This window comes from Arcicella sp. GW822-FHT02H01, assembly GCF_058802005.1.
Genome location: NZ_JBXANT010000001.1, coordinates 57672 through 980417 on the forward strand (window position 1 = coordinate 57672; position 922746 = coordinate 980417).

General features: G+C 35.5%; 779 protein-coding genes, 13 tRNA genes, 1 other RNA gene, 2 pseudogenes, 3 CRISPR repeat arrays and 1 riboswitch (2 of these 799 running past the window's edge). Of the genes and pseudogenes, 400 read left to right on the plus strand and 395 right to left on the minus strand.

Annotated features, from left to right (window positions below; genetic code table 11):
* The 8 genes from AC1RNE_RS00240 to AC1RNE_RS00275 all read right to left on the minus strand — a co-directional run.
* Positions 1 to 677, minus strand: partial view of a dihydroorotase gene (locus AC1RNE_RS00240; RefSeq protein ID WP_492799056.1) — the 5' portion only. Its footprint begins 592 nt before the window's first position; 677 of the gene's 1269 nt are visible here — the first part of the coding sequence; it begins with the start codon at positions 675 to 677; its stop codon lies beyond the left edge, outside the window.
* 114 nt (positions 678 to 791) lie between these two features.
* Positions 792 to 1172: a glycine cleavage system protein GcvH gene (gcvH, locus tag AC1RNE_RS00245; RefSeq protein ID WP_492799057.1), complete on the minus strand. Its 381-nt coding sequence runs from the start codon at positions 1170 to 1172 to the stop codon at positions 792 to 794.
* Positions 1173 to 1263: 91 nt separating this feature from the next.
* A complete protein-coding gene (gene sov, locus AC1RNE_RS00250) occupies positions 1264 to 8547 on the minus strand; it encodes a T9SS outer membrane translocon Sov/SprA (RefSeq protein ID WP_492799058.1) in 7284 nt (2427 codons plus the stop codon).
* A 247-nt stretch (positions 8548 to 8794) separates the two neighbouring features.
* Positions 8795 to 9388: a Holliday junction branch migration protein RuvA gene (gene ruvA / locus AC1RNE_RS00255; RefSeq protein WP_323249965.1), complete on the minus strand. Its 594-nt coding sequence runs from the start codon at positions 9386 to 9388 to the stop codon at positions 8795 to 8797.
* A gap of 156 nt (positions 9389 to 9544) precedes the next feature.
* On the minus strand, positions 9545 to 11092 hold the full coding sequence (locus tag AC1RNE_RS00260) for a lytic transglycosylase domain-containing protein (RefSeq protein WP_492799059.1): 1548 nt from the start codon (positions 11090 to 11092) through the stop codon (positions 9545 to 9547).
* Between the two features lie 287 nt (positions 11093 to 11379).
* Positions 11380 to 12798 carry an Asp-tRNA(Asn)/Glu-tRNA(Gln) amidotransferase subunit GatA gene (gene gatA / locus AC1RNE_RS00265; protein ID WP_492799060.1) on the minus strand — a complete coding sequence of 473 codons (1419 nt, stop codon included), beginning with the start codon at positions 12796 to 12798 and terminating at the stop codon, positions 11380 to 11382.
* Positions 12799 to 13082: 284 nt separating this feature from the next.
* On the minus strand, positions 13083 to 13286 hold the full coding sequence (locus AC1RNE_RS00270) for a Sec-independent protein translocase subunit TatA/TatB (protein ID WP_492799061.1): 204 nt from the start codon (positions 13284 to 13286) through the stop codon (positions 13083 to 13085).
* A gap of 106 nt (positions 13287 to 13392) precedes the next feature.
* Entirely contained in the window at positions 13393 to 13830 is a 438-nt protein-coding gene (locus tag AC1RNE_RS00275) for a YkvA family protein (protein ID WP_492799062.1), read from the minus strand.
* 192 nt (positions 13831 to 14022) lie between these two features.
* On the opposite strand from AC1RNE_RS00275, the gene mdh reads away from it, so the two are divergent.
* The gene (gene mdh / locus AC1RNE_RS00280; protein ID WP_492799063.1) at positions 14023 to 14961 is read left to right on the plus strand and encodes a malate dehydrogenase; all 939 of its coding nucleotides are present in this window, start codon (positions 14023 to 14025) and stop codon (positions 14959 to 14961) included.
* A 40-nt stretch (positions 14962 to 15001) separates the two neighbouring features.
* Here the strand turns inward: mdh and AC1RNE_RS00285 are convergent, their stop codons facing one another.
* Positions 15002 to 15427, minus strand: a complete 426-nt coding sequence (locus AC1RNE_RS00285) for a DUF8785 domain-containing protein (protein WP_492799064.1) — start codon at positions 15425 to 15427, stop codon at positions 15002 to 15004.
* 84 nt (positions 15428 to 15511) lie between these two features.
* Positions 15512 to 16753 carry an ABC transporter permease gene (locus tag AC1RNE_RS00290; protein ID WP_492799065.1) on the minus strand — a complete coding sequence of 414 codons (1242 nt, stop codon included), beginning with the start codon at positions 16751 to 16753 and terminating at the stop codon, positions 15512 to 15514.
* Positions 16754 to 16942: 189 nt separating this feature from the next.
* On the opposite strand from AC1RNE_RS00290, the gene AC1RNE_RS00295 reads away from it, so the two are divergent.
* Complete coding sequence (locus AC1RNE_RS00295; protein ID WP_492799066.1) at positions 16943 to 19894, plus strand: FAD-binding and (Fe-S)-binding domain-containing protein; 2952 nt, start codon at positions 16943 to 16945, stop codon at positions 19892 to 19894.
* Positions 19895 to 19993: 99 nt separating this feature from the next.
* Here AC1RNE_RS00295 and AC1RNE_RS00300 read toward each other — a convergent pair whose 3' ends face one another.
* Positions 19994 to 21514 (minus strand): DUF1593 domain-containing protein, encoded by a 1521-nt coding sequence (locus AC1RNE_RS00300; protein ID WP_492799067.1) that lies wholly within the window; start codon positions 21512 to 21514, stop codon positions 19994 to 19996.
* A gap of 161 nt (positions 21515 to 21675) precedes the next feature.
* On the opposite strand from AC1RNE_RS00300, the gene AC1RNE_RS00305 reads away from it, so the two are divergent.
* The 10 genes from AC1RNE_RS00305 to AC1RNE_RS00350 all read left to right on the plus strand — a co-directional run bounded on the left by AC1RNE_RS00305 (position 21676) and on the right by AC1RNE_RS00350 (position 33187).
* On the plus strand, positions 21676 to 22443 hold the full coding sequence (locus AC1RNE_RS00305; protein WP_492799068.1) for a DeoR/GlpR family DNA-binding transcription regulator: 768 nt from the start codon (positions 21676 to 21678) through the stop codon (positions 22441 to 22443).
* A 97-nt stretch (positions 22444 to 22540) separates the two neighbouring features.
* Positions 22541 to 23950, plus strand: coding sequence for an L-fucose/L-arabinose isomerase family protein (locus tag AC1RNE_RS00310; protein ID WP_492799069.1), 1410 nt, complete (start codon positions 22541 to 22543; stop codon positions 23948 to 23950).
* Positions 23951 to 24077: 127 nt separating this feature from the next.
* Positions 24078 to 24914, plus strand: a complete 837-nt coding sequence (locus AC1RNE_RS00315; RefSeq protein ID WP_492799070.1) for a transketolase — start codon at positions 24078 to 24080, stop codon at positions 24912 to 24914.
* Positions 24915 to 24935: 21 nt separating this feature from the next.
* Complete coding sequence (locus AC1RNE_RS00320) at positions 24936 to 25901, plus strand: transketolase family protein (RefSeq protein WP_492799071.1); 966 nt, start codon at positions 24936 to 24938, stop codon at positions 25899 to 25901.
* Between the two features lie 28 nt (positions 25902 to 25929).
* Positions 25930 to 27552 carry a DUF5060 domain-containing protein gene (locus AC1RNE_RS00325; RefSeq protein WP_492799072.1) on the plus strand — a complete coding sequence of 541 codons (1623 nt, stop codon included), beginning with the start codon at positions 25930 to 25932 and terminating at the stop codon, positions 27550 to 27552.
* Complete coding sequence (locus tag AC1RNE_RS00330; RefSeq protein ID WP_492799073.1) at positions 27549 to 28478, plus strand: D-ribose ABC transporter substrate-binding protein; 930 nt, start codon at positions 27549 to 27551, stop codon at positions 28476 to 28478. The genes AC1RNE_RS00325 and AC1RNE_RS00330 overlap by 4 nt, the downstream gene beginning before the upstream one ends.
* Before the next feature lie 65 nt (positions 28479 to 28543).
* Entirely contained in the window at positions 28544 to 29167 is a 624-nt protein-coding gene (locus AC1RNE_RS00335; RefSeq protein ID WP_492799074.1) for a DUF2291 domain-containing protein, read from the plus strand.
* Between the two features lie 6 nt (positions 29168 to 29173).
* On the plus strand, positions 29174 to 30673 hold the full coding sequence (locus AC1RNE_RS00340) for a sugar ABC transporter ATP-binding protein (RefSeq protein WP_492799075.1): 1500 nt from the start codon (positions 29174 to 29176) through the stop codon (positions 30671 to 30673).
* A 55-nt stretch (positions 30674 to 30728) separates the two neighbouring features.
* On the plus strand, positions 30729 to 31703 hold the full coding sequence (locus tag AC1RNE_RS00345; protein ID WP_492799076.1) for an ABC transporter permease: 975 nt from the start codon (positions 30729 to 30731) through the stop codon (positions 31701 to 31703).
* 5 nt (positions 31704 to 31708) lie between these two features.
* Entirely contained in the window at positions 31709 to 33187 is a 1479-nt protein-coding gene (locus AC1RNE_RS00350; RefSeq protein ID WP_492799077.1) for an FGGY family carbohydrate kinase, read from the plus strand.
* 190 nt (positions 33188 to 33377) lie between these two features.
* Here the strand turns inward: AC1RNE_RS00350 and AC1RNE_RS00355 are convergent, their stop codons facing one another.
* Together AC1RNE_RS00355 and AC1RNE_RS00360 are read right to left on the minus strand one after the other, a co-directional pair.
* Positions 33378 to 33785 carry an HNH endonuclease gene (locus tag AC1RNE_RS00355; protein WP_492799078.1) on the minus strand — a complete coding sequence of 136 codons (408 nt, stop codon included), beginning with the start codon at positions 33783 to 33785 and terminating at the stop codon, positions 33378 to 33380.
* Complete coding sequence (locus AC1RNE_RS00360; protein ID WP_492799079.1) at positions 33782 to 34021, minus strand: hypothetical protein; 240 nt, start codon at positions 34019 to 34021, stop codon at positions 33782 to 33784. The genes AC1RNE_RS00355 and AC1RNE_RS00360 overlap by 4 nt, the downstream gene beginning before the upstream one ends.
* A 73-nt stretch (positions 34022 to 34094) precedes the next feature.
* Between AC1RNE_RS00360 and AC1RNE_RS00365 the strand changes: the two genes are divergently transcribed.
* From AC1RNE_RS00365 to AC1RNE_RS00395, 7 genes are all read left to right on the plus strand, one after another.
* Positions 34095 to 35996 (plus strand): glycoside hydrolase family 127 protein, encoded by a 1902-nt coding sequence (locus AC1RNE_RS00365; protein ID WP_492799080.1) that lies wholly within the window; start codon positions 34095 to 34097, stop codon positions 35994 to 35996.
* A 292-nt stretch (positions 35997 to 36288) separates the two neighbouring features.
* Positions 36289 to 36519 carry a hypothetical protein gene (locus AC1RNE_RS00370; protein ID WP_492799081.1) on the plus strand — a complete coding sequence of 77 codons (231 nt, stop codon included), beginning with the start codon at positions 36289 to 36291 and terminating at the stop codon, positions 36517 to 36519.
* A 27-nt stretch (positions 36520 to 36546) separates the two neighbouring features.
* The gene (locus tag AC1RNE_RS00375) at positions 36547 to 36756 is read left to right on the plus strand and encodes a hypothetical protein (RefSeq protein ID WP_492799082.1); all 210 of its coding nucleotides are present in this window, start codon (positions 36547 to 36549) and stop codon (positions 36754 to 36756) included.
* Positions 36757 to 36864: 108 nt separating this feature from the next.
* The gene (locus AC1RNE_RS00380; RefSeq protein ID WP_492799083.1) at positions 36865 to 37368 is read left to right on the plus strand and encodes a ferritin-like domain-containing protein; all 504 of its coding nucleotides are present in this window, start codon (positions 36865 to 36867) and stop codon (positions 37366 to 37368) included.
* A gap of 103 nt (positions 37369 to 37471) precedes the next feature.
* Positions 37472 to 38188, plus strand: a complete 717-nt coding sequence (locus AC1RNE_RS00385; protein ID WP_492799084.1) for a YiaD family glycine zipper/OmpA-like lipoprotein — start codon at positions 37472 to 37474, stop codon at positions 38186 to 38188.
* Between the two features lie 447 nt (positions 38189 to 38635).
* Positions 38636 to 39502 (plus strand): sensor histidine kinase, encoded by an 867-nt coding sequence (locus tag AC1RNE_RS00390; protein ID WP_492799085.1) that lies wholly within the window; start codon positions 38636 to 38638, stop codon positions 39500 to 39502.
* A 297-nt stretch (positions 39503 to 39799) separates the two neighbouring features.
* A complete protein-coding gene (locus AC1RNE_RS00395) occupies positions 39800 to 41767 on the plus strand; it encodes a tetratricopeptide repeat-containing sensor histidine kinase (RefSeq protein WP_492799086.1) in 1968 nt (655 codons plus the stop codon).
* A gap of 63 nt (positions 41768 to 41830) precedes the next feature.
* On the opposite strand, the gene AC1RNE_RS00400 is transcribed toward AC1RNE_RS00395, so the two are convergent.
* Both AC1RNE_RS00400 and AC1RNE_RS00405 read right to left on the minus strand, forming a co-directional pair.
* Positions 41831 to 43006 carry a class I SAM-dependent rRNA methyltransferase gene (locus tag AC1RNE_RS00400; RefSeq protein ID WP_492799087.1) on the minus strand — a complete coding sequence of 392 codons (1176 nt, stop codon included), beginning with the start codon at positions 43004 to 43006 and terminating at the stop codon, positions 41831 to 41833.
* Positions 43007 to 43066: 60 nt separating this feature from the next.
* Positions 43067 to 44092 carry a zinc dependent phospholipase C family protein gene (locus AC1RNE_RS00405; protein WP_492799088.1) on the minus strand — a complete coding sequence of 342 codons (1026 nt, stop codon included), beginning with the start codon at positions 44090 to 44092 and terminating at the stop codon, positions 43067 to 43069.
* Between the two features lie 143 nt (positions 44093 to 44235).
* On the opposite strand from AC1RNE_RS00405, the gene rpsT reads away from it, so the two are divergent.
* Positions 44236 to 44490, plus strand: coding sequence for a 30S ribosomal protein S20 (gene rpsT / locus AC1RNE_RS00410; protein ID WP_309919933.1), 255 nt, complete (start codon positions 44236 to 44238; stop codon positions 44488 to 44490).
* 201 nt (positions 44491 to 44691) lie between these two features.
* A complete protein-coding gene (radC, locus tag AC1RNE_RS00415) occupies positions 44692 to 45393 on the plus strand; it encodes a RadC family protein (protein WP_492799089.1) in 702 nt (233 codons plus the stop codon).
* A gap of 5 nt (positions 45394 to 45398) precedes the next feature.
* On the opposite strand, the gene AC1RNE_RS00420 is transcribed toward radC, so the two are convergent.
* Positions 45399 to 46955 carry a DUF5723 family protein gene (locus tag AC1RNE_RS00420; protein ID WP_492799090.1) on the minus strand — a complete coding sequence of 519 codons (1557 nt, stop codon included), beginning with the start codon at positions 46953 to 46955 and terminating at the stop codon, positions 45399 to 45401.
* 356 nt (positions 46956 to 47311) lie between these two features.
* Here AC1RNE_RS00420 and pfkA point away from each other — a divergent pair, with 356 nt between their 5' ends.
* Positions 47312 to 48286: a 6-phosphofructokinase gene (gene pfkA / locus AC1RNE_RS00425; protein WP_492799091.1), complete on the plus strand. Its 975-nt coding sequence runs from the start codon at positions 47312 to 47314 to the stop codon at positions 48284 to 48286.
* Between the two features lie 182 nt (positions 48287 to 48468).
* The gene (gene bla, locus AC1RNE_RS00430) at positions 48469 to 49224 is read left to right on the plus strand and encodes a subclass B1 metallo-beta-lactamase (protein ID WP_492799092.1); all 756 of its coding nucleotides are present in this window, start codon (positions 48469 to 48471) and stop codon (positions 49222 to 49224) included.
* On the opposite strand, the gene AC1RNE_RS00435 is transcribed toward bla, so the two are convergent.
* Positions 49221 to 50003 carry a YdcF family protein gene (locus AC1RNE_RS00435; protein ID WP_492799093.1) on the minus strand — a complete coding sequence of 261 codons (783 nt, stop codon included), beginning with the start codon at positions 50001 to 50003 and terminating at the stop codon, positions 49221 to 49223. The genes bla and AC1RNE_RS00435 overlap by 4 nt on opposite strands.
* Before the next feature lie 209 nt (positions 50004 to 50212).
* Between AC1RNE_RS00435 and AC1RNE_RS00440 the strand changes: the two genes are divergently transcribed.
* A complete protein-coding gene (locus AC1RNE_RS00440; RefSeq protein ID WP_492799094.1) occupies positions 50213 to 51664 on the plus strand; it encodes a DUF4369 domain-containing protein in 1452 nt (483 codons plus the stop codon).
* Between the two features lie 317 nt (positions 51665 to 51981).
* Here the strand turns inward: AC1RNE_RS00440 and AC1RNE_RS00445 are convergent, their stop codons facing one another.
* The 3 genes from AC1RNE_RS00445 to AC1RNE_RS00455 form a co-directional block, all read right to left on the minus strand.
* A complete protein-coding gene (locus AC1RNE_RS00445; RefSeq protein ID WP_492799095.1) occupies positions 51982 to 53175 on the minus strand; it encodes a hypothetical protein in 1194 nt (397 codons plus the stop codon).
* Positions 53176 to 53290: 115 nt separating this feature from the next.
* Positions 53291 to 54142 (minus strand): pirin family protein, encoded by an 852-nt coding sequence (locus AC1RNE_RS00450; protein WP_492799096.1) that lies wholly within the window; start codon positions 54140 to 54142, stop codon positions 53291 to 53293.
* A 207-nt stretch (positions 54143 to 54349) separates the two neighbouring features.
* A complete protein-coding gene (locus AC1RNE_RS00455; protein ID WP_492799097.1) occupies positions 54350 to 55222 on the minus strand; it encodes an AraC family transcriptional regulator in 873 nt (290 codons plus the stop codon).
* Between the two features lie 295 nt (positions 55223 to 55517).
* Positions 55518 to 55615, plus strand: a riboswitch (TPP riboswitch).
* 247 nt (positions 55616 to 55862) lie between these two features.
* Here AC1RNE_RS00455 and thiS point away from each other — a divergent pair.
* From thiS to moeB, 8 genes are all read left to right on the plus strand, one after another.
* Positions 55863 to 56066 (plus strand): sulfur carrier protein ThiS, encoded by a 204-nt coding sequence (gene thiS / locus AC1RNE_RS00460; protein ID WP_492799098.1) that lies wholly within the window; start codon positions 55863 to 55865, stop codon positions 56064 to 56066.
* A 36-nt stretch (positions 56067 to 56102) separates the two neighbouring features.
* Positions 56103 to 57959 carry a phosphomethylpyrimidine synthase ThiC gene (thiC, locus tag AC1RNE_RS00465; RefSeq protein ID WP_492799099.1) on the plus strand — a complete coding sequence of 619 codons (1857 nt, stop codon included), beginning with the start codon at positions 56103 to 56105 and terminating at the stop codon, positions 57957 to 57959.
* A gap of 124 nt (positions 57960 to 58083) precedes the next feature.
* Positions 58084 to 58674 carry a thiamine phosphate synthase gene (locus AC1RNE_RS00470; RefSeq protein WP_492799100.1) on the plus strand — a complete coding sequence of 197 codons (591 nt, stop codon included), beginning with the start codon at positions 58084 to 58086 and terminating at the stop codon, positions 58672 to 58674.
* Positions 58675 to 59430, plus strand: coding sequence for a hydroxymethylpyrimidine/phosphomethylpyrimidine kinase (locus AC1RNE_RS00475; protein WP_492799101.1), 756 nt, complete (start codon positions 58675 to 58677; stop codon positions 59428 to 59430).
* The gene (locus AC1RNE_RS00480; protein ID WP_492799102.1) at positions 59427 to 60080 is read left to right on the plus strand and encodes a thiamine phosphate synthase; all 654 of its coding nucleotides are present in this window, start codon (positions 59427 to 59429) and stop codon (positions 60078 to 60080) included. The genes AC1RNE_RS00475 and AC1RNE_RS00480 overlap by 4 nt, the downstream gene beginning before the upstream one ends.
* Complete coding sequence (locus AC1RNE_RS00485) at positions 60061 to 60828, plus strand: thiazole synthase (RefSeq protein ID WP_492799103.1); 768 nt, start codon at positions 60061 to 60063, stop codon at positions 60826 to 60828. Before AC1RNE_RS00480 ends, AC1RNE_RS00485 begins: the two co-directional genes overlap by 20 nt.
* A 221-nt stretch (positions 60829 to 61049) precedes the next feature.
* Complete coding sequence (thiH, locus tag AC1RNE_RS00490; protein ID WP_492799104.1) at positions 61050 to 62174, plus strand: 2-iminoacetate synthase ThiH; 1125 nt, start codon at positions 61050 to 61052, stop codon at positions 62172 to 62174.
* Between the two features lie 157 nt (positions 62175 to 62331).
* The gene (moeB, locus tag AC1RNE_RS00495) at positions 62332 to 63384 is read left to right on the plus strand and encodes a molybdopterin-synthase adenylyltransferase MoeB (RefSeq protein WP_492799105.1); all 1053 of its coding nucleotides are present in this window, start codon (positions 62332 to 62334) and stop codon (positions 63382 to 63384) included.
* 291 nt (positions 63385 to 63675) lie between these two features.
* On the opposite strand, the gene AC1RNE_RS00500 is transcribed toward moeB, so the two are convergent.
* From AC1RNE_RS00500 to AC1RNE_RS00515, 4 genes are all read right to left on the minus strand, one after another.
* Positions 63676 to 64866, minus strand: a complete 1191-nt coding sequence (locus AC1RNE_RS00500) for an AGE family epimerase/isomerase (protein WP_492799106.1) — start codon at positions 64864 to 64866, stop codon at positions 63676 to 63678.
* Positions 64867 to 65124: 258 nt separating this feature from the next.
* Entirely contained in the window at positions 65125 to 66324 is a 1200-nt protein-coding gene (locus tag AC1RNE_RS00505; protein WP_492799107.1) for a glycoside hydrolase family 130 protein, read from the minus strand.
* 32 nt (positions 66325 to 66356) lie between these two features.
* Positions 66357 to 68183: a sodium:solute symporter family protein gene (locus AC1RNE_RS00510; RefSeq protein ID WP_492799108.1), complete on the minus strand. Its 1827-nt coding sequence runs from the start codon at positions 68181 to 68183 to the stop codon at positions 66357 to 66359.
* Between the two features lie 359 nt (positions 68184 to 68542).
* Positions 68543 to 70495 carry a sialate O-acetylesterase gene (locus AC1RNE_RS00515; RefSeq protein WP_492799109.1) on the minus strand — a complete coding sequence of 651 codons (1953 nt, stop codon included), beginning with the start codon at positions 70493 to 70495 and terminating at the stop codon, positions 68543 to 68545.
* Positions 70496 to 70742: 247 nt separating this feature from the next.
* On the opposite strand from AC1RNE_RS00515, the gene AC1RNE_RS00520 reads away from it, so the two are divergent.
* From AC1RNE_RS00520 to AC1RNE_RS00530, 3 genes are all read left to right on the plus strand, one after another.
* Positions 70743 to 71993 (plus strand): glucuronyl esterase domain-containing protein, encoded by a 1251-nt coding sequence (locus AC1RNE_RS00520; RefSeq protein ID WP_492799110.1) that lies wholly within the window; start codon positions 70743 to 70745, stop codon positions 71991 to 71993.
* Between the two features lie 404 nt (positions 71994 to 72397).
* Positions 72398 to 73189, plus strand: coding sequence for an alpha/beta fold hydrolase (locus AC1RNE_RS00525; protein WP_492799111.1), 792 nt, complete (start codon positions 72398 to 72400; stop codon positions 73187 to 73189).
* Between the two features lie 5 nt (positions 73190 to 73194).
* A complete protein-coding gene (locus AC1RNE_RS00530) occupies positions 73195 to 75651 on the plus strand; it encodes a hybrid sensor histidine kinase/response regulator (RefSeq protein WP_492799112.1) in 2457 nt (818 codons plus the stop codon).
* A gap of 184 nt (positions 75652 to 75835) precedes the next feature.
* Here the strand turns inward: AC1RNE_RS00530 and AC1RNE_RS00535 are convergent, their stop codons facing one another.
* The 6 genes from AC1RNE_RS00535 to AC1RNE_RS00560 form a co-directional block, all read right to left on the minus strand.
* Positions 75836 to 76801, minus strand: a complete 966-nt coding sequence (locus AC1RNE_RS00535; RefSeq protein ID WP_492799113.1) for an SRPBCC domain-containing protein — start codon at positions 76799 to 76801, stop codon at positions 75836 to 75838.
* Positions 76798 to 77118 (minus strand): ArsR/SmtB family transcription factor, encoded by a 321-nt coding sequence (locus AC1RNE_RS00540; RefSeq protein ID WP_492799114.1) that lies wholly within the window; start codon positions 77116 to 77118, stop codon positions 76798 to 76800. Before AC1RNE_RS00540 ends, AC1RNE_RS00535 begins: the two co-directional genes overlap by 4 nt.
* A gap of 376 nt (positions 77119 to 77494) precedes the next feature.
* Positions 77495 to 79006 carry a PQQ-dependent sugar dehydrogenase gene (locus tag AC1RNE_RS00545; RefSeq protein ID WP_492799115.1) on the minus strand — a complete coding sequence of 504 codons (1512 nt, stop codon included), beginning with the start codon at positions 79004 to 79006 and terminating at the stop codon, positions 77495 to 77497.
* Positions 79007 to 79115: 109 nt separating this feature from the next.
* Complete coding sequence (locus AC1RNE_RS00550) at positions 79116 to 80177, minus strand: helix-turn-helix domain-containing protein (RefSeq protein ID WP_492799116.1); 1062 nt, start codon at positions 80175 to 80177, stop codon at positions 79116 to 79118.
* A 353-nt stretch (positions 80178 to 80530) separates the two neighbouring features.
* Positions 80531 to 81250, minus strand: a complete 720-nt coding sequence (locus tag AC1RNE_RS00555; protein WP_492799117.1) for a LytR/AlgR family response regulator transcription factor — start codon at positions 81248 to 81250, stop codon at positions 80531 to 80533.
* Complete coding sequence (locus tag AC1RNE_RS00560) at positions 81240 to 82268, minus strand: sensor histidine kinase (RefSeq protein WP_492799118.1); 1029 nt, start codon at positions 82266 to 82268, stop codon at positions 81240 to 81242. The genes AC1RNE_RS00555 and AC1RNE_RS00560 overlap by 11 nt, the downstream gene beginning before the upstream one ends.
* 204 nt (positions 82269 to 82472) lie before the next feature.
* On the opposite strand from AC1RNE_RS00560, the gene AC1RNE_RS00565 reads away from it, so the two are divergent.
* Positions 82473 to 84857: an outer membrane beta-barrel protein gene (locus AC1RNE_RS00565; RefSeq protein ID WP_492799119.1), complete on the plus strand. Its 2385-nt coding sequence runs from the start codon at positions 82473 to 82475 to the stop codon at positions 84855 to 84857.
* A gap of 132 nt (positions 84858 to 84989) precedes the next feature.
* Here the strand turns inward: AC1RNE_RS00565 and AC1RNE_RS00570 are convergent, their stop codons facing one another.
* From AC1RNE_RS00570 to AC1RNE_RS00590, 5 genes are all read right to left on the minus strand, one after another.
* Entirely contained in the window at positions 84990 to 85403 is a 414-nt protein-coding gene (locus tag AC1RNE_RS00570; protein ID WP_492799120.1) for a hypothetical protein, read from the minus strand.
* Between the two features lie 236 nt (positions 85404 to 85639).
* A complete protein-coding gene (locus tag AC1RNE_RS00575) occupies positions 85640 to 89272 on the minus strand; it encodes an ABC transporter permease/M1 family aminopeptidase (RefSeq protein ID WP_492799121.1) in 3633 nt (1210 codons plus the stop codon).
* Between the two features lie 12 nt (positions 89273 to 89284).
* Positions 89285 to 90157, minus strand: coding sequence for an ABC transporter ATP-binding protein (locus tag AC1RNE_RS00580; protein WP_492799122.1), 873 nt, complete (start codon positions 90155 to 90157; stop codon positions 89285 to 89287).
* 578 nt (positions 90158 to 90735) lie between these two features.
* Entirely contained in the window at positions 90736 to 91098 is a 363-nt protein-coding gene (locus tag AC1RNE_RS00585; RefSeq protein ID WP_492799123.1) for a transmembrane 220 family protein, read from the minus strand.
* Between the two features lie 142 nt (positions 91099 to 91240).
* Positions 91241 to 91972 (minus strand): tetratricopeptide repeat protein, encoded by a 732-nt coding sequence (locus AC1RNE_RS00590; protein ID WP_492799124.1) that lies wholly within the window; start codon positions 91970 to 91972, stop codon positions 91241 to 91243.
* Positions 91973 to 92438: 466 nt separating this feature from the next.
* On the opposite strand from AC1RNE_RS00590, the gene fsa (AC1RNE_RS00595) reads away from it, so the two are divergent.
* Positions 92439 to 93095, plus strand: a complete 657-nt coding sequence (gene fsa / locus AC1RNE_RS00595; protein ID WP_492799125.1) for a fructose-6-phosphate aldolase — start codon at positions 92439 to 92441, stop codon at positions 93093 to 93095.
* A gap of 334 nt (positions 93096 to 93429) precedes the next feature.
* Here the strand turns inward: fsa (AC1RNE_RS00595) and AC1RNE_RS00600 are convergent, their stop codons facing one another.
* On the minus strand, positions 93430 to 95847 hold the full coding sequence (locus AC1RNE_RS00600; protein ID WP_492799126.1) for a TonB-dependent receptor: 2418 nt from the start codon (positions 95845 to 95847) through the stop codon (positions 93430 to 93432).
* 363 nt (positions 95848 to 96210) lie between these two features.
* Here AC1RNE_RS00600 and AC1RNE_RS00605 point away from each other — a divergent pair, with 363 nt between their 5' ends.
* From AC1RNE_RS00605 to porX, 3 genes are all read left to right on the plus strand, one after another.
* Positions 96211 to 96885 carry a cell division ATP-binding protein FtsE gene (locus AC1RNE_RS00605; RefSeq protein ID WP_492799127.1) on the plus strand — a complete coding sequence of 225 codons (675 nt, stop codon included), beginning with the start codon at positions 96211 to 96213 and terminating at the stop codon, positions 96883 to 96885.
* 76 nt (positions 96886 to 96961) lie between these two features.
* Complete coding sequence (locus AC1RNE_RS00610) at positions 96962 to 97948, plus strand: DUF1028 domain-containing protein (protein WP_492799128.1); 987 nt, start codon at positions 96962 to 96964, stop codon at positions 97946 to 97948.
* 105 nt (positions 97949 to 98053) lie between these two features.
* Positions 98054 to 99625 (plus strand): T9SS response regulator signal transducer PorX, encoded by a 1572-nt coding sequence (gene porX, locus AC1RNE_RS00615; protein ID WP_492799129.1) that lies wholly within the window; start codon positions 98054 to 98056, stop codon positions 99623 to 99625.
* A gap of 50 nt (positions 99626 to 99675) precedes the next feature.
* On the opposite strand, the gene kdsB is transcribed toward porX, so the two are convergent.
* Positions 99676 to 100452, minus strand: a complete 777-nt coding sequence (kdsB, locus tag AC1RNE_RS00620) for a 3-deoxy-manno-octulosonate cytidylyltransferase (RefSeq protein ID WP_309919836.1) — start codon at positions 100450 to 100452, stop codon at positions 99676 to 99678.
* Between the two features lie 91 nt (positions 100453 to 100543).
* Between kdsB and AC1RNE_RS00625 the strand changes: the two genes are divergently transcribed.
* The 5 genes from AC1RNE_RS00625 to AC1RNE_RS00645 all read left to right on the plus strand — a co-directional run bounded on the left by AC1RNE_RS00625 (position 100544) and on the right by AC1RNE_RS00645 (position 104252).
* Positions 100544 to 101293 (plus strand): DUF4905 domain-containing protein, encoded by a 750-nt coding sequence (locus AC1RNE_RS00625; protein ID WP_492799130.1) that lies wholly within the window; start codon positions 100544 to 100546, stop codon positions 101291 to 101293.
* Positions 101283 to 102224: a septal ring lytic transglycosylase RlpA family protein gene (locus tag AC1RNE_RS00630; protein WP_492799131.1), complete on the plus strand. Its 942-nt coding sequence runs from the start codon at positions 101283 to 101285 to the stop codon at positions 102222 to 102224. The genes AC1RNE_RS00625 and AC1RNE_RS00630 overlap by 11 nt, the downstream gene beginning before the upstream one ends.
* A gap of 3 nt (positions 102225 to 102227) precedes the next feature.
* On the plus strand, positions 102228 to 102395 hold the full coding sequence (locus AC1RNE_RS00635) for a hypothetical protein (RefSeq protein WP_309919826.1): 168 nt from the start codon (positions 102228 to 102230) through the stop codon (positions 102393 to 102395).
* A gap of 58 nt (positions 102396 to 102453) precedes the next feature.
* A complete protein-coding gene (locus AC1RNE_RS00640; protein ID WP_492799132.1) occupies positions 102454 to 103227 on the plus strand; it encodes a TIGR02757 family protein in 774 nt (257 codons plus the stop codon).
* Positions 103228 to 103307: 80 nt separating this feature from the next.
* Positions 103308 to 104252, plus strand: a complete 945-nt coding sequence (locus tag AC1RNE_RS00645; RefSeq protein ID WP_492799133.1) for an aldose 1-epimerase — start codon at positions 103308 to 103310, stop codon at positions 104250 to 104252.
* A 275-nt stretch (positions 104253 to 104527) separates the two neighbouring features.
* Here the strand turns inward: AC1RNE_RS00645 and AC1RNE_RS00650 are convergent, their stop codons facing one another.
* Positions 104528 to 105415: a Ppx/GppA phosphatase family protein gene (locus AC1RNE_RS00650; protein WP_492799134.1), complete on the minus strand. Its 888-nt coding sequence runs from the start codon at positions 105413 to 105415 to the stop codon at positions 104528 to 104530.
* Positions 105416 to 105439: 24 nt separating this feature from the next.
* On the minus strand, positions 105440 to 105733 hold the full coding sequence (locus AC1RNE_RS00655) for a HesB/IscA family protein (RefSeq protein WP_309919815.1): 294 nt from the start codon (positions 105731 to 105733) through the stop codon (positions 105440 to 105442).
* A 179-nt stretch (positions 105734 to 105912) separates the two neighbouring features.
* On the opposite strand from AC1RNE_RS00655, the gene AC1RNE_RS00660 reads away from it, so the two are divergent.
* Positions 105913 to 106437: a DUF7935 family protein gene (locus AC1RNE_RS00660; RefSeq protein ID WP_492799135.1), complete on the plus strand. Its 525-nt coding sequence runs from the start codon at positions 105913 to 105915 to the stop codon at positions 106435 to 106437.
* 8 nt (positions 106438 to 106445) lie between these two features.
* Here AC1RNE_RS00660 and AC1RNE_RS00665 read toward each other — a convergent pair whose 3' ends face one another.
* From AC1RNE_RS00665 to AC1RNE_RS00675, 3 genes are all read right to left on the minus strand, one after another.
* A complete protein-coding gene (locus AC1RNE_RS00665; protein WP_492799136.1) occupies positions 106446 to 107579 on the minus strand; it encodes an acyltransferase family protein in 1134 nt (377 codons plus the stop codon).
* 173 nt (positions 107580 to 107752) lie between these two features.
* Entirely contained in the window at positions 107753 to 107890 is a 138-nt protein-coding gene (locus tag AC1RNE_RS00670) for a hypothetical protein (RefSeq protein ID WP_492799137.1), read from the minus strand.
* A 138-nt stretch (positions 107891 to 108028) separates the two neighbouring features.
* On the minus strand, positions 108029 to 108487 hold the full coding sequence (locus tag AC1RNE_RS00675; RefSeq protein WP_492799138.1) for an Lrp/AsnC family transcriptional regulator: 459 nt from the start codon (positions 108485 to 108487) through the stop codon (positions 108029 to 108031).
* A gap of 348 nt (positions 108488 to 108835) precedes the next feature.
* On the opposite strand from AC1RNE_RS00675, the gene metH reads away from it, so the two are divergent.
* Positions 108836 to 112657 carry a methionine synthase gene (gene metH, locus AC1RNE_RS00680; protein WP_492799139.1) on the plus strand — a complete coding sequence of 1274 codons (3822 nt, stop codon included), beginning with the start codon at positions 108836 to 108838 and terminating at the stop codon, positions 112655 to 112657.
* An 84-nt stretch (positions 112658 to 112741) separates the two neighbouring features.
* Here the strand turns inward: metH and AC1RNE_RS00685 are convergent, their stop codons facing one another.
* Both AC1RNE_RS00685 and AC1RNE_RS00690 read right to left on the minus strand, forming a co-directional pair.
* Positions 112742 to 112897: a hypothetical protein gene (locus AC1RNE_RS00685; protein WP_492799140.1), complete on the minus strand. Its 156-nt coding sequence runs from the start codon at positions 112895 to 112897 to the stop codon at positions 112742 to 112744.
* Positions 112898 to 113210: 313 nt separating this feature from the next.
* A complete protein-coding gene (locus AC1RNE_RS00690) occupies positions 113211 to 114527 on the minus strand; it encodes a hypothetical protein (protein WP_492799141.1) in 1317 nt (438 codons plus the stop codon).
* A 380-nt stretch (positions 114528 to 114907) separates the two neighbouring features.
* Here AC1RNE_RS00690 and AC1RNE_RS00695 point away from each other — a divergent pair, with 380 nt between their 5' ends.
* A complete protein-coding gene (locus tag AC1RNE_RS00695) occupies positions 114908 to 115294 on the plus strand; it encodes a hypothetical protein (protein WP_492799142.1) in 387 nt (128 codons plus the stop codon).
* Here the strand turns inward: AC1RNE_RS00695 and AC1RNE_RS00700 are convergent.
* A tRNA-Leu gene (locus AC1RNE_RS00700) sits at positions 115260 to 115343 on the minus strand. The genes AC1RNE_RS00695 and AC1RNE_RS00700 overlap by 35 nt on opposite strands.
* A gap of 148 nt (positions 115344 to 115491) precedes the next feature.
* On the minus strand, positions 115492 to 116733 hold the full coding sequence (locus AC1RNE_RS00705; protein WP_492799143.1) for an ABC transporter permease: 1242 nt from the start codon (positions 116731 to 116733) through the stop codon (positions 115492 to 115494).
* A gap of 161 nt (positions 116734 to 116894) precedes the next feature.
* On the opposite strand from AC1RNE_RS00705, the gene AC1RNE_RS00710 reads away from it, so the two are divergent.
* Positions 116895 to 118160 (plus strand): asparagine synthetase B, encoded by a 1266-nt coding sequence (locus AC1RNE_RS00710; protein ID WP_492799144.1) that lies wholly within the window; start codon positions 116895 to 116897, stop codon positions 118158 to 118160.
* Positions 118161 to 118200: 40 nt separating this feature from the next.
* On the opposite strand, the gene AC1RNE_RS00715 is transcribed toward AC1RNE_RS00710, so the two are convergent.
* Genes AC1RNE_RS00715 through AC1RNE_RS00760 form a run of 10 tightly spaced genes read right to left on the minus strand, consistent with a single transcriptional unit; the run spans position 118201 to position 130607 of the window.
* Entirely contained in the window at positions 118201 to 119220 is a 1020-nt protein-coding gene (locus tag AC1RNE_RS00715) for a glycosyltransferase family 2 protein (protein ID WP_492799145.1), read from the minus strand.
* Between the two features lie 59 nt (positions 119221 to 119279).
* Positions 119280 to 120218, minus strand: a complete 939-nt coding sequence (locus AC1RNE_RS00720; RefSeq protein WP_492799146.1) for a glycoside hydrolase family protein — start codon at positions 120216 to 120218, stop codon at positions 119280 to 119282.
* Entirely contained in the window at positions 120215 to 120874 is a 660-nt protein-coding gene (locus AC1RNE_RS00725) for an acetyltransferase (protein ID WP_323246810.1), read from the minus strand. Before AC1RNE_RS00725 ends, AC1RNE_RS00720 begins: the two co-directional genes overlap by 4 nt.
* 47 nt (positions 120875 to 120921) lie before the next feature.
* Positions 120922 to 121620, minus strand: coding sequence for a WbqC family protein (locus AC1RNE_RS00730; protein ID WP_492799147.1), 699 nt, complete (start codon positions 121618 to 121620; stop codon positions 120922 to 120924).
* A 19-nt stretch (positions 121621 to 121639) separates the two neighbouring features.
* Entirely contained in the window at positions 121640 to 123691 is a 2052-nt protein-coding gene (locus tag AC1RNE_RS00735) for a glycosyltransferase family 39 protein (RefSeq protein ID WP_492799148.1), read from the minus strand.
* A 5-nt stretch (positions 123692 to 123696) separates the two neighbouring features.
* On the minus strand, positions 123697 to 124773 hold the full coding sequence (locus AC1RNE_RS00740; protein WP_492799149.1) for a DegT/DnrJ/EryC1/StrS family aminotransferase: 1077 nt from the start codon (positions 124771 to 124773) through the stop codon (positions 123697 to 123699).
* A gap of 50 nt (positions 124774 to 124823) precedes the next feature.
* Positions 124824 to 126080, minus strand: a complete 1257-nt coding sequence (locus tag AC1RNE_RS00745) for an ABC transporter ATP-binding protein (protein WP_492799150.1) — start codon at positions 126078 to 126080, stop codon at positions 124824 to 124826.
* Positions 126081 to 126124: 44 nt separating this feature from the next.
* The gene (locus tag AC1RNE_RS00750; RefSeq protein WP_492799151.1) at positions 126125 to 126952 is read right to left on the minus strand and encodes an ABC transporter permease; all 828 of its coding nucleotides are present in this window, start codon (positions 126950 to 126952) and stop codon (positions 126125 to 126127) included.
* Positions 126953 to 126965: 13 nt separating this feature from the next.
* Entirely contained in the window at positions 126966 to 128054 is a 1089-nt protein-coding gene (locus AC1RNE_RS00755; RefSeq protein ID WP_492799152.1) for a hypothetical protein, read from the minus strand.
* A 21-nt stretch (positions 128055 to 128075) separates the two neighbouring features.
* The gene (locus AC1RNE_RS00760; protein WP_492799153.1) at positions 128076 to 130607 is read right to left on the minus strand and encodes a polysaccharide biosynthesis/export family protein; all 2532 of its coding nucleotides are present in this window, start codon (positions 130605 to 130607) and stop codon (positions 128076 to 128078) included.
* Positions 130608 to 130953: 346 nt separating this feature from the next.
* Here AC1RNE_RS00760 and AC1RNE_RS00765 point away from each other — a divergent pair, with 346 nt between their 5' ends.
* From AC1RNE_RS00765 to AC1RNE_RS00790, 6 genes are all read left to right on the plus strand, one after another.
* Positions 130954 to 132828: a DNA topoisomerase IV subunit B gene (locus AC1RNE_RS00765; protein ID WP_492799154.1), complete on the plus strand. Its 1875-nt coding sequence runs from the start codon at positions 130954 to 130956 to the stop codon at positions 132826 to 132828.
* Positions 132829 to 132860: 32 nt separating this feature from the next.
* Entirely contained in the window at positions 132861 to 133937 is a 1077-nt protein-coding gene (pheA, locus tag AC1RNE_RS00770; protein ID WP_309919743.1) for a prephenate dehydratase, read from the plus strand.
* 400 nt (positions 133938 to 134337) lie between these two features.
* Complete coding sequence (gene fabG, locus AC1RNE_RS00775) at positions 134338 to 135084, plus strand: 3-oxoacyl-[acyl-carrier-protein] reductase (protein ID WP_492799155.1); 747 nt, start codon at positions 134338 to 134340, stop codon at positions 135082 to 135084.
* Between the two features lie 140 nt (positions 135085 to 135224).
* Positions 135225 to 137306 (plus strand): vWA domain-containing protein, encoded by a 2082-nt coding sequence (locus AC1RNE_RS00780; protein ID WP_492799156.1) that lies wholly within the window; start codon positions 135225 to 135227, stop codon positions 137304 to 137306.
* An 82-nt stretch (positions 137307 to 137388) separates the two neighbouring features.
* Positions 137389 to 138702, plus strand: coding sequence for an alpha/beta hydrolase family protein (locus AC1RNE_RS00785; protein ID WP_492799157.1), 1314 nt, complete (start codon positions 137389 to 137391; stop codon positions 138700 to 138702).
* A gap of 9 nt (positions 138703 to 138711) precedes the next feature.
* The gene (locus AC1RNE_RS00790; protein WP_492799158.1) at positions 138712 to 139392 is read left to right on the plus strand and encodes a trimeric intracellular cation channel family protein; all 681 of its coding nucleotides are present in this window, start codon (positions 138712 to 138714) and stop codon (positions 139390 to 139392) included.
* A 33-nt stretch (positions 139393 to 139425) separates the two neighbouring features.
* On the opposite strand, the gene AC1RNE_RS00795 is transcribed toward AC1RNE_RS00790, so the two are convergent.
* The 5 genes from AC1RNE_RS00795 to AC1RNE_RS00815 all read right to left on the minus strand — a co-directional run bounded on the left by AC1RNE_RS00795 (position 139426) and on the right by AC1RNE_RS00815 (position 142113).
* A complete protein-coding gene (locus AC1RNE_RS00795; protein ID WP_492799159.1) occupies positions 139426 to 139677 on the minus strand; it encodes a hypothetical protein in 252 nt (83 codons plus the stop codon).
* A gap of 16 nt (positions 139678 to 139693) precedes the next feature.
* Positions 139694 to 140401 (minus strand): SIMPL domain-containing protein, encoded by a 708-nt coding sequence (locus tag AC1RNE_RS00800; protein WP_492799160.1) that lies wholly within the window; start codon positions 140399 to 140401, stop codon positions 139694 to 139696.
* Positions 140402 to 140649: 248 nt separating this feature from the next.
* The gene (locus AC1RNE_RS00805) at positions 140650 to 141054 is read right to left on the minus strand and encodes an SUKH-3 domain-containing protein (RefSeq protein ID WP_492799161.1); all 405 of its coding nucleotides are present in this window, start codon (positions 141052 to 141054) and stop codon (positions 140650 to 140652) included.
* A gap of 180 nt (positions 141055 to 141234) precedes the next feature.
* Positions 141235 to 141672, minus strand: coding sequence for an aminoglycoside 6'-N-acetyltransferase (gene aac(6') / locus AC1RNE_RS00810; protein WP_492799162.1), 438 nt, complete (start codon positions 141670 to 141672; stop codon positions 141235 to 141237).
* Between the two features lie 81 nt (positions 141673 to 141753).
* Positions 141754 to 142113, minus strand: coding sequence for a hypothetical protein (locus AC1RNE_RS00815; RefSeq protein WP_492799163.1), 360 nt, complete (start codon positions 142111 to 142113; stop codon positions 141754 to 141756).
* Positions 142114 to 142473: 360 nt separating this feature from the next.
* Between AC1RNE_RS00815 and AC1RNE_RS00820 the strand changes: the two genes are divergently transcribed.
* The 15 genes from AC1RNE_RS00820 (at position 142474) to AC1RNE_RS00890 (ending at position 162113) form a co-directional block, all read left to right on the plus strand.
* Positions 142474 to 142845: a DUF2200 domain-containing protein gene (locus AC1RNE_RS00820; RefSeq protein ID WP_492799164.1), complete on the plus strand. Its 372-nt coding sequence runs from the start codon at positions 142474 to 142476 to the stop codon at positions 142843 to 142845.
* Between the two features lie 137 nt (positions 142846 to 142982).
* Entirely contained in the window at positions 142983 to 143474 is a 492-nt protein-coding gene (locus AC1RNE_RS00825) for a YchJ family protein (protein ID WP_492799165.1), read from the plus strand.
* Between the two features lie 125 nt (positions 143475 to 143599).
* Entirely contained in the window at positions 143600 to 144592 is a 993-nt protein-coding gene (locus AC1RNE_RS00830) for a Smr/MutS family protein (protein ID WP_492799166.1), read from the plus strand.
* Between the two features lie 267 nt (positions 144593 to 144859).
* Positions 144860 to 146269, plus strand: a complete 1410-nt coding sequence (locus tag AC1RNE_RS00835) for a DUF4403 family protein (RefSeq protein ID WP_492799167.1) — start codon at positions 144860 to 144862, stop codon at positions 146267 to 146269.
* Positions 146270 to 146293: 24 nt separating this feature from the next.
* Positions 146294 to 146695, plus strand: an RNA gene (gene rnpB / locus AC1RNE_RS00840) — RNase P RNA component class A.
* 214 nt (positions 146696 to 146909) lie between these two features.
* Positions 146910 to 147698: a CRISPR-associated endoribonuclease Cas6 gene (cas6, locus tag AC1RNE_RS00845; RefSeq protein WP_492799168.1), complete on the plus strand. Its 789-nt coding sequence runs from the start codon at positions 146910 to 146912 to the stop codon at positions 147696 to 147698.
* Between the two features lie 128 nt (positions 147699 to 147826).
* On the plus strand, positions 147827 to 149227 hold the full coding sequence (gene cas8a1, locus AC1RNE_RS00850; protein ID WP_492799169.1) for a type I-B CRISPR-associated protein Cas8b1/Cst1: 1401 nt from the start codon (positions 147827 to 147829) through the stop codon (positions 149225 to 149227).
* 34 nt (positions 149228 to 149261) lie between these two features.
* A complete protein-coding gene (gene cas7i / locus AC1RNE_RS00855; protein ID WP_492799170.1) occupies positions 149262 to 150347 on the plus strand; it encodes a type I-B CRISPR-associated protein Cas7/Cst2/DevR in 1086 nt (361 codons plus the stop codon).
* Positions 150348 to 150349: 2 nt separating this feature from the next.
* Positions 150350 to 151030 carry a type I-B CRISPR-associated protein Cas5b gene (gene cas5b, locus AC1RNE_RS00860; protein WP_492799171.1) on the plus strand — a complete coding sequence of 227 codons (681 nt, stop codon included), beginning with the start codon at positions 150350 to 150352 and terminating at the stop codon, positions 151028 to 151030.
* A complete protein-coding gene (cas3, locus tag AC1RNE_RS00865; RefSeq protein WP_492799172.1) occupies positions 151011 to 153338 on the plus strand; it encodes a CRISPR-associated helicase Cas3' in 2328 nt (775 codons plus the stop codon). Before cas5b ends, cas3 begins: the two co-directional genes overlap by 20 nt.
* Before the next feature lie 165 nt (positions 153339 to 153503).
* The gene (gene cas4 / locus AC1RNE_RS00870; RefSeq protein WP_492799173.1) at positions 153504 to 154034 is read left to right on the plus strand and encodes a CRISPR-associated protein Cas4; all 531 of its coding nucleotides are present in this window, start codon (positions 153504 to 153506) and stop codon (positions 154032 to 154034) included.
* Between the two features lie 46 nt (positions 154035 to 154080).
* Complete coding sequence (cas1b, locus tag AC1RNE_RS00875) at positions 154081 to 155085, plus strand: type I-B CRISPR-associated endonuclease Cas1b (RefSeq protein ID WP_492799174.1); 1005 nt, start codon at positions 154081 to 154083, stop codon at positions 155083 to 155085.
* Positions 155086 to 155198: 113 nt separating this feature from the next.
* Positions 155199 to 155462 carry a CRISPR-associated endonuclease Cas2 gene (cas2, locus tag AC1RNE_RS00880; protein ID WP_323246861.1) on the plus strand — a complete coding sequence of 88 codons (264 nt, stop codon included), beginning with the start codon at positions 155199 to 155201 and terminating at the stop codon, positions 155460 to 155462.
* Positions 155463 to 155666: 204 nt separating this feature from the next.
* A CRISPR array of direct repeats spans positions 155667 to 159999; the repeat unit is 29 nt; unit sequence CTTTTAATCGTACCAAGTGGAATTGAAAT.
* A 229-nt stretch (positions 160000 to 160228) separates the two neighbouring features.
* A complete protein-coding gene (locus AC1RNE_RS00885) occupies positions 160229 to 161185 on the plus strand; it encodes a hypothetical protein (RefSeq protein ID WP_492799175.1) in 957 nt (318 codons plus the stop codon).
* A gap of 73 nt (positions 161186 to 161258) precedes the next feature.
* Entirely contained in the window at positions 161259 to 162113 is an 855-nt protein-coding gene (locus AC1RNE_RS00890) for an SDR family NAD(P)-dependent oxidoreductase (RefSeq protein ID WP_492799176.1), read from the plus strand.
* 57 nt (positions 162114 to 162170) lie between these two features.
* Here the strand turns inward: AC1RNE_RS00890 and AC1RNE_RS00895 are convergent, their stop codons facing one another.
* The 5 genes from AC1RNE_RS00895 to AC1RNE_RS00915 all read right to left on the minus strand — a co-directional run bounded on the left by AC1RNE_RS00895 (position 162171) and on the right by AC1RNE_RS00915 (position 169912).
* Positions 162171 to 162881 carry an SDR family oxidoreductase gene (locus AC1RNE_RS00895; protein ID WP_492799177.1) on the minus strand — a complete coding sequence of 237 codons (711 nt, stop codon included), beginning with the start codon at positions 162879 to 162881 and terminating at the stop codon, positions 162171 to 162173.
* 121 nt (positions 162882 to 163002) lie between these two features.
* On the minus strand, positions 163003 to 164463 hold the full coding sequence (locus tag AC1RNE_RS00900; protein WP_492799178.1) for an APC family permease: 1461 nt from the start codon (positions 164461 to 164463) through the stop codon (positions 163003 to 163005).
* Between the two features lie 174 nt (positions 164464 to 164637).
* Positions 164638 to 165264: a Uma2 family endonuclease gene (locus tag AC1RNE_RS00905; RefSeq protein WP_492799179.1), complete on the minus strand. Its 627-nt coding sequence runs from the start codon at positions 165262 to 165264 to the stop codon at positions 164638 to 164640.
* Between the two features lie 116 nt (positions 165265 to 165380).
* Positions 165381 to 167807: a zinc-dependent metalloprotease gene (locus AC1RNE_RS00910; protein WP_492799180.1), complete on the minus strand. Its 2427-nt coding sequence runs from the start codon at positions 167805 to 167807 to the stop codon at positions 165381 to 165383.
* Between the two features lie 56 nt (positions 167808 to 167863).
* Positions 167864 to 169912: a S9 family peptidase gene (locus AC1RNE_RS00915; protein WP_492799181.1), complete on the minus strand. Its 2049-nt coding sequence runs from the start codon at positions 169910 to 169912 to the stop codon at positions 167864 to 167866.
* A 67-nt stretch (positions 169913 to 169979) separates the two neighbouring features.
* Between AC1RNE_RS00915 and AC1RNE_RS00920 the strand changes: the two genes are divergently transcribed.
* Positions 169980 to 170885 (plus strand): EamA family transporter, encoded by a 906-nt coding sequence (locus AC1RNE_RS00920; protein WP_492799182.1) that lies wholly within the window; start codon positions 169980 to 169982, stop codon positions 170883 to 170885.
* Between the two features lie 59 nt (positions 170886 to 170944).
* Positions 170945 to 171859: an alpha/beta hydrolase gene (locus AC1RNE_RS00925; protein ID WP_492799183.1), complete on the plus strand. Its 915-nt coding sequence runs from the start codon at positions 170945 to 170947 to the stop codon at positions 171857 to 171859.
* Positions 171860 to 171932: 73 nt separating this feature from the next.
* On the opposite strand, the gene AC1RNE_RS00930 is transcribed toward AC1RNE_RS00925, so the two are convergent.
* From AC1RNE_RS00930 to AC1RNE_RS00945, 4 genes are all read right to left on the minus strand, one after another.
* A complete protein-coding gene (locus AC1RNE_RS00930; protein WP_492799184.1) occupies positions 171933 to 172928 on the minus strand; it encodes a glycosyltransferase family 2 protein in 996 nt (331 codons plus the stop codon).
* Between the two features lie 449 nt (positions 172929 to 173377).
* Positions 173378 to 174064, minus strand: coding sequence for a tRNA (guanosine(37)-N1)-methyltransferase TrmD (gene trmD / locus AC1RNE_RS00935; protein WP_492799185.1), 687 nt, complete (start codon positions 174062 to 174064; stop codon positions 173378 to 173380).
* Between the two features lie 16 nt (positions 174065 to 174080).
* Positions 174081 to 174644: a ribosome maturation factor RimM gene (gene rimM / locus AC1RNE_RS00940; protein WP_492799186.1), complete on the minus strand. Its 564-nt coding sequence runs from the start codon at positions 174642 to 174644 to the stop codon at positions 174081 to 174083.
* A gap of 107 nt (positions 174645 to 174751) precedes the next feature.
* Positions 174752 to 175285, minus strand: coding sequence for a 30S ribosomal protein S16 (locus tag AC1RNE_RS00945; RefSeq protein ID WP_323246884.1), 534 nt, complete (start codon positions 175283 to 175285; stop codon positions 174752 to 174754).
* Positions 175286 to 175641: 356 nt separating this feature from the next.
* Between AC1RNE_RS00945 and AC1RNE_RS00950 the strand changes: the two genes are divergently transcribed.
* From AC1RNE_RS00950 to AC1RNE_RS00960, 3 genes are all read left to right on the plus strand, one after another.
* Complete coding sequence (locus tag AC1RNE_RS00950; RefSeq protein WP_492799187.1) at positions 175642 to 176190, plus strand: gluconate 2-dehydrogenase subunit 3 family protein; 549 nt, start codon at positions 175642 to 175644, stop codon at positions 176188 to 176190.
* A 55-nt stretch (positions 176191 to 176245) separates the two neighbouring features.
* Positions 176246 to 177970, plus strand: coding sequence for a GMC oxidoreductase (locus AC1RNE_RS00955; protein WP_492799188.1), 1725 nt, complete (start codon positions 176246 to 176248; stop codon positions 177968 to 177970).
* A gap of 274 nt (positions 177971 to 178244) precedes the next feature.
* Entirely contained in the window at positions 178245 to 179567 is a 1323-nt protein-coding gene (locus tag AC1RNE_RS00960) for a DEAD/DEAH box helicase (protein ID WP_492799189.1), read from the plus strand.
* Between the two features lie 268 nt (positions 179568 to 179835).
* Positions 179836 to 181366: a CRISPR direct-repeat array (repeat unit 29 nt; unit sequence CTTTTAATCGTACCAAGTGGAATTGAAAC).
* Positions 181367 to 181473: 107 nt separating this feature from the next.
* Here AC1RNE_RS00960 and AC1RNE_RS00965 read toward each other — a convergent pair.
* Positions 181474 to 182244 carry a DUF475 domain-containing protein gene (locus AC1RNE_RS00965; RefSeq protein WP_492799190.1) on the minus strand — a complete coding sequence of 257 codons (771 nt, stop codon included), beginning with the start codon at positions 182242 to 182244 and terminating at the stop codon, positions 181474 to 181476.
* A gap of 367 nt (positions 182245 to 182611) precedes the next feature.
* On the opposite strand from AC1RNE_RS00965, the gene AC1RNE_RS00970 reads away from it, so the two are divergent.
* From AC1RNE_RS00970 to AC1RNE_RS00995, 6 genes are all read left to right on the plus strand, one after another.
* Positions 182612 to 184282 carry an amidohydrolase gene (locus AC1RNE_RS00970; RefSeq protein ID WP_492799191.1) on the plus strand — a complete coding sequence of 557 codons (1671 nt, stop codon included), beginning with the start codon at positions 182612 to 182614 and terminating at the stop codon, positions 184280 to 184282.
* A gap of 215 nt (positions 184283 to 184497) precedes the next feature.
* Positions 184498 to 185262, plus strand: a complete 765-nt coding sequence (locus tag AC1RNE_RS00975; protein WP_492799192.1) for an SDR family NAD(P)-dependent oxidoreductase — start codon at positions 184498 to 184500, stop codon at positions 185260 to 185262.
* A gap of 16 nt (positions 185263 to 185278) precedes the next feature.
* Positions 185279 to 185947, plus strand: coding sequence for an SGNH/GDSL hydrolase family protein (locus AC1RNE_RS00980; protein WP_492799193.1), 669 nt, complete (start codon positions 185279 to 185281; stop codon positions 185945 to 185947).
* Positions 185948 to 185953: 6 nt separating this feature from the next.
* Entirely contained in the window at positions 185954 to 186808 is an 855-nt protein-coding gene (locus AC1RNE_RS00985; protein WP_492799194.1) for a fumarylacetoacetate hydrolase family protein, read from the plus strand.
* A 156-nt stretch (positions 186809 to 186964) separates the two neighbouring features.
* Positions 186965 to 187792 (plus strand): amidohydrolase family protein, encoded by an 828-nt coding sequence (locus tag AC1RNE_RS00990; RefSeq protein WP_492799195.1) that lies wholly within the window; start codon positions 186965 to 186967, stop codon positions 187790 to 187792.
* Between the two features lie 47 nt (positions 187793 to 187839).
* Positions 187840 to 188622, plus strand: a complete 783-nt coding sequence (locus tag AC1RNE_RS00995) for an L-fucose dehydrogenase (RefSeq protein ID WP_309916077.1) — start codon at positions 187840 to 187842, stop codon at positions 188620 to 188622.
* A gap of 92 nt (positions 188623 to 188714) precedes the next feature.
* On the opposite strand, the gene AC1RNE_RS01000 is transcribed toward AC1RNE_RS00995, so the two are convergent.
* The 6 genes from AC1RNE_RS01000 to AC1RNE_RS01025 form a co-directional block, all read right to left on the minus strand.
* Positions 188715 to 189365, minus strand: a complete 651-nt coding sequence (locus AC1RNE_RS01000; protein WP_492799196.1) for a SanA/YdcF family protein — start codon at positions 189363 to 189365, stop codon at positions 188715 to 188717.
* A gap of 214 nt (positions 189366 to 189579) precedes the next feature.
* Positions 189580 to 192246, minus strand: a complete 2667-nt coding sequence (locus AC1RNE_RS01005; protein WP_492799197.1) for a DNA gyrase/topoisomerase IV subunit A — start codon at positions 192244 to 192246, stop codon at positions 189580 to 189582.
* 192 nt (positions 192247 to 192438) lie between these two features.
* Positions 192439 to 194166: a hypothetical protein gene (locus AC1RNE_RS01010; RefSeq protein WP_492799198.1), complete on the minus strand. Its 1728-nt coding sequence runs from the start codon at positions 194164 to 194166 to the stop codon at positions 192439 to 192441.
* Positions 194167 to 194238: 72 nt separating this feature from the next.
* Positions 194239 to 194868 carry an NUDIX hydrolase gene (locus AC1RNE_RS01015; protein WP_492799199.1) on the minus strand — a complete coding sequence of 210 codons (630 nt, stop codon included), beginning with the start codon at positions 194866 to 194868 and terminating at the stop codon, positions 194239 to 194241.
* Between the two features lie 109 nt (positions 194869 to 194977).
* A complete protein-coding gene (locus AC1RNE_RS01020; protein WP_492799200.1) occupies positions 194978 to 196552 on the minus strand; it encodes an NAD(P)/FAD-dependent oxidoreductase in 1575 nt (524 codons plus the stop codon).
* A 135-nt stretch (positions 196553 to 196687) separates the two neighbouring features.
* Positions 196688 to 197128 carry a hypothetical protein gene (locus AC1RNE_RS01025; protein ID WP_492799201.1) on the minus strand — a complete coding sequence of 147 codons (441 nt, stop codon included), beginning with the start codon at positions 197126 to 197128 and terminating at the stop codon, positions 196688 to 196690.
* A gap of 115 nt (positions 197129 to 197243) precedes the next feature.
* Between AC1RNE_RS01025 and AC1RNE_RS01030 the strand changes: the two genes are divergently transcribed.
* Positions 197244 to 198866 (plus strand): T9SS type A sorting domain-containing protein, encoded by a 1623-nt coding sequence (locus AC1RNE_RS01030; protein ID WP_492799202.1) that lies wholly within the window; start codon positions 197244 to 197246, stop codon positions 198864 to 198866.
* The gene (locus AC1RNE_RS01035; protein ID WP_492799203.1) at positions 198863 to 200833 is read left to right on the plus strand and encodes a thioredoxin domain-containing protein; all 1971 of its coding nucleotides are present in this window, start codon (positions 198863 to 198865) and stop codon (positions 200831 to 200833) included. The genes AC1RNE_RS01030 and AC1RNE_RS01035 overlap by 4 nt, the downstream gene beginning before the upstream one ends.
* Before the next feature lie 116 nt (positions 200834 to 200949).
* Here the strand turns inward: AC1RNE_RS01035 and AC1RNE_RS01040 are convergent, their stop codons facing one another.
* The gene (locus AC1RNE_RS01040) at positions 200950 to 201240 is read right to left on the minus strand and encodes a putative quinol monooxygenase (protein WP_492799204.1); all 291 of its coding nucleotides are present in this window, start codon (positions 201238 to 201240) and stop codon (positions 200950 to 200952) included.
* Positions 201241 to 201252: 12 nt separating this feature from the next.
* On the minus strand, positions 201253 to 201849 hold the full coding sequence (locus AC1RNE_RS01045) for an NAD(P)H-dependent oxidoreductase (RefSeq protein ID WP_492799205.1): 597 nt from the start codon (positions 201847 to 201849) through the stop codon (positions 201253 to 201255).
* Between the two features lie 96 nt (positions 201850 to 201945).
* On the opposite strand from AC1RNE_RS01045, the gene AC1RNE_RS01050 reads away from it, so the two are divergent.
* Together AC1RNE_RS01050 and AC1RNE_RS01055 are read left to right on the plus strand one after the other, a co-directional pair.
* Positions 201946 to 202839, plus strand: a complete 894-nt coding sequence (locus AC1RNE_RS01050) for a LysR family transcriptional regulator (protein ID WP_492799206.1) — start codon at positions 201946 to 201948, stop codon at positions 202837 to 202839.
* Between the two features lie 65 nt (positions 202840 to 202904).
* Positions 202905 to 203816, plus strand: a complete 912-nt coding sequence (locus AC1RNE_RS01055; protein ID WP_492799207.1) for a histone deacetylase family protein — start codon at positions 202905 to 202907, stop codon at positions 203814 to 203816.
* A gap of 146 nt (positions 203817 to 203962) precedes the next feature.
* On the opposite strand, the gene AC1RNE_RS01060 is transcribed toward AC1RNE_RS01055, so the two are convergent.
* The 5 genes from AC1RNE_RS01060 to AC1RNE_RS01080 form a co-directional block, all read right to left on the minus strand.
* The gene (locus AC1RNE_RS01060) at positions 203963 to 204736 is read right to left on the minus strand and encodes a glycosyltransferase (protein WP_492799208.1); all 774 of its coding nucleotides are present in this window, start codon (positions 204734 to 204736) and stop codon (positions 203963 to 203965) included.
* 38 nt (positions 204737 to 204774) lie between these two features.
* Positions 204775 to 205668: a glycosyltransferase family 8 protein gene (locus AC1RNE_RS01065; RefSeq protein ID WP_492799209.1), complete on the minus strand. Its 894-nt coding sequence runs from the start codon at positions 205666 to 205668 to the stop codon at positions 204775 to 204777.
* 379 nt (positions 205669 to 206047) lie between these two features.
* A complete protein-coding gene (locus AC1RNE_RS01070; RefSeq protein WP_492799210.1) occupies positions 206048 to 206935 on the minus strand; it encodes a glycosyltransferase family 8 protein in 888 nt (295 codons plus the stop codon).
* A gap of 117 nt (positions 206936 to 207052) precedes the next feature.
* Positions 207053 to 207463 carry a hypothetical protein gene (locus AC1RNE_RS01075; protein WP_492799211.1) on the minus strand — a complete coding sequence of 137 codons (411 nt, stop codon included), beginning with the start codon at positions 207461 to 207463 and terminating at the stop codon, positions 207053 to 207055.
* Between the two features lie 107 nt (positions 207464 to 207570).
* A complete protein-coding gene (locus tag AC1RNE_RS01080; RefSeq protein ID WP_492799212.1) occupies positions 207571 to 208797 on the minus strand; it encodes an alpha/beta hydrolase family protein in 1227 nt (408 codons plus the stop codon).
* 301 nt (positions 208798 to 209098) lie between these two features.
* Between AC1RNE_RS01080 and AC1RNE_RS01085 the strand changes: the two genes are divergently transcribed.
* Positions 209099 to 211909, plus strand: coding sequence for a TonB-dependent receptor (locus tag AC1RNE_RS01085; protein WP_492799213.1), 2811 nt, complete (start codon positions 209099 to 209101; stop codon positions 211907 to 211909).
* A 194-nt stretch (positions 211910 to 212103) separates the two neighbouring features.
* On the opposite strand, the gene AC1RNE_RS01090 is transcribed toward AC1RNE_RS01085, so the two are convergent.
* Positions 212104 to 212718 carry a LysE family translocator gene (locus tag AC1RNE_RS01090; protein ID WP_492799214.1) on the minus strand — a complete coding sequence of 205 codons (615 nt, stop codon included), beginning with the start codon at positions 212716 to 212718 and terminating at the stop codon, positions 212104 to 212106.
* Positions 212719 to 212722: 4 nt separating this feature from the next.
* Entirely contained in the window at positions 212723 to 213271 is a 549-nt protein-coding gene (locus tag AC1RNE_RS01095) for an NUDIX domain-containing protein (RefSeq protein WP_492799215.1), read from the minus strand.
* A gap of 73 nt (positions 213272 to 213344) precedes the next feature.
* On the opposite strand from AC1RNE_RS01095, the gene AC1RNE_RS01100 reads away from it, so the two are divergent.
* From AC1RNE_RS01100 to AC1RNE_RS01125, 6 genes are all read left to right on the plus strand, one after another.
* Positions 213345 to 214331 (plus strand): cation diffusion facilitator family transporter, encoded by a 987-nt coding sequence (locus AC1RNE_RS01100; RefSeq protein WP_492799216.1) that lies wholly within the window; start codon positions 213345 to 213347, stop codon positions 214329 to 214331.
* A 55-nt stretch (positions 214332 to 214386) separates the two neighbouring features.
* Positions 214387 to 215139 carry an alpha/beta fold hydrolase gene (locus AC1RNE_RS01105; protein ID WP_492799217.1) on the plus strand — a complete coding sequence of 251 codons (753 nt, stop codon included), beginning with the start codon at positions 214387 to 214389 and terminating at the stop codon, positions 215137 to 215139.
* Positions 215140 to 215273: 134 nt separating this feature from the next.
* Positions 215274 to 215954: a response regulator gene (locus tag AC1RNE_RS01110; protein WP_492799218.1), complete on the plus strand. Its 681-nt coding sequence runs from the start codon at positions 215274 to 215276 to the stop codon at positions 215952 to 215954.
* The gene (locus AC1RNE_RS01115; protein WP_492799219.1) at positions 215954 to 217339 is read left to right on the plus strand and encodes a sensor histidine kinase; all 1386 of its coding nucleotides are present in this window, start codon (positions 215954 to 215956) and stop codon (positions 217337 to 217339) included. The genes AC1RNE_RS01110 and AC1RNE_RS01115 overlap by 1 nt, the downstream gene beginning before the upstream one ends.
* A 92-nt stretch (positions 217340 to 217431) precedes the next feature.
* Positions 217432 to 218373, plus strand: a complete 942-nt coding sequence (locus tag AC1RNE_RS01120; protein ID WP_492799220.1) for a DUF8428 domain-containing protein — start codon at positions 217432 to 217434, stop codon at positions 218371 to 218373.
* Between the two features lie 123 nt (positions 218374 to 218496).
* Positions 218497 to 219669, plus strand: a complete 1173-nt coding sequence (locus AC1RNE_RS01125) for an endonuclease/exonuclease/phosphatase family protein (protein WP_492799221.1) — start codon at positions 218497 to 218499, stop codon at positions 219667 to 219669.
* A gap of 3 nt (positions 219670 to 219672) precedes the next feature.
* Here the strand turns inward: AC1RNE_RS01125 and AC1RNE_RS01130 are convergent, their stop codons facing one another.
* Positions 219673 to 220356, minus strand: a complete 684-nt coding sequence (locus tag AC1RNE_RS01130) for a DUF2461 domain-containing protein (protein WP_492799222.1) — start codon at positions 220354 to 220356, stop codon at positions 219673 to 219675.
* Positions 220357 to 220531: 175 nt separating this feature from the next.
* On the opposite strand from AC1RNE_RS01130, the gene trpS reads away from it, so the two are divergent.
* From trpS to AC1RNE_RS01145, 3 genes are read left to right on the plus strand one after another with little or no spacing between them, the layout of a single operon-like run.
* Positions 220532 to 221503, plus strand: coding sequence for a tryptophan--tRNA ligase (gene trpS / locus AC1RNE_RS01135; RefSeq protein ID WP_492799223.1), 972 nt, complete (start codon positions 220532 to 220534; stop codon positions 221501 to 221503).
* Positions 221504 to 221523: 20 nt separating this feature from the next.
* On the plus strand, positions 221524 to 222084 hold the full coding sequence (locus AC1RNE_RS01140) for a phosphatase PAP2 family protein (RefSeq protein ID WP_492799224.1): 561 nt from the start codon (positions 221524 to 221526) through the stop codon (positions 222082 to 222084).
* Complete coding sequence (locus AC1RNE_RS01145; protein WP_492799225.1) at positions 222065 to 222511, plus strand: DUF2147 domain-containing protein; 447 nt, start codon at positions 222065 to 222067, stop codon at positions 222509 to 222511. The genes AC1RNE_RS01140 and AC1RNE_RS01145 overlap by 20 nt, the downstream gene beginning before the upstream one ends.
* Before the next feature lie 261 nt (positions 222512 to 222772).
* Here AC1RNE_RS01145 and AC1RNE_RS01150 read toward each other — a convergent pair whose 3' ends face one another.
* Positions 222773 to 223795, minus strand: coding sequence for an aldehyde dehydrogenase family protein (locus tag AC1RNE_RS01150; RefSeq protein ID WP_492799226.1), 1023 nt, complete (start codon positions 223793 to 223795; stop codon positions 222773 to 222775).
* 189 nt (positions 223796 to 223984) lie between these two features.
* On the opposite strand from AC1RNE_RS01150, the gene AC1RNE_RS01155 reads away from it, so the two are divergent.
* From AC1RNE_RS01155 to AC1RNE_RS01165, 3 genes are all read left to right on the plus strand, one after another.
* On the plus strand, positions 223985 to 224332 hold the full coding sequence (locus AC1RNE_RS01155; RefSeq protein ID WP_309916782.1) for a 4Fe-4S dicluster domain-containing protein: 348 nt from the start codon (positions 223985 to 223987) through the stop codon (positions 224330 to 224332).
* Between the two features lie 329 nt (positions 224333 to 224661).
* Positions 224662 to 225807 carry an outer membrane beta-barrel protein gene (locus AC1RNE_RS01160; protein ID WP_492799227.1) on the plus strand — a complete coding sequence of 382 codons (1146 nt, stop codon included), beginning with the start codon at positions 224662 to 224664 and terminating at the stop codon, positions 225805 to 225807.
* 97 nt (positions 225808 to 225904) lie between these two features.
* Positions 225905 to 227236, plus strand: a complete 1332-nt coding sequence (locus tag AC1RNE_RS01165) for an ammonium transporter (RefSeq protein WP_492799229.1) — start codon at positions 225905 to 225907, stop codon at positions 227234 to 227236.
* 497 nt (positions 227237 to 227733) lie between these two features.
* Here AC1RNE_RS01165 and AC1RNE_RS01170 read toward each other — a convergent pair whose 3' ends face one another.
* Positions 227734 to 227922 carry a hypothetical protein gene (locus AC1RNE_RS01170; RefSeq protein WP_492799230.1) on the minus strand — a complete coding sequence of 63 codons (189 nt, stop codon included), beginning with the start codon at positions 227920 to 227922 and terminating at the stop codon, positions 227734 to 227736.
* Between the two features lie 276 nt (positions 227923 to 228198).
* Between AC1RNE_RS01170 and AC1RNE_RS01175 the strand changes: the two genes are divergently transcribed.
* On the plus strand, positions 228199 to 228831 hold the full coding sequence (locus AC1RNE_RS01175) for a hypothetical protein (protein ID WP_492799231.1): 633 nt from the start codon (positions 228199 to 228201) through the stop codon (positions 228829 to 228831).
* Between the two features lie 53 nt (positions 228832 to 228884).
* On the opposite strand, the gene AC1RNE_RS01180 is transcribed toward AC1RNE_RS01175, so the two are convergent.
* Positions 228885 to 229103, minus strand: a complete 219-nt coding sequence (locus AC1RNE_RS01180; protein ID WP_492799232.1) for a hypothetical protein — start codon at positions 229101 to 229103, stop codon at positions 228885 to 228887.
* 332 nt (positions 229104 to 229435) lie between these two features.
* On the opposite strand from AC1RNE_RS01180, the gene AC1RNE_RS01185 reads away from it, so the two are divergent.
* On the plus strand, positions 229436 to 230692 hold the full coding sequence (locus AC1RNE_RS01185; RefSeq protein WP_492799233.1) for a tyrosine-type recombinase/integrase: 1257 nt from the start codon (positions 229436 to 229438) through the stop codon (positions 230690 to 230692).
* 44 nt (positions 230693 to 230736) lie between these two features.
* Here AC1RNE_RS01185 and AC1RNE_RS01190 read toward each other — a convergent pair whose 3' ends face one another.
* The 50 genes from AC1RNE_RS01190 to AC1RNE_RS01435 all read right to left on the minus strand — a co-directional run bounded on the left by AC1RNE_RS01190 (position 230737) and on the right by AC1RNE_RS01435 (position 271830).
* Positions 230737 to 234819, minus strand: a complete 4083-nt coding sequence (locus tag AC1RNE_RS01190) for a phage tail tape measure protein (RefSeq protein WP_492799234.1) — start codon at positions 234817 to 234819, stop codon at positions 230737 to 230739.
* A gap of 165 nt (positions 234820 to 234984) precedes the next feature.
* Complete coding sequence (locus AC1RNE_RS01195) at positions 234985 to 237024, minus strand: AAA family ATPase (protein WP_492799235.1); 2040 nt, start codon at positions 237022 to 237024, stop codon at positions 234985 to 234987.
* Between the two features lie 56 nt (positions 237025 to 237080).
* Positions 237081 to 237647 carry a hypothetical protein gene (locus tag AC1RNE_RS01200; RefSeq protein WP_492799236.1) on the minus strand — a complete coding sequence of 189 codons (567 nt, stop codon included), beginning with the start codon at positions 237645 to 237647 and terminating at the stop codon, positions 237081 to 237083.
* A complete protein-coding gene (locus tag AC1RNE_RS01205) occupies positions 237647 to 239029 on the minus strand; it encodes a hypothetical protein (RefSeq protein WP_492799237.1) in 1383 nt (460 codons plus the stop codon). Before AC1RNE_RS01205 ends, AC1RNE_RS01200 begins: the two co-directional genes overlap by 1 nt.
* Positions 239026 to 241101, minus strand: a complete 2076-nt coding sequence (locus AC1RNE_RS01210; RefSeq protein WP_492799238.1) for a DUF5977 domain-containing protein — start codon at positions 241099 to 241101, stop codon at positions 239026 to 239028. The genes AC1RNE_RS01205 and AC1RNE_RS01210 overlap by 4 nt, the downstream gene beginning before the upstream one ends.
* 91 nt (positions 241102 to 241192) lie before the next feature.
* Positions 241193 to 241672, minus strand: a complete 480-nt coding sequence (locus tag AC1RNE_RS01215) for a hypothetical protein (RefSeq protein WP_492799239.1) — start codon at positions 241670 to 241672, stop codon at positions 241193 to 241195.
* Entirely contained in the window at positions 241669 to 242502 is an 834-nt protein-coding gene (locus AC1RNE_RS01220) for a hypothetical protein (RefSeq protein ID WP_492799240.1), read from the minus strand. The genes AC1RNE_RS01215 and AC1RNE_RS01220 overlap by 4 nt, the downstream gene beginning before the upstream one ends.
* Positions 242496 to 242819 (minus strand): hypothetical protein, encoded by a 324-nt coding sequence (locus tag AC1RNE_RS01225; protein WP_492799241.1) that lies wholly within the window; start codon positions 242817 to 242819, stop codon positions 242496 to 242498. The genes AC1RNE_RS01220 and AC1RNE_RS01225 overlap by 7 nt, the downstream gene beginning before the upstream one ends.
* On the minus strand, positions 242785 to 243159 hold the full coding sequence (locus AC1RNE_RS01230; protein ID WP_492799242.1) for a hypothetical protein: 375 nt from the start codon (positions 243157 to 243159) through the stop codon (positions 242785 to 242787). Before AC1RNE_RS01230 ends, AC1RNE_RS01225 begins: the two co-directional genes overlap by 35 nt.
* On the minus strand, positions 243156 to 243491 hold the full coding sequence (locus AC1RNE_RS01235; RefSeq protein WP_492799243.1) for a hypothetical protein: 336 nt from the start codon (positions 243489 to 243491) through the stop codon (positions 243156 to 243158). Before AC1RNE_RS01235 ends, AC1RNE_RS01230 begins: the two co-directional genes overlap by 4 nt.
* Positions 243469 to 244113 carry a glycosyl hydrolase 108 family protein gene (locus AC1RNE_RS01240; RefSeq protein WP_492799244.1) on the minus strand — a complete coding sequence of 215 codons (645 nt, stop codon included), beginning with the start codon at positions 244111 to 244113 and terminating at the stop codon, positions 243469 to 243471. Before AC1RNE_RS01240 ends, AC1RNE_RS01235 begins: the two co-directional genes overlap by 23 nt.
* A 58-nt stretch (positions 244114 to 244171) precedes the next feature.
* Positions 244172 to 245170: a DUF6712 family protein gene (locus AC1RNE_RS01245; protein WP_492799245.1), complete on the minus strand. Its 999-nt coding sequence runs from the start codon at positions 245168 to 245170 to the stop codon at positions 244172 to 244174.
* A gap of 196 nt (positions 245171 to 245366) precedes the next feature.
* Complete coding sequence (locus tag AC1RNE_RS01250; protein WP_492799246.1) at positions 245367 to 246662, minus strand: hypothetical protein; 1296 nt, start codon at positions 246660 to 246662, stop codon at positions 245367 to 245369.
* Between the two features lie 17 nt (positions 246663 to 246679).
* Positions 246680 to 246970: a hypothetical protein gene (locus AC1RNE_RS01255; protein ID WP_492799247.1), complete on the minus strand. Its 291-nt coding sequence runs from the start codon at positions 246968 to 246970 to the stop codon at positions 246680 to 246682.
* 267 nt (positions 246971 to 247237) lie between these two features.
* Positions 247238 to 248764, minus strand: coding sequence for a terminase large subunit domain-containing protein (locus AC1RNE_RS01260; protein WP_492799248.1), 1527 nt, complete (start codon positions 248762 to 248764; stop codon positions 247238 to 247240).
* Entirely contained in the window at positions 248751 to 249281 is a 531-nt protein-coding gene (locus AC1RNE_RS01265; protein ID WP_323247382.1) for a hypothetical protein, read from the minus strand. The genes AC1RNE_RS01260 and AC1RNE_RS01265 overlap by 14 nt, the downstream gene beginning before the upstream one ends.
* A gap of 85 nt (positions 249282 to 249366) precedes the next feature.
* Positions 249367 to 250512, minus strand: a complete 1146-nt coding sequence (locus AC1RNE_RS01270) for a DUF4238 domain-containing protein (RefSeq protein WP_492799249.1) — start codon at positions 250510 to 250512, stop codon at positions 249367 to 249369.
* Between the two features lie 139 nt (positions 250513 to 250651).
* Positions 250652 to 251095: a hypothetical protein gene (locus AC1RNE_RS01275; protein ID WP_492799250.1), complete on the minus strand. Its 444-nt coding sequence runs from the start codon at positions 251093 to 251095 to the stop codon at positions 250652 to 250654.
* Positions 251096 to 251345: 250 nt separating this feature from the next.
* Entirely contained in the window at positions 251346 to 251543 is a 198-nt protein-coding gene (locus AC1RNE_RS01280) for a type II toxin-antitoxin system HicA family toxin (protein WP_492799251.1), read from the minus strand.
* Between the two features lie 279 nt (positions 251544 to 251822).
* Complete coding sequence (locus tag AC1RNE_RS01285; RefSeq protein WP_492799252.1) at positions 251823 to 252398, minus strand: AAA family ATPase; 576 nt, start codon at positions 252396 to 252398, stop codon at positions 251823 to 251825.
* On the minus strand, positions 252395 to 252589 hold the full coding sequence (locus tag AC1RNE_RS01290; protein WP_492799253.1) for a SymE family type I addiction module toxin: 195 nt from the start codon (positions 252587 to 252589) through the stop codon (positions 252395 to 252397). Before AC1RNE_RS01290 ends, AC1RNE_RS01285 begins: the two co-directional genes overlap by 4 nt.
* A 57-nt stretch (positions 252590 to 252646) precedes the next feature.
* Complete coding sequence (locus AC1RNE_RS01295; protein WP_492799254.1) at positions 252647 to 252814, minus strand: hypothetical protein; 168 nt, start codon at positions 252812 to 252814, stop codon at positions 252647 to 252649.
* Positions 252811 to 252993 carry a hypothetical protein gene (locus AC1RNE_RS01300; protein ID WP_492799255.1) on the minus strand — a complete coding sequence of 61 codons (183 nt, stop codon included), beginning with the start codon at positions 252991 to 252993 and terminating at the stop codon, positions 252811 to 252813. The genes AC1RNE_RS01295 and AC1RNE_RS01300 overlap by 4 nt, the downstream gene beginning before the upstream one ends.
* Positions 252994 to 253102: 109 nt before the next feature.
* Positions 253103 to 253894 carry an N-6 DNA methylase gene (locus tag AC1RNE_RS01305; protein ID WP_492799256.1) on the minus strand — a complete coding sequence of 264 codons (792 nt, stop codon included), beginning with the start codon at positions 253892 to 253894 and terminating at the stop codon, positions 253103 to 253105.
* A gap of 44 nt (positions 253895 to 253938) precedes the next feature.
* Positions 253939 to 254634, minus strand: a complete 696-nt coding sequence (locus AC1RNE_RS01310; protein WP_492799257.1) for a hypothetical protein — start codon at positions 254632 to 254634, stop codon at positions 253939 to 253941.
* A 135-nt stretch (positions 254635 to 254769) separates the two neighbouring features.
* Entirely contained in the window at positions 254770 to 255432 is a 663-nt protein-coding gene (locus AC1RNE_RS01315) for a hypothetical protein (protein WP_492799258.1), read from the minus strand.
* A 6-nt stretch (positions 255433 to 255438) separates the two neighbouring features.
* Entirely contained in the window at positions 255439 to 256101 is a 663-nt protein-coding gene (locus AC1RNE_RS01320) for a hypothetical protein (protein WP_492799259.1), read from the minus strand.
* Between the two features lie 11 nt (positions 256102 to 256112).
* Positions 256113 to 256844: a GREB1-related protein gene (locus AC1RNE_RS01325; RefSeq protein WP_492799260.1), complete on the minus strand. Its 732-nt coding sequence runs from the start codon at positions 256842 to 256844 to the stop codon at positions 256113 to 256115.
* Positions 256835 to 257455 carry a ParB N-terminal domain-containing protein gene (locus tag AC1RNE_RS01330; RefSeq protein WP_492799261.1) on the minus strand — a complete coding sequence of 207 codons (621 nt, stop codon included), beginning with the start codon at positions 257453 to 257455 and terminating at the stop codon, positions 256835 to 256837. Before AC1RNE_RS01330 ends, AC1RNE_RS01325 begins: the two co-directional genes overlap by 10 nt.
* A gap of 13 nt (positions 257456 to 257468) precedes the next feature.
* A complete protein-coding gene (locus AC1RNE_RS01335) occupies positions 257469 to 258263 on the minus strand; it encodes a hypothetical protein (RefSeq protein WP_492799262.1) in 795 nt (264 codons plus the stop codon).
* A 13-nt stretch (positions 258264 to 258276) separates the two neighbouring features.
* The gene (locus AC1RNE_RS01340; RefSeq protein WP_492799263.1) at positions 258277 to 258924 is read right to left on the minus strand and encodes a hypothetical protein; all 648 of its coding nucleotides are present in this window, start codon (positions 258922 to 258924) and stop codon (positions 258277 to 258279) included.
* A complete protein-coding gene (locus AC1RNE_RS01345) occupies positions 258921 to 259235 on the minus strand; it encodes a hypothetical protein (RefSeq protein ID WP_492799264.1) in 315 nt (104 codons plus the stop codon). The genes AC1RNE_RS01340 and AC1RNE_RS01345 overlap by 4 nt, the downstream gene beginning before the upstream one ends.
* Positions 259236 to 259328: 93 nt before the next feature.
* Positions 259329 to 259670: a hypothetical protein gene (locus tag AC1RNE_RS01350; RefSeq protein WP_492799265.1), complete on the minus strand. Its 342-nt coding sequence runs from the start codon at positions 259668 to 259670 to the stop codon at positions 259329 to 259331.
* Between the two features lie 37 nt (positions 259671 to 259707).
* Positions 259708 to 259872, minus strand: a complete 165-nt coding sequence (locus tag AC1RNE_RS01355) for a hypothetical protein (protein WP_492799266.1) — start codon at positions 259870 to 259872, stop codon at positions 259708 to 259710.
* A gap of 15 nt (positions 259873 to 259887) precedes the next feature.
* Positions 259888 to 260586 carry a hypothetical protein gene (locus AC1RNE_RS01360; protein WP_492799267.1) on the minus strand — a complete coding sequence of 233 codons (699 nt, stop codon included), beginning with the start codon at positions 260584 to 260586 and terminating at the stop codon, positions 259888 to 259890.
* Positions 260587 to 260700: 114 nt separating this feature from the next.
* Complete coding sequence (locus AC1RNE_RS01365; protein WP_492799268.1) at positions 260701 to 261711, minus strand: hypothetical protein; 1011 nt, start codon at positions 261709 to 261711, stop codon at positions 260701 to 260703.
* Between the two features lie 88 nt (positions 261712 to 261799).
* On the minus strand, positions 261800 to 262324 hold the full coding sequence (locus AC1RNE_RS01370) for a hypothetical protein (protein ID WP_492799269.1): 525 nt from the start codon (positions 262322 to 262324) through the stop codon (positions 261800 to 261802).
* A 27-nt stretch (positions 262325 to 262351) separates the two neighbouring features.
* Entirely contained in the window at positions 262352 to 263224 is an 873-nt protein-coding gene (locus AC1RNE_RS01375; protein ID WP_492799270.1) for a S49 family peptidase, read from the minus strand.
* A gap of 26 nt (positions 263225 to 263250) precedes the next feature.
* The gene (locus AC1RNE_RS01380; protein WP_492803590.1) at positions 263251 to 263643 is read right to left on the minus strand and encodes a DUF1353 domain-containing protein; all 393 of its coding nucleotides are present in this window, start codon (positions 263641 to 263643) and stop codon (positions 263251 to 263253) included.
* On the minus strand, positions 263633 to 264049 hold the full coding sequence (locus AC1RNE_RS01385; protein WP_492799271.1) for a hypothetical protein: 417 nt from the start codon (positions 264047 to 264049) through the stop codon (positions 263633 to 263635). The genes AC1RNE_RS01380 and AC1RNE_RS01385 overlap by 11 nt, the downstream gene beginning before the upstream one ends.
* Before the next feature lie 20 nt (positions 264050 to 264069).
* Positions 264070 to 265938: a phage head spike fiber domain-containing protein gene (locus tag AC1RNE_RS01390; RefSeq protein ID WP_492799272.1), complete on the minus strand. Its 1869-nt coding sequence runs from the start codon at positions 265936 to 265938 to the stop codon at positions 264070 to 264072.
* Positions 265939 to 265950: 12 nt separating this feature from the next.
* Positions 265951 to 266463, minus strand: a complete 513-nt coding sequence (locus tag AC1RNE_RS01395) for a hypothetical protein (protein ID WP_492799273.1) — start codon at positions 266461 to 266463, stop codon at positions 265951 to 265953.
* A gap of 153 nt (positions 266464 to 266616) precedes the next feature.
* Positions 266617 to 266928 carry a hypothetical protein gene (locus AC1RNE_RS01400; RefSeq protein WP_492799274.1) on the minus strand — a complete coding sequence of 104 codons (312 nt, stop codon included), beginning with the start codon at positions 266926 to 266928 and terminating at the stop codon, positions 266617 to 266619.
* 244 nt (positions 266929 to 267172) lie between these two features.
* Positions 267173 to 267469, minus strand: a complete 297-nt coding sequence (locus AC1RNE_RS01405) for a hypothetical protein (protein WP_492799275.1) — start codon at positions 267467 to 267469, stop codon at positions 267173 to 267175.
* 291 nt (positions 267470 to 267760) lie between these two features.
* A complete protein-coding gene (locus AC1RNE_RS01410) occupies positions 267761 to 270547 on the minus strand; it encodes a DUF6371 domain-containing protein (RefSeq protein ID WP_492799276.1) in 2787 nt (928 codons plus the stop codon).
* Between the two features lie 34 nt (positions 270548 to 270581).
* Entirely contained in the window at positions 270582 to 270740 is a 159-nt protein-coding gene (locus tag AC1RNE_RS01415; protein WP_492799277.1) for a hypothetical protein, read from the minus strand.
* Positions 270733 to 271047, minus strand: coding sequence for a hypothetical protein (locus AC1RNE_RS01420; protein WP_492799278.1), 315 nt, complete (start codon positions 271045 to 271047; stop codon positions 270733 to 270735). Before AC1RNE_RS01420 ends, AC1RNE_RS01415 begins: the two co-directional genes overlap by 8 nt.
* A 35-nt stretch (positions 271048 to 271082) precedes the next feature.
* The gene (locus tag AC1RNE_RS01425) at positions 271083 to 271217 is read right to left on the minus strand and encodes a hypothetical protein (RefSeq protein ID WP_492799279.1); all 135 of its coding nucleotides are present in this window, start codon (positions 271215 to 271217) and stop codon (positions 271083 to 271085) included.
* 68 nt (positions 271218 to 271285) lie between these two features.
* On the minus strand, positions 271286 to 271519 hold the full coding sequence (locus AC1RNE_RS01430; protein ID WP_492799280.1) for a hypothetical protein: 234 nt from the start codon (positions 271517 to 271519) through the stop codon (positions 271286 to 271288).
* Positions 271520 to 271533: 14 nt separating this feature from the next.
* On the minus strand, positions 271534 to 271830 hold the full coding sequence (locus tag AC1RNE_RS01435) for a hypothetical protein (protein WP_492799281.1): 297 nt from the start codon (positions 271828 to 271830) through the stop codon (positions 271534 to 271536).
* A gap of 113 nt (positions 271831 to 271943) precedes the next feature.
* Between AC1RNE_RS01435 and AC1RNE_RS01440 the strand changes: the two genes are divergently transcribed.
* Complete coding sequence (locus AC1RNE_RS01440; RefSeq protein ID WP_492799282.1) at positions 271944 to 272327, plus strand: helix-turn-helix domain-containing protein; 384 nt, start codon at positions 271944 to 271946, stop codon at positions 272325 to 272327.
* A gap of 580 nt (positions 272328 to 272907) precedes the next feature.
* On the opposite strand, the gene AC1RNE_RS01445 is transcribed toward AC1RNE_RS01440, so the two are convergent.
* Positions 272908 to 273204, minus strand: coding sequence for a hypothetical protein (locus tag AC1RNE_RS01445; RefSeq protein ID WP_492799283.1), 297 nt, complete (start codon positions 273202 to 273204; stop codon positions 272908 to 272910).
* A 291-nt stretch (positions 273205 to 273495) separates the two neighbouring features.
* Between AC1RNE_RS01445 and AC1RNE_RS01450 the strand changes: the two genes are divergently transcribed.
* Positions 273496 to 274386: an exonuclease domain-containing protein gene (locus AC1RNE_RS01450; protein WP_492799284.1), complete on the plus strand. Its 891-nt coding sequence runs from the start codon at positions 273496 to 273498 to the stop codon at positions 274384 to 274386.
* A 95-nt stretch (positions 274387 to 274481) separates the two neighbouring features.
* On the opposite strand, the gene AC1RNE_RS01455 is transcribed toward AC1RNE_RS01450, so the two are convergent.
* Complete coding sequence (locus tag AC1RNE_RS01455; RefSeq protein WP_492799285.1) at positions 274482 to 276749, minus strand: aconitate hydratase; 2268 nt, start codon at positions 276747 to 276749, stop codon at positions 274482 to 274484.
* 444 nt (positions 276750 to 277193) lie between these two features.
* On the opposite strand from AC1RNE_RS01455, the gene AC1RNE_RS01460 reads away from it, so the two are divergent.
* From AC1RNE_RS01460 to AC1RNE_RS01485, 6 genes are all read left to right on the plus strand, one after another.
* Positions 277194 to 279965, plus strand: coding sequence for a bifunctional aconitate hydratase 2/2-methylisocitrate dehydratase (locus AC1RNE_RS01460; RefSeq protein WP_492799286.1), 2772 nt, complete (start codon positions 277194 to 277196; stop codon positions 279963 to 279965).
* Between the two features lie 359 nt (positions 279966 to 280324).
* Positions 280325 to 282820, plus strand: coding sequence for a type I DNA topoisomerase (gene topA / locus AC1RNE_RS01465; RefSeq protein ID WP_492799287.1), 2496 nt, complete (start codon positions 280325 to 280327; stop codon positions 282818 to 282820).
* 274 nt (positions 282821 to 283094) lie between these two features.
* A complete protein-coding gene (locus tag AC1RNE_RS01470; RefSeq protein WP_492799288.1) occupies positions 283095 to 283793 on the plus strand; it encodes an SIR2 family NAD-dependent protein deacylase in 699 nt (232 codons plus the stop codon).
* Positions 283794 to 283878: 85 nt separating this feature from the next.
* Positions 283879 to 284760 carry a bifunctional 5,10-methylenetetrahydrofolate dehydrogenase/5,10-methenyltetrahydrofolate cyclohydrolase gene (locus AC1RNE_RS01475; RefSeq protein ID WP_492799289.1) on the plus strand — a complete coding sequence of 294 codons (882 nt, stop codon included), beginning with the start codon at positions 283879 to 283881 and terminating at the stop codon, positions 284758 to 284760.
* 168 nt (positions 284761 to 284928) lie between these two features.
* Positions 284929 to 285870: a ribose-phosphate pyrophosphokinase gene (locus AC1RNE_RS01480; RefSeq protein WP_492799290.1), complete on the plus strand. Its 942-nt coding sequence runs from the start codon at positions 284929 to 284931 to the stop codon at positions 285868 to 285870.
* A gap of 79 nt (positions 285871 to 285949) precedes the next feature.
* Positions 285950 to 286516, plus strand: coding sequence for a 50S ribosomal protein L25/general stress protein Ctc (locus AC1RNE_RS01485; protein ID WP_492799291.1), 567 nt, complete (start codon positions 285950 to 285952; stop codon positions 286514 to 286516).
* Positions 286517 to 286599: 83 nt separating this feature from the next.
* Here the strand turns inward: AC1RNE_RS01485 and AC1RNE_RS01490 are convergent, their stop codons facing one another.
* The 4 genes from AC1RNE_RS01490 to AC1RNE_RS01505 all read right to left on the minus strand — a co-directional run bounded on the left by AC1RNE_RS01490 (position 286600) and on the right by AC1RNE_RS01505 (position 291495).
* Positions 286600 to 287460: a nucleoside phosphorylase gene (locus AC1RNE_RS01490; RefSeq protein WP_492799292.1), complete on the minus strand. Its 861-nt coding sequence runs from the start codon at positions 287458 to 287460 to the stop codon at positions 286600 to 286602.
* An 86-nt stretch (positions 287461 to 287546) separates the two neighbouring features.
* On the minus strand, positions 287547 to 288527 hold the full coding sequence (gene trhO, locus AC1RNE_RS01495; protein ID WP_492803592.1) for an oxygen-dependent tRNA uridine(34) hydroxylase TrhO: 981 nt from the start codon (positions 288525 to 288527) through the stop codon (positions 287547 to 287549).
* A gap of 466 nt (positions 288528 to 288993) precedes the next feature.
* Entirely contained in the window at positions 288994 to 290319 is a 1326-nt protein-coding gene (gene mtaB, locus AC1RNE_RS01500) for a tRNA (N(6)-L-threonylcarbamoyladenosine(37)-C(2))-methylthiotransferase MtaB (RefSeq protein WP_492799293.1), read from the minus strand.
* Positions 290320 to 290469: 150 nt separating this feature from the next.
* Entirely contained in the window at positions 290470 to 291495 is a 1026-nt protein-coding gene (locus tag AC1RNE_RS01505) for a glutamine synthetase beta-grasp domain-containing protein (protein ID WP_492799294.1), read from the minus strand.
* Positions 291496 to 292040: 545 nt separating this feature from the next.
* On the opposite strand from AC1RNE_RS01505, the gene AC1RNE_RS01510 reads away from it, so the two are divergent.
* From AC1RNE_RS01510 to AC1RNE_RS01540, 7 genes are all read left to right on the plus strand, one after another.
* Positions 292041 to 294245, plus strand: coding sequence for a glutamine synthetase III family protein (locus AC1RNE_RS01510; RefSeq protein ID WP_323247474.1), 2205 nt, complete (start codon positions 292041 to 292043; stop codon positions 294243 to 294245).
* Positions 294246 to 294333: 88 nt separating this feature from the next.
* Positions 294334 to 294897, plus strand: coding sequence for a hypothetical protein (locus AC1RNE_RS01515; RefSeq protein WP_309916729.1), 564 nt, complete (start codon positions 294334 to 294336; stop codon positions 294895 to 294897).
* Between the two features lie 112 nt (positions 294898 to 295009).
* Positions 295010 to 295921, plus strand: a complete 912-nt coding sequence (locus AC1RNE_RS01520) for a CPBP family intramembrane glutamic endopeptidase (protein ID WP_492799295.1) — start codon at positions 295010 to 295012, stop codon at positions 295919 to 295921.
* Between the two features lie 4 nt (positions 295922 to 295925).
* Complete coding sequence (locus tag AC1RNE_RS01525) at positions 295926 to 296627, plus strand: 16S rRNA (uracil(1498)-N(3))-methyltransferase (protein WP_492799296.1); 702 nt, start codon at positions 295926 to 295928, stop codon at positions 296625 to 296627.
* Positions 296628 to 296645: 18 nt separating this feature from the next.
* Positions 296646 to 297323 (plus strand): DUF4159 domain-containing protein, encoded by a 678-nt coding sequence (locus AC1RNE_RS01530; protein ID WP_492799297.1) that lies wholly within the window; start codon positions 296646 to 296648, stop codon positions 297321 to 297323.
* Between the two features lie 157 nt (positions 297324 to 297480).
* Entirely contained in the window at positions 297481 to 298245 is a 765-nt protein-coding gene (locus AC1RNE_RS01535) for an acyl-CoA desaturase (RefSeq protein WP_492799298.1), read from the plus strand.
* Positions 298246 to 298677: 432 nt separating this feature from the next.
* Entirely contained in the window at positions 298678 to 299280 is a 603-nt protein-coding gene (locus AC1RNE_RS01540) for a hypothetical protein (protein WP_492799299.1), read from the plus strand.
* A gap of 78 nt (positions 299281 to 299358) precedes the next feature.
* Here AC1RNE_RS01540 and AC1RNE_RS01545 read toward each other — a convergent pair whose 3' ends face one another.
* Positions 299359 to 300660 carry a dihydrolipoamide acetyltransferase family protein gene (locus AC1RNE_RS01545; RefSeq protein WP_492799300.1) on the minus strand — a complete coding sequence of 434 codons (1302 nt, stop codon included), beginning with the start codon at positions 300658 to 300660 and terminating at the stop codon, positions 299359 to 299361.
* A complete protein-coding gene (locus AC1RNE_RS01550) occupies positions 300651 to 301889 on the minus strand; it encodes a competence/damage-inducible protein A (RefSeq protein ID WP_492799301.1) in 1239 nt (412 codons plus the stop codon). The genes AC1RNE_RS01545 and AC1RNE_RS01550 overlap by 10 nt, the downstream gene beginning before the upstream one ends.
* Before the next feature lie 152 nt (positions 301890 to 302041).
* Between AC1RNE_RS01550 and AC1RNE_RS01555 the strand changes: the two genes are divergently transcribed.
* The 3 genes from AC1RNE_RS01555 to AC1RNE_RS01565 all read left to right on the plus strand — a co-directional run bounded on the left by AC1RNE_RS01555 (position 302042) and on the right by AC1RNE_RS01565 (position 304475).
* Positions 302042 to 302764, plus strand: coding sequence for a DUF4197 domain-containing protein (locus AC1RNE_RS01555; RefSeq protein WP_492799302.1), 723 nt, complete (start codon positions 302042 to 302044; stop codon positions 302762 to 302764).
* A gap of 91 nt (positions 302765 to 302855) precedes the next feature.
* Complete coding sequence (gene gldC / locus AC1RNE_RS01560; RefSeq protein WP_309916701.1) at positions 302856 to 303206, plus strand: gliding motility protein GldC; 351 nt, start codon at positions 302856 to 302858, stop codon at positions 303204 to 303206.
* A 240-nt stretch (positions 303207 to 303446) separates the two neighbouring features.
* The gene (locus AC1RNE_RS01565; RefSeq protein WP_492799303.1) at positions 303447 to 304475 is read left to right on the plus strand and encodes a DUF255 domain-containing protein; all 1029 of its coding nucleotides are present in this window, start codon (positions 303447 to 303449) and stop codon (positions 304473 to 304475) included.
* 78 nt (positions 304476 to 304553) lie between these two features.
* On the opposite strand, the gene AC1RNE_RS01570 is transcribed toward AC1RNE_RS01565, so the two are convergent.
* Complete coding sequence (locus AC1RNE_RS01570; RefSeq protein ID WP_492799304.1) at positions 304554 to 305264, minus strand: hypothetical protein; 711 nt, start codon at positions 305262 to 305264, stop codon at positions 304554 to 304556.
* Between the two features lie 366 nt (positions 305265 to 305630).
* Here AC1RNE_RS01570 and AC1RNE_RS01575 point away from each other — a divergent pair, with 366 nt between their 5' ends.
* The gene (locus AC1RNE_RS01575; protein WP_492799305.1) at positions 305631 to 306284 is read left to right on the plus strand and encodes a PAS domain-containing protein; all 654 of its coding nucleotides are present in this window, start codon (positions 305631 to 305633) and stop codon (positions 306282 to 306284) included.
* Positions 306285 to 306371: 87 nt separating this feature from the next.
* On the opposite strand, the gene AC1RNE_RS01580 is transcribed toward AC1RNE_RS01575, so the two are convergent.
* From AC1RNE_RS01580 to AC1RNE_RS01590, 3 genes are all read right to left on the minus strand, one after another.
* The gene (locus AC1RNE_RS01580) at positions 306372 to 308999 is read right to left on the minus strand and encodes a glycoside hydrolase family 2 protein (RefSeq protein WP_492799306.1); all 2628 of its coding nucleotides are present in this window, start codon (positions 308997 to 308999) and stop codon (positions 306372 to 306374) included.
* Between the two features lie 381 nt (positions 309000 to 309380).
* Positions 309381 to 310502, minus strand: coding sequence for an FAD-dependent oxidoreductase (locus tag AC1RNE_RS01585; RefSeq protein ID WP_492799307.1), 1122 nt, complete (start codon positions 310500 to 310502; stop codon positions 309381 to 309383).
* 51 nt (positions 310503 to 310553) lie between these two features.
* Complete coding sequence (locus AC1RNE_RS01590) at positions 310554 to 311381, minus strand: helix-turn-helix domain-containing protein (protein WP_492799308.1); 828 nt, start codon at positions 311379 to 311381, stop codon at positions 310554 to 310556.
* Positions 311382 to 311656: 275 nt separating this feature from the next.
* Here AC1RNE_RS01590 and AC1RNE_RS01595 point away from each other — a divergent pair, with 275 nt between their 5' ends.
* Both AC1RNE_RS01595 and AC1RNE_RS01600 read left to right on the plus strand, forming a co-directional pair.
* A complete protein-coding gene (locus AC1RNE_RS01595; protein ID WP_492799309.1) occupies positions 311657 to 314149 on the plus strand; it encodes a PIG-L family deacetylase in 2493 nt (830 codons plus the stop codon).
* Between the two features lie 83 nt (positions 314150 to 314232).
* Complete coding sequence (locus tag AC1RNE_RS01600) at positions 314233 to 314664, plus strand: CHRD domain-containing protein (RefSeq protein WP_492799310.1); 432 nt, start codon at positions 314233 to 314235, stop codon at positions 314662 to 314664.
* A gap of 509 nt (positions 314665 to 315173) precedes the next feature.
* Here the strand turns inward: AC1RNE_RS01600 and AC1RNE_RS01605 are convergent.
* On the minus strand, positions 315174 to 317804 hold the full coding sequence (locus AC1RNE_RS01605; RefSeq protein ID WP_492799311.1) for a DUF5686 and carboxypeptidase regulatory-like domain-containing protein: 2631 nt from the start codon (positions 317802 to 317804) through the stop codon (positions 315174 to 315176).
* A 175-nt stretch (positions 317805 to 317979) separates the two neighbouring features.
* Complete coding sequence (locus AC1RNE_RS01610; RefSeq protein WP_492799312.1) at positions 317980 to 318786, minus strand: alpha/beta hydrolase; 807 nt, start codon at positions 318784 to 318786, stop codon at positions 317980 to 317982.
* Between the two features lie 261 nt (positions 318787 to 319047).
* Here AC1RNE_RS01610 and AC1RNE_RS01615 point away from each other — a divergent pair, with 261 nt between their 5' ends.
* From AC1RNE_RS01615 to AC1RNE_RS01640, 6 genes are all read left to right on the plus strand, one after another.
* Positions 319048 to 319752 (plus strand): esterase family protein, encoded by a 705-nt coding sequence (locus tag AC1RNE_RS01615; RefSeq protein ID WP_309916669.1) that lies wholly within the window; start codon positions 319048 to 319050, stop codon positions 319750 to 319752.
* Positions 319753 to 319815: 63 nt separating this feature from the next.
* On the plus strand, positions 319816 to 320799 hold the full coding sequence (locus AC1RNE_RS01620; protein ID WP_492799313.1) for an ATP-grasp domain-containing protein: 984 nt from the start codon (positions 319816 to 319818) through the stop codon (positions 320797 to 320799).
* Positions 320800 to 321072: 273 nt separating this feature from the next.
* Positions 321073 to 322170 carry a carboxylate-amine ligase gene (locus AC1RNE_RS01625; RefSeq protein ID WP_492799314.1) on the plus strand — a complete coding sequence of 366 codons (1098 nt, stop codon included), beginning with the start codon at positions 321073 to 321075 and terminating at the stop codon, positions 322168 to 322170.
* 140 nt (positions 322171 to 322310) lie between these two features.
* Complete coding sequence (locus AC1RNE_RS01630; protein WP_492799315.1) at positions 322311 to 323183, plus strand: type 1 glutamine amidotransferase; 873 nt, start codon at positions 322311 to 322313, stop codon at positions 323181 to 323183.
* Between the two features lie 23 nt (positions 323184 to 323206).
* Positions 323207 to 324403 carry a hypothetical protein gene (locus AC1RNE_RS01635; protein ID WP_492799316.1) on the plus strand — a complete coding sequence of 399 codons (1197 nt, stop codon included), beginning with the start codon at positions 323207 to 323209 and terminating at the stop codon, positions 324401 to 324403.
* A gap of 52 nt (positions 324404 to 324455) precedes the next feature.
* Positions 324456 to 325688, plus strand: a complete 1233-nt coding sequence (locus AC1RNE_RS01640) for an exo-beta-N-acetylmuramidase NamZ family protein (protein ID WP_492799317.1) — start codon at positions 324456 to 324458, stop codon at positions 325686 to 325688.
* Between the two features lie 68 nt (positions 325689 to 325756).
* On the opposite strand, the gene AC1RNE_RS01645 is transcribed toward AC1RNE_RS01640, so the two are convergent.
* The 7 genes from AC1RNE_RS01645 to AC1RNE_RS01675 form a co-directional block, all read right to left on the minus strand.
* Positions 325757 to 326308, minus strand: coding sequence for a tetratricopeptide repeat protein (locus AC1RNE_RS01645; RefSeq protein WP_492799318.1), 552 nt, complete (start codon positions 326306 to 326308; stop codon positions 325757 to 325759).
* A gap of 4 nt (positions 326309 to 326312) precedes the next feature.
* Positions 326313 to 326666 (minus strand): MmcQ/YjbR family DNA-binding protein, encoded by a 354-nt coding sequence (locus AC1RNE_RS01650; RefSeq protein WP_492799319.1) that lies wholly within the window; start codon positions 326664 to 326666, stop codon positions 326313 to 326315.
* A gap of 7 nt (positions 326667 to 326673) precedes the next feature.
* Complete coding sequence (locus tag AC1RNE_RS01655) at positions 326674 to 326862, minus strand: DUF6728 family protein (RefSeq protein WP_492799320.1); 189 nt, start codon at positions 326860 to 326862, stop codon at positions 326674 to 326676.
* 176 nt (positions 326863 to 327038) lie between these two features.
* Positions 327039 to 329084: a (E)-4-hydroxy-3-methylbut-2-enyl-diphosphate synthase gene (ispG, locus tag AC1RNE_RS01660; RefSeq protein ID WP_492799321.1), complete on the minus strand. Its 2046-nt coding sequence runs from the start codon at positions 329082 to 329084 to the stop codon at positions 327039 to 327041.
* 160 nt (positions 329085 to 329244) lie between these two features.
* The gene (locus AC1RNE_RS01665) at positions 329245 to 330105 is read right to left on the minus strand and encodes a sugar phosphate nucleotidyltransferase (protein ID WP_492799322.1); all 861 of its coding nucleotides are present in this window, start codon (positions 330103 to 330105) and stop codon (positions 329245 to 329247) included.
* A gap of 28 nt (positions 330106 to 330133) precedes the next feature.
* On the minus strand, positions 330134 to 331210 hold the full coding sequence (locus AC1RNE_RS01670; protein ID WP_492799323.1) for a GHMP family kinase ATP-binding protein: 1077 nt from the start codon (positions 331208 to 331210) through the stop codon (positions 330134 to 330136).
* Between the two features lie 192 nt (positions 331211 to 331402).
* A complete protein-coding gene (locus tag AC1RNE_RS01675) occupies positions 331403 to 332755 on the minus strand; it encodes a Gfo/Idh/MocA family protein (protein ID WP_492799324.1) in 1353 nt (450 codons plus the stop codon).
* A 464-nt stretch (positions 332756 to 333219) separates the two neighbouring features.
* On the opposite strand from AC1RNE_RS01675, the gene AC1RNE_RS01680 reads away from it, so the two are divergent.
* From AC1RNE_RS01680 to AC1RNE_RS01700, 5 genes and pseudogenes are all read left to right on the plus strand, one after another.
* Positions 333220 to 333639, plus strand: coding sequence for a 6-pyruvoyl trahydropterin synthase family protein (locus tag AC1RNE_RS01680; protein ID WP_492799325.1), 420 nt, complete (start codon positions 333220 to 333222; stop codon positions 333637 to 333639).
* Positions 333599 to 334300, plus strand: a complete 702-nt coding sequence (folE, locus tag AC1RNE_RS01685) for a GTP cyclohydrolase I FolE (protein ID WP_492799326.1) — start codon at positions 333599 to 333601, stop codon at positions 334298 to 334300. The genes AC1RNE_RS01680 and folE overlap by 41 nt, the downstream gene beginning before the upstream one ends.
* Positions 334301 to 334473: 173 nt before the next feature.
* Positions 334474 to 335235, plus strand: a complete 762-nt coding sequence (locus AC1RNE_RS01690; RefSeq protein WP_492799327.1) for an RDD family protein — start codon at positions 334474 to 334476, stop codon at positions 335233 to 335235.
* A gap of 151 nt (positions 335236 to 335386) precedes the next feature.
* Positions 335387 to 335965 (plus strand): Crp/Fnr family transcriptional regulator, encoded by a 579-nt coding sequence (locus AC1RNE_RS01695; RefSeq protein WP_492799328.1) that lies wholly within the window; start codon positions 335387 to 335389, stop codon positions 335963 to 335965.
* Between the two features lie 104 nt (positions 335966 to 336069).
* Positions 336070 to 336927, plus strand: a pseudogene (locus AC1RNE_RS01700) (SDR family oxidoreductase).
* A gap of 68 nt (positions 336928 to 336995) precedes the next feature.
* Here the strand turns inward: AC1RNE_RS01700 and AC1RNE_RS01705 are convergent.
* Complete coding sequence (locus AC1RNE_RS01705) at positions 336996 to 338519, minus strand: S10 family peptidase (RefSeq protein WP_492799329.1); 1524 nt, start codon at positions 338517 to 338519, stop codon at positions 336996 to 336998.
* 118 nt (positions 338520 to 338637) lie between these two features.
* Between AC1RNE_RS01705 and AC1RNE_RS01710 the strand changes: the two genes are divergently transcribed.
* Positions 338638 to 339828, plus strand: coding sequence for an aspartate aminotransferase family protein (locus AC1RNE_RS01710; RefSeq protein ID WP_492803593.1), 1191 nt, complete (start codon positions 338638 to 338640; stop codon positions 339826 to 339828).
* 250 nt (positions 339829 to 340078) lie between these two features.
* On the opposite strand, the gene trxA (AC1RNE_RS01715) is transcribed toward AC1RNE_RS01710, so the two are convergent.
* From trxA (AC1RNE_RS01715) to scpC, 5 genes are all read right to left on the minus strand, one after another.
* On the minus strand, positions 340079 to 340402 hold the full coding sequence (gene trxA, locus AC1RNE_RS01715) for a thioredoxin (RefSeq protein WP_309916624.1): 324 nt from the start codon (positions 340400 to 340402) through the stop codon (positions 340079 to 340081).
* 135 nt (positions 340403 to 340537) lie between these two features.
* Positions 340538 to 341686, minus strand: coding sequence for a hypothetical protein (locus tag AC1RNE_RS01720; RefSeq protein ID WP_492799330.1), 1149 nt, complete (start codon positions 341684 to 341686; stop codon positions 340538 to 340540).
* A gap of 106 nt (positions 341687 to 341792) precedes the next feature.
* Entirely contained in the window at positions 341793 to 345365 is a 3573-nt protein-coding gene (dnaE, locus tag AC1RNE_RS01725; RefSeq protein WP_492799331.1) for a DNA polymerase III subunit alpha, read from the minus strand.
* Positions 345366 to 345449: 84 nt separating this feature from the next.
* Complete coding sequence (locus AC1RNE_RS01730) at positions 345450 to 346406, minus strand: SPFH domain-containing protein (protein WP_492799332.1); 957 nt, start codon at positions 346404 to 346406, stop codon at positions 345450 to 345452.
* 399 nt (positions 346407 to 346805) lie between these two features.
* The gene (gene scpC, locus AC1RNE_RS01735; protein WP_492799333.1) at positions 346806 to 348314 is read right to left on the minus strand and encodes a succinyl-CoA:acetate CoA-transferase ScpC; all 1509 of its coding nucleotides are present in this window, start codon (positions 348312 to 348314) and stop codon (positions 346806 to 346808) included.
* A gap of 201 nt (positions 348315 to 348515) precedes the next feature.
* Between scpC and AC1RNE_RS01740 the strand changes: the two genes are divergently transcribed.
* Positions 348516 to 349301 carry a LuxR C-terminal-related transcriptional regulator gene (locus AC1RNE_RS01740; RefSeq protein WP_492799334.1) on the plus strand — a complete coding sequence of 262 codons (786 nt, stop codon included), beginning with the start codon at positions 348516 to 348518 and terminating at the stop codon, positions 349299 to 349301.
* A gap of 90 nt (positions 349302 to 349391) precedes the next feature.
* Positions 349392 to 351734 (plus strand): TonB-dependent receptor, encoded by a 2343-nt coding sequence (locus AC1RNE_RS01745; RefSeq protein ID WP_492799335.1) that lies wholly within the window; start codon positions 349392 to 349394, stop codon positions 351732 to 351734.
* A 132-nt stretch (positions 351735 to 351866) separates the two neighbouring features.
* On the opposite strand, the gene AC1RNE_RS01750 is transcribed toward AC1RNE_RS01745, so the two are convergent.
* Positions 351867 to 352838, minus strand: a complete 972-nt coding sequence (locus AC1RNE_RS01750; protein ID WP_492799336.1) for a glycoside hydrolase family 43 protein — start codon at positions 352836 to 352838, stop codon at positions 351867 to 351869.
* A gap of 581 nt (positions 352839 to 353419) precedes the next feature.
* Between AC1RNE_RS01750 and AC1RNE_RS01755 the strand changes: the two genes are divergently transcribed.
* The 5 genes from AC1RNE_RS01755 to AC1RNE_RS01775 all read left to right on the plus strand — a co-directional run bounded on the left by AC1RNE_RS01755 (position 353420) and on the right by AC1RNE_RS01775 (position 358471).
* The gene (locus AC1RNE_RS01755; protein ID WP_492799337.1) at positions 353420 to 354355 is read left to right on the plus strand and encodes a glycosyltransferase; all 936 of its coding nucleotides are present in this window, start codon (positions 353420 to 353422) and stop codon (positions 354353 to 354355) included.
* A gap of 103 nt (positions 354356 to 354458) precedes the next feature.
* The gene (locus AC1RNE_RS01760; protein WP_492799338.1) at positions 354459 to 355229 is read left to right on the plus strand and encodes an SGNH/GDSL hydrolase family protein; all 771 of its coding nucleotides are present in this window, start codon (positions 354459 to 354461) and stop codon (positions 355227 to 355229) included.
* A 214-nt stretch (positions 355230 to 355443) separates the two neighbouring features.
* Positions 355444 to 356109, plus strand: a complete 666-nt coding sequence (locus AC1RNE_RS01765) for a deoxynucleoside kinase (protein ID WP_492799339.1) — start codon at positions 355444 to 355446, stop codon at positions 356107 to 356109.
* Between the two features lie 153 nt (positions 356110 to 356262).
* A complete protein-coding gene (locus AC1RNE_RS01770; protein WP_309916896.1) occupies positions 356263 to 356631 on the plus strand; it encodes a BlaI/MecI/CopY family transcriptional regulator in 369 nt (122 codons plus the stop codon).
* 40 nt (positions 356632 to 356671) lie between these two features.
* Positions 356672 to 358471 carry a M56 family metallopeptidase gene (locus tag AC1RNE_RS01775; RefSeq protein ID WP_492799340.1) on the plus strand — a complete coding sequence of 600 codons (1800 nt, stop codon included), beginning with the start codon at positions 356672 to 356674 and terminating at the stop codon, positions 358469 to 358471.
* Positions 358472 to 358523: 52 nt separating this feature from the next.
* On the opposite strand, the gene AC1RNE_RS01780 is transcribed toward AC1RNE_RS01775, so the two are convergent.
* Positions 358524 to 358607, minus strand: a tRNA-Leu gene (locus AC1RNE_RS01780).
* 140 nt (positions 358608 to 358747) lie between these two features.
* On the opposite strand from AC1RNE_RS01780, the gene AC1RNE_RS01785 reads away from it, so the two are divergent.
* A complete protein-coding gene (locus AC1RNE_RS01785; RefSeq protein ID WP_492799341.1) occupies positions 358748 to 359152 on the plus strand; it encodes a DUF3127 domain-containing protein in 405 nt (134 codons plus the stop codon).
* Between the two features lie 59 nt (positions 359153 to 359211).
* On the opposite strand, the gene AC1RNE_RS01790 is transcribed toward AC1RNE_RS01785, so the two are convergent.
* From AC1RNE_RS01790 to AC1RNE_RS01805, 4 genes are all read right to left on the minus strand, one after another.
* Positions 359212 to 360540: an ABC1 kinase family protein gene (locus AC1RNE_RS01790; RefSeq protein WP_492799342.1), complete on the minus strand. Its 1329-nt coding sequence runs from the start codon at positions 360538 to 360540 to the stop codon at positions 359212 to 359214.
* Positions 360541 to 360669: 129 nt separating this feature from the next.
* Positions 360670 to 361302 carry a TetR family transcriptional regulator C-terminal domain-containing protein gene (locus AC1RNE_RS01795; protein ID WP_492799343.1) on the minus strand — a complete coding sequence of 211 codons (633 nt, stop codon included), beginning with the start codon at positions 361300 to 361302 and terminating at the stop codon, positions 360670 to 360672.
* Between the two features lie 100 nt (positions 361303 to 361402).
* Positions 361403 to 362701: a M43 family zinc metalloprotease gene (locus AC1RNE_RS01800; protein ID WP_492799344.1), complete on the minus strand. Its 1299-nt coding sequence runs from the start codon at positions 362699 to 362701 to the stop codon at positions 361403 to 361405.
* 114 nt (positions 362702 to 362815) lie between these two features.
* Positions 362816 to 363778, minus strand: coding sequence for a PhoH family protein (locus AC1RNE_RS01805; RefSeq protein WP_492799345.1), 963 nt, complete (start codon positions 363776 to 363778; stop codon positions 362816 to 362818).
* A gap of 255 nt (positions 363779 to 364033) precedes the next feature.
* Between AC1RNE_RS01805 and dnaB the strand changes: the two genes are divergently transcribed.
* Positions 364034 to 365644: a replicative DNA helicase gene (gene dnaB / locus AC1RNE_RS01810; RefSeq protein WP_492799346.1), complete on the plus strand. Its 1611-nt coding sequence runs from the start codon at positions 364034 to 364036 to the stop codon at positions 365642 to 365644.
* A 260-nt stretch (positions 365645 to 365904) separates the two neighbouring features.
* On the opposite strand, the gene rlmD is transcribed toward dnaB, so the two are convergent.
* Entirely contained in the window at positions 365905 to 367317 is a 1413-nt protein-coding gene (gene rlmD / locus AC1RNE_RS01815) for a 23S rRNA (uracil(1939)-C(5))-methyltransferase RlmD (protein WP_492799347.1), read from the minus strand.
* 154 nt (positions 367318 to 367471) lie between these two features.
* On the opposite strand from rlmD, the gene AC1RNE_RS01820 reads away from it, so the two are divergent.
* Positions 367472 to 368281, plus strand: a complete 810-nt coding sequence (locus AC1RNE_RS01820) for an SDR family oxidoreductase (protein ID WP_492799348.1) — start codon at positions 367472 to 367474, stop codon at positions 368279 to 368281.
* 56 nt (positions 368282 to 368337) lie between these two features.
* On the opposite strand, the gene AC1RNE_RS01825 is transcribed toward AC1RNE_RS01820, so the two are convergent.
* On the minus strand, positions 368338 to 369075 hold the full coding sequence (locus tag AC1RNE_RS01825; protein ID WP_492799349.1) for a tetratricopeptide repeat protein: 738 nt from the start codon (positions 369073 to 369075) through the stop codon (positions 368338 to 368340).
* Positions 369076 to 369168: 93 nt separating this feature from the next.
* Here AC1RNE_RS01825 and AC1RNE_RS01830 point away from each other — a divergent pair.
* The 4 genes from AC1RNE_RS01830 to AC1RNE_RS01845 all read left to right on the plus strand — a co-directional run bounded on the left by AC1RNE_RS01830 (position 369169) and on the right by AC1RNE_RS01845 (position 369677).
* Positions 369169 to 369241 (plus strand) — tRNA-Lys (locus AC1RNE_RS01830).
* Between the two features lie 69 nt (positions 369242 to 369310).
* A tRNA-Lys gene (locus AC1RNE_RS01835) sits at positions 369311 to 369383 on the plus strand.
* Between the two features lie 69 nt (positions 369384 to 369452).
* Positions 369453 to 369525: transfer RNA gene (locus AC1RNE_RS01840), tRNA-Lys, on the plus strand.
* A 79-nt stretch (positions 369526 to 369604) separates the two neighbouring features.
* A tRNA-Lys gene (locus tag AC1RNE_RS01845) sits at positions 369605 to 369677 on the plus strand.
* Positions 369678 to 369793: 116 nt separating this feature from the next.
* On the opposite strand, the gene AC1RNE_RS01850 is transcribed toward AC1RNE_RS01845, so the two are convergent.
* On the minus strand, positions 369794 to 370846 hold the full coding sequence (locus tag AC1RNE_RS01850; protein ID WP_492799350.1) for a DUF5694 domain-containing protein: 1053 nt from the start codon (positions 370844 to 370846) through the stop codon (positions 369794 to 369796).
* Between the two features lie 336 nt (positions 370847 to 371182).
* Between AC1RNE_RS01850 and AC1RNE_RS01855 the strand changes: the two genes are divergently transcribed.
* The 11 genes from AC1RNE_RS01855 to AC1RNE_RS01905 all read left to right on the plus strand — a co-directional run bounded on the left by AC1RNE_RS01855 (position 371183) and on the right by AC1RNE_RS01905 (position 381862).
* Positions 371183 to 371365: a DUF2188 domain-containing protein gene (locus AC1RNE_RS01855; RefSeq protein ID WP_492799351.1), complete on the plus strand. Its 183-nt coding sequence runs from the start codon at positions 371183 to 371185 to the stop codon at positions 371363 to 371365.
* Between the two features lie 303 nt (positions 371366 to 371668).
* Positions 371669 to 374917, plus strand: coding sequence for a PAS domain S-box protein (locus AC1RNE_RS01860; protein WP_492799352.1), 3249 nt, complete (start codon positions 371669 to 371671; stop codon positions 374915 to 374917).
* A 52-nt stretch (positions 374918 to 374969) separates the two neighbouring features.
* The gene (locus tag AC1RNE_RS01865) at positions 374970 to 375365 is read left to right on the plus strand and encodes a response regulator (protein WP_492799353.1); all 396 of its coding nucleotides are present in this window, start codon (positions 374970 to 374972) and stop codon (positions 375363 to 375365) included.
* A 148-nt stretch (positions 375366 to 375513) separates the two neighbouring features.
* Complete coding sequence (locus AC1RNE_RS01870) at positions 375514 to 376083, plus strand: Crp/Fnr family transcriptional regulator (RefSeq protein ID WP_492799354.1); 570 nt, start codon at positions 375514 to 375516, stop codon at positions 376081 to 376083.
* A gap of 138 nt (positions 376084 to 376221) precedes the next feature.
* A complete protein-coding gene (locus AC1RNE_RS01875; protein ID WP_492799355.1) occupies positions 376222 to 376902 on the plus strand; it encodes a type 1 glutamine amidotransferase domain-containing protein in 681 nt (226 codons plus the stop codon).
* Between the two features lie 101 nt (positions 376903 to 377003).
* Positions 377004 to 377309, plus strand: a complete 306-nt coding sequence (locus AC1RNE_RS01880; RefSeq protein ID WP_492799356.1) for a putative quinol monooxygenase — start codon at positions 377004 to 377006, stop codon at positions 377307 to 377309.
* A gap of 212 nt (positions 377310 to 377521) precedes the next feature.
* A complete protein-coding gene (locus AC1RNE_RS01885) occupies positions 377522 to 378430 on the plus strand; it encodes a LytR/AlgR family response regulator transcription factor (RefSeq protein ID WP_492799357.1) in 909 nt (302 codons plus the stop codon).
* A gap of 121 nt (positions 378431 to 378551) precedes the next feature.
* Positions 378552 to 379694: an acyltransferase family protein gene (locus AC1RNE_RS01890; protein ID WP_492799358.1), complete on the plus strand. Its 1143-nt coding sequence runs from the start codon at positions 378552 to 378554 to the stop codon at positions 379692 to 379694.
* A 146-nt stretch (positions 379695 to 379840) separates the two neighbouring features.
* The gene (locus AC1RNE_RS01895; protein WP_492799359.1) at positions 379841 to 380431 is read left to right on the plus strand and encodes a TetR/AcrR family transcriptional regulator; all 591 of its coding nucleotides are present in this window, start codon (positions 379841 to 379843) and stop codon (positions 380429 to 380431) included.
* 167 nt (positions 380432 to 380598) lie between these two features.
* Entirely contained in the window at positions 380599 to 380862 is a 264-nt protein-coding gene (locus AC1RNE_RS01900; protein ID WP_492799360.1) for a hypothetical protein, read from the plus strand.
* 40 nt (positions 380863 to 380902) lie between these two features.
* A complete protein-coding gene (locus AC1RNE_RS01905) occupies positions 380903 to 381862 on the plus strand; it encodes an NADP-dependent oxidoreductase (RefSeq protein WP_492799361.1) in 960 nt (319 codons plus the stop codon).
* A gap of 107 nt (positions 381863 to 381969) precedes the next feature.
* On the opposite strand, the gene AC1RNE_RS01910 is transcribed toward AC1RNE_RS01905, so the two are convergent.
* Entirely contained in the window at positions 381970 to 383826 is a 1857-nt protein-coding gene (locus tag AC1RNE_RS01910; RefSeq protein ID WP_492799362.1) for a tetratricopeptide repeat-containing sensor histidine kinase, read from the minus strand.
* 339 nt (positions 383827 to 384165) lie between these two features.
* Here AC1RNE_RS01910 and AC1RNE_RS01915 point away from each other — a divergent pair, with 339 nt between their 5' ends.
* The 5 genes from AC1RNE_RS01915 to AC1RNE_RS01935 all read left to right on the plus strand — a co-directional run bounded on the left by AC1RNE_RS01915 (position 384166) and on the right by AC1RNE_RS01935 (position 389381).
* Positions 384166 to 385026: an AraC family transcriptional regulator gene (locus AC1RNE_RS01915; protein ID WP_492799363.1), complete on the plus strand. Its 861-nt coding sequence runs from the start codon at positions 384166 to 384168 to the stop codon at positions 385024 to 385026.
* An 86-nt stretch (positions 385027 to 385112) separates the two neighbouring features.
* Complete coding sequence (locus AC1RNE_RS01920; RefSeq protein WP_492799364.1) at positions 385113 to 386021, plus strand: NAD(P)/FAD-dependent oxidoreductase; 909 nt, start codon at positions 385113 to 385115, stop codon at positions 386019 to 386021.
* Positions 386022 to 386035: 14 nt separating this feature from the next.
* Positions 386036 to 386632 (plus strand): short chain dehydrogenase, encoded by a 597-nt coding sequence (locus tag AC1RNE_RS01925; protein WP_492799365.1) that lies wholly within the window; start codon positions 386036 to 386038, stop codon positions 386630 to 386632.
* A 154-nt stretch (positions 386633 to 386786) separates the two neighbouring features.
* Entirely contained in the window at positions 386787 to 388292 is a 1506-nt protein-coding gene (locus tag AC1RNE_RS01930; RefSeq protein WP_492799366.1) for a flavin monoamine oxidase family protein, read from the plus strand.
* A gap of 21 nt (positions 388293 to 388313) precedes the next feature.
* A complete protein-coding gene (locus AC1RNE_RS01935; RefSeq protein WP_492799367.1) occupies positions 388314 to 389381 on the plus strand; it encodes a serine hydrolase domain-containing protein in 1068 nt (355 codons plus the stop codon).
* Here the strand turns inward: AC1RNE_RS01935 and AC1RNE_RS01940 are convergent.
* From AC1RNE_RS01940 to AC1RNE_RS01960, 5 genes are all read right to left on the minus strand, one after another.
* A complete protein-coding gene (locus tag AC1RNE_RS01940; protein ID WP_492799368.1) occupies positions 389374 to 390630 on the minus strand; it encodes a Na+/H+ antiporter in 1257 nt (418 codons plus the stop codon). The genes AC1RNE_RS01935 and AC1RNE_RS01940 overlap by 8 nt on opposite strands.
* A gap of 73 nt (positions 390631 to 390703) precedes the next feature.
* Positions 390704 to 391030, minus strand: coding sequence for a DMT family transporter (locus AC1RNE_RS01945; protein WP_492799369.1), 327 nt, complete (start codon positions 391028 to 391030; stop codon positions 390704 to 390706).
* Between the two features lie 78 nt (positions 391031 to 391108).
* Entirely contained in the window at positions 391109 to 392092 is a 984-nt protein-coding gene (locus tag AC1RNE_RS01950) for an alpha/beta fold hydrolase (protein ID WP_492799370.1), read from the minus strand.
* Positions 392093 to 392206: 114 nt separating this feature from the next.
* On the minus strand, positions 392207 to 392632 hold the full coding sequence (locus tag AC1RNE_RS01955; protein ID WP_492799371.1) for an organic hydroperoxide resistance protein: 426 nt from the start codon (positions 392630 to 392632) through the stop codon (positions 392207 to 392209).
* Between the two features lie 23 nt (positions 392633 to 392655).
* Complete coding sequence (locus AC1RNE_RS01960; RefSeq protein ID WP_492799372.1) at positions 392656 to 393090, minus strand: MarR family winged helix-turn-helix transcriptional regulator; 435 nt, start codon at positions 393088 to 393090, stop codon at positions 392656 to 392658.
* A gap of 171 nt (positions 393091 to 393261) precedes the next feature.
* Between AC1RNE_RS01960 and AC1RNE_RS01965 the strand changes: the two genes are divergently transcribed.
* Positions 393262 to 394260, plus strand: a complete 999-nt coding sequence (locus tag AC1RNE_RS01965) for a phosphotransferase enzyme family protein (protein WP_492799373.1) — start codon at positions 393262 to 393264, stop codon at positions 394258 to 394260.
* A 189-nt stretch (positions 394261 to 394449) separates the two neighbouring features.
* Here the strand turns inward: AC1RNE_RS01965 and trxA (AC1RNE_RS01970) are convergent, their stop codons facing one another.
* Positions 394450 to 394749: a thioredoxin gene (gene trxA / locus AC1RNE_RS01970; RefSeq protein ID WP_492799374.1), complete on the minus strand. Its 300-nt coding sequence runs from the start codon at positions 394747 to 394749 to the stop codon at positions 394450 to 394452.
* A 260-nt stretch (positions 394750 to 395009) separates the two neighbouring features.
* On the opposite strand from trxA (AC1RNE_RS01970), the gene AC1RNE_RS01975 reads away from it, so the two are divergent.
* Positions 395010 to 395612: a TetR/AcrR family transcriptional regulator gene (locus AC1RNE_RS01975; RefSeq protein ID WP_492799375.1), complete on the plus strand. Its 603-nt coding sequence runs from the start codon at positions 395010 to 395012 to the stop codon at positions 395610 to 395612.
* Between the two features lie 77 nt (positions 395613 to 395689).
* Positions 395690 to 396439 carry an SDR family oxidoreductase gene (locus tag AC1RNE_RS01980; protein ID WP_492799376.1) on the plus strand — a complete coding sequence of 250 codons (750 nt, stop codon included), beginning with the start codon at positions 395690 to 395692 and terminating at the stop codon, positions 396437 to 396439.
* Between the two features lie 94 nt (positions 396440 to 396533).
* On the opposite strand, the gene AC1RNE_RS01985 is transcribed toward AC1RNE_RS01980, so the two are convergent.
* The gene (locus AC1RNE_RS01985; RefSeq protein WP_492799377.1) at positions 396534 to 396914 is read right to left on the minus strand and encodes a winged helix-turn-helix transcriptional regulator; all 381 of its coding nucleotides are present in this window, start codon (positions 396912 to 396914) and stop codon (positions 396534 to 396536) included.
* A gap of 130 nt (positions 396915 to 397044) precedes the next feature.
* Here AC1RNE_RS01985 and AC1RNE_RS01990 point away from each other — a divergent pair, with 130 nt between their 5' ends.
* Complete coding sequence (locus AC1RNE_RS01990; RefSeq protein ID WP_492799378.1) at positions 397045 to 397401, plus strand: DoxX family protein; 357 nt, start codon at positions 397045 to 397047, stop codon at positions 397399 to 397401.
* A 98-nt stretch (positions 397402 to 397499) separates the two neighbouring features.
* On the opposite strand, the gene AC1RNE_RS01995 is transcribed toward AC1RNE_RS01990, so the two are convergent.
* The 3 genes from AC1RNE_RS01995 to AC1RNE_RS02005 all read right to left on the minus strand — a co-directional run bounded on the left by AC1RNE_RS01995 (position 397500) and on the right by AC1RNE_RS02005 (position 401621).
* Positions 397500 to 399851 (minus strand): M1 family metallopeptidase, encoded by a 2352-nt coding sequence (locus tag AC1RNE_RS01995; protein WP_492799379.1) that lies wholly within the window; start codon positions 399849 to 399851, stop codon positions 397500 to 397502.
* 152 nt (positions 399852 to 400003) lie between these two features.
* Positions 400004 to 401023 carry a DNA polymerase III subunit delta gene (gene holA, locus AC1RNE_RS02000; protein WP_492799380.1) on the minus strand — a complete coding sequence of 340 codons (1020 nt, stop codon included), beginning with the start codon at positions 401021 to 401023 and terminating at the stop codon, positions 400004 to 400006.
* The gene (locus AC1RNE_RS02005) at positions 401010 to 401621 is read right to left on the minus strand and encodes an acyl carrier protein phosphodiesterase (RefSeq protein WP_492799381.1); all 612 of its coding nucleotides are present in this window, start codon (positions 401619 to 401621) and stop codon (positions 401010 to 401012) included. The genes holA and AC1RNE_RS02005 overlap by 14 nt, the downstream gene beginning before the upstream one ends.
* A gap of 108 nt (positions 401622 to 401729) precedes the next feature.
* On the opposite strand from AC1RNE_RS02005, the gene AC1RNE_RS02010 reads away from it, so the two are divergent.
* Together AC1RNE_RS02010 and AC1RNE_RS02015 are read left to right on the plus strand one after the other, a co-directional pair.
* Entirely contained in the window at positions 401730 to 402242 is a 513-nt protein-coding gene (locus AC1RNE_RS02010) for an FKBP-type peptidyl-prolyl cis-trans isomerase (protein ID WP_492799382.1), read from the plus strand.
* A gap of 143 nt (positions 402243 to 402385) precedes the next feature.
* A complete protein-coding gene (locus tag AC1RNE_RS02015; RefSeq protein WP_309916470.1) occupies positions 402386 to 402844 on the plus strand; it encodes a deoxycytidylate deaminase in 459 nt (152 codons plus the stop codon).
* 133 nt (positions 402845 to 402977) lie between these two features.
* Here the strand turns inward: AC1RNE_RS02015 and AC1RNE_RS02020 are convergent, their stop codons facing one another.
* From AC1RNE_RS02020 to AC1RNE_RS02040, 5 genes are all read right to left on the minus strand, one after another.
* Positions 402978 to 403841 (minus strand): sigma-70 family RNA polymerase sigma factor, encoded by an 864-nt coding sequence (locus AC1RNE_RS02020; RefSeq protein WP_109744482.1) that lies wholly within the window; start codon positions 403839 to 403841, stop codon positions 402978 to 402980.
* A gap of 150 nt (positions 403842 to 403991) precedes the next feature.
* Entirely contained in the window at positions 403992 to 406121 is a 2130-nt protein-coding gene (pnp, locus tag AC1RNE_RS02025) for a polyribonucleotide nucleotidyltransferase (protein ID WP_492799383.1), read from the minus strand.
* Between the two features lie 223 nt (positions 406122 to 406344).
* Positions 406345 to 406620 carry a 30S ribosomal protein S15 gene (rpsO, locus tag AC1RNE_RS02030; protein ID WP_184135770.1) on the minus strand — a complete coding sequence of 92 codons (276 nt, stop codon included), beginning with the start codon at positions 406618 to 406620 and terminating at the stop codon, positions 406345 to 406347.
* A gap of 73 nt (positions 406621 to 406693) precedes the next feature.
* Complete coding sequence (locus AC1RNE_RS02035) at positions 406694 to 408181, minus strand: LptF/LptG family permease (protein WP_492799384.1); 1488 nt, start codon at positions 408179 to 408181, stop codon at positions 406694 to 406696.
* Between the two features lie 112 nt (positions 408182 to 408293).
* Positions 408294 to 408686, minus strand: a complete 393-nt coding sequence (locus AC1RNE_RS02040; protein WP_492799385.1) for an START-like domain-containing protein — start codon at positions 408684 to 408686, stop codon at positions 408294 to 408296.
* 329 nt (positions 408687 to 409015) lie between these two features.
* Here AC1RNE_RS02040 and AC1RNE_RS02045 point away from each other — a divergent pair.
* Together AC1RNE_RS02045 and menD are read left to right on the plus strand one after the other, a co-directional pair.
* Positions 409016 to 409089, plus strand: a tRNA-Met gene (locus AC1RNE_RS02045).
* 88 nt (positions 409090 to 409177) lie between these two features.
* The gene (gene menD, locus AC1RNE_RS02050; protein WP_492799386.1) at positions 409178 to 410896 is read left to right on the plus strand and encodes a 2-succinyl-5-enolpyruvyl-6-hydroxy-3-cyclohexene-1-carboxylic-acid synthase; all 1719 of its coding nucleotides are present in this window, start codon (positions 409178 to 409180) and stop codon (positions 410894 to 410896) included.
* 45 nt (positions 410897 to 410941) lie between these two features.
* On the opposite strand, the gene AC1RNE_RS02055 is transcribed toward menD, so the two are convergent.
* Complete coding sequence (locus AC1RNE_RS02055; RefSeq protein WP_492799387.1) at positions 410942 to 411844, minus strand: tetratricopeptide repeat protein; 903 nt, start codon at positions 411842 to 411844, stop codon at positions 410942 to 410944.
* A 202-nt stretch (positions 411845 to 412046) separates the two neighbouring features.
* Here AC1RNE_RS02055 and AC1RNE_RS02060 point away from each other — a divergent pair, with 202 nt between their 5' ends.
* From AC1RNE_RS02060 to AC1RNE_RS02075, 4 genes are all read left to right on the plus strand, one after another.
* Entirely contained in the window at positions 412047 to 412484 is a 438-nt protein-coding gene (locus AC1RNE_RS02060; protein WP_492799388.1) for a peptidylprolyl isomerase, read from the plus strand.
* 70 nt (positions 412485 to 412554) lie between these two features.
* Positions 412555 to 412758, plus strand: a complete 204-nt coding sequence (locus AC1RNE_RS02065; RefSeq protein ID WP_492799389.1) for a hypothetical protein — start codon at positions 412555 to 412557, stop codon at positions 412756 to 412758.
* 166 nt (positions 412759 to 412924) lie between these two features.
* Entirely contained in the window at positions 412925 to 413170 is a 246-nt protein-coding gene (locus AC1RNE_RS02070; protein ID WP_492799390.1) for a hypothetical protein, read from the plus strand.
* A gap of 63 nt (positions 413171 to 413233) precedes the next feature.
* Complete coding sequence (locus tag AC1RNE_RS02075; RefSeq protein WP_492799391.1) at positions 413234 to 413584, plus strand: PIN domain-containing protein; 351 nt, start codon at positions 413234 to 413236, stop codon at positions 413582 to 413584.
* Between the two features lie 74 nt (positions 413585 to 413658).
* Here the strand turns inward: AC1RNE_RS02075 and AC1RNE_RS02080 are convergent, their stop codons facing one another.
* A complete protein-coding gene (locus tag AC1RNE_RS02080; protein WP_492799392.1) occupies positions 413659 to 415470 on the minus strand; it encodes a M61 family metallopeptidase in 1812 nt (603 codons plus the stop codon).
* A gap of 224 nt (positions 415471 to 415694) precedes the next feature.
* On the opposite strand from AC1RNE_RS02080, the gene AC1RNE_RS02085 reads away from it, so the two are divergent.
* The 6 genes from AC1RNE_RS02085 (at position 415695) to trmB (ending at position 424730) form a co-directional block, all read left to right on the plus strand.
* A complete protein-coding gene (locus AC1RNE_RS02085; protein WP_492799393.1) occupies positions 415695 to 418718 on the plus strand; it encodes a tetratricopeptide repeat protein in 3024 nt (1007 codons plus the stop codon).
* Between the two features lie 63 nt (positions 418719 to 418781).
* Positions 418782 to 420473 carry a TonB-dependent receptor gene (locus AC1RNE_RS02090; protein WP_492799394.1) on the plus strand — a complete coding sequence of 564 codons (1692 nt, stop codon included), beginning with the start codon at positions 418782 to 418784 and terminating at the stop codon, positions 420471 to 420473.
* Positions 420474 to 420521: 48 nt separating this feature from the next.
* Positions 420522 to 421601 (plus strand): HU domain-containing protein, encoded by a 1080-nt coding sequence (locus AC1RNE_RS02095; protein WP_492799395.1) that lies wholly within the window; start codon positions 420522 to 420524, stop codon positions 421599 to 421601.
* Between the two features lie 36 nt (positions 421602 to 421637).
* On the plus strand, positions 421638 to 422609 hold the full coding sequence (locus tag AC1RNE_RS02100; protein WP_492799396.1) for a hypothetical protein: 972 nt from the start codon (positions 421638 to 421640) through the stop codon (positions 422607 to 422609).
* Between the two features lie 127 nt (positions 422610 to 422736).
* Positions 422737 to 424029, plus strand: a complete 1293-nt coding sequence (locus tag AC1RNE_RS02105) for a bifunctional folylpolyglutamate synthase/dihydrofolate synthase (RefSeq protein WP_492799397.1) — start codon at positions 422737 to 422739, stop codon at positions 424027 to 424029.
* 47 nt (positions 424030 to 424076) lie between these two features.
* Positions 424077 to 424730, plus strand: a complete 654-nt coding sequence (gene trmB, locus AC1RNE_RS02110) for a tRNA (guanosine(46)-N7)-methyltransferase TrmB (protein WP_492799398.1) — start codon at positions 424077 to 424079, stop codon at positions 424728 to 424730.
* 62 nt (positions 424731 to 424792) lie between these two features.
* Here trmB and gap read toward each other — a convergent pair whose 3' ends face one another.
* Positions 424793 to 425803 carry a type I glyceraldehyde-3-phosphate dehydrogenase gene (gene gap, locus AC1RNE_RS02115; RefSeq protein ID WP_492799399.1) on the minus strand — a complete coding sequence of 337 codons (1011 nt, stop codon included), beginning with the start codon at positions 425801 to 425803 and terminating at the stop codon, positions 424793 to 424795.
* 818 nt (positions 425804 to 426621) lie between these two features.
* Between gap and AC1RNE_RS02120 the strand changes: the two genes are divergently transcribed.
* The 4 genes from AC1RNE_RS02120 to AC1RNE_RS02135 all read left to right on the plus strand — a co-directional run bounded on the left by AC1RNE_RS02120 (position 426622) and on the right by AC1RNE_RS02135 (position 430155).
* Positions 426622 to 427440, plus strand: coding sequence for a 2,3,4,5-tetrahydropyridine-2,6-dicarboxylate N-succinyltransferase (locus AC1RNE_RS02120; protein ID WP_492799400.1), 819 nt, complete (start codon positions 426622 to 426624; stop codon positions 427438 to 427440).
* A 160-nt stretch (positions 427441 to 427600) separates the two neighbouring features.
* A complete protein-coding gene (locus AC1RNE_RS02125; RefSeq protein WP_492799401.1) occupies positions 427601 to 428458 on the plus strand; it encodes a CvfB family protein in 858 nt (285 codons plus the stop codon).
* Positions 428459 to 428557: 99 nt separating this feature from the next.
* Entirely contained in the window at positions 428558 to 429028 is a 471-nt protein-coding gene (locus AC1RNE_RS02130; RefSeq protein WP_492799402.1) for a helix-turn-helix domain-containing protein, read from the plus strand.
* 656 nt (positions 429029 to 429684) lie between these two features.
* Positions 429685 to 430155 (plus strand): pyrophosphohydrolase domain-containing protein, encoded by a 471-nt coding sequence (locus AC1RNE_RS02135; RefSeq protein WP_492799403.1) that lies wholly within the window; start codon positions 429685 to 429687, stop codon positions 430153 to 430155.
* A 392-nt stretch (positions 430156 to 430547) separates the two neighbouring features.
* Here the strand turns inward: AC1RNE_RS02135 and AC1RNE_RS02140 are convergent, their stop codons facing one another.
* Both AC1RNE_RS02140 and gyrA read right to left on the minus strand, forming a co-directional pair.
* On the minus strand, positions 430548 to 432023 hold the full coding sequence (locus AC1RNE_RS02140; RefSeq protein ID WP_492799404.1) for a tetratricopeptide repeat protein: 1476 nt from the start codon (positions 432021 to 432023) through the stop codon (positions 430548 to 430550).
* Positions 432024 to 432116: 93 nt separating this feature from the next.
* Positions 432117 to 434657: a DNA gyrase subunit A gene (gyrA, locus tag AC1RNE_RS02145; protein WP_492799405.1), complete on the minus strand. Its 2541-nt coding sequence runs from the start codon at positions 434655 to 434657 to the stop codon at positions 432117 to 432119.
* Between the two features lie 321 nt (positions 434658 to 434978).
* Here gyrA and AC1RNE_RS02150 point away from each other — a divergent pair, with 321 nt between their 5' ends.
* Genes AC1RNE_RS02150 through AC1RNE_RS02160 form a run of 3 tightly spaced genes read left to right on the plus strand, consistent with a single transcriptional unit; the run spans position 434979 to position 436324 of the window.
* Positions 434979 to 435437 (plus strand): guanyl-specific ribonuclease, encoded by a 459-nt coding sequence (locus AC1RNE_RS02150; RefSeq protein ID WP_492799406.1) that lies wholly within the window; start codon positions 434979 to 434981, stop codon positions 435435 to 435437.
* Between the two features lie 4 nt (positions 435438 to 435441).
* Positions 435442 to 435852, plus strand: a complete 411-nt coding sequence (locus tag AC1RNE_RS02155) for a barstar family protein (protein WP_492799407.1) — start codon at positions 435442 to 435444, stop codon at positions 435850 to 435852.
* 55 nt (positions 435853 to 435907) lie between these two features.
* Positions 435908 to 436324, plus strand: coding sequence for an OsmC family protein (locus AC1RNE_RS02160; RefSeq protein ID WP_492799408.1), 417 nt, complete (start codon positions 435908 to 435910; stop codon positions 436322 to 436324).
* Positions 436325 to 436381: 57 nt separating this feature from the next.
* Here the strand turns inward: AC1RNE_RS02160 and AC1RNE_RS02165 are convergent, their stop codons facing one another.
* The 4 genes from AC1RNE_RS02165 to AC1RNE_RS02180 all read right to left on the minus strand — a co-directional run bounded on the left by AC1RNE_RS02165 (position 436382) and on the right by AC1RNE_RS02180 (position 439717).
* Positions 436382 to 437410, minus strand: a complete 1029-nt coding sequence (locus AC1RNE_RS02165; RefSeq protein ID WP_492799409.1) for a LacI family DNA-binding transcriptional regulator — start codon at positions 437408 to 437410, stop codon at positions 436382 to 436384.
* An 8-nt stretch (positions 437411 to 437418) separates the two neighbouring features.
* Positions 437419 to 437769: a dihydroneopterin aldolase gene (gene folB / locus AC1RNE_RS02170; RefSeq protein WP_309916389.1), complete on the minus strand. Its 351-nt coding sequence runs from the start codon at positions 437767 to 437769 to the stop codon at positions 437419 to 437421.
* A 53-nt stretch (positions 437770 to 437822) separates the two neighbouring features.
* Complete coding sequence (locus tag AC1RNE_RS02175; RefSeq protein WP_492799410.1) at positions 437823 to 438743, minus strand: DivIVA domain-containing protein; 921 nt, start codon at positions 438741 to 438743, stop codon at positions 437823 to 437825.
* Positions 438744 to 438814: 71 nt separating this feature from the next.
* On the minus strand, positions 438815 to 439717 hold the full coding sequence (locus tag AC1RNE_RS02180; RefSeq protein ID WP_492799411.1) for a WD40 repeat domain-containing protein: 903 nt from the start codon (positions 439715 to 439717) through the stop codon (positions 438815 to 438817).
* A 125-nt stretch (positions 439718 to 439842) separates the two neighbouring features.
* On the opposite strand from AC1RNE_RS02180, the gene AC1RNE_RS02185 reads away from it, so the two are divergent.
* The gene (locus AC1RNE_RS02185; protein WP_492799412.1) at positions 439843 to 440478 is read left to right on the plus strand and encodes a 4'-phosphopantetheinyl transferase family protein; all 636 of its coding nucleotides are present in this window, start codon (positions 439843 to 439845) and stop codon (positions 440476 to 440478) included.
* Positions 440479 to 440527: 49 nt separating this feature from the next.
* Here the strand turns inward: AC1RNE_RS02185 and AC1RNE_RS02190 are convergent, their stop codons facing one another.
* A complete protein-coding gene (locus tag AC1RNE_RS02190; protein WP_492799413.1) occupies positions 440528 to 441364 on the minus strand; it encodes a transglutaminase-like domain-containing protein in 837 nt (278 codons plus the stop codon).
* 242 nt (positions 441365 to 441606) lie between these two features.
* Here AC1RNE_RS02190 and galE point away from each other — a divergent pair, with 242 nt between their 5' ends.
* The 3 genes from galE to rfbA all read left to right on the plus strand — a co-directional run bounded on the left by galE (position 441607) and on the right by rfbA (position 444670).
* Complete coding sequence (gene galE / locus AC1RNE_RS02195; protein WP_492799414.1) at positions 441607 to 442623, plus strand: UDP-glucose 4-epimerase GalE; 1017 nt, start codon at positions 441607 to 441609, stop codon at positions 442621 to 442623.
* Between the two features lie 36 nt (positions 442624 to 442659).
* Positions 442660 to 443715, plus strand: coding sequence for a dTDP-glucose 4,6-dehydratase (rfbB, locus tag AC1RNE_RS02200; RefSeq protein WP_492799415.1), 1056 nt, complete (start codon positions 442660 to 442662; stop codon positions 443713 to 443715).
* Between the two features lie 94 nt (positions 443716 to 443809).
* A complete protein-coding gene (gene rfbA, locus AC1RNE_RS02205; RefSeq protein ID WP_492799416.1) occupies positions 443810 to 444670 on the plus strand; it encodes a glucose-1-phosphate thymidylyltransferase RfbA in 861 nt (286 codons plus the stop codon).
* Positions 444671 to 444714: 44 nt separating this feature from the next.
* Here the strand turns inward: rfbA and AC1RNE_RS02210 are convergent, their stop codons facing one another.
* Together AC1RNE_RS02210 and AC1RNE_RS02215 are read right to left on the minus strand one after the other, a co-directional pair.
* Positions 444715 to 445536, minus strand: coding sequence for an aldo/keto reductase (locus AC1RNE_RS02210; RefSeq protein ID WP_492799417.1), 822 nt, complete (start codon positions 445534 to 445536; stop codon positions 444715 to 444717).
* Positions 445537 to 446523, minus strand: coding sequence for a phytanoyl-CoA dioxygenase family protein (locus AC1RNE_RS02215; RefSeq protein WP_492799418.1), 987 nt, complete (start codon positions 446521 to 446523; stop codon positions 445537 to 445539).
* Positions 446524 to 446658: 135 nt separating this feature from the next.
* Here AC1RNE_RS02215 and AC1RNE_RS02220 point away from each other — a divergent pair, with 135 nt between their 5' ends.
* Positions 446659 to 447516: a helix-turn-helix domain-containing protein gene (locus AC1RNE_RS02220; protein WP_492799419.1), complete on the plus strand. Its 858-nt coding sequence runs from the start codon at positions 446659 to 446661 to the stop codon at positions 447514 to 447516.
* Here the strand turns inward: AC1RNE_RS02220 and chrA are convergent.
* From chrA to AC1RNE_RS02250, 6 genes are all read right to left on the minus strand, one after another.
* Positions 447513 to 448679, minus strand: coding sequence for a chromate efflux transporter (gene chrA / locus AC1RNE_RS02225; RefSeq protein ID WP_492799420.1), 1167 nt, complete (start codon positions 448677 to 448679; stop codon positions 447513 to 447515). The two genes, AC1RNE_RS02220 and chrA, sit on opposite strands and share 4 nt — an antisense overlap.
* A 93-nt stretch (positions 448680 to 448772) precedes the next feature.
* Positions 448773 to 449750, minus strand: coding sequence for an isopenicillin N synthase family dioxygenase (locus tag AC1RNE_RS02230; RefSeq protein WP_492799421.1), 978 nt, complete (start codon positions 449748 to 449750; stop codon positions 448773 to 448775).
* A gap of 120 nt (positions 449751 to 449870) precedes the next feature.
* Positions 449871 to 450620, minus strand: coding sequence for a superoxide dismutase (locus tag AC1RNE_RS02235; RefSeq protein WP_492799422.1), 750 nt, complete (start codon positions 450618 to 450620; stop codon positions 449871 to 449873).
* Positions 450621 to 450650: 30 nt separating this feature from the next.
* Positions 450651 to 451019, minus strand: a complete 369-nt coding sequence (locus AC1RNE_RS02240; RefSeq protein WP_492799423.1) for a hypothetical protein — start codon at positions 451017 to 451019, stop codon at positions 450651 to 450653.
* A gap of 53 nt (positions 451020 to 451072) precedes the next feature.
* A complete protein-coding gene (recR, locus tag AC1RNE_RS02245) occupies positions 451073 to 451690 on the minus strand; it encodes a recombination mediator RecR (protein WP_492799424.1) in 618 nt (205 codons plus the stop codon).
* A gap of 57 nt (positions 451691 to 451747) precedes the next feature.
* Complete coding sequence (locus AC1RNE_RS02250) at positions 451748 to 452029, minus strand: ATP-dependent Clp protease adaptor ClpS (RefSeq protein WP_492799425.1); 282 nt, start codon at positions 452027 to 452029, stop codon at positions 451748 to 451750.
* 87 nt (positions 452030 to 452116) lie between these two features.
* On the opposite strand from AC1RNE_RS02250, the gene AC1RNE_RS02255 reads away from it, so the two are divergent.
* Positions 452117 to 453571, plus strand: coding sequence for a sodium:solute symporter (locus AC1RNE_RS02255; RefSeq protein ID WP_492803595.1), 1455 nt, complete (start codon positions 452117 to 452119; stop codon positions 453569 to 453571).
* Positions 453572 to 453640: 69 nt separating this feature from the next.
* Here the strand turns inward: AC1RNE_RS02255 and AC1RNE_RS02260 are convergent, their stop codons facing one another.
* Entirely contained in the window at positions 453641 to 454465 is an 825-nt protein-coding gene (locus tag AC1RNE_RS02260) for a septal ring lytic transglycosylase RlpA family protein (protein ID WP_492799426.1), read from the minus strand.
* 259 nt (positions 454466 to 454724) lie between these two features.
* On the opposite strand from AC1RNE_RS02260, the gene AC1RNE_RS02265 reads away from it, so the two are divergent.
* The 5 genes from AC1RNE_RS02265 (at position 454725) to glgB (ending at position 461163) form a co-directional block, all read left to right on the plus strand.
* Complete coding sequence (locus AC1RNE_RS02265) at positions 454725 to 456689, plus strand: alpha-1,4-glucan--maltose-1-phosphate maltosyltransferase (RefSeq protein WP_492799427.1); 1965 nt, start codon at positions 454725 to 454727, stop codon at positions 456687 to 456689.
* A 57-nt stretch (positions 456690 to 456746) separates the two neighbouring features.
* Entirely contained in the window at positions 456747 to 457187 is a 441-nt protein-coding gene (locus tag AC1RNE_RS02270; RefSeq protein ID WP_492799428.1) for a DinB family protein, read from the plus strand.
* Positions 457188 to 457333: 146 nt separating this feature from the next.
* The gene (gene pyrR, locus AC1RNE_RS02275) at positions 457334 to 457870 is read left to right on the plus strand and encodes a bifunctional pyr operon transcriptional regulator/uracil phosphoribosyltransferase PyrR (protein WP_492799429.1); all 537 of its coding nucleotides are present in this window, start codon (positions 457334 to 457336) and stop codon (positions 457868 to 457870) included.
* 1 nt (position 457871) lies between these two features.
* Positions 457872 to 458798: an aspartate carbamoyltransferase catalytic subunit gene (locus AC1RNE_RS02280; protein WP_492799430.1), complete on the plus strand. Its 927-nt coding sequence runs from the start codon at positions 457872 to 457874 to the stop codon at positions 458796 to 458798.
* Between the two features lie 343 nt (positions 458799 to 459141).
* On the plus strand, positions 459142 to 461163 hold the full coding sequence (glgB, locus tag AC1RNE_RS02285) for a 1,4-alpha-glucan branching protein GlgB (RefSeq protein WP_492799431.1): 2022 nt from the start codon (positions 459142 to 459144) through the stop codon (positions 461161 to 461163).
* 909 nt (positions 461164 to 462072) lie between these two features.
* Here glgB and AC1RNE_RS02290 read toward each other — a convergent pair.
* The 3 genes from AC1RNE_RS02290 to AC1RNE_RS02300 all read right to left on the minus strand — a co-directional run bounded on the left by AC1RNE_RS02290 (position 462073) and on the right by AC1RNE_RS02300 (position 465441).
* A complete protein-coding gene (locus AC1RNE_RS02290; protein ID WP_492799432.1) occupies positions 462073 to 462744 on the minus strand; it encodes an acetoacetate decarboxylase family protein in 672 nt (223 codons plus the stop codon).
* A gap of 12 nt (positions 462745 to 462756) precedes the next feature.
* A complete protein-coding gene (gene pyrF / locus AC1RNE_RS02295; protein ID WP_492799433.1) occupies positions 462757 to 463587 on the minus strand; it encodes an orotidine-5'-phosphate decarboxylase in 831 nt (276 codons plus the stop codon).
* A gap of 270 nt (positions 463588 to 463857) precedes the next feature.
* On the minus strand, positions 463858 to 465441 hold the full coding sequence (locus AC1RNE_RS02300) for a putative maltokinase (RefSeq protein ID WP_492799434.1): 1584 nt from the start codon (positions 465439 to 465441) through the stop codon (positions 463858 to 463860).
* Positions 465442 to 465710: 269 nt separating this feature from the next.
* Here AC1RNE_RS02300 and AC1RNE_RS02305 point away from each other — a divergent pair.
* From AC1RNE_RS02305 to AC1RNE_RS02325, 5 genes are all read left to right on the plus strand, one after another.
* A tRNA-Glu gene (locus tag AC1RNE_RS02305) sits at positions 465711 to 465782 on the plus strand.
* Between the two features lie 100 nt (positions 465783 to 465882).
* Positions 465883 to 465954 (plus strand) — tRNA-Glu (locus AC1RNE_RS02310).
* 79 nt (positions 465955 to 466033) lie between these two features.
* Positions 466034 to 466105: transfer RNA gene (locus AC1RNE_RS02315), tRNA-Glu, on the plus strand.
* A gap of 256 nt (positions 466106 to 466361) precedes the next feature.
* Positions 466362 to 467612, plus strand: coding sequence for a dipeptidase (locus AC1RNE_RS02320; protein ID WP_492799435.1), 1251 nt, complete (start codon positions 466362 to 466364; stop codon positions 467610 to 467612).
* Between the two features lie 264 nt (positions 467613 to 467876).
* Positions 467877 to 469628: a hypothetical protein gene (locus AC1RNE_RS02325; RefSeq protein ID WP_492799436.1), complete on the plus strand. Its 1752-nt coding sequence runs from the start codon at positions 467877 to 467879 to the stop codon at positions 469626 to 469628.
* Positions 469629 to 469695: 67 nt separating this feature from the next.
* Here the strand turns inward: AC1RNE_RS02325 and AC1RNE_RS02330 are convergent, their stop codons facing one another.
* The gene (locus tag AC1RNE_RS02330) at positions 469696 to 471390 is read right to left on the minus strand and encodes a dihydrolipoamide acetyltransferase family protein (RefSeq protein WP_492799437.1); all 1695 of its coding nucleotides are present in this window, start codon (positions 471388 to 471390) and stop codon (positions 469696 to 469698) included.
* A gap of 522 nt (positions 471391 to 471912) precedes the next feature.
* On the opposite strand from AC1RNE_RS02330, the gene AC1RNE_RS02335 reads away from it, so the two are divergent.
* The 8 genes from AC1RNE_RS02335 to AC1RNE_RS02370 all read left to right on the plus strand — a co-directional run bounded on the left by AC1RNE_RS02335 (position 471913) and on the right by AC1RNE_RS02370 (position 480115).
* Positions 471913 to 473163: a hypothetical protein gene (locus AC1RNE_RS02335; protein ID WP_492799438.1), complete on the plus strand. Its 1251-nt coding sequence runs from the start codon at positions 471913 to 471915 to the stop codon at positions 473161 to 473163.
* 83 nt (positions 473164 to 473246) lie between these two features.
* Entirely contained in the window at positions 473247 to 474290 is a 1044-nt protein-coding gene (locus tag AC1RNE_RS02340; RefSeq protein WP_492799439.1) for a DUF6807 domain-containing protein, read from the plus strand.
* 41 nt (positions 474291 to 474331) lie between these two features.
* On the plus strand, positions 474332 to 474997 hold the full coding sequence (locus AC1RNE_RS02345) for a CAP domain-containing protein (RefSeq protein WP_492799440.1): 666 nt from the start codon (positions 474332 to 474334) through the stop codon (positions 474995 to 474997).
* A gap of 133 nt (positions 474998 to 475130) precedes the next feature.
* Complete coding sequence (locus AC1RNE_RS02350; protein ID WP_492799441.1) at positions 475131 to 476558, plus strand: MBL fold metallo-hydrolase RNA specificity domain-containing protein; 1428 nt, start codon at positions 475131 to 475133, stop codon at positions 476556 to 476558.
* Positions 476559 to 476722: 164 nt separating this feature from the next.
* The gene (locus tag AC1RNE_RS02355) at positions 476723 to 477676 is read left to right on the plus strand and encodes an acetyl-CoA carboxylase carboxyltransferase subunit alpha (protein WP_492799442.1); all 954 of its coding nucleotides are present in this window, start codon (positions 476723 to 476725) and stop codon (positions 477674 to 477676) included.
* Positions 477673 to 478293, plus strand: coding sequence for an HAD family hydrolase (locus AC1RNE_RS02360; protein ID WP_492799443.1), 621 nt, complete (start codon positions 477673 to 477675; stop codon positions 478291 to 478293). Before AC1RNE_RS02355 ends, AC1RNE_RS02360 begins: the two co-directional genes overlap by 4 nt.
* Positions 478283 to 479473: a site-2 protease family protein gene (locus AC1RNE_RS02365; protein WP_492799444.1), complete on the plus strand. Its 1191-nt coding sequence runs from the start codon at positions 478283 to 478285 to the stop codon at positions 479471 to 479473. The genes AC1RNE_RS02360 and AC1RNE_RS02365 overlap by 11 nt, the downstream gene beginning before the upstream one ends.
* An 84-nt stretch (positions 479474 to 479557) precedes the next feature.
* Positions 479558 to 480115, plus strand: a complete 558-nt coding sequence (locus AC1RNE_RS02370) for a 1-acyl-sn-glycerol-3-phosphate acyltransferase (RefSeq protein WP_492799445.1) — start codon at positions 479558 to 479560, stop codon at positions 480113 to 480115.
* Positions 480116 to 480542: 427 nt separating this feature from the next.
* Here AC1RNE_RS02370 and lpxB read toward each other — a convergent pair whose 3' ends face one another.
* Positions 480543 to 481664 (minus strand): lipid-A-disaccharide synthase, encoded by a 1122-nt coding sequence (gene lpxB / locus AC1RNE_RS02375; protein WP_492799446.1) that lies wholly within the window; start codon positions 481662 to 481664, stop codon positions 480543 to 480545.
* 89 nt (positions 481665 to 481753) lie between these two features.
* On the minus strand, positions 481754 to 482176 hold the full coding sequence (locus AC1RNE_RS02380) for a 6-pyruvoyl trahydropterin synthase family protein (RefSeq protein ID WP_492799447.1): 423 nt from the start codon (positions 482174 to 482176) through the stop codon (positions 481754 to 481756).
* A 352-nt stretch (positions 482177 to 482528) separates the two neighbouring features.
* Between AC1RNE_RS02380 and rfaD the strand changes: the two genes are divergently transcribed.
* On the plus strand, positions 482529 to 483494 hold the full coding sequence (gene rfaD / locus AC1RNE_RS02385) for an ADP-glyceromanno-heptose 6-epimerase (RefSeq protein ID WP_492799448.1): 966 nt from the start codon (positions 482529 to 482531) through the stop codon (positions 483492 to 483494).
* Between the two features lie 132 nt (positions 483495 to 483626).
* On the opposite strand, the gene AC1RNE_RS02390 is transcribed toward rfaD, so the two are convergent.
* Both AC1RNE_RS02390 and AC1RNE_RS02395 read right to left on the minus strand, forming a co-directional pair.
* Positions 483627 to 484637: a glycosyltransferase family 2 protein gene (locus tag AC1RNE_RS02390; protein WP_492799449.1), complete on the minus strand. Its 1011-nt coding sequence runs from the start codon at positions 484635 to 484637 to the stop codon at positions 483627 to 483629.
* An 89-nt stretch (positions 484638 to 484726) separates the two neighbouring features.
* Positions 484727 to 485119: a hypothetical protein gene (locus tag AC1RNE_RS02395; protein WP_492799450.1), complete on the minus strand. Its 393-nt coding sequence runs from the start codon at positions 485117 to 485119 to the stop codon at positions 484727 to 484729.
* Positions 485120 to 485336: 217 nt separating this feature from the next.
* Between AC1RNE_RS02395 and AC1RNE_RS02400 the strand changes: the two genes are divergently transcribed.
* From AC1RNE_RS02400 to AC1RNE_RS02415, 4 genes are all read left to right on the plus strand, one after another.
* Positions 485337 to 486140: a Cof-type HAD-IIB family hydrolase gene (locus tag AC1RNE_RS02400; protein ID WP_492799451.1), complete on the plus strand. Its 804-nt coding sequence runs from the start codon at positions 485337 to 485339 to the stop codon at positions 486138 to 486140.
* Positions 486141 to 486539: 399 nt separating this feature from the next.
* Positions 486540 to 487358 (plus strand): N-acetylmuramoyl-L-alanine amidase, encoded by an 819-nt coding sequence (locus tag AC1RNE_RS02405; RefSeq protein WP_492799452.1) that lies wholly within the window; start codon positions 486540 to 486542, stop codon positions 487356 to 487358.
* A 232-nt stretch (positions 487359 to 487590) separates the two neighbouring features.
* Positions 487591 to 488445: an SPFH domain-containing protein gene (locus tag AC1RNE_RS02410; protein WP_492799453.1), complete on the plus strand. Its 855-nt coding sequence runs from the start codon at positions 487591 to 487593 to the stop codon at positions 488443 to 488445.
* Between the two features lie 3 nt (positions 488446 to 488448).
* Positions 488449 to 488619, plus strand: coding sequence for a type II toxin-antitoxin system antitoxin (locus AC1RNE_RS02415; protein ID WP_323252891.1), 171 nt, complete (start codon positions 488449 to 488451; stop codon positions 488617 to 488619).
* A 50-nt stretch (positions 488620 to 488669) separates the two neighbouring features.
* On the opposite strand, the gene AC1RNE_RS02420 is transcribed toward AC1RNE_RS02415, so the two are convergent.
* Positions 488670 to 489839, minus strand: coding sequence for an acetyltransferase domain-containing protein (locus AC1RNE_RS02420; RefSeq protein WP_492799454.1), 1170 nt, complete (start codon positions 489837 to 489839; stop codon positions 488670 to 488672).
* A 355-nt stretch (positions 489840 to 490194) separates the two neighbouring features.
* Between AC1RNE_RS02420 and AC1RNE_RS02425 the strand changes: the two genes are divergently transcribed.
* The 11 genes from AC1RNE_RS02425 (at position 490195) to AC1RNE_RS02475 (ending at position 503927) form a co-directional block, all read left to right on the plus strand.
* Positions 490195 to 490692: a YMGG-like glycine zipper-containing protein gene (locus tag AC1RNE_RS02425; RefSeq protein WP_492799455.1), complete on the plus strand. Its 498-nt coding sequence runs from the start codon at positions 490195 to 490197 to the stop codon at positions 490690 to 490692.
* 105 nt (positions 490693 to 490797) lie between these two features.
* Positions 490798 to 491175 carry a TY-Chap domain-containing protein gene (locus AC1RNE_RS02430; RefSeq protein WP_492799456.1) on the plus strand — a complete coding sequence of 126 codons (378 nt, stop codon included), beginning with the start codon at positions 490798 to 490800 and terminating at the stop codon, positions 491173 to 491175.
* A gap of 1118 nt (positions 491176 to 492293) precedes the next feature.
* The gene (locus tag AC1RNE_RS02435; RefSeq protein ID WP_492799457.1) at positions 492294 to 492995 is read left to right on the plus strand and encodes an NUDIX hydrolase; all 702 of its coding nucleotides are present in this window, start codon (positions 492294 to 492296) and stop codon (positions 492993 to 492995) included.
* A 114-nt stretch (positions 492996 to 493109) separates the two neighbouring features.
* A complete protein-coding gene (locus tag AC1RNE_RS02440; RefSeq protein WP_492799458.1) occupies positions 493110 to 494756 on the plus strand; it encodes a ribulokinase in 1647 nt (548 codons plus the stop codon).
* 203 nt (positions 494757 to 494959) lie between these two features.
* Positions 494960 to 495658 carry an L-ribulose-5-phosphate 4-epimerase gene (locus AC1RNE_RS02445; RefSeq protein ID WP_309916241.1) on the plus strand — a complete coding sequence of 233 codons (699 nt, stop codon included), beginning with the start codon at positions 494960 to 494962 and terminating at the stop codon, positions 495656 to 495658.
* A gap of 188 nt (positions 495659 to 495846) precedes the next feature.
* Positions 495847 to 497391, plus strand: a complete 1545-nt coding sequence (locus tag AC1RNE_RS02450) for an alpha-N-arabinofuranosidase (protein WP_492799459.1) — start codon at positions 495847 to 495849, stop codon at positions 497389 to 497391.
* 48 nt (positions 497392 to 497439) lie between these two features.
* Positions 497440 to 498933: an L-arabinose isomerase gene (araA, locus tag AC1RNE_RS02455; RefSeq protein WP_492799460.1), complete on the plus strand. Its 1494-nt coding sequence runs from the start codon at positions 497440 to 497442 to the stop codon at positions 498931 to 498933.
* Positions 498934 to 499091: 158 nt separating this feature from the next.
* A complete protein-coding gene (gene fsa, locus AC1RNE_RS02460; protein ID WP_492799461.1) occupies positions 499092 to 499751 on the plus strand; it encodes a fructose-6-phosphate aldolase in 660 nt (219 codons plus the stop codon).
* A 211-nt stretch (positions 499752 to 499962) separates the two neighbouring features.
* Entirely contained in the window at positions 499963 to 501114 is a 1152-nt protein-coding gene (locus tag AC1RNE_RS02465) for an aldose epimerase family protein (RefSeq protein ID WP_492799462.1), read from the plus strand.
* Positions 501115 to 501302: 188 nt separating this feature from the next.
* Complete coding sequence (locus AC1RNE_RS02470) at positions 501303 to 501758, plus strand: hypothetical protein (RefSeq protein WP_492799463.1); 456 nt, start codon at positions 501303 to 501305, stop codon at positions 501756 to 501758.
* Positions 501759 to 502031: 273 nt separating this feature from the next.
* The gene (locus AC1RNE_RS02475) at positions 502032 to 503927 is read left to right on the plus strand and encodes a peptidase U32 family protein (RefSeq protein ID WP_492799464.1); all 1896 of its coding nucleotides are present in this window, start codon (positions 502032 to 502034) and stop codon (positions 503925 to 503927) included.
* An 86-nt stretch (positions 503928 to 504013) separates the two neighbouring features.
* Here the strand turns inward: AC1RNE_RS02475 and AC1RNE_RS02480 are convergent, their stop codons facing one another.
* Positions 504014 to 504604 (minus strand): RNA polymerase sigma factor, encoded by a 591-nt coding sequence (locus AC1RNE_RS02480; protein WP_323246996.1) that lies wholly within the window; start codon positions 504602 to 504604, stop codon positions 504014 to 504016.
* A 295-nt stretch (positions 504605 to 504899) separates the two neighbouring features.
* On the opposite strand from AC1RNE_RS02480, the gene AC1RNE_RS02485 reads away from it, so the two are divergent.
* From AC1RNE_RS02485 to AC1RNE_RS02530, 10 genes and pseudogenes are all read left to right on the plus strand, one after another.
* Positions 504900 to 505943, plus strand: coding sequence for a FecR family protein (locus AC1RNE_RS02485; protein WP_492799465.1), 1044 nt, complete (start codon positions 504900 to 504902; stop codon positions 505941 to 505943).
* A gap of 400 nt (positions 505944 to 506343) precedes the next feature.
* Positions 506344 to 509556, plus strand: coding sequence for a SusC/RagA family TonB-linked outer membrane protein (locus tag AC1RNE_RS02490; RefSeq protein WP_492799466.1), 3213 nt, complete (start codon positions 506344 to 506346; stop codon positions 509554 to 509556).
* A 24-nt stretch (positions 509557 to 509580) separates the two neighbouring features.
* On the plus strand, positions 509581 to 511125 hold the full coding sequence (locus tag AC1RNE_RS02495) for a RagB/SusD family nutrient uptake outer membrane protein (RefSeq protein ID WP_492799467.1): 1545 nt from the start codon (positions 509581 to 509583) through the stop codon (positions 511123 to 511125).
* A gap of 81 nt (positions 511126 to 511206) precedes the next feature.
* The gene (locus AC1RNE_RS02500; RefSeq protein WP_492799468.1) at positions 511207 to 512676 is read left to right on the plus strand and encodes an arabinan endo-1,5-alpha-L-arabinosidase; all 1470 of its coding nucleotides are present in this window, start codon (positions 511207 to 511209) and stop codon (positions 512674 to 512676) included.
* Between the two features lie 29 nt (positions 512677 to 512705).
* Entirely contained in the window at positions 512706 to 513674 is a 969-nt protein-coding gene (locus AC1RNE_RS02505) for a glycoside hydrolase family 43 protein (RefSeq protein WP_492799469.1), read from the plus strand.
* 29 nt (positions 513675 to 513703) lie between these two features.
* Positions 513704 to 514564: a hypothetical protein gene (locus tag AC1RNE_RS02510; protein ID WP_492799470.1), complete on the plus strand. Its 861-nt coding sequence runs from the start codon at positions 513704 to 513706 to the stop codon at positions 514562 to 514564.
* A 15-nt stretch (positions 514565 to 514579) separates the two neighbouring features.
* A pseudogene (locus tag AC1RNE_RS02515) lies at positions 514580 to 515833 on the plus strand (alpha-L-arabinofuranosidase family protein); the annotation flags it as partial.
* A 60-nt stretch (positions 515834 to 515893) separates the two neighbouring features.
* Positions 515894 to 517867 (plus strand): alpha-L-arabinofuranosidase family protein, encoded by a 1974-nt coding sequence (locus tag AC1RNE_RS02520; RefSeq protein WP_492799471.1) that lies wholly within the window; start codon positions 515894 to 515896, stop codon positions 517865 to 517867.
* Positions 517868 to 517995: 128 nt separating this feature from the next.
* Positions 517996 to 519915 carry a glycoside hydrolase family 97 protein gene (locus tag AC1RNE_RS02525; RefSeq protein WP_492799472.1) on the plus strand — a complete coding sequence of 640 codons (1920 nt, stop codon included), beginning with the start codon at positions 517996 to 517998 and terminating at the stop codon, positions 519913 to 519915.
* A 65-nt stretch (positions 519916 to 519980) separates the two neighbouring features.
* Positions 519981 to 520952: an arabinan endo-1,5-alpha-L-arabinosidase gene (locus AC1RNE_RS02530; RefSeq protein WP_492799473.1), complete on the plus strand. Its 972-nt coding sequence runs from the start codon at positions 519981 to 519983 to the stop codon at positions 520950 to 520952.
* Positions 520953 to 521029: 77 nt separating this feature from the next.
* Here AC1RNE_RS02530 and AC1RNE_RS02535 read toward each other — a convergent pair whose 3' ends face one another.
* The 9 genes from AC1RNE_RS02535 to AC1RNE_RS02575 all read right to left on the minus strand — a co-directional run bounded on the left by AC1RNE_RS02535 (position 521030) and on the right by AC1RNE_RS02575 (position 533190).
* On the minus strand, positions 521030 to 521425 hold the full coding sequence (locus AC1RNE_RS02535; RefSeq protein WP_492799474.1) for a c-type cytochrome: 396 nt from the start codon (positions 521423 to 521425) through the stop codon (positions 521030 to 521032).
* Between the two features lie 193 nt (positions 521426 to 521618).
* A complete protein-coding gene (locus tag AC1RNE_RS02540; protein WP_492799475.1) occupies positions 521619 to 522791 on the minus strand; it encodes a PQQ-dependent sugar dehydrogenase in 1173 nt (390 codons plus the stop codon).
* Between the two features lie 75 nt (positions 522792 to 522866).
* Positions 522867 to 523652, minus strand: a complete 786-nt coding sequence (locus AC1RNE_RS02545) for a hypothetical protein (protein WP_492799476.1) — start codon at positions 523650 to 523652, stop codon at positions 522867 to 522869.
* A 244-nt stretch (positions 523653 to 523896) separates the two neighbouring features.
* Entirely contained in the window at positions 523897 to 524904 is a 1008-nt protein-coding gene (locus AC1RNE_RS02550) for a fatty acid desaturase (RefSeq protein WP_492799477.1), read from the minus strand.
* 112 nt (positions 524905 to 525016) lie between these two features.
* On the minus strand, positions 525017 to 527197 hold the full coding sequence (locus AC1RNE_RS02555; protein WP_492799478.1) for a penicillin acylase family protein: 2181 nt from the start codon (positions 527195 to 527197) through the stop codon (positions 525017 to 525019).
* 188 nt (positions 527198 to 527385) lie between these two features.
* A complete protein-coding gene (locus AC1RNE_RS02560) occupies positions 527386 to 527766 on the minus strand; it encodes a VOC family protein (protein ID WP_492799479.1) in 381 nt (126 codons plus the stop codon).
* Positions 527767 to 527916: 150 nt separating this feature from the next.
* A complete protein-coding gene (locus tag AC1RNE_RS02565) occupies positions 527917 to 530247 on the minus strand; it encodes a glycoside hydrolase family 65 protein (RefSeq protein ID WP_492799480.1) in 2331 nt (776 codons plus the stop codon).
* 287 nt (positions 530248 to 530534) lie between these two features.
* A complete protein-coding gene (gene pgmB, locus AC1RNE_RS02570) occupies positions 530535 to 531182 on the minus strand; it encodes a beta-phosphoglucomutase (RefSeq protein WP_492799481.1) in 648 nt (215 codons plus the stop codon).
* A 103-nt stretch (positions 531183 to 531285) separates the two neighbouring features.
* The gene (locus AC1RNE_RS02575; RefSeq protein WP_492799482.1) at positions 531286 to 533190 is read right to left on the minus strand and encodes an alpha-amylase family glycosyl hydrolase; all 1905 of its coding nucleotides are present in this window, start codon (positions 533188 to 533190) and stop codon (positions 531286 to 531288) included.
* A 234-nt stretch (positions 533191 to 533424) separates the two neighbouring features.
* On the opposite strand from AC1RNE_RS02575, the gene AC1RNE_RS02580 reads away from it, so the two are divergent.
* From AC1RNE_RS02580 to AC1RNE_RS02590, 3 genes are read left to right on the plus strand one after another with little or no spacing between them, the layout of a single operon-like run.
* Positions 533425 to 535332, plus strand: a complete 1908-nt coding sequence (locus AC1RNE_RS02580; protein WP_492799483.1) for an alpha-amylase family glycosyl hydrolase — start codon at positions 533425 to 533427, stop codon at positions 535330 to 535332.
* Between the two features lie 57 nt (positions 535333 to 535389).
* Positions 535390 to 536691 carry an MFS transporter gene (locus AC1RNE_RS02585; protein WP_492799484.1) on the plus strand — a complete coding sequence of 434 codons (1302 nt, stop codon included), beginning with the start codon at positions 535390 to 535392 and terminating at the stop codon, positions 536689 to 536691.
* Between the two features lie 7 nt (positions 536692 to 536698).
* Positions 536699 to 537580 carry an N-acetylmuramoyl-L-alanine amidase-like domain-containing protein gene (locus tag AC1RNE_RS02590; RefSeq protein ID WP_492799485.1) on the plus strand — a complete coding sequence of 294 codons (882 nt, stop codon included), beginning with the start codon at positions 536699 to 536701 and terminating at the stop codon, positions 537578 to 537580.
* A 27-nt stretch (positions 537581 to 537607) separates the two neighbouring features.
* Here the strand turns inward: AC1RNE_RS02590 and AC1RNE_RS02595 are convergent, their stop codons facing one another.
* Complete coding sequence (locus AC1RNE_RS02595) at positions 537608 to 538984, minus strand: aldehyde dehydrogenase family protein (protein WP_492799486.1); 1377 nt, start codon at positions 538982 to 538984, stop codon at positions 537608 to 537610.
* 284 nt (positions 538985 to 539268) lie between these two features.
* On the opposite strand from AC1RNE_RS02595, the gene AC1RNE_RS02600 reads away from it, so the two are divergent.
* Positions 539269 to 539847 carry a TetR/AcrR family transcriptional regulator gene (locus AC1RNE_RS02600; protein WP_309916156.1) on the plus strand — a complete coding sequence of 193 codons (579 nt, stop codon included), beginning with the start codon at positions 539269 to 539271 and terminating at the stop codon, positions 539845 to 539847.
* A 264-nt stretch (positions 539848 to 540111) separates the two neighbouring features.
* On the plus strand, positions 540112 to 540645 hold the full coding sequence (gene mog, locus AC1RNE_RS02605; RefSeq protein WP_492799487.1) for a molybdopterin adenylyltransferase: 534 nt from the start codon (positions 540112 to 540114) through the stop codon (positions 540643 to 540645).
* 40 nt (positions 540646 to 540685) lie between these two features.
* Here mog and AC1RNE_RS02610 read toward each other — a convergent pair whose 3' ends face one another.
* Positions 540686 to 541669 (minus strand): helix-turn-helix domain-containing protein, encoded by a 984-nt coding sequence (locus tag AC1RNE_RS02610; RefSeq protein WP_492799488.1) that lies wholly within the window; start codon positions 541667 to 541669, stop codon positions 540686 to 540688.
* A 253-nt stretch (positions 541670 to 541922) separates the two neighbouring features.
* Positions 541923 to 543545: a S8 family peptidase gene (locus AC1RNE_RS02615; protein ID WP_492799489.1), complete on the minus strand. Its 1623-nt coding sequence runs from the start codon at positions 543543 to 543545 to the stop codon at positions 541923 to 541925.
* Positions 543546 to 544021: 476 nt separating this feature from the next.
* On the opposite strand from AC1RNE_RS02615, the gene AC1RNE_RS02620 reads away from it, so the two are divergent.
* From AC1RNE_RS02620 to AC1RNE_RS02645, 6 genes are all read left to right on the plus strand, one after another.
* Positions 544022 to 545263 (plus strand): MFS transporter, encoded by a 1242-nt coding sequence (locus AC1RNE_RS02620; RefSeq protein ID WP_492799490.1) that lies wholly within the window; start codon positions 544022 to 544024, stop codon positions 545261 to 545263.
* On the plus strand, positions 545263 to 546402 hold the full coding sequence (locus tag AC1RNE_RS02625) for a MalY/PatB family protein (RefSeq protein WP_492799491.1): 1140 nt from the start codon (positions 545263 to 545265) through the stop codon (positions 546400 to 546402). Before AC1RNE_RS02620 ends, AC1RNE_RS02625 begins: the two co-directional genes overlap by 1 nt.
* A gap of 146 nt (positions 546403 to 546548) precedes the next feature.
* Positions 546549 to 548267 (plus strand): IlvD/Edd family dehydratase, encoded by a 1719-nt coding sequence (locus tag AC1RNE_RS02630; RefSeq protein ID WP_492799492.1) that lies wholly within the window; start codon positions 546549 to 546551, stop codon positions 548265 to 548267.
* Between the two features lie 113 nt (positions 548268 to 548380).
* Positions 548381 to 550363 (plus strand): S9 family peptidase, encoded by a 1983-nt coding sequence (locus tag AC1RNE_RS02635; protein ID WP_492799493.1) that lies wholly within the window; start codon positions 548381 to 548383, stop codon positions 550361 to 550363.
* Positions 550364 to 550513: 150 nt separating this feature from the next.
* Complete coding sequence (locus AC1RNE_RS02640; RefSeq protein ID WP_492799494.1) at positions 550514 to 551614, plus strand: carboxypeptidase-like regulatory domain-containing protein; 1101 nt, start codon at positions 550514 to 550516, stop codon at positions 551612 to 551614.
* Positions 551615 to 551638: 24 nt separating this feature from the next.
* Positions 551639 to 552406, plus strand: coding sequence for an SDR family NAD(P)-dependent oxidoreductase (locus AC1RNE_RS02645; RefSeq protein ID WP_492799495.1), 768 nt, complete (start codon positions 551639 to 551641; stop codon positions 552404 to 552406).
* Between the two features lie 240 nt (positions 552407 to 552646).
* Here the strand turns inward: AC1RNE_RS02645 and AC1RNE_RS02650 are convergent, their stop codons facing one another.
* Together AC1RNE_RS02650 and surE are read right to left on the minus strand one after the other, a co-directional pair.
* The gene (locus tag AC1RNE_RS02650; protein WP_492799496.1) at positions 552647 to 554185 is read right to left on the minus strand and encodes a GH3 family acyl-acid amido synthetase; all 1539 of its coding nucleotides are present in this window, start codon (positions 554183 to 554185) and stop codon (positions 552647 to 552649) included.
* Positions 554186 to 554225: 40 nt separating this feature from the next.
* Positions 554226 to 554993, minus strand: coding sequence for a 5'/3'-nucleotidase SurE (surE, locus tag AC1RNE_RS02655; RefSeq protein ID WP_492799497.1), 768 nt, complete (start codon positions 554991 to 554993; stop codon positions 554226 to 554228).
* A 179-nt stretch (positions 554994 to 555172) separates the two neighbouring features.
* On the opposite strand from surE, the gene AC1RNE_RS02660 reads away from it, so the two are divergent.
* The 4 genes from AC1RNE_RS02660 to AC1RNE_RS02675 are packed head-to-tail and all read left to right on the plus strand — an operon-like array spanning position 555173 to position 557973.
* The gene (locus AC1RNE_RS02660; protein WP_492799498.1) at positions 555173 to 555742 is read left to right on the plus strand and encodes a 1-acyl-sn-glycerol-3-phosphate acyltransferase; all 570 of its coding nucleotides are present in this window, start codon (positions 555173 to 555175) and stop codon (positions 555740 to 555742) included.
* 6 nt (positions 555743 to 555748) lie between these two features.
* On the plus strand, positions 555749 to 556237 hold the full coding sequence (locus tag AC1RNE_RS02665; RefSeq protein WP_492799499.1) for a GNAT family N-acetyltransferase: 489 nt from the start codon (positions 555749 to 555751) through the stop codon (positions 556235 to 556237).
* Between the two features lie 20 nt (positions 556238 to 556257).
* Entirely contained in the window at positions 556258 to 556707 is a 450-nt protein-coding gene (locus AC1RNE_RS02670; RefSeq protein ID WP_492799500.1) for a LexA family protein, read from the plus strand.
* A 3-nt stretch (positions 556708 to 556710) separates the two neighbouring features.
* Entirely contained in the window at positions 556711 to 557973 is a 1263-nt protein-coding gene (locus tag AC1RNE_RS02675; protein WP_492799501.1) for a Y-family DNA polymerase, read from the plus strand.
* On the opposite strand, the gene AC1RNE_RS02680 is transcribed toward AC1RNE_RS02675, so the two are convergent.
* Complete coding sequence (locus tag AC1RNE_RS02680; RefSeq protein ID WP_492799502.1) at positions 557957 to 558766, minus strand: RpnC/YadD family protein; 810 nt, start codon at positions 558764 to 558766, stop codon at positions 557957 to 557959. The two genes, AC1RNE_RS02675 and AC1RNE_RS02680, sit on opposite strands and share 17 nt — an antisense overlap.
* A 139-nt stretch (positions 558767 to 558905) precedes the next feature.
* Positions 558906 to 560096, minus strand: a complete 1191-nt coding sequence (locus tag AC1RNE_RS02685; protein WP_492799503.1) for a LysM peptidoglycan-binding domain-containing protein — start codon at positions 560094 to 560096, stop codon at positions 558906 to 558908.
* A 299-nt stretch (positions 560097 to 560395) separates the two neighbouring features.
* Between AC1RNE_RS02685 and AC1RNE_RS02690 the strand changes: the two genes are divergently transcribed.
* The 4 genes from AC1RNE_RS02690 to AC1RNE_RS02705 all read left to right on the plus strand — a co-directional run bounded on the left by AC1RNE_RS02690 (position 560396) and on the right by AC1RNE_RS02705 (position 565579).
* Positions 560396 to 561823 (plus strand): alpha-L-fucosidase, encoded by a 1428-nt coding sequence (locus AC1RNE_RS02690; protein WP_492799504.1) that lies wholly within the window; start codon positions 560396 to 560398, stop codon positions 561821 to 561823.
* Between the two features lie 7 nt (positions 561824 to 561830).
* The gene (locus AC1RNE_RS02695; protein ID WP_492799505.1) at positions 561831 to 563327 is read left to right on the plus strand and encodes an alpha-L-fucosidase; all 1497 of its coding nucleotides are present in this window, start codon (positions 561831 to 561833) and stop codon (positions 563325 to 563327) included.
* Between the two features lie 298 nt (positions 563328 to 563625).
* Complete coding sequence (locus AC1RNE_RS02700) at positions 563626 to 564657, plus strand: sialidase family protein (RefSeq protein ID WP_492799506.1); 1032 nt, start codon at positions 563626 to 563628, stop codon at positions 564655 to 564657.
* A gap of 43 nt (positions 564658 to 564700) precedes the next feature.
* A complete protein-coding gene (locus AC1RNE_RS02705) occupies positions 564701 to 565579 on the plus strand; it encodes an Rpn family recombination-promoting nuclease/putative transposase (protein WP_492799507.1) in 879 nt (292 codons plus the stop codon).
* 132 nt (positions 565580 to 565711) lie between these two features.
* On the opposite strand, the gene AC1RNE_RS02710 is transcribed toward AC1RNE_RS02705, so the two are convergent.
* Both AC1RNE_RS02710 and AC1RNE_RS02715 read right to left on the minus strand, forming a co-directional pair.
* A complete protein-coding gene (locus AC1RNE_RS02710) occupies positions 565712 to 566998 on the minus strand; it encodes a hypothetical protein (RefSeq protein ID WP_492799508.1) in 1287 nt (428 codons plus the stop codon).
* Positions 566999 to 567136: 138 nt separating this feature from the next.
* Positions 567137 to 567487, minus strand: a complete 351-nt coding sequence (locus AC1RNE_RS02715) for a hypothetical protein (protein WP_492799509.1) — start codon at positions 567485 to 567487, stop codon at positions 567137 to 567139.
* Positions 567488 to 567971: 484 nt separating this feature from the next.
* On the opposite strand from AC1RNE_RS02715, the gene AC1RNE_RS02720 reads away from it, so the two are divergent.
* The 3 genes from AC1RNE_RS02720 to AC1RNE_RS02730 all read left to right on the plus strand — a co-directional run bounded on the left by AC1RNE_RS02720 (position 567972) and on the right by AC1RNE_RS02730 (position 570482).
* On the plus strand, positions 567972 to 568913 hold the full coding sequence (locus tag AC1RNE_RS02720; RefSeq protein ID WP_492799510.1) for a universal stress protein: 942 nt from the start codon (positions 567972 to 567974) through the stop codon (positions 568911 to 568913).
* A gap of 77 nt (positions 568914 to 568990) precedes the next feature.
* Complete coding sequence (locus tag AC1RNE_RS02725) at positions 568991 to 569896, plus strand: universal stress protein (RefSeq protein WP_492799511.1); 906 nt, start codon at positions 568991 to 568993, stop codon at positions 569894 to 569896.
* A 31-nt stretch (positions 569897 to 569927) separates the two neighbouring features.
* Positions 569928 to 570482, plus strand: a complete 555-nt coding sequence (locus AC1RNE_RS02730) for a hypothetical protein (protein ID WP_492799512.1) — start codon at positions 569928 to 569930, stop codon at positions 570480 to 570482.
* Positions 570483 to 570492: 10 nt separating this feature from the next.
* Here the strand turns inward: AC1RNE_RS02730 and AC1RNE_RS02735 are convergent, their stop codons facing one another.
* Complete coding sequence (locus AC1RNE_RS02735; protein ID WP_492799513.1) at positions 570493 to 571410, minus strand: D-2-hydroxyacid dehydrogenase; 918 nt, start codon at positions 571408 to 571410, stop codon at positions 570493 to 570495.
* Between the two features lie 431 nt (positions 571411 to 571841).
* Here AC1RNE_RS02735 and dnaK point away from each other — a divergent pair, with 431 nt between their 5' ends.
* The 6 genes from dnaK to arr all read left to right on the plus strand — a co-directional run bounded on the left by dnaK (position 571842) and on the right by arr (position 576675).
* Entirely contained in the window at positions 571842 to 573752 is a 1911-nt protein-coding gene (dnaK, locus tag AC1RNE_RS02740; protein ID WP_492799514.1) for a molecular chaperone DnaK, read from the plus strand.
* Between the two features lie 232 nt (positions 573753 to 573984).
* Entirely contained in the window at positions 573985 to 574284 is a 300-nt protein-coding gene (locus AC1RNE_RS02745) for a hypothetical protein (RefSeq protein ID WP_492799515.1), read from the plus strand.
* A 77-nt stretch (positions 574285 to 574361) separates the two neighbouring features.
* On the plus strand, positions 574362 to 574625 hold the full coding sequence (locus tag AC1RNE_RS02750) for a hypothetical protein (protein WP_492799516.1): 264 nt from the start codon (positions 574362 to 574364) through the stop codon (positions 574623 to 574625).
* 541 nt (positions 574626 to 575166) lie between these two features.
* Complete coding sequence (locus tag AC1RNE_RS02755; RefSeq protein ID WP_492799517.1) at positions 575167 to 575886, plus strand: DUF3667 domain-containing protein; 720 nt, start codon at positions 575167 to 575169, stop codon at positions 575884 to 575886.
* 17 nt (positions 575887 to 575903) lie between these two features.
* Positions 575904 to 576155, plus strand: a complete 252-nt coding sequence (locus AC1RNE_RS02760; RefSeq protein ID WP_492799518.1) for an FUSC family protein — start codon at positions 575904 to 575906, stop codon at positions 576153 to 576155.
* A 79-nt stretch (positions 576156 to 576234) separates the two neighbouring features.
* Positions 576235 to 576675 (plus strand): NAD(+)--rifampin ADP-ribosyltransferase, encoded by a 441-nt coding sequence (gene arr, locus AC1RNE_RS02765; RefSeq protein WP_492799519.1) that lies wholly within the window; start codon positions 576235 to 576237, stop codon positions 576673 to 576675.
* A 215-nt stretch (positions 576676 to 576890) separates the two neighbouring features.
* Here the strand turns inward: arr and AC1RNE_RS02770 are convergent, their stop codons facing one another.
* The 3 genes from AC1RNE_RS02770 to AC1RNE_RS02780 form a co-directional block, all read right to left on the minus strand.
* Positions 576891 to 577670 carry a phytanoyl-CoA dioxygenase gene (locus AC1RNE_RS02770; protein ID WP_492799520.1) on the minus strand — a complete coding sequence of 260 codons (780 nt, stop codon included), beginning with the start codon at positions 577668 to 577670 and terminating at the stop codon, positions 576891 to 576893.
* 530 nt (positions 577671 to 578200) lie between these two features.
* The gene (locus AC1RNE_RS02775; protein ID WP_492799521.1) at positions 578201 to 579439 is read right to left on the minus strand and encodes a hypothetical protein; all 1239 of its coding nucleotides are present in this window, start codon (positions 579437 to 579439) and stop codon (positions 578201 to 578203) included.
* Positions 579440 to 579770: 331 nt separating this feature from the next.
* Complete coding sequence (locus AC1RNE_RS02780) at positions 579771 to 580382, minus strand: porin family protein (protein ID WP_492799522.1); 612 nt, start codon at positions 580380 to 580382, stop codon at positions 579771 to 579773.
* 234 nt (positions 580383 to 580616) lie between these two features.
* Here AC1RNE_RS02780 and AC1RNE_RS02785 point away from each other — a divergent pair, with 234 nt between their 5' ends.
* A complete protein-coding gene (locus AC1RNE_RS02785; protein WP_492799523.1) occupies positions 580617 to 581129 on the plus strand; it encodes a hypothetical protein in 513 nt (170 codons plus the stop codon).
* Positions 581130 to 581274: 145 nt separating this feature from the next.
* A complete protein-coding gene (locus AC1RNE_RS02790) occupies positions 581275 to 581709 on the plus strand; it encodes a KTSC domain-containing protein (protein WP_492799524.1) in 435 nt (144 codons plus the stop codon).
* A 75-nt stretch (positions 581710 to 581784) separates the two neighbouring features.
* Here the strand turns inward: AC1RNE_RS02790 and AC1RNE_RS02795 are convergent, their stop codons facing one another.
* The 11 genes from AC1RNE_RS02795 to leuC all read right to left on the minus strand — a co-directional run bounded on the left by AC1RNE_RS02795 (position 581785) and on the right by leuC (position 597118).
* Entirely contained in the window at positions 581785 to 582249 is a 465-nt protein-coding gene (locus tag AC1RNE_RS02795) for a hypothetical protein (RefSeq protein WP_492799525.1), read from the minus strand.
* 542 nt (positions 582250 to 582791) lie between these two features.
* Entirely contained in the window at positions 582792 to 583850 is a 1059-nt protein-coding gene (locus AC1RNE_RS02800) for a class I fructose-bisphosphate aldolase (RefSeq protein WP_492799526.1), read from the minus strand.
* A gap of 6 nt (positions 583851 to 583856) precedes the next feature.
* Entirely contained in the window at positions 583857 to 585020 is a 1164-nt protein-coding gene (locus AC1RNE_RS02805) for a PQQ-dependent sugar dehydrogenase (RefSeq protein ID WP_492803597.1), read from the minus strand.
* A 360-nt stretch (positions 585021 to 585380) separates the two neighbouring features.
* Complete coding sequence (locus AC1RNE_RS02810) at positions 585381 to 588086, minus strand: cation-translocating P-type ATPase (RefSeq protein WP_492799527.1); 2706 nt, start codon at positions 588084 to 588086, stop codon at positions 585381 to 585383.
* A gap of 93 nt (positions 588087 to 588179) precedes the next feature.
* On the minus strand, positions 588180 to 589385 hold the full coding sequence (locus tag AC1RNE_RS02815; RefSeq protein ID WP_492799528.1) for a DUF1501 domain-containing protein: 1206 nt from the start codon (positions 589383 to 589385) through the stop codon (positions 588180 to 588182).
* A 107-nt stretch (positions 589386 to 589492) separates the two neighbouring features.
* Positions 589493 to 590914, minus strand: a complete 1422-nt coding sequence (locus AC1RNE_RS02820) for a DUF1800 domain-containing protein (RefSeq protein ID WP_492799529.1) — start codon at positions 590912 to 590914, stop codon at positions 589493 to 589495.
* A 556-nt stretch (positions 590915 to 591470) separates the two neighbouring features.
* Positions 591471 to 592532, minus strand: a complete 1062-nt coding sequence (leuB, locus tag AC1RNE_RS02825) for a 3-isopropylmalate dehydrogenase (protein WP_309922639.1) — start codon at positions 592530 to 592532, stop codon at positions 591471 to 591473.
* Between the two features lie 301 nt (positions 592533 to 592833).
* On the minus strand, positions 592834 to 594327 hold the full coding sequence (locus AC1RNE_RS02830; protein WP_492799530.1) for a hydroxymethylglutaryl-CoA lyase-like TIM-barrel protein: 1494 nt from the start codon (positions 594325 to 594327) through the stop codon (positions 592834 to 592836).
* Between the two features lie 144 nt (positions 594328 to 594471).
* A complete protein-coding gene (gene leuD / locus AC1RNE_RS02835) occupies positions 594472 to 595068 on the minus strand; it encodes a 3-isopropylmalate dehydratase small subunit (protein ID WP_492799531.1) in 597 nt (198 codons plus the stop codon).
* 144 nt (positions 595069 to 595212) lie between these two features.
* A complete protein-coding gene (locus AC1RNE_RS02840) occupies positions 595213 to 595569 on the minus strand; it encodes a four helix bundle protein (protein ID WP_492799532.1) in 357 nt (118 codons plus the stop codon).
* A gap of 151 nt (positions 595570 to 595720) precedes the next feature.
* Complete coding sequence (gene leuC / locus AC1RNE_RS02845; RefSeq protein ID WP_492799533.1) at positions 595721 to 597118, minus strand: 3-isopropylmalate dehydratase large subunit; 1398 nt, start codon at positions 597116 to 597118, stop codon at positions 595721 to 595723.
* Between the two features lie 320 nt (positions 597119 to 597438).
* On the opposite strand from leuC, the gene AC1RNE_RS02850 reads away from it, so the two are divergent.
* The 3 genes from AC1RNE_RS02850 to AC1RNE_RS02860 all read left to right on the plus strand — a co-directional run bounded on the left by AC1RNE_RS02850 (position 597439) and on the right by AC1RNE_RS02860 (position 604343).
* Positions 597439 to 599628: a sodium-translocating pyrophosphatase gene (locus AC1RNE_RS02850; protein WP_492799534.1), complete on the plus strand. Its 2190-nt coding sequence runs from the start codon at positions 597439 to 597441 to the stop codon at positions 599626 to 599628.
* Positions 599629 to 599722: 94 nt separating this feature from the next.
* Positions 599723 to 603082, plus strand: a complete 3360-nt coding sequence (locus AC1RNE_RS02855) for a reverse transcriptase domain-containing protein (RefSeq protein WP_492799535.1) — start codon at positions 599723 to 599725, stop codon at positions 603080 to 603082.
* 862 nt (positions 603083 to 603944) lie between these two features.
* The gene (locus AC1RNE_RS02860) at positions 603945 to 604343 is read left to right on the plus strand and encodes a hypothetical protein (protein WP_492799536.1); all 399 of its coding nucleotides are present in this window, start codon (positions 603945 to 603947) and stop codon (positions 604341 to 604343) included.
* A 184-nt stretch (positions 604344 to 604527) separates the two neighbouring features.
* On the opposite strand, the gene AC1RNE_RS02865 is transcribed toward AC1RNE_RS02860, so the two are convergent.
* A complete protein-coding gene (locus AC1RNE_RS02865) occupies positions 604528 to 604722 on the minus strand; it encodes a hypothetical protein (RefSeq protein ID WP_492799537.1) in 195 nt (64 codons plus the stop codon).
* Between the two features lie 463 nt (positions 604723 to 605185).
* On the minus strand, positions 605186 to 606496 hold the full coding sequence (locus tag AC1RNE_RS02870; protein WP_492799538.1) for an SGBP N-terminal domain-containing protein: 1311 nt from the start codon (positions 606494 to 606496) through the stop codon (positions 605186 to 605188).
* 855 nt (positions 606497 to 607351) lie between these two features.
* Between AC1RNE_RS02870 and AC1RNE_RS02875 the strand changes: the two genes are divergently transcribed.
* Positions 607352 to 607654, plus strand: coding sequence for a hypothetical protein (locus AC1RNE_RS02875; protein WP_492799539.1), 303 nt, complete (start codon positions 607352 to 607354; stop codon positions 607652 to 607654).
* 12 nt (positions 607655 to 607666) lie between these two features.
* Positions 607667 to 608266 (plus strand): hypothetical protein, encoded by a 600-nt coding sequence (locus AC1RNE_RS02880; protein ID WP_492799540.1) that lies wholly within the window; start codon positions 607667 to 607669, stop codon positions 608264 to 608266.
* Positions 608267 to 608546: 280 nt separating this feature from the next.
* Here the strand turns inward: AC1RNE_RS02880 and AC1RNE_RS02885 are convergent, their stop codons facing one another.
* Entirely contained in the window at positions 608547 to 609179 is a 633-nt protein-coding gene (locus AC1RNE_RS02885) for a nitroreductase family protein (protein WP_492799541.1), read from the minus strand.
* Positions 609180 to 609285: 106 nt separating this feature from the next.
* Between AC1RNE_RS02885 and AC1RNE_RS02890 the strand changes: the two genes are divergently transcribed.
* The gene (locus AC1RNE_RS02890) at positions 609286 to 609642 is read left to right on the plus strand and encodes a winged helix-turn-helix transcriptional regulator (RefSeq protein WP_492799542.1); all 357 of its coding nucleotides are present in this window, start codon (positions 609286 to 609288) and stop codon (positions 609640 to 609642) included.
* Positions 609643 to 609696: 54 nt separating this feature from the next.
* Positions 609697 to 609921 carry a DUF2798 domain-containing protein gene (locus tag AC1RNE_RS02895; RefSeq protein WP_492799543.1) on the plus strand — a complete coding sequence of 75 codons (225 nt, stop codon included), beginning with the start codon at positions 609697 to 609699 and terminating at the stop codon, positions 609919 to 609921.
* Positions 609922 to 610077: 156 nt separating this feature from the next.
* Here the strand turns inward: AC1RNE_RS02895 and AC1RNE_RS02900 are convergent, their stop codons facing one another.
* From AC1RNE_RS02900 to AC1RNE_RS02910, 3 genes are all read right to left on the minus strand, one after another.
* The gene (locus AC1RNE_RS02900) at positions 610078 to 611787 is read right to left on the minus strand and encodes an alpha/beta hydrolase-fold protein (RefSeq protein ID WP_492799544.1); all 1710 of its coding nucleotides are present in this window, start codon (positions 611785 to 611787) and stop codon (positions 610078 to 610080) included.
* A gap of 114 nt (positions 611788 to 611901) precedes the next feature.
* A complete protein-coding gene (gene nhaA / locus AC1RNE_RS02905; RefSeq protein WP_492799545.1) occupies positions 611902 to 613050 on the minus strand; it encodes a Na+/H+ antiporter NhaA in 1149 nt (382 codons plus the stop codon).
* A 487-nt stretch (positions 613051 to 613537) separates the two neighbouring features.
* Entirely contained in the window at positions 613538 to 614071 is a 534-nt protein-coding gene (locus AC1RNE_RS02910) for a DUF937 domain-containing protein (protein WP_492799546.1), read from the minus strand.
* 110 nt (positions 614072 to 614181) lie between these two features.
* Between AC1RNE_RS02910 and AC1RNE_RS02915 the strand changes: the two genes are divergently transcribed.
* Positions 614182 to 614610, plus strand: a complete 429-nt coding sequence (locus AC1RNE_RS02915; RefSeq protein WP_492799547.1) for a nuclease A inhibitor family protein — start codon at positions 614182 to 614184, stop codon at positions 614608 to 614610.
* 163 nt (positions 614611 to 614773) lie between these two features.
* Here AC1RNE_RS02915 and rplT read toward each other — a convergent pair whose 3' ends face one another.
* Complete coding sequence (gene rplT / locus AC1RNE_RS02920; RefSeq protein ID WP_184136617.1) at positions 614774 to 615118, minus strand: 50S ribosomal protein L20; 345 nt, start codon at positions 615116 to 615118, stop codon at positions 614774 to 614776.
* Between the two features lie 119 nt (positions 615119 to 615237).
* Positions 615238 to 615432 carry a 50S ribosomal protein L35 gene (rpmI, locus tag AC1RNE_RS02925; protein ID WP_323253921.1) on the minus strand — a complete coding sequence of 65 codons (195 nt, stop codon included), beginning with the start codon at positions 615430 to 615432 and terminating at the stop codon, positions 615238 to 615240.
* A 175-nt stretch (positions 615433 to 615607) separates the two neighbouring features.
* Here rpmI and AC1RNE_RS02930 point away from each other — a divergent pair, with 175 nt between their 5' ends.
* Both AC1RNE_RS02930 and thrS read left to right on the plus strand, forming a co-directional pair.
* Positions 615608 to 616780, plus strand: coding sequence for a tetratricopeptide repeat protein (locus AC1RNE_RS02930; RefSeq protein ID WP_492799548.1), 1173 nt, complete (start codon positions 615608 to 615610; stop codon positions 616778 to 616780).
* A 168-nt stretch (positions 616781 to 616948) separates the two neighbouring features.
* Positions 616949 to 618895 (plus strand): threonine--tRNA ligase, encoded by a 1947-nt coding sequence (gene thrS / locus AC1RNE_RS02935; protein WP_492799549.1) that lies wholly within the window; start codon positions 616949 to 616951, stop codon positions 618893 to 618895.
* Between the two features lie 10 nt (positions 618896 to 618905).
* Here the strand turns inward: thrS and AC1RNE_RS02940 are convergent, their stop codons facing one another.
* Positions 618906 to 619049: a hypothetical protein gene (locus tag AC1RNE_RS02940; protein WP_309922702.1), complete on the minus strand. Its 144-nt coding sequence runs from the start codon at positions 619047 to 619049 to the stop codon at positions 618906 to 618908.
* 24 nt (positions 619050 to 619073) lie between these two features.
* On the opposite strand from AC1RNE_RS02940, the gene infC reads away from it, so the two are divergent.
* From infC to AC1RNE_RS02965, 5 genes are all read left to right on the plus strand, one after another.
* Positions 619074 to 619634, plus strand: a complete 561-nt coding sequence (gene infC, locus AC1RNE_RS02945; protein ID WP_309922705.1) for a translation initiation factor IF-3 — start codon at positions 619074 to 619076, stop codon at positions 619632 to 619634.
* A 126-nt stretch (positions 619635 to 619760) separates the two neighbouring features.
* Positions 619761 to 620132 (plus strand): hypothetical protein, encoded by a 372-nt coding sequence (locus AC1RNE_RS02950; protein WP_492799550.1) that lies wholly within the window; start codon positions 619761 to 619763, stop codon positions 620130 to 620132.
* 175 nt (positions 620133 to 620307) lie between these two features.
* On the plus strand, positions 620308 to 621561 hold the full coding sequence (locus tag AC1RNE_RS02955) for a TolC family protein (protein ID WP_492799551.1): 1254 nt from the start codon (positions 620308 to 620310) through the stop codon (positions 621559 to 621561).
* Positions 621562 to 621597: 36 nt separating this feature from the next.
* A complete protein-coding gene (locus AC1RNE_RS02960) occupies positions 621598 to 622692 on the plus strand; it encodes an efflux RND transporter periplasmic adaptor subunit (RefSeq protein WP_492799552.1) in 1095 nt (364 codons plus the stop codon).
* Between the two features lie 12 nt (positions 622693 to 622704).
* Positions 622705 to 625782, plus strand: a complete 3078-nt coding sequence (locus AC1RNE_RS02965) for an efflux RND transporter permease subunit (protein WP_492799553.1) — start codon at positions 622705 to 622707, stop codon at positions 625780 to 625782.
* A 216-nt stretch (positions 625783 to 625998) separates the two neighbouring features.
* Here AC1RNE_RS02965 and AC1RNE_RS02970 read toward each other — a convergent pair whose 3' ends face one another.
* From AC1RNE_RS02970 to AC1RNE_RS02990, 5 genes are all read right to left on the minus strand, one after another.
* The gene (locus tag AC1RNE_RS02970) at positions 625999 to 626895 is read right to left on the minus strand and encodes an RsmD family RNA methyltransferase (protein WP_492799554.1); all 897 of its coding nucleotides are present in this window, start codon (positions 626893 to 626895) and stop codon (positions 625999 to 626001) included.
* A gap of 253 nt (positions 626896 to 627148) precedes the next feature.
* Complete coding sequence (locus AC1RNE_RS02975; RefSeq protein WP_492799555.1) at positions 627149 to 628750, minus strand: hypothetical protein; 1602 nt, start codon at positions 628748 to 628750, stop codon at positions 627149 to 627151.
* A gap of 27 nt (positions 628751 to 628777) precedes the next feature.
* Positions 628778 to 629185, minus strand: a complete 408-nt coding sequence (locus tag AC1RNE_RS02980) for an EVE domain-containing protein (RefSeq protein ID WP_492799556.1) — start codon at positions 629183 to 629185, stop codon at positions 628778 to 628780.
* Between the two features lie 465 nt (positions 629186 to 629650).
* Positions 629651 to 630463, minus strand: coding sequence for a 1,4-dihydroxy-2-naphthoyl-CoA synthase (menB, locus tag AC1RNE_RS02985; RefSeq protein WP_323250144.1), 813 nt, complete (start codon positions 630461 to 630463; stop codon positions 629651 to 629653).
* 78 nt (positions 630464 to 630541) lie between these two features.
* Positions 630542 to 631003, minus strand: coding sequence for a DUF2452 domain-containing protein (locus AC1RNE_RS02990; protein WP_309922736.1), 462 nt, complete (start codon positions 631001 to 631003; stop codon positions 630542 to 630544).
* Between the two features lie 401 nt (positions 631004 to 631404).
* Between AC1RNE_RS02990 and AC1RNE_RS02995 the strand changes: the two genes are divergently transcribed.
* The 5 genes from AC1RNE_RS02995 (at position 631405) to AC1RNE_RS03015 (ending at position 638238) form a co-directional block, all read left to right on the plus strand.
* Entirely contained in the window at positions 631405 to 631887 is a 483-nt protein-coding gene (locus AC1RNE_RS02995; RefSeq protein WP_492799557.1) for a QcrA and Rieske domain-containing protein, read from the plus strand.
* Between the two features lie 82 nt (positions 631888 to 631969).
* Positions 631970 to 633022 (plus strand): AMP-binding protein, encoded by a 1053-nt coding sequence (locus AC1RNE_RS03000; protein ID WP_492799558.1) that lies wholly within the window; start codon positions 631970 to 631972, stop codon positions 633020 to 633022.
* Between the two features lie 127 nt (positions 633023 to 633149).
* The gene (locus AC1RNE_RS03005) at positions 633150 to 633917 is read left to right on the plus strand and encodes a hypothetical protein (protein ID WP_492799559.1); all 768 of its coding nucleotides are present in this window, start codon (positions 633150 to 633152) and stop codon (positions 633915 to 633917) included.
* 253 nt (positions 633918 to 634170) lie between these two features.
* A complete protein-coding gene (locus AC1RNE_RS03010) occupies positions 634171 to 637095 on the plus strand; it encodes a hypothetical protein (protein WP_492799560.1) in 2925 nt (974 codons plus the stop codon).
* Positions 637096 to 637152: 57 nt separating this feature from the next.
* The gene (locus AC1RNE_RS03015) at positions 637153 to 638238 is read left to right on the plus strand and encodes a sensor histidine kinase (protein ID WP_492799561.1); all 1086 of its coding nucleotides are present in this window, start codon (positions 637153 to 637155) and stop codon (positions 638236 to 638238) included.
* Positions 638239 to 638532: 294 nt separating this feature from the next.
* Here AC1RNE_RS03015 and AC1RNE_RS03020 read toward each other — a convergent pair whose 3' ends face one another.
* The 4 genes from AC1RNE_RS03020 to AC1RNE_RS03035 all read right to left on the minus strand — a co-directional run bounded on the left by AC1RNE_RS03020 (position 638533) and on the right by AC1RNE_RS03035 (position 643883).
* Positions 638533 to 639900: a HAMP domain-containing sensor histidine kinase gene (locus tag AC1RNE_RS03020; protein ID WP_492799562.1), complete on the minus strand. Its 1368-nt coding sequence runs from the start codon at positions 639898 to 639900 to the stop codon at positions 638533 to 638535.
* A gap of 3 nt (positions 639901 to 639903) precedes the next feature.
* On the minus strand, positions 639904 to 640596 hold the full coding sequence (locus AC1RNE_RS03025) for a response regulator transcription factor (protein ID WP_492799563.1): 693 nt from the start codon (positions 640594 to 640596) through the stop codon (positions 639904 to 639906).
* 96 nt (positions 640597 to 640692) lie between these two features.
* Positions 640693 to 641976, minus strand: a complete 1284-nt coding sequence (gene hemL, locus AC1RNE_RS03030) for a glutamate-1-semialdehyde 2,1-aminomutase (protein WP_492799564.1) — start codon at positions 641974 to 641976, stop codon at positions 640693 to 640695.
* A gap of 299 nt (positions 641977 to 642275) precedes the next feature.
* Entirely contained in the window at positions 642276 to 643883 is a 1608-nt protein-coding gene (locus AC1RNE_RS03035; RefSeq protein WP_492799565.1) for an ABC transporter substrate-binding protein, read from the minus strand.
* Positions 643884 to 643965: 82 nt separating this feature from the next.
* On the opposite strand from AC1RNE_RS03035, the gene AC1RNE_RS03040 reads away from it, so the two are divergent.
* From AC1RNE_RS03040 to AC1RNE_RS03055, 4 genes are all read left to right on the plus strand, one after another.
* Positions 643966 to 644421 carry a GNAT family N-acetyltransferase gene (locus tag AC1RNE_RS03040; protein WP_309922758.1) on the plus strand — a complete coding sequence of 152 codons (456 nt, stop codon included), beginning with the start codon at positions 643966 to 643968 and terminating at the stop codon, positions 644419 to 644421.
* A 140-nt stretch (positions 644422 to 644561) separates the two neighbouring features.
* Positions 644562 to 646679, plus strand: a complete 2118-nt coding sequence (locus tag AC1RNE_RS03045; RefSeq protein ID WP_492799566.1) for a Tex family protein — start codon at positions 644562 to 644564, stop codon at positions 646677 to 646679.
* Positions 646680 to 646985: 306 nt separating this feature from the next.
* Entirely contained in the window at positions 646986 to 647519 is a 534-nt protein-coding gene (locus AC1RNE_RS03050; RefSeq protein ID WP_492799567.1) for a DinB family protein, read from the plus strand.
* Between the two features lie 25 nt (positions 647520 to 647544).
* Positions 647545 to 648105: a C40 family peptidase gene (locus AC1RNE_RS03055; protein WP_492799568.1), complete on the plus strand. Its 561-nt coding sequence runs from the start codon at positions 647545 to 647547 to the stop codon at positions 648103 to 648105.
* Here AC1RNE_RS03055 and AC1RNE_RS03060 read toward each other — a convergent pair.
* Both AC1RNE_RS03060 and AC1RNE_RS03065 read right to left on the minus strand, forming a co-directional pair.
* Positions 648102 to 649031, minus strand: coding sequence for an AEC family transporter (locus tag AC1RNE_RS03060; RefSeq protein ID WP_492799569.1), 930 nt, complete (start codon positions 649029 to 649031; stop codon positions 648102 to 648104). The genes AC1RNE_RS03055 and AC1RNE_RS03060 overlap by 4 nt on opposite strands.
* A 37-nt stretch (positions 649032 to 649068) precedes the next feature.
* Positions 649069 to 650250 (minus strand): hypothetical protein, encoded by a 1182-nt coding sequence (locus tag AC1RNE_RS03065; protein ID WP_492799570.1) that lies wholly within the window; start codon positions 650248 to 650250, stop codon positions 649069 to 649071.
* 288 nt (positions 650251 to 650538) lie between these two features.
* On the opposite strand from AC1RNE_RS03065, the gene AC1RNE_RS03070 reads away from it, so the two are divergent.
* From AC1RNE_RS03070 to nspC, 3 genes are all read left to right on the plus strand, one after another.
* Positions 650539 to 651753 (plus strand): saccharopine dehydrogenase family protein, encoded by a 1215-nt coding sequence (locus AC1RNE_RS03070; protein WP_492799571.1) that lies wholly within the window; start codon positions 650539 to 650541, stop codon positions 651751 to 651753.
* Positions 651743 to 652558: an RpnC/YadD family protein gene (locus tag AC1RNE_RS03075; protein ID WP_492799572.1), complete on the plus strand. Its 816-nt coding sequence runs from the start codon at positions 651743 to 651745 to the stop codon at positions 652556 to 652558. Before AC1RNE_RS03070 ends, AC1RNE_RS03075 begins: the two co-directional genes overlap by 11 nt.
* Positions 652559 to 652648: 90 nt before the next feature.
* The gene (gene nspC / locus AC1RNE_RS03080; RefSeq protein ID WP_492799573.1) at positions 652649 to 653785 is read left to right on the plus strand and encodes a carboxynorspermidine decarboxylase; all 1137 of its coding nucleotides are present in this window, start codon (positions 652649 to 652651) and stop codon (positions 653783 to 653785) included.
* A gap of 72 nt (positions 653786 to 653857) precedes the next feature.
* Here nspC and AC1RNE_RS03085 read toward each other — a convergent pair whose 3' ends face one another.
* The 4 genes from AC1RNE_RS03085 to AC1RNE_RS03100 all read right to left on the minus strand — a co-directional run bounded on the left by AC1RNE_RS03085 (position 653858) and on the right by AC1RNE_RS03100 (position 659775).
* Positions 653858 to 655537 carry a RagB/SusD family nutrient uptake outer membrane protein gene (locus tag AC1RNE_RS03085; RefSeq protein ID WP_492799574.1) on the minus strand — a complete coding sequence of 560 codons (1680 nt, stop codon included), beginning with the start codon at positions 655535 to 655537 and terminating at the stop codon, positions 653858 to 653860.
* Positions 655538 to 655619: 82 nt separating this feature from the next.
* Complete coding sequence (locus AC1RNE_RS03090; RefSeq protein ID WP_492799575.1) at positions 655620 to 658700, minus strand: SusC/RagA family TonB-linked outer membrane protein; 3081 nt, start codon at positions 658698 to 658700, stop codon at positions 655620 to 655622.
* 58 nt (positions 658701 to 658758) lie between these two features.
* Positions 658759 to 658989, minus strand: coding sequence for a hypothetical protein (locus AC1RNE_RS03095; protein ID WP_492799576.1), 231 nt, complete (start codon positions 658987 to 658989; stop codon positions 658759 to 658761).
* Between the two features lie 204 nt (positions 658990 to 659193).
* Positions 659194 to 659775: an RNA polymerase sigma factor gene (locus tag AC1RNE_RS03100; protein WP_492799577.1), complete on the minus strand. Its 582-nt coding sequence runs from the start codon at positions 659773 to 659775 to the stop codon at positions 659194 to 659196.
* A gap of 306 nt (positions 659776 to 660081) precedes the next feature.
* Here AC1RNE_RS03100 and AC1RNE_RS03105 point away from each other — a divergent pair, with 306 nt between their 5' ends.
* The 4 genes from AC1RNE_RS03105 (at position 660082) to AC1RNE_RS03120 (ending at position 670066) form a co-directional block, all read left to right on the plus strand.
* Positions 660082 to 663150 carry an amidohydrolase family protein gene (locus AC1RNE_RS03105; protein ID WP_492799578.1) on the plus strand — a complete coding sequence of 1023 codons (3069 nt, stop codon included), beginning with the start codon at positions 660082 to 660084 and terminating at the stop codon, positions 663148 to 663150.
* A 119-nt stretch (positions 663151 to 663269) separates the two neighbouring features.
* Positions 663270 to 664574, plus strand: a complete 1305-nt coding sequence (locus AC1RNE_RS03110) for an amidohydrolase family protein (protein ID WP_492799580.1) — start codon at positions 663270 to 663272, stop codon at positions 664572 to 664574.
* Between the two features lie 425 nt (positions 664575 to 664999).
* Entirely contained in the window at positions 665000 to 667393 is a 2394-nt protein-coding gene (locus tag AC1RNE_RS03115; protein ID WP_492799581.1) for an alpha-L-rhamnosidase-related protein, read from the plus strand.
* A gap of 138 nt (positions 667394 to 667531) precedes the next feature.
* Positions 667532 to 670066, plus strand: coding sequence for a KAP family P-loop NTPase fold protein (locus AC1RNE_RS03120; protein WP_492799582.1), 2535 nt, complete (start codon positions 667532 to 667534; stop codon positions 670064 to 670066).
* A 74-nt stretch (positions 670067 to 670140) separates the two neighbouring features.
* Here AC1RNE_RS03120 and AC1RNE_RS03125 read toward each other — a convergent pair whose 3' ends face one another.
* A complete protein-coding gene (locus AC1RNE_RS03125) occupies positions 670141 to 671487 on the minus strand; it encodes an FAD-binding protein (protein WP_492799583.1) in 1347 nt (448 codons plus the stop codon).
* A 385-nt stretch (positions 671488 to 671872) separates the two neighbouring features.
* Between AC1RNE_RS03125 and yidD the strand changes: the two genes are divergently transcribed.
* The 4 genes from yidD to AC1RNE_RS03145 all read left to right on the plus strand — a co-directional run bounded on the left by yidD (position 671873) and on the right by AC1RNE_RS03145 (position 676008).
* Positions 671873 to 672124 carry a membrane protein insertion efficiency factor YidD gene (gene yidD / locus AC1RNE_RS03130; RefSeq protein WP_492799584.1) on the plus strand — a complete coding sequence of 84 codons (252 nt, stop codon included), beginning with the start codon at positions 671873 to 671875 and terminating at the stop codon, positions 672122 to 672124.
* Between the two features lie 61 nt (positions 672125 to 672185).
* The gene (locus tag AC1RNE_RS03135) at positions 672186 to 674708 is read left to right on the plus strand and encodes a M14 family metallopeptidase (RefSeq protein WP_492799585.1); all 2523 of its coding nucleotides are present in this window, start codon (positions 672186 to 672188) and stop codon (positions 674706 to 674708) included.
* 115 nt (positions 674709 to 674823) lie between these two features.
* Positions 674824 to 675213 carry an iron chaperone gene (locus AC1RNE_RS03140; protein ID WP_492799586.1) on the plus strand — a complete coding sequence of 130 codons (390 nt, stop codon included), beginning with the start codon at positions 674824 to 674826 and terminating at the stop codon, positions 675211 to 675213.
* A 195-nt stretch (positions 675214 to 675408) separates the two neighbouring features.
* Positions 675409 to 676008 (plus strand): HPP family protein, encoded by a 600-nt coding sequence (locus tag AC1RNE_RS03145; RefSeq protein ID WP_492799587.1) that lies wholly within the window; start codon positions 675409 to 675411, stop codon positions 676006 to 676008.
* A 216-nt stretch (positions 676009 to 676224) separates the two neighbouring features.
* On the opposite strand, the gene AC1RNE_RS03150 is transcribed toward AC1RNE_RS03145, so the two are convergent.
* Together AC1RNE_RS03150 and AC1RNE_RS03155 are read right to left on the minus strand one after the other, a co-directional pair.
* Positions 676225 to 677856 (minus strand): M1 family metallopeptidase, encoded by a 1632-nt coding sequence (locus AC1RNE_RS03150; RefSeq protein WP_492799588.1) that lies wholly within the window; start codon positions 677854 to 677856, stop codon positions 676225 to 676227.
* A 163-nt stretch (positions 677857 to 678019) separates the two neighbouring features.
* Positions 678020 to 678958 (minus strand): hydrogen peroxide-inducible genes activator, encoded by a 939-nt coding sequence (locus AC1RNE_RS03155; RefSeq protein WP_492799589.1) that lies wholly within the window; start codon positions 678956 to 678958, stop codon positions 678020 to 678022.
* A 194-nt stretch (positions 678959 to 679152) separates the two neighbouring features.
* Between AC1RNE_RS03155 and AC1RNE_RS03160 the strand changes: the two genes are divergently transcribed.
* Together AC1RNE_RS03160 and AC1RNE_RS03165 are read left to right on the plus strand one after the other, a co-directional pair.
* Positions 679153 to 679695, plus strand: coding sequence for a peroxiredoxin (locus AC1RNE_RS03160; protein WP_309922808.1), 543 nt, complete (start codon positions 679153 to 679155; stop codon positions 679693 to 679695).
* Between the two features lie 64 nt (positions 679696 to 679759).
* Positions 679760 to 680344 (plus strand): carboxymuconolactone decarboxylase family protein, encoded by a 585-nt coding sequence (locus AC1RNE_RS03165; protein ID WP_492799590.1) that lies wholly within the window; start codon positions 679760 to 679762, stop codon positions 680342 to 680344.
* A gap of 57 nt (positions 680345 to 680401) precedes the next feature.
* On the opposite strand, the gene AC1RNE_RS03170 is transcribed toward AC1RNE_RS03165, so the two are convergent.
* From AC1RNE_RS03170 to AC1RNE_RS03230, 13 genes are all read right to left on the minus strand, one after another.
* Positions 680402 to 681355, minus strand: a complete 954-nt coding sequence (locus AC1RNE_RS03170) for a hypothetical protein (RefSeq protein WP_492799591.1) — start codon at positions 681353 to 681355, stop codon at positions 680402 to 680404.
* Between the two features lie 357 nt (positions 681356 to 681712).
* A complete protein-coding gene (locus tag AC1RNE_RS03175; protein ID WP_492799592.1) occupies positions 681713 to 683116 on the minus strand; it encodes an MBOAT family O-acyltransferase in 1404 nt (467 codons plus the stop codon).
* A 1-nt stretch (position 683117) separates the two neighbouring features.
* Positions 683118 to 685769, minus strand: coding sequence for a hypothetical protein (locus AC1RNE_RS03180; protein WP_492799593.1), 2652 nt, complete (start codon positions 685767 to 685769; stop codon positions 683118 to 683120).
* Positions 685770 to 685798: 29 nt separating this feature from the next.
* Positions 685799 to 686902, minus strand: coding sequence for a UDP-galactopyranose mutase (glf, locus tag AC1RNE_RS03185; protein WP_492799594.1), 1104 nt, complete (start codon positions 686900 to 686902; stop codon positions 685799 to 685801).
* A gap of 16 nt (positions 686903 to 686918) precedes the next feature.
* A complete protein-coding gene (locus tag AC1RNE_RS03190) occupies positions 686919 to 687659 on the minus strand; it encodes a glycosyltransferase family 2 protein (protein ID WP_492799595.1) in 741 nt (246 codons plus the stop codon).
* A gap of 163 nt (positions 687660 to 687822) precedes the next feature.
* Entirely contained in the window at positions 687823 to 688944 is a 1122-nt protein-coding gene (locus AC1RNE_RS03195; RefSeq protein ID WP_492799596.1) for an acyltransferase family protein, read from the minus strand.
* Positions 688945 to 688998: 54 nt separating this feature from the next.
* The gene (locus AC1RNE_RS03200) at positions 688999 to 689910 is read right to left on the minus strand and encodes a transketolase family protein (protein WP_492799597.1); all 912 of its coding nucleotides are present in this window, start codon (positions 689908 to 689910) and stop codon (positions 688999 to 689001) included.
* A gap of 31 nt (positions 689911 to 689941) precedes the next feature.
* On the minus strand, positions 689942 to 691927 hold the full coding sequence (locus AC1RNE_RS03205; protein ID WP_492799598.1) for an NAD-dependent epimerase/dehydratase family protein: 1986 nt from the start codon (positions 691925 to 691927) through the stop codon (positions 689942 to 689944).
* Positions 691928 to 692003: 76 nt separating this feature from the next.
* On the minus strand, positions 692004 to 692831 hold the full coding sequence (locus AC1RNE_RS03210; protein WP_492799599.1) for a transketolase: 828 nt from the start codon (positions 692829 to 692831) through the stop codon (positions 692004 to 692006).
* Between the two features lie 104 nt (positions 692832 to 692935).
* Positions 692936 to 694957, minus strand: a complete 2022-nt coding sequence (locus tag AC1RNE_RS03215) for an OmpA family protein (protein WP_492799600.1) — start codon at positions 694955 to 694957, stop codon at positions 692936 to 692938.
* Between the two features lie 177 nt (positions 694958 to 695134).
* The gene (locus AC1RNE_RS03220; protein WP_492799601.1) at positions 695135 to 697147 is read right to left on the minus strand and encodes an OmpA family protein; all 2013 of its coding nucleotides are present in this window, start codon (positions 697145 to 697147) and stop codon (positions 695135 to 695137) included.
* Between the two features lie 103 nt (positions 697148 to 697250).
* Positions 697251 to 697907, minus strand: a complete 657-nt coding sequence (gene rpe, locus AC1RNE_RS03225) for a ribulose-phosphate 3-epimerase (RefSeq protein WP_492799602.1) — start codon at positions 697905 to 697907, stop codon at positions 697251 to 697253.
* Between the two features lie 3 nt (positions 697908 to 697910).
* Complete coding sequence (locus AC1RNE_RS03230) at positions 697911 to 699683, minus strand: glycosyltransferase family 39 protein (protein ID WP_492799603.1); 1773 nt, start codon at positions 699681 to 699683, stop codon at positions 697911 to 697913.
* Positions 699684 to 699871: 188 nt separating this feature from the next.
* On the opposite strand from AC1RNE_RS03230, the gene ligA reads away from it, so the two are divergent.
* The 4 genes from ligA to AC1RNE_RS03250 all read left to right on the plus strand — a co-directional run bounded on the left by ligA (position 699872) and on the right by AC1RNE_RS03250 (position 703784).
* On the plus strand, positions 699872 to 701881 hold the full coding sequence (ligA, locus tag AC1RNE_RS03235; RefSeq protein ID WP_492799604.1) for an NAD-dependent DNA ligase LigA: 2010 nt from the start codon (positions 699872 to 699874) through the stop codon (positions 701879 to 701881).
* Between the two features lie 194 nt (positions 701882 to 702075).
* Positions 702076 to 702957 carry a 4-hydroxy-tetrahydrodipicolinate synthase gene (dapA, locus tag AC1RNE_RS03240; protein ID WP_492799605.1) on the plus strand — a complete coding sequence of 294 codons (882 nt, stop codon included), beginning with the start codon at positions 702076 to 702078 and terminating at the stop codon, positions 702955 to 702957.
* A 55-nt stretch (positions 702958 to 703012) separates the two neighbouring features.
* Entirely contained in the window at positions 703013 to 703315 is a 303-nt protein-coding gene (locus tag AC1RNE_RS03245; protein ID WP_492799606.1) for a Dabb family protein, read from the plus strand.
* The gene (locus AC1RNE_RS03250; RefSeq protein ID WP_492799607.1) at positions 703296 to 703784 is read left to right on the plus strand and encodes a hypothetical protein; all 489 of its coding nucleotides are present in this window, start codon (positions 703296 to 703298) and stop codon (positions 703782 to 703784) included. Before AC1RNE_RS03245 ends, AC1RNE_RS03250 begins: the two co-directional genes overlap by 20 nt.
* An 83-nt stretch (positions 703785 to 703867) precedes the next feature.
* Here AC1RNE_RS03250 and AC1RNE_RS03255 read toward each other — a convergent pair whose 3' ends face one another.
* From AC1RNE_RS03255 to AC1RNE_RS03270, 4 genes are all read right to left on the minus strand, one after another.
* Positions 703868 to 704521, minus strand: a complete 654-nt coding sequence (locus AC1RNE_RS03255) for a GDSL-type esterase/lipase family protein (protein ID WP_492799608.1) — start codon at positions 704519 to 704521, stop codon at positions 703868 to 703870.
* Positions 704522 to 704571: 50 nt separating this feature from the next.
* A complete protein-coding gene (locus AC1RNE_RS03260; RefSeq protein ID WP_492799609.1) occupies positions 704572 to 706014 on the minus strand; it encodes a glycoside hydrolase family 30 protein in 1443 nt (480 codons plus the stop codon).
* 121 nt (positions 706015 to 706135) lie between these two features.
* A complete protein-coding gene (locus AC1RNE_RS03265) occupies positions 706136 to 707644 on the minus strand; it encodes a RagB/SusD family nutrient uptake outer membrane protein (RefSeq protein WP_492799610.1) in 1509 nt (502 codons plus the stop codon).
* A 17-nt stretch (positions 707645 to 707661) separates the two neighbouring features.
* A complete protein-coding gene (locus AC1RNE_RS03270) occupies positions 707662 to 710781 on the minus strand; it encodes a SusC/RagA family TonB-linked outer membrane protein (RefSeq protein ID WP_492799611.1) in 3120 nt (1039 codons plus the stop codon).
* A gap of 314 nt (positions 710782 to 711095) precedes the next feature.
* On the opposite strand from AC1RNE_RS03270, the gene AC1RNE_RS03275 reads away from it, so the two are divergent.
* Positions 711096 to 714017 (plus strand): triple tyrosine motif-containing protein, encoded by a 2922-nt coding sequence (locus tag AC1RNE_RS03275; RefSeq protein WP_492799612.1) that lies wholly within the window; start codon positions 711096 to 711098, stop codon positions 714015 to 714017.
* Positions 714018 to 714120: 103 nt separating this feature from the next.
* Here the strand turns inward: AC1RNE_RS03275 and msrB are convergent, their stop codons facing one another.
* Both msrB and AC1RNE_RS03285 read right to left on the minus strand, forming a co-directional pair.
* Complete coding sequence (gene msrB / locus AC1RNE_RS03280; protein WP_492799613.1) at positions 714121 to 714588, minus strand: peptide-methionine (R)-S-oxide reductase MsrB; 468 nt, start codon at positions 714586 to 714588, stop codon at positions 714121 to 714123.
* Positions 714589 to 714839: 251 nt separating this feature from the next.
* Complete coding sequence (locus AC1RNE_RS03285; protein WP_492799614.1) at positions 714840 to 716129, minus strand: MFS transporter; 1290 nt, start codon at positions 716127 to 716129, stop codon at positions 714840 to 714842.
* A gap of 432 nt (positions 716130 to 716561) precedes the next feature.
* On the opposite strand from AC1RNE_RS03285, the gene AC1RNE_RS03290 reads away from it, so the two are divergent.
* From AC1RNE_RS03290 to AC1RNE_RS03305, 4 genes are all read left to right on the plus strand, one after another.
* The gene (locus tag AC1RNE_RS03290) at positions 716562 to 717278 is read left to right on the plus strand and encodes an SDR family oxidoreductase (protein WP_492799615.1); all 717 of its coding nucleotides are present in this window, start codon (positions 716562 to 716564) and stop codon (positions 717276 to 717278) included.
* Between the two features lie 119 nt (positions 717279 to 717397).
* Positions 717398 to 717967, plus strand: coding sequence for a transposase (locus tag AC1RNE_RS03295; RefSeq protein ID WP_492799616.1), 570 nt, complete (start codon positions 717398 to 717400; stop codon positions 717965 to 717967).
* Between the two features lie 178 nt (positions 717968 to 718145).
* Positions 718146 to 721229, plus strand: coding sequence for a lantibiotic dehydratase (locus AC1RNE_RS03300; protein ID WP_492799617.1), 3084 nt, complete (start codon positions 718146 to 718148; stop codon positions 721227 to 721229).
* Between the two features lie 158 nt (positions 721230 to 721387).
* A complete protein-coding gene (locus AC1RNE_RS03305) occupies positions 721388 to 721834 on the plus strand; it encodes a MarR family winged helix-turn-helix transcriptional regulator (RefSeq protein ID WP_492799618.1) in 447 nt (148 codons plus the stop codon).
* A gap of 154 nt (positions 721835 to 721988) precedes the next feature.
* Here the strand turns inward: AC1RNE_RS03305 and AC1RNE_RS03310 are convergent, their stop codons facing one another.
* From AC1RNE_RS03310 to AC1RNE_RS03350, 9 genes are all read right to left on the minus strand, one after another.
* A complete protein-coding gene (locus AC1RNE_RS03310; protein ID WP_492799619.1) occupies positions 721989 to 723053 on the minus strand; it encodes an asparaginase in 1065 nt (354 codons plus the stop codon).
* A 101-nt stretch (positions 723054 to 723154) separates the two neighbouring features.
* Entirely contained in the window at positions 723155 to 723940 is a 786-nt protein-coding gene (locus AC1RNE_RS03315; protein ID WP_492799620.1) for a TatD family hydrolase, read from the minus strand.
* A 219-nt stretch (positions 723941 to 724159) separates the two neighbouring features.
* The gene (locus AC1RNE_RS03320) at positions 724160 to 725170 is read right to left on the minus strand and encodes a glycosyltransferase (RefSeq protein WP_492799621.1); all 1011 of its coding nucleotides are present in this window, start codon (positions 725168 to 725170) and stop codon (positions 724160 to 724162) included.
* Between the two features lie 27 nt (positions 725171 to 725197).
* Positions 725198 to 725848 carry a polysaccharide deacetylase family protein gene (locus tag AC1RNE_RS03325; RefSeq protein ID WP_492799622.1) on the minus strand — a complete coding sequence of 217 codons (651 nt, stop codon included), beginning with the start codon at positions 725846 to 725848 and terminating at the stop codon, positions 725198 to 725200.
* Between the two features lie 64 nt (positions 725849 to 725912).
* The gene (locus AC1RNE_RS03330) at positions 725913 to 726302 is read right to left on the minus strand and encodes a type II toxin-antitoxin system VapC family toxin (RefSeq protein WP_492799623.1); all 390 of its coding nucleotides are present in this window, start codon (positions 726300 to 726302) and stop codon (positions 725913 to 725915) included.
* A complete protein-coding gene (locus AC1RNE_RS03335; protein ID WP_492799624.1) occupies positions 726281 to 726496 on the minus strand; it encodes a hypothetical protein in 216 nt (71 codons plus the stop codon). The genes AC1RNE_RS03330 and AC1RNE_RS03335 overlap by 22 nt, the downstream gene beginning before the upstream one ends.
* Positions 726497 to 726630: 134 nt before the next feature.
* Positions 726631 to 727422, minus strand: a complete 792-nt coding sequence (locus AC1RNE_RS03340) for a sialate O-acetylesterase (protein WP_492799625.1) — start codon at positions 727420 to 727422, stop codon at positions 726631 to 726633.
* Positions 727423 to 727479: 57 nt separating this feature from the next.
* Positions 727480 to 728595: a glycosyltransferase gene (locus tag AC1RNE_RS03345; RefSeq protein WP_492799626.1), complete on the minus strand. Its 1116-nt coding sequence runs from the start codon at positions 728593 to 728595 to the stop codon at positions 727480 to 727482.
* A gap of 35 nt (positions 728596 to 728630) precedes the next feature.
* Positions 728631 to 729623, minus strand: a complete 993-nt coding sequence (locus AC1RNE_RS03350; RefSeq protein WP_492799627.1) for a lysylphosphatidylglycerol synthase domain-containing protein — start codon at positions 729621 to 729623, stop codon at positions 728631 to 728633.
* Between the two features lie 39 nt (positions 729624 to 729662).
* Between AC1RNE_RS03350 and ruvC the strand changes: the two genes are divergently transcribed.
* The 3 genes from ruvC (at position 729663) to AC1RNE_RS03365 (ending at position 731976) form a co-directional block, all read left to right on the plus strand.
* Positions 729663 to 730226, plus strand: coding sequence for a crossover junction endodeoxyribonuclease RuvC (gene ruvC / locus AC1RNE_RS03355; protein ID WP_492799628.1), 564 nt, complete (start codon positions 729663 to 729665; stop codon positions 730224 to 730226).
* A 129-nt stretch (positions 730227 to 730355) separates the two neighbouring features.
* On the plus strand, positions 730356 to 731594 hold the full coding sequence (locus AC1RNE_RS03360; protein WP_492799629.1) for a hypothetical protein: 1239 nt from the start codon (positions 730356 to 730358) through the stop codon (positions 731592 to 731594).
* Between the two features lie 166 nt (positions 731595 to 731760).
* Entirely contained in the window at positions 731761 to 731976 is a 216-nt protein-coding gene (locus AC1RNE_RS03365) for a hypothetical protein (protein ID WP_309919075.1), read from the plus strand.
* A gap of 47 nt (positions 731977 to 732023) precedes the next feature.
* On the opposite strand, the gene AC1RNE_RS03370 is transcribed toward AC1RNE_RS03365, so the two are convergent.
* The 4 genes from AC1RNE_RS03370 to AC1RNE_RS03385 all read right to left on the minus strand — a co-directional run bounded on the left by AC1RNE_RS03370 (position 732024) and on the right by AC1RNE_RS03385 (position 736165).
* Positions 732024 to 732776: an ABC transporter ATP-binding protein gene (locus AC1RNE_RS03370; protein ID WP_492799630.1), complete on the minus strand. Its 753-nt coding sequence runs from the start codon at positions 732774 to 732776 to the stop codon at positions 732024 to 732026.
* A gap of 31 nt (positions 732777 to 732807) precedes the next feature.
* Positions 732808 to 733407, minus strand: coding sequence for a hypothetical protein (locus AC1RNE_RS03375; RefSeq protein WP_492799631.1), 600 nt, complete (start codon positions 733405 to 733407; stop codon positions 732808 to 732810).
* Positions 733408 to 733727: 320 nt separating this feature from the next.
* Positions 733728 to 735374, minus strand: a complete 1647-nt coding sequence (locus tag AC1RNE_RS03380; RefSeq protein WP_492799632.1) for a hypothetical protein — start codon at positions 735372 to 735374, stop codon at positions 733728 to 733730.
* A gap of 2 nt (positions 735375 to 735376) precedes the next feature.
* Positions 735377 to 736165 (minus strand): ABC transporter ATP-binding protein, encoded by a 789-nt coding sequence (locus AC1RNE_RS03385; protein ID WP_492799633.1) that lies wholly within the window; start codon positions 736163 to 736165, stop codon positions 735377 to 735379.
* A gap of 139 nt (positions 736166 to 736304) precedes the next feature.
* On the opposite strand from AC1RNE_RS03385, the gene AC1RNE_RS03390 reads away from it, so the two are divergent.
* The 5 genes from AC1RNE_RS03390 to AC1RNE_RS03410 all read left to right on the plus strand — a co-directional run bounded on the left by AC1RNE_RS03390 (position 736305) and on the right by AC1RNE_RS03410 (position 740654).
* Positions 736305 to 737804, plus strand: coding sequence for a xylulokinase (locus AC1RNE_RS03390; protein ID WP_492799634.1), 1500 nt, complete (start codon positions 736305 to 736307; stop codon positions 737802 to 737804).
* Positions 737805 to 737946: 142 nt separating this feature from the next.
* Positions 737947 to 738066: a T9SS type A sorting domain-containing protein gene (locus tag AC1RNE_RS03395; RefSeq protein WP_492803599.1), complete on the plus strand. Its 120-nt coding sequence runs from the start codon at positions 737947 to 737949 to the stop codon at positions 738064 to 738066.
* Between the two features lie 49 nt (positions 738067 to 738115).
* On the plus strand, positions 738116 to 738907 hold the full coding sequence (locus tag AC1RNE_RS03400) for an undecaprenyl-diphosphate phosphatase (protein ID WP_492799635.1): 792 nt from the start codon (positions 738116 to 738118) through the stop codon (positions 738905 to 738907).
* 2 nt (positions 738908 to 738909) lie between these two features.
* A complete protein-coding gene (truB, locus tag AC1RNE_RS03405; protein WP_492799636.1) occupies positions 738910 to 739620 on the plus strand; it encodes a tRNA pseudouridine(55) synthase TruB in 711 nt (236 codons plus the stop codon).
* Positions 739621 to 739715: 95 nt separating this feature from the next.
* Positions 739716 to 740654, plus strand: coding sequence for a bifunctional riboflavin kinase/FAD synthetase (locus AC1RNE_RS03410; RefSeq protein ID WP_492799637.1), 939 nt, complete (start codon positions 739716 to 739718; stop codon positions 740652 to 740654).
* Between the two features lie 42 nt (positions 740655 to 740696).
* On the opposite strand, the gene AC1RNE_RS03415 is transcribed toward AC1RNE_RS03410, so the two are convergent.
* The 6 genes from AC1RNE_RS03415 to AC1RNE_RS03440 all read right to left on the minus strand — a co-directional run bounded on the left by AC1RNE_RS03415 (position 740697) and on the right by AC1RNE_RS03440 (position 746696).
* Entirely contained in the window at positions 740697 to 741512 is an 816-nt protein-coding gene (locus AC1RNE_RS03415; protein WP_492799638.1) for an oxidoreductase, read from the minus strand.
* Between the two features lie 97 nt (positions 741513 to 741609).
* Positions 741610 to 742434 (minus strand): helix-turn-helix domain-containing protein, encoded by an 825-nt coding sequence (locus tag AC1RNE_RS03420; RefSeq protein ID WP_492799639.1) that lies wholly within the window; start codon positions 742432 to 742434, stop codon positions 741610 to 741612.
* 85 nt (positions 742435 to 742519) lie between these two features.
* The gene (locus tag AC1RNE_RS03425; RefSeq protein WP_492799640.1) at positions 742520 to 742921 is read right to left on the minus strand and encodes a PIN domain-containing protein; all 402 of its coding nucleotides are present in this window, start codon (positions 742919 to 742921) and stop codon (positions 742520 to 742522) included.
* Positions 742921 to 743235, minus strand: coding sequence for a helix-turn-helix domain-containing protein (locus AC1RNE_RS03430; RefSeq protein ID WP_492799641.1), 315 nt, complete (start codon positions 743233 to 743235; stop codon positions 742921 to 742923). The genes AC1RNE_RS03425 and AC1RNE_RS03430 overlap by 1 nt, the downstream gene beginning before the upstream one ends.
* 130 nt (positions 743236 to 743365) lie before the next feature.
* Positions 743366 to 745909 (minus strand): ATP-dependent Clp protease ATP-binding subunit, encoded by a 2544-nt coding sequence (locus AC1RNE_RS03435; RefSeq protein ID WP_492799642.1) that lies wholly within the window; start codon positions 745907 to 745909, stop codon positions 743366 to 743368.
* A 160-nt stretch (positions 745910 to 746069) separates the two neighbouring features.
* Complete coding sequence (locus AC1RNE_RS03440) at positions 746070 to 746696, minus strand: WbqC family protein (RefSeq protein ID WP_492799643.1); 627 nt, start codon at positions 746694 to 746696, stop codon at positions 746070 to 746072.
* A gap of 93 nt (positions 746697 to 746789) precedes the next feature.
* Between AC1RNE_RS03440 and AC1RNE_RS03445 the strand changes: the two genes are divergently transcribed.
* The gene (locus AC1RNE_RS03445) at positions 746790 to 747650 is read left to right on the plus strand and encodes a lysophospholipid acyltransferase family protein (protein WP_492799644.1); all 861 of its coding nucleotides are present in this window, start codon (positions 746790 to 746792) and stop codon (positions 747648 to 747650) included.
* 48 nt (positions 747651 to 747698) lie between these two features.
* On the opposite strand, the gene AC1RNE_RS03450 is transcribed toward AC1RNE_RS03445, so the two are convergent.
* The 7 genes from AC1RNE_RS03450 to AC1RNE_RS03480 form a co-directional block, all read right to left on the minus strand.
* The gene (locus AC1RNE_RS03450; RefSeq protein WP_492799645.1) at positions 747699 to 748283 is read right to left on the minus strand and encodes an L-threonylcarbamoyladenylate synthase; all 585 of its coding nucleotides are present in this window, start codon (positions 748281 to 748283) and stop codon (positions 747699 to 747701) included.
* Positions 748284 to 748555: 272 nt separating this feature from the next.
* On the minus strand, positions 748556 to 749497 hold the full coding sequence (locus AC1RNE_RS03455) for a YihY/virulence factor BrkB family protein (protein WP_492799646.1): 942 nt from the start codon (positions 749495 to 749497) through the stop codon (positions 748556 to 748558).
* A 20-nt stretch (positions 749498 to 749517) separates the two neighbouring features.
* Positions 749518 to 749925, minus strand: coding sequence for an acyl-CoA thioesterase (locus AC1RNE_RS03460; protein WP_492799647.1), 408 nt, complete (start codon positions 749923 to 749925; stop codon positions 749518 to 749520).
* Between the two features lie 28 nt (positions 749926 to 749953).
* Positions 749954 to 750994 carry an endolytic transglycosylase MltG gene (gene mltG, locus AC1RNE_RS03465; RefSeq protein ID WP_492799648.1) on the minus strand — a complete coding sequence of 347 codons (1041 nt, stop codon included), beginning with the start codon at positions 750992 to 750994 and terminating at the stop codon, positions 749954 to 749956.
* Positions 750995 to 751048: 54 nt separating this feature from the next.
* Positions 751049 to 751465 (minus strand): PIN domain-containing protein, encoded by a 417-nt coding sequence (locus AC1RNE_RS03470; protein WP_492799649.1) that lies wholly within the window; start codon positions 751463 to 751465, stop codon positions 751049 to 751051.
* On the minus strand, positions 751453 to 751701 hold the full coding sequence (locus tag AC1RNE_RS03475; protein ID WP_492799650.1) for a hypothetical protein: 249 nt from the start codon (positions 751699 to 751701) through the stop codon (positions 751453 to 751455). The genes AC1RNE_RS03470 and AC1RNE_RS03475 overlap by 13 nt, the downstream gene beginning before the upstream one ends.
* Before the next feature lie 69 nt (positions 751702 to 751770).
* Positions 751771 to 752841, minus strand: coding sequence for an Ldh family oxidoreductase (locus AC1RNE_RS03480; protein WP_492799651.1), 1071 nt, complete (start codon positions 752839 to 752841; stop codon positions 751771 to 751773).
* Positions 752842 to 753197: 356 nt separating this feature from the next.
* On the opposite strand from AC1RNE_RS03480, the gene AC1RNE_RS03485 reads away from it, so the two are divergent.
* The 5 genes from AC1RNE_RS03485 (at position 753198) to AC1RNE_RS03505 (ending at position 760519) form a co-directional block, all read left to right on the plus strand.
* Positions 753198 to 753773: a DUF502 domain-containing protein gene (locus tag AC1RNE_RS03485; protein ID WP_309919017.1), complete on the plus strand. Its 576-nt coding sequence runs from the start codon at positions 753198 to 753200 to the stop codon at positions 753771 to 753773.
* Between the two features lie 129 nt (positions 753774 to 753902).
* The gene (locus AC1RNE_RS03490; RefSeq protein WP_492799652.1) at positions 753903 to 755465 is read left to right on the plus strand and encodes an FMN-binding glutamate synthase family protein; all 1563 of its coding nucleotides are present in this window, start codon (positions 753903 to 753905) and stop codon (positions 755463 to 755465) included.
* 277 nt (positions 755466 to 755742) lie between these two features.
* Positions 755743 to 757632, plus strand: coding sequence for a ribosomal protection-like ABC-F family protein (gene abc-f / locus AC1RNE_RS03495; protein WP_492803601.1), 1890 nt, complete (start codon positions 755743 to 755745; stop codon positions 757630 to 757632).
* 175 nt (positions 757633 to 757807) lie between these two features.
* Positions 757808 to 759103 (plus strand): type IX secretion system plug protein, encoded by a 1296-nt coding sequence (locus AC1RNE_RS03500; RefSeq protein ID WP_492799653.1) that lies wholly within the window; start codon positions 757808 to 757810, stop codon positions 759101 to 759103.
* Between the two features lie 75 nt (positions 759104 to 759178).
* Positions 759179 to 760519: an OmpA family protein gene (locus AC1RNE_RS03505; RefSeq protein WP_492799654.1), complete on the plus strand. Its 1341-nt coding sequence runs from the start codon at positions 759179 to 759181 to the stop codon at positions 760517 to 760519.
* Between the two features lie 60 nt (positions 760520 to 760579).
* On the opposite strand, the gene ychF is transcribed toward AC1RNE_RS03505, so the two are convergent.
* Positions 760580 to 761686: a redox-regulated ATPase YchF gene (gene ychF / locus AC1RNE_RS03510; RefSeq protein WP_492799655.1), complete on the minus strand. Its 1107-nt coding sequence runs from the start codon at positions 761684 to 761686 to the stop codon at positions 760580 to 760582.
* A gap of 361 nt (positions 761687 to 762047) precedes the next feature.
* Positions 762048 to 762374, minus strand: coding sequence for a DUF3276 family protein (locus tag AC1RNE_RS03515; protein WP_309918987.1), 327 nt, complete (start codon positions 762372 to 762374; stop codon positions 762048 to 762050).
* Positions 762375 to 762702: 328 nt separating this feature from the next.
* Between AC1RNE_RS03515 and AC1RNE_RS03520 the strand changes: the two genes are divergently transcribed.
* Both AC1RNE_RS03520 and AC1RNE_RS03525 read left to right on the plus strand, forming a co-directional pair.
* Complete coding sequence (locus AC1RNE_RS03520) at positions 762703 to 763323, plus strand: septal ring lytic transglycosylase RlpA family protein (protein ID WP_492799656.1); 621 nt, start codon at positions 762703 to 762705, stop codon at positions 763321 to 763323.
* A gap of 34 nt (positions 763324 to 763357) precedes the next feature.
* Positions 763358 to 764257 (plus strand): DUF58 domain-containing protein, encoded by a 900-nt coding sequence (locus AC1RNE_RS03525; RefSeq protein ID WP_492799657.1) that lies wholly within the window; start codon positions 763358 to 763360, stop codon positions 764255 to 764257.
* A 29-nt stretch (positions 764258 to 764286) separates the two neighbouring features.
* Here AC1RNE_RS03525 and AC1RNE_RS03530 read toward each other — a convergent pair whose 3' ends face one another.
* From AC1RNE_RS03530 to AC1RNE_RS03540, 3 genes are all read right to left on the minus strand, one after another.
* The gene (locus tag AC1RNE_RS03530; protein ID WP_492799658.1) at positions 764287 to 768030 is read right to left on the minus strand and encodes an ATP-binding protein; all 3744 of its coding nucleotides are present in this window, start codon (positions 768028 to 768030) and stop codon (positions 764287 to 764289) included.
* Positions 768031 to 768266: 236 nt separating this feature from the next.
* Positions 768267 to 769220, minus strand: a complete 954-nt coding sequence (gene metF / locus AC1RNE_RS03535; protein ID WP_492799659.1) for a methylenetetrahydrofolate reductase [NAD(P)H] — start codon at positions 769218 to 769220, stop codon at positions 768267 to 768269.
* A 96-nt stretch (positions 769221 to 769316) separates the two neighbouring features.
* Positions 769317 to 769610, minus strand: coding sequence for a hypothetical protein (locus AC1RNE_RS03540; protein ID WP_309918972.1), 294 nt, complete (start codon positions 769608 to 769610; stop codon positions 769317 to 769319).
* Between the two features lie 242 nt (positions 769611 to 769852).
* Between AC1RNE_RS03540 and AC1RNE_RS03545 the strand changes: the two genes are divergently transcribed.
* Positions 769853 to 770251 (plus strand): Hsp20 family protein, encoded by a 399-nt coding sequence (locus AC1RNE_RS03545; RefSeq protein ID WP_492799660.1) that lies wholly within the window; start codon positions 769853 to 769855, stop codon positions 770249 to 770251.
* Positions 770252 to 770331: 80 nt separating this feature from the next.
* Here the strand turns inward: AC1RNE_RS03545 and AC1RNE_RS03550 are convergent, their stop codons facing one another.
* Entirely contained in the window at positions 770332 to 770808 is a 477-nt protein-coding gene (locus AC1RNE_RS03550; RefSeq protein ID WP_492799661.1) for a hypothetical protein, read from the minus strand.
* 226 nt (positions 770809 to 771034) lie between these two features.
* Between AC1RNE_RS03550 and AC1RNE_RS03555 the strand changes: the two genes are divergently transcribed.
* Positions 771035 to 772180 carry a lactonase family protein gene (locus AC1RNE_RS03555; RefSeq protein WP_492799662.1) on the plus strand — a complete coding sequence of 382 codons (1146 nt, stop codon included), beginning with the start codon at positions 771035 to 771037 and terminating at the stop codon, positions 772178 to 772180.
* Positions 772181 to 772259: 79 nt separating this feature from the next.
* On the opposite strand, the gene AC1RNE_RS03560 is transcribed toward AC1RNE_RS03555, so the two are convergent.
* The 5 genes from AC1RNE_RS03560 to AC1RNE_RS03580 all read right to left on the minus strand — a co-directional run bounded on the left by AC1RNE_RS03560 (position 772260) and on the right by AC1RNE_RS03580 (position 776025).
* A complete protein-coding gene (locus AC1RNE_RS03560) occupies positions 772260 to 772463 on the minus strand; it encodes a DUF3098 domain-containing protein (RefSeq protein ID WP_492799663.1) in 204 nt (67 codons plus the stop codon).
* Between the two features lie 55 nt (positions 772464 to 772518).
* On the minus strand, positions 772519 to 773400 hold the full coding sequence (locus AC1RNE_RS03565; RefSeq protein ID WP_492799664.1) for a cell division protein FtsX: 882 nt from the start codon (positions 773398 to 773400) through the stop codon (positions 772519 to 772521).
* 122 nt (positions 773401 to 773522) lie between these two features.
* The gene (locus tag AC1RNE_RS03570; RefSeq protein WP_309918956.1) at positions 773523 to 774113 is read right to left on the minus strand and encodes a bifunctional nuclease domain-containing protein; all 591 of its coding nucleotides are present in this window, start codon (positions 774111 to 774113) and stop codon (positions 773523 to 773525) included.
* A gap of 159 nt (positions 774114 to 774272) precedes the next feature.
* Entirely contained in the window at positions 774273 to 775238 is a 966-nt protein-coding gene (locus tag AC1RNE_RS03575) for an electron transfer flavoprotein subunit alpha/FixB family protein (protein ID WP_492799665.1), read from the minus strand.
* Between the two features lie 52 nt (positions 775239 to 775290).
* The gene (locus tag AC1RNE_RS03580) at positions 775291 to 776025 is read right to left on the minus strand and encodes an electron transfer flavoprotein subunit beta/FixA family protein (RefSeq protein WP_309918950.1); all 735 of its coding nucleotides are present in this window, start codon (positions 776023 to 776025) and stop codon (positions 775291 to 775293) included.
* Positions 776026 to 776191: 166 nt separating this feature from the next.
* Between AC1RNE_RS03580 and AC1RNE_RS03585 the strand changes: the two genes are divergently transcribed.
* Positions 776192 to 776518 (plus strand): tetratricopeptide repeat protein, encoded by a 327-nt coding sequence (locus tag AC1RNE_RS03585; protein WP_492799666.1) that lies wholly within the window; start codon positions 776192 to 776194, stop codon positions 776516 to 776518.
* A 351-nt stretch (positions 776519 to 776869) separates the two neighbouring features.
* Here AC1RNE_RS03585 and AC1RNE_RS03590 read toward each other — a convergent pair whose 3' ends face one another.
* Together AC1RNE_RS03590 and AC1RNE_RS03595 are read right to left on the minus strand one after the other, a co-directional pair.
* Positions 776870 to 777691, minus strand: a complete 822-nt coding sequence (locus AC1RNE_RS03590) for a purine-nucleoside phosphorylase (protein WP_492799667.1) — start codon at positions 777689 to 777691, stop codon at positions 776870 to 776872.
* Positions 777692 to 777907: 216 nt separating this feature from the next.
* A complete protein-coding gene (locus AC1RNE_RS03595) occupies positions 777908 to 779128 on the minus strand; it encodes a BaiN/RdsA family NAD(P)/FAD-dependent oxidoreductase (protein ID WP_492799668.1) in 1221 nt (406 codons plus the stop codon).
* A gap of 296 nt (positions 779129 to 779424) precedes the next feature.
* Here AC1RNE_RS03595 and AC1RNE_RS03600 point away from each other — a divergent pair, with 296 nt between their 5' ends.
* From AC1RNE_RS03600 to AC1RNE_RS03615, 4 genes are all read left to right on the plus strand, one after another.
* On the plus strand, positions 779425 to 780405 hold the full coding sequence (locus tag AC1RNE_RS03600; protein WP_492799669.1) for a DNA/RNA non-specific endonuclease: 981 nt from the start codon (positions 779425 to 779427) through the stop codon (positions 780403 to 780405).
* Positions 780406 to 780624: 219 nt separating this feature from the next.
* Positions 780625 to 781611: a glycosyl transferase gene (locus AC1RNE_RS03605; RefSeq protein WP_492799670.1), complete on the plus strand. Its 987-nt coding sequence runs from the start codon at positions 780625 to 780627 to the stop codon at positions 781609 to 781611.
* A gap of 41 nt (positions 781612 to 781652) precedes the next feature.
* Positions 781653 to 782825 (plus strand): glycosyltransferase family 9 protein, encoded by a 1173-nt coding sequence (locus tag AC1RNE_RS03610; protein WP_492799671.1) that lies wholly within the window; start codon positions 781653 to 781655, stop codon positions 782823 to 782825.
* Positions 782826 to 783017: 192 nt separating this feature from the next.
* A complete protein-coding gene (locus AC1RNE_RS03615; RefSeq protein ID WP_492799672.1) occupies positions 783018 to 784100 on the plus strand; it encodes a hypothetical protein in 1083 nt (360 codons plus the stop codon).
* Here AC1RNE_RS03615 and AC1RNE_RS03620 read toward each other — a convergent pair.
* From AC1RNE_RS03620 to AC1RNE_RS03670, 11 genes are all read right to left on the minus strand, one after another.
* A complete protein-coding gene (locus tag AC1RNE_RS03620) occupies positions 784097 to 785260 on the minus strand; it encodes a glycosyltransferase family 4 protein (protein WP_492799673.1) in 1164 nt (387 codons plus the stop codon). The genes AC1RNE_RS03615 and AC1RNE_RS03620 overlap by 4 nt on opposite strands.
* Positions 785261 to 785374: 114 nt before the next feature.
* Positions 785375 to 785926 carry a WcaF family extracellular polysaccharide biosynthesis acetyltransferase gene (locus AC1RNE_RS03625; RefSeq protein WP_492799674.1) on the minus strand — a complete coding sequence of 184 codons (552 nt, stop codon included), beginning with the start codon at positions 785924 to 785926 and terminating at the stop codon, positions 785375 to 785377.
* Positions 785923 to 786828, minus strand: coding sequence for a glycosyltransferase family 2 protein (locus AC1RNE_RS03630; protein ID WP_492799675.1), 906 nt, complete (start codon positions 786826 to 786828; stop codon positions 785923 to 785925). The genes AC1RNE_RS03625 and AC1RNE_RS03630 overlap by 4 nt, the downstream gene beginning before the upstream one ends.
* On the minus strand, positions 786828 to 787976 hold the full coding sequence (locus tag AC1RNE_RS03635) for a glycosyltransferase (RefSeq protein ID WP_492799676.1): 1149 nt from the start codon (positions 787974 to 787976) through the stop codon (positions 786828 to 786830). Before AC1RNE_RS03635 ends, AC1RNE_RS03630 begins: the two co-directional genes overlap by 1 nt.
* Positions 787977 to 787984: 8 nt before the next feature.
* The gene (locus AC1RNE_RS03640) at positions 787985 to 789031 is read right to left on the minus strand and encodes an acyltransferase family protein (protein ID WP_492799677.1); all 1047 of its coding nucleotides are present in this window, start codon (positions 789029 to 789031) and stop codon (positions 787985 to 787987) included.
* Complete coding sequence (locus tag AC1RNE_RS03645; protein WP_492799678.1) at positions 789013 to 790173, minus strand: glycosyltransferase family 4 protein; 1161 nt, start codon at positions 790171 to 790173, stop codon at positions 789013 to 789015. Before AC1RNE_RS03645 ends, AC1RNE_RS03640 begins: the two co-directional genes overlap by 19 nt.
* Before the next feature lie 97 nt (positions 790174 to 790270).
* Positions 790271 to 791617, minus strand: coding sequence for a hypothetical protein (locus AC1RNE_RS03650; protein WP_492799679.1), 1347 nt, complete (start codon positions 791615 to 791617; stop codon positions 790271 to 790273).
* 27 nt (positions 791618 to 791644) lie between these two features.
* Positions 791645 to 793387, minus strand: coding sequence for a hypothetical protein (locus AC1RNE_RS03655; RefSeq protein WP_492799680.1), 1743 nt, complete (start codon positions 793385 to 793387; stop codon positions 791645 to 791647).
* Between the two features lie 83 nt (positions 793388 to 793470).
* A tRNA-Arg gene (locus AC1RNE_RS03660) sits at positions 793471 to 793544 on the minus strand.
* A gap of 95 nt (positions 793545 to 793639) precedes the next feature.
* Positions 793640 to 793713 (minus strand) — tRNA-Pro (locus AC1RNE_RS03665).
* Positions 793714 to 793748: 35 nt separating this feature from the next.
* A tRNA-Ser gene (locus tag AC1RNE_RS03670) sits at positions 793749 to 793836 on the minus strand.
* A gap of 314 nt (positions 793837 to 794150) precedes the next feature.
* Between AC1RNE_RS03670 and AC1RNE_RS03675 the strand changes: the two genes are divergently transcribed.
* From AC1RNE_RS03675 to AC1RNE_RS03685, 3 genes are all read left to right on the plus strand, one after another.
* The gene (locus AC1RNE_RS03675; RefSeq protein ID WP_492799681.1) at positions 794151 to 794906 is read left to right on the plus strand and encodes a putative periplasmic lipoprotein; all 756 of its coding nucleotides are present in this window, start codon (positions 794151 to 794153) and stop codon (positions 794904 to 794906) included.
* Between the two features lie 193 nt (positions 794907 to 795099).
* Positions 795100 to 796314, plus strand: a complete 1215-nt coding sequence (locus AC1RNE_RS03680; protein WP_492799682.1) for a pyridoxal phosphate-dependent aminotransferase — start codon at positions 795100 to 795102, stop codon at positions 796312 to 796314.
* A 134-nt stretch (positions 796315 to 796448) separates the two neighbouring features.
* Positions 796449 to 797228 carry a queuosine precursor transporter gene (locus AC1RNE_RS03685; RefSeq protein WP_492799683.1) on the plus strand — a complete coding sequence of 260 codons (780 nt, stop codon included), beginning with the start codon at positions 796449 to 796451 and terminating at the stop codon, positions 797226 to 797228.
* Positions 797229 to 797448: 220 nt separating this feature from the next.
* Here the strand turns inward: AC1RNE_RS03685 and AC1RNE_RS03690 are convergent, their stop codons facing one another.
* The 3 genes from AC1RNE_RS03690 to AC1RNE_RS03700 form a co-directional block, all read right to left on the minus strand.
* Positions 797449 to 798177 (minus strand): esterase family protein, encoded by a 729-nt coding sequence (locus AC1RNE_RS03690; protein ID WP_492799684.1) that lies wholly within the window; start codon positions 798175 to 798177, stop codon positions 797449 to 797451.
* Positions 798178 to 798289: 112 nt separating this feature from the next.
* Positions 798290 to 798895 carry a GDSL-type esterase/lipase family protein gene (locus tag AC1RNE_RS03695; protein ID WP_492799685.1) on the minus strand — a complete coding sequence of 202 codons (606 nt, stop codon included), beginning with the start codon at positions 798893 to 798895 and terminating at the stop codon, positions 798290 to 798292.
* Between the two features lie 170 nt (positions 798896 to 799065).
* The gene (locus AC1RNE_RS03700; RefSeq protein WP_492799686.1) at positions 799066 to 799803 is read right to left on the minus strand and encodes a TrmH family RNA methyltransferase; all 738 of its coding nucleotides are present in this window, start codon (positions 799801 to 799803) and stop codon (positions 799066 to 799068) included.
* Between the two features lie 50 nt (positions 799804 to 799853).
* On the opposite strand from AC1RNE_RS03700, the gene tamL reads away from it, so the two are divergent.
* The 6 genes from tamL to secG all read left to right on the plus strand — a co-directional run bounded on the left by tamL (position 799854) and on the right by secG (position 807179).
* Complete coding sequence (tamL, locus tag AC1RNE_RS03705; RefSeq protein ID WP_492799687.1) at positions 799854 to 802319, plus strand: translocation and assembly module lipoprotein TamL; 2466 nt, start codon at positions 799854 to 799856, stop codon at positions 802317 to 802319.
* Between the two features lie 144 nt (positions 802320 to 802463).
* Positions 802464 to 803879 carry a tRNA (N6-isopentenyl adenosine(37)-C2)-methylthiotransferase MiaB gene (miaB, locus tag AC1RNE_RS03710; protein ID WP_492799688.1) on the plus strand — a complete coding sequence of 472 codons (1416 nt, stop codon included), beginning with the start codon at positions 802464 to 802466 and terminating at the stop codon, positions 803877 to 803879.
* Positions 803880 to 803933: 54 nt separating this feature from the next.
* Positions 803934 to 805265, plus strand: a complete 1332-nt coding sequence (locus AC1RNE_RS03715) for a sigma-54 interaction domain-containing protein (protein ID WP_492799689.1) — start codon at positions 803934 to 803936, stop codon at positions 805263 to 805265.
* Positions 805246 to 805785, plus strand: coding sequence for an LPS assembly lipoprotein LptE (gene lptE, locus AC1RNE_RS03720; protein WP_492799690.1), 540 nt, complete (start codon positions 805246 to 805248; stop codon positions 805783 to 805785). Before AC1RNE_RS03715 ends, lptE begins: the two co-directional genes overlap by 20 nt.
* A gap of 256 nt (positions 805786 to 806041) precedes the next feature.
* Positions 806042 to 806749 (plus strand): DUF8458 domain-containing protein, encoded by a 708-nt coding sequence (locus AC1RNE_RS03725; RefSeq protein WP_492799691.1) that lies wholly within the window; start codon positions 806042 to 806044, stop codon positions 806747 to 806749.
* An 88-nt stretch (positions 806750 to 806837) separates the two neighbouring features.
* Positions 806838 to 807179 carry a preprotein translocase subunit SecG gene (secG, locus tag AC1RNE_RS03730; RefSeq protein ID WP_323250464.1) on the plus strand — a complete coding sequence of 114 codons (342 nt, stop codon included), beginning with the start codon at positions 806838 to 806840 and terminating at the stop codon, positions 807177 to 807179.
* A 49-nt stretch (positions 807180 to 807228) separates the two neighbouring features.
* On the opposite strand, the gene AC1RNE_RS03735 is transcribed toward secG, so the two are convergent.
* On the minus strand, positions 807229 to 807942 hold the full coding sequence (locus AC1RNE_RS03735; protein WP_492799692.1) for a hypothetical protein: 714 nt from the start codon (positions 807940 to 807942) through the stop codon (positions 807229 to 807231).
* A gap of 354 nt (positions 807943 to 808296) precedes the next feature.
* Between AC1RNE_RS03735 and AC1RNE_RS03740 the strand changes: the two genes are divergently transcribed.
* From AC1RNE_RS03740 to AC1RNE_RS03755, 4 genes are all read left to right on the plus strand, one after another.
* A complete protein-coding gene (locus AC1RNE_RS03740) occupies positions 808297 to 808575 on the plus strand; it encodes a co-chaperone GroES (RefSeq protein ID WP_184135555.1) in 279 nt (92 codons plus the stop codon).
* Between the two features lie 141 nt (positions 808576 to 808716).
* A complete protein-coding gene (gene groL / locus AC1RNE_RS03745; RefSeq protein ID WP_323250467.1) occupies positions 808717 to 810345 on the plus strand; it encodes a chaperonin GroEL in 1629 nt (542 codons plus the stop codon).
* Between the two features lie 239 nt (positions 810346 to 810584).
* Positions 810585 to 811838, plus strand: a complete 1254-nt coding sequence (locus AC1RNE_RS03750; protein ID WP_492799693.1) for an ATP-binding cassette domain-containing protein — start codon at positions 810585 to 810587, stop codon at positions 811836 to 811838.
* Positions 811839 to 811931: 93 nt separating this feature from the next.
* Entirely contained in the window at positions 811932 to 813650 is a 1719-nt protein-coding gene (locus AC1RNE_RS03755; protein WP_492799694.1) for a hypothetical protein, read from the plus strand.
* Positions 813651 to 813737: 87 nt separating this feature from the next.
* Here the strand turns inward: AC1RNE_RS03755 and purL are convergent, their stop codons facing one another.
* Both purL and AC1RNE_RS03765 read right to left on the minus strand, forming a co-directional pair.
* Positions 813738 to 817427: a phosphoribosylformylglycinamidine synthase gene (gene purL, locus AC1RNE_RS03760; protein ID WP_492799695.1), complete on the minus strand. Its 3690-nt coding sequence runs from the start codon at positions 817425 to 817427 to the stop codon at positions 813738 to 813740.
* Between the two features lie 827 nt (positions 817428 to 818254).
* Entirely contained in the window at positions 818255 to 821242 is a 2988-nt protein-coding gene (locus tag AC1RNE_RS03765; protein ID WP_492799696.1) for a glycoside hydrolase family 2 protein, read from the minus strand.
* 217 nt (positions 821243 to 821459) lie between these two features.
* Between AC1RNE_RS03765 and AC1RNE_RS03770 the strand changes: the two genes are divergently transcribed.
* Entirely contained in the window at positions 821460 to 822770 is a 1311-nt protein-coding gene (locus tag AC1RNE_RS03770) for an IS4 family transposase (RefSeq protein ID WP_492799697.1), read from the plus strand.
* A 60-nt stretch (positions 822771 to 822830) separates the two neighbouring features.
* On the opposite strand, the gene AC1RNE_RS03775 is transcribed toward AC1RNE_RS03770, so the two are convergent.
* The 3 genes from AC1RNE_RS03775 to AC1RNE_RS03785 form a co-directional block, all read right to left on the minus strand.
* Positions 822831 to 823643, minus strand: a complete 813-nt coding sequence (locus AC1RNE_RS03775) for a hypothetical protein (RefSeq protein ID WP_492799698.1) — start codon at positions 823641 to 823643, stop codon at positions 822831 to 822833.
* Between the two features lie 82 nt (positions 823644 to 823725).
* Positions 823726 to 824139, minus strand: a complete 414-nt coding sequence (locus AC1RNE_RS03780; protein ID WP_492799699.1) for a hypothetical protein — start codon at positions 824137 to 824139, stop codon at positions 823726 to 823728.
* A gap of 247 nt (positions 824140 to 824386) precedes the next feature.
* A complete protein-coding gene (locus AC1RNE_RS03785; protein ID WP_492799700.1) occupies positions 824387 to 825304 on the minus strand; it encodes an RluA family pseudouridine synthase in 918 nt (305 codons plus the stop codon).
* Positions 825305 to 825497: 193 nt separating this feature from the next.
* Between AC1RNE_RS03785 and AC1RNE_RS03790 the strand changes: the two genes are divergently transcribed.
* The 8 genes from AC1RNE_RS03790 to AC1RNE_RS03825 all read left to right on the plus strand — a co-directional run bounded on the left by AC1RNE_RS03790 (position 825498) and on the right by AC1RNE_RS03825 (position 832575).
* Complete coding sequence (locus AC1RNE_RS03790) at positions 825498 to 826151, plus strand: hypothetical protein (protein WP_492799701.1); 654 nt, start codon at positions 825498 to 825500, stop codon at positions 826149 to 826151.
* A gap of 153 nt (positions 826152 to 826304) precedes the next feature.
* Positions 826305 to 827072, plus strand: coding sequence for a CDP-alcohol phosphatidyltransferase family protein (locus AC1RNE_RS03795; protein ID WP_492799702.1), 768 nt, complete (start codon positions 826305 to 826307; stop codon positions 827070 to 827072).
* 30 nt (positions 827073 to 827102) lie between these two features.
* Complete coding sequence (locus AC1RNE_RS03800; RefSeq protein WP_492799703.1) at positions 827103 to 828062, plus strand: vWA domain-containing protein; 960 nt, start codon at positions 827103 to 827105, stop codon at positions 828060 to 828062.
* Between the two features lie 202 nt (positions 828063 to 828264).
* The gene (locus AC1RNE_RS03805) at positions 828265 to 828861 is read left to right on the plus strand and encodes a hypothetical protein (protein WP_492799704.1); all 597 of its coding nucleotides are present in this window, start codon (positions 828265 to 828267) and stop codon (positions 828859 to 828861) included.
* Positions 828862 to 828872: 11 nt separating this feature from the next.
* On the plus strand, positions 828873 to 830054 hold the full coding sequence (locus tag AC1RNE_RS03810) for an acetyl-CoA C-acyltransferase (protein ID WP_492799705.1): 1182 nt from the start codon (positions 828873 to 828875) through the stop codon (positions 830052 to 830054).
* Between the two features lie 85 nt (positions 830055 to 830139).
* Positions 830140 to 831081 carry a phosphoribosylaminoimidazolesuccinocarboxamide synthase gene (locus tag AC1RNE_RS03815; protein ID WP_492799706.1) on the plus strand — a complete coding sequence of 314 codons (942 nt, stop codon included), beginning with the start codon at positions 830140 to 830142 and terminating at the stop codon, positions 831079 to 831081.
* 28 nt (positions 831082 to 831109) lie between these two features.
* Positions 831110 to 831535, plus strand: coding sequence for an STAS domain-containing protein (locus AC1RNE_RS03820; protein WP_492799707.1), 426 nt, complete (start codon positions 831110 to 831112; stop codon positions 831533 to 831535).
* A gap of 107 nt (positions 831536 to 831642) precedes the next feature.
* On the plus strand, positions 831643 to 832575 hold the full coding sequence (locus AC1RNE_RS03825; protein ID WP_492799708.1) for a ribonuclease Z: 933 nt from the start codon (positions 831643 to 831645) through the stop codon (positions 832573 to 832575).
* On the opposite strand, the gene AC1RNE_RS03830 is transcribed toward AC1RNE_RS03825, so the two are convergent.
* Positions 832576 to 834798, minus strand: a complete 2223-nt coding sequence (locus AC1RNE_RS03830) for a T9SS type B sorting domain-containing protein (RefSeq protein WP_492799709.1) — start codon at positions 834796 to 834798, stop codon at positions 832576 to 832578.
* A gap of 885 nt (positions 834799 to 835683) precedes the next feature.
* Here AC1RNE_RS03830 and gltB point away from each other — a divergent pair.
* Complete coding sequence (gene gltB / locus AC1RNE_RS03835; protein WP_492799710.1) at positions 835684 to 840255, plus strand: glutamate synthase large subunit; 4572 nt, start codon at positions 835684 to 835686, stop codon at positions 840253 to 840255.
* Between the two features lie 133 nt (positions 840256 to 840388).
* Positions 840389 to 841879 (plus strand): glutamate synthase subunit beta, encoded by a 1491-nt coding sequence (locus AC1RNE_RS03840; protein WP_492799711.1) that lies wholly within the window; start codon positions 840389 to 840391, stop codon positions 841877 to 841879.
* Between the two features lie 61 nt (positions 841880 to 841940).
* Here AC1RNE_RS03840 and AC1RNE_RS03845 read toward each other — a convergent pair whose 3' ends face one another.
* Positions 841941 to 842798 carry an AraC family transcriptional regulator gene (locus AC1RNE_RS03845; protein ID WP_492799712.1) on the minus strand — a complete coding sequence of 286 codons (858 nt, stop codon included), beginning with the start codon at positions 842796 to 842798 and terminating at the stop codon, positions 841941 to 841943.
* Positions 842799 to 842945: 147 nt separating this feature from the next.
* Here AC1RNE_RS03845 and AC1RNE_RS03850 point away from each other — a divergent pair, with 147 nt between their 5' ends.
* A complete protein-coding gene (locus AC1RNE_RS03850; RefSeq protein WP_492799713.1) occupies positions 842946 to 843782 on the plus strand; it encodes a phytanoyl-CoA dioxygenase family protein in 837 nt (278 codons plus the stop codon).
* 55 nt (positions 843783 to 843837) lie between these two features.
* Here AC1RNE_RS03850 and AC1RNE_RS03855 read toward each other — a convergent pair whose 3' ends face one another.
* Complete coding sequence (locus AC1RNE_RS03855; RefSeq protein ID WP_492799714.1) at positions 843838 to 844488, minus strand: ABC transporter ATP-binding protein; 651 nt, start codon at positions 844486 to 844488, stop codon at positions 843838 to 843840.
* Positions 844489 to 844689: 201 nt separating this feature from the next.
* Here AC1RNE_RS03855 and sucC point away from each other — a divergent pair, with 201 nt between their 5' ends.
* A complete protein-coding gene (gene sucC, locus AC1RNE_RS03860; protein ID WP_323250507.1) occupies positions 844690 to 845886 on the plus strand; it encodes an ADP-forming succinate--CoA ligase subunit beta in 1197 nt (398 codons plus the stop codon).
* Between the two features lie 77 nt (positions 845887 to 845963).
* Here the strand turns inward: sucC and AC1RNE_RS03865 are convergent, their stop codons facing one another.
* A complete protein-coding gene (locus tag AC1RNE_RS03865; RefSeq protein WP_492799715.1) occupies positions 845964 to 846812 on the minus strand; it encodes a M48 family metallopeptidase in 849 nt (282 codons plus the stop codon).
* 176 nt (positions 846813 to 846988) lie between these two features.
* Here AC1RNE_RS03865 and AC1RNE_RS03870 point away from each other — a divergent pair, with 176 nt between their 5' ends.
* From AC1RNE_RS03870 to AC1RNE_RS03905, 8 genes are all read left to right on the plus strand, one after another.
* Positions 846989 to 847600 carry a fumarylacetoacetate hydrolase family protein gene (locus AC1RNE_RS03870; protein ID WP_492799716.1) on the plus strand — a complete coding sequence of 204 codons (612 nt, stop codon included), beginning with the start codon at positions 846989 to 846991 and terminating at the stop codon, positions 847598 to 847600.
* 63 nt (positions 847601 to 847663) lie between these two features.
* Positions 847664 to 849661, plus strand: coding sequence for a M23 family metallopeptidase (locus AC1RNE_RS03875; RefSeq protein WP_492799717.1), 1998 nt, complete (start codon positions 847664 to 847666; stop codon positions 849659 to 849661).
* Positions 849662 to 849708: 47 nt separating this feature from the next.
* A complete protein-coding gene (gene bcp, locus AC1RNE_RS03880; RefSeq protein WP_492799718.1) occupies positions 849709 to 850161 on the plus strand; it encodes a thioredoxin-dependent thiol peroxidase in 453 nt (150 codons plus the stop codon).
* A 50-nt stretch (positions 850162 to 850211) separates the two neighbouring features.
* On the plus strand, positions 850212 to 851069 hold the full coding sequence (locus AC1RNE_RS03885; protein WP_492799719.1) for a transketolase: 858 nt from the start codon (positions 850212 to 850214) through the stop codon (positions 851067 to 851069).
* Between the two features lie 86 nt (positions 851070 to 851155).
* The gene (locus tag AC1RNE_RS03890; RefSeq protein ID WP_492799720.1) at positions 851156 to 852115 is read left to right on the plus strand and encodes a transketolase family protein; all 960 of its coding nucleotides are present in this window, start codon (positions 851156 to 851158) and stop codon (positions 852113 to 852115) included.
* A gap of 156 nt (positions 852116 to 852271) precedes the next feature.
* Entirely contained in the window at positions 852272 to 852817 is a 546-nt protein-coding gene (locus AC1RNE_RS03895; RefSeq protein ID WP_492799721.1) for an RNA polymerase sigma factor, read from the plus strand.
* Positions 852818 to 852905: 88 nt separating this feature from the next.
* Entirely contained in the window at positions 852906 to 853364 is a 459-nt protein-coding gene (locus AC1RNE_RS03900; protein WP_492799722.1) for a hypothetical protein, read from the plus strand.
* 13 nt (positions 853365 to 853377) lie between these two features.
* The gene (locus AC1RNE_RS03905) at positions 853378 to 853848 is read left to right on the plus strand and encodes a hypothetical protein (protein ID WP_492799723.1); all 471 of its coding nucleotides are present in this window, start codon (positions 853378 to 853380) and stop codon (positions 853846 to 853848) included.
* Between the two features lie 63 nt (positions 853849 to 853911).
* On the opposite strand, the gene AC1RNE_RS03910 is transcribed toward AC1RNE_RS03905, so the two are convergent.
* Positions 853912 to 854661 (minus strand): DeoR/GlpR family DNA-binding transcription regulator, encoded by a 750-nt coding sequence (locus AC1RNE_RS03910; protein ID WP_492799724.1) that lies wholly within the window; start codon positions 854659 to 854661, stop codon positions 853912 to 853914.
* A gap of 109 nt (positions 854662 to 854770) precedes the next feature.
* On the opposite strand from AC1RNE_RS03910, the gene AC1RNE_RS03915 reads away from it, so the two are divergent.
* From AC1RNE_RS03915 to AC1RNE_RS03935, 5 genes are read left to right on the plus strand one after another with little or no spacing between them, the layout of a single operon-like run.
* On the plus strand, positions 854771 to 855163 hold the full coding sequence (locus tag AC1RNE_RS03915; RefSeq protein ID WP_492799725.1) for a VOC family protein: 393 nt from the start codon (positions 854771 to 854773) through the stop codon (positions 855161 to 855163).
* Positions 855164 to 855186: 23 nt separating this feature from the next.
* Positions 855187 to 855708, plus strand: coding sequence for a 5' nucleotidase, NT5C type (locus AC1RNE_RS03920; RefSeq protein ID WP_323250531.1), 522 nt, complete (start codon positions 855187 to 855189; stop codon positions 855706 to 855708).
* 49 nt (positions 855709 to 855757) lie between these two features.
* Positions 855758 to 856909 (plus strand): MFS transporter, encoded by a 1152-nt coding sequence (locus tag AC1RNE_RS03925; RefSeq protein WP_492799726.1) that lies wholly within the window; start codon positions 855758 to 855760, stop codon positions 856907 to 856909.
* A 3-nt stretch (positions 856910 to 856912) separates the two neighbouring features.
* A complete protein-coding gene (locus AC1RNE_RS03930; protein ID WP_492799727.1) occupies positions 856913 to 857392 on the plus strand; it encodes an NUDIX domain-containing protein in 480 nt (159 codons plus the stop codon).
* The gene (locus AC1RNE_RS03935) at positions 857392 to 858045 is read left to right on the plus strand and encodes a phosphoribosylanthranilate isomerase (protein ID WP_492799728.1); all 654 of its coding nucleotides are present in this window, start codon (positions 857392 to 857394) and stop codon (positions 858043 to 858045) included. The genes AC1RNE_RS03930 and AC1RNE_RS03935 overlap by 1 nt, the downstream gene beginning before the upstream one ends.
* Before the next feature lie 34 nt (positions 858046 to 858079).
* Here AC1RNE_RS03935 and AC1RNE_RS03940 read toward each other — a convergent pair whose 3' ends face one another.
* The 9 genes from AC1RNE_RS03940 to AC1RNE_RS03980 all read right to left on the minus strand — a co-directional run bounded on the left by AC1RNE_RS03940 (position 858080) and on the right by AC1RNE_RS03980 (position 870973).
* Positions 858080 to 859831, minus strand: a complete 1752-nt coding sequence (locus tag AC1RNE_RS03940; RefSeq protein ID WP_492799729.1) for an SMP-30/gluconolactonase/LRE family protein — start codon at positions 859829 to 859831, stop codon at positions 858080 to 858082.
* Positions 859832 to 859950: 119 nt separating this feature from the next.
* The gene (locus AC1RNE_RS03945) at positions 859951 to 860616 is read right to left on the minus strand and encodes a carbonic anhydrase (protein WP_492799730.1); all 666 of its coding nucleotides are present in this window, start codon (positions 860614 to 860616) and stop codon (positions 859951 to 859953) included.
* Positions 860617 to 860629: 13 nt separating this feature from the next.
* Positions 860630 to 862219, minus strand: coding sequence for a SulP family inorganic anion transporter (locus tag AC1RNE_RS03950; RefSeq protein ID WP_492799731.1), 1590 nt, complete (start codon positions 862217 to 862219; stop codon positions 860630 to 860632).
* Positions 862220 to 862340: 121 nt separating this feature from the next.
* Positions 862341 to 862712 carry a hypothetical protein gene (locus tag AC1RNE_RS03955; protein ID WP_492799732.1) on the minus strand — a complete coding sequence of 124 codons (372 nt, stop codon included), beginning with the start codon at positions 862710 to 862712 and terminating at the stop codon, positions 862341 to 862343.
* A 155-nt stretch (positions 862713 to 862867) separates the two neighbouring features.
* Positions 862868 to 864187, minus strand: coding sequence for a hypothetical protein (locus AC1RNE_RS03960; protein WP_492799733.1), 1320 nt, complete (start codon positions 864185 to 864187; stop codon positions 862868 to 862870).
* Between the two features lie 83 nt (positions 864188 to 864270).
* On the minus strand, positions 864271 to 865857 hold the full coding sequence (locus AC1RNE_RS03965; RefSeq protein WP_492799734.1) for a SulP family inorganic anion transporter: 1587 nt from the start codon (positions 865855 to 865857) through the stop codon (positions 864271 to 864273).
* Between the two features lie 79 nt (positions 865858 to 865936).
* On the minus strand, positions 865937 to 867805 hold the full coding sequence (locus tag AC1RNE_RS03970) for a proton-conducting transporter transmembrane domain-containing protein (RefSeq protein ID WP_492799735.1): 1869 nt from the start codon (positions 867803 to 867805) through the stop codon (positions 865937 to 865939).
* Positions 867806 to 867814: 9 nt separating this feature from the next.
* On the minus strand, positions 867815 to 870316 hold the full coding sequence (locus AC1RNE_RS03975; protein ID WP_492799736.1) for a YbcC family protein: 2502 nt from the start codon (positions 870314 to 870316) through the stop codon (positions 867815 to 867817).
* A 306-nt stretch (positions 870317 to 870622) separates the two neighbouring features.
* Positions 870623 to 870973, minus strand: a complete 351-nt coding sequence (locus tag AC1RNE_RS03980) for a hypothetical protein (protein WP_492799737.1) — start codon at positions 870971 to 870973, stop codon at positions 870623 to 870625.
* Between the two features lie 574 nt (positions 870974 to 871547).
* Between AC1RNE_RS03980 and AC1RNE_RS03985 the strand changes: the two genes are divergently transcribed.
* Complete coding sequence (locus AC1RNE_RS03985) at positions 871548 to 872564, plus strand: GntR family transcriptional regulator (RefSeq protein WP_492799738.1); 1017 nt, start codon at positions 871548 to 871550, stop codon at positions 872562 to 872564.
* 101 nt (positions 872565 to 872665) lie between these two features.
* Here the strand turns inward: AC1RNE_RS03985 and AC1RNE_RS03990 are convergent, their stop codons facing one another.
* The 3 genes from AC1RNE_RS03990 to AC1RNE_RS04000 all read right to left on the minus strand — a co-directional run bounded on the left by AC1RNE_RS03990 (position 872666) and on the right by AC1RNE_RS04000 (position 878107).
* The gene (locus AC1RNE_RS03990) at positions 872666 to 876439 is read right to left on the minus strand and encodes a hydantoinase B/oxoprolinase family protein (RefSeq protein WP_492799739.1); all 3774 of its coding nucleotides are present in this window, start codon (positions 876437 to 876439) and stop codon (positions 872666 to 872668) included.
* A gap of 175 nt (positions 876440 to 876614) precedes the next feature.
* Complete coding sequence (locus AC1RNE_RS03995; RefSeq protein ID WP_492799740.1) at positions 876615 to 877064, minus strand: GNAT family N-acetyltransferase; 450 nt, start codon at positions 877062 to 877064, stop codon at positions 876615 to 876617.
* A 23-nt stretch (positions 877065 to 877087) separates the two neighbouring features.
* Positions 877088 to 878107, minus strand: coding sequence for an RluA family pseudouridine synthase (locus AC1RNE_RS04000; protein WP_492799741.1), 1020 nt, complete (start codon positions 878105 to 878107; stop codon positions 877088 to 877090).
* A 39-nt stretch (positions 878108 to 878146) separates the two neighbouring features.
* Here AC1RNE_RS04000 and AC1RNE_RS04005 point away from each other — a divergent pair, with 39 nt between their 5' ends.
* Positions 878147 to 879052: a 1-aminocyclopropane-1-carboxylate deaminase/D-cysteine desulfhydrase gene (locus AC1RNE_RS04005; protein WP_492799742.1), complete on the plus strand. Its 906-nt coding sequence runs from the start codon at positions 878147 to 878149 to the stop codon at positions 879050 to 879052.
* Positions 879053 to 879143: 91 nt separating this feature from the next.
* Here the strand turns inward: AC1RNE_RS04005 and AC1RNE_RS04010 are convergent, their stop codons facing one another.
* From AC1RNE_RS04010 to AC1RNE_RS04035, 6 genes are all read right to left on the minus strand, one after another.
* Positions 879144 to 880013, minus strand: a complete 870-nt coding sequence (locus tag AC1RNE_RS04010) for a bestrophin family protein (protein WP_492799743.1) — start codon at positions 880011 to 880013, stop codon at positions 879144 to 879146.
* A gap of 117 nt (positions 880014 to 880130) precedes the next feature.
* Positions 880131 to 881006, minus strand: a complete 876-nt coding sequence (locus AC1RNE_RS04015; RefSeq protein WP_492799744.1) for an Rpn family recombination-promoting nuclease/putative transposase — start codon at positions 881004 to 881006, stop codon at positions 880131 to 880133.
* A 63-nt stretch (positions 881007 to 881069) separates the two neighbouring features.
* Entirely contained in the window at positions 881070 to 881849 is a 780-nt protein-coding gene (locus AC1RNE_RS04020; RefSeq protein WP_492799745.1) for an alpha/beta hydrolase, read from the minus strand.
* Between the two features lie 219 nt (positions 881850 to 882068).
* Positions 882069 to 883955 carry a CocE/NonD family hydrolase gene (locus tag AC1RNE_RS04025; protein WP_492799746.1) on the minus strand — a complete coding sequence of 629 codons (1887 nt, stop codon included), beginning with the start codon at positions 883953 to 883955 and terminating at the stop codon, positions 882069 to 882071.
* An 84-nt stretch (positions 883956 to 884039) separates the two neighbouring features.
* Complete coding sequence (locus AC1RNE_RS04030) at positions 884040 to 885059, minus strand: sensor histidine kinase (protein ID WP_492799747.1); 1020 nt, start codon at positions 885057 to 885059, stop codon at positions 884040 to 884042.
* Between the two features lie 399 nt (positions 885060 to 885458).
* On the minus strand, positions 885459 to 886280 hold the full coding sequence (locus AC1RNE_RS04035; protein ID WP_492799748.1) for a hypothetical protein: 822 nt from the start codon (positions 886278 to 886280) through the stop codon (positions 885459 to 885461).
* A gap of 287 nt (positions 886281 to 886567) precedes the next feature.
* Between AC1RNE_RS04035 and AC1RNE_RS04040 the strand changes: the two genes are divergently transcribed.
* Together AC1RNE_RS04040 and AC1RNE_RS04045 are read left to right on the plus strand one after the other, a co-directional pair.
* Positions 886568 to 888532 (plus strand): sensor histidine kinase, encoded by a 1965-nt coding sequence (locus tag AC1RNE_RS04040; protein WP_492799749.1) that lies wholly within the window; start codon positions 886568 to 886570, stop codon positions 888530 to 888532.
* A gap of 2 nt (positions 888533 to 888534) precedes the next feature.
* Positions 888535 to 889278: a LytR/AlgR family response regulator transcription factor gene (locus tag AC1RNE_RS04045; RefSeq protein ID WP_492799750.1), complete on the plus strand. Its 744-nt coding sequence runs from the start codon at positions 888535 to 888537 to the stop codon at positions 889276 to 889278.
* Between the two features lie 71 nt (positions 889279 to 889349).
* Here AC1RNE_RS04045 and AC1RNE_RS04050 read toward each other — a convergent pair whose 3' ends face one another.
* From AC1RNE_RS04050 to AC1RNE_RS04075, 6 genes are all read right to left on the minus strand, one after another.
* Complete coding sequence (locus AC1RNE_RS04050) at positions 889350 to 890948, minus strand: sensor histidine kinase (protein WP_492799751.1); 1599 nt, start codon at positions 890946 to 890948, stop codon at positions 889350 to 889352.
* A gap of 3 nt (positions 890949 to 890951) precedes the next feature.
* A complete protein-coding gene (locus AC1RNE_RS04055; RefSeq protein WP_492799752.1) occupies positions 890952 to 891965 on the minus strand; it encodes a SpoIIE family protein phosphatase in 1014 nt (337 codons plus the stop codon).
* Positions 891958 to 892377, minus strand: coding sequence for an anti-sigma regulatory factor (locus AC1RNE_RS04060; protein ID WP_492803603.1), 420 nt, complete (start codon positions 892375 to 892377; stop codon positions 891958 to 891960). The genes AC1RNE_RS04055 and AC1RNE_RS04060 overlap by 8 nt, the downstream gene beginning before the upstream one ends.
* Positions 892352 to 892756 (minus strand): STAS domain-containing protein, encoded by a 405-nt coding sequence (locus AC1RNE_RS04065; protein ID WP_492799753.1) that lies wholly within the window; start codon positions 892754 to 892756, stop codon positions 892352 to 892354. Before AC1RNE_RS04065 ends, AC1RNE_RS04060 begins: the two co-directional genes overlap by 26 nt.
* A 19-nt stretch (positions 892757 to 892775) precedes the next feature.
* A complete protein-coding gene (locus tag AC1RNE_RS04070; protein WP_492799754.1) occupies positions 892776 to 893609 on the minus strand; it encodes an STAS domain-containing protein in 834 nt (277 codons plus the stop codon).
* Between the two features lie 430 nt (positions 893610 to 894039).
* On the minus strand, positions 894040 to 894504 hold the full coding sequence (locus tag AC1RNE_RS04075; protein ID WP_492799755.1) for a hypothetical protein: 465 nt from the start codon (positions 894502 to 894504) through the stop codon (positions 894040 to 894042).
* Between the two features lie 162 nt (positions 894505 to 894666).
* Between AC1RNE_RS04075 and AC1RNE_RS04080 the strand changes: the two genes are divergently transcribed.
* The 20 genes from AC1RNE_RS04080 to AC1RNE_RS04175 all read left to right on the plus strand — a co-directional run bounded on the left by AC1RNE_RS04080 (position 894667) and on the right by AC1RNE_RS04175 (position 908058).
* Positions 894667 to 894978, plus strand: a complete 312-nt coding sequence (locus AC1RNE_RS04080; RefSeq protein WP_492799756.1) for a hypothetical protein — start codon at positions 894667 to 894669, stop codon at positions 894976 to 894978.
* 6 nt (positions 894979 to 894984) lie between these two features.
* A complete protein-coding gene (locus tag AC1RNE_RS04085) occupies positions 894985 to 895149 on the plus strand; it encodes a hypothetical protein (protein ID WP_492799757.1) in 165 nt (54 codons plus the stop codon).
* Between the two features lie 189 nt (positions 895150 to 895338).
* Positions 895339 to 897948 (plus strand): primase-helicase family protein, encoded by a 2610-nt coding sequence (locus AC1RNE_RS04090; protein WP_492799758.1) that lies wholly within the window; start codon positions 895339 to 895341, stop codon positions 897946 to 897948.
* A gap of 8 nt (positions 897949 to 897956) precedes the next feature.
* Positions 897957 to 898160 carry a hypothetical protein gene (locus tag AC1RNE_RS04095; RefSeq protein ID WP_492799759.1) on the plus strand — a complete coding sequence of 68 codons (204 nt, stop codon included), beginning with the start codon at positions 897957 to 897959 and terminating at the stop codon, positions 898158 to 898160.
* Position 898161: 1 nt separating this feature from the next.
* Positions 898162 to 898467 (plus strand): hypothetical protein, encoded by a 306-nt coding sequence (locus AC1RNE_RS04100; protein WP_492799760.1) that lies wholly within the window; start codon positions 898162 to 898164, stop codon positions 898465 to 898467.
* On the plus strand, positions 898427 to 898873 hold the full coding sequence (locus tag AC1RNE_RS04105; protein WP_492799761.1) for a hypothetical protein: 447 nt from the start codon (positions 898427 to 898429) through the stop codon (positions 898871 to 898873). Before AC1RNE_RS04100 ends, AC1RNE_RS04105 begins: the two co-directional genes overlap by 41 nt.
* Positions 898873 to 899472 carry a helix-turn-helix domain-containing protein gene (locus tag AC1RNE_RS04110; RefSeq protein WP_492799762.1) on the plus strand — a complete coding sequence of 200 codons (600 nt, stop codon included), beginning with the start codon at positions 898873 to 898875 and terminating at the stop codon, positions 899470 to 899472. The genes AC1RNE_RS04105 and AC1RNE_RS04110 overlap by 1 nt, the downstream gene beginning before the upstream one ends.
* The gene (locus AC1RNE_RS04115; protein WP_492799763.1) at positions 899469 to 899792 is read left to right on the plus strand and encodes a hypothetical protein; all 324 of its coding nucleotides are present in this window, start codon (positions 899469 to 899471) and stop codon (positions 899790 to 899792) included. The genes AC1RNE_RS04110 and AC1RNE_RS04115 overlap by 4 nt, the downstream gene beginning before the upstream one ends.
* 4 nt (positions 899793 to 899796) lie before the next feature.
* Positions 899797 to 899976 carry a hypothetical protein gene (locus AC1RNE_RS04120; protein WP_492799764.1) on the plus strand — a complete coding sequence of 60 codons (180 nt, stop codon included), beginning with the start codon at positions 899797 to 899799 and terminating at the stop codon, positions 899974 to 899976.
* Between the two features lie 43 nt (positions 899977 to 900019).
* Complete coding sequence (locus AC1RNE_RS04125) at positions 900020 to 900292, plus strand: hypothetical protein (RefSeq protein ID WP_492799765.1); 273 nt, start codon at positions 900020 to 900022, stop codon at positions 900290 to 900292.
* A gap of 59 nt (positions 900293 to 900351) precedes the next feature.
* Positions 900352 to 900828 carry a hypothetical protein gene (locus AC1RNE_RS04130; RefSeq protein ID WP_492799766.1) on the plus strand — a complete coding sequence of 159 codons (477 nt, stop codon included), beginning with the start codon at positions 900352 to 900354 and terminating at the stop codon, positions 900826 to 900828.
* 426 nt (positions 900829 to 901254) lie between these two features.
* Complete coding sequence (locus AC1RNE_RS04135; protein ID WP_492799767.1) at positions 901255 to 902346, plus strand: hypothetical protein; 1092 nt, start codon at positions 901255 to 901257, stop codon at positions 902344 to 902346.
* Complete coding sequence (locus AC1RNE_RS04140) at positions 902336 to 903073, plus strand: hypothetical protein (protein WP_492799768.1); 738 nt, start codon at positions 902336 to 902338, stop codon at positions 903071 to 903073. The genes AC1RNE_RS04135 and AC1RNE_RS04140 overlap by 11 nt, the downstream gene beginning before the upstream one ends.
* The gene (locus AC1RNE_RS04145; protein WP_492799769.1) at positions 903066 to 903758 is read left to right on the plus strand and encodes a hypothetical protein; all 693 of its coding nucleotides are present in this window, start codon (positions 903066 to 903068) and stop codon (positions 903756 to 903758) included. The genes AC1RNE_RS04140 and AC1RNE_RS04145 overlap by 8 nt, the downstream gene beginning before the upstream one ends.
* A 107-nt stretch (positions 903759 to 903865) precedes the next feature.
* Entirely contained in the window at positions 903866 to 904489 is a 624-nt protein-coding gene (locus tag AC1RNE_RS04150; RefSeq protein ID WP_492799770.1) for a hypothetical protein, read from the plus strand.
* Between the two features lie 2 nt (positions 904490 to 904491).
* A complete protein-coding gene (locus tag AC1RNE_RS04155; protein WP_492799771.1) occupies positions 904492 to 904878 on the plus strand; it encodes a hypothetical protein in 387 nt (128 codons plus the stop codon).
* Positions 904878 to 905117, plus strand: a complete 240-nt coding sequence (locus tag AC1RNE_RS04160) for a helix-turn-helix domain-containing protein (RefSeq protein WP_492799772.1) — start codon at positions 904878 to 904880, stop codon at positions 905115 to 905117. The genes AC1RNE_RS04155 and AC1RNE_RS04160 overlap by 1 nt, the downstream gene beginning before the upstream one ends.
* The gene (locus tag AC1RNE_RS04165; protein WP_492799773.1) at positions 905083 to 905325 is read left to right on the plus strand and encodes a hypothetical protein; all 243 of its coding nucleotides are present in this window, start codon (positions 905083 to 905085) and stop codon (positions 905323 to 905325) included. Before AC1RNE_RS04160 ends, AC1RNE_RS04165 begins: the two co-directional genes overlap by 35 nt.
* 98 nt (positions 905326 to 905423) lie before the next feature.
* Positions 905424 to 907250 (plus strand): hypothetical protein, encoded by a 1827-nt coding sequence (locus tag AC1RNE_RS04170; protein WP_492799774.1) that lies wholly within the window; start codon positions 905424 to 905426, stop codon positions 907248 to 907250.
* Between the two features lie 97 nt (positions 907251 to 907347).
* On the plus strand, positions 907348 to 908058 hold the full coding sequence (locus AC1RNE_RS04175; RefSeq protein ID WP_492799775.1) for a hypothetical protein: 711 nt from the start codon (positions 907348 to 907350) through the stop codon (positions 908056 to 908058).
* 116 nt (positions 908059 to 908174) lie between these two features.
* Positions 908175 to 915866: direct repeats of the CRISPR family, unit length 30 nt; unit sequence GTTTCAATGCCTACATGGTTCGATTCAGAC.
* Positions 915867 to 916082: 216 nt separating this feature from the next.
* Here AC1RNE_RS04175 and AC1RNE_RS04180 read toward each other — a convergent pair.
* The 7 genes in view from AC1RNE_RS04180 to cas10 are tightly spaced (at most 45 nt apart) and all read right to left on the minus strand, a layout consistent with a single transcriptional unit that may run on beyond the window.
* Positions 916083 to 916988 carry a CRISPR-associated endoribonuclease Cas6 gene (locus tag AC1RNE_RS04180; protein ID WP_492799776.1) on the minus strand — a complete coding sequence of 302 codons (906 nt, stop codon included), beginning with the start codon at positions 916986 to 916988 and terminating at the stop codon, positions 916083 to 916085.
* On the minus strand, positions 916912 to 918099 hold the full coding sequence (gene cmr6, locus AC1RNE_RS04185; RefSeq protein ID WP_492799777.1) for a type III-B CRISPR module RAMP protein Cmr6: 1188 nt from the start codon (positions 918097 to 918099) through the stop codon (positions 916912 to 916914). Before cmr6 ends, AC1RNE_RS04180 begins: the two co-directional genes overlap by 77 nt.
* A complete protein-coding gene (gene cmr5, locus AC1RNE_RS04190; RefSeq protein ID WP_492799778.1) occupies positions 918096 to 918698 on the minus strand; it encodes a type III-B CRISPR module-associated protein Cmr5 in 603 nt (200 codons plus the stop codon). The genes cmr6 and cmr5 overlap by 4 nt, the downstream gene beginning before the upstream one ends.
* Positions 918691 to 919656, minus strand: coding sequence for a type III-B CRISPR module RAMP protein Cmr4 (cmr4, locus tag AC1RNE_RS04195; protein WP_492799779.1), 966 nt, complete (start codon positions 919654 to 919656; stop codon positions 918691 to 918693). The genes cmr5 and cmr4 overlap by 8 nt, the downstream gene beginning before the upstream one ends.
* 45 nt (positions 919657 to 919701) lie before the next feature.
* Positions 919702 to 920949, minus strand: a complete 1248-nt coding sequence (locus tag AC1RNE_RS04200) for a hypothetical protein (RefSeq protein ID WP_492799780.1) — start codon at positions 920947 to 920949, stop codon at positions 919702 to 919704.
* A 3-nt stretch (positions 920950 to 920952) separates the two neighbouring features.
* Entirely contained in the window at positions 920953 to 921999 is a 1047-nt protein-coding gene (gene cmr3 / locus AC1RNE_RS04205) for a type III-B CRISPR module-associated protein Cmr3 (protein WP_492799781.1), read from the minus strand.
* Between the two features lie 8 nt (positions 922000 to 922007).
* On the minus strand, positions 922008 to 922746 hold the 3' portion of the coding sequence (gene cas10 / locus AC1RNE_RS04210) for a type III-B CRISPR-associated protein Cas10/Cmr2 (RefSeq protein ID WP_492799782.1). Its footprint extends 1076 nt past the window's final position; 739 of the gene's 1815 nt are visible here — the last part of the coding sequence; the start codon falls outside the window, past its right edge; it ends in the stop codon at positions 922008 to 922010.

Genomic DNA, 922746 nt, shown 5'->3' on the forward strand with positions numbered 1-922746 from the left:
GGAGTATTCAATACATATTCCAACAACTTCAAATCACGCATTAGCATAATTTCTTCAGCCATTTGAGGCATTCCTTTCATTCCTAAAAAAGTACTCATCATGCCATCATGCATTTGACCGAAATGAGTAAGGTTAGTGTCTTCTGGACGATTAATCAATACGCCACCGAATTGAGAAAGATACTGTAATGTTTTTAAGAAAATATCTGGATTTTGAATAGGGTTTTCACCATCAGTAAAGGCGATAGCTCCTGCATGATGAAGGTCTATCATTTCAGTAAAATCGTTTCCTTCACATTTTAAAGTAACAGCCGCCATTGGATGGAACTTTACTTTTTCTCCAGCTCGTTTTAAATAATTCACACTTTCGCGTGTTTGAATTACGGGCTTGGTATTAGGCAACAAAGCAATTTCAGAGAAACCTCCCGCTAGGGCAGCAGCTTCCATCGATTGAAAACTCTCTTTATATTCGTGTCCTGGTTCTTTAGGGTGTACGCGTAAATCGAACCAGCCGATTGATACGCAAATATCTTTACCTTCAATAATTTCATCGGCATCCAAATCGATTTCGTCCTCAATTTTTTGGATGCTACCATTTTCGACAAAAATATCTTTTACCTGACCGTTCAGGTCGTTGTTTTTACAAATTATTTTAACGGAACGAATAAGAATTTTCATATTTATGTTTTACCACAGGTTGAAAAAAGAGATTGTTAGATATGATTAACACTGGGCTTTGTACATCAAAAAAAAGCCCTGATTGTCAGGGCTTTATAAAGTATCTGTTTTGGATTAATATCCAACGTGTTCTTTGTAAGAATCAGTATCCATCAAGGCTTCAACATCAGCAATGTTAGCTACTTTCATTTTAATCATCCAACCTTCACCGAAAGGGTCAGAATTTACTAATTCAGGAGCATTTACTAATGCTTCATTGACTTCTAAGATTTCGCCAGCAATTGGCAAAAATAAATCAGAAACAGTTTTAACGGCTTCTACCGAACCAAAAATTTCGTCTTGTGCTAAGGTTTGTCCTGCTGTTTCAATTTCTACATATACAATATCTCCTAATTCACTTTGTGCAAAATCTGTGATACCTACTGTAGCAATATCACCTTCTAATTTCACCCATTCGTGTTCTTTTGTATAACGAAGCTCTGCTGGAAAATTCATCTGTGTTGGTTTTGTTGATTTTTGAATTGGGTCGCAAGTTAAATTAAAATTAGTAAAGTTCAAAAAGCTTCTCAAGCAAACTATTGATGATTTATTCTGATAAACTAAATCTTACTTGGAAACCTGCCGCTATCGTTGAACGATAATACGAGTTTGAAACAAAAGGATTATTAAACATTTTATCAAAATAAACATTCACACTAAGCCTTTTATTGACATTATAACTTGCTTGTGGACGGAATTGAAAATTCATAAATCCTTGAGTTACTACCGTTTCAGCATCCAATTTTCTTTGTATCGTTCTAGTATCACGGATGGTCAGGTTAGCACTAAACTTTAAATCATTAGGCAAGCGAACTCTTCTGCCTTGCACCCTGAAAGGAATAAGCATATTTGCTTTTGTAAAGCCCATTCCAACCGTTAAATCTTTGTTCGTTAATTCATTTACTTGTGAATTAGCAAGGTTCAAGCCTACATTTCTATCTTGATTATACTCTATTTTTAAGGAGATTTTGCTTTTCGTAATGGCATTAAAGCCCACAAATGGCGCAAATCTTTCTTCAAATTTTATCGTACTCATTACAAATACAGGAATCAGCGTACCATCTTGATTTACTTTTGATGAAAGTGGATACATTAAATTATTCAAGTTCAACTGGAATGGGTCTGTATATTCTAATGATGACACAAAATTACCTACGCTATAAGTGGAGGTATAGGCATGTGTAATAGAAATATTAGAAAACATTCTTTTGAACCAACCAATGTTGGCTAAACCATTGTAGTCAACTCGCCAATTGGGAAGGGGCAAATTCACAAAAGGAGAGAAGCTCACTTTGTTTGGTGAAACACCGCTATATGCCGCAAAAAATGCTGGAATCAATACATCCTGCGAATTGATATTGTATTCTCCTGTGCCTAGTTTTTGTCCATTGAGGCGGTCCAAGATAGTCTGACGATAATTTCTGAATCGATTAAAAATTACAGAATTATTATCAGGTGAATTACTATCAAAGGTGGTCAGGAATGATAAAAACGACATACTGTAATTTCCTGAACGCACTGGACTTTGACTTTGGAATTCTCCACCAGCAGTGGCAGGTCTAAAGAACTCTTGATAGTTATCTGACCTACTCCATTTTCCTTCAACCTGTATTTTGAAATCTCTGAAAGGTTCTAGCGCACTTCTGTAAGTAAAATTCTGTGTCCTCGTTTGTAAAAAAGGCACATTTTGAACAGTACTTTTTGTAAGCCAACCATTTTCGGCTGCCCTAAAACGAATATCGCCATCTTGGCTACCTGTAATAAAGCCTATTCCCGGAGCTGAACTCTGATTGTTCATTCCTAATAAACCCGGATTTGGCATAAAACCAGCAAGCGTAGTAGATTCATCAATATTGTAATTGATGTTAATACCACGGATAGTCATCAATAAGCGTGTAATGCTTTTCAATACATTTGCCTGTGGCTTGATGATATCTTCATCGTCACCAGGGCTTCGGGCAATATTTTTACGTTCTACCCTTGGCTGATTCGCTATTCTTAATGCCCTGATTCTGTTATACAGTGCCACCAAGTCTATCTTACCAGTAATACCTCGGTTTCTGGTGTTTTTAATAATATTGCCAAAAGGCACATCAAGAGAATCTTTAATATTATACGAATTGGCAGCATAAGTATAACCAAATCGATGGTTATAGTCGGCAGTCATCCAATCAGTTAATGGCGATTTATTCAAAGGTAATCTCCAAACAGTATTGAGTTGTTGGTCGTAGTTTTTGGTTCTACCAAATCGTCTTAAGTTCGCCGCAACTGAATCTCTATCTTTCTGCGTTTCTAAGCCACCATATGGCTCATCAATGATAGCATTGGCTGTAGCATTGTAATTGACAGTAACGTTTTTAGTTAAATTCCAACCCAAGTTATAATAGCGGTTGAATAACCAATATTTCTCAAAAAGTGGTGCAACTCCATCTGTCGTCAGTGTCGGTATGCCGCTACTTCCTGTCTGTGTTATTTCGGCATTCCGCAATTGTGTTTTGATAAAACTTCTATCCATATCTGCTCTGATTGTAACAGAGTTTGGTAAAGGAGAGAGGTTAAAATCTTTCACCCAACGCAATAGAGGATGATTACTTTTCATTCCCTTAAATGGCTCAATCGACTTCGGATTACCCGTAAAGGTGTAAGTAACACCACCACGATGTGATGTTTGTCTATATTCATCAATCGTCGTATTACTTCTTTTTAATTCTGCAAAAGCATAGGTAAATGTAAGGTTCTCTACATCCCAAGCATGCGACTTGGCAGTCGGGTTGGTTTTTATTTTTCTAATGTTGGTAAGGTTTAATCCTTTTCGCTCAGAATTATCCTGTACCATCCTACGATACCGCTCTCGTTCTGCTGGGTCAGTAATACTAGCAAGCGTACTGTCTAGTAAAATATCTGGGTCTAATGGGTTAAAGGTGGGGCTGATATTCCTTTTGTCGTAACTTACATACAATGGAATTTTCAAGCCCCATTTTTCAGGTAAAAGCTTATCAATATTAATGTTTGCAGCAATACCATATTCAATGGTAGTTTCTCTGGCACGTTCAGAAATTTTAGATTGTACGCCACCAAAACCATAATTTTTGAACGAACCGCTCATCGTTACGTTGGCAAAATCTGCTAATTTCAATCCTAACTTCCCAATAGCTGCTTGACCTGAAGTTTGGTCAAAACCAGAAGCCCTTAATTCATCCACCCAGATACAAAAAGTTTTAGCCTGTTCATCTGCTGATTTTGGATTTCGCACACCAATCATCGTAGTCAGGATGGCACTTTGGTCAGGTCTACCCACAACTGTTACAAAATAAGTATGTCCATTATTCCCCAAAACTTCTTTACGGTACGGAGTATTCAAACTAATCCCAAGTCTATCTCTTTCTATTTTTACACTTTTGATAATAGCAAAAGGAATATCAATTTCATTTTCTTCTCTCCATACTTCTTCAGACGTAACTGAAGTAGCATAATGTGTTTGTTTTAATCCTTTCGTTTCAACTTCATAATAATTGTCTGTCAAGTCTGTACCAATTCTGATGAAAGCAGACACATTATTTTCAACATCATTATTGGGGCTGTCCATGTGGACAAACATCTTCAAGTTTTTGTAATTGATAAAATCAAATAAAGTATTTTTGAAACCTGCTCTTGAATCACCGTCTCTCAAACCATCAACACACATGCTCAATGACTGTTCGTTTAATTGAGCATTACTAATCGTAGTAATGTCTCTGTCACGAACAAACCCTGGAGGAACTACATACGGAACCGTATTCGTTCCTTTGTTGGCAGGACCGTTTTCTTCAATGTTAACAGTGGTAATTCTAAAGTTAGCATCATAAGGCTCTGGAACATCCTGTAAACCTCTAGGCGTAAGTTCACCTGTATATTTACGGTATTGAAAACCAGAAAGCTGGAAGGCCGCAAAACGAAAAACCACTGGCTGTTCCCAGCCTGTCAGGAAAGTACGGATAAATCTCATTGATTTAAAACCATTCACATTTCCTACTTTACTCGTATAGTCTTTGATAGGGATTCTGAAAAGAAACCAATCAACGCCATTTTCAGTAATTTTATCAACGATATAATTCTGTCCTACTACCATTTTCTCTTGTTTAATATCAAGTTCGTATTGGTAATAAGCTTGGTTATCGTTTACGGTATTATCATTGTTCAAATCCTCACGGTCGGGCTGTTGATTACTTGACTCTGTATAGCCAGAATTTGTATTAGCTGTTGCCGCTGTAGTAGGAGAGTTGTTCTCTAACCCCATATAATTCTTATAGCGAACAATTAGACTTGACGTATTATTGTATTTTTCATTTAAATAATGCACAAAGTCATCACCTGCAGGGTCATTCTCAAATTCTAATAAGGCAGTTTGGTCAGTTACTTTTCCACGAACGTCATTCAAATAAGTACTGAAAAAACGTTGTTCATCAAATTCATCTGTTGAAGCAGAAGCTTTGTTCGGAAGACCGTCTAACCCAATATCTTGTAAACTTCTATCGCTATTATTGGAGAAAGCATTGGTTACAAACTGTTGTTTAGGTGCTAAACCCCAAATGGTTCTTTCAACGTTTGATGAAGTACCCGTCACAATCTTTTCACCTGCTGGAATCCCATTTTCAAAGTTTGAGAATCCATCTGGAATAAAATCTTCTGAAATATCCCCTAAGTTGAAAATTAATTTTCCTCCTGTTTGATTACGTCTTTGGCTATTCTGACGGTCAGTATCTGCATCACCCGTAGCCCTTACTACGCCCGTTTCGCCTTCTACTAATGGATTCATCATCCAAAATTCAAGGGTTTCAATATTGGCATTATCAAAGTCTGTGTCTGATGTAATTGCACGAGTAATTGCGCCAAAATTTTGTGTTGGATTGTTTAATAAACCTCTGTCGTTCAGATTAGTCGAGAAGTTATAAACCCCTCTTTCAGCAGGGAAATAAGAAACATCTAATACGCTTAATGGAATACCTGTGATGTTGTTCGCTAACTGACGATTAGGGAATAAACTTGTAATTGATACAGCTCTTTCATAGGCATATTTATTAGATTCCTCTGAATTTACGCCTGGTACATTGATATTTGAACCATTGTTTCCATATAAACTAAAGTCGGCAATATAAGTTGAAATTTTGGCTCTTCGGAAACCACTCTCTAAGCTGTTTGGCGAGCCTTGAGGAAACATCAGAGGAGTAGCGCCTGGTTTCCAAGCTGTTGCTTGGTTACTTAGGCTGAATACATTTCTAGCTACCTCAAAATCATCAATAAAAGCATTGCCTTGAACATCTTTGTTAACAGACGGAATAAGTTGTGCAAATTCACCTTGGAAGTCAATACCAGATGTTTCTTTGGTAGAAATTAAAGGCAAGGCATCAATCAGTTTCGTTAAGAATTTTGAAGGACGTTGAATCGCTGCATCAAAACCAAAAATGGTATTATTAACTGGTTCGTTCCCGATTTGTACCCTTGTTAAGAAGTTAGGAGGACTCTCTTTCATGTGCTGAACAGTAGCTCCCAAGTGGAAGTTTTGTCCAACGGTATAATCCAAGTGTGCACCTAGCAATGTTCTGATTTGATTATTAAACAAATCAGGTTTTTCGTAGCAGATTTTGATTTCTCGCCCTGAATTCGAAACGCCTACATTTAATATCCTTACTCTGCCAGATTGCGGTTCAACAATATAGTCTGTTCCAGCTGCTAGTGGCACGCCACCCGCTGATACTTGTACCGACTTGGCATCTACACCAATGGGTAAAGAGACATCCCCTCCACCAGCAGATTGATAACTTCCTTTTAAGAAAAACTTATCCTTACTGGTCAATTGTGCTGCATCGGTTTGGGTGCTTCTATATAAACGATCAAAAACGTATTTATCGACCAACTGAACCTCGTCTACATCAAACTGTTTTTGTAAAGTTGAGCCAAAAGGTTCTAATACTGGAAATATTACTTTTGCATTTTTACTGTCAATGGTTACACCTTCTACAAAGTCAAAATTTCCATCCACTTGAGCATCACCGTTTTGGTTTAGTTTGTCTAGTCCCAAAACCCTGATTAATGGAATATCTTTTAGTTTTCTACCTTCTTGTAAATTCGGATTATCAACGCCTGTTTGGTCATCTTTATAAACTACTCTTAGTTGAAACGCCTGTTTTGCCAATTGCTGAGTATTCAATGAATAAATATTTTTCATCATCAAATCCCACATCGGATGTTCCAGATTGTTACGCACAGTAGATGATTTTAACATTTTTAAAATCAATACTTTATCGTCTGCTTGGTCTTGGTAATCCTCAGTAAGTTCTCCCACTTGGTGTCTTTGTCCGTTCAACGTATATTCGTATGAAACTGCCAATACTTCGTCATTACGAAGAGGCGTAATTAACGAAATATAACCTAGCTCTGGACTGAACTTGAATTCTCTGTCCGATAAGCGTTTCGCTCCACGAAGTAAGTCAAAGTCTGGGCCTTTTGTCAATCCAAATTCGCTTTGTAACCTAAAAGTAGCTTGGTCAGCCTTTCTTACTTCCGCATCTGCTCTGGCTGCTGCATAAAGTCCATTGTTGGCATTATCAACGGGCGTTTGTGTGCTTCCATTAAAAGGCTGAATATGTTTACTTGTTTTATTATAAGGAGTAGCTTCTCCCAAATCTGAAAACGCTACTAAATTTCGGAGTGTTTCAGGACTTTGAGTTCTGTTGGTTACGTATACTTCTACTCGTGTAATAGTAACCCCCGACGTAATAATTGGGAGGTTTTTAAGTGAACGTTCATAATTATTCCTAAAGAAAGTAGATAAGAAAAAGTGCCTGTTTTCATCATAAGCACTCGCTTTGATTTCAAAGTTTTTTCCTTGACTTCCTCCTCTTAGGGTGATACAGTCTTGTTTTGAACGTTGTTGCGCCAAAACAGTAGTAACATCCAAATTACCAAAACGCATTAACGTTTTTAATCCGAATAGGTTTTGAACGCCTGGAATGAGTTGACTATTTAATTGCCACGATGTATTACCTACTTCAATGTTTTGTAAAATGTCTTCTTCATTCGTTCGCCAATTTAACTTTAGTTGATTTTGAAAATTGAAACTTGCCTTTGTATCAAAATTGGTATTAATATTTAATTTATCACCTATTTTTCCCTGAAAGTTTACTTGTGCTTGTTCTGTGAAATTTAAGTTGCCAATGTATCGTTGCTGGACAGGAATGGCTGGATTATCGATAAATTGACCAATGTAACCTATGTCTAATAAAACATTTCCGTTTGGCTTGAAATCCACTTGGGCTCCCCCAAAAATACGGTCGATAGCAGGAGGGAGTTCTATTTTTGGTAATAAGCCTCGTCCTTTGGTATCATCCTTCCCATCTTGCGAAGCCGCATACTTTCGCCAGTAGTCTCGCATAAACCTATCCTCTTGTAATCTAGAATAATCCTTTATGCTAATCTGCTCGGCAGGGCGATATTGGGTATTATCAGGAAGACTTTTTAGCTTTTCATAAACAGAAATTTTACCTGATGAATCTAGCCTAAATTCAGTATTTAAATCTTTGGAGTCTTTCGGAATAAAGGGTGAGCTTGCTGTTTTTCCTGTAAAGCGATTTGCGTAACGGTCTTTTAATTTGAAACGAGGGCGCCTCCCAGATTTTTTTAGGGTATCAGCTAGGTAAGAAGAAAGAATGCCTTTTGGATTTTTTTTGGTCAGATAATAGGCGGTACCATGCATTGGTGAAACCCATGCAAGAGAAGCAAAAACTGACAAAATTAACCCTCCAGAAAGTAAGTAAAACTTTTTTCGTTGCACAGTTAGTAGCTTGATGTTCAAAAAATAAGGTATTTTAATTGACGTGGCATTTTTAAGAACAATTCGTGAAAAACAGGTCAGTAAAACCAGATTTTTTACGAAATGTACTTAAAATAGTATTAATTTTTTAATAGGTAAGTTTAGCAAGTATTTTTATGGTAAAGAAATAAAAGCATCTTGCTGAACTTCAAACGAGAAATAGCCCCTCAATATTTCTTAATGTGATTAATTTTTGAAGTATTGAGTGTTTGTAGCGAATCTTCAATGACTATCGTAAGGCCATTTTGATTAATTGCTCTACCGTAATATCTGTTCCTTCTTTTTTCAAGATAACATCGATACTCTTTTCAGCAACATTTTTAGGAATCCCTAAGGTAACCAAAGCAGCCAAAGCTTCGTTCCTTACTTTGTTGTTTTGTGTTGGGAAAATAGAAGGCGAAGCAGTTCCTAACATTTGCTCTTTTCTGAGTTTATCCTTTAATTCGATAATGGCTCTTTGAGCTGTTTTTGCACCAATTCCTTTAATACTTTGAATGGTCTTAACGTCTTCGTTAATTAACGCATGGCGAATTTCGGCTGACGACATCGAAGAAAGCATGACCAAAGCAGTATTTGGACCAATACCTGATACACTTAATAAATCAAGGAAAAGTATTTTTTCTTCAGGGTCTTTAAAGCCATATAGAATGTGGGCATCTTCTCGGATATTTAAATAGGTGAATAGTTTACAACGCTCTGTGCCATCTTGTAAGGCACCATAGGTTTGAAGCGAAATTTTAATTTCATAGCCAACTCCGTTTACATCAATTATAACGTAAGCAGGGTCTTTGTATGTTAATTTACCGTCAATGTAGGCGATCATCTAATATATTGAATTATTGTAAAAAGCCAAAGCAAGCAATTTTGCTATACTTCAATCAATTCATAAATGAAGGAATTGATAACTTCAAAAATACGCAAAAGTCCGCATAACTCAAATGTCATGCGGACTTTTAAATATCTTGGTATTTTTAAATTACTAAGAAACTCTTAGTTTCATACCTGCTTTTACAACATTACTTTTGATTCCATTCAATTTTTTCAATTTATCAATTGAAATTCCTCCGTAACGTTGTGATATATTCCAAAGGGTGTCGCCGTCTTGTACATTATGAAAACGCACTTTGCCTTTGTTTACACTCTCTTTCTCTTTTGTACTTGTACGAGCATACTTTACCGTACTCGAAACCGCAGACTCTTTGAAGATAGTCAATTTCTGCCCTGGCTGAATCGTTGAGTTGTCAAGATGGTTCCAGTGCTTAAGGTCATACACATCTACGTTAAAATGATCTGCTATTTGGGTTAGATTATCTTTTTTCTTAACAGTATAAGTAACTTTCTTCGGCTTTTTATTAATTACCACATCTTCCATGTCATCCTCTACGATTTCCTGTCTGGTAAATACCGTTCTGTTTTCAGTAGGAATAGATGCCAACGTTTGTTGGAAAGTATTAGTGGTATCTTCGGTTTTAGTGGTACTAGCCAACACTACCCCAGGATTTTGCATTGCTTTCTCAATAAGTGATGAAGGCATTTTAGTAGCAGAATCAAGGATTGATTTACGGTTTTCTCTGAAAAATGCCATTTCTTCTTTAGGCAATCGTAGCTGGAAATTACGTGTACGAGCAGGCAAAATATGCGTCAAAATCTGAGGATTCATTTTTTGAATTTGCTCTAAAGAAATGTTACTAAGTGTTGCTAATTTATCTAAATCGATATACGAATTAACGAGAATAGTATCATGAGGAGTAGCCGTTTCAATATTTTCAGCATAAATGTCATGCGAATCTGCATGGTGCATCATATAAAGAATACCAATATATTGGGGAACATACGCCCTAGTTTCGCGCGGTAAGCAATTGTAGATAGCCCAAAATGTTTGTCCACCACCACATTTACGAATAGCTCTACGCACATTGCCTGGACCCGTATTGTAGGCAGCTAATACCAAATGCCAATCACCAAAAATATTATAAAGCTGACGCATATACTTACAAGCAGCCTCAGTAGCTTTTTCTGGGTCAAAACGCTCGTCAACATACTCATCCATTTTTAAACCAAAGTCCAATCGAGCTGTTTTAGGCATAAATTGCCAAAGACCACCAGCACCTGCTCTGGAAATAACCTTAGGGTTCAAGCCTGATTCAATCAATGAAAGATATTTTAACTCATCTGGGAGACCATACTTTTTCAAGTATTTCTCATAAAGAGGAAAAAATACCCCATTTCTTTCAAGCATAGTTTTTGTGAATGAAGGTTTGCGGTAGGCAAAGTATTCGACAAATTGGTGGGTTACAGAATTATATGTAAGAGGAATTTCTTTTTCTAAAGCTTTTAGCCTAGGTTCAACCATTTTAGGGTCGATAAGCCACGTAGGCTCTGGGGCTGTAATTTGTTGGATTGTTACCGTAGCGGTATCAGTTGTAACAGTTTGCTGGTCTGGACCTGCTGTTATTTGGGCATTTGTAAATGTGCTTACTGAAAGTAAACAACCGATACATAATGTTCTAAAAGTGGCGAGTGTCATACAGTAAGGATTGGTCTATCTTTAATTAAGGGTTAACACAAAAAAATACAATTACAAAGCTAAATGTTTTAAACTAAAAAAACGAATGATTTATTGTGTTTATAAAAGAAGGTGTTGACATATTATAAGAATTAGGCAATGTTCTTTGTTGTGAGAAAAACATTCTTATCACTACAAAGCTACTTAGAGGACTCAATTTTAGCAAAAAAAAATGTATCGCCTATCCTTATTTGTAAAGGTTTGTAAGCGATACTTTTTTTGTGATAATATTAAAAAGAATAAATATCTTATGCTATTTCCTTGGCAAAAGCTAATAATTCTGCTTCTTCAAAAGCCCCAGCCATAATCTGAAACCCTATTGGCATACCCTCGTTATCTACTCCGTTAGGAATAGAAATAGCAGGTAAACCAACCACATTTGCTTGTACAGTAAACAAATCACCCAGATACATTTGGATAGGGTCGGCTGTTTTTTCTCCTAATTTATAGGCCGTTGTTGGCGTAGTAGGGCAAATTAAAAAGTCATATTCAGTCAATAAATTATCTGTATATTCTTTAATTAATCTTCTTATTTTTTGTGCTTTTGTATAGTACGCATCATAATAACTTGCACTCAATACAAAAGTACCCAGCATAATTCTTTTACGAACCTCTTTACCAAAACCTTCAAATCTTGATTTTTTGTAAAGCGACATTAAGTCTACTGCTTCAGGACTTCTATGTCCGTAACGAACACCATCAAATCTTGATAGGTTTGAGCTAGCTTCGGCAGTTGTTAATGTATAATAAGTGGGCAAAAAATATTTAATCAAGGGAAATTCTACCGCCTCCACTTGATAGCCTTTTGCTTTTAAATAATCTAATTTGGCTAACGTCGCTGCTTTTACTTCTGGCTGTAAGCCCTCGCTTTCTACTGCTTCTTTCAAATAGCCAACTTTATACGTTTTTTTCTCAGTTTGAAAGGTAGAATAAGGTACAACCTCTTCGTTTGAAACTGTACTATCTTGTTCATCTTTCCCCGCTATTACTTCTAATAAGATGGCAGCATCTTCCACTGATTTTGTAATCGGACCAATACAATCGAATGAAGAAGCATAGGCAATTAATCCCCAACGAGAAACCCTTGTATAAGTAGGTTTTAAACCCACCAATCCACAAAACCCTGCTGGCATTCTAACCGAGCCACCCGTATCTGTTCCTAACGAAGCCAAACACATATCTGCTTGCACGGCTACTGCCGAACCTCCTGATGAACCACCCGCCACTCGGTTTTCGCCGACTGCATTTAAACATGGACCAAAAGCAGAGTTTTCGTTGGTAGAACCCATCCCAAACTCATCACAATTCTGTCTTCCTATGATAATGGCATCTTCATCTATCACTCTTTGAACAGCAGTAGCTGTAAACTGGGATTCAAATCCATCTAAAATCTTACTACCTGCTTGTGACGTATGATCTTTATAGCAAAGTAAATCTTTGATACCCAAAACCATTCCTGCTAATTTCTTGGCTGTCCCTGCTTTAATTTTGGCATCAATTTGGTCTGCTTTTTCCAAGGCTTCTTGGTCAAAAACAGATAAAAAAGCATTTAATGTGTTGTTCTTCTCCTCAATATTTTTCAAATAGAACTCTACTAACTGTCTACAGGTAATACTACCTGCGTAAAGGTCTGCTTGGATATCTTTTAAGGTTGAATATACTTTCATGAATGATTTAATTTAGTGTAATTACAATAGCGTGGTTAAGAGTTGTGAATGTTGAGTAATGAATTATTTACTACCATGTTTGTGGTTAAAAAGCTGTTTTTCAGTGATTTAATCGGAATGCTAACGTCAGTTGTTTATAATTTACTACTTGTTTGAAACCCTTGTTACTTGCTATTGAACTTAATTAGATGGTTTTATGATTGAAACCTATCTATTAACAAAACAAAAGCATAGCTGAGATAATAAAATCACCTCAACTATGCTCTTGCTAAAATCCTTTAATACTATTTTGTATCGTCTTCTAAGCCTTTTGTAATTTGGTCAGTTACGTCCTTTTGTGCTTCTTTGAATTCTTTGATGCCTTTTCCCAAGCCTTTCATTAATTCTGGTAATTTTTTACCGCCGAAAAATAACAACACTGCTAAACCCACCAAAATTAATTCTGGACCGCCCATGTTGAAAATTAGATAAATTGAAGTAAGTTCCATGTCCTTAGTTATTAAATATTTGCGTAAAGATAAGCAATGATTTTAGATTTTAGTTTTTACCATTTAGTTTTTCTTTCTCTACAAAAGCATACAGAGCCTTGCAAACCTATTTCTGTGGTAATAATTCTCCTTTTTCCCATGCAATAAAATTATCTACATCTTCTTTCAAAGAGTTAAATAACCACATCACTAAAGCCAAATCATCAGATAACCCTATAAAAGGTAGAAAGTCTGGGATTAAGTCGAACGGAGAGATAAAATAAATTAAGCTAGCAATAATTTTTAGGATACTTGCCCACGGGATGATTCTGTATTGGCCCGTAGCATAAGCTTTTACCATTCTACTTAACGTTGTAATGCGCTCTGCAAGTACTTGTCCTACGCCTTTATTTTCTTTACTAGCAATATCTCTGGCTTTGATGAGTGCTTCTCTTAATAATTCTAGGACAGCCAAACCAGTCCCAGCGTATTTCCCAGCCTTTTTCGTAGCAGCTCTAAAGAATGTCGATTTCAAAACTCTGCCTACTAAGTCTTCATTATTCATATTTTATGATATTAAATTTTGATGATTCGATGAATGAACATATCTATATAACGTAGCAAATATACAATTTACCAAACTTTTACTAAGAATTCTACAAAAAATACTTAATAAACCGTTAGTGAATAAGCAAATGGGTTACATTTGCGTTAGATTATAAACGTATTTACTAAAACAATTAATTTACAATCGATTATGTCAAAAATAACTGTCGTAGGTGCAGGAGCGGTGGGAGCAACCACTGCTGATAACATTGCCCGTAAAGAATTAGCATCGGAAGTAGTATTGCTTGACATTAAGGAAGGCTTTGCTGAAGGTAAAGCCCTAGATATGTTTCAAACTGCTGCAATCTTAGGGTGGGATACTAAACTAACGGGTGTTACTAACGATTATTCTAAAACGGCTAATTCTGATGTCGTTGTGATTACTTCGGGACTTCCACGCAAGCCAGGGATGACTCGTGAAGAACTAATAGGAGTAAATGCAGGTATTGTAAAATCAGTAGTTGATAATATCCTTAAGTATTCTCCTGAGGCTATTTTTGTGATTGTATCTAATCCGATGGATACGATGACTTACTTGGCATTAAAAGCTTCGGGCTTACCTAAAAACCGTATTATCGGTATGGGTGGAGCGCTAGATTCTGCACGTTTTAAATGCTATTTATCTTTGGCGATGAATGTATCACCAAACGATTTACATGGTTCAGTAATTGGTGGACATGGTGATACTACAATGATTCCACTTACGCGTTTAGCTACGTGGAACGGAACACCTGTTGCTGATTATTTAGACGAAGCTACGTTGAACAAAGTCGCTGCTGATACGATGGTTGGTGGTGCTACACTAACAGGCTTATTAGGCACTTCGGCTTGGTATGCACCAGGTGCTGCAAGTTTATCAGTGGTTGAATCAATCATTCGTGATGAAAAACGTGTAATTCCTTGTTCTGTTTTCTTAGAAGGAGAATACGGACAATCAGATATTTGTCTGGGCGTTCCAGTAGTATTAGGAAAAACAGGATGGGAGAAAATCCTTGATTATAAATTAAATGATGCAGAACAAGCTTTGTTTGCTAAATCAGCAGATGCTGTTCGTAATATGAATAACGTATTATCTACGTTAGATTTGTAGTTTACTATAAATAGTGAATAGCTTTAAAGCTATTCACTATTTATTTCAAGGGTGCTTCATCTACTTTGTCAACAAAATATTCTGTATCACCCATCCACGAAAACTTCATATACCGTTGTTCATAATGTACACGGATTCTTCTGCCAGTCAGCATCGCATCTTCTAATTTTTTAATAATTGTTGGGTCGTCAGCATCTACTGTAAATGCCCATAGTCTATTGACCATATTGCCCATTTGCCCTTGAGCTCCTTCATTGAGTTCTCCTTCGTAAGTCTTGAAAACGACTCCTTTCTTAGAAAACTTTGAAATAACTCCTGCTCTTTCACCTTCAGAATAAGCAACTCTCGTCAATAAAAAACTAAACATTAGTACAACCACAGCAAGCGTTAATACGCCAATGAATAGTCTTCTAAAGAAAACCATCGTTGCCTGTTTTGCTGAATTCATTCGTTCGTTGAATGCCATAATAAAACGTGTTTAGATGTATAAAAAAAAGAATTGAATACACACAAAGATATTCAATTCTTTCATTTTTAATATATGTTATTATTATTTTGAACGAATAGCAATCACAGGGTCTAGTCGGGCAGCTACCCAAGCAGGCACAATACCTGATAATATACCAATAAAGGTAGATGTTAATAAACCAAACATGATATTGCCAAAAGTAAGCACTAGTTTTAGCGAACCAAAATTGATGTTAGACATCAGCCAAACAAAAAATATACCCACTGCACCACCAATCAAACTTAAAAATACAGCTTCAAATAGAAACTGAAATAGGATAAAGTAATTTTTAGCACCCAATGATTTTTGAATACCAATAATATTAGTACGTTCTTTGACAGATACAAACATGATATTAGCAATACCAAAGCCCCCCACTAATAAAGAGAAAAGAGCGATAATTCCCCCACCAACATTCATACTGGCAAATATTGATTCAAAGAATTTTACGGCACCGTCTAGTCGATTGATAGAAAAATTATTGTCTTGCGTGGGTTTTAGTCCTCTTCTGCTTCGCATAAGTCCTGTTACTTCGCCTTCCAAGGTTTCTTGACCTTTATCCCAATCATAAGCCTTTACTGCAATATCAGGTTCGGGTTGGTCTTGTTGGAAAAGACTAGCATAAGTAGTATAAGGAATAAACGCTCGTTCATCTGGCGACCCCCCCAAACTAATTAAATCTTCTCCTTTTTTCTTCATAATGGCGATAACTTTGAATTTAATGCCATTAATTTTAATCGTTTCACCAATCACATCACCGCGGTCGGGGAAAAGAGCTTCTTTAACTTTCGCTCCTAAAATCACTACAAAGGCAGAATTGTCGGTTTCATTATTTAAGAAATACCTTCCCGTTTCAACAGGTACATCCGAGATTTTATTATAATCTTGACTAACCCCTGCTAAATTAGTTTCCATGCTATTGTTAGCATTTTTCAAGGTAGTTCTTCTGCCATCCATAATAGAGACAGCCTGAGAATTTTCGAGGTTATCAGATAAATATTTAAACTCGTTGTATTTCATACTCGGGCGATTGATGTATTTCCACCAAGGATAGTTGTTACTCATTACCCAAGGCCATTTGCCCACGTAAACCACACCTTTACCGAATGAATCGATTTGTTCGCGAATACCCATGTTCATAGAATCAACAAAGGTAAAAACGGCAACAATCGAAAAAATACCAATCGTTACACCCAAGAGTGATAAAACGGTTCGTAATAAATTAGATCGTAGGGCTTGCCATGCGAAACGTAAGCTTTCAAGTAGTTGTCTGAGGAATTTCATACAATGAGATTAATATTTAACAAGATAAATTTAAAACTACAAATTTTGACAAACAACTATGAAATGACAAATGGAGTTTATTAATAGGTTGAATGGTAAAATGTGGGTAAGACTGGAAAAAAGTTTTTATCAATACCTTTAATAGTTTTTGAATGCCTTAATTTTACATCCAAATTACCAATAAAAGATATGTCTTCTAAAATTACCATTTCAGATTTTAAGTATTTTCAAGAAAGCTTTTCTGGCGAACTTTATTTTGATAACTCATCGCTACACAATGCTCAAAAAATACTATATTCTACAGACGCTTCAGTGTATCAGGAAAAACCCTTAGCAGTGGCCATTCCTAAAAATGTAGCAGATATTAAAGCGTTAATTAAGCTTGCCAACGAATTTAATGTTACATTGATACCTCGTTCGGCGGGTACTTCTTTAGCTGGGCAAGTAGTAGGAAAAGGTATTGTTGTGGATATTTCAAAATATTTCACCAATGTATTGGAAATCAATCAAGAAGAACGTTGGGTGAGAGTTCAGCCTGGGGTAATCAGAGATGACTTAAACGTAATTTTAAAGTCTTATGGATTACTTTTTGGTCCAGAAACATCTACCTCTAACAGAGCAATGATTGGAGGAATGATTGGTAACAACTCATGCGGTTTACACTCTATCGTCTGGGGAACAACCCGTGACCACCTAATTTCAGCCAAAGTATTATTGAGCAATGGTTCAGAAGTAGAATTTGGAGAGTTGACCAAAGCTGATTTTTTTCAGAAAGTACAGACCAATACTTTAGAAGGTAAATTGTATGGAGAAATATTCCGTACCCTGAATAACCCATTTAATCAGGAAGCGATAGAAAAAGCGTATCCAAAGAAAACCTTAAAACGCAGAAATACAGGCTATGCCTTGGATATGTTGATGGAAAGCGAAATGTTTTTAGAAGGTAATAAGCAATCTTTTAATTTCTGCAAATTATTGGCGGGTTCAGAAGGAACCCTCGCTTTTGTCACAGAAGCCAAACTGAATTTACTGCCTTTGCCTCCACAAGAAACGGCTTTGGTTTGTATCCATTGTAGTTCTATTCAAGATTCTTTACAGGCAAATTTAGTTGCGCTCGAACATCGACCAATGGCTTCTGAATTGGTTGATAAGTATATTTTAGATTTCACCAAAGGGCATCATTTGTATGAAAAGAACCGCTTTTTTATTGAAGGCGACCCTGCGGCTATTTTGATGGTGGAGTTTATGGAAGAAAGCGATGACGCTTTGAACCTAAAAACTTCTGCCCTTATTGAAGACTTAATAAAAGCAAATGTAGGTTATGCCTATCCTATCGTAAAAGGGGTTAATACTATTCCTGCTTGGGATGTACGAAAAGCAGGGTTAGGATTAATCAGGAACCTAAAAGGTGATATTCAACCTGTTAATTTAATTGAAGATTGTGCCGTTGCGCCAGAAGACTTACCAGCATACATTGGCGATTTGCAAGACCTTTTGAAAAAACATCAAATCAATGCATCTTATTATGCACATGCAGGTGCTGGGGAATTGCACGTTGAGCCAATGATTAATTTAAAAACGCAGGAAGGCAAAGTCTTATTCAGAACAGTACTGAAAGAAACGGCTGAATTAGTGAAAAAATACAATGGCTCATTAAGTGGCGAGCATGGCGACGGACGATTGAGAGGGGAGTTCATTGAAAGTGTGTTGGGCAAAGAGGTATTTACTTTATTAAAGGAAGTAAAAACACTTTTTGATCCTAAAAGTATTTTCAATGCTAACAAAATTGTGAATACCCCTCCGATGAACGAATTCTTGCGGTATGAAGCAGGAAAGCAGAACCCAACGATTGAAACCTATTTTGATTTCTCTAACCAAGAAGGAATCCTTCGTTTAGCAGAAAAATGTTCGGGTTCGGGAGACTGTAGGAAGACTGAAGTAACAGGTGGAACGATGTGTCCTAGTTATATGGCTACTCGCATGGAAAAAGATACCACGCGTGCCAGAGCCAATATTTTGCGTCAGTTTTTAACGAATTCAGAAAAAGAAAATCGTTTCGACCACCAAGAGGTGAAAGAAGTAATGGATTTGTGTTTGTCGTGTAAAGGTTGTAAATCTGAATGTCCATCCAAAGTAGATGTCGGTAAGATGAAGGCTGAATTTCTACAACATTATTATGATGAACATGGTGTGCCTTTCCGTACAAAAATGATTGGGAATTTCACCAAGTCGCAAGCGATGGCTTCAATTTTTCCATCATTGTATAATTTTATTATTCAAACCCCATTCACCGCTAATATTACCAAAAGAGTATTAGGTTTTGCTCAAGAGAGGTCTATTCCTACCTTAGGGAAAACAACTTTGAGGGCTTGGGATAAAAAAAGAAAACCACAGAATATTTCAGGCACCACTAAAAAAGTCTATCTGTTTTGTGACGAATTTACAAATTACAATGATGTTGAAATTGGCAAAAAAGCCATATCATTACTGACAAAATTGGGTTATGAAGTAATTCTTCCCGAACATCTGGAAAGTGGCAGGACATATCTGTCAAAAGGATTAGTGAAAGAAGCTAAACAAATAGCCATTCAAAATGTAAAAACACTTTCGGGTATTATTGATGAAAACACACCCATTTTAGGCATTGAGCCATCTGCTATTCTTACATTACGGGATGAATACCTTGAATTAGTGCCTGCTGAATTGTTGGCAGATGCAGAAAGAATAGCCAAAAATGCCTTTTTAATTGATGAATTCCTCGCACATGAAATTGATAAAAAAGTATTGAGTAAATCGCTGTTTACGAATGAAAAAAGACTTATTAAATTACATGGGCATTGTCACCAAAAGGCGTTGTCATCGTTAGTTGCTACTAAAAAGATGTTATCACTGCCTGAAAACTATGAAGTACAATTAATTCCCTCGGGATGTTGTGGGATGGCAGGTTCTTTTGGATATGAGGAGGAACACTATAAAGTTTCCATGAAAGTAGGAGAGTTAGTGCTTTTCCCAACCATCAGAAAACAAGCGGATGATGTTATCATTGCTGCACCTGGCACAAGCTGTCGTCATCAGATAAAAGATGGAACAGGTAGAATAGCCCAACATCCAGTTGAGATTCTGTGGGAGGCGTTGGTTTAAGCATTGATTATTTTGATATAATAAACATCAGTAAGAAAATAAGGGGTTCTCTATTTTCTTACTGATTTTTGTTTGTGAATATCACTAATATCTTTTCTTTTACGCTATTATTAATATAACTCTTTGATAGCGAATCAAGGCTGGCGTTCCTTTGTCTTTACCTTCTACAATTATATGAATGGTATCTCCACTTTTAGCCTCTGTTGGAATGGTAATACTCGCAGCATTAGGCATTGTTTGTTCAATACTTGCTTTTTCAGGAGACGTTCCTGCTTCTTGATATTGCCAAAATTTAAAATCTACGGCATTGCCGTCTGGGTCAATAGCTGATGCTTCTAAAATGATTTTTGTGCCAGCTTTTACCTTTCGGATATTACTCCCTTTTACAATAATTTTGGGGGCATGGTTAGCTTCCTTGAATGACTTAATGCACCAGTCGGCTCTGGCAGCAAAGTCTAATTGCAAAGCTTCAATCCAACGTGTTTGCGGAAAAGAGGCATCTTGTTTTTGGGTAAAAGGGTTAAAGTCAGTTACTTGTTTGCCATCTTCCCAACGATGAGGATTTATTTTTGATTGAACCATTCTACCACCCCAACCTCCATATTCTGGATGGTTTTTGCTCATTAATCCTACGTCAAGCAATTGGAAATAAGCAGGAGAGTCTCCTTCCGAAATAAAATCATATTGAGTCATTTTATATTTCTGGGCATCTGTCATGTTTCCATGGGTATGTTCTTCGTCTCCCACTTGCTTCTGTCCATCACCCCACGCATAATATTTTGCTAGTAAAGGACCATGATGTTGAATGATGTTTTTTCCCATAAATTCACCTCTTAAAAATGGCTGTAGTTCATTCGGCACTACTCTTGGCCAAGGGTAGGCAAAACACCAGAACTGGTCTGAATTATAGAAAACCTTGATATCAGGCCAATTTGGAGCTACATATTTTTGATAAGTAGCGTCTTGGTCGAGCACGGCATAAATAATGGCTTTATCTGATACTTTTTTATAAATGCTAGCCCACTGACTAGTATTTATGTAGGTGTCTTCAATAGATTTTAAGGCACGTGCTACGGTATTGGTTCCTCCCCAGATTTGTAAATAAACGGGCTGAGGATTATTATCTAATAATATTTTTTTAATCCATTCCGACCCCTCGGTATCTTTATCCATTTCACCTTCAAAATCAATATTGCCTACCTTTATTAATTTCCTTAAAGCATTGGCACTAGGATAATTTTTATCATGTTTCAATAAATTAGGATGCACCTTTTCATATTCGTCTAGTAATTCTTGTATCCAAGTAGTGCCTGGCCAACGTAGGGCTATACGTTTACCATATCTTTTTGCAGTATTTTCCATCTCAGATGTAAACATTGTGCCTTTGCCATCACCTTTATAATGCCATTGCGAGCTACTGTAAACCATTCCTTCGATGTTGAATTCATTGGCATATAATAACATTCTGATGAAGGAATCAACATCATCTATTTCTCCGTCGGTTGTAATGATGGTACGGCTTTTTGTGTTTATATTGCTTTTTTGTGACCAAGTATCTGAAGAATGCTCTAAAATAAAAGAGAGAGTCATTAAAAAGAAAAGAATTACTTTTGTTTTCATTTATTTTATAGTTTTCTTGTAATTGTATGAATAATAGAAGATTTTATTGTTATTAATTTATTGTACGAAGGTAAAAGTAAAATAAATATTTACGAATATTTTTTATATTTTTCTTTTGTTTTTGTTTTATTTCATTTAGTTTTGTTTCAACAATCAAGAATATGTTGCCAAATCAGCGTAGAGAAAAGATTTTAGACCTCTTGAAAGAAGATGGTTTAGCTAAAGTAACTGATCTTGCCAGATTGTTTAAAGTCACAGAAGTGACCATTCGTCAGGATTTAGAGAAATTAGAAAAAGATGATTTAGTCATCAGAGAGCACGGTGGAGCTTATTTGAAAAATATTGAAGACCATGTTCGTGAATTCACTGTTGCACATAACGACCTAAATGTTCAGCAGAAAGAAAAAATAGCCTTGAAATGCCTAGAGTTTATTTCAAGCGGTGATACCATAATTTTAGATTCAGGTTCTACAGTAACCGAAATAGCCAAAAAGCTGAAAGGCTTTCGGAACCTTACGGTCATTACAAACGCCCTGAACATTGCAATGATGCTAGGTACTGAGCCAGGAATAGAAGTAATTATGACTGGTGGAGAGTTTAAGCCACCCACTTTGTCGTTAACGGGACAAAAAGCGGCCGACTTTTTTAAAGGTATCAATGTGCAAAAATTGTTTTTAGCTACAGCAGGAATATCCCTAAAAGCTGGTTTGACTTACCCAAGCATTAGTGATATTGTGGTGAAAAAAGCGATGATAGATGCCGCAGAGACTACCTACTTGGTGGCAGATTCTACCAAATTTGGAAAAAGTGCTTTTGCCAGTTTGGGAGCGCTATCACTGATTGATTATATCATTACCGATAATGAGATTAATCAGGATGATAAATTACATTTTGAAAAGAACGAAATAGAAATAATAATTGCCGATTAGCTGAACGAAATGATATGTTGCACTGAATTCTCGTGAATTCTTGATGGGATACGTATGTATTATCGAGTAAGCTAGTTGTAAAATGTAAGTCATCGCTATGGAAAAAAAAATCACATTGGGAATTATCATCGGAAACAGAGACTTCTTTCCTGATAGTTTAGTGGAAAAAGCTAGGGTAGAGGTAATAGAACTTTGTAACACACTCGGGATAAATCCTATTGTTTTAGACAGCAATACGACCAAATTAGGAGGAGTAGAAACTTTTCAAGAAGCCCAAAAATGTGCTAATCTTTTTAAACAACACACCGAAGATATTATCGGGGTGTGGGTAGTACTACCAAACTTTGGGGATGAAAAAGGAGTAGCAGACAGTTTGAAATTGGCAAATCTTAATGTACCCGTATTAATACAAGCCTATCCAGATGATTTAGACAAGTTGGACGTTGCTCGCAGAAGGGATGCTTGGTGTGGTAAGATTTCAGTATGTAATAACTTATACCAATACGGCATTAAATATACCCTGACCACCAAACACGTAGTTCACCCTAATGATGAAGAGTTTATAACAGATCTCAAAGCTTTTTTATCAGTATGTAAAGTGGTGAGAGGTTTAAAGAATGTACGTATAGGGGCTATCGGTGCCAGACCAGGAGCCTTCAATACGGTAAGGTATAGTGAGAAAATTTTACAAAGAAATGGTATTTCAGTCGTTACTTGTGACCTCTCAGAAATACTAGGTAACGCCAATAAATTAACTAAAGACGATGCCATTGTTAAAGACCGTTTGGATAAAATATTAGCTTATACACCTATCGGCAAAACCCCTAATGAAGCCATGATTCAGATTGCTAAATTGGATGCAGTTTTGAATAATTTTATGCTAGAACATTCATTAGATGCCACTGCCATTCAATGTTGGACGTCGCTACAGAAAAACTATGGCTGTAACGTATGTACTAGTATGAGTATCATGAGCGAAAATATGTTGCCAAGTGCTTGTGAGGTAGATGTAACAGGAACGTTAAGTATGTATGCTATGCAATTGGCATCAGGTTCGCCGAGTGCTTTGGTAGACTGGAACAACAACTATGCCGATGATGACGAAAAGTGTGTTTTATTTCACTGTGGCAACTGGGCAAAGTCTTTCTTGCCTGATATTCAGATTAGTAATGCACCTATTTTGGGTACGTCGGTAGGAGTAGAGAATACTTATGGAGCATTAGACGGACGTACACCTGCGATGCCTTTGACCTACGGAAGAATCAGCACGGATGACCCTAAAGGTATCATCAAAGCATATATCGGCGAAGGCGAATTAACAGACGATGCCCTCAAAACATTTGGTAATAGAGCCGTCGCACAAATCAATGATTTACAAGGGTTGATGCAATATGTTTGTAGAAATGGATTTGAACATCACGTAGTAATGAATGCCTCAAAAACTGCTGGAATTCTAAAAGAATCTCTCAGTAATTATATGGGCTGGGAGGTTTACGAACACCGTTGAGGAGGGAATAATTGTGAATGAGTGAATTGTGAGTTAGTGAATTGTGAGTGAGCGATTAATAAAAAATTGTTTTACTCACAACTCACTCATTAACAACTCACTCACTCACTCAATCACACTATATCTTATGACAACCAAGGAATTACAACTAAAATCGGTTGAATATCGTAAAAAAATTCTTCAGTATATTTATCAAGCCAAGGCAGGTCATACTGGGGGTTCACTTTCTTGTATAGATATTCTGAATGTATTATACAATGATGTACTAAACGTAAGCCCTGAAAATTTTAACTCAGGATTACGTGACAGGTATATCCAAAGCAAAGGTCATTGTGTGGAAGCCTTATACGTAGTGTTAGCTGATAAAGGTTTTTTCCCAGAATCAGCCCTTGAAACACTTTGTCAATACAAATCGTACTACATTGGTCACCCTACTAAAAAAGTAAATGGTGTTGAGCAAAATACTGGTGCTTTGGGGCATGGACTTTCAATGAGTTGTGGGAATGCCTTAGCGGCTAAGTTGGATGATGCTGATTATAAGGTATTTACCTTGTTAGGAGACGGCGAATTGCCAGAAGGAAGTAATTGGGAGGCAGCACTGTCTGCTTCACACTATAAGCTAGATAATTTATGTGCAATTGTAGATTTGAACGGTTTGCAGATTACAGCACCAACCAAAGAAGTGTGTAATACTGAACCGTTGGATAAAAAATTTGAAAGCTTCGGTTGGGCGGTACGCATTATTGATGGAAACGATATAGAAGCTTTGCAAGAAGCTTTTAATGCCTTGCCTTTTGAAACAGGAAAGCCTAGTGTAATTATCGCTCAGACGGTGAAAGGCAAGGGGGTAAGTTTCATGGAAAATAATTTGAAATGGCATCATGGTGTACCATCGCCAGAACAATATCAGCAAGCTATCGAAGAATTGACGACTGTTCAAGAAAGTCTTTTAGAAGTAGCTTAAAACCTTAAATCGCTTAAGAACTTGGGAGCAACGATTGATAATATCACCACGACAGATAAAGCCAACTTGGATATTTTTTCAGAAGTACTCCAGACGTTGGCTGAAACCGACAAGAATTTATTAGTTGTTACTAGTGATTCGAGAGGCTCAGGGAAATTAGTTCCTTTCGGACAAAAATATCCTCAGCAAATTGTAGAGGTAGGCATTGCTGAACAACATTTGGTGGGTATGGCAGCAGGATTGGCCTCGTCGGGCAAAAAAGTTTTTGCCGTTTCACCCGCTTGTTTCCTAACAGCCAGAGCCTTAGAACAAATCAAAAATGATGTTGCTTATTCTGATAACCCTGTTAAATTAATCGGAATTAGTGCAGGCGTAAGTTATGGCGCTTTGGGAAGTACACACCACAGTTTACACGACTACGCTGTGATGCGGGCTATCAATAATCTTACGATTGTAGCACCAGCCGATAATTTTGAAACAGCTGAAGCTATCAGACAGGCTGCATCAATAGATACGCCTTTTTATATTCGTTTTGGTAAAAAAGTAATGCCGCTTTTAAGTGAAACCAATACTGAATTTGAGTTTGGAAAAGGAAGAGTTATCAAAGAGGGAAAGGATATCGTACTGATTGCCACAGGCGAAACCGTATATCCTGCCTTGCAAGCAGCACAGGCATTAGCCAAAGAAAATATAGATGTTGCCGTAATCAGTATGCATACGATTAAACCACTTGACACAGCACTGATTGCCAAATATGCCACACAATGTAAGGCAATAGTGACGGTAGAGGAACACAGTATTTATGGTGGTTTAGGCGAAGCATGTGCTTCATTTCTACTCCAAAATCAGTTTAATAAACCTTTCAAAATCATTGGCTTACCAGATGAATATACTGTAAGTGGTTCTCAGAATGAGATTTTCAAGCACTATGGCATTTCGGAAGCTGGCATCATAAACGAGGCTTTGAAATTGTTAGGAAATAAATAAAAAAATACCCTCTTATACTATTCAAACAATGAAAATGCTTATTAAACATCTTTTTGTTTACGCTTTGTTGTTCATTTTTCAGCATGCTGTTAATGCGCAGTCAACGGTTGAACAGTGGGGAAGGTTTGAATTAACTTTAAAGCATAAACCGAATGGAAATGCTTTCACTGATGTAAATCTCAAAGCAACATTTACTTCTAAAGATACTGCATATACCGTTGCAGGTTTTTATGATGGCAATGATACTTTCATTGTGCGTTTTATGCCATCTAAAACTGGAGTTTGGAAGTACGTTACCCAAAGTAATGTAGCGACACTAAACAACAAAAAAGGACAGTTTGAATGTATCAAGGCTTCGGGCAATAATCATGGGATAGTACAAGTGAGTGATGTTTATCATTTTAAATATGCCGATGGCAAGCGATATTATCCATTAGGAACAACATCTTACGCTTGGACGCACATGCCGAATGAAGTGCAAGAAATGACGCTTAATACCTTGAAAAATACAGGGTTTAATAAAATTAGGATGGGTGTTTTTCCTAAAAACTATGATTTAGTCAAAGAAGAACCAACGCTTTACCCTTATGCTATTAAAGAAGTAAAAAAGGACGCAAAAGGAAAGGAAGTGAATGTCTGGGATTATTCAACCTTTAATCCCGCATTCTTTCAGCATTTAGAAAAAAGGATTGATAATCTGGGTGATTTAGGCATACAGGCAGATTTAATTATTTTTCACCCTTATGATAAAGGCCGTTGGGGATTTGACGAAATGCCTATGGAGGCTAATCTACATTATATTCAATATTTAACTTCCCGTTTGTCATCTTTTCAGAATATATGGTGGTCATTAGCCAATGAGTATGACTATGTAAAAAGCAAAACTGATGCAGATTGGCTTACGCTTACTAAAGCCGTTGTAAAAAATGACCCTTATCGCCATTTATGTTCAATTCACGGGAGTACAGCCAAATATTTTGACTATTGGCGACCAGAATTTACCCATGTTTCTGTACAAGACGAAGCCCCTGTCATGAATTGGGGAGCTGCTTCTATCGCTAGAAATATTTATAACAAACCCGTTATTTATGACGAAGTGGGCTACGAAGGAAATCTGAAACATCGTTGGGGGCGTTATAGCGGAGAAGAAATGACTCACCTGATTTGGATGGGAATCATCGGAGGAACCTACGTTACGCATGGCGAATCATATATGTTTAAAGACCTGAGAGATACTATTTTTTGGGCAAAAGGAGGTGAATTAAAAGGGACGAGTTGGAAGCGAATCGGTTTTCTGAGAAAAATTTTAGAAGAAACAGAAGGAGTCCTTGAGCCAGCAGATATGAGCAGAGATGCAAAAACTACTACTACTGGCAAAGGTGTTTATATTGTTTATTTGGGGAATGAAATAAGCAATAAATGGCTGTTTAATATACCCCACAAGAATGCCAATTTTGAAAGACCCGTCAAGGGAACTCGTTATAAAGTAGAAATTATTGATACTTGGGACATGAGTATCAAAGTAGTTCCAACAACTTTTGAGCTTTCAGAAGTGAATGATTATCGTTTCTATGACAAAGACTTGAAACAAGTAAGAATTCCCTTAAAGCCATATTTAGCCTTACGGATTACAGAAATTCCTAAACTATGAAAAATTATATATTCTTATTATTGTTGTTTCTAGTGGGCTGTCAGCAAAAGAATTCCTCGCAAGGACCTAAGAAAATGGCGATTGTGGTTTCAACACTGAATAATCCTTGGTTTGTATTTTTGGCTGAAAATGCCGCTGCAAAAGCCAAAGAATTGGGCTACGAAACAAAAATATTTGATTCTCAGAACAATACAGCCTTAGAATCAGACCATTTTGAAAATGCCATTGTATCAGGTTATCAAGCAATTTTATTTAATCCGACTGATGCCGATGGAAGTGTAGTGAATGTTCAAAAAGCTAAAGATGCAGGTATTCCAGTATTTTGCATGGATAGAGAAGTGAATTCTCCAGATGCGGCCACCTCACAAATTTTATCAGATAGTTTTTCGGGAAGTGTAGCCATTGGTAAATTTTTCGTTCAACAATTGCATAAAAAAGGAAATTATGTAGAACTCCTTGGTTTAGTAGGTGATAACAATACATGGGCTCGTTCAAAAGGCTTTCATAGTTTGGTTGATAATTATCCAGGCCTTAAAATGGTCGCTCAGCAAAGTGCCGATTTTGACCGTAACAAAGCGATGGAAGTAATGGAGTCTATCTTGCAAGCTCAACCCAATATTGATGCGGTATTTTGTGGAAACGATGCGATGGCCATGGGAGCATATCAGGCATTGGCAGGTGCAGGTAAGGCCAATAAAGTAAAAGTGTTTGGTTTTGATGGGGCAGACGATGTCGTTGCAGCGATTAAAGACGGGAAAGTGGCAGCCACAGGCATGCAATTTCCGAAAGTGATGGCACAAATGGCCGCCGTTTACGCAGATGAATATTTAAAGGGGAAAAGAGATTTTCCAGCTAAAATTCCAGTGGCAGTAGAATTAGTGACCAAAGATAATATTAGTCATTATACTGCTTTTGGTAAAAAGTAATTGAATTTTCAGAATAGTGAATATTATCAGCTATTCAGCCTCAGTAATCATTTAACCTTATCACTATGCGAATCGTCAAAATTGTTGTCGCTATCATTGCATTACTTTTTATTGGTTACCATTCTATCGAAATCAAAAAACTAGATGAGGTAAAAAGAGCCTCCGCTGAAAAATTTGATGCCTTAGGTTTTGCCCGTAATTTTTTACAAAAAACACTTCCACCAAGTTTTATTAAAGCACCCGATGTAGTTACGCTGTTAGATGCATTGAAAACAGCGCCTAAAGAAGCATTTCAAAAGATGTCGAATGCCGTAGCCATTGGAAATATCAGGTATTTTTTGGTGAAGGGACAAGGACACATCACTAAGATTCAAGATGATGAAGTACAGGTATTATTAACCAACAATAATCAACCTGTCAGCATAACGCTTGCTACAGAATTTATTTATGGAAATGCCATTCGTGATGCAGCGGGTGTATTTGATATTAAGCCGTTTACTAATACTACAGACATCAATAATATTTCATCTGAGATTAATAAAATCATTAGAACAGAGCGAGTACCTGCTTTTAGAAAGCAAATCAAGGTAGGAGATACTATTCAGTTTGTAGGAGCTTTAGAAATGAATCAAGAGTATGTTAATCTTCAGCATATTGAGATTTTGCCCATAGAATTTAACAAAATATAAAGTTCAATGACATTATCGGCCAAAAATATCACAAAAAGGTTCTCGGGTGTTACTGCACTTGATACTGTTTGTATTGATTTACAAGCAGGAAAAGTAAATGCCATTATCGGTGAAAACGGAGCGGGGAAATCAACATTAATGAAGATTTTAAGCGGTGTTTATACCGATTATGAAGGGACTATTTACCTACACAATAAACCTGTAAAGTTTACCAATACCAAAGAAGCCGAAAATGCTGGTATTGCTATCATTCATCAGGAATTAAATATGATTCCTTATTTGAGTGTGGTTGAGAATATTTTTTTGGGCAGAGAAGTAATCAATGCTTTCGGACTGTTGGACAAAGCTTTTATGCTTAAAAAAACACAAGCCTTATTACAAAAGCTTTGCCTGAATATCGACCCCAATACACCCGTAAGAAACCTTAAAGTTGGCCAACAACAGCTTATTGAAATTGCTAAAGCACTGCTGGTAGATGCCAAAGTAATTATCATGGACGAACCTACGTCGGCCATTACTGGGGCGGAGGTAGATGTTTTGTTTAAAATAATAGATTCTTTAAAAGCAGAAGGTAAAGCCATTGCTTATATCTCACACAAACTGGACGAACTCTTTAAAATAGCTGATACCTACACCGTTTTGCGGGATGGAAAAAGCATTGAATCGGGAGAGATGAGTACTGTAACTCGCGATAATATCGTTTCAAAAATGGTAGGACGCGAATTGGTGATGATTCCTAAGAAAAAGCAAGATAACAATAGAACAGAATTATTAAGGGTAAATCATCTAGGAATAAAACATGAGTCGTTTAAGAAAAATGATTTATTGAATGATATTTCCTTTGTATTGCATAAAGGCGAAATCTTAGGCATTTTCGGGTTGATGGGAGCGGGCAGAACAGAACTATTTGAAGCCATTTTTGGCTTAGCTCCTCGCAAAGTATCTGGCGAAGTATTAATGGAAGGTCAGCGACTTCACATTCATTCCCCTGCCGATGCCGTAAAAGCAGGTTTGGCACTGGTAAGCGAAGACCGAAAGAAAGATGGTATTGTGCCAGAGTTGAGCGTTAAACAAAATATTTGTATTACCACGTTGCCAGATTTATTAAGTAATGGAGTATTGGATAATAAAAAAGAGAATAATCTGGCGGATAAATATATCCAAGAATTAAGGATAAAAACCTCCTCATCTGATCAGCTCATTAAAAACCTAAGCGGAGGAAATCAGCAAAAGGCTATCCTCGCCAAATGGTTAGCTACCAAACCGAAAGTATTGTTGCTAGATGAACCAACGCGCGGTATAGACGTAAATGCCAAAGCAGAAATTTATAAGCTTATCAATCAACTAGCAGAATCGGGTTTGGGTATTATCATGATTTCATCTGAATTGCCAGAGATTTTTGCTGTAAGCGACCGAGTAATTGTATTAAGCGATGGAAAGGTAACGGGCGACTATGCAATCAATGATGCATCAGAAGAGATTTTATTAAAAGCAGCCATTGCCTAAGTGATGAATTGTGAACCTAAAACTGTCATTGCTTAATATACAAAAAGCCATAAACATGAATTTAATTATTCAAAAAGAAAAATTGTACAAATTGCAATCGCTCATTGCCCTATTTGTGCTATGCATCATTATTAGTATACTATCAGATAAATTCCTGACGGTAGCCAATGGATGGAATGTGTTAAGACAAATTTCTGTAAATATCTGTATTTCTGTCGGGATGACTTTGGTAGTACTTACGGCAGGGATCGACCTATCGGTTGGGTCTATTTTAGCATTATGTGGTGCCATTACGGCAGGCTTATTAAAAAATGGGATAGAGATTACTTCTCAGAATATATTGATAAGTTTTACTCTTTTAGGGGCTATCATTGTAGGATTGTTTTTTGGGGGAATGTTAGGTTTTTTTAATGGCTGGGTTATTACCAAATTCAAAGTTCCTCCATTCGTAGCTACCTTAGCCATGCTTACGATGGCTCGTGGACTTACCATGCTGTGGACGAAAGGTTTTCCTATCAGTAATTTAGGAGCAAAGTTCGATTATATTGGTACAGGATGGTTTTTAGGCGTACCAGTACCTGTTTGGATAAGTATTTTTGTAATCATCATAGCGTTGATTCTTACGACAAAAACCCCGTTAGGACGCTACATTTACGCTATTGGGGGAAACGAAAATGCAGCTAGATTATCAGGCATTAAAATATATAAAATTAAACTGATTGTCTATACCCTAGCAGGAGGCTTGGCTGCATTAGGAGGATTGATGGTAACAGCCCGACTGGATTCTGCCCAACCTAATGCAGGAACAGGTTATGAATTAGATGCCATTGCGGCAGTAGTAATCGGTGGTACTTCTTTATCAGGGGGGCGAGGCTCTATTTTAGGGACTGTCCTTGGTGCAATCATCATTGGGGTGCTTAATAACGGACTAGTACTACTCAATGTATCGCCTTTCTGGCAACAAGTAGTAAAAGGGATGGTGATACTATTAGCAGTAATCATCGACCGTGCTAATGCTAAAAACGACTAACTCCTATGCAATATATACTTGCTATCGACCAAGGTACTAGTAGTACCAAAGCATTGATTTTTGATGAAAAGACTAACGTAGTAGCTAGGGCTTCTGAAGTCCTACAAACCCAATATTTAGTAGATGGTTTTGTAGAGCAAGACCCAGAAGGAATTTTTGAGAATGCCATGACTGCCGTAAAAAACTGTTTAGCTCAGTTTGTGGCAAATGGCGGAGACTTAAAAGATATAAAAACTTGTGGGATTAGTAATCAGCGAGAAACCTTTGTGTTGTGGGATGAAAATGGCAAACCATTGCACAATGCAGTAGTTTGGCAATGCAAACGTTCTGTACAAGTATGTGATAGATTGAACCAAGCAGGTTTGGCTAACACCATTAAAGAAAAAACAGGTTTATTAATCGACCCCTATTTTTCGGGAACTAAGCTTATTTGGTTATACGAAAATAATCCTACAATAAAGCAAGCGATAGACGAAGGCAAAGCTTTTTTCGGAACGATAGATACGTGGTTATTGTATAAACTTACTGACGGGAAAGTTTATGCCACCGACTATACAAATGCTTCGAGAACATTATTTTTTAATCTCCATAGCCTTATATGGGATAAGGAGTTATTGTCAAGTTTCAATCTTTCAACAATCAATCTGCCCGTAGTTAAAGCATCTTCTTCAAATTTCGGTACAAGTACTTTTGGTGGAATTTTTGAGACACCCATCAACATTTCTGGTATGATTGGCGATAGTCATGCAGCCGCTTTTGGAGAAGGATGTTTTGAAGCAGGTACTGCTAAAGCTACTTTAGGGACTGGCTGTTCTATCTTGATGAACATTGGCGATAAACCACAGCCTTCACAACATGGCATGATTACGACCATCTGTTGGAGTACAGAAGGAAGAATAGACTATGCCCTTGAAGGTGCTATTGTAAGTTGTGGTGCAACCGTAGAATGGGTTAAAAATGAGTTAGGCCTATTTGCCGAAAGTAAACAGACCCAAGCAATGGCTACGGCTGTTGAGGATAATGGAGGTGTTTACATCATCCCTGCCTTTAGTGGTTTAGGAGCGCCCTATTGGGACATGAAACGTAAGGCATCCATTCATGGGTTGACATTTGGTACTAATAAAAATCATATCGTTCGGGCGACATTGGAATCTATTCCTTTTCAGATAAAAGATGTAGTAGTAGCCATGGAGGAGGATTCCCACATACATTTACAAGAATTGATGGTAAATGGTGGAATGACTTCTAATGGTTTTGTATTAAGTACAATATCCGATTTACTAGGTATTCCCGTAGTAAATAAAGGAATGCCCGATGTATCTGCTTTAGGAGCAGCTTTGATGGCTGGTTTAGGAATCCAAATTTTTGATTCAGTAGCATCTTTAAAAGCCTTGTTTCAAAAACCACAGTCGGTATTGCCTCAGGAACAAAATCAAATTAAAATTCATAAAGCCTTTAAGGCTTGGAAAGAAATTATTGAGTAAGACTCCTAATTCCTTCACTCCCTCTTTATACATACCTTGATTTTCTTAAATAAAAGTAAGAAAATAGGGTATGTATTTTATTTTTCCTCTCTTTCTTCAAAATGATATGTTATTTAATCTTTTATGATTAATCGATTAATTTATGATAGTTGCTGTATGATTTTTTATAATAACGCTTGATAAAGAAGTCTTAAATATACAGTTGTAATGCTATCAATTGTTTTCTAAAGATTAATCTTTCTAATTCATTGAACTTGAAAATACGCTCCGTTACTTTACCAATTTCAGTTTTACCAATGATTGCACCATCAATAATTTCAAAATTGTCATTCCATGAATCTTTTCTTGGATTGAAAAACCTAACTAAAATATCTTGTTTAATGATGCTAGCAATATCGCTTCCTTTCGCATGATTGCAATCTGGACAACAATAAGCTAAGTTATTGAGGTAAGAATTGCCTCCATGTTTTATACTAATGATATGGTCGATATGAAAAGAGAAAAAAGAAACCTGTTCGGGTTGGAGACAATATTCACAATGAAAATTTGCACGCAGAGCAACTTGGTTTTTAATATGTGTAGAAATGGTTTTTCTCATACTGATAAAAGTTTTAAAGCACGAGCCTTGGCTAGTCCGATAATTCGATTTATCACAAGATAGTGGTCAAGTTCCTCTTTTTCAACATGGCTTAATCCTGATTCTATTTGTTTATCTAATAAAAAATCAAGACGCTTTTGATTGTTTGGAGTAGGTTGAAAGGCTATCACCTTGCTTGGATCCATGCTGGCGATAAAATCGGCAACATCATCATAAATCGTTTGAGATGATTTCATAACAGTAAAGACATTTTTTGTCAAATATAATTTATTGATTTATAAAATGAAGAAACACACACAATTTTTTATCATGCTGCTTTCAATCTTTCAAGGGAGCATTTTTGCGCAATCACATTATCCCGGTCAGCATACTGATAAATTTGCTTTGCAGGACAAACTAAAACCTGCATTATACAGCTTTAACCTATCGGATGTCAGACTATTAGATGGACGATTCAAAGAAAATATGCTACGAGAACAACGTTGGCTTTTGTCGATAGACGTCAAGAGACTATTACATAGTTTTCGCAATAATGCAGGTATTTATGATGCTAATGAAGGTGGATATTTTGAAGTGAAAAAATATGGAGGTTGGGAATCACTGGATTGTGATTTACGAGGACATTCTACGGGACATTTGCTTTCTGGACTTTCATTGATGTATGCACAGACAGGCGATGAACGCTTTAAAGCTAAAGCAGACAGTATTGTCGCTGGATTGGCAGTTGTGCAAAAAGTATTAAATCAAGACGGTTATTTAAGTGCTTTTCCACAAGAATTAATTAATAGAAATATTGCAGGTCAAAAAGTGTGGGCTCCTTGGTACACTTTGCATAAGATACTTTCTGGACTAATCGACCAATATCTATATTGCAATAATCCGCAAGCATTAGAAGTCGCCCAGAAAATGGGGGGGTGGGCTTATCAAAAACTCCAAACTGTAACTCAAGCACAACGTGCGCTGATGCTTCGCAATGAGTTTGGAGGAATTAATGAATCTTTTTATAATTTATACGCCATTACTGGAAAAACTGAATACAAATGGCTAGCTACATTTTTCTATCATAATGAAATGCTAGATCCATTGAAAGAAGGGAAAGATATTTTAGAAAAGAAACACGCCAATACTTATATTCCTAAGTTGTTAGGAATGACGCGTGAGTATGAGTTAGAAGGACAAGGGCAGGGAGATTCGATTGCTACTTTCTTTTGGAATACGGTTATCAATCATCATTCATTTGCAACGGGAAGTAATAGCGATAAAGAAAAATTCTTTAAAGCAGACGCCCTTTCAGAACACTTGACGGGCTATACAGGCGAAACGTGCAATGTTTATAACATGCTTAAACTGACTCGCCATTTGTTTTCCCATACTGCCGATATAAAATATGCCGACTATTACGAAAAAGCACTTTTTAATCATATCCTTGGTCAACAAGACCCACAGACAGGCATGGTCGCCTATTTTTTACCCATGTTGGCAGGGGCACACAAAGTGTATAGTACCCCAGAAAACTCTTTTTGGTGTTGTGTAGGCAGTGGATTCGAAAACCATGCGAAGTATGGAGAAGCCATTTATTACCATAGAGCCGATGCTCTTTATGTAAATTTATTCATTGCTTCAACCCTTAACTGGAAAGAAAAAGGCTTTAGCATTAAACAGGAAACCGTTTTCCCTGAATCTGGTAAAACTGTGTTTACGATTGAGTCTGCTCCAAATCAGTTACTTACTTTAAATGTTCGTTATCCGTCATGGGCAACTGGTGTTAGTGTTTTGGTGAATGGTAAGCCTTTGAAAATTAAGCAATCTGCGGGGAGCTACCTTTCAATTGGTAGAATATGGAAAGCCAATGATCGTGTAGAAATTACATTTCCAATAACTTTGACTACACAAGCTACCAGTGATAACCCTAATAAAGTGGCTATATTATACGGACCAATAGTATTGGCTGGCGAAATGGGAACGGCTGAAATGGAAGCACCTGCTCCTTATTCTAATCCATCACTGTATAACGACTATTATACATTCAATTATAAAGTCCCTGCTGGCTTAGTACAGGCATTGAACTTAGACAAAAGCAATCTAAACAATACAATAAAACCTCTCACTGGCAAACCGTTGACCTTCAAAACCTTAAATGAAAGCATTACGCTTCGCCCTTTATACGATATTCACCGCGAGCGATATGTAGTCTATTGGGATGTAAAGTAGGGAGTATCATTTCACTAGCTACACAATAGTAAAACAATTAAGGAACCTGTGAAAAAAATATAAGCATATTAGAATAAGCATAATTAACTAATGCTAAAGCACTAAAAGTAGGTACTATTTTGTACTTGTTTTTAATGTTTTAGCATTTTTTTGTGATACTTGCTACCTCTTTTACTATTTTTTACCCACATTTTGTAGAGTTATTTGCTCAAATGTCCTCCTGAATGTTAGTTTTCTACTACTGGTATAAATGTTTTAACCTCTTTAATGTAACCTATAAAACAATAAGAACATGGAAAAAGCTGATAAAGTAGATAAAGAAATGCGTTCTGATATTAAAGCACAAAAAAGAACGAAAGCAGGCAATATGTTTATCTATACTGTTTTAATTGGGATTGTGTTAATCTTAATTTCTATAGCAGGGGGATATTGGTCCACCTCTGATAACGACGGCCAGCACAATATGGGTAAAGTTACCCCTAAAGACACATTGATTTTAAATAAATCAGACACTGTTAAATAATAAAAATCTATAAATAAAAGTAAGATCATGGCAACTACAAAAATTGAAACTACGAAAAAGAAAGTTAAAAAAGAGGCTGCAGAACATAAGGCTGAAACTTTAGAAAAAAAAGGAGCTGTAGCAAAAGCAGAAGCTAAAGAAACAATTGACGATATAAAATTAGGAGCTTTGAATCTAGCTGAAAAAGCAGCTGATAAGTTTGAAGAAGTAAAAGCTAAAGTAAAAAAAGCACTTTAATTGACTGAGATTTTTCAAATTATTCATTAAACCTACTAAAAAAGAATCAGGAGCGTTAACTATCACTGATTCTTACCATTAATGATGCAAAATCAATATGAGATTCTCTTGAAAGATCTGAATGAACTAATAGAGATTAACTATAATCGTATCGAAAATTATAGGAAAGCAGAGCAGAACATGGATGGAGGGGATTTGAAAAATCTCTTTCACGGAATGTTAAATGAAAGTGAACACTTTGCGGAAGCATTGGCTGAACATGTGGTGAAATTTGGAGGAGAACCTGCTACGTCAAGTACATTAATAGGTAAAGCTCATCAAATTTGGGTAGATTTTAAAGCTTCGATTGTATCGAATAATCGAGAAACTATTTTAAATTCTTGTGAATCGGGCGATAAAGCTACGCTAGAGACTTATGAAACCGTATTGGCTTCAGATAAAGTACAAGCCTCGCCTGATTTGTCACAATTATTGAAATCACAAATTTCTTCAATTACAGAGTCATTAAAAATTATTCAGTCATTGAAGAAATCACAGCATCATGCAAAAGCAGAGCAGGAGGTATTAGACAATCAACAAGAAGTATTAGATAAACCAATGCCAGTATCATAATTTTTGATTTGTTGACGGAAAATGCCATGACATTGTTATGGCATTTTTGTTAAAATGCCAAACAAAAATATTATACTGTTCATTATACCAAATCAATAAAATTATGAGAACGATAAATATGTATACCAGAAGTATTAGCAAAATAGTTTTGTTATTACTTGTTTTAGCGCCAAGCTTTTATTCATGTAATTCTTTCAAAAAGCTTAATAATGCTCAGCGAGGTGCCATTATTGGTGCTGGTACTGGTGCAGCTATGGGTGCTGCTATCGGACGAAAATCTAATCCTGCTGTTTATGCCATTGTTGGTTCAGCCGTCGGAGGAATTGCAGGTACATTTGTCGGGAAATACATGGATAAGCAAGCTGAAAAGCTAAAGAAAGATTTAGATGTAGTAGCGGATGTGGAAAGAGTAGGAGAGGGCATCAAGATTACGATGAAGTCGGGAGTATTGTTTGATTTTAATTCATCCAAAATTAATCCTAGTGTAAATGATAATCTAATGAAGTTTGCTGAAACTTTGAAGCAGTATCCTGATACAGAAATTTTAGTAGCTGGTCATACTGACAACGTAGGTACAGAGGCTTATAACATGAAATTATCTCAGCAAAGAGCAGATGCCGTAGCAGCCATCTTGAAAGCTAATAACGTATCAAGAAGTCGTTTGACGGTGTTAGGTTATGGCGAGAAAGATCCTGTGGCAGATAACACGGTAGAGTCGGGCAGAGAGCAAAATAGAAGAGTAGAATTTGCTATCGTAGCTGACGACAAATTGAAAAAAGATGCTACTAAGGCTACTGGTAATGAAGTTAGTAAAAAATAGAATTTCCTCTTTGGGTATATAGCCCAAATCAAGATATGTTAAGTGTTTAAAATAGAATTGCCTTTCACCCTCATTTTTGTAGATTGATGGGCAATTCTGTTTTATACTTCAGCAAGTTGCTAGTTTATTACAAAACACTTGTAATATAGTTCCCCGCCAAAACAATTCAACGAAATATTTTACCTTCAAGTTGTTAATCAATAAAGAGTAAATAGTTGAATACAAACTACTTCGAAATTCTGCAATTCAACATAATAAAAGTCTTACCTATTGCTCAAGGAGCAATATCACTACACAAATACCTACTTGTAAAATTCTTAATGTAACATTGGCATTGGCCATAAAAATTAAAGACGATTACAGTATTGTCTTCCCAACACACGAGTACGAGGCATCAGCCTAGAGGGGGAATATCAGCAAATAAACTTATTGAAAAACCCAAATCTTATGAAAAATAAAGAATTAAAGAATCACGAAGTAACACTAGCAGCTGGAGGAGCTTTGTTTTTAGTATTGATGCCAATTCTTTTATATAAAAACTATCATCAAAAAAAGAAGTTGATTAAACAGCTTGAAGAACAAAACAGAGATATTCTTCAAGAGAATGAGTATTTAGAAGAATTAATATTAGTGCGTAATCGTATTTTTTCAATCATTAGCCATGACCTACGAGGCCCAGTAAACTCAATAAAGGGAATTGTAGATTTTATGATTGAAGAAGAAATGAGTGAGGAAGAAAAGAGCTTTTACATTGAGAAAATCTCTCAAAGTCTACACGCTACCTCACATTTAGCCGATAGCTTATTGTATTGGGCAAAAAGCCAAATGAACGGTGCGCAAGTAAACCCTTTGTTATTTGATATACAGGGTATTATTCAGCAAAATGTTTCATTGATTTTAACAAGGGCTACCGAAAAGCAAATAAAAATAGTTACTAAACGAGGCAAAGAACCTCAGTTAGTTTTCGCAGATTCAACAATGATTGATACTGTTATCAGAAATATCGTTGAGAATGCCGTGAAGTTTTTAAATGCAGGAAATAGTATTATTATTACTACAAAACAAGAGGAGGATAAAGTAATAATATCGATTAAAGATGACGGACAAGGAATTCCCTTGGAGGCTCAATCTAAGATATTTAATAAAGATACTACTTATACAAGTTATGGCACGGCTAACGAGAAAGGAAGTGGGTTAGGGCTGCTGTTATGCAAAGAACTTGTTGAGAAAAATAATGGGACAATATGGTTTGAAAGTGTGCCCGAGCAAGGAACTACTTTCAGCTTTACTATTCCATTGAATGATGAACGATAAAGCCAGCTTATTTTTACATATAAATATTATAAATCGGTATCAAAAAAAATAAAATTGCCCTTCAACCTGACTTTTCTGGATTGATGGGCAATTTTCTTTTTTCGACTCTATTACCTGTTTTGGCTCATATTTTGTTTGAATAAAATAGCTTAATTTGGCAACAAAACAAGCTAGCATCGAAGAGTATCTCTAAGAATTTTAACCAATAATATGCTTGATTTACCAACCACTAATTATTGTTAAAGAAACATTTTAAGTCTTTTTATCACTTGAAATAATATTGGCATTATAATATATATGAAGAAAGGGACATTTTGTGTGCTAGAGATTTATAGCAAATACACAAGTATAAAGGATTTAGTTACTATTATTGGATTTATAATTTATGCATCTTCACTTTCCTTTGCTCAATCAGACAGGCTGAAACTTTTAAATGATAGATTGAGTGCCGCTAAACACGATAGTGACAGAGTAAACACTTATTACGCCCTCTCAAGATATTACTGGAATAAAAATTCAGATAGCTCACTTTTTATGGCACAAAAGTCACTGGATTTAGCCAAGAAAATCCATTTTGACAAAGGTATTGCTTTAGCCTATCTTACTAAAGGGGTATCATTGGTTTCAAAGGGAAGACTACCAGAAGCACTAGAATGCCATTTTCGATGTCTACGCATTAGTGAAAAGTTAGGATTGACAGGGCTTTCGGGAAATGAATATAATAATATAGGTATTGTTTATTCGGATATGGAAGACTACGACAATGCCTTGTTTTATTACAAAAAAGCTTATGCGATAGCCCTTAAACAAAATGACCCGACAAAGTACGCTACATTTAGCCTTTTAGTAAATATGGGCGAAATCTTTAAATATAAAGGAAAACCTGATTCAACTATAGCCTATAACAAAAAAGCTTTGCCCATTGCTCAAGGAGTAAATGACACCCTTGGTACTACTATTACGCTCTATAATATAGGCGAGAATTATATAGCCCTCAAAAACTACATATTAGCTGAACAATATCTCAATAAAGCATTGGCATTAGCAATAAAAATCAAGGATGATGAAGATATTGCCTATTGTCATAATGCGTTTGCGCTTATTTATTATTACACGGGTAATTATAAATTAAGTTTACATTTTGCCAATATGGCTTTAAAAGAGAATAAGAAACTAGGTATTGATGAAATATCAACTCAGATATATAATACTTTGTATCTGAATCATCAAAAATTGGGGAATTATAAAGAAGCGCTAGTTTTTAGAAATATTGGAATAGCTTTAAAAGATAGTCTAAGTGGTGTCGAAAAAACTAGAGCCATTACCAGAGTGCAGTCGAGCTATGAGCTTGAAAAGAAACAACAGCAAATAGATTTACTGAATAAAACTGCTCGTATCAAGCAAGGAGAATTAAAAAACCTTGAGTTAAAGCGAAATCTGATAGCTGGAGGAGCCTTGCTTTTATTAATGATAGCCGTCCTTTTATTTAAAAATCATCATGAAAAGAAGAAATTTATCAAACAATTGGAGGAACAAAACAAAGATATTATTGATAAAAATGAACATTTAGAAGAGTTGATACTTGTGAGAAATCGAATTTTTTCAATTATCAGTCATGACCTCCGTGGACCTGTTAACTCAGTTAAAGGAATGATAGACTATTTGATTGATGAGAAAATGGTTGAAGAACAGGAGTGGTTTTATATTGGACAAATCTCTCAAAGTCTTCATGCTACATCCAAGCTATTAGATAATCTTTTATATTGGGCAAAAAGCCAAATGGATGGTATGCAAGTAAATCCGATATTGTTTGACATACAGCAAATAATCCAGCAGAATGTTTTATTAATAGAAACAAGGGCTACAGATAAGAAAATAAAAATAGTTGCTGAAAAGCGACAAGACCCTCAATTGGTTTTTGCAGATTCAACAATGATAGATATTGTTATTAGGAATATTGTCGAGAATGCTGTGAAGTTTTTGAAAGCATGCAATAGTGTTGTTATTACAACAGAAGAAAAGGAAAATATGATTATTGTATCGATTAAAGATGATGGACAAGGAATTCCATTGGAGGCTCAATCAAAAATATTCAATAAATATACTTCATATTCAAGTTTTGGTACAGCCAAAGAGAAAGGAAGCGGTCTTGGGCTCTTGTTATGCAAAGAACTGATTGAGAAAAATAATGGAACAATATGGTTTGAAAGTGTGCCCGAACAAGGCACTACTTTCTACTTTACACTACCATTAAGTGAAATGTAAAATTAGCTTTCTTAAGAGCATCATTTATCGCTCTTAAGAAAGCTAATGTATAAACACCACTCTTTATTCTACATAAAGAACCAACCCTTTTAAATAACTCCCTTCTGGGTGAAAGAAATTAACAGGATGGTCAGCAGGCTGTGTAAGGTGATGTAATACTTTGGCTTGTCGCCCAGCTTCTAAAGCAGCAGAAACGACAGTATTATAAAATAGCTCTCTGTCAACTACCTGCGAACAAGAAAATGTAAATAAAATACCACCCTTTGCTAATCTTTTGAAACCTTCAGTATTCAATCTCTTATACCCTTGAATAGCGTTATGACGCGTAGCTACGTTTTTAGCATAAGCAGGAGGGTCAAGTACGATTAAATCATAAAACTGGTCGTTAGCTTTCAAATACTTCATTACATCTTCAGCATAAGCCTGATGATTTAATCCTTGAAAATTGTTTGCTTCGATATTTTGAGTAACCAAGTCGATTGCTTTCTGAGAAACATCTACTGAATGTACTAATTCAGCTTCTGCTCCCAAAGCATACATCGAAAACCCACCGGAATAACAGAATGAATTCAATACTTTTTTGCCTTTTGAATATTTCGCTAACAAGGCTCTGTTATCTCTTTGGTCAAGGAAAAAACCTGTTTTTTGTCCAGTCTCCCAGTTAATCATAAACTTAAAGCCATTTTCAAGCACAGGATGTGGTACTGTACAAGCACCAAATAAATACCCATTCTGAACAGTTGAGGCAAACTGATTTGGAAGTGTTTCGTGCGATTTATTATAAATGGCGATTAATTTATCACCATATACTTTTTGTAAGGCTACCGCAATTTTCTCTTTTTCAAGGTACATCCCGATGCTATGGGCTTGAAAAACGGCAACGCCATTGTAGAAATCAATGATTAACCCTGGGCAACCATCCCCTTCGCCATGGATTAAGCGGTAACAATTAGTAGTTTCAAAATCAATTAATTGACGTACCTGATAAGCCTTTTGGATTTTATCAAACCAGAAGTTTTCATCAGAGTTAGTTTCTTGAAAAGAAAATATTTTTACAGCGATACTTCCCTCATGATAATGCCCAGTTGCCAAATAGTTTTTGTGCGAATCAAACACATCAACGGCTTCCCCATCTGTAGGACTGCCAATAATTTTTGCAATTGCACCCGAAAAAATCCAAGGGTGAAAACGTTTCACAGGGTTTTCTTTGCCTGCTTTTAAAATAATTTGTGATTTCATACCACAAAATTACAGATGAAAATCGTTTTAATACTTATTAACCCTTCATTTTCAAAGGAATCAATTCTCATCTCTTACTTTAAAAAGTTTTTGAAGCCATGTTTGTTGTTCTTTTTCATCGGCTTGTTTTTCTTTAGCAGATGGTACAAACTGTATGTTGCTTAAATCTGGCTGACCAGCATCTATCCAAGCAGTGTACCAAAAATCACCAGTCATTTTGATAGACCTTCTCATTTGCCTTTCTACTTGTCCACTCAACGCTTCATGGTATTTTCTTGAATAGTCTTTCGCATACTTCTTGACATTTTGCCCGTTGTGCTCTTCGATATTATATTTTTTACTCGTATTAGTGGAGGCGTTTAAGTGTTTTTCAAAGGCAAAAACGGAATCTAAACAAGCATTTGCATTGCTGACGGCTTCCCATGTTCGTTTACTGATAGATTTTTCATAAGTAGCCGAGCCTACTAAAAAATCGTAGTTATTAGCAAATAATTCTGGTAATCGAGATTCCCAAAAACCATGAATACCGACTTGATTAGTTTTTTGTCCGTTATAATTAGACGAAGTATGAAGTGGCACATTGGCATCAGCGATATAATGACCAATTTCAGCAGAGACTTTAAGAATCTTTTGAGCATTTTTTTCTTCAAATGCCTTCGTCAGTTGAAACTTCATGAACTGAATATGCCAAGGAACGATACCATGTTTGAATAAACTATCTTCTGAAAACTTTTCAACAGCGTCATTCCAGTAATGTGGGAGTTTGTAAATGGCACTATCACCATAGCTATCTAAATCAATGTAGTGTTTTGGCGCTTCATCCTGTACAGCATACCTCCGACGGTCGGGAGCGACCGAATGTTCTACAATATAATATAAGTTTGTTTTGTAGAAAGAAATCATCTCGGGTGGTAAAGTAAAGATAGCTAACTGATTAATGCGTTGATGTGCAAAAAATCCCCACTTTATAGCTTTATGAGCATTCAGGTAAGGTTTTGGGTTAGCATAGCCTCCACTTTTAAAAGCAAATGAAGCTGAAATGTTGAAAAATAAACATAAAAATAGGAGTAAAAACATTTTTCTCATGGCGATATACTTTAGGTATAAAAAGCTAATTCTAGCTAATTTGAAAGTTTTTGTAAATATGCACTTGTATTATCTTAAAAAAGATGTACCTTTGCACCTCAATAATAGAAAATCAGAAAACCAATATTATTCGGGAAATAAACATGGCAAATCACAAATCATCTTTAAAAAGAATCAGAGCAAACGAAGCAAAAAGATTACGTAATCGTTATCAGCACAAAACTACACGTACAATGGTGAAGAAATTGCGCTTGACACACGATAAAGTAGTTGCTACTGATCTTTATCAAAAAGTTTCTTCTGCTCTTGACAAATTAGCTAAGAAGAACATTATTCACAAGAACAAAGCTTCTAACTTGAAATCTAAGTTAGCAAAGTTAGTGAATAAAATAGCTTAATATAGCTTTGAAATATTCATAAAAAAATGACCTTTCTGAAAAGATGGGTCTTTTTTTATGTCTAAAATTTTGCAATAAAATATTTTAGTTTTAAATTAATCTTTATAAAAGATTGTTTCTACTGAAATACGATAATAGTTGGTTTTGCCAAAAAAATAATAAAATACATACACTATATTAACGCTATAAAACTTAACACCTATGAAGTCCTACGAGAATACCCATCTCAATATCAAATCTTGGGCAGAAGAAGATAGACCTCGTGAAAAACTACTTATCAAAGGCAAAGCTGCCTTATCAGACGCTGAATTGTTGGGTATTTTAATTGCTACAGGCATTCAGAACATGACAGCCATTGATATTGCCAAAGTAATACTCCAGAGTGTAAACAATGATTTAAATCAACTAGCGAGGCTCTCTGTAAAAGATTTAGCGAAGTTTAAAGGAATTGGCGAAGCAAAAGCCATTACGATAGTAAGTGCCTTAGAACTAGGGAGGAGAAAGAAAAATACAGAGAAAACAGAACGCCCAAGGATTAAGTGTTCGGCTGATGCTTATGAAGTATTAAAACCCTACCTGACAGATTTACAACATGAAGAGTTTTGGGTTATCTTACTCAACCGTGCCAATGATGTAATAAAATGTGAAAGAGTAAGCATTGGTGGCGTATCTGGCACTATTGCAGACCCTAAAATGATTTTTAAAGTAGCCTTAGAACATTTAGCGAGTGGCATTATTCTATCGCACAATCATCCTTCGGGTAATTTAAGTCCTAGTCAGGTAGATAAAGACCTTACACAGAAATTAAGAGCAGGAGGACAGCATCTAGACATACCAGTATTAGACCACCTGATTTTTACCGATAAAAAATACTTTAGTTTTGCCGACGAAGGGATGTTGTAACGAATCTACTTTTTCCAGAACATTATTGTTTCTATTAAACTTTTACGATTACCTTTTTCATAAAAACAAGCATTAGGAACAGTAGGAGGTTTTCTGAAAATAGGAATGTTAGCACCAAAGTATAAATCTAGCCCACGAGGTGTGCCGATATTTAGCATACTTCCAAGATTGTCAGTACCCACAAAAACGGGACCTATACGAGCAGACAAGCCAAATGAAAAGGTGCTGTAATTATCTAACAATGCAAAAGGCATAGCCACTTCCGCCCATTTAGTTTCCCACCTAGGGGTTACAGCTAATAACGACGGAGATTTTGTACCAATAGAATTATCGCTTCTTAAAGCGTGCGTCCAAACGCTATTGATATAAATATTGTTTTTGTAGTGATAATCAAAATTTACACTGAAAGCTGTGGGCAAACTAGTGTGAAATAATGACTGTGCTTGCTCTTCATTGAGGTTTAAAGAAGCATTAATACGGTCAATGCCATCGTCAAGTCCTTGTACTTTTTTATAATCTTTTGAGTTAAAAACTTTATTAGTAGTGTTTATATCCCAGTTTCTTACATAATTAGGATTGGAATATTTAAGTCCGCCAATATCCAATAATGAAACGCCTACTCGAAACTGGTATTTGTTTTTACTAGGATCTAATTTCAACACACCTTTTTCACGATAGGTGAATTTACGTAAATCAGGACGAAACTCATACACAATACCAATATCTAAGCCCCAACCACTACCAGCAGATTGATTTCCCAAAATCCATCCGGGACTGATTTTTGCATTTTCAAAAGCTTCATTTTTGGTATAACCATATTGAGCCACAAGACTATTAATCCTTAATAAACGTTCGGTACGGTTGGTTGGGTCGGATATAATGTCATAATTAGCTTTGTCTATCATCATGTGGGCAGAATACAAGCCCACTAATCGCTTAACCGTAAGACCAACTTTGACAAAGTCTTCGTCTTCGCTCAGTAATACTTGTCCAAAGCTAAGCCCAAATTCAACAAAGCTATTGGCGTTGAAAGTAGTACCGTTTAGATTAACCAATTGGTTTTGGATATCTTCGTTTTTAATATTTGTACGGATTAATTCAGAAAATTGGCTTTCCATGCCTGTAAAATTAATGCCTGTTCGGACGCGTGTCAAAACAGCAACAGATTGTCTGTTATTCAAGTTGATTAAAGCAGAAGGTCCTCTGAAATCATCAATGGTATGTAGGTGTTTAAGTCCACTATTTTGATTAGGCGCTAAATATTCGTCCTTAAAAAGAATGTTGTTGTTAGCAGGATTTCTATATTCAGTTGGAACAGTATTACTGAATAGTTGTAAGACAGAATAGGGAGCCCCCCAATTGGTGAAGTTATTTGTTAAAAATAAATCATTACTTGCTAAGTTAATATATACTTTATACCTAGAGTCAACTACATTGGCAGGATTAGTATAAACGGAATTAGTACCAGCATAATTACTTCCAGAAATACCTAACCATTGTTGTGCCACCACTCCGAAAGAAGAAAATAAACATATTAAAAAAGAAAGTTTTGATCTAAGCATTTTAGTGGTTTTGTCTACTTGGCTATTACTACAAAAACGGTAGCGGTAATAAATTAATGGTTAAATAATTTTGCAAATATACCGCTAATACAAATTACTTATTAGCTACACAGATTTTAGTGCAAAAATATTTTGATTTGGCGTTAAAAGACAAACAGTTCAATTTAATATTAGAATATTTACATAATTTACTATTTATGTTTTATTAAACTGTAATTTTTTGAAAAAATCTTAGAAACATCACTTTTAAACGATAAATTTGTGAGGTTTTGCTTACGGAAATAATGATATTTGTTATTTCTGTAAACTAAATAACTACTATTAACCAACTTTACTAAAATACAATCTTTACCAACATGAAAAGAATTGCAGTATTTACTTCAGGAGGTGATGCACCAGGTATGAACGCTTCGATTAGAGCAGTCGTTAGGGGAGGGCTACATCATGGAGTCGAAATTTTCGGAATAATTCGTGGATATAACGGAATGATTAAGGGAGATATTATTCCACTTAATTCTCAATCTGTAAGTAATATTATTCAGCGTGGTGGAACGATTTTGAAATCTGCGAGAAGTAAAGATTTTATGACTCCCGAAGGAAGAAAAAAAGCGTACGAACAGTTGAAATCACACGGTATTGAAGGGCTAGTCGCTATTGGCGGAAACGGGACTTTCACAGGCGCTGAAATTTTTTATAATGAATTCCAAATTCCAACAGTTGGCGTACCAGGAACAATTGATAATGACCTTTTCGGAACAGATTTTACAGTAGGATATGATACAGCAGTAAATACTGCTTTAGATGCAATTGATAAAATCAGAGATACTGCTGATTCGCACGATAGAGTATTTTTTATTGAAGTGATGGGACGTGACTCTGGTTATATCGCTATTCAGTCTGGTATTTCGGGTGGAGCGGAATCAATCTTGATTCCAGAAGAAAGGCAAACTGTAGAGGATGTAGTTGAAACATTGAAAGCAGGCTTTAATAAGAAAAAAACATCTTCAATCGTCATTGTAGCAGAAGGCGATGAAGAAGGTAATGCTGCTGTTATTGCAGACCGCATCAAGAAAACGATTGATATTCCTGTTGATATTCGTGTAACCAACTTAGGACACATTCAAAGAGGAGGAAGCCCAAGTGCTGCTGATAGAATATTAGCTAGCCGTTTAGGGTTGGGTGCCTTGGAAGGACTTTTAGCAGGTCATAAAAATGAAATGGCAGGTATCGTAAACGATCAATTGGTTTACACACCTTTCCATGATACTATTACAATGAAGAAAGTTATCAATACAGATTTATTAAGACTTGCTGGGATTTTGAGTAAGTAGTGTTGACTTAGCATTAAAAAGGGTTTTGGCATTTTTGTCAAAACCCTTTTTGTTTTTCAATTAACAACCTAATCCTATAAACCAAATAAAATTTGTTAATGTATTTAACCTCTTATAAATTTGGCTAATGAATAATCATAGTTTTTTTATTTGTCGCAATCTTGAAAATACAAAACAGAAAAATGAGATCTTTTATCAAAACCCTATTAATCATCATAATCTCTATCACAAACTTTAAAGGGACTGCTCAAAAAAAAGACGTATTCAAAGCTAAAGTGGTTTACAAATCCAAGGATTTAATTATCACTCAAATTGCTAAGAATTCTTTTGAACATACCTCATTTAAACAAACGAATGATTTTGGCTATGTTCCTTGTAATGGGCTTATCGTTAGAAATAATAATGAAACAGTTGTTTTCGACACGCCAACTAACGATAAAAGTGCAGAGGAGTTAATTAAATGGATAAAAGGAACGCTTCATTGTAAAATGAACGCAATTATTCCAACTCATTTCCACGACGATTGTCTGGGTGGTTTAAAAGCATTTGATGATAATGATATTCCTTCGTATGCCTATTTCAAAACAATTGAATTGGCCAAAGAAAATAATTATGTTCTTCCCAAAAATAGCTTTAAGGATTCTCTTATTTTAAAAGTTGGCAAGGAGCATATTGTTACAAAGTTTTTTGGAGAAGGACATACAAAAGATAACGTAGTTGGTTATTTTGCAAGCGATAATATTATGTTTGGTGGCTGTTTAATTAAAGAATTAGAGGCAGGTAAAGGCTATTTAGGCGATGCCAATGTTGCTCAATGGTCTAGTACAGTTGAAAAAGTTAAAAAACAATATCCTAATGTAAAAACTGTTGTTCCTGGACATGGAGAATATGGCAACAAAAAATTACTTGATTATACCATTAAATTATTCAACCCTTAGCAATACCCTAAAACCCTATAAACACAATATCCTAATATCTCATGGATTAAATGATAGCCTTCATAATAAGCACCTTCGCTGGGTACAATCAGACTACTAAAAGTAAACACCCTTGCTTTTGACTTGAAGGCTGTACTAAAAGGTGTAACTGTCAATCCTGCTTTTTCAAAACAGTCTAACGAGCGTCTCATGTGAAAAGCTGAGGTAAATAATAGATATTTTTTGCCAAGTTCAGGCTTTTTACGAAGTATTTCAGCAGTATAAGTAGCATTTTCACGGGTATTTCTAGCTTTGGTTTCTAAGATAAGGTCTGTTTTCTTTACACCTAACTCTTCTAATAATTGTGCGGTTTTCAGGTTTTCATCCGAAAAATCAGTTCTGATAATTGTCAAATCAGTATTGCCACCTGTGATAAGTATTTTCTTTATTTTGCCTTGTTTATATAGCCGTAGAGGTTGGATAAATCTATCAGCCGTTTTATCGACAAAAATTTGCTGAGTAGTTCCTTCTTTATTGCTAATCATTCCGCCAGTTAGAATAATACCGACATCATAAGGCTCAACAATAGTTTCAGGAGAAGTAGCAGGAGTCTCCCAAAGCATAAAACCTTCGTTGACGATAAAATCATTGCCAAATACAAAAATCATGACTAACGTACAGATTAATAATTGCTTTTTGCGTTGAGGGTTCTTGGTGAATATTGCCCAAACTAATACAAAGATGGTCAGAGAAAGAGGCATTAGTACGTAAAAAAGTACTTTAGAAAGAAAGTAAAACATATTGAAAGAAAGGTATGTCTGTTTAAGAATAAAAATCGTTAATAAACTTTAGTAAACTAAGGAGAAATAGGGCTAATAATGAAATTAACTAAGAATCGTTTACAAAACTACTAAATACTTTTTCTTAATGCTTTACTAGCGTAACTTTGGGAAAAAATAACATTCTTCAGGCTCTTACAATTTAAAACATAGCAACAACAGTTAAACTAATGAAAAGAATATTTCAAATTTTACTCCTACTAAGTATTACTGGTTTTTCTAATCAGCTTTTAGCCCAGACAAGTGAAAGTTTTTCTATCAAAGGAAAAATTAAAGGCATTAAAGATACCACTGTTTTTTTAGCACATTATTTTGGTTATAATCAACAAGTAATAAAAGATACTGCCAAAGTTGATTCAGAAGGCAATTTCCTTTTTAAGGGAGACAAAAAATTGCCTGAAGGACTATATTTGGTTTCCTTACCCAAGGGTAAGTATTTCGATATCATCATTGGTAACCAAGAGTTTGCATTTGAAACAGATACGGTTAACCTAATCCGTAAAATGAAAATAACGGGGTCTAAAGAAAATGAAGCCTTCTTTAAGTTTCAACAAGAAATGTCAGACCGATTTGATGAGATGAAAGCCTTGGAAGCTGAAAGTAAAAAAGGAAAAACGCCAGCAGTAGAGGCTAAAATTAAGAAAGTGCAAACTGCTACGACCCAGTTTCAAAAAGACTGGTTAAAAGCCAACGAAAATTTATTTGCTGGGAAATTAATTAAATCATCACAAGAGCCAGAAATCCCAACATATCCGAAACCTCTTCAAACTAAAGCAGATACGGCTGCGATGTATCAGTATCAATTTCAACATTATAAAGCTCATTTTTGGGATAATGTTGATTTAGCGGATGATAGAATGATGCGTACACCATTTTTACAAAAGAAATTGGAACGCTATTTTGACGATTTAACTGTTCAAGTATCTGACTCTATCGCTAAAGAAGCTGATTTTGTATTGGCAAGAGCTACTTCTAGAGATGTAAGAAGATATACTATTTATAAAATCTCTAGTCAGTATGAAAACCCAAAAATCTTAGGAACAGATGGCGCATTTGTACACATGGCAGAGAAATATTATATCGGAGAACCATCATTATGGGATACCTCTACGGTAAGAAGAATGAAAGAAAGAGTGGCTATTTTGAAACCACTTTTAATTGGTAAAAAATTGCCAGATATGTACCTTACAGATACGTTGGGCAGAGAAATTGAGATTCCACGAATAGCGGCTGATTATACTGTTTTGTTTATTTATGACCCTGAATGTAGCCATTGTCGCGAGTCTGCTCCGAAATTGAAAAAAGCCTATCAAACTTTAAAAACTAAAAATGTAAAAGTAATAGCGGCTTCAATCGACAGAACACCTTCGAAATGGAAAGGATTTATCAAAGAATTTAAGCTAGAAGAAATTATTAATGGCATCGATATTCATAAAAATGCTCAAACAGGAAAAGAAGAATATTATACTGATTTTAAAAATAATTTTGATGTATACGCTACGCCAGTAATTTATGTATTGGATAAAGACAAAAAGATTATTGCCAAACGCTTACCTGTAGAACAAGTAGAAGATTTTATTGATTTTACCAGAAAACAAAAGGCATCTAAAAATATCAGATAAACAAACATGAGTTATCCCGAATTTTAAAATCACAAGAAAGCGGTCAAAATTAGTTTTTTGACCGCTTTCTTGATTTATGGATATAGATTATAGTTCCGTTAGGAACACTATATCGGCGGCCGTCGTTGCGGTAGAAGAAGCATCGTATTAACTCCTCCAAGCCCCATCGGGGCAAAATATTTCGCCCCAATGGGGCTTGGAGGAGAATTTTGTTTTACATTTTACCGCAAATGCGGCTATCGATATATCGCCTCTATGAGGCTATTTTGTTAAACTCCCTATTTTAAGAAAAATTCGGGATGACTCATGTTTATTACTTACACCAAAATTTCATGATGTCGTTCTTTTTCCCAATCTTTTAAATAATCAATTAATTCACTGAATTCCAAACTTACTCCATTACTAATATAGGCTTCATAATTGCCTACTGCTAATGCAATGGTTTGTTCTGGTAATAAATCAAGCATTAACCCTAGACAAGCTCCTGCATTAAAATTATCTCTACCACCAGTGGAGATACGCTTTTGAAAAAAACTTTTACCTCTCACTTCGTAAACATGATTTTTATAAACCATCAATGCCTCTTCGGGAGTATGAACAAAAATCTGTTGAATATGATAAGTACTAATAATATTCTTTAAAATATCAGGTAATTCTGCGTCAGGATTATCTTTTTTCAAACCATAAATATATTTGGCTTCGCTTTCGTTAATGCCTAAACTTACTTTGCCATATTGCGCATAACTTCCAATTACATCAAGAATTTCAAGGATTTCTTCTTTTGTTCGTTTGCTAATATCTGAAAGATCAAAGAAGAAATTTTTATGACGCATACCGAATGCATCTTCTTCTTCTTGAATTTTGTTTCTAGAAAAGTACTTTGGTGATTGTCTAGTGGCCTCTGGTGACAAATTCACAACGATGTCCTCTAGAAACCCTTTCCAAATATCAGTACAATATTTGATATTCGCCCAGTTGACAAAAGCTAATAATGAGCTTTCGTAAATCCACCTGCTTAGGTTCTCTACACCTGCCACTGCTGCAACATACGACCACGTGAGTTGTTCATAAGTACTTTCTTCTGAAAAAATTAATTTACCATCATTAAATTCCAAGATAGTAGTTTTGGCAGGAGAAGCGATAGAAACTAATTCACAATTGGGATGCATTTCTTCAAATACATTGTTAATATCTGGATAGCCCATTGTAGCAATACAAATATTCTTGGCGCCCAATGCCCCTAATGAATTGGCAAGAATAGGAGCATTACCATTCATTCTCATTTCTAATTGCCTAAGATTTACTTTGGTATCTTTCCCCGAAAGAGAAGCCAATTGCGCTGCTACATCACTAATTGTTTCAAAATAATGGGTTTGATTGTCTTCTTTGTTATTCACAATTTTTTGAATAGAATCAATGTAAGCATCGAAGCCTACGATGGCTTTCAATGGTTTTCCAATAGATCGATGTTTTTCTAGGGCTTTAATCAAGCTTGGTAATGTTCTTTTCAAGGTAAAATATTGGGGCGTTTATGAAGTTTAACAAAGATTTTAATAAAAGGTATTAAAGTAAAATTATATAATTTTAAGAAATAATTGTTTAATAAAGGAGTATTTATTCTATTTTCTATTGCCAAGTACCAAACTTCCCTTGTTGGTAATCTGTATAGGCTTGATAGATTTCCTCTTCGGTATTCATGACAAATGGACCTTGGGCAACCATCGGTTCATTAAAAGGAACGGCATGACCAAGTAATAATACTGAATCGGTGTCAGCTACGATTTGAACACCTGTCTCATCATTCATGAATTCTACCAATTGTCTCGCTTTAATTGGTTGTCCATTTACTGTAAGCGCACCTTTTATTAAGTAAAAGAATATGTTTCTTTCTTTGGCAATATTGATAGTTAATTCAGCAGATACTTTGAAAGTAATAGTGCTTAAAAAAACATCTGTTTTTGATTCAAAAGCACCTTTATTTTCTCCCCATTTACCCGAAATTAATTTTACGATTACTTTGTCATCATCCAACCGTATTGTCGGAATTTCGTCTTCTTGCAAGCCTAAATAGAAAGGGCTAGTCATTTTTAATTTAGCGGGTAAGTTTAACCATAACTGCAAAATTTCTAAATCGCCACCTTGTTTCTTGAATGCCTCTGAGGATACTTCTGCGTGAATTAAGCCACTACCAGCCGTCATCCATTGTACGCCTCCGCTATTGATGATACTTTCATGACCACTTGAATCTTTGTGCATTATATCCCCAGCGAGGATAAATGTTACTGTCTCCATCCCTCTGTGTGGATGTGGACCAAACGGTAAACCTCTGTTATTAGCAGGATACTGTTGAAACCCATGATGATTCAAGAAAATAAATGGGTCTACTTGTGCTAAAGTGCTAGTAGGCAAAGGCGAGTAAGTAATTAAATCGGCAATAGGACGATATGCTGCTTGATGAATTTTTTTAATGCTTCTCATGGAAAATCTTTTTTGGTATTGGGGAAATTAATGCTTAGAAAATAGCTTCACTTTTCAATTAACGTGATATTAATTAAAAGAGTTATGCTTTTTTTAATAAAATTAAGACAGGAAGGAAATGATAAGAAGAGAAGTGTTAAAACTTGTTAATAGATTTTAGCTGCTCAGTTCCCTTGTTGGCATTTTAATACAAAGGAACTGAGGGTGTTAGACGAATGTCCTAGTCCCAGAATAGTTTTCTCTGAACTCTTTGGGTGTACATCCATGTTTTTTCTTGAAAATTCTATTAAAATAAGAAAGATTATTGTAGCCACATTTAAAGGAAACTTCTGCAATAGACTGTCGGGTATCGATAAGCAAGCGTGAAGCGTGTCCTAACCGAATATCATTTAAGCTATCAATAAAGGTTTTACCAGTTCGCTTTTTAATGAATCTGCTAAAGCTCACAACCGTCATGTTGACAATCTTAGCAATATCTTCCAATGAAATTTCTTTGTCATAATTATTCCTCATATAAACAAAAGCTTTTTCAATTCTACGACTATCATAAGTGGCATTTTCATTGGCAAAAGTCAGGGTCGTTAGCGTTTTCATGTTTCTGGAAACTGACAAGTCGTGTAGGATAGACATCAATTCCATGACTGAACAAAAACCATTGGTTTGAGCAAGACCTATCAGACGAGGTTTAATTGCTTGTATCGTTTCCTGAGAAAAAGAAATGCCTCTTGCTGAACGTTCTAGCATAGAACGTATAAAGCTCATTTGATTCCTTTTTAAGAATTTTTCATCAAATAAATCTCGGTGAAATTGAATGGTAATTTCATTAATATTTTCAGAAATAGATTCATGTGAAAACCAGCCATGGGGTACGTTGGAACCCACCAAAACTAATTCATAACTTGAAATTATTTCGATATTATCGCCAACTACTCTTTTTGCACCATCTGCATTTTCGATAAAGTTTAGCTCAAATTCTTCATGGTAATGTAAAGGGAAGTCAAACTTACTTTTTGTTCTGGCAAAAACCATAAAACAGTCATTAGAAGTAAGCGGGGTGATTTCACGATAAATTTTAGACATTTGGATAATATGGGTTGAAAAATCAATAGCTTTTGCAATTAAAGTATTATAAGCATAGATGATGGTTATCCTGTAAATTTGCAATTTTTTGCGGAAAATGCAACAAATTTTGCGGAAATGTAGAATAATTAAGGGTTTTCCCTTTGTTTTTAGGAAAATATGAGGGTTATGCAAAACCTAGAAAGTGGAATTTGTATTATAAAAATTGTCCTCCTTAAATAAGTCATGCTTTAGATAGATTTGAAAAAAAACAAAATAAAATTTTACAAATTCAATTTTTATACTTTACATTTGTCTCAAACTTTAGGGGTGCCTTAAATATAACGGGCTGAGATTATACCCTCAAAACCTGAACGGCGTAATTGCTGCGTAGGAAAAAGTAAGGCAGAATTTTCTTTTCAGATTCGGTGTACAGATTCAAGCATCGTTTTCAAAATTTCACTGCTTTTCTTGGTTAGCTTAAAAAACGATAGATTGATTTTTTCATTCTGATTTTTTGATGGGTTATAATTTTTTGTGGATGATTAGGTGTACAACTAACGCTATAAAGATTTACTCCCGAAGCTCACTCATACACGCTTTAATTTCTCCTTGGTTTTCGCTAAAGTCCATTTGTTTTTATTTTAAATAAATACATGGAATGACTGTCTTTATTAACGACCAAATCTTTGAATTTCCTGAAAACCCTCCTTTAATCGAGGTGCTCAATCAGCAAGGCATTATCGAAATGCGGGGCTTGGCTATTGCTATTAACGAAGAAGTAATTCCTCGTGATAAATGGGGAAGCATCAAACTTAAAAGTAATGACCAATTGATGCTGATTCGGGCTACTCAAGGCGGTTGAAAATTTGGCGTTGTATTTCAAAAGCTTATGAAAAACATGAAGAAAATAGAAAAAACTCCTCATGCTGAAACAATCAGCAGAGCGCCCTTTCCAGCTTCCAAAAAAGTATATGTACAAGGGGAAATTCATGATATTAAAGTAGCAATGCGTGAAATTAGCTTGTCGGATACCCTCGTAAATGGCAAAGTAATTTCTGCCAATGCACCCGTAACGGTATATGATACTAGTGGGCCATTTACAGACCCTAACGTTGACATTGATGTAAGAAAAGGCTTGCCAAGACTGAGACAATCATGGATTTTAGAGCGGGGAGATGTAGAGGAACTCCCTTCCATTACCTCAAACTATGGATTAGAACGTTTAGCCAATTCTGCCCTTGATGCATTGCGGTTTGAATACCTTAAAAAGCCATTGAGAGCAAAAACTGGACAAAACGTATCTCAATTGCATTATGCCAAAAAAGGCATTATCACGCCAGAAATGGAATATATTGCCATTCGTGAGAATCAGAAAATACAGGAACTTAACACGATTGGGCATCAGCACGAAGGACATAGTTTTGGAGCAAATACTCAAAAAGGATTGATTACTCCTGAGTTTGTGCGTTCAGAAGTAGCCATGGGTAGGGCTGTGATTCCTAATAACATCAACCACCCAGAAAGCGAGCCAATGATTCTTGGGCGTAATTTCTTAGTGAAAATAAATGCGAATATTGGTAATTCTGCTGTATCATCGAATATCGAAGAAGAGGTAGAAAAAACCGTTTGGGCTTGTCGCTGGGGTGCTGATACCATCATGGATTTATCTACAGGTAAAAACATTCATGAAACCCGTGAGTGGATTATTAGAAACTCACCTGTTCCAATTGGAACTGTACCCATTTACCAAGCCCTTGAAAAGGTAGGGGGAAAGGCAGAAGATTTGACTTGGGAAATTTTTAAGGATACCCTCATAGAACAAGCTGAACAAGGCGTTGACTATTTTACGATTCATGCTGGCGTATTGTTGAGGTATGTTCCGATGACGGCGAAAAGAGTAACAGGCATTGTATCGCGTGGAGGGAGTATCATGGCAAAATGGTGTTTAGCACATCATAAAGAAAACTTTCTTTATACGCATTTTGAAGAGATTTGTGAAATCATGAAGGCTTATGATGTAGCGTTTTCTTTAGGTGATGGTCTTCGTCCGGGAAGTATTGCTGATGCTAACGATGTCGCACAATTTGCAGAATTGGAGACACTGGGAGAATTAACCAAAATTGCTTGGAAACACGATGTCCAAACGATTATTGAAGGCCCCGGTCACGTGCCGATGCACTTGATTAAAGAAAATATGGACAAGCAATTGAAAGAATGTCATGAAGCACCTTTCTATACGCTTGGGCCATTAACCACAGATATTGCACCTGCTTACGACCATATTACTTCTGGCATCGGAGCGGCTATGATTGGCTGGTTTGGTTGTGCTATGTTGTGTTATGTAACACCCAAAGAGCATTTAGGCTTACCCAATAAAGAAGATGTGAAAGTAGGGGTGATTACGTATAAGATTGCTGCCCATGCTGCCGACCTTGCCAAAGGGCATTATGGGGCACAAATAAGGGATAATGCTTTGAGCAAAGCACGCTTTGAATTCCGTTGGGAAGACCAATTCAACTTATCCCTTGACCCAGATACGGCTCGTGAGTATCATGATGAAACGCTACCAGCAGAAGGAGCTAAAATTGCCCATTTCTGTTCGATGTGTGGTCCTAACTTCTGTTCGATGAAAATTACCCAAGAAGTACGTGATTATGCTGATAATATGGGCGTTGAAGAACAAGAGGCTTTGGCAAAAGGTATGCAAGAAAGAGCGAAAATCTTTGTAGAACAAGGAGCAGAGGTGTACATATAATTAAGTGATTAGTAATTGGTGATTAGTAATTAGTTTTTGAAAATGTAAAAAAATAGTGTTTATTGTAGGAATTTATAGCTCTATTTACTAGTCACTAATTACTAATTACCAATCACTCCAAAAAATGCAAAAAGTAATTCTTTCCAACCCCACTGATTTTGACGGTGAAATATCCATTATCGAACAATTGTTGATGGATGAGTCATTGATTTTTCACCTTAGAAAACCAGAAAAGTCTTTGAAGGAATATGAAGATTTTTTGAGACGCATTCAACCGAAATTTTATCGTAAGATTGTATTGCATTCGCATTATGAGTTAATTAATAAATATAATGTGAAGGGAGTGCATTTTACAGAAACATTCAGACAAAGCATAGATGATGCAACTTTGTTCAACTCAGTAAAAATGTTACGCAAGCATAGACTATCTGTAAGCTGTTCATTGCATACATTGAATGCCATCGAAAATTTGAGTTTCAAGGCTGATTACGTTTTTTTAAGTCCGATTCTCAAAAGTATTTCTAAGACTGATTATGTAGGTGTTTTTACCATGGACGAATTACAGTTTTACTTTCATGTTCGGAAAAGTAACACGCCTGTATATGCATTGGGAGGTATTAGAGAAGAAAATAGGGAGTTTTTAGAAAGGATTGGATTTCAGGGATATGTATTGATGGGGTCGGTGTGGGAGAAATATTTTCAAGCAGAAAATTAAATGAATAATAGACCTTTTGTGCTGAGTATCGCAGGACTTGATCCAAGTGCTGGGGCAGGTATTTTGGCTGATATTAAAACATTTGAACAACATCAAGTGTACGGATTAGGCATTTGCGCTGCTATTACTTTTCAACATGATAATCATTTTGAAGGCGTTAGTTGGCTTGATAATCAGCAAATTGTTCATCAAGGAAAATTACTTTTTGATAAATATCCTATCGATTTTGTTAAGATTGGCTTAGTACAAAGTTTGAAAGATTTAGATGAAATTATTGATACTTTGTTATTGTGGAATCCAGCCATAAAAATTGTTTGGGATCCTATCTTGAAAGCCAGTGCAGGGTTTAATTTTCATGAAGATATCAATCAAATACTATTAGAAAAAATTCTTAAAAAGATTTATCTCATCACTCCCAACTTGCCAGAGCTTCAAAAATTGGTAGCAGGGGAGTCTTCAGTTGAGCAAAAAGCCTTTAGACTGAGCAAGTTTTGTAATGTTTATTTAAAAGGAGGGCACTCTGACAATGAAATCTGTAAGGATATCCTGTTTACAGGAACCAAAACATTTTCTTTTATTGCTGAAAGGATTCCTAATGGTGAAAAACACGGTTCTGGCTGTGTGCTTTCTTCGGCAATTACTGCTAATCTTTCAAAAGCATTAAGCCTTGAAGAAGCATGTGAAAATGCCAAACATTATATGAATCAATTTTTAAAAAGTAACCCAAGTTTATTGGGTTATCATTTTCAATCATGACGATTTCTAAATTACATTATATAACCCAAGATTTACCTCATGTTTCGCATTGGGAACAAGCTCGTTTAGCTTGTGAGGGCAGTGCCGATTGGGTGCAACTTAGGGTAAAAAATCAAGATTTTGAGGCTTGGAAGCAGACGGCTTTACAAACTCAGGAGGTGTGTAAAGCTTTTGGTGCTACTTTGATTATCAACGACAACGTTCAAATAGCGAAAGAAATACAAGCTGATGGTGTGCATTTAGGCAAAACAGATGCTTCACCGATAGTAGCCAGAGAAATTTTAGGAGAGGACTTTATCATTGGAGGAACAGCCAATACTTTTGAAGACCTCGCTTTTTTGCATCAGGCGAAGGTGAATTATATTGGCTTAGGTCCCTTTAGATTTACTAAAACTAAAAAGAACCTAAGTCCGATTTTGGGTTTAGAAAAATATCAAAGTCTTTTGGCATCATGCAAAGCCTCGGGACTTCATTTACCCATTGTGGGAATTGGTGGTGTACTACTGGCAGATGTGGAAGAGATTCTTTTAGCAGGCTTGCATGGCATTGCGGTTTCTTCTGTGATTAATTTGGCTGATAATCCATCAGCAGTAACAAACAATTTTATGAAGGTTTTAACAGCACAGCTATATGTTAACAATTGCGAATAAAGAATTTTCGTCCCGACTTTTTACAGGTACTGGGAAATTCTCATCACTGACTTTGATGGAAGAAAGTCTATTAGAATCTGGTTCAGAATTAGTAACGGTTGCTTTGAAAAGAGTGCATTTAGCGAAGCAATCAGATGATATTTTGGGCTATTTACATAATCCACAGTTTAATTTATTACCCAATACTTCTGGCGTTAGAAATGCTAAAGAGGCTGTTTTTGTAGCACAATTAGCTAGAGAAGCCCTAGAAACCAATTGGTTAAAACTAGAGATACATCCCGACCCTAAATACCTTTTACCCGATGCTATTGAAACCTTGAAAGCGGCGGAAGAATTGGTGAAGCTCGGATTTGTAGTGTTGCCCTACATTCACGCAGACCCTGTGTTATGCAAGCGTTTGGAGGAAGTAGGTGTAGCGGCAGTGATGCCTTTAGGCTCTCCGATTGGCACTAACAAGGGTTTGAAAACGATTGATTTTTTGGAAATTATTATTGAGCAAAGTAACGTGCCAGTAGTCGTAGATGCTGGTATTGGTTCGCCGTCGGATGCGGCAAAAGCAATGGAGATTGGGGCTGATGCAGTATTGGTGAACACGGCAATTGCGGTTTCGGAAAACCCTGTAATGATGGCAAGGGCTTTTAAAATGGCAGTGGAAGCGGGAAGAATGGCATACGAAGCCAGACTCGCCCCTAAAACAAATAATGCAGTAGCCAGTAGTCCTTTAACTGGGTTTCTTCAAATTAGTTAGTGAATGAGTAAGTTAGTGATTTGTTTTAATTGTGAATGAGTGAGTTGTGAATGAGTGATTAATTTTAAATAAAAAATAAATTAATTTTTGGGAACTCATTCAGTGTGAATCGCCTTTCCACTCACTCACTCACTCACTCACTCACTCACTCACTCACTCACTCACTCACTTACTCACTCACTCAATCAATCAATCACAATTCACTAACTCACTAACTAGATATGCATTCCTTTCAACATCTTTTTCAGCAATATCAGTGGGCTGAGGTTCAGCAGAGTATTCTTGCTAAAACGGCTGATGATGTGCGTCGAGCTTTAAATACTTCTCGCAGAACTTTAGAAGATTTCAAGGCTTTGATTTCTCCTGCTGCCATGCCTTTTTTAGAATCAATGGCTCGAGTTAGTCAGCAATTGACCCAAAAACGCTTTGGTAAAACTATCCAAATGTATGTTCCATTGTATCTTTCTAACGAATGTCAAAATATTTGTACCTACTGTGGATTTAGTTTTGATAATAAAATCAAACGTAAAACCTTGACAGACAAAGAGATTCTAGCAGAAGTGGCGGTGCTAAAAGCGATGAATTATGAACATGTGTTGTTGGTAACAGGCGAAGCAAATCAAACGGTAGGAGTGAGCTATTTGAAAAATGTCATCAAATTAATTCGACCGAATTTCTCGCATATTTCAATGGAAGTACAGCCTCTGGATGAAACAGATTATACGGAGCTAATCGCCGAAGGGCTCAATACAGTATTGGTTTATCAAGAAACTTATCATCAAGAAGACTATAAAATACATCATCCTAAAGGGAAAAAATCTAATTTTGAATACCGAATACAAACACCCGACCGTTTGGGCAAAGCGGGTATTCATAAAATGGGATTGGGGGTATTAATAGGATTAGAAGATTGGCGTACAGATTCTTTCTTTACGGCATTACACCTTGATTACCTTGAAAAACAATATTGGCAAACGAAATATTCTATTTCTTTCCCACGGTTACGACCTTTTTCGGGTGGACTTGAACCAAAAGTCGTGATGTCTGATGCTGAGTTGGTGCAATTAATTTGTGCCTATAGAATTTTTAAAGAAGAAGTAGAACTTTCAATTTCGACACGAGAGAACGAAATTTTTAGAAATAACATTATTAAATTGGGTATCACTGCGATGAGTGCTGGGTCAAAGACTAATCCAGGGGGATACGTTGTTGAACCAGAGTCGTTAGAGCAATTTGAAATTAGTGATGAAAGGAGCCCAGCTGTAATTGCTAAAATGATTGAGCAACAAGGATATGAGCCTGTTTGGAAAGATTGGGATACTGCTTTACATTTAGTGAATGAGTGATTTGTGATTGAGTGATTAATTTTAAATAAAAAATAAATGATTTTTGGGGAACTCATTTAATGTAAATCGTACTTCCAATCACTCAATCACTCAATCACTCAATCACTCAATCACTCAATCACTCAATCACTCAATCACTCAATATTTAAATAAAAACATGGATTTTCAGCGTTATAATCGTCAGATAATTTTACCAGAAATTGGGTTAGCAGGACAGCAACAACTCAATGATGCCAAAGTATTGGTCATTGGGGCTGGAGGCTTGGGGTGCCCAATTTTACAATATTTAGTGGCAGCAGGGGTAGGAAATATTGGAATTGTTGATGCTGACGTGGTTTCAATGTCTAATCTTCAAAGGCAAATATTGTATACTACTGCCGATATCGACAAAAAGAAAGTAGAAGTAGCCAAAGAACGTTTAATGGCGATTAATCCCAACGTTAATATTCAAATTTTTCCAGTTAACCTCAGTGCAAACAATGCCCTTGAACTCTTTGAGAAGTATGATATTATGGTAGATGGGTCAGATAATTTTGCCACACGCTATTTAGTCAATGATGCTGCTGTGATATTGAATAAACCATTTGTATCTGGCTCAATCTTTAAGTTTGAAGGTCAAGTATCTGTGTTCAATTTTCAAGATGGGCCTACCTATCGTTGTTTATATGCTGAACCACCCACCGCTGGAAGTGTACCTAATTGTGCTGAAATAGGCGTAATAGGCACATTAGCAGGCATTATCGGAACGATACAAGCAACTGAAGTGATTAAAATGATTACAGGGGCAGGGGAGGTATTGTCGGGTAAATTATTAATGTTTGATATGCTTACGATGCGTTCTCAAATCATTAAATTCAAGGCCATTCCTGAGAATAAACATATCAAAGAGTTGGTCGATTATCAAATTTTATGTGGTGATTTTCCCGTTGAAAATAGTAATGTAATTGATATTCCAACATTAGAAAAATGGATTGAGGAACAACGAGATTTTCAATTGATTGATGTAAGAAATCCACATGAATTTGAAAGAGATAATATTGGTGGAATAAATATTCCCTTAGATGCTTTATTAGAAAGCATTGATGAAATAAATTTAGAAAAAACGATTATTTTCTGTTGTCAGACAGGACTAAGAAGTGCTAAAGCCATAGAATTATTAAAATCAGTCAGCATTGAGGGAACATTTTTGAACCTAAGAGGAGGAATCTGATACAATAGAAAAAATTATAATATATTATCATTATTTTTTTCAGAATAATTTGAATACAAGAAATAAATATGCTAAATTTCAACAACGAAATGAGTTATTCTGCGAACAAACAAACATTGACTTATAAATCGATGTTTTTAGGTTATAAGAAAAACAAAAAAGCCGAAACTAAAATAGTATCGACTTTAAACATTAACCATTTTTATTTTTTAAATATTCTTAAAATTTCCGAAGAAATTATCTAGTTCTTTATCTTACAAGTTTCAAAAATCTTGTAAAGATACTTATTTTTTAATTACTTATTTTTTGAAGTCTATCATAAACTTCTAAGCAAGCTCGAACATTATGATAGGGACATTTCCAAAAACCAGCTTTGTCTTGATAAGGCATTGGTTTATTTTGTTCACCTGCTACACCCCAATACCATTCCCCTTTCGGCGTAATTAAATACGCTTTTATAAACTCCCAGCTTTTGATAGATTGTTGAAGATATTTCGGATTTTTAGATAATTGAAAGGCATTCAAATAACCAACCATCGCTTCTGCCTGTACCCACCAGTGTTTATCAGTATCATGATGCTCTCCTTCAGACTCATAAGCTAAGCCTCCATCTGCTTGCAATCCTTTTCCTACTGCATCAGTAATTTTGAGGGAAATTTTGTGTACTTCATTCAATAAATTTTCGTCACCAAGCACTTCGGTTGCCTCATACAAAAGCCAAGAAGCTTCAATATCATGTCCATAAGAAATGATGTGAGATTTCACCGTCCAGTCATCATCATGAAATAAATATTGATGACCCGTCTTCGTATCAACGATATACTGGATAAATACTTCAATCAGTGCTTTTAACTGGTTTTTAAGCAAATTATTGTCCCAAACCTTTAATAAATTTGCATAAGCCTCCATAATATGTAAATGAGTATTCATTGATTTTTTCTCATTAGCATCTTTTTGGCTCAATTTTAAATCTTCAATAGGTTGCCAGTCCTGAGCCAATGCTTCTAAATAACCACCATATATTTTGTCAAAACTATGGGTTTCTATGATATTAAATAGTGCTATCGCCCAATCAAGTACTTCTTGATGTTGAGTGACTTTGTAGTATTCACTCAGTCCATAAATTACAAAAGCCTGTCCGTAAATTTGTTTACGTGTATTCAGCGGATTTCCTTTATAATCCACCGACCAATATACACCGCCAAAGGTTTTATCGCTAAAATAATGTCTCAAATATTCATAAGCCCTTGTGGCAGTTGATAAATACGTTGGCCGAGGATTATGACGATACGCTGCTGAGAAAGTCCATAAAATACGAGCATTCAATACAGAACCTTTTTCGGTATTGGCTACTACTTCATCATTTTCGTCAATTTGTCCATAAAAACCACCAAATTCATCATCAATAGTATTATTAAGCCAATAATCTAAAATATTTTCTATTTCCTGATTTACTTCCTTTTGGTATGTTTCGTTGTTCATTTGCATGGAATTTCATGTGAATAAAAAATGTCATGAAGAACGAATCCTTCATGACGACTTAATATTGAAGCTGTTTAAACTTTCCCTTTCGGGTTAAACTAAGTCTTTCAGAATAGCTTGTCCCAAAATTTACTCAACGTAGCGATGCTATGCTTCGCAAATTTTGAAAAAATCAATTCAAAAATACAATACTTTCACCTCAGAAACGGAAAGTTTAAACAGCTTCAGAATTATAAATTTTGAGAGTGAATAAAATTATTAGAGTGTTTCAGCAAACTGCTGTGATTGTGCATACGATTTATTTTTTTTAATAATCTCATAAATGCTCTCTACAGACGTAGCCGAACGGAAACCATCTGCTGGCGTATTAACTACATAATCCAATAATTTATCAAGCGTTGAAGTAGCCACATGCATACGTGTATCTGAAGAAGCATAATAAATAAATACCTGTCCATCATCATCTAAAATCCAACCGTTAGCAAAGATAACATTTGATACATCTCCAAGCCTTTCGATGCCTTCGGGAGCAATAAAATAACCAGCAGGTTTATAAATTACTTTAGTAAGATTCTTCAAATCTGTCATAAAAACGTATAATACATAGCGTAACCCAGCCGCAGTATTACGAACACCATGAGCCAAATGTAACCAACCCAGAGAGGTTTTAATAGGTGCAGGTCCTTGTCCATTTTTCACTTCGTAAACCGTATGGTAATGTTTCTCATCAACGATATATTCTTTTTCGACGATGGCATCTTCCATTGTATCAGCATAGCCAAAGCCAATTCCTCCACCAGTTCCTGCTTCAATAAACCCATCTTGTGGGCGAGTATAAAAAGCATATTTGCCGTTAACAAATTCAGGGTGCAAGACTACATTTCTTTGTTGAGGTGAAGGCGTTTTTAAATCAGGAAGACGTTCCCAATTGATTAAATCTTTCGTACGAGCCATGCCTGCTTGAGCTACTGCCGAAGACTCATCGCCAATTTTAGCATCAGGGTCTTTGCGTTCTGTACAAAAAAGACCATAAATCCATCCATCTTCATGCGCCACCAAACGCATATCATATACATTGCCATCAGGTACATCGGTTTCAGGCATATTGATAGGAAACTCCCAAAAACGGAAATTATCAATACCATTTGGACTTTCGGCGATGGCAAAGAAAGATTTTCTATCGATTCCTTCTACCCTGACAGCCAATATATATTTATCATTCCACTTAATAGCACCCGCATTAAAGGTAGCATTAATACCGAAACGCTCCATTAAATAAGGATTGGTAGCAGGATTGAGGTCATAACGCCAAGTAATAGGTGCGTGCTGTGCCGTAAGCACAGGGTTTTGGTAGCGCTCATAAATTCCGTTTCCTAAGTCTACTTGCTGATTAGGCTTGGTCACTAACGATTCATAATGATTATTTAAAGCTTGTAATCTTTTTTCAAATGTATTCATGCTGTTTATAAATGTAAGATTGAAATACTTTTTTAATCATTAGGGAGTTTCTTATACCAAGTTTTCCAAAGTATAAAAGCGCATATTCCTAAAATAAGGGCAGCGATTCCTACATGCATGGGCATTAATAAAACCACATACACAGGTAAGGCTGTAATCGCTGTTTGTGCAATTGTACCAACCAGTACATTAAACATATCTGATTTGAATTCACGATTAGCTTCAAACGTTGGGTCTTCTGCTTTTACTAGCGCATCAATGGGTTTCCAGAAACCCCACGGACGGATGTTTTTATAGAAACTTTTGAGTACTTCTGCATCAGTAGCTGGTGTTAATAATGAACCAGCTACGGACCCAATAATTGATAATAATAAGATAATTGGAAAATAGTAAAGCGGTAAGGCATCTGTAAAAATGGTTGGAAGAATCATTGACGAAGCAATGCCTGCAAACATTCCCCAGAAAAAACCATAACTATTAAAACGCCACCAGTGCCATTTCAACACATTGGCAGCGATATAGCCCCCATAAAGGGCTGAAACAATCCATTGAAGAATACTATTGACATCTTTGGCAAAAAAGCCTAGCATAATACTGATGAAAACCACCGTTAAACCAGATAAGTAATTCATCTTTGATACCTGCTTATTAGTGGCATTCGGGTTAATCGATTTTAAATAAATATCATTCACCATATAGGCTTGGGCAGCATTGAATGTCCCAGCGAAGGTGCCCATAAATGCCCCCATCAAACCAACTAAGATTAACCCCAACAATCCCGAAGGAATAAAAGTGTTTAGGGCAGCAGGTAAAATTCTTTCAAAATCGCTACCTGTTGCAGTTGAAATATTGATGTCTTTGAAGAACAATAAACCTAACACAGTAATGCCAATGATTAATAAATAACGCGTGGGTAACAGCACTACGTTTACAATCATACTCATTAAAGCAGCTTCGCGAGGCGATTTTGTTGAAAGCACTTTCTGCATATCATAGTTTGGTGCTGGGCCTGCCAAACTTGACAAGATTCCTTTCGCTGTCATTAACGCAAAGAAATACCCGAATGGAGAAAACCCATCGCTAGCAATCTTAGTATTTACTTTATTGATAATGCCCGACCAATCTAGATTCAATTCTTTGCCGAAAAATATATCATTCCAACCTTTTGGTACAATCAACAAATGATTTGACAAGGCTTGCATGGCAATAATGGCTACGGCAAAAGACACAAATACCATGATGACATAGTGAATCAAGTCTGCCCAAACAATACTTTTCATACCACCCAATAAAGAGTAAAATACTGTGAATAGGGTAAAAATGATGCCATAAAGATGCGCTACATATTCGGGAGCTATATCAAAAGGAAAGTAGCCTTTTACAACATTCCAAGGAATAAAAATTTCAATGAATTTACCTAACCCAATAAACCCATAAGCCATAAACCCCAAACAACACAAAAGAGCAAAAGCAATGATAATTTTATGGGAAAGCTGAGCATCTTTATTCGTTCCAAAGCGAGTAAGCATCCATTCTGCACCTGTTGACACATTAGAACGACGCAACCAAATAGACATATAAACCATCATGAAAATCTGGTTGAAAACGGGCCAAAGCCAAGGCAACCAAATACTTTTAACACCATAAATAAACATGATAGCTACCATCCAAGCCGTACCCGAAATATCAAACATTCCAGAAGCATTAGAAACGCCTAACATCCAGTAAGGCATTGATTTACCCCCTAATAAATAATCATTTTTACTACGCTGTGCCTGTTTTTTTAATACAATTCCAATCACTGAAACTAATATTAAATAAGCGATGATGACGATAATGTCTAATAATTGAATTTTCATTTAAGGTTTTTTTACAAATATTTCAGTAGTAATGGTTATTTATAAAGGTTAGCTTTTTTCTTGAAAATATGTTTTGCTTCGTGTGCGATAGCATAAAATATGCTTTCATAATTTATAATACAAAATTGACAGTTTTTGTGGTGAAACTGTTAATACTTTTTTATCAATTGCTTATATTAAATCTACTTTTATGTGATTTTTGAAGATATTTTGCAGAAAAATATAAATTAAGTATTACTAAATATTGTATTATTGTTAAATGGGGGCTTTGTGTTTTTCGTAGAAAAAGGCGTATTATTTTATCATTAAAAAAGAAATCCCTTTTAAGTGGGGAGCTTACTTAAAAGGGATTATTTGATTTATTCAAATTTAGTATTGATTGTCATTCCTGGCCAAGCATCTGTCCTAAATGAATTAGCTGGCAAGCCTTCTGAGTTAAACAGATTGGCATCCATTGGCGAATCTGCCCAAGCATATCGTACTGAAATGGGTTTTAATCCTTTTGGGTGATAAACAATCACTTTGTTATCTACAATTTCTGCTTTAGCGTAATAAAACACTTTGTCTTCCCCTGCAATTTCAAAGCCTTTTAGGTATCCAAATTTATCTTGAATGACTAATCCTTTTGCAATGTTTTTGAAAGAAACTATTGCTTTACCATCTTGATAGCTAACAGATTCAAACATAGGAGAGTTGTATTCAATATTTTGCCCAAAATCTTTTTGCAAGGCATTTATTGCCAAACGATGTCCCACATCCTGTTTGTTTGTTGGGTGAATATCATTCGGGTTGCCAATATCGGTAATGACAGCCATTCCTGTTTTAGGAAGTGATAATGTCATCGTTTGGGCTTCTCTTAATTCTGCCCAATTGCTACCTTGATTACTATTTTGATAAGGACCATAGTTGGCTAACTGAACGAAATAGAATGAGAAATCATCGTTCCATTTTTTACGCCAATCTTCTATCATCAACGGAAAGCTCTGGCGGTATTGGTAAGCTCTGCCAGTATTAGCTTCGCCCTGATACCACAATGAACCACGAATAGCAAAAGGGACAAGAGGGGCTATCATGCCATTATAGATAGTAGTGCCCACATTGTTACTAGAATGCACGTACTCATGTTTTCCCGCAAAAGATGGCATCAACCTCCAGCCTGTCGCCATGCTAACTTTTTGTTTGCCAGCCTCTACATACAAATCAGTAGTAGAACCTATTAGTCCTAGACCCATCCAAGGAAGGCTTTGCATATTCCCGAATTTTATCATTAACTGGTTGGTTCCAGTTTGCCAAGTATTAGCAGGTATAGTAATCTTACGAACACCCTTAATGACACCCTGTGAAACCAATTTACCATTAATATAAATCTCATTATAACTATCGTTTTCTGCTAATGCTAAAGTTGTTTCGGTTGAAACAGCTTCTTCTGGCACTTCAATAGTACGAGCCATGTAACCATCTCCACGATAAGCCCAAATGCCTTTCCAGTCCCATTGTCCCATTGGACTATCCGCATAAAGCCATTTAGAAATATCATAATTCGCTGTTAAATATTTCTTTTCGTCGTCAACGCTTGGGTTGATATTACTGCCTAATAATTGCTTTTGTACTTTCTGGTCATGCGCATAGTCGGCATCTTTCCAGTTGCTAGGCAAGTGTTGAGCATAGCTTTTTAGTTCGTCATTATTTAACATTCCTTCTTTACTAATCCAGCCTTCCACCTGTGAACCTCCCCACGAAGAATGTAATAAACCAATCGGAATGTTTAATTTTTGATATAACTCACGAGCAAAGAAAAATCCGATTGCCGTAAAGTTTCCAACGGTTTCTGGTGAGGCTACTTTCCATTCACCCGTCTTTAAATCTGCTTGTGGGTCAATCGTCACTTCATGTTCTACATAAAAATGCCTGATTTTTGGATAATCAGCATTCTTCTTTTCTTCATTAAAATTATTAGCTTGAGAAACTCTCCACTCCATGTTCGATTGCCCCGAACATAGCCATACTTCACCAATTAAAATATCATTTACACTAACACTGCCAGATTTGGCGGTAGCAGTCATTTTAAAAGGCCCGCCAGCTTCAAGCGGAGTAAATTTTACCATCCATTTTCCAGTAGCATCAGCCTTAGTATTTTGAGATTGCCCAGCCAAAGTAACATTTACTTTTTCGTTGGCATTAGCCCACCCCCATACAGGAATAGGTTTTTGTCGTTGTAATACTACATGGTCAGAAAAAAGTCGTGCTAGTTTTACTTGACCAAAACAAGTAACAGAAATAAGTGACAAACAGATAAAAAGTGTTTTTTTCATAAAGAGAGTGAATAGTTTTTTGATTTACCGAAATTAAGAGAAAGTAATCGTAAAGTTGTCCTATTTAATCAGGAAAAAAAACAAAGTAATAGGCTTTCAGTTCATTGCTACTTCTTCTATGCCATGGCTAATTGCATTATTAAAGAAAGGCTCGGAAGATAAATGAGTAGATGTTATTATTTCAATTCTTTTTTACCAAGGATAGAGAAAATCAAATTCAACCTCATTTTTACTAATAAATAAGTCTATGAAAATAATACTATTGTGTAGTTTGATGTTTGTTAGTTCCTTCGTTATTGCTCAAGATACTTTTGTAGCCAACATGGATGAAAGTAAAGTGAATACTTTCACTCTTCCGAATCCATTGTTAAAATCGGATGGAACATTGATTCGTACTAAAAAGGATTGGGAGCATTATCGAGGATATTGGCTATCACAATTTCAGAACGTGATGTATGGAAAAATGCCATCCCGTAAAATCAAACAGAGTAGCCAGCTTATTTCTAAACATGAAATCATGGATGGCAAAGCTATTCAGTACGTCTGGAAACTTACTTTCGAAGGTAAGTATAGCGTTACAGTTTTGGGAGTCTTGCCTAATACAAAAACAAAAGTACCTGTATTTTTAGGACTTAATTTCTGTGGCAATCAAACCACAAGTTTTAATGAGGATATTCCTGTTTTTGAAAAGTATGTTGTGTGTAACGATGAACCCAAATATAAAAACCATGTTGCTCAGCCTGTTTCACGAGGGACGTGGGTTTCGCTTTGGCAGTTTGAAAAAGTTATCCAAGCGGGTTATGGTAGCATCACGGTAGCTTGTGGAGATTTTGAAGAAGATAATACAGAAGGTTATAAAAATGGTGTAAGAACCTTGCTGGCTAGTGAATTAGGCTTACAGCCAGAAGAATGGTCAGCGAATGGCGCATGGGGTTGGGGACTAAGTAGGGTAGTAGACCTTCTTGAAAATGTACCCGAGGTTGATGCTAAGAAAATTATTTTGCATGGGCATTCTCGTTTGGCAAAGGCCGCGCTTTGGGCAGGAGCAAATGACAGACGATTTGCGGCGATTGTCTCCAATCAATCTGGTGAAGGTGGAGCGGCTTTGACCAGAAGAAACTATGGCGAAAACTTGTGGCGAATCACTAATAAATTTCCTCATTGGTTTTTAGGTTCTTATAAAAACTTTGCTGACAAAGAAAATGATTTGCCGTTTGACCAACACATTCTTTTGGGTTTAATGGCTCCGCGACCATTGTATGTAGCAAGTGCTATGGGCGACCAATGGTCTGACCCGAAAGGTGAATTTTTGAGTGCTGAAGCGACTGAGCCAATCTATCATTTATACAATAAAATTGGATTAGGCAATGCTCCGTTTCCTCCTTTAAATACTCCTATTGGCAAGCAAGTACGTTATCATATCAGAGAGGGTAAGCATGATATGACGGCCTATGATTGGGAACAATACATTGTTTTTGCTAATGAACTAGTAAAGTAAATGAGCTATGAAATCTTAAAGTTAATTTTGGATTTTATCAAGATAATTTTAGAGATTATCTTGTATTGACTTTGTTGAAGATAATGACTAGAGTATTTTAGAACAAGAAAATTAAACAATGAAAGATGTTGTCTACATTTGATAATGTTGTATTAAACACCATGAATCAGCTTTTTTTAGTTTTTATCAGAAAATTAATGTTATGGTTACAATTCAATATAAAAAATAAAATATATTTAGAATATCATAACTTATTTTGTATAATTGTATTTAACTAATAATTGATAACATAGAAATATGTTTTTTTGTTTGATAAATAAAGCATAAATCAAACTTATTCCCCAATATTAATAGGTGTTATCATTACTTTCATCTAACCTAATCTATTAAATATTTTATCATTTATGAATCCAACAAAAAAAAACAATGTAAAGGTAATTGGCAACTTAGACGGGCCAACGATGTTATTCGCACACGGATTTGGTACAGACCAAAATGCTTGGTCTAAAGTTTCAGAAGCCTTTATTTCAAAATACAGAATTATTCTTTTCGACAATGTGGGTGCTGGTAAAGCTGACCCTGAAGCTTTCAGCCCAAATAAATACGATACCCTACAGGCTTATGCCAATGACCTTATTGAAATTTGTGAGGAATACGATGTAAAAGATGCCATCATGATAGGGCACTCAGTTAGTGGAATGGTTAGCTTGCTTACTGCCATTAAAAGACCAGAATTTTTCTCAAAATTAGCCTTAGTAGGCGCTTCACCAAGGTATTTGAATGATACTGGCTATTTAGGAGGTTTTGAACAACAAGACCTAGATTCTCTGTTTGATACAATGGCCAATAATTATTTTGCTTGGGTAAGTGGTTTTTCAGCGGCAGCCATGGGCAATCCAGACAACCCTCAACTAGCAGAAGGTTTTGCAGAAACTTTAAAAGCAATCAGACCAGATATTGCACAATCTGTAGCCCGTGTAATCTTTCAGTCTGATTATCGTAAAGAATTATCCAAGTTGAATAAACCTACTTTATTGATACAAGCTAAAGAAGATATTGCTGTACCCATAGATGTGGCATATTATCTGAACAATAATATCGTTGATAGTAAGCTTACTATCGTAAATGCTTACGGTCATTTCCCACACATAAGCGCCCCAAATGAAGTTATTAACGCTGTTGAGCAATTTATTTAATTATTTTGGACAAGCAAATTGACTGGACTTATGAAGCTGTTAATTTTTTAACAGGTCTTTATCCAATAAAAAAAGAAAAGAACTTTCAAGTTATTTATGCACAAGCTACCAATCTTATCAAAAAGCATGCTCATGCCGAAGCGGCTGCTTTTGTTAGGATGGAAGATAACCTTACTGTGCGTGCACAGTTTAATACATCCAAGCATTTTTTAAGTAACTTTATCAATGCTGAATTAGTATTAAGGCTTGTAGAAGATAATGAAATTGTTTTTGATACAGACAATTCTTTCTCAAAAGAAGAAGGAGAGGATGTCATATTTATTCCTTTGAATGAATCGGGATTCAGAGGAGGCGTTATCTTATTGGTTAAAGATGACCGTAAGTATGATGATTTATTCTTAGCATTTTTAAACCATGCTTTGGTGGGTCTTAAAGATACCACTTTTATTATCCAGAATTATTTTCTAATTGAAGAGCTTACAACTCGTTTTAATGCTATTCTAGAAACTATTCCGCAAGGAGTAGTATTTGTAGATGACCTTGGAAAAGGTGGTTGGGTTAATAGTCAAGCCGCGGAAATTCTCAATATTCCAAAGGATGACAACAAGCCAATTGTTATTGCGGAGGCAATGCAAAAATTAAGAGATAGTGCTGCAAACAAAGATGAAATCATCAAAGAGGGAATCAGGTTGTTTAGCTTGCCCGGACAGAAAATCAATTATTGGAAATGGATATTTGGCGACCCTGTAACTTTTGTGCTGAGTGTTTCGTGTGTACCAACGATTTCTCAAAATATCAAAGGTCGTTTATGGGTATTTGCTGATGTTACCTTTCAACATTTGGCTAATGAACAACTGTTAGAGTTAAATACTGAATTAGCAGAAAAAAGAATCATTGCTGAAGAACAAAATAAAGCAAAGTCTGACTTTCTCGCTAATATGAGCCATGAAATACGTACGCCAATGAATGGCGTAATCGGTATGGCAAGCTTATTAGTAAATACTGAATTAAGCGAAGAACAAATTGACTACGTAGAGACTATACGTATAAGTGGCGAGGCACTCATTGCTATCATTAATGATATTCTTGATTTCTCTAAGATTGAATCGGGTAAAATAGAGTTAGAAAGTAAACCATTCTATATTAACAATGTCATTGAAGAAACATACGATTTACTTTCTGTAAATGCCAATGATAAAGGCCTTGATTTGCTTTATTATATTGAGCCTGATGTACCATTAGAAATCAAGGGAGATATTACACGACTCCGACAAATAATGATTAACCTAGTAAACAATGGTATAAAGTTTACTGCTAAAGGTGAAATTCAAGTGAGTGTTAAAAATATAGGCGTTGATGAGGAAGGTTTTTATAACTTAGAATTTTCAGTAAGAGATACAGGCATCGGTATTCCTCAGGATAAATATTATAAATTGTTTGAGAGTTTTTCACAAGTAGATTCTTCAACTACTCGTAAATATGGTGGTACTGGTCTTGGTTTAGCAATCAGTCAGCGATTGGTATCGCTGATGGGAGGAAGCATACGCGTAGAAAGCGAAGTAGGCAAAGGCTCGTCGTTTATCTTTAATATCAAAGTAGAAGCCAACAGAGACGTTAAAAAATATAAAGCCAATCCAAACGTAGAAATGGTTTCATTGAAAGGTAAACGTATCTTGATATTGGATGATAATAAAACTAATCTAAAGATTCTTAAGACGCAATGTAATATTTGGGGGATGGATGCTACAACCTTCGAGCATTACGAAGATGCATTAGCATCCATAGAAAAAGTTACCTATGATTTAGTAATTATCGATATGCTGATGCCTGGGAAGGATGGTATTGAAGTGACCAAGATTATCAAAGAATTACGGAAAGATTTGCCTGTTATTTTATTTAGTTCTTCAGGAAACCACAATATGCTATCGTTGGATGATAACACAAAACTGTTTGAGTCTATCTTAAATAAACCTACGCGCCATAGCCATATCTTAAAAGCGATTAATGGGGTTTTGAATAACACTGTAAAGTCAACTGTGAAAACTACGGTTAATGCTGACACTACAAATTTGTCGTTGCCTATTAATATACTTATTGCCGAGGATGATTCTATTAATCAAAAATTGTTAACAAGGGTATTAGAAAAGCTCGGATATGCGGCTGATGTGGTAGAAAATGGCATCGAGGTACTCAAAGCCATGGAGAAAAAGAAGTATCATCTAATATTTATGGACGTAATGATGCCTGAAATGGATGGTTTTGAAACGACTAGGAATATCGTAAAGCTATATCCTAAAAGTGCTAGACCTCTTATTATTACAGCCACAGCCAATGCTTTATCAGATGATCGTGAAAAAGCGATACTTGCGGGGATGGATGATTATATTAGTAAGCCATTTAAAATGCAAGACGTGCAAGATAAAATAGAAAAATGGAAAGAAATTTTGCTTGCAAAAATATAATTAATAGAGGCTGTCTCAAATAAAACCAAATATTATTTACCCTCATCCCCAACCACTTCTCTGAAGGAGAAGTGGCTTTTTAAGCTAAAAAGTTCCCCTCTCTGGAGGAGAGGGGTTAGGGGTGAGGTTGCGATTCAAAGAATATTTGGATTTTTTCATATTTGAGACAGCCTCTTTGGAATGACTACTTGGTAATATAATTTATCATCCAATTAACACCAAATTTGTCAGTAAAACTACCAAAATAAGCACCCCAAAACATATCCTGTAATGGCATCGTAATATTTCCTTCTGCTGAAAGTTCCTCAAAAATTCTAGTAGCTTCTTCTTTTGTGTCTGGCTCAATGCTGATATGCATATTATTCCCTTGTGTGACAGTAAACCCCATTTCTTTAGGCGCATCTGTTCCCATTAAAATATGATTTCCCGTAATCGGTAATTCGATATGCAATACCATTTTCTTTAAAGCTTCGTCAACTGGTGGATGGTCAGCGTCTTGTGGCAAATCACCGAATCTTTGAATACCGTTGCCTGAAAATTCAGTTTTGAAAACAGATTGATAGAATTTAAAAGCCTCCTCGGTATTCCCTGGGAAGTTTAAATATGTACAAACTCTTGCAGCGTTATTGATTTTGAGTTCATTTCTGAGTTTAAACTGCGCTTCAATGTATTGGTCAAGGTTACCAAGAGCCATTGTGAAGCCTTCTTTAAAGCCCATTTCAATTATTTTCTCAAGGTCGGCAAGGTCTTCATGCTGAATGGTAATTTCTACTGTTGTAGTATCACCTTTTTCAGTAAAAACATTTGTCCAAAGCGAACGAGGAAATTCATTATTGATGTTGCCTTCTTCGTCACAGAAAGCATCAAGTGCTGTATAGCTTTTTAAAGTATCTATTTTCTGATAGTCTGCTCTACACCAATGTGCTAAGTTTTCAGGTGAAAGCATCGCATAAAGCCATGTGCCACCTACCTTAAAATCCATTGATTTTGTTTCAACCCTGTAAGGTTTAGGAGCCCACCAAAGATTAAGCAATGCTGGATTGGTCCAAGCATCCCAAACAAGGTTAAGATTTGCTGCAAACTCTCTTTTTACATGTACGGTCTTGTTTTCCTTGTTGACTGAAAAGTCAAAAAATAAATTCTTTGTCATTGTTCAATATTTTTTAGCGTTGTTAATACGTCGTCAAGTTGATTAAATCGGTTTTCCCAAATCATTCTGAATTGATTAAGCCATTTGTCAATTTCTTGCATTTTGTCTACTTGGAGTTGATAGTAAATTTCTCGCCCTTGTTGATTTTGTTTAACAATTTCACATTCTGTCAGAATACGTAAATGCTTTGATATTGCCTGTCGTGAAGTATCAAAGTGTTCAGCTATAGCATTAGGTGTCATTGCTTGCAAAGCAATGAGGGCAATAATTGCACGTCTAGTAGGGTCAGCAATGGCTTGAAAAATATCTCTTCTCATGTATTTATTTAGTAATGAAACCAATCGGTTGCAAATATATGTGCAACTATTCGGTTTCGCAATGGTTTTTAAGAATATTTTTTAAGAGATTGAGTTTGAAGTGTTGAAAGGTGAAAAAAATGCTTTCTGAAGAAAGATACTAGTCGTAGGTTCACCTACTACTCAAAAGTAAAAAGAGCGTCTCGCTCGCAGATAGCTAAATAGCTTTACAGATTACTTTGCAAGTATATTAGTAGGGTAAATAGTAAGATTTTTAAAGTATTCAAATATATCAAGAGCGAGACACTCTTTTTACTTTGGGGTCGTAGGAAAGTCTACGACCAGTAGGGGTCTACGACCAGTGTTAGACTGCAATATTGACCAACTATTTATTATGTTATAAAGCCCCGTTTTTTACTCTTATCAGTTTACCATTCAATTCATCAGAAAGGATATACAATTTACCCATAGGACTTTGTACCACTTTCCTTATTCTTAATCGGTCGTTTACAAATAGTTCTTCTGCACTTTTTATCGTTTCATTTTCAATCGTTAACCGCCATAAACTACCCTTTGATAATCCGCCAACTAGTAAATTATGGTTCCAACTAGCAAATTCCAGACCTGCGTAAAAGTGCAAGCCTGTGGGTGCTACTGTTTGTAACCAAGACCAAGCTGGTTCTGTGTAAATATTCCCGAGAATGGGTTTTGGTACAAATTCAGCAAAACGATATTTACCTGTTGTTTTCATAGGCCAACCATAATTGCCTCCTGCCTTTAGCACATTTATTTCATCTCCTTGATGTGTACCATGTTCGCTAAACCATATTTTGCCAGTGTTGCTTTCAATTGTTAAGCCTTGTGCCGCTCTTATCCCTATAGCGTATAAGCCAGGCGTTGCTTTATCTCCAAAATAAGGATTATCTTTTGGTATTGTTCCATCAGAATTTATTCGGTAGATTTTCCCTCTTTTATCTTCAATATTTTGAGCGATTGGTATAGTAGGTTCATCTTTTTCAGTAAATAGTCGTTCGCCAATAGTAAAATATAGTTTACCATCATTCCCAAAAAGCATCCCACCCCCATAATGTACTCGCTCATAGGTATATGGTTCTGCTACAAAAAGTACCTTAATCTGTTGTAATGACTCATTTTCGAGTACTGCCCTTATAATTTTGGTAGTTCTTCCTTTTGTTGCAGCTTTGGCAGCATAAGACAGGTAAATAAATTTATTTGTCTTAAAATCAGGGTCAAGCAACACTTCAAATTTGCCAGTGTTATCTCCAAAACTACCAAGACTGTCTTCTAAGTCTGTGGGAAAGCCCTGAATTTTGGTTTTTTCTTTATTTAATAAATTTACTTTTACCAAATCACCTTCTTTCTCTGAAATCAAAACTTCATCTTCTGATATAAAAGCAATGCTCCAAGGTCGTTTAAGTCCTTCTAAAATAGTTTCTTTTTCTAACTGAATGGCGTTTATATCAAAGGTTTTATGGGGTGTTCGGGTAGATACTTTATCGGCAATAAACCATCCTTCATTAGTTTTCATGAGGTTGAAATAGTCGGTGAACAAATCTCTTGCGGTGCTGATTTCAATTTTTGCACTGCCCATATTATTAGTAATATCTATACTAACTATACGGGTGCTTAAGTTTGCGGGTCGTGCATGAGGTTTGAATAAAGCGAGGTATTGATTTTTTGTAAATTCAATAAACTTTCCATTGCTATAATTTTTCAGATGACACGAAGCATGCATTGCTTTACTCACTTTCGTGGTATCACCCGTTGCCCACCCATCAAAATATAGTTGTATCGTATTTTCTATCAATTGCCTTTCGGTGGGGCTGTTTTGGGAAAATGCTGAAAAAAAACTGGCAGTTAAACATATTAATAAGACTATTTTTTCCATTTTTAAAAGGATTTTTGATTAACAAAATGAAACCATTTCATTTCGGTTCTCAAAAATGGCATAGACTTTTAAGATGATGGTATAATAATCTGAATTCAGTAGTACGGTTTTATAAATCTGGAGTATTTAACTGTTGATAAGCACTGGGAGTCATCCCTTTAATTTTTTTGAAAGTAGCAAAAAAAGTTGATTTAGCGTTAAATCCTACTTCATCGCCAATAGCATCTATCGTCAAATTTGTATTTTCCGATAATATCTTACAGGCTTCATTGATTCGGTATTCATTCACAAAAAGGGTGAAATTCTTCTCTATATTATCATTTAGAAGTTGAGATAATTGATGACCCGAAATATTGATTTCCTTGGCAAGGTCATTAACTTTCAGATTTGGATTTTTAAAGAGTTCTTTCTCGGTCATCACTTTTCTTAAGTTGCGTATTATTAGCTGAGCATCTTCATGATTTAGCTTTTTATCAGCATATTTTTGTGTTGAGAAAGATGATAGGTCGTTTGTTTTTTTGCGGTAAAGCAATATAAATACTACAAAATAAATAATCATTGAAAAATACACAGCCCCATTGATATAACTGCCTTTGGTAATGTTTAAAATTGCCCAAACGTAAGATATAAAAAGTATTATTACCGCTGCACAAATGGTCAGTATCCATTTTTCAAAAGGTTTTAAACTTTCTTTTCGAGAGATTTTTTTCAGAAGAGGGATTAATAAAAAGACAGTAAGAGCGATGTAAATGCCCCATTGCAGATATATAATAGGAATAATGTAGTGTCCCCATAGTTTAGGGAAACCTTGATATGGGTAAATAGAACCCACTAATATTATTATGCAAAACCAAGCTATTATTTGCCAAAGCCAAGATTTTGGTAAATTTTTAATTTGGCTAATTTCTGATTTTATAAAGAAGTATAAAAATGGTCCTATAAAAAAACAGGCAGTTAATCCAATCTGTAGATATATTTTAGGTAAACTGTAATCAAAGAAATATGCAACCGATTTTCCTATCCTGATGCTCAATACCATTAACAAAGCACCAAAAAAATAATTAGACAGATTTTTTTGGGATGAAAAAAAGATAAAATAAATACCAATAATGAGTCCGTTAAATGCTCCCAAGGTACTAAAAAAGAATAAAACTTTATCACCAAAGCTCATTATACGATTGTTGTTTTAATAAGGCAAATATTATCTTTCAGCGAGATTCGTCTGCTTTAGCAAAAGCTAAAAGCAAATAAAAGAGTCCGACAACACAAGCCCAATATTAGAGGTAATTGATATATTATGGTTCGATTTGTTCTGGTAAATCTAACGAAAGATAAAAATGTACGCTGAATGTTCAAACAATTATCTACTTTCTATTTAAAAAAAGCTTTTACTTGTCTTTTAGAACAAGTAGAAAAGCAATTCTCGTAAAATTTTCAAGCATATATCAAGAGCGGGACGTTCTTTTTGCTTTGGGGTCGTAAGAGAGCCTACGACCAGTGTCAAAGTGCTAGACGTTTACCTACTTAATTGCTAATTCCCAAGCTTTTCAAGAACTCTGCTCTGTAATTTCCACCGATGGGTATTTCTGTTTTACCAATAAATACTCTGTTTCCTTCAACATGGCTTATTTTGATCTTATTTATCACAAATGACCGATGAAGTCTTAGGAAATTTTGATTGGGCAATAATTCTAAAAAATCACTAAACGTCATGACTGGGAAAATAGTCTGGTTTTCAGAAACAATTAGTACATTATTTCCTTTGGCTTCAGCATAGAGCAAATTGCCAAAATCTACTTTGTGTATTTTTCCATCAGCTTTTATAAAAGTAAAATCTTCTGCGGTTTCTTCTATCGATTTCAGAGAAGGTTGTTTTAATAGCGCTAGTTTTTCTTTGACTTTATCAACTGCAATAATAAATCTGTCTAAAGAAAAAGGTTTGAGCAAATAATCTATTGCCGAAAGGTCAAAGGCATCAAGGGCGAATTCCTTATATGCCGTGGTAAATATGACAGACGGTGGGTTTTTGAGTGTTTTTAAAAATGCTATTCCATCCAAAACGGGCATATTAATGTCTAAAAAAAGTAAATCAACCGTTTGACTTTCTAATACTTTCTTAGCCACAAAAACGTTTTCGCAACTCGCCAATAGCTCAATTTCAGGCAAATGGGAACAATATTTTTCTATAATTTGTCGGGCTATAGGTTCATCATCGACAATGAGACATGTTATTTTATTTTCCATTAATCCTAAGTTTTACTTCGTAATTAGTTGCAGTCTGATTGATTTCCAAATCATACTCGCCTTTATATATCAAATCCAACCTTTTTCTTACATTGTCTAGGCCAAATCCACTGTGTTTTTGCTTGTCATTGTACATATTATTATGAGAGTTTACAACCGAAAATAGTATTGAATTTCCCCAAGTTTTTAGGTTTATTTCTATATTTATTTCATTATCCAGACTATTTTTGGAGTGTTTAAAAGCATTTTCTACAAAAACAATCAAAAGCATAGGAGCTATTTTGAAAGGTTTTTGAGGGTTTATCTCTTCAAAGTCTGTTTTCAAGTTGAGGCGTTCGCCTAAACGTATTTTTTCAAAATCAATGTAGTTTTTTATATAGTTGATTTCCTCTAGCAGTGGCACCATAATATCTTTGGCATCATACACTGAATATCTCAACAAATCTGATAGTTTCAGTAATAAGTTAGGTATTTTTTGATGGTCAGTTAATGACAAACCGTACAGATTATTTAAGGTATTGAACAAAAAATGTGGACTTAGTTGAGACTGAAGAAGCTGTAATTCCGATTGACTATGCAACGCTGTTGTGTTGGCTACGTCTAATTTGTGTTCAGTACGCATGCGTGCGAGCTTTATGAGTAGACCAATTAAGACACTGATAACAAAAAAGATAATCAATGCTATAGCGACAACTAAGAATTCCTGATGAGTGATAAGTGTGTCTATAATGGGCATTAAAGATACTATTAGGGCGAAAGTCAATCCAATCAGCATAATAAATACCAAATTACTGATATGCTTTCTTTGCCATAAACTGGCTAAAAAACGACCTGTAAATACACCTATCAACAATAAAATAGTTGACATTAACGCTATCTCGTCGTCATTGTTCTTGAAAAAAATATCTGCAAATGCCATGAAAATGGTAAACAGGAGAATTGAAGCTATAAAAGATAGCCCTAGATAATTGCCGATTTTAACGGCTTCTTTTCCAAATATTTTTTCTAAAAAGCTCATTTTGTTTTTTCTACAAAATTGGATACCCTTATGTATAATTAAAATTATTGACTTCAAACGCCATTATTTGACTGACGAAATTGCATTTAAAGCTGTTAAAACCTTTGTCAGTCCTTTTGCTATGTTTGTCACTTCAAAATTGATTTCTGTCAGACTTGTTTTCTGGGCAATCTCAAGAAAACAAACTTTGTCAAAAAAACAATTATGAAAAAACTATTTCTGTTACTAATCCTATCAGGTCAAATATTGGCTCAAAATAAAAGTATAGTCGGGAGTGTCAAAGATACTCAAAATGAATCGGTGATTGGTGCTACTGTCAAACTTATGAACAGTATCGACTCAAGTTTTGTGAAGGGAGGGGTTACTGATATAAATGGGAATTTCCTTTTACAAAATTTATCCAGTGGCAGTTATTTTTTAGAAATCACTTCAATGGGATTTTTGAAATATAGAAGTGTAAAAAAAACATTGGACGAACAACAAACCAAGGTAGAATTGCCCGTTATTATCCTTTTGCCTGCCAAGAGTACCACCTTAAACGAAGTAGTAGTTAGTGCTAAAAAACCGCTGATTGAGCAGGAAATCGACAAAACTATTGTAAATGTAGGAACGATGATATCGGCAGCTTCTAGTAATACCCTTGAAGTTTTGGAAAAAACACCAGGCATATCAGTGGATGCTCAGGGAAATATTAACCTATATGGAAAAAGTGGAGCAATGGTTTTGATTGATGGTCGCAGTACTTACATGAGCGGAACAGATTTGGTAGCTTATCTCAAGTCATTACCAGGCGGTTTATTAGATAAACTCGAACTGATGGATAATCCACCTGCAAAATATGATGCTGCAGGGTCTTCTATCATCAATATTATTTTGAAGAAGAACAAAGCAAGAGGTTTAACTGGTAATCTATCTTCTGGTATGTCAATGGGGCAAAAACTGAGAGTCAATAACAGTGTAAATTTTAACCTTAACCGACAGAAAATCAATTGGTTTTGGGGAATAGATCAGAGTTTAGACCAAGACTATACAGAAGAAACTTCACAAAGGACAATTTTTAATGATGAAAAAATAAGCATTGCCAATATTCAATCAAAAAACTACAGCGATTATAAATCACATAGTTTGAGTGGAAGATTTGGGGCAGATTTTACATTGAGTGAAAAAACTATTTTGGGCGTGCAGTTTTTTTTACAAAATAGACCCCGTTCAGATGATGCAAACTACGTAAATACGACAGCGACTCAAGCATTCAAAGGCAATAATAGTGGCACTAATAATTGGAACTCAAAATCTGCCAATGTAAACTTCAATCATAAATTCAATAACAAGGGGCATGAGTTATCTGGGGATTTAAACATATTAAACTATCAGTCAGGAGGCTTACGAAATTTTGATAGAGTAACTGAAAATGAGCTTTTTGACAATAAATTATCCAACAATATTAATATATATAACTTCAAAACAGACTATTCATTACCATTGGGCAAAGGAGCTAATTTAGAAAGTGGACTAAAGTCGAGTTTTGTGAAAAACGATAATGATGCACTTTTTCGGGATGAATTCGCTACAATCATTTACAGCCGAAGTAACCACTTTATATATCATGAAAACATAAATGCAGGATATATAAATATCAGAAAGTCAATCAATAAAAAGTTGAGTTTACAACTTGGCTTGAGAGCAGAAAATACCAATATCTTGGGAGAATTATTAGCAAACGAAAGTATTAAATATCAGAAATTTAATCAAAATTTCACCAATCTCTTCCCCAGTGTATTTTTAAGCTATAACCTAGACAGTTTAAAAAATCACAACCTTAGTTTTAATTTCACAAGAAGAGTAAATCGACCTAATTATCAGCAGTTTAATCCATTTCTTAATTATGTTGATGCCTATAATTACACCCAAGGCAATCCAGCTTTACAGCCGTTTTACTTGAATTTAGTACGATTTAGGTATCAATATAAATCTATTTACACACTTGGCTTTGGTTATGACGGAGCTGATGGAATTCTGGGCGAAGTTACTATCAGAGAAGGCGAAACATTTATCCGAAAGCCATTTAATACGGGCATTGGCAACAGAACATTTATTAATCACAATTTAACACTGCAACCGACCAAATGGCTAAGCTCAACATTCTATTTTCAAGTGGCTCGATTCGACATTAAAAGTAACATAAACGGAGAAACAAACCATACAGTATTTTTTACTGGAAGAGTATCTACCACTCAACAAATTAGTTTTGGGAAGGGGTGGTCAAGTGAACTTACGGCTCAGTACAAAACCGAAGAAAGAATCTATCCTACCACAGTGTTAGCTCGGGTATCTGTTTACTATTCGATGCAAAAAAAGATTTTGAAAGACAAAGGAGCGATAAAATTGAATATCAACGATATTTTTCACTCAGACACCTATCGAGAACGGATAGAAAACTTTCAGAATATTTACCAAAATAGGGTTAATATAAACGATACTCAGCGGATTGGCTTGGCATTTAGTTATAGATTTGGTAACGAAAAATATGCCCGTAAACGCCGAAATGGAGACAATTCTGCAACAGAAGAGACAGAGAGAGTGCAATAAATTCACGAGCGAGACGCTCTTTTTAGCTTTTGGGTCGTAGGAAAGCCTACGACCAGTGTTAGTGGGATAAAACTTTTTATTTTTTATTCCAAGTCTTAGATATTACGGAAGATAAAAGTGCTGTCTCATTTTTCAAGTGTTAATTCTTAACCAAGTTACATTTCCGTCAATTCTTTTAAGATTGAGTTCATCCCTCAATTCATTTCGTAAGTCATTAATTAATGGGTCTAATTGAAATTCCTTATTATAGGAGACTTCAATTGCTAATTTTCGAGATAATTCAATTTGTTTTTCAGAGCCAAATAATTGTATGTCAGAAATTACTTGTTCTAATTTTTCTTCTCTATCTTTTGAGTGAGGTCTATGGGATATTTCATTTGTAAGAATCCTGTATGTTGAAATTAAATGTTCTAATGATATATCTCTTTTTTTGTTTTTTATATCTTGTCGTGTTTTAAAGTAGTTACCAATTAACCAACCAACAACAGCAATTATTACAGTAACAATTAATTTAATCAATTCTTCTATTTCTAAATAGTCAGTCATGGAAGGGCATAATTTTAGGGTTTGTAAATATATTATGTACCATTCTTGGGTTTGATGATGAAGTACCTACGCTATTCCATTTGTTCCGCAAGGGCAAATCGAATGACAGATAAAAACGTTCTTAGAACGTTCAAATAATTATTTTTTGAATTAAAATCCTTTTTAGCAAAGCTTCCACTTGCCTTTCAGAACAAGTGGAAGAGCATTAATCTTTATTCTTATGTCTTACATCTCTACTACAAATTTTCCTCTAAAACAGCCGACTTTACATTGTCATCCGAATGCCTATCTATCAGCTTATTAATAGGGTCAATCCCCGCTTTTTTAGGTTTTTCTTTTACGATGATTTTGAAAGTATTGTCTTTCTTAGATACTTTATATTTTTGGATAGAAAGCAATTTGTCTTTACCATCTTTGTCTTCACCATACACACCTACGTCAATCCAATCGTTTAGGGCAATAGGTTTCTCGTTACCCGAACTATCTGCTCTAAATTTCTCTGAAATGGCTTTGATACTTACTTCATACGTTTTGTTTGGCAATACTTTGTAGGTCACTTTATCGGTTTTGTTTTCATATAAGGTAATGGTTTCAAACATATCATGAATGATGTATTTTAAAGAGTCTGGTGTTTCGGCTTTAAAATACTTTAACAAATCCTGACTAGTAGGATAGCGCTTGTATTTGCCATCCGAACTTGGATATTTCCAATCTGCCAAGAAATCATGCAATGCTTTGTTTACTTTATCTTCACCGATATAATCTTGTAATGCAAACATCACTACTGAGCCCTTATTATAATGAATATACCCCTGACTTTCTACCAATGCCAAAGTTTGCTCTTTTTTACTTTCTCTTGCACGTCCACTAAGGTATTTATCCAATTCATATTTCAAGAATTTTTGCATTAATTCAGGTTTAACAGCATGTTTCATAACCATTAAAGCCGAGTATTGTGCTTGTGTTTCTGAAAGCATCGCATTTCCCTTTACCTTTGCCTCCGCTACCTGATGTCCCCACCATTGGTGTCCCAATTCGTGTGCAGTTACATAAAAAGGCATATCCAAGTCTTTTTCAGGGTCATTGATTTTCTGGATAAAACCAATTCCTTCTGAAAAGGGAACGGTATTGGCAAACGACTGGGCAAAAGTAGCATAGCGTGGGAACTCCATGATTCTCATTTGACGATATTGATAAGGAGCAAAGTTTTTATCAAAATAATCGAATGAGGCTTTCATTGAAGCCATCATTTTGTCAAGGTTATATTCATGCCCTTTGTTATAGTAAATCTCCAAGTCTACATTCTTCCATTTATCATGTTTAATTTGATAGTCAGCAGAAACTATCGAATAGAAATTAACCATCGGCACATCCATTTTATAATGGAAATACTTGCGGTCTTGTTTCTCCCAAGTTTTTTGTAAGTAACCAGGGGCAATAGCCGTTTGGTCTTTACTGGTGCCTATTACCATTTCAAAACGAATATAGTCTGAATCATCACCAAACAAACTTTGTGATAGTCCGATTGGATTATTCTGTTCCATCATCCGCTCTTTTTCAGGCAATTTGTATTTTTTACGGGTATCGTCATCACCTATTTCAAAGCCATCACTGTAGCCTAAAGAAGGCAAATATCCATTATTGAAAAAAGTACCGTTATACACGATATCAGTATTTGAACCTTTGGCAACAAAACCTTTCGTTTCATAGATAGTTTTAAAGCTCATCTTGATAGAATCGCCAGAAGCCAACGGTTTATTCAACTGATAAATAGTAAATCCAAAATCATCGTAGGTCTTTTTAGTTTTTGCTCCTCCTTCAAATTTTAAATATTCAATTTTCATGTTATGTTGAATATCATTTTGGATATAAATATCATTGAGCGTTTTAGTTGTTTTGTTTTTTAACCAAAAATAACCTTCGGCAGTAAAATCACGGTTTTCGGGATAAATCTCAACGTTTAAATTAACATCTACAATGCGAGGTTGAGGAGCATTGTCAAATGGCTTTTTCAACGTTTTTTCATAATCTGCCTGTATTTTATCTTGATCTTCCTTGGTAAAATACTTATTCAATTTGTTGGTATTATAATATATATACGCCCCCGTCGCAACGAAGGTTATCAGTACCGTGATACCAAAAGTAAGTACAGGTTTACTTAAACGAAGCTTACCAATTTTCAAACGTGTTTGCATCAAAACCTCTGTTCCTCTTACACTTAACAAAACTGATAGGATAAAAAGAATGCCCACAAAAGCCAGCCAGTAGAGTTTCATCCACGAGAAAGATGATACAAAGTGCCCATATTTATTCATATCTGAATAGCTACCTAAACTACCACTATTGAATGAAAACAGAGGGTGTTCGATACCAGCGCCACTCATGAATAAGTTGATGATAAAGAAAACAAACATCAAGGCAAAGCCAACTAATTTGTTATTGGCAATGGTTTGGATAAAGAAAGATAGTAAGGTAAACGCTGTGAGAAAAATTAGCTCGTCGGTAAATAACGTTTTGAAATAGAGCGATAATTCAAAATTGAAGTAACCATGTGCTACTTGAACACATACTCCGAAGAAAACTAAACAGAATAGTAAACCTATATAGATGACGATTAGGCCTAAGAATTTAGAAAATAGCCCCACCCAATCTGGTACGGGTAACGCATCAATAATTAAATTAATATTCACTGTTCTTTCTCTCCAAATTAATTCACCTGAGTAAAAAACAACGATGATTAAAAAGAACAAATCGAACTCGCCTAAAAAGCCCAGTACATTGGCTGTAATAGGGTAGGAGCTAGTTCCATACATTTCACCGAAATAAAATGAGTTGATTGTTAAATCTGTAAACCCAACAAATACGATAGCAATGAATGGGATTTCTTTTACAACCATTTTAGCATAGAAAATAGATTGCTCCCATAGCTGGATAAGATTAGCAGAAAAATTAGTGAATTGATGTACCGCTGGAATCAATACGTTTTCTGGTTTGATAGCCAAGGGTGTTTCTTTAACTACTTTCTTTTTCTTGAGCCATGAAGACGTAACCACATTGAAACTAAAAGCATAATAAGTAATAATCAAGATAAGCACACCTATACTACACCACAGTACACGATTCCAGAGCATCATGCCTTCAAGAGGAATCAGTAGGTTGTTTTTCTGAGCAGGCGTCCAATATTGTGTATAAATCTGGAAAGTCCTTACCGCAAATGGGTCAATTAATGAGGCGAGGTCTTTATTCTCCAAATCTTGGGTAATCGTACCCGTTATTTCATACAATACAAATAGAATAATACCTTGTGTATAAATTACCAAAGGCTTTCTGCTCAATGTTCCTGCGGCAAAATAGATGGTAGCCTGAATGAAAAGATTGGTGATACCATAAAAGATAAATGGCTGAAAATAGTGCCAAATATCAAACGGATGCATTACTTTTTCTTTCCAAGATGGGTCCCAAGGTAAGAATTTACCAATTGAAAAACCTAACATAAAGGCCATCCAAATGGATGAATATATCAGCACCATCACAAAGAATGAACCCCAAAATCTACCCATCAAATAATCAAATTTAGACATGGTAGTGGTAAACATCAATGATTCAGTTTTGTGTTCAAAATCACGCAAAACGGCTACACCCATCACTGCCGAACTAATAAAAGTTACGGCGAAAGTCATGATAATTGTCATGAATGATAGAGAGTATGGCGAATTGGCTTGTAATTGTCCGCCAGCAGAACTGCCAATTGTCACATACTTTGACGTAGCAGCTGCGAAACACAACATAAATAATATAAAAAAATACAAATAAGTAGCCGCTCTATTCTTTCGATAGCTAAATTCAAAACGTAAAATCTCTAAAAACATAGTATTATCGGTTTAGGCATTAGCAAAAATTTTCGTGAAATAAACATCTTCCAAATCTCCTTCAACAGCATCAAAAGTGCCATCTGGATTGCTATCAGCTAAAATGTGTATCACAGGTGACCCTCCAATCAGTTTATCAGAAATCAATGTATAGTTTCTCTTATATTCCTCTAATTCAGTCTTTTGAATACGCTTACGCCATATTTTTCCTTCTATTTCTTTGATAGCATCAAATGGATTTCCTTTATAAAGTACCTGCCCTTTGTTAAACACAGCCATATCCTGACACAACTCTTTCACATCGTCAACAATATGGGTTGAAAGTATCACAATCGTATTTTCGCCTAATTCTGATAGAAGATTTAAAAAACGGTTACGTTCGGCGGGGTCTAGTCCTGCGGTGGGTTCATCCACAATAATCAATTTAGGATTCGCTAACAAGGCCTGAGCAATGCCAAAGCGTTGCTTCATACCGCCTGAGTAACCACCCAAATTCTTTTTGCGAGCATCCCAAAGATTAGTTTTTTGAAGTAATGATTCTACCAATTCTTTGCGTTCTTTGGCATTAGTAATGCCTTTTAAAACGGCTAGATGGTTTAATAGCGTAATGGCATCTACTTTAGGATATACGCCAAATTCTTGTGGTAAATATCCCAAGGTTTTACGTACTTCCTCTTTTTGTTTTAATACGTCTATATCGCCTAATGTTATCGTGCCTGTATCTGCTTCTTGGAGGGTTGCTATGGTTCGCATCAAAGAGGATTTACCCGCCCCATTTGGGCCTAATAAACCAAACATGCCTTGATTGATTGTTAAATTTACGTTTTGGAGCGCTTGAACACCATTGGAATACGTCTTATTTAGGTTTGTAATCGTTAGTTGCATAAAGTTTGGAGTTTAATTTTATACAAATTAACATTTTACCTCCATTTATTTTTCAGAATGTGATGAAAACATTGATGATTAGATAAATGGCAAAAAAAGCAAATATGAATCATCTCGTTTTTTTGCTTTGGAATAATAAGTTTTAGAGCTTTTAGATTTATTACCGTCTAGTCCTTACTTTTCTTTCCTTGATGAAAGAAAAGTAACAAAAGAAAATCAAGAATTCCTAAACTCGCTTCGCTCAAACAGTAGGAATTCGATTTTCCTCAATCATAAAACATGAGTCATTACGAATTTTTAAATCATAAAAAAAGCGGTCTAAAAACTAATTTAGATCGCTTTTTTGTGATTGATGTTCCCTGAATTCCTACTGTTTGAGCGGAGCGAGTTTAGGAATTCTTGATTTTTTTGTTACTTTTTGCATCAAGGCAAAAAGTAAGGACGAGTATAACTCCAAAAGTTTTTGAAATCTTCTAAAATTCACTATTTTATTAGAAAATTCGATATCATTCATGTTTATAATTTTAAAATTAGGTAGGACTTATATTTGCTTGATGAGCTTGTATGACTGAAAAACGCTATTTCGCTTTAGGTTGAAAAAAGTACATCCCTAAATACAACAGAAAAGAAAAAGTACAAATCCAAAGTCCACAAGCTTCTCTGGCTAATTCTTGATTAATGGTTTTCATTGATAAGCCACCACCTTCTGAGAAAAAGCCTTCCCATGAAGTCATTTGAAACCAACTATTCAATCCCGCTACAAAAGACATGATAGCTACCACTACCAGCAATTCAGGATTGCTTTTACCTTGATAGGCTTTTAATGAACAATAAGCAGCCACTAAGTAAATCGGAATCCAAAGTACAGGGTCAGGGTCATTATATTGCCACCCTGCAAACAATAAGAAAATCATGGTAAAAACTATGCCGAGGTATTTCATTTTTTTTGAGTGATGAGTTAAAAGTTGTGAGTTTTTGAGTTTCGAGAGGTGAGTTAAGAGTCATGAATTGTCATTCCTAATATACGTTACCCTCAAATATTTTAAGCTTACTGCTCAAAGCTTATAGCTTACAGCTAAAAACTTACTTACAAAAAGTCTCAATAGCCTGTTTAGCATCTGTATAGCCCAAACGGCTCGCCATTTTAAAACTCAAACAACTATCATCAGAGTTCCCTCGTTTTTGTTGAACTACGCCCAAACCATAATAGGCTTTAGCGAATTTATTATCAGCTTTGACCGCATTTGTAAAATCTTCTAAAGATTTATCCAATTCACCCAATTGGAAGTAGATATTCCCACGGTTATACAAAGCATTGGTTTCTTTAGGGTCTATCTGAATAGCTTTGTCGAAATCTACAATGGCTTCTTCTGTTTTATGTAAGGCTGCTAAAATAATACCTCTTTTAACGTATAGCTCTGCGGTGTCTGGCTGTATTGCAATGGCTTTAGTACAATCTTCATAAGCTCCATCCCAATCCGATTTTTCCATTTTTACTGAAGCCCTGTTAAAGTATGGTTGGTAATTGTTAGGGTCTAGTTTAATGGCTTGTTCGTAATCTAGCAAGGCGGTAGTAAAATCTTTCAATTCAAAATTAGCAGCACCACGCATATTAAAAGCTTTGGCATTGGCAGGGTCTTTGTCGATAGCCTGATTCAGATATTCAATGGCTTCTCTAGGCTTACCTTGTTTCAATTGTTCTTTCGCTTTTTCTAAAAAAGCATCGGCTGAACCCGTACAATTCACTAAAAAAAAGCAAAAAGAGGCTAAAAAGAGAGAAAATGTAATTTTTTTTAAAATATTTTTTAGTGTCATAATGTTAAGTTAATTAACTGTAAATCAAAAGGTCATCCTATTAATCAGTCAAAGTTGACTAGATTTTATCAGAAAACTTTCCTCAAAGTTGCGGTGAAGGTTTTGAAAAAACAACAAAACCTGCCATCTTTGTGACGGCAAATTACCAGCTCCCTCCGAATCCCCCAGGTCTTGACCGAAGCAAGGGTAGGCAGGTTGTAGCGGTGAATTTGCCTTTTTTTGTTTTATGTCCATCCAGTGCTCTTCAACAATCTTCATATTAAATATCTTTGTAACATAGTAAAGCAAAAACAACTGTTCTATACTGTTATAATTTTTATTAAATAATTCTCTGCATTCTCAAATGCTTTTCCTAATTTTGTATCAAGTATTAATGACAGATTAAAGACAGTGTAATTCCATCTGAAATTTCCTTTCGATTTTCATATAGCGTTAAATTAACATAATTCTCAAAAAACATATCAACATGAAATTTTTTATTGACACAGCCAATCTCAAAGAAATCCAAGATGCTCAGGATTTAGGTGTATTAGACGGAGTAACTACTAATCCATCTTTAATGGCAAAAGAAGGAATCAGCGGTAAAAACAACGTTCTTAAACATTATAAAGCAATTTGTGATATTGTTGAAGGTGATGTTTCTGCGGAAGTAATCGCAACTGATTTTGAAGGAATGGTTCGTGAGGGAGAAGAATTAGCAGAATTAGACGAGAAAATAGTCGTGAAAATTCCGATTACTAAAGACGGAGTAAGAGCACTTAAGTATTTCTCAGAAAAAGGAATTAAAACAAACTGTACGTTGATTTTCTCTGCTGGTCAAGCTTTATTGGCAGCTAAAGCAGGTGCTTCTTATGTTTCTCCATTTATTGGTCGTTTAGATGATATTTCATTTGACGGTATCCAATTAATCGAGCAAATTCGTACAATTTATGATAACTATGGTTTTGATACTGAAATCTTAGCTGCATCTGTGCGCAACCCAATCCATATTATCAGATGTGCTGAAATCGGTGCTGATGTAATGACTGGACCGCTTTCTGCGATGTTAGCATTATTAAACCACCCATTAACTGATAGCGGTTTAGCAAAATTCTTAGCTGACCATGCTAAGACTAATGCTTAGTAGCTTTGAGCAATGAGTTTTTTAGCTTTCGGATGTCAGCCTTCGGCTATCGGAATTATAAATAACAATAAAAAAGCTCTTCAGACTTTAGTGTTTGAAGAGCTTTTTTTGTTTAGGCTTTCGGAAGTGGAGTGGGCTTTCCTTTCGGTCATCAGCAACCAGTTTTTAAAATGAAAATTAATAAAGGCTGACAGCCGATATCCGATATCCGAAAGCTCATTGCTCAAAGCTTACATCTCAAAGCTAGAAAACAAGCTATCCGATAGCCGATGTCCGAAATCTGAAAGCAAAAAAAGCTCATTGCTCAAAGCTCACATCTCAATGCTCAAAAAAGCTAATTTATCGGTACTAACACTTTTACACTCATATTTCTACCCATATTATAAACCCCACGATTACCAGTAGTCTGGTTAACATCTAAATATTTCAATCTACTTTGATGGCTTTGATAAGCATTATCCAATAGATTATTAATATTTAGATAGATAGCAAATAAGGCTTTCTTTTTTTGATTGGTAACAGTAGCACCCGTGCCAATATTAATAAGAGAATAAGCAGGTGTTTTTGTTTCAGTATTATAAGCCAACAACGCATTGTTTTGTTGTTGGTTATGCTCTAATTCTACAGAGAAGTAAGCGCCTCTTAAATGTTTTCCCCAATTGTTTTTAGTTAGTTTAATGTTACTCAACCATCTTGGCGGAGGCATAAAAGGTAGGTATTTAGCAGAATCAGTTTTTGCTGAAAGGTTTACTCCATTCACTGAAGAGTAGCTTTGTGTAATACTAAACCATCGTGCTGAGGCAGGGTTATAAGTAACCACAGCTTCCATACCCAATAAACGTGCGTTACCTTGCTGATAACGAAAGACAGGCACACCATTGATAATAGAATCTTTTCCTGTGATATTCTGAACACGCTCTGAAAAGGTATAGTGATTGATGCGATTACTGAACAGATTGACATCAATGTATAGCGAACTATTTTCAAAAGTAAGTCCTAAATCATTTTGCAAGGATACTTCTGATTGTTGGTTGATATTACCGATTTCATAGCGAAAAGTACCTGCGTGTTCGCCATTTGAGGATATTTCAGGTACAGAGGGTGCTCTGAAACCACGAGCAACATTTGTTTTTACCGATAATAAATTATTGATTTTGTAAACAGCACCAAAGCTTCCTGTGGCGTTTTGAAATGTCTTGTTAAACCCTGCAAAACGTTCAGTAGTGTTAGCAGAAGGTTTGGTTTGAAATCTTCCTTCTGTATCAATATACAGTTTATGAATATCCAACTGGCGGAGGTCAAACCTAAGTCCACCACTCATGAATAATCGATTGATTTTCTTTTTTGCAAACACAAATATGCCATTATCTAGCAAATTGAAATCTGGATACAATGTTTCATTCCCACGATTGTTCATCGTTTGAGCCATTCCATTGGTACCAATCGTGATTTCAAGATTGTTTTTCTCTGCCAAATTAAACCTTGCATCATAATAAAGTGTCTGCAAGAAAAAATATAAATCAGCTTCAAAAGGTTTTAGTACATTTCCGTATTCTTGGCGGTGATTCTGAGAATAAGCCAAATTCAAGCTGAAAGTATTTCTACCCAACATTAGATAATTATTCCAAGATACTTTGTAGTTAGTTAACGACTGCGAATTAGATGGATTGATAGCAGGATTTTTTAATTCCTCCTCCGATACTCTTTCAACGTTTGCTTTTCCGTTAATTAATACCTGTTTGGTAAAGTATCCTTGCTTATCCCTCATGCCGTCAATGATATTAATATCTTGCCCAAACTTTGAAAAATATATCCTTGAAAAGCCCCATTTCTTATTCAATCCAATCATACCAGAATAATCAAGCTCTCTGAATTTAGAACCATAGACCAATCCATCATAAGGGTTCTGATAATTCCCTGCATTTTTATTGCTCAATCTTCCTGTCCAGACCAACCCATTTTTATTTCCCCCCAGATTAACGGAAAATCCGTGTAAGCCATTATTTGTTTGATAGTTGTATAAAACACTTCCATTAATTTTTTCTGATTCTGTTGGGGTGGGTGATATTACGGAAATAACCCCTCCTAAACCATCAGAACCATACATCAGTGACCCCGCCCCACGGATGATTTCATATCGTTCTATCGAAAACTCATCAATATGTAAGCTGTGTTCTTCGCCCCATTGGTTGTCTTCCTGACGGACACCATCATGCACTGTGATTACTCTATTGAAACCCAACCCACGAATAATGGGCTTTGATAGGGTAGGCCCCGTCATGATTTGTGAAACTCCAGGCAATTTTACAATGGCATCTACTAAATTGGTTGAAGTACTTTGTAACCATTGAGCCCTAGAAAGTGCAGCAATGGGTACTGGACTTTCTTTGACCAATGTTTTTATGCCTGCGCCTGTCACTACTACTTCTTCTAAGGATGTAGCAGCATTTTCCATGGCAAAGTTTTGATGAATGGTATCTTGAATTTTTATTTTTTGTGTAATGGTTTTCAATGAAACATAGCTTACCTGAATCGTAAAATCACCCTTCGGTAAGTTTTTGATGTGATAAAAGCCATTTACGTCAGAATTAGTCCCTGTTCTTAATTCTGGAATATAAATGTTGGCACCAATGACGGCTTCATTGGTTTCGGTAATCGTTACTTTCCCTGAAATGGCGTGCTGACTATATGCTTTGTTGAAAATAAAACTAGCCATGATTAAATAAAGTATCGGTTTGGAGAAATTTTTCATTTTGTATTTCTAATTAATAATTTAGATTAGTCTAAAAATTATTCAAATATAGAACATAAAAATTAATTAGCTAGTATAAAATAATAAAAATATTGCTAATTTTTAAAAATTTATAAAGCAACTACCTTGTAAATCAGGTGATTAATGGTTAGGTAAGTTTGTTGTTGATAAATAAGATACTTTTGGGGGCATTTAAAAACGTTATACAGCAAGTTGAAAAATAGCTAATGAATGTTGATTTTACGATGTCAGAAGATGTTTGGGAGAGGGAGATTATCGTAAATAAGGAGACTAACACACAAAAAATAGTTAAGTGTTATCATTTTGTCAGTATATTTGAAAAAATAACATAGCAAGCAAAAAATGTTTACATCAGAACCCGTAGTTGTCATTGAGAGTGCATTTGTATATCAAAACGAACGCGTAGTTTTAAGCGACGTTAACTTTAGTATCAACAAAGGAGAGTTTGTTTTTTTGATAGGAAGAACAGGAAGTGGAAAAAGTTCTTTACTAAAAACATTATACGCTGATCTTTGGCTACAACAAGGTAAAGCCAAAGTGGCAGGGTTTATTATTGAAAAATTAAAGTTAGCCGACCGTCCTTTTCTTAGGCGAAAAATTGGGGTTGTATTTCAGGATTTCCAATTGTTTATGGATAGAAATGTTCAGGAGAACTTAATGTGGGTTTTGGAAGCAACAGGGTGGAGTGATAGTGCAAAAATGAAAGCAAGAGTTGCTGAAGTATTAATGCAAGTGGGTATGTCAACGTCTCGTGATAAAATGCCACACCAACTTTCAGGAGGGGAACAACAGCGAGTAGTAATAGCCAGAGCTTTATTGAACGAACCGCAAATACTGTTTGCAGATGAGCCAACGGGAAATCTAGACCCAGAAGTTTCGGGACAAATCCTAGAGCTTTTTCACGAAATTAACAAAGCTGGTACAGCCATTTTAATGGCAACGCATGACTTTGATATGATACGCAAGTTCCCTGCTAGAATCTTGAAATGTGAAAACGGACAAGTAAAGGAACAATAGTAAAATGCCTGATTGTAAATAGTAATGTTTTACCTTGAAGTACCAATTTTAAACACACTTAATAATATCTCGACCTATGAAAACAACATTTTTATGTATCACATTTCTGTATTTCTTCAGTAATACTTTTGCTCAATTTAACAAAAAACATGAGCCTTTTGCTCATACATTTTCTATTGTTGCTCGCGATAGTAAGACGGGCGAAATGGCCGTTGGCGTACAAAGCCACTGGTTTAGCGTCGGTACTGCCGTTTCGTGGGGACAGGCAGGCATTGGAGTGATTGCTACACAAAGTTTTGTGAATAAATCATTTGGAATAAGAGGTTTAGCATTGTTGAAAAGTGGGAAAACGGCACAGGAAGCTTTGGATATTCTTTTATCAAATGATGGTGGAAAAGAGGTTCGTCAGGTAGGTATTGTCGATGCAAAGGGTAATGTAGCGGTGCATACTGGTAAAAATTGTGTAGATTTTGCTGGACATATTAAAGGAACTAATTATTCTGTTCAGAGTAATATGATGCTTAATAATAAAGTACCATCTGCCATGTCAAAAGCTTTTCAAGATAATTGGAGATTGCCTTTGGCAGAAAGAGTACTGAAAGCATTAGAAGCGGGACAGGCAGTAGGAGGGGACATCAGAGGAAAACAATCTGCTGCTTTATTGGTTGTAAAAGGTACATCAACTAACAAACCGTGGGATGAAGACCATCTGGTGGATTTAAGAGTAGATGACCACCAGTCTCCGTTAGTAGAGCTTGCCAGACTTTTGAAAGTTCGCAGAGCATACGACCACATGGATGCTGGAGATTTGGCGACAGAAACCAGTAATATGAAAAAAGCCATGGAGGAGTATAACGCTGCCATGAAACTTCTGCCTAATAACATTGAAATGCAATATTGGACAGCCATTACAATGGCGAATAATAAGGGTATCATAAAGGCATCTGAAATGCTTCAGAAAATATATGCCAAAGAACCTAATTGGCGAGAAATGACAAAACGATTACCCAAAGTAGGTTTATTAAAGGTATCAGACTTGGATTTGAAGGAATTAACTAAATAGTTTATTTAACTAAAATTAACACAAAATACAGCAATAAAAACGCTGTATTTTACATTTTAAAAAGTACAGTACGGGTTGTAGTACTTGAAAATAATCAATTTTATTATGCAATATTCAATTCTATGGGCAGACGACGAAATCGATTTGCTTAAACCATATATTATGTTTTTGACCCAAAAAGGGTATGATGTTACACCTGTTAATTCTGGCGCGGATGCTTTAGAGGAGGTAGAAAAAAAGAAATTTGATGTAGTATTTCTCGACGAAAATATGCCTGGCATGACAGGCCTAGAGGTACTTCCAAAAATAAAGCAATTGAAGCCTAATTTGCCAGTTGTGATGATTACGAAGTCGGAAGAGGAGGATATTATGGAAGAGGCAATTGGTTCTAAAATTGCTGATTATCTGATTAAACCATTGAACCCTAATCAGATACTGCTTTCTGTAAAGAAAATTTTAGATAAAAAACGCCTCGAAGAAGAGAAAACCAATTTGTCTTATCAGCAAGAGTTCCGTCAGTTAGCGATGCGCTATCAAGACAAAATGGACTATGCTGAATGGGCGGATGTTTATAAGAAGTTGCTTTTCTGGGAATTGGAAATTGATAGAACAGAAAACAAGTCGATGGCAGAGGTAATGAACATGCAGAAGTCGGAAGCCAATGCTAATTTTTCAAGATTTATTACCGATAACTATGAAAATTGGTTGAATGAACCCAAAGGGAATAATCCTATTCTTTCACATCAATTGATGAGAAAAAAGGTTTTCCCATTGCTCCGAGAAGATTCTCCTCTTTTCTTTGTATTGATAGATAACTTGCGTTTTGACCAATGGAAAGTATTAGAAGGATTAATTCAGGATTATTTCTCGGTGGAAGAAGAATCGACTTATTATTCTATTTTACCTACTACTACGGCTTATGCTAGAAACGCTATTTTCTCGGGTTTGATGCCTTCTGAAATAGAAAAACAATATCCTAAACATTGGGTACAAGATATTGGGGATAACGAAGATGAAGAAGGGTTCAATCAGCACGAAGAATTTTTCTTTCAAGAACAAATTCGTAAGAGTAGAATGCCTTTTGCAGTAAAGTCATCTTATCACAAAATCATTCATAACAACCAAGGGAAAAGTTTGGTTGAAAATTTCTCAAAGCTACTTCAAAATCATTTGAATGTAGTGGTTTACAACTTTGTGGATATGTTGTCGCATGCGAGAACAGACATGGCAATGATTAAAGAACTTGCCCCAGATGAGTCAGGATATAGAAGTTTGACAGCCAGTTGGTTTACCCACTCGCCTTTGTTTGATTTATTAAAGAAAATCTCTGATAAAAAAGGAAGATTAATCATCACAACTGACCACGGGATGATTAGGGTACAAAATCCAGTGAAGATTGTTGGCGACCGTTCTGTCAATACAAACCTACGTTATAAACAAGGTAGAAACTTAAACTGGGACGATGAAAACCATCTGTTGGTTTGTAGAAAACCAGAGCGTTTTTTCTTGCCAAAAGTAAATGTATCTACCACTTATGTATTTACTAAAGAAGATTATTTCTTTGCGTATCCAAACAATTACAATCATTATGTAAGTCATTACAGGAATACGTTTCAACACGGAGGAATATCGTTAGAAGAATGTATTATTCCATTTGTGTATCTGACGGCAAAGTAAGTTATTAACTAAAAAGAGCTGTGGAATAATCATCCACAGCTCTTTTTTAGTTACGAAAATATTTTTCTCTGCGCTTCTTCCAAATCTTCAGGAATATCTATTCCAAAACTATCATAAGGCGTTATCGCAATCGTAATTCTAAAGCCGTTAGCCAGCCATCTTAATTGTTCTAATGACTCAACTTTCTCTAACAGTGCAACGGGCAATTTTGTGATTTTCTTCAATACATCTACTCGATACGCATAAATGCCGATATGCTTGAAATAATCGTGAGCATTTAGCCATTTATCTTTTTCGATGCCCCTCAGATAGGGAATAGTTTGTCGGGTAAAGTAAATCGCTTCGTTGAAATTATTGAAAATAACTTTAGGCGTATTAGGGTTAAATAAAGTAGCCTCGTCTTCAATACGCTTTACTAATGTTGCCAACTCGGTTTTACTAGTCAGGCATTTAACTAAAATGTCAATCTGCTTGGGTTGGATAAAAGGCTCGTCGCCTTGAATATTGATTACATAATTATATCTTTGGAATTCTTTGCCCTCTTTTCTTCGGTCGGTTTTTGAAACGATTTGTAATGCTTCGAAACAACGATCAGTTCCGCTTGGATGTTTAGAGGAAGTCATCACTACTTCGCCCCCAAAGCTTTTTACGTGTTCAACAATTCTTTGATCGTCTGTAGCAACTACTACCTTTGAGAGCAGATTAGATTTTGAGGCTTGTTCATAAACACGTTGAATCATGGATTTTCCGTTAATATCCACCAAGGGCTTTCCAGGGAAACGTGTGGAAGCATAGCGAGCAGGAATAATACCTAATATTTTTAACACTGATAAATTGGATTAGGATGAAATTGCAAAAATATATGTTTAAACTTGTAATCGAAGATTCAAATTGAAATGTAAAATAACAATAAAATTTATGCTAAAAAAAATAGAGGAAGCTTTCGGTGGGAAAATTTGGAATACAGCCTTTTTTAATGATAGAATGGTGTTGGAAATAAGGGATGAAACTAGCCGACAAGTAAGCTTTTCTGCATTGGATTTAAAAACGGGCAAAATTTTATGGAAAGACTTTTCTCCTGAAAAATCGTGGTGGTTGGGTTTAGTAGGCATTTTTGGAAATCATTTAATCTTACACAAATATTCAGACCAACAAAAACCTGAACCTTTGGGAGTAATCGTTATCAACATTGATAGTTGTGAAATTAAAGAAAAAATAGAGGATTGGATTTTCTTTAGTTGTGATGGCAATATTTTAGTGCTTTATCAGTTAGATGAAAGTAATATGCCAGTTTATCATAAAATTGCGATAGAAACAGTGCCATTTTATGATTTTGTTCCAGACCAAAATGAGCATTTGGTTAGGCATTATCTCGATTCAAGTCCGTATTTTCCAACGATTTTTAGATTCCTCTACCAATTAATAAATATTGAAGCCCAAAATGGGGTAGATTATCTTGAAGTCAATGACAAAATTATAATTTCTTACTATATTTACAGAGGAAACCAATTCCAAAACTATTTATTAGTAACCAATAAAGAGAAACAAATTCTACTGCATGATTTTATTGCTGAAAGTGAGGGAATAGGAATAGATACCTTTTCAATGAAATCTAGCATTTTATTATATATTAAAAATCAAAATCAACTCATCGGATATGAAATATAACACTAAGTCCGTTGCTAAGATTGTCTCTATCTTTCTTTTGTCAGCAACATATACTTCTGCTTTGGCAAAAGAAATTAGCCTAGATTCAGTTACAGTACGTAAAGAAGATGGAAAAACTTATGTAATTCATAAAGTAGAACCCAGACAAACTCTGTATTCTATTCTGAGGAAATACGGAAGTTCAATGTCTGAATTCAAAGCGGCAAACCCTGGAATATCAGAGAATATGAATATTGGGCAACAGATAAAAGTGCCTTATAACAAAGCTACTACGTATACTGTTCCTGCAAGGACATCCGCTAATCATAGTACTGCAATATTGACACCAGATCCACCAAAATCTGCCACACATACTGTAGAATATGGACAAGGGTTATATGGAATTGCGAACAAATACAAAATTTCAATTGCAGACATCAGAAGATGGAATAACTTAACGAGCGACCAATTAACGGCTGGACAAGTGCTGATTGTAGATGCAAAAGAATACGAAAAAAGTAAAAGATACGCTGATAATCAAGTTAGAACTGAGGTACCTAGAACAGAAATCTACAAACCCGTTGATGCTCCTGAACATGCTAAAATAACGGCCAAGACAGAAGAACCTTTGCCTAATGACGTAAAAACATCATCAGAAGTAGTAAGAACTGCATCAGGATATAGAAGAACTATCGAGTCGGGATTGGCAGAGTTAATTGATGTAGAAGATAACTCAGGGAAATATTTAGCATTACATCGTTCTGCGGGAGTTGGAACTTTAATTAATGTAAAAAATGTTGCTAATGGGCAAAGTATCTGGGTAAAAGTAGTAGGAAAATTGCCAGATTTAGGAAGCGATAAAGTGATTATTAAACTTTCACCAAGAGCTTTTGAAAAATTGAATCCTACTGAAAAAAGAATCAGAGCAGAGCTTAATTATATGACCCCTTAAAAAATGCGACGCAATAAAAGACAAATTACTTTTGGGCATATCGTGTTTAATGTTCTTTACGCATTAGCATTTCCAGCCATATCAACTTTTGCTTTTTTATATACTGTTTTGGTATGGATTTTTTCTATTCCATCTAAGATTATCGCATTTGTTGCTTCAAGAATTAAATAAACTAGTGGGAATGAATCAGTTGACTCATTCCCACTAGTTTTATATTTCCCCTTCAAAAATGACTAACTACGTCGCAGATTTATTAGAAGAAAAGTATTTAAAGTATAATCAGCCTAATTTTATTCCAAACGATCCAATTTCTATTCCACATCTTTTTACTAAAAAAGAAGACATCGAAATCATGGGTTTCTGGTCAGCCGTATTGGCGTGGGGTCAAAGAAAAACCATTATCAATAAGTGTAAAGAATTGATAACGTTGATGGATGGTAGCCCTCATGATTTTATTATCAATCATCAAGATTCAGACCTCAAACCGTTTCTATCGTTCAAACATCGTACCTTCAACGATATTGACACCCTTTATTTTATCGCTTGGTTTCGTCATTATTACCAAAAATATGAATCTTTAGAAGAAGGTTTTCTGGTTGAATATACGTCATCAGAGCATACGAATGTCAAGCAGAACCTTATGTCTTTTCATGAGCTTTTCTTTAGTCTGGAAAACTATCCAGAAAGAACAAGAAAGCACATTGCCACACCCCTGAAAAACTCTTCTTGTAAACGCCTGAATATGTTTTTGCGTTGGATGGTTCGTAAAGATAGTCATGGGGTTGATTTTGGTATTTGGCATCGTTTAGATACTTCAAAACTCATTTGTCCTTGTGATGTTCATGTAGAGAGAGTCGCGCGTAAATTAGGCTTAGTAGAAAGACCAAAACCAGATTGGCAAATGGCAGTAGAATTAACTGAAAACTTGAAATTGCTCGATGCCAAAGACCCTGTAAAATATGATTTTGCGTTGTTCGGTTTAGGAGTAGAAGGCGAAATGTAAAATACGTAGAAATGAGCATTTAGCTTTGAGCATTGAGTTTTTTAAAATAGTAAACAATAGCGTTAACAATATCTTTCAAGATGAAAATTATCAAAGAGCCATTTGGACGTTTTACAGAGTACATTTTGTCCAATTCTGCAACGGGTGAAGCCGTGAATATTTTGCCAGCATTCGGTGGAATAATCCGTAAAATGACTTTTCAGAAAGAAGGCAAACTTTTCAATGTAATAGCTGGAGCGGATACAGACGAGCAATTGGTAAATGAAATGGCAGCTTATCCATCAGCACATTTGTTTCCTTGGGGAAACAGAATACGAGATGGAAAATATATCTTTGAAAATACTACTTATCAATTACCGATTAATGAAGTAGGACTACATAACGCTATTCATGGATTTGTGGCTTTTGCAAATTTTGAAGTTGTTCAAGAAGAGGTAGATGACACAAAAGCAAAGCTTATCATACAATTTGAATATAAAGGGAATCATGTTGGTTATCCTTTTCCTTTTGTATTAGCGATAACTAATACACTATCAAAAACTGAAGGTTTTACGATAACGTATACTATCAAGAATACAGGCTCTACAAAAATGCCAATGGTAGTAGGATGGCATCCATATTTTAAAATAGAAGGTGAAAATGCCAACGATTGGCATATCGATTTTCCTGCAGCAGAACAGTCTATTCCAGATGAACAGATGATTTCTATCAGTAAAAAACCTGTTGATTTTAGCAGAGGAATTACTTTGAACAATCAAATCCTAGATGCTGTTTTTACTGTTAAAAAAGCAGAGAAAATTAGGGCTGTGCTTCATTCTCCTAAACAGAATGTTTCTATCAATGTTTGGCAAGAAGGACTGGATAATCAATTTACTTTTATGGTTGTTTATATTCCACCAACACGAGATTGTGTGGCTATAGAGCCAATGACGGGCAATACTAACGCTTATAATTCTGGAGATGGCTTGTTGGCTTTGTCAGCTGAGGAAACCTATCAAGTAAGCTGTGGCGTATTTTTATCATAAAAATCATGAGTCATTCCAATTTTTAGAATCAAAAAAAACGGTCGAAAACTTATTCCGATCGCTTTTTTTGATTGATGGATAACGAATTCCTACTGTTTGAGCGAAGCGAGTCGGTTCGCCGATGCGATTAGGAATTCTTGATTTTCTTTTGCGGTCCGCCGCGCGGTTACTTTTCTTGTATCAAGACAAGAAAAGTAAGGACTAGACGATAATAAATACCAAACCTCTAAAACTTATTTTTCTAAATAAAAAAAGAAAGATTCATGTTTATATTCTTATTTTTTACGATGCTGTATTCTTTCATATACCATCTGAATGATACCATCTTTCAAACCTAAATCGGGTACAAATATTTTTTTAGCCCCTGCACATTCCATTGCTGATAAATAGATTTGTGCGGCGGGAACAATTACATCTGCACGGTCGGCGTTTAATCGTAATTTATTGATTCTCTCTTCGTAAGTAAACGACGCTACATAGTTTTTCAAGCGTACCAATTCTTCATAACTAATAGAAGTAGCATCTTGATGATTAGGAGAAATATTGAATAATTTACTAATGTTTCCACCAGTACCTACAGCGGTAATATTAGCTGTTTTTACATCAATATTGCTTTCAATCCATCTACGCATTTTATCCCAGTCGCCCTCTTTTTCCTTATGTTCTAACAAACGGACAGAGCCAATTTTGAAAGATTTTGAAGCGATTTTCTTTCTTTCCGAGTAAATGTTCAGCTCAGTCGAACCTCCACCTACGTCGATGTGCAAATAATTAGCATCATCCAAGGCTTGTACTACTACGTCGTTGATAAGTTCAGCTTCTTTAGCGCCTTCGATGATATTGATTTTCATATCCAAAATTTTATGGATACGTGTAATCACAGCTTCGGCATTTCCTGCTTCACGCATGGCAGAAGTAGCACAAATCATATAATCTTTTACTTCGTGTAAGTCTAATAAAAGTTTATAGGCATTTAATAATTTGAATATTCTTACCTCAGACTCAGGGCTGATTTCTCCGTCATTAAATACATCATGTCCCAAACGTAAAGCAAAACGAACGTATTCTACTTTTTTAAAACTTATTTTACCATCGTTTTCCAGCACTCTTGAGATTTGCATTCTGGCGGCATTCGAGCCGATGTCAATTGCGGCAATTTTCATGAATAATAATTTTGAATGATAATATTATAATTTGTTAAAGGTAAAGCCATTTCCTTCCTCCTCAAAATCAAGCTCTATATTTATTAAATACATCAAATGGCGCTTGTCTATTAACACTTTCAAATCGTTGATTTCGTAAAGCTCATCGTGTTCAGTCATTTTGTCAAAGCCAATCAGATAAGTAGCACTACACGCTCCACCACGTAAACCAACTCTTAAAAAATAATTCTCAGGAATGCCTTTTATACCCAAAGCCCTGATTACCTCTGTTTTGGCAGTTTCAGTAATATTGATGGGAATAATTTTAGTATCTGTCATTGATTTTTAGCATTAATGAATAAGTAAACAGCGATTGACTTAGAATAATACAGCTAAAAAGCACTTTCCAATTCAATCAATTTACAGTCTTTAATATCGATTCCTTTATTAAAGGGTAATTTCATTGGGCAAAATTACTTATTTTTGAAGGATTATCGTGAATAATAAACCCCAACATCATGGAATTAGTTGCTGATTTAATAAAGGTTTTACTTCCCGCTGCTTTAGTTTTATGGGCTATGTATCTAACAGTCAGTTCTTTCTTGAAAAAAGAATTAGTACAAAAAGAATTAAATATTAAAGCCGAAACAGCGAAAACAATCCTCCCAATTCGTTTACAGGCCTACGAACGCATGGCTTTGTTCTTAGAAAGAATTTCGCCAAATAATTTGTTAATCCGTTTGTCGGGTAGAGTTGACACCGTTGCAGGGTTTCAACAATTGATGTTAGGTGAAATCAGGGAAGAGTTTTCGCATAACCTTGCTCAACAAGTATATATGAGTGATGAAGCTTGGTTGAACATCAAAAATGCCATGAACGAAATTGTAGCATTGATTAATTTATCAGCCAAAGATATAGACCCAAATGCTCCTTCACTTGAGTTATCAAAACGTATTCTGGAAGTAGTACTTTCTAAAAATATTGCTCCATCGGACGATGCCCTAAAATTCTTAAAACAAGAAATGCGTAATAATTTTATGTAGGATTGGCGCTACATTAATTTCTTTTTCAACCAACGATTCAATTGTTTGTCAATCTTGAAAGTGTATAGATTGCTAAGGATAATCAACGCTAGAATAGTGAGTAACGTGAAAGCCCAACCAAATGGTGAAAAATAAGCACCAAATGAATAGATCATTAAAACGCCAGTATTTTCATGTATTAAATACAAAAAGTAGGAAGACTCACCAATATCGCTCAATACTTTATTTTCAAAAAAGGCAAGCTTATCTGGGACATAGATAAATAAGAAAAATAACAAAAACATACCTATATAGATAGCTTTTGTAGTGAAATTAACGCCTGAATAAATAATAAATAGCGAGAAAAATAGGAGGTAGATTTTGATATAAAGAGGTGTTACAATGTTGTTATGCTTGTTTTTAAATAAGGAATAAAACAAAACGCCAATAGCGAAGAAAGGCAAATAAGTGATTAAGTTAAAGCCCTCTTGCATCCATTTTGAATAATCCCTCAAAAAAGATGGAATTAAAGCAATACGTATTAAGCCTGAAGAGAATAAATTAATATTTAGTTTGAAATCATTCACAATGATGAAATTAACAACAACCAAAATAGTTGAAGTCAGCATGAAATTTTTAAGAAATCTCTCTTTATTATAATAATAGATGGTACTAGAAAGGAAATAGAATTGTAACTCAGGCCAAAGACTCCAATAAGAATCATTTAAATAATGGAGTTCTACGTTAAATTTGCTGAATAAGCTATTCAATAAATTTGGATGAATAAAAGTAATGCTCGGTATAAAATTAACTATCTGATGACTGTTGTAAAATATATTATTAGTATCAAAAAGGTTGAAAATAACGTAGGTAATTATTGAGGCAATAATCATGGAAGGCAATAACCTCATTAATCTTTTCTTCCAAAAGGAACGAAAATATTGAGTGTTATCGAGCGTGAAAAATATTACAAATCCACTAATGATAAAAAAGAACTCTACTCCTAAATAGCCCCATCTAAAGTAGTCATAATCATTATTATAAGGATATAATGAAATAGGATATAAAGGCGGTATCCTTCGTGAAAAATAGTGAAAAAGCATTACTGATAATATTGCCAATGCCCTAAAACTATCCAATAATGTAATGCGAGTTTTTATCATATTTTTTGATAGGATTATTTTTTATAGTTTATACAACTTGAAGTGTTTGCAAATTACACTATTCAATCTCAATTCTCCAAGTTTTCATAAATTGTATTTATTTAAGACAGTAGCTAGTTTGGAGTAATTAATCGGACTTTGATGATATGTCTTTAAAGAAGAAAAAAGCAATTTTAATTCCATTTGGTACGATTGAAAGTTTGTCGATATGGGTGCTGGAAATGGCTACCATAAATTTCAATTCCGCTTGGTACGATTAATAGTTCGATATCTGTTTTGTCGACGAGTACTCCTTCTAGTCGTTGGTTCACTTACGACTCAACAGTAAAAAGAGCGTCTGCTCATGCTGTATAAAATGTTCTCAGAAGGAGTGAATTTAGATTAGTCAACTTTTAAAAAGTTGACTAATCTGTAAAAAGTTAATTAATCGGTAAAACATAATAACAAATCTAAACCTTCAACTTAGTCTCCGCCTTAATTTCAGACATGACAAAAATGCTATGAGTGCTACCAATGTTTTCTAAAGAAGCTAATTTGTTCATCAGAAAACCTTGGTATTCACGCATATCGTGCACGATGATTTTTAGCATAAAATCATAATCTCCTGAGATATTATAACATTCCTGTACTTCATCAAGCTGAACAATTTCTTTGACAAATTTTGCCCCTGCTTCCTGCGCATGTTCCTTTAGGCGAATGCTACAAAAAACCATTAAATCTTTCTCGATTTTCTCGCGATTTACCAAGGCAACATAGCCTTTTATTACCCCTTCTTTTTCAAGTCTTCTTACACGTTCATAAACGGGAGTAGGCGATAGATTCAGCCTGCTTGATAATTCTTTGGTTGTCAGATGAGCATCTTCTTGCAAATGCTTTAAAATTTCTCTATCAGTTGAGTCTAGTTTCATGTTGATGTGTTTGGGTGGTTTAAGTATTCACTAAGATAATTTATCTGCTATTTATTAAATAAAGGTTTGAATTTAATAAATATTGTCCATTTTTTTGTTTTAAAGTAGAAATTGTATCCAATTTTATTTAATAAAGCAAATGAATTATCTTTTTGGGATAACTTTGTGCCTAATTTATGTTATTTGGATGAACACAAGTATTTTTGTATTTTATTATAAACGAAATCATGGATTTATTCAGTGTTTTTACCCGAATATTCATCTAAATGTAAGTCTATAATATTGTGCCACGGAAAGATAAATAAGTAAATAAAGCTCAAAGCTTCTGGCTTATAGCTCATAAAAGATATGAACAATCCTAATATAAGAGAAATCTTGAAAAACAGAATCCTAGTGCTTGATGGTGCTATGGGGTCGTTGATTCAAGAATATAAATTAACTGATGCTGATTACCGTGGTGAAAAGTTTCGCAATTTCCCGCATGAAGTGAAGGGAAACAACGATATGCTTTCTATTACAAAACCAGAAGTAATCAAAGAAATTCACGCTAAGTATTTTGAAGCAGGTGCTGACATTGCCGAAACAAATACCTTTTCAGGTACTTCTATCGCGATGGCTGATTACCACATGGAAGAGTATGTCTATGAATTAAACTATGAATCAGCTAAAATTGCGCGTGAAGTAGCAGATTTATACACTGCTAAAAATCCTAATAAACCTCGTTTTGTAGCAGGTTCTATTGGTCCAACAAACCGTACACTTTCGCTTTCGCCTGATGTAAATGACCCGGGTTACAGAGCAGTGACTTTTGATGAATTGGTTGAGGCATATTACGAACAAATACAAGGTTTAGTAGATGGTGGTGCGGATGTATTATTAGTAGAAACTATCTTCGATACATTGAACGCTAAGGCGGCTTTGTATGCGATAGATTTATATCAGAATGATAAAAAGAACGGAACTATTCGTCCTTTAAAAAGTACATCTATTCCCAAACAAAATAATCCTAAAGCAGTACTAGCTAATCCAGAAACTAAAATTCCTGTAATGGTTTCTGGAACAATTACAGATGCTTCGGGACGAACGTTATCTGGACAAACCACCGAGGCTTTCTTGGCTTCTGTTTCACATATTGATTTACTTTCAGTGGGGTTAAACTGTGCTTTAGGTGCCGACTTAATGCGTCCTTATGTACAGATTTTGGCTGATAAAGCACCGTTTATGGTGTCTGCCCACCCTAACGCTGGTTTACCCAACGAAATGGGAGAATACGACCAGTCGCCAGAGGAAATGGCAGTCATCGTTGAAGATTTTCTTCAACATGGCTTTATGAATATCATCGGTGGATGTTGTGGAACAACGCCTGCGCATATAAAAGCCATTGCAGCGGTAGCAGCGAAATATCCTCCACGCCAATTACCCGAAGTACACAATCATCAGATTATTTCTGGTTTAGAGCCTTTGATTATCAAGGAAGATACCATGTTCGTGAATATTGGCGAACGTTGTAACGTAACAGGTTCAAAGAAATTTGCTCGTTTGGTTCGGGAAGGAAAATATGATGATGCCATTGCCGTAGCACGTGAACAAGTAGATGGTGGGGCACAGGTAATCGACGTAAACTTGGATGAAGGAATGATTGATGGGGTAGAAGCCATGAAAACATTCTTGAATTTATTAATGGCCGAACCAGACATTGCTAAATTACCGATTATGATTGACTCCTCTAAATGGGAAGTAATCGAAGCAGGGTTGAAATGCGTACAAGGGAAATCTATCGTAAACTCTATTTCACTGAAAGAAGGTGAAACGAAGTTCAAAGAATCGGCTGAGAAAGTAAAACGTTATGGTGCTTCGGCAGTAGTAATGGCTTTTGATGAAGAGGGTCAGGCAGATTCTTATGAAAGACGTATTGAAATTTGTAAAAGAGCTTATGATATTTTGGTGAACGAAGTTGGTTTTCCTCCAGAAGACATCATTTTTGACCCAAATATCCTGACAGTCGCAACTGGTCTGGAAGAACATAATAATTATGCTGTCGACTTTATTAATGCTACCCGTTGGATAAAAGAAAACCTTCCCTTCGCTAAAGTGTCGGGCGGTGTATCTAATATCTCTTTCTCATTCCGTGGGAATGAGCCTGTTCGTGAGGCCATGCACACTGTCTTTTTGTATTATGCTATCAAAGCTGGTATGGATATGGGTATCGTAAATGCAGGTCAGTTGGGTGTTTATGACGACATTCCAAAAGATATGCTGGAGCTTTGTGAAGACGTATTGTTGAACCGCAGAGATGATGCTACTGAACGCTTGGTAACCTTTGCAGAAACGGTAAAATCAAAAGGGAAAGAACAAGTAATAGATAATGCTTGGAGAGATTTGCCAGTATCAAAACGCTTAGAACATGCCTTAATTAAAGGACTTACAGAATTTATTGACATAGATGTAGAAGAAGCTCGCCAGTCAGTAGAGAAGCCATTGCATGTAATTGAAGGACCATTGATGGACGGTATGAATGTAGTAGGTGATTTGTTTGGAGAAGGAAAAATGTTCTTACCACAGGTAGTAAAGTCTGCTCGTGTAATGAAAAAAGCTGTAGCCTACTTATTGCCATTTATTGAAGCAGAAAAGCAAGATGGTGAAAGTTCTTCAGCAGGAAAAATACTCTTAGCTACTGTAAAAGGAGATGTACACGACATCGGTAAAAATATTGTAGGGGTAGTATTGGGTTGTAATAATTACGAAATCATCGATTTGGGGGTAATGGTACCAACTGCCAAAATTTTGGATGAAGCAAGAAAACACAATGTTGACATCATCGGACTTTCGGGTTTGATTACGCCTTCATTGGACGAAATGGTAGGGGTTGCCAAAGAGATGGAGCGTCAAGGTTTTAAAATGCCTTTGTTGATTGGTGGTGCTACTACTTCAAGAATCCACACAGCAGTGAAGATTGACCCCCATTATGCTGGACCAGTGATTCACGTGTTAGATGCTTCTAAAAGTGTACCTGTAGCAGGTAGGTTAATGCAGAGTGAGCAGACGAATCAAGAGATTTTTGATGAAATCAAAGGACAGTATGCGCAGATGAGAATTGACCATGCTAGTCGCCAAAAAGATAAAAACTATGTGCCGATTGAAAAAGCTAGGTTAAATAAAGACAAAATCGATTGGACGAATTTCAAAGCTAAGAAACCAACATTTTTGGGTAATCGTTATTTTGATAATTATGATTTAGCTGAAATCGCTAAATACATAGACTGGACTCCTTTCTTCTCAACATGGCAGTTATCAGGGAAATACCCTAAGATTTTTGATAATGAAATAGTAGGAGCGGAGGCACGTAAATTATTCAATGATGCGCAGGAATTATTGAAAGAGATTATCGATAATAAATTATTAACAGCCCGTGCCGTTGTTGGTTTTTATCCAGCCAATTCAAATGAAGATGATATTATTTTGTCAGATTTTGAAGAAGTAATCCGTGAAGTTCCTTGTGAAAAACATGGAATGCATACGCACAAAGAATATCGAGTGGTAAAAAATGACGAAACGCCAACGATTTTGCATAATCTTCGTCAACAAGGACAGAAAGCTTCACACTTGCCCAACCTTTGTTTAAGTGACTTTATTGCACCCGTAGAAACAGGTGAGCAAGATTATATCGGTGCTTTTGCCGTAACTGCGGGTATTGGTATCGAGCCATTGATTGAAAAGTATGACCGCGACCATGACGATTATAACTCTATCATGGTAAAAGCCCTTGCTGACCGTTTGGCGGAGGCATTTGCTGAATTGATGCACGAACGCACTCGTAAAGAATTCTGGGGATATTCAAACGAAGGAAACTTAAGTACCGAAGATTTGATTTCGGAGAAATATGATGGTATTCGTCCAGCACCAGGATATCCAGCTTGTCCAGACCATACCGAAAAAGCAGCCTTGTTTGATTTATTACAAGCAGAGGAAAAATTAGGAATTATTCTGACAGAAAGTTTTGCGATGTATCCTGCTAGTTCAGTAAGTGGATGGTATTTCTCGCATCCAAGCAGTAAATATTTTGGTTTAGGAAAAATAGCGAAAGACCAAGTAATAGATTATGCAAACCGTAAAAACATGAGTTTGGAAGATACCGAAAGATGGCTAGCCCCAGTGCTGAATTATGATTAACAGTAAATCGAGATTTCATCTCGATATTCGATAATAAAACACTGAATCCTCTCTTAACATTTTGTTGAGAGAGGATTTATTTTGTTATAAACCTTTTCTTAATCTATTCAATAAACCTTTCATAGCATTACTACCATGACCAGACTTAATAGTTTTATAATTAGACTTTTTTCCATCGTAATACTCATTTACAACTTTATAAGCTAAATCTACTTTTTCAGCAGGGTTCATTAATGACATATTCCTTTGCTTTTTTATGTAAGAACTGTTAAAATATATGAATTTGAGATTATTGGTTTAATGGATTTTTTAGCTCCGTGGCTGTTCTTCTAACAAGTTCATAAATAGGTTAACTAATTCTTTCACTTAAATCACATATAAAATTACTTAATCATACAGTCAGATGTTAAATTTTAGATATTATGGAAGGTTAAACGGATTTTGGTGATAAAGAGGAGATAATCAGTGCTAGTTGAGAGACCAGCCACAAAAGAAAACCCGTCAAGTTAAAAAACTGACGGGTTAAATTTATACAGTTACTATTTTTTATAAACTAGCCTTTTTCATAGGCATCACATTGGGGAGCAGTACCGTACCATGGCTTACCACTAAAGAATACAGCCGTTCCAGCATCAAAAGTACGATGTGGTTCAGGTTCGAAAGTCATGTGCTCTCTACAATAGAAGAAAAAAGTAATATTTGAATGCTCTTCTGCGTATTTTTTGGCTGCCTCTACAGTTGTTGAATAAGTAGATATAATATGGTTGTTCCATGGTGCCCCTTCAAATTCTGCAACATTTGGTTTTTTCACCCAGCTAACGGGAGTTATGGCAGCCTTATATTGTTTTGAAGCTTCTTTTATTCCATTAAAATAATCTAAATAACTTTGTTTGATTGGCCCTCGTAGTTCATCACACATTTTATTACATTGACTAACCACATCTACAATATCAAGAATGTTAAATACTATATCTACCACTGACATCACAACTGCCACAACAGTTACAAACTTTCCAAAAGCATTCATAGCCTCGAAAGCACTAGTATTAACTTCTTCAACAGGGACACCTCTCTCTTTAGCTATATTTTCAATAGTTTTACCTGCTATTTTAAGCTTATGGAACATGATTAGTATAGATGCCCCCATTAAAATGCTTTTAGCAAGTGCAACACCTTGAGGTGGCTGAAAGCCAATAAGAACATTCATGAATTTTTCAACGTCAGCATCAGTTCTGGCACTCATATTTAGTTCATCAAGGGCATCATATACTGCATTGATTTCATCACAATTGAAAAGAAGTCTTGCCGATTCTGCATACCTTCTAAAAGTTGTGGCATCTAATCTTCCAGATTTTCGTTGAACCTCAGCCGTAAATTGCAATAGATACGCTCGACAAGTTCTTGTATCTAACCCCACTGGAGCTTTGGAAGCAATTAAATTGTTATTTAACTTATATTTCTCTACATAGCGTTTTATATTATCATTGATATTTTCTGAAATATCTTTATCAACAGTTGTTAACTTATCATTTAACTCTTTTGATTTGCTAGAAATAACGGCTCGCTCTATAGTGGCTGCTGCTTCTAGCGCCGCAAACGCAGCCATCCCTAAACCAAAAGACCAAATGGAGGCTACTGCAGCGATATCGGCAGCCATTTGAGTAGCATCGGCAGCTATTGTCCGATCTCTAACATCACAAGCCAAATCATAAAGAGTATCAAACTCATTATTAACAACATGGTCTGAATCATAATCACCTACTTGCAAGAAAAGATTTTGCTCTGTGATAATATTATCAATATTTCCATCGCTCTCTGAATCCCAAGTAGCCATGTAGTTTAAATACGTCATTAAGTCTGTACTAGCCATAAAATTAGTTTTTAAATACTCCTACTCTTAAGGTTTTTCAGATTTCACCCTTACCGTAAATGCCTCCGTAAGTAAGCTCGTTTTTTAAAGTGGTAGCTGAACTCCACTTTTCAAAAGCTATTGATAACACAAATTTGAGACAAGAAAGAGGACTGTGTAAGAGGAAAAATAACCCTTTTTAAAATCGGATATAAAGCACTGTTTATAGGATTTTTATAGGTATTTTTATGGGGTATTTAAGCGAATAGCAAAATTGACTTTTGCATCAGTATAACCATACTATGTTACAAAAGTTGAGAGTAAAGACAGGGCAAAAACGGAATTGCATTAAGTACAACTACAACTTAAGCTAAAGCAGACATCTGAAAAATTATATAAACTTGAAGAAAAATTTAGAAGCATATATGAGGTTTAAACCTAAATTTAAAGCTGAATATGATGAATTATCAATGATAATCGAAGAAAGTAAGCTAGTTGAAACAGATTATCGAAAATATTTAAATTACGGAATAAGCTTATTGAAAAATATTGACTTTTATTATGAAAGAGCAGGAATTGAAAATAATAAGAAATTATTAGCTACAATTTTCCCTGAATCGTTTACTATCGAAAATAATACTTGTCGAACCAATAGAGAAAACCAACTAATAGTGCTTCTTAGAGGTGTAAAGGCTGATTTTAGGCAAAAAAATAGCGGAATAATAGACTTGAAATCTATATATTCCGCTAATGTACCCAGAGCCGGAGTCGAACCGGCATGCCAATGAAGACACAGGTGTTTGAGACCAGCGCGTCTACCAATTCCGCCATCTGGGCATTTGATTTCTCAAACTTGATGCAAAGATAAGTGATACTTTTTTACTACACAACCTTAACATTTAATTAATCTAAAACTTTTTTGTAAGTGTTCTTGTAAGTTTCTGATTACTAGCTTGATTATTGAATGAATAAATTTGAAAAAAAATTATTCATATCTCAATGATTCTATCGGATCAAGCTTTGAGGCCTTATAAGCTGGGTAAATTCCAGAAAATAAACCTACCACCACACAAACTCCAATCCCGATTGACATCCATAGCCAAGGAATGATAAAGCTTGAAGTTCCACCCATCAATAATTGAGCAAATACGTTACCAATGATAATGGCTAAGAAAATACCGCCCAGACCTCCTAAAATACAAATTACAATGGCTTCAATCAGGAATTGTAAACGAATTAGATAGGGGGTAGCTCCTAATGATTTTCGAATACCTATTTCTTGTGTCCGTTCAGTGACGGAAACTAACATAATATTCATTAAAGCAATGGCAGCACCTAATAAGGTAATAAAACCTACGCCAAAGCCTGCTATTCTAAGAATACCTGTAATACTTTCAGACTGCTTAGCCAAAGAATCCGAACGTTCTATTGAAAATGAATCTGGTTGACCGATTTGGTCTTGTCTGATAACCCTCATCACCCCTCTAGCTTCTTCTATTACGTTGTCAATATCTGTAATGTTAGGTACAGACGTAACAATATCATAAGTAAGTGTTTTGCCCTGAGCCATCTTTCTTCCAGTTTCCAAAGGCATAAAGATTACTCTGTCATCACCACCACCCATCAAACTGCCTTTTTTCTCTAATAAGCCTATTACTTTAAATTTTTGTCCAAGAATATTGATTTCTTTATCAAGAGGGTTAATGTTTTTCCCAAAAAGTTGATCTACAATGTCGACACCAATAATACAAACATTGACGGCATACTGTAAATCATTGGCTGAGAATGTTCTGCCTTTCAAAATTTTATAGCCTTTTATGTCCATAAAATTATCGTCAGTACCCATTATCCTTGAATTGGGATTGGTTTTTTTCGATTCATATTTTACTTCTACCGAAAAACTAACATTAATTTTTAGACCAATAATGGCTGAATGTCCAAATTTCTCTTTATATAATTTTGCTTCACGATAATCGATTTGGGGATAATTTTTTTCTTTTTCGCCATCTTTTCTGATTTTGAAAATATCTCTGTTTCTAAGGTCGAAGGCATTAGCACCCAAGCCTGCAAAACTGTTATTTACAGAACTTTGAATACCATCAATTACAGTAAGGCTACCAACCAAGGCAGTCACACCAATGGCAATGATTAGGGCTGTGAGGGTGGTTCTAAGCATATTTGCCCTGATAGAGCGTAAGCCCTCACGAATATTTTCTAATAAATTCATAGTTGTGGATATTGAAATGGATTCGATTTGAAACCAACATAAATTATGACGAATATATGTTTAATCCTAATCAGCATTGTGATTAGCACTAATAATATACTAAATTCGTTTATCGTTTATGAATAACAAATTTAGTTCAGAGAACTTAAATAACTTCACCAATGAAAAGGCTATTATTTCCGTTTATCATATTCTTGACGCTTACAAGCCGTTTATGGGCTTCTCAGATCTTGATTCCGATGGATGACACTCAAAAAAATCATTTAAAATCTTACGGAATTGCCTATTGGATTCTCAAAACGCATGATACAGAAGTAGAGTGGCTTTTGAACTATAGAGGAGGGGCTTTTATGTTTCCACAAGCCCAGCAATTCGAGAATGAGTTGATTATCCGAGGGGTAAGTTACGAAGTGATTTCTGAAGGACAGGCTTCGCAAATTAGGGCAGAAGTAACTAGTCCTGATGTAAATATGGATGTTGTCAAATTGCAAAAACCACCCAGAGTGGCTGTATATTCCCCTAAAACAGCCCAACCTTGGGATGATGCCGTTACCTTGGCCATGACTTACGCCGAAATACCTTATGATTTGATTTTTGATGATGAAGTAATGAATGGGAAATTACCTGAATACGACTGGCTACACTTGCATCACGAAGATTTTACAGGACAAATGGGTAAGTTTTTGAACCAAAGCGGTCAGCCGTGGTATCAGGCACAATTGAGGGAAGATAAAAAGAATGCTCAAAAATTTGGTTTTGATAAAGTGTCTCAATTGAAACTGGGCGTAGCCAAAAAGATTCAAGAATTTGTGGCAGGCGGAGGATATATGTTTGCCATGTGTACAGCTACAGATACGTATGATATTGCATTGGCGGCGGAAGGAATTGATATTGTCGATGCGTTTTATGATGGCGATGGTTATGATAAAAATGCAAATGGAAAACTTGACTTTGCTAAAACTTTTGCTTTTCAGAACTTTAATTTAATTTTTCTGCCACAGGTAATAGAATTTTCAAATATTGAAGCCTATTCAAATGAATCGAGACCAGTAGGAGAGGAGAATGATTTTTTCAACCTTTTTCAGTTTTCTGCTAAATGGGATCCTATCCCAACGATGTTGACACAAAATCATGAAACAACGATTCATGGTTTCATGGGGCAAACTACTTCTTATAAAAAAGAATTGATAAAACCTGAAGTAGTAGTATTAGGCGAGAATCGTTCTTTGAATGAAGCCAGGTATATTCACGGTACTTTTCTGAAAGGCTTCTGGACGTTTTATGGCGGACACGACCCTGAGGATTATAGACACTACGTTAATGAAGAACCTACTGATTTGAACTTACATCCCAACTCACCAGGCTATCGATTAATTCTCAATAATGTACTTTTTCCTGCTGCTAAGAAGAAAAAGCAAAAGACTTAATAAGGTATGGCATATTTGTCCATAAAAAAAGGCTCTCAAATTATTGAGAGCCTTTTTTACCAAATAACGTTTCTATTTTCCATTTTACATTCGCATAAACTTTCATCAAGCCATTAGGAATAATAAAATTCTGTAAAACATCTTTTAAGTGTTTGCTTGAATTGGGTCTTGATAAATACAAGGAAATAAAAGCAAAATAAATACTTTGAAAATATTGATTTCTTATTTTAAAAACATTCGTCAGCAATAAATAATATTCACCAAGAATAGGTTTAATCAGATGCGTATATTTAAAACCTAATTCTTTATCAACATTTGAATACATAAACATCCTATTCTTAATAAAAACCTCATCAAGGTTACTGTCTGTATAACTCATACCTCCTAAATGTCTTCTATAAACGCACATTACTTCTGGTAAATAACCAATATAGCCTTTGCTTGATAAGAGGAGGTAAAGAGGAATATCACCGCTTTTAGATAACAAGAACCAATCTGGAAATTTATCGCCGATTAGATGTCTCCTAAACATTACACTTGCTGTAGCCATAAACCATACTTCCTTTTTAGTCAGTAAGTCTTCAGGATATATTTTGTCTTTTTGGTCAGGCGGATTAATATTCTCATTGGGTCTTCCTGTACCATCCTCATAGGCCATAATGGCATTATGAAAACAAGCTGATGCTTCTGGATTTTGCTCAAGAAAATCATATTCCATTTGAAGTTTATGATTGTTGATTAAATAATCATCACCTTCAATATGGACGATATACCTGCCTTTGCATTGGTAAAAAGTATTGACAAAATTACCTTTGCCAGGGCATTTCTTTGAGCCCTGATTTACTTCATACAAAAGTGGTACGATAATATCTGGGTATTGATTGGCATATTCGATCAGAATGGCTCTAGAAGTATCAGGGGAACAATCTTCGCCAACAACAATTTCAAATTTGAAATTAGTAACTTGATTTACTAGACTATCTAAGCACTCTCTAAGAAAATGTTCGTGATTATAAACAGTAACAAGAATGCTTACCTCAGGTTTGATTACTTCAGACATTATCAGACGCGTTATATGATTAATTAAATTAAAGTAAGTAGTGTAGAAAACAATAACAATTAAAGCGCAGCTTCAGCATAACCAAAACCACTGGCTCCAAATCCGTTTCCGTTATAAAACATTATTTTTTTATCAAGGTGATTCATCACCAAAGGATATTCTATCATTTCAGCATCCCAACCAGTTTCGGATACATCAATCCCCACTTGGTCGTCTAATCTTGTCCAATCCATACCATTATCTGATTCTGCATAGCCAATTCTGTAGCTTCTTGCTACATTGTTTCTATAATCATCAATGGCTCTGTAAGAATACCACATTTTATAGATACCATCTTCTATTAAAACAGATGGTCTAGAAATTCCTCCCTCTACTGCATCTTTATAATCTATGGCAATTTTCCCTTGGCGAACCCAATTGATACCATCTTCAGATTCCGCATATTTAATATTATAACAAGGTTCTAGCTTTCCATCAGGCGCATTATACCAATGTGTACAATTAAGATACCATACTTTAAAAATACCTTTGTCAAATAAGACACAGCAACTGCCATTAAAAAGAGGCTCTGTAGCAATGGTATGAATGACAGGTCCTTCAAATAGCTTGGTGAAGTTTAACCCATCAGTACTTTTGGCAATCCCGATTGAATTATGGTATGGAATCGTATTTCTAACTGTCCAACCGATGTAATAGAGCCACTTTTCGCCATTAGGATGATGCAATAACCACGTAGGCATAATACCACAGTCATCAAATGTACCTGCTGTCCCTAATTCAAGAATGGGCTTATCATGCACATAAATTACTTCTGCTAAGTTTGTAGGATTTAAATCCAGAAAAGATGCAATACACCTTCCTTTTTGGTCGCGTGCAGAATAATAAATTCTTACTTTGTCTTCAAAACTAGTGTCTGCACAAACCACATGAGCATGTGTTTGATTCCAGCCAAATTTGCCATCAGGCTTATATATCAACCCCTTTTTCTCCCAAATCATAGATTAATGTCTTTACTTGAAACTTTTGCTTTTTCTGCTGGATTACCTTTATAAATACTCCATTCATCTGTCTTCTTGCCAGTAAAATTCGTTCCCATCGCTATCAATGTACCTTCTGCTAAATGCACGCCATCTCTAATAGTCGCGTTTACCCCTAAAAAACAATAAGGCTCAACAACACAGCGACCAGAAAGTACGATGTGGGAGGTAAAATAAACATGGTCTTTAATCACACTATGATGACCAATGTGGTTGCCTGACCAAAGTACTACGTCGTTGCCAATCGTTACAAAAGGTTGAATGGTGTTATCTTCTAAAATAAAACAGTTTTCACCGATTTTATCAGTCAATACTGTAGCTTTCGAGCTGATGTATGAAATAAATTCATAGCCTTTATCTTTTGCCTCCTGATATACTTTTGCCCTTACCTGATTCATTTTGCGTTCAGAAAGAGGAGCAAAAAACTTATATTCAGTCGTGGGATAAAGCGTAGTTACCTCCTCAAATGGAACTACTGGAAGTCCACAAAAAGTAGGTTCTTTGATATATGCTTGATTGACTGTAAAAGCAACAATTTCGTGCTCAGAGTCGTGTGTTAAATAATAGTGCGCTAATTCTGCCACTAATTCCGTTCCGAAAACTACTACTTTTGCCATCCTATAAGGTATTTATTAAGTATGAAAACCATTTCTTTTAATATCATCTACACTAACTCAAAGTTATCTAAGAACTCTTTAATCGTTGCTTTTGAATTAAACATCAACACATCAATGATTGAAAGCCAAGGTACAAACTCATTTTTGAACTGTGGGTACACGCATGGCTTACTTTTGATAAAAAACAACTCCATATTACGACTACTGAAAGCAGCTTTATCATATAATTCAAGACCGCCAATCGGATTAATATATGTATTAGCTTTTTCTTGCAAGCAGATATCTATAATCCTTTCCTGTGCCTTTAAATGAGTGTTGACGTATATACTTGAGCTTGATACAATTTCAGTAGTAATATTTAGGTATTCAGCAATAATTGTTAGGTTATTCGTAATTACTGCTGATATATTGCTCTGTTCTGTATTAATCGTTTTTTCAATTAATGGAAGAACATCTGCATAGAAAGGCGCTTTTTTATAGCTTAATTCTATCGTTTTTTGAAACTTATTTTTCCAAGCAACATCCCAATTTACATCAATTGTATTAATCAATTTATTCTGGCTTGCCTCTTTCAATGGAATGGTAAATAAACTATCTTTTCCATTGACTAATATCCTGTTACGATTAATCCAACCCTTGTTGATATAATTAACATCATCATAAAATATAAATTTATCAACAGCATTAATTAATTGAAAATACCCAATGTATGGGAATATATAGGGTTGCATAATGGCAATTTTCATAGTCAGTCATTAAGGATAACTAGCGTAATTTTCGGAGGTAATAATCTTCACCTTTTACGATTACATTAACCATCGTTGTATCTGTCCCCAAGCGAATATCGCCAATTTGGGGTTTAATAACACTTTTAGCAAAAAATAAATAATCAGCTTCTTTCGGAATAGGTCTAAGCCCTTGTTCAAATGGGTTAATAACGATTAACTTTCTAGTTAATTTATCACCCCAAAGCGGATATTCATAATCATCATTTATCGTTGCCAATGCCACAGTGGCATTTTGTGGAACAAGCTTATTGAAATTCTCATAAGCCTTAGTAATGTCGGGACGGGCTTCTGTTAATATTTCCATTCTCGTCATATCAAAAGCCGACTTTCTACCATACGCACTTATTGGTAAACATCTATAGTTTAAAAATGTTGCTAAAAGCCCTGAAACAATACCAATGGCTACCACAAAACCCACATAGGTTTTTAAGAATACATGGTTAGGCTTTTCGATAGAATATTTTCCTGTGAAAAGTAATGTCAAAAAAGGAACGGCAAAAATCGCCGTACTTATCATGTATCTACCTTTCCAAGGGTCATAGGCAGCCGTATATGACAGTGCTATGAAATGTAAAACAAATGCGAGACCCAAATAATAATAAACGGCCTTGTTTCTGATGACACCAATTAATACAAGGATAATCAGTGGAATGATTAACGCAAATCCGAAAATGCCCCAGTAGGGACTCATATTATAAAACTCGAATCGTTTATTATACGTAAAGGGAACAATCGTAAAGTCAGTTTCAGCTTCTAAACGAGTTTTAAGGATATTTCTTTCAAACCACATAATTGGTTTTTTCATCGCTCTGTTCAGCTTTTCTCCTTCATCCCAATTTCGAAAGCCATCTAAATTGATTAAGTCGATACTATATCTGAGGACATTACGAGACCCTTGTTTAATGAGATTTGCCTTTGTTCCTGCTCTGTCAATAGATTGGTGTTTTAAAGCAGTAGGAGGGCCAATCGGGTGATGATATTCCTGAATATTAGGAATGTAACCAGCTGGAAGTGTAAACAATACAAACCCAAGCACAAAAGCTACAAACAGGTGTTTAAAATGAGCAAATGTTATATGAAGGAAATTCCTTTTTTCGTCGTCTTTAAAAATGGTATAAAGCAATATCAAAAACACAGGAGGGAGCGAAAACACAAATGTTATTTTATGTCCTAAAGCTATGCCAAAAGTCAGTCCTGCCAAGTAAATGTATCTTCTTTTCTTCTTTTCATTAAAGCTAAATAGAAAATATACCAGACACCCCAAATAGGAAGCAAGCACTATATCAGACTCAGTTGTAATGGCTTGTTTTAATACATCAGGCAACATCAAAACAACTAAGCCACAAAAAAAACTTGCTGTAAGATTTTTACTAATACTTCTTGCAATACCAAAAACGCTGAATCCTATCATCCAATAAGCAGTATGATGAATGGCTTTGAACCAGTTTTCAACCTTGCCAGACATTAGGTAATTATAGAGTTGGATAGTACAAGCACTTCTAGGGTAAGTGTCTATGTTCCAGTTAGTTCCGCCAAAATGTGCCATCGTTCCATGTTGAAGGTAGTACAACAAACGGTTTAAATGACCAGTCATACTGTCCCATTCATTAGGTGGAGTATAGCAGATTAGGATAAAGTTGGTGATTTCAATAATCGCTAAGGTAATGAAAAGACCGCCGAAAATAAATTTTAAGAATAGTGATAAATTGCCAAACCAATTCCAAACGGCTTGGATTCTGCTACCAATTATTTGAAAAATAGTAAAGTTTTCGTTCCTATCTTTCCCGAAGAAATTGTTGAATTGAATATAGAAAATATAAGCAGGAATAAATACACCAACTGCCCAGAACCTTCTATCATTCATTTTATTGATTTCAGAAAGCGTAAAACCTGTTAGGATAACACTTCCACAGAAAACAACATAAGCAATAATAATAATGTCAATTAATGATTTTTGACAAACTCGTGCCGATACTCTAAATACAAAGCCAATGAAAATGGCAAATATGATAGGATACAAGAAAGTCATATTGTTTATGAAATAGTGTTATTGATTATCGTACTAATTCTTTCAACATCGGTATGTGCTAAATCATAGTAAAGAGGTAATGCCAGAGCTCTAGGAGCAAAGTCATCTGAAATTGGACAATTACTTTGTTCGGTAACAAACTTTAAGGTACTTAAAGAAGGATAGAAGTATCTTCTAGGAATAATGTTTTCAGCTTCAAGCGCTGCTTTCACTTGTAATAATGCTTCTTCCGATTCCAGAAAAATAGGATAGTAAGCATGGTTACTTACTATAGGTACTTTCACGACAGGTTTGACTAATTTATCCCAATTCAATAGTTCGTCGTATAATTCAAAAATCTTTTTCCGGGCTTCTACAATTTCAGTAACCTTTGGCAAAACACATAGCCCCATTGCTGCATGGAATTCAGAGTTTTTACCATTAATGCCAATCGTGTAATAAGTATCACTCTTATGCCCGAAACTTCTATAACTATCAATCAAGTATGCTAAATCATCATTATTTGTAAAAATGGCTCCGCCTTCTGTCGTATGAAAAACTTTAGTAGAGTGAAAGCTACAAGTGCTTATATCTCCAAAATTAAATAAAGACGTTCCATCTACTTTTACCCCAAAAGCATGTGCCGCATCATAAATTAATTTGATGTTGTGCTTTTTGGCAATATCTGCCAATTTTTCTACTTCGCAAGGATTACCATATACGTGAGTAGCCAAAATAGCTTGTGTATTTTCACTAATTAGTGCTTCAACTTTTGAAGGGTCTATACAAAAATCATCAGGAGAAATATCTGCAAAAATAGGCGTACAGTTTTCCCACACGATTGAATGAGAAGTAGCACAATATGAAAAGGGGGTAGTAATTACTTCTTTGGTAACATTCAATACTTTCAGGGCTATTTGTAAGGCAATCGTTCCGTTACTCACATAAAAGCAATGCTTTACACCTAGGTATTCTTTGAGTTTTCTTTCTAATTCCTGAACTAAAGGTCCATTATTAGTTAATTGGTTTCTCTGCCAGATACCTTCTACATATCGCTGGAATTCTTCAATTGGAGGTAAGTATGTTTTTGTAACGTTTATCATTTGTTGATGCTATGCTAGAATAAGTAATAAAAAATAGAATATACTTGGTCCTAAATAACATTTTCTAGTTCAAGTTGAGTAATAGGGAAGTTGATTTTTGGTCGGATATAGCCCGGCCATTTTCCATACCATTCACTACCCTCACGATAATCTTCAATCTCAAAAATCAATACCTCTCCGAAATTATAAATTACACTAGACTTATCTTTGACAGCCATTAATGAAATTGAGTAAGACCCATCATTCATAAAATCAGCAGGAATCTCACATTCTGCATAGATTACTCCTTTTCTTAAGTTCAAAGATGGCGTACCAATGTTGAAAATACATTCACCCGTCAAAGAATTAAGATGGAGGCTAATATTAGTATCAATATCATCGACCATACTCCAAAATTCAATTTGAATTTTGAAAGAAGTCCGTACATCAATATGTTTTAAATTATCGTGATAATCAGGCGTAAGCTTTACTTTCTTTAATCTAATGCTGTCATTGCCAGGGGCTTCGTTAGGATTCGTCCAACTTGATTCTAAGGCTGTTTTTTGTACATGGCTTAGATAAGTGGCTAATACCTGATTGGTTTCGCCCATTTCAAGCAATTTGCCTTTTTGCATGTACATTGACTTATTGCAAAGACCTTGAACAGCCGTAAGGTTATGGCTTACAAAAAGAATAGTTCTACCCGAAGTAGAAGCATCTTTCATTTTGCCTAAACATTTTCGCTGAAATTCAGCATCTCCTACCGCTAATACTTCATCAACGATTAAGATTTCTGGTTCTAAATGGGCAGAGATAGCAAAACCCAACCGTACGTACATCCCAGATGAATATCGTTTTACGGGAGTATCTAAAAACTTTTCAACACCAGCAAAATCAACAATAGCATCAAAATGCTTTTTGATTTCCTGTCGCTTCATTCCTAAAATAGAACCATTTAAGAAAATATTTTCTCGTCCTGATAATTCTGGATGAAACCCTGTTCCAACTTCTAATAAACTGGCTACTCTTCCTTTTATCTTGATTTTCCCTTGTGAAGGCTCAGTAATCCTACTCAAGATTTTAAGCATTGTTGATTTCCCAGCTCCATTAGAGCCAATGATACCAACCCTATCACCTTGATTAATCTGAAAACTAACATCCTTCAAAGCCCAAAATTCTTCATGGCTTATTTGTTCTTCAGTTTTCTTTGAGAATATGTTTTTTAGTTTATCCGTGACTACCTCTCTCAGCGTATCAGCTTTCGCATTACTTTTGATGTGGTCGATAATGTATTTTTTACTTATATTTTCAGCTTCAATTACCGTCATTTTCAAGGGGTTTTTTTACATTATTTTTTCAAGTTAGAATAATGTTAAATGTAATCCACAAAAGAGTTTTCTTTTTTCCGGAAAAAAATAATTGCTAGTGTAGTTGTGATTGTTACAAAAATAATTGTTGGGATAAATGAATTCCATTCAAAATCTTGATAATTTGGAATTAAACACCACCTAAACCCTTCTATGATGCCTGCTAATGGGTTAATCCACTGATAAATGGGATACCAAGGAAAGCTTTTAAGCGAAGCCAGCGGATATGCCACAGGGCAAACAAAAAAGCCGTATTGAACTACTAAAGGAACTATTTGTTGAAAGTCTCTGAATTGTACATTTAACGAAGCGAAAATTACCCCCAAACTAAACGAAGCAAAAAAGGCTAAAAATAAAAAAACTGGTACAAATAAAATATTTATTGTAGGTGGGTATCCTTTATAAATCAGAAAAGGAATCATTACAACAAAGCCAACGATGAAGTCAAGCAAAGGAACAGCTACAGCACTTAACGGCATTAATAACCTAGGGAAATATACTTTAGAAACTAAGTTGGCATTACCAGTAATACTGTTGCTTACTTGTTGGAATGACATCGCAAAGAAGTTCCAAAAAATAACTCCTGTAAAAATAATAATTTGCAAAGGTATTGCAGAATGACTTTCAATTTTAGCTACTTTATCAAAGGCAAAAACGAAAACTAGCACTGTAAGTACGGGTCTGAAAATAGCCCAAGCTACCCCCACAAATGTTTGCTTATACTTTACGGTAATATCTCTAATTGCTAAAATATAAAGTAATTCTCTGAATCTCCATAAGTCTTGCCAATAGTACTTTTCTGACCGTCCTGACTCTATTACTGTTTCGTGCATAATATTTTTAAAATTATTCTTCTGTCTTGTGCGCTATTTTTCCAAATGTTTTTGAAAATACAATATATAAGATTGAGAGAAATAGGCCCAGAACAGTTCCAATAATTGTTCCTTTCGTAATTCTATCTATTTCTTTAGGAAAAGGTAATTCTGCGTCATCTATAATTGTAAATAGCGGAGATTCCTTTACCATCGAAAACTTCATATTGTCTAAGCTTCTTACAGCTTCAAAATACAAACTTTGTAATTGAGAGCTATTGGTAGATAAACGTTGTTGTTGGATTAAGCCTTGCTGAACGATTACTTGTTGGTTTTGGTCAGCAAATCTTGCCGCTGCGCCTTGTGTATAATATAGTTCCTTTCTTAATGAGTCTACACGTCTTTCTACTAAATTAAGTAGATCTTTAGTCTTTTTGGTCTTAGTCTCAATATAAAAATTAGTAATTGTTTTCAAGTAAAGATGAGCCCATTCGTTTGAAAGCGTATCATTCCTAGTGATAACATGCAAGGTCACAAAAGAAGCTTTTTTACTCTCATTTACCATGCTAGTCAAGGGCATCAAGAAGTTCTGAATAGTTCTAAGATAAGCCTTTTCTTTAATCGTACACTTATCAAAAGCATCATGCGTAAACTTGAAAGTTTGAATCGCCTCATCATCATACATTTCAATTTCACGAATTCCACTTTTTTTCAAGACATAATTAGCAAAAATTTCATCTTTACCTTTTATTTTTACTCTTGTAAGTAGTGCTCTATTGTAAAGGTTTTTAGTCCTAATCAACTCGTTAAAGTTCTCGCCAGTAAATAAATTAGAAGAAGGAGCTGCGCCAGTATTTACCCCGAAAGCACTTGCTAAATCAGATAACCCGCCTCCACCTGAACTACTACTATTTTCCATATTAAACAATATAGTCGCAGTATAAACGGGTGGTTTCCTAGTGATTAACTCCCATGCTAGTCCACAAGAAGCACCGACGATGGTAGAGATAAGTATTACCTTCCAGTTTTGTACTATCAGTTTTTTTAGCTTTACTACTTTTAAAGCAATGTCTTCCAGAGAAAACTGATCTTCAGGTAATGTGGTATGTTGTTTTGCTGACATTTTAAATCCTAAATTATAATATTACTTGAAAGCTCTGATAAGTGCAAAAACAGTCCCTAGACTTGTTAAACCTATTGATATTGTTTGAATCGTTTGTAATACCTGTTGCGTAGCACCTTGTCTGATATTCAAACTTGGAACGATGATTTCTGAACCCGGATAAACTTTAGGATATATGTTAATTATTCCCAAGAATTTTCTTGTTCTATCAACTGAGCCATTAGCATAGATGATATAAGAACGCTTGCGTGATGATAATTCTGTAAAACCACCTGCTTCAGAGATATAGTGTTTAAATGGCAAGCCATCAATATATCTCGTTGAAGTAGGATACAATACTTCGCCTTGCATTCTTACAGTTTGTGGCTCTTTAGGAATTTTAATGATATCGCCATCTTGCAATAACATATTCGCTGGAGAATCTGGTTTGTCTAAGGCCTCTACTAAATCAATGCCTACTGATTCAGAAGTTTCTTCTTTAACAGCTTTTACTTTTACAGAGGCCTCTTGCGTATTGTCTGAAAGTTCGCTAAACTGTTCGCTTTTTCTGTCAGCTTCTTGCTTACTTATTTTAAATTTACGCACTAACGTAGCTCCTTTTGGATACGCTTGAGCATTTAATCCTCCCGCTCTAGCGATTACATCCGAAATACGTTCATTTTTTCTTTCTAGTCCATATACACCTGGAAATGTAATCTGTCCTTCAATAGAAATAAACTGTTGTTTTTCGTAGTTTGGAGACGAACGAACAAACACTTCATCAAATGGCTCTAAGATAAATTTAGAAGCATTTGGGTCAAGTGACAAATTGTTATTGATAGAAAAATTAAAGCGTTCTCCAATCGTTGAATTGATTTGCGCTGGGTCGTCCTTACCAATATTTTTCTTTCTTCTGATTACTTCAATTCTACCTGTAGCAGCCGATTCTTTTAAACCACCCGCCTTTTCAATTAAATCCTCTACAGTCATATTGTAGATAAATGGAAAAGTGCCAATAGGAGAGTCGTTATTAGGGCTTTCGCTTGGTGTTTCTGAAACCCCGGTAGAGCCTTTATCTGTAGCACTCGTTAAAGGTGCTGTGTCTTTCAAATTAATTTCTCCCTGAATTCTGACAGTATATTTTTCCATTAATTCAACTACTGAATAAATAGTCACAATATCTTCACGACGAAGGGCTATATCAGGAATTTTACCCGAGGTAAGGTCGTTGTAATTAATAGAAATATTTTCTTTGGTTAAATCATCACGAAGTCTGGTAATAGTTATTCTTCCAAGAAAAGCATCTTCTCTGAAACCTTCTCCTCGCTTGATTAACTTTGTTAAAGTTGGGCTATCATTAACCGAAAACTTTCCAGGTCTGAACACTGCACCTTCTAACGTTACAGCATTTTCAATTCTGTTCGTTAAAACTTTTTCGACAGTAATAATATCGCCTGGTTTTGGATAAAACGATGAAATTAAATCATTGCTTAAATCGATTAATTTACTTTCCTTTTCAGTAATACGCTGAACTTTCAAGAGACCTTTATAAGCCATCGCTGTAAAGCCACTGCCATATTCATTGATGATTCTTTCTAAGTTTTCGTTTGGTAAAACCTCAAAGACAGCAGGCTTTTTTACTTCTCCTATAATCTCAACTCTTGATTTATAAGCACCTACTTGGATAAGGTCTTGGTCTTGTAGACCAACGTTTTGGCGTAAATTTCCTGTTGTCAACAAGTCATATAAATCTACTTGTGCAATCAGTTTTTTATCTCTTATTACTTTAATCTCACGGAATGTACCATTTTCGTTAGGTCCACCAGCTAAGTAAAGCGCATTCATTACCCTTGATAGAGAAGAAATAGAGTAGGTTCCTGGGGCTACTACGTTTCCTAATACCGAAACCCTGATAGTTTTGATGCTACCAAGTGATACTGTGGCAGTAGTATTGGCAGGAGTACCACCATAAGGCTTAAGGCCAATATAAATTTTTGATAATCTATCAACAATTCTTCTCTTAGCTTCTTCGATGGTAATACCACTTACAAAAACATTCCCCACTTTCGCGATTTTGATATATCCATCTGGCGTAACTGGAAGTGTATAATGCTCTTCAGAATATCCATTAATGTCAATCACTAATTCATCACCAGCCCCTAATATGTAATTTTTAGGCGTTGGAATATTAAGTGAACTTTCAAAAGTAATGTTTGGATTATTGAAAATATCGATACCAAATATTTTTTTGCGATAGGCAGCACTCGCAGAATCTGCACTTGATAAAGCTTTCTCTGCTGATTTTGCCTTTAAACTATCACTTGATACTTTATTGCTACCTGCTGAGTTTACCTTTCTCGGGTCTGCGTTTGGCAATTTTGTTGCCGATGTTTGAATTTTAGCACCCTGCATAGGTAACGCTAAATTTTGAAGATCTCCGAGGTTAAAGGTTTGACCATTACTACGATTTGATAGAAAGGAGAGACATAGAAAAAGAATAGAAACGATAAATTTACTAATGTGTGAAGAAATAAATCGTACGCCTACCTGATTTGGGCAATCGTTTGCTTGCATGATTTTAAACATATAAATTGTTGCCTGTGGGTTTAAAAGGATTCTTTATGCTATCAATTTAATCTTATTGACAATGTTTGATAATTCTAAACAAAATGCAAAGTAAAACAACTTTTAGTAATTTCTAACGCCCTCCGTCAATATTAATTATGTGTCATAAGATTAAATTACGCTAATTTTATAAATTCTTAATGTTTTTGTAGCTTTGTTTCTCTGATATACGGAATAGTGAAAACATACAATTTTGTATTGAATCATTTTTGTAGTAATTATTAGTTTTTAATTGTTGTTGGATAGTGTTTATGTTGAAATAAATGCTATAGTAGTACTAAATCCTTGCTTGAATATGTCAACAAACCCTACTTCAGTACAATATACAGAAGATAATATTCGCTCTCTTGACTGGAAAGAGCATATTCGCCTTCGTCCAGGTATGTATATCGGGAAATTAGGAGACGGTTCTTCTATTGATGATGGTATTTATGTCTTAGTGAAAGAAATCATGGATAACTCTATCGATGAGCACATGATGGGAAACGGAAAAACCATTGAGATTAAAATCAGCGACCATCGGGTAGAAGTTCGAGATTACGGTCGTGGTATTCCGCTTGGCAAAGTGATAGATTGTGTCTCTAAGATTAATACAGGAGGTAAATACGATTCTGGTGCATTCCAAAAATCAGTAGGGTTAAATGGTGTTGGTACGAAAGCGACCAATGCACTTTCGTCGTATTTCAAAGTACAATCTTTCCGTGAGGGTAAAACCAAATGGGCTGAATTTAAACAAGGTGAATTAATCGCTGAATCGCCAGACGGAGCAGAATCTAATGCCAGAAATGGTACATTAGTGATGTTTGAGCCTGATAATACTATTTTCAAAAATTATCATTACATCCCTCAATATTTAGAAAATCTTATTTGGAATTATGCATATTTGAACGCTGGATTGACAATCAATTTCAACGGTCAGAAGTATTATTCACAAAATGGATTATTTGATTTGTTGAGTAAATATTCTGCCGAAGAAGAGCGCAGATACCCAATCATTCATTTGAAAGGTAATGATATTGAAGTAGCACTTACGCATGGAAATCAGTATGGCGAAGAATATTATTCTTTTGTAAACGGACAAAATACTACCCAAGGAGGTACGCACTTACAAGCTTTTCGTGAAGCCATCGTTCGAGCAGTTCGTGAGTTTTACAAAAAGGATTATGCTCCAGAGGATATTCGGGCTAGTATCGTGGGTGCAATTGCCATTCGTGTACAAGAACCTGTTTTTGAGTCGCAAACTAAAACGAAGTTAGGTTCAAACAATATGTCGCCTGATGCTAGTTCACAGTCTGTAAGAAGTTTTATTGGAGATTTTATCAAAACTAACCTTGATAATTACCTGCATAAAAATCCTACAACTGCTGATGCTATCAAGAAAAGAATTGAGCAGTCGGAACGTGAGCGTAAAGACATGGCAGGCATTAAAAAGCTAGCCAATGAACGTGCTAAAAAGGCTAACTTACACAATAAAAAGTTAAGAGATTGTAGAGTACACCTGACAGATGAAAAAGCAGATAACAGATATGAATCGATGCTTTTTATTACCGAAGGAGATTCTGCCAGTGGTTCAATCACTAAATCCAGGAATGTGCAAAGCCAAGCAGTGTTTAGTTTAAGAGGTAAACCGTTGAATTGCTTTGGCTTAACCAAGAAAATAGTGTATGAAAATGAAGAGTTTAACTTGCTTCAACATGCGCTAAATATTGAAGAAGGATTGGAAGGACTTCGTTATCATAAAATTATTATCGCAACCGATGCCGATGTGGATGGTATGCACATTCGTCTGTTAATGATGACTTTCTTCTTACAATTCTTCCCAGATTTAGTAAGAAACGGGCATTTGTATATTTTGGAAACGCCTTTGTTTAGAGTAAGAAATAAAAAAGAAACGATTTACTGTTATTCAGATGAAGAACGTTTGAATGCTATCGAAAAGCTAAGCCCAAAACCAGAAATTACTCGTTTTAAAGGGTTAGGTGAGATTTCACCAGAGGAATTTGGGAAATTTATCAACGATGATATTCGATTAGAACCAGTGATTTTGACAAAAGATACAACGATACCTAAGATTCTGACTTATTTCATGGGCAAAAACACCCCAGACCGTCAGAAGTTTATCATTGAAAATCTAATCATAGAAAAAGACCCTGCCGAATTAGCGGCATAAATTCAGCGAAGTTCGCTCTAATAAAAGTTAAAATGTCTCTCGAAGAATTAAGAAATCAAATTGACTCGCTTGACAACCAAATGCTTGAAATTCTCAACAAGCGGATGGATGTTGTGAAACAAGTCGGTGAGTTAAAAAAACAAACTCAAACAGTTATTTATCGTCCAGAACGGGAAAAACAAATCGTTGATCGACTTGTGGCTGCTAATAATGGATTATTGAATAGAGCGGCGATTGAAGCCATTTATTTAGAGATTTTTGCTGTTTCTCGTAATTTAGAATTGCCCGAAAGAATTGCGTATCTAGGTCCTGAAGGAAGTTTTACACATCAAGCAGCCGAAAGTAGATTCGGCGCCATGAGCGATTATTTAGCTTTGCCCAATATTCGTTCTGTGTTTGAAAGCATTGATACAGGTCGCGCACGCTTTGGGGTAGTACCTATCGAAAATAATTTAGAAGGAATTGTTAAAGAGACGATAGATTTACTCAATGAAACAGACTTGAAAATTGTTTCAGAAGTAATCATTTCAGTACATTTTACCTTTGCGACAAAAGCTGAAAAACTATCAGATATTAAGAGAATCTATTCAAAAGACATCGCTTTTGGTCAATGCGAAAAATTCTTGAATGATTATTTTGGTGGAAAAGAAGATGATTTTTTTGTACAAGTAGATTCGACCTCAAAAGCAGCAAAATTGGCTGCTTCGGAAACAGATTCTGCGGCAATATGCTCGCACATCGCGGCTAAGTTGTTTGATGTCCCAATTCTATTTGATAATATTCAAGATTCAGCCCAGAACCGTACGCGTTTCTTTATCATTGGTAAAGATTTTATCAATCAAAAAAGCGGGAATGACAAAACAACGATTATTGCAAAATTACCAGAAGATGGTAAGCCCGGTACGTTGGTTAGATTTTTGCAAGAATTTGAAAGTCAGGGAATTAACCTATTGAAAATAGAAAGTCGTCCTGTAAAAGAAGGTGAGCAATTCAATTTCTGGTTTTTGATGGAATTTGATGGTTATTTCTTAGATGAAAGCGTGCAAACGATTATGTCTAAGCATGCTTCCGAAATAAAATGGTTAGGTAGCTATGTTAAAACCCAGTAAAGTAATATAGAACATGAGTCATCCCGAATTTTAAAATCACAGAAAAGCGGTCGAAAACTAATTTCGACCGCTTTTTTGATTTACGGATACAGATTATAGTTCCGTTAGGAACACTATATCGGCGGCCGTCGTTGCGGTAGAAGAAGCATCGTATTAACTCCTCCAAGCCCCATCGGGGCGAAATATTTCGCCCCGATGGGGCTTGGAGGGAATGTTATTTACAATAAGGCTACCGATATTTCGCCTCTATGAGGCTATTTTAATTAGAAATACATAAAAAATAAACACCTGAATAACATAAAATAGAAAGGACTAATGCTAAAGATACTGGATATAATTTTGTGGTCTTGGGGCGTTATGTTATTTTTGAACTTTGGAAATAACAATTAATTCAAAATAAATGGCTTTATTACAAGACAAGGTGGTGTTAGTAACGGGTGCTTCAAGAGGCATCGGCCGTGCAATTGCCTTTAAAATGGCTCAAGAAGGAGCAAGTGTTGCTTTTACTTATCTTTCATCTGTAGAAAAAGGACAGGCTTTAGAAGCAGAGTTGTCTGCTTTAGGAATAAAAGCAATTGGCTATCGTTCAGATGCTTCTGACTATAAGCAAGCAGAAGAATTGATGAATTCAGTTGTTGCTGATTTTGGTAAAATAGATGTATTGATCAACAATGCAGGTATTACCAAAGACGGCTTATTAATGAGAATGACTGAAGAACAATGGGATTCGGTTATCCAAGTAAACTTGAAATCTGTTTTTAATTTGACAAAAGCAGCTACCAAGCCAATGATGAAAGCCAAAGCTGGTTCTATCATCAACCTTACCTCTGTAGTAGGTATTCGTGGGAATGCTGGTCAAGCAAATTATGCGGCCTCTAAAGCAGGTATTATTGGCTTTACTAAGTCAGTTGCTTTAGAATTAGGCTCTAGAAATATCCGTTCAAACGCAGTTGCTCCGGGTTTTATTGAAACTGAAATGACAGGAGAATTGAATGCTGCGGCTACCGAAGAATGGAAAAAATCAATTCCATTGAAACGTGGCGGACAGCCAGAAGAAGTAGCAGATGCTTGTGTTTTCCTTGCGTCAGATATGTCTCGTTACATCACTGGTCAAGTATTACAAGTAGATGGCGGAATGCTTACATAGAGCATTTAGTGATTGAGTGAGTTGTGATTGAGTGATTTTATTTAGTTGTGAGTTATTGATTTTAAAGTTCTATTTCAATCACTAATTCACAATTCACTCAATCACTAAATAATTTTGATAAGAGATAACAAACAAAGCCCATGATGAAATTCGATTTTCTCTTTCAATCTTCTCCTTGGTTTATTCCACTCTGTTTTTTATTGGCTGGTGTATACGCCTTTGTGTTGTATCAAAAAAATACAAATTGGACAAAACGCCAAAATTACATAATGGCCGCTTTCAGATTTTTGGCTGTCAGTATTTTAAGTATGCTTTTATTAAGTTTTTTGATAAGACAAATAAGCCAGAATATTCAAAAGAAAACAGTGGTTTTTGCCATAGATAATTCACAGTCGATGAATGTAGTAGGGCAAAAAGTATTAGAAGAGCTAAAGAAGAATCTGAATGAAATTAAAGAAAGCCTTCTTGAAAAAGACTATGAAGTAGCCTTCGTAAGCTTTAATGAAGAGAATACTCAAGACCTAGAAAAACTTCAATTCAACCAAAAAACATCCAACCTTTCAAATTTACTTTCAGGCATCAAAAACACGTTTGAAGACCAAAATTTAACTGATGTCGTCCTAGTGTCAGATGGAATTGTTAACGAAGGTATTTCTCCCGCTTCCGAATCTTTCAAATTTCCCGTACATACCATTGGCTTAGGAGATACCATTCCTAAAAAGGACATTGCCGTTAAAACGGTTTATGCCAATAAAATAGCGTATTTGGGCAACAAGTTTCCTGTGCAAACAGATATTACCGCTTTTGGATTTGAAGGAAAAACTGCCAATGTATATTTAAAACAAGGAGGGAAGGTATTAGAAAAACAGACAGTAGTTTTTAATCAAAAAGACGATTTGAAAACATTGACCTTCAATACTACCGCCACTCAGGTAGGGGTACAGCACTTAACAGTTGAGGTAGATTTACTGTCAGGAGAGTTTTCAAATAGAAATAATCGTCAGGAAGTTTATATAGAAGTAATTAATGGAAAAGAAAAAATATTACTCTTGGCATTGGCTCCGCACCCTGATGTAAAGGCATTAAAAAGCATCATTGAGAAAAATGAAAATTATGAATTAGATATAAAGATTCTGACAGAAAATGCCAGTCCAGAGATTAACAAAACTTACGACTTACTGATTTTACATCAATTGCCTGATGGTTACAATACATACTCTAATGTCTTCAAACCATTATTAGACAAAGGAATCCCTGCTTTTTTTGTGTTGGGGAATCAATCAGGGATGAATTTTTTAAACCAACTGAATCAGGTAATGCAAATAAATGCTGGTTTAGGAGAAAGCGATAAAGTAACAGGTATTTTTAATAAGAATTTCAAGGTATTGAATTTTGATACCGAACAAATGGATATTATTTCAAAGTTCCCTCAACTTTCGGTTCCTTTTGGCGATTTTACGTTGCTTCCTAATACAGAAGTATTATTGTATCAGAAAGTTGGTACTGTTCAAACTCAGAAACCACTTTTGGCTATGAATATGGGGGCTAAAAAATCTGCTATTTTTACAGGGGAAGGACTTTGGACATGGCGATTAGAAGAATTTCAATTGACAGAAAAACATGTAGTAGTGGATGATTTTATCACCAAGGTTTTACAATATCTTTCTGCCAAAGATGATAAAAGAAAATTAAGAGTTTATCCATTAAAAACGCCTTTATCTTTAGGAGAAAAAGTAGTGTTTGAGACCGAAATATATAACGGTATCTACGAAAAACTATACAATCAGCCAATCAAGCTTACGATAAAAGACGAAAAAGGGTTTACTCGAAACTATACATATTCGACTACAGCCGACAATACAAAATTTGAAATTAGTGGATTACCTGTTGGTGTGTATCGCTTTAATGCTACTTCTACAGTACTTGGTAAAGTAGAACAAGCCACAGGTGAATTTGTCATTCAAGATTTACAAATTGAAAATGTTAACCTTACCGCTGATTTTGATGTGCTAAGGCAATTATCTAATAAAACAGGAGGGAAGTTTTTTAATAAAAATGAATTTGAAAAACTGAAACAGACAATACTAAGTCACCAAGTGCCTGATAAAATAGAAGCTACTGAAGATTTAAAAGAAATGATAAACCTTCGCTGGATTTTCTTCTTGATTCTTACACTGCTCACAGCCGAATGGGTGATGAGGAAATACTTGGGAGGATATTAAATTTATCATAAATTCAGTCTATAGCAGGCTGAATTTATTTTTTTTATGCCATCTTTTAAAAATAAATCATCTCAAAGCAACTATGAAAAACAACCCTCATCCATTGCTGAAAGTAGCAATATTAATGTTATTGGTTTTATTTACTTTCAAGACCAGTTTACAAGCACAACATAATGAATCATATATTTTTGGGGATGCTTTGCCCGACGCACCCGAATTGTCAGTAAGGGGAGAATACAAAGTGGGAGTACGGACACTAGAATTTGTTCATAAAGGACAAGTGGATGTATTAAAATCTAAAGATGGCATAGATGCTATTTATGACCGTCCTTTGAAAGTAGAAGTTTGGTATCCCGCTAATCTATCGGATAATGAAAAAGAAATTGTAGCTTATGACCAAGTATTTGGTGTTTCAAACGACCCTAAACGCCCTTTGATTCCATTTCAGTTTTTAGGTAGAGCAGCCCGAGATGCTAAACCTAACACTAGTGTTGGTGCTTTCCCTCTAATTGTAGTTTCGCATGGGTATTTAGGGTCAAGACTGTTAATGACTTATTTAACCGAAAATTTGGCGTCAAAAGGGTATGTAGTAGTAGCCATTGACCATACCGAGTCCACTTATCGTGATGCTTCTCCATTTCAAAGCACCTTGTTAAATCGAGCTAAAGATATTTTATTTACTCTCAACCAAATAGCTGAATTGGCTAAACCCAAGAGTAAAAGTTTTCTGGAAGGATTGGCAGATGCTAATAATACCGCATTAATTGGTTATTCAATGGGCGGATATGGTGTATTAAATGCTGCTGGAGCAGGGTATAGTCAGCAAGCAGGTACATTATTTACTACCATGACAGGCGGAAGTAAAGCTATTGAAGTACGAATTTCAGGTAATGCTGAATTTATTGCTTCGCAAGATAGTCGTATTAAAGCAGTAGTGGCTTTTGCACCTTGGGGAATGCAACGGGGTGTGTGGGATGCCGAAGGATTAAAAGGACTAAAAGTGCCTACTTTTTTTGTAGCAGGTAGTCAGGATGACGTATCAGGTTATGAAGATGGTATCAAAGCCATTTATAAAGGAACAATTAATAGCGACCGTTATTTACTTACTTATATGAATGCCCGCCATAATGTAGCACCGAATCCGCCACCAGCGGAATCTTATAAACCCGAAAGAGCAAGAGATTATGCTCATTATTCAGAACCTGCTTGGAATGAAAGACATATTAATAATATCAATCAGCATTTTGTAACAGCCTTTTTGGGAATACAACTAAAACATCAGGATTTAGGAAAATACCTATTGCTTCAACCTAATTCAAATGAAAAGAACTGGACAGGCTTTCCGCCACGTTCGTCGGTAGGTTTAGAGTTATTGCATGAAGTGCCAGTAAAATAGCTTAATTTTGTGGAAAATATTAAAAATGACTTGATGATTGCTTTCAAAGTAATTATCAAGTCATTTTTACAAATAGTTATTCAGATGGAATTTTTCACAATTATTAATATCGGCGGAACCATAGCTTTTGCCATTTCTGGTACTTTAGCAGGCATACGTAAGCAATTAGATATTTTTGGTTTATTGGTAATTGCTTTTGTTACTTCCATTGGCGGAGGAACCATTCGTGATATATTAATTGGTCATTTGCCTGTAAGATGGCTTTTAGATTCTTCCGTGATTTTATTAATAACCTGTACTTTTATTCTGACAATCCTCTTAAAAAATCATATCGACAAACTAGATAAAACACTCACTTTTTTTGATTCGCTTGGTTTGGGTTTCTTTACGCTAAGAGGCATTCAAGAAGGATTAGCCATCAATTTAGACATTTCTGCTTGTGTTATTTTAGGAACAATCACCGCTTGTTTTGGAGGATTAATTCGAGATATTTTGTTAAACGAAATTCCGTATCTTCTTAGGAAAGAAGTTATTTATGCCACGCCCTGTATTATCGGTGGTTTGTGTTATTTCTTGATGAAACAACTAGCTTTGCCAAATGAGTTGGTAGATTTATTAACCATTCTTATCATTTTTGGAATTCGATTATTAGCTGTAAAAAAGAGTATTACCTTGCCTAAGGTTAGTTAAAGAGACTTCTGTTTGTGATTGGATTTATACAGGTTAATTGGCTTTTCGTGATTTTATTTCAGTTTCTATTTGCTTTAGAACGATAATACTTGGTAAAAGAGTGAGACCACTACCACCAGCAACAGCAAGTAACGCATAATTTTTACTTTTTGTAGCAAGATAAATAAGGGTAATTAAAGCAATTGCCATCACAATGCCGAGTCCTATAACAGCACTCTTTGCCTTTTTTTGTTTTATTTGTAGTTCTTCTAATGTTAATTCTGTTAGGTTTTTATTCTCTTTCATGTGATTTATAGAAATTTTATTTGAGTATAAATTTTACACTTACTGTTGCACTTATTTTAATCTTTTCAAATTCTATTTTTGGAGCTTCATATTTTGCTTTGTCAACCGTATTATATCCACGAATTTGGACACCTGGAATTCGCCCCTGAAGTTGATTATCAAGATTTGTTTCATTGTCTGTAATATAAATTGCGTTTCCAATGGTTTGTGAAATAGGTTTGGTCAATGCAATGGCTTTTTTTTGTGCATTCGCAATTGCTCTGGTCCGACAAATATTTTTCAAATTTTCAATATCAGAATGGTCAACTTTTTGAATGGAAGAATTTGATATACCTAAGTCTTCAAGTTGTATAAATACTTTACTTGCAGTTTCGGCATTGGTAACTTTTAAAATATACTCTTTGGTCTTTAAGATGTCTTTTTGTTTTAAGAAATAAAACTTGTAATTACTCACCATATCACTACTGGTTAGGTCTATTTCTGTATTAATCCCCATTGCTTTAAATGCTGTAATCATTTTCATCTCTTGTTCTTCAACCGAAACTTTATCTCTACTGTCTTTTTCTGTAATGATGATTTTAAGATAGATAAGATTTGGCGTTACTAAGGTATCTTGGTAACCACTAACTTCAATATAAGGCTGGTCAATAAAGTTTTTTGTCTGCCCATATCCCAATGTCAATATTGTGCAATAGAAACAAAATGTTAAAAGAGTTTTTTTCATTTGTGAGTTTTGTATTTAGAGTGTTTTAGCATGATAGTTAAATAGGTATTCTACTTGTTTTGAAAGCCAAGTATAACTTTTGATAAATCGGGTTTTAATCCTTAGATTAAGTATATAAACAGTTGGAGAATGTTTTATCTATCGTTCCAATACCATTATGGAACAATTATAACAACGTGATTTATTGGTTTGTTGAAATTTTAATTTTTATGCAAGACGCTTATAGCGTATAAGTATTAACAAATAATTTACAATTCAATCACGCTCCTATTAAAATAAATATTTTCTATCGCTGATTCATATGAATCTCCAATAAAGCAGAGAAAATCATCATAGCCTCCATAAACTTTTCCAAGAGAATCCATAAAAAGAGTTAGGTGACTATTATAAGCTTGACCAATTATGCATAGGTCTGTTTTATTTAAACGTTCAGCATATTCATTTTGAATCCATAATGGATCAATATCTTTCTCTGCTTTAACTGCATCGAAATGTAGTTCTTTTGTCTTCAACAAAGCAAACTCTTCTAAAAATGAATTTACTTTCTCAGACCAAAAATATCCGTTTTGAGTAAGATATTCTTTTAAAAAAACAACATCAACTTTCCTGTTGGGAAGCCAATTTAGTTCATTTAAAATTATTTGATTAATCATTTTAATAATAATCTGTGATAAATTAAAACTTTGTTCATTGTTAAAGTTAACACTGTTTCTTTTAGTGGATAAACTTATAACAACGTGGCTTCGGCCTAGCATAATCAATTACTTCGTGCAGAATGTCAGTAATGATACAAGATTTAGGTTGTCGTTACTTAAAATTGTCTGTATTTTATTCTACAAATCTTTAATCAAACAAACTATACGTTCAACTTCAGTAAACCCCATCTTTTTATGAAAATCTATACTTTCAATATTCGTGATGGTAGTATCAGAAGCAAGTTGTTTATAACCTTTATGCTTAGCCCACTTTTCTGCAACATTCATTAACTTTTTCGCAATACCTTGTTTTTGATAAGTTGGTTTTACATAAATACCCTCAACATAAGCTACTGGCAAATCTACTGCTCCTTCCACATAGTCATTTCTAGTGCTTACATGTATAAACGCAATATAATTTTCTTGATTTTTGCATAGATAACAAATTTCATTTTCAGAATCAATTATGTCTTTGTAATTCTCAAATTCTTCCTCAAACTCACAATCTTCCCAAAGTGCTAAAACAAGTTCTATTAGCTGTGTGAGGTTGTCTATTGAAAGCTTTTCTATTTGCATTTTACTATAAGTCAATGTATTGTATAAATCATTTGAGTGATTTATACTTAAAGTTTTATTTGAAAAATTTGGATTCTGCAGTTATTTTATTTTTTCAGAAGAGAGCATTTTCTTTCTTAGATATCCTGCAATAATCGTGACTAAAACAATTAAAATTGTGAGTGAAAAAGGTTTTCCTTTATTGATATGCACAAAAACTACAAATGTCATATAAGAAGCTAAAATTGAAGTACCTATAATTACTGTTTTTTGAAATAAAAATAAAGCAGTGGCAATTAATAGAAAAATGCCTACTAAAATAACTGATGTGTTACTTAATCCAAGTTTTGATATTTGATTTGACTGAAATATTTTTTCAATAGCATTTTGGATAAAGAATAAAGCTATTATTATTGAAGGAAGCCATATTAAAGCCGTCTTAACATTTTTTTTAGTTATCATTTTATTTTAGCTGAATATATGTGTTGAATGGCAAAAATACTGATAATTACAAACTGAAATTTATCAATTGAAATAGCGTCAAGAAGTATCAATAATGTTTTCATATTCTGCTTTTATAATCGCTAATATGCAAAAGGGGTTGTAGTACTTCTTATTTTTTTCCTAAAGTAATAATTTATTCTTAATGCCTAATACAACCTTATTTTAAATAGTCAACAGATTTACCTTTTTCAAGCTTAAAACCAAACTCAACTAATTTTTAATAGTTATTTTTGACGGATAAAATAAAGTCGATTTAATTCTTTATATAGATTTGAATTATTGGGGAATATCAAGAGACTTGACATAAAAACATACCTTATGAAAATAACAGCAGAACACAATGAGCGAATGGCAAAATTGACTTTTGCATCGGTATATCCACACTATGTTACAAAAGTTGAGAGTAAAGGCAGGACAAAAGCGGAATTGCACCAAGTAATAAGGTGGTTAACTGGCTTTGATGATGAGAAACTACAACAACTAATTGATGAAAAAGTGACTTTTGAAACATTTTTTCAAAGAGCCATACTAAATCCAAATGCTTCACTTATTACTGGAGTAATTTGTGGCTATCGCATAGAAGAAATAGAAAATACTTTAACTAAAGAAGTAAGATATTTAGACAAATTAGTAGACGAATTGGCGAAAGGCAAAAAGATGGAGAAAATTTTGCGTGTTGCCAACATATAAATAAGTAATGAATATAGTTTAAGTGATGTTTTTTGTAAATAATTGATAATTAGAAGTTTATAATTCTACTGCGACGGCGGACCGTTCACCAATCACTATTTACTACTTAACTCGCAATTCACAACTCCAAACTTTTTATGATTTCTATTCAATGTTATTGTGGTTCAAACGTAGCTTTTAGTGAATGTTGTGAACCAATTATTTTAGGAAAAAAAGAAGCACCTACTGCAGAGGTATTGATGCGTTCAAGGTATTCAGCTTATGCCTGTGTTGCACCTGATTATTTATTAGCAAGTACGCATTCTTCCGAACGTGCTAAGTTTACCAAACAAGATTTAGCAGATTGGGCAAGCGAAAATCAATGGCAAAAATTAGCAATACTTCATACTAAAAACGGTCAGCCAAATGATATAAATGGTGAAGTAACTTTTAAAGCTTATTTCAAAAACGCTGATGGACAAACGTTGATTCATCATGAGCATTCTACTTTTGTTAAAGAAAATGGTAAATGGGTTTATGTAAAAGGAATTATCGATCCTAAAAATATTACCTCCGAAGGCCTAATTAACAGAAATGACCCTTGCATTTGTGGAAGTGGAAAGAAATATAAAAAATGTTGTGGCGTTTAGATAGCTGTAAGCTTTGAGATATGAGTGGGGAGCTTTTTAAGGTTAAATTTTATACATAACAGTTTACAAATAACCGATAACCGCTTGCAAAGTCCTAAATTGCGGACAAATTAACAATTAAGAAAATGAATATAGGAGATAGAGTAAGACTATTACGTGGAAAAGAAGAAGGAATCGTCACCAAGATATTGTCGAATAATATTATTGAAATAGAAATTGAAGACGGTTTTACGATACCCGTAAAGCGTTCGGATGCCGTAATTATTGATGAATTAGAACAAAAAACATTTAAGCCTGTTGCCCCTTCTCGTTCTTTTGAACCACAAGGAAGTATTGAGCGTCGCCAACCAACAACACCTGAAATTTTGGCAAACAAAGGTGTTTATATGGCTTTTGTACCAGTGAACGACCGTGAACTTTCGCAACACCTTATCAACAATACCGATTGGGAATTGCCATTTATGCTTTCTGTAGGTGCAGACCCACACCATAAAGGTTTGGCATCTGGAACGTTGAAGCCAAAATCATCTATCAAAGTTCAAAATGTATTGGTGAAAGACTTTGAAGAATGGGGAACATTTGTTTTCCAAGCATTTTTCTACCGTTTGGCATTTATGAAATTGCCAGAACCATTGATAAGACGACTAAAATTCAGGGTAAATACTTTTTTCAAGAGCAAGCAAAAAGCACCAATTTTGAATCAGGATGCACATTTGTTTCAGTTAGATGCTGAGGATTCTGTTAATCCTGTTCCTACAAAAATTGATACGGAGAAATTGAAGGAGCAAATGTTTGAAAAACAAGCTCCTGCACCTGTGGCAACTTTGCCAACTAAACCAGCTCTTGAAGTTGATTTACATATCGAAAAGCTATCTGCTGATGCTTGGGCGATGTCAAACAGAGAAATGTTGGCGTTACAATTAGCAACTTTCGACAAACAATTTGAAGCGGCAATTGCCAATGGAATGGACGAAATTACGTTTATTCATGGTGTTGGCAATGGGGTATTGAGAGATGCTATACATAAAAAACTTTCGGGGCATAAAAATGTAAAATACTTTGAAGATGCTCAGAAAGAGAAATTTGGTTATGGGGCAACGAAGGTGAAGATTAAGTAGTTGTCGGCTATGAGCTATGAGCTATAAGCCTTGAATAGGAGAAAAGTCGAAATTGTTACAATATTACTAGCGAGGGACTTAAGTCCCTCACTAGTGATAAGTGTAAGATTATCAAATACTTATATGATTGTTGGTAATCAGTAGAGACTAAGTCGCCTGCTAGAAATAAAGATTAGAGAAATTATATTCTTGATATTAACCCAATTAATTTTTAATAAAATATTCCCTTATAAAAAGTCATCATTTTAACAATTGTTTTAACCAAAAATGAAAAAAATACTTATTGCCTTAATAGCTGCAAGCTTATTTCAAGGCTGTTCAAGTTCAAAGAATACTAATACTACTGCTAATCCAGAAGCTCCAAAAGAATCTTACATGTATAATGGAAAACAAGTAGAAAAAAGTCTTTCCACTATTGGCATTCCTTTTGAAATTACCATGGGGGATGTTGAAAGACAAATAAATGCTAATATCAAAGATTTGATTTATGAGGACGCCAGCATGGAAGACAACAATTTTGATAACTTCATGTGTAAAGTTAACAAAAGAGACAACATCACCGTAACGACCAAAGATGAAGCCTTTTTGTTTAGTGTGCCTCTGAAAGTCTGGGTAAAAGCTGGTTATAAAGTAATGGGTATTTCGATTCCTCCGCAGGAACTATCTTTTGATTTTAACCTGAAATTTGGTACAAAGTTCTCAATTGCTCCCAACTGGACGGCTACTGTACAGAGTTTCCCATTGGGTTATGAATGGATTAAAAAACCCACTTTACGTTTAGGTGGCTACGAAATTCCTGTGACATCGCTAGTAGAAAGAGCTTTAAATTCGCAACAAGCTACTTTGTTGAAGTCGGTCGATGATGCTGTAAAGAAAAATGTAGACATTAAAAAATATATCGTTCAGGCTTGGAATACAGCTATGCAACCATATTTACTTTCTGAAAAATATCGTACATGGTTAAAAGTAACACCGATAGCGTTACAGATGAGTCCGCTGACTACAGTTAATAATAAAGTAAAAGCGATGATTGGTATTCAGGCTTATACAGAAACGATTACAGGAGCTAAACCAAGTTTTCAAGCTGTCAATACTGTACCTGACTTGAAATTGGTTAACGATATTGCTGATAACTTTAAAGTAGGCATTATTGCTGAAATACCTTTGAGTGAAGCCGCTAAATTGACTGCTGATACCTTGATTGGTCAAAATTTTTCTTTTAAAGACGGGAAGTATAACGTAGGGGTGACAGAAGTTGATATTTATGGAGACCAAGAAAAAATGGTTATCAAAGCAGGTTTAAAAGGCAGTATTAATGGTAACATTTATTACAAGGGAGTGCCAGCCTATAACCCAGCTACAAAATCTGTTTATTTAGAAAACTTTGATTACGACTTAAAAACCAAGAATTTGTTGATTAGTACTGCCAACTGGTTTTTCCAAGGAAAGTTTGCTAAAAACATGAAAGACGCTTTAACTTTTAAAATTGGTGGGCAAATTGATGAGATGAAAAAGCAAATGCAAGCTAATCTAACCAATAATAAAGTAGCAAAAGGAGTTACTTTGAATGGAAGTATTAGCGAACTAACGCCTGATAAAGTATATCTAACGCCTAATTCAATTATCGCTGTAATAAACGCCAGTGGAAAGTTAGATATAAAAGTAGATGGTTTGTAAAAACTAAAAGTTAACTTTGTAGCAGAAAGCATTCGTCTTATCGCCTTTGTGAAAGCAGGGGAGGAAAGTCTGGACAACACAGAGCATCATGCTTCCTAACGGGAAGGTACGTTTTTGGAGACGAAACCGTAACAGCAAGTGCCACAGAAAATAACCGCCCGCAAGGGTAAGGGTGAAAAGGTAGCGTAAGAGACTACCGCTCGGTTGGTGACAAACGAGGCATCGGTAAACCTCATGAGTTGAAAGACCAAATAGGCTGGCAAGCGGCGTTGGCAACAGCAAAGTAAAGGACGGCTCGTTCGTGTCAGTGGGTAGGTTGATAGAGGTAGTAGGCGACTACTATTCGAGATAAATGATAAGACTTTTGGAGATTTCTGCAAAGAAAAATTCAATCGACAGAATCCGGCTTATAGAATGTTTCCTAAAAAAAATCCCTAGAGTGTTTTAACACTCTAGGGATTTTTTTTGACTTTAGGAGTTGTAGACTTTAAGGCTTGATGACTTTTGGTATGATACTATTTAAAATCCTTTAGTCCTGCAATCCTCCTAAACTACCGTTTAATAAAAATTGAATTATTTTTTGAAACAATATGGAGAAAATATGTAAGTTTAATCATCGTTTTAAAATTAACATATATTCATGCGTTTTACACTACATCTAACTCCTAAAACTAGCCATCCAAAACTGATGTGGAACTATCATTATCCTTTGGCATCATGGCTTTATGGTATTATTGCCAAGGCTGATGCCGAGTATGCAACTTTTTTGCATCAAAAAGGATATGTAGCTACTAACGGAAAATCATTTAAGCATTTTACTTTTTCAGACTTGCGCTTTAAGATGGGAAAGAAGTTAACGAATGGTTTTGAAATTGTTTCACCCAAAGTACAATGGACGGTTTCTTTTGTAATAGACAAAACAGCAGAACATTTTATTATAGGACTTTTCCAAAACCAAGAAATTCAACTTTTTAACCGAGAATTTGACACAACGTTTATTGTAGAACGTGTAGAGACCTTCCATGAACCAATAATTAACAGTACCACCCAACTTTGGGCATCTTCGGCAATGGTGGTTGCTGAAAAAATAAATGGTAAAGACCAATACTTAGAACCCACAGATGAGCTATTTGGAAAATATTTGATTGATGGATTAATTGATAAATATATCAGTATGAGGTTAGAAAGAGGTGAAGCAATAGATCCAACCTTGAATAATCAGCACATTACATTCAAATTGTTGGATACCTCAAAAATGAAATCCAGAAAAGTAACCATTAAAGAAGGAGGAGGAGCTGCTACAGAAATAAAGGGCTATCGCAATTTTTCTTTTGAACTAACAGCCCCACCAGAGATTATAAAAGTTGGCCTTTATGGCGGGTTGGGGAAGTATGGGGCTACTGGGTTTGGGTTTTGTGAGGTGGGGTAATAAATAGTAGCTTTATGCCAATAAAAAAAAGCAAACTGTATAGCTTATTAAAAGCTAAAGAATTATTAATTACTGAACTTAGACAAGCCTTGCCTAAAATTATAAACCAATAATTACACTATTTACTAATGAAAGAAATACAAGAAAGTTTTACAAAACCTACTGGAGACCCTTTTATAGATGTTGGAGGGTACGTCATACAATGTTTAGGTGAAAGGTTTCCTCAAAAAACAATTTTTGAGTTAGTAGAGTATGCGACAACCATTTATGTAAAACAATGGAACAGTAAGTTACATACCTACTTTTTAAATTCATCTATCACTCAACCTGCATTTAATGCAGAGAAGAAAGTTGCTGAAACCTTGAAGTATTATAAAGGGCTTCTCGAAGAAACCAACCCAGATATTAAATATGGTTTTTGTAGAGTTTTAGGAGAAGAAACAAAATTATATGTAGCAGGGAGAAGTAACCACATGATGTCTGCATCGGGTGCTTTTATAAATTTTCATAGTGCTTACGAAAGTGGATTATATTTATCTAAGGAAGCTTTGATACGTATATTCTTTGTTCCTCTAGGTGTTTGTTTTGTGGGAGATAAAGTTGCTTTGTTGCAAAGTAATCATGTTCAAGTATCAAGCTTTCTAATACAGAAGAACGTTGAAGAAAACCTAAAAAATGTTTCATCAGGTTTATCTGAAGGAACATTGAAATCTGAATATGGTATTGTAGCTAATGCCTTATTTAGCTATGCTGATTTCTGTATTGGTAATCTAAGAATTGCTATTCTAGACGAAGAAGACCCTCTTGCTTTAAAAGATGTTCAATTGAATATGTATCATTTTACCAATTTTGGAGCAAGTCCAGACATTGTACTGTACACATTTTCTAATATACTATTTTCATTTTATGCTTACTGTAAAAAAAACTATTCAAAAGAATGGAATGGATTTATAAATCAGCATTTCAAATATTCAAAATTCAAAGATGCTCATTTTGATGTATCAAAACAGGAATGGTATAATACCAAAGAGCGATTAGGTTTTGATAGTTACAAAATTTGGAATAACCCTATTCTCAACAAGTTATTGAAAAATGAATCTATTATTGGGCATTTATGTAAATGGAGTCGTAAAAATCAGTTTAGTTTTAACATTGTAGAAATTTATTGTATTAATTTATTGAAAATGGACAAATATACAATTCAGAAAATCAAGGAGTTATCGGATTTTATTTTAACTAATAAGTCTGATGATCAAATTACAAAAGCGATAGTGAAACTTAATGGTTTAAAAGGTAGTGCAGACTTTAGGCTTTTTCTAATAAAGCTTATCAAGGAAAACTATGAAGCAAAAAATCCTGCGCCACTAATTACTTTAGAGGACTATGTTTTATATCTTTTCCCAGATGGTTCATTTTGGAAAAATACAAGGGATTTATTGCTCATTTCTATTTATCAAAAATTGCATGAGTTAAACTTAAGATTAAATGACTTGCCTGATATAGAAGATATTGAAGAAAACGAAGAATAATTTAAAATTTAAGCCAATTAAATAAACTAAGAAAATGGAATTATTAAAAACACAAGGTTTTGTACTTATTGACGTAGATGTTGTTGCATTAAACAATGCAGGTGCAAGTACTACTACAAATTTTGACAATGGTGTAGCTACTAAGACAATTACAAAAAATGGAAAAAAATATGCTTATGTATCTGGACAAGCATGGCGTTATTGGTGGAGAGATACATTAAAAAAGGATTTTGGGTGGGATTTGTCTCCTATAACCCGAGAAAGTAAAATAGCTTTTACAGATGCCAATCCTTTGAAATATTCAGACGATGATGTATTTGGTTACATGAAGGCAGCTAAGGGTGTAATTCTTAAAGAAGATGGTTCGCCAGAATTAGATTCAAAAGGTAAAGAGAAAAAAGACGATGTTACAGTAACTCGTGTTTCACCATTAAAAAATTCTGTACTTGTATCAGTAACAAGTATAAAATCAGAAGAACACTGGTCTAGTATGGCACGTCATGAGGGAGAGTCTGTTCCGTACAGCAAAGAAGAGTATAGTGCTATCATGAAAGGAATGTTTTCATTAGATTTGGCTCAAGTAGGTACTTTCGCAACTTATAATAAAACGGGGTTCAAAAACCTTACTTCCAAGCTACAAGAGGAGGGTTTAACCAATGGCTGTACTTTAGTAAGTGATTCATTTGTTAAAGATGCGAAAGGTAATCCAAAACAATTAGTACAACTACCATTATCAACAAGATTAAAAAGAGTAGTCGATACATTGAAAGCGTTAAAAACTATTTCAGGCGGAGCTATGCAAACTAATAATTTAGCTGATGTTACTCCCAAATTCATTGTCTTAGCTACAACTAAAAGTGGAAATCATCCTTTTTCTCATATTGCTAAAGGAGAAGGCTTATACAATAATATTGCTGTTTTAAATATCTCAGCTCTCAAAGAAGTATTAGAAGATTATAAGGAACAAATAATAGGTACAGTATTTATTGGAAAGAGGTCTGGATTTATGGATGAATGTAATGATGATTTAGCACTGCTTAACTCTGAATTTGTTCAAGTGACTACTGTCAATCAAGCAATTGATGGGTATTGTGAACAACTAAAAAAACAATTGAATTAATTATGAAATTTCATAAAATTGATATTTCAGGTTGGACAGCCAGTTTTAGATACCCTAATCTATTAAGTGGTTTTCAGCCCACATTGGAAGTACCACCATTGAGTACAGTGTTAGGACTAATTAATGCAGCTGCAGGAAAATTTATTACTTATGAAAATGAAAAATTAGGGTATTATTTTGAATATGATTCAAAAGCTGTTGATTTGGAAACTATTTATCAAATGGATGGAAATGGTAAAAGTACATCGAATAATAATGCAAAATTAAATGTTATTCGAAGAGAGTTTTTATTTAACCCACACCTTATAATTTACACTAGTAATAATGAAATTGCTCAATATTTTAAAGAGCCTGTATATCCTTTGCTACTTGGTAGGATGAATGACCTAGCTAGTGTTGATAATATTGCAGAGGTTGATTTATCTATAAACGATAATGTTAGTGAACTTAAAGGGCAGATTGTTCCTGTGTTCCCCTATAAATTGTCAGGGATGATACAAGCTTTGCCACAATACTTTACGAACACTTTCCCTAGGAAGAATTTAGGAACAAAACCCTATTCTATTGTTTCATGTAAGAGTGCTGTAGGTACATCTAATATTGAAACCTTCAGAGACGAAACTATTGGCTTGAATGTATTTTTACATCAACTAAATTATAGTTATGAACAACTTGTTAGCTAAATCTGAGCCTCAGATAACATTATTAGGTCATATAAATGATTGTTTATCTATCCATTCACTTTTAGAACGCCAATTTGCTAATATTATCCAAATGCCAAACATCCCAAAAGATTTTTGGCATTTGGTAAAAATAGCGATGATTTTTCATGATTTAGGGAAAGGTCATATTGAGTTTCAGAAAATGTTGAGAAAAGAAAAAGATAATTGGAAAAGACAAAGACATGAACTCTTTTCATTACCTTTTTTTCTAGCTTTTGATGAAATTCAAGAGAGTAACATTAATCACTTAATATTTTTAGCAATAGCGGGTCATCATAAGGATTTTGGTCAACTCTTTTCAAAGTATATTTCTAATTTCTATGAATCAGATAAGAATGACCCTTACAACCTTGATTTAGGCTCAATAGATAAAATTACATTTGAGTTAGAATTTAGTAAAGTTAAAGTAAAAGAGATTAGAGAACTTCTTAAGGATGAGTTCAATATTACGTTAAAGGATAACCCCAAAAAATATTTAAATGCCATTCAAAATGAAATCCCCAAATATTTAAAAAATGGAATAAATATTAAAAATAAAGATTATTGGTTTTTAGTGTTGTTATTTGGTGCTATTAAAAATTGTGACCATTTAGGTTCAGCAGGGGTAAAGCACATTCCAGCGACAACTTTGAAGGATTTTGGTTTTTTAAACAAGTACCAACTTGACCTAAAGACAAAAGGTTATGATTTTTATCAGCATCAAAAAGATTGTGCTGAAACACTAGGGAATGTTATACTTACTGCTCCAACAGGCTCAGGAAAAACTGAGAGTGCTTTTCTATGGTTAAGAAGACACTTTGAAGAAAGTCAAACTGGTAGAATTTTTTATATTCTTCCTTTCACGGCATCTATTAATGCCATGTTTGAAAGACTCAGAAAGGTTATTGATGATGAAAAAGTAGGAATGCTACATGGAAAACTGAGTGCTTATCTAAATAATTATTTTGAAGAACATCAATATAGCCAAAGTAATAAAGTAGAAGCAATTAAAGAATTAAAGCAGAAGTTTAAATATGTAACCACTCCAATAAAAGTATGTACCCCCTTTCAATTACTAAAACATCTTTTCGGTTTAAAAGGATTCGAGCAAGGTTTATTTGAATGGGTTAATGGATATTTTATTTTTGATGAAATTCATGCGTATGACCCTAAAACATTTGCTCAAATAAAAGTATTATTGGAGTTTGCTACACAACATCTTAATGTTAAAGTTATGATTATGACAGCAACACTACCTAAATTTTTAAGGAATGAACTTGTAATGTCAATCGGTGAATATAAGCCTATTTTTGCTGATAATGCACTTTTTGATGCTTTTAAAAGACATAAAGTTATCTTAGAGAATGGTTTATTAGAGGAAAGCCTATCTATTATACAACAAGATTTAAGGAAAGGTAGTAAAGTTTTAGTTGTTTGTAATACAGTGGCAAAATCACAGGAAATATACAATATATTAAAGAATGAAAATGTTAAGTCTGTGCTTCTTCATGGAGGTTTTAATGGAGTGGATAGAAACAGTCATGAACAAACACTTTTACAGTCAGAATTAAACAAAGATATAGATGATGTAATGTTGCTAGTAGGTACCCAAGCTATTGAGGTTAGTCTTGATATTGACTTTGATATAATTTATACAGAACCTGCACCAATTGATGCCTTGCTTCAACGATTTGGAAGAGTAAATAGAAAAAGAGAGAAAGGGATTTCGCCATGTGTAGTATTTCGTGAAAATAATGAATCAGATTTTCATATTTATGATAAAACAGTGATAGAAAGAACTATTGAAATTTTTTCTAAAGATGAAAATGGAGGTATAATAGATGAAGCAATTTTACGGGAGTATATAGATTTTGTTTACTCTGAATGGACTAATGAGCAGTTAAATGATTTTCAAATGACTTATGAAACAATGAAAGCTACTATTGATTTGTTAATTCCTTTAGTTCATTCCAAAAAGACAGAAGATGATTTTTATTCTAAATTTGACGGAGCAAAAATTTTACCACAGATATACAAAGAACAATTTGAGAATTATTTGCTTGCATTTGATTTTATTAGTGCAGAGAACCTTAAAGTTTCAGTAAGTAAAAGACGTTTTGCAAGTTGGATTAATAAAGGTACTATTAGAAAAGAATTATTTGCATTTGAAAAAAATAAGAAAGGCGACTTGATGAAGATAGATTATTTTATAACAAATAAAGTTTATAACACTGAATTGGGGCTTTTTACCGATAAAGAAAATCCTTGGGTTGATGACAATTTATGGTAGACAAACCATACAAAACTTAAAATAAATATAATTCAATTATTAATTAAAAAAAGGATTTGTTACATATCAAGATAATTTGTATTTCAACGCCTATAAATCGAGGTCTTTTGTACAATCATATATTAATAATCACATAAATGCAAACAAGATAAAATTTTACACACTATGAATATTACTGCTACACATTTAAATTATTTACAGGTATGTCATCGAAAGGTATGGCTGTTTTCCAATAATATTACCATGGAGCATACTTCAGATTTAGTAACTGAGGGAAAGCAAATTGGGGAGGAGAGCTATCCGCAAAGAGCTGAACGAAATCAAGAAGTAGCTATTTCTACTGAGGTTAACGGGATAACCTGTAATGCAAAAATAGATTTTTATGATGCCAAGACTGGAGTGGTTCATGAAATCAAGAAATCTAGTGCTAAAGAGATGGCTCATGTTGCACAGGTACAGTTTTATTTATATCTATTGCGAAAGAATGGAATAACTGCTAATTATGGATTGATTGAATACCCCAAGTTAAGGCAAACTGAAAAAGTTGAATTGTTGGAAGGTGACGTTTTAAATGTAGAACGTTGGGTGGAAAAAGTTGATAATATTATCAATCAAGAAATGTGTCCGCCTTCCTTGCCAAAAAGTAAATGTAAAAATTGTTCTTATTTTGAATTCTGTTGGAGTGGAGAAGAATAAAATATACTATTAAAATATATAGCTCACCGTTAGTAAATCTACCATTATGAAAAAGCCCTATTATTTGTTTAATCCTGGACGATTGTCTAGACAAGACAATACATTGAAATTTCAACCTATAGATGAACATGGAAATGAAGGTCAGCCCCGATTTATTCCTATTGAAACAGTAGATAATCTTTATTGTTTTGGCTCTTTAGATGCCAATTCAGCCATGTATAATTTTCTGGGAAAGAATCAAGTAGCTGTTCATTTCTTTGATTATTATGAGCACTACACAGGTTCATTCATGCCCAAAGAGTATTTACTTGCGGGTAAAATGCAGGTAGAACAAACAAAATATTACCTTGCCAATAAAAAGCGAATTATACTTGCCCAAAAGTTCGTATTAGGAGGAGCTACGAATATGTTGAAAAATTTAAGCTATTATAATAATCGACAAAAGGACGTAGCAAGACAAGTAAAAGCAATAGAAGGATATATAGAAAAGATTGCTCTGACTACTCAAATAGATGAATTAATGGGTTTAGAAGGAAACGTTAGACAGACTTATTATGAAGCCTTTGATGTAATAATTAATGATTTTCAGATGGGAAATCGAACTAAACAGCCTCCTAATAATGAAATAAATACCTTAATTTCTTTCGGAAATATGATGTGTTATACCCTTTGTTTAGGACAAATTTATCATAGTCAGTTAAATCCTACGATAAGTTTTTTGCATGAACCAGGCTATAGGAGGTATTCTTTAGCGTTAGATTTAGCTGAAATATTTAAACCCATATTAGTGGATAGAACTATTTTTAGCTTGCTCAATAAGAAACAAATTCAATCAAACGATTTCAGACAGGAATTGAACCGTTGTGTGATGAAAGAATCTGCCAGAAAGATATTTATGGCAGCCTTTGACGAAAAACTAAAAGAGACTTTTAAACACAGAAACCTTGGGCGGTCAGTAAGTTATAAACACCTTGTAAAACTAGAATGCTATAAATTGAGTAAACATATTTTGGGAATAGAAGAGTATAAACCTTTTAAGATGAATTGGTAAAGGGTAGCAAAGTGTCTAATAGTTTTTATGTAACATTTGTACATATAAATTATTAGACATTAGTCTTTTAATATACCAGCAACATTTTTAATTAACAGATAGATTATAAAATTATGTATGTAATATTAGTATACGATATTGGTGAAAGACGAGTAGGCAAAATGTTGAAACACTGCCGAAAATATTTAAATTGGATTCAGAATTCTGTTTTTGAAGGAGAGATTACCGAAGTAAAGCTTAAAGAGCTAGTGATAGGAGCAAAAAAAATAATGAATGAAGAATTTGATAGTTTAATTTTGTTTAAAAGTAGAGATCAAAAATGGCTGGATAAACAGATAGTAGGAAAGGAATTAAGTAATATTGATAACTTTTTGTAGATGAAAATGTCGTCGAAGAAGAAAAAATCCAATATTTTTTAAGCATAATCAGTTTAAAAAATATCTCAAAATAAGTTAAATGATTGATTATCAATTGTCGTCGATAGTCCAGTAAAATCATATCATTATAGGTTGACGATTTTTAGTTGTTTTTTAGAACAAAAAAAGTGTTAAATTGAGCCAAATAAGCCGTTTTTGCAACAGCTTTTAATCGTACCAAGTGGAATTGAAATACTTAGTAGAGTACGAGGGGCATTACTACCTTAAGCTTTTAATCGTACCAAGTGGAATTGAAATGACACTACTGCGCGGAAACTATCCGTTTTATATTCCCTTTTAATCGTACCAAGTGGAATTGAAATTAATATATCAAATGTGGCTAGAGTCGCAACCAATTTCTTTTAATCGTACCAAGTGGAATTGAAATAACTAGAAGGCAACTTCGATACTATGCTAGAAAACTTTTAATCGTACCAAGTGGAATTGAAATAGAATTGTGGTTAGTCGGTATTCGTCATTCTTAATCTTTTAATCGTACCAAGTGGAATTGAAATCACCAAAAACCCGTTTGTATATTGTATCTGTTTGGGCTTTTAATCGTACCAAGTGGAATTGAAATATACTTGATTTCCCTGCTGAATCCTTACCAATAAAACTTTTAATCGTACCAAGTGGAATTGAAATCCTAAAACAGCAGTTGGAAAATCATTATTAATAAATTCTTTTAATCGTACCAAGTGGAATTGAAATCATAAGCCGAAAGCCCTTCACTACCTTTCGCACCACTTTTAATCGTACCAAGTGGAATTGAAATTGATTTTTAGGGGTTTTTATGGTTTTTGCTATACTTACTTTTAATCGTACCAAGTGGAATTGAAATTTTATTGAAGCTAGATTATACTTAATACAATCATTTCTTTTAATCGTACCAAGTGGAATTGAAATAGGTATCCGAAGAAAAACAAGAATGTGTATTTGAATCTTTTAATCGTACCAAGTGGAATTGAAATGCAATGAAGTCGGATGATGATATTATCGCACAATCCTTTTAATCGTACCAAGTGGAATTGAAATTAGTCTTTTAGGCAAGTAGTGCTCATCGGTTATATTCTTTTAATCGTACCAAGTGGAATTGAAATTTTTTAATGTGTTATAGTTTTAAGTTATCAGCTGTTCTTTTAATCGTACCAAGTGGAATTGAAATTTGATTTATGGCAAAAATATGCTAGTCCAGTTTGGCTTTTAATCGTACCAAGTGGAATTGAAATAAAGATTTTAAGGATGTCCTTTTGACTTTGCCTACCTTTTAATCGTACCAAGTGGAATTGAAATAACATTCTACGTAAAAATAAAGAATCTTCCATTTCACTTTTAATCGTACCAAGTGGAATTGAAATTGAGAAATAGACTAAAGCAGCAATCACTACATACCACTTTTAATCGTACCAAGTGGAATTGAAATTAGACGCGGAGTACAAAGCGTTAAAAGAATCGACGGGCTTTTAATCGTACCAAGTGGAATTGAAATTGATTAACCACTAAGACGACGGATGTTATTCGTCGTCCTTTTAATCGTACCAAGTGGAATTGAAATATTGTGGACACAGACGACGCACAATTACGGCTATATTCTTTTAATCGTACCAAGTGGAATTGAAATTTAAACAGAAAGCAGCTGAAGCTGATAAAGTGGCTAGCTTTTAATCGTACCAAGTGGAATTGAAATTTAAAAATATTGTGGGATATTCTGTTTTAATAACTTCCTTTTAATCGTACCAAGTGGAATTGAAATAACTCCGCTCGTTTGTTGTACTAGATTAACGTCTATCTTTTAATCGTACCAAGTGGAATTGAAATACAAATCGTAACTAGATTCCTTACCGCTTACGATACTTTTAATCGTACCAAGTGGAATTGAAATGATTCTGATGATAGGGAAGAAGACAATGAAGATGCCTTTTAATCGTACCAAGTGGAATTGAAATGACGATAGAGGGCAAAAGAAGGATTTTTATCTAAACTTTTAATCGTACCAAGTGGAATTGAAATAAATTGACGGTCAAGAAGGAAAGTCATTAAAGACTCTTTTAATCGTATCAAGTGGAATTGAAATTCCGAACACTGAAAAGAGAAAAAAAGAGAAAGTGTTCCTTTTAATCGTACCAAGTGGAATTGAAATGTAATACCAATCCACAATATAACCCTGTACCCTTGCCTTTTAATCGTACCAAGTGGAATTGAAATTTTGTAGTACCAGTAAACTTTAAATAATCACTGTTACTTTTAATCGTACCAAGTGGAATTGAAATAGGGCTTTAGCTTCATCTGATCGAGCAATGACACATCTTTTAATCGTACCAAGTGGAATTGAAATGTGAATTTTTGAAGATATTGAAGGGAGCCACTAAATACTTTTAATCGTACCAAGTGGAATTGAAATTAGGTTTCCTCTGTGGTGACGGATTTATCAGCGTGCTCTTTTAATCGTACCAAGTGGAATTGAAATATACCTATTAATACCTCAACTGTTTCAACATTATATTCTTTTAATCGTACCAAGTGGAATTGAAATAGTCAAATCACCGACCTCTATATTTTGCTCAAAATCCTTTTAATCGTACCAAGTGGAATTGAAATTATTAAAGGTTTAAGGGCTATTATTTCGGGGCGTGGTGCTTTTAATCGTACCAAGTGGAATTGAAATTGGTATTTTTGTCGATGGCGGGCTAACGCATCCCGTCTTTTAATCGTACCAAGTGGAATTGAAATGCAGGTAAAGGCAACAATACATCTTTAAACGGTTTTGCTTTTAATCGTACCAAGTGGAATTGAAATTTCCGAATGAAACTACAGAAAATGTAGAATTAGTCGCTTTTAATCGTACCAAGTGGAATTGAAATAAACAAGATTTATCTCAGCGGCCATACCTTTTTTATGCTTTTAATCGTACCAAGTGGAATTGAAATTAAATTGGCGCGTCGCTAGTGCGTCGGGGTGTACGCTTTTAATCGTACCAAGTGGAATTGAAATGTAGATGGTACAGGACAAGATAAGTACTTATAACCTGCTTTTAATCGTACCAAGTGGAATTGAAATTGTTAGGCGCAAAATCAGCATCTAACATAACTATTTGCTTTTAATCGTACCAAGTGGAATTGAAATTAAAGACTTATCAAACTTTACCGTACCTTCAGCATCCTTTTAATCGTACCAAGTGGAATTGAAATCCGCAACACAAACGGCTTTAGATGCAAAATTATCCGCCTTATAATCGTACCAAGTGGAATTGAAATGAAGAGGGTAAATTCGTCACAACAATTGACGAAGCCTTTTAATCGTACCAAGTGGAATTGAAATATAGGAACGCCATTTATTGGGGGTTTGGGCTATCCTGCTTTTAATCGTACCAAGTGGAATTGAAATGACGCTTGAATCTAAAGGCCTTGCAGGCTCTTACCTTTTAATCGTACCAAGTGGAATTGAAATTCTGATAATATCCTACGTCTTGAAACGTTTCGATAACTTTTAATCGTACCAAGTGGAATTGAAATGCATTATTTGGGCGCCAAAGGGTGATATATTGCTCGCTTTTAATCGTACCAAGTGGAATTGAAATAGCTTATCAGTTAAAGAGACATTTGAAGCTCAACGTGCTTTTAATCGTACCAAGTGGAATTGAAATGTTGAGGATGTTATGCTGAATGTTTTAAGTATCCGACCCTTTTAATCGTACCAAGTGGAATTGAAATTTGATAGTAGATGAAACTTTGAATAAATCGCCGTTTCTTTTAATCGTACCAAGTGGAATTGAAATAAATCACCGTAATAATATCCCCCGCCTCCTTGGTTGACTTTTAATCGTACCAAGTGGAATTGAAATGCCGTATAGGCAATAGTAGTGAAACTCCTTACTCCGCTTTTAATCGTACCAAGTGGAATTGAAATGATTTTTAGCATGACGGGCGAAGATAGAGCGCCTTCTTTTAATCGTACCAAGTGGAATTGAAATTATGGTAAGCGATATATTTGAAATAAAGCTAGATACTCTTTTAATCGTACCAAGTGGAATTGAAATAGTAAAAGTGAGTAGTACAATTAACGGCACGGCTATACTTTTAATCGTACCAAGTGGAATTGAAATTTATGAAAGCATCCAACTAAGTACTGATTCTTTGGATTCTTTTAATCGTACCAAGTGGAATTGAAATAAACGTGGGGTTAGCGTTGGTGCTGTTCGTCCTGCTTTTAATCGTACCAAGTGGAATTGAAATCATTCATAATAAGTATGAAGATACGGCAAAAGGTTTAGACTTTTAATCGTACCAAGTGGAATTGAAATTTACCCAAAAGTCAACATATTTTCTTTTACCTCCGTCTTTTAATCGTACCAAGTGGAATTGAAATAGTAAGGTTCACGGGTCTGCGCGCGATGACCTATACGTCTTTTAATCGTACCAAGTGGAATTGAAATAACTTATTGATTACTACATAATTGGTATTATTGGTATCTTTTAATCGTACCAAGTGGAATTGAAATGACTTTGATATTGATTTCAGTTGGGATGAAAGAGATGCTTTTAATCGTACCCTAGGAATTAAAATAAGTAATTAAACCTAATCGTTATATAGCTAAAATTTAATTCTAATTGTATTAAGGATAGTTAAAAGCATTTTATATGATATAATTTTGCCTCAAAATTTCACCAAAACTTGCATGTTTTACTTTTCTGTGCCTTCTTGCGTGAAATCACAAAATTCCCCATAAAATGAAAACTAAGTTGTTATTTTTTTTTATCTCTCTAACTTTTTGTTTTACTACTTTAGCCCAAAAGAAAAAACCTGCTAAAAAAACTCCTCCTGTTAAAGTTTCAAAAATTGATTCTACTGAGCTACTTAATAAAAATCCTCTAAAGGTGGGTGCTCAACAAGCAAATGATGTTGTCGAAGCTAGCCTCACTGGTAAGGATTTAACGGCTAATCAAAATGGAGAAAAACGTTTTTATGATTCTTATAAATTATTGCTTCATGCGGGTGAAGAGCTTTTTTTAGAACATTCTTCTTCAAATTTTAGAGTAATGCTTGGCTTGAAAACACCTGCTAAAGATAAACAGGAGCTTAGCTACGATTCTCAACCTTTTAAAGGAAATAGTACAAATAAATTCCATTATGTTGTACCAGTTACGGGTACTTATACTTTGTTGGCTACGTCAATGGATGCTGGACAAACTGGAAAGTATAAAATTACTAAAACGATAACAACGTCTTCGGTAATAGAAGCTGGACTTGACCAAAATTTTGCTAATCAATTTAAAGCTCTTGAGAAATCAAAGAAGGTAAATTTTAAAAATATTACTGGCGACAAAATTAAAAAGGATAAAAAAGAGGAGAAGAAAGATAAAAGTGCTGGATTAGAGAGCTTTAAAACATCTTTTGAGTTAGTGGCTGGAAAGTCTGCTTTTATTTTTCAAGATAATGGGGGACAAACGGCTAATTATAAAAGTATTTTGCTAGAGAGTGAGAATGAAGCTGATGCAAAGGCTTATTTTGAAACATTAAAAAAACAATTGCAAGTGCTTACTAGAAATTGGATAGAGCAAAGTAATACCGAAGCTAACTATAGTTCTTCAACGGATGCTGATTTTATTACCTTGAAAATTAATATGATTCCTCCTCTAAAGAAAAAACAAAAGCAACTTTATCAAGTAGAGTTCGTTTATAATTAAGGAGGGTTAATATTATCTTCAAAGAAATTAAAATAGATAGCATGGCTCACTAAGTCATGCCATTATAACAAAAATGATTATGCAAATAGCTTTGATTACAGGTGCAAATTCTGGCATTGGATTGGCTACAGCAAAGGCTTTGGCTATTGAAAAAATTGAATTGATTTTGCTAGTTAGAAGTCATGAGAAAGCAATGGCTACTGAATCTGAGATTTTAAAAGTTGCGCCTACCACTAAAATGAATTTCATTATTGCTGATTTAATGGATTTGGCTTCTGTTAAAAAAGCTACGGATGAGATTAAAACAAAATATACTACAATCGACCGCTTAATTAATAATGCTGGATATTCACCTGTAGGAATTTCTTTTACAAAAGATGGTTACGAAAAATCTTTTGTGGCAAATCATTTAGGGCATTTTGTATTGACGATGAATTTAATTGATTTGTTGAAGAAATCAAAAGAAAGTAGAGTAATTAATCTTTCTTCTGCGGCGCATGCTTTGGGAAAAGTAACACGCCTTTTCGAGAAAAATAATACAAAATTATCGGATATGGGTGCCTATGGCGATGGTAAACTAGCCAATATTTTGTTTACCAAAGGTCTAGCTAAGTATTATAAAGATTCTTCAATTACTGCTTATAGTGTGCATCCGGGAGTAGTAAAGTCAAATTTTGGAAGTGATATGAATGGGTTACTAAAAATAGGTTTTGCAATAGCCCGTCCATTTATGATTTCTGTGGAAAAAGGGGCTGCTACTTCCATCTATTTAGCCACTACAGATATTCAGGATTTAAGATTCAGAAATGGGTATTATTTTACAAAATCAAAACCAACTTCGACCTTCAACAGTGGTATTACCCCAGAAAGTATTGAATGGTGTTGGGAAAAAAGTTTAGAAGCTACAGAAGAGTTTGTTAAGCTATAATGAGCTATAAGCATTGAGCATTGAGATTTTTTTTAACTCAATGCTCATAGCTCATAGCTAAGCAGGCATTGTAGGACGAACCTCTATTTTACTAGGTAACGTTCTGGCAGGCATCTTAATTAAATCTGCTACAATCTGCCCAATATCTTCTGGTTGAATCTTCCAAGCATCTTTTTCTGAAGGAGAATGTCCGTTAAAATGAGTCGCAACCGAGCCTGGCATTACGGTTGTAACCTTAATACCATCTTTTCTTAAATCCATCATAATGGCTTGTGAAAAACCTACTACGCCAAATTTACTAGCATTATATGCGCCACCATTTGCGAAAAAGTTGGTACCTGCCAAACTAGAAATAGTAATAAAGTATCCTTGAGTCTCTTTCAATGCAGTGTAAGAAGCCTTGATACTATTAAAAGTTCCCGTTAAATTAATGTCAATTGTTTCTTGCCATTGTTCAGCCGTAAGGTCTTGAATAGGAGCGAAGTGACCCACCCCTGCATTGGCAATAACATAATCAAGCCTACCCCAAGTAGCGATAATGGTATCAACAGCACTTTGTTGTGAAGCAAGGTTTCTTACGTCTGACTCAATACCAATTGCAAAACCTTCTTTGATTTTATTTAATTCATTCGCTGCTTCGTCGGCACTGCTTTGTGTACGACTTGTGATTGCTACTTTGATGCCATCTTTAATAAGGGCTTCGGCAACGCCATAGCCTATTCCTTTTGAACCTCCTGTGACAAGAGCTGTTTTGATAATGTTTGTCATTGATTTATAAATAAGTTTGTTCCAGTAATTATGAAAAAGAATTGCCTTGTTCTTCATCTTGACATGAAACGAACAAGGCAATTCGCATTAGAGTAACATTAAGAGGTAACTTGAAGTTCGACTAAACTTTTTTCTTTTTCCACAAATAAAAAACTGGAATACCCAACGCTACAATCCCCACACCTGCCCAAGATGGTACAGGTTTGTAAATCAGAAGATTGACACAAAGTGCTGTAGCAAATAGAAGATAAATTGCTGGAATTACTGGATACCCAAAAGCCTTGTATGGTCTTGGTACATTTGGTTGTTTTTTACGAAGAATAAATACACCTACAATGGTAAGAATATAGAATACTAGAATAGCAAAAACGGTATAGTCTAATAAGTCACCATAAGTCCCTGTTAAACAAAGTAAGCAAGCCCATCCACATTGAATTAATAATGAAAAGGCAGGAACACCTTTACTATTTAATTCACCTGCTTTTTTGAAGAAAAGTCCATCTTTTGCCATGGCATAATATACTCTGGCTCCTGATAAAATGATGCCATTATTACAACCAAAAGTAGAAATCATGATAAAAACTGCCATAATGATAGTCGCAGGATTGCCAAAAATCATTTCAGCTGCTGCTGTTCCTACGCGGTCGTTTGTGGCAAACATAATTCCTCTTGAAAGGGTATCTACACCATTTGGATGTCCCTGTACGGGCAAAAGCATCAAATAAGCAACATTGGCTAAAATATACAAAGCACTTACCGTCAAGGTTCCATAGAGTAAACTTAGTGGGATATCACGTTTGGGGTTTTTCATTTCTCCTGCGGTATAAGTAACATTGTTCCAAGCCGATGATGAAAACAAAGGACCAATCAAGGCTAAACCCATTGCTGACCATAATCCTATACCCGACAAATATTCATAGTCCATGATTTTTCCATTTTCCCAAATGATTTTCACGGGACTCCAGAAGTCAATTGAATTAATTGCCCACATCCCTTTTTTAGGGTCAGCACCTACAATGATTCCTACAACTGCTAAACCCAACAATGCCCCAATTTTGGTAACGGTAAAGATTAATTGTACCAATTTGGCATTTTTTACACCTTGAATATTAATGAAAGTGAGTAGAAGAATGAGGGCAATGGCAAGGAGCTGTTGAGTATCAAAAAATAAAAATTTATGTTCTGTGCCGATATATTGGGGCAATAGTACACCTGTGTATTTGGCAAAAGCCACAGCTACGGCTGCAATGGTTCCAGTCTCTATGACTAAAAAGGTTGTCCAGCCAAACAAGAAACCCGTTAAGGAATTATAGGCTTCTCTTAAATAAACATATTGACCGCCAGCATTGGGCATCATACCTGCCAATTCGCCATAGGAGAGGGCTGAGATTAATGTAATAATACCTGTGATAATCCAAGCCAATAATAAATAGCCAGGAGAGCCAAGGTTTCGGGTAACGTCTGCTGAAACGATAAAAATACCAGAACCAATCATTGAGCCAATCACAATCATGGTGGCATCAATTAGGCTGAGTTCTTTTTTAAGTTCTTGTGATGAAGTAGGGGAAGTGTTTTTTTCCATTGAAGGACTTTGGGTTAGTTTGGTTGATAAACAAACTTAACGAAATGAAGCCTGATTTCAAAATTAATCAATACTGATGGCATGACTTCAAGTCATGCCATCAGTATAAAGTCATATTTTAAACAGAGATTACACTGATTAGACAACTTTCTAAAAGTTGTCTAATCTAAGGTATTATACCTCAAACTTAATTTTATGATAAATATCTGATACCAAAATACTATTTCCTTCTACAGTTATTGAATCTTCTAGAGAATAAAAGTCTTGATTTATCCAAGTATTTGGATTATCAGAACGAATAAAAGTAGAAACACTTACTTTCTCAGGATTGATGTAAATCACTTGTTGAAGACTACTCAATAATTTATATTCAGATAGTTTTTCAGATAAATCAAAGGCTTTGGTGGCTGGAGAAAGTACTTCAACAATGATATAAGGATTAGTGATGATTGCTCGAGAGTTGGCTTTAAATGTAGGATTTCCTTTCACAACCATTACATCAGGCATATAATATCCACCTTCAAATTTTGGAATTTGTACACCAGAATTACTTCCTAAAACAAGAATATCTTCGTTTTTGAAAAAGAGTATATTGAATATTCTACCCAAATTCATAATAATGGCTTCATGCCATAAAGATGCTAATCCCATTGTAATAATCTCATTTTCATGATATTCTATTTTAAAAGGCAAATCGGCTACAACAGAGAAGAATTCTTCCTCTGAGGCAGGAATTCGAACCAACTGCTGAGCGTTAAGCTCAGATAATATGGCTTCCTTGATATTTTTAGCAACTACCATAACCTTTATTTTTAATCAAATATAATGAAAATTATTATTCGTATTACTGCTGACATCAATCGGACAATAGATTAGTCAACTTTCCAAAAGTTGACTAATCTGCTTATAAACCTTACTTAAAATTCATCTTCACAACCAATCGGTGCACCTGGAGGTAACTCTTTGTGAACAGCTATTTTGGCAGCCGATGGACTTTTCATACGTTCTAACGCATAATCTAAATGTGCTAAATATCCTGAATCTTTTGCCGTCTTTTTACTTTCTTCTATATAAGCCTTTAAGTCTTTTAGATTTTTAGCAATCAATGCCTTCACCTGATAGCTAGCTTTTTCATTTACACTCAAAGCTAATAAATGTGTCAATAAAATTTGCTCTGTTTGATACTGTACTTCAAGAGCTAAACCTTTCTGACGTGGGGCTTTAAATGTTCCTTCTATTAATTGGCTAGTTAAATCATCTAAAGTTAAACCTTCACTACGAGAAGCATATTCTATCATTCTTGATGCACGTTCTGGATGTAACAAGAACTGTAAAGGAAAATCTGCCGCAGCTTCTGCCGCTGCTAAAGCATCAAATGCTAATCCTGTTCTCTTTTTAAACAATTCTCTCGAAGCATTATATCCAGCTGGACGAGGAGGAATCAATTTGATAATGTTTTCTGAAAGTGTCAATACTTCTGGGCTTAAACATTTAATCGCCGCAGTCAAGGCTTTTTGTTGTGTTTCTTTTGAAACTAAAATAGTCGGCGTTTGTCCGTCGCCACGCAAAGCATAACGATAATCTACCCCACCTACGATTTTAGCAACGGCTTCTATTTGATAACGATGTAAATTGTAAACTGGTACTAATGCATCTTCTAAAAAGGCCATCGGCACTCCTTCACGGATAGTCTTTTCACCAAAATTGCTTAACGCTTTTTCTCTTACTTTCAATAGTGTTGTCAACCCTTCAATAGGGTCTTTGCCTTCGTCCCATAAATGAGCATTCGGACTTACTGCACCTGCTGGACGAGCATCTTGGTCAGTTAAAAACAATAAACCTTTATTTCTAGCTTCTTGCAAAATCTTGTTTAAACCTGCTTTTTCATCAGTTCCTTTAGGGAAATCTTGATAACCGAAAGCAATAGATGCTTTATCCCATGCCCCAATACCCACAGCATAAGCATCAGACATATCAATATCTCCTTTGGCATTCAAGGTTACTCTTGGATGCGGATAGTCCATTACCGAAGCACGTTCATTTGTACTTGCAGAATAGTTGTGCATGATACCCAACGTATGACCCACTTCATGAGCCGCTAATTGTCTGAGACGAGCCAAAGCCATTTTTAACATCGGGTCTTTTTCAGGGTCTAATTTTTTGCCATTTTCAAAAGGAGAAAGTAAGCCTTGCGCAATGAGGTAATCTTGACGAACACGCAAAGAACCCAAAGTAACATGCCCTTTCAGAATTTCGCCGGTACGTGGGTCAATCACAGAAGCACCATACGACCAGCCACGGGTAGAGCGATGTACCCAGTTGATAACATTATAACGAACATCCATTGGGTCGGCGTCATCTGGCAATAGTTTTACTTGAAAAGCATTTTTATAACCAGCAGCTTCAAAAGCCTGATTCCACCAAGACGTCCCTTCCATCAAAGCCGAACGAATAGGTTCAGGGGTACCATTGTCTAAATAATAAATAATGGGTTTTACCGCTTCAGATACCTTAGCATTAGGGTCTTTTTTCTTTAGGCGATGTCTCACAGTATAGTATTTCTCAACAGGTTCGCTAACTGGAGTCGAATAGTCGAAATACGAAATAGCATTGAAGCTTGAACGTGGGTCGAATTCTCTTTTTTCAAACTGATTATCTGGTAATTGTACAAAACCGTGATGCATTCTTAACGTAATAGCATCAGACGAAGGTGTAACTGATCTGACAAATCTGCCTGCATCACTTCCGCCAGTAAATGTCAGACTTACTTCAAATTCAGAGTTTTGAGGAAAGTTTTTAGTACGTTCAAAATACATGGCTGAACGAGACTTATCTAATGAATAAGAACCTTCGCCCATGCCTTTAATACGGTCTGTTACACCCATGGCATCCTGCATTAGCAAGTCGGTGATGTCAACTAAGTATTTGTCATTTTCCTCCGCTTCAACGGTAAAACCTGCAATAGTAGACTGTGCGAAAGATTGCATAACAGCACGTTTCTCATTGGCATCGTTTGTGATAGCACGATACTTTAAATTAGGCTGAATTAATAAAATCTTTCTACCTACTTTGTTGAAAAATACCACTTTTTCATCGCCTAGAAGTCCACGGTCTAGTCCAATGTCATTTGAACCCAAACCCGCAGGAAGTGAAGTAATGTATAGAAACTCTTGATTGAGATTAGCGACTTCAAGCCAAATTTTGCCATTGTCTTCATCCCACCAATAGTTCATAAAGCCTTCATATTTTTTGAAGGAAGCCGTTTTTTCAGCAATCGTGGGCAATTTCTGCGCATAACTTTGAAAGAAAATTAACAATAAAGTGAGGGAAAATAGTTTTTTCATTGAATTGTAATAAGTTGATGAAAATTAAATTAAGTGAGTAAATAATATAAAAGCTTTTATTTATCTAAAGGCATTTCTACTGCCTCTTTCCAGATGTATTTGTTAAACCAAATCCAGTTATGCCACATCGCCGCCAGGCGTTCTTTGGGTTTAGTAATTCCGTGTCCGAAACCTTTGTAAACAATCAGTTTTGAAGGAATACCTCTATCTTGAAGACCCTGTAATAACTCATAAGCATTTGAAATAGGTACTCTTCTATCTAATTCTCCATGCTGAATAAGTGTTGGAGTACTAGCATGATTGATGTTTGTCATCGGAGACGTCTTTAAGTAAACGTCTTTATCGCTCCAAGGGGTTGATTGTAGATATTGTCTGGTAAAAGGATGGATGTCTGTACTGACATAATACGTTACCCAGTTCGATATACCAGCACCTACCGAAATGGCTTTGAATACATTGGTATTAGTTGTTAAAAATGCGGAGATATATCCACCTTGGCTCCAACCCATTGAGCCCATCCGAGTGGTATCAACAATGCCTTTGCTTTTTAAATAATCTACACCCGACATTACATCCCACATATCGCCAACACCCAAATTTCTAACATTTAAAGAACGAAAAGCTTCGCCATACCCAGCCGAACCTCGATAATTAGGACGAAGTACTAAAGCGCCTTTTTCCAGAAATTGTAAAATAGGATACACGCTTCCACCCGGTGTTGGTGTAGGCACATCCACGCCCGTTGGACCACCATGAATCAATACTAATAAAGGATATTTCTTGTTAGGGTCATAATTTTTGGGTTTATGCAAAACACCTTCAATCTCTGCCCCGTCTTTACTTTTCCATTTTATTACTTCACTACTAGCCGTTTGCCAACTAGCAATCTGAGTATTCATATTGGTTATCGCTGTAAACTTTAAATCAGTTATTTCTCCAAGTTGTATATCAAAAAGGCTATCATAATTTCTGCCTAAAAAGGCAACTTGTTTAGCATCTTTTGAAAAACTTGGACTAGCTATCAAATCAAATTTAGCCTGAATTTCTTTTACTTTTCCTGTGATATTATCCGCCAAAAACAATTTCATTTTAGTTCTTTGCGAAGCTGTAAAATACACGCCCTCATTCGTCCACTCTAATATATTAATATCTTCATCAAAATCACTCACCCACTGTTTCGTCTTTTTTGAAACTAAATCGATGCTGAAAGTTTTAGGATTTTTATAATAATTTGAAGTTGTATCATTCAATGAAGTAGTATATAAAATACTTTTTGAGTCTTGCGACCAAGCTTCAAAAAAATCACCTCCTGTATTGTTGACTAATAGTGTACTCTTCTTAGATAAAATGTCTAAATATGAAACATCAGAATAAGCACTTGATTGAATGAGCGGATTAGGTTGATGAACAAAAACAATCTTAGTGCCATCTGGTGACCATTTGAAATAAGTAACCGTAAAATCACCTTGGGTCAGCCTACGAGGTTTAGGTAAAGTAATACAAGCTTTAGTCGAATCTTTTGAATCATAGCAAGGTTTTTCGTTGGGCGACGGAAACAAATCTGTTGAAAAATCTACCAACCATAAGTGCGAAAGCTTAAATTCTTCATCATCTACCTCAAAGCCTCCATAACGTTCTTTCTTGGATTTCAGGCTTTTAGAATCTTTTTCGGTGATAGAAATCGCCAAAGTTTTACCATCTGGCGACCAACTAAAGCTATTAATTCCTTCGTCTTCTTTGGTTATTTGTTGGGCTTCTCCACCGTCAGCTCTGATGACATAAATTTGATTTTTATCGCCTCTGTCTGCTAAAAAAGCAATCCATTTACTATCTGGTGACCAACTAGCAGCTACACTATTCCCTTTTACTGTTCTGGTTAATTGAAAGGGCGTTTGCTTGTTTTTAGATAACCATAACTCTGTGTCATAATTATTCTCTTTCCAGTCTACTGTCGTAACCGAAAAAACAACATTTTTTCCATCAGGTGAAATAACAGGATTTGTTACATTTCGTAAAGACAGGTAATCTTCAAACTTTAAACTACTATTTTTTTGAGCAAATGTACTCAGAGAGAGTAAAAGTAAAATAATGACATTCTTTTTCATGGAGGTTGATTGATGAATAGTTTGTTTTTACAGTTTAAATATCGTAAAAAAACGCCAATTTTGTGTCATGAATAATCAAAATCAACGACTTAAAATTTGGGCAGGACTAATTACGCTTTACTTAGTTTGGGGTTCTACTTATCTAGCATTGCGGTTTGTTGTAGAAACCGTTCCATCGATGATGGCCTCTGGTTTTAGAAATCTAATTGCTGGTACTATACTTTTTCTTTTTTCTATCGTTAGTAAAAAGTATCAGAAACCCTCTCGTAAAATGTTGGTCACTTGCTTATTTACTGGCTTTTTGATGCTATGCTTTGGTAATGGATTATTCACTATTGCCGCCAAATGGATGCCTTCAAGCTATTCAGCCTTATTTTCAGCCTTAGGGCCTGTTATGTTAGTTTCTTTGCTTTGGATATTCAATCATGAAAAACCTAAACCTAAAGTAATTGCTGGGGCATTGTTGGGTATTGTTGGTGTAGGAATCCTGATGAGCTTGAAAACATTAGCCCTAAAAGGCTTTGAACAATATTATATGTTAGGCGTTTTATTCCTATTTCTAGCTACTTTAGCATGGAACCTTGGCGTAGTAATTGTTAAAAAAGCAAAGATATTTGATTATCACGCTTCTCAGATTTCAGGCATGCAGATGATGACTGGCGGTATTATTTCCTTGATTATTAGCTTAGCACTAGGAGAATTTAGTCATTTTGATATTGCCAATATCCAACCAAAAGCATATTTATCTTTTATTTATTTAGTAGTTTTTGGGTCTAGTTTGGCTTTTCTAATTTTTAATTGGTTATCCAAAGTTACCTCTCCAACTTTAGTCGCTACCTATACGTATGTCAATCCGTTAGTAGCTATGATTTTGGGGGCATTGTTTGCAGGCGAAAGCCTACATCCATTAATGCTTTTGGCTGGAGGGGTAATTATTACCGCTGTAATTTTAATCACAACGGCCAAAAAATAAAGATTTTACAAAAAATACATAACATCATTATCAAATTTTTACCTTTCAAAACCAATCGTATGAAAAAAATCATTTTAACATTTTCTTTTTTATGTTGCATGAAGTACGCACAAGCACAACAAGAAATGCCATTGTATCCAGATGGTGTTCCCAATGCGAAACAAGTCCCAAATACCCAAAAATCAGTTACTGATAAAAACGGTGTGCTTAGAATATCAGAAGTAACCGTTCCTACCTTAACCGTCTATCCTGCTGATGTAGACAAAGCGAATGGTACTGCCGTAATTATATGTCCAGGAGGAGGCTATGGTATTTTGGCTGCTAGCCACGAAGGGTCAGATGTGGCGAGTGTATTTAATAAAATGGGGGTAACAGCTTTTGTATTAAAATATAGATTGCCTAATAGTGATGCTCAGGTTGATAAATCAATTGCTCCCTTACAAGATGCACAGCAAGCACTAAGAACCGTTCGTAAAGATGCCGCAAAGTATGGCATTAACCCTAGCAAAATAGGCATAATGGGCTTTTCGGCTGGTGGACACTTGGCTTCTACGGCAGGAACACATTTTAATAAACAAGTAGGGGATGTGACAAGTGAAGTTTCTGTTCGTCCTGATTTTATGATTTTAGGATACCCAGTAATTACTTTTAAAGACTTTGGACATGCAGGTTCAAGAATCAATTTAATTGGTAAAACGGCAGACCAAGCTTTGATTGATGAATATTCAAATGAATTACATGTTACCGCTGAAACACCTCCTACTTTTTTAGTACATGCTGGCGATGATACAGCAGTACCTGTTAGAAACTCGTTAGAGTTTTATCAAGGCTTACAAAAAAATGGGGTACTGGCTGAATTAGTAATTTATCCTAAAGGTGGCCACGGATTTGGTTTGAACAATAAAACCACCAAAGAAAAATGGATGGATAATGTAAAAAACTGGATGGATTCGTTGGGTTTACTTAGCAAATAGCTTTTAGTAATCAGCCGTAAACTTTAATATTATTCTTTTTAGTTCACGGCTGAAAATATCATTTAAATTAAGCCTAGCGAAATATTAAATCAATATTATCGCTGGGCTTAATTTTATAAAAGCCTTTGATTTTGAAGATGGTCTTCCAGAAAAACTTTAGAAAGACCAATGTTTTTAAAGCAAATATTTTCTGACTTCTCAATTCGAAAAATGGGTTCCTAAGCTTAGAAATATTCACAGATATTTTCCAAACATAAAAGAAAATAGCCAGACTTACATAATGGAAAATAAGGAATAAATAAAAACCTACGCCATACTCTTTCCGAATCCATAATAAATTAGAAACTTGCATTTGCGTACCAAATCGGTTGATGGGCGAAATATTAGTTCTTCTAAAAGGCGAGTCTTTTTCGAGGTGAATGAATTTGATATCTTCCGAACAACAGATTTTTCCTACTTTCCTTAGCCTACCAGCCCACTCAAAATCTTCGGCATACATAAAGAAATCTTCATCCATTTTGCCTACTTTTTCTATCGTTTTGCGAGCAATCAGCATAAAAGCCCCACAACATAATTCTGATTGATTAGGGTCTTGAAATTGAGGTTCGGGAAATAATTTTTCTAAGTATTTATGAAAGGAATTTGGAGCAATAATCAAGAATTTTAAAAACTCATTCCTATTCCTGAAATAAGGCATTTTGACTAAATCAGCCGTAACCTGAATACCACCAATGACAGAAACTTCTGGTTGAGATTTAAGCAACTGCCACGCTTTAAAGATAGCGTTATCGAATAAGAGCGTATCTGCATTTAATAATAAATAATAATCACCTTGAGCAACGGACATTCCTTGGTTATTCCCTCTTGAAAAGCCCGAATTATATTTACTAGCAACCCAAACAATTTCTGGATGAACAGATTTAATAATACTTTCTGAAGCGTCCTGAGAATCATTATCCACCACCACTACTTCATAACTAATATCCTGAGTAAATTTTTTAATAGAGCTTATGCAATTGACTGTTAATTCTGCTGACTTGTAATTAATAATGATAATCGAAACATCCATGTGATACTGGGTTGTTGAAAATTTTCATAAAATTATTTTTGATTAATGGGATTAGATAATTGTTAATCTTATCAATCAAAAGTGCTTGCTTATGGGCTAGATTCAAAAAAATGAATACAAATATAATGTTTCCATTCCACTTGATAAGATTAAAGGAATGAAATAAGTATTAATAGAGACATTGAAACCCAATGGACACAAAAAAGCCCGATGCCACAGACATCAGGCTTTCTAAATATAATCCTTACTTTATTTAATGTTATTGTCTTTGTTTTTCTATTTTAATTGCTTCACCCTCTCGTTTTTCTCTTCGTTACAAAAATAATAAAAAATCCAAATAAATAAACATATAATACAATTATTTGTAAGAAATATTTATTTTTTTTGATTTTAGCCTCTCTTTTCATCATTTAGACAAAAACTAGCCCTAAAACCGCTCATATTTTGTGCTATAAACCACTTTTTGCGTACAAATCTGGTCTTCTAGTCTTAGTTCGTTCAATAGATTGGTCGAATCTCCATTCATTTATTTTCGCTTCATGCCCAGATAAAAGGACAGGAGGAACGCCGACGCCTTCAAATTCAGCAGGGCGAGTATATACTGGTGGTGCCAAAAGATTATCTTGAAAAGAATCAGTCAAGGCAGAAGTTTCATCATTCAATACTCCAGGAATCAATCGGATAATAGCGTCAGCACAAACCGCCGCTGCTAATTCGCCTCCAGAAAGTACATAATCACCAATAGAAATTTCTTTGGTGATAAACATATCTCTAACCCTTTGGTCAACACCTTTATAATGCCCGCAAAGAAATAACAGGTTACCTTGAAGCGAAAGTTGGTTAGCCGTTTGTTGGTTGAAAGTTTCACCATCAGGCGTCATGTAAATCACCTCATCATAATGTCTTTCGCTTTGCAAATGTCTGATACAACGCGCAATCGGCTCGACGCTCATTACCATGCCAGCACCGCCACCAAAAGCATAATCATCTACTTGACGTTGTTTTGAAAGAGAATAATCTCTTAAATCATGTAAAACAACTTCTACATGACCAGCCTCTTGTCCACGTTTTAAAATTGAATGAGCAAAAAAGCTTTCCATCAATTTTGGTACTACAGAAATAATATCTATTCGCATGGTAGGTTTTTTGAAATTAATCTTCCAGATACACTTCTAACAAACCTTCTGGTAAATTTACATGAAGGATTTTTTGCTCTTTTTCCGCTTGCAATATAATTTCATCAATGACTGGAATCAACACTTCTTTGCCTTTGTAATCCATCACCAACAAGTCTTGTGCTTGCATTGAATGTACGGTTTGTACTGTGCCTAAATTTCCTAAATTTTTATCAACTATCTGAAATCCAATGATTTCATGATAGTAAAATTGGTCGCTGTCTAGTTCTGGTAGTTCTTCTAACGGCAAAAATGCCTGTAGGTTAATCATTAATTCTGCTTTTTCGAAAGAGTCTACATCTTCAAAATGCACGATAGCACGATTACCCGATAGTCGGTATGATTCTATAAAATAAGGAACTAATTCTCCTTTTACTTCCAAGAAAAGGCTTTCTAAATCTTCATAATCTTCAGGAAAATCTACATCCAGCCAAAGGATTACTTCACCTTTTAGTCCGTGCGTTTTTGTGATTTTCCCTAGTTCAAAACAATCTTCTTTAGTCATTAGTATATATTCAGCATCAACTTTATGGCTTGACACTTGATTTTGCTTTGATAAAATGGACAAATGTGTTAAAATAAAAAATGATACAAAACAGCTTATCAAAAGAGTTTTGTATCATTTTTAATGAAATTTCGTTGGGAAAATTACTCAGCAGATTCTGTAGTAGCTTCTCCTTCAGCTGCTGGAGCTTCAGTTTCTTCTGCAACAACTTCTTCTTCAACAGTATTTTTCTTTGCAATTGCAGCAGCACGAGCAGCATTAATTTCAGTTTCTCTTGCCATACGAGCAGCTTTATCAGCAGCTTTAGTAGCTTCAAGACCGTCAGTTTTACCAGTGATTTTTAAATCTTTGCTAGTTTTCCAGTCGTTGAATTTAGAGTCAGCAATTTCTTGAGAAATAGCACCTTTGTTAACACCCACTTGCAAGTGTTTTTTCAACAATATACCTTTATATGACAAAATTGCACGAGTAGTATCTGTTGGTTGAGCACCGTTTAAAACCCATTTCAAAGCGCTATCTTCGTTCAAATTGATTGAAGCAGGGTTTGTGTTTGGATTGTACGTTCCGATTTTCTCAATGAATTTACCGTCACGTGGAGCTCTTGCGTCAGCAATAACGATGTCATACATCGCTAATTTTTTACGTCCACGACGTGCTAATCTAATTTTAACAGCCATTTTTTATTTACGTTTTAGTGAAGGAACCCGTCCTTCGGTTATGGTATTTGTAAATTGGAGTGCAAAGATAGTTAAAATTAAAGATTTAACAATGATTTGATTGACAAAATATTTTAGAATACCTAAAAAGAATGCAATTGGCTTAAGAATCGATTTTATTAAAAATAAATAATTGTATTTTTAATATATTTATTTTTAATTTACTTTGATTTGAATGTTTTAACATAATATTTATCACTGCACTGATTTACATGGTGGCTGATAAGTAGTTTAGCAAATAATAATGCAATTTTTTGCAATATAAATGTAATTTTACGTTCAATACTGAATTATAAACAAAACTTAAATTAATATACATGAAAAGAAGAGACGCAATTGCCAAAATGGCTCTGGCGATGGGAGGAATCCTTTCGGCAAGTACTTTGGCAACAGTTTTGGAAGGCTGTAAATCAAGCAGCTCGGCAGAAGCAACAGCCCTAAGTTTTTCGCCTGAGGAAAGTGCAATGATATCTGAAATTGCTGAGATTATTTTACCCCGTACACAAACACCAGGAGCAATTGATGCTAAAGTACCAGAGTTTATCCAGATGATGGTGAAAGACTGTTATAAAGAAGAGCAACAAAAAGCTTTTTTTGCAGGCTTAACTAAATTAGATGAAGATTCTAAAAAAGCAAATGGTACTGAATTTTCAAAAGCAACACCAGCCCAAAAATTAGCGTTGATTAAAGCAGAAGATTCAGCAAAAGAGCGCTCTGAGTTTTGGAAAACAATGAAGGATTTGACGATTTTGGGATACTTTACTTCTGAGCCAGGTGCGACAAAAGCACTAGCCTATTTGGAAGTTCCGGGTAAATATGAGCCCATTAAATTAGAAAAAGGACAAAAAGCTTGGGCAATGAGCTAGTTGTTTTTTAGAAAAGATGTCACAAATAATTCATTAATTTCAAATCAATATCACAGTGGAAATTACAGGAACAGGAAATAAAGCAAATACTTACGATGCCATCGTAGTTGGCTCAGGAATATCTGGCGGTTGGGCTGCCAAAGAATTGTGTGAAAAAGGCTTAAAAGTAATCATGCTTGAAAGAGGGCGTGATATTAAACATATTCAAGACTATCCGAATGCGACTAAAGCGCCATGGGAATTTGAACACCGTGGTAGAGTAGATAATAAATCTGCAGAAGAGCATTTCATCGGCGTTCGTACGGGTTATACTGTAAATGAGCCTTGGAGAGATATGTTTGAAAATGATAAAGAAAACCCAATTGTTGAGAAAAAACCAATCGACTGGATTCGTGGATACCATGTTGGTGGTCGCTCTCTGATGTGGGGTCGTCAATCATATCGTTTGAATGAAAAGGATTTTGAAGCAAATGCTAAAGAAGGTATTGGTACCGATTGGCCAATTCGTTACAAAGATTTAGCTCCTTGGTACGACCACGTAGAGAAATTTGCAGGGATTAGTGGTAATAAGGATGGTATTGATGTGTTACCGCATGGCGATCATTATTTGCCAGCCATGAACATGAATGCTTTAGAGAAAGAGCTAAAGAAAAGAATTGAAAAAGAATTCTCTTCTCGTCACTTTATCATGGGGCGTACTGCACACTTAACGGGAGAATCTAAAATTGCTTATGATTTAGGACGTTCTCAATGTCAGTTCCGTAACCGTTGCATGATGGGCTGTCCTTACGGAGGATATTTCTCTACGCAGTCTTCAACGCTTCCAGCAGCCGTAAAAACGGGCAATCTAACACTTCGTCCAGATGCTATCGTTCAAGAGGTTATCTATGATGATAAATTAGGCAAAGCAATAGGGGTAAGAATTGTAGACCAAAATACATTACAATCAATTGAATATTTTGCAAAAATTATTTTCTTGAATGCTTCTGCGTTTGGTAGTACAGGCATTATGTTGAATTCAAAATCGCAACGTCATGCTAATGGATTAGGAAATGAGTCAGACCAGCTAGGTCGTAACATCATGGACCATCATTTGGCAGTTGGTGCAAGAGGCGAATTTGAAGGCTTAGAAGATGACTATTACTATGGTCGTCGTGCTAATGGTATATATATACCAAGATACCGCAACTGGGGAACTGACAAACGTGATTACTTACGTGGTTTTGGTTACCAAGGCGGAGCTTCTCGTGAAGATTGGGGTCGTGGTGCTGGTCAAGAAGGATTAGGTGCAGACTTTAAAGATGCATTGAGTTACCCAGGAAAATGGACATTCAATATCGGTGGTTTTGGTGAAGTAATACCAAATCCTGAAAACAGAATGACATTAGACCCTAGCCAAAAAGATAAGTGGGGAATGCCATTATTAGTATTCGATGCAGCTTATGGTGACAACGAACTAAAAATGCGTGTCGATATGAAAAACGATGCAGCAGAAATGTTAGAAAAAGCAGGGTTGAAAAACGTTACTCCTTATGATGACCAAACTAAGCACTTGGGAATCGGTATCCATGAAATGGGAACTGCTAGAATGGGAACAGATGCTAAGAACTCTGTATTAAATAAAAATAACCAAGTTTGGGGTGCAGAAAACGTATTTGTGACCGACGGTGCTGCTATGACTTCGGCTTCATGTGTAAACCCATCGCTTACTTACATGGCTTTAACAGCAAGAGCAGCCGCTTATGCGGTTGATGCGTTGAAAAAAGGTGAGTTGAAATAATGATGAGCTAACGGGCTTCGTAAATCGAAGTTTTAGTTTTCAGAAAATGATTAAAAGTCCTCAGTTTTAAGTAACTGGGGACTTTTTGTTTTGAGTATTCTTAATTTATCAACTACTTTAAATCTATCCCTTAATTACTAATATCCCCTCCGAAAGCTGAAACCTGACAGCCGATAGCTAAACTAATCTGCTTAATAAACAGACGATTATGGGTTATTAATTTATCTTTCAGAAAGATAAAAGCTACCTTTGTAGTAATAATCAATTTATAGTCATGACTTTCGAAGAATTAAATCTTAATAAACAATTACTTAACGCCCTTGAGGATTTGGGCTTTACTTCACCAACAGCTATCCAAGAAAAAGTTTTTTCTGTAGTAATGTCAGGGAAAGATGTTTGTGGAATAGCACAAACAGGAACAGGAAAAACGTATGCCTATTTATTGCCATGCCTTCGTCAGTTAAAGTTTTCAAAAGAAAAGGACCCCCAATTAGTAATCATTGTGCCTACTCGCGAGTTGGTAGTACAAATTGTAGAAGAAGCTCAGAAGTTATTGACTTACATGAGCTTTAAGGTATTGGGCGTTTATGGGGGTGTAAATACAAAATTGCAAGTAGCAGAATTGTTAGAAGGAGCAGATATATTAGTGGCAACGCCGGGAAGATTAGTAGATTTAATATCAGTGGGTGCCTTTTCAGGTAAAGCAGTCAAGAAATTAGTGATTGATGAATTTGACGAAATGTTGAATTTAGGTTTCAGAGCACAGTTAAAGATTGTTTTTGGCAAATTGCCCCAAAGAAGACAAAATTTACTTTTTTCAGCTACCCTCAACGAAGAAGTAGAGCAGTTGATAGAAGACTATTTCAATAGTCCAGTAAGGGTAGAAGCTACTCCTGTAGGTACGCCTCTTGAAAATATTAGCCAATCTTATTACGAAGTACCCAACTTTTACTCAAAAGTGAATTTCTTGAATTTGTTATTAGCTAAAGACGAAACAATGACAAAAGTATTAGTCTTTGTTTCAACCAAACACTTAGCCGATGTACTATTTGAGGAGGTTAGTCCAGTATATGGAGAAGCAGTAGGAGTAATTCACTCTAATAAAGCCCAAAAGCACCGTTTTGATAGTGTAGATAAATTTCAATCTGGAGCGTGTAGAGTTTTGATTGCTACAGATATTATTGCCAGAGGGTTAGACGTAGCAGAAGTAACCCATGTAATAAATTTTGATTTACCAGAAACTCCCCAAAACTATATCCACCGTATCGGTAGAACAGGGCGAAAAGAGCGTAAAGGAATAGCTATATCGTTTGTTGTTGAGAAAGAGAAAGAATATCTTTCAGAGATAGAAAACCTGATGAATTATTTGATTCCTCAGCAAGAATTACCAGAGGAATTAATATTATCAACGAAAATTTTACCTGCGGAGACTGAAAGAGTAACGATGAAAACCATTCAAGTGAAAGCTCCCAAAAAAGAAGAAAGCGGTGCGGCATTTCATGAAAAATCAGAGAAAAATAGCAAAGTAAACGTAAGAAGAAACCATGCCGCGGAAATGAAAAAGAAATATGGCAGGGCTTATAAGAAGAGGGAATAAATTGGTGAATTAATCATCAAAAGGTTTATATAGAAAATATGTAAGATAAAGAGCGTTTTAAATAAATGGCGATAATCGTCGATTATAGAAATGATAGATTTATTTTACATATTTTTTTTGATAAAATAGAATGTCAAGAGCAAATAATTGATAATCAATGGTCGTCGATGTACTAGTTAAAAACTATTATTATAGGTAGACGATTTTAAGTATAAATTTTATTGATAAAAAGTGCTAAATTAAGCTAAAATAGCCATTTTTAAAACGGCTTTTAATCGTACCAAGTGGAATTGAAACAAATATGCAGATACTTAGCGCAAAACCTGCGGTATCTTTTAATCGTACCAAGTGGAATTGAAACATGCTACAGATAGAAAAGAATCTATTTATTTATTCCTTTTAATCGTACCAAGTGGAATTGAAACTCACAACCGTCACAAAGCGTCAAAGAACCGTTACACTTTTAATCGTACCAAGTGGAATTGAAACTTTTTAGAACCTCAATTGGAGGTTCTGCTTTTAACTCTTTTAATCGTACCAAGTGGAATTGAAACTTGGTAAGGTAGTCAATGACAACAAAGCGAGTTTTCTTTTAATCGTACCAAGTGGAATTGAAACGTGCTTAATCTGTCAGATACATTTCTTTATGTCAGCTTTTAATCGTACCAAGTGGAATTGAAACCTGTAGTAGAGGCGGTTAAGATACGCTCTAAGCCGTCGACTTTTAATCGTACCAAGTGGAATTGAAACCAGGAATCCTCACACGGAACCGAAATGAGTGATCAACCTTTTAATCGTACCAAGTGGAATTGAAACATTTCTGAATGAAGAATTAATCTTAGAGATTGCTAGACTTTTAATCGTACCAAGTGGAATTGAAACTTATGTCTAATATTCGCAAAGCAGACTCTTTTCGAACTTTTAATCGTACCAAGTGGAATTGAAACAAGTACTAACAGTACTATATTGGCGGGTAAGACGGTCTTTTAATCGTACCAAGTGGAATTGAAACACGATTACAGAATTGGCCGCTTATGCAGCAGTCTTCTTTTAATCGTACCAAGTGGAATTGAAACTAACTTAGCGAAATCACATTATTATTATAGTCCACTTTTAATCGTACCAAGTGGAATTGAAACTTAACTAAATAATCATAAAGACATTCGGCGGTCATTCTTTTAATCGTACCAAGTGGAATTGAAACTACTTTCTATTCGATAAGCCAACGACCAACGACACAAATCAAAGCTTTTAATCGTACCAAGTGGAATTGAAACTATTTGAATTTAAAGGCAGGGACGAAGGTGTATTTTGCTTTTAATCGTACCAAGTGGAATTGAAACGAATGGACTTTTATTCATTCTTAGCCATTTATCTACTTTTAATCGTACCAAGTGGAATTGAAACGTTTTCAACCTGTCTAACCCATCCAATACAGCTTCGTCTTTTAATCGTACCAAGTGGAATTGAAACTACAGTTTTGCTTTGTTAAAAAATGGTCAATGTCTGGCTTTTAATCGTACCAAGTGGAATTGAAACAAGATTAAGGATTTTAAAGCAGTGCAGGAGGCTTATCTTTTAATCGTACCAAGTGGAATTGAAACGAGTCAAAATCAAAATGAAAAACTTTTTAAGTTCAGGCTTTTAATCGTACCAAGTGGAATTGAAACGTTACCGAACAAGTAGAGTTTATCAAGTCATTAGACTTTTAATCGTACCAAGTGGAATTGAAACTCTAAATGAGTTATAAGCTAATTGCTGAAACTCTTGCTTTTAATCGTACCAAGTGGAATTGAAATTTGACTAAGAAAGGAAAGAAAAAAGTAGAAGATAATCTGAATGGAGAAAATTGATTAAATAAACCAATGGAACAGTTAAACTATTCCATTGGTTATAGAAAAGAATATTACTTCTTCCCAGCGTGATGCGGATAATTAAAGAAATAAGACGTTAGTAAAGGCACGCCAAAAATTCCTACTGTAATCAACGATATATAAGCATCTGCTTCTTCGCTTTCCAAGAATTTAGCAATCGGATTTTCTGGTAAGAAATGGGTTAATAACGATAAGGTTAATTTTAAACCAAGTACGCCAATCACTAAAAACGCTGCTGTTTCTAGGAAAGGATATTTTTCCATCAACTTCACAAAAGCTTGTGCTACAAAACGCATCGCCAAAATACCAATAAATACTCCTATACAGATTAGATATAGGTTATCGGTAAAGGCTACGGCTGCAAAAACATTGTCGATAGAGAATGCTAAGTCCATTACTTCTACCAAAAAAACAGTAGCCCAGAAAGGACCTAATGCTCCTAAGGTCATACGATAAAACCAATTACTTTTTTTGTCTAGCAAGTCATCGCTTTCTGCGGGAGTAGTTTCTTTTTTGAAATAATCATACGTAAGATACAATAGATATAAACCGCCTATAGGCTTTAGCCACCAAACTTTTACCAAAAAAGAGGCGAATAAAAGACAAATACCTCTGAAAAAATACGCACCAATAATACCATATTTAAGGGCTTTTTTCCGTTTCTCTGGCGATAAATCCATTACCATTGTTGCCAGTACCGCTGCATTATCCACCGAAAGAAGACTTTCTATCAATATTAAATTACCAACTATTAAGGCTGCTGCCCCTAAATCATTCCCAAAAATTTGATGCAAAAAATCCATAAAAACTGTTTAGTGTCCAAAAGATTGCCAAAGTTACAAACTTTGACGCCTAAAAGATAAGGCTGATAAGAATATTAATTTGGTTGGTTATATAGGATTAAGAATGGTAAATGAATAAGGGCAGATATTTAGTAAATAAAGAACAATTGCTTAGAAAGATTAATAGGCAGTTGTTAGGAGATGGTTTTGATAAATTATCTCTCTTTTCTAGCTATAATTACTTAATATGCTGATAAAAGAGTACTTATTTTTACAAGTGTTATCTTTTTTATCAATAAATAACTAAGTTCATATTTTGTTTCAAATGAAAATTTGAACAAATTAGATAATACAATTCATTCAACTAAACTATCTTAATATCAATAACATGAAAAAAAACACTTACTTTTTATCTTACCTTCTTTTGTTGTGTTTGGTCAGCCAATTTCCTCTATTTGCTCAGTCCAAAAAAGTAGCAACTAAGTTGGAAACAACATTGATTGATGCCAAGAAAATAGAAAAGTTACAAAAAGAGATTATAGAGGAAATCGACAAAAAACAAGTATTTTCTCAACAGATGGTCGATATGATTTTCAGTTTTGGCGAGCTTGGCTTCCAAGAATATGAAACTTCAAATTATATAACAAGCATTCTTGAAAAAGAAGGATTTACCATCGAAAAAGGTGTTTCTGGGATTCCAACGGCATGGATTGCTAAATGGGGGAGTGGCAAGCCTGTTATTGCGTTAGGCTCTGATATTGACTGTATTCCGAAGGCATCTCAAAAACCTGGCGTAGCCTATCACGACCCAATTATTGAAGGTGCCCCTGGTCATGGCGAAGGACATAATTCTGGTCAGGCGCTTAATATCACTGCTGCATTAGTTATTAAAAAAATTATGGAGCGTGAGAAAATAGCAGGTACATTAGTGCTATGGCCGGGGGTGGCAGAAGAATTAGTAGGAACGAAAGCTATTTTTGTACGTGATGGTCATTTCAAAGATATTGATGCTTGTATATTTACGCATGTGGCTAATAATTTAGGCGTACAATGGGGTGATGCGGGTAATAATGGATTGGTTTCTGTAAAATTCAGTTTTGAAGGGGAGGCTGCTCATGCAGCGGGTGCGCCGTGGAGAGGTAAAAGTGCTTTGGATGCTGTTGAACTAATGAATATTGGTTGGAATTTCAAAAGAGAACATTTATATCCTTCTCAACGCTCACATTATGTCATTGTGGATGGGGGAGACCAACCAAACGTAGTGCCTTCCAAAGCGGCTGTATGGTATTATTTCCGTGAAAGAACGTATCCGAAAATTAAGGAGTTGTATGAAGCAGGGGTAGCAATTGCCAAAGGGGCAACGATGATGACAGGGACTACTATGAGTTACGAAGTATTAGGTAGTGCTTGGCCCGGACACTTTAATAAACCTATCGCCGAGAATGTTTATGAACATATTAAAAAAATAGGTTTACCTAAATGGAGCGAAGAAGACCAACTATTGGCTAAATCATTACAAATTGAATTGAAATCTCCTGAGAAAAAAGGTTTAGCGATGAAAGTGGATACTACCATCGAGCCTGTCTTGGTAAGTATGGGTGGTGGTTCAGATGATATTGCTGATATTTCATGGAATTTGCCGACGGTTGTACTGCGTTATCCTTCTAATATTCCTGGATTACCAGGGCATCATTGGGCAAATGCTATTAGCATGGCTACGCCGATTGCACACAAGGGTGTAACGGCAGGAGCGAAAGTAGAAGCGCTAACTTTATTAGATATGTTAGTAAAACCTGATTTGTTAACCAAAGCATGGGATTATTATAAAAACGAGCAAACGAAGGATGTAAAATATGAACCGTTGATTTCACCAAACGATAAACCTGCTATTAATCTCAACCAGCAGATAATGGCTAAGTTTAGACCAGAAATGAAGAAATTATATTACGACCCATCGAAATATAAAACCTACATGGAACAACTAGGCATTACCTATCCAACTATCAGAAAAACGCCAACTGAAGAGAACAAGAGTAGTATAAAGAGTGGAGGAAATTAAAATGAAGAAAATATTAAATAATTTTAACCTATTTGATACAATTTGATTTATCAATTTGGGTTTTAACATAGATAGACGGCTATTTCTGCCGTCTATTTTTATTTTATAAATAATATTTTTAAAAATTTAGGGTATGATTCCGTAATAAACTACTTATATATCCTGATTACTTTTTTCATACAAAGGACTAAACAATCAAGAAAAAAATCAGAACAATGTTTTCATTAATTAACAAGTCAGTCGTAATAACAGGTGGAGGGTCAGGTATTGGTCGGGCAATCTCATTATTATTTGCTAAACAAGGAGCAGAAGTAAATATTTTAGAACTCAATGAAACAGCTGCGCAAGAGACGGTTGACGAAATTCGTGCAGAAGGAGGCAAAGCCAATGCTTATGCTTGTAATGTAACTAATCAAGAGGCTGTTAAAACTGTTTTTGCTAGCATCGGTCGCGTTGATATTTTGATAAACAACGCTGGAATAGCCCATGTAGGTAACCTTGAAAAAACTTCGGAAGAAGATTTCGATAGAATTTATAATGTAAATGTAAAAGGAGCTTACAATTGTTTGTACGTTGCCGTTCCGATGATGAAGGAAAACAAAGGAGGGGTAATATTAAACATGGCTTCTGTAGCCTCATCCGTAGGGATTAACGATCGTTTTGCTTATTCAATGTCGAAAGGTGCTATCCTCACGATGACATTGTCTATAGCCAAAGATTACATCAAAGAGAATATACGTTGTAACTGCATTTCTCCTGCCCGTGTGCATACTCCTTTTGTAGATGGCTTTTTAGCAAAGAACTATCCGAATAATATTGAAGAGATGTTTGAAAAACTTTCGGCTACCCAGCCCATAGGAAGAATGGCCAAACCATCAGAAATTGCTTTTCTTGCACTATATTTATGTTCGGATGAAGCTGGCTTTGTTACGGGCACTGATTACCCAATTGATGGTGGATTTATTAGATTAAACAACTAAATTTTAAACAATACTTATGAAAAAAATAGTCCTGTTTTCTGTATTATTCTGGACGATGACCTCATTTATTCAAGAGGGAAAACCTAAAAAAATTATTTTCTTCGGCGATTCTATCACCCAAGCTGGCGTACAACCAAAAGGATATATCTCGCAGTTGCAAGAGATGATTGATAAGAAAGGCGATAAAGCTAAATATGAATTGATTGGTGCTGGCATTGGAGGAAATAAAGTATATGATTTGTATTTACGCTTAGAAGATGATGTACTGAGCAAAAAACCTGACTTGGTAGTGATTTATGTTGGTGTAAACGACGTTTGGCACAAAGCGACATCAGGTACTGGTACTGACCCTGATAAATTCATTAGATTCTATCAAGCTTTAATCAACAAGATTCAAGCCACTGGTGCAAAATTGATTTTGTGTACACCTGCTACTATCGGAGAAAAAACCGATTTCAGTAATCAACAGGATGGTGATATGAATCAATACAGTACTTTTATCAGAAATTTGGCGACAAAGAATAATATTCCTTTGTGTGATTTAAGAAAAGAATTCTTAGCGCATAATCTGAATAATAATCCTGAAAATAAAGATAAAGGCATTCTTACTACCGATAGAGTTCATTTGAATGAGCTTGGAAATCAGTTTGTTGCCGATAAATTATTCCCTTTAATTACAAAATAAATTGTTATGAAATTATTTAGATTTGGCGAAGTAGGTAATGAAAAACCTGGTGTAATCTTAGAAGAAAAATGGCTAGATGTTTCGGCCTATATTCAAGATTATAACGAATCTTTTTTTGAGAATGATGGCTTAGATAAACTAAGTTTATTATTGGTTGAAAAACAAAATGAATTGCAAGAGATTCCTACAGATGTGCGTATTGCTTCATGTGTGGCTCGTCCTTCTAAAATTGTTTGTATTGGGTTGAACTTTGCCGATCACGCTCGTGAAACAGGTGCAGCTATTCCACCAGAACCTATTATTTTCTTTAAGTCAACTACGGCACTTTCTGGGCCAAATGATGATATTATTATTCCTAGAAATTCAGTAAAAACTGATTGGGAAGTAGAATTAGCATTTGTCATTGGTAAAAAAGCACAGTATGTCGACGAAGCTGATGCCCTAAATTATGTAGCAGGCTACTGCTTACACAATGATGTTTCAGAAAGAGAATTCCAAATTGAAAGAGGAGGAAACTGGAGTAAGGGAAAAGGTTGTGATTCATTTGCACCACTTGGACCATTTTTAGCGACTACGGAAGAGATTGAAGATGAGAATGATTTAAAAATGTGGCTTTCTGTCAATGGAAAGACTGTACAAAATAGTAATACCGACCAATTGATTTTTAAAATACCTACGTTGGTTTCTTATTTAAGTCAATTCATGACATTATTACCGGGCGACGTTATTTCTACAGGCACACCTCCAGGTGTTGGTCTAGGCTTTAATCCTCCAGTTTTCTTGAAAGAAGGAGACATAGTTGAATTGGGTATCGAAGGTCTGGGTACGCAAAAACAAACTGCTAAAAACTGGAAAGCATAATTTTTTATTTAAAATTGAGTTATGTAGTTTGGAAATTTGAAAATGAAGAAGATACTGCCAGTTTTTTAAAAGCTGTGTCTTATCTTTAGGTAATTTAATACTTACCTCTTTTCAAATTTTCAAACTATTTTCAATTTTTAAAGAAAAACAAACCTTATGACCATAGATGCACATCAACATTTTTGGCAGTACGACGCACAACGACATGATTGGATTTCAGATGAAATGAAGGTGATTCAGCGAGATTTCTTGCCTGAACATCTTGCTCCAATTTTAGCAAAAAATAATATTTCGGGTTGTGTAGCCGTTCAAGCTGATCAAACTTTAGCAGAAACAGATTTTTTAATTGAATTAGCCAACAAAAATGCTTTTATAAAAGCTGTAGTTGGTTGGGTAGATTTACGCGCAGACGATGTTGATGATATTTTAGAACATTATGCAGAATTGCCTATCGTAAAAGGTTTTAGGCACGTAGTGCAGGGAGAAGCCGATACTGAATTCATGCTTAGACCAAAATTCAAAGCTGGAATTACAGCCTTAGGAGCATTTGATTTCACCTATGATATTTTGATTTATCATTATCAGCTAGACCAAGCCATTCAATTGGCAAAGTTGTTCCCCGACCAAAAGTTTGTCTTAGACCATATTGCTAAGCCCGATATAAAATCTGGGGAATATACCCAATGGCAAACCAATATCAAGAAATTAGCCTTACACCAAAATGTGTATTGCAAATTATCAGGAATGGTTACCGAAGGCGAATGGAACGATTGGAAAGTAGCTGATTTTAAAATATACTTGGATACTGTAGTAAAAGCATTTGGTACCGAACGCCTTATGTACGGTTCTGATTGGCCAGTTTGTTTAGTGGCTGCTGAATATGAAGAACAATTAGGGATTGTCAATGAGTATTTTTCTACTTTTTCGACCTTAGAAAAGAAAAAGATAATGGGAGGGAACGCTCTCAAATTTTATAATATTTAAACCTTACCTCAGCTATATGTAATTATTGCTTTGGGTAAAAATTTAATATGAACTTAGGACTCAAAGAAAAAGTAATCATCGTTTCGGGCGGTGCAAAAGGAATTGGTGAAGGTATTTCGGGTGTATTGGCTACTGAAGGAGCGTATGTTGCTATCGTAGGTAGAAATGATGCTGATAATCAGAAAGCAATTGAGAAAATTCAAGCAGCAGGCGGACAAGCATGGTCGTTTGTAGCTGAATTATCAAAGCCAGAAGAATGTAAAAAAGCTGTTGACGAAGTGGTAGCTAAATTTGGACGAATCGATGGACTAGTAAACAATGCAGGTGTAAACGATGGCGTGGGACTAGAAAGTGGTAACTACGAACGCTTTGTGGCTTCATTACATAGCAATTTAATTCACTATTATTTGTTAGCACAACATGCTTTGCCATACTTGAAAGAATCAAAAGGAGCAATCGTAAATATCGGTTCAAAAACGGCTGAGACAGGGCAAGGTGGTACTTCGGCTTATGCAGCATCAAACGGAGGTAGAAATGCCCTTACCCGTGAATGGGCGGTTGAATTATTGCCTTATGGTATTCGGGTGAATGCTGTGATTGTTGCAGAGTGTTATACCCCTTTGTATGACCGTTGGATTAAGACATTGCCTAATCCAGAAGAAACATTGGCAAAAATTACGGATAAAATACCTTTAGGTAAGCGTATGACTACTGCCGAGGAAATTGCAAACATGGTAGCATTTTTAATGTCAAAACGTTCAAGCCATACAACTGGTCAATTAATTTATGTAGATGGTGGCTATACGCATTTAGATAGAGCTTTGTTGTAGAAAACATTGAGTAGATTCGTGAAAACTCTCTTTAAATCAAAATCCTTTCTTCCTAATAGGAAGAAAGGATTTTGAAAATTATATTATCAATACTATTCCCCCGCTGATTCTTGGTATTTAGCTCTTTCAAGGATATATACGTCAAGTATGGCTTTTGGACGTGCCAAGTATTCTCTTAGATAAGTTTTATAACCCGACTGTACATCTTGTGCCGCAAAAGCTACGGCATCAACTCCTAGGTGATTGGCTAAAAATAATGCTCTCGCATTATGGGTAGGCTGAGATATAATTGTGAATTTACGTTGACTGAATACTTCTTTGCAACGAATGATAGAATCGTAAGTGCGATAACCTGCATAATCAAGTATCAACACATTTTCGGGAACACCTAAACGCATTAAAGACTTTTTCATGTCGTTTGGCTCATTGTAGAAAATTGAATCGTGATTCCCACTCAAAATCAAAAACTTTACTTTTCCTTCTTTATACAAACGGGCTGCTGCTTCCATTCTATATTTATAAAATAAATTTGCTTTACCACCTTGTACAGCTTTGCTGGTACCTAAAACCAATCCTATATCATTGGAAGGAAGTTTGTCGAGACTGTAAAAATTTCTATCTTCAGTGGAATAGACAATCCAAATATTACACACTAAAATACCAATCAACGCAAAGAAAATCAATGCGATGATTCCTTTAAAGAACCATTTTACTGATGTAGTGAAATCGAATGGCTCTGTCAATGATATTTCATAGGTATTTTTCAGCAGTAATAATCATTTATAGTGGAAGTTACTGATTATAAATATATTAACTAATTCGTAGATTTGAAAATAAGTGGTTCGTTAAAATCACTTTTAACATAATAAATTATTCAAAAACTAATTTTAATGTATTTATAATCAGTAATTATTGTATTTTTTATGGAAAAATGAAATTTTAGGATTTTTTCAAATGTTAAAATAATCCTAATTGCTCACCTGTTGAGCCATCACCAGATTCTGGAAAATCAATTTCTTCTGGCGCTATAAGCTTCGGTGGTTGTGTACTAGCATCTTTATTAGCCGAAGGTTCATCCAATTGCTTCACAGGCGTTTCTACAATTTTGGGTGCCAAAGGTGTAATATGCTGAACTTTGAAAGTAGATAATTTACTTCCCATCGCTTTCCAACCTCTTACTTCTGCTATTTCATCGAGATTAACTTCTTCTTTAATGACTCCAGATTGATTATCTTTTTTATACGACATTGCGATGCGTGGATATACGTCAACACTAGCAAAAGTCAGCTTAGAACCTTTTTCGTCCGAAATAAACAAGAATTTTTTATCAATCGTGGTTGTCTCTATCCTGAAACGTTTTACATAATACAATTTAGACCCACCATCATAGTATAAAGCCGTTATAATGCCATCTGGAATAAATTTGGTTAACGAAACAATGTCTTTTGACTCATAACGGTTTGTTAGCTCAAAATTTGTCAATTCATATTGCCCATCTTTATAAATAACCAAGATATTATCTTTGGCATCAAAATTACCCAAATATTTACCGTGTTCATCTCGATTGAGTCGCCCTACGTTCTCATCATAATAGATATCTACGCCTCCTAAAGTAGAAAGTCCAGCAGATTTCAAGGTAATTTTTCTGATAGGGTATTTCGTCAATAAATTACCCATAGAATCACGCCCTTTGATAAGCAACTCTTTGAAATCATATTCAAATTGCTTGACTCTGGCAGTGCTCGAAGCCGTTAAATTTATTTGAATGGTTTCTGCCTCTCCATTTTCATTGGCTGTGAAGTACAGAATTTTTGATTTAGGATTGCCTGCCGTTAAGTCATATTCACGGTCACGTGTAACAGCGGTAACCTTGAAGCGTTTTACATACGAAATCCCTGTTTTACCATCAAAATAGACTAAATTATATACTTTTCTATCATCATTCTTTTTGAAAACAGATACATAAATAATGTCTTTTCCTACAAAAACCTTTTCTTGTACCTTCGTCACCATGCAACGTCCATCTTGTCTGAAAACGATGATATCATCAATATCCGAGCAATCCATCACATACTCCTCTTTCTTTAAACCATAACCGATAAAGCCACCCACACGGTCGACATATAGTTTTTGGTTAGCCGCTGCCACAACAGCCGCCGAAATAGTGTTAAAGTTTCTGATTTCAGTTTTACGCTCACGACCTTTACCGTGTTTTTTCAGGATATTTTTGAAATAATCAATCGAATAACGAATGATGTTCGCAAGGTTATCTAATACCTCCGCCAATTCTTCTTCTAAGCGTTTCATGGCTTCATCCGCCTTGAAACCATCATATTTAGAAATACGTTTGATACGGATTTCTAATAATCTTAAAATATCCTCTTCAACGATTTCTCTATAAAATTCGGGCTTATAAGGGTCCAATGCTTTATCAACTGTAGCAATTACATCTTCAAATGTCTCGCATTCTTCAATTTGGCGATAAATACGATTTTCAATAAAGATTTTCTCAAGAGAACTAAATAATAATTTCTCCATCAATTCATCTCTGCGTATTTCTAACTCACGTTCTAACAGTTTTACAGTTTGTTGGGTACAAACTTTTAACACTTCAGAAACACCCACAAAGTGAGGTTTATCGGCAATGATTACACAGGCATTCGGAGAAATTGAAATTTCACAATCTGTAAAGGCATACAATGCATCAATCGTTACATCTGGTGAAACTCCTGGTGCAAGCTGTACTTGTATTTCTACTTCTTTGGCAGTGTTATCAATTACTTTTTTGATTTTTATTTTTCCCGCATCATTCGCTTTGATGATAGACTCAATCAAATTAGTAGTAGTAGTAGAGAATGGAATATCCTTAATCACTAAAGTTTTCTTATCGAATTCTTCAATTTTGGCTCTTACTCTAATTTTCCCACCACGATGACCATCCTGATAATTGGAAACATCTATTGACCCACCAGTCAAAAAGTCTGGATATATTTCAAAAGGTTTGTTTTTTAGAATTGCTATGGAAGCTTCAATCAATTCAACAAAATTATGAGGCATAATTTTGGTTGAAAGCCCTACGGCAATACCTTCAACGCCATGTGCTAAAAGTAAAGGGAACTTTACGGGAAGAGCAACAGGCTCACGCTTACGGCCATCATATGAAAGTTGCCAGTCGGTAGTCTGAGGGTTAAAAATTACATCAAGGGCAAATTTTGAGAGCCTTACTTCGATATAACGAGCTGCGGCAGCACCATCGCCAGTGCGGTAGTCTCCCCAGTTTCCTTGGCAATCAAATACTAAATCTTTCTGACCTAAATTAACCATTGCTTCATTAATAGAAGCATCCCCATGTGGGTGATATTGCATAGTTTGGCCAATTACGTTCGCCACTTTATTGAAACGACCATCGTCCATTTCTTTTAATGCGTGTAATATACGGCGCTGAACGGGTTTTAGTCCGTCCTCAATTGCAGGTACAGCTCTTTCTAAAATTACATAAGAAGCATATTCCAAAAACCAGTTTTCATACAATCCTGCTACAGCGACTTGCTGATGAAGGGCATCGTCTTGGGGATTATCGTTTGTGTTCTCTTCTAAATTTTCAGGCAGACTTTCGTTTTCCATTGACACTTATTTTACTTCTCTACGTTTTTGGTGGTATTTCAAAACCCTAATTTACATAAAAAAAGCTAAGAAAAAGCATCTAATACTGATAACATCTATGAATTAATATAAGTGAAACACTATAACAGATAATAAATATTACAGCCTAATTGTGCTGAAATAAGCTGAGAAACCTCCATTTAATCAGTAAAATTACTGAACACTAATAGATTGCGGAGTGAAATGACAAATCAGTTGATTATTTATTTTTTGAATAATACCTATTTGATAAGTATTTTTTTCAAAGGAATCGAGCAAGACAGAAGTGCTGAATCCTTTTGTAAAGTAAGGCTCCAATTGCATGAATCTTCGTCTGCCAGACTTTTGATGCAAGACAGGATAAATATAAGTGTTTTTGGAAGATTTGAATACTACAAAAGCCTGACCGTCATAGGGTAAGGTAGTATTTTTTAACATTACCCTAGGTAAGTAATGCGATTCTTTAGCATCTAACATCAATAACGAATCTTTTGATATCACAATGTTATATTGACTTGAAGAATCTGGTATTTGGTTAGTAGCATTGAAAATGCTTGGTTGTAAAAAGTTGTCGGGAAAAACACTTACACCATTTTGGAAAGATTGTGCCAAAACATCTTTGATATTTCTATTAAATGATGCCGCGTTTTCTACCGTGATTTTATCCTGTTGATAATTGAATGCTTCAGCTTGATTTAAATACTTGATATAGATGATTCGGTCAAAATTTTGATACCAAGAAAAAGCATTAAAGACTATCCCTATGATTAAAAAACTACCAACAATTGATCTTTTAAAGGTAGGTAGGTAATACAATAATGTGCAGTAAAATAATACAAAAAGAATAAATGAGTTGTGTAAATACCTGTTAGCGAAACTTGATTCCAATCCCGACCATGACCTGCTCAACGTTACTAACAGTGCTGTAATGGTAAAGAATATAAAATAGGCTAACAAAAAATGACCATTAACTGATGATTCCTTTGCTTGAATAGTTGAGTATTTTTTGTTGAATAAAGTTAATGCTTCCTGATAGGTTAATCTTAGGTTAAAAAATAATAAGGTGATAAATACGATAAAGCCAAGTGCTATTGCTTGGTAATACGTTTCTAAGCTATGTGAAATAATAGAAACAAAACTTCCCCAAAAACCACCAAAGCATAAAGCTAATCTTGCAGGGTTGCTTAAACTACCTGCTAGGTTTGAGTTTTGTCCGTTCTGATAACCCCAAAAGTAAATTACAGCAACAAAAATCATCAGGCATATCCAAATGATTAATTGCTTAAATCTTTTTTGAAAAAGAAGTACTAAAGCAACTACGGGAAAACTAAATAAGCCATTACCATGCGTAAAGGTCAAGACTAAGACTAATATTATTGAAACCCAAAAGTATTTTGGCGAGAAAAAGCAAATACTATAAAACAAAAGCATCGCCCAGAAAATATTCCCGACTTGTTGTAATGTAGAAATCGTCCAAAGGTAATTATCCGTAGAAGCAGGCTGAAATATAATAAAAGCAACAGGAACGGCATAAATAATGCTGAGTTTTAACCTTTTTATAAATAAGCTAAATATAATAAAAATGCCCAAATAGTATAAAGTAGCTACAGTATTTAATACTTTCCAGTCGATATGACCTTGTAAATAGCAATCTATCAGTACAAAAAGCCTTGGAAAAACAATGCGGTGTTCATTATGTAAACTCCAAAGTGCTTGTAGTTTTTCATGGAAGCTCAATAAAGGATTATAAGCAGTATTTACGAAACTGAGGAGGTGATAATCGTCCTGAAAAAAGAAATTGTAGGAATAGGAATAACAAACAGTGTAATAAATACCAACAATTAACATAATTGAAAGGTATGCTATCGTATTAACAAAAACATTGGGCTTTTTTAGCATCATAGGTACTTAGGAATAGTTTACATAAAATTAATGATAGTAAGGCAATCAAGTGTGATAGAGGTATTATTTTACTTAAATAGATTCAACCACATCTATTAATTCAGCAATCATCATGGCTGTGGCTCCCCATACAGTATGTTCTTGGATATTATAAAAGGGAGCATCTACTTCAATACCTCTTACATTAATGATTGTCCTGCCAATAATACTAGGGTTTAGCATCTCTTCTAAGGATACTTCCACTACCTTATCCACTTCACGGGCATCAGGATAAAACTCAGGCTTATGAGGGATAAATCCTATGACTGGTTGCACATAGAAATTGGAAGCAGGAATAAAAAGCTTGGTGAGTGTACCTAATACTTTTACATCAGTCAGGCGCACCCCAATTTCTTCTTGGGCTTCCCTCATGGCTGTTCGTACAAGACTTTCGTCTTCTTTTTCTGCTCTACCTCCCGGAAAAGCCATTTGTCCTCCATGTACACCATCATATTGTGGACGAAGTATCAAGGGAATGTATATATTGTTATTGTGAGGATAAAATAAAATTAAAACTGCGCTTTCTCTTGTTCGTTCGCTCGGTGAAGGCATCTTCAATTTTAACCTTGAATCAGAAAGCATTTTTTCATGAGCAATTCTTCCGGGTAAAGGTTCTTGAAGCCGTTTTTTTATTTTTTCAGTAAAGGGTACAAAACCTATCATAGGCATTTGTATTTTAAAGGTTAGACTACCGTTGACAAATTGTATAATCTTTCCGTTAAATTAAGGATGATATTTAATTAGTAAATTAACATTAAATTTATCATACAAATTAATTTTTAGCATAATTTTCAATCAATTTTTCGGCACAACGCTCTCCATCCATTGCTGCCGACATGATTCCTCCTGCATAACCAGCACCTTCGCCACAAGGATACAACCTCTTTATTTCAAGGTGTTCTAAATTTTCTTTGTCTCTGGGAATACGAACGGGCGAGGATGTTCTACTTTCAATACCAATAATTTGCCCTTGATTAGAAGCATAATTCCTCATTTTTTTACCAAATTGTTGTAGCCCATCCTGTAAGGGTTTTCCGATAAAATCTGGAAGTACTTCAAGCATATCCATTGATTGTAGACCCGGCTGATAAGATGTTTGTAGCAGGTTTTTGGATGTATGTTGCTTGATAAAATCATGTACGAGTTGTGCAGGTGCCGTTTGACCGCCACCTGTCATTTTACAAGCTTTTTGTTCAAGTTCTCGTTGTAATTGCAAGCCCGCCAAGGCTCCGTATTCTTTATAAGGCAAAACGTCTATTTCATTAATAGCTACTACCATCCCTGAATTAGCAAAATGAGAATCACGACGAGAAGGGGACATCCCGTTTACGACCAGTTCGCCAGGGGCTGTAGCTGCTGGCACAATAAATCCACCCGGACACATACAAAACGAAAATACGCCTCTTTGAATACCTTTATGAAAGGTTTGAGCTACCAAACTATAGGAAGCCGCAGGCAAATATTCTCCGCGGTCTTTACGATTATATTGCAATGAATCTATCAAAGACTGTTGATGCTCAATTCTTACGCCCATTGCATAAGGTTTGGATTCAATCAATACATCTCTTTTCTGGCATAATTCAAAAATATCTCTGGCTGAATGACCTGTTGCTAGCACCACACCAATGCCTGAAATCTCTCTGCCATCCTCTAAAACAACGCCTCGAATTTCCTTTTGTTGAATGATAAAATCAACTACTTTCGTATTGAAATGTACTTCTCCACCAGCCTTTAGTATACTTTCTCTGAGGTCAGCTACTAATTGCGGTAATTTGTTCGTACCAATATGTGGATGGGCATCTACTAGTATTTCTTCTGTAGCACCATGTGCCACGAAAATTTCTAATACCCTACGAATATCCCCTCTTTTTTTGCTTCTGGTATAAAGTTTTCCATCAGAATAGGTTCCCGCACCACCTTCGCCAAAGCAATAGTTTGATTCTGGATTTACAATGTGTTCCTTATTGATAGCCGCTAAGTCTCTTCTTCTAGTCCTAACGTCTTTGCCACGTTCTAATAGAATTGGTTTTACTCCCAGCTCAATCATTCTTAATGCTGCAAATAAGCCCGCAGGGCCAGCGCCAACGATGATAGCTTGTTGAGCCTTAGAAACATCTTGATAATTTTTCTGAAATGCTATTCTTGAAGGAGGTGTTTCATCCAAGAATACTTCTGCTTCGATATTTACCTTTACTTGTCGACCACGGGCATCAATAGACCTCTTTAATGGGCGAATGATGGCATTAGCATCAGCAGGAAAATGCAGTAATTGGCTTAAATGATTTTTAAAGTTTTCTTGGTCTAAAGCTATTTGGGGCTCTAAAACTAATGATATATGTTTTCTCATGATTGTAAGGTATTTATCCTTAAATGAATAATAAATTCTGTATAATAATGTTAATTGAGGGATGTCTTGAGAAAAGACAATAAAAAATCCCGTAAGAATTTTGCATAGAAAAATACTTACGGGATAGAAAAAATCTTATTTAAAAGGAATGAATTCCATATTAATTGCTACTGTTACTCCTGCATAAACAATATTATTTCTTAAAATCATTTTTTGCTTAGTAAGCGAAACAACATCAAAAGTACCATCTAATCCTTGAATATTGATTTTTAGCTTTGTATCACTCTGGATTAATTCCCAAGTTCCATAAGCCTGTGCTTGTTTAGAAATTTTGTCATATGAACGCACAGTATAGGTTTTATCAAAAACATACGTAAGTTCTCCAATTAGTTTTGAATTCCCTCCAAACAATGTAGGGTCAACCACAGCACCATCAGTAGTAGTAAAACGGTCAATTTGCCATTCAGATGACTGGATAACAGTAACTTTGGATTCAGTAGGGTTTACATTATTATCAGAGCAAGCAAAAGTAACAAATGCAAAAAGGCTTAATAAGAGGAAATGCTTTAGTTTCATGTTGTTGGGAGTTTAAAAATTCAAGAATCGAATTTTTCTTTAGCAAAGTTAAAGGTTTTCTTCCGAAATTGCCAGAAGTTATACTTTGAACACTATTAAAATACATTAAACAAACGTGCAAAAAAGGGATTTTATTACATTATTCTGTTTACTGTTTGGTCGATTAGCTTTTGCTCAATCCGACTGCCAACCTAGTTTTCAGTATACGCCATCTACTCAGAATGGTGTAATTAATTGGGGACAGTTTCCCGAGTTTTCATTGCCATTTAAAATTGTGTATAATGGACCTAGATTTAAAGATGCCAATCGCCTTCCTTTGAAACACGGCTTTACACATTTGGCTAATTTTACGGCAGCAGATGTTAATTTACCACAACAAAATAGGGCAATTCTGTGGGGTGGCGTAGCCAGTTTGGCAGGTCAGCCTTGGTATGAAATAGAAAGTCCTTGGGCAAACGATTTAACCAAATACAAGCAAAAATGGACTGACGATATGAAGGGAATGGCAGGGCTTTTTACTGATACCCAAGGAAAAGCAATGCCCAATTTAGATATTCTGATATTGGATATAGAAAGGGAGATTCCTACTGATGCAGGCATCCGTAGCTTAAAAACTAACCAAAGTGTTCCTGCTCAATACCGTGCTTTATCTGATATCGATTTTACTGAACGCTATAAACGCGATTTGTCAAAACTTTATGCTGAGCCAATAACTTACCTTCAGCAAAATAGCATTCCTTCCACAACGAATTTTGCTTCTTACTCAGATGCTCCGATAAAAAACACAGAATTTCCCCTAAATTATACTTGGCAAGAATGGCTGACGAGTGACAAGGTGTTGAATTATTATATGAAAGATACAATTATCAACCAGACGGGAGGGAAGTTCTATCAGCAAAATACCTTTTTAGCACCGTCGGCTTATTTTTGTTATGAATATAGCTCATTGCCTTATCCAAACATCGCTTATCAATTATTCCAAATTGAAGCCAACGTCGCTCGAAGTAGTAAAGACGTAATGTTGTTTCAATGGCTTACTTATAACAAATGTCAGCCAAGCTCTACGTATGGTTTTAATGTCAGTATCAAGAAATATTTAGCAGAGGCGCAAGGCATTTTTCCATTTTTCTCAGGAGCTAAAGGGCTTTGGCTTTGGGAAGGACCATATACGCCCGACAATGTCAACTATTCAATTTACGAATCTTATATTTATGGGTTATACAGACTGTCTCAATTCAAAGACTTTTTTACGGGTAACTACCGTTTAGTAATTCCTAAAACGGCTTATGACCATTTTAAAGACCAAGATGCTGTTTGGAGAGGAGTAGTAAAAGGGAATGAAATTTTGATTGCTGCCATTAACGAATTTGCAAGTGATGGAGCTACAACAGAGTTAAATGTCCATTATGGAGATTGGTCGCAAAAAATTACTTTAAAAGGCAAAGAAACTTTTCTGTGCAAGTTTACCTTGCCAGATTTACAAAATAACTATGTGCTTTATCCAAACCCAAGCAATGGTAAATACACCTTTGAATATTATGGAGAAGGTTATCTGAAAGGCGATTTTAAAATTTTCGATGCCTTAGGAAGGGAAGTGTATTCAGAGAACTATACTCCAGCCTCAAGTTATATTTCAAGGAAAAAAGAGTTTGACTTAAAGCAACCTTCGGGGACTTATATATTGAAATATGTAGAAGGAGAGAAGAGTATTATCAAAAAAATTATTATTAATCAATGAACAGATTAGCCCACGAAACGTCGCCATATCTATTACAACACGCTCAGAACCCTGTGGATTGGTTTCCTTGGGGTAAAGAAGCCCTTGATAAGGCGAAAGCAGAAAATAAACCTATTTTGGTAAGTATTGGCTATTCTGCTTGCCATTGGTGCCATGTGATGGAGCATGAATGTTTTGAAAAAGAAGAAGTAGCGGAGGTAATGAACCGCTATTTCGTCAATATAAAAGTAGATAGAGAAGAGCGTCCTGATGTTGATGCGGTGTATATGGATGCCGTACAGGCAATGGGCGTACATGGAGGTTGGCCATTGAATGTCTTTTTAATGCCAGATGGCAAACCTTTTTATGGAGGAACCTACTTTCCTAAGCCCAATTGGTTGAAATTATTGCAAGCAGTAGATACGGGTTTTAAAAATAGCCAAGAAGAACTACAGAAGTCGGCAGAAGGGTTTACTCAGAATATGTTGTTTAAAGATTCTGAAAAATATGGATTGGTGCCTGAAAGCGAGATATTCACCAAGGATGATTTAAAAGTAATGGCAGAAAAACTGTCGAGTACTTTTGATGATGAGTGGGGTGGGTTTGAAAGAAGTCCCAAATTTCCGATGCCCTCTATTTGGGCTTTTTTATTGAGGTATGTGCATGAAACTAAAGACCAAGCTATCCTAAATCATGTTCAACTTACCCTTAATAGAATGGCAATGGGGGGAATTTACGACCAATTAGGAGGAGGCTTTGCTCGGTATTCTGTAGATGGCGAATGGTTTTGTCCTCATTTTGAAAAGATGTTGTATGATAATGGGCAATTAGTGAGTTTATATTCAGAGGCGTACTCTTTGACAGGAACAGCTTTGTATAGAGAAGTTGTCTATGAAACCATCGAATGGTTAACTCGCGAAATGACCAATGAAGAAGGCGGGTTTTATTCAGCGTTAGATGCCGATTCAGAAGGAGTAGAGGGGAAATATTATGTATGGACTAAACCAGCAATTGAGGAAGTTTTAGGAGAAGAAGCTGAGGCTTTTTGCCAACAATACCAAGTGACGCAGGCAGGGAACTGGGAGCATGGCGTGAATATTTTGTGGAAAGACCAGCCTAGTTTGAATGCAGATTTTAAAGAACAGATAGCAAAGCTTAATGCAGTAAGAAATACTCGTATTCGCCCCGGATTGGATGATAAAATACTTTGTTCATGGAATAGCTTGATGTTAAAAGGACTAATCGATGCCTATAGGGCGTTTGGTGATGAGAACTTTTTAACGTTGGCGATTCAAAATGCTAATTTCATCAAAAATAAGTTTATCGTAGGGGAACAATTGATGCATAGCTATAAAAACGGAGAAACCAAGATTATGGGTTTCTTAGAAGATTATGCCACGTTGATTGATGCTTATTTGAATTTATATCAGGCTACTTTTGAAGAAAACTGGTTGCATTATGCGGAGAAATTAACGTTATATGCCTTTGAAAACTTCTGGGATGAGGAGGATGAATTGTTTTTCTTTACAGATAAAAATGCTGAAGAGTTAATAGCACGCAAAAAAGAAATTTTTGACAATGTGATACCAAGTTCCAATTCAATAATGGCAAGAAATCTATATACTTTAGGACTGATTTTGGAAAGAGAAGACTTCGGGTTATTATCAAAATTGATGCTCTCTAAAATGAAGAATCTGTTATTGAAAAATGTAGATTATCTCACTAATTGGGCTTGTTTTTCTACGCAAATGGTGTCTAAAACACCAGAAATAGCCATTGTAGGAGATGATTTTCTGACTTTTAGAAAACAAATAGACCAACAATTTTTCCCTAATAAGGTATTATCAGGAACTGCTACAGAAAGTCAGTTACCTTTATTACAACATAGAACAACAAAGGAGGGAGAAACGCTAATCTTTGTTTGTTATGACAAAACTTGTCAATTACCAGTAAAGACAGTTGAAGAGGCTTGGGAACAGATTGTTTAATAATGAAAAATAAAAAACACTTAAAGAGTTTAATGTGCTGTAAATGAGGTTATTAAATTTTATTTTTTCCTATTAGGGGGTGACTTAAGTCACCCCCTAATAGGAAAAAATATGTTCTATGCTATTTTCAGTGCCTGATAAACCGTTACTGGTTGTTCTAATAATTCATCAAATTGAGCCACAAAACTAGCAATATATGGTTGCTGATTATGATTATCCAATCCGCTAATGCTTTCCCATATTTCATGAAAAGTAAAAATGTTTGAAGCCGCAATAGACTGGTGCAAATCGTATTGAATGCACGCTGGTTCTTTGCGAGATTCAACTACTAATGCTTCTAAAATGGCTTTTACTTTTTCAACATGTTCTGGTTTACTGTTGACAATGGCCGTGAGATAAATATTCATCAGAGAAAAATGTTAGTTTAAGAAAATTTTATGGAGATGGTCTTGATAAAGACTCATATCTCTTACAATATTACTATTTTTCTCCACATCGTGAAAATGAATACTATCAAGGGGAGTCATTCCTGTAAAAGCATTCATTCTATGAAAGCCAAACAGTGGTCCATCATCTACACTTCTTTCCATGAAAAATTCATTAGGAAGTGTAAATGCTTCTTTTGGTGCATTCCATGACGTCGTTAACATATATTTTCTTCCATGTAGCGTACCGCCTGTTCCATAATTGATGGTTGGATTGACAGACGAACGCCCATCACTACGATAAATTCCTTTGTTGTAACCCTCCGTAAAAACTATATCAATGTATTTTTTCAAATCATGTGGTAACTGGAACCACCAGATAGGCGTATGATAAATAACTACATCTGCCCAAACATACTTTTCTACCTCCTCAGAAGGGTTGTATTCTTCGTTAATATTAGTAGTTTTGATTTCAAAATCAGGATGTTGTTTGAAAAAACTGATACTCTCTTGGAAAATAGTTTCATTGAATCTTCCCCCAGAATGACCGAACTTTTGTCCGCCATTTATTATAAAAACTTTTGTTGTCATCTTTTCTTTTGTTGTTAATGGAACAAAAGTATAGCGAGTAATTGTATTATAAAAATAACATGATTTATAGTAATCTATCATAATTATAATAGTAAAATGGTTAATTTAGAATGGTATCGAACTTTTAAAGTAGTGTATCAAACAGGGACGCTTACAAAAGCAGCCGAGCAATTATTTATTTCTCAGCCAGGAGTAAGTTTACATTTGAGTTCACTGGAGAACTATGTTGGCTACAAGCTTTTTGACAGAACAGGCAGAAAGATGATTCCGACTGAAAGGGGGAAAGTGCTTTATAACTTTACAGTTCAAGCCCTGAGTAAACTAGAAGAGGCAGAGAAAAACTTTCAAAGAAGTACTGAAAAACACACTCCGACTATAAGTTTAGGAATGTGTTTTGAAACTTTTCAGGCTTCTTTAGAAGAATTTATACCAAGTTTTCCCTTTAATATTATCTTACAATTTGGCGAATATCCTTTGATGATAGAAAACCTAGAAAAGGGAATTATTGATTTGATTGTTACCCCACAAGTATTAGAAAAAGAAGGCATTGAATATTATCCATTTTCTTCTGAAAATATTGTGATGGTGGGAGGTAATGGAATTGATGTAGAGGCGTTTCAAGAAATACTCTCTACGAATGATTGCGAAGTATTGGAAGCATGGCTTAAAACACAGAAATGGTATGGCACTACAGGCGATATGGAACATTTAAGGCATTTCTGGCAATTGAATTTTAATAAGTATCCCGATTTCCGCCCTAATTATATTGTTCCGAATCTGAACTCTATCGTTCGCTGTCTAGCGCAGGGGCAAGGCTTGGCTATTATTCCTAGTTTTCTTTGTCAAAAGGAACTTGATAAAGGCAATATCAAGCTAATTTGGGAAGGCAAATCAAAGCTAATCAATACACTATATTTTGCTCATCGTAAAAAAACGGTTTATGAAAAAGAAATAGCATTGATTAAGAAAAGTATAGCAAGCAAAATGTGATATTGACTAATTTGCCCTGTAACTGAAAGAGGTATCGCAACCAATGATTGTATTATTTAAAGTGTATGTTAAAAATAGCTTATTCACCCATCTATCAACACCCGCTTCCCGAAGGACATCGTTTTCCGATGTTGAAATATGAACTTATTCCTGAGCAATTATTATATGAAGGTACTTGTGATAAAGATAATTTTTTTGAGCCCACACCTGTAGATGAAAAATGGATTGTTCGCACACATAAGCCACAATATTGGGAAGATTTAAAGTATCTCAGACTTGACCCTAAAATGATACGTAAAATAGGTTTTCCTTTATCAGAAGAACTTGTACGCAGAGAAACCATCATTACACAAGGAACAATAGACTGCTGCCATTTTGCTTTAGCAAATGGTATTGCCATGAACGTAGCAGGCGGAACGCATCATGCCTATTCCAATAAAGGCGAGGGCTTTTGTTTATTAAATGATGTGGCTGTAGCTTCCAATTATTTAATAGATAAGGGGCTGGCTACAAAAATATTAATCATTGATTTAGACGTTCATCAAGGCAATGGAACAGCCGAAATTTTTCATGAGCAAACAAATGTTTTTACATTTTCGATGCATGGACAGGAAAATTATCCCTTGCATAAAGAAAAATCTGATTTAGATATTGGTCTTGAAACTTATACAAAAGATGAGGAATATTTAAGTGTTTTATATCAAACATTACCAGCGTTAATTAAGCATCAAAAGCCAGATTTCCTGTTTTATATTTCAGGCGTTGATATATTAGCAACTGATAAGTTGGGTAAACTAAGTATTACCAAAGAGGGCTGTTATCGTAGAGATGAATTTGTGTTTGAGCAAGCTATCAACAATAAATTACCCATTGTTGTATCGATGGGTGGAGGATATTCTCCTAAAATTATTGATATCGTCGATGCACATTGTAATACCTTTAGACTTGCTCAAAAGATGTTTTTTGATGGTGTATAATAGGTCATATAATGAAAAATCCGCCCCAATAGAGCGGATTTATATTATATAATAATAGCTAAGTAACAGGTCAAAATTAAACCAAATTATCTCAAAGGATAGTTTTTGGATGTCTTAATTACTAAGTCACACATTCACTAAATCACTCAATACTTATACTTAGTAAACAACAAATCATAGTTATACCTAGTTTGTCTATAAAAATATCGTACTAATTGTATTACAGGATTTTCGCTAGTGGTCCAGCTTCCCCTTGACATCGTTGTTGGTTCATCAGCAGAATTTACTTGGTCAAAAAGTGACTTATATTCATTAAAGAAGAGGGCTTTCCCTTTGTTTTGGATAAAGGCCAAACACATTCTATATTCTGTACGGTCTCCTTTTATACCTTCTGCATATCGTCCAAATTTTTCGAAATAATTACTTCTTCTCAAATGTGGATGGTCGCTATAATAATAAATCTTATGATAATCTGTATACCAAGGCTTATAAAGCATTTCTGAATAACCTTTGTCGAAGTATTTAAGATAAGGATATTGTATATAAGCATAAAAACGAACCATGTCTAAACTCTTGTCCTCATTCATAAATCTGAGTGCATCCTCAAAATGAGTAGGGAAAATAGCTGTCGGCACAAAATCCTCTTGAACATACAAAGTATAGGGTGTTACTACCGCATCCTGTCCTTTGTTAAGGTTATTTCCCAGCCCTTTGTTTTTGGGTGTTGTAATAAGCCTAAAAGAATATTCAGGTTGTATTTTTCTTAAATATGCTTGATGTTCTTCTTTACTGCCATCATCAGAAACCACAATGTCTTCAAAAACACAATCTAAATCCTGAAAGCTTTTCAAAAGGCGTTCTAATGAACTGCTTCTATTATAATGGGTAACTAATAATGTTACTCCGTCAAATTTTCTCATTAGGTAAATGATTTAAAATATTCAAAGTAAGTATCCAATTATAATCTTAGCAAAGCTTTTTTTACTTTGTTAACCAGCTTTCTAAACATTCTCCATTTACCACTAAGCGGCTTGAAGTTTTTCCAAGGAGTCATGGCTAGATACCTAAAAAACTCTTGTTTATAAACTTCTTTAAAGTGATAATTAGAGAAAATTGGTTTAATCTCAACAAAGTGAACTAAGTGAGGTTTTTCATCTTCATATAAAGCAAACCAATTCCATTTTGGGTCAAGTTCCATCCATTTGTTTGCCAATACCACGTTTAATCCATACTGGTCACCCATCTGAACATGCTCTTTATAATCTACCAAAGCACTAATTACTTTGTTCGTTAATTTTTCTTCACGCCATTTTTTGGGGTTCATCAACAAAACACCTGCATTGAAATATTTTGTGTCGGGTGACAGTCCTAATTCTTTATAGTTCGGAATGCCTGCCCATTGGCAATCGACAGTTTTAGAATAATCTTGAACGGCACCAACTGTATAGTCGCCTAAAGAAATATTCCAGAATTTTGAAATATCGTCTTGTAAAATAATATCTACATCTAAATAAATCAATTTATCTAGCTCAGGGTCAATAATATAAGGGGCGAAAATACGTAAGAAGGTGGTAAGGGGCATAGACGTAGTATCTACAGGTATTACTATGTCTGCTGGAATGATTTCTTTGCTCTTAAACCATTTCAGTGTAATTCTTGAAGGGTCAGCTATGGTTTCAAGTCTGCTTTTTGCTTTAGCAGAAATACCGTCATCAATGATATAGAAATCAATATGCTCGTCAGTTTTGTGATTTAGATCTATCGACTTTAGCAAAGCTGCAATCAAAATGGCAAAATGATTATCACTTGCCACCACAATGGTTATTGGTTTCTTTTCAATAGAATTTGACATAATATTATAAATATTTTGGTTTTTGTAAGCTGTGTTATATATACAATGATGCTAATTTTAAAATTAAATATTTAAGCTATTAGAATTAAAAAGGTATTGAACCAATAGACTAATCCCTCTAAAGATAATTAAAAATTCAGGTCTTTTATTGTATAGCATATTTTATACCATACTTTCATACAATCTAAAAAAAAAATACACATAATACAATTTACTTTGATACAATTATAAAAACTTTCTTTATCCGTTCTTTAATGAATAATTTAAAAAATAAAAACGGTAACTTTTGAGAATTGCCGTTTTTCTAATGTTAATGGAGAAAAAAATACTTATACAATAAACTATTGAAGTTAATTATAGTTTTAACATTTTTTCATTCTTATATAAATTTAAGCACAATCTTTTTGAGTTTATTCTGTACTTTTCTTAGTAATCTCCAATTGCCACTGATGGGCTTGAAATTCTTCCAAGGAGTCAGCGATAAATACCTGTAAAATTCATCTTTAAAGGTTGGATTGAATTTGTAATTCAAAAAAATAGGTTTTATTTCAACAAAATGAATGAGCGAAGGAGCTTCATCTTTGTAAAGAGCAAACCAGTTCCATTTGGCATCTAATTCTAGCCATTTATTGGCAAACACAACATTCAAACCATATTGGTCAGCCATTCTTACGTATTTCTTGTATTTGATTAATATGGCAATTACTTTATTGGTAATGTCTTCCTCTCTCCACTTTTTGGGATTAATCAATAATACGCCTGAATTAAAATACTTGGTATCAGGGGTTAAACCTAGTTCTGCGTAGTTAGGTATGCCCGCCCATTCGCAGTCAACGGTTTTAGAATAATCCTGTACGGCACCAATAGTGTGTTCATTCAAAGGAATATTCCATAATGTAGAAATATCATCTTGAACGATAATATCTACATCTAAATAAATTAATTTTTCAAGCGTTTCATCAATGATATATGGAGCAAACAAACGAAAGAAGATACTGATGGGAAAGCTGGAACTATCGACAGGAAAAAACACATTATGAGGAACAATTTCTCTACTTTTAACCCATTTAATGGATAATCTTTCAGGATTGACTATTTTTTCAAGTTGACTTTTGGATTCAGCAGAAATGTTGTCTTCAATAATATAAAAATTTATATGTTCGTCCGTTTTATGGTTTATGTCAATAGATTTCAATAAAGCAGCAATCAACACAGCAAAATGATTATCGCTTGCCACTACTATTGTTATAGGCTTGTTTTGTTTCATACTGTCAAAAATTATATTTAGTTGTAGGGTTTAGGTTTTTAATAAACGTTTGTTTTTGGTTATATTAATTACTTTTAAAACAAAAGGTTGATTAAAACCTTTAATCAACCTTTTGTTTTAAAAAATAGAAATATCGTCTTTGAAAGGGCCGTTTTTTTTCTCTTTTTTTACCTTTTCAAAGGTCACCTTTTTCGTCTTGCATTCAGCTTTCAGTCCCTTTTGAATTTGCAAATTATGTTCAAAAAACTCGATTGCACGCTGTACTTTCTTCTTATTAATGGTTAAAAAATAAGGCTGACGCCCATTTTTTTGTATCAGTCGAGCATCCAATTTATAGATTGTACCCTCAGGAAAATCTGAAATAATTTTTGTAGGGCAACCAATTTTTAGGTCGCAAGGAATGGCTTGTCCATCAATGGTTTTTAACCTCGGTCGGTTACGGCGAGTATCAAAATACACCTTAGCATAAATGTCCAAGAAGATTTTCTTCTCCAATTCGGGCATTTCAGAAATTAGCGAAAGTTGCATTGATTGTTAATGGATTTTAATGGTTTTGATAAAATTATAAACAATTATTGAAATTTTCAATAGTATGGCGATTTTTACTTAGAAGTAAAAAACCATTTTGAAATAATTTACTTTTTACCATTAAAAAAGTTAAATGTTCCTAGCGCATAATCCTGCAAAGTAGACCCATGAGTACCACCTGCTTTGGTTATCAATGTCACATTGCCACCTTTTGCTTTCATGGCAGCATAAGCTGTAGTAGCATTCAGATAGAATACTTGCTGGTCGGCATCGCCATGATAAAGTTGAGTTTCTGTTTTAGGAGCCCAATCAAAAACATCATTATCTTTTACCGCATTCAAGAACTGAGTATCCGTTCCATCATTCACATTTTTCTTGAAGGCATCTGCAAAAGTCAAATTGAAGCTAACAGATACATTCGCATTGTTGCCATTAGTCTGAATATCTGTAGCATAAGGCTCTTTGAAATAGGTATTCATGGCTCTGTTTAATCCGTAGATGCGGTTATACGTTTGAACAACCCAAATATAAAGCTGATTGTATGTCGAAATACCATGAGTGGTTTCATTTATTAAATACTTCATGAAGGCTGTTTTGTTGTAAGCCCCAGCTCCACAAGAAGATGCCACTAAATTGAATTCTGTTGAGTATTGCTCTTCTATTTTCTTTTGTAAAGACATCGTCGCAAAACCACCTTGAGAATATCCTGTAATCATTAATTTCTTACTCCAATTTAATTTTTCATTCGTAATAAATTCTTTTGAAGCACGAATCATGTCTAAACTAGCTTGTGCTAAACTTTCACGATGCTCGTATGGATGGGTAATGCTTTTAGAGGTTCCATAGCCAATATAATCAGGACAAGCTATGATATAGCCGTTTGAAGCAAACAAAGAGGCGATAGAATATGATTCACTACTTGTACCATAATTAGAAGGAGCGTCGTTATCTGAACGAATAGTGCCGTGTTGTTGGCTAATTAAAGGAATGGCTTCGGTAGTCTGGGGAACAATCAGTGCACCCGACGCCTGAATTTCGGTTCCATCTGTATTCTTTGTTTTATAAACAATTTTATAAGCCTTAATATCATATTTCAATAAACCATTGATAAAAATCGCAACGATTGGGTCGTTTACACCACCAGTTAATACTTCTGTTCTGGTTTTTAATACATCTTTTGAATAAGAACCAATAAGCGTACTACCAACTAGATACTGATTGCTCGGAGTAGGGTCTGGCGTAGGAGTATCATCACTTTTACAGCTTGAAATCCAAATATTAAAGCAAAAAAACAGGAAGTATAATACTATCTTATTGTGTTGAGGTTTTTTCATTGTTCTTTTTTATGGTTTATAACGAAGAAAATAAAATATTATTTAAGCAACAAAGATTAGTTTAGGCAATTTATTTGGTGAAACTAAAAAAAATAAAATTTATGATTAAACCATTACCATTTACGCTAATCTAAGCGTTTTATATGAATTATCTAAGGTTAACATGAACTATGGAAATCAAAGTTACCACAAAAGAAATTAATTCCAGATAAGTCGCACAATTATTCGTGCTTGTCTCAAAACTGATTGCTTAGATAACGGTTTTTCTAATTTGTGTTAAAATAAAAATCAAATTTTTGCTATGAAAAAAATAATTATTCTCTTAGCCCTAGTCCTATTTTGTTCAAAACTCTCTGCTCAGACGACCATCAACGGTGAAATCAGAGAGATGGCGACACAGAAAATACTTAAAAGTGCTTATGTCTCGCTTGTTAACCTTGCAGATTCTACCAAAAAAAGAACAGTGCCTACGGATGAAGCTGGTAAGTTTCAATTCACTCAGGTAGGAGCAGGGAATTACTCTGTTCGAGTAAGTTTTCTAGGATATAAAGAATACAGACAAGCAGTTACGGTTGCCGATGAAGCGAATATTCCGTTAGCAACCATGTTTTTGATTGAAGATAGCCAAACCTTGAATGAAGTACAGGTAGTAGGACAGGTAGCTGCTGTCATTCAGAAAAAAGATACGTTACAATTTAATGCTAGAGCCTATAAGGTAAACCCAGATGCCAATGCCGACGAATTGATTGAAAAACTTCCAGGAGCTGTTGTTGAAAATGGCAAGATGCAGATTCAAGGGGAAGAAGTAAAGCAGGTAATGATTGATGGAAAGCTTTTCTTTGGAAAAGATGCTACAGCAGCCATGAAAAATATTCCTGCTGAAGTAATTGATAAAATTCAGGTATTTGATCAGTTGAGTGAGCAGTCGCAATTGACAGGGTTAGATGATGGTAATACCACAAAAACAGTTAATATCACAACTCGTCCTGATATGAGAAATGGTGTTTTCGGACGTAATGCAGCGGGTGTCGGAACAAATGATACTTACAGAGTAACATCAAGTATCAATAGATTCAAAGGAAATAGTCGTCTGACGCTTTTATTTCAATCAAATAATATCAATCAGCAAAACTTTTCTTCTGAAGACCTTATTGGTGTAGCGAGTGGAAGCGCACAATCGCGTAGAGGCGGTGGTGGCGGAGGAGGAAACCGTGGTGGCGGTGGAGGTGCTGGTGGCGGCGGTGATAATTCTGGTAATTTCTTAGTTAATAACCAGCCTGGTTATAATTCAACAAATGCCTTTGGTCTGAATTATTCTAACGAATGGGGAACAAAACTAAAGTTGCAAGGAAGTTATTTCTTAAATCAAGCGAGTAATTCAATTGTTGAGAAAACCTACCAACAGTATATTCAAAGCTCAAATACAGGACAAACCTATAGTGAAAACAGTAGTTCAAGTTCAAACAGTTTGAACCATCGTGCCTATTTTAGATTAGAATATAAAATAGATGATAACAATTCATTGGTGATGACTCCCAACCTAAGTTTTCAGACTACTGATGCTAACTCTGGGTATGATGGGGTAACCAATTTTAATACTACTAAATTGAATGATGTTACTAATAAAAATGCTAGTAATAATCATGCTATCAATTTTTCAAATAACATTTTATTCAGACACCGATTTGCCAAAATGGGTCGTTCTTTGACTTTCAATGTTACTACTACGTATAATGATAGAAACGCTGACGGTTCATTAAGATCAGTTAATAATTTTTATGGTACTAATCCATCAGCCAGAATTCTAAATCAGCGTTCTCATACTGATGCTAATGGTTTTGGATTATCATCAAGTTTGTATTATTCAGAACCTATCAGTAAACAAAGTGCTGTTTTCTTGAGTACAAGTTTTGGCTATAATGAAAACCAATCTGAAAAATATGCTTACAATTTCTCGGATGCAGAGCAAACGTATAGTCGTTTAGATACACTTTTGAGTAACGTTTTCAATAGTGACTATTACAATTATAAAATTGGAACAGGGTTTCGTCAGTTTTCAAGAACGATGAATATTTCAGCAGAAGTACGTTATCAAAATGCCCATTTAATGAATGAGCAAATATTCCCTAAAGTGTATAACCTAGATAAAAGCTTTAATAATATTTTGCCTTCATTCTCGATGCGTTATAATATTAGTGGCAATGCTAAATCTATCCGTTTTAATTACCAGACACAAACACAACAGCCAAGCATTAGTCAGTTGCAAGAGGTAGTAAATAATAACAACCCATTGAAATTGTCGACAGGTAATTCAGCCCTTACGCAGGAATATCAACACCAACTTTCGTTGCGTTATACAGCAACTAGCCCAACTACTTTCTCAAACTTTGTTACTTTGATGAGTGCCAACTTTGTGATGGGAAATATTACTAACAGTAGCTTTATTGCAGCCAGAGATACCGTAATCAGTAGAGACATTATATTGAAAGCAGGTTCTCAATTATCACGACCAGTTAATTTAGATGGTCAGTATTCTTTAAGAGGGTTTATGTCTTATGGCTTCCCAGTGAAGGCTATTAAATTAAACATTAATACCAACCTTACCGCTAGTTTATCGCGTACACCGGGTTTAATCAATAATGTTTTAAATTATAGCGATTCTCAGCGATATGCCTTCGGCTTGGTAGTGAGTAGCAATATTAGTCCAAATGTTGACTTTACGATTTCGTCAAATTCAAATATTAGCTATGTTCAGAATACAGTTTCTTCAAGTTTGAATAATAATTATTTTAATCAAAACTTGAAAGTACGTTTGAATGTTATTTTCTGGAAAGGTCTTGTCTTTAATACAGATGCTACTTATTATTCAAACTCTGGACTTTCTTCATCGTTTAATCAATCATATACACTTTGGAATATGGCAGTAGCCAAGAAGTTATTCGAAAAACAACAAGGCGAAATTCGCTTGTCTGTATTTGATTTATTGAAATTGAACACAAGTATCCAAAGAAATATTACAACGACGTATATTGAAGATGCACAATCGAATGTTCTGCAACAATTCTTTATGCTTACGTTTAGCTATAATTTGAAGAAATACTGGAAGAGTTAGGTATTTAATTGTGAGTTAGTGATTTATTGATTAGAATATTTTTAGGTTTCTCAAAAAACATAGATTTTTACTAACTTAGAGAAGAATAAAGAATTTTTAATTACTTGTGCTTACCTAAAATAGATTGATATAAATTTCAATCTATTTTAGGTAAGCACATTATAGTTGAGATATCAATACTTAAAGCTATACTCCTACAAAAACTGCTTCCAAAGAATCAACAGCCCCGAAATAATAAAAATAATCCCTGCTACTTGATTGATTCTCCTTAAAATTGTAGGTGTTAATACCTTCTTCATTTTCTGCGCATAAAACGCAATCAGTGATTCAGCCAACATCGTGGCACACAAACTAGCTACAAAAAAAATGATGGTTTCGTTGATACTAAACCCTTCTACACCAGTTAAGTAAGTAGAAGTCGTGAAAACGGCAATGTAATTTGAAGGATTCAATAAATTCAATAAAATCCCTGAAATAAAGTAGTAAAGAAAAGAACCAAACTTCGATTTAGGATATACCAATTGGGTTTGCTGTTTAAACAAACTATTGAACCCAAGAATAAACAGAATAGATGCCCCAACGATGGCAATAATAATATTGAAATATTGAAACTTTGGTAGAAAACTAGTGCCAAATACTGCAAAAAACATCAAAATAGCGTCCGCAGCTGTTACTCCTCCAGCAATCAACACTCCTCTTCTAAACCCAATATCAATACTGGTTTGTATCAATCTGAAAAACGCTGGCCCAAAAGTAAAGCACAATAAGAACCCATAAAGGAATCCAAAAACAATCGCATTAATTATCATAAACTTAAATTCCTTTCAAACGTGCCACTTTCAGAATTGTTGCAATGCTTAATGAATCCGTAATTTCCGAATCCATGACCATTCTGATTGCTTCAACTAAACTCACTTTCTTCAACACCAAAATCTCTGTATCATCTGGTTCCGACTCTCCATAGGTTAAGCCTTCTGCCAAAAACATAAAACCAACCTCGTCGGTTACCGAATTTGAGGTATGAAGTTTTCCTAGTTCCGTCCAGTTTTGGGCTTCTATGCCTGTTTCTTCTTTTAATTCTCGTCGTGCAGATTCCAGAATGTCTACCTCAAAAGAACCTCCACCCATCGGAATTTCCCAAGTATATTCATTTAAAGTATATCGATACTGGCCAACTAACCACGTATTGTTTTCTTCATCGAGTGGTAAAATTGCGGCTGCCCTTGTTTTAAAATGAGCCACACCATAGATACCTGCTTCGCCATTGGGCTTAATTACTTCTTCGTGGCGAATATTTACCCACGGATTATCATAAACTTCACGAGACGATACCGTCTTCCAAGGATTATCAAAAGTTGTCATATTACAAAGGTATAATAGTCTGTTCTAAAATTAAAATATGAATTTCGTACCTTTGTAATTAAATACTCGAAGAATGTCCCCTAAATATAAATTAATACTTACATCATTTGTAGTGAGTACACTATTGATGATTGTAAAATTCATTGCTTATTATTTAACTTATTCTAGTGCTATTCTAACGGATGCGCTCGAATCAATTATTAATGTAGTAGCCAGTGGTTTTGCTTTTTATGCGGTTTATTTAGCATCGCTCCCCAAAGATTTGAACCACCCTTATGGACATGGCAAAATCGAGTTTTTTTCAGCTGGATTAGAAGGTGTACTTATCACGCTGGCTAGTATATTCATCATTTTTCACTCGGTACAGGGATTTGTTAACCCCTTGCCTTTGAACGATCTAAACGTTGGTCTCTTGATTATTTCTGGTGGAGCCATTATTAATTATTATTTAGGCTATGTAATAGAGAAAGAAGGTGTTAAGCAAAACTCGCCAACGCTCATAGCAGATGGAAAACACTTGAAATTAGATGCCATGAGTGGTATTATTTTGATTGTTGCCATTGGTTTAATCATTCTCTCAGGAGCCTTATGGATAGATGGTGTTGCTTCTATCATTTTTGCTGTTTTTATGGGGATTAGTGGTATCAAAATTATCAGGAAATCGATTGGGGGATTAATGGACGAAACCAATGATAATATCCTACATAGTATCGTGGAAATCCTGAAAAATAATCAAAAGAAAGAATGGATAGATGTTCATAACCTAAGGATACAAGAGTACGGTTCCGACCTCCACATAGATTGTCACTTGACTTTGCCCAACTATTGGGTATTAGATAAAGTACATGATACTGTGCATGAATTTGAAGAAATTTTAGGCAAAGAATTTGACTCAAACGTAGAGTTTTTTATTCATGCTGACCCATGTTTGCCAGATTGTTGTCATCATTGCAAAATTGAAAATTGCCCTATCAGGCAGCATGAGCAGACTAAAAATATAGAGTGGAATAAAATAAATTTATCATTAAATCAGAAACATTTTCTTGAAGACATTTCATAAAGTTGGCATCGTTATAATCATAATAAGTTGTTTTTCATGTTTGAAGAGCTTAAGGATGAACGACGCAGCCGTTAATAAATATTACAGCCAACATCCACCTAAGCCTCAGTTTTCATACTTTACCTATGCAGGTAAAAAGTTTTTTTATGCTTCGTCGGGCGATAGTACTAAACCAATGCTTTTTTTGATTCATGGAGCCCCCGGAGCATGGCCTGGGTATAAAGAGTTCCTATCAGATAGTTTGTTATTAGTAAAATATCAAATAGTAGTGCCCGACCGTGCAGGCTATGATAAATCAGACAAAGCTGTAGTTTCTATTGAAGAACAAGCCAAAATACTGTACGAAATCATTAAAATAAAAAAACCATTAGAAGTCGTTTTATTTGGACGTTCGTATGGGGCAGCTATCGCAGCTAGAATGGCCGCTGATTTCCCGAAGATAATTAAGCAATTAATTTTGGTTTCACCAGCCTGCGACCCATCCACTGAAAAATTCTGGTGGTTTTCTAAACCCGTAAATACAAAGTTTGTACGGTTCTTTCTGCCAACATATATCAATACTGCCACCGACGAAAAATTTAGCCATGTGGCTGAATTAAAAAAGCTATTGCCTTACTGGCAAAAAATTACTTGTCCCGTTACGATTATGCAAGGAGGGAAAGATTGGGTTATTGAAACAACCAATGGGCAATTTGTGGCTGATGCCTTAAAAAATGCCCCTCATCGCTTGATTTATTTACCCGAAAACGGACATGGAATAACCACAGACCGCTATGAACTTGTAAAAGATATTTTGCTGGAAAAGTAGCGACTAAATGCTTTTGAGTCCTTAAAAATCTTCATTAAACATTAAAATTCCCTTAAAATACGCCTTTTACAATTTTCATTATAGTTCTTTCTGCCTAATATTCCTTAATTTTGATTAAAGCAAACGAACATCGTATGAGAATATTAGTAATAGAAGACGAAATAAAGACGGTGCAACTCATCAAACAAGGGCTTGAAGAACAGCAATGTGAAGTGGATGTAGCCTATGATGGTAATATGGGATTTCAGCTAGCTTCTCGCAATCATTATAATTTAATTATCTCTGATATCATCTTACCCGGCATTAATGGTCTAGAGCTTTGTAAGAAGCTACGGGCAAATGGCATTTCTTTTCCAATACTTCTTCTCACAGCCCTTGGTACTACTGATGATAAAATCATTGGGCTTGATAGCGGTGCCGACGATTATCTGGTAAAACCCTTTGAATTCAAAGAATTAATGGCCAGAATCCGTGCTTTAACCCGCAGAAGCATAGGCGCTATTCAAACAGCTAATACCTTGAAAATAGCTGATTTAGAAATGGATTTAGAAAGTAAAAGCGTGTCAAGAGGAGGCAAAGAAATCGTATTGACGGCCAAAGAGTTTTTGTTGCTCGAATATTTTATTAGGCATCAAGGACGCGTAATTTCTAAAGCTGAACTGGCCGAAAAAATCTGGGATGTAACCTTTGATACGGGTACTAACGTCATAGAAGTATATGTAAACTTTGTCCGCAAAAAAATTGACAAAGATTTTGACACTAAACTATTGCATACGCAGATTGGAATGGGTTATGTACTGAAAATGCCAAATTGATGATTAATATTCGCTCCAGACTTACTTACCAATTCATCGCATTGGTAACTGCTATCTTACTGCTTTTTTCAGTAGGGGTATATTTCTTTAGTAAGCTATATCTTGAAAAACGTTTTTATAAACGCCTGCAAGACCGTGCTATTACTACCACTACTTTACTCTTCGATTTACAGGCAACTGATTCTACAGTACTGAGATTGGTCAATATTTCGGATAAAGAATTATTGATTGATGAAAATATTTTTGTGTATGATGAAATCAGTAAGATGATTGTATTTTCATCCAACAATGGCAATCTGCTTTCACGCCAACAGTTGTTGCCCTTGATGAAATCTGACCAGATTACTACCTACGCCCGTGTTGGCGACTATCAAGTATTGGGTATACACCTGAGAAAAGGAGAGTCTGACAACTGGGTAGTAGTAAGTGCGATTGATAAAAACGGCATAGAAGCCTTAGATGACCTAAGGCGAATCTTGATGATTATGATACTGGCAGGTATTTTACTACTAGGGCTATCAGGCTGGTTTTTTGCTGATAGGGCACTGGCGCCGATGTCTAGCATTATAAAACAGGTAAACGGTATTTTTCCTGAGTATGTCGCCAAAAGGGTAGAACATCCCAACCGTTCAGATGAAATAGGGCTGTTAGTCGCTACTTTTAATCAACTGTTAGATAGGATTGAGGACGCGCTAATTATGCAAAAAATGTTTATTGCCAATGTCTCGCATGAATTAAAGAATCCTCTTACCAAAATATATTCGCAGATAGACGTAGCCTTAATGCAAAAAAGGAGTCCAGAGGTTTATGAAAAAAGCTTAAATTCTTTAAAAGAAGATACTACTACCTTAATTCAGTTAACCAATACCCTTTTAAATTTGGCAAATACCATTGTCAGTTCAGAAAGCGTACAAAAAACACCTATCCGAATGGATGAGCTACTTTGGGAAACCAAAGGACAACTTCAAAAATGGCATGAAGATTATCAGGTACAAATTAATTTCTTAGACTTTCCCGAAGACGAAGAATTTTTAATCCTCCAAGGCAATGAAGCATCCCTAAAGGTAGTATTAATGAATTTAATGGATAATGCCTGTAAGTTTTCAAACGATAATACAGTAATTGTCAGCTTCTTAGCTAATGAAGAGGGTATAAAGATATCCTTCATGAACAAAGGCTCAATTATTCCAGCGTCGGACTTACCCTTCATCTTCCATCCATTTTATCGGAGCAATGCCACCGCCCAAGCCACCAAAGGACATGGTGTTGGCTTGGCGATAGTCTCACAAGTTACTCGCCTACACAAAGGCGACGTTACAGTGGTTTCCGATAAAAACGGAACCATCTTCACGTTATCATTCCCCAAAACCACTGAGCAATTTTAAGGTAAATTTAATGTGAGTTTAATTCTTGTTTAAGTTAAGGGTTGTTAGTTTGTATCATCAAAACAACAACAATTACTTAAACAGGAACAATCATGGAATCAAACAACAATCAAGGAGTATTCAAAATTACTATAGGTGTATTGATTGGTATTGTAGCTTTATTAAGTTACTTATTCATGGGAGCAAGAAACGAAACTTTTGAGCTTCAACATTCACTTACAACCAAAGTTGAACAGTTATCAAGTACTCAAATTAAACTAGACTCTATTGCTTTTGTATTAAACGATAAAATAGCTGAAATTAAAAAATTGGGCGGGAATGTTACTGAATTAGAAAACGTAAAAGCTCAGTTAGAAAATGATAAAAAGAGATTAAAATCTGATTTTAATTTCTCTGTTCAAAAATACGATACCAAAATCAAAGAATACGAAAATTTCTTGACTGTTAAAGATGACGACATTCGCAAATTGCAAGAAGAAAATGGCAACTTGATAGCTCGTACCAAAACACTTGAAGAAGAAAAACAACAAGTGGTTACTGAAAACACTGGCTTGAAAACTGAAAAAGCTTCGTTGGTTCAAACGGTTTCTGATTATTCTTCACAAAATGATGATTTGAAACGCAAAGTAACGATGGCAAGTGCTATGAAGGCTATCAATGTTCAAGTAGCAGCGTTGGCATCTAATGGTAAAGTACGTGAGGGAGGCTTATACAAAGCATCAAAAATTAATAAATTAAAGATTTCATTTATTATGCCTTCGAATCCTGTGGCTGAGAAAAATAGCAAAGAAATTTTTGTTAGAATTCTAGATCAAAACGGAGCTGTAATAAGCGAAGATGGTTCGGCAGGAGCAGTAAATTATGATGGAAAAGAACTAGGGTACAGCTTCAAACAAAGTGTTCCATTTGAAAATAATGACCAAAAAGTGGACATCATTTACGGTAAAAGTTCTTCTTATCAATCAGGGAAATATAACATCGAGTTGTATTCCGAAGGGTTCAAAATCGGAAATGGTTCATTTCAAGTTAAGTAATGATGGAATGAATAAAATGCAAAGACGATGTTGAACAAACATCGTCTTTAGTTTTTAAAAGGAGCAATGTCATTTTTTGTTCGGCACAATTATTTAATAACATACCCTAAACACACTAATGATATGATACTATACATCAAATTTTTTCAAATCTTATTCGTTTTCCCAAGCTTATTACTTTCAAGCACCATCGATGGACTACGAATTGCTTATCAGAAATTCAAAGAATTTCCTCTAGCTTATACCGCACTTTCTTATCTGTTCATTACAATGTCTTTTTGTCATTATCCAATTTTTGACCATTGGATAGCAGGTTTCATCATGATGAGCTCGCCCATTGCCTTTGTAGTAGGACTAATAGCAAGCGGTTATTTATTATACAAAAAACAGAAAGTAATGGCCACTATTGGCTTTATCTGGGTATTGATGGCCTTCCCAATCATGAAGCGTTTTGTAAGCATCAATAATACTAATACAGAAGAAATTACCTCTTTAAATACCTTAAAAGTATTGAGTTTTAACGGAGAATGTTTTGCTGAAAATGCAGAAGGAAATTCAAAATGGGGAGCGTTAAAATCGGATATTGCTTGTTTTCAGGAATACTCGCCCAATCAGCACCTTGAAGGGCAATACTCAAACAAGATTGAAAAACTAACAGATTTTGGTAAAGAACGTTCTGTAGGACTGGCTTTGTTTTCTCAGTACCCAATCGTTAATCAGTATAGTAAAATTTGGGATAAGGCCTATGGACCTAAAATCAATGGTTTTATCTGTGCAGATATTGCTTATGGTAATGATACGGTTAGGGTTGTAAATGCACATTTATGGTCGATGGGTGTAAGAATCAACCAGAGCATAGATGCCTTGAAGAATGGGGAGTTTAAACAATTTGCCTTGGAACTCATGGATACTTTTGATAAGATGAAACAAGGTTTTGAGTTTAGAAACGAACAATTGAAAGAGGTAGAGTCGTATGTAGCAGGTAGTAAATATCCTGTAATCATTTGTGGTGATTTCAACGAAACTCCCTTTGGTTATGCTTATGGAAAATTAAGTTTAAGCTTTAAAAATGCCTTTGAGGAGGTAGGTAAAGGTCTGGGATTTACCTTGAACAGACAACCGTACTGTGTGAGAATAGACCAGCAATTCTTTAGTGCAGAATGGCAAGTGCAGTCGTGTCACACTATTTCAGATTTTAATATCTCAGACCATTTCCCTGTGATGGCAGAATATGTATTAAAAAGCCCGAATAAGATTTCAAACAATTCGAACAATGTTTTTGTTTCAATTTTTTAAAAGCTACAATTTTATGGCAGGCTCTTGGTCATCAAAGAAAATATAGTTCAAAAAGTCTAGGTATGGTTTCAGTATAAAGCATGCTTCAGTAACTTTTTGAACAAAATTATCCGCCGAAACTTCTTCGTTTGAAAATTGATGCCAGAAAAATAATTGCTTTTTACGGAGCAACTCAATCTCTGGATGCTCTTTTGAATATCCTTTTGGGGCCGACTTTACCGATTCTCCTTCGGCCTCACCAAATGCCTTTATAAAATCAGGATTGTAAATGATTGATTTTAATTCAGCAGCATTATAATCAATTTCTTGTCGTAGTTTTGCCAATTGTTCAGACGTAGGCGAATACATACCGCCTCCTATAAACGATTTGCCGTCTTCAATATGAAGGTAATAGTCCATTCTGCCAGCTTTTCTACCACCAGCCGAAAAACTAGCCGACAACCACGTTTTGTAAGGTGCTTTGTCTTTACTGAACCGAACATCGCGCGCTATTCTGTAATTACAGTCTTTTACTTCAACGCCAGTCATATCTTCAAAAGCACCGATAGCACCAATGAGTTCTTTGATAGTAACTTCAAAATCGGCCTTTACGCCATCATACGTTTTTTTGTTGGCATGAAACCATTCTCTGGTATTGTTTTCTTTGAGTAAATTTAGGTAATCGAAAGTTGAAGTAGGAACAGCCATTCTTGACAATTTTAAGGGGATAAAAAAAACGATAATTTATTAGGTTGAAAATACTTAATTCGTGAAGTTACGTAAAATCAGGTAACTCGATTTGATGGATTCATGGATTTTACTCAATTTTGCAAAATATTAACATCCGTTATATTTTATTTTACGATTATACCCTTTTTTTAAAATGCGCATTCTAACAGGCATACAAGCATCAGGCAGACCCCATTTAGGCAATGTTTTGGGTGCAATTCGTCCAGCCATCGAATTATCAAAAAATCCAGCTAACGAATCTTTTTTGTTCATAGCCGATTTGCATACACTTATTTCATTAAAAGACGGCAAGCAACTTCGTGAAAATACGCATGCCATTGCTGCCGCTTGGTTAGCTTGTGGTTTTGATGCAGACAAAAATTTTTTCTATCGCCAATCTAAATTAGCGGGCTATCATACTGAATTATTGTGGTATTTAAGTTGCTTTGCACCTTTCCCAATGTTGGCGAATGGACATAGTTTTAAAGAAAAATCTGAAAGATTAGCTACTGTCAATGCTGGATTATTCACTTATCCAGTACTACAAGCTGCTGATATAATGCTATATGATGCCAATTTAGTTCCAGTAGGTAAAGACCAACGCCAACATCTTGAAATGACAAGAGACTTGGGTGGGGCATTTAATAAGCAATATGGTGACGATACTTTGGTGATACCTGAAGCCATCATAGATGAAACCGTCATGGTAATTCCAGGGACTGATGGACAAAAAATGTCAAAATCTTATGGAAACTATATTGATGTTTTTTTGGGTGAAAAAGATTTATTGAAGGCCGTAAAGAAGATTGTTACAGATGCTACACCACTGGAAGAGCCAAAGAACCCTGAAACAGACAATGTTTTCAAACTATATTCTTTGGTAGCAACAAACGACGAAGTAGAGGAAATGAGGGCTAATTACTTAGCTGGTGGTTATGGCTACGGTCATGCCAAACAAGCGTTACACCAAGTATTAGTACGTGAATTTGCCAAAGAAAGAGAATTATTTAATTATTATATGAATAATATCCCTGAACTAGAGCAAAAATTAGAAGAAGGCGAAGCGAAGGCAGAAGTAATTGCTAAAGCGACTATCGAGAGGGTTCGTGAAAAATTGAATTTCTAAATCTTATAACAACAATTCTGATGAATCAACTTGATACGGAGGTATTCTTATGGCTTAATTCACTGCATAATAATACTTTAGACCCAATTATGGCGTGGATTTCTGCCAGAAATTCTTGGATTCCCTTTTATGCACTTATCATTGGTTTATTAGTATGGCGTTATAAAAAGCAATCAGTTGTTATGATACTTACCATTATAGTAAGCGTAGCATTAGCGGATCAAATTTGTTCATCATTTTTTAAGCCATTAGTAGAAAGACTCAGGCCTTGCCATGAACCAACTATTCAACATTTAGTACATGTAGTAGGCAATTGCGGAGGTCAATTTGGGTTTTGTTCCTCTCATGCAGCTAACTCGTTTACCTTGGTAGTATGCTTAATATTATTAGTGGGCAAGCAATATGGTTGGGTTAAATACCTATTTTTATGGGCAATAATTGTTTCGTATAGTCGTATTTATATAGGAGTTCATTATCCACTTGATGTACTGGCAGGTGCTGGAATAGGCGTATTTACTGCCTTTATATCATTCAAACTATATCAATTCTATGTATCGAAAAATGTTCATAAAATATCCTAAGTTGTTATCATTGCTTTTTGCATTGGGTTTGTTGACTGCTTTTATCAGTAACGAAGAATCAGATGGAGTTGTAGGAGTGTGGTTTACAGAAGATAGAGCATCTAAAATTCAGATTTTCAAACAAGACAATCACTATTTTGGAAAAATAGTTTGGTTAAAGTCTCCAACGGTGAATGGCAAGCCCATTTTAGACGCCAAAAATCCAGAAGAGAAATTGCGAACCAGACATGTCCTTGGACTTGTTTTTCTTAACAGGTTTGTGTTTGAAGGCAATAATAGCTGGGCACAAGGAGAAATTTATGATGCTCGCTCAGGGAGAACTGTATCAGGTAAAATGTCTCTTAAAAATAAAAATACGTTAGATTTGAGAGGGTTTATTGGCAAACCTATTTTTGGCAAAACAGTAACTTTAGTCAGAGCAGAGTAAAAACCTATTACTATCCAAATCCTTAGCAAGGGACTTAAGTCCCTCGCTAAGGATAAAATTGGAATAAGACAAAAAAGCGGTCAGAAAACTAAAACCATGTTCTGTGGCACACAGAACATTAAAGTTAAATATTCATATTGATGGTTTTATTAACCAAAATAGTCAAGCATTATGTTCTGTGTGCCACAGACCACGGTTTTAGCGGTCAGAAATTAGTTTTCTAACCGCTTTTTGTGATTCAACAATTCAGAAATTTTATGTTTAATCATTTAATGACAATAAAAACAACATCGTATCTACACCATCAGCATAATCCCACAACTTAGGCATTTGTGTTTCTCCGAAAAGAATACTTCCCTCAAACCAAGCATCTTTTGAAACAATACATTGAATTTTATCAGTTTTATCTGCTATTTTTTGTTTTAAATCTTCTTCATTTTGATAGGTTTCATAGAAGATAACAGAAATAGGAGAGACCAACGACTCATTTTTAGTAAGTATCAAAAAGCCATTATCATAATGATGTACTTGATTTACTAAATAAATAGACTTATTATAGTCGTAGTTGTTCTTATATTTATTATGGTAAAAAACATCACCCAATGGTTCGATAGTATCATAAAAATTTACAAAGTCATAATCCTCAGGAACATAAAACTTTGAGATATTTCTGCATCCTAAACCGTAATAATCTGTAATATCTTTTCCTAGTGCAAAGAAATCATCTTCTGTTTCACTACCATTTAGAATAGCAACGGAACTTCTATTCTGGCGAATGATATGCGCTTTATTTCTGAAATAATATTCAAAATAACGAGCCGAATTATCAGAACCAGTAGCGATTAAAGCATCTACTTCGTTCATTCTTTCGCTAATTCTAATGCCCAGAGTCGGGCTGATTTCTAACAACTTTTCAATCAAAGCTAACATTAATACCGAATCCTGCGAACTAACCTTTGCTACACATTCATGCCCCGCAATGACAACCGTCAATAAATCATGGAAACCTACAGCAGGAATATTCCCAGCCATTATCACACCAATACTTTTTATAATTAGAGGTCTATCTGGTATTTCATATAACCCTACCCATCTTTCCAAGGTATCTCTATCTAAATAAAAATCAGCGATTGATTTGATAGCATTCTTAGTATTTTGGGGTGTAAACCAGTTGTTTTGATGCGAAGCCCTATCTGCCCATTCCTCAATGATTGATTGATTTTCTTCGTCTCTTAAGAAATTTCCTAAGGTAACGAATGTTTCAATTCTTGCTTGTAAATCCATTTTCTGTACTTTTTTTACAAATTTACACAAATACAACGAAATATTTTTTTCAATAGTCTTCAAACTTTATAGGCTATTCAATGTTTAACTGTTAATTTTGTGAATGATTTAAATAAATAGAATGTTTTAAATTCTGACAGAGGTATTAAATCAATTTAAGAAAGCATATACAATTAAAACGAAGTTTTTATGGCAATTATCATAACCGAAGAATGCATCAACTGCGGTGCTTGCGAGCCAGAATGCCCTAATACAGCAATTTATGAAGGTGGAGTAGAATGGACTTGGTCGGGTGGAACCAAATTAGTAGACGTTGAACTAGAAGACGGTAGTGTTATTGGAGGTAAAGACCCAATGACTCCTATTTCAGATGAATTTTATTACATCGTTTCCGATAAATGTACTGAATGTATGGGTTTCCACGAAGAGCCACAGTGTGCAGCTGTTTGCCCAGTAGACTGTTGTGTTCCTGATCCAGACCACGAAGAAGACGAAGAAACCCTTTATGCTAAAAAGGCATGGCTACACGCTGAATAGTCTTTTTTAATTTTAGTTGAAAGCCCTGATTTAGAGATAAATCAGGGCTTTTTTGTTTGAATAGTTATATTTTTTCTTGATATTTTACTTTAAGAATATTTGGTTTTTTGTCAATATTACAGAATATGTTAAAAATGAACTTGTAGGGTAAAAATATTGACTTTTTTCCCCAATATGTGGTTAAAATTATACCTGTTTTGGATTATTTTTTGAAAAAAAGCCTAAAATAGGTTAAAAATTTGCACATAAAATTTGGAATAGTAAATTTTACCTATAATATTTGCACTGTAATCAAGCATTAATATTTAAACATTCAACCAAATATTATTATGAAAAAAACCTTAATCACGTTATTTTCTTTGTTTTTAGCAGTTCCTGCATTTTCTCAAGAAAAAGAGGAAGATAAAGGTAAGTTTACCTTCTCTGGCTACATTGATTCTTACTATTTAGCTAACTTCAATAACCCAAGAGATATGTCGAATACAGGTGCATCTAAAACAGCTAGAGCATTTGATCAAAAAACTGGGTTTTCATTAGGTCTTGTTCAAACTAAAATTGGATATTCTACAAGTAAATCAGATGTAGTTGTTGACTTGACATTCGGTCCGAATGCTGACTTAGGAAACTATGGTAACGCATTTAGTGTATTAGGAAATGGTTCTGCTGGTTCTTCTTTAGCAATCAAACAAGCTTATTTCAACTGGAAGGCTACAGATAAATTGACTTTGACAGCTGGTCAGTTTGGTACGCACATCGGATATGAAGTAATTGATGCTCCAGTAAACTATCATTACTCGCTTTCTAACTTGTTCAACAATGGCCCATTCTATCACGTTGGTGTGAAGGCAGCTTATGCATTCTCTGACAAATTTGCTTTGATGGGTGGTATTGTAAATGGTGTTGATCAACTTTACAGCAATAATAACAAACCAGGTTTAATTGCTCAAGTGTTTGTTCAACCTGTTGCAGGCTGGAACGTTTATGTAAATGGAATCACTATCAACCGTAACAGTAAAGATGCAACTACGGGACTTACTGCTTCAGGAGCATATAACTTGTTAGATGTAGCAACTACTTACCAAGTAACAGAGAAATTCTTATTAGGTTTCAATGCTGCTACAGGTGTTCAAGATGTTAATGGTGACGGTAAATATGAAAATGAGTCATGGGGTGGATTTGCAGTATATCCAAAATATGATTTCTCAAGTACTTTCAGCTTAGGCGCAAGATATGAGTCTTTCTCTAATACAAATGCTATTACTGCTCTTTCAATCCCAAATGCAGATGGCTCAAGAACAGGTGTGACAGTAAACTCATTCACTATCACGCCAACTTTCACAGTAGCTGACGGTCACTTATTGTTGAAGCCTGAATTCAGAGTTGATTCTTATGACAAAAATTTCTTCGTAGATGGTGACGGTGTAAGTACAAAATCTCAATCTACTTTTACTTGGGCAATGATTTATAAGTTTTAATGATAAATAATCACATAATCAGCTAGAATATAGCTGGTTATGTGTAATTTAGTTTCTGTAAACAATTCCATAATAAACCCCTAAAACACTAATCACAATGACACAAAAACCAACATTTATTCCAATTCTCATTTTGCTTATTATTGCAATTGCAGCGGCGTTTGTTCCGGCTCCAGGTGCTGCAGTAACAGAAGGCATTGATACAGGTGATACCGCTTGGATGCTAGTCTCTTCTGGTTTAGTATTATTAATGACTCCTGGTTTAGCTTACTTTTATGGTGGTATGGTAAACCACAAAAACGTAATTTCTACAATGTTGCAATCTTTCATTGCAATGGGGGTAATTACAGTTATTTGGGTAGTATTTGGTTTCAGTTTAGCTTTCGGTGATACTATCGGTGGTTTTATTGGTAACCCTTCTACTTACTTTATGTTCCAACATGTATTTGATGGTAAGCCTTGGTCTTTAGCAACAACTATTCCATTTGCTTTGTTTGCATTTTTCCAAATGAAATTCGCGGTAATTACTCCAGCACTTATTTCAGGTGCTTTAGCTGAGCGTATTAATTTCCGTGCATTTGTGTTGTTTATGGTTCTTTTCTGTGTAATTGTTTATGCACCATTAGCACACTGGACATGGCACCCAGAAGGTTGGTTGTTTAAATATGGTGTTCTTGACTTCGCTGGTGGTACTGTTGTACACATGAGTGCAGGTTGGGCTGCTTTAGCAGGTGCATTATATTTAAAACGTCGTAAGTCACATGTTGAAGCTAACATTCTTCCTCCAGCAAACATTCCTTACGTATTATTAGGTACTGGTTTACTTTGGTTTGGTTGGTTCGGTTTCAATGCTGGTTCAGCAGTAGGTGCTAGTCCATTAGCAGTATCTGCATTTGCAACTACTCACGTAGCGGCTGCTTCTGCTGGTCTTTCTTGGATTTTATTTGATGTAACACGTGGTCGTAAAGTATCAGCTTTAGGTTTCTGTATCGGTGCCGTTGTAGGTTTAGTTGCTATTACGCCTGCTTCAGGTTTTGTTTCGGTAACAGCCGCTATCACAATTGGTACAATCGCTGCTATCATTTCAAACATTGCTGCACACTGGAGAGCTAATTCTAAATTAGATGATACTTTAGACGTATTCCCTTGTCATGGTGTAGGTGGTATGGTAGGTATGGTAATGACTGGTTTATTTGCTTCTAAAGCAGTTAACCCTGCAATCGCTGAAGAAGGTTTATTCGTATCTGGCGATGCTGCTTTATTTATCAAACACATGGTAGCTCTTGTAGTTGTTTCAGCTTTCGCATTTGGTCTTTCGTATTTCTTATTATTCGTTACTGATAAAATCATTCCTTTACGTGTAACTGAAGAAGAAGAAAGAGTAGGTTTGGATATTTCTCAACACGATGAATTCCTTGCAGAAGCATAAAATATTAAAACTTTACCACAAGTAATGGTTCTTGTGGTTTTGTTTCAGAAGGAAAGCCCTCAGACTATGTCAGAGGGCTTTTTATGCTTTTAATATGCCAAATACTAAAAGTGATGGCACTAAAATGGCAGTTATTTTGGCAAAGCCATCCGTTTTGACTTAGAAACTAAAAAAATAACAAACATGAGTTATGCCGAATTTTTCTTAAAATAGGAAGTTTAACAAAATAGTCTCATAGAGGCGAAATATCGGTAGTTACTAAATAACGTTTTCCTCCAAGCCCCATCGGGGCGAAATATTTCTCCCCGATGGGGCTTGGAAGAGTTAATAAAATGCTTCTTCTACCGATATAGTGTTCTTAACGGAACCATAATCTGTACTCGTCGTAAATCAAAAAAGCTGTCGAAAAACTAATTTCGACAGCTTTTTTATAATTTTGAAATTCGGGATGACTTATGTTTGCTAAGACTATTATATACGACTATTTTTCAATCATATTAATCTGCATTAAGAATAGGAATAAGAAGTGAAGCATCAATCTCAATGCTTTGATATCCATGTTGCTCAGTATATAACAAGCAAATTACATTGTCGTCAGTGTTTGAATATGCAATAACAGTAACGATAAGGTCTTCTGGTTGATTTATAATGTGAGCAGTAGTCCCGAGTTCTAATTTATGTGCCATATAATATTGGGATTTATGGTGATTTTGTTGTACTATTTATTTAAAGATAGTGCAAAATCTTTAAATAATAAAATCAAGGACTGTTTTTTTAGTTATTGCGATACAAAATAAAGTGCATTTGAAAGAGTAAGTGCAAATCTTAAAGAAAGGCTAGAAACGCAAATTCTACTAATAATACAGGTGCTGGCAGTTATTTTGCCAAAGTTCTTAATCAATAAATATTAATCTGTAATTTTATAATGAAGGGTATTATTAACGCTGTTGCTATATTTGCGTATGAATGAAATAAATCCTTGGAATAATATCCCATTGTCCGACTATGAGCTTCATATGCAACATGAAGATGTCAGTCAAGCTCAATTACTCAATTTTTTAACTAGTAAATACTTAAAAAACTACAACCCTAAAAACGTCTTGTTTTTAGGCATAAGTGGTGGCAATGGATTAGAGCATATAGATATTGACTATGTAGAAAGAGTATGTGCCATAGATATAAATAGTTCCTATCTTGAACAAACTCAGCAAAGATTTGGTGATAAAATCAAGCAATTAGACCTTGTGAAGGTAGATATTGGTTCATCAAATGATGCTTACATTAAAGCAAATTTTGTTTGGGCAGCTTTAATTTTCGAATATATTGATATGCATAGAGGCTTTGAATTTATCAAGAACAATACAAATCAGTATTCCAAGGTAATTGTTACTATACAATCAAATAATGGCGTTCAGACTGTCAGTAAAACAGGAGTTGAATCAATAAAATCTGTTGCAAGTATTTTTAAAACTGTTGACAAAGAAGAATTACAACACAAAGCAATGTCGTTTGGATTTGAATGTGTTGGTTCAGAGGAAAATTTTCTACCTAACGGGAAGTCTTTATTAACCTATATATTTTCTAAAATAAGCTAACAGGATTTTACTTATTCACTACATTGAGCTGTGAAACTATCCTCATATCCTGTTTAGATTTCAAATTTGGGCTTGTTTTTTGAAATATAAGTATTTAATCCTCTTGAAGCCTTTGCAAGATTTTTCATCTCTTCTACCGCCTCTATACCAGCACTTTTATAGGAATATTGGTATATTGTCCCTTTCTTGAACTTGACCTTGATAAAAGTATCCTCTATTTCATAACCAATCACACCGGATGGTTTAGGACCTGTGGTAATATACTGTTGCATAACCTATAGATTGTTTAATTTTGAATAAATCATATTATCTTATTAACAACGTATATTGCGGTTTAAATTAGATATGAATTATCTATTTTTATTGAAATAAAGATTATTAGAACTTACTTCGAGAAACTGTATTTAATAGACTATTTACCTTCTCTTAAATTTTTTAGAGTAATCATTAACCTCATTATATTTTATAAGGTACTATACTGCTTCTTTTCTCCATAATAATGGAACTAGGTTCTTTATCTCCCTTTTATAAGAAATATTCAATATCTTTGCGGACCACAAGTTTGGTTTCTTGTGGTTTTGTTTTGTTATAAGAAAGCCCTCAGATGTTATTTGGGGGCTTTTTACAGTTTTTTGAGCCATCAAAGGCTCAGTCAATGGCAGTAAAATGGCAGTTAGAAAAAAATAGTATGGTTGCAGAGGATTCAAAAAAGAGAAATCACCTAATAATTTCACCCTCGTTAGTTAAGTCAAATGGCAAGTCTGGATGGTACGTAAAATTCTATGCTTACAACACCGATAAAGGTGAAAGCAAACGTATAAGGGTAAAAGTAGCTGGTAGAACAGAAAGAGATAAGGTAAAAGATGCGGATTTTATCATTAAATCCATCAATGAAGCTTTTGAAAATGGGGCATATATAAGCGACGTTAAGCGAACGCAAGAGGTTAAAGTAGTGGATATTTTAACGGTTGAAAAAGCTTTGCTAGATTTCCTTAATTTCAAAAATGCCACGTTGAAACGACGTTCACGGGAAACCTACAGGACTTGGTACAATACCATAATGGAGTACCTCAAGTTAAAAAAACTCAATCAACTGTTCTTTACTGAACTCAGGAAAAAGAATATAAGAGAGTTTTTCGATTGGTTACTAACAGATAGAAAATTAAGCAATAAGTCATACAACGATTATATAGGCTTTGTTTCAGGTTTGTACAATCATCATGTAGAAAGAGAAAACGTTGAGAAAAACTTAGTCGTAGGATTTATCAAACGACAAAAAGTTATCTCAGGAAAACACGTACCCTATACTTTTGAGCAAGCACGAAAAATTAGAAATTATTTTATGGAACTAGGCGACCTAAAAACCGCTACTTTCCTAGAATTTTGCTTTTATACCTTGGCTCGTCCACGGGAAGAACTGAGAAATTTAAGGTGTGGGGATATCAAAGAAGATACCATATATTTTGAGCCTGAAAATGCAAAATCTACCCACATGAGTTATATCGTAATTCCGGAGCCGTTAGAAATAATTATCAAAGAATTAAAACTAAGAGAATACCCACCAGAATATTACATTTTTACGGTAAGTAAAGATTTTGTCCCTGGACCAAAACCAGCGAATACCCAATTCTTTTATCTGAAGCTTAAAAAAGCATTGAAAGTTTTAGGCTATACCGATAAAGATTACGACTTATACAGCTGGAAACATACTGCTGTTTGCCATCTTTTTTTATCTGGAGTAGATATCGAAAGTATTCGACAACAATGCAGGCATTCAGATGTTGTACAAACAATTCAATACCTGAAAGACTTAGGTATGATTAGAAACTCAGAAATAAAACTCAATTTCCCTACATTGTAAAAATAAAATGCTCCTCTCGGTAAAAGAGAGGAGCAAGGGGTAACCTACTTAAACCGAGCAGTAACCGCCACCAGCGCACCCATATCCTTAGTACTTTTAGCAGTGTTGGCGGTGTTCGTGTTAATACTCCCCAACAAACGATTCATATCACCTCGCATAGCTTTTACCTCGTCTAATATCGCCCGCTCCGCCACATTCACATCCTTTAGCTCCTGCACTGCATCAGCTCCGTTTTTGCGGATATCTTCCTGAAGCTTCGTGTTTTCTGCAATGGCTGCTTCCTGAGCAGATGTATCACCCAAACCACTGTTATAAGCTGGACTGTTCCCATCACCAGCAGTTACGGCCGCATTGTCTTGAATCTCCTCTCTTTGTTGCTGCTCCTCACTATCCTGACGCTCTTCTTCTCGTTTTTCACGAATACGTTCCTGCATTCGCTCATCAAAACTCCCACCATCCGAAAACATCAAACCACCTTCCCGATAGATAGGAGCGCCATTTTTGTGCAATGAGCTGTCCAACAACTTATCCACCACAGGTTTATTATTTTGATAAGTATTTCTCGAAAGAATCATGATAGGTTCGCCACCTTCCATTTCTCCAATCTCATGTCCGCTACTTCTATCAACCAAACTTATACCTGAATCGCCATACTTGGCGCCATGTCTTGGTCCCTGAGCTACACCAGCATTTTTAATTACAGCTCCTTTCTGGGCAAATGTTCTGGAACTGATGGATGCCACTTGTACGCCCGTCATGACCCCTGCGGCCGCTGCTGCGATTAACCCAAAAGGCCAGCCAAACATGGCCAAAGATTTAATAATAGCCTGAGCACCATTAATCAATGCCTGGGCGATATCCATTTTCTTTTGTTTCTCAAAAGCTTCCTTTCTCAACTGTTGCTCTTTGGCTGCATACTGCTTGTTTAGTTCGTCGGTTTTTGCTTCAAACTGGTCCTTTGTAATCAGCCCTTTATTATACTTCTCCTCCCAAGCCTTCAGCTGTTCATTCTTTTCTTTAGTGAGGTTGTTTACATCCTTCTGGAGCTTCAAATCATTCAACTTTCGCAAGAAGTCAAAGCCTTCATTGGCATAATCAGCCACCTTATCGGTATGCTCCATGAACTTGGTAGTACGTTCACTCAAGTTTTTCTTATCAGCTCCCAGCTTTGCCGAAAGTCCATCAATAAAGCCCTTATAATCACCATCCATCAGACCTTTTAAGCCCGCAAAGAATTTCTTATTATTCTCGTCTCTTAGCTTATTATGTTCTTCCAGCTCCTTGGTTTTCGCCTGTTGGTACTGAGCCGTCGCCAATGAACTTTGAGCCAAATACTTTTCATCCAAACTCATTTGGTTGGTTCGGTACTGGCGGTGTAGCTCAGTAGTATCTTTTCCAGAAGCAGCAGCTTTCGCCACCTCAGCGTCATAAGCTTCTTTTAAAGCTTTCTTTTCAGCATCTAGCTCAGTTTGAAGTTTTTGAAGGGTTTCTCTTTTTTCAATATCCAATCGTTGGAGCTTCAACCGCTGGATTTCATCCTGGTTATTACGAGCTGTCAGCAACTCATATTCATTGATCGCTTTTTCAGCATCAAAACTATTCTTTATCCGAGTCTGGCGCTTCTGGTCCTGGTCTTTTTCTATCTCCAGTGCTGCTTTCTTTTCATCCGCAATTTTCTCGTCCCGGGCTTTTTTCTCCAGCTCTGCGATATCGCGAGAAAGTTTATCATTTAACGCTTGTTCCCAAGCTGCTTTGGTGGCTTGATTTGCCTTAGAAGTGGCTATTTTCTCAATTTCCTGCTGAGTCTGTAATTTCAGTTTGGCAATATTTCTAGCATTTTCGTCTTTTATGCTATCAATATCCATTTTCTTGATTTCAGCCAACATTTGTTTATCCTGGGCAATACCATCATCTTTTTCTTTTTGAGCTTTTTCTTTGGCTTTGGCCAGCTCGTCAGCCCTATGTTTTACAGCTGCTTTTTCTTTGGCTGTTAATGTAGCTTTATGTTCAGATTGCTCATTTTCGGCTATTTTCTTAGCATTCGCCTTGGCATCTGTAGCAGTTTTATCATTGGCTTTTTTGTTGTTGGCGTCGTTTGCTTTTCGCCCTTCCTCCATTTTGTCAGCATATCCCTGCGAAAAAGCACTACCAATTTTCTTTCCTGCTTGAAGAAAGATATCTGGAGTAATGGCCGAAAGCAATCCAGTAAATACACCTACCGCTTTTTGGGCTAAAGATATGATGGTATTAATAGGGCCTGAAAGTGTTGAAATACCTGACTTTATATAAGTAAAAATGGTATTCATGGCATTCCATCCAACATTTAGCAAAGTCATAAATGTTTGAATCTGCCCAGAAACGATGGCAATAACCCCTTGAATCAATGCTGATTCTTTAACAAAATTGGTAATGTGTGTGATTAGTTTTTGAACAAATTCAATCCCTACTTTCATACTTTCCCAAAGTCCATTTACTACACTCCGTAAGGTTTCCGAGTTATTGTACCAAGTTACCAAACCACCTACCAGTAAAGCGATACCAGCTATTACTGCACCAATTGGATTGGCAGATAAGGCAGTATTTAACAACCATTGAGCCGTCGTACTTGCACCTTTCGCAATGGTAGCCGCTTTTTCTCCAGCCGCATGAGCAATACTTGAAGCTGTTGCAATAATCAAATGTCCGTTAAATGCCAAAATAGCTGCACCTAGGGCAACGAACATCGTTTTGTTTTCTGAAATGAAAGAAGGGACCGCACGAATTACATTGACAAAAGTGATAAAACCAGCAGTCAATTTGACCAACATTGGCTCTAATCCAGCACCAATTTCAGTTTTCAAAGTGGCCATCGTAGCAGTGGCCTGCTTGCTTTGAAACTCTAATGTACTGGTGTTTTTGGCTGCTTGGGTATAGGCTTCTGTAGTACCCGTAAGTTTTTTGGTAAGTTCAGTGATTTCTTTTCCGTGGGTTACGATATGCTGGGCTGCTACTACGTTTTCTTTACCAAACATCTTGGCAATTTCAGCAGTAGTCATCTGCTTTTTACCCAAATTTTCAATGGCTTTATCAAGTCCAACAATCTGCGGATTTGTTTCCTTTGAGCCAGCTGAGAGGGTTAATAATACGTTTTTAAGTTGGTTACCAGCTTCACCGCCTTTTAATGATATCGTTGAAAGTGATTGAAGAACCGCATTGGTTTGCTCATAACTAACTTTAGAGGCGGCCGCTACTGTACCTGAGTTTTTCAATGCTCCAGCCATTTCCTCAATTTCTGCCGAGCCTTCCTTAGCACCAGCCGCAAGCACGTTAATGAACCTACTGGCCGAGCTGGCAGGTTCACCAAACTGGTTTAAGCTACTGGCCAAAGCATCAGTAGCAGGTCCTAATTCCATTTTAGACGCCTGAGCCAATTTAATGGCTTCACCAGTAGTGGCCGCTAACAATTCTTTTTGGTCCAGTAATTCAGGCTTTGCCGAAGCCATCATTTTATAGGCTTCGAGCATATCGCTACCCAGTATACCAAACTGAGGACCCGTTTCTTTGGCGGTATCAGTCAAATACTTTAGGTCGTCTCCAGTCGCCCCAGTAACAGCTGCTAAATCAGCCGCAGCACTTTGAAACGTTTTAAATTCCTGAACAGAATCCTGAACAAAACCATAAATAGCCTGCCCCGCTTCAAAAACTGACATCACTGAAAAGGCACGGGTAAAATCCTCTTTAAATTGTGCCCAAACGCCTTTTTGCCTTTCAGGTTCTTCGCCCAGGCTACGCATATCATTTCTGACCTCAGCCAGAATCGGGTTAATTTCGGCTAGTCTATGAGCTGCCGCATTGTATTCATCAGAACCCACCACACTATCTTTCATGACACGGACCAAGTCGCCTTGTAGTGCAGTAAGTTGCTTAACAGTCAGCTGGGTGACATCCATTTGCTGACGAGCTGTTTCAATGGCGGCTTCTAATTCTTTGACTTCCTTTTTGGCGTCAGTCCATTCTTTGGTACCCTTCTCTAGCATCGCTAATTTGTCCTTAGCTTCAACTAACGAAGATTCAATTTTGGATAATTCAGAAACAAAGGGCTGGCCATTAAGGCGAAAAACGATGGTACTTTCTTCTACTAAATTCATTGGTACAGAACATTAGGTTATTCAATACCAAGGTAGAGAAGGGAAATGGGGGAGGGTAGGACAAAAAGATAGTAGGAAATTTAAAGCAAAAAAATACCCTCTCTGTAAAGAAAGGGTAGTAGTAGAGTGAGGTTAAAACAAGAATTTAAATTTCCAATTCAATAATTACTCGTTATTAGCTAATTTCTCAAGTAAATCTATGGTTGATTGTGGAATAAAGGGATAGTAGTTATTACAGATTATATCTGTAAGCTTTTTTTCAATTTGATTTATATTGTATTTATCAAAAAAAGCAACAAACACACTTTGTAATTTTGGAATTAATACGTGGTGTCCCTGCATATCTAAATACCATTTCGGTATAGCTAAAGTTTGACCCGATAAATATTTTACTTTTTTCATTTTACCATTATCCAACTGTTTGAATATTGGCATATTATAAATTTTAGAAAAAAAATGATTTGAAAATCTTTGTAAATTATCTTCTGACTCTAATGAAAATTTTGTTGTATCATATAATTCATTAAGATTTAATTCTGTTCTAAAATTCATTATATTATCTTTTATCAAAAGTGCAACTAATAAAAGTGGGTCAAATAAGTAACTTTCAAGCGAATAACGTTCATTTTTGCCGTGAACTAATATATTGCTAGTCGATTTGTTTTTTAAATCCCAATCAATTATTCCCCAAGTACTTGAAACCTCAGATTTTCTCAGATTTTGAACTATTCGTCGAACAAAAGCACATCCTCCCTCTTTTTTATCAGGAGCCACAAAATAAAGCTTATGAATTGTTTTTTTACCTAAGAAGTGAGTATTGTAAATCTTTTCAAAATAATACTTATCATTTGGAGCCTCAACGAATACTTGTCGATGACTTTTATAATTAATACTTAATGTAGGAATGAATTCGGTCAATAAATTTAAAGCATAATCTTTTGTGACTTTTCTAAAGGAAGTATCTACACCATTTTTTAATTCATAAATTGAATCTTCAGGAGCCAAAGCAATCGTTGTAGGAGAATGAGTGGTCATTATGACTTTAATACCTAGCTTTTCAACAAAAGTATCATTCAACACATCAATCAAAAGCTTAGCCATTTCAGGATGAAGATGTGCATCTGGCTCATCAAGTAAAATTAGCTCAGGGAATTGCAAATTTTGATTATGATAATCATTCATAAAAAGCTTGACTACTAGCCCAATAATCATTTTTTCTCCTGAAGATAAGCTTGAAAAGGGAATTTCTGTTTTATCATCATTTTTTTTATACAACTTTAGATTATAGTTTGTTAGACCAGGAAAGTCCTCTTTTTGAATTCCTTTTACATAAAAATCAATATTATTTTTATTGAAAATTTTATTGATAATTTCCCATGGTGGGGGATTCAATTTTTCATATTCATCATTATCTACTGAATTATTCAGGCGCTTATATCTTTCTTTCCAAAAGAATAACATATTATTTTTATTTCGATTATCAGCATATTCATAGAATGTAGATTCTATTTTGGAGTTAAAAAAATCATCTGAAGTCAGTTCTAGATTGCTGATAGGTGTTGTAAATAAATCACTTTCAGTAAGTTCATTAAACTTTTTGTTATGATTTTTCATAATCTGTCGAATAGCATTAATTTGATTCTTTTTGTCAATTAATACATTTCGTAAAACTTGAGCTTCATCAACTGGACGTAAACCATTATAATGGTTTACTGTATTTAATGATTCGGGAAAAGGTGGATTAATTGGAGAAAATCCAACTATCATATCATTTCTTGCTTCAGCAGTAATAATATCTAAATACTCGTAACCATGCCATGCAAATTGATTGTCATTATTATTTATTAATAGCTCGTCAATATTAATATCGTTGTCTAATATATAATTTATCAAACGATGTGAGCCCATTCGAATAGAGCCTAAAAAAGGAACAAGTTGGTTTTTAATTATATCTTTCCTAGAATCGATGTCTATAGTGGATGAATCTATATCCTTAATTATACCTCCATTTTGTATTTTTGTTATTTTAGGGGTAATCGAAAAGTGACTATTATAGGGCAATGTATTATTAATCCCATTTTCAATTAATTCTAATAATTGAGTTTTTCCACTACCATTTTTACCAGTAATAATTGTGAAATCATTTAATTCTTCACTTTCAAATGAATGCAGTGATTTATGTTGGGTGTTTAATTTTATCTTCATTGTGGTGGCTTTAAAATTTAAAGTCTAATATAATATTTTAAATTTTAAAGCCAATATTATCCCTCCAAAGTCATCTCCAACCCATTAGCCACCTCCCTCAAAACCAGCTCCGCAATACTAGCCTGCAATTTCCGCCTAACATCCCTCACAAACAGCGAACGTCCTTTATTATACCAACCCTCACCACGTCGTTTAATTTTCAAAGAATTCTTTCTGGAGTAAGCCAAGGTATAAGCCAAACGATTGATGGCGATTGAAGTAACAGGCATTCTTGAAGCACCATAATAACCAGGTATTCCCTTAAAAAAATCTAAACCCTTTTTCTCCACATATTCCTTCATGCCTTCCACCAGTGGCCCATCGGGGTCTGGCTTCCCTGGTTTATATCCAATGGCTTTCATATCCAAATATCGCCCGTAGCTATTAAAGGTGACATTTACCTCAGCATACAGCTCCGAAGCTACAACCATTGTAGATTTTTGAAAATGCTCCAGTAAGTTATTGGTCAAAACCAACCCTCTATCCTTAATGAATTTCTGAAAATACAAAACCGCCTGTTCCTGAATCTCATTCAGTTCGGTTTCAAACAGTGCCTCAAGGGCTTTAGTATCAATATTCTCCATCAGTTTATACGATATCCATGCCCCACACAACCCAACGAAAGATTATGAAGTGGGCAAACTATTTCTTCAAAAATATAATTCACGCCATTGATATGTATTTTACGGTCGGGTGTCCACCCTGCCAAATCGCTTTCTGTCAGGTACAAATCCACTGGCGGTGTGCGGAATGTGTTCATCAAAAACGATTCCTCTTCCTTGTAATAAGTATTGTATAAGCCATTAGCACCATTCCAATACAAACCTAACCCCGATACCTCTGGCAAAGCCACCGGAACACCATCCACAACGCCCGCCCATTGTAACATCCTAGGCGTAAAATGCTTATCATTTTGCCCCGTCGTAATACCTTGCTGAAGGGTAAAAGGCAAACCACCATCCGTAATTAAGGAGCTCCACACCGTCTGAACTTTAAAGATATTTTCCTCGGCGCCAGCTGTCAGATATCCATCAAAATACGGGTGCTGCACTTTAGTCGTAGCATCGTCTGAATCCACAGAGAACGCCAGCTCTAGCCCAGAAATATTAGTGGGTATTTTACCCAAAATCGGTTTTGCTTTCTTGCTCCAGTCCAAAGTACAATCAGCCTGATACACACTTTTGCGGGTCCTGAATTGTAGCTTACGGTTGGGAGCATCAAAGAAAAGGGCTGAATTGGTTAGCTTCGCCACCTCCAACAGAAAAACGCCCAAAGGCAAATCGGGCAAATGATTCTGCGGAAAAATCGTATTGAGCTCATCTAAACTAAGGGTATTATAAATCAAAAATCGGTTAATTTCAGGCGTATCAAAGCTAAATTCATAATCAACTTTGGTCGCAATTTGGTCTAAAATATACCTTAAAAAAAACATCGGTACTTTAGTTCCATTAGAATAATGCCCAGCTGTACACTCATTAATAATGCCCGAAAAACCAGCTGGCATATTCTGATAAAAGTCCGGGTTTTTAATGCTTGGAAAAACATAACCGCCCACTGCATACGTATTCGACAAGGTTACATCAAAATCTGACGGGATGGGCAATGTCCCAAAATCTATTTCACGTAAACTTTTGGTTCGCAAATTCCCAAATACCGCTTCAAGGTTAGAAGTATAACCCAACTTATAATCGCTGATGGCTTCCAAGGGCAATACATACCCACGAGCCAAACGATTGGAATTAACATACTGTTCACAGTACATTTTAATAGGCGAAGCCAATACCTGTGGGTGTCGGTAATACCCTAAAATGCGGTCGTTCCGCACCTTAAAAGGCAAAATGATTTCTTCTGCATAATCGCCCATGACCTCATCACGGAGGAACATAGGCGATTGCTTTTTAAGGTTACACACTAGCTCGCTGGTGACATCCACCACCTCGCCACCAATTTTTATGGTTAGGTTCATAGCTGTTCTATCAAGCAATATACCTTTGCTTGTGAAGGATGATAGATGGTAGGTTGCCACAAATAAGCGCCACTACCAGCCGAAAACTCAGCGGGCGTAATGGTTTTGGTAGCCACTTGCACACCATTAGAATAAAGCTTTACTCGTATAGATTTAGTGCTGCCATATACTGTAATAAAATACAGTTCTGAACATGGCAAGAAAATATCATTCTTTCCAATCGGATAAACCATTGAGCCAGCATTCGTATTCCCCTGAACTGCCCAGTGATTGCCATATACCAAATCAGTGCTGCTTCCTGAATACGCTCCTGGTCCACCATGAAAATACGTAGTGATGCCCGAAGGCTTGGTCAAATACCGATAATTAAATTGATTCACAGGCGGCCCAGGAACAATGTTGTAATATTGAGGATCGGTTAGGCAAGTACCATTGTTATTGGCATATACCTGCGTATTCAAAAACGCAAAACGGCTTTCGGCTCTAGCCGTTGCCTCAGCTTGTGTTTGTCCGCCAAAGGTATTGGCTGGAATGGTAATGGTCGCATAGTCGCCATAACCACTTGGACAATTGTTTCGGGTATAATTGCCCAACCGTGAGATTAAGAAATTCTTATACGGCGCCGAACCTGCCGTACACATATTAGAGGGAGCAGGCGTAAAATACCCTTCTGTACCAGGAGAATTGAGTTTGGTTGGCACACCCTTTACAGGCTCACCAGTATCTTTATAAGTCAGCGTCAACCTAGTAGCTCCCTGATATCCTGTTGCTAAACCAGTCTCAGGGTCATAAATACAATAAGGCTCTATGGGTAACCAAACCAATTCACGCACGGAAACAGGAGGAGCAGAGGGCAAATCCGAATAACCCAGTTCATTTTTGGCATACTCAAACGTAAAGGTTCGCCCTGTTAAATCAACATTATCTTCAACGGTTGTCAAAGATTCCGTGACAAGCGTCACCGGAACAAAGCCGTCTTTAGTAGCAATATAAATTTCCTCGGCAAACATCAGCTCTGAATAATAGGCCGAGTTTACACCGTCAAAATATCCCGTATTGATGGCAATCTCTTTTTTGCCTGTTATACCCGTCACAAATACTTCAGCAGAAGATGGCAAATAGTTGCTATCCAACGCCTTTTCGCCTTTGTTCCGATTGACCTTCAAACTTGCCTGAGCAGTACCAACGGTGCGAATGGTGTCATAACCACCCAATGAATTAACCATTAATAAATACCTGGTATTTGGCTCATAAATATGGTCCAGCTCATACCTTCTAATTTCGGTAATTCTATCACCCAAATCATTGTTTAACCAAACTTCATACCCAGTAATAGGATTTTCAGTCGTGCTAAAACTAGCTAACCCCAAGGCTACAAATCCCACAGGGATACAATAAACGGTATATTGCGTGACCACATTCAGGGTTTGTACAGTAATGGTTTGGGTAAAACCATCTTCATAATATGCCTTCACCTTAACTGTAATACTATTCGGCTTAGGCAAAGCATTACACAACCAAAATAAAAATTCTGGTTGAACAGCATCAATGACTTTATTGTTTGGCTGGAATGTCAGAAACGGACAATTGGCATCAAAATGCGAACTAAAGAAAGTTTCTCTCCAGCTGGCAAAATCATCTACGGCTAGTTTCGATTTAATGGCAAAAGCTTCAGCCGAAATACTTTCTGTGCCAAGTAGTACCCCATCTTTTTCGATAAAGCTTTTTACCTTATAAGGTATCGTCATGCCTGCACAGCTCATTATCTGCATTTCGTCGATTTTTGGCGGACAAAATGAAAGTAGGCCATCCAAGATACTATCAATTTCAAAGTCAGTTCCGTAGTAATAATTGGCTCCAGACAATATTTGCACAGGTCGTTCAGAACCGATACGTTCGGCCACACTGACAAACTCTGACGATTGATAAGCCTTCGGAACCAGTACTTCAATGTGCGTATTCATTCCCCAACGATTGACAACAGTCGGGTCATACGCATCGATATGAACCGTCAGTTTGTTTCGGGCAAAACTTACTGGGAGGTGAGAAAGATAAGTAGCTAAAGAATCCATGTTTGTGAGTGATTAGTTATTAGTGATTGGTGATAAGATTTTTAAGCAAATAGTAATTAAGCAAGTACAGCTAATCACTATTCACCAATCACTAATCACATGAGCAGTAAAGCGAATTAACATTGAACGTGAACATTATCTCGTTTCTCCAGCCCATCACATCAGCGTTTACGACCTTGGAGACTTGATTCAGACGATTTTCAACAACTGCCATTTCAAAGTCCCCAGTCTCTCTTTCTTCATGGCGAAGCTTGCCAATAAAGCCAATCATACTTGTTAGCGTATCATTCCAAATAGCATCCTGTACCTCTGGAGTTGCCTTGGCTTTGCTTAAAATTGTAACGCCAAGCAGAAAAGTAAGCCTAACGTTTGAGGTGTCTGAATCGTCTAAAAAGCCTTCTGAAGTATCAATAAACACCGCCTGACCTACTTTGTATTTGGCTTCGTAGTACTTGCCAATTCTACCAACTAGAATCTCTCCAGACCCTACATGCACAAAATCCACAACGCCAGCCGTGGATTCTGCTTGTCCCTTCAAGAAGGCGACCATTTCTAAAAAATTTGTTATCATGAGTTTTTAAAACGCTGGGCCTCCAGCTGCTTTTCTTGTTCCTTAACATCCAATGTATCATCCAAACACTTTGCCCAAATCAGGTGTACGTTCTGATAACACACACTTTCAAAGTTTCCAAACGTGCCTTTTTCCGCCACACTCATCAGCATCGTTACCCAACCCATCCCGTTTCCGTAGCGTGGCTCTCTGCCATCATCACCAAGCATTTGGGAATAGTTTTCCAGAAACAGGCTGTTTTGTGCTTCAAAATATTGCAGTATCGCCACCTTTAACCCAAAGGGCAATGTCTTTAATTCCTTCGCCCTGGCTTTTACTCTTTGGCCGTTATATACCTCTCTTTCATCGCCGTCCCATTCCTTTGATTCTCTGAAGGTTAGCAAATCTTTTCTGCGAGGCCTACAAAGCGTAGCAATCAATTCGTCTAAAGCGTCAGTATTCGGATGCTCAGGATTAGCAAAAGCCAAGTACTGCATATTTGCCCAGGCTAAATCTACCGCATCCGTATCGGCAAAGCCTTCCTGAAACACTAGATATTGAGTACCAAGGTGATGGAAAGAAGGAAACGGCTGCTCTACTATTTTTTCAGCAAAAGCGAAATTGGCTATTTCCTTGAGACGATGCCATTGCGGTAACTCTAACTCCAAGTGCTGCCAAAATTTATCAGTACAGCCAAGTAATACACACACCGCATATTCGTGTTCGCTTTGGGTAATTTCTATCATCATCCACTGTGTTAGCGGTGATAACTTGGTAATTTGCTCCAAAGTGCATTCGTGCCAATGCTCAGGCATCTTAAATTTTTTCTTGTTGATTTGTACCTCTACCATACACTTAAAATTTTCAGTACTAAAGCAGCTCTCAATGTCCAGACTTCAATGGTTTTAAAGACCAGCTGTCTATTGGCTTTTTTAAGTGCTTTTTCTCTTTCAATCGATATAAATTCACGCTGGCGTATTTCCTCATTTTTGGCCGAAATGATAATATCCTTTTCCACCAGTACTGAGTCTTTAATGCCCAGCTGTAGCTTATAAATTGTAGCATCGACTTTTGCCTTCAATGCTTCTCTGGCGCCATCTTCGGTTAGTAATACATAACCCTTGGGAATGAGCCTACGGAGGCTGTCTGTAGTTGAACGCTGTATCAATTGCCCATTGCAAACCGTCGTTATCAAGCTTATCAATAACGAGGTGTAGAGAATCTTTTTTAGCTTCATGGCTTTGTGACTTTTTTAATAATGCTTGAACTTTCTTTTCGGCTGTGGTGGTTTTTGCTACGGTTTCGGGCATATAGAATTGCTTCTCTGACGGCGCTATTGACATACATTTCCCCTTCTTCAAATATGATGTCATCACTATTACAGCCAGTAACAGGACTATCCCCAAAACGTACAGTTTCCACCCCGTAACCCAGCTTTTTACAAAGCTCCCAAAGCCATACGGCATCGCCATCCGTAGGGGTGTTAATAATAAGTTGAGCCATTTCATCGATAGGTAGCTAAAAAGGTGGGAGGCGCATTAATGATAGAATCATTGTGCAGAATCATCTTTTGCATTTCAAAGTTTTGCTCTGAAATACGTTTAGCCAATAAACGATTTTCGATAATTACCGCCTTGTAACTTGCCACACAGGTATCACAAAGCCCCTCTTGGAATCTCTCCACCGTATCAATTTGCTGTTTGATATAGGTGATTTTGGCAACTTTTTGTAGGCTAGATTCTGCATTGGGAGTTTTGATTGATGGTTTTACACCCTGTTCGTTCAAACAGCTCCAGAAGACCGATAGCGTCAATACGCTAAGAAATAAGATACTTTTCATTTTGATGCAATTGTTTGAGTTTTGAAATTCGATTAAGCCAACCCTTCAGGAATTTGCTTTGTTTCCCTACGCCAATTTTTCGGTAGTATCCCTCTCGATAGGTGTAGATGTAATGATATAATTTTGACTGATTAGCCTTATTCAATTTTTTCAGCATCTTGCTCCCAATCACCCCGTCTTGCTGAATGCCTAAATATTGTTGAATGACTTTGATGTGCTTATCATTCTTGCCAGTACCACAATTGATAATCATATCAGAAATAATTTCGGCGACTGCTTGATTTTTCACTTCTGACAACCTGAAAAAATCCCAGTACTGTCGCTGGTAGATGGGCTTCATGTCGTTTAAAGTGGTTAGGCGTAAATCATTGGCGTCTATTTTGCCGTTTTTATCCTTATCACACACCACATAAATAAGCTTGGTTTTGTTACACCATTTGTCATATACGACCAAGGTTACTCCAAACTTTGTGGCGCCACCTCTATCGTACTGTATCATCACAAAATAAATCCCTTCAGATTGGATAATTCTAGGATAAAACGGGTCAAAAACGGCTGAATAACTGTGAAAAAACGTACACCATAAAAGTGTAAATACTAATAAAGTCTTTAAAAATTTCATAAGATAGATGTAGTAAAAAATAGAAAATCTCATTGCTCAAAGCTGAAAGCTATAAAAGCTACTTCATTCGGAATACCGAACGATATTTTTTATTATCAGGCAATCGGCTTTGGCTTTCAGCCTTATACAAAATACTGGTTTTGAAGGTTGGAAAATTATCAGCATTCTTGTTTAGAAAACCGATTAAATCAGCTCTTGCAGAAGATGTTCTGGTGTCAATATTTCGTTTATATTCCATCCAAGTGTTCTGGTCTGGAGCTTTCGTATTGTTGATACCGTCAAATTCTGATAGTACTCGTAAGCCCCCATTGCCCAGCTGTACCACATTCAAAAACAACAGTGCTTCTTCGTATGCTGCCCAAGCTAAATATTGCCTTGAAAGTCGGTAAAGGTCAGCCATGCCAGTCACTAAATTCGGGGTCAAATGGTAACTTTTTAGCATTGTCATAATTTCAATACCGACAATTTGTTGCAGTCTTGCCGTTTCAGCCCACACAAAATATTTGTTAAGTGTTAGTAGTAAACGATAAGAACAATCTACCAGCGGTAAAGCATTTGACAATTGCTCTGCTGTACCAAACCAAGACTTTTTGAATGCAATCCCAAAAGCAGAACCCCAGAAGGTTAGGTATTTATTAGGTTCAGCAAAAAGCAATTCCAAAACCGTTTCCATTGCCTTTGAAGCATTTTCGATAGTAGCACGCTGCCTTTTTTCTAATACCCCAATTCTGGCAGGCTTAGTGGTGTCAGTCTCTGTTTCTTGCAAACCATTATCGCCATCATTTCCAATGGCATAAGGCAAATACAAATGATAGGTATAGAACGCCAAAGCACGTTGGATGTATGGCAAAATAAAAGCGTTGTTACTGGATAGCTGAACGTTACCAGTGCCATTTACTTGGTTATTTAATTCATTGAAATACACCAAGCCTAAGCCTTTTTTTAGGTACTCATCCTCAGCCAATTCGATAAATGGTTGAAGTGATTCAATTTCAAAGCTTGCATTTACAGCCCTTCCAAGGTATTTCCTTAGTTCTTCTACGTTACGAATCAGCATCAGAAAAAGCAGTTAAAAAATCCCCCAAAAACCAAGATTAAATCATTGAGAAGGCAATACACCAACGTACCAATTACAGTACTGGCCGCACTCAATACCGAAATGTCGCCACGGTTTAATTGTACACGAGCACCCATTGATACCACCCCTAAAATAACCAGCTGAAGAACCAGCCAAACAATTTGCCAAAACATAATTATGAAGCGTTAGAAGTTGTTTTCTGCGAACCAGTCGGGTTTTTATCCAAGGTTTGCAGAATGATATTTTTATAAGCAAAAACTACATTATCAGGTAATTCCAGTAGCGGTTTGATAGTACGATTCAGCACCCTCAAAATCATTTGGCGTTCTCTAGGCGTGCGGTACTGCTGTTGAAATTCAGCGGATACCCTCAGCTCCGAACCTGACCCACCCATGATTTTACCATTTGATACACCAGCCAAGTTTGACAAAACGCCTGACGCATTGGCAATTGATAGAATCGTCGTTTCATAAAGCTTTAGGTATTCGTCGCCTTTAATCCCTTTTGGAATCGGAGCAATCTCAATCCAAGGAATTAAACCATTCGGACCCATTTCGCATTCATCCGCTAAAATTCGGTTTGTGCCTTCACCACCAGACAATAAACTGTCAATATTCTCCCAGAACTCATTTCTAAAAGCATCTTCACCACCTTCAAATTCTTCACCGAACTTTCTAAAATATTCTCCAGCTACCCGAACAATATTAGTAGCGTTATACTCCGTATCCAGTCCGTTAGCATGAAAATCCCACAGGCGATTAGCGATTTTAATAATCTTTTCAATCGCCCACCAAGTAGCATAAGAATAATAAAATTGTCCTGACTGTGTACGCTTTACATGGGCGATATACTCGCCAACTTTTTTTAAATCTGCTCCTGGTAATAGGGCAGGAGTACTAACAACATTCTTGATAGTATTATTCGCCCAGTCAGGACTAGTCAAATAACTTTGCACCCTTCCAAGTTTTAGCTCCCTGTTCGCTCGCATCAGCAAAGGGTCTAAAGTTGCAATGCTCGGAATCTTGTCGGTATCAATACTGATATTCACAAAAAGGTTAGCCGTATCTACCACATGACTCCCAGCAGATTCGTTGTATTCCGATAAGTCATTCTTATCCAAAAAAGCTTTTAGTTTTGGATACTTAACAGGCTCAATCGGTGATAGTACGTAGGTGTCAGCCTCATAACGTTCCTCAAAAACGCCAATGCCAGCACCAAAAAGAAAGTCTTTACGAGTGTCTAGCAAATTGATTAAGTCCGCATTAGATGCCAGCAAATCCATCATCTCAGCAGGTTTCTTGTTATTCTTACCCCACGGGTATATATCAACAGATTGATTGCCAATCTTAACGGTTTTCTTAGTCGCCGTATAGTTTGCCCCACCAGTGTTGGAATCTGAACGATTCGCAACACTGATAGCAGCTGTCTTTTCATCGCCAATGAAGACGGTTTTACCAACTTTATTTATCATAGGTGTACAACTAATTACTAAAATCTGTGGTCAATAGTCTGACCATTAAATGAGATAAGCCCGCAGGCATGAATATCAAAATTCCCAGCATCAGGATGCCACAAGTACCATTTCCCAGCTTGGCGGTTTTCATACTTGATAGATGATAAATCCTTTTTAGGTTTACTTACGCCACTAGGTCTACGCTTACAACCCTTCTTTTCGCCAAAGCTCCCATCCGCTCTTGTATACACAATATCAAAGGATTCAGGAAAACCATTCCCTTTCCCCGAAAGCTGATATTGGTGATACGCATCTTTGTAATACATTCAATTTTCTCGGTTTTGTGTCACAAAAATGGCATTTCCATCAAAATCATCATAGGACAAAACTATTTACCCTCAGTATTCAACCCAATTCTACTCCATAAAACGCCTTACTAGCTGACTACCAAAACCTTAAATCAAAAATACCCCCAAAATTTCTATTCCTTCAGTCGATTGAAACGCACGCACTTGAACATTTTGGCGTACGCCACTTTTGAAAAAAAGAATATATGAAACTGTAACTGGGTATACCAGTTTTCAGATGGGCGTTTACTTGAATACGAAGGGTTTGGATTTTGAACTTGAAATCGAAACGTAACGAGCATACTTTCTATAAATAATATAATCGAATGTATCGCTTAAGTGTGTTGCATATTCCTGTGGAATTGGTTTGTTCTCTGAGCTCTTGTCCTTCTCGAAGTTGTCTCCAATGATTGGCGCATCTTGAAGAGACATAACCATTGCTTTAGCAGACCAGCCATTGATTGCAATGGTTGGTACTTTAGTAACAGCCCCTTTTAATATCTCATTAACCACCTTATATCTAATATTGTATGGTGGATAGCTCAATTGTACCTCATCAAATACTAGCCATTTATCCTTACGCAAGGCCTTTTTAATGTCCTCAAAATAAGGCTTTCTATTAGCATCCTTTTTAGAGCCACCATTATCACCATAGATATACACCTTCTTATTACGGTGCTCATTATACTTGATAATAAAGTCATTGATAAGCTTATTTACTAGAAGACTGTCTTCAGCTTCCTTGACATACATCGTATCAATGCACTTAAATTCAGCCCCGAAATCTTGCCATATAGACACACTGGTAAACTTGGCATTAAAATCAAAGCTAATTTCAAGCCCTCTATTGGGGTCATAATCACGCTTATCATAGTCTAAATAAACGTGTTTATCACCAAAGGCAGAATAAAAAGAGTTCGGATTTCGCGTTCTACGCTTATTCATAATCTCGACCTCAAAACTCAGCGGGTCCAATATCTCACGCTGGTCCTCAATATAATTCCCGGGCAAAAACATCGCATTATCAAAAGCCGAACCCTGCATATAGTAATACTTATGCGGTTTCTGTTTGGCTAAATCCTCAGTCTTATAAATCCAACGTCCTTCAGGGAGCCAAGGAGCAGACGTAAAATCAATAATCGCCCAGTGGAGCGGATGATTAAAACCTTTACGCCCTGGTCTAGTATCTGAATAAACGTATTTATTAGCTCTTACTGTCGGCCGCAAGATTTTGTTAAAATGCTCTTCTTTAATGGTCGCCGATTCATCAATAAAAAGTTGATCCAAATTTGTCCCTCTTTTGGCTTGAATCTGACCAACCGATAAAAACTCTACCGTATAACCATTGGCAAAACAGATACAGTTATCATATTTTCTAAGTGGATGATGTGATTTTTTCCAATGTGTAGGAGGGCGTTGATTCACAACATAACAGCCTATTCCTGTTTTAGCGTCATATTCTTCATAACCCCACTGTTTAAACACTTCAGCAGATTGCGAAAGAATTACATCAGAAACTTGACGTAAAGTCAAACCCACTAACCCAGCTCTAGCCCTTGGCAATTCACTAGCCGAAAGGGCAATAACATGACAAAGCAAATGAGATTTCCCAAACCCACGACCGCACTGACCAGTCGCACGCCAACCACCCGAAAAGCCCCAACCATGGGTATCTTTTGGGTCTGGCACGTCCGCCAAATTATTCATAAAGGCCTCCAAAAAATCCGCTTGGAGTGGATTAAGGGAAATTTCAGCAACGTTAGACGATTTCATATTCGTCCTCCTTTCCCTCATCTGTGCTTGAGTAATTGTTATTGACCGTCACCCGATTAAACACAATGGTTCGTTTCGGCATCAAATCAGCTGGAGATAATTGCGGTTGGTCGTTGTAAACGTTAGACAGCTTACCAATTTCTTTTACTGTCGAAATCACCGCATTAGCATCTTTCTCACGGATGGCAATACTCATCGCCAAATACAAATTCTCGATTAGAATCCGTTTAGTACCTTCCGCATCAATTTCCTCAACACGACCATACAGCTCCGTAGCTTCCTGAAGTATTCTAGCCGCCTGTGCATACTGACTACCCTCATCCTGCATCATCATCTGTTTGACATGCTGCGGTGAAAATCCTTTACAACGCCAAGAAAATGCCTTTCTATACTTCTCCAGCATTTTCAATTCACTAGGTGTCAATTTTCCTCTACCCAATAAGTAATCCTTATACTTATCCAGTTTATCGGGAGAACGTGGCTCAAGGTCGTTCTCTAAATTCGTTAATTCATTCATAGGTGCATAAAAAAAGTCTGTCACAAAACTGTGACAGACTTTTTAAAGTTGGTAGGATGAAAGTTATTCTAGTAAGAAGCAAGGGTTAGTTGTATCCAATTTTTTTCCTAATTTCAGATATTTGCCTTTTAATATTACAATCACGCATTGCTGTAGAATTTTTTTCTAATTTATTTATTAAATCTATCAATAGATTTTTGTCAGGACTTGGCATTTGAAGTACTTCTGTTATTTTTTTGTATAAAAGCGTTATTTCTACAAATTTTTCATATTCTTCAATGTTTTCTTGAGAAGGTTCATCATACTTTTTAAAAAGAGCTAAGTGGTTTTCTATACCATTTTTAGAACCCATTACCCATTTTTCTGAAAAATCTACAATATTACTGTTAATTATAGTAACATTTTGTTCAAAGAATGAAATCCTTTGAATTCTAGATGGATATTTCAATTGAAAAGTATTAGGTATCAAGTTTACAAGAGTTTTCTTATCAATAGGTATCATTATCACATTATCTTTACTAAGAGGAGTAATTGGTCTATTTAAGTATGTTATAGGCTCATTGGCTTCTATATCTTTTTCAGGATTAGGTCTAATAATCAGAGGATTGTCACTTGTTATAAACTCCGACTCATCATTAATCTTACAAATTTGAATATTATCATTTAATCTAATCTGTACTAGTTGCATGAAAGCATCAAGATGACTTTGCAAAAAGGCAATTCTTGAATATTCTTTTAACTCCTTAGCTATTTTATTTGCTTCTTCTCTATTAATAGAAACTTTCTTACCTAAGAAATTCATATCTATGGTTGAAATTGAATCATCTCTCTCAAAACCATTTATTACATCATCAATATATTGATAATACTGATTTAAAAATTTAGGAGTTCTAAAATATAAGCTTAATAAAGTATTCACTACTTTTATTTTAGTTTCAATATCAATTTCTAAAATTGAATCATTCGTTAAAAGACTTAGTATCTCAGGAAATTTACTGTCTATATTATCAGCATAGAAAATTTCAAGAGCATATTTATTCCCTTGATGTATTTCTGGGAGAGTATATAAATTCTTTGATACACAAATATCTTGAATACTCATTTTTTTTATCAAATTTTCATTTCTGTTGTTCGTATCTAAAGCATAAATGAAATATTTATTATTTTCTTCTTCCGAAAAGCTTTTTAAATAACTTTTTGGAATAAAATGTTGGCGTTTTGGTTGACTCATGTATTTAAAGTTTTGATTGTCTTACATTTAATTTTAATAAAATAGAATCTCAATAAAGCCAATAAAAAAGTCTATTACAGTTTAGTAATAGACTTTTTTATGAATGATTTGATTAATTAGGCTACACTTTCTAAGTGTATTAATTTTCAGTAACATTTAATTGTACTGCTGCAAGCATTTGTGAAAGCTTAGTAATTGCATTTTGAATTTTAATGACTTGTTTTTCAGAAGGAAAGGTAACACCGGAGGTATACTGTCTCATTAAAGAGGGGTTAATACCAGCAAGTTTCGCTATGCTACCTATTTTTAACATTTTAAATTCTTCAAAAAACTCTGTTAAGTCATATTGAAACTCAAATGAAATATCATCAATATTTATATTTCGCCAGTTTTGTTTTTCAGAACCTTCATGTCTTAAAAAATCATATACCTGTTCTTGTAATTTTTTTACAATTTCTTCGTGACTATTTCCTACTGTAGTCAATAAAAAATCTTCGTGTTCAATGCGGCCCCAAATCTCATTATCGCCTTTTTCAAAGACTATATTTAAAGATGTTGCGTGTCTTAAATTTTTGAAAGCCATTTGTTAAATTTTCATTTTTTGTTATCATTTTTTTGTTATCATGTATTTTTATCTTATCAAAATCTCATTGAAAGGGAAAAAGTAAAATGTCAATATTAAAAATAAGAAAGTTTTAATGAACTATCTTATATGTATTAAGAATAGAAATATACCATTAGATAAATAATGATATACTTCTATTATTAATCAACACAAGCATCCTTTTAAATAATTAAATAGTTTACTAACTATCTGTACTAAAGAGTACAATCTAATTAATCTTCTTTACTCGTCCTGCCTTTAATAAAGCAAGAAATGTCCCTTTCTTTATTTGTTTCCCATGATTAGGCACTGAAATAATATTAGGATAGTCTTTATGTTTTAAAACAACATGACTACCATTTTGTCTCTCAATTACCCAATAATTGGATTCAAGTAAATTAATCAGAGTTTTTGAATCGTACTGCATTTTTCAGATTTGGTTTTAATTTTTTTTCCATTGCCATTTTTTTTGAGTTTTAAGATTAGTTATTAAGTACATTGTTAATACAAATATAGCAAATTTGCTATATTTTTGCTCTGTATGTAAAAGAAACTTTATATTTTTCAATAAAGTTCCAAGAATTCTAAAAAAAATAAATTTCTGATTGTAGCTTTTACTGTATTCACTATGCTTGTCATTTTTTACTATATAAAAAGGCCTGCTACAAAAGTGTAACAGACCTTAAACATGATAAGATAAAACCTTCTACTCAAACAAATTAAACCCACCATCCTTATTCTCAATAGCCCCCTTAGCCAGCTCCCGATACTCATCCTCATCAAGCTGCTTTTCATGCGGATTCAACACCGTACCTTCCTCAAAGAAATGCCCAAACCCTCTACCCAACCTTCTACCTCTTTCAGTATGTTTATCCAAGGCAACATCAGGCACTGGCGGACGCCTAAAGGGATGAGATAGCCAAGCCCAAATCAACGCCCAATCCACGAGCCTACTTTTCTTAGCACGACAAAGCTTGATAACAGCATGAGTTAGGAAAAGCCGCTGTGGCTCATTCTTATCATCCTTCTTTTTAGCCTGTTCTCGGTACATTTCATACAAAGCCCAAATCTCTGAAGAGATATTTTCCTCTGCCAATCCCACATCTTCGCTACTCATTATACGCAAGCGCTTAAAGCACCATTCACCATAGCCACTATCAAACAGCTCTACGGCCCAAAACAACGCTTCTTTCTCCATACCCCTACGGATACACTTCTGTAAAGCCGATATCACCTCGCTACCTTCATAGCCTTTATTCGTAATTATTTTATGCTGACTCATATCATTTTGATGGTTATTACTCCCTGTTCTATATTTACACTTACATCATGCCCTACATTAAACCCTGCTTCCCGTAGGTATTGCCCCGCAATCACGATTTTAGGCACTCTAGTTTCTTTCCAAATGCTTCTAACATATCTGCGAGAAACTTTTATTTTTCTAATTTTTTCAGTTATTTTTGTCCCGTTCATTATTGTAATTCATTTTACAGTAATTAAAGCCCAAGGTCGTTACTTGGGCTTTTTCTTTTAGTCAAATAATTCTTTCGGAGCTGGCGGTGCAAACAATGGCATATCGCTCACTCGCTTTTGCTCAGATTTACGCTTGGTTACTTTTACTTGGTAGTTCCCTACAAGCTCCAAAAACACTTTTTGTTCAGCCTGCGTCATTTTTTCAAAGTCTCGTCTTTTTATCATCGTCTTACAGATTTTAATTGTTTGGAAACCACTGATTGTGTAATCTTGCCTAGGCTAACTTGCCAACTAATTTTCAAACTGAGCGAAAAACTCACGATACCTGATTTGAATAGCTTCCATGCCATCATCATTACTCCGCGCATACGGAGCTTCTTTTTTAGGCCTAATTTTGTGTCCATTATTGTATTGTTGTTATTGATTTGATACTGTAAATTTCTCCCAGATTATCAAGTTTCAGAAACGCAAAACCTGCTGATATGACAGGCAGCCGCAGTAAATTTGGCAAGGCTAAAACAGGCTCATTTGCCCATTTTGCAGGATGGTAGGTTCCATTTTGGCAGGCTCGAATTTCCCTCTTTCTTTGGGCTTCGGTGGCTCAACTACCTTGCATTCATTGTCTTTTACATAGAAGTAACTATCCTCAAATTTTTCGATATGTTCTATCGTTGGTACACCCACTCTGTTTAAATGTGTATTAATTCGATAGCCAAACTTCCAAGTATAAGCCAGCGAGTCCATACAGCTCACTTCCCCCACACATCCGTGGAGCATCATATTAATAGCCGTCATCTTGGTACAAATCGGGTCGATATCCGAGCCAAATTGATAATTGCCCGGTGCATGGGCATGAGCCGATATCAACATTCTTCCTGAGCCACAACAGTTGTCTAATACCCTTTTGCCAAAACCCTGGTCGTCCTCGCCAAGAGTCATAAAAGTCATGGCATCTACCAAGGCACTAGGTGTAAAGAATTGCCCCAAGGCCGACGACTTCCAATGGCTAGAAATCGTTTCGTAGATTGTCCCCAGACCATCATACCAACTTTTATTCCCTCCCAAAACATCATTCATACACAGGATGTATTCTTTCAGCAGTTCGTCAAACAAGGCATACTCGCCCTTATACTTTTTCTGCAATTGTTCTGCTCGTTCCTTATCTCCAGTCGTCAGGAAACAGGCTAGCATATAATCTAGGTTATCGCTAAAAACATCGCTATAGCTACCATTCCGATAGGCGAGTTTATCCATTACCGCCGCAAACTTTTTTAGTTCCTTCGGTACTTCTTGTGTTAAATTCATAATCAGTAAATAAAAAAGCCACTCGGTCGAGTGGCTCTAGTGGGTTAAAATGGTACGTCGTTGGTTTCGATTGTCGGTTGATAACTGTTGGCTTTTATCATGTGATCGATATAATATTCTTTCACCGTAAAGCTGGTCAATGCTCGCCAGCGTTCTTCCAAAGCCTTCACTTTCTGAGCTGGAGGCGAAACATAAGTATTTCGGCGATAGGTTTTAACAAACTCGATTACATCTTCAATTTCAATACCCAACCCAGTAACAGTATTCATTTCCTGTACTTGTGTGTCAAGGTTCAAGCCCGATTTTGAAAACCAACTTTTTGACACATCGCCCAATACATTTTTATCTCCCCAACGTTCAAAGTCAGCCTTGGGAAATGGTATCAAAAATTCGTCAATAACGCTGTTTTTATCCATCCATGCCATAGCATCCAATTTGGCATCTTTCCACATTTTGCCAATTTCCAGCGGATTGATAGAATTTTCAAACAAATACACATCCACCAAATCAGGCGTCATATATTCATTAATTTCAGTGCTGAGGTAACTAAGATGAGAAATACTGTAGATATTCATTTTCGCACAAATCAATTTATCAAGAGTATTGATGTGCATTTGTCGGCCTACCTGAGTAGCCCACGCATTGTAGTCCGCTTCGCTCTTACCCGTTAGTTGGATATAGCGTTCCATGTTCTTACGAACCTTCGATTGTTCCTTTACTTCCGTCGTCTGGATGTTCATTATTGCGTTGATTTACAGTTGATTATTTGTTTTTTGATACTGTAAATTTCTCCCAACAGAACGGATAACAGAAAAAAAAATCCTGCTGATATGGCAGGATTAGGCAGTTATTTTGGCAATGAAAAATAACGATTATTAGATATTTTTAATTGTTCGATTTTTATTCAAATGATTTATATACCATACATTTAAATCAGGAATAATTTTACTATAACTCAAATCAGTACAGCACAGAAATAAAAGTTCAAATGATTTGGCAGAATAAGCAAAATCACTTTTGTAATACACACCTTTTTGTTTTATATATTCTGAGTTCCCCTCTTCAAATACAATTACACAATTTTCAAAAATGTTTAGCGCTATATACAACTCCCCAACATCTTTAATAATCATATTTTTATCATATAATAAATCAAATAATCTTCTCCTTAGGTTTAAGAAATTTTCAACCAAGTCAACATCTGTCCCAGCAATTTCTAAATGCTTTACGACTCTTTCAAGTACATAGCACCATTCTTTATATCTATCTTCTTTCATTTTATCTTTTGTAGCCTCAATAGAAGCATGCCATTGCATTAAGGTGAATTTTGCAATTATTACTGTAATGGTGGTTATGAATAAAGTTGAAAGATTTTTATATACCTCTAGATAATTATTTAATCCTTTAGGATTAAGGCAAAAGGAATAATCTTTAAAAAGAGTGATATGAATTGTAATGATTCCTAAAACTGAGAAAAACAATAAACTGTAAAATAAAATATTAAATGACCAAAGAGCTACTTTATTAGAAAGGTTCATATTTATTTAATTAGGCATTTCGGCTTCGTATTTATCTGCAAGTAATTCAGCTTCTAAATAACTAACTGTGATATCTATTAGGGTTTTTAAGTCATGAATAGTCTTGCTTTCCCATTTCTTGATATAATGTGTTTCATCGTTTCCTAGCCAGACAGCTCTTTCTGCAACTTTTTTTAACCTTTGATTATCAATCCAATTTTTAATACAATTACCTAAAAGAGCCTTTTTAATTTGTTCTTCCTGTTCTGGATTTTTAGAAATTAAATAATCTTTAATTAAAAACTCAAGAGCTTTTCTATAACCAATACCACAAATATCAATTAACCCCATTTGCTCAGCTTGATATGCCTGATTGTAAATAGATTCAAATGAAGGAGAACATACAATTATGATATCATTAAAACTCTTTCTATTTAAATTTTGAAGAAATGACAACCCCTCAAAATAATAATAACCATCATTTGAATTTTTAATGTAATTCGCAATAAATGTTTTTTTACATTTTGTATTTGGACACCACAAAAAGACGTCAATTTCATTTTCGTTAATAGTTTTAATGGCAGTCAAAATATTGGGAGTTATTTTTTGAAAACAGAAAGGGCAAGTATCTGATAATCCTCGAAATAGTCTATTCTCACCACCTATTAATTTAAATTCAAATCGAATCATAATGTTTTCTTTTAAAACGGCAATCTCAAGCTTTTCTGAAACTCATGAGCTTTACCTTGATTTTTTCTCAAGGTAATAATTTCTTTCCCAAAAACTTGCTGTAAATACTCAAAATCTTTTTGTTCAGCTTCAATATTTCTAAACTCAGCCAAACCCCCACGGTTCACAAACGTATCTTTCTGGGCAAAGTAAAAGCGTGTATCTTTCCAACCCCCTCGGTGGTGATGGGCGTTCAAACACGAAATCCAATAATCTTCGTTACAAATAATCTCAGGATTATACCAAAGCTTTGAACCTTTCAGTACCCCATGCGCACAACCAGTGAAGTACCCCGAGAGTTGGATAGGATTAAGGGAGTTAAAGGCAATAGGGTTAGGAGCCGAAGAGAAACCGAACAAAAACAACCCTGAATCCTTACAAGCCTGAGCTGTCACCCTGATAATTTCCGAAGCCGTTTCCGCATCCACAGTAGTTTCTTCGCCCTTTTCGGTATACACTCGTTTCATAGCGCTGATATCATCATCCAACATAAACACATCCCCAAAATGCTTTATAATCCAGTCACGTTTCAAAGCCAACCCTTTGATACTATCAGGATGGGTCACTATTTCGATATCAGGATTACAAGCACGATACAATTTTGCTTGAGATTCCTCTACACACAAAATAGCACCCGCCACAGCACTGGTGGTAAGTACCCTATCAAACCGCTTATGCGAAGGAATTACAATTTTTAAGTCCATCTTTCTATCACGTTTTTAGCGTTCAATACATGCGTTGAGCCAACCTTGCTACTTTTATAGCATTTCATCGTATCAATCCCTAGCTTTTCAGCCAAATGGTTTTCGTCAATCTCATTCGTACACACTATTACAATGGTGGTGTACTTCTCAGACATTTTCTGTACAATCGGCAATTCTGGTTCATCCTTTACCAAAGCTTCTTTACTATGAGCTTTGTCCAATTCATCCAGATTCAAACCATATTCGTCCAGCTCCACTACACTAGCAAAGTGTTCAGCCAACAATTCTCCAACAAAATCACCTTTCAAGGCATTGGAAATGATATTGTACTCTTTGTACTCCTGCTCAGTAAGTTTACGATTGGGTTTTCGGACGTCGGCCAGCTCATCGCCACAGCCACTTGCCATTTTAACAGATTGACGTTGATGGCCAGCGATAATCATATTGTCGAAATCCAGTACTGGTATTTCCACATCGCCAAATTTTTGATAGGACTCACGAAGTTTTTTCTTCGTCTGTGCATTCATCTTTCTAGGATTATGCTCAAAAGGAATCATGTCACGCCAAGCGATACGCTCAACGTGCCATTCTAATTTTATTGGTGTAGTCATTTGATTATATAAATTATACTTGTGTAAAAGTTATAGTAACATCACCCTCAATAGCATTAAAATTAACATTGAATGATTTAGTATATTGTTCACCAAAAGTACCAAAATATGTTAATCTTAACTGAAGGCTTGGTTTTATTCTTTCTTCAACATTCATAGCAACATCAAGCATAGTCCTATTCAACTTTTTACCATACAGCATAAGAAATAAATAAGGAATTCTATTTTGAATCGAATTTTCTTGAGAAATAAACAAAATATTCACTGGTTCTTCAATTACTTGATTACTAGCATCATAAGTCTGCTGTATAAAATTTATCACTTCATTTCTATCAAAAATCCAATCAATAGTCAAATTAATAGCTGGCCCTAATCCAGCATTACCAATAGTGATATTAGAATTAGGTGTAAAAAAAGGAACAGTTAAATTATTTCCTCTTAAGAAGCCTAGATGAACATCTTCATCGTCTGTATTTAAAATTAAATTTTGAGGAAATAATTCTGGTCTTCGTTGAGAAATTCTTGCAATAATTGTTTCTTCTCTACTAGCTATCAATTCTTTACTTTGCAGATATATAAAATACAGTGTTAAGCAGTTAATGATTGTACCAAAAATAGATACAATTATTCCAAATTTATTAGAGTCAAAAGTTTTTTGAAATTCAAATTTTTCGTTGAGTAAAAAAATGGCAACAATCACAATAAAAAAAGTAAGTGCTAATAAATAGGTGGTTATTCTTTTGAAATAGAATGCACTAACAGAAGTAATTCCAATTATTATAATTGATATTGCGTTATATAAAGTCATATATTAAGTTATTTTAAGTTTGCAATTTCAAATTAATCTCACTAAGCTGTTCCTGGTATATCATCAACTGTTTCCGCCACTCATTCACTTTTTCCTCAGCCTTATGAAACCGCACGTGCTTAGTTGGGTCAGCTATCTTTTTATCCAACTTACCAATTTGGTCTTTTATCAGCTTACGTTCCTGCTGTAAACTCATCCGCTTCAATCTGCTTTCTTCGCTCTCAACCTGCTCGCTTTCCTCTGCCGAGCTGGTCTCAACAGGCAAAGAGCCGTTCCGTTCCAAGTACTTCTTTTTATCCCAAATCCTTTCCACCTGATTCCGCAGGGCAATCGCCTGTTGCATCAATCCACCAGCGTTAGTGGCTTTAGCCAAATACGCTGCTACAATTTGATTACTAACATTTGCCTGCTCATCAGATAACTTCTTAGCCTGTCGGCTCAATTCCGCTTGATATTCATCATAATTGTTGGCATTGATAATGGTAGTTTCGCTTGTAGGCTGTACCACCTTTTCTTCAAAACCTTGGCTTTCTTGCTCCAATGCAGTCAACGCATCTTCAGCCAGCTCCAGCTCTTCTAATGTACAACGTTTGGCCTTGAAAAGCTGTTTTTTCAAGTTCAATACCATTTGGGCTTGCATGATGCGGCCTTCTAAATTCATTCTTCTGTGATTGCTTTAAGGAACTCTTGTAGAACGTTTCGGTAATAATATACTTGATGGTCAATAGTAGGGTCGTATCCAATCAGTCCAGAAATGTTAAAATCATTTTCCTCAAGGTACGAAATAATGGCTTCTCTAAGGGTAGATACCTCAACACCAGCATTTTCTAGGTGGTCTATCAAACTATCAAAATGTTCTGGAGCAGGTATCATAAAAGCCGATTGGTCTCTGCAAACAGATAGTGTTACCACAACAGTCACCGTACTTACAACGGCAAGCCAATCGGCAAGACCTTGCTTGCCGACTGTCATGGTAATGTATTTACTACTGTTTGCATGGCAAATATAGACAAAGCCCTTTAAACAAAAAAACCTAACAGGGCTTCCCATTAGGTTTTTTATAGGTTAAATCTTTGGCTCTGGCCGAACATCATCCGCCGTATCCTCAACAGGTTCTTCCTTCTCTGGAGGCTCAGGAACCTTATAAGCCAGCTCCAATCGCTCTTTCATTTCCAGCTGTAGCGCTTCAATTTCTTCCGCTCTTTCAGCTTCTTTTAATAGAGCAATATCCTCTTCGCTCATACCCTCATACTGCTTATTAGCTTCTACATGAGCAATAGAATGATTAAGCTGATTAAAGACATGAGCAAACAAATTATTAGCATACACCTCCCCATATATCGCAGCCACTGCCTTTTTAGCATTCTCAGTGATATTAATAGCCTTTTTCAAATCAGGTAATTTCATCTTCAAAAACGTTTAATAGGTGAATAAAAGAGGTTCCTTAAACCTCTTCTATATATTGTTTAAAAATCTCGTTCCCAGACTCCAGCAAAGCTTTTGCCTCTTCATCTGTCAGATTTTTATCCAGGATAACAGTACCCTGTTGGCTTTCCAGTCTAATACCATTCTCAGGCATATTGACCAACTTATATTTGCTTAACGCCATGATTTTAGATAGGGATTAAATTAAAACTGGAACATTAACAGCAGCTGCCAAAATCGGCGGAGCCATCGCCAAACCATCTTGGTCCATCTTTAATGTAAATTCACGCTTATCAGACCCTTTTAAGCCCGTCGAATGCGATTCCTTCAAAGAAAAACCATCTTCGCTATGTGAATAAACCACCATGTTTTTATCACCATGCTTCACAATCAACACAAAGCGCATGTTTAAGAATTTCCTAAAAGCCAGCCATTGCGCACTACTATAACCACTGATTTTTGCTTCTGCCATGTGCTTATATGACTCATGACCCGATTCCCCTTCCTTGGCATAATCAGCCTTGGCAGTATTATCGGTAAACTCAATTTTGGCAAAAGCTTTACCAGCCTTCAAGGGTACAGGTGTAATAATGGTTCCCGTAGTGGCGTCAATATCGGTTTCCTCTGGCCATGCTCTTGAAAAATCTTCCGTAGCACATACCAGCCACTTTTTATTACCACCAGGGTTTACCTTATTACATGGCGATTTAGGTACCGTAGTTAACGAAACGCAAAAAAACATTTCCGCAGGTAGTACCGAACCAGTAACCTGACCAAGGCCCGAGCATACCGCTCCAACTGCCAATAAGCCTTGGAAAACATTCCCAGTTTCCAAAACACTCGCCCCCAGCACCAAGCCAGCAAGCAAGAAAATAAATGAGACAACTAAATTTTTCATTGATTTTTTAAATTATTAAGGTGTTATTTGGGCTTTCGGTCATCGGCAATCAGCTATCAAAAAGCCGAAATCCGATGACCTAAAGCTGACAGCTCATAGCTCAAAGCTCACAGCTTACTTAGAATTCATTACAATCAAACGACCATCCGCATAGTCCGCACCCGCTTCACCATCCAAGAAAATCTTGATAGCACGGTCTTGCTTTTCAATACTGATACTAGCAATATCCTCAGCCGTACCCTCTGGCGCCAGATAGAACAAATTACCCGAAGGTGTCCAGAATTGCTTTTCAGTACCTCCCAAAAATGAACGCCATTTAATCGTCGTATTAGGCAACAAAGCCAATTTCCACACATTACCTTCTTTGAAAACCACTTGGTTACCAGCCGTAATAGGCAATGCCGCTACAGCATTCACCATAAAGGCATAGTGCTTAAAGGGTAAATACAATGTCGCTTCATCTTCAACATACTCCACCAATGTATCCGAAGCCACGATGATATCAACTAGTTTCTGGATTTCCGATAAGATATTAGCCTGCGTAATAGTCGCTACAGAAGTCGCCATGTTAGTAGTAGGAATATCACCCACACCACCATTACCCACTGTCAATACACCTTTCGTTAATTTGATGCCCAAACCATCAAAAAGGTTTACACCACCAACACCACCAGCCGCATTATAAACCCCTTTGAACACCGCCTGAGTCATATCCTTACCTGCTTGAGCAAAGATTCTACCCATATAGTAAGCCATCGCTTCAAATGAATAAATATCGCTTGGGTCGGTTGGTTTTTTGTTGGCTAAATACGATTTACTCCACGCATACAGCTCTACTTCAGATAATTTTAAATCCGCTTTAAACGGCTTAATTTCTCCAACACGTGCCTGTAAACTCACAGCATCGTTTGTAAAGTTGGTAGAGCCTGTACGCCCAGGTTGCAAGATGGCACTCGTAGTATCTCTAATCAATGGTACTTTGTCCTTGGTTGGAATTACCGAGAAATCCCCGTTTCGTTTTTCATCGAAACCATTACTCATTTTCAGCCCAAAAATTTTGGTGTAGTCACCCATGTTACGCTGAAGCTCGACCGCTAGGTCTGAAATTTTAATTGATGATGCCATCGTAGTATTATTTAATAAAAAGGTGAGAAAATAGCTGTAAGCGATAAGCTATAGGCAGTAAGCAAAAAAAGCCTACAGCCTATAGCATTTAAACCAAATCCCCCATCAAAGAAGGATACAGTGCTGCCAAGCGGTTCAATTCTTCCAAGGCCTTGGCATCCTTTTCAGCGGTCTTACTAACACGAGCAGGCGCACCAGCCGCACCATTGTTTTCAGTATTCACCGCCATATTGGTAGCGCTTTGCGAAGCCTTGAACTCTTTCAATTCCTGATTCTCCTGAGTGAGCCTTGTATTTTCCGCCTGAAAACCATTCATTTTTTGGTCCATAGCCGTCACAATACCCATTAATTTTTCAAGGGTTACAGGTTCTTCAGTAGTCGCCACAGCTCCTGTCGCTGGTGGCGTTCCTGCTGGTGGAGTAGTACCAGCTACTGGAGCGGTTCCAGCTGGAGCCGTTGTCGTTCCAGTACCTGCACTAGCAAGCAATTGTGAAGCAGTTGCTTCATCTGCCTTAATCGCCGAATCAATATCAGACGCCATTTTTTCTGTCAGGGTTGGCGAACCTACTAGGCCAGCGATGAGCTCACGAACCTTCTGAAACTTAATTTCCATAGTAGAAAAAATTAAAAAGATGTAAAATTAATTATTGCGTTTGTACTGTAATCCAAGTACATCCGCACGTTTAAGTGCATTCTGAAAACCCATAATGCCATCTGCCAAACCAATCTTAACTGCGTCTTTGCCATAGAAAATACTACCACCTGGGTCAGTTGTGAGGGCAACTCGTTTCTGCTGAACTTCCTGAAGGAATATTTTGCGTGAAGCGTCTAAAACTTTTTGCTCTTGAATGATCGCTTTTTGTTGATACTCTCCACTAAACGATTCAAAACCATTCAAGGCATTTTTATCCTCGGCACCAGCACTTCTGAGAATCAAATATTTCTCTCCCGCTTTCGCCAAAGCTTCCGACTTATCTACATATACGCTCATCGTTCCAATCGAACCCGCTGCCGTTATTTCGTTCTCCAGATAACATTCTAAACATTGAGAGAACGCCCAGAAAGCTGCTGAGCCTACCATATTAGTACCAAACCCTACAATAGGCTTAACAGAATCTCTTACAGATGCTGCCATATTTTGCGAACCGTTGAGCTGTCCTCCGGGCGAATCTACACGCCACAGCATCGCATTCACTAACGGATTACCGTTACATAAGGCAATTTGTTGGGTAAGCCATTCTGTTCCATCATTGTAGTAATCCCCATAGCGCTGAGTAGCTCCACGAGTGGTTAGCACCGCCACAAGTCCGTCTTTGCCTTCAACAGTTTCAATTCCCAACCATCTCAATTCTCTTTGAGTATAATTGTTTATCGTCGCCGAGGCAATCATTTCAACAGGCGTTTTGGTTATTTGACGGGAATCCAATTGATTCCCAGCCAAATAACGATTATAAAAATCATAAAAATGGCGCTCTTCGATGGCGAGCGGCCCTTGACCCAATAGATGTAGCATATATTAATAGGTGTAAAACGCTTAATTTATTTGCTGGCTCTCCAAGCACTACGACCAAACCACCTCACGATTTGGTACATGATATAGTGTCTTATAAAGCCCTTGGGGTCTACCTTATTGGCGAAATACAAAAACTGTTGGTCCGCAAAATACCTAGCCTGTTTTTCGCCTAATTCCTTTTCCCTAAACCGCAAATCATACAAATAATCATGGACCAACGCCGCACGATTATACTTGCCTATCGGCGGGAAAAAGTTCCATAATATCCAAGGAACACTTGCGAAATCGGTCACATAGCCAGCGCTTATCTTGATTGTCGTACCGTCGCAAAGCGTTTCCTCAAATGGTTCGTAAAGCTCCCACCAGTCACTCTTGTCAGTGGGAGCCTCACGGTATTTCACAATAATGTTACTGTACATTCGTAACACTAAGCTTGAAATCTATCAAACTACCTTCAAAGGCAAAGCCCTGTAAGGCATCATTAATGGCCGTTAATCCTTCAGGAGTTTTGTTGGCTCTGTAGCTTTCAATCAACAAGTACAACTCAAACGGAATGATTTTTGAACCAGTATCAAACAGCACTGGCGTTACAAAATCAGTAATTTCCTCAACTAGCACAGGTTTATTATACTTCAAAATAGGATTACCCTCAGCATCCAAGCTAGGCACCATTTTGATATACTTCTCCGCCAAAATCTCATAAGAGATTTCGCAAACATTCGTCCCATCAACGACAAACAAATCACGCAAAAGCGTGTAACGCATCGTGGTTGGTATTACCGTTACCTTATAAGGAACAGCGATATTAATTGAGGCACTTTTCATAATGTTTCTATTTTGTAAGCTTAAAATACAGGTGTAATGGCATACGATATCGTCTTACCAACGGGTGCCGTAAACGTTAATGGGTTGTCGGTATTAGCCGTACAGGTGCTCGCAGGCGTAGTGGTAATGGCTGTTACCCCCGAGCTGTCCAATACTTCAAACGTAAAATCAAACGGGAAACGAACATTTCTGGTGATACTAGCCCCCGTGCCATCCACCGCAAAAGTAGATTTACCCAAACTTCTAAGTATCGCTTCTGGCGAAACATAAGCCCCACGACCCAAATCACCGTTTGAAGGTGCCTGATTAGCATCTTTGCCCAATTTGGTAGCTGGCGTCGATAAATACTGAAGCTCGGTATTGCTTAGGCGTTCACCCCAAATACAAATCTGTTTCACTGGCGCATTGGGCGAAGTATCCGACCCAATTCTTAGTTCGTTCAGTGCAGGTATTACCACCGCATTATCATCCGCAGAAGCCACACCATTCACATATAATTTTGCATCATTAGTAGCAAATCCATAAGCCATTAAAACAGCATTTGTAGCAGGCACAATATTAACAGAGTTCTGCGTAACACCATCTGAAGTAATAAAGCCCTCGGTACTGCCATTAGTATTGATAATTAAACCAACCCTGTTGGTTCCTCCAGCTGTAGCAGTTCCTTGCAACATCGCATATTTCCCATTACCCGTAGCTATTTTTCCTTTGGCGGCACTCACAAAAATTGTCCCTTTGTTAATCGCTCCAAAAATTTGAGTGAACTGTGTCCCAGCTATCACAATCATATCTTGTTCCCTGGTTACACTTATAGCAGCTGTAGGAATATACGAAGTCGCATCAGCTCCCTTGGCCAATTGTGGACCATAGATATAGATATTCTGCGAAGCACTAGCTGTATGCGCACCAGTAACAGGTATAATCAGTGCATTTAAAGCAAAAGAGGCACTAGAAGTAAACGAAAGCTCACATCTATACCAGCCATTAGCATGCAGTGTCATGGCAGAGCTTACAAACGTAAAGCCTGCACCAAATGTAGTCCCTGCTAACCTTGTCCCTAAGTTTAAGTTGTAAGTTACCGTTACACCACCTCCAGTAGAAGTAACTTGCAATTTAAAAGTTGTGCCTATCGTACCAGCTTTCGCCCAAACCGAAAAGGTGTGTGTAGTAGCATCAGTAATAGTAACGGCTTGCGTCATCGTAGATTCACTAGCAACAGCATTATCCGTTAAAAGACTAGCTTCAGCTAACGTTCCATTGGGAGCAATGGTATCATTTGCACTAATTGCCAACGATGATTTTGCCCAAGCAGCATTTGAAAAGTCTGTGGAATATCTTAGCAAATTTGTTCTGCTTTCCTCCAACAACAACCCCAAGCTTTCGCCCGTTAGTGGGTCAAACGTAAAGCGTGGCTTATTAGCCTGCACCGTTTTTACAAAGCCATTTCGGTCAATGTAAGTCCCAACACTGTTTCTTGTGAAAGAAAAGGCAGGGTCTAAAAATCTACCATTGGCAAAGTCTAAATTCAAAATAGGTCTAAGAGCAGGTCGTCCAAACCCACCTGCCAAAGCATCAAAGCTCGCTTTGTTGTCATTGACTACCTTACCGAGTGTATTGGCAGGATAGTCCGTTCGTGCAGCATTATGCGTTATCTCTGCTGACTCATACGCATGAAGCAACGCTGGGTCTATCGTAGCTGGATAATACGAACCACCAGCAGTGCTATATTCAGTGGTTAAAAAACCTCTAAGCTCAGGTTGGTTAGTATAAATTGAAAGCAAAGTTTCTTGAGACAAAGCATTGCTCAAAACTGTGCCATTCAGTGCATTATTGCTCTGTACGGCTATTTTTCCATTGTATGCGGGGTCTACCCGAATTACCACTGCCATTTGTATATAAAATTATAAGGTGACTAAAACTGAATTAAGCAAAAACACATTCACCGATTCGGCATAGAACGACGGCTCTTTGGATAACCTCCCAAACTTAAAATTCACCGTACTGGTCCCGATATTCAAGCTACACGCCAAAAGTCTCAAAGGTTGTCTGACCGTACCCAGTACCTTGGTTACACCGTTACGGTCGGTTGATAGCCCAATAAAAGTTTTACCTCTCATACTGTTCACCGAAAGTGTACGATTAGCAAAATCTTTCGGTACATTAAATTCTACCACCGTTTGCCAGGCATCGCCCTGCTCAGATGGTACCAGCTCCTCATTATAAAATCCAACTCCTTCAAACTTCATATCCACCACCTTCGGATTCAGCAGAACGATTCCTCCAGTCGGCACACTCCAGCTCGAAAGCTTTGGGTTAATTTCCTTCACATCCGAAACACAAATAAGCCTGAACTTCCTAAGCCCAGACGCATTGCTTTTACCTTCTATCGATTCGGTGCCAACTACAGTATTCATTCGCCAAATCTAAGATGGTTTTCTGCTTTTTGGTAGGATAGAAAAATAATGGTATTATTACGTAAAAAGCCCTCATACTCATTGTATAAGGGCTTTTTAAGGTAATTAGAATGCCAAAAATTCAATGAATAACTACGATATTCATTGAATACCTCAAAAAGTTGGTGAATAGTACCCCAACTTTTTTTCTATTTTTTTACGCTGATACGTCTGATGATTCCGCCACATTTGTCGTAACCGTTCTGCTATCTTTCCATCATCGTCAATATCATACTTTACCATAAAATTATCAACGGCATTATAGTCGCTAACGCCGAGCTCTACAAAGGCTTCACAGTGTGCCAAGAATACCTCTCTGAAATGATACTCTAAGGCCTGTACAAATAGCTGGACTTTTATAGGATGTAAGAAATGATTTTTCAGCGAATCGGGCAGAAGAATCGTAACACAGCTCTTTTCTTCCATCTCAGCAATTTTCGGTAGGCTATGTACATAACCTACCTTCTGACAAGCCAGCTCGGTCAATTTTCCGAGAAACGAGCGCCTTGTAAGGTCTATAATAGCAGTGTCGTCCCCATATCTACTAATTACGAATTTCCGCACATGCGGTTCTTTGATAGATATTTTGGCTTTTAGCATATCCTGAATGTGGTTAATTTCAACAAAAGTTAATCAATAAAATGTGGTCTCTCTAGGACGTTATTCTGAATTATTTTTTATTCCGATGTTTGCTTGAGTTCTGATGCCCTGCCCACTTCTGGGGCGTATTAAATTCCCGTCCGCAACAAACTTTTGTCTTAAACACATACTTCTCAGCTCGTTCCTGCTCGATAGGAGTGTACACAGGCTCGGCATTCAAATGCCCCAGCTCTATCTTAATGGCCCTCACGATGGCTTCTGCCTGCGTCAGCATCAATAACAACAACGATTTACGGGGCAACTTTGGGTCTACTAGCTGACTGAAATATTTTTGAAATACCTCCAATCTATTACTAATGTCTGTCATACAATTTATAATTATTTTAAGATGCTTATTTTTTACCGATTACTTTTTTTGTTTACACCCCTCCGAAAAAATGACCGTATGCTGAATACACGGATACGTTTTTGTAAACAATTGATTATTAATTACTTAATTGATTTTTCGTGTATTCAAAATGTATTCACTCAGAATACATTTTTAGGGTTTGAATACATTGAATACACATTGAATACATTTTGAATACACTACTTTATACTTAACTACTTGATTATCAGACGACAGTAAAAATGTATCCGTGTATTCAAATTTTGTTCTCTAAAAAGAGGGTTGTGAAATATTCGAATTGTTATCCAAGTCTAATCCAAAAACTACTTTCAATTTGTTGTAATTGACTGATATACAATTTTTTACTGCCAATGTCTTGTTGAATTCTCCTTCTGCAATATTGGCAAATCTCATCGACGATTTTACTTCATGATTTTCATCAAAGCTTTTCAAGGCTTCAAATATCTCCGACTTACTCTGTGGCATCTCTTTGTTCACGGTAAAAAACTCTTTCTGATAAATAGGATAAAACGAATTTAGGTTAACAATAAACTTTCCATTGTCAATCCTAAAATGTGAACCTTCGTAGATACGTCGCTGGTCATATAAGCTCTGGAAAAATTCAAAGAATTGATGCAAGGCCGTCTTAGCTTCCGACATCCTATGCTGAAATCTTAATTGATTAGCTCCCAGCATCGCAAACCAAACCAAAATGTCTTTTTCATCCTTGGATTCATACCCCATATCTATTTTCCCGTATTTGGTCAACATATAGCCTATTACAAGAGTCTGGGTAGTCTTTGAAAAATTCCTTGTTTCCACATTCTGCAAATCCGTTACTAAGCCCTTGATGTATTTTAGCAGTTCATCAAAGCACGCCTGATAATTATCCATAATCAATTTCCGATAGGCTAGGAGCTCCACAGAAATACAAGCCAAACCCTTTTTTAAATAAGTGTCCAGCTCCACAAAAGCTTTTGTTTCTGATTCCGTTTTGTTGATATCATCTTTCACCAAATAAATAAGTCTGGAGATAAAAGGCTCGTAGCTAGGCTCATCATTAGACGTGATTACAATACCCCGTGTTACAGGAAAAGATTCCGTTTCATTACCGCTCGCCGCATCGTCAGTACTACGCTCAAATCCCTCAAAATCAAAGGCTGAGATAAACGTATCCGTGTAGGGCATACCGTTCTTAAACTCATCACAATGCAGAAAACCGTTTTGTGTTTGGTTCAATAGTTTAGCCACAGCCCTGGGCGTTGGGTTACTCTTCAGGGAGGTTTTGTTTTGCTTATAGCCATAGTTATGGCTCAATACTTCTATCATGGTTGTTTTCCCCGAATTGGGCTTCCCCTTGATATACAGAATAGGATTCTTTTTACCAAAGCTCTGTGCTACATCCAAGAACAACGACATCATATAATGGTTAGCCACAACAAAGGCTTCTTTCGGATAAGCCGTACAGAATAGCTTGTACCAATCCGAAAAAGAAAACTTCGTTTCCGTCCAATAAAAATTTAGGTTATTGCTCGTCTTCAGCTGTGGTAACGAGATATGCAATGCTCCAATTTCCAGCATCCCGTTTTCATCAGGGAAAATCAAATCTTTGCCATCAAAACCACAGTTGGCAAACAAAAACGTTTGACTAGGAGCGTGCCAGCCGTAACGGAGCACCCGAGTAGCACGATTGAATTTGCGGAATAAAAACAAAAACTCGATTAGCTCCGTCAATATCGTATCATCAGCCTTAAAGCTCAAAGCGTGTTTAGATATTTCAGCTTTCCAATACCGAGCCGAATTAAACTGCTCATTATTAAATTCCAATGTGATCGGTTTAAAGCGGTCACTTTCATCAATGTGTGTATCAACAATCTCCAGCAACCAATACACCTTATCGTTTTCGTCTTTGTTCTGATACCGAATAAATACCTGATAGCCATTAGCCACCCGTTTTAGGCCAGCCCTACTACCGCCAAAATACGTAATACCATCATCATCATACGTGATAGAATGGGCCATCTCCGCCACCTGCTTAGAGTTTTTCGGTACCTTAATCTCTATTTGTTCCGCTTCATCCTGAGTACTTACAGGTAAAATGCGCTCAGCTTTCAAATCATTAAAGATAGATACCTTGTTGGTGGTGGCTCCCTCTTTTTTGGCCGAATTACTGATAAACAAAGCTTGTTCAATTGCCTGCTTTAATTCAGGGCGAAGTCCATCCCGAATGGCATCCGCAATATCATACCCATCATTTCGCTCAGGGAACAAATCCACTAGCTTATGTTTTATCTTTTGGCGTTTCAACGTCATTAAAGACGAATTTTCACGTCCTTTTTTATCCGCATCAGCCAACCAAACCACCCTGAAACCCTTCAAAGCAGTTGCTTTCATATCAGTCAACCCATCACCACTCGCACAGCTCAGCCAATAGTAATCTGGATAAAAATGCGAAGCGATGACCGCCGTTTTCTCCGATTCTACCAATATTACATAACGGTTTTTGTCTATACGTTCCAAATGTTCGCCAAACAAACATATTTTATAACGATACTCCTGCTGGCCTTCGGTTCTCCCTTTGAGAGAATAAGCATTAAAATCCTTATCACGTCCACCATTCACCTGATACTTAAAGTATTTTACGTTCACAGGCTTATGGCTTTGGTCTATGAAAATAAAGGCAGTTTTATCACCCTCTGAGCCAACACCCCATTTTTTCAAATGAGCAAACGGAATCCCTATCGATTTGGCATATTGGTGAAAATTAGAGCTAGTATCATTCAATACTAGCTTCAATTCTGCTTGTTTTTTATCAGGAATTTCCAAGTAACTAACATCAGGAAGGGGCTCAGGTTTCCGAGCGTTCGGATTGCTCGTACCATCAGGTTTTACGTGATGGCCACAACTGTTGGCTCTGTCACATAACCCACATAATTGCCCATCCGCAGTGTACAATTCCGCTTCTTCAACAGACTTGTACTTGCGAAAAGAATTCTTTTTGCCACAGCTCGGGCAAGTGGTTTTGCCTTGCTTAGATTTATCTAATTCAAAAAACATAATTCGGTATTTTATTAAAAAATAAAATTGACTTTTATCCCTTTAGTACTTTGATTTTGTTGGTCAAAACAGCAATTTCATTATCGGCAAATAGCCTATTGCAAGGGTCTGAAGATTTTGAGAGGAACTTCTTCCACTCAACAATTTGCGTATTAAGGTATAGAACAGTATCATCAATATCTTTTTCAGACATCAGCGATTTTGGTCGGGTCAGCAACACCATTTTGATGGGGGATTTTTGATAAGGCTAATACTAAATCATGCTCGTTTTGCATTTCCACAATAATACGCTGAATCATGCCAGTGGTAAAGCCCAAATGATGCGCTTTATTAGACTCTTTTTCAGTACTACTATCAATCATAAAATTCATCGTTTCCTCCAGTTCTTTCATTTCCTGAATATAGAATGCTAGCAAACGCATTCTTTTTTCAGGTGGATTGTCTTGTGAAGTATAGCTACCATTAGAAAGATATTTTATTAACATAATGTCTAAATCCATTATTTCTAAGCGTTTAAGTTTGTGGTTGATAACATTTAAAGCTGTAACAACAGGAGTGCAATAACACCAATCACAGCCGTAGCACAAAGGTCAATAATCCCTTCTTGCGTAGAAGTTGAAAGAGAATCAAACCAAGTATCAATTCTCCGAAATGATTTACTAATGTTCATGTTGGTTAAATATTAAAGGTTCTAGAAATAACCTGTACCGTACAACAGCACAGGCATTTAATTACAATCTACATTACTCTTTTAGGCATTAGGCCCACCGAGACCAAGCCATCAAAATAACCCATCGTCTTACAGTCATAGTTTTCAGGAATAGCATTTAGGCATTTTTCAACATTCAGGCTACCCCAAAACACAATTTCCCAAACATCATTTTGGAAATAATTAAAACTCACCTTCGAGCTCGTTACTGCTCTTACAAATTGTTTGATAGTACTCGGTACTGTTTTCGTCGTTTTGTTCATTATTGTAATTGTTTTTATGTTGGAATATTAATTTTTACACGTTTCAAAAAGCCCGACTTTCGTCTGCTAGCTTCAACTTTTTCAGCTTCATATTTATCTACTATCTGTTGCCATAAATTCAAAATATGTTCATCCATAGAGCGTCCCTGATGTACATTTTGCATCAAAGTAGCACCTTCCAATGAATCATATTCTGGAGCAATTGCAATCAATCTTTTTCGCCAATCAGCAGGTAATTGAGGCTTTAATAAAGTCCATCTACCGTTAGATAAGTTTTGGCGTTTTCGCGGAGTTGTAAATTGGTTTGCCATCCTATTTTTATTAGATTTACATAGTAATATGTATATGTAATTATTACTATGTAAAGCAACTAAAATAGTTGAATTAATGCAACTATTTTAGTTGAATAAAATATTAATTTATAATGATTCTAAATTATCATTTTGGCAAAAACCTAGAAAAGTATCTTGTTTTAAAGAAAATCACAGCTGTATCGCTTTCAGAAAAAATGGGAGTTAGTCATCAGGCTGTTGCAAATTATCTCAAAGCTAAGAGCCCACGTGAGGCAACATTAAACAAGATACTTCAAGCTCTTGATGTAAGTTTTGAAGACTTTAATAAAGTCGTATTGGAAGAAAACGTTAATAGTGACGAAGGCTATAAAGCTAAATATGAAGCAGAATTAAAGAAAAATATAGAATTACAAGATTTATTAATAAAGTACCAGCAACAGGAAATAGAGACCTTAAAACAGCAAAATGCCAATAGGGGGGAAACCCCCGTTTCCGAAGCTAATACATCTAATTAAGAATTTCATGTTTTACGATAACCGCAATTAAGAATAAACTACCACCCACAAACAATCTTCTATATTGAAAAAAATAATTATAAAAATAGTTACTAGCTAACTGCATATTATTTAGGGTAAATAGAAAGGGTAACCGTTAGCAAAAAGTAAGGGTGGACGACTACTAAAAGACATCATTTTAGTAGATAAAAAGAAGCAAAATAAGCTTCTAAAAATAGGTTTTTGTCCCGAAAAAACCGTCCTTTTTAAGGACATTTCACCCATCTCAGAAGAAGGCAAAAAACTCTGTAAATAGGTGCTATTTTGATGGCACTTTAATGGCAGTAACAATATAATGGCAGTAAAAAACAGAAAAATGTCAGTTTAAAATATCTAAAAACAGGCTCAAATAGCGTATTTCAAGGCAAAATTTAATAAGCCATCGAGTTTGGTTTCTTGTGGTTTTGTTTTGTTATAAGAAAGCCCTCAGATGTTATTTGGAGGCTTTTTACAGTTTTTTGAGCCATCAAAGGCTCAGTCAATGGCAGTAAACAGTGAGTAATATGATTTGCTGATACGCTTGTACTTACAAAAAGGCTTTCTAGCGTAAAAGATTTTCCTTTATCTGGACTATTTGACTCAATTCATTTACGATATTATACTCATTATTCAATTCTACAATTATTCGCTCAGCCAAGCCCGTTAACAGACCCAAATGATGAGCTTTATTTTCATCACTTTCATTTTGATTTGTAATCAACAATTGCAATTCGTCCAAATAGTCTTCCATATCTTTAATATATAAAGCCAGTACATACAATCTATGGCTAGTCGGAAGGTTCTGACTAGTATAACTATCGTTTGAAATATATTTTCTTAAAAGAACTTCCAACTCCATAATTTTAAAACGTTTAATGGATGATATATGCCTCTAACTGCATTCTCAAAAGTCATCCACTTCTATTCCAAGCCACACTTGGTCATCTTTGGTACTTTTAATAGGTAAATATGTTGCTCAACCTGTGCTAATTGCTTCTCAAAGTGTGGTCTTTCATGAGCATTTGTCAACATATAATATTGTGGGTCTTTTTACGTAATGTTAATTCTAATAAATTTGATAAAATATTAAGTGCGTTTGGATATTGTTAATAAGCCAATATATTACCACTCAATCATAAAAATTATCAAGATGAATTTTGTTGCAATTGATTTTGAAACCGCTAATAATTTTAAAGGAAGTGCTTGTGCTTTGGGACTTGTAAGGGTTGAAAATGGAGATATTGTCGAGAGAAAAGAATGGTTGATAAAACCTACTCCATTTGAAATGGGGTTTTATCAAAACCAAGTCCACAAAATTGAGTTGAAGGATTTAGTGGATAAACCAACTTTTAAGGAGATTTGGTATGAATTGAAACCTCTTTTAGATAATCAGATAGTGATAGCCCATAATGCCAGCTTTGACTTTGGTGTATTAAATAGCGTTTGTACACATTATAATCTCCAAACTGCTCAGTTTACGCCTATGTGTTCTATTGCCCTATCACGCATGGCATGGCAAGGAGAAATGGGCTATGGATTAAGCTATTTGGTAGCCTCAAAACTTGAAAATTATACATTCAATCATCATAATGCTTTAGAGGATGCTGAAGCGTGTGCTCATTTAGTCCTTAAAGTATTGGATAAACTGTCGTTAGCAAGTATCGAAGAAATACACCAGTATAGGGCTAGTAATCAGCATAGAAAACGGTCTACTGGATTAGTCAAGAAAAAGAAAACCCTTGAAATAACCATCAATGAGAGTCACAGCAATGCTTTTAATGGCAAAGAAGTAGTATTTACTGGAACATTAGCGTATTTTGTAAGAAAAGATGCCCAAGCGTTGATACGAAAATTAGGAGGGAGCGTCGTAAGTGGTGTAGGTATTAGAACAAACTATGTTGTAATAGGGCAATCTGATGTTTTTAGAGTGAGCCAAGGGTATAAGTCTTCAAAAATTAGCATGGCAGAACAATTAGCTTCTATGGGATATAAAATTAAAATAATCACCGAGAATGAATTTATAGAAATGCTGTCAGTTTAATGAGGAAAGACAAAAGAAAACTTTGGGACAAAAAAAGCCCCTTCTCTGAAGGAGAAGGGGTTGGAGATGAGGTTGATATATCGATAACTAATAAATTACTTAGCTACGTTAGCACGGATGATATTTAATGCACCACCTGCTTTAAACCATTCAATTTGTTGCTCATTATAAGAGTGGTTTACTACAATCGTATCAGTTGAACCGTCACTATGGTTTAAAACTACTTGTAATGGTTTACCCGGAGCAAATGAAGTTAGACCAAGCACATTCACTGTATCATCTTCTTGAATCAAATCGTAGTCAGCTTCATTAGCAAATGTAATTGCCAACATACCTTGTTTCTTCAAGTTAGTTTCGTGAATACGTGCAAAAGATTTTACTAATACCACACGAACACCTAAATGACGAGGTTCCATTGCAGCGTGTTCACGTGAAGAACCTTCACCATAGTTGGAGTCACCAACGACGATTGTTCCGATACCCGCCGCTTTATAAGCACGTTGTGTAGCAGGAACTGGTCCGTATACGCCTGTTAATTGGTTTTTAACATTATCTGTCTTCTCGTTAGCGAAGTTCAATGCACCAATCAACATATTGTTTGAGATATTATCTAGGTGTCCACGGTATTTCAACCAAGGACCAGCCATAGAAATATGGTCGGTAGTACATTTTCCTTTTGCTTTAATCAATAATTTCAAGCCAAATAAGTCAGTACCTTCCCAAGCTGCAAATGGGTCTAATAATTGAAGACGATCAGATGTTGGAGAAACTTTCACTTGTACAGCAGAACCATCTTCAGCAGGAGCTTGGTAACCTGCATCTTCAACGGCAAATCCTTTTGTTGGTAATTCATCACCTGAAGGTGCATCTAATTTTACTAGCTCTCCAGCTTCGTTTGTTAAAAAATCTGTGAGAGGGTTGAAAGTCAAATCACCAGCAATTGCCAAAGCTGTTACTAATTCAGGAGAACCAACGAAAGCATACGTGTTAGGGTTACCATCAGCACGTTTAGCGAAGTTACGGTTGAACGAGTGAACAATGGTGTTTTTCTCCGCCTTTTCAGCACCTGCACGAGCCCACTGACCAATACATGGTCCACAAGCATTAGAGAACACTTTACCACCGATTTCATTGAAAGTATCGATGAATCCATCACGTTCGATAGTATAACGTACTAATTCAGAACCTGGTGTAATAGTATATTCAGCTTTCGTTTTTAAGCCTTTAGCTGCTACTTGTTTCGCTAAAGAAGCCGCACGTGAGATATCTTCGTAAGATGAGTTGGTACATGAACCAATCAAACCTACTTCGATTTTAGTTGGCCAGCCGTTTTTCTCTGCTAATTCTTTCATTTTAGAGATAGGCGTTGCTAAATCTGGCGTGAAAGGACCGTTCAAGTGGGGTTCTAAAGTATCTAAATCGATTTCAATTAATTGGTCAAAATAAGTAGCAGGGTCAGCATATACTTCTGGGTCAGCTGTCAAATGTTCTTTGATAGTATCAGCCAAAGCAGCTACCTCAGCACGACCCGTAGAAGCTAAATAACGAGCCATCGATTCGTCATAACCGAAAGTAGAAGTAGTAGCACCAATTTCAGCACCCATATTAGCGATAGTACCTTTTCCTGTACATGACATTGAAGTAACACCTTCGCCAAAATATTCAACGATACAGCCAGTACCACCTTTTACAGTAAGGATACCTGCTACTTTTAAGATAACGTCTTTTGGAGCGGTCCAACCGTTTAACTTACCAGTCAATTTAACACCGATAAGTTTAGGGAATTTCAATTCCCAAGCTAAACCAGCCATTACGTCGCAAGCATCAGCACCACCCACACCGATTGCAATCATACCTAACCCACCAGCATTTACTGTGTGAGAGTCAGTACCAATCATCATACCTCCTGGGAAAGCGTAGTTTTCTAATACTACTTGGTGAATAATACCTGCCCCTGGTTTCCAGAAACCTAAACCATATTTATCTGAAACTGATGAAAGGAAATCATAAACCTCTTTGTTTTTATCAACTGCAACCGAAAGGTCAATTTTCGATTCTACTTTAGCTTCAATTAAGTGATCGCAGTGAACAGTAGAAGGAACTGCTACTTTCGGACGACCAGCCTGCATAAATTGTAAAAGAGCCATTTGAGCTGTAGCATCCTGCATCGCTACACGGTCTGGTGCAAAATCAACGTAAGAAGCACCTCTCTCAAACGTACTCGTTGGAGTACCCTCCCACAAATGAGAATAGAGAATTTTTTCTGTTAAGGTAAGCGGTCTGCCGACAAGTTTACGAGCTGCCTCCACGCGGGCTGGCATACGATCGTAAACTGCTTTAATCATTTCAATGTCAAAAGCCATAATACGTTTTTTAGTTAAGAGTTCACGAAATTTTAAGATTTAAAGAATAAGGATTTATTTATAAATCTAAAATACTATTTTCAAATATGTATATAAAACTAACAAATTTCCAATATTTTAAGTTCTTAGCAGTCTGTGGGCATATTGACAACGGCAAAAATTGTACCTTGATAATATTAACAGGGTTTTATTATTGATTACGATTTAGACAAAATCTCATGCCAACCTTCTCAATGATAGAATAACACAATTAAAAATAACACAAAACAAAGAAAATATATGCTAAAAACGCCTATTCGATAAAAAATTTTTAAATCGAAGTTGCTTTTCATAAATTTGTAAGACAACTAATTCACAGAAAAATTTAATTTTAATTCTAAGAAGAAGTTTGCTGATATAAAAATATACACATAAAAATACCATAATAACTGTAAATAATACAATATGAATTTTTATAACGATTACCTTAAAGAAATCGAAGAAAGAAAAACGCAAGGACTTCATCCAAAGCCAATTGATAGTGCTGAATTGGTAAGCGAAATCATTGAACAAATTAAAGATTTGGGCAACGAACACCGTCCTTATTCACTTCAGTTTTTTATTTATAACACTTTGCCAGGAACTACTCCTGCGGCTGGTGTAAAGGCTAAGTTTTTAAAAGAGATTATACTTGGTGAGTCTGTTGTAAAAGAAATAGCGCCTGAATTTGCTTTCGAATTGTTGTCACACATGAAAGGTGGTACTTCAATTGAAGTATTATTGGATTTGGCTTTAGGAGATGATGTTGCTATTGCAAAACAAGCGGGTGATGTATTGAAAACGCAAGTTTATTTATATGACTTAGACTTGAAACGTTTGAAAAGTGCCTTTCTAAGTGGTAATACAACGGCAAAAGACATCCTTGAGAGTTATGCCAAAGCAGAGTTCTTTACCAAACTTCCAGAAATACCTGAAGAAATTAAAGTAGTTACGTTTATCGCAGGTGAAGGTGATATTTCAACAGATTTACTTTCTCCAGGAAACCAAGCTCACTCACGTTCTGACCGTGAATTGCACGGGAAATGTATGATTTCTCCTGCTGCTCAAGCTGAAATCGAAGCATTGAAAGCGCAACACCCAGATAAATCTGTTATGTTAATTGCAGAGAAGGGTACAATGGGCGTAGGTTCATCAAGAATGTCGGGAGTAAACAATGTGGCACTTTGGACAGGCAAGCAAGCAAGCCCTTACGTTCCTTTCGTAAACTTTGCTCCAATTGTAGGAGGTACGAATGGTATTTCTCCAATTTTCCTTACTACAGTTGATGTAACTGGAGGTATTGGAATCGACCTTAAAAACTGGGTTAAAAAAGTAGATGAAGCTGGTAAAATTATTCGTGATGAAAATAACGAACCGATACTTGAGCAGGTATATTCTGTAGAAACAGGTACTGTACTTACGATTAATACAAAAACGAAAAAATTATACAATGGCGATATAGAGCTGATTGATATTTCTAAGGCTTTCACTCCTCAAAAAATAGAATTTATCAAAGCTGGAGGTTCTTATGCCATCGTATTTGGTAAAAAAATCCAAACATTCGCTTCTGAACTTTTAGGCATTGCTATTGCTCCAGTATTTGCTCCTTCAAAAGAAGTTTCTAATGAAGGACAAGGTCTTACAGCAGTAGAAAAAATCTTTAACAGAAATGCAGTAGGTGCTACGCCAGGCAAAGTTTTACATGCAGGCTCAGATGTTCGTGTGCTAGTAAATATCGTAGGCTCGCAAGATACTACTGGTTTGATGACAGCCCAAGAATTAGAATCAATGGCTGCAACTACTATTTCTACGACAGTTGATGGTGCTTATCAATCAGGTTGTCATACGGCTTCTGTATGGGATAAAAAAGCTCAGGCAAACATTCCAAAATTGATGAGGTTTATGAACGACTTTGGTTTGATTACCGCTCGTGACCCTAAAGGTGTTTATCACTCAATGACCGATGTAATTCACAAAGTATTGAATGACATCACAATAGACGACTGGGCAATCATCATCGGTGGCGACTCGCATACTCGTATGTCTAAAGGGGTAGCTTTTGGTGCTGACTCTGGTACAGTGGCGTTGGCTCTTGCTACGGGTGAGGCTTCTATGCCAATTCCTGATTCTGTAAAAGTTACTTTTAAAGGTGACATGAAGGAATATATGGATTTCCGTGATGTAGTACATGCTACTCAAGCACAAATGCTTCAACAATTTGGGGGAGAAAACGTATTCCAAGGTAGAATTATTGAGGTTCATATTGGTACACTGACTGCTGACCAAGCCTTTACATTTACAGACTGGTCTGCGGAAATGAAAGCAAAAGCTTCTATCTGTATTTCTGAAGATGCTACTTTAATCGAGTCATTGGAGATTGCAAAAAGCAGAATCCAAATCATGATTGATAAGGGCATGGACAACAAAAGCCAAGTGCTTCAGGGATTGATTGATAAGGCTAATAAGAGAATTGCTGAAATCCAATCGGGCGAAAAACCAGCGCTTAGACCTGATGCTAATGCTAAATATTACGCTGAGGTGGTAGTTGACTTAGACTTAATTGCTGAACCAATGATTGCTGACCCAGACGTAAACAATGCCGATGTTTCAAAAAGATATACCCACGATACTATCAGACCATTGTCTTACTACGGTGGCCACAAAAAAGTAGATCTTGGATTTATTGGTTCTTGTATGGTTCACAAAGGTGACATGAAAATTTTAGCACAAATGCTTAAAAATATTGAAGCACAAAATGGTAAAGTTGAATTTAAAGCACCACTTGTAGTAGCACCGCCAACTTATAACATCGTTGATGAATTGAAAGCAGAAGGCGACTGGGAAGTATTACAGAAATACTCAGGTTTTGAGTTTGATGATAATGCACCTAAAGGAGCCGCACGTACAACATACGAAAAAATGTTATACCTAGAGCGTCCAGGTTGTAACCTTTGTATGGGTAACCAAGAAAAGGCTGCAAAAGGCGATACAGTAATGGCAACTTCTACTCGTTTGTTCCAAGGGCGTGTAGTGGAAGATACAGATGCTAAAAAAGGTGAATCTTTGCTTTCATCAACGCCAGTGGTAGTTCTTTCTACCGTTCTTGGTAGAACGCCTACTATCGAAGAATATGTAAAAGCTGTAAAGGGTATCAATTTGACTAAATTTGCTCCATCACACATCAAATTGGTGAAATAAGAGCATAACATATATACAAAAAGCCTGAGTATACGCTCAGGCTTTTTTGTTGTTTATATAAAAGATATAGCATTTTGAAGCTCTCTGAAACTTATTTCATACAATCTTTCAAATTAATGTAGTCTGTTGGCTAATTTCATTTCGAATAAATAATAGAATTACGCAAATTTATTATTGTTATCAAGAAAAATGGACTACATTTTGGAATGAAGTTTATATATTTGGCAAAATATAAAATTTAGTGGTGTTTTATCAGGCATTTTATACCTCAAAAGGCATTAAATTAGAGGATTTAGCCCCTAAAGAATAAATATTTTGTAAATAATTTCGATTGTTTACTCCACCAATCAAAATAATTAATGTCGAAAAACTTAGTAATAGTAGAGTCTCCAGCAAAGGCAAAGACCATTGAGGGATATTTAGGAAAAGATTTTACGGTAAAATCCTCGTTCGGTCATGTTAGAGATTTACCGAAAGAAAACGACGCCATCGATATTAAAAATGGTTTCAAGCCTACCTACATAATCTCTCCTGAGAAAATAAAAGTTGTTAACGAACTTAAATCTGCCGCTAAAGCTGCGGATATAGTATGGCTAGCAACTGATGATGACCGCGAGGGAGAATCCATTTCATGGCATTTAAAAGAAGCATTAGGGCTAGCAGATAATACTAATAGAATTGTTTTCAGAGAAATTACGAAAAAGGCTATTCAGAATGCCATTCAGAACCCGAGAACAATTGATGTAGATTTAGTAAATGCTCAGCAAGCACGCCGTGTACTCGACCGTCTGATAGGTTTCGAACTTTCGCCCGTACTGTGGTCTAAAGTAAAAAAAGGACTTTCCGCAGGCAGAGTACAATCTGTAGCGGTTAGAATTATTGTAGAGCGTGAAAGAGATATTGAAACTTTTGATTCAAAATCTTCTTATAAAATTATCGCACAGTTTCCATTAACAGGCGGGAGAGTTTTACAAGCAGAACTACCCAAAAATTTTGAAACTGAAGAACAAGCAAGGGCATTTTTAACAAAATGCATAGGAGCAGAGTTCAAGATTAAGAATTTAGAAACAAAACCTGCTAAAAAATCTCCAACGGCACCCTTTACCACTTCTACTTTACAACAGGAGGCTTCACGTAAATTAGGATATTCTGTAGCATCAACGATGATGTATGCACAGAAGCTGTATGAAGCAGGTAAAATTTCCTATATGAGAACAGATTCAACCAGTCTGTCTGAAGAAGCAATCGGCAAAGCTAAAGAAGCCATTACAAATGCCTATGGTGTAGATTATGTACAAACCAGACAGTATAAAACTAAGGATGAATCAGCTCAGGAAGCTCATGAAGCCATTCGTCCGACAGATTTTGCTGAAGCTACGATTACTGGTGATGCCAAAGAAAGACGCTTATACGAACTTATTTGGAAGCGTGCGATTGCCTCGCAAATGGCAGATGCTCAATTAGAAAGAACAACTGCTACCGTTGGAATTTCTACCACATCTGAAGAATTAATAGCGCAAGGAGAAGTTATTAAATTTGATGGATTCTTGAAGGTATATTTAGAAGGAAAAGATGATGAGGACGATGAAGAAAACTCAAAAATGTTACCTCCTTTAAATATCGGGCAAATCCTGAATTTAGATACACTGAAAGCTACAGAGCGTTTTTCACGCCCACCAGCACGTTATACGGAAGCGAGTTTGGTAAAAGCCTTAGAAGATAAAGGTGTGGGTCGTCCTTCTACCTATGCTCCGACGATTTCAACGATTATTAAACGTGAATACGTTGTAAAAGAAGATAGAGAAGGCAAGGAGCGAAACTTTAAAGAGATTATTCTGAAAAATGATAAAATTTCTGAAAAAGTAAGCAAAGAAACTTTTGGAACAGAAAAAGCTAAGCTATTCCCTACCTCGGTAGGTATGGTAGTAAATGACTTTCTAGTCGAAAATTTCAAAGAAGTAGTAGATTTCAAATTTACTGCCGATATGGAAGATGAGTTTGATGAGATTGCCAAAGGGAAAGTAGAGTGGTCGAAAATGATTGATAACTTTTACCAAGGTTTCCACCAAACCATTGAAGATAGTAAAGGCGTTGATAGAAATACAGTAGGTTCAACACGTGATTTAGGTATTGACCCAAAAACTGGAAAACCCGTTTCAGTAAGATTAGGTAAGTTTGGGCCTTATGTACAATTAGGCGAAGCCAAAACCAAAGATGACGAAAAACCTGTTTATTTCAACCTTAAGAAAGACCAATTAGTAACTACTATTACTTTAGAGGAGGCTTTAGCTTTGATGGAATTGCCAAAACTACCAAGAGAGGTAGGTTTCTTTGAAGATAAACCTATGGTAATTGGAGCAGGCAAAATGGGACCTTATATTCGTCATGATGATAAATATACTAGCCTTCCGCCTACTGAAGACCCTTTTACAGTAACAGAACAGAGAGCCATTGAATTGATTCTTGAAAAGCGTCAGGCAGATGTTGGAAGTGCCATCGGAAGTTTTGAAGGAGAGCCTATTACAACAGGAAAAGGTAGATTTGGTCCTTATGTAAAACATAATGGCAAATTCTATTCATTAGGAAGAGGGGAGAGCATCGACACAATTACTGGCGAAAGAGCGATTGAAATTATCATCAAAAAACGTGATAGCGAAGCCAATAAATACTTGAAAGAATTCCCTGAAAATGATTCAATCAAAGTAGTAAATGGTATGTATGGTCCCTATATTCAGATTGGGAAACGAAATATCAAAATTCCGAAAGATACAAAGCCCGAAGATTTAACTTTGGAAGACTGTATCAAACTAGGCGAAGAAGCACCTGCGCCTACGACTAGAGGGAAGAAGAAGTGATGAATTGTGAGTGATGAGTTTTGAGCAATGAGTTGCCATTACGTAAATAGAAGAGTTTAAAACCATGGTCTGTGGCACACAGAACACAATACTTGACTATTTTGGTTTTAAATATAATTCCTTATCCCTAGGGAGGGACTTAAGTCCCTCCCTAGGGATAAGTTGAAAAAACTTTATTATTAGTTTGAATTTTAAAGAAAAGGTTGTCGATTTTTGATTGGCGACCTTTTTTGATTTAAAAAATTTAGAATCAAAATAAAGCATTTATATAGAAATGAATCCTACAAAAAAGAAATTAGTAGTCCTTACTGGTGCTGGTGTTTCAGCAGAAAGTGGTATTCCTACTTTTAGAGCATCGGATGGACTGTGGGAAAACCACGCCATTGAAGATGTAGCCACGCCACAAGGCTTTAAAAAAGACCCTGAACTAGTATTACGTTTTTATAATGAACGAAGGGCTAAGTTAGACCATGTTGAGCCCAACGAAGGACATAAAATTTTAGCACGACTAGAAAAATATTACGACGTCCAAATCATTACGCAGAATGTTGATAATCTGCATGAACGAGCAGGTTCTACCAATGTACTCCACCTTCATGGCGAGTTAACCAAGGCTCGCTCGACAGTTGATGAACATTTGGTATATGAAATAGGTACAAAGCCCATCAATTTGGGTGATAAATGCGAAAAAGGCTCGCAACTTCGCCCACATATCGTGTGGTTTCACGAAGATGTTCCTCTCATACACGAAGCCATGGAAATAGCAGAAAGTGCTGATGTTTTTGTTGTAGTAGGAACGTCTTTACAGGTGTATCCAGCAGCAGGAATAGTTAATTATGTGCTAAGTTTTGTGCCTATTTACGTCATTGACCCTAAAAAGCCAGAATCTGCCACTAGAAAGAATATGTCTTTTATAGAGCATATCGGCAGTGTGGGCTTGGCTAAGTTGTGGGATATTTTAGTAAATGACTAGGATATAGCCAGAGATAACCCAATTTGTTTTGCTTAACAAAAAACTAGCCGTAATTTTGCAACTTCAAATTACAAAAAAACAAACCATGCAAATTATAGACGGGAAAGCAGTTGCTGACGAAATCAAGAAGGAAATCGCATTGGAAGTAGCTGAAATCAAAGCATCTGGTGGTAAAACGCCTCATTTAGTAGCCATTTTGGTGGGAAATAATGGAGCTTCTGAAACGTATGTTGCCAACAAAGTAAAATCTTGTGAAGAGTTAGGATTTAATTCAACTTTACTTCGTTTTGACCCAAGTATTACTGAAGCTGAACTGTTAGCGGAGGTTCAAAAAGTAAATGATAATGAAGATATGGATGGATTGATTGTTCAACTACCCCTTCCAAACCATATCAATCCCGATAAAGTAATGGAGACAATTGCACCAAGTAAAGATGTGGATGGTTTTCATCCAATCAATATTGGTAGAATGGCGAAAGGTCTTCCTGCGTATATTTCTGCTACTCCGCAAGGGGTATTAGATTTACTAGAATATTATAACATAGAGACTTCTGGCAAACATTGTGTAGTAGTAGGTCGTAGCCAGATTGTAGGCTTGCCGATGTCAATTTTGATGCAACGTAATCATAAAATTGGTAACTGCACGGTTACGCTTACGCACTCTAAAACGAAAGATTTACCAGCAGTTTGTGCAAGTGCAGATATTTTGATTGCCGCGTTGGGACGTCCAGAGTTTATCACGGCTGAATACGTAAAAGATGGTGCTGTTGTTATTGATGTAGGCTTGACAAGGGTAGAAGATGCTACTAAGAAATCGGGCTTTGCTTTGAAGGGCGATGTTAAGTTTGACGAGGTAGCACCGAAATGTTCTTTCATTACGCCTGTGCCTAAAGGAGTAGGCCCGATGACGATAGTTTCGTTGATGAAAAACACTTTACTTTCAGCTAAAAAGGTGATATACCAATAAATAGTTGTACTATGTAATGCCGTTTTTTGTAAAAAAAACAATTACATGAAAAAACGTTGTTTTGATGCTATTTTACTAAATGATTTTTGTACTTTTGCGGTAAATTTCAGAAAAGGTATTTCCAAGATAATTTTGAATTAAGAGAGATTTACAAAACTCTCCAAAAAAATGGCTGCTATCAATCAAGTTAAGATTTTTACTGGATCATCTTCCGAATATTTAGCAAAAGAAATTGCTCGCTTTTACGGAAAAGATTTAGGATTGTCTTCTGTTCAACGTTTCTCAGATGGTGAGATGTCACCAAGTTTTAATGAGTCTATTAGAGGATGTGATGTTTTCATCATTCAGTCGACTTTCCCACCAGCCGATAATATGCTGGAGCTTTTGTTAATGATTGATGGCGCTCGTCGTGCTTCTGCTCACTATGTTACGGTTGTTATGCCTTATTTTGGCTATTCTCGTCAGGATAGAAAAGACAAACCAAGGGTAGGTATTGGAGCAAAACTGATAGCTAATTTATTAACTGCTGCTGGAGCTGACAGATTAATGACTTTAGATTTACACGCTGGACAAATTCAAGGTTTTTTTGATTTCCCTGTAGATCACTTAGAAGGAACAGCGATTTTCGTTCCTTATTTAAAATCACTAGGATTAGATAATATACTTTTTGCTTCTCCTGACGTTGGTGGTGTGGTTCGTACGCGTAATGTTGCTAAGTTCTTTAATGCTGAAATGGTGATTTGCGATAAGCAACGTAAGCGTGCTAACGAAGTAGCAACTATGCAATTAATTGGTGATGTGACAGGTGCAGACGTAGTATTAGTCGATGACTTAATTGATACAGGGGGAACGATGTGTAAAGCCGCTCAATTAATCATGGATAAAGGGGCTAAGTCGGTAAGAGCTATCGTAACACACCCAGTGCTTTCTGGAAAAGCTTATGATAATATCAATAACTCCGTGCTTACTGAATTGGTTGTTACTGATACTATCCCATTAAAAGAAGCTAGTGATAAAATTAAAGTATTATCAGTAGCAGAATTATTCGCCAAAGCTATTGGCAGAATTCGTGACCATGAGTCTATCAGTTCATTATTTATAAAAAATTAATTTAAACGGTTGATTGAAGATAGTGCTTGAGGAATTATTTCCTTGAAATCGACAGGCTTTCAACACAAATCACTCAAAAATGAGAAAGATTGAAATCGTAGGGTATAACAGAGAAACCCTTGGAACAAAGTCATCTAAAGATCTTCGTAACGAATCTTTAGCTCCATGTGTATTGTATGGTGGTGAAAAACAAATTCACTTTGCTGTACCAATGATTCTTTTCCGTGAATTATTATATACTCCTGAAGTATCAGAAGTAATTTTAAATATCGAAGGTGAAATTCACCACGCTATCGTTCAAGATTCACAATTTCACCCAGTGTCAGAAGTTCTTCTTCATGTCGATTTCTTAGAAATCGTAGAAGGTAAAGAAATTAAAATTGACGTACCTGTGAAAGTTATTGGTGATGCACCAGGCGTTCGTAAGGGGGGTAAAATGGTTCAAAAATTACGTAAAGTATCTTTGAAAGGTTTATCTGATAACATTCCTGACTTTATCGAAGCTGATATTACAGGTTTAGACTTAGGACAAACATTGAAAGTTGCTAAATTGAAAGCTGAAAACGTTGCGATTTTAAATAATCCTTCTGCTCCAGTGGCTACAATTGACATCCCACGTGCTTTAAGAGGAAAAATTAACTCATAATAGTTAATTTCCAATTACACTGATAGATTTTATAAAGGCTGTTTCTTCAATATTTTGATAGAAACAGCCTTTTCTATTATTAATTAATTGGCTAGCTTTTCTAAGGCTTGCTGAATTAAATTATCAACTGTTTTTTCTGCATTTGGGGCAAATTCGTTCGTCATTCTACTGGCTACAATAGCACTCATTGACAATACCTCATGACCTAATACCTTACCCATCAAATAATAACCTGCCGTTTCCATTTCAAGGTTTGTCAATACAAGATTATCTTGCTTGAAGGAATTGAACTTTGCTAAAAGATTTTCAATCTTAGGATGATACCTCAATACCCTGCCCTGAGGAGCATAAAAGCCCGGGCAGGTAACAGTGTTACCCTCAACCCAATTATTGGGGCTATTATCCATCAACAAAGTGTATAAAGACTGGCTTCCTGTATTCGCATAAGGCAGAAAATCTAAATCAAAATATTGTTTTATTGATTCCGCAATGGCACTGTCTGGTGAATGATAGAAGAATCCTAGTGAATCAAAACCAATGCCTAATTTGGATACTACGATGCTTTCAAGAGGAATCTCTTTTTGTAAACTTCCAGAAGTGCCTAAGCGTATAATATTCAAAGACTTATGCTTGGCGTTTGGCGTTCTGGTAACTAAGTCTATATTGACCAGAGCATCAAGTTCGTTCATTAAAATTTCTATGTTATCAGTACCGATACCACTTGAAATTACGCTGAGGCGTTTTTTACCTACATAGCCAGTATGCGTAACGAATTCTCTTTTATTGATTTTAAATTCAATGCTATCAAAATATTTAGATACCTTTTCCACTCTTTCAGGGTCTCCCACAGTAATGATGGTATCAGCGATATCGTCTGGACGAAGATTTAAATGATAAATGCTTCCATCAGCATTTGTAATCAAATCGGTTGGTGAAATAGCCATTGTCAAATGAAGTTAAATGAAAAAAACTAGAGGTATTGTAAATAGCTACAATACCTCTAGTTGAATATAGTCGTCAAATATATTAATTACGCGTTTTGTTCCAAAGGACTTTTGGTTAATTTTCTACTTTTGAAGCCAAACTCTGGAGTATAGTTATCTGATTGCTTCGAATAATACCCTTTAACATTATAAGGACGTTTGCGTGGATGATTTTTACATTCATCAGAACAAGCTCCATCCATTTCTAATAAGCAAGTAGCACAAATTGGCAAATGCTCATTACATTCTGGATTGGCACAGTTCACCATATCTTCTGTATCAGTTTTACAGATATGGCATTTTGAGATAATAACAGGGTTTATTGTATTTACTTCAGTTTTTACTCTGTTATCAAACACATAACATTTCCCTTCAAAATCTTCACCTCCTTCTTCTAAACCATATTTGATGATACCGCCATGCAGCTGATATACATTTTCAAAACCTTGATCAAGCAAATAAGCAGAAGCCTTTTCACATTTGATACCACCAGTACAATAGGTAATGATTTTTTTATCTTTAAGATGTTCTATTTCTTGAACGTGCTCAGGGAGTTCTCTAAGCGTCTCCATGTCGAAAGTAATTGCTCCTTTGAATTTTCCGATACTATGTTCGTAGTTCGAACGCATATCTACCAGCACAACGTCAGGGTCATTCTTCAACATTTCTTTAAAATCGGCTGGCTCCAAATGTTTACCTGTTCTTACTCTAGGGTCAACAGGCAAATCTGAATTGACGATTTCTTCTTTGACACGTACATGAAGTTTAGCAAAAGCGTGTACTTCGTGTTCTTCAACTTTAAAATCGAAATCAGAGCCTGCAAAAATTGGGTCGTTTTCTAACCAATTCATGTATCGTTCACAGTCTTCAGCTAGGCCCGAAACGGTTCCATTTAAGCCCTCTGGGGCTACAATGATGCGTCCTAACAAACGATTTTCAAGGCAAAATAAGTGATGTTTTTCTCGGTAAGTATCCACATCGGGGATAGGCGTGTAATTATAATAAAGAATTACTCTGTATGGCTTCATCTTCAACATGAGATTACAGGGTGAATGTATTTCTTATCAAAAAGAGCTTATTCGTAACCTTAAAATATTTGATAAGAGATACTAAAACGAATAAGCACTGCAAAGATACGAAAAAGGGGAGTTTAGCCGTATAAATTTGTCATTTACAAAAATGCTTTTTGTCATATTTTATAAAATTACTCATGGCATGACTTTGTTAGTTTTATGATAATTGCCAATTGATTGGAAGTCATGCCATGAGTGAGAAAACAAATACAATCGCTCGCATCATGCGAGTGATGAAAATTATAATGCTTCCAACCCAACTTTAGTTTATAAACTATATCCGTAGCGGCAATCCCTTGCGGTTGCCGTTCTGTATTCCCCGAGCCCATAAACGGTAACCGCAAGGGTTACTGCTGCTTTATAAGTAATTAAAAAAGCGGTCGAAAAACTAATTTCGACCGCTTTTATGATTTATTTCTTTTTAATGCATTTCATAGACCTCTGCTTCTTCTACTTCCACCACCATGTTATCATTGATAGTAGTAAGCTTTATCTTTTTTGTTTCATTAATCAACAGCGGGTCATATTTAGCCGTTACTCTGATGTAGTTTTCAGTGAAACCCTGCATTTGCCCATTTTCAACATCTTCTTCAAAAAGCACCGTGAAGTCATTTTGCAAATGTTGTTCATAGAAATACCTTCTTTTTTTATCAGATAAAATATGAAGCATTTTTGACCTTTCAGACCTTTTGCTCATAGGTATTACTGGCTTGATGGCCAAAGCAGTAGTATTTTCACGTTCAGAATAGGTAAAAACGTGCAAATAGCTGATAGGTAACTCATTCAAGAAATTATAAGTTTCTAAAAACGCCTCATCAGTTTCACCTGGATGTCCTACAATCACATCAACACCAATACAGCAATGAGGCATCAATTCCTTTATCTTGTTCACTCTATCTACATAAAGCTCTCTTTTATAGCGTCTTTTCATCAAGGCCAATACCTTATTCGAGCCTGATTGTAAAGGAATATGGAAATGTGGAACAAAGCGTTTTGAACTCGCCACAAATGTGATGATTTCATCTGTAAGCAAATTTGGCTCTATCGACGAAATTCTAAAACGGTCGATTCCTTCTACTTCGTCCAATGCTTTGACTAAATCCAGAAAAGTATTTACTCTTTTGCCATTTTGTAAACCGAAGTCACCGATATTTACTCCTGTTAATACAATTTCTTTTACACCACTTTCAGCAATTTCACAAGCAGCCTTTACTACATTTTGAATGGTATCAGAACGGCTAGCTCCTCGGGCAAGGGGAATAGTACAGTAAGCACATGGATAATCACAACCATCTTGTACCTTCAAGAAAGTACGTGTTCTGTCGTTTAATGAATAAGAAGTATGATATTCTACGGCCTCTTCAATATTTTGATTATAGATTTTGGCTTTATTGCCACTCGGTTCTTTTACAAAACCATCTAATAAATCAATCAATTGGAATTTTTCGGCTGCTCCTAATACCGCATCTACTCCATCGATGTCAGCAATTTCCTTTGGCTTTAATTGGGCGTAACATCCAATGATGGTTACATAGCCATTAGGATTAATCTTATTTGCTTCTTTTACAATTTTCTTACACTTCTTGTCCGCATTTTCAGTAACTGAACAAGTATTGATGATAAATATATCTGGCTTTTGATTGAATTCTACCTTTTGATAGCCCTTTTGCTCAAACATTCTTGAGATGGTTGAAGTCTCGGAATAGTTGAGTTTACAGCCTAATGTATAAAATGCTACTTTTTTCATACTGCAAAGATAGTTATCAAGATTGAAATTTATAACTAAAAAATCAAAACTAGCTTTACATTGTATTCATTATTAGTTGATTATCTGGGTTATAAACAAAAAAGCTCGACTATTAGCCGAGCTTTTTTGTTTATATATGTTGTATCAAAACTATAGAACAGCAGTTTTTACTGTTTTAATGATACGAGCAGCTACTTTGTATGGATCAGCAGCAGAGTTTGGACGACGGTCTTCTAACCATCCTTTCCATCCTTTTTGAACTGCAGCGATTGGAATACGGATTGATGCGCCACGGTCAGAAACTCCATAAGAGAACTGATCGATAGATTGAGTTTCGTGTTTACCAGTTAAACGTAAGTGGTTATCAGCACCATATACTTCAATGTGTTCTTTCACGTAAGGAGCAAATGCTTGACAGATAACGTCATAAGTTTCTTTCTTACCAGCTGTTCTAAGAGCAGTGTTAGAGAAGTTAGCGTGCATACCTGAACCATTCCAGTCAGTATCACCAAGTGGCTTACAGTGGTAGTTAACCCAAACACCGTATTTCTCACAAGTTCTTTCTAACAAATAACGAGCAACCCAGATTTCATCACCAGCTTGTTTTGCACCTTTAGAGAAACATTGGAATTCCCATTGACCAGCAGCAACTTCAGCATTGATACCTTCAACGTTCAAACCAGCTTGAAGACAATATTCTAAGTGTTCTTCAACGATGTTACGTCCGTAAGCATTTTTAGCACCTACTGAACAGTAATATGGTCCTTGTGGACGAGGATAACCGTTTGCAGGGAAACCTAAAGGAAGGTTTGTAGCTAAGTCATACAAGAAATACTCTTGTTCAAAACCAAACCAGAAATCATTGTCATCATCTTCAATTGTAGCACGACCGTTAGACTCATGTGGATTACCTTCTGAATCTAAAACTTCGCACATAACTAAATACGAAGGAGTACCTAATAGAGAACGTTCAGGGTCAGCACAGATAAAAACAGGCTTTAATTGACAGTCAGAAGAACCACCTGGTGCTTGTTCTGTAGATGAACCATCAAATGACCACATGCCACAATCCTCTAATTTACCACTAAAATCACTTTCAATTTTAGTTTTACTACGAAGGCTCTGAGTTGGTTTGTAACCGTCCAACCAAATGTACTCAAGTTTAGCTTTTGCCATGATTTTGTTATTGGATTTTTTAATATTTGGTTAATTTCCTTATTTCTTGGTACAAATTTATACTTCTAAAATTGAATTTCACAAGAAAAAAATGATTTTTATGAAATTTTTAAACCTGCACCTGTTTTTTTGCTTGATTTGAACTATTCTAATGTCTTAAACAATAGTAAACTTTTGTTTAAAGAAATTATATTTTGTTATTATCAAATTTACAATACTTTATTTCGTAAATCAAAATTTTCACAGAATTAAATATAAAGTTCTTAAAATAGTCAAATTTTTTCTTTGGTTATTTTAATATTGATAAAATTGTGATATTTGAAGGTTTTCAAATTTTGTATTAAAAGCCCAATTTTGGCTATTTTTTTAAATTTTATCTCCGAATAATTAATAAAAAATAAATTTCAATTACATTTATAAGTGAGTTTAAAATTTGGTGGTATTAATGAGGATATGATTGAAGTAAAAGAGAGTTTTTCTGATTTTTAATTAATATCCAAATAGATTATCCAATAACATTCAAAAAATAATCTGAATTAATTTATATGGCAATTGCAAGATTTAAAGCACTTGAGTTAGCTCAATCTCGCCCGACGGTAGCAGTGAAAATACCGACAGAGAAAGTAACAGACTATTATGGAAGCAATACTTTTAATGATGAAGTGATGCGTTCTTTGTTGAGTCCAGAAGCTTATCTGAAAATTACAAACGCGATTGAAGATGGTAAGAAAATTGATAGAGAAGCTGCCGACGAGGTAGCCGCTGCAATGAAATCTTGGGCTTTATCGAAAGGGGTAACACACTATACTCACTGGTTTCAACCTCTGACAGGTACTACTGCTGAAAAGCACGATGCTTTTTTTGATATTACAGGTAAGGGTAAAGCTGTAGAAAAATTCAAGGGGTCGGCATTGGTTCAACAAGAGCCTGATGCATCTTCTTTCCCTAATGGTGGAATTCGCTCTACTTTTGAGGCCCGTGGTTATACCGCTTGGGATCCTTCTTCTCCTGCATTCATCATGGAAAACGTAGCAGGTACTGCTACTTTATGTATTCCATCAGTATTTGTTTCTTATACTGGCGAGGCACTAGACTATAAAACACCTTTGTTGAAATCAGGTGAATTGATTGATAAGGCAGCTACTAAAGTAATGAATGAATACTTCAATCGTGAGGTTTCAAAAGTAACAGCTTCGGTAGGTGTTGAACAAGAATACTTTTTGGTGGATGAAGCATTGTATAATGCTCGTCCAGATTTAATGATGTCTGGTAGAACTGTTTTCGGACACTCGCCAGCGAAAGGGCAACAGTTGGAAGACCATTACTTTGGCTCTATTCCTTCAAGAGTAAATGCCTTCATGGTAGATTTTGAACTTGAAGCTTTGAAACTAGGTATGCCAGTGCGTACACGTCACAACGAAGTAGCACCTGCACAGTTTGAAGTTGCTCCGACTTTTGAAGAAGCAAACTTGGCTTGTGACCATAATGCTCTTTTGATGGACTTAATGAATAAAGTAGCCGCAAAACATAAAATGCGTGTACTTTTCCATGAAAAACCATTTGCAGGCATCAACGGTTCTGGTAAACACAATAACTGGTCGTTGGCTACTGATACAGGTGTAAACCTTTTAGGACCATCTACTAAGCCAAAAGAAAATCTTCGTTTCCTTACTTTCTTTGTAAATACGATTAAGGCAGTTCACGATTATGCCGATTTGTTGCGTGCCTCTATCGCAACAGCGGGTAACGAACACCGTTTAGGTGCAAATGAAGCACCGCCAGCCATCGTTTCTATTTTTATTGGTACAGAAATGACGCGTGTATTGAATGATTTAGAAAATCTTTCTGAAATGCACGATATTAAATTAGAAAAAGGCGATAACGTTTATTTAAGACTAGGTATCAATAAAATTCCAGCCCTTCTGTTGGATAATACTGATAGAAACAGAACTTCTCCTTTTGCTTTTACAGGGAATAAATTTGAATTCAGAGCCGTTGGTTCATCTGCCAATTCGGCAGCCCCAATGACGATTTTGAACACGATTGTGGCTAACCAATTATTCCAATTCAGAGAAGAAGTAGACGTATACCTCGAAAAAGGTATCAAGAAAGAATTAGCGATTGTTGAAGTATTGAAAAAGTATGTAAAACAATCAAGAAAGATTCTTTTTGAAGGAAACGGATATTCAGAAGAGTGGACACAAGAGGCTGAAAAAAGAGGATTGTCTAATCTAAAGACAACGCCCGAAGCGTTATTGAAATACTTAGATAAGTCTGCAGCAGACTTGTTTTCTAAGCATGGTATCTTCAATGAGATTGAAATGCATGCTCGCTACGAAATAGAAGTTGAAAATTATATCAAGAAAATCCAGATTGAATCGAGAGTAGTAGGCGATTTAGCCATTAACCACATCGTTTCAACTTCTTTGAAATACCAAACACAATTGGTTGATAATGTTCGTGGACAAAAAGAAATCGGTATCGACCCACAATATTATGCTCCGACGATTGAAATCATCAAGAAAATATCTATCTATACTTCTAAAATCAATAACTTGGTTGATGAGATGACTGAGGCTAGAAAAGAAGCCAATAATGTAGAAGATACTGCTGAGAGAGCTAGACTTTATAGTACTAAAGTGAAGAATTATTTTGAAGAAATTCGTTACTGCGTAGATAAATTAGAGCTTATCGTTGACGACGACGAATGGCCTTTACCAAAATACAGAGAGTTGTTACTTATCAGATAAGTGAATATAAAGCCTGAAAATGCCCACAACACTTTTGTGTTAGTGGGCATTTTTGCTATCTTTGACACATAAATTAATCTATTGTAATATGTCATTAAAATCAAATCCGGGACTTGACCCAAAAGAAATTGAACAGTTAAAAAAGGAATGCAAGGAAGCAGGAAAAAAGTTTGTTTACTTTGAAGACGAACTGAATGACGAACCTGATAACGTTGAAGAATTTGTTCACGTTCAGTTTGTTGGTGAATACAATGGACAAGAAGCAATTTTTGATGCCGTTATTTATTCTTTGCGTTTGCACTATAATAGTATCGTTTACGAAACAGCCGAACGCCAAGCAATGAAATCATTTCCTTTGTATGTGCCTGTTGAAAATCGTGATGAGACGTATACTGCCAATGAAGCAATGGATGAGGAAGTAGAATTGTTCATCACCGAATTGATTGAAGAAATAGAAGAAAATGAAGAAATTAAGCTTTCTGAACACTTAGAGATTGATGAAGATTTTGAATTTGGAATCGGTCTTGAGGTATGTTTGAACGTAGAAGAAGTAAATGATAGAGTGGTAACTAAATTTGTTGATGATTATTTATCAGGCAACTTCAAATTAGACCCAACTTTATATTCTTTTAAAACAGAAGCAGAAGACTAAGTAAGTGTTGTGAGCGGTCCGACGCCGCGGTGATGGGTAATTTGTTGAATTTTAAAGTATTAATCACTCATTCACTCATTCATTAAATCGCTCAATTACTTAACAAATATAAATGTTTAACGCTGTACCCATTTGGTTGAAGGCAATGATTAATGTTGCTGGGTTTCTTTTGTTTTTTATTTTCTTTGCTGGGCTTGGTAGAATTTTATTTGCCTACTTATTAGCAAATATTTATGGGATTAGCTTAAACCAACTGTATGAACTGAGTAGTCAGCCAAAGCATCATGATAAACTATTGTTGCAAGAATTAGGCGGAGTAATCGTTGAAATATTGGCAGTTTGGCTTTTTCCAGTACTCTTAGGAAATAAACTTACCTTTAAACAGTTCGGTCTCGACTGGAGAGGAAAAACAAAAGATTTTGCCAGTGGATGCTTGTTAGGCATTATTTTAATTACTGCGGGATTTATAATCATGAAAATTATGGGATTTGTTCAAGTAGTTAAGCTTGAGTTTCATCCCATAATCTTCATGTCATACATCATCTTTTTTGTATGTGTTGCCATTTCAGAGGAACTCATGGCTCGTGGGTATGTACTAAGTACCTTAATGAAAGGCATGAATAAATACGTGGCCCTCAGCACGTCTGCATTAATCTTTTCAGGGTTACATCTGATGAACAATCATATTGCCCTCGTTCCGCTATTCAATCTGGTTTTGGCGGGTTATTTACTCGGCATATATTTCATCTTTCACAAAAACTTGATGTTTCCTATTGGACTACATTTTACTTGGAATTTCTTTCAAGGAGCCGTTTTTGGCTTTGAAGTATCAGGACATAATATACAAGGCGTTATCACCCAAAATGTAATGGGTAATATCCTATGGACTGGTGGAGAATTTGGCTTTGAAGGCTCAATAATCGCTGTTCCAGTAGTAATGGCTGGTATCTTATTTATTTACTTTTGTTATAGCAAAAAATCTTCTTTGGAAAAAGAATCACTTTCTAAGCTTCAGGAAGACTAATTACATGAATATATTTTACGAACCCAATATCAAGCAAACCCATTTATTGAACGAAGAGGAGTCTCGTCATGCTATCAGAGTTTTACGCCTTACGGTGGGAAGTAAAATCTATGTAGTGGATGGCAACGGAGGATTCTATACTTGTGATATAAAGGTGGCACATGAAAAAAAATGTGAAGTACGGATTTTGGAAGAGCAACAAAATTACGAGCATCAGGATTTTTACATTCATTTGATAATTGCCCCTACCAAAAATATGGATAGGATAGAGTGGATGGTAGAAAAATGTGTAGAAATGGGGATTCATGAAATTTCTTTTATCCAAAGTCGTTATTCTGAACGGAAGGAAATTAAGATAGCAAGGGTTGAAAAAATAGCTATTGGAGCAATGAAACAATCGCTAAAAGCATTTCTGCCCAAGATTAATGAGATGATTAGCTGGAAAGCGTTTTTACAAAAAGAGATTGCTGAAGACCAAAAAATGATTGCTCACTTAGAAGAAGGTGATAGGAAATTGATTCAGGAGTTGGCAACCAAAAAAGGGAATTATGCTGTCATGATAGGGCCAGAAGGCGACTTTACTCCCGAAGAAATACAGCAAGCCTTGGCAAAAGGATTTAAGCCAGTTACGCTAGGCAAAAGCAGGTTAAGAACTGAAACGGCTGGATTGGCAGCCTGTTTTGCTTTAAATTTAATTAATCAATAGTAAACCAAGCAAACAAAAATGAAGAATACCGCTAAAAGCATTTCCTATATTTTGCTGTTGACTTTTTTGTTGGTTGTTAATCATCAAAGCTTTGCTCAGTATTCGTTTAAAATTGCTAAAATGAAATATGGGGGCGGGGGCGATTGGTATTGTAACAAAACGTCTTTGTCAAACCTTATTAAATTTTGCAATAGTAATCTTAGAACCAACATTGCTCCAGAAGAGGATATCGTAGAGCCATCAAGTCCTGAATTGTTTACTTATCCATTTGTGCATTTAACAGGACACGGCAATGTAGTTTTTAGCGAAGCTGATGTTATAAACCTTAGAAAATATTTAGTAGGTGGAGGATTTTTACACATTGATGACAACTATGGGCTGGATAAATTCATTAGAAGAGAAATGAAAAAGGTTTTTCCAGAACTAAGTTTTGTTGAATTGCCATTTAACCATCCTATTTATAGTCAGAAATTCAAATTCCCGAATGGCTTACCTAAAATACACGAACATGATAACAAGCCTCCGCAAGGTTTCGGCTTGATTTATGAGGGACGATTGGTCTGTTATTATACGTACGAGTGCGATTTGGGCAATGGCTGGGAAGACCAAAGTGTGTATAATGACCCCGAAGGTATCAGGATGAAAGCCTTGCAAATGGGGGCAAATCTCCTTTCATACTCGCTAACATCGTTTTAAACCTTGCAAATGTCAGAATATGAAAATATTTAAACCTTTTCACCAAACATTCGGTAACTTTGTTGAAGGTTTAGTGTTATTCTTTTAATGAGAAATAACTAAGGACTTTCTTTTTAATGCTCAATCACAGAACAAATTAAAATAACAAAATATAATCATGCAATTGGTATTGCCCGCTTTCATCTTTCATTGGTATTTATCTTTATTTAGTCAAACGTTTTTCTTACATCGTTATTCAGCACACAAGATGTTTACGATGAATAAATTTTGGGAGAAGTTTTTCTATTTCCTTACTTATGTTTCTCAGGGTTCATCTTATTTAAGTCCACGTGCCTACGCAATTTTACACCGTATGCACCATGCTTTTAGCGATACCGAAAAAGACCCACACTCACCACATTTTTCAGATAATGTGTTTGCTATGATGTGGAAGACAAAAGATATTTACAACGCTTTGTTGAATAATCAATCTAAAATTGAGGAGCGTTTTGACCACAATTATCCATTTTCAAGAACGATTGAAAAAGTGGGAGATCACTGGATGTCAAGGATAGGCTGGGGCGTTGCTTACGTATTGATGTACGTAATAGCCTTTGTTTATTTTGATATGCACTGGGCATTTTTCTTTTTGTTACCAATCCACTTTTTAATGGGACCTGTCCATGGTGCTATTGTAAACTGGTCTGGTCATAAATATGGCTATCAAAACCATGATAATAAGGACAAATCAAGAAATTCATTAGTATTTGATTTCCTAATGATGGGCGAGTTATTCCAAAATAACCACCATAAATTGCCAAATAGTATGAATTTTGCTTCAAAATGGTATGAATTTGACCCTACTTATCCAATGATTAAACTATTAATCTGGCTAAGAATTATCAAACCAAACTTGAGCAAACCAGCTAATGCTGAGTTTTAGGTGATTCGTATTTGTTATTATCCTGTCCTTACTTTTCTTGTCTTGATACAAGAAAAGTAACAAAAGAAAATCAAGAATTCCTAAACTCGCTTCGCTCAAACAGTAGGAATTCAAGGGTCATTAATCAAAAAAAGCGGTCAAAATTAGTTTTTGACCGCTTTTTTTGATTCTAAAATTTGGAATAACTCATGTTTGAATGATTTGGATTAGTAATTATAGTTCGGCTAGAAACGTAATATTAGTAGAAGTATCCTGTTAAATCCTGTCAGCGCCATCGAGGAAAAATATCTCGACTTAATTATGCTATTATTTAAGGGTATGTTTAACTCACATGGTTTTAGATAAATTGGATATTTAGAAATATATGCATAGTTTTAGAAACGGGACTAAAACCACCATACAACAAACAACTAAATAACTAAACTTACAAAAATGAAATTTTCTGAGGGCGTACAAAAAGCAATTCCGTTTGGCTATCTGTTCCTGATAGTATTGGGCATATTTAAAGAAGGGGTAATGTTTTATCAAGTTGGGATAAATATTTTAAAATATTCAACCATTACCGACATACTAATAAGTCCGATAGTCGATTTAGCTTCCTTTCCAATTATATTAATTTTATTATTAATGCTTATAGCCTTTTCATATTATTTCCCAGCTTACCTATCAAAAAAAAGGGATAAAGAGTGGGTGAAAAGATTATCGGGATTAAAAGGTAAGGGGGAATTAGATAATGAAAGACTTGAGAACCATTTTACCAACCTTTTTGTAAAATTTATGGCATTAACGCTATTTTCATTCTTCGTTGGAATAGGTTTGGGAAAAGGATTAGGCTTATCAAGAAGAATAAAGGAAGATGTACTTGAATATAAAACTACCCTTAATTTTAGCAGTGGTGAAGCAGAGCAAGTTTACCTAATAAATTCAAATAGTTTGTATTACTTTTATTTGAAAAAAGGTAATAAAAATATAAAAATAGCTCCTATTGGTGCGATAAAGAGTGTTGAACTACCAACTAGTAAGGAGTTTAAATAAGAAAGGAACGTTATGAAAATATTTATCACTAGGGAGGGACTTAAGTCCCTCCCTAGTGATAAATACACAGCAATCTACCTACAATTTTCTATCAATTTCAAAGGCTTCCAAGTAATCAGATACTCTTTTTACAAATTGTCCACCTAATGAACCATCCACAATTCTATGGTCATAAGAATGAGAAATAAACATCTTTTGACGAATACCTAACAAATCACCTTGTGGCGTTTCAATCACAGCAGGTTTTTTCTGAATAGCTCCAAACGCCATAATGGCTACTTGTGGCTGAACAATAATAGGCGTACCCATGATGTTTCCGAAAGTACCAATGTTCGAGAAAGTATAAGTGCCACCCTCTAAATCCTCAGGTTTAAGCTTATTTTCTCTTGCTCTTTTTGTTAAATCATTAATTTTCTTGGTCAGACCAATTAAATTATAAGAATCGGCATTATGGATAACTGGCACAATTAAATTACCATTAGGCAACGCAACTGCCATTCCTACATTGATATTCTTTTTATAAATAATTCTGTCCCCATCTACCGACGCATTAATTTGAGGAAAGTCCTTGATAGCCTTAACGATAGCTTCTAACAAAATAGGCGTATAAGTAATGTTTTCGCCATATTGCTTTTTGAAAGAATCTTTGATATTGTTTCTCCAGATGGCTACATTCGTCATATCTGTTTCTACGAAAGATGTAACGTGAGGAGCAACCCTTTTAGAATCCACCATTCTTTCAGCAATCATTTTACGCATCCTGTCCATCTGAATAATTTCATCATTGCCAGATATGAAAACAGGAGAAGCGTTTGAAACTACTTTTTCAGGAGCTTTGGCTTGTGGTGTTGCCTTAGTCGTTTTACGTTGTTCTAAATAACTAAGAATATCGTGTTTTGTTACTCTTTGGTCTGCACCCGTCCCTACAATGGCATCGAGCTCGCTCTTAGAAATGTTTTCTTCTTTTGAAATACTCAATACCAAAGGAGAGTAGAATCTTGACCCATTATTAGAGGAAACGACAGCCTCTTGTGTAATTGGGTCAAGATTAATGCCTGTCAATATTTTTATTTCTTCAATTTCTTGTGCTAGTTGCTCCGAAATTACTTCTGCTTTTGTATTGTCTTTAACCTCTTCCTCTTCGGTGTTGATAATACAAATTGGCTTGCCAATTTCAGCGATTTCACCCTCTTGAACCAAAATCTCCGTTAAAATGCCTGATTGAGAGCAAGGTACTTCAGTATCAATTTTATCAGTAGCTACTTCCAATAAATACTCATCGGCATCAATTTTCTCGCCTACACTTTTAAGCCACTTCAAAATAGTAGCCTCCATGATACTTTCGCCCATTTTGGGCATAATTACTTCGATTAAAGCCATGTTGTTCTTAATAAATTCAGAATGTTGATTGCTGTAAGATGAATGTTTTGTTCGCGAAACCCACCCAATTGCAATTTTTTTGTGATTGTTTTACTTTCGGTAGCGATGGCAATCCAGATAGTACCTACAGGCTTGTCAGGTGTTCCGCCATCTGGTCCAGCAATTCCGCTCGTTGCTAATCCAAAAGTTGTATTACATAATTTGCGAATATTTTCTGACATTTCGATAACTGTTTCCTCTGAAACTGCCCCGAATTGTGCTAAAGTCTCAGGTTTTACGCCCAACTGATTAATTTTAACACTATTGTCGTAAGAGAGTATTCCTCCCATAAAATACGCTGAAGAGCCAGCCACTTTGGTGAATTGATGCCCCAAATATCCGCCAGTACAACTTTCTGCTACTGAAACAGTCAGACCTTTTTCTTTCAATAAACGCCCAATTGCCTCTTCTAGTTCTTCGTTGCCATAACCATATACATAACTTTGAATAGTAGGTAGTACTTTCTCAAATTCCTCTTCTACTTGTTTTTCTAGCAAAGAAATGTCTTCTCCAAAGCCCGTCAGACGGAGCTTTACACTGCCCATTGAAGGCAAATAGGCCAGTCTGATGTGCGGAGGCAAGGCATCTTCCCAAGCGTCAATCATTTCGGCTAACAAAGATTCTCCAATACCTACTGTACGAATTACTTTATGGAAAATAACAGGCGTTTTAAAGTACGCTTGAATTTTTGGTAATAATGTCAGCGTCATTAACCCTTTCATTTCATAAGGCACCCCTGGCATAGAGATATATACTACACCGTTTTGTTCAAACCACATACCAGGTGCTGTTCCCATGGTATTTTTGATATAGTTAGCATTGGCAGGTAATTCTGCTTGACCAAGGTTTAAGCCTGTTACTTCTCGTCCTCTTTTTCTGAAAAACTCTTGTAAATCTGTTAATGCTTCTGGATGTACTTCAAGGGTAGTGTTAAAATATTTACAAAATGTCTTTTTGGTAATATCATCTTTGGTAGGTCCTAAGCCTCCTGTTACAATTACTAAATCTGCTCGTTGGGTGGCTTCATTAAAGATTTGTAAAATAGCCTCCTCTGTGTCACCTACCGAAGATTTCCTGACAGTGCGAATGCCTATTTTATCAAGTTCAGCACTAATCCATTGTGTATTAGTATCAGTAATTTGTCCATACAATATCTCGTCACCAATAGTAATTATCTCTGCTCGAATCATTTTTATTTTTACCTTTTAGCTAAAGGCTTAGTCCTAATTGATTATTTTTGTTCAAAATTACACAAATTCAAGTGTTTTGGCGTTTAAATGACGATGACTTTACATAAAAATTTGTCAGTTTTTAATATTGTTAAATCTTGAAATTAAAAAAAATGAAAAGAATATTCTTAGGCCTATCCTTAATGTTTTCAGTGAGTAGCTGTAATTCACAGAATCTTGGAAATATCCTCAAGCAAGCGAATGATGTTTTGAGCAGTACTTCTGGCCCTTTAACCACGGCTGAAATTGGTAAAGGTTTAAAAGAAGCCTTAACCGTAGGTATCAAAAATAGTTCAGCTCAGGCTTCGGCTACAGATGGTTTTCTTGGAAACCAAGCTATTAAACTTTTGTTCCCACCTGAAGCACAAAATGTAGAACAAAAACTTCGTCAGATTGGCTTGGGGGCTCAATGTGATAAGTTTATTACTGCATTGAACAGAGGAGCAGAAAAAGCAGCAGAAAAAGCAGTGCCTATCTTCGTTGATGCCATCACACAAATGACGATACAAGATGCTGTGAGTATTCTAAAAGGAGACAAAGATGCGGCTACCAATTATTTAAAAAGAACTTCTTCGGTAGCATTAACCAATGCGTTTGCTCCTGTGATGGAAGAATCTATTAACTCGACGGGTGCGACAAAATTATACGGAGAAATTGCTACAACGTACAATAAAATTCCATTTGCGAAAAAAGTTAACCCAGATTTGAAACAATATGCAACTCAAAAAGCAATTGATGGGTTATTCCTTTTAGTTGCTCAAGAAGAACTCAAAATCAGAGAAAATCCTGCTGCTCGTGTAACGGATTTATTGAAAAAAGTCTTTGCAAATCAGTAGTATTAGCTATCAGCGCTGAGTTATGAGCTATTAGTTTTTTGGGCTACTTATTTCAAAAAACCATAATATAAAAAAGTACTAATTATTTATAATGAAACATTCTGAAATTAATTTTAAAGTACAATTAGACGACCAGAGTATTCCTGAACAAATACAATGGTCGGCCACAGACAACCCTAATGAAGGTATTGAAGAAACAAAATCTATTTTTGTAGGTGTTTGGGACCACTACCATAAAGGAACTTTAGCGTTACCACTTTGGACAAAAGACATGGACGTTTTAGAAATGAAACGTTTTTATATTGAAATCATCGGAAGTGTAGGAAATACTTTAGTAGATGCTACAGGTGATGAAAAAATGGCTAGTTTAATTGATAACCTTTGTAGAACACTTACTAAAAATCTGCAAGAAGAAATCAAGGCTGCTGAAAAAGGACAATAATTGATTGTTAATGAGTATTAAGTTCTAATCCTTTCTATTAGCAGGTGACTTAAGTCACCTGCTAATAGAAAGGATTTTGAGAATTATCTTATCAAAAGAATCTTTTTAAAAAGATATTATTTCGTTTTTACATCTTGATTTATTAAAAATCCAATAACATAAGAACTGAACAATCTTATTCTCTGAAGAGAGTGAGACGTATAATCGGGTCAAAGATTTAGCAATCATCCAATTTTAACCATGAAAAAAATATTAATGCTCGCTGTTTCCATACTGCTAAGCAATTTATCTTTCGCTCAGAAAGGAACAGCTTTTTTACAGGGAGGTAATCTTAAAACAGTTTTTGATTTAGCCAAAGCCCAAAACAAACCTGTACACTTAGAAGTATATGCACCTACCTGTCATGTTTGTAACGCTTTCAAACCTACTTTTGAAAATGCACAAGTAGGGAATATCTTCAACCAAAACTTTGTAAATTATAAGTTGGATATTACTTCGCCAGAAGGAGCGGCATTTTTGAATAAACAAGGCATTTGGATTCCCTCTACGCCCACACTTTTGTTTTTTGATAAAGACGTAAAGCTACAGCACATTACAGTATTAGGCGAGAATTATAATACTCCTCAAGCATTGATTGAAGCTGCTACGAAGGCAATTGACCCTAAGCAACGTACTAGTAATTATAAAACAAGTTACCGTTCAGGCAATCGTGATGCCAATTTCTTGATTGAATATGGATTTATGACCAGAATTATGCGGGATACGGTGGATAACATCAATGCGATGAATAATTATGCGAAAATCATCCCAGCGTCGCAATACAGCAATAATACCAGCTTTTTATTGTTGCAAAAAGTAATCATGGATGACGACAATGATATTTTTGAATACATGATTAACCATTTAGGCGAATTCAATGCCAAATATGATAAAACCCTAGTAAAACAAACTGCTGAAAACATCATTATGTATTCCTTATACAGTAGTCGCGGAATGCGTTATTCTGTTGCCAAAATCAATCAGGTAAGAGCCAACCTTGCTAAATTAGGCGTGGATAAAAAATCAATTAATGGAAGAGTTTGGAGAGAAGAATCAACGGCCTACTTTCGAGAAGGACAAGTGCCTAAAGCCCTTGCCGTATTAGATAGCTTGGTAGATGCAAAGACAGATAAAAAATCATATAAATTCTTAAGCGACTGGATTAAAGCCAGAAGTGCTGACAAAACAGCTTTAGCCAAAGCAGCCATTTGGGATGCTAAAAGCAAATAATTTTAGAGAAAAATCAATAAAAAAAGCGTCTTGAAACTTAATTTCAAGACGCTTTTTTTGTGTAACAATACATTAGTCCTAAAATAACTGATAGGTTAGCCCAAAACGTACAAACCTTGCAACACATTCGGTAGAGCCACCAACGTAACCAGCCTTATAACTTAAAAAACCATAAGAATAACCTGCATAAATACCCATTTTATTATAATTGGCTGAAACTTGAATTCTTGGTCTAACATCTGTACTAATGGTTTTTCTATCAACATCTGTTGTAAATACTGTTCCGTCAACGGCTGTTGCTTTTCCGCTTTCTTGCATCTTTAAATTTGCTCCAATATCAAAACCACCCGTTAAATCAATAGCTACTTTATTGGTATTAAAGCGATGTCCGAGAGAGGGAAAGATATTGATAAAGTCTGAACTTAAAATCGTTTTACCCGTAGCTTCTAGTTGATAAGTTGAATTTCCTGTATAACCATTGACGGTATTGATGATCACTTTACTTCTTAGGCTTTCATAGCCAAGGTCGAGCCCAAGAATAAAATTCCTTTTAGTGATTCTCTTTAAATTCCCTGAAAAACCATAAGAAATAGCTGACTTAGCACCAAATGGATTGTTGGTATGCCCACTTTGATTGTCATCATTGTAACTTATATATGAAACAGCATTGGCAGCTTTGCCAGAGAAAGAAAAAAGACCAGAATTTAATGCAAAATGTAGTTCTGTTTTCTGTGCAAAAGCACTTGTGAAAGCAATACATGTAAAAAAGGAGAGTAGATACTTTTTCATAAGATGGTTTAGTATTTTGAAAGATTAGCAACTGAGCTTTTAACGGCACAAAAGAAATAAAATTGGCAGATTAATCAAAGTTAAATGATTTGTGAAAAGTCAATATTTCGGTTTGAGTAGCTGTAACCCTTGCGGTTACCGTTTTAACTTACTTGACACGAGAATATTCGTTGGGCTTATGATTTATTTTATAGTTATTTCGACTGGAAGCCTTTTAATAGTCATCACTCGCATGGATGCGAGCGATTGCATTTGCGACATCTTGCCATTTTTTCTTGAAAAAGTCTTATGTTAGGTATTTTTTTCACTAAGTTTATGCCATAAAACAATCAAGCATTAAGAATATACGATTTGTTGTAAAATAGAATGGCACAAAATTATACTTTTAAAGATAAGTCGAAGCTTGAATTATTAAGGTTTCTGGAGGCTTATCAGATGGCGATAAATGAAAGTGTTATTTGCTCCGTAACTGATATAAACGGAATAATTATTTATGTAAATAATAAGTTTTGCGAGGCAAGTAAATACGCAGAAGAAGAATTAATAGGACAAAATCACCGCCTTTTAAAGGCTGATTATCATTCTTCTGTTTTTTTTAGAAAGATGTGGGAAACGATTTCGAGTGGTGAAATGTGGCGTAGCGAAGTAAAAAGTAGGGCTAAAGATGGCTCTTATTTTTGGCAAGATAGCATTATCCTTCCCGTATTTGATGAAAACCATGCCATTATTCAATACTTTTCCATTAGGATTCCTATCGATGAACGTAAGAAAGCAGAGGAGGAAAAGGAGCAACGTATTAAAGATTTAGAAGAGGTGCTTTTTAAGATTTCGCACGAGGTACGCCATCCTGTTACGTTGATGTTGGGGATTTGTAATATGTTTGACGAAGCGATGCTGTCACAGGAAGATATAGGCTCTTTTATCAATGCCATTAAACATGCTGCCGAAAAATTAGATGTTTATACCAGAGAAATAACGGAAGTTGTTAGCAAACTGAGAGATAAGGAAGATGGGCTTTAGGGATAGTTTAATGTTTATGAGTTTAAAGTTTAGGGTTTATGAGTTTTAAATCTACTTTAAACTCATAAACCCTAAACTCCTAAACTATTATTGGATATTGAAATACTTTAAAGCATAATTCCAGCCTTCAATAGATACTTGTGGTTTTGTTTGAGTGGGAACATTGTCGATAATAATGGTTTTTTCAGCTCCTGGAGCAATAGAAACGTAGTTGTCGTTATAGAATACGGGTAAGATACGTTCTTTCGTTTTTTCATCTACGACTGAAACCCTATTAAAGAAAGCAACAGGATTATTCACAGGATTACTCAATGTTACTTGTATTTTACCTGTTCCGATACTCTTTACAGCTACTTTTAGGTTTTCTACCGATTTCATTTTTTGCAAACCCGAATACATACCCTTGCTGTTAGGGTACCAGTACATATTATCGCTTACAATTTGTTTGTTTTCATCTAATAATTGTAATGATAAAAATGAACCTTCTTCCGCACCAATTTCTTCTAAAACCTTTTTGACAGAAAGAATTTTCTTGACAGAACTTGCTTCAATATAAGTAAACACCTGCGTGATTTCTTTTACTTTACCATTGATATCGTATGCTTTAGCCACCAACATCAAGTTTCTACGAGGCTTAAAGTCATTATTTACCATCATCAACATGCCATCTACTGGGTTTGCCATAATATGTACCAACTCGCTACCGCTTTTTAAACCATACAAACAAGCATTAGGGTCTAGGTAATAATCATACATTTGTCCACGCATGGCTGTCCACGGATTTTGGGTTTTCCAGATAATAACCCCTGTATACCATTCCCAAATGTGTGAAGAAAACCCTTCAATCAAACCACGGTATTGGTCATAATTGACTAATTGGGTTTTCAAACCAAAATCTTTGATATCTTTCGGCTTTCCATAAGGGTCTATAAACTGATTATAACCCACGCCCGTATAAGTATGGTATGTCCATACAGAATCAGGCTTTTGATTACTATCGTGATAAGGAACATTCAGGTTTTCTTTCGGAATAAAACGTTTTAATGATTCATAATCGCCCGTACCTACCGAACCAACTTCTGAATTAAAAGGAAAAGTACGTTGATTCCAGAATACATCTAGTGGTTGAATACCATAAGGACCATCACCATTTCCACCTAATGAATTAAACGACATTTCATCAGAGTTTGAATAATCAATAAACCAGCGAGTACCATCTAATTTTGGCAAGATTTCATCTCTAAGAGGTACTAAAATATCTTCGGGAGGGGTAATTTCATTACCTCCACACCAGATGGCTAAAGAAGGGTGGTTTCTTACCATTTTAATCATATCAGCCGCCGATGATAAAAATAGCTGATGATTATCAGGATAATTTCTTCGTGTCCACTGGTCTTCTTTTTTCATAGGGTCAACCCAACGACCGTTACAATCGCCTGACATCCAGAAATCTTGGAATACTAATAAACCGTAGCGGTCGCAAGCTTCGTAAAATTCTGGACGTTCTACCAATGCACCTCCCCAAATACGAATAAGGTTTAGGTTCATATCACGGTGAAAACGAATTTCAGCATCATATCGCTCATCTGTAAAGCGCAACATGGCATCCGAAATAATCCAATTACCCCCTTTGATAAATACTTTTTGTCCATTGACATAAATCTGGCGACTTGCTGTTAAGGCATTCCAATCTGTTTGTATTTCGCGTACCCCAACTTTTACAGCCTCTTGGTCAGAAACTTGTCCGTTTACGATAAATTCAAATTTTGTATCATACAATTCTTGCTTACCATAACCCGCTGGCCACCATAAACGAGGATTTTTTAAACTATAATTATCAAGGTTAACAATGGTAATGCTGTTAGGGGCAAGGCTAACTTTTTTTGAAACTTTATTGCCATCGATGGTATATACCAATGTTCCTTCAACTTTTACAGCAGAAGTGTTCTCTAAGTCAGCAGAAGCTTTGATAATGGCTGGTTTTTGTAGAGCATCGGGCAATCTTTTTTCTGGAACGAGCGTAATTACATGAGGGTCTTTCAAGTTTACTTTACCCGTTTTTTCAATATATACTTTATCCCAAATACCCGTGTTTCTATCACGAATCGGACGAATCCAGTCCCACCCAGCCGTATATTGTAGCGAAACATTCTTGGCAATAGTACCGTCCCCACCTTGTCCGCCATTGGCATTCCCAACGGTATAGGGTGGATATACTATGACTGCTAAACGATTGTTGCCATCTTTAGCCAACAGCTTAGTGATATTAAAAGATTGACGAAGAAACATTCCCTCAAATACTTTCTCGTTTACTTTTTTACCATTCAAAAAAACATCACAGGCATAATTGATTCCTCTGAATTTCAACCAAACTTCAGACCCATTAGTTGGCAAAACTTCTTTAAAGTCTTTCGCAAACCAATAAGTATAGTAGTCTCTGCCAGTATTATAAATATCTGGTATTTTCTCATTGTTCAATCCATAAAAAGGATCAGGAATTTCTTTGTTTGCCAACATACTTGTTAGCACTGTTCCCGGAACAACGGCAGGTTTCCAAGCCGAAAGCAAAAAATGAGGAGATGAAATCACCTCCCCATTTTCTTTCACGCTTTTGATGGGTGCACATTTCCAAGCACCGTTCAGCTCATATTGATTTTGAGCTTGTGAGTGAGTGGCCAATAGCAACAGCAAAAACACATGAATTTGTTTCAACATTAATTTTAAAAAATTGGACATAGTAGGGATTAAAATTATTAATATTTTTAGAAGTACACAGTAGGCTAGCATAAACCAACTTGCTAATCCTCATTTTGAATGATTGGCTAAATTTAATACATAATTTCTGTCATAATTATACTTATTTGTAAGTTTTAAGTTAAAAATGAGCAATTACACTTAAATAAAAAAGTAAAATCGGAAATATATGTTATTTTTTAATTTATCATATACTGAATTTACAAGTGATATTTCCCTAAAATGGTATTAAATAACCTTTCTGAAAATTGTATATTTTAATGAAAATATTATTTCTTTCTACTAGAATCCCTTTAAGTTGTATTCTTGATAAATGTTCAATCAAGAATACTATTGACTAGCTTAATGGCTAAATCTTTTTTGGAAAGAAAAGTCGGATTGATGCATTGCTATTTCATTATTACTAGTTTCAAGTTGTGCTTCTTGGGCATAAACCAACATTTTTTGCTCATAATCGCTGATAGCCGTTTCGATGGTTTCAAATTTTCCGTTGGTCAGGTTATCAGCTAATATTAATGCATCCATTAGTCCCGTATTCACGCCCTTTCCTGCAAAAGGAGGCATTAAATGGGCGGCATCTCCAATAAGGGTTATAGGCAAAGGACGATTATTAGTCCAAGGTTTATCTAAAGATATTTTTTTGGTTGGTAATCCAACAAAAAATGAAGTTGAGCGGAATAATTTTTTGTAACATTCGTGCCAATCCGAAAACATTATTGAAAGAAACGTAACAATGCTGTCTGTATGTTGAAAGTCTAATCCATTTTCATGAAGCCATTCTTCAGGCTTTCTAAAAGTTACGTTATAGGTCAATGCACCGTTGTTATTAGGGTTTGCCACTAAATTAATGCCTTTGTCTGCAGTCATAAGGATATTATTCTCGCATAATTGGTAAAACTCTGCACATTTTATGGCTGGTTGAATTACTTCGCCTTGTATGATAACAGTACCTGTATATTCAACTTCGGTATCTGTAAGATATTTTCTCACTTTGGACATTCCGCCATTGGCTCCGATAACAACATCTGCGGTGACATTAATATTATTTTCAAAATGTAAAATCCATTTACCATCGTATTCTTCCAGTCTCGTAAATTTCCTATCCCAAACAACGGTATCGCTTGTTAAGCTATTCAATAATATATTTCTTAAATCGTTTCTGTTGATTTCAGGAGTATCATATTGAGGTTTTGCAGTAAACAAGACGTTACCTTGTTCATCCGCTACGGTTCTGCCCATAGGTCTTGCTAAGGCATAATAACTTTCCAACAATCCTGCTTTTTGCAAGGCTATTTGCCCCGATTCTTTGTGCAAATCAAGCGTACCGCCCCAAATTCTTGTTTGTGCGTCTTTATCCCTTTCGTAAACAGTTATATCTATTCCTTCTTGTTGGAGTAATTTTGCGATTGTCAGACCAACGGGTCCTGCACCTATAATGGCTACTTTTTTATTTTGTAGTAACATGATTTTGTATTGTTTAAATTAAGCAATACAAAATTCTACAATACTTTTTCCTTAGGCTTGTACAAAAGCGACAAAATCGTTGCCTAGTAACTGCTGCTCTTTCTTTGCTTTTCTGGCAAATGCTGATGGCGTAGTGCCAGTGTAGCGTTTAAATTCTCTGCTAAGGTGAGATTGGTCGGTATAGCCCAGCTCATAAGCTAAGCCTGCAAGGTTGCAATCTGGATAAAGCCATAGATGATTTCGTACCTGCTCAAAGCGCATCAATCCAGACACATCCTTAACAGTATAGCCAGCAGATTGCTTAAAATTTCTTTCCAAAGTACGAACCGTTGCATGAGCCGCCTCCGCTACTTGGCTTACTGGCATCGTGCCGTTTGTTTCACTCATAGCCAATCCTGCTTTAAACAGCATACTATCAATCGCAATCTGCGACCGAGCATTCAATAAATATTGTTTTATATGAGCAATTGCTTCTTCTATCTTATCTGCATTAATAAATTCACCTAAAGTACCTTGAAGTTGAGCAATTGGATGTTCAAATATGCGTATTCCGTCTTTACTGGGTGGTAATCCAAGCAAATCGAAAACCGTCCAAGGAAAGCACCTGATGGCAATGATTTCTAAACAATCTTCCGTGTGAAAAACAATAGGTTGATTGAGTAAGCCTATCATAAATGGTGATGGTAAGGGCAGTAAACCTCCATTATGAGCAATGCTACAGGTAGTTCCGAAGTAAAAAATGATTTCAGCGTAGCCATCAGGTACCACCTCAAAACTTGATGGTAGCTCTCCAAATGCTATTTTGTCATACCAAAAGCATTTTATCGTGTCCCGAAGCTCTTCGGGTGGGTCAAATTCTTGATGGTGTGTATTTAGCATATTGGGAAAGTAAGATATATGAAAATGAAGGAAAATAACGATAGATTATTTCAAAAACGTCTTATTTTATGTCTGTAAAAGTAATTTAAATCAGAATTTATACCTAATCCTCAATGAGGGTTGTTATGATATTTTATCTCAATTTTAAAGTTCAATAACGTGTTTGATGTCATTCAGCGAATTAATTTTATTACTTCTCTGAAATCAATTATTTTCCTGTTTTAGTATTGTTAATGTTTTCAGTTAATTTCACGTAGAACTATAAAATTTCTCAAATGAATATCAAATCGGACAAAACCATTATTCTATTATTAATACTCCTCAGTACCCAGTTCAGCACCCAAGCCCAGCCTATAAAACCTATGCCTGCTGGAGAACTTTTGTTGAATTTGAAAAAACTCAATGTGCTTGGTACTGCCATGTATATTGCCGCTCACCCAGATGATGAAAATACCGTAATGCTTTCGTGGCTAGCCAAAGAACGTAAAGTAAGAACTGCTTATTTATCAATTACACGTGGTGATGGCGGACAAAACTTGATAGGTTCAGAACTAGGCGATTTATTAGGATTGATTCGTACACAAGAACTACTAGCGGCTCGTGCCATTGATGGTCCAGAGCAATATTTTACCCGTGCAAACGATTTTGGGTTTTCTAAAAATACCGAAGAAACCCTACAAATTTGGGGAAAAGATGCCGTATTGGCAGACGTAGTTTGGCGTATTAGAAGCCTTCGTCCAGATGTAATTATTTGCCGTTTTCCGCCTGATGCTCGTGCAGGACATGGCAATCACTCTGCTTCGGCTGCTTTAGCAGAAGAGGCTTTCAAACTGTCGGGCGACCCAACCAAATTTCCTGAACAATTAAAATATGTAAAACCTTGGCAAGCCAAAAGAGTCGTTTGGAATACGTTTAATTTTGGTGCTGTTTCTCAGAAACCCTCAGAAGGAACTTTTATACCAGTTGAAATAGGGGGGTATAACCCACTATTAGGAAAAGCATATTCTGAAATTGCAGCAGAAAGTCGTTCTCAACATAAATCACAAGGTTTTGGTGTACCTCGCACACGTGGTTTAAGACCAGAATATTTTGTACATAAGTTTGGAGATTTAGCTCAGAAAGATATTTTTGATGGCGTTGATTTAACGTGGAGCAAAGTAAAAGGAGGAAAAGAAGTAGAAGCTTGGATTAACCTTGCCATCAATAGTTTTAATCCCGAAAATCCTTCTACGATTGTTCCTTCTTTGTTAGAGGCCTACAAAACATTGTTAAAAGTTGACGATGAATATTGGAGGGCTCAGAAGAAAAAGGAATTAGAAAACATTATTATTGCTTGTACAGGATTATACTTTGAAGCTAATCCTACTGAATATTCAGCATCGGCAGGTGAAAAAATTAGCGTATGGGCTACTGCTGTAAAGCGTTCAGACTTTGCAGTAATCTTACAGAAAATACGCTTAATTGGTTTAGGTAAAGACAGCACTTTTAATGTTAATTTGGGTAATAATGAATTACAACGAATTGCATTCTCGGTAGAAATTCCTAAAAATCAGCCTTTGACACAACCATTTTGGTTAGCAGAAAAGAAAATGGGTAAAGGAATGTATCGTGTAGATGACCAAACACTGATTGGCTTACCCGAAAAGCCAGCAGATTTACAAGCAGAATTTACATTTTTGATTGATAATCAGCCTTTCACTTTTAGCTCGCCTGTTATCTATAAATATACCGACGAGACCCGTGGAGAGTTGTATCGTACTTTCGAGATTCGCCCTGAAGTAACGGCTAACATTTCAGATAAAGTATATGTTTTTGCCAATGATCAAGCCAAAGAGGTAGAAGTAACCTTAAAATCTGGTAAAAGCAAAACCTCAGGAAGCGTTAGTTTAGCATTGCCAACTGGCTGGAAGTCAAGCCCAACAAGTATTGATTTTAGCTTAGATAATAAATACCAAGAAGCTAAGCTAGTATTTAAAGTAACGCCTTCTAGTACTACTCCCGAAGGCACTGTGAAAGCTATTATCAAAACAGCGAATGGTACTTATGACAGAGGAATTTTAACCGTAGCTTACGACCATATTCCACCACAAACACTTTTCCCATTGGCAGAAGCAAAAGTGGTGAAGTTGGACATTAAGACGAAAGGTAAAAATATTGGTTATATCGTAGGTGCTGGCGATGATGTTCCGATGGCTTTGCGTCAGATTGGATACAATGTAACGATTTTGACGGAGAAAGAATTAAATGAAGATTTATCCAAATTTGATGCCATTGTAGTAGGAGTAAGGGCTTACAATACGGAAGAACGTATTACTTATTATCAGAAAAAACTGATGGAGTACGTAGAAAATGGTGGTAACATGGTAGTGCAGTATCAGGTGAATAGCAACTTACAGAAAATTGAAACAGGTATTGGACCTTATCCGTTTAAATTATCAAGAGATAGGGTAACGGTTGAAGAAGCAGAAGTACATTTCTTGAAACCTGAAAGTATTTTGTTGAATACGCCGAATAAGATTACCGCAAAAGATTTTGATGGTTGGATTCAAGAAAGAGGATTGTATTTCTCAAATGATTGGGATGCAAAATATGATGCCATTCTATCATCTAATGACCCGAATGAGCCACCTGCCAACGGAGGATTATTGTATACAAAATATGGTAAAGGGAATTATATCTTTACAGGGTATGCCTTCTTCCGCCAATTGCCAGCGGGAGTTTCAGGGGCTTATAGATTATTCGCTAATTTGATTTCGGCAGGAAAATAATTTTTCCGACGCAACTAATGTAGAGAAAGAGCCGTAAGTGTAAATAAGATGCAAGTCTTCGATTCACTTAAACGAAAATTAACATGAAAAAAACACTCTTTGCTTTCTTAATCTCTACGTTGTTGTTTGCCATTTCTTGTAAAAAAGATGATGAAGTTTCACCAGAAGTGAAATTTAATGTTGCACTAAATGGCTCTGTTGAAGTACCCGCCAATACTTCAACTGCTACTGGTTCTTTTGTTGGAACTTATAACAAAACAACAAAAGTAATTTCATATACTATTAGTTATAATGGTGTTACACCTACGGCTTGGCATATTCACAAAGGAGCTGTGGGAGTAAGTGGTGGTATTATTTTTGGTTTAGGAACCACTTTTAATACTGCTTACTCAAGCACGACAGCTGCTTTGACAACTGAGCAAGAAACGGATTTGATGGCAGGTAATTATTATGTAAATATTCACAGTGCCTCAAAACCTGGAGGAGAAATCCGTGGACAATTGATTTTACAGTAATTTTAGCTGTAAGCTATAAGCTTTGAGCAATGAGATTTTTGCTTCTTTTAGCATTTAAAAAAGCGGTCAGAAAATTAATTTTCTGACCGCTTTTTTGTGACGTTTACTGAGATGGCATGACTTCAAGTCATGTCATCAGTGTTATTTATATAATACAATCCTAAAAATCATTTCCTATTAGCTGGTGACTTAAGTCCTACTGATTACCCATAAGTATATAAATGATTGATAATCAATGTTTTTATTCCTAGCGAGGGACTTAAGTCCCTCGCTAGGAATAAGAGCTTCAAGTAGTCAAGCTCTGACATGAGGCGTACGTCACTCGGTTTGAAAGGCGATTTAAGCCTATTTGAACCAATTTTATCAATAATTACATCTTCATTTCAACTTTTTAAACGATGTGGGTAATCAGTAAGACTTAAGTCACCAACTAATAGGAAGGGCTAGACTTAAAATTTACTAAAAATAAAAAATCTCATGGCTCAAAGCTTATAGCTCACAGCTAAAAACTACCTATTAAACTTAATCCTCAATACAGTAGCATCATATTTGCCATTCACAAAATTGCCTACTACTTCTAAACCGAACAATTTACCGATGCCAGATAAGCCATAACCAACTTCTACATATTCAAATTGTTGATTAGGCACTTTCAAATAATTGGCAAAAATAGATTCTTTCAATCCATAAATTCTAAGAGGAGTAATTTGAGTTAATAGAAAGTGATTAAAATCGTGTTGCGCAAATACTTCTAAATAATTACCCGTAGTACTATGTAAATAATAATCTAAGTTTCTAAAAGCATCAAATCTGAAAGAGCGGAGAATAGTCTGATTACCATTGAAATGGCGGTAATCAATAAAGTAATTCGGTTTTTGTATAAATCCACCGTAATTAGTCAAAACGTGCAAATTTCCCAACTTTTCTAAATCAAAGAATTGCTCATAAGAACCTTGTAGGCGCGAAAACTGACTTTCAGCTAATAATCCATTGGTAGATTTAAGTCTAAAAATAGGGTTACCAGTATTGATGGTATATTCACGGTCGTTGAATTTGCGTTTTTTGGCAAAAGGTCTCCAAATGATTTCGCCTTCGGTCAAAAACGTTTTATGATTATCAAAATCAGTATTGGCTAATTCGGTATTTTCTGGCGTATTCGAACTAAAACTTCTGTCTTTTACATCAATCCAAGGCTTAAAAGTCTCCAAATTTTTTAGGGCCATTCTTTCAGCATATTCTAGATTCACCCTAATCGTTACTTTCTCTGATAATCGATTTCTATATTCAACATTAGCATAATCTTTCTGGTAAATTTTCAGATAATTGCGTTCAGCCAACATCGTGTAGATGGTGTTAGCTGGTGTAGAAATAGGTCTGTCGTCATTAAATTGCTGAATGTATCGTCCTGTTCTTACTTCAACCGATTGCTGATTCTTTAAATAATAATACCCAAGATTCCAGTTAAGGGCTTTTCTTCCTAATGCATACCTTAAATCACCATAAATAGATTCCCTTTTAGTGAGTTTCTCACGAATATCATATCTTAAAGAAGCCTTTAAAAAATATCCATCTACAGTATTCACAAAATCTAACGAAGGAATTTGATCTAAAGGAGACGTATAGCTAAGAGATTTATTAAAGAAACCGAACAAATCATCTCTTTTTCCATAGTTATACGTTTTGCCGAAAATCAAATGTGAAAACTTAAAGGCGGGCAAATTCCTGATGGAATCTTTCTGGTATTGCTGTTCATTCGTTTTAGCGATGCTATCAGCTTGGGCATAACCTTTTATCTCCAAGTCTGTCAATGGCACTTGTCTTTCATCATTCCAGAAATCAGCACTACGTTTACTGTGGAGGCTATCAATTTCAATATTATACGACCGTACCAAATCTACATCTTCCCCTTTTTTCTTTCTCTCTTTCTTGTCTTCTTTTTCAGCTTCTTTCAAAAACTTGTTGAGTTGCTTACGCGTAACCTGTTTCTGATTAAGGGCTATTTTGCTATTTACTTTCTCGCTTTTCAATTCTTTTGCCTCCGCTTTATCAATTTTCTCATCAATTACCACAGGTCGTTGATGATACTTTTCGTTGACAGCAACGGTGTAGTTTCTAACGTTGGTAACATAATTAAAGAACCCTTTGAAACCAAAAGCATCAAAATCAGAACGGAAAGTATAATTGATTGGCAACCAGATTTCTTTATTAGGAGCAAAAATCATTTTAATCCTGTTTGAAATATTATCACTACTAAAGTGCAAATCCAGACTATGGATATACCAAGTATCTTCTATGATGTTGATAATACCATCAAATACATTATCATTTTTTGATTTAGGTATCACGCGTATTTTGTTTACCGTCTGCCCATTTTCTGTAAAAAAACCTTCATACTTAAATTTATAATAAGCCAAAGCTGTGGGTGACAATGGAGATACCATATCGCCAAACGGCTTAGGATTATAAAAGTTAGTGCGTGATACAGGAATAAAGTTTGTTCCTTGGCTTTGTAATTGTTTCGGTAAGTTGTTGCGTGTTGAAACTACTTTTTCTTTTACGGCAGATGGCTGTTTAAAAACAACATCATTGATAGATTCTAAGACATATACTTGTCCGATTTTTAATCCAGATTCCTTTTCAATTTTTTTACCTGCCAACATCTTTATCAAACCAGAAACCTCGCTTACTTGTCCAGTACCTTTCACATAGGTTCTGGCAGAATATTCATTGAGTTCTAAGATTTTGAAGCGAGCCATCGAAATAGCCTTGCGCATGATAGTATAGGCGGGATCTTCACTTTTGGCAGAAAACTCTACTTCTTTCAAGCTGATTGCTTGCTCTTCCAATACTATTTCAAGGGGTAAATAATCATTGTTAACGAGAACCTGTTTTTCTAAGGTTTTATGTCCTAAATATTGAAAGATGATGGTATAGCTCCCAGGTTCTAAGGAAAGTTCGTATTTACCATCTTCGTTAGCCATCGTTCCTTTTGGGCTACCTTTTACGATGATAGAGGCAAAAGAAAGGTATTCGCCGTGCGTATTTTTAATAGTTCCTTTTATTCCACCAGCAAATGTTAAAAAGCCAAAACAAATAGTGATAATAGTAGTAATAAGGATTTTGTTGATAAATGAATTCATAATAACTCAGTTTAAAGATTAATAGCTTTAATGTGATTAATAAAATACAGATGCAAGTTAAACGAAAAGGTTGCCTATATTAGACAACCTTTTGTTAAAAAACCCTAAATGTGATAACTAGTAAAGTTTTGGGATAATCGGTAAACAAGAAAAAGAGTCAGTAAAATAAAAAAACTTATTGCCCAAAAGCCCATGTAAGGAACTCGGGCATTACTTTGCTCCACGTTTGTTGATTATGTTCTCCGCCTTCTACTTGTCTGTAAACGATGTCTTTATTCTTTTTATAGCCATGTTTTTCTAATTCCTTCATTAAGTCGAGGGTATCATCAATGGCATCAATAATGCCATTATGGTTTCTATCAGAGGTTTCATCGTTGGTGCCTGCCTCAAACCAGAATTGTTGGTTTTTGTGATATTCCCCTTTTCTGACAATGTTGTGCATTATCCTATCATTTTCATCCGTATAGCCGTCTTCTTCAGCTTTTTGTCGCCACCATAATGCCCCAGAGAAAACACCCACTTTAGCAAATATCTTCGGATGATTCCAAGCAATGTCCATCGCGGATAATCCTCCTAAAGAAAAACCAGCCATTACTCTATTTTTTGATGATAATGAATAAGAATTTTCTAAAAATGGTAACAATTCTTTCAAAACAAAGTTAGCATGATGATGAGCCTTGTTTCCTCTGTTTTTATAGTCAGCTTGCGATGCCGTTCCGTATTCTTGTAAGCGTTCATTATTGGCGTGAATGCCTACGCATAAAATAGGAGATATTTTGTTGTCATCCATCAAGGACGAAATCCATTGTTTGATTTTCAAAGACTCAAAGTCTTGACCATCATTAAAAATAATCAAGTTGAGTGAATTATTTTTTTTTGGATATATTAAAGTGATATGAACAGTTCTATTTAGGTAGGCTGAATAAATATTATCCTCAATTTGAAGGATTTCTGAGGAAGAATTTTGTGAATATATAGTCATACGTCAATTAGCAATTTTTGGATTATTCCCGAAAATAAACAAATTGTTAAATATTTCACAGATAAATTATTCCAATGTTTTGTTTTGAAAGTTAAAAACAGTTTCTATTTTAGAGTAAAGATTCTATGTAAAACAGAAATCTGAGTAAAACACCTACTTTTATCCGAAAGTATTGTCAAGTGGTAATTTTATCGTAATTTAAATAGTCTAAATCTAGCTGTGAATAAATTTTTGAAATAATGTAAAACCCTCACCAACAAAATGCAAGAACGTTATATCAAGTATTATTCTCATCATCTCGGAGCAGATAATGAATTGTTGATTTTTGGAAATTGGGGCTATCCGGTCATTGTTTTTCCTACTACAATGGGGAGATATTACGAGGCAAAGGATTTTAAGCTAATTGAATCAGCAAAAAAGCAAATTGAAAGCAGCAAAATAAAAATTTATTGCCCCGATAGTATCGATAAATATTCTTGGTATGGCAAACACTTGCATCCCTCAGAGCGTATACAGAACCATATTTATTATGACCAATATTTAAATGAAGAATTGATTCCTGCCATCATGCGCGAATGCAATACCTCTAAAGTAGCTGTAGCAGGTTGTAGCTTTGGCGGTTTTCATGCCGCAAACTTTGCTTTTCGTCATCCTGATAAAGTATCACATTTGTTTACAATGGGTGCTGCTTTTGATATCCGCTCATTTTTGAATGGGTACTATAGCGAGAGCGTTTATTTCAACAATCCTCCTGATTATCTCCCTAATGCCATGCATCCAGATTTATGGCAGATGAACATCGTATTGGGTACGTGTAATGCTGATTTTTGCAAACCTGAAACCGAAAGGTTATCTAAAATTTTGGCGAATAAGAAAATCAATCATTGGCTAGATGTCCGTTGGCATGGAACACACGACTGGGATATTTGGCGAGAAATGTTCCCTGAATATTTGAATAGAATTTAATCGAAAAATACTTCAAGAATGAATTAATCATTCATCAAACCTGTAAAATTGAATTTTAGCATTATGAAAAAAATAGGTATTCTTCATGGAATGGAATCCTCTTTCCCAGAGGCATTTATAGAAAGAGTAAATCAAATAGCACCATCGGGCATCGTGGCCGAGCGAATGATTGTTGAGAAAGTAATACAAGGGGAATCTAGCGGATATGATGTCATTATCGATCGCATTTCTCAGGATGTCCCATTCTATAGAGCGATGCTTAAAAATACAGCCATGGCTGGTACTGCTGTTATCAACAATCCTTTTTGGTGGTCGGCTGATGAGAAATTTTTTAATAATGCATTAGCGTTAAATGTGGGCGTACCCGTACCCAAAACTGTATTGTTGCCCTCAAAAGAACGCCCCACAGATACGTCTGAGACTTCATTCAGAAACCTGAAATTCCCATTACCTTGGGGAGATATTTTTGATTACATCGGTTTTCCTGCCTATATGAAACCTCACGCTGGTGGTGGCTGGAAAAGTGTTTATAAGGTAAGAAACCCCGACGAATTGTTCTCTGCTTATGATGAAACCGACCAGTTGGTGATGCTTTTGCAGGAGGAAATTACTTTTACAGATTACTTCCGTTGCTATTGTATCGGAGGCAAAGAAGTAAGAATAATGCCTTATGAACCAAGAAATCCACATCATTTACGCTATGTAGCCGATATGCCTACAGGACCAGCAGCCAAGAAACTATTAGCAACGGTGAAAGACTATGTGCTTAGGCTGAATAAAGCGTTGGGCTATGATTTCAACACTGTTGAATTCGCTATAAAAGACGGAATTCCTTATGCGATAGATTTTTGTAACCCTGCACCAGATGCAGATATTAATTCTGTTGGTCAGGAAAACTTTGAATGGGTAGTAGAAACTGCGGCTAAAGTAGCGATTGACCGTGCTAAAAAACATAAACCTGGTAAAGACAACCTTACTTGGGGTACTTTCCTTACGTCGTCAGTAGCAGGGAATGCAAGAGATACCATTTTAGACAGTAAAAAATAATGATGTTGTAAAACATGAGTCATGCCTAATTTTTTATAAAATAGCGAGTTTGGCAGGATTTATATTTATTATTGTCTTGTCCTTACTTTTCTTGTCTTGATACAAGAAAAGTAACAAAAGAAAATCAAGAATTCCTAAACTCGCTCCGCTCAAACAGTAGGAATTCGGTATGCCTCAATCATAAAGAAACGGTCTGAATTAGTTTTTAGATTGTTTTTGTGATTTTAAAATTTGGGATGACTCATGTTTTCAGCCCTTAAACCTTCCAAACTTATGCCTTTATTTACCATTGGAATTGAAGAAGAGTTTCAGACTATCGACCCCGTAACGCGGGAGTTACGCTCGCACATGAGTAAAATTGTTGAAGGCGGGCAGATTATTTTACAAGAAAGAGTAAAAGCCGAAATGCACCAAGCTGTTGTGGAGGTTGGGACGAATATTTGTTATAATATTCAAGAAGCAAGAGAGGAGGTAACCGACCTTAGGCGAAATATTATCCAACTTGCCGAACAAAACAACCTTCTATTAGCAGCGGCAGGTACACATCCGTTCTCAGATTGGCAAGACCAACTGATAACGCCGAGTCCGCATTATGATTCTTTAATCGATGAAATGCGTGATGTTGCCAGAGGTAACTTGATTTTTGGGTTACACGTGCATGTGGGCATCCAAAGTAGAAATGAAGGCATACAAATATTGAATGCTGTTCGTTATTTCTTACCCCATATTTATGCGCTTTCTACCAATTCGCCTTTTTGGTGTGGAAGAAACACTGGTTTTAAATCATATCGTTCAAAAGTATTCGATAAATTTCCTCGTACAGGTATTCCCGAGTTTTTTGCCTCTGCTAGTGAATACGATGAATACATCAATTTGCTTGTAAAAACAAAATGTATCGACAGCGGAAAGAAAATCTGGTGGGATATTCGCTTGCATCCTTATTATGACACCATTGAATTTAGAATTTGTGATATTCCGATGCGAGTTGACGAAACCATTTGTTTAGCAGCATTAATGCAGGCTTTGGTGGCGAAAATCCATAAGTTGTTAAAACAAAATCTGAATTTTAGGTCGTACAGAAAAGTATTAATCAATGAAAATAAGTGGCGAGCAGCCAGATATGGTATTCAAGCAAAATTGATTGATTTTGGGAAACAAGAAGAAGTGCCTTATAGTGATTTATGTGATGAACTACTAGATTTTGTGGATGATGTATTGGATGAATTAGGAAGTCGCAATGAAGTAGCTTATATCAAAGAAATCCTTAAAAATGGTACTGGCGCAGACCGTCAGTTAGCAGTATTTGAAGAAACTAACGATTTGAAAAGTGTAGTAGATTATATCGTTCAAGAAACAAGATTTGGTATTTAAAAGGGTGATAAAGCTATGTTAAATTTTATTTTGTATTCCGTAACAAATTGATTTTAAGGCTATTTTTAGTAAATTGCGTCGATTTAATAAGTTAAGTAGAGATTAAATATTTGATAAAAATTCATATCAACAAATTTACGATGCAAAATATTTCGACAGAAAAACCACTAAAAATAGCAGTTTTAGATATGTATGACAACGTAGCTGGTGAAGGCATGCGTTGCATTATTAATTTGGTTAACGAATTCAGAATACAAAAAAATATTGAAGTAAATACACAGGTTTTCAACGTTCGAGCGAATACTGAGCTTCCTGATTTGGCATACGATATTTACATTTCTTCAGGTGGACCTGGAAGTCCATTACCTTCTGATGAAGCTTGGGAAAAGCCATATTTTGCTTTAATTGATTCAATATTAGCACATAATAAATCAGAGGAAGTATTGAGTGGAGAAATCGCTCCCAAATTCTTATTTTTGATTTGTCATTCTTTTCAGTTAGTAGCACGTCACTTAGAAATTGGAAAAGTGACCAAAAGAAAAAGTACATCCTTTGGTGTATTTCCTGTGAATCCCATTGATAAAACAATTAAAGAAGCATTATTTGAAGGCTTGCCTGAGCCATTTTATGTGGTAGACTCTCGTGATTATCAATTAGTAAGTCCCAACTTGAAGATTATCAAAGAGTTAGGTGTTCAGATTTTACGCATGGAAAAAGAACGTCCACACGTAAACTTAGAGCGTGCTATTATGGCTATCAGGTTTTCTAACGAAGTATTTGGTACACAGTTTCATCCCGAGGCTGATGCACAAGGTATGCTAAAATTGCTGATGTCGGATGAAAAAAAGAAAGCTGTGATAAAAACGCATGGAGTTGAAAAGTACAACGATATGATTGCGAAGCTGGACGACCCTGATAAAATCATGCTGACAGAATCCATCATTATTCCAAAATTTCTTGAAAAAGCCTATTCAACCATCAGTCAAAAAGAACTTTTTGGAGAAATGGCATAATTTGTTTTGAAAATATCCTTGTTATGCAAAAAGAAATCAGAGCTTCATTTAATCAATCCTTTTCTGAAGTAAAGTATCAAGAATTTTTGGCAGATTTAAACAATGCTACGCAAGACTCTCTTGAGTTTAGAGTAGCAGAAACACCTGTTTTTGTCCCCAAATCTTTGAAAGATAAACTCATAAGTACTTGTGAAAGTATTATTGATGTAATAGTAGGGGATGATTTTAAGATGAAGACTGATAAGGCTATACCAGCGGAACAAAATGTGCCTAATGAAAATGAACATACATCTTTCTTAGCCATTGATTTTGCAGTTTGTCAGGATAATCAAGGTGAGTTTGTGCCACAGTTGATAGAACTACAAGGTTTTCCTTCATTGTTTGGGTTTCAGTATTTATTGTCTGAAACTTTTCAAAAGCATTACAACATTCCTGACGATTATGATTTTTTGTTTAATGATTTTGATAGAAAATCATACGTTGAGGCTTTTAAAAAACTAGTAGTTGGCGATGAGCAACTTGAAAATGTTATCCTTTTAGAGATTTATCCTGAGAAACAAAAAACAAGGGTTGATTTTGAAGTAACCGAAAAATTGATTGGTGTTAAAGCTGTGTGTCTTACCAAAATCATTAAAGAAGGACGTAAACTATTTTATATTAACGATGGTGTAAAAACACCTATTCATAAAATATACAATCGTTTGATTTTTGATGATTTAACAAATTTCCCAGATTTACAAACAGCCTTCAATTTAACAGATGATGTTGATGTTGAATGGGTTGGGCATCCCAATTGGTTTTTTAGGATTAGTAAATACACCATGCCATTTTTGAATAATCCTTATATTCCTGAATGTAGATTTTTGAGTGATTATGCAGGCAAGTTTCCTGAAAATTTATCAAACTACGTATTAAAGCCACTTTTCTCTTTTGCAGGAACAGGGGTGAAAATCAATATTACTGAAAGTGATTTAACTGCCATTACCGACCCTGAAAATTATATTTTACAAAGGAAAGTAAAATATGAACCTGTCATACAAACTACTGATGGCAGTGCAGTAAAGTGCGAAATCAGGATGCTTTATATTTGGCAAAAAGAGGAAGCAAGACCAATACTATTAAGCAATTTAGCCCGACTTTCAAGAGGAGAAATGATTGGAGTACGCTTCAATAAAGATTTTGATTGGGTAGGGGGTAGTGTTTGTTTTATGGAGAGATGATATCTACCTAAGTCTATTTCCTTTACCTTGCTTCAAAACTTCATCAAAAAACATGAAAATTTTTTATTCGATATTCGTTATTTCAACATTATGTCTTTTTTCAAACTTAAAGATTAACTCAATTGAAAAAGATAACTTCTCATTTGTAGCTAAACTCAAACCAATCCTAACAGCCGCTGAGCAAACAGATAAGTACTTGCCCTATTTAAAAGGCAAACGTATCGGCATTCTGGCTAATCCAACCAGTATTATTGGTAAAAAGCATTTGGTTGATAGCTTAGTAGCGTTAGGCATTAATGTAGTAAAGGTTTTTGGACCTGAACATGGCTTTAGAGGGAATGCTAGTGCTGGGGTAATCATCAGTGATGAAAAAGACCCAAGTACAGGGATTAAAATAATTTCATTGTATGGTTCAAAAAGAAAGCCATCTGTTGAAGACCTCAAAGATGTTGATTTAATGATTTTTGACATTCAAGATGTGGGCTGTCGTTTTTATACTTACATCAACGTATTGCGTGATGTAATGGAAGCTTGTGCTGAAAACAACAAAGAATTGTTGATTCTGGATAGACCGAACCCGAATGGATATTTAGTAGATGGCCCTATCTTAGATATGACTTTAAGGTCTGGTGTGGGTAGATTTCCAATTCCCATTGCCCACGGAATGACGATTGGAGAATTTGCACAGATGATAAATGGTCAGGGTTGGTTAGCGAATAAAATGATTTGTAAATTAAAAATCATTCCAGTAAAAAACTATACGCATGATGATGCTTATACCTTGCCTGTAAAACCATCACCGAATCTCAACACACAGCAAAGTGTAATGCTTTACCCAATTATGTGTTTGTTTGAAGGCACTATTATTAGTCAGGGGAGGGGTACGTATTTCCCTTTTACAGTGTTAGGAAGTCCAGCTTTGAAAGGTACTTATAGTTTTTCTTTTAAGCCCGTGAGTATTAAAGGCATGAGCGAAAAACCTTTGCACATGGATAATGAATGCTACGGGATAGACTTTAGAAACTATGATATTGAGCTACTCAGAAAAAGTAAAAGAATCAATATTCAATGGATGATAGATTTTTATCAGGCGTATCCATTCAAAGATAAGTTTTTTGATAGGTCTCAGAGTGACCAAATGCTCAATGTTGATGTATTGGTAGGTAATTATGAATTCAGAAAACAGATAATTGAAGGAAAAAGCGTTAAAGAAATTCAAGATTCTTGGGAACCTCAATTATCGGAATATAAAACGATGAGAAAAAAGTATTTGATTTACAAATAATGAGTGAGTTAGCGAATGAGTGATTTAGTGAGTATCTTTTTTTAACTACTTGACTCATTTTAATACTTTTATCCTCTTTTTTTGATATACTCAAACTTGGTTCTTAGAATATAGGCGGCATCTTCGTCGCCTAATAATACTGCTTTGTTGAAATCATTAATGGCATTTTCTACTTGACCAATACAATATCTAGCCATACCTCGCCAACGTAAGGTTTCGGGATTTTCGCTTCTAAAGAACCAATCGGCTTTATCAAATTCCAGAAACGCTCTATCATATTCTTTTAACTTATAAAGCACTTTGCCTTTAATAATGTAAGCTTCACCTACGGTGTTATCAAAAGAAATAGATTGTTCAATATCATACAAAGCCGAAAAGTAATTTTTAAGCATTAGGTTTGCTTTGCTTCTGTAAAAATAGGCTCTAGAAGATTTTGGGAAATGATTTAATTTTTCAGTAAAAAATACTTGAGCTTCAACAAATTTATTTTCATGAAGTAGTATTTCGCCTTCTTCTAATTTTTCACGGTCACGAAACTTAAATAGCTTTTCCTCCAACCAGTTGAAAAACATCATGGTCAGTACAAAGGGCAGGAAGAAAAACAATAATAACCACTCCATACAATTATAAATTTTGAAATTCTACTTGTACTTTTTTAGGTAAGCTTGCAACAACCAACTGATACGAATGTTCAGTAAGTTCTTTTAATTGTGCAGTAGATGCACTATCTCCGTTTACAGTATTCCAATGTTTTTTGTTCATGTGATACCCCGGTGTGATATAATGAAACTCTTCTCGTAATTGAATAGCTCTATCAGGGTCACATTTTAAGTTTACGGTAAAAATTTCAGTATCCAGACCCGTCAAGGCAAACATTTTGCCCATTACTTTATACACCAAAGTGTCTGGTCCAAAAGGTAATTCTTCTGTTACCCCTTTCATAGATAAACAAAAATCTCGGAACTCTTCAATATTCATTGCTTAATTATCTAAAGAATGCTCTGTAAATCATTACGATTACACACATCAAAAACATCACAATTGATATTTTGTTGATGACGTGCATGGTTTTGATGTTAAAATTAGTGGGCTTTTTAGGATCAGGTTTGCTGAAAATTCTAAAGAAGTATCCTAACGCTTCCCCTAAATTAAACTGGTCTTTTAATTTTGACATTGTCTTGTGTTTATAATGCTGAAATAGCGTACTGATACTATCATTGAAAATAATCAATACAATTTAAGTAATGTTTTTATTTGTTGTAAACAGTTTATAATTAGGAATTTGAAATGCTACCGCGAAGGCGGACCGTTTACCAATCACTATTTACTAATAACTACTTACATAATTTATTAGAAAACAGCCTCTAAAGATTCTGCTGGTTCAAACCATACACCATCTTCTTTGATAATATCAATCAATTCATCTACCGCATTATCAGCATGAACCGATTTTTTTACCACGTTTTGTCCGCGATATAGTGCGATTTTATCTTTCCCCACCCCTACATATCCATAATCGGCATCTGCCATTTCACCTGGGCCATTAACGATACAACCCATAATGCCAATTTTTATCCCTTTTAAATGCTCTGTACGCTTACGAATCAAGGCAGTAGTTTCTTGTAAATCAAAAAGGGTTCTGCCACAAGAAGGACAAGAAATGTATTCTGTCTTGCTCATTCTAGTGCGGGCAGCTTGTAAAATACCAAAGGCTGTTGAATTGTAACTTTTTGATTTTATTAATAGTTCAGCTTTTTCTGATAAATCAGGTAATTTCAATAATATTCCATCACCGAAACCATCAATCAACAATCCTCCGCAATCAGTAGCTGAAAATAGTTGAAAATCACTTTCTGAAAGGTTGTCATATTTTCTTACCAACACAGCAGGAGTACTTATATTTTGTGCTATCAATTCAAAAAATAAACGACGTAATGCTGGCATAGCGTGTTCGTTATCCGTTTCTACTGCCAAAACAAGGGTTTTATCAGCTTTGATTTGCCCAATCACTGATGCGTCTAAATTGGATAAATTGATACTCAAAAAATTCAAAAAATCATGCCTATAAGCTTGCGTTTGATATTGTTCTAAAGTAAACAAAGGGAATTTATTGACCTTATCAGTTTGTTTATCCCACGTAGGAGCGTCCAAAATTTCTTTTAGTCCCATTGGCAACATATATTTTGCAGGGTTATTAGCCGTATAAATATAGTCAGCTCCCAAATCGTTCATTGTCCATTTGTCTGGTAATGGCAAATAATAATGTCCGATTGGTTTTAAATCATCATGCTCTGAAACTTCTATCTGAGAAAAATCTGCAATTACTCTAGGTACATTATGCCCACCAAAATTGGCTACTTCATGGGTATGTCTTCTAAAGTATTGAAATGGATTAATAGGAGAATCGAATGAATGTTGAGTATTGAGTGTTGAGTTGGGAGTGTAAGCTGAAATTATTGTTGACTTTTCTTTTCTTTGCGTATATCTATCAATCAGAGCTTTGGCTACTGGGGCTTCAAATTCAGGATCTTCGGTTAATGAAACTCTTACAGTATCACCTAAGCCATCTTCTAATAAAGTACCAATACCTACAGCTGATTTAATTCTTCCGTCTTCACCTTCGCCTGCTTCAGTTACGCCTAAATGCAGTGGATAAGATTTTAGACCTTCTTCTGCTAGCTTTTTGCACAACAATCTGTAAGCTTCCACCATTACTTGGGTATTTGAGGCCTTCATTGAAAGTACGATGTTGAAATAATTTTCATCTTCGCAAATTCTTAAGAACTCCAAGGCCGATTCTACCATCCCAAGCGGTGTGTCGCCATAGCGACTTAAAATTCTATCACTTAATGAACCATGGTTGGTACCAATACGCATTGCTGTACCATATTCTTTACAAATATTTACTAATGGCAAAAACTTATCTCTGATTCTATCTAATTCTACTTGATAGCCAATCTCGGTATAGTCTATCGTTTCAAAACGTTTTTTATCAGCATAGTTTCCCGGATTGATTCTTACTTTTTCTACCAATCTTGCTGCCAATTCAGCGGCATTTGGTGTAAAATGAATATCAGCAACTAATGGTACGCTATAACCTCTTACTCTCAACTCTTTGCGAATATTATCCAAATTCTGTGCTTCCTTCACTGATGGCGCCGTAATACGCACATATTCACAACCAGATTCAACCATTCTGATGGTTTGCTCTACTGACCCAAGCGTGTCTAACGTATCAATGGTGGTCATAGATTGTACTCTGATAGGATAATCAGAACCCATAGGCACATCGCCAACGTTTACAGTAATCGTTTTTCTACGAGAATATTCAGTTAATGAATTGGCATAGCGGTTGCCATTTTCAATCAGGCTATTAATAGTTTGAGTAGTTGACATGGATTATTGAATTGTTCTATGCAAAGATACAAGATTCTGTAATTTACTTTTGAGTTTATACAAAAAACCCCGATAAACTTAAAACGTTTATCGGGGCTGAATGGTTGTGTTAAATTTGAAATAAAACATTTTCAAATTAATCAAATGCTAGATTTATGAGTTAAAACTCACCAAATTCATCTATCAAATATTTTTGTACAATACTAATATCTCCTTTTGAAGTAAGGTCGGGTACGTTTTCTTCTACAGGTACCGTAATTACTTTCTTCACGTTTTCTTTAGCCATTTTCATTACGGCACTTGGCAATTCACGCTCGTTACGAACAGGATTGAATGGTTCTTTGCTTACATATTCCAAAATATCATCATAATAAAAATGAAATACGTTCATATTTACACCAATCTTACCATTTTTATCTCTAGCAGATTCTATTTGTTCATAATTTGGTTTTTCGATGATTTCAATCAGGTAGTCTTCTTCATCGGCTTTGATTACTGCAAAAGCCTTTACTCTTTCCGGAGCAACGCCCAAGGCAATACTTTCATAAGAAACCACAGCATTTGGTACAGGACAATCTTTCAACAAAGTAAGTACCTTAACAGAATACAAATTGTCAGAATTACAAACCGTAAATCGTTCGCCTTTCCATTCAGGTGTTTGCTCTAAAGCCTGTTGGATGGCATCGGCTGTACCAGCAGGTTTTTCGCGGTCTGGGGCAATTTGTTGTGTGGCGTATTTAAAAGTAATTCCCCAAGCTTTATAGTCGGCTACCAATTGGTCATAATAAGGTTTGGTAACGTTATCTTTTGGGTTTTTTAAAATCAAAACTTCTGTATAACCAGCACGATGTGCATTATAAATTAAATAATCCATAAATGGGCGACCATCTTTTCCTACACCAATCATTCCCTTCGGAAGTGTGTTTGCTTGTTCAATTAATGTAGAATCTAACGTTTCTGTGCCTTCTGCTTTTTTCATTCTTGACGACATTCCGCCCGCCATGATTAGTAATTTTGCCATTTAAAGATTTTTTATTTTGCTAGTTGGGTTAATTTTCTAAGCTTGTACCTTCGTCAATCTGAATGATATAAGCTTTACCTCCTTCATTTTCAATACTTTTAGCAACAGCTTCAGGGTTTTCTGGGGCGTACACAAACATGCATCCACCACCACCAGAACCGTTTATTTTGCCTCCTAATGCTCCAGAGGCTTTGGCTGCGGCTAACATTCTATCAATTTTAGGAGTTGATATTTTTAATAATGCTTGTAAATTTAATTGATGTTGATTTAATAATTCGCCAAATTTTTCATGGTTTAATGTTTCTGCCTTCAATAACGCAAGGGCTTCAATCAAAATTTCACGATTATCAATATTGGCTTTTATCAAATCTAGTTCTTCGTTATTCAACAATTTCACGAATGCCTTGACGTCTTCTTGTGTAACGCTAAACAATGAAAAATCTGGATACTCCTTTTTGATTTTTTCTACTGCCTCCAATACGCCATATTTTACTCTTTTCAGAATACCGACTGTATCTTTTGGCTCCAATGAATCTCCGAGTACAAAGCTACCAAATTTTGGCTTGAGTGTTTCCACATGAATCTTTGGCGTCGATTCCAAATAGATTACATTGCCAACGGCCGTTGAATAATGATCCATCATTCCTCCAGCTTCCTTAAATTCTACTACTTCTGCTTGATAAGCTATTTCTGCTATTTCACTGGCGGATAATGGCTTTGGCTCGTCGGCTATTCTGGATAAAAAATGAATCCAGTTGGCTAGCAATGCTGATGAACTTGATGTCCCTGAATTAATCGGAATATTGCCTTCTACAGTACACTCTAATCCTTTTTTAAAAGAATATCCTTGTCGCTGTAATATATTCAAAGCTGACCTAAAATAATCTCTTTTATGTAAATAAGGTAATTCTGGATAGATATCGAAACTAATTTCTGAATCTATATCGGGTAAATGTAAAATTGCCTTTCCATCGTTCCTATTTTCACCAGTAATATTTACTCTCTTAGAAATTGCGGCTGCTATTACTGGCAGTCCTAGGTAATCTTGATGCTCACCAAAAAGACAAATTCTGCCTGGCGTTGATACTTTAATCTTATTACTCATCGATGGTCGGTAATTAATTACTGCAAAAATAGTGTTTTAATTTGAAAGTTTGAAAATTTGGAGATTTGAAAATGTATTTTGATGTATTCAAATTGTCAAAAAGTTGATAATCAATGTTTTATTGTATACTAATGTTCTTGAATTAAAACATCATTTTCAAATCTTCAAATCACCAAATTTTCAAATCCTCATTTAATATTCATCGGTTAATCCAAAGATACGTTTGTTGGTTTTCCACTTTCCTCTGGTAAAGTCTGGAATTTCAACCGAAGCGGAATTTTTAGCAATTGAAAGCTCTGATAATGGACTAATAGCCGACCAAACTGCTGCATCATACACATCAATTGGGGGAGCTACTTTTCTTTTAATAGACTCCACAAAGGCTCTTAATACAAAGTAATCAATCCCGCCATGCCCAGCGTTTTCAGCATCCTTGGCATGGGTTTTCCAAAGTGGATGATCATATTTATCTTGATATTCTTTGAAAGAATCCCAGCGATCGTGATTTTTAGCTAGGCTTTCTAAGTAAATAGATTTATTGTCTTCTGTCCAAATGCCTTCTGTGCCTTGCACTCTGAAACCTAACGAATATGGACGAGGTAAATTAGTATCATGCGTAATCAAAATAGTTTCTCCATTGGCACATTTAATGACAGTAGTTACTACATCCCCCAATTTGAATTTTACTTTAGCATTTGGATGGTCTGCTCCGCCTTTTTTTACAATATAATCATGCAAACCTCTTGATTTGGTAGCAGTGGAGGTCAAGGAAAGGAATCTATTACCACGATTAATGTCTATCATTTCGGCTACTGGTCCTAAACCATGCGTAGGATATACATCACCATTTCTATCAATTGAATGTTGTGTACGCCATTTAGCTTCAGAAAAACCCTTTTCGCCAAATTCTACGCCACCACCATAAGCTTGTTTACCATCGTTGAACTTTACACCACGTAAATCATGCTGATAACCGCATTGCAAATGAACTAATTCTCCAAAAAGATTCTGACGAACCATGTTTAACACAGCCATCACATCTCGGCGATAGCACACATTTTCAAGAATCATACAGTGCGAGCCTGTTTTCTCGAATGTATTTACCAAATCCCAAGATTCTTGTAAAGTAACCGTTGCAGATACTTCAACGCCTGCATATTTGCCAGCTTTCATCGTAGCAACAGACATCGGAACGTGCCATTCCCAAGGAGTAGCGATGATGATTCCATCTAAATCATCACGTTTTACCATGTTTTCGAAATCACGGTCGTTTTTTTGATATACCGCAGGCTCTTTTCGACCTTTATCTTTCAACATTTTCAAAGAAATAGCAATCGCATTAGGATCGATATCGCAGATAGCATTGATTTCTACATCATCACGATACATTGCCATCTCTAAATGATTCCTTCCTCTGAGGCCCACACCGATAAAACCAAGGCGAACCTTTTTTTCTTCTTGTTTAGCACCAAATACAAAATTGGGGATAGTCAGTGCAGCGGTACTTGCCAGAGCTGTTGATTGGATAAACTTGCGTCTTTGCATTTTTTTAGTTTGAAGATAATGTTTTAGTAAGCATTGTAGAGTTCGTTTAAATTTTTTGAACTCAAAACCTAAAAAGGATGTTCTAACCTAAGAAATAATTTCGAGAAAAATAATCATAATTTGTGGCTTCAAAAGAAAGATTGACAAATAATTTATCGAAAGCCTTGAAATCAGTAATTGATTGCTGATAATTTTAAGATATTTGTAGTAAGAAAGAATTTTCTAAATAAACATGACAAATAATTGTTTAATCTTTTTTGTGATTAATTAAACAAAGTTAAAGTTTCTCGTGTTATTAATTACGAATACCATTACGCTGATTTAGTTTAAGAGTGTTGCTGACAACCTTTCAGACGGCTTTTAAACTTTGAGACTAAATTCCGCATGATTGTCTCCAACTTTTAGTGATTAGTTGAAAAAGTATGACTAATTGAAAGTTGAATTTTTAAAAAATCAAAGATAATATGATGCCAAAAAGAGTGTCGGTGTTTAGGAAGGAGCATTTCAATGCCGCACATCGACTCAATAATCCGAATTGGTCGGATGAGAAAAATGAACGTGTTTATGGAAAATGTAATAATTTCAATTATCACGGGCATAATTATGATTTAATCGTACAGGTAACTGGTGAAATAGACATTGAAACTGGTTACGTGATGGATATGAAAATATTAAGTGAACTTATCAAAGTTGAAATTTTAGATAGATTTGACCATAAAAATTTGAATTTAGATACCGAAGAATTCAAAGACATCAATCCTTCTGCGGAAAATATTGCTATCGTCATTTATGACAAACTAAAGCCAAAAATCAACTCAAACTTTGATCTTAAAATTAGATTATATGAAACCGAACGAAACTTTGTTGAATACCCTGTTAGTTGATAATAATAAAATTAGGTTTACGGATGAAGAAATCGGGGATGAGCATATCATGACGTCGGTAGATACCCCTATGCGCGGAGATGCTTTTGATATAAGCGACGAAGAAAAAATGGCTCAGATTGAGTACCACTTCAAGCAAATTATGGAGACTTTGGGGCTAGATTTGACAGATGATTCATTGAAAGGTACTCCTAAAAGAGTAGCTAAAATGTATGTAAAGGAAATTTTTAGCGGTCTCGACCCTAAAAATATGCCAGCTGTGGCTCTTTTTGAAAATAAATATCAATACAATGAAATGTTGGTTGAAAAAAACATTTCATTCTATTCAAATTGCGAACATCACTTTGTACCTATTTTTGGTAAAGCCCATGTAGCTTATATAGCCAATGGACAAGTGATAGGTTTGTCTAAATTAAACCGTATCGTTCAGCATTTTGCCAAGCGTCCACAAGTACAAGAGCGTTTAACAATGCAAATTGCCAAAGAATTACAGAAACTTTTAGGCACGGAAGACGTAGCCATCATGATTGATGCCAAACACCTTTGTGTAGCATCAAGAGGAGTGAAAGATGATACATCAACTACTATTACAAGCTTTTATGGTGGTAAATTTGCAGAAGAAGCTACTAAAGCTGAATTCTTGAAATATATCGCTGTGTAAAGTTTTAGATAGGTTTCAATTACCACAAAAATCCGCTCAGATTCTGAGCGGATTTTTTGATTTTGTAGAGTGAGTGTTTCATGATATGAAAATTAAATATTTAAATTAAAGATGGAATTACTATATTGTAAGCCATTAAATCGAAATAAAAAATAACACTAAAAACATTTATTATGCCACTAAATTTTAAGGAGTATGTAACTCTATCATCTAGAAAAAGAAGAATAGCCGCCTTTATGATTGATCATTTTGTAATGTCCACAATAGGAGTTTTAATTTTTTTTCTAACATTGGGACCAGACTTTATGAATGAAAATAGTCTAAATGATATAACAATAGCAATGTCATTTGTAATGCTTTTAATCTTTGTACTTTATTTTGCAAAAGATAGTGTAAATGGTATAAGTATAGGAAGATGGATAATGGGAATAATGGTTCGAGATGAAGACGATTCTAGCATTGTACCTTCATTTGGTAGATTATTTTTACGGAATCTATTTCTAGTTATTTGGCCAGTAGAATTTATTGTTTTGGCTACTAGTAATGTTAAAAAAAGATTGGGAGATAAAGTATTAAAAACAATTGTAATTAGAAATCCCGATAAACCTAAGACAATTATACGTATTCTTGCCGTGTTGGGTACTTTCATTTTATTTTTTGTAATTGTTTTGTTACTTTCTGTAAGTACTATTAAAAAAACTGATGCTTATAAAATGTCAATTATAGGTATCGAGCAAAATAAGGAAATTCAAACAGAAATTGGAGGGATAAAAGAATATGGGATGTTCCCTACAGGTAATGTAAATATTACTAATGGACATGGACAAGCTGCTCTTCAAATAAAAGTTATTGGAAACCAAAAGGAAATAGAAGTGAATGTTTATTTAGAGAAAGAACCTAATAGTCAATGGAAAATAATTGAAATGAAAAAGTAATAAAGGACTTTTGGATTTTATCAACGAACATTGCAGAATAGTTGACTTTTAAAGTTAACTATTCTTAGCAAATTTCACTCGTTAATCCGCATCTTTAATAAAATTAGCGAACCGCTCGAAACTCATCACTCACAATTCACAACTATTACCCATGTTTGCCTATTTTAAGAAATACTTAGCAGAAAGAATTACATTAAACGAACAAGATTATAGCTTAATAGAGTCGGTGAGTGTAATTAAAAAATTAAGAAAACGACAGTATTTACTTCAAGAAGGGGATGTCTGGCGATTTAATGCGTTTGTTTGTGAAGGCTTTTTGCGTACTTATTTTGTAGATGACAAAGGAGTAGAACATATCATGAATTTTGCGATAGAAAATCATTGGTCGGGAGATAGAGAAAGCCTGACTTCTGAACAGCCATCAAAATATAATATTGATGCGATAGAAGATTCTGTAATAGTCTTAATCAAGAAAAATGATTTTGATATGCTTTGCAAAGCTATTCCTGTCTTTAATGATTTTGTAAATAATATTTTGCAAAAGCGTTTTGTAGTAATGCAAGAACGAATACACGCTAATATTACCTTTTCTGCCGAAGAAAAATACCATAATTTTATCTCCAAATTTCCTTCTATTGCCAACCGTGTTCCACAACACATGATTGCTTCTTATCTTGGTATTTCTGCTGAAACAATCAGTAGAATCAGAAAACAGGCACTTCAAAAATAAATTCTCTTGACATTTATCAAGATTTTTTTCCTTTAATTATCAATGGAAATAGGCACTGCCTTGGTGCAATTTTGTATCATAAATTAACATAAAAAATTAAGACAATGAGCAAAATAATTTTCATTACAGGAACAAGTACAGGCTTTGGAAAGCTTATGACCATTACTTTATCGAAAGCAGGTTATACCGTAATAGCAGGAATGCGAGGAACAAAAACTAAGAATGCCATAATTGCTGAAGAGCTTTCTGCCTTGCCAAATGTAGAGGTAGTAGAAATAGATATTACAGATGATGCTTCTGTAAAAGAGGCCTTTGAACAAGTATTGACTAAATATGGTAAAATAAATGTAGTGGTAAACAATGCGGGAGTATCAGGATTTGGGTTATTAGAAGGTTATTCGATAGACCAAATCAGAGCGATGTTTGAAGTTAACTTTTAGGGTGTTTTGCGGACTTATCAAGCTGTATTGCCAAGTATGCGTAAAGCCAAAAGTGGATTGATTATCAATATTACCTCGGGTGCTAGTGGGCATACATTGCCATTTATGATTCCTTATTTAGCGTCAAAATTTGGCGTAGAAAGCATCACCGAAGGTTTACAAGATGAACTAAAACAATTTAATATTGAAAATGTAAGTATTCAGCCAGGCGTATATCCTACAGAAATGATCAATGGAAGTAAAGCTGGCTTACCAGCTGATAAAACTGACATTGTAGCAGAATATGGTGAAAAAGCGAATGAAGATTTTAATGCTTTAGGAGCAGCGTTTTATGGAAAATTAGCTCAATTCAAGATGAATCCTCAAACAATTGCTGATGGTGTATTGGCTTTAGTTGAAATGGAAGAAGGTACTCGTCCACTACGTTTTCCATTAGATGCCATCGCACAAGGAACAGATAAGGAATTTGTCGAAGCCAGAGCAGCATTAAAAGCAAAATGGCTAGGGAAGTATAATAATTAAGTTTGTCTCTTTTTGAGTAGCTCTTTTAGATTGGTCAACTTTGTAAAAGTTGACCAATCTTCTGCTTTTCATTTCAAAGTCTCATCATAAAACTCATCAGCTTCTTTTTTTAGTTTAATCAATGATGCTTTATGGATGTACATCATGTGTCCAGCTTCGAAGTAGGTGAATTTTACATTCTTACGTTGTTCTGGTCGTAAACCCATGTGTGAAACCACATATTCTGCTGCAAAGTATGGTGTGGCTAAATCATAATAAGCCGAAGGTATCCAAACTTTTAAATAAGGGTTTTTTGCCATAGCCTGACGTAAGGTTTCTGCTACATTCAAATATTTGTTTTGCACATTATTATAATTCCACGGCTGTACTCTGCCCGTCAGCATCAAATACGGCAAATCGTTTTCATATTTTAAATCCTGACGTAAATAGTTGTTTACTGTCGTAGAATAGGGTCCTGAAATGGTGGCATCCAAACTTGGGTCAAATTCATATCTTTCGCCGGCATCGTCATAATCAATCCCAGTAAAACGCCCATCCAAACGTCCAGCAGTTTTACCTTCATCACGCAATAACTCTTTGGTAAAGCGACTGATTTCTATGCGTAAATTAACATTTTGAATAAATGTTTCTGAAACCCCAGTTAATTTACTAAGCTTTTGAACAATTTGCTTTTTTTCATCTTCTGGTAATAAATCCCCTTTCATCAATGCCGTAGCATATTCGTTTAAAGCAAAACGTTCGGCTTCACGTAGGGCTTTCTGTAAATCTCCTTGATATTCTTTGGCGATTTTCTTATGATACCATGCCATAGCTGTATACGTAGGTATGTATAGAATATTAGGCAATTCATTTCCCTTGTCGAATAGAATGGTTTGGAAGTTTAATACCGAAGAAATCAAAGAAATACCATTGATATACATATTAAATTTATCTTGCAAATAACCTGAAAGTCCAGCAGAACGGGTAGTGCCATAACTTTCTCCAGCCAAGAACTTAGGAGAAGACCATCTGCCATATTTTACAGTGTACAATCTGATAAATTCGCCTACCGACTCAATATCCTCTACATACCCCAAAAACTGTTTAGGGTCTTCACCATTTACGGCACGACTGTAACCTGTATTAATAGGATCAATAAATACCAAATCAGTTTTATCTAACCAAGAATATTCGTTGTTAACATATTTATAAGGAGGAGCCAAGGCGTCACCTTTATCCGACATCAAAATTCTTTTAGGACCAATAGCACCCATGTGAAGCCAAACAGACGCAGACCCTGGACCACCATTAAAAGTATAAGTCATCGGGCGTTTAGTAATGTCTGTTACGCCGTCTTTCGTATAGGCGATAAAAAATATGTTGCCTTTGGGTTTGCCCGATTCGTCTTTCAACGTCATATAACCCGTAGTAGCAGTATATGAAATAGGCTGACCGTTAATGATAGTTTGGTGTTTGGTAACGACTGGAGCAGGAGCAGAGGATGAGGAGGGAACTATGGCATTGGCTTGTTGAATACTTTTCAAATCTGTCTTTTCTTGGGCAAGAGAACAGAATGATAGGAGTACTAATAATAGTAAAAAGTGTTTTTTCATTTGGTAATTAGTTAAATGATGAATGAATTGTAATTTTGTGTTTACTGAAATCTCACAGCTCAAGGCTTATTGCTTAAAGCTATTAGAAATACTTATCAACTAAAAATACAAAATCTTGATTACACATAGAGAACTATTCTTAAAAAATGTTGCCCAAACGTCTGATTTCCCCTTAGCCTTAGAAATAGAGCAAGCAGAAGGAGTGTATATGTATGGAAAAAAAGGACAACAATACATGGATTTAATTTCAGGTATTGGGGTGTCAAATGTGGGACATCGTCATCCTAAAGTAGTAGAAGCCATTAAAAACCAAGTAGATAAATACTTGCACTTAATGGTATATGGAGAATATGTGCAAACCCCACAAGTAGAATTGGCGGAGGCTTTGGTAAAAACATTGACTCCCACTGAAAGTAAAGTAAAACCTTTAGATAATGTTTATTTTACCAACTCAGGGACGGAAGCAGTAGAAGGAGCCATGAAATTGGCAAAGCGTTTTACGGGGCGACAAGAAATTATTTCTTGTTTTAATGCCTATCATGGTGCTACCCAAGGGGCATTGTCGCTATCAGGTAGTGAGAATTTCAAGAGAAATTTTCGTCCACTTTTACCAAGCATTAGAAATATCAGACATGGGGTAATAGAGGATATTGCTTTAATTACGGAAAAGACAGCTGCCGTAATTATTGAGATTATTGGCGGAGAAGCAGGAGTACGTATTCCAACAAAAGAATATTTTTTAGCCTTAAAAAAACGCTGTGAAGAAACTAAAACGCTGTTGATTTTAGATGAAATACAAACCGGCTTTGGTAGAACAGGTACTTTCTGGGCATTTCAGCAATTTGGCATTTATCCAGATATTTTACTTTGTGCCAAAGGAATGGGAGGAGGAATGCCAATAGGGGCATTTATTGCGAATCATGAGGTAATGGGTGTATTTAAAAACAATCCTATTCTGGGGCATATTACTACTTTTGGTGGACATCCAGTAAGCTGTGCGTCTTCATTGGCTACTTTGAAAGTGATTTTGGAAGAAAATCTTTTGGCATCTGTTCAGACAAAAGCTACTTTATTCAAATCCTTATTGGTGCATGAAAAAATCAAAGAAGTAAGAAATCAAGGTTTGATGATGGCGGTTGAGTTTGAAGATTTTGATACGCTGAAGCCTATTATCGACCGAGCCATCGAAAAAGGAATAGTAACAGATTGGTTTTTGTTCTGTGATAACTCAATGAGAATCGCACCGCCTTTAATTATTACCGAAGAAGAAATTAGAAAAGCTTGTGCAGTGATTTTGGAAAGCATTTAGGAGTCTATGAGTTTAAAGTTTAAAGTCTATGAGTTTAGGGTTTATGAGTATATGTATGATAGATTTATGAGTTTACGAATAAAAACGAAAAAGAGGTCAAATTGATTTAGCAATTTGACCTCTTTTTTATAAGTAATTTAATGCACTTTAGACACTCATAAACTTTAAACTTATAAACGCTAACCTCACTTTAGCTACTCATAAATATTAGACTTATGAACTTTAAACTCATAAACCCTAAACTCAATAACTAAGCGTGTTTCAACAAAGTTTGTGATAACACAGCTTTTGGAATATTTCCACCTACTAATCTTTCTTTCAATTCACCATTTTTGAAAATCAATAATGTTGGAATAGAACGAATTCCTAAAGTTGAAGGAACTGTTGAGTTTGCATCAACGTCCATTTTAGCTACAATTGCTTGTCCTTCTACATCACCAGCCAATTCTTCAACGATTGGTCCAATCATTTTACAAGGTCCACACCATTCTGCCCAAAAATCTACTAATACTGGTTTATCTGAATTGATTAATTCTTGAAAATTATCATCGGTTGCTACTACGTATTTTCCCATTTTATTTTTTAATTAAGTTAATTTCTTTTCTCAAAGTTAAAACAAAATGTTTTAACATCTTAGTTCCTATGTTTTGGTAAAACAAAAAGGTTTTAGGCTTTTATCTTGATATTCAAATGATTAATGCTATTATTTTTAATAATTTTCATAATATTTTTTTATTTTTCGGGTAATTTGGTCATAAATGGGCTTAGTGAATTCAGTAAATAATTGCTGAGGAAGGGGCGGTAAGAGTTCTTTATTTCTAGTAAGGCTAAGTTGCTGTTTGGTTAAAGCTCTTTCGTCGCCATTAAAATTTGCCCATTCATTTACCCAAACAAATTCTCCTGCTATTTTATCTTGATAAACTTTTTGTTTAGTTTTAAAATCAATCACCTGAAAATCTAGTATTCCTTTTGAAGTAATCGCTTTTCTAGATTGCGTCAATTTAGCCGTTACTTTGTTATAAACAGCTATTTTTTTCCCATTTACGGTCGTTTCTCCTACTTTCACGCTGTCTTTACTTGTTACAGTATTGGTGTTAGTCTCTACGTATGTTTGTCCGACAATAAAGTCATCAAATTGTAAATGAATAATTTGGTCTGGCTTTAATTTATTTTGTTCTGCCTCCTCGGGAGCATGAAAGCGTACAAATTGATTTAATTTAGGATTAGTACGCAAAAATTCGTTAATTTTTCCTTGAAAATACTCATTGCTTAAAGCATAAGTAGGAGAATTAACGCTTACTTGTTCTACTACAACATCAATACTGGCTAGTTCATAAGATTCATCTAATTTGGCTTTGATATTAGGATAAGTAGGGACTAATTCTTGAACTACCGAAAAATTATTGAAAGCATCTTTAGCAGCATTACGATTATTATTAGCTTGGCTTAGTGCAGATTGCGCCTCAGTGAATCGTTCGTCTGCCGCCAAAATTTTAGCAGTTTGTAATGCATCATAAAACCTTTTGGGTGTACCTGCTACCTTTAAACAAGCTTGGCAAGCTACTAAATCATCAGCTAAATGGTGAATCTGTTGATATTCAGCCACCACACGTTCCCAACGAAAATTTTCTTGTGAGTGTTTCCAATTCTCAATTTTGGATAAATGAAAATTTAATGCAGCAGGAAAAGCCTCTTTTAATACTTGTTGAGCTTTTGTATTAGTAGGACTTTTTTGTAATCTATTAATAGCAGTTTCTACAGCTTCGTCATAATTGCCTTGTTCAAGGGCTTTTTTTCCAGAACTACAATTCCAAGTGCAATAGGCTAGTAAAGCAAAAATGAATATTTTTTTAAGCATGAGATTTTTAATTGTGAGTTAGTGAATTGTGAATGAGTGATTTTAATTAGAAAATATTGAGAAAATTGTTGTCAGTACCACTAACTCACAATTCACTCACTCACCACTAATTCAGTTTATACGTTACTCCCTGAATTAATTGTAATTCATTGAGGAATTCATTGCTTGGTGAAATCTTATTTTTTCTTGAAAGCATCGTTACTTCCACTTTATCTTCTGGGTCATAAACCGTTAGCGTTAAGTTACAAGTACCTTGATTCTGTGAAACCAGTTTATTTAATTGCTCAATAAAAATAGCATTGACCAATTGCACACCAACACTTATTTTTAACTCTTTAGAAAATTGATTTCTAATTTCAGATAATAATCGAATAGAAACAGGTTTAAATTCCCATTCGTCTGGCCGACCCCAGCGATTTTTAATTTGTCCCTTTATATACAAGAACCTATCAGGAGCAATGTATTTGGAAAGATTGACAAAATCTTCACCAAACAAAGCAAACTCATAACTTCCGTTATAATCTTCCAATGTAAATAGCATGAATGGATTTCCATTCTTTGAGTACCTTTCGATAACTTTAGTGACAATTCCCCCTACAGAAACTTCTTTTCCTTTGAAAATAGGCTCCATTACTCTATCAAGCGTACAACTACAGAAACTTTCTAATTCTAAACGATATTCATCCAGAGGGTGACCCGAAATATAAATTCCGACAACTTCTTTCTCAAATTTAAGTTTTTCCATTTGTCCCCATTTCTCAATATAGGGAATTTTTGGCGTTGCAATGTCTCCACCGCCACCGTCGCCGAGCATTCCAAATAGCGAGCCTTGGGCAGAAGCAGCTACTTCAACAGCTTTGTTGGCATAACGAATAATTTTTTCAATGAAATTACTTCCTTCAACATCAGCGAAATAAACAGCTCTGTGAATATTGTCGAAGCAGTCAAAACCTCCTCCATAAGCCAGACTTTCTAAGGTCTTTTTGTTAACCGTTCTAAGGTTTACTCTTTTTACAAAATCAAAAATATCTTTATATGCACCATTTTTGTCTCTTTCTTCAATGATACTTTCCACGGCGGCATCACCAGTTCCTTTGATGGCTCCTAAACCAAAACGGATTTCTCCTTTTTTGTTAACAGCAAAAGAACGATACGATTCATTGATGTCTGGTCCTAATACTGGTAAGCCCATTCGTCTACATTCTTCCATAAAGAATGTAATTTTATCAATGTTCCCCAGTGAGTTAGACATTACCGCAGCCATGTATTCTGAGGGGTAATGTGCTTTTAAGTACCCAGTTTGATATGCCACAAAAGCATAGCAAGTAGAGTGAGATTTGTTAAAAGCATATTGTGCAAATGCTTCCCAGTCGGTCCAGATTTTATTAAGTTTATCTTCACGGTGTCCTTTTTCTTTGGCGCCATCCACAAACTTACTTTTCATTTTATCAAGCGTGTAGCGGTCTTTCTTACCCATCGCCTTTCTTAGCACGTCGGCATCTCCTTTTGAAAAGCCCGCTAATTTCTGCGACAGCAACATCACTTGTTCTTGATAGACAGTAATACCATAAGTATCTGCCAAGTATTCCTCCATATCGGGTAAATCATAAGCGATTTCCTCTCGACCATGTTTACGGGCAATAAAGTTGGGAATATAAGCAATTGGACCTGGGCGATACAAGGCATTCATGGCAATTAAATCCGAAAACTGATCGGGCTTTAAATCCAACAGGTGTTTTTGCATCCCAGCAGATTCAAACTGGAAAGTAGCATTGGTTTCACCCCTTTGATATAATTCATACGTCTTGACGTCATCAAGAGGAATATTATCCAAATCAATATCTATTCCGTGATTTTGTTTAATCAATCGCAAAGCTTCTTTTAAAATAGACAGGGTTTTTAAACCCAAAAAGTCCATTTTAATTACACCCGCATCTTCAATGATTTTTCCTTCAAACTGCGTAATTAATAAGTTTACCTCTTTAGAAGAATAAACAGGTAGAATTTCGGTTAAATCCTTTGGTGCGATAATAATACCAGCCGCGTGAATACCTGTGCCACGTACTGAACCTTCTAAAACCAGCGCTTCTTCTAATACTTTAGAACGCAATGAGCCTTCACGCCTGATTTCACGAAGTTTTTTAACGTTTTCAATATCTTCTGGTTGGAATTGTTCTTTTTCGGCCAGCGACTTGTCACCAATTAACGGAGCATTCATCACTCTGTTAAGGTTTGTTCCAGGCTTATCTGGCACTAATTTGGCTAATTCATTAGATTCATTCAAGGGTAAATCCATCACACGGGCAACGTCTTTGATGGACATTTTTGCCGCCATCGTACCATAGGTAACGATATGGGCTACTTGTTGTTTACCGTATTTTTCAACCACATAATCAATTACCTTTTGGCGACCTTCATCATCAAAGTCCGTATCAATATCGGGCATTGATTTACGGTCAGGATTCAAGAAACGCTCGAAAAGTAGGTTATACTTAATAGGGTCGATATTGGTAATGCCGATACAGTAAGCAACTACTGAACCAGCAGCAGAACCACGACCAGGCCCTACAAAAACACCTAGTTCTCTACCAGCCCTGATAAAGTCTGATACAATCAAGAAGTATCCTGCAAAGCCCATCGTACGAATGGTATGTAATTCAAAGCTCAGTCTGTCTTTTACTTCAATACTTTCCCAAGCTTCACCATATCGTTTTCTAGCACCTTCCCAAGTGAGGTGTTCTAAGTAATCATCCTGATTGACAAAACCCTGTGGGATTTCGTAATTAGGTAACATGATATCTTGTTTCAGACGAAGCGTATCTATTTTACCAACGATTTCATTGGTATTATCAATCGCCTCAGGAATATGAGACCATAGCTTGGTCATTTCCTGTGTATTCTTGAAATAAAATTCGTCATTATAAAATGCAAAACGCTTTCCTTTTACCGATTCGCCATCATCAACATCTTTGTAAGTAGGCGTAGCCTGCTTTTCGCCTGTGTTGATACATAACAAAATATCGTGAGCGTTGGCATCTTTTTGGTCTAAGTAATGAGAATCGTTTGACGCTATTACCTTAACATTATATTTCTTTGCAAATTTCAGTAATACCTCATTACATTTTAATTGGTCAGGTATTTGGTGATTTTGTACCTCTACGTAATAGTCTTCTCCAAAAATATCCAACCACCATTTAAATTCTTTTTCAGCGTCCTCCTCGCTACCTCTTAAAATTGCCTGAGGCACCGATGCTCCGATACAACAAGTGGTAGCAATTAAGCCTTTGTGATATTGCAGGATAAGTGATTTATCAATACGCGGGTATTTACCATAAAGCCCTTCAATAAAACCTAAAGAACACAACTTTACCAAGTTGGCATAGCCCTCAGCATTTTTGGCTAACATCAATTGATGATAGCGTTTGTCTTTTTGTTCTTTAGAAAATTGTTTTTTGAAACGGTCTTCAACTACATAAAACTCACAGCCCACAATGGGTTTTACCCCTTCGTGTCTACCTGCCTCTGCCACAAACTGAAAGGCACCAAACATATTACCATGGTCAGTTATGGCAACAGCAGGCATATTATCAGCTTTTGCTTTGGCAAAAAGCCCAGAAATTTTAGAAGCTCCATCTAAGAGAGAGTATTGCGTATGACAGTGTAAATGAGAGAATTGCATCAAATTGGGTTTTTACTTATACAAAATAAACAAAAAAGCGACAATTTTAGTGTCGCTTTTCATTAAAAATATAATGTTGCTTGGTTATTTCTTCGCATTAGGCAATTTAGGAGCAACATAATCGCCACCTTCTTTTAATTGCTGAATACCCATGATTTGTTTCATTGTTTTGTCCATTCCTTCTGTAGAACCATCCAAGAAGATAACGTTACCTTGACCTTGTTCCGCAAAATGCTTAACAGCCTCTGTCCACATCGAGAAAAGTATTAGCGAAGCATCCAGATTAGCCTCATTCATTACTTTAGCTGATTCAGCCATACCTCTCGCTACTTCTTCACGGAAGAGCGCCACACCTTGTCCACGTAACTGCGCAGCAATTTTCTCTGCCTCTGCCGATATTCTAATGGCATTACCTTCTGCCTCAGCAGCTTTTGTTTTAGTAATTAATAAAGCCTGACCTTCGTTTTCAGCAGCAGCCTTTAAGTTATTCGATGCTACTACCTGTGCCATCGAACGCATAATGGCTTCGTCAAAAGCAATATCATTCAATTGTAGATCTATCAAATGATATCCCCATTGTTCTAGGGTTTCGTCTAATTCATTCTTAACGTTCAATACAATCTCACCACGTAATAACAATACCTCTGCTTGTTTTTTAGTAGCTACAAAAGCACGGATAGTACCTTCTACAGTACGAATAAGAGCTTGCATAAACGAACGCTCGTCCATGTATTTAAACGCTACATTTTTGATAGTTTGTTCTTCCTGATTCAATACGGCATACACTAGCATGGCTTTGAAATTCACATTCGCCTGATCTGAAGTGATGGCCTGAAATTCTAATTCCATCGAGCGATTTTGAATCGAGATTCTCTTAAAAATAAATTCGATAAACGGAATTTTAAAGTTTAAGCCGGGCGTCATCACTCTATGGTATTTACCAAAAACTGTTATTACTGCAACCGTACCTTGGTTGACAATAACAATAGAAAGGAAAACCACAATGAAAGCAAAAGCAACTAAAAAAAGTAAAGCACTCATAGTTTTGGGTTTTAAGTATGTATTTTATTAATTAAATAGAAACAGCACCAAAGTACGGAAAACTTTGATGCTGTCACATATAATAGTAAGAGAATATGTATTTATCTTTTGAGTGGTAAATATCTGATGATTTTATTGATGAAATGCTATTTTCACGAGTTCGTTTAATTATCATCATTCTTCCTTATCAATGCAAATAAATTTATCTCTATTCTGTGTTAGTTAGTGACAAAATAAGTAATTATAAGGTTAGTATTAACAAAATGAATAATCATTCATTTTGTTAATACATTGAAAGTCAATATATTGTAAGATGGTTATTCGATTTCCAAAAAAACAGAGTCAATGATTTTTCGATACAAATTTAGGGAGTGTTGAAATCATTGACTCTTAATTAATCTAACTCAATGCAAATTCATCCACTTTCATGCTCCCTGTTTCTATTAACCTAACCTGCCATTCAAGTGCTTCGTTGAGTAGGTGAGGAGTATGTCCGCCTTCCTGACAAGCTCTTTGATAATAGTCTAATAGCAAAGGTCTGTAGTCTGGATGAGAACAGTTATTAATAATTTTAATCGCTCTTTCGCGTGGGGCTAATCCCCTTAAATCTGCTAAACCATAATCGGTTACAATAATATCTACGTCATGCTCAGTATGATCTACATGTGACACCATCGGAACGATGTGTGATATATTATTTTCTTTAGAGGCAGCTTGTGTGACAAAAATGCACAGATAAGCATTTCTGGCAAAGTCACCTGAGCCACCTATTCCATTCATCATTTTTGTACCATACACGTGGGTTGAATTCACGTTTCCATAAATATCACATTCTATGGCAGTATTGATGGCAATAATGCCTAGTCTACGGATTACCTCGGCAGCATTACTGATATTCTGTGGACGCATTAGTATCTTATCCTTGTACTTATCAAAATTCATGAATATCTTTTCATAACATGCTGAAGAAACAGTAATGGATGATGCCGAAGCAAACGTTAGCTTACCAGCATCTATCAAATCGAAAGTACTATCCTGCAATACCTCTGAATACATCGTAAGGTCGTGAAATTCACTATCAACAAAACCTTCAAAGATGGCATTTGCTACTTTGCCTATGCCTGCTTGTAAAGGTAAAAGAGAATTAGTGAGCCTACCAACCTTTATTTCGTCTCTTAAAAAGTTTAATAAATAACCAGCAATGGCGATTGTCTTTTCATCAGGTTCTGCAATAGAAGCAGGGCTATCAGCAATATTAGTAAAAACAATACCAATTACTTTTGAAACATCTAAAGGAATGCTATTTTGCCCGATTAATGTATTAGCTTGAGTAATTGGGATAATTTTACGATTAGGATATTCCCCAGGATAAAACACATCGTGGATTCCTTCTATGCTTGTTGGAATCGTTAGATTTATTTCAAGAATAATCGCCTTTGCTTTTTCAACAAAAGTAGCTGAGTTACCGATAGATGTTGTAGGAATAATACTACCATCGGCTTTTATCATAGCTACTTCTATAACGGCTATGTCGATTTCAGGCAAGTGTTTATTATTAATCAATTCGGCAGTTTCTCCTAGGTGTTGGTCTACAAATAAAACCTCGCCACTATTAATATATTTTCTAAGGATGGTATCAGTCTGAAACGGGATTCTTTTAGCAAGGATATTGTTTTCTGCCAATTGTCCATCAATATCATGTCCTAATGAAGCACCAGTAATCAAAGTTATTTTTAACTCATCTGCATGTTTTCTTGCTGCCAATGCTTTTAAGACTGCCTTGCTATCACCCGCACGTGTAAAACCGCTTGAGCCAACAGTCATGCCATTTTTAAAAAACTGGGCAGCCTCTTGGGCTGTTATTACTTTATCAAGTAAACTAGTATGTTGAATTCTTTCTTGATTCATATTATGAAGTAGCTTTTATAAAGCACGAAATTCGGAGGAAACTATTTTTTAGACTATGACGATTAATTTTTTAAATCATGACTATTATTAGTTTATGCTAAAAATATGTGCCATCTACTTTGATATAATACCAATAAATTAATAGTTTGATGCATGAAATAAGCCAATTGAAAGATACATTTGCATAATAAATGACCCTCTATGACTGAAGAACAACAACACATTACCACTACCTACATAGCATTATTAAACCAACAGCAATTTGTTGAAGAGGAATTAGATTATGCTATTCTCGAAAAACATAAGCCTCTTTTGCATACTTTGGCTCGTTTGGGGAATAGTGGTGTAAGTGTGTTTGATTCTTTTAGAAAAGAACACGTATTTTATTCTCCTAATTTTAGTAGTCTGCTGGGCTATGATTTAGCACAGATTGAAGTAAAAGACGATATCTTCCTAGATACCAAAATTCATCCTAAAGATTTAATGGAGCTTACCAGAAACGGAATCTCACTCCTGAAGCTATTTTTTGCCTTTTCAAGAGAACAGAAAACCGATTATAAGTTGATTAATGAGTACAGGATATTAAATGCGGAGGATAAATACATTAGGGTAGTAGAACAGCATCAGATATTGGAATTAGATGCTTATGGCAATATGTGGTTGTCGCTGAGTATCATAGATGTATCCCCCAATCAGGAAATAAATGAGGGCTTAAAAAGCCAATTGTTGAATTTTAGAACAGGAAAAATAATTCCTTTTGTGGATGATGAGCTTAAAAGAGTTGAAGAACCAAGTGTGGCTTTATCGCAACGAGAAATTCAGATTCTTCATTTGGTCAAAGATGGATTTTTAAGTAAAGAAATTTCAGATAAATTAGCCATCAGCGTGCATACTGTGAATACTCACAGACAACGGGTTTTAGAAAAACTAGGTGCTAATAATTCACTTGAAGCCATTGTTTTTGCTTCTAAACTTGGCTTGATATAATGAGTTGAGTACTGAAAAATCAGTATTGTATGAAAATAGGTTATGAAAGACCTTTGTGCTTTCACATTAAACCGATTTATTCATACAATTATGCTAAAAATTAACCTACTAAAAATTAACCTACTATTACTGCTTCTTGGAATATTGTTATTCCCATCAAAAGCACAACAGCCAACTCAGACTTTGAGGGGTGTAGTAATCGACAATGCTTCTAATGCCGCCCTTCCTTCTGCCAATGTTTTAATCCTCAATACCAAATTTGGCACGCAAACAGATACCTCAGGAAACTTTACCATCAAGAATATAAGTGTTGGCAGATATAATATTCAAGTAAGCATGGTTGGTTATGAGCCTATTTTGATGAAAGAGATTGTATTGTCGTCATCAAAAGAAGTTTTTCTAACTATATCCATGAAAGAAAGTACCACTACACTGGCTGAAGTTACGGTAAAACCCCAAGTGAATAAAGAACAACCGCTCAATAATACCGCTACACTCAGTGCTAGAATGCTGAGTGTTGAAGAAGCTAAACGGTATGCTGGTGGGTTTGATGACCCTGCTAGATTGGTTTCATCGTTTGCAGGAGTGACTAGCAATGTAGGAAATAATGCAATCGTGGTACGAGGAAATAACCCTCAAGCTTTACAATGGAAGTTAGAGGGCGTAGAAATTCCAAACCCTAATCACTTTGCTGATTTAAGTAGTTTTGGTGGAGGAGGATTAACAGCTCTTAGTAGCCAATTACTCGCCAATTCAGATTTTTTCTCAGGGGCTTTTCCTGCTGAATATAATAATGCACTTTCGGGTGTATTCGATATTTTTATGCGGAAAGGGAATAATAATAAAGCGGAGCATACTTTTCAAGTGGGACTTACGGGAATTGATGTTTCGTCGGAAGGACCATTTAAGTCGGGTGGTAAATCATCTTATCTTTTTAATTATCGCTATTCAACCATGGCATTATTAGAGCCACTTTTGCCAGATAATGCAGGGGGAGTGAAGTATCAAGACTTTTCCTTCAAGCTTAATTTCCCTACTAAAAAGGCTGGTACATTTTCATTTTGGGGAATCGGTTTGTTAGATAATTCTAGCGCTAAGATAAAAGAAGATAGGTCCGAGTGGAAATATGATTCTGATAAAGAAAATCAGTCTGTTAAACAGTTTATGGCGGCGAGTGGCATCAGTCATAAAATATTCTTAAACGATACGCAGTATTTAAAAACAACTTTTGCTTCCACTATCAATGGTATTGATTTAATAACCGATAGAATCAATGATATATCACATATTTTGCCTAAAAACAGGATTAATAATCAAAATATCAGTCTTGTTTTTAATTCATATTTGAACACGAAGTTTAGTTCGAAACATACCAACAAAACAGGGATAATGGCGACGAGTATGCATTATGATATTTCCCTACAAAATGCCCCAACGCTTGGTAAACCTTTGGAAAAAGTGGTAGAAGAAAAAGGCAAAAGCTTTTTACTTTCGGCTTATACCAATTCAACCATTAATTTTTCGGAGAAAGTAACGATGAATGTAGGGGCGAATGGTCAGTTATTTACATTGAATAATCATTATACTATTGAGCCACGCTTAGGTATCAAATATCGCTTTGCTGAAACTCAGACTTTCAGTGTTGGGTATGGTTTGCATAGCCGTTTAGAACGCTTGAACTATTACTTTGTAAAAAATGGACAAGAGAATCTCAATAAAAACCTTGACTTTACAAAAGCACACCATTTTGTATTGGGTTATGACCTGAATTTATCTGAGTTTCATCATTTAAAAATTGAAGGATATTATCAAAAACTGTTTAATGTACCTGTGATAAAAGATAGTTCGTTTTCAACCATTAACTTAACCAACGATTGGTTCTTTAAAGACGCCTTACAAAATACAGGGGAAGGAAGGAACTATGGGGTAGACATCACTTTTGAAAAATATCTGTCAAGTGGATTTTACTATATGGTTACAGCGTCTGTTTTTAGCTCAACGTATAGAGGAGGAGACGGAGTGTGGCGGAATACGAGGTATAATCGAAATTATGCCTTTAATTTTTTAACAGGAAAAGAATGGCAAATGGGCAAAAATCAACAAAATGTATTTGGACTTAATATCCGATTGAGTTATCAAGGAGGTGACCATTATTCACCATTAGATGAAAAAGCTTCACAAAAAGCTCAGGAAGCAAAATTTGATGAAACGATGGCTTTCTCAAAACAATTACCTTCGGCTTTTACGTCACATTTAACGGCAACATTCAAGATTAACAAGAAGAAATCTAGTAGAGAGATTGCTTTAAAAATCATTAATGCTACGATGTATAAAGAGTTTATGGGTTTTCAATACAATTATATCACTAAGATGGTAGATGAATACAGAGAAGGACTTTTTATTCCAAATCTAAGTTATCGGGTTGAATTTTAAGGGAAGGTACTGAGGATGTTTTTACCATTCTACCGAGGTAGTGTTCCCAACGGAACTATCATCTATATCCATAAAACAAAAAAGAGTGGTCAAAAAAACTAATTTCAGACCACTCTTTTTAAAGCTAATACTTTACTTAATTGTTTTCTTCTCAACACCTTCATTTGTAATAATTACAGGCTTGATAAGTCCGTTTTCATCAAAAAACATTTTATCGATACAAGTAACACGGGCATTTCCATCAGTCTCTGTCAACGGTCTTCTATGGTACACAATGTACCAATCGTCTGTCTTAGGATTTTTAATCACAGAGTGATGCCCCGCACCTCTAGCAATTTTAGGGTCTTGCTGTAAAATTTTACCAATACGTTTAAAAGGTCCAAATGGCGAATCGGCAATGGCATAAGCTACACAATAGTCAGGGCCAGTCCAGCCACCTTCAGACCACATAAAGTAATACTTACCATTCTTTTTAAACATAAAAGGTCCTTCAACGTAGTTTTCAGGAGTAATTTCCTTGAAAATACTTCCATCAGCATAAGGAATAAAGCCCGTAAAGTCTTTTTTCAAATGAGCAATATTACAATGTTTCCAGCCACCATAAATTAAATAATATTCGTCATTATCTTTAAAAACGAACTGGTCGATAGGCTGAGCGCCATTATAAAATTTGTCGATTAAAGGTTTTTTAAGATAATCCTTAAAAGGCCCCGAAGGTTTGTCAGCCACGGCTATCCCAATGCCACCATATTCTTGGTCGTTCTGGATATCATTTGCTCCAAAAAATAAATAGTATTTTCCTCCTTTTTTAATAATTGAAGGAGCCCAAACGGCTCTTTTAGCCCATTTCACATTAGCAGTATCCAATATCTTTGAATGCTTCGTCCAAGTAACTAAATCTTTGGAAGAAAAGGCGTCAAAGAATACTTGTTTACTATAAGGGGCTGAGTAAGTCGGATAAATCCAATAGGTTTTATCAAATATTATTCCCTCGGGGTCAGCATACCAACCTTTAAAAACAGGATTGCCAGCGGTAATAGATTGAGAAAAAAGCGTTTGTTGAGCAAACGTAAAAAGGATAATTAATAAAATTAGTTTTCGCATAAATAATTGGCTCAATATTTGTTATAGTTTACTGTGATATTTGATTTTTAATTTGTGTTGTACTCAAATAAGAAATATCTTTTCCTAACTGCTTATTTTCTTGTATTAAACTAAGAGAATTACTTGGAAAGTAGGCTCTAAAAGAAGCCTAGAATATCAAATTATAATAAAATCTCACCTCAATTCCCTCAAAAAGCGGAATTTTAGAAAAATCTTATACCATTTTACTTTAAAGTTTCAATGTTTAAATCTCTTAGAGGTTTAAACATATTTTTATGTCATCTAAAAGTGAATCCTAAGTTATATTAAATTATTTTATTGGGTGTGCTTATTAATCCTTACTATCAGCAAAGCATTCAATGATTAACATTTTAGTGGTGTTTTTTTCTTATTACATTATTACCATTTGATAACATCAAATAAAAATATAAGCTTTTGATGATGATTATTATTCGTCTATATAAAACACCATTTAAGATGATTAAAATTTCATTCAAATGAATAACATTTGTATAGATTATCGAAAGAATTAATCATTATTAGCCATACTAAATTTATTTTTAAATCCTTATTTTAAAATCATGTCATTAGAGACTACTCAGAATCCTGTAAGTATTAGTGTTGTAATGTGTACTTATAATGGGGTCAATTTTATTGAAGAACAATTAGATTGTATTATTAAACAAACATATCCACTAACAGAGGTTCTTATTTTTGATGATGCATCAACGGATGGAACGTGGGATAAGTTACAAGAACTAAAGGTAAAATATCCTATTTTATCGATTCAGCGCAATGAAAAGAATTTAGGTTTTAATGTCAACTTCCAGCAAGCATTAATGGCTGCTAATGGTGATATTATTGCGATTGCTGACCAAGATGATATTTGGGCATTAAATAAAATCCAAAGATTAATGGAGGCGTGGACAGAAGATACGCCTATTATTCATTGTGATTCAATTAGATTTAATGGAGAAGTTCCTGTAAATCCACAACCGACGCCTAACTACCTAAGATTTTCTGGTAATGACCCACGTAAGTTGTTTTTCTATAACACCGTTAGTGGTCATGCAATGTTGGTGAAGAAAAGCTTTTTAAAAGAGGTAATTCCTTTTCCTAGTGCCGAAGGCTTTTTCTATGATTGGTGGATGACCGTCGTAGCAGCTTGTAATGGCGGAGTAAGTTATCTGAATGAAGTATTGGTCTTTCAAAGAGTGCATGGTAAAAATGCTTCCATTGACTTTTCAACGAATGGCAATCAAAGTTTTATCAAGCACCGTAAAGATGCATTCAACCACATGAGCCAATTCTTGAAATATAATAAAATACCAGCCGAGCAATTGAAGTTTACAAGTAGGCTAAACAAATTGTTTGAAAAGAAATCTGATAATATTATTTATAAGTTCTTTTTCATGATGCTTATTTGGAAAAACAGGAATTTACTTTTTAGCTGTATGGTTAGAAAACCTTCATTAGTGCCCTATACTAAATACTCAATTCAGTGGGCCATCAAATAGTCGGCGACTCAATTGAAGAAAAACTAAAAATAAGTAGTATTTTGTTGGCTAAGAGTCTTTTGATAATGAGAAAAGATTTTTAGCTAACAAATCGCTGTTTAACATGAAAAACTTATTTACAAGACGCATATTTCTTCAATCGAGTTTTGTTACTGGCTTGGTATCTATCATAAAACCTTTGGATATAAAGGCTGAGAGAATAGAAATACCCGCAAAACTTACCTTTCTTTTTCAAGGAGATTCAATTACTGACGGCAATAGGGGAAGAAATACAGACCCCAACCATATCATGGGGCATGGCTATGCCTATGGTGTAGCAAGTAGGATAGGAGCAGATTTTCCTGAAGCAGGCTTTGCTTTTTATAATAGAGGAATTAGTGGAAACAGAATCCCTGATTTACAGAAAAGATGGAAACAAGATACGCTTGATTTAAAACCTGATGTATTGAGCCTGTTGATTGGTATTAATGATGTAAATGCCGTTTTTGCCAAACCCAATGAATCACCTGATGTAGCACAATTTGAGATAGGTTACAGAGATTTGCTAGACCAATGTAAAGCGAATAATCCAACTATAATTTTTGTATTGGGCATTCCTTTTGTCTATCCCATCAGAGCTAAGAAAGATAATTATGAGGCTTGGCAGAAAGAAACTAAGGAAAGAGCGGAGGTTGTGAAAAAACTCGCTAAAGAATATGATGCTGTATTGATTGATTATCCAGCGATGTTCGACAAAGCTTTTAAAAAGGCTGAAGGCGAGTACTGGATTTGGGATGGTGTTCATCCAACCGTTTTTGGGCATGAATTAATGGCTCGTGAATGGATTAAAGAAGTCAGTAGCAAAATGAAATTTTTGAAAAAGTATAAATATTAGCATTAGCTAGACCTTCGTAAGGAAGGTCTTTTTGTTTTATTATCGTTCATAAGCAATAAACGTATTTTGATTTTAAACCTAAAAAGACCGAAATTTGTATGTTAGCAGTTAATTAAACTGTCAGCCGTTTGTTTTAAAAGAAAGAGTTAACCCTAAATGGGTTGTTTACAGAACATTTCCACTTTTTAATTCATCAATTTTAATAAAATATACAATGCACATTGCCGTAACTGGAAACATCGGAGCTGGGAAAACATCACTAGCTAAAAAATTAGCAGATCATTTTGGATGGGAAGTATTATTTGAAGCGGTGGAAGGAAATCCATACTTAGCTGATTTTTATGAAGATATGTCTCGATGGGCCTTTCATTTGCAATTGTATTTTTTGAAAAGCAGGTACGAACAAGTACTACAAATCCAGCAGTCTAATAAACGAATCATTCAGGACAGAACGATTTATGAAGATGCTTACATTTTTGCTCAGAATCTTTATCAAGGCGGAATTATGTCTGAAAATGACTACCTAACTTATAAAGGCATTTTTGACTTAATGATGACTTCGGTAAAAGCACCCGACCTCACCATTTATTTGAAAGCAGATATGCCCAAGTTGGTTGCTCAAATCAAAAAAAGAGGAAGAGATTTTGAAGCAAATATTTCGGTAGAATACCTACAAGATTTGAATAACCATTATGATGCCTTCACTGAAAACTATACTTATGGGAAATTGTTGATTTTAGATGTAAATAATCTGGACTACCTCAACAATCCAGAAGATTTAGCTTTTGTGATTAATCAAGTCGATAAAGCCTTGTTATACGAAACGCCGCCACGCCCTAAGCCACTGACCGTCCCATCTTTATTTGATAAATCTGAATAATTTTCACCCACAATATTGACCGTTTGAGGTGAAATAATAACCTTATAAATTTATTTACGAAAATATTCGTAGATAAATTTGTTTATACGAATTGTTTCGTAGTATATTTGTTACGAAATAATTCGTAACAAATATTGAATGCAAATGGAACCTATCAAACCTACAGAATCTGAACTACAAATTCTTCAAGTACTTTGGTCGCTGGGTAAAGCTAGTGTAAGACAAGTAAATGATGAATTGTCGAAAGTGAGAGATATCGGCTATACTACTACGTTGAAACTTCTTCAAATTATGTTTGAAAAAAAGATAGTATCACGTATAGAAGAAGGCCGTTATCATTTATACGAAGCAGCCATTAGTGAAGAAGCCACACAGCAATTTTTAGTAGACAAATTTGTGGATACTGCTTTTAGAGGTTCGGCGATGAAACTCGTCATGCAAACATTGGGAAATCATCAAGCTTCTAAAGAAGAGTTAGATGAAATTAAAAAATTGATTGCACAAATTGAAGACAACTCCTAAACCTTTTTAAAATATCAAAATTTAACCCCTTTCTAAATCAATGAAATTAATGTTGAATTTTTTTCCAGAAAATGTAATGACAGCCATAGGCTGGACTTTACTTCACTCAGTTTGGCAATTAATCATAGTTGCTATTGTCTTAAAGGGTGCTTTCTTTTTATCAAAGAAATCGGCTACTAAAAGGTACTGGTTGGGTTTTTCGGGTTTGTTTGGTCAATTATTAGCAACTGTCGTTACATTTTTAATGGTTTTTGAAGAAAACTCCGTTTCCTTAAGCACTAAAAGTAATTTTACTTTTGACAAGCTTACGAAAACTAACTTATCAGATGCCTCTACGCTTTCTTCAAGCACTAATCTTTGGAATGATTTCCAACTATTGCTTTCAAACAACCTGAATTTATTGGTATCAGCTTGGTTAATAGGTACTGTATTTTTGTCGGTTCGATTAATGGGAGGGTATATTTATACGGAACAACTGCGTTGGAAACACACAAAGTCTGTACATGGCGACACGTTGGATATCTTCAACGAATTATTGAGAAAAGTAAATATTGGCAAAGGCATTAATTTATTGGAATCATCCCTAGCTACTACGCCGATGACAATTGGTTTTTTACAACCCGTCATATTATTACCCATTGGTTTGCTGACGGGCTTATCCAACAAAGAGATTGAAGCCATATTGGCTCATGAATTAGCACATATCAAACGACATGATTATTTGATTAATATCGTGCAATCAATTGTAGAGATACTTTTCTTTTTTCACCCAGCTACTTGGTGGATTTCAGCAAAAATTCGTGAAGAACGAGAAAACTGCTGTGATGATTTAGCCATTGAATTATGTGGTAACAACATTCATTTAGTAAAAGCACTTACAAAAGTCGAAATTTTTCAACAACAAACAAACCTTACATTAGCCATGGGATTTGCAGGAAAAAAACAAACTCTACTAGGTAGAGTACAAAGAATTTTAGGAGTAAAGAAAGTGAAATCAGTCAATTATGCAGGGATTATCGTCATGTCATTATTTGCGCTTACAACACTAGTTTTTGTTAATTTACCAAACAATGCTGAAGCACAAACGATTCCTGAGCCTCCGAAAGCTCCGAAAAGCCCTAAGGCACCTAAACCTCCTAAAAAAGCCCCTAAGATTGTTAGACATGACTTCAATAATAATTTCAATATTTCTGATGGGAATTTATATTTCAATGGTGAAAAGATTATTCTATCAGGTCCAGATAGTATTAAAGTAGCCCAAGAATTACAAGTGATTAATAAATTGGAAAAGCAAATGGAACCTCACTCTCAAAAGATAGAGGCACTTTCAAAAGAAATTTCAGTCTATAGTCAAAAAATCAATGATCAGAGCAAGCCAATGAATGAATTTTCAGCAAAGGTTTCAGGACTAGGGACTCAATTAGGAAAATTAGGCGAAAAGCAAGGTAAGCTTGCTACTCAGATGATTAATCTAAAAGATGGGTCACAAGCTAAGAAAAATGTTGAAGCTGAGATGAATCAAATTGAAAAGCAAATGAAAGTATTGGGAGATCAAATGGATAAGTATGGCGCTGAAATGGAAAAGATAGGAGAGAAGATGAATATTCATAGTGCTCCGATGGATAGTTTAAGTAAACTAATTGAATTTCAAGCAAAACCCATAGAAGCATTAGGAAAGGAAATCGAATTGCATGCCAAAGAAATTCAAAAGTATTTACCAGCTTCGATAAGAACTAAAATGAACGGTTCAATAAACGTTTCGACGCCTGATGCACCAGAACCACCATCGCCACCGGCACCCTCAGTGGCACCGCCTGCACCACCAGTGAAAAAACAATAATAGACAGAAAGTAAAAAACATCTTTGGAGTTTTCCAAAGATGTTTTTTTATGTGACAATGAGGAGACTCGAACTCCTACAGGATAACTCCCACTACCACCTCAAAGTAGCGTGTCTACCAATTCCACCACATTGCCTTTTTTGATGGTGCGAAATTAAAGAAAATTTACTTAATTGCAAAGATTTTCAGAGGCGAGGCAACCATGTTTGAAGTTGGTTTAATTAAACCGTTGAGAATCAAGGATACAATTAAGGAAAAAATAAAAAAAATATCACAATGGCATTAGAATTTGAAGGTAGTTTGATAAAAGTGCTCCCAGAAGTGAGTGGTCAAGGAAAAAATGGTGCTTGGGTTAAACAAGATTTTGTCCTTGAAACGGAAGAGCAATATCCTAAAAAAGCTTGTTTTACTGCATGGGGTGACAAATCTGCGGATTTAAAAACGTTCTCTTTGGGCGATAAGCTGAAAGTGACGTTTAGCGTAGAATCACGCGAGTATAATGAAAGATGGTATACCGATTTAAGAGCTTATAGAATTGATTTAGCGAGTGATGCTCCAAGCCCATCAGCGGGTTCGTCGTCTCCTGCGGCTTCATCAAGACCTTCAGCTCCTTCTAAGCCTGCTGCTCCAGCTGCAGACTTGCCTTCGTTCAGTGAAGATGATCAGGATTTACCTTTCTAAAGGAAAGGTTTTTTAGGCGTTAATAGCTCATTAATCGATGCAGTTAACGCCTAAAAAAATTAGCAAAGGCTCAATGCTTGAGATCTGAGCCATTCTGGGCGCGTTGTCGTCACTTTTGCTTTCAGCTCGTTCAAGATTGAATACAAGCCAAAATAAGTACGATTGATGTATAGTCCGTGCTGTGAACCACGTGCCACCTTAGAGTTTTTTAGCTCATCAAGGTTTTGTAGTTTCTCCGCATATAAATAAATGCTTTCAAAATAATCATCGTCGGCAAAATCAAATTCTTCAACTGCAAAAGGTTTGCCTAGTAAGAAAATCATTTCTTTAAACAAATCCCTAAAGAATACAGCTTCTTTCGCTGAATCGACCTTTGTGATAAAGTCCAACGTTTTGAAAATCTCCTCCGTTTTCTCATTATCTTCTAAGTTATCAAAATTGAGCAGGGCAAAGTAATTATCATAGAACTCATCATTAATTACTTTTATACAGCCAAAATCAATCACGCCCATTGTTCCGTCTTTTCTCATCAAGAAATTCCCTGGGTGAGGGTCAGCATGTACTTGTCTGAGCGTATGTATCTGAAAATCATAGAAATCCCAAAGAGCTTGCCCTATTTGATTCCTAATTTCTTGGGATGGATTCGTTTTCAAAAACTCGTTTAAGTGAAGTCCATCAAGCCAATCCATTGTCAAGATTTTTTCACATGATAAATCAGCGTAATATTTCGGGAAAAATAAACCATTTAAATGCGCACAGGCTTCTGAGATTTCCACCGAGCGTTTTAATTCTAATAAGTAATCGGTTTCTTCAATGAGCTTTTCGGCTACTTCCCCCATATACCTATCAACATCATTTTCATTCAAACCAAACATGGCAATGGCAATCGGACGAATCATTTTCAAGTCACTACCAATACTTTCTGAAACACCCGGATATTGTATTTTAACTGCTAACGATTTGCCATTTTTTGTAGCCTTGTGTACTTGCCCGATAGAGGCTGCATTACTAGCATTTATCTCGAAAGTATCATAAAGCTCAAGGGGTGATTTGCCAAAATATTTCCTAAAAGTTTTCATTACTAAAGGACCAGAAAGAGGGGGCGCAGAGTATTGAGACATCGCAAATTTTTCTCTGTAAGCTCTTGGCAACATTCCTTTGTCCATGCTTAACATTTGCGTAACTTTGAGGGCAGAACCTTTCATCTCACTCAAAGAAGAGTAGATGTCTGTAGCATTATCTTGGTGTAATTCATCACGACTTATAGTGGGGTCAATTATTTTTTTGACATTGTGTTTTAAATAATTACCACCAATTTTTACGCCTGTTTTTACAAATTTTGTAGCACGTGCAACTTTAGAAGTTGGTATTGAATTTTGTTCTTTCATTATCATAGAGAAAATCTATATCCATGTTTTCCTAGCCGATTAATCAATATGTTAAAATATTAAGTTATTGGCTATCAAATATGTTATGGTTATAATTCTAAATTAAACATTGAGAATATATTTTTTCTATTATCTATTTTGAAACATGAATTTTGCAAAGTCGATGACAGAGTCTAGCGCCGATGAAGCCATCAAATCGAATGATGTATTGACCGACTTTTCAATCATCGCATCTGTTTGTTGAAAATCTTTTGTCTTATCTTTTACCCAAAAATTAAGTACCATCAAGAACTGTAACCAGAAGGCATCAGGGTATCTTTCATCAATAAATTTTCTTGGTTGAACCTCATTACTTTCTTTTCCTTCAAAGATTAAATCACGGGCAAAATCTTTAAATGCTATTTTTAAGTCAACCATAAAAGCAGGTGTTTTTAGTCTGCGTTTATCAATCTGTCGCCACGTCTCAGTAGTATAACTTCTGTGTTGTTTTAGTACTTCAATCCACGTATAGTAAAATGCTAAAAGCTTTTCACGTACACTATACGTTGCGTAGATTTCTTCAGCTTCAATTTTAGCCTTTGTTTCATTAAAAAAACCTAGCCAAATGTCACTTTCCAATAGCTCGAATGAATTATAATATTCATAAAAATCACTCTCTTTCATTTTGAGCTTTTTGGTAAAAGCAAATACAGTAGGAGGTTGATTTCCATTTTCAAGAAAATACTCAATATAGGCTTGCTTGATTTTTTGTATTTTATCCATGATTTTTAATTTATGTAGTTAGTCAACAAAGGTTTTAACACTAGCTTATTGATTTAACAACATATAGTTGAAGAACTTTGTTCTTATTTTCTGCAATAAATTACCGTGTAATTAAAACCTTTTTTGATGCAATCTCTCCAGAGGCGTTTACATTAACAATGTAGTAGCCCGTAGCAAGCGGTTCTGAATCAAAATAATAATAACCACTTCTTTGTTGCGTCAAGACTTTCTCATCCACTAAAATACCTCTTAAATCATGCAGTTGAATTAATAAATCCTTTTCATCTTTAAAGGTCACTTTCAATTTAATACTACCATTAACCGCAGGATTAATAGGATTAGGCGTCACAGTTACTTGCAATCGTTCCGAGTCCGTGAGGGGCTCTGCATTATCTAATAACAGCTTTCTTTTCGTACTTAAACTTAGCGCTGCTCTGGTTCTATTCTTTTGGTCAACTGTAAATACATTCATACACCTGTCAGGCGAATAGTCCATATAGTTTTCAATCATATTCGCAATACTGGTACTAGTACAATTGGATGTCAGTTTATCACAGGTTGTATTTAGATTCAAGCTTTCTATTTGGGGTGTATCATTACAATAGTCGGTACCACAATACTCATCGCCATTAGGATGTAGTAAACCCAGCCAATGGCCTACTTCATGCGTGGTGGTTCTACCCAAGTTGTAAGATTGGCTTAATGTTCCACAACAATTCCCAAAGTTTCTATAATCAATAATCACGCCATCAAATAATTCTTGCTCACTAATATTTTGCGAATTAGCTCCCAAGCCTTCCAATTTACTATCATAAGGGAAACTTGCATAGCCTATTATGCCATTATTCCCACGTGTTACCCAAATATTCAAGTACTTTGTATTGTCCCATTGAATAATAGTCGCAATTTTTGTTTTTTCCTCCACAAAATTAAATCCACTTTGTCTGAAATAAGTACGAGTAATACCAGTGGTAGCATTTCCGTTTGGGTCTCTGTCAGCTAATTTGAAATTTATTTCCATATCAGTCCCTACAGGATTAGTGTTATAACCATTTGTTCCAAGCTTTTTTCGGTAATCTTCATTCAATATCTGAATCTGTGACATTATTTGGGCGTCAGAAATATTAATGTTGTTTGCACCTCCGATAACATTATTTGTATTATTATGAACAATATGTACAACTACAGGAATGGTATATATTTTATCTTCTATTCTGGCAAGGCTATTTTTACGTTGATTTTGTATGACTTGAATTTGACTTTCAAACAAAGATTTTCGTTGATTCCAATCGTTATATTTTTCTTGCATTTTTTTATTATCTAATGCAACACCACATTTATCTTGTGCCAATAGGGTAGAAGGCAGTAAAATGATTAATATGTATAGTAGTTTTCTCATTTTGGGTAATAGTTTATTGAAAGCTGAACATAAAAAATGGCTTTAACCTGCATTTTTTTATAAAAAATACAAATTAAAGCCGTTTTAGTGAGAGTCGTGTAATTTATTGGAAGGTTATTTCTGTGCTTCTGATTTTTCGTAAGCCATGATAATGTCACGAACTAAGCGGTGACGAACCACATCTTTGCCATCTAATTCTACAAAAGCAATGCCTTTGATGTTGTCTAGAATCCTACTAGCTTCTGCCAGACCCGATTTTACTTTAGTTGGTAAGTCAATTTGAGTTTTATCACCAGTGATAATTACTTTAGATTGTATCCCCATCCTTGTCAAGAACATTTTCATTTGCATAGGCGTAGTATTTTGTGCTTCATCCAATAAAATAAAAGCATTATTGAGCGTTCTACCACGCATATACGCTAACGGAGCAATTTCAATGACCCTGTTTTCGATAAAATATTTCAGTTTTTCGGGCTGAATCATATCATCTAAAGCATCATAAATAGGACGAAGATATGGATCTATTTTCTCTTTTAAGTCACCCGGTAAAAACCCTAGATTCTCACCAGCCTCCACAGCGGGACGAGTAATAATTATTTTTTTTACTTCTTTATTTTTTAATGCTTTTACTGCAATCGCAACAGCAGTATACGTTTTTCCAGTTCCAGCAGGGCCAACGGCGAAAACAATGTCATTTTTTGAAGCGGCCTCAACCATTTTTTGCTGGTTGGGTGTTTTTACTTTAATAACTACTCCTTTGGTGCCATACAATAATACATCGTCTTCCTCTTTCAGATGTACATTGGGTTCAGTAGCGGGATTTTTCTCTAGCGTAAGGTAAGATTGAACTTGCTCTTTAGAAATCTTCCCATATTTTTGGTAGTGTTGGATGAGCGAATCCAATATTTCATTTATTCTTACAATCTCTGGCAGTGAGCCTCGGATGGTAATTTCATTTCCACGAGAAATAATTTTACTTTGAGGAAACGCCGCAGCAACTTGTTTGATATTGCTGTTTTCAACACCAAGAAAACCAACCAACTCAAGGTCTTCTAAGGTAATTATTTTTTCTGTCAAATCTGAAATATGTTAAAGTTTGAATAATATTCTACTTAAACTTAATAAAAAAAAGCATCAGTTGGTGCATAATTTTAGATTAAATATCATTCAATGATTTTAAACTTTGATTATCAATAAATTATGAAATCTCTGGTTTTATATTTTTCGGTTTTCTAAGAATTTCTTTGTAAAATTGTGTTGCGTAAAGAAAATCTCCTTTTTGAAATATTTTAAAATTTGTAAAATCTGGATGAAAAGGCTTGAATACTGAGAATGGAACAAACAAATCAAAATAACGGAAATTATAAAAAAAACGGTAATTATGCCGGTGGACGAATCTCTGCTCAAAACAGATGGTTGGATACTGGATTGGGTAAAATTCCGCCCCAAGCAACAGATTTAGAAGAAGCTGTTCTAGGAGCTTTGATGTTAGAGCGTGATGCCCTAACAGATGTAATTGATATTTTAAAAGTTGAATCGTTTTATAAAGAAGCCCATCAAAGAATTTATGGGGCTATTACGCAATTATTTGCCAATTCAGAACCTATTGACTTATTAACGGTTAAAAACCAATTAGTTACAACGGGGGAATTAGAAATAGCAGGAGGAGTACAATATTTAGCTGAATTGACACAAAGGGTAAATTCAGCAGCCAATATAGAGTTTCATGCCAGAATTGTAGTAGAACACTCGCTAAAAAGACAATTGATTACTGTATCATCTGAGATTCAGAAAATGGCTTATGAAGATACTACCGACGTATTCATGTTGTTGGATAAAATTGAGCAAGAACTTTTTAGGATTTCAGAGGCTAATATCAGAAAAAATTATTCTGATATGGGGCAGATTATGCGTTCGGCCTTATTAGAACTTGAATTAAAGAAAAATCAAAAAGAAGGCTTAACGGGCGTACCAACAGGTTTTACAGCCTTAGATAGGGTTACTTCTGGCTTTCAGAAAACAGAATTAATTATTATTGCTGCCCGCCCAGGTATGGGTAAAACAGCCTTGATTCTATCAGCTTGTAGAAATGCTGCCGTTGACCACGGGCAAGCAGTAGCATTCTTTTCATTAGAAATGTCATCTGTTCAGTTGGTCAATCGTTTGATTTCGGCAGAAGCAGAACTAGAATCAGATAAATTAAGAAAAGGAAATCTTGCTCCACACGAATGGGCACAGTTGCATGCAAAGATTGGCAAATTGACCAATGCACCGATTTTTATTGATGATACCCCAGCATTGTCTATTTTGGAATTAAGGGCTAAGGCTCGCCGTTTGAAAGCTCAGCATGATATTCAGATGATTGTGATTGACTACCTTCAACTAATGTCTGGTGACTCTGGCGGAAAAGGCACAGGTAACCGTGAACAAGAAATTGCGAATATTTCTCGTTCATTGAAACAGCTTGCCAAGGAATTGAATGTACCTGTGATTGCACTATCACAATTAAGCCGTGCTGTTGAAACCAGAGGGGGAGATAAGAAGCCTCAACTATCAGATTTACGTGAATCAGGGTCGATTGAGCAAGATGCCGATATGGTAATGTTTATCTATCGTCCAGATTATTATGGTATTACCCAAGATGAATCAGGCAATTCGGTAGCTGGAATAGGAGAGTTGATTATCGCTAAAAACCGTGCGGGTTCATTAGATACTGTTCAATTAAGATTTATAGGAAAATATACAAAATACTGCGATTTAGACGCTGGTGATTATATGGGCTATGCAGGTGATAGCCTTCAATCTTTCCAGCAGATAGATAATCCTGCGGCCGCTTTTGAAAGTGGGGGTAAAATGTTGGGTAGTAAAATCAATAATTTGCCGTCTCAAAATACAGGTTCAGCTTTCGGCAGTACTTCTCCGAACCAAGATGTTCCTTTTTAAAAGTATTCATTTTTTAAAACATTAACCATCCTGAATTTTAGAGTCAGAAAAAGCGGTCGAAAAACTAATTTCGACCGCTTTTTTATGATTGAGAAATAACGAATTCCTACTGTTTGAGCGAAGCGAGTTTAGGAATTCTTGATTTTTTTGTTACTTTTTGTATCAAGACAAAAAGTAAGGACGAGGATAAATCCAAAAACCTCTGAAAATTTCTAAAATTCTTTATTTTAAAAGAAAATTTGCGATAACTTATGTTTATGTTATCTCAAATCTAATCTAACAACATTCTCCACGTGATGTGTCTGTGGAAACATATCTACAGGTTGTACAGCCGTTACTTGATACTTTTCATCTAACAGGGCTAAATCTCTTGCCTGCGTAGCTGGATTACAACTTACATAAACAATTCGTTTAGGGGAAGCCTCTAGGAGTGTCCTAACCACAGGCTCGTCCATTCCTGCACGTGGTGGGTCAGTAATAACAATGTCTGGTCTTCCGTGTTTGTTTACAAATTCACTACTCAATAATTTTCTCATATCACCTGCATAAAATTCAGTGTTAGTCACATTATTAATCTGCGAATTTACTCTAGCATCCTCTACCGCCATTTCAACGTATTCTAAGCCTATTACTTTTTTGGCCTGACGCGCTACGAAATTAGCAATTGTTCCAGTACCCGTATAAAGGTCGTATACAAAATCATTTTCTGTGATATCAGCGTATTCACGTGTTATCCTGTATAATTCGTATGCCTGTTTTGAATTGGTCTGAAAGAAAGATTTAGGGCCTACTCTAAATTTCAAATCTTCCATTTCCTCGATGATGTATGGTAAACCTTTGAAGTTGACAATCTCTAAATCAAAGAAAGTATCATTGCCTTTGGTATTGATAACATAATTCAAAGAAGTAATTTCAGGGAAAGTCTCCGCAAGAAAATTCATTACTAAGTCAATATCCTCTGGTTGGCAGTATGCAAATTGAACCACTACCATCAAATCTCCAGAACTGGCAGTCCTGATAATGAGGTTTCTTAAAGCACCTTTTTCTTGGCGAACTTGCTCATAATAGTCTAAATTATGTTTAGCCGTAAAATCCCTCAAAGCCAATCGGATGGCATTCGAAGGGTCGGGTTGTAAATAGCAATGGTCAATATCCAAGATTTTATCATAACGTTTAGGAATATGGAAGCCTAAAGCATTTCTTGAGAAAGACTCTCCAGAATTAATTTGTTCTTGGGTTAACCAACGATTTTGAGAGAAGGTATATTCAAGTTTATTACGATAATAGAATGTTTCAGCAGAGGGGAAAATAGGCTTGATTTCAGGTAAATCTACTTTCGCAATTCTTTCTAAGGCATCTACTACTTGCTTGTATTTGAAGTCTAATTGTGTTTGATAATCAATGTGTTGCCATTTACAACCACCACAAGTACCAAAATGAGAACAAATTGTTTGGGTACGGTACTGAGAATTGGGACGAATGTTATAAGCCACCGCTTCCATGAAGCTTTTCTTCGATTTTAATACTCTTAAATCAGCATAATCTCCTGGTGCTACGGGCCCTTCAATAAAAATTACTTTATCTTCAATTCGACTGATACACTTTGCTTCAGAAGCAAAATTTTCAATTAATACATTTTCAAAAATGATATTTTCTTTATTTTTCTTTTTCATACTTTGCAAAAATACGAAGTATTGAAATTATTATTGACAATCAGCAAGGAGTTTTCAGAAACTTAGTTGAATTTTGTAGTATTAAGGAGAAGTATTATAAATGTTTATCAATGACATTTATACCATTTTAAGAAACGTCGCAACAGATTTTATTATGAAAGGTAAGGTTGTTATTATTACAGGGGCATCATCGGGTATCGGACAAGCAATGGCATTTGCTTTTGGTCGTGAAGGTGCAAAAATTGTTATTACAGGTAGAAAACAAGAGGCACTTTTAGCAACAAGCCAAGCGCTTACAGCAAGTGGAATCGAAAATTTACCCATTGTTTCTGATGTAAGTATTGAAAGCGACAATCAGGATGTTGTTCAGAAAACAATCGCTGCTTATGGTAAAATTGATATTTTAATCAACAATGCAGGCGTATCTATGAGAGCCATGTTTGAAGACTGTGATACAGAGGTTATCAGAAAAGTAATGGATATTAACTTTTTTGGAACAGTTTATATCACTAAATATGCTTTGCCTTATATCAAAGCAACGAAAGGCTCAATTGTAGGCATTTCGTCAATAGCAGGTTATAGAGGTTTGCCAGTAAGGGTTGGTTACTCAGCGTCTAAATTTGCGTTGAATGGTTTTTTAGAAGGACTTCGTACAGAGCTTTTACATTCAGGCGTACACGTATTAACAGCTTGCCCAGGTTTTACGGCTTCTAATATCAGAGTGGCTTCCTTAGGAGCAGATGGAAATTCAAAAGGAGAATCTATGCGTGATGAAGGAAACATGATGAGTTCGGAAGAAGTAGCAGAGAGCATTTTATATGCTGTAAAACATCGCAAAAGAGACTTAGTATTAACCTTGCAAGGGAAGTTCACCGTGTTTATCAATAAATGGTTACCATCATTAGCTGATAACCTAGTGTTTAATACTTTGGCGAAAGAAAAAGATTCACCTTTGAAGAAATAAACCTAAAAAGGCTAATTCTAGGTCAGAATTAGCCTTTTTATAAATTAACCGAACATTCATTCTACTAACCAAATGTCACTTTCTTTCAAATAAAGGAATTTATCGTTCCAATAAACACGCTTCCAAATATCATTTCCACCGATTAAATTCAAGCGATGACCCCTATCTATGACAGACACCACAGGGGCTACTGCCGAAGGTTCTGCTCTCAATAAAACCCCATCTCTATTAATAATACCTTGGTGATATTTATCAGGCAGATTTAATAATGTACCAATACCGATGATGTAAATCAGTAAAAATATTTTTTGACCTAAAGGAATATTATTGTTTTTATATCGCTTGGTGAACAGCACAAAGAAAATATAAATACTAAGCACGAGCATGGTGCCAATCAAGAAACCAGAATACTGTTTATAGAATAGGATGAGGAAATTAAAGTCGTTCAATTCATATCCTTTTAATTCATGAAGCTGGGCTATCTCGTTAAGTTTTGATAAAATCTTTTCGTTGGGGTCTTGTTGATAAGCCTTGTTTAGGTAATACAATGTTTTTAAAAAATCTCCTTTTTTTTCTTTCAAAAAGGCCAATTTTAAAAATAATGCTGTTGAAGGTTTTTCGATGGAAGGCAAAAGTTGTTCATAAATTCGCTCAGACTGAGTAAAATTATCAGCTTTGTACAGTGAGTCTGCTTTTTTCAGTGTTGCTACATTGCTTTGAGAATAAGCTAGTTGTAGAAAAGCTAAAGAAAAACATAAAAAAAATATGACTTTTTTTAGATAGTATGCTTGCATTGTATTCTTAATAATCGTAGTTTTGCACCGCAATTAAGGGAAACAATATGACAAAAACAAAAGATGTTCAGTCAGTTTCTTAAAATAGCAAATGATTCCGTAGCTCAGTTGGTAGAGCAATACACTTTTAATGTATGGGTCCTGGGTTCGAGTCCCAGCGGGATCACAAAGGAAAAAGCCATCGCTTTTGCTAAAGCGATGGCTTTTTTTACCCAAAAAAATAATTATAATTACCGATTCCGTAGCTCAGTTGGTAGAGCAATACACTTTTAATGTATGGGTCCTGGGTTCGAGTCCCAGCGGGATCACAAGATTACCAGTGGTAATCTTCCTTCGTGCCAGCGTGCACATTTTATATATACAAACTTCGGTTTGAGGATTCCGTAGCTCAGTTGGTAGAGCAATACACTTTTAATGTATGGGTCCTGGGTTCGAGTCCCAGCGGGATCACAAAAGATTGCCAGTGGTAATTTTTTCTTCGTGCCAGAGCGCACATTTTCATATATAATAGTACAAACTTCGGTTTGAGGATTCCGTAGCTCAGTTGGTAGAGCAATACACTTTTAATGTATGGGTCCTGGGTTCGAATCCCAGCGGGATCACAAGAAAGATAAAAAAAGCCTTCAAAGTCATTGATTTTGAAGGCTTTTTTTTTCGATAATAATCTAGTACCTCATTTATCTCTCGTTATAGTCGTCTTTCTTTACGTAAATATTATCTAATCAACTTCATTAATGTTTCTTATTCTTACATGGGGCATAGCCTTGAAAATGTCCTGCATGTATTTTCTATGATTGGCACCCGCAATGACTATTACTTTTTTCGCCCCTGCCATTCTCGCCCTGTTTACAACATTGTCACACATTCCCTGATTTCTCATTATCCACCAATGTATTTTTGAAAGCATTTCTTCTTTAGGAAAGCCCTTCATATCATACATAACTGGCAAGTAAAAATCTCCCGAGGCGGAAATTGCAGATGCCTCATCCGTGTTAAGCCATTCCGTTACATTTTTTGAAGTCTTCTCAATACTTTCGTACTTTTCAAAACCTTTGTTAATAGCAACTAAATTTGCTTTCAGTTGTTTTACAAAAGAAGTTGTGGTATCGTTCCTAAATATACTGAATTTTGCGTCGAATGTCACCCAAGATGCTTGCCAATTCAAATCATAGTCCTGACAATCCATAGAAAGTAAGTCGTGGACTCCCATTTCCAACATCATTGGAAACGCTATTAGCGCATATTCCGAAGTTTTCAGCCTTTTCATACTTCGCCCTGTTGTATCTAGCTGAGGGCTAAGTAATTTTATGACATAGTTTTCAAGTTTAGCATCAGGTTTTTGCTTAAGATAGTCGAAAACTTGCCAGAATTGATAGTGACCGTTTGCGACATCCTGATTAAGATAATAAGCATGGGCTAAATCAGCTTTTATATAATAGTCTTTAGGTTTTAGCAGGGCTATTTTTTTTAAGCTGTCAATCGACTTAGAAAGTAACTCATCCGACAATGTTCGATTGCTCCTAAGCATTTTTAGTCGCTTAATATTGTCCTGTTTGCACCAATAGTCCATCACAAGCCGCTCGTCCTCTTTACTCAGAAACTCCCCAAAAAAAGCATCAGGCTGGAATTTTCTTATTTTATTATGGAGATTGGAATAATCCTGTATAGGATATTTGCTATAGTCATGGGAAACACCTATTAGTAAAATATCTACGTCCTGTGCTCTAGCATTAATCGAAATGAAAAAAATATAAATAAGGAGATGTTTCATGTTTTCTGTCTGCTATTTTAATGAATGTTGGTCAGCTCTAGTTATTCGACAGTGTGACAGCTTGATTTTTTAACGCCATTGAAAACTGTCAGTATTTAATAAAATTAACGATAAATTGTACTGCAATTACAAAATCTATTGAAATATTCATAGCTAAATTTTGTGTATCAAATTATTGTATCAACAGCATTTGAGTCGCTTGGTGAAGTTATCAGTTAGGCGAAGTTGCCTATCATTACAGACAAGCCAACGAATAAGTATATTATGGCATGATATTTTAATACCTTACTATAGTTTATAATCAAATACATTTGTTTCACTAAAAATGTAAATAATATGCCATGGACTAAGAGCGATTATCCGCCATCATACAAAAACCAACCTAAGAAAGTTAGGGATAAAGCCGTTGAGATTGCGAATGAGATATTAAAAGACGGAGCCGAAGAAGGGATTGCCATTGCTACTGGATTGAAAAAAGCACGAGAAGTTTTAGCAAAAAAACAAGATTCAAAAGAGTAATCAAAAAATAAGAATACCGATAGATAAATATAACGCTATCGACGATGAATCAAAAAGTGCATCATTTTCTATTCAAATACGTTGAATAATATTTATACTATCAAATAATTAAAGACGAGATGCATAGCCCTGCTAATTGTTATAAATAGCAGGACTTTTGCTTTTAGGAGCTTGCAAAAGCATGGCTAACTATCAAAATGAATGTCTTTAATGTCGGAATTATTATATTTTTAGCTAAATTTACTTTCATTCTTTTGTAAAGGGCAAGACATTCGTCATATCCTCTTAATTCAACCTTAATTCTTGGAAATTAAAAATACTACCGACGACTATTTCTTCCTTGAAAACGGTGGCGAAGCTGCCGAAATCATTAGGAATTTAGACTGGTCTTCAAATAGCCTAGGACGACCTGAAACATGGCCAGAAAATTTGAAGAATACTTTGGCGACATTATTGCCATCGAAATTCCCTATGTTTCTTTGGTGGGGTGATGACCTAATCCAGTTTTATAATGATTCTTATAGACCAAGTTTTGGTAAGTACGGGAAACATCCTAAAGCGATAGGACAAAAGGCGAAAGATTGTTGGCCTGAAATATGGGATTTTATTTCCCCGCTTATCAATAAAATATTAACTACTGGTGAAAGTATTTGGTATGAGAATATGCTATTGCCAATATATCGAAATGGTAGACTTGAAGATGTATATTGGACATTCAGTTATAGTCCCGTAAGAGGCGATGATCGCCAGATTAAAGGTGTTTTAGTAGTTTGTAACGAAACAACCAATACTGTAAATCATAACAGGCAACTTCAAAGCAGTAAGGATGAACTACTATTTGCTATTGAAGCAGCAGAACTTGGCACTTTTGACCTTAATCCACTCACTAATAAATTTTCAGCAAATAATCGCCTTAAAAGTTGGTTTGGATTAAAGCCAGATGATGAAATTCTTCTAAATATAGCAACGGACGTAATAGCAGAAGCTGATCGTGATAACGTGATAAAAGCGATAGAGGATGCCTTGAAATTTGAATTAGGAGGGAAGTATGAAATAGAATATACGATTATTCATCCTGTAACGAAAGAAGAAAAAAATGTTCGTGCCAAAGGACGTGCTTGGTTTAATGAGCATAAAGAAGCCTATCGTTTTAACGGGATTTTACAGGACATCACCGAACATAAAAAGGCAAATGATGAGATTGTTAAGTCAAGACAATTGACTGACCTTACCATACAAACTATGGGTATGGGAGTTTTTAATGTCGACTTTGCTACTAATAACATTGAATATTCTCCTGAATTTGCAGCTCTTATATCAGGATCAAAAATAAAGGATTTATCACGGATGGATTTTGTTAAATATATTCATCCTGATGATTTAGGGTTACGTCTTGATGCCATCCAGCAAGGGCTAGCCACTGGCAAATTTTATTATACTCCACGTGTAATATGGGACGACGGAAGTATTCATCATATTGCCATTTCTGGTGCGAGGATTGTTGATTCTAAGGGAAATCCCAAGACATTCTCAGGAACAGGCATCGATATTACAGAACGAGAAAGAAGCCGAATAGCATTACAACAAGCAGAGTATAAACTCGAACAGGTAAAACGAGAAGCAGATGCTATGTTCAGAAATGTGACTGATAGTTCACCTACAGGACTTTGGCTTTCTGATCAACAAGGTATGCTGACCTATTTGAATAAGACTTTGGTAGAGTGGACAGGTATGTCTTATGAAGCACTCTTGGGAGCAGGTTGGACAAACACCATCATTGAAGAAGATAGACAAATGGCGGCAGAAGTCTTTATGGAAGCTGTAAATTCACTATCTCATTATGATGTTCTTTTCAGGATTAGAAAAGGTTCTGGGGAAATAATCTGGTGTCGGGCTGCTGGAGATCCTTTTTTTGATGATAAAGGTGTCTATTCAGGCTATGCGGGATTCTGTATGAATATGGATGAAATTATCGCTGGGAGAAGAGCACTCACTGAAAGCGAGGAACGTTTTAGCCTGATGATTAAACAAGCTCCTGTAGGAATTTGTCTTTTTACAGGATTGGACATGAAAATTGAGATTGCTAACGATATTATGATTGGCTACTGGGGAAGAGACAGAACTATCATAGGAAAACCACTTGAAGTAGCCATCCCTGAGTTAGTAGGACAGCCGTTTCTCTCATTATTGCAAGAAGTTTACTTAACAGGTGTAGCTTATGAAGCAGTATCTAGCCCAGCGCACCTCGTAGTTGATGGAAAATTAAGTACTTTTTATTTTGATTTTACCTATAAGCCAATCAGAGATATTAATGGAAATATTTATGGAATCATGGATATTGCCGTTGATGTGACAGAAAGAGTATTAGCCTCACAAAAACTGGAAGATACCCGCATTGCCTTAGCTGGGGCTATCGAATTAGCCGAACTAGCAACATGGCAACTTGATATTGACAATAAAACATTTTCATACTCAAAACGGTTTATGGATTGGTTGGGTTTTTCTGAAGATACCAAATCAATGGATGAAGCCTACAATCCATTACCTGATGATTACAGAAAATTAGTCAGTGATGCAATAGCCGCGACCATTACTCCAGGTTCTTCAGGAATATATGATAATGAGCATCCAATTATTAACAGGCTTACTGGTCAGGTAAGGATTATTCATGCCACAGCAAGAGTGTTTTATAACAGTGAGGGAAAACCAGAGTACTTAAGTGGCACAGCCCAAGATGTTACCAAAGAAAGGAAATTGCAGGAAGAACTTACCTTTAAGGTCAGGAAGAGTACGGAAGAGCTACGCCATGCCAATGCAGAATTAGAGATAAATAACAAAGAATTACAACAGTTTGCTTACATCGCTTCACACGATTTGCAAGAACCTATTCGGAAGATAACCGTATTCATGCAAATGCTTGAAAGTTATATTTCAACAGATACGGAAAAGGCAAAAATATACATTGAAAAAATAAATAATTCAGCAAAACGTATGACAACCTTGATAAAGGATGTGTTAGGTTTTTCTGAATTATCTAATGGTACGAAAGTATTTGAAAATGTAGATTTGGAGGAGATAATACTGAATATATTAAGTGATTTTGACTTGACCATAGAACAAAAAGAAGCCACTATCATCTACGAGAATTTGCCAACATTAAAAGCTATTCCACTACAAATGGGGCAGTTATTTGGTAACTTAATCTCTAATGCTTTGAAATATTCTCGGCAACATGTGAAGCCTGTCATTAAAGTTTTAGGCAGTAAACTTGTTGACGACGATAAAAAGCTGTTTAATATTGACCCTTCATTAGATTATATTAAAATTGAGGTCATTGATAACGGAATTGGTTTCAATCAAAAGTATGCAGAGCAGATTTTTAATATTTTTCAGAGATTACATGGTAAGAATGAATTCGCAGGCACAGGTATCGGTCTGGCAATGTGTCGAAAAATTGCACAAAATCATAATGGAGATATTAAGGCCTTTTCAGTGGAAGGGGAAGGAACAACATTTAATATTGTATTACCATCACAAGAACAGACTAACTAAGTAATTAAGAAATATTAAACCAACAAATTCCTATTTTTATATTAAACAACAAATGATGAAGACTGTCTTTTTGATTGATGATGATTTAGATGAACGTGAAATATTTCAAGAGTCCTTACATACACTTAATTTAGATGTGAACTATGTGGAAGCCAAAAATGGTGCTGAAGCATTGGAAAAATTAGACCTTCCTGATTTTAAGAAACCAGATATTATTTTTCTTGACCTTAATATGCCAATAATGGACGGTAGAGAATTTTTGAAAGAGGTTAAAGGACATGAAAAGTATAATGATATCCCTGTCATTATTTATTCAACTTCTTCAAATGAGATAGATAAGAGTTTTGCCCTCGAAAATAAGGCATCCATGTTTATGACAAAACCCTATTCTATAGAAGTGTTACAGAATGAAATCAAGCAGGTAATAAAAAGTTTTCTTCAAATATAAATCAAGAGATACAAAAAAGTTAAAAGCCTTTCAAATCAAGGATTTGGAGGGCTTTTTAATGTCTAATAAAAATGTAATTGACGCTTATATTTCTCAATATTTATTAAATTAGATTTGAGAACAAAAACCTCTAATTATTAAAACAATTATGGAAAAACTAAGAGCCCACATTGAAGAAATTATATCCATTAGCGATGAGGAATTTGATTATATCAAAACATTTTTCACGAAGAGAAAAGTAAGAAAACATCAATACCTGATTCAGGAAGGGGATAATGCCAAGTATGAATATGTGGTCATGAATGGTACTTTTAGGGTTTTTTATCTTGATGAAGAAGGAAAAGAACATATCCTGCAATTTGCCACAGAAAACTGGTGGATGTCAGACTATATTGCCTATTTCCATCAGAAACAAGCCAATATGCATGTGGTATGTATGGAAGAAGGAGAAGTGTTGTGCCTGACCCTCCACGGCAGAGAAAAGTTGTCTGCTGATATGCATAAAATGGAACATTTTTTTAGGGTAAAACTTACCAAAGGCTATGTGGCTTTGCAACAAAGAATTATATCCTTGCTATCTAGTACTCCCCAACAGCGATATGAAGAATTTGCGACTCTTTATCCAAATGCCATGCAAAAAATACCCAAAAAATATATTGCAGAATACCTTGGCGTCAGCCGAGAAACATTAAGCAGACTATATTCTACTAATAAGTAAAGACAGTTGATGAAGTGTGATTTTGGTCACACTTTTTTTGTGATTTGCCTCCTTCCTCAGGGAATGGCTGTGTGCTAATTTTGAATCAGAAATTAAAACACAGTAGTTATTTATTAATCAACTTTAAATACTCAAATCATGAAAAAGAAAATCTTAATTATCGTCTCAAATGCTAATACTATTGGTCCAAACAATAGAAGAACAGGAACTTTTTTGCCAGAGGTAGCTCACCCTTATGCGGAATTTGAAAAGGCAAATTATCAAATAGATTTTGCTAGCCTAACAGGTGATACGCCTTATTTAGATGCGCTTAATTTGGCAGATGACCCTGATAATCTACATTTTTTGGTAGGTGACGGATGGGCTACTATGCAAAAAGGGAGTAAACTATCAGAGGTAGAGGTAAGCAATTACGATGCTATTTTTATACCTGGGGGCTTGGCACCCATGGTGGATATGCCAGAAAATGCGCTTCTCAAAAAAGTTATTGCCGAAACTTATGAACGTAATGCCGTTGTCGGAGCTGTCTGTCATGGCCCTGTATCATTATTAAATGTACAATTGAGCGACGGTTCTTATCTTGTAAACGGCAAAAATATAGCTTCTTTTACAGATGAGGAGGAGGAAAATTATGCTAAAGATGATGTACCATTCTACTTACAAACAGCACTTACTAACCAAGGAGCGAAATTTCATGCAGCCACTCCGTGGTCTGCTAACAGCATTGCAGATGGTAACATTGTAACGGGTCAGAACCCTGCTTCAGCGAAAGGGGTAGCTGAAAAAATGATAGCTATTCTCGAATCTTCTAAAGCTTAGTAATATTGATTTCCTCATACATTGAAGAGGAAACCAACATAACACACCAGTTGTGGTGTTTACCACAGAAAAAACTACCATAATAAAAATCAAAAAAGAAAATGAAAAATCAACAACCCATCCATGTATTCGCTACATGGACCGTTAAAGAAGGACATATTGAAACTGTGTTGAATTTATTGAAAACGATAGGTAAGGAAACTGTAAAAGAAAGTGGTAATCTATTCTATAAAGTTCATCAGAGTAACACGGATGTTAATACGATTATACTGTTTGAAGGCTATATTGATGAAAATGCTATTGCAGAGCACCGCAAGTCAGCACATTATCAAGATTTGATTATAGGACAAATCATCCCTTTATTGAAAAGTAGAGACATTGTTTTAGCGACGCCTATTGAAGATTAATAGAAAGTAATAAGGGTACTAAAGGGTTTGTTTTTTGTAATATAGGAATCACGAGGAGGCTACCAATAAATACTAATAAAGGTTTTTAATAACATTTTCAATTAACTTGATTTTTAATGCTGTATAAATTTCTTAGACATATTCCCTTAAAAATATACTTTTAGGAACGAGATTTTTGTAATTTTAATGCTAAATAAAAACACTTGTTATCCATGGAATTGTATGTAAATCGTGAACATTTACTAAAGGAAATTGAATATCCAGCTAGATTCAAGTCCGAAAACCTTTTCAAAAGTTCGGCAATTATCTTTGTTAGCCTCCTTGTGTTTCTTTTATTGTTCAAACCATTTGGCATGTATGCCCCTGAATATAAGATAAACTACTTTTTTATCTGTAGTCTCCACGCATTAGCACCTGCATCAATCGTTTTTATTTACTTCTCTATCCTCAACTATGTCAGAGCAAGAAAAGATAGTCTTCAACGCTGGACTTTACTACAGGAATACTCACAGATAGGGATAGTCCTAATTTTGACAGGCATTACTAGTTTTTTAATACGAGATTTAATCTATAACAACCCTGATAACTGGTCTTTCAATTACCTTTGGGAAGAAATTAGAAACTGCTTTATAGCAGGAACCTTCTTTTATTTTTTGCTGAGATTAGTTAGCTTCTATGTTCAATCAAAAAAAGGTTCACCCTTCGTACTTCAGTTTGTCCCTCTCTGTGTAGAAACTCCTAAAAAAGAGATTGAGGCTACACTTTTCATCAATACACAAGTTAAGCAAGATGATTTTAGCTTAAACATTGATGATTTATTATTCGTAAAAGCTGATGGAAACTATATTGAATTGACCAGAGCTATTGATAATCAGATAGTGATAGAATTAAAAAGAATTTCTCTTACCCAATTTGAAGCTCAAATTTCAGACTATCAACATTTTTTCAGATGCCATAGAGCTTATTTAGTAAATATGTTCAAGGTCGAAAAAGTTTCAGGAAATTCTCAAGGCTACTTATTATCCTTTCACGAAACCAGTGAAAAAGTGCCTGTTTCTAGGAAACAGCTAGATAGTTTTAATAACTGTTACGAACAACTCAGGCAGCAAAATGTAGCTTAAACTTGTTGTTCATCACAAAGCTAGTTACCGATAACAGATTAGACTGAAAACCGTTTTTCGTATTGTAGGTTTGTTGCAAGTAGCCGATAGTCGGATATGTGCAACTATAAACCAATGAACCATGTCTTCTGTAATTTCAACTGCTAGCCCATCAAACAAACTATTATACATTGACAACATCAAACTACTATTAACCATATTAGTAGTACTCCATCATACTTGTGTTACGTATGGTGGTCCGGGTGGATGGTATTATATTGAAAAAACTACTCATTTGGGTGCCCTTATTCCCATGACGATGTTTGTTAGTATAAACCAATCTTATTTCATGGGCTTTTTCTTCATGCTTGCAGCCTATTTTACGGGTACGTCTTATGCCAGAAAAGGTACTTCTAAGTTTATAGGTGACCGTCTGTTTAGACTAGGTATTCCCTTAGTTTTTTACTCATTTGTTTTTTCTCCTTTGCTCTGCTATCTAGTTTATTATTTTGGGAAAGAACAACACATTACTTATTGGCAGTATCTTCAAGGGTATGACAACTGGATAGATTTTGGAGTAATGTGGTTTGTTGTAGCATTACTGTTGTTCTCTTTGGTGTATGCATTCATAAAAAGCCTTTTCAACGTTAATATTAAAAACCCTTTACCAACTCCGACTGCATATACGATACTCTTGCTTGCTACGGCAGTAGGTTTTGTTAGTTTCCTAGTGAGAATCATATTTACAGTTGGATGGGTTCTTAAACCATTAGGGTTTCAATTAGGGCATTTTCCGCAATATATTGTATTTTTTATCATTGGATTATTGGCGGCTAGGAACAATTGGTTTGACCAACTTTCTGAACGAACCAGAAAGCAACTTACTTTATCCATAGGACTGTGCTTATTGTTTTTTCCTATGTTTTATTTGATACGCGTAAAGCTAGATATACCTATTACTTGGTACTCTGGAGGATTTCACTGGCAGTCGCTATTATATGCGGTATGGGAACAATTGATTGGTCTTTCGCTTTTGACAGTATTACTTATTTACGGCAAAAAGCATTGGAACACTACATCTGTATTACTTAGTAAATTATCAAGATGTAGTTTTGCTGTATATATCTTTCATCCGCTGGTAATTATCAGCTTATCACTAGCCATAAGAAATTGGACAGTCGACCCATCCATAAAACTTTTGGTAATAGCACCGATCGCAGTATTAGGTAGTTTTGTACTAGGTTGGCTTATTTTATTGATTCCTGGTGTTAAAAAGGTGATTTAAGGGGTGTAATTGCCCAAAATAGATTGTTTGAGAACTCATTTGGGTTTCCAAACAATCTATACGAGTTCTTTCATTCTAATTATATATTTATGTAAAATTTGTAAAATAAACTTTTTGGTATATTTTTGTGCTATAATTTATTAATCATGTTAACGAAAGCAGAAAGAACAAAACAATTTATATTAGAAATGGCTGCCCCTATATTCAATAAGAAAGGGATAGCTGGTGCTAATATAGATGACGTACTAGATGCTACCAAACTAACTAAAGGCTGTCTATACGGTCATTTTGAAAATAAGGAAGATTTAGCCCTGCAAGTTGTAGATCACATGTTGCAAAGTAATGCACAGAGATTATTGGTTGATATTAGTAATGCGAAGACAGCCACAACTAAGGTATTTGCTTATCTTGACTATTATAAGGATCCTTTAGAAACTTATATTAAAGGTGGATGTCCTGTATTTAACATGGCTGTAGAATCTGATGATAATAATCCAGCTGTTAAAGAAAAGGTAGCTAATGTAATAAGACAGGGACAAGAATTATTTGTCAATATCTTAAACCAAGGTATTCAAAACGGTGAGTTATCTGATAAACTAGATACTGTTGGTTATGCGTTTAAAGCGGTGGCCTCGATAGAGGGCGCTGTTGTGATGTGCCGGATGTTGAATACTTCAAAGCCTATGCAAGCCCTCATAAAAAATCTGAAAACAGAATTAAATAATTATTTGATTTAGTTTTTTTTTTAGGACTTAAAATATACTAAAAAGTTTATTTTAAGTGTAGGTATACGTCTTTTTTAGGTATTAAAATAGACTTTTTAGTATAAAATATAATGGTGCATCAGAATTATAACGTTCATTCAATCAATAACAAAAATATTTTCACACATAAAAATTAAACTATGAAAACTACAGGAAATATGATATTTATAAATGGCGGAAGTGCTGGTATTGCACTTGTTGCTACAGAAATGACCGCAGATCGAAACGATAAAAAAATATCTACTCAAGAAATGGTAAAAGGCCTTATCGTTGGGTTACAAAAAGAGCATTATACAATCCGCGTGGGCGATGCCAAACTATTTAACCTGATTAATAGGTTTTTCCCGAAAACAGCCTTTAAATTAGTTAATCCAAAGAAAAGCCACCAACTTTTAAAAAATTAAAATGAAAGCATTTATCATAGACAAATATACAAAAGGCAGTTTGCAACTTGCAGATGTTCCAGTTCCAATAGTGGGCGAGAATGAGGTTTTGGTGGAGGTTCACTCAGCTGGCGTAAATCTTCTGGATTCAAAAATTAAAACAGGTGAGTTTAAGTTAATGCTCCCGTATAATTTTCCTTTGATTCTTGGGCATGATGTAGCTGGTATTATTACCAAAATAGGTTCAAAAGTAAGTCATTTTAAAGTGGGCGACGAGGTATATTCACGTGCTGCGGATTATCATATAGGAACCTTTGCCGAATACATTGCTATAGATGAAAAGGATGTGGCACTTAAACCTAAAAACCTTACCATGGAAGAAGCTGCATCGATTCCATTGGTGGCATTAACGGTTTGGCAAGCATTGGTAGAGAAAGCCAGCCTAAAAAAAGGACAAAAGGTTTTCATTCAAGCAGGCTCTGGTGGCGTGGGCACTATCGCTATTCAACTAGCCAAGCATTTAGGAGCGATTGTAGCCACTACAACTAGTACAGCGAATGTGGAATGGGTCAAATCATTAGGTGCCGATGTGGTGATTGATTATAAGAAAGAAAACTTTGAAGATAAGCTCAGTGGTTATGATGTTGTTCTGAATAGCCAAGATCAAAAGACCCTTGAAAAATCGTTGAATATACTTAAACCTGGCGGAAAGCTTATTTCAATATCAGGTCCACCAGACCCAGACTTTGCCAAGGGAATAGGACTCGGATGGCTTCTGAAACTAATAATATCCTTACTTAGTTTTAGTGTTCGTAAGAAGGCAAAGCATCAGAGAATAAGTTATTCTTTCCTTTTTATGAAAGCAGAAGGCAGCCAACTAAGTAAAATCACAACCCTGATAGAATCAGGTATCATTCGACCTGTAATTGATAAGGTATTTACGTTTGAGAAAACTCCAGACGCATTAGCGTATGTTGAAAGTGGACGTGCTAAAGGAAAAGTTGTTATTACAATGCAATAATACATATTACATAATTGCATTTGAGATATATCAAGTTTTAGTTTTGCCCATTATATGTTTCATCCTCTGATTTTGACCTAGCTGATAGCAAACTAGTTTGCTATCAGCTAGGTCAACGGTAATGAGATAAAAAATGTAGTTCCAACGTTAATGTGGCTTTCAAAGCTTAAAGTGCCACCATGCTCTTCTATAATCTCCTTAGAAATAGCCAGTCCCAATCCAAAAGATTTTTCTCCGCTAGTACCTAACCTTTTACTTTCTTCGCTTTTATTAAAGATTTTATCCTTTAGGTTGTCAGGTATTCCAATACCTGCGTCTTTAACAGCAATCACAGCCCTATCTATTTCAACATTCAATGTAACAGATATCGTTGAACCTGTAGGACTGAATTTAATGGCATTAGTAACCAAGTTGCTAATCACTCTCCATATTTTTTCTCTGTTCACAGGAATAGTCAAAGGACTGCTGTTGAGGGTAATGAGTTGGTTTTTTTCTTTTGCTTTGTACTGAAGTTGTGTGGTACAATAACTAAGCAATTGATGAAGGTCTATAGGCTCTTTTTTAAGTATTGTCGACGTCGATTCTTTTTGGAGAATTTCACTGATGAATTTCAGAGAATCTTCACCTGATGTATGGATTAATTTAACCATTTCAAGGTCTTCCTCCATAAGGTTATTATCGTCTATCATTAAACTTGATATCCCAACTATTGCTGCCATTGGGCTCCGTAAGTCATGAGCAATAATTTGTGTCATCCTCTTGTTTTTTTCATTGCTTTGTTCTAGTGCCTCTAGCGTATTCTGTAGATACTCATTTTGCGATACCATCTGTTTATTGATACGGTTCAAGGCACGATTATTTTTTCTGGAGGTACTGATATTTTTATATAGGATAATTACAATCAGTATAGACAGTATTGAAACACAAATTGTGAAAGCAAAATAGCTATTGCGCAGTTCGTTTTCCTTTTCCAATAAATTTTCTCTTTCCTTGATGATATAATCGATAGGAATGGTGATAGCTGTTTTGTTTGCCTGTGCTATCTTTTCTACTGCCTCCGCATATTTTTGATAATATTCTATTGATGTATTATTGTCGCCCAGTTTTTTATAGGTTTTTGCCAAAGCCTCATAAACTAGCTTCATATTGCTGGCACTTTTCGTTTTCTGTACAAATGAAAGTGCTCTTAAGTAATATTTCAGAGCAATGTCTGAATGTCCCTCATTAAAGTGGATATTACCAAGGCCAATCAGTGCCTCCACTGCAAATTTTGAAAGATTATTCTTTTCTGCAAGTGCGATTGATTTTTCAAAATAGTGTCTTGCGGAATCACTTTTCCCTGCTTGAAGGAATGCCAATCCAATACCTGCGGCTTGGATAATAACCCCAGATTGATTAACGCCATTTCCTGTAATCTTACTCTGTATCTGATAGCTTTTTTTATGGTAGAAAATTACAGAATCTACGTTCTTGATTTTTGGATTCTTGTTAAAATTAGCAGCCATGATTTTGTATATCCGGCCTAGATTATTATATCTGCTATTGTCGTCTTTGATTTTTTCTGCATACTGCTTGGCCTCAAGTAGGCATTCCTGACTTTTTTCAAAAAAAAACAAAGCATTATAACAGTTTCCTCTTAAAGCATAAAGATGAGATATTTTAGCATTGTCGCCAGTATTTAGCACTAACTTTTCACCTTGGTAAGTAAATTTCAATCCTTCATCAAATTTTCCTCTATTGAATAGATTTACTCCTTCTATCAGCACATAGCTGGCCATACCACCTTTATAGTCGATTTCTTCAGATTCTTGTTTAATAGTAGCCAATATCCTACTACTAGAATCTACATCATTTAAACTTTTGGCAACATTAATCAAACTGTCAATCCGTCTGATAGATGTTTGGGCATATCCAATACCAGCGGTTAACAATAAAAACCAAAAAATTGTATTTTTTAACATCATAGTTTGGGGTGCAAAGTCTAGGTTTAAATTAGGCTTGAATTAATTCTGCTGATTTCTGTTTCATTTCATCCGAATGATTTCGTTCAAATATACTAAAAAATGGTATTTATTTTAAAATTTCGATACTGTCGTTACAGAAAGAGTATTTATATGTTTATAAAAAGTATAAATTTTTTGTGTCATATTGGGTGATTCCAATGTTCTTTAAAGTTTCAGTGTTTAAGTTTTATGATAAAGCATTAATACATAATTGCAGTTCAAATATTACTTATTAACACATCAATCAATTGATTTTACTTAACTTTAAAGCCTTGTCTAATAAAATATCTTCTACTATACATGGAAAAAATCCCCATAAGACATATTAAAGTAATCCAAAAAGAACCAGATTTTTCTGAAAGCTTTAGTATTCGAGATATTGGTGATTTACTTGCTGAAAACGACATGGTGCAAGAACTCCATCGGCATGATTTCTTTTATATGCTAATGGTGAAAAAAGGTACTGGTAAACATGATATAGACTTTACGTCTTACACTGTTTCTGACTATTCGATTTTCTTTATGCGACCAGGGCAGGTACATGAACTTATCCTAGACGCTGGAAGTACTGGTTATTTGGTGCAATTTAGAGCAGATTTTTACTCTCCACATGATAAATCAACCAGCCAATTATTACGCAAGACAAGTAATATCAATCATTATCAATTTGACTCTAATAAATTTCAAAAATTGATTGCTATATTATCTTATATCTCTCAGGAATATACCGACAAACAAGAAAGGTATCTGGAAGTAATTAAAGCTAATATGGGTATTTTATTGATTGAGCTTATTCGGGAGCAGGGGAGTAATCCAATAACAGATAAGGCTAATCTTTACGCACAAGGACAACTAGAAGAGTTTTTAAAACTTTTGGAGACGCATATTTATAGTCACAAACAGGTGTCTGCGTATGCCGATATGCTAAATCTTTCAACGTTCCAGTTGAATGCTATTACTAAGACATCATTAGGAAAGACATGTTCAGAGGTTATTAATGAACATATTATACTAGAATCTAAAAGGTATCTTCTTGCAACTTCTAATCAAATCACTCAAATAGCCTATTATTTAGGCTATGAAGACGTTTCATACTTTATCAGATTCTTCAAAAAACATACTGGGTATACTCCTGATACTTTTAGACACAACTTTAAATAAATCCCATACAACTACATTTTTGTCCTATCCTTTCCATCTGGACTGAAACTACCTTTGCAAAGAACAAAATTAGATTCTTTAAGGCAATGATAGATAATAAAAATTTTGACGTAATAATTGTAGGAGGGAGTTACGCTGGACTTGCAGCAGGTATGGCTTTAGGCAGAGCATTAAAGAACGTATTGATTATTGATAGTGGATTACCGTGCAATAGACAAACGCCATACTCACATAACTTTATTACCCAAGATGGGAAAACCCCTCAAGAGATTACAATACTGGCTAAACAACAAGTAGAAAGCTATAGTACTGTAAGTTTCTTTAATGGTTTGGCAACACAAGGAATCAAAACTAACAATGGTTTTGATATTCAAGTAGCCTCAGGTGAAGTATTTCATGCAGGCAAATTGATTTTTGCAACAGGTATCAGGGATATAATGCCTGATATTGATGGTTTATCTGCATGTTGGGGAATATCAGTGATTCACTGTCCGTACTGTCATGGATATGAGGTGAAAGGTGAAAAGACAGGGATTTTAGGAAATGGTGAATATGGATTTGAATTTTCTGCCCTTATTTCGAATTGGACTAAAGACTTAACATTGTTTACGAACGGAACGTCAACGCTAACAAGCGAACAAACTGAGAAATTGAAAAAACACCAAATTGAAATTGTAGAAACACCTATTGAAAAATTAGAACATTCTAATGGATACCTGCAAAACCTCCTCTTTAAGGACGGAACAAAAACTGCTATTAAAGCACTCTATACGCGTACTGCCTTTGAACAACACTGTCAGATTCCCACCATGTTAGGATGTGACTTAACAGAGGAGGGATATATTAAAATAGATGCTTTTCATAAAACCACTATGGAAGGTGTTTTTGCCTGTGGGGATAATGTAACACGATTGCGTACAGTAGCTAATGCTGTAGCGATGGGTACTACTACTGGAATAATGGTTAATAGAGAAATTATTTTTGAAAATTTTTAAACAATTTAAAATAGATGAAAATTATTATAGTTGGTGCTACAGGCGCTATGGGAAAACACTTGGTAAGTGCATTAGAAAATGAGCATGAAATAATAAAAGTAGGCTCACGTAGTGGAGATATTATCACAGACATAACATCTACAGAATCAATCGAAAATTTGTTTAAACAAGTTGGCTCATTCGATGCCTTGATTTCAACGGCTGGGCCAACGTATGTAGGGCCATGGAAAAAAATGACTAATAAGGAGTTCCGTAAAGGATTAGAAGGAAAATTGATGGGGCAAATCAATCTAGTCCTTATCGGACAGTACTATATAAACCCTAAAGGTTCATTCACTTTAATATCAGGGGCTTTAACGCATGAGCCACAATTGAATTTTGCCAATGCATCAGCAGCCAACGGTGCTGTTGAAGCTTTTGTAAGAGCAGCAGCCATTGAATTAGAAAATGGTGTTCGAATAAATGCTGTTAGCCCAACGGTTATTGAAGATTCACCTCAGTATTTTCCATTTTTCCCCGGAGAGATTCCCGTAACGATGAAACAACTTGAATATGGTTTTCGTAAAAGTGTGTTTGGTGCTAATACTGGGCAGATTATAAAGCCGTACTAGACTAATAGGTATAAATATGAATTGTAATAGATGAATTTTGTAGATAAAAGATGTTTTATGGGTTTTAAAATATAAATTAATAATTTATTGTAAGTTATTTACAAATAAATCTGCTTATATTTATACAGTATTCCAATACCTAAACAATAAAACTATGGCAAGATCACTCTATGCAAAACTCCTTAAGAAATTTGGTACTACACCAACTGGTTATGAAAAGAACCAATATGCTTTAAGGCTCCAAAATGAAATCAGCCCCGATGTTAATCGTCTTTTACAAGCTGTCCCTACTACAGATGGAAAGTTTAATGTAGTAATTGTAGGTGCAGGCTTTGCGGGCTTATGTGCTGGCTACTTCCTTAGCGAAAGGGGGCACCACGTTACTATATTTGAGGCAAGAGATAGAGTTGGTGGAAGAGTATTCAGTAAAAATGATTTTGCGAGGGGTCAAATCATTGAATTTGGGGCAGAATTGGTCGGTTCTAATCATCCTTTGTGGGTAAAACTAGCGAAAGGCTTTGGACTAAGCTTTAATGTAGTAACAGGTGAAGATATGTTTACGGGTGCTCTTTTAGAAGAACCATTAATTATCGACGATAAACCAGTATCGGAAGAAGATGCAATAAAACTCACGTTGAATATGGGTATTGTTCTTGATGCACTAACTGAGCTGAGTGAAACAGTTGATTGTGTGTTCCCTTGGCGTAGTAAAGATGCCGTTTATCTGGATAGCAAATCGCTTTCTAGTTGGTTTATAGATAAAATAACTGCTATGTCAATTCCTTCTGCTCAGAAAGCACTTTTGTATGCAGCCCTGAATGCAGAGTATACCAACAATAATGTGGTACCTATGGAAAAACAAAGTTTATTGGCAGTGCTTGCTCAAATTAAAGCGGGTGGAGGTGAAAACTACTGGACTATGACTGAAGTTTATAGGTGTAGTAGCGGTAATGATGAACTGGCTAAGCGAATGGAACAAGCCATTATTGCTAAAGGAAATAGAGTTGAGAAAAACTGTCCAGTTAATAAAATAGAGGTTTTCGATGAGTCTGTAAAAGTAATTACTGCCAAAGGTGAAACAAAAGAAGCTCAATATGTGATTTTAGCTACGCCACCTACTGTCTGGAAAGATATACAAATGGATGCCGAAATTATGAATTACCGAAGCCAAATGGGAAATGCCATAAAATATATGAGTGCTTTAAAAAATCGTTTCTGGATTAAGCAAGGAGTGGCACCCTCTGGACTATGCGGACCGCTTGGTATGACATGGGAAGGTAGCGATAATCAAATAGAAATAGCTGGTAAACAAATGGATTTATCTTCTTTTTGCGGAGGTACGTTTGCAGATAATATTTTAGCACAACCTGATAGGGATAACTATTATAAAACAAAACTAAATAATATTTTTGAAGGATATACAGGGGCAGTAGAAAAAACGCATTTACAGTCGTGGCCAGAAGAACAATGGACAAAAACAGGTTATTCATTCCCTAATGTTGGAGAGGTGTGTACAAAAATAAAAATGCTGAATGAACAACCTTATAAAAATAGAATGTATTTTGCAGGAGAGCATACTAGTACGGGCTTTTGCGGCTATATGGAAGGGGCACTTCAATCAGCACAGCGGGTTGCTATGAGTATTGATCCGCCTTTATAGAAAGATTTTATCAAATTTGAAATGATGAAAAAAATAGGATTACTATCGTTGTTATTAATAGTGTTTATAAACAGCTATGCTCAACAGTCTTTTGAAAAGGTAGATAAATGGCTAGGTGATAATGTTGCAAGCATGGGTGGGCGACTGATGTTAGTTGTTTATAAAGATGGCAAGACTGTTTATAGTCATTCTGTAAACCAAATGAATAATAAACAGCGTATGTTAGGGACGTTTATTGCTAGAAGACAAGGTAAAACAGTAGATTTTGATGATTTCACTGAAACATCTAAATTACAAATTGCTAGTTGTAGTAAATGGTTAAGTGCTGCATTAGTAATGACCTTTGTAGATGAAGGTAAATTAAAATTGACCGATACTGTAGGTAGATTTTTGCCTGTTCTTTCAAGAAATGGGAAGGGAGCTATTACCATTAGTGAATGTCTATCGCACATGACAGCTATTCAATCGCCTGATTTGAGAGAGAATTTAAGAGAAATGAGGCAACTTAATAGCATGGATGAAGCGATAGCTCAAATTGCGGAATATCCTATGGAAGGTGCTCATGTAAAAGTTTTTCGTTACAGTAATACTGGTTTACAAATAGCAGGGGCGGTCATTGAAAAAATTAGTGGTAGGAGCTTTGAAAATTTGTTTGCAGAAAGAATTGCCAAACCTTTGGAGATGAAAAACACTGATTTTGGTAAAGGTAAAGTAGCCTTACCAGCTGGTGGGGCAAGTAGTAATCCTCATGATTACATGAATTTCTTAATCATGATATTGAACAAAGGGACATTTAATGGCAAAAGAATCCTTTCTGAGAATAGTATTGCCGAAATGCAAGTAAACAGAGTTACTGCCGATGTTAAAGTTGCTTATTCACCAGCAGAAGCAGGAACATTAAGTTATGGTTATGGCGAATGGCTGATGGGAAATAATATTGTTAGTAGTCCGGGACTGTTTGGAAGTTTTCCGTGGGTGAATAATGATAAAAAATATTGTGCATTTTTAATGGCTTTTTACCTTAAATCAGACGGCAGACAAAAGAAATATGCAACCCTGAAAAAAGTAGTGGAGGAGGAGCTTAACTAAGCTCCTCCTTTTTATTTAAGCGTTTTACAATCCAAGGTAAAGTAAGCCCCTGACCAAGAATGGTGAATAATACCATTGCCACGGAAATGAAAATAATGGTGTTCCTCATCGGAAAAGGTTGACCATTTTCAAGCGTTACAGGCAATGCCAAGGCAATTGCAAGGGATACGATGCCACGCATGCCAGACCAACTGATAATGATACTATTATTCAAATCTAATAGTGCATCAAAAGTGACTTTACCACGTTTATCTCTGAAACCTCTTTGTAAATTAATTTTCTGTAAAAATACACGTGCCATTCTGATTAATAAGGCTACTATTGTAATCAAAAAAGCATAACCAATATTGGGGAGAATCTGTGTTTTATCGATACTCGTTAAAACAATAGGAAACTGTATGCCTATTAGAATGAATATTAACCCGTTCAATAAGAAGATATTTATCTCCCAAAAGTTTAATGATTGTTGCTTTAATTCTTTAGGGAATTTTGCTCTACTTAGCCTAGCCATGCTTAATCCTAAAATAACTACCGCAATTACGCCAGATACATGAATTTCTTCTGCTAAAAGGTAAGTAACGAAAGGCATCAATACCATAAGGCTAATAATAGCTAAGTGGTTTTGTCGAAACCAACGAAGTGTGTAGGCAGGTATTACACCCATTACTAAGCCTATGGCTAGTCCACCTAATAACAAAATAATAAACTCTACAGTAGCTTTCCACCAAACAAAAGCAACACCTGTAACCGACGCTACGGCAAAACGATAAGCTACTAGTGCTGAGGCATCGTTTACCAAGCTTTCTCCCTCTAAGATAGTGGTAGTTTTGTGTGAAAGTCCCAATCCCTTTGTAATGCCTATAGCAGCTACTGCATCAGTAGCCGAAAGGATAGCACCTAATACAAACGCTACCGACCAGCTCATGCCTGGAATACAATAACGTCCGATAACAGCAATGCCCAGAGTAGTAAGAAATACCAACCCTATGGCTAAAGCACTGATTGTCTGTCCATGTGTTTTGAATTCTTTAAAAGAAATGTTGAAAGCAGCGTCGTATAGGAGCGGAGGAAGAAATATTAGCATAATAATTTCAGGATTAATCTCTATATTAGGAATAGAAGGAATGAATCCAATGGCCATGCCCACACTAATAAGTACGATAGGGTTTGGCAATTTTATCTTCTCTGCGATGGCAGTAAAGACAATCATGAGGGCTAATATAAAAATAACAATGCTATAATTTTCCATGGTTAGGTTTGCTTATTGAAGTAACGATAAACCCTCTTTGTATCAAGAGGGTTTATGCCAATTTTATGATAATTTAATGAGATATTGATTTTAAACCAACTATTGAACCGATAAGGGTAATAATAAAGAAAACTCTCCAAAAACTGATTGGTTCTTTAAAAACTAATATTCCTATTAATACAGTGCCTACTGCACCAATGCCTGTCCAAACAGCATAGGCCGTTCCAATAGGTAGGGTTTGTGTTGCTTTGATTAATAACAACATGCTCGAGGTTAGTGCTACTAGAAATCCAGCATACCACCAATAAGCCTCATTACCTGCAACCAATTTAGCTTTTCCTAAACAAAAAGCAAATGCTACTTCAAACAAACCTGCAATAATTAAAATAATCCAGTTCATGATTTTTTGTTTTTTCTACAAAAATCTTAAATAATAAGGTAGATTTAATCAATTAATTGATGATTGTTTATATTCTTTTTATTGAGAGATATTCAAATGCTCTCTAATGGCTTCAATTACAATCTTGGCATCTTGAAGAGGAACATAATGCCCGCTATTACGAGCAATTATCTGTTTGCTATTAGTAGATAAACGTAATAGGTCTTTTTGATAATGTTGATGCGAATTAAGGTATTCATTTACCAAGGATTTTTTATTGACAAAATCAATTCCTTTAGGATAAGCTCCCGTCAGAATAGTTAATGGAATATTGCCAAAAGAGTTAATCTTTTCAGCTTGTTCAAACATCGGGTCATCATCAACAGCTTCTTGTAGGAATGTTTTATACGATTTATAAAAATAATCCTTTATGTGTATATTCATCCAATGCGAGGTAGGCAAATCACTTATAAAGGGCTTAAACGAGAAATATATCCTAGCAATACCTGTTTCTATTAAAGCAGCAATTAGCCACTTGGGAGGTACGACTAAGTATTGTTTTAATGCTGCGGAAGAATTCTTTATTTGTAAGGGATGAGAAACATCGGCAAATACGATGGCTCGAATATCATGTTGATTATTGATAATCAATGGGCGGAGGGTAATGCCTGCCAAAGAATGCCCGACTAAGATATATGGTTTAGGACAATTCGTTTTTTCAAGTAATACTTGTAACTCTGAGGTGATGTTTTCAAGCGTTTTTGTTTTGTTAGTCTCATCACTCCATAATAAGCCTGCTCTATCATACGAAATCGTTGTGGTATGTTTAGCAACAGAATCCTGAATTTGTTGCCATATCTTATAGTCGCCACCAAGTCCAGACTGAAAAACCACTGTAGGTCCCCCATCACCTTTTTTGACATAATGAATGTTAATACCATTTATATTACAAAAATTACTCCTGTCAGGCTTCTTTGAATTGAAATAAATCTGCCAGCTTTGTTCATATATTGTTGTACTGATAATTAAGGCTAATAAACCAAGCAATATGTATTTGCCAATTTTCTTTAGTTGTAAAATCATATGTATGTTATTTAGAATGATTACAAATAAAGCACTTGTTAATTAACTATCCAAATAATAAAGCCTGCTAAATACGTATTTAGCAGGCTACGATGAAATGTAATTCAAAAAAGATTAACCTTCTGTCGTTACGGTTAATGTCACTTCTATATTACCTCTGGTAGCATTTGAATATGGACATACCTGATGAGCTTGTTTAACCAATTCTTCAGCCTTTTCTTGTTCAACTCCTGGTACATTTACAAAAAGCTCTACTGATAAGCCAAAACCACCATTTTCAATTTTGCCAATACTTACAGCAGCTTTAACTGATGTTTCACCAGTAACTGCTTTAGACATCTTAATAACTAATTTAAGGGCACTATCAAAACATGCTGAATATCCAGCCGCAAATAGTTGTTCTGGATTAGTATAGTTATCATTAGCACCTCCTAAGGCTTTAGGCATGCGAACTTCTAAATCCAAAATTCCGTCAGAACTTTTTACGTTGCCATTTCTTCCGCCAGTAGCAGTAGCTACGGCTGTATACAATTTTTCCATTGTTATAGTTGTGTTGATTTATATTAAATATTCTTTGATTCTTTTACTTCTAATAGCTTATCGATTTGGGCTTTCAACATTAAAAATTGTTCTTCATCAGTCTCTAATTCCTTTATTAAGGTATAAGGTAATGATAATGCTTGTTCTTTAAGCGACTTTCCTTTTTCAGTGATGGTAATGTCAACTAATCTTTCATCTAGCTCAGAGCGATTTTTAGTGACTAAGCCATTTTCAATCAATCGCTTAAGTAAAGGCGTGAGTGTACCACTATCTAACCATAGTTTTTTCCCTAATTCTTTTACCGTTACTTGGTTGTGTTCCCACAAAACTAACATTACTAAGTACTGTGGGTAAGTCAACCCCATTTTTTCAAGATATGGGCGATAAAGAGACGTAATATGCCTTGATAGCGCATATACTGGAAAGCATACTTGATTTTCGAGCTTTAAAATATCCATTGCAGTATTATTTATTGTGTAAAATTAAATTGTACACAATTAAATAGCAAGCGATTTTACAATTATTTTCACAACAAATGAAAAGTTTTTAATTTTGAGGAGGTATTTGATGTTTTTATACATAAAATATAATGTTTTGCTTACCTTTGCACCCCTTCAAAAAAACTTACTATGAACACTATTTTCCCCACGCAGTACTCAGCAGTTTCAACAAAAGCCTTGAATGCATTCCTTAATGAAAAATATGGCTTTAATATGTTTTGTCGCTTATTGATTAGGAATGTCAGCGATACCTATCTGTTAGAAGATGAGACCAAGAAGTATATCTTCAAGATTTATCGAAATACGCACAGGAGTTTGGAAGAAATTAAAGCGGAAGTAGAACTGCTTTATCATTTAAAAAACAATGGGGCAAAAGTAGCCTATCCAATCCCAGATAAGGAAGGGAAAGATATTCAAGCATTTAATGTAGCGGAGGGAGTGAGGTATGGTGTGTTGTTCTACTTTGCACCAGGAAAACCTGTTTTTGATTTAAGTACAGAGCAATTGCTGACTGTCGGCAGAGAGATGGCAGTGAATCATAATATTAGCTCGAAAGTAGCATTAAGGTATGAACGTGAGACTTTGGACATTAACTCTACTTTACTTACTCCTTTAGAAGTGATTAAACCCGCTTTCAAAGATTTACCAGAGGAATATGAATACCTGAGAGAGACGAGCCTTAAAGTAATTGATAAACTGAATCAGTTTGATACCAAAGATTTCGGTTATGGCTATTGTCATTACGATTATTTGCCTAAGAACTTTCATTTTGACGAAAAGGATAACATTACTTTCTTTGATTTTGACTTTTTTGCAAAAGGTTTTTTGGTAAATGATGTTATGACATTTTTTGTGCACTTTTTCTTCCATGTACATTATAAAGCCATCACTCAGGAACAAGCAGATGCTGATTTCAAGACTTTTATTAAAGGCTACCGAGAAAACAGAGCATTATCAGAGGAGGAAATCGCGATGATTCCGTATTTAGGATATATGTTCTGGATGTATTTTTTCAAATATCATTTCGAACACTTTGAAGACTGGTCGAATTTCTTCTTTACCCATAAATTCATCAAGGAAAGGGTAGGGCTTATCAAGAAATGGGTAGACACTTTTTGTAAATTTTAAAATAAAATTATGATTGTACAAATCTTTATTTTATTGGGGTGCGACTACATCTGTGATGTTTCCACCCTTATCACTAACGAGGCACTTAAGTCCCTCGTTAGTGATAAATAAACGGATTATCAATTATTTATACAATTGTGAGTAATCGTTAATACTTACAGTCGCACCCTAATGAAAGGTAATACTGATTTACCAAATACTTCTAACAGCCTGTTTAGCTTTCGCCAAAGTAATCATCCCAGTGTGACGCCACTTTTGTTTGCCATTTTTAAATGCAATTAGCGTAGGCACTGCCGTTATATTATACTTCTTCCTTAAAGCAGGATTTTTATCAATATCAATTTTTATAATTGAAACTTCCTCATCTAGTTCATCTACTAACTGACTTAAAATGGGTGTTATTTTTTTACATGGAACACACCATTCTGCCGAAAAGTCAATAATAACTGGTGTTGAGGAGGCTATTAGTTCTTCGAATGTACCTGTCATTTTATTTTAATATTTTATACTGAAATTAATAAACAGCTTTATCTATACATAGAGTTCATTATCTGTTTAATTTATCAAGAGAAACTGTTTTACAAAATTAATGTATTCCTTCTATTGTTATCATTGAACTAGTTCAAGAAAAATAATTTTAAATTATTTTCAATAAAGTTTTGTTTTTAATATACCGATTGGTATATTTGTGTCGTCGATTTAACAATCGGTTATTTTTTCTAAAATGAAATACCAAACAGTATATAGAAATGGCTTTTATTCCAAGATCAGAAAAAACTAGGGCTTTTATTATTGAAACTACCGCAGGTATTTTTAATAAAAAAGGGTATGCGGGGACTTCAATGTCTGATTTAACAGACGCTACAAAGCTGACTAAAGGAAGTATTTATGGTAATTTCGAAAACAAAGAAGAGGTAGCTTTAGCAGCCTTTGAATATAACTTATCTAAAAGGAATCGACTGATTACTCAGCAATTAGAAATATCTAAGAGCAATTATGATAAACTGATGGCATTTCCTGTTATCTATAGTAGTGCAGAGATGAGTTGTTTTCTGGAAGATGGCGGATGTCCTTTGTTAAATACGGGTGTTGAAGCTGACGATGCGAATGAATTTTTCAGAATCAAGGTAGCAGAAGGAGTTACACGTTGGAAACAATCTTTAGAAAATATTATTACGGCTGGTATCGAAGCCCAAGAGTTTAGGGCTGACACTGAAATCAGTAAAACTGCAACATCCATCATTGCTTTGATACAAGGGGGCGTTTTTTTGACAAAAACAACTAAAAATCCATTGCTATTGAATCAATCACTGGATACAATTAAAGAAATCATTCAAAAAATAACCTTGTAGTAAGGTATTTTTTTGACAATAAATATACCGATTGGTATATGAATAATTTTAAAAATAACAAATAATCAAATACAATAATGAAAACTCAAAACAACACAATTTTAATTACTGGCGGTAGTGCTGGTATTGGCTTTGAAATGGCTAAATTATTTTCTCAAAATGGAAATAAAGTAATAATTACAGGAAGAAATGCTGAACGTTTGAGCAAAGCAGCTGCACAATTAGAAAATGTTACTTCTATTGTTTCAGATGTTTCGAATGCAGAAGATACTGTACAATTGGTAGCAATACTCAAAAAAGATTTCCCTAGTCTAAATATTGTTATTAACAATGCTGGCTTGGCACACGTATATAATTTGATTGATACCAAAGTCAATGTTTTTGAAAAATCACAAGAAGAAATAATCACTAATTATTTATCGATTGTCAGATTAAATGAAAAGTTATTGCCACTCTTAACACAAAATGAAGATGCTGCCATTGTCAATGTATCTTCTATCGTAGCCTTTGCACCTGCTTTCTCTATCCCAAGTTATTCTATTTCTAAAGCGGCTTTGCATTCATATAGCAAAATTTTACGTTTCACGCTTGCTCAATCAACCAATGTTAAAGTATTTGAATTGATGCCTCCTTTGGTTGACACTGATTTTTCAACTGAGATTGGTGGAAGTAACGGTATCAAACCTAATGTAGTAGCAGAAAGATTGTTTGAAGGCTTGAAAAATGATGAGTATGAAATTCATGTAGGATTCACAGCAGATTTATACCAATTGTATCTATCATCACCTGAAAAAGCTTTAGAAGCATTGAATTCTCAAAATGCTTAGAATAATATATTGATAATGAGTACATTATCCTATATTTCTAGTGAGGGACCTAAGTCCCTCACTAGAAATATTAAACTTAATACCCTGCCTGTTATTATGACATTATTTTTTTACGATGCTCAATCCCCCAACTTATCATTTCGATAATTAAGCCATTAAGGCTTTGTCCATATTCAGTTATTTCGTACACTACTGTGATGGGTTTTGTGTTACAAACAGTTCGGGTAATTAACTGATGACTTTCCAGATTTTGAAGCTCCTTGGATAGCATTTTAGACCCAATACCATCTACTTGCCTTAATAAATCCATAAATCGTTTTTTGCCGTCAAAACTAAGCGTAGCAATGAGTTGAATTTTCCATTTACCTGCCAAAATTTCCATTACATCACGCGCAGCTAAAATACCCTGTGTATGGTCTTGTCCGCAACTTTTTTCAATGGCGTCTTTTATTTCTTCTTGACTCTTCAGTTTCATAATACAAAGTTAGGGCTTATGATTTCACAATGAATGTTGGTTTCCTTAAAGAAACTACTTTCCTTGAGGAAACTAATAGTAAATAAAGAGAAAATTTGTTTGAATTTTGTCAAAACAAAATATTAAATAGATGAAAAAAGAAAAAATAATTTATTGGATAAGCACAGGATTGATTTCAGCAGCCATGCTTATGAGCAGCTTTATGTATTTAAGTAAAAATCCTGAATTGCTTGCAAATTTTAAATTGTTGGGATATCCAGAATACTTTATTCCAATGTTAGGAACTGCCAAATTGTTAGGCGCTATCAGTTTGCTGAATCCTTGGTTTCCGAAGCTAAGAGAATGGGCTTATGCAGGCTTTGCATTTACTTTTATCGGCGCTATCTGGTCACACGTTGCAACTAGTACACCCTTTGTTCCTGCATTAGTACTATTAGCAATATTAGGCGTTTCTTACTTTTTTAATACAAAGACTGAAAAAGTATAGTTGTGAGCTTTGAGTGATAAGCTATGCTATTTACTTAATAAAAAATCCCACGTTATTAACAACGTGGGATTTTTATTAAACTTAAAAGTCAAAGTTCACTAGTTTTTAGCTCCTTGAATAGCTCCACCTTGTGCTTGTTTTTGCAACTGCATAGGATTTGTTTGAGTCTGTCGACTTTGTTTAAATACCTGAAAACGAGTTGGTTCTTCTGGTTCTCTTGGGAAAACGTTGCTTTTAGTATCAATATCAGCAATTTCAAAGAAAGGATCTAGTGTCCATTTTGTTACTTTTTTATCAGTAGGAATCACTTTTTTAATTTCCTTATCATTCAAACGCCAAATTTCGGCTGGGTACCTAAAAACCTCGCTAGTACCATCTTCGTAATTTGCTTTTACGATTACTGGCATTGGCAAGCCTCCAATGTTTTTAACATTTAATACATAAAAGTTTTTATTACCCTGTACTAAGCCTTTCTCTTCATCGCTTAAGCCTGCTGTAGCTTGTTCAAATCTCTTTTTGTCAGCTTCCGTTGTCGTGTATTTGTCATAGCTGTTGTAGAAATCTCTCATGTCTGGGTTTTCTTCTACCACTGTTTTAGGAATATCTGTTTTATTACGGATATTGCTCATTGTCTGGCGTTTAGCTTGGTCGTCAGCTTTAGTTTTCTCGGCTTTCTTTTCTGGCGAAACATTATCAATACCAAACCATTCTACATTGTCTAGTGATAAATCTACAGGCTCAACACCATAGAACCAACCTTTCCAAAACCAATCTAGGTCAACACCCGAAGCATCTTCCATTGTGCGGAAGAAATCTTGTGGAGTAGGGTGTTTAAATGCCCAACGACGTGCATATTCTTTGAAGGCAGCATCAAATAACTCTCTGCCCATCACTGTCTCACGTAAGATGTTTAAAGCTGTTGCAGGTTTGGTATAAGCGTTAGGTCCGAAGCCCATGATATTATCCGAACTCGACATAATAGGTACTTGCTGACTTTTGTCGGTACGCATATAACCTACAATGTCCTGAGGCTCACCCGATGCATCAAAATTTCTATCCCATTCTTTTTCAGCCAATTGCTCACAGAAAGTATTCAAGCCTTCATCCATCCACGACCATTGTCTTTCATCTGAGTTTACAATCATCGGGAAGAAGTTATGACCTACTTCATGAATTACTACACCAATTAAGAAATCTTTTGTTCCTTGTGAATAAGTGCCGTCAGCTTCTGGTCTTGCACCGTTGAAAGAAATCATCGGATATTCCATACCGCCTACTGGGCCATGTACTGACTGCGCTACTGGATAAGGATAAGCAATCGTTCTTTTTGAGTAAGAACGAAGGGTATGTGCAACCAGCATCGTTGAATACTGTCCCCAAAGTGGATTAGCTTCTTTAGGATAAGCCGACATTGCCCAAACTTTCTTTCCTTCAATGTTTACCTGCATAGCATCCCAAATGAATTTTCTTGAACCTGCAAAAGCAAAATCTCTTACATTTTGTGCTGCGAAAACCCATGTTTTACTTCCAGTTGGTTTAGCTTTTTCAGCAGCAACAGCTTCGTCTTGTGTAACAATCAACACAGGACGAGTAGCAGTTTTGGCTTGTTCTAGTCTTTTGGTTTGTGTTGCACTAATTACTTGTGCTGCATTTTGCAATTCACCTGTACCTAGAATAACGAAATCGTTAGGAGCAGTGATACTCACTTTATAATCTCCAAAGGGAACAGTAAATTCGCCTTGTCCTAAGAATTGCTTATGTTGCCAACCGTTTACATCATCATAAACGCACATTCTTGGAAACCACTGAGCCAATTCGTATAAATAATTTCCATCTTTAGGGAAATATTCATAACCACTTCTTGCACGGGTAGCAATCGCATCTGTAATGTTGAAATTCCAATCAATAGAGAAAGAGAAAGAAGCACCCGACTTCAACGGTACTGGCAAGTCGATTCTCATCATCGTCTCATTGATGGTATATTTTAAAGCATTACCCGCTTTGTCTTTTACAGCCGTAATTTTATAACCATATTCCTTTGGAGCTACTCCAGCAACACTATTTAATCTTGCAAAAGAAGTACCCTTGTCAGTTAAGGTTGATGTTTGCGAAAGTTGGGCGATACCACCTTTTTTGAAATTGTTTTGGTCTAATTGAACCCACAAATAACCTAGTTCGTCTGGAGAAAAGTTTTTGTAAGTAATTACTTCAGAGGCAATCATTGATTGATTCTGGTCATTCAATTCGGCTTTGATGTCATAATCAGCACGGTTTTGCCAATAACTTTTTCCTGGAGCACCAGAGGCCGCTCTGTATGAATTGGGAGTTGGCAGTATATTCCCGAGTTGCTCGAAACGATTATTGCCATTGTACTGACCCGCTTGTTGGGCGAAAGCTTGTATACTACAAGCAATCAGCATCAAACAGGGAGATAGGAATTTTTTGGTCATGATGGATAGTTTGAGTGAATGAATAATTTGAACGAATTTAATGAAAAAGAAAATTGAATCTTGTTTTTTTAGACGTTTGATAGGCTAATACGTCTTTAACTTGACAAAATAGCTTACTTTTGAGCTGATTGAGAATACTTGTATTCACAATTTTAATGTAAAATCTTAAACGTTATTTCTCGTAATGCTTCGCCATCCGTCATTGAGCCACTGTCAATTCCTTTTGATTTTAAATCTAATTTCTTGATTTCATTAATAATGTAAATAACCTTTGAAAGGTTATAATTTCTAATGGCCAAAGAATAATCTTTTGTGAAAAATGGATTTACGCCTAATACGCTTGCTAAACTTTTTTCAGATTTATCAGGCGTAACGTGAGTGAGCAATACTTTTGAAAAGAAATTAAAAAGCATCATCACAATAGGAGCAAGCGGATTGTCTTTAGGATTGGCAGCAAAAAAGTTGACAATTTGGTTGGCTTTCAGTACATCACGAGTGATTAAAGCCTTTTGGAATTCAAAATAATTATATTCTTTGCTAATGCCCACAAATTTCTCAACGACATGCGCATTGATTTCTTCATCTACACGAAGGTTCAGCACAATTTTGTTGATTTCAGATGCCAAACGTTTTAAATCATTGCCAACGTTTTCAATTAACATCTCAATCGCTTTCCTGCTGATTTTCAATCCCTGTTCATGGCAATACTCTAATATCCAGTCAGGAATTTTATTATCATACAGCTTTTTAGAAGGCATCACCACGCCATTTTTATCAAAGGCCTTTATCCATGCTTTCCTTTCATCTACTGAATCTTTAAACATCAAAATAAGGATAGTAGAGTCAAGCGGTTTTTGGGCATAAGCTTCCAAGGCTACTTGCATGTCTTTTTGCTCTAATCCTTGAATGCCCTGTGCTTCCTTTACCAGAATCAATTGTTTGTCCGACATCATCGGAAAACGCTTGGCATACGATAATAAGGAAGGAACATTCAAGTCTTTCCCAAATAATACAAATTGGTTAAAACTTTTATCACCATTTCCTAAAGCATGTTCTTCTAAATAATCAGCAACTTTATCTATATAATAGGGCTCATCACCATGCAATAAATACAACGGTGCGTAGGTCTTTTTCTTTAATTCTTTTAATACTTCAGTACTAGATTTTGGCATTCTTTTGTTTTGCTAAAATATTTTGACAATATACGATGAGTTCGGGGAAGAAAACTTGAAATTCTTCCAAATATAAATCATAATCTTTTTTTAAATCTTCAGTAGCATTTTCAATACCCGATTCAAAGTGTAGCCTTTTTGAAATCCCTTTCAACGACCATTCAATACCTTGATAGGTAGCATATCCATTGAACCAATCTGTTGTTACCATTGAATTAATCATCCTGTCCATCTTGGCAGGCATATCTTTTTTTCGAGCAGTAATTAACGCATAAAATGCTTTGCTATATTGTGGCAAGGATATAGCCGAATAATGTTGAAATGTTTTTGCTAAAAGATGGTCGTAAAATACATCTACCACTATTCCAGCACATTTATGATATTTAGGCTGAAGCCTCTGAATACTTTTTCTAACAATAGGGTGTACATCTGTAAAAGAATCTATTGCTCTATGCAAAATAATCCCATTTTTAATTCCCTCATTGATTAAAGAATTCTGCTCATTATCAAGGTTTCCTTTGATAAAATCGCCCATGAGATTCCCGATTTTTATATCATCATCATCGCCCGAAAGAAAAGTATGTGCTAAAAAATTCAACTTTTATGTTTTTTTTATTGTTCTGAGACCATAAAGTTAAGGAAAAACCCTTACGTTTGTGGCAAATACGGGTTCCTCAACGAAAACACTATCAAAAAACTTAGTACAATGCAAATTTCAAATGAAAAGGTTGTTACCTTAACATACGAGCTAACAGTTACAGATGCTGATGGCGTAAAAGATTTAATAGAGACTGTAGAGCAAGAAGACCCAATGGTTTTTATTCAAGGTTTAAGCGGTTTACCAGAAGCTTTTGAAGAAAAAATTCAAGGACTTACTGCGGGTGATAGCTTTGAGTTTTCAATTCCTGCTGAGGATGGGTATGGTGAATACGACCCTTCGGCCGTTGTAGAGTTACCTAAAGAGATTTTCAAAGTTGATGGCGAATATGTAGAAGAAATGTTAGAAGTTGGTAATTTCTTGCCAATGACTGATGATGCTGGTAATCGTTTAAATGGAAAAATTATTGCTGTTGAAGATACTTTAGTAAGAATGGATTTTAATCACCCTTTGGTTGATAAAGAAATGTTTTTTAAAGGAACTATCGTTGCAGTAAGAGAAGCTACCCAGTCGGAACTAGATCATGGCCATGTTCATGGTGATGGAGGAGTACATCATTAAGAGTTTATGCGTTTAAAGTAAATGAGTTTAAAGTATTAGCGTTCATACTGGTGAATTTCGCTTTTATGAAATTTAGTACTTTAGACTCATTTACTTTACACTCATAAACTTAATACCTTACCACTCATAAACTTTTAAAACGTATGCAAAAACCTGCTTTTGATGATATTTTTATGGATTTGGCAGTTAACTTAGCCAAACGTTCTCATTGTGTGAAAGCACAAGTAGGAGCGGTGCTCACTAAAGATACTCGTATTATTTCAATAGGCTATAATGGCCCTCCTGCTGGAACACACAACTGTGATATAGAATTTCCGATAGACGGTTGTGAGCGAGATTCAAAAGGAAGTTGTTCATTAGCATTGCATGCGGAACAAAATGCTATTTTGTATGCAGTAAAAAATGGTTCTAGTATTGAAGGATCAACAATTTATGTAACCTTGTCTCCGTGTATTGCCTGTGCAAGAATAATTTTTACGATGAAGGTCGCTAGAGTTATTTACCTAAACTCTTATGCTGAATACAAAGGAATTCCTAAAGATGAAGGAGTGGAGTTTTTAAAGAAATTTGGTGTTGAAGTGGTACGGTATAGAAAAGACTGAAGGACTTAAAGACTAGAGGACTAATGAATAGAAGACTTAAAGATTGGAAAAGACTATAAAAGACTAAAGGACTTAATAACTCAAAGAATAAAATCTTAAAGTCATTAAGTCCTCCAGTCTTAAATCCAAAAGTCTACCCAAGATAAGTTTTCAACGCTTTACTTCTAGAAGTATGTCTTAATCTACGAATAGCTTTTTCTTTGATTTGTCTAACACGTTCACGTGTTAAATTGAATTTCTCTCCGATTTCTTCTAACGTCATAGCGTGTTCGCCGTTTAATCCGAAATACAAAGTAACTACATCTGCTTCACGTTGTGTTAAAGTAGATAAAGCTCTTTGAACCTCACGACGAAGAGAATCGTTAATTAATCCTGAATCTGGTTTGTCTTCACCGTCATTTTCCAAAACATCCAATAGTGAGTTTTCTTCACCTTGTACGAATGGTGCATCCATTGAAACGTGACGACCCGAAATTTTTAAAGTATCAACAACTTCACCTGTTGAGATTTCTAATACTTCTGCTAATTCTTCAGGAGTAGGCTCGCGCTCAAACTTCTGTTCTAATTCAGAAAAAGTTTTAGAAATTTTATTAAGAGAACCAACACGGTTAAGAGGTAAACGTACAATACGAGATTGCTCAGCTAAAGCTTGCAAAATTGACTGACGAATCCACCAAACAGCATAAGAGATAAATTTAAAACCACGAGTTTCATCAAAACGTTGAGCTGCCTTAATCAAACCTAGGTTTCCTTCATTAATTAAGTCACCTAAGCTAAGCCCTTGGTTTTGATATTGTTTTGCTACGGATACCACAAAACGAAGGTTTGCCTTCGTTAGTCTTTCTAATGAAAGTTGATCCCCGTCACGAATTTTCTGAGCTAAAATAACCTCCTCCTCTGGTGTCAATAAATCCACCTTGCCAATCTCTTGTAAATATTTATCAAGTGACTGACTCTCTCTGTTAGTAATTTGCTTACTAATTTTTAGCTGTCTCATATTATCCTTGTTATATTTTTAAATGGTTAACAAATCCAAATGTTAAAAACCAAACAATTATATAAAGACAAAATGTTCAGAATATAATCGTTTGGTAAGATATATTTTTTAGTTCGTTATCAAAAGAACGTAATAAAATGCGGATTTGTTCTAATTCTTTTCTGGTTTTGGTAAAAGAGCTTTACGTGATAAGCGGAACTTGCCAGTTTTCTTATCAACTTCAATCAATTTTACTTTTACTTGTTCTCCGATTTGTAATACACCTTCCACTGTTTCTAAACGTTCCCATTTGATTTCAGAGATATGTAATAAACCATCTTTGCCAGGTAAAAACTCAACAAATGCACCAAATGGCATAATTGACTTTACAATACCGTCGTAAACTTCGCCTTCTTCAGGAATCATAACAATTCCTTTAACCATAGCAACAGCTTTGTCCATCGACTCTTTGTTTGAAGAGAATATAGAAACATAACCACCATCTGGTTTTTCTTCAATCGTTACCGTTGCGCCAGATTGTTTCTGAATATCTTGAACAATTTTACCGCCTGGTCCGATTACTGCTCCAATTTGGTCTTTCAATATTTTGATAACCATCGCTCTTGGCGTATGAGGCTTCATTTCAGGTCTAGTTGCTTGGATAGCTTCTTTCATTTTACCCAAAATGTGTAAACGTCCACGTTTTGCTTGATCTAACGCTTCCGCTAATACTTCATAAGAAAGGCCATCTACTTTAATATCCATCTGACAAGCAGTGATACCATTTTCAGTACCTGTTACTTTGAAGTCCATATCTCCTAAGTGATCTTCATCACCTAAAATATCAGAAAGAACTGCATATTTACCAGTTTTAGGGTCTGAAATCAAGCCCATTGCAATACCAGAAACAGGAGCTTTGATTTTTACACCAGCATCCATTAACGCTAAAGTACCAGCACAAACTGTAGCCATTGATGAAGAACCATTTGATTCTAAAATATCAGAAACTACACGGATTGTATATGGATTGTCTGCATCAGCAGGTAATACTTTTTTGATGGCACGCATCGCTAAGTTACCATGACCAATTTCACGACGACCAGGACCTCTGTTTGGTTTTACTTCACCAGTAGAAAACCCAGGGAAGTTATAGTGTAACATAAAACGGTTGTAACCAGATGTCATTGCTTGGTCAACGATTTGTTCATCTAGTTTAGTTCCTAATGTTACAGTAGTAAGTGATTGAGTTTCACCACGTGTAAATACAGCCGAACCGTGTGGTGAAGGTAAATAATCAACTTCACAAGTAATTTGACGAATTTCATCTAATTGACGACCATCCAAACGATAGCGTTCGTTTAATACTAATTGACGAGCCGCTTCTTTTTCAATATCATGGAAATACCATTTTGCTAACGTTTTGTTAACAGTATTGTCTTCTGGCAATGATGTGAAATATTCTTCTTCAATAGCTTTGAAAGAATCTTTACGACCACTTTTACTTGGGTTTGCTAATTTTACTGCATCATAAAACTTCGTAAAATAAGTATCCCAAAGGAATTTTCTCAATTCTTCATCATGTGTCTCATGATTGTATTCACGCTTAGCAGTTTTACCTGTTTCAGCTGTTAATTCAATCAAGGCAGCACATTGAACTCTGATAGCATCATGCGCAATTTTCAATGCAGCAAGCATGTCGGTTTCAGAAATTTCATTTCCTTCACCTTCAACCATCAAAATATCGTTAACGTTTGCAGCAACTAATAATTCTAGTTCAGCATTAGCAATTTGAGAAGTAAGAGGGTTGACAACAAATTCGCCGTTGATTTTGGCAATACGAACCTCAGAGATTGGTCCGTTGAATGGAATATCAGACACTGCAAGGGCAGCGGCAGCGGCTAAACCTGCAAAAGCATCTGGCGTAATCTCAGCATCTGCTGAAATCATTGTAATCATTACTTGAGTATCAGCGTGGTAGTCAGATGGAAAAGTAGGGCGTAAAGCTCTATCTACTAAACGACTCACCAAAATTTCATAGTCTGAAAGTCTTGATTCTCTGCGTAAAAATCCTCCAGGGATTTTACCAGCCGAAGCAAATTTTTCTTGGTAATCAACTGATAGGGGTAAAAAGTCTGTACCTTCTTTGGCTGTTTGGCTCGATACAACAGTTGCCAAAAGCATCATGTTTCCGCTTCTCACGACCACAGACCCGTCTGCCTGTTTTGCGAGTTTACCTGTTTCGATGGTAACTTCTTTACCATCGGGCATTATTATTTTCTTCGTAATTACGTTAAAAGACATATTTTTTGATTAATTACCTTGATTGATTAATTGTTTAACGTATCAAACAAGGTTTTTGTTGGATGTTGATTCGCAAATTCTTCTGTTCGTCAATGTTTAATTAATCCTTAAAATTGTTTAGAGAAACTACTTTACTGACGAACCACCAAAAAATTGACGAGTACCCAAAGAGAGGAAATGTAAGCAGGGAATCTTTTTCAAGACTCCCTGCTTTGAAAGAAAATTACTTTCTAATGCCTAGTTCAGCAATGATAGCACGGTAACGAGTAATGTCTGTTTTGATTAAGTAATCTAACAAACTTCTACGCTTTCCAACCAACTTTAAAAGACCCATACGAGTAGAGTGATCCTTTTTGTTTTTCTTTAAGTGTTCTGTCAAATGAGAGATTCTGAAAGTAAACAAAGCGATTTGCGACTCTGCAGAACCAGTATCAATTTTTGACTTCTCATGTCCACGAGATTCGAAAATCCCCTGCTTTACTTCTGAAGTTAAATACATCTTCAACCAGTTTAAATTGTTATAAAATATGAAAACGTGCAAAAATAACGTTTTTTCTGGCTATTAGCAAATCTTAACTGTAATTATTGAAAAATCTCTTTGAAAACTTTGCTTTTTTAAGCTTTTCCTTCAGTTGATTAAAATAAACGATATAAGCGTCACTCTCGAACAGTCGAGAATCGTTTTTGGCTTTGTTTAAAAAATACAATCCGATTAAGAATAATACAGTGTTTGAAATCCATGCGCCTATCTGTACGATTACCCTGCTTTCTTTGGCTGCTTTGTCGCCCTGCTGGGTCATTACATACATTAATATAAAAAACACGATAGCAATAACGACTGGTAACCCAAAACCGCCTTTTTTGATAATACCACCTAAGGGTGCGCCAATCAAAAACATGACAAATACCGCAAAAGCATTTGTGAATTTATGATGCCATTCAAGATTAGTTTTTCTTAAGTCCTCATCCTTAGAAGTTAAGACAGAAACATTACTTTCTGCAAAACTGAGGGCATTATTTACCTGAGAAATAGCGAAATCAAGCGTTTGATAGGGGTTCGCTGTGTGAACATCTCGTTTTTTGATGAGTGAGTCAATCGTACTCATCTTCATTTTTTTGAGTTTCTTCTGGTCTTCGCTTAATAGTGGTGGAAATTTGTTCATCTCAAACAGATAATACGAACGTGCATTGTCATAAAAATTGCCTCGTACCCTGTTAAAATCTTTTTTGAGTGAATCAGCATCTTTGGCTAATTCTCCATAACTTCTCATCATTTGATAATGCTTAAACTGCTCTTCTTCGGTTTTATGCATATCAAAAGCCGCTAAGCTCATCACTACTTTACTTTTCCGAAAAGCGTGTGTAACCATATCTGTTTGGTTTGTATTGCTTGTTTTGTCGGCATCCTCTACATAATCGTTACCATTGAAAAGCTCAAAAATCAAATATTGTTTATCCATGATGGTGTACATCAGTGCAGAATCAGCCAGTGTTAGGTGTTTGTTTCCATCATTTTTTGTATGATCGAAGATAACGATATTCTTTAAAGTCTTGTTATCAGGGTATTTTTTAGAAACTTTTATGCTGTAGCCAGGCAAATCATTGTAGAAAATCCCTTCTTTGATATTTAAGGTTGTTTTCGTTGTTTTAATATCATATAATAAACGATACCCTTTTAGGTTAGCCCAAGGCAATGCAACATTATTGAACCAAAAAGCAAACAAACTAATCAACACTGTGACAATAAACATCGGTTGCATGGCACGCGTAATAGAAATACCAGCACTTTTGATGGCCGTTAATTCAAAAAACTCTCCTAATTTCCCATAAGTCATTAATGTAGAAAGAAGCATCGCTAAAGGCAAAGCTATCGGAATGGTAATTAGGCTGAAATAAAAGAAAAGTTCGAAATACACTTCAATCCCTAAATCTTTACCAAAAAGGTCTGCGAAGTAAACCAAGATAAGTCTCATTAAGAAAATGAAAATTACTACGGCTAATGTTAAGACAAATGGTTGCCAAAAGGACTTAATGATAAGTTTATCAAGTTTCTTAATCATATAATATAATTAAAACGCTCGTATTTCATTAAAGAAACACGAGCGTTGTGTGCGCTCTGTTAAGAAAACGCAAAATTAAATATTTTTGAGTTGATACGCTTGTTAAATAAGCTTAATTGCCAACAATTTCTTTGAGCTTATAAATTAAATCTTCCCACAGTTCATTTAATTCGCTTTCATCTGTATTATCAGAATAGTCAACAATTTTTAAATAAGTAGAGCCTGTTAAGTCACTTACTTCCATTTTGAACTCAATATAATTATGGTCTCTGTCTTCAGCACTACTGGGTAAAAAATCAAATTTGGCCGATTTATTTAACCTCAGTTGTGAAAGTTTTGCAATATGACTATCGCCATCCCAAGAAAAATCAAATGTTGAACTGTCTTTCAATGTGACTTTCTCTGCAAACCACTGTTGTAAGCCAGACGCTGAGCTAATGTAAGGAAAAAGTACCTTAGGAGAGGCTCTCAATTCAAATTCTACAATAAATTTATGTTTGCTCATAATCCTAACATTTAAAGGTAATTAAATCACAAAATTACTCGACGAAACAATTTGTGAAGATAGATGTCGAGTAATTGACTCCCGAAACTCTGTTTTGGCAAAGGTATAAATGTTAGAGAAATACGCAAGCTTTTTTTTTAATTTCAAAAAATTTACTTTTTCTAGCCTAAAAAATGTATTACGTTTCTTTATTGATTCTCAATTATTTATATGACATTTGGATGAATTAATGATGAAATTAAAAAAATAATTTGAATAAAAAATGAAAGTATTTCTAAAATACCTTTGCATTTGAATACAAAAGCACTAATTTTGCACCACAATACGACAGCGGGATAGCTCAGATGGTTAGAGCGTAGGATTCATAACCCTAAGGTCGGCAGTTCGATCCTGCTTCCCGCTACTTATTAAAAGCGTAATTAATTGAAATTCAATTGGTTACGCTTTTTCTTTTTCATCAATATTTACTGTTTACTAATCTGTAAGTATCTATGCTTTTACAACCCATTGTAAATCTTGTAGAAATTCTTTCAAGAAAAGGTGTTCATCATGCCATTATTTCACCCGGTTCACGGAATGCTCCATTAACAATTGCTTTGGTGCGTCACCCAGCTATTGAAACATTGTCGATTTCTGATGAACGTTCCGCTGCTTTTATTGCGTTGGGTATGGCTCAAAACCTCAGCAAACCTGTGGTTATTTGTTGCACTTCTGGCTCTGCAGCGTATAATTATGCACCAGCAGTAGCCGAGGCTTTTTTTCAAGAAATTCCTTTGATTATTCTAACTGCCGATAGACCCAAAGAGTGGATTCATCAACATGACGGGCAAACAATCTATCAAACAGATATTTTTGGAAAGCACGTAAAGCAAAGCTTTGAAATAGGAGCTGATTATAGCCATCCAGATGCTGTTTGGCATATCGAACGAACAGTTAATCATGCAGTGAATCTAGCGAATACTTTTCCTAAAGGGCCAGTTCATATTAACATTCCATTAAGAGAACCTTTTTATCCCCTTGAAAATGAAATAGTTGCATCTAATGGCAATCTAAGAGTAATAGAAAGAGTTGAAACATCCCATGTCCTTTCAAACGAGGTTTGGGCTGATCTTTTAGCAAGTATTGAGCAATATGATAAGGTATTGATAGCAGGCGGACAAAATGAATTTGACCCTGATTTAACAAGTATATTAGAGAAGCTACAAGACGAATTTAATTTCCCTGTTGTTGGAGACTCCATCTCAAACTTAAAATTCAACTTGATTTCCAATCAGGATGTTTTTCTACAACAAGATGCTGAAAATTTAGCACCAGAACTATTAATTACGTTTGGCAAATCCTTTATTTCAAAAAGCTTTAAAGCGTTTTTGAGAAAAAATAAGGCTATCGAACATTGGCATTTGAGTGTAGACAATCATTTGATTGATACCTTTCAATCATTGACTAAAATACTTCCTGTTCAACCGCTGTATTTCTTTTCAAAACTATTAGAGGAAATAGATTTTGCTCAATTCAAAAACGGTGATGATGAAGAGAGAAATAGTGATTATTTAGATGCATGGAAAAGAAATAGCTTCAAGGCAAACAATTATCTTGAGCATTTTTTCTTAGAAAACTTCCATCAACATCAGTTAAATGAATTTTATGCCATCAAGAAACTATTAGATGCCTTACCTGTTGACAGTCAACTACATTTGGCTAATTCTATGTCAGTACGTTATGCCAATTATATAGGTACTGACCCAACTAAGAAAATAGCAATATTTGCCAACAGAGGAACGAGCGGAATAGATGGTTGTGTAAGTACTGCTGTTGGTGCAGCCTTGAGTACTACCAAACAAGTGTACTTATTAATAGGGGATTTAGCTTTTTTCTATGACAGAAATGCCCTTTGGAATCGTTATGTGCCTGATAATCTGAATATTATTTTAATGAATAATCATGGTGGTGGAATTTTCAGAATAATTGACGGACCAAGTAAACAGGCTGAGTTAGATGATTATTTTGAAACGATTCAATCATACACTGCTGAAAAAACAGCTTCTGAAGCGAATCTTGAATATTTCAATGCGAAGACCGTCACAGAATTTCATCAATTTTCAGTAGCTTTTCTTGAACCAAATGGAAAATCAAAAATCTTTGAAATAGAAACAGATAGTAAATACAATACAGAGATATTCAAGAAATTTAAAGCAGGTTTTTCGCTTTGAGTTAAATTAAAAAAGACTTTACTGATAAGGTAAAGTCTTTTTTAATTATTTAATATCGATACTACTATCTAATTTCTTGGCCTCTTGAAATTTCACTAAAGCCTCTTTCTCATTACCCGTTTTTTGAAAATAATAACCTAAATTTCTTAGCGTATAAGCATTTTGTGGATTAATTCTTAAAGAACGCTCTAGCGTTTCTTTGGCTTGGTCTAGCTTCCCGATTTGCAATAAAATATAGCCATAGTTGTTTAAATAAATCGCGTCGGTTGGTTTTAAAGCAATCGCTTGTTCTGAGAATACTTTTGCTTCTTGAAATTTTTGTTCTTCCGACAGGATAAATGCTAAGTTGTTTAAGGCAAAATCTTGTTTAGGATTAATCTCAATCGCTTTTTGAAAATCCTTCTTGGCTAAATCATATTGTTTGTTCTCAAAATAAATAAAACCATGGTTGGAATAAGCCTCAGCATTATTAGGATTAATCCTGATAGCCTTTTCATAATCCGCCGTTGCTCCAGCAGCGTTATTGAGTTGTACTTTTACATTTCCTAAGCTCACAAAATAAAAAGAGGAATCTTTAAAAGGCACAGCAATTTTTTCTAAATCCACTAAACTATTCTGAAATTCCCCTTTCTGAAAAAATACTTCTGAACGATTGTAATAAGCTTCCCAATATTTTTTGTCGATATCAATGGCTTTATCTAAATCTGTTAAAGCTTCATCCAATTCATCAAGCTTTTGATGGGCTAAAGCTCTGTTATTATAAGCATCTGCAAAATCTGGATTTTTAATAATAGCTTCGTCAAACCAGTGAATAGCTTCTTGATATTCTTTATCTTTTAATTTATAATTTCCCCTTTCGAAGAATTTAATAGCCTCTTCTTTTTTATCTGCACCGCAAGAAAAAAGTAAAATGCCCGAGAGTATCAATAATAATGCGTTGTTTTTCACTGATTGTAAATGTTTTATGTAAATAATTGTCTTTGACGGTTCCGTTTTGCGTGATGAAGTCCCTCGTAAAATTACTAGAAATTGTTGGAAAGAACTCTAAAATTAGACAAGACTCCTTTCTGAACTATGACATTAACACTTTTGTTTCTAATTTTGTAAAGACAGTTCGCTGTCTTGATTTAAACTTTTAAAAAATATTGCAATGATTAAAGCTGAAATGCTAACCGACAAAGGTTTGATGGTGATAGAATTTTATGAGCAAGATGCTCCAATCCATGTTAAAAACTTTGTTGATTTATCAAAAAGTGGATTTTACGATGGCGTAACATTTCATAGAGTTTTACCTGATTTTGTGATTCAAGGTGGAGACCCAACTGGAACAGGTGGTGGTGGCCCTGGATATAGTATTGAATGTGAATTAACAGGAAATAATCAATATCACGACCGTGGTGTTTTATCGATGGCTCACCGTGGCAGAAATACAGGTGGTTCACAATTCTTTATTTGCCATAGCCGTAGAAATACTGCTCATTTAGACCGTAAACATACTTGTTTTGGTAAAGTAGTAGAGGGCTTAGAAGTAATCGATGCTATTCGTGAAGGCGATGTTATCCAGAAAATTACTATTACCGAAGAATAGCCCATTCTCACACAATTTAAATTAATCTGATATGTATTTTATTGGCGAGTTAAAAGGTTCTAGTCCTGATTTGAAAATTTCACTATATAAATGGAATTCAAAATTTTTTGTAAAGTTCGAAACACCAGATTTAGAACAAGTTTACAAAATATCAGAGATGGACGTTTCAGAAGATGAAGTTCGAGCAATGGTTAATGAAGCATTCGTCGAAAAAATTATTACCCGTTTTAAAGAGATGTATCAAGATTTAGGAGAATTAATGGGAGATTATTAGCGTTGAAATTTAAATAAGGGCGATAAACTTTAACTAAATAGTTTATCGCCCTTATTATTTTCGTTTGTTAGAGTTTATTTTACACTAGAAAGTTTAATTTTGTAGGTATATTATATATGCTTCAAAACATATATAAAGTTTGATTTTTTGTTTAAACTGATAAGTTATGCCACAGATTATCATTAACTATAAAAATCCTAAAACGCTTGAAGCTTTAAAGGATTTTGCGAAATACTTTGATTTTTCAATACAAAACATTGACAAATCGAAACCCCAAAAAACGTCTTTAAATGGCGTTTCGCTTATATCAGGTGATAAGATGATTGATGTTTCTGATATATCTCAAATATTTACAGGTAAAGATATAGATGCTAAAGACTTACGCCAGAAAGCATGGAAACGAAGAAAATAATTTGTGATACTGATGTAATGATTGATTTTTTTGACGAAAATAAAAAACGACATCTAGTGACTAGTGACAAAAAAGATTATTGAAGAAGTTATTGGTATTGATAATGTTGTAATATCTGCTGTTACTAAGATGGAAATGATGGTTGGCGCTACCAATAAAATGGATTTAAGAACAATCAATAAAAAACTTCAACGTTTCCACATTGCCTTAATAAATGATAATATCTCAGTAATGGCTTTTGAATTAATTGAAAAATATTATTTAAGTCATGGTTTAGTAATGCCTGATGGATTAATAGCTTCAACAGCAATTATTACCAATTTAGAGTTATTTAGCTATAACATAAAAGATTATAAGTTTATAAAAGATCTTAAATTATTTAAAATCGATAATAAAGATTACGTAAATAATTAACAATTATTGGAAAATAAAATAGGCTTCTTTCTTTAAAGAAGCCTATTTTATTAAATGAATCTAAAAATAGTTTTTTACAAAAACAACCATTTTTTATAAAGTGCTTTTTGTTCTTCAGTTTGGGTAGGAAGCGCTTCGATTACGAAATTTTTAGTAGGATTTCTCTGAATCTTAATCGCATAGGTTTTATCTAAACCATCTCTTTTCACTTTTACAGCTATAAGATCACCAATCTTCTTGTTACTAATAGCTTTTAAAACCTCATCAGATTTTGAAATAGCCAGTCCGTCAATCTGTAAAATTTCATCATTAACATTCAATCCGTCGATATATGCAGGGGAATCTTTTATTACTCCTGTGATTTTCAAGCCACTAGCTGCTCTAAATTCAGCGCCTAAATATGGCTCATTTTTTTCAGCATTTTTATCAACCAGCGTCATGCCCACGGCAGACAAATAAGCATTGTAAGAAATAGCTTCTGTTCCAAAAACATATTTTTGGAAGAATTCATCCATTTTTTTACCAGCTACAGCTTCTACCGTTTTTTGAAATTCTTCATCTGTAAAACCTCTGCCTAGTTTTTTGTAATATTCATTGTACAAAGCTTTCATTACATCATCAAGGTTTTTAGCACCTTTGGTAGCTTCTAAAATGGCTAGATTCAAAACACCACCCAAAACAGCTCCTTTGTCATAATAAGAAATAGTGCTATTTCGTGAGTTTTCATTCTGACGATAATATTTTATCCATGCATCCCAACTTGATTCTGCTGCTGATTGCACCTTGTTCCCAGGCTGATTTTCGATAGTATTGATTTCTGAAGCATAAGCGCTCATATATTCTTCTGGCGTATTCATATTAGCCCTACGCAAAATATAAGTAGCATAAAAACTAGTACAACCTTCTGAAAACCAAAGCATGTGTGTATAATTTTCATTTTCATAGTCAAACGGGCCAAGTGCTTTTGGACGAATACGTTTTACATTCCATAAATGAAAATATTCATGCGCTATCAAATTTAATAAACCTTGATAACGTTTTGGATCTGAATAACTATTTCTAGATGTTTGGCAAGTAGTTGAATTAAGGTGCTCTAAACCGCCCCCGCCAACACCTAAATTATGAATCAAGAAAGTATAGTCTTTACAAGGATGTTCGCCAACGACAGACATAGCAGCTTCGCAAACTTTCTTGAAATCAGCGGTAACTTTAGCATCATCAAATTTTGCTTCTCCATACATTGCGATTTTGTGAGGAACGCCACTTAAATCAAACGAAAGTACTTTCTGCGTACCAATTTCAATAGGTGAGTCAATTAAAATGTCAAGGTTATCCGCTTGGTAAGTAAATGTACCAATATTTTTCAAGCCTGTTGAAACGGCCGTCCAGCCTTCATAAGGTTTAATTATCAACGTAGATGGAACTTGTTTCCATGCATTAACGTATAAGAATACACTTGCAGGATTTAAATAACCGTGTGAATCGTCTAAGAAAGATGTTCTAACCGATAACTCATAGGCATATACTTTATAAGAAATGCTTACTTCGCTGGTATTTTTATCAATCAGTACGCGCCAAGTATTTTTATTGATTTTATCAGCCTTTAAAAGACTCGCTTTGCTAGTAGCCTTAACACTTTCTACATTTTTAGCATATTCACGAATCAAGTAAGAACCTGGCGTCCAAACGGCCATTTTAAAATCGATATAACCTTGAGCCTTAGTTTTTAAATCAAGATTAGACACTTTCATGCTCACATCAAAATAATGAGAAGAAGGTTGTTCCATGGAAAGGGCGTACTCAATTTTAGGCTGACTTATAGGGGTCTGGGCCCTCAGGAATTGGCAAATGAGTAGGAATACGGCTAATATTGATTTTTTTTTCATAATTTAATGTTTGCTATGAACGTTTTAAAATTAAATAATACTTTACTATGAAAAAACCTTTGTAGCTTGATAATTTTACTTGATTATACTAAACTTACAAGCTTCGAAGGATTTCACAAATGTCAAAAGTAACAATCCATAGCTTGTTTAACAAATTATTTTCTATCTAAAAATAATCATATTTGCTTTTTTTGATAGAATAAACACCCTAAAAATCATCTCTAATGAAAAGATTAACTTCGTTAGTAATCTCAACACTCCTTTTATCATTCTTTGCTTTCAATACCGCTGTTTTGGCACAAAGCACATTAAGTTATTCAGATATCTCTGTTCATTTTAGAAATGGACAAGAACATTTTGAATCAAAGAATTATGAAGCATGTAGAGCAGAACTAACCCAATACCTCGAAGCAGACAGAACCTTTTTGGAAAAAGAAGACGCCAACAAAGTGTGGGCAGAATACTATTTAGTAAAATGTAGTTTGTATTTAAATTATTCAGATACGGAATTATTAGCCAATCGATTTGTAAGAAATTATCCTGAACATCCTATTGCAGGAACACTTTTTACAGAAATTGGAAATTATTTTTATGAGCAAGGTGATTATACCAGAGCAATAGATTATTTATCGAAAAGTCCTAAATCAAATGAAGAAGCACAATTTCGTTTAGGAATTTCGCATTTTACCCTTCAAAATTATAATGAAGCCCTTGTTATTTTTGATAGCATCAAAGGAGGACAGGGACAATACGCTCCTTCGGCTTCGTATTATGCCGGCGTAATTAATTTCAGGGCTAAAAAATATGAAGAAGCTATTTTTGATTTTAAACAAGCTGAACTTTCTACTTCTTATTTCTCTGAAATTCCAAGTTGGTTAGCCCATAGTTATTACCGACAAGGAAAATTTACTGAAATGTTGGCTTATACCGAGCCACTATTAAAAGAGAAAAATTCTGGGAAAAAACTAGATGATGTGGCGTTGTTAAGTGCAGAAGTATATTTTCAACAAGCAGAATATGCTAAAGCTGCCAATTATTATACGATATACAAAAACTATAAGTCGCAAGGAATGCCATTGCCAATCGCCTATCGTTATGGGTATAGCCTTTATAAAACCGACCAGTTTGCACCAGCGAGTGAGCAATTAAAAAATGTTGCTGCCAAAGGCGATACCCTCGGTCAATATGCCGCTTATATTTTAGGGATTTGTTATTTAAAAGCCAATAACCCCAATTATGCATTAGGGGCTTTTGACCAAGCTAGAAAGACCAACTTCAATAAAACCGTTACGGAAGATGCAGACTTCAACTACGCAAAAGTATTGCTTGATTTGCAAAGAGGAGCAGAATCTATCAAAGCCTTTGAAAGCTTTTTAGCAAAATATCCAAACTCTAAATATGAAGACGAAGCCAATGAATTAGTCAGTGAAGCGTATTTATATTCTAATAATTATCAGGCAGCACTCGCCTATATAGAAGGCTTGAAAAAGCGAACGCCAAGAACCAATGCTGCTTATCAAAGGATTTCGTTCAATCAAGCGGTAAAATTCTATAATGACGAACGTTATGCTGAATCACTTCCTTATTTTGAAAAATCATTATTAACACCCGAGAACCTAGAAACAAAGTATGCTGCTAATTTTTGGAAAGCAGAGGCATTGTCGGCTGAAAAAAGATATTCAGAAGCTATTCCTTTATACCAGTCATTAATTGCTACTTCCGACCCGTCTGTGAGTAGTTTAGCCGAACTTCAAAGTAAGAGTAAATATGGATTAGCTTACTGCTATTATAATAACAAAGAATACGATAAAGCAAATAAGGTTTTTAAAGAATATGCCGACCAGATGAAATCTTCTGGCGACTCACAATCGTATCAAGATGCGTTGATTCGTTTGGGAGATACTTATTTTGCGTCTAAAAACTACGACCAAGCGATTTATTATTATGATCAAGCCATTGCAGGCAATCGCTCTGACCGCGATTATGCTACTTTCCAAAAAGGGTTAGTATTAGCCTTGAAGGGTAATGAAGCAGGAGCAAAGGCAGCCTTCCAAAAAGTACAAACGGATTATCCACAGTCGCTTTATTTTGACAATGCCTTGTATCAAGAAGCCAATCTGGAGTTTGTTGCTGGAAGATATATTCCTGCCATTACAAGATTCACGCAATTAATTAATAATAAGCCACAGAGTAGATTAATACCAAACGCTTTATTAAAGCGTGCCGCAGCTTTTGCCAACACGGCCAATCATGAGGCTTCTATTGTGGATTATAAGAGTATCTTGAAAAACTTCCCGACACTTTCACAAAGCAAAGATGCTTTGACGGGCGTGCAAGAAGAATTAAATGAAGTAGGTCGTCCAGAAGAATTTTCGGCGATTTTATCAGATTATCAACGAACTAACCCTACTGATAATTCAGTAGTTGGCTTAGAATATGAAACTGCTAAACGTCTTTTTTATGCGGATAAATTTGATAAAGCTATCATCGCATTGAGCGAATACGTGCGTAAAAATCCAACAAGCGTAGAATCGTATGAAGCTAAATACTTGATTGCTGAATCTTATTATAAATTGAACGACAAATACCAAGCGTTGAATTTTTATTATCAAGTAATAGCCGATAATAAATACAAATCAGTCAACAAAGCTTATGTAAAAGCTGCCGAATTGGAATTTAATAGTAATAATTTCAACAGAGCCATTACAAATTACAGAAATATTTTAAGGTTCGTAGGAGATAAAAAAGACCAGCAGGCAGCTTTAATTGGTTTGATGGAGTCTTATTATAAAATGTCAAGAGCAGATTCTACGCTATATTATGCTAATGAAGTAGCTAATACACCCGACTTAGTATTAGGTGCAAAAAGCAAAGCAAGGCTCTATACAGGGAAAATTTATATGGATAGAAATGATTTTGTAAAGGCAACAGAATATTTCAATCAAACGATTCAAATTGCAAAAGACAATTATGGTGCAGAAGCGCAGTATCTGATTGCTAAAATTCTGTATACCCAGAAAAAATACAAGGAATCGTCTGAAATGATTATTAGCAAATTCAGAACAGACTTTGCTGATGCTGCCGATAACATTGTTGGTAAAGCGTATTTATTATTATCAGATGATTTTGTGGGTCTTGATAATATCGTTCAAGCACGTGCTACTTTAAACTCTATTATAGAGAACCTTCCTGACCAAACGATTGTAGCGGAAGCGAAAGTAAAATTAAAAGCTATCGAGAAACGATAGTACAGCACGTTATCACCATAATTTTCAATAAAATAGACTTAGGTAATTTAAACCTTTCTTACAATGCAAAATAGCTCATTTAATACCATATATACCCGACTCCCTTTATTACTAATCGCGCTTGGTTGTTCTTTGCAAATGAAAGCCCAGAAGAAAGAAGGAGAAGTAAAAACAGATGAAATTGAGGTTTGGAAAGAGGCAAAAGTGAATTTGCCTCAAGCGAATAGAATTTTTGAAAAGATTTCTACCGCTAAAATAGATAATACTAAAAAGCCTATTCGATATGAATTTATTGAAAGAAGATTGCCTGTAGAGACGCCCGAATTCAGTCCGACTGTGACAATGCCCGATAAAGGAAGTACCAAAGAAAACGAATTTGCGGAAAGATATAATAATATAATCAGGGCTGGAATTGGTAACTATGGACATACCTTTTTAGAAGGTCATGGAGGTTTTTCAACTGGCGAGGATAATTATCATGGCGTATACATCAAGCATAATAGTTTTAGACTAGGTCCTATTGGAGCCAATTATTCTGGACAATCTCAGAATTTAATAAAGGTTCATAGCCGTACTTCGTTCAGTTCAGTAAAACTAGCGGGTGCATTGGGTTGGGAAAGAAGAGGTTTTGATTATTATGCATATAACAACCAAAGCAATTTTAATTTCCCTGAATCGCAAATTTTCAATTCATGGAACAAGTTTAATTTTACAGGTACAGTAAGTAATAATAACAAAAATGCGAAGGTTGACTATGTACTTAACTCAAACTTATCGTATTTATTTACACACTTAAAGGCTAATGAGTTGGTTTGGAATGCGAATTTGAAAGGAGTATATCCACTGACAGAACAGCTATCAGCCTTACTTGAAGGAAGTATCGTTATCGCTCAGCGCCAAGATTCACTTACTTTATACCGTAACCTTTATAAAGTAAAGCCAACCTTTCAATTTAAAAATGATTTATTTTCAATCACGGCGGGTTTAAATATTATCAATGACCGCGAAAAGAATACTTTTAATAACAGCTATTTATTTCCAATCGTTAAAATTGATGTGCAGCCTATTGAAGGTGTGAAAGTATTTGCAGGATATGAAGGAGATGTATATGCAAATAATCTTTCATCCTTATTAACCGAAAATCAATGGCTAGGAAGATTCACACAATTAAGGAATACCCGTAAAACGGCTGATTATTTTGCAGGAGCAAAAACTACTTTATCTAATGGTCTTTCGGTAGAAGCGAAAATTAGCTATGCTCGTTATAAAGATTTTTATGTGTTCAATAGCAATTCAACAGATAGTACACGTTTTGATGTGATGTATTCAAATGATACCACTATCGTAAAAGTAACGACTTTTTCAGGACAAGCCAGCTATCAAATTCCTGATGTTTGGAGGTCTAATTTCAAGTTTGATGTAAATGTATACAGTGGCTTAGGGAATCTTGAGAAAGCTTGGCATCGCCCTGCATTCAATGCAACTTGGACGAATACTTTTACTGTGAAAGAAAAACTATTGTTAGCATCCGACTTTTACTTTATCACTGGACTAAAAGGGAAAAATTATGTTACCAATCGTGAAGTAAAACTTAATTCGATTATCGACCTTAATGTAAAAGCTACCTATTTACTTTCTGAGCATTTAGATTTATTCATTTCGGTGAACAATATTTTGAATAAAAGTTATCAACGATACTTATATTATCCTACACAAGGGGTAAATTTTCTTGGTGGTCTGTCATATTCTTTCTAAATTCGTCCATAGAACATAAAAACCAATATTTGAATTCTTTTAAAATTTATGATAACAGTACAAAATCATATTAGAGAATTACTCTTTGAACAAGATTGTGTGGTAATCCCAGATTTTGGAGGATTCGTAACCAATTTTGATTGTGCCAAGGTTGATAAATTAGAACAATATATCAAGCCTGCACAAAAATGGTTGGCTTTCAATGGCTTACTAAAAAATGATGATGGTTTGTTGAGTAACTTTATTGCTAAGAATGAAGGAATAAGCAGAGAAGAAGCTACTCATAAAATTAAACTGTTTGTTGAAGAAGCCAAGAAAGGCATTCGTTTTGAACAACACTTTCATATTGATGGTGTTGGTATGTTTACGCAAAATGAAGAAGGTAAAATTCAATTTCACGCTTCAGAACAAAGTAATTTTTTAGGAGAAAGTTTCGGATTAGAAAAAATTTCTATCAAGCGAAGTAATATTATTCAGCCAATTGTTAAAGTGGATACTTTGGTTAATAATTCAGTTTCTCAGAAAACTATTCAACATGTTTTTGCTAGTAATGATCGCGATACGTCAGCGATAGAGCTTAAAGTTATGGCTAATAGAGTATTGACTACTAAGGATAAAAAAAGAACTCCTGTATTGAAATTTTTAGTGGCTATGGTAGCTGCTTCATTGTTTGTCTCAGCTATTTATTTATATGATAATGAGAAAAACAGTTTAAGTTCTTTCAACCCTTTTCATTTTTCGCAGAAGCAACCTGCAGAGATGGAAGCTTACGCTGACCCCGTACCTGTAGATACTGCTACTCCTATAGCTATGGTTCCAAAAGTAGATTCTTCTAAATTTGTGAAAATTATTCCTGCTGTTAAATCAATTGAAAAACCGATACTAAATGAAGATGAAAATCGTTTTTTTGTAATAACAGGAAGTTTTGGACAAAAAGAGAATGCAGAAAATCAATTAGAAACACTGAAACGTAAAGGTTTTATTCATGCTTCAATTTTAAAACCATCAAAAGGCGGGAAATTAATTAAAGTTTCTGCTGGCGGTTTTAATGATGAAGAATCAGCTAACGAAGAAGCTATCAAAGTTGCTAAAGCTATCAACCAAAATGCCTGGATATTTAAAAAGTAAGTTTGGTAAATCTATCAATCATTAGCTATTATATCAATGAACTCCTATCAACTCGAAGAAGAAGAAAGTAAAAATAGGCAAAGAGCGCTTATTATTACAATTATCATTAATGCTTTAATGTTTTACTTATTTTGGTACATTACGGTATGGACTAGTGAGGAGAACAAAAAAGAAGAATTAGTGGGTGATGGAGGTTTTGTAATGAATTTTGGAACAGATAAATCAGGAAGTGGAAAAGTTTATACAAAAAACAAAGCCAGTGATTTAAAAGAAGAAATAGAATCTAAAGCTTCACCTGAAACTAAGAAAATAGAAAAGGTAGTTCCAAAGCCAGTGATTCCTCCAGAAGTTGAAAAAGTAAAAACAGTTGTTAAGAAAGCTCCTAAAGAACCACCAGTAGTCAGTAGCAAAGTTACTAGCCCTGTAAAAGTGAAAGAGGAGTTAATCACTAAAGTAGACAAGAAGGTAACGCCAAAGCCAGCAGAAGTAAAACCAGTACCGGCTAAAGCTCCTGAGAAAGTAAAGATTGATAATTCAGCCTTATTACCAACCAAGAAAGGAAATAGTTCTTCTAATGGTACTTCAGGAACAGAATCAAGACCTGGAGGAGCATCTGATGGAAATTCAAAAGGAAAAGGAAATCAAGGTCAGCCAGAAGGAAAAGTTGTTGAAGGAGGGGATTACACTAAACGACCAGCAGGAGATGGGAATGGTGGAACAGGAGGAAGTGGAAGTGGTGGAAGTTCCTTAAATTTAACAGGTTGGACATGGTTTAGTAAACCTGTTGTTGATGATGATTCAAATGATACTGGTATTATTCGATTCAAAATTAAAGTAGATTCTGATGGTGATGTAGTTGATATTAGCCTTGTGGAAAGTACAGTTAGTCCAACAGTCATGCAGAAATATAAAAGAACAGTTCAGAAGACCAAATTTAGACCAACAAGTGATGGAGATAGACCAGAATATTCCTCTGGAACAGTCACTTTCAAATTAAGTCCGAGATAATTATTGAAAAGTGTAAGTCGAAAGGCTTACACTTTTTTCTTTTAAGAGCATCCATCAATTATCTTTGTTCATTAGATAATCAGGATAAATCATCAGGATGGCTCTTTTAGCATCCAATTTTAATAAAATGACCTACGAAGAAACTATTCATTATTTATACCAACAATTACCCGTATTCCACAGAATAGGGAAGAAAGCTTTCAAGGCCAACTTAGATAATACCAATGCTATTTGTGCACATTTAGGAAACCCGCATGAAAAATTTAAAACAATTCATATTGCAGGGACGAATGGAAAAGGGAGTACTTCACATTTTATCGCAGCAATTTTGCAAGCTGCGGGTTATAAAACAGGCTTATATACTTCGCCACATTTAAAATCATATACAGAACGGATTCGTATTAATGGAGCGCCAATAGCTGAAAAAGAGGTAGTTTCCTTCGTGGCCGAGCATCAAACTTTTTTAGAGGATTTAAAGCCTTCTTTTTTTGAAATGAGCGTAGGTATGGCTTTCGACTATTTTGCCCGTCAACAGGTTGATATTGCGGTCATTGAAGTAGGTTTAGGAGGGCGATTAGATTCTACCAATGTTATTCACCCAGAACTATCTGTCATCACAAACATTAGCTTTGATCATACGGATATTTTAGGAGATACCCTTGCTTTGATTGCTGGAGAAAAAGCTGGAATTATCAAAAGAAATACGCCAGTCGTTATAAGTGAGTATCAAGATGAAACCAAGGATGTTTTTATGCAGAAAGCCTTAGCAGAAACTGCTGATATCTTTTTTGCAGAAGATAGTTTTTCAATAACATCATTTAATAACAGCGGACTATCATTAACATTAGAAGTTATAAATAAAAAAACTAATTTATCTGAAACGTATATTTCTCAATTAAAAGGGAATTATCAGTTAAAAAATATTTTAGGGGTATTACAAGCTGTTGAAATATTGAAACAACAAGGATTTGATATCTCCAATGAAGCTCTTAAATATGGAATTGAAAATGTTGTTTCAATCACTGGCTTAAAAGGGCGTTGGCAAATATTATCAGAAAATCCAACGATGATTTGTGATACAGCCCATAATTTAAGTGGCATTACTGAAGTACTATCAAGCATCGCTAAGATAAAATACAATAAGCTATGGATGATATTAGGCTTTGTTTCTGATAAAGATATTGAAGGTATTTTAGCACTGTTGCCTGAAGAAGCAAGCTATATCTTTTGTCAAGCAAAGGTCCCTAGAGCGTTAGAAGCCAGCTTATTAAGTGAAAAAGCAAAGCATTATAATTTGCAAGGTTCTGTGATAGAAGATGTAAACCAAGCCATTGCTTTTGTTAAAAATCAGGCTTCAGCTAAAGATTTAATTTATGTTGGTGGAAGTACTTTTGTAGTGGCAGATATTGACGAGTTGTAATTTTAAGAGCATCATTCAAATATTAAGAAAAAATAAGTAGTAGATTAATGGGAAGGCAAAAAGCTAAAAGATTTGAGAGTAATATTATTCAAGAGAATGTTATACAAGAAGGAAAACCTTTGTATGAAAATATAAAAGGAGCATGGAATAAAGAGATTTTTCATAATTCAAATCCTATCGTACTTGAATTAGGCTGTGGGAAGGGTGAATATACGGTAGGGTTGGCCAAGTTATTTCCTGAAAAGAATTTTATAGGCATCGATATAAAAGGGGATAGGATAGCAGTGGGTAGTCAAAAAGCCTTAGACAGTAATTTAACAAATGTGGCCTTTTTGAGAACTAAAATACATGGGTTAGAGAGTTTTTTTGAAGAAAATGAAGTGTCTGAGATTTGGATAACTTTTCCTGACCCACAAGTATTACAGAGTGGCGTAAGGAGAAGGCTTACAAATCCGCGTTTTTTAGAGATTTATGCTAAAATTTTATCCTCAGGAGGCTATTTACATTTAAAAACAGATTCAGAATCATTCTTTAAATACTCAATCAATGCTTTAAATGATTTTGGAGCGAAGGGATTAGTAGAAACCACTGACCTCTATCATTCAGATTTGAATGTAAGACATTATAATATTAAGACCAGATTTGAAGAGATTTTCACGGCAAAAGGCTTCAGTATTAATTACTTATATTGTTCGTTTTAAAAGGGTATAAAGCAAAAAAGGTGAATCGTTTGATTCACCTTTTTTGCTTATTTGTCAGCTGATTATTTAATCAATTGAGCAAAATAATTTACTGTACGTACTAATTGAGAAACGTAAGACATTTCGTTATCGTACCAAGATACAGTTCTAACGATTTGATTATCACCTACAGTTTGTACTTTAGTTTGTGTTGCATCGAACAATGAACCAAATGAAGTACCAATGATATCGCTACTTACGATTTCGTCTTCAGTATAACCAAAGCTTTCGTTTGAAGCAGCTTTCATAGCTTCATTGATTTCACTAGCTGTCACTTTTTTAGCTAACACTACAGTAAGTTCAGTTAATGAACCAGTAATAGTTGGAACTCTTTGAGCAGAACCATCCAATTTACCTTTTAATGAAGGAAGTACTAAACCAATTGCTTTTGCAGCACCTGTAGAGTTTGGTACAATGTTTTCAGCAGCAGCTCTAGCTCTTCTTAAATCACCTTTAGCGTGTGGAGCATCCAAAGTATTTTGGTCATTTGTATAAGCATGAACAGTTGTCATTAAGCCGTTTACAATACCAAATTGTTCTTCTAATACTTTGGCCATTGGAGCTAAACAGTTAGTTGTACAAGATGCACCACTAATTACTGTCTCAGAACCATCTAAAATATCATGATTTACGTTAAATACAATTGTTTTAGCATCACCAGTAGCAGGAGCAGAGATTACTACTTTCTTAGCACCAGCAGTTATATGAGCAGAAGCTTTTTCTTTATCTGTAAAGAAGCCTGTACATTCTAATACAACATCAACTTCATGTTTTCCCCAAGGAATAAGAGCCGGATCTCTCTGAGCATAAATAGTTACTTCCTCGCCATTAACTGTAATAGTGCTGTCAGTAGAAGTAACTTCTGCATTAAAACGTCCTTGCGCTGAGTCATATTTTAATAAATGAGCCAACACTTTAGGGCTAGTTAAATCATTGATTGCTACAATATCAATGCCTTCCATGTTATAAATCTGACGATAGACTAAGCGTCCTATGCGTCCAAAACCGTTGATTGCAACTTTTACCTTTGCCATTTTTAAATAAGGGATAATTGATTAAATCTACAATACAAAAGTAGAGTTTTTAGGAGAATAATACAAGTAAAAACAATATATATAAGTAGCTATCTGAATTAGTAATTATTAGTAGTAAATTTAGTAAAAAGCTAATTATTTGGTTATAATTGCTAAAAATAATAGTTATTAAATCTTTATTTGCTAATTTAAATATTACACTTTTATACATCTAATAGCTCGTAATTCTAATGAAGAATCTGCATTTAAACTACTTAATATCTACATACTAGGGCATAATATAACCTCTACGTAAATAATATACAGCGCAATGTGACGACGTTAAGAAGATAATAGGGAAGGGGGTATTTGTTACCTTAAGCTCAATAAGAATTGTTTAAATAAAGATTTGTTGTTCTTCTCTTTAAGAATATGCTAAAACGATTCTCATACTAGCTTATATATTAAAAAGAGGCTGTTCAAATGAAGTCAATCTGAGAGAGAAATAAACTTAGGAAAATCCTGTATTCAATTATCTCTAGCTATAAACTGTCAAATTGACATACTATCATTAAAATAATCAACCAAACAATATTTTGTTTCACTAATATTTACATAAAAATACTATTTGCAATATACTTAAAATCAAGTATTTAAATCATTTAAAGTAAACTAATAGTTTTTAACGTAAAATAGGAGAGCGTTAGTGATGATAATGTCTAATAACTTAATGCTATAATATTCTCTCAGACGATTCTCTTAATATAATTTCATTAAGTATGTTCAAAACAGATTATCTTTGTAGATTAAATAAAAGCAACAATATCCAAAATATTTAAATGGAAAATTTAAAACAAATTATTGAAAACGCTTGGGAGAATCCAACTTTACGTTCATCCGATGAAACAAAAAAAGCTATTGAAGCAGTAGTTGAAAAAGTAGATAAGGGCGAGCTTAGAACGGCACATCCAAATGATGATGGCTCTTGGACGGTCAATGAATGGGTTAAAAAAGCAATCGTAATGTATTTTCCTATTCGCCAAATGGAAGTGCAAGAAGTAGGTATTTTTGAATTTCATGATAAAATGAAACTAAAGAATAATTATGCTAATTTGGGCGTACGCGTTGTGCCACCTGCGGTAGCAAGATATGGAGCTTATTTAGCAAAAGGTGTAATCATGATGCCATCATACGTAAACATTGGTGCTTATGTAGATTCGGGAACAATGGTTGATACTTGGGCTACAGTGGGTAGTTGTGCTCAAATCGGTAAAGATGTTCACTTGAGTGGTGGTGTTGGAATTGGCGGCGTTTTAGAGCCACCACAAGCTTCGCCAGTGATTATTGAAGATGGTGCTTTCATTGGCTCACGTTGTATTGTTGTTGAAGGAGCAAGAATTGGTAAACGTGCAGTATTAGGAGCAGGTGTTACTATCACTGGAAGTTCTAAAATAATAGATGTGACAGGTACTGAACCTGTAGAATACATAGGTTTCGTTCCTGAAAATAGTGTTGTTATTCCTGGAAGTTTAACCAAGAAATTTGCTGCGGGTGAATATAATGTTCCTTGTGCTTTAATCATTGGTAAGCGTAAGGAAAGTACAGACCTCAAAACCTCCTTAAATCAAGCGCTAAGAGAAAATAATGTAGTTGTTTAAGGGTTGTATCCATTCAAGAAAAAAAGTCGTGAAAATCACGACTTTTTTTCTTGCTATTAACTTAAAAATAAGGTCTATGTACTATTTGATTGATTTTCATCTTAAATTCGGCCAATACATATACATTTCAACTGAATGTTCATTCTAAATAATATATAAAATGATAAATGAGACACATCCTTTACAATTAGGTAAATACAATAGACTAGAAGTTATTAAGGAACTAGACTTTGGGTTGTATTTAGATGGCTTTGAAGGAGAAGAAATTTTGATTCCTAGAGTCTATGTTCCTGAAGGGACTCAAATAGGACAATTCTTAGATGTATTCATCTACAGAGATTCTGAAGATAGGCTTATTGCCACTACTTTGAAACCTTATGCTACAGTGGGGGAGTTTGCCTATTTAAAGGTGAAAGATGTGAGTAAATTAGGGGTCTTTTTAGACTGGGGATTGATGAAAGACTTACTGGTTCCTTTCGGTGAACAACAATCTAAAATGGCCGTAGGGAGGAGTTATTTAGTTTATATTTATGTAGACGAAGAAACACAAAGAATCGTGGCTTCTGCTAAGATCGATAAGTTTCTACCAAATGATGTAGAGGAGTTTGTTGAAAAACAACAGGTGGAATTGCTACCATACGAATACACAGATTTAGGCATAAAAGCATTGATTAACAAATGTAAAATAGGTATAATTTACAAAAACGAAGTATTCAAATCTGTGAATCTTGGAGAGTTTACAATTGGATACATTAAGAAAATAAGAGAGGACGGTAAAATCGATTTAACATTGGAAAGAATCGGATTTGAACGAATTGACAATACTAAACTCACTATATTATCTCTATTAAATAACAACAATGGATTCCTTCCATACAATGATAAGACAAGTGCAGAGGTCATTTACAGCAATTTACAAATGTCAAAGAAGGATTTTAAGAAAGCAATAGGAGGATTATATAAAGACATGCAAATTATCATCAAAGAAGATGGAATTTACATAAATAAACAAGAATAAGTTAACATTTATATTCAATTACATTTGTAATTTACACAATCAATTATCATATTTACATTATTAAATTAATATTGTAAATATGTATTAAACATTTGTAACATGGATTTAAACAAAAAAATAGAACAGATAATAGTAGATAAAGGGCTATCACCAAGTTATTTTGCTGATGCCATTGGTATACAGCGAAGTAGTATCTCACACATTTTATCTGGGAGAAATAAGCCTAGTTTAGACATTGTTCAAAGGATATTAAAGGTATTTCCTGATATAGATAGAGATTGGCTTCTTTTTGATAGCGATTCACTTAGTCAGAATATCCCTCAACCTCATAAACAAGTAATTAGTACTCAACCAATTAGGCCTACTCAGAATAGAGATATAAAGCCTCAAGAATCGGTTAAAAATAGTAGTCCTGAGCAATTATATGTACAATCGTCTGTAAATGCCTTACAGAGGCGTAAAACAGAGCGTCCGGAAGTGGTTGAAGCACCCGCTCCATCTGGTAAGCAGATAGAAAGGATTGTTATATTTTACACGGATGGTACCTTTATGGAAAGTAAACCTGTTTGATAAAACTTGTACTTTTTTAATATATCCCTTATGCAGTTATGGGTGGAGTAGGAGGAAACTTTCCCGAGAAAGGAAGAGGAATTGAATAGAAAAGGAGGTATATAATGCCTATTTAAAGGGCTCTTCTTATCAAAAAAAATGATTAAACAGGATGTTGTTTGAACGAAAAAGATATTGGCTCTTAAAATCAAAATTTGAGATTTTGATTTTAAGAGAGGGTAAAAGTGAGCGAAAAAATCTATTTCAAAAAAATTAAATTGATATTTTATATATATCTATATTTAATAATATTGAAATATTAAATACAACATCTAGTATTTTTTTGTTATCCATCCGACTCTATTAAGTATTGATAACTACCTATTTATGCTAGGTACTTCCTATTATATCATCGTATTTATCTCTTTAAATACCTACTTTTGGGGGTAGTATGTAATGTAACGTTTCACACAATCGAACAACTATCTGTCTGACTGTCAATTAGTTAACTAAAGTGTTCCACGTGAATATATAACTTACTGATAATTAGATACTTATAATTTGATTAGCAATAATAGCAATATTTTAAAAATCAAATCCATTTATTGATGTATAATCTTAGTGCTATTCTTACTAATTTTGATTAAATTTTTACTTAAAACATTATATACAAAACCATGCAAAGCATAGATTCTCTTAACCAAGTTGCTGAATTTCATCGCACATTCAAAGCACCAATTCTTGATACACCACAGATACCTTCATTAGAACGATGTAAATTAAGAGTAAGTCTTATTGCTGAAGAATTGAGAGAACTACAAGAAGCTATTGAAGCAAATGACCTTGTTGAAGTAGCAGATGCTTTGTGCGATATTCAATATGTTCTTTCTGGAGCTGTACTTGAATTTGGTCTTGGTGAAAAATTCGTTGACCTTTTTAATGAAGTACAAAGATCAAACATGTCTAAAGCTTGTAGTACTTATGAAGAGGCTGAAGATACTGTAAAATTCTATTTTCAAAAAGATGGTACAGTGGCCGAGATTTTAAAAGATGAAGATAAATTTTTAGTTTATAGAACTTCCGACAATAAAGTACTTAAATCTGTAAAATATTCACCTGCTGATTTAAAAAGTATTCTAACATTATAATTTTAATGATTCTGCCTTGAAAATCAATCGCCTCAGAATTAAATAATCAAGGCAGAATCATTGATAAAATATTTCATCGGATTCTCAGCCACTTCATTAAATTATTTTCACTTCAATCTTGTTTTATAATACATTATATATCAATCTATTACAGCAAACCACTCTCTTCTAAGTGGGGATATATAATCGGTATTAGCAGGTTCAAAAAAATAAATTTAATTGTTATATAATTTACATTATGTTAAATAAAACATTTAATAGCTAAACATTGTACCAGTTTGCTATTTCCTATCATATAAATCGCTTATTATTGAAAAACTTCTTGAATAGCCTAGTCATAAAAAAAGACCTCAATATTTGAGGTCTTTTTTTATGACTAGCATGAATATTAATTATTCACCTAATGCTTTCAATTTATCTTCCATTTTCAAGATTTGATATAAACTTCTCAAACTTGATTTCAAATCTTCTTCTTGTTTGATAGAATATGCTTTTTCAAAATATGGTAAAGCTTCTCTGAATTTCTTCTCAGCTAATTCTTCGATTTTCTTACCTTCTGTTTTGTAAGCAGCCATATCTAACAAATCAACTTTTTTCTTAATTTCAACAGCTTCGTTGAAGCTCATTACTCCTAAGTTAAAGTTAACATCATAATTGTTAGGATCTAACTCTAATGATTTCTTATAATAAGTCAATGCTAAATCTTTGGCTGCTTTTTGTTTTGCTTCTAATTCAGCTAGTTTCTTGCTAGTTTCTTCAACATTAACACCACTAGCTGCTTGTTTAGCTGCATCTTCGTTCAACTTAGTCAACTCAGCTTTTTGTTCATTTTGCATTTCTTTTACTTGAACAATTTGTTTTTTAGAAGCTGCTGCTGTCTTTGGGTCTTTCTTGATTTTATCAGTCAAACGCTTGATTTCTTCATCATAAGCCGCTACTTTATCTTTCTGAACTTGGATTTTCTTCTTTAAAGCATCTACGTTATTATCAGATAAAGTTTCTTTTAATGCACGAATTTCTGGAATAAACTCTGATGCTTTATTTTCATATAAAATACCCAAATTCAATACTTCCTGAGGGTTACTTGTACCTTTTGAAACTGATGTTTCAAGTTCTTTGATAGCTAAATCAATCTTTTTAAATGCTAATAATAAGTTGATTTTTTCAGCCTTTAAATCTTTATTGGTTGGATGAAGAGCAATTCCTTTTTCTAAGGTAGCAATCGCTTTGTCTTCATTTTTCTCATTTCTATAGATTTGAGCCAAAGCATAAATCATCGCTGGGTCCTTCCCTCCTAGGTCTAAAAACTTTTCAAATCCACCTTTAGCTGCTGTTTCGTCTTTAGCCATTTGACCAATTACACCTGTATACATCGCAGCTGTAGTATCTTTTGGACTAATTACAGAAGCCATTTGTAGGTCTTTTACAGCACCTGCAAAATCCTTACTTTGATATTTAGCAATCCCTCCGTTCATGAAGGCACTAAATGTTTTTTGTCCTTCAATTTCTGGTTTTCCCTCTTTATTGAGCGTTACTAAAAGGTATTTTTTAGCTGAAACAGCTACCGCTCCGTCTTTAGCATCTAATGCAATAGCTTTTTTGAAATACTCAACTGCTTTATAAGCTGCTAAAGGTTCTGCTTTTGTCAACACTGAGTCCTGAGAATTCGCAAGGTCTAAATAGGCTTCTCCACGAGTTAACCAAGTTTTAGCTTTTAAAGAGTCTTTTTTAGTAACCGCAGCATCAGCTTTTTTTACTGCCTCAGAAAAAGTTTTACGATTCGCCTCAATCATCATTTTGTCCATTTGAGCAGAGGCTGCTCCTGCTGTCATCAGTATTGCGAAAAGAGCAAGTGTGATTTTTTTCATTGTTCTGTTTGGAAATGGTTTCTATAATTGAATTATTGAAAAAGTAAAATCGCACTAAAATGCGATTTTACCAAGGATACTCTTATTAAATAGCTATTCTGGAGTTACTTCTCCTTCAGATTCAATTGTTGGTAAATCTACCTCTCCTTCTGGAGTGATATCTGCAATTACATCTTCAGGATCTTTCACAATTTTAGTTACCGACGAAATTTCGTCTGACTCATTCTTTAAACGAATAAGTTTAACGCCTTGTGTGTTACGACCCATTACACGTAAATCAGCCACAGCGATACGAATCAAAATACCAGATTTTGTAATAATCATTAAATCATTATTATCTGTTACTTCTTTGATAGCCACCAAGTTACCTGTTTTATCAGTTAAATTAAGTGCCTTCACTCCTTTTCCGCCACGGTTTGTCAAACGGTAATCTTCTACATCTGAACGTTTACCGAAACCTTTTTCAGAAACTACTAATAATTGCTGTGTTTCTGGGTCTTCGATACAAACCATTCCGATTGCTTTTTCGTCTTGTTTTTCTTCGTCAAGCCAAATACCTTTTACACCAGCAGCTGAACGACCCATCGGGCGAACACGAGATTCTTCAAAACGAACCGAGCGACCTGTATTAGTAGCGATGATGATATGATTATTTCCGTTGGTCAAAGATACATCTAACAACCTATCGTTTTCTCTGATAGTGATAGCGATGATACCATTTTGACGTGGACGAGAGTAAGCCTCTAAAGTAGTTTTCTTAATCGTACCATCTTCAGTACACATTACAATAAAGTTATTGTTAATGTAGTCTGGGTCAGTAAGTGATTTTACATTGATTACGGCTCTGATTGAATCACCGCTTTCAATGTTCATTAAGTTTTGAACTGGTCTTCCTTTGGCAGTTTTTTGTCCTTCTGGTACAGCATAAACCCTTAGCCAGAAACACTTACCACTTTCAGTAAAGAATAACAACCAGTTGTGCATCGTTGCAGTAAATAGATGTTCAGTATAATCGCTATCTTTGGTAGCTACCGCACGCGAACCTACTCCTCCCCTTCCTTGAGCTTTATACTCGCTGATTGGTGTACGTTTGATATAACCTTGATTAGAAACGGTAATCAACATTTCTTCATCAGCAATCATATCTTCGATAGAGAACTCATCGTCTGTCATATTGATTTGCGTACGACGCGCATCTCCATAACGTTCTTTGATTTCATGTAATTCATCTTTGATAATTTGTAGCTGACGCTCAGGTCTATCCAAAATATCTTGTAAATCTTCCATCAAACGCTTAATCTCTTCGTATTCAGCCAAAATCTTATCACGCTCCATACCTGTAAGGCGTTGAAGACGCATTTCAAGAATAGCTTTAGACTGAATCTCAGAAAGACTGAAGCTTTCCATCAAACCAACTTGAGCGGTATGTGGGTCACGAGATTCACGAATCAATTTGATAACAGCATCCAAATTATCAAGCGCAATAATGAAACCTTCTAAAATGTGCGCTCTTTTCTGTGCTTCACGTAAATCATATTGAGTACGACGAACAACTACTTCATTCCTATGCTCAACAAAATAATGAATTAAGTCTTTTAAAGTCAGCGTATAAGGACGACCTTTTACTAAACAAACATTATTAACAGAGAATGAAGATTGTAGGGCAGTTTGCTTATAAAGATTATTCAGAATTACATTAGGAACGGCATCACGTTTTAAATCAAAAACGATACGCATACCATCACGGTCAGACTCATCTCTGATTTCTGAAATACCTTCAATTTTTTTATCGTTTACTAAGTCAGCACATTGTTTAATCAATGATGCTTTGTTGACCATGTAAGGAATTTCAGAGATAATGATTTGCTCTTTACCTGTTTTACTCGTTTCAAAAGTAGCGTTTCCACGAACCACTATACGACCACGACCAGTAGCAAAGGCATTTTTGATGCCAGAAACACCATAAATTGTTCCGCCGGTAGGGAAATCTGGTGCCTTGATATATTGCATCAAGCCTTCAACGGTAATCTCACGATCATCAATATAGGCAATAATTCCTTCTACAACTTCTGTTAAATTGTGAGGTGCCATGTTGGTGGCCATCCCTACTGCAATACCAGAAGTACCATTTAATAAAAGGTTAGGAATTTTTGAAGGAAGAACGGTTGGTTCTTGTAAAGAGTCGTCAAAGTTATTTTGGAAATCGACTGTATCTTTGTTAAGGTCTCCTAAAAGTTCTTCAGCAATTCTCTTTAGTCGGGCTTCTGTATAACGCATCGCCGCTGGTGAATCGCCATCTACTGAACCAAAGTTACCTTGCCCATCTACTAATGGATATCTCAAAGACCATTCCTGAGCCATCCTAACCATGGTGTCGTATACAGAAGAGTCACCATGAGGGTGAAACTTACCCATTACTTCACCAACGATACGGGCTGATTTTTTATAAGCTTTGTTGTAATTCACACCTAATTCATCCATTCCAAAAAGTACTCGGCGGTGAACAGGTTTTAATCCATCCCGAACGTCGGGTAAGGCACGAGATACAATCACAGACATTGAATAGTCAATGTATGCTCCACGCATTTCGTCCTCAATGTTAATCGAAATAATATTACTATGTTGTTCTGACATATAAATAAGGTTTGGTTGAAGGGACTAAGCACCTTTTTTGATTTTTTGACTGATAAATCAAGAGAGATAATTTTAAGTACCCTTAAAATGCCATTTTATACAAATTTCGTGAAATTTTAATGGTTTTGCAAATTTGAGAGGAACGAGAATACAAGCTTTAATTAGAAGATTATCAAAATTTGATTTAATTATAATTTCCTATAAATTTATTTCCTAAAATTTACTTCTCAGGAGTATTTAGCATGATTTTTTTATTAAAAAATTTGTTGATAAACAAAATTCAAAACTTCTTTTGTAGTTTTACCCAAACTATTCTCAACTATGAAAAATATATTACACTGTATCCTAAAGTTAGTCTTTTTTTACTTCATTACTTGTTCTTCGACATTCGGCTTAACCTTTGAAAAAGCAAATTTTAATAATGTATTTACTACTTTTGAAACGAGTGAAAATAGTTATTATTATGAATTATCTATTCAAAATGCCCAGCTTCCCACGGCTAGTACTAAAGAAATCCCTCAGAATGCAATAAAAGTATTAAAGTCAATTCGTGAAAATGGTGAAACATTCGATGGATACGTTGGAGGCAGAAAATTTGGAAATTATGAAGGGCTATTACCTAAAAAAGATAAGAAGGGTCAGAAAATTGATTACAGAGAATGGGATATTTATCCAAAAATTCAAGGTAAAAACAGAGGGGCTGAAAGACTAGTAACTGGTTCAGATGGAAAAGCCTATTTTACCAAAAATCATTATCAATCATTTGTTGAAATTAAATAAGACAATGGCAAATTATTATATCCTAGGTGAAGATTCGACGCTAAAATCTCACGATAACATCTTGGTAGCCATCATTGATGGCGAAAAAGTAGAAACTGTTGAAGTTTTTTATCAAACGCTCGTAAAGGCTTTGCACTTCCCCGATTATTTTAATCATAATATGGATTCATTCGATGAGCTAATAAACGATTTAGATTGGTTAGACCAGAATGATATTCGCATTGTATTTAAAAATTATGACGATTTCTTATCGGAAGAAAACGAAGAAATACGAGAAATTATCCTCACTGTCTTGGATGATGCTGCTGAGGAATGGAAAAGAAACGATAATACTAAAGTATTAAATATTTATATTGAGCCATCTGAATTGGCAGAAGATGACTTAGAAACGCTTGGTATTAGTTATGAAAATTAATTTCGGAAAGAGTATTCAATAAATTTTGTCTCATAAACTTAAATAAAAAAAAGTCATGCAAATTAAAAGAAGTGCGACTGCCCAGTGGATTGGCGCAGGAAAAGATGGTAAAGGCTCATTAACAAGTCAAAGTGGTGTTTTGAGTAACACACAGTATTCTTTCAATACTCGTTTTGAAGATGGCATTGGCACAAACCCTGAAGAGTTAGTAGCGGCTGCTCATGCTGGATGTTTTTCAATGCAATTAGCTTTTAATTTACAAGGTGCTGGTTTTATTGCAGATAGTATTGATACTACATCGCAAGTGATTTTAGAAAATGGTGCTATTAATGAAATCAAATTAACAACTTCGGTGAAGGCTACTGATTTAACGCAGGAGAAATTTGAAGAATTAGTGAATCATGCTAAAGAAAATTGCCCAATATCTAAACTATTTAATGCAACAATTACTTTAGACGCAACATTGTTATAAAATATAAAGCCTGAAGTAAATGTTGATTTTACTTCAGGCTTTATATTTTGTTTAATTTTAGTCCCTTTTCAATCGCTGAGATGACTCTCTCACAACTAATTGAGTTTTCAGAATTTGAATATCTGGTTTGAAAGTTCCCAGCCTATCTTCTATTTGATCAATCAGTAATGCTGTGGCATTTTTACCGATATCCATTGTCGGCTGTGCAACACTTGACAATGTGGGAGTTATTATCGTACAAATTGGTTCATCATTAAAACTTACTACAGCTACTTCTTCAGGAATTTTTATATTCCTTGATTTCAAGGCAGAAATGGCTCCTACTGCTAGTCGGTCACTTACTACGATAAATCCGTCTGGTCTGTTTTCAAGATTCATTAGATGATGTGTCACTTCTACTGCTTTAGACAAAGCATATTCACCGTGTACTATTAAAGAAGTATCAATCTGAAACCCATGATCTTTTAAAGCATTCTCATATCCCTCAAGTCTCTGATTACTTACTGTAACACTCTGTGGGCCAGCCAAAAAGGCAATTCTTTCACAACCATTATCAATTAAATGTTTAGTGGCTTCATAAGCAGCACCAACATTATCTACCATTACTTTTGATACATCCAACTCTTGTGCATCTCTATCAAAAAATACTAAAGGAATGCCTTTTCTTTGAAGTCGCTTTAGATGATCTAAATCAACGGTTTCCTGAGAAAGCGAAATAATAAACCCCTCTACCTGTCCCCTTGATAAATTTTGAACGTTTATCAATTCTCGTTCATACAGCTCACTAGTCTGGGTAAGTAACAAACTATAACCACGGGCAATAGCCTCTGCTTCAATTCCTTTGATGACCGATGCAAAAAAATGATAGGCTAAATCTGGCACAATTACTCCAATGGTCTTTGTCCTACTTTTCACCAAACTGGTGGCTAGAATATTAGGCTGATAGTCCCATTCCTTCGCAAGTTGTAAAACAGCCTGTCGTGTTTCTGGTTTTATTTCAGGCATATCACGCAAAGCACGAGAAATTGTTGCCACAGAAACATTCAGATGGCGAGCTAAATCTTTAATCGTTACTTGATGTGCCATAATTTATTTTATCCTTTCAGAGTTACTTTTGCTCTTGTACAAACACCTCCAATAGGCGGATTAAACTTCGATACTGAAACTTCAATTAATTCTATAGTGGGATAACGATTACGAACACTTTTGATGATTAGTTGGGCTATATGCTCTAGTAATTTTGCTTTTATCTTCATTACACCTGAAATTATTTCATAAACATCTCCATAATTTACAGTGTCACTAAGTTTATCATTTTCTGCTGCTTCCGAAAAATCAGTTGTAATAGCAATATCTATTTGATAACGATTTCCAATTTTTTGTTCTTCTGCATAAAAACCATGATATGCAAAAAACTCTATGCCTTCAAGGGCAATTATTCCCATTGTGTTTTATATTTCTGAATATTAATGAAAGTATCCTTTAAAAATTTAATCACCTATAAATCATCAAAAAAGGAGCCTCCCCCATTTGAAATGCCACTTGCATTATCTTTACCGAATTCTTCCATTACTGACGATACTGTCGGCAGACCATCATCCTTACCAGGCTTTTTAGGTTTTACCTTTATCGTCTTCATTTCTTTAACCAGTTCATCAGCTTTAGCATTAAAAACAGTATTATCCTTTTTCTCTACTATTTTGCTTACTTCTGGCAATTCTTCGTTTTCATCATCAAAATCATTGGCAGGTTCAAAATCAATTCTTGTGTCATTTTCTGGCGTTTCCTCCTTTGGAAACAAAGGCGTTTCTTTGACAGGAATCGCTACTTCTGCCTTTGCAACAGGTTCTGGGAAAATTGCCTCTGTTACATTCTCTATTTTTTGAACATTAGTCCTAGAACTTAGGTTATCTTCAAATTTCGCTACTTTCTCTAAAGTATCATTAGCAAACTGTTTCAGTTCTTCCACTAACGATTCTTTATATTTTTCCATTGTCTTGAAGTCGCGCTCATAATTCTTCAAATCATTTACAGCTTCTTCAACCAAAAACTTTGCTTTATTTTCAGCATCTGAAATAATCATTTTAGCACTCTTACGCGCTTCATTTAAAATTTCATCTACCTCAATCTTAGCATTTTCTTTTAATTGATCTATTTCCGTTTGAGCTTTCAAACTTATTTGGTCTTGAGCTTCTTCGGCAGCTTTTAATGTTTTGAAGAGACTACTTTCAATCTCTTGCATTCGGATGATTTCGCGCTCAGCTACTTCAAGTTTTTGTTTTGTTTGGCGCATATCTTCACCTACACGTTCCCATTCTTGGGAAAGTGAAAGTAAAAAAGCTTCTACAGATTCAGTATCAAAACCTCTAAAGCTTCTATCAAAAGTATGTTTTCTTATTTCAAGGGGAGTAATTCTCATTTTTTTGGATTGTTTAAGTAGGTTAAAACAAGGTAACCTCTAAATAAAAGTTTTAACACAAAATTTCTGTCTTAGTTTGTCAGGCTCCAAACAGATATTTTTTTATCATCGGAGGCTGAAACTAATTGGTGCTCGTAGGTACTCCAAAAAAGTTTATTGACCGATGTCCCATGCCCTGCGTGTCTGGCTTTATCAATTACTTTCAACAACTTAAATGTTTTAGCATCCCAAATTTTAATAGATTTATCCATGCTACACGTTGCAAACAAATCTCTGCTAGGATGATAAGTAATATGGTTTATTGCAAAAAGATGAGCCACTATACTTTGTTTCAATTGATATTTTTGGGTTACATCCCAGACTTTCAAATGTGCGTCTCTTCCTGTTGTAAGCAAATACTTTTTGTCTGGTGAATAACAAACGGAAAATATTGAATTTGTATGTTCACCAATCACTAATTTCAATGAAAAATCCTGCAAATCAAAGATTTTTACAGAAAAATCACTGTATCCTACAGCAAATTCTTTTGTTAATTCATTAATTGCAATGCTCCGCACGCTTTTATCTGATGCTTTTAAATGTCTTTTTACACTAAAAGTTTCAACATCCATGACAACAATAATTCCATCAGAAAGCCCTATTAAAGCGATATTTTCATGAATTTTAATGTCAAAGATAGACGCAGACGTAATTTTCAAAGATTTAATTTCTTGTTTCAACACAACATCTATTAAATGAATTCCATCAAAGTTTTGCCCCACCCATAGCTGATTCCTTTGCTTATCTAAGCAAATAGCATAAACAGAAGCAGGTACTTGGGCTATTAGCTCTCCTAAGTCTGGGGTTTTTAAATTCCATTTAACAACAAGCCCATCTCCACCAGCAGAAAAAAACTGAGAAGAATCTTTACTACCTTCAAGCGCATAAACACAGTCACGATGACCAGAAAATGTATCTATTTTATCAACTTGCATAAGTAGGGATTAAAATTTTAAATCTTTATTTAAGCAAAAATAGTTTATTTTGTGTCTAATGACAACAATCAAAGATGGATAGAGGCTATTTAGGCTTGTATTGCTTTGAATTACAGGATAGTTAAATGGCAATAATTTTTTGTAAAGAAATTTCTGAAAAAAGTATTTTGACTCTTTGGAAAATTGAGGAGTCGCCTTCTTTTTATTTAGAGTACTTAGAAATAAAAGAAAATGATTTAATTGATATCTCTGATGTAACCCATCCTGCTAAACAATTAGAATGGCTTGCTAGTAGAACCTGTGCGAAACATACTTTGTCTTTGTTCGGAATTACGTATGAAGGCATCGCTAAGGACTCATACAAAAACCCTTATTTGATTAATAATCATGCTGCATACATTTCATTATCACATACAAATGAGTATGCCGCTGTAATCATCAGTTTGGATGAAGAAGTTGGTATCGACATTGAAAAAGTATCTGATAAATTAAGTAGAGTTTCGCATAAATTCCTTCGAGCATCCGAACTTAATCATGCTGGCGAAGATTTGCTAAAACTTTGTATTTATTGGTGTGCTAAGGAAAGTTTGTATAAATGGTATGGCAAAAAAAACCTGTCGCTTAAAGATAATATTTATATTGAACCCTTTGAAGATAAGCCTAGCAAATTGACAGGTGAAATATTTATTGAAGGAAAACTAAAAACAGAACATGAACTTTTAGTGATTTATTTTGATGATTATGTCCTGACAGTAACTTAAATAAAGTTGTTCCCCACAATTTTATGGTTGTGGGGAATAACCTACTTCTTTATTTCATCATTTCTTTAAGTGCTTTTTCTATTTCTTGTACTTTGTCATCATCCCCTACTTTCTCAAAAGCTAATGTTAAGTTTCTTAATACTCTTCTGATAATGTCTAGGTTGCTACAGGGTTGATAAAAAATATCATTAGAAGCTATGTTTAGCTGAGAGATATAATTATCGATATCTACTTTACTAAACACCAAACCTCTGTTGAATACATTAATATAAAACTGCATTTGTTCTGACTTATAAGTAAGTATAAACAAATTAGGAAGATTTACTCCCCAAATAGGCAATTTCAATTTTCGTGCTACCAATAGATAAATAACACACAACGAAATAGGATTGCCCTTTTTATTTTCCATCACCACATTCAGCATGGAGTTCGAAGCTGAATGAAAATGTTTGGTATTGGCTCCAAATTTCATCTTTCCAAAAATCACAGAGTTTAACGTTTTGATTTGGTCCATCGGGTGCATATTATCCCTGAACTCCATCCAAACCTCATAATATATTTGCTCTAATTCTTGCTGAAGCTTTTCGATGGATAGTTCAGGATATTGATAAGTAGCAATAGCCCACATTCCTTCTAGCAAATCTTCAGCCCCGTTTTCCTTCCAAGTAACCAACCTTGAAAAAAAGGCTTCATACTGTAAATCATGAATAAGGTCTTCTATTTTTTTCTGTGTTAATGGGCTCAAAGAAGATTCTTCCCAACGATCTTCCAAAAATGGAATTACGGTACCTCCTAATGACCTAATCTTATTTTCTACAAGGTTCAACACCTCGCTATCATCGTCTTCTAATAAGGATACTAAAGCCTTAATTTCTGATTGCTTCATATTGTCACGTTTAAATCACCTAAAAATAACATTTCTTATTCAAAAGTACAAATTTGATTATAAGGTTCTTTTTTCTTGCTAATTCTTATTGAAAAAGCAATTATATATTTTTTGTTTTAGTAAGGGTTTATGCTAAATTTGTTTTTTTACAACCTCATAATTATTATTCATCATTGCTCAATATTTAAGCAGGATAATAATAATTTGACTTAACTCTTCCTTTTTCTGGATTCGCTTAAAATATGAAAATTTTAGTAACAGGTGGCGCAGGCTTTATCGGGTCTCACACAGTCGTTGAACTCCACAACGCAGGTTTTGAAACAGTATTAGTTGACAACTTTTCTAATTCTGAAAAAGAAGCTATCACAGGGATAGAAACAATTATTGGCAAATCTGTTACTTTTTATGAAGGTGATATTGGTCAAGCTGCTACTTGGGATAAGTTATTTTCTGAACAAAAAATTGATGGAATTATTCACTTTGCCGCTTTTAAAGCTGTTGGCGAATCTGTAGCAAAACCACTGAAATATTATAGCAATAACATTTCAGCTACGGTGTTGATGCTTCAGAAAATGGAAGAATATGGCGTTAATAACCTAGTATTTTCGTCTTCTTGTACGGTTTATGGTCAGCCAGATACTTTACCAGTAACTGAAAGTTCGGCTGTTCAACCTGCGGCTTCTCCTTATGGAAATACCAAACAAGTGTGCGAAGAAATCATTCGTGATACCGTAAATAGCTCAGCAGGCTTTCATGCTATTTCATTAAGATATTTCAATCCTATTGGTGCGCATGATTCGGTACTTATTGGAGAATTACCATTAGGCGTACCAGCTAACCTTGTTCCATTTTTAACACAAAGTGTGGCAGGCTTAAGAGGTGCCTTAGCTGTTTTTGGTGATGACTATCCTACTGCTGATGGAACGGCTGTGCGTGATTATATTCACGTAGTTGACCTTGCCAAAGCTCACGTATCAGCCTTAAATCTTTTATTGAAACAACCTGACGGACAATATTACGATTTCTTTAACATCGGTACTGGAACGGGTAGCTCTGTGTTAGATGTAATTAATGCCTTCGAAGCAGCTACTGGTTTAAAGGTAGATTATAGTATCAAACCTAGACGCGAAGGAGATGTTGTAGCTGTGTATGCAGATTGTACAAAATCTAATGAAATATTGGGTTGGAAAACTGAAAAAACATTAACTGATGCTTTAGGCGATGCTTGGAATTGGCAGAAAAAGTTAATTGAAAAATAACAGTAAATCAACGACTACCAACGAAAATATTTGTTTATGAAAAAAACGCTTTTAATAACAGGTGGGGCAGGGTTTATTGGTTCTCATGTGGTTCGGTTATTTGTTAATAACTATGCTGATTATACCATTGTCAACCTTGACAAATTGACTTATGCTGGCAACCTTGAGAATTTGAAAGATATAGAAGACAAACCTAATTATATCTTTGAAAAAGGAGACATTGTTGATGCAGACTTTATCAATCAACTCTTTGACAAATATCAATTTGATGGAGTGATTCACTTAGCGGCAGAATCACATGTGGATAGGTCTATTGCAGAACCAATGGCTTTTGTAATGACCAATGTAGTGGGTACTTGCAACTTATTGAATGCTGCTAAAAACGCTTGGAAAGCAACTGGATACGAAGGAAAACGTTTTTATCATGTTTCTACCGATGAAGTGTATGGAGAATTACATAATCCAGAAGACTTCTTTACAGAAACCACTCCTTATGACCCACGTTCACCTTATTCAGCTTCAAAGGCTTCTTCTGACCACTTTGTAAGAGCTTATGGTAATACCTATAAATTACCAGTAGTCATCACCAATTGCTCTAACAACTATGGACCAAACCATTTTCCTGAGAAACTATTACCCCTCATGATTCACAACATCTTGAACAATAAACCATTGCCAGTTTATGGTAAAGGTGAGAATGTAAGAGACTGGTTGTTTGTGGTGGATCATGCAAGAGCTATCGATACTGTTTTCCATAATGGAGTACTAGGTGAAACCTATAATATTGGAGGTTTTAACGAATGGAAGAATATCGACATCGTAAAGTTGGTTTGTAAAACCATGGATAGCAAACTAGGCAGACCAGAAGGTACTTCAGAAAAACTAATTACTTATGTAACCGACCGTGCAGGTCATGATTTAAGATATGCCATCGATGCTACCAAAATCATGAAAGAACTGGGTTGGGAACCCTCTTTACAATTTGAAGAAGGACTTGATAAAACCGTAACATGGTTCTTGGATAACCAAGAATGGCTTGATAATGTTACCTCGGGGAATTATCAAGAATATTATAAAAAAATGTACTCTTAAATTGCTTTAAGCAATAGGCTATAAGCAATAAGTATTTTATGATGATACCATTGCCTGTAGCCTATCGCCTACAGCCTAAAGCTATAAGAAAGATATGAAAGGAATTATTTTGGCAGGCGGTTCTGGTACACGTTTGCACCCTCTTACCCTAGCCGTTAGTAAGCAGTTAATGCCTGTTTACGATAAACCGATGATTTATTACCCGCTTTCTATTTTGATGTTGGCGGGCATCAAAGAAATATTGATTATTTCTACCCCCCATGATTTACCCCATTTCAAGAAATTGTTAGGAGATGGCTCACAGATAGGTTGTAGATTTGAATATGCAGAACAACCCCTTCCTAATGGACTAGCACAGGCTTTTGTGATTGGAGAAGAGTTTATTGGTGATGATAAAGTAGCCTTGGTATTAGGTGATAATATTTTCTATGGTAGTGGTTTGAGTAAGTTATTACAAGCCAACAATGACCCCGAAGGTGGAGTAGTATATGCTTATCAGGTACATGACCCAGAGAGATATGGGGTAGTAGAGTTTGATGATGATTTCAATGTGCTTTCTATTGAAGAGAAGCCAGTGGTACCAAAATCAAATTATGCGGTACCAGGTTTGTATTTCTATGACAATTCAGTGGTAGAGATTGCTAAGAATATTGCTCCTTCACCAAGAGGGGAATATGAGATAACGGATGTCAACAAAGAATACTTGAAGCAAGGGAAACTGAAAGTTGGTGTGTTGAACAGAGGGACTGCATGGCTGGATACAGGCACATTTGTATCACTGATGCAAGCGGGACAGTTTGTTCAAGTCATTGAAGAGCGACAAGGACTAAAAGTAGGTTGTATCGAAGAGGTAGCCTACAGAATGGGATTCATTGATGAGGTGCAACTCAAGAAAATAGCGGAACCGCTGGTAAAAAGTGGGTATGGAAAATATTTGCTCGGGTTACTGAAATAAGCAAACAAAAACCTTTTCATTTAAAAATGAAAAGGTTTTTGTTTTTATAACAATTCCATAGGGTCTTCTACTACCCTTAGATTTTCATTAAAACCATCAATCTTTTTCATATCTTCCTCAGATATTTCAAAATCAAAAATCTGAAAGTTTTCTTGTAATCGGATAGGGCTTGATGATTTTGGAATGGTTGAAATATTATGCTGTATAGCCCATCTTAAAATAATTTGTGCGGGAGTCTTATAATATTTTTCACTCAAAGCGATTAATCGCTCATCATTAAAACGCTGACCTCTTACTAAAGGAGTATAGGCTTGTAGCTGTATCCCCTCTTTCTTACATCGCTCCCATAAAGATTTCTGAAATAAATAAGGACTAAACTCTATTTGATTAACAGAGGGTACTATTGTTTTATAAGTATCTAGTTCGTCTAAAAATGGCAATAAATAATTAGCTAAACCTATTGCTCTTACTTGTTTAGTACTGTATAAATGCTCGAGAGCCTTCCATGTGTCTTTTCTAGTTGCTTTCATTGGCCAGTGAATAAGGTATAAATCAATGTATTCACAATCCAATCGTTTCATGCTTTGGTCAAAAGCTTGTAGGGTTTTGTCATATCCTTGGCTGACATTGTCAACTTTAGTTGTCAAAAAAATCTCATTTCTATCTACGTCACTTTCTTTAATTCCCTTGCCAATTTCTACTTCATTTTCATACATTGTGGCAGTATCAATTAACCTATACCCTATTTTTAAGGCGGTGCTTACAGTTTGTATCGCTTCTTGGTTATACATATCATATACGCCAAGCCCCAACAATGGCATTTGTATACCATTGTTGAGTTCAGTATAAATTTGTTTATGCATCATTTACCATTTTGTCAACCCTAATATTTTTTCTCCTAAATCGTTTAATTCAGCTACTGGATATTTTGTTTGCTCCCAATTTCTTGGGTCACCAGGAAAAGCATAGCCTTCTGGAGCTACCCTATTTTTCCATGAGTTTATTCTCCATTGTCTTAACGCTTCGTTATCTTCTTCAGCAGGCATCATTGAAATATACTGTGCAATGCGTACTTTATCTTCACTTTTGTTCGGTCGAATACCATGCGGTTGACTACTATTAAAAATCAGCAAGTCCCCAGCTTCTAATTTTACTTTCACAAATTTGTCCTCAAAAGCAGAGGTATCAGGCTTAAAATGATTTCTATCCTCAGGCTGAGTCAGTTTCCAAGTATCATACGTTCTAAATAATTCGGGAATACATTGAAAGCCTCCCATATTTTCATCGGTTTGGTCGGCTAATGCCAGAACGCCTTGAACATTCTGAGGTTTAGTCTCAGGGTCATAGTCCCAATGAATAAAACCTTTATACTGGAAGTCGGGACGTAATGGGAAATTCAAATTAGCACGGTCTATCGTTACCCACAATTTTTCTGTTCCCCAAATATCAGCAAAGGCATCGTGTACTCTTTGGTTTTGTCTGTTGTTCCACAAATGTTGGTTATTATATACTTCTACCATGCCTGTACCCGTCAATTCTTTCATTTTCATTTCAGCTCTTGGAGCGGTGTACCAAGTGCTAGCATCATTAGGATTCTTTTCTTCAAATTCCCAAATAAATTCGGCTGTTTTTAAAGCTTGTTCTCTTGATACAGCATTTTTGATGATGGCGTACCCATTAGTTATCCAAAAATTCCAATCATCTTCTGTTAATACCTTCAGCGCTTTCCCATCTTTAATACTAGTTCTTAGTTTTATTTGACTGCTAGTAGCAGTAGATGGATTTCCCGGAATTTCCTGATGAGCCATATTAGGCATCATCGTGGGCGTCATGGTCATAGTTTGATTTCCCATAATTTGTATAAATAATTATTGTTTTTTTTATACAAATTTGTAGCCTTTTAAATTACATTTCTACATCAATTTTTTCCTAAATTTGAATGATATTGATATTACAGAATACATTAATAGATACTAATTATCAAAATAATGAAAATAGAATTTGAAAAGATTATTCCGTCGCATGAAAACAGTTCTTTTCACTGGAATATCAACCCAAAATTGAATAATTTTTTCTACTGGCATTTTCATCCAGAATATGAATTGGTTTTTATCGAAATTCATGAACAGGAAGGAACACGCCATGTAGGCGACCATATAGCTAGGTATGAAGAAAGTGATTTAACGTTTATTGGTTCCAATATTCCCCATCTCAATTTTGATTATGGACTAAAAACTGATTATGAGAAAATAGTATTACAAGTAAAAGAGGGTTTTCTAAAAGATACACTGCAAGATACGCCCGAGTTGAAAGGCGTATATGAACTTTTTGAGCTTTCAAAACATGGCATAACGTTTGGGAAAAATATTAAGGAAGTAGTAGGTAAGAGACTTAAACAGTTACACGAGCTATCTCCTTTTAAACAGTTTTTGGAAGTGTTGGCTTTGTTTAAAATATTAGCAGATAGTAATGATTATACGTTACTACATGAAAAACCATTTGACAATCAGCACAATAAAAGAGAACAAGAAAGATTAAGAAAGATTTATAGTTTTATTGACGAGCACTATCATCATAAAATTGAAATTGATGAAGTAGCCAACTTAAGCAATTTAAGCAAAGCTCCGTTTTGTAGGTATTTCAAAAAAATGACAAAGCTTACTTTCACTGAATTTTTGAATCATTATAGGGTTAACCAAGCAAAACGTTTATTATTAATTGATAAAAACGTTACGGAGACTTGCTTTGAATGTGGCTTCGAAAGCCTTTCGTACTTTAATAGAATATTCAAAAAAATAATGGGCGAAAATCCATTAGCCTTCAAGAAGAGGCATCTTTCTAATTAAAAAATGAAGCCTAGTATTAATCCTCCTAAAAAAATAAGGAAACTTGGTACTTTCGTAAATTGAAGAATAAGTAAGGTACCGATGACTGTAACAAGACCCACAACATCTACTTGTTTCACCATAGGTACAATAAAAGTAATGGCCGCCGCCAATGTCAAACCGATGGAGGTAGCATTTATACCATCTAATGAAGCCCTAATTCCACGGTATTGTTTTAATTGCCCCCAAATTCTGTATACAAAAAATATCAAGAACGTACCCGGCAGAAAAATACCTGCTGCCCCTACGGCACTGCCCAATAGTTGTTCCCACCAAGTTCCGTCTTTCATCACTAACGTTCCTAAATAAGATGTCAGCGCAAATACAGGGCCAGGCAACGCTTGGGAAAGTGCCATACCAGTTAAAAAATCATCTGCTCTGACCAATTCCTTAAATTCAACAAATTCTGTATAAAGAATTGGAGCAAGCACTTGACCTCCGCCAAATACCAGACTTCCGTTACGATAAAAATTTTCAAATAAACGAATAGGTTCATAGTCTGTAAAATGCCCAAGGATGGCTAAGCACAACAGAAAAATCCAAAAGACATTAAAATTAGCCCATGGGATAATCATCTTATGTTTTGTTTGTCGAGGATAATCTTTATAATTAAAGGCGGTAAATGTTCCTCCGATAATCAAAGAAATCGGGCAAACCCACGGAGATTGAAAATAAAATGCAAAGCCTGAAGCTAGCACCATTAAAATTACTCCAGAAGCATTCTTAATGACTTTATTCCCCAATACAAATCCTGCATGCATAATAAAGGCAACCCCTATTGGCTGAATAAATCTGATAATGTCTCTATTCCTTAGATAAGTCATCCCAAAGGCTGCTGCCGTCATGATGGTTACGGCTGGGGTAATCCAAACTAGTAAAGTGAGATAAGCTAAATTGGGTCCGCCAATTTTATAACCCAAGGCTGTAATCGTTTGTGTTGAAGTAGGGCCGGGTAAGAACCCGCATAATGCTTGGAGTTCTAGTAGCTCCGCTTCGGTAAGATAATTTCTTTTCTTCACAAAACGATCAATAAACATCGCCAAATGTACTTGGGGACCTCCAAATGAAGTGCAAGCAAGAATCAGAACATCTTGTAGAAAGAGAAGTCTTCTGATTTTTTTCATTTGGATAAATTATAAAGCTATATGTGGAATTGAATAATAAAAAATAATCCATGAGATACAAAAATCTCATGGATACAAAAATAAGTATAATATTTACTTCTTTAACCCTAACTCAATAAGTCTCTCATTTAAAAACTCTCCTGCCGTCATGTTAACATACATTTTTGGATGAGTAGCATCCACACATGATTCTAAACACGTTAAATTCATTTCAGAACGTGGGTGCATGAAAAAAGGAATCGAGAAACGAGAAGTACCTAGTTTTTCTTTCGGAGGATTTACCACACGATGAATCGTAGATTTTAATTTATGGTTTGTTAGTCTGTCTAACATATCCCCTACATTCACTACCACATAGTCAGGTAAAGACGTAATAGGAATCCAAACGCCATCAGCTCTTAATACCTCAAGCCCCTCCGCTGAGGCACCCATCAATAACGTAATTAAATTAATATCTCCATGCGCAGCCGCTCTAACAGCGCCTTCTGGCAATTCTTCTGGATTTAAGATAGGGAAATAATGGATAGCTCGTAAAATAGAATTTCCATGCTTTACTTTTTGTTCAAAATAATCCTCTGGTAATTCTAAATACAATGCAATGGCTTTTAACAACGTTTTGCCTGCATTTTCTAATGTTTTATACGTATGAAGTGTATATGTTTCGAAGTCAGGTTGCTCTTTAGGAAAGACATTGTCAGGATATTCTTCCCAAATAGGGTCTCCATCATCAATTTTAGGCTGACCTACGTGATAAAACTCTTTTAAATCGGGTACTTTAAAACCTTTGGCAGTTTCTTTCCCCTTGCTAATATACCCTCTTTGTCCAGCAATGCCTTCGATGGCATATTGCATTTTTAGTTCATCTGGCGAGAAAAAAAACTTTTGAACATTATCATAAAGTTTTTCAGTATCATCTTTTGTTAAACCATGATTTTTGATGGCTACAAAACCAATATTATTAAAGGCAGCTCCTAAATCTTGTACAAATTTTTCTTTTCGAGCAGTATCGCCAGAAAGAAAGTCTGCTAAATCAAGAGATGGGATTGTGTCGAGAAGTGTTTCAGAAGTCATGTTAGTAATTGTTATTTATCAAATTCTATCCTATTTGTTAAATTGATAAACCTATATATTCAAGCTTTATGGATAATGGTTCTGCATAATTAATCAATCATATATGCAGAACCATTAAGATTATTTCTTCAAGTTTTCAAAATTCTTTGAAACAGCATCCCAATTTACAACATTCCAAAATGCAGTAATGTAATCAGGGCGTTTGTTTTGGTATTTAAGGTAATATGCATGTTCCCAAACATCTAATGCTAAAATTGGCGAGCCTTTCTTTTCAGCAACATCCATCAAAGGGTTATCTTGATTAGGCGTTGAAGTAATCACCAATTTCTTATCTTGAACAATTAACCAAGCCCAACCAGAACCAAAGCGAGTAGTGCCAGCTTTAGCAAACTCTTCTTTGAATTTATCAAATGAACCAAAAGTCTTATTGATTTCATCCAATAATTCACCTTTTGGAGAACCTCCAGCTTTAGGCGACATTACGTTCCAGAAAAAAGTATGGTTCCAATGTCCACCTGCATTATTTCTAATAGCGGCTGGTGCTTTGCCAGCTTCTTTCAATAAATCCCACAAAGATAATTTTTCGTAAGGAGTACCTGCTACAGCTTTATTCAAATTATCAACATACGCTTTATGATGGCGATCATGGTGAATCTCCATCGTCAACTTATCAATGCTTGGCTCTAAACTATCAGGTGCATAAGGCAACGCTGCTAAAGAGAAAGGCGCTGATTCAAGCATTACTTCTTCTAATGTCAATTTAGGCAATTTGTCATTATAGCTTCTTCTTAATGAAAAACTGAATGAATTTAAGCTAGACAATGCAAAAGCCGATGCCAATGTTGTCTTTAAAAAACTTTTACGGTTCATAGGAGATTTTGTTTGGAATAAAAATGAAATTTACTTTTCCTTTTTCAATAATTCAATATTTTTTTTAGAAGGAATTCTTTTCGATTTTTTTTTTGGAATAATAAGTAAATGCTCGTGATTTTTATTAGGTGGCTTAACAACGGGCATCTTTGCCATGTTACCCAAATCAGGTTTTATAATCGTTAAATTATCAATATTTTCAACTGATTTCTTAAGCTCGGATATTCCAATGGCTTTTTTAGGAACAGCTTTAATCGTATTTTTTTGCTGGTAGCTTTGTAGGTATTCATTCATCATTGGCGATAGTGCCGTAGAATCTCTTCCTATTTTCAAAAGATTTTGACTTTTGGTTATTATAGGAAAGACCATCAAAAGAACGATGATTGAGGTACTTTTCATAATTAACAGGTTTTTATACAATCTTACTAGTAACTTACTAGCAAAAATCATACCTACTCATATACGATTCTGCTAACGATACTTCTTCCCAACGTTATCTCATCTGCATATTCCAAATCTCCCCCTATTGGTATTCCTCGGGCAATCGTCGTAATTTTAACATTCAAAGGTTTTAATCTCTTTGTAAGATAAAACGCTGTTGTATCGCCTTCCATTGTGGGACTCAAGCCTAAAATAATTTCTTTTATAGCCGAATCGCCTGATTGTTTCTCAGTAATACGGCTTAATAAAGATTCAATATTCAAATCTGCTGGACCCACTCCTTCGAGTGGTGAAATAATTCCTCCAAGTACATGATAAAGCCCACGAAATTGAGAAGTGTTTTCAATCGCTAATACATCTCGGGTATCCTCCACAATACATACTACAGACTCATCTCTTTTAGGGTTTGTACAAATCCCACAAAGAATGTCATCAGAAATATTATGACATTGTATACAGTACTGTGTCTTAGTTCTCATAGCTGTTAGGGCTTCCGACAAACTAAGTGTTTGCTTCTCATCTCGTTTTAATAGATGTAAAGCCATTCTCAAAGCTGTTTTTTTCCCTATACCAGGTAATTTTGAGATTTCTTCAACAGCATTTTCTATGAGCTTAGATGGATAATTCAAGAGTATTAGAAATGTTGATTTTGGAGTAATAAATAATTATTGTAAAATACTAAAAGGTTATTGAACCTCCGCTGCTATTCCTCTTCGACAAATATCATTTCTCATCGGAGCTAGTTCTTCAAAAGTACCTTTCTTTACAGCACATTTACCTTTGAAATGAATCAACAATGTACATTGTTCAGCTTGTTCCGCCGAATGTCCACATACATCAATCAGCGTTTCAATAACAAAATCGAATGTATTTACTTCGTCATTAAACACGATAAGATCACATTGATCTACTCCAATAACTTCTTCTAATACATCAACTTCTTCTTCGAATTGTTCAAATGGTCGCATTTGTAAAAATATTTATCTTTTAAAATGATAGCAAATTTAACAAAAAATATCAAATTTGGTGTTCACAATACTGAATACCCAAAATTTATGACTACAGGAATTGCTTTCGGAATTTTAGCCGTTTACTTTCTAATGCTTATTGTCGTAGCACATTACACTTCTAAGGGTGCTGATACTAATACTTTCTTTACCGCAAATAAACAATCTCCATGGTGGTTAGTAGCTTTTGGTATGATTGGAACATCAATCTCAGGTGTAACGTTCATTTCTGTTCCCGGTGATGTCGGAAAAGTATCTCTTTCTTATTATCAGATTATATTAGGCAATTTAGTGGGTTATTTTGTAATAGCAACGGTTTTACTCCCTTTATATTATCGTTTGAATTTAATTTCTATTTATACGTATTTGGATAAACGATTAGGGAAGGTCTCTTATAAAACAGGCTCTTCTTTCTTTTTATTAGCCCGTACTTTGGGTTCAGCCGCTCGTTTGTTTTTAGCAGTACAGGTATTGCAACTAGCTATCTTTGATGCATGGAATATTCCCTTCTGGATTTCAGCTTTGGTGACTATCGCCCTTATTTGGGTTTATACATACCGTGGGGGTGTAAAGACCATCATTGTAACGGATACTCTTCAAACTTTCTTTCTTCTTACAGCACTGGTATTAACAATATTTTTGATTGCCAATAAATTAGATTTAGGATTTGGAGAATTAATCTCTACTATCCAGCAAAGTAAGTATTCTAAAATGTTCTTTTTTGATGATTTTGCCTATAAGCATCATTTTAGTAAAGATTTTATCGCAGGAATATTCATTGCTATTGTAATGACGGGTCTTGACCAAGACTTGATGCAGAAGAACTTGACGTGTAAAAACATTGGTGAAGCACAAAAAAATATGTTTTGGTTTTGCTGTACCTTCGCCATTACTACCTTAATGTTTGTTTGCTTGGGTGCTTTGCTTTATATCTATGCTGATAAAATTGGCTTTCAGATTCCAGAAAGAACTGACTTGCTATATCCAAAATTAGCACTAGGTGGTGAATTTGGCATTTTAGCTGCCATTACATTCTTATTAGGTATTACTGCGGCAACTTATGCTAGTTCAGATTCAGCACTAACTGCCCTTACTACGGCTTTCTGTATTGATTTCATGCACATTGAAAAATATGAAGAGAAACAGCGAAACAATATCAAACATTATACTCACCTTGGGTTTTCTGCTCTTTTCTTTATTATTATCCTAATTTTTAATGCTGTCAGTAGCCAGTCTATCATCTCTACAGTATTCAATATTGCTAGTTATACCTACGGTCCATTGTTAGGGTTATTTTCTTTCGGGCTTTTTACTAAAATCCCTGTTAAAGATAAACTTGTTCCCTTTGTATGTATAATAGCACCTATTCTAACTTATATTATTGATGCTAATTCTAAGGAATGGTTGAATGGCTATCAATTCGGGTTCGAGAAGCTATTAGTCAATGGAGCGATTACTTTTATAGGTTTATTGCTTATTAAAAGTAAAGCACAAGGACGATGATAATTATATAGAAAAGGGGTTGACAATTTAGTATTTGTCATCCCCTTTTTATTGATATTATAAATGCAATTACAAATTAAAATGCGAACGTACTACTCCTGTATAACCATGCTGAGAAAGCCAAATGGTTTTATCATTGGCTGATTCCTTAGAAGCATATTCGCCAAACAATAAGCGATAGAGTTTGCCTGATTCTTTTTGAGTTACTTGAATAAAAATTTCATCTTTATGAATACCCATTTTCAACAACTCATCATACAAATCGTGAACAGATCCTAAATTGACAACAGCTGTAACTTGCACTGCAAAACCTTTAGGAAATTTTTCTATCCCATTGATATCATAAGTTCTTTCTGGTGAAAAGGACGCAGGAGCAGAAACTGAGCTAACGACTGAATTAACATAGATGTTATTCTCATAACTCTTACCACTATCTTTAGAGAAAACCTCTCTCCTATCTGGCACGATACTATCCGCTATTTTTTCAGAAACCCTCTTAGATGAAATAGTGGGAGAAATAACTTCTACCCTTACTCTAGCTTTTCCACTAGCCATCATGCCTAGTCTGGATGCTGCCTCTTTAGAAAGATTAATGATTCTACCCTCCTCTTCACATTTACAATAATCATTAATCCTAACTTCAACAGTGAGATTGTTTTCCAGATTAATTACTTTAACAATAGTATTTAAGGGATACTTCGAATGTGAACCTGTAAGCTGGGTGTCGTCATACTTTTCACCAAAAGAAGTATATTTACCTTGCAAATGGGCAGCATAATAACGAGCGATACCTTCTTCGGCAAAGCCTTTAGTGGGAATTTGTTCGATTCGGTAGGCGAAAGAGGATGTTCCTACCAACAAAAATAGGGTTGAGTAAGCGATGATCTTTTTCACAGCGTTTATAAATTTAAGGCTTAAAATATACTACTTTTTATATTGTCGCAAATAAGTACAACATTTTCACTGTAAAATAAAAATATTGCATCGGCATTTATTACAAACAGGCAATCATGTGAAATTAATTACTTTTTACTATAATTACATAAATTTAATCAATTTCCCTGTTATTTTTTAGTCTAATTTTAGAATATTGTACTACTACATATTTTTAAATGCTTAGTAGTTAACTTTTTAACCATTTTGATATACAAATATGATTTCAAAAACAATTCAAGGACAACAAAGAGTAATTATTGAAAATATTAGTCCTCAACTGGACGCAGGACGCTACGCTATCAAAGCTTTTGAGGGGGATACAATCAAAGTAGAAGCTGATATTTTCTTGGATGGACATGACCAACTGGCGGCAAAACTACTATATAAGTTTTCGACAGACGAGGATTGGACTGAAACAAAAATGAATTTTGTCAACAGTGACCACTACGAAGCTTATTTTCCAGTTTCAAAAAATGGTTTTTATACGTATACTATTCAAGCTTGGGTAGATCATGCAGCTACATGGCACCATGAAATAGATATGAAAATCAAGGATGGTCAGCATGTAAATATAGAATTATTGGTTGGGGCAAGTATCATTGAAAAGATGATAAAGATTGCTTCAAAAGAAGATAAAATTGAATTAAAAGCTATCGCAAACCTTTTTAAAGATTCCAATACTTATAACGAAGCCATTGGATTTATCTACAACCATAAATTACATGAATGGATAGAACAATATCCAGACAGACAACACGCTACGATTCATAAGCACCTGAAAATTTGGGTAGATAGAGAAAAAGCTGCCTTTTCTGCGTGGTATTCAATGTTCCCACGTTCGGCATCGGTTAAAAGAGGACAGCATGGCACCTTTAAAGACGTTGAAGAGAATGTACTTCCCCGTTTAAAATCTTTAGGTTTTGATGTTTTATACATTCCGCCTATTCATCCTATTGGAAAACAATTCAGAAAAGGGAAAAATAATAGTACTACTTATCAAGAAGGTGAACCAGGCGTTCCTTATGGAATTGGGTCTGAATTGGGCGGACATACTGCTATTCTTCCTGAATTAGGAACATTAGATGACCTTAAACATTTAATTGGTGCTTGTAAAGAAATGGGTATTGAATTAGCGATGGATTTGGCTATTCAATGTTCACCCGACCACCCTTGGGCTAAAGAACATCCAGAATGGTTTAAAATCCGTCCTGATGGCACGATTCAATATGCAGAAAACCCTCCTAAGAAATACCAAGATATTTACCCAATCAATTTTGAAACTGAAAACTGGAAAGAGCTTTGGGAAGAATTGAAAACAATCATCATGACTTGGGCTGATTGGGGAGTAAGAATTCTTCGTATTGATAATCCACATACGAAACCTTTTGCCTTTTGGGAATGGATAATTGCAGAAGTGCAAGCGGCGTATCCAGATATGATTTTCTTGGCAGAAGCTTTTACTAAACCAAAGGTGATGGCTCAATTGGCGAAATTAGGCTATACGCAATCTTATACCTATTATACATGGCGAAATTCAAAATATGAATTAATTAGCTATATGGATGAATTGACCAAAACAGCGCAAAGCCAATATATGCGTCCTAGTTTCTGGACAAATACGCATGATATTCTTCCTTGGATTTTGCAAAGTGGTCTTGAGCCCATGTTTATTATTCGTTATTTCATGGCGGCTACGCTTTCTTCAAACTATGGTATTTTCGGTCCTGTATTTGAACACATGATTAATGAAGGAAATCCTAATAAAGAAGAGTACAAGAATTCTGAAAAATACGAAATCAAGCATTGGAATTGGCAAATGGAGAATAAGCTGACGTATATTATTCGTCAAACTAATCATGCTCGAATTGAGAATTCTGCCTTACAAAGAACCAATAATATTACCTTCTGTGATATTCAAAATGACCAAATATTGGCTTATTTGAAAACACATCATAATGGCAATAGAATTTTATGTATTGTAAACCTCGATGGACACAATCGCCAAAGTGGATACGTTAGAATTCCCTTACATTTGATTCAGAAATATCCAGATCAGGAGTATATCGTACACGATTTGGTTACTGGTGCTAAGTACGTTTGGCGTGGGGAATACAATTATATTGATTTAGACCCACACGTCATGCCGATGCATTTATTCAGAATTGAAGATATTTATTATTAACACCCAGTAGTCCTTTTCTTAAATTGTTTAAGAAAAGGACTACTAAATTATACATACATGACTGAAGATTTACTAAAATTATTTCAAAGAGATTTGAAAGTACTTTACAGAGAAATAGAGCAATATCAATACGAAAGCCTCCTGTGGGAAAAGGTTGATGGAATCAATAATGCAGGAGGTAACTTGGCTTTACATTTAATCGGAAATCTAAAAACTTATATTGGCAAAAATTTGGGGAATATTGATTATATCAGAAACCGTGAAGCCGAATTTTCTGCTAAAAACATTCCTCGTCAAGAAATATTGGAAGCCATCAATGAAACTTTTGATATTGTAACGGCTACTCTTTCAAAATTATCATCTACACAATTAACAGCCATATATGCTGAAAATGTTTTAGGGTATGAAATGACTACCCAGTACTTTCTGATTCATTTACACGGGCATCTTACTTATCATCTAGGACAAATTAATTACCATAGAAGATTTTTATCTTAGTATTTCAACACTTAAATTCAAGCAAATAGCAATTAAAAAGGTGAACAGCATAAAAAATTCTGCTCTCATCCTTCAGCTATTCATAAAGCATACTTATCTTTGTGCCATGATTACTTTTCATCGAGGTTAAGTAATCTCAAAACTCAATGCAACACAAACTTATCCTATCCAGTCCTCTACTAGGCATTACTATTAGCCGTCTCTGTCAAGAATTGATAGAGAATCACCAGAATTTTTCAAATTCTGTGATTATAGGTTTACAACCAAGGGGTATTTTTTTTGCCAAGCGAATTCATCAAGAATTAGAATCAATTACAGGTGTTAAAATTCCAATAGGCTATTTGGATGCTACTTTTTATCGTGATGATTATCGTCGCCGTGAATTAGTAAAGGCCAATGCTACCAAAATCCCTTTTATCATTGAAAATCAGAATGTTATACTCATTGATGATGTATTAGCAACTGGTAGAATGGTGAGAGCAGCCTTGGATGCAATGACGGCTTTCGGACGACCTAAAAAAGTGGAATTATGCGTCTTGATTGATAGAATTTATAACCGAGATTTACCAATAAATCCTGATTATGTTGGTAAAAAAGTAAATACTCTTGCCACTGAGAAGGTATTGGTAGAATGGAAAGAACAAGGGCACGAAGCCGACAACATTTGGTTAATTACAAAATAGTATGCAAAAACTAAGTACTCGACATCTTTTGGGGATTAAGGATTTAACACCCGACGACATAGAACTCATTATGGCAACTGCCAAAGAGTTCAAAGAAGTAATTAATCGCCCCATCAAAAAAGTACCCTCCCTCCGTGATGTAACAATTGCTAACGTTTTTTTTGAAAATTCAACCCGAACAAGGCTTTCCTTTGAATTGGCAGAAAAACGTTTATCCGCAGATACAATCAATTTCTCTGCTTCTGGTAGTTCAGTAAAAAAAGGAGAAACACTTCTTGATACTGTCAACAATATTTTGGCGATGAAAGTGGATATGATTGTGATGCGTCATGCAAGCCCCGGAGCACCTCATTTCCTTTCAAAACACATTGCTGCCAATATTGTCAATGCTGGTGACGGTACGCACGAACACCCAACACAAGCATTACTCGATTCTTTTTCAATGCGTGAAAAATTAGGTGGTGATTTGGTAGGAAAGAAAATTGCTATTATTGGAGATATTTTACATTCACGCGTAGCCCTCTCTAATATTTTTGCGCTTCGTAAGCAAGGTGCTGAACTAACGCTTTGTGGGCCTTCAACCTTGATTCCTCGGTATGTGAACGAATTAGGAGTAAAGGTTTCGCATAATGTCAAAGAAACCCTCGCTTGGTGCGATGTAGCCAATGTGTTGAGAATCCAGTTAGAAAGACAACAAATCAAGTATTTCCCTACACTGAGGGAATACTCTTTATACTTCGGTATTAATAAAAAAATGCTGGATGAATTGAATAAAGAAATCATAGTGATGCATCCCGGTCCGATTAACCGTGGAGTAGAGTTAACTTCAGATGCTGCTGATTCTCATCATTCGATTATTCTAGACCAAGTTGAAAACGGCGTTGCCGTTAGAATGGCCGTGCTTTATCTATTAGCAGGCCAAAACTAATACCTTCTTTTACTCATAACATTGTTATCAATAATGTTATGAGTAGCCTTTCCTAGCTTCTTATTTACTGACAAATTTACTTGTTTCTATTTTTGATAAAATTATCTTTTCTCGCCAGAAAGAGGCAAAAATAGTGTATATTTGATAAAAAAATAGATTATTCCACGAACAAATAAACAAAAAAGCGAAAACAAATTTATCCTATTTTTTTTAATAGTATTTTACATTTCACTAGTTGGCAGGATAAGTTATATCGTATTAACAAAATCTATTTCAAAAGAAATTTTATATTTACTAAATGACATTTATAAGCTTCGCAAAACTCCATTAACCATCATTAAAAATGGCAAAAACGTCAAAAACAACTACTCAATCAACCGAAACAACTAAGAAAAAAGTAACTAAAAAAGCTGTTGTAGAAGTTATAGAGGAAACTCAAGCTCCTGTTTCTACTCCGGTAGTACTTAAAAATGTAGAAGCATTCAGCCGTTTCTCTGATTTCGACATTCATCTTTTCAAAGCTGGCAAGCATTATCGTTTATTTGAGAAATTCGGCTCACATATTACCGAATATCAAGGTGTGCAAGGCGTTTACTTTTCTGTTTGGGCACCCGCTGCTAAATCGGTATCAGTCATTGGAAATTTTAACTATTGGGATAAAGGTAGTCACCATCTTTTTGTACGTTGGGATGCTTCTGGTATTTGGGAAGGTTTTATTCCTTATATCGGCAAAGGGGAAACCTATAAATTTTGTATTCAGACGCAAGATAACCGTCTTATAGAAAAGATGGATCCTTATGCACAACAATTTGAAATACCTCCTCGCACAGCCTCTATCGTTTGGGATAATTGGTATGAATGGACGGATTCTGATTGGATGGCTAAACGCCACACCAAAAATTCTTTATCATCACCCATGTCTGTTTATGAAGTGCATGTTGGTTCTTGGAGAAGAAAGAATGGCAATGAAAAGCTTAGTTTTGTAGAATTGGCCGACCAACTAATGAATTACGTGAAAGAAATGGGCTTTACGCACGTTGAATTCATGCCCATCATGGAGCACCCTTATGAACCGTCATGGGGGTATCAAGTACTTGGTTTTTTTGCACCATCTTCTCGTTTTGGCTCACCACAAGATTTCATGTACTTGGTAGAAGAATGTCATAAAAACGATATTGGCGTAATCCTCGACTGGGTTCCTTCACATTTCCCTGGCGATGCGCATGGGTTGTATGAATATGATGGCACTCACCTTTACGAACATCCAGACATGCGTAGAGGGTATCACCCCGATTGGAAGTCGTATATCTTTAATTATGGTAGAAACGAGATTCGCAGTTTCTTGATTTCAAATGCTGTTTATTGGCTAGAACGTTATCATGCGGATGGGCTAAGAGTAGATGCGGTAGCATCAATGCTATACCTAGACTATTCAAGAAAACATGGAGAGTGGGAACCAAATATTTTTGGAGGCAATCATAACCTTGAAGCCATTTCTTTGTTCAAGGAATTGAATGAGACGCTTTACGCTCAGTTTCCAGATATTCAAATTATCGCAGAAGAATCAACTTCATTCTCTGGCGTTTCAAGACCTATTTATGCAGGTGGTTTAGGGTTTGGACAGAAATGGATGATGGGCTGGATGAACGATACCTTGAAATACTTCCAAAAAGATCCAATGTATCGTCGTCATCACCAAGATCAATTAACTTTCTCGACCAACTATGCTTTTACGGAGAATTTTATGTTACCACTATCTCATGATGAAGTGGTGTATGGTAAAAAATCGCTGGTAAGTAAAATGCCAGGCGATGAATGGCAAAGATTTGCCAATTTAAGGCTGTTGTTTTCATACATGTTTACTCACCCTGGAACAAATCTTATTTTTATGGGAGGTGAATTTGGACAAACAGGTGAATGGAATTTTGAGAAAAGTTTGGATTGGTGGCTACTAGACCACGCTCCTCACAGAGGCATTCAGAACTTGATAAAAGCATTAAACCATATGTATAAAACGGAGCCTGCATTATATGAAAAACAGTTTTCACATGAAGGTTTTGAATGGATTGATACATCTGATAGAAATAACTCAATCGTAATATATGCTAGAAAAGGAAATGTTAGTAAAGAGCAATTGATTATTATTCTGAACATGACACCAGTTCCACAAGAACACTACAGAATTGGCGTACCTATGATGGGTATTTGGAATGAAATATTAAACTCTGATGAACATGATTTTGGAGGTAGCGGAAAAACAAACAAATCGCTTATCATGGCAGAAGAGATTGCTTGGCAAGGAAAAGCCTACTCTATTTCACTCAATATTCCACCGCTCGGTGCTAGTATATTAAAAGTCAAATAAATTTAAAAGGGATGACACTTATGAAGTATCATCCCTTTTAAATTTAATGTCCAAAAAAAAAGACCTATGAATCCGCCAATTCAAGGGTCTTTTTAAAATAATCTTTAAACAAGCATGGTATAAGCATGTTGTATATTATAATATTTTAAAAGTCTTTTTACCGCCATAAATAGAATTTAAAATATCATAATTGAATATCAAATAAAATAATTACCGCCATAATTTTGTTATTTGATGAAGTAAAATTAATACAAATTCATAGATTTTGTATTTTAAACGCTATGATTTTTTCAAGAATTACACGAACCAAGAATTTAGACATTCCAAGCTAAAATTTTGATGTGAATTTTAAGAATTTGTTATTTGAGCGAAAAAATATGATGATTTAAGTGAGAAGATTTTAAAATAAATTGTTAAATCTTCGTTAAGTTCTTCATTTATGAACCTCTCATAAATTGGATAAATAAGCCTATAAACTTTTTTTGAGCAAAATTATAACAAAAAATAAAGACTCGATGCATAGCTCCGAGTCTTTACACAATCCGCCTAAGTAGTAATCTTTTCGGGAAAAATCCCTTTGCTTTTTACAGCGTATATTTTTATTTATTACATTAAAAAGTAATAAAATATAAAACAGTTTAATTAACAATTTGTTTTGATTGATATCTGCACAATGAAAGGGTCAATAAATCTGGAGAAATGCTTTAAGCTTTAGCCTATCACTATTATCACAAAAGCTTTTCTCGTCCTAACATTTGGCGGATGTTATTCAGTTAATTATTAAAAGTTACTAAAAGGGGCTCTTTGTAGAAGCAAAACCTTCAATAGTAAACCTTTAACAAATATATATACACATTTCTCAATCCACAAAAAAATAAGTAATTATTTCTTAGATAAAACCAATAAATTTTATTCGAAATAGTTTTCTCTAATAAGTGGCATTTCAAATCTCATATCAAAATTATTAATTTGAATAGTTAATAATGGTGATAAACGTGTAATATCTGGAAAATATCCTCCGTCAACCCGAATTTTACCTATTTTTAAAAATTTAACTTTTCCTCTAAAATTAAAAGGAGTAAGCATTAAATCACTATTAAGTTTTTGCGCCAGCTTCAAAGGAAAAAAATTACTTTTTACAGGAACACTCAAAAAACCTTTACTTAACGTTGCCTCAAAAATAACATGGTTATTTATACTAACTTTTATTTTTTTGACACCATTTTTATCTTCAACCCATTCAAAATCAGCTTTTTCTTTTGGAATTCCCCAGTTTTTGTGTCCATTTAAAACACTTTCTTCAGAAGACACATAGATTTTACTAATTGAAAAAACTTTTGCCCAATCAAAGGTAAACATTCCTGGGATAAACAATAATTCATGGTATTGCCCAACATTTGAAGACTGATAATCTACCAACATGACTGTACCAAAATAGCCCAGAAAACGCTTTTTTTGAAAATCTTCCATAAAACCATTCTCTACTACAAATTCCTTTGGAAATTTATAAATCAATGCATAGGCATTGCCAGTCAAATTCCACGGAGCAGGTTCAAGCCTGATTTCGTTATCATTTTGCATATCAAAAGTTTTCTACGATAAATAGGTAGCCAAATATGTTTGCATCTCTCCCTGAACTTTAAGGGCTTCTTGAGCAGCCTTTTCTGCAAAATCTTCCCCAGATGACGCATAAATAATAGCTCTTGACGAATTAACTAACAAACCACACTGTTTGTTCATACCAAATTTAGAAACTTCTTCTAAACTTCCTCCTTGTGCACCTACGCCTGGTACTAACAAAAAATGGTCAGGAACAATACTCCTAATTTTTTGAAGCATATCGGCTTTTGTAGCCCCTACTACATACATTAACTGGTCTGAACTTCCCCATTCTTGAGATTTAGTAAGAACCTCCTCAAAAAGTTGTTTATCGTTGTTTAAAGTAAGATTCTGAAAGTCTTTACTTCCTGCATTGGAAGTAAGTGCTAAGAGAATTACCCATTTTCCATCAAAATCCAAAAAAGGTGTGACAGAGTCTTCACCCATGTAAGGTGCTACGGTTACTGAATCAAAATTCAAACCCGACGTTTTTTCATCAAAAAAAGCCCTTGCATACAAGCCCGAAGTATTGCCAATATCTCCTCTTTTAGCATCAGCAATCGTAAAACACTCTTTGGGAATATAGGCTAATGTTTTTTGAAGACTTTCCCATCCTTTTGCACCAAAAGCCTCGTAAAATGCAATGTTGGGCTTATAGGCAACCGCATATTGATGGGTTGCATCAATAATCTGTTTATTAAACTCAAAAATGGGATCTTTTGTTGTAAGTAAATGTTTAGGAATTTTCTGAATATCAGTATCCAAACCAATGCATAGATAGGATTGCTTTTGTAAAATTTGCTCAAAAAGCTGCGGCTTTGTCATTTATAAATGCTTAGTTTCTTTATAAAAAGTGCTAAGTTTAATTGAAGAAAAACTGCCTAACCAGAAGATTAAGCATCATTATATGAACAATATTAATCTGTTCGTATTCAAAAAACAACATTTTATTTATCTAATTTTTTATTTTAATGGCTTAAATAATACTTTTAAACAATACTATTATATCATTTGAAATGTACTTAATCATATTATAATAAAACAAAAAGACCAAAGCTTAATTAACGACTTTGGTCTTTTGTTTGGCTATTATACCTACATTTTTAACTTTTCAATTTCACGAATTACATTTACAATTCCCTTTAATGGTATTTTAACCCAGTCTGGTCTATAATTAATTTCATAGCCTAATTCATACACAGCCTTTTCTAAAAGATAAATCAACATCAAAAAATTAATTTCATTATTGTTTTTAAACAAAGGATGTGGGTTACCAAACGTTTCTAAATATTTATCCATAAACGTTTGCTGAATCAATCGATACCAGCGGTCTGCTACGGTTTGTATTCTTTGTGAATCTAGTTTTGCTGAAATAGGGTCATTAAACATTTTTGCTGAAATAGCATAATGATAGCTCCTAATCATGCCCGCTACATCTTTTAAAGGCGAATGCTTGATTTTCCTATCAGTGATAGAACTCTCAGGCTCTCCTTCGAAATCGATGATGATATAATCATTCTGAGTGGCTAACACCTGCCCCAGATGATAATCCCCATGAATCCTAATCCTTTGTGAAAAAATGGGTTTTTCAAGGATTCCCTCTGCAAACTCCTCAATCAACTCACGAGCTTCCATAAAATCCCAAGCCAGCTTCCTTGTGACTACATCAGTAATCTTGGTATAGTTGTCAATGAGGAGGTTATATCTTTTATCTAACAGGTTGGTTAATCTGTCATGAACAAACTTTCTGTAGGCATCGTCAAAAGGAACAGGAACAAACATTTTTTCGGCTTCGGGTTTATATAAAGCCAAGTGCATTTCCGCTGTTCGTTGTGCCAACAATTCTACTTGCTGAAATACTTCTTCTTTAATCGAAAACGATTTTGCGACAAAAGCCTCCACAAAATCATTTAACTGCTCTCCTGTTTGAACCCAACTATCAGCTTGATTCTCCACCATCCGCTGCATCATCCCAAGGGTAATGTCTGGCATTTGTTCTTGTTTCCATACCATACTCCCTGCAAAAGCTGGTATAAAAGCAAAAGTGGAATGTTCAGTGATAAATTCCACCATATCCACTTCTGGATTAGTTTCAGTAAATAATTTTCTGTAAAGTTTTAGAAAATACTTATCGCCAAACACAATCGCTGAATTAGAAGAATCAACGGCCAAGACTTTAGAGCTAATAGGAGCGTTGATATCTTCTCCTAAAAACCCTTTCCCACGTGTAAAGTCTACCCTTCCCTCCTGTTGCCCAATGTTTTCAGCATGAGCTAAATGATAAAAAATAGTTTGCTGGAAACGTTCATCATAAATGGCATCTACGATGATTCCCCTTTTGTTGTTGATATAAGCTAAGGTGATTATTCCTTTGGGTGTTATTTCTTTTGTATGGCTCGCATCTATAAACGAAACAGGCAATAGATAGCTTTCTACCTCCCCGTCTTCATACGAAACAGAGATAATCATTAACAAAGCCATAGAATCCTTCATCGGAATTTCTAAGGTTGTTGTGACCTTAAAGGATTTCTGTATTCTAGCCTTACCAGCAAACCACCTACAGCTATTGAGATACGCAGGCAAAACATTTTTTTCAAAATTGTCAAAAAGCGCTGTATCTGCCCTAATTTGCTCCCACGCAATTTTTGAGCTTAGTGAGGTAATTTTTGAATGAATCATTATTGATAGCCTAATGTTGTTTTATAAAAATGGTATTTTCATGATTTAAATTTATAATTTATTTATATTTAAAAAAAGTAGAATGGTGCTTTCAGCATTATTAAAAATATTTTTCAAAAAAACGCCCTTGCAAGGTTTTGATTATCAACAACTTTAACAATTTGTTTTCTTTTTTTTCATTTTGTGGTTGTGTATTCTAAATATTCTCCCTACCTTTGCACCACGAAAAACGAACAGCGATACCAAATATCGAAAAGTTTTAACCCAATGGTCCGTTCGTCTAGGGGTTAGGACACGTCCCTTTCACGGATGAAACACGGGTTCGATTCCCGTACGGACTACAAGAAGTTAACAAGCCCTTCATATCAGTATGGAGGGTTTTTAATTCTAATCACAAAAAATGTTTTGTGATAGTAAAGTAAAGATTTAGCATAACCCAATGGTCCGTTCGTCTAGGGGTTAGGACACGTCCCTTTCACGGATGAAACACGGGTTCGATTCCCGTACGGACTACAAAGAAGCTTTAAGCTCTTTATGTCAATAATGTATTTTATAAGTGAAGTACATTTAGTAATAAGTAACATAACCCAATGGTCCGTTCGTCTAGGGGTTAGGACACGTCCCTTTCACGGATGAAACACGGGTTCGATTCCCGTACGGACTACAACATGGATTCCCTCCAAATTAAAAAGACTACTTTAAAAGTAGTCTTTTTTTGTTTTAACACATATTTCTTCTTTCTTCAAATACCTCCTCCTACCTCCCAATTTTATAGCATTTACCCGATAATAGCCCACAGTTGTCGATTTTTAAACCCTAATGGGCGATATTCAACATAAAAACAACTATATCCTTCTACTTTTGTCTTGATGGGGAAAGACCATCCAATGATAAAAATTAAGTAAGCAATATTATACTTTATGGAAAATAAAGAAAACTGGTCTAGACTAGCATTCCTAAAAGCTGTAGCAGGCATCACGGCTACAATGGTTCTAAATCCTCTACCATCTTGGGCTTGGGCAATCGATGAGATTGACCCTCGCGTTGCGGCGCTCGTAGCATCTACCATTGGTATTGATACACACAATCATATCGATGTTCCACTGACTAAATCTGAAATGCCTGGCCCTAATATCGACCTTGCAGGCGAAATGAAAAAGTCTGGCTTGTCTGCTATCTGCATGACATTTGCACTGGATTATCAAAAATTACAAAATTCGGGTGAAGCATGGGAACGCTTTCTCAATGCCATGAGTGTCATAGACGAGCAACTCAAAAATAATGGCATGAAACGTGCGCTGAACTTGTCAGATTTACAAAAGGCACACAAAACGCACAAGCCTATTGCTATACAATCAGTGGAAGGCGGACACTTTTTGGAAGGCAAGCTAGAGAGAGTAGGCATAGCCTACGAACGAGGCCTGCGGCACCTGACTTTACTCCATGATAGTGATGCTTCTGTACCATTAGGGGATGTATACACTAATCCTCCACGATTTGGCGGACTAACGCCATTCGGTACTGAGGTAATTAAAGAATGTAACAGATTGGGCATTCTGGTGGATTTGGCACATGCTGATAGAGATACAATAGCGACCTCACTCAAGATAGCACAACATCCAGTCATTATTTCCCATACTGGTCTTGATACACAACTTGGCAAGAATGAGTTTATGGCAAAAATGATGAAGCCAAGACTTATCAGCAAAGAACAGGCTAAAATCGTTGCTGATACTGGTGGTATAATAGGTGTGTGGACACATCTAGCTGACACGCCTTTGGTGTATGCTCAAAACATCAGAGCTTTAGTTGATGTCATTGGCGTTGACCATGTATGTATTGGTACAGATACCAAATTAACTCCAGCGTATAGGAGTGCAGGAGGTTTTGGTGGTGCGAAGCCCGAAGGAAGTCTAAAACCAGAAGGCGGAGGTGCTGAGAAACGTCCAGAAGGTGCTTCAAATAATAAACCACAAAATGGGCAAGGCGGTGGTCAAAACCGTGGTAGAGTTGGAGAACGTACCAATGAAGCTTGGCAAGATCAAAAAACAGGATTCTACTATGCAGTAGTTGACGCACTACTAAAGAGCGGATTCAATGCAGATGAAATAGGAAAAATAGGTGGAGGAAACTTCTGTCGCGTGTTCGGAGAAGCTACTGGTAAAAAATAATGGTATAGGTACTCTTTATAATGGTATAGGTACTCTTTCGTCATTTCAACGTAAAAGCCATTAATAATTTGATTATTAATGGCTTTTACGTTTTTATTATTCTAAACGTTGAATTAAGACTTCAGCATTAGAAATAAAAAAAGAATTAAATGATATTTTAACAAAAAGTAACAGAGTATTGCATTAACAAATACTTTTTTCGTTATAGTTGCAAATTGGTCAATTATTCAACTCTTGTTGCAAGTATTAATAATGCTTTATAAAATGAAAAAAACACTCATCCTATTTACCTTAACATCTTTTATTTCTTGTGGACAGCACACTGAGCATACAGTGAGTACTGTGAAAAAAATACAGCAACTACCTACCAAAACAATTACAAATACGCCCCAATCAATTAGTAATGTAGCCAAAGAAATTGCCATACAAACCAAAGTAAATGACCTTCCTTTACAATTAATTGGTAAATTCACGATACCTACTTATACAAATGCACAGGGATACATAAGACCCAAGTGGGGGGTTTGGTGGAATTTCTGGGGCAAGCCTTTTACTGATAATCATATTAATCCTTGGGAAGTAGGCTTAATGGGTAATGTTACTATTGTACCAGAGTTTTATAGTGGTTATGGCAAAAGAGGTCTTGATTATATCTGGCAAATTGATTTAGAACGGGGAAAGCCATGGAATAATGATATTGACCCTTTTGTAGGAAAACGCTTTCAAGATTTTATCAGTACTATCCCTTATCAGCATCGTTTTTTTGAAGGAAGCTTGTCAGGTGGAGAAAAACTATCTAGCAAAGGCATGGAAGGTGCTTATGATTTTGGGCGTTCTACGTCCCTAGATGCTACGATGGGATGGGGTGATAACATCAATGGTAAATCGCATAGAGGATTAGTGGCCGTTGATATAGAAGATGGTACTGCTGACTATGGCGATAAGCTTCATAGGGCTGTGTTAATTGGCATGGCTGAAAGTACCACTGGGGATGTTTCATCAGACTATGGCGGGCCTATTAATACGCTTGGTTATATTCACGACCGAGAAAATGGAGAAAAAATGACGCTTTACTATCCCGATGCCGATGGTGATTACACCAATAGCAAAGCAAAATTTTCTGAGGATTGGCTAGCGTCTACCACTCCTATTTCTATTCCTTCAAAAGGAGTCATTAACAAACGACCTATCGATTATCCTAATATTATCCCCAGTAATGAAATATCGTTTTATTCCCATGAATTTACGCAACAGGGTAAAACTTATGATTTAGGCAATGGAAATACGGTTGTCATCAATAAATATGGCAATAATAGAAATACGGAACATTTCTTAGCAAGAGCGGGTACTTTATTAGAGTGGCAATCGTGGTATTGCAGATACAAGCTCAATAACAGACGAAACAAGATGCTCACTAAAGTGATTGCAGACAAAGGTCCTATTGGTTTAAACCCTTATGTTAAATTAGCCAATGGAAATATCGTAGAAGATGCCATCCTAGCACACAGAGGGGCAATGGCAGGACGGCGCTATGCTTTTGACATTGTTAGCATCAACTATATGAACAATGTAGATTTGCATGAATGGGATAAAAACTCCTTTGTAGATAACAAAGCCCATGACACCTATATAGGTTTTTTTGCAGCCATCAAAATGTTAATGACTAACGGAGGAGGAGATTCATACCTTGAAATGGTTCCACAATATTGGGAAACAGAACAAAGTTATGACCACAAAAATTGGGTAAAACACAAAGCCGTAGAATGGGCTGATTCTCCCAACGTCTTACCTTGCAGAACCAAAGTAGGTCCGAAAAAGTTAGAGGCTATGTGCTGGCGTTCTGAAGGAATAGAGCCTACTGAAGTATGGTTGAGGGCAAACGTTGATGGCGTTTATCAAGAAATCCATATCACGCCTGATGCATGGGAAACTACTAATCCCATTTATAAAAACAAGCCTTTAGTCACTATTCCAACGGCTGATAAAGAATATTTTTATACGATGTTGAAATTTTAAAAATACTAATCAACAAAAAAAGCTTGCAGATAAATCTGCAAGCTTTTTTGTTAACCTATATCCGAGACTAAACTAACAATTTGATTGGATCTTCCAATAATTGTTTGAAAGTCTGCAAGAAAGCAGCACCTGTTGCACCATCCACTGTACGGTGGTCACAAGTAAGGGTTACTTTCATGATGTTAGTCGCATAGAATTGTCCGTTTTTAACAGCAACAGTTTCTTTAATACCACCTACTGCCAAAATACATGATTCAGGTTGGTTAATGATTGATGTAAACTCATCAATACCAAACATCCCCAAGTTACTTACTGTGAAAGTATTACCTTCCCAGTCTTTTGGTTGTAATTGTTTGTTTTTAGCTTTACCACCTAAATCTTTCGCCTCCGCAGAAATCTGAGAAAGTGATTTAGTGTTAGCAAAACGAATTACTGGTACTAATAAACCATCTTCAACAGCTACAGCCATCCCGATGTGTACATGGTGATTGATTCTGATTTTATCACCTAACCAATAAGAATTCACTTTTGGATGTTTTGTCAAAGCTACAGCAGCGGCTTTCATCACCATATCATTAAATGAAATTTTCACTGGAGAAATTTCATTCATCGATACTCTGGCAGTCATCGCTTTATCCATGTTGATTTCCATGGTTAAATAGAATTCGGGCGCCGAGAACTTAGATTCAGATAAACGACGAGCAATCGTTTTACGCATCTGATTCAATGGGAATTCTTCGTAGCTTTCTTCAGCTGTAATTACTGGTGCTGCTACGGCAGGTTTTCCTGACGCTTTAGCAGGTGCCTCAGCAGGTTTAGGAGCAGCAGCGGCAGGAACAAAATTATCAACGTCTGCTTTTACGACTCTTCCGTTTTCACCAGAACCTTTTACCTGAGCAATGTTAATACCTTTATCTTTCGCTAAAGCTTTTGCCAATGGTGAAGCCTTCACTCTTCCATCCGCATCAGCTACAGGAGCAGACTCTTCTACTTTAGCTTCTGGCGCTGGCGTATTATTAGCAGCTGGAGCAGCAGGAGTAGTTGCAGGAGCAGGAGCCGCTTTTCCACCATTCAATAATGCTTGGTAATCAGCACCTGGTTCCCCAATTATAGCAATAACGTCATCAACATTTACAGTTTTTCCTTCTTCAAGACCGATATACAATAATGTACAAGGATTGTATTTTGTAACATCAATAAAATTATCTAAATCAAATTCCATGGTAGCTTTATCAGTTTCCACTTCCGCCAAAAGAGCATCGCCGGCTTTGATTGTATCTCCTACTTTTTTAAGCCAAGCCACCAAAGTACCTTCCATCATGGTATCCGACATTTTCGGCATGCCAATTACTTCAGCTTTGATATTAGAAGTATCTACAGCTGGTGCACTCTCTTCAGGTTTAGCAGGAGCGGGTTCTTCTGGAGTAGCAGGAGCATCAGATGGGGCATCAGCTTTGGCAGGAGTACCACCAGATAAAAGCTGTTCGTAGGCTTCACCGTTTTCACCAATAATAGCAATGATGCTATCCACGGGTACGGCTTTACCTTTCTCTAAACCGATGTATAAAATTCGGCAATCTTTAAAATTGCTCAAATCCATTCTTTCGTCCAAATCAAGCTCCATTGTAGCTTTATCTGTTTCGATTTCTGCAATCAAGCCGTCACCTGGCTTTAAAGGGTCACCAACTTTTTTGAGCCATTCTGCAACAACACCTTCTGTCATGGTGTCGCTCATTTTGGGCATGGTTATGATTTCTGCCATTTTTATTATTATAGGAAAATTTACTGTTTTTGGTAAATGGTTAAATAGCCATTAGCTAAATAGTGATTTGCTGTGATAAAATTTGGGTAAATCAACAACTAAAAACTAATAAAAACAACTACACAACCAATTTAGAATTCAAAAATAAGGCTAAACACTTGGTTTCAAAAGCTATCTTGAAAAAATATAATTTTGTCTTCTTTTCATATCATGTATTTTTTAGTTAATTAAAATCCCAATAGCATTTAATTAATGCTTAAAAAAAATAAAATTTTAAATATCAATAAAACAACACTAACTTTAGCCCATACAAACCAATCCTCTTTTATTTTAAGAGGGTTTCTTCCAAGGCTACCTAACCACTCTTCATAAAAGCATTTAGATACTTTATATACTGTATTTAAATTTTTGTTTTACATCTTCTCGTACACGTTATACTAGGCTATACCACCACTAGCTATTAAATTCTATTCAATCATCTGGGTTAGTTATGCAACTAGCTCTCTAAATTTCATAGATAATATGATAGATATGACAACCTACGGAACGATTTATTTTAAAATTTTAATTTCATCAGGATTATGTTTTATAGCATTACTTGCTTTTAGATATCAACAAGATTTAGAAAAAATCTTTGATAAATTAAAAAGAGTTAATTCTTTTTTAATACTATCTATCTTATTTAGGATTATCCCCTTTATAATTGTTTATGTTATCTTAGATTTCAAGCCACAGTCGGATGTCATTATTTTTTGGAAATCAGCCCAAGAAGCTCTTGAATTAAAATTAGTATACCGAGACTTCGAGTCATTATATTCGCCATTATTCCCTTATATCACTGCCTTATTGCTTTTCCTTTGGGATACTCCCGAAGCCGTCACGCTCTTGATGATACTTATTGAACTATTTGTTCTTTGGATTACGGTGATTACTTTCTCTTCTAAAAATCAATCTACCGATTTATTCAAAACATTAATTTATTTATTACTCCCTGGTCCTTTTATTTTTTGTGTCATTGGCGGACAAGAAGATATTTGGATGTGGGGCTTTGCTTGTTTGATCATTTATTGTTGGAAAAAACAAAAAACAGATTTCATATTAGGTATTGTCACGGGGCTTGGCTTATTATGCACTAAAGCTTTTTTTGTGTTATTTATTCCGCTGATATTTTTTAAAGTAAGAGACAAAGTCAAATTCTTTCTTGGTAATTTAGTAATAGGCTTACCTGTGCTTATTTTCTTATTGTATTATGGTGGTAATTCATTCTTGATGCCTATCCGTTTGGCTCAAGAGCCTATGGCTCCCAATGCTTGGTCTATTGCAAATCCTTTCATTTGGCATCTTAACCTAAGTGATAATATCAAGATAATCAACTGGATTGGCCTTTTTGTCATCCTAGTATTTGCCCTATGGCAGACTTATCTAAGCAGGAAATTAACCATTCAGGAATACATTCCTAAAATTTGGATAATTCTTTTTGGATTAATGATGGTGATACAAATCGGCTCGTATGCCAATTATGTTTTCATCTATTCTATGCCCCTGATTTTTGGCTTTAACTTTTTTAGTCGTAAAAGATTTATCGTCATTACTTTTCTGATACAATTCATTGCTTCTTTCCAGCCTTCGTTATGGTTTAGAATTGGTAAACCATTTCTTCAATTCAAGGATTTCTCTGAGATACGCTTTACAATGGAATACTTTTTCGAAATTATTATATTTATCGGTGTATTGTATTGGCTGAATCTGGCCATGAAAAAACAGGAAATTTAAAGGTTGACAAGTATAAAAAATGACTTTTATGCTTTGAATATGTAAACACAATTTTAATGGTAAAAATCTCAAACAAAATACTAATGAAAAAAAACTTTTTATTGCTTTGTACACTTTTATTTGGCTATAATTTCGCAATGGCTCAACAAAAAAAAGATCAAATCAAACTTGTTGTTAAAGAAAATGAAAACAAAGTAGATGTATTAGTGGACGATAAACCTTTTACAGCTTACTTCTATCCAAGCGATGCCATTCTAAAAAAACCCGTATTGTTCCCTATTCTTACTTCAAAAGGAACTACTATTACGCGTGGATATCCTTTTGCTACCCGTCCCGGAGAAAGAGTTGATCATCCACACCATGTAGGAATGTGGCTTAATTATGAATCTGTCAATGGATTTGATTTCTGGAACAATTCTACCGCTATTAAAGATCGTTCGAAATATGGGACTATTAAGCATACTGGTATCGTATCAAGCAAAGGCGGAGCAGGCAAAGCAAATTTATCTGTAACAGCCGACTGGATAGATACAGATGGAAAGGGTGCTACGCTTTTGAAAGAAAAAACAACGTATGTTTTTCATGCAAAAGGTAACCAACGCATTATTGACAGAATTACAACATTGACTGCTCAAGACCAAGAAGTTGTTTTTAAAGATGTAAAAGATGGCTTTTTTGCCATCAGAGTTGCGCGTGAATTAGAACACCCTTCTGACAAACCTGATGTTTTTGTAGATGCAAGTGGTATTGAAACCAAAGTGGATAAATTGGATAACACAGGCATTACGGGTAATTATAGAAGCAGTGAAGGAATTGAAGGCGAGAACGTTTGGAGTACTAGAGGTAAGTGGACAAATTTAGCTGGTAAAATCAAAGATGAAGATATTTCTATTGCTATCATCGACCACCCTAAAAATGTAAACTATCCTACGTTTTGGCATGCACGAGGCTATGGTCTTTTTGCGGCTAATCCATTAGGAGAGAAAGTTTTCAGTAAAGAAAAGAAAGAGTTGAACTATACGTTGGCACCCAAACAATCTGTTACTTTCCGCTATCGTACTGTAATCACTTCTGGAAAAGTTACTGACGAAACATTAAATAAATTAGCTGCAGATTTTGCTAAATAAACTATAGTAGATACTTCATACGTTTTATAAATAAAAAACGTATGAAGTATCTATTTTTAATATTATTCTGTGTTGTAAGCACTTCTTTTCAAACAGAATCTTCTTTTTATGAAGTCAATCCAAATGATTTCCTAAGCTCAGCAGCAGTCAATCAACCCATTGATGCTAGAAATCCCAATGAAGAATTACTTGATGCTACGCTATTTCATATAAGTAATTTACAGCGAAAGAAATATCATCTCCCACTCTTTTCTCATTCTTCTGTACTACATCAAGTAGCATCTGAACATTCAGAAGCAATGATTAATAAGAATTTTTATAGCCACGAAGACCCTTCTAGCAGAAGCAACAGAACTTTTGCCAAAAGAATCATGAATAAAACTAGTGAGTTTTCACAAATGGCTGAAAATATTGCCGAGTTTGATATTATTCAATCGAAAGACGATATGTTTTGTCTTATTGAACCTAAAAGAAAGGGGGGTGATTTTCAATACATTGATTGTAAAACAGAAAAAACATTGACGATGCAAACTTATAAAGAGTTGGCGACTAATATTGTAAATGAATGGATGGATTCGCCTGGGCACCGTGCTAATTTGCTCAATAAGAATTATAAAGTGATGGGCTGTGCAATCAGGTTAAGTAAAAATCCTTATAAATCACAAAATAGTCCTTTCAGCAGAATCACGCAAAATTTTGGGGGATAAAGTCCAGATAGACAAATACTTTCTGGATATTTTCTGTTTTTCAGGAAATTCACCTATTTGAATTGAAGCTCTTTTTGGTATCTTTGTAATTACACTAATTACCAATTAGGATTTAAAACATAAAATACATAGAATGAAATTAACTTTTTGGGGAGCTACGAGGCAGGTGACGGGTAGTATGTATTTACTTGAACTAGATGATGAATTTAAGATTCTGATTGATTGTGGAAGAAATATGGGTCGCGAAGTTGATTATTCACAACCAGTAAGTAATAAAGCATTTTTTCCATTCGAGGCCTCGCAAATAAACTTAGTTCTTCTTACACACGCACATATAGACCATTCTGGAAATATCCCCATGTTGTATCGTGAAGGTTATGAAGGGCAAGTACTTTGTACTTCTTCAACCGCCGATTTGACAAGCCTTTTGTTGTATGATGCAGCCAATCTGAACTTAAAAAAAGTAAAACAAGCAGAAGGAGATAGCAAAAAGAAGAAAAAGAAGATGGATAGGTTGCTCATCAAGGGCGATTTATATTTACAGAAAGACGTTGAAGATGCCATGAGTAACTTTGTTACACTTCAATTTCACAGACGATTCAGAATCGCCGATAATGCTTGGGTAACGTTTATTCCTGCTGGGCATTTATTGGGTGCGGCTCATATTATTATTGAAGTACAAGAAAATGGTGAGACCAAAAGTATCTGTTTTTCTGGTGATATCGGCAGAAAAGACTATCCTCTGCATATAGACCCTTCTACTGAAATTCCAGAGGTTGATTACTTATTATGCGAAACTACTTATGGGGGTAGATTGCACGAAGACAAAAAAACACCCGAAGAAGCCTTAGCTGAAATTATTCAGCGTACTTGTATTGATATTCCGGGCAGATTAATCATTCCAGCTTTTTCTATTGGTAGAACGCAAGCATTGCTTTATACCCTTAATAGATTATATTCTGAAAAAGGATTTACGCCTATTAAAGTATTCAGTGATAGCCCTTTAGCGTATGCGTCTACCAAGGTTTATCAAAAAAATATCAAACAGCTGAATAAACAAGCCCGAGATTTTTATGAGGAAAATGATTCTTTATTTGATTTTGAAAATTTACAATATATTCAAAGTGAAAAATCAAGTAAGGCTATTTCTAATTATGCTGAGCCTTGCATTATTATTTCAGCTTCGGGAATGATTTCTGGAGGGCGAGTAGAACAACACATTGCAGCCAATATCAACAATGTATATTGTACTATTCTGTTGGTAGGCTATTCATCTGAAGGAACATTGGGATGGCGCTTGATGAACGGACAGAAGTCGCTGAAAATCAAAGATGTAGAATATCAAGTTTTAGCAAATGTTGAAAAAATTGATATTTTCTCGGGTCATGGAGACCAACAGGATTTAGTGAATTTTGTCAAGAAACAATCTCCTAAAAAGCTTAAAAAAGTGTTTTTAATTCATGGAGAAGAAGATAGTATGAATACTTTCAAGACTTTGCTTGAAGACGAAGGATATTCAAATATTGAAATTCCAGAAATGGGACAAGAATATATTTTATAATAGATTAAAAGGCTGGTCAAATCTCAAAAATTTGGTCAGTCTTTTCTTTTAGGTTGATATTTGTCTAATTTTGCGTGAATATTTTTAAAACTTCAGTTTTATTCGCTGAATTTTACCTTTCTAAAATAGTCAACGGATAATTTAATAACCGTAAAAAACTAAATATGCGTACTTTACTAGATTTTGAAAAACCTATTGCCGAGCTTGAAGCTAAGTTAGCTGAAATGAAAAAATTGGCAATTGATAATAATGTAGATGTGTCTTTAGCTGCCTCACAGTTGGAAGCCAACATCGAAGAGCTAAAAAGAGAAACATTTACTAATCTAACTCGCTGGCAAAGAGTTCAACTTTCTCGTCATCCTGAACGCCCTTATACGTTAGACTATATCGAAAACATCTGTGATGAGTTTATCGAGATTTTCGGAGATAGAAATGTAGGTGATGATAAAGCGATGGTGGGTGGTTTTGGTAAAATTGGTGACCAAACAATTATGTTCATTGGTCAGCAAAAAGGAAAAAATACTAAGCAACGCCAATTACGTAATTTTGGAATGCCAAACCCAGAGGGCTATCGTAAAGCGTTACGCTTAATGAAAATGGCAGAGAAATTTGGCAAACCAATCGTTACTTTGATTGATACACCTGGTGCATTTCCCGGCTTAGAGGCAGAAGAACGCGGACAAGGCGAAGCCATTGCTAGAAACATTCGTGATATGTTTATGTTAAAAGTACCTGTAATTTGCATAATCATTGGCGAAGGTGCTTCTGGTGGGGCTTTAGGGATTGCGATTGGTGATAGAGTGTTGATGCTCGAAAACTCATGGTATTCTGTAATTTCTCCAGAAAACTGTTCAACTATTTTATGGAGAACATGGAATTTTAAAGAGCAAGCAGCCGAAGCATTGAAACCAACGGCTACGGATATGTTGAATAATGGTTTAGTAGATGGCATTATTCCAGAACCATTAGGCGGTGCACATCTTGACTATCCGACAATCAGTCAAACTGTAAAAGACGTGATACTTAAAACGATTTCTGAACTTCAAAACATTAGCCCTGCCGAAAGAATCAATCAAAGAATTGAGAAATTTGGCAACATGGGTGTATATAATCAGTGAAAAATATCATCTTCGACTTAGGAAACGTAATCATAGATATTGACTTTGAAAGAACATTTAAGGCTTTTACAGAGATTTCAGAAAATGTAAACTGGAAAGAAAGTGAAAGAATTTTGAAAGAAAAGCAAATTTGGTCTAGATACGAAAAAGGACATCTAAGCGATGCTGAATTCAGGGCAGAAATTAGAGAAGAGTTAAAAATCACGGCCAGTGACGAAGATATTGATAAGGCATTTTGTGCATTATTGATGGATATTGACCCTGCAAGGATTGAACTCCTCAAAAAATTAGCGACAAAATATCAAATTTATATTCTTTCCAATACTAGCAATATTCATTTTTTGGAAGTAGAAAGAATTTTAGAGCGCGCTACAGGCATCAAGCGTTTTAGTGATATTTTTCACTATGTTTTTCTTTCGTATGAAATGGAAAAGCTAAAACCTGAAGTGGACATCTACGAAGCGGTGTTAAGTCATGCTAATCTGATAGCTTCTGAAACCTTATTCTTGGATGACCTGTTAGTAAACTTAGAAGGAGCAGCTGCAATAGGAATTCAAACAAAGCAAATTGTTCCTCAAGAATTTACGATTTTAGATTTATTTTCAAATGAAGTATAAAACAGAGATTATCCAAGCGGTTCTTTTCATCGTTACTTTAATAACAACAACCTTGGCAGGTGCAGAAGCAATGACTGCCAAGGCTTTTTTCTTTTTTCCCGAACCTTATCTTCTACATTTTCCTGAAGACTTTTGGCAAGGCTTTCAATTCTCTATTCCATTTTTAGCATTCCTCACTTGCCACGAATTTGGACATTATTTTACGGCAAGGTATTATAATATCAAAACTTCCCTCCCCTATTATATTCCAATGTGGTTGAGTGTTCTAACGGACATAGGTATTGGAACATTGGGAGCTGTCATTCGCATCACTGGGAAAACACGTTCAAGAAAACAATATTTCGATATTGGCATTGCTGGCCCTTTAGCGGGTTTTGTTGTAGCCTTAGGCGTGTTATATTATGGGTTTACTCATTTGCCTCCCTTTGAACATATTTTCACTGTACATCCTGATTATCAACAGTTTGGGAGAAATTATCCTACAGAGGTAATGAAAATCCCTAAATTTATGAATAATCAATTAGTATTGGGGGATAATCTATTGTTCAAATTCTTTAAAAACTACGTAGCAGACCCTGCTCTTTTACCTCCCAATTTTGAAATCATGCACTATCCGTTGATTTGGGCAGGATATTTAGCCTTGTTTTTTACAGCCCTCAATTTATTTCCAATTGGTCAATTAGACGGCGGGCATATTCTTTATGGGCTAATAGGCAAAAAGAAATTTAATATTATCTCTCCTATTATTTTTATCGGTTTTGCTTTTTTTGCTGGATATGGAATGTTTACCATTGCCGACATTAAAAACATAGGGCCAACAGGATACTATAAATCTGAATCTGATTTCTTTACATGGCTGTTGGGATATGTATTATTTTTGAGAATTTGTTTTTCAAGAATCTCAGAAAACCAGCTTACCTCATGGGTATTAAGCTTAAGCGTTATCGTTGCACAATTTATATTGAGTTATATTCCGTCTTTGGCAAGCATTCAAGGATTTTCAGGTTTCTTTCCTTTTTTGTTTTTACTAGGCAGATTTTTGGGGATATATCATCCAGAAGTAGAAATAGATGAACCTTTAGATTTCAAACGACATTTATTAGGGTGGCTATCATTACTTATCTTTATCCTTTGTTTCACGCCATACCCATTTATGCAAATTGATTTTTCTGCTAAATAATTGACTATCGATATTGAATCAGTTAATTTCAGTAAGAAAAACGAAAGTCTGTTACACAAAACTTAATTTTCAATTCTCATTATAATGTTTAATTTTTTATTCAAATTCCTTTTCAAGTTAGCAGGTTGGAAACTTGTTGGCGAATTTCCAAAATATATCAAAAAAAGTATTTTGATTGTAGCTCCACACGCAAAATCAGTCGATTTCCCTGTGGGAATTGGTGCCAGAGCTGCTATTGGTGTAAAAATGGGTTTTCTTGGAAAGAAAGAATTATTTGAAGGGCCATTTGGTTGGATGTTTTATTGGCTGGGTGGTTACCCCGTAGATCGTTCAAGCAATAATCAGGTTGTAAAAGCTGTCACTACTTTATATAATTCAAAAGAAGAATTACACCTTGTAATTGCGCCTGAGGGAACGAGAAAAGATGTTGATAAATTAAAAATGGGCTTTTACTTTATCGCTAAAAACGCTGACATACCCATTGTGATGATTGGTTTTGATTATTCCATCAAAGCAATTGTTATCAGCGAGCCTTTTTATACAACGGCTGACTCCCATGCCGATTTAAAGCAAATTGCTTTGTTTTTTGATAAGATTGGTGGGTATAAGAAAAGCTGGATAAGTAATTACTTAAAATATTAACAAACATGAGTCATCCCGAATTTTTCCTAAAATTGTGCGTTTGGGAGACAATTTGAGAGGTTTTCTACTTATTATTGTCTAGTCCTTACTTTTCTTTCCTTGATGAAAGAAAAGTAACAAAAGAAAATCAAGAATTCCTAAACTCGCTCCGCTCAAACAGTAGGAATTCGGGATTCATCAATCATAAAGAAGCGGTCGAAAAACTAATTTCGACCGCTTTTTTATGATTTTAAAATTCGGGGTGACTCATGTTTGTGATTGATGCAAAACGAATTCCTACTGTTTGAGCGATAGCGAGTTTAGGAATTCTTGATTTTTTTGTTACTTTTTGCATCAAGGCAAAAAGTAAGGACGAGAATATATTACAAAAACTTAAAATCATCTAAAACTCATTATTATAAATAAAATTCGGGATGATTCATGTTTATTATAACTCTTGCGGTTGTTTTAAATAATTTACCATCAAAGCACCTGCTTTTTCAGAAGCTCCTTTGGTGCCGAGTAAATTTCTAATTTCTTCATAACCTTTTAATTGTTCTTCTCGGCTTTCTTTATTAACCGTTATTTTTGTCAATTCAGCCTGTAGGTTTTCTTTGGTCAAATCATATTGGAGTAATTCCGTCACTACTTTTCGTCCTGCAATTAAATTTACTAACGAAACAAATGGTACCCTAATTACTCGTTTATAAACCTGATAGGCTGCCCAACCGCCACGATAACAAACTACTTGGGGAATATTAAACAAAGCGGTTTCAAGCGTTGCAGTGCCAGAAGTAACCAAAGCGGCATCAGCTACTGACAACAGATTATAGGCATCATCAACGACAATTTTTACAGGAAAAATAGATTGCCAACGAGCATACAACTCTTTAGGTAAATTAGACACCGCACCAATAACAAATTGATAATCAGGGAATAAATATACTTGTGTAAGCATTACCGATAACATTCCTTCAATCTCTTGCTTTCTACTGCCTGGCAATAAAGCGATAATAGGTTTCTGTCCTAGTCGTGCTTCTTTTCTAAAATCTTTCGCAGGCTGAAAGTCGGCAATGGCATCAAACAACGGGTTTCCTACATAATCAACATCATAATCATACTTTTTGAAAAAGTCTTTTTCAAAAGGGAAAATGACGAATAATTTATCCACATACTTTTTCAGATTCAAGGCGCGCGACTGATTCCAAGCCCATACCTTTGGCGAAATATAATAGAATGTCTTGATGCCTTTTAATTTAGCAAATTTGGCAACACGCATATTAAAACCTGCGTAATCAATCAAGATAACCACATCGGGCTGAAAAGCTAAAATATCTTTTTTACAAAAATTAAAGAAGCCAATAATCGTAGGAAGATTTTTTACGACCTCGAAAAATCCCATAAAGGCAAGGTCTTTGTAATGTTTTACAATTTCTGCCCCAGCGGCCTGCATCATATCACCTCCCCAAGCTCGGATTTCAGCATCATTGTCATGTTTACGAATACCTTTAATCAAATTCGAGCCGTGTAAATCTCCCGAACGTTCACCAGCGATGATATAATATTTCATTTGATTTTGGATTGCAGATTTCGGATTCCTGAATATTTTTGGTATGCTATTAATACCTACATCTTTAAATCCGACATTCAAAATAAGCGTTATTCTTCACCAAAATATTCTACAAAATTCTTTTGAGTTTCGTACAATTTTAAGCTATACAATTTAGCAGTAGACGAAGCTTCTAAAATTTTAGGGGCTAATATTTTCCAAATCTCCATGACAAAAATTTCACAACTTGCCATTTTGCCTTGCATAAAATCTACATCAAGATTAAGATTTTTATGATCAACTTTCTCTATGACTTCTTGTTTGATGATATCTCCTAACACCTTTAAATCAATTACAAAACCAGTATCAAGGTCGGGTTTGCCTTTTACGGTAACAATCAATTCAAAATTATGACCGTGCCAGTTTACATTAGCACAAGGACCAAAAACTTCACGATTCTTTTCCTCAGACCAGCTCAGATTATACAACCTGTGTGCTGCATTAAAATACTCTTTACGACTTACATAAACCATTGTTTTCAGTGTTTACAAGTGAAGGTATCCTTGGGAAAACAATAGCAATAGATACCTATAAATATGAATAGTCCGCAAAATTACGATGAATTTATTCTCAAAAAAATTAATTGTGCGAATATCCCGCTTTCCTGAATAAATTCAATTTCTAATATTAAGCATTTTTACTTATCTTTTTTGAACAAATTCAGTAAAGAACTTAATTATAAAAGTAAAAAACTCACACAAATCTTTGAAAAATTATATTTTTTCCAAAATCTGTGTATAGTTTAAATGGAAACTTAATTTTAATTTTGATAGTTTTTTAAATTTACCTAACACGTATAAATACAATTATTATAATTGCTACTCTATGATTATTGTTACGGGTGCCGCAGGATTTATTGGAAGTTGCCTGATTCAGCGTTTGAATCAAGATAATTTCAATTATATCATCGCCGTTGATGATTTTTCTGATGAACAGAAAAATAAAAATCTTGATGGTAAAAAAATTCAAGAAAGGGTGGACAGAGAACACTTTTTTGAATGGCTAGACGCAAATTATCAGGAAGTTGAGTTTTGTTTTCACATCGGTGCGAGAACAGATACTACTGAATTCAATGTTGATATTTTTAACAAATTGAATTTAAACTACTCAAAGAAAATCTGGAAGAAATGTCATGACTATCAAATCCCTTTAGTATATGCCTCATCAGCAGCTACTTATGGATTAGGTGAATTAGGTTATGATGACAACGAGTCTTTAATTCCTCAATTAAAGCCTTTGAATCCTTATGGAGAATCTAAGAATGATTTTGACATTTGGGCTTTAAAACAGGAAGAACAACCATTCTTTTGGGCTGGGTTGAAGTTCTTCAATGTGTATGGACCAAATGAATTTCACAAAGGTCGCATGGCTTCTGTCATTTGGCATACCTTCAACCAGATTAAAAATACTGGTATGATGAAATTATTCAAATCGCATAATGAAAACTATAAGGATGGAGAGCAAATGCGCGATTTTGTATATGTAAAAGACGTTGTAGAAGTATGTATTTATTTGATGCACCATCGTCGTAATTCTGGTGTTTACAACCTTGGTTCAGGCAATGCACGTACTTTCTTAGATTTGGTTAAAAATACATTCAAAGCCTTGGATGTTCCTGAAAATATTTCATTTATAGATACTCCTGAAGATATTAGAGATAAATATCAATATTTTACAGAAGCAAATATGTCGAAACTTCAATCAATAGGATATGATAAAAACTTTACAACATTAGAAGAGGGCGTGAATGATTATGTTCAAAATTATTTAGCTATCGAGCAATATTATTAGTAGTTGTTAGCTATCAGTTTTGAGCTATGAGCAATGAGTTAACAATAAATAAAAATTCCAAGTTGAAAATTCAACTTGGAATTTTTATTTGATAGTCTATGTAAAATATAAGACATCATTCACAAATCTTTATTATGAAGGATACTCTATTTGTTCCCCTGTTTGTTTGAAGCCTTTATCTTCAAACAGTTTCTTCCACCCTTCGCTCATAAAACCCACTCCATAGCCAATTAGTTGTACAAATACAGCAATAATACTAAGCAAACCTACTTCAACACTTTTATTCTTAATCGTTGAATCAAGAAAGTTAAGCAATATATAAATGCCTAAAATTATGATTCCAAGGTAAAAGAAAGGCGTAAAAATAAAATACCACAATGGTATCGAGAAGCATCCCAGTGTAAAAGCCATCGGGAAAGTATGTACTAGTTTTAATTCTTTAGGGAAATATCGGCTGATATTGATGCGGGCTTTACCGAAAAATCTAAGCTGACGGTAGAATTGAACAAAACTGGTTCTTCGTTTATGATATATAAAGGCCTCTGGAATTAGCCCAGACTTAAAGCCTAGCGAAATAGCCCTGATACTAAACTCGATATCTTCGCCCATTCGAGTGATGATAAAGCCTTTTGTTTTTTCATAGACCTCTCTCGAAAGTCCCATGTTAAAACTTCGTGGATGAAAAGTACCTCCTAAATTCTTTTTACTTCCACGGATTCCTCCTGTAGTAAAAATAGAAGTCATAGAATAACTAATGGCTTTTTGAATGGGCGTAAAATTCGGATGGTCACGGTCGGGTCCACCATAGAGATCTAAATAGTCAGTATTTAATTGGTTTTCAACAATTGACAAATAATCATTTTCAATCAGTGCATCTGAATCAAGAATGATAAAATATTCGCCTGTGGCTTTACTAAAACCAGTATTCCGAGCAAAGCCTTGTCCAGTATTTTGTTGGTAATAATAATGAATATCTAGCTTTTCTTTAAACGTTTTTACAACCTCCTCACATTTAGTAACCGAACCATCTTCAACAATCACTACTTCAAAATGAGTATATGTTTGCTTAACCAAACACTGGAGCAACTCCTCCACTTCATCAGGACGATTATAAACAGGAATAATAATAGAATATTTGCGCATCAGGGATTTTTAAATTTGAAGGCAAATTTCGTTGTTTTTACATACAATGTAACAAAATGTAATGAGTTTTATGGAGGAAAATATAAAACCTAAGGTTTTACTTCCCTAACTTCTTTCTCCTTAACAGTCATTTCCCAATCACCAAAGCTACCATATAAAACAAATGAGCCAAATCTAAATTTATCCACTAGTTCTGTACCTTCAGAAACAGAATCAAAAAACTCTTTATCTACGGGCAATTCAAACTCTACTGCATTGACAGCATCTTTGATGTGCTTCTTGATACTTAGCGAAAAATGGGACTGCTTCAAGCGAATCTTTAAGATGTACTTGGGAGCATTGGCAAAACCGTTCGCTTTCATCGCTTTTAACTGTTCAGATAGCGCAGCATTTTCTTGTTTGAGGGCTTGTACTTCAGCATTATTGCCACATGATGTAAATAGTATTGTACCAATCAAAAATAGATAAATTGAGTTTTTCATGTTTGTTTAAAATAATTGAGTGAGTTAGCGAATGAGTGAGTTAGTGATTAATCACTTTAACTCATTACTTGATATAACTTATTGATAACTATTAAACACTAAAATTGAATGCCAGTGTTTCTTGCATATTACTTAATATCAGGAAACTATATAAACTTTTTTAGATAATGTAAGCTCATAAGTACTTGCGTTGTAATTTGCAGAAAAATCCTTACAAATGAAATATAAAATGCTGGTGTTAGATATGGACGACACCCTACTTTCTGATGAACATCTGATTTCTGATAAGAATAAAGAGATGATTCTAAAAGCCCAAGAAAAGGGTGTTTATGTAGTTTTAGCTTCTGGCAGACCCACTCCTGCGATGACAACTTATGCCAAAGATTTATCTTTAGATACCTATGGTTCTTATATATTGTCTTATAATGGTGGGGTGATTACAGATATGACGAATAATGAAGTATTATTCGAGCAAAGCATTAGTACCGAGCATATTCATGAGCTATATGACTTTAGTGTGGAAAATAATGTACACATTTTAGCATATCACGATGGGGCAATTATTACGGAATCTGAATCGGAATATATCAACTTGGAAGCTCGCCTTACTGGAATGCCACTTCGTAAAGTAGCCAATTTTAAGGAGGCTATCACCGCTCCTTCTGTAAAATGCCTGATGCTTGAAGAACCTGAATACTTGGCGAGTGTAGGTACAAAATTAAAAGCCCAAATTAATCATAAAAGTATCACGACTTCTAAGCCTTTTTTCTTAGAAATCATGCAGAAAGGTATCGATAAGGCCGCTAGTTTAGCAAGATTGGCCGAACGGTTAAATATCCATGCCGATGAAATCATCGCAGTGGGTAATGCCAATAACGATTTGTCAATGATTGAATACGCTGGACTAGGTGTATGGGTTGATAATGTGACGCCTGAGATTCGTCATAAAGCTGATGTGATTGTAGCATCGAACAACGATAATGGAGTGGCTGAAGTCATTGAACGTTATATATTGAATTAAGTAAAAACTGAGAGTGATGAGTTAATAGCTTTTCATCGCTGCGGTTCAAAAGATGGATATACGTTAACATCGTTTATTTTACATTTACGATTTAACAGCTTGATGAATTTGTACCTCAGATACAAATTCATCAAGCTATTTTTTTTCCTCCTCCCTCCTATTTTTCTACTCAATTCTGCTCAACATTTCTACATAGCCTAACTAAATTTTGCATGAGTATACGCTGAACTACCGTTTAATAAAAATTAGAAGCAAAAATGCCTATTTTATTTGACCTGACTACGATAAATATATAGTTTTACTCAAAATTAAATCATTGATAATCAATGACAAACATCTTATAATACCTTCGTAAATCAATAATTATTTAAAAAACCTTTTCTCAAAACTGTCACGATTATGAAAATTCTAAATCATTTACTTTATACTGATGATGGTAAGCAGGTAAGCTATCGTCCTACTCCTAACAAAGCAGGAAAATACACTCCTTCTTATTTGGTGATGCATTATACCGCCGCTACTAAAGCTTCGGGCTCTATTGCTTGGTTTTTGAATCCTACGGCCAAGGCTTCTGCCCATTTGGTGATTGATAGAGACGGTACGATTACACAGTTTGCCCCTTTTAATATCATCACTTGGCATGCTGGTGTAAGTCAATGGAATGGCTTGAACGGATTAAATAGTTATTCAATAGGCATCGAATTGGTAAACGGTGGTAAGTTAGCCAAACAAGGAGGTAAATGGGTTTGTCCCGTAGATAAAACCACTGTAGCTGACAATGATGTAATTATTGCCAAACATAAAAATGAAACGTCTGAAAATGGATGGCAAGAATATTCAGAAAAACAGTTGTCAGTAGCAATAGATGTTGCGACTTTGCTAGTAAAAACTTATCAGTTAAAAGATGTAATAGGTCATGAAGACATTGCTCCTTTTAGAAAAAGCGACCCAGGTCCCGCTTTTCCAATGGCAAGCTTTAAATCCAAAGCAATGGGCCGTAAAGATGCTACTTTAGATTTGTATAAGACGAGTACTAATGTAAATATACGGAAAGGAGCAGGAACACAGTTTGAAACCATTACAGATATGCTACCAACCAATACAAAAGTAACTGTATTGAAACGTGAAGGAACGTGGAGTTTTGTAGAAGTATTAGACATCGTTCATGGGCTAAATGATATAGAAGGCTGGGTAAGTTCGAAATATTTGGTTAAGTAAATAAGTAGTCATGGGTCAGAAACTGTGTTGTCGAAGATTTTGACTACAAATAAATCAAAAAAATTCATTAAAAACCTTCAAGAATCTTGAAGGTTTTTTTTGTATTCCTACGTTAATCTATGCTATCAACCACTCATACTATTTTCTTGATATTTAATACGATAACAACCATTTGTAAATAAAAATTATACTATTATTGTGATATCATTTTAATATCAAAATAATTACTTCTATGAACACTGAAAAAAACATTAATCCATTTAATGGATACGTTGCCCTTTTTGTTTTATTATTAAGTTTTGGGTTCTTGATTTTCGGAATTGTTTACAAACATCCACTTGATGCTACTGTGGCGTGTATTTTGCTTTTATTGATAGCAAAAGGTTTTATTATTATTAGTCCGAACACTGCTAAGGTACTTTTGCTATTTGGTAATTATAAAGGAACAATTAAGCAAAATGGTTTATTTTGGATTAACCCCTTTTATGCTCGTACAAGTTTGTCTATGAAAGCTCGAAACTTTGAAAGCGATAAGGTAAAAGTGAATGATAAAATGGGTAATCCTATTCTAATAAGTGTTATTTTAGTGTGGAAGGTAGAAGACACCTTTAAAGCTATTTTTGATGTCGATAACTATACTAGCTTTATTAAAATTCAAACAGATTCGGCTGTTAGAAAATTAGCAGGCTCTTTCCCTTACGATCATTTTGAGGACGAAATGGCAACAATAACGTTGAGTACCAACTTTGATGACATCAATAATGCCCTTGAAAACGAAGTAACGGAGAGATTAGAAATTGCGGGTATCAAAGTAATAGAGGCTAGAATTGCCTATTTAGCTTACGCTCCTGAGATTGCACATTCAATGTTAAGACGTCAACAAGCTTCTGCTGTCGTGGCGGCACGTCATAAAATTGTAGAAGGGGCTGTTGGTATGGTAGAAAGTGCATTAACCTTATTAAGTGCTAAAAATATCATTACTTTTGATGAAGATAAGAAAGCTACAATGGTAAGTAATTTGATGGTGGTGTTATGTGGCGACAGCGAAACCAAGCCTGTAATCAATACAGGCACTTTAAATCAATAAGTTATGGCTGAAAAAAAATCTTTTGCCTTGCGAATAGATGCTGAAATGATGAAAGCCATTGAAAAATGGGCGGCAGATGAATTCAGAAGTGTGAATGGGCAAATTGAATGGATGTTGAACAAAAGCCTGAAAGATGCCAAAAGGATAAAAAACAAGGATAATTCGACAAATTAAAGATTAAACTATAAGGGATAAAATCATGATGATTTTATCCCTTATAATTTTTATAAATAACGAAGCCACTTCTTTTCTGGATTATCCATTTTGTAATTACCATACCATTCACAAAGAGGATACATTACAATAACTACACTTATCCATACCAAATAAATGCCTGATAAATCAAGTCCCGATTTTCCTGTTGGTCTACCAAAGGTAAAAGTTGCAAAATTCAATTCCTCCCACGTAAAACCTTGTATAAATAACAAAGCTATCATCAACCCATGGATTAGATACCAGTGAATGAGGTAATAAAACAAAGGTACTTTACCATAAACTGAAATAATTTTCACAAACTTACCCTTTAGTCCCCCAACATAAGAAAGCACCACTATCATTACCCCCAACGTAAGAAAGGTGTATAAAAATGAAGGAGGGTATTTGCTTACATTGATAAACGATAGGAAAGTATAGGTAGGATTTTTCTGTACTGACCATTTGCTCAAATCTCCATATAAATTGCTGTATCTCACTACCGCAAAAATTACAAGCATTGATGCGCCTATTACCAATAAAGTTCTTTTCCTTTTTTGGAGAGGAAAATCGAAAATAAGTCCTGCAGCATAGCCCACTAGCATAATTCCAAACCAAGGAATAATTGGATATGAAACCACAAAGGTAAAATCTGGCATCAATGGAAATGCATTTAACGCAAAAAGATAAGTGGCAACAAACTTTAAATCAGGATTTTGGATAGCGGAAGGTAGTGGCGTTATTAAATCATGCGTTAGTATAATCAATAAGCCTAATATCCCAAGTACCTTGGCTGGTAGCCTCACTAAAATAGCCAACAATACAAACCCAAAACCAATGGCTGCAATTACTTGTGATAATATAATTCCAAAATTGATATCAAACCAAATTCCAAAGTTTACGATAGTATATTCTAATAATATTAACCACAACCCTCGGCTAAGTAAAAACCATTGGGTTTGTCCAATATTTTCTTTGTTCTTAAGAGAAATATACACCGAAGTGCCAGATAAAAAAACAAAGGTGGGAGCACAAAAATGAGTGATAAATCGAGTAAAAAACAGAAACGGAGTAGTTGTCACCAAATCTGTTGGGTTCTGAGCAATAGCATCTACGTGCATTAAATCCCTAACGTGATCTAAAGCCATAATTACCATTACCAAACCTCTCATAAAGTCAATTGAATGTATACGCTTATTCATAAATTAAAATGTTTATTTTTAAATTTATGATAATTATTCTTTTAATCAAAAATGGAATAAATAAAAAATTTATCTGGTGTGTTAAGTTTACAATTAGATAACGATACTTTTATGATAATAAGTTTTAACCTCCTCGCTATTCTCTCAATCATTCTTTCAATTCTTCCTCACTGTTGGTCAAGCAAATGTTCATTTAGCCGTAAACAATTTGTTAAATGTTCTTTATCAAAAATCTAATACTGCTTTGTGGGATTCCTTCATTTTAGTGTAGATTTTTTTCCACAGTTGTGCGTTAATCTAAATGGAACACTTTTTTCAAGGGTCTTAGTATATTAAAATCAAACAATTTATATTTATGAAAAAGGTACTAATTATTCTATCTGCTTTATTTATGATGGTTTCGTGTAATTCAACCTCTAAAACAGAAATAGAGCAAGCCAAACAAATGGCTATCGATTCGATACAAAATGTGGAGGCACTTAAATTAGCAAAGCAAATGGCTATTGATTCTATGAAAATTCAGGCCGCTAAACAAGCAAGCATTGATTCTATAAAATATGTCACTGAATTAAAAAGCACAAAAAGCGTATCAAGCAAGGTTTCAGCAGGAGGACAAAAAACTACCACTGAGAGCGTGAGTACTACTAGTTCTTCAACAGTTGTGAAAAAGAAAAAAATGAGTGGTGCTGTTAAAGGAGCATTGATTGGTGCGGGTGTGGGTGCTGTGTCAGGTGCTGTTATTTCTAGAAATAATAAACCTTTGAAAGGTGCATTAATTGGTGGAGTTATTGGTGCTGGCGTGGGTGCTGGTACAGGTGCTATTATAGATGCTAAAAACAAACCTAAAAATTAGCGGATAAATTTGTTATCAATAAAAAACGTCAAAGGTTTTCTAGGAAAGAAAAATCTTTGACGTTTTTTATTGTATTCGCTTTACCTTTGCAGAAAAACCATCCGCATGAATCAATCACTTATCAAAACAGCCATTAATAAAATACTTAAAGAAGGAGGCGATAGCAATTACTTTGTAATCAACATTACGAAAGATTATTATATTCAAGCTGCTAGTTCAAAAGGTGCAGAAGATGTGTTTTGTGAGGCTGTGTCCAATCAATATTTACCTCAAGCAAGTAAGCTGTCGACCGACCAATTAAATAAACTAAATGAAATCGGCTGGAAAAAGCCTACTGAAAGCAATGTTAATTTTTTTCTGGAACTTCCTGCCGACAATGATGTCGCTATTAATTTTTTAACAAACTTTTTAGCTTCGACTATTACAGCAGTTTATTCATCTGAAAATATCACTAAAGAATCTTTCGAATTTCATTTAGAATAATATTATTGATTTCTTAGAAAAGTTAAATTATTGTTTTAAAGAATAAGGCATTTTATATCTTCTCCTGTCAGCATTTTTCTACCCTCACCCAACTAAGTATTTATTCTTATTAATTTCTTAACCTGATATACAATTTATCGGGTTATTTTTGTCCTTTAATCTTTCTACTAAAAACTTCTACGTAAAATCGTGTTCAATTAACACTAATATATTAATATATATTCAAGATATATTAATATATTATAAATCTAATTATTGAAAAAAGATACCAGCTAATAAATTTTTGGTCATTTTAAGGCTTAAAAGCCAAAATTTAAGCATTTCGATATTGTAATTTTAAAAAAAATATTGAAATTAGCAGAAGTACAATTATGAAAAGGTAATAATTAACTTAAGATAAGTTGAGTATAAACCTTTGATTTTTAGACAAATTTGCGTCTAGTTTGTAATTTTTAATATCCTTAAAAACTACTATAAAGATATCATAAGTTAATTTATTATATTTTATTTTTGTATTACTAACCATTTATATTTAAACTTTTTTACTTGGGATTTGAACGTTGAATTCATTTTCCAAACCATTAACACACGCGATAAATTATGACAAGCTTATTGAACAATCCGCTTGTATTGTCCATACTGGCAATACTGGCTTTACAGGCATTCTTTCTTTTGTTCTATTTTTTAAGAAAGACATCTGTTAACAAATGTCCTAGCTGCGGGAACTTGCACTGCGATAGAGTAAAGAGACCTTTTTATATTAAGATATTCCTATCTTACTTCTCAGACATAAAATACTATAACTGCCCTAGCTGTGGCTCTAAATTTTTCATTGTACAGTCCAAAGATAAAACCATTGATGAAAATCAAAAATTTCTAAAGGTTTAATCGCTAGTTTTAAATAAAAGTTATTAAATAGAAAATCTCTTCATATATCAGGTGCTTGTTAGCAGTATTGATGTATGAAGAGATTTTCTTTTGGTCACAAAAAAAAAGTTTTAACCCTAATTTTTTATAAATCAATTTCTTAACTTTAAGAAATTATTTTCTTTTTAAAAGAATTTGTTGTATTAAATAAATTGTGTTACATTTACACAATCTATTTCAATACAACAGGAATGCTTCAAAAATACACACATGATACTAGGATTCTCTTAGCCATCGACTGCATAATTTTCGGCTTTGATGGTGAAGAATTAAAATTACTCTTGATTAAACGAAACTTTGACCCCGAAAAAGGAAAATGGTCGTTGATGGGAGGATTTTTGAATGAAACCGAAGATTTGGAAGAAGGAGCAAAAAGAGTATTGAATGAATTAACTGGGCTTGAAAATGTGTATATGGAACAACTTCAAGCTTTCGGCGAAATCACGCGTGACCCAGTAGAACGGACTGTTTCTGTCAGTTTTTTTGCCTTGATTAATATTCATGCCCACGACTCTGAACTATCACGTTCGATGAATGGATATTGGTTCAATTTTAAAGACAAACCTGATTTAATTTTTGATCATAACAAAATGGTTAATATGGCGCTTTCTCAGTTACGCTACAAAGCTGCCTTACATCCACTTGGTTTTGAGTTATTACCTGAAAAATTCACGATTCCTCAATTACAAAAACTGTATGAGGCTATTTATGATATGAATCTTGACCGTAGAAATTTTAGCAGAAAAATCATTTCTACAGGTTTATTAATTGATACAGGTGAAAAAAACGAAAATTCTGCGACCAAAAAAGCAATGCTTTACCAACTTGACGCCGAAAAATATAAAAACAATTTCAACGATTTCCACAACTTTATTTCTGACTTTAAATGGTAAAATGATTTGAAAAATTGATGATATTATTCAATCATCTTGTCAGTCCATTACATAAATATTTTTTAATAACTTTTATTACAATTGTGTCATGATGACACGAAAATTATTTAACCAATGAAAAACCAATACGTCATCGGTGTTGATTATGGAACAGACTCTGTTCGTTCAGTATTAATTGATACTTCAAACGGTAAAGAAATTAGCCAATCTGTTTTTTATTATCCAAGATGGAAAGCTGGGAAATATTGTATTCCTGCTAAAAACCAGTTTCGTCAACATCCTTTAGATTATCTTGAAGGCTTAGAAAGCACTATTAAAGATTGTTTAGCAAAAGCACCACAGGTAAATCCTGCATCAGTAAAGGGTATTTCAGTGGATACTACTGGCTCTACTCCTGTTGCGGTTGACAAAGCTGGTACTCCTTTGGCATTAACAGCGGGGTTTGAAGAAAATCCAAATGCAATGTTTGTACTTTGGAAAGACCATACTTCGGTGAACGAAGCGGCTGAAATCAATCAGGTTTCTCGTACTTGGGGTGGGGTTGATTACACGCAATTTGAAGGTGGCATCTATTCTTCAGAATGGTTCTGGGCAAAAATTTTACACATTACTCGTGAAGATGATAGCATTGCAACATCTGCCTATTCGTGGATGGAACATTGCGACTGGATTCCTGCTGTATTAATTGGTAGTGATGATGTTGATGCTGTAAAGAGAAGTCGTTGTGCGGCTGGGCATAAGGCGATGTGGCATGAGTCATGGGGAGGTTTACCTTCAGAAGAATATTTAGGAAAATTTGATAGTCGTTTGGCTGCATTGCGTTCACGACTATTTGAAGATACTTATACAGCCGATGTTTCAATGGGCAATTTATGCCAAGCTTGGGCTGATAAATTAGGCTTAACGACCGATACCATCATTTCTGTAGGAACTTTTGATGCACACGCTGGTGCAGTAGGTGTTGAAATTGAATCTGCTACGTTAGTAAAAGTAATGGGTACTTCTACTTGCGATATGATGGTTGCTCCTTTTGATGAAATTGGCGACAAACTAGTTCGTGGTATTTGTGGTCAGGTAGATGGTTCTATTATTCCAGGGATGTTAGGCTTAGAAGCAGGACAATCTGCTTTTGGTGACTTATTGGCTTGGTTTAAAAACCTAACGATGTGGTCGGTACAAAACGCTGATATTGCACCAGAAATTAAGCAACAAATTGAAGATTCTATCATTGTAAGTCTTTCAAAAGCAGCGGCGGCGATACCAATTTCTGAAAAGAACGTTGTTGCCTTAGACTGGGTAAATGGTAGAAGAACACCTGATGCTAACCAAGCGTTGAAAGGTGCCATTATGGGATTGGGCATGGGTTCTGATGCTCCTGCTATTTTCCGTGCGATGGTCGAGGCTATTTGCTTTGGTTCTAAAGCGATTGTTGATCGTTTTAAAAATGAAGGTGTTGATATTAAGCAGATTGTTGGTATGGGTGGTGTGGCTAAAAAGTCTGATTTTGTGATGCAAACGCTTGCTGATGTATTAGATATGCCTGTTAAAATCGCTACTTCTGAACAAGCGCCTGCTTTGGGTGCTGCCATGTATGCAGCCGTTGCAGCGGGCATTCATCCTGATGTAAACACTGCTGTTTCGGCGATGGGTAACGGTTTTGATAAAACGTATTTTCCTATTGCTGAGAACGTTGCGCTGTATGCAAAGCTTTATCAAAAATACGAAGCGCTAGGGGCTTTTGTTGAATCGCAGACTTTGTAAGAATCAAGACTTTAAGACGCAAGATACAAGACTAAAGGTCTTTGGACAGTAATAGAAAAGAAGCAAGACTATAAGATTAAAGAGTAAAGAAGAAAGATGCTAGACTTTAGGACTTTGGAGTTTAGCCATAAACCTTGTTTCTTTTCTCTTGCTTCTTGTCTCTCTCAATAACAATTCATAATTACTATTTCATATTTAACAATATGTATCAAGACATTAAACAAGCCTGTTTTGAGGCAAATATGCAACTTCCTAAATTGGGTTTGGTTGTATTTACTTTCGGAAATGTAAGTGTTGTAGATAGAGAAAAAGGTGTTTTTGCTATTAAACCTAGTGGCGTACCTTACGAATCTCTACAGGCTGACCAAATCGTAATTTGCGATTTTGATGCTAAAGTAGTAGAAGGTACTTTCCGTCCTTCTTCTGATACTAAAACTCATGCGGTGTTGTATAAACATTGGACAGAAATCGGTTCTATCGTTCATACGCACTCTACTTATGCTACTTCATTCGCACAGGCTCAGATGGATATTCCTATTTTAGGAACTACTCATGCCGACCATTTGACGGTGGATGTACCATGCGCTCCTCCTATGAGTGATGAAATGATTAAAGGAGATTATGAATATGAAACGGGTTTCCAAATCATGAATCATTTTGAGAAAAAGGGTTTTTCTTATAAAGAAGTAGAAATGGTTCTTTTGGGAAATCATGCTCCTTTTACATGGGGTAAAAACGCCGAAAAAGCTGTTTATAATGCTGGTGTTTTAGAAGCAGTTGCTCAAATGGCTTACCTTACTTGTACGTTGAACCCACGAGTAAACCGTTTGAAAGATACCTTAATTGAAAAGCATTACGAACGTAAACATGGTGTAAGTGCCTATTACGGACAAGGATGTTAATTAGTGAGGAGTTTTGAGTGCGGAATGTAGAGTCATTTACGATAAGTACTCAATCACAAACAAGTAATCTTTTTTTCAAATAGGAAATAAAGGGAATTTTTAAGGGTGATTGCAAAAAAACAATCACTAACTCACAATTCACTCATTCACAATTATATATTATTCCAATTAAATCCTCAAAAAACTCGATGAAAAAACAACTATTGGCAGTGGCATGTTTAGGGCTTTCTTTCTTAGGAAATGCTCAAAATACAGCGACATTGCAAGCTGATTCAGGTAAAGTTACTATTAACAAGCACATCTACGGGCATTTTGCAGAACATTTAGGTACGTGTATCTACGGTGGTTTTTATGTGGGTGAAAACAACACAAAAATCCCGAATAAAGATGGTGTAAGATTAGACATTATTGATGCGCTTAAAAAATTAAAAATTCCTAACCTACGTTGGCCAGGTGGTTGTTTTGCTGATACTTATCACTGGAAAGATGGTATTGGACCAAAAGCTCAACGCCCAGCGATGGTTAATACTTGGTGGGGTGGTGTTACTGAAGATAATTCTTTTGGTACACACGATTTCTTAAATATGTGCGAGCTATTAGGTACTGAACCATATATTTCGGGTAATGTAGGTAGTGGAACTGTACAAGAATTGAAAGACTGGACTCAGTATATAAACTTGGGAGCTGGAACAAGTCCAATGTCAAAATTGCGTGAGCAAAATGGTCGTGAAAAACCTTGGAATGTTTCAATCTGGGGAGTAGGTAACGAAGCTTGGGGTTGCGGTGGAAACATGACAGCCGAATATTATGCTAACATCTATCGTCAGTATGCTACTTTCATGGCAGGAGCAGATAAAAAAGGACTTTTCAGAGTAGCTTCTGGTGCAAGTGATGCAGATTATAAATGGACAGAAACGTTGATGAAGAACATTCCTCATCAAATGCTTGAAGGTGTAGCCATTCACCATTATTCAGTTTTAAGCTGGGGCGAAGGTAAAAAAACTTCTGCTACAGAATATACGGATAAAGAGTATTTCAAAACAATGCAACAAGCTTTGTTGATGGATGAATTGGTAACAAAACATTCAGCAGTAATGGACAAGTACGACCCTAAAAAGAAAGTTGCTTTAGTAGTTGACGAATGGGGCGGTTGGTACAATGTAGAAAATGGTACAAATCCGGGTTTCTTGTTTCAACAAAATACCATGAGAGATGCCATGATTGCAGGTGCAACTTTGAATATTTTCAATAACCATGCTGACCGTATTAGAATGGCGAATTTAGCACAGGTAGTAAACGTTTTGCAAGCCGTTATCCTTACGAAAGAAGAGAAAATGATCCTCACTCCTACTTACCACGTAATGGAAATGTACAATGTTCACCAAGATGCTACTTTGCTTCCAATCAAAGTAAAAACTAACGACTTTGTATTTGAAGGAGAAAAATTACCAGCGGTTTCGGTTTCGGCTTCAAAAGATGCTAAAGGTTTAACACACATCTCTTTAACAAATGTTGACCCTAAAAATCCTCAAGAAATCACGATTGATTTAAAAGGTGCTAAATACGTTTCTGTTTCAGGAAGAATTTTAGCTGCTGAAAAATTAAGAGACTTCAATTCATTTGAAAATCCTAATAAAATTCAACCAAAGGCATTTTCAGGAGCAACGATTTCGGGTAATCAATTAAAAGTAAAATTACCAGCGTTTTCAGTAGCTGTTTTGGAATTAAAATAATTATATCACACATAACATTCTGGTGCTTACCAAATTATATTTATTAAAATGATTGACTTAAAACAAAACGAAGTTTGGTTCATTACAGGTAGCCAACACCTTTACGGAGAAGAAACACTTAAGCAAGTGGATGACCACTCTAAAATTATTGCTGAAGCGCTCAACAAGTCTTCAAAAATTCCAGTAACTGTTGTATTTAAGCCTGTTTTAAAAACGCCAGAGGAAATATACAATATGGCCATTCAAGCAAACTCTGATGCAAAATGTATTGGATTAATTTGCTGGATGCATACTTTCTCGCCATCAAAAATGTGGATTAATGGCTTGAAAATTTTACGTAAACCTCTTTGTCATTTACATACCCAGTTCAATGCTGAAATTCCGTATGCGGATATCGATATGGACTTTATGAACTTGAACCAGTCTGCACATGGCGACCGTGAATTCGGTTTCATCGGAGCTAGAATGGGTATCGCTCGTAAGGTAGTAGTGGGTCACTGGCAAGACGAAGAGGTTCATGAAAGAATCAACGTTTGGAGTAGAGTAGCCTCTGGTTGGAACGATTTACAAGGTGCTAAATTTGCTCGTTTTGGCGATAATATGCGTTTTGTAGCGGTAACAGAAGGCGATAAAGTAGAAGCTGAAATCAAATTTGGATATTCTGTCAACACACACCCAGTAGGTGATTTAGTAGGTATTATCAATTCAGTGAGCGACGCTGCTATTAATGCATTGATTGAAGAATATGAAGCACAATATACTTTGATGGATTCATTGAAAGTAAACGGTGGACAAAGAAGTAGTTTGGTTGAAATTGCTAGAATTGAAGCTGGTTTACGTTCATTCCTTACACAAGGAAATTTCAAAGGTTATACTAATACTTTTGAAGATTTGCACGGAATGGTTCAATTACCGGGTATTGCTTCTCAGCGTTTGATGGCTGACGGATACGGTTACGGTGGCGAAGGCGACTGGAAAACGTCTGTATTGGTGCGTACATCTAAAGTAATGGCAGCAGGTTTAGTAGGTGGAACTTCATTCATGGAAGATTATACTTACCACTTCTCACCAAACAACAACCAAGTATTGGGTTCACACATGTTGGAAATCTGTCCTACTATCGCTTCAGGCAAACCAACTTGCGAAATCCACCCATTAGGTATTGGTGGTAAAGCAGACCCAGTTCGTTTGGTGTTCAACTCTCCTGCTGGCCCAGCTTTAAATGCGTCAATGGTGGATATGGGCGGACGTTTCCGTTTAATTGTTAACGAAGTAGAGGCTATCGAACCAGCCGCTGAATTACCAAAATTGCCAGTAGCACGTGTATTATGGAAAACTAAACCTGATTTGAAAACCGCAGCACAAATGTGGATTTTGGCAGGTGGTGCACACCATACTGTTTATTCGCAGGCACTTACACAAGAATTCTATGCAGATTTCGCTGAAATCGCAGGCATAGAATACGTATTGATTAATGATAAAACAGATTTGTACCAATTCAAAAATGAATTGCGTTGGAATTCAATGTTTTATAGAAGATAAATAAAATTGGGTTTTTGTATTGGTACCTCTCGCCTGAGAGGTATCAATCTTCTTGAGTTAATGAAAACTTAATAAAGCTTCAGACCCAAAAACCATTTATTTACTAGTAATTTCAATAATCAATTGACAACCTTGCGAAAGCACTAAAACACAAGCAAATGAAATTTTTTATCGATACAGCAAACCTTGCTGAAATTCAAGAAGCATACGATTTAGGTATTTTAGATGGCGTAACTACCAATCCATCTTTAATGGCTAAAGAAAATATCAGTGGACATGAAAACGTAATCAATCATTACAAAGCAATTTGTGATATTGTTGACGGAGATATTTCTGCGGAGGTAATCGCTACTGATTATGATGGAATGATTGCTGAAGGCCTTGCCTTGGCAGCACTTCACCCAAATATTGTAGTAAAAATTCCGATGATTAAAGATGGTATCAAAGCTATCAAATATTTTTCAAGCGTAGGGATTAAAACTAACTGTACCCTAATCTTCTCGGCTGGACAAGCGTTATTAGCAGCTAAAGCTGGTGCTACTTATGTTTCTCCATTCGTAGGTCGTTTAGATGATATTTCAATGGACGGTATTAAATTAATCGAGCAAATCCGATTGATTTTTGATAACTATGGCTTTGAAACTGAAATCTTAGCGGCTTCTGTTCGTAATCCAATCCACATTTTGAAATGTGCTGAGTTGGGTTCAGATGTAGTTACTTGTCCGTTAAGTGCTATACTCGCCTTATTGAACCATCCATTAACAGATAGCGGTTTGGCTAAATTCTTAGCTGACCATAAGAAATCTGCTGGTTTGTAATATTGTCCCTATTTATTTCGGTCATTAGCAGTTCGATGTATCAAACTGTTGATGACCGATTTTGAATATAGAATGATACAAGAAGCATTATATTTCGGAAGGATTCAATTTATGTTTGCAATAAAATTGCCCTAATCGTCATTATTCATTACAGTTTTGTGTATTATTTACCATACTTTTAATCAAAATAACTCAAAAACAATATTTAACAATGAAAAAACAAGTAAAAACAGCTGCTGTTTTGTTCTTATTAGCTTGTGTTAGTATGACATCTTGCGATACCTCAAAAAAAGAAAACAACAATAATATGATTGAAAAAGTAAGCTTTGGGAAACTCCCAGACGGACAAGAAACAGAACTTTATACCTTGAAAAATGCTGCTGGTATGGAAGTAAAAATTTCAAATTTTGGAGGAACAGTTGTTTCATGGACAGCCCCTAACAAAAAAGGTGAATTTGAAGATGTGATTCTTGGCTGTGATTCAGTTGCTGGTTATGTAAAAGGTGTTCCATATTTTGGGGCTTTAATCGGGAGATATGGCAACAGAATTGCCAATGGTAAATTCACCCTTGAAGGCAAAGCTTATTCTTTAGCACAAAACAATGGCGTAAATGCTTTACATGGTGGCTTAAAAGGTTTTGATAAAGTACTTTGGACAGCTACACCAATTGAAGGTGAAGAACCAGGCTTGAAATTGACTTACACCGCGAAAGATGGCGAAGAAGGATATCCAGGCAATTTGTCAGTAGAAGTAGTATATACGTTACAAAAAGATAATTCTTTAAAGATTGATTATAAGGCAACTACTGATAAAACAACCGTTATTAACCTAACAAACCATACTTATTTCAACTTGAATGGTAATTTAGATAGTGATATTTTAAGCCATGAAGTAACGTTGAATGCTGACAAATTCCTTCCAGTAGATAAGACGTTAATTCCTACAGGTGAATTAAAACCAGTTGCAGGTAATGTGTTCGATTTCTTGAAGTCTAAGAAAATCAGTGCAGGTATCAACGATACGACAGATACACAAATTAAATTTGGTGGCGGTTATGACCATTGCTGGGTGTTGACAGATTCTACTAAAACGTTGAAATCTGCGGCAACAGTTTATGAACCAACGAGTGGTAGAGTATTAGAAGTATTGACGACTGAACCAGCGATTCAATTCTATACAGGTAATTTCTTGGACGGTACTATCAAAGGGAAAAACGGTATTATTTACAAACACCGTTCAGGATTGTGTCTTGAAACACAACACTATCCAGATTCTCCAAACCAAGCTGCTTTCCCAAGCACAGTATTGAAACCAAACGAAACGTATCAAACTACTACAGTTTATAAGTTTTCGGTGAAATAAATACCATTAATCGGTATCATTTGTATCTTCTTAAAATCCCCAAGGCTGAAATTTCATTTGGCTTTGGGGATTTTTGGTTTTGGAGGTTTGCAAATTATTATCCAGAGATTCTTATTTATTAAAATTAAGCCTCAATTTTTTTCATTAATTTAGTTCTAAAACAAACGCTGAGCTAAAACCCATAAGTAATGAAAACAACGACTAAATTCTTTTATTGGATTCACCTCTTTTTGCTAGGGTTTCTTGCTTTAGGGGCTCTCGGCGGAGGATTTACTTTAATTATTTCTCCAAATGGTAAGTTGATAGGCATGCCACTATCTATGTTAGCACAATCGCCCTTTAATAATTTTCTAGTGCCAGGAATCATACTTTTTGTTGTTTTAGGGGTATTCCCAGCTTTACTGATAGTGGGATTAATCAAAAAAACAGCATCTAATCTTGCTGAGCAATTTAATTTCTTTACCGACATACATTGGACTTGGACATACAGCATTTACATAGCTTTTGCGTTGATAATTTGGTTACAGGTTCAAATGATGTTTTTAAATGCCGTTGGCTGGTTACATACTTTCTATATGTTTTTAGCCATTACTATTATCTACGTTGCATTGCTTCCTCAAGTAAGAAATAATTATAAAAAATGAAGTCAATTAATATTCTTTCATCGTTATGAATACCAATAAATGGTTGATAATGGTATAATATTATGAATATGCATTATCAATATCCTCAATTACATCGTAATTATTAGCAATATGTCTTATACTTTATTAAGTATTTCCTAATTTTGTAGTTTGTATCAAAAAGAGGCATAATCATTGCAAGAATACTGATTACAAAAGTCGTCTCAGAAGTTTTATTAGTCGATTAACGAAATAAACTCTGAGGATATCGATGAAAAAGAAATACATAATTAGATGAAAAAGAAAATAGAAATTCTCGCACCCGCCAAAAACTTGGTTCAAGGTATGGCCGCTATTAATGCTGGTGCAGATGCTGTATATATTGGGGCTCCACAGTTCGGGGCTCGTACTAATGCTACCAATTCGTTAGAGGATATCGCCGAAATGGTTAAATATGCCCATCTTTTTAAAGCTCAAGTGTTTGTCGTTATCAATACCATTTTATATGATAATGAATTAGACTTGTGCAAAAAGCTAATTTATCAATTATATGATATTGGTGTTGATGCCTTGATTGTTCAAGATATGGCCATTATGGAAATGGACTTACCTCCTATCGTAATCCATGCTAGTACGCAAGCCAATAACAGAGATGCCAAGCATGTTAAATTCTTGAAAGATGCAGGAATGAAACGGGCTGTGTTGGCAAGAGAATTAAATTTAGATCAGGTTCGTGAAATCAGCGAGGCTACTGATATTGAACTGGAATTCTTTGTTTCTGGTGCCCTTTGCGTGTCATTCAGTGGTAATTGTTATATGAGTATTGCGGGTGGTGAACGTAGTGCTAACAGAGGTTCGTGTGCTCAAAACTGCCGTCTTCCTTATCAGCTGATTGATGGCACGGGCAAAACATTAATTGCTAATAGCCACTTATTATCGATTAAAGATTTAGACCTAAGCGACCAATTACCTAATTTAATTGACGCAGGTGTTACATCTTTTAAAATAGAAGGACGTTTAAAAGATATTGTGTATGTTAAAAACAACACGTCTTTTTTACGCAAGAAATTAGATGCCTTTTTAGAACAAAATACTGATAAATATCAAAAAGCTTCGTCGGGTAGAACATTCTATAATTTCGAACCAGAAATGGATAGAAGTTTTAACAGAGGTTATACCGACTATTTTGTAAACAAACGCAAAGAGAAAATCGGTAACTGGGAAAGTCCTAAATCACAAGGGCAATTGATTGGCAAATTGCTTGAAATAAAGGCAAATGGCTATGTCATTGAAAATTATGAGAAGCTAAACAATGGCGATGGACTGTATTTTATCAATGAACAAGGAGAAGCAGACGGCGCACAAATCAATATTATTGTTGGTAATGTAGTAGTGCCTAATACCTTTAAACCTCTGTCAGTAGGAACAGTCATTTATAGAAATTCAGACGCTGAATTTAACAAAATGGTTGAAAAAGAAAACAGTGCTGTTCGGAAAATTGGTGTTTCATTACGCTTTACTGAAACGGTTGATGGATTCCAATTGTTGGCAGTGGATGAAGATGGTCATCAGTGTAGTTTGACCTTGGAAACTGCCAAAGAATTAGCAAAGAGTCAGGAGTCAGTGATTCCTAACATTAAAAAGAACCTTGCTAAAACAGGAAATACGCCTTTTATAGTGGATGAAATTGAAGTTGAGTTTTCAAACAACTGGTTTTTACCGATTTCAAAAGTTAACGAAGTTAGAAGAGAAGTATTAGAACAATTGGTTGATATTCGCGTAAAGGAATATCATAGAGAAGAGTTCCAGATTACTAAAACAGACCACCCTTACCCTGTTCAGAAGCTTGACTTCATGTATAATGTTTCAAACCGTTTGGCGAGAGCATTTTACAAAAGACATGGCGTTACGGAAATTGAAAAAGCCTTTGAATTGCAATGGGACCCTGGAAAAGCGCGTGTAATGACTACTAAGTATTGCGTAAAATATGAGTTAGGAAAATGTGCTAGATTTCAAAGGGATACCATGGGCGAAAAGTTGGTAGAACCACTTACGTTAAAACATGGCGAAAATGAATATAAATTGAAATTTAATTGTAAGCCTTGTGAAATGGAGATTTGGGAAAAAGATGCTGAGCTAGAATTTGAAGACGAAGATGAACAATTAGGATATGTTAATTACAGACACTAAGGTTTGAAGAAAGTATAAACCCCAATGGAATTAATTCCCTTGGGGGTTTTTTATGGTTATAAATATAGCTTATTTCAAATATCTGTTTAGCCCACCAAAGGATATTCCCAAGGGTACGAATATTTTTCTCCAACATTAAAAATCTCCTGTAGTGAATCCAAAGCTCTATAGATTAATGCCCTTGCAGATTTTACTTTAGTCATTTCCATGATTTTTGCTATTTCTTCATAACTCACATCTTCATAGAAATACAACAAAATAGCTTCTCTTTGTTTTACTGGCAATTTATTAAAGGCCTCTTGTAAAAGCTGACCTGATTGGTCAAGGCAAAGTTCTCTTAATATATCCGAATCAGCAGCGAAATCAATCTGAAAATCTCCTCCAAAATTATTCAAGCTCGAGAACCTATCTTCATGCTTTACCTTACGCACTAGCTTGTTACGTAAACTCGCCAATAAATAAAATTTGATAGAAGTAGTATCCCCTAATCGCTCACGACTTTGAATTAATTCACAAAATAATTCTTGGACTGCATCTCTTACCAAATCGCTATCACTCGTAAACTGACGACCATAATTATACAATACATTCACGTATTGGCTATAAATTGTCTCTAACGCAGAATCACTTCCATGTAGAAACTCATTCCAAAGCTGGCTGTCAGATACTTCTTTCATCTATTAATGTTCGTTGAGCTTTTGAAAATCTTGTGTCAGAATGACACAATTGCACACAAAGATAATAAAATATTTAGAAAACCAACAAATTGTATAAAAAAAATAAAAACTTTTACTTTTCTATGTACAAATGTCTTTAATTACAGAATATCATTAAATAATTAAAAATATTATCAAAGTTAACCTCCTAGTTTTCAATGAATTATTCAATTTATTCACTATAAATTTATTTTTTATTGATTTTACTATGGTCATCATCACACAATTTGTCTTTATTAATTGAAAACCTACATATATGTACTCCAACATTGAACGCATAAAAGATTTACTTGAAGACCCCACGTTTGTGAATTGGGTTAGACAACCCAATGACCAACTTAATGAACATTGGCTAAAATGGGCTGAAGCAAATCCTGATAGAAAAAGTGATTTATTACTTGCCAAGCAATTTGTAAACTCTTTACAATACAAAAATGAGTTTCATCTTGAAGAGGCAGATAAAAATAAAATGTTTGAGCGAATCAAGGCCTTCAAACAAGATAAAGAAGAAGTAGAAAGAAGTGGAATCAAAAAGGTAAAATTCCGTAAAACTTTATTCGGTTTTTCAGCAGCAGCCTCCGTAATAATGGCCTTTATTGGTAGTATTTATTGGTCTGGTAACGACCAGCCCGCTCCTTTCACGATTACTCATTCAGGCAATAACGTTGAAGTAGCCACTACTTATAAAGGACAAAGGACTAAAGTAATTCTACCAGACGGCAGTATTGTTCATTTAAATGCAGGAAGTAGCCTTAGTTATCCAGTAGCTTTCAGCAAGACCAACAGGATAGTTGAATTGGTTGGAGAAGGTTTTTTTGAGGTTGTAAAAAATAAAAAGAAGCCATTCATCGTAGAAACGGGCAAAGTTAAAACCCAAGTATTAGGGACATCTTTCAATGTACGTGCCTACGCTAATGAAAAAATAGTACAAGTGGCGGTTGTAACAGGAAAGGTGAAAATGGAAGAAAAACTATCTGGCAATGCCCAATACCTTACTCCTAACGAAATGGGAACATTGGATAATTCTTCAGTAATACACAAAGATAAAGTAGATCTCGAAAAAGCTACAAGCTGGAAAAAGGGAGTGTTGATGTTCGACGGGGATAATTTTACAGATGTATTTACAAAATTAGAAATATGGTATGGTGTAAATATTATCGTTCTGCCCAATGTTGAGCTAAAAGGACACTATAGTGGTGAATTTCAACAAGAAAGCTTAGAAAACATCATGCAAGGTATTTCGTTTACTTCGGGTTTCAAATATGAAATTGCAGGTAAAACAATCCTTATTCACAATTGAATTACTTAACCACTCTATCATACTTTACCATTTAATTATTAACTAAACAAAACCCATCTAATTATGATGAATATAAAAAATTCTGATAACACTAGCTAAGGGTTTGAATTGTATAAGGTTGTGAAGACTGTTTTCTGCAAAAAAATAGACCCACAACCACTATACAAAGTAAAACCTTTCAAAAAATATCCTAAAAATTGGCGTTTGGAGGATAAGGATTAAAAGTATTTAGTATTCAAAATACAATAACAAATTTATGAAAATTCATTTACTACCAAGTATACGACGTTCAAAATATCTTTTTGTCGCAATATTTTTGCTGCTTTTGAACGTAATCGGGTCTATTCACGCTCAAGCAAATAGCTTTGATGAAACCAGATTGACTCTAAGAGTCGATAAAATGAACATTTTGCAAGTTTTTAAAGAGATAGAAAAGAAGACAGCTTATAAATTTACGTACAACGATGCCTTTTTAAACGACAAAATGCGCATAACGATGAGTATGGAAAATCGTTCGTTGACAGAAATTCTTGCTTTTCTATCAAAAGAAGTGAATTTGGAGTTTAAACAAGTAAAAAAACATATACATGTAATTGCTTCTAACGATAAGAAAACTAGTTTTTTAGGAGGAGAATCCGTTCAATCAATCAAAGTTGCAGGATTTCCAGTAAAAGGGAAAGTAACTAGTAGTGAAAATGCCGAGGGTATTCCAGGAGCAAGCGTTTTAATTAAAGGTACAAACAGAGGAACTGTAACAAATGCTTTAGGGGAATTTTCAATGGAAGTTGACAATGAATCTACTGTGCTAGTTTTTAGTTCGATTGGTTATGTTTCAAAAGAGATTTCAGTCGCTGGTCGTAAACTAATTAATATCAGTTTATCATCTGATGTAAAAGCTCTTGACGAAGTGGTTGTCGTAGGTTATGGTACTCAGAAAGCAAAAGATTTAACAGGTTCTGTTGGGATTGTAAAGATTGAAGATGCTAAGAAAACAGCTTCTTATGATGTAGCAAAACTATTACAAGGACAAGTTCCGGGAGTAACAGTACAAAGCTCGGGCGAGCCAGGCGGTTTTGTAAATATCAAAATTCGTGGTATTGGTTCATTGACTAACAATAACCCATTATTTGTAATTGATGGTGTGCTAGTGGATAGTCCTTTTGACTTTTCAACCAATGATATTGAATCAATCTCTGTGTTGAAAGATGCTTCTGCGGGTGCTATCTATGGTTCAAGAGGGATGAATGGTGTGGTAATCATTACGACTAAAAAAGGAAAAGCAGGGCCATTAAAAGTAGATTATAATGCATATGCTGGCGTACAGAATATTGCTAAAACTATTTCAGTAATGGATAGAGTAGGTTATCAAAATGTTGTTAGTGCCGCAGAATTGAATGCTGGCTTAACCATTGCCCCTGCTAACGACCCTTCAAATCCTGCTTATATCAGCAATGTAAATACAAACTGGCAAAAAGAAGGTTTGAAAACTGGTTATATCCAAGACCATAATTTAAGCCTATCGGGTGGTTCTGAAACCATCAAAGCAAGCGCTTCACTAGGCTTCTTTAATAACAGTTCAACTGTTACTGGTCCGCAGAACTACAAACGTTATACTTTCAACGGTAATATTTCTGGTAAAAAGGGTATTTTCTCTTTCGGTGCTAAAATTGCCTATACAAATTCAGAAAAGATTGGTGCTGAAAATACCCGTGAACACGCTGTTTTTGGTGGAGCAGTAACGAGTTTATTAACTGCCATTCCTACGATGTCTGTATACGACCCAAATCGTTTAGGAGGTTTCGGTGGTGCAGATAAAAACACACAAAGAGCCATTACGCTAAACGTAATCGGAATGAACTCTTTGCTAAAAGGAACTGATACGCGTAATAGATTCTTAGGTTCTGTTTTTGGAGAATTAGAATTGTTGAAAAACTTGAAATACAAACTTCAATTAAGTGCTGACCGCATTGATACACGATATTTATACTTTGAACCAAAGTATGACTTAGGTTTTTATTACCTAACGCCTAATGCTTATTTATATGAAAAAAGAGAAAGCAACTTTACAACTTTAGCTGAGAATACACTTAACTATACTGTTGAAGTCGGAAAACATAGAATTGAAGCATTAGCAGGTTATACTTTTCAGCAAAGTGCTTATTCAAGAACAGAAGCTAGTGCTAAAGGCTTGACAGAACCTTATGTATTAAACATGAATACTGCTGTTAATACAGCCAATGGTAAAAGCGTGACAGGATGGGATGCAAACTCTTCATTAAGCTCTATTTTAGGTAGAATAAACTATAATTACGCTGATAAATACTTATTAACAGTAAATTATCGTCGTGATGGTTCGTCTAAATTCAGACCTGAAAATCGTTATGGCAACTTTTCATCTGTAGGGTTAGCTTGGAATGTACATAATGATATTGAGCTACCTGAATTTATCAACTCATTTAAAATAAGAGGTGGTTACGGTACATTAGGAAACCAAAATGTAGGAGATTACTTGACTGATACGTACATCAATACCAATGCTGGGTATGTTTTTGGCGGAGTATTAGCTCCTGGTGCAATCAGAACACAGGTGGTTGACCCTTCTATCAGATGGGAAAGCAAACGTACTAGCAACGTAGCCATGGAATTTGGTTTCTTAAAAGACCGTATGTCTTTCTCTGTTGAATATTTTGATAACCGCTCTTATGATGTATTGGCTAACATTCCAATTCCAACATCAGTAGGTGCCACGAATGGTTCTATTTTGACAAATGCCGCTTCATTAAGCAATTCGGGTATTGAATTCACTGCGGGCTATCGTGAACAAACTGGTGACTTTAAATATGCTGTTTCTGCTAACTTCCACACACTTTCAAACAAAGTGTTAGCACTAGGTGGTACTAATAATCCTATCTATGGAGCAGCTAGTAAAACTGAGGTTGGTCAACCAATTGGTCAAATTTTTGGATATGTTTCTGAAGGAATTTTCCAAAATGCTGATGATTTAAAAAACCACGCAACACAAACGAATGCAGCTCCTGGTGATGTAAAATTCAAAGATTTGAATGGTGATGGCGTAATTACTTCAGATGACCGTACTTATTTAGGAAATACCATTCCTACTTTTTATTTCGGTGCAAACTTCAATGCTGCCTATAAAAACTTTGACTTCTCGTGTTTCTTCCAAGGAAGTGGAGGCAATAAAATCTATAATGGAATGTACCGTGATTTGATGGGCTTGCAATATAGTAATGGCTCGACGGATGCTTTGAATTACTGGACACCAACAAACACGAATACCAATGTGCCAAGACCAATCATCGGTGACCCTAACTCAAATGGTAGAGACTCTGACAGATTTGTTGAAAATGGTACTTATGTAAGATTACAGAATGCTCAGTTAGGTTATACGTTACCAACTTCAATCGTGAATAAACTAAAAGTGAGCAAAGTAAGATTGTATGTTTCAGGACAAAACCTTTTCTTGATTTCTGGCTTCAAAGGCTTTGAACCTGATTTTATGGGCGAGAGTGATGGCTTATTTAGTAGAGGTTATTACAATGGCTCATACCCTAATCCAAGAGCTATTTTGCTGGGCTTACAAGTTGGTTTTTAGTTTCACTCAAACGAATTTATTACAATGAAAATATTTAACAAAAAAGTTATCATTGCGCTTTCAGCGACCTTATTGATAGCTACTTCATGCGAAGATAAATTAAATCAGGTTAATCCAAACTCACAAACATCTTCTACTTTTTGGAAGAACCAAGAGGATGCCTTAAAAGGTATTAATTCAGTGTACCTCAGTTTAGCGATTGATGGAAGCTATATGCGCTCGACACCATTATTACTTGATAACCGTGGTGATGATGTAATGAGTAATAGTCCTTGGGATCAAATGTACAATTCTGGAAAATTTGCTTTGAATGCTGGTAATACTGCTATCTACGGCTGGGCATTTGGTGCTTATTACGAAGGTATCTCTAAGGCTAACCAAGTATTAGATTACGTTCCTGGCATTGCGATGGATGCTAACCTTAAAAAACGCATCTTGGGTGAAGCTTACTTCTTACGTGGCTTGTACTTCTATCATTTAGTGAACATGTTTGGGAGTGTAATGTTACCTACGAATTCTGTACAATCGACAAAAGACTTTTTTGTAAAGCAATCAACAGAGGCAGAAGGATGGACACAAGTAATGGAGGATTTCAAGAAAGCTGCTGATATGTTGCCAACTACTTATACAGGTACTGACCTTGGTCGTGCTACTAAGGGAGCTGCTATTGCTTATTTAGGAAAAGCTTATTTAACGAATCATAAATACACTGAAGCTGCGGCTCAGTTTAAAGCAGTGATTGATTTAGGCATTTATGATTTAGTAACTAACTATCGCGATAACTTCACAGAGGCTAATGAGAACAATAAAGAATCTCTTTTTGAAGTTCAATTCGAACGCACAGCTGGTGGTACAGACCTTAACTGGGGTGGTGAACCAATTGCATCATGGGGTAGAGTATCAGCGAGAGCTATTACTTATGGTGCAAATGGCTTAGGCTGGACAGACGTCCAACCAACGCGTTCAGTATTTAATGAGTTCTTGGAAGAAAAAACGGCTGATGGTAAAGATGACCCTCGTTTGGTGGCTACTATGTTTTACAACAAACCAGGTTTCATGGTGTATGGAGTAGAGTTTGCAGTAAGATATGCAGGAAATGCAGGGGCTTTAAATTCATTATACTGTCGTAAATACGAAAATGATGATACTAAAGCCGATGAATTTGACTGGCGTTCGGGTATCAACGAAAGATTGATGCGCTATGCTGATGTACTGATGATGTATGCAGAATGTTTAAATGAAACTGGACAAACAGCAGCAGCTTATCCATTGATTCAAAAAGTAAGAAGTCGTGTTGGATTGCCAAATTTAGCTACTGTAAAACCGAACATGACGCAAGCACAAATGCGTGAGCAGATTGGTCATGAACGCTTATTGGAATTCTGTTTAGAAGGTCACCGATTTGATGATATTCGTCGCTGGGGTTGGTTAAATGATGCTACCAAATTAGCTTGGCTGAAATCAAGAGACCCAGAATTCAATACATTCAAGACTGGTCGTGAATTCTTCCCGATTCCACAAAATGAAATTGATAATAACCCTGGTGTTAAACAAAATTTAAGCTACTAGTCTCTTCTTTATTCCCGCAAGTATTCAAATACTTGCGGGAATAATTTCAAATAACTTCCATTAACCCAACCTATACCACACATGTCACTCTTTAGGAAATCAATATATTTTAGTGTTAGTATGCTATTGTTGTCAGCTTGTAGTGGTGATAAGGCTGAAACAGTTGTTCAACCATTACCTACTACGCCCACTACAAAATTTGACATCAATTCTATCAAAGATAATTATGCCGACATTGCTCCTGCTGCTAATTATCTAAACTGGGGTTGTTATAATGTTCACGACCCTTCTATCATCAAAGACGGAGATACTTATTACTGTTATAATACCGATGTAGCGTATGGCACAGATATTCGTCCCGGTATTCAAATTCGTTCTTCAAAAGATTTAATCGAATGGAAATTTTACGGATGGGTTTTTGACGCCCTTCCTACCAAAGGTTCAGACTATATCAAACAAGCTGGCGGAACACCTTTTAATTCACTTTGGGCTCCGTATGTCATTAAAGTAGGTAGCGAATACCGACTATATTACTCGCTTTCATCAGCCAAACCTCGACTAAGTGCTATTGGTTTAGCCACCTCCTCGTCTCCTACCGGTCCTTGGAAAGAACAAGGCTTAACGGTAGTTTCAAAAGATGATAATACGATACAAACCAACGCTATTGACCCTACAGTACTAATTGACCAACAAGGAAAACATTGGATGTATTATGGCTCTGCTTGGGATGGAATTTATATATTGCAGCTAGACCCTGCGACGGGCTTAGCATTAAGCCCAGGAGATAAAGGCAAACGAATTGCCAATCGTGGCTTTACGAATGGTGTTTACAATGGTAACATAGAAGGCCCTGAAATCATCTATAATAAAGAGCAAAAGAAATATTATTTATTCATTGCCTACGACTGGCTGGCAACAAAATACAATGTACGGGTAGCCAAAGCAGATTCGCCACAAGGTCCTTTTTACGACTATGACGGAAAAGATGTAAACACTAATCAAGACCACGGCCCCATGATTATTGCTCCCTACCAATTTATAGGGCATGCTGGTTGGCAAGGCGTTTCACACTGTGCTGTATTTGAAAACAATGGTCAGTTTTATATTAGTCACCAAGGCCGCCCAGGAAATGATTCAAATTTTATGATTCTTCACAATAGAAAGCTATATTGGACGAAAGATGGCTGGCCTGTGGCTTCACCTGAGCGTTTTGCAGGAGAATTTACGACGGCTATTAAAAGTGAAGACTTAGTAGGCGATTGGGAAAAAATTGTGTTAGACTATAGAATAGTACCAGGCTATGATAAAGAACAAAACCAACCCGACTTTCAATATGCTGTCACTTTAACACTAAATGCCAATGGTACTATCAATAGTGATGCTGCTAGCAAATGGACTTATACTGCTCCGTGGTTAGAATTAAAATGGAGTAATGGTTTTACCGACCAAGTGTATGTAGACCGAGGTCGCGACTGGGAAAACAAAAAAGAAACTATTCTTTTTACAGGTTTAAATAACAAAGGAACCAGTGTTTGGGGTAAGAAAAAATAGTAATTTTTGTATATAAATAAATATAATCCATGAATCGTAAAAACCTTTTAAAACTATTATTTGCAGGCCAATTAATGTTTGCATTTTCGGGAAACGCACAAGTAAAGACTTCTGGGAATCCTATTGTTAAAGACAAGTTCACTGCCGACCCTGCCGCTTTAGTTGATAACGGAACAGTATACGTATATACTGGACATGATGAAGCACCTACACGCGAACAACGCTATGTAATGCACGAATGGCTTTGTTATTCATCTACAGATATGGTTAATTGGAAAGAACACCCAAGCCCGCTTAATGTGAAAAATTTCACTTGGGCAAAAGGTGATGCTTGGGCTTCGCAAGTAATAAAAAAAGGAAATAAATATTATTGGTATGTTGCCGTTGAACATGGAGCAATTCATGGAAAAGCCATTGGTGTGGCAGTTTCTGATAGCCCAACAGGGCCTTTCAAAGATGCAAAAGGGTCGGCCATTATTACAAATGATATGACGACAGATACAAAAATCAGTTGGGACGACATAGACCCTTCTGTATTTATTGATGACGACGGACAGGCTTATCTTTTCTGGGGAAATACTATTTGTTATTATGCCAAATTAAAAGATAACATGATTGACTTGGATGGACCAATTATGAAAGTAAACTTGCCTACTAAATTTACAGAAGCGCCTTGGGTACATAAGCGTAAAGGATGGTATTATTTATCTTACTCTATTGAGTTCCCTGAAAAAACTGTTTATGCGATGAGTAAGAACATCAATGGCCCTTGGGACTTTAAAGGAACTATCAATGAAATTGCAGGAAATTGTAACACCAACCACCATGCTATTATTGACTTCAAGGGTAAATCTTATTTTGTTTATCACAATGGTGCCTTAGTGCCTGATGCTGGCAGTTTCCACCGTTCTGTGTGTATAGACGAACTAAACTATAATAAAAACGGAACGATTAAGCGCATCGTTATGACTAGCGAAGGTGTACCACAAGTTAAATAATGATTTATCATCCGTAAAATCATCATTCATTGAAAAACACATTGTTAAGTTTTATACTGTTTTTACTTTGGGCTGGAAATACACTAGCCCAAAGTAAAAATGCTTTAAAGGATACTGGTACAAAACATTCAATTATCACTTCAATCTCGCCTATCATTGCCAATATTAATCTTCAACAACAAAAACCTGAAATTACAAAATATCATTTCGGTCAGTTCATTGAAAACTTGGGCAATATAGATGTAGGCGATTTGGTAGATGATGGGCTATGGGCAGAAATGATAGACGACCGTAAGTTTTTCTATCCAGTTGATACCATCAAGATTCTTTCGCCCATCAATAAGCGAGACCACATGAATCAGTGGACACCAATAGGGAAAATTGATGCCATAAAAATGGACTCTATCAATCCTTTTGTTGGCAAGCATTCACCAAAAGTATTCACGAGTAATAGTCAGACAAATGGAATTGTTCAATCGGGACTATGGCTACAGAACAATAAAAAATACGTAGGAAGGATTTATTTAGCGGGTACAGCAAATGTAAAAATAACGATAAGCTTAGTATGGGGAGATAAACCCGAACAAAGAAGTATCGTATCAATAGATAACCTAACGGGAGACTACAAAAAATATGATTTAGCATTTATAAGCAAAACAAGTACGACAAACGCAAGAATAGAAATAACAGGCATAGGCGAAGGCATCTTTAGTATTGGAGCGGTTTCATTAATGCCCGAAGATAATATTCAAGGATTCAGAAAAGACGTTATTCAATTACTAAAAGGTTTGCATTCAGGTATTTATCGATGGGGAGGCAACTTTATTTCTGGTTACGACTGGAAAGACGGCATAGGCGACCCAGATAAAAGACCTCCTAGATATGAATAAGCTTGGGAAGGATTAGAAAGCAATGATGTTGGGTCTGAAGAAATCGTCCGTTTTGCTCAATTAATTGATGTTGAAATAGCCTTTACTGTCAACACAGGTTTTGGTGATGCCTCCTCTGCCGCTCAGTGGGTAGAATATATGAATGGGGATGTATATACGAAGATGGGTAAACTTAGAGCCAAAAATGGTTTTGCAAAGCCTTTCAATATAAAGTTTTGGTGCATAGGGAATGAAAGTTACGGCTGGTGGCAGTTGGGACATATAGATTTAAAAAGTCATCTTATCAAGCATAGAATGTTTGTCGAAAAAATGAAAGCCGTTGATTCATCCATTAAAATTGTGGCTTCTGGGGCTTCTATCGATGAAATGACTGTGACTGAAAGTGCCACAAAAGAAACGGGTAAAATCATTGCTGAATATGATTCTCCTGCTGATTGGACTGGTGGAATGCTGAGACAAAACAACAATTATTTTGATTTTGTGAGTGAACATTTTTATTGTTCTGTCACTGAAAGGTTTGATTTAACTACTGGGAAATATATCACAATAGACGAACCTCTGGAAGATTGGACACGACGCCCTGCGAATCGTATCAAAGCCAAAGCCGAACACTATGCAGAATATGCCAAAAGAATTCCTGCTTTGCAACATAAAAGAGCACAGGTTTATTTAGACGAATGGGCATATTATACTAATTGGGTACATCCTATACCCACATTGGGTGTTACGATTGGATACGCTCGTGGATTAAATGAGATTTTTAGGAATACTGATTTAATTAAAATGGTTGGTTTTACCTTTGGTACTTCTTGTATTTCATTCAATGATACTTCGGCAGTTTATAACGCTACTGGTTTATTGTATCAGTTATACGGTTCGCATATAGCCAGTATTCCTGTAGAAATAGATGAAAATTCCCCTCAACCTGCACCCAAATGGACAATTGGAGGCGAACAACCCAACGTAAATGCAGGAAGCAATACTTATCCTTTAGATATGTTTGCCTCACAGAGCAAAGACGGTAAGTTTATTTCGATAGCTATAATAAACCCAACTCTCGCGGAACAAGATTTTGCCATTAAAGTACCTCATGTAAATACCACCAATGAAATAACACATTACTCCTTAACAGGAAATTCAATAGAGGCTAAAAATGTAGTGGGTAAAAAAGAGGAGGTATTTTTGAAAAAAGCCTCTGTCCAGAAAAAAGACCTTATAAAAATTGCGCCTGCAAGTATAAACGTTTATACCTTTGAAGTAGTCAAATAAAACACAACCTGTAAACATTGAAAAATCAAAACTAGTAACAAAAACATAATGAATATATCCATGAAAAAAATCCTTTCTTTAGCAGTAAGCCTTTTTTTACTGACAGAGTCTTTTGCACAAAATCCCGTTATTAACATCCAAGCCACACAACCTGTATCTACTATTCAGCCTACTATGTGGGGTGTATTTTTTGAAGACATTAACATGGGTGCTGACGGAGGTATCTATGCTGAATTAGTTAAAAACCGTTCCTTTGAATTTTTTAAGCCATTGATGGGTTGGAAAATTGAGCGTAAAAAGGCCGAAGAAGGTGATATTATTATTCAGAATCGCCAAGGGAATACCGTTAACCCGAGATTTATCAGCATAAAAGCCAATAATGTTGCTAAAGGTGAACTTGGAATTACCAACGAAGGCTTCAAAGGCATGGGTATTAAAAAAGGACTGAGATATGATTTTTCGGTATTGTACCGTCATCAAAAAGGAACCGTAAAATTGCATGCAGAGTTGATAGATTCAAAAGGTAATACTATTGGCGAAACGACGCTGATTCCTACATCAAACGGACATGAATGGAAAAAAGAAGCCATCAGTTTCAACGCTACTGAAACAGAAGCTAAAGGAAAGTTCAGGATTTGGTTTGAAGGAAATGGCGAAATCGACCTTGATATGATTTCATTGTTCCCTGAAGATACTTGGAAAAAAAGACCTGGTGGAATGCGTGCTGACATGATTCAACTTTTGGCAGATATGAAACCTGGATTCATCCGTTTTCCTGGAGGATGTATTGTAGAAGGCTACGATTTATCACAAAGATATCAATGGAAAAAGACTCTTGGTCCTATTGAAGACAGACAGTTAATCATCAATCGTTGGAATTTTGAATTTGCACATCGCCCTGCTCCAGATTATTATCAAACGTTTGGTTTAGGTTTCTTTGAATATTTTCAATTAGCTGAAGATATTGGTGCTGAACCATTGCCTATCTTGAACTGTGGGATGGCTTGTCAATTTAACACTGCCGAATTAGTACCATTAAGTGAATTAGATTCTTATGTACAAGATGCCTTAGATTTGATTGAATTTGCCAATGCTGAGCCAAATACTAGATGGGGAAAAGTACGTGCAGATATGGGGCATCCAGCACCTTTTGATTTGAAATTCTTAGGAATTGGTAATGAAAACTGGGGTCCACAATATGTAGAACGTTTGAAAATTTTCACAAAGGCTATCAAAGCAAAATATCCAAACATCAAATTAGTAAACAGTTCGGGAACTGACCCTAATGGCGATAGATTTGATTATTTGAACAAAGAGCTACGTGATATGAATGCTGATATTATTGACGAGCATTATTATCGTACACCAGATTGGTTTTTGAAAAATGCTGGACGCTATGATTCTTACGACCGCAATGGAGCAAAAGTATTTGCAGGTGAATATGCTGCACAAAGTGATAAAACAGTAAGTGTAAAAAATGTAAACAACTGGAAATGTGCTTTATCAGAAGCAGCATTTATGACAGGGTTAGAGCGTAATGCACAAGTAGTAAATATGGCATCTTATGCACCGCTTTTCGCCCATGCAGAAGGATGGCAATGGACACCAGATATGATTTGGGTAGATAACCTTCGTTCTTATGGTACGCCAAATTATTATGTACAAAAATTGTATTCTACTAATAAAGGTACGCACGTATTAAATACTTCTGAAAATGGAAAGCCATTAACAGGCCAAGGAGACTTGTATGCCTCTGGTATTTTAGACAAAGCTACCAACGAAGTGATTTTGAAAGTAGCTAACATTTCGGATAAAGAGCAAATTCGTGAAGTGAATCTTGAAGGTATCAAGAAATTTGATGCAAAAGCTAAATTGATTGTATTGAAAAATACTAACCCAGAGGCTTTAAATACTTTTGAAAATGCGACGAATGTAAGTCCTGTAGAAGAGACTATCACGCTTAATCCAAAGAAAAAAATCTCTTTGACATTAGCACCGAATTCGTTTACAGTATTAAGAGTAAAGTTACTATAATATTTAGTTGCTATTAATTAAGGTCGTCTTGTCTAATGAATTACCAACATTAATTCTATACGACAAGACGATTTTTTTTAATTCCATTTCTTAATTTTATTTATCCTAATAAAACATCTTTCCTTACGATGAACCTAAAATCATTTCAAACAATTATTTTTTTACTATTGGCAAGTAGTGCTTTTTCACAGAAAATGTTTAGTCCGAATCATCAAATTACTGTTGATTTTTCAGTGAAAAATCAACAGGCAAACTATTCTGTAAGCTTTCAAGGAAAGCAAGTATTAGAATCGTCTCGCTTAGGACTCATCCGCGAAGATGGTGATTTCACTAAAGGGCTTACACTTTTAGAGACTAAGAAGCCTGTTTTGATAAAAGATAAGTATAGTATCCTTACTACTAAAAAGAGTGTGATTACCTATACTGCTAACCGTCAGGTTTTTAAACTAAAAAATGCACAAGGTAAAAAACTTAATATTATTTTTCAGGTTTCAAACGACGGTGTAGCATTCAGGTATTTTTTTCCTGAAAACACTAGCGACATCAAGAAAATCAGTGAGGAAATTACGTCATTCAATTTTCCAGAAGCTACTAAAGCTTGGCTTCAACCCATGAGTGATGCCCAAACTGGTTGGGAACACTGTCATCCTTCTTATGAAGAGTTTTATCAAAAAAATATCTTAGCAGGTATTATTTCACCTATTAAAGCGGGGTGGGTTTATCCTGCTCTTTTCCAAAGTAATGGCACTTGGGTTTTATTAACCGAAGCTGGTTTAGACGGTACTTATTGTGCTACACGCCTAAGAGCTGAATCGCCTAATAATGAATACAAAATCGGGTTTCCACAAGCACCAGAAGTATTTACAGGAGGCGAGTTGAATCCACAATCTACATTGCCTTGGCTTTCACCTTGGAGAATCATTGCCTTAGGTTCATTGAAAACTATCACAGAATCAACCTTGGGCACAGATTTAGCCAAGCCTGCTATCAAAATGGATACTTCGTTCATTAAAACTGGTAAAGCTTCTTGGAGTTGGATTATCAAAAAAGATGAATCTGTCAATTTTGAAACTACCAAAGACTACATCGATTTTGCGGCCAAAATGCACTGGGAATATTGTTTGATAGATGCCGATTGGGATACTAGAATTGGTTATGACAAAACAAAATGGCTAGCTGATTATGCCAAAACAAAAAATGTAAAACTGTTACTTTGGTATAATTCCGCAGGCGATTGGAACACAGTAAAATATCATCCTAAAGGATTATTGCTGACACATGAAGGAAGAATGAAAGAATTTACCAAAATCAAGGAAATGGGTATTGCAGGGGTAAAAATTGATTTCTTTGGCGGTGATGGACAGTCGATGATTAAGTATTATGTAGATATTTTAGAAGAGGCTGCAAAAGTACAATTATTAGTCAACTTTCATGGTGCTACTTTACCAAGAGGCTGGCACAGAACTTACCCTAATTTAATGACTGCGGAGGCAGTAAAAGGATTTGAGATGGTTACGTTCGACCAAGCGGCGGCTGACGAACAGCCTGCACACTGCACTACTTTGCCTTTTACAAGGAATGCTTTTGACCCAATGGACTTTACGCCGATGAATTTGTACAAAGTGCCTAATATCAAAAGACGAACTACTTCTGCTTTTGAATTAGCCTTATCTGTTGTATTTATTTCAGGTATCCAGCATTTTGCAGAATCACCAGAAGGAATGACACACGTACCTGAATTTGCTCAAAAATTCTTACAAACATTACCAAGCACTTGGGATGAAACACGTTTTATTGATGGATTCCCAGGCAAATTGTTTGTCGTAGCTAGAAAATCAGGTAACAAATGGTACATCGCAGGTATTAATGGTGAAGGAAGCAACAAAGAACTAACGCTTGATTTATCTTTCTTAAAAAATAAAAAAGGACAATTAATCTCTGATGATGAAACCGTTTTATTAAAAGAATCATCATTTGATATTCCTGCAAAGGGACAATACAAAATCTCTTTAAAGCCCAATGGGGGTTTTGTAGGTGTTTTTGAGTAATAATTAATAAACCCGATTAAGCTATTTTAGAACGTGGCTTAGTCGGGTTAAACCTCACTCTCACAATGACTATGATTAAAAATACGAAGTACTTTTTAGTAGCTTTATTCGCACTATTAATAAACTTCCAGACTAACGCACAACAGGGAGAAATCGAATCTCATGATCCTTCTACCATCTTGAAAGAAGGCAATAGTTATTGGTTCTTTTCTACTGGTAATGGTATCAAAGCTACTTATTCCACTGATTTAGTCAATTGGAAAGTCTCGTCACAAACAGTGTATAAAAAGGACTCTTTTCCCACTTGGATTAAAGAATATGTACCTAAATTCCAAGGACATTTTTGGGCGCCAGATTGTATTTTTATGAATGGAAAATACTATTTGTATTACTCTTGTTCATCCTTCGGCGTTACTCAATCTGCCATTGGCGTAGCAACCAATGAAACCCTTGATCCAAAATCTCCAAAATATAAATGGACAGACTTGGGGATGGTGGTAGCATCTAAGGAACGAAAAGACTTCAATGCCATAGACCCAAGTATTTTAAAAGACAAGCAAGGTAAAATTTGGATGACTTATGGTTCATTCTTCGGTGGTATTGGTGCGGTAGAATTAGATTCTATTTCAGGGAAAATCAAAGCTGGAGAAAGTATCAAAAAAGTAGCGGGTGGCAGAGAGTCTGACTGGGAAGCGTCTTGTCTGATTCAAGAAGGAGAATATTATTATCTTTTTGTGAACAATGGTTTATGTTGCAAAGGACTAAACAGTACTTATTACATCGTTTGTGGGCGTTCTAAAAATCCTTTAGGGCCATTTTTAGACCAAACTGGTAAAGATTTAAATACTGGCGGAGGTACGGTAATTATGCGAACTGAAGGTAAATTTCAAGGCCCTGGTCATGTGGGTTTATTAAGAGAAAAAGGCAAAAAGATTGTCTCTATTCATTATTATGATGCCGAAGACCAAGGAAAATCGAAGATGAATATTGTGGAAATGTATTTTAAGAAAGGTTGGCCTTATTTTAAGAGGAAGTAGATGGATTAAACAGTTAAAGATTTGCCAACTTTTGAAAAGTTGACAAATCTAAACCAAGAGCTAAAAACAAGAGGGAATCATTTTTTGATTCCCTCTACTGTTTTCACATCAATAATTTTTGTCGATTTATTACCCCATGAATTCAAGATATAATTCATTACATCGGCAATTTCTTCATTCTCTAATCCGGGTTCAGGCATCATGCCTTGATACTTTACTCCATTTACTTGGATAGAGTCTTTTAATCCAAATTTTATTGCTCTAATGCCTTTTTCGGGAGTTTTCAATAAATAATCTGAATTTGCCAAAGGCGGATTAAGCTTAGGAACACCTTCTCCTTTACCCATGTGGCAAACAATACAATTATTCATATATACTTCTTTACCACGAGCAATACTATCAGCTAGTTCATCTTCTTGACGCCAAAAAGGAGACAGAAACAACATTGAAGCAATTAGTATAATTATTTTCATTTTTATTTAAGGGATATCGGCTGTCGGAATTCAAAAAAGGCTATCAGTCGTCGGAATTCGGCAGTCAAAATATAAAAATTGGTTTTCAGGTATCGTGATTCAGCTTTAGATTATCAGAACTGATAATAATAGCCAACAGCAATCGGCTTTTAATTATAAAAACCGATTGCTGATGACCGAAGACCGATAGCCACTATTTAGCAGGGCTAATTTTTACAATTGAACCAGTACTTTCAATGGCTACGTAAATATTTCCGTCTGGACCTTCTTTGATGTCTCTTACTCTACCAATATTTTCAAACACCGTTTCTTGACTAACCACTTTATTGTTTTTAATTACACAACGCTTGATATAATTAAACTTTAATGACCCAATCAGTAAATTACCCTTCCAATCAGGGAATTTCTTGCTGGTGATAAAAGTCATTCCGCAAGGAGCAATTGATGGTCTGTAATAAATAATAGGCTGTTCCATTCCTGCACGAGCAGTATCTGGACTGATAATTGAATTATCATAGCCAATACCGAAGGTAATTGCTGGCCAGCCATAATTAGCACCTTTCTTCACGATATTTACTTCATCACCTCCTTGTGGACCATGTTCGTGTTCCCACAAATCACCTGTCGTTGGATTAATCACAAAACCTTGTGGATTTCTGTGTCCATAAGAATAGATTTCAGGTCTAGCACCGTCTTGCCCAACAAATGGGTTATCTTTAGGCACAGAACCATCATCATTTAAACGCACTACTTTTCCTTGGAAAGTCGTAAGTTTCTGAGCCTCTTCTTGTTGACCTCTTTCGCCTACTGTCAAGTATAAATAGCCAGCTCTATCAAAAGCAATTCTTCCACCATAGTGATGGGTTGTAGTTACATTTGGTGTTGCTTTAAAGACAACTTTTTGTTCTGTAAGCGTATTGCCTACTAATTTAGCACGCATCAGTGCCGTATTAGAACCTTTGCCAGTTTCGCCATCTGCTAATGGTGATGAATAGCTAAAGTAAATCCAGCCATTTTTGGCATAATTGGGATGCAATTTTATATCTAAAAGCCCTCCTTGTCCTTTAGAAATAATAGCAGGAAGTCCTTTGATAGGTTCTTCTACTAATTTTCCATCATGTATCAATCTTAACTGTCCCGACCTTTCAGTAACCAACATATCACCATTAGGTAAAAAAGCCATTCCCCAAGGTACATTCAAGCCCGTAACAAACGTTTCAATTTTTAACCCATCAGTACCAGCTTTTACTGATTTGTTTAAAACAGGGTTATCATTTGCATGATTTAGATTACAGGAAGCATCAACAGATATTAATAAGCCAGCCAGTAGAGGTAGTACTCCAATAGAGAAAATTTGTTTTTTCATTTTTGAGTTTATATTCTTTGTTCGTGATAAAGTTAATGAAAAACACCTTTTTCACTGTACTGATTTCCCTGTATTTTAAGTACTTATTTCAGAATGTTGAACAGAAGAATTCAATTTATCTGTGATGGCTTTTATACGAAGTTCAGAGCGTTTGACGTCTGCTCTTAAATTTTGTTTTTCAGTGACAAGTTTATTGATAAGAGCGTCGTTCTTCTCTATTTTTTTCATCGCTGATTTTATCTCATTCTGGATTTTCTGGATTTCAGAAAGTTCCCTATTGATTAAACGTTGCTTAATAGAGTTAGTCCGCTTTTTCAGTTGCTTGTTCCTTTGTTTCTCAAGGAAATCATCGGAAGCAAAATAAGCTTTCTTTTCGGCATTAATACGACCAATACCTTCTTTCCTTACCTTTAACGCTATTTCAGGGTTTACATTCAGACCAAGCGAGCGCATTTTTTTATAAACAACGCCATATCTTAAGCCCAAATGTTCACAAATCTCTGGTAAAGGTTTGCTATAATGATGCTCCTTTAAATAATTGATGGCTTCGTCAGTCCATTTGGTAACGCCTTCTCTGCCTGAAGGAACGCCTTTTCTACTCGCTTGGCGTACTTTCCTAAGCTCTTCTCCTACTGTGAGTTTAAATCTTTTAAGTTGCCCTCTTACAGACTCCCAACTTCTTCCAAGTTGATCAGAAATTTCTCTGGATGTCAAATTCTGAAAATTTTCTTTGAGGAAATCTATTTCCTCTTGGGTCCATTTCGTTGTAATTCTTTTTGGAGGTTTGGGCGCAACTTCACTTCTCAGTACCACTCCATCCTTGACGTAGTTGATGATTCTTAATTTATTTTTCTTTGCCATTTGCTTTTTTACTAAATTTCAAAAGAATGTTTGCGTGATGAGGAACAGCGAAAAATGTATTGAGGACTCTCAAAACATTCAGTATTATGGTTAGCAAAGGGTTTCTGTCTAACAAACTTCGTATATTATTCTTAAAAAAACAAATAAGCAGTTTAGGATAAAACTAATTTATTGAAAATAAAAATAGCTCCATTTTTGGAGCTATTTAAAACGAAAAATCTTATTGAAAAATTGCAAATGGCTATTATATTTTTTGTTCAGCCATTTGAATGTCTGGAATTGAGGTATCATCCAATCCTACACGACCTCTTTCTTTTCTTACAATTCTTGAATATAAGCCTACTTCTTGGCTAAATAAAAAGGTGAAAAATAATTTCACAAATGAAGTATGGTACTTCAAATCATCGTAAAACTCAGGAGCAGTCGCTTTCAATTTTGGTAAATTATTCCAAGGTACTGATGGCATATCGTGGTGTTCGTTGTGGTAGCCCACATTCATATTGATTAAGTTCAAACCACCATAATAGCTGTATGTTTCTTGGTCTTTATCCAATACAAGATAATGTTCTTGAATCCATCTTGCACCAAGTGGGTGTAAACCTACAGAGAACATAAAGCTTGCGCCCATGTAGCCTAATGCTGGCCATCCCCAGAAATACCAAATCACCACATCAAAGGCAATTTGAGCAAAAATATTCATCAATACCCAACGGTCTATTACCGCTAATTCCAAACAACGAAGTGTACGAATCACTTGAAAAATTGGGAACAATAACAACCAGATTGCTTTACCTAAAAAGTAATTATTAATCATTTTTGCCTCCCATTTATCTGGTAAGTCAGCATCTAGTTCATGAACACCTTGAAAAGCGTGGTGCTTTAAATGGTAGTTTTTAAATGAAATTGCTGTAGGTACTAATGAAGGAAAGTTAGCAACAATACCAGCGTAAACGTTCCACGATGGTTTTTTGAAAACAAGGTTATGCGAAGCCTCATGGATACAAATAAACAATGTATGTGATGGGAAAGCACCAATACACCAAGCAGCAGCTAAAATAATATACCAAGCTTGGTCTTTTACCAAATAAGTCATCAGAATTTGAAGTGACACACAAGCCAGAATCCAAATCATCGTCATTGGATTTTTTGTGATTAACTTCTTTACCTCAGGGTGAGCCTTTAATATCTGCCTTGTACGCAAACGGTGCGGTTCAGAACCTGTCACATGAGTAAAATCTTGTTGATACGCCATTTAATTTTAATTTAATTCGTTATTGAAATTACTGTTTGAATCTTATTTGAAAAAATCTTTCAAATATACTGCTAACCTAACGTTTTATCAATTTGTTTAACAATATTTACGCTTATTCGCCTGGATGATACGTCTTTTCTGCATTTTTTAGCACATCTTCCTTATAAAAGAGGACATCTTTGAATTTCCCCTTTGTATACATCAACAATTGATCTTTGAAATGTTTTGAATTAGGATCACCACTTTCGCCACCTGCCAACAAAGATTTAGCTTTTATTTTTTCACCAAATTCTACGGCACAAATAAAACTATTGCCCCCAACGCCATATCTTTTATTCGTTCCTTGGTAATATCTACTATTATAAGATGGCAACGAACCCCACAGTGCTGAAGCAAAACCTACAGGAACACTTGGCTCATTATCATTATATTTTGTTTGTAAATCACCCGTCAATCTTTGAAAACGATTTAGTTCGCCCCAAGGTATTTGCCAAGTACCAAATTTTTTATTCAAATCATTTATCACTGTCACCAAAGGAGGCATAAACTTCGCTACATCAGCATTGGTGGCAAACCTCTTAGTATTTTCCACTTGGTCGGTTTCGCCTTGGTCTATGTATAGTCTTTGGATAACAGGGCTCAATTTCTGTGCCCATTCTACTGCCAAAGTAGTAGCTACTGAATTTTCTGATGAATGATAATCCCACGTTTTCAAGACTTCAATCGGTGCTTTTAGTTGCGTATAGAGCGAATCGTTTTGCTTTACGTCACGCTCAAATGTTTTCACCAAAGCTGGTATCAATATTTCAAAAGCTGACAAATAAGTATCATAACCTGCGGCTATTACTTTGTCGATGGTATATTTCTTTTCGCGGTCTAATACCCTTACTGCATTTACCCCTCTAAAATTTTCACCATCAGGAGCCATGTAGGATGGATAATTTTCTCGTTTAGGACTATTAACCCCTGCCACTGAAAAGGGCGTTGAATTACAATTTTGCAACCAACCATTGACTGGGTTATACAAATGCACGGTTTCATCTACCTCATGCAAGCCTTTCCATTCTGTAGCTGCTATTGAACCATCTACAGGTTTAGCCCAATTGAACTGATTATCCCTTTTAGGAATATAGTTGCCATGCCAATAAGCAATATTACCTTTATAATCAGCAAAAACAGTATTATTTGAAGTATTAGCCTTTAAAGCCATCACTTGCTTATATTCCTCAAATCCTTTCGCTTTGGTTCTTTTCCAACTCTGAATCATGCTGACAATAGAACGGTTATAAGATTTCAGGCTCACCCATTTATCATCTCTTTTACCCATAATTGGCCCGTGATGCGTAAAGTATGTACTAAAAGTTTTCTGTTTTAATACATTGTCAGCGAGGTAACTAATCGTAATTTTCTTTTCTGTTACAGGCTTCAAAGCTCCTTCATATTCATAAAAATACTTGTCGCCTTTTTTGACAATCTTTTCGGCATACACATCAGCAACGTCTACATTACTAGAGGTATGCATCCAACCGCAATATTGATTAAAACCTTGATAAACAAACATTTGCCCCCACGTAACGGCTCCATAAGCATTCAAACCTTCTTCACTAACTACTTGTACTTCTGGACGAAAGTAGAAAGTAACGTGTGGATTAATGTATAAAATAGCTTTGCCTGATTGCGTAATCTTAGGAGAAAACGCAAATCCATTTGAACCTGTTTGTTGCTCAGGATTTTTAGGAACAGCTACGGCAGACACTAAACTACCTGAGTAAAAATTCTTTAAATCGGCTATGCTTAAATCGGCCGTACTGATTGCACCAATGCTTCCATCTGTCCATAACAAAGCATACCACGGTTTAAAGCGTGTCAGCATAGCAGGTTTCACTGCTGGATGTTTGTATAAATAAAAGTTAATCCCGTCGGCATAAGCATTCAATAATTTCTTTAACCAAGGTGCCGCCTTTTGATAATCTGCCTTGGCTTCGGTAGTATCAATCAATAAGCGAATTTGTAAATCGTTATAGAGTTCTGATTCACCTTTTAGTTCTGCAATTCTTCCCAGCTTTTCAATATAATTCATCTCAACACGCTTGAAATCATCTTCACATTGAGCAAAAAGTAAGCCAAAAACAGCATCTGCATCCGATTTGCCATAAATATGCGGAATCCCCCAATTGTCACGAATAATATTTACTCGCTTCGCCTGCGCTTCAAAGCGACTGATTTCAGCATTTGAAAATTTTTGTGCAAGAATTGAAAAAGGAAGGAAAAACAGTAAAATAATTTTTCTCATATTGATATGTATTGAATGATGAAGGATTCTGTATTAACAAACATACAAAATACAACGAAATTTCTATCAATACTAATTTAAAACTTTCTCTCAATGCTTGAAATGCGCTAAACTTTAGGCAAATTAGACAAATAGGCAAGATGTAAGAATGATATTTCTAGTAGGTCTTAAGTGATATATGTTATTATTTACCCTTCATCCTCCGCAAAAGTCAGGTAATACCCATCAATATCTTTAATCGTAAATTCTGTCGCACCATAAAAAGTCTTTTCTAGCCCTTTTACTACTTCTACTTTGTCTTTAATGCTTTCAAAAAAGCTTCTTATTTCCTTTAGCTTGATATAAAAGAGTAAGCTCCCTCCTAGTCTGTTTCTATCAATATCAGGTAATTCTTCTCCTAAACTATCCATCGTCTGCAACATTATTGTTACGCCTCCATTTGAGAGCATCACCCACACAAAATCTCCTTCTTCTGGCACAGTCATGATGGTTTGAAAACCAATCTGCTTATAAAATTCAATAGATTTATTGATGTCTTTGACAAAGTTATTTACTGTTAAGCTTTCCATGTTATTATTGTTTATATGCTAGTGCCAAGTTAATGTTTTTACACTTAAAAATTTCTAAGCATATATTACTTTTATTGAAAGATGATAAACGAACAAAGCCCCTCAAAAGAAAATCTTTCAAGGAGCTTTGTTTAAAATAATATTAGTAACCTACGCTACGGCTTCTACATTTTTCTGTTCAATATTAACTGTCGAATTTGCTTTTAAAACTACAGCTTCGTTGTATACAAAAATAGTAATATCATCTCCTGCCAAATTTTCAATCACTACTTCATGCGCAAAAGTTTTAATATTCAACAAATTGCCTCTGAAACGAATTTTAAACGAGAATGAATTCCAGTTTTCTGGTACGAATGGTGCTAAATATACCTGCCCATTGCGAACACGCATACCGCCAAACCCTTTTACGATGGACATCCAAGTACCTGCCATGGAAGTAATATGACAACCGTCTTCCGTATCATTATTATAGTCATCCAAATCCAAACGTGCCGAACGTTGATAGAATTCATAAGAACGTGCCTTATCTCCTAATTTAGCGGCAATAATCGAATGCACACATGGACTTAATGATGACTCATGAACTGTCATTGGTTCATAGAAATCATAATTACGCTTGATGGTTTCGGTATCAAAGTCATCTTCAAAGAAATATATTCCTTGCAACACGTCGGCTTGTTTAATAAAGCAAGAACGTAATATTCTGTCCCACGACCATTTTTGATTGATTGGTCTATCATGAGCTGGAAGATTAGTTACTTTTATTAATTCTTTATCCAAGAAACCATCTTGTTGTAAGAAAACGCCTAACGCTTTATCTTCGCCTAAGTACATGTTGCTAGTGATACTCTTGAATTTTTCAAACTCAATGGTTTCATCAAGATTTGTCAAACTAGCTAGCTCATTATAACGGTCAGGATTTGACGCTTTTATTTTATCCGCTACTTCCATCAAATACTTCATACACCAAACAGCGAAATAACTTGTGTACCAGTTATTATTTACGTTGTTTTCATATTCATTTGGCCCCGTCACTCCTAACATCACATATTGCTTTTTCGCTTCCGACCAGTTTACTCGCTGTGCCCAGAAACGAGCAATGCCTAAAAGTACTTCAAAACCATGTTCAGCTAAATAAGCTTCGTCGCCTGTATAGTTTACATAATCGTAAATGGCATAAGCAATGGCGCCATTACGGTGAATTTCTTCAAAGGTAATTTCCCATTCGTTATGGCATTCTTCACCGTTCATTGTAACCATTGGATACAATGCGGCACCATCTTTAAAACCTAATTTTTGGGCATTCTCAATGGCTTTACCTAGTTGTTTCCAACGATAAACCAGTAGATTACGAGCTACCTGCTGATCGGCAGTTGCTAAGTAAAAAGGAATACAATAAGCTTCGGTATCCCAATAGGTTGAGCCACCATATTTTTCGCCAGTAAAGCCTTTTGGCCCAATATTTAAACGAGCATCTTCGCCCGTATAAGTTTGGTTCATCTGGAAAATATTGAAACGAATACCTTGCTGAGCAGCAACGTCACCTTCAATCACAATATCATTCGTTTCCCATTGTGATGCCCACTTTTCTGCTTGTTCTGTTAGCATTTTATCAAAGCCTTTGGCTTCAATGTTAGCTAAATAAGCTTTGGCTTTAGGAAGTAAATCGTCTATCTCATGATTTTCAGAAGAAAGGTTACAAGCATATTTTACTAAAACAGTTTCTTCGTTAGCTTTTACGCTCAAAGTAACTTGACTCGCTATATATTTTTCTGCTTTTTGAGGCAAGCTTTTGAAATCAACGGCTTTGCCTTCTTGAAAAATTTGAAATTTCTGACCAGTTACTACATGAAAACCTGTTTTCTTAGTAACCATCTCTATATATCCTTCTGCAAAAGCTGTTTCTTTATGAACTTCGTCCCAGAATTTTTCATCATAGTTGGCATCTTTATTTTTGATATCGCCATCTATAAAAGGAGTCAGCACAAGCTTTCCGTCAAAATTAAGGGGTGTAATTGCGTAAGAAATTGCACCTGATTCGTCATCAACAATAGAATTGAAGCGTTTGGTATTAACTTTTACCTGTCTGCCCGACGGCAAAGTAGCCACAAAAGAACGTTGTAAATAACCCTCTTTCATATTCAACACACGCCTAAAATCGTTTACTTCCGCAGTATGTAAATCTAGTATTTCATCTTCTATTTCAACTTTAATACCAATCCAGTTGGCAGCATTCAACACCTTCGCAAAATATTCAGGGTATCCGTTTTTCCACCAACCTACACGTGTTTTGTCGGGGTAATATACACCAGCTACATAATTCCCTTGAAGTGTTTTTCCGGTGAAAGTTTCTTCAAAATTTCCTCTTTGTCCCATTCGTCCATTGCCTAAAGAGCAAACAGATTCAGTAATTTCGTTGAATTCACGATTAAATCCCTCTTCGATGATACACCATTCATCGTGTTTAAGATAGTCTTTCATATATGGTTATACTTGGTTAGTTTGTTTATTAAGAAAAAGATAAAACCTTTCTCCTCAAGAAAAAACCAATCAAATCAACTGATTATCAATAGTTTAATCAAGTATTTATAAAAATGGTCAATAGTAAATTAAATAATAATTCTCGACTTTTACATAAAAAGCAGCATTATTATTTAGAAAAAACATCAGCATAATACTATATACTACAAAAGTGTTAATTTCTGTGCGAATTTATACTAGAAATTTAACACTCAATTTGCTGTGCTAAACTGTATTTTGGATAAATATTAAAAGTTCAATTTATCCAAGGTCATTTCGTCAAAGCCAGCAATCACAAAATCTGCTTCTGTTAAAATATCAGGAGAACCTACTCCAATAGCTTTCATACCTCCTGCTTTAGCAGCTTGGATTCCTGCTACGGCATCTTCAAATACTACACATTCACTTGGCAATGAATCAGTTGCCTCCGCTCCCATCAAAAACACTTGTGGGTCTGGCTTGCCTTTCGTGATGTTATTGCCATCAATAATGGCATCAAAATAATCTAACATATTGATTCTTTCTAAAATCAATTTAGAATTTTTACTAGCCGAACCCAAAGCGATTTTAATACCCGCTTCGCGAAGGTCAGTAAGAAACTTTTCAACGCCTGGGAGTACCTCCTTGGGTGTCATTAGTTTCACTAAATCTAGGTACCAATCATTTTTACGAGTTGCCCATGCTAATTTTTCCGCTTCTGTTAAGGTAACATTTCCCCATTTAAGAATCAATTCTAACGATTCCATACGTGAAATACCCTTTAATTGTTCATTCTGATGTTCGGTAAAATCAAACCCTAATTCGTTCGCAAGGCGTCTCCAAGCTTGAAAATGATATACTGCTGTATCAACAATTACGCCATCTAAATCGAATAGGCAAGCTTTAATCTTTGTCATGTGATTTTTAGTTAGTGATTGAGTGAGTGGTGATTGAGTGATTTAAAAAAAATATTCACTCAATCACAATTCACTAACTCACTCAATGTCTGTAAGGATATGTTTATTTTTTTAATTCAAGAATTGTAATTGACATCGCTGGGATTTTTAATGTTTTTAAATCTCCCACCAATACATCTGTCATAATATTTTTGGCAGTACTGAAACCCGACATTCTTTCTGAAAACCTTTGAGTATCCAGATTTTTATCTTCTTTATTTTGGTTCATGATTACCATAATGCTTTCGTTTTCGGTATATCTAAAGTACACATAAATTCCATCCTGTGGTAAAAATTGTGTTAATTTTCCTGTAGTAATCGCATTGCTATTTTTACGATAGCTAGCTAACTTTTTCACAAAATCAAAAGCCTCATTCTCTTTCTCTGTTCTCCCTGATGCTAAAAACTTATTTGTTTTATCATCAGCCCAACCGCCTTCAAAGTCCTTGCGTACTTCGGCATCCGATGGATTCTTGAAGTTTTTTGTCAGGTTTTCGGTGCCATAATACAAATGTGGTACTCCACGAGTAGTTAATAAAAAGCCTACGCCAAGTTTATATTTATTAAAATCTTCGCCAATGACAGAATAAAATCTATCCATGTCATGGTTATCCAAGAAAGTCATGTTCAAGTTAGCGTCTTCATAGAGCGCATCCATTGCCAATGTAGAATACAAACGATTGAAACCTTTTCCCCAATCAAACCCTTGGTTCAACGCATCGTTGATGGCATTAAACAGCACAAAGTCATTGGCAGATGGCAATGAGCTTTTGAAAGGTACATTCAGGTTATTTTTTGCAAAATAGGCTTGTGAATAAGCACTTTGTACAGAGTTTTCACCTGTAATAAACATGTTAGGATATTCTTCTGCCAAAGCAGCATTACAACGATTCATAAAATTCAAGTCATTGTATTGATAAGTATCGATTCTCCAGCCATCGATACCAAAGTTTTCCACTGTCCAAAGAGCATGTTGAATCAAAAAGTTAGCGACAAATTCATTTTTATGGTTCAAATCGGGCAAGAAAGGAACAAACCAACCATTTTGTTGTACTTTAAAATCAGCAGCCGAACCATGCAAAATATCAACCACGGGTTCATCACGGTACGACGTATTGGTATAAGTATCCCATTGATTCAACCAATTTTTCATCGGTAAATCTTTCAAAATCCAGTGATTGATTCCTACGTGATTATATACTGCATCTTGAATAATTTTTAGTCCTTTGGCATGCGATGCTTCTATTAATTTTTTATACGCTTCATTACCGCCAAGGCGTTTGTCTACATTATAATGGTCTGTAAAACCATAACCATGATAGGCTGAACGCATAGCTCCTCCTTCGTTGGTTTGGGGTTGATTGTTTTCGACAACTGGATTCAACCAAATGGTAGTAGCGCCTAATTCTTTTACATAATCTAAATGATTTTGTACACCCAGCAAATCGCCTCCGTGACGTAAAAATGGATTTTTACGATCGGAAGCAGGGTCGGCCATATCTGCAAATTTATCGTTGGAAGGGTCGCCATTTGAAAAACGGTCAGGAAGAATCAAGTAAATAAAATCTTTTGAATTGATTTCCTGTGGCTTTTGGTCACGTACTTTTAACTGAAAAGGTTGTGTTATTTTTACGATTTGGTCTATCAATTGTTTTTTCCCTTTTTGCACTTTCACCGTTTTTGAAAGCTCAATCATCATTTGTCCAGCTTGGGTAGTTGGTGCAACTGTTAAATCAAGGAATAGATAATTGGGATTTTCAACTTTGTTTACTTTTTCCAAAGAAACTCCCGGATAATTGATTTTCACATCGCAATCGCCAATGTTTTTGCCATAGATCAATAGCTGTAACTTAGGGTTTTTCATGCCTACCCACCAGTTAGTCGGATTAATACGTTGAACATTTGGCGTTTGAGCTACCAAAGCATTCATCAAGAAGCATAAAAGAATGGATAAAATTGTTTTTTTCATTTGTTTAAGATGGTTAATGGAAATACAGTAAAATAGCGCAAACTCGGGTAAAAAGGATTTTATAAACGTTGGATTCTACTTTTTTCAGTATCATTCATGCAATTTTTCAAATAATTTCAAGAATTTCCTAATAATAAAATCTTAAATTGTGAGCAATTTAATGCAAAGATAAAAGAAAGCTAAAAGAAACGAATCTGTGCTAATCTGTCCTAATACCCAAATTTTATTCTAAAAATGTCTCAAAATTCAATCAAAGTCACAACATTATTAGGCTTCGTTTTTGTCGTTTTTTGGGCAAATGCTCAACAAGCCAACAAAGCCATCCCACACACTGAGCAAAACGCTATTGCCAAAACCAAGAATTATAGTAAATTCAAAGATAGAGACCCGAAAAAAAGTAAAATCATAGTCCCGAAAAATATGACAAAGCATAAAAACGACAAATTAGTAATCCTACAAATGATGTTTCACCTATGGGGAAACAAGAATACTACCAATAAATTTAATGGCTCTGCAGCCGAAAATGGTGTTACTAAATTCTCTGACATTAGTGATTTAGCCTTAAAAAAAATCAAAGATTATGGATATTCACATCTTTATATGACAGGCTTAATTGAGCATGCCACGATGGAAGATTTGACAGCTTATGGTATTCCTAAAGATCATCCAGATGTAGTAAAAGGAAGGTCGGGTTCGCCCTTTGCCATTAAAGATTATTATGATGTCAATCCTTTTTTTGCAGATAAACCTAAAAAAAGACTGGAAGAGTTTGCTAGTATGGTTGATAGGGTTCATCAAAATGATTTAAAACTCATTATGGATTTTGTGCCTAACCACGTAGCAAGGGTATATCATTCTGATATGAAACCGAAAGGTGTTGAAGATTTCGGTGAAAAAGATGACACAACGAAATTATTCGACCCACACAATAACTTCTATTATCTACCTGATACCCAATTTCAGATTCCTGATGGCGTAAATCCTCCTGTAGAAGTAGAGGGACCTTATGTTGAAACACCCGCGAAAGTATCGGGCAATGATGTTTTCTCTCCTCATCCTTCTATCGACGATTGGTTCGAGACTGTAAAACTTAATTACGGTGTTGACATCCAAAATGGCAGACAAACTCATTTTGACGATATTCCGAGTACTTGGCTGAAAATGGTGAATATATTAAAATACTGGGCTGATAAAGGTGCTGATGGTTTCCGTTGCGACATGGCCGAGATGGTTCCTTATGAGTTCTGGAAATATGCTATTAAAGAAGTAAAGAAGAGCCATCCTGATATTATCTTCATTGCTGAAATTTATAATCCAAAGGAATATCATAATTATATTAAAATAGGAGGTTTTGATTACCTGTATGATAAAGTAGGTTTATATGATGGCCTTCGTCATTTGGTTGAAAACAGAGATGATGCCAGTGTAGAAAGCATTACGAATGTTTGGCAACATGAATCAGGCGACATTTCAGAACATATGTTAAGGTTTTTAGAAAACCATGATGAAGTAAGGATTAATTCGGCTGCTTTTTCCAAAGGGTATCCTATGGCAGCAGTACCAGCGATGGTAGTAACGGCTACTTTGCATACAGGACCAGTGATGATTTACTTTGGTCAGGAATTAGGAGAGTCGGCTTCTGAGCCTGAGGGTTTTAACAGAGCCGAAGACCGCACGACTATGTTTGATTTCTGGGGTGTAAAATCACATCAGGCTTGGATGAACAATGGTAAATTTGATGGAAAACTATTGACAGATGAACAAAAGAATATTAGAAAATTCTATGGTGATTTAATCAAATTTGTCAATACTTCTGATGCTGTACAAACTGGAAGTTTCTTTGACTTACAATATATTCAAAATGGTAATTACGACCGTAGAAAAGTGTATAGTTACCTACGTTATTCTGGTAAGCAAAAGCTTTTAATTGTTTGTAATTTTGACCATTTTCAAACAAAGAAGTTCGATTTAGTAGTTCCAGAAGGTGCATGGTCGGCAATGGGATTAAAGCCAAGCAAAGACGCAACATTCAAAGGGAAATTCAATCAAAAAGAGCAATTTAATCAAAATGCTAGTCAATCAATTCCTGTTACAATCAATCCAAATTCAGTACTTATTTATGAAATTTCTCAGAAAAAATAGAATATATTTTAAATATTTTCTTAATTTGAATCTTTAATATACATCATTAACCATTTTATGACAAACAATATAAAACCCCGCCTTAGCCTAGCTCAAATCATCAACATGAGCATAGGCTTTATGGGTATTCAATTTGGTTTTGCACTACAAAATGCAAATACAAGCCGTATTTTTTCAACGTTAGGTGCCAATCCTGACGAGATTCCAATTCTTTGGGTAGCAGCTCCGCTTACTGGTTTATTAGTTCAGCCTATTATTGGATACATGAGCGACCGTACTTGGCATGCAAGATGGGGGCGTCGCCGTCCATTCTTTTTTGCAGGAGCTATTTTAGCCACTATTGCATTAATTGCCATGCCACAATCATCAGTACTTTGGATGGCTGGTGCTATCCTCTGGATAATGGATGCTTCTATTAATGTTTCAATGGAACCATTTAGAGCATTTGTGGGTGATATGCTTCCAAAAGAGCAAAGGACTACGGGCTTTTCGGTACAAACCTTTTTTATTGGTGTCGGGGCAATGATTGCCTCTGGGCTGCCATCTATTTTAGATTATTTTGGTGTCCAAAACACTGCTCCAGAAGGAATTGTGCCAGATACCGTTAGATGGTCATTTTACATCGGTGCGTTTGCTTATTTTATTTGTATTCTTTGGACAATCCTAAAGACAGAAGAATATCCACCTGAAGACATGGAGCTTTTTCAAAGAGAAAAAGACGAAATGAATTTTATGCATGGCATGAAAGAAACAATCAATGGATTATTCAATATGCCAAAAGTAATGAAGCAATTGGCAGTCGTTCAATTTTTCTCTTGGTTTGCATTATTCTGTATGTGGATTTTTATGACGAATGCTGTTACAGCTAACATTTTTGGCTCGACAGATACGAAGTCTGAAATTTATAATGATGGGGCAAATTTTGTAGGTATTTGCTTCTTGGTGTATAATGGGGTTTCAATGGTTTTTGCTTTATTTTTACCAACTTTGGCGAAGAAATTTGGCAGAAAGCTAACGCACCTACTTTGTCTGACAGCAGGAGGCTTAGGATTAATCTCTATTATGTTTATCACTTCTAAAGAAGCACTATTGCCTTCATTTATTGGTATTGGTTTAGCATGGTCAAGTATTTTGGCGATGCCTTATGCCATGTTATCAGGGAGCTTACCTGCCAACAAAATGGGGTATTATATGGGCGTTTTCAACTTTTTTATCGTCATTCCACAGGTAATTGCCAGCTTAGGTTTACAAAAATTCATGAATTTTATGCAATTAGAACCAATACATATCGTTACTTTGGGGGGAGTATTCATGATTTTGGGAGGATTACTCACACTACGGGTAGAAGATAACGATTAAATAATACATGAGAAAAAGTAATTTAAGTACGCTTAACAGAAACCTTGCAAGCTTGATAAAACCTTGCAAGGTTTTTATATTTTCGTCGCTGTTATTGACAGCCGCTAGCTTTCAACAGCCACTATCAGATGAAGAAATTTATCAACGGAAAATCCAAATGGCTCAGGGCAGTAATATGCACGATTATACCCTAAATATTGCCAAAAGTTTTCTAAACAGACCTTACAAGGCTTCGACGCTAGAAAACCCTAATGAGGAGAAACTAGTAGTAAATCTACGAGAATTTGATTGCTCGACTTTTGTAGAAAGCTGTGTAGCCATGGGTTTGACCTATCGTAAAAATGATATTTCCTTTGAAAAATTCCAATATTATTTAAAACGCCTCAGATATTATAACAAAGGACAAATAAAAGGATATGAATCAAGAATCCATTATTTTTCAGATTGGATTTATACCCATAACAAAGACGGACTTTTAGAAGATATTACGAGTTCGTTGGGAGGTGTTCCATTAAGAAAGGAAATAAATTTCATGAGCTTGCACTGGGATAAAAACCCTAATGTGGCAAATGTATCACTCCAAGAAAAAATAAAGAAGGTAGAGAATAAAATCAGCAATCAAGATTTTTATTATGTCCCAAAGGCTAAAATCAGAAGTATTGAAGACAAAATCATGAATGGTGATATTATTGGCATTACAACCAATATTGATGGATTAGACATTACGCATGAAGGTTTTGCTATAAGATTGCAGGATAAACGCGTCTATCTACTTCATGCTTCATCCGAGTTCAAAAGAGTAATGGTTAGCGACAGACCATTGGCAGAATACATGGCTCCTAAAAAGAATCAGACTGGCATCATGGTGGCTAGATTCAAATTAGAATAATAGTCACCATCATACCAGCTTTCAATGTTATTTCTTGAACATCAAATTCTTATTTTTCAAGAATTTCTTAAACGAAAAAGTTCCAATATTCTCTGCCTTAGTTTCAGACAAGTTGGTGGAACTTTTTTCATTTCCATAGAATCTATTACCCATATAAACATCGTTGATGGTAATGGATTTACTTTTAATTCTACGCGCAATTTTCATGGCTTCGCTATCTTTTCCAGCAAAAACAGAACAGTTAAAAACACTGTTTGAATCATTTGCGAAATCAAGTGCCTGCGTTTCATTCAAGAAAGATTTTACAGGCAAAATAGGTCCAAATGTCATTTCTTTCATGATTTTCATTTGGTGATTCACATTTGTCAGAATAGTAGGACGACAATAAATACTTCCTTTTTGAACAATACATTTTTCAGAACCCGCTACAATAACCGCTCCTTTCTTAACAGCATCGGCTAATTGTTCGTTGATATTGGTGGCTTGTTTTTCTGTAATGATAGGTCCTATTTGTCCATGTTCTATATTAGGATAGTTCAGCGTCAACAGGTTGCTTTTCCCAACTAGTCTTGATAAAAACTGTGAATGGATATTTCGATGAACGTATACTCTTTCGATAGACTCTAAAGATTGACCAGCATTAAAAGTTCCGCCCCATAAAATAGCAGATGATGCACTTTCGATATCTGCTGTTTCAGTAATTATTGCGGCTCCTTTTCCTCCAAATTCTAACTGGGCAGGCACAAAATGTTTAGCACTTGTTTCAAATACTTTTTTAGCTTTCTCTTCCGTTCCCGTAAAGCAAATTAAATCTGTAATACTACAAAGCATTTCGCCTACTTCTTTCTCACCTTCAATAAAATGCAAAAAATTATTAAAATGTGGTATTTGACTAATCGTTTTTTCAAGGACTCTAACAAATCGTGGCGTTTTTTCAGAAGGCTTCACCAATACACTATTGCCTGCTAAAAGAGCAGGAATAACCTGCATCATTGTACTCTGGAAAGGGAATTGCCAAGTACTGATAATACCAACGAGCTCGAAGGGTTCGGAATATTCTTCTATATGATAAGTATTGTTATGAAGAATAGTTTGGACTTCTACTTTAAAATAATCCTGCGCTAAATCACAAAACTGGTCGATAGCAGTCAATACTAGATTGATTTCATAAACAGTTTCTATTTTTCTACCAGTATCTACTATCAATACTTCTGTAAGTTCTTCAAGATGTCGCTCTAGTGCTTTTTTCCAACGCTGTATGGTTTTTATTCGTTGCTCTATACCGATAGCCTGCCAGCTTTTTTGGGCATGACGCATTGCATCAGCTTTTATTTTGAGTGTTTCAAAAGAGAGTTGAGGTATTTCATAATCATATAAACCAGTTCTTGGATTTCTTACTTTCATTTAATTATAAGGCTTAAAATTAATGCTATCGACTTAATGTTAATTGCATTTTTCAAATATACATTTTTTGATTAGTTTTTAAATATTTTTAAAAGGTTAATCACATAGATTAAAATAAAAAGATATGGCTTACAATAAAAATAATTAATCACTACAGATTCATCATTAAGAAATTTATATAAATACTTAATTATTCCTAATTTTAATCTATATTTAAAGCCTAATTTCAAATAACCACTTACACACTGAGTCTAAAACCCATTTTACCTTCCTTCCACTATTTTATGAATACTGTTAAAGATTTCGACAAAAAAGAAGCCATTTTTCAAGCAACCCTCGAATTAATATCAAAACATGGCTTCCACAGCTCACCCATGTCTGAAGTAGCCAAAAAAGCAAACGTAGCCGCAGGAACAATTTATCATTATTTTAAAAGTAAAGACGAACTCATTTGCGCACTCTATGTCTATAAACGTGAAAAATCGATTCAGAATATATTTAAAAATGATGACCCGTCAAAACCTTTCAAAGATCGCTTTCGTAGTTTTTATCTGCAAATGATTAATTACTATTATACCAATCCTAAAGAGTTCTATTTTTTAGAACAATTTATGAATTCTCCATACATTAGTATGCTTCAAAAAGAAGATATTGTTAGATTAGAACAACCCATTTATGATTTCCTAAGAAAAGCTGTTTTCACACAAGTGGTTAGAGACATCCCTCCTAAAATACTCATTGCTATGGTGACTGGAAGTGCAAGTTCTTTGATTAAACTTCGTTTGTCTGGCGAGTTTCTAATGACTTCATCAGACTTAGAAATGGCATTTTTTACTTGCTGGGATGGGATAAAAAAACCATAATTTTTTACTTATTCTTATTGAAAATCTTGAAGGCAATATATAAAGCTCCCAATAGTAAAATCAGGAATAATAAAGAAAACAATTTTTCAGTATTTTTGGATAATTGAGATTGTAATAAAAACATTGAAGTAAAGGATAAAGGTTAAATAATATCAAGCGAAAGCTGAATCTTACAAATTAACTCATCAAATACTAGTCCTCAAAGAATTTTAAGCTATATTTAAAAATTTGAAAGAAAACATTTACCAAGTATCGCTTAAATATATGCAAGAACTTATTAAAATTGGGGTAATTAATATTTCAGACCGCGCAAGTGCTGGTATTTATGAAGACATACCCGGCAAAGCCGTTGTTGAAACGTTAAAAGAATATTTAGTCTCCACCTTTGAAACTGTTTATAAAGTAATTCCAGATGAGCAAGATTTAATATCCGAAACGCTTATCGAAATGGCAGACACCCACAATTGTTGCTTGATAGTAACAACAGGAGGAACTGGACCAAGTAAAAGAGACGTAACCCCAGAAGCAACCGAAGCTGTTTGTGAAAAAATGATGCCTGGCTTTGGGGAGTTAATGAGGATGGAAAGCCTAAAATATGTTCCTACAGCCATTTTATCACGCCAAACGGCTGGGATTAGAGGGAAATCATTAATTATCAATTTACCTGGTAAACCTAAAGCTATTCGCCAATGCTTGGATGCTGTTTTTCCTGCCGTTCCATATTGTATTGATTTACTTGAAGGGCCTTACCTTGTTTGTAATCAAGAGATTATGAAAGAATTTAGACCAAAACAATAAAGTAAAAGGCTTGCAAAATTAATTTTGCAGGCCTTTTACTTTATTTCAACTGATTGAGTTCTAAACTTAATTCTTCAATCAAAGATTTTGCTCGTTCTAAAGAGATTCTGGGTTCTGGTAGTTCTTTGCTAATAAAAGCAGACACTTCCCAAATCTCAGCGATTGATTTCAATGAAATCTCAAAACTTGGAATAGACGAATCATCAGAGCTTAATAATAAAGTGCCTTTTACTTTTATTTGATTATAAACTCTTCGGTAAATAATCCCTTGTTGAGGCGTAATCAAAATATAAAATTTTCCATCCAAAATATTTGTCCAATGTTCGATGGCATTGCCAATTACCACTGAGTTTTGCAAAGGGAAATCACTGCCCATTTCAAAAGCCCTACTTTTGTCAGAGGTAACAAAGGGAAGCGAAAACGTAGCTAACGTCTTGATATATTCTGACTTAGTATAATTGGCTAAATAGTCTTTAATCTGACTCCTTTTTACATAAGGAATCCTGATTTCAAAACTCTTTTGTGGGCTTTCGCTAAGCGGCTTATTATTATTAGTGTACTGATTATCAGTAAATGATTGAAAAGTTTTTTCTGAAATATTATAATTTATCCTATTGGGTACAAATTGTTTTTCAGTACGGATAGGTTGCTTGTCTTCTTCCTTTTCTTGAAAATACTCATCGATAATTTTAGCAATAGGTTGTGCTTCAACTTCTTTTTTCTGAAAAGTACTCACTGTATCGTTTACTGGCACTTTTACGTGTTCCATGATTCCAGTAGTACTTTGTCCCAAGCTTATACCAGGTGTTTCTCTGATTTTTCGAATATCAGTCTTTATCAGCGAATCAACCGATGTGCCAAAGACCTGAGCGATAGTTTTAAGGTTTTCTAAATTGGGGTTTGCTCTGGCCTCTTCGTAAGCTCCAAGCAAAGAACGCTTAATACCAATTCTACGTGAGAATTGTTCTTGAGTAAGTCCATTTAATCGACGAAGATACTTTATATTATTGCTAACGATAGACATGGTTTGAAGGTTAATCTGAAGCTCTTGTCTTAATTAACGTTTACAAGAAAAATTATTCATTGATGAAAAATGCCACTATGTTTTACTATTGTCACGTATAAAGCAAGCTAATTTTATTAAAATTCATCTCGTTTTTTCTGACAAAAGTTTTTGAAAAATAACCAATATTTCAATAAAATACTAATTATTAATTGGGAATGAATCGATAAATTCAATATTTTAATTGACATTTATTAAAATCAACGAAATAGGGCTAATTTTTAGTTGTATTTTCTTTTATTTTTTCAGCCATTTTTACAGCTTCATAAGCATTCACGATTCCTCCGCTGGTTGAAAGTTTTCCAAATTCTATTAATTCAGAAGAACCTGGGCGAGCCACTTTTAACTGTGCTAGTTTGATAGACGACTCTAGAATAATTTGCTTTATTTGCTTATAATCAAGCTCTGGATAATACGAAATCAATAATGCGGCTAAGCCCGTCACAACGGGTGCGGCCATGCTTGTACCGCTTAAATCTTCATATTTTGAACCCACCACAGTTGATTGAATATCTACACCAGGAGCAAAGACATCAACCGTTTTCTGACCATAATTTGAAAATTCTGCTACCGTATTAGGCGATTGCATCCAAGACGTCGCTCCTACTTCAATCCAGTTATCGGCTTCACTGCCATCCAAAAAACGTTTTGTTGGATAATTCTCTTTCGTATCGATGTCTTCATTTTCATTGCCAGCCGCATGAATTAACAATACACCTTTTGATTGAGCAAATTTTACGGCGTCGTCAACTGCGCTTTTTTGCGGAGAAACTGTTTTCCCAAAGCTCATATTAATTACTTTCGCTCCATTTTCAACCGCATATAAAATAGCATTCACTACATCCTTATCACGTTCGTCTCCATCTGGCAAAGCTCTAACTACCATAATCTGAACATTATCGGCTACACCCGCAATGCCTAAATCATTATGCCTATTAGCCGCCACGATTCCTGCTACATGCGTGCCGTGGTGTGCATCTGGACCTTTTACTTCGTTATTGCCATAATTTCTATCATGGATATTATTAACGTCATCACCAATCAAATCTCTAGGATTATACGTTAAGTTGATGCCATAATTCAGTTGAGTATCGTAATATTCAAAAGCTTCTCTAAGTTTGGCTTCATCTTGTCCTAAATCCAAAATCAGTTCAAATACTCTTTTAGCTTTTTTTAACTCCTCCGTGTCTTTACTACTTATTTTATTTAACTCTTCCTTTGTAATATCCTTTACCCCTAAATGCTTGCAAAGTGAGAACTTCGCTTCAATAAATTTGTGGTATAAATTAATCACAAAAGTACCTTGCTCTTTTACTTCACTTACTTTGCTTTCATAGGCTAGTTTATATTTTTTGTATAAATTATATTCTTCTTTTTCGCTAGTTGACAATTTTTCTACATCAACTTTAGCTTGATACTTTTTTTGAAGTCTGGCAAATTCACGCGTAATTTCCAGACTCTCTTTAGCTAAATCTTCCCCTGCTTTATTCCCTAAAAAATCCCATCCATGAATATCATCTACATACCCATTATTATCATCATCAATACCATTATTAGGTATCTCTTTAGCATTAACCCAGATTTTATTAGATAAATCTTCATGAAGAATATCCACGCCAGAATCAATAATGGCAACGATAACAGGTTTTGATTTTTTGGTTCTTAGTATATCTTTATAAGCTTTTTCAGTACTTATTCCTCTTACTTTATCGTCCAAGAAATCTAGATTAAACCAATTTGACGGTGCACGTTCTAACGAGGGTTCAAGGTATTGAGCATTAGCAACATGGAAGAGAAAAATAAAACAAATCAGACTTAGTTTTGATATAATATTCATAGTGGTAAAAAAACATTAAGGATTATAGTATTTTGTTGATTGAATTATATAGTAAAGCTATGAAAAAGGAAATTCAGATAAAAATGAGTGTTTTAAAAGAAAAAACTAAATATTGGCTATATTTTGCTTTTTGAACCAAAATTTAATCATTTTTTTAATATTTTATCACTTTTATTTATAAAATCACCTCTATATGTGGTATGGCTTTTCTATATTTTTCAATCTTTAGCTGAGGATAATCAGCTGATTTACAATATAATCCGCAGTGGCTAGTATAATATAATGGAACAATGAGTAAAAATACCACAAGTATTAACAACTATTGTATGGATATTCCAAGAATATTTTTTTATTTTTTAAGCTTAATTTTTATTTACCTTATTTAATACCGAAAAATGAACCTGTAACGTAACTGAATAGTTTAATGATATGATGTATATACATTAAATTTGGGTATCTCCATAAATTCAGAAATTATGAACAAAATCCTTTACGAAAAGAAAAATTTTTATCCTTGGCTTATTTGTTTTTCTGGTTTATTGATTCTCGTTGTCATCAATGGATTAACCACTACTTCCCTCTCAGTTTTTGATAATGCTTTTATCTCTGAATTTCATTGGAAACGAGATGAATTAAAGCTTCGCGAATCTATCACTAATAGTGTTACTTTATTTTTCATTTTAGTTTCTGGCATTATTATCGATAAAATTCGTGTAAAAAAAATGATGCTTTTCGGAAGCCTAATATTAGCCATTGCATTGTTTTCATACAGTTTTGTTAGCAATAAATATCAAGCCTACTTTATTCATTTTCTTTTGGGTGTATCCATGATTACCGCAGGGTCAGTATCTTGTATTATATTGGTTTCGTCATGGTTTCAAGAGAAAAAAGGATTAGCCTTAGGCATCGTTTTGATTGGAACTAGTTTGGGGAGTGCTATATTTTCTCCTTTTAATCACTACCTACTACATGAATACGGTTGGCGACAAAGCTTTACTATTTTGGCCATTTTCCCAGTTTTTATTTTTATTTACATCTATTTTTTTGTTGAGAACTCTCCGAGTGATATTAATATAAAACCATTGGGTAATCTGAATACTGCTAATAATTTATTGACACAAGGAATGACCTATCCAGAAGCTACAAGAACACACTTGTTCTGGTTAATTTGTCTGTGTGGCTTTTTAACTTTTTATTGTTTAGTAGGAACAATTGCTAATGTTTTTCTACATTTGGTTGGTTTAGGTTTTGAAGGGAGTCGTGCAAGCTTTTATTTAAGTTTGTATTTTATCATGGCGGGACTAGCGAAATTGTTTGTTTCAATCTTTTCAGATTATATCAACCCTTATATTGTTTTCTCAGTTTGCTGTATCATGATGATGTTGGGTTGTTTTGGACTTTCAATGATGGATACTAATTTAATATTGCCTTCTATTGCTTTGATGGCTATTAGTTGGGGTGGTATTTATTCATTGTATAATTTGATTGCGATTAAAACATTTGGCTTAACAGCCGCTGGAAAAATCAACGGTACGATTAACATGTTTGAAGGCGGAGGAGCATTGCTTGGACCAGTGATGACGGGATTTGTTTTTAATTTAAACCATTCTTATCAATTAGCGTTTATGATAAACGCAGGCTTAATGTTTATTGTCTTATTGCTTTCTTTAAGATTCAAAGCATTTATGCTAAAACTACGCAAACCAATTATCGAATAATGAAATATAATTTCGACGAAATTATCAATCGAAAAAATACAGATTCTCAGAAATGGGATATGTTCAACGACCCTGAAAATGTGATTCCTATGCCCGTGGCAGATATGGATTTCAGGTGTCCTGAACCAATATTAGATGTATTAAATAGTATTACACAACATGGTGTTTTGGGATATGCCATTGTTCCAGAAAGACTAAAAGACATCCTTCAAGAACGCCTAAAAAACCTGTATGACTGGGAAACAGAAAAAGAATGGCAAGTATGGATTCCCGGATTAGTACCTGCTATTTATGCTAGTTGCAAAGCTTATGGCGAGCTAAACGATGCCGTGATGACCGCTATTCCAGTATATCATCCTTTTCATCTAGCACCTGCTGTGGTTGGCAAAAAATTTCAAACATTTCCGATGATAGAAGTTGCTGGTCGCTGGACGTTCGACTTTGAAGCCTTAGAAGCCAATATTACTGCTGAGACTAAGTTATTCATGCTTTGCAATCCGCATAATCCAGGAGGAACGGTTTTCACAAAAGAAGAATTAGAACAACTGGTTGATATTTGCGAAAAGCATGATATTATCATTTGCTCCGATGAAATCCATGCAGACTTGATTTTGGATGATTCTAAAAAGCATATTCCCTTAGCCAGTTTAAGTGAAAAAGCTGCTAGTAGAACAGTAACGTTAATGGCTCCTTCCAAAACTTTTAATATCGCAGGTTTGGGCTGTTCAGTAGCTGTCATATCAAATCCTGTGCTAAGAAAGAAGTTTGAAATGGCCAAACAAGGCTTTTTCCCTCCGCTGACACGCTATTCACAAGATGCGGCCATTGTGGCTTATCGCGACTGTGAAGATTGGCGATTGGCTTTAATTGACTACCTCAAAGACAATCATGATTATTTATACCAATCTCTGAACGGATACAAAGGATTAAAGTTATTACCGCTCGAAGCAACTTATTTAGCTTGGATTGATGCTCGAGAAACGGGCATCGACAATATTCAGGAAAGATTGCTAGAAGCTGGCGTAAGAATTATGGATGGAAAAGTATTCAAAGGCGAAGGCTTTTTCAGACTTAATTTTGCTTGTCCAAAAGCTCTATTAATCGAAGCAGTGGATAGAATCAAAAAGAGTTTGGCTTAAAAAAAATGATGTGCCTCCAAGTTTTAAAATACCTTGGAGGCTTTTTTTATAGATGTTTGTAATATCCCTTTCAAAAATCAGGATACAAAATCGGTAAAATTTTAATAATTTCCCCTTTATAAATAAAACTATGATTATTTGACAATATGGAAGACAATAAAGCACTACGCTCTCAAAATTGGTTTGGTAAAACAGGAAAAGATGGATTCATTTACCGAGCGTGGATGAAAAATCAAGGTATTCCGCATGACGAATTTGATGGTCGTCCTGTAATTGGTATTTGTAATACTTGGTCAGAGCTTACACCTTGCAATGCCCATTTTAGAGATTTGGCAGAAGCAGTAAAAATTGGGGTGTACGAAGCGGGTGGCTTTCCTGTTGAATTTCCAGTGATGTCATTAGGAGAAACCTTGATTAAACCAACTGCCATGTTGTATAGAAACTTGGCAAGTATGGATGTAGAAGAATCTATCCGTGCTAATCCGATTGATGGCGTGGTTTTGCTTTGTGGCTGTGATAAAACTACTCCATCGTTAGTAATGGGTGCTTGTAGTGTGGACATCCCTACGCTTGTAATTTCGGGTGGACCAATGTTGAAAGGACATTTTAAAGGAAAAGATATTGGTACGTCGGATGTTTGGCGTTTTGCTGAAGCGTATAAATTAGGGCAAATCTCACAGTCGGAATTTGTAGAGGCGGAAGCCTGTATGGCTCGTACCCAAGGACACTGTGCTGTAATGGGAACAGCCTCAACGATGGCTACTATGGTAGAAGCCTTAGGATTATCTCTACCCAACAATGCTTCTATTCCTGCGGCTGATGCACGTAGAAAAGTGATTTCACAGTTTTCTGGAAGACGTATCGTGCAAATGGTCAAAGAAAATTTAACGCTTTCTAAAATCCTTACGCGTGAGGCTTTCGAGAATGCCATCATGGTAAATGCTGCAATAGGTGGTTCTACCAATTTTGTTATTCACTTATTGGCAATTGCAGGTAGAATTGGCGTGGATTTAAACATTGAAGATTTCGACAAATTCTCTCAACATATTCCTTTGTTAGCCAACCTTCAACCTTCAGGCGAGCATTTTATGGAAGATTTATACTATTCTGGTGGACTTCCAGCAGTTATCAAAGAAATGAGTGGAATCATTCATAATGATGCCCTGACTGTGAACGGAAAAACAATAGGCGAAAACTGTGCTGATGCGGAGGTATATAATAGAAATATTGTAGCCACAATGGAAAACCCGTTTAAGCCTAATTCAGGAATAGCGGTTGTAAAAGGAAATCTTTCTCCTAACGGTGCAGTTTTGAAACCATCTGCGGCTACTCCTGCCTTAATGGTGCACCGTGGTAAAGCAGTAGTTTTTGAAACCATTGAAGACTATCATGAGAGAATTGACCATCCAGATTTAGACATTGATGAAAATTCTATCATGGTCTTGAAAAATGTTGGGCCTAAAGGTTACCCAGGAATGGCAGAAGTAGGCAACATGGGGATTCCTAAAAAGCTACTGGAAAAGGGAGTACACGATTTAGTAAGAATCTCCGACGGTAGAATGTCTGGAACAGGCTTTGGTACAGTAGTCTTGCACGTTTCTCCCGAAGCAGCAGCAGGTGGAAACTTAGCGTTAGTTCAAAATGGTGATTATATCAGTTTGGATGTACCCAACAGAACGTTGAATCTGGAAGTATCTGATGAAGAATTAGCCGAAAGGCGTAAAAATTGGCAAGCAATCGATATGAATATTACACGCGGGTATGTAAACCTATACATCAATCACGTAGAACAAGCACATTTGGGTGCTGATATGGATTTCTTAAAAGGGAAATCTGGCAGTACCGTTACCAGAGATTCTCATTAAAATATTTAAAACGATTGAATCTCTATACCAATCTTTAATAATTCCCCAATGTATTCGTCAACATTGGGGAATTTTATTATCTTCGGTTTTATTCATTAATCTTCAACAACAACATGAAAAAACATTTATTGCTACTCTCCTTTTCGTTATTAACAAGCCTTGGTTTACAAGCACAAACGCCCACAAAACGCCCCCTCAAACCTACGGATGTTTATCGTTTAAAAACTGTTACTGATGCGCAGATTTCACCCGAAGGCAATTGGGTAAGCTATACGCTTTCAGCGATTGATTCAGCTAAAAACAAACGCAATGCAGATATTTATATGGTTTCGTGGGATGGCAAAGAAACTATTCAATTAACGAATAGCCCAGACGGTGAATCGCAAGCACGTTGGAGTCCCGATGGTAAATATCTTTCTTTTATTTCGTCGAGAAATGGACTAACAAGTAGCCAAATTTGGCTAATGGATAGAAGAGGTGGCGAAGGAAAACAACTAACCGATTTAAAAAAAGGCGATTTGAATGATTATGCTTGGTCGCCAGACGGTAAAAAAATTGCGTTGGTGATTAAAACCTCCGCAGATACTTCAAAATCAAAATTACCTAAACCGATTGTCATCGACCGTTTTCAATTCAAAAGAGATGTGGAGGGTTATATCACTAAAAGTTCGACCCATTTGTATTTGTATGACATCGCTACAAAGAAAATAGATACTCTTACTAAAGGAAATTTTGATGAGTCTTCACCTGTATGGTCACCAGATGGAACACAGATTGCTTTCTTGAGTAATCATACAACTGACCCTGATAAAAACTCGAACACTGATATTTTTGTAATAGATGCGAAGGCAAATGCTACGGCAAAACAAATTACGAATTGGACAGGTAGAGATTATTCGCCAGTATGGAGCCCAGATAGCAAGCAAATCGCGTACATGAGAACTACTGCTTCTGAAGACTATATCATGTATGACCAGTCTATTCTATGTCTTATTTCAAAAGACGGAGGCGAACCAAAACTATTAAGCAAATCGTTAGACAGACCTGTTTCTTCACCTAAATGGTCGAAAGATGGAAGTGCTATTCTTGCCTTAGTAAGTGATGATAGAATCAGATACATAGCACAATTCAGCCCTATTGACGGTAAATTATCCAAGCTATTGGACGGTGAAAGAAGTTTTGGTTCTTTAGAAAGACACCCTTCTGGTTCATTCTTGACCAGTATGTCTAACCCACAAACACCAGCAGAATTATACGTTTTTGAAAATAACAATCTTAGAAAATTAACGAAACATCATGATGAGTTTTTAGCCCCATTGGCTTTGGCAAGTGTAGAGGGCTTTACGTCAAAAAGTAAAGACGGCACTGCTGTTTCAAACCTTTTGTATCGTCCTGCTAATGCTTCAAAAACGGAGAAATTGCCTACTATCTTTTTTATTCATGGCGGACCAGTATCACAAGATGAATATGCTTTTGATTTAAGTCGCCAAATGTTGGCAGCAGCTGGCTATAATGTAGTAGCTGTAAACTATCGTGGTTCAAATGGACGTGGCTTGGCTTATTGTAAAGTAATTTCGGGCGACTGGGGTAACAAAGAAGTAATGGATATTTTAGGGGCTACTGATTATGTAGTAAATAATGGCATAGCAGACCCTGAAAAATTAGGTATTGGCGGATGGAGCTACGGCGGAATCCTGACAGATTATACCATTGCGACGGATACTCGTTTTAAAGTAGCATCAAGTGGTGCAGGTGTAGCCATGATTTCATCGATGTATGGTGCTGACCAATATATTTTACAATATGAACACGAATTAGGGGCTCCTTGGAAAAATTTTGATAAATATGTTGCGTTGTCTTACCCATTCTTGAAGGTTGAAAAAATCAAAACGCCAACACAATTTATGGTAGGCGAAAGTGATTTTAACGTCCCTGCTATCGGTAGCGAACAGATGTATCAAGCCTTTAAATCGGTAGGTATTCCAACAGAATTAATTATTTATCCGGGTCAATTTCATGGTATTACCAACCCAAGTTTTCAAATCGACCGCTTTGACCGTTATTTAAAATGGTTTGGTAAATATTTGAAAAAATAAATCTTAAAAACATCAGTACTTATCTCTGGGAATGTCTGTATTATTTTATACTTTCATTCCCAGATTTTTTTATGCTCAAGTAAAAGTAATTAGATAGCTCTTAAAAATTATTTCACCATTAACACACACATTTAATCAAGCAATTATTGTATGAAAAAGGCTCTTTCCAGATACTGCTTACTATTATTTTTAATACTAAGCTCACAATCTTTTTTAGGGCAGGAATTAATCAAAGGAAGAGTAATTGACGAGCAAACCAGTGAGGCTTTACCCTTCGCAGCAGTATTTGTGGTTGGCTCTTCTATTGGTACCTCAACGAATGAAAAAGGAGAATTTACCTTAAAAGTACCTTATGGTACGATTCAAATCGGAGCATCGTTTATTGGTTATAATACGATTAGCGCTATTTTTGAAACCAAGCAATTGCATGCCAAGACGCTTACCTTTAAATTATTGGCTATCAGCAAAGAATTATTAGAAGTAAAAATAGAAGGAAAGCATACCAAACAATGGTTAAGAGACTATAAAACCTTTAAAACAGAATTTTTGGGCGTGGAAGTCGATGACAAAAATTATGAAATAGAAAATAGAAATAGTATACAATTTATTAGGGAAGAGAATACGCTGATTGCTCAATGTGAAGAACCACTGATAATCATTAATCGAAAATTAGGGTATAAAGTAATTACCACCCTAAAAGAGTTTAGTTATAAAACAAATGGTGATGTATCGTACTTAGGCATCACTCGTTTTGAGCTTTTGAAAGCCGAGCATCAAACTGAGCAAGAAAGATGGATTAAAAACCGTAGAGAAGCTTATCTTGGTTCGCCAAATCATTTTTTTAAATCAATGATTAATCATGAGCTTGAGACTAATAAGTTTTTAGTCATCAAGGATACCCTAATTAATTATCGCATTTATGATTTTTATGATAAGCTTTCTAATAAAGCTTTTAAATTAGATTTAGATAAGATGATTTCTCCAGACTCGGTCAATCATCAGTTCTTTTTAAAGCTTAATACGCCTATTGAAATTGTTTATGAGGGCAAAAACAACTTTACGCCTAACCGTCGATATAGGTATATGCGATATGAATATACCAGCATTGAGCCAGCCAATAAGGAGATGAAGTATTTATCTAAACAAGGAGAACTATTTCCTCCGCAATCGTTAAAATTTTCGGGAAGTATGGGTAATTATCGCATTGGCTTGGCTTTACCTTCTGATTATGAGCTTGACGAAAAAGAATAACAACCAGTAACAAAACATACAATCATGTTTGAAAAAAGTTTCCAAAACCAAGTAGCTATTGTAACTGGTGCAGGGATTGGCATTGGCTTTGAAATTGCGAGGCAATTGGCAGAACAAGGGGCAAAAGTAATTTTAAATGATATTGATAAAGACTTGGCTGAGTCATCCACTTTAGCCATTCAAGAAACTGGAGGTATTTGCGAAGCTTTTAGCGGAGACGTTTCAGACTTAACAGTCATACAAGAGTTGATAAAAACGACAGTAGCCACTTTTGGAAAACTAGATATTCTTATTGCCAATGCTGGTATTACCACCTTTGGCAATTTCTGGGAATATCAGCCTGAATCTATGCAAAAGATTCTTCAAGTAAACCTCTTCGGAACATTTTTCCTTACTCAATCTGCCACGAAACAAATGGTAGAACAAGGACATGGAGGAAGTATTCTATTAATATCTTCGGTTACTGGTCATCAAGCGCATAAATATTTGGCAGCTTATGGCATGACAAAAGCGGGTATTGAACAATTGGCTAAAAACTTAGTCGTTGATTTATCTCCCCATCAAATCAATATTAATACTGTTGCTCCTGGCGCTACTTTAACAGAACGGACTTTAAGTGATGTTAATTATATAGAAACTTGGTCACGTATTACACCTACTGGAAAGCCTTCTACCGTTCAAGACATTGCTAATGCGGCACTTTTCTTGGTATCTCCCCTTTCCAGACAAATTACTGGACAAAGTATAGTGGTTGATGGCGGGTGGACTTCTGTTGGACCTTCGCCTTATTGAGAATTGATGTAGCACTCAAGCGTGGTCTTCCTTTAAGGAAATATGCTAATTTTGGAGCAGTAATAATTTTGAATTAATTATTACCTATCGGAAACATATCCAAACCCTAGGTTTTTTTCAATCAAAAAGGCGGTCAAAAAATTAATTTTGACCGCCTTTTTGGTACTAAAATTTAGGATATATTATGCTTTTTTTCAAGATTCAACATCAAACTCATCATTTAAAACTCACAACTAATTACTATCTAATATACGCTTCCCATTCAGCGATTAAGTCTTTTTTCTTCAATACTCTCGGGAATTTATGTTGTCCTCCTGTTTTGCCTTTCGATGCCATAAAATCATAAAAAGCTTTCACTGGCAACACACTGATTTCCAACCCTTTTAAAGCATGTTTACGCTCTACGGGATAATCATCATTGATTCTGCAAAGGGTTTCGTCTATGAATTTTAGCAATTCCTCAGCATCTACTTGATCATCTGTTCCCACATACCAATGATGCCCGAAGGTATCTTCCAGCCTTTTACCTACTACCGTAAACTCTCTGATATCGATATTAAATTGCTTGCAAGCCAACTCAATGGCTTTATTCATATTATCCACAGAAAGGTGTTCGCCACAAAGGCTCAGGAAGTGCTTTGTCCTGCCTGTAATAATAATCTCAGCTTGTTTTTTATTGGTAAACTTAATCGTATCTCCAATCAGATAACGCCATGCACCCGATACTGTAGAAATCAACAGGGCATACTCCTTTCCCTCCTCTACCTCATCTATCATCAATGTCTCTGGGTATTGAACCATACTGCCATCTTCATCAAAATTGCGGTCATTAAAAGGAATAAACTCAAAGAAAATCCCATTGTTTAGCACCAACTGCATATCGCTATTGGGGTGGGTTTGATACGCCAAAAAGCCCTCTGAAGCCAAATATGTTTCAATATAAGTAATTGGGCGACCAAGTAGCTTGCTAAAACCTTGTTTATAGGGCTCAAAACTTACACCACCATGGCAATATATTTCTAAATTTGGCCATATTTCATGGATGTTTTTTACGTTATATTCTTTGATGATTTTTTCCATCAAAATCTGAATCCACGCTGGCACCCCTACAATAAAACCAATGTCCCAATCTTTTGCTTTCTTCGTTATTTTATCCAACTTTTCACTCCAGTCGGCAGTTTCAGCAATCTTTTTCCCAGGTTTATAAAAACGTTCAAACCAAAACGGAATTTTTCCTGCGGTAATACCACTCAAATCTCCTTCAAAATAATCCCCTTTATCCTGTAATTTTGTACTCCCTCCAAGCATTAAATAGCCTTTTTCGTACAATTGTGAAGGGAGATTTTTATAGGCAGATAATGCTAAAATTTGACGAATTGAAGTCCTGTGAATGGCTTTCACCATGTCTTTCGTAACAGGAATATGCTTGGAAGCCGCCTCGGAAGTACCTGAACTTAACGCAAAATATTTTACATTCCCTACCCACGAAACATTCTTTTCTCCTGCCAAGGTCTTGTGCCACCATTCTGCAAACATCTTATTGTAGTCATACACAGGAACAAGCTTCTTATATTTTGTGTAGAATTCTTTATCGTCCGAAAACAAGGCAGCATTCATAATTTCCTCAAAATGATACTTCTCTCCAAATTGCGTAAAGCGTCCTTTGTTCAACAACTTCACCAAGGTCTTACGCTGAATCTTCGCTAGATTAGATTTTGGGCGTTTTATCAAGCCTGTCAATCCGATACCTCTTTTTAAAATATTGCCAACTATTGCCATAGGAATTAATTCGTAAGAAAAAGTTTAAAGTTTTTACCTATTAAAACCATTCTTTGATGGTATCAAGTGCTTGATAGTCTGTTAAATCAAACTTTGCAGGCACAATTGAAACATAGTTTTCTGCCAAAGCATCTTCATCATTTCCACCTGCCGTATCTTTATTTTGAAGAAACCCGTCCATCCAATAATACGCCTTTCCATACGGGTCTTGTCTTTCTTGAAAGGTCTCGCGATACAAAGCATCCGTCTGACGACACACCTTAATACCTTTAAGGGGTTCATCAGATTTTTTAGGAAAGTTTACATTTAAGGCAATACCTTTAGGTAAACCATTTGCCAATACTTTGTTAGCAATCTGAATGATGTATTCTTCTGTATGCGAAAAGTCGGCTTCAGCCCCAAAATCACACAACGAAAACCCAATCGCTGGAATGCCTTCTATGGCAGCTTCTATTGCTGCCGACATGGTACCACTGTAAATCACTGAAATAGAAGAGTTTGAGCCATGATTGATACCCGAAACCACTAAATCTATTTTTCTACCTTTTAATAAAAAGTGTTTACCAAATTTTATACAATCAGCAGGTGTTCCACTGCATTGATAAGCCTCTACATTAGGTAAAAAATCTTTTACCAGATTCACTCTGAGCGGTCTGTCTAAGGTAATGGCATGCCCCATTCCAGACTGATGGCTGTCGGGTGCTACTACGTATACCTCGCCAATCTTAGACATAATCTCTGCTAATGTTTTTATCCCTTTCGCCGCTATTGAATCATCATTAGCAATCAATATGAGTGGTTTTTGCATTGTTTGTAATCAGTATTTTAAAAATCTACGTTTGTTGTATCAAATTTAATGTTTTAGCTTCTTTTAGCCCTAATTATTATTATTAAATATCTGATAATAATACCAAAATATCTTTACTTTTGAATCTAAAATCAAATATAGGTAGTTTTGTTGTGGCGACGAAATTACAGAAATCTTTCATGTTAAAAATCATAGGTCAACTAATACTACAATTTTCAGGTTGGAAAGTCATCGATAATACACCCAATGGCGTAAACTCATACCACCGTGCTGTGATGATTGCCGCTCCACATACCTCTAATTGGGATTACCTCTTTTGCATGGCAACCATTTATTCTGTCAAACTACAGATTCGCTATTTGGCAAAAGCTTCCCTGTTTAAATTTCCACTAGGAATATTAATGCGAGGATTGGGCGGTATTCCTGTAAACAGAGAGAAAAAAAATAATTTAGTGGAAGAGATGGCTCAATTACTAAAAACCTCTCCTGAGCCCATTCAATTGATTGTTCCTGCAGAAGGCAAACGTTCTTATACAAGCGAATGGAAATCAGGATTTTATCATATTGCCTTAAAAGCAGAAGTGCCTATCATTTTAGGATTTTTAGATTATAAGAAAAAAGAAGGTGGCTTTTTAGATGTATTTTACCCCACGGGCAATTACGAAGCTGATTTGAACATTATTCAAGGATATTACCTGAATGTTACGCCTAAATATCCTGCCTTATTTTCATTAAAAGACAAAAAATAGATTACCATGAATGATTACAAAATAGCAAAAGCTGGCTTACAGGATTTACCCATTATTCAACAAATTGCTAATGAAACTTGGAGACCAACCTATGGAAGTATCTTGACGGAGGAACAAACATTGTTTATGCTAGAGATGATGTATAGTGATGCATCCCTTTCAAAACAGTTTGAAACAAACCATTTCCTGATTTTTTCTGATAATGATAAGCCAGTAGGGTTTTCGGGCTTTGAAAAAAAGGAAAAAATGATCAAATTACATAAGATTTATTTTTTGCCTGAAACACAGGGAAAAGGCTTTGGCAAAATGATGATTCAGGAAATAGTAGCAATAGCCCAAGCAGAAAATTGTGATTATATAGAACTGAATGTAAACAGAACCAACAAAGCAAAAAGTTTTTATGAAAAACTGGGGTTTGAGGTGGTCAAAGAAATAGATATTAATATAGGGAATGATTACTGGATGAATGATTATGTCATGCATAAAATCGTTTAAAACCTGACAAAACTAAACCTATGAATCTTAAGGCTGTTAATACAAAGGGAACATTAAAGATTTACGCATTTTCAGATGAAACTTCGCTAGAGTTACCGCTCATCGAAGGGGGCATCAGTGCGGGATTTCCTTCGCCAGCCACCGATTTTTTAGATTCCGCTATCGACCTTAACAAATACTTAATCAAGCATCCCTCCACTACTTTTATTGCCCTGACAGACGGCGTTTCGATGACTGACGCAGGCATTGCCGACAAAGATTTATTGATTATCGACAAATCTATTGAGCCTACAGATGGCAAAATTGCTGTATGTATCCTGAACGGAGAGTTTGTATTAAAACGCCTGAAAGTTGACCAAGAGGGTATTTGGCTGATGCCTGCTAATGATAATTATAAGCCAACGAAAGTGACAGAATATTACGATTTTGAAATTTGGGGTATGGTTACTTTTTCAATTCAAAAGCACTAAAATATGTTTGCACTAGTTGATTGTAATAATTTTTACGCATCCTGCGAAAGAGTTTTTCAGCCCAAACTGAGGAACCAGCCCATTGCTGTGCTGTCTAACAATGACGGCTGTGTCATTTCTAGAAGTAACGAAGCTAAAAAGGCTGGCGTACCGATGGGCGCTCCTGCCTATAAGTTTGAGGATTTTTTTTACAAGAATAAAATCCATGTGGTTTCATCCAACTATGCTTTATATGGCGATATGAGCAACAGAGTGATGAATTTATTAGCCGAATTTACACCAGATATAGAATTGTACAGTATCGACGAAGCCTTTTTGAAGTTTGATGGCTTTGAAAAATACTTCGATTTTCAAAAGTATGGCAATCAGATTCGCTATCGAGTAACCAAAGGCACGGGTATTCCTATCAGTGTGGGCATTGCTCCGACTAAAGCTCTTTCAAAAGTGGCTAACAATATTGCTAAAAAATTCCCCGAAAAAACAGGTAACGTATATGTAATTGATAGCGATGAAAAACGCATCAAAGCCTTGAAATGGCTAGCAATAGAGGGCGTCTGGGGAATAGGCTACAGACTATCCAAACGGTTGAAAGCAGCAGAAATTCACACTGCTTTTGACTTTATTAATTGTAAAGAAGAGTGGGTAAAGAAACAAATGGGCGTAGTAGGTTTACGCTTATACAAAGAATTACAAGGAATTAGTTGCTTAGATTTAGACGAAGTCGCTGATAAAAGAAACATTGCTACCACCCGAAGTTTTGAAACAAATTATAAAGACTATGAGCTTGTTAAAGAAAGGATTATCACTTTTACGGTGAGTTGTGCTGAGAAGTTAAGAAAGCAAAAATCTTGTTGCAATGCCATCGTGGTTTTTCTACGTACCAACGCGCATCGAAAAGAATTAGAACAATACGGCAAAAGTCAAGTATTGGCGCTACCCTATCCGACTAATTCAAACATAGAATTAGCAAAATTTGCGACGGAGGCATTAGATAAGATTTTCAGAGAGGGCTTTGAATACAAAAAAGCAGGTGTAATTGTAACAGATTTAAGTCCCGAAGATGCTCAACAAATCAGCCTCTTTCAGAATAGTAATCCCAAGCATAAAAAATTGATGGAAGCTGTAGACAACATCAATAGAAAAACAGGAACTACGGTAGTAAAACTAGCTACCCAAGATTTACAACGTACTTGGAAAATGAAACAAGAGAAGCTTTCACAGAGATATACCACGAGATTGGCAGATATTATTAAGGTAAAAGCTTGAGTTGTTGCTGAATGTTTTTTACGAAGTCTAATGAGACATCTGTGATTTCAGCAATCTTCTCAATAGAAAAGTCGCTTTTATTTAACAAGTTGGTAACAATCCTTGTCTGTTCTTTTTTTCTTCCTCTGATATAAAGGACATCCCTTTCTTCATCAATATATTCTGCGATGCTTATCATATTTTTTTCGATTTCTATCTCTAAATTACGCAATTGTGATAATACTCGCAACTGCTGTATGTATCTTCTTAACGAAAAATCTCCTTCGGTGGTTTCTTCGATACGATGAATAATTTCCTTCAATACACTTTCTGGGTCTTCTTCTCTGAAATTGGCTAAAATACTCAATATTATTTCTTCAGGTTTATCTGATTTTACAAAAATATGATAATCAAGTTCTGAAAATGTAATTAAAGGAAAATTATATTTTAATAGTTTACTTTCTATTAGAGTCGAAAGTTTTGGTTTCGTTGAGCCAAGGTAAATCACAAATTGCTCGATTGGCAATCTATATTTTCTTGCCAACATAATGTTGTATTCCGCCATTCTATAAATCATATCTGGCTCATCTACGACTTGAAATTCTATTTGAAGAATAAACGTATTACCTTGTATATCAGTAATTTTCTTTAAAACATCAGGTTTCCGTTCTTTAGTATGCTGAATATCATCGGGAAGTTCTTCTGATAAAACCGCAGATATACCAAGTATATTTTCCATTAAACTTGGTATAACAGCTTCTATATTTTCTTTGAATATCTTATCGTATTGATTGCCCTGCTTGTTTAATTTCATGTGTAAAACTATTCTCTATTATTTTATGTCAAATTAAAGCATTTTGTAAGCTTTTTTCAAATAAAAACTCCCATTTTACAGGTTTAATCAGTAAAAAGGAAGTTATATATCTTTAGTAGAAACCTACATTCTTATTTTTTCACTTCGCAAAGCTAAAACCACTATCCAACACTTTCAATACGCGTTGTTTTTTCCAAGTTTCTACATCGTTCATGGCTACTTTTTCGATGATACTTCTTTCATCTAAACTAGCAATATCTCCGCTTCCCGATTCTGATAATACTTGTTCTATTGCCTTTTTTAGTACTGCCAATGAACCGCTCAATCCTCTATTCACTGCTAAATCTACTCTGAAAGCGATTCCTCCTTGTGTATTGATAAGCTGGTTTAATGGATATGCATTGCCATAAATATTAATCATCACCGCAGACGAAACCGCCTTCACTACATATTCTTCTAAGGCTATTTCTACCTGTACGCAAATCATGCTTGGCTTAAAACCGCTGGCAATAAAGGCTCCTGTTAACCTTAAATCGTTGGCTACTTCTAAATATGCAGCATCGCCTTCTTTGGTACCATAGCTGGTATCTATCTGAAAAACAGGCGTTCCATAATTTTGAACGTTCATGCCATATTGCCCAAAACATTCATTAAATACATCTTCGTCTCTATCTTTTAGCCTTGCCAATACCCTAGTCAGCATCGAACCGCTAGCAACAGCACCCGTAAACTGAATAAATCCAAAAGAAAAAATGGCTTTATCATAGCTATTTACGGCATCAAAACACCCTTCGTTTTTTGAAATATATTTCAGGATATTGGCATAATAAGCCTCTTGGCATAAATCTAAAAACATACTCTTGTTTTCATCAAAACCCGACTGCCCTGCATAGCTTACTCCTTTAGGATTTACCTGATTAGGCGAAGGATAAACGTCACGCATGGGGCCAGTCTGCATAAAGCCTTCTGAACTCGGAAAATTAATTACATAAATACTATATAATCCTTTGCTTTGTTGTTGAATTTGAAATACTTGTCGTCGTTCAAAAACTGAACTTCCATAATCTACAGGATTAGCAAAACTATTATTGGTAGTACTTGGCTGATTGAAGGTGCTGTAAGCTGTATTATCATTATAGACATTGGAGGAACTAAAAATGGTTGTGGTGGTAGTAGCATTAGAAAAAGCGGAAGCACTAACAACTAAAACTTGTCCTATCGACAAATTATTAGACTGCAAACTATTCATTGCAGTGAGTTGGTCTACAGAAAGTCCGTATTTTTTTGAGATACTATAAAGGGTTTCCTTTGGTTGTACAGTGTGTGTCATTTTGTCATAGTTAAAGTTCATAGTCTGCTGTTTAAAATTAGCTAAAATTAATTCTTCAACTTGTTTCTGACCTCAATAATTATTAAGCGGTATGTAGCCCCTAAAAAATACACATTTATTTTATTAAAAATGTAATATATTTCCGATTATTAAAAATAAATCAAATATTTTTGTAATTTAGTAAATATAAAGAGGTATAAGTATCCTTGAAATCTCTTTTGTAAAAAGAGTCGATTTAACAAACAAACGATTATCAACAACAATCGTTTGTCATATTATCCTTCACAAAAACTATTATTATGCTCAACAAAATAATTGCATTACTTGGTCTTTTTATCTTTTCACATTTTCACTCATCAGCACAGGGGAATATTCATCAGGCTTCAACGGAATATCAATATCCTACTGATCCCTTGGTAAAAGAAAAGTTAGAAACTTGGCGTGACCAAAAATTTGGGATGATTATCCACTGGGGTTTGTATGCTGTACCGGGTATTATCGAATCATGGGAATTGTGTTCTGAAGATTGGATTAGTCGCGACAGTACCCAAACCTATGATGATTATAAAAAATGGTATTGGGGCTTGAACAAAAAGTTTAATCCTACCAATTTCAATCCAGACCAATGGGCTAGTGCTGCCAAAGACGCTGGAATGAAATACGTAGTTTTTACGACAAAACATCATGACGGGTTTTCGATGTTCGATACCAAGTATTCGGATTTCAAAATTTCAAATGGTCCGTTCGCTCAACATCCAAAAGCCGATGTAGCCAAATATGTTTTTGAGGCTTTCAGAAAAAAGAATTTTATGATTGGGGCTTACTTTTCAAAACCAGACTGGCATTCAGAGTACTTTTGGTGGAATCGTTATGCTACGCCCGACCGCAATGTGAATTATGACATCCGTAAGAATCCTTGGCGTTGGAATAAATTCAAAGAGTTTAGCTACAACCAAATTCAAGAATTGATGACGGGCTATGGCAAAATGGATATTCTTTGGCTTGATGGCGGTTGGGTTCGTCCGTTGGATACCGTTACTGACGAAGTACGCGCGTGGGGTGCTGCTATTCCAGCGTTTAGTCAGGAAATAGATATGCCCAAAATTGCTTCGATGGCTCGTAAAGCACAGCCTGGCCTTTTAGTAGTTGATAGGACGGTTCATGGTGAATATGAAAACTACAGAACACCCGAACAAAGTATTCCAGTCAATAAATCAGACACGCCGTGGGAAAGCTGTATTACTTTAGGCGGTGCATGGGGTTATGTACCGAATGATAATTTCAAATCGGCTACTAAAGTTATCCATAGTTTGATTGAAGTAGTAGCCAAAGGCGGTAGCTTATTACTAGGGGTTGGACCACAAGCCGACGGAACATTGAACGACACACAGGTATCACGTTTGAAAGAAATTGGTACTTGGTTGAATGCTAATGGCGAGGCCATTTATAATACTAGAACTACGGATGTTTACAGAGACGGCGAAACGTTTTTTACCAAAGGAAAAGACAATACTATTTATGCCTTGGTAAGATTACCAGAAGACCAAGCAATTGCTACTACTATTACTTGGACAGGCAATGTGCCTGCGAAAGGAGCAAAAGTGCAATTGTTAAGCGAGAAAACAACCGTAAAATGGAAAGCGGAAGGCGACAAAGTAACGGTGACGTTGCCAACTAATTTCCTAAAAAAATATAAGAACTATCCGAGTTTAGCTTTTAAATACTAATAATCTCATGAAAAACACGCTATTATTATCCATTCCTTTTTTGCTTTTTTCACAGCTCAATCGTGCTGAAACGTTACCCAAAACGCATGAGCCGATTGTAAAAAAGGTCAGCAAAAAGGCTGTTACAGCTCCAAAACCAGTATACCCGATTCCTACGAAAGAGCAATTGGCTTATCAGGAGATGGAAACCAATGCTTTTATCCATTTTACGACCAACACTTTTACAGATTTGGAGTGGGGAAATGGTGATGAAAGTCCCGCTATTTTTAACCCTACGGCACTGGATGCGAACCAGTGGATTAGTACCTTGAAAGCTACTGGCTTTAAAGGGGCGATTCTTACTTGTAAGCACCATGATGGGTTTACATTATGGCCAAGTAAATTCACGGAACATTCTATCAAGAACAGTCCTTATAAAGATGGGAAAGGCGATGTTGTCAAAGAAACGGCAGAGGCTTGTAAGAAATTTGGGGTGAAATTTGGCGTTTACTTATCGCCATGGGATAGAAATCATGCCGACTATGGCAAGCCTGAATACATTACTTATTACAGAAATCAATTAAAGGAATTGTTTAGTACATACAAACCTGTTTTTGAACTTTGGTTCGACGGTGCTAATGGCGGAACGGGGTATTATGGTGGTGCAAACGAGAAGCGTAAAATTGATGCTAAAACATATTACGACTGGAAAACGACCATTCCGATGGTGAGAAAAATGCAACCTGATGTTATCTTTTTCAGTGATGCTGGTCCAGAAGTACGTTGGTGTGGTAATGAAAGAGGTATCGCTGGCGAAACCAATTGGAATAATATTACGCCTGATACTTTGTATGCTGGCAAAGGTGGTATCGAACACTTGTTGAATACGGGTTCTGAAAACGGAACAGCTTGGATTCCGAGCGAAATAGATGTGTCTATTCGTCCAGGGTGGTTTTATCATGCCAAAGAAGATGCTGAGGTAAAATCGCCAGAAAGATTATTTGAAATTTATTTGAGTTCAGTAGGCAGAGGTTCAAACCTATTATTGAACATTCCTCCTGACCGTCGTGGGCTTTTTCATGAAAATGATGTAAAGTCATTGAAGGGTTTCAAGGCAATTTTGGATAAGGAATTTAAAACTAATTTGGCACTTAACGCCTCTGTAAAAGCTAGTGAGGTTCGCGGAAATGATGTAAAGTTTAAAGCTAAAAACGTAACTGACGGCAATAAAGAAACCTATTGGACAACCAATGATGAACAAAAATCAGGAAGCCTTGAAATTAATTTAGGAGCTAGTAAGCCTGTAAAGTATGTGCTTTTGCAAGAATACATCAAATTAGGACAAAGAGTAAAAAGCTTTAATGTGGAGGTTTGGAAAGATAACGCATGGAAAGAGGTAGCGTCGGCTACTACGATTGGCTACAAAAGAATATTGAAACTGGATGGCGTGGAAACTAGCAAAGTAAGAATCAATATCAAAGATGCCAAGGCTTGTCCTGTGATTTCGAATATTGGTGTTTATTGATTTTAGCTATAGGCGTTAGGCTGTAAGCTTTAGGCGAGATTGTCTTAAATCCTATATTATTAAAAAAGATTAAAAAACAAGTACTTATTCCTAGCGAGAGACTTAAGTCCCTGTCTATGAATAAGATAAGTAAAGTAGGTAAGGAGCTTAGCAATGTAAACTAAACCGCATTATGTGGCTCATAAATCACGGTTTTAAATTCACGCTTCTGCTAACTCTTTCTATTAGTTGGTGACTTAAGTCACCAACTAATAGAAAGAAAGGGGCTTTTTACAGATTTTAATTCAATACTAAACCCATGAAATACCTTTTTATCTTTTTACTTTTTATATCCTTCAACATTTTTGCTCAATCAGCGTTCAAAGCTGAATTGATAAAAAGTGAGTTTGTATTTAACACGCCCCCTACGCCTGCTTGTCATGCCTCTACGATTGTTGAATTATCGAACAATACCTTTATGGCATCATGGTTTGGTGGTAAGTACGAAAGTAGCCCAGATGTTGGTATTTGGATAGCTGTGAATGAAAAAGGACAGTGGAAACAACCCAAGATGCTCGTAGATGGTGTTGTCAATGATACCCTTAGGTTTCCGTGTTGGAATCCTGTATTGTTCAAAACAAAAGCAGGTAAGCTTTTACTTTTTTATAAAGTCGGTAAAAATCCACGCGAATGGTGGGGAATGAAAATGTCATCTGATGATGATGGGAAACATTGGAGTAAGCCCGAAAAACTAGCCGACGGAATGCTAGGCCCTATTAAAAACAAACCTTTTCAATTAGCCAATGGCGAAATTCTATATCCATCAAGTACTGAAAGTCTTGATGAAAAAGTATGGAATATCCATCTTGAAAAGTCGGATAAGTATGCTAGTAAGTTCCAGAAAATTAGTATTGATTGCGATACCTTTGGCGTAATTCAACCAAGCATTTTACAATATTCAGGCAACAGACTCCAATTGCTTTGTCGGTCTCGCCAAAATGCGGTGGTGCAAACTTGGTCAAGTGACAATGGAAAAACTTGGTCGCCCCTTAGTTTAACCAACCTTCCAAACCCAAACTCTGGCACAGATGCCACAACGCTAAATAATGGGTTACAAGTACTAGTATATAACCCTTTGAAAAAAGGAGCAGCTTGGTTTAATGGTAGATATAAACTTCATGTAGCCGTTTCGAAAAATGGCACAGATTGGCAGGATGTATATACCTTAGAAGACGAAAAAGAAGGAGAATTCAGCTATCCAGCTATTATTCAAAGTAACGATGGACTGGTGCATATCACCTACACCGCCAACCGCAAGAACATCAAACATATTGTATTGAAAGTGAAGTAGATTGTATTTTAAAAGAAACTATCTTTGTGAAAATAAAGTTTTTATGAAAGATACTCTTATTCGTTTCGACTGGGCTATGAAACGCCTACTTCGACAAAAATCAAACTTTGTAATATTGGAAGGACTGTTATCAGTCTTACTTAATGATACTATCTCTATTGAACAAATTCTTGAAAGTGAATCAAATCAAGAATCACAAGAGGACAAATTCAATAAAGTAGATATTTTAGCATTAAATGCAGCACAAGAATTAATTATAATTGAAGTACAAAACAGTAAACAACTAGATTATTTTCAACGTATGCTTTATGGTGTTTCTAAAGTAACTTCAGAGTATTTGAACTTAGGAGAACCTTATAGCAAAATCAAAAAAGTGTATTCAGTTAATATAGTCTATTTTGATTTAGGACAAGGCAAAGATTATGTTTATCATGGTAAAACACAATTTGTAGGTATTCATCAAGGCGATACATTAGGACTTTCAGAAAAGCAAAAAGAACTATTTGATAAAATTGAAATTTTTCAATTATTCCCTGAGTACTATGTTTTGAAAATCAACAATTTTGATAATGTAGCAAATGATAATTTAGACGAGTGGATATATTATTTAAAAAATAATGAAGTACCTCAAGGAGCAAAAGCAAAAGGTCTAAGAGAAGTGACTGAATTTCTTCGTATCCAATCACTCAATGAAACTGAACAGAGAGATTACTATAAACATTTAGAAAACGACCGCTTAGCAATCAGTTTATTGGATACTGCCAGAATAGAGGGTTATCAAAAAGGGAAAGAAGAGGAACAGCTAAAAACTGAACAGCTAAAAAAAGATACTGCTAAGAATCTAAAAGCGTTAGGTATTCTAAGCATCGAACAAATTGCTAAAGTAACCAACTTATCTATTGAAGAAATTGAGAACTTATAGGATATTTCTTCAATAAAGATTTCATATTACCTACACTGCCAATCGCAAGAACATCAAACACATTGTATTGAAAGTACAATAGTACCTAAAAACAAAAAAGGTGATGCGAAACTCTGCACCACCCTTTTGCGATTAACGGCGTCTTCCACCGCCTCCGCCTCCGAAGCTTCTCACTCCTCCCCCGCTAAAACCTCTATTTTGGAAACCGCCATTTCCGCCATAGTTTGGTCTGTAGCTTGCACCTCCACGGTTGTATCCCCCATTATTGCCATTGTATGAGCGGTAATAGTTATTACGATTACCAGCCATCATACCATTATTATAATGTGGGCGATTAATCGCCATAGAACGATAATAATTGCCAAAATGATTATACAAATAAGGATAGTTCATATAATATCCTCCGTTATAAAACCAATTTGAAAAACCGTAGGCAGGAAAAGCACTAAAGCCAAAACCACCAAAACCGTAAGACAAGCCGAAACTGCCCCAATAAGCACTAGGATACCAAAGTGGTGAACTGTACCAATAAGGATAACCAAACCAATATGAATAAGGATTGGCATAACCATAATTATAGTTATTGCCGTAAGCGACTTGTCCGTTTGGCAAAATATAACCGTTGGTTTTAGCAAAATCTTTAGCAGCCTGATTCAACTCTTGTTGGGCTTGTGGACTGTTGCCCAACTCTTTTTTATAGGCCGCTATCTGTGCCTGATTTTGTATCATTAAACTATCGTGCCAGCTAGCTAATTGTGTAGTTAAACCATCCTTGTCAGCAATATATTGCTGTCCTAGTCTAGTAGTCAAGTCAATATTATCTGTCAATAATAACAATACGTCTGGATACTGCGCCAATTTTTTAAAAGCATCTTGTGTTGGCACATCCAAAGGTTGAATGGCTTTGGCAAAACTATTTTGTGCTTGTTGGTTCAGATTATCAGCTTGAACTAAATCATCATGATGGTGACGATACAAACGCCAAGCGGCTGTTTGTAGGTTTTCATCATTGTTGGGCAACAGTTTTTTAATATCATCCTGACTTTGTCTTGATGGCAATGTTGCCAATGTGTGGGTTAAGTCAGGAAAACGGGTTAATTCATAGAACCAACCTTGTTTTTTCTGGCTAAAATCCCCAATAAGGGCTTGAAAAGCACCCTGTGTTTGATTTTTCTCTTGCTGTAATTGCGTAAGCGTTTGTGGATATTGGCTAACTAATAAAATAGCCTGACGAACATCTGCATTATAGGATGCGATTGAATTTTGCAATCCCTTATCTGTTTCCAATTGGTTGGTTTGGCTAAAAACATTGATGTTTACAAAAAGTAAAGTAGTCATCAATAAAATTGTAGAAAGAATCCAGCTAATTTTTGTGATTCTTTTTGTGGCAGTGCCCTCAACAATCATGTTAGTTTTCATTTCTTCAGTGATTAAAATATTTGCTTTAAATTGAAACGGAGAACTCTTTTCCCAACCCTGAGAAAACGCATCATCACAAACGTATGAAATACGGCTGATTCAGGAATTGCTGAAAGAAAAAGAGTGTTAAATTTTAATTTAAAAGGACAAGTATTTCCAAGAATGAAAGAGAATAAATAAATGAGGGAATTTGTGATTATTTACATCTAAAACGGATGTTAAAGTAGCTTTATTTTGAATAAACAATAATAATTTATTAGCTCCACTCCAAAGCAAACCGCTATCAAGATGATTTGTGTGGTCTTGAGAAACTTTATCTCCATCCTCTAAACCATCATAAGGAATTGATTTAAATAAAGTATTTTGAGTTTGTAAACGACTTGTACCAGCCACATGATTACTTTTTGCAGATTTCAATGCCAAGCCGTGGTGGTGGGTAGGCATCTTTGCTAAGATTAACCATACACTACTGAACAGTAATAATGACAATATGAATCTTTTTAGTAACATGACATTTATGCGACGCGCATTATAAAATAATAATCTACTTTATCCTATTTTATCATTTCGACTATCTGATTCTACAAAGGTTTAATCTTATCTCAAAAAATAATAAAGTTGAAATAAAAACAGTTAATTAGATGACAATTATCAATAGTAGGTCATCAATATAATTTAATCAACGTTTTCATTTATTGTAAACAACTGATAACTAATTATTTGAAATACAACCGTAATGGCAGACTATTCACCAATCACTATTTACTAATCACAACTTATCAATAAAATAACAAGCCTTTAAACCTAGCAAATGTTACATTTTTCCAAGTGGTCATTAACTTAACTCGCAGTATTTTCTAAGTAAATTCTAATATTAGATTAAGCTATGGTTAAGTTATGAGTTTCAATTTTGAATCATCAAACCGTTCGTTACCGCTGTTTTGATGATTTTTCAACCTAAAACTCATATATTATGGATACACAAGCAGTTCAGAAAATACTTGTTCCAATTGACTTTAGTGAATCTTCAATGAATGCGCTTCATACCGCTATTGGAATGGCCAAACGTCAGCATGCACAATTGATTTTACTGCATGTAGTCAATATTAGCCCCTTGGTTAGTAATAAGGACGACAATACCATGATTAGTGATTCAAGCTTACAAACACTTCTTGATACTCATCAAACCAATCTTAGAAAACTTGCTGATAAAATTACTAATGAAGCGTTTATTGATTGCCGAGCCATTATCAGAACGGGATGGGTTTGTCCAGAAATAGTAAGAGCAACTGTTGATTTTTATGCCGATTTGATTGTAATGGGGAAACACGGTGTATCAGGCACTAAAGAATTCATGATGGGCTCAAATGCCTTTAATGTTTTGAAAAATGCCTATTGCCCCGTATTGATAGTACCATCTCATCGTCAGTTTGAAGCCTTCAAAACCATCGTTTATCCTATCAGACCCGTAGAGGGAGCCATCAAAAAATATAGCATGGCACGAAATTTTTTAAGAGAAAATGATGCAGAGTTGGTAGTAGTAGGACTTTTGGAAAACGGTGAAAAAGCAAGTTTTGAAATGTTAAGTCAGGAAACTTCTAAACTTGATAAAAAATTAAAGGAAGATAACTTAAAATCACAAACTGGTTTTTATTACTGTGATTCAGTAGCAGCGAAAGTGCTTGAAAAAACCACCGATTTTATGGCTGACTTACTGATTATTACCGCATCGATAGACCACCACATTCAGGATTATTACGTTGGTCCTTTTGTTCAACAGATAGTCCATTATGCCAGAGTACCTGTTTTATCTATCAGACCCAAACCAGCCGATGCCTTTGTGGTAAAGTCGGTTAATGAAAATGAAGAAAACAGCGAATACCCCTACCCTGTGCAAATGTTAGGGATAATTTAACAAAACAACCACAAGAACCATATCGTCAAATTATTCAATTAATGGGTTTATTTTTTCACCACTTATTTTTTTAAATCATGGAGAATCTAACAATCAAAAAAATCCTAGTACCTATTGATTACAGCCAACTATCGTTAAATGCCTTAGATTATGCTGTACACATGAGTCAAGCTTATGAATCGACTATCCATCTACTACACATCATTGATCCTGATACGTATTTAACTATTTCCGAACATGGTGTAGAGCTGGATTTGACCAGAGAGAACGTTATCCAAAGAGAAAACAGAAAATTAGCCAAATTGGCCGAGTCTGTTACAGCAAAACACCCTATCACGGTGATTCCGTTGTGTATTGTGGGGAGTGTGGTAAGCGAGATTATTAAAATCGCTGAATACCATGCTGTAGATATGATTGTAATGGGCACACATGGTATTTCGGGCTTTAAATCGTTTTTTATGGGTACAAATGCTTTTGATGTAAGCAAAAAAGCCTCTTGCCCTGTGCTTACGATACCGAATGAGAAGAAATGGAAGAATTTCGAGAAAGTGTTGTTCCCTGTAAGAACCATCCCTAATGCCTTGCATAAATATGAATTCGCTAGAAAAATTATTTCAAAATATCAGTCTGAACTCATTATTTTAGCTTTACTGGACGACGACACCGCTAAGAAATCTAATTATTTAGACCAAGAGTTGAAGGCCTTGAATGAAAAACTGGTTGAAGATAATATCAAAGGCTATTCTATCTTTACTTATACTGATTCCGTAGCCCATGCGGCCTTGCGAAAATCAGATGAATTAGATATCGATTTGCTGATTATCACTGCCGATTTTAGCTATTCAATTGAAGATTATTTCGTTGGCCCTTTTGCGCAACAGGTGTTGAATCATGCCAAAATTCCAGTGTTGTCTGTCAGACCACAAGAGGAACCTGTGAAAGCTGAAAAAACATTAACTGATGAAACCGTGAGTAGTAGTTAGATTTTTGTAATACCTCTTTGAAAACAATCTCATGCAAGCAACTCAGGACTTTCATCAAAAAGTCATTACAAATTCCCCTCACGGGTACTCTTGGGCTTGGTTTTGGTTTTCCACCACCATAATTGCTTTGGTAAGTACTATCAGCATTTATTACTGGAAAGATTACCAAAACCAAGTAGCTCAGGAGATATTGGTGTTTGATACTAACAAAGACATTAATCAGAAAGAACAGCAAATATTAAAAACGCTTTGTAAGCCCTTGCTTTGGTCTATCCAAACCAATCTGATGAAAAAGGACTTAAAAAGAATTAATGGATTCGTCGGAAATATCGTTCAAATGAATCATTTCTCTAATATCAACATCGTGGATACTGAAGGGAAAATTCTGGTGGCTAGCAATAAAAACAATGAAAACACTTCGGCGTTGGCATTGTATGCCTCGCCATTGTTTGTACAGGATTCCATCGTTGTTTTACAAAAAACTAATAAGATTTGGGTAGTGGCGGCTCCTATCAAAAATATAGAAAGAAGAATTGGGACACTTTTTTTTGATTATTCTCCCAATACTTCTACTAATATTAAGTAACTGTAGTATATCAATAGCCTCGTGCTAGGTTCGCTACATTTACCAAGGCTTCGCCACTTTCAAATCTTGTTAAGTTCTCAATAAAGAACTTAATTTTGTCAATATTTTCATTCGCCCATCCGCCAGAGGTATGCTGGGTTAATAGCACATTGGGCATTTGCCAAAGCAGGTGGTCGTTTGGAAGTGGCTCTGTGGCTGTCACGTCCAACACAGCTCCGTAGAGCTGATTATTCAATAACATTTCTATCAAAGCTTGCTCATCCACTGCCGAACCTCTGCCTACATTTACAAACAAAGCAGTGCATTTTAGTAGGTGCAAACGCTCTTTGTTAAATAAACCAATGGTTTCGGGAGTTTCGGGCAAAGTGGCTACTACAATATCAGTCGTGGGCAAATGTTCTTCTAATTGTGTAATCGTTTTAGAATCCAACACGGTGGTTTTACAATTGAAACCTGTCAGTAAATCTCTTACTTTTAGTCCGATTGCCCCTGCCCCAAGTACTAATACTTTGGCATTATTCAATAGATGTAAGGTAGAGCGCAAAGGCGTCCCGACCCACTTCGTCTGCATTTGCAGTTGGGTTAAATGGTTGACACCACGGTACATCGCCAAAATACCAGCTACCGCCGTTTCTGCTACCGACTGCCCAAAGAAGCCTTTCAGGTTAGTTATTTTAAAGGTATGGCCAGTTAATTGCTGATAAGGGTCTAGTCCCGCAGAATGCAGTTGTAGCCATTTCAAACGAGTTGTTTTCTGAGCCCACGCCAGAGGCACATTGCCAAAACAAATACCAGCACTCAGAAATTCCTCCTCTCTTTTTTCAACGGGAACCTCCTCACCTATGATAATTTTATATTTGTCTGATAATTGCTCTTTGATAAGCAAAGCTTCGTTTTCTTCAAATTTAGTATGAATATATATTTTCATGTTGAATTGATTGTTTTTAAGAAAATCTTGTATGTGGTGGAGGTATCCTCAACTTTTCTATGGAATAGTTTTTTTAAGTTGCTTTACTAAATGTTTTATTTCTAGTAAGGGACTTAAGTCCCTCGCTAGAAATAAAACGTTAAATAATGGTCATTGTGTATGGCTTTGTTATTTTATGGTATTCTGTCAGTTTTTTTTGGAAAAACTGCTAGTATGGCAAATCAAAAAGGGTGTCCTGCCATTATGGCACAAAAAAAGGGTTAAAAAAGTACTGGCATCAAGATTGTTGAAAGTAAGGAAATCTCTATCTGTTTATGTAATGATTGAGTAGCGCAAAACATATTTAGAGTAACAAAAATAGGCAAACATTCTTGTAAGCCTCTTTATAGTAAAAATAAAAATCTTATTCATATACTTAATTAATATTAACAATGGGAAAAATTATCGGTATTGACTTAGGAACAACCAACTCTTGCGTAGCTGTAATGGAAGGTAACGAGCCAGTCGTAATCGCTAACTCAGAAGGTCGTCGCACTACACCTTCAATCGTTGCCTTCTTAGATAATGGTAACGGTGAACGTAAAGTCGGAGACGCTGCCAAACGCCAGGCTATCACTAATCCTAAAAACACAGTTTCTTCTATCAAACGTTTCATGGGTAAACGTTATTCAGAAGTTGGTAGTGAATTAAAAACGATTGCATACACTGTAGAACAAGGTTCAAACGATACTCCACGTGTACGCATCGGTGACCGTTTGTACACACCTCAAGAAATTTCTGCTCAGATTCTGACTAAAATGAAACAAACTGCCGAAGATTATTTAGGGCAGACAGTTACAGAAGCAGTTATTACAGTACCTGCTTATTTTAATGATGCAGAACGTCAGGCTACTAAAGAAGCAGGACAAATTGCAGGTTTAGAAGTTAAACGTATCATCAACGAGCCAACGGCAGCAGCCCTAGCTTACGGTCTTGACAAAGGCGGTAAAGATATGAAAATTGCTGTATTCGACTTAGGTGGTGGTACTTTCGATATATCAGTATTAGAATTAGGTGATGGCGTATTTGAAGTAAAATCTACTGACGGTGATACACACTTAGGTGGTGACGACTTTGACCAAGTAATCATCGAATGGTTAGCAAACGAATTTAAGAACGACGAAGGTGTTGATTTGCGTAAAGATGCAATGGCACTTCAACGTTTGAAAGAAGCAGCTGAAAAAGCTAAAGTAGAATTATCATCTAGTGCATCTACTGAAATCAACTTGCCATATATCTTCCCTGTGGATGGTATGCCTAAACACTTAGTACGTACATTATCACGTGCTAAATTTGAGCAATTGGCAGATTCTTTAATCCAAAGAATGCTTGAGCCATGTAAGCGTGCGATGAAAAACTCAAGCTTTTCAAACGCTGATATCGACGAAGTAATCTTGGTAGGTGGTTCAACACGTATTCCAAGAGTAGTAGAAGAAGTTGAGAAATTCTTCGGTAAAAAACCATCTAAAGGGGTTAACCCAGATGAAGCCGTAGCAATTGGTGCAGCAGTTCAAGGTGGTGTATTGACAGGTGAAGTAAAAGACGTATTATTATTAGACGTTATTCCTTTATCATTAGGTATCGAAACAATGGGTGGCGTTTTCACTAAATTAATCGAAGCCAACACTACGATTCCTACGAAGAAATCTGAAACATTCTCGACAGCTTCAGACAACCAACCTTCAGTAGAATTGAACGTATTGCAAGGTGAGCGTCCGTTAGCTACGCAGAACCGTTCGTTAGGACGTTTCCACTTAGACGGTATTCCACCAGCACCACGTGGCGTTCCACAAGTAGAAGTTACTTTCGACATCGATGCTAATGGTATCCTTCACGTATCTGCAAAAGATAAAGGAACAGGCAAAGAAAGCAATATCCGTATCGAAGCATCAAGCGGTTTGACTGATGCTGAAATCGAAAAAATGCGTCAAGAAGCGAAAGCTAATGAAGCAGAAGATAAAGCTGAACGTGAAAAAATTGAAAAAATCAACCAAGCTGATTCATTGATTTTCCAAACAGAAAAACAATTGAAAGAGTACGGTGATAAATTATCAGCAGGTAATAAATCAGCGATTGAAGGTGCTTTAGGAGAATTAAGAACAGCACACGGTTCACGTGATGTAGCGTCTATCGATTCAGCACTTGAAAAATTGAACAACGCTTGGGCAGCAACTTCGCAAGAAATGTATGCACAAGGTAGCCCAGAGGGAGCACAACCAACAGGAGATGCAGGACAACAAACTGCTGATTCAGGAGCTGGAAACTCATCAGCAGAAGATGTTCCTTTTGAGGAAGTGAAATAAGTAGTAGCTGTGAGATAAAGTAGGTTAGTTTTTTGGATTTACTTTATCTCTAAATCTATTTCAGAGATAATAAATATATTCCCGTTGTGGGAAGTTATACCCTAAGCATACGGCTTTCGGCAACAGATAAAAGTACTATAAAATCTCCTTTTAGGAATTCCTTCAATTTATTGATGGGAGATTTTATAGTACTTTTTATTTTTCAATAATAACAAACATAAATAATTGTAAAATGGTAGATCAAACATATTTTAACAAATGTCAGATTAACGGCACAAAATTTTTCTTAAATAGAAAGCTTAATTTAATACTGGCAGATATTCGTGGTAATTCTTGTTACGTTTATAAATGCATAAGTGAAGATTGTAAATATCAAGCTACCCAATATTGTGATGGGAAAGTTGAAGAGAATTATGATGAAGAGAATTTAGAAATAATAACCCAAAGAGAATTTGAAGATATTTGGAGAAGTACTCCTGAAATAACAGAGATTGATGAAGAACGATACAAATGTCCTTATTGTAAAAGTTAGGAATTTTCGTGTTTTGTGTCCTTGTTGGAGATAACTCCATATCCGTCAGGCTAAGTAAAAAATATTATCTCTGCTGAATGAAAAAACATGATTTCAATGATATAGACTTATCATCAACTTGTTTCAGGGATTTATGTATTTTTTTTGAAGCAGAAAGTATTGAGCAATTAGGCAGGGAAGTGAAATTTATAGAAAGAAGTACATCACGTTTAAGTGCTTGGATGTTTTTACAATTGAATACTTGTTTGGTCAATAATGGTAAAATGGATAGTCTAAATGATTTAGGGACAGAATTATTTTACGCTGTTCGAGATGTTCCGAAGGGTATCTCGAACTATTGATAAAAAGGACTTCTAGTCCGCTAAAAATTACTCTCGCTTAGCATAGTTTTTTACTACGTCAGAGTGTCAGGCGTTCTTAGAAGGCGACTCCTAATCCTCAAGTTGAAAAATTATAAAATGCGTTTCATTTTTGCCATGTTACATTATAATACATTATGACGTAGTAAAAACTACGTCAAACGAGAGTGTAGTATAATTAAAGTATCTCAATCCCGAAGGGATATTATGATTATAGAAAAGATAATTTCCAATACCTACCTAACCCCGAAGGGGTGATACAATTGTAAGAAGAATCTGTCACTCCTTCGGAGTTTATATACTTGACTTTATCTAGGATTGCTATAATCATAACATCCCTTCGGGATTTAATACTAGTTAGTCCGCATATAAGTTGCTAGACTACAATAACCATAGTTTTATAAACCACAGTACAAATCTTTCAATCCTTCATGCGAATTTTCTCCACAAAAGCATTTGTATTTTTATCAACAATATCGTAAGTTGCTATGTACAAATTTTTAAAAACTATCATTAGGTGAGTATGAAGAATGAACATTTAGACTATCCTAGTCAGGCTATCAATACCAACAAACAAGAACCTTTATTGAAAAGAGTTGATAGAAAATATGCCGCAGAGGAGTTTCTTAACCTGATTGGCTATGAGAGAGGTTTTTTGTTTACTGTTCGTGAATTGTTGCTACGACCTAGCAAACTAATTCACCATTATCTCAGTACAGATAGAAATGCTTGTACGAAACCTGTAACTTTTTTGTTTCTATGTTCAGTGATTTATAGCTTGATTACGAGCTACTTAGAGATTGATGTACTCAGTGAAGAACAACTTCAAAAACAATATGGAGCTTCAAGTGTAAATAATGTTATGCTTTGGATTCAGAACAACTATGGATATGCCAATATTTTGATGTTAATATTCATTGTGTTCTGGACAAGGATTTTTTTCAAAAAGTATGCGTACAATATTTATGAAATTGGCGTTTTGCTGTGTTTTATCATGGGTGAAGGTATGTTATGGCTTTCGGTACACCCCATTGTTGGCAAATTTGTTACAAACGCTATTCTTGATACAGTCATTTTTAGTATTATATTGATATATCTGTCTTGGGCTATTGGACAGTTTTTTGGTGGAGGCTTTAAAAATTATTTAAAGGCTTTTTTTGCCTATTTGTTAGGGGTTGGCTCATTTCAAATCCTAGCAATACTAATAGGAATAGCCATTGATTTGATAACTAAAAAAATATAATAACCGAAATCCTACAAATGAAACAAAAAGAACTAACAGAATTAACAGATGAGGAATTATTGCAAGTAGCAAAAAAAATGAAATCAACTGCTATCATTAATGCGCTATTAATTGGATTGCTAATAGGAATTGTATTTTACAGCATTGCGAAAAACGGTTTAGGATTTTTCATATTAATCCCTTTGTTTTTTGCGTATAAACTGGCTAATAACTCCAAATATGACAATAAAGAATTAGACAATCTTTTAAAAGAGCGAAACTTGAAATAAATCCCGACTAACTACTAACACCGTATGGTGGTTATATATTCGTTAATAGTCATTCTAAAACATCCCTCAAAACGCAAAAATGATAGAAATTAAAACAAACATACTTGATAAGACGGAAGTTCTAGACAATGGTCCCTTTTATCACGGAACGAAAGCGGATTTGCAAATTGGCGATTTGCTGACAGCAGGGTTCAGGTCGAATTATAAACCCGAAATCATCATGAATCATATTTATTTTACAGCTTTAGTGAATGGAGCGGGGCTTGCTGCAACCTTAGCCAAAGGTGATGGTTCTGAACGTGTTTATATCGTTGAACCGATGGGCAGTTTTGAAAATGACCCAAATGTTACCGACAAAAAATTCCCTGGCAATCCGACACGCTCCTATCGTAGCCAAGCACCATTAAAAGTCGTTGGTGAAGTAACAGACTGGGTGAGACTAACACCTGAGGAACTCGCACAATGGCGTGAAAGGTTGGCAAACATCGAAGCGAACCCGAATGCAGTGATTATCAATTAACCAAATAATGTTTTTACGCTCTATTCAAGTTACAAGGCTGGATTATTTGAAATCTTAGCAATAATTAATGAAAGTCAGCCGTTCTTTTTAATTAAATAAATGTAGGAAAACGAAGTCCTAATAATATTTGCTAGTTTTTAGCACTTATCAGAGTCTTTAGTATAAATCCAGAGGTCGTCAAATCGCAACCTCTAGACTTAATAAATATTACTTACCTAATCAAACGCTAAACGAATGGCTTGTTCAACGGGGGTATAGCGCATATCTGAACCTGCAATTGTTAATTCATTTCGCAACAATAAAGGAGGTTGAGCCATAAATTTAGGTGTTTTTCCTTGGTGGGCTTGTGCTGAATGCACCAAAAACGGATGGCATAAATAAACTGTACCAGCCTTTCCTACAGCAAAAGCTTCTTCTCTTTTAGGCAATTCATCTAATTTGCCTGCCAGTTCCATAAAAGAAAGCCCTGACTCTCCTTTTTGAGATAACAACTTTGCCACATCGATATGTGACTTTTTGTAAATGATAGTCGGCGCATCGTTTTCGCTGACATCTGAATACAAAACCAACATCAGTAAGGCTCTACCTTTTGATTTGACGTTGACACGCCACTCAAAATAATTGGCTGGGTCGTTACCAGGAAAGCTTGCATCAACGTGTTTACCAGTATCGTTCGGTTGTTTCTCACAGGGGAATCTGACTGGAAATGTGCCTACACTCTGGCAGGGAATCCATTTGTCTACACCAACCAACTGATTAAAAATACTTTGTAATGCTGTGGTATTAACAGAATCTATAAAGGGCTGTTGGGAATACATTCCTAGACGAACTACGGGTTGTGTCCAAGTTTGGGGATTAGAACGTTCAAAAGGGATGCCCTTCCATAAAATATCTACTACTTCTTTCGCAGTTTCTGAAGAAAATGCATTATCAATTCGAATGAAACCTTCTGAAATAAATTGTTCTATTTCATTTTTATTTAATACGGTTGCCATAATATTCTTTTGCTTTAATTTATAATCATTGAACAATAAAAAGCCTAGCACTATCAAATAGTTAGTGCATTGCCTTTGAAACCAAGCGGGAAAAGAATATTAAAGCATTACGGTCATCCTCATACAACAAATATAAAAATAAGCTATAAATCTGAAGCTAAATTTGACAAAATACCCTTGAATTTATTTTTGATGGCATTTTTGTTTTCTATTAAATTGGAATATATTTAGAGAAACTAATCATTTATTTTACAAAAAACACCCTATAGATGTATCAAATCTTCTTAAAAAATCAATTTTTCTACTACTTATTATATTACTGGTAAGTTGTCTTCAAAGGAAATTTAAAAACAGAATGATAGTTTCCTACGACCTAAAACACGAAAGAGCATCTTGCTCACTTGGAAGAAAAACAACTCTACACTATTATGGTGGAAGACGAGCTATTAACTAATAAATGTGAGCGTGACGCTCTTCTTTCATTTGGGGTGCTAGGAAAAAACCTATAAGCAGACGGATACGTTTTCTTGCTATTTGCACATATAAGTATATGCTACAGTACTTTTTGTACCATTTGTGCTGATAGCTTCACTAGTCAAAACATATCCTTTATCATTAAAAGTATATTTGAAATCAGTTTCATAGATTCTTTTACCTGTTTGATCGTAATGGATGCTCTTAGAAGGATGATACTTATTATTATCACTTAAACTTAGATTACCGTAATTGTATAAAAAAACTGTTTTTGTTTTGGCAATATTAGATGTCCAATCTACTATTTCATATACCAAATATTTTGGCGAATTATATTTTGTATTATACACCTTTGACAAATTTCCATTCAAGTATTCTATATCATAGATTAAAAAATAATTATACTTTTCTCCCGTTAAACCATCATATAAATAAGAGCTTGTTTTGGTGTTGCTTCCATTAATATCATATTCTTCTAAGTCAATAAATACTGGATATTTATCTTCTGGAGGTAAGGAAAATGATTCTCTTCTATTTATTCTTCCATTCTTGTCACAAAAGATTCTTTCAGCAATTACGCCGTTGCTAAACTTTGTAATATACGGTTTAACATCAGAACCTAGGTTAGATTTCTCCTCTTCATATGTGTAATTTGATATAATTTCATTACCAAACGTTCGACTATAGCTTTTTGTGGTTATAGCTATCACTTTGTTTTCATCATTATAAAAATATTCAGACGTTATTTCAAAGTTTTCATCTTTAGAAGTATAAGTCTTTACCAAACAATCAGGTGTACCATTGGTACTTAATATTTCTTTTAATGATTTATAATTGGACGTTCTATTATACTTCGTAATTTTATTACCTGACAGGCTTGCATTAAAATCATCAATGATGGATTTTATCCCTATTTCACCTTCTGTGATGTCTAATTGTCCATCTTTTAAGCTAATATTTACAGTAAATGTCTTCGTATTTTTTGTAATAGTTAACGTATTACCTGACACTTTATAGGTAATACTAATTCCATCCTGTGTACCAGTACCATTTTCGTTGAAAACCCAAGTGAGTGTTTTTTTGATTTTCTGACTTGCTCCCTTATTACTTACTTCTAAGTCATATTTTAAGTCTTGGGTTTGACTTCCAACAGTAGCTGTACCTGTGGCACTTTGGAATCGCCATGTACCAACGATATTCAGTTCGGGTTCGGGTACTAAATTACTATTAGTAGAACAAGAGATGGTAATAAATAATAAAACAATTAAAGCAATTTGTGTAAATTTTGTGTACATAAAGGTCTTTTAAAATTGGTGGTCTTTTAAATAGTGTTTAAAATTAATCTTATAAATTTATAAATCCCAATTATCTTAATTTAAACAATATTATCATAAACACGCGATTAATTGAACGTATGCTATTTGGCAATTTGATTTTTGTCTCCACTCCTTTTAGGAATCCTCTACAAATTAATATTGATAGCATGACTTTAAGTATACCATCAGTTACGAAACAATATTTAACACTGAATCTTGATCAAACAATTTATCACTCCCTAAAAAACAAAAATCCCCATTTTACACAATAAGAGTAAAATGGGGATTTTTGTTATATCGTTTTAAACAATTAGAGATTTCCGATTGGGAAACTTACTCCTACATTTACACCAAAACTTCTGTTCATGCTGTTAGTAGTAGTTGATTTTGTAGCATCTGTTAGACCCAGTCCATAACGAGCATCTACATTCAACCAAATTTGGTCTGATAGTGCATAATTAAATCCGCCACCTAAGGTTACCCCGAAATCGGCACTCGAATAATACTTTCCGTCAGGATTCAAATCATTGCCATCTTGATTTTTGGCACTTAATAAAAAATCAACATGTGGCCCTGCAAATAACTTTGGTCTAAATGAACCTGCTGTATTATCCCCAGGGAAATAGTACGTAAATAAAACTGGAACTTGTAGATAGTTTAGATTAATTGAAGCTGTCGAGTTTTTCAGTTTTGCTCCCATTTCATTATATAATACTTGAACGCCTACGCCAAACCAATTTTTACTGCTATAGTTAAAAAATGCTCCTGCAGTGAGTCCTGTTTTTGTAGAGGTAGTATTATTGGTTGAAGATAAATTAGAGAAATTTACCCCAGCCATTGGTCCAAAAGATAAATTTTGAGCTTTCGATAAGCTAGTAACTAATAAGATAGCTACAACGAATAAACTTGTTTTCTTGTTCATAACTTTAAAAGGGAATAATTGAATGATAATTAATTACGCTTAAGGGTGTCAAAATACTATTCCATTGCTGGTTTATAGCTGATTTGGCTATGATTGGTTATGAATAAAGGGGTGAGACTCACAGAAATTCCCCAAAATTCCCCGTTTATTTCCACACAATACAAATGTTTTCAAAAGAGTGTATTATATTGTTGATGTTTATTTTCCAATTCGTACCTCATAATTCAAACACTGATGAAAAATATATTTATCTTCTCTTTAATGTTATTATCCATAAAGACTTTTGCACAAAATGGATATATTTTTAAAGCTAATGATGTAGAAATCACCTTACCTAAAAAGCCTGTAATAGATACAACGGTTCGAATGGAAGACACAAAAGTGAGGTTAATAATTTCTAAAGATTCATTATCAAACTATTACGTGTCTTTTACCGAAAAAATGACTGGTAATATATTAGATGCTTCTGATGAAAAAAGTATTCACGAATTTTATGATGGCTTCATAGATTCTCAAAAACAAAAAAACAGGGCTGAAACGATTTCAAAGAAAGCATTTATGCTAAACAACTTTCATGTAGTAGAGTATTATATGAAAGGTTTTGTTGGACAAAAAGAGATTTTCATTAGGTCATGGATTACAGTAAAAAATCAAAGGGTTATTTTATGTCAACATTTATATGCTACTCTTAATGACCTGTACTTAAAACCAAAAAGTGAAGCCTTTTTTCAATCTCTAATATTATAATATATTTATTATCATTTGATAATGTATTCAGCAGAAAATCAATTGACTATAAAAAATTAAATATTAATCCGTAATTTTGCACCCGAATAAAATAATAGAAGCATTAACAGGTGTTTAATGTCGTTATTCACATTTTGATAAATTCATGAAAAAGATCAATTCTTATAGAACATTATTTGGTGCAACAAAAACAACTGAGCTTTCCGAATTAAAAAAAACATATAGAAATCTAATAAAAGAGTGGCATCCTGATAAAATTCAAGATAACGAGGACCTACAGGCACAAGCCGCGGTGAAGAGTAAGGTAATCATAGAAGCCTATAATCTTTTGGTAGGTATTGCCCCAGAAACACATTTGGCTAATGCAGAAGAGTATACTCGTATCACGACGACTTCTATCATTGAAGATTTTGATTATAAAGATGAAACATTAAAAATCATCTTTCAAGATAATGTAGTATATGAATATTTCGGTGTGCCTAAAAATACTTATGTGAAGCTTGTTAATGCTCCATCATTACCAAGATTTGCCAAAAGACATATCTTTCATTCTTTTACTTATAGAAATGTGAGTAAGTAGAGGGATTCCTTTTCTATTAGCTGGTGACTTAAGTCACTTGCTAATAGAAAAAGTTATCATTTAATAGTAGGTCTGCTACATCATCCTAGCCTTTATATGCTCAGTTTCAGCATTAGATATGGCATCTTGAAACTTCACTGCATGGGCTTTTATAACCCCAATATTATATTTTTCTTTTTCCAGTTCCTTCACCATCGCTAAATAATAGCCGTTTGCTGCTTTATTATATTGTTTAACAGCCAAACAGGCAGAACTTTTCGCATCTATTTTGCCTATGTATTTTTCTACTAAAGCAAAAAACTCCTCTGCCTTTTTCAAATTTTTTCCTGCATTTTGTACGTGTTCCAACAACTCGGCTTTGGTCAGAGACTCTGCCAGCTGTACAGACGAAATTTGTTCTAAAGCTATCGTATAATGTTCTGATACTTGCTTAGAGTCTTTTTCTTCTAGCTCTGTTTGTGTTTGAGCAAACAAACTTATTGAGCATGATGCTAATATTGTCCAAAAAGCAAATGCGAATAATTGTTTTGAGATTTTCATGATTGTGTCAATTACATTTTACAAATAAAGTATCTCGTTATATTCAAATTTTTATTCCCTTTCTCTTAGCTGGTGACTTAAGTTCTATCGATTACCCATAAGCAAATAAATAACTGATAATCAAAGAATTTATCCCTAGCGAGGGACTTATTAGCTTTCATGAAATAACCGTTCCTTTGTATTTTGGTTAATGTTTTTACAAATTGTTCCAAGAAAGTTATCTGGGTTCAACAATCCTACATATTTTCGGAGGTCATCATGATTTTGATGTGTAGTCAACAAAGGCTAAAAGAACGATTATTTCATGAATCTTAATAAGTCCCTCGCTAGGGATAAGAGCTTCACGTAGTCAGGCTATGGCTTGAGGCGACCAAAGCTCAGTTTGAAAGACGATTTAAGCCTATTTGAACCAATTTTATCAATAATTACATCTTCATTTCAACTTTTTTAAAAGATGTGGATAATGGTTAGGACATAAGTCACCAGCTAAGAGAAAATTATTTTGAGGATTATCTTACCAAAATAAAAACTTAATGACCATCCTACGCCAAGCCAATTTCTTTGGCTAAATACACATCTTGCACAGCATGCAAAAGTTCTACGCCTTCAGTAAATGTCCGCTGAAAGGCCTTTCGCCCTAAAATCATCCCCATCCCTCCTGCTCTTTTATTAATAATAGCATTCTTGATAGAATCTACTAAATCAGAAGCTCCTTTAGATTCCCCTCCTGAATTAATCAACCCAATTCTACCCATATAACAATTGGCTACCTGATAGCGACAAAGGTCTATCGGATGCTTTGTTGTCAACGCTGAATACATCAAAGGGTCGCTTTTTGAAAAGTCAATCGCAGTAAAACCGCCATTCGTATCAGGTATTTTTTGTTTGATAATATCTGCCTGAATCGTTACGCCTATATGATTGGCCTGTCCCGTAATATCCGCGGCTGTTTCATAATTAATACCTTCTTTTTTAAAGCCATTATTACGGGTATAACACCACAAAATAGTGGGCATTCCTAAGCTATGAGCCTCCTCAAAGGCTTCAGACACTTCAATAATCTGTCTGCTTGACTCCTCTGAGCCAAAATAAATGGTAGCTCCAATGGCCGTAGCCCCTAAGTTCCAAGCTTCCCGAACCGACCCAAACATGATTTGATTATACTTGGTAGGGTACGTCAGTAATTCATTATGGTTTATCTTTACAATAAAGGGTATCTTATGGGCGTATTTTCGAGCAACCAATGCCAGATTCCCAAAAGTGGTAGCCACTGCATTGGAAGACCCTTCCATCGCTAATTCCAGGATATTTTCTGGATTAAAATAAATTGGATTTTTGGCAAACGAACCTCCAGCTGTGTGTTCGATGTCTTGGTCAATCGGTAAAATAGAGACATATCCCGTACCTGCCAAGCGACCGTGGTTAAAAATAGTAGCAAGGTTGCGTAATACCTGTGGGCTACGATTGCTCTCTACTAAAACCTGACTTATATAGTCGGGTGAAGGGCGGTATAAGAGTTCCTTTGAAAAAGTAGTACATTCATGCTGTAGCAACTTATCAGCATCATCTCCTAATAGTTCAACAATCTTCTTGAAGTCCATAATATTTTATTTTTTAACGCTTACTTGCCATACAGTATTAGATGCATCATCCGTCACCAATAGCGAACCATTAGGTAATACAATTACGCCTACCGGCCTTCCATAAACGTTTTTGGTTTGATCAGCCATAAATCCCGTCAAAAAATCTTGTGGCTTTCCACTTGGCTTTCCGTTTGCAAATGGCACAAATACCACCCGATAACCCGACAATACAGAACGGTTCCACGAACCATGCTGCGCAATGAATGCACCATTATGGTATTTTTTAGGAAATGCTTTTTGATTATAAAAAGCCAAGCCTAACGATGCCGTATGTGCCCCCAAAGGAACATCAGGCACAATGGCTTTGGCCACTAAGTCTGGTCTTTTTTCTTCTACCCGTGGGTCAACATGCTGACCAAAATAAGAATAAGGCCATCCATAAAATCCTCCGTCTTTCACGCTAGTTAAATAATCAGGCACTAAATCGTCGCCTAGTTCATCTCTTTCGTTTACTACCGTCCAAAGTGTTTTTGTACCCACTGCCCAACCCATTCCCATAGGGTTTCTCAGACCACTTGCATAAATGCGTTCTCCCGAGCCATCTGGATTAATCTCAAGAATACCCGCACGTTTGAATTCCTCTTTAATGCCTTTTTCGGCTACATTCGTATTGGAGCCTACTGACACATAGATTTTTGTATTATCTGCATTGGCTATCAAATTGCGTGTCCAGTGGCGTGGATGGTCGCCAGAAGGTAGGTCTATTACTTTCTGCCCTTTCCCCATAATTTGTGTCTGTCCTTTTTGATAAGGGAAACGTACTACGGCATCTGTATTGGCTACATACAGCCAGTTTCCTATTATCAACATTCCAAAAGGTTGGTTGAGGTTCGCTAGAAAAATAGTGCGTAAATCGGGAATGCCATCTTGATTAGTATCGCGCAATAAAGTAATTCTATCGGCACTTTTACTTTGATTGTTTGACTTACTTGCCCCTATTACTTTCCCTCCTATTTTATCTACTAAGGTATGATTGGTATTGCTTTCAGCTACTAATATATCCCCGTTCGGGGTTACATACATCCACCGAGGGTTATCTAATTTATCTGCAAAGCGACTAACAATAAAGCCTTCGGGAGCTTTAGGCGTTTGTCCGTTTTTCCAACCCAGCACCTTACTAAAATTCATAGTCGATTTGGTTGCATAAGGTGCAGGTAAAGTAGCAGGCTGAGGCGTCTGAGTCAAAGCTGATAAATTAATAAACAGCAATAGCCCTATCAATAATAAACAAGTTCTTTTGAAGAAGGTATGGCACAAAGGCGGTAGCTTGAATAACATCATCATCTTTTGATTTAGTTTTATGTTCTTCAAGAATAGCTAAAATACTGTGCCATAGGGGGAAATTCATTTATTTCTATATTACCTAAGTATGAGCATGACGCTCTTAATCGTTTGGAGATTCGGCAACCTAGGTAGGGACGAATTGCATTTGTCCTATTCCCTCCCATTAATCGTAAATTTGTGGGCGTATGGCATACGCCCACAAATTTAACTAATCACTTTAAAAACCCGTTTCAACAATTGAACAAGTACTACTGGCATCCAGCTAGTAATGAGGATAATTGACCAGATAGTAAAATCCAGCTTTTGAAGTCCAATGATTTTATTGAGGGGACTTATCCAGTAAAACGTAAGCATAATGACGATACATACCCCCAAGGCAGCCCACACAAACTTGTTCTCGGTAATCTCATTTTTGAAAAAAGATATCTTGCGAGACGACAAATTGAACACATGCCACAACTGCGAAAAGGCAAGGCTAAAGAAGGTAATGTTATTACAAATTTTGGCATCCATCTGCAAGTAAACACTACAGTACCACGTAACGGCGATGATAGGAAGCGCCAGCAAACTAGCATATACAACGATATTTATCCAGTCTTGTTTAACGGCAATAGGTTCCTTCGGATTACGCGGAGGGTTGCTCATTATCAACTTATTACCTTTGCCCATGCCCAATGCCAAGGCAGGGAAAATATCGGTCACCAGATTAAGAAATAGGATTTGTAGGGGCAACACTGAAAACGGAAAGTTAAGCAAGCCATACAAAAACACAATAACGATTTCGCTTAAATTACACGAAAGTAAATACACCAAAAAGCGTTTAATATTCTGGAAAATCACCCTGCCTTGTTCTATGGCAACTACAATCGATTTAAAAGAATCATTTTTCAAGACCATCTCCGCTGTTTCAATCGCTACTTGCGTGCCTCTCCTACCCATCGCAATGCCGATTTCTGCTTTCTTCAAGGCAGGTGCATCGTTGATGCCATCGCCCGTCATTGCCACAATATCGCCTCTTTTTTGATAAAGCGTTACCATATCTAGTTTTTGCTGAGGTGTTACCCTTGCAAATATCGTGGCAGCAAACAACTGCTTTTTATCAGGCTTACCCTCTAAGTCTTTCCCCGTAATAACTACGTTCTCCGTATCCGATAGTTGTATTGTCTGAGCAATATTCAAGGCTGTGGCGGGGTGGTCGCCTGTTATCATGATTACCTTGATGCCTGCATTTCTGCACGATTGCAAAGCTCCTGAGATGTCTAAACGTGGTGGGTCTAAAAATCCGATAAAGCCTACCAAGATCAACTCTTTCACCATGTTATCATTCGGAATATTGTTGGCTTCATTAAACGCAAAGCCCAAGACACGGGTACCTTGTGCCTGAATTTCTTCTGCTTTTTGTAGGAATTGATTCTTCTGTTCTTCCGTCAAAGGTACTATTTCACCTTGTTTATAAAAGGATTTACATTGTTGTAAAATGGCCTCTATCGCTCCCTTTACTGCTACGAAATTGGTATCTCCTTTTTTATGCAATGTCCCCATCAGCTTTGTTTCCGAACTAAAGGCTTCTTCGGCAATTCGTGGATATTCTTGTTGTATTTGCGGGATATTTACGTTGTTTAGTCCAACAAAATTTAATAGCGATATTTCGATTGGGTCGCCGAGTTGCTTGTCTTTTTTCTTCTCCTTTTTCTCAACTACGGCATTATTACAGAGGAGCGAAACCAACAAGAGTTTCTCTAAACTTGCTTGATTGGCTTTGGCGTCTGCTTCGTCAACGGTATTATTTTCTACCTTGAAGGTATTATCAAAAAACGAGATATTATTTACCTGAATTTTGTTTTCTGTCAGTGTCCCTGTTTTATCAGTAAAAATGGTATTTATTCCCCCGAGGGTTTCTACAGAAGCTAATTTTTTAATCAATACCTTTTTTTCTGCCATACGTAACATACCATACGTAAGGGCAATGGTAGACACCACGGGCAGTCCTTCGGGAATGGCAGCTACGGCTAAGGCAATGGCTGTTTCAATAATCAGGTAAAGTTCTTTGCCTTGTAAAAAGCCTGTGATGATAAAGATGGCGGCAAATATGGCAGTAAGCCACATCAATTTGGTGGTAAGTCCTTGTAGTTTTTTTTCGAGTGGCGTCGTTACTTGCTTGGCATTGTCAACCAGTGCCGTAATTTTCCCTAATTCGGTATGCAAGGCTGTTCCTACAATGATAGCTTTGGCATTCCCTTTAATGACCGACGTGCCTTTGAATATCATATTCGTCTGGTCGGCTAGGCTGGTATCTTTATCGAGGGGTTCTAGGGTTTTGGTGATGGGCATTGATTCCCCCGTTAAGGGTGATTCATCTACTTCAAATTGGTTGATTTCTACTAATCGGGCATCTGCCAATACCATATCGCCTGCTTCTAGCACTAAAATATCTCCTGGTACTAGCCTCTCAGAGGGGACTTCATTTAAAGCATTATCTCGCCAGACTTTCGACAGACTGACATCCATGCTTTTAAGCTGATTCATTGATTTTCGAGCTTGAAGTTCCATGAAGAAACCCAAAGCTGCCGTAATAAATATTACGCCAATGATAGCAAAGCCTTCGAGCCAATCTTTAAAATAGAGTGATGCCCCACTGGCTAAGACTAATAACAAAATAATGGGACTCTTGAATTGCTCTAGCAAGAGTAAAAAAATACTCTTTTGTTTTTGCTCTTCATAGCGATTCAACCCGTAAGTCTTTATTCTTTTGTTGATACTCCCCTCCGCCAGTCCGTTTGTTAAATCCCCTTGAAGCGTATTGACAATTTCTTCAAGGGGAATCGAAACCACATCTTTAATAGGATAATTATGAACTTTCTTAGTTGATGAATTATCAGTTGTAGTGTTATCAAGGTTTTTAGAGGCCATCTTTTAGATTTAGATTTTAATTAATTTTTCATAAATTATTAATAATTAACCACTTATAAACATTCAAGCATTTTCCTCAGACAACGATTCCTTTTAAACAAAATCCAGCACATCAAAGCGTTTTCCTAGTATTTCTTCATCGTTTACCACCAACCAATTACGGAGCAGCGTAGCATAAATCTTTCTAAAATCTACAGAATACTTCAAATCACCTTCATCCAAATTCGTTAGATTGGGCGCTTCGTTGAGTATTTTATCAGCTTTCAATTTTCCACCCATCAAGAATACATTATTCGCCGTTCCGTGGTCTGTGCCTCCGCTGGCATTTTGTTTTACCCTTCTCCCAAATTCAGAGAACGTCATCATCACCACATCATCCAGTTTGTTGTTTTGTTTGAGTTCATTTAAAAACACGTCCATCGTTTCGGCATAGTTTCTTAACAAACGTTCTTGCTGATTGAGCTGATTGACGTGGGTATCAAACCCTGAAATGCTAACATAATATATATTGGTCGGCATTCCCGAGAGTATCAGTTCGGAGATAGTCTTTAACCGTTGTCCCAATTCCCCATTCGGGAAACTGGCTTTTGTTTGATAGATTTTCGATTTGGTATGGAGATATTCTGCCGAAGAGGAGGTTTCTGCCAAGGTTTTATAGAGATAACTTACATTCTCTGAATGGTCGGCAGGTTGTGTTTTAGCGATTTTAGCGATAAAATCTCCATGCACTTGTCGGTATAGTTTTTCGGGGTCTAATACGGCCAAGCCTTTTAATTTCTCCCCTTTCATAGACAAACTAAGGGTATCATCTATTTCAAGAACGTTGTACGAGGCACAGTCGCCCGAACAATTGGCATCTAAATAACGCCCCAACCAACCCGTTTGTAAATATTCATTCGGATTAGAAGCCGTTTGCCAAATATCCATCGAACGGAAATGCGACCTATCGGGATTGGGATAACCTACATTATTGATGATTCGCATAAAGCCTTCGTCATACCAAGGTCTTAGCTTTTCCAAGGCAGGATTCAGCCCTATTTCATCATTGAGGTTCAGTACCTTATTTCGCTCAATCGCAATCGTCGGACGTTCGCGATAGTAAATATCATTTTGGTAAGGCACAACCGTATTAAGTCCATCGTTCCCTCCAGACAACTGAATAATGACTAATATTTTATCAGGAGCACCCTTTGCACTCCCTAAAGATTGCTGTTCAAAAGCTTTTAGAAAATTCGGAATCATTAAGCCTCCTACTGTTGCCAATGCCGAACGTGTGATAAATTCTCTGCGGTTGACCATAATATTGTAAGTGATGAATTGTGAGTGATGAGTTTAGTAAATCTTTATGGCTTTCCTACTAAGCCTTATAGACAATATCGTTGTTTGGCTCTTGATTGATTGCCACTTTAACACAACTGATATTCGGGGAGAGTCATTAAGGCTATCATCATTTTCTTGATAGTCTCTGCCTGACTCTCTTTCCCCATTTTAGCGATTAATCCTTTTTTCACATCCTCATTAATAGGCACTTGCAAAATGTATGCCTCGAGGGTATCTAACAACGTTTCACGATTTTGTTGGGTAAAATATGTTGAAAATACTTCCCAGTTCATATCGGTTTCAAGGGTATTCTTATTTCCCTTACGGGTTTGGAAATCTGTATTTACATCTCCATCCGACTTCGCAACAGTTTTTATCACCGTATTATTAAACATCAAATAGGGCAACTGCATCCTAAATAACAAACTCGAGCTATCTATCCAACTTTTGCCCCCAGCCCAGCCTGCCACATTAGGCGGATATAATAATACTTGCCCCAATACACGTTGCACAAAAAGTAAAGATTGTTTCTCAACCAAGTTAGAGCCCGTTGTTCGCTGTAAACCCACGATAAGCTCGACAGGAGATTTAATGTGTGTGCCAACATTACGCTCTTCGTAGAACCATGAACTATTGAAAATAGTCTCCATCAAATCGGCAATATTATACTCGTTTTTATAGAACTCCTCCGCTAATTGACTGACACGGTTAGTATCCACTTGCTCGTTTACAAAGTTTTTGTAGATTTTTGTAACAACAAAATTGGCGGTTTCTTTTCGTTCCAAAATCATTTTGATGATATCTTCCCCCGTAAAGTTGCCCGTTTTTCCAAAGACCACCTTCGTATCATCATCATGTTGTTTAGTGTTGAAATAAAACCCCGTTATTTTTCTATCAAATTCCCAGCCCGTAAACGCTCTGGCAGCTTCTTTCACATCGTGTTCCGTATAATTACCTCTGCCTAGCGTAAACAATTCCATTACTTCACGAGCAAAATTTTCGTTCGGGCTGCGTTTCTTATTCTGCTGATTATTCAAAAACTGGAGCATAGCCGCCTCTTTGGAGACCGCCATCAGCAAGTCGCTAAATTTGCCTAATGAATGTTGGCGGATGGTATTTAAGTAGCTTTGGGCAAATAGCGGATTTGGGGTTCTACAAGCAAAATGTCCGTGCCAAAACAACGCCATTTTTTCTCGCAAGACGCCCTTTGAATTTGCCATTTTGTCTATCCAAGTAGTATTGAGTAGTCCTTCCTCCTCCTTTACCATCTTGTTCAACTGCTTGATACGTTCTTGTGTGGTAAGGGTAGTATCTTTTTTTATCATTTGTAGCTCTGAATAAATATCCATTTTATCAACTGTATAAATGGGTTCAAAGCTTTCAGCGTCTTTCAATAACTGTTTAACATTCTTCTTGATAGACTTATGGCTAAGCTGAGTAATCACTTCAGGCTTTTCGCCAAAGCCTGCTCGCCATATAAGGTGCTGGATGGATTTTTCCTTATTCATAATATCTTCGAGTTTAAAATAAGATACCTCTTAGAATAAGAACGTTGCAAAAGGTTTAATTATTAAAATGATACTTCATATTATTTAATTTATATTTTTTAGCATTGCTCTTCGAGATGTTCCGCAGAGTCTCTTACAGCTATATTACCCCTTCGGGGTTAAGTGGGTATTGACAATTATTTTTCCCTATAATCATACCATCCCTTTGGGATTTAGATACTTTGATTATACGGCATGGTCAAAGGATATTACAATGAGGGGGAATAAGCGTTAAATCCCGAAGGGATGGTATGATTATAGAAATATCAGATAAAGCCAGGTATATAAACTCCGAAGGAGTGACAGATTCTTCCTACTAGTGTATCACCCTTTTGTGAGTCAGGTGCGTATTGATAATTATATTTTCTATAATCATATCATCCTTTCAGGATTGAGGTATTTTGATTACACTGCACTAGATTTAGATTCCAAAGGGCACAAAAAAATCATTCCTGTTTAGGGCGATAGATAAATCTCGCCCTAAACAGGAATGAAGAAATTATAATAACATAAAAGATTACCCAATCTGAGCAGCCAACCAATCTCCTACTTCTGAAGTAGAGAATGCTTTTCCGCCATCAGCAATATCAACGGTTACTACGCCTTCTGCCAATGATTTATTCACGATGTCTTTGATTTCGTTTGCCTCGTCCATCAATTTGAACGCATATTCAAACATCATCGCTGCCGAAAGTACTGTTCCTAGTGGGTTAGCAATGTTTTTGCCTGCCGCCTGTGGGTAACTTCCGTGGATTGGCTCGAATACTGATGTATGTGTACCGATAGAAGCCGAAGGCATCAAGCCCATTGAACCAGAAATTACCGAAGCTTCGTCTGTTAAAATATCACCGAACATATTTTCTGTAACCATTACGTCAAATCCTTCTGGCCATTGGATAATACGCATTGCTGCCGCATCAACGAATAAATATTCCGTTTCTACTTCTGGATATTCTTTTTCGATGCCTTGTGCTACTTCTCTCCAAAGTCTTGAAGTTTCTAATACGTTCGCTTTGTCAACGATACATACTTTTTTACGACGCTTCATGGCATATTCATACGCCAAACGTACAATTCTATCAACTTCTGGCTTCGTATATTCACATACGTCCCAAGCTTTGTCGCGTGTTTCGTTTCTTCCTTTGTCGCCGAAATAAATACCGCCTGTTAGTTCACGGATACAAACGAAGTCTGCATTTTCAATCAATTCTCTTCTTAATGGAGATTTGTGTAATAATGAAGGGAATACTAAAGTAGGACGAATGTTGGCATATAATCCTAATTTTTTACGCATTGCCAACAAGCCTTGCTCTGGACGAACTTTGGCTGATGGGTCGTTATCAAAACGTGGGTGACCTATCGCACCAAACAATACTGCATCTGCCTGCATACACACTTCGTGTGTTTCGTCTGGATAAGGATTACCCGTGGCATCAATCGCTACTGCTCCTGTTAAAGCGTGGGTAAGATTAATTTCGTGGTTATACTTTTTACCGATTGCATTAACTACTTTTAATGCTTGTTCTATTACTTCTGGACCGATACCGTCTCCGGCTAATACTGCAATATTTAATTTCATTTTTTTGGACTTGAGGACTTTGGACTTGAGGTCTCAAGGTTTTTTTAAGTTATAAAATTTTTAGATTTAAGACTTTGGGATGCTGGACTTTATGACTAAAAAGATTTTAGGACATTAGATTTTTAGACGCTGGACTTTAGGATTTTTTGATTTGTAAGATACAATAAATACCTCTTTCTTCTTATTCCATCCCTAGCGAGGGACTTAAGTCCCTCGCTAGGGATGATTTGAAGAGTAAACATTTAATCACTCAATCACAATTCACTAACTCACAACTCATTCAAAACTCACTCATTCAAAACTAAATAAGATTAAGCATTTTATGTGTCGCTTTGATGGCTGATACCGTTTGGTCAGAATCTAATCCTCTGGTTTTAAACTCTTTGCCTTTATGTTCCCATGTAATAATGGTTTCACAAAGTGCATCGGTATTTCCCCCTGGAGGAATCCTTACGGCATAGTCTGTCAGCATCGGGAGGTTTACCTCTTTCTTTAAATACACCTTCTTCAAGGCATTCATAAAGGCATCGTACTGACCGTCACCCTGTGCATTTTCTTCAAAAATATGTCCTTCAATTTTTACCCTGATGGTAGCCGAAGGGCGAAGATTTTTAGAATGCGTCAACACATAATTTACTACCTCCACTTTCTCTTCGATGGTATTGCTATCAATCACATCCGAGATAATATAAGGCAAATCTTCCTGCGTAACTACCTCCTTGCGGTCGCCAAGTTCAATGATTCGCTGCGTTACTCTTTTTAAATCAGCTTGCGATAATTTGATACCTAACTTTTGAAGGTTCTTCTCAATATTTGCTTTTCCAGACGTTTTTCCCAACGCATATTTACGCTCTCTGCCAAAACGTTCGGGCATCAAATCGTTGAAATACAGGTTATTTTTATTATCACCATCCGCATGAATACCAGCCGTTTGTGTAAAAACGTTCTCACCTACTACAGGCTTATTCACAGGGATTCTAAAGCCAGAAAAAGTTTCTACCAGTTTACTAACCGAATAAAGCGACTCTTCCACTACCGTCGTTTCCACATCACACATAAAGTCTTTCAGCACGGCGATGGTACTTGCTAGCGGAGCATTTCCTGCTCTTTCACCCATACCATTCACCGTTAGATGAAGCCCATGTACACCTGCTCGCACTGCTTCCATGACGTTGGCAATGCTTAAATCATAGTCGTTATGTGCGTGAAAATCAAAGTGTTGAGCTGGATAACGCGTTACAATCGCCGACAGGAAATCATAACATTCACGTGGCGTAAGCACTCCTAGCGTATCGGGCAACAATACTCTTTCGATGGGCTGGGTACTTAGGAAATCCAGAAACTGATATACATACTCTGGCGAGTTGCGCATGCCATTACTCCAGTCTTCTAAATAAACATTACATTTAATGTCTTTAGAACGAGCCAGCATAAATACCTCCGCAATCTCAGCAAAATGTTGCTCAGGCGTTTTTTTAAGCTGATGCACTAAATGATTCATCGACCCTTTCGTGAGTAGATTCATCACCTTCGCTCCTGCTTCAATCATCCAGTTTACCGACGTCTCGCCATCAACGAAAGTCAGTACCTCGATTTTATCAATCAATCCGTTTTCACTTGCCCAGCTCGTAATTTTTTTAACCGCCTGAAATTCACCGTCGGATACTCTTGCAGAAGCTACTTCTAAGCGATCGACTTTTACTTCTTTTAATAATAATTGAGCGATTGCTAATTTCTCAGTAGCCGAAAAAGACACTCCGCTGGTTTGTTCTCCATCGCGAAGTGTCGTATCCATTATTTCTATATGTCGCATATTCTCTTTGCTGTAAGCAGGAGGCTGTAAGCCATAAGCTATAAGCAGTAGGCATAAGGCTATTATTTAGAATTACAATAGCGTAAAGCCTATAGCTTAAAGCTTATAGCCTAAAGCAAAAAGCTCTTAATAAATACTTTTACTAGCAAAACCACCTATTTCTGCTTTCATTGCTTGAAGATAATCTATATCGTCAAAGCCATTGATAAGGTTATTTTTCTTATACCCGTTGATAGCAAAGCTTTCTTGTTCGCCTGTAGCAACGATGGTGATGGTTTGTGCTGGAAGGTCTACCTCCAATTCAGCAGCTGAATCTGCTTCGATGGCCAAGAAGATTTTATCTAAAAATTCAGGGCTTACTTGTACTGGCAGAATACCTACGTTGATAGCATTTCCTTTAAAGATATCAGCAAAGAAGCTTGATACTACACAACGGAAACCATAATCATAAATAGCCCAAGCGGCGTGTTCACGGCTTGACCCACTTCCGAAGTTATGTCCTCCTACTAGGATTTTACCTGTATAAGTAGGATTGTTTAATACGAAATCTTGTTTTGGTGAGCCGTCAGTATTATAACGCCAGTCACGGAATAAGTTATCGCCAAATCCTTCACGTTTCGTAGCTTTTAAGAAACGAGCAGGGATGATTTGGTCAGTATCAACGTTCTCAATTGGCATTGGAACGGCTGTTGATTTTAATATAGTGAATTTATCGTATGCCATTTGATTATGCTTTAGGCTTTAAGCTGTAAGCAATAGGCTTTTTAAAAATGCCCTGCTTAGTTGATAAAGCTATTTTTCTACTTTTTTTGCTGTAAGCTTTAGGCGGTAAGCGATAGGCTTTTTAAGTTCGGCTTATGCTTAAAGCTATTTTGTAATTAATTTTTGGCTCAAATGATAGAGCTTTTTTTTAATTAAATTTATTTTGACAGCTAGCTCAATATGCTTGTCTGCTGACAAAAAATGTAAATCAGTCGATAATTGTATTAAATATTCAATCTCGTGTGCAGAACCTAAAGCAATCTGAAGAAATCTATTAAAATCAGCGTCGCTACTTCTTCCACAACCTTCACTAATGTTAGTCGGTACCGAAACAGATGCCCTTCTTAATTGATTTGTTATTCCATATAATTCTGTATTGGGAAAATCTTTCGTTAAAAGATATATTTCCAAAACCAAATTATGAGACAATTGCCAAACATCATATTTTCTAAAATCTCTCATTGTAATAGGCTGTAGGCCATAAGCTGTAAGCTCTAGGCAATTATATTTGAACTTTTAACAATACACCATTATTTGAGTGTATGTAGGTAATAGTATTTGTAACTTTTAACGTTACACAATTGCTTAACGCTTATAGCCTGTAGCTTACAGCCTACAGCAAAGTACGAGGATCAGTAACCACCCCAGTAACCGCAGCAGCAGCAGCCACCAATGGACTAGCCAATAGCGTACGAGAACCTGGTCCTTGGCGACCTTCAAAGTTTCTGTTTGAAGTACTTACCGCATATTTTCCAGCAGGAATCTTGTCGTCGTTCATCGCTAAACAAGCAGAGCAACCCGGCTGACGCAATTGGAAACCAGCCTCAGTCAAGATATCATAAATACCCTCTTCTCTGATTTGAGCCTCCACAATGTGTGAACCCGGAACAATCCAAGCAGTGATATTATCAGCCTTCTTGCGTCCTTTTACGATAGAAGCAAAAGCACGGAAATCTTCGATACGGCCGTTTGTGCAACTTCCGATAAATACATAATCCACTTGTTTGCCCAGCATACTTTCTTGCTCGCCAAAACCCATGTAGTTCAATGATTTATCATAAGTAGCCTTTCCGCCCTCAACAGATTCAGCCGTTGGAATATTTTTAGAGATACCCATACCCATACCTGGGTTAGTACCATAAGTAATCATCGGTTCGATGTCGGTAGCATCAAAAGTGTATTCTTTATCAAATACAGCATCAGCATCCGTTTTCAATGTTTTCCAGTAAGCTAACGCTTTATCCCAAGCCTCACCTTTTGGTGTTTGTTCGCGACCTTCAAGGTAATTGAAAGTAGTTTGGTCTGGAGCAATCATACCACCACGAGCACCCATTTCGATACTCATGTTACAAACCGTCATACGACCTTCCATCGACATATTTTCAAATACATCACCAGCATATTCTACAAAGTAACCAGTAGCGCCAGCAGTAGTCAACTTAGCAATGATGTATAGAGTAACGTCTTTCGGCGTAACACCCTTACCCAATTTACCATTTACGTTTACACGCATTTTCTTAGGCTTCGGTTGCATAATACACTGCGACGAAAGCACCATTTCAACTTCAGAAGTACCAATACCAAAAGCAATTGCACCAAAAGCACCATGCGTAGAAGTATGCGAGTCACCACAAACGATAGTCATCCCCGGAAGCGTAATACCATTTTCTGGTCCAACCACGTGTACAATACCATTTTTAGGATTATTCAAGCCCCAGTGAGAAATACCATATTTCGCCGAGTTGGTTTCCAACGCTTTCAACTGGTTAGCAGAAAGAGGGTCAGCTACGGGAAGGTGTTGGTTAATCGTAGGAGTATTATGGTCAGCAGTAGCAAAAGTGCGGTTTGAAAACATCACACCGATACCTCTTGTTTCTAAGCCTAAAAAAGCAACTGGACTAGTAACTTCATGGATAAAATGACGGTCGATGAAGAAAACATCTGGGCCGTCTTCGATTTTACGAACAACGTGGGCATCCCATACTTTGTCGAATAATGTTGTTGGTTGCATATTATATTTAATAATTAAAATTCTGATGATACTTTCAATGATACAAATTTGAGAAGAATTATAGATAAAGTATTAACGAATTAAGTTCAAAAAATAGCGTTTTTAGCCCATTATCAATTATTGGTCGTAAAAAAGCATCCAAAACACTTCTCAAAAACAAAATTAATTAGAATTAAACATTATTTTATTGTCAGATAGACATTTTAAGTCCAATTTTTTCTTGAAATAGTTTTTTTATAAGAAACTTAAAAATGTATATTTGTAATAGTAGCTATGAATTTTAATCGTAAATCTTAAACTAAAAACCTTCCATTACCATTATGAATGACATTATTTACTTAGTACCAGCCTTTGGAATCGTAGGATTAATCTACACTGCTTGGCGTTTTAGTTGGGTTTCTAATCAGCCCGCTGGCAATGCCGAAATGCAAAAATTATCTGGTTATATAGCAGACGGGGCTATTGCCTTCTTAAAAGCTGAGTGGAAAGTGTTAGCTTATTTTGCCATTCCAACAGCAGTATTATTATTTTGGTTAGGGTCTGATAAAGGCACAGCCGAACATCCCATCCATTCGTCACCCTTGATAGCCGTCGCGTTTTTAATCGGTGCTTTGCTATCGGCAACGGCAGGATATATCGGGATGAAAATTGCTACCAAAGCCAACGTTCGCACGGCAGAAGCCGCCCGCACGTCGCTATCAAAAGCCCTCGACGTATCCTTCACAGGAGGTTCAGTAATGGGCATGGGCGTAGCAGGATTAGCCATTTTAGGTCTTGGGGGCTTGTTTATAGCCTTTTATAATATTTTTGCACAAGGTCAGGCACTCACCTCTGACGAAATGAAAACCGCTATTGAAGTATTAGCAGGGTTTTCATTAGGAGCAGAATCTATTGCCCTTTTTGCCCGTGTAGGTGGCGGTATCTATACCAAAGCAGCCGACGTAGGGGCGGATTTAGTAGGAAAAGTAGAAGCAGGTATTCCAGAAGACGACGTGCGTAACCCCGCCACCATTGCCGACAACGTAGGCGATAACGTAGGCGACGTAGCAGGTATGGGTGCCGATTTATTTGGGTCGTATGTAGCCACTATTTTAGCGACGATGGTACTCGGACAAGAAATTGAGGTAATCGACAATTACGAAGGCTTCTCTCCTGTACTATTACCAATGCTGATTGCAGGCGTAGGTTTGTTAGCATCCTTAGTGTCTACCTTCTTTGTAAAAATTAAAAACGAAACATCATCAGTACAGAACGCCCTTAACTTAGGCAACTGGGTATCTATATTAATTACGTTCATTACTTCGTATTTCTTAGTAAAAAACATCCTGCCCGAAACCCTTAATTTGCGTGGTTTTGAATTTACGTCAAACGGCGTTTTTTATGCCATTGTCGTTGGTTTAGTCGTAGGCGCATTGATGTCGATGATTACAGAATATTATACAGCCATGGGTAAACGTCCAGTATTATCCATCATCGAAAAATCGGGGACTGGTCATGCGACCAACATTATTGGCGGTTTGGCAGTAGGGATGGAATCAACGGTATTGCCTATTATCGTATTGGCAGCGGGTATTATTCTCTCTTACAAATTTGCAGGATTATACGGCGTATCAATAGCAGCGGCAGGGATGATGGCGACAACAGCCATGCAATTAGCCATTGATGCCTTTGGACCAATCGCTGATAATGCAGGCGGTATTGCCGAAATGTCGCAATTACCTCCAGAAGTACGTGAACGCACCGATAATTTGGATGCAGTAGGGAACACCACAGCAGCAACGGGTAAAGGCTTTGCCATTGCTTCGGCAGCGCTTACGTCGTTGGCATTGTTTGCCGCCTTTGTAGGAATCGCAGGCATCAAGGCTATTGATATTTACAAAGCCGACGTATTAGCAGGTTTGTTTGTAGGTGGCATGATTCCATTTATTTTTAGTGCCTTGTGTATCTCGGCAGTGGGTAAAGCCGCTATGGAGATGGTTAATGAGGTACGTCGCCAGTTCCGTGAAATTCCGGGGATTATGGAGTACAAAGCTGAACCAGAGTATGAAAAATGCGTAGCTATCTCTACCGAAGCATCTATTAAGCAAATGATTTTGCCAGGGGCGATTGCCTTGATTACACCTGTATTGATTGGCTTCACTATGGGGCCAGAAGTATTAGGCGGTTTATTAGCAGGCGTAACAGTATCGGGCGTATTGATGGGAATCTTCCAGTCGAACGCAGGGGGTGCTTGGGATAATGCCAAAAAATCGTTTGAAAAAGGCGTCTTGATTGATGGCGTAATGTACTACAAAAAATCAGAGCCACACAAAGCATCCGTAACAGGAGACACCGTTGGTGACCCTTTCAAAGACACCTCTGGCCCATCAATGAACATTCTGATTAAGCTAATGTCTATCGTATCCTTAGTCATTGCCCCTTATATTGCAGTTCATACTACGGGTGTTGGGGCAAAGATTGACAAGAAAGTTGTTCCGATTGTGAAGGTTGTTGAGAATGGGAAGATGTAGGGATTTTGCTGAATGAGTTTATAGGCACCTCCTTTTTAAGGGGGTGTTTTTTTAGATGCAATTATGTTTTGCTTAGTTAATATGCATATTTAAAATGCTTGAAAAAAGATTTTTTTTTAAGCATCAAATTCCAAATTTTAAAGTTTTAAAACGAACATCTATTATGACTAAAATAAAAATAAAAGAGCTAAAAGAAGCTTATATCAAATTCAAAACTCACATTTATCATGATACTACTGAGCTTTTTCAAAGAAGAAAACTTGCTGAATTTGAAACTAATGTTGAGTATGTCCAAAATACTAACTCTATTAGGGTAAAAACAATTGATGATAAACTCCAAGATATTCTTGAATTAATAAATAATCATGAAAAAAAGAAAGGATTCAATAAATTTCTTGAAGAAATAGGATTAACTTATTTACCAAAGAAGTTTAAAAAAAATAATACTCCTGATAATTTTTTAAGTAATAAAAGAGTTGAAGACAAATATGTTCTTGAAAAAATAACTGTATTTGCTGATATCCCTATTGCATTACACCTTGTTGTAATACTCTGGATAACAAAATATGGTTATAAATTAGATTCAAAGCTTGATAAAGGATGCGTTGGTAATCGGCTAATCTTAAATAAAACAAAAAAGGGAGTTATCGAAGGAAGTGGACTATTCAAGCCTTATTTTAGCCAGTACCAAAAGTGGCGAGATGATTCTGTTCAAGAAGCCCAAAGAAAATTACAAAATGGGAATAAGATAGCGTTTATTAATCTTGATATAAAAGACTATTTTTATTCTGTGCGTGTAGATTTTAATGAAATAGAAAAAGTGATTTTTGAAAAAGAGGATAATCTTGATAACTCAATTATTCATAGTATTTTCAAAGAATTTCATGTTCGTTTTACTGAAAAACTTAAAGAAAAAGAATATCCAAATCAATCAATTAGTGATATCGAAGACGATAGAGTAGTACTTCCAATAGGTATAGCATCCTCTTACATTCTTGCGAATTACTATCTAAATGATTTCGATATTAGAATTAGGAAACTAATACCTCACGTATATTACAGTCGTTATGTTGATGATATTATTATGGTAATTGAAAACCCTGATTTTGATTTTCATAAAACAGAAAAAAGTGAAGAAGTACGTTTTAATTTTAGCACATATTTACAAAAAGAAAAAAAAGAACAAAATATAAGTTATGCTAAAAACCAAGAAGAATTCTACGATGAAAATATAGTTCCAATTACAGAAAGATTTATTTTAGAAACATTGTATCCTTTAGTAAAATTAGTAGATTATCCAGAAGTACTTAAAACTAATTTAGATTCTAATAAAAATACTATTACCGATGACAATGAAAAACGTATTTTTAAATTAACCTCAATTGAAGGAGTTTTTTTTCAAGGTGAAAAAACTTTATTATACTACTTTGACAATAATGAGTCAATTGCTGTTATTGATAAATTAAAACAAGAACTAGAAGAAAGATCAAGTGAGTTTAGAGATTTTCCTGAAGAAGGCGGTTTAGGAGATGAATCTTTTGATGAACAAGCTTATCATTTAGTTTTTGATGGAACTGATGGTAAAATAAGGACATTAAAAGATTATAAAGAAAATAGGTATGGATTAAGCGTATTTTTAGCAAATAGAATTTTTGCCGCCCTGAGAATGTCAAAAAAAGTTGACAATAATGAAACAGAGAAGCTTCTTAAATTATTTAAAGGGCTGAATAATTTAGAACATTTTAGACTTTGGGAAAAAGTTTTTACTTTTTTTATTGTCAATAATTCACAAGAAGGTTTTATTGAGTTTTATGAACATTCATTAATTCAAATCAATAAGATAATTGGAAATAATGAAAAGGGAGATTGCATACAAAATTCAAAAATTGAAAAATGGGATATCATTTTATCCCTAATAGAGTATTTTAATATAGCTTTTGAATTATCGTTAGCTTTAAACCCTAACTTTATTAAAAAAGATTCAAAAGCTTATAAAAAACTAGATAATATTCAAAATCAATTAATGGTAGATGAATTTCTAATATTTAGTCTTATAAGTGATTTAAACTTAACTAGCATTGACTCCAAAGAGATTATTAAGTTTAGAACTTCAAATTTAATAAGGCATCATTATGTAACGCATCCTTTAATAAATTACACAGAAGCTTTTATTAAAAATGATTCAAGATTAAGTTTAGTAGATTATCACTTACCAAAACCCAACACTAAAGGGTTGCAAATATCTAACCAAGTAAAAAATATATCTCCTAGACAAGTCAAATTTTGGGAATGCTGTATTTCTGAAACAACAAATACCTTATTAGGAAAAGGAGAACATTTTATAAAAGATAAAGATGCAAGATATCATTACACATCTATTTTCAATGACAATGACAAAAATGATATTCTAAAACAATCATTTGAATTATATAAAAGCATTAATACAATTCATTTTCCTAATCAAAGGCATATAGATGATTTTTGTAAACATAATTATAATCCTATTAAATCTTCAACTGACGAGAAGGAAGTCCTAATTAATGAAATACATATAGGTGAAGACAATGCTTTTAAAAAAAACCCTTCAATATCTATTGCTAATATTAAAGTAAGCTTACCAGATATCGAAGCAAGTATAAAAGGAAAGCCAAATTTAAGTAATAAACGTTATTCTACATTTAGCAAACTTCTTAAAGAATCTAGAAAGGATGAAGCAGACATCATCATTTTTCCAGAATTTTCTGTACCTTATGAATTTGTTCCAAGTCTTGCTAAATATAGTGAGAAGAATCAAATTGCTATTGTAGCAGGATTAGAACATTGGAATGTTAAGAATGTTTGTTATAATTTTATTGTGACAATTATTCCTGTAAAAGTTAATGGAGTAAATGATGCAATTGTGCTTTATAGGTTAAAAAATCATTATGCCCATGTAGAAGAAACAATTATTAGAGGTTTTGGTTATAATGTTCCTAAACCAACTCCATATAGATACGATTTAATAAATTGGCGTAATCTATATTTTACTTCATTTTATTGCTTTGAATTAGCTGACATGTGCCATCGAAGTATTTTTCGTTCTAAAATTGATTTATTAATTGCTTCTGAATGGAATAAGGATACACCTTATTTTTCAAATATTGTTGAAGCTCTTTCCAGAGATTTACATTGTTACATTGCTCAAGTTAATACAAGTCAATACGGAGATTCCAGACTTACACAGCCAACCGACTCTGCAAGGAAAGATTTGATGAAATTAAAAGGAGGTAAAAATGACACGGTATTGGTAGAGGAATTGAATATTGAAAAATTGAGACAATTTCAATTAAAATATTTTGAAAGAATTAAATTAGATAATGATGAAACATTTAAACCAGTTCCTCCTGATTGGAATAGAGAAGATGTAAATAAAAGAATTGAAAATAAAAATATTTTCAAAAAAAATAAAACGTAAAATATCTAATTATAAGTCTTCACACCTTTGTTGGTGAGCTAACATTAACAAGGGTAAAAGTAGGGACGAATCGCATTCGTCCTTTTACATCCATCACCAGCTATTAAACAAATATAAATCAAAAACAGAACGGACATCGAAACGGACGAATGCAATTCGTCCCTACTTAGTCATCCTACTATTCTTGTCTTAGCTCACGGGTATCATTTAATATAAAATATTAGTTTAGTACAATTCCATCACAAATACTACAATACCGCTTTCGCAAACTATTTCAGACTTGACTTACTTTTGTTTTTATTACCTCACTCCTATCTTCATTATTCGAATGCTCACTGTTTTGGATGATACAAAGAATACTTTGTAAAGTGTCTAAGAAACGATTTTATCAATTTGACTTATTTTAAGCAATGAGTAATCTTTCGTGATTCTTATTTTTTAAAAAATAAGTCGACTTGATAAATATTTAGTATTCCATAATAGCTATTAACATTTAATATACTGAAAATCAAAGCTATATTATAAGTAAAAACTTTATATCACTATTTTAATATTTTATAGACTAGCATTTACAATAATTGTACTATTCCAATAAATATGATTTTTTTAATAGGAACTTTCTTGAAAAAGTGAAAATAATTGTCATTTCATGATTGAGTTATCAAATTCCTTTTATAAGTTTACATCGTCAAACAAATGACACGAATAAAGTTCTAAGAATTGAGTTGAAAATTAAAATTAGTATCATTTATTGAGTGACGTCCAGATAGAAAATACTTTTGAATATTGAAAACAAAATCTTAGATAAATACAAATTATCCTTTTAATAAATTTATCGTTAATAACAATAAAATATAAAGTCATGAACAAGAACACAGTTAAAGCATTTATCGTAGCAGTTACTATGGTTTGCTTATCAAACGTAAATACATTCGCTTCAAATCTTGATGAATCTGCTAGCCTTGTAAGAAGCAAAATATCTCAAGTAAATAACTCTTTGAACTTCAACGTTTGGGTTGATAACGTAGCTAGCAAAAAAGTAGTAGTAGTAGTTACTGATGCTGACAAAAACGAAATTCACCGTGAATATGTTGATACTAAAGGTGGTAAATTCGCAAAAACTTTTGATTTCTCTAGCTTAGCTGATGGAAAATATACCATCGAAGTAATTAGCCAAAATGTTAACGTGATTGAATCAAAATCTTTTGAGATCAAAACAAATCTTATCACAAACCGTGACGTAGTTGTAGCTAGTCGTTAATCTTAAAACATTAATGACTATGGTAATACAACTAAACCTCTGTACAATGAATTTAGGGAAGTATGTCTAGCGATATCTTCCCTATTTTTATGCCTATTCGTCTGAACAACTATTGTTAGACGATTAAACCTACCTTAATACATCTACAAATCAAGCTGACATAGACTCCTATCTCGAATGATTATTAATGTTTATTTTTTTTACTGATAAAATTTAATAAAAAAAATATCCCTAATAATATCAAACTACTAATCCCAATTGTCCAATCTGTTTCTGATGGAATTTTATGACCGCTAGCATGTGCCATTAATCCAAAAAGTAAATCCAAGATTAATAATAAGATAGTTATTATTTTGGCAACAGAGATAAGTGTTTTCATCCGTTTTGTTTGTATGTCTCTCGAAACTGTTGCTCACATCAAAGCATTCGTCAAGCAGTGGCTTTACATTGTTCAAACGCTAATACTAATCTTTTAATATGGCAAAATAACACTTGGAATAAGTCGCAAGTAAGAACCTACATATAAAAGACTAATAATAATGATAACAACATAGTATAATTTTTGCTGGGTTTTATTGGCAAAATATATTAAAATAAGCACCTGCAATAAATATAAAGGGAAAAAATACCAATAAGAATCCTTATACATATTACTAGCATAGCCTCCCATCAAAAAGATTAGAAAGAAGTTTAAATACCGAATTACAATAAAACATACAATGTTTAGTAATATAATGATTAGTTTTTTATTCATGATTGATATGCAGTTACAACAATATGATGCTGTATAGAGATAAATGCTGTACGATACAAAGGACGAATGCAATTCGTCCCTACTTGTTTTATTCGTAACTAATAGACATATCCTGAGCAAGGGCGAGTCCTTGATTTACTACAATTCTAGTAATTCTACCTTGTGAATCCAATGTTGGGGTAATATCTGCTTGGTGGGTAGTCGAAGAGAAATCGTATTTTAAAAACCAACCAACGGGCAATATTTCTCCTAAGTACAATATTGTAGTATTAGGATTAGATTCTTGTATTAATAAAAACTGTGTTTGTTTAGTGATTTCCCAAAGTGGGTTTTTTATCTTGGTCCAAGAAGAAATTATATTCACTAAAGACCCATCGTATGTCTCTTTTGCAGCATTATTTTGAACATTCCATTTTATATTTACAAAGGCATCTGAACCAAAATTTGCTTCAGGAGTAAACTTTTGGGTTAATAAACCATTATCGTTGTAAGCCCATCTGGTTTTCCAAGCGGTTATTGTCATTTTGTCTTCACTATAAGAATACGTTTCTGATACCACTGTTCCATCACTATAACTGATTTCAATTGCTGTAATCAAACCATCCTTATTACGTTTAAAGGTTCGCCCTGTAGTTAGTGTCCCATTGTTTTCTACCATTTTTATTAGAACACCCTTATCCCATGTAAGTTTTATAGTCGATTTAATACTTGCTCTTAAAGCATTAGGTATATACGTAATAGAGGTGGGTAAAGTACTGGTTGATACTGGAGCTTCTTTGGTAATCTTGGCCGTATAAACCTGCGTCGTTCCATCTTCGGCAGTAACGGTAAAACTAATGGGCTTGGAAAAATCTAAGATTGTCCCAGAAGCAGGAAAGATGCTGGCTCGTTCCGAAAAGGTAGTGGTGACTTTCAGCTTTGTTATGTCTGCCGGGGCTGGAACGGTTTCAGTGATTATTTTGGTGATAGGGTCAATACTCGCGGTTATTACTGGCGACAAATCATTGAAGGAAAAGCTTAGGATATCTTTCCCTGTGAATTTAGTGCGACTTATCAGTACTTTGTAAGTAGTCGTTGAACCGTCTTCGGCAGTAACGGTGTAAGCCACTTCCTTAGAAAAGTCTTGAGCCTTTCCTGAATTTGGGGTCACCCTCGCTCCTTCCGATACGATAATTGTAGGAGTCAATTTTGTAATATCTACGGTAGCAGGAACCACAGCCGTGATTTTTTTATTGGCTTCATCAATCGTGGCATTGACGGCAGGCGTTAAGCCCGAAAAGCTAAATTTTGTAATGATTTTGTTGGGACTTAATGATACTGTAATTTCTTCATTACAAGCGATTAGCAGTATCAAAACAGGCAAGTAGAAAAATAGGATTTTTGTATAGGTAGATTTCATGATTGTGTAAAATTGGGGTTGTAGTATTATTAATTGTTGTTTTAATAGGAGTAAGTAACACCATGCTAGCTAAGCTTGGAGCAATACGATAAAACATTGTTGGATTTTAACGAGTTGGAAACTCGTTCTACTTATTTTTCGATGAGCGGAATTGATGGATTCATTATAGAGGGTGTATTAAGGTGTAAGTGTGGTACTAAATTACGCATTTTTCAGCTATTATAAAAGTCTTTTGGTAAGTTTTTTCATGATGGCTTGTATAACGTATAATATTAGCGTTACCAAGTTTAAGTGTATTTTTTAGGTTAAGATGACAGTATTTATTAATCGAGAAAACCTTAGTAGTTAGTGGAATTATTTTGTCTAATTATTGACAAAATAATTCCACTCAAAACTGGCAATAATCTTGTTGGCAAGATCACTTTTTTTATCCATTTTGCCTTATTTTTGCTTTGGTAAAAAATACCACAGCACGACAGAAGCAAATACCAGAGCAGTGCAGAAGCAACTACCACAGCACGGCAGAAGCAACTACCACAGCACGGCAGAAGCAAAGACACTATAATAAAACAATAGAAAACTATTAAAAACAGTAAAAACAATAACAACAACAATAATAAAGAAGTTGTTGCTGTTAAAAATATTTTACTTAGATGATTTTTTAAAAAATATATGGTGAAATAAACGCTAGGGCCTAGCCCAAAAATTTGGTGGTAATATTTTGTTTTTCAAAAAAAAATCGCTATTTTTAATGAAAGTTTTACGCACCTAGTGCCCCTCTTGTTTTTTCTAAAAATCAATATTTAAAAAATCTGGACAGACAGTTAAATAAATCCAACTACACACCTTCAAACAATGAAAAATTATATCGCTACTATCATTTTCCTATTTTCATGCTTGCTCACTTTATCAAGTGTTGCTGTTGCTCAAAAGCAGTCGGAAGGCGGATTGTATAACAATACGGTTTATACATTTCCATCTAAAATTGCGGGTAAATCCTATCAGCTCAATATTTCGTTGCGAAGTGATTTTGATAAAAATACTGTGGCGAAATATCCAAATACGTTGTATGGGCTGGATGATCAGTACGACAAAGATTTAATGCAACGTTTTTATGTATCTGCAAAGACTTGCTTTAACTTCCCTATCAAAACTTAACGCGAAGAATATATGTCAGGAATTGACCTTAAAAGAATTGAAGAAAACTATGCTAGTATGTCTGATGAAAAAATTGAGCAGATTGCCTCAAAAGATGCATACGGATTAAGACCAGAAGTCTACGAAATCATAGAGAAGGAAATAAAGAAAAGAAATCTTAACCCTGATTTATTAATTGCTGCCAAAGCTCAGAATCAACAGTTTTCAATAGAAGAGATAGAAAAGTATTCAAATATTTTAAGAAGCTTACCTTGCCCAATTTGTGGCTCTACCACAGAAAAGCTCAATGGCACACTTGCTCATAAAGTAAAAAGCATGATTATTTTAACTTATACTACTGCGGAACCAGTTATTGCTTGTCCTAGTTGTTTAGACAAAACAAATAATAATGCCATTTTTTCATCGCTATTATTAGGTTGGTGGGGCATCCCTGCGGGAGTTTTCAAAACACCTATCGCTATCTATAAAAACTTGAAAGCTCAAAAATATAATGATATGGTAGCGTCGAATCCTGCCATGTTGGCATTTACGGCATCGCATATTGGGGAAATAGAAGCTTTTAAAAACGACCCACAAAAACTAGCACATATTATTCGAGACATGAAAATATAATTTCCTCCTCCGTTAATCCGCATCTAAGAAACTGGGTTTTTGAGTCCAATGATTTAAATTAGGTCTATAAGTTTAAGATTAGTCAACTTTTAAAAAGTTGACTAATCTAACTCAACTCCCAACAAAACAAGTAGGGACGAATTGCATTCGTCCCCATACAAAACAAAACTACCTCCTCATTTTATCAAACAAGGAGGCAATTCTATGGCATTTCAGATTGGTCAACTTTTAAAAAGTTGACCAATCTAACTTAAAGGTTTACCAATCTAATAGTAATCTATTACTTAATCTCAGTAACAAAAGCTTCTTTTGGCGTTCTTACTTTTTTCATATTTGTTAGCCAGTCGTTCGCTTCATCGCGATAACCTAATGGCAAAATCACAGTACTTTTAAGGCCTAGTGCTTCTAATCCTAATAATTTATCTAGTTCGGCAGGGATAAAACCTTCCATTGGTGTAGCATCTACTTGCTGTTCTGCGGCCGCCGCAATCGCCAAACCAAAGGCAATATAAGCTTGTTTTGCTGCGTGTGTAGCGTGCCATTCCTGACCTAGTGGCTCATACATTCCCCACAACATTTTTTTGTAATCATCCATTTGCGTAGCAGGCAACCCTCTTTCGGCGATGGTTCTGGCAAAAACCTTGTCGATTTTCTCTAATGAATAACCGTCCCAAGCAGCAAAAACCAATAGGTGCGAAGCATCCGTTATCTGGCTTTGGTTGAAACCTATTTGTTTTATTTTCTCTAAAAGCTCTTTGTTGGTAATTACGAATACTTCATAAGGCTGTAGTCCTGAGGATGAAGGAGCCAACCTTGTAGCTTCAAGGATATAATCTATTTTCTCTTGAGGAACGACATTGCCGTTCATTTTCTTAGTTGCATAACGCCACTCTAAAGCTTTTAATAATTCCATTTGTTGTCTTTTTAAAAATTCAATGTTATAACACTTAATTATGAACACAAACAATAGTAACTTTGTTACCAAAAGTAACAGTGACAAAAAAGTAACCAACTGACAAATGATGGAAATAGCAGAGAGACCCACCATCAAAGAATGCACCAAGACAATCATGGCAATTCATGACGTAATGGATATTCTGAGTGGCAAATGGAAAGTCTCAATCATCGCATGCCTTTGCTTTGAAAAGAAGCGATATACCGATTTATTAAGGGAAATAAATGGTATTTCAGGCAAAATGCTTAGCCGAGAGCTAAAGGAACTAGAAGTAAATCAATTAATTACCCGCACAGTGATAGATTCACAGCCTATCAGCGTAGTCTATGAAATCACAGAATATGGCGCTACCTTAAAACAGGTAACTAGTGTTATTGCTAATTGGGGACTTGAACACAGAAAAAGAATTATCGGGAATTAGTTCCTAACATTATATTCGAGCGTAGCCTTATTTATTATCCAAACGATTCAACCCATGAAACAAAAACATTTTAAGTATATTAATACCCTTTTTGTAGTAATTCCTATGACTTTGATTATGGCTTTCGTTGGCCTGATGCGTAACTATGGCTTTGGCGAAGACTGGTTTATGAAGTTTTTGAAGGCTTGGAGCGTCATGCTTCCTGTGGCTTATATTGCTGCATTTATTATTATTCCTAATGCTAGAAAATTGGCAGAGAAGGTGGCTTCAAAGCCGTAGATTGGGTATAAACCCCGTGACACCCAGTAGGGACGAATTGCATTCGTCGCTCCCGACAAAAAGGACGTATGCAATACGTCCCTACTGGATAAACAAATATTATTTTTATCAAATTTGAGTATGATGCTCTTTTAATTTAAAGTACGACTAGCCTTATCAATACTTCCAACTAGTCAAATCCGCCCCTTTGGGTGCTGATTGCTCGATACGTTTTAATATTTTAGGAATATACATGGTATTATACCGTAACCTCGAAATATAGTTGGGCTGATTAGGGTCACCATTCCAGCAATGTTCGGCACGGTCGCCATAGGTTACCTCACCGTCATAAGTAGGATTTTTTACTCCTTTCAGATAGTCTTCCATCAGATAGACGGCATTGTTTAGATAATAGTTATCCATGTCGCCACAGTAAATATGGATTTTGCCTTGCAACTTAGGGCCAAGTGTTCCCCAATCCCTTTTTAAGATATGTAGTAAATCGAAATGCTCTTTCCAGTATTCCGCTACCTTTTTATCGATGACGCCTGTCGTCTTATCAAAAATCCTTTGTGGATAGCCATCACTCCCCACTGGCGAATAAACAGCTTCCCAAATATCCCATTGCCCACCCGAACGCGTTTTATCGCCGATGGCTAATTCATGGTAATTCATATCCTCGACACTGCATTTCACTTTTCCCAAATAGTCACGTTTACCCGGAATAGCTGTTCTTTTCCAAGTACTCTCATAATAATAAGCATTAGGATACTTATACAAATCTATCGAAGAGTATGCCTCAAAAGAGATGGGGTCTGGACAAGCCGCAAAACATCCGTTGTATTCGTCAGGATAAAATATTTGTGCCGCCAAGGCTTCCCAACCACCCGTAGAGCCACCATACATAAACCTAGCCCAACCTTGCCCAATACCCCGAAACTGCTTTTCAATATAAGGTATCAACTCATACGTTATGGCATCGCCATAAGGCCCAAGGTTGGCAGAATTTACGGCATAAGAATCATCATAAAATTGATTGGCATGCTGAATTTCAATGATTAACATTCTTGGAAAATCCTTGCTTGTCCATTGCCTATAAAAATTATATTCCTCCTCTTTTACAATTTTGTTGTATCCATAAATATTAAATCGGGCAGAATAATCATCCGTTTTCATATCGGCAGGTGGAGGTGTTTCGCTAAAACCACCGAAATCAGCAGTGAAATGTCCGTGAAGAATGGCTACAGGATAATGTGCTTGGGGATGGGTATCAAAGCCATCGGGAATTAAAATGTTGGCTCCTAGATAAATATCTCTTCCCCAGAATTTACTGAGCAGTTCGCTTTTCATTTTAATATGCTTGATATACTTGGTGTCTTGGGGCGCAGGAATGGGCGGAACTTCTTTGTCTATTTTTAGTTTTATTACCTGATTACTGGCTTTTTTCAAGGTAATTTTTACAGGAGTACTATAGATATTCCCTGGGGCTTCATTAAACTGCTGCCCTTCACCCCTTTCCATGGGTAGCTTAACGGTATGACCGTCGGCTCTGTGAAAAGTTTCGTATTTGTGTAGCAAAACCTGTGCATAATATATGCCATCTGGAATTTGCTTGATGCTTCTGATAGGATAACCGAAAGCTTTACTATCTATCAATTGGGCTTGGTTGGACTTCCAGTTATCTACGTTTATTCCAAACATTAACTGACTGTCGGCTTCATCGCTAATTTGTTTGCGGGGTTCTTTTTTATCGTTGTTCGCAATAAACAACATCAGCCTGCCATCCAAGGGAGTTTTACTAAGGCTTTCGCCATAAGTAACAGAAAACTGTTGAGCTTGGCTTATAGAAGAGCAAATGAGCAATAAGAATAAAAGTAGCTTATTCATAGTAAAGTCGTTGAAGATGAAAGGATTACTATAAAACTATCTAAATATTTTCATAACAAAAAGCAGACTCCCTAAAAAAGAAAATATTATCAATCCTTGGTCTGTAGCACAACGTTAGTTTTTCTTTATCTTAGTATTCAAAGCACTATAAATGGCAATAAAACCAATAAAGGCTGCCATAAGTGAAGCGATAAGAATCGTAATTTTTGAACCGTTTTGAAGGTGAACATCATTAAAGGCGAGTAAGGTAACAAAAATAGACATCGTAAATCCGATTCCTCCTAGAAAACCAACACTCATGATAAGTCTCCAATTCAAGTCATTTGGTAACTTACAAATACCCAACATGACTGTTAAGAAACTCACTAAAAAGATGCCTATGGGCTTGCCTAAGACTAGTCCTAAAGAAATTCCCAGACTATAGTTTTGCGTAATAATTTCTGTCAAGTTAGTATCTACCATGATAGCCGTATTGGCTAAAGCAAATAAAGGGAGAATGATAAATGCTACTGGTTTATGGAGGAAATGCTGTAAGGTATAAGATGGTGATGTTTTACTGCCATTTTCAAAGGGAATGGCAAAGGCTAAAAGCACGCCTGTGATGGTGGCATGAACACCTGAGTGTAACATAAAATACCACATCCCGATACCACCAATTAGGTAGGGAAATAAACTTTTAATCTGCAAACGGTTCAGTATAAACAAGCCCCCTAAAATACCCATTGCAATCAATAAATTTAACCAAACAATAGTGGTTGTATAGAAAATAGCAATTACGATAATTGCACCCAAATCATCAATGACAGCTAATGCGGTAAGAAATACTTTTAAAGAATTAGGCACTTTGTTGCCCAACAAAGATAGAACACCCAAGGCAAAAGCAATATCTGTAGCCATTGGAATACCTGCTCCAGATTGAGTAGCCGTACCAAAATTAAATAGTAGGAATATTCCAGCAGGTACTATCATTCCTCCGAGTGCTCCAAAAATAGGTAATAATGCATCTTTGATATTTGATAATTCCCCAATATAAATTTCTCTTTTTAATTCTAAGCCTATTAATAAGAAGAAAATCGTCATTAAGCCATCGTTAATCCAAAATTCAACACTTTGTCCTGCCAACATAGAATGCCAGAAATGTGAATATGTATTTCCAAAAGCTGTATTGGCTAACGTTATTGAAATAATAGTACAAGCAATAAGTGTTAAACCTCCCGACTTTTCACTTTCAGAGAAGTCTTTAAATATTTTTGTTATTTTCATGTATAAGGATTTTTAGGCAACAGCAACGTCTTAACCTAGGGGGCGGACGTATGCCATACGTCCTTACTAGTTGTTTGGTAAACAAATGTTACTTATGGCATGACTTCCGATTTATTGGTGACTATCTAAAAACTTACCAAGTAATGTCATGAGTAATATTTAAAATGTACCCTCAATATTGTTTTCTATTAGCTGGAGACTTAAGTCATACTGATTACCCTCATCTTTTAAAAAGTTGAAATGTAAATGTTATTATTGATTAAATTGATTGAAATGGGCTTAAATAGCCTTTCAAACCGAGCGTCGGTCGCCTCATCCCCCAGCCCCTTCTCCTTCAGAGAAGGGGAGCAGACTCTGGGTCTTAAAGCTCTCCTCTCTGAAGGAGAGGGGGTGGGGGTGAGGTTGTTATACATTGATTATCAGCAAATTAGATACTTATGGGTAATCAATATGACTTAAGTCACCTGCTAATAGAAAGGGCATAGCCCTATTTCCCAAAAAGCCCACCAAGCATTCCACCAATTCCGCTACCTCCAGCATCACTACCCGATTGTCCGCTCATGAATTTTCCAGCAATATTCTTTACATCATTCATATCCAAATTGCCGTCGGCCAAAGCACCTGTGATATCATTCATGTTAAACGAAGTATCATTAGGGTCGTTTGTTTTAGTAATCAGACTATTCATTACCTTTGGCAATACCTGCGAAACAATGCCAGCAGCCGCAGTTTTGTCTAAGCCAAATTTTTGCATCAAGCTACCAATGGCTTGTTGTGCGATATTTGCCACGATAGGGTTAGTCATCAAGCTACCTGCATTCAAGCCCGTTTGTCCGCCTAATAGGCTAGTTAAAGCACCCATGCCTCCCTGTCCGCTTAGGGCTTGGTTTTTCAAGCCATTCGTCACCGAGGTCATGATAGTTTGCATGGCATCTTGGTTTTTTTCGTTAGGTATAGCAGGATTTTTAACGATAGCTTCCTGAGAATGATCTTTGATAAGACCCATCAATTGTTCTAACATAGGGAATTGTTTTTATCAGTTTTAAAAAATTTTGAGTGCAATTATAGACAGATTTTTCTAATTTCAACCATTATTATGGAAGATTTCTAAATACTAAAAGAAACAAAGCAATGCTTGAAACAACCTCAGATAATAACACAGTGAATACGCTGAAAGAACAGATACTGCCTTTAATTGATGATTTACGCTACCCTAGCGAGTCGGACGAGGCCGTTGAGTATTTCGAGATGGAATATACTACTTCCGAAAGTATTGGTATCCAAGACTTTAAGCTATTTAATGGCATTGTACCCGACAAATCTATTGATAGCATCACAGTTGAGGATTTCTTTGCGCCATTGACTAAAGTGGAAGACTGGTTTGGTGAAGAAGAAAAAAAATACGTGGACGATGCCTTAAAACTACAAGCCCTGCTGACCGAGCACCTAAAAGACATACAGGTATTAAAAGTAGGCGAAGTAGAAATTGGCGTATATTTATTCGGAATTTATGAAGAAAATAAATGGGCGGGTGTAAAGACAATTATTATAGAAACGTAAACTATTAGGCTTTAGGCAATAGGCTGTAGGCTTATTTTTCACAATAAAACATATCGGTGTTTTGCTCATTGCTTATAGCCTAGAGCTTATAGCGAATAAAATTAATTTTGCTCCCTTACTTAGGCATAAAAAAAGAGCGATTCAGTGAATCGCTCTAATCTTTCTATTTTACTTTCGCTACTACCGCTTTGAACGCCTCTGGGTGGTTCATTGCTAAGTCAGCTAATACTTTTCTGTTTAACTCGATACCTTGTTTGTTTAATTTACCCATCAAAGCTGAGTAAGATAAACCTTCTTGACGTGCAGCAGCATTGATACGCTGAATCCATAAAGCACGGAAATCTCTTTTCTTAACCTTACGGTCACGGTAAGCATATTGAAGACCTTTTTCAATTTTGTTCTTCGCTACCGTCCAAACGTTTTTACCTCTTCCGTAAAAACCTTTAGCTAATTTGAGCACCTTTTTACGTCTTGCTCTAGACGCTACGTGATTGACGCTACGTGGCATAATCTTGGTTGTTTTTTGAAAAATGGCGGTTAATGATTAACACTTATTGAGCCAATTTTCTGGTTGAACAATAACTAAATTTTAATGTGTTTCAATGGATAATCCTAAAGAAACGAGTATTACATTACTAACATCAACGTTACTCTGTCCATATCAGCTGAACTTACTAATGTATCGTGAACTAAGTTACGCTTACGTTTAGTAGATTTTTTTGTAAGAATGTGGCTATGAAAAGCGTGTTTACGCTTGATTTTGCCTGATCCTGTAACCTTAAAGCGTTTTTTCGCTCCAGATTTGGTTTTAATTTTTGGCATTTTATTAAACGTTTTAAATGAAAAATATAAATTTTGTAAAATAGGTTGCAAAGATACGAAAAAATATGATAGACAATACCTCGAATTCAAATAAAATGCCTTGTCTGCCTATTTTATTTGAAAGATTTTTGGTTTCAAGGTATCATTTCAGCCCCTAAGTTTGTAATTTTGAGTAATGAAAAAAAATCGGAACATATCTCTCTATCTTCTATTAATAGGGTGTTTGGTAAGTGCCTGTATTTCTGAATCTAAAAAAGGAATCAATATTCCTGCGGTGCCAGAGGTAACAGAAAAGGCACGTAGAGACGCAGCCATCGCTTTTTTGACGGATGCCATTGATGCATCGCCCAATAGTTCAGAAAACTATTATAAACGTTCGCTATTATATTTAGAAAACGAAAAAATAACGGAAGCCCTTGAGGACGTCAATACGGCTATTAGTATCAAACCCAACGTCGGTACTTATTTTCAAGCGAAGGCTTTGATTCTGAGGGCTTCAAACCAACCGCGACTAGCCCTTGAGGCGGCCTCTAAGGCGGAAGTACTCAATGCCGAGTCGCCAGAGTTATACACCCTCTTGGGGGATTTGTACCAACAACTTAATATGTATGACAAAGCCAAGGCGTATTTAAGGAAGGCACTTCAAATTTCACCCAACAATGGTGAAACCTATTTTGTGCAGGGTGAAATATCGGCCAAAATGGCGGATACTGCTACGGCCTTGGGCTATTATCAGCAAACGTTGAGCCTAAAACCTAGCTTTTTGCCTGTCTATTTAAAGCTAGCCCAAATTCATACCAACCTCCGCGAGTATGATGTAGCCTTATTATATTCCAACAGAGGACTGAGTTTTCATCCTAAAAACGGCAATTTGTATCTGCAAAAAGGCAATACCTACCAAAAATCATGGAAACTAGATAGCGCTATTTTGTGTTTTAATAGAGCCATCCAGTTGGATAGTTCGTTGGTAGAAGCCAGTTTCAATACGGGGCTGATATATTTCAAGTCGCGGGCGTATCGCTTGGCACTGCCTTTTTTTGAACGTACGTTCAAGCACAATCCGCAATATCCAGAAGCCAAATTCTTTGTGGCACAGTGCTTGGAATATACGGGCAACTTTGAATTGGCTGAGACTTATTACAGCGAACTATTGGCGGCTAATAGTCAGGATTACAGGGCATTGAATGGTGTATACCGTACTCAAAACAAACAAAAATATGGGGCTTATTCAGCGGGTATAGATGCAAAATTCGATACTACGTCGTATCAAAACTTTGACGCTCCTGCCAGAAAAGTGGATACTACCAGTATCCGCCCTTTGAAACCCAAGGGAATTCTGAACAACTAAGCAAACATTACCTTGTATTTTGAATAAAAACAGATACTTTTGCCCCAATATTTTTTAAGATATTACTCAACACAAACAAAACAAGCTTTTTGAGATTCCGTTTTGATAAGAAATGTTATTTGTAGAACATTTTCTTCCAAAACAAGGCTCAAAACAAACAAAATCCTCATGATTAAAATTAAATTACCCGACGGTAATGTCAGAGAGTATGCTCAGGGAACAACTGGGATGGACATTGCCCTCAGCATTTCAGAAGGCCTAGCCAGAAATGTATTAGCGGCTAAAGTAAATGGGAAAGTAGTAGATGCTTCTCTGCCAATCAATGATGACTGCGACTTCCAGTTGCTAACATGGAATGATACCGACGGTAAAGCTACTTTCTGGCACTCTTCAGCCCACTTATTAGCGGAGGCAATCGAGGCATTGCACCCAGGAACAAAATTTGGTATCGGACCAGCCATCGAAACGGGCTTTTACTACGATATCGACATGGGTGAGAAAACCCTTAGTGCAGACGAGTTTAAGAAGATAGAGGAGAAAATGTTGGAACTGGCTCGCCAGAAAAATCAATACCAACGTTCGGAGGTTTCAAAAGCTGATGCTATCGAATATTTTACCGAAAAAGGCGACGAATATAAACTTGAACTATTAGAAGGTTTAGAAGACGGTTCTATTACGTTCTATCAGCAAGGAAACTTTACAGATTTGTGCCGTGGGCCACATATACCCAACACTGGTTTTATCAAAGCGGTAAAGCTAATGTCTGTGGCAGGGGCTTATTGGCGTGGAGATACTTCTCGCAAGCAAATGACGAGGGTGTATGCCGTTACTTTCCCGAAACAAAAGGAGTTAGACGAATACCTAACTTTGTTGGAGGAAGCCAAACGCCGTGACCACCGTAAATTAGGAAAAGAATTAGAATTGTTTGCTTTCTCTGAGAAAGTAGGCATGGGCTTGCCTTTGTGGTTACCGAAAGGCACCATGTTGCGTGAACGCCTTGAGAATTTCTTGCGTAGAGCGCAGGTGCGTGCAGGATATTCTCCTGTGATTACACCACACATTGGCTCAAAGCAATTATACGTAACGTCTGGTCACTATGCGAAATATGGTGCAGATTCGTTCCAGCCAATCCATACGCCAGATGAGGATGAGGAGTTCTTGTTGAAACCGATGAACTGCCCACACCACTGCGAAATTTATAAGACTAAGCCTCGTAGTTACAGAGACTTACCTTTGCGTTTGGCAGAATTCGGAACAGTATATCGTTACGAGCAGTCGGGTGAATTACACGGACTCACACGTGTACGTGGCTTTACGCAGGATGATGCCCATATTTTCTGTCGCCCAGACCAAGTGGAGGACGAATTTATGAAAGTAATTGATTTGGTATTATATGTTTTCAAGGCATTAGGTTTTGATAATTACTCTGCTCAAATCTCCTTGCGTGACCCTGAGAATAAAGAGAAATACATCGGTAAAGACGAAGATTGGGACAAAGCCGAAGCAGCTATCATCAAGTCGGCAGCGGCTAAAGGTTTGCCAACCGTTGTAGAACTAGGCGAAGCGGCATTTTATGGCCCTAAGCTAGATTTCATGGTAAGAGATGCCTTGGGACGTAAATGGCAGTTAGGAACTATTCAGGTAGATTATCAATTGCCACAGCGTTTTGAATTAGAATACACAGGTTCAGACAACCAAAAACACCGCCCAGTGATGATTCACCGTGCGCCATTTGGGTCGTTAGAGCGTTTTGTGGCTATCCTAATTGAAAATACCGCAGGTAATTTCCCACTTTGGTTATCGCCGGAACAATTGGCGGTATTGCCGATTTCAGAGAAATACGAAGACTATGCCAACGAGATTTTCTTGCGTCTACAAGAAAGTGACTTGCGTGGATACATCGACCATAGAGACGAAAAAATTGGTCGCAAAATTCGTGATGCAGAAGTAAACAAACTGCCATTTATGCTGATTGTGGGTGAAAAAGAATCCGAACAAGGGATGGTTTCAGTCCGCAAAAAAGGCGAAGGCGATTTGGGAATGATGCCAATCGACCAGTTTATTAGCATAATGCAGACAGAAATAAATAAAAATGTTGTACGATTTAAAGAATAATAACTAAAAATTAAACTTGCATATTTTTATTTTTTGAATTAGCTTTCGGAAGATTCGCAATTAAAGCGTTAATTTGTAACCTTTTATGCGGATTTTCCGTTAAATTAGCACTAGCAGTTAATTTTTGAGTTCTCAAACCTGCTTTTGATATCATTTTAAAACAAATAATTTAGATAATATGGCGTTACGCCCGAATAACAATTTTAGAAATAATCGTAGAGAAGAAGAGCCTTATAGAATAAACGGCCTCATCAAAGGAGTACAAAATGTACGTTTAGTTGGTGAAAACGTTGAGCAAGGCATTATGGACATCAAGCAGGCCATGGCCATCGCTGTTCAACAAGGGCTTGATTTGGTAGAAATCTCTCCAAAAGCCGATCCTCCAGTTTGTCGTGTTACCGATTACGCCAAGTTCAAATACGAACAAAAGAAAAAACAAAAAGAAATTAAAGCAAACGCTGCCAAGACGGTATTAAAAGAGATTCGTTTCTCGCCTAATACGGATGACCATGATTTTAATTTCAAATTGAAGCATGCTATTAATTTCTTGAAAGAAGGTGCAAAAGTGAAAGCCTATGTTCACTTCGTCGGACGTTCTATCGTATTTAAAGAAAGAGGCGAAATCTTGTTACTGAACTTTGCAAAAGGTTTGGAAGAAGTAGGTAAAGCAGACGAACTTCCACGTTTGGAAGGAAAAAGAATGTCAATTATGTTTTCTCCGAAAGAAAAGAAAAAATAATATTGAAGCAATTGAGTGATTTAGTGATTAATAGTTTTTTATTAGTAACAAATTAATCATTTTAATGATTTCACTTAATTTTGGTCTCTTTTTTGCTCTACTTAATTGTAGCATTGCTTACATCTTGTGAAACTCAGATTAATCAAATATCTAATTCCCTTTATTTTCCTAACGTTAGGAATAAAGGGAATTTTGTGTGCTGAGGGGTACAAACAAATTGACAATTCAAAAGTCACCAAATTTAAACTTCCAACCAGAAGTACGCATTCAGATTCACCAGATGCCGTTGATGATTTCGTTGTTACTAGCCATATCAATTCAGAAGAATCTGATGATAGCGATGATGATGATTTTTTCACCCTTTGGTTCTCGAAAACAAGTAAAGATGCACACCATGTTTACATCAATCACAGCAGTGTAAGTTATGTATTCAGTCATCAATTAGTACTTAATTACCTTCCAAAAATATATCTAAAAATCAGGGTATTGCGCCTGTGATTTCCTTCCTTTATTTCTCGTTTTAAAAAATCGTAAAAACTCAGTACTTTAAATAGCTGATTAAAGCTATAAAAAATGCTGATTATTATACTTTTGTGTCAAGAAATACCACGTTTCTTGTTCATCATCATATTGCTTAATTATTTCTTTAATTCTCATAATAAACTTCAATAACATGAAACGTTTATGTTTAATCCTGCTGTGCTTGGTGTATTACAACTCCTTTTCACAGGATTCCTTAAGACTCACCCTAGCAGATGTAGAAGCCACTTTTCTAAAAAACAATGCCCTGCTATTAGCCCAAAAGTTTAATATTGAGGCCTCTAAAGCCCAAATTATTCAAGCCAAACTGTGGGATAATCCAACGTTTTCGGGGGAACAACAACTCTATAATCAAGAAACGAAAGTGCCTGTTCCGCTAGGAAATATGGGACAAAGGGCTTTTCAGATTCAACAACTGTTTTTACTAGCAGGCAAACGTAATAAACAAATTGAGTTGGCAAAAATTAATGCTGAAGCAAGCGAATACAATTATTACGATTTGCTGAGGACGTTGGCCGTTGACCTCCGCACAAATTTTTATGATATCTTCTTTATCACAAAATCTGTTGCGATGTATGACGAAGAGATGCTGACCTTCCAGAAATTAGTAGGTGCTTATGACGAACAATATGCCAAAGGTAATATTCCGCTAAAGGAGGTAATCAGGTTGAAAGCATTTTTATTAACCCTGAAAAAAGAACAAAACGAGTTGCGTCAGCAGCTTATCGAGAAACAGGCTATCTTAAGAACGTTGCTCAATACACGAGACGCAGCCTTTATATCACCCATCATCAACGAGAAAACGCTTGACAGCTTGGGTATCAATAATTTAAAGCTAGACCAACTGACAGCCACGGCTTTTGAGAATCGCTATGATTTAAAAATGCAGGACGCTTCGATGAGATATGAACAAGAAAACCTGCTTTTACAAAAGGCCTTGGCTACGCCCGACCTTCGATTGGGGTATTCTTATGACCGCAACGGTAGCTATATTCCGAATTATCACGCCCTGACTTTACAGATAGATTTACCCGTGTTTAATAAAAACCAAGGGAACATCAAAAGCTCGGAATCGAGAATTGAGGCGGCTAGAAAGACCTTTGAACAAGGACAAACTAGCCTACAAAACGACGTGTTACGCGCTTACCTGAAAGTGCAAGAGAACAACCGTTTGGAACAAAGTATTGACAGCAAATTTATCAGCAGTTTCGATACGTTGATTGAAGGAGTAGTATCGAGCTATCAGAAAAGAAATATTTCATTGATTGAATTTGTGGATTTTGTAGAATCTTATAAAAATTCAGTTGTAGAGCTTAACTCTTTAAAAAGTGACAGGATGCGCTCGGTAGAAGAACTCAATTTTGTTGTCGGGAAAAAAGTACTTTAGAAACCACTATTTTTTGCTAAAAAATTCAAGAAGAAAATGAAAACTAATAACATTATTGCAGGCTTAATGATAGTTGCCACGTGCATGGCTTGCCAATCAAAGAAAGAAGAAGCAAACAAGGAAAGCTCGGAGGAATTTGAATTGTCAGACAAAGTCCGTAAGGAATTAGTGCTGGCTCCTGCGGTGCTTGAAAATATCTCAAGTGAATTACAATTGACGGGTAAACTAGCGCCCTTTGAAGAAAAACAAGTAAAGGTGTCGCCTTTGGTAGATGGCGTCATCGAAAAAATATCGGTTACCCTCGGTGATTACGTGAAGAAAGGACAAACAATGGCGATTATCCATAGTTCGGAAGTAGCTGATGTTGAAAATCAGATTGTAGGCGCTAAGTCTGATTTGTTGACGGCACAGAAGAACCTACAGGTACAACAAGACTTGTATAAGTCGGGTTTGGCATCTGAAAAAGACATCACCATTGCTCAGAATGACTTATTGAAAGCAGAAGGAACACTAAGAAGAGCCAACGAGATTTCGGGTATTTATGGCGTAAAGAACTCATTCTATACCGTAAAAGCCCCTATAGATGGCTATATCGTGGATGTAAACAGAAACATTTCTGAAAAAATGGCTTATCGCGAAGGCGACATTGGTCCGTTCTTTTCAGTAGCCGACCTTTCGACAGTACAGGTAATTGCAAACGTGTATGAGTCGGACATTGCGAAAATCAAAGATGGATACAAGGCATCAATCAGACTAGTAGCGTATCCTGACAGAGTATTTGAAGGAAAAGTAGATAAAATCAATAACGTACTAGACCCACAAACTAGGACGATGCAAGTGCGCATCAATCTGGCGAACCCACAAAAATTGTTGAAGCCAGAAATGTTTGCGAAAGTAACCATTAGTTATGCCGATAATCAGAAAATAGTATCGATTCCGTCTGAGTCAATCATTTTTGACAAAGACAGAAATTTTGTAATTGTTTATAAAAACTCAAAAGAGGTAGAAGCTCGTAGGATACAAGTAGCCAAAGTATTAGGCAACAAGACTTTTGTATTCAACGGATTGAAAGAAGGAGAAAGAGTAATTATAAAAAATCAATTAATGATCTATAACGCCTTAAATAACTAAGGATACGATACCATGAAAACATTATTGGCTTTATCGCTTAAATTCAAATTTGCCGTGTTTTTTTTCACGGCTGTCATTGTGGTTGGTGGTATTTTTAGTTTTTTAAATACCCCAATTGATGCCTTTCCCGATGTTACCAATACGCAAGTAACGATTATTACGCAATGGCCGGGACGAAGTGCGGAAGAAATAGAAAAGTTTGTGACTGCCCCGCTTGAGATTTCGATGAATGGGGTACAGAAAAAAACCACTGTGCGGTCTACTACCCTCTTTGGTTTATCGGTGGTTGTGGTGATGTTTGATGATGGAGTAGATAACAATTTTGCCCGTATTCAAATCAACAATGCTTTGCAGGGACTAAGTTTGCCCGATGGCGTTGAACCAGAAATTCAACCGCCTTATGGCCCAACGGGAGAGATTTTCAGATATACCCTTGATTCAAAGTCGCTGAGTGCCAGAAAATTAAAGGAAATTCAAGATTGGGTAGTTGATAGAAACTTAAGGTCTGTGCCAGGTGTGGCGGATATTGTAAGCTTTGGGGGTGAGGTAAAAACGTATGAAATCAGTGTAAACCCAAACCTTTTACAGGCGTATAATATCACACCGTTGGATGTATTTCAGGCGGTACAGAAAAGTAATATCAACGTAGGGGGTGATGTAATCACTAAAAACAATCAGGCTTATGTAGTACGTGGGATTGGTTTGTTAGCCAATATCTCAGACATTGAAAATATCTTGGTTGAAAACATTGATGGCGTTCCCGTATATGTAAAAACTGTGGCTACTGTTAGCGAATCGGCTTTGCCGAAACTTGGGCAAGTAGGTCGAGGAAACAACAACGACGCCGTTGAGGGTATCGTGGTGATGCGTAAAGGCGAAGACCCTTCGGCAGTAATCAAGAGTTTGAACGAAAAAGTAGAAGAATTGAATACCAAAATTCTTCCTGTTGATATTAATATCAAGGCGTTTTATAACCGCCAAACGCTGTTGGATTTTTGTATCGAAACGGTTTCGCATAACCTCTTAGAAGGTATTGTATTGGTTACCTTGATGGTATTGATTTTCTTAGCCGATTGGCGTGCGTCTTTGATTGTGGCGATGATTATTCCGCTGGCGTTGCTCTTTGCTTTTACCTGTCTGAAGTTGATGGGTATGTCGGTAAACTTGCTATCATTGGGGGCAGTCGATTTCGGGATTATCATTGATGGTACCGTGGTCGTCGTCGAGGGGTTGATTGTGGTACTTTCCCACAAAGCACACGAAGTAGGCATGGAACGTTTTAATAAACTAGCCAAGCTTTCTTTGATAAAACGTACAGGTACGTCGATGGGGAAAGCCATCTTTACGTCTAAAGTAATCATCTTGGTAGCCCTTTTACCGATTTTCGCTTTCCAAAAAGTAGAGGGTAAAATGTTTACCCCTTTGGCTTGGACGTTAGGTGCAGCCCTGTTAGGAGCATTGATATTTACGCTGACGCTTGTGCCCGTGATGGTGAGTATTTTGATGGATAAGAACGTTAAGGAAAAATCAAATTTCTTTGTGGATGGTGTCTTGAAATATTCGATGATGTTGTTCAACTATTGCTTTTCTCATAAGAAAGGTACTTTTATCACTACTGCTATCATTACCGTTGTTGGATTATGGACATTGACGATTCATGGTACGGAATTCCTTCCACAGTTAAATGAAGGTTCTATTTATGTAAGGGCGACGATGCCACGGAGTATTAGTTTGAACGAGTCGGTGCGGTATGCCAATGATATGCGAAAGGTATTTGAAGGCTTCCCAGAGGTACGTCAGGTAATGTCACAAGCTGGGCGACCAAATGATGGTACTGACCCTACGGGTTTTTATAACGTAGAGTTTCACGTTGATATTTATCCGCAAAAAGAATGGAAGAGCCATCTGACGAAGGCACAATTAATTGAGCAAATGCAAAAGAAATTGGATGTGTTTCAAGGGGTAAGCCTTGGTTTCTCACAACCCATTATGGATAACGTTGAGGAGGCCGTATCGGGGGTGAAAGGTTCTATTGCAGTGAAAATTTACGGGCAAGACTTTGAGTTTCTGGAAAAACAAGCTGAGAAAGTAAATGATGTATTGAAGAAGATTGATGGTATAGAAGATTTGGGCATCATCAAAAACTTGGGACAGCCAGAGCTTCGTATTGAGCTTGACCAACAAAAAATGGACTTATACGGCGTACAGGCGGCAGATGCTGAGGCCGTGGTATCCATGGCGATTGGTGGGCAAACGGCTAGCCAGTTGTTTGAAGGCGAACGTAAGTTTGATATTCGTATCCGTTTCCAATCAGAATATCGTAAGTCGGAAGCTGAAATTGGAGATTTGATGGTTCCGACGATGAACGGCACAAAAATTCCTATCAAGGAAATCGCCGTGATTCGTACCTTGACAGGCCCAAGTTTGATTTTCAGAGAAGACACCAAGCGTTTTATCGCCGTTAAATTCTCGGTACGTGGTCGTGACATGGGTAGCACCATTGAAGAAGCTCAAACAGAGGTAAACAAGGTGATTCATGCGTTGCCGAAGGGCTACGAAATGAAATGGAAGGGTGATTTTGAAAACCAACAAAGAGCGTCTAAACGCTTGGCGCAGGTAGTACCGATTTCGATGATTACGATTTTCTTTATCTTGTATCTGATGTTCGGGAGTTTGAAAGATGCTGGCTTAGTATTTACCAATGTGCCTTTTGCCATTATTGGTGGGTCGTTGGCACTGTTGGTAACGGGGACGAACTTTAGTATTTCGGCAGGTATTGGCTTTATTGCATTGTTCGGGATTTGTATTCAGAATGGAGTAATTATGATTGAGGTATTTAAAGATAACCTCCATCGAAAGCTATCCTTGCATGAGTCTGTTTTACAGGGAGTTCAGTCGCGGGTACGTCCAGTAATGATGACGGCCTTGATGGGTATTTTCGGGATGTTGCCAGCGGCAGTTTCGTCAGGCATTGGTTCGGAGTCACAAAAACCATTGGCGATTGTCGTAATCGGTGGGTTGGTTGGTGCTACGGTACTGACATTATTCATTTTCCCACTGTTTTACGAAAGAGTCTATCGTAATAAATAACAGGGTTTGCATAATCATTGGTGGTTAGTTGTTTGTACAATATTATTTTTTCATAAATTATTGTTTTTTCTGCAAATTAAATTTTGAAAAACGATAATAATGTAACTACTTTTGTACCAAACAATTAACCACTAATAATTTATACATACCCATGAAAAAAGTGTACTATTTCGTGCTTTTTTTAGTTTTCTTAAAAGCTATTGAAGTTTTGGCCCACTAAACACTCGCAAATCTGTAAAATACTCCAAGAGGTAGTTTCTTTTTGAAGTCATCTAGTAAATAAAGCTCTCCGAACTCATGATTTTGGGTTTGGCTGAAAGAACATTTCACTAAATTTTCAACGATTAACGAAGAGAAACCCATTGAGTACATATTCAAGATTAAGAAGTAATTTTCTTTGTCAAGGATTTGTGCTACCGTTTTGAGTAGTTCATTTATTTGCTCTTCCAGAATCCATTTTTCACCATCGGGGCCACGGCCATACGCTGGGGGGTCTAGTATTATCCCTTGGTAAACGTTTCCACGCTTAGCTTCGCGTTTTACAAACTTCAAAGCATCTTCTACTACCCAACGAATATTCTCAAGATTGCTCGCTTCCATGTTCTCTCTCGACCATGAAATTACCTGTTTGATAGAATCAACGTGGGTGATATCCGCACCAGCCTGTTTGGCAGCAATAGATGCTCCGCCCGTATAAGCGAACAGGTTCAATACTTTAGGGTTTTTGACAGGAAGTTTTTTTACTTTATCCACGATAAATTCCCAATTGGAGGCTTGTTCTGGAAAAATCCCGACGTGTTTGAATGACGAAAGGGCTAATTTAAAACTCAAATCCAAGGCATTGGTTTTATAAGGCATAAACCAACGTTCTTCAACGCCTTTCTTTACAATCCATTCTCCTTTTTCCTGCGAACCTTTATCTTTTTTAAAAGTGGCGTGTGCGCTCCTCTCCCATTCTGAATCGGGCATAGACTTATCCCAAGCGGCTTGTGGCTCTGGTCGACGAAGGATATATTTCCCAAATTTTTCTAATTTCTCGAAACCACCAGAATCAATCAGTTGATATTCTTTCCAGTTTTGGGGCGTTTCAAGTTTAATAATCTCTTGTTGCATAAATTGTGCTGTCTATGGAATCTATATTGATTTTGTCATCAACAAAAAAAGCGGTATCCCAAATAAGAATGTCGCTAGATATTATTCTGTAAAACCTCATCCCCCAGCCCCTTCTCCTTCAGAGAAGGAGAGCAGACCTTAGTGCTTAAAGCTCCCCTCTCTGAAGGAGAGGGATTGGGGGTGAGGTTAATAATGTCTAGCGGACTCTTATTTTGAAATACCGCTGCAAGTTAATCAAAAGCCTTTATTTGAACTAAAATGAAATCTTATTCATATAAAATACATTTCTTCGTCCGCCTTCGCTATCATTCGTAATACGCTGATAACCAGAGGCAATGAAGTAGTTTTTATACCAATAGTCGATTGCATCAGAAGTAGTCTGTTTTACTTTATCTCCTTCCATTTGAGTACCTATTTTCGAGCTTTGGGTATCTTCAAGAATGGTATCGCCTTTGATGATTTTAGTAAAAATTTGTCCTTTATTGCTGTACGAAAGCGTAATTTCATCTCCTTTTATCGAAGCTTTTACTTTTTCGCTTAGTTTTTGCTCTTTCACATCTTTCATTTCGATGCTGTTATCCCATAGCAAATTGCCTTTTTCATCAAATGCTGCTACGATAGCGTGGGTATAAATCCAGCCATCAAATGTTTGTTGATTGCCATAATATCTATTTCCCCATCCCCACGGACTATAATACGAGCTGAAAGGTGAATACAACCCATAATAGCCATATCCCCAACGATAAGGGTTATAAAAAGAGCTATACGGGCTACCCATACCATTATACATCCCGAAAGGATTGTAATTATTATAACGGTAGTCGGCATAAAATGCTTCGGCTACCATGATGTATTTATCATCCTGTTTGATAATATCATGTACCAACAAACGGTAGTCTAAGCGTAAATCTTCTCCTTTATTTTTCTTGTCCTGAATCTTTTTCTCTTGCTTTTCCTTTTGGCGGTCGCCCATGAAGTTAAAGAAGTTTTTAAACTCAGTAAAGCTGTGGAATTTCAAATCGGTGATTTCACTGTCGGTCAATTTTGAGAAATAAATACCTTGCGAAGTAGGTCCACGTGACGACCCTATCGAGCTTTTATGTCCATACGTTCCGAACATTACTTCTGTTGAATCAGAGACAAGGTTTAGCTTGCCATTCATCATGGCAAATTCGTTATCTGGGTTCATCACTACTTGTGAGATTTGCTTACCGTCTTCATCAAATGATTTCACGACCAACTGGTAGTTTTTTCCACGCGTACCCACTGCATACGTTACATTGACGATAGCGGTGCTAGTGTCCAATTCCATCGATTGTATCTCTGCCTGACTTTTCAAGGCACTTGGCAATACCTTTGTTTTGCGTTCTACCAGATTGGTGAATAAAATAACAGGTTGGTTATTAACCATTCCTGCAATAAAAATTGAAGAGTTTACAGCCTGAAAATCAGACACTTCCATCCTATCTACCGACATTATCTGGTACTTTTCGATAAAGCCCGGACCAATATTTACTTTTACTACCTCGTACACATTACTTCTATAGCGGCTAAAAAGTAAGTATAGGCTTTTGCCGTCATAGCAATGTTTTACATAATCTAAGTTCCCGTCAATTGTTCCGTTGATAGACCATACCTGATCCAAGTTGGTGTCGAACCTAGAAAGCACAAAATTAGTTTTATTCACCTGAGATAGTACCAAAACCCCTTGTTCGTTGATGGGAATGGTAAAAAGCTCAGAATTGCTTGATGGTAACGGAATTTCAACTCTTTTTAAGCTCTGCGCCTGAGCGAATTGAATAGTGGTAATCATCAATACAAAAAAAGCAACACTTTTAAAAAAGACGGTTTTCATATTTTTAAATTAATTATTTGAGCTTGTTTACTCATGAGCAAGGCCAAGAATGATGTCAAATTCTTCGGGCTTAATATACGTAACTGAAAGCCTTGATTGTTTGATTAGTGATAAATCCTTGAGTCGTTCATCAGATTTCATTTGTTTTAATGTAACTGTTTTAGGCAGTTTTTCAACAGGGACAAGGTCAACTACCACCCAGTTTTTATCTTCGGTCGTAGGGTCTTGATAAGCCTCTTTTACTACTTTGGCAATACCGACTACTTCCATTCCTTCATTTGAATGATAGAAAAGCACGAGGTCATTTACTTGCATCGCTCTTAAATTATTGCGTGCTTGAAAATTTCGGACGCCATCCCACATCCCTGTGCCTTGTTTAACGAAATCATCCCAAGAATATTTGAAAGGTTCTGATTTTACGAGCCAATAATTCATAATTGTATGGTATTTTTTTGGTTTTTTGTGTTGGTTGAAATTATGGTTTACACCCTTTCATTCCTAGCGAGGGACTTAAGTCCCTCGCTAGGAATAAGCTAGGTTACTAAGTGCTTGTTTTGTTGGCTTTAACCCCATGATCTGTATGCTAAATTCGTGTTCTGTGGCACACAGAACACAGTTGGGTTCACACCCCACATCCTGACTACGTCCATCTCTTATCCCTAGCGAGGGACTTAAGTCCCTCGCTAGGGATAAATATATTGATTATCAGTTGCTTATACACTTTTAAACCCGTGGTCTGTATCACACAGACCACAACGTTAAATTTTTTCTTATCGATGGTTTTATCAACCGAATAGTCAATTATTGTGTTCTGTGTGACACAGAACACGGTTGGGTTCACACCTTCGGTTCAAAACTAAATAAAAATTCCGAAAGCTTAGGGGCTTTCGGAATTTATTATCATGGGAACTTTGGAAACTTACTAAAGTCTGGTTTGCGTTTTTCTAAGAAAGCATTTTTACCTTCCTTCGCCTCATCCGATAGGTAATAAAGCAATGTGGCATTGCCTGCTAATTCTTGAATACCTGCTTGTCCGTCTAATTCAGCATTGAATGATGATTTCAGCATTCTTAGTGCTAGTGGACTTTTTTCTAAAATCTTCTTACACCACGCTACCGTTGTTTCTTCTAGTTGTTCCAATGGTACAACCTTGTTGACAAGACCCATATCCAATGCTTCTTGGGCATTGTATTGGTCGCACAAAAACCAAATTTCACGTGCTTTCTTTTGACCTACTACTCTAGCTAAATAAGATGCCCCGAAGCCACCATCAAACGAACCTACATTAGGCCCTGTTTGTCCGAAACGAGCGTTCTCAGCGGCAATCGACAAATCGCATACTACGTGCAAAACGTGTCCGCCACCGATAGCCCAACCCGCTACCATCGCCACTACAGGCTTAGGAATAGAACGAATCTGTCTTTGTAAATCCAACACATTTAGTCTTGGTACAGTATCGTCACCGATATATCCTCCGTGTCCACGTACAGATTGGTCACCACCAGAACAAAATGCTTTTCCACCCTCACCTGTCAAAATAATTACGCCAATTTCTTCTGTATCACGACAAATGTTCATGGCATCAATCATTTCTTTTACCGTCAAGGGTGTAAAAGCATTGTGCACTTGCGGACGATTGATTGAGATTTTGGCGATTCCTTCATGAAAAGTAAATAAAATCTCTTTGTATTCTTTAAGGGTTTCCCACTGCATGTTATTTTAATATTAAAATGTTTAATCTATTGGAAAGTAAATGAACCCAAAATTAATCACTCATTTACAAAGCTCCAATTATTCTTTGTTAAGCTCTTCGTTATAATGCACATCCCACGTATGGTCGGCGAGTAATAAGCACTTTGCCAAGTACCTACTATATTTAAAAGAACGCCCCCATTCGTTGGGTGCTATCAACGATAGTAAATCTGTTCCATTCTCTTTCTCGTACATATAATAGGTTTCGTTAATAATTGGTTCAAAGCCGATAGCAGCATCATAAATTCGTTCGGATATTTCCTTACGTTGTGCTAATAGCTTTGCCTGACGTGCAAGTGTCTCCATCTGTTCGTACAACTGATTCATCTGTCTATCAGTCTGTTGACGCATCGCCAGCACCGACCGCCCTTTAGTTTTACCCAAATCCTCAGGTTTGATAACGGCACTTCCTGTGGTGTGTGCATAAGGAAGTAACCCAGGGTTTTCAGCTACTTTATCTTTATTGATAGGGTTTAAAAATTTATCTTCAGATTCTGCCATGACTTTGTATTAATTTATTGAATAATGATTGTTCAGAACAAGCGGTTCTGTCTGTTTTAATAAAATTTGATAATGTTACTACATCAAAGAAATTGTTAAATTATCTAACAAAACTAATAAATATGGATAATATAATTATTGTATATTATTAATACAGATAATAAATCTACAAAATATAAAAAATATAGATTATTCAATTAAATGTTTTACAAAAACGATTGTCAAAAAGACATTTTTCCTACAAAATAAAGACATATTAAGCCTAATAATGAATACTAAAGGATGATTTTTCTGAATCATGCACTTTGTTAATTAATATGACCAACGCAACTCTGTCAAAGTTTTTGGCGTATTGGCAATAACCAAATCTTACTCAATTTAATTTTAAAAATCATCATCTTATGGAACGTAAAGAATTTTTATCGCTCGTCGGAGTGAGTGTCGGTGCTATAATTTTACAAAACTGTTTGACAAGTTGCAAAAACGAGTCGACACCTACTCCTGCTAATAATGGAGGGAATAATGGCGGAGGAACTACTACTGGCATAACAGGCAACAACTTAAAAGCCAATGGAACAATCGATTTTACGATAGATTTAACGAATGCAAACTTTGCTGATTTAAAGACAAATGGCAAAGCGTTAGTGAGCGGTGATGTAATTGTAGCGCGCACAAAAACTGGCACGTATATTGCTGTAGCTAAGGCATGTACGCATGAAGGAACGACAGTAAGTTTTGAACCAGATAACAACCGTTTTAATTGTCCGAATCATGGATCAAACTTTGATTTGACAGGAAAAGTAATAAATGGGCCAGCCGTCAGCCCTCTCTCACAATTCGCCGCCGTATTTGATAGTGCCAAAAACACGATAAAGGTTTCTTAGAAAATCAATTGTGTTTTTACTTAGAACACTCCTCAAAAATGCTATCTTTAGCGTTTTTAGGAGTGTTTCTATTTTCCATCCCATGATCATTGAAAATTATAATCATTTACCGAACGCCGATTCGGAGTATGACAAAAAAGTAATAGCGTTTTGTAAAAAATGGTTGAGCCAAGAGCAAACATTTATGTTAAAGACATCTGGCTCAACAGGCGAACCCAAGCCCATTACCCTTACTAGAGCACAAATGGAGGCGAGTGCGGTGCTCACTGGAAAAACTTTTGGTTTAACAAAAGGAGATGTAGCCTTGGTTTGTTTGAATATCGATTATATTGCAGGTACGATGATGTTGGTGCGAGGCATGGTATTGGGCTTAAAACTGATTATTGTTCCGCCTAGTAATAATCCCCTTGGTACTGTCCCAAAGGAGGCTATTGATTTTGCTGCTTTTGTACCTTTGCAATTACAAAGCATTTTGGAAAGCCAACATCAAGAGCAGATAGATACTTTGAACAACATGAAGGCTATCATCGTGGGCGGAGCCGCTACGAATAATCAATTGGCTGAACAAATTCAACAATTATCAGTTCCTGTGTATAGTACCTATGGCATGACGGAGACGGTCTCGCACATTGCCATTAAAAAGCTGAATGGAAGCAATAGCGACGCACATTTTTGTGTATTAGAAGGTGTAAAGATTGGTACCGATGAACGAAGCTGCTTGAACATCATGGCGGCAGCTACTAATTTTGAATTAATACAAACCAACGATTTGGTGGAAATCTTACCCGATAATCAGTTTAAACTGACGGGGAGATACGATAATATTATTAATAGCGGTGGCGTAAAAATTCAATTAGAAAAAGTAGAAAATATCTTTGAGCCTTATTTAAAGCACTTGCATATCAACCGCCTTTTTGCTTTTGGTATTCCTGACGATAGACTTGGGCAAAAGCTAATTCTAGTCGTTGAAACTGATGACTTGAGCGACGACATTAAACGGACGCTCCTTGAAAAAGTAAAAAATGATTTAGATATTTATCAGGTTCCTAAAAACATTTTTACGATTTTTAGTTTTTCGGAAACACCTACGGGAAAAATTGATAAAAAAGCCACCATAAAAAGATTAAATTTGTAAAAAACATTGATGACGAAGTAATGAGGCAATAGTAAACGACCTAACAAAAAGGGGAATGTATTTATTTTAAATATATTAATCGCTTAATCACTCATTCATTAAATCACTCAATTACTTAATAAAAAGCATGAAAGTAGATAAATTATCACAATTAGAAATCAAATTCGAGACGGCAGATATTTTGCCTCCTCCTTTCTCTCATCAGATTCTCCTGACTTTAGATTTTAAGGAAAACTTTATTGATACCAAATTTGAAATCGCTTATACTTACCGAGACGAATTGAGCGATGAGGAAATTTTGGAAGAAGGGTTTACAGGCAATGAAGATTTGGCATGGGCTGGCGAGTTATCTAAAGCATGGGAAGCGCCTATTTTAAACCTCCTTAGCAAAACTCCTGAAAAGTTCAACACCAAGGCATTGGAGGAAGAACAGAATTTTCTGGAAATTACCATCAATCAAAAAGCAAAGGGTAATCCTATTAATCACGATGCTTGGGAATATTTATTACAAGAGCTTACGCAGGCGGTATATGAAACCTACGGCAAAGAAGCGCCTTTTAAATTGATGTTTAAAAAGATAGAAAAAGATAAAAGTACTTCGGCTTTTGAATTGAACTTACATTATACCAACAGAACCGTAGAGGCGACAACAAGCGTTGCGGACGTGGTAGACCATAAAAAGATTTCGTGGGAAGAAGCTAGCGATTTGCTACAGCATATTTTTATCGGTGATTTTATTACCGACAAGGCAACAAAAGCAGAACCTAAAACGGCAGGAAAATTTCTTTCGATTGGTGATGGCTTCTGGTATGAATTTACAAAGAGCTTGAAAAACCCTAATGGGAACAAAGCTTATATTATAAATTTATATGAAAGGTTTGAAGAGTATTTGTAGTTGTGAGTGATGAGTTGTGAGCTTTGAGAGGTTTATCAACGGCAATTAAACAACTGACAAACAGCCTATTATATATTCATTACTATTAGCGGGTGACTTAAGTCACCCGCTAATAGTAATGAATATGGTGTCGATGTTGAAGTTATATCTAACAAGCTAGGCATCAGCAATACGTTTCCTAAAAATACTCATGGCATGTCTTGAAGTCGTGATAAATTCCAACATTCCTAATCCATTTTACTGTGTAAAATCTATGAAAAGAGTACTCATTTTTTTATTTACCCTATTGGGTGGATGCCAAATTTTTGCTCAAGAAAACTCAGTTAATTTATCTCAAAATCCTGCCTCCTTAAAATGGTCGCAGATAAAAACACCGCACTTTCGCTTAATTTTCCCGACCAATATTCAGTCGCTAGGACAACGAACGGCTAATGTGTTAGAAACCGTTTATCAGCCCGTCAGTAATAGTTTAGGGCATAATCCGCGTCCGATTTCTATCCTACTTCAAAATCAAACGACTGTTTCCAATGGTTTTGTTTCGTTATTTCCACGTCGCTCAGAGTTTTATACTACTCCTCCGCAAGACTATACTCTGCTTGGCACAAACAATTGGCTAGATTTATTAGCAGTACACGAATTCAGACACGTAGTGCAGTACGATAAAGCCCTTACAGGCATTACCAAGCTAGTTTATACTATTTTTGGGAACAATGGCTTAGGAATCATCAACTCATTGGCCGTGCCAAACTGGTTTGCAGAGGGTGATGCCGTGGGAACGGAATCAGCTTTAACGACTTCGGGCAGGGGGAAAATCCCTGCTTTCGATATGGCCTTGCGCACACAATTGTTGACCAAAGGAGCTTATAGTTATTCAAAAGCAGTGGGCGGTTCGTATAAAAATTTTATTCCTAATCATTATGTCAATGGTTACCTAATGACTTCGTACATGAAGACCAAATATGGTGCCGATGCTTGGGATAAAATTTTGGAGGGAACTTATAGAATGCCTTTTTACCCCTTTTCTTTTTCTAATAACATTAAAAAAGTAACAGGGTTAACAACAGAACAGTTGTATACAAATGCCTTTGAGGATGCCAAACAGCGATGGCAAACACAGTTGAAAGACATGGAGGAAACGCCCGTTACTAGTCTTCAAACCAGTAAAAACAAGTTTTTTACCAATTATGAGTTTCCGCAGATACTACCAGATGGCAGGGTGCTAGCCTTAAAATCGGGACTTTCAGATATTCAGCAGTTTGTCATTCTGGATAAACAAAATACAGAAGAAAAAGTAATTGAACTGGGTATTTTTAATAATGCGGGTATGCTGTCAGTGGCTGGTCCTAAAGTGGCGTGGGCGGAATTTAATTTTGATGTTCGTTGGGGACAGCGAGATTACTCAGTTATCAAAGTGTATGACTTTAATACGGAAACCACCAAAACGATAACCCATAAAACCAAATTTGCAGCCCCAGCCCTATCAAATGATGCCAGCAAGATAGTCGTCGTGGAAAGTACTCCTGAAAACAAGTATAGCTTAGTCGTATTGGAAACTGAAAGTGGTAGAGAAATAGCAAGGATTCCTAATCCAAACAATGCTTTTTATATCCACCCACGCTGGACGGAGAACAATGAAATATTGGCAGTAAAGCTACTGAATGGCAAGAAAAATATTGTTAGCATCAACGCTGAAAGCTATGCTGAAAAAGAATTGTTTAGCCCTATTAATGAAAACATAGCGCATCCTGTCAAGTCGGGGGACTATGTTTTGTTCAATTCTGGTGTAACGGGTATTGATAATATTTTTGCTTTTGACCTTAAAACTAAAAAGCGTTATCAAGTAACTAATCGCAAATTTGGGGCCTTCAACCCTGCTTTTTCGGCTGATGGAAAACTATTGTATTTCAATGATTTTACTGAAAATGGCAATAGAATTGTAGAAATGCCTTTTAGTCCCACTCAATTTTTAGCCTTTGATGAAACCCTTAACAAGCCTGTCAAGCTTTTTGGAGCACTATTGAGACAAGAAGCAGGAGAAAATTTGCTTAAAAGTGTAGGAAACCAGTCTTTTGAAACAAAGCCATATAGCAAAGCCAACATCTTTAATATTTATAGTTGGGGAGCCGTGTTTAGCTCGAATAATAACAAACTGAATGTGGGAATTACTTCTCAAGATTTGCTAAGTACAACTGCCATCAGTACAGGGTATTCATACAATGTTAACGAGAAAACAGGGCAGTTCTTTGCGGATTTGAGTTTTGAAGCATGGTATCCTAAAATAAATGTCAATTATACCAACGGACAGCGACAAACCAATATTTATATTGATAGAGCAAACCCTTTGGATAGCTTAAGGTCGGACAAGTGGAATCAACAGCAAATCGTTGTTGGCGTGACTTTGCCATTTAACTTTACTCGTTCAAAATATTACCAATCGTTAGAAGTTGGCGTAAATACCGCCATCACGCAGGTATCGGGCTATGATTTAAAAGACCGTTATCTTTCAGAAAGTTTTAACGGAACATTAACCTCGATGATTTATACGTTTGCTTATAGCAGACAATTGAAAAGAGCGGTTAGAGATGTAGCACCACGTTGGGGACAAAGCATTAGCTTTTATACAAGGAATTTACCCTTTGGTGGTAGCTTACAAGGGGGCATTACCGTTGTACAAGGAAGTATGTATATACCAGGGTTCTTTCCGCATCATAGCCTTCGTTTGAGAGCAGCGTTCCAAAATCAAGCTGGGTTTAAAAATGCCATTGGCGCTCCAAATAGTAATCTATATATTTTCTCAAGTCCTACCTTTTTCCCACGTGGTTATGGCTACAGAGCTTTTGAAGATTTAACGACTGGCTCGGTAGAATACAGACTGCCTTTATTTGACCCTGACTGGAATTTAGGGAGATTGGTTTACCTAAAAAGATTGAAGGCTAATCTGTTCTTGGATTTAGGCAAAGGTGAAACTAGTTATAATTGGACTGAAACACAAAATGGGCGGACAGTTACTTACAAAGGTGCGGATACTGGTAACTTCACCTCTATTGGTTTTGATTTCACTGCCCAATTCCACGTTTTGCGTTTCTCTCAGCAATTTGAAGCTGGTTGCCGTGGAATTTATCTTCCTAATAAAGGACAATTTATCTTTCAACCTTTAGTAATTGATATTGGTTTTTAACAAAAAACTCTTTATGTTTGATTGATTATCAGTTTGTTCAACGATGTACATCTTAACATGAGTTTTTTCTCTTATAGAGTCTACTGGGTAATGCAAATTTCTTGGTGGCTTTTTACAACACTTGTTCTCAGACAACCTTTAACTAAATACTTTGAACAACCCATGCACCTGGGTTCCTACTTGAGCGTTAATTTCATCGTAGGAATTCTTTTTACGCACTTTTATTCAAAAATTTATTTAAAAAGAGAAAGAGAAAACGGACAAATGATTGTTTTTCCGTTGGTAGCTACTTTGCTATTAGGCTTATGCTTTTTTTTGATTGATTATTTTTTTGGTTTTCAACGGTATCGGAAACCGAGTTTGGGCATCGACCTTGAAGCTTATGATTATTATCAGTTTTACCTAGAATCTATCCGTTATGTAATTATCTGGTTTTTATTTTTTCATCTTTTCTTAAGCAATCGTAATGCGCAAAGAAAAGAATTGCAGTTGGCGAATGCTGAAATGTCGTTGAAAACTGCTGAACTTGAAAACCTTAAAAATCAACTCAATCCTCATTTTCTTTTTAATGCCATCAATAGCATTAAGGCCCTCACTATTTTTGACCCAGAACTTGCCCGACAAGCCTTGACTGAATTATCACAATTGCTCAGAACATCCCTGACGATGGGCAATCAGCAATTGGTATCGCTTGAGATGGAATTGATGTTGGTCAGAGATTATCTCTTTCTGGAAAAAATAAGGTACGAAAAAAGACTAGAATATTCTTTCGATATTAAACCCGAAACACTTAGCCTAAGTGTTCCTCCTATGTCGGTGCAGTTATTGGTAGAAAACGCCATTAAGCATGGCATTGGTAAAAATAAGTTGGGGGGTAAACTGATGATTGTATCTGATTACAAACAAAATATTTTCACGCTAAAAGTGATTAATACAGGGAAACTCATTAACAAAACCAGTGACGAAGGCGTGGGAATGAAGAATCTGCAAAAAAGGCTTTTTTTAAATTTCCAAGACAAGGCATCTTTTACATTGACAGAAGAAAATGATGCGGTCATCGCTAAAATTATGATTAAAGTGGAAGCAGTAGCAGTGGGTGGAAATTTTGCAGCATTAAAACAAAAATTAGCTTCAGAGAAGTAATTTTATCATAGTTGCCAAGAAAACAGAAGGCATGGTATGAGTTTAAAGAATCCTATTCCCCCATGATAAATAAACAAAAATCACCGCCAGCATGACTAACGGTGATTCGCTAACAGATCAAATTATTCTACTACGTTATAACAGTAATCCTTTCATCGACACTTTAATTTCTCCTGAGCTATCATTTCATTAATGTATCAATGGTCTAGTATGCTGCTCTTACATGACAAAGGTCTTGTTTTAACCTTAAGAATAGCTTAATCTAATATTAGAATTCCCTTAGAAAGGTAAAATTTAACAGTGCGGAATCTTCACAATAAACTCTGTGCCTAAGTTTAGTTTACTTTTTACTTGAATGATGCCCTTGTGAAGTTCAATGATGTGTTTGGCTACCGACAAACCAATGCCAAAGCCCTTAATATTGCTAGTGTTTCTAGCTCTGTAAAAAGGATTAAAAATGTAGGGTAAATCGCTTGTTGAAATGCCAATACCTTTGTCTTTTATTTTGATGATGCAATACTTTTTATCAAAACTCAACAAAATATTAGCTTGCTGATTGGAAGAATATTTACAGGCATTTTCTAGTAGATTCACAAAGAGGTTTTCTAACAATACTTCATTTCCATTGATTAAAGTAAGGTTATCTTCCTCGGGAATCATTTCAAAGCCGAAAATAATTTTATAATTATGATGACTGTTTTGCACAGCCTTTTGGGCATTCAATAATATTTCCTCTGTTCTCAACACTTCAAATACAAACTTTTCGCCTTCGTCTATGGTTTTGGCTAACTGCAAAAGCCCGTTGGATAATTGAATCAACCTTTCGGTATCATTCAAAATATTCCTTAGCATCTGCTGGTATTCTTCCATAGAATGTTCCTCTTCCAGACCAACTTGTACTTCCGTTTTCAGGGCGGCCAATGGCGTTCTGAGTTCGTGCGAAGCCTGTGAAACAAACTGTTTTTGTTGGATAAAAGCCATTTCAAGTCTTTGAAGCATATCGTTAAAATTGACAGAAAGCTCAGCGATTTCGTCTTTTCCATTCCCTTCGTCCAACCGTTTTTTTAGGTTATGTGCCGTAATTCTTGAAATCTCTTCATTAATCGATTGAATAGGCTTTAGTGCCTGACTGGCAAAAAATATCCCTAACACTATCGTAATCAAAATACCCGATAATAAACCAATCGCCAAGGTTTTAATCAGATTTTCCTTCTGCGAAATACCAATTTTATCCGTAGCCGAAGCTACTACTACAAATCTATCAAATTTGCCCGCAAACAACACCCCTACTACTTGTCGCTCTTCACTTTTAAAAGTCACCTTGCCTTCCTGTCTTATCTTTTCTAATAAACTATTGGAGATATAGTTAGCCCGATGTTCTACGTTTGAATACAGCAATTCATTTTTAAAATTAAAGACAAACACCTCTTCATCTGCTAGTCGCAATGAAGAATTTCTATCAATCAATTTCAACAGTCTTGGGGTAAATTCCTGTACATCTACTAGCAAACGAGCCGTAGTATTTGAACGAGCCTGTAGGCGGTCATAGAAGTTTTTTTGTTGTTGATTTTCAGCCCTTAGATAAACAATAGCAGAAAAAATTAGCAAGATAATCGCTACGATGATGGTAAACTGAATGGCTATTTTATACCTGATTTGCATGTATTACAAGGTTTTTAATACATATCCTAAGCCCGTTTTGGTATGAATAAGTTTGGGTTCGAACTCCCTATCAATTTTTTTGCGGAGATAATTAATGTATACTTCTACGATATTGGTACTGGTATCAAAATTCAAGTCCCACACGTTTTCTACGATATCCATTTTTGATAAAACTCGTCCTTTGTTTCTAAGCATATATTCTAGTAGTTCAAATTCTCTGGCTGTTAGCTCAATGCTTTGTTCATCACGAGTGACGGTCTTACTCCTCAGATTCAAGGACAGATTGGCTTCTCGCAATATTTCTGTACTGACATCCTGTTGTTGATTAGCTCGCCTAATTAATGCCTGAATCCTAGCCATCAGCTCTCTGAATTCAAAAGGTTTTACCAAATAATCATCCGCACCTTGTTCTAAGCCCTTTACTTTATCATCCACCTCTCCCATCGCCGTCAGCATTAGGATGGGCGTTAGAATATTATTTTGTCGGATAATTTTACAAACTTCAAAACCATTCATTAGCGGTAAGTTCACATCCAACAAAATCAAATCGTAAGTATTATTAGTAGCCAAACTAGCCCCCATAAAACCATCATAGGCAGGTTCGACAATAAAATCTTTCTTTTCTAGTCCATTTCGTACACTATCTGAAACCCTCTTATCGTCTTCTATGAGTAATATTTTTTTGCTGTTTTCCATAAAATCTGTAGGTCGAGTTTCCAATTTGAATCTATCATTTGTAGGTCGAGTTTTCAACTCGACTTATAGTCTTACAAGTCGAGTTGAAAACTCGACCTACTGAATTTCTTGTAAGCTTTCGTAGTTAGCTTGTAAAATAGTTGCTATATGTTCGTCTGTCAAGGCTGTTGAAAGGAACATGGCTTCATATTGTGATGGTGCCAAGTATATGCCTCTTTTTAACATCGCTTGGAAGTATTTTCCGAAGGCTACTGTGTCAGATGTTTTGGCATCTTCAAAATTGTTTACTGCCTTGTCGGTAAAGAAAAGAGTGAACATAGAACCTACATGATTTAAGGTATAATTTAATCCCAATTTGTCCATGTTGGCTTTCATTCCGTCGATTAATCTTGTCCCTACTTCTTCCAAACGGGTATAAACGGATGGCGTTTCATTTAGATAATTTAACATCGCTAACCCTGCGGCCATTGCTATTGGATTTCCTGACAATGTTCCTGCTTGATAGACTGGGCCTGCGGGTGAAACAATATCCATGATTTCTTTCTTACCTCCATAAGCACCTACGGGCATTCCTCCTCCGATGATTTTTCCCATCGTCGTCATATCTGGTATTACACCACAACGCTCTTGGAAACCTCCTTTGGCTAAACGGAAGCCTGTCATTACTTCATCAAAAATTAAGACGATACCTTCTTTGTCACAAATGGCTCTTAACCCTTCTAAGAAACCTTCGGCTGGTTTTACCAAACCCATATTCCCGACTACTGGCTCAAGGATGATACAGGCGATATTGTCTTTGTTGGCATCTACTAGGGTCTGTACTGCTTCTAAATTATTATAGGGTGCGGTCAGGGTATCGTTGGCTACGCCTTTGGTTACGCCTGGTGAATCTGGACTTCCGAACGTCATCACGCCCGAACCTGCTGCGATAAGGAAGGAGTCGCCATGACCATGATAGTTACCTTCAAACTTAATCATTTTATCTCTGCCTGTATATCCTCTGGCCACTCTTACTGCCGACATCGTGGCTTCTGTCCCTGAGTTTACCATGCGCACTTTTTCAACCGATGGAATCATTGAGCAAATCAATTCTGCCATTTCTACTTCTCGGCGTGTGGGCGCTCCAAACGAAAAACCACTTTGAATGGCATCTGAAACGGCTTTTTCTACTAATTCATTGGCATGCCCTAATATCATTGGTCCCCATGAATTGATTAATTCAATATAAGCATTCCCATCTTCATCATATAAATAGGCTCCTTTTGCTGATTTTATAAATATCGGATTTCCCCCTACCGCACGAAATGCTCTCACTGGCGAATTCACGCCTCCAGGAATAAAATTTTTAGCTTTCTGAAAAAGTTGTTCTGATTGTGTCATTGTTTTTGTTTTTGTGGGGACACTAGACTTTAAGACTTAAGACACTAGATTTTAGACGTAAGATATTAGATGCAAGAAATTGGGAAATAGCAAAAGAATTTTAAATATAAGAGAGAAGACTAATCTCATTTATTGGTTCTTCTTTTCCTACTCTTTCATACCAATCTGGCTTGTTTCTACACCTTTCATCTTATCTAAATCACTAATCAAATAATTTAAATCATAGGTCAAAATCTAGTGTCTTGTATTTAATATCTTAAAGTCTAACGTCTTGTGTCTTTAAGTCTAGCGTCTCATCCCTACTTCGCCAATACAAACTTATAATTTTGCAAAGTCGTAATGGGGCAAATTTGGTTGTCTTGTGATCTGAAATAATTAAAGCCTAATAAAGTATATGAATTATTGTAAGTAGCAGGAGTATCCAATCCTTTACGAATGTTATAACCATTTTTTCCAAAAAGTCGCCCCCAGAAAAGGGTTAAGTCATAGCCGTGAAAAGCATAATAAGAAGGAATGATGCCATACTTGGCTAAATATTCTTTTCGGAAACTATCTACCTCTGGTTTATCATTGTCAACGAACTCTGGATTAATACAATAGATTTCTCTGCCTGCCAATGTTCCGTTACTTAGGTTATAACTATTGAAAGCCTCTGCCGTTGTAATCAAAGGAGCCATGATTTCCTTTTTGTTCAAAGCCGTAATCATCGAAAGTCCAGCTTTCTTTTCAGACGTAGCCATAAAAATATGGCTTACCCTTTTCTCTGGAAGTTTAGCAATAATGTCTTCGGAACTAGTCTTTATCTTTTCAAATTTTATAATATCATAACCAATTTTTTCCATTTGCTTGCGATAAACCTCCGCTGTGACAGAATCATTCGTAGCATCAGAATAATAGATAGCTACATCCCTACCCATAAAAGCTTGTCGACTAACAAACTCAACTGCCTTCATCGCCTGCATGGCTGCCGAAGGCTGAGCCAAGAACGACAAATTATAATCTTCCAGAATTTTTTGATTATTCGACATCGGATTCACGATGGGAATCTGATTGGTTTCGCTATAAATAGAAGCAATTTTGTTAGTCTCGGTATAAAGTGGACCAACGAGTAAATCCATCATTTGAAACGAACGATTATTAACTAGCTCAAGCATTTCATCGGGTTCGTTTGCCATGTCATACACAAAGCAATTCACCGTTACTCCTTCTTTCAAGAGTTGTGCTTTCGCCAATTTCATTCCTTGGTACAAATCCAAAGCATATTGATTTTTTCTTGCCCTGTCGATGCCCATATTTCTAATTTCAACTGGCACTAGTAAGGCAAAATTAAAGTATCCTTTAGAGGTTCTCGACTTTGTAACGCCCGCGGAAGTAGCACTAATGGTTAAATTTTGTTCCACTTTATCAGACAAAACCGTTTCATTCGGAAACTTCTTTGATAGCTCTTGAATTACTTTCGGTGAATCTATCCTACGGGTGTAAAATATTTTCATCTCCGTTAATTCATTTTGAAGAGAATCAGAAGGAATTTTTTGAGCAATTGTAAAACCCTCCGTATATTTTTTTTCTTCAAAAGCCAAGACACTTAACAAAAAGTTGATTTCAGCTTTACTAGCCCAGCTTGGGAATGCTATCATCAAATTTTTCAGGGTAGCCTTTGCGGTAGTAAATTCTTTTAATTGGATGGCACTCAAGGCAGCAAAGTAAAAAGTATTGGGTACGAGGGCAGTCGCTACACGATTATTAGCAAGATGAGTGAAGGCTGTTTTAGCTTTTTCATACTCATGGTTTTTGTATAATTCTAATGCTTTTTTATAAGCTTGCTCATATTCAGAAACCGTATTCTGAGCCTTCCCTACTTGAAAAGTAAACAGTATGATTAAAATCCAGATGAATCTATTTAGCATATTTGAAAATTTGAGTTTTACAAAGATAATAAACTTTGTATATTCACGATTGTATCAATTACTCATCAAAACTAATTTCATAATGAACATTCACTGGTACCTCAAGCATTTCAGAGACTTAACTACAATCGAATTATACCAAATTCTACAACTCCGTAATGAAGTTTTTATTGTTGAGCAGCATTGTCCTTTTCAAGATTTGGATAATAAAGACCTTGTCTCATTTCATTTTATGGGTTTTGATACCGAGACCCAAAAGATTGTTGCTTATACTCGCCTAATAGCCCCGGGCATTTCTTATGAAGAAGCGTCTATCGGCAGAGTAGTTACCTCACCACTGGCACGTGGTGGAGGCTTCGGTAAATCCTTGATGATAAAATCTATTGAAATGATGGAAAAAATCTTTGCAGGAAGCCCCATCAGAATCGGAGCACAATTATATCTCAAGCAATTTTATGAATCTTTTGGCTTTCAACAAGTTAGTGAAATATATTTAGAAGATGACATCGAACACATAGAAATGTTAAGGATTGAATAAAAACAAATCCGTATTTTAGCGAACAAAAAACGCCTAATCATCCTTTATTAATCAACATCAATTGAGTAAAAACAAGCATTATACAGCACAAGTTTAGCGACTCGTGCTACTATCACCAAGATTATTTTTTATACAAATTCATGAATAAAACACAGCTTTCAATTATTGCCAAAACCGTTGGCGTAAACATTACCCAAGTACAGAATACCATCAATTTATTAGAAGAAGGAGGAACAGTTCCGTTCATAGCGAGGTATAGGAAGGAAGCCACGGGGAGCTTGGATGAAGTACAGATTCTTGATATCAAAGAACTGTTGGGGAAACTAAAAGAAGCCGATAAACGCCGTGAAGGCATTATTAAATCTATTGAAGAGCAAGGTAAAATGACGCCAGAGTTGTTAGAGAAGCTCAACAATGCCTATTACTTACAAGAATTAGAAGACCTTTATCTGCCTTATAAACAAAAGCGGAAGACAAGAGCAAGCATTGCAATTGAAAAAGGATTGGAGCCTTTGGCAAAACTTATTTTTGAGCAAAAAGAAGCCAACATCCTTAAAAAAGCCGAATCATATTTGAATGATAAAGTAAGCAATGTAGAAGAAGCCCTGCAAGGGTCGAGGGATATTATTGCTGAATGGATTAATGAGAGCGTAGATGCCCGCAATGCCGTAAGAAAGGTATTTGAGCGTGAAGCGATGGTATATGCCAAAGTAAAAAAAGGGAAAGAAGAAGATGGAATCAAATATAAAGACTATTTTGATTTCTATGAACCTTTGAAAAAAGTGCCTTCGCATAGGTTGTTAGCCTTGCGTCGTGGCGAAGAAGAAGGATTCCTGAGTGTAAGTATTTCGCCAGATGAGGATAATGCGTTGGGGGCATTGGATAGAATTTTCTTGAAGGGTTTGCCTGATGCAAAAAAGATTATGGAGGATTCAATTACCGACTGTTATAAAAGGTTGATGAAGCCTTCGATTGAAAATGAGTTTGCAGGGTTTTCAAAAGAAAAAGCTGATACCGAAGCCATCAAAATTTTTGCACAGAACCTTCGTCAGTTATTATTGGCGTCGCCACTTGGACAGAAAAAAGTATTGGCCATCGACCCAGGTTATCGCACTGGATGTAAGACAGTGGTGTTAGATGGTCAAGGAAATTTATTACACGATACCGTTATTTATCCGTTTGATAAAGTACAGGAAGCACAAAATGTGGTACTGACGCTTTCGGAAAAATACCAAATAGAGGCCGTGGCTATTGGAAACGGTACTGCTGGCAGAGAAACTGAAGATTTTGTTAAGAAATTGCCTTTTAAGAAAGCACCACAAATTTTTGTAGTATCTGAACAAGGTGCTTCCATTTATTCGGCCTCTCCTATTGCCCGCGAAGAATTTCCTGATAAAGATGTTACTGTACGTGGAGCCGTTTCTATCGGTCGAAGATTGATGGACCCTCTGGCAGAGTTGGTAAAAATCGACCCAAAATCTATTGGTGTGGGGCAATATCAGCACGATGTTGACCAGTCGATGTTAAAAGGTACACTTGATACTGTTGTCGAGAGTTGTGTAAATGCGGTAGGCGTAAATTTGAATACGGCTTCAAAACATTTGCTAAGTTACGTAGCTGGATTGGGGCCATCGTTGGCTGCTAATATTGTAAAATATCGTCAGGAAAATGGCGAATTTAAATCTCGTCAACAAATTAAAAAGGTTGCTCGCTTAGGCGACAAGGCGTTTGAACAATGTGCAGGATTCTTAAGGATTCAGAATGCTGAAAATCCGTTGGATAATTCTGCGGTTCACCCAGAAACCTACCCTATTGTCGAAAAAATGGCAAAGGATTTAAAATGCTCTGTAAAAGACTTGATGAGTTCGGCAGAATTAAGAAAACAATTAAATTTGAATGCTTATGCCAACGAAAAAATTGGTTTGCTGACGCTACAAGATATTCTGAAAGAATTAGAAAAGCCTTCGCGTGACCCACGGGAACAACTGACAGCTTTTGAATTTGATGCGAATGTAAAGAAGGTAGAGGATTTGTATGAGGGCATGGTGCTTCCTGGTATCGTCACGAATATTACTGCTTTTGGCTGTTTTGTGGATGTGGGTGTAAAACAGGACGGCTTAGTACATATTTCGCAACTAGCCAACCAATACGTTTCTGACCCTAACCAAGTGGTGAAACTACAACAGCAGGTACAGGTAAGAGTAATGGAAGTAGATATCGCTCGTAAAAGAATTGCGTTGAGTATGAAGGCGGTTTAGATTTTGGGGACTTTAGGATTTTTGAGACTTTAGGACTGGAGGATTTGGGACTTTTGGATTGTAGGACTTATGGCTTTAGGTTTAAGATAAAAGTCATAAGTGAATTACATAAGTAGCTTTTGGGATGACTATTCTAATAAGATAATCCTCAAAATTTCTATTAGCGGGTGACTTAAGTCACCCGCTAATAGAAAAGAATTAGAACTTAAAAGTGCTACTTCAATCCTAAAGTCATAAAGTATTCCAATCCTAAGTCCATAGTTCCTAAAGTCCTCAAGTCTTAAAATCCTAAAGTCCACAAAAAAAATGAATCAACAAACCAACAACCTAGAAGTATGGATGCGTGGGCCCATTGCGGGGTTGGCTCCATTATTACAACCAGTGGCTCATGCAATCTTACAGGCTCGTGAAGAAGTAAATCTCATGATGATTGACTTCCCCGAAGAATTACTTTGGGAGTCTCCTGCGGGCTGTGCATCAGTAGCTTTTCATTTGCAACATCTATCGGGCGTATTAGATAGACTGTTTACTTATGCCAACGACCAAGCCCTAAATGAAGACCAATTAGAGCTTTTACAACTAGAATCTGTAAAAAATCAACCTAATATAAACGTAAAGACACTACTTACTCGTTTTAACAATCAAGTAAACAAAGCACTTACACAATTAAAAAATACGAGTGAAAAAACGTTGCTGGAACCACGGGGCATTGGCAGGAAGAAAATTCCTAGTAATGTACTTGGCCTGCTGTTTCATTCGGCCGAACATACACAACGCCATACGGGGCAACTTTACGTCACCGTGAAAGTATTGAAGAGTGCCAAAAACAATCTTATTTAGCTATAAACATATCTTATTGATTTTTATGAGACAAAACCACTTGAATATTTTTTATCGTTTTTTTTTACTGATAAGCTTAGCTGTCTTTTTAGATTCATGTAAATTATTCCGTAGAAAAGAGGAGGATAATAATGTTGTCGTTGCTCGTCCTAAGCCTGTCACCAGACCAGCAAATAACAATAAGGTTTATAATAATAAAACCATCAATAACATTGTTTCAACAGCAAGAAGCTATACGGGTGTGCCTTATCGGGCAGGTGGAGCTGATAAAAATGGTATGGATTGTTCTGGTTTATTATTTTGTGTTTATTCGCAGTTGGGCTATAAAATTCCGAGAATCTCGTATCAGCAATCAGACTTTGGCAAAGAAATTTCTCTTGACGACCTCCGCCCTGGCGACTGGGTATTTTTTGTAACCAACAAAGGCAACGTAAGCAATATCAATCACGCTGGCATGATTACGGAGCGGAGAAGTAATAAAGAAGTAATGTTTATCCATGCCTCTTCCTCAAAAGGTATCAGAGAAGATAATCTTTTCACCAATTTCTGGATGAGTTGTTTTGCTAAAGCGAGTAGGCCTTTTTAAGCCAATTTCAACCCAATTACCAAAGCCCACATCATCGCAAAGCTAATCAACATCGAAACATTGACTAACATTCCTGCAATTTTAGTATCATAATTGAGTTCGTCAGAGAAAGGTAAAAGCGTCATTCCCACAGGAATTATCAGTACTATCAACAATACATTTCTGTACAGTTGCTCTACAGGTAGGAAATAAAAGAAAGCAAAACCCAATAAAAATCCCCAGAAATAACGAATCATCAGCACCTTTGAAACCTTCTTGAATATTTCACCAGAAATGGAAAGATTCAAGTAAATTCCCATGATTAATAATACAATTACTTTGTTTCCCCTAGCCATCACGTCTAGTACATCTATGACAATCGTAGGGAGTTCTATCTTAGCCAAATTAACAAAAACACCCAACAGAATAGCCTGAAAAGGCACTAAAGTAAAGATTTTCAAAATGGCTTTTTTCGCATTTTGACTGATTGTTGCGCCTTCATTTTTATCCGATAAAAATACCCCTGTTCCATAAACTAACCCAAAAATGGCAAAGGAATTACCAAAGTCAAACATGGCGGCATAGACCATTCCCGCTTGTCCCCAAATACCTTCAATTAAAGGGTAAGCAAAAAGCCCAAGGTTAAATCCTCCACTCCCCATAATCAAAATTGCCCTCATTTTCTGACTTTGGTTTTTGAATAACCACGCCGCCGTAAACATCGTCAGTAATGAAAAACAAAAAGAAATAACAGGAAGTAATAGTAGATTGAACTCAAAATGCACACGCCTCATTGTCAAGAACATTAAAGCAGGGAAAGTAGTGTGCATCAATAACTTAGAAACAACTTTACCTTCTGTTTCAGATACAACGTTTTGGCGTTTTAAAAAATACCCTACTAAAATAATACTCAAAGCAGTGATAAAAACGGTATTGGTTTGATTCATGAAAATACTTAAAGAAAAACAAAGCGTTTTCTAAACTTTAGAAATGTTGGGAAAAATGAATGAGCCAGCTAAAAGCCTCTACTTTGTATAAGTTTAAAAGCAAAGAATAAGTTGGCGTCAGAATATTGACAAAAGCTATCAAGTATATAAACTTACTTGCTTTTTCCCCGATTTGTGCCACCAATAAATACACTACATACACTAGTAAGAAGGAATAAGCCAAGCTTCTGGTGACGTCTTCAACGGCCGTACCTACCAGAAAAGAAAGAATGAAAACACCCGTAAACCATAAAGCAACTATATAATAATTCTTTTTAAAGAGGTAAAAGCAAGCAAAGATGATTAAAAGCAAGTTTAGTTTCAAAGATGAAAAAATAGCATAGGGAATCTTTGCTCCATGAATAAAACCCAAACCCAAGGTAACACCACTATGTGCGCCTACTGGTGTTTGTAGATTATAAAGGAAGTAAAAAATGATTCTGATAGAGGCATAAATGGCTAAACTAATAAAAACAAGCCAGAATGATTTGTTCTGAACAATAATTTTCTGGAAAGTAGTGATAAAATCTTTATTTGTGTCTTGTAAAGGATACAGCGTTAGCCCTGCAAACAATGGAATAATTAAGGATGGTACCACGCTCCTTTCATCTACAAAATAACTAGCTACTAGAAACAAAATACACAGCGGATTTTTATAAAAATATAAGGAAAGTAGCAACCCAAAATAAGCGTAAGAATCGTAGAAAAGGGTATCAAAATTAAAGGAATTGCCCACATAGGAAAACAGTAGAGCGATTGTTCCCCAAAAACCCATTACATAATTGTTAGTGGCTTTATAGATTACCTTGACGGATAGCCATATAAAAAGAGGAAGTAATAAAATCTGTAGATAGAATAAACGAAGAGAGTTTAATCCAAAGGCATTTGCGAGGATATAAGGCGTAATCCTTAGGTCTCTTTTACTAAAATGGTCGTGGGGTAAAAGATTTTCAGTTGGTTTAAAGGGATTGGCAATCTTATTGTTGACAAATTGTTGAACCAACATATCATTTCCCGTCCAATCGTCATGTACTCTTTTCCTAATTACTTCTGGGAAATATATCAAAGAAAAAACCAGAAAAACGAATATACTGATACTAATACACCAGTATTTATTTTGCCAATATTTGATAAGCAAAGTATTGAAATTGGTAAAGAGAAGACTTATGTTTGGAAGCATATTGCAGAGTTTTTAAGTAAAAAATCTTGATGTTAGAAAAACATACGCTTAAAAAATTACTAATCAACAGCAGGCTATAAAAACAAAAATAGGTGTTTTGAACCATTTTAAACCATCAGAAGAGTAAATTTTATATATCTCTAATAGTATTATGATAATCCTCAACAAATTTAATCTTCATAACTCCTATAATTTCTAAGCTTTAACTAATTTTGCAACTATATTCATGTATGTCGTAAATATGTAATGTATTTGTGGGCAGCATCTAACAGATAACATCAAAAAATAATGGGTAAGAAAGTTTTAATTATTGGTGCAGGAGGCGTAGGAAACGTAGTTGTAAAGAAATGTGCCATGAATCCAGAAGTATTTTCTGAAGTAGTTTTAGCAAGCCGTACAAAGCGTAAATGTGATGCCATTGCTGAGGAATGTGCTAAAATAGGACTACCAACCAAAGTAGAAACTGCGCAAGTAGATGCTGATAATGTACCAGAATTAGTAGCCTTGATTAATCAGGTGAAACCATTTATGGTTATCAATGTAGCTCTTCCGTATCAGGACTTAACAATTATGGATGCTTGTTTGGAAACTGGCGTTCATTATATGGATACTGCTAATTATGAACCAAAAGATGTTGCCAAATTTGAATATTCTTGGCAATGGGCATATCAAGAGCGTTTTAAAGAAGCTGGTTTGATGGCACTTTTAGGTTGTGGTTTTGACCCAGGTGTTACGCAGGTTTATACTGCTTATGCGAATAAACACCACTTCGATGAAATGCACTATTTAGACATCATCGACTGTAATGCGGGCGACCATGGAAAGGCTTTTGCTACAAACTTCAACCCTGAAATTAATATCCGCGAGATTACTCAAAAGGGACGTTATTGGGAAAATGGAGAATGGGTAGAAATTGATGCAATGTCAATTCATAAACCTATCGAATATCCAGGAATCGGACCGAAAGAATCTTATGTATTGTATCACGAAGAATTGGAATCGTTGGTTAAAAACTTTCCAACGTTGAAACGTGCAAGATTCTGGATGACTTTCGGGCAACAATATATTACACACTTACAAGTGTTGGAAAACGTAGGAATGACATCTATCGCTCCTATCAAATTCCAAGGAATTGATATTGTGCCATTAGAATTTTTGAAAGCTGTACTTCCTGAGCCAGGTTCATTAGGCGAAAATTATACTGGCGAAACTTCAATTGGTTGTCAGATCAAAGGGATTAAAGACGGTGTAGAAAAAACATATTATGTTTGGAACAACTGTAAACACCAAGATTGCTGGAGAGAAGTACAAGCGCAAGGTGTAAGTTATACCACAGGCGTACCAGCGATGATTGGTGCGATGATGATGATTACTGGTGAATGGATGAAACCAGGCGTTTGGAACTGTGAAGAAATGAATCCAGATCCATTCATGGCAATGTTGAATATTCATGGTTTACCTTGGAACGAAGAAGTAAACGGAGCACTTCCGCATGAGTATTAACGAATACGATAGAATTTTAAAGGAGAACATTGAACCTGTTCTCCTTCCATTTGCTCAGAAACTTTTGGGTTTAGAACGAGCAAAGTTCACAGCTATTAAAGATGACATACACGTTACGATTGAAAGAAAACCTGATTTTCTGAAAAGAGTAAAAGAAGACAATGATTCTAATAGTTACATTTTACAAATAGAATTTCAGTCGGTTGATGATTCAGAGATGATTTATCGCATGTTAGAATACAGGGCTATTCTTCTACGAAAATATCATACTGAAATAAGACAAGTAGTACTTTATATCGGACAAGCTCCTTTGCGTAAAATGACGAAAAGTTTGTCAATGAACAATTTGTCTTTTGCTTATGAGCTAATAGATATTCGTTCTTTTAACTATGAATTATTTATTAATTCATCGATTCCTGAAGAAGTATTACTCGCTATTTTATTAAATTTCAATCAGACACCTCCTCATAAAGTTATCCATAGTATTTTGGATAAATTGCAGGAACTATTAAAAGGTGAACACCGTTTTGGTAAGTATCTAAAGCAATTGGAAGTGTTAGCTAAACTTCGTAATTTACAAGATGAAACCGTAAAACAGACTGCCATTATGCCCATTGTATATGACTTAGAAACAGACATCCGTTACGTACAAGGTATGACAATGGGTGAAGAAAAAGGGAAAGAAAAAACTCTTGATAATAATATCGTTTTATTACTTCAATCAAATTTGTTGACAGCCCAACAAATTGCTGAGACATTAAATGTGCCTTTGAAAAGAGTGGAAAAGCTTAAGAAAAAGTTGTAAACGTTACATCAAAAACAATAAAATTATTTTTGCCCGTATTGAAAAGTACGGGCAATTTTGTGAATAAATAAACCATTCATACAACAAAAAATGATTGATTTTTCTCAGATACCTTCTCCATGTTATGTATTGGAAGATAGGTTATTACGTAAAAATTTAGAACTCCTTCAATACGTTCAACAACAAGCTGGCATCGAAATCATTTGTGCTTTAAAGGGTTTTTCGATGTTCTCTACTTTTCCGATGGTTCGCCAATATTTGGCTGGAGCCACGGCGAGTTCATTACATGAAGCACGCTTAGCTTTTGAAGAAATGGGCTCAAAAGCACACGTTTATTCTCCTGCTTACTTAGATAAAGAATTTGACGAACTGATGTCTTATTCTTCACATATTTCTTTTAATTCATTGGCACAGTTTGATAAATTCAAAGAAAGAACTATCCAGCATGGCATCAGTTGTGGGCTACGTATTAATCCGCAATATTCTGAGGTTGAAACAGATATGTATAATCCATGTATTGCAGGTTCGCGCTTGGGTATTACTCGCAATCAATTAGGTAATACTTTGCCTGAAGGCATTGAAGGCCTACACTCGCATACTTTGTGCGAGAATGATTCTTATACGCTTGAGCGTACTTTAAAGGCTATTGAAGAACGTTTCGGAGATTTATTAAAACAAGCTAAATGGTTGAATTTAGGCGGAGGACATTTAATAACGCGTGCCGATTACGAGCCTGAGCATTTAATTAGTGTATTGAAAGGTTTGAAAAGCAGATTCCCAAACCTAAAAATTATCTTAGAACCGGGTTCGGCTGTAGGTTGGAGAACTGGATATTTAACGTCTACTGTATTAGACATCATCGATTCTCAAGGAATTAATGTGGCTATTCTTGATGTAAGTTTTGCTGCACACATGCCAGATACATTAGAGATGCCTTATAAACCAAAAATTCTGGGGGCACATCAAGAACCTATAGCAGGTAAACATACTTATCGTTTCGGGGGAATGACTTGCCTTGCTGGTGATTTTTATGGAGATTATTCTTTCGACGAGCCTTTGAAAATTGGAGATTCCATCGTTTTTGATGATATGATTCATTATACCATGGTAAAAACAACTACCTTCAATGGGGTTAATTTACCTTCTATTGGCATCTGGAGAGAAAATGATACTTTTGATTTAGTAAAAACCTTTGGTTACGAAAGTTTCAAAGATAGACTAAGTTAGTATCCGTTATGTCATAAAAAAACCTGATGAAAATTCATCAGGTTTTTTTGTTATAATCAAGTCTTTAATAAATTAATACCCTGGATTTTGTGGAAATGCCGTAGATCCACCTTCAGTACGATCAATTTGAGTTTGAGGAATTGGACGAACTAAGTGAATAGGTTTTACGTTAGCAGCAGCTTGAGGGTTGTACTTTTGTACACGCTCAACGAAATTACCCCAACGTTTTAAATCTAACCAACGAGTTTGCTCACCTACTAATTCTCTCGCTCTTTCTTCAACGACAAGGTCAAAGTTCATTTGAGCACTTGTAACTTCCATAGCTGCTTGTTTACCTGGGAATGCTGCACGGCGACGAACCATATTAATGGCATCTGTTGCAGCTTGTTTGTTACCCGCACCCAACTGTGCTTCTGCAAGCATCAAGTAAGTATCTGCTAATCTGAATACAAAGAAATCACGGCTACCAGACTCGTAAGTCATATCAGGGCGCTTTGTGTCAAAGAACTTACGTAATGTAGGGAACAATGCTTCAGAATATTTGCTTGGTACTAATACCTGATACTTTTTCGTAGCTCTCTCAGCCTTTGACATTTCATAACCAGGAATAAAAATCGCAGTATCACCTGCTGCAAAAGTCACAGTTGCTTTTGAATCATCAAATGCTGTACTATACGTTCCTGGCTTATTTGAATACCAAGTATCCTTAAACGTTTTCTTATAACGTGAATCGTTTACTCTTTCACCAAATACAACATCTGTACAATAAGTAGTCGGACGTAAACGCTTAAATGGACGACCATTCGCGATATCACGTTGCATACCTGCTTGTACGTCATACTGCATACCATAAAGCAAGTGTAGGTTGTTACCACCATTCACCGAACCTGTATTATTTGTCAAGTTTGTCAAAAGGTCTGATGTATATTGTACGGCAAAAACGATTTCAGTATTTCTCTGATTGTTTTCATCAAATACGCTTGCAAAATCATCTAATAATTTAAATCCGTAGTTAGTTACTACACTAGAACACAACGTAGCAGCTTTAGAAAAATCATCAGCAGCTTTTTGTGCAGAATATGCTTTTGCTAAATAAACTTTTGCCAAAGCCATTTCAGCCGCTGGTTTTATCGCTCTTCCGTATTGAGTAGAAGTATTAGGTAAATCTACAATCGCCTCGGTAAAGTCTTTGATAATCGCAGTATACATTTCAGCTTCAGTAGCTCTTTTTGTTGTTTTAGATGGAGCCAACGTTTCTGTTAATCTCAAATCAACGCCACCCCACTGTTGAAACAAAATGAAATAATATTGTGCTCTCAAGAATTTAGCTTCAGCTACTCTTATTTTTTTAGTAGCATCGGCTAATGTTGAAGCTGGCGCTCTACCAATGATGGCATTACAAGTGTTGATACCACGATAAAGTTCATCCCAAGTATTTCCAATATAATCTACGGTTGGGTTAAGTTGAGTATCATAAAAGTGGAATCCTTTATAACCTCCATCGGCTCCTGTAGCGTAAATATCAGTACCATACTCAGTCATAGTTAAACCTTGTTGTGTACCATAATAGTATCTAAGGGTTGAATATGCTGCATTTACTCCATCTTCAAAACCTTTTGGAGTATTCATGTAGTCATTACCAATACCAGAAACCACTTTTTCATCCAATAAATCAGAACAAGATTGCGCAGAAAGCATTAAAGCGGCAATACCTAAGATCCTTGCATGTTTATATATATATTTGATATTCATCTTTTTGTCATTTAATGTTTTTTAAAACTTCTTTAGCTACATGTTGTAGGCACTATACAGTACCTCGTCAGTAATGTTGTGCTTAAAATTTTACGTTAATACCTACTGTAATTACTTTCGTTGCTGGTGTAATGCTATTGTTGATTGAAGTTCCTGATGTTTCTGGGTCAACTCCATTGTATTTTGAAATGAATTTTGACCAAATGAATGGTTGTTGAATACTTGAGAAAAGTCTCAACGATTCCATACCTAACTTCTTAGCAATGCCATCTTTGAAAGTGTACCCAAAGTTGATGTTTCTTAACTTGATAAACGATCCATCAAAATAAATTAAAGTAGTATTGTATTGTGGGAATTCTTGTGTACTAAATGGACGAGGGAATTCTGCATTTGGATTGTTTGGTGTCCAGTAGTCAACTTTGATTTGTTGGTAACGACCAGCCAAAGCATTGTTGTCTTGGTGGAAACCACTCACAATCATTTGTCCGAAACGACCAAAGAAGAAGAACGACAAGTCGAAGTTTTTATACGTAAAACGGTTTGTTAAACCAGCAGAGAAATCAGGAACATCTGAACCTAACAATACTCTATCTGAAGCATTGATTACGCCATCACCATTTGTATCTTGTACTTTAACTTGACCAACACCTGCACCTAATGCATTTCCTTTGTCACCAGGATAGAATTTAGCAGCTTGTTCTGCTTCGCTAACCTGCCAGATTCCTACTTTTTTGTAGTCGTAGAAAGAGTTAAGTGGCTGACCAATGAACCATTTGTTACCAACATCATCTACAGCTCCATTATAAAGTGAAACGATTGCTTCTTTATTTCTAGTAAACTGGAAATCAGTTGTCCATTTAAATCCACCTGCTGTATTAACATTCACTGTTGTCAATCCTAATTCAATACCTCTGTTTCTCGTTTCACCAACGTTACGTGTTACAGCACCAAAACCGATTGAGCCTGGTAGTTGGTCAGACAATAATAAATCTGTTGTATTGGTTTGGTACAATTCTAACGAACCTTGTACTTTTCCTTTCCAGAAACTGAAATCTAGACCAATGTTCGTAGTCGCTGAGTTTTCCCATCTTAAATCAGGGTTACCAATAGTACTTGGACGATATCCAAAAGCACCCGTATTATCCCAAGCATAAGTTGTTCTTCCTAATAAACCTTGGGTTTGGTATGGCGCCACCCCTTGGTTACCTACTGCACCATAGCCTGCTCTTACTTTAAGAAGATCTAACCATTGAATATCCTTCATAAAAGGTTCGTTGCTCATATTCCAACCTAAAGCTACTCCTGGAAAGTTACCATATTTTGTATTCACACCAAAACGGCTTGAACCATCACGACGCAACGTAAGTGTAACTAAATATTTATCGTTGTAATCGTAGTTAACACGACCCATGAAAGAGTTAATCGTCCATTCAGTTAAACCACTACCTACACCCACAACAGTACCAGCATTACCTAAATTATAAAATTGTTGAGTTTCAGCAGGAACACCTTGAACGCTAGCATTAAATACTTCATAACGGTCTCTCTGGATTGATTGAAGCAATGTTACATTCAAATTGTGTTTTCCATAAGTTTTTGAATAATTCAAGATATTTTCAAGCGTCCAGTTGAACCCAAAACGGCTCTCATCACTTGCTTGTGCATCACCGCCTTTTCTTGCGTTAGTTTGTCCACCAATGAATCTACCCCAACGAGATAATGTAAAATCTGGACCGAAGTTTACACGGTATTTTAAACCGTCCAAGATTTTCACTTCAGCATAAATACTATTAAAGATTCTGTATTTTTTAGTGTTATCTACTTGCGCACCAGGAACAATCTCAGCCAAAGGGTTAGTCAACAAGGCATCATTTGTTGGTGCGAAGTTGATACTTCCGTCAGCTTTATAGGCAGCACCCAGTGGGTTTTGCTGGATTGTGAAACTATAAGGGTTTAAGTTTTCACCATTTCTATTACTGAACATCATGTATGATGACAACCCGATTTTCACTGATTTAGTGATTTCATGGTCGATATTGGCACGCAATGTTGTTCTAGTATAATCTAACCCTTCCGTAATACCTTTATCCAAGAAATATCCAGCAGAAATATAGAATTGTGTTTTTTCACTTCCTCCTTGAATACCAATCGTATGGTTTTGTTGGAAGCCTTTTCTAAGGATTAAATCTTGATAATCAGTACTTCTTCCTTCTGCCAAACCAGCTACTACGTTAGGGTCACCACCTAATACCGCAACTTTTGAATCAGCTACTGGGTCCGACTGCCCCGTTGGAACAATATTACCTGCTGCATTTCTGTAAATACCCGTAGCACGGTAAGACTCTCTAACATATTCCGCAAACTCAGGACCATTGAAAAGTCTCATTTTATTCAATGCTTCCGACTGACCAACGTACATATCATACGTTACAGTAGTTTTGCCTTTTACTGCTCCTCTTTTAGTTGTTACCAATACCACACCGTTGGCACCTCTAGCACCATAGATAGCCGTAGCAGTTGCATCTTTCAATACCTCAAGTGATTGAATATCATTTGGGTTCATATCTTCATAACCTGCTGATAATGGAATACCATCTACTACGTATAGAGGGTCGTTACCTGCATTGAATGAACGACGACCACGAATCAAGATTTTAGGCGTTGTACCTGGTTTTGAACCCGACTGTGACACGTCGACCCCAGCAGTTCTTCCTTGTAATGCCTGACCTAAGTTGGTGATAGGCATTTCAGAAATTTGCTTGGCTGATACCTGTGAAATAGCCCCTGTTAATTGGCTTTTCTTTTGTGTACCATACCCTACAACAACAACTTCGTCGATTGATTTGATGTCTGAAGAAAGCTTGATATCAACGATAGAACGATTGTTTACAACGGCTTCTTGGGTATTGAAACCGATTGCAGAGAAAATCAAAGTTGTATTAGTACCCACAGCAATTTTATACACCCCACTAGCATCCGTTGTTGTTCCTCTGCTTGTTCCTTTCACTGCAATTGTTACTCCTGGCACGGCCTGACCGTCGTCTGCCGAGATAACTTTACCAGTAATTGTTCGATCTTGACCAAAACCAGTAAATGTAATTGATAAGAACAGCAAACAAACTGCCCAACCTACATTACTTCTTAATTTAAGTAGAGATTTCATACTCATGTGTTTTTGATTTTTTTTAAATTGTGATAGTTAGTAAATAAATTTGATTGAATTAATTAATTATTGAAATGGATAAATTGATACGATTCCAGATTGATGCTATCTCATCTTTCGACAAGCTTTCGTCTTCATTTCGATGCAGGATTGACTTTGCTAGTTCGATTTCTTGTTGCTTTTGTGGGTAACGTTCTAAAAATGCTTGCCAAAATTCTTTATCTACTTCATGATTTTCTGATTGGACCCATTCAATAAAGCAACTGTCTGATAAAAAATCTTCAGACATAAAATCTTTATACTTTGTAAACCTCTGCTCAAACAATTTTATAAATATTTTAAGTAAAACTTGTATTATGAGCAAAAGCTTGCTTAATCGGTTTTCTACTCAATTATTATTATTTTTTTTAAAAATTGAACACATCTAATATTTAACAAAAAAAAGAGCCAAAATCGAGTGATTTTGGCTCTTTATAAGAAAAGTAGATTTATATCATGCTACAGCGAGTCTTTCAATGGCAATGTGTTCTTTTAAAATTTTTAATGCACCAAAAATAAGGTTGTAAACCGACTGCGGGTTAATCCTCATCATACTAGATATCTGGTCGGTATCCATATCATGAAAAAATTTCAAAGAGATGGCTTCACGCTGACGTTTGGTTAAATACTTGAATGACTCCGCTAGGGTATCACTAAAAGTTTGTTCTTCTTCAAAAGCAACCAAACGGTTTTCATGAGAAGTAATAAAATCTGGGTTTTCAAGATAATAAGCTTCTTGATGTTGAAAATGGCGTTGTTGTGTTTCCAAATGGCGTACCAATTTTCTTTTGATAGAAGCCATTAAGTAATAACGAATAGAAGTTGTTTCACCTAAATTTCGGTGATTTTTCCACAATTCTACAAATAAGTCGTGCAAGCAATCCTTAATTAATTCACGATCTGCAGTAATACTTGTACTGTAATTGTACAATAGACTAACATAGTTATGATAAATTGAAGAAAAAGCAGCGTGGTCTCCTGCCCTAAATTCATTCCATAATGCAACCTCGTCGATTAGTTTTTTTGTAGTTATCATAGATAAAATAAGAGTATCTGTATAATTTTCTCTTAAAGATATATTAAATAAATATCACTTTTCAAGGTTTTTTTTGAATATTTTTCCGTAAACGTTTACGGAAACGTTTACAGCAAAACTTTTATTAAAAAAGATTGAAATCATTAAAATTTATAGTTCTATACGTTGACCATTATCACTTTTCTAATCCATTAATCGCTGTAAAATATTCTTTAAGCGAAAAATTAAAAGCGAAATAGGATATTTCTAATTTTGAGCCTATTTTTAGAGCTTATTATTTTTATCACAAACAAAAATCAACCAAACATGAAAAAACTTTTTATTACCCTCATTAACATATTACTGTTGGGGTCAATAGTTCATGCTCAAACACAATTTTCCCCTCGTAATGGTGTGCAGGACGAAAGGCTAAACCTTTTTGCCTTCACCAACGCAACAATTGTGGTAGACGCTAATACTACTATTGAGGGAGCAACATTATTAATTCGTGGTTCAGTGATTGAAGCAGTTGGCAAAGGAATCGTTATTCCTAGTGGAACCACCGTGACAGATTTGAAAGGCAAAAGAATTTATCCTTCCTTAGTAGAGGCATATTCAAATTATGGATTACCAGAAATTAAAAATGAAGGCGGAAGAGGTTTTAGAGCTGACCCTCAGTTTGAATCAAAGAAAAAAGGTGCTTATAACTGGAATCAGGCAGTTTTACCAGAAGTAGATGCTGCCAGTGTTTTTTCAATCAACGCTCCTGCTGCTGACGAACTACGTAAAGCAGGATTTGGCTCAGCAGTTAGCCATGTTCAAGACGGAATCGTAAGGGGAACGTCAGCATTTGTTACGTTGGGTGACGGTCGCGACCAAGATGCTTTATTGAAAAGCAAAGTTTCGGCTCATTATTCTTTCTCTAAGGGTACTTCTACCCAAGATTATCCCAACTCAATGATGGGGTCGGTAGCATTACTTCGCCAGACGTACCTTGATGCAGACTGGTTTAAGAAATCAAAAAACAAAGTTGAGTTTAATATTTCTTTAGATGCTTTCAATGCCAACCAAGGTATTCCACAGGTATTTGAGGTAGGCGATAAATTAGGAATATTACGTGCTAATAAAATTGCTAAAGAATTTGGTGTACAGTATATCATTAAAGGAATGGGCGACGAGTACCAACGCCTTGATGAAGTAAAAGCAACAGGTGCTACATTGATTTTACCATTAAACTACCCAACAACACCAGATGTTGAAGACCCTTATGATGCTTCGGTGGTTTCTTTAGCTGAAATGAAACACTGGGAGATGGCGCCTGCCAATGCTAGTCTTTTATCAAAAGCAGGTGTAAATTTTGTTTTTACAACATCTAACTTAAAATCGAAAGCAGATTTTATTGCCAACCTCCGCAAAGCCATTGAATATGGTTTAGATGAAAAAGTAGCTTTAGCAGCCATTACTTCAACACCTGCACAATTGATGAAGGTGGATAACTTGGTAGGTTCATTGAAAGCAGGTATGTTGGCCAATTTCTTGATTACTTCTGATAATCTTTTCAAAGACGGTAACGTAATCTATGAAAACTGGGTAAAAGGTAAGCGTTATGTAGTTTCAAACATGAACATCATCGATGTTCGTGCGAACTATGACTTGACAGTTGGTAACAAAGGTGGAATGAAATTGAATGTAACAGGTAAAATTGACAAACCTGATTTCCAGATTGTAGTAACAGATTCAATCAAAGTGACTCCTAAAGTAACTAGAACAGGCGAAAACTTTACGTTGACGTTCAAACTAGACCCTAAAAAAGATAAAGGTGATACCCGTATCAGTACTTACTTTGATGGAAAGAATTTTAAAGGAGATGGACTAGATGCTAACGGACAAGCGGTTGCGTTTGCCGCTACTTTCAAAGAAGCATTAAAAGAAACGCCTGCTAAAGTTGATACGGCCAAAAAAGTAGCTCCAGTAATCGGGAAATTATCATATCCTTTCACTAGCTATGGCACAGAAGACAAACCAAAAGCGGAAACCATTTTAGTAAAAAATACAACTGTTTGGACGAACGAAAAAGAAGGTATTATTGCTAATACAGACGTTTTATTACAAAATGGTAAAATTGCGAAAGTAGGTAAAAACCTTTCGGAAAGCGGTGCAAAAGTAATTGATGGTACTGGTAAACACTTAACCAACGGTATTTTTGACGAACACTCGCACATTGCGTTGTTATCGGTAAACGAAGGAACGCAATCAGTTACATCTGAAGTAAGAATGGAAGATGTTATCAATTCAGAAGACATTAATATCTACCGCCAGTTAGCGGGTGGAGTTACTTCTTCTCAGTTGTTACATGGCTCGGCTAACTCAATCGGGGGACAATCTGCGATTATCAAATTGAAATGGGGCGAAGCACCAGACGCATTGAAAATTCCAAATGCTGATGGTTTTATCAAATTCGCTTTAGGTGAAAACGTAAAACAAGCCAACTGGGGCGACCGTGCTAGAATCCGTTTCCCACAAACTCGTATGGGTGTTGAGCAAATCATGATGGATGCATTCTTGAGAGCAAAAGAATACGAAAAAGCAACGAAAGCAGCGGCGGCAAATGCTAGTCTTGCACCTGTAAAACGTGATTTAGAATTAGATGCCTTAGTTGAGATTTTGAACAAGAAAAGATTTATCACTTGTCACTCGTATGTACAATCTGAAATCAACATGTTGATGAAAGTAGCCGATTCATTAGGCTTTAAAGTAAATACTTTCACACACATTTTGGAAGGATATAAAGTAGCTGATAAAATGAAAGCACACGGTGCGAATGCTTCTACGTTCTCTGACTGGTGGGCTTATAAAATGGAAGTAAAAGAAGCGATTCCTTTTAATGCTGCCTTGATGACGAAAGTAGGTATCAATACCTCTATCAACTCTGATGATGCAGAAATGGCTCGTCGTTTGAACCAAGAAGCTGCCAAAACAGTGATGTATGGCGGTATGACAGAAGAGCAAGCTTGGAAAATGGTTACGTTGAACCCTGCTAAAATGTTGCATTTAGATAATCGTTTGGGAAGTATCAAAGTTGGCAAAGATGCTGACGTAGTATTATGGAACAACAACCCATTGTCGGTTTATGCTAAACCAGAAAAAGTAATCATCGACGGTGCTACGTATTTCGACCTTGAAAAAGACAAAGAATTACGTTTGCAAATCGCTGCTGAACGCAATCGTATTACACAGAAGATGTTGAACGCTAAAGCAGGAGGTGCTCCTACCGTGAAACCAGAAGTGAGAAGACCAAGATTATTTGTTTGTAATTCTGAAGGCGATTTAACGGAAGAAACTGGTGCGTTTAAAGAAACAGGCGTTTCGCAAGCTGAAGGTCATGACCATGATTAATAGTTGTGATTGAGTGAGTGGTGAATGAGTGATTAAAATCATTTTTAGCATTTACTCATAAACTTTAAACTCATGAACTCATAGACTTGACTTAAAACATTTTTTCAAAAGAACAGACAATGAAAAACATAAAATACATATATAGCATAGTTTGCTTATTGTTGGCAAATACTATGTTTGCCCAAAACCAAGCTGCAGGTTCACCCCAAACCAAAGCTATCGCCCTGACAGGAGCGACGATTCATACGGCTGCAGGTAAAGTAATTCAAAACGGTGTAATCGTTTTTGATAAAGGAATCATCACAGCCATTGGTGATGCTAGTACGTCTTTCAACAAAGCTAATACTGAAGTGATTGATGTAACAGGCAAAAGCGTTTATCCAGGGTTGATTTCTCCTGCTAATCAGTTAGGAATGATTGAAATTGAAGCAGTACGTGCGACTGACGACCAAGCTGAGATTGGGCCAATCAACCCACACGTTCGTGCGTTGGTGGCTTATAATACAGATTCAGAATTGATTCCTACGGTAAGAAGTAACGGCGTTTTATTGACACAGGCAACACCACAAGGTGATGTTATCACAGGGATGTCATCAATTATGCAATTAGATGGTTGGAACTGGGAAGATGCCGTTTTGAAGAAAGATGATGGTGTCCATATCAACTGGATTGGTTATTTCAAACGTGAATTTGATTTCTCTACTTTTACAGCCACTACTAAAAAGAACGACAAAAGAGATGAGTTGTTGAGAGAATTAGACAAAACCTTTGATGATGCGATTGCGTATGCACAAATCAAAAGTCCTGCGGTAATCAATGTAAAAATGGAAGCGATGAAAGGATTGTTTGATGGTTCAAAAAATCTATACATCTCTGCTGACTATGGTAAGGAAATCATCGAAGCAGTACAGTTTGCTAAAGCAAAAGGTGTTAAGAAAATCGTCATTATTGGTGGTGAAGAATCATTGTTAGCGGCTGATTTCTTGAAAGAAAACAATGTACCTGTTATCGTTGGTACAACACACCGTTTGCCTAATAAAGTAGACGATGACACTGATTTGCCTTATAAATTGCCTCAGTTATTACAGCAAAAAGGAGTTTTGGTAGGGTTAGCTTACATTGGTCTGAACTGGAGAACACGTAATTTACCTTTCGTGGCTGGTACAGTAGCAGGACATGGCATGGACAAAGAAGATGCATTAAAACTTATCACTGCCAATAATGCAAAAATCTTAGGAATTGATAAATTGGTAGGTACTTTAGAAGTGGGCAAACACGCTACTTTAATCGTATCTGCTGGTGATGTATTGGATATGCGTACTGCGAAAGTAGAACAAGCATTTATACAAGGTCGCAAGATAGATTTGGACGACAAACAAAAACGTTTGTACAAAAAATATGCTGAGAAGTATGGGACGAAGTAGTATTTTTTGATTGAAATAAAGGCTCTTTCTATTATCGGGAAGAGCCTTTATTTTTTAAATATTACCTATTTCCAACTAGTACTGCGTAATATTTTTCTTCTATACCTCAAGAAACTAGGGTTTTATGAGGTATAAAAGTCTTTTCTATCACTCATAACAAATAAGTTAAATCATTCTTCAAACCAAGCGTCGTGACACCAACATCACGAAGCTAGCTTTCAATCCTTATCTCTAGCGAGGGAATTAATTCCCTCGCTAGAGATAAAATTAAGATAATCATACACTTATGGATATATAGATAATTAATAGGACTTATGTCAACAACTAATAACAAATGATTTAAACATAACATGTAAAAACAGGCAAGGAATATTAAGCTAAATCCGTATTTTAGTTTCATTATCCACAATCAATCAAAAACAACAATGAAAGTACTGCAAGCGTTGCTCGTCACTTTAATTTTCACCCTTCCACTTTCAGCACAACAAGCAAGTCCCAAAGTATTAAATCATCGTTGGCAGGCCAATTGGATAGCACCACAACAGGTAAGTCTTAAAGATTTTGGCGTCTATCATTTTCGTAAAAACTTCGATTTATCACAAAAGCCTAATCAGTTTATTATCAATGTTTCTGGTGATAACCGCTATCGACTGTTTGTCAATGGGCATTTTATTGGTGCGGGGCCTGCCCGCAGCGATTTGATGCACTGGAATTTTGAGACTTTTGATATTGCACAATACCTAACGCAAGGGAAAAATACCATTGCTGCCATCGTCTGGAATTTTGGTGAGTATATGCCTGCTGCACAGATGAGTAATAAAACAGGATTTATTATACAAGGAAATACTGAACTGGAAAGCATTGCGAATACCAATAACAGTTGGAAGGTATTGCAAAATCATGCTTATAAACCAATTCCTGTAGAAGGTTCAAAATTACGTACTTATATTGTAGTAGGTTGTGGCGAAGAAGTGGACGCCACGAAGTTTCCAAGCAATTGGGAAAAACCATCATTTGATGATAGTCAGTGGCTATCAGCCAGAACCCTAGAACACGGTTATATTTCGGGTACAGGTTCAGGAGCAGAATGGTATTTAGTGCCTCGAACCATTCCCCAAATGGAGGAAATTCATCAAAATATCAATACTATCCGCAGGTTTGAGAGTACAAAAACCATTACCATGCATGATAATTGGTTGAAAGGGAAAGGCTCATTAACGATTCCTGCCAATAGTAAAACGACTATTTTATTAGACCAAACTTTTGAAACCGTTGCCTATCCTGAAATAATTGTAAGCGGAGGTAAATCAGCAGACATTACTTTTACGTATGCTGAGGCTTTGATTGATGATAAATGGGTAAAGGGAAACAGAAACGAGATTGAGGGCAAAAGAATCATTGGTATTCAAGATATTTTTCGTCCAGACGGGCAAGCCAAAAGAAGTTTCAAACCTCTTTGGTTTAGAACGTATCGTTACATAGAAATTACGATTGTCACCAAAGAACAACCTTTAGCAATCGATGATTTTTATGGATTAAAAACGGGCTATCCTTTTGAGGAAAAAGCAAATTTCACTAGCAATGACCCAAGCCTACAAGACATCTGGAAAGTAGGCTGGCAAACCGCACGTTTGTGTGCAGGCGAAAGCTATTTTGATTGCCCTTATTATGAACAATTACAATATACGGGCGATACCCGAATCCAAGCCTTAATATCATTATATGTTTCTGGTGACGACCGTCTAATGCGTAAAGCCCTGACAGATTTCAATAATTCTATGACTTCGGAGGGTTTAACCCAAAGCCGTTATCCCTGTAATACTCCTCAAATCATTCCGACTTTCTCGTTGTTTTGGGTATCTATGGCTTATGATTATTGGATGCACCGCAAGGATGATGCCTTTATGAAAACGCTTTTGCCGAATATAGAAAAAGTGTTGGGTTGGTATGAAAGGAAAATAGACCCTCAAAAAAATATGTTGGGAGCGATGAACTGGTGGTCGTTTGTTGATTGGGCTAAGCCTTGGAAATGGAATGCAGTTTCGGATATTGGCGGTATTCCTGATGGAGCAACAGATGGGAATTCATCTATTATCAGTTTTCAGTATGCCTATACATTGAGACAAGCCGCCGCTATGTTTGATACTTATGGAGAGAAAGAAAAAGCCATTTACTATCGTACATTGGCAGATTTACTATCGAAATCCAGCTACGAACAATGTTGGGATGCTACCAAAAATGAAGTGGCTGACACGCCTGATAAAAAGGCTTTTAGTCAGCATGGAAATATCTTTGCTATCCTTGCCAACGCTGTGCCACGTGCCAATGAAAAGGCTATTATGGACAAGATTTTAAATGACCCAAGTTTAACGCAAGCTACTTTCTATTTCCGTTTTTATTTAACACAAGCCCTCAAAAAGTCGGGAAGTGCTTCTTTGTATTATAGTACATTAACGCCGTGGCGAGATATGCTCAAGATTGGTTTAACCACTTTTGCAGAACAAGCCGACCCTACTCGCTCCGACTGTCATGCTTGGTCGGCATCGCCTAATTATGATTTTCTGGCGACCATCTGCGGAATCATGCCCGATGCCCCAGGTTTTGAAGAAATACGCATCCAACCTTCTTTAGGAATCTTAGAAAATATCTCAGGCAAAATGCCCCATCCTAACGGAGACATTGCTGTAAAGCTAAACCGCAAAGGCAAAACAGGTATACAAGGCGAAGTAATCCTCCCTCCTAACCTTTCTGGGAAATTTGTTTGGAATGGGAAAACGATTTCTTTGGTAGCGGGGAAGCAAGTGGTTGATTTGGAGTGAAATATAAATAAGTGTCGGGAGCTTTGTCAACTTTTAAAAAGCTGACAAAGCTGTACTAAACTATTATAACAATGGTTTATTAGAGATTGGAAGAAAAAATAATTCCTATATTTACAGTTATACAATTATCTAAATATAATGAGCAATAAAAAACCTAATCACCTATTCGATAGATTCTATGAAGTGATTTCTAACAGAAAAAACATTTTCTTCTTTTTAGTTTTTACGCTACCTCTTCTTTTTCAAAAATATTTTGAAGCCCTTTTTAACGAATATATTACTAACCCTATCTTTCTTAATCTAGAAAGTAATAAATATGTTGATATTTTAGCAATAATCTTTGTATTTATACTTGCTATATACTATTACCACAAGTTTAAAAAAGGATATGTTTTATCATCTTTTAAAAGCTGTATTATCTTCATTTTTACATTTTGGTATATAATTTATCGTATTAAAGGAGGGTGGCATTATCAATCTTTTTCATTCTGTTCATTTCTTTTCTATTCTGATATTTTTCTTATTATTCCTATTGCTTACATCTCTTTTCTATGTATAAATCGTAGTCCAAATTCTTTAATAATTAAAACAAATGAAGGTTTCCTTGTTGACCAATCTATCAACAGTCCAGAAGAAGACACTCTTGGAAGAAAAGAATATGCAAAAGCAATTGCTAATAAAATAGAAAAATCATTTCCAAGTGATGCTTTAGCTATTGCTATTACTGGGAAATGGGGTTCTGGCAAAACATCATTTATACAGTTAATTGAAAATAATTTAACTCAGCAACCAATAATCATAAACTTCAATTCTCGAAAAAATCATGATTCAAACAACATTATCATTGATTTTTTTGATGAGCTCGAAGCAACATTAGGCATTTATAATGAAAATCTAAGTTTTAGTATTCATCAATACCTCAAACAATTAACTACTGTTGACGACAACATATATTTTAAAACCATTGATTTTTTAACAAATACAATTTTTGGAAAAAAATCAACTCAAGATATGTTTAATGACATTGACAAAACGATTCAAAATATTGGAAGGCAAGTAGTTATATTCATAGATGATATTGATAGACTGGATAGTAAAGAAATTATTGAAGTAATTAAATTAATACGATTCTCTGCAAATTTTAAAAATGCAGTTTTTCTAGTAGCTTTTGATAAAAGCTATGTCATCAATGCGATAAATGAATTCAATACTTATGAAAAAGAATGGTTTCTTGAAAAGATTTTTCAAGTGGAGTTTCCTTTACCTACCTTTGAAAAAAACAGAATACAAAATGAATTAATCAAAAAATTGAAGACACAAATTGGAGAACCTTATCATCAAGAAATAGACAATTATTTTTCAAAAGGAAATAATCTAGATATATTTAGAGGTTGTATCTTAACGTTAAGAGATGTCAGTCGTTTCACTAATGCTTTCGCAATTAATTTTCTACAAGTCGCTGAGGAAGTATTGTTTAAAGACTTTTTTAATATGGAATTAATTAAACTCAAATATTTTTCAATATATGAATTATTATTTAGTGATCCTGATTTGTTTTTAAGTGATAGAAATGAAGTTAATATTAGAAAAAATCACTTTCTTTTGCTTAATAAAGAAGTCTTTGAAAAAAATATTAAAGATTTAAATATTTCCGACAGAGAAATTATAAAGATAAAAGAATATGTAGCTAAAATTTTCCAGCCTCCTCAGATATTCATAGAAACATCTAAACAAGAATTAGTAAATACAGAAAATAATAAATCCATTCGGCGTCCTTCAAATTTCATGATTTATTCATCAATTAGACTTACTGAAGGAGTTTTAGGTGAAAAACAATTTAAAAATGCTAGACAAGCAGATTTAGAAGTTTTTAAAAAAGCAATTGATAAATGGATTGAAGATGGGTTATTTGCTGAATTGCAATTAAGATTCGAAATTATTAAATATTACGATAATGATGATGATTTTTACAAGATTATTCATGCACTTTTATATTTTGGGTCGAAATCAAAACTATTTACATTGAAATATAGGAATTTTGACTTCCCAATAAATATAATCAATAAAATTCAAGATAGGTATCAGGAGATTAAAAATAAAAATTTAATAATTAAGAATTTTAAAGAAGCGATTTTAGAAATAATTGATAACGGTGAATATGACATAGAATTTAAATTAGTTTTACTAAAAGTATGTAATAGCGATTACCAAACTAACTTAAAGGCAAGAAATTTTTTTTTCAGTGAAAACATTCATTTTTTTTTATTGAAAGAAGAAATACATAATCTATTATATAAGTATTTTGTCAAATATGTAGAACGTTACAAACAATTTAGTAAAGAGTTTTGGGAGGTGTATTTTTTTTGTTCGTATTATGAAGAAAATAATACAAAAGCGGTTCCAACTATTAATGCATTCATTAAAGAATTTGCTATTAAAAATGACATTAAAGGCTTCTTTGAATTCATTATTCAAAAAAATAATTCAGAAAAAGGATATGCCCTTATTGAGCATGTACATACTATATTTCCTGAAAAAAATTCCTTATTTGAATTTATTAACTCATTAGAAGAATCTACTTTAAAAATAAAGCTTCTGGAATTTTATACACATTTGAAACAAAACAATTTCTGGTTTACTAGTTTTGATTTTGATGGGGAGTTAGATATTTAATAATTTTATCATTAGTAAATTCCATAGCTTTGTCAACTTTTAAAAGTTGACAAAGCTAAACCTCAACATAATTTCTAAGCAAGATTCTTCTTCAAAAACTCATTTTGAAACTTACCTTTTGGGTCGTATTCTTTTACCAATGCCTTAAAGTCATTTAACTTTCCGATTCGACCTTGCAAAACCGTTGCGTCCATTGTAAAGAGTTTTGCCCAATGTGGACGGGCATTAAAAGGTGCTAATTGTTCTTCAAAAAGCGGAAGGATGCCCATAACTACATCCACTTCTTGTTTCCAAGTAGTATGTATCGCAACACACGTTTGTTTGTAACAAGGGCTCATCCATAAATCATCTGCCTGAATAGCACGAATTTCTGAGATAAAAATATGCGGACTAACTTTTTCGTGTAGTTTCTCTATCGCCATCATGGCTTTATAGGCGTGTTCGATAGGGACAAAGTATTCCGACTGTAATTCTTTTCCTGCACTTGGCGTAAAACCCATTTTAAAATGCGGCATTCGTTCATACCATACGCCCGGTATACCCAATTGTTCTGTGCAGTTTTCTGCCGAAATTTCTTCTATCGGATGTAGGTTTTGTGTCGCTAATTTTGCACCAAATAATGCTGCTGGAATTTCCGTCGTGTCGCCTTCTTCTACTTTACTTTTTACCCATACTTCATTAATGTTTTTATTCTTCCAGTCGGTAAACAAGCTAACACTATAGCCACTAGACATGATGGTCTCGAAGTTCTTTTCTAAGGCACTCATCGGTAGGTTTCTATAAACGACCTGCTTCATTTTAAAACTCGGTTGCAATGCCAAGGTAATTTTAGTAATTACTCCCAACGCTCCTAATCCAACTACAGCCCCATTAAACTTTTCGCCATCTTTTTCTTTTGAAAGATTGATTATTTCTCCCTCGGCATTTACAAATTCAAAGGCAGTAACAGCAGTAGATAAGTTTCCATTTTTTACGCCTGAGCCATGCGTAGCAGTAGCACAAGCTCCCACTACTGAAATGTGGGGTAAGGAGGCCAAATTGTGTAAGGCATAGCCGTTTTCTTCTAAATAAGGGGCTAACTCTCCATATTTTATACCGCCTTCTACCGTAACAGTATTCTCTTTTTTATCTAAGGATACTACTTTATTTAACTCTTTTAAGGAAATCTGATTCTCGCTACTATCAGCAATCGTATTAAAGGAATGACGCGACCCTAACGCTTTTAGGCTATCGCACTTCTTTACAATTTCTTGTACTTCTTCTACATTTTTGGGATAATAGACATTTTCGGCACTGTATTCTAAATTTTCAGCCCAGTTTTTCAGATGCGTTTTTGGTTCTGACTTACAAGCTACTAAGCGAGAAAGCACGATTCCTCCTACCATAATTGACGATGTTTTTAAAAATGTTCTTTTTTTCATACGGATAAATAGTTGAGCTGTTTTGGATATTAAAGCAATATAAAACTAATTTATATTTCATTCCTAAAAACACAACGAAACATCAAACTTTACTCATTTTGATGATACTTATTATTTTACCTAATAGCTATTTTAATAGAAGGACATTGAACACAAAAAACCCCGAGAATATTTTCTCAGGGCTTTGCAGTAATATAAAATAAGTAATTAACCTAAATGGAGTGTGTATTAGTGAATATGTTCGTTTATTAATAAAATCGTTAGTTTAAACCCCTATCATTTGAGCATTTTAGGAGGAAATCTTAGCAGATATACGAAGCCAACACTGTTTTGGTTTTTTAGCATTTGAAAAAGGATGTTTACCTTTGAGAAAACATTCAAATCAATGACCAACATACCTAGTAAAATCCTTATTGTTTTTGTGCGTGTATATCAAGGACTCATTTCGCCTTTTTTCCCGAATGCTTGTCGTTATACACCAACTTGTTCACAATATATGATTGAAGCTATTCAAATCTGGGGATTTTCAAAAGGCTTTCGTTTAGGTATCAAACGTTTTTCATCTTGCCACCCTTGGGGTGGTAGTGGCTATGACCCCGTACCACAAAAATCTTGTTGCGAAAAAAAGGACAATTGATTTTTTAGGAAGTTTTTTATTTCTATTTTTGGTTTGAATCTATTCATCAAAACTCAAAATCATGCCCAAAAATCTATTACTTTACGCATTTTTACTATTAAGTATCTGTGCATCAGCACAAAGCAAGCTCCAATCTCCCGAAGAGTTTCTGAACTTTAAAAAAGGCGAACGCTTTCTAAGACATCATCAGGTAGTGAGTTATTACGAATATGTAGCTCGCCAAAATCCAAATCAGGTTAAATTGATTCAGTATGGTTCAACCAACGAAGGTCGCCCATTGATGATGGCCATTTTAGCATCTGCTGAAAATTTTGCACAGTTAGAGGAAATCAGAACCAATAACTTAAAGTCAATTGGTTTGTTGGAAGGAAAGCCTACTAAAAAACAACCTGCTATCGCTTGGTTGAGTTTTAACGTACATGGTAATGAATCATGCGGAACAAGTACTGCTCCATTTACCTTATACGAATTGATGAACCCTAGTAACGAGCGTTCAAAAGCTATTTTGGCCAATACTGTGGTTATCCTAGACCCTAGTATTAACCCTGATGGATACGACCGTTACGTAAATTTCTATAATCAAAAAGTAGGTGCGGTGTATAATCCAAATCCTGCAGCGATTGAACATGCTGAACCTTGGCCAGGTGGACGTTTCAATCACTATTTATTCGATTTGAACCGTGACTGGGCTTGGCAAACACAAAAAGAATCACAAGAAAGAATGGCAGTGTACCGCCAATGGATGCCACACCTTCATGCTGATTTTCATGAGCAAGGTGTAGAAAACCCTTATTACTTTTCTCCTTCTGCCAAACCATATCACGAAGATATTACTAGCTGGCAAAGAGAATTCCAGAAGATTTTGGGAGATTATAACAAACGTGATTTTGATAAAAATGGCTGGTTGTATTTCTCAAAAGAACGTTTTGACTTACTATATCCTTCTTATGGTGATACTTACCCAACTTATAACGGTGCCTTTGGTATGACTTACGAACAAGGCGGAGGCGGTAGAGGCGGTCTAGGCGTTACTAAAAGAGATGGCGATACGCTTACTTTAAAACAAAGAATCGACCACCACTTAAGTACTTCGTTTTCTTGTTTAGAAGCCATTTCAGCCAATGCAGACAAAACGGTTACTGAATTTATCAAGTTCTTCGATAATGCTCAAAAAACGCCAGTAGGTCAATACAAATCATTTGTATTTAAAACAAAAGGAAATGAGAGCAGAACACGTGAATTTTTGAATTATCTAGACCGTGAGAACTTCCAATATGGTATTGCGGGAAAATCGTTAGTGGCGGCAGGTTATAGCTATCAGGATGATAAAAATGTAGGTTTCGCTATCGACCCTGATGATATTGTGATTAATTTATTCCAACCTCGTTCTACGTTCTTAAAGATTTTGTTAGAACCAAAAACAATGGTTGAAGATTCGGTAACTTACGACATTACGTCATGGTCATTGCCATATGCTTATGGTTTAAGTGCTTTTGCTGTAAAAGATAAAATTACGCCAGCACCAAAGCCTCAGTTTGTACCTGCTACGTCAAAAATAGAAAAACCGTATGCTTATATTGTAAAATGGCAAGCATTCAGTGAGTTGAAATTATTGGCTTCTTTATTGAAAAAAGGTATCAAAGTTCGTTCAGCAGCCAAGCCGTTTGAAATTGAAAACCAAACGTATAACGAAGGTACTTTGGTCATTACTCGTACAGGAAACGAACGCTTAGGCGATTCTTTCGATAAAATTGTAAGAACAGAAGCTGACAAGTTTCAAGTAAATCTTTATTCGGTGTCTACAGGTATGTCTACTAAAGGGTCAGATTTTGGCTCAGACAATGTATCATATTTAGCACCACCAAGAGTGGCTATTGTTTCAGGTGAGGGTGTTTCTGCTACTGGTTTTGGTGGTACGTGGCATTTCTTTGATAAACAACTTGAATACCCTGCTACGATTATTGGTGAAAATACGATGGGAACCGTTGATTTATCTAAATATGATGTGTTGATTTTGGCAGATGGCCGATACAACAAAATTTTAGATGATAAAAACTTAAGTAAAGTAAAAGACTGGGTACGTGCTGGTGGTAAATTAATTGCGATACAAGGCGCGTTGAATGCTTTGGCTGGCAAAGATGGCTTTGATTTGAAACACAAGGAAGAGGATAAGAAAAAGGAAAAAGACAAGGAAAATGAAGCGGTAAAATTAAAGGTTTTTGGCAATGCTGAAAGAGAATCAGTTTCAGAAGAAACACCAGGAAGTATTTACAAACTTTCGATGGACAATACCAATCCATTGGCTTTTGGGTACGATAAAAACTATTATAGCTTGGTATTAGAAACAACTGATTTCCAATATTTAACGGATGGTTGGAACGTGGGTGTCACTAAAACCAAAGATTTAATAGCTGGCTATGTAGGTGTAAAAGCACAAGAAAAGCTTAAAAACTCAATGATTTTCGGGACACAAGATTTTGGTCGTGGACAAATTGTTTACTTAGCTAACGACCCTATTTTCAGAGGTTTCTGGCAAAATGGTAAATTATTGTTTGGAAATGCTGTATTCATTGTGGGAAATTAATTTTCTTCAATTCATTCATAAAAAAGCCTTTATCCGTGATGGATAAAGGCTTTTTTTATGTTAAATTTTCTTGAAAATTAATATGTTAGATAAAAACCAGTAATCAGAACAATCTATGAAAAACTCGACCATTAAAATCAATACCATTGATGATTACATCGCTGGTTTCCCTTTGAAGATACAAGAACAGCTACAAACCCTTAGGATAATAATAGCCGAAGCTGCACCTAATGCTGAAGAAGGAATCAGTTATGATATTCCTACTTTTAAACTTCATGGGAAATTAGCCCATTTTGCTGCTTATAAAAACCATATAGGTTTTTATCCTGGTGCTTCTGCTATCGAAGCTTTTAAAACAGCATTGGATGACTACGAGACTGCTAAAGGAACCATTCATTTTCGTTTCAACGAGGAAATACCCAATGAGTTAGTTACAGCAATTATACAGTTTAAGGTAAAAGAAAATTTAGCGAAAGCTGCTTTGAGAAATAAGAAGGAATACTAGCATTTAATTCTTAGAAATTGAACCTATTAATGAAAGGCCTTGTCTAATATTTAGAGTTTTATAAGTATTAATACCTACAAAATTAATTATAAAATCATTTTTATGTACTAATTTTGATTCATAAACAAGAAACAAAACCCACAAAACAATTCACAACTATCAAGCTATCTTAGGCTAAGAATTAAGAATGGACGAATGGTTAGACAAAAATTAAAACGAAATTTAAGAATTTCAAGGTACATTATCTACAAAGAAACGTTAGTCGATTACAAGGAAAATTTCTGGTCATTTATTGGTGCTTTTATTGGGATTGGACTCATTTCATTTTTACAAACCTTTCAACTTACTTCAGATGACAACATTTTTTTGATAGGTTCATTCGGAGCATCGAGTGTGTTGATTTTTGGTGCTATCCAAAGTCCCCTAGCACAGCCACGTAATCTTATTGGTGGACATTTGATTTCAGCGATTATCGGGGTAACTATTTATCAACTGCTTCCTAATATTCTTTGGCTAACAGCACCTTTGGCTGTTTCTAGTGCCATCGTGATGATGCAAATCACCAAAACGCTTCATCCTCCGGGCGGAGCAACGGCATTATTAGCAGTGATTGGGTCTGATAAGATTAAAAGTTTAGGCTATTTTTATGTGTTATCTCCTGTGTTTACGGGTTGTCTTATTCTCTTTCTAGTGGCTATTATTTTTAATAATATTACCCCTGATAGAAAATATCCTACCGATAAAAGATTTACGGATTCGTTGAAAAGGATGTTTATTAGAAGAATTAAAGAATAGATTTTAATTGAGATGAGGTATTGACATTTCAAACATTTCTATTAGCTGGTGACTAAAGTCCTATTGATTACCGATACATATCCATAAGTATTTGATAATCTTATCACTAGCGAGGGACTTAAGTCCCTCGCTAGTGATAAGGATGAAAGCTTGCTTGCTTCGTTATATTAGGAAGACGGAGGCTTAGTTTGAAGGATGATGAATAGAGTTTTACGTTTATACCTTCTTCAAATACACATAAAAGTTATCATCAATTTTTATGTCTTTAATTCCTTTCATGCTTTTCCACACTGTAGTGGGTTGGATAAACTGATACTTACCTCTAGCATTTTCTATTTTTATGGGCATATTAAAACCATCAATACAGGTAGTCCAGCGATAGGATACCACTCCCTTTTCTACTTTATATTCCAAAGTCGGAATTTCGGTATTTCTAAGGTATTGATCAAAAACTTTACTTAAATTAATCCCTGATTTTTTGGTAATGTAGCTCTCTATTTGCTTGGTATCTACTGTCTGGTGATAAAAATCTTTGTTCAGCCCTACCAAAATTTGTCTCCATTTTTCATCATTATCAATAACCTGACGGATTGTATGTAACATATTTCCTCCTTTGTAATACATATCTCCAGAACCTCCCTGATTTACTTCATAATCACCAATAATGGGTTCTTTGTTGCCAATTAGTTTTCTACATCCCTTCACATAAGTCGCTCCTGCTTCTTTGCCGTAATAATATTCAGTAAAAAGGTTTTCTGAATAATTCGTAAAGCTTTCATGAATCCACATATCAGCAATGTCTTTATCCGTAATATTGTTAGCAAACCATTCATGTCCTGACTCATGAATAATAATAAAATCCCATTTCAGCCCCCAGCCTGTTCCTGATAAATCTCTCCCTAAATAGCCATTAGTGAAATGATTACCGTAGGTAACAGAACTTTGGTGCTCCATGCCTAAATAGGATACTTGTACTAATTTATAACCGTCTTCATAAAATGGATATGGTCCAAACCAATGTTCAAAGGCTTTGAGCATCATAGGCACTTGTTTGAATTGAACTTTGGCTTTTTCAAAGTCTTCTGGCAACACATAATAGTTGCAATCCAAATCGCCTTTTAGTCCTTTATACTTTTCTGAGAAATGTACGTAATTCCCGATGTTAATATTTACGCCATAGTTATTGATTGGATTAGCAACAAACCAATCGAAAGTACTCGTTTCGTCAGGATTATCTACTACTTTCAATAATCGTCCGTTTGAAATATCCTGTAAGCCTTTAGGCACAGTAATAGAAATCAGCATACTATCGGCTTCATCATACATGTGGTCTTTGCATGGCCACCAAACGCTAGCGCCTAAACCTTGGCACGATGTGGTAATAAACCATTTGCCCTCTGAATCTTTCTTCCAAGAAAACCCTCCATCCCAAGGTGGACGACGAGCAACTCTTGGCTTACCTTCATAAAATACTGTGATAGATTCTGTTTTGCCTGTCACTTGCTTTTTTTGTAATTCAACAAAGAAAGCATTCCCTTCTCTTTTATATTTTAATGATTGTCCATCTTGAACTACCTTTGTGATTTGCATCGGATTTTGTAAATCAATCTGTATTACCTGCGCGGGCTTTAATACTTTATAGGTAATCAGATTATTCCCAGAAATAGTACTATCGTTGGGCTGAACTTTTACACTGAGGTGATAATATTGAAGATTCCACCAAGCTCTTTCGGGGGTAATGCTTCCTCTGAGCGAGTCTTGTCGAGTATATGCTTTTTTAGGTTGAAATAACTGCGAAAATCCTAAAAAGCTTAGGGTGCATAAGCATAAGGTAATAATGAATTTCATTGTTGTTTGTTGATTGATTTAGTAGTAAGATACAAGATATTAGACATTAGATGCTAAATACAGTATCAGGTTTTGAATGTAATATAAAAGATTCTTAAATATTGAGAAGAAAGATTAAATATTCTACTTATGTCTATTGTCTTTTATCTAATATCTAAGAATTCTAACCTACCTCCACGATATTCCTTTTCTTTTCCACAGTCAATTCTTTTGGGAGTGCTGCTAAGATACATTCTTTTAGGGCTTTTAGGATGCCTAATTTTGCAAAATTTTTGTGCGCTACCAAACTTACTTCTCTGACAGGTGCGGGTGATTTAAAATGACGTATTAATTTTAATCTTTCATCATCAAAATCCATGGTTGCCAGTTCAGGTAAGATAGTGATACCTTGATTTCTTTCCACCATCTTGCGAAGCGTCTCCAAGCTTCCAGCCTGATATTCAAATTGATTTCTGCCGATAGATTTACGCTTTAATTCACACAAATTCTCAATTTGCGAACGCAAACAGTGTCCTTCTTCCAAAAGCCATAATTCCTTAGGGTTAATATCTTCCGAAAGTGCATATTTTTTCTGATAAATCGCATTTTCCTTAGATACATATAAAACCAACTCTTCATAAAAGATAGGATATTCTACAATATTGGGCTGTTGGAGAGGCGTAGCGATTAAACCCAAATCAAAATCATCATTCTTTAAGCCATGTACAATTCTGTCGGTAGTAAGTTCTTTAATCTTTAATTCAACATTCGGATATTTTTCAAGAAAATTAGCTAGAAAAAGAGGTAATAGATAGGGAGCAATGGTAGGAATAACACCTAAACGGACTTCGCCCGTTACGTCATGCTTTCCAGAATTTACGGCATCTTTGATTTTATAAAATTCAGCAATAGTAATACGAGCCTGCTGAATAATTTCTAATCCAATTTGGGTAGTTACTACTGGTTGGCGACTCCTATCAAATATTTTCACACCCAATTCGTCCTCCAATTTTTGAATTTGCATGCTCAAAGTTGGTTGAGTTACAAAACAACTATCAGCAGCTTGCACAAAATTTCTATGATTCTCAACGGCAATTACATATTCTAATTGTGTAATAGTCATGTTATTAAAAGAAGTTATAAGGAATATCTATGTAAATATCAATATTATCAATTTGTTTACAAAGAGATTAGTGAGCAACTTTGTAAAAGAAAAAGAAATATTACTTTTTAAATGCAGTAATACTTAATTTCTTTCTAAAAGAACTAAAAATTGTACAATTTCAATATTTTATTTAAACAGAAAACAAAAAAATCATGTTATCATTAGGCTCAACATTCCCAAAATTCCAAAAAACAGCAGTAGTTTCTCTTGAAAAAGGAAAAGAATTTTACGATATCACTTCAGAAGATCACAAGAATGCTGACAAGTGGTTAGTGATGTTCTGGTGGCCAAAAGATTTCACTTTTGTTTGTCCTACTGAAATTGCTGCTTTCAATGCAAAATATGACGATTTCTCTGATCGTGATGCTATATTAATCGGTGCTTCTACAGATTCAGAATTCGTTCACTTAGCTTGGAGAAACAATCATGACGATCTTCGTGGATTAAAATTCCCTATGTTAGCTGATACTTCTAAATCTTTAGCTGAAGAATTAGGTATTTTAGAAGCAAACGAAAAAATCGCTTACCGTGTTACTTATATCGTTGACCCACAAGGAATTATCCGTTGGGTATGTGCTAACGATTTATCAGTTGGCCGTAACGTTGACGAAGTATTAAGAGTTTTAGATGCACTTCAAACAGACGAACTTTGTCCTTGTAACTGGAAACAAGGCGAAGAAACTTTATCAGTTTAATTTCCTAATTAAGAGGCTTTATTTATTTAAAGCCTCTTAATTTTCAACTCTTCAAATTAAAATCATGTTCGGAACAGTTAGTGAAACTAAAAATAATTTGTTGGCAGAAGTAAACCTTCCTTCAACATTTGAAAGCCTTTTCCTTGATCGCTTAAATTCAGCCGACCACCGTTACATCAAAGACCTTAAAATCAATGTTTCTAACGCTTTGAAAGCACAGACTTTGAAAGAGAAAGAAGCCGTTTTGTTAGCGTTATCAGTAGCTATCAACGAAAAATCAGGCACTTTGGTTACTGCTTTGGAAGAGCTTGCAAAAAGCAAAGGAGCAGAAGAAAAAGAGCTTTTAGAGGTTGCCGCTTGCGTATCTTTAATGAATGCTAATAACGTATTGTATCGTTTCCGCCATTTTATGGATAAAGAAACTTACAATAACATCCCAGCAGGTGTCAGAATGTCAATCATGATGAACCCTGTCCTTGGTAAAGAATTCTTTGAATTATTAAGCTTAGTTATTTCAGCCATCAATGGTTGTGAAATGTGTGTTACTTCGCACGAAGCGTCAGTAAAATCTCACGGTGCTACAGAGCAGCGTATATTTGATGCCGTTCGTTTGGGTGCTGTTATTAAAAGCTTTATTACTTTATTGTAATTGAGCAATACCACTTTTAATTATCCCGCTAGATGAGGGTCAGCGAAAGCTGGCTCTTTATTTTTTGCCTTTTCCTATAATCTGTTTGTTGATAATGCCTAACCAAACATTTCTGCCCGTACAGTTCCAATGCGTATCACTTTTCAGATAATACTTTTCAGGTGATTTTCTAAAAATCCCATAAGTATCGATAACAGGTACGCTCAAAGCTGGATTGCTTTGAATACGCTCTATTAAATGATTGTATTTTCCTAATTCGGGTGATTGAACACTTACTTTGTTGGGAATAATGGATAGATACACTTCATCAAAGCCTGCCTTCAAATATTTTTCTTTACTATTGTTAGCATGGGTTACAAAGGTATCAATCAAGGCATCTGTAACAGGGAAAAACGCAGAACGTCCGTGGGTACTATCGGCCTCCTCCATGTAAAATAAATGCTGTTTATCTGACGATAATATCACTTTAGGTTCTATCCTATCAAAGAAAATCAACGTCATTTTAGCTTTCAATTCTCTGAACCACAGAAATATATCATAATTAAACAAGGTATGTTCTAGACGTTCTTCTGTACCGGGAGGAAATATTACAGCGGATACTTTTTCCCAGCCACTAATTACTTTTTGACGAAAACTTAAGTGTGGTTCTTCAACATTTCCTACAGGTGTTTCACAACTGAAATTATCTACATCTTTTGAGAGATGTTCTTTGGCTGACCTTTCTACTGATTCCAAAATCAAAATATTCCTTTTAGTGCTATCTAAATGAATATAGGTATTTTTTGCCCAATGGATGTAGGTGTATTTACCAACATTAAAATCTGTTTTATTGACTCTCGCTTCCTCTGAAAAGCTATCTCCAATAATATACAAATGTACGTTGGAAGTATCGTTGTTTAAAGCTTGTGTATTTTCATGACAATTTTCTGCTTTTTCTTTAAACTCAGGCAAATATGAAAGGCGGTACAAATCACCAAACCGATAATCGTCTGGAAACAGTTTGGTACTCATGTAAATAGCTGGAAAGTAAGCTTGTAGCCACAAAAATATGGACAAAATGAGTACTGAATATTTTAAAATACTTTTTAACATAGTAATGAAGCTTTCGGATGTCGGATGTCAGCTTTCGGTAATCGGATATCGGATTTCAGCTTTTGGGTTTCGGATGTCGGTCGTCAGCGTTCAGTTATCGGATTAATAAAAGCTGACTTCTGAAAGCCAAAGTCCGATAGCTAAAAAAACCGAAAGCCGACTGCCGAAATCTGAAAGCCCTCTTAAAGTTATCGGATTAATAAAAGCTGACTTCTGAAAGCCAAAGTCCGATAGCTAAAAAAACCGAAAGCCGATGACTAATAGCCGACAGCTACTCTAAAATTGAAAATAGATAAAATTATTGGTATTGAACACTCCAAAGTAATACACCAAAATCATCAAGACTGATACCAAACTATAAAACTTTATATTGCTTTGTGTATTGATATAAAAATACCTCAATTCTTTCCAAAGTAATAATATAATCAACCCCAACGAAAATAGCATTTCGACGTTATTTAAGGGCGTTTGTAATAAATCATTTGGCGAAGAAAAAGATATTCTCTTTAGAATCAACAAGGCATCCGTCATATTTTTTGCTCTAAAGAAAACCCATGCCAACATCACTAATATAAAGGTTGTAATCAAGTTGATGCCTTTCCCTAACGTATTTTGGGGCAAAGTTAATTTAGGGAAATATTTATTTCTAAAAGCAGCTATCACCAAGTATAGTCCGTGTAGAGAACCCCAAATGACAAATGTCCACTGAGCACCGTGCCACAAACCACTCACCATAAAAACCACAAATTGATTGAAATATTTTCGCCATTCCGCTACTCGGTTTCCACCCAAAGGAATATACAGATAATCACGAAACCACGTAGAAAGAGAAATATGCCATCTACGCCAAAATTCTGAAATAGATTTTGAAAAATAGGGACTTTTAAAGTTTTCCATCAATTCAAAGCCCATTACTCTAGCAGAACCCAAAGCAATTTCAGAATAACCAGAGAAATCGCAATAAATCTGAAAGGTATAAAAGAAAGTAGCGACCAAAAGCGATAGCCCATTTTTCTCCACAGGATTGTCATACGCAGCATCGACCACCATAGCTAGTCGGTCGGCAATTACCACTTTTTTAAACAACCCCCAAGCCATCATCATGAGTCCACTTTTTACTTTCTCCCAATTATACTGATGCTTTTCATAAAATTGATGAATCACATTCTGGGGTCTTTCGATGGGGCCGGCTACCAATTGCGGATAAAACATTACATAGAGGGCATAAATCCCAAAATGTCTTTCTGCTTTCTGGTTGCCTCTATACACTTCTATGGTATAGCTCATTGCCTGAAAGGTATGGAAAGATAGCCCAATGGGTAACAGAATTTTGAGGTAAGGTGCGGGGTTTCTTACATGAATAAAATGTAAGAGATGGGTAATATTGGTATTAAAAAAGTTGTAATATTTAAAAATGGCCAAGATGCCAATGTTGGAAATCAAACTGACAATCAGGAGGATTTTCCTACTATGTCCCTTTGATTGTTCTATATAAATCCCAGCGAAATAATCAATAATGATGGTAAAAAACAGGATTAAAATATAGATAGGTTGAAAAACCATGTAGAAATAACAACTTGCAAAAAGCAGTAATCTCCAACGCCCATTCCAACCCAAAGACCAGTAGCCAAGCGTAACGATGATAAAGAAAATTAAAAAATGAATAGAATTAAAAAGCATATTAACGAAGTTTCACCGACCAATTTTCAAAAGCAGTAGGCGTTGTGATATCAATGATTAATTTTTGATACGATTCTGAATAAGTAAGTACTGGATAAGACGTAGAAACCAGCGGCATTCCTCCTACGTAACTCCCATTTTCATCAAAAAAACGATAGCTTGTATAACTGTTAGTCAAAGCAAAGTATTTTCCTCCAATGCCTAGATTATAATATTTCAACCGTTTTACGCCATAAGTTTCTTCTTTAATGGTAAATATTTCACTTTCTGTTTTATCAAGCACTACTACATCTTTTCCATCCGTTTTCATAATTACCCAATCGGCATTGCGTTGGTCGGCACATAAAAAGAATTTAATCTCAATACTAGGTCTTAACAACTGTTTTTTCTCAATAATTTTTCCAGACAAATTTACGCTAAACAATTCTCCATTTTCGCTCAGGGCTTTTATTGAAATCTTCTCTCCAGAACCTTCTAATATAGCTGGCCCATTAAAAGTGCGGTTTAAGGCAAGCGGAAAACCATTAGGCACATTTCCATCAGCGTCTTGCAACGTAAGTTTGCCCTTCTTATCTAACAGAATAGCATATTCAACGCCTCTTAGGATAACCGTAGAGATAGGTAAAATATATTGTAATCCGCTGACAGGTTTATAATGAAGCTTTAAACTAAGCGAAGATTTATCTATTTTAAAAGACGCTGCATTGGCAGTAAAAAGTGTTGTATTGAACTTTCTATCTGTTTCTTTATCAAAAAGAATAAAATCACTCACCCTAGTGCCTGTATTATTGGTAATGGGATGTACCTCAAAACCTTCTGCATTTTTAGTAAGTAGATAGATTTTTGTAGGACAAGCCAATAATAACTGCTGTTGGGCAGTGGGCAATATTTTTACATTTTTTATCTCCCCTACTAATTTGCCAGCCAACTGATATGACCAAACAGTTTTGCCTCCTTTGATATAATGAATTTCATTATCATCATCCTGCACAAATACCTCTTGTTTTTTAGTGGAAGGATTGATTATATAAAATGGTTTTGCTGCTGAGTCTATCTTAATACTTGATAGTTTTAACCATTTATTTGAATATTTTTTAGATGACTGTGATAAAGACAAATTTTTAAAAAAACGAAGCAATGTTTTTTGCTGATTGATTTCAAAAATACATACTTGAATACGATTTAAAACGCTTTCATTCTCAGCAAATTTACTAGACCATGCATTTACCAATGACTTATTAAAGCCTAGCAATGCTTTATTAGTCTCTGTAATCAGCGTCAAGTTGGCAGGTCTACACTTTTTAATAAGCGCCTGATTCTTGGATGAATTACTCCAAACATCGCCTTTGCTTAAAGTAAGTAAATAGCTTTGCATAGCCGATAAGCTATTAGTCAGGATGACATTGTTTTTATATTCTGTAAAATAGCATTCCTCAAAACCTGCAAAATATTCCCCAAAAAGCATGCTTGGAAATTCCCTTATACCTAAAGATTTTATGGAATAACCACCGTATTCAACACTTACTACATTAGCATTTTTCTCTTTAGATACTTCAACTGAGGTATTTTTTAAGATATCTAACAGCTTATTATTTCTTAGGATTAATGCTTTCCCGTTGAATTTTTCATCGCCTTCATCAAAGCCTGTAAACACTATCCCGCTTTCCAAGTTTTGATAAATATCACTATAATTAACTTTGAATGCTGCCTTTACGGTATTCCTTAAGGTATTTAATTCTTTATGGTCGCTAAAATACTTTTTGAGGTTTTCTTCAAAATTTGTTTGATTGTCTATCGGGATATGCAATAAAAATGATGAAGTAGTCGGAATCATGCTCAAGGTCTCTATCTTTTTAGGAGTTTGCCCCTCAAAAAAATTATCATTTGGGCTATTGCCTATTGCACTAATAATAGATTTGTCAGATTCAAAACCAGAGAAATAATCGGAGAACAATTTAGTAAACTGTGTTGCCCCTTTATCTCTATGGATAGATATTTTATTGATAAATTTACTTATCGCATCCTTATTCAAATGCGTTGCCGTGGTTGCTATATCATTATTAATGCTAAGCACATTTGATATTTCTTTAATCCAAGTATTTTCGCTGGGCAAGATAGATTCTTCAATCAAGATACTTGACGAACTAAAAATCAAAATATCATTTTGGATGATAAACGACAGGACTGATTTTGTGGTAGAATCTATTACTTCTGCTATTCTATAGCCACGGGTGGTATGATAAATGATTCTACTACCAGAGATATTTTCTTGAAGCTTGGAAATCTCATTGACTAAAACAGCATCATTTTGGGTAAGAGGGAGATAAGTAATATAATTCAAGTCTGCTTTTACTTCAGGCAACAAGGCAAAATATAGCATTTTACCTTTCAATAAGTCTTTTACTTCATCTGTTGAAAGACCCATTTTCTTCAATAAGCTAAACTGGTTTTCAACCCGAGAAAGCAAAGGAATTTCAGCAAAAACGATTGACTCAGGATAGCCAGAAAGTTCATTGGTTTCTAATAATAGCAATGTATTATCAGGAACAAATCGTTTTAGGGTACTTAAATAAGGATTTTTCTTTTGAAAAAAAAGATAACTACCAATTCCTAAAATGGCTATTGCAAGGAAAAGTATTACCTTATTTTTCATAATGTTATCATTTTAATGGATAAAAAGATTTATCCAAAAACTGTTTTTACTCTCACTAATGCAGATGCCACCACTTGGTGCATATCATAATATTTATATTCAGCCAAGCGACCACCAAAAATCACATCTTTTTCTTCAGAAGCTAATGTACGATAACGTTTGAACATCTCAGTATTCTTATCATCATTAATTGGATAATAAGCCTCCATACCCGAAGTCCATTCACATGGATATTCTTTGGTAATAACTGTTTTGGGCTGTTTACCAAATTCAAAATGCTTGTGTTCAATAACCCTTGTGTAAGGAATATGAGCTTCGGTATAATTTACAACGGCATTACCTTGATAATTTTCTTGATTAACTACCTCATTATCAAAACGCAAGCTTCTGTACTCTAATTTACCAAAACAATAACCATAATATTCGTCGATATGACCCGTAAAAACAATTTTATCTGCAATTTCTTTAAATGCTTCTTGATTTTCGAAATAATCGGTTGATGTTCTTACCTCAATATCCTTCAATAAACCTTCAGTAAGTTTATTATACCCACCAATCGGGATACCCTGATATTTATCGTTGAAATAATTATTATCAAAGGTAAATCGAAGCGGCAATCTTTTAATGATAAATGCAGGAAGTTCAGTAGCCTTTCTTCCCCATTGTTTTTCAGTATAACCTTTAATCAATTTATGATAAATATCGGTTCCGACCAGAGAGATTGCTTGTTCTTCAAGATTCTGTGGGTCGGTAATGCCCGAAGCCTTTACCTGTTCATTGATTTTATTCTGTGCCTCCTCAGGTGTTTTTACTTTCCATAATTGATAAAAAGTATTCATATTGAAGGGTAAATTAAATAATTCACCTTCAAAATTGGCCAATGGAGAATTGGTGTATCTGTTAAATTCAACAAACGAGTTTACATAGTCCCAAATAGCTTTATCATTGGTATGGAAAATATGGGCTCCATATTTATGAACATTGATGCCTTCTATTTCTTCACAATATATATTGCCTCCTAAATGTGGCCTTTTATCTATTACCAGACATTTCTTACCTCTTTTGTTAGCTTCATGAGCAAACACAGCACCAAACAATCCAGCACCAACTATCACAAAATCATATTCTTTCATCGTTGTCCTGTTGGTTCTATTTTAAGTTTTTGATATTATTATTTAAAGTAAGCCTGAAATTCAATAATTCATTGAATGATTGCCAGCACACTTTTAACAGCTTCATTTTTCGGATGGATACCTCACCCGTAGCTCTTTCTTTATGCACTATCGGAATATTGAATAATTCTTGTCCAGCCTTTTTTGCCATAATTGCCAGAAAAATATTCGGAGCAAAAGGGACAGGATTAGGCAATTGAGACAGTAATTTCTTGAGGAAATCACCCTTGATTAATCTAAAAGGAATATTAGAGTCCATGATAAAAGTACCATACACTACAAACATACTATATCTTAAGATACGGGTGATGAATAATCTGAAAGGGTCGTCGTGTCTTACTTGTCTATGCCCTAAGATAAAAGCAGATTGATGACGTTTTTCCCAAAGTAATTTTAAATCTTGAGGAATGAATTGGTCGTCCGAATCAGTTTGGAATACATATTCGGCTTCTAATTCAACAGCTTTGCGATAGGCATGCACTACTGCATTACCATGTCCTCCATTTTTTTGATGAACAACAATAAGTTTAGGATATAGTGGTAGCAATCCATCTAAAATTGCACCAGTATTATCTTTTGAACCGTCATTTACCACGATAAGCCTAGTTTCTTCTAACGCAAATTCACTATCTAAAAGATCCGACCAGATTTTAACTACTTCAGCCATACAATCTTGTTCATTGTAGGCAGGCATGACGATGGCTAATTTGATACTCATTCAGTATTTCGGTAAAAATAGATTTAATAAATTGATTTATAAAAGCAAAAAAAGCATAGGATTGAAAATTAGGGCTAGCGTTCAAACTACAAAAATATCGAAACATCGGTACAAAACCGATTTTAGTACAATACTTTATCGTTAACAACTTGATTTTTTGTACTTAATAGGTAAAATATTTCTTTAAATGGTTAATGGGCTTCTCAATAATGAACCAAGATAATGTTGCAATAAAAACTGTTATTCCTAAAAAATATAGGAATTCAAAACCTATATTGAGGGTAAACAATGGAAAAATTCTTTGAATTTTGTGAAGCCCTCTCAACACAATACTTGTCTGAGGAGTATGATAAAAGTTGTAAACAAAGTTGTGGTATAAATAAATACCATAACTTATACGTCCTAAGTATTGTATGACAGGATGTTCAAAAAACCATTTCAAAAAGCCTTTATATTCAGCAATTGCTTTGGCAATCAGGAAAAAACAGAAAGTTGCTCCCAAAAAACGTTCTGCTACTAACTTCCCAAAATTCTCTACCTCGCCTGTTGCCTTTTGTTGAAAGATGATTAATCCTACACAGATAGCATATGCAATAAAACTAAGTACGATAAACTTAGTATTGGCTAATTTATCATACACTTCATTCTTTTTGAACGTAAAATAGTATGCCATCAATCCTCCCAAACCAAAACAATCAAGGGCAGTAGGCATCAGCACATATTGCACTAACCAAGGTGTTCCATTGAAGTACAGCCATAACCGAATGGCAATAGAGATAACAATCATTACTATCAATAATTTCAGGTAATGACGCGTCGGTAGAAAAAGTATCAGATAAGGAAACACAAGATAATACTGCTCTTCTACTGCCAACGACCACAGGTGGTCTATCGTACCCATCCAATGTTGATTGATAGCAATATATAAATTGGTGCTGTAAGTCAGGCACCAAACCAACGTTTCACGAACTGGGGGAATATTAAAATAATATAAAGCAAAGATTGACAGAAAATAAATAGGGAAAATTCTGATGCTCCGTCTAATGATAAATTGTTTTACAGAAAACCAATGGCTTCGTCCTGTTCGGTCGTCTTTTAATTTACTTTGTATTAAAATTCTGGTAATCAAAAACCCACTTAACACAAAAAACATCGTTACACCAAGATGCCCTAAAGGAAGGGGATTTCTTTCTGCCATCCAATGGTCAACCAAAACCAACATAACTGCCAAAAAACGAATACCATCGAGTTGAGAAAAATATGTTTCTTTTTTTATTTCTGACATATTAAGTAAGAGTTCTGACTTGTGAGTGACCACTCACCTTCAAGCATCATGCAATTAAGCTAATAGTAATCTAAGCTTTTCAGCAATATTTTTTTCGTCTAATCCAGATTGAGCCTGATGGAAACCTTGGTCTCCATAAATGCCATCAGGGTATCCTTCTGCTCGTAAGCTAATAAATTTGTTCAATGAAATGCCTTTTTCTAACAACTGAATCGAAAGCTGTTGTGCTAATCCGCCAATACTTACGTGTTCTTCCACCACAAGTACATTTTTGGCTTCTTGTAGGATGTTAAAAGCTTCTGTATCTATCTTTAAGGGTAATTGATAGGCCGTAAATAGGTTAAACTTATCTTTGAAGTCCTCGTTTTGCAACACCTTGATGACATTCCCCACTATTGGTCCTAATGCAACAATACTAGCCTTAGCATTGTTTGGCTTTGTCAATAATTTTATTGAATCAAAGTTTTTTTCAAGTGAAGGCGTCTGTTTTCCAGCACCTAAACGTAGATAAGCAGGGCGACCTTCAGAAATAATCTGATTTACAAAAGGCTCTACTTCGTCTGAAAATGCAGGAATCCAACATTTTACGTTCTGCAAGCTACTTAGTCCTGCCAAATCTTCAATCGCATGGTGGCTACTTCCCATTATTCCGTAGCCATATCCTCCACCATTACCTACTAAAAATACGGGTAAATTATGCAAGCAAACATCGTTTCTAAATTGCTCCCAACAACGGTATACTACAAAAGGAGCGATTGAATAACAAAAAACCTTGAAGCCTTTGTAAGCCATTCCCGCTGCCAGACCAACCATATTTTGTTCGGCTACTCCAGCATTGATAAAACGTTTGCCCATCGTTTTTTGTAGGTTTTCTAAAGCATTATACCCCAAATCACCTGTAATAAACACCACTTTCTCGTCCTCGAGGGCTATCTTTTCTATGGCATCTGAAAATTCTCTTCTCATTATAGATAAAGCAATTTGTTCAATTGCTTAATTATTTTCTTTGTTCTTCTACTAGTCTCTTTATTTCTTCTGAAGTATTGTACCTTTTTACCCCTTTGCGCACACGAGTTCTGATGAATTTTGGTCTTTTCTTGGTCTCTTCAAAAATCTTAGCAATGTATTCTCCTAAAAAACTTATGCCAAGCAGGTTGATTCCTCCGAAAAACATTACTAAAACAATCACTGTAGAAATACCTGAGGGAGTATCTGGAAAGAATATATATTTTGCTAATATCTGCCAAATAATCCCTAAGATAGATAGCAAAGTCATGATTACTCCTCCATAAGACATGATTTCTAATGGCACAAAACTAAAAGAGAAAATCGCTTTTTTGGCCCACCAGATATTCTTACGCCAGTTGTTGGTGGATACACCAAACATTCTTTCAGGACGAATATAATCGACCCCTATTTGCTTGAAACCTACCCATGCCCTTAAACCTCTTAGGAATTGTTCGGTTTCAGGCAAGTTGACCAATTCTTTTACCACTTTACGGTCAATCATTGAAAAATCGCCTGCATCATTTGGAATATTGATGTAAGACATATTTTTAAAGATTCTGTAGAAGGTCTTATAAAAGAAATGTAACCAATCTGGCATTTCACGCTGTACCCTTACACCATAGGTTACTTCATACCCTTTAGTCCATTTTTCATAAAAATTCGGAATTACCTCAGGAGGGTCTTGCAAATCGCCATCCATTAGTACTACAGCATCACCTGTTGATATTTCCATACCCGACAAAAACGCAGCCTGTGAACCAAAGTTTCTTGAATGCGTAATACCTATTACATTAGGGTCTTTATTACAGATTCCCTCCAATACTTCTTCAGTATTATCAGGCGAACAGTCGTTTACAAAGATTATCTCATAGCGAACCTTCATTTCATTAAAGGTTTTCACCAATCGCTCATACATAAATGGGATAGCCTCCGCATCTCTATAACAAGCGATAATTGCTGTAATGACAGGGTTCAAATACGGGTTTTGAAAGGCTGGTAATACTCTTTCTTCGTATTTGATAATCTCTTGCCATTCAAAGTATTTACGTAAACCAACATTTAAAGGCGTTTTGGCTGTCCAGCCTAAATCATTTTCGGCTTCCGTAGGGTCGCCATACCACTCTGCTAAATCCCACTGGCGTTTTTCCATGCTTCCCCATGATGGCTCTTCAAGGATGTCAAACTCTTTTCTTGAGATTTCAACTAAATCTCCAATAGTTGTTTTGATACTACTAGCAATATTATATGATTTGCCTCTGATATCAGCAGACATTTTCAAGGCTCCGTCTAGGAAAGCCTCCAAACAGTCTGTGATATAAACAAAGTCTCTAGAAATTTCTGGTGAAACGAAATTAGGGAGTTTTCCAAACCTGATTTGTTCAATCAATTTTGGCACGAGTCTATCGGGCTCTTCCCAATCTCCATAAATAGAGTATAGCCTTAAATTGATAGCATTTTTCTGAAAAACATTCGCATAAAACTGAATAGCATACGCCGCAGAAATTTTTGATACAGAATAATGGCTGTTGGGTTCTAAAGCGTCACTTTCTTTGGGTGCGGTACAATTAAAGCCATATTCCGAGCTACTCCCCGCATGAATATAAACCATATCGGAGGTTAAATTTTCTAATAAATTAACCGTACCAATTACGTTGGTTTCGTAGGTAAGCCCTACATTATTTTGTTTAGAGTAAGCCCCGTAAGCAGCTAAATTGAATATTGTTCTAGGTTTATAGATATTAAATACTTCTTGAATAGAATAATTAGAAACAATATCACAATGAACGATATTTGCTGCTGGTACATTTAATAACTTCAAACGCCAAGCTTTCTGTGCACCGTGTGTTAAGGCATAACAGTCATTTCTAAGTTTAAAAATTTCGTTGAATAGATTGGCTCCAATAAATCCACTTGCACCATAAACAAAAATTGGTCCTTTAAGGGCTAAAATTTTTTCTTTTACCGAGTAGGTCATTTATTAATAATTTTCAATTTCCAAGAAATTTCTTTGAAATAATAAGTTTGTATGTATATAGTTGGGTAATATGATACTAATCAAAATACTTGGTTTGAATCTCCTCTTGAGCACTTTGGTATTGCTCAGCATTCATAGGTAAATAATGCCATTCCAATTTGTTTTCCATATACGATACTCCCTTTCCTTTCACTGTATTGGCTATTATCACTTTTGGAAGTCCATTTTTACGATTCTTTAAATAATCAATCTGTTGGTAAAGCATTTCAACATCATGCCCGTCGCAATCTATGACATCAAAACCTATAGACTTCCATTTTTCAGCATCCGCCGAAACACCTAAGACAGCATTGGTATTACCAAAACCCTGTAGCCCATTTTTGTCAATCATTACGATTAGATTATCCAACTGATTGGCCACAGCATAATGTCCTGCTTCCCATGTTGTGCCTTCGTTTGTTTCACCATCCGACATCAACACATAAGTAAAGTCATTGTTTTCTAATATCTTATTCGCTTGCGCTATTCCTGTAGCAATGGGGAAACCATGCCCTAAAGAGCCTGTAGCAAAAGGGATTCCTTTTACTTTATTAGGGGCTGGATGTGCTGGGAGATCAGTACCGTTTTTATAATAACTCTCAAGCTTCTCATCTGAAATATCACCGATTTCATGTAAACAGGCATATAGGGCGGCCGCTGCGTGGCCTTTTGAAAGAATAAATGTTTCATTTTCTTCTTTATGAGACATTAATGACGCAATCATTAAGTCTATACAAGAAAGCGAACAACCAATATGACCAGCATTCGCATTGAAATACATTTTTAAAATTTTCAGCCTAAGACTCCCCTGCATTTTCTTGAAGTCTTGTAATAATTCAACGCTATTATTGATGATAGTTGTCATTAGAACCCTTTGAGTATTTAGCTGTATAAACTTTAATCTAAAAAAAAATCAGACGAAGTTTACACAAAAATAGCTGGTTTTTTAAGCATACCCAAAGAAATACATTATTTCTTGGTTATCGTAAATTCTACTCTCCTATTTAAACGACGCCGTTCTTCGGTAGCATTACTAGCAATTGGGTGCGTTTGCCCCCATCCTTTCGTCGTAATTCTATTGGCTGAAATTCCCTTGCTAGTGATATATTTCTTTACCTCTGCCACCCTGCTTTCTGATAATTGTAAATTTAATTGAAAGTCACCTTGATTATCGGTATGCCCTTCAAATAGCACTTCTAAGGTCGGTATCTCTATCATTGCCTGAACTATTTTATCTAATTCTTTCATGGCCGAAGGTAATAGTTTTGCCTCTCCTTGTTCAAATGTGAGGCTATTCAAGACTCCTTTGTTTCCCACTTCCAAAGGCAATAAATACAAGTCTTTTTTGATTTCTTGGTATGAACTCGCTTTTGTCAAATCTATTGTTTCATTAATGGCTAAATAGCCCCTTGCATTCGGTATAAAATCTATTATTTCATTCAAAGGCAATACAAATTTGAAGTTTCCATTGGCTGGCTCATATACTTTCTCTTCTTTTTTAAGCAGTTTATTCCTTGGAATCATCGTAATGCTAGCCCTCACAGGCTGTTTGTCGGTACTCGTCAACACCCTGCCCGTGAATAGTGCCACGGGGTCTGGCTGTACTGTTTTAGGTAGGGTTAATTTAAAAATATCTTCCTTATTATTCCCATTAAATGAACATACATAAGCATATTCGCCTGATGCAGGCAAGGTAAAATACCCATCCCAGTAAGTGGTGTTCACGCCAGCACCCAGATTTTCGGGTTCTGTCCAGTTTGTCCAAGTATCATCCAATCGCTTACTTTTAAAAATATCGTTATCGCCATATCCCGGTAAGCCACGTGTAGAAAAATACAAGGTCTTGGTATCTGCGGCAATAAAGGGCGTCATTTCATGTTCGATGCTGTTTATCTTTTTTCCTAAGCTTTTTGGTTCAGTCCAAGTATTATCAATTTTCTTGAAAGAAACATACAAATCTCTTTTTCCGACTGTATTCTTTCGTTGAATAGACATCACCATGATTCTTCCATCGGATGATACCGTAAATTCAGCATTGGGACTTTGGTTGTAGAAATTATCTATTTTTACCTCCTCAGGAAAAGCCCAACCTTCAGCCGTTTTCAACGAACGAGATATTCCAGAAGAAAGCTTTCCATTTTCATGGTATTTATTCATCAACAAAATTTCTGTGCCATCTGTAGAAATAGCCAAAATGGCATTTTTGTCTTTTGTATTAATCGGCAAGCCTATATTCTGTGCTTTTGTCCATTTCTCATTTTTATCTATATTACTAAAATATACATCTTGATCTTTTGGTTTACCAAACAAGCTGACATAGTTTCTGGTAAAATAGAGGGTTTTGCCATCACTTGAAATCACAGGAGCAAATTCTTGATGTCTTGAATTCACCCCTTTGCCAAGGTTAGTCCTCACTATCTCCTTGGGAGCATCCTCCGCAATGTTAATTTTCACCTGAATGGGCTTAGCAGATTCAGAAATACCAATGGCATCTAATTGAGGTTGGTCGTTAATGTCTTTACTGTCTACAAATACACTGATGGCATGCACTTTAAAAGAAGTTTTCTCAGGCAAAAAAATATCAAAAATCTGTCCTTTTTCATGCACTCCAGTCGTACTATTCTGTACATACAATAAGTGTTCTTTCATCAAAGAATCAAAGCCAATTATTTTTGAAATGGGTGCGTCTCCAAAACTCCTTGCAATACATATTTGCTGAATGGCCATCAATGTATCAAAACTTACTTTGATATATTCCTGACCTACCTGTGGTTTTTTGGCAGGTTGCCATGCTAAGCCACTAGCCACAAACTGTGGCAAAACATTGGGTTTGCCTAATACTTGAATAGCCTTATTAGCAGAAGGCTGAAAAGGGATAGTATTCTCTGATGAAAACGCCAATACTTTACTAGCCCAAAACACTTGCTGGGCATTAATACTGAATGAAAAAGAATATAAAAACAAAAATATGGTCAAACCTTTACCTCTCATGAAAACCTTATTTATTCTCTTCCAAAAACAAAAACAATTTCAATTTGTTAAAATAATATAGCAATATAAAACACTTTTGAGCAAAAAAGGCTTTTTAAAACCATTGTAAAGAATAAAATCTCTTTTCATTAGCAATTACTAATGAAAAGAGATTTTATTCAACTGTGTAGAGATTTCTTAGTTCTTAACAATCATAAACTCTACTCTTCTATTAAATTTCCTTTTTTCTTCTGAATTATTACTTGCTACTGGACGAGTAGAGCCGTACCCTTGTGTCTGGATGCGTTTCATATCTACGCCTTTGTTAGCCAAGTATTTTTTTACTTCATCTACCCTTTGTTTGGATAACGTTAGGTTGGCATTCCAATCACCTTGGTTGTCAGTATGCCCTTCCAGCATGATTTCCATCGTAGGGTTTTCTTTCATTACTACTACTATTCTATCAAGTTCAGGATATGAGTTAGGCAAAATATCGAATTTACTCTGTTCAAAAAATACACTATTCAGCGTCATTCTTTGTCCAGCTTCAATTGGTAATAAGAAAATATTCTTTTTTATTTCTTTAAATGTATTCTCCTTTGAAAAATCTAATATTTCAGAGAATGGCATAAATCCTTTTTTGGAAGCAGAAATAGAGTACGTTTTTTTGGCAGGTAACATCAATTTATAGTCGCCCGTTTGTGGGTCGAAAGAAACACAAATAGTATCTGCATCGGTCAACGACTGAACCTTTATCTTCGCATCAATGAGTTTTCTATCTGCAAAATTATACACGCCACCCGTTAATTGAATAACGGTTTCGGGCTTAATTGACTCAGGCACTTTAAATTTAAAAATATCTTCATCGCCAATAGAATTTTCTTGAGAGCTATAATAGGCGTAATCTCCTAAGGCAGAAACGGAAAAATATCCATCCCATTCAGGGGTATTAATCCCAGCACCTAAATTTTCTGGCTCCGACCATTTCAGCCAAGTGTCATCCAAACGGCGTGTCACAAAAATATCACTGCTTCCATAACCACTTAATCCTCTTGTTGAATAATATAGCGTTTTGCCATCGGCAGCAATAAAAGGTGTGCCTTCGTCTTCGGCAGTATTAATTACTTTTCCTGCATTAACTGGCTCAGACCAAGTGCCATCTGGTTGTTGAAACGACAAATAGATGTCTTTCCCTCCATTGGTTTCTTTGAATTGTCCTGTTAGAATCAAGACCCTACCATTGGGCGAAAAGCTATATTCAGCGTAATCAGATTTATTATTAAAGTTTTTAATAGCCAAGGCCTTTGGGAAATCCCAACCTCTATCATTTTTGGTAGACATTGATACACCTTTCAACATTGAACCATCCTTTAAGTAAACATTATTCAATAGAATGGTTTTTCCATCAGGCGAAATGGCACAAATAGCATTGTGCTCGGTATTATTGATTGGAGCAGCCATCGGACGAGCCATACTCCATTTTCTATCGTTCTGTAGTTCTGAATACCAAATGTCTTGGTTTTTATCTTTCCCTAGGTTTTCGGGATGTTCCCATCGGGTATAATAAAGTGTTTTGCCATCGGGCGAAATCACAGGGGCAATTTCACGATAAGCTGAATTGATATTACTGCCCAGATTTTCTTTGAGAACGGCTGCGGGTAAATTTTTAGCCACATTCACCACTGCCCTAATGGGGGTAGTTGCTTGTGAAATACCAATCGCATCTATTTGAGTCCACCCTTTTGTGCGGGTAGTATTCAGCACTACTTTAATGCTTCTGACTTTATAAGGAGTAGGTTTTGACAGTACCAAATTCAGCATTTTACCAATTTCATTAGTTGGTGAGCTTCTATTAGTCCATAAAGTTTTTAGGATATCAAACTCATCAAAAGCTTCCACACGAATAATACTTCCCTGTCCATAATTCTCAGCTATAGCCACTTGCTGAATGGGCATAAGGGTATCAAAACTTACAATCAGGAACTCTTCTTGGGTATTATTTTGCGTGAGAGGTTGCCAAGCACAGGCAGAAATGCCTACTTGAGGCAATTTGCTTGGCTTTCCTAAAGCTTGTATAGCACGATTCTCTTTAGTAGTTTTTGCATCTGAATACTCAGAAGAAAAAGCAACTACTTTACTAGCCCAAAAGGTTTTTTGGGCAGTAGCAATAAAGGAAATGAGAAAGAATAATAACAAAAAGAATATTCTCATTATCAATGGTTTAATAAAGCGATTATGATTTTAACTGATAAATTTAAACGAAAATTGTTTTTTATTATTACTCTTTCTAAAATTTCCACTTTAAACCAACCTATTATTTGATTTTTTTAAGATTAGCTATCGTTTGCAGTGGGTCTTGCGCACCAAAAACATAGCTACCTGCCACTAGCGCATCGGCTCCTGCCGCTACCAATTTTTGTCCCGTTTCTTGATTTACACCTCCGTCAATTTCAATGATAGTTTTTAAGCCTTTTTCTTCAATCATTCTACGAAGTTTACGTACTTTATCGTAGGTAGCTTCAATAAATTTTTGACCACCATAACCAGGATTTACCGACATCAACAGTACCATTTCGCAGTCTGGCAAGATTTCTTCTAATACTGATATTGGGGTCGCAGGGTTCAATACGACACCAGCCAAGCATCCTAAATCTTTGATTTGCTGAATAGTACGATGCAAATGAGTACAGGCTTCATAATGAACAGTGATATTTGCAGCACCTAATCGTTTGAATTCAGCCAGATAACGCTCTGGTTTTTCAATCATCAAATGTACGTCCAGTGGCTTGGTAGCATGGCGATTAATGGCTTCGATAACGGGCATTCCAAAAGAAATGTTCGGCACAAAGTGTCCGTCCATTACATCAACGTGAAACCAATCAGCCTCAGAGGCATTTATCATTTCAATATCTCTCTGGAGATTTGCAAAGTCTGCTGCAAGCAACGAAGGGGCAATTAAAATATTATTCATGCATTAATAGCGGTACGTTTTTTCTTTTAAATCAAAAATTTCAATCAAACGTCCGTCTTTTTTCTTTAAGATTATTTTATTTCGTTCTTTAGTATTAATTTTTTGGATGTATTCCGCCTCTTTTGGCAAATACATATTCACATATTGAGCATCAGCGTTAGACTGTCCTTCTACTTTTCCAATGGTATCAGCCACATACACTGTTTCGATAAAAGAGGGATAAAAAATGGTATCTCCTGTTTGATAACGTTCTTCTAACGATTTTGCTATCACAGGATAAGGATTTTTATCTCTGGCTACTACTCTATAATTATATTTAATAGATACATCGTTCAGTAAATCTTTGATGGTTTGACCCACAAAAAATAAATGTGATAACAGCACTACGCCAATAAAAATATTCAAGGGCTTTAAACGCCATTTTACTTGTGAAAGTGCTATGCCTACAAATATAATGGTATAAGGAAACGAGAAACCCGAATAACGCTGGGTTAGTCCAAAAGTATGTCCATTCTTAAATGAAACAAGCACTAAAAAGATGCTTGGGAAAAAGCCCAAAATTGCTAAAAACACCAATAGTTGCTTAGAATATCCTTCTGTTTTATTATTCAAATTATAAAAGAACAGGTATGCTATTATAATACAATTGATGAGTTCTAAATATTGAAACTTTGCAATGGTATACACAAAAAACGAAACGATGTTTGCAATAATAACAAACCATAACCATTTTTTGTCTCCACTCAAGGTGAATTTTCTGATTGAAAATATCGAAAAGCCAGCAATCAGAATAGCTATCAATATATTTTTGAAACCCACAAGTTTGCTCGTCAAACCATTGCTAATAATGAACAAATCTGTAAAAATGGGTAATGCTTTCTTAAATACGTTCTTGGGCGTAGCAGGGTCAATCGTTCCTGCATGTGGATTAGGCACTAATCTGGCTTCTTGATAATATACTTTCGCCTGATAGGCGAGTGTTCTAAACGTGTAATCGCCTCCGCCGTAGGTAATCCAATAACCAAAAAGGGCAAAGCCAATTAATAAACTCAAGGGCAAGAAAAGCCATGGCTTTAGTCTCCTAACATAGATTAACACATACAATCCATGCGCTATAAAAACAGTAGCCGTGAGGAAATGAGATAATAAACAAATGCCTGATAGTAAACCATAAAACAGGTATAACTTAACAGGGCTTACTCCTTTTTCTTCCCGTTGAATAATCTTCAAGAAAATGTGTGTAGCCAATAAAGTAAAGAAAAAACTCATTGAGTAGTTTCGTGCTTGCTGACTGGTAGCAATAAAAAAGGGTTCTATTGCCATCAAAGCGGCACAAATCAATGCTAAGGCAGTTTGCTTAAAATGCTCCTTTACAAAAAAAGCTAATAATAATATGGTGGCTAGTCCCCACACTACCGAAAGAAAGCGAATTGAGAAATCGCTCAATCCAAAAAGCTTTGTCCACTGATGCAACACGACATAATAGGCAGGGCTATTGCCAATATCACTTCGTCTGTTGGCTTCAAAGTAATCTTGTATGGTTTTTTCTACCCAAAATTCTTTGGGCGTAAAAGTGGTTTTTCCGGGTGTTGCAAAACAGTTTTTTTGTGTGCTTCCTTCTATCGCTATTCCCTGACTTACTAATAGCGAGGCTTTTTCATCAAAAAAAATTCCGTGTTTATCAAGATTTATTACTCGTAAAACTAATGCAGTCGAAAGAATACTAATAAGAATAAATAGTTGAACAATAGTAAACGATTTAGAAGTATTTGTCATCAGAAGAGTAAATTTATTAATTTCTTGAAATCTTCATGGCAAAATTACCACTTATTCTACTCAGACACAAAGACAAAAGCAAAAAGCCTTGGAAACATTGATGAACAAAAAAGATAATTTTAGTTCGAAAATTTAAAATAACTTATATTTTGGCGGTAAATTCGATAAATTTTTAAAAGCTTATTTGAATGAACCCACAGGAAGAAATCAACCAATTGACAGACAGGTTGAATGAACTGAACTATCGATATTACGTCACTGCCGATTCAGAAGTATCTGATTTTGAATTTGATAAACTTCTTGAAAAATTACAGTCTTTAGAAAAAGCGTTTCCTGATTTTGTTCGTAACGACTCTCCTACTCACCGTGTGGGTGGAGCTATTTCTAAAGAATTTGAAGCAGTAACTCACCGTTTCCCGATGCTTTCATTGGGCAATACCTATAATGAGGGAGAACTGATTGATTTTGATGAAAGAGTAAAAAAAGGTCTCGACAACGAGCCTTATGAATATATTTGTGAATTGAAATTTGATGGCGTGGCGCTTTCTGTTTGGTATGAAAATGGCAAATTAGTGAGAGGTGTTACTCGTGGAGACGGTGTAAGAGGCGACGATATTACTTCAAATATCAAAACCCTTCGGACTTTACCCCTTAGCGTAAAGGCTGAAAATATGCCTGCTGTTTTTGAGGTACGAGGCGAAGGTTTTATGCCTTTAACATCTTTTGAATCGTTGAACAAAGAACGAGAGGATATTGGCGAAGCCCTTTTAGCGAACCCAAGAAATGCGGCCTCTGGGACGTTTAAAATGCAAGATTCTTCAGTAGTAGCCAAAAGAAAAATGGATTGCTATCTCTATCAATTTTTGGCGTATGACGAAGTTTTTAAAAGCCATGAAGAAAGTCTGCATTGGATGACAAGTGCAGGATTCAATGTTTCACCTACATGGAAAAAATGCAGTAATATTCAAGAAGTGTTTGCCTTTATAGAACGTTGGGATAAAGCACGCTTTGATTTACCACTCAATACAGATGGGATTGTTATTAAAATAAACTCTTTTGCTCAACGAGAAATATTAGGCTACACGGCTAAATCTCCAAGATGGGCAATTGCTTATAAATACAAATCAGAGTCGGCTTCGACAACGTTAGAATCCGTAAGTTATCAGGTTGGTAGAACTGGAAATGTTACGCCAGTTGCTAATTTAAAGCCTGTATTATTGGCAGGGACAGTGGTAAAACGTGCGAGTATTCATAATGCAAATGAAATAGAGCGACTAGATTTACACATTAGCGATACCCTCTTTGTAGAAAAAGGCGGAGAAATTATTCCTAAAATTACAGGTGTTGATGTTAGTAAAAGAGCTTTGGATTTTGAGAAAGTACAGTTTCCTACTACTTGCCCAGAATGCGGTACGCCGTTAGTGAGAAAAGACGGAGAGGCTAATCATTATTGCCCGAATGAAAAAGGTTGCCCTCCGCAAATTAAAGGGAAGATAGAGCATTTTATTCAACGGAAGGCCTTGAATATTGAAAACTTAGGAACTGAATCTATCGATTTGTTTTATCAGAAAGGCATCATCAAAAGTCCAGCCGATTTATATGATTTAACGAAAGAAGATTTAGCCAATTTAGATGGTTTCAAGGAAAAATCTATTAATAATATTCTTTCGGGTGTTGAAAAATCAAAGGAAATTCCTTTTAAACAAGTATTATTTGGTATCGGCATCCGCTTTGTGGGTGCGACAGTGGCGGAAAAGTTGGCAGTGTATTTTAATAACATAGACGCTATTGCTAAGGCTAGTTATGAAGAGCTTTTGCAAGTTCCTGAGATTGGCGACAGAATCGCCCAAAGTGTGGTAGCATTCTTCCAAGACGAGGATAATCAGCGGTATATTGCGCGTTTACAAGCCGCAGGTTTACAATTTATCCATGAAACTACCGAAATTGTTGTGGAAGGGAACAGTTTAGAAGGAAAAACTTTTGTAATTTCGGGAACTTTTCAACATTTTGAGCGGGATGATTTGAAGATAAAAATTGAAGCAAATGGTGGAAAAGTATTGAGCGGTGTTTCTGGAAAATTGAATTTTCTGGTAGCTGGTTCAGAAGCTGGTCCTTCAAAATTGCAGAAAGCCCAGAAATTGGGTGTTCAAATTATTTCGGAAGATGAGTTTTTAAGTATGCTGGAAGGAAAGCAGTAAGCTATTAGATTTGAGCGATGAGCAATGAGATGTGAGCGATAAGCTATGAGATTTTTTTATTAGCTTTTTTATTAATTGACTATTAATAAATTGTCCTCATTTTCAAATTATCACACTTTCAAATTTTCAAATTACCAGACAGACCAATAATTTTTTTAAATATAGACGATTGTATAATCGTAAAAAATCCAAAAATGAGACCAAAATTCCACGGCGTAGCTCCAGCTTTAGTAACCCCAATGTTTGAAGATGGAAGTATTGATTATGAAGGGTTAAAAAGATTAGTACAACACGTAAGCGACGGTGGTGTAGATTACTTGGTAGTGCAAGGAACCACAGGAGAGTCTGCTACAACAAGCACAAAAGAGAAGATAGCAATATTAGAATTTATCAAGGAACATAATACAAAGAATTTGCCAATCGTGTATGGGCTTGGTGGAAACAATACGCCAGAGGTAATCAAGGCGATTCAAGCTACAGACTTTACTGGTATAGATGCTATCCTTTCGGTATGTCCATATTATAATAAACCAGGGGCTCGTGGAGTGATTGCTCATTATTCGGCTATTGCTGATGCCTCGCCAGTACCAGTGATTATGTATAATATTCCTGGGCGTTCGGGCATCAATATGTCTGCTACTACTACGTTGAAATTAGCAGAACATCCAAACATTATCGGTGTGAAAGAGGCATCTTGTATCATCGAACAATGCATGGAAATTTATAAAGACAAGCCTGAAGACTTTTTATTAATCTCTGGCGACGATGTGCAGGCTGTACCTATTATTGCTTGCGGAGGCGTAGGCGTTATGTCAGTAATTGCGAATGCTATTCCTGCTCAATTCACTACGATGATTCATGCTGCTTTGGATGGTGATTTCGCGACTGCTCGTAAGCTGTTAGGGCATTTCTTAGCGATTGACCCTCTTTTATATGAAGAAGGTAATCCCGTGGGTGTTAAGAAAATCCTTGAATTGAAAGGAATCAGTGGCTCAGATGTTCGTTTGCCATTAATGAAGGCATCTGATGAGCTAGGAGAAAGAATGACTGTTATTTTAGAAAAAGATAATTTATAATTTATTCACTTTTAGGGTTACTAAATCTTATTTTTACTCAAAATTAAAATCACTTATGTTTGTTCACGTAGTAAATTTTTGGTTAAAGAAAGACTTGTCAGAAGCTGACCGTCAAAAATTCGTAGAGGGCGTAAAGTCTCTTGGCAATATCGAAAGTATTAAAACGTTTAGTGTAGGTCCTCCTGCTGCTACAGACCGTCCAGTAATTGACCGTAGTTATGATTTTTGCGAATTAACGGTTTTCGATGATGAAGCAGGACACGACGAATATCAAGTACATCCCCTCCATCTAAAGTTTATAGATGATTGTAAACATCTTTGGGAAAAGGTATTAATTTATGATTCAGAAAGTATCTAAGTGGACTAAGTTAACGCTAGGTTTTGTTTGTTTGACATTTTTATTGACTAATTGTCAGCCAACCAAAACCTTTCAGCCTACTTCTTACTATAGTCCCAACTACCAAAGTGGTGGTTATGACCAACATACAGGTTTAGGCTTCAAAATTCCTGACAAATATGCTATTGACGTATTGCAGGGTGATGAAAAGCCTAAAGAAAACTTTGAAGAAATGGAGAAATTGACCATTTCGGAGGAATTTCCATTGACAGCCAATCAGGAGTACAAAGGAAGAATGCTGAAAAGAGGAAATGATCAACAAGAAAAAGAAGCAATCTTAGCTAGAATGGTGGCACAAGCCCAAGACTTAGGCGCTAGCGGACTGATGAATGTAAACTATAAAGTATTTTCAACAGCTACTACGTCTGGTTATATTTTAAGCGGTACGGCTTTTAAATATGTGTTGAAAAGGAATGTTAGAGAGAATTAACTTTTTTTAAGAAAATAATTTCAAAGGCTTTCTATTAGCCGTTGACTTAAGTCAACGGCTAATAGAAAGCCTCAAATACCACTCTACTTATACTGCTTTCGCAAAAACTTTCGGGTTTCCTCCGCCCAAATTTCATATCCTTTTGCATTCATGTGCAGTTTGTCTGCTACAAAAATATCGGTCATCAGTTCGCCATTGGGCAAATAAAATGCTTTTTGAATATCTAAGAAATAAACATTTTTGTTCTTCTTACAAAATTGCTTTACTGCTTCATTCAAAGCTTTCTGTTTGTCTAACAGATGCGTTCTTGCCAAACTAGGGCGAGCAGAACAAAAACCGATTTTAGTATTAGGCAATTGTGTTTTTACTTTCTGGACAAACGCTGTAAATTCCCTGAAAATAGCATCTGGACTTTCGCCTGCACTCAAATCATTATCTCCTTCGTAAACCAACACTATTTTCGGTTTGTATTTGGTCACGATTCTCTCCAAGAAAAAGTTTAAATCGCTCATCTGTGACCCACCAAAGCCCCTATTAATTACAGGGAACTCTTTTAAATCTTCTTTGTAGGTAGTCCAAAGGCGAAACGTTGAACTTCCCGCTAAAACGATTTTGCCCATTGGAGGCATATCAATCGAATCTTTTTTCTCAAATGCCTGTATTTCAGACAAATACTTTTGAGAAAAAGTATAAAAACTTATTAATTGAAAAAACGCGATTATTAATATTTTCCTCATTTATTGTCTTCGTTTAAAAACCAATAGGTTTGATTACTCTTTGCATAATCTTACCAAACAATGGTTGCAACAGCACCAGCAGGTAAAGAAACCGTAGCTAGTTTGTCTGATTGTTTAACATTAATATCAACAGCTACTGTTTTGTCATTTTCAATAATCACGACTTTCTTGCCAGTAGGTGTCATAAAAGCCGCATTGGGTAAATTACTGTTAGTAGTACTCTGGATTCTTTTTGAACCAGTAGGTACAAATTTTGAAGCGTGACCTACGATATAATAACTCACATTACGGGTAATGCTTGAGCCAGCAATCGTTAATGCACCTTTGCATTCCGTGCATCCCCCAGGCGTATGTGGCTGAAAACTAGCATCATTCGCCAAATTCCATTCCAAGGCAACCTTACTCCAGTTTTTTACTGAACCAATAATTACATTTTTAATATGCCATTGTAAGTCTCCTGCGAAAGCTCCTTTTGATGATGTCCATTGCTCAGTAAAATACAGGTTTTTATTGGGATGAAGTGTCTGTACTTTTGAAAGCGCACTGATGTCTCCTGCATAGAGGTGAAATGCCGAACCATCGATGTATTGATTAGCATCAATATCGTTTAAGACATTTATTGGGTAATCTGGATTATCACAATTATGGTCCCAAACCACAATTTTAGTTTTAATGTTTTCAGTACGGAAAAGCGGACCTAAATTATTCTTTACAAAATTAGCTTGGTCTGAAGAACTCATTACCATACTCGGATTATTACCTCCATGCTGAGGTTCGTTTTGAAGCGTTAAGGCATCAATCGTTATGCCTTCCTTCTTCATTTCCACAATATATTTCGCTAAATATTTTGCATAAACTTGGTAATACTCTGGTGATAAATTCCCTCCGATTGATTTCCCGTTGGTCTTCATCCAAACTGGTGCCGACCATGGACTTCCCATAATTTTAATAGAAGGATTAATTTTGATAATCTCTTTTAAGATAGGGATAAGATATTCTTTATCAGGTGCCAAGCTGAACTTAGCAAGGCTTTCATCTTTCTCGCCAGTTGCTAAATCGTTATAGCTAAATACTTTTTCGTCTAAGTCAGAAGCACCAACGCTTATTCTTAAATAACTAATGCCGATTGATTTAGCATCCTTGCCAAACAATTCGTTTAATAAATTATTTCTATCAGCGGCATTTAAAAGGCTGATTAATTTCGCACTTCCGCCTGTTAAGGTAAAGCCAAATCCATCAATACTCTGGAACTCCTGCGTAGTATCCACCTCGATGGTTGGATTAGTACTAACACTTTTTAAGAATTGTACATCGTCTTGTTTTTGTAACAAAACAGATTGGTCAGAGGTAGTAAGCCAATAACTCAGTACTGGATTATTTTGTGTTACTGGCGTAGTAATCACAGGTTGTTGGGGCGTAATAGTAGGATTGAGCGATTTGCCATTGCATGCCCAAATCATGAATAAAATAACAGATTGAAAAACAGCGCGCATATTTCTGGGATAATTGTCTGAGACAAGACAAGTGAAGAGATATACTGCCAAATCGATTCTGTAAAACGAATCGACTTGGCAGTGATAATAGTTGGTTAATAAACATTAACCTTGGAAATTATTAGTAATTAGGATTTTGTTTGATTTTAGTATTTTCTAATTCTTTGAAAGGAATTGGAAATACTTCGTTTTTACCAGCCTTGAAACCTCTGCTCGCTAAAACAGTAGCGGCTTTGCCAGTTCTTACTAAATCAAACCAACGGTGTCCTTCGCAAGCAAGTTCTAAGCGACGTTCGTTAGCAATAGCATTTAACGAAACTGGAATAGAAGCCAATCCAACTCTTGCGCGAACAGCATCTAATAATGCTTGAGCTCTTGCACCTGTTCCGCCTAAAGCCTCTGCTTCCATCAAATAGCTATCTGCAAGTCTGATAATATATGAATTTTGTCTAAAGTTCAATTCAACATTCCCTAAACCTGTAGAAACGTCAGATTGCTTTGGCATAAACTTATTGATAAAATAGCCAGTATCCTGATAAGCAGAGATATAACTGATTTGTTTAGCCGCTTTCAAGGCCTTAGCATCCAAAATAGTAGCAGCAAATCTAGGGTCATCTTTCAAAGCATCGTATAAATCTTGTGTGATAGGATTGAATGCCCAACCACCTGAATAATACGCTGGTGCAGTAGAACCCGCTGGACGAGTCAAGGTTCTTGGACCAACCATTTGTACTACGCTATTTCCTTCGTCAGTACCAGCACCCCAATTGCCCCAACCTGCATTACTTGCACTTGTGTGAGCTACCTCTAAAATAGATTCAGTATTGAACTTATTCGCAAAAACCCACAAATCAGCAAAATTACTAAGCAATTTGTATCCATAAGGATTCGTTCCTCCCGGTGTTCCATTAACGATAGCTAATTGTGCGGCTGCTTCCGTCAATTTGTTATCGTACAAATATACTTTTCCCAATAAAGCTTGAGCCGCACCTTTTGTCAATCGTCCAGCATCGGCAGCAGGAACAGTAGTTGGCAATACGGCAATGGCATCATTCAAATCTTTTTCAATTTGCGTATAAACGGCAGCACGGTCAGCCTGAACAACATTGTAGATTTCTGATGAAGGAAGCGGCGTAGTAATAAGTGGAATATTTTTAAACATTCTCACCAAATTGAAATAATACAAGGCTCTTAATGCTTGTGCTTCACCTACGTATCGTGCCTTTAACGACGCATCCATTGGGATAGTAGGTAATTTTGATAGCAAAAAGTTGGCTCTAAAAACGCCTTGATAATAGTCGCTCCAAAAACTAGCTGGGATAGTCGTTGGGCTAAGCGTATAGTTTGAGAAAGTCTGTAAACCTAGTCCGTCTGTAGCACTACCACCCCCTGCTACGTGGTCATCTGAACCAGCATTCAGCATGGTAATCATGTTTTCAAAACCACCAGAGTTTTTTCTCATGACATCATACACTGCCACCAATCCTGCAAATGCTTCAGATTGATTGGTATAATAACTTGCTTCTAAGCTACTCCCTTTCGGAAGTACTTCTAGATAGCTTGAGCTACAAGAAGCAAGTACAGATGTTGCTATTGCGATAAGAGAATATTTGAATTTATTACTTTTCATCTTTGATAATTTTTACATTAAAATTTTAAATTAAGACCAAACTGGATTGAGCGAGCCTGAGGATAATACCCTCTGTCGATACCAAAAACATTGCCTCCAATTTCTGGATCATAACCAGTATATTTTGTAATTGTCAGGAGGTTTTCTGCTGTTAAGAACAATCTTAATTTTTGTGCTCCAATTTTATTAGTAATGCTACTAGGAAGGGTATAACCCAATTGAATAATTTTGAATCTTACGAAATCACCATCTTCTAAATAGAAATCAGAAGGCTTTCCAAAGTTTCCGTTTGTGTCATTATTGGTTAATCTTGGGTAGCTATTAGATGTCCCCTCTCCTGTCCAGCGGTTTAAAACTTGTGTTTGGTAATTAGCATTAAGAATATCTAAGCGACGAAGTCCTTGGAAAACTTTATTTCCGCCTGAAGCTTGCGCAAAAATCATACAATCAAAGCCTTTATAATCCATATTGACAGTTAAGCCGATGGTATATTTAGGTAATCCACTTCCAAGAAATTTCTTATCATCATCATTAATCGTTCCGTTTCCATCCGTATCAACCCATCTGAAATCACCTGGTTTAGCATTAGGCTGAATTACGTTACCTTCTGCATTTTTGTAGGCGCTCACTTCAGCAGCGTTCTGGAATATGCCAGCCGTTTGGAATCCGAAAAATGAATTATATGGTTGACCAACTTGTGTACGGGTAATCGACCCCATTGATTGAAAACCAGCAGCACCCGACGTAATAAATGAAATACCATTTCCTAAGAAAGTAACTTCATTTTTCAAGTAAGAAACATTACCATTGGCAGCAAAATTGAAATCACCAAAGCGTTTTCTATAACCAAGTTCAAGTTCAATACCTTTGTTTTCCATATCAGCCACGTTACCCACAGGGCTACTTGTTGCACCTACATAACCTGGTAAAGTAATGGTTTGCAAAATTCCAGAAGTCTTTTTGCGGTAAACCTCTAATGTCAACGTAAGGTTATTCAATAACGTAGCATCGATACCAATGTTAGTTTGTGCTGTTTCTTCCCATTTCAAATCTGGGTTTGAAGGAGCACTTGGGCTAAAGCCTGTGATAATATCCACTCCGCCTGTTCCATAAGTATAGTTTCTACCACCAACAATAGTAGATAAATAACCAAAGTTTAGAATGGCATCATTACCCGTTACACCATATCCACTTCTGATTTTCAACGTTTTAACGATACCATCTTCTTTCCAGAAATTTTCGTTTGAAACTACCCAACCAGCAGAGAATGATGGGAATATACCGTATTTGTTATTACCTCCAAATCTTGATGAACCGTCTCTACGAATAATACCTGTGAACAAATATTTTTCGTTGAAATCATATGTCAAACGACCAAATAAAGATGTTACACGGTGTTCGGTTCCTGTATACGCACTACCCGTTCTTTGGGCTGCTGGCAATGAAAAGTTAAATGAAGCATCAGGATAAGTATTCACTGGCAAATCAGAATAAGTAATGCTTGTCCCTGTAGTAATATTATCAATATAAAGCCCTTGACCTAACAATACACCGATGTTATGACTGCTAACTTTTTTATTATACATCACTGTATTTTCAACATTCCAGCCTAAGCCATTATTCGTTCCTCGGCTAAAAGTATTCTTTATTGCACCCGAAGTAGCACTTAAATAGTATTTTGGTGTAAAAAAGTCGCCTCCCCAATAAGAAAGTTTTGCACCAATCGTACTTTTAAATTTCAAGTTTGAAACTGGCGTAACTTCAAGAAAAGCATTTCCGACAAAATCATCAGACGAATCAAAATTGCCTAGTCTTACTTGCTGATAAGCAATTGGGTTTGTCATTTCCTGACCTACAATTGAAGATATTCCGTAAGGTCTTCCTTCGCTGTCTCTCAATACTGGGTTCGTCGTATAAATTGTTGAAGCTGCCGCTGTTGGGTCTGTTACAACTAAAGGAGTGATAGGGTCTAAATTGATTGCCGAACTCAAAGGCCCCCCAAATTCACTGTTGGTATTACCTAAACCAACCGTTTTTTGGTGAGAGTATGCCAAAGTTTGACCTATTGAAATATATTTAGATAGCTTATGGTTTGAATTCAGACGAATGTTATCTCTTCTGTATGAAGAAATGTCTTTTAACACAATCCCTTCTTGGCTTTGAGTGCCTGCTGAAAGGAAAAAGCTTGATACGTCATTTCCTCCGCTAATACTCAACTCATGGTTTGAACGCTTAGCGCTGTTGTTAAAAATAGCCGCTTGCCAATCTGTTCCTGTTCCTAATGATGAGGGATTAGGGAAAAGTACACTTCCACCAGCAGCAACAGACTTTTCATTCATAATCAGTCCATATTCCGAAGCATTCAATAATTTCAACTGCTTAGCTGGCTCTGAAGAACCTACAAAACCTGTATAATTCACGCTCAATTTACCCGACTTTCCTCTCTTTGTTGATACCAAGATTACACCTGAGGCTGCTCTAGCACCATAAATTGCCAATGAAGCAGCATCTTTCAATACTTCAATTGATTCAATGTCTGACTGGTTGATAAAACCAATACCGCCATTATCGATAATTACACCATCGATTACCCAAAGAGGGTTGTTTCCTCCGTAAGTATCAAAAGTAGTAAGTCCACGCACACGCACCGTAGAAGCAGAACCTGGCTGACCAGCATTGGCAGCAATCGTTACTCCAGATACACGTCCTTGAAGAGCTGTTTCGATACGTCCGCTTGGAACATTTTCAAGGTCTTTCGCTTTTACGCTAGAAATGGCACCTGTCACAACACTTTTCTTTTGTGTACCATAACCAATCACAACCACCTCATTCAAATCTTTGATGTCTTCTTCTAATTTCACATTCACCAAAGTAGTATTACCCACTGCTTTTTCAAGAGGCTTGTACCCAATAAAGCTAAAAATTAAAATATCATTGGGCGTTGCGTTGATTTGGTATTCTCCTGTTGCATTGGTAGTTGTACCTTTTGTAGAGTTCTTTACCTTGATGGAAACCCCTGATATAGGTACATTTGAATTAGCATCAATTACTTTTCCTCGTATCTCTGTCGACTGCCCAAAGACAGAAAGAGTACACATACTCAGCAATAATAAACATAAGTAGTTTTTAAATTTCATAAACTTTTTAAGATTAAAAATTTGGAATAAAATACCTGTTTTGAACAAACCCGACAGAGCGAATTAATACGTGCTAACGCTTGGGCTATTCAAAAACCGAGAGCAATATTAAAGACGAGCATAGGCATAACTAAAAAAAACGCATACACTTCAATTACGTTTGATTTTAAAAATCACTACGTTACCACTACTTTAATATTTACATCTATCTAGTTTTCAACACTTTAATCCATACAATTAATATAAATATTTGCATATAAAATTGTATCTTTGTAGCTACTTAGATGATTGCTTTAATTTATCAGTAGAAAACCATGAAAAACATTTCCTCCCTTATTAGGAGTTTAATAATATTATATCTTCAAATTGTTAGTAGTAATTTACTTTTTGCACAAGCTAAGCAAGAAGTAAATCAAGATAATTCTGTCAATGCCCAACCTGCTATTTTAAGTTTTGTAAAAAGTGATTTCAAAAGTGATTCGCACTTTAGCATCGGATGCGAGGCCAATGATGGCACCATGTTTTTTGGTAATTATGAAGGAGCTGTCAGTTATGATGGGAACAATTGGAAAAAGATATTTTTACCTAACAATTCATCTATCTATAGTCTAGTAAAAACAAAAAGCGGAGAAATTTATGCGGGAGGTTATAACGACTTTGGCACCTTAAAAAAAGACGTCTATGGAAAATATGTCTTTCATTCTATGGTCAATCAATTGAAATTATCTAACCGCAATTTTGAAAATATATGGAGAGCTAATAGCATAGGAGATTACATTATTTTGATGTCATACAACGAACTGATTGTTATTAATAAAAATGTAGCAACTATCATCCGTGCGCCAAAAACATTTGTGTATGGTAGCCAAATAGAAAATAACTATTTCATTCAAGACTATGAAAAGGGATTTTTGTCGCTAAATCTTTCAAGTAAGAAGTTAGAACCTGTTTTCCCTGCAAGCTATTTTAAAGACGAGGTTACTACAGCCATTTTACCTACAAAAGTGCCCGATGAAATATTGATAATGACACGTAGTGGAAAGATTTTTTTAGGGAATACACAAACCAAAAAGATAGCAGTTATTAAAGAGATATTTTCAGTAAACGATAATGACCAACTCAACTGTGGGATTCGGAAAAGTGATGATTTGTATTTAATAGGTACGCTAGGGTCAAAATTGTTGTGGTACGACTATAAAAGCAATACTTTGTCATACAATACTGAATTTCAGAATATTATCAAAAATAACCCTATTATCAATCTCTTTGTTACGTCAAAAGGTGACATTTGGGTATTAAAAAATAACGGCTTAAATTTTTTAATCTACAATTCATCCTATCAGAATATTTTTGACAAAGCCTCCATTTATGATATCCTGATTAAAAACAAGAAAATCTATTTAGCGACCAATCAAGGCATATTTTACTCGACTATTCCAGAAAATATTATGAGTAATAATTATGATTTTAAAGCCATCAATCAATTAAAAGGACAAACATGGACTATCCAAAGTTTTGGTGACGACATCATCGCTTCGCATAATATTGGTATTTTAAAAATCACGGATAATACCTATAAAAAAATTTCTACGCCATCTGGTTTTTGGAAAATAACGCCCATTGCCAATAAACCTAATTGGTATTTAGGGTCAAATTATAATGGGGTCTATTTGGTAAAAAAGAGCGGTAAGGAATGGTCTATTAATAGTAAAATTGAAGGATTTAATGAATCTACCCGTGATATTTCGCCAGATACCAGCCCCAATACTTATTGGGTTTGTCATGGGTATAAAGGGGTGTTCAGAATCAGAATAGATAACGATTATCAGCGTGTAGAATCCGTTGAAAACTATACCAATACCAATGGATTTATTTCTCCTTTTAATATCAATGTCCATAATTATGAAGGAAGAGCCATTTTTACAACCAATACTGGTATTTATCAATTTAATGAAAATACGAATTCGTTTGTACTCCATCCTACTTTAAATACAATTTTAAACCCACAAAAAAATACCCGAAAAATATTCAAATCTAAAGACAAAACATGGGCTATTGAGGATGATGAGTTAGGCTATTTTACAGAAAAAAATCCAGTGTTTGAAAAAAATACTTTTCTTAATTTGAAAGGAACATTTAATAAAGGCATGGAGGTAGTACTGCCTGTTGATAATGACAAAGTATTTGTTGGTACACACAATGGACTTTTTTTATATGATACAAAAATTCCGAAGCAGCAAAAACAGCCCCTTACTCAGATTAGTAGAATGTGTTATTTGATAGATCAAACAGAACATGAATTACCAATCAATCATACCAATAATGAAATAGATATTCCTAATGGTGCTGAAATCGTAAGAATTGAATTTGCTGTACCACAATTAATCTCCAATATTGGTGTTCAATATAGTTATAAATTGAACCCTACCGATAAAAATTGGTCTAACTGGACGACCAATTCATTCAAAGAATACACCAATTTGAGTCCTGGCACTTATGTGTTTACCTTGAAAGCACGAAACCTCCTCGGTGTTGAGGCAACCGAGGCGAAAATGATTTTTACGATAAAACCAAAGTGGTATCAAACTACTTTAGCCTATTTAGTGTATGTTTTTTTAGTCATTTTTGCATTAAGATATGCCTATTCGCTTATTAAGAAAAGGCTTGAAATAGAGCACCTTAAAACTAGAAACGAAATAGAAAAATCTAAAAAATTAATAGAACTAGAGCTTGAACAGCTAAAACTAAAAGAAGATAAAGCGCAAATTGATAAGTATACGGAAGAGTTGGATAGAGACATTATTATTAAGAGCAAAGAACTAGCCAATTATACATTAATGTTGAGCCAAAAAACGGAGGTTTTTCAAGATATAAAAACAGATTTACAAGAACTTAAGACTTTACTAAAAAGTGATGAATCGAAGAAAAAGTTATTGGATATTTACAAAAAGTTAAACTCGGAGAAAATAGGAAGTGATTTTATAGAAATTTTCGATGTTAATTTTGAAAAGGTAAACCATGATTTCTTTAAAAAACTAAAAAGTATTTATCCAGAATTATCTCAGCGAGAACTTAGGCTTTGTGCCTTTGTAAAAATGGATTTCAGTAATAAACAAATTTCGCCCCTTTTGAATATTTCAGCCCGAGGTGTTGAAACGGCTAGGTTGAAAATCCGCAAGAAATTACAAGTTCCCCATGAAGAAAGTTTAAGTGTGTTTTTGGAAAAGATTGTTTGATGATGTTGTATGGCATAATAAAACAAAACGAGGATAGTTTGATTTATCAGACTATCCTCGTTTCATATAAAAAAGCTCAAAGCTCACAACTGAAAGCTCAAAGCTAATTCTTACTCACTTTCTCATCTTTCTCAAAATCTAATGCGACAGAGTTCAAGCAATAACGTAAACCTGTTGGTTTAGGGCCATCTTCAAAAAGGTGTCCTAGATGTGCTCCACAACGACTACATAATATTTCTACTCTTTCCATGCCAAAACTATTATCGGCTACTTCCAAAATCGCATCTTTATGGATAGCTTTATAGAATGATGGCCAACCCGTTCCAGATTCAAATTTTGTTTGTGAGTCGAAAAGAGGAAGTTTACAACATACACACTTGTAAATTCCTTTTTCATGGTTTTTCCAATATGCTCCCGAACATGCTAACTCAGTACTTTTTCTTCTGGTTACTTTAAATTGCTCTGGCGTTAAGATTTTCATCCATTCAGCATCCGTTTTCACTACAGTAAATTTGTGGTGAGTAACTCCTGAAGACTCTTCCTGTGCGGTACAATTCGTTAATATTGACATGCAAGTAATTAATGTTATGATAATGATTTTCATTTCCTTATTCTATGTTTTAATGTATTTACTTTAATTACGAAAAAAGGAAGCATATAGTTTACGAGCTAATCTATATTTAACTATTATTTGTCCAAAACTGTCGGGGAGATGACATTTTTAGCGATAGCTCTAAGCTGTGAGCTATGAGCTATGAGCTATGAGTTTTTAATCTTGAGTTTAGAACTTATATATTATAGTTAAAGACTCATAGCTTATAGCTATCGATAAACCTTCTGCGAAGGCACTCTTGATAAAATCACTAAACCAATGATAAAGAAAACTGTGAGGAAAAGTACACTCATACGCATACTACCTGTTAGCTGATTGACCAAGCCAAACATAAACGTACCGATTACTGTTGAAAGTCGGTCGCAAACATCATAAAAGCTAAAGTATGAAGCAGTGTCTGTCGTTCCTTCTGGAATTAGTTTTGCATAAGTAGAGCGTGAAAGCGACTGTATTCCGCCCATTACAAACCCGATACCCGTTGCCAAAATATAAAACTGATTACGGGTAGTAACAAAATAGGCAGCAATACAAATAACTACCCAACAAACCACGATGATAGATAGCGATTTAGTATTACCAATGTTGCCAGAAATCTTCGCAAAAAGATATGCACCTACAATAGCAACAAGTTGTATCAATAGTACCGTTACAATCAATGCATCAGAAGGCAATTTTAGCTCTTCACTACCAAACAGTGCTCCAAGATACATGACAGTCTGTGCCCCCATATTATAAAAGAAGAAGGAACTTAGAAAACGTTTAGTATTTTTCAAATTCTCTAATTCATGAAATACCTTTTTTAATTCCTTAAACCCATTAAAAATCCAGTTGCCTCCATGTTTTTGAGCAGTAGTGTTATCGGGTAAATAATGAAAAGAATATTGAGCGAATACTATCCACCAAATACCTACAGTCAGGAATGAAATTCTTGAAGCCTCTCCCCCAGTAATGCCACCATACCATTCAGGTTTTAGCACCATCGTAAGGTTTTGAATTAATAATATCACACTACCGATGTATCCCATGGTAAAACCTCTGGCTGAAAGCCTATCGTATTGGTCTTCCGTAGCGATTTCGGGTAGATAAGAATTATAAAAAACGATACTTCCCCCCCAACCCACGATTGAAAATAAGAAAGCAAAAGTGCCTAAATAATAGCTCCCTTCCACAAAAAAATACATGAACATACAGCTAATAGCACCAAGGTAGCAATATAAACGCATGAACGCTTTTTTGTTGCCTGTATAATCAGAGATGGCCGATACTAAGGGAACAGAAAATGCTAGTAATAAAAAACCCACTGAAACTGCGTATGAATATAAAACGGTGTTTTCGAGTTGAAATCCAAAAAAATCTAAGGTTCTGCTTTTTGATGGCAACATTACTGCTGCAATAGGATAATAAATCGGGAAAATAGCGGAGGTAATGGTCAGAGAGTGTACAGAATTTGCCCAGTCGTACATTGTCCAGGCGGTTAAAGTTTTAGGATTATTCTTCATGGGTCGATTTAAGATATGATATACTCTGCATTAATTGATTGTAAGTATTTAGCAAATATAGTTGAATGTAATATTTTTTGCTTAAAAACCAGATTAGTCAATTCATTAAATTCACTAAAAATTTCTTCTTTAGTATGGGAAAATACTCCTTTTAGTTGTTTACTAGTAGAAAATACCTGTAAATTGGTCACTTTGTAACAAAATAATTTTATGTCACAGCAGTTTTTTCATCTTAAAACCCTGAACTCAACCATATTAATACTCGGATAGGAAACTTACATTTTGCGGGGAACATTATAGCAAAATGTTTGGAGGCTTTGTTAATCATCAAAATATTATTCAAAATAAGGATAAGAAGAATTATTGCTTCTATTAATTTTATCAACTTAGCGTGAAATATTTAACTATAATTCTTATAAACAAAAACAAATTATGTCACTTCAAAATAAAACCATTTTAGTAACTGGTGCAAGTAAAGGGATTGGTAGAGCATTAGCTTTATTGTTAGCCGATAAAGGGGTAAACTTGAGTTTAGTAGCAAGAAGCCAAGCTGAGCTTAATACATTGAAAACTGAAATAGAAGCTAAGGGTGCTAAGGCTGAAATATTTGTAGGTTCTGTAGGTGATGAGGCTTTCGTAAAAGAAACAATTACTTCTACCATTGGTACTTTTGGTAAAATCGATGCCTTGGTTAATAACGCTGGCTTTGGCGTTTTTAAACAGGCTACAGATATAACTACAGAGGAATGGGATGCTATTTATGAAACCAATGTAAAGGGTACTTTCCTGTTTTGTAGAGAGGCTATTCCATTCATGAAATCGGCTGGCGAAGGGCATATTATCAATATTGCATCAGACGTTGCCAAGCGTGTTTTTGATGGTGGTTCTTTATACTGTTCTTCAAAATATGCACAAGATGCTTTTTCTATGGCTCTTCGTAAGGAGGTTCGTAAAGATGGTATCAAGGTTTCGGTAGTGTATTCTGGTTTGGTGGATACTTATTTTCATACGCGTGCTGAAGGAGACCCACATCAAGCTCAATATTTGACTTCTCAAAATATGGCTGATACGATTACTTATATCCTAGAAGCACCTAAACATGTGGTGATTGATGAATTGATGATTCATCCTATGAGTCAAGAGTATTAAAAATAGGTAGGGACGAATTGCATTCGTCCGCGTGGTTGTGCAATTTGCGTAAAAGCGTTCGACGATGTGGACGAATGCAATTCGTCCCTACTTATTATATTGTAATAAATTTCTACACGATGATACACCACAAGAAAAAACGTAAAACTATTAGACTACAAGGTTATGACTATGCCCAAGAGGGATGGTATTTTGTTACTTTTTGTATTCAACATTTTGAAGAAATATTAGGAGAAATTAATCAGGGGGGTATTTTTACTCCTAATGCCTTGGGGAAAATTGTAGAAAATATTTGGATTGAAACACCTAAAATTCGTGCTAAAACTTCTTTGGATGTCTTCCAAATTATGCCCAATCATTTTCATGGTATTATAGTAATTGGATCGAAAGAAAACCTACCCAATATAGTCGGGTTTCCAGCTATTGATAGTACATTGGCTAAATTCGAGTCTCCCTCACAAACCATTGGTGCCATCATCAGAGGTTTTAAAGGTGCCTCAACCAAGCAAATAAGATTACTAACAAAAAACAGCGAGGAGAAAATATGGCAATCTAATTACTATGAACGAATTATCAGAGATGAAGAAGAATTAAATAAAATCAGAGCCTATATTAAGAATAACCCTAAGAAATGGCAAGAGGATAAAACATTTTTCAAAAAATTATTAAACAAAATGCAAAAACATTAAAGGTAGGGACGAATTGCATTCGTCCGCGTGGTCGTACAATTTGCGTAAAAGCGTTCGACGATGTGGACGAATGCAATTCGTCCCTACTGATATGTTGTTGTATTTATAAATAAATAATAAAATTTCAGGCATTAAACATTAATTTTGATGGTAACGTCAAACCAGTAATAAGCAGTTAATGTCAAATACGTATCAATTTCTGAAAAAACTTATTGTCAGAACACCATCACTACCATTTATAGATGATGTTTCAGAAGCATTTCTGAAAGATTTAATTAATCTTCCTACTTTTTCAGAAGCACTTTATCTAGCCTCTCCAGTCCTCTATAATGAAGCACTACTCTGGAAAGATGACAAAATATCAGACCCTAAGAAAGCCCAGAAAATAGCCTATTCAATCAGTAAATATTATAGCAGAATGAGTAGTAGATGTACTCCGTTTGGACTATTTGCAGGTTGCTCTGTCGTTGAATGGGATGAAGAAACCAACCTACAGCTAGCCTCTGAAAAGCAGAGAAGTACTCGTTTAGATATGCATTATGCTGGTGCTTTGGCACAAAGTTTATCAGAAATTCCGCTTATTAAAAGACATTTAAAGTATTATCCCAATTCAAGTATTTACCAAATTGGGAGTGAAATACGCTACATAGAATATAAGTATATTGAAGGACGAAGAACGCATCAAATCACCGCCTTTGAATGGTCTGAATATATCGCTTTGGTGCTAGATACTTGTAAAAGAGGTGCTAAAATACAGGAGATTGTACCCTATTTAATAGATGATGATATTTCGGAAGAAGAAGCAACCGACTTCATAGAACAATTGGTGGATGCTCAACTATTGGTTAACGAGTTGGAACCAGCCATTACAGGCGAAGGATTGACCCAGCAAATGTTGAAAGTTCTTCAAAATATTAAGGTCGAAGAACACTATAGCCCAATATTATTAAACATCGAAGCAAAGCTAAAAAACATAGACGCTCATCAATCAAATGATATAACTGCTTATCAGGAAATCATCGCATTGATTAAGCAAATGGATGTTCCCTTTGAAGATGGGAAACTATTTCAGACTGATTTGGTAAAGGTATTCAATCAAAAAAAACTTTCTTTTACTTATCAAGAACAACTAAGCGAAGTTGCAGAGGTTTTATTTCAGCTTGGTCAAAAGCCTGTCAATCCCATCCAAGAAGAATTTATTCAAAAGTTTTATGACCGATACGAAGGGCAAGAAGTTCCTCTTTTGGTAGCCCTTGATACTGAAACAGGCATAGGTTATGGGCAAACGGGAAAAAGCAATTATACCCCTATTGCCAATGGCTTTGAAATGCCGAGTATCGAAAAAGATGAAATAGTACTTCGTCAAAATGCTTTTAAGCAATACCTCTTCAAGCAATATTTAGTAGCAAATAAACAGGGCGCTTATGAGATAGCATTGAATGTGAAGGAATTACAGCATTTTCAACAAAAAAACTATAAAGCCCCAAGTTCTACTTCATTAATATTCCGCTTAACAGGTGACGAACAATATTCTATTTATCTTGAAAAATTAGGAGGAGCCACTGCCATGAGCTTATTAGGTAGGTTTGCACATACTGATGCTGAAATATTTAATATTACAAAAGAGATTGCACAGAAGGAACAAGCACTTAATCCTGAGGTAATCTTTGCAGAAATCATCCATTTACCCGAAAACAGAATTGGAAATATTTTACTTCATCCCGTTTTCTGGCCTTATGAAATTCCCTATTTAGCAAAATCATCATTGCCCGAGCAAAATCAAATTTTGTTAGAAGACTTAATGGTTTCTGTTAATTACAGCCAAAAGAAAATCAAGTTAATATCAAAACGACTTAATAAAGAAATTATTCCTAGATTAAGTAATGCCCATAGCTATTCGCTAAATGCGTTACCCATTTATTATTTCTTGTGTGATTTACAGGCTCAAAATCTTCCAATTTCCTTTAATATTTCTTGGAAAAATGTAGTACATAACGCTAAATTTCTACCAAGAATCACATTTAAAAATATTATCATAGAATCTGCCACATGGAAATTTGAGAAAGAAGATTATCAGGAGCTAATCAGTTGCTCTCCAGATAATTTATTAGCTTCCATCAAAGATTTCAGACAAAAATGGGGAATACCGACTCGCTTTGTATTAGCAGATTTTGATAATGAGCTTTTAGTAAACACTGATAATCTGTTGAGTGTGCAAACATGGTTGGATACTATTAAAAATAGAAAAGACATTGAATTAAAGGAGTTTTTGTTCAACCCAGCAAGTGATATTGTTATTAATCAAGATGGGGAGACTTTCACGAATCAATTTATTGCATCTTTAATCAATAAGAAAACTGTTTTTGAAGGTATTAATCCTATCAAAAAAGCGACTAATGACCCAACACGTAAATTTTCCTTAGGTTCTGAATGGCTATATGTAAAAATATATTCAGGGGTAAAAGCTGCTGATGATATTTTGACACAAGTCATAAAACCGTTGGTAGAACAATTCCTCGCAGAAAAGGTAATAGATAAATGGTTTTTTATTCGTTATCTCGACCCTGATAATCATATCAGAGTAAGGTTCCATTTTACGGATTTACAATATTTAGGTAAGCTAGTTATCGCCTTAAATGAAGCCTTAACAAATCTTGAAACAGAAGGAATTATCCGAAAAATTCAGTTTGATACCTATCAAAGAGAACTGGAAAGATATGGTGCCGATGCTATCGCTTTAGCTGAAAGTATCTTTTTCTACGATAGCGAAGCGATTGTAAAGCTATTAGAACAAACTTGGGGCGACGAAAGAGAACAAATTCGTTGGCAGTTTACTATTAAAATAATAGATGCTTATTTGAATGATTTTGAGTTTTCATTGAATCAAAAACTTGGTTTAATGACTCATCTTAAAGATAGTTTTGCAAAAGAATTCAACATGGATAAGCATCTGAAACTGCAAATGGATAAGCGTTTTAGAGAAAATAGAAAAACGATTGAAGGAATTTTAGCCAAAGAAATTGAGGAGGAATATGTTGTTCTTTTTGAAAGCATTCAACATAAAAGTGAGCTGATAAAAGCCTGTGTTAGCGAAATAAAAAAACTTAAAAATGAAAATGAGGTCGCTCAATTCTTAAGCGATACTATTCACATGACCGTCAATCGTTCTATTGCAGATAATCAGCGTTTTCATGAATTGATTATTTATGATTTTATGTATCGTTATTACCAAGCTGAAAAAGCAAAAAGTAAAAAAAGCTAAAATTGATTATTACAAATGTATTTTGAATTAAATTTAACTGTACTTTTGACTACTTAGTTTAATTAAAACCAATATGTTGATTAGTGTCTTATTTCATTTGAAAGTAGAGAAATGTTTTTTCTATCGACTTCTTTTCAATCTTCATTTTTTATTGTACAATGACTACAAATCCTGCTGATACCAGAGCTTACTTTTTTAAAATAGATACTACTATCAAAAAAATCAGGCTTTCTCTTCAAAAAAAATTAGACGATGCCAACATTGACCTTACTGTTGACCAATGGGTTTTATTAGATCATATCAAAAGACACGAAGAATTTGGTATTAGTCAGAATGAATTGGCAGAAATGACCGTGAAGGATGCTCCGACAGTTACACGAATCATTGATTTATTGGTAAAAAAAGGATTTGCCGAAAGAAAAATGGCTACTAGCGACCGTCGTAGATTTATGATTACGTTAACAGATGTAGGCAGAGAAATATTTGTGCAAGCTTTTCCGCTGGTTGTAGAAGTAAGAAGAAAAGGCTGGGGTGATTTATCAGAGGAAGATTATAAAACTTTCGTAAAGATTTTGGATGCTATTTATACTAATATTACGCACTAGTTAGTGTGACAAAATATTATTTACTCGCTGATTTTTGGAGATAAATACCGCTAATTTATGCTGAAAAATTATCATAAAATCTCCGTAAATCAGCGGTATTTATCTGTGCAATCTGCGAGAAAATTTTGTCTAAAAATTATAGATTTCTTATTTATTAAGACATTTCTCCTGCTATTGAATACCTCAAATTCTTCTTTTTCTCAGCAAAATAAGTATTTTGTCCTAATACATACATCAGCTTAGTAATAGCGGCCTCAGTCGTTAAATCTGCCCCACTTACTACGCCAATTTCTTGTAAATACTGGCTGGTTTGATAATGCCCTTGCGTTACTCTGCCCCCATTGCACTGAGATACATTATAAATAATAATTCCTTTGTCGATAAACTCCTTCATCAAGTCTAGAAACCATTGTACGGTTGGTGCATTACCCGAACCAAAGGTCTCCATCACAACACCTTTTAATCCCTCAATACCCAATATACTTCTAACTACTTTTTCAGAGATTCCTGGAAATATTTTCAAGATTACTACATTTTCATCCAAACAGTCATGCACAATTAATTTAGCATTAGGATGATGGTGCTTGATATAAGGTTTATTATATTCAATTTTCACCCCTGCTTCTGCCAAAACTGGATAATTCTCTGACTCAAAAGCATTGAATTGAACACTCTCGTTTTTTCTTGCACGATTGCCCCTTAATAATATTGAATTAAAATATATACATACCTCAGAAATAACAGGAGCATTATTAATTCGGTCGGCTGCAATTTCAAGAGCCGTAATAAAATTCTCTTTTGCATCTGTTCTAGCCACTCCAATAGGCAACTGAGCTCCCGTAAGAATAACAGGCTTGTTGAGGTTTTCTAATAAATAACTCAAAGCCGAAGCGGTATAAGCCATCGTATCCGTTCCGTGGAGAATTACGAATGAATCGTACTCATGGTATTTTTCACCAATGATTTTGGCTAAAGTAATCCAAACCGTAGGATTCATGTTAGAAGAATCCAATAAATTATCAAAAGTAAGTACTGAAATATCGAAATCTAAACGAGCCATTTCAGGCAAATTTTCAGGAATCTGGGCAAAATCAAATGGTACTAAACCATCAGATTTTGCATCATACACCATTCCTAAAGTTCCTCCTGTATAAATAACGAGTACTTTTACATCGCCTTTGCCATGAGCTTTCGTGTTGATTTTTATAATATTATACATGTTTGCTGAATGAATTATAAATGGTAAATATAAGTTTTATACAAAGAAGGTTTCTTTAATAAAAGGGTTTTGAAGATTATTCTGTTAACAATAAACACTCATTAATTACATAAATTAATAGCATTTTTTGTACTTTGTTCGATGACTGTTTCTACACTACAAGCCATCATATCAGCTACTTTTTGTGCGATAATTGTTAGGTACGACGGTTCGTTTCTTTTACCTCTGTAAGGTACAGGCGCTAAATAAGGGGCATCTGTTTCTAACACAATTGATGTTAAATCTATGTTAGGCAAAATTTTATCAAGTCCCCCGTTTTTAAAAGTAGCTACTCCTCCTATTCCCAAAAGGAACCCTAATTCAATGGCTTTTTGGGCTTCTTCTAACGTTCCCGTAAAACAGTGGAAAATTCCTTTTAGATTTGGGTCTGCATTTTTTTCAATCAATGCTACAGTTTCCCAAAAGGCATTCCTTGAATGAATATCAATCCATAAATTATGTTTTTTGGCTAATTGACATTGGTATAAAAAAGCCTCCTCTTGTTGTTTGACAAAGGTTTTATCCCAATATAAGTCCATCCCAATTTCACCGATAGCGATAAATTGATACTTATTCAGCCATTCTTCTACAATGGCTAATTCTTTCTCAAAATCTTCTTTTACATAACATGGATGCAGCCCCATCATCGGAAAACATTGTTCAGGATATTGTGCTGCCAGTGCCATCATTCCTTGAATAGTTTCAGCAGCACAATTAGGCATCCAGATTTGCGAAACACCTGCTGAAAAAGCTTTTTCTAGCATTTGGTCACGGTCTTCTAAATAGGTTTCGTCATAAATATGTGCGTGAGTTTCAATGATTTGTAATGTTGATGATAAATTGTTCATTATATTGTTTTCTTGGGTTAGCTATAAGCCTTAAGCTGTAGGCAATAAGCTTTGTTTTTTAAAAGGCTTGAAAGTTCTAAAATTAATATTCTTAATTTATCACTAGGGAGGGACTTAAGTCCCTCCCTAGTGATAAATTACATTGTCAAAATAAGTAGCCTGTGTTAAGCAATAACAACTCATCACTCACAATTCACTTACTCAAAACTAAGAACCTCCTCACTTATAAATTCTTCCTTTCCAATCTACAGCCACGGGTGAGTAATAAAATAGAATCATGGTTAATTGCCAACAATTTGCATAGATTTCATACAAAATTAAGTGTTTTATCAGGTGAAATCGCCTTAATTTCAAAATTGTTGGTAAAACAGTAATACTTTGATTAAGCCATTTTATCAGCCATAAGATACCTGCCAATTGCCAAGAAAAAGACAAACCCACAATTAATAAAATTGGAAGTAATAAGGCTTGCAGAAAAAGTAATGTCACAATCCACCACGGACATTGCAACGCTCCCACCATCCACCGTTTTCTTTGATGAAGAAATTCTTTCAAATTAATCATCGGAAGCGTCTGATTAAACACTGCTCGGTTAATCGTATTTTTAAACCCAAAACCTTTATTCACTACTTCATGAAACAAAGCAAAGTCTTCTGTAATTGAAAAAGGAATTTTGGCATAGCCACCTGTAGCTTCATAAGCTTTGCGAGTGACGGCTGAATTATTGCCTAACCCTGTTAACGGAATTTTTAAATCTGCGGCTATTTTTAATAATGTAAGTGCATGAAGCCAGTCGATAGACTGGAAATGATGCCACATATTAGTGCCTTTAATATCAGTAATTCCTACTTGATGACCAATATTTTCATTAGCTTCAAAATTAGCAATCATCCCTTCTACCCAATCATGGTTTACGGTTACATCAGCATCACAAATCAAGAAATATTTACCTGTTGAATACTCGTATAAATTTGCTAATACATTTGCTTTCCCACGTTGGTGGTTAATTACCTTCTGAATATCAATAAGTTGAAAATGGGGTTTTTCTTTAATAAAACCTTCAACCAAAGCTTTGGTTTGGTCTTCAGACTGGTCATTGCCAATTAATACTTGCAGGTTTTCTTGAGGATAATGGAGGTTTGCTATCGATTGAAGACATTTCAAAATAGTATCTTCTTCATTTCTGGCCGCAATCCAGACAGTTACATTTGGTCTTGAGGAAATCTTCATTCAGGAAAGGTAAATATGACATTCGTTTTATAATGCCTTAAAAGTAAAACCTTTTTCTGAGAAATGTGATAATACTCTTGGCAAAGCATAAGACATATTTTTATTGGCTTTGATACTATCGTGAAATAATACTATCGAACCGCTTTCTGTATATCGTATCGTTTTCTGCAAAACTTTCTCAGGTGATAAATTCTTAGAAAAATCGCCAGAAAGTACATCCCACATAATAATGTCGTGACTTGGTAAAATATCTTTAGCCTGACTTTTCTTAATACGTCCATAAGGCGGGCGAAATTTTTTCTTTGCCGGCACCGTGTTTTGAGTCAAAGAATAATAGTCATTTGTTTCAATAATGGCTTCACATTCTTGAAAATTTTGAAAATAAAGTTCATCCTCAGTCTTCCACCCTTTTAAATGGTTAAAGGTATGGTTACCAATGGAATGCCCTTGAACAACAATTTTTTTAAATACTTCGGGATGTTTTTTGATATTATCACCAATACAAAAAAATGTAGCTTTCGCCTGAAATTTAGCTAATTCATCCAACACAAACGCTGTTACATCTGGAATAGGGCCATCGTCAAAAGTAAGATAAATTGCTTTTTCTGCGTTCTTTACTTTCCAGACAAAATCTGGATAAAAAGCCCGCATCAAGAAATTGGTTTTATGGATAAACATGAGGAATTAACAAAATTAAAAATTACTATTTATTGAGATAGAATTTTATAGTAACATCTCAAAATTATAAAGTATGAGGATTAAGTACTTCTAAATTTTTAATATTTTTAAAATCAGCTATATTTCGTGAGATTAAAACTAAATTATTAACAAGTGCTGTAGCTGCAATTATGGCATCAGGGAGCTTAATTTTATTGTTTTTTCTTAATTGAATACAAGTATCCACAATCTCGTTTGTTAAATCCAATATGATTGAATCATTCATAAAATCAGTTAAGAGTTGGTAATGTTCAACAGGAGCATTAAAACCTAAAACCTCAATTTTAGTCACTATGGATAGTATAGGAGTTTCATCGATTACTATATTCATAAAATTCATACCGGTATCAGTTATTTTACTTCCTAAATAATCAATAACTGCATTAGTATCAATCAAATATCGTTTCTGTTCCATTCTTGTCTACTTTGAGATACATCATTTTGAAGGTCTTCAACAATTTCGGAAGGTAATTTCCCAGCATATTTTTCAGATAGCTTTTGTCTTGGCTGACGAGGTTCTTTTAAAACTTTTATAAGTTGCAAATCTTCTAAATCTTCTAAAAGCCTATAAGCTTTGTTATCTTTTATTTCTACAAGTATAGTTTCCATCTTTATTTTGTTTAACTAATCTGTATAAATTTACATAATTTAATAACAAAATGTTTATTCACTAAGTGTTTATATTGCAAACATTAAGTATCCATATATTAGGTGTCTGATTTAAAAAATTGACTGATGCCCTATCACTTACTCTTCTTCTGCAACTTAATCATTGCCTTCCCAAAACGTTTCCCATACATTTCAGCAGATGGAGCATCAAAGTGTGTAGTATCGCCTTTATGAACTAATCCTTTGGAATATACTAGAGCAGTATAAGGAATGGTGGAAGGAATTGTTTTTAATAAGTCATGGTTAAATTGAACATATTCAGGACGGTATTGCCCTAACTCGCCCAATACAACAGGTAGTTTAGGATTATTCACCAATACCCTCACTGAATCTATCATCATCTTAAATTTAACCTCATAATTTTCTGATTTTTTAGGACTAGCATCTGTTTCTCCTTGCAACCAAATAATGCCTTTTATTACCCCATACTGCATGGCTTCTTTTATCCGACGAACAGCATCATCAAATGGATGTGTTTTTGTACTAGCATCATAAGCATTGGGTTTCCACAGATTAATTGATGTTCCGCCTACTGCGGTAGGTACTAGTCCAATCTTTTTAGTTTTATTGGCCTCTAGCATCGTTAAAGCAAATTGTAATCCAGGGCCTACGCCTACTATTTGGGGCTTATCAAAGTGAAGTGGATGCTTGGCAACAGCCCAAGTATTGTCTTTGGTTAATACAAATATGTTTTGGTTAACTTCTTTTTGATATTCCTCTGTTATCTTACCTCTGCCAGCCATATTAGACTGTCCCATTAAAACATAAATATCAAAATTTGAATCTATTTGTGTAGGAGCTTGTGCGAAAGTTTGACTAACAAAAACAATACTAGCTATTATTAAGAAAGCTATATTTTTCATCATGGGTTTATTTAAAAGTATATTTTCATTGTACCTTTTAAAGCTCTTTTTCAAGTTTTTCTACTGCAATTTTCTGCCCTTCCAACGATATCCTTTCCCTTGTGCTAATAGTCCAAAAAAGACTACATAAAATGGATAAATTAATTGCACAAAAGGAATATAAATGATTTTATTTCGATGTCCCAGAAACGTAACGACTAACGATAAAAAGAAAAACTCTGCGGAAAATTTTAGGAGCAAAATACCTATACCCAAATATTCATTTATCAAATAATAGGCGATTAATACGCTAAGATTAGCCAAGAAAATGAAGATAGCCAAAGCCGATACCTGCCAATTATCATAATGTTTCCATTTACTTGCCCATCGTCGTCTTTGTTGATAAAAGTGTGATAAATCCTCTTGCGACGTTGTGCTAACTATTGCATCCGCATCAGGATTAAAAAACACTTTATCAGGGTATTTTTTGGCAATTTTGTGCATCAAAAATTCGTCATCACCTGAGGCCACCATTTCATTTCCTGCAAAACCATTTACTTCCTCAAATACTTCGCGCGTATAAGCCAAATTGGCACCATTGCACATATTGGGCTTTTTCAGATACATCGCACATGCACCAGACCCTATCAAACTAGCAAATTCTATGATTTGAATCGTATTCCAGAAGGTGTTTTTTTCTGTAAATGTGACAGGCGAACTGATTAACTTAGCTTGCTTTGTTTCATAAAACTGCTGGATTGAACTGAGCCAATCACGCGACACAGAGCAATCGCCATCAGTGGTAATTAATAATTCCCCCGAAGATATTTCTATGCTCTTTTGAATGGCTCTCTTTTTGGGCGAAGCACTACTATCATTCAATAGGTTTAACACTTTGAGTTCGTAATAAGCGATTTCTTGAAATGCCAACACGATGTTTTCAGTATCATCTGTTGAACCATCATTGGCAATAATTACTTCAAAGTTTTCAAAAGGATAGGTCTGTTGATTAAGGTCTTGAAGTAGCTGTAAAATATTATTAGCTTCGTTTCTTACAGGCACAATCACAGTGAGTTTGGTATCTCTCTGAACAGGAGGTATTTTATGTTTTGCCCTCATTTCTTTCCAAACGACAATCAAAATCAGATTGAAAATAAAGTAAAAGGCGGTAATCATCAAGATGATAAATAAGAGCATAGTTTAGTTTGTGGTTGTTGGTTAACTAGTAACTATTAAAGAATCTTTGTTTTCAACACTAAAATGCTTCCTACTAATACAGGAAACAGAATATTGATAAACCAAAGGACAAAAGTGGCGGTAATAACGGCTGCATGATTTACTTGATAAAAACCAAAAAAGTAGATGGCAGAAAATTCTCTAATCCCTAAATCGCCTATGAAATTAATAGCAGGAACAATGGTTTTAACCAGAAAAATCAAACATGAGATTGTCCATAAATCTATTACATTCAATTTGACTTCAAAAATCAATAATACCAATACAAATTGTAGCGAGATAGTAAAATAACGCATTAGTCCCCATAGAAAAACCTTTCTTACCTCCTCATTACTAAAATGCTCTAGGATTTTCACACTATGAGCAAACTTTTTCAAATAAGGTATTTTTAATACAAAAAGATAAAATAAATGTCGTTTTAAATAAGCAAAAAAGCCCAAAGACAAGCTCAATATTAATACAACCATAATGATGCCATTGATACCTACAATAATTTGGTTAATAGTAATCACAAAATACCCAAAAGATAACGTGCCAAACAGCAAAGAGATATAAAATTGTATGCCATTGCCCAAAAGAATAGCCCCTATACTTTCTGCTCTTTTTTGTTGTTTAAACTTCCACATTCTTCCTGCATAATCTCCTAAGTTCGCTGGGGTGATAAATCCTAAGGACAAGCCCATCAATACTCCCTTGAAGGCTTCTTTTAGCGAAATCTGTTCAACTTTCAGGGCTAACTGTTGCCATTTTTTGGCTTCAAACCCCCAATTAAAAAAGATTAATAGTATTAACAAAAGTCCTTTCCACAGATTCTTTACAACAAAAGCTTTTTGGCATTCCAACAGCAAACTATCAATATTTTGCTGTTTTTTATCAAAAGCCTTGTATAGCATCCAGACAATCACGACGAAAAGCAATGTTTTGAACAATGAAAATAGTTTTTCAGATAAAATGCTTGTTTTAGGATTTGTTTCGTTGGTATTTTGCATGAAAAGATAAAGCAGAGACGGAAATTTTTGTGCTAAGAAATGGTAAATAATACAGAAAAAATAATTTTAGGCGTTGACCCAGGCACTCGTTTTATGGGGTATGGTGTGATATTGGTTCAACGCAATGAAATAAAGGTTTTGCAATATGGTGTAATCAATGTCAGCAAATATAGCACGCAGGAAATTAAGTTAAAGAAAATATATGAACGAATCATCTCGGTGATAGAAGAATTCATGCCTGATGAGATGGCTATTGAAGCACCTTTTTTCGGAAAAAATGTGCAATCGATGCTAAAGTTGGGCAGAGCACAAGGGGTAGTCATGGCAGCAGCACTTTCTCGTGAAATACCAATTGTAGAATATTCCCCTAAGACCGTAAAGCAATCGGTGACGGGCAATGGTAATGCTTCCAAAGAACAAGTGGCCCACATGCTAGACCAGTTGCTAAAAATGAAACTAGATGCCAAAATGTTTGATGCCACCGATGCGCTGGGTATTGCTGTTTGTCATCATTTTCATGGTACTAGCATCATGGCGACGAACAAGGGTACAAAAAAAGGTTGGGGAGCTTTTGTGAATGAAAATCCTGAAAGAATTAAATAGGGTTTTATTAGATATGAGCTTTGAGTGGTGAGCTTTGAGCGGTTCGACGCTGTAGTTTAAAGTTTGACATACAGTACTTAAAATAGTAAAACTTTATTTAATTTGAATAATCTCAAACTTACTTAATAGATGAAAACTTGTACTATACAGCTCTTTACTGTGTTTGTGTTATGTCTATTAAGGCTTAATGTTCTTGATGCTCAAATCTCTAATAAACAGGGCATCAGTACTATTAGCATTCATCCTTCGGCTACATTATTTACCTTTGGACTACCACAAAGCAATACTATCACAAGCGGCTATCAGCAAAGAGCATTTTCTTATACACCTTTTCCATTTACTGCCCTGCCTATCAATTCTAGCGTTAATAAAGATGGCAAAACAACACTCTATGGGTTGATTGGTTCTTTTGATTTGGGTATTAACTATACCAAGCTTTTACGCAATAACAGAATTTTCAAAACCGAAATTGGTGCATATTATACGTGTGCTCCAAGTAGCTATTCGATTAAAGACCCTTATCATTTTGTAATAAATGGCAAAGAATCAAGCATTTGGCAAAACACCATTAGTTATTCTGGTTTTTCTGCAAGCTTAACGTATACTTCTAAGTCGAGAGGAAGAAGGGCGCTCGGCGAAGTAAGAAATTATTTAGAAGTAGGTGCCAGAATGATGAATTTCCTCAGCCAGTCTGCCAAAGAAAGTGAAGATTGGGTGGCTAACGGACAAGGCTTTAGAATAGAAAGTAAGGTTGTTAATCAACAATCAAACATGGTTTTCTTTGAAATTGGTAAAACTTATTGGCGACCTGCTAATGATATGCGTTCTTTGAATATGGGCATCAGGGTGGGTATTCCCTTGCAACATCTAGTATCCAATACCTATTCGGGCATTACTAATAACCAAGTGGTCGCTTCAACTTCAGCCTTAGAAAGTGGTGCCTACATCGGGCTTCAAATCTCTTATAACCTTCCTATCAAAACTCTCTCAAAACCATATCTAGGTCGGAAAGCTGATAAAATTTACTGCGAAATGGAGCGAAAAGTAAAAATAAAGCATCATTTTAAAGTAGGTAATGAACTATTAAACATCGAACTTTTTGACCATGAAAATGAAGATGGAGACATCGTATCAGTTTGTTTTAATGGGCAATACATCCTTGAAAAACATTTACTTACGAAGAAATCGAAGATTGTGACTTTGAGAATCAACCCTAACCAGAAAAATATCTTAACAGTTTTTGCCAATAATACGGGTAGCGAAGGGGCCAATACTACCGCCATTCGTTTTACTGTTAATGGTAAAAAAGAAGAGATTATTCTATATGCTGACAAAAAAGAATCTGAAGGTATCTCATTTGAGTTATGAGATAAAAGTTGATTGGATTTCGTCTTTTCTTTCTGCTTTATTGATTCTTAGTCAATCTATAAAATACCATTGAGTTTTAAAATTATTGTTTATTTTTGTTATAATGATATTCAATCTTCATACAGATATTATTTTAAAAAACTTAATCAGGCACCTGCCTAAGAATATGAACTTACAATATTTAGCCGACCATACAGGCAGTATTACGGGTGTTTTCATTCCAATTCAAGAATGGGATATCATTCGTGAAAAGTTACATTTGCCTGACGAATCAAAAGCTTTGCATAGACAAGAATTATTGGAAGCATTTGAGGAAGTAAAACTTATTAGAGAAGGGAAAATTTCAAAACCAAACTTAACTGATTTTTTAAATGAGCTTTGAGATAATCCCTATTTTACCTTTTCAAAGACAAGCAAAAATATAATCGCTCACAAAACATACCGCTCCTGAAAAACTTTGATAGGCTCAATGGCACTCTGAACAAAATGTTTGATGTACTCATCAGTTTGTTCATCATATATATTTTGTGGAGTATCAATTTTCAAAATTTTCCCTTGGTGCATAATCGCAATTTTATCCGCTACCAAAAAAGCATCTAACAAATCGTGCGTTACTAATACACAGGCAATCAGCTCTTTTTTGATAATCTCAACAATTTTTGACCGCAATTTTGTACGATTAATCGAATCTAAATTGCTAAAAGGTTCGTCCAACAGCAAGGCTAATGGTTCTTCAGCAATGGCACGCGCAATAGCTGTTCTTTGCTTTTCTCCACCCGACACTTCCCTTGGCTTTTTATCTTTTACTGCGGTAATGCCACAAAGTGCTAATAATTCTTTTACTCTTTCTTTTCGATATTCAAGGGTATATTGAGTAAGAGCAAGGTCTATATTTTCCCAAATTTTGTGTTCAGGTTTTAATCTATAATCTTGCGGAACTAGCTTGATATTAGGGAAGTCTCTGATTAATCTATTAAAATATAAATCGACTGGCTCGTTATTTAACCATAATTTTCCTTCATCAGGCATTATGTTTCCTGAAATGATATTCAAAAAAGTAGTTTTTCCCGAACCGCTCTCTCCTACAATTGCTAAAATTTCACCTGCTTGTACTTCTACTGAAACATTATCGACAACTGTTTTGTCGTCAAATTTTTTAACTATATTCTCTAGTTTTAACATCCTTAATTCCGCAAAATTTACCCAAAGTAACTCATTTAAATTTGTATTCTTCCCAATAATAAGTTTTTGTTAAAGGCTTTGATAATTCTATCAAAAAATAGTCATGCAGTCGATATATCTTTTTAATATCATTTTCTGATAGGGTTAGTTTTTTCGGAGAAACCGTTGAAACGATATAGCTATAAGGCTTATTTTGATTATAAACATTTCTTATCTCTTTAGAATAATAAATGTATTCAAAGGTATTGTTTCCTTGATTAGTTTGAGAGAGTTTCCCAAAAGGATAAACCAACATTGTATGGCTTCTGTAAACGATACCAATCGTTTTGTCTCCTTCAATTCTATCTAATATTTCAGCAATTTTAACTAAATCATTATTTTGAGATACATTTCCAAAGAAATACTTATCAAATCTGATTCCTGTAAAAACAGTCAGCATATCTTGATTATAGAAACCAGCCTCTGCTAATACCTTATTAATTCCTACTTTTTTAGAATAGCTTTGTCCTGACTTTAGGCTCCAAATTTTATTATTTTTTGTATAGTATGCTTTTGAGATAACTGAATCTCTCAGTATTTTGATATTAGTCTTATTTAAGTATAAAGGCACATATCCCAAAGTCTTTTTCATAAACTACCTGATAGGCACTACTGTTTTTTAGGGTTGACATACACATAAGGCAACGCAAAAAATATTAATGTAAAGACACTAGTGTTGTTTAAACTATTATAGTTTAGGATAGCTAATAATAAAAAACAAATAACTATTAAAAGTATAGGCATTGTTTATAATTATTTGGTAGGTTAAGGATTTTGAGTACTCTTTGATAAGAGCATGTCAAAATTACAGAAAAACTCATCAAACATCCCTAAATGCATATTTTTAAAAATCCAGTATTATTTTTGAAGTACTTTTTAACGCTAAATTTTACCTATTATTTTGTGATGATTTTACGCTTCTTTAATTCTTTCCCAGCTTATTTTTCGGTATTCTTTCAATAAAAGTAAAGCAATGATTAACAAGATGGGCGTTAGCGCTATTAGCCCATAAGTTGTTTTAGCAATGAAATAATGTAAAAAACCTAAGACTGGTGCCACAAAAAATAAGAATAAAAACTTCATCCATTGGCTCCCTTTTACTTTTCCATTCACTACTTCAATTGAAAATGGCAATGAAAACTCGCCTCCAAAAACGTTTAAACTAATAAAGAGCAGTGTACTTGCCATGGCAAAAAGGATATCGTCAACCATACCAAAGCCAGATTTATAAATCACGATAGTCCCGATAATGATATATACAGGAATGCCTACTTTCACTAAAACAGCTTTTAAACTTCCTAACAAAATCTCCCCTGGCTGCATCAGTGGTGCCACTCGATATGCCCATGCTGCCTTCCAATCATCAGAAATATAGATTTGCTGTGAAAAAATCCAGATGATAAACATGGCATAATACAACACCATCAATACATTAAAAGCTTCTTTATCTGTTTGACTAAGATAATTGTACATAAAATAAATCAACATCCCAAAAATCGGATAGGCACGCACTTTAAACTTTCGGTCACGTGCAGTAATAATCCAGACTAATTCAAAAGCTGATTTTTCTAAGGTAGTTTTCGTAAAAACTTTTGAAAGTATATGCAACAAATTGTTTTTTGTCGCAGGCTTTTGTCGCTCATCCTTGATGATTGATGGCGTGCCTAAACCAGACAAACTTTTGGCAAATAGGGGTGATAAATAATTATTGATAATATACAAAGACGCAAAAGGAACAATCAGGACTAGGGCAGTAAAAATGATATAAGGCAACTCAAAGTGTTTTTTGACAAAAGCCTCCATCACTCCTGCAAACCATGCTGGAGGAGTTATATAGTGCCACCATTTAATGACAATTTCTTGTGTCGTTGTACCGATTAATTTATCAGTTCGTGCGATAAACTGATACCCTACTGCCAAGAATACTGAAAAGGCAATTTGGGCATAACCAATAATATCTTTTAGTTTTTCTTCAGATACCACTTTGGTAAGTAATAAGTACAGAATACTCGTTAGAAAAATAGTTATCAAGCATAGTAGTACCACACAGCCTATAAAAAGTATGCCCGCCTGCCAGCCGAATTTATAGGCTGTAAAGATGATTGATCCAAAGGAATTGGCTAAGGTTAATGCTCCTAAAAAAACAATGATATGAATTAAACGAGCCATCCAAATCACTTTTCCCTCAACTGGTCTTGGTAATAAAATAATATTATCGCTTGTATCAAAAAGTACTTCAGCAAAATCTGAAATCATATTAAAAGCCACCATAAACATGATGAAAGCAAAACTTATCATCATTACTAAATAGACAGGCTGTTTAATAAAAAGTATCATTAAACCATACAACAAGCTAAAAAATGCTTGAAGCAGTAATGATTTCAAGAATGTATTGCTTTGCTCCTTTTTCTGCTGTTGGTTTCTTTGTAATCCATGTACTCTACGGTTTTCAGCAATAAGCTTTACCTCCACGATGGCTCTTAAAGAAGGGTAATCGACAGATAACCATTTAAAAAGCCATTGAAGTTTATCAAGTGTGCGAAGAATAAACTTTGTCATAATTATTGAGAGGATAAAGCTTGAATAAAATCATCAGCACGGGTTTGGTTTTCTTCATTGGCACCTGTTAAGCTACCAAAGACACTTTCTAAGGAAAGCATCGAACCCTGAGCTTTTAAATCTTGAAAAGTACCATTCGCTACTACCTCACCTTTATTGATAATCACGATGCGGTCGGATAGTTTTTCTACAACATCCATAATGTGTGAAGAATATAGAATAGTCTTGCCCGCTTCTTTTAGTTTTGCTAAAATCTCTTTCACCAAAATTACAGCATTGGCATCCAGTCCAGAAAGAGGCTCATCTAAGAAAATAATTTCAGGATTATGAATTAAACCCGAAATCAACAATACTTTTTGGCGCATTCCTTTTGAGAAAGTACTCATCCTTGTATCTACCACATCACTCAGTCCAAACAAACCAAGTAATTCTTTTGCTCGTTTTTCTATCTGCGCATCTTCAAGGTGATACAATCTTCCTATAAAAAGCAAATACTCTATTGGGGTTAAGACTTCATAAAGCATCGCATTTTCGGGTACATACCCAATGCGTTTTTTAACTTCCATGGCATCTTTAGTAACGTCGTAGCCAAGAATTGACACTTCGCCTGAAAAATCGCCCAGTATGCCAATTAAAATTTTTAGCGTAGTACTTTTCCCAGCACCATTTGGCCCAATATAACCAATGATTTCGCCTTTATAAATGTCAAGATTAATCCCTTTCAATACCTTTTGATCGCCATAGCTTTTCTGTAAGTTCTTTATTGAAATTACTGGTGAGCGTTCTTCCATTTTCTGTTTTGGTTTAATTTATGATTAAAAATAAAATATAACTAGAACAGTATAGAACATTTATATTTTTTTATATATTTTTGTTGCAAGGTAATCAATAAAAATTGCCAAATAATCTCAATAAATACAAACTTCGACTATGTTACTTTTAGGCTTAGATTTAGGTACCTCATCCATTAAAGCATCTGTTGTAGATGGTTCAACAGGCAAACTAGTTGCCTCAGCCCAATATCCAGATACAGAAAACACCATTTCTTCTCCGCACGATGGCTGGGCAGAACAAGACCCTGAGATGTGGTGGACTTGTGTTCAATTAGCCATTCAAAGATGTAATTCATCTGGTAAATATAATCCTAAAGATATTCAAGCGGTCGGTATAGCGTATCAAATGCATGGATTGGTTGTTGTTGATAGAAACCTGAATGTTTTAAGACCATCTATCATCTGGTGCGATAGTCGCGCTGTAGAAATAGGCAATAAAGCTTTTGACAAAATTGGTCATGAAAAGAGTTTGGCTAATTTACTTAACTCTCCAGGAAACTTTACTGCTTCTAAATTGGCTTGGGTCAAAGAAAATGAACCGAGAGTATATGGTTCAATTTATAAAATTATGCTTCCTGGTGATTTTATAGCGATGAAATTGACAGGCGAAATCACTACTTCAAACTCTGCCCTTTCAGAAGGTATCTTTTGGGATTTCCAAACAAATGGCGTTTCCGAAGACGTGATGAAATGTTATGGTTTTCCTTCAACTATTTTACCTGATATTCGTCCTTTATTTTCAAATCATGGCGAGGTAAAAAGCTCTATTGCAGATGCATTAGGCCTACAAGCCGGTATTCCTGTGACTTATAAAGCAGGCGACCAACCTAATAATGCCCTTTCTTTGAATGTACTTGACCCAGGAGAAGTAGCGGCTACAGCAGGAACGTCGGGCGTAATTTATTCTGTTTCAGATAAAGTAAGCTACGACCCAAAATCAAGGGTAAATACTTTTGCCCATGTAAACCATGAATTAAACGGTGCCAATCGATTAGGAACGCTTTTATGTATAAATGGTACTGGTATTCTGAATCGTTGGGTTCGTGATAACGTAGCTAGTGGATTAAGCTATCAAGCAATGAATTCTCTTGCTGCTGGTGTGACCGAAGGAGCCGACGGACTTAGAATTTTACCTTTCGGGAATGGTGCAGAAAGAGTATTAGAAAATAAAGTGATTGGTGCTACTTTCCAACGTTTGAATCTTAATGCTCATACTAATGCACATATTATTCGTGCTGCCCAAGAAGGTATCGCTTATTCTTTGAAATACGGAATGGATATTATGGCAGAAAATGGCACATCTCCTTCTGTTATTAGAGCAGGCAAGGCTAATATGTTTTTAAGTGATGTTTTCTCACAGTCTTTAGTAAATGTTACGGGTGTTGCCGTTGAATTATACGATACTGATGGTGCAAAAGGCGCAGCTTTGGGTTCAGGTATTGGAGTTAAATATTTTGCTTACCCTAAAGATGCCTTCGTGAATATGGAAAAAATTGGTGTGATTGAACCCGATACATCAAAAGCCAATACTTACAAAGAAATATATCAAGACTGGAAGAGTATTCTTGATAATCAGTTAAGTATTAAAAACGATTAGTATATTCTATTGTCTAAAAAAGCACTTCATTATGCTACGATTAATAGCGTAATGAAGTGTTTTTGTTTGAGATGCTTGATAAAGCATTCTTGTTGTATCTCTTATACTTATCGTAATTATTCAATAGTCAAACGTTGTACCAATCTTAGATTTTTTAGGAAATAAAACATTTGAGAAAATCATATTTAATCAAAAGTTATTTTCTTTAGATTTATCGACCCTGAATAAAGGGCTTTATCTTGTGATAATCAACAATAATTAAGAGATTTACAGTAGTAAATTTATTTTAGAATAATATACCCCTTAAATCAATGTCAACAATTCAAGCAATTATTCTTGCTATTATCGAAGGTTTAACAGAGTTTCTTCCGATTTCTTCTACAGGACACATGGTATTGATGAGTTCTTACTTAGGTATTGAAAATGACAGATTCACCAAACTTTTTGAAGTTTGCATTCAATTTGGAGCTATTTTGGCTGTTGTGGTGTTGTACTGGAAAAAGTTTTTGGATTTTTCAAAATGGCAATTTTATGTAAAACTTGCCTTGGCAGTTGTTCCTGCTTTGATTTTCGGAAAACTATTTGACGATTTGATTGATGAGCATTTAGGAAATCCAGTTTTCATTGCTACAGTGTTGTTGGTGGGTGGTATTATTTTATTATTTGTAGATAATTGGTTCAAAAACCCAATCATTAATGAAGAAGTAGATATTACGAATGTTACGGCTATCAAAATTGGAACGTACCAATGTTTAGCCATTATGTTTCCGGGTTTGAGCAGAAGTGCTGCTACGATACTGGGCGGGATGCAACAAAAATTAAGCAGAGGATTAGCTGCTGAATTTTCTTTTTTCTTGGCAGTACCCACTATGGCAGCGGCGACGGGTTATAAATTATTAAAATTTATCTCAGACGAAGGAAGTATTTCAGAAGAACAAGTTAAGCTTTTAGGAATTGGTAATCTTGTAGCATTTATCGTTGCTGTTTTAGCTATCAAATTTTTTATCACAGTATTAAATAAATATGGCTTTAAATATTTTGGTATTTATCGCATCATTGTCGGAATTGTCATCCTAGTTTTGGCGACTACTGGCTCTCATTAAAAATGAATCAAGAAACTATAAAATTGAACCCAAATCAGACCTCTCCAGACCCTGGAGAGGTTTTATTGATTGATAAACCCCTTACTTGGACTTCTTTTGACGTTGTAAAGAAATTAAAATTTGCTGGTCGCTTTAAAAAAATTGGACATGCGGGTACACTTGACCCTCTGGCAACGGGCTTATTAATTCTTTGCACTGGCAAAATGACCAAGCAAATTGATTCTTTTCAGGCACAACAAAAAGAGTATTCTGGTACTTTTGTGCTAGGAAAAACAACGCCTTCTATCGACTTAGAAACGGAGTTTGATGAAGAATTTCCTATTGACCATATTAACGAAGCGGTACTTCAAGAAGCATTGAGTAAATTTCAAGGAAAAATATTACAAATCCCTCCTATTTACTCAGCCATACAAGTAAATGGTAAAAGATTGTACGAATTAGCCCGCAAAGGAAAAACGGATGCTGATGTTGAGATTAAATCAAGAGAAGTAGAGATATCAAAGTTTGAGATTGACAGTAGTAATTTCCCTGAAATTCAATTTTCAATCGTTTGTTCGAAAGGCACTTATATCAGAAGTTTAGTGAGAGATTTCGGGACGGCTTGCCAATCAGGAGCTTATTTAAGTTCACTGAGAAGAGAAAAAATTGGTGAGTTTGACGTAAAAGACGCACTTACCATTCAAGAGTTTATTGAGCAAAGGAAAGTTGATTAATTATTGGTAATTAAGGTTTTAGTATTAATGTAAAGAATAAAACTCTGTTGGCAATCCTATCAATAAAAAGGACTTATAACTGAGCTAATATAAAAATGCAAGTTTATCACGGAATACAAGAATTCAAGAAATTAGAGAATGCAGTTGTAACAAGTGGCACATTTGATGGTGTACATCTGGGACATCAAAAAATATTAAATCGCTTGAATGAAGTTGCTTTGCGAACGCTAGGAGAAAGCGTAGTGATTACTTTTTACCCTCATCCACGCAGTGTAATTTCTTCTGATACCCAAGCTATCAAATTACTTTCAACGCTCGACGAGAAGATTGAGCTCTTGGAACAAAATGGCGTACAACACCTTTTGATTATTCCTTTTACCAGAGAGTTTTCTGAACTTTCTTCGGAGGAATTTATTCAAAAGATTCTTCTTGATGCGATTGGCACTAAAACGCTTGTAATTGGCTATGACCATCGTTTTGGTAGAAACCGTGAAGGTGGTTTTGATTATTTAAAAACCAATGCTTCAAGATATGGCTTTTCTATTGAAGAAATAGCGCGTCAGGATATTGATCATGTAGCTGTAAGCTCGTCCAAAATCAGGAAAGCATTATTAGAAGGAAATGTTCAGTCAGCCGACCACCTATTGGGTAGAAATTATGCTATTACAGGCCTTATCGTTAAAGGCAAACAATTGGGAAGAACCATTGGTTTTCCAACGGCTAATATCCAAGTAAGAGAAATTGCCAAGCTAATACCAACTGATGGCGTATATGCTGTAAAAGTGCATTATAACAATGAAACTTTTGGAGGAATGCTAAACATTGGTAATCGCCCAACAGTTGATGGAACATATCAGACGATTGAGGTTAACATTTTTGATTTTAGTAAAGAAATTTACGGCGAAACACTAACAGTAGAGTTTATTACGAAAGTAAGAAATGAACAGAAATTTAGCGGATTAGATGCACTGAAAGCTCAAATAGCCAAAGACCAAGAAGTAATTAAAGAAATTTTACAACGTACCGACAATTGATTGTCGGTACGTTTTTTTATTATAGCAAAAGATGTTAGCTATTTATTTTAGCTGACTCATTATTAATTTATCGAAAAGATTGTCTGATAGAACCTTTTTCAAAAACAAGATAGGTTTTGCCATATAGCCCGCACTATACCTAGCCTTAGGTTTTTTAGCTTGAATGGCTTTATAGACCAAATGTGCTATCACATCAGGCTCATGAAAATTGCTTTCGCCTTTTACACCAACATTTGAGGCCTTTTCTACCAAATTCTTGTAAGCAGTGTTTCCCGATACTTTTCTCATGCTATCATTCGCTATTCCTTGCCACTCTGTTTTAATTCCTCCGGGTTCAATCAGAATTACATCAATCCCAAAAGGTTTTACTTCCATGCGTAAACTGTCGCTTAGCCCTTCTACTGCAAATTTACTGGCATGATACCATCCACCCAATGGCGTTGCCATTTTACCCCCTATGGAAGTTACATTGACAATTTTACCAAAACGATTGGCGCGCATATAAGGCAACACCAATTGAGTAAGACGAGCCAAACCAAACACATTTACTTCTAATTGATATTTTGCGTCAGTGATGGGTACGTCTTCTACAGCACCATAAGAGCCAAAGCCAGCATTATTCATCAATACATCTATTCTTCCCTCCTCTTGTATGATTTGATTGATACCATTTACCATTGATACTTCATCTGAAACATCCATCGACAAAACTTTTATGCCCAATTGCTTTAGGTCTTCCATTTTATCTATCCTTCTGGCAGCACCATAAACAATATATCCTTTTTGACGTAAGTATTTCGCCGTTTCTTTTCCCATCCCTGCCGAAGCTCCCGTTATTAAAACTACTTGATTATTCATTTTTCTGATTTTTAAAGGCTATTATTTATATCGTATCTTAACATTGATTACGATACAAAGATAAATAGCATCAGAAAGATTCACTTTGGTGAAAAGCTCAGAGATTGTTTGCTGAAAAGCTCAATGAGATGGAAGAAGGATTATAGCCAAAGAATTGTTTGAAGGCATAAGAGAAATGAGAAAGATTCTCGAAACCGACTTCTAAATATACTTCAGAAGGCTTTTGTTTTCTTTCAGCAATGAGGTAATGGGCTTGTTCTAATCTTTTTTGGACTAGCCATTTTTGGGGAGACGTATTAAATTTCTTTTGAAAATCCCGCTTGAATGAAGCTAAACTCCTTCCTGTTAAATAAGCAAACTGTTCGGTAGGAATATTGAAGGAAAAATTCTTTTGCATATACTCTGCTAAATCTATTTTCCCTGGTTCGGCAAAGTCGGTTAAAATACCGTCAATATTATGGCTGATTTGTCTAATAATAGTCATTGCTTCCGTTAATTTCAACGAAAGCAATGCTTGAGGTAAGCCCTCTGCCATCTCATAATAAGGCAAGATAGAATTATACAAACTATCCAATAACGGATGCTTGTTGAATAATAAAACCTTGGGTTGCGTTATGGTCGTTTCAGCCTTTAAATGAATCGTATAATATTGTTGAAGAAAGTCTTGTGTAAAGAAAATAGAGATAGATTTAAATGGTTGGTCATCACTTGGGTATTTCGTAATTTTTGCCAATTGGTTTTTAGCAAACAACACTGTTTCACCCTCATTAATTAAGTACGATTTATCAGCTTCTTTTACTAATAATTTACCCGAATAGATATGCGTAAGCACATGCACTGGTACAGTATGTTCTTTTACTAAGAATGATTTTTCAGTACAAGAAAAAAATATTCCAGATTGAGATATATTATTATTTGGCATTATTTATGGTTCTTCTTCAAAATGATTTTAGATAAATCATTCATCTTTAAACTAATAATCTATTTATATATTGCGACTTCTTCAATTATACAAATGGATTAACAACAGTTAATTGATTTTCATAAATTTGTTTATTATTGAGGTCTTCTGAATAGAGAATTAAATTCTTTGTTTCTAATGCGGCTGTAACAATTAAACTATCAAACCAGCTTAATTCATACGTCTCAGCCAATATTGAAGCCTTGGTGATAGTAATATCCGTAGTGACATAAATATTAAAGTTTCTACGAAGTTCAAGCAACGCCAAAGTAATATCACTCCAATCCATCTTCATCTTTTTTCGTGCTATATTACTAAACTCAATCATTACTTGTGTTGAAATCCAACTATCTGGTAAACTGCATATATTTTGAGCAATTTCTTGCTTTTCAGGTTCGTCATCAGAATAGGCATAAATCAAAATATTAGTATCTATAAATACAGCCATTATCTTGCATTTGCTTCTTCTCTGTTGAACTTAAATCCTTTTGTCTTAAATTTTATAGCATTAAAGGTCGGAATCTCCAAAGGTTTTTGTTTATCAATAGTTATATTATTTTGAAAAAGCTCTGCCATCGAAATACCAAAATAATTCGTAAATTTTTCAAGTGTTGCTAATGATGGTTCTACTTTTCCCTTCTCAATACTATCATATTTCTTTTCAGGTATCCCTATATTCTCAGCTACCTCTTTTTGAGATAAATGCATATTATCCCTAATTATTCTCATGTTATTGGCTATGATATTTATCAAAACTGTCATGACTTTAGTTTGTTTACATCTCAAAAATAACAAATAAAATAATCTCAATTTACATTTTTATAGATTTACTAAAAAAGGTCGATTCAATTTAATGAACCGACCTTTTTTGTATCTATTTAAACACTAATGCTTATTCTTCTGTTGCTGTTGGCGCTAAAATTCTTGAAAGTGTTAAAGTATCACCTTCACCAGAATAATCTGCTAAGATTACATCTCCGTTGGCTAAATCACCTTTCAATATTTCTTCTGCTACTGGGTCTTCTAAATAACGTTGAATAGCACGATTCAATGGTCTTGCACCATATTGTGAATCATATCCTTTTTCAGCGATAAAGTCTTTTGCATTTTCAGTCAATTCAACTGTATAGCCAAGATTTGTGATTCTAATGAATAGCTTTTTCAACATTAAGTCGATGATTTGGTGGATGTGCTCACGTTCAAGTGAATTAAACACAATTACATCATCCAAACGGTTTAAGAATTCTGGCGAGAAAGCTTTTTTCAAAGCATTCTGAATCGTTCCTTTCATCGCATCATCTAGACCGTCAACTTTTGTTTTAGTAGAGAAACCGATACCTGTACCAAAATCTTTCAAATCTCTTGCTCCGATATTTGACGTCATGATGATAATAGTATTTCTGAAATCTACTCTTCTACCCAAACCATCTGTTAAAATACCATCGTCTAATACTTGAAGTAAGATATTAAATACATCTGGGTGAGCTTTTTCAATTTCATCCAACAATACTACGGCATAAGGCTTACGACGAATCTTTTCAGTTAACTGACCACCTTCTTCGTAACCAACGTATCCCGGAGGGGCTCCGACTAAACGAGATACACTGAATTTCTCCATGTACTCACTCATATCGATTCTTACTAAAGCATCATCTTTATCGAACAAATAAGTAGCTAATACCTTCGCTAATTCTGTTTTACCTACCCCCGTTGGACCTAAGAAAATAAATGAACCGATAGGTTTTTTAGGGTCTTTCAAGCCAACTCTTGTACGTTGAATCGCTTTAACAAGTTTAGCAATGGCTGGATTCTGTCCGATTACTTTACCTTGTAACTCTTCATTCATATTCAGAAGTTTTTGTCCTTCTGTAGCAGCTACACGATTTACTGGGATACCAGTCATTTGTGCAATTACTTCAGCCACACTTTCTTCTGATACGGTATAACGACGACGTTTGGTATCTTCTTCCCAATCACGTTTTGCACGGTCTAATTGGTCTAACAAACGTTTTTCACGGTCGCGTAATTGAGCAGCCTCTTCGTATTTCTGCGATTTAACTACTGCATTTTTCTCTTTCTTGATATTTTCGATGGCTTCTTCCAAACGAACAATATCTTCTGGTACTGTAATATTTGAAATATGAACTCTCGCTCCTACTTCATCCATCACGTCGATAGCTTTGTCAGGTAAAAATCTATCTGAGATATAACGTTCAGATAATTTTACTGCTTGTTCTATCGCCTCGTCAGTATAAGTTACATGGTGATGGTCTTCGTATTTATCCTTGATATTATTCAAGATTTCGATTGTTTCTTCAATAGAAGTAGCATCTACCATTACTGTTTGGAAACGACGAGCCAAGGCTCCGTCTTTCTCAATGTATTGACGATACTCATCTAAAGTAGTAGCACCGATAACTTGTATATCACCACGGGCTAAAGCAGGCTTGAACATGTTCGAAGCATCTAATGAACCAGAAGCTCCACCAGCACCCACGATAGTATGTAATTCGTCGATGAATAAAATCACGTCAGGTGATTTCTCCAACTCGTTCATTACCGCTTTCATTCTTTCTTCAAACTGACCACGGTATTTTGTACCTGCCACTAAAGAAGCTAAATCAAGGGTAACAACTCTTTTACCGAATAAAACACGTGATACTTTTTTCTGAACGATTCGTAGTGCTAGTCCTTCAGCAATCGCTGTCTTACCTACACCTGGCTCACCAATCAAAATTGGATTGTTTTTCTTTCTACGTGAAAGAATCTGAGCAACACGTTCTATTTCTTTTTCACGACCAACAATAGGGTCTAGTTTACCCGCTTCCGCTACTTTTGTTAAATCTCTACCGAAATTATCTAATACAGGTGTTTTAGATTTTTCTGTTCCTTTATTGGTGGTAGAACTTCCTCCAGCTGCGTTTCCGCTTGCAAACATTCTTGCATCATCATCGTTATCATCTGTGTCAGATGGGCCCGATTTGATATTAGGGTTTGATTGATATTCCACCATATCCTTAATTAATTCATAATGTATCTGGAACTTCTCAAGAATTTGTTTGGCTAAATTATCCTCATCTCTAAGAATAGCCATCAACAAATGTTCCGTTCCAACAAGGTTAGTTTTAAAAATCCTTGCTTCCAAGTACGTTACTCTCAATACTTTTTCGCATTGTCTTGAAAGCGGAATGTCTTGTTTGTTTTTGATAGTGTACGTAGATCGAACCGTACTCTTAGTAGCTTGTTCTATAGTAACACGCAAATCATCTAGGCTTGTCCCACACTTTTTAATTAAATCTAGAGCAATGCCTTCGCCTTCTCTGATCATTCCTAAAATTAGATGTTCCGTCCCGATGTAATCATGCCCAAGCCTGATTGCCTCCTCACGTGCGAGCGAGATAACCTCTTTTACTCTGTTTGAAAATTTTGCCTCCATGCTTAGAGTTGTTGAGTTATAGCGTTATAGAGCGTCAGAGTTGACCGTTAAGAGTGACAGGAAAAATCCAATTATTCTTTACTCTGATGCTGAAGGTAATCTCTGGTTATTTTCTTAATAATTACTTTCAGTAAATCTCTTCCAAATTAAATCTTAAACGTTAATTAATTAATCTTTGTTCATTTTCTATCGAACTTTGAAGTATCTTTAAAGACTGACTTCCCTGACAAAATAACAAATCTAAGATAGATAAATTAGGTACAAATTCACTGCCAAAGTTCTGTCGATAAGCAGTTGGTTTGTAAATTCCATTCGTAGAAAACGCTATTTTTGGATGAATTTTACTTCTCAAATCGTTCTCTACATTTTTTTCATATTTTTCTGTAAATATAATCTTTTTTTCGAGACGTAAAAGTTTCAGACAAATTGACAGAAGTTCTAGATTCAAATCGAACAAAAAGTCAGGTTTTTTTTCAATAATATTTTTAAAATATTCTGAATAATATTCAAAAAAAGGTGATTTTCCGTATGCTGAATGTATTGCACCCCAATGTCGGCGAATCCAATCTTGATGATATTCTATTTTTAAATCTCGAATCAACACCTTCGCATTCCCATTTTTTACTGGGATAGACAGCGTATCAATCTTATTAGTTGTCTGAATTATACAACGATTTCGGTAACTTTGCTTTTCGTAATATTCGTGTGCTTCAATAACTACGGTTTCGTGTTGAAGTAAGCATACAAAATATTCGAGACTGGGTAAATATTGTAAATCAATTATCATTTCCCTAAAATACAGCAGAATGATTTAATTTCAAATTTTTATGTTAAAATCATTCTATTTATCAAGAAAAAATACAAATTCGCAAAATAAAACATGATTTTTTTTAAATTTCTTTCGGTTTTACCATTTTGGTTAATTTATGGCATTTCTGATTTTGCCTATTTTTTACTTTTTCACATATTGAAATACCGTAAAAAAGTAGTTTTTGAAAATCTTAGAAATTCTTTTCCTGATAAAAACGAAAAGGAAATCCATGAAATTGCCAAGGGATTTTATCACCATTTAGCTGATATTTTTATTGAGTTTTTTAAAGGATTAAGTATTTCAGCAGAAGAGGTTACACAGCGTGTGCAAGTAAATAATATTGAGGTTGTAAAAAAGTATTTAGATAATAACATACCTATCATCTTCGTGGGTGGGCATCAAGGTAATTGGGAATGGGCAATTCATTCTGTTAGCTTACAAGGGGTTGAGTTAGATGTTGTTTATCAAAAACTTAGTAGCCCGTTCTTCGATAAGCTTACTTACGAAATCAGAAGTCGCTTTGGGGCATTTTTAATTGAAAGAAAGGATACCATTAAAGCTACTATTGAAAGGAAAGATAAACCAAGAGCGATTTGTTTGGCAGCCGACCAGATTCCTAGTCATTTGAAATCAGCCTACTGGACCAACTTTTTGCATCAAGATTCTGCTTTTTTTACTGGGCCAGAACGCATAGCGCGTAAATTTGATTATCCAGTAATTTTTATGGAGTTTGTCAGGAAAGGAAGAGGATTCTATGATATGAATCTTTCAGAGATTGTAAGTCCTCCTTATGATCACCTCGCTCCTAATGAAATTCTTGAGCGTTTTGTTCAGACATTAGATGCTTCCATAAAACAAAATCCATCATCATACTTATGGTCACACAGGAGATGGAAACATACAAGAGAGAAACAAGAGATAAAACCTTGATTGTATTTTATCCAACAAAAAAGCTTGCTTATTAGGCAAGCTTTTTTGTTATAAATAGGGAGATAAATCTCCCAGACCTTGCCTGATAATTTCAAAGTCATCCGAAGTAGCATCTACTATCGTTGAAGGTATGTTATTTCCATAGCCCCCATCAATTACGATATCGACCTGATTTTGGAATTTTTCAAAAATCAATTCAGGGTCAGTTGAATATTCTACAATATTATCATCATCATAAATTGACGTTGTGATAATAGGGTTGCCGAGTTCTTCTACAATCAACCTTGGAATTTCATTCGCTGGAATCCGAATACCAACGGTTTTTTTACTTTGCGATAATACTTTAGGTACTTTATTGTTGCCCTCTAACACAAAAGTAAAAGGACCAGGCAAAGCTTTTTTCATTAATTTAAACCCAGCATTAGATACCTTGGCATAATCTGCAATATGACTTAAATCATTACAGATAAACGAGAAATTATTCTTAGTAGGCTTGATGCCCTTTATTTGACAAATCCTTTCTACTGCACGCGTATTATGAATATCACAGCCCATTCCATAAACTGTATCGGTTGGATAAATAATTACGCCACCATCTTTTAGGCAATTCACGATATGGTTTATCTTTTTCATATCGGTGCCTTTTTCATATAATTTTATAAACTCCGCCATCGCTCTTATAGATTGTTTTAATGGTTAATGTAACGAAAAAAACTATTCCATTATAAAATGGTATAATGTTGAACTAAGGTTTTATTTCTTTGAAGAATAGACAACTATTAACGCTGTTACCCTCTATTTAGTTATCATTCGTTCAAACTTTAACATTTTTTACCAGTAATTAATTCCTGATATAGCAAGTTACGGGAATTTCAAAATAGAAGACAGGTAGTTCTAAACACAATCTATGTCTCTGAATCAATTAAAGTATCCGTTTCTTTTGAAGAATGTAAGGCTTCAGTAATACTAGCATTTATTTCAAACCCTAGAATAAGAATCAATGCTACCAGATACAACCAAACCATTAAAGCAATGAAGGTACCGATAGCGCCATAAAGTTTGTTATACGTAGCAAAATTGGATAGGTAATAAGAGAATAAGTTAGAAATTAAGATTGTCAAAATAGAAGCAGTGATAGAACCTGCATTGATAAAATTCCATTTTTTATGGATAGCAGGTGCCCAATAATAAATGATGGAGATGGTTACGAAAAAAACGAGGAATATTACAAAATAAGTAAGGAGTTGAAGTACATAAAAAGTAATATCTCGGTTCATGATACCTTCATCAAAAAGGAAATCAACCATTACTCTACCCACAATTAAAACCACTATTGCGATGATTAATACAAACGTCAATAAAAAGTTTAGCATGATTCCTATCAGCCTTGCCTTGATAAATCCACGTTTTTCAGATGTTTTATAGGTCATATTGAAGGCTCGCATCAAAGCCATCATACCACTCGTAGAGGCATACAAAGCAAAGATAAAACCTAACGAAAGTACTCCTCCTCGTGGCTTACTGACAATCTCAATGATAGTTTCTTGGGCTTCATGAAAAATACCTTTGGGCAATACATCTGAGAGTAATGATATGATTTTTAAATCAAGATTATTAACAGGAATATAAGGAATCAATGAAAACAGAAAGATGATAGTCGGGAATATGGCTAATGTAAAATTATAAGCTACTGCTGCTGCCCGAACATCAATATCAAATAGGGTAATTTTTTTAATTAAAACTTTATAGACTTGGTAAACACTATTAGCTACATTTTCTAAATGATAACGCTTCAAGAAAAGACGAAACCGATTGTATGCTTGTGTATGTTGTATTTTTGTTAGCATTATCTAATTTTAATTAACCATTAAGCAAAGAAAGCGCTTAATCGTTCCAACAATTCTTTAGGTGCCGTAGTAAGCCTATTATTTTCCATTTTCACAAAAACTAAAGTAGTTTCGCCTTTATGTACCAACACGCCCTTACTGTTTAGAATTTCATACTGAAAAACTACTCTAGCAGCAGGAATAGTTTTGATGGTTGTACGAATTGTCAGTAAATCATCATATAGTGCTGGGGCAATATATTTTGATGTATTCTCATAAACAGGCATCATCACACCAGACTCTTCCATCGCTTTATAGCTAAAGCCAAGGCTCCTGAGAGCCTCTACCCTACCAATTTCATAAAGCCGTGCATAGTTCCCATAATAAACATAGCCCATTTGGTCAGTATCTGCATATCTAACTCTGTACTGATATTCGTGTTGATACATTGCTGATGAAATAATTAATTACAAACGATTATTTTCTGATGTTCAATTTGTTCAGTGCCTCTTGGTAAATACGCGCATTATTAAGGTGATCTGCAAAGGTTTCAGCAAAGTTATGATAGCCAGAGAAATCTTCTTTTGCACAGAAGTACATATAGTTATGGTGTTCGTAATTCAATACTGCATCAATAGAAGCCAAGTCTGGTAAATTAATAGGCCCCGGAGGCAACCCAACTACACGATAAGTATTATAAGGCGAATTAATTTGCAAAAGTGCTTTGGTTACTCTTTTAATGCTAAAATCTTGGTGAGCAAAAACAACTGTTGGGTCTGCACCTAAAGGCATATTAGCCTTTAAACGATTCATATAAACCCCTGCTACTCGTGGCTTTTCGTCAGCTTTTTTAGTCTCAGCCTCCACGATTGAAGCCATTATTTGCGCTCTGATAGGGTCTAGACCAATTTCTGTTGCTTTTCTTTTACGCTCTTCTGTCCAGAATTTATCGTACCAAGTTTTCATGGTACTCATTAGTTCTTCAGGAGGAGTAGTCCAATATACTTCATACGTATTTGGCAAAAACATACACATGATAGTTTCTTTGGTAAAACCATATTTTTGTGCCACTGCGGAATCATCTAGCATACTAGCCAGTGCAGTAGAATCAAATTCAAAGCGATTACCAATCTTATGAATTAAATCTTTTTTTAGGCGAATATTATTAAAGGTAAGTTTGATAGCATCTTGATTACCAGAACGAAGTTTCTTGATTACTTCATAATTACCCATATCAGCCTTGATGACGTATCGTCCTTCACGAACGTTTTCTTTATATTCCAACAATTTGGCTAAAAACTTAAATGAAAGTTCGTCCTTAACAATTTTATGTTTGCTCAACGAATCCCAAACAGTTTCAAAAGTTGCTCCTTTAGGAATCAAAAGGGCAAAACCTTTTTTCTGGTCTACTTCATAATTAGGCGTTTTGGTAATTTGCCAGACATAATAAGAAAACATTGTCGCAAACAAAGCGAAAGCGATAAAGAAGTAGCGTAATAATTTATGGTTTTGTTGCATTGTAATGATAATGAAATAACGCTCAAGCGTTTTTAAATGATTGTTTTTGTTTAATTAATCAATCCAATTTTCAAAAGTTAGTCCTTCAATTCGTTGCATTTCTTTAAGGTTTCGACTTACTAGAATACAATCCTCTATAATTGCAGTACTACCAATCAATAAATCAAAGTCACTTATAGGCGTACCCATCTTTTTTAAACGAGATTTTTGCTCTGCAAAAACTTCGAAAACAGGTCGAATAGGTAATACTCTATCCTGAAAACCTTCAATAAACTGTTTTAATTTAGCTTTATTTTCTTCTTTTCTAGTTGAAGAACTATTGGCTATTCCATACATAAGTTCAAGAATTGTCAATTCTGAAATAAAGCAGTTTTTCAAGCCAACTGATGAGATTTTAGCTGGAATATTAAAATCATTCTTTATGAAATGAATACAAATATTTGAATCCAATAAATATTTTATTCTACCCATGAAGTATCAATTTCTTTAGTTGTCCTTGAGTCCTCTATTATTTTGATTAATTCTTCACTTGATTCTGGTAAGTCCAAGCTACCTGCCAATGCAAAGAATACTGATTCGTCTATTGTCTCGTTCTTTGTTTCAATTACGTTTGAACTAATTCTAAATTTGGCTTTTAATCGCTTAGCCAAATCTATAAAAAGCTGATAGTCTGCTTGCGAGTTTGGTTCAATGATGATTGTATTCATTTCTATTTTTGTTTTAGCAATTTTGTTAAAAATAAAGTAATCACATATACTCCCAATATTATCTAAATCTTAAAACTCAATTCCAAATCTATCAGCCAACGCTTGCAGGTCTTTTACTACAGGTTCTAAAAGATTGATGCCATTGGCTTTACGCTCTGCTTCAATTTCTCTTTCAGGGTCACCTGGTACTAATACTTTCTTGCCTTCTACTGCTTCGGCTGCATGAAAACGGTCAATCCATTTATCCATATCAGCTTTAAATTCGTCAGCTGGGCGAAAAGCATCTATTCTCATGGCTCCTAAAAAGTGTCCAGTTCCTTTCCCTACTTGCTCGCCAGCAGTCATAAACCCTGCCGTTGCAAATGGTGGAACCCAAGGGCCAAAGTTAGCTCCTGATAATACACCAGAAAAAATATCCACGATAGCACCCAAACCATAGCCTTTATGAGAACCATGTTCACGGTCGCCACCTAACGGTAATAATGCTCCTCCGTTTTTAACAGCGTTTGAATCATCTGTAGGATTCCCTTCTTTATCTTGTACCCAGCCAATCGGTGCGGCGGCTCCTTTTCTTTGTAAAATTTCCATTTTACCATAAGCCACTGCTGTACTAGCAAAATCGGCTACGAAGGCAGGATTCCTCTGTGCTGGAACAGCTACCGCAATAGGGTTGGTTCCTAACAATTTCTCTTTTGAAAAAGTTGGCGTTACCAAAGGGGCGGCATTCGTCATAGCCCAGCCAATCATATCGTTGTCAGAAGCCAACATAGCATGATAGCCCGCAATACCAAAATGGTTTGAATTCTGTACAGAAATCCATCCAGAACCCACATTCTTCGCTTTTTCCATCGCAATTTGCATCGCTTTAGGTGCTACTACTAAGCCTAAACCTTTGTCACCATCAATCACAGCCGTAGAAGGCGTTTCATGGATGATTTTAATGTCTGGCTTAGGGTTCAATCTTCCATTATCATACAAACGAACATAGCCACTTAATCTTGCTGTTCCATGCGAATCTACACCGCGGAGGTCGGCAGAAATCAATACTTTTGATGCCAAATCTGCATCGTCTTCCGAACATCCTATCGAAAGAAATACATTTTTAATAAAGTTTTGTAGGGAGCTATATTCGTAAATCATGAATGAAATTGAGATTATTTTCTAATAATTTTACCTATTTGTCGATATCCGAGGAGCACAAAATTACAAATAATTGTTCGATGAAAGTCTTTTTTCAAGTAAAAAGCAGAAATATCAGGTAGGAATATAAAATATCTGCCTTAGCATTGATGATTGGTCTCTATCATCTTCATTCAAAATTTTGTATATTATCGATGAAATAAACTACTTTAAATCGGTAGAATATCATTCAATACTTACTTTTGTAGTAAATTGAAGGTATTGAAATATTTTTTATTCAATCACCCAATTATAAGAACCTAGCTTCTTAAGAAAGCGTTAACCAGTAAATATTGAGCATATAAATAAGTAAAAAAATGTCGTTCAGAATAAAACGTATCACAGCCAAACTGTTTAGTTATTTCGTAAAGGGATTATTTTTATTAGCCCCTGTTTATATAACAGGCTACATTATTTTCAACCTGCTGAACTCATTAGACCAAGAGTTTTATTTTTATTTCAGAGGAACGGGATTAGTTATTATGGTGGCCATTATCATGATTGTTGGTTTTTTGGGCTCTACTTTTATTTCTTTGCCTCTTATTCAAATATTAGAAGAAGGGGTTTCCAAACTTCCGCTGGTAGGTTTGATTTATTTTTCCTTAAAAGACCTTATTGGAGCTTTTGTCGGTGATAAAAAGAAATTCAATCAACCTGTGAAAATTATATTCAACAAAGAAAATGGTATTCAAAAACTGGGGTTTATTACTCAGACTGATTTGTCTTTCTTAGATATTCAAGACTCTGTCATTGTTTACTGTCCGCATTCCTATGCTTTTTCGGGCGAGGTATTCATTGTTCCAAGTGCAAATATTACATTGTTAAACCTTCCAGCCTCTGATGTCATGAAAATGATTGTATCGGGTGGCGTATCGCTGGCAAGTAATCCTTAAAAATCAATATTTAACACACAACATAAAGCTTCTAATTTAGTTATTGATTGTAAAACGTTTGTTTGTTTTTGCTATCATTATATTGCGTATCCATCAATCTCAATAATTTTTAATTCAATCTCATCATCTATGTTTTTGGCAAATATTTTTTCAAGTTTTTCTTGGTGGCTTATCATCCCCATTGCAATACTAATTCTAGCTATTCGTGATTTGTTGCAGAACCGCCATACTATTCAGCATAATTTTCCTGTGGTTGGTCATATACGTTATATGCTCGAAAAAATTGGTCCAGAATTAAGGCAATATATCGTAGCAAATAACCGTGAGGAGCTTCCTTTTAACAGAGGTGAAAGAGCATGGGTATATGCTTCATCCAAAAAAGAAAACAACTTACAGGGCTTTGGTTCAGACCAAGACTTCAACTCGGCAGGGTATATCTTTATCAAACATGCCATGTTAGGACATAAGTTAGCGGATAACCACCCTAATCAAAAAGATCCAAGTGCGGTACCTTGTTCAAAAACAATAGGCGAATATCATAAAAGGAAACGTCCTTATAAGCCCTACTCGGTCGTAAATATTTCTGGTATGAGCTACGGTTCATTGTCTGCTAAAGCAGTTGAATCCTTAAACAAGGGCGCCTTAAAATTTGGCTGTTATCATAACACTGGCGAAGGTTCATTATCACCTTATCATAAGTATGGCTCGGATGTTATCGTAAATATAGGAACGGCTTATTTCGGAGTAAGGGACGATGATGGTAAATTTTCGATGGAAAAATTAATAAAAATGACTAACGATAATCCATTCGTAAAAGCATTAGAGTTGAAACTTTCTCAAGGTGCTAAGCCCGGCAAAGGTGGTATGCTCCCAGCGGCCAAAATCACGAAGGAAATTGCAGAAATCAGGCACATTCCTTTAGGGAAAGATGCCATTTCTCCAGCTTTTCACTCTGAATTCTCTACCATTCCAGAAATGGTTAATTTTATAGAAGCAATGGCTAACCAAACTGGCTTGCCCGTAGGGATAAAGTCGGCTGTCGGAAAGTTAGAAATGTGGGAAGAATTGGCACAATACATGGTAAAAACTGGTAAAGGCCCCGACTTTATCACCATTGATGGTGGAGAAGGTGGTACGGGAGCTGCGCCGCATGCTTTTGCAGACCATGTGTCTCTACCTTTCAACTATGGCTTTACCAAAGTATATAAGATTTTCCAGAAGTATGAATTAGCTGATAAAATCGTATTTATTGGTTCGGGCAAATTAGGCTTTCCTGAAAAAGCTATGATGGCGTTTGCGATGGGTTGCGATTTAGTTAATGTAGCGCGCGAAGCCATGATGTCGATTGGTTGTATCCAAGCACAGGTTTGTCATACTAACCGTTGTCCAGCAGGAGTTGCTACGTCTAGCCCTTGGCTTCAAGCGGGTATAGACCCAGCCCTTAAAAGTGAGCGTTTTTATAATTATGTAAAAACATTGAACAAAGAAATTCTTGAAATTACCCATGCTTGTGGTTATGAACACCCTTGTCAGATGACGATGCAAGACGTTGATATGGTAATGGGTGATAATAATAAAACACAGTCGCTGGCTACTACTTTTGGTTATAACAAAACAAAAGTTCCTTTTGAAGGAGTAGATAAGCTTTTAAAAAGCCCCTATCTAGGCGGAGGAAAAGCACAGGTTAATTAATATACAAAAAAGGGATGGTCGAAAGCCATCCTTTTTTTTGTATATTAATTTTCAGAAACTAAGTGTTTATGCTATCATAAGACTTTATCATGCTTCAAATTATCCTAGCTAAAACGCTTATAATCAATTATTTTACGATAAAATCAATCACAAAAGCGGGTAAATTTATACCATTCTGCTTTCGATAGCTTCATTTAACTGCTCGTTAGTTATTTTTCATTATCTTTGTAGTATGTTATCTATCAATAATCTTTCGTTTTATTTCGGTTCTCGCCCAATGTATGATGGGGCGAACTTACATATTAAGCCCAAAGACAAAATCGGTCTTATCGGGGCAAATGGTACTGGTAAATCTACTTTACTTCGTATAATTGACGGTGAATACTTACCCGACGGTGGTAATATTTCTAAATCAGGCGACTGTACCATCGGGTTTTTAAATCAAGACTTACTTTCTTATCAAAGCGACGATTCTATCCTTTCGGTAGCAATGCAAGCTTTTGAACGTCAGAATTTCCTTCAAGCAGAAATCGATAAGGTTTTACATAAAATGGAAACTGATTTTGAAGACGATGACGTAAATAAATTGGCGCGTTTTCAAGATGAATTTGATGCGTTGGGTGGTTATACCATTCAATCAGAAGCGGAGGCAATTCTTGAAGGTTTAGGATTCAGTACCGAAGAGCTTTCCCAACCCCTACAGAAATTCTCTGGAGGTTGGAGAATGCGTGTAATGCTAGCAAAATTACTTTTACAACGACCATCTTTATTAATGCTTGATGAACCTACCAACCACTTGGACTTACCGTCTATTGAGTGGGTAGAAAACTACATCAATACTTATGAAGGTGCCATCATTGTGGTTTCTCACGATAGATTCTTCTTGGACAACACTGTAACGACGATTGTTGAAGTGGCAGGTGCAAAATTGATTCCTTACTCCGGTAATTATTCTTTCTATATGGAAGAAAAAGCCTTGAGAAACGAAGTACAAAAAGGAGCATACGAAAACCAGCAACAGGCTATTAAACAAACTGAAAAGTTCATTTCAAGGTTTAAAGCCAAAGCATCAAAAGCTCGTCAGGTACAATCAAGGGTAAAAGCGTTAGAAAGATTAGATATTATTGATGACGTGTTGGATGAAAATGCGAAAGTCAATTTTAAGTTTAACTTTGGAACTCAACCGGGTCGTTTTATTATGCACCTTGAAGACATCACCAAAGCTTATGGTCCTAAGAGAATACTGACGCATACTAACGCTGTTATTGAAAGAGGTGATAAAATCGCTTTGATTGGTGCCAATGGTAAAGGTAAGTCTACAGTTCTAAGAATCATTGATGGTTCTGAAGAGTTTCAAGGCGAACGTAAGTTAGGACATAATGTAATTGACTCATTTTATGCCCAGCACCAATTGGAAAGTTTGGATGTAAATAATACATTGCTTGATGAGTTGAAGATGACAGGTACAGGTAAACTTGAAACTGAATTAAGAAGTATCTTAGGCTGTTTCTTGTTTTCGGGTGATGATGCCTTCAAAAAAATCAAAGTACTTTCGGGAGGTGAAAAATCAAGGGTTGCCTTAGCAAAAGTATTGATTTCAGAAGCCAACTTCTTGTTACTAGATGAGCCTACTAACCACTTAGACATGATGTCGGTGAACATTTTGATTCAGGCTTTACAGCAATACGAAGGTACGTATGTAGTGGTTTCTCACGATAGATTCTTTGTTTCAGAGATTGCTAATAAAATTTGGTATATCGAAGACGAAGAGATTAAGGTATATCCAGGTACTTATGATGAATATGAAACTTGGATGGAACAACGTCGAATGAATGGTGAATTCAGTAAGGAAACTTCCCCTAAAAAGACCGTTGAAAAAGTAGTAGAGAAGAAACCTGTTGATGATTTTACGAAAAAAGAAGCACAGAAAAATCTGAAAAAACTGAATCAGAAATTAGGAGATACTGAGAGCCTGATTGCCAAATTAGAAGCAGAGAAAACCGAAAAAGAAAAGACTTTGGCCGACCCGACTATCTATAATGATGCACAAGCGTTGAAACGTGAAAACATTGCTTATCAAAAAATCCTGAATCAATTGGAAGAAGTAAATGATGCTTGGGAAGAAGTAATGTTGGAAATTGAAGAAGTAGAAAGCTTGGTTCAGTAAAATAATGGTATTCAGTTCATCATAAAAACGCAGGTAAAATAGCTGAAATGCTTTTTCCTGCGTTTTTTGCTTTAGGCTATTGCAGAATATTTTAAGATACTATCCGTTAGTTTTATTATTCACAAATAGCTAATATCAATTCGCTCATACGCTCAACTCCATACATCACTCTTCTATGAAACTTTTATCGATTATATGCTTATTATTTATTCCTTTTGCCTTTTTTGCTCAGAAAAAGAAGCCATCTTATCAAGCAAAAAAGGTTATTTATGATAATTATATCTATGAACCTTATATACGCACTGTACAATTATTTCCGTCGTTGAGCACGACTAAAACCCCACAAGAGACCCTTAATCCACCCGTCATCAATTTACAAGAAAATCAAATTTTGAAATTGGAATTCGACTGTTTAGCTCCCGAGTTTCAAAATTTCAGGGTGAAAATATTTCATTGTAATGCAGATTGGACACCTTCTGTATTAAACGATATTGAATACCTCACCGAATTCAATGATTTCCCGATTAATGATTATAGAAATTCTTTCGCCACGAAAATTCCTTACACACATTTTGCTGTGGAGATTCCTAAAACCAAATTAGCTGGCAATTATCTGGTGATGGTTTACAAGAATCGTAATGAAGATGATATCATGCTTACGCATCGATTTATGGTTTTTCAAAATAGAATTGGTGTAGCTGGCAATGTAACTTTTCCGAATAATGTTCAAAGAAGACGTACTCACCAACAAATTAACTTTAGTGTAAATTATAGTGGCTACGAAATCATTGATCCTAAACAAGACTTGAAAATTGTCATTCGTCAGAACTTTAGAGATAACAAAACGCTGACAAACCTTAAACCTTTTATGATAGATTCTTATAATCGTAAGATGGATTATCAGTTTTTTGAAGGAGAAAACCAATTAGAAGGCAGTAATGAATTTAGGATGTTTGATGGCAGAAGTACGCAACAAAAACTAGTAAATATTGCTAGGATTGTACAAGGAGAAAGAGAAAGCATCATAGAAATTCGTCCCGAAAAACCACAAAATGGCTTAGCGTATGTTGCTACAAATGATTTTAATGGAATGTATGTAATTGATAATTATGAAACCAATCGGGGTGATACTGAATCAGATTATGTTCGGGTAAGTTTCCTATTGAAAACTGATTCTTTAGCAAATAAAAAAGTATATATCAATGGTGCTTTCAATGATTGGCAATTAAACGAGGTAAACCAAATGCATTATGTACCTGAAAGTCAGGCTTACGAAGCATTTATCCAGTTGAAACAAGGCATCTATAATTATCTATATGTCACCAAAGACGACCAAGGAAATATAAGTGAGTCGGAACTAGAAGGAACACACTCGCAAACGGAAAATATTTATGAAATTTTAATCTATCACCGCCCCATTGGTGCACGTGCTGATGCTCTAGTAGGATATGTATTGATTAAAAATCAATAAGTTATTTTCGTATAAAGTTTAAAATAATTACGTTTACCCCATTGCTTACTATTTTGTTATAAAATTTATATCCAAATGAAAAACTTACTTTGGGCTTTTGCATGCTTGGTTATACTCCAAAGTTGTCAGAGCGGGAGTTACCCACAAACTTCGGGCGGAGGTACACAGTATCCTACTGAACGTAACCAAACACCATCAGGAAGGGAATCTTATCCATCTACCTCAACAGGTAGAGCCGCTGATAAAAATGTGTCTATCGGCAATATTCGTATTACTGATAAATATACAATCTTGTATGTGGCCTATAGAAATAACAATTCACCTCAATATGATAGGAACGGGAGATTAGTCAATGATGGACACGAAGACATCGCCTTTCAGTCAACCGCTCAACTAATTGCAGCCAATGGTGCAAGGTCATTTAAATTAATCAAAACAGAAGGCATTCCTCAGCTTGTGGCTGGGCAAAATGTAAAGGTTTACGGTAGAAAAACAGTACCTGGTGACCAAATAAATTTTGTTGTGTATTTTGAACGCTTAGATAAAGGCTTGGAGGATTTCGATTTATTTGAATGTAACGATTATGATTACATTACTTGTTGGAATGTATATGGCTTACGAATTAGCAATCCACTAGATATTGTCACCCAGCCAACACAGCCTAAAGCCAACCCTGCTCCTCCTGTTTCTCCGACTAAAACGCCTCCTAAAAGCACCACAACAGTTAAAACAAAACCAAAAAGTGGAAAATTAGGCGAAGTAGATAATACTCCTGTCCAAATGCCAGTAATTACTAACATTCAGGTTTCAGGCATCGTGCGAGATATAAAGACCAACAAGCCAGTTAGTGCTACTATCAACTATAAATTATCTAGCAGCAAACAAATTATAGATTCGGTACAGAGTTTTGTAAGTACTGGTATTTATAGAATGGGTTTACAGAAAGGGCAAATTTATACGTACACTGCCTCTGCTAAAGGCTATTTATCTGTTAATGACATTGTTGATTTATCTAAAATTACCAATGAAACTAAATTCAGTAAAGATATTTATCTTATACCTATTATAGTTGGGGATAAAATAGCATTAAAAAATATTTATTTTGAAGTATCAAAATCTGATTTATTGCCTGCATCCTTTGCAGAACTTACTAAACTAGTGACGATGATGCAGAATAATCCAGAGATGGAAATTCGTTTAGAAGGCCATACTGACATCATTGGTGATGCCGAGGCTAACCTTGAATTATCACAAGAAAGAGTAGATGCTTGCGAAACATATTTGGTTCAAAAAGGCATTTCGACCAAGCGAATCCAAGCAGTTGGTTATGGTGCTAGTCGACCATTGGTCAAGAAAGGAAGCGATGAAGAAAGGAAAGTGAATAGAAGAGTTGAATTTGTAGTCTTAAAATTATAGTGCTATAAAAAAGCCTTACTAATGATTGTTAGCAAGGCTTTTTTATAACACTTAGTATTACTAAACGTTGAAACGGAAGTGCATAATATCACCGTCTATTACAACATATTCTTTTCCTTCAACAGATAATTTTCCTGCTTCTTTACAAGCTCCTTCAGATTTATATTGTTGGTAGTCAGCAAATTTAATTACCTCAGCACGGATAAAACCACGTTCAAAATCAGAGTGAATTACTCCTGCTGCTGCAGGTGCTTTCCAACCCTTCTGGATTGTCCACGCACGTACTTCTTTAACGCCTGCCGTGAAATAAGTAATCAAGTTCAATAAATAATATGAACTACGGATTAATTTATCTAAACCTGATTCAGTAAGATTATATTCTTCTAAGAACATCTGGCGGTCGTCTTCGTCTTCCATTTCAGCAATTTGTGCTTCTAAGGCCGCGCAAATTACTACTACTTCTGCACCTTCTTCGGCTACAGCAGCTTTCAATTGCTCAACGTATTCGTTTGTTCCTTTAGCAATCGACGCTTCGTCTACATTTGCTACATAAATTACAGGCTTGTCTGTCAATAAGCATAAGTCGCCAATTGCTTCAAACTTAGCATCAGGTTCTAAGCCCTGAACAGTTCTTGCAGATTTTCCTGCTTCTAATGTTGATTTATATTGCTGGAGAATGGCTAATTGAGCTCTCGATTTTGCATCGCCTGCTTTGGCTGCACGTTCTACTTTCTGGATTTTTTTATCAACCGATTCTAAATCTTTTAATTGTAATTCATAGTCGATAATTTCTTTATCCGATACAGGATTCACTCTTCCTTCTACGTGAACGATATTATCATCAGCAAAACAACGTACTACGTGTAGAATAGCATCTACTTCACGAATATTTGCCAAGAATTTATTACCTAATCCTGCTCCTTGCGAAGCTCCTTTTACTAGCCCTGCAATGTCCATAAATTCTATTACGGTTGGTAACACTCTTTGAGGATTTACCAATTTTTCTAAAATATTAAGACGTTCGTCAGGTACTGTTACAATCCCTACGTTAGGTTCAATTGTACAGAAAGGGTAATTAGCGGCTTCCGCCTTATTTGAAGAAATTGCACTAAACAAAGTAGATTTCCCAACATTAGGCAAACCTACGATTCCACATTGAAGACCCATTTATCTACTTATTATTTTCAAAAATTAATATTGTTAAGCTCACACTTCAATCAAAATTTACTATTATGCTATAAAATCATTCAACTATATTCGTTATTATAAGCCTAGTTTAGAAATCGAATAATCAACTTCTAGTGTCTATGTATCCATTCTTGAAGTAATTGTGAATAATGAATCTGACAGATTAGCTTAGTTTGAATTGGTATTCAATACCTGAGGGCTTATGAAGAATGTTACATTGAAACAGTTTTTGCAGATTCTAAGGTCTGATTAGCTTGAGTATACACAAAGTTACAAGTTTAATCGTACAACAACAAAAAAGCCTCTGAAATTTCAGAGGCTTATAAATTCTTTCATTCGTTTATTCCCATTTCAAATCACTACCAAATCCGCCCACAGTATCTTCGTCTTCACGATTAAATTGAGTAAAATCTACATCAGGCAAAAGTTCATGTTTCACATGGTCAACTGCTTCTTGAAGGCCTTCAACAAATTTATCAAAATCTTCCTTATATAAGAACATCTTGTGTTTTTCGTAAGCAAAACCATCATCTTTTTGATAACGGCGACTTTCTGTAATAGTAATGTAGTAGTCGTTTGAGCGGGTCGATTTCACATCAAAAAAATACGTTCGCTTTCCTGCTCTGATACGTTTCGAAAACAATTCTTCTCTTTCTCTTTCTTCCACTGTGCTATGACAATTTAGGGTTTACGGATTGGTAAAAATATAAATTTTCTGAATGTTTCAAAAGTTAATCATGAAAAATAATTTCTATTTTCTACATCTTCACATTAATTATTAGTTAAATCGACTAATTTAATATTGAAAACAAAACGATTGATTCTTAAAACAAAAAAATCATTGTGTTACACATGCTATGCTTTATGGGTAAATTCCAATATTATATGCTTAAAATTTATATTTTTATTTCGCCCGAAAAAGGCTAATTTCGTATTCCAGTTTTGGTAGATAATGTGTAGAAAGCCACTAAATTAAAACCACTAAATCACACAAAATGTCAAAACCACTTCTAGGAATTATCATAATTCTCAGCCTTTTCTGTTCTGTTAGCCATGCACAAAAATTAGGGGATGAATCTTTTGGTATTTCTTCATTCTATGCTCAGTATTTCTATAATAAACCTACCTCGACGGGTGAAATACTTCAACGAAATCAGTACACTGCTGCCCACATGACATTGCCCTTTGGCACGATGCTGGAAGTAACAAATCTTGCCAATAAACGTTTTGTAATTGTAAGAGTAAACGACCGCGGTCCGTTTAAGCCTGGAAGGATTATTGACTTAACCGAAAATCCAGCAAAGTGGCTAAAAATGACGAATAAGGGGCTTACAAAAGTACGTTTAAAAGTGGTTGGCTTTGACGGTGATATTATGCTAGAGCCTTTCGACTCGCTAAGACTGACTGCCCCTCCGCATTTTGAGCCTAAATTTTATCAGAAAACGAAGTTAAAATATCATCGCTATTATCGCCTCAAAAAAAATTGGCAAAAAAGAAAATATCCAAACCTCAAACATCGACGTTTAAAGGTAAATTCTTATTTAAGGAAACTTTCTAAGCAAAGAATCAAAGCGCGGAAATTAGCGAAAGCAACTCCTAAAAAGCCAACTAAATAATGTTAGTTCACTCAACAAAGTTTTAAAATAATTTATGGATTTAGCACAAATACGCCAATATGGAAATATAGAATTTTTAGCCAAGCAAATGGTAGAAGGTTTTATTACGGGTCTTCATAAATCACCATTTCACGGTTTTTCAGTAGAATTTGCAGAGCATCGTTTGTATAATAATGGCGAAAGTACTAGGCATATAGATTGGAAGGTATTTGCAAAAACGGATAGGCTTTACACTAAAAGATATGAAGAAGAAACAAATTTGCGTTGTCATTTAATCATTGACACTTCTTCTTCGATGTATTATCCAGAGAAAAATAATGGTAAAATTGTATTCTCTACCATGGCAGCAGCAGCTTTGGCATATATGCTTCAAAAACAAAAAGATGCTATTAGCTTAATTACTTTCTCCTCAGCTGTTGAGATTCAAACGCCTGTCAAATCAACGCCTTCGCATATCCATAAAATCTTTTTGGATTTAGAAAATTTACTTCAAAAACCTAAAGAACATAAAAAAACGGAAGTGGCGTCGGTAATTCACCAGATTGCTGAAAACATTCATAAGCGTTCGTTAGTAATCATTTTCAGCGATATGTTTGATGATATTGATAATTCAGAAAAGATTTTTTCTTCTTTACAACACCTGAAACATAACCTGCACGAGGTATTGATTTTTCATGTGACAGATAAAAAGACAGAATCTGACTTTGAATTCGATGACCGTTCTTATGAATTTATTGATTTAGAAACCAACGAAACCATCAAGTTGAATCCTGCTCAAGTAAAGGTTGATTATCAGAAAACTTTGCATCAGTTTTACCAAGAATTAAAACTGCGTTGCGGACAATATAAAATTGATTTTATTGAAGCTGATATTGCTGAAGGGTTTGAACAAATCCTTACATCGTATTTGGTAAAAAGAGGAAAGATGAAGTAAAAGTATTTTACTTCATCTTTCAATCAATATTAAGGGGCTAATGGCAAGGTAAAGAAGAAGGTAGTTCCTTGGTTCTCTACAGTTTCAAACCAAATACTTCCTTTGGCATTATCTACCACCCATTTTGCTAAGGCCAAACCAACACCCGAGCCTTGGGTTTTCGTTGAATAGTCCAGCATAAATATTTTTCCACGGTGTTCTTCCCGAATCCCTACCCCATTATCTTGAATGCTGAAAGTAACGGCTTCAATGCCTAACTCAACCACAATCATTACTTCGGGCGTTTTAGTGGAAGGCACTGATTGAATAGCATTCATAATCAGGTTTTTGATAATATTCCCTGTTAGCTGACGGTCGCCAATTACTTTTACGGCTTTGTTTGGCACAATCATTCTTAGTTCTAACTGAGAATCATCTGTGAATAAATTCACTACTTTTCTGGTCTCATGGGCAAAATCAAATACCTCACTTTTAGGAATTGGCAATCTGGCAAAATCTGAAAAAGAAGTAGCAATGTAGGAAAGGTTATCAATCTGCCCTGTTAACGATTCTATCTGGTCTTTCACTTGCGCTAAATCTAATTCTGTTCCTCTTGAGAGCTTACGCCAAAGCAATTGTAAAGACAATTTCATGGGTGTAAGTGGATTCTTAATTTCGTGAGCCACCTGTTTAGCCATTTGTTGCCATGCAGATTGCTTATTCGCATCTGTGAGCGCTACTTTAGATTCTTCAAGTTTTACCAACATTTCATTGTAGGCTTTTACTAAAACGCCTATTTCATCATCTGAGCGCCATGAAAGTGGCTCGCTTGGCTTGCTTAAATCTACCTTCCTTAATTTATTGGTAATCATCTGCAACGGGACAATCAATACATTAGAAGCTAAGTACGAAAACCATAGTAAAATCAAGAAAATGGTAGTAAACGTATTTAGCATTGAGCCAATTACGGAACTTACCTCTTTTGTGAAGTATGTTTTTGAATCGTAAAATGGTATACAAACAATTCCGAGCAATTTACCTTCATTTGATTTTAGCTTTAAGTAAGAAGTTTTGAACGATAAATCACCAATGGTTTCATCCAACATCACTTTCGAGTCCTTTTCTTCCATCAGCTTGATATAAGCTATTGGATTGATATAATTAGAAAGGAATCCATTTTCAAAACTGAACGGTTTGTTATTAGCCAATAAATGACCTTTGGTATCAAAAACGCTTATGTATTTTTTGGTACTAGTAGAAATGCTATTAATCGTATCAGATAAAAATTGTTTACTCATTTTGCCTTGAGCGAATCTATCAACTGCGGGCATTAAATTAATGCCTATGCTCTCTGTTTGATTCAGATAACCATCTTGTTGACTTTCCGAAAATTTGGCACTGATGATGGTCAGCGTGATACTTACTACTAAAATCAAGGGTAACAAAAACGCAATATTGAGGTATATTTGAATCTTGCTGGCAATGTTGATATTCATCATCGAAAAGCCATAGTGTAAGGCATAACATAAGATGACGATAATGATGGTAAAAACTAATATCAAAAACAAGAATGAGAAATTGGCATAGATTGAAGCAATACTTTGCGATTCTGAAGAAACAACGATTGCTTTGCCTTTGTTATTAACAAAACCAATGTGCTTGTAGCCATTTTCTTCTATGCCATCTTGGAAAATCTCTTCTCCTTGTAGTACATCGCTAGATAATTTTCCTTCGTAGTTAAAACCTTCTCCACCAGTTTTTAACATCTTTCCATTTTCATATACTGCAAAACTATAAGCACTGGCTTTTAACTTTGTTCCCGTAAAAATTGGAGATTCATCATTAATATCATTAGAAAGCTGAATTTTCCGCTTTAAATCCAGAATAATATAGCCCGCTGATGTATTTTCTTTATTCAGAATCGGGATGAAATTGAAATACTGTTTGTTAGCATAAGCTTCTAAGTCGTTTACAAAATATATTTTTTCATTTTTTGTGCTATATTTTGGCAACCTAAACATCTTCTCGAAAGTCTGATAATTTTCTATTTCATCATTATTATCAAGCGACTTGCCAGTACTATCAAACACAAAAACTTGAACATCGTAATAAGAAAAATAATTATCCAACAAATTGTGCTTTACATAGTTTCCTACTTGTTCTTTCGGTAGAAAGTCAGACTTCATTAAATCAATAATAGCCGAATCTCTGCTGATTGAAAGGCTTGCCTTGTTTAAAAGAAACTCAGCCTTTTCGTCATTTTCATCGAAATAACGTTTGGCAAACTGTTTTTTATGGTTGAAATCTTCCTGAATATTTTCTTGATAAACCACATAATTGCCTATGCCTGCACAAACTAAAGCTCCACAAAAGAAGTAAATAGAAGTTTGATAACGGAAAGTATATAAATAGCGTGGAAAAGACGTGTAAAAAAGAACAAACAAATAAATGCTGTAAAGTCCAAAAACAAAAATACTGAAGGTTGAGAAAATCAAAACAAGAAGACTAGTAAATACCAAAGCAATCAATAAGGAAATATACATCCATCTATCGTTGCGTCTATTTAGTTTTATAATCAGGATGACTAGGAAATGACTGCTTAAAAAATAAATTAATGCAATTAATACATAGGCTAATAATGAAAACAATACCAAAGGTTTTTCCCAAATATCAATGTTTAAAGCCAAGCTAAGTTCATTGTTGGATTTTTCATAAATATCGCCTAAAAGCCCATATATAAACTGAGTAAGGACAAAACTACATATCAATAATACTACAGTGGTAATTTGCTTAATAAGGTGTGGTAAGTTCATCAACCATAAATAAGCCCTCATTTTGTAGTAATAGTTCACTAAGTAAATTAATATAAAAACGAAAATGAGTAAGTTGATAATTAAGTCGCCCAACGATGGCGACAAAACAGACGAACTGAAATACTTAGGATTAAAAAGGTCTGATTGGTAAAGTGAAAAAGGGATTGAATAAAAAAGCGAAATACTTCTTAATACTATCAGGAATCCTATTAAAATAACAAATGCTAACCCATGTCGATGGCTATTGTTTAAATACCAAAGCCAAGTAAATAAGTAAATAATTGCAAAAAATACACACAGCAAACCACTAACAATTACTGAGGCTGAAATGATATAAATCTGGAAATTGTCACCTTGTTCAGTAGCAATGGAAAATAAGAATTGCTTGGATGTGGTATAAATATTAAGGCGATTGTTGGAAGAAGGCGTAATGGAAATATCTTGGGCGTCTGTTCTGAAAATTTTTGTATTGTATTGTTCTCTTAGTCCATTTACCCTATATTCATTTGAATAATACAAATTCAATACTGAGAAGATTTCAATATTATTCTTCCCCGCTGATATGGTTCTGCGATTTACAATTGATTTACCAGTTTCTAACAATATTCCTTTTGTAGTATAATTGCCTTTGATTAATGAATAGTCTGGAACAAATTGGTTGTCTGACCAAAAAATCAGCTTGCCGTTGTTAAAGATAAAGTATGGGTATTCGGTTTTAGTAAACAATGAACCAAATCTAAGTTCTTTTAGATTATTGATGATACTGCTTACTTTATCTAAATCAAGGTTTGATTTTTGGATTTCTTTGCTGACTTTATGTTGAATATCAGATAAATACTTTTCTTCAAATGTATTGCCTTTGTCGTTTTCAATCACAACATACAATAAAGATGTTAAGCCAAAACACAAAAAAGCAAAACTCAGAAAGAGGTTTCTTTTAAGGAAAAGAGAGATAAGAATTTTAGTAAATGTATGATTCATAACACTTTACTTGTGAAGAGCCCACTATTATACCTAACATTTTGATAAATGCTTTGACACAACAAATAAGACTGATATGGATATATTTTATATTATTGAAAAAGAGGATTCATTCGTTCTATCAAAAATAGTGTATTTTTTCAAAATAACTTAATCTAGACTAAACAAAAAGAAGAGTCTTATTATGTATAAAAGACTCTTCTTCAAAAAATACAGTATTACTGCTAAAATTTAATTTAAAAAATTGCTGCTGCAATCTTTTTTGTACTTTCAGATTTACTCATGGTATAAAAATGTAAGATTGGCGCATCAAAAGCTATCAATTCTTTACATTGCTGAATACACCATTCAATCCCTACTTGTTTTACATCTTTATCTGTTTGGCATTGCTCTACTGCTTTTACCAAATCTTCGGGCATGTCTAAATGGAAGATTCTTGGCAACACTGTCAATTGTTTTTTTGTTGCCAAAGGCTTTAAGCCTGGAATAATTGGCACATTAATTCCTTCTTCACGACATTTCTTTACGAAATCAAAATACTTTTGATTATCAAAAAACATCTGTGTAACGATATAATCCGCCCCTAATTCTACTTTCTTTTTCAAGTAAGCAAAATCTGTATTAAGGTTGGGAGCTTCAAAATGTTTTTCTGGATAACCTGCCACTCCGATACAGAAATTGGTTGGCGAAGCTTGTGTTTCTTCGTGCAAAAGCTCTCCGTTGTTCATTCTTACTACTTGTTGTAGTAAGTCGCTTGCATAGGCATGCCCTCCTTTTTCAGGTGTAAAAGCTGGATTACCCTTCACAGGGTCGCCACGAAGTACCAATACATTATCAATGCCTAAATAATGTAAATCAAATAAAAAGTCTTCTGTTTCTTCTTTCGTAAAACCTCCGCAAATCACATGAGGAACGGCATCAACATTAAAACGATTCATCAAGCTAGCACAAATACCGACAGTACCTGGGCGTTTACGAATAGGAATTCTATCTATCTGACCGTTCACAATTTTCTCTAAAAATTCTTCACGATGATACGTTACCTCAATAAAAGGCGGTTTAAATTCCATCAAAGGCTCAATATTACTCATTAACGATTGTATGCTTTCCCCTTTTACTGGCGGAATAATCTCAATTGAAAATAGCGTTTTGCCTTTGGCTTGCTCGATGTATTGGGTAATTTTGGTCATAATTAATATATATAAATCTCCGACTTTCAGGTGAATATCTTCATCAAACAGCCGTACATAGCATTAGTTTATATTTTGTACAAAGGTAGGCAAAACTTATAGAGTCAAAAACTCCTTTACTAACATTTCCCATTCCTGAGCTAGCGAACCTACAAAAACAGTTGATTTAGCACGCGTGTACCAATATTTGGCATTCCAATTATCTCCTTCTTTTCTGTGTAAGTAGGCATGCAATTGATCATATTTTTTTGAACCTTCATTGCTTTGGGCTATTTCATGGGCTTTTTCCCAATCTTCATTCGCATCATACCAAAGTGCAATTAACAATTCATGAACCGAGGTTGGTGGGGTTGGATGAGTTAGTGTTGCCTTAAATTCAGGGTAAGTCATCGAAGTTATCATTTAAATGAATCATAAAGTTACATACTATGTAGTAGCAAATAAAAATGCTATTAGGCTATTTGTATGCTAAATGACTTATTTATTGTAGAAAATCACCTATACTAGACAAAATGTCTTGCCTATTATTTAAAACAAGCCATTTTGTCTTACCAAAACAGCTGGTATAAGATTTGAAAGGATATAGTAAAGACATTCAACAAATTCGTTTTAACCTTTAAAGCGTCAACAAGATGAAGAACTATAAAATAGAAATTCCGAAAAATATACTAGCAGACATTGATTTTAACAATACCCTTAACGGTGGCAGAGTTGAGCCAACTATTGAAGTAAATCTAACAGATGAAGCTTTTGAAGTATATGTAAAAATAGCAGGTTTGAGCGCAGACCATTTGCAAATGGATGTAGAAGACAATATTTTGTGGTTATATACTTTGCAACCAGTTTTGAAAAAAGCGGAGAAAGAAGAAGCACAGAACTTTGTACCACAAACGATGGGTCATATTATGTTGCCCAACTTTGTTGATTTAGATAATATCGTTGCCAGATACTACAACAATCAATGGAAAATAGTAATGCCTATTGATGAGCACCGAAAAGGCTTCAAGAAAAGAATAGAAGTAGAAATTTAAGGAAACAAACTAGCTATATATATAAGCCCTACGAAGTACGCTTCCGTAGGGCTTTTTGTTTTTGTATAATAAATATTGTTCTAGAACGTATATCTGAATGACAAAGCGATTTCATCAGCCCAGAAACTACTATAATTTACGATATTAATAGCTGGTTTCCAGTCTAAACTGATTGCTAAAGGAATTGTTCTTGCATAAGCTTCTAAACCAAGGATACCATCTAAACCTAATACGGTCGTTTGGTTTCTATCTAAAAATCCTGGACGATTATCACCCCAAACATACACGTGACCACCACCACCAATGAACCAATTAAAGTCTCTAGAATTAAAAGCCCTGCCATGTACTTCATAAAGACCTGTTAAACCAAAACCTTCATAACGGAATGAACCAATCAATTCTACTGCACTTTTTTCGTTTACAAAAGTTTTAAATGTAATACCATTAGTATTACCTAAACGAATACCTAACGCTGATTTGTATTGCCCTTGAGCTTTTACAGAAGTACTTACACCCAATAAAACGAGTATAAAAGCACTGAATAATAGTTTTTTCATGCGATTGTTGTTAATATTTTAATCAAATCTCTTTTTTAAATTATTGTACCAAAGATTATCTCGAAAATTTGTAGAAAAAACACCCCACTATCCTAGCAGGACGCCATCTTGAAACATAATTTATCAGAATTGAGTAAAAATTAATCCCTACAATACTCTATAAGTAAAAAACAAAAAATACTTATCTTTTCAAAAATTATCATTAGTCATCCTAAATCTTCTCTCCATGAAAATCAGCACTAAGTTTTTATTCGTACTGCTTGTACTATTTCAATCCTTTGCTTTTGCTACTAAAATATCTAAACCCATAGCACCCAAAGAATTTTATTTATTGGTAGGTACTTATACCTCAGGAAAAAGCGAAGGAATTTACGTCTATAAATTCAACAGTGAAACAGGAAATTACCAAGCTATCAGTATTGCAAAAGGCTTGAAAAATCCTGCTTTTTTAGCTATCTCTCCCAATCAAAAATATGTATATTCAGTAGGCGAATTTAACAACGGTGGTGCGGTATATGCTTTTGAGTTTGATAAAGCAAAAGGCGTATTAAATCAATTGAGTACTCAGTCAGCTAATGGTTCAGGACCTTGCCATGTGGCTGTTGATAAGACAGGAAAATGGGTAATTGTGGGGAATTATGGGGCTGGTAGCCTAAGTGTTTTGCCTGTAGAAAGTAACGGTGGTGTAGGCACTGCCATTCAGACGATACAACATGAAGGGAAAGGAGTGAATGAAACCAGACAAGAAAAGCCCCATGTGCATTCTATTAATATTGCTCCTAATAATATAGACGTATTTGTACCAGATTTGGGAACTGATAAAATTGTCACATACCAATTAGACAATACTACGGGAAAACTAACTGCTGGAAACCCTCCTTTTACAAAAGTACAGGATGGAACTGGACCAAGACATTTTACTTTCCATCCGAACAAAAAGTTTGCTTATGTGATACAAGAGTTAAGCGGAGAGATAACAGGCTTTAACTATCAAAAGGGAGATCTCAAGGCTTTTCAAACTATTTCAACCTTACCAGCAGATTATACGGGGGGGAAATCGTGTGCAGATATTCATATTTCGCCTGACGGCAAGTTTCTATACGGGTCTAACAGAATCCATGATAGCATTGCTATTTATGCGATAGACCCTAAAACAGGTACACTTACTTATATCACGAATCAATCTGTTTTAGGTAAAAAACCTAGAAATTTTATCATTGAGCCTACAGGTAAATTTGTTTTAATTGCCAATCAGGATAGTGATAATATTACCATTTTTGAGCGCGACCCTTTGAAAGGAACCCTAACATCAACAGGTAAAGAGATTTCGGTACCTAATCCTGTTTGTTTAAAAATGATGAATATTAATTAAGAAGCATTGCTAAGGAAATATAAAAAACGCTCTTTAACTTATTGGTTAAAGAGCGTTTTTATATATAAATCTTTCTTAACTACGATTTTCTTAAAATAGCAAAAAATTCAATCGTAAAACCTGCCAATACAATAATTGGCCCTAGTGTTAAACCTAAAAACCCAAAGCCGAATTCTTCTTTATCTTGGCTCATGATAAAAAATCCGATAAGGATAATGGCTATTCCTAGCAACATGATTAAGTAGTTTGTTTTTCCAAAAGGGAGTTTATCTTTATTAGTCATTTTATATTTTTATTTTGAATTTCAAATGAAAGTTGATTTTGTATTTTTTTAATCCTTAATATAGCTCGTCTAATGATAATCGTAAATATCTTTCAACAGATTGGAATGTGCTTAGGATACCCATCAACGTTCCAATAATCAAGATACCCAAGAATAAATAAATCATTTTATCCATTTCCTGCAACAGTACCAGTCCTTCTACTTTACGAACAGCTAGTTGTTGAAGCAAAATAAGCAATGAGCTTGCCACTAATCCACTAGTAAGCCCTTGCAAAGCTCCTTTTATGATAAATGGTTTGCGAATAAAACCATTTGTTGCTCCTACTAATTGCATACTTCTGATTAAAAATCGCTGAGAATACAATGATAGTTTAATAGTATTGTTGACTAAAATGATGATAATCAACAGCAACAACATCACAAAAACTGAAAGTACGAGGTATATTTTTGAAATATTTTTATTTACCTCTTCTACAAAATTTTCAACATACGCTACTTCATGAACGCCAGGAATTATTTCTAGTGCTGTTTTAATTTCTTTTAATTTGACATCATTAAAATACTCTTGTTTAATTTTTACAGCATATAGGTTATGAAGAGGATTATTATCGCCTAATAGTTTTCTATAATCTTCGCCAGATTCCTCAATAAATTGTTTAGCTGCTACTTCTTTAGAAATAAAATTGATTTGAGGAGAATTATCTTTCAGCAGAACAAACTCTTTTTTTGTCAACAATTTGTAGATTGAATCAAGTTTGCTGGTAGTTAAATCGTCATCTAAATATACTTGTAACTCTACGTTTTGTTTTACCAATTCGGCCAATTTACGAGCATTCAGCGTTAACAAACCACACATTCCGATTAAGAAAAGTGCGATTGTTAAGCTAATAACGACCATTACATTCGGCGTACTTCCTAATTTCTTTATTTTAGCCATATCATCTTGAGGCAAAGATTACAAACAAATTTACGATTTTTATATCGCAATGAAAGCCAATTAACGCTTTTTAACAAAAAGCCATCTGAGGTTTTCAGATGGCTTTTTTTAGAATCCTTTGTTTAATTTCTTTTATCTAGTTCGTCACGAATTTTCGCAGCCTTTTCATATTCTTCGTTAGCAAGGGCTTCTTGCAACATTTTATTAAGCTGTTCCACTGGATTTTCTTTCAAAATCTCTCCAAAAGTCTTTTTAGGCTTAATTTCTGGTTCAATATCATCAATTAAAGGGTCTTTCGACGATTCGTTGGTAGAAATACCTGCTTCCGACAATACATTTTCAAAGGTATAAATCGGTACATTAAAACGTAAAGCAATAGCGATGGCATCCGATGGACGCGCATCAATATAAGTATCTTTAATCCCGTCAGTACAATGAATTCTAGCGAAAAAGACACCTTCTTTGATGTCGGTTATTGAAATTTCACTCACAGAATAATGAAAAGTACGAGCAAACGCTTTGAATAAATCATGAGTCATCGGGCGGTTAGGCTCGATTTTCTCAATTTCAATGGCAATTGCTTGGGCCTCAAACATGCCAATGATGATAGGTAACCTTCTGGGACCAAACTCTTCTCCTAATATCAATGCGAACGAACCCGTTTGAGATGAACTAGGAGACAATCCTAATATTTCTAATTTTATTTTTTCCACTTTACAAATATATGCTTTTAATAATTGGGGTTTTCATTAGCAAGTAACAAAGATATAAACCCCGATAAATTTAAAAAAGTTTTCTGGATATTCATTCAAAATAAAAGACCTGTGACATTTAAATTTCACAGGTCTTTTAAATAATCCTTGTAAAGTTACTTATTTTGATGCTAAAACGGCTTTGGTCAGTCTCGGTAAAATATCAAAAACATCTCCTACGATACCATAATCTGCTGCTTTAAAGAAAGGAGCTTCTGGGTCTTTATTAATCACCACAATTACTTTTGATGAATTAACTCCTGCCAAATGTTGAATAGCTCCTGATATACCAGCAGCAATGTACAAATTAGGAGAAACCTTGATACCCGTCTGTCCAACGTGCTCATGGTGAGGACGCCAGTCTAAATCAGAAACAGGTTTTGAACAAGCCGTTGCTGCCCCTAAAGCATTCGCTAAGTCTTCAACAATACCCCAGTTTTCTGGGCCTTTCAATCCACGTCCAGCAGATACTACTAAGTCGGCCTCTGGTAAGGAAATAGTGCTTGATGCTTTATGAGTTTCAATTAGTTTTACACCAAAATCGCCATCATTTAATGCTGGTGCAAATACTTCTACGGTAGCCAAAGCATCCGTTTCAACAGGACTCACTGCATTTTTCTTAATTGCTATGATTTTTTTTTCACTTTTCAGTGACACACTAGCAAAAGCCTTACCTGTATAAATGCTTCTAGTTACCACAAAACCATTCGCTAAATTGGGCAACGCCGTTACATTAGAAACGATTGATGCCTTTAATTTGCCTGCTACCCTAGCAGCAACGGCATCTCCCAACGATGATTTTGCTAGCACAACAATATCAGCACCTTCAGTATTAACGGCCTCAGTCAACACAGAGGCATAAGCTTGAATATTTGAAACCGCTAAACGAGCATCATTGGCATGAAGTACTTTGCTTGCACCAAAGTTACCTGCCTTCGCTAGTTCGCTTTCAGATGCTTCGCCAATGGCCAACACCGTAGCAGAAGTACCTTGTAACTTAGCAAGTTCTGAGCCATAAAAAACGGCTTCGAGCGAAGATTTTTTTATCGCTCCATTATCTAATTCTGTGAATATTAAAACAGACATTTTATTTCAGATTTTAATGATATGAAGATAAATTCACTAAGCATAACATTGCTTAAAGTACCTTTGCTTCAGTTTTTAATAGCGTGATAAGTTCTTCAGCATTTTCGGCTGGAATCATTTTGCAAGCTCCTTTGGGTGCAGGTAATTGATATTTATCTGTACTTGTTAAGCCTTCGCCTACTGGCTCTACTACTTTCAAAGGTTTTGTTCTTGCCGTCATAATACCTCTCATGTTCGGAATCTTCCATTCTGCAATAGGTTCTTGACAACCTAATACTAAGGGCAAGCTAGCTTCTAAATCTTCTTTTCCTCCTTCTATTTCACGGGTGATTTTTGCAGTAGTACCTTCAATATCCAGTTTCATCACAGGTGATAAAGAAGGAATTCCTAACATTTCTGCTACCAATCCATGCACTACACCACTATTGAAATCGATTGATTCACGTCCCATCAAAATTAAATCGTATTTTTCCTGAGCAGCAATACTAGCAATTTGGCTTGCTACAAAATAAGAATCTGTTGCCTCGCTGTTCACACGAATAGCATCATCAGCACCAATTGCCAAACATTTACGAATTACAGGCTCAGCATCAGCTTCACCCACATTTAGCACAGTTACAGTACCACCATGTTGTTCTTTTAATTCTACTGCACGCGAAAGTGCATAATCGTCATAGGGTCCAGTAATATAGGTTACGCCCGCTTTATTGAATTTTGTATCTCCGTCCGTGAACGAAATTTTCGCTGTGGTGTCGGGTACACTTGTTACACAAACTAAAATTTTCATTGTATATCGTTTATTTTGTTAATCTTTTGAGTTTTGTTTCAAGAATTACATGATAAATTTAACTTTTAAAGGTTTAATTTGTAGTATTCCTTATTTCAGCACAATAATAACGAAAAGTTTTAATAATAGTATGCAAGCATACTATTATTTATAAATATTTTATCAAATGTCATTTAACAGATTAGCTTTACTAAAACAGTTTCTGGAAGAAGAACCCGAAAACCCTTTTAATCACTATGCGTTGGCAACTGAATTGTTGAAATCAGATGCTACTGAAGCAGGTAATATTTATTTGTTTCTCTTGAAAAATCATCCAGACTATCTTCCTACTTATTATCATGCAGGGGCTTTGTTCTCGGAATTTGGAGAAACGGATTTAGCAGAAAAGATTTATACTGATGGTATCGCATTATCCCAGAAACTGGGAAATGAAAAAGCTTTGAAAGAATTGAAAGGGGCTTATCAGTTATTTTTAGATGAATTAGAGATGTAATAGAGGCTATCTGAAAATGAAAATATCGTCTTTTCTATTAGTTGGTGACTTAAGTCCTACTGATTACCCATAAGTTTGTAAATTGTTAATAATCAGATGATTATCTCTATCGAGGGACTTAAGTCCCTCGATAGAGATGAGGGCTTTAACGCCTGGTTTTAAAGACTATTTATGTACATTTAAGCTAATTTGATCAATAATAATATTTACATTTCAACTTTTTAAAAGATGTGGGTAATCAGTAGGACTTAAGTCACCAGCTAATAGAAAAGGTCGGAAATATTCCATTATTCATGGCATGACTTTTAAACTAAATCCGTGTTCTGTGTGCCACAGAACACGGATTTAGTTTTAGGATTCTTTGATTAACGCACTGATTATCTTCGTCATCATCGGTTCTGATTTACTAGCAGCAGCAATAATTTTCTCCAAACTTGCTTTTTGTAAGGTTTCAGGAATCCCCATATCGGTAATGATAGACATCCCAAAACATTTTATACCCATTTGATGTGCCACAATTATTTCAGGAACGGTAGACATCCCCACAGCATCAGCGCCTAACATTCTCAATAATTTATATTCTGCTCTGGTTTCTAATTGTGGACCAGAAGCCATCACATAAACTCCCTTTTGTACTGGTATATTCAATGATTGTGCAATAGCTTCAGCTTTGTTGATTAAAGATAAATCATACGGGTCGCACATATCGGGGAAACGGTCACCAAAGGTTGAAATGTGTTTGCCTGTCAGTGGGTTTTCAGGCATGAACAAACTGATATGGTCTTGGATAATCATCAAGTCGCCAACTTTGAAAGCGGGATTCATTCCTCCTGAAGCATTTGAAACGATTAGCTGGCGTACCCCTAATTGTTGCATTACTCGCACAGGGAAAGTCACTTCTTTCATAGAATAGCCCTCATAAAAATGAAAGCGTCCTTGCATACAAATGACATGCTTCGTGCCGATTTTACCAAAAATCAGTTTGCCTTGGTGAAACTCAACCGTTGATACAGGAAAATGTGGAATATCCGCATAGTTAATACTCTTTATGATGTCTATCTCGTTCACCAAAGCCCCTAAACCTGTGCCAAGAATAATACCAAAATCAGGATTAAAATCAGGTACTTGTTGCTGAATAAATTCAGTGGTTTTTACTATTTGTTGATAATACATATTGAAGCTGTTTAAACTTTCCCTTTCGGGTTAAACTAAGTCTTTTAGAATAGCTTGTTCCAAAATTTATTCAACGTAGCGATGCTATGCTTCCCAAATTTTGAAAAAATCAATTCAAAAATACAATACTTTCACCTAAGAAACGGAAAATTTAAACAGCTTCATTGGTATAAATTAACTGATGTTGAAATAACTGTTTATTCTTTTACGATTTACCTACATATTTTTGCCTGCTACATAGCCCGTCGTCCACGCAGCCTGAAAATTAAAGCCTCCTGTTACGGCATCAATATCCAAGACTTCTCCTGCAAAAAACAGGTTTTTGATGTACTTACTTTCCATCGTCTGCTGATTAATTTCGGCTAAACTTATTCCTCCACAAGTAACAAACTCTTCTTTGAAAGTAGTTTTCCCTTTCACCTTCTGAGGACAATTCAGCAAGTATTCAATTAATTTATTGGTTGATTTATTAGCAATATCTATCCAACGAAGGGTTTCATCAATATCGGAAAGCTCACAAAGTTTTTTCCAAAGCCGTGAGGGTATTGAGAACTGTGGGTTCGACTGAATAATTTTCTTAGGACTTATCTTTTTTTGCAATAAAAAGTTTTCTCTCATTTGGTTCTCTGAAAACTCAGGATTCCAATTAATAAGTGCCGTAAAATCATAATTTGCTTCGGCTAATTCTCTAGCCCCCCATGCCGAAAGTTTTAAAATGGCTGGTCCTGAAAAACCCCAATGGGTAATCAATAAAGCACCTTCTTGTTGCATCTTTTTTCCTGCAATTCTTACAGAAGCATGCTGAACACTTACACCTGACAGCTCGGTAAAAAGAGAATCTGGAACATTGAACGTAAATAAGGAAGGAACAGGTTCGATAATTTGATGACCTAAATCAGCTAGCCATTGGTAAGCAGTTTTTTGTGGATTTCCACCAGTAGTTATCAATAGCGCCTCGCAAGGCAATGTTTCGCCACTAAGCAATTCAACGCCTGTGACTGTTTTTTCATTGGTTAATATAGCTTTAACACCTGTAGAGGTCATTACTTTTACACCTACCTTTTTAGCTTTATCTTCTAAGCAACTAGCAATTGTTTCAGAACTATCAGTATCGGGAAACATCCTACCATCTGGTTCTGTCTTTAGTGTAACACCCTGTTTTTCAAACCATTCAACAGTATTTTTGGCATTAAACTGACTAAACAAATTTTTCAGAAAGTTCCCTCCTCTTGGATAAAACTTAGCGAGCTGTTTATTATCAAAACAAGCGTGTGTAACATTACAACGCCCACCACCAGAGATACGAACTTTATTTAAAACAGTCCTATTTTTTTCTAAAAGTGTTATTTTCGCATCAGGATTACTTTCAGCGGCCGAGATTGCACCGAAATAACCAGCGGCACCAGCCCCAATCACTATTATATTTTTTTTTGACATTGATTCTTATCGAAGCCACCTTTGTGTACTTCCTTGAAAAACAAAATTACTAAAAATGTAATGGTAAATTTCATTTGAGCGTTTTCAAAAATCTGAAGCTGTTTAAACTTTCCGTTTCTGAGGTGAAAGTATTGTATTTTTGAATTGATTTTTTCAAAATTTGCGAAGCATAGCATCGCTACGTTGAGTAAATTTTGGAACAAGCTATTCTAAAAGACTTAGTTTAACCCGAAAGGGAAAGTTTAAACAGCTTCTCTATTAATAATCTAAAACGGTGCTTAACCAGACCTAAAATCATGGGCAAAATCAAATTTCTTTTTTTCCTACTCCTACTTGGCATTGTTCTGTATTACCTAGGAAAGCCAGCACCCCTACAATCAATACAAAAAGATTTTGAGAAAATCACCACTCAGAAAAAGTCATCTGAAAAAGAAAAAACCAAACAGGAGGATAATGAGGAGGAAACAGACAAAGAGGCTGGCGGAATTACAGATAATTTATCTAAAAAAATAGAAGATAAAATTGAAAGCTCTGTATTAGAAACCATCAAAGACAAGCTTTTTGGCGATAATAAAAGTAAGCCACAAAATAGTGATGGCGGTAGTTTAGACGATTATATTCCTTCTTCAAAACTCAATCAAGAGATTGTTCGTCATACAGCCTTTATTTTAAATTATCGTGAAGAATATGAACAAGCTTCATGGGTTTTGCATCGTTTGATTAAAGACGCTGTGGCTGGCAACGCTACGCGTTCTAATGAGTTTATAGAAGACCCCCTCGTTGAAACAGGTTCGGCACATACGCGTGATTATTCACGTTCTGGCTACGACCGTGGACACTTATGTCCTGCGGCAGATTTTAAATATGATAAGGCATTGGAAGACGAAACTTTCTATATGTCGAACATGTCCCCACAAACCCCCGATTTTAATCGAGGAATTTGGAGTAATTTAGAAAGCAAAATTCGTCAGTGGGTTATTCATAGAAATGAATTGATTATCATCACGGGGCCTGTGTTGAAAAAAGGGCTTAAAACAATTGGTAGAACTAATTTAGTAGCTGTGCCTACACATTTTTATAAAATAGTTTATGACCCCGAAAACGAAAAAGCTATCGCCTTTGTCATTCCAAACGAAGGCTCTGAAAAATCTATTAAATCGTTTGCTGTAAGCATTGATTCCATTGAAGTATTAACTGGTATTGATTTTTTCGAGAAACTGCCCGATAGTTTAGAGCAAAGAATTGAAACAAAAAATAAGCCCGAAGATTGGTTTTAAGTTATTTTATTAACCATCTTAAAGATATTTTAAGTCTGTTTAATGATAAAGTCGTAACTTTATTTTCGAAAATATTATCTTTTTGAATAGCATTAAAATGCTATTTGTGATAAAATATTAGAAAAATTAAGTTTATTCCTCAAAAAACACACTTATCCTTGCATTTAAATTATCTCTAAACTTTATTACTATAGTAGTAGCTTAAATTTTGAAATAACTATGACGCTAGCCTTTACAATTTGTTCCATAAATTATCTTGCACAAGCCCAAACATTAGGGCAGTCTCTACAAAAAACTAACCCTGATATAGAATATGTAATTGGATTAGTGGATAGGCTTGATCAGGTAAGCTTAGATACTGAAAAAACTCCTCCTTTTCAGCTGCTAGAGATTAATAAAATTGGTATTGATTGTTTAGACGCTATGTGCGAAAATTATGACATTACTGAACTTAATACTGCCGTTAAGCCTTTTTACTTTGACTACTTTTTCAAACATAGAAAAGATATCAATAATGTTATTTACTTTGACCCTGATATTATAGTTTATCAAAAATTAAGTAAATTAACAGAAAGCTTACAAACAAAAAGCATTGTAGTTACTCCACACATCACATCGCCGATTCTCGATGATTATGATACTAAAGAAATTGCACATCTAAACACGGGTATTTATAATTTAGGCTTTATTGGTGTTGCTAGAAGCAAGGAAAGTTTGGAGATGATTGACTGGTGGAAAGAGCGCCTTAAAAATGATTGTAGAATAGATTTGTGCAATGGCTTGTTTGTAGACCAACTCTGGATAAATTTCGTTCCTATTTATTATAAAAATGCTGTATTGATTGAAAAACACCCTGGCTATAATGTTGCTTATTGGAATCTTCACGAGAGGCAAATTACTAAAAATGGAGACTATTTCTTTAGTAACAACGAGCCTTTAATCTTTTTCCATTATAGTGGTTATCAATTAAGTAAACCCGATAGCGTTTCAAAATATCAGGATCGTTCAACTTTTGAAAAAAGACCAGACATCGTTCCTCTTTTTAAAGACTATGCCAATAAATTAAAAGAAAACTTTAATGATTATTATATCAAGATTCCTTGCTTTTATATTAAACCGCCAAAAGTAAAACGCTATAAAAGAGTAAGAAAAGCATTACAATTGCCCTTTAGGAAAGTAGTAGAATTAATCAATTCGGACAAATAAGTACTATTCGGTAGTAATCTAACCCCTGTTCATAAAACATTATGCTAAAAAGAGAGTATTGTGGAAATAGACCAACTAAGCTAAGACTAAGAGTATTAGACTTATTTGTTGATTTCTTTGTTTTTATTTTCCGAAAAAGTAAACATAATAAGTATATTGTACCCAACAAAATTTTACTTTTTAATTTTGGTCACCTAGGCGATATGCTGATGATGAGTTATATGATAAATGCGCTGAAAAATAAGCATCCACATATTGAAATTCACATAGTAGCAGGAAGTTGGTGTAAAAATTTAATTGTAGATAACCCTCTATACGACAAAGTATTTTTTATTAATCATTATCGAACTAACAGAAGCCCTATTTCGATTTTTGCAAAATTCAAATTATATGTAAATGATATTAAGACATTTTTAGCTGAACATAAACATTTATATTATTCTCATTCTTTCGACTTTAGGTATTCTGGTTATAATGCTAATTTACTGTTACCATTTTTAAATGCTGAACAGAAAATAGGCTTTGGTACACGAGGAATGGGTAGTTTACTAGATATAGAGTATTATATGCTTCCTACACCCTTCCATTCGATTGATCAACAGATTCAGAGTTTAAGGAGTTTAGGCATTGCACAAACGGGTAAAAATATTGAACCCATTTTATTAATGCCTGCTGACGAGAAAAATACACTCGACATCCAAAAAGATTATTTTATCATTTTTCCAGAAGCTGGTACTAAAAACAGGATGTTCTCGAATACATTTTGGATAACAATCAGCGATTATATCTTAGAAAAAAGACCAGATGTTCAAATTATGATATGTGGTCTTACAGAGTATTCTAGCAAGCTAATGCTTGAACTCGAAAAAAAACATCCTGGAAAAATTATTGATGCAGTGGGTAAATTATCCATTTTACAAATGATTCCTGTACTGAAAGAATCAATCGGCGCCCTTACACTAGATTCTTTCCCTGCTCATATTGCCTCTACCTTGACAGCTACACTATGCTTGTTTAAAGAGGGTACGGGCTTAGAGTATTTCCCCATCAATGCTAAACCTACTTATATCATTCATGACCATAAGTATTCAAAAGGCGTTAAATCTTTTAGAGAGCAAATGACGATTCATTATATTACCTCTTTGAACGAGCGAACCTTACAGAAATTAGTACCCAAAGCGATGGATGAACTATTTAAATTTAAAAAATCTTAACATAACGAAATTAATTTAGTTATATAATAGTCTTAGCTTAAACTAGCTTGTAAAAAACCTTTATTGGCATTATTTTTGCCTTAAATTTTCTAACAAACAATATAGTTTATCAACGTACTATTTTCAGCTTTGAACACCATCATAAAAGATATTTTGAGTTTTTTAAGTTTTTATTGAATGGATACCAAAATCATGACAAATCCTTCTGAATTAAATGAATCGGATAAAACTTATCGGGCTTTGGAGAACTCTATTTTAAAAATACAGAGATCCATTAATAAATTAGCCAAAAAGTCGAATCCAAGCCACGAACTTCAAGCTTTCTGGGAACTCGGAGACCTTTCTCTCATTAACTGGATAAGTGATACAAATTGTTATATCAGTCGCAGAGGTCAAAAATTACAATATTTGGCCAAACCTTCTAAATTAGAAATCATCACTTTTCACTTAGAGGAAGGGGATAAAATATTAATCTGCGGAGAATCGCTGATGAATAAAATATCTGAAGATGAGATTGATGAAATTCTTCATAATAGCATAGGCCCTAAAGATGCTTGTTTAAATTTATTAAAAATCGCTAATATCGATACTCCTTACAGCGTATATAATGTACACAATGTAATAGTGTTGGAAGTAATCGATCAGAAAAAGATAGTTACTCCCGTGATTTCTAATGACAACAATCCGTTCATTACTAAATCAAATGATAAATACTTATTTATCCCTATTGTTGTAGCAATAGTGGGTCTGTTGGCTTATTCTTATGGCAAGAAAAACACTTTTGATGTTTCAACGCTTTTTAATCGTCAAGAAACTAAAGTAGTTGTTGAAGATACTGTTGATGTAACGCCAAAAGATTCATTACCACCTATCCAAAATAATCAGATAGTAGTGGATGACTTTGAAAATAGCAAGCCTACAGAAACATCAAAAGATTCTCCTAATAGTTTTGAAGAATCAAAGCCTAACCAAAGTACGAACAAATTAGAAACATCAAAGTCTGATTTATCTACCTTTGATGAGCCTAAAAGTACTGGCCCTAGTGAAGCTACTACTAAGCCAAAGACAAAGCCTTTCAGTTATTCAAAAGAACAACAGAACTATACTGCTTTATTGGAACAAAAAGACAAATGGACAGCTATTAGAAAAGACTTACAGGACAAATATAATAATGGGGATTTGTCAGTAAGTGATCAATTGGACAATAGTAAAAAAGTACTAGACAGAATTGGACAAAAGATAAAAGAAAGTTCGAAAAAACTAAATCGAGATTAAGCTTTTAATGCTTCTTCTGTCTCTGGTTTTTCAGTTTCCATTTCCGATTTAGTTACTTTATTGAGTTTTAATAAACGTTTTTGGTTATTTGTTTTTAGTAAATGTGCTACGGTCATATAAACGACAAACAATAAGCATAATAAGTAAAGCGAAGTAGTATTTTCGGCTTTCTTGCTAATAAAAACAAATAGTAACGTAGAAATAATTGTAAAACACCAAAGTACTAGCGACGCTTGAAAATGGCTTAAGCCACTATCAATCAAAAGATGATGAAGGTGGTTCCTATCCGCTACAAAAGGAGATTTCTTGTTTTTCAATCGAATAATGAATACCCTTAACGTATCAAAAATAGGCACTACCAATACGATAATTGCTAATATGGGTGCTGCAAAAGTACTGTTAGGGTCGAAGCGATATTGAACATTTAACTGAATAAATCTTACAGCGAAAAGAGCTAAAATAAAGCCTACAATCAATGAGCCAGTATCGCCCATAAAGATTTTGGATGTCTTTGAAAAATTAAACCTTAAGAACCCTAGCAATGCCCCAGCCATTGAGGCTGCCAAACAAGCCAACGCATAGTGTTCGTTTAAATAAAACCAAATTCCAAACAATCCGCCTGCAATCATCCCTATTCCTCCCATTAGTCCATCAATACCATCTATTAGGTTTACAGCATTAATCAACGCGATAAAGACAAAGACAGTAAGGGGTAAACTGAAGATATAAGGTACAGAGTAAATACCAAAAATACCAAAAAGGTTTTCTATTCTTAAATCTCCAAGCACTACTACTAATAGCGAAGCACCAATCTGCACATACATTTTTTTCTTTGGAGCCAAAATCAGGATATCATCTTTTACGCCTAAAAAGAACAAAATAACGATAGAAGAAATAGAAAGATGTATCAACTGACCTTCGTCGGGATTTTCCCATAGAAAGTAACTAATTAACATCGAAGCAAATACAGCCACACCTCCTAAGGTAGGAGTAGCTTGTTCATGGGAACTCCTTTCAATCGGACTTGCCATTAAGTTTTTAAGTGTCGAAATATTAATAATAACAGGAATGGCTGTAATTGATGTAGCACAAGCAACCACTGTTGAAACAATGACATGAAAAAGGTTACTATTGTAAAATGTCCAAAAAGAATTATTCATTGCTATTATACATTCAAAATTATTCAAGCCTATTAAGCATTATACTAATAGAATTTACGTTGGAGGGTTTAATGGTAGTCAAATTACAATTAAATTACAAAAGCACCAAACGGTTTAATCTTTGATGTGTCTTTGTCTTATTTCTTTAGCAGGATTTCCCTGATATATCATATAAGGTTGCATATCTTTAGTAGCAACAGAGTTTACAGATAAAACTGAATGCGATTTTGCTACTACCCCCGGACATACGACAGATTTTGCCCCTATCCAAACGCCATCTTCTAAATGTATTTCAGCTACTTTTAAATCAAAGGTACTCTTTGTATAATCATGATTTCCCGTTAGCAACATGGAGCCTTGCGACAAACAAACATGATTCCCCAAACTTATTTTTGTTAGATTATCAATCCAAACCATTTCTCCAATCCAAACAAAATCACCAATTTCTAAAAACCATGGATATTTTATTGATACCTGAGGTTTTATCATTACACCTTTGCCAATTTTTGCTCCAAACAATTTTAAGACAGAAATCTTTAACGATACTGGAAAAGGGATGTTAGAATTAATGAATATCGAACCTACTATATGCCAGAGCGTTCTTAGAAAAAAATTGCCAGGTTTGTACCAAGAATTATCGTACTTAGATAAGTCGGTTGTTTTCATTTTGTTAAATCTTTATTAAACTCATCTTTAAAGAATTTTTCAATCGCTTTTTTATCTTTTCCGACACGATGATATACTTCGTACACTTTAGCATCCACTAAAAATCTATACCAGAATCCTTGTAAAAAATGCCAAATAAACCCTTGTTTGCCATCTAAAAAACCAAATCTAAAAATATAACGATAGATAAAGTAAATGATAGGACGAATAAATAGGGGAATAGAAGCGTACTTCACTTTCAAGAACCTTGTTCTTTGTTCCTGAGAACCGAAAAAATTAGGCTCAACCGATTCGAAGTTGCGGAAATTATATTTGATATTGAGCAAGTCTATTACTTCTCTGATGGCATATAAATTATGTTTTTGGGTCCACCATGTAAGGTTATTCAAATTATGATCAACAATATCATTTTCCATTTGAATAGTTTTCCCACTAGTCAGCGTAATGTGTTCATCCATCCAACTTTCTTCACAAGCCCCTTGTCCGCTTCGCCAGATTCTCAATAACCAGATAGGGTAATATGCACCATGACGAATCCATTTATCAAAAAATATCACCCTCCTTTTAATATACATCCCTCCTATCTCTGGAACTGTCTCTGATAATTTCTGGTTAATTTCCGCTGCCAAAGCTGGCAATACATATTCGTCAGCATCCATCCTCATCAACCATGTGGTATTGAATGGATTATGCTGAATCCCATAGTTAAACTGAATAGCATAATTTACCCACGGACGCTGTACTACTTTCGCACCTAGTGATTCAGCAATCTCAACAGTTTTATCAGTTGAGCCTGAGTCTACAATGAATATTTTATCAGTAAAAGCCAACAAAGATTCTACACACCTTTTGATGTGTTTTTCTTCATTAAAAGTTAGGATGATGACGGAAATATCTTGCATTAATTTTTGTTAGCAATTTTCTTAAACTCTTCAAATAAATTTTTAGCGACCAATGCTATATCATATTTCTCTTTGACCAACGCTTTTCCATTATTGGCCAGATACTCGCGATACTTTTCATCATCAAGCATTTTATTCAGTCCCTCTACAATACTTTGGATATTTAGCTCAACTAAATGAGCAGCGTTTGTTTCCCGAATACTCTCTCCAAAGCCTACTCTATCAGATAATAACGAAGGAATGCCAGAGACTAAGGCTTCGAGGGTCGCAATCGAAAATCCTTCGGAATGCGATGGTAACGTGAAAATATCAGCATCTGCAAAAGCAGCTAATTTATCGTCGCCCACTAGCATTCCTACTAGTTTTATATTTTCTTGCAAAGATTCCGTTTCAATAAATTTTTGTGTTTCAGCCAAATAGCCGTCGTCTGGACCAGCTAATACCAATATACAATCGTTTCTGGTAGCCAAAACTTCTTTGAAAGCTGGCAAAAGCAAATCTAACCCTTTTTTAATATTTATTCTGCTTAAAAACAATATCAGTTTTTTATCATTTTGAAGCTGATACTTTTTTCTGAAAACTCCTTTCTGTGGTAATTCACTGAAATTACTCAAATTCATCCCATTTGGCACAATCTTCACGTTTGGGTGAATATGCCCTAAAAAGTTTTTTAAATCTTCTTGTTCATCCAGGTTATTAATCTGAATCAGTTCGGTTTTATCCAATACTCTTTTTTGAAAAAGTACCCCAAAAAGCTTTTTCTTCCAATAGCCATTTGCCAATGCCCAGCGGTCTAACAAACCATGAATCGTGATACATTTTGCGGTAGAAACGCCTGCTAAATAAGGCGCTAGTCCTGCAAAATGCCAAAGTCCATGAATATGGATAACATCGTATTCATTACCATGTTTTTTTATCCAAAAAAATAATTCCGGAGAAAACTCTGCCCAAAACCTAGCCAGCCAATGTCTTTTACAAACTACTATTTTAGCACCCTCGGGTAGTTCATATAATTTTTGTCCTTCGGTAAATGGCGTCAAAATTGTTACTTCCGCTCCTAGTTTTATTTGTTCTACGGCGTGGTCATAAATAATTTTGGGGGGGCCACCAATATCCCAAGAATATGCACAGATATTTAAAATCTTCACAGGTTTTATCATTTTGATAAATTCATCAAGTATTTAGAAAGTGGCTTTTCTATCATTTTATGTATCACAATACTCACTATGATAATCATGATACCTATTAAATAGTTATAATAAACAGTTTGGTTGACAGATAAAGTACTTCCAATGATTGATGGAATTTTATTCAACAAAAGTAACATCGGAAAATGTATCAGATACAAAACATAGGATGCATCACCCAATAAAATAGTAAATTTAGGGATTATGATAGCCTTATTAGCTTCTAAATTTAACAAAGCAATCAGAATTAGCCCTGAAGGAAATCCAAAGACCAACACGCGTTTCCAGTAGTCGAAATCACTAATTTCGAAACCAAAGCTCACGATAATGATAAGAGCAAAAATTAAAATCAATATCGAGATTATATTTTTCAGTTTGATTTTTTCATAATATCCACAAATCAAGAATCCAAAGAAAAACTCAAGGTTATAACTACTAAAAACAAAATTGAAATATCTGCTATCGAAGTTATTGCCAACTATCATATTCACGACAGAACCCACCAATATAGCCACGGGAATAAACCATAGCTTTTTAGAAAGTATCAATAACGAAAAGCATAAGTAAAAGAAAAGCTCGAAGCTGAGTGTCCAAGTAACAGGATTAATAGCAAAGTGAAAAGGGACGAGGAAATAGGTTTGAAAATAGGCTGAAAATGTATGAGGATAAGCAGTACTAAACACATCTTTATTCAAAACATTACTGATGAGCCATCCTAACAAGAATAGCCCTGTCATGACAAACCAGTAAATCGGGAATACTCTTAAAAATCTCTTTTTTAAGTATTCAATAAAGTACGCTGGTTGGCCTAAGTATTGTTTGCTGGTAAAATGAATAATAAAACCACTTATTACAAAGAATAAATCGACACCCGCAAAGCCAAAACCAAAAAAATCTCCTAAAAAACTAACAGGAAAATTCTTTTTTATGTAGCCTCCAATATGATAAAAAACTACCACAAAAGCCGCAAAACCTCTTAAAAATTGTATTGAATTAATTACTTTTTTGGATGACATAATCTTTTATATCCATGAAACATTTCTTGGGCAACATTACTGGGTGAATACGTCTGGATAATATCTTGAGAGGCATCTCCCATTTTTAATAAATCCAGTTCGGTATTCATAAACTTTATCAATGTTTCAGATATTTCGTTTACACTATTTGGATTAAAGGTAAATCCATTGACAGATTCATTTACTAATTCACTAGCACAACCACATTTATTTGAAACCGCTACGGGTAAACCACAAGCCATGGCTTCGTTGACTACTAATCCCCAAGGTTCTGAATAACTTGGCAATACTAATACATCACTCAGGGCTAGATAAGCGGGTACTTGTTGCCAATTTACCCCTTCAAAAAAGAAAACCTGATGAATGGTTTCTTCTTGAACATATTGTTGTAAAGCCGCTTTCAAATCTCCATCTCCTAGTATTATTAAGCCCCAATCTTGTCTCGCAGTAGTTCCCTGAACCATCTTAAAGGCATCTAAGAGCTTGAATAAGTTTTTAAATTCAATCAGTCGCCCAACAAAAATAAAGTTATGCTTTGGTAAATTTAATATAGCTTTTTGTTTATCGCTATCTTTATAATTTTCTAGGTAAATTTTTCGGAGTAATTGATTATCCACACAGTTCCTGTTCACAAGCATTTGTGCTGGTTTAGCACCCAAAGCTAACATATACTCTTTCGATAATTGCCCAAAATTAAAGAACCCATCAAATTGTTTGATGATGAACGATTTAAACGATTCTTTTAAAAAACTACGATGATGATCTCCTCCTGTAGATTCATTGGAAAGTACCGTTTTGATACCTTTTAACTTACAATACAATAAGATAAACCACGATGCTATATCATAATAACCTGTTAGGTTGACAATATCTGGCTTAAAAGTCCTGACTGTCTTTAAAATACCTAATATTCTTTGTTTTAAGCCCAATTCTTCAAGCACGCCATCATGAAGCAATTCATAATTATATTCATGCTTAAATAGGCTGGTATCATCAAACTTTAACCTGCTTTTTTCAATTTTAGCTAACTGCAAAACTAATAATTCAAAATCATTTTCTTGATTTGAAATTAATTGCAATTCATTAAAAATAATCGCTTTATAGTGAGCCCAAAGTTGATTATGAACAATTAAAACCTTCATTTTTTAAGAAGCAAATTAGCCTTAGGAATCTCTCCCACGATGCTATAAGCCTTGTTTGCTGGCGATTATTAATAGAAATTAACGGTATTTATGGGTATCACTTAACGGCTGGTTCTAAAGGAGCAAGCTCATTTTCTTTCACGTCGTCTACAGGCTCTTCTTTGATGTATTTTATTCCCAAGAAGCGAATGGCGACAATGAATATAAACCAATAAGAAGTTCCGTAGGGTTCCCCCCCTGTAAAAATCCCGACGAAGTAGGTCATATAGAAATAAGCTACAAAACAAGCAAATGGATTTACTTTCCATTTTAGTGTATAAACAGCCTCTTTAAAAATCATATAGTTCATCAAACAAAATGATACTACACCAGCAATTCCTAAATCTACAAAGGTTTCAATAACAGGTACATCTACATAAAAGAATCTAAATCCTCCACCCAGAATAAAGGCATAGGGAATCTCTGAAAAGAGAAAAATAATTAAATCGATATTATTAACCCTACCCATTGCTGACATATCGAGGTTTTTTTCATCCTCAAGTCCGAAAGCTGTTAGTAATGCTCTTGAAAAAGTCTCTAAGAACGTATTATAGTATAAATCAATAATATCTATAATCTGTTGTTGCGTACTGATAAAATAAAGCAAGCCAGCAATAAACAGAGCGATATAAATTAGATTAAGGGGTTTGAATAAGGCCTTAAAAAATACTTTAACGGTATCTTTTCCAACATTAAAGTACACAAACAACGCTACTGAAAATAAGAAAGCAAGTAAAATAGATCTTGCTTGTGCTAGAATCAATACTACTAATGACAGAATGAGGTTAAAGAAAGCAAATAGCTTCCAAAGAATATTTCTTGACTTTAAGAAGAAATACGAAGCAAACACGCCTGCAAATGCATTTCTTGCATACACGTGGGGGTTTCCGCTGGCTGTACTTGTTCCATCTCCAAAGACTACCGTTGCTCTTTGTCCAATAATAAACAAAGGGTTGGTAGCCATTGAATAGATTAAACAAACACTTCCGAAAAAAGTAAATACAAGCGCTATAGGCAGAAAATAATTGGCGACTTCATTGGATACGCCGACTATCAAGAAATAGAAAGCGAAAATAAAAATGAAGTTCCCTATATCTCGGGTAAAGGCAGCACGGTCGTTATCATATCCATAAAAAGGATTATAGAATAAACAAGCTAGCAATGAGATGATTAAAAAAAACATCGCTACCCTCGTAATAGGAATATTAGGTTTATAAAATTTCCTAAAGAGGTCGCCTGGGGAAATCAATAATAGTAAGCCTATAAATAAGCTCCCGATGGTAAAAGTAGAACTACCACCAAAGCCTAAGTATTCTTTAAAAAAGAAAATCAATGGGTTTCCCATAAATACTATGAACAAACCTAAAGATTGACGACTATATTTAAAATTGAAGTACTCTTTCATATTTACAAAAATAATAAATCTAAGCTGTTACTCAGCTAGTACTTTCTTAAAACCTTTATTTTCATACACCCAATATTTTACGCCTCCGTCTTTTTCAAATGCTTTAATGGGTTGGTATTGATTCAACTTTTTGGTGGTAATGATATAATGATACTGGTTTTGTCCAAATTGCTGATATGCTTTTTCACGAAGCATACAGTGGCTCATCATACTGCTTGTATCGAAAAAATAGTATGTATTAAAACGCTTTGAAGTATCATACTGAATGTTTTTTAACAATACTTGATATTCTACATCCATCAATTTTTCATCTTCGCTCGCAAAAGCCTGTGCTATAACTGGCATGGCTTGTATTCTTTGTAAAGAATCAGTGATAGATACTTTCAACAGTTTACTCAGTTTATCAATTTTATAGGCTTCGCTAATATTCGCTTTTTTCTCTCTTTCTAAACAGGCTAAATTTTTTGGAATAAATCCATCAAAATCTAATTCTAACGCAATTGTGTCGTTGTTATCTAAAGATTTTACCCAACTGATGGCATCAGCCAGATTTTCCTCTTCTGCATTCATCTTTTTGTTATTGTAATATACGCCATAGCTTGAATTTATCACTAATAACAGACAGAAGATAAGCACTAATTTGTTTTTGATAGCTTCTTTTTGGGTGTGAATAATCCCTATAAAACCAAAGCCTATTAAAATTACAGACATCATGGTGGCAGGGAAAAGATGAGAATAATATAGTTGTGCTGATTTTAAAGAGGTAAATAAAAACAACAATAAATTACCCACGTATAAAAGAATAATTATTTTAGAAGGATAAACCTTTAATAAAAACCATGTTCCGATAATGGCACAGATAGTAAAAATTACATTTACAGGACTTGCCAAAAAGTCCATAATAAATGAATAATTAAAATACGTCTGCATCGGACTTTGGTGCATTTTGATAAAAATCACCCCAAAAAATGACTTCAATATTACGAAGGTATCAGTAATGATAAAGGGTATTAAAGTAAATACAGCAAATAATATTACTAAAAAATAGTTACGATAGGTTCTAAAAGAGATTTTTTGTGCACGTAAATGAACAATTAAACTTCCGATGATAAACGGAGTCATGAATAAAAAAATCAATCGCTGAGCAACTGTAGCAACAAAAAGTATAAATATGGTCGTAGCAATTTGAGGCGTAATTTTTTCTGTAAATAAAATCCTGAGTACTAAGTAAATAAACAAGCTCCCTGAAATAGCCTCTGGTCGAATCACAGCCATTGAAACCCAGATTGTTTCTATGCAGATGCATAGAAATACTAGTATGATTTTGGTTTCTTTGGTTAATAAAAAATGTGATGACCTAATAATGAAACGGATAATCATAAAAAAGATGATACCCACTATTACTATTTGTGCACCACGCTCCCAAAGGATAAATTCTTCGCGATGATTCAAATAATAGTACGCATTATCATCAAATACTTTTAAAATATCTGTAAGCTGATGTATTTCTGAAAAATGGGTAATAATATGTATGATACATTGAAAAATAAATAGGAAGTAGGCAATAAAGATACTTGGGATGCCTGCCCATTCTAACGTTCGGGGAGTGCAGCCGTACCAAAGAAAAACACCTGACTCACTAATGAAATTTTCGTCGGTAGTATAAGTGACTAATGGCGGAGGAGAAATGATTCCGTAATAAATACTTAATATTGAAAATAACAGCAAAATTACTGTAGCGACAATCAGTAGGTTTTTATAAAGAATCATAGGACGAGTTTGTGTTATCGAAAGTATTTCGTAAACAAAAAAACCGCTTAGAAAGCGAATCTAAGCGGTTTTTTATAATTAAGTGATTCCATCAGGATTCGAACCTGAGACCTACTGCTTAGAAGGCAGTTGCTCTATCCAGCTGAGCTATGGAACCGAAAAAAAATGTGTTAATCTGAGATTATTTAAAGTTGAAAATCAAGGAAATGTAATTTTCAAATTTTCAAATCTTCAAACTAACACATTTAAAAGTCGGGGTGGCAGGATTCGAACCTACGACCTCTTGGTCCCAAACCAAGCGCGATACCGGGCTACGCTACACCCCGAAAATATTCCCTTGCTTAAAATTAATACTTCTAAGCGGAGAGTGAGGGATTCGAACCCTCGGTACCCTTGTGAGGTACGGCAGTTTAGCAAACGGCTCCTTTCGGCCTCTCAGGCAACTCTCCTTAACACATTTTGTATCGCTTGTGATACTGTCGTTGTGTTTAGGTGATGCAAAGGTACGCCTATTTTTTTTAATAAAACAAGCCTGTTTGCAAAAAAAATTGAAATAATTTTAACCTTTTATGCTAACTTTCTGATACAGAATTGAGAATCAGAAGGTTATTTACACCCTTATAACCCTAAAAAAATTTAATATTTTTTCCAATTTCTCGCTCTCACAACAACATTTTTATAAAAACCCATCTTTGGCAATAGGGGAAAACTTTATTTTGTCTGTCAATGTTCTGTAAATAACTTTTAAAATATTGACTTAAAAATGAACAAATACCTCCTCATACTATTATCTGCCTGTTTATTTATTTCATGTTCATCAGTAAATATCATGAAAATGCGTCCTATTGAACAAGAAAGTATCGTTGACGCAGGCAAAGAAATCGTTAAACAAGAAAATAATGGTGTAAAAATAGTAGCCTCTTATGACGGTCGCTATCAGAAATACATGGTTTTTGATGTTGAGTTATTTAATAATACAGACGAACCGCTGACCATTTCACCAAAAGACTTCAACGCCCTTCCGCTTGATATCAATAAACAACAGCTTGTTTCAACTGATGGAAAGTATGCTTTTAGCTATCAAGCCGTAGAACCCGAAGAAGAGCTTGGAAAAGTGCGTGAAGAAATGAATTATGAGGAAACAAAACTCAAAAGAGCTAAAACGGTCAACACGGTTTTATTTATTGGGGGCATCATAGCCATGATAGCAAGTTCTTCTAATAAAAGCCCTGAAAGAGCTTGGCGGACTGCTAATGTTGGGGAAACCATCGTTCAAGTAGCACAAATTAAACGTATCGCAGACCATGAGCATTATTATTCACGAATGGATAAACTCAGCAATGAACAGCATACGTGGATTAACGAGAATTTTAAAGCTACTACCCTAGCACCCCATACTTCTATCAGAGGAGGAGTATTTTTGGAAGCAAACCCTGATGCAAAATTCGTTCAGCTAAATTATGCTTCTGATAAAACTAACATTGGTTTTTTGTTTGAACAATGGTTTGAGAAACGGTAAAATAATACAAAAAACATCTTTTCATAAAGGTTTATTGAAACAACTTGGCTTTCAATAAACCTTTTTTGATTTTCAGTTAAGTGTATTTGCTTATTTTTTATCACCTTTGCAAACTTAAAATTGGAAACCAGACAATTGTAACCCTAATAATTAATTGAATGGTTTTCAATCAACAATGAAACAATAATATTGCATGGAAATCTTAAAAAGTAGTCGCCTTGATTCGCTACGCTACGATATTCGTGGGCCAGTTTACGAAAAAGCTCTTCAACTACAACGTGAAGGCTATAAAATCACTTCGTTGAATATTGGCAATCCGGCGGCATTTGGTTTTGAAACCCCTGAGGAAATTATTCATGACATCATCATGAATATTCGCAACGCACAAGGCTATGCCGATTCTCGAGGACTTTTCGCCGCCAGAAAGGCCGTTATGCAATATTATCAGAGTCGTGGTGTAAAAGGTATTGAAATTGAAGATGTATATATTGGTAATGGTGTAAGCGAACTGATTAGTTTAGTGATGACTGCCCTGTTGAATCCGAATGATGAAATATTGATACCTTCACCTGATTATCCCCTGTGGACAACCTCTGTAGGGCTTGCTGGGGGTACTCCTGTGCATTATGTTTGTGATGAAGCGTCAGACTGGAATCCTGATTTAAAAGATATTGAATCTAAAATCACTAAAAAGACACGCGGAATTGTTTTGATTAATCCGAACAATCCGACTGGAGCTGTTTATGAAAAAGAAATTGTAGAAGGAATTGTCCGATTGGCAGAAAAACATAAACTTATTGTTTTTGCTGATGAGATTTACGACAAAATCCTTTTTGATGGCACTATCCATCATTCTACAGCGGGGATGTCTGAAGATACCTTGATTGTAACAATGGGCGGAATGTCTAAGAATTATCGTGCTGCGGGTTTCCGTGGTGGTTGGATGATTCTGACAGGTGCAAAACATAAGGCAAAATCGTATGTTGAAGGGCTTACCTTCTTGGCTTCTATGCGTTTGTGTGCCAATGTGATTACACAATATGGTATTCAAACTGCTTTAGGAGGCTATCAATCTATTAATGATTTGGTAATTCCTACGGGTAGGTTATATAAACAAATGAATTTGGCGCATGAAAAACTAGTTTCTATCCCAGGCATTAGTTGTGTGCGTCCGAAGGGAGCCATGTATTTATTTCCTAAAATAGATTTAAAACAATTCGATTTCAAAAATGATGGCGATTTCGTATTGAGTTTGTTAGAAGACCAACGCATTTTGGTAGTAGGTGGACGTGGTTTTAACTTTAAAGAACCAGACCATTTCCGAATTGTCTTTTTACCGCATTTGGAACAACTTGAAATAGCGATGAACAAAATTGCGCTTCATTTTGAAAATCATCGTAAAAAGTAATGTTGTAGAAGTGGATTCTCAACAATTTTTGACATAATTTGTTATCTTCGTAAAGAGGTTAGGTGCTTCAAACATCTAGCCTCTTTTTGTATTAAAGGCTTTCAATATTTTCCTTAATATTCATTCTTATCAAAATGAACTCTAAAACACCCGTCCTTAGCTCTAAGAGAAACAAACTATTTATTTTCCTTTTTGGTATCTTCCTCACCAATGCTATCGTAGCCGAAATTATAGGGGTAAAAATCTTTTCAGTAGAAGCTACTTTTGGTTTTCAACCACTTCATTTACAAACCTTTTTGGGCACTTGGGATATTAATCAGACTGCTGGGGCATTAAACTGGCCTTTTGTTTTTATTACTTCTGATATCATCAATGAATATTTCGGGAAAAGAGGCGTAAAGCGGGTATCGTATCTGGCTGCTGGTTTTATCGCCTATAGTTTCATTATCATTTATGGGGCTACGCTGCTCTCCCCTGCTCCTTTTTGGCTTGATGTAAATAAGGGCGACGATAATTTTAATATTGATTATGCCTTTGGGAAGATTTTCAGACAAGGCTTAGGAATTATTACTGGTTCGCTGACGGCATTTTTGATTAGTCAATTGTTAGATGCTTATATTTTCCATGCAATTAGGAAAGTAACGGATGGCAAAAAAATCTGGCTTCGTGCTACAGGCTCAACGCTGGTATCTCAATTGATTGATAGTTTTGTAGTAATCGGTATCGCTTTTGTACTGTTTGGTAACTGGACAGTAGAACAATGGCTTTCAACCTCTTTAAATACTTATTTGTATAAATTCATTGTAGCTATTTTGTTAACCCCACTGATTTATCTAGCGCATACTTTAATTGATAAATACTTGGGAGATGATTTAACGGATAGATTACAAGACCAAGCAGCACATCAGGAGTAGAAGGAAGACTTTAGATATTAGACGCTAGATGAAAGACTTTAAGACGCTAGACTTGAGGACATTGGATGCAAGACTAAAAGATATAAGACACTAGACATAACACTTGTAGACACAAGACTAGAAAAGTTTAAATACAACAAAAAAGATTTTACTTATTTTAGTCCAGAGTCTTCAAGTCTAGCGTCTTATGTCTAGTGTCTACAGTCTTCAAGTCTTACATCTATAAATAAAGCTGCACCATTTTTCGCCAATATCTTGCTTTGTGTGCTTCTTCATCCCATACATACAATTTATTCACTATTCCCTTCCTCCACAAAATATCGCTGAAATATTTGTTGTTTTCAAGAAAGGCATCATCTTGGCCAATGGCTAAAATAAACTCCATTCGTCTTAATTCAGTGAGTATTTTTTCGTCATTCAGATTAGGAATAAATTGAACAGGATTGTTGTAGTAAATATTTTCATCGTGATAGCCATCAAATAAATCTTTGAAAACGCCCACCTGCCACGTGAGGTCGAAACGCCCACTCATTCCTACAACTCTTGAAAAAAACTGAGGATATTTTGTTGCCACATTCATGGCATGATAAGCACCTAAACTACAACCTGCCGAAATCATGGTCATGTCTGGGTTGAGTTGCCGGGTAAAAGGTAATACTTCCTTAATGATATAGTCTTCGTATTGCATGTGCCTCTGAATACGATAACTTGGCGAACTCTCTGAGCTATAAAGACTTTCAGCATCTACGCTATCTACACAAAAGATTTGTAAATAACCTGCTTCAATTTTATCCTTAATTGCATCAATCACACGCCAATCTTCATAATCATAAAAGCGAGCACCCCGTGTTGGAAAAAATAAAACCCTTGCCCCTGCATGACCAAAGACTAGCATTTCCATATCTTTTTGCAAATAATTACTAAACCATTTATGATATTGTCTTTTCATTATTTTCTAAAATTTAGGTTTAGAAATTATATTTGATTCAGAAGGATTATAAGGTAATATATTGATAGTCATAAAGAATAAATGATATGGTGATCAGCATTCGTTATTTTTCTTATTGCAAAACAAGTGCTGAAAGATGCTCAATTAATTTATCTTTCAGGATATCATGACCCATCTTATTGAAATGTAAACCATCTGGCTCAAAGAATTTTGAATCAGGGCGATGATTATCATCCAAATATTGGTCGTAAATATCTATATAGTAAAGCTGGTCTCCTCGTTTTTTGATTTCTTTCTCAATAATCATGTTGGTATATTTTACCTGATCATTCAAGTACCAACGTTGTGGGCTAGGCTTAATCGACACATACGCACAATCAATCGTTCCATAGCGTTTCTGAATGACATCAAATAATTGAAAAAGAAAAAGATATATTTCTTCTGGATGACGATTATTACTCAAATCATTATCTCCAGCATAAATAATAACAGAATTGATTTCATTAAACTCAGCAAAGACTCTGTCAAAATACCAAGCACACGCAGCCAATGTTGACCCTCCGAAACCTAAATTAACAGGAGAAAAATCTTTAAAATCTTCATATAAACTTTCCCACAGCGTAATCGTTGAGCTTCCATAAAAAGCCGTTTTAGGTTGATATGGTAATTTCGAACGCTCCTGCTCTAATCTTTTTACTTCGTCTTCGTACCAAAACATAGCCTTAAAGTTTATATAAATGCAAAAAAAACAAAAATGATTTTTATACTGGTTAGTAAATAATTAACAAATCGTTACCGATTCTACCAGCATTTAAATTTAAATAAAATATTGAAAATCAACCGATTAAACTACATAAATTCATAAAAAAACCTCTGATTTTAATATTTCTATCGCCTAAGATTATCACAAATAACTGCGGTTGCAATTCCTGCGTTCAAAGACTCTGCTCCACCAAAGCGAGGAATGGTGATTTTATCTGTTACTAAGCGTTCTACTTCAGGCGAAATACCGTTGGCTTCGTTACCAATAATGATATAACCAGCCTCTGCAAATTGTGTAGTATGCACATTAGCCGAATTCAAAAAAGTACCATATACTTTTAAGGAATTATTACTCAGATAACTTACCAAATCGGTATAATAAATAGCCACTCTGGTGAACGACCCCATCGTTGAGGATATTACCTTAGGCCCATAAAAATCAACTGTTTCTTTAGAGCAAACAATTTTTGTGATACCATACCAATCAGCCACACGGACAATCGTTCCTAGATTGCCAGGGTCACGGATATCATCCAAGATTAATACATATTCATTTGCTTGGGCAAATAATTCTTGATTGCCTTTCGTTTTGACAGTAGCCAAGGCAGCATTGTTGGAGCTGAACGAACCTACTCGCTCTAATTCGGCCTGACTAACAATTTCTGCACGAAGTGGTTGTTTCTCTAAAAGGCTTTCGTTTTCTTTGTAGAAATCATCGGTTACAAAAAGTGATTCTACTTCAAAATCAGATTGAATAAGTTCGAGTACGCTTTTTGCTCCTTCTACAATAAAAGATTGATGCTCTTGTCTAAACTTTTTTTGTTGCAGAGAATTAATGTATTTAATTTGATTTTTTGATAGCATCAGTCTAAAAATTATTGATTATTTATAAAATCTATTTATCGTTATTATCCTTGAAAAAAACGCTTTTCCATATCTCCTTATTTTCGTTAATCATCTATTTATCAGGATGTTCACCAAAAGGCACTCTTACCGAACCTTTGTTGTACTCACAGGCTTTTAAAGGAAATAAAATTGTTACTACCGAAAAACTAGAAGCATTACTCCCCCAAAGACCTAACAAAAGAATCCTTAAAACTCCCCTTACGCTTGGTCTGTATTTTCATCAACTTTTTGCTCAAAATTACCCTAAACAGAAAATAAAATGGCAAAACGAACTGACAAAGTTAAACGAGGATTTCGACCGTGAGGCAAATAAGATAGATAATAATTCAGTAGAGTTTTTACAATTATCAAAAAAGAAGGAAAGTAAAGCACAAAAACTTACCAAAAAAATCAACGAAGGAAACTGGGGCATGCGTACTTTTGGCGAGCCTCCTTCTTATTTTTATGAAGAAGACGCCAAAAAAAATGTAGAAAAAGTAAAAACTTATTATAAAAATCATGGGTTTTTCAACTACTCGGTGAGTTATAAGGCTGATAGTCTTTTTTTTAAGAAAAGAAGCATTGCGGTTACTTATTTGGTAAACGAAGGAAACTATTACCCTTTTTATAAAACAGATTCGTTGGTTACACCCGACAAAGCGATTTATGCTATTTTGAAGGAAAATCAAAAACAAAGTCTGTTGAAAAATGGAAATCGTTTAGAAGTAGAAACCTATAACGCTGAAAAAGCCAGAATAGAGGAATTGCTAAAAAATAACGGGTATTACCATTTTACCAAAGATAATATAAGCATTAGAATCAATGATTTGGATACGGCCATTACCAAAGGAATAGCGGCTATTACGTTTATTCCTAATCCTGACCGTCCTCCTCAAAATCCGAATTATAATAAATCTTATCTCTTAAATAAAGTTACTTTTATTTCAGATGGTACGTCTCCGAATATTCCCAATTCAAAAGTTGATACCGTCGTTTTTAATAATATAAAGTATCTGTTTGTAAATAAAAGATTCTCTGAAAAACTATTAGATACTAAAATAGACATTCGCCCGAATGAACACTACAGTCTTCAAAAAGTATTGCTGACTCAGAAGAAGTTATATGGGCTTGACCAGTTTCAGTTTACGAGAGTAAACTTTGATACGACAAAAGGCGTATTGGATGCTACTATTTATGCCAAACCATTGGATAAATACCAATTTACAGCGGAAACAGGCGGTAGTATTTATAAGTTGGTATTAGGCCCATTCTTTAATACATCATTCAAACTAAGGAATCTTAGAGGAAGTGCGAGTTCATTAGAAACCAATTTCCGTTTCGGTTTTGAGGCACAGGCTGGTTTTATTCGTCCTGATATCGTCAGTAGAAATCTGGAATTAGGGTTTAACTCGTCCATTATTATTCCTAAAATTCTAGCCCCTAATTTTATAGCTCAACGTTTGAATGACTACACACCGCAAACTCGTTTAGGGGGTGGTGTAGAATTTGTAGGAAGGCAAGAATACAACCGACTAAATTTCAAAATCAATGAAACGTATTTATGGCGACCTTCGCCTAATAAGTTTTGGCAGGTTTCTTTGATTGACTTAAACTTACTCTCTACTTCGTATCCGAATAATCAGCAGGCTCGAGATTTTAAAAACTTTTTAGATAGTCTTCAACGGTATGCAGGTAACAATTTAGGACGAAGCTTTAATAAATCTTTTGTATCGAGTATCAGTGCTTCCTATACCTATACTGATAACCCTTATGGACAAATCACCAAAGGTAATTACCTAAGACTACTGTTAGAATCAGGCGGTACTACCCTTAATTTTTTCCCACAAGGCAAAATAGGCTTTGTTTCTGATATCTTTGGAGATAGTTTGCAGTTTTACAGATTCTTGAAAATCAACGTCGATTATCGCAAATACTTCACGATTAACCCCACAGGAAGCTCTATTTTCGTTTATAAAGTCAACGCAGGACTAGCGTATGCTTATGGTACAGAAAGAGGACTTCCTTATGAAAAAAACTTTTTTGTGGGTGGACCAAACAGCTTGCGTGCTTGGAAACCCAGAGGATTAGGCCCAGGGTCGGCACAAGGGAATTTTGACCAACCCGGTAGTATCCTGCTAGAAGCCAGTGCTGAATATCGTTTTAAAATTTTAAGGTTTTATGGCGATTATAACATCAATGGGGCTTTCTTTATTGATGCAGGAAACGTTTGGCGTTTTAAAGGACAAAATACAGAGGGGATTACAGGAAGTGATTTTCAGTTTGATAGATTTTACAAAGAAATTGCGGTGGGCACTGGTTTTGGTATCCGTGTCGATTTATCATTTTTTGTATTACGCCTAGATTGGGCGGTAAGAATGCTTGACCCATCTTTACCCGAAAACAATCGCTGGGTGTTGTTTAAACCAAGCGAAAAATTGCCCTCAACGTATCGAAATCCTTTGGTTTTAAACTTTGGAATTGGTTATCCTTTTTAATTACAACAATTTACTGACATTCTGTCAGACATAACAATATTTCTTCGTAATTTTGCCCTTCATCACAGATTGTGATTCCATTAGTCCAAAAATAATATTCACGTTTGCTCAATCATTTTTAGCAAAGCTTGTGAACAAAAAGATATGAGAAATTTAGAAATACTTACTGAAGAAGATAAAGAAACCCTAGATCTTCCACGCACTACCATTGATGAAATAGGAAAACAGAACAAAAAAAAGCTTTATATTGAAAGTTACGGTTGCCAAATGAATTTCTCAGATAGCGAAATTGTAACGTCAATTCTACAAGAAAATGGTTATGCAACTACCTCTCAGTTTGAAGAAGCGGATGTAATTCTGGTAAATACTTGTGCCATCCGTGAAAATGCTGAGCAAAAAGTAAGAAATCGTTTAAAGAACTTCACACACATTAAAAGAAAACGCCCTAACCTAGTAGTAGGTGTATTGGGTTGTATGGCTGAACGCCTCAAAACGAAGTTTTTGGAAGAAGAAAAAATCGTTGATATCGTAGCTGGTCCCGATTCGTATCGTGATTTGCCCAATTTATTTGAAGAAGTAGAAGAAGGCAACAAAGCCATCAATGTTTTCTTATCAAAAGAAGAAACCTATGCTGATATATCGCCTGTTCGTTTGAACTCGAACGGAGTAACGGCCTTCGTTTCTATCATGCGTGGTTGCGACAATATGTGTTCTTTCTGTGTGGTACCATTCACCCGTGGTCGCGAGCGTTCACGTGATGTGTATTCTATCTTAAAAGAATGTCAGGATTTATTAGACAATGGTTATAAGGAAGTAACGCTACTGGGGCAAAATGTAGATTCATACAAATGGGCTTCGGCAGATGGCACTGAAACAGTAAACTTTGCTCAATTATTAGAAAGAGTTGCTTTGATTAATCCATTGTTAAGAGTTCGTTTCTCAACTTCACACCCAAAAGATATTACCGACGAAGTACTTTATACCATCAAAAAATACGAAAACGTTTGTAATTATATTCACTTGCCAGCGCAAAGCGGGAGCAGTAGAATATTGAAATTGATGAATCGTACTTACGACCGTGCTTGGTATATCAATCGTGTTGATAAAATTCGTGAAATATTAGGAGAAGAATGTGGTATTTCACAAGATATCATCGCAGGATTCTGTTCGGAAACAGAGGAGGAACACCAAGAAACGCTTTCGCTGATTGAATACGTTCGTTATGACTACGGCTATATGTTTTCTTATTCAGAGCGTCCAGGCACGCCTGCCGCTAAAAAATTAGTAGATGATATTTCAGAAGATGTAAAACAAAGACGTCTGGCTGAAATCATCGCTCTTCAACGTCAGATTTCTCTTGAACGCAACCAGATGTCGGTAGGCACTATTCAAAAAGTATTGATTGAAGGTGACTCGAAACGTTCTGAAGATTTCTTACAAGGACGCAACGACCAAAATAAAATGGTGATTTTACCAAAAGGCAATCACAAAAAAGGTGATTATGTCCATGTAATAATCACTTCTTGTTCGTCGGCTACTTTGTTTGGAGATGTAGTGTAATGAAAAATATCTGAGAACGATACATTTCACTTTACACCCAAAACTCATTCAACTATGCAAACTACCGAATTACAATCGATAAAAGCCCGATTTGGTATCATCGGCAATTCGCCAGCATTAAATCATGCCATAGAGGTAGCGTCGCAAGTGGCACCAACGGACATGACAGTGCTGATTACAGGTGAGAGCGGTTCTGGGAAAGAATCATTTTCTAAGATAATTCATAATTTATCTGCCCGTAAACACGGACAATTCATTGCCCTAAACTGTGGTGCTATTCCAGAAGGCACTATCGATTCAGAGCTTTTTGGGCATGAAAAAGGGGCATTTACAGGCGCTATCGACGCCCGAAAAGGATATTTTGAAGTAACTGATGGCGGTACTATTTTCTTGGATGAAATCGCTGAAATGCCCTTGGGTACACAAGCACGCTTGCTGAGGGTGCTTGAAAACGGGGAGTTTATCAGAGTAGGTTCATCGAAAGTTCAGAAAACAAATGTACGTGTAGTAGCCGCTACCAACATCAATTTGATGACTGCAGTAGAGCGTGGGAAATTCAGAGAAGACTTGTACTATCGTTTGAATACTGTACCGATTTTTGTGCCACCTTTGCGTGACAGAGGAATGGACATTGAATTGTTGTTCAGAAAATTCAGTAGCGATTTCGCCGAAAAATATAGAATCAAACCTATTCAGCTTACCTCTGATGCGCAGCAAATTTTGTTAACCCAACGTTTTCCAGGGAATATCAGACAACTCAAGAACCTTGCCGAACAAATATCAATCCTTGAAACGGATGATAGAACGGTGGATGGTGAAAAGCTAACGCATTATCTTCAGATGAACAATGGCAAGATGATGGGCAATAATGGTTTGGTAAGACGAGATTTTGAAGCGCAACAAAATGATAATTTCACAGAAAGAGAGTTACTCTATAAGATTCTCTTTGATATGCGAAAAGATGTTACTGAATTAAAAAAGATGTTTTTAGAGGTCCTACAAAATGGTGAAGTGAGTCCTGATATACTAAAACAAAATGAAAGTCTTTTTCAGAATATCGACAAAGAGCGTTCTTTCCCATATCAGCCAGATTTTGCAAGCCCTAGGACATTGCCATCGGTCAATAATTTTTCGAATAACCAGCCCGATAACGAATTAACAATTATTAACTTAGGAAATAACAATCCTGAGAATAAAAATGCGTTCATAGACGTTACCCACGAAGCCGAGGAGGTATCTTTTTCACTAGAAAAACAAGAAAAAGATATGATTATCAAGGCTTTACAGAAAAACAAAAACAAGCGTAAATATGCCGCACAAGATTTGGGAATTTCAGAAAGAACATTGTACCGAAAAATCAAACAATATGACATCGAAGAAGAGTAAACAATATTTTTCAAAGGCCTTCTCGAAAATCAGTATCGTAGCACTTTTATCATTGAGCATTGTGTTACTGAGTGGTTGTTATTCTTTTAAAGGTAACAGTATTGACCCTACTTTAAAAACGATTCAAATTCAAAACTTTGCCTTTCAAACGGCTGGTGGACCTGCCAATTTGAGTTTGACTTTCAACGAAAAACTCAAAGAGTATTTTCAACGAAATACTTCTTTGAAAATGACAAATGTTAATCCTGACTTGATGTTTGAAGGAGCTATTACGGGTTTTGAAGTTGAAGCACAAGCTCCTACTGCCAATGACAAAGGAGGATTAAACAGATTGACGATTAGAATTCAAGTGAAGTTTACTAATGCAAAGGACGAAAACAAAAACTATGACCAAGAGTTTTCGTTTTATCAAGACTTTCCGCAAACGCAAACGATTACGGCTGTTCAGGGAACTTTAATCCCAAAGATTCTTGACCAGATTGTACTAGATATTTTTAATAAGACAGCGGGGGAATGGTAGAAGAGACTGTAGGATTGTTGGACTTTAGGACTTTAAGATTTTAGACGCTAGACTTCAAGACGCTAGATGTTAGACTTAAAGACGTCTCACAATCAAAAAACCTTCTAATCTTAGAAGCTAAAATACCTAAAAACTCCAATAATCTTAAAGTTCTAAAATCTAGTGTCTTTAAGTCTAACATCTAGCGTCTAAAGTCTTTACGTCCTCCAGTCCAAAGTCCTAAAGTCCAACAACCCTAAAGTCTTAAAAAAGAAAAATGACCAAAGAAACCTTTACATATCTTGTTGCCAATCCGTCTGAGGTTTCAGCACTTGAAATTAATGGACTTGAGGAAACCATTAAGAATTATCCTTATTGCCAGCTTGCCTATACGTTATTAGCCAAAGCTTATGACGATAATGATGTTGAGAAACAATCAAAACTAAGAAAAGCTGCTGCTTATACCATTAGCAGAAATGCCCTTCGTCGCATTATGAATGGTACTTTTGTGAACCATTCAAATGTACCCACTATTACCAAATTTGATTCAGATTATATCCGCAAACTGGAAAACATTATTGAGGCAAAAGAAGACGAGGAAAAACGTAAACAACAAGAATATCAGCAAGAAGTGCTTTCAGATAAAGAATTCCTGAGTTATTCGACTGTAGCAGAAGATATACTGCTGAATGAAATTGCCCAGAAACAACAATTACAAAATAACATTATTGATAGCTTCTTATTGAAAGACCCAGGCTTGATAAGATCAAGTAAAAGTCAATTAGAAGCAATGGGTAAACAGGAAGATTTGTCATCAAATAGTGTAAAGCTAGATAAAGGTATTATTACGGAGAGTTATGCAAAAATTCTGACGATGCAGGGTAGAAAAGAAAAAGCAATAGGAGTTTATGAGAAATTAATTTTGAAATTCCCAGAAAAAAAGGCGTACTTTGCATCCAAAATTCAGGAGCTATCAGAATTTTAAATTTACAGGAATCATTTAAGCCTTGTAATCTCGTTTAAAAGCGTAAAAAATAATATTTAGATTTTCAAATTTTCAAATTAAATAAAAGATGTTCGGAGCAATTATCGTAGTTATTTGCATCATTGCAGTATTATTAGTATTTGTAGTATTGGTTCAAAACCCTAAAGGTGGTGGTTTATCTGGAGAATTCGGAACTGCTGGTGCAAGCCAGATGTTTGGTGTTCAACGTACAGGAGACCTTTTGGAACAAATTACTTGGGGAGGTGCCATTTCAATTGCACTATTGGTTTTAGCTACAAAATTCATTACTCCTACAGAAAGTACTGAAGCTTATAAATCAGTAAACACTGAAGCGGCTTCTAAAAAAGCAGGTATTCCAGCAGCAGCACCTGCATTAGGAACAAACCCAACTGATACTTCAAAAAAATAATATTATAGTTACGAACTAAAAAGGGGAAATTCAGCTGAATTTCCCCTTTTTAGTTCGTAACCACTTCTACTACTTTCTTTTTAGCAATTGGCAAAAAAGTTTCTTCCAGCGGTAGTACATATTTTGATTCTACTAAATACGTAGCAGGATTAGGAAGGTGTTTGTACCGTTTCACTAAATCTAGCTTGATGTTCTCGAAAGTACTTAGCGTACTTTTTTTGATGGTCTCTACATAAAACGTTTTTAGTCCTCTCAAACGCTCGTGTTTGTTCTCAAAAATGGTTAGGTTGTATTGATACACCCGTGTTTCGTTGATACATGGCTCATGCAATAACAGATAGCCATCATTTTTGTAAAGTGGTAAAATCCCAATCGGAGCAATCTGAATATCCTTCTGTACTTCCTCTACAATTTTTTCACCTTCGCTTAACGCATTTTTAAAGCGAGGTAAAGCATATTCCATGATAGATTGTATCTCGGATAAATACTCACTCTCTGGTTGGTTCGATGTCTCATATTCCAAATTCAAATTTTCAGGATTAACGCCCTTGATTCTCTTTGGGAACTGAATGCTCATCTGAGTGATACCATCCTTGAAATACATAGAATAGTCGTAATGATACTGTAAGTCTCGTAAGTCAGGGTATAACTTCTTACTTTTAAAATTACTTTTAACCTGTTGCAAATATGCCAGTAAAACATACTTTTTGTACTCAAAATCAATGAGTCCAGTGGTTAGCCAATCTTTCTCTAAGCTTTTCATAGGCGACATCATTTAGTGAAGGATTATTATTAAGCAATATTCTAAAAAAGTAAATACAGACGGCACTTTATTAGAATACTTAAAATTAATAATTTTCATGAAAATGCCAAGATTTCTGGAAAATATTTTAAAGCCTGTCAAATAGTAAATCATCTTTATACAAAAATTCTTATTTAGTATCAAAACCTGACAATTTTACCGTTTTTCAGACAATGGCACAAAATATGATTAAATTTGTGAAGTTGAAGCTCGAATTGGTTTGATTAAGAGTTCATGAATGTGCTTTGAAAGTCAAATTTAAATTCAACATTTACCTAAAAAATCAAATACAAAAAATAACTTATCAAAAAAACAATGTCAACAGTTAGTATCAAGCCTTTGGCTGACAGAGTTCTGGTAGAACCAGCAGCCGCAGAAGAAAAAACATCATTTGGAATTATCATTCCTGACACTGCTAAAGAAAAACCACAAAGAGGAATTGTTGTAGCAGTAGGTTCTGGTAAAAAAGATGAGCCATTGACAGTTGCAGTTGGCGACACTGTTTTGTACGGTAAATACTCAGGAACTGAAATTGCAGTAGAAGGTAAAGATTACCTTATCATGCGTGAAAGCGATATTTTCGCAATTCTTTAATTGTGGCTTTAAGCTATAAGCAGTAAGCTTTGAGTTTACGCTAATATAGTAAAACAAAAAAATAGGATTCTGGAAAACGTTAAATGAATATATATTTTCATTTTCAAATCCTCAAATCTTCAAATTTTCAAATTAAAAAAAATGGCAAAAGAATTATTTTTTGACACAGACGCTAGAGATAAATTGAAAAGAGGCGTCGATACTTTAGCTAACGCTGTTAAAGTAACTTTAGGACCAAAAGGTCGTAACGTAATCATTGACAAGAAATTTGGTTCACCTTCAATCACGAAAGATGGTGTTTCAGTAGCGAAAGAAATCGAATTAGAAGACGCCGTTGAAAATATGGGTGCTCAGTTAGTGAAAGAAGTTGCTTCTAAAACTGCTGATCAAGCTGGTGATGGTACTACTACTGCTACTGTATTAGCCCAAGCTATCTACACTATCGGTTCTAAAAACGTTGCTGCGGGTGCTAACCCAATGGATTTAAAACGTGGTGTTGACAAAGCTGTTACGGCTGTTGTTGCTTCGTTGAAATCTCAATCTAAAGCAATCGAAACTTCACAACAAATTGCTCAAGTTGCTACTATCTCTGCTAACTCGGATGCTACAATCGGTACAATGATTGCTGACGCGATGGACAAAGTTGGTCGTGAAGGTGTTATTACTGTTGAAGAAGCTCGTGGTACTGAAACTGAAGTTAAAACAGTAGAAGGTATGCAGTTTGACCGTGGATATTTATCTCCATACTTCGTAACTAATACTGAGAAAATGGAAGCTGAATTAGAGCGTCCGTTCATCTTGATTTCTGAGAAGAAAGTATCTTCAATGAAAGAATTATTACCAGTATTAGAAGGTGTTGCTCAAACTGGTCGTCCTTTGTTAATCATTGCCGAAGATGTTGACGGAGAAGCTTTAGCTACTTTGGTAGTTAACAAAATCCGTGGTGCCCTGAAAGTTGCTGCTGTTAAAGCGCCAGGTTTCGGTGACCGTCGTAAGGCTATGTTAGAAGATATCGCAGTATTAACAGGTGGTACTGTAATTTCTGAAGAACGTGGTTTCAAATTAGAAAACGCTACTATTGAATATTTAGGACAAGCTGAAAAAATCATCATCGACAAAGACAACACTACTGTTGTAAACGGAGTTGGTGCGAAAGATGGTATCGAAGCTCGTGTTAACCAAATCAAAGCGCAAATCGAAAATACTACTTCTGATTACGACCGTGAGAAATTGCAAGAACGTTTGGCTAAATTGTCAGGTGGTGTTGCTATTCTTTACATCGGTGCTGCTACTGAAGTAGAAATGAAAGAAAAGAAAGACCGTGTTGACGATGCTCTTCACGCTACACGTGCCGCTGTTGAGGAAGGTATCGTAGCTGGTGGTGGTGTTGCTTTAATCCGTGCTATCAAAGCATTAGACGGTTTAACTGGTGACAACGAAGACCAAACAACTGGTATCAACATTATCCGTCAGGCAATCGAATCTCCATTGAGAACTATCGTTGCTAACGCTGGTGGTGAAGGTTCAGTAGTTGTTAACGCTGTTAAAGCTGGCGAAGGTGACTTCGGTTATAACGCTCGTGAAGACAAATACGAAGACATGATTGCTGCGGGTATCATTGACCCTACTAAAGTAACTCGTTTAGCATTAGAAAACGCTGCTTCTATCGCAGGTTTATTATTGACTACTGAATGTGTTATTGCTGACAAACCAGCTGCTGAAGCTCCACACGCACACGGTGGTGGCGGCGGAATGGGTGGAATGATGTAAAATCAGTTTTGAGTTAAGAGTTTAGAGTGAGGAGTTGAATATTTCACTCTGCATTCTAAACTCTTAAATCAACACTCAAAATATCAGTTGAGAGTTTTGAGCTGGAAGGATGGAATAAAATATCGTTACTCCACATTCACAACTCAACACTCCTCACTCAAAAAAGCTCCTTCAAGACCAATGGTTTTGAGGGAGTTTTTGTTTATTGCAGGAATATTCAAAATCAAGCGGTTTATTTTATGGGAATCACCAAACATTGGGCAATATTTTTATCAAACAGTGCCAATAAACAAGTATTTATTCAACAGTTATTATCTCAAAAAGCAAAGGATATTTTTGCTGAATTAAATTCATTAGAAGGGATGCTGTTTTCAAGCCTTACTGTTAATGAATACATTGATGAAGAAAACAGGCACGGATTTACGGTGGTGACAAAACACTTGAACAGAAGTTTAAAGTCGATGTCTAGTGGTGAGCAGAAGAAAGCATTATTGAATTACCTAGTCTCTCAAAAGCCTGATTACCTTATCTTAGATAACCCTTTTGATAATTTAGACGTTGAAGCACAAGCATCTTTATTAGCAATGTTGTGTGAAATTAGTAGTCATACTTCTTTGATACAATTGGTAAATCGTGAAAGAGATTTATTGCCATTTATCAAAACTGTAGTAAGTATCGAGCAAAATAATCAATTGGTTTTGCACGAAGACCTTCCAACATTTCTTGAAGCATATAGAAATACACAGACCTATTCTTTTTCAGGAGAAATCCCTCCTCCTATCAAGCATTATGATTTAGCCAATCCTGAATTGATTAAGTTCAATAAAGTAGATGTAAGTTATGGCGAAAAACATATCCTAAAAGACATTACTTGGACAATCCATAAGAATGAATTTTGGCATTTAATTGGTCCCAATGGCTCTGGAAAAACCACCATGCTATCGATGATTACGGGGGATAACCCAAAAGGATATGGGCAAGACTTAACCCTTTTTGGTAGAAGAAAAGGCACAGGCGAAAGCGTCTGGTCGATTAAAAATAATATTGGTTATGTTACCCCTGCCATGACGGACTTATTTACGGCCAGTCATACGCTAGAGCAAATGCTGATGTCTGGGTTTTATGATTCGATTGGTTTGTACAATAAACCTTCTGATTTGCAGATAAAACTAGCCAAACAATGGCTTACGTTGATTGAGATGGATAAGCTCAAGAAGAAACCCTTCTTTATGCTTTCAGCGGGTCAACAACGCATGGCTTTGGTAGCAAGAGCGATGGTAAAACATCCACCGTTGTTGATTTTAGATGAAGCCATTGCTGGTTTAGACGACCATAATACTTCGTTGGTTATTTCTTTAATCAACAAATTTGCCAACGAAAGCGAAAGCACCATTTTATACGTTTCGCATCGCACCGAAGAAGGGCTTTTTCCAAGAAATATATTTCAGTTATTTCCTTCTGAGGAAGGGTCTAGTGGGGTGGTGATGAAGTGATATTCTATGTAATAATAATATTTAATTGAAAATAATCTATATTGGAATTATATTACTAACAGTTCAATTATTCTCATTTATTATTAAACAAACATGGAAAATAAAGTAAATTTATGTGTTATCGATTTTGAAGAAACCGATATTGCTATTCTTCAGAACAAAGACTTTGAAGTATATAAAGGAACCGCTGGAGATATGATTAAGATTTCACATTCTTACAAAAGTTCAAGTGAAGATTGTATCCTAAACTATAACTACCCTAAAAATCTTCACGAGTATGATGTAGTCATACTAAATATGCTTCATCACAACGTTATTCCTTTTAATTATGTAGAACATCAAAGAGAAAGCGTTGAGTCATCACAAGAAGCAAAATTCCATGTTTCATTCCCAACGAATTTATTTAACCCAAAACCATATTCCTTATATTTACTTAGTGATTTATTACTAGACTTCTCAAAAAAGGATGGGATTATCATTGTCTTTGCAGATAAAGATAATAAAATAGTCTATCAGCCAATAAGTATTACAAGTGGGGGAAATAGAGAGCAATACAAAAAAATTGAATTATCAAACTATTCATTTTGGTCAGATATTCTTAAAGATTCCTCAAAACATGGAAAAAAAATAAATATAGTAGCCAAAGATAATAGCCTTAAGGTATTACTGGAGGACTTTAAAGATTTGGAATATCACCAAACTTTCTCTAAAAAAACAATTTGGAGTAAGAACGCGACAATACCCGACCCCAACTTTTACCCTTTAATGGAAAACTTGAGTAATGAAGTGATTTCCTATGCTTATAAATATGAGCATATATTCTTTTTTGTATTCCCAGACATTAAAAATAAAGGGGGATTTACAGCAAGGTTTTTAACAGAGATAGCACCTGAAATTCTTCCTAATATATTTGCTTCAAATTCTACATTCAATTGGCTTAATAACAAAGACTATTGGGTGCCAAATCACAGTAACATTCTAAAAAAAATAGAAGAAGAAAAAATCCGTCATGAAAATGCTGTACTTAACTTAAAACTTGAAGAGCAAGAAAATTTAAAGAAGTATGAGTTCTTACATTCTCTCATAACTGAATCTGGAGATAATCTTGTCGATGCAGTATTTTGCTTTTTAAGTTGGTTAGAATTCGATAACATTCAGAAAGTTGATGAGCAAAAAATAGATGGAGGAGTATTTGAGGAAGATATTAGAATTGAATATGATGATAAATTGTTGATTATTGAGATTAAAGGTATAGGTGGGACTTCAAAAGATTCTGAGTGCAATCAAGTTTCAAAGATTAAACTAAGGAGAATGAAAGAAAGAAATTCCTTTGAAGTTTATGGTTTGTACATAGTCAATCATCAGCGATATAAGCCACCTATTAATAGAAATAATCCACCTTTCACTGACGAACAAATTCAAGATGCACAAAATGATGAGAGGGGTTTACTTACAACTTGGGAATTATATAAACTCTATTATGATATTGAGAATGGTATATATTCAAAAGAAGAGATAAAAAATGCATTATTCCAATATGGTTTAATTGACTTCAAAGCTGGGCTTCAAAGAGTAGCAAAAGTTGATAAAACCTATCAAAATAATACTGTTGCGAGTATCGAATTGAGTGGCTTTTTCGTTTCAGTTAATGATGAAGTTATTTCTGAAAAGAATAATAAACTATTCAAACACAAAATTATTTCAATTGAAAAAGATAAAGAGGCAATTGATACTGTTACAAATGGGCGAGTAGGACTTAAATTAGATACCTCTATTGAAGTAAACTCAATACTTTATATGAAGGAAAAATAGTTTATAAGCTTTTAAAGTAAAGGTATTATAACCCAAACAAAAAAGGAAGCCCGAAAGCTTCCTTTTTCAATTATCAATTTGATATTTTTAATTATTCTTCTCCTCTATCCAAAGCCTCGCATTTACAAATGCCTCTAACCAAGGGCTTACTTCATCGCTTTTACGATTAGCTGGGTAGTTTGCCCAGTTCCAAGGGAAAGTTGAACGTTCGATGTGTGGCATCGTTACTAAGTGACGACCTGTGGCATCACACATCATGGCTGTATTGAAATCTGAACCGTTTGGATTGGCTGGATAGCCTTCATAACCATATTTACTTACAATGCTATATTTTCCTTCTTCGTAAGGTAATACAAACTTGCCTTCTCCATGCGATACCCAAACGCCTAATGTAGTACCTTCTAAAGTAGAAAGCATTACAGAATTGTTTTTTTGGATAGTCACCGACGTAAAAATACTTTCGTGTTTGTGCGATTCGTTATGGTGCATTTTGCCGTGTACTTCATGGTCTGGATTAATCAATTCTAATTCCATAAACAACTGGCAACCATTACAAATCCCTACTGAAAGTGTATCTTCACGCGCAAAGAATTTCTTAAGAGCAGTATTAGCTTTTTCGTTATACAAGAAAGCACCAGCCCAACCTTTTGCAGAACCCAATACATCTGAGTTAGAAAACCCTCCTACTGCACCGATAAACTGAATATCTTCTAATGTCTCGCGACCAGCAATTAAGTCAGTCATGTGTACGTCTTTTACGTCAAAACCAGCTAAGTACATTGCATTCGCCATTTCACGCTCAGAATTCGAACCTTTCTCACGAATGATTGCCGCTTTCGGGCGAGTAGCAAGTGTACGATTATCAGCTAACTTTCCTGTAAATTGTGTTGGTAGCGTATACGTTAATGGTTGGTTTTTGTAGTTTGTATAACGTGCTAAAGCTGTACCGTTTTTCGATTGTTTTGAATCTAATAAGAACGAAGTCTTATACCAAACGTCTCTTAATTCAGACACGGCAAAATCGAATGATACTTCATTGTTTTTCACTGTCAAACTATTGCCTTCTACTACTTCACCAATTTTAACAATATTGATATTGTTTTTAGCAAAAATAGCCTCTACCGAAGCATCTGCTTGGAATACTAAAGCAATATTTTCGTTGAACAAAGTTTTTACAGTATCTGCTTCGCCTAAGCCAGAAAGGTCAATATTTGCCCCAAGGTTTACATCTGCAAAACACATTTCTAATAAAGTAGTAATCAAACCTCCACTACCAATGTCATGACCTGCTTCTATTTTGTCAGCTTTAATCAAGTTTTGGAAGGTATTAAATGCTCTTTTGAAATAAGCCGAATCTTGAATGGTTGGTACATCAGTACCAATTTTATTCAAAATTTGTCCAAAAGAGCTACCTCCTAATTTAAAGCTATCTTTAGATAAGTTCAAATAGTAAATCGCACCACCATTTCGTTGTAACACTGGCTCAACTACTTTTGTAATATCTGAACAATTTGCTCCTGCTGAGATAATCACCGTCCCCGGTGCAATTACTTCATCATTAGGATATTTTTGTTTCATCGAAAGCGAATCTTTTCCTGTTGGAATATTAATTCCTAATTCGATGGCAAAATCAGAACAACCTTTTACGGCTTCATACAAACGTGCATCTTCACCTGCGTTTTTACAAGCCCACATCCAGTTGGCCGAAAGCGAAACTGATTTTAAACCATCTTTCAACGGAGCGAAAACAATGTTTGATAATGCCTCGGCGATAGCGTTACGAGAACCAGCTACTGGGTCAATCAAAGCCGTTACTGGCGAATGACCAATAGTGGTTGCAATACCTTCTTTTCCTTTGAAGTCTAAGGCCATTACACCAACATTATTCAATGGTAATTGTAAAGGCCCTGTACATTGTTGTTTTGCCACACGTCCGCCTACACAACGGTCAACTTTGTTAGTCAACCAGTCTTTACACGCGACAGCTTCTAATTGCAATACTTGCTCGAGATAAGCAGGAATTTGTGCTTCTGAGTAGGCTAAATCTGCGTAATTACGGGTTATGTTCTTATCTGCCATCACCACTTTTGGCGAGCTACCAAACATATCATCAATCGCAAAATCCATTGGTTTAGCACCCGTCGATTTCGATTCGAAAGTAAAACGATGATTGCCCGTAATATCTCCGACAGTGTACATTGGCGAACGTTCACGGTCGGCTACTCTTTGAAGAGTTTCTAAATCTTTTTCACCAATCACCAAGCCCATACGTTCTTGCGATTCATTTCCGATGATTTCTTTTGCAGAAAGCGTAGGGTCACCTACTGGCAATTTATCTAAGTCAATCAATCCTCCAGTCTCTTCTACTAATTCCGACAAACAGTTTAGGTGACCACCTGCACCGTGGTCGTGGATAGAAACGATTGGATTATGCTCTGATTCTACCAAACCTCTAATGGCATTAGCAGCACGTTTTTGCATTTCTGGATTTGATCGTTGAATGGCGTTCAATTCGATACCTGAGCCAAATGCACCTGTATCTGCTGAAGATACTGCTGCCCCTCCCATACCAATGCGGTAGTTTTCACCACCCAATACCACTACTTTATCACCTACTGTTGGCTTTTGTTTTTTCGCTTGGCTTTCTTTACCATAACCAATACCACCAGCCAACATGATTACTTTATCAAAACCTAGTTTACGCGCTTCTTCTTCATGCTCGAAAGTAAGTACAGAACCAGTAATCAATGGTTGTCCGAATTTATTTCCGAAATCAGATGCCCCATTTGAAGCTTTAATCAAAATGTCCATTGGTGTTTGGTACAACCATTCACGTTCGTTCATGGCATTTTCCCAAGGACGGTTTTCGTCTAAACGAGAATAAGAAGTCATATAAACCGCTGTACCAGCCAAAGGCAATGAACCTTGTCCACCTGCCAAACGGTCACGAATTTCACCACCTGAGCCTGTTGCTGCCCCATTAAAAGGCTCTACAGTAGTTGGGAAGTTATGGGTTTCAGCTTTTACTGAAATCACAGAATCAAATTCTTTTTCTTCGTAAAAATCAGGTTTATCCGCTGATTTTGGTGCGAATTGTGTAACACGTGGACCTTTAATAAAGGCTACGTTATCTTTATAGGCCGAAACAATATCGTTCGGGTTAGTTTCAGAAGTTTTCTTGATTAATTTGAATAACGAAGTTGGTTTTTCTTCTCCATCAATCACAAAGGTACCGTTGAATATTTTATGGCGACAGTGTTCAGAGTTTACTTGTGAGAATCCAAATACTTCAGAGTCTGTTAATTTACGACCCAAACGTTCTGCTAAACCATTCAGATACCCTACTTCTTCTTCGCTTAAAGCAAGTCCTTCTTGTTTGTTATAAACAGCAATATCCTCAATCTCGATAATGGGTTCTGGCTGAATATTAATTGTATATATTTCCTGATGCAGTTGTGTATATTTCTGCGACAACATCGGGTCAAATTCTGTAAAATCTTCGTCAACTGCTTTAAACTCTTCAATACGAATAACCCCTTCGATACCCATATTCTGAGTAATTTCAACAGCATTAGTACTCCACGGCGTAATCATTGCTGCACGTGGCCCTACAAAAACGGCTTCCAAAGTAGCATTTTCTTGGTTTACGACAGTAAAAGCATGGTCTTGTTTACTATTGAAAAGCCAAAAGAGTTTTTGAATATCCTCATCTGAAATAATGGCATACGTTTGCACGGCATAAACTGTGCTGGAGTGACTCCCGAAGAAATGAATCATGGTGATAGCAGATTGATAGTTGTTTGTCAGCTATTTTCACAAAAAGTGATAACAAAATAGCTGAATTACTAAAGAAAGTGCAAATTTAGGGGTTTTGAGAAAGAATACCTACTAAAATTTAGTTGATTCAGGCATCGTTATTAATTCAACTGATAATCGTCGTAGATGATTAATTCAATGTTGACTTTTTTTTATATGATGAGCGTGACGCTCTTTTGTCTTTGGAGTCGTAGGTTCACCTACGACTAGAGGAAGATAATAATCAAACGTATGTTTTATGTCGTCTCTAACGGGACTTTAAACAGTGGATTATTTATTTGTGCTACCGATATTCAATCCCTATGGGATTTGCTTGTCGGAATATTCTTGTTTTTTTATCGATTTTTAATCCTTAACGAGATTTATTTGTTGAAAATTTCTTGTTTTACTACTGATATTTTAATCTATTCTATTTGTCTCGTAGAGACAGTATATCGGTAGAAAAAATGTAATTTCCCCTAAAGAATCCCCTAGGGATGGCATAACTTAATTTTAGCTATAAACATGAGTCATCCCGAATTTTCTAACTAAATAGTGAGTTTCATAAGATTTCAAAGACTTTTGGATTTATACTCGTCCTTACTTTTTGCCTTGATGCAAAAAGTAACCGCGACGGCGGACCGTAAAAAAATCAAGAATTCCTAAACTCGCTCCGCTCAAACAGTAGGAATTCGGGGAACATCAATCACAAAAAAGCGGTCTAAAAACTAATTTAGACCGCTTTTTTTGTGATTTTAAAATTCGGGATGACTAATGTTATCCTCTAAACAACTCAAATAATTTATTCTTTACTTAACAGGTCCATACAACTCTGCTTCAATAATCGATAAACCTCCTTTGGCATCAGCCTCTTTGCTGGCTACTCCGTCATCTAGTTTCTTGCCATTTACTTCTTTTGTATTATCTTCCTGTTCCGCTACTTGGTCAATCAATTCTATTTTAATTTTCTTTCCTTTAATGGCCTTAAAGTTGGCTGTAAAATAACCTAAATTGCGGGTAGAGTTTCCTCTGAATGCCTCTTTCCCATCAATTGAAATTCGGATAGGATACGTTTTCGTTCTAAAGTTGTTCAGCTTCAAGGTTACTTCATTGATAGCGCTAGCATTGGTAATTTCATATTCAATCCATGCAGTACCTAATTTGCCATCGTTTACCCAAGCACTAGCTTCGTTATCATCATAGCTTGACACTGCTTTATCTTGGTTTGCCCCAGCAATGGCACCGACAATTTCTAATGATTTTCTTTCAATCGTAAAAGAAGGAGACAAAGGTGTTGCCCCTCTTGATAAATTAGCAGGTAAACCATGTGATGGTAATTGTAATGCCAAGCCATCTTTTACTTCAAAAGGTACAGATTTTAAAGAGATACTTCCCTCTTTTAGTCCATTCGAAACCGCATTCACAATAATATTACCTGCATTAAGCGTTGAGCGCAATAAGAAACGGTTTACGCCACATTCCACGGGCAATATTTTAGAAAGAATATAGTTATCCTCAGGTCCTTGTGCCATACCTCCTCGCCATTCAGCTTCACCTGATAAAGAAAACTGTATTTCGTTCAACGCTGTTGGGCAACACTTTCCATTCGCATCTACTACTTCTACTTCTATCAAGGCTAAATCCGCTCCGTTGGCAACAAGTGATTTTGCAGGATTGATTTGCGTTAACTTGACGGCATAAGGTGCTCCCGCTGTTTCATGTTTGGTTTCACAAAGTTTTTTACCTTTTGCATCATACCCAATGGCTGAAATAGCTCCTGACTTCCAAGCGACATCCTTGAAAGTATACAAGAAACGATTACTCTGTTCTCCAAAACCTAAAGATTTACCATTCACAAACAATTCTACTTTATCGGCACTCGACATCACATAGATATTTTTAGTAACGCCCTCTTTATAATTCCAGTGACCTATAATATGTATACGAGGTTTCTCTACATCTACCCAACCGTCCCACATTACCTGATGTGCATAAAAACCATCTTTGATAATGCGTAGTGCATCTACTTCTCCACTTCTTCTAAAGTTTTCTGCCCCACGGTGATGCGTATTACTTTCAGAGAAAATAATGTTAACGCCTCCTCCATTCACACGCTTCCCTGTCCCTGGTCTTTCTTTCCAATATTCAAACCAGCGAGTAATATTTTCTATTGCCTGAGTATCCTGATTACGATTATATGTACTTGCATCTTGTCCATTATGCGTAGGTCCTTCGCCTTCTTTATGGTAAGGTGGTGAAAATTCATCCCAATATTTACGCAAGGCTTCATCGCGACTATATTCCATTTGCCACATGGGCTTTGTTGCACTTTTATTGATATAAAGCATTTCTCCCCCATATTCCGCTTCTTTGCTTGCTAACATATTTCTACTTCCAATAGCTCTGCCTCCATTTGCATCATACAAATTTCTAATGTCCTTCATTTCCTTCATGTGCTGGTCGCTAATTTGGTTGTTGCCAGATTCATAAAAGACAATGCTTGGATTATTTCGGTTATAAATAATGGCATCACGCATTACTTCCTTGCGTTGCTCCCATCTTCTACCTTCTACATCTTTTTCAGAATCTCCTGCTGGCATGGCTTGAATCAGCCCTACTCTATCACAACTTTCTACATCTTGTTTCCAAGGACTAATGTGCATCCATCTTACCAAATTGGCATTACTTTCTACCATCAATTGATTACTGTAATCACTCAACCATGCTGGTACACATGCCCCAATGGCTGGCCATTCGTTACTTGTTCTTTGTGCATATCCCTTTAAATGTAATACCCTATCATTCAAGGTCAAGGCACCATTAGTAAAAGCTGTTTTTCTAAAACCTGTTGTAGTTTTAACAACATCAATCACTTTGTTATTAACACTAACATACGTATATACATTATAAAGATAGCCATAACCCCAGCTCCAAAAATTTAGGTTTTTAATAAGCGATGCTGTTTTGATAATTTTGGTTTCATTGGGCGCGAGTGTAACATTCAAGATTTTGAAATCAGACGCTATCTTTTTACCCGTTATCGCATCTTCGATATAAGCCGAATATTGAAAGGTTTTGGTGTCAGGATATTCATTCTTTATTTCTGCTTCGGCAGTAACTGTAGCTGATTTTTGAGGAATGTTAAAATCCTTCCCATACACATATACGCCTGTTGTTTTGAGGTTAGAATACAAAGGCAATGTTTGATATAATTTATCGGCTACATGTAAATAAACATTCTTGGTAATACCTCCATAGTTAGCATTAAAGTTTTTATCATTCCATTGAAATCCGCTTCTCGTTGCCTTCTCGTGATAGTTCCAAGCGTTATCAATTCTGGCTGCAATTACATTGTCTTCCCCAAACTTTACATCATTGCTAATATCAAAACCAAAAGCCATGGCTCCATTTTCGCTCATGCCAATTGGCTTTCCATTGAGGAAGAACTCGCCTGCTTGTCTAACACCTTCAAACTCTAAGAATATTTTCTTTCCTTTTTGATTTGCATCAATCTTAAAGTGTTTTCTATACCAAATAATCCCTGTAGAATGTTTTTCGATAGATACCTTAAAAGCTTCATCCTCATTAAAAGCACGTGGGAGTGTTACTGGTTTCCATGAAGCATCGTTAAATGCAACTTTTGATGCCAAGGAATCATCGCCTACAAACATTTTCCATGATGGATTGAAGTTGTATTTTATTCTAGGGTTAAGGGTTTGTTGCGCAATGGCGGAACATAGTAAGAAATAAAATAGTGCTGTTGCACCACCTTTTCTTAGACAGAAAATATAATTCATTTTATGAGTTTAGTTGCTTGTGATTTTAAAAAATAAGGAGCTTGCAATATGCAATTAATTACGTGAGGATAAAGCGTAGAATGTTTAAGGTTTACTCAAAGTAGGCATGTATACATTGCTAATTGGTATAGTTTATAGTATAAAAATATGCTATAAACTGGTCGTAGGTTCTCCTCAATGTCGTCAATTTAAGGATATGGGTTTATTTTTGTATATTATGCAAGCAAAAAACCAAGCAATTATAACAAGTATCCATAGTCTTATCATGAGCGAAAACTTTAAAGATACCCATAGAATCAGTCCTAAGAGTTTTGTCCGAGAGAGAATCTTAGGTTTTTCTGATTTCATTATTATCCAAGTTAGTATGCTCATTAAGAGCCTTAATGTTGAGATAGATAAAGCCCTTTTGTTGTTATCCTGTAGCAGTTTTTATTCTAAACAGGCATTTAGTCAAGGGCGTAAAAAGCTCAAATACAGTGCCTTTATAGCTTTGAATAATGATTTAGTTAAAAACTACTATCAAAGACCTCCCTTCAAAACCTATAAAGACAAATACTTATTGGTGGCAGTAGATGGAAGTCTTCTACAATTACCTGATACAGTACGTACTTTTTTTGGTACATGGAAAAACCAAACAGATAAAGCTATGGCTATGGCTCGCTGTTCTGTGGCTTACGATTTACTCAATAAAATAGTAATTGCCTCTGAGATTTCTCCTTGTAATGTCTGCGAACATGAACTCTATGAATCTCATCTTGGTATCGAAAAAATATGTTTTCAAAATATTCAATCCCTTCCACGTCTCTATTTAATGGATAGGAACTATCCTTCTTTTAAAAAAATGATAGATATTCCATTGGCAGGTAATTCTTACATTATTCGTTGTAAATCAGGATTTTGCCCAGAAGTTGTTGATTTTGTAAACTCTAATAAAGAAGATGCTATACTTACTTTTAAGATAACCAATAAACGTATTGCTAATACTTCCTTGAGAACACTTTCTAAAGTGCCAGATGAAGTACAAACAAGGGTAGTCCGTATATTATTACCAACTGGTGAATATGAATATCTATTTACTAATACTGATTTTACAATACAGGAACTAGCTTATTTATATCAGTTACGATGGAGAGTAGAAGGTTATTATTGTGTATTAAAAGAAAAAATGCAACTCGAAAACTTTTCCTCTAAAACAATAGAGGGAGTAAAACAAGATTTTTTTGCAAAAATATTAACCTCTAATATCGCTTCTTTACTGATTGCTGATGCTCAAAGTCAACTTGACCAAGAACAAAAAGTTGTTAATACATATGCCTATCAAATCAATCAAAATGTGGCTTTAGGTATTATTAAGGATGAAATAATAGCATTATTGATGAATCAAAATTTCAATATAGAACATTACAATAGGCTTATTGATAGAATAAAGAAACACAAAGTACCCATTAGACCAGGTAGAAGTTTTGTCCGAAACAAAGCAAAACGTTCTAAAAGAAGGTTCTTTATCAATAAAAGAAAGGGTGTATAATTACACACACCATTAAGTTGACAACATTGAGGAGAACCTACGACCAGTATTAGAAGAAACTTATTGAAACGTCAGTTTATAGAACTTAGTGAGGTAACTATAATCCTCTTCATCTGTCCTTATATGAGCCTTCATAATAACAGTTGAATTATTAATCCATTTGAGCGCTATTGGTCCCCAACTTCCTCCTTCAATAGTGAATTTCTTTATAAACTTTTCATTCTTTATTTCAAACATTTGTAAACCATTACTTGAATAGCCTGCTTCCATATCTTCATTGATAGCAATAAATTTTCGATTTTGAGGTTCTGCATAAATTTCGCCTATTGTATATTTTTCTTCCCCAGTATTTCTATTTATAACCACATAACAGTTGCCTTCAAAAAATTGACCCCTAATTAAATAGGTATTAATATTAGAAAAAAAATGCTCATACGTATACAGAATATCATCGTCACTATCTTTTGAAATATCTTTTAATTCTTTTGTTTTCCCATTTACTAAAGATAGCGTCAGCATTTTCCCATTTCTCTTGAAATACATTGACTGTGTTTTTTCAAGATACTGTTCTACCCCTTTAAATGCCTCATAGGAATTATCATAGTTATTCAAAATATTCTTACGGATAGCTGCATCACTATACAAAGTAGGAATTTCTACACTATCAATCGCTTCTACAGTAACACTATAAGTCGAAAAATGAAAGGTTGTATCTTTTAAATCAATAATAGTATCTACCTTTTCTTGGGGAAGCTCAATTTCGTTGCTAATAGAAGCCAGCGTATCTGTTTTAACTTTACTATTGTCTTTAGTAGTAGAGGTGCAAGCCACCACTAAAAAAAGAAAAACTATAATTGGGAGTAGATACTTCATAAAACTATTTTAAAAATTTAGGAATTTTATTTATAGTCAATTGTGCTGTTTAATTATTTGATGTATTGTTTTGTACTCTGAACTAATCAACTATTTCCTCCAAGTCTTTATAAACTAAATCCGCACCAAACGGACTTGGGATAACAGCTAATTCAAGTCCTTTTAATTCTGCTCCTGCATATCCTAGTCCATTCGTACTTTTTATTTCTTCAAGCTTATTCCAGCTATTTACTAATACAAGTCCTGTTGCTTCAAAAGCTTCACCTTTTATTTGAATATCAAGATATTCTTTACCATCTTTTTCGATGAATTTATTAAAAGTGTAATGGAGTTCCTCGGGATTTGATTTGACTATTGATGCTAGTTCATTTTTGTATTCCTTGGTACTGGGAGCAAACTTATCAAAAACAGTATTTGATGTATTCTTACTGTTGTTACAAGCAGTCAACAAAGTTAGACAGCCGAAAAGAGCGGTAGTGATTGTCGAAATTTTCATTTTTATGAGGTTTAACTATTTGATAATATATACAGCAGATTGAAAATCAGAAAGCTAAGACTTGGTTGTTAGGTGTTATATCTGTAGTACGTAATCATGTATTAGCTTTACACAAACATAATGTAATACTGGTAACAAAAAAAGAGGGGAATTACTTATTTTCTAAAATAAATAATTCCCCTCTAAATACTCAAAATAGAAAAGAGTGTCACGCTCGTATGTTCAATTATTCCATAGCATACAAAGGCTAAAACAAACTCAAAAATTTCTTAGGAACTTCAGTCTCAAAATACATTTCTTCATCGGTAATCGGATGTACAAATGATAATACCCAAGCATGTAGTCCCAAACGACCGATTGGGTCGGTCTTAGCACCATACTTTTCATCTCCTATTATCGGATGTCCAATATCTTTCATATGCACCCTGATTTGATTCTTTCTACCTGTTTCTAAATTCACTTTTACTAGCGTATTAAATTCACTAGTATTTAGGGTATCATAATGCGTAATAGCTTCTTTTCCTATATCTGGATTTGAAGTAGAATAAACAGTCAACGCCTTGCTTTCTACTAAATACGAACGAATAGTCCCTAATGGGTATTCTATAACGCCCTCGGTAACAGCCAAATAGGTACGCTGTTGAATAGTTTCATTCCAAGATTCTTGTAAAAGTTTCTGTACTCTTTCGCTTTTAGCAAACATCATCAAACCCGACGTTTCGCGGTCTAGGCGATGTACTACAAAGATTCTATTCGCAGGGTCTTGTTTTTTTACATGGTCACTCAGTGTACTATAGGCATTATAAAGCTTTTGCTTTTCAGTAGCAATTGACAGGAACCCTTCTTGTTTCTCAATAATGATTAAATATTGGTCTTCATAAATAATCGTAAGACCTTTATACTTTTGTATTTCTGGTGCTTTAGAGCTTTTAATATTAACAATTTGCCCTACTTTCAGTACGTAATTATATTGTGTGATGGCTTTATTGTCAACCAACACTTGCTTGTCTTTTAAAAAAGATTTTATATTATGGCGACTTTTATGTGGCATCTTGTCCAACAAAAAAGTCAACAATTCTCCTGATTCACTTACCTCAAAATGTCGTTCTGTTTTTTTTGTATCTTTTGGATTTCGTTCATTTGTTCTTCTATCCGTTTCTTTCATCTTCTAAAACTGTTTACTGTTTTCCAAAAGTCTATATCGTTTGGTTTTGCAAAGGTACAAAAATTAGGAGCTTATTTCTAATAATAGCATCCACCTATCGTTGTAAGTATTGTTCAAATCTGATTTTTAAATATTTGTATCAAATTGATAATTTCGTTAAGTTTAATTATTCAATTGAAAATTCCACAACACAATGAAAAAAACACTTTTTATAATACTCATTCTCTGTAAAGTACTCTCGACAAATGCCCAAGGTTTAAATGCTTCTGGCAATTTTCTACAAGATGTTAATGGCAAACCTGTGCTATCGAACAATTCTGTTGAAATAGAAGGAAATCCTTATTTTCCCGAAGAATGGGCCGCCGGTAGTATAAAACTGAAAAATGGTGCTATTGTTAGCTATAACGCACTAAGGTTAAATACTGCTACGGGTGCACTTGAGTTTTTAAGAGATGACCAAACTTTTGTAGTGACTAATGCTTTTGATGAGTTTACTATTTTCAATGCTACTTTCAGAAGAGGTTTTCCCGCTGTTGACAGCCAAACAAATACCACTTTTTATGAAGTATTGTATGATGGTAAAGTTAAATTGCTGTGTTATAAAAATGCAGTAATGTATGAAGAAAAGCCTTATAATTCCGCTACTAAAACCAAGAAATTCTTACATAATACTAATTATTATATCTTGAAAGCAGATGGGACGATGGCTAAAGCCAAAAAAGACAAAAAAGCTATTTTGGCTATTCTGAATGATAAACCTGCTCAGATAGAGGAGTACTTAAAAAAAGAAAAGATTAAAGAATGGAGTGATGTTGCTAATACTTTAGCATATTACGAAAAACTATAAAGCAAAGCTTTCATTATTAGAGCCTTCATTTGTATTAATGGAGGCTCTGATAATGTAACATTAGTACTTTTTATAACAAATAGTTTAAAAATTAGTTATTGATTCAATAGCGTATTTTACCTATATTGTTTTATAAGTACTTTCCCATAAATTATGCCTAAGCTTTCGATTGACGATAAATTTATTGACTTCTCAGACTACGGACGCCCCATTGCTACGTTTTTAGCATATCATTTATCGAATTTAAAAGTAAATGCCATTCAAGTCACTTTTGTTTTCTTATTGGCTGGTATCATTTGTGTTTATTGTATCCAGACAAATCATTATATTTTGGCGGCTATTTTCTTGATGCTCAAAAATATTCTGGATGCTGTCGACGGTGAAATTGCTAGAATTACCAAACATCCATCCATTATTGGAAGGTATCTTGATTCCATTTTTGATTTTATCATTAATCTACTTATTCTATTTAGTATTCTTACGATTGAAAGTTCTTCGAAGGTAATATTCATGATGGCTTTCTTTGGCATTGAATTTCAATGTTCGATTTATAACTATTATTATGTAATTTTGAGGAGACGCTTGAACAACGATGAAACCAGTCGTATCCTTGAATTTAGAAAACCTGTTAGCTATCATTATGAAAATCAGCAGATAGCAAATATTTTACATATTGCATTCCTGTGTTTGTATTTAGTTTTTGATGCACTGGTTTTTATACTAGACAAACCTGCTCTTTCTGTAAAGAAATTTCCAAAATGGTTTATGAGTCTACTTTCTTTGCTAGGGCTAGGTTTTCAATTATTAATAATTTGTACTTTGCTTTGTTTAGGATTAACCAAAATGATTTTACCTTTTTTTGCTTGGTACAGTATTTTCGGTTTATTTGTAATTTTAATCAGAAAATTACTAGTGAGGTAAACGACAATTATCTTTTTACTTCCTCATAAAATGAATGTAAACTCAGGGCTAGGCAAAACTGAATATTGGTTTATCGCTATATTTTTTATATTGTACTTAATTTATTTAGGGCGTGTCTTTTGGATAGCAAGGCGACTCAAAACTACGGCACGTTCAAGTATTTTGAAGTTTTTTTTAAGATCAGCCTACTTCGGTTTAATGATACTTGCGTTGCTTAATCCTTCGTTTGGAGAGTTGAATGAAGCCGTAAAAGCAGAAAACAGAGAAATATTTTTCCTTGTAGATGTCTCCAAATCAATGGACGCAACTGATATACAGCCTAGTAGGGTTGAAAAAGCAAAATTTGAAATAAACAGGGTAATTAACCAATTTCCTTATGACAGAATTGGTATTATTGTTTTTTCAGAAGAACCATTTTTACTATCACCTCTTACCTTTGATAAAAATGCAATAAGCCTGTTTGTGCCCAAAATCAATACTAGTTTATTGTTAGGTGGAGGTTCGTTGATTAATCCAGCCCTTGAAATGGCTTATAATCGATTACAAAAATCAAAATCAAAGAATAAATCAAAGACAATCGTGTTGATGAGTGATGGCGAGTTTTCGGATGAATATGACAGAAACATTGTTGCGCAAATTAAACAAAATGGTATCAATTTCTTTTGCGTTGGTATCGGCACTACCAAAGGAACTACGATAAAAGAAGGAAATTCTTTCAAAAAAGATAATGATGGAAATATCGTTATTACAAAATTAGACAATACTTCCTTGAAAAAAATCACCAATGAAGCCAAAGGTAAATACTTAGAAATAAGCAGTATATCTAATAGTTTGACAGCGTTAATTACCGAAATCAGCCAAATAAAAAGTACTTTTTCAAATAATCAGCAAATTAATGTTGTTGTAAATAAATATTTTTATTTTCTAATCATTGCATTATTTTTGCTAGGAATTGACGTTTTCTTTACTGTTAGGACATTTCAATTATAATTTTGTTGTAATACCCTTTTTTAAAAAACTAATGCCGATTAAACTTTATGCTATTAATTAAGTTTAATCTATTATTATCACATAAAATTATTAAAATCAATCAACCTTGTTAAATCAATTTGTTTTATATATTTTTCTTTGGATACTTGACAATGGCTCATTCTCGAAAGTAAATACAAGAAATAGAGCAAAAGTCGAAGCAATGATTGCATTTAGAAAAAAGGATTATCGTGAAGCGGCAAACCAATATCTTATTTTATCTAAACAATCCATATTTACACCTCCCGAAGTATCTTTAAATTATGCACACGCTCTTTTTGAAGCTAAAGACACGCTGGCTGCTCGTCAAATATATGCTCGATTAAGTGGGTTAAAAGAAGCCAAACTTACTTCCACTACGTTAGTACAATTGGGTTTGATATTTTGTAATCAGCAAGACACTGCCAAAGCGCTGACTCTTTTCAAAAAAGCTTTAGTGATGATGCCCGAAAATAATATCGCAAGGTTTAATTATGAATTATTGAAAAGAAGATTTAAGCCAAAACAAGAGTCAACATCTAAGCCTCCACCACCAAGTACCCAAAAAACACCTCCTAAACCTCCTACTCAGGAAAATGTTGAAGTCGCCAAAAATGAAAGTCAACAAGAACTACTGAAAACATTAAAAAATTATGGCTTAACTGTTGATAAAGCTAAAACAATATTGGATGCTATGAAAAGTAGCGAAATCCAATACATTCAGCAACGTCAAGTAAATACTAAGAACCCTAATAAATTAATAACAAAACAAAACTGGTAAGAACCAATTTTATGAATACGCAAGAAGTTTATATTATGTCGGCTGTGAGAACACCGATTGGAAGTTTTGGAGGAGTATTATCGAGTCTCTCGGCTACTCAACTTGGAAGTATCGCAATTAAGGCTGCTGTTGAAAAAGCAAACATTAAACCCGAAAGCGTGGAGGAAGTATTAATGGGGAATGTAGTTTCTGCTAATATTGGCCAAGCGCCTGCTCGTCAAGCGGCTTTGGGTGCGGGCTTATCACCACAGGCTAGATGTACTACTATTAACAAAGTTTGTGCTTCAGGAACAAAGTCTATCATGTTGGCAGCACAAAGTATTATGCTCGGTCAAGCTGATATTGTAGTGGCTGGTGGAATGGAAAGTATGTCAAATGCACCTTTTTATGTTCCCAATGCAAGATTTGGCTATAAATATGGTTCATCAGCATTGGTAGATGGTCTGGAGAAAGATGGTCTGACTGATGCTTATGAAAACTGTGCGATGGGATTTTTTGCAGATAGAACTGCCCGTAAATATGGCATTAGCCGTGAAGCTCAGGATGGATACAGTATTGACTCATACAAACGCTCTGCCGAAGCTACACAAAATGGCTTATTCAAAGACGAAATCATTCCTGTAGAAGTAAAAACAAAACAAGGCAGTATTTTTATTACAGAAGACGAAGAATACAAAAAGGTTAAATTTGAGAAAATACCTGATTTAAAACCTATTTTTGAAAAAAGAGGTACTGTAACTGCTGCGAGTTCTTCAAATTTAAGTGATGGTGCATCGGCATTGGTATTAATGTCGAAAAAGAAAGCTGACAAACTGGGCTTATTACCGATTGCAAAAATTATCGGAATGGCTGATGCAGAACAAGAACCTGAATTCTTTACTACTACGCCAACTGTGGCACTGCCAAAGGCTATCAAAATGGCGAATTTAATTAAAGAAGAAATTGACTATTTTGAAGTAAATGAAGCTTTTTCAGTTGTACCTTTGGCATTCGAAAAAATATTGGATATTCCACACAAAAAAGTAAACATTAATGGTGGTGCTGTATCGTTAGGACATCCGCTAGGAGCATCGGGTGCCAGAATAGTAACTACATTGATTTGGATTTTGAAACAAAAAAATGCACGATACGGAGCCGCGGGTATCTGTAATGGTGGCGGAGGGGCTTCATCAATTGTGATTGAAAGGATGTAATCTCTAAAAGTTTGTGATAATTTTGTAAAAATTATTTAACGACACAGACTTTAAATAAGCGTGATTAAACACGCAAAACAACATAATGAAAGTAATTAAAAACACTAATTTTAATTTTCCGAACCAAACAGGTTTCTACAAAGGAAAAGTACGTGATGTATATTCTTTTGAAAACTTGTTGGTAATGGTTGCCTCAGACCGTATCTCAGCTTTTGATGTAGTTTTACCTAAAGCGATTCCATTTAAAGGACAAGTACTTAATCAGATTGCAGAACACTTTTTGAATGCAACCAGAGATGTAGTACCAAATTGGCTAGTGGCAAGTCCTGACCCTAACGTAAGTGTGGGCTTGAAGTGTGAAACTTACCCTGTTGAAATGGTCGTAAGGGGCTATTTAGCTGGTCATGCATGGCGTACTTATAAATCAGGCTTGCGTACTTTATGCGGTGTAACTTTGCCAGAAGGCTTGAAGGAAAACGACAAATTGCCTACGCCAATTATTACGCCTACTACAAAAGCGCATGAAGGGCACGATGAGGATATTTCAAGAGAGGAAATTTTAGCCCAAGGCTTAGTGTCTGAAGAAGAATATAGCCAGCTTGAAAAATATACGCTTGCTCTTTTTGCAAAAGGAACAGCAATGGCAGCCGAACAAAAATTAATTTTAGTGGATACTAAATATGAATTTGGGAAAAAGGATGGTCAAATCACTTTAATTGATGAGATTCACACACCAGATTCTTCTCGCTATTTTTATGCCGAAGGTTACCAAGAACGCCAAAATAATAATGAAGCACAAAAGCAACTTTCTAAAGAATTTGTGCGTGAATGGTTAATTGCCAATGGTTTTCAAGGCAAAGATGGTCAAGTTATTCCTGAAATGACGGACGAATGGGTAAATCAGGTTTCAGAACGTTACATTGAGCTTTTTGAACAAGTAACTGGCAAAAAATTCATTAAAGATGACTCTGAAGATGTTTTGGTTAGAGTTGAGGAAAATGTGAACAATTATTTAAAGTCTTTGTAGGAAGTAAAACAAGAAATTACAACAATTTATGGAATTTAAGGTAGAAAAAAATGAGCAGTATGCTCTAATCGAACTTAAAGAAACTGCTTTAACGCAGGAAAATTATACTGATTTAGAGAAAATCGTTCGCCAGCTTTTCAGAGAAGGCTATGGTAATATCATTATTGAATTTAATCAAATTATTGAGCTAGACGGTCATGGTATTTCTGTTATTCGTAAAGCCAATAAAATCTGCCTGAACGAATTAGGCTTATTAATTATCGTGACAAAAAATGATGAAATAATTGATCAGTTAGATGCCGCTAAAATTGAAGAATTAACCGTAATGCCTACGGTTCAGGAAGCAATAGATGCGGTATATTTGAATGAATTGGAAAATGATTTTCAATCAGATGAAGATGATGAATACGATCACGGTGAATACAGTGAAGGCGGTTCAGACGATGATTATTAATATCATATACAAGAGGTCATTTGTAGGAATGACCTCTTGCACATAAATCAATATGTTGAATTATTAAACTAATATTGATTTCAATATTTACACAATCCGCAAATAATTTGAGTTTTCAACTAACCATTTTAGGCACAGGCTCTGCCACACCCGTTTTAACGAGAAACCCAACGGCTCATCACTTACAGATTGAGCAGGATGGTTATTTGATTGACTGTGGAGAAGGCACTCAAAACCAATTACTTCATTATAAAATCAGGACTACAAAACTCAAGTATATTTTTATTACCCACCTCCACGGTGACCATTTCTTTGGATTAATCGGACTTTTATCTACGTTAAATATGCATCGTAGAATAGAAGATTTATGGATTTTTGCGCCGAAAGGTTTAGCAGAAATCATTACCATCCAATTAAAGTATTCTGATACTCGCTTAAATTTCAAAATACATTTTACCGAAACACAAACAGAAAAATCGTACTTACTTTTCACAAACGAACACGTAAAAATCACTACTATTCCATTAATCCATCGGGTGCCTTGCTGTGGTTTTTTGTTTCAAGAAAGAAGAAAAAAAAGAAAAATTATCAAGAATACTAGACCCACAGATTTATCTTTTGAGCAAATAAAAAGATTGAAAGATGGTGAAGATATTTTGAATGATGATGGCAGTATTAAATATAAAAATGAAGACTATACTATCCCTTCTTTAAAAAGTGGTAGCTATGCCTTTTGCTCTGATACGCTTTATAACGAAGCCGTTATCGACATCATTAAGAATGTCGATTTGTTGTATCATGAAGCTACTTTTTTGGATGAATTGTTGCCAAGGGCTATTCAAACCAATCATTCTACGACTAAACAAGCTGCCTTGATTGCCAAAAAAGCACACGTAGGCAAGCTTATTATCGGTCATTATTCTTCACGATACAAAGAATTGGATACTCATCTAGCAGAAGCTCGTGAGGTATTTATGAACACCTATTTAGCCGTAGAAGGTGAAACCCATAAAATACGTGATATTAATATCAGGCTTTAATTACCGAATAAGATTGACCCATCCTTTGAACTCTCGTTTAGTGAATTTCAATAAGTAATAATATTCTGAAGAAGCGTGCTCTCCACCAGACCATTTGAAATCCCTCTCTTTAGATTCATAAATCATCGACCCCCAACGATTAAAAATTTGGATGTATTCAAATTTTTCAAAACAATTATTCTCAGGTAAGTCTGTCAGGGTAAAGTATTCATTCTTTCCATCTCCGTTGGGCGTAAAGACATTTACTGGCTTAAAAGTCTGGTAATCAACAATTTTACTTTTCAATACTACATTCACCGATACTGTATCAAATCTATTGGGGCTACAGGAATTATCTTCTGTAATAAAATTAATCACATAACTTGCCTGATCGTTTCCATTCAATAAACTACAGTCTATTTTCCATGCAAAGGGGTTAATTATTTTTGCTACACCATTTTTATCTGTCCATACCGCTCCTATTTTCGATAAATCAAAGCCTTTGCCTACAGCATACAATTTTATAGGGTCAGCATCGGGGTCTTGCGAAGTAACATCAAAATTAATAGGCTGAACATCGGTTCCATCTAATATAATTTCAATCTCGTTTTTGGCTAAAGAAGTCACAACGTTGGGTGGTCGACTATCAATTGGTAAAGCCTTTAAATTAACGGAGATACTATCTTTTAAATTTCTACCACATCGTGTATCGATAACATAAAAATCTATGATATAATCATTAGCTCTGACGGCAGTACAGGGCGGCGTCCAAGTAAAAGGAGAACTAACCGTTCCTAGTCCCGTAACAGAACCAAAATTCATTCCCACATCAGCAAGATTAAACCCTCTTCCTTTGGCCGTAATGATGATATTATCATTATCAATATCTTGCCCGAATAAATTAAATTTCAGGAGATTATTAATGACAGTTTCGCCTTTTCTATTTAATAAATCTGTAGAAATGGTTGGTTTATTGTTCAAGGCTGGTTCAATAATTACCTTTATTTTTAAAGTACTTATCAAAGGTTGCGGACAACCATCATCTGAGGCAATTAAATCAAAGAGTAATGGCTTGCCATCAAAGCTAGCCGTACATTCATCAAAACATAATTCAGCCCTTAGTGTATCTTTATAAGTATTGGTACGAATGGATGTTGGGGATAACGTAAATGCCCCCGTAAAATTAGTTGGCTGAATCTTTAAGTTTAATGTTTGATTCGGGTCTAAATCAGTCACCAAAAAATCTAGGCATTTCTTGTCTCCAGCCTTCATTGTTATGGTTTGAGTAACATCCGTAAAAACACCTTTCCCTTTCTCTCTTAAAAAGCTTTGAGGAGGATTATTTGTCGGACAGTCTATCACTTTCAACTGAAAGTCCCTTCGCACCTCTCCTATCTTTTTGCCATTTCTATATTCTTCTGTTAGCACACAAAACACATATAAGCCTAATAAATCCGTCGTTACAGTCAGTTGTCCCGTTCTGGCATTTACCTTTAGCGGCTGAGGCCCAGGTATCATGTTATTAACACCAAAACCTGTTTGCCAGCGCACAAGCGGATAATTGCTACTTCCTGTTGGTAAGTCTGGCTTAGGAGCCAGTGTGGTTGAATAGCCATTATAGGGCGTCACTAAAGAATAAACTAGGCTGTCTGCATCTGCATCAGTAGCGCCAAATTCAAAAACAAAGGGGCGTCCTCTACAAATATAATCACCAGTAAGTTTGCCAAATTTTGGAGATGAGTTAGTGAATGCATTTCCATTTTGCTTCTGAGCAGGGAAAGCCAAATAAAATACCGAACCAGCAGCTTCTGGATTTTGAATGTTAGTAATGATATTATTTCTACAACAACGTTCCCATGCAAAGTAATAGCCTCCTGCATCATCAAAATTATCAGGGCTCAAATATATCAATGTGCTATAGCGTATTAAGCGGGTTCTTACAGAGTTATTCTGTAAACAAGCTGGATTAGAATAGCTAATTAAACTATCGCTGATGATTGGTAAAACTGCATAGCCTAAATATAGGTTATCTTTTTTCCTAAAAACAGCTAAGTTGATAGTTGCATCTCTCGCTCCTGTACTACCATTAATGTCATCAAAATACAAATTAAGACTTAGACTATGTGATACATTAGGCTGATTTTTGACGACTTGCAGTTCTATTTCACCCCCAACGATATGGGTGGCTTGCACTTTGAAAAACGAGAAGAAAATGATTATAAGTAAGAGTATAGTTTTTTTCATATTATTTTAAACAGGAGGTTTACAAAATCATTGATTAACAAAGTATTCTATAATATTACTGACAATATTTAAGTGTTAAAGGTTGTTCTTAATTCCTTCAATTTTTGTTAAATTCAGTTATATTATTGTAATATGTTTTGTTAATGACTTCTAAACGAATTATAGCTACGTTAAATATATACATAATACAGCTTTTTATTATTAAAAGCCTGAACAAACAAAAAAGACGCTTCGTAAATAGGCTAAAATTTAAATATCTTTATATCGTTTTAAAAATTTGTATATCATTTTAACACTATAGAATTAATAGGCTAATAGCCAAGCAATTAGGATAAAATATTCCGATACAAGATTAAACATTTTTAGTTTTTGAAGCTTTTTAAGGGATTAATGAACAAAAAAGTAATTTTTTTTACAAAAAACTTATAAATTAAACAAAAATGAAATTTTGATATATTTTCAATTAAATTTTAACGTATAAATGATTCAAAATTGTAAAAACATAAAATTTAAGATTAAAAAAGCCTTATTTTTATGAAAATAATAATCATATTCAAAAAACAATGTTTTAAGGAATACCTTTAAAAAATTGCATCTAACTAAGATTAAATTTTACGAATTCTTGAAATTGTATCATTCAGATGATTATTCGGCAAAATGCTATTTTTTCCAAAGAATTTCTTGTATATCTTTGTAATAGCGAAACAGATAACAATACATTCTTCATTTTCCATAAAGTTTTAGTAAATATTATATCTTACTTCAATTTTACTATTTACAAATTATACTCTATTTCACTGACAATTTTTCAATATTATAGCAAAACAATTGCCACTAACATAATCTCAAGTTCTCTGTTAGTAAATTTAAAACAGACCCATTACCATGACTAATTTCGACAATAAAGGTTTGTACCGTAAAGAATTCGAGCATGATGCTTGTGGAATCGGCTTCGTAGCAAACATGAAAGGACGCAAGTCTCATAAGGTAGTTACGGATGCAATCCAGATGCTCATTCGAATGGACCACCGTGGTGCATGCGGCTGTGACCCTAACTCAGGTGACGGTGCAGGAATTTTATTACAGATTCCTCATGAATTCTTTTTGGAAGAATGTACAAATTTAGGTATTGATTTACCTGCTGCCCGTGAATACGGAGTAGGTATGACCTTCTTTCCAAAAGACAAGACAATTCGTGAAGAATGTAAGGAAATCATTACCCGAAAGGCCAAACGCTTAGGCTTAGAAATTTTGGGTTATCGTGTAGTTCCATGTGACAATTCTGAAATTCTAGGTGCGGAATCTGGAAATACAGAACCACAAATGGAGCAATTATTCATCAAACGTCCAGCTACCATTACGGATGAAATGGAGTTTGAAAGGAAATTGTATGTTTTCCGTCAGTACACGGCTCGTATCATCAACGAAACAGTTAAAGGTTTAGATAATAAATTTTACTTTGCTTCTTTGTCTGCTCATACTATCATTTACAAAGGTATGTTAACGACAATGCAGGTGCCAGGATATTTTGATGATTTAAAACGTGAAGAATTTACTTCTGCTTTGGCAATTGTTCACTCACGTTTCTCAACAAATACCTTCCCTGAATGGAAACTTGCTCAGCCATTCCGTTTTATCGGTCACAATGGTGAGATTAATACTGTAAAAGGTAATGCCGCTTGGATGCAGGCTCAATCAGCATTGTTTGAATCAGAGCACTTCACTAAGGAAGAAATGGACATGATTTTACCAGTTTGTCAATTAGGACAATCTGACTCTGCCATTTTGGATAATGCTATCGAATTATTGTATATGAGTGGCCGTTCGCTTCCACACGTGATGATGATGTTGATTCCTGAAGCTTGGGACGGCAACGAGCAAATGGAGCAATACAAGAAAGATTTCTATGAGTATCACGCAGCCATGATGGAGCCTTGGGATGGTCCTGCTTCAATTTCATTCACGGATGGAAAAATGATTGGGGCTACATTAGATAGAAATGGGTTACGTCCATCTCGTTATTGGGTTACTGATGACGATTTCGTAATCATGGCTTCTGAAGCGGGTGTATTGGATATCGACCCTGCTAAAATTGTCTCAAAAGGTCGTTTACAACCAGGTAAAATGTTTGTTGTAGACATGGAAGCTGGTCGTATTATTCCTGACGATGAATTAAAAGAAAAAATCTGTCAACAGAATCCTTACGGAGAGTGGTTGAAAACGAATAAAATCAAAGTAGAAGATTTACCAGCCGCAGGTGCTGAATACCGTACGCCATTTGAACGTGAATTATTATTGCGTCAACAAGTATTCGGTTTCACTACTGAAGACTTAAGAGTAATTCTTTCACAAATGGTTGAAACGGGTAAAGAAGCGTTAGGCTCAATGGGTGTAGATACGCCATTGGCTATCCTTTCAGACCAAGCTCAACATTTATCTTATTACTTTAAGCAATTGTTTGCTCAGGTAACTAACCCACCAATTGACTCAATTCGTGAGCGTACAGTAATGTCGCTTTTATCTGACATCGGTGGTTTGAAAAACTTGTTGAAAGAATCTCCTGAGCATTGCCGTCAGATTGAAATTCGTCAGCCAGTTTTAACAAATGGTGAGATTGAAAAAATTCGTTGGATAGACCACAAAAACTTCCAAACGAAATCTATCCATACTACTTTCCGTGCTACGGGAGAAAAAGGTCAATTAAAAAGAGCGTTAGACAGAATTTGTCAATATGCGGAAGATGCCGTTGATGATGGATATGCTATCATTTTATTAACTGACCGTGGTGTTGATTCTTCACATGCTCCTATTCCATCATTATTGGCGGTAGGTGCTGTACATCATCACTTAATCAGAAAAGGCAAGAGAGCCCAAACAGGTTTGATTGTAGAAGCTGGTGATGTTTGGGAAACACATCATTTCGCTACGCTGATTGGCTTTGGTGCTTCGGCAGTAAACCCTTACATGGCATTTGAGACAATCAATGGTATGAAGGAAAAAGGTATTCTACAAGTAGATTACCCTTATGAAAAACTACAGGCTAATTATATCAAGGCTGTTAATGGTGAATTATTGAAGATATTCTCTAAAATGGGTATTTCAACACTTCAATCATACCAAGGTGCTCAGATTTTCGAAATCGTTGGTTTAGGGAAAGAAGTAGTTGATACTTATTTCGCAGGTGCTATCTCAAGAATCGGTGGTATCGATTTAGAGGGTATTGCTAAAGAAGCTTTAATCAAACACAAAAACGGTTACCCTGAGTTACCAGTGGCTAATCCTAAATTGGAAGTTGGAGGTATTTATCAATGGAAACAACGTGGTGAAGCCCACTTGTTCAACCCTGATACCATTCACCTTTTACAACAATCAACGAAGACTAATAGCTATACTCAGTATAAAAAATATTCTAAATTAATTGATGACCAATCTGAAAAAGCAATGACTCTCCGTGGTTTGCTTAAATTCAAGAAAGGTAAATCAATCGATATTAGCGAAGTAGAACCGATTGAAAGTATTTTCAAACGTTTTGCTACAGGTGCGATGTCATTCGGTTCAATCTCGTATGAAGCCCATACTACTTTGGCCATTGCGATGAACCGTATCGGAGGTAAATCTAACTCGGGTGAAGGTGGTGAAGACCCAATCCGCTTTAACCCTCTTGAAAACGGAGATTCTATGAACTCTGCTATCAAGCAAGTAGCTTCTGGACGTTTCGGTGTAACGGCGCATTATTTAACGAATGCTACTGAACTACAAATCAAAATGGCTCAGGGTGCTAAGCCTGGTGAAGGTGGACAGTTACCTGGTCATAAAGTAGATGATTGGATTGGTAAGACGCGTCACTCTACTCCAGGGGTTGGTTTGATTTCTCCTCCTCCTCACCACGACATTTACTCTATCGAAGATTTAGCACAATTAATTTTCGATTTGAAAAATGCCAACCGTGCGGCTAGAATTTCAGTAAAACTAGTATCTGAAGCAGGTGTAGGAACGATTGCAGCGGGTGTGGCAAAAGCACATGCTGACCATATTTTGATTGCTGGACACGATGGAGGAACTGGAGCATCTCCACTTTCATCAATCCGTCATGCTGGTTTACCTTGGGAACTTGGTTTAGCAGAGGCACACCAAACATTGGTAAGAAACAAATTGCGTGGACGTGTTACTGTTCAAACGGATGGACAAATCAGAACTGGTAAAGATTTAGCAGTAGCGGCTTTATTAGGTGCTGAAGAATTCGGTGTGGCAACAGCAGCCCTAGTGACAGCAGGTTGTATCATGATGCGTAAATGTCATGTGAATACTTGCCCAGTAGGTGTAGCAACGCAAGACCCACGTTTAAGAGCACTATATACTGGACACCCAGACCACGTAGTAAATCTATTTACATTCTTGGCAACTGAATTCCGTGAAATCATGGCTGAATTAGGTTTCAGAACGGTTAACGAAATGGTTGGTCAGGCTGATAGATTAGAAATGAAAGAAGCTTTAAGCAACTGGAAACTTAAACATTTAGATTTATCACCAATCTTGTACAAACAACCAATGTCATTGGATGTAGCATTATACAAACAAGAAGATCAAGACCATGGTTTACAAGACCAAATTGACTGGCAATTATTAGAAATAGCTAAGCCAGCACTTGAGAATGGTGAAAAATCAACAGGTGAAATAAGTGTGATTAACGTGAATCGTACGATTGGAACAATGCTTTCAAACGAAATCACGAAAAAATACGGTGCAAAAGGTTTACCTAGCGACACTATCCATGTGAAATTCAATGGAACTGCTGGCCAATCATTTGGTGCGTTCTCTGTAAATGGTATCACATTTGAATTAGAAGGAGACTCTAACGATTATATCGGAAAAGGACTTTGTGGAGCTAAACTAATTGTATATCCTAGTAAAAAAGCAACATTCAACCCATCTGAAAATGCCGTAGTTGGTAACGTATCATTCTATGGTGCAACATCTGGCGAGGCATATTTAAGAGGTATGGCTGGTGAACGTTTCTGTGTAAGAAATTCAGGTGCTAAAGTTGTTGTAGAAGGTATTGGCGACCACGGTTGTGAATACATGACGGGCGGTTTGGTAGTTATCTTAGGCGAAACTGGTAGAAACTTCGGTGCGGGTATGTCTGGTGGAGTAGCTTATATCTGGGACAAAAAAGGAGATTTTGCTCCTAAATTAAACCCAGAAATGGTAGCCATTGAAGAATTGACAGTTGAAGATGAAAATATCTTGAAAATGTATGTAGAACAACATTTACAATATACAGATTCGGATACTGCCAAAACGATTCTTGACAATTGGGCTACTACTCTACCACAGTTTTTAAAAGTAATGCCTCAAGATTTCAAAAAAGCACTTGCTTCACGCAATATCAGTGTGGCAGAGGTTTTAGAAAACAAGGATGTTGTTTACAAAGATATTCAAGTAGAAATTGCACATTAATATCATTTGAAAACTTGAAAATGCGTCAATTCAAATCAATTTGAGTTGACGCATCCCAAAATCAATCACTATAGAAAAAATTATACAAGGTTGATTTCAAATTTTCAAATCCTCAAATTTTCAAATTAAAGAAATGGGAAAACCAACAGGATTTTTAGAGGTTACTAGAGAAACTCCAAAGAAAAGACTCGTAACAGAACGTGTCGCAGACTATAAAGAAATAGATATTGATTTTACTACGGATAAAGTAAAAGCTCAAGCAAGTCGTTGTATGGATTGTGGGGTACCCTTTTGCCACAGTGGTTGTCCGCTAGGCAATATTATTCCCGAATTCAACGATGCAGTTTATGATCAAAACTGGGCTTATGCGTATGAGATTCTTTCTTCTACCAATAATTTCCCAGAATTTACAGGACGTATTTGTCCAGCACCTTGCGAATCTGCTTGTGTGTTAGGTATCAATAAACCTCCTGTAACGATTGAGTATATCGAAAAATCTATCATCGAATACGCTTTCGGTAATGGTTTAGTAAAACCAAACATTCCTACCAAACGCACAGGTAAAAAAGTAGCAGTAGTAGGTTCAGGTCCTGCAGGAATGGCTTCAGCGGCACAGCTAAACAAAGCTGGGCATACTGTCACTGTTTTTGAACGTGCTGATAGAATCGGTGGACTTTTACGCTATGGTATCCCTGATTTCAAATTAGAAAAATGGGTTGTTCAACGTCGTGTTGAAGTAATGGAGCAAGAAGGAATTGTTTTCAAAACGAATACAAATGTTGGTGTTGACATCAAGGCTGACGATTTGTTGGAAGATTTTGATTTAGTCATTCTTTCAGGCGGTTCAACAGTGCCAAGAACATTAGGAATACCTGGTTCTGATTTGAAAGGTGTGTATCCTGCCATGGAATTCTTATCACAACAAAACAAAAGAGTATCTGGCATAGAACGAGAAGTAAACCACATGGGTATGCCTTATTCTATGGGTGATCTTTATGCTACTGATAAAAATGTGGTAGTAATTGGTGGTGGTGATACTGGGTCTGACTGCGTTGGTACTTCAAACCGTCATAAAGCAAAATCTGTTACTCAGGTTGAAGTAATGCCAATGCCTCCATTGGAAAGAGCTGCACATACTCCGTGGCCAAACTGGCCAATGATGTTGCGTACTTCTACGTCTCACGAAGAAGGAGCTGACCGTCATTGGTCAATTGCAGTAAAAGAGTTTGTTGGTGACGAAAATGGTAACCTAAAAGCCCTTAAAATTGCAGACATTGCATTAGAAGTGATTGATGGTAAAGCTCATCAAGTTCATAAAAACGACCGTGAAATTCCTGTTGAGTTAGCATTAATTGCAGCAGGTTTCTTACATCCACAACGTGAAGGTATCTTAGCACAATTGGAAGAAAAAGGTTTAGAATTTGACGAAAGAGGCAATGTAAAGGCCTATAACTATCAAACAGCAATTGATAAAGTATTTGCTGCTGGAGATATGCGTAGAGGACAATCATTAGTAGTATGGGCTATTTCAGAAGGTAGAGAAGCCGCTCGTGCTGCTGATATTTACTTGATGGGACAATCTGTACTAGAAGCTAAAAATGTGTCAAGTTTTGCTGTAGTATAACCTAGCTTGCTTTAGCATATTAAAAGCCGTCAATTCAAAAGAATTGACGGCTTTTTTATGCCTATACTTCTATCCTATTTCTGCTTACCTTCCTGAATTCACTAGGTGTTCTGGCTTTCTTTTTTAAAAATACTCTATTGAAGTAAGTAATACTTTCAAAACCCGTTTGAAAACCTATTTCAGCGATTGTCTTATCTGATTCTGTCAATAATAAACACGCCTTGCCTATTCTAATTTCGTTTAAATAATCAGAATAGGTTTTGCCCGTCATTCTTTTAAAGAATTTACAAAACGCACTTTCTGATAAATGAATTAAATCGGCAACATCTTTTAACGACATATTTTTTGATGAATTCCTTAACATATATTCAAAAATTGTATTAATCCTTAATTCATTTTCTTCATTTTTAATAGGTTGGAAAAACGGAGATGCTAATACTTGATACTCCAATACTGTAAGCATATCAAATATTTCCAGTAAAGCGTTAACTCTTGCAATCCCTTGTGTTTGACTAATATTTGCCATTTTATAAATAATTTCATTTGTGGGTTTAGGAAAATACAAACCTTGGCCACAAATAGTCAATATTTTTTTCAATTGATTAAATTCGTTCAGGGTTAAGAAACGTTCAATAAAATGACTAGAAAATTGTATAACTACCGCGGCTGATACTATGTTTTTTTCTTTATCACTCATCCATGTGTGGGGTAAATCTGGACCAATCAAGACCAAATCTCCTTTTTGAAAACGTTCAAAAGAATCCCCTATAAATCTATCTCCTACACCACTTTCAATAAGTGTCAACTCAAATTCAGGATGATAATGCCATTTATATTCAAAATGTGGCGTGCTGTATTGGTTAATTCTGAATGAATTCACATAGGCATCTGCACTCAAATCTTCCAGTATTGCTTTCATCTAAACACTATTTTTTACCTAAAGTTATGATTATAAATTTTAAAATTCAATATAGTGTTATGTTTTGAATTTTTAGTGCCGAATAGTTTTTTGTATTATAAATAGCTTTGCAAGTCAATTCTTTGCTGAATACAAAACCTTAATGTAATGTTTGAAATCGCCACATCCGTTTTGGATGCTCTTAAAGAGCCTTACAATTTAAGTCGAGAACAAATTGAGTTTTACCAAGAATACCGCTATATAAAACTCAAAAATGTATTTAATAAAGATATAATTAATCTCTATAATCTTGTCATAAGAGAAAAAGTACGTGAACTAAATACCATGCATTTGCCGCTTAACGAAAGGGATATTTATAATAAAGCTTTCTTACAAATCATGAATATTTGGACTCATAGTGCTACCATTAAGGAATTTGTATTCAGTAAAAGAATTGCAAAAATCGCTAGCGATTTAATGCAAGTAGAGGGGGTTAGGATATATCATGACCAAGCACTTTTTAAAGAACCTCACGGAGGTTTCACTCCTTGGCATGCCGACCAATATTATTGGCCTTTGGCAAGTGATAAAACCGTTACGGCTTGGATACCATTACAGGAAACCCCGTTAGAGATGGGTCCGTTAGAGTTCAGTGCTAAAAGCCATTTGATGCAAGAAGGCAGAAACCTAGCAATAAGTGATGATAGCGAGGTAGAAATCCAGCAAAAATTAAGGTTGGGAGACTTTCAACAAATTACTGAACCATTCGAGTTAGGAGAAGTGAGTTTTCATTCAGGCTGGCTTTTTCATAGAGCTGGGGCTAACCAAACGGATAAAATGCGGGAAGTGATGACCATGATTTATATGGATAAAGACATGGTTCTGAAACAACCTAATAATAAAAATCAAGAAGTCGATTGGAAAACTTGGTGTCCCGGTGCTAAAGTTGGCGAAATAATAAACACTCCTATTAATCCAGTACTATACGAAAATACCCATGATTAAACCGTGGGTATTCCAATAGAATAATAAAATGAGGGTTAAAACAAGTCCTCATTAATCAACTTAATAGTAAGCCATCCTGCATGACTAATTTTCTATCCGCCATATTGGCCAGTTCTTCATTATGCGTAACAATGACAAACGTTTGATTAAATTGGTCGCGGAGGTTAAAAAAAAGTTCGTGTAATTCTTGTGCATTTTTTGAGTCTAAATTTCCTGAAGGTTCATCCGCAAAAATAATTGATGGCGAATTAATCAAGGCACGCGCAACGGCAGTTCGTTGTTGTTCCCCACCAGACATCTGCGAAGGTAAATTGTGAATCCTATCTTTCAAGCCCAACAATACTAAAAGCTCTTCGGCCTTCTGTTCAATGTTTTTACTTTTCCCTCCAATATACGCAGGCATACAAACATTTTCTAGGGCTGTAAATTCACCTAAAAGGTTGTGAAACTGAAAAATAAAGCCAAGTCGTTCGTTTCTAAATTTAGCTAAAGCACTATCTTTCAAGCTAGTAATTTCTGTATTATCAATAAATACTTGTCCTGTATCAGGTCTATCGAGTGTACCCGCAATATGCAAGAGTGTACTTTTCCCTGCCCCAGAAGCTCCGACAATAGATGCTACTTCTCCTTGATTAATCTGTAAATCAATACCTTTCAAAACATTTAAGTTTCCGTAGGTCTTTGTGATATTTTTAACTACTAACATTTTTTCTTTTTCAATGAATATTCGCTGAAACAAAACAACGATAAAAAATGTGGAATTACTATATTTGTCTTGAATAATTACTTTCTTAGGAGTTCAAAAAAGTTGATAAACTATAAATATTTACCAAATAAAAGCGCTTAATTAAATTGTTTGTAAGTAATTTAGCAAACGAATTAATTTCGACATAAAAAACTGTATCAAATGAACATTCACGAGTATCAAGGTAAAGACATTTTGAAAAGTTATGGTGTCCGTATTCAAGAGGGCATCGTAGTCGATACACCAGCACTGGCAGTAGAAGCTGCCCGAGAGTTGTCGGCAAAAACTGGTACACAGTGGCACGTAATTAAAGCCCAAATTCATGCCGGTGGGCGTGGAAAAGGTGGTGGAGTAAAACTTGCTAAAAATTTAGATGAAGTTCGCCAAAAATCAGAACAGATTTTGGGAATGCAATTGATTACTCACCAAACAGGACCAGAAGGTAAAAAAGTTAATAAGGTCTTAATTGCAGAGGACGTTTATTATCCTGGCCCATCTGAGCCAAAAGAGTTCTATATTTCTATTTTGTTGGATAGAGGTAAAGCTTGCAATGTAATCATGGCATCTACAGAAGGTGGTATGGACATTGAAGAAGTAGCAGAACATACTCCTGAAAAAATTATTAAAGAATGGATTGATCCAAGAGTAGGTTTACAAGCATTCCAAGCGCGTAAAATTGCTTTTGCTTTAGGTTTATCAGGTGACGCTTTCAAAGAAATGGTAAAATTTATCAATTCTCTTTACAAAGCTTATGTTGAAACTGATTCTTCGATGTTTGAAATCAACCCTGTGTTGAAAACTTCAGACAACAAAATCTTAGCAGTTGACGCTAAAGTAAATTTGGATGATAATGCTTTGTATCGCCATGCAGATTTTATTCCATTGCGTGATGTTGAAGAAGAAGATCCATTAGAAGTTGAAGCTTCTAAGAACGATTTGAACTACGTAAAATTAGATGGTAACGTTGGATGTATGGTAAACGGAGCTGGCTTAGCGATGGCTACTATGGACATCATTAAATTATCTGGTGGTGAGCCTGCCAACTTCCTAGATGTTGGGGGAGGAGCTAATGCTAAAACGGTAGAAGCTGGTTTCCGTATCATTTTGAAAGATCCAAACGTTAAAGCTATCTTGATTAATATTTTTGGTGGTATCGTTCGTTGCGACCGTGTTGCTACTGGCGTTGTTGAAGCTTACAAAGCTATCGGTGATATTCCTGTACCAATCATTGTTCGTTTACAAGGAACTAACGCTGCTGAAGGAGCTAAAATCATTGATGATTCAGGCTTGAAAGTATTCTCGGCTGTTTTATTAAAAGATGCAGCTACTAAAGTTGAAGAAGTATTAGCAGCAATGTAATCTTATATTAGCGTAAATTAAAAAGGCGAAGAATCTAAGATTTTTCGCCTTTTTAATGATTCATCAATCGTGAAATACTAGTTTCTCTTTACTCCACCTTTAGTGCCATTATAATATTGTGTGGCCTCAGGTAAAAGTCTTTTTATATCAGCGATACGTTGTTGGTCTGAAGGGTGAGTCGACAAAAATACGGGAGGTTTAGAGCCACTGCCAGATTGTGCTGCCATTCTTCCCCAAAAAGCAACAGCTTCTTCTGGATTATATCCCGCCATGGCCATGAATATTAATCCTAAGTGATCAGCCTCTGATTCTTGATTACGTCCGAATGCCAACATTCCTATTTGAGCTCCCGCTGGTGCAGCTACACTAAATACGCTATTCCACAAATTTTGAGTTGCACTAGGCTTGTTTTGCATCGCAATTCCTAAGCCTGCTTGTCCTGCTGACAACAAACCTTGCGCTAGCATTCCTTGGCTCATTCTTTCGCTACCATGCTTAGCAATGGCGTGTGAAACCTCATGCCCCATTACTACAGCTAAACCTGTCTCATTCTGTGTAATTGGCAAAATACCTGTATATACTACCATTTTACCTCCTGGCATACACCAAGCATTCACTTGGCTACTTTGTACTAGTTCAGTTTGCCATTGATAGCCTTTTAGATATTCTGGAGCATTATTCTGATCGAAATATGCTTGGGCAGCTTTCGCAATTTTATCACCTACTCTTTTAACCATTGCAGCTTGCTGAGTATTAGCAGCCACTACTTTATTGGTATCTAAGAACTGCTTATAGCTAGTTAAAGCCATGGCATTCATTTCATCATCTGAAACTAATAATAATTGACTACGACCTGAAATGGGCACTTTTGTGCAAGCCCATATTGATGTTAGGAGAATTGCTCCATACAAAACGATTTTTTTCATTTTCTGAAAAGGATTAAGAGATACTGATTTTCTGCTGTAAAATTAGTATTAAATAATCATACCAACACAGCATAAAGAATATAGCAAATTAGAATTAAGATGTAAAAATCTAAAAAAGGTTCTAAATTTCTATATTTTAAGGGTATTTTTGTAAAAAATTCATAAAACGAAGAGAAATGAAAATTTTGTGCATTGGTAGAAATTACGCTGAACATATTGCTGAATTAAATAATGAGCGACCATCTGAACCTGTAGTTTTTATAAAACCAGATACAGCCATCCTAAAAGACAACGAGGCATTTTATCATCCTGATTTTTCAAACGATATTCATCATGAAGTAGAAATCGTCTTGAAAATCAATAAGATGGGTAAAAACATTGAGGCTAAATTTGCCAATAAATACTATGAAGAAATAGGCATTGGGATTGATTTTACGGCAAGAGATATTCAGTCAAAATTAAAAGAAAAAGGATTGCCTTGGGAAAAAGCCAAAGGCTTTAATGGCTCTGCTCCTATTTCTGGGTTTATTTCAAAAACTGAATTTCCTGATTTAAAAAATTTAAATTTCCATTTAGAAATCGATGGAGAAACGCGTCAGACAGGTAACACTTCGATGATGCTTTGGAATTTTGACGAAATCATTGCGGAAATTTCAAAATATTTCACCTTGAAAACAGGCGATTTAATCTTTACTGGTACTCCTGCTGGCGTAGGCAAAGTAAAAATCGGCAATAAATTAAGTGCATTTATTGAAGGCAAAGAAATGCTATCTTTTGAAATCAAGTAAACTGTAACTCAATTTTCATCTTTTATCGTATTATCCTTATTGAAAATTACGTTGCATCAATTTATGAAATTAAAAATCTTTCTGTTTTGTAGCCTTTTTTCATTTCAGAATTTAGCTCAAAAAACAAAGCTTCTTTATCCGAAAGATTATTTTCTCTTTCCAATCAATCCCAAACAACAAAACTATTTGGCAGGTGGAATGGGTGATTTGCGTGCCGACCATTTTCATGCTGGAATTGATATTAAAACTCAAGGAAGAGAAGGGTTAGCCGTTCAGGCTACGGCTGATGGTTATGTTTCTGAAATCAGGGTGCAAACTTCTGGCTATGGAAATGTTATTTTCTTAACCCACCCAAATGGATATGTTTCTGTATATGGGCATTTAAAAGAATTTGTAGAGCCATTAGCGACTTACGTTAAGAAAAAAAGATTAGAAAGCCAGACATTTGAGATTCAGTTAAAGCCTACACCTAACGAGTTTGTGGTAAAAAAAGGACAAGTAATTGGCTATTCGGGCAATACAGGAGGGTCAGCAGGGCCACATTTACACTTTGAAATAAGGGATGCAAGTAATAATATTCTGAATCCTCTGAATTTTGGTTTTTCAGAGATAAAAGACAACACCCCTCCTATTTTTCAGCAATTGTACATCAAAACGCTGAGTACAGATGCAAGAGTGAATGGTGAGTTTGGTAGAAAGTCTTTTACTCCTATCAAAAAACCAGATGGTACCTATACGCTTAATGCCAATGTTTCGGTAGTTGGGGAAATCGGTTTGGAATTGATGGCGGTTGATAAAATGAATGATACCCATAATTCTAATGGGTTGACTTGTACGGAGCTTCTAGTAGATGGGCAAGAGATTCATTACTTCCATCTTGAGCAATTTCCCAATGCAGTATCGCATGATATTAATGTGCATACCGATTATGCCTATGAAAAAACAATAGGGCATAGAATCCAGAAATTGTTCCAAGATGATGGAAATGAGGAATTGCCAGTGTACAAAGCGATTTTGAGCAAAGGAAAACTTAATTTACAAGATGGCAAAACACATCAAGTAAGTATTAAGATATGGGATGCTTATGAAAATGGAAGTACGTTGAATTTTACCATAAAGGGCGAAAAGCCTGAAAGTTCAGTTACTGCTAGTCCTAATAAATTGCCCGTAAATATTAATTATAGTACTGATGATAATACCTTAATCATTAAAGCACGCAACTTGAAGACAGTCAATTCGATAGCTATTTTAAATTTTGAAAAATCATCGACAGAATTGGCAATAAGTTATGTAAAAAACAATGAAGCTGTGTATCTTTGGGACTTAAAGAAAGGCTTACCTAAATCTATCCGCATTGATAGTATAGAGAAGGCTCTAAACTTACAGAAAACTATTCTTCCCAATCAAGCAAGTAGCTATGTTTCAGATAAACTTTCAATCATTTTTGATACTAAAACACTGTATGATACGCTTTATTTAGAAACAAATACGATTGCTAACCGTATAGAAATTGGACAACCTACAATACCGCTTCGTAATTCAATCAATGTAAGTTTCCAGCCTGATACTAAAGTAAGTTTACCCGAAAAGACATCGGTGTACTATACTTCGCGAAATCAAAGAAGGTTTTTAGGAGGCAAGTGGAACTCAGACAGGATTGTATTTAAAGTTGGATTACTAGGTCAGTTTACACTATTAACTGATACGATTCCGCCCAAAGCAAGTTTTGTAAGTAAAAGCCCCAATTATGTAGCCATTAGAATTTATGATAATCTTTCGGGCATCAAAAGCTTTAAAACATACCTGAATGATACTTATATCTTAACAGATTATGATGCAAAAAGAGCATTACTCTGGACAGTAAAATCAGATTCTACTCAAAATTTCGTTGGTAAACTTCGCTTGGATTTAGAAGATAATCAAGGAAATAAAAGTTCATTTGTCACTGAAGTTGACGAACATACGAAAGTTGTAGCAACAAAGAAAGAAAAGAAGAGCAAAACAAAACATAAGGCTGAGGCGAAAGCCAAAAAAGGGACGAAGAAAAAGAAAAAGCATTAAGACTATAGTCAAATCATTGAAAATTGTCTTTATAAAAATAGATAGAAATGAAATTAGCAGTCGGAGACAAAGCACCAGATTTTGAACAAAAAGACCAGCACGGCAATTTGGTTAAGTTGTCGGATTTTGAAGGTAAAAAAGTAGTGTTATACTTTTATCCAAAAGATGATACTCCTGGTTGTACGGCTCAGGCTTGTAATTTAAACGAAAACTTGCCTGCCTTGCGTGCCAAAGGTTTTGAGATTATTGGGGTGAGTGTAGATGGACAAAAGGCTCATCAGAAATTCATCAAAAAGTATGATTTAAAGTTTACCTTACTTTCGGATGAAGACCATCAACTAGTAGAAGCTTACGGTGTGTGGGTAGAAAAATCAATGTATGGCAAAACCTATATGGGTACTGCCAGAACTACTTTCGTCATCGATGAAAAGGGCATCATTACTGATATTATTGAAAAAGTGAAGACAAAAGAGCATACCTCGCAAATTATTGAAGCATAATTAACTAGAAAAACGACTTATAAAAGATTACAAAAATTAATCAAACACAAATGGAAATTACTGAATTACAAAAAGTTGCTTCGCAAGTACGTCGTGACATCGTACGTCAAGTGCACGCTTGTCAGTCTGGGCACCCAGGCGGTTCTTTAGGCTGTACTGATTTATTGGTAGGTCTTTACTTCGACCAAATGACTTTAAAATCAGATGAAGCTGGAAACAAAGTTTTCGATATGGACGGAATTGGTGAAGACCTTTTCTTTTTATCAAACGGACATATTTCACCAGTTCTTTATTCTGTATTAGCGCGTGCAGGTTATTTCCCAGCGGCTGAATTAGCAACTTTCCGTAAATTAAATTCACGTCTTCAAGGTCACCCTACTCCACACGAACATTTAGAAGGTATTCGTATTGCTTCGGGTTCATTAGGACAAGGTATGTCTGTTGCGATTGGTGCGGCTCAAGCAAAAAAATTAAATAAAGATAATTCATTGGTATTTGTACTAATGGGTGACGGAGAACAAAACGAAGGTCAAGTTTGGGAAGCAGCGATGTATGCTCCACACCATAAAGTAGATAACTTGGTAGCAATTATTGACTATAACGGTCAGCAAATAGATGGTCCTACAGATAAGGTTATGAACAACCGTGACTTAGGTGCTAAATATACTGCCTTTGGTTGGAATGTTATCAAAATGAATGGTAATGACATGGCCGATGTAGTGAAAGTATTAGCAGAAGCTCGTGCATTTTCTGGAAACGGACAACCTACAATGATTTTGATGACTACTGACATGGGTGCTGGTGTTGATTTCATGATGGGTTCGCACAAATGGCATGGAGTTGCTCCAAACGAAGAGCAATTAGCTGCGGCATTAGCGCAGTTACCTGAAACTTTGGGAGATTATTAATCTAACTTAACCCAAAGTCTAATATTATTGCTCAATTTATCTATCAAATACTGTTTAACAGCTTTTGATTTACATAGAAATTCAACATGAAAAAATATACTTTCACAGAAAAAAAAGATACTCGTTCTGGCTTTGGTGCTGGAATGCAAGTGTTGGGACAAACCAACCCAAATGTTGTAGCACTTTGTGCTGACTTAATTGGCTCATTGAAATTGGATGCTTTTATCAAAGAAAATCCAGAGCGTTTTTTCCAAACGGGTATTGCTGAGGCAAATATGATTTGTATCGCTGCTGGTTTAACTATCGGTGGAAAAATTCCTTTTGCTACTACTTTTGCTAACTTCGGTACGGGTCGTGTGTATGATCAAATTCGTCAGTCGGTAGCATATTCACACAAAAATGTTAAAATCGCTTGTTCACACGCTGGTTTGACATTGGGTGAAGATGGTGCTACTCACCAAATTCTTGAAGATTTAGGTATGATGAAAATGCTTCCAGGCATGACAGTAATCAATCCTTGCGATTATAACCAAACTAAAGCTGCTACTATTGCAGTGGCTGAACATGAAGGTCCAGTTTATTTGCGTTTTGGTCGTCCAGTAGTACCTATCTTTACCGATCCAGATCAAGAATTTATCATCGGAAAAGCTTGGACTGTAAACGAAGGGAAAGATGTAAGTATTTTTGCAACTGGTCACTTGGTATGGGAAGCTATCTTAGCAGGTGAAATTTTAGCTGAAAAAGGTATCGATGCAGAAATTATCAATATTCACACAATTAAACCTTTGGACGAAGAAGCTGTCTTAGCTTCAGTTCGCAAAACTGGTTGTGCTGTTTCTGCTGAAGAACATCAAATTGCAGGTGGCTTAGGTGATTCTATCGCTCAAGTATTAATCAAACAACACCTTGCTCCATTAGAATACGTTGGCGTAGAAGATTCATTCGGTGAATCGGGAACTCCTGCTCAATTAATGGAAAAATATGGTTTAAATGCAGCATCAATTGTTGAAAAAGCATTGAAAGCGATTGCTCGCAAACAAGCTTAATTTTTTCAATTTATCATATTATCAGGCAAAAGGCGAATAAGCATAAGTAATTAGAAGAAATAAATACGCTAATTACTATTCTTTTCGGCTTTTGCCTTTTTTATTTTATGACTTGTGCCTATTTTGCATTTAGCATTCTAAGCCAAATGCCTAAAAATGACAGATAAAGAATTATTAGAAAAATTTGCTAACCCCGAAAGCCGAAATTATGCTTTCAATTTACTGGTACGTCAATATCAGCAGAAAGTATATTGGCATATCCGTAAAATGGTCATCGACCATGACGATGCCAATGACCTCACCCAAGACACTTTTATCAAAGCTTGGAAAGGTCTTGAAAATTTTAAGGGTGATTCACAATTATTTACATGGTTATATAGAATTGCAACAAATGAATGTTTGAACCACCTAAGTAAGAAAAAAAGACGCTTCTTTTTACCTATTAATGATATCACAGAAGAACTATCTAACAAACTAGAAGATAGCGATTTAATTTCTGGAGATGAAATACAACTTAAACTTCAAAAAGCCTTACTCAATTTACCCGATAAGCAACGATTGGTATTCAACATGAAATATTATGATGAGTTAAAATACGAAGAAATAGCCGAAATTACGGGTACTTCGGTGGGTGCCTTAAAGGCATCTTACCATCTAGCAGCAAAAAAAGTAGAAGAATACCTTAAAAATTCAATACTATAATAAAATGATTTCAATCTTTAAAAAAATTTAAAAATCATTTTAAACCATTACAGACCAAGACAGTCAAAGCAGTATAATCATTAAAACAATGGAAAATAATAAGTTTGACATAGAAAAACTACCACGTGAGAATATTTTCAAAGTACCTGACAACTACTTTGACGAGCTTCCGATGTTAATACAATCGCAAACTTCTGCCAAATCTAAAATCATTCCTTTAGTTACTTGGTCTATGAAAAGGACTTGGGCAAGTGTAGCCGCTTGTGCTGCTATTGCTATCTTAGGATATTTTACTTGGATGCCAAAACAAGATGCGTTGGGGAATGAAGCCCTTGCTGAAGTACAAAATCAAGAAATCATTAATTATCTAATTCAACAGAATATTAACCAAACCGACCTTGCTGAACAATTTGAAAATGTTCAAACAAACAATAAGGTAGAGGTTGAAGAAACAAGTAATGATTCTGAATTATTAGATAATTTAAAAATAAATAGACAAGATATTTTACAAAGTATCGATTTAGACAACTTAGAAGAGAATATTTAATCAAATATCACGCATGAAAAAATCAGCCATTATTATCAGTTTAATTTGCTTTGTCTTCTCATTAAATGTAAAAGCGCAAGCACAAGACGAGCCATTAAAAGGCAAAGAAAAAATAAAAGCCGCTAAAGTTGGTTTAATCACTAACCGCTTAAATTTAAGTGAAGACCAAGCCAAAGGTTTTTGGGTAGTTTACAACGAATTCGATACCAAGCGCTGGGAAATCAGAAAAAGTATCAGACAGATTACTACTGAAAGTAGAAATACGACTAGCTCTGAAGATAAAATCTTATCTGATTTAAAAGAAATTTTAAATCTCAAACAAAAGGATGTTGATTTAGAAAAAGAATATATGTCGAAATTTCTAAAAGTCCTTAATGTTCGTCAGGTATCTGAGTTGTATAAAACAGAGCAACTTTTTAATGCGATGTTGTTCAACAAGCTCAATAAAGGCGAAGGAAAAATGCACAAGGAAAAACAACCTTAGACCAAAACTTAAATCCCTATAATTGTCAATGATTCAATTGTAGGGGTTTTTTTATCATTTTAATTATTGGATTTCAGTCCCAAGCCTTTTGTAAGCTACTAGTTGCTCCTCTGTAATTATCTCATCAGTAATCATCACATCAATATCAGCATAAGGGCATACCACAAAACTATCTGCTGTATTTAGTTTTTCAGCGGTAATCAATGCAATTACTTTGGCTGATACTTCAACCATTTTCTTTTTTACTACGCATTCGCCCCAATCTGGAATCGTCACGCCAATTTCTGGATGGATTCCACAAACACCAATCAATAAAACATCTGCTCTGATTTTGCTTAACAACTCTATTACTTCAGTACCATACGTATTTTGCGCATCTTTAAATACCTTGCCTCCTAGCATAAATAATTCAATATTTGGATGTTCGCAAAGAATTTGGGCAATGGCAATACTCGTTGTAAAAACGGTGGCTTTTAACGAAGGAGGCATTAATTTAGCTACCTCCATATTAGTAGAACCATTATCAAGGATAATTACTTGACCATTTGCAAAAAAACTTTGAGCCTTTTTGGCTAAAATCAGCTTTTCTTCGTGGTCTATATGAATCCTCTCTTTTAGCTTATAAGGGCTTGTCGCCTTGGGGATAGCTCCGCCATGTACTTTTTTCAGCAACCCGTCTTCGGCTAATTCATTTAAGTCACGACGGATGGTATCATCAGAAACATTAAGTATTTCTGCCAATTGAACCGAAGAAACCCTTTGATTAGTTTCTAGCATCTTCAAGATGACCTGTAATCTTTCTTCCCTGAGCATAATTGCGGTTTAATTCGTTTTTATTCGGAATATTACACAAATTTAATAAATTTTATTTTGATATATGCGGTTTATTGCGGTAAATTTGTCTAAATATTTTAAAAACCGCATGATGAGCATTGAACACATCGCTATTTGGACGATTGACTTGGAAAAAATGAAGTCATTCTATTGTCGTTTCTTCGGAGCAACAGCCAATCAAAAATATGTCAATATCAAAACAGGGTTTGAATCTTATTTTTTAAGTTTTGCCAAAGGAGCGCGTTTAGAAATTATGTACTCGCCAGCAATAGTAGATATTCCAAAAGATATTTTACTTCAAACAAAAGGATTGGTACACTTTGCAATAGCTGTTGGCAGTATAGAAAAAGTAAATGAAGTAACAGAAACGTTAGCAAACGAAGGTTTTACTATTATTGGTAAGCCAAGAACAACTGGCGATGGTTACTACGAAAGTGTGGTGCTAGACCCTGAAAATAACAGAATTGAAATTACAGTATAAACTAAAACCGTATATTATTATTTATGAGAATCTTAATCGACATGGATGATGTGTTGGCAGACACAAGTTTAAAATTATTAAACGAAACGAATAAAAAATTAGGAACAAATTTTACTCGTGAGCAAATCTTAACACAGCCAGAAGTTTATAAGGCTTATTATGCACAATACACTACGGTACGTGGAATGCTTTGGGAAAAAGGTTTTTTTGCAGATATTCCATTAATTCCGGGTGCGCAAGAGGTTGTTCAAAAGCTTCATGCCAAACACGAAATATTTATTGTATCAGCAGCGACTGAATTTCCATTATCAATGGAAGAGAAATTAGAATGGTTGGATAAATATTTTCCATACATTGGCTGGTCGCATACTGTTTTTTGTGGTCATAAATGGATGATTAAAGCTGATTACATCATTGATGACCATGAAAAAAACCTCATTAATTTTGAAGGGAAAGGTCTATTATTTGATGCCGCCCATAATCAACACGTAAAAGAATTTACAAGAGTACATTCTTGGAAAGAAATTGAGAGTATCTTGTTATAAGATGCTCCTTTATGCTTTTTAGCAAGTTCATAATAATCGCATTAACACTTTGGAAACTACTATTATTCAACATAACATTGGAAGGAATGCTCGCATTGCTACCAATGCTTTATTCTTTCTATGTGGAATTAGTTTTGCCTCATGGGCATCACGAATTCCAGATATGAAAGAACTATTACATTTAAGTGATGCTGCTTTGGGAACAGTATTATTTGCCATGCCTATTGGTAGCTTAACGGCATTACCCATTGCAGGGGTGATTATTCATAAATTCGGCAGTAAAAAAATTACTTTATTTGCTGTCTTTTTCTATTTTATTTCCCTCCCATTGCTTGGTCTTTCGGCTAGTCCAATAAACCTCGGTATCTCTTTATTTATTTTTGGTTTTGGTAGCGACTTACTAAATATTGCCATGAACGTACAAGCCGTTGGTGTAGAAAAACTACAGAAACGCTCTATTATGTCCTCTTTTCATGCAGTATTTAGCATTGGTTTTATGCTTGGAGCGGCTTTAGGAGGCATTATTGCCAAACAGGGTATTTCTACTTTTCAACATTTGGCAACAATTGGCAGTATCGACTTGCTGATTGGACTTATTTCATTTTCGTATTTATTACAAAACGACCATAAGTCGGATGAAAATCAACCCCTTTTCGCTATTCCTGATAAGTCTTTAATCATTTTAGGCATTATCTGCTTCTGTGGTATGTTATGCGAAGGTGCAATGGCCGACTGGAGTGTACTTTATTACAAACAAATCATGGATAACCCCAATGGTTTTGCCACGGCTGGTTTTACGGCATTCTCAGTGCTGATGGTAGTAGGAAGAATATTTGGAGATAAAATCTTACAAGCCCTTGGTCTTAGAAAAACCCTTCTTATTAATTGCTTACTAGTATTTGTCGGAATGTCAATTGCTATTTTTATTCCTTCACCTTTTACGGTTATTATCGGCTTTGGCATTACGGGCTTAGGACTTTCTACTATTGTACCGCTGATTTATAGTGAAGCTGGTCATTCAAAAACAATGGCTGCTGGTGTGGCATTAGCTGCCATTTCTACGTTGGGTATTGCAGGTTTCTTAATTGGTCCCGTAATGATTGGTTATCTTTCTGAATTCTTTTCATTAAAAATAGCCCTCGCTTCATTAATTATTTTAGGCTTGTTAGGAAGTTTTTTAACCACCAAAATACCTGAATAGCACATGGAAGGTTTAAAAAGAGTAGCTGTAATTTGTGTGCTGAGAAATGGCGCTAACTTTTTATTGCTAAAACGATTCAATGAACCAAACAAAGATACTTACGTCCCCGTAGGTGGAAAAGTAGATGCTTTTGAAAACCCTTATGATGCAGCTATTCGTGAGGTCTGGGAAGAAGCAGGTATAAAAGTACCCGCTATGAGATTTTGCGGCACATTGGTGGAAACATCACCAGTAAAATATAATTGGATGAGCTTTATTTATGAGGCCGAAGTTGACTTCTTTGAGCCTTCTATTTGCAATGAAGGTATTTTAGAGTGGCATAATTTTCAACACATTGATAGTTTCCCAACACCTAAAACTGACTTTTTTATTTACGATTATATCTTAAAAAAGAAACATTTTGCCTTTAATGCACTATACGACAGTGAAGTAAAATTGCTTTTTATGAATGAAGAAATTGAAAACAAAGTGGTTTTTGAATAATGGGCACAAAAATTAAAATATGTTGTATAAGTAGCCAACAAGAAGCACAAATAGCCATTGACGCAGGGGCAGATGTACTGGGTTTAGTAGCAAAAATGCCAAGTGGTCCTGGCACAATTGACGATGATTTAATTCAAAAAATTGCTACTATTATTCCTCCACACATTGATAGCTTCTTATTAACGCCTAAAACTGACCCTTATGAAATTATAGCACATCAACGTGCTACTGGTACGAATTGTATTCAATTAGTAGATGCAGTGGCTGTAGGGGCTTATCCGATTTTAAGAGCTAATCTACCTAATATCAAGCTCATACAAGTAATACACGTAACAGGGGAAGAGTCAATTATTGAAGCTAGCATGTATAAATCATTGGCAGATATAATTTTATTGGATTCGGGCAATCCAAATTTAGCGGTTAAGGAATTAGGAGGAACTGGCAGAAAGCACGACTGGAGTATTAGTAAGCAAATTGTAGAGACAGTTTCTATTCCTGTATTTCTAGCAGGAGGATTGAATCCAGAAAATATCCGTGAAGCGATAGCCTTTGTCAAGCCTTATGGAGTTGATATTTGCAGTGGTGTAAGGACTAATAGCAAACTTGATCCTCAAAAATTAGAAAGATTGATACAAGCTGTGAATCATTGCTAAACCTTACTTGCAATAATCCACAGCTTATAGTATGTTATAATCTTGGTGTTGCTGGCTTAAATGGCTTTTCAAAAGCATTCGCACCACGTGTTTTTAGTTTTCTTCTATACACTTTATCGACACAGCTTACATATATCGTATCAAAGTTTGTCCCACCAAAACAAATATTGGAAGGTTGACCAGTAGGTACTGGAATGATTGCATTCACTCTGCCAGTTTGGTCAAGCACTTGAATCCCTGCACGGGTAGTCACATAAACTCTTCCTTGATTATCGGCTTTCAAACCATCCGCCCAAGCATTATTATCTGAATCTTTTACATGTAGCCAGCCATATTTTTGTTTGTAAGCTAATTTTCCATCTGCTTGAATCTGATAGACCCATAGCCAATGCGAAGTAGATTCTGTAACATACAATAGTGTTTGGTCTGGTGAAAGACAAAGTCCATTGGCATATTTCAAACCTTCGTCCAATTCTAATTTTTCACCGTTTGGTCGTAGCAAGAATAATTTACTCGGTTTTTCAATGCCGTTGGGCGATGTAAAATAAATATTACCGTTTTTGGCAACAATAATATCATTCGCCGATTGGTCATCCACCAATACCGATTCTTTTCCTTGGGTATCATACACTAAAATTTGTTTAGTACCCCCTGCTACTACATAGCGTTTTCCATCGGCATCAAATGTTGTCCCGCTACCTCTTTTAGCATCTAGGTTCAAGGTTTGTAATTTCCCGTCTAAACCAACTTTATAGGTTTTAGAGTTAGGAATATCTTGATAAAATACCTCCCCTGTTGGATTAGATGCAGTGCCTTCTGTAAAAGTATAACCCTCTCCTACTAATTCCCAATTCTCATTTTCTATTAAAATATCGCTTAAAACCTGATTTTTTGAGTTGCCTTTGGAAACTGGCTTAGGATAATCTTTCCAAAGCCAACGCATCGCCTCTGGGAAAATGGCTGTTCCTTGTTTACCATTATGTCCGCCTTCACCCCACACATGGTTTACTTCATATCCTGAAAATGTCAGTGCCCTTTCAATCGTCTCATTGGCTTTCCACCAATCTCCACCATAAATATTTAGGTCATTAGCACCATCCTGCAAGAAAACTCTAATGGGCTTTGGTTCATGTTTACGAATTAAGGTAGCATACGAATCTCCTCCACGCAAGCCTACATAAGTTCCGATTGCACTAAATACTCTTGAAAAAGCATCTGGACGTTCCCAAGCGGCCGTGAAAGCACAAACTGCCCCACTGCTTGACCCTCCGATAGCTCTATCATTTCCACTTTTTGAAAGCCTAATCGCACGACCATCACTCGTCTTTTGTTTTTCAACAGCAGGCAAAAGTTCTTCTAATAAAAACCGTGCATAATTATCCCCTAAACCGTCATACTCATAACTTCTATTGAAACGGTCATTAGCCATTTCTGGATTTTCAGCTTTTACTCTTCCATGCATTACAAATATGCCAATGGTGATAGGCATGGCTTTCTGATGAATTAAATTATCAAAAACGGTAGGGGCTTTCCATTGGATTCCATCTTGATTTACATACACACAAGCAGGTTTTTCGGGGCGATACTGGGCAGGAATATACACCCAATATTCTCTGAAAGTACCGGGGAAAATTTTAGAATCCTCGAAGGTAAACTTCAACACTTCTCCTTTCGGAACGCCCGTTTGTTCAATCGAAGCAGGGTCGTCCTGATAATTTTCTGCGGGAGTTTGGGCAAATGATTTTAGTTGGCAAAGGATTAGCCCAGCCAATAGTATTTTTTTCATAGTCAAGTTTTAGAATAAGTTGTAAATAGTGATCTGATTACTTAAGACACAAAAAAGCTTTCGGAATTTTCTTTTCCGAAAGCTAAGGTAACACAAGTATTTTATAATCCTGATTTAACCTAATGAATTGAACTATTGGTAATTAATTCATTGGTATGAAATTCATATTTGAAAATTGGGTCTACTTCCGAACCAGCTTCAATTTCTAAAACTTCTTTGATTAAACCAGTTTTCATATCAAAAACCCAGCCGTGCAAATGTGGTAATTCAAAGTTTTTCCAAGCGCGTTGTACAATCGTTGTTTTGGCTAAGTTTTTCACTTGCTCTTCTACATTCAATTCTACCAAACGTCTGAATTTAGCATCTTCATCTTCAATAGCTTTAAGCTCGGTGTCATGTTTATAATAAACTTCTTTGATGTTTCTCAACCACTTGTTAATTAAACCTAAGTCACTTGGCCCCATCGCAGCTTTTACACCACCACAGCCATAATGTCCGCAAACAATTACGTGCTTTACATGTAGTACCTCTACTGCATATTGCAATACCGAAAGTAAATTAATATCAGTATGTACTACCAGATTCGCTACATTTCTATGCACAAATACTTCTCCTGGTTGTGCATGCGTAATTTCTTCAGCGGGTACTCGACTATCAGCACAACCAATCCACAAAAACTTTGGTTGTTGGTCTTTAGAAAGTATGTTAAAATACTCTTCATCTAATTCTAAACGCTCTTTTGCCCATGCTTTATTGGCTAAAAGCAACTGCTTGTATTCTTTCATATTTTTAATATTTTTAATGTGATTCAATTTCTGCATGATATTGGTTAATATCACCTTGTATTTTTCGATTTACTTTTTTAAATACCATTTCTATACCCTTGCTCTTCGAGCTATTTTTAAAGGTATAAAGCAATGTAAAAATGTCATGGTCAATAAAATTAGCTCTTGAACCATCTACCAATACTTCATCTCCTTCTTTCAAACTCATTAAGGTTTGTTTAATTCTATGTTTATTCAAAAACGAAACATCTTTATTGAATTTGATTAATACATTATTGCCATCACGAATGACAGAAATAACTGATTGGAAGTTGGTAAATACTACAAACAATAGCCCTACGAATGTTCCGATAAAGATACCAAACAGCAAGTCTTTGAAAATAATAACAATAATGGTAATAGCAAAAGGGATGTATTGGTCATAACCTTCTTTATAAACCCTTTTAAATACAAAAGGATTAGCCAATTTGTACCCTACCATTAATAAGATGGCGGCTAAAGCCGACAAAGGAATCTTGTTCATGAAGGCAGGAATTAATACCACAGAAGCTAATAATAATATTCCATGAACTATTGACGACATCCTTGTTTTTGCACCAGCATATACGTTGGCCGAAGTTCTAACAACTACTGATGTAACAGGCAATCCTCCTAAAAATCCAGCGATGGTATTACCTACACCTTGAGCAATCAATTCTTTATCCGAAGACGAGATACGTTTTTGTGGGTCGATACTATCCCCTGCTTCCAAACTTAATAGCGATTCTAAACTAGCTACAATAGCCAATGTAAGCGCTACTGTATATATATGCGGATTCTTTAAAAATGAAAAGTCTGGTAATAATAATACATTTTTAAAATCTTGGAAATTTTTAAAGATAGGCATCGAAACCATGTGAGCAGGCGAATTTCCTAAAAAGTATTCTGGTTTAAAAACCGCATACATCTCATTAATCGTTACTCCTAAAGCTACAGCAGCCAAGGCTGATGGAAATACTTTGAAAAAAGTGATGTTTTTCTTGGAAGCATAGTCCCAGAGAATCAATAATGCCAAACAAGCAAGTGAAATAATGAGGGCTCCATCATTGAAATCGATAAAAGAACGAATCAATTCTGTGATTGTATTTTGGTGGTCAGCAACTTGTTCAAACTCAAATTCCCCTTCATAGTCTTGGTCGTCGCCCAAAGCATGTGGAATTTGTTTTAATATAATTACGATTCCTATCGCAACGAGCATTCCTTTGATAACACTCTCTGGAAAATAGGCACTAAACTTCCCAGCCTTTAAATATCCTAAGCCTATTTGAATAATTCCTGCTAAAATAACGGCTACAAGAAACCCTTGATAAGAGCCTAAATCTTTAATGGCTGTTGCCACGATTACGGTTAAGCCAGCGGCTGGCCCACTTACTGAAATTTCTGAACCTGATAAAACTGATACCACTATTCCTGCAACAATACCCGAGAGTAAACCTGAAAAAAGTGGTGCCCCCGATGCTAGGGCAATTCCTAGACAAAGAGGCAATGCTACTAGAAAGACAGAAATGCCAGATTTCCAGTCAGTTGATAGCAACGACGATTGATAATATTTAAATTTTGACATAATTTTAACATAGTAGTTTTTAAAAAATCTGTTTTTTTGGAGAATCCTCCAAATAAGGTATAGCATAAAGTAATTCTAATCAATAGAATACATTCAATCTTATACCATCAAAAAAGAGATTTTATACTTGCGGAGGCTGGATTATCACATCATAGTGACCACGGAGTGTACGAGAAGAATATGCGGAGAAAAGTGTTAATGCTGAGGAATAGGCATCATCACTTAAAGTGATGTTATTCAAAAAGATGGAAAGAGACTCAACGACACAAATAACTTTATAATCATTAATGTCATCCGATTCAGGTACATCATCTGAAGCATCTGTATCTGCTTTCTTTTCGGTTTCGGCTTTATTTAGTAGGCTGACTACTTTTTCTTTCGGTAGAAAAAGCTTTAAATAATAAATCCCCCCTACATTTAATGCCACAAAATGCAAGGACAAAACCAAGCAAAAGGTCTGAAAGGCAATATGTATTTTACTCTTGGTATCCATAGGGGGTTTAGTTTCAAAAACCAAAATTAAAACATTTTCGTTCTACGATTGATACAAATAGGATAAAAGATTAAAGTATTAAAACAAAATTGGGTTATCGAAGCCGATAACCCAATCCAATATTAAACCACATACAAACTAAAATATTGTAACACTTAATTAAAAAATACTTGATATTGCATAATAATACCGCCTTTTCTGTCAGTTGAATGATATTCACCTGCTGAATTACTTGTATACACTGGGCGACTTTGATAAGCCAATGTTAGCTTAGAAGTATGGCCTGTAAACAACCAGTTGATACCCGCATCATAAAATACCATAGGGTCAGCTAATTTTTCATAATCAGAATACTGAACACTCACATAAGGCATCAAAGTACCTGCTTTGCCCAACATATTATTGGCCATTTTATACCCTACTTGTCCATAAACGGTTTGCCCTGTTCCATACAATGGGGCATTATTGCCTGCACCATTCAACACACTAGCATTTGCATTACCCGTAGCAGGATTCAACGGACCGCTTTGGCGTATATAGTTTTTACCGAAATTATAGTCTGACAGTGCTAAATAAGCACTCAAAGCTGTTCCTTTTTCTTTGTTGATAGGCGCATCATAAAAAGCATCAACTGCTAATAATGTCATCGCCGTTTTCAACGTATCTCTACCATTATCTGCTAAATGCCACATCGCATCTGGTTGATAGATAAATCCAGCACCAATATTGAAGATTTTTTTAGAACCATAGTAAGTCCCTACTGTATAAGGATTCATGTTAGATTCTTTATCCCAAAATTGGTACTGAAAATATCCCTGGGTTTGAAATTTTGGTGGTGTTGTGGCAAAGTTTGAATTTTTTGTTAAAACTGTCGCTGCATTAAACCCTGATGCTTTTTGAATTGCCATTGGGTCTGATAAAGCTACTCTATAGTCAAATGAACCTAGTTTTCCTTTGGCATAAATGCTTAGTTTGCGAAGAAACTGGTCGGTTACATCATTAGTTGCTTGTTGATATAGAGGGGCATCTACGCCTAATTGTCCTCCTACTGATGGTGCTGCAAAACGAGCTAAACCGCTCCAGCCTGTCAAACCTCCACCCAACGATAGTTTATTTTTTACTACTGCATATTCCCCAATCGCATCATGGATAAAGAAACCCTGCTTGCGGTCTGATAATGCATTAAAGTTATTCTCTCCTATTTGTAAATAGATATAAGTACGGTCGGTGATTTGTCCAAACAATTGTAATCTTAATCTACGAATACCAATATCAGTAGTCGAAGATTTATCAAAACCATTTGTTGTGGAACCAGGATTGTTTTCGTTATGACGAAGCCAAACTTGATTCAATAATGTCATTTTTAAAAACTGAGAACCATCTTGATTCAAATATAATTTTCCGTCTTTATAAGTCTGAGAAAAGCTTGTATAGGACAACACTAGTCCAGCCACTATAAAAAGTAATTTTTTCATGGTATTAGAATAATAAAAGATTGTTTTGAGATACTGAGCGACAAAATGTCACTCAGTATTAATTATAACAAAATATGTGAATATTAAGCTTTACGAGCGGCCAACCTATGACCAGAAACAGGCTTGTGATTATCAAGACCTACTATTTTAACAGTACCCCCTCTTTCTACATAATCATGCTCAAAGTGATGTAAGTTTTCCATCACAGAGTGATCAACCAATTTAGTGTTCTTTAAATCAATCGTTACATTAAAACCAGCAGGAATAGCATCTAATTTACTTTTAATTCCTAAATAGTTTGTAAAAACAGCAGATTTATCGATTTCTACTAAATATTCATCTCCTTCAAAAGATACCAAGGTCGGTGCTTTAAATAATGAACTAATTGGTAAACCATTCACTAAGTGAATAATGATTTTTAAAGCAATACCTGCTGCAATACCTACTAATAAATCTTCATATAAAGTAAAGAAAATAGTAATCAAGAAGATTGACAATTGCTCTTTACCAATTTTGAAAGTATGGATAAATTCTTTTGGATGAGCCAATTTAATACCTACAGTAATCAACATGGCTGCTAAAGCAGTATTAGGAATAAGCTCAATTAAATGTGATGCTAACAAAACAAAACCTAAAATAAAGAATCCGTGGAAGAAGTTTGCCCAACGAGTTTTAGCGCCATTATTAACGTTTGAAGAACTACGAGCTACTTCAGAAATCATCGGTAAGCCTCCTAAAATTGCAGCTAAAGTATTACCAACACCTACAGCGATTAAATCTTTGTTAGTATCAGATTTACGACGATATGGGTCTAACATATCAATGGCTTTTACTGTAAGCAATGACTCTAACGTACCTACCAAAGCAAACATTACTACATATTTAATAAATAATCCTGTCTGAGAAATACCTGAAAAGTCTACATTGATTTTAATATTTTCCATCAAGTTACCAATGTGTACCAACGCATAAGCAGGCTCAGTAGTTTGGAAATCCATTGCTAATTCAGCAGGAATCGCAATAATGAGCACTACTAATGGAGCAGGAATTTTCTTGATAATAGGATTCTTAATAAATGGCCAACCTAACATAATGGCTAAACAAACAACGCCAATCAAAGTAGCTTTAGGGTCAAGATGTGCAATAAATGTTGGAATTGAACCAATCAAAGCTAATGGCCCTTTTCCTTTTGTCAAAGCTGGTGCTACATCTAATAATACTGGTATTTGCTTTGCAATGATAATTAAACCAATGGCAGCAAGCATACCATGAATAGCCGAAAGTGGGAAAAAGTCAGCTAGTTTACCTAATTTAAATACCCCAAAAAGTATTTGGACAATACCAGCTACTACCATCGCACCCAATGCTAAATGCCAACCTGATTCGCCACCGCCAAATTCATTTACTGCACCTGCTACGATTACGATTAAGCCAGCCGCAGGACCTTTAATTGTTAATCTAGAACCCATTAATAAACTTACTACGATACCCCCAATGATAGCCGTAACCAAACCCATAATAGGAGGAAACTCTGAGGCTTTAGCAATCCCTAAACTCAAAGGAAGGGCTAGTAAAAATACAATAAAGCCAGAGACCGCATCAGTTGAAAAGTTCTCTTTTAATCCCGCTAACCCATCAAGAGGAGCAGTTAGTTTTGTTTTTGTTTCCATTTTGAAATAATATTTTAAAGAATTTTAGTGACGTGATTCAATGGTTAATTAATTATTGAGATTGAATTTGATTTCTTTTTTATGAAGACTTATACGGTACTTCATGATACGTTTTAATATGTGGGCCGAGGAAAATTCTAGCATAAACTCTTATCACAGAAATACCCCCGATGATGAAACTTGACGAAATAAAAAATGCTAAGAAAATTTGATCTTCATGGATATGACTGAAAATTAAATCTTCACCAATAAAAGTTGACGTGATAGGAAAGCCCGTCAAGCCCAAGCAAGCCAACAAAAACATCATCGCAAATTTTGGATGTTCGTAAACGTGTCCGTAAAAACGATTTAAATCCAGTGTTTTCTCAATTGACTTCAACTTGCTTAAAGTGAAGTATCCAAAAGCACCCATTATGATAATGCCACTTAAATAAAATATGGCTTCTTCTAATTTAAAATGTTCATTGAATGAAATGGCAAGCGCAATCCAGAAATGATTCATGATGATTAATAGCCAGCTCATTCTAGGACTTTTCCTTTCTGAGAAAGATTTCAAGACCATGATAAAACCAATCAGCGAAAACAAACCAGGCAAATATTCATGTAATTGTGGAGCAAGCTTTTCTTGGTTGTACAATAGCACCAATCCAACAACATAAGTAGGAATAAACAGCAACAATAGTTTGTTGATTGTCAGGAAGTCTAACTTTCTACCTACATTTTTTAAGGGCTTCCAAACGATATAATCCATGAATAAATCTAAATTCCATTCTTTCAAGCTCATTACATAAATAGAATATTCTACTTTTTTAGGGAAAGAATCTTCAATAGTATGTTGGCGTGGAATGAAATTATAAAACTGCTCACGAATCATATAACTCACTACTGATGGTGAAACAAGCAATTGGTATGTCCTTAAGAAGGCATTCCCTGCAAAGTGAAACAATGCCAAGCTTTCAAATCCTGCTGCTACTTCAATGAAAATCAGTCCAATTTGTGCGATGGAAGCGTAAGCAATCTGGCTTTTAACTGACGACTGTACTCTGGCAATTAATGACGCTATGATACTGGTAGTCAACCCTAACAGACCAATTAATATTCTAACAGAGATTTGGTGTTCCCAAAAAGGAAATGTTCTTAATAAAAGGAATACACCCAAATGCACCGAAAGTGAACCATAGAAAATAGCACTTGAAGGCGTTGGACCTTCCATTGCTCTTGGCAACCATGATGAAAAAGGCAGTTGAGCAGACTTAACGGCTGCGGCTACCAAAATCATTAATGAAATAAATACGCCCGTGAAACTATGACTTAGTATATGCTCGTGTACTAATTCATAATTGCTCAATTTCAAGAAAGTAATGTTTTCATGCCACAAATGGTGACTTGCCCACATGGCAAGTATCAATCCGATATCACCAATTCTATACACTGAAAACACTTTGATGGCATTTTTAACGGGCAAATACCTGTTTCTATAAAAGGCAATTAATAAGAATGATGATATTCCTAATATTTCCCATCCTATAAATAGGGTCTCAAAATTTCCAGAGAGAATCGCTACATTATAACCTACATAGAAAAACAGGATAGTATTAAAAAAACGTTTATACCCTTCTTCTCTATGAAGATAATATCGGCTGTATATCGTCACCAGAAAAGTTAAAAATGCACCTACCAATAAATACACTACCGTAATCTCATCGAAACAAAAATCAATTAAAAACTCATAATCTTTCGATTTAAACAATACAATCTCTTTTAAATTAAGCGTCTCATGACCATGAAATAGCCAAAAAACCGAAAATATAATAAAGCTGATTAAGTGTAATCCCACCGTTAAGAAAGCCACTCGCGAGAGAATTCCTTCTTTTTTTGCAGGTATTAATAAACTTATAATAAAACCTATAACTGGTATAAGAATAAAAATTTGAAGTATCGAAGTCATCTTGTATTCTTATTTTATTAAATAAACTGGAAAATTATCTTGGTGCGATTCTATCAATGGTTCAATCTCAGTAACGGAATCAATTTTTTTATTAACAGCCTGATAAGGAACAAAATGCCCGTTATGAAATCTGAACATTTCATTGGTTTCAGGGTTTACTACCACTAGATGTACCCATTCATTATTGAACCACTCGTAGGTTTCAGGCAATATTTTGATAGTATCCAAAACAACCTGAGGGAAATGTTCAACAATGAATAACATTCTAATTGGGTCGTGTACTTCAATCATTTGACTTGGCAAACCTGGTCTTAAATCTCCATCAATACCATTGGCTACCCCAAAAAGACCCATCACATTGTGTGGTAGTTTTGAACCTGCCCCTAGTTTCTGATTATCGACTCTTGAAAAATAGTATTCCAAGTTAATTCCTCCACAAACTGGTGCTGCCGCTTTCAAAATATTGAATAGGAACTTTCCTTCTAAATCAACCTGATAATTGTATGAATTCATAAAGGCACGTCTATCCAAGAATAATTCTTTCGATAATTCTCTTCGTCCTACAATACACACAGCGTTAGTAGCATGATTTAGCTCTGGTCGTGGCTCGAAAAGCGAAACCGACCTTGTGCGTATTTTTTCATGAATTTCTCCAGCCGTTAGCTTAGTATCGATTGATTCAAATCTTCTAGAACGTTCTTTAGCATTGAAATCAAGGGCTTTTACAAAAAACGTTTCATTTTTTGTATGACCTTCTTTATTTTTTTCTGAAAGCTCATTTTCATCGAAAAATAAAATCTCATCACGCGTAGTATCATGCAAAGCTCCTACAAACTGCGTTGTATCAGGAATCTCAATTCCTTTAGTAGCCAATATTGCTCTTACTTCTTGATGGTTCAGCATAAAGCTAGCGACTCTGGCATTTACAGAACCAGGTCTGCCACAACAAGCACCACAATCATAACCAGCATAATGAGTATTGTTTACACTGCTTGCTCCATGCCCTACGATATATACGACAGGTGCAAAATCTTTTACTAATCCAATACTCTTTAACAAACCTTCCATACGTTGGGCCATCTCAGCCACAGTAAAACCTACTTGAAGTTCATCTTTCCGTGGATGGGTGTGGTCATGCTTATGTTCAATCGTTAGGCTCGATTCTTTATCCATGTGCTTGAATGAAGAAACAGCAGCGGCACTGGTGGTAGGTCTGAATATATTCAAAAACAAACGCATAGCAGACCAGAAACCAAGTGTTTGGGAAATCAACCAGCCACTAAATAACGAATGCGTATGTTTTGTAAAATGTGCATCCTTCGCCTGCTTGCTTTTAGAACCTACTTCTTTAATCAAGAATTTGGGCGTAACAGGTGCGGGACATTGTTTGGTATAAGAATTAGCGTGTTCTGGTTGATAGTAAAACTCAACGCCAAAAAAGCCTGGTGTACCAAATGTTTCACAACTGCTATCAAGTTTTTCAAGATAACGGCGAATAGAACACTCGCGGTCGTCAATACAAAATATTGCTTGAAAGGTTTTTTGCTCAATAATTCTTTTATCACCTTTTTCGAGTTGGATACCTGCTAATACTTGATCGTAGTAAGTCCACTCAAAAGCATCTTGCCAAATTGAAAGTACTTGATTCAGTTCACTCTCAGGTACTTCTGCAAAAATGTCTTTTGTTTTTTCTTTAGCAGTACTACCAAGAGGAACCCAGTTTTCTCCAAATTTAAAATCAAGGGCATCTATCTCTAATAATAATTCAAAAACGATTAAATCATGTGTTGAGATTTTCTTGAGGTCAAGTAATGTCTGTGGCATATCTTCCACTACAGAAACCATTCCCGACCAGCCTTGATGTGCAAATTGCTGATCAAAAAGATATTGCTTATACAGCGATGAGTCACCTACAATAATCTTCAGTAAGTCTTCAATTTTGCAATTACCCTTTAATAATATATTTTTTGCTCGCTCAGTTTTAAAAAAACTCGTAAAGGTATTTCGCTCCATTTCTCTGATGGAAGCTAAAAACCCTTTATGAATATTAGGGAAACTCCAGATTGAAATCCCTTGGTCAAGAAAGCTACAAAGGATTCTGAATAAAATTGGATGAACCAACAAATCCATATCAATATGGTGTACTAATTTCCAGTTTGCTCTTAAAGCACCAATGCGTGGAGTTACGGTTGTATCATACGTTTTTTGAAGAACTTTCTCTTTCCAATCAAGCAAAAACTCTTCCCCCATTCTTTCAACAATAACTTTTTCAAGAATTGGCAAACTAATTCTATTAGATTGATACAATGCTCTGAATTCGTCTAAACCCAAGAACACGTTATATCCAAATATTTTGGATGCCTTTCTCAAGGCTTTATAAAATTTCAGCTGTTGGAACGCATGAAGTGTGTTATGATGAACAAAGTCTTTCAATGGAGCTTGTGCAGGTAAATAGTGCTTTAGCTCATGAAGAACCTCGTGCTCATCAAAAGATGAATCGTGTGCTTTCATACAAATACTTTAAGATTTAATTAAAACTTGTAATAACTCGTATAAGCATATTTCTTTATTGGCTAGAAAGTAAACCTTTAAGCACAAAATATAAGCAACTCAAATTCCAACATCTTTGATTAGTGGTTATAGCAATCAAGATTAAAATCAAGTTTAAATACAAGCATGACACAACATTATCGGAATAATCGAATAAGCTGAGCAAACTTTAAAGAAAATGGTAATGAAAAATGGCCAGATGATTTACAAAGCGATGATGTAAACAAACGGAAAGGCATCAGTATGATGCTTCTGGCAAAAAAGAGATCAAATACGGAAATTGAGATATAACGCAAAAAGCGGAAAGCAAGAATGAATTTTAGATTTAAAAATCCAAGAGGTAAGGTATGTTTGTTTTAAAACAAATAGTTTAAACGTAAAAAACTCACTAAAAGTGAAGGCAATTTTTGATAAATCGAATTCTTTGGTGTCTTCAGAACTTTCTTCACTTTCATTAATTTCAGTATCACATAGTTGTGTTCTAGAAGTGTCATGAGCTGATTTTAAAAGATGCCTTTTCATGAAGTGATTGTGCATAGCATCTTCTGAATTCATTGGCGAAGCAATGAATTTGAAGCTAACTAGCAACAATAACAAAAGGATTTTTAAAAACTTCATATCAAAACGCTGTTAGTATGTGGACTGGTATTTCTGATATTGATGCCAATTTATATTATTCATATTAATTAACATCAAAAAAAAGGATATTATTTTACTATTAATTAATAATTCATTATAAAATGAAATTTTATATCCAAAAAACAATATTAACGCTAAAGCACAAAAAAAAACTACTTGAAAACAAGTAGTTTAGAAGTTAAATATTCAGAGATAGGAGGCATCTTTAAGCAAGTTTGTTTAGAAGACAATTGCCTGCGGAGACAAAGTTATGTCTCCGACAGACACTGTACACCATTAACCATTTTTATAAACAAAACTTGTAATTCAATCATCACTAAAATGAGTGATGAAACATTTATATCTTGAAGCTCGTTTTAATGTTTAAATCTACATTAAAACAATGCTATACTATGCTAGTTAATTCCACTACAAATTTAAAAAAAAAATTATCGATTCAAAATTTTTTAACCATAATTTGAGTTAAAACAGGAAAAAGACAATAGTTTATTAATACACCAAAAAAATATTATTAATTTGCCTTAATTACCTCAAATAGAAAGAAATAGATTCAATGAAAAACAGCATTCAAATTGATGCCCACTCTAGCAAGCCTAAATTTCAACAGTTAATTGAATACATTATCAACGGAATTGAAGAAGGTGAGTTAGTGAGAGGTCAGCAACTACCATCTATCAATGAAGTATCGCACAATTTTGGCATGGCCAGAATGACGGTTGCCAAAGCTTATGATGACCTTCGAGAAAAAGGAATTATTACATCGCACCACGGCAAAGGATTTTATGTTTCAAATACTGACACAAGGAGTCAGCTAAATATTTTTGTGCTTTTTGATGCCCTTACACCTTATAAGGAGATTTTGTATGATAGCTTGGTAGCAGAATTAGGAGAAAACGTAACGATTAATATTTTCTTTCATCATCACAACTTAAAGGTTTTTGAAAATACTATCCTCAACCATTTGGGGTCTTATAATTTCTATATCGTGATGCCACATTTTAATCAAGATGTGACGAACGTACTTCAAAAAATACCTAAAGAAAAACTATTGATATTAGATATTGATGTGCCAAGTTTTGGGACAGATTATGCCATCTTGTATCAAGATTTTAAGAATAATACTTACGTAGGTTTGAATGAAGCCAAGGAATTAATCAAAAAGTATCAAACCTTTTCATTGGTGCTTAGTAGCAAAAGTTTTCAATATACGCCTGTTGGCATTATTCAAGGTTTTGAGCGATTCTGCCATGAAAACAACATTTCTTATGAAATTATTTCTGATTTAGAAGAGGAAGAACACCTTCAAAAAGACCATGCATATCTGGTTTTCAGAGAAAATGATTTGGTTCGCTTCATCAATTGGTCGAATAAAAAAGGGTGGAAACTTGGTAGCGACATTGGACTGATGTCTTATGACGATACGCCCATCAAAGAAATTCTGGCAGAAGGGGTATCCGTTATTTCAAACGATTTTGCTTTAATGGGAAAAAGGGCTGCTCAAATGATTCTCTCGCGAGAAAAAGGCAGGTTTGTAAATAAAGGGTATTTTATTAAACGTAAATCATTGTAATGTAGTGATTGGTGATTAGTAATTGGAGATTAGTATTGTCCAGAAAAGTTGACAATTAACATACTCTATTACTAATCATGTTACTTCAAGTCTTTATTTAATTATGCTGTTCCGAAACCTCCACCACCTGGTGTCCAAATGGTTAGTTTATCTCCTGCGTGTGCTGTAATTTCATTATCTGACGTAACAGTTCCATTAGTTCTAGTTAATAAATGTTTACCTGATGCTCCTGTATTTCCGCCATTTAATCCATAAGGCTGAGTACTGAGGTGCTGACGCAGTAGAGAAACTTCAACATCTTCTAAAAAAGTAACTTCTCGTATAATACCATTACCACCTTTGTATTTTCCTTTCCCTCCTGAATCCTCACGCATTTCAAAACGATTAAGATAAACAGGATACCGTAATTCCATGATTTCAGCATCGGTAATCCTTGTGTTGGTCATGTGCGTATGTACACCAGAGGTACCATCAAAACCCTCCCCTGCCCCGCTTCCTCCGCAGATGGTTTCATAGTAGCCAAAAGTTTTATTGCCGAACAAGAAGTTATTCATCGTTCCTTGTGAACAAGCCACTATACCAAAAGCTTTAAGTAAAGTATCCGTAAGTCTTTGGCTTAATTCTACATTCCCTCCTACTACGGCTGGACAATCTTTGGGATTGTCAGGATAATCAGGATTTAAGATTGACTTTTCGGGAATTATTAATGTAACTGCCTTCAAAATACCATCGTTCAAAGGTATTTTTTCATTTAATAACAACCTTAATACGTAAATTACTACAGAATTTACAATGGCAATGTTCGCATTCAGATTACCTGAGTCTGTTTTGGCACTTCCTGTAAAATCAATTGTACAGCTATTTTCTTGAATATTTACCTGTACTTTTAAAGGTTCGTGGTTATCCAAAAATTCCTCTGCTTGATAAATTCCTTGTCCGAATTGTTGCAGTTTTTCACGCATCCTACTTTCTGAATACGTTTTCAAACGGTTCATATAAAAATGAACTTTAGGTAAACTATGTTCCTGAACCAAAGTCTGTAAAGCTTCTTCTCCGTTTCGATTGGCAGCCAAAGCAGCATTTAAATCTGCTAAATTTTCTTCGATGGCTCGTGTAGGATACTCGCCTGATAAAAGCAATTCTTTGATACTATCCCAACGCATTTCTCCATTTTTCACTAAATACATCGGTGGAATTACTACGCCCTCTTCTGCTAAATTTTTAGAATAAGGAGGCATCGAGGCGGGACGCACACCACCAACTTCGGAATGATGACAACGATTAACCACATAGCCAATCAATTGGTCATCAAAAGAATATACCGAAGATATCAATGTAATGTCAGGTAAATGTGAACCTCCAAATTTTGGATGGTTCGTCACTACTACGTCGCCTTTATCGATGTTGATATACTTTAAAACACTTCTTACACATACGCCCAAGCTTCCTAAATGTACAGGAATATGGGGTGCATTAGCAATGAGTTCGCCTTGTGCATCTAACAATGCACAAGAGAAATCTAGCCTTTCTTTGACATTCACAGAGAGAGCTGTTCTTTGAAGTAATAAGCCCATATTCTCGGCAATCGTCATAAAACGATTAGTAAAAAGTTCTAGCTGTGTCTCCTGATTCTCTATTTCATTTTCAACAACTTCTATTGCCTCTTTTTGAATAATAGCCGTTCCATGATTGTCAATTTTCAGTGTCCATCCTTGTTCAATGACTGTTGTGCTAAAAGGGTCTAGTAATAAAGCAAAGCCTTTAATGATGGCTCCGTTGTCTAACTGATTTCTAAAGTAAACTGGTACATTTTGCCATTGTTTGTTAAAAAATGCTTTAACAGAATGATTTGCGTGTGGGAAATATTCTTCAAATGTTGCTGTTTCTTCCAATAATTCTTTCTCTGAAAACTCATAAGCATTCACCCTGATACTTTCTAATTCGATGGCTCTGTTATCAATCCAATGACCAAAGATGGCTGTATATTTTGCCTTAAAAGTGGCTAAAATATCATCGAAATTTTGCCACGCTATTTCTATCGTCGAGTCTTGTCCTTTGAATCGTAAGTATAAGGAATGACTTTTAAAACGAATTTTTGAAGCTTCTACCCCATCATTTTTTAAAGTACCAACTACCTCATCCTCAGCTTGTTTGAATAATTCAGTCAGGTTATCATTTAATTTTTCGTTAAAAATCTTTAAAACAGACCTTTCGGCAAATCTTTCTACTTGTGCCTTATCAATGCCAAAAGCAGAAAGTAATCCTGCATCTTTTGGTAAAAGAATAGTGCTAATATTCAATAAATTAGCAATACCACAGGCATGTAAACCACCTGCCCCACCAAAGGCTACTAGGGCATAATCATGGATGGAATATCCCTTCGCAATGGATATTTTACGAACAGTATCTGCCATTTTTTCATTGGCAATGGCTCTAAATCCTTCTAAAATCTCTTCTTTTTCGGGTTGTACACCCGTTTTTTCAGCAATTTTAGCCAATAATTCTTGTAATTTTTCAGCCGCTTTTTCAGGGAAAACGGGAATGCTAAATTGTTGAATATCTAATCGACCTAGCAGTAAATTTACGTCTGTAATCGTCAATTCTCCCCCAGCTCCATAACATGCTGGCCCTGGCATAGAACCTGCGCTTTCTGGCCCTACACTTAACTTAAAGCCATCAAAAGAACAAATTGACCCTCCACCAGCGGCAACTGTTTCAATGGCTAACGACGGACTAAATATTTGTCCATTGCCAATTTTTTGCGAGAATTGATAATCGAAATTGCCATCATAACGAGCTACATCTGTACTGGTTCCGCCCATGTCGAAAGTAACAATTTTCTCAAACCCAGATACCTTTGCAATATAGGCTGCCCCCACTACGCCACCAGCAGGACCAGAAAGTAAACTATCTTTGGGATGGAAATGATGTGCATTTACTAAGCTCCCAGCACTGGTCATTACCTTGAAATGCTTATCAGGAATCTGTGCACTGATATTATTGATATAGGTATTGATAATGGGAGAAAGATAAGCGTTGACAACTGTAGTTTCTGCTCTGTTCAAAAACTTGATTTGCTTGCTTAGTTCTGTAGAGATATTTACATATTTAAAGTATTTCAGGAGTACTTCTTTTAATTGCTTTTCATGAATATTATTGCGGTAAGCATTTTTCAAACATACTGCAATTGCCAAGATACCTTCATTTTTAAGTCGTTTAGCTTGTTCTTCCAGCGTAAAAACATTTAGCGATTCAAGGATATTCCCATCTTTATCAATCTGTTCATTTATTTCGATTACTTCACTATAAAGTGGCGCAAGACGAACAATATTCAACGCAAAAATATCTGGACGAGATTGATTGCCAATCACTAATAAATCTTTAAATCCTTTGGTTACCAAAAAAGCTGTCTTCGCTCCTTTCATTTCCAACAAGGCATTCGTTCCTTTGGTTGAACCTATCCTAATTTGAATAGGTGGGAAAGCTTCTCTCAAGCCTGTTTGTGTTATCAACCTTGCTCCTAGTACAGGGGCTTCTTCAAAGGCTGTTAAAGCAAAACTCAATACTTGACTACCCATTGATTTAGGCAACACTTGATTGATGGTCAATGTATTGCTTTCAATATCAAAACTTACTACTTCAGCTTGAAAGCTATGATTAAACAACGTAAAAGTATAGCCTGCTAGAATATCCCTTTTTAAAAACCATGAAGACTTTACCTTGAAGGTCTGTAGATTGATTTGTTCAATAATTTCACCACGAAGCGAGCTATTAGAAAGGATTTTATAGCGGTATTGATTTCCATCATTATCAGATGCTACACAATCGGTGAATGTTCCACCAGTATCTATTGAAATGTTGAAGGTTTTTTGCACTTGTTTTAGAGATAAAAGACACAAGATTTAAGACTCAAGACTTTGGGAAAAAGATTTTAAGAAGTAAGATTAACGGCTTAAAGAAACAATAAGCTAAAAGACAAAATGTATGGAAACTGATTAGATAAATTACATCTTGTGTCTAGCGTCTTGTGTCTTAAGTCTTACTTCTATTTTAAAAATCTAAATGAACATTAATCCATTCGCCGTCCATTTTTGTTCCAAATTTCTTGTAGAAATTAATGGCAGGTTCGTTCCAATCTAATACTTGCCACATTACGCCTGTACAGGCATCGTCTTTGCCCTGTTGGATAGTGGCCTCTAATAATTTTTCGCCTAAACCCTTTCCTCTCATTTTTTCAGAAACAATCAAATCTTCCAGATACAAGCGCTTGCCCTTCCATGTAGAATATCGATAATAATACAAAGCTAGACCAACTACTTCGCCTTCCACTTCCGCCACAATAGACCCGAAGATAGGGTTTTCACCAAAACCATCAAGGTACATTTGCTCAACGGTATTCGTTACTTGCTCTGGTGCTTTTTCATACAACGCTAACTCCTTGATTAGCTCAAACATCACTGGTACATCTTCACGAATACCTTTTCTGATAATGACTGACATTGGAAATTGGTTAGATTAATTGTTTATTCATTATTTACATAAGTCTCCCATTTCTGGATTACTTGCTGCATTTCTTCTGGTAATTCTGTATCAAATTGTAAAAATTCGCCCGTTTTTGGATGAATAAATCCTAGTGACTTTGCATGTAATGCCTGTCGAGGGCACATTTTAAAGCAATTCGCTACAAACTGTTCATACTTAGAAAATACCGTTCCTCTCAATACCCTGTCTCCACCATAGGTAGCATCATTGAATAAGGGATGCCCGATATGCTTGAAATGCACCCGAATTTGGTGCGTTCTTCCAGTTTCTAAATTACATTGAACTACTGATACATACCGTAATTTCTTCAATACTTTATAATGTGTAGTAGCATCTTTTCCCATTGAACCATCCGAGAAAACAGCCATTACTTTACGGTCTTTTAAGCTCCTACCCACATGCCCTGTAATAGTTCCTTCATCTGCTTTAGGCTCACCCCATATTAAGGCATTATAAGTACGCTCGATACTATGGTCGTAAAACTGTTTTGCCAGATGCGTCATTGCTGTATCTGTTTTGGCGATTACCAATAAACCAGAGGTATCTTTATCAATACGATGTACCAATCCTGGGCGAATTTCGCCATTACGATGGGTAGGTAAATTTTGGAAATGGTAAATTAAGGCATTCACCAAAGTACCCTCCCAATTGCCATGCGCAGGATGCACAACCATGCCTGCTGGTTTGTTTACGACTAATAACTCATCATCTTCAAACACAATATCCAAAGGAATATTTTGTGGGATAATTTCTGTATTCCGAGGTGGTTCTGGTAATAAAACCGTGATAACATCTAAAGGCTTTACTTTATAATTGGCTTTTACTACAGCATCGTTTACTCTTACCGCAGCAGTCTCGATAGCATCTTGTATTTTATTGCGAGAAGCATTCTGTAATCGGGACATAAGGTACTTATCAATCCTTAATATACTTTGTCCTTTGTCAACCTCAAATCGGTGGTGCTGATATAATTCTTCTTCTTCGTCTTCTATTTCTTGCATATATTTGGCATTAAAAACCAAATTTAAACAAATACCGCCATGTTTCAATTACCCGTGTCTCCTTTAGCGTTAATAAAGGATCCTATACTTGACTCATTTAAGGTAAAACTTTATTTAAAAAGAGACGATTTAATTCATCCAGAAGTAACGGGAAATAAGTGGAGGAAACTAAAATTCAATTTAATTGAAGCCAAATTACAAGGATTTAATCAGCTATTAACCTTTGGCGGTGCCTATTCAAACCATATCTACGCAACAGCCGCCGCTGGTAAAGAGTTTGGGTTTAAAACAGTGGGCATTATCCGTGGAGACGAACTTACACCTGATTCAAATGCTACGCTAAGGTTTGCTCATGATTGTGGCATGGAATTAATTTTTGTTACTCGACTCGATTATAATTTTAGGAATAGGTTAACGCGACAGTATGGAGAGAAATTTTATGTTTTGCCAGAAGGTGGCACAAATGATTTGGCGATAAAGGGCGTCAATGAGATGGTTGATGAAATTTATGATATACTCAACCCCGACTATATTTGTAGTGCAGTAGGCACAGGCGGAACGATTGCTGGTATCATCAGTGGATTAAGAGGAAATACCAAAGCAATAGGCTTTGCTTCGCTAAAAGGCAAAGGTTTATTGAAAGGACAGATTGAAAAGCTTTTGCCTTTTGAAAAAGAGTTTGAATTGAATGAACAATATCATTTTGACGGCTATGCCAAAACTACTCCTGAGTTGATTAGTTTCATCAAAGGCTTTGAAGAAAGGAATCCCAATATCATGCTTGAACAAGTGTATACTGGCAAGATGATGTTTGGTATCTATGATTTAATTCAGAAAGGATACTTTCCTGAAAATGCTAATATCGTTGCTGTACACACAGGAGGTTTACAAGGACGTTGCGATGAGTTAAAAGAAACAGTTATTAATCAAGCAAGCATAGTTTAAAACTAATTCTTACTATTAGCTGGCGACTTAAGTCGCCAGCTAATAGTAATCCCTAGCGAGGTACTTAAGTACCTCGCTAGGGATTACTAGGCTAATTTAATATCTCGCCAACATGTTTTTGTATATTCTTAGACATCGTCGTTAATGGCAAATCGTTATCATCTACCCCAAAAGGATTTTCAATTTCTTCTGCAATCAATTCTAAACTAGCCAATACATAAAACACAAAAACAACGATTGGCACGGCGATATAACCCAAGCTAAAGACATAGCCAAAAGGCAACGACATAACATAAAAAAATATAAATTTCTTGATAAAAACTGAATATGAGAACGGAATCGGTGTACTTTTGATACGCTCGCAAGCACCACAAATATCAGTGAATGTGCGAAATTCTTCGTTCAAAAATAATAGTTGCGTACCACTAATTACTTTTTGATGATAGAGGTCGTTTATTCGGACAAACATCAATTTAGCAATATGGTTGGGTTTATGTAAATCGTGATGGAGAGATATTTTAGAAGTAAATACTTCGCTATCTTTCTGGTGCCCTCTGAGGTGTCTTTTTAAAGCAAAAGCATATTCCACAATATGTTCTTTGAAGAATGTTTTGTTCGCAATATCATCCGCAGGCAAAACAGCATTGATTTTCATGGCTAGATTTCGGGAGGTATTCGTTAAGTTTCCCCACATTCTTCTGCCTTCCCACCAGCGTTCATAAGCAGTATTCGTTCTGAAAACTAATAAAAGAGAGATTACAAAGCCTAGCATTCCATGCAGAATGGTGATATTTTTGATATGACTATTTTCACTTAATTTAAATACTTCTATTTCTAAAAAAGCAATGAGCGCCACATAAATAGACAAACTAATCATCATAGGTGTTAGCTGACGTACCGTATCGCTTTTGTGGATTCTAAAAATGAATGTAAACCATTCTTTGGGATTATAATTAATCATGTTTGCTGTGATAGGTTTGGTGGATGAAGTAACAAAGACTTATTGGCAAATATACAAAAAGACCTCTGCTTATGATACAGAGGTCTTTTGTAAATATATATTATTTTACCAGAGTAATTATTTGCCCTCTAAAAGCTTTTTTTGAATATTAGTTACAAATTCAACAGAAACTTCTGCTATGTCAGCTATTTGACTAATTGTATGATTGGTTTTTGTTAATAGACTTTCTACAAAAAAAGTTGTTTTTCTTTTTTCGGCTTCAGCTATCTTCTTATTTTCATTTTTTACAGCTTCAGCATTTCTAGCAATTAACATTTCAAATGAAGCCTTTTCGTCTGGACTCATTTTACGACTATCCAATTCATCAATAGCAACTTTTAACCACTCCTCATCCCAAAACTCAGGAAATTGAGTGGATTTCGTAACAGTATGGAGCGTTTTCATCGTATAAATCAATTTTTTTAAATCAGTTTGACAATCAGACTCTTGCAGAACAAATTTATCTAATTCTACTGTAACAAACATCATTTGTTCATCAAAAAGTTCTCCATTTTCATTTCTTAAGTTAGCAATCGTATGATAATCAGAAAATGGGAGAATATTGTTCGCTAAAATAGCGACACAGTATATTCTAGGAAGTGTTCCATAATCATATTTACCTTTTTTTACCATTGAATTAAACTTGTGTAGTGCATAGAATTTCATTCGTTGTACAAAATAAGGTGCATCTCCATATTGCATTTCAACAATAAAATGATTTCCACTTTCATCAGTACAAGCTAAATCAAAAATACCGCTTCTACCATCTTGAGTAATGCCTTCAAAAGTATTTTTATCAAATTTAACTTCAATGATAGGTGAGTTAGATTTTATAAGTGCTTGCAGTGATTTTCTTAAAAATAAGGTATTGGCTTCATTTCCAAAAGTAGCCTTAAATCCATAATCTGATATTATAGGGATAAATATTTGATTTTCTGTGTATAACGATTCCATAAATTTCAAGGTTAATCTTATATCTATAGAAAACATATAAGAGTATTAATCACAATTATTAAATCACTCTAAAAACTTCAAAATATAATCATTAATTTCTTTTCGTTGTGCTGTATTTGCATTGTTGTCCATATCATTATGTATGGTATTTTTCAGTTTGATAATGGCAACACCATACTTTACCTGCTCTTCTGGTGTGGGCAAAACGCCTTCGTCTGCCACTTGGTCACTTGAACGAAGCGTGTATAATCTGGGTTGGTTTACCTTAGGGAAAGGCATTCTTCTATTATCCAGAGAAATTACTTTTTCTACCAAATTTGGATATTTGTGTGCAAACAGTATTGACATATCTCCGCCATTTGAATGCCCGATAAGTATTACGTGCTTGAAATCTAAGGTTGGATTAGTCTTTTTTAATTCATTGATTACAAAACGGATATTTTCAGCTCCTCTTTCCCAAAAGGGTCTTCTCACAATTTGTGGAACTCCACTAGTTGGAATCAATTCATCAGTGGGTAATTCATGTTGAATACTGGCGACAAAATAGCCTTCGGAAGCTAACTTCTCAGTGATATAGGAATATGCTTTATTAGAACCTCCTCTATTTTGGTAATAACCATGACTAAAGATTACGACTTTGGTGTGCTTGATTTTTTTATCTGATTTAGGCATATATAAAGCCACAGGTACCGAACGCTTTCTGGAAACATCAAATAAATTGAGGCTATCCTCAACAATCTTAAATGTTGGTTTTAAAGTCGAAGAAGACTTTGAGATTTTATTACTTAAACAACTTGACAATAGGAGGAAAAAAAATAGGTAGCTGTATAATTTTGTGGACATGAGTTTGAGTAAAATTTGATAAAAGTGCCTAACAAAGATACAAAAGCACTGTTGTTTTCTAAGAAAGAAACTATTTTGGAAATAAATTATTTTTCACTTCTTCCAGATTCTAGCAACTAAAAAACAAAAGCGATTGCCTCTTCAGAAACAACCGCTTTGATTTATTTTTATCTTTATTCCTAAAGTCCTTAATCCTAAAGTCTCTAGTCCCCCAAAAGTCTACTTCAATACCTCTACCGAAATTTTGCTATTGCCATATACGCGGTGTGTAGCTTTTTGGAAATCACTTTCTTTGGCTTTATAGATATTATCTACATATTTCTGAGGATTAATATCAAACAACGGGAAGGCTGTCGACTGAACCTGAATCATGATTTTATGTCCTTTTTTGAAAGTATGCAACACATCTTGCAAACGGAAATTAACATCAGTGATTTTATTTGCTACTAAGGGCTCTGGTTTGCTAAATGAATTCCTAAAACGAGAACGCATGATTTCGCTTCTTACCATCTGCTGATAACCTCCCAATGTAATATGGGTTGGTGTATATGGGCTATTAGGTTCGTTTCCAGGGTATACGTCTACCAATTTTACAAACCAATCAGCATCTGTACCTGTTGTTGAAATTTTAAGATTAGCCATAATCTCACCGCCTAAAGTAATATCTTCCGTTAAAACATCCGTCTCAAATGTCAATACATCCGTTCTGCGTCCTGCGAAACGTTGGTCTTCACTCATGTAATTTCTTGGACTGAATCCTAAAATCTGTTTAGGGTCTTCTGTATAAGGTACAGGCTTTGAAGGGTCAGAGATAAATTCTGCAAATCCTTTAGCCTCAGTACCAGTGGTAATTTTACCATTAGGACTCAAGTAGAAATCTATTTTTTGAGCGTTCTTAACAGGATACTCTGCAAACTCTCTCCACTCCTTTTTACCCGTATCAAATAGTGTTGCTTCAGCTAAATCTGTTTTGCCATCTCCCGCATCTTTCAAAAAATGTTTGAAAAATTTAAGCTCAATATTTCTTTGATAGTATGTTGAGATACTGTCTCCAAAATAAACATTTGAGTGAAAATGGTGACCACGTTCACGCGCCCAATCGCCATGACCGAATGGACCCATCACAATTGAATTATAAATATTAGGATTGTTTTTCTCAACGGCTTTATAAATCGTTAGTGGACCATACAAATCTTCGGCATCAAACCAACCGCCTACAATCATAATGGCAGGGGGATTTTTAATGTTTTTCAAATGTGGTACTATACTTCTTTTCTGCCAGAATTCATCGTAATTAGGATGTTCTACATGTTCTTGCCAAAAGAAATTGTTAGTATAGTTTTCTCCAAGGTTTTTTAGAGGAGACATTGTTTTGTACCATTCAAAACCATCCAATGTTTTTATCTTCGGGAACTGCTCATCATACCAAGATTTATCAGTTGGTTTAGGATGTTGTAAACCAAAAACTGGGAAAGTCAAGCCATAGCCCATGGTGAATGCTCCATTGTGATGGAAATCATCAAAAAAGAAATCAGATACGGGTGCTTGCGGAGAAGATGCTTTTAAGGCAGGATGCCCACATAAAGCCCCAGCTATGGTATAAAAACCTGGATATGAAATACCATATTGTCCCACCTTACCATTATTACCAGGTAGATTTTTCACTAGCCAGTCTATTGTATCATACGTATCCGTGGCTTCGTCAATATCTTTCTTACTATTCTTGTTTGGGATATGTGGCGTCATATTGGTCCAACTGCCCTCAGACATCCAGCGTCCACGAACGTCTTGATTAACGAAAATGAATTTTTCTCGCATCAAATACTTTGAATAAGACAAAACTGATGGATAATCATTTTTCCCGTATGGAGCTACCGAATAACAAGTACGTGCTAATAAGATAGGATATTGATTATTGGAAGAGGCATCTTTGGGAGTATAGACATTGGTAAAAAGCTTTACACCATCTCTCATTTCTATTTCGTACTGAGTTTTAACATAGTTTTCACGAACGAAAATAGAATCCAATTGGGCGACTGTCAGTTTCTGTGCCTGAGTAAAGAACGAAAGGCTACAAAATGATAGTAACAATAGTAATTTTTTCATATTTGTTTTAAAATTTGTTGAGTATCATGCAATTTAAGTGCTTCTTGAGTGAAAATAAAATATTTAACCTTGGTCGTTGTAAGGTTAAGACAAATTAGTTTTTGACATTGGAATTAAAATCGTTGAAACTACATTCCCATTTACATCCTCAATATGCAATGAACCTTCGCCTCCATATTGTAATTCTAATCGTTTTTTCAGATTGGTCAGTCCAATACCCCCATCAGTTCGTTTGGTATCATTCGCAATAAAACTTCCAGTATTACTTACTTTTATCAGTAAACTTTCTCTTTCTTCATAGATTTGAATAATAATTTCTCCTCCATTTTTATTTTTTGCAATACCATGTTTGATAGCATTTTCGATAAGCGTACTTAATGAAATAGGAATAATCATCTTATTGTTTAGCTTATCATCTACCTTAAATTGATACTTAAGTCTTTTATCAAACCTTATTTTTTCTAAAAACAAATAGGCTTTGGTTAGCTTTATTTCTTCATCAACCCTCACCAATTGTGAGCCTCCAATATTAAGGGATAAACGTAATAAATCAGAAAGTTGGTCTACTGCTTCACGAGCCTCATGATGGTCTATCACCATTAACGCTTTGATACTATTTAAAGCATTAAAAAAAAAATGAGGATGCAATTGTGTTTTCAAAGCTTCTAATTCCGATTTTATCAACATCTTTTCCATCGAAATCATCTTCTCATTCATGGTCTGTTTCTGTGTTACATACCGAAGGATATGAAAGAAAAAAAACCAAGGCGTTGTCACCCAAATATCATCTACGAATAAACTAAAATAATCACCAAAGTTTTTGTATTCATTTTTCATCACATCAGCTGATGTGAACTGAACATCTAAAATAAAAAACAAGAAACCTATAATGATATTGCCTATTAATGGAAACAATAGAAAAGTTTGTACGGGAGCTTCATCTACTTGGTATTTATCAACAACTAGTTTGTAAGTATGTGTGGTAAAAAGACCATACACAAATACCGAGATGAAATATTCGAATGAAAGGGTAAAGCTAGCTTCCTCTAAAATGGTGTATTTCAAAGCCATTATGGCAATGAGCAACCAACTTGAGATTTGCATTAGCCAATATATTTTTCTAAGATTCATATATTAATAATAGCGCGAATGATTTGTAATCAAACATAATAGGCTGACTATGCTTACTATTAAGGTATATTTTGACTCTATACAAAGACAAACACTCTGATAAAAACATTGCTGATTATCAACTACTTGTCTTAATGGCAATAATAATACAAATCCTTTTCATTGAGATTGTCAAACAATGAAAACAAAAATGAGCATTTTTTTTGAGTAGCACAATAAAATTAATAAAAAACCGCTGTATAGAATTATACAGCGGTTTTGTTTATACAATAATGTTCGTAATCACCTATTAGGAAATTGTCTATAGGTTTTGTATTTATGAAGTATTAAAACGCATTTAGAATTAAGATATAACCCTATTATTGCGAAGATTTATTTAGCTTCAACATGGAATCTATTTAACAATGCTAAACCCAACCAATATGACGGAGCCAAAGCAATAGCAGGTACCATAAAAGGGAAATAAAATGCAAATCCATGGAAAAGAAAGGTAATACAGCAACCAATTCCTATTATACAAAATAAAATTAGTATAACAGTTACCCATCTCTTTATAGCAAATCGCCTAACCAATATAATACTTAACCATCCTGCAACTACATACAACAATATTCGTCCTACAGCCCTCCACGTATGGTGAAAATCATAATTCGGGGAAAAATCGACAGCAGGTTTTCCTGTGGCTATCCAAGCATTTAGCTTTGTACTGAACATCATAGAATCATAATTATCCCAAATAGAAATAGGTATTGTTATAAGCAATGGTATTAATATAGCCTTTTCAAGCACAGTCAGTTCTGACCAATAGCGTTTTATGATAAGGACTATTGCCACGACAAATAAGATAATGGCTAATAGGAGCATTATGTACCTGAATTTTTCTTCTATAGCGGAGGCTAATAAAGCTTCACTTTCTTTTGGTGGCCCCATGTGTAGTGGCACCATTACCATCATACCAAGGATGCATAATAGCCATGTAGCTGTATCTAACTTATGTTTGTTTTTAAGTTCATCACTACTACTATAAAGAAAAAATAACATTAGTAATATAAATACGCCCAACGCACCGCAAGCCATTAGATAAGAAGGAAAATTCTCATGATTTACCGTAGAGAAAAAGTTTTCTAACACTGGGAAAAACGGCAAAAACACAAGCAGTATATTCGCCAGAAATCGAAACGTTTTTTTTAGCATGATTTTATAAGCGTTTAGATTGTTATTTTATACAAGGAGATTTCGGTACCGTCTTCTAAAATTCTGTTTTGTAAATCATATTTTAAAATGGTATATCGCCAATAGCGGGTATTATGAGGGAGCGGTATTTTTTTTGAGGGAGATTGAATTGTAGATGAATATTACCATTCCCTAAAAAAAATGGTCATTCACTAAAAGATATGAAGAAAACGCCTATTTTTTTGTATTTTTAATGCTAGACCTATCCTTCTATGAAGCTATTTGTGCTGATATCTTTTTTTCTATCAATGCTGACACACACCGCCAGCATAGCACAGCAACCTGTCGTATTCAAAGAACAACCTGCAACGAATACAGTGGTTGATATTTCATCTAAAACACTTTTTTATGATGCTTCGGCTAGAGACACACTATCTTTTGCTGCGGTAAAAAAACATCGATTTATTCCATTACCTCAAGAATATATGCAGTTAAAGGTAGTTAGCAAACCTTTGATTGTGAATTGGATGAAATTCAAGATACAGAACACTAGTTACACGGATACCTTAAACATGGTTTTTATGTGTAATAGTCATGTCAGAACACAGCTATATACTGATGAGCATCTTGGTCAAAAGCCTTTTTTCTTTGAACAAACCACTACAAGTGCTAAAGGGATGGAAATCGTTGTGTTGCCAAAGCAAACGAATACCTATTACGTACAGGTGATTGAACACTTACATTACCTAACACCTTTGAAAGCAGTATTAATCACTCCTGTAGCTTATTTAAAAAATTACCAACAAAATAGCACGAACCTTTCCTATCTATTCTTGGTGATGGCTATGGCTCTCGGATGCCTTATTTTTATGGTTATTAATGCCTGTTATCAGTTTGTACTTTTCAAAGAGCAAGCTATTGCCTATTATATAGCCTATGTAGGATGTGCTATATATGTATGGCTCATCATTATAGACCAACGGTTCAGTCTTGAGCTATTTGACCCGCTTAAAACCAATCTTTATATTCCCCTAAGCTCAGGAATTGTTTTCTTCTATGCCCTATTCATTGCTTATATGCTAGAAATCCCTAAATATCATCCTATAAAATGGCGGGTATTTCAACTATTATTAGGGCTAATCATTGTAGAAACAATAGAGGAAATCATTAGTAATTACTTCAGGCGTTTTATATTAGCCGATAACTATTATTTCTATATACAGCCTATCCCTAATATTCTTGTAAATATCTATTTAATATACCTCATTATCATCAGTAAAGGAGTCCTTAAAAAATATCTGTTAACAGGTTTATTAATCTTATTTTTCTTATTAATCATCGTAACTAATTTCAGTTATTATTTATTCATTGATGTGGATAATCCAAAACTTATGATGTTTGCCAATTTTCCTCCAATTTTCGGAATGCTAGGCGTAGTAGGAGAAGCCATTTGCTTTGGGTTTGCGTTGGCATACCGTAGCAAACTAATGCAAGAAGAAAAGAACAAATTGCAAACAGATTATGCTACTCGCTTAGAAGTAGAAGTAAAACAACACACGGTTGAGATTAATAGACAGCATAATTTGTTGGAAGCTCAGAAACTTCAGAAGATGGAAATTGCTTTTGAAAAGAAACTAGCCGAAACAGAAATGACTGCCCTAAGGGCACAGATGAATCCGCATTTTATCTTTAATTGTTTAAACTCCATCAAGTTGTATACCTTAGAAAACAATACGGAAGCAGCCTCTAACTACCTTACAACCTTTGCTAAATTGATTCGGCGAGTGCTTGAAAACTCTCTGGCTGAAAAAATAACCTTAGAAAACGAATTGGAAACACTAGCCTTATACACTGAACTTGAAATTATGAGGTTTAAAGAAAAAATCCATTTTAGTATCAACATTTCAGACGATATCGATGCTTTTTACATAGAAGTACCTCCGCTCCTTTTACAGCCCTATGTAGAAAATGCTATCTGGCATGGTCTGATGCATAAGGATATTGGGGGGTCAGTAAGTGTTAACATCACCCAACCACAAGAAAATTTATTGCATATTGAAATAATAGATGATGGAATAGGTAGGAAAAAGTCAGCGGAATATAAAAGTAAATCTATTACTAAACATAAATCTTTCGGGCTTAAAATGACGACCGAAAGACTACTGATTATCAACCAGTTATACAATATTCAAACAACTATCAGCATCATAGATTTAGAAGATAAACATGGTAAAGCCTGTGGTACTAAAGTGAGTATAGACTTACCTTTTTAATTATGAGAACCATCATCATTGACGACGAACTAGATAATGTAAAGTTGCTGGCACTGCAATTGAAATTGTACTGTCCACAAGTGCAAATATTGGCTGAATGTACTCAAAGTAAGGAAGGCTTGTTAAAAATAAAAGAATTAGCCCCTGACTTAGTTTTTTTGGATATTGAAATGCCGATAATGAATGGATTTGAACTACTGGAAGCCGTAGGACATCTCAATTTTCAGTTGATATTTGTGACAGCTTATGACCAGTTTGCAGTAAAGGCATTCAAATATAGCGCATTAGATTATTTATTAAAACCCATAGATACTCGTGAATTGCAGGCGGCAGTAAGCAAAGCCATGTTATCTTCACAAACAGATGAGCGACAACTACATTTGTTGAAGCAACAATTTGATACTAATGAGCATAAACTGCCAGATAAGATAGCCCTCCCTTACCAAAATGGCGTAATATTTACGGAGATTAACAAAGTGATTTATTGTGAAGCAGATAATAATTATACGCGTATATTTTTGCAAGACGGCACGCAGTATCTTGTATCGAAAACATTGAAAAGTATACAGGATATTTTGGAAGAAAGAAATTTCCTCAGAGTGCATAGGCAATATCTTGTTAACCTAGACCAAATTGCAAGGTATGTAAAGGGAGAAAAGAATTATCTAATCATGTCTGACGGGAAAAATATTGCTGTTGCACGTAGTCAAAAAGAAAAACTAGTAGAGCGATTTGGATGGTTATAATTTTGACTAAGCAACGTATATACATAGAACGAATGCTAAAACAATAGACTTAAATACGCTACAATTGTTCTCTACGCTACATACGGCAAATATACAATTACACTAGTGCCATCATCACCATTGCTATCAATTTCAATTTTCCCACCATGATTTTCAACAATTTTTTTGCATAATGCAAGCCCTATTCCTGTACCAGGATACACGCTTTGGGGATGCAGTCTTTTGAAAATAGTAAAAATTTTGTCTACATGGTGTGGCTCAATACCAATTCCATTATCGTTTACAACAATTTTATTCAAAGCAATTCCACGCTCATTTACAACTTCATGTGATATGTGTATTACTGGTGTTTCTTTTGAAAATTTCAGAGAATTACTGATTAAGTTGTAAAACAGTTGGCCTAATTGTACTGGACTACCCAATACTGAAGGCATAGGTGCAACGGTTAATTCTGCTTTTTTTTCACTTAATAAAAACTCGAAATCATTAATTACATCGGATATCACCGAATTTAAGTCTGTAGATTCAAATGTCTCGGATGTTACAGCAAGTTTTGAATAACCTAAAACATCAATTATTAATTGAGACATCCGTTCAGCTGAAGCATTGATTTTGGAATAGTACAGGTTTTGCTTATCTACATCCGAACGATTATGTTGAGCAAGGGAAATAAAATTCCTGATTTTTCGCAGTGGCTCCTGCAAGTCATGACTTGCTATGTAGGCAAACTGTTCTAGTTCCTTATTCTTTTTCTGGAGTTCGTCATTAGACTGTCTCAGTTTTTCCTGTGCTTCCTTTAATTCATTATTATCCTTTAGGGTTTCTTCAACAAGCTTTTGGGCATGAATATTTACCATGCTGATAATCCACCCTGCTGTACTCTCATCATTATGCGGTGCTATTGAAATCTGATACCATATTGCCTCTTTTCCAGAAACAATACGTGCTTGCACATTCTGTACTGATAGTTTTTTCTTAGCAGTATTCCATGCCTTAATAACTTGGTCTATATCCTTAGGATATATTATTTGATGTATAGTAGCTGGAGTAAACTCTTTAAAATTACTTCCTAAAATATTTTCAGCATTTTTGTTAGCAACAAATATCTTATCTGATTTTGACACCGAAAAAACAATAAATGGTAGCGTATCAGTAAGTTGCCTGTAATTGTTTTCACTTTCGCTGAGCCTATCGGCCAACTCAATTAGTTGTATATTTTTTTTCCGTATTTCATCATAAGGTGAGATAGGAGGTTCTTGTCTAAAATATTCTACAAAAGAATTAACCCACTTTTCAGACAAAAGTCCAGAATAAGGTACTCTGGCTCTTAACGTAATTGAATAAACATCATCTTCATAGTGTGCAGTAACATCTTTTAGCACCTTTTTGGCATAAAAAAAAGCTTCTGGATTACATCCTGCTAAATCTATTTTATCATACAATATGGCTACAATTTCCTTTTTGCCTCCATTCAATGAGTCTATTCCCAAAACAAGATAAGATTCCTGTCCGCTAGCAATGGCACACCTTGCAATTTCCGATACCGCAGTAGCAAAACGTGTTTGAGAGGAAGCCAAGAGGCTACACAATTCGGCCAGTTTTATACTGCGTTTGTGCGCCAATATCAGGTCCATTTCGTTATCTAAGCTAATGCGAATAATCTCTTTCATATCCTATAAATTTACTTTGGCAACCAGTACAGACATATCATCTGTACCACGAGCATAATCTTTATAAAGCGCCCCAGCGATAATGTCTGGAGAATGCTTTAAAATCCCTGGCAGACTATTCAAGTTCCACCGTCCCCGCAAGCCATCAGAATGCATAATAAGGGTTTGGTATTTGCTTAATTCAACAACAGAATCGGTCAAAGTACGTGGAATATTTAGGCCTACTATGCCGTTGTAAGGCGTATAGTTTTTTCCCTCTAAACCAGTATAAATTGAGGTGGCTATATTGCCTATCCCACAAAGAAACCATTTTTCTGCTTTGAAATCGAGGTGAGCAATGGTAGCTACTAATCCCCGTGTCTTTTTTACTTCTTGGTGAATATATTGTAGGTTAGCAACAGGACTTCTTTCATGACAGGCTTTAAATGCTGCAATTGCCGTACTCACTGCCTCATGGGCATGACTGCCATGACCTAGCCCATCACCTAAAAAGAAAATAATTCCACCATTTATATATTTAACCGCATATCCATCACCACAAGTGGTTTCGCCCGGCATATTTACCTTCACTGCACCCAACTTGATGCTCTCTTTCCTAGCAAATGTATTTTGTGGATTTTTATAAACTTTACAGTAGACAATCGTTCCCCACTCCTTTAGAGTATAAACCGATGATTCAGAGCTTAAACGCTCAATAGCTCCTAATCCCTGACCAAGGGTCTGAGAGGTAGAGGCACCATCCTTCATCATTTGTATAAGGTTGCTGATGCCCTGCCCTTTGTCTAAGCAGTAAACCTCAAAAAAATCACCTTTAATATCAGTACTTGTGCGGTATAAAAACTCCCCTTCTCCTACAAACTTTACAAGATTTGAAGAAAGTTCAGAAATTATAATATCAATTTCTCCCGTTTTCTGCTGGCTGAAGCCATTAGCAACGCAAAGGTTATGTATTTCACGTTTTACAAAAGACACATAGCTTTTATCCTCTACCTTATAACTGTAAAACACATTATCCATTCTTCCACTTAATTATTGTAACCGTTGTGCCTTGCCCGACCGCAGATTGTATGTTAAATTCATTTACTAGCCTTTTTGTTCCCGGAAGGCCTAACCCAAGACTTTTACCACTGCTATACCCGTCTCTCATTGCCAAATCAATATCAGCGATACCTGGGCCTTTATCACTAAAGACTAAACGAATACCATTTTCTCGACCGTTATTAACCGACTCTATACTTACTGCACCACCACCACCATATTTCAAGAGATTACGTGCAAGTTCGCTTGCAGCAGTTATAAGCTTAGTTTGATTCAAAATACCCATACCAATCTTTACCGCAGCATCTTTTACTTTATTGCGGAAAGGTATTACATCCTGCTCTCGGACAACAACAAATTCTTCTCTATTCTGTATCGTCGTAGTAGTCATCATCATCGCTTTGGTTGTCACTTAATTCTATCTTAGAACGCAATAGGTCCATCCCTTTTTCTACATTAAGTGCCGTCGATACCCCCGTTAGGGTTAATCCTAATTCAACCAAAGTAATAGCAACCGCAGGCTGCATCCCTACGATTACTGATTCTGCGCCCATGATTTTAGACATCATACCGATATTTCCTAATATTCTCCCCATGAAGGAGTCTATAATGGAAACGGAAGAAATATCTATTAATACGCCTTTTGATTCGTATTTTTTAACGGAATTCACAAGGTCTGTCTCCAGATTCTCTGCCAGTTGGTCATACAAGTCTACCTGTATTGTTACCAACAAAAAATCGCCCATTTTTAAAATAGGAATTCTCTCCATAATGTTTATACTCGGCTAATTATTTCTTTTTGATAACTTGAATTTGCAGCATATTGAACGCTGTTTTGAGCGCACTGGCAAGGGTTGATTTGGTAATAATACCAGAAAGGTCTATCCCTAGATGTACTACTATTTGGGCAATCTCAGGTCTAATGCCACTAATGATGCATTCTGCCCCTAAAAGACGTGTAGCACTCACGGTTTTTATAAGGTGTTGTGCCACAAGTGTATCTACTGCTGGAACACCAGAAATGTCAAGAATAGCTATCGTACTGCCTGTTTCTACAATTTGTTGTAAAAGACTTTCCATTACAACTTGTGTTCTTGCACTATCAAGCGTACCGATAATCGGTAGCGCAACAATTCCGTCCCAAACCTTGATAACAGGCGTAGAAATCTCTGTTATTTCATCCGTTTGTCTTGATATTATGTCTTCACGCCCTTTAATAAACCCCTCAAAAGTTAACACACTCATGTTATCAACAATCTTACTAATTTTAAGGCTATCAGCGTAAAGTTTTGCAGGATCTGTAACGTTGTTGTACAGTACTTCTAAAAGGGCTTCTTTGAAGGTAAAAAGGTAAAAGCCAGTTTCTCTAGAGGTGTAACCTTGCTTGGCACGAGAAACAGATATGCCCATAAGCACTTCATTTACTTTATCAAACCCGCTGGCATTTTTGTCCTCAAGTGTGGTAGTATTTAATGCGCCTAGGAATGAGTCTACAAGTTCTTTAGAATCTTTAAGCTGATCATCTACATTAAAATATCCTTCTTCTTCTTTTTGCTTTGCTACCCATGCATTGATGATAGCGTCCCTGTTACTCTTTAAAATCTCGATTGTTGGTTTGTCCATTATGCTTTTTTGCTAATTGTAAAAGGTTTACTAACAAATATAGAAAATTTGACTGTGAGAATACACAGAAGTTAACTTTTTAAAATTTTGGTTAGGCTTAATGACTGCATATCATGCAATATCATCGGAAATTAAAAAATATTGTAATAAATCTTAACAGGTTATCAATGTTTTAAAGCAACGATTTAAGAAATATTTAATTGTTATAAAATGATAATCTACAGATTATTTAAAAAACTTGATATTAATCCTAAATATAGACATAAAATAACGCCATTGAAAGCCAATAGCGTTATTTGTCTTTTTGTGGAGAGTATGGGATTCCCATTTTTTTGACCTATACCCTCTAATTGCGTGCAAGTTAGCTTCTTTTTGCTTAAAATATCAATAATATCAATGCTTTTCTTCTTCATTTCTATCAATTTTTCTATCAACTTTTATTAGTATTCAATCCCTGAATTAGGTCATCTTTTAATTTTATTATTTGGTCTTTTGATTTAATTATCTCGTCCTTAGAGCTTAAAAGAGCCTTTAATCCTTCAATTTCCTTCAAATAGTGGTTGACATCTTGAGCAGTCAATGACTTGTTTTCAGGCAACATTTTGCTCCTCTTAAATTCAGGAGGTCGACCTCCTACCGATGATTTTATTTTTGCATACTGCCCTGACTCCTCACTCACATTAAGTTCATCTATCTCATCCAGACTTGAAATTAGCTTAAAATTTACGCCCAAAATAGGCTCTACTTTTCTGATAATTGACGTACTAATGTCTTTTTTTGCCAAAATATCTGACATGTGTGTTGGTGTAGTTTTGTAAATATTTGCGAAGTCTTTTATTGCAAATCCTTGATTTACAATAGCTTTCTTCAAAAATTCACCGATGTGATTTTGCATAAAAAATATTTTTAAAAATTATTGCGGAATAAGTTTTGAATTATACTGGTAAATACATAATTTCGTATGTGTTAAAAAATACATTATTACGTATTTTTTTATGCATTATTAAAATGAAAACATACTTAATACGTATGAAATTAACACATATTTCAACTAATCATGAAAAAAAAGAAAGAAAATTATCAAACGGTAGGTCAACGCATTATTAATGCTCTCAATAATGTGCCAATTGGGGTAAATATTGAGTTTAAGCGTGAATTAAAAGCTAGAAGTGCGCATCAATTCAGGTTTGCCCTCAAAGAAAGCTATGACAAAGATGATACACCTTATTTCTTAATAGAAATGTGCATAAAGCTATTAAATATGGATTTCACAGAATTCAAACCGCAAAAATTAATACGCAAAAACGATGATTTTGCCGCTAAACTTGGACTTGTTAAGCATAAATCAACTACATTTAAATTAAACTAACATAAAATGAAAGCACTGATTTGTAATTGCTCATCTGGAGTGTATAGTCATCTAGTAGGAGCTATTGTTAATGTTTCCTATTTCAATAGCACCAAGCTAATGTTAGCAGGACAGGAATCTAAAAATATTATGCTTTTCAATAAAGCTGATATTATTATACTAGAAGACTAATGGACGAAAGGATACACTTTAATCCGCCTCGCTTATTGAGGTCGGTTAAAACATTCACATTACTGGAGATAAACAAATGGATTTCCTCATGTGAATATCTGCAACATAATGGTATTAACGATAACCACTATCAATCTACCATTCAAACCTTACTTACCGAATTGAAAGTAGCTAAACAGCAACTAGAGAATGTCTCAACAAACCTTTTTCCAACAACAATTTTACCAAACAGGCCTAACTGACGAAGAAAACACTTTAAGGGTGTCTCGTACCGAAGATTCTGACACGGTCACTGAAATTCAACTTTATTCAGAGGATAGGAAAAAGGACAGTAATGACGAAGCTGATGTAAGAATACTGTTTCCGAATTTGTACGGAGGGATGTACACTTATGAAACATCAAGGAAGGACAACCCCGAAGAATGGTTTTCAAGAACACGCTTGGTAGTACCTAAAAAAATGGATGATGGGAGATGGTTGAAATATAAATCACCCAAGGATTCAGGCATTTTCCCTTTTTTCAACAAGAAGATAATTGAAGCATATCAGTTAGCAATCAGTGAGACTGAAAAGGCGAAAGAAGGCTTTATTGATATGTTGTACATCACTGAAGGCGAGAAAAAAGCAAGTAGCATTTGTGCGATGGGCTTGTATGCTGTAGGTATCACTGGAATAACCCTTTGGCGTAAACAAAAAGGTGTTGAAGCCTTACACCATGACATTGAAGAATTGATGTTGAAGTGTAAAGTGAAAACCCTTGTATTCCTAAAAGATGCTGATGCTGTTTCGATAAATTATGACTCTAAAGGGGATTTGTCACACCGACCATATCTTTTTTATTCGAACATTTTAAAGTTTGGAGAAGCGACTTCTTACATGATTGATTCAGACCGATACGAGCTTAAAAAAGTAGTGTATGGTCATATCGAAAAGGGCTTAATGGATAAAGCCAAAGGTGTTGATGATTTGATTAATCTTAATCGTGTAGATGAAATTGAAGAGGATAAATACGAAGCTCTTTCAAAAATCGAACAAGATAGATATACCAAATCTCGAAAAAAGTATCTGGAACATCTTAATGATGTTAGACAGGACTTAACTGATTTAAGTATCATCGGCAAATACTTTAGATTTTTCGACCTAAATCATCAACAAGGGCAAAAGAATTTAGTACGTGCATTCGGGTTATCCGATTCAAAAAACTTTCACGCCACTTACGCTGAAACGATTGGCAACAAACCGTTCATATTTAAGCGAAGACAGTATCAGTTTGATGGAGGAGAAGTTGTATTTATGAAACACCATGATACGGACTTCTTTTGTTATGTACATGACCAGCTTTTCAAAAAAGTAGTATTGATTGATGCCAAAGGTAAAAAATCTTATGAGTATCAAAAAATCAAAGAAACATTCGTAAAGCAGGTGTACAAAGCTTATCCAAACTTTTTAGAGAGCGTTCCTAAATATGAATCCTTTTGTATTAAACCTGACAATACAGAGAATTTCAGGCAAAACATAGAGAATGCCTTTAATCTGTATATGCCGATGCTTCATACTCCCAAAAAGGGACAATGGGAAGCAACTTATAAGTTTTTAAAGCATTTGTTTAGAGGCAAATCCAATATAATGTTTCATGAAAATGGCAATTGGGAGGAGAATTTTGAAGAAGGTGACCCGTTTGCGTTAATGATTGATTGGGTGACAATACTAATCCAAAATCCACTAGAAAAGCTACCAGTACCTTGCCTTTACAGTAAAGAGAACGGTACGGGTAAATCAACTTTTATGAACTTGATAGAGGAGATTTTGGGAGAAAATGCCACGGTGCTTGGTAATGAAGAATTTCAATCACCTTTTAACTCCCACTACATTACAAAGGCATTTATTGGGTTGGATGAGGCTATGATTGAGAAGGACGTAGAGAAGGAACGGCTTAAGAAAATGGTTACGGCTAAAAAGGGACATCTAAGCTATAAAGGTAAAGATTCTATTAAGATTGATTTTTTCGCAAAGTTCTGTTTTTGTACAAACAAAAAGAACTTCATGAAAGTCGAAATGGAAGAATCCAGATGGTACGTGGTGAAGGTGTTACCTTATGAAAAGTCTGAACAAGTACCGAATATCCTAGATGATTTTTTAGTGCCTGAAATTCCATATTTTTTGTACTACCTGAGAAATAGAAAGATTTTTCATAAAAAGGTATCAAGGACTTGGTTTGACGAGAAATACTATGTGACTGAGCAATTCTTAGAGGTTGTCCAAGAAACTAAATCGTATGTTCAGCGAACTATCGAAGAATACATTTTCGAGAAATTCGATACCACAGGTCTTTCTACAATTCGCCTGACACTTGATTTCATTCACGAACAGTTGAACTCAAGATACAAGCTTGATAAAAAGCTTATCAAGGACTTCCTGAAGGAGAATAAGAAGTTAGAGCCATCAAAGAAAACAGAATATGTAAAGATGCCAGTAGGACTAGATGATGACGAAGAAAATCCGAAAATCATATTTAAGTCAAAAACAGGCAAACCTTATGTATTTCATTTTGAAGATTGGATGACACCTCAACAACAAAAAGACTTTTTAGCCCATGACCCAATCATTGATGAGATTTTAAGGAATTCAGGAATGTACGTACATCCCAAGAAGATAGAACAACAACCGATTCCATTTGAGCCGACCAGTGAGCCTGTACAAACAACACAACCGATTAAAGCTAATACGCAAATTGTAAAGCCGAAAGAGGTTGAGAAAGACGAATTATTTACAAACCCAGTAAAAGACATACCCTTTTAAAACAAGTCATGAAAGCAACAAAAAAAGAACTTCTAAGATTAGGCAAACTATTAAGAGATGATTTCAGGAGTGGCGAATTAACAGGCTCATTTGCTGATAGAATGGAGCAAATTGTTTTGGGCTATGAAAACTCATACAAAGCTCAAAACGGAGAAATTGGGATAACGTCAATGGGAAGGAATCTAGCACTATGGAGAGAGATTCGCCCTTGATATGAATAACCCACCAGTCGCACCAATTGATGTACTAGAAGGGAGTTTTTGGTACAACAAAACAGAAGACAAAGTAAGGGTATTTAATGTCATACGACGTTGGTACAATTCGGACAACACTTTAACCTTTGAAATTGCCGAACTGCATGAAAAGGGAACTAGAATACTTGAAGTTTTTGCAAAGGATTTTATAGAGAATGCCAAAAACGGCAAAATGATTTGCTTAAAAAATTTAATAGAACTATCTAATCAATTAATCAAATCCAATGAACCAACTAGCCACACCAGTTCTACAACCGAGAACTGATATGTTATTTACCCTATCTGAACACCTATTGAAGGGCAAATTAGGACATGAGAAGTTTAACTTCTATTTCTACAATTCGTTTCAGAGAGAATCTTTTTTTGGCAAGCAACCATCCGAAAAATGTGGTTCTTATGGCTGTGGAATTGGCGAGTTACCGATTTTATATCCAGAACAGTTTCATTTCAGAGGCAATAGAGTACTAGACAAACAAGATGAAGAAGTTCAAAAAAAGCTAGACGTTACTTTTAATTTAACTAACGATGAATCCGAAAGACTGTACAAAATATTCCATGATTTTTCAGTGTATCGTGATGTATGTCCAGATAATATCATTACGAAAGAAATGGTGGCTCACAAGCTTTTTGAATTTGCCACGGAACTAGAATCTAAATATGAGATAGGATAATGGCAGAGATTCAAGACCCATTTCTCAATATCTCAAAACTAATTGTAGAAATAAGGAAGAGTAAGAGTATAACTCAAGCTGATATTGCTAGAGCTTTAAATATGGACAATTCTCAATACGCAAAAATCGAAAAGAGAGGCAGTAAGTTAAGGCTGGAGCAATTAATGGAAATAGCAAAAGCATTGGGAGTTCCTCTTCCTGAAATACTAGAAATAAAATCACCTGTTACCTTCATGACCATGAATATATCAGTTAATGCTAAGACTATAAGAGAAAGTAAAAGACTCTCTCAAGCTGAAGTTGCTAGACGGATGGATATCGCTCCAGAATTCTATTTTAGATTAGAAAAACGTGAAAAGAAAGTAAGCTTAGAACAGGTTGAAGCCTTAGCTAAGGCATTGGAAGTTTCGGTGGCTGAATTACTAGGAATAAACAATCCAGAACCTATTCCCATTGAAGGCAAGAATAATCAAATTGCCCTTGATTTTGCAATGCAATACTTAGCTCACACAAATAAACTTGAAGGAGAATTGCTTTTTGATAAAGTGACCATATTTAAAACTGCTGAAATATTTAAAAAATTGCTAAACAGCCTATGACAGAAGTATCAGAATTTTCAAGGCGAGAGTTGGAAGAACTTGACCCTATTTTCGACAAATCACGTAAGGCTGACAATAACCGTGCAAAGAACTATCAGCTATGCGTCGTACTTCGTAACCACTGTGACCGCAAGCAAATTGATATGTACGAATACCTTCGTTTCAAAGCACGGCAGGAAATTCAACTAGAACAGGCGAAGCTAGAAGAACCACGGCCATGTATTGTTTGTGGAAATGCCTTATCAGGGAAACAGGAGAAATACTGTACACCAAAATGCAAAAACCAGTACTACGAAACCAAGAAGAAAGAAAATCAATAAAACCATGATGATAGTATCAATTCAACAAGTAATTAAAGAAATTTTTATCGGAACGGGTATGGATTCAATTGCTGAAAATCAAACGGTTCAACTTATCCATATTATTGACGATGAAGACACATCAAATATAGAGAAGTCAGCATCAATTATGGAGGTACTTGGATTAAGAGGCTCAAACAATTAAAAAGCCTTACTAGAAACACTTGACTTTTATACATTTTGAATGAATGAAAAAACTAAGGAAGTTTAATGGTAGAGGTCACGGCAACTATAAAGGCATGACGATTTATGTTCCGGCATTCTCAATCAAGCAAGCATCTGAATTGGTTAATCAAGCTTGTTATGGCAATGACAGACCAAAAATGATTGATGTGGGCGAAATTAATCATTATCACAATCACGATTTATGGGGTGACGAAATGGAAGGAATAGAGCCTACAGAACCTTGCGTTTACGTATCAAAATTACAGGAAAGTGGAAATACTGAGAAGGTTATTTAATTCCTTTCAGTACTAGTTTTTACTAATTACAATTTAATCAAATTTCAAACAATATCATCATGTACTATATCACAAAAAAAGACAGCGAAACAGGTAAAAAGTTTCAACAAGTATTAGCAATTAAAGACAAGGCTCAAGACAGCCAACACGAAATAGCACTAAAGTATGGTTTTGAACAATGGCGACCAAGTACATGGGCGGTATTTGGTGGCATTTCATCATGTATATTTAAGGAAAAACCGTCAGGTAAAGGGTGGAAAAAGCTTAAAGATACCACCAACGAATATATGCCAGACAACCGTACAACGATTGGCAAAGCTATCAAGGCAGAAATTGACGAGATGCCAATGGTATCACATGAAGAGTTGAACATGGTTATTAATTTTGATTACTTTACAGGACACATTGGGTTTGGTTGGACACATGATGAATACTTTGGGTTTTCGACTAATGAGAAATGGAAAGTCGAAATACCATCCGATTGCGAAGAAGTTACTTTAACACGATACAGAGAGCTTTTCCCAACTATTGAATAAGCATCAAGTTATCGAACAATATTCATTTCTTGCTAAACTATTAAAAACCTTAAGAGCCTCCAACCTCTTGGGGTTTTTCTTTGCCTTTTGAATAGACGTATATATATAAAGGTTCGTATTTTTACCTAAAATCTTACTTTTTATATTTTTTTATTTATCAAAATGGTAAGAATAGTAATAAAAGTAATTTTAAGTTTTTAACTTATTGATTTTCAGCATTTTAATTTTAAAAAAACAAAATCTTACTTTTTTTTAATCAAATTTTTAAAAGTAAGAATAGTAATTAATGGATTTTAAAGCCTTTTTCTTCCCTCCTAACCCTTCGTTTTGCTCATTTTAACAAAATATAGTTATTATTTAAAATATTTTGCGTAATAATGTAAAATACATTAAATTGCCCTTAAATAACATTTAAGCACGATATTGATGAATCTTAATCAAGAAACCACTACGGAAAACACTGAAATTCCGAATAAACTTCCGCAAAATCCAGAATTGGTCAGTAAAATGGGCGATTTTGAGAAAGCAATCAGTAGTGTAGCAAACGAAACTCCTCCAGTTGTAGCATTACCTGTAGAAACTCTTAATAATATGCCCTCTATTGGGGGGCTTGATGTTGGTCAATCTGTATTTGAATCAAGCAAATTAAGTGAAACTGTTTTAAACGGGTCAGAGCCAGTTTTAAACGAAGGTGATGGGGTTTTAAATCCGCCAACGCCAGTTTTAAACTCTTTAATACCAGTTTTAAATGAATCAGAGTCAGTTTTAAACGGAGGTGATACTGTTTTAAATCCGCCAGCTAAATTTGCAGATTTACCACTTGAAAAGGAACACATTGAGCCTCTTAAACCACAACTATTAAAAATTATACAATATGTGAAGGCACAACCAGTGAAATCTGAGAAGGTAGTTTTAAAGCCTGTCGGGATTGATAAAGCCCTCTTTAATGACCTTGTTGTTATTACCAAATTAGGAGGCATCCCAATTAGCCGATATTGCTCCGAAGTCTTGCGTCATCATGAGGATGTTTTAGGGCTTCAACTCATGAAAAATGAGTTATCAGAATTAAAACAGCGTTACAACGAAGCTGTAAACGAAAATTTAAGGCTTTCGATGGACAAAAAGTCTGTTGAAGATTCTGAAAAGCTACTGGTTAATATTTCGCAATCTCATCTTGATTCAAAAGAAAGTTTACAAGTAACCCTTGAGGAAAAACAGAGAGAACTAGACAAGGCAAATGCCACTATATCAAGTCTTAGAAAAGGCATTGAAAGTGTTTCCGAATCGGTTCAAGAGAGTTACAAAGACTATATTGTTAATATCCTTCCAGAAACCCTTTCGTGTGCTTTAAAGGATACCTATGATGAAATTATCTCAATTGTAAAAAGTCATAAGTTACCAAAAGACTTTGATACCGTTGAGATGTTCTTTCAAGAACGTTACCAACGCCACATGGAATTAATCACTAAACAGCAAGAAATTAAAAAGCTTGCAAAATCAAAAAGCAATGAAGCATAAGTATGTAGTTTGTATCTCTAGTGATACGCAATTGAATCAATCAATTCTTGACGAATTAGCATTGTCTCAGAATGTAATTTTTGTGGAAAAAGTTTATTCCGAAATAGAATCCACTAGCGAGTTTGAAAAAGCTTGGCAGAACGGAACAGAAGCTATTACTGAACGTGAAGCTTACTATAACGACCTTAATAAAGTCTTTATGGGAATGATTACGCTTTTACAAAAACAAGGTGTTGTAACTGCTGATGGTCAAATCCACCTTGAGGAATACACAACGGCATCTATTGTTCACTTCGCAACAAAAATAGTTAAGCTTGGCATTAAGGCTTTAAATGATAATGCACAGAAAATCAATAATGAGGTTAAGGAAGCTAAAGAATGCCTTAAAAAAGGCAAAACACCTGAAGGCAACCTCTTAACGCCTGAAGGTCTTGCTCATTATCAAGATGTACTTGATAAGCATCCTGATAAACCTTTTAAAATTGGTGCTGCATTACAAGTTTCAATTGAAATGTTACTTTCTGCTTTGAATAATGCTTTTGACGATGGAGGAAAGGCTATTGATTTTGATTTGCAGCAGGTTCATGATGATATGGCTCCATTAGGCGATATTATGGCTAAATGGTGTTCTAAAGCTGCTTTCGGTTCTCCAGTAGTAATAAATTTTCTTAGAGATGCCAATCTACTAACTGAGGACGATTTGGCGAAATTAGCAACGAATGAATAATGATTTCAACTTGTCAATAGCCGAAAGGATTAAAGATTCGGCTATTGACAAGGCAATTGAGCTAGGGCGTGATACTGTAGAAAGTATAGTGTCACCCATCTATCAATTGCCCAAAAAGGTAGTACCACCGCCAATCGTAGATGATGACGAAGAAGGTCATTATACTTCTTTTGATGAAACGCCTAATCTATTGCCTCCATCTCCTGTAGCTGAAAATACTAAACGTTCAGATGATGAACTAGAACACAGGGCAAAGAATAAATCTAAGATGTGGTCAGAGTTGTTGTCCATCATCCAGATGGCTTCAAAAATGGGTGTGGCTTTTGCATATTTGAACAAAGGAGATAAAGCCTACTTGAATCACTGGAATGCTGAAATTGAGAAGGCTGAAACAGAAGGTTCAAATTTAGCTCTACCGACCAAGTATTATGCTGTTAAAGCTCGTGTAGATGAATTTGAATCTGAAATGTTGAACCTTCAATTAGATGTAGTTGAAGATGATATTACAGAGATGTTATATGAATCTTTCCTCTATGATTTTCAGCAAAAAAACAAGGATAATCAGGTAACACCTTTAAGCCCTTGGGAAGCGTTAGGACAGGCTGCAATCATCATCCTTGGCACTACAGCAAAGCTTTTAATTATTAAAACAGTACTTAAAATTATATCTCAGAAAAATGCTTAATATATATCGCTTCATGTTAATACCAGAACGGGATGCCGTAAACATAACGATGATTGGGGACATGAAAACGGGCAAAACGACCGTGGTAAAGCATTTTTATTGAGACGATGGTAAAGTGCCAAGGAAAACCTGTTTTACTGCTTGACACGGGTCGTCAACAAGACTATGATGACATTAAAGCTATCAAGCTTTCTGACATGAAGGCATGGGGTGAGAATAAGGATAGATTTCAAGAAAGAAATGAGATTGTTAAAGTTCAGATTAGTATTGACCCCGACAAGGCTCGTAACAAGCAAACGGCTGAATTTGATAAATTTTGCGTGTATGCCAACCTCTACCTTTTTAATTGCTGTGTTGTGATTGAGGATGCCCTTAGTTATATCTCTGTTAATCCTCCATCATCATACAAACAGTTGATTCGGAACAGTAGGAACAATGGTATAGACTTATTGCAGAATATGCACGCTCCTGCTGAAATACCGATTGTTTTGTACGATAATACCCAAGTGTTTTTTGTCAAACATACTCAATCAGAATTCCCAAATAAAGCTACAAGAGTAGCACCATTTGGGAAGATTAAGGATGCCTTGGTACGAATGAATGAAATTATTACTGCTCGTGACGATAATCCAAAGTTCTATCATTACGCAAGTATAGAATACATTGCCGACCCTGCGTTCAGGAAACAATATCAATCACTAAATCTTTCAACTCCTTTAGATAGTTTTTAATTATGACCACTGTAGATGTGTACCACGAAAAATTGAATGATTTAGTAAATGTTATCAATAAAATTCAATTACAACCTTTTATTAAAAGTGTTGAAATAATTGAAAATGGTAGTGTTTCACTTGATTTTATTCATCAAAAAACAATCCAAGTTCTCAGCACTGAAAATGCCTGCTACCTTCCTGCTCATGACTTTTTCCTTGAACATCTTGTTGAAGATGCTGAAAATCTAAATGCTTCAATGTTAGAGTATCTTGACCGAAGATTTGAGGCTCTCAATTTTAGGATGTGTTTAATGACAGAGTTGATGTCAGGTTTCCCAGTCGCTTATTTTATCACGATTAGTGATGGCATTGTTTTAGGATTTTTAGTTAAAATGGAGAGTGAATAATGGCATTAAGTTTCGAGAAAAAGTATTCACCATGTTCATTCGGAGACTTCGCTACTAAACTAAATGTGTCGAAGCAAACCTTCTATCTGTGGATTACAAGAGAGGATTGGCACACAATGATTGACTTGGGATACTTACCACATAAAAACCTCTTAGTTCCTGCTGTAGTGAAATACTTGTCAGATAAATTTTTATTAACAGGAGATGAAGAGACACAAAACGAGAAGAAGGCATCCTAAATGTCGTAAAAAAGAATTTACGACAAAAGGTGCTGCTCAAAGGGCTTTAAACGGTATTACGTCTGATGAACATCACAGAGATAAAACGCCATGTCGGTATTATTTCTGTGATGTTTGTTCGAACTATCATCTTACAACTGTAGCAGTATTTAATTCTGAATCTATTCATCTTAAATACATCAAAGAATGGCTACGATTAATCAAATAAAACTATTAATAAGTTGCAAAAAGTCTAATCAAACAATAACAAAGCCTCTATCATTAATTTGGTCGTGATAAAGGTGTATTTATTGACCATTAGACAAAATGAAGAAAATTGTATTTATTGGATTGGGAATCGCTGCACTTATTGGTGTCGTTGTGTTCTATTATTTAAAGTTTAAAAAGAAAAAGCCCACGGCTTTGGTTACTACTCAAGGTAGTCTGATAAGTATGGATGATATACAAGATGTTGTAGCGACCTATCCTGACTTCGTGTATTACCCTCCTGTTAATGTAGTTAACAATGTGGTTGATTATATCGTAGCTGATATTATCGTTCCTATCATGCAAAAGTTGAATCAAATCAACTTAGATTTTCTAGGGGATTTTGATATTCCTTTGCATCCAGTCACGAACGAGCCTGTTTTCTCAAATTTGTATGCTGGTCCCAATTTTAGACAACAAATAGGAAGTCCATTTAGAAAGGGTTATTCTAGTCTTGCACACGGTGTTATGATAGAAGGTGTTGAGATACAAATTAACAATAAGCAGGTGAATTTTATATCAACAATCCCTGCTAAGAAACGTGCAGTTTCTTATGCTGCTCAACCAAATTTAAAGCTTTACAGTGGTGCTACTGCTGCTGATATTTTAAGCGTTGATTATGCTGCTTATAATTATATCGGAGGTGAAATGTCTGGAAATATTGCTACATTTTTCCGTGGTTCAGCAACAAAAGCAGAAATTGGCAATGTGGATTTAGACATCGAAAATGGCATTTTCAACTTACCTGATACCGACCTTGCTAATCGGTTAGTAGCTTTGTACGAACAATTTAAAAGTGGTTGCGAAGCTTATACTAAAGTCACTTTGTTATATCAGGCTTTGCCTATTCAACATGTTGGATTTGGCGTACATAGGCATCATTATACTGACCAACCAACATCGTTCTGGACACAACCTGTGACGATGACCCAAAATGCTATTGATAAGCATTTGCCTACTGGTCTTGTGGGTAAAAGTTTGCATACTTTGCCCTACATTGAATGTCTTTTTGAATTTTATCCGAAATATGAATCAGGTTTGCCTGAAGGGGCAATATTGCTAAATATCGACAATACGCCTCTTAAAAACTTTGCAGGTGTTGATATTTCAGTTTTAAGTCACTTCGGCTTAGAAAGCCCTTCATATTTACACCCTGCTGCTCATATTGCAGCTGGTATTCAAGTGAATAAAAGGCATCTGAATGGCAAAACATTACGCCTTCAGACAAGCGTTTTTAATTTAGGAGGCAATGGCTATTATTATGGTCATGTCGCTGAAAATCAACCACGAAATACGTTATTAAAACAAAGTAATGATGGGATGGGTCGTTACGCTCTTCCTATTCGTATGGTTCAATACAATGCAATGATTGCGTTCTTCTCAGGTGCTAAATTTTATAACTGGGATGCTACTAACGTGATTGTTCCTATTAATCGCTCAGAAGGCGAATATGTTGCTCAAAACGAGAATGAAACAAGTAGGAAAGATTATACAGGAGTGGCGGCTCAACAAGCAGTGGTTAAAAGGCTTTGTTGGCAAAAACACGCTGTAGGCAATCGGTTGGTATCTGTGAGTGATTTAATTGATGAAACAGAGATTTATACCGACCAACGAACTAAAGTTAATTATCTCACTGTTCCGAATTTCTCAGTTCCAAAATACATAGATGGCTTGGACTGGAAAGAGTTTAAATTGTCCCCTGTACTCTCAATTGTCAATGAATCTAAAAGATTAGTCGCTATCCTACATTTTCAAGCCTTCAATTGCGAGCAAAGTGTCCTTGATTATCATTATGACGAAAATGGTTTTAGCTTTCAAAAAAGACTACAAACGCCTCCTGATACTATCAATGTTTCAATCTTTGAATTAAGGGAGGTAATGCAGTAAAATACCATCAATACAGAAGTCTAATTCTAAATAATAAACACCTCTATCATTTAATTTTGGTCATGTTAGAGGTTTATTTATTGACCAAATTAGACACATGAAAAAAGGATTATTTATTGCCATAGCTATTGCTTTAATAGGAGCTGTAGTCTATTTTATTTTGATGATTAAGAAGAACAATGCAAGTACAACTGCAAGTACTTCAGATGTTGCTGCTACAAATGAAACGAAAACTAAACCCACCACATTATTAGGTAAGGTTGCAGAGTTTTTTAATGTCAAATTGCCAACCTCTAATCCATCTGGAGGTAATACAAGTACAGGTAATAATGTTAATACTGGCTCAGGCACTAATACTAATTATAATACTGGTACTGCCACAGGAAGTGGAACAAACGTCCCTGTAATTTCGGGTGGTTCTGAACAGATTGTTGGATTCACGTACAATGGTGGACAATTGCTTTATAAAGTGTACAATGGACAATCGTTGCCCATTGGTGGTTATGCCTTTCTAGCAAACGGAACAGTGTTGTACACTGCTGGTCTCACTTATTCTTTTGAAGTGAATGAGTATGTAGATGTTGTAGTGCCTTCACAGGTTGAATATAACAGTGCAGGGGTTAATGTCAAATTAAAACTTGGTCGTTTCCAAGTTTCTGGAACATGGGTTGATGTGTATCAGCAAAACAAGAATGTTGACCTCTCAAATTATCCAAATGTAGTGGGTTTTTTGATAGATGGAGCTATGGTATACAGCTCATTGATTAATGAAGGGCAACCTAATGAGTATGCTATTTATTATTTGTAATGTTGAATAAATAACAAAGGTTGTATCATTATCAAAATACAACCTTTGCTTTTATTAGATGATTTAAATCTTTTACTTCAGGATTTAGTCAATCTTAAAGAATTTTCACTCCCAGAGTTTCAATACCTACACGGTTCGATTCAGACTATTCAATTTTGACAAGGTTAAATTCAATTCTCCTTAGTTTCAATGCCTACACTGTTCGATTCAGACCAAAAGAAAACAGTTACACCCGTACCCGCTAGCACGGTTTCAATACCTACACGGTTCGATTCAGACAATAATAGATCTCTTTTGTGGTGCAGGTGGTACAACCACGTTTCAATGCCTACACGGTTCGATTCAGACTGTAAATGACTACATCAAAGTAACTACAACTATAAAGTTTCAATGCCTACACGGTTCGATTCAGACAAGGTAAAAAGGTTCCTTTGAATAAACCAATGAGGTTTCAATGCCTACACGGTTCGATTCAGACAGTGAAGGGGAAATTGTTGATTTAGGAGTTTGGACGTTTCAATGCCTACACGGTTCGATTCAGACTCTGCATAATTATCAAAAGCTTTTGTGTCAACACTATCGTTTCAATGCCTACACGCTTCGATTCAGACCGTGTCAACTGCCTCGGTTATATGGCTCGCTTCTTCGTTTCAATGCCTACACGCTTCGATTCAGACGATATACAAAAAGAAAGATGGTACATTTTCTTGGAGTTTCAATGCCTACACGGTTCGATTCAGACGTGGGTATGACCAAGCAAAGGGTTTGGCTTCCAGAGTTTCAATGCCTACATGGTTCGATTCAGACGTATTTTGTACGACTATTACGGGCGCGCTATCCGTGTTTCAATGCCTACATGGTTCGATTCAGACCGTGCAGGTGGCATTGCCATCATTGCTGGAATTGTTATGTTTCAATGCCTACATGGTTCGATTCAGACAGTCATTTCAAATTCATATCTCTTTCTTGTGTCTTTTGTTTCAATGCCTACATGGTTCGATTCAGACAATAACGATGGCAGTAAAAAAACCAGTAACAGATATGTTTCAATGCCTACATGGTTCGATTCAGACATTTCAATGTTGCGAGACCGTTAAGCGGTTCTCAAGTTTCAATGCCTACATGGTTCGATTCAGACATAGCACGTTTTTATCGTGTCCCTTTGCATAAAATGTTTCAATGCCTACATGGTTCGATTCAGACGTGGAATTTTTGTTAAATCTTTTGCCGATTTGTATGTTTCAATGCCTACATGGTTCGATTCAGACAAGATATCATCATCGTTTTGAAGATGATATTGAAATAGTTTCAATGCCTACATGGTTCGATTCAGACCCTGTAACAGTCCCAACCGTTTCAACATCAGCTAAGGTTTCAATGCCTACATGGTTCGATTCAGACAGAAGCCCACACGCTTAGAAGTATTATCCATTGCTCGTTTCAATGCCTACATGGTTCGATTCAGACGAAAAGCAATTAGAGTTCTATTCTAAGCAAGAAAATGTTTCAATGCCTACATGGTTCGATTCAGACACCACAGTTTTAGAACTGAAACAAAAGACCACCCAAGAGTTTCAATGCCTACATGGTTCGATTCAGACTACAACATCAAGCTCACCTATTTTTGGATTACTACTGTTTCAATGCCTACATGGTTCGATTCAGACTGTCCCAAGCACAAGAAACGATAGAAGGTATTATAGTTCCAATGCCTACATGGTTCGATTCAGACTAAAATAAAGAAATGGCAACAACGGTCAGATTTTTGTTTCAATGCCTACATGGTTCGATTCAGACGTAATAAATGAAATCATAAGCTTTTAGAAAATTCACGTTTCAATGCCTACATGGTTCGAATCAGACTTCAGACGGCAATAATTACGAAAATTGCTTAGTTACTTGTTTCAATGCCTACATGGTTCGATTCAGACAGAATATCAAGTTAACAAATATATTATCGTTAACCGTGTTTCAATGCCTACATGGTTCGATTCAGACTGCTAGTTTTGAATTTATTAATTCAATTGCAGGGTTGTTTCAATGCCTACATGGTTCGATTCAGACTGTAAGAGAAGAGGCTAACAGACCCGACTATATAGCCGGTTTCAATGCCTACATGGTTCGATTCAGACTTTAACACTCGTTCCCTTTTTCATCAAAAGAACAAAGTTTCAATGCCTACATGGTTCGATTCAGACAAAAAACGAAAGTAGAATTGCCACCACTATAATGGTTTCAATGCCTACATGGTTCGATTCAGACTTCAAAAAACAAAGGCAGTAACGGAGGAAGAGAAAGGTTTCAATGCCTACATGGTTCGATTCAGACACTAGAACGAATTCTCACACCATTTGCAGTGATATAATAGTTTCAATGCCTACATGGTTCGATTCAGACGATAACGGGGTATGTTGAGGGGGTTGCGTATGACTTGTTTCAATGCCTACATGGTTCGATTCAGACAAAGCAAGATTGGTTTAAGAGAATTATGCTCGGAAGTTTCAATGCCTACATGGTTCGATTCAGACTCAGCAGATGCGAAGGTTAAAGTAATAGGCAACATGTTTCAATGCCTACATGGTTCGATTCAGACTTGTAAAGAGAAAGAGTATTAAAAATAGTTTTTTCAGTTTCAATGCCTACATGGTTCAATTCAGACACTTCGCGCAGTTCGGAAGTAAACCCACGGTTAAGTTTCAATGCCTACATGGTTCAATTCAGACCTATCAACACCCCTAACACTAAACCCGTTGTGATTTTGTTTCAATGCCTACATGGTTCGATTCAGACTGAACGGGTTCAAATCGTATGACGATACAGTAACAAAGTTTCAATGCCTACATGGTTCGATTCAGACTTTACAAAGCATGATACTGAAGACATTTCAGACAAGTTTCAATGCCTACATGGTTCGATTCAGACTATGCACATCAGGGCTTTTGTTTTATCCCACGAAAGTTTCAATGCCTACATGGTTCGATTCAGACGAGCCGTATAGCATCATCTAAAACGTATTATCCACGTTTCAATGCCTACATGGTTCGATTCAGACTCGCTACGGATAACCTTTCTTTTACATTGAAAAAAGACGTTTCAATGCCTACATGGTTCGATTCAGACACTTCATGGAATTCAAATTCCGCCTTTTTACCTACATGTTTCAATGCCTACATGATTCGATTCAGACAAAGCACAATTGGCGATGGACTTTACTGGTTACTTTTGTTTCAATGCCTACATGGTTCGATTCAGACTAGAAGCGACCATTAACGACCAAAAGAAAGCGTTATGTTTCAATGCCTACATGGTTCGATTCAGACACAAATAATTTCCCCTTCTGTACCTTCAATTTTGAGTTTCAATGCCTACATGGTTCGATTCAGACTAGATGGTACGGAAATCTATACCGACCAACGTACAAGTTTCAATGCCTACATGGTTCGATTCAGACGAATAGTAGCGATATGAAAAAGATTAATTTTGCTTAGTTTCAATGCCTACATGGTTCGATTCAGACTACCGTAAAACCTAAAACATATTTAGCGGGTAAATTAGTTTCAATGCCTACATGGTTCGATTCAGACCAAATATTGTAAATACTTATAAGTCAGGTACTGTTTGTTTCAATGCCTACATGGTTCGATTCAGACCTCGAAGGGTTCGACGACTGGACAGACCCCGCAAACGTTTCAATGCCTACATGGTTCGATTCAGACTGATGCGGTAAAGCATTCAGCAAGTGGTTTTGAAAAGTTTCAATGCCTACATGGTTCGATTCAGACATGAAGAAAGAATCAATGCTCTTTTTGATGCTACCGAGTTTCAATGCCTACATGGTTCGATTCAGACTTAAATAAATATCAGCCTCTTACGCTTTCAGTTGTTACGTTTCAATGCCTACATGGTTCGATTCAGACAACAAGGTAAACGTAAATCGTCAACGCTTAACGCTTGTTTCAATGCCTACATGGTTCGATTCAGACGATTGTAATTTCTCAACAGATGATTCAATATGTGAGTTTCAATGCCTACATGGTTCGATTCAGACAATATACCAGAGGGCATATATTATGCCAAGTTAAGCGAGTTTCAATGCCTACATGGTTCGATTCAGACTGTTTTTGATAATATTCAAACGTCGGTAATTAATGCGTTTCAATGCCTACATGGTTCGATTCAGACCTTCTGCTTCATCTTCGGGTGTAACCACTTTTACGGAGTTTCAATGCCTACATGGTTCGATTCAGACTGTAAAGTGTATCATTTTTAAATTTTATATATATGTTTCAATGCCTACATGGTTCGATTCAGACTACATTTACGGCTTAAAATCATTCCCCCCAAACGGGGTTTCAATGCCTACATGGTTCGATTCAGACAACAAGACCGTACAGATAAAGGCAGATTTTACGAGGGTTTCAATGCCTACATGGTTCGATTCAGACGTGGAAAGAAAATTCTACGAATACGGTTAGCCAATTGTTTCAATGCCTACATGGTTCGATTCAGACAACAAGACCGTACAGATAAAGGCAGATTTTACGAGGGTTTCAATGCCTACATGGTTCGATTCAGACGTGGAAACATACGGGGGTTTGTGCTGCTTATTTGGCGTTTCAATGCCTACATGGTTCGATTCAGACAGTTGGAGATGTACTTTCAATTTTAGGGGCTTATGCGTTTCAATGCCTACATGGTTCGATTCAGACATTGAAAAGTGTACTGAAAGTCTTATTAACCTCAAAAGTTTCAATGCCTACATGGTTCGATTCAGACACCAAATACGAAACGGTTAGGGGAATTAGCAACGAGTTTCAATGCCTACATGGTTCGATTCAGACAGCGTTACTATCGCAATCAGTACTATAATCTCAAAGTTTCAATGCCTACATGGTTCGATTCAGACGCCCAACGATAAATTTAAGCTCTATAATAAAAATGTTTCAATGCCTACACGGTTCGATTCAGACTAAACATATTCTCCGCATCAGCCATAATCTCAGCCAGTTTCAATGCCTACACGGTTCGATTCAGACTCGATAAGTTCTAAAATACTTTAAATCACATATCAGTTTCAATGCCTACACGGTTCGATTCAGACTGAACCCACCTGCTGGGACTGTTTTAGTTTATGTGAAGTTTCAATGCCTACACGGTTCGATTCAGACACAAAAAAGTTTCTAGCATCGTTCTGACGATTTTCGTTTCAATGCCTACACGGTTCGATTCAGACCATCTTACTAATTGCTGACCTCATCACGGGTATGAGTTTCAATGCCTACACGGTTCGATTCAGACCCTAAACGATTATGATATTACTGCTATCATTTCGTCGTTTCAATGCCTACACGGTTCGATTCAGACCCTAAACGATTATGATATTACTGCTATCATTTCGTCGTTTCAATGCCTACACGGTTCGATTCAGACAATGAAAAGTAAAACTGTTGATAGAAGTGATATTCGGTTTCAATGCCTACACGGTTCGATTCAGACAGAATAGCATTGAAATGAGATACGTGTACAATTCACGTTTCAATGCCTACACGGTTCGATTCAGACGCATAGTGGATGAAAAAGTACATAGTGTTTATGGAGATGTTTCAATGCCTACACGGTTCGATTCAGACAGAAAGCAGGAAGCTTTCAAGTTATCTGTTTACGCGTTTCAATGCCTACACGGTTCGATTCAGACGTTGCGAACAAAAAAACAACCTTAGAAAAAGGTTCGTTTCAATGCCTACACGGTTCGATTCAGACACCTCTTTAGAGAGATCATTTATCATTTTTTTACCATGTTTCAATGCCTACACGGTTCGATTCAGACTCCTGCAATGTTTCGCCCTGCTGTCATGTCTGCCATGTTTCAATGCCTACACGGTTCGATTCAGACGAACAACAGTATCAGTTTTATTTGAACCTATCCAAACGTTTCAATGCCTACACGGTTCGATTCAGACATAGCATACGGTCTTTAGTTTCCTTTCGTTCCAACAGTTTCAATGCCTACACGGTTCGATTCAGACTTTTATCAAGCACGTTAACCCCCTCCGTGTCTAGGTTGTTTCAATGCCTACACGGTTCGATTCAGACTAGATATTATAGATTGCCGCGACGAAATTATACAGTTTCAATGCCTACACGGTTCGATTCAGACAAAACGCCATCCTAGCCAGACAAAAACGGCTAAAAGTTTCAATGCCTACACGGTTCGATTCAGACATTGTGGCTTATTATGAAGGGGAGAAACCTTGTTGTTTCAATGCCTACACGGTTCGATTCAGACGAAACATACGAATTTATTGATGAATGTTCAAAACACGTTTCAATGCCTACACGGTTCGATTCAGACATTACCTTCATCATCATTTAACTGCAAATCAAAATCTGTTTCAATGCCTACACGGTTCGATTCAGACACCATTTCCACCGCTTTGCACCTTTTTGATACCGTAGTTTCAATGCCTACACGGTTCGATTCAGACAACAGTTAAGTCTAGCGAAATGTATGATTATGAGGCTGTTTCAATGCCTACACGGTTCGATTCAGACGTAGTTTATGTGACTATAACTCTTTGACATTCAGGAGTTTCAATGCCTACACGGTTCGATTCAGACGAAGAGTTTTTCAGTAATGTAGAATTGCCGACTGAAGTTTCAATGCCTACACGGTTCGATTCAGACCAGCGGTAAAAACGTACAAAATAGCATGAAAAACTAGTTTCAATGCCTACACGGTTCGATTCAGACTGTAAAAACAATCCAGTCTTCAAGGTTGCTTGTGTGTTTCAATGCCTACACGGTTCGATTCAGACGCTGAGGCGAATCGTTCACTTTTGAAGAAATTGACGTTTCAATGCCTACACGGTTCGATTCAGACTTTGGGTTGAAATGTTTAGAAATAATTTAGTTAATGCGTTTCAATGCCTACACGGTTCGATTCAGACAGTTATAGCTATGTGAGTCGGGATTCAGATTGCACGTTTCAATGCCTACACGGTTCGATTCAGACGTTTATGAATCGCTAACCATGAAAACGATATAAACAGTTTCAATGCCTACACGGTTCGATTCAGACCCAGACACGTTTCGGCAATATTAAGTCCGTTTTACGTTTCAATGCCTACACGGTTCGATTCAGACATGATGATCTTGTAAATGTTTCGGCCGCACAAATGAGTTTCAATGCCTACACGGTTCGATTCAGACAGGCAAATAAAATAGTATTCTCAGAGAGAACTATCCGTTTCAATGCCTACACGGTTCGATTCAGACAGCATTCGCAACCATCATTTGTGCGGCCGAAACATTTCGTTTCAATGCCTACACGGTTCGATTCAGACTAGAAAGATTGACAGACAACTAACTATTCCAAGAATTGTTTCAATGCCTACACGGTTCGATTCAGACTGCATAAAAATTATTACAGTCAACTAGCGCTATCAGTTTCAATGCCTACACGGTTCGATTCAGACGAGAAGGTTCATGAAAGTGCCAAAAAAAGAGAGTTAAGTTTCAATGCCTACACGGTTCGATTCAGACATTAAGCCTTGCATGAAGCTGGTGAGATGTTCAAAACTGTTTCAATGCCTACACGGTTCGATTCAGACAAAAGCCTCATGTTCCCGATAGTCTTTACCTACATACGTTTCAATGCCTACACGGTTCGATTCAGACTTTACAGAAGTTAGCCCGTTTTGATTATAGTACTCGTTTCAATGCCTACACGGTTCGATTCAGACTGTTTGTTAATATCAAAAGTATTCGTATATTTGTAAGTTTCAATGCCTACACGGTTCGATTCAGACTCGTTACAAAAATGGCTATTTTAAGCAAATTGAAGGCTTTTTTGTAACTATTTTTTCAAAAAAAATCGTCGATATGGAGTAATATGAATTACCCCAGCCTTCGACGACATTTGATAATAAGTACTTTACTTAAATTAACAATATACAAGTTGTCTTTTTTATCAATATTTCAAGGAACGTTTAGGACACGACGACTTTTATTTAGTTCTCGTTCCTTCAGACTATATTCGTATAACCGCAACCCATTGCACAGAATCTGCCAAAACCGCCTAAATATCCTGCATTTAGGATGATACTTGGGGCGGTAACTTCAAATGTAAATTTGTCATAACCTATTACTTTCATTTCTTCCTTTTTTTTGCCCTCTTTTACAAGAAATCCACTTTTCTTAATATGTGCTGCCTCTGTTAGAAGTTTAAATTGCACCAAACTTTGAGCGGTGGAAGTATCTAACATCAAACCTCCATTTTCTTGTAGAGAACGATACCTGTCTATTAAATTAATGGCAAATATTTGTCCAAATCTGATGTCATCTGGTGAAATGTATTCACTCTTTGAATCTGAATCAAAAGCCATCACCATTGGCGATGAAGTCTCAAATTGTTTTGTAACAATGGTAAAGCCATCTTTTGATAAATCAGGTACAGCCAAAGTTTCGATTCTTTCTACAATGAAATCTGCTTGGTAAGTTTTGTTGTAAATACTTAGTGATTGAGATTGAAATACGCCTATAATAAAGTTTTTAGCAGCACTATCAATATAAAAGGAAACAACTAATTCAAGGTTATCGCTTGACAATTCTATACAATCATCACCTTGCTTGATTGGTACAATTTTGCCAAGTTTAAGTGAGGAAAATGTAAAGTGTTTAAAAGACTTTGTACTATCCGCTACATGATACCCCTCGTTATGTAGAAAATTAGCATAGGTACTATCAGCACGATACAAAAGCCCGTACATCCACGCCTGAATGGCATATTGGTAATTAAAAATAAGCTTTTGTCCATCTCTAACTGTACGAAGATGTAATTTGAAACGCATAGGTTTAATGTTGTTTTGGTTCATCAAAATAGCCATAGCCAGCGGCTGTTTTAGCACCGATGCCGTGGTTGGTGAGGGCATCTTGGAGCCAATCTTTAATCGTTTTATCTTTAAGCTTATTACTTTTACTATTCAGTTCCGATGAACCTATAAAGAAAATAAACGGGCTTTCCGTAACTGTTAAAAATGGAATAGGATTTGGTGATTGTGTATCAGTGGGTGGTTCAACTCCTTGATAATATTTAGGATAATGCACATTCATAATATCAGGTTCTAATCTTGGTTTTTCGTTGGGAAAAGAATCGAAAAATACCAACTTGCCAGCACTTGATTGACTCCCAAACCATTTTACGAAAGTATCATCATCTTTATCATGAAGGGCTGAATGCTCATCATTATTATACTCATTAAGAATAATCCAACTACGAACAACGCCCTTTATTGAACTTGCAGGAATGTATGGAAGACCATAAATATGGTGCAAGGTCATAGAGGTTTCATACACAGAATGCCCTCCGAGTCCTACTACTAAATGATAGCTTGGAATTAGTTTTAACTCAACAACATTTTCACCAAATAACACTTTCGCATTATTACGATGACGTTTGTTGAGGTCTGAAAACTTATTTTCTAATATGCCAAAGTTTTCTTTGATTTCAAACTTTCCAAGGATAACATTCTTTTTTTTGTCTTTACGCTCTTGAGCATTAAAAAATAAAAACTTATTTTCGCCTTTTTCATTTACTGTCCAGCGAGAAAACTTGTTCAATTTTAAATAAAAGTTGTCAATATCTTTATCATTAATTCTTATTTGCCTTACATCCGATGGTACTTTACAGTCTTTTAGAGAAAAGCTATCCTGAGGAAGTTTCGTTCTAGTTTTATTTTCCATGGACTCATTCACTGGCTCTTTAGCATTCATTGCTTCGTTAATCTGTGACTTAAAATCAAGAGAAGGACTTTTTACCACACTCTTTACCTCTTCTATGGGGATATACTTTTTATGATAGATATTTTCTCCATCTATTATTATGGACTGTCCCTTGAAATATTCACAAGGCATTCCATCTAAGGCTTGAATAGTAGGATTTACTTCTAAATCTGTTATTTTAATAATCTGCCCATCTGCTCGTTTGATACCAGCTACAAGTTTGCCGTTTTCATTTAGTATGATAAATATGCCTTTTTTCATGGTTCTTGAATTATTTCATCTCCTTCAATTAAACCTTCTGCAAATCGGCGAAGCCAATTAAATAATGCAAGTACTTCGTTGGTAACCGCACGATATTGACCGCTGTTTAATTGAATAACAACTTCTGATAGCTCTCCATTCTTATTGTCAATTAGATAATTATTATCTGAAGTTTTTAGCCAGTTATCAACTTGATTATAAATCAATGCCCAAGCATTTCCATCTTTTTTCTTTGACATAATAAATGCTAATGTTGCTCCTAAACCACTTGTTTTTACCATCATGGGAGTTTTTTTCACATAAGCTTTGTACTCTTTACCAAACTTCTCGTAATGTTCGCCAAGTTTTTTTTTAAAACCCTCTAACTGTTTGTCTTTGGAAGGATTGATTAAGAAATCATCTACAGTTTTGCTATTGATTAAATTATCTTTTAAATCTTTTTCAAATTTCTTTTTAAAAGAAGTTGCAAAAAGAAAAGCATTATTTGTTGTTTTATTATCGTTGTCGTATTTGAAATCTTTTAGTAGTAAAGCTTGATTAGCACATTTGTAAGCATAATCTGCTCTACCTTGTTCGATTCCATTAATTGCCTTAGCCATTATTTACCTCCTTTTCTGTTAGTAATGATTTTACAACTCGTACAATACCTTTGCCTAGTGTAGCATTGCCTCCAATTTGAATTACATCAGGCAGTGCCGTAGCAAAATAGTTCATAACATCATCGTCAGTTTGAAGAATCGCCTCTTTCTTCTTATCTTCTTTTAAAAACACTGGACTTGCCATGACCAAACTATACATGATACTCTCAGCAGGAAGAAACTCTTCGGTAAATAATGCACCTGATTGTACTGTACCAGTTTCATTATTAATTTTAGTCCTCGTGATTACTTCGGTACTTAGGTTGACAAAATCTTTAAAATCGTCATTTGACAAAATAACTATATCAGTTTTGAGTTTATCTTTCCAAAAGCCATCGGTAATTAGCTCAGAAAGCCATTCACCAAGTGCTTTATCGCCTACTTTAATATCATAAGGATCTTCAGTAGTGAAAGCATATTCCTCTAAGACAATTTTTTTACTACCAAGTTTCAGCGTAGTATTATCAAGTGCAAGACAATTATTAGAACTAGGTTCTTTAATAGAAAAATTAACTGTTATTCCTGTTAAAGACATATCACGCTTAAACTGGTCTAATACTTTATAGCAAGTAATCCATGCAAAGACACCTTTCACACTTTTTACAGGAAAAAGTAATAAACGAGCATCTGAAAAGCCTAACGCACCAGCGTGTGCATCACCATCTTCTGGACCAAAAGCTAAAGCAACACATTTTTTTTTATCATTAGCGTTATGCGTTTTTCCTTTGGTTGTAAAATTCATGTTGTTTTGTTCAACAGCTTCTCTAATAGCACCTTTAAAAGAAGAACCTTCAATTTTAGGGAAAGAAGTATGTCGTTCTCGTTGAATAGGTAAATCAACTATACCCAAATCTGAGCCACTTCCTGCATGCAAGGGTGTTTCACAGATAAAAAATAGGGGTTTGGCGTTTTTGTACATATTGTTGTTGGGCTTTTAACTAATTAGTTTTTTTATATTTCGAGATTATTCAAATAAGACTTTGATTATATCATTCTCATTCTTTGAAAGTCTATCTATTCCATAGTAATCTAAATCCGCTGTAATTGCAGAACGAATGGCAGATTTAATACTCTCAAGCTCAGGTCTTTTTAATTTTTTATCTTCAAAGTCTTTCAACTCGGATTCAATTAATGGAGTTATTAAAATTGGTTTTCCATAAATACCAGCCACCGAATAGGTTGAAAATTTAGTACTCTTAGACACATCCCCCTTCATATCTCCACTTTTACATTCAAATACAACGATTTTCCCTTTTTTAGTTAGTATTATTACATCGAACTCGTCTAAACTGGCTCTTCCTGTTGATTTTTGAATATTTGAATCCAAATATCGAGTTGAAGCACTAAACGATATATCCAAAATATACGGTTTTGCATATTTTAAAATTGAAAAAACAGTCATGTATTCAAGAATATCTCCAAAAGGATATGGCTTTGATATATCTATATATTTTTCACAAAAAGTTGAATACTGATACTTATTTAAAATTCCTTTCAGAATCATTTCAACTTCATTTTTTGCAAAATCTTTAGTTTTGTCTTTATTAGTTAAAACTAATTGTTTTCGTAATTCTTCGTTTTTAATATATTCACCTATTAAAGACTCAAATATTTGTCTATCATCATGCTTTACAAGCTTTTCAAAGCTTATAGTTCTTCCTTTACCATCTACTGAAACTTTAAACCCCATCAGTTTCAATGCCGTTTCTAACGTTGTTTCTTTAGGTAGTGAATACGGTATAAGTATTTCCTCGCTGGATGATTTGATTGATATTTGTCCAGTATTCCCTTCTAAATAAGCAACATAATGGTTTGGTTTATCTTTCACATATTCCAACACTGCTAACAAAAATGGACGTTGTCCTCCTGTTAAATTCCAAAAAACTTTTTTGTCTTTTAAAACTTTATCAAGAGCTTTTATTGTTTCAGATACTTTTAAGAATTCCTTTTGATTTATCTTAATTTCATCAAATGTAATGATGTTTTTGTCTAAAGTTTCCTGCAAATTCTCATCCCATTTTTTGTTTTCCTTAACTTTATCAGAAAGGTTTATGTCCTTGTAAAGCGTAACAGTATAAAAGTCCTTGAATTGAAACTCATCCATCACCAAAGGGATATAATTTACCATCTGATTAAGGGTAGAGGCACATACATAACTGTATTCACTAAAATCAAATGTTTCTTTTGCATTTAACTCATCTGTAATGCTCATAGGTTAATTTGATTTAAAAGGTAAAATTTGAAACTTCCCAAAGCCATTACAATTGGCAGTATTTTTAGCTATTAAAGATTTTATGTTATCAGCCAAATTGCTACTATTTCTTACTTTCTTGAAAAGATAAATTGACCCCGATGGAACAGCCTTTTTCATAGGTTTAGGTTCTTTTTTATTTACATCAAATCCTCCTATTGAGATATACTTACCTATCGAAGCACTGACTAATTCAAAATCATCTATCTTACTAAGTTCTTCTATTCCATCGCCGCTTTCCCAAAATGTGGGGCTTTGGATATATACTTTTAAATATTTTGCTTGCTCAATATCTGTTGATGGAATCGGTATTTTAGGTTGCTCAACCTTCTGAAACGAAGCTAATTTTCCTTCTCCGCCTAATTTGATAATACCATTGTCAAAAGTATGATTCGACTCATATTCAACTAAAAAGCCCCAATTTTCCATAAATTCAACCATTTCAACTTTATAGAATTGTTCGTTTACTGTTGTTCGTGAGGTTTTAGATAGTGCTATCCCAACCTTAGAGTATTTAGTACTAAAATCGTCTGGAGTATAAACACTTGTTCTGTAATTTTGCCTTGAAGTATATGATTCAAACAAATCTTCTACGTTGATAAAAAGGTTTTCTTCTCGTTCAGTACTGTTTATACTAGGTTTTACTAAGGTTGAAAATGGTACATTTGAATGGGCATTGTTAATATATCCTTCGGTAAAGAAATACTCCTTTTTATCATCTACAAACAAATCTAGTGGTGCATGAACGAGCGTTTTTTCTAAAACTGGGTTATGAAGGTAAACATGATGAATATGAAGCTTTTTGAGGTCTTTCTCCTCAATACAAAATTTTTGTAATCGTTCATCTCCACTATTGACACAAAGGCTTGTAAATAATGCACCCCAAATCACGGATGGGTGAGGAATAACCATAGAACTATCTACAAAAGCTTCTTCTCCTTTTCCAAAAGGTTTCCCAGCGCGAAAAAATAAGGTATCGAGTGGTTGAATAAATAAATATGATTTGTTCATGAGTTGCTTTATTTTAGTTCTCCTGCAATTTTTTCAGCCATTTTGACAAACGATGAAAAGTTATCTATTGAAGTTTCTAACGTTTTCCGATTAAAGCCTCGTAATAGAATTTTTTCAACCAATGGTTCATAGATTGACTTTTCAATATGTTTCCAGTCTGTGTTAGGACTTTTTGCACGTTTCATCAGGCGTTTTAGTTCTACCTTTAACATAGATACTTGTGCAGCAAAGGCAAATTCATCTGATAACTGTCCAATAATAGGAGTGCAGTTAATCACAAACTTGAATAGAAAAGTGGAGCTTATTTCTTTATTTTTAAAGGCTTCTGCTAAATAAAAAAGAAAGGTTAAATCATTATTCTTACAGTATGTTTCGCTAATGATTGACGAGCGATTCATAAAAGCTAATCCAGAGGCATTTTTATCATCAAAGTTTTTTTTAGCATTCGTTTGTAACCTTCTTACGTGATTCAGTACATCATTTAAAGGTGTTTTGTAATGTGCAATTACAATCCCAGCTGAAAAAGATAATGATTTATTTAATTGAGAAAACTGTTCGTTTAAAGGTGCGTTCACTTTCTTAACAAAAGCCTTTCGTAGTTCTTCGAGCGTAGTAGAAAGATTTTGGATATTAACAAACCCTAAAAAATCATCACCACCAGCATAAATAGTTTTGCCAGAACTATCAACTATTGCGGTAGCATCTTTAGCAAAGTCTATCAAACAATTAGATATTTTTTGATGAAAC

Excerpts from the sequence above, each read along its gene's own strand:
- gcvH (WP_492799057.1), bottom strand. The coding sequence starts at position 1,172 with ATGAATTTTCCAGCAGAGCTTCGTTATACAAAAGAACACGAATGGGTG.
- ruvA (WP_323249965.1), bottom strand. The coding sequence starts at position 9,388 with ATGATCGCCTACATTGACGGTAAATTAACATACAAAGACCCTGCTTAC.
- AC1RNE_RS00260 (WP_492799059.1), bottom strand. The coding sequence starts at position 11,092 with ATGACACTCGCCACTTTTAGAACATTATGTATCGGTTGTTTACTTTCA.
- gatA (WP_492799060.1), bottom strand. The coding sequence starts at position 12,798 with ATGAAAGTATATTCAACCTTAAAAGATATCCAAGCAGACCTTTACGCA.
- AC1RNE_RS00270 (WP_492799061.1), bottom strand. The coding sequence starts at position 13,286 with ATGGAACTTACTTCAATTTATCTAATTTTCAACATGGGCGGTCCAGAA.
- AC1RNE_RS00275 (WP_492799062.1), bottom strand. The coding sequence starts at position 13,830 with ATGAATAATGAAGACTTAGTAGGCAGAGTTTTGAAATCGACATTCTTT.
- mdh (WP_492799063.1), top strand. The coding sequence starts at position 14,023 with ATGTCAAAAATAACTGTCGTAGGTGCAGGAGCGGTGGGAGCAACCACT.
- AC1RNE_RS00285 (WP_492799064.1), bottom strand. The coding sequence starts at position 15,427 with ATGGCATTCAACGAACGAATGAATTCAGCAAAACAGGCAACGATGGTT.
- AC1RNE_RS00290 (WP_492799065.1), bottom strand. The coding sequence starts at position 16,753 with ATGAAATTCCTCAGACAACTACTTGAAAGCTTACGTTTCGCATGGCAA.
- AC1RNE_RS00295 (WP_492799066.1), top strand. The coding sequence starts at position 16,943 with ATGTCTTCTAAAATTACCATTTCAGATTTTAAGTATTTTCAAGAAAGC.
- AC1RNE_RS00300 (WP_492799067.1), bottom strand. The coding sequence starts at position 21,514 with ATGAAAACAAAAGTAATTCTTTTCTTTTTAATGACTCTCTCTTTTATT.
- AC1RNE_RS00305 (WP_492799068.1), top strand. The coding sequence starts at position 21,676 with ATGTTGCCAAATCAGCGTAGAGAAAAGATTTTAGACCTCTTGAAAGAA.
- AC1RNE_RS00310 (WP_492799069.1), top strand. The coding sequence starts at position 22,541 with ATGGAAAAAAAAATCACATTGGGAATTATCATCGGAAACAGAGACTTC.
- AC1RNE_RS00315 (WP_492799070.1), top strand. The coding sequence starts at position 24,078 with ATGACAACCAAGGAATTACAACTAAAATCGGTTGAATATCGTAAAAAA.
- AC1RNE_RS00325 (WP_492799072.1), top strand. The coding sequence starts at position 25,930 with ATGAAAATGCTTATTAAACATCTTTTTGTTTACGCTTTGTTGTTCATT.
- AC1RNE_RS00330 (WP_492799073.1), top strand. The coding sequence starts at position 27,549 with ATGAAAAATTATATATTCTTATTATTGTTGTTTCTAGTGGGCTGTCAG.
- AC1RNE_RS00335 (WP_492799074.1), top strand. The coding sequence starts at position 28,544 with ATGCGAATCGTCAAAATTGTTGTCGCTATCATTGCATTACTTTTTATT.
- AC1RNE_RS00340 (WP_492799075.1), top strand. The coding sequence starts at position 29,174 with ATGACATTATCGGCCAAAAATATCACAAAAAGGTTCTCGGGTGTTACT.
- AC1RNE_RS00345 (WP_492799076.1), top strand. The coding sequence starts at position 30,729 with ATGAATTTAATTATTCAAAAAGAAAAATTGTACAAATTGCAATCGCTC.
- AC1RNE_RS00350 (WP_492799077.1), top strand. The coding sequence starts at position 31,709 with ATGCAATATATACTTGCTATCGACCAAGGTACTAGTAGTACCAAAGCA.
- AC1RNE_RS00355 (WP_492799078.1), bottom strand. The coding sequence starts at position 33,785 with ATGAGAAAAACCATTTCTACACATATTAAAAACCAAGTTGCTCTGCGT.
- AC1RNE_RS00360 (WP_492799079.1), bottom strand. The coding sequence starts at position 34,021 with ATGAAATCATCTCAAACGATTTATGATGATGTTGCCGATTTTATCGCC.
- AC1RNE_RS00365 (WP_492799080.1), top strand. The coding sequence starts at position 34,095 with ATGCTGCTTTCAATCTTTCAAGGGAGCATTTTTGCGCAATCACATTAT.
- AC1RNE_RS00370 (WP_492799081.1), top strand. The coding sequence starts at position 36,289 with ATGGAAAAAGCTGATAAAGTAGATAAAGAAATGCGTTCTGATATTAAA.
- AC1RNE_RS00375 (WP_492799082.1), top strand. The coding sequence starts at position 36,547 with ATGGCAACTACAAAAATTGAAACTACGAAAAAGAAAGTTAAAAAAGAG.
- AC1RNE_RS00385 (WP_492799084.1), top strand. The coding sequence starts at position 37,472 with ATGAGAACGATAAATATGTATACCAGAAGTATTAGCAAAATAGTTTTG.
- AC1RNE_RS00390 (WP_492799085.1), top strand. The coding sequence starts at position 38,636 with ATGAAAAATAAAGAATTAAAGAATCACGAAGTAACACTAGCAGCTGGA.
- AC1RNE_RS00395 (WP_492799086.1), top strand. The coding sequence starts at position 39,800 with ATGAAGAAAGGGACATTTTGTGTGCTAGAGATTTATAGCAAATACACA.
- AC1RNE_RS00400 (WP_492799087.1), bottom strand. The coding sequence starts at position 43,006 with ATGAAATCACAAATTATTTTAAAAGCAGGCAAAGAAAACCCTGTGAAA.
- AC1RNE_RS00405 (WP_492799088.1), bottom strand. The coding sequence starts at position 44,092 with ATGAGAAAAATGTTTTTACTCCTATTTTTATGTTTATTTTTCAACATT.
- rpsT (WP_309919933.1), top strand. The coding sequence starts at position 44,236 with ATGGCAAATCACAAATCATCTTTAAAAAGAATCAGAGCAAACGAAGCA.
- radC (WP_492799089.1), top strand. The coding sequence starts at position 44,692 with ATGAAGTCCTACGAGAATACCCATCTCAATATCAAATCTTGGGCAGAA.
- AC1RNE_RS00420 (WP_492799090.1), bottom strand. The coding sequence starts at position 46,955 with ATGCTTAGATCAAAACTTTCTTTTTTAATATGTTTATTTTCTTCTTTC.
- pfkA (WP_492799091.1), top strand. The coding sequence starts at position 47,312 with ATGAAAAGAATTGCAGTATTTACTTCAGGAGGTGATGCACCAGGTATG.
- bla (WP_492799092.1), top strand. The coding sequence starts at position 48,469 with ATGAGATCTTTTATCAAAACCCTATTAATCATCATAATCTCTATCACA.
- AC1RNE_RS00435 (WP_492799093.1), bottom strand. The coding sequence starts at position 50,003 with ATGTTTTACTTTCTTTCTAAAGTACTTTTTTACGTACTAATGCCTCTT.
- AC1RNE_RS00440 (WP_492799094.1), top strand. The coding sequence starts at position 50,213 with ATGAAAAGAATATTTCAAATTTTACTCCTACTAAGTATTACTGGTTTT.
- AC1RNE_RS00450 (WP_492799096.1), bottom strand. The coding sequence starts at position 54,142 with ATGAGAAGCATTAAAAAAATTCATCAAGCAGCATATCGTCCTATTGCC.
- AC1RNE_RS00455 (WP_492799097.1), bottom strand. The coding sequence starts at position 55,222 with ATGTCTAAAATTTATCGTGAAATCACCCCGCTTACTTCTAATGACTGT.
- thiS (WP_492799098.1), top strand. The coding sequence starts at position 55,863 with ATGACTGTCTTTATTAACGACCAAATCTTTGAATTTCCTGAAAACCCT.
- thiC (WP_492799099.1), top strand. The coding sequence starts at position 56,103 with ATGAAGAAAATAGAAAAAACTCCTCATGCTGAAACAATCAGCAGAGCG.
- AC1RNE_RS00470 (WP_492799100.1), top strand. The coding sequence starts at position 58,084 with ATGCAAAAAGTAATTCTTTCCAACCCCACTGATTTTGACGGTGAAATA.
- AC1RNE_RS00475 (WP_492799101.1), top strand. The coding sequence starts at position 58,675 with ATGAATAATAGACCTTTTGTGCTGAGTATCGCAGGACTTGATCCAAGT.
- AC1RNE_RS00480 (WP_492799102.1), top strand. The coding sequence starts at position 59,427 with ATGACGATTTCTAAATTACATTATATAACCCAAGATTTACCTCATGTT.
- AC1RNE_RS00485 (WP_492799103.1), top strand. The coding sequence starts at position 60,061 with ATGTTAACAATTGCGAATAAAGAATTTTCGTCCCGACTTTTTACAGGT.
- thiH (WP_492799104.1), top strand. The coding sequence starts at position 61,050 with ATGCATTCCTTTCAACATCTTTTTCAGCAATATCAGTGGGCTGAGGTT.
- moeB (WP_492799105.1), top strand. The coding sequence starts at position 62,332 with ATGGATTTTCAGCGTTATAATCGTCAGATAATTTTACCAGAAATTGGG.
- AC1RNE_RS00500 (WP_492799106.1), bottom strand. The coding sequence starts at position 64,866 with ATGAACAACGAAACATACCAAAAGGAAGTAAATCAGGAAATAGAAAAT.
- AC1RNE_RS00505 (WP_492799107.1), bottom strand. The coding sequence starts at position 66,324 with ATGAATACATTTGAAAAAAGATTACAAGCTTTAAATAATCATTATGAA.
- AC1RNE_RS00510 (WP_492799108.1), bottom strand. The coding sequence starts at position 68,183 with ATGAAAATTCAATTATTAGACATTATCGTCATCATCGCTTATTTAATA.
- AC1RNE_RS00515 (WP_492799109.1), bottom strand. The coding sequence starts at position 70,495 with ATGAAAAAAACACTTTTTATCTGTTTGTCACTTATTTCTGTTACTTGT.
- AC1RNE_RS00520 (WP_492799110.1), top strand. The coding sequence starts at position 70,743 with ATGAAAATAATACTATTGTGTAGTTTGATGTTTGTTAGTTCCTTCGTT.
- AC1RNE_RS00525 (WP_492799111.1), top strand. The coding sequence starts at position 72,398 with ATGAATCCAACAAAAAAAAACAATGTAAAGGTAATTGGCAACTTAGAC.
- AC1RNE_RS00535 (WP_492799113.1), bottom strand. The coding sequence starts at position 76,801 with ATGACAAAGAATTTATTTTTTGACTTTTCAGTCAACAAGGAAAACAAG.
- AC1RNE_RS00540 (WP_492799114.1), bottom strand. The coding sequence starts at position 77,118 with ATGAGAAGAGATATTTTTCAAGCCATTGCTGACCCTACTAGACGTGCA.
- AC1RNE_RS00545 (WP_492799115.1), bottom strand. The coding sequence starts at position 79,006 with ATGGAAAAAATAGTCTTATTAATATGTTTAACTGCCAGTTTTTTTTCA.
- AC1RNE_RS00550 (WP_492799116.1), bottom strand. The coding sequence starts at position 80,177 with ATGAGCTTTGGTGATAAAGTTTTATTCTTTTTTAGTACCTTGGGAGCA.
- AC1RNE_RS00555 (WP_492799117.1), bottom strand. The coding sequence starts at position 81,250 with ATGGAAAATAAAATAACATGTCTCATTGTCGATGATGAACCTATAGCC.
- AC1RNE_RS00560 (WP_492799118.1), bottom strand. The coding sequence starts at position 82,268 with ATGAGCTTTTTAGAAAAAATATTTGGAAAAGAAGCCGTTAAAATCGGC.
- AC1RNE_RS00565 (WP_492799119.1), top strand. The coding sequence starts at position 82,473 with ATGAAAAAACTATTTCTGTTACTAATCCTATCAGGTCAAATATTGGCT.
- AC1RNE_RS00570 (WP_492799120.1), bottom strand. The coding sequence starts at position 85,403 with ATGACTGACTATTTAGAAATAGAAGAATTGATTAAATTAATTGTTACT.
- AC1RNE_RS00575 (WP_492799121.1), bottom strand. The coding sequence starts at position 89,272 with ATGTTTTTAGAGATTTTACGTTTTGAATTTAGCTATCGAAAGAATAGA.
- AC1RNE_RS00580 (WP_492799122.1), bottom strand. The coding sequence starts at position 90,157 with ATGCAACTAACGATTACAAACCTAAATAAGACGTATTCCAATGGTGTT.
- AC1RNE_RS00585 (WP_492799123.1), bottom strand. The coding sequence starts at position 91,098 with ATGAAATACCTCGGCATAGTTTTTACCATGATTTTCTTATTGTTTGCA.
- AC1RNE_RS00590 (WP_492799124.1), bottom strand. The coding sequence starts at position 91,972 with ATGACACTAAAAAATATTTTAAAAAAAATTACATTTTCTCTCTTTTTA.
- fsa (WP_492799125.1), top strand. The coding sequence starts at position 92,439 with ATGAAATTTTTTATTGACACAGCCAATCTCAAAGAAATCCAAGATGCT.
- AC1RNE_RS00600 (WP_492799126.1), bottom strand. The coding sequence starts at position 95,847 with ATGAAAAATTTCTCCAAACCGATACTTTATTTAATCATGGCTAGTTTT.
- AC1RNE_RS00605 (WP_492799127.1), top strand. The coding sequence starts at position 96,211 with ATGTTTACATCAGAACCCGTAGTTGTCATTGAGAGTGCATTTGTATAT.
- AC1RNE_RS00610 (WP_492799128.1), top strand. The coding sequence starts at position 96,962 with ATGAAAACAACATTTTTATGTATCACATTTCTGTATTTCTTCAGTAAT.
- porX (WP_492799129.1), top strand. The coding sequence starts at position 98,054 with ATGCAATATTCAATTCTATGGGCAGACGACGAAATCGATTTGCTTAAA.
- AC1RNE_RS00625 (WP_492799130.1), top strand. The coding sequence starts at position 100,544 with ATGCTAAAAAAAATAGAGGAAGCTTTCGGTGGGAAAATTTGGAATACA.
- AC1RNE_RS00630 (WP_492799131.1), top strand. The coding sequence starts at position 101,283 with ATGAAATATAACACTAAGTCCGTTGCTAAGATTGTCTCTATCTTTCTT.
- AC1RNE_RS00635 (WP_309919826.1), top strand. The coding sequence starts at position 102,228 with ATGCGACGCAATAAAAGACAAATTACTTTTGGGCATATCGTGTTTAAT.
- AC1RNE_RS00640 (WP_492799132.1), top strand. The coding sequence starts at position 102,454 with ATGACTAACTACGTCGCAGATTTATTAGAAGAAAAGTATTTAAAGTAT.
- AC1RNE_RS00645 (WP_492799133.1), top strand. The coding sequence starts at position 103,308 with ATGAAAATTATCAAAGAGCCATTTGGACGTTTTACAGAGTACATTTTG.
- AC1RNE_RS00650 (WP_492799134.1), bottom strand. The coding sequence starts at position 105,415 with ATGAAAATTGCCGCAATTGACATCGGCTCGAATGCCGCCAGAATGCAA.
- AC1RNE_RS00655 (WP_309919815.1), bottom strand. The coding sequence starts at position 105,733 with ATGACAGATACTAAAATTATTCCCATCAATATTACTGAAACTGCCAAA.
- AC1RNE_RS00660 (WP_492799135.1), top strand. The coding sequence starts at position 105,913 with ATGGAATTAGTTGCTGATTTAATAAAGGTTTTACTTCCCGCTGCTTTA.
- AC1RNE_RS00665 (WP_492799136.1), bottom strand. The coding sequence starts at position 107,579 with ATGATAAAAACTCGCATTACATTATTGGATAGTTTTAGGGCATTGGCA.
- AC1RNE_RS00675 (WP_492799138.1), bottom strand. The coding sequence starts at position 108,487 with ATGAAACTAGACTCAACTGATAGAGAAATTTTAAAGCATTTGCAAGAA.
- metH (WP_492799139.1), top strand. The coding sequence starts at position 108,836 with ATGAACAATCCTAATATAAGAGAAATCTTGAAAAACAGAATCCTAGTG.
- AC1RNE_RS00685 (WP_492799140.1), bottom strand. The coding sequence starts at position 112,897 with ATGTCATTAATGAACCCTGCTGAAAAAGTAGATTTAGCTTATAAAGTT.
- AC1RNE_RS00690 (WP_492799141.1), bottom strand. The coding sequence starts at position 114,527 with ATGGCTAGTACAGACTTAATGACGTATTTAAACTACATGGCTACTTGG.
- AC1RNE_RS00705 (WP_492799143.1), bottom strand. The coding sequence starts at position 116,733 with ATGAATTTATTAGAAAATATTCGTGAGGGCTTACGCTCTATCAGGGCA.
- AC1RNE_RS00710 (WP_492799144.1), top strand. The coding sequence starts at position 116,895 with ATGAAAAGGCTATTATTTCCGTTTATCATATTCTTGACGCTTACAAGC.
- AC1RNE_RS00715 (WP_492799145.1), bottom strand. The coding sequence starts at position 119,220 with ATGTCTGAAGTAATCAAACCTGAGGTAAGCATTCTTGTTACTGTTTAT.
- AC1RNE_RS00720 (WP_492799146.1), bottom strand. The coding sequence starts at position 120,218 with ATGATTTGGGAGAAAAAGGGGTTGATATATAAGCCTGATGGCAAATTT.
- AC1RNE_RS00725 (WP_323246810.1), bottom strand. The coding sequence starts at position 120,874 with ATGGCAAAAGTAGTAGTTTTCGGAACGGAATTAGTGGCAGAATTAGCG.
- AC1RNE_RS00730 (WP_492799147.1), bottom strand. The coding sequence starts at position 121,620 with ATGAAAATTGCCATTATGCAACCCTATATATTCCCATACATTGGGTAT.
- AC1RNE_RS00735 (WP_492799148.1), bottom strand. The coding sequence starts at position 123,691 with ATGACTTTCTTGTATCCTATCATATTTGCCATTTTCATTGGCTTTGTA.
- AC1RNE_RS00740 (WP_492799149.1), bottom strand. The coding sequence starts at position 124,773 with ATGATAAACGTTACAAAAACATACTTACCTCCAATTGAAGAATTCCAG.
- AC1RNE_RS00745 (WP_492799150.1), bottom strand. The coding sequence starts at position 126,080 with ATGACGGTAATTGAAGCTGAAAATATAAGTAAAAAATACATTATCGAC.
- AC1RNE_RS00750 (WP_492799151.1), bottom strand. The coding sequence starts at position 126,952 with ATGCACGAAACAGTAATAGAGTCAGGACGGTCAGAAAAGTACTATTGG.
- AC1RNE_RS00755 (WP_492799152.1), bottom strand. The coding sequence starts at position 128,054 with ATGTCAGCAAAACAACATACCACATTACCTGAAGATCAGTTTTCTCTG.
- AC1RNE_RS00760 (WP_492799153.1), bottom strand. The coding sequence starts at position 130,607 with ATGCAAGCAAACGATTGCCCAAATCAGGTAGGCGTACGATTTATTTCT.
- AC1RNE_RS00765 (WP_492799154.1), top strand. The coding sequence starts at position 130,954 with ATGTCAACAAACCCTACTTCAGTACAATATACAGAAGATAATATTCGC.
- pheA (WP_309919743.1), top strand. The coding sequence starts at position 132,861 with ATGTCTCTCGAAGAATTAAGAAATCAAATTGACTCGCTTGACAACCAA.
- fabG (WP_492799155.1), top strand. The coding sequence starts at position 134,338 with ATGGCTTTATTACAAGACAAGGTGGTGTTAGTAACGGGTGCTTCAAGA.
- AC1RNE_RS00780 (WP_492799156.1), top strand. The coding sequence starts at position 135,225 with ATGATGAAATTCGATTTTCTCTTTCAATCTTCTCCTTGGTTTATTCCA.
- AC1RNE_RS00785 (WP_492799157.1), top strand. The coding sequence starts at position 137,389 with ATGAAAAACAACCCTCATCCATTGCTGAAAGTAGCAATATTAATGTTA.
- AC1RNE_RS00795 (WP_492799159.1), bottom strand. The coding sequence starts at position 139,677 with ATGAAAGAGAATAAAAACCTAACAGAATTAACATTAGAAGAACTACAA.
- AC1RNE_RS00800 (WP_492799160.1), bottom strand. The coding sequence starts at position 140,401 with ATGAAAAAAACTCTTTTAACATTTTGTTTCTATTGCACAATATTGACA.
- AC1RNE_RS00805 (WP_492799161.1), bottom strand. The coding sequence starts at position 141,054 with ATGATTAATCAAATAATTTTAAATGAACTAAATTGGCTTCCCAACAGG.
- AC1RNE_RS00815 (WP_492799163.1), bottom strand. The coding sequence starts at position 142,113 with ATGATAACTAAAAAAAATGTTAAGACGGCTTTAATATGGCTTCCTTCA.
- AC1RNE_RS00820 (WP_492799164.1), top strand. The coding sequence starts at position 142,474 with ATGAAAATAACAGCAGAACACAATGAGCGAATGGCAAAATTGACTTTT.
- AC1RNE_RS00825 (WP_492799165.1), top strand. The coding sequence starts at position 142,983 with ATGATTTCTATTCAATGTTATTGTGGTTCAAACGTAGCTTTTAGTGAA.
- AC1RNE_RS00830 (WP_492799166.1), top strand. The coding sequence starts at position 143,600 with ATGAATATAGGAGATAGAGTAAGACTATTACGTGGAAAAGAAGAAGGA.
- AC1RNE_RS00835 (WP_492799167.1), top strand. The coding sequence starts at position 144,860 with ATGAAAAAAATACTTATTGCCTTAATAGCTGCAAGCTTATTTCAAGGC.
- cas6 (WP_492799168.1), top strand. The coding sequence starts at position 146,910 with ATGCGTTTTACACTACATCTAACTCCTAAAACTAGCCATCCAAAACTG.
- cas8a1 (WP_492799169.1), top strand. The coding sequence starts at position 147,827 with ATGAAAGAAATACAAGAAAGTTTTACAAAACCTACTGGAGACCCTTTT.
- cas7i (WP_492799170.1), top strand. The coding sequence starts at position 149,262 with ATGGAATTATTAAAAACACAAGGTTTTGTACTTATTGACGTAGATGTT.
- cas5b (WP_492799171.1), top strand. The coding sequence starts at position 150,350 with ATGAAATTTCATAAAATTGATATTTCAGGTTGGACAGCCAGTTTTAGA.
- cas3 (WP_492799172.1), top strand. The coding sequence starts at position 151,011 with ATGAACAACTTGTTAGCTAAATCTGAGCCTCAGATAACATTATTAGGT.
- cas4 (WP_492799173.1), top strand. The coding sequence starts at position 153,504 with ATGAATATTACTGCTACACATTTAAATTATTTACAGGTATGTCATCGA.
- cas1b (WP_492799174.1), top strand. The coding sequence starts at position 154,081 with ATGAAAAAGCCCTATTATTTGTTTAATCCTGGACGATTGTCTAGACAA.
- cas2 (WP_323246861.1), top strand. The coding sequence starts at position 155,199 with ATGTATGTAATATTAGTATACGATATTGGTGAAAGACGAGTAGGCAAA.
- AC1RNE_RS00885 (WP_492799175.1), top strand. The coding sequence starts at position 160,229 with ATGAAAACTAAGTTGTTATTTTTTTTTATCTCTCTAACTTTTTGTTTT.
- AC1RNE_RS00890 (WP_492799176.1), top strand. The coding sequence starts at position 161,259 with ATGATTATGCAAATAGCTTTGATTACAGGTGCAAATTCTGGCATTGGA.
- AC1RNE_RS00895 (WP_492799177.1), bottom strand. The coding sequence starts at position 162,881 with ATGACAAACATTATCAAAACAGCTCTTGTCACAGGAGGTTCAAAAGGA.
- AC1RNE_RS00900 (WP_492799178.1), bottom strand. The coding sequence starts at position 164,463 with ATGGAAAAAAACACTTCCCCTACTTCATCACAAGAACTTAAAAAAGAA.
- AC1RNE_RS00905 (WP_492799179.1), bottom strand. The coding sequence starts at position 165,264 with ATGGTAGTTGCTAAAAATATCAAGGAAGCCATATTATCTGAGCTTAAC.
- AC1RNE_RS00910 (WP_492799180.1), bottom strand. The coding sequence starts at position 167,807 with ATGAAAAAACTATTTTCCCTCACTTTATTGTTAATTTTCTTTCAAAGT.
- AC1RNE_RS00915 (WP_492799181.1), bottom strand. The coding sequence starts at position 169,912 with ATGAAAAAGAATGTCATTATTTTACTTTTACTCTCTCTGAGTACATTT.
- AC1RNE_RS00920 (WP_492799182.1), top strand. The coding sequence starts at position 169,980 with ATGAATAATCAAAATCAACGACTTAAAATTTGGGCAGGACTAATTACG.
- AC1RNE_RS00925 (WP_492799183.1), top strand. The coding sequence starts at position 170,945 with ATGAAAAAAATCATTTTAACATTTTCTTTTTTATGTTGCATGAAGTAC.
- AC1RNE_RS00930 (WP_492799184.1), bottom strand. The coding sequence starts at position 172,928 with ATGGATGTTTCGATTATCATTATTAATTACAAGTCAGCAGAATTAACA.
- trmD (WP_492799185.1), bottom strand. The coding sequence starts at position 174,064 with ATGCGAATAGATATTATTTCTGTAGTACCAAAATTGATGGAAAGCTTT.
- AC1RNE_RS00945 (WP_323246884.1), bottom strand. The coding sequence starts at position 175,285 with ATGGCTGTTAAAATTAGATTAGCACGTCGTGGACGTAAAAAATTAGCG.
- AC1RNE_RS00950 (WP_492799187.1), top strand. The coding sequence starts at position 175,642 with ATGAAAAGAAGAGACGCAATTGCCAAAATGGCTCTGGCGATGGGAGGA.
- AC1RNE_RS00960 (WP_492799189.1), top strand. The coding sequence starts at position 178,245 with ATGACTTTCGAAGAATTAAATCTTAATAAACAATTACTTAACGCCCTT.
- AC1RNE_RS00965 (WP_492799190.1), bottom strand. The coding sequence starts at position 182,244 with ATGGATTTTTTGCATCAAATTTTTGGGAATGATTTAGGGGCAGCAGCC.
- AC1RNE_RS00970 (WP_492799191.1), top strand. The coding sequence starts at position 182,612 with ATGAAAAAAAACACTTACTTTTTATCTTACCTTCTTTTGTTGTGTTTG.
- AC1RNE_RS00975 (WP_492799192.1), top strand. The coding sequence starts at position 184,498 with ATGTTTTCATTAATTAACAAGTCAGTCGTAATAACAGGTGGAGGGTCA.
- AC1RNE_RS00980 (WP_492799193.1), top strand. The coding sequence starts at position 185,279 with ATGAAAAAAATAGTCCTGTTTTCTGTATTATTCTGGACGATGACCTCA.
- AC1RNE_RS00985 (WP_492799194.1), top strand. The coding sequence starts at position 185,954 with ATGAAATTATTTAGATTTGGCGAAGTAGGTAATGAAAAACCTGGTGTA.
- AC1RNE_RS00990 (WP_492799195.1), top strand. The coding sequence starts at position 186,965 with ATGACCATAGATGCACATCAACATTTTTGGCAGTACGACGCACAACGA.
- AC1RNE_RS00995 (WP_309916077.1), top strand. The coding sequence starts at position 187,840 with ATGAACTTAGGACTCAAAGAAAAAGTAATCATCGTTTCGGGCGGTGCA.
- AC1RNE_RS01005 (WP_492799197.1), bottom strand. The coding sequence starts at position 192,246 with ATGGAAAACGAAAGTCTGCCTGAAAATTTAGAAGAGAACACAAACGAT.
- AC1RNE_RS01010 (WP_492799198.1), bottom strand. The coding sequence starts at position 194,166 with ATGATGCTAAAAAAGCCCAATGTTTTTGTTAATACGATAGCATACCTT.
- AC1RNE_RS01015 (WP_492799199.1), bottom strand. The coding sequence starts at position 194,868 with ATGATAGGTTTTGTACCCTTTACTGAAAAAATAAAAAAACGGCTTCAA.
- AC1RNE_RS01020 (WP_492799200.1), bottom strand. The coding sequence starts at position 196,552 with ATGAGAAAACATATATCATTAGTTTTAGAGCCCCAAATAGCTTTAGAC.
- AC1RNE_RS01025 (WP_492799201.1), bottom strand. The coding sequence starts at position 197,128 with ATGAAACTAAAGCATTTCCTCTTATTAAGCCTTTTTGCATTTGTTACT.
- AC1RNE_RS01035 (WP_492799203.1), top strand. The coding sequence starts at position 198,863 with ATGAACAGATTAGCCCACGAAACGTCGCCATATCTATTACAACACGCT.
- AC1RNE_RS01040 (WP_492799204.1), bottom strand. The coding sequence starts at position 201,240 with ATGAATATTTATCTCACGGCCATTGTCAACAGTAAACCAGAACATGTT.
- AC1RNE_RS01045 (WP_492799205.1), bottom strand. The coding sequence starts at position 201,849 with ATGACAACAAAAGTTTTTATAATAAATGGCGGACAAAAGTTCGGTCAT.
- AC1RNE_RS01050 (WP_492799206.1), top strand. The coding sequence starts at position 201,946 with ATGGTTAATTTAGAATGGTATCGAACTTTTAAAGTAGTGTATCAAACA.
- AC1RNE_RS01055 (WP_492799207.1), top strand. The coding sequence starts at position 202,905 with ATGTTAAAAATAGCTTATTCACCCATCTATCAACACCCGCTTCCCGAA.
- AC1RNE_RS01060 (WP_492799208.1), bottom strand. The coding sequence starts at position 204,736 with ATGAGAAAATTTGACGGAGTAACATTATTAGTTACCCATTATAATAGA.
- AC1RNE_RS01065 (WP_492799209.1), bottom strand. The coding sequence starts at position 205,668 with ATGTCAAATTCTATTGAAAAGAAACCAATAACCATTGTGGTGGCAAGT.
- AC1RNE_RS01070 (WP_492799210.1), bottom strand. The coding sequence starts at position 206,935 with ATGAAACAAAACAAGCCTATAACAATAGTAGTGGCAAGCGATAATCAT.
- AC1RNE_RS01075 (WP_492799211.1), bottom strand. The coding sequence starts at position 207,463 with ATGCAACTTTCGCTAATTTCTGAAATGCCCGAATTGGAGAAGAAAATC.
- AC1RNE_RS01080 (WP_492799212.1), bottom strand. The coding sequence starts at position 208,797 with ATGAAAAAACCTCAACACAATAAGATAGTATTATACTTCCTGTTTTTT.
- AC1RNE_RS01085 (WP_492799213.1), top strand. The coding sequence starts at position 209,099 with ATGAAAAAAATAATTATTCTCTTAGCCCTAGTCCTATTTTGTTCAAAA.
- AC1RNE_RS01090 (WP_492799214.1), bottom strand. The coding sequence starts at position 212,718 with ATGATAATTAATGCGATTGTTTTTGGATTCCTTTATGGGTTCTTATTG.
- AC1RNE_RS01095 (WP_492799215.1), bottom strand. The coding sequence starts at position 213,271 with ATGACAACTTTTGATAATCCTTGGAAGACGGTATCGTCTCGTGAAGTT.
- AC1RNE_RS01100 (WP_492799216.1), top strand. The coding sequence starts at position 213,345 with ATGTCCCCTAAATATAAATTAATACTTACATCATTTGTAGTGAGTACA.
- AC1RNE_RS01105 (WP_492799217.1), top strand. The coding sequence starts at position 214,387 with ATGAACGACGCAGCCGTTAATAAATATTACAGCCAACATCCACCTAAG.
- AC1RNE_RS01110 (WP_492799218.1), top strand. The coding sequence starts at position 215,274 with ATGAGAATATTAGTAATAGAAGACGAAATAAAGACGGTGCAACTCATC.
- AC1RNE_RS01115 (WP_492799219.1), top strand. The coding sequence starts at position 215,954 with ATGATTAATATTCGCTCCAGACTTACTTACCAATTCATCGCATTGGTA.
- AC1RNE_RS01120 (WP_492799220.1), top strand. The coding sequence starts at position 217,432 with ATGGAATCAAACAACAATCAAGGAGTATTCAAAATTACTATAGGTGTA.
- AC1RNE_RS01125 (WP_492799221.1), top strand. The coding sequence starts at position 218,497 with ATGATACTATACATCAAATTTTTTCAAATCTTATTCGTTTTCCCAAGC.
- AC1RNE_RS01130 (WP_492799222.1), bottom strand. The coding sequence starts at position 220,356 with ATGGCTGTTCCTACTTCAACTTTCGATTACCTAAATTTACTCAAAGAA.
- trpS (WP_492799223.1), top strand. The coding sequence starts at position 220,532 with ATGCGCATTCTAACAGGCATACAAGCATCAGGCAGACCCCATTTAGGC.
- AC1RNE_RS01140 (WP_492799224.1), top strand. The coding sequence starts at position 221,524 with ATGAATCAACTTGATACGGAGGTATTCTTATGGCTTAATTCACTGCAT.
- AC1RNE_RS01145 (WP_492799225.1), top strand. The coding sequence starts at position 222,065 with ATGTTCATAAAATATCCTAAGTTGTTATCATTGCTTTTTGCATTGGGT.
- AC1RNE_RS01150 (WP_492799226.1), bottom strand. The coding sequence starts at position 223,795 with ATGGATTTACAAGCAAGAATTGAAACATTCGTTACCTTAGGAAATTTC.
- AC1RNE_RS01155 (WP_309916782.1), top strand. The coding sequence starts at position 223,985 with ATGGCAATTATCATAACCGAAGAATGCATCAACTGCGGTGCTTGCGAG.
- AC1RNE_RS01160 (WP_492799227.1), top strand. The coding sequence starts at position 224,662 with ATGAAAAAAACCTTAATCACGTTATTTTCTTTGTTTTTAGCAGTTCCT.
- AC1RNE_RS01165 (WP_492799229.1), top strand. The coding sequence starts at position 225,905 with ATGACACAAAAACCAACATTTATTCCAATTCTCATTTTGCTTATTATT.
- AC1RNE_RS01170 (WP_492799230.1), bottom strand. The coding sequence starts at position 227,922 with ATGGCACATAAATTAGAACTCGGGACTACTGCTCACATTATAAATCAA.
- AC1RNE_RS01175 (WP_492799231.1), top strand. The coding sequence starts at position 228,199 with ATGAATGAAATAAATCCTTGGAATAATATCCCATTGTCCGACTATGAG.
- AC1RNE_RS01180 (WP_492799232.1), bottom strand. The coding sequence starts at position 229,103 with ATGCAACAGTATATTACCACAGGTCCTAAACCATCCGGTGTGATTGGT.
- AC1RNE_RS01185 (WP_492799233.1), top strand. The coding sequence starts at position 229,436 with ATGTTATTTGGGGGCTTTTTACAGTTTTTTGAGCCATCAAAGGCTCAG.
- AC1RNE_RS01190 (WP_492799234.1), bottom strand. The coding sequence starts at position 234,819 with ATGAATTTAGTAGAAGAAAGTACCATCGTTTTTCGCCTTAATGGCCAG.
- AC1RNE_RS01195 (WP_492799235.1), bottom strand. The coding sequence starts at position 237,024 with ATGAAGATAAAATTAAACACCCAACATAAATCACTGCATTCATTTGAA.
- AC1RNE_RS01200 (WP_492799236.1), bottom strand. The coding sequence starts at position 237,647 with ATGGAGAATATTGATACTAAAGCCCTTGAGGCACTGTTTGAAACCGAA.
- AC1RNE_RS01205 (WP_492799237.1), bottom strand. The coding sequence starts at position 239,029 with ATGAACCTAACCATAAAAATTGGTGGCGAGGTGGTGGATGTCACCAGC.
- AC1RNE_RS01210 (WP_492799238.1), bottom strand. The coding sequence starts at position 241,101 with ATGGATTCTTTAGCTACTTATCTTTCTCACCTCCCAGTAAGTTTTGCC.
- AC1RNE_RS01215 (WP_492799239.1), bottom strand. The coding sequence starts at position 241,672 with ATGATAACAAATTTTTTAGAAATGGTCGCCTTCTTGAAGGGACAAGCA.
- AC1RNE_RS01220 (WP_492799240.1), bottom strand. The coding sequence starts at position 242,502 with ATGGTAGAGGTACAAATCAACAAGAAAAAATTTAAGATGCCTGAGCAT.
- AC1RNE_RS01230 (WP_492799242.1), bottom strand. The coding sequence starts at position 243,159 with ATGAAATGGCTCAACTTATTATTAACACCCCTACGGATGGCGATGCCG.
- AC1RNE_RS01235 (WP_492799243.1), bottom strand. The coding sequence starts at position 243,491 with ATGAAAAGTATCTTATTTCTTAGCGTATTGACGCTATCGGTCTTCTGG.
- AC1RNE_RS01240 (WP_492799244.1), bottom strand. The coding sequence starts at position 244,113 with ATGAAATTTTTAAAGACTTTATTAGTATTTACACTTTTATGGTGTACG.
- AC1RNE_RS01245 (WP_492799245.1), bottom strand. The coding sequence starts at position 245,170 with ATGCTGATTCGTAACGTAGAAGAACTAAGGAAATACCTTGGAAGGGCT.
- AC1RNE_RS01250 (WP_492799246.1), bottom strand. The coding sequence starts at position 246,662 with ATGATAAATAAAGTTGGTAAAACCGTCTTCATTGGCGATGAAAAGACA.
- AC1RNE_RS01255 (WP_492799247.1), bottom strand. The coding sequence starts at position 246,970 with ATGTATTACAAAGATGCGTATCACCAATATCAGCTTTCGGGGAAAGGG.
- AC1RNE_RS01260 (WP_492799248.1), bottom strand. The coding sequence starts at position 248,764 with ATGAAATCGTCTAACGTTGCTGAAATTTCCCTTAATCCACTCCAAGCG.
- AC1RNE_RS01265 (WP_323247382.1), bottom strand. The coding sequence starts at position 249,281 with ATGAATGAATTAACGAATTTAGAGAACGACCTTGAGCCACGTTCTCCC.
- AC1RNE_RS01270 (WP_492799249.1), bottom strand. The coding sequence starts at position 250,512 with ATGAGTCAACCAAAACGCCAACATTTTATTCCAAAAAGTTATTTAAAA.
- AC1RNE_RS01275 (WP_492799250.1), bottom strand. The coding sequence starts at position 251,095 with ATGGCTTTCAAAAATTTAAGACACGCAACATCTTTAAATATAGTCTTT.
- AC1RNE_RS01280 (WP_492799251.1), bottom strand. The coding sequence starts at position 251,543 with ATGCAGTACGATTCAAAAACTCTGATTAATTTACTTGAATCCAATTAT.
- AC1RNE_RS01285 (WP_492799252.1), bottom strand. The coding sequence starts at position 252,398 with ATGAGTCAGCATAAAATAATTACGAATAAAGGCTATGAAGGTAGCGAG.
- AC1RNE_RS01290 (WP_492799253.1), bottom strand. The coding sequence starts at position 252,589 with ATGAACGGGACAAAAATAACTGAAAAAATTAGAAAAATAAAAGTTTCT.
- AC1RNE_RS01295 (WP_492799254.1), bottom strand. The coding sequence starts at position 252,814 with ATGATAAAAAGACGAGACTTTGAAAAAATGACGCAGGCTGAACAAAAA.
- AC1RNE_RS01300 (WP_492799255.1), bottom strand. The coding sequence starts at position 252,993 with ATGGACACAAAATTAGGCCTAAAAAAGAAGCTCCGTATGCGCGGAGTA.
- AC1RNE_RS01305 (WP_492799256.1), bottom strand. The coding sequence starts at position 253,894 with ATGAATTTAACACAAGAAGTACCGAAGGAACTAAAAAAGTTTGCGGCG.
- AC1RNE_RS01310 (WP_492799257.1), bottom strand. The coding sequence starts at position 254,634 with ATGAACATCCAGACGACGGAAGTAAAGGAACAATCGAAGGTTCGTAAG.
- AC1RNE_RS01315 (WP_492799258.1), bottom strand. The coding sequence starts at position 255,432 with ATGAACCTTTCTAATAAAGTAGCTCTTTGGTCATTTAATATTTTATTT.
- AC1RNE_RS01320 (WP_492799259.1), bottom strand. The coding sequence starts at position 256,101 with ATGATTCGATTTGAATTTAAATTAATAGGTGGTGAGAATAGACTATTT.
- AC1RNE_RS01325 (WP_492799260.1), bottom strand. The coding sequence starts at position 256,844 with ATGGACTTAAAAATTGTAATTCCTTCGCATAAGCGGTTTGATAGGGTA.
- AC1RNE_RS01330 (WP_492799261.1), bottom strand. The coding sequence starts at position 257,455 with ATGACTACACCAATAAAATTAGAATGGCACGTTGAGCGTATCGCTTGG.
- AC1RNE_RS01335 (WP_492799262.1), bottom strand. The coding sequence starts at position 258,263 with ATGACTTTATATAACGCAATATCAATTATAATAATTGGAATTACTTCT.
- AC1RNE_RS01340 (WP_492799263.1), bottom strand. The coding sequence starts at position 258,924 with ATGAATTTAGAAGGCCGCATCATGCAAGCCCAAATGGTATTGAACTTG.
- AC1RNE_RS01345 (WP_492799264.1), bottom strand. The coding sequence starts at position 259,235 with ATGACAGTCGGCAAGCAAGGTCTTGCCGATTGGCTTGCCGTTGTAAGT.
- AC1RNE_RS01350 (WP_492799265.1), bottom strand. The coding sequence starts at position 259,670 with ATGAAATTACCTGATTTGAAAAAGGCTATTAATATCACTGAGAATGCT.
- AC1RNE_RS01355 (WP_492799266.1), bottom strand. The coding sequence starts at position 259,872 with ATGGCGTTAAGCAAATATAAGTTGGTCAATATGCCTGAGAATGGTATT.
- AC1RNE_RS01360 (WP_492799267.1), bottom strand. The coding sequence starts at position 260,586 with ATGAAAAATTTAGTTGTCTCATTTATTTTCTTGCTTGCTGGCTTGGTG.
- AC1RNE_RS01365 (WP_492799268.1), bottom strand. The coding sequence starts at position 261,711 with ATGGCATCATCAATTAAAATTTCAGACCTAGCGGTCGAGCTTCAGCGT.
- AC1RNE_RS01370 (WP_492799269.1), bottom strand. The coding sequence starts at position 262,324 with ATGGAAATTAAGTTTCAGAAGGTTCGTGAGCTCATCGCTGGCCTAGTA.
- AC1RNE_RS01375 (WP_492799270.1), bottom strand. The coding sequence starts at position 263,224 with ATGCTACATCTATTGGGTCAAGGGCCGCTCGCCATCGAAGAGCGCCAT.
- AC1RNE_RS01380 (WP_492803590.1), bottom strand. The coding sequence starts at position 263,643 with ATGTACAGTAACATTATTGTGAAATACCGTGAGGCTCCCACTGACAAG.
- AC1RNE_RS01385 (WP_492799271.1), bottom strand. The coding sequence starts at position 264,049 with ATGAAAAGTGCCTCAATTAATATCGCTGTTCCTTATAAGGTAACGGTA.
- AC1RNE_RS01390 (WP_492799272.1), bottom strand. The coding sequence starts at position 265,938 with ATGGCAGTGGTAATTCGGGTAGACCCCGCATACAATGGAAAAATAGCC.
- AC1RNE_RS01395 (WP_492799273.1), bottom strand. The coding sequence starts at position 266,463 with ATGAATACTGTAGTTGGCACCGAATCGATAGAAGGTAAAAGCAATGCG.
- AC1RNE_RS01400 (WP_492799274.1), bottom strand. The coding sequence starts at position 266,928 with ATGGAAGAAAAGAGCTGTGTTACGATTCTTCTGCCCGATTCGCTGAAA.
- AC1RNE_RS01405 (WP_492799275.1), bottom strand. The coding sequence starts at position 267,469 with ATGACAGACATTAGTAATAGATTGGAGGTATTTCAAAAATATTTCAGT.
- AC1RNE_RS01410 (WP_492799276.1), bottom strand. The coding sequence starts at position 270,547 with ATGTTTTTTGAATTAGATAAATCTAAGCAAGGCAAAACCACTTGCCCG.
- AC1RNE_RS01415 (WP_492799277.1), bottom strand. The coding sequence starts at position 270,740 with ATGTCTGAAAAAGATATTGATGATACTGTTCTATACCTTAATACGCAA.
- AC1RNE_RS01420 (WP_492799278.1), bottom strand. The coding sequence starts at position 271,047 with ATGGATTTAGACATTATGTTAATAAAATATCTTTCTAATGGTAGCTAT.
- AC1RNE_RS01425 (WP_492799279.1), bottom strand. The coding sequence starts at position 271,217 with ATGAACATTAGTAAATCATTTCGGAGAATTGATACTTGGTTTGATTCT.
- AC1RNE_RS01430 (WP_492799280.1), bottom strand. The coding sequence starts at position 271,519 with ATGAACAAAACGACGAAAACAGTACCGAGTACTATCAAACAATTTGTA.
- AC1RNE_RS01435 (WP_492799281.1), bottom strand. The coding sequence starts at position 271,830 with ATGGCAAACCAATTTACAACTCCGCGAAAACGCCAAAACTTATCTAAC.
- AC1RNE_RS01440 (WP_492799282.1), top strand. The coding sequence starts at position 271,944 with ATGATTCTAAATTATCATTTTGGCAAAAACCTAGAAAAGTATCTTGTT.
- AC1RNE_RS01445 (WP_492799283.1), bottom strand. The coding sequence starts at position 273,204 with ATGGAGTTGGAAGTTCTTTTAAGAAAATATATTTCAAACGATAGTTAT.
- AC1RNE_RS01450 (WP_492799284.1), top strand. The coding sequence starts at position 273,496 with ATGAATTTTGTTGCAATTGATTTTGAAACCGCTAATAATTTTAAAGGA.
- AC1RNE_RS01455 (WP_492799285.1), bottom strand. The coding sequence starts at position 276,749 with ATGGCTTTTGACATTGAAATGATTAAAGCAGTTTACGATCGTATGCCA.
- AC1RNE_RS01460 (WP_492799286.1), top strand. The coding sequence starts at position 277,194 with ATGAATTTTTATAACGATTACCTTAAAGAAATCGAAGAAAGAAAAACG.
- topA (WP_492799287.1), top strand. The coding sequence starts at position 280,325 with ATGTCGAAAAACTTAGTAATAGTAGAGTCTCCAGCAAAGGCAAAGACC.
- AC1RNE_RS01470 (WP_492799288.1), top strand. The coding sequence starts at position 283,095 with ATGAATCCTACAAAAAAGAAATTAGTAGTCCTTACTGGTGCTGGTGTT.
- AC1RNE_RS01475 (WP_492799289.1), top strand. The coding sequence starts at position 283,879 with ATGCAAATTATAGACGGGAAAGCAGTTGCTGACGAAATCAAGAAGGAA.
- AC1RNE_RS01480 (WP_492799290.1), top strand. The coding sequence starts at position 284,929 with ATGGCTGCTATCAATCAAGTTAAGATTTTTACTGGATCATCTTCCGAA.
- AC1RNE_RS01485 (WP_492799291.1), top strand. The coding sequence starts at position 285,950 with ATGAGAAAGATTGAAATCGTAGGGTATAACAGAGAAACCCTTGGAACA.
- AC1RNE_RS01490 (WP_492799292.1), bottom strand. The coding sequence starts at position 287,460 with ATGGCTATTTCACCAACCGATTTGATTACAAATGCTGATGGAAGCATT.
- trhO (WP_492803592.1), bottom strand. The coding sequence starts at position 288,527 with ATGAAGCCATACAGAGTAATTCTTTATTATAATTACACGCCTATCCCC.
- mtaB (WP_492799293.1), bottom strand. The coding sequence starts at position 290,319 with ATGAAAAAAGTAGCATTTTATACATTAGGCTGTAAACTCAACTATTCC.
- AC1RNE_RS01505 (WP_492799294.1), bottom strand. The coding sequence starts at position 291,495 with ATGGCAAAAGCTAAACTTGAGTACATTTGGTTGGACGGTTACAAACCA.
- AC1RNE_RS01510 (WP_323247474.1), top strand. The coding sequence starts at position 292,041 with ATGGCAATTGCAAGATTTAAAGCACTTGAGTTAGCTCAATCTCGCCCG.
- AC1RNE_RS01515 (WP_309916729.1), top strand. The coding sequence starts at position 294,334 with ATGTCATTAAAATCAAATCCGGGACTTGACCCAAAAGAAATTGAACAG.
- AC1RNE_RS01520 (WP_492799295.1), top strand. The coding sequence starts at position 295,010 with ATGTTTAACGCTGTACCCATTTGGTTGAAGGCAATGATTAATGTTGCT.
- AC1RNE_RS01525 (WP_492799296.1), top strand. The coding sequence starts at position 295,926 with ATGAATATATTTTACGAACCCAATATCAAGCAAACCCATTTATTGAAC.
- AC1RNE_RS01530 (WP_492799297.1), top strand. The coding sequence starts at position 296,646 with ATGAAGAATACCGCTAAAAGCATTTCCTATATTTTGCTGTTGACTTTT.
- AC1RNE_RS01535 (WP_492799298.1), top strand. The coding sequence starts at position 297,481 with ATGCAATTGGTATTGCCCGCTTTCATCTTTCATTGGTATTTATCTTTA.
- AC1RNE_RS01540 (WP_492799299.1), top strand. The coding sequence starts at position 298,678 with ATGAAATTTTCTGAGGGCGTACAAAAAGCAATTCCGTTTGGCTATCTG.
- AC1RNE_RS01545 (WP_492799300.1), bottom strand. The coding sequence starts at position 300,660 with ATGGCTTTAATCGAAGTAATTATGCCCAAAATGGGCGAAAGTATCATG.
- AC1RNE_RS01550 (WP_492799301.1), bottom strand. The coding sequence starts at position 301,889 with ATGATTCGAGCAGAGATAATTACTATTGGTGACGAGATATTGTATGGA.
- AC1RNE_RS01555 (WP_492799302.1), top strand. The coding sequence starts at position 302,042 with ATGAAAAGAATATTCTTAGGCCTATCCTTAATGTTTTCAGTGAGTAGC.
- gldC (WP_309916701.1), top strand. The coding sequence starts at position 302,856 with ATGAAACATTCTGAAATTAATTTTAAAGTACAATTAGACGACCAGAGT.
- AC1RNE_RS01565 (WP_492799303.1), top strand. The coding sequence starts at position 303,447 with ATGAAAAAAATATTAATGCTCGCTGTTTCCATACTGCTAAGCAATTTA.
- AC1RNE_RS01570 (WP_492799304.1), bottom strand. The coding sequence starts at position 305,264 with ATGAAAAAGTATCTACTCTCCTTTTTTACATGTATTGCTTTCACAAGT.
- AC1RNE_RS01575 (WP_492799305.1), top strand. The coding sequence starts at position 305,631 with ATGGCACAAAATTATACTTTTAAAGATAAGTCGAAGCTTGAATTATTA.
- AC1RNE_RS01580 (WP_492799306.1), bottom strand. The coding sequence starts at position 308,999 with ATGTTGAAACAAATTCATGTGTTTTTGCTGTTGCTATTGGCCACTCAC.
- AC1RNE_RS01585 (WP_492799307.1), bottom strand. The coding sequence starts at position 310,502 with ATGTTACTACAAAATAAAAAAGTAGCCATTATAGGTGCAGGACCCGTT.
- AC1RNE_RS01590 (WP_492799308.1), bottom strand. The coding sequence starts at position 311,381 with ATGCTAAATACACACCATCAAGAATTTGACCCACCCGAAGAGCTTCGG.
- AC1RNE_RS01595 (WP_492799309.1), top strand. The coding sequence starts at position 311,657 with ATGAATATCAAATCGGACAAAACCATTATTCTATTATTAATACTCCTC.
- AC1RNE_RS01600 (WP_492799310.1), top strand. The coding sequence starts at position 314,233 with ATGAAAAAAACACTCTTTGCTTTCTTAATCTCTACGTTGTTGTTTGCC.
- AC1RNE_RS01605 (WP_492799311.1), bottom strand. The coding sequence starts at position 317,804 with ATGAATTCATTTATCAACAAAATCCTTATTACTACTATTATCACTATT.
- AC1RNE_RS01610 (WP_492799312.1), bottom strand. The coding sequence starts at position 318,786 with ATGACTATATATTCACAAAATTCTTCCTCAGAAATCCTTCAAATTGAG.
- AC1RNE_RS01615 (WP_309916669.1), top strand. The coding sequence starts at position 319,048 with ATGCAAGAACGTTATATCAAGTATTATTCTCATCATCTCGGAGCAGAT.
- AC1RNE_RS01620 (WP_492799313.1), top strand. The coding sequence starts at position 319,816 with ATGAAAAAAATAGGTATTCTTCATGGAATGGAATCCTCTTTCCCAGAG.
- AC1RNE_RS01625 (WP_492799314.1), top strand. The coding sequence starts at position 321,073 with ATGCCTTTATTTACCATTGGAATTGAAGAAGAGTTTCAGACTATCGAC.
- AC1RNE_RS01630 (WP_492799315.1), top strand. The coding sequence starts at position 322,311 with ATGCAAAATATTTCGACAGAAAAACCACTAAAAATAGCAGTTTTAGAT.
- AC1RNE_RS01635 (WP_492799316.1), top strand. The coding sequence starts at position 323,207 with ATGCAAAAAGAAATCAGAGCTTCATTTAATCAATCCTTTTCTGAAGTA.
- AC1RNE_RS01640 (WP_492799317.1), top strand. The coding sequence starts at position 324,456 with ATGAAAATTTTTTATTCGATATTCGTTATTTCAACATTATGTCTTTTT.
- AC1RNE_RS01645 (WP_492799318.1), bottom strand. The coding sequence starts at position 326,308 with ATGGAGTGGTTATTATTGTTTTTCTTCCTGCCCTTTGTACTGACCATG.
- AC1RNE_RS01650 (WP_492799319.1), bottom strand. The coding sequence starts at position 326,666 with ATGAATATTGAAGAGTTCCGAGATTTTTGTTTATCTATGAAAGGGGTA.
- AC1RNE_RS01655 (WP_492799320.1), bottom strand. The coding sequence starts at position 326,862 with ATGTCAAAATTAAAAGACCAGTTTAATTTAGGGGAAGCGTTAGGATAC.
- ispG (WP_492799321.1), bottom strand. The coding sequence starts at position 329,084 with ATGTCAACTACTCAAACTATTAATAGCCTGATTGAAAATGGCAACCGC.
- AC1RNE_RS01665 (WP_492799322.1), bottom strand. The coding sequence starts at position 330,105 with ATGGCAAAATTACTAATCATGGCGGGCGGAATGTCGTCAAGAATGAAA.
- AC1RNE_RS01670 (WP_492799323.1), bottom strand. The coding sequence starts at position 331,210 with ATGAGTAATAAGATTAAAGTATCAACGCCAGGCAGAATTTGTCTTTTT.
- AC1RNE_RS01675 (WP_492799324.1), bottom strand. The coding sequence starts at position 332,755 with ATGCAAAGACGCAAGTTTATCCAATCAACAGCTCTGGCAAGTACCGCT.
- AC1RNE_RS01680 (WP_492799325.1), top strand. The coding sequence starts at position 333,220 with ATGATGCCAAAAAGAGTGTCGGTGTTTAGGAAGGAGCATTTCAATGCC.
- folE (WP_492799326.1), top strand. The coding sequence starts at position 333,599 with ATGAAACCGAACGAAACTTTGTTGAATACCCTGTTAGTTGATAATAAT.
- AC1RNE_RS01690 (WP_492799327.1), top strand. The coding sequence starts at position 334,474 with ATGCCACTAAATTTTAAGGAGTATGTAACTCTATCATCTAGAAAAAGA.
- AC1RNE_RS01695 (WP_492799328.1), top strand. The coding sequence starts at position 335,387 with ATGTTTGCCTATTTTAAGAAATACTTAGCAGAAAGAATTACATTAAAC.
- AC1RNE_RS01705 (WP_492799329.1), bottom strand. The coding sequence starts at position 338,519 with ATGAAAAAACACTTTTTACTATTATTAGTACTCCTATCATTCTGTTCT.
- trxA (WP_309916624.1), bottom strand. The coding sequence starts at position 340,402 with ATGGGAAAATACGTAGTAGCAACCGATGATAATTTTCAAGAATTAATC.
- AC1RNE_RS01720 (WP_492799330.1), bottom strand. The coding sequence starts at position 341,686 with ATGCTTAAAAAAATATTCATTTTTGCTTTACTAGCCTATTGCACTTGG.
- dnaE (WP_492799331.1), bottom strand. The coding sequence starts at position 345,365 with ATGCAATTCTCTCATTTACACTGTCATACGCAATACTCTCTCTTAGAT.
- AC1RNE_RS01730 (WP_492799332.1), bottom strand. The coding sequence starts at position 346,406 with ATGAGTGCTTTACTTTTTTTAGTTGCTTTTGCTTTCATTGTGGTTTTC.
- scpC (WP_492799333.1), bottom strand. The coding sequence starts at position 348,314 with ATGAATCAAGAAAGAATTCAACATACTAGTTTACTTGATAAAGTAATA.
- AC1RNE_RS01740 (WP_492799334.1), top strand. The coding sequence starts at position 348,516 with ATGACTGAAGAACAACAACACATTACCACTACCTACATAGCATTATTA.
- AC1RNE_RS01745 (WP_492799335.1), top strand. The coding sequence starts at position 349,392 with ATGCTAAAAATTAACCTACTAAAAATTAACCTACTATTACTGCTTCTT.
- AC1RNE_RS01750 (WP_492799336.1), bottom strand. The coding sequence starts at position 352,838 with ATGCGAAAACTAATTTTATTAATTATCCTTTTTACGTTTGCTCAACAA.
- AC1RNE_RS01755 (WP_492799337.1), top strand. The coding sequence starts at position 353,420 with ATGTCATTAGAGACTACTCAGAATCCTGTAAGTATTAGTGTTGTAATG.
- AC1RNE_RS01760 (WP_492799338.1), top strand. The coding sequence starts at position 354,459 with ATGAAAAACTTATTTACAAGACGCATATTTCTTCAATCGAGTTTTGTT.
- AC1RNE_RS01765 (WP_492799339.1), top strand. The coding sequence starts at position 355,444 with ATGCACATTGCCGTAACTGGAAACATCGGAGCTGGGAAAACATCACTA.
- AC1RNE_RS01775 (WP_492799340.1), top strand. The coding sequence starts at position 356,672 with ATGAAATTAATGTTGAATTTTTTTCCAGAAAATGTAATGACAGCCATA.
- AC1RNE_RS01785 (WP_492799341.1), top strand. The coding sequence starts at position 358,748 with ATGGCATTAGAATTTGAAGGTAGTTTGATAAAAGTGCTCCCAGAAGTG.
- AC1RNE_RS01790 (WP_492799342.1), bottom strand. The coding sequence starts at position 360,540 with ATGAAAGAACAAAATTCAATACCAACTTCTAAAGTTGCACGTGCTACA.
- AC1RNE_RS01795 (WP_492799343.1), bottom strand. The coding sequence starts at position 361,302 with ATGGATAAAATACAAAAAATCAAGCAAGCCTATATTGAGTATTTTCTT.
- AC1RNE_RS01800 (WP_492799344.1), bottom strand. The coding sequence starts at position 362,701 with ATGAGAAAACTACTATACATATTAATCATTTTACTGCCTTCTACCCTA.
- dnaB (WP_492799346.1), top strand. The coding sequence starts at position 364,034 with ATGGAACAAACAAATCAAAATAACGGAAATTATAAAAAAAACGGTAAT.
- rlmD (WP_492799347.1), bottom strand. The coding sequence starts at position 367,317 with ATGAAAAAGAAAAATAAAGAAAATATCATTTTTGAAAATGTATTAATT.
- AC1RNE_RS01820 (WP_492799348.1), top strand. The coding sequence starts at position 367,472 with ATGAAAGGTAAGGTTGTTATTATTACAGGGGCATCATCGGGTATCGGA.
- AC1RNE_RS01825 (WP_492799349.1), bottom strand. The coding sequence starts at position 369,075 with ATGCAAGCATACTATCTAAAAAAAGTCATATTTTTTTTATGTTTTTCT.
- AC1RNE_RS01850 (WP_492799350.1), bottom strand. The coding sequence starts at position 370,846 with ATGAAACATCTCCTTATTTATATTTTTTTCATTTCGATTAATGCTAGA.
- AC1RNE_RS01855 (WP_492799351.1), top strand. The coding sequence starts at position 371,183 with ATGCCATGGACTAAGAGCGATTATCCGCCATCATACAAAAACCAACCT.
- AC1RNE_RS01865 (WP_492799353.1), top strand. The coding sequence starts at position 374,970 with ATGATGAAGACTGTCTTTTTGATTGATGATGATTTAGATGAACGTGAA.
- AC1RNE_RS01870 (WP_492799354.1), top strand. The coding sequence starts at position 375,514 with ATGGAAAAACTAAGAGCCCACATTGAAGAAATTATATCCATTAGCGAT.
- AC1RNE_RS01875 (WP_492799355.1), top strand. The coding sequence starts at position 376,222 with ATGAAAAAGAAAATCTTAATTATCGTCTCAAATGCTAATACTATTGGT.
- AC1RNE_RS01880 (WP_492799356.1), top strand. The coding sequence starts at position 377,004 with ATGAAAAATCAACAACCCATCCATGTATTCGCTACATGGACCGTTAAA.
- AC1RNE_RS01885 (WP_492799357.1), top strand. The coding sequence starts at position 377,522 with ATGGAATTGTATGTAAATCGTGAACATTTACTAAAGGAAATTGAATAT.
- AC1RNE_RS01890 (WP_492799358.1), top strand. The coding sequence starts at position 378,552 with ATGTCTTCTGTAATTTCAACTGCTAGCCCATCAAACAAACTATTATAC.
- AC1RNE_RS01895 (WP_492799359.1), top strand. The coding sequence starts at position 379,841 with ATGTTAACGAAAGCAGAAAGAACAAAACAATTTATATTAGAAATGGCT.
- AC1RNE_RS01900 (WP_492799360.1), top strand. The coding sequence starts at position 380,599 with ATGAAAACTACAGGAAATATGATATTTATAAATGGCGGAAGTGCTGGT.
- AC1RNE_RS01910 (WP_492799362.1), bottom strand. The coding sequence starts at position 383,826 with ATGATGTTAAAAAATACAATTTTTTGGTTTTTATTGTTAACCGCTGGT.
- AC1RNE_RS01915 (WP_492799363.1), top strand. The coding sequence starts at position 384,166 with ATGGAAAAAATCCCCATAAGACATATTAAAGTAATCCAAAAAGAACCA.
- AC1RNE_RS01920 (WP_492799364.1), top strand. The coding sequence starts at position 385,113 with ATGATAGATAATAAAAATTTTGACGTAATAATTGTAGGAGGGAGTTAC.
- AC1RNE_RS01925 (WP_492799365.1), top strand. The coding sequence starts at position 386,036 with ATGAAAATTATTATAGTTGGTGCTACAGGCGCTATGGGAAAACACTTG.
- AC1RNE_RS01930 (WP_492799366.1), top strand. The coding sequence starts at position 386,787 with ATGGCAAGATCACTCTATGCAAAACTCCTTAAGAAATTTGGTACTACA.
- AC1RNE_RS01935 (WP_492799367.1), top strand. The coding sequence starts at position 388,314 with ATGATGAAAAAAATAGGATTACTATCGTTGTTATTAATAGTGTTTATA.
- AC1RNE_RS01940 (WP_492799368.1), bottom strand. The coding sequence starts at position 390,630 with ATGGAAAATTATAGCATTGTTATTTTTATATTAGCCCTCATGATTGTC.
- AC1RNE_RS01945 (WP_492799369.1), bottom strand. The coding sequence starts at position 391,030 with ATGAACTGGATTATTTTAATTATTGCAGGTTTGTTTGAAGTAGCATTT.
- AC1RNE_RS01950 (WP_492799370.1), bottom strand. The coding sequence starts at position 392,092 with ATGATTTTACAACTAAAGAAAATTGGCAAATACATATTGCTTGGTTTA.
- AC1RNE_RS01955 (WP_492799371.1), bottom strand. The coding sequence starts at position 392,632 with ATGGAAAAATTGTATACAGCCGTAGCTACTGCTACTGGCGGAAGAAAT.
- AC1RNE_RS01960 (WP_492799372.1), bottom strand. The coding sequence starts at position 393,090 with ATGGATATTTTAAAGCTCGAAAATCAAGTATGCTTTCCAGTATATGCG.
- AC1RNE_RS01965 (WP_492799373.1), top strand. The coding sequence starts at position 393,262 with ATGAACACTATTTTCCCCACGCAGTACTCAGCAGTTTCAACAAAAGCC.
- trxA (WP_492799374.1), bottom strand. The coding sequence starts at position 394,749 with ATGACAGGTACATTCGAAGAACTAATAGCCTCCTCAACACCAGTTATT.
- AC1RNE_RS01975 (WP_492799375.1), top strand. The coding sequence starts at position 395,010 with ATGGCTTTTATTCCAAGATCAGAAAAAACTAGGGCTTTTATTATTGAA.
- AC1RNE_RS01980 (WP_492799376.1), top strand. The coding sequence starts at position 395,690 with ATGAAAACTCAAAACAACACAATTTTAATTACTGGCGGTAGTGCTGGT.
- AC1RNE_RS01985 (WP_492799377.1), bottom strand. The coding sequence starts at position 396,914 with ATGAAACTGAAGAGTCAAGAAGAAATAAAAGACGCCATTGAAAAAAGT.
- AC1RNE_RS01990 (WP_492799378.1), top strand. The coding sequence starts at position 397,045 with ATGAAAAAAGAAAAAATAATTTATTGGATAAGCACAGGATTGATTTCA.
- AC1RNE_RS01995 (WP_492799379.1), bottom strand. The coding sequence starts at position 399,851 with ATGACCAAAAAATTCCTATCTCCCTGTTTGATGCTGATTGCTTGTAGT.
- holA (WP_492799380.1), bottom strand. The coding sequence starts at position 401,023 with ATGCCAAAATCTAGTACTGAAGTATTAAAAGAATTAAAGAAAAAGACC.
- AC1RNE_RS02010 (WP_492799382.1), top strand. The coding sequence starts at position 401,730 with ATGCAAATTTCAAATGAAAAGGTTGTTACCTTAACATACGAGCTAACA.
- AC1RNE_RS02015 (WP_309916470.1), top strand. The coding sequence starts at position 402,386 with ATGCAAAAACCTGCTTTTGATGATATTTTTATGGATTTGGCAGTTAAC.
- AC1RNE_RS02020 (WP_109744482.1), bottom strand. The coding sequence starts at position 403,841 with ATGAGACAGCTAAAAATTAGTAAGCAAATTACTAACAGAGAGAGTCAG.
- pnp (WP_492799383.1), bottom strand. The coding sequence starts at position 406,121 with ATGTCTTTTAACGTAATTACGAAGAAAATAATAATGCCCGATGGTAAA.
- rpsO (WP_184135770.1), bottom strand. The coding sequence starts at position 406,620 with ATGTATTTAACTTCAGAAGTAAAGCAGGGGATTTTCGAATCTCGTGGA.
- AC1RNE_RS02035 (WP_492799384.1), bottom strand. The coding sequence starts at position 408,181 with ATGATTAAGAAACTTGATAAACTTATCATTAAGTCCTTTTGGCAACCA.
- AC1RNE_RS02040 (WP_492799385.1), bottom strand. The coding sequence starts at position 408,686 with ATGAGCAAACATAAATTTATTGTAGAATTTGAATTGAGAGCCTCTCCT.
- menD (WP_492799386.1), top strand. The coding sequence starts at position 409,178 with ATGCTTTTACAACCCATTGTAAATCTTGTAGAAATTCTTTCAAGAAAA.
- AC1RNE_RS02060 (WP_492799388.1), top strand. The coding sequence starts at position 412,047 with ATGATTAAAGCTGAAATGCTAACCGACAAAGGTTTGATGGTGATAGAA.
- AC1RNE_RS02070 (WP_492799390.1), top strand. The coding sequence starts at position 412,925 with ATGCCACAGATTATCATTAACTATAAAAATCCTAAAACGCTTGAAGCT.
- AC1RNE_RS02080 (WP_492799392.1), bottom strand. The coding sequence starts at position 415,470 with ATGAAAAAAAAATCAATATTAGCCGTATTCCTACTCATTTGCCAATTC.
- AC1RNE_RS02085 (WP_492799393.1), top strand. The coding sequence starts at position 415,695 with ATGAAAAGATTAACTTCGTTAGTAATCTCAACACTCCTTTTATCATTC.
- AC1RNE_RS02090 (WP_492799394.1), top strand. The coding sequence starts at position 418,782 with ATGCAAAATAGCTCATTTAATACCATATATACCCGACTCCCTTTATTA.
- AC1RNE_RS02095 (WP_492799395.1), top strand. The coding sequence starts at position 420,522 with ATGATAACAGTACAAAATCATATTAGAGAATTACTCTTTGAACAAGAT.
- AC1RNE_RS02100 (WP_492799396.1), top strand. The coding sequence starts at position 421,638 with ATGAACTCCTATCAACTCGAAGAAGAAGAAAGTAAAAATAGGCAAAGA.
- AC1RNE_RS02105 (WP_492799397.1), top strand. The coding sequence starts at position 422,737 with ATGACCTACGAAGAAACTATTCATTATTTATACCAACAATTACCCGTA.
- trmB (WP_492799398.1), top strand. The coding sequence starts at position 424,077 with ATGGGAAGGCAAAAAGCTAAAAGATTTGAGAGTAATATTATTCAAGAG.
- gap (WP_492799399.1), bottom strand. The coding sequence starts at position 425,803 with ATGGCAAAGGTAAAAGTTGCAATCAACGGTTTTGGACGCATAGGACGC.
- AC1RNE_RS02120 (WP_492799400.1), top strand. The coding sequence starts at position 426,622 with ATGGAAAATTTAAAACAAATTATTGAAAACGCTTGGGAGAATCCAACT.
- AC1RNE_RS02125 (WP_492799401.1), top strand. The coding sequence starts at position 427,601 with ATGATAAATGAGACACATCCTTTACAATTAGGTAAATACAATAGACTA.
- AC1RNE_RS02130 (WP_492799402.1), top strand. The coding sequence starts at position 428,558 with ATGGATTTAAACAAAAAAATAGAACAGATAATAGTAGATAAAGGGCTA.
- AC1RNE_RS02135 (WP_492799403.1), top strand. The coding sequence starts at position 429,685 with ATGCAAAGCATAGATTCTCTTAACCAAGTTGCTGAATTTCATCGCACA.
- AC1RNE_RS02140 (WP_492799404.1), bottom strand. The coding sequence starts at position 432,023 with ATGAAAAAAATCACACTTGCTCTTTTCGCAATACTGATGACAGCAGGA.
- gyrA (WP_492799405.1), bottom strand. The coding sequence starts at position 434,657 with ATGTCAGAACAACATAGTAATATTATTTCGATTAACATTGAGGACGAA.
- AC1RNE_RS02150 (WP_492799406.1), top strand. The coding sequence starts at position 434,979 with ATGAAAAATATATTACACTGTATCCTAAAGTTAGTCTTTTTTTACTTC.
- AC1RNE_RS02155 (WP_492799407.1), top strand. The coding sequence starts at position 435,442 with ATGGCAAATTATTATATCCTAGGTGAAGATTCGACGCTAAAATCTCAC.
- AC1RNE_RS02160 (WP_492799408.1), top strand. The coding sequence starts at position 435,908 with ATGCAAATTAAAAGAAGTGCGACTGCCCAGTGGATTGGCGCAGGAAAA.
- AC1RNE_RS02165 (WP_492799409.1), bottom strand. The coding sequence starts at position 437,410 with ATGGCACATCAAGTAACGATTAAAGATTTAGCTCGCCATCTGAATGTT.
- folB (WP_309916389.1), bottom strand. The coding sequence starts at position 437,769 with ATGGGAATAATTGCCCTTGAAGGCATAGAGTTTTTTGCATATCATGGT.
- AC1RNE_RS02175 (WP_492799410.1), bottom strand. The coding sequence starts at position 438,743 with ATGAGAATTACTCCCCTTGAAATAAGAAAACATACTTTTGATAGAAGC.
- AC1RNE_RS02180 (WP_492799411.1), bottom strand. The coding sequence starts at position 439,717 with ATGCAAGTTGATAAAATAGATACATTTTCTGGTCATCGTGACTGTGTT.
- AC1RNE_RS02185 (WP_492799412.1), top strand. The coding sequence starts at position 439,843 with ATGGCAATAATTTTTTGTAAAGAAATTTCTGAAAAAAGTATTTTGACT.
- AC1RNE_RS02190 (WP_492799413.1), bottom strand. The coding sequence starts at position 441,364 with ATGAAGCAATCAGAAATTAAGGCTTTAGTATCCTTATTAGAAGACGAT.
- galE (WP_492799414.1), top strand. The coding sequence starts at position 441,607 with ATGAAAATTTTAGTAACAGGTGGCGCAGGCTTTATCGGGTCTCACACA.
- rfbB (WP_492799415.1), top strand. The coding sequence starts at position 442,660 with ATGAAAAAAACGCTTTTAATAACAGGTGGGGCAGGGTTTATTGGTTCT.
- rfbA (WP_492799416.1), top strand. The coding sequence starts at position 443,810 with ATGAAAGGAATTATTTTGGCAGGCGGTTCTGGTACACGTTTGCACCCT.
- AC1RNE_RS02210 (WP_492799417.1), bottom strand. The coding sequence starts at position 445,536 with ATGATGCATAAACAAATTTATACTGAACTCAACAATGGTATACAAATG.
- AC1RNE_RS02215 (WP_492799418.1), bottom strand. The coding sequence starts at position 446,523 with ATGGGAAATCAAACTATGACCATGACGCCCACGATGATGCCTAATATG.
- AC1RNE_RS02220 (WP_492799419.1), top strand. The coding sequence starts at position 446,659 with ATGAAAATAGAATTTGAAAAGATTATTCCGTCGCATGAAAACAGTTCT.
- chrA (WP_492799420.1), bottom strand. The coding sequence starts at position 448,679 with ATGAAAAAAATCAGAAGACTTCTCTTTCTACAAGATGTTCTGATTCTT.
- AC1RNE_RS02230 (WP_492799421.1), bottom strand. The coding sequence starts at position 449,750 with ATGACTTCTGAAACACTTCTCGACACAATCCCATCTCTTGATTTAGCA.
- AC1RNE_RS02235 (WP_492799422.1), bottom strand. The coding sequence starts at position 450,620 with ATGAACCGTAAAAGTTTTTTAAAGACAACATTGGCATCGGCTTTTGCA.
- AC1RNE_RS02240 (WP_492799423.1), bottom strand. The coding sequence starts at position 451,019 with ATGAAAAGTACCTCAATCATCGTTCTTTTGATGGTCTTTCCTATAATA.
- AC1RNE_RS02250 (WP_492799425.1), bottom strand. The coding sequence starts at position 452,029 with ATGCGACCATTTGAACAATTCGAAGAAGAAGTTGATGTATTAGAAGAA.
- AC1RNE_RS02255 (WP_492803595.1), top strand. The coding sequence starts at position 452,117 with ATGACTACAGGAATTGCTTTCGGAATTTTAGCCGTTTACTTTCTAATG.
- AC1RNE_RS02265 (WP_492799427.1), top strand. The coding sequence starts at position 454,725 with ATGATTTCAAAAACAATTCAAGGACAACAAAGAGTAATTATTGAAAAT.
- AC1RNE_RS02270 (WP_492799428.1), top strand. The coding sequence starts at position 456,747 with ATGACTGAAGATTTACTAAAATTATTTCAAAGAGATTTGAAAGTACTT.
- pyrR (WP_492799429.1), top strand. The coding sequence starts at position 457,334 with ATGCAACACAAACTTATCCTATCCAGTCCTCTACTAGGCATTACTATT.
- AC1RNE_RS02280 (WP_492799430.1), top strand. The coding sequence starts at position 457,872 with ATGCAAAAACTAAGTACTCGACATCTTTTGGGGATTAAGGATTTAACA.
- glgB (WP_492799431.1), top strand. The coding sequence starts at position 459,142 with ATGGCAAAAACGTCAAAAACAACTACTCAATCAACCGAAACAACTAAG.
- AC1RNE_RS02290 (WP_492799432.1), bottom strand. The coding sequence starts at position 462,744 with ATGCAAAATGATAACGAAATCAGGCTTGAACCTGCTCCGTGGAATTTG.
- pyrF (WP_492799433.1), bottom strand. The coding sequence starts at position 463,587 with ATGACAAAGCCGCAGCTTTTTGAGCAAATTTTACAAAAGCAATCCTAT.
- AC1RNE_RS02300 (WP_492799434.1), bottom strand. The coding sequence starts at position 465,441 with ATGATTCATTCAAAAATTACCTCACTAAGCTCAAAAATTGCGTGGGAG.
- AC1RNE_RS02320 (WP_492799435.1), top strand. The coding sequence starts at position 466,362 with ATGGAAAATAAAGAAAACTGGTCTAGACTAGCATTCCTAAAAGCTGTA.
- AC1RNE_RS02325 (WP_492799436.1), top strand. The coding sequence starts at position 467,877 with ATGAAAAAAACACTCATCCTATTTACCTTAACATCTTTTATTTCTTGT.
- AC1RNE_RS02330 (WP_492799437.1), bottom strand. The coding sequence starts at position 471,390 with ATGGCAGAAATCATAACCATGCCCAAAATGAGCGACACCATGACAGAA.
- AC1RNE_RS02335 (WP_492799438.1), top strand. The coding sequence starts at position 471,913 with ATGATAGATATGACAACCTACGGAACGATTTATTTTAAAATTTTAATT.
- AC1RNE_RS02340 (WP_492799439.1), top strand. The coding sequence starts at position 473,247 with ATGAAAAAAAACTTTTTATTGCTTTGTACACTTTTATTTGGCTATAAT.
- AC1RNE_RS02345 (WP_492799440.1), top strand. The coding sequence starts at position 474,332 with ATGAAGTATCTATTTTTAATATTATTCTGTGTTGTAAGCACTTCTTTT.
- AC1RNE_RS02350 (WP_492799441.1), top strand. The coding sequence starts at position 475,131 with ATGAAATTAACTTTTTGGGGAGCTACGAGGCAGGTGACGGGTAGTATG.
- AC1RNE_RS02355 (WP_492799442.1), top strand. The coding sequence starts at position 476,723 with ATGCGTACTTTACTAGATTTTGAAAAACCTATTGCCGAGCTTGAAGCT.
- AC1RNE_RS02365 (WP_492799444.1), top strand. The coding sequence starts at position 478,283 with ATGAAGTATAAAACAGAGATTATCCAAGCGGTTCTTTTCATCGTTACT.
- AC1RNE_RS02370 (WP_492799445.1), top strand. The coding sequence starts at position 479,558 with ATGTTTAATTTTTTATTCAAATTCCTTTTCAAGTTAGCAGGTTGGAAA.
- lpxB (WP_492799446.1), bottom strand. The coding sequence starts at position 481,664 with ATGAAATATTATATCATCGCTGGTGAACGTTCGGGAGATTTACACGGC.
- AC1RNE_RS02380 (WP_492799447.1), bottom strand. The coding sequence starts at position 482,176 with ATGGTTTATGTAAGTCGTAAAGAGTATTTTAATGCAGCACACAGGTTG.
- rfaD (WP_492799448.1), top strand. The coding sequence starts at position 482,529 with ATGATTATTGTTACGGGTGCCGCAGGATTTATTGGAAGTTGCCTGATT.
- AC1RNE_RS02390 (WP_492799449.1), bottom strand. The coding sequence starts at position 484,637 with ATGCGCAAATATTCTATTATTATTCCTGTTTATAATCGTCCTGATGAA.
- AC1RNE_RS02395 (WP_492799450.1), bottom strand. The coding sequence starts at position 485,119 with ATGAAAAACTCAATTTATCTATTTTTGATTGGTACAATACTATTTACA.
- AC1RNE_RS02400 (WP_492799451.1), top strand. The coding sequence starts at position 485,337 with ATGAAATATAAAATGCTGGTGTTAGATATGGACGACACCCTACTTTCT.
- AC1RNE_RS02405 (WP_492799452.1), top strand. The coding sequence starts at position 486,540 with ATGAAAATTCTAAATCATTTACTTTATACTGATGATGGTAAGCAGGTA.
- AC1RNE_RS02410 (WP_492799453.1), top strand. The coding sequence starts at position 487,591 with ATGAACACTGAAAAAAACATTAATCCATTTAATGGATACGTTGCCCTT.
- AC1RNE_RS02415 (WP_323252891.1), top strand. The coding sequence starts at position 488,449 with ATGGCTGAAAAAAAATCTTTTGCCTTGCGAATAGATGCTGAAATGATG.
- AC1RNE_RS02420 (WP_492799454.1), bottom strand. The coding sequence starts at position 489,839 with ATGAATAAGCGTATACATTCAATTGACTTTATGAGAGGTTTGGTAATG.
- AC1RNE_RS02425 (WP_492799455.1), top strand. The coding sequence starts at position 490,195 with ATGAAAAAGGTACTAATTATTCTATCTGCTTTATTTATGATGGTTTCG.
- AC1RNE_RS02430 (WP_492799456.1), top strand. The coding sequence starts at position 490,798 with ATGAATCAATCACTTATCAAAACAGCCATTAATAAAATACTTAAAGAA.
- AC1RNE_RS02435 (WP_492799457.1), top strand. The coding sequence starts at position 492,294 with ATGCTTCAAAAATACACACATGATACTAGGATTCTCTTAGCCATCGAC.
- AC1RNE_RS02440 (WP_492799458.1), top strand. The coding sequence starts at position 493,110 with ATGAAAAACCAATACGTCATCGGTGTTGATTATGGAACAGACTCTGTT.
- AC1RNE_RS02445 (WP_309916241.1), top strand. The coding sequence starts at position 494,960 with ATGTATCAAGACATTAAACAAGCCTGTTTTGAGGCAAATATGCAACTT.
- AC1RNE_RS02450 (WP_492799459.1), top strand. The coding sequence starts at position 495,847 with ATGAAAAAACAACTATTGGCAGTGGCATGTTTAGGGCTTTCTTTCTTA.
- araA (WP_492799460.1), top strand. The coding sequence starts at position 497,440 with ATGATTGACTTAAAACAAAACGAAGTTTGGTTCATTACAGGTAGCCAA.
- fsa (WP_492799461.1), top strand. The coding sequence starts at position 499,092 with ATGAAATTTTTTATCGATACAGCAAACCTTGCTGAAATTCAAGAAGCA.
- AC1RNE_RS02465 (WP_492799462.1), top strand. The coding sequence starts at position 499,963 with ATGAAAAAACAAGTAAAAACAGCTGCTGTTTTGTTCTTATTAGCTTGT.
- AC1RNE_RS02470 (WP_492799463.1), top strand. The coding sequence starts at position 501,303 with ATGAAAACAACGACTAAATTCTTTTATTGGATTCACCTCTTTTTGCTA.
- AC1RNE_RS02475 (WP_492799464.1), top strand. The coding sequence starts at position 502,032 with ATGAAAAAGAAAATAGAAATTCTCGCACCCGCCAAAAACTTGGTTCAA.
- AC1RNE_RS02480 (WP_323246996.1), bottom strand. The coding sequence starts at position 504,604 with ATGAAAGAAGTATCTGACAGCCAGCTTTGGAATGAGTTTCTACATGGA.
- AC1RNE_RS02485 (WP_492799465.1), top strand. The coding sequence starts at position 504,900 with ATGTACTCCAACATTGAACGCATAAAAGATTTACTTGAAGACCCCACG.
- AC1RNE_RS02490 (WP_492799466.1), top strand. The coding sequence starts at position 506,344 with ATGAACATTTTGCAAGTTTTTAAAGAGATAGAAAAGAAGACAGCTTAT.
- AC1RNE_RS02495 (WP_492799467.1), top strand. The coding sequence starts at position 509,581 with ATGAAAATATTTAACAAAAAAGTTATCATTGCGCTTTCAGCGACCTTA.
- AC1RNE_RS02500 (WP_492799468.1), top strand. The coding sequence starts at position 511,207 with ATGTCACTCTTTAGGAAATCAATATATTTTAGTGTTAGTATGCTATTG.
- AC1RNE_RS02505 (WP_492799469.1), top strand. The coding sequence starts at position 512,706 with ATGAATCGTAAAAACCTTTTAAAACTATTATTTGCAGGCCAATTAATG.
- AC1RNE_RS02520 (WP_492799471.1), top strand. The coding sequence starts at position 515,894 with ATGAAAAAAATCCTTTCTTTAGCAGTAAGCCTTTTTTTACTGACAGAG.
- AC1RNE_RS02525 (WP_492799472.1), top strand. The coding sequence starts at position 517,996 with ATGAACCTAAAATCATTTCAAACAATTATTTTTTTACTATTGGCAAGT.
- AC1RNE_RS02530 (WP_492799473.1), top strand. The coding sequence starts at position 519,981 with ATGACTATGATTAAAAATACGAAGTACTTTTTAGTAGCTTTATTCGCA.
- AC1RNE_RS02535 (WP_492799474.1), bottom strand. The coding sequence starts at position 521,425 with ATGAAAATAATTATACTAATTGCTTCAATGTTGTTTCTGTCTCCTTTT.
- AC1RNE_RS02540 (WP_492799475.1), bottom strand. The coding sequence starts at position 522,791 with ATGAAAAAACAAATTTTCTCTATTGGAGTACTACCTCTACTGGCTGGC.
- AC1RNE_RS02545 (WP_492799476.1), bottom strand. The coding sequence starts at position 523,652 with ATGGCAAAGAAAAATAAATTAAGAATCATCAACTACGTCAAGGATGGA.
- AC1RNE_RS02550 (WP_492799477.1), bottom strand. The coding sequence starts at position 524,904 with ATGGCGTATCAACAAGATTTTACTCATGTGACAGGTTCTGAACCGCAC.
- AC1RNE_RS02555 (WP_492799478.1), bottom strand. The coding sequence starts at position 527,197 with ATGAGAAAAATTATTTTACTGTTTTTCCTTCCTTTTTCAATTCTTGCA.
- AC1RNE_RS02560 (WP_492799479.1), bottom strand. The coding sequence starts at position 527,766 with ATGGAAAGCTTAACAGTAAATAACTTTGTCAAAGACATCAATAAATCT.
- AC1RNE_RS02565 (WP_492799480.1), bottom strand. The coding sequence starts at position 530,247 with ATGAAAGACTATCTTAAACACGATGAATGGTGTATCATCGAAGAGGGA.
- pgmB (WP_492799481.1), bottom strand. The coding sequence starts at position 531,182 with ATGACAAAGATTAAAGCTTGCCTATTCGATTTAGATGGCGTAATTGTT.
- AC1RNE_RS02575 (WP_492799482.1), bottom strand. The coding sequence starts at position 533,190 with ATGAAAAAAACAATTTTATCCATTCTTTTATGCTTCTTGATGAATGCT.
- AC1RNE_RS02580 (WP_492799483.1), top strand. The coding sequence starts at position 533,425 with ATGTCTCAAAATTCAATCAAAGTCACAACATTATTAGGCTTCGTTTTT.
- AC1RNE_RS02585 (WP_492799484.1), top strand. The coding sequence starts at position 535,390 with ATGACAAACAATATAAAACCCCGCCTTAGCCTAGCTCAAATCATCAAC.
- AC1RNE_RS02590 (WP_492799485.1), top strand. The coding sequence starts at position 536,699 with ATGAGAAAAAGTAATTTAAGTACGCTTAACAGAAACCTTGCAAGCTTG.
- AC1RNE_RS02595 (WP_492799486.1), bottom strand. The coding sequence starts at position 538,984 with ATGAAAGTAAGAAATCCAAGAACTGGTTTATATGATTATGAAATACCT.
- AC1RNE_RS02600 (WP_309916156.1), top strand. The coding sequence starts at position 539,269 with ATGAATACTGTTAAAGATTTCGACAAAAAAGAAGCCATTTTTCAAGCA.
- mog (WP_492799487.1), top strand. The coding sequence starts at position 540,112 with ATGCAAGAACTTATTAAAATTGGGGTAATTAATATTTCAGACCGCGCA.
- AC1RNE_RS02610 (WP_492799488.1), bottom strand. The coding sequence starts at position 541,669 with ATGTCTATCGTTAGCAATAATATAAAGTATCTTCGTCGATTAAATGGA.
- AC1RNE_RS02615 (WP_492799489.1), bottom strand. The coding sequence starts at position 543,545 with ATGAATATTATATCAAAACTAAGTCTGATTTGTTTTATTTTTCTCTTC.
- AC1RNE_RS02620 (WP_492799490.1), top strand. The coding sequence starts at position 544,022 with ATGAACAAAATCCTTTACGAAAAGAAAAATTTTTATCCTTGGCTTATT.
- AC1RNE_RS02625 (WP_492799491.1), top strand. The coding sequence starts at position 545,263 with ATGAAATATAATTTCGACGAAATTATCAATCGAAAAAATACAGATTCT.
- AC1RNE_RS02630 (WP_492799492.1), top strand. The coding sequence starts at position 546,549 with ATGGAAGACAATAAAGCACTACGCTCTCAAAATTGGTTTGGTAAAACA.
- AC1RNE_RS02635 (WP_492799493.1), top strand. The coding sequence starts at position 548,381 with ATGAAAAAACATTTATTGCTACTCTCCTTTTCGTTATTAACAAGCCTT.
- AC1RNE_RS02640 (WP_492799494.1), top strand. The coding sequence starts at position 550,514 with ATGAAAAAGGCTCTTTCCAGATACTGCTTACTATTATTTTTAATACTA.
- AC1RNE_RS02645 (WP_492799495.1), top strand. The coding sequence starts at position 551,639 with ATGTTTGAAAAAAGTTTCCAAAACCAAGTAGCTATTGTAACTGGTGCA.
- AC1RNE_RS02650 (WP_492799496.1), bottom strand. The coding sequence starts at position 554,185 with ATGGCAATAGTTGGCAATATTTTAAAAAGAGGTATCGGATTGACAGGC.
- surE (WP_492799497.1), bottom strand. The coding sequence starts at position 554,993 with ATGCAAAAACCACTCATATTGATTGCTAATGATGATTCAATAGCGGCG.
- AC1RNE_RS02660 (WP_492799498.1), top strand. The coding sequence starts at position 555,173 with ATGTTAAAAATCATAGGTCAACTAATACTACAATTTTCAGGTTGGAAA.
- AC1RNE_RS02665 (WP_492799499.1), top strand. The coding sequence starts at position 555,749 with ATGAATGATTACAAAATAGCAAAAGCTGGCTTACAGGATTTACCCATT.
- AC1RNE_RS02670 (WP_492799500.1), top strand. The coding sequence starts at position 556,258 with ATGAATCTTAAGGCTGTTAATACAAAGGGAACATTAAAGATTTACGCA.
- AC1RNE_RS02675 (WP_492799501.1), top strand. The coding sequence starts at position 556,711 with ATGTTTGCACTAGTTGATTGTAATAATTTTTACGCATCCTGCGAAAGA.
- AC1RNE_RS02680 (WP_492799502.1), bottom strand. The coding sequence starts at position 558,766 with ATGAAATTAAACAAGCAGGGCAATCAATACGATAAGATATTCAAAGAA.
- AC1RNE_RS02685 (WP_492799503.1), bottom strand. The coding sequence starts at position 560,096 with ATGACACACACTGTACAACCAAAGGAAACCCTTTATAGTATCTCAAAA.
- AC1RNE_RS02690 (WP_492799504.1), top strand. The coding sequence starts at position 560,396 with ATGCTCAACAAAATAATTGCATTACTTGGTCTTTTTATCTTTTCACAT.
- AC1RNE_RS02695 (WP_492799505.1), top strand. The coding sequence starts at position 561,831 with ATGAAAAACACGCTATTATTATCCATTCCTTTTTTGCTTTTTTCACAG.
- AC1RNE_RS02700 (WP_492799506.1), top strand. The coding sequence starts at position 563,626 with ATGAAATACCTTTTTATCTTTTTACTTTTTATATCCTTCAACATTTTT.
- AC1RNE_RS02705 (WP_492799507.1), top strand. The coding sequence starts at position 564,701 with ATGAAAGATACTCTTATTCGTTTCGACTGGGCTATGAAACGCCTACTT.
- AC1RNE_RS02710 (WP_492799508.1), bottom strand. The coding sequence starts at position 566,998 with ATGAAAACTAACATGATTGTTGAGGGCACTGCCACAAAAAGAATCACA.
- AC1RNE_RS02720 (WP_492799510.1), top strand. The coding sequence starts at position 567,972 with ATGGATACACAAGCAGTTCAGAAAATACTTGTTCCAATTGACTTTAGT.
- AC1RNE_RS02725 (WP_492799511.1), top strand. The coding sequence starts at position 568,991 with ATGGAGAATCTAACAATCAAAAAAATCCTAGTACCTATTGATTACAGC.
- AC1RNE_RS02730 (WP_492799512.1), top strand. The coding sequence starts at position 569,928 with ATGCAAGCAACTCAGGACTTTCATCAAAAAGTCATTACAAATTCCCCT.
- AC1RNE_RS02735 (WP_492799513.1), bottom strand. The coding sequence starts at position 571,410 with ATGAAAATATATATTCATACTAAATTTGAAGAAAACGAAGCTTTGCTT.
- dnaK (WP_492799514.1), top strand. The coding sequence starts at position 571,842 with ATGGGAAAAATTATCGGTATTGACTTAGGAACAACCAACTCTTGCGTA.
- AC1RNE_RS02745 (WP_492799515.1), top strand. The coding sequence starts at position 573,985 with ATGGTAGATCAAACATATTTTAACAAATGTCAGATTAACGGCACAAAA.
- AC1RNE_RS02750 (WP_492799516.1), top strand. The coding sequence starts at position 574,362 with ATGAAAAAACATGATTTCAATGATATAGACTTATCATCAACTTGTTTC.
- AC1RNE_RS02755 (WP_492799517.1), top strand. The coding sequence starts at position 575,167 with ATGAAGAATGAACATTTAGACTATCCTAGTCAGGCTATCAATACCAAC.
- AC1RNE_RS02760 (WP_492799518.1), top strand. The coding sequence starts at position 575,904 with ATGAAACAAAAAGAACTAACAGAATTAACAGATGAGGAATTATTGCAA.
- arr (WP_492799519.1), top strand. The coding sequence starts at position 576,235 with ATGATAGAAATTAAAACAAACATACTTGATAAGACGGAAGTTCTAGAC.
- AC1RNE_RS02770 (WP_492799520.1), bottom strand. The coding sequence starts at position 577,670 with ATGGCAACCGTATTAAATAAAAATGAAATAGAACAATTTATTTCAGAA.
- AC1RNE_RS02775 (WP_492799521.1), bottom strand. The coding sequence starts at position 579,439 with ATGTACACAAAATTTACACAAATTGCTTTAATTGTTTTATTATTTATT.
- AC1RNE_RS02780 (WP_492799522.1), bottom strand. The coding sequence starts at position 580,382 with ATGAACAAGAAAACAAGTTTATTCGTTGTAGCTATCTTATTAGTTACT.
- AC1RNE_RS02785 (WP_492799523.1), top strand. The coding sequence starts at position 580,617 with ATGAAAAATATATTTATCTTCTCTTTAATGTTATTATCCATAAAGACT.
- AC1RNE_RS02790 (WP_492799524.1), top strand. The coding sequence starts at position 581,275 with ATGAAAAAGATCAATTCTTATAGAACATTATTTGGTGCAACAAAAACA.
- AC1RNE_RS02795 (WP_492799525.1), bottom strand. The coding sequence starts at position 582,249 with ATGAAAATCTCAAAACAATTATTCGCATTTGCTTTTTGGACAATATTA.
- AC1RNE_RS02800 (WP_492799526.1), bottom strand. The coding sequence starts at position 583,850 with ATGGACTTCAAGAAGATTGTTGAACTATTAGGAGATGATGCTGATAAG.
- AC1RNE_RS02805 (WP_492803597.1), bottom strand. The coding sequence starts at position 585,020 with ATGAATTTTAGTAAGGTGCTGGGTTGGAAAAACGGACAAACGCCTAAA.
- AC1RNE_RS02810 (WP_492799527.1), bottom strand. The coding sequence starts at position 588,086 with ATGGCCTCTAAAAACCTTGATAACACTACAACTGATAATTCATCAACT.
- AC1RNE_RS02815 (WP_492799528.1), bottom strand. The coding sequence starts at position 589,385 with ATGGTCAACCGCAGAGAATTTATCACACGTTCGGCATTGGCAACAGTA.
- AC1RNE_RS02820 (WP_492799529.1), bottom strand. The coding sequence starts at position 590,914 with ATGAATAAGGAAAAATCCATCCAGCACCTTATATGGCGAGCAGGCTTT.
- leuB (WP_309922639.1), bottom strand. The coding sequence starts at position 592,532 with ATGAAATTAAATATTGCAGTATTAGCCGGAGACGGTATCGGTCCAGAA.
- AC1RNE_RS02830 (WP_492799530.1), bottom strand. The coding sequence starts at position 594,327 with ATGGATACGACACTTCGCGATGGAGAACAAACCAGCGGAGTGTCTTTT.
- leuD (WP_492799531.1), bottom strand. The coding sequence starts at position 595,068 with ATGGCATACGATAAATTCACTATATTAAAATCAACAGCCGTTCCAATG.
- AC1RNE_RS02840 (WP_492799532.1), bottom strand. The coding sequence starts at position 595,569 with ATGAGAGATTTTAGAAAATATGATGTTTGGCAATTGTCTCATAATTTG.
- leuC (WP_492799533.1), bottom strand. The coding sequence starts at position 597,118 with ATGCAACCAACAACATTATTCGACAAAGTATGGGATGCCCACGTTGTT.
- AC1RNE_RS02850 (WP_492799534.1), top strand. The coding sequence starts at position 597,439 with ATGAATGACATTATTTACTTAGTACCAGCCTTTGGAATCGTAGGATTA.
- AC1RNE_RS02855 (WP_492799535.1), top strand. The coding sequence starts at position 599,723 with ATGCTTGAAAAAAGATTTTTTTTTAAGCATCAAATTCCAAATTTTAAA.
- AC1RNE_RS02860 (WP_492799536.1), top strand. The coding sequence starts at position 603,945 with ATGAACAAGAACACAGTTAAAGCATTTATCGTAGCAGTTACTATGGTT.
- AC1RNE_RS02865 (WP_492799537.1), bottom strand. The coding sequence starts at position 604,722 with ATGAAAACACTTATCTCTGTTGCCAAAATAATAACTATCTTATTATTA.
- AC1RNE_RS02870 (WP_492799538.1), bottom strand. The coding sequence starts at position 606,496 with ATGAAATCTACCTATACAAAAATCCTATTTTTCTACTTGCCTGTTTTG.
- AC1RNE_RS02875 (WP_492799539.1), top strand. The coding sequence starts at position 607,352 with ATGAAAAATTATATCGCTACTATCATTTTCCTATTTTCATGCTTGCTC.
- AC1RNE_RS02880 (WP_492799540.1), top strand. The coding sequence starts at position 607,667 with ATGTCAGGAATTGACCTTAAAAGAATTGAAGAAAACTATGCTAGTATG.
- AC1RNE_RS02885 (WP_492799541.1), bottom strand. The coding sequence starts at position 609,179 with ATGGAATTATTAAAAGCTTTAGAGTGGCGTTATGCAACTAAGAAAATG.
- AC1RNE_RS02890 (WP_492799542.1), top strand. The coding sequence starts at position 609,286 with ATGATGGAAATAGCAGAGAGACCCACCATCAAAGAATGCACCAAGACA.
- AC1RNE_RS02895 (WP_492799543.1), top strand. The coding sequence starts at position 609,697 with ATGAAACAAAAACATTTTAAGTATATTAATACCCTTTTTGTAGTAATT.
- AC1RNE_RS02900 (WP_492799544.1), bottom strand. The coding sequence starts at position 611,787 with ATGAATAAGCTACTTTTATTCTTATTGCTCATTTGCTCTTCTATAAGC.
- nhaA (WP_492799545.1), bottom strand. The coding sequence starts at position 613,050 with ATGAAAATAACAAAAATATTTAAAGACTTCTCTGAAAGTGAAAAGTCG.
- AC1RNE_RS02910 (WP_492799546.1), bottom strand. The coding sequence starts at position 614,071 with ATGTTAGAACAATTGATGGGTCTTATCAAAGATCATTCTCAGGAAGCT.
- AC1RNE_RS02915 (WP_492799547.1), top strand. The coding sequence starts at position 614,182 with ATGCTTGAAACAACCTCAGATAATAACACAGTGAATACGCTGAAAGAA.
- rplT (WP_184136617.1), bottom strand. The coding sequence starts at position 615,118 with ATGCCACGTAGCGTCAATCACGTAGCGTCTAGAGCAAGACGTAAAAAG.
- rpmI (WP_323253921.1), bottom strand. The coding sequence starts at position 615,432 with ATGCCAAAAATTAAAACCAAATCTGGAGCGAAAAAACGCTTTAAGGTT.
- AC1RNE_RS02930 (WP_492799548.1), top strand. The coding sequence starts at position 615,608 with ATGAAAAAAAATCGGAACATATCTCTCTATCTTCTATTAATAGGGTGT.
- thrS (WP_492799549.1), top strand. The coding sequence starts at position 616,949 with ATGATTAAAATTAAATTACCCGACGGTAATGTCAGAGAGTATGCTCAG.
- AC1RNE_RS02940 (WP_309922702.1), bottom strand. The coding sequence starts at position 619,049 with ATGATATCAAAAGCAGGTTTGAGAACTCAAAAATTAACTGCTAGTGCT.
- infC (WP_309922705.1), top strand. The coding sequence starts at position 619,074 with ATGGCGTTACGCCCGAATAACAATTTTAGAAATAATCGTAGAGAAGAA.
- AC1RNE_RS02955 (WP_492799551.1), top strand. The coding sequence starts at position 620,308 with ATGAAACGTTTATGTTTAATCCTGCTGTGCTTGGTGTATTACAACTCC.
- AC1RNE_RS02960 (WP_492799552.1), top strand. The coding sequence starts at position 621,598 with ATGAAAACTAATAACATTATTGCAGGCTTAATGATAGTTGCCACGTGC.
- AC1RNE_RS02965 (WP_492799553.1), top strand. The coding sequence starts at position 622,705 with ATGAAAACATTATTGGCTTTATCGCTTAAATTCAAATTTGCCGTGTTT.
- AC1RNE_RS02970 (WP_492799554.1), bottom strand. The coding sequence starts at position 626,895 with ATGCAACAAGAGATTATTAAACTTGAAACGCCCCAAAACTGGAAAGAA.
- AC1RNE_RS02975 (WP_492799555.1), bottom strand. The coding sequence starts at position 628,750 with ATGAAAACCGTCTTTTTTAAAAGTGTTGCTTTTTTTGTATTGATGATT.
- AC1RNE_RS02980 (WP_492799556.1), bottom strand. The coding sequence starts at position 629,185 with ATGAATTATTGGCTCGTAAAATCAGAACCTTTCAAATATTCTTGGGAT.
- menB (WP_323250144.1), bottom strand. The coding sequence starts at position 630,463 with ATGCAGTGGGAAACCCTTAAAGAATACAAAGAGATTTTATTTACTTTT.
- AC1RNE_RS02990 (WP_309922736.1), bottom strand. The coding sequence starts at position 631,003 with ATGGCAGAATCTGAAGATAAATTTTTAAACCCTATCAATAAAGATAAA.
- AC1RNE_RS02995 (WP_492799557.1), top strand. The coding sequence starts at position 631,405 with ATGGAACGTAAAGAATTTTTATCGCTCGTCGGAGTGAGTGTCGGTGCT.
- AC1RNE_RS03000 (WP_492799558.1), top strand. The coding sequence starts at position 631,970 with ATGATCATTGAAAATTATAATCATTTACCGAACGCCGATTCGGAGTAT.
- AC1RNE_RS03005 (WP_492799559.1), top strand. The coding sequence starts at position 633,150 with ATGAAAGTAGATAAATTATCACAATTAGAAATCAAATTCGAGACGGCA.
- AC1RNE_RS03010 (WP_492799560.1), top strand. The coding sequence starts at position 634,171 with ATGAAAAGAGTACTCATTTTTTTATTTACCCTATTGGGTGGATGCCAA.
- AC1RNE_RS03015 (WP_492799561.1), top strand. The coding sequence starts at position 637,153 with ATGAGTTTTTTCTCTTATAGAGTCTACTGGGTAATGCAAATTTCTTGG.
- AC1RNE_RS03020 (WP_492799562.1), bottom strand. The coding sequence starts at position 639,900 with ATGCAAATCAGGTATAAAATAGCCATTCAGTTTACCATCATCGTAGCG.
- AC1RNE_RS03025 (WP_492799563.1), bottom strand. The coding sequence starts at position 640,596 with ATGGAAAACAGCAAAAAAATATTACTCATAGAAGACGATAAGAGGGTT.
- hemL (WP_492799564.1), bottom strand. The coding sequence starts at position 641,976 with ATGACACAATCAGAACAACTTTTTCAGAAAGCTAAAAATTTTATTCCT.
- AC1RNE_RS03035 (WP_492799565.1), bottom strand. The coding sequence starts at position 643,883 with ATGCTAAATAGATTCATCTGGATTTTAATCATACTGTTTACTTTTCAA.
- AC1RNE_RS03040 (WP_309922758.1), top strand. The coding sequence starts at position 643,966 with ATGAACATTCACTGGTACCTCAAGCATTTCAGAGACTTAACTACAATC.
- AC1RNE_RS03045 (WP_492799566.1), top strand. The coding sequence starts at position 644,562 with ATGAATAAAACACAGCTTTCAATTATTGCCAAAACCGTTGGCGTAAAC.
- AC1RNE_RS03050 (WP_492799567.1), top strand. The coding sequence starts at position 646,986 with ATGAATCAACAAACCAACAACCTAGAAGTATGGATGCGTGGGCCCATT.
- AC1RNE_RS03055 (WP_492799568.1), top strand. The coding sequence starts at position 647,545 with ATGAGACAAAACCACTTGAATATTTTTTATCGTTTTTTTTTACTGATA.
- AC1RNE_RS03060 (WP_492799569.1), bottom strand. The coding sequence starts at position 649,031 with ATGAATCAAACCAATACCGTTTTTATCACTGCTTTGAGTATTATTTTA.
- AC1RNE_RS03065 (WP_492799570.1), bottom strand. The coding sequence starts at position 650,250 with ATGCTTCCAAACATAAGTCTTCTCTTTACCAATTTCAATACTTTGCTT.
- AC1RNE_RS03070 (WP_492799571.1), top strand. The coding sequence starts at position 650,539 with ATGGGTAAGAAAGTTTTAATTATTGGTGCAGGAGGCGTAGGAAACGTA.
- AC1RNE_RS03075 (WP_492799572.1), top strand. The coding sequence starts at position 651,743 with ATGAGTATTAACGAATACGATAGAATTTTAAAGGAGAACATTGAACCT.
- nspC (WP_492799573.1), top strand. The coding sequence starts at position 652,649 with ATGATTGATTTTTCTCAGATACCTTCTCCATGTTATGTATTGGAAGAT.
- AC1RNE_RS03085 (WP_492799574.1), bottom strand. The coding sequence starts at position 655,537 with ATGAATATCAAATATATATATAAACATGCAAGGATCTTAGGTATTGCC.
- AC1RNE_RS03090 (WP_492799575.1), bottom strand. The coding sequence starts at position 658,700 with ATGAAATCTCTACTTAAATTAAGAAGTAATGTAGGTTGGGCAGTTTGT.
- AC1RNE_RS03095 (WP_492799576.1), bottom strand. The coding sequence starts at position 658,989 with ATGTCTGAAGATTTTTTATCAGACAGTTGCTTTATTGAATGGGTCCAA.
- AC1RNE_RS03100 (WP_492799577.1), bottom strand. The coding sequence starts at position 659,775 with ATGATAACTACAAAAAAACTAATCGACGAGGTTGCATTATGGAATGAA.
- AC1RNE_RS03105 (WP_492799578.1), top strand. The coding sequence starts at position 660,082 with ATGAAAAAACTTTTTATTACCCTCATTAACATATTACTGTTGGGGTCA.
- AC1RNE_RS03110 (WP_492799580.1), top strand. The coding sequence starts at position 663,270 with ATGAAAAACATAAAATACATATATAGCATAGTTTGCTTATTGTTGGCA.
- AC1RNE_RS03115 (WP_492799581.1), top strand. The coding sequence starts at position 665,000 with ATGAAAGTACTGCAAGCGTTGCTCGTCACTTTAATTTTCACCCTTCCA.
- AC1RNE_RS03120 (WP_492799582.1), top strand. The coding sequence starts at position 667,532 with ATGAGCAATAAAAAACCTAATCACCTATTCGATAGATTCTATGAAGTG.
- AC1RNE_RS03125 (WP_492799583.1), bottom strand. The coding sequence starts at position 671,487 with ATGAAAAAAAGAACATTTTTAAAAACATCGTCAATTATGGTAGGAGGA.
- yidD (WP_492799584.1), top strand. The coding sequence starts at position 671,873 with ATGACCAACATACCTAGTAAAATCCTTATTGTTTTTGTGCGTGTATAT.
- AC1RNE_RS03135 (WP_492799585.1), top strand. The coding sequence starts at position 672,186 with ATGCCCAAAAATCTATTACTTTACGCATTTTTACTATTAAGTATCTGT.
- AC1RNE_RS03140 (WP_492799586.1), top strand. The coding sequence starts at position 674,824 with ATGAAAAACTCGACCATTAAAATCAATACCATTGATGATTACATCGCT.
- AC1RNE_RS03145 (WP_492799587.1), top strand. The coding sequence starts at position 675,409 with ATGGTTAGACAAAAATTAAAACGAAATTTAAGAATTTCAAGGTACATT.
- AC1RNE_RS03150 (WP_492799588.1), bottom strand. The coding sequence starts at position 677,856 with ATGAAATTCATTATTACCTTATGCTTATGCACCCTAAGCTTTTTAGGA.
- AC1RNE_RS03155 (WP_492799589.1), bottom strand. The coding sequence starts at position 678,958 with ATGACTATTACACAATTAGAATATGTAATTGCCGTTGAGAATCATAGA.
- AC1RNE_RS03160 (WP_309922808.1), top strand. The coding sequence starts at position 679,153 with ATGTTATCATTAGGCTCAACATTCCCAAAATTCCAAAAAACAGCAGTA.
- AC1RNE_RS03165 (WP_492799590.1), top strand. The coding sequence starts at position 679,760 with ATGTTCGGAACAGTTAGTGAAACTAAAAATAATTTGTTGGCAGAAGTA.
- AC1RNE_RS03170 (WP_492799591.1), bottom strand. The coding sequence starts at position 681,355 with ATGAGTACCAAACTGTTTCCAGACGATTATCGGTTTGGTGATTTGTAC.
- AC1RNE_RS03175 (WP_492799592.1), bottom strand. The coding sequence starts at position 683,116 with ATGCTTTTTAATTCTATTCATTTTTTAATTTTCTTTATCATCGTTACG.
- AC1RNE_RS03180 (WP_492799593.1), bottom strand. The coding sequence starts at position 685,769 with ATGAAAAATAAGGTAATACTTTTCCTTGCAATAGCCATTTTAGGAATT.
- glf (WP_492799594.1), bottom strand. The coding sequence starts at position 686,902 with ATGAAAGAATATGATTTTGTGATAGTTGGTGCTGGATTGTTTGGTGCT.
- AC1RNE_RS03190 (WP_492799595.1), bottom strand. The coding sequence starts at position 687,659 with ATGAGTATCAAATTAGCCATCGTCATGCCTGCCTACAATGAACAAGAT.
- AC1RNE_RS03195 (WP_492799596.1), bottom strand. The coding sequence starts at position 688,944 with ATGTCAGAAATAAAAAAAGAAACATATTTTTCTCAACTCGATGGTATT.
- AC1RNE_RS03200 (WP_492799597.1), bottom strand. The coding sequence starts at position 689,910 with ATGAGAAGAGAATTTTCAGATGCCATAGAAAAGATAGCCCTCGAGGAC.
- AC1RNE_RS03205 (WP_492799598.1), bottom strand. The coding sequence starts at position 691,927 with ATGACCTACTCGGTAAAAGAAAAAATTTTAGCCCTTAAAGGACCAATT.
- AC1RNE_RS03210 (WP_492799599.1), bottom strand. The coding sequence starts at position 692,831 with ATGACAACTATCATCAATAATAGCGTTGAATTATTACAAGACTTCAAG.
- AC1RNE_RS03215 (WP_492799600.1), bottom strand. The coding sequence starts at position 694,957 with ATGAGAGGTAAAGGTTTGACCATATTTTTGTTTTTATATTCTTTTTCA.
- AC1RNE_RS03220 (WP_492799601.1), bottom strand. The coding sequence starts at position 697,147 with ATGAGAATATTCTTTTTGTTATTATTCTTTCTCATTTCCTTTATTGCT.
- rpe (WP_492799602.1), bottom strand. The coding sequence starts at position 697,907 with ATGAATAATATTTTAATTGCCCCTTCGTTGCTTGCAGCAGACTTTGCA.
- AC1RNE_RS03230 (WP_492799603.1), bottom strand. The coding sequence starts at position 699,683 with ATGACAAATACTTCTAAATCGTTTACTATTGTTCAACTATTTATTCTT.
- ligA (WP_492799604.1), top strand. The coding sequence starts at position 699,872 with ATGAACCCACAGGAAGAAATCAACCAATTGACAGACAGGTTGAATGAA.
- dapA (WP_492799605.1), top strand. The coding sequence starts at position 702,076 with ATGAGACCAAAATTCCACGGCGTAGCTCCAGCTTTAGTAACCCCAATG.
- AC1RNE_RS03245 (WP_492799606.1), top strand. The coding sequence starts at position 703,013 with ATGTTTGTTCACGTAGTAAATTTTTGGTTAAAGAAAGACTTGTCAGAA.
- AC1RNE_RS03250 (WP_492799607.1), top strand. The coding sequence starts at position 703,296 with ATGATTCAGAAAGTATCTAAGTGGACTAAGTTAACGCTAGGTTTTGTT.
- AC1RNE_RS03255 (WP_492799608.1), bottom strand. The coding sequence starts at position 704,521 with ATGAGGAAAATATTAATAATCGCGTTTTTTCAATTAATAAGTTTTTAT.
- AC1RNE_RS03260 (WP_492799609.1), bottom strand. The coding sequence starts at position 706,014 with ATGCGCGCTGTTTTTCAATCTGTTATTTTATTCATGATTTGGGCATGC.
- AC1RNE_RS03265 (WP_492799610.1), bottom strand. The coding sequence starts at position 707,644 with ATGAAAAGTAATAAATTCAAATATTCTCTTATCGCAATAGCAACATCT.
- AC1RNE_RS03270 (WP_492799611.1), bottom strand. The coding sequence starts at position 710,781 with ATGAAATTTAAAAACTACTTATGTTTATTATTGCTGAGTATGTGTACT.
- AC1RNE_RS03275 (WP_492799612.1), top strand. The coding sequence starts at position 711,096 with ATGAAAAACATTTCCTCCCTTATTAGGAGTTTAATAATATTATATCTT.
- msrB (WP_492799613.1), bottom strand. The coding sequence starts at position 714,588 with ATGTCAATATTAACGAATTGTACCGCACAGGAAGAGTCTTCAGGAGTT.
- AC1RNE_RS03285 (WP_492799614.1), bottom strand. The coding sequence starts at position 716,129 with ATGAAGAATAATCCTAAAACTTTAACCGCCTGGACAATGTACGACTGG.
- AC1RNE_RS03290 (WP_492799615.1), top strand. The coding sequence starts at position 716,562 with ATGTCACTTCAAAATAAAACCATTTTAGTAACTGGTGCAAGTAAAGGG.
- AC1RNE_RS03295 (WP_492799616.1), top strand. The coding sequence starts at position 717,398 with ATGATACACCACAAGAAAAAACGTAAAACTATTAGACTACAAGGTTAT.
- AC1RNE_RS03300 (WP_492799617.1), top strand. The coding sequence starts at position 718,146 with ATGTCAAATACGTATCAATTTCTGAAAAAACTTATTGTCAGAACACCA.
- AC1RNE_RS03305 (WP_492799618.1), top strand. The coding sequence starts at position 721,388 with ATGACTACAAATCCTGCTGATACCAGAGCTTACTTTTTTAAAATAGAT.
- AC1RNE_RS03310 (WP_492799619.1), bottom strand. The coding sequence starts at position 723,053 with ATGTATAATATTATAAAAATCAACACGAAAGCTCATGGCAAAGGCGAT.
- AC1RNE_RS03315 (WP_492799620.1), bottom strand. The coding sequence starts at position 723,940 with ATGAACAATTTATCATCAACATTACAAATCATTGAAACTCACGCACAT.
- AC1RNE_RS03320 (WP_492799621.1), bottom strand. The coding sequence starts at position 725,170 with ATGAAGATTTCCTCAAGACCAAATGTAACTGTCTGGATTGCGGCCAGA.
- AC1RNE_RS03325 (WP_492799622.1), bottom strand. The coding sequence starts at position 725,848 with ATGTTTATCCATAAAACCAATTTCTTGATGCGGGCTTTTTATCCAGAT.
- AC1RNE_RS03330 (WP_492799623.1), bottom strand. The coding sequence starts at position 726,302 with ATGGAACAGAAACGATATTTGATTGATACTAATGCAGTTATTGATTAT.
- AC1RNE_RS03335 (WP_492799624.1), bottom strand. The coding sequence starts at position 726,496 with ATGGAAACTATACTTGTAGAAATAAAAGATAACAAAGCTTATAGGCTT.
- AC1RNE_RS03340 (WP_492799625.1), bottom strand. The coding sequence starts at position 727,422 with ATGATGAAAAATATAGCTTTCTTAATAATAGCTAGTATTGTTTTTGTT.
- AC1RNE_RS03345 (WP_492799626.1), bottom strand. The coding sequence starts at position 728,595 with ATGCTCTTATTTATCATCTTGATGATTACCGCCTTTTACTTTATTTTC.
- AC1RNE_RS03350 (WP_492799627.1), bottom strand. The coding sequence starts at position 729,623 with ATGCAAAATACCAACGAAACAAATCCTAAAACAAGCATTTTATCTGAA.
- ruvC (WP_492799628.1), top strand. The coding sequence starts at position 729,663 with ATGGTAAATAATACAGAAAAAATAATTTTAGGCGTTGACCCAGGCACT.
- AC1RNE_RS03360 (WP_492799629.1), top strand. The coding sequence starts at position 730,356 with ATGAAAACTTGTACTATACAGCTCTTTACTGTGTTTGTGTTATGTCTA.
- AC1RNE_RS03365 (WP_309919075.1), top strand. The coding sequence starts at position 731,761 with ATGAACTTACAATATTTAGCCGACCATACAGGCAGTATTACGGGTGTT.
- AC1RNE_RS03370 (WP_492799630.1), bottom strand. The coding sequence starts at position 732,776 with ATGTTAAAACTAGAGAATATAGTTAAAAAATTTGACGACAAAACAGTT.
- AC1RNE_RS03375 (WP_492799631.1), bottom strand. The coding sequence starts at position 733,407 with ATGAAAAAGACTTTGGGATATGTGCCTTTATACTTAAATAAGACTAAT.
- AC1RNE_RS03380 (WP_492799632.1), bottom strand. The coding sequence starts at position 735,374 with ATGACAAAGTTTATTCTTCGCACACTTGATAAACTTCAATGGCTTTTT.
- AC1RNE_RS03385 (WP_492799633.1), bottom strand. The coding sequence starts at position 736,165 with ATGGAAGAACGCTCACCAGTAATTTCAATAAAGAACTTACAGAAAAGC.
- AC1RNE_RS03390 (WP_492799634.1), top strand. The coding sequence starts at position 736,305 with ATGTTACTTTTAGGCTTAGATTTAGGTACCTCATCCATTAAAGCATCT.
- AC1RNE_RS03400 (WP_492799635.1), top strand. The coding sequence starts at position 738,116 with ATGTCAACAATTCAAGCAATTATTCTTGCTATTATCGAAGGTTTAACA.
- truB (WP_492799636.1), top strand. The coding sequence starts at position 738,910 with ATGAATCAAGAAACTATAAAATTGAACCCAAATCAGACCTCTCCAGAC.
- AC1RNE_RS03410 (WP_492799637.1), top strand. The coding sequence starts at position 739,716 with ATGCAAGTTTATCACGGAATACAAGAATTCAAGAAATTAGAGAATGCA.
- AC1RNE_RS03415 (WP_492799638.1), bottom strand. The coding sequence starts at position 741,512 with ATGAATAATCAAGTAGTTTTAATAACGGGAGCTTCGGCAGGGATGGGA.
- AC1RNE_RS03420 (WP_492799639.1), bottom strand. The coding sequence starts at position 742,434 with ATGCCAAATAATAATATATCTCAATCTGGAATATTTTTTTCTTGTACT.
- AC1RNE_RS03425 (WP_492799640.1), bottom strand. The coding sequence starts at position 742,921 with ATGGCTGTATTTATAGATACTAATATTTTGATTTATGCCTATTCTGAT.
- AC1RNE_RS03430 (WP_492799641.1), bottom strand. The coding sequence starts at position 743,235 with ATGACAGTTTTGATAAATATCATAGCCAATAACATGAGAATAATTAGG.
- AC1RNE_RS03435 (WP_492799642.1), bottom strand. The coding sequence starts at position 745,909 with ATGGAGGCAAAATTTTCAAACAGAGTAAAAGAGGTTATCTCGCTCGCA.
- AC1RNE_RS03440 (WP_492799643.1), bottom strand. The coding sequence starts at position 746,696 with ATGATAATTGATTTACAATATTTACCCAGTCTCGAATATTTTGTATGC.
- AC1RNE_RS03445 (WP_492799644.1), top strand. The coding sequence starts at position 746,790 with ATGATTTTTTTTAAATTTCTTTCGGTTTTACCATTTTGGTTAATTTAT.
- AC1RNE_RS03450 (WP_492799645.1), bottom strand. The coding sequence starts at position 748,283 with ATGAAAAAGATAAACCATATCGTGAATTGCCTAAAAGATGGTGGCGTA.
- AC1RNE_RS03455 (WP_492799646.1), bottom strand. The coding sequence starts at position 749,497 with ATGCTAACAAAAATACAACATACACAAGCATACAATCGGTTTCGTCTT.
- AC1RNE_RS03460 (WP_492799647.1), bottom strand. The coding sequence starts at position 749,925 with ATGTATCAACACGAATATCAGTACAGAGTTAGATATGCAGATACTGAC.
- mltG (WP_492799648.1), bottom strand. The coding sequence starts at position 750,994 with ATGCAACAAAACCATAAATTATTACGCTACTTCTTTATCGCTTTCGCT.
- AC1RNE_RS03470 (WP_492799649.1), bottom strand. The coding sequence starts at position 751,465 with ATGGGTAGAATAAAATATTTATTGGATTCAAATATTTGTATTCATTTC.
- AC1RNE_RS03475 (WP_492799650.1), bottom strand. The coding sequence starts at position 751,701 with ATGAATACAATCATCATTGAACCAAACTCGCAAGCAGACTATCAGCTT.
- AC1RNE_RS03480 (WP_492799651.1), bottom strand. The coding sequence starts at position 752,841 with ATGATTTACGAATATAGCTCCCTACAAAACTTTATTAAAAATGTATTT.
- AC1RNE_RS03485 (WP_309919017.1), top strand. The coding sequence starts at position 753,198 with ATGTCGTTCAGAATAAAACGTATCACAGCCAAACTGTTTAGTTATTTC.
- AC1RNE_RS03490 (WP_492799652.1), top strand. The coding sequence starts at position 753,903 with ATGTTTTTGGCAAATATTTTTTCAAGTTTTTCTTGGTGGCTTATCATC.
- abc-f (WP_492803601.1), top strand. The coding sequence starts at position 755,743 with ATGTATGATGGGGCGAACTTACATATTAAGCCCAAAGACAAAATCGGT.
- AC1RNE_RS03500 (WP_492799653.1), top strand. The coding sequence starts at position 757,808 with ATGAAACTTTTATCGATTATATGCTTATTATTTATTCCTTTTGCCTTT.
- AC1RNE_RS03505 (WP_492799654.1), top strand. The coding sequence starts at position 759,179 with ATGAAAAACTTACTTTGGGCTTTTGCATGCTTGGTTATACTCCAAAGT.
- ychF (WP_492799655.1), bottom strand. The coding sequence starts at position 761,686 with ATGGGTCTTCAATGTGGAATCGTAGGTTTGCCTAATGTTGGGAAATCT.
- AC1RNE_RS03520 (WP_492799656.1), top strand. The coding sequence starts at position 762,703 with ATGTCAAAACCACTTCTAGGAATTATCATAATTCTCAGCCTTTTCTGT.
- AC1RNE_RS03525 (WP_492799657.1), top strand. The coding sequence starts at position 763,358 with ATGGATTTAGCACAAATACGCCAATATGGAAATATAGAATTTTTAGCC.
- AC1RNE_RS03530 (WP_492799658.1), bottom strand. The coding sequence starts at position 768,030 with ATGAATCATACATTTACTAAAATTCTTATCTCTCTTTTCCTTAAAAGA.
- metF (WP_492799659.1), bottom strand. The coding sequence starts at position 769,220 with ATGACCAAAATTACCCAATACATCGAGCAAGCCAAAGGCAAAACGCTA.
- AC1RNE_RS03540 (WP_309918972.1), bottom strand. The coding sequence starts at position 769,610 with ATGACTTACCCTGAATTTAAGGCAACACTAACTCATCCAACCCCACCA.
- AC1RNE_RS03545 (WP_492799660.1), top strand. The coding sequence starts at position 769,853 with ATGAAGAACTATAAAATAGAAATTCCGAAAAATATACTAGCAGACATT.
- AC1RNE_RS03550 (WP_492799661.1), bottom strand. The coding sequence starts at position 770,808 with ATGAAAAAACTATTATTCAGTGCTTTTATACTCGTTTTATTGGGTGTA.
- AC1RNE_RS03555 (WP_492799662.1), top strand. The coding sequence starts at position 771,035 with ATGAAAATCAGCACTAAGTTTTTATTCGTACTGCTTGTACTATTTCAA.
- AC1RNE_RS03560 (WP_492799663.1), bottom strand. The coding sequence starts at position 772,463 with ATGACTAATAAAGATAAACTCCCTTTTGGAAAAACAAACTACTTAATC.
- AC1RNE_RS03565 (WP_492799664.1), bottom strand. The coding sequence starts at position 773,400 with ATGGCTAAAATAAAGAAATTAGGAAGTACGCCGAATGTAATGGTCGTT.
- AC1RNE_RS03575 (WP_492799665.1), bottom strand. The coding sequence starts at position 775,238 with ATGTCTGTTTTAATATTCACAGAATTAGATAATGGAGCGATAAAAAAA.
- AC1RNE_RS03580 (WP_309918950.1), bottom strand. The coding sequence starts at position 776,025 with ATGAAAATTTTAGTTTGTGTAACAAGTGTACCCGACACCACAGCGAAA.
- AC1RNE_RS03585 (WP_492799666.1), top strand. The coding sequence starts at position 776,192 with ATGTCATTTAACAGATTAGCTTTACTAAAACAGTTTCTGGAAGAAGAA.
- AC1RNE_RS03590 (WP_492799667.1), bottom strand. The coding sequence starts at position 777,691 with ATGTATTATCAACAAATAGTAAAAACCACTGAATTTATTCAGCAACAA.
- AC1RNE_RS03595 (WP_492799668.1), bottom strand. The coding sequence starts at position 779,128 with ATGTCAAAAAAAAATATAATAGTGATTGGGGCTGGTGCCGCTGGTTAT.
- AC1RNE_RS03600 (WP_492799669.1), top strand. The coding sequence starts at position 779,425 with ATGGGCAAAATCAAATTTCTTTTTTTCCTACTCCTACTTGGCATTGTT.
- AC1RNE_RS03605 (WP_492799670.1), top strand. The coding sequence starts at position 780,625 with ATGACGCTAGCCTTTACAATTTGTTCCATAAATTATCTTGCACAAGCC.
- AC1RNE_RS03610 (WP_492799671.1), top strand. The coding sequence starts at position 781,653 with ATGCTAAAAAGAGAGTATTGTGGAAATAGACCAACTAAGCTAAGACTA.
- AC1RNE_RS03615 (WP_492799672.1), top strand. The coding sequence starts at position 783,018 with ATGACAAATCCTTCTGAATTAAATGAATCGGATAAAACTTATCGGGCT.
- AC1RNE_RS03620 (WP_492799673.1), bottom strand. The coding sequence starts at position 785,260 with ATGAATAATTCTTTTTGGACATTTTACAATAGTAACCTTTTTCATGTC.
- AC1RNE_RS03625 (WP_492799674.1), bottom strand. The coding sequence starts at position 785,926 with ATGAAAACAACCGACTTATCTAAGTACGATAATTCTTGGTACAAACCT.
- AC1RNE_RS03630 (WP_492799675.1), bottom strand. The coding sequence starts at position 786,828 with ATGCAAGATATTTCCGTCATCATCCTAACTTTTAATGAAGAAAAACAC.
- AC1RNE_RS03640 (WP_492799677.1), bottom strand. The coding sequence starts at position 789,031 with ATGTCATCCAAAAAAGTAATTAATTCAATACAATTTTTAAGAGGTTTT.
- AC1RNE_RS03645 (WP_492799678.1), bottom strand. The coding sequence starts at position 790,173 with ATGAAGGTTTTAATTGTTCATAATCAACTTTGGGCTCACTATAAAGCG.
- AC1RNE_RS03650 (WP_492799679.1), bottom strand. The coding sequence starts at position 791,617 with ATGAAAGAGTACTTCAATTTTAAATATAGTCGTCAATCTTTAGGTTTG.
- AC1RNE_RS03655 (WP_492799680.1), bottom strand. The coding sequence starts at position 793,387 with ATGATTCTTTATAAAAACCTACTGATTGTCGCTACAGTAATTTTGCTG.
- AC1RNE_RS03675 (WP_492799681.1), top strand. The coding sequence starts at position 794,151 with ATGAACAAATACCTCCTCATACTATTATCTGCCTGTTTATTTATTTCA.
- AC1RNE_RS03680 (WP_492799682.1), top strand. The coding sequence starts at position 795,100 with ATGGAAATCTTAAAAAGTAGTCGCCTTGATTCGCTACGCTACGATATT.
- AC1RNE_RS03685 (WP_492799683.1), top strand. The coding sequence starts at position 796,449 with ATGAACTCTAAAACACCCGTCCTTAGCTCTAAGAGAAACAAACTATTT.
- AC1RNE_RS03690 (WP_492799684.1), bottom strand. The coding sequence starts at position 798,177 with ATGAAAAGACAATATCATAAATGGTTTAGTAATTATTTGCAAAAAGAT.
- AC1RNE_RS03695 (WP_492799685.1), bottom strand. The coding sequence starts at position 798,895 with ATGTTTTGGTACGAAGACGAAGTAAAAAGATTAGAGCAGGAGCGTTCG.
- AC1RNE_RS03700 (WP_492799686.1), bottom strand. The coding sequence starts at position 799,803 with ATGCTATCAAAAAATCAAATTAAATACATTAATTCTCTGCAACAAAAA.
- miaB (WP_492799688.1), top strand. The coding sequence starts at position 802,464 with ATGAGAAATTTAGAAATACTTACTGAAGAAGATAAAGAAACCCTAGAT.
- AC1RNE_RS03715 (WP_492799689.1), top strand. The coding sequence starts at position 803,934 with ATGCAAACTACCGAATTACAATCGATAAAAGCCCGATTTGGTATCATC.
- lptE (WP_492799690.1), top strand. The coding sequence starts at position 805,246 with ATGACATCGAAGAAGAGTAAACAATATTTTTCAAAGGCCTTCTCGAAA.
- AC1RNE_RS03725 (WP_492799691.1), top strand. The coding sequence starts at position 806,042 with ATGACCAAAGAAACCTTTACATATCTTGTTGCCAATCCGTCTGAGGTT.
- secG (WP_323250464.1), top strand. The coding sequence starts at position 806,838 with ATGTTCGGAGCAATTATCGTAGTTATTTGCATCATTGCAGTATTATTA.
- AC1RNE_RS03735 (WP_492799692.1), bottom strand. The coding sequence starts at position 807,942 with ATGAAAAGCTTAGAGAAAGATTGGCTAACCACTGGACTCATTGATTTT.
- AC1RNE_RS03740 (WP_184135555.1), top strand. The coding sequence starts at position 808,297 with ATGTCAACAGTTAGTATCAAGCCTTTGGCTGACAGAGTTCTGGTAGAA.
- groL (WP_323250467.1), top strand. The coding sequence starts at position 808,717 with ATGGCAAAAGAATTATTTTTTGACACAGACGCTAGAGATAAATTGAAA.
- AC1RNE_RS03750 (WP_492799693.1), top strand. The coding sequence starts at position 810,585 with ATGGGAATCACCAAACATTGGGCAATATTTTTATCAAACAGTGCCAAT.
- AC1RNE_RS03755 (WP_492799694.1), top strand. The coding sequence starts at position 811,932 with ATGGAAAATAAAGTAAATTTATGTGTTATCGATTTTGAAGAAACCGAT.
- purL (WP_492799695.1), bottom strand. The coding sequence starts at position 817,427 with ATGATTCATTTCTTCGGGAGTCACTCCAGCACAGTTTATGCCGTGCAA.
- AC1RNE_RS03765 (WP_492799696.1), bottom strand. The coding sequence starts at position 821,242 with ATGAATTATATTTTCTGTCTAAGAAAAGGTGGTGCAACAGCACTATTT.
- AC1RNE_RS03770 (WP_492799697.1), top strand. The coding sequence starts at position 821,460 with ATGCAAGCAAAAAACCAAGCAATTATAACAAGTATCCATAGTCTTATC.
- AC1RNE_RS03775 (WP_492799698.1), bottom strand. The coding sequence starts at position 823,643 with ATGAAGTATCTACTCCCAATTATAGTTTTTCTTTTTTTAGTGGTGGCT.
- AC1RNE_RS03780 (WP_492799699.1), bottom strand. The coding sequence starts at position 824,139 with ATGAAAATTTCGACAATCACTACCGCTCTTTTCGGCTGTCTAACTTTG.
- AC1RNE_RS03785 (WP_492799700.1), bottom strand. The coding sequence starts at position 825,304 with ATGAAAGAAACGGATAGAAGAACAAATGAACGAAATCCAAAAGATACA.
- AC1RNE_RS03790 (WP_492799701.1), top strand. The coding sequence starts at position 825,498 with ATGAAAAAAACACTTTTTATAATACTCATTCTCTGTAAAGTACTCTCG.
- AC1RNE_RS03795 (WP_492799702.1), top strand. The coding sequence starts at position 826,305 with ATGCCTAAGCTTTCGATTGACGATAAATTTATTGACTTCTCAGACTAC.
- AC1RNE_RS03800 (WP_492799703.1), top strand. The coding sequence starts at position 827,103 with ATGAATGTAAACTCAGGGCTAGGCAAAACTGAATATTGGTTTATCGCT.
- AC1RNE_RS03805 (WP_492799704.1), top strand. The coding sequence starts at position 828,265 with ATGATTGCATTTAGAAAAAAGGATTATCGTGAAGCGGCAAACCAATAT.
- AC1RNE_RS03810 (WP_492799705.1), top strand. The coding sequence starts at position 828,873 with ATGAATACGCAAGAAGTTTATATTATGTCGGCTGTGAGAACACCGATT.
- AC1RNE_RS03815 (WP_492799706.1), top strand. The coding sequence starts at position 830,140 with ATGAAAGTAATTAAAAACACTAATTTTAATTTTCCGAACCAAACAGGT.
- AC1RNE_RS03820 (WP_492799707.1), top strand. The coding sequence starts at position 831,110 with ATGGAATTTAAGGTAGAAAAAAATGAGCAGTATGCTCTAATCGAACTT.
- AC1RNE_RS03830 (WP_492799709.1), bottom strand. The coding sequence starts at position 834,798 with ATGAAAAAAACTATACTCTTACTTATAATCATTTTCTTCTCGTTTTTC.
- gltB (WP_492799710.1), top strand. The coding sequence starts at position 835,684 with ATGACTAATTTCGACAATAAAGGTTTGTACCGTAAAGAATTCGAGCAT.
- AC1RNE_RS03840 (WP_492799711.1), top strand. The coding sequence starts at position 840,389 with ATGGGAAAACCAACAGGATTTTTAGAGGTTACTAGAGAAACTCCAAAG.
- AC1RNE_RS03845 (WP_492799712.1), bottom strand. The coding sequence starts at position 842,798 with ATGAAAGCAATACTGGAAGATTTGAGTGCAGATGCCTATGTGAATTCA.
- AC1RNE_RS03850 (WP_492799713.1), top strand. The coding sequence starts at position 842,946 with ATGTTTGAAATCGCCACATCCGTTTTGGATGCTCTTAAAGAGCCTTAC.
- AC1RNE_RS03855 (WP_492799714.1), bottom strand. The coding sequence starts at position 844,488 with ATGTTAGTAGTTAAAAATATCACAAAGACCTACGGAAACTTAAATGTT.
- sucC (WP_323250507.1), top strand. The coding sequence starts at position 844,690 with ATGAACATTCACGAGTATCAAGGTAAAGACATTTTGAAAAGTTATGGT.
- AC1RNE_RS03865 (WP_492799715.1), bottom strand. The coding sequence starts at position 846,812 with ATGAAAAAAATCGTTTTGTATGGAGCAATTCTCCTAACATCAATATGG.
- AC1RNE_RS03870 (WP_492799716.1), top strand. The coding sequence starts at position 846,989 with ATGAAAATTTTGTGCATTGGTAGAAATTACGCTGAACATATTGCTGAA.
- AC1RNE_RS03875 (WP_492799717.1), top strand. The coding sequence starts at position 847,664 with ATGAAATTAAAAATCTTTCTGTTTTGTAGCCTTTTTTCATTTCAGAAT.
- bcp (WP_492799718.1), top strand. The coding sequence starts at position 849,709 with ATGAAATTAGCAGTCGGAGACAAAGCACCAGATTTTGAACAAAAAGAC.
- AC1RNE_RS03885 (WP_492799719.1), top strand. The coding sequence starts at position 850,212 with ATGGAAATTACTGAATTACAAAAAGTTGCTTCGCAAGTACGTCGTGAC.
- AC1RNE_RS03890 (WP_492799720.1), top strand. The coding sequence starts at position 851,156 with ATGAAAAAATATACTTTCACAGAAAAAAAAGATACTCGTTCTGGCTTT.
- AC1RNE_RS03895 (WP_492799721.1), top strand. The coding sequence starts at position 852,272 with ATGACAGATAAAGAATTATTAGAAAAATTTGCTAACCCCGAAAGCCGA.
- AC1RNE_RS03900 (WP_492799722.1), top strand. The coding sequence starts at position 852,906 with ATGGAAAATAATAAGTTTGACATAGAAAAACTACCACGTGAGAATATT.
- AC1RNE_RS03905 (WP_492799723.1), top strand. The coding sequence starts at position 853,378 with ATGAAAAAATCAGCCATTATTATCAGTTTAATTTGCTTTGTCTTCTCA.
- AC1RNE_RS03910 (WP_492799724.1), bottom strand. The coding sequence starts at position 854,661 with ATGCTCAGGGAAGAAAGATTACAGGTCATCTTGAAGATGCTAGAAACT.
- AC1RNE_RS03915 (WP_492799725.1), top strand. The coding sequence starts at position 854,771 with ATGATGAGCATTGAACACATCGCTATTTGGACGATTGACTTGGAAAAA.
- AC1RNE_RS03920 (WP_323250531.1), top strand. The coding sequence starts at position 855,187 with ATGAGAATCTTAATCGACATGGATGATGTGTTGGCAGACACAAGTTTA.
- AC1RNE_RS03930 (WP_492799727.1), top strand. The coding sequence starts at position 856,913 with ATGGAAGGTTTAAAAAGAGTAGCTGTAATTTGTGTGCTGAGAAATGGC.
- AC1RNE_RS03935 (WP_492799728.1), top strand. The coding sequence starts at position 857,392 with ATGGGCACAAAAATTAAAATATGTTGTATAAGTAGCCAACAAGAAGCA.
- AC1RNE_RS03940 (WP_492799729.1), bottom strand. The coding sequence starts at position 859,831 with ATGAAAAAAATACTATTGGCTGGGCTAATCCTTTGCCAACTAAAATCA.
- AC1RNE_RS03945 (WP_492799730.1), bottom strand. The coding sequence starts at position 860,616 with ATGAAAGAATACAAGCAGTTGCTTTTAGCCAATAAAGCATGGGCAAAA.
- AC1RNE_RS03950 (WP_492799731.1), bottom strand. The coding sequence starts at position 862,219 with ATGTCAAAATTTAAATATTATCAATCGTCGTTGCTATCAACTGACTGG.
- AC1RNE_RS03955 (WP_492799732.1), bottom strand. The coding sequence starts at position 862,712 with ATGGATACCAAGAGTAAAATACATATTGCCTTTCAGACCTTTTGCTTG.
- AC1RNE_RS03960 (WP_492799733.1), bottom strand. The coding sequence starts at position 864,187 with ATGAAAAAATTACTTTTTATAGTGGCTGGACTAGTGTTGTCCTATACA.
- AC1RNE_RS03965 (WP_492799734.1), bottom strand. The coding sequence starts at position 865,857 with ATGGAAACAAAAACAAAACTAACTGCTCCTCTTGATGGGTTAGCGGGA.
- AC1RNE_RS03970 (WP_492799735.1), bottom strand. The coding sequence starts at position 867,805 with ATGACTTCGATACTTCAAATTTTTATTCTTATACCAGTTATAGGTTTT.
- AC1RNE_RS03975 (WP_492799736.1), bottom strand. The coding sequence starts at position 870,316 with ATGAAAGCACACGATTCATCTTTTGATGAGCACGAGGTTCTTCATGAG.
- AC1RNE_RS03980 (WP_492799737.1), bottom strand. The coding sequence starts at position 870,973 with ATGAAGTTTTTAAAAATCCTTTTGTTATTGTTGCTAGTTAGCTTCAAA.
- AC1RNE_RS03985 (WP_492799738.1), top strand. The coding sequence starts at position 871,548 with ATGAAAAACAGCATTCAAATTGATGCCCACTCTAGCAAGCCTAAATTT.
- AC1RNE_RS03995 (WP_492799740.1), bottom strand. The coding sequence starts at position 877,064 with ATGTCAGTCATTATCAGAAAAGGTATTCGTGAAGATGTACCAGTGATG.
- AC1RNE_RS04000 (WP_492799741.1), bottom strand. The coding sequence starts at position 878,107 with ATGCAAGAAATAGAAGACGAAGAAGAAGAATTATATCAGCACCACCGA.
- AC1RNE_RS04005 (WP_492799742.1), top strand. The coding sequence starts at position 878,147 with ATGTTTCAATTACCCGTGTCTCCTTTAGCGTTAATAAAGGATCCTATA.
- AC1RNE_RS04010 (WP_492799743.1), bottom strand. The coding sequence starts at position 880,013 with ATGATTAATTATAATCCCAAAGAATGGTTTACATTCATTTTTAGAATC.
- AC1RNE_RS04015 (WP_492799744.1), bottom strand. The coding sequence starts at position 881,006 with ATGGAATCGTTATACACAGAAAATCAAATATTTATCCCTATAATATCA.
- AC1RNE_RS04020 (WP_492799745.1), bottom strand. The coding sequence starts at position 881,849 with ATGTCCACAAAATTATACAGCTACCTATTTTTTTTCCTCCTATTGTCA.
- AC1RNE_RS04025 (WP_492799746.1), bottom strand. The coding sequence starts at position 883,955 with ATGAAAAAATTACTATTGTTACTATCATTTTGTAGCCTTTCGTTCTTT.
- AC1RNE_RS04030 (WP_492799747.1), bottom strand. The coding sequence starts at position 885,059 with ATGCAAATCTCAAGTTGGTTGCTCATTGCCATAATGGCTTTGAAATAC.
- AC1RNE_RS04035 (WP_492799748.1), bottom strand. The coding sequence starts at position 886,280 with ATGCTAAAAAAAACGTTTCGATTTCTGGCGAATATACTGCTTGTGTTT.
- AC1RNE_RS04040 (WP_492799749.1), top strand. The coding sequence starts at position 886,568 with ATGCTGACACACACCGCCAGCATAGCACAGCAACCTGTCGTATTCAAA.
- AC1RNE_RS04045 (WP_492799750.1), top strand. The coding sequence starts at position 888,535 with ATGAGAACCATCATCATTGACGACGAACTAGATAATGTAAAGTTGCTG.
- AC1RNE_RS04050 (WP_492799751.1), bottom strand. The coding sequence starts at position 890,948 with ATGAAAGAGATTATTCGCATTAGCTTAGATAACGAAATGGACCTGATA.
- AC1RNE_RS04055 (WP_492799752.1), bottom strand. The coding sequence starts at position 891,965 with ATGGATAATGTGTTTTACAGTTATAAGGTAGAGGATAAAAGCTATGTG.
- AC1RNE_RS04060 (WP_492803603.1), bottom strand. The coding sequence starts at position 892,377 with ATGACTACTACGACGATACAGAATAGAGAAGAATTTGTTGTTGTCCGA.
- AC1RNE_RS04065 (WP_492799753.1), bottom strand. The coding sequence starts at position 892,756 with ATGGAGAGAATTCCTATTTTAAAAATGGGCGATTTTTTGTTGGTAACA.
- AC1RNE_RS04070 (WP_492799754.1), bottom strand. The coding sequence starts at position 893,609 with ATGGACAAACCAACAATCGAGATTTTAAAGAGTAACAGGGACGCTATC.
- AC1RNE_RS04075 (WP_492799755.1), bottom strand. The coding sequence starts at position 894,504 with ATGCAAAATCACATCGGTGAATTTTTGAAGAAAGCTATTGTAAATCAA.
- AC1RNE_RS04080 (WP_492799756.1), top strand. The coding sequence starts at position 894,667 with ATGAAAAAAAAGAAAGAAAATTATCAAACGGTAGGTCAACGCATTATT.
- AC1RNE_RS04085 (WP_492799757.1), top strand. The coding sequence starts at position 894,985 with ATGAAAGCACTGATTTGTAATTGCTCATCTGGAGTGTATAGTCATCTA.
- AC1RNE_RS04090 (WP_492799758.1), top strand. The coding sequence starts at position 895,339 with ATGTCTCAACAAACCTTTTTCCAACAACAATTTTACCAAACAGGCCTA.
- AC1RNE_RS04095 (WP_492799759.1), top strand. The coding sequence starts at position 897,957 with ATGAAAGCAACAAAAAAAGAACTTCTAAGATTAGGCAAACTATTAAGA.
- AC1RNE_RS04100 (WP_492799760.1), top strand. The coding sequence starts at position 898,162 with ATGAATAACCCACCAGTCGCACCAATTGATGTACTAGAAGGGAGTTTT.
- AC1RNE_RS04105 (WP_492799761.1), top strand. The coding sequence starts at position 898,427 with ATGAACCAACTAGCCACACCAGTTCTACAACCGAGAACTGATATGTTA.
- AC1RNE_RS04110 (WP_492799762.1), top strand. The coding sequence starts at position 898,873 with ATGGCAGAGATTCAAGACCCATTTCTCAATATCTCAAAACTAATTGTA.
- AC1RNE_RS04115 (WP_492799763.1), top strand. The coding sequence starts at position 899,469 with ATGACAGAAGTATCAGAATTTTCAAGGCGAGAGTTGGAAGAACTTGAC.
- AC1RNE_RS04120 (WP_492799764.1), top strand. The coding sequence starts at position 899,797 with ATGATGATAGTATCAATTCAACAAGTAATTAAAGAAATTTTTATCGGA.
- AC1RNE_RS04125 (WP_492799765.1), top strand. The coding sequence starts at position 900,020 with ATGAAAAAACTAAGGAAGTTTAATGGTAGAGGTCACGGCAACTATAAA.
- AC1RNE_RS04130 (WP_492799766.1), top strand. The coding sequence starts at position 900,352 with ATGTACTATATCACAAAAAAAGACAGCGAAACAGGTAAAAAGTTTCAA.
- AC1RNE_RS04135 (WP_492799767.1), top strand. The coding sequence starts at position 901,255 with ATGAATCTTAATCAAGAAACCACTACGGAAAACACTGAAATTCCGAAT.
- AC1RNE_RS04140 (WP_492799768.1), top strand. The coding sequence starts at position 902,336 with ATGAAGCATAAGTATGTAGTTTGTATCTCTAGTGATACGCAATTGAAT.
- AC1RNE_RS04145 (WP_492799769.1), top strand. The coding sequence starts at position 903,066 with ATGAATAATGATTTCAACTTGTCAATAGCCGAAAGGATTAAAGATTCG.
- AC1RNE_RS04150 (WP_492799770.1), top strand. The coding sequence starts at position 903,866 with ATGGTAAAGTGCCAAGGAAAACCTGTTTTACTGCTTGACACGGGTCGT.
- AC1RNE_RS04155 (WP_492799771.1), top strand. The coding sequence starts at position 904,492 with ATGACCACTGTAGATGTGTACCACGAAAAATTGAATGATTTAGTAAAT.
- AC1RNE_RS04160 (WP_492799772.1), top strand. The coding sequence starts at position 904,878 with ATGGCATTAAGTTTCGAGAAAAAGTATTCACCATGTTCATTCGGAGAC.
- AC1RNE_RS04165 (WP_492799773.1), top strand. The coding sequence starts at position 905,083 with ATGAAGAGACACAAAACGAGAAGAAGGCATCCTAAATGTCGTAAAAAA.
- AC1RNE_RS04170 (WP_492799774.1), top strand. The coding sequence starts at position 905,424 with ATGAAGAAAATTGTATTTATTGGATTGGGAATCGCTGCACTTATTGGT.
- AC1RNE_RS04175 (WP_492799775.1), top strand. The coding sequence starts at position 907,348 with ATGAAAAAAGGATTATTTATTGCCATAGCTATTGCTTTAATAGGAGCT.
- AC1RNE_RS04180 (WP_492799776.1), bottom strand. The coding sequence starts at position 916,988 with ATGCCCTCACCAACCACGGCATCGGTGCTAAAACAGCCGCTGGCTATG.
- cmr6 (WP_492799777.1), bottom strand. The coding sequence starts at position 918,099 with ATGAAAAAAGGCATATTTATCATACTAAATGAAAACGGCAAACTTGTA.
- cmr5 (WP_492799778.1), bottom strand. The coding sequence starts at position 918,698 with ATGGCTAAGGCAATTAATGGAATCGAACAAGGTAGAGCAGATTATGCT.
- cmr4 (WP_492799779.1), bottom strand. The coding sequence starts at position 919,656 with ATGTACAAAAACGCCAAACCCCTATTTTTTATCTGTGAAACACCCTTG.
- AC1RNE_RS04200 (WP_492799780.1), bottom strand. The coding sequence starts at position 920,949 with ATGAGCATTACAGATGAGTTAAATGCAAAAGAAACATTTGATTTTAGT.
- cmr3 (WP_492799781.1), bottom strand. The coding sequence starts at position 921,999 with ATGAACAAATCATATTTATTTATTCAACCACTCGATACCTTATTTTTT.